Origin of the sequence: Actinoplanes ianthinogenes, assembly GCF_018324205.1 — a bacterium.
Taxonomy (GTDB): Bacteria; Actinomycetota; Actinomycetes; order Mycobacteriales; family Micromonosporaceae; genus Actinoplanes; species Actinoplanes ianthinogenes.
In genome coordinates this window covers 618368-1541113 of record NZ_AP023356.1, presented here as the reverse complement: position 1 = coordinate 1541113, position 922746 = coordinate 618368, and the positions used below count along the sequence as shown (strand labels likewise).

Here is a 922746-nt window from a genome sequence, read left to right as displayed (position 1 = left end):
AGGGCAGCGCGTCGAAGCGGCTGTGCAGCACCGGGGCCAGGAAATGGAGTGTGCCGAGAGAGCTGGCCACCACGATCAGGCGGCCGCCGTCGCGGATCAGGGGAGCGAGGGCGCGCAACACCCGGGTGGTGCCGAAGTTGTTGACCTGCGCGTAGTCGTCGATGATCGCGCGTGGGTCGTCGTCCGGACCGACGCGCATCACCGCGTTGTTGAAGACGATGTCGACCCCGCCGTGCCGGCGCTCCAGCTCGGTGGCGAGCCGGGTGACCGACTCCGGGTCGGACACATCCAGCACCTCACCGCGTACCTCAGCCTCTGTAGCCGGAAGTGAGGCGACGGCCGTTTCCACCCGGGCCGCGTCGCGGCCGGTCAGATAGACGGTGTCGTCGGCGTCCAGGCGTTGGGCGAGACCGGCCACCAGCGCCGTGCCGAGCCCCTGAGTAGCCCCGGTGACCAGGGCGATCCGTGAAGTCATGCGCCCAAGTTAGGTCGGTGCGGGTCATGCGGCCAACGAGATTTACTCATGCCTGGTATGAGTAGAAGTCATGGCGATCACGGACGCGTCGTTGGTAGCGTTGCGGGTGTTCCGGCAGGTGGCGGAGCGCGGGACTTTCACCGCCGCGGCTGCCGCGTTGGGATATACGCAGTCGGCCGTCTCCCGGCAGATCGCGGCTCTGGAGCGAGCCGTGGGGGCGGATCTTCTGGAGCGACGACACGAGGGGGTGAGGCTGACTTCGGCGGGGCAGATCGTGCTGCGCCGTGCCGTTGCGGTGGCAGAGCAGGTCGACGCGGCGGCGCGTGAGCTGGCCGGGTTGCCGGGTGCCGGCGGACGGGTGCGGCTCGGATGGTTCACCAGCGCCGGCGCTGCGTTGGTGCCCCGTGCGTTGAGCGCGTTGCGGCGTACGCATCCCGGAGTGACCGTGACCAGTCGCGAAGCCTCCACGCCAGCCCTGATCCGCGCGTTGCGTGCGGGCAGCCTCGACCTGGCTGTGATCGCGACAGAGCCGCCGCATCGGCCGCCGGACACGGAGGCGCCGCCGTTGCGGACGCGAGTGCTGACCGACCGCAGCTTGATGGTGGCAGTGCCGGCTACGCATCCGCTGGCCGGCGGATCGTTCGTGGACGTGAGGGACCTACGGGGACAGGAGTGGATCGCCGGGCAGAGTGCGGGGAACGAGCGGTTGATGGGTGTGTGGCCCGGGCTCGATGAGCGGCCGGTGATCGCGCACGTGGCCCGGGACTGGCTGGCGAAATTGCACCTGGTCGCGGCCGGGTGCGGCCTGACTACGATCCCGCCGATGCTGGCCGGCTCGGTGCCGGACGGAGTGCGGGTGTTGCCGGTCCGCGGTGGTCCGGAGGAAGGGCGGCGGATGACTCTCGCTTGGGTGCACGATCCGCTGTCACCCGCGGCGGCGCGACTGGCCGAGGCGCTTCAAGCCGCGGCCACGGGAGCAGTCGCGGAGGGCGAGCGCGGCCCGGATTAGGGCGAGTGCGGGCCGCCATGGCCGGGTTCTTTCCCGGTCCTCGGCGACCCTCGCCCGGACGGGGGGCACGCTCGTCTTCGACCTGGAGGAACGGCTCGGCCGCTCAGCGGAACATCGGGGGTTCCTGGTCGGGCGTCAGGGCGGTCGGGCCGAAGAGCCAGTCCACGTACGAGTAGTCGTAGGTGTCCCGCTCGGTCAGGAGTTTGTTGCGCCATGCGCGGCGGGGGCCGTCGTGGTGCCAGAACTCGCCCCAGGACCGGGCGGTGGTGAGGACCCGGCGGCAGTGTGCGGGGCGGACCGCGTTGTAGGCAGCCAGGACACCGTCCCAATCGGGGTCGCGGCCGGCGTGGGCGCCGAGGACCCAGGCGTCCTCGATGGCCATGACCGCGCCCTGGGCCAGGTACTGCAACGGCGGATGGGCGGCGTCGCCGGCCAGGGCCAGGCGGCCGGTGACCCAGTTGTCGATCGGGTCCCGGTCGACCATGCGCCACCGGCGGTCCCGCCACATCAGGTGCAGGCCGGCCCGGACCTGGGGGCAGGTGCCCTCGAACGCCGCGTCCAGCTCGTCCGGGCCGCCCCGGTCCGCCTTGCCGAGCCGGGCCCCGGGCGACTCGAAGACGGCGACCTGGTTGAACATCTCGCCGCCACGGAGCGGGTACTGCACCAGGTGACAGCGCGGGCCGATGTGGACGACCACGTCCTTGAGGTGCACGTCGAGCTCGGCGACCCGGTCGATCGGGACCGCGCCGCGGTAGGCGACGTAGGCCGAGCTGACCGGCTCGTCGTCGCTGAGGATCCGGCGGGCCGTCGAGTGGAGCCCGTCCGCGGCGATCACCACGTCGCCGGCGACCGTGCCGCCGTCGTGGATCGCCGCGGCCCCGGCCGGTGAGGACGAATATGCGGTGACCGTCACGTCCGTGACCAGCTCGACGCCCGCTCGCCGGCAGGCCCGCAGCAGCACGCCGTGCAGGTCGGTGCGGTGGATCACCAGGTACGGGAACCCGTAGCGGCGTTCCACGTCGTGCAGGTCGAGGGCGCTCAGCTCGCCGCCGTCCACGGCGTCCTTCATGACGATGCGCTCGGGAAGCACGCCCAGCGACCGCACCTCGCCGAGCAGGCCCCACTCGTCGAGGATCCGGGTGCAGTTCGGCGCGATCTGCATGCCGGCGCCCACCTCGCCGAAGGCGGACGCCTGTTCCAGCACGGTGACCCGCTGCCCGGCGCGGGTCAGCGAGAGGGCGGTGGCGAGGCCGCCGATGCCGCCACCCACCACCACGACGTTCGAGGTCATCGGTGGTCCCTCCGGAAGTCGTCCGCCGAACGCCCGGAATCAGGGTCATTCCTGATCGATTCATGTAACACGGGCGATGTAGGTTACCTTCGCCCGGATCGATCAGAGGGGGAAACGTGACTACGTCCGTGGAGCGGCCGCAGGTGGTCGACGACGCGACCACCGGTCCGGCGTTCGCCGCGCGTGAGCGGTGGGTGCTGCTGGTCGCGAGCGCCTGGTTGGTGATCGGGCTTCAGCTCGACGCCTACGCGCACGCCACCACGCCGGAGCTGGAGACGTTCTGGACCCCGTGGCACGGCGTGCTCTACTCGGGCATCGCGGCGTCCGGCTTCACCCTCCTCTGGATCATGAAGTCGCGGCTCCCGGCGATCCCGACGTACCAGAGCCTGCTGGCCCTGCCCAACGCGCTGCGCATCCCGCTCGCCGGGATGGCGTCGCTGCTGGTCGGCGGCGGCATGGACACGCTGTGGCACAACATCTTCGGGATCGAGAAGAACCTGGAGATCTTCGTCAGCCCCAGCCACGAGCTGATCATCCTGGGCATGGTGCTGGTCGCTATGGGCCCGGCGCTGATGACGGCCACCGTCCCCGGCCGCCTGCTGAGCATCGGCAACGCCTTCCTGGTCGGCATCTCGGCGCTGTTCGCGGTGCTCCCGCTGCACATCTACTCGCTGCACGCCACCGCGCTCGGCTTCTACCACCTCGGCACCGGCCACGCCGAGCCGAACGTGTTCTCCATCGACGGCCAGCTGGTGCACGGCTACCTGTTCAGCACCGTCCTGCTGCTCGTCCCGATCCTGATGATCGGCCGGCGCTGGCGGCTGCCGATCGGCCTGCCGACCGCACTGGTCTCGATCCCCGCGCTGCTCATGCACCTGATGTTCGCCTCGCAGGGCCCGTGGTGGCCGCACCTGACCGTGGCCGTCGCGGCGCCCGTCGTCGAGCTGCTGCTCCGCGTCGGAGGCACCCTGGTCACGCTGCCGGTGACGGCACGCTGGATCACCCTCGGCCTGGTCGCGCCGCCGATCGTCTGGGGTGCCGTGCTGCTGGTCGGCAAGATCCAGACCGGCACCGTGGGGTGGAACATCCACATCGTCAGCGGCCTGCTGACGCTGACCGCGCTGGCCGGCGCCGGGACCGTGCTGGTGGTCCGCAGCATCCAGCGCCTGCAGCCGGAGTGAGCCCGGTGCGTCGCCTCCTGGTGTTGCTGGCCGCCGTCGCCGGGATTCTCCTCGCGACGGCCGGTCCGGCGGCGGCGCACGCCGGCGGCCTGGTCGCCACCGACGCGCGCAGCCAGGTGGTGGCCATCACACCACAGATCCCGGGGCTCACCGTGATCGCCATCGAGGACGGCGCCAAGCTCCGCTTGACGAACCACACCTCCGGCCCGGTCACGGTCCGCGACCTCGACCGGACCGTCCCCGCCGGCGGCGAGCTGACCTGGGCAGACTCACGGTTCGCTCCGGAGGGCAAAGACCTCGGGGCTTTCCGTACGGTGAACTGGACGGTCCCGTTGGACGCCGCCGGCACCGCCGTCACCGTGGCCGGGGTGCTCACCGGCGAGCAGGCGCCGAACCCGTTGCCCTGGTGGGCGCTGGCTATCGTGTCGGCCGTGGCCGTACCCGTGATCGCCCGCCGCCTGCACCGCGCCGACCTGCTGCTCGCCGCGGCCGGCGCGATCGCGATGGCCGCGTCGATCACCCACGTGCTCGGCTCCACCCTGGCCGTCGAGTCGGCGCCCCTGCTCGGCACCTTCCTCAGCGCCGCCGGGATCAACCTGCTGGCCTGGCCGCTGCTCCTGGGCGGCGCGGTGGTGGCCCTGCGCGGCCGGCCCGCCGGACTGCTCGCGGTCTGCGCCGGGGCCGCCCTGACCGCGGTGTTCGTGCTGCCGGACGTGACCTCCTTCCACCGGGCGGTGCTGCCGTTCGCCGGGCCGCCGCTGGTCGAGCGGGTGCTGGTGGTGCTGGCGCTGGGCCTCGGCGCCGGGGTCGCGGTGGCCGGGGCGTCGGTGTTGCGGAGGCTCGCGCAGCGCGCGGCCGTGGTCGCGGAGGTGCCTTCGTGAGGGCCTGGACCGGTCTCCTGCTGCTCGTGTCGTCGGTGGTCCTCGCGGTCCCGGCGCTCTTCGGGCTCAAGGTGCTGATGTCGGCGACCAGCCTGCTCACCTTCGCGTCGTTGTTCGCGGCGTTCGTGCTGGTGGTGTCGTCGGCGTCGATCGCCGTCTTCGCGCAGCTGGGCGTGCTGGCGCTGATCCGCCGCGAGCCGGTGGACTTCGGCGGCCCGGTGATGCCCACGCCGGCGCCCTCGTCGGGCGCGCCCTCGTCGGGTGGCCGGCGGGCGCTGCGGGCGGTGCCCTTCCTGCTCGCCGCGCTGGCGCTGCTGCCCGGGTGCACGGCCGCCCCGCCCGCTCAGGCGGCCACCCCGGCCGCGTGCGGATCGCCCTCGCCGGACCAGGTGGTGGCGACCGCGGCGCTCCAGGACGGGAAGGCGTCACCCGCGCCGCACCGGGTGAGCGTGCCGCTCGGCAGCCAGGTGCGGCTCGGGGTGTCCGCCGACGTCGCCGCGGACATCCACGTGCACGGCTACGAGCTGGAATATTCGGTGCAGCCCGGCCAGCCGGCGTGCATCGTCTTCGTGGCCTCGCAGGCCGGGCTCTTCGACGTCGAGGCGCACCCGGACACGCTGCTCCTGCAGCTCGAGGTGAAGTGAGGCCGCTGGCCCACGGGGTCGGTGGCTCGTCGGACCTGCCCCTGCCGCTCGACCTGGTGTTGCAGGCCGGCGCGGCGACCGTGGTGCTGTCGTTCCTGATCGCGGCGCTCTGGTGGACCACACCGCGGCTGGGCGGCGGCGTGCCCCGGTCGGTGCGGACGGCGGGCTGGCTTCCGGTGCTGCGCGGGCTGGTGCTGCTGCTCTCGCTGTACCTGGTCGGGAACGCGCTGCTCGGCCCGGCCGGGGGGACGAACCCCGCGGCGTACGCGATCTTCGTCTGGCTCTGGGTCGGTCTGGTGCCGCTGAGCGTGGTGTCCGGCCCGGTGTGGCGCGCGGTCAATCCGCTGCGGACGCTGTTCCGGGTGCTGCGGCTGCCGGCGGCGGGACTGCGCCCGGGTCCCGGGTGGGGCATGTGGCCCGCGGTGGGGTGGCTGCTGGCGTTCGTGTGGTTCGAGCTGGTGGCGCCGGGCCGGACGGAGCCCCGCGTGATCGGCTGGTGCCTGGTCGGCTACGCGGTCGCGCAGCTGGGGATGGCGGCGCTCCGGGGTGAGGAGTGGTTCGCCCGCGGCGACTGTTTCGAGGTGTATTCGTCGCTGGCCGGGCGGCTCAGCCCGGTGCGGTGGCCGAGGCCGCTGAGCGGGCTGGCCGCGCCGTTCCCGGTGGCCGGGGTCGGGCTGACGGCGTTCGTCGCGGTGTGGTGGGGGTCGACGGTCTTCGACAGCGCTTCCGGGTCGCCGGTGTGGGCCGGGTTCGTGCAGCGGGCCGGGCATCCGGCGGTGGTGGCGACGGGCGCGCTGGTGCTGATCTGTGCCGGGGTGCTGCTCGCGGTCCGCCGGACGGCCGGTGGGCTGGACGTGACGGCTTCGCTGATCCCGATCGCGGTGGGGTACACGCTGGCGCACTATCTGTCCCTGCTGATCGTGGCGGCGCCTCGGGGGGTTCTGCTGCTCGGGCAGCAGTGGGGGTTGTGGGCCGGGGTGGGGTGGAACGTGGTGCCCATTCCGGGGGTGATCGCCGGGGCTCAAGTGGCGCTGATCCTGGCGGGGCATGTGGTCGGGGTGATCGTCGCGCATGACGCGGCCCTGGCTGGGGGGAGTCGGCGCTCGCTGGTGAGTTCGCGGGTGGCTGGGGATGGTTCCTCAGTGGCCGGGGACGTCTCGCGGGTGGCTGGGGATGGTTCCTCAGTGGCCGGGGACGTCTCGCGGGTGGCTGGGGATGGTTCCCCAGTGGCCGGAGACGCCTCGCCGGTGGCTGGGGAGGCGATCGGTGGCGCGGCTCGGCCCGCTCGGCAGGCACGGCCGGTTCTGGTGACGCTTGCTGATGAGCTTCCGTTGGTTCTCTTCATGATCGGCTGCACCTGGGCCGGGCTGTTCCTCCTCTTTGTGCGCTGAATCTCATCTCCACTTTTGTTCGCTGGACCCCGTCTCGGCCGGGCGTTTTTGTCGGTGGGTCGTGGCATGTTGTGGGGGTGTTCGAAGCGGAGTTGGTGCGGTGGCCGGGGGAGAGCGGCTGGGTTTTCGCTCCGGTGCCGGTGGAGCATGCGCCGGAGACGGCCGGGGCGTTCGGCCGGGTGCCGGTGACGGCGACCGTGGACGGGAGGAGCTGGGCGACGAGCGTGTGGTGGGACCGGCAGGCGGGCTGGTTGCTCGCGGTGCCGAAGAAGATACGCGCGGGGAAGGATCACGGTGACGTCGTGCGGGTCGAGGTGGAGGTGGACCTGTCCAGACTGGGAGAGTGAGGATTGCCGATGTGCCGATCCGATCGCTCGAACGTGCGGTTTCGGTCACGGTTCGTACATTTGATCTAATCATCGGGTAAGGTGCCGGACATGAGCGTCGATGTCGGCGACGAGCCGCGACCGCGGATCAGCGCCAAGCAGGAGCGCATTCTCGCGGTCATCCGCGAGTCGGTGCGGGAGCGGGGCTTTCCGCCGACCGTGCGGGAGATCGGGGCGGCGGTCGGGCTGGTGTCGCCGTCGTCGGTGGCGCATCACCTCAAGGTGCTGGAGCGGCACGGGTTGCTGCGCCGGCAGCCACACGGGTCACGGGCGGTCGAGGTGCGAGAGCACCGGGCCGCGGGCGTGGCGGGTCCGGCCGAGCCGGGCGCGGGTGGCCAGGCCGGGGCGCGAGGTCCCGAGGCTGCGGGTTCGGCTGGCTTGGCCGAGGCGCGGGGGCGCGGGACTGCGGGTGGCTTGGCTGAGGCGCGGGGGCGCGGCGCTGCAGGTTCGGGTGGCTTGGCCGACGCACGAGAGCGCGGGACGGCGGCTTCGGGGGGCGGCCTGGCCGGGGCGCGGGGGCGCGGGGCTGCGGGTGCCGATGGCTTGTCCGATGTCCGGGAGCCCGGGGCGGCTGAGGGTCGGCTCGCCGAGGTGCGGGAGTTTATCCGGCCTGACCAGGTGGTGGCGATCCCGGTGCTGGGTGACATCGCGGCCGGTGCGCCGATCCTGGCGGAGGAGCATGTGCTGGATCACCTGGTGGTCTCTTCCGGGATGGTCGGCCACGGCACGCTGTTCGCGCTGAATGTCAAAGGTGACTCGATGATCGACGCAGCCATCTGCGACGGTGACGTGGTGGTGGTCCGCCAGCAGCCGGTCGCGGAGAACGGTGAGATCGTCGCCGCGATGATCGACGGCGAGGCCACGGTCAAGACGTTCCAGCGGCGCGACGGGCACGTCGAGCTGGTCCCGCGGAATGCCGGCTACGCGGTCATCCCTGGCGACGACGCGGTCATCCTGGGCAAGGTGGTTTCCGTAATCCGCCGCCTCTGAGCGGCCTGAGCCGCCAGCCCGCCCGGACAGCGGTGGCGTCGTGAAGCCGTCGACCCGGTCCCAGAGCGGTGCCGGAGTTCGCCCGCGCCAAGGAGGAGTCTCGATCCGCTCGGCGCGCGGCGCTCCAGTGATCCTTTGCGCCGGGATTCCTCGAGCCGTGAAACGCTTCAGCAGCATCCAGACCGCGGAACGAGAGACCGCGCGTCCACGGGTTGAAACAATCCGGCGGCCGGAATGCCCGGCAGGCATCCGGTAGGGTGCGGCTTGTGACCCCGATCGACGCCATCGCCGCCGCCTATGTGGGCTGGGTCACGCCGGATCTGCCGCTCTACGGCCTCGATCACGACCGGGCCGACTTCGCCCCCTGAGGGCCGCTCTCGCACTGACGCGTGCCGCCGCCCGCGACGCATCCGCACCCGCATCCCCGCCATCAGCGATCCGGCGGCGCGGCGCGCACCCGCATCCCGTCTCCAGCGGCGCGGTCTGCACATGCGGACCCCGTCGCCAGCGGCGCGGTCCGCACGTGCGCATCCCGTCTCCAGCGGCGCGGTCTGCACATGCGGACCCCGTCGCCAGCGGCGCGGTCCGCACGTGCGCATCCCGTCTCCAGCGGCGCGGTCTGCACATGCGACCTCGTCACCAGCGGCGCGGTCCGCACGTGCGCGCCCCGTCATCAGCGGCGCGGTCTGTACATCCGCCCCGTCGCCAGCGGCGCGGTCCGCACATGCGCACTCCGCTAACAGCGGCGCGGCCTGCACATGCGCACCCGGCCACCAGCGAGACGACGCGACGCGATGCCCAGGCGCACCGCCGCCACCGATACGGCGCGGTACCAAGACGCGAATCCCCCGCCCGAGCGCCCACCCCCGGAACGAAAGAGCGACGCATGTCCGCCCTCACCAAACTGCTCTCCACCGCGTACGTAAAACGTCTTCTGATCGCGAGCCAAACCGGACGCCTGCCCATGGCCTCGGCCCCCCTCGCTCTGCTGCTCTTCGCCCGCGAGGCGCACAGCCTCACGCTGGCCGGCCTGGTCGTCGGCGCCTACACCGCGGGCATGGCGGTCAGCGCGCCGATCCTCGCCCGGATCGTCGACCGCTGGCGGCAACCCCCGGTCCTGTGGGGTTCCGCCCTGCTCTCCGGCGTCGGCTTCGTCCTGGTGGCGGTCAGCGGGCACGCCCTCGCGGTCACGCTGGCCGGCGCGCTGCTGGCCGGGCTCGGCACCCCGCCCCTGGAGGCGTGCCTCCGCGCTCTCTGGCCGGATCTGGTCGAGCCCGACGCGATCGCCGCGGCCTACTCGCTGGACATCGCGGTCCAGGAGGTCATCTATGTGACCGGTCCGCTGGTCACCCTCGCCGCGGTGGCGATCGCCGGCCCGCCCGCCGGTCTGCTCGCCGCCGCGGTGCTCCAGCTCGCCGGCGTAGCGATCTTCGCCGCCACGCCTGCGGTCCGCACCTGGCGCGGTGTCGCCGCGGTGCGGCACTGGGCCGGGCCGCTGCGCGTGTTCCGCTTCGTCGTCATCCTGCTGGGCGTGATCTGCGCCGGCGCCGCGATCGGCAGCCTCCCGGTGGCGGTCACCGGGTATGCCGAGGCGGTCGGCGACCGGTCGATCAGCGGCTGGCTGCTGGCCGCGCAGGCGACCGGCGCGCTGATCGGCGGCCTGGTCTACATGCGGGTTCGCCCCGGCGGACGGGCTCGTCTCCCGCTGGTCACCGTCGGGCTGGCCGCCGGATTCGTACCGTTGCTGGCGATTCCCGGGCCGTGGCCGATGGCGCTGCTGCTCGCGGTGGCCGGGCTGTCCCTGCCGCCGGTCCTGACCGCCGTCTTCCTGACCGCCGATCGGCTCACCCCGGCCGGCACCGCGGTGGAGGCGTTCGCCTGGATCATCACGGCGTTCACCGTGGGCAGCGCGGCGGGCGCGGCGATCACCGGGCCGCTGGTCGGGGAGAGCCTCCGCTCCGGCTTCGCCTTCGCGCCGGTGGCCGGCCTGCTGGCGGTCGGCGCGATGTCCGCGGCGTCCCTCACCGGCCGCCACCCCGCCGATCGGCGCGAGGCCGCGGTCGGTTCCTGACCTTTTCGGTACGTTCTGGTGCCCCGCCAACCGCAACAGCCCACTCCCGTGGCCAACCGCGAGGCAGTCCCACCCGGGACCGACCCGCGACGCACGGGTGTGTCCCGGGGCGCGGCGACGCCTCCCGGTTCCGGGACAGGACGCCCGGCGTATCCGTGGATGTCATTCCCGCGCCGCCCGGGGCTGCGAATCTCGGGTCGGCGGGGAGGTGCCGATGTCGCAGTACGTCGATCTGCTGGCCACCGGCCGCTGGGTGCTGGTGGTCGTGCTGGCCGCTGCTCTGTTCGACGTCGTGCTGCCGTTCATCCCGAGCGAGACGATCATCATGGCGGTCGGCGTCGGGGTGGCCGAGACGGGGCGGCCGCCGCTGATCGCGGTGATCCTCGCGGCGGCGGCCGGGGTGACGCTCGGGGACGGGCTGGCCTATCTCGCCGGGCGGCGGGGCGGTGCCGTGGTCACCGGGCGGCTGCGCCGGAGCCGGCGCGGCGCGGTGATCCACGACTGGGTGCTGGCGGTGATGCGGCGGCACGGTGCTCCGCTGATCGTTCTCGGTCGCTACGTGCCCGGGGTGCGGCCGGTGACGGCGTTCACCGCCGGTGCGGTGGGCTATCCGGCCCGGCGCTACGCGGCTTTCACGGCGGCCGGCGCGGTCGTCTGGGCGGCACAGAGCGCGTTGCTCGGCTATCTGGGCGGGGTGGCGTTCGCGGATCATCCGCTGGCCGGTTTCGCGATGGCGTGGCTCAGTGCCGGCGTGGTGACGCTGGCGGCGATGGCGGCGCAGCGGCACGCGGCTGCGCTGGGCCGCCGGGTCACCGGTCTGACGCGCCGACGGACCGGACCGCGATCCGGACCGCGATCCGGAGAGCGGGAGGAAGCGGACCGGGAGCCGACCGCGGACCGGAGCCGTGGGTGATCGACCGGTCGCCGGCCGCGACGGCCGACCGAAATGTGGGATTGACCACGAGTTTGCGGGGAAACTGATAGCGCTGCTCGCGTGTCTGGTGGGACAGGTGCGGCTAACGTTCCCGTGTGGCTAAGGGATCAATGGCGGTGCTGGTCGCCCTTCTTGTGCTCGCGCTGCACGTCGGCCTCGGCCTGTTCGCCGCGAACTGGTTGTGGACCGACACCGACGACCCGAACCAGTGGATCTACTTCTACGGCACCGGCGGCTGCTGCATCGCGCCGATCACCGCCTCGGTCGGGGCGATCGCGGTGAACAACCCGCGGTTCAAGGCGATCGGTGTCGGCATGCTGGCCGGCCTCGGGCTGGCCCTGGCCATCGCCGCGGTGGCGCTGCTCAGCGGTTACGTCCCGTCGTGGGTGAAGGGCTGACCGAGCCCATCCGGGAGTTCCGCCGGTTAGCATGAGGCTCATCCCCCAACGCGGTTCGGCCCGCGGCAACGCGCAAGCATGGGTGGTGGGGGATGATCGCCAACAGTCAGACCGTTCTGCTGTCCGGGCCCGATGTCGGCCGCCTGGAGCAGGAGTATGTGCTGGCCGCCCTCCAGTCGGGCTGGATCGCCCCGGTCGGTCCGGACCTCGACCGGTTCGAGCGGGAGATCGCCGACCGGGCCGGCGTGCCGCACGCGGTCGGCGTCACCTCGGGCACCGCAGCCCTGCACCTGGCCCTGCTCGGGCTCGGCATCGGCCCGGGCGACGTCGTCGTGGTGCCCACCCTCACCTTCGTGGCGACCGCGAACGTGGTCGTCTACACCGGCGCCACCCCGGTTTTCGCCGACTGTGACCCGGTCACCGGCAACCTCGACCCCGACCTGCTGGCCGCCCTGCTCGCCGAGCTAAGCGCGGAGGGCGCGCCGGTGCGCGCGGTGCTGACCGTCGACCTGTACGGCAGCTGCGCCGACTACGAGCGGATCCTCCCGCTCTGCGCCGGCTACGGCATCCCGGTGATCGAGGACGCCGCCGAGGCGCTCGGCGCCACCCACCGGGGCAGGGCGGCCGGCTCGTTCGGCCGGGCGGCGGCGCTGTCCTTCAACGGCAACAAGATCATCACGTCGTCCGGTGGTGGCATGCTGCTCACCGCCGACGGCGAGCTGGCCGGGCGGGCGCGGCACCTGGCCGGTCAGGCGCGGCTGCCGGCCGAGCACTACGAGCACGCCGAGGTCGGCTACAACTACCGGCTGAGCAACCTGTTGGCGGCGCTCGGCCGGGCGCAGCTGTGCCGGCTGGACGAGATGATCGAGCGACGGCGGGCGGTGCACGACGCGTACGCGAAGGTCTTCGCCCACCTCGACGGCGTGAGCCTGCTGGGCGACGCGGACCCGGCCGCGAACTGCTGGCTCACCTGCGTCGTGGTCGATCCGGACCGGGCCGGCTGGTCGGCCGCCGAACTGGCCGCGCACCTGGCGGAGCGGAACGTGGAGACCCGCCCGCTCTTCAAGCCGATGCATCTCCAGCCGCTTTTCGCCGGCGCCCGGGCCGCCCTGAGCGGCGCCGCCGAACGCCTGTTCCGGACCGGCCTGGCCCTGCCCAGCGGCTCCGCGCTCACCCCGGAGCAGGTGCGGCGGGTCCTCGACGAGATCACCGAGTTCCTGGACGGTCACCGGTGAGGCGCTCGACAAGGGTCACCGACCTCGTGCAGCGCGCCCTCGACATCGGCGTGGCCGGCACCGTCCTGGTCGTCTCCGCCCCGGTGATGGGCGCCGTCGCGGTGCTGGTCGCGACCCGGATCGGCCGGCCGGTCCTGTTCCGCCAGCCGCGCCCGGGGCTGCACGGCAAGCCGTTCACGCTGGTCAAGTTCCGCACCATGCGGGACGTCGACGAGCGGAGCGGCCTGGTCACCGACGCCGACCGGCTCACCCCGCTGGGCCGGGCCCTGCGGGCCAGCAGCCTGGACGAGCTGCCGACCATGTGGAACGTGCTGCGGGGCGAGATGAGCCTGATCGGGCCGCGACCGCTGCTCATGCACTACCTCGACCTGTACACCCCGGAGCAGGCCCGCCGTCATCTGGTCCGGCCCGGCGTCACCGGTCTCGCGCAGGTGAGCGGGCGCAACGCGGTGGACTGGGAGGAACGGCTGGCGCTCGACGTCTGGTACGTCGACCACCGCTCGCTCGCGCTGCACGCGCGGATCCTGGTGCGGACCGTGCTGATCCTGCTGCGCCGGCACGGCATCACCGCACCGGGCGACTCGACGATGCCGCAGTTCACCGGGTCACCGCGGGCGGGCTCCTAGTGCGGATCACCTATATCCACCAGTACTTCAAAACGCCCGGGATGGCCGGCGGGACGCGGTCCTACGAGTTCGCCCGGCGCCTGGTCGAGCGCGGTCACGAGGTCCACATGATCACCGGCGCGCCGGACGGCCACCCGGCCGGGATCAGCACCGAGGCCGGGATCGTGGTGCACTGGCTGCCGGTGCCGTACCGCAACGCGATGAGTTACCGGCGCCGGATCGGGGCGTTCCTGGGCTTCGTCGTCCGGTCGGCGCTGGTGTCCGGGCGGCTGCCGCACGACCTGGTCTTCGCGACCAGCACCCCGCTGACGGTGGCGATCCCCGGCGCCTGGGCCGCGCGGCGCCGGCGCGTGCCGATGGTGCTGGAGGTCCGGGACGTCTGGCCGGAGCTGCCGATCGCGATGGGTGCGCTGCGCTCGCCGGCCAGTCGCTGGGCGGCGCGGCGGCTGGAGGCGTGGGCGTACCACCGGGCGGCCCGGGTCATCGCGCTCTCCCCGGGGATGGCCGACAGCATCCGGCGCCGGTTTGCGGGCATCCCGGTCACCGTCGTGCCGAACAGCTGCGACCGCGACCTGTTCGCCGGCGCGGACCGGGCGGGCGAGGCGCTGCGCCGGACCACGCCGTGGCTCGGCGACCGCCCCCTGGTGCTGTACGCCGGCACCCTCGGCCTGGTCAACGGCGTGGACTACCTGGTCCGGATGGCCGCCCGGCTGGCCGAGACCGACCCGGACGTGCGGGTGGTGATCATCGGCGACGGCCGGATGCGGGACGACGTGCGGCGCCTCGCCGCCGAGCTGGGCGTGCTGGACCGGAGTCTGTTCCTGCTCGGACCGGTCCCCAAGAGCGAGGTGGTGGCCTACTTCGGCGCCTGCGACCTGTCGGTGTCGGTCACCGTCGACGTGCCCGAGCTGGCCAACAACTCGGCCAACAAGGTCTTCGACGGCTTCGCCGCGGGACGGCCGGTCGCCGTGAACCACGGCGGCTGGCTCGCCGACCTGATCACCGAGAGCGGCGCAGGCCTGGTGCTGCCGCCCGGCGACCCGGTGGGCGCGGCCGCGGCCACCGCGGCCTTCCTGCGCGACCGGCCGGCCTGCGAGGCCGCGCGGGCGGCGGCGGCCCGGCTCGCCCGCGAGCGCTTCGACCGCGATCGGGTGTTCCAGGACTTCGAGCGGGTGCTGACCGAGGCCTACCGCGAGAGCGGCACGTGCTCGGGGGCCGGCCGGACCGCGGCCAGCAGCAGCAGGATCCACATCAACCGGGCGTCGTAGTAGTCGCCGGAGAACAGGCTGGTGCCGCCGATGAAGATGCCGCAGTAGGCGGCCGTCCGGGACTCCAGGCTGCGTTCCCGCGCCGGCACGGCGACGTACGCCTGCCACAGCCCGATCCACGCCACCAGCAGCAGCGCCAGGCCGGCCGAGCCACCCTCCGCCGCGATCGACAGCGGCAGGTTGTGCACGTACTTCTCGCCGGGGCCGAGGTCGGTGACCGTGTAGAACCCGCTCACCCCGGTGCCCAGGATCGGCCGTTGCAGGAAGATCCGCAGCGCCATCCGGAACAGCACGTCACGCTGCGACGCGTAGCCCTCGCCGATGGTGGCCTCGACGAACCGGGACTGGACGAACCCGGCGATCGACGGCCCCGCGGTGATCACCAGCACCGCGCCGACGACCAGGAGCAGGCCGAGCGGTTTGGCCAGCCGGTCGAAGTCGAGCTTGGGCCGGATGGCCAGCAGCGCGATCACGATCGTCAGGCCGAGCGCGACGATGCCGCCCCGGGAGCCGGAGGCGATCGCGCCGAACAGGAACACCGGGATCGGGATCAGCCAGATCAGCCGTTCGCCGCTGCGCAGGTAGAGGTAGATCGAGGTGATCACGCCGAGGATCATCAGGCGGACGAAGACGTTCGGGCCGCCGCCGAGCGCCGCCCACCGGCCGCCGGCGGCGTGGCCCCGGCCGGTCGCGGCGGCCAGGAAGTAGACCCAGGCCGCGATGTGGAACAGCACCAGCGTGGTCGCGGTGACCCGGTCCCGGTCCCAGTTGGCCAGGGTGAAATAGACGATCAGCAGCCCGGCGACGGCGCACAGGTCGCCGACCACCGGGCCGGTGGGCGTGCCCGGTGGCACCCACAGGGCGGAGAAGCCCTGATAAAGGAGCAGGGCGAGGATGCCGAACAGCGCGGTGACGCCGGTGACCGGGTGCGGGCCCATCCGGTGCGCCTCCAGGATGAGGCTGAGCAGCAGCACGAAGAAGAGCGGCACCCGGACGTCGTTGACGATCGGCAGGTCCAGGCCGGTCCGGGACAGGGTGAACCGTCCGGCGAGGGTCACGATGAAGGCGATCACGACGACCAGCCCGGGCCGCCCGGGCTCACTGTTCACCTGTTCGCTCGCAGGGCGCGGGTGGTCAGGCCGACCGCGTCGCAGCCGAGCGCCGTCGCGGCCGCGATCAGGCCCAGCAGCGCCGCGTGCGGGGGCGCGACGAACACGGTGGCGATCCAGGTGGCCACCACCTCCAGGGTGAGGCAGGCGAGCAGCAGCCGGCTCAGGAACGTCGCCTCGAGCAGCGTCTCCAGCGCCGGCCGGGCCGCGTAGAACATGGCGAGCGGGATCGCGGCGAGCACACCGAGCCGCAGCACCGGGACCGCCCCGGCGAACTCCGCGCCGAGGAACTCGCGCACCAGCACCGGCGCGCCCAGGAAGATCACCAGGGTGGGGCCGGCGGCGAGCACACCGGCGACCACCGGGAGTGCGGTGAGCAGCCGCCGCACGCCCGCGTCCGCGCCGGTGCGGTGGAACAGCCGGCTGAGCCGGGGCAGCAGCACCGGGGTGAGCATCGCGAACAGCGAGCAGATCAGGGTGACCGCCGAGGTGGTGAAGCCGACGTACCCCGCTTGCGGGCCGCCGGGCAGCATCACCGCCATGGCGAACGTCGGGAAGGTGAAGAGCGTGGGTAATGCCAGTTCGCCGGGCATGCGGCGGATGCCGTACGCAACCAGGGTCTTGATCGTCGGTTCCAAGAAGCCGTCGCCCTGGGGCACGCCCGGCCGGCGCACGACCAGGGTCCCCCACAGCCCGATCGCCGCCGCGCCGAGGCCCTGGATGATCAGGAAGTCCTCGATCCGGTCCGCGGCGACGAACGCGACCAGCGGCATCAGACCCAGACCCAACCCGAAGGTCAGGTACGCGTCGATCACCTGGTGGTTGCCGCGCAGGGCGGCGAGCGCGACCGTGCACAGGCAGGTGCCGCCCAGCACGGTCACCACGGCGGTCACCGCGGACCGCCCGCCCGGCAGCCCGAGCAGCGCGGCGATCCAGTCCCCGGCGGCCACCGCGGCCAGTCCGACCACGACGACCAGGCCGGCCTCGACGTAGAACGCGCGACGGGCGAGGCGGCGGGTGGTGTGCTCGGTGTGCGGCAGGTAGCGCTGCAAGCCGAGCCCGAGCCCGAGCATCAGCACCGGCTGAAGCGTGCTCACCGTGCCCCGGGCGATCTGGTAGTAGGCGAAGCCGCCGACGCTGCCCCGCCGCGCGACCAGGTGGAACAGGTACAGCCCGGTGCCCAGGACGAACCACTGGACGAGCAGGCTGGCGGCGTAGTCGCGGCGCACGGCGGCGGGGACGCTGCGCAGCAGCGACCGGAGACTCTTACCGGTGCGCATGGTTCACGCGGAGACACCCAAGAGCTCGTGGGACATCCGCCACCAGCGGTCCCGGCGGTCCGCGGCGGGCGGGAAGTAGGTGTCGTACCGGGGCACCGCGTCCGGGCCGGTGCGCGCCACCATGTTCAGCACGCACCCGAGCAGCGTGGCGTTCACCGCGTGCAGCGCCCGGACCGCGGCGGTGACCTGCGCCGACGTGGTGCGCCGAGCCCGCACCACGAGCAGCGTGCCGTCCGCCCGGGCGGCGACCACCGCGGCGTCGGTGACCGGCAGCATCGGCGGGCAATCGAAGATCACCACATCAAACCTTTTCCGTACGTCGTCGACCAGCTCGGTCATCCGCGGCGAACTGAGCAACTCACTGGGGTTCGGCGGCGTACGCCCACTGGCCAGCAGCCACAACCCGGCCCCCCACGGCTGGAGCACCTGCTCCAGCGCCGCGGTGCCGTCCAGCACCGTGCTCAGCCCGGCCGAGCCCTCCCGCCCGAGCAGGGCGGCCAGCCGTGGCTGGCGCAGCTCGGCGTCGACGATCAGCACCCGCTGCCCGGCCTCGGCGAAGAGCAGGGCCAGCCCGCAGGCGGTGGCCGACCGGCCCTCGCCGGGAACCGCGCTGGTCACCGCGAGGGTCTTCACCGAGTTCGCGGCGGCCGCGCACTGCACCTGGGTGCGCACCTCGCGCAGCGCCTCGGTGCGGGGTGACGCGCTCGGCGAGACGAACGGGCTGCCCTCGTCGATCGGCACGGCGGCCAGCACCGGGGCGGACGCCAGGACGCCCAGCGCCTCGGCGTTGCGCACCGTGTTGTCGGCCACCTCCCGGCCCACCGCCCCGGCGGCCCCGATCACCAGCCCGACGACCGTGCTGAGCGCGAAGTTGTTGAGCGCGTTCGGCGCGACCGGATCCTCTTCCAGAGCCGGCCCGGAGACGACGGTGACCTTCACCGTCGACGGTTTGGCCGGCGACGGGCGCTCCAGGTTCTCGACCGCGTTCTGGAAGCGTTTGGTCAGCCGGGTGAGCAGCAGCAACGCGCGGTTGGGGTCGGGGTCCTCCACGCTGACCACCATCATCACCGTGTCGGGGACGTTCTCCGACGAGATCGCGTCCCGGACCTGCTGTACGTCGAGGTTCACGCCCGGCGTGCCGGCCAGCGGGGTGGCCACCTCGTCGCTGGTCAGCAACTTCGCGTACGTGGTGAGTCGGCTGGTGTTGAACAGGCTGGCCGGGTAGAGGTCGGTGGCGCCGACGACCGGGGTGGAGAAGACGAAGGTGACCCGGGCCGCGTACACCGGGGTGGTGTTCAGGTTGACCACCAGCGCCACGCCCAGCGCGATGACCACCGAGATCAGCATCAACAACCAGTGCCTGCGGGCGACCCGGAAGTAATCGCGTAGGCCCACCCCGACCTCCCGTTTCCCGGCTATAGGCCACGATATGGCGATGTCGGGTGCACTTCACCGGTATCGAACAATTCCGTTTTAATACTGATTTGCACTGCTACTCTGCCCGCATGAGGGGCGCACGCCTGCTTCCGCTGCTCGTGGACGGCGCCGCATGGGGAGCCGGCCTGCTCGCTGCGGTCCTCGCCCGGTACGACTTCGCCCCCGGCCGCCGAGCCGTGGCCGGCACCCTGGTCGCGGTGGCCCTGGCCGTCACCCTGCAAGCCGCGATCGGGCACACCCGGCAGCTGTACCGGGGCCGCTACCGGTTCGCCAGCTTCGACGAGCTGCGCGCGGTGGCCACCACCACCGCCATGGCGACCTTCACGCTGACCGCGGCCGTCGCGCTGCTGTCGCCCCACCCGGTCCCGCTCGGCCTGCCCGCCCTGGCCGGCGCGGCCGCCCTGACCCTGATGCTCGGCGTCCGCTACGTCCGGCGGGCCCAGCTGTCGCGCCGGCTGCGCCCGGACGTCCGCACCGCCGCCCCGGTGATCCTGTTCGGGGCCGGTTCGGCCGGCGCCAACCTGGTCGCCTCGATGCTGCACGACCCGAAGGGCCGCTACCTGCCGGTCGCGCTGATCGACGACGACCCGGCCAAGAGCCGGCTGCGGATCCTCGGCGTGCCGGTGCTCGGCCGCCGCGACGACATCCCCGCCGTGCTCGCCCGCACCGGTGCCGAACTGCTGATCTTCGCGGTCGCCAACTCGAACGCCGCGCTGGTCCGGGAGATCCGCGACCGCACCCTGGCGGCCGGCGCCGCGTTCAAGGTGGTGCCCTCGGTCAGCGAGCTGATGGAGAACGAGGTCGGCGTCGGCGACATCCGCGAGGTGCAGGTCACCGACCTGCTCGGCCGCCACCAGATCGACACCGACCTGACCACCATCGGCGGCTACCTGACCGGTAAGCGGGTGCTGGTCACCGGCGCGGGCGGCTCGATCGGCTCGGAGATCTGCCGCCAGGTCCACTACTTCCAGCCGGCCGAGCTGATGATGCTGGACCGCGACGAGACCTCGCTGCTGGCCGTGCAGCTCTCCATCGACCCGCAGGCCCGGCTGGACGACCCCGCGGTGATCCTCGCCGACCTGCGCGACGCCGGCCGGATCCGGGAGATCTTCCGGACCCGCCGGCCGCAGGTCGTCTTCCACGCCGCCGCCCTCAAGCACCTCGCGCTGCTGCAACGGCACCCGGCCGAGGCGGTCAAGACCAATGTGCTGGGCACCCTGAACGTGCTGGAGGCGGCCGAGTCGGTGGAACGGTTCGTCAACATCTCCACCGACAAGGCGGCCGACCCGACCAGCGTGCTCGGCTACTCGAAACGGATCACCGAGCGGCTCACCGCGTGGACCGCGCGCCGCCGCCGGGGGACGTTCCTCAGTGTCCGGTTCGGCAACGTGCTGGGCAGCCGGGGGTCGGTGTTCACCACGTTCAGCACGCAGATCGCCGAGGGCGGGCCGGTCACGGTCACCCACCCGGACGTCACCCGGTACTTCATGACCACCCAGGAGGCGGTGCACCTGGTGATCCAGGCCGCCGCGATCGGGCAGGACGGCGAGGCGCTGGTGCTCGACATGGGCGAGCCGGTGCGGATCGCCGAGGTGGCACGGCAGATGGTCGCGCTGGCCCGGAGGCCGATCGCCATCGAGTACACCGGGCTGCGGCCGGGGGAGAAGCTCGCCGAGACGCTGTTCGGGGCCGGGGAGACGGACCGCCGGCCGATCCATCCGCTGATCTCGCACGTCGAGGTGCCGCCGCTGGATCCGGCGCAGCTGCGGATCCCGGCCGCCGACGCGGACACCGCGGTGGTGATCGCCCGGCTCGCCGAGGAGTGCTCGCTGCCGGCCCTGCGTCCCGCTTTCGACGAGGCGGTCTGAAACCGACAAAGGTGAAGAATGCCATTCTCCAGCGCGAAAGGCATTCGCACTGCTGCAATCGGGGCATGGAACGCCGGAGTGACGACGACCGGCCCGAGCCGAGGCCGGCCCGGGCCGGCGTGCACGCGGCGCTGCGGGCCTGGCGGGAAAGCCTGATCGATCTCGGGGACAACAACCGCCTGATCAACTTCACGGCCGGCAACGCCGACCTGGTGGAGATCACCGCACCCGAGCCGGACCAGGTGGTCGCCACCCTGACCCGCGGCGCGACCCGCGCGCTGACCGGCCCGGGCGGCGCCGAACCGGCCTTCCGCACCGAGCTGCCGGAGCGCTCGCTCGGCCCGGTGCTGCGCCGGATGCTCCGCCGCGACCAGCAGGAATACCTGGACCGCGGTGTCTCGGTGCTGCACCTCGCCCTCGGCCTGCTGCACTGGCGGCCGCTCGGCGAGGAGGACGAGTCCGCCACCGAGCCGGCCGGTTACGCCAGCCCGTTGCTGCTGCTCCCGGCCGAGCTGGTCACCGGCGAGCTCGGCGAACACCCCGAGCTGCGGCTGCGCGACGAGGAGCCGGTGGTGAACCCGGCGCTGGCGCTGCGGCTGCGCCGGGCCGGCATCGTCGTCCCGGCCCTGGAGCCCGGCGCCGAGCTGAACGTGTCGAAGTTCTGGTCGGACTTCACCGACACGGTGGCCCGCCGGCACGGCTGGCACATCGAGCGGACCGTCATCCTCACCTGCCTCACCTTCCACAAGGAGGCGATCTACCGCGACCTCCAGGAGAACGAGGAGCGCATCCTGGCCCACCCGGTGATCCGGGCGCTGGCCACCACCGACCCCCGGCGGCAGACCGACCAGTTCCGGTTCACCCCGATCCGGCCGGAGGAGGTGGACCGGCTCGCCCCGCCCGAGGACGTGCCGCTGGTGCTGGACGCCGACTCGTCGCAGCGGGCCTGCGTGGCCGCCGCCCTGGCCGGGCACAGCTTCGTGATGGACGGCCCGCCCGGGACCGGCAAGTCGCAGACCGTGGCCAACATGATCGGCGCCCTGCTGCACGCCGGGAAACGGGTGCTGTTCGTCTCGGAGAAGGTGGCCGCGCTCGACGTGGTCCGCAACCGGCTGGCCGAGGCCGGGCTGCACCGCTACATCCTGGAACTGCACGGGCAGCAGGCCGGTCGCCGCGAGGTGGCGACGCTGCTGGCCGCGGCGGTCGACGAGGCGCCCGAGGTGCCCGGCGAGGGACCGGCCGTCGACCGCGGCGCGCTGCGCGAGCGCCGCGAGCGGTTGACCCATTTCGCGTACGCCATGAACGAGACCCGCCACCCGCTGGGCGCCAGCCTGCACGAGATCATCGGCCGGTGCGCCGGGCTGACCGAGGCCCCGGCCGCCCCGGTCCCGGCGATCACCCCGGGCGCGCTCACCCCGGACGTGATGCACCGGGTCCGCGAGGCCACCGACCAGCTCGCCCGGTCCTGGCGGGCCATGGTGGACGGCGACGGCCTGCTCTGGCGGGACGTGATCACCCGGGAGCCGCTCGACCCGGCGCTGAGCCGGGCCGAGAAGGCGCTCGCCGCGCTGGCCCGCTCGGCCCGGATCGCCGACCGGGCCGCCCGGGCGTTCGGCCTGGTCCGGCCCGCGGACGCGGAGACGCTGGCCCGGCTCGCCGAGCACGCCGGCCGGCGCCCGGACCGGGTTCCGGACGCCTGGCTGACCGCCACCGACCTCGACCCGGTCCGCAAGGCCGCCGACCGGCGCGGCGAGGAACTGGCCGCCGCGGCCGCCGCGGCCGAGGCGGTGCAGCAGCGCGCCGGAGTGCCGTGGACCGCCCTGCCGTCCGCCGCCGACCTGCCGATGCCGCCGTCGCTGGAGGGGCTCACCGCGCCCGTCCCGCTGGAGACGCTGACCGCGGCCGAGGCCGACGAGCTGGCCCGCTCGTTCACCCGGGCCGCCGAGGAGTTGGACCGGCACCGCCGCGCGGTCAACCGGGTCACCACCAAACTCGGCCTGCCGCAGGCGCACACGATCCGGGACATCTCCCGGGTGGCCGCGGTCGCCGAGCTGGGCGCCCGTCCCCACAAGCCGGAGCGGTTCTGGTTCTCGCCGGGCGCCCTGGCCGGCGTGCAGGCCGGCGCGAGCGCGCTGCGCCGGGCCCTGGAGGGGCTGGTCGCGGCCGAGATCCAAGCCCGGCCGTACTTCTCCGAGGCGCTGCTGACCCAGCCCGTCGAGGAGCTGGCCGAGCGGTTCGCCACGGTGCACCGGGGGTTCGGGAAGCTGCGGGCGGCGTACCGGCGGGACAAGCGGCAGGTGGCCGGGTTCGTGCTGCCGACCGCGCATCTCGGCGACGCGATCGACCGCCTCGGCACCGCGGTCGCCTGGAAACGGGCGCTCCAGGAGCTGGCGGCGGCCGAGCACCGGTACGCCACCGCACTGGGCCGCTACTGGCAGGGCCGGGCCACCGACTTCACCGCCCTGGAGGAGGCGATCGCGGTGGCCACCGCGGCGCTCGCCTCGGCCCCGCAGTCCGGGCTGGACGCGGTGCTCGCCTACGTCTGCGCGCCGGCGCCCGACCCGGAGCCGATCCACGTGCTCACCGAGGCCCGCGAGGCGCTGCTGCGCTGGCAGGCCACGCTGCGCCCGGCGCCCTACCCGGCGGCCCGGCCGGAGCTGGTGTCCGGCCCGATCGACGACGCGATCGCATGGTTGCAGGCGCACGTCACGGCGCTGCGCGCGGTCGCCGAGACGGTGCGCGCGTTCGACGCCGCGACCGGGCGGACACTCGACTATGCCGAGGCGGTGCGGCTGGCGGAGCTGCGCGCGGCGGCCGCCCAGGCCGAGGCCGCGCTCCGCGACGGGTCCACGGACCTGACCGAGGCCGACCCGGCCGCGCTCGCCGCCGCCGTCGACTGGGCCGCGACCGCCCGCGGGTTCGCCGGCGGGCCGCTCACCGAGGAGCAGGTCGCCGCGCTGCGGGACCTGCGGCCGATCACCGGGCTGGCCGAGCGGGCCCGGGAGTGGGCCGAGGCGAGCCAGGCGGTGCTCGCCGGCTTCGGGCCGGCCCGGCAGAGCGACCTGCGTGACCGCTTCGCCGACTATCAGCGGGCGGCCGCCTTCCTGCGCGACATCCGGGACGACAGCAGCGGGCAGGAGGAGTGGTTCGCCTGCCTGGACGCCCGGGACGTGCTCACCTTCCACGGGCTGGACGCGGCCGTCGAGTTCTGCGCCGACCAGCACCTGGACAGCGCCGACGTGCCCGCGGCACTGGAGCGGGCGCTGTTGCACGGCTGGGTGGACGCGGTGGTCCGGGCCGACGACCGATTGCTGCCCTGGCGGGCCGAGGACCGGGATCGCCTGCTCGCCGAGTTCCGGCAGGCCGACGAGAAACTCGCGGCGGTCGCGGCCCGCGAGATCGTCGCGGCCGTGGAGGCGCGCCGGCCGGCGGCCGACAGCGCCGGCGCGAACCTGTTGCGGCGCGAGGCGATGAAGGCCGACCGCCAATCTCCGGTACGCGATCTGATCGCCCGCGCCCGCGACGTCGTCCTCGCCCTGCGTCCCTGCGTACTGGCCTCGCCGCTGACCGTGAGCCAGTCGCTGCCCCCGGACATCGGGTTCGACGTGGTGATCTTCGACGAGGCGTCCCAGATCACCCCGGCCGACGCGGTCAACTGCGTCTACCGCGGCCGCTCCCTGATCACCGCGGGCGACGACCGCCAGCTGCCGCCGACCTCGTTCTTCGACCGGGCGTTCACCACCGTGCCGGACACCGAGGTGCTCGACTACCAGTCGGTGCTGGAGCTGGCCAAGGCCTGCGGCGCGTTCCCCGGGATGGGCCTGACCTGGCACTACCGCAGCCGTAACCAGGCCCTGGTGGCGTTCGCCAACGACGCGTTCTACCAGGGCCGGCTGAGCACCTTCCCGGCGCCGGGCAGCGGCGGCGCGGACACCGGGGTCGAGCTGTTCCCGGTGGCCGGCGTGTACCGGCGGGCCACGAGCCGGGACAACCCGGTCGAGGCGGAGCGGGTGGCCGAGCGGATCGTGCACCACTTCACCACCCGCCCGAACCGTTCCCTGGGCGTGGTCACCTTCTCGGTGGCCCAGGCCGAGGCGATCGAGCGGGCCCTGGAGTCGATCGCGGCCGGGCATCCGGCGCTCGAGCGCGCGGTCGCCGACGACCGGCTGCACGGCTTCTTCGTGAAGAGCCTCGAGTCGGTGCAGGGCGACGAGCGGGACGTGATGATCTTCTCGATCGGCTACGGCTACGACGAAGCCGGCAAGATCAGCGCGAACTTCGGGGCGCTGAACCGGCCGAACGGCTGGCGCCGGCTGAACGTGGCGATCACCCGCGCCCGGCACCGCGTGGAGCTGGTCACCTCGATCCTGTCCCGGGACGTGCCGGAGTCGGAGAACGAGGGGGTCCGCCAGCTCGCCGCGTACCTCGACTACGTGGAACACGGCGTCGGCGACACCCGGTCGGACCTGGCCGACGGGGTCGGCGAGTTCGTCGAGTCGGTGCTCGAGACGGTCCGGTCGTGGGGCTATCCGGCACGAACCGGCCTCGGCACGGGCGGCGGCCGGGTGGACATCGCGATCCGGCACCCGGACGACCCGGCCGGCGACTACCTGCTCGGGATCCGGGGCGACGGGCCGGGATACCGGGACTGCCCGGCGGCCCGGGACCGGGACCGGCTCACCGATCAGGTGCTGACCGAGCTGGGCTGGCGGTTGCACCGGGCGTGGGCGCTCGCCTGGTATCGCGACCGGGCGGGGGAGGAGGCCCGGCTGCGGGCCGCGCTCGAACGGGCCGCGGCGGCGCGGCCGGGGCGGTCCGGCGCGGTGGAGGCGCCTGCCGCCGACCGCGCCCCCAACGCCCGTCCCCGCGTGCTGCGTGCCGCCCGCACCGCCCGCCACTAGTCAGGATTCCGCAGTTCCTCCAGCGAGGCGCCGCTCAGGACCCGTGCCACGTTGGCCGCGTGGTCGTCCGCCACGAGTTTCCGCGCCAGATCCTCCAGGCCGGCGAACTCACCGAAACGAGTCTGCAGGAAGAGTGTCATCGAGCCGACCAACCCCTCCTCGCAGCCCTCCTCGTAGCCCTCCTCGTAGTCCTCCTCGTAGCCCTCCTCGCGGCCCTCCTCGCGGCCGAGGTTGAGGTTCTCCTCGGCGATCTCGCGGCCGACCTCGGTTTCCGTGAGGTTGAATAGCATGCCTCTACTCCTCAATGCCGCGACAATCTGAGCTGTGACGTCCTCTGTGGCTCGCAGTCTGAACTTGATCCGGACCAGGCGTTGCTCCGGGTCGGGCAACGCGGCGGCCCGCACAGGTGCCGACATCCCACTGACCATCCTTTCGATGTCTAGGACTTCCGCAGTTCGTTCAGCGAGGCGCCGCTCATGATCCGTGCCACGTTGGCTGCGTGGTCGTCGGCCACGAGTTTGCGCGCCAGGTCCTCCAGGCCGGCGAACTCACCGAAGCGGCTCTGCAGGAAAAGTGTCATCGAACGGACCAGCCCCTCTTCGCGGCCGAGGTTCAGGTTTTCCTCGGCGATCTCGCGGCCGACCTCGGTTTCCGCCAGGTTGAATCGCATGCCTCTACTCCTCAGTGCTGTGACGATTTGACGGGCGATGTCCTCTGCTGCGAGCAGGCTCATCTCGGTCTGGACCAGGCGTTGCTCCGGGTCGGTCTGCGCGGCGATCCGGTCGGCCACCCGCTCGACGACGTCGGGCGGGCGCCTGGTCGACCACAGGGCGAGCGGGGCCAGCGGGGTCCGCAGCACTTCCTCCGGGTCGAGGTCCTCCGGGACGTTGACCACCCGGTAGTCCAGGCTCAGGCAATCGCGCTGGAATGAGCCTGGGTAGCCGCCACCGTCGGGCCAGATCACGGTCTGGTGGATCCGGTGTTTCGACTCGTCGTACTTGTCGGCCAGCCCGACCCAGTAGCCGACCATCCGGACCTGGAAGTCGGCGGTGCGCTGGACCTGGACCTCGATGTGGTGAATGTCGACGATGCCGTCCGTTGCCAGAGCGGCGAACACCTTGTCCATGTGCATGCTGCGTTTGCGGTTTATTTCGGTTGGGCCGTCGACGATCACGACCGCCTCGTCGACCTCGACGCCGCACAGCAGGCGCAATGTGTCTTTCGGATTGGCTTCCAGCAAGGCCTTGAACAGGCCGTCGTAGTCCCGGATGGCTTCGCGTGGTCGTGGTACCCGTGAGGTGCCGGACCTCTTCCCCGTTTTCCGCCCGCTTCCGGCGGTGGTAGGTGGCATGCGACAACTGTACGCGGAGCAGGTGACTAGCGACAAGGGGCCGTAAGGGGTACGAGGCGCGTCTTTGCCCGCACAAAAGGAACGCGGGTTGATCAGGGACTCTGATCAACCCGCGTTTCGGCACCGGTCAGCTAGGAAGCGTCTCTCGGATCATGGTTTGGCCCAGAGCAGGATCCCTGCGAGGGTGAGTGCGGCCTGGTAGTGGACGGCTAGTTTGTCGGTACGCATGGCCAGGCCGCGCCATTGTTTGAGTCGGTTGATGCAGCGTTCGGCGATGTTGCGCTGTCGGTAGGCGACGGGGTCGAAAGCAGGTGGACGGCCGCCGTGACTGCCTCGCCGCAGACGATGTTCTTGCTGGTCACGCGGCTGTGGAATGGTTGCGCGGATGCCGCGGCGGCGCAGCCAGGAACGGATCGCCCTCGACGAGTACGCCTTATCCCCGAGAACCCGCCGTGGCCGTTGTCGTGGCCGTCCGGATCCTTGGCGGGGCACGCGGATGGCGTTCATGACCGTTTCGAACTGTGGTGCATCACCGGCCTGGCCGGCGGTGACCACCAGGCTCATCGGTCGGCAGCAGGAATCGGCGGCCAGATGAAGCTTGGTGGTCAAGCCGCCGCGGGACCGGCCGAGGCCGTGGTCGGCGGGTTCTCGCCGACGTGGTCTTTTCCCGGCCTGAGCCCGGCCGCATGCTGATGGGCGCGGACCACGGTCGAGTCGACTGCCGTGACCAACCAGTCCAGTTCGCCTGCCGCGTCCGCGTCGGCCTGCACCGCGGTCAGCACGTTCTGCCAGGTCCCGTCTAGGGTCCAGCGCCGGAACCGGGAGTAGGCCCCTTTCCACGATCCCAGTTCGTCGGGCAGGTCGCGCCACGGTGACCCGGTGCGGTACTTCCACGCGATCGCTTCGATCACCTCACGGTGATCAGCCCACCGGCCGCCGCGTTGCGGCGACCGGTCCGGCAGATGGGGCTCCACCCGAGCCCACATGTCATCAGAGATCCATCGACGAACCGGCACGTTCCATCAACGAGCCAACGTGATCCGAGAGACGCTTCCTAGGCGGCGGCGCCTCGCAGCAGGGCGTCGACCAGCGCCTCCGGCAGTTCGCCCTCGGAGACCCCGGTGGCCGAGCCGAACAGGCCGTGCATCATGCCTGGGCCGGAGAGCATCAGCACGGTGAGGTCGATGTTGAGGTCGGGGCGCAGCTCCCCGTCGGCGATGCCGCGCCGCAGGATCTCGCGCATCACCTCGCGGCGGGGCTCCATCACCGCGTGGTGCATCTGCCGCAGCTGCTCGTCGCGCATCAGCTCGGGCAGCAGGCACGCGGTCACCTTGCCGTAATCCTGCACCCGGGACGACCGGTTCGCCGTGACCAGGGCGATCAGGTCGTCGCGGACCGAGACGCCGGCCGGCTCCGGGATCGGACCCTTCATGCTGCGGACCGCGTCGATGAGCAACGCCTCTTTGTTCGGCCAGCGGCGATAGATGGTGGCCTTGCCGACTCCGGCTTTCGCCGCGACCGACTCGATCGAGACGGCTGCCGCGCTCTGCCCGTCGGCCATCAGCGCGAGCACCGCGTCGAGGATCGCCTCGTCGGCCTGGGCGTTGCGGGGCCGGCCAGGAGCCTTACGCTCCTGGCCGACGGTGGGGATGGTGCTGGTCATGGGCTCCATTGTTACCGACGGGTTACGCCTCAGCCAGGGCGACGCCCTGCTCCTCGGCCAGCACCGGGGTGTGCTGGCCCTCGGGCCGCTTGCCCGGCAGGAAGAGCGCCGCGACCAGCGCGCCGAGCAGCGCGAACACCAGCGAGCCGGCGGCCGCCCAGTGCATCGCGACCACGAACGAGTCGTTGGCGTGCTGGATCAGCTGAGCGCCGGCCGGGCCGGACCGCTCGGCCACCGCGTACGCCCCGGAGATCGACTCGCGGGCGGCGTCGGCGGCCTGGGCGGGCAGGCCGTCCGTGGCCGATCCGAGATGGTCACGGTAGACCGAGGAGAGCACCGCGCCGAGCACCGCGACGCCGAGCGCGCCACCGAGCTGGCGGATGGTGTTGCTGACCGCCGACCCGACGCCGGCTTTCTCCCGGGGCAGCGCCGACATGATCGACTCGGTGGCCGGCGGCATCACGTTGGCCATGCCGACGCCCATCAGGAAGAACGCGACGGCGACCACGGCGATCGGCGTCTCGGCGCCGATCACCAGCCAGGTGCCCAGGCCGACCGCGACCAGCAGCAGGCCGACCGTGCTGACCGCCTTGGGCCCGAACTTCTTCACCATGGTGGAGCTGATCGGAGCGAAGACCATCTGGCCGACCGCGAACGGGACGAACAGCGCGCCGGAGGCGAGCGGACCGTAGCCGCGGACCAGCTGGAGGTAGAACGCGCCGAAGAACATCGAGCCCATGGCCGCGAAGAAGACCAGGCCGATCATGCCGGTGGAGGCGGAGAACTGCCGGTTGCCGAAGAGGCGCACGTCCAGCGACGGGAACTCGATGCGGCGCTCGTAGAGCACGAAACCGACCAGCACCAGCAGGCCGGCGATCAGCGGGGCCCAGGAGAAGGTGTCGCCGAAGCCGTCCTCGCCACCCTTGATCACGCCGTAGGTGACCAGGGTCAGACCGACGATGGAGAGCAGCACGCCGACCACGTCGATGCGGCCCGGCTTGGGGTCACGCGACTCCGGGACCAGCGCGAACACCAGGACCACGCCGATGATCACGATCGGCACGTTGATCAGGAAGACCGAGCCCCACCAGAAGTGCTCCAGCAGGAAGCCGCCGAGGATCGGGCCGAGCGCCACGGCGAGACCGACCGCGCCGGCCCAGACGCCGATGGCGCGACCCCGCTCCTTCGGCTCGAAGACGTTGGCGATGATCGACAGGGTGGCCGGCATGACGGCGGCGGCGCCCAGGCCCATCACCGCGCGGGCGGCGATCAGCTGGTCGGGCGAGCCGGCGTAAGCCGAGATCAGCGAGGCGATGCCGAACAGGACCAGGCCGACCACCAGGGTGATCCGGCGGCCGAGCCGGTCGGCCAGGATGCCGGCGGTGAAGAGCATGCCGGCGAAGACCAGCGTGTACGAGTTGATGGCCCACTCCAGCTCGCTCTGGGTGGCGCCGAGGCCGCGCTGCGGGTCGGAGATGATCCGCAAGGCCACGTTGAGCACGGTGTTGTCGAGCACCACGACGAGCAGGCTGATCACCAGCACGCCGAGGATGGCCCAGCGTCGGGGATGCCCGGCCTGGGGTTGCGCTTGTGCGTTCATCCGGTGTTTCCCCCCGGTTTTGAAACGGAACTGTCTCGTATCTCAATGAGCACGCTAGTCCTCGAGCATAAGGAAACGGAACGCTCTCGTATCGAAAGTGTCGGGCGCCACATTTGACCTGGAGCGCACTCCAGCTCCTAGCGTCGTCGGCATGGAGAGAATGGAACTGGGACGGACCGGCACGCAGGTCAGCAAGCTCGCCCTCGGCGCCATGCAGATGGGCGGCGCCACCAGCGAGGCGGACTCGATCCGCATCCTGGACCGCTACTTCGAGGCCGGCGGCTCGTTCCTGGACACCGCCGACTGCTACGAGTGGTGGGCGCACCGGGGCAGCCGCGGCGGGCAGAGCGAGGAGCTGCTGGGCCGGTGGCTCAAGAACCGCCGGGATCAGGTCTTTCTCGCGACCAAGGGCAGCGCGGTGCCGGCCTGGTCGCAGGAGCTGTGGAACGCGGACGGCTCGGCGAACTGGGAGCTGGCCCGGCGCACCTTCGCCGGCGCCGGGGGTGACACCCTGCGGCACGCGCTGGACGGCAGCCTGAAGCGGCTCGGCACCGACCACGTCGACCTCTACTACGTGCACGTGGACGACCTGGCCACCCCGCTGGAGGAGACCCTGGAAGCCTTGAACGCTCTGGTCGTCGCCGGCAAGGTGCGCTATCTGGGCTGGTCGAACGTGCGTACCTGGCGGTTGGAGGCGATCCGGCAGCTCTGCGACCGCAACGGCTGGGCGGCCCCGGTCGCGCTCCAGCAGCAGCACTCCTACCTGCGGCCGAAGGCCGGCAACACCTCCGGCGCGATCGTCGGCCCGGAGCAGTGGGAGTACCTGGACCTGCACCGCGACCTCCAGCTGGTCGCCTACTCGCCGATCCTCAAGGGCATCTACGACGACCCGGCCAAGCGGTCCGGGCACTGGATGATGGAGAACTACGAGGGGCCGGACGTGGACGCCCGGCTGGCCGTGCTGAACGAGGTCGCCGCCGAGGTGGGCGCCACGCCGAACCGGACGGTGCTGGCCTGGCTGCTGCACCAGGCCGGGCCGTCGGTGGTCCCGCTGATCGGCCCGAAGACCCCGGAGCAGCTAGACGACCTGCTCCCGGCTCTGGACATCAAGCTGGACGCCGCCCAGCTCGCCCGGCTGGACGCGGCCGGCGCCTGAACCTGACGCCAGCTCCACCGACTCCCGCGGCTCGACGTCGGCCAGCTCCAGGATGCCGTCCGCGTCGACCGGGTGGGAGAGCAGGTAGCCCTGGGCGTACTCGCAGCCCAGCCGGGACAGCACCTGGAGGTCGGCGGCGTTGTCGACGCCCTCGGCGACGGTCTCCATGCCGAGGGCGTGCGCCATCTTCACCATCGCGTCGGCCAGCGAGCTGCGTGCCGTGTCGCGGTGGATGCCGGTGACGAAGGTCCGGTCGATCTTCACGACGTCCCAGCCGTGGTCGGCGACCCGGGCCATCGACGAGTAGCCGGTGCCGAAGTCGTCGACCGCGATCCGGACGCCGGCCCGGCGCAGCGGCCCGAGCGCCGCGTCGACGGTGGACGGCTCGGCCAGCCCGGTCTCGGTCAGCTCCAGGGTGAGCATGTCGGGCGGGGTGCCGGTGCCGGCGAGCGCGGCGAGCACCAGGTCGGCCGTGGACGCGTCGAGCTGTCGAGGGGACAGGTTGACCGCGACGGGGATCCATCGGCCGGTCCGGTTGTACCAGCCGCGCTGCTCGGCCAGGGACTGTTCGAGCACCTGCGCGAACAGCTGGGCGATGGTGCCGGCCGCCTCGGCGATCGGCACGAACACGGCCGGTGGCAGCACCCCGTCGACCGGGTGCCGCCACCGGACCAGGGCTTCCACCGAGCTGAGCTGCCCGTCGCCGACCCGGAACACCGGCTGGTAGACGCAGAACAGCTCGCCCGGGTGGGTGAGCGCGCGGCGCAGGTCGGCGTCCAGGCGCAGCCGTTGCGCCGCGCCCGAGCGGAGATCCGCGTCGAAGCGCACCATCCGGCCCCGGCCGGCCGCCTTGGCCTGGTACATCGCGGTGTCCGCGTCCTGCATCAGGACGTCCGGGTCGGCGTCCGGGTTGCCCGTGGTCCGCAGCCCGATCGACAGCGAGGCGAAGAACTCGGTGCCGTCGGCGAGCCGCATCGGCCGGCCCAGGTCCGTGGTCACCCGCTCGGCGATCGCGACAGCCTGCTCCTCGGTGGTGTCCGGCATCAGGATGACGAACTCGTCACCGCCGAGCCGGCACACCACGTCACTGTCCCGGACCGCGCCCCGCAGCCGGGTGCTGATCTCGATGAGCAGCTGGTCGCCGGCGTCGTGGCCGAGGCTGTCGTTGACGTCCTTGAAGTGGTCCAGGTCGCAGAAGAGCAGGCCGAGCCGCGCCGACCGGTCGGCCGGCAACGCGCTCAGCGCCATCGCCAGCCGGTCCATCAGAAGACTGCGGTTGACCAGGCGGGTGAGCGGGTCGTGCCCGGCGCGCCAGGCCAGCTCGTGGATCGGGCCGGTCAGCCGGAACGCGACCAGCCCCATGGAGAGCGCCGCCCCGACGATCAGCGCGACGTCCGGGTCCGGGTCCCAGAGCAGGTGCAGGGTGGGCAGGACCAGCGCGGCGGCGAACAGGATCAGGGCGCGGGTCAGGGTCAGGACGTTCACCGTGGACCGCCGGGGCGTGGTGACCACCATCGACGGGTGCAGGCCGGCCGTGCCGATCAGGATCGGCATTGCCATCCAGCCCAGGTCGATCAGCCCGCCCTCGGTGTACGTCCCGGCCAGTCCCTGGTGCGTGTAGAGCGCGTCGGAGACGAACCAGGCCACCAGCCCGGTCAGCAGCCAGCGCACCCCCGGCGTGCGCAGCTCGACGCCGAGCGCCAGGGCCAGCGCGCAGTAGACCACGAGCAGCGTGTTGATCGGCGCGGCCACCGCGAAGAACCGGGCGGCCAGGCTGCCGCCCACCGTCTCGGCCGGCTGCACCACCAGGATCCAGGCGATGCTGGCCAGCGGCGCGAGGATCACCGCGGAGTCGACGAAGGCGGTCCGGCCGGCCCGGGACGCGAGCATCGCGGTGCCGGCCGCGATGGTCAGGTGCCCGATCAGATAGAGCACGTCCGCGACCGGCGGGAACGGCGGATCGCCGCCGCGTGCGGTGTGCACCGCGAAGACGATGTCACCGGCCGCGGAGAAGAGCAGCCCGCCGGCGATCACCAGCCAGCCGTTGCGGCGCTGCGGGGCATGCCGCCGCAGACCCAGCCAGACCGCGGCCGGTGCGGTGCTGTTCACCAGCACGTAGATCCACCGGGTGGTGTCGTTGAACGGGGTGATCAGGTAGATCACCGCGAGCGCCGAGGTGACCAGCAGGTAGATCCACCACAGGTGGCGGGCGCCGCGGGTCTGCATGTCGCTCTTATCGGCCGGGACACGGTCATCCCGAGAGATCCGGGTTCTTCGTCCGCGGTGACGACCTTTCGTTTCTTTGTCAAAACCTTTGAACGGCAGGTTGATTTCCAGGATTGACAATTTACTGCCCGGCGACGACTCTGAGACCGTCGCCACAGCCGGTGAGCCCGCAGGTCCCCGGCACGTGGTCCCCGCGGCGTTCCGGTGGTGCGTGCCTTCGTGCCCTAGTCAGGGAGATATATAGATGATTGTCCGGAGAAAGTGGGCGGCTCCCGTGCTCGCCCTGACCCTGGCGACGACCGGCTGCGGCGGTGGCGCCGGTGACAAGCCGGCGGTCGCCGAGACGTTCGAGCTGACCGAGACCACCCCGGCCGCGACCGGCGACGTGGAGAGCGTCACCTGGGCGCTGCCCTCCGGCGAGCCGGCGTCGCTCGACCCCGCCCGGACAGGCGACTACTCGGCCAACACGGTCGGCACCAACCTCTGCGAGAGCCTGCTCCGGCTGAACACCGACTACTCCACGTCGCCCGGCCTGGCCAGCGAGGTCACCCAGCGGGACGCCACCACCGTGGTGATCACCGTGCGCGACAAGGTGACGTTCTGGGACGGCTCACCGCTGACCGCCGAGGACGTGGTCTACAGCCTCAAGCGGAACCTGGACCCGAAGCTGGCCTCGTACAGCGCGCACGTCTTCGCCAACGTCGCCTCGATCGACAAGACCGGGCCGCTCGAGGTGACCGTCAGGTTCAGGACTCCGGACGTGCAGTTCGTCCCGGACCTGGCCGGCGTGCCGGGTGCGATCATCCAGGAGAGGTACGCCACCAAGGCGGCCGCCGCGTTCGGCACTGCGAGCGGCGGGCTGATGTGCACCGGGCCGTTCCGGCTGGGCGGCTGGCAGAGCGGCCAGAAGATCACGCTGAAGCGGAACGACAACTACTGGGACGCCGCGCGCAAGGCGAGGGCGGCGACGTTCCAGTTCGTGTTCCTGACCGACAGCAGCACGCTGACCAGCGCGTTGCTCTCCGGCGAGGTGGACGGGGTGTACGGCGCGCCGGCCGGCGGCATGGCCACGCTGCGCAGGACCGATGCCGGCAAGCTGTACTTCGGGCCGAGCACCGAGACGGTCAGCCTGGGCGCGGTGGCCGCCGAGGGGCCGGCCGCCGACCCGAAGATCCGGCAGGCCCTCGACCTGGCGATCGACAAGCGCAGCTTCGTGCTCAGCGTGCTCAAGGGCGCCGGCGAGCCGCTGAAGACCTTCACCCCGCCGCTCGCCTGGAGCGGCAGCCCGGCCAAGAGCGTCTACGACGCCGGGTACGCGGCCCTGCCGGACACCTCGAAGGCCGACCTGACCAGGGCGAAGCAGCTGGTCACCGAGGCCGCGCCGAGCCGGAGGGACCTGGTGATCGCGCTGCCCGCCGGCGACCAGTCGCTGTTGCAGACCGCGACCATCGCGCAGGCCGCGGCGCAGCAGATCGGGCTGACCATGACGATCAAGCAGTTGCAGCCGGCCGAGTTCGCCGGGCTGTTCTACGACCCCACGCTGCGCAATGGCATCGACTTCATCGCCACCACCGGATACCTGGAGGTGCCGGGGGCGCTGTACTACGCGCCGGGCTTCGTGCTCCCGGGCGCGCCGTTCAACTGGACGAACTACGAGGACCCGGACGTCACCAAGAACATCGGGGCGGCGGTGTCGGCGACCGACCCGGCCGCGTCGGCGCGGGCGTTCGTGGCCGCGCAGGCGATCTACGGGCCGGCGAAGCTCCAGATCACCCTCGCCGAGTCGTACAACCGGCTGTTCCTGAACAAGCGGATCACCGGGGCGCCGGCGTCCTTCTCCTACATCTCGTCGGCCTGGGCCGCGCTGGTCGGTACGGCATGATCGGGTTCGTCGCCCGCAAGGTCGCCGCCATGCTGGGCACCGTCGTGGTGGCCAGCGTGGTGATCTTCGGAGCGCTGTACCTGGCGCCCGGGGACCCGGCGAGCATCCTGGCGGGCGGGCACGAGGTCACCCCGGCGACGATGGCGGCGATCCGGGCGCAGTACCACCTGGACGAGCCGTTCTGGGCGCAGTACTGGCACTGGGTGTCCGGGCTGCTCAGCGGGGACCCGGGCACCTCGATGGTGCTGAAGGTGCCGGTCACCACGCTGATCGGCGCGCGGATCGGCACCACGGCGCTGCTGGTGGCGTACGCCTCGGTCCTGATCCTGGTCCTCGGGGTGGCCCTCGGCGTCCTCGCCGGAGCCGGCGGCAAGGTGGTCGACGGCGCCCTGACGGCCGGCACCACGGTCCTGATGGCGGCGCCCGCCTTCGTGGCGGCCATCCTGCTGATCTGGATCTTCGCCACCAGGCTGGCCTGGTTCCCGGTGTTCGGCTCGGGCGACGGGTTCGGGGACGAGATCTACCACCTGACGCTGCCGGCGCTCGCGCTCAGCGGTGGCTATCTGGCCTACGTCAGCCGGATCACCCGCACCGAGGTGCGGGCCGAGCTCGCCGCCGACCACGTGGCGGCGGCCCGGGCCCGGGGTGTGCCGCGGTGGGCGGTGCTGCGGCGGCACGTGCTGCGCAACGCGGCGCCGCCGATCCTGGCGGTCTCCGGGGTGACGGTGGCCGGGCTGTTCGCCGGGACGGCGGTGGCGGAGCAGGCGTTCGGCGTGAGCGGGCTCGGGTCGCTACTGGTGCAGAGCGCGGCCCGGCAGGACCTCGTGGTGGTGCAGGTGCTCTCGTTGCTGCTGGTCACGGCGTTCGTCGTGGTGAACGTGCTGGTCGACTTGCTGAACGCCGCCCTCGACCCCCGGTTGGTGAAGGCATGACAGTCATCCCCATGCCACGATATTTCGGGAAAATCAGATTTTTCGCGCCTGGCTTCTGCGCTCTGGTCGTGCTCATCGCGATCGTGGCACCGTGGATCACCCCGCACGACCCTCACGCGGTCGATCCCCTGAACGCCTACGCCCCGTTCAGCGGCGAGCACCCGCTGGGCACCGACGACCTGGGCCGGGACCTCCTCTCCCGGCTCATCATCGGCACTCGGGCCAGCCTCGCCGGCCCCTTGATCGTGGTCCTCGCGGCCGGCGCCGCGGGCACCCTGCTCGCGGTCAGCGCCGCCTGGTTCGGCGGCTGGTTCGACGCCGCCGTCTCCCGGGCGCTGGACATCCTGTTCGCCTTCCCCGGACTGGTCCTGGCGATCACCGTGGCGGCGATCTTCGGGGCCGGGTTCGTCGCCCCGGTGGTGGCGCTCTCCCTGGCCTTCGTGCCGATGATCGCCCGGGTGATGCGGGCCGCGGCGCTGCGCGAGCGGAACCTGCCGTACATCGAGGCGCTGCGCGTGCAGGGCTTCTCCGGCTGGCACATCTGCCTGCGGCATCTGCTGCCGAACCTGGCGCCGCTGCTGGTGGTCCAGGCCGCGATCGGTTTCGGGTACGCCATGATCGACCTCGCCTCGATCGCCTTCCTCGGCCTCGGCCGGCAGCCCCCGGCCGCCGACTGGGGCCTGATGATCGCGAACGGTCAGCCGTCCATCCTGGCGGGTCACCCGCAACAGTCCATCGAGGCCGCCGTCGCCGTGGTGCTCACCGTGGTGGCGTTCACCGTGGTCGCCGAGCGACTGGCCGCCCGTTTCGGCGGCGATGTCCGATGACCGTGCTCGAGTTCGACCGGCTGCGCGTGACGATCGGCAACCGGCCGATCCTCCGCGAGGTCACCCTGACGGTGGCCACGGGTGAGGCGGTCGGCCTGGTCGGCGAGTCCGGCTCGGGCAAGTCGATGACCGTGAAGTCGGTGCTGCGCATGCTGCCCGCGGGCGCGGCGGCGGGCGGGACGATCAGGCTGCTGGGCGCGGAGATCGGCAAGCTCGACGAGGCCGCTCTCCGCAACCTCCGCTCCCGGGACGTCGCCATGGTCTTCCAGGACCCGCGGGCCACCGTCAACCCGGTCCGCACGATCGGCGACTTCCTCACCGAAGTGCTGCGTGACCAGGGTGTTTCCAAGGCGCAGGCGCGACAGCGGGCGGCCGGGCTGCTCGCCGACGTGGGCGTCGACCACATCGACCGGCGGATGCGGCAGCGCCCGCACGAGCTCTCCGGCGGGCTGCTGCAACGCGTGGTGATCGCGGCGGCGCTGGCCACCGAGCCGAAGCTGATCCTGGCCGACGAGCCGACCACCGCGCTCGACGTGACCACCCAGGAGGAGGTGGTGGCGATCCTCGACGAGCAGCGGCACAAGCGGGGGACCGCGCTGCTGTTCATCTCGCACGACCTGGAGCTGGCCGCGGCGGTCTGCGACCGGATCGCGGTGATGTATGCCGGCGAGATCGTCGAGATTCTGCCCGCCGCCCGGCTGCACGAGGACGCCCGGCACCCGTACACCCGGGCGCTGCTGCGGTCGCGCCCGGGCGCCGTCCCGCCGGGCGCCCGCCTGGAAACGGTCCCCGGCACGCCGCAGGCCGCCTTCGACGCCCCGGCCGGCTGCGTCTTCGCCGATCGCTGCGGGCATGCGACCGCCAACTGCTTTTCGGTACGACCGGTGCTCCGTCCCGTCGATTCCGGGTCGGCCGCCTGTCACCTGCTGGAGGAGTCCCCGCATGGTGCTTGAGGTGCGTGACCTGCGCAAAGTCTTCAAGGGCGGTTTCGTCGCGGTGGACGGCGTCAGCTTCGAGGTGCCGGACGGCGGGTCGCTGGCGGTGGTGGGGGAGTCCGGTTCCGGCAAGACCACGTGCGCCCGGATCATCACCGGACTGGAGCGCGCCACGTCGGGGACCGTCACCGTCGAGCGGGGTGTCGTCCAGATGGTCTTCCAGGATCCCTATCAGTCCCTGGACCGGCGGCAGACCGTGGCGAGCTGTCTCGACGAGGTGGTCGCGCACCACACGGCTTCACCGAAGGCCGAGCGAAAAATCCGGACAGCGGAACTCCTGGCGCTCGTCGGACTCGACGAGCGGCACGGCGCGGCTCTGCCGCGGGCACTCTCCGGCGGTCAGCGGCAGCGGGTGGCGATCGCCCGGGCGCTGGCCGCGAATCCGAGGCTCCTGGTGCTCGACGAGGCCGTCGCCGCCCTGGACGTCTCGATCCAGGCGCAGATCCTCAACCTGCTGGTCGACGCCCGGGCCGCCACCGGCATCGCCTACCTGTTCATCACGCACGACCTGTCCGTGGTCCGGCACGTCTGCGAGGACGTGGTGGTGATGCACCGCGGGCGGGTGGTCGAGTCGGGCAGGGTGGAGCGGGTGCTGGACTCGCCGGCCGAGGCTTACACCCGCAAGCTCATCCAGTCGGTTCCGCGCCCCGGCTGGGTGCCGGCCCGGGGAGCCGGTCGTGCCGGCTGAGCCTTGTCGAAAACGTCCGGCCGGGGAGTCAGTCGTGCGGGGTGAGCCGTTCCAGCAGCGACTCGGCGGCGGTCCGGACCAGCCCGCCGGAGGCGACCGGCAGCTGGAGCTCGGCCATCATCGAGTTACCCATCGCCAGGCACCACAGCCCGTACGCCACCGAGCGGCGGCCGCCCGGCGAGGCGGCCGGGTACTCCGCGGCGAGGGCGTCCTCGACCGCCTGGATCGCCTGGTTGTAGTGGGTCTGGAGGGTGGCCCGGATCCGCTCGTCGGCGATCCCCGCGGTGATCAGCTCGCGGATCACCGCGTCGTCGTCGCTGATCGGCAGGAAGCCGCTGCTGAACAGATAGTCCATCGTGAACGGCAGCTTCTCCCGGGTCTCCGCCCCGGCGATCTTGCCGATGAACTCGGCCTCGTACCCGGTGTAGAGCCAGTCGGCGAACCGGCGCAGCAGGTCGTCGCGGTTGCCGACGTAGTGCCGGACGTGGCTGCGGCTGAGCCCGGACTCCTCGGCGACCCGCTCCAGGGTCGTGCCGGCCAGGCCGTTCTTCTGGAGGCAGCGCGCGGTGGCCCGCATGATCTGCTCGGTCCGCTCCGCCGCCATGCTCGGCCGGCCCATCGCCGCTCCCTCCGTCGTCAGTGCCTACAGCGTAATAGATTGTCAATTCCGAAAAGAAAACGAGGACCCGGCATGTCTGAACTTCCCGATCCCCGGCTGGTGTTCGCCTTCGAGGCGCGGGTCGACGTGGCCGAGACCCGGCACGTCGGCCGGGGGCCGGACGAGGTCCTGATGTTCACCCCGATCACCGGCGGCACGGTGTCCGGCCCGCGGCTCACCGGCCGGGTGCTGGCCGGCGGCGGGGACTGGTCGACCACCCGCGGGCAGGTCACCGAGCTGGACGCGCGGTACCTGCTGGAGGCCGACGACGGCACCGTGATCGACATCCGCAACCGGGGCTTCTGGCGGGCGGCACCGGAGGTCGAGGCGCGGGTCGAGGCGGGGGAGGACCTCCCGGAGACCGAGTACTACTACCGCACCAGCCCGATCTTCAGCACCGACGCCCCGGCGCACCGGTGGCTGGCGTCGTCCGTCTTCGTCGGGCTGGCCCGAGGCGAGCGTGGCCGGGTCTGCATCCGTTTCTTCGAGGTGCTCTGATGACGCTCGAAGTGCAGCGGACCGGGCCCGGCCCGATCTCTCCGGCCGCCACCCAGTACATGGTCCGGATGCGGGACGGTGTGCGGCTCGCCACGGACGTCTATTTACCGAAAAATCCGGACAAAATGCCCGGCCCTGTAGTGCTCACTCGACTGCCCTACGACAAGTGCGGCGAGTACACCTTCATGCCCCGGGTCGCGGCCTACTTCACCGCGCGTGGCTACACCATGGTCGTCCAGGACGTGCGCGGGAAGTTCCGCTCCGAGGGCGAGACGCTGCTCTTCGTCAACGAGGCCTACGACGGGTACGACACCCTCGACTGGATCGTGAACCAGCCCTGGTCGGACGGTGTCGTCGGGATGTGGGGCGACTCGTACTACGGGTTCACCCAGTGGGCCGCCGCCTCCACCGGGCACCGGGCGCTGCGGGCCATGGCGCCCCGGGTCACCGGCACCCGCCTCGGCGAGCTGCCGGTCCCGGCGCCCGGGCAGCGCACCCACGACGTGGAGATGTCCGTCCACCGGTTCTACCCGCTGAGCATGTTCCACGATCGGGACATGCTGGACTGGCAGATCGACTGGACCAGGCGGCCGCTCGCCGCCCAGGTCGAGGAGTTCTTCGAGACGGTCGGCAGCCGGTCCGCCTCGTACGACCTGTGGTTCCCCTACCCGGTCAGCCTGCGCCGCTTCCCGGCCGGCAGCCCGTTCGACGCCCCGGCCGTGCCGGTGCTGATGACCATCGGCTGGTGGGACAACTGCGCGCCGTGGCAGTGGTCCGACCACCGGGAGATCGCCGGTAAACCGGCCTGGGCGCGGAACGAGTACCTGCTCCTGGAGGCGATCGACCACGAGAACCACAGCCACTTCGAGCTGGATCCGCTGGTCAGGACCGCCGACTCGGACGCGGCGCTGCCCCGGTACCTGGATCCGGCGATCGAGTTCTTCGACGTGTTCCTGCGCGGCGAGCCGACGGAGATCCCGCGGGTGCGCTGGCAGCTCGCCGCTTCCGGGGACCCCGGACTGCGTTCCGACGTCGCCTGGCCGCCCCCTGCGTCGTACCGGAAACTGTTTTATCCGGTCGATGCCGGAGCGGCCGTGGGTGACGCGCCCGGTGGGGTCCTGGCGGACGAACCCGGGCGCGCGGAGACCGCGGTCTGGACGCACGACGCGGCCGACCCGGTCCCGTCGCCGGTCGGGGACGCGTTCGGGTTCCTCGCCGAGTACCCCGACGAGCGCGCCGCCGCCGACCGCCCGGACGTGCTGGTCTTCACCGCGGCGCCGGTCACCGCGCCGCTCGACCTGGCCGGGCCGATCACGCTGGACGCCGTCGTCGGCTCGGACGGGCCGGAGATGGACGTGTTCGCGCGGCTGCTCGACGTCGCGCCGGACGGCAGCGTGCGGCTGATCGCCCGCGGACAGCAGACGGTCATCCGGCCGGGCGACGCCTTCCCGGTCACGGTCGACCTGGGGCACACCGGATACCGGCTGAACCCGGGACACGCGCTGCGGCTGACCCTGGCCGGCAGCGACGCGCCGGAGTTCGTCCCGGCGCCGGGCACCGGCGAGCACCGCTGGCTGGCCGTCAAGACCATCCCGAACCAGCAGCGGATCCGGCTCGCCGAGACGCGGCTGACCTGCACCGTTCTTCCCGCTTGAGGAGCACCTTCATGGACAACCTGACCGCCACCGAGATCGCCGACGGGGTGCGCAGCGGCAAGTTCACCGCGGCCGCCGTGGTGGAGGCCCACCTGGCCCGGATCGGCGAGGTGAACCCGCAGGTCAACGCCGTCACCGTGGTCCTCGCCGACCGGGCCCGGCAGGCCGCCGCGACGCTCGACGAGCGGATCGCCGCGGGCGAGGACCCGGGCCCGCTCGCCGGGGTGCCGATCTCGGTCAAGGAGAACATCGACCTGACCTGGTCGGCGTCCACCTCCGGGCTGCCGTTCGCGGCCGGCAACATCCCGCCGGCCAACGCCACCTTCGTCGACAAGCTCCTCGCGGCCGGTGCCATCCCGGTCGCCCGGGGGAACATGCCGGACATCGGGCTGCGCTGGGACACCGACAACGACCTGTTCGGCCGCACGCTCAACCCGTGGGACCCGGCGCGGGTGCCGGGCGGGTCCAGCGGCGGCGACGCGGTCGCGGTGGCCACCGGCATGGTCGCGGCCGGTCTCGGCAACGACTACGGCGGCTCACTGCGGCTGCCCGCGCACGCCGCCGGGATCACCGCGCTGCGCCCCTCGGCCGGCCGGGTGCCCGGACCGACCCGCGCGGTCGAGCCGCTCCCGCTCTCCCTCCAGGCGATGGCGGTGAACGGCCCGCTCGCCCGCCGGGTCGCCGACCTCGACCTGCTGTTCGGCGTGATGCACGGCGCCGACGACGTCGACCCGCTCAGCGTCACGGTCGCGCACCCGTCCGGTTACGACGGGCCGCGGCGGGTCGCGGTCACCGTCGACCCGGCCGGCTGGGGCGTCGACCCGCAGGCCGCGGCATCGGTCCGGGCGGCGGCGTCGGCGCTGGCCGCGGCCGGCTGGGAGGTCGAGGAGGTGGAGCCGCCGTCGGTCGACCGGTGCGCCACCCTCTGGCGGCAGCTCTCCTCCACCGAGAACGCCCCGATGCTGCTCACCCCGGGCGTGTTCCCCGGGCCGCTCTCGGCGGGCACGGTCCAGTACTTCAGGGACAACATCGTGGACGTCGCACTGCTCGACACCTCGGCCGCCTATCAGGGCGCCTGGGCGGAGCGGTTCGTGCACGCGGCGGCGTGGCGGGCCTTCCACGCGCGGTACCCGATCGTGCTCGGCCCGGTCACCACCCAGCCGATGCCGCTGATCGGGTTCGACCTGTCCGGCCCGGCCGCCGCCACCGACCTGTGGCGCGCCCACCGCCTGCTGGTCACCGCGAACTTCCTCGGCCTGCCCGCGGTCGCGGTCCCGACCGGGCTGTCCGGGAGCAGGCCGCTGGGCGTTCAGGTGATCGCCCGGCTGCACGGTGAGCACATCGCGCTGGCCGCGGCCCGCGACATCGAGGCCGCGTTCGATCCGATCACCCCGGTCCGGCCGCGCTCCTGACCGCTTCCGGTCACGGTCACATCCCTTTCCCGTACGGCGTCAGCCTGGCGCCGTCCGGATAGGATCAGGTCCCGTCGATGCCTGTCGCCTGGAGCCCGCCGTGACCGTGGCCGACCCGCCCGCACAGCCGTCCACCGCGGTGACCGTGCCGTCCCTCGTGGAGTCCCGTGCCGACCTGGACGGCCTGGGCGATCTGGTCGCCGTCTGCCGGCATCCGAACAGTCGCATCTACGCCGTGATCTTCTGGTTCTACTGCCTGGCGCTCGGTGTGTATCCGCTGGTGCTGGCGCTCGGCGCGGCCTTCGTTCCGACCGGGCCGGACGCGCATCGGCCGGCGTGGTGGATCCTGCTGCCGGTCGGCCTGGCCGGTGCCGGGGTCACCTATTTCGTGGGCCGGCAGGCGATCGGGAACGTGACCCGGCGGGCGCTGTACCTGTATCGCCGGGGCTATGTCGAGACCAAGGCGACCGGGCGGATCCGCCGGGTGCGGCGCTGGCCGGACGTGACCGCCATGCGGCGTGCGCAGGACTACCGGGTGCAGCTGACGGTGCCCGCCGAGCAGGCCGGCGGGGCGTACGTGATCCGGCGGGTCTACGGCAGCCGGCGCCGGGTGCACTATCCGCAGCAGCTGAGCCGGGAGATCGTCCGCCCATTGGACGAGCGCCTGGTCACCGTGCTGGTAGAACTCGACATCGAGGACCACCAACCCTGACCCGGCCTCTATTCCGCCCCATGTACCCGCAGCGCCGCTCCCTACCGCCGCTCCGCTCCCAGCTGGCGCTCACCGCCCCATCCACGCCCGTGAAAGGGCCACCAGCTCCAGCCAGCTTTGCCGGGCTGGCGCTCACGGCCCTATCCGCGTCCGGGATAGGGCGGTCAGGTCCAGCTGGGTTTGTTGGGCTGGCGCTCATGGCCCTATCCGCGTCCGGGATAGGGCGGTCAGGTCCAGCCGGGTTTGTCGGGCTGGCGTTCATGGCCCTGTCCGTGTGCGGGGTAGGGCGGTCAGGTCCAGCTGGGTTTGTTGGGCTGGTGCTGGTGGCCCTGTCCGTGTGCGGGGTAGGGCGGTCAGGTCCAGCTGGGTTTGTTGGGCTGGTGCTGGTGGCCCTATCGGGGGCTGGGATAGGGCGGTCAGGGCCAGCTGGGGGTTGGGGGCGCGGCAGTTTCTGAGGGTGGGCGGGCCTGGCGGGCTCCGCCCGGCGCGGCCTCGCGGTCTGGCACCGGGATCACCGCGCGCTTGGCCACGGGACGGGGCTGGTGCGGTTGTGGGGCACGAGATCGTACGAAATCGGGGTGGAATTGACCGGGAGTGATCGGCGGACCGTGCGTCAGGTGAGGCTCTGCCAGGCGGTGATCAGGGTTTGGCGGAACTCCGCGGACTGCGCTTCGGTGAGTTTGGTGGTCATGCGGGACTCCAGCTCACGGACCGGGTCGGCGACGGCGGTGAGCAGGGCGCGGCCCTCGTCGGTGAGGTGGAGGAGGAGTTCGCGGCGGTTGGCGGGGTTGCGTTCGCGGCGGATGAGGGAGCGCGTCTCCAGGGCTCGGACCATGTCGGCCATGGACTGGGCGGTGACGAACGAGTCGCGGGCCAGCTGGGCGGCGGAGAGGCCGTCGTGGCGCTCCAGGACGGTGAGTGCGGTGTATTGCAGGGCCGTGATGCCGTGGCCGCGCACCAGCTCGTCGAGGCGGGCGCGCACCGCGAGTTCGAGCTGTTTGACCAGGTAGAGCAGGGATGGCATCGGGGTTCTCCGTCCGCGAGCAGATGCTGAGAGATTACCCCATTGACAGGAAACCTGATCAACAGGAATCCTGTTGATCGAAGGCGGCGCGCGGGTCGAGGGGCTGCGGGGCCCGGACCGCGCGCCGCCACTTTCCCCAACGGTGATCCCCGTGAGAGGTTGAAAAGTATGGATCTGAGCGGCAGGGTTGCCCTCGTCACCGGCAGTGGGCGGGGCCTCGGTCTGGCCTATGCCAAGGCGCTCGCCGCGGCCGGCGCGTCCGTCGTGGTGAACGACGTGGACCAGGCGGCGGTCGATGCCGCGGTCGCCGAGATCCCCGGAGCTGTCGGCGTGGCCGCGGCCGTCGGTGACACGGAGAGCGCGGAGAAGCTGGTCGCGGCGGCGGTGGAGGCGTTCGGGAAGCTGGACGTGCTGATCACGAACGCCGGGATCCTGCGGGACCGGGTGCTCTGGAAGATGACCGACGACGACTTCGACGCGGTGATCAAGGTGCACCTGCGCGGGACGTTCACGTGTGCCCGGGCCGCCGCGATCCAGATGCGGGCGCAGGGCACCGGCGGGCGGCTGATTCTGATCTCCTCGCCGGCCGGGCAGCGGGGGAATTTCGGGCAGACCAACTACGCGGCGGCCAAGGCCGGCATCGCGGCGATGGCCCGGACCTGGGCTCTGGAGCTGGCGCGCAGCGAGATCACGGTGAACGCGGTGGTGCCGATCGCGGCCACCGAGATGACCAAGACGATTCCGGCCTTCGCGCCGGTGATCGAGGAGGCGGAGCGGACCGGGCAGCCCTATCCGGCGTGGTTGCGGCGCGATGAGGGGCTCGGGACGGTCGATGACGTGACCGGGCTGATCACGTTCCTGGCTTCGGAGGGGTCGAAGGGGATCACCGGGCAGGCGATCGGGATCGGTGGGGACAGGCTGGCGCTCTGGTCGCATCCCGCGGAGAAAGCGGTCCGTCATCGGGACGGTGGCTGGTCCGCTTCCGCGATCTCCTCCGGGTGGGATTTCGATCAGGAGACCTACGGCATCCCGGCTCCACGGGTGCCGTGATGGATATTTCGAGACTTGTCGCCATTGATGTGCATACGCATGCTGAGGTCAGCAGAAGCGGGCATACGTCGCTGAGCCCCTCGCTGCTCGGAGCCTCCGCGGACTACTTCAAGGCGCACGGTCACCGGCAGCCCTCCATCGACGAGATGGCCTCCTATTATCGGGAGCGCCAGATGGCGGCCGTGGTCTTCACGGTCGACGCCGAGCACGCCACCGGGCACCCGCGGATCTCCAACGAGGAGATCGCGGCGAACTGCGCGGAGCACCCGGACACGCTGATCCCGTTCGCCAGCATCGACCCGCACAAGGGGAAGGCCGGCGTCCGCGAGGCGCACCGGCTGGTCACCGAGCACGGGGTGCGGGGCTTCAAGTTCCATCCCAGCATCCAGGGGTTCGCGCCGGACGACCGGATCGCCTATCCGCTGTATGAGGCGATCGAGGAGCTGGGCGCTGTCGCGCTGTTCCACACCGGGCAGACCGGGATCGGCGCCGGGGTGCGCGGCGGCGGTGGCATCCGGCTGAAGTACTCCAACCCGATGCTGGTCGACGACGTCGCGGTGGACTTCCCGGACCTGCGGATCATCCTGGCCCACCCCTCCTTCCCGTGGCAGGACGAGGCACTCGCCGTCGCCACGCACAAGGAGCACGTGTACATCGATCTGTCCGGCTGGTCGCCCAAGTACTTCCCGCCGCAGCTGGTCCGCTATGCCGGCAGCCTGTTGCAGGACAAGGTGCTGTTCGGCTCGGACTATCCGGTGATCACCCCGGATCGGTGGCTGGCCGACTTCGCCAAGCTCGACATCAAGGACTCGGTGCGCGACAAGATTCTGTTGCACAACGCCGCCCGTTTGCTATTCGGAGGAGACAGTAGATGACCACGACCGTGAACGGCTTGGACGAGCTCAAGGGCCTCGTCGGCAAGGACCTCGGTGTCAGCGAGTGGCTGGAGGTCACTCAGGAGCGGGTGAACACGTTCGCCGACGCCACCGGCGACCACCAGTGGATCCACGTCGACCCGGAGCGTGCCAAGGCCGGTCCGTTCGGCGCTCCGATCGCGCACGGCTATCTGACGTTGTCGCTGGTCATTCCGCTGTTCGGGGACCTGCTCAAGGTCGAGGGGATCAAGATGGGCGTCAACTACGGGCTGGAGAAGGTGCGCTTCCCCAGCCCGGTCAAGGTGGGCGCGAAGATCCGGCTGGCCGCCACGGTGGTCAGCGTCGAGGACGTGCCCGGCGGGACACAGAGCACGTTCGACTTCACCGTGCAGATCGACGGCTCGGACAAGCCGGCCTGCGTCGCGCGTACCGTCTACCGCCAGTACGTCTGAGGACCCCTCATGCACAACGCAGGGCTGGGTTCCTGGCCGGGGCGGCGGGCGGCCATGTCGCCCGGCCGCACCGCGCTGATCTTCGAGGGGCGGCGGGTTTCGTACGCCGAGCTGCACCAGCGGATCGCCCGGCTCGCCGCCGCACTCCGCTCGTCCGGGGTGCGGCGGGGTGATCGGGTCGCCTATCTGGGGCCGAATCATCCGTCGTTCGTCGAGACGATGTTCGCGACCTGGGCGCTGGGGGCGGTCTTCGTGCCGCTGAACTTCCGGCTGACCGCTGCGGAGTTGTCCTACCAGCTGTCGCACAGCGGCGCTGCGGTTCTGATCCACGCCCCCGGCTCGCCGGCCGTGACCGCGCCCGTGACGTTCCCGGTGGACGGCCTTCCCGCCGCGGATCCGATTTATCCGGATGAACCGGTCGGCCTTTCCGATGTGGCGGCGATCCTGTACACGTCCGGGACGACCGGGCATCCCAAGGGCGCCATGCTCACCCACGGCAACCTGGTCTGGAACTGCTACAACCTGCTGGTCTGCGTGGACGTGGCCAGCGACGAGGTCACCCTGGTCAGCGCGCCGCTGTTCCACGTGGCCGCGCTCGACCAGTGCCTGCTGCCGACGTTCCTCAAGGGCGGCACCTCGGTGATCATGCCGAGCTGGGACGTGGACGGCTGCTTCGACCTGATCGAGCGGCACCGGGTCACCTGGATGTTCGGCGTCACCACGATGTTCGCCGGGCTGAGCCAGTCACCCCGCTGGGCGGGCGCCGACCTGTCCTCGGTGCGCAGCCTGATGACCGGCGGCGCGTCGGTGCCGGAGGCGCTGATCCACCGATACCAGGAGCGTGGGCTGCTCTTCTGCCAGGGCTACGGGATGACCGAGACGGCGCCCGGCGCGACGTTCCTGGAGGCCCGGGAGAGCCGCGAGCACGTCGGGTCGGCCGGTCTGCCGGTGTTCTTCGCCGACGTGCGGTGCGTGCGGCCGGACCTGACCGACGCCGGCCCGGGCGAGCCGGGGGAGGTGCTGGTCCGCGGGCCGAACGTGACCCCGGGTTACTGGAACGATCCGGCGGCCTCGGCGGCGGCGTTCGTGGACGGGGAGTGGTTCCGCTCGGGGACGTGGCCGTGGTCGACGAGGCCGGGCACTTCCGCATCGTCGACCGGACCAAGGACATGTACATCTCCGGCGGGGAGAACGTCTACCCGGCCGAGGTGGAGGCGGCCATCTTCGAACACCCCGGGGTGGCGGAAGTGGCCGTGGTCGGGGTGCCGGACGGGAAGTGGGGAGAGGTGGGGCGGGCGTTCGTCGTACCCCGGCAGGGTTGCGCTCTGCAACCGGACGACGTGCCGGCCTTTCTGCGGGAACGGCTCGCCAAGTACAAGATCCCGGTTTACGTCGACGTGATCGACGAGTTGCCGAAGACCGGCTCGAACAAGGTGCGCAAAGGTCCGCTGCGGGCGCTGCCCCTTCCGCAGCGGTCATGAGAGCTCGGCTGACCAGGTCGGACCCACCATGTCACTGCGGCCAGGCCGTGGAGACGAGGGACGGAAGGACCTCGGCGGCGGGTCCGCGCAGATTCACTCGGGCGATCGGGTCGAGCGGGGTGGGCTGGGGGTTCACCTGGATCACCGCGGCGCCGTAACGGGTGGCCAGGCGGGGGATCTCGGCGGCCGGGTAGACCAGGCCGGACGTGCCGACGGTGAGCAGGACGTCGCAGGTGGAGGCGGCTACGGCGGCGGCTTCCAGGGCCTCCTGCGGGAGGGCTTCGCCGAACCAGACGACGCCGGGGCGGATCAGGCCGTCGCAGTGCGGGCAGCGTGGGGGGTCGACGCGGCGGCCCTCGTCCGGCTGGTCGCCGGTGGTGTCCGGGACGGGCGCCGGGCGGGTGCACTCGGTGCAGCGCGGGGCGAACAGGCTGCCGTGCAGGTGGGTGACCGACGTGGAGCCGGCGCGTTCGTGCAGGTCGTCGACGTTCTGGGTGAGGACGGTCAGCTCCGGGGTGTGCGCGGCCATCCGGGCGACGGCCAGGTGACCCTGGTGGGGGCGGACTCGCTGGACCAGTTGGCGGCGCCACTCGTACCAGCCCCAGACCAGGGCCGGGTCCTCGTCGAATGCCTGCGGGGTGGCCAGCGCCTGGGCGTCGAAGCGGGACCACAGGCCGGTCAGGGCGTCCCGGAACGTGGGCACGCCGCTCTCCGCGGACATGCCGGCGCCGGTGAAGACGACCACGTGGCGGGCCTGTCCCAGTAGTTTCGCGGCCTCGTTCAGGTCCATCGTGCTGCGCTCCTCATCCACGGGCGGGGCTCCCGCGTACCGAAGAAGAAGTGTGGCAGCGGCCCGGACCGGTCGCATCACCGTTCCCGCGGTGGGTCGTTTGAGGGATCAGACGGGTGTGGTGGAGGTTCCGTGAAGCGAGGGCGCCGGCTTCTGCTGGCCGTGGTGCTGGGTGCGGTGCCGCTGGCCGGGTGCGACGGGACTGCGACGGACCGGCCGGGGGCGCTCGCACCGGTCTCGGAGAGCCTGCCGCCCGGGGCGTCGTGGCAGGCCGGGGCGGCACCGAGCCGGGGAGTGCTGGCGCCGGAGGATCCGGCCCGGACCGTGCTGCCCGGCGACGAGCGCCCGGTGGGCGGTGGGCGCGTGGACGCGGGGCCGGTGGGCAGCCGGCCCGGTGACGTGGGAGTGGCGGGCGGCGGGTCCGGGGATCGGGGGGATGCGGCGCCGCGAACGGGGGCTCCGGCGTGGGGAGGCCGGTCCGGGGACGGGAGGGCGGCGCCACGGGATGACCGTGCTCGTCCCTGGAATCGGGGGGTCATACCGGACCGGCAGGTGCTGCCGGACCCACCGGCTTCCCCGGCTCCAGCGGCGGGCACCGCCACATCGGGCAGCGATGTTCCCTCGAAGCCATCGGCGAAGCCGAAGAAGCGGGCGAAGAAGGCGCCGAAGCCGGCGCCGGCCACCGAGCCGGCGTCCCCGGTCGAGCCCGATCCGGCGGCGCCGGCCACTCCCGCGGAGGGTGCGACGGCCCGCGAGGAGAGCGTGGCGATGGCCGGCCTGGCTGCCGGGATGGCCGCGGCGGGAGGCTTGGGCTGCGGGGGCGTGGGGTGCCGTTGACTCGGGCCCGGACGGCCGCCGACTGGCGGGAGCGCCTGGACCGGTTCGGGGCGCGGGCGATGACCACGGTCGGCGACTGGATCGCGCCGGGTTCCCGGGCGGCGGCCTCGGAACCGCGGATCAGCGCCCTGGTCGCGCTGGTGGCCGTGGTCGGCGGCGTGCTGCCCATCCTGATCATGGCGGTGACCTGGGCGAGCAAGCCGGACCCAGTGGCACAGGAGACGTCCTGCGCGCGGTCCGGATACGTGCTGGCGGGGGAGCCGGACAAGGACCGGTATCGCCCGGAGAACCAGTGCAACGCGGCCGGCGGCGAGAACGTGGTCGAGCGTACCGGGACCGGCCGCTACCTGGTCACTTTCGCCGGGCTGGGGGAGGAGGGCGGGGTCGCCGAGGTGACGCCGGTGACCGGTGACGACCGGATCTGCACCCTGCCGGACTGGCATCCGGACGGCGACGACGAGCTGGTCCGGGTGGACTGCTTCGACCGGTTCGGGCAGGCGGCGGACAGCGGGTTCGCGGCGCGCTTCTGGCATCCGCGGGGCGGCGACGGGACGGCGGCCTATCTGCGGCTCGGGGATCCGGGGCGGACGAGCCAGACGATCGACGACGCCTACAGCTACAACTCGGCGGGCGGGACGAACTCGGCGGATCGCGAGGACGTCGGCTCCTATGTGGTCTATTTCGGTCAACAGACCTCCGGCGGCGGGACGGTGAAGGTGACCGCGGCCGGGGACGCAGCGACGGTCTGCGGCGTGGAGCGGTGGTCCGCCGACGAGGCGGGCCGGCAACTCGTGGTCCGGGTCCGGTGCCGCGATGCCGCTGGGCAGGCGGTGGACTCGCGGTTCGCGGTGACGTTCGCGGTGCGGGCGGGTGCGGCGGCCTATCTGCTGGCCGAGCATCCGGCGGAGCCCGAGTACACCCCGGCGGGTGGCTCGCAGTTCAACGGTGCGGGGCGGGCCAACTCGGTCACGCGGTCCGGGCCGGGGGAGTACCGGGTCGCCTTTCCCGGGCTGCCCGCGGGGCGGGGCGTCGTGCAGGTCACGAGCTATGCCACCGCCGCCACCTGTGTGATCTCCGCCGAGGATCACGAGCGCGTCGTGTGCCGGGATCCGTCCGGCGCCCCGGCCGACGCGCAGTTCGCCGCGATCCTCTGGCAGTAGTCAGACCGGGGCGGGACGCAGGACCAGGTCGGCGCAGCGGGCCGGGGCGTCCGGGAAAGGCAGGTGGCCACACCCGGGCAGCGGCACATGGCGCGCGCCGGGCAGCGCGGTCCGCGCCCGGAAAGCCTGCTTACGGTACGGCAGGACGGCATCCCGGGTGCCCCAGGCGATGGTGACCGGTATCCGGCTCAGCGCACCGTGATCCTGAAGCGCCCACGGCGTCAGGTCCCGGAACGCCGCTCGCGACGCCGAGAACCCCGGCGCTCCGGCCAGCGCCCGGGCGGCGGCGACGCACTCGTCCACGGCCAGCCCCGCCGGCTTGGCGTAGAACGGCGCGCACAACACCACCCGCCCCGCCCGCGCTGCCATCAGCCGGGGAAGCAGCGGATCCAGCGCCGCGCTGCCGGCCCGGGCGGCGCCGACCACGAACCGTCCCCAGCGCGCGCCGCCCGGCGGCCAGAACCCGACCGGCGAGAACGCGGTCACCGCGCGGGCCCGGCCGCGGCGGCCCAGCTCCAGGGCGATCCCGCCGCCCATCGAACTGCCGGCGATCTCCACCTCGTCGAGGCCGAGCGCGTCCAGGAAGGTGGCGACCAGGCCGGCCAGGTGCGGCACCGAGCCGGGGCGGACGCCGGGCGGCGGCGCGGGCCAGATCGGCGACGTGCCGAAGCCGGGCAGGTCGATCGCGATGACGTCGCGGTGCGGCTCCAGCAGGGGGAGCACCGGGTTCCACACTTGCCAGTGGCTGCCGATGCCGTGGATCAGCAGCAGGGGCGGGCCGGACCCGCGCCGGTGATGGGTCAGCGACGTCATCCGAGCACCATGCCGTCCGCCGGCCGGGAACGGCACCGTCGGACGGGTGGATTGGCGGTGCGGGCAAGACCGGGAAACGCGTTGTTGACATGTTGTCAATAAGGGCGTGATGCTACGGCGATGTCGTACGACTACGACGTCCTCGTGATCGGCTCCGGGTTCGGGGGCAGCGTGACCGCGCTGCGCCTGACCGAGAAGGGCTATCGCGTCGGCGTCCTCGAGGCCGGGCGCCGCTTCACCGACGACCAGTTCGCCACGACGTCCTGGCGGCTGCGTGACTATGTGTACGCCCCGGCGCTCGGTTGCTACGGCATCCTCCGGCTCACCCTGCTCAAAAACGTGCTGATCATGTCGGGGGCGGGGGTCGGCGGTGGCTCGCTCGGGTACGCGAACACGCTGTACGAGCCGCCGGACGCGTTTTACGCCGACCCGCAGTGGTCCGGGATCACGGACTGGAAGGCGGCCCTGGCCCCCTATTACGACCAGGCCAAACGCATGCTCGGGGTGACGATCAACCCGGTCGAGACGGAATCTGATCGCGCGCTGCGGGCGGTGGCCGACGACCTGGGAGTCGGGGACAGCTATCGGCGTACGCCAGTGGGGGTCTACTTCGGAAGCGAACCCGGCGCCGTGGCGGCGGACCCGTTCTTCGGCGGGGCCGGGCCGGAGCGCAAGGGCTGCACGCTGTGCGGGTCGTGCATGACCGGGTGCCGGGAGAACGCCAAGAACACGCTGGTCAAGAACTATCTCTACCTGGCCGAGCGGGCGGGGGCGGAGGTGCTCGAGCGGACCACGGTGCGGGACGTGCGGCCGCTTCCCGACGGTGGCTACGTGGTCGCCACGCGGCGGACCGGCGGGCTGGCGAAACGGACGTTCACGGCGGAGCAGGTGGTCTTCGCGGCCGGGGCGCTCGGCACCCAGCGGCTGCTGCACAAGCTGCGGGACAGGGGCAGCCTGCCGGCGATCTCGGCGCGGCTCGGTGAGCTGAGCCGGACCAACTCGGAGTCGATCCTGGGCGCCCGCACCCGGCGGCGGGACCGGGACTTCAGCCACGGTGTCGCGATCACCTCCTCGATCCATCCGGATGCGGTCACGCACGTCGAGCCGGTGCGTTACGGGCCGGGAAGCAACCTGCTGGCGTTGCTCTCGACAGTGATGGTGGACGACGCGGGGCGGCAGCCGCGGTGGTGGGCCGGGCTCAAGGCGCTGGCGAGGGCGGGGCGGGACCTGCGGCTTTACGTGTCGCCGCGGGACTGGTCGCGGCAGACCGTGGTGCTGCTGGCCATGCAGCCGCTGGACAACTCGATCACGGTGTTTCGCAGGAGGGGGCGGCTGACCAGCCGGCCCGGGGTGGGTGAGCCGAATCCGGACTGGGTGCCGGCGGCGCACGACGTGGCTCGGCGGACCGCGGAGAAGGTGGACGGGGTGCCGCTCGGGTCGTACACCGAGTTGATCGGGAAGCCGGTGACCGGGCATTTCATCGGGGGGTGCGCGATCGGGGCGGACGCTGACTCCGGGGTGGTGGATCCGTATCACCGCCTCTATGGGTATCCGGGGCTGCACGTGATCGACGGGTCCACGGTGGCGGCGAATCTCGGGGTCAATCCGTCGCTGACGATAACCGCGCTGGCGGAGCGAGCGGTGGCGATGTGGCCCAACGTCGGCGAGTCGGATCCGCGGCCGCTAACGGGATATGTCTCGGTGAATCCGGTTGAGCCGGTCAAGGCGGTTGTTCCCGCTGATGCTCCGGCGGCGCTGCGCCTGAGGATCTCGGGATGACCCGCATCCTGATCATCGGCGCCGGGTTCGGCGGGGTGGCGGCTGCTGACGCGCTGCTCAAGGCCGGGTTCGATGACATCACCCTGGTCGAGAAGGCGGATCGAGTCGGTGGGGTGTGGCGGGACAATCGGTATCCCGGGTGCGCTTGCGACATTCCTGCTCCGCTCTACTCCTATTCGTACGCGCAGAATCCCGCGTGGAGTCGTCGCTTTCCGCCGCAGTCGGAGATCCTGGCCTATCTCGAACGGTGCGTGGCCGAATTCGGTCTCGCGGGGAAGGTCCGGCTCGGGACCGAGGTGACGGCCGCGGAGTGGGCCGACGGGGTGTGGCGGGTGACGACCGCTGCCGGCGAGGTGCTTGTGGCGGACGTGGTGATCCCGGCTGTCGGGCAGCTGTCGCGGCCGGCGATGCCGCAGCTCAGCGGGGAATTCGCGGGGCCGGCCATGCACACGGCTCGCTGGGATCCCTCGGTGTCGCTGTCGGGTAAGCGGGTGGCGGTGATCGGGACCGGGGCCAGCGCGATTCAGTTGGTGCCGGCTATCGCGGGGGTGGCTTCGCGGGTCACGGTGTTTCAGCGAACCGCGCCGTGGACGCTGCCGAAGCCGAACCGCCGCTACGGCTTCGTCCGGAGAAATCTGTACAAGTCGTTCCCGGCGCTGATGGGACCGGCGCGTGCGGGCACCTGGCTGATGACCGTGGTGACCGGTCGTGCCCTGACCGGACACAAGATCGCGGGTGCGCTGCTGCACACCCTCTCCGCCGGCCAGCGCCGCTGGCAGGTGCGCGACCCTGCGCTGCGTCGCAAGGTCACCCCGGACGAGCCGATGGGCTGCAAGCGGGTGCTGTTCACCAACGACTGGCTGCCCACCCTCGCCCGCCCGGACGTCGACCTGATCACCGAGAAGATCATCGGGGTGACGGCTGGTGGCGTGCGGACCGCGGACGGGGTGGAGCATGCGGCCGACGTGCTGGTGTACGGCACCGGTTTCGCGGCGACCGAGTTCCTGGTCCCGATCAAGGTGACCGGCCGGGACGGGGTCCGGCTGGACGAGGTGTGGAAGGACGGTGCGCACGCCTATCTGGGCATGGCCGTCCCCGGATTTCCGAACATGTTCCTGGTCTACGGCCCGAACACGAACACCGGCAACACCTCGGTGGTCTACTTCCACGAGGCCCAGGCCCGCTGGATCGCCCAGGCTGTCCGCCATCTCAACCATCATCAAACCCCTTTCGAGGTACGCCCCGAGGTCGCTGCCGCCTACGACGAGGAATTGCAGACCCGCCTCGCGAAAAGTGTCTGGACGTCTTGTCAAAGCTGGTATCGCACCGCCACCGGCCGCGTAGTCACCAACTGGCCAGGCATGGCCGCCGAATACCGCCGCCGCACCACCCGCCTCCGCCCCGAAGACTTCTGGTGACCTGGAGTCGGCGAAGTGCCGAAGGGTGGTCGGTTCGTTCGCATCACCTACCTCTGCTGGGAGGACTTCCGCTGACCTCAAGCCAGCGCAGTGCGCGGGTTCGTCTGATGGAGATCGCCCGACGGCCTTCCCGCTGACAGCGTCGCGCGTTTCCGGTCCGTCTGGCATTGCCGAGCGAACCAGCGGCGCTGCAACAAGATGCCACGGCGGCCAATGAGGGGCTGGGCCTACTGGCGTGGGTCCCAGCGGAACAGCCGGGTGGCTATGGGCACCGCGGCCAGTGCGGGCAAGGTCAGCAAGGCGATGGCCGGTAGCAGGCCGGCGGCGCCCGGGATCTGCCAAGCGATCCGGGACAGCTGGGTCACCGCCGCGCCCGGGAGCGCCAGCATCAGAGTGGGTACCTGGTCCGGCGGGGTCCGGGCGGCCCACAAGGCGCTGCCCAGCCAGGCCAGGGCGATCGGTGAGGTGGTCAGCTGAGCCAGCTCGGGGGCGGAGGTGAACGCGGCGGTCAGTGCTGCCAGAGCGCACCCGAGGACGGTGCCGCCCACGACGGCGAGCAGCAGCGGGCCCGGCGTGACCGGCCCCAAGCCCTCCCCGGACGCGGTGATGCCGAGCAGGAGCGCTGTCTGTGCCACGGTGAGCGCCGCCGACGGCGCCAGGGTGCCGGCCAGGATCGCCGCGTCCGACGCGCCGCTGGTCCGCAGCCGGCGAAGGACGGACTGCCGGCGGCGAGCGGCCAGCGTGGTGGTGCCGGAGACATATCCGGTCAGGGTGATCACCGTGACCAGCAGCAGCCCGGCGGTGGCGTCCGGGCCGGCCCGGCCGGTGTCCGCCTCGGCCCAGAGGATCAGCAACCCCAGCGCGGTCGGCAACACCGCGCCCATCACCAGGGTGAAGGGGCTCCGCCGCAGCAGCGTGAACTCGGCCCCGGCAATCAGCAGCCAGACCGGAACCCGCCTTACCCTGCGGGTGCCAGGGGGTCCGGAGGTGATGTGAAGGTTCGTGGGTGGGCTTCCGCGGCGGGCCTTCCGGTCATCTGGTGCGGGGTGGTCGCGTGTAGCGGGGTTTCCGTTGTCGGCCTGAAGGGCTGCCGTCGAGCGGGGATTTGCAGCCGGGCTCGCATGGTCCGCTCGGTGGTCTGGTGTGGGGTAGGGGCTCATGGCTGGGACTCCGTGACCGAACCGGCGATGTGGTGGAAGGTCCGGTCAGGGAGCCGGGGCCGCCCGCGTCGGCGACCGTGCCCGTGAACGCCACCCGGCCCTCGTCCATGATGGCGAGCCGGTTTGCCAGCGCCTCCGCCTCCTCCAGATAGTGGGTGGTGAACAGGATGGTCGTGCCGCGCTCGCGCAGTGACCGGAGAAGCGTCCAGGTGTGTTTCCGCGACTGCGGATCGAGCCCGCTGGTCGGCTCGTCCAGCAGCAGCAGCCGAGGTTGACCGCACAGCGCGACGGCCAGGTCGAGCTGGCGTCGCTCACCGCCGGAGAGCCGGCCGACCCGGAGCTCGGCCCGGTGCTCAAGGTGCACCTCGCCGAGCAGATCGGTGGCTGCGCGGTGGACGTCGCGGCGTCGGTGCAGCCGCAGCCAGAGGCGGATCGTCTCCAGCACGGTCAGCTCCGGGGCGCACCCGCTCTCCTGCGGGGCCACGCCCACCTCGGCGGCGAGCCGTCGGCGGTCGTGCCACGGGTCGCGACCCAGCAGTCGGATCGTGCCCGCCCGGGGCCGGCGCTGCCCGAGCAGCAGGTCCATGGTGGTGGTCTTGCCAGCGCCATTCGTGCCGAGCAGGGCGAACAGCTCGCCGGGGCGGACCTCCAGATCCACGCCGCGCACCACCTCGGATCGCTCGTAGGCGAACCGGAGGCCGGAACACATGATCGGATTCATGCCATCGAGTCTCGGCGGAATGCCGGCGTTGCCGTAGTGGCATTCGTGCATCAGGTTCGATGACAGATGTCATCAATGTGCTCCCGGGACGGGCGCCGCCGGGTGACCAGCCCGCATCATGGTGGCGTGACCGCATCGACCGACCACGCCGTTGGGCTGACCGCGCTCCGCCGGCTTACCTGGTGGACTGTGATCGGCTGCCTGCTCGCGGTCGTGGTGATCCTCGGCGTCGACCTGTCCGCGGTGCCGGCGCAGGCCGCCCGCGGGCTGGTGTTCGTGGTGTTGCTGCTGGTCTGTGCGGTGGCCGGCGGGCTCTTCGCGGTGCCGGTGCTGGGCACGCCTGTCCCACCGGCCGGGCTGATCGTCGTGGCCGGGGCGGGCGCGGCCGGCATTCTGCTCGGTGCCCACGTCATCGGTGTCGGCGGGTTCCCCTGGGCGCTGCCGCTGGCCGCCCTGATCGCCGCGGTGCTGGCCGGCTCGGGATCGAGGCGGTGGATGGTTCTGCCGGTCGGCGGGCTCCTGGCTTTCGGCATCGTGCTCGCCGGCTCCCGGTCGATCGGACCGGCCGCGTTGCGGGCCGCCCTGACGGATGCCGGGATCACCGTGCTGTGCGCCGCCGCGCTCTACGCGCAGGTGTGGATGTGTGAGGTGGCGGAGCGCATCGAGCGGGCCCGCCGGGCGGAGCGGAGCGCCGCGGTGACCGGTGAGCGACAGCGGTTCGCGGCGGAGTTGCACGACATCCAGGGCCACCACCTTCAGGTCATCGCGCTCAAGAGCGAGCTGGCCGAGCGGCTGGCCCAGACCGATCCGGCCCGCGCCCTGGCAGAGATGCGCGACGTGCAGGCGCTGGCCCGGCAGGCGCTCGGGGACACCCGCGAGCTGGTCCAGGGCTATCGTGCGGTGTCGCTGGAGACGGAGATTGCCAACGCCGCCCGGGTTCTCGACGCGGCCGGGATCAGATCCTCGATCGCTCCGGCCGACGGGCTGCCTGGGCTGCCGCCCGCCATGGAGAATCTGCTCGGCCTGGTGGTCCGGGAGTGCACCACGAATGTCCTTCGGCACAGCGCCGCACGTCGCTGCGAGATTTCGCTGACCGCACGGGACGGCGGGGTGGCGCTGCGGTTCGCCAACGATGCGCCGCTGGATGCCCGGGCCGGGCCGGACGGCGGGCTGGCCGGGTTGCGGGAGCGTATCGCGGCGGTGGGCGGCCACCTGCAGGCCACCCGGACGGCGGACCGTTTCACCGTCGATGCGGCTGTCCCCGAGACGCTCGCCCGATGATCCGAACAGTGAGCAGCGGCGGGGCGCGCGCCGCTTGTCAGCGTTCCCGGCGCAGCGTGTGGCCCTCGACGATGCGGCGGGCGGTGGTGCGTCCGGCGGTGGCGCGCCCGGCGGTGGCGCGCCCGGCGGTGGCGCGCCTCTCGGTGGCGCCGCGGTCCCTGGTGCCTCTGGCGGTGGTGCGCCTTTCGGTGGTGCCGCGGTCGGTGGTGCCTCCTGGTGGTGGCGCTGGCGGTGGTGCCGCGGTCGGTGGTGCGCCGCGTCGTGGCGCGTCTGGCGGTGGTGCGTCTGGCGGTGGTGCGCCGGGTGATGGCGCGCCCGGCGGTGGTGCGTCTGGCCGTGGTGCGTCGGTGCATGATGCGCCAGGCGGTCGTGCGGCGGGCGGTGGTGCGGCGGGCGGTGGTGCGGCGGGTGGTGGTGCGGCGAGCGGTGGCCCGGCGGGTGGTGGTGCCGCGGGTGGTGGTGCGGCGGACGGTGGTGCGCTGGGACAGGAATTCGGCGGCGGGTGAGGGCTGCTGATGATTCGGTTGGTGCTTGCTGATGACGAGGACCTGATTCGTGGGGCGTTGGCTGCGCTGCTGACTCTAGAGCCGGACCTCACGGTGGTCGGCGAGGCGGCGGACAGCGAGAGGGCGGTTGAGGTCGCGATGCGGACTCGACCCGATCTGGCGGTGCTCGACCTGGAGATGCCGCCGGGGGACGGGTTGCAGGCGGCGACGGCGATTCGGGCCCGGTTGGGGATACCGGTTGTGCTGGTCACCCGGCATGCTCGGCCGGCTGTGCTGCGCCGGGCGTTGGCGGCCGGCATTGGCGGGTTCGTTCCGAAGACGACGCCGGCGGCCAGGCTTGCTGAGATCATCCGGGCGGTGCACGGTGGCGGGCGCTATGTCGACCCGGAGATCGCGGCGAGTGCCCTGAGCGAGAATGACTGTCCGCTTACCGCGCGTGAGCTGGAGATTCTTGCGGTGGTTCGGGGCGGGGCGCCGATCGCCGAGATCGCCGCGGCGTTGCATTTGGCACCGGGGACTGTTCGCAACTATCTGTCGGTGGTGATGGGCAAGTTGGGCGCTGACACCCGGCATGCCGCCGCTCATCGCGCCTGGGTGGAGGGCTGGATCTGAGGTAGTCGGAGGCCGAGGGCTCCGGAAGGGAGGGTGTGAGGTTTCACGGGTGGGCTTGGTGTGAGGTTGCGGGCTGCCCGGAGGGTGGGCTGGGTTTTGGGTTGCCCGGAGGGTGCGCCGGGTTTGAGGTTGCCGGTTGCCCGGAGGGTGGGTTGGGTCTGAAGTTGCCGGCTGTCCCGGGAGCGTGTGTCGGGGTTGGAGGTCGCCGGCAGCCCGGAGGGTGGGCTGCCGGCGACGGGGTTCAGCTCAGCTGGAAGACGGTGCCGGAGGTGGCGGTGGTTACCGTGCCGGCGGTGACCTTCAGGAAGCGGGCCGGGTCGGCGGCGGTGCGGATGGTGATGCCTCCCCGGGTGGGGATCCGGCGGATCGGGGTGGCGGTGGCGGTGAGGGTCACCGCGGTGCCGTTGATGGTGAGGAACAGGGAGGGCTGGTCGACGGACTGGATGGTTTCGGTGCCGTCGGCGGCGGCTACGAAGCGGAACTGGGTGGCGCCCAGGTCACGCGGCGCCGGGGCGACCTGGACCGCCGTGCCAGCGTGGTGCACGAAGGTGTTCCGGGAGTCACGGACGTTCAGGCGGACGATCGGGCCGCCGTCGCCCACCGGCACCCCGAACAGCGGCGTGCCGTCCGGGTGCCAGTAAAGCTTCTGCACCCGGGCGTGGCGGTTCGGGTCGTACAGCGGGTCGCCGGTGATCTGCTTGTAGTCACGGGCGTGGTAGACCAGCACGTCGGTCTTACCGTCCTCGGCCACGGTGAACGAGTTGTGCCCGGGACCCCAGCGCTTCGTCTCATCGTTGCTCACGAAGATCGGGTCCGGGCTCTTCGTCCAACTGTCCCGGTCCAGCAGGTTCGCCGAGGCGGACGCGGTGAGCAGCCCCATGCAGTAGTTGGCGTCGGTGGCGCTGGCCGAGTAGGTCAGGAACACCCGCCCGTTGCGGACCAGCACCGCCGGCCCCTCGTTCACCTTGTAGCCCTGGATCTCCCACGACTTGGTGGGCGTGGTGAGCCGGGTCGGCTTCGACTTCAGCGTCCACGGGTTCGCCATCTCGGCGATGTAGACGCTGGAGTTCACCGCGATCTCCGGCTCGCTCTGCGCCCACAGCAGGTACCGCTTGCCCCGGTGGCTGAACGTGGTCGCGTCCAGCGCGAAGCTGTCCCACTCCAGAGCGATCTCGCCCTTCACCGACCAGCCGGCCGGGTCGAGCGGGTCGGCCAGCGACGACTCCAGGACGAACGGCCGGATGTGCCAGATGTCGTCGGCGTCGCTGCTGGTGAAGTAGATGTACCACTTGCCGTCGATCCGGTGCAGCTCCGGCGCCCAGACGAAACCGCCCATCTTGCCGCCGGCCGGGCGCGTCCAGATGGTGGTCTCGGTCGCGTCGGTCAGCCCGGCCAGGGTGGTGGAGCCGCGCAGCACGACGCGGTCGTAGGAGGGGACCGAGCCGGTGAAGTAGTACTTGCCGTTGATCCGCTCGCTGATGAACGGGTCGGCCCGCTGACTGACCAGCGGCTGGGTGGTGGGCACGCCGTAGATCTCGGCGTCGCTGACAACCGGGTCGGCGTGCGGCGCGCCCTCGGCGGCGCTCAGCAGAGCGGCGGCCGGCAGAACGGTGGCGAGCGCACCGGCGGCGCCGCCCAGAAGGAGAGTCCGACGATTCATGGCTGGGCTCCTCATCGGGTCCGGATGCGCAGGAAGGTGACCGAGTTCGCCGGGAACTCGCGGGTGAAGCTCGACGAGACGCCGCGGATGGTGCTGGTGACCGGCTGGATCGGTTCGGCCGTGCGGGTGTTCTGCTCGGCCGGGTCGCCGGTCAGGACGGTCATCTTCGCCGTGCCCGCGACCTTCCGGCCGCCAAGATCGATCTTGGTGACGGCCGCCTTGTCCTGGGCGTTGACCACCTTGACGATCAGCTCGCCGGTCTTCGTGTCGGTGGTGACGACCTGCGCGAACGGCTCGGTGACCGCGTTGTCGTCGAAGCTGCCCCACTCGACGCCGTCCAGGAACAGCGTCACCTTCGTACCCCGTACTTGGATCTTGAGGTCGTAGGTCTGCCCGGTGGTGATCGTGTTCGGCTTGGTGAGCAGCTGCTCCTTGGCGGAGGTGATCCCCTTCTCGACGGCGCCCTGGGTGTTGTTCCAGCCGCCCAGGTTCCACCAGTAGAAGTTGCCGGTCTGCTGGATGCCGAACGCGACCAGGAAGCCCTCGGCGCCGGCCTGCTTGGTCGCCTTCAGCGTGTAGTCGTAGTCGGTGTCGGTGATCGTCGCCGCCTTGACCATGGTGTCCTCGGTGTCCGTGGTCGTCTGGGCGTAGCCGCCGTTCGCCACGGTCCAGGTGCCGCGGTTCGCCACCGGGGTCCAGCCGTCGGCGTTGCCGTCACCGAAGTCGTCGCTGAATAGCACCGTGCCGTCCGGCCTGGTCACCTTGACGTCGTCGTAGGTGGCCGCGGTCCGCCAGGTGGAGAGCCCGATCGCGCCGGTGATCGGCTTGGGCAGCTGCACGCCGCCGCCGCTGACCGCGCTCGGCACCACCCGGTCGCCGACGTTGTTCATGAACAGCTTCTGCATCTGGTAGCTGGTCGAGCCCCACGACTCGTCGTTGTCGAACCAGATCATGTCCGGCTTCCACTGCACGTTGTCGATGTTGGCGAGCAGCGGCGCGTAGGACGCCATCTTCACCACGTCGGCGTTGCGCTCCAGACCGGTCATGTAGGCCGCCTCGGCCAGCGAGTTGGCGAACTTGGCGTCCAGCGAGGCGTACTCACCGAGGAAGACCTTGGGACCGTTGCGGTCGTACGAGTCGTACCGGTTGTTGTTCTGGAGGAACCAGGCCGGGCTGTTGTAGTAGTGCTCGTCGACCATGTCGGTGCCGTTGGCCTTGTTCTTGGCCCACAGGTTCTCGAACGTGCCGCCCTGGTCGTCCGGCCCGGAGTTGCTGATCACGGTGATCGACGGGTACTTGGCCTTGATCGCGTCCTCGAACTTGACGAAGTTCGCGAAGTACTCCTCGGGCAGGTTCTCCTCGTTGCCGATGGCGACCGTGGTCAGGCCGAACGGCTTCGGGTGCCCCATCTGCGCGCGGACCCTGCCCCAGGTCGAGGTGACCGGCCCGTTCGCGAACTCGATCAGGTCCAGGGTGTCCTGGATGTACTTCTGGAGCAGCGCCTCGTCGACCGTGGCGCGGTTCTGCCCACAGCCGGTGACCAGCGCCGGCAGCACCGGCAGCGGCATCGCGCCGATGTCCTCGGCGAACTGGAAGTACTCGTAGTAGCCGAGGCCGTAGGAGGCGTTGTAGCCCCAGAAGTTCTTGTTGGTGGCACGGGTCTCGACCGCCCCGACGGTGTCCTTCCACTGGTAGGACCGGGCCCGCGGGTAGTTGTTCGCCGCGTCGTAGGGGTACATGCTGCCGGTGTTGACCAGGCAGCCGCCGGGGAACCGGACGAAGCCCGGGTGCAGCGCCGCGATCTTCTCGGCCAGGTCGGCGCGCAGGCCGTTCTTGCGGCCCTTGTAGGTGTCGCGCGGGAACAGCGAGACCTCGTCGATCTTGACCGGCGCGCTGCTGGAGACGCTCAGCCGGCCGCGGTCGGAGGTGGCCGTCCCGCGCAGCAGCCCGGTGTATTTCCGCCAGGCGTCACCGCTCGTCGTGATCGTGAGGGGCGCGGCACCGGTCAGGGTGATCGTCAGCGTCGCGGAGCCACGGGCCCAGATCGAAAAATCGTACAAATCAGATTTTTGTACGGCGATGCCGCTGTTGTACCCGGCGTTGGTGACGCTGCCGTTCAGCGACAGATAGTTCCGGTTGCGCTCGTTGAGCCGCTGGTCGTCGTTCACCACGGTGGCCGTGCCGTCGACGGTCCAGGCGGTCAGGCCGTTGAAGCCGTTCGCGTCGGTCGCAGTGAACTCGAACGAGCGGTTGCGGACCAGCTCGGCGTAGAGACCGCCGTCGGCCGCGTAGTTGATGTCCTCGAAGAAGACGCCGTACATCGACTTCGAGATCTTCGCGCCGGTGGCGTCCGGGCTGACCTTGATCGTGTAGTCCGGCTCGACCGCGGACGCGGCGACCGGCGGGGCGACCGCGAGCGGCAGCGAGACCAGCACGGCCGCCGCTCCGATCAAACGGGCTCTGATGTGTGGCATGAGGGGTCCTCCGGTGCGGGTGGAGACGCAACGTGGGGATGTGTCGGGGATGTTTCGGTGTCGGAAGCTCTGCAATGTGTACGCAAACATCGATCGTCCTGTCAAGAGGATCGCGTCGATGTCCTGCCTGCCGAAAAACCCCTCTGGCGCACCATGCGGTTCTGTTGTTAACGTTCACCAAACTTACATTTGCAGCGCCGCAAAACAGGCCGCTTTCCTTCCGGTTCCCCCAAGATCAAGACCCGATTTCGGTACGCCCGGAGCACCGTCCCCGCCCCACCCGCGGCAGCGCGCTCCCGGCGTACCGAAAGCCGAAGTGACAGAGAGGACCGCCCGCCGTGAGCGGCCGGCGGTCCTGATCCGCGCGGTCAGACCAGAGCCGGGTCACCCGTCAGGATCCGCCGGTGCAGCGCGCGCAGGGCGGGACCCGGCTGGACGCCCAGCTCGGCGGCGAGCACCCGGTGCACCTCGCGGTAATGGCTCAGCGCGTCGGCGGTGCGCCCGGAGCGATGCAGCGCGGTCATCAGCAGCGCGTGGCAGTGCTCGCGGAGCGGCTCCTCGGCGACCATGGCACGCAGGTCGGCGATCGCCTCGGCGTGCCCGCCCAGCTCGATGGTGACGGTGGCCAGGTCGACGGCGGCGGCCCGGCGCAGCTCGGTGAGCCGGGCGCGCTGGCCCGTCACGTAGTCGCCGCCGACGCCGGCCAGCGGGGCGCCCCGGTGCAGGGCCAGGGCGGCGCGCAACGCGGCAGCCGCGGTTCGCCGGTCGCCGGCCCGGAGCGCCTCCGCGGCCCGCGCGGTGTGCCGGTGGAAGACCTGGACGTCGAGGGAACCGGGGGGCGCCGTCAGCACGTAGCCCCCGCCGATCCAGTCGATCCGGACCGCGTCGCCGGGGCGGAGCAGCCCGCGCAGCCGGGACAGGTAGGTGCGCACGGTGGCCACCGCGGACGCCGGCGGATCCGTCGGCCAGAGCGCGTCGACCAGCTCGTCCACCGTGGTCAGCAGTCCCTCACGGAGCAGCAGCACGGAGAGCGCGGCGCGCTGCTGCGGGGAGCCGAGCGGCAGTTCGGCGCCGTCGCGCCAGGCGCGGACCGGACCGAGCAGGGTGAACGTGACCGACATGCGGCGAGTGTGGCGGAGCGCCCTTGACCGCCACTTGCATCGCGGGTCAAGCGAGGGATGACCGTGACGTTCATCGGGCGTTAATCCGGACCCGGTGGTCACCGTGCACCCGTGCTCATAGCGTCCCGGGAGCCCGCGCCATCAGCGCGGACGTCCACGAGGGGATAACGATGCCAGACTCGATTCGCCGTCTTCTGCCGCTGCTCGGGCACAGTGGTGGCAACCGGGACGCGATGACCTGTTTCTACCGATGCGGGAACGCCTGTGACCACCCCGCGCCCAACGAGTCCGCCAACGGCTACCTGGGCGATGTGGTCAACGCCGCGATGAGCCGCCGTGGCGTGATGCGCGCCGGCGCGGTCGGCGGCATGGTGCTCGGCTTCGGCGGTGCGGCCACCGCCGCCCTGGCCGGCCCGGCGGCGGCCGCCGCGCCTGCTTCGCACACTCCCGCGCACGGCCACAAGCCCACGAAGGCCGGCAAGCTCACCTTCGAGACCGTCGAGCCGAACACGCTGGACCGGGTGACCATCCCGGCCGGCTACCAGACCTCGGTCGTGATCCGCTGGGGTGACCCGGTCGTCGCCGGCGCACCGGCCTTCGACCTGCACAACCAGTCGGCGTACCGGCAGTCGCTCCAGTTCGGCTTCAACAACGACTTCGTCGGCGTGCTGCCGCTTCCCGGACGGCACGACCGGGCGCTGCTCGTGGTCAACCACGAGTACACCAACGAGGAGCTGATGTTCCCCGGCTTCACCAGCCTGGACGCGCTCTCCGTCGGGCAGCTGGAGACCGCGATCGCCGCGCACGGCCTCTCCGTCGTGGAGATCGAGCGGGTCGGCCGCAGCGGGCAGTGGAAGCCGGTTGCCGGTCGCCGCCTGCCCTACAACCGCCGGATCACCGCGCTGGCCACCACGTTCCACCTGACCGGCCCGGCCGCCGGCTCGGCCGCGCTGCGGACCGCCGCCGACCCGCACGGCAAGACCGTCATCGGTACGCTGAACAACTGCTCCGGCGGCGTCACCCCGTGGGGCACTGTGCTCTCCGGCGAGGAGAACTTCAACCAGTACTTCGTCGGTGGCGACGCGGTCTCCGACGCCGAGAAGGTCAGGCTCAACCGGTACGGCATCACCACCACCGCGCGGTATCCCAGCGGCTCGCGCAAGTGGGACCGGGCGCAGGAGCGCTTCGACCTGGCCAAGCACCCGAACGAGGCGAACCGGTTCGGCTGGGTCGTCGAGGTGGACCCGTTCGACCCGGACTCGGCCCCGCGCAAGCACACCGCGCTGGGCCGGCTCAAGCACGAGGGCGCGAACGTCATCGTGGCGAAGAACGGGCACGTGGTCGCGTACATGGGTGACGACGAGCGGTTCGAGTACCTGTACAAGTTCGTCTCCGACAAGAAGTTCATGCCGGGGCACTCGCCCGTGGCCCGCAAGCACAACCTGACCCTGCTCGAGTCCGGCACGCTGTACGTCGCCAAGGTCATCGGCGACAGCGTGGCGAGCGAGATCGACGGCTCCGGCAAGCTCCCGCTCGACGAGAAGTTCGACGGCAAGGGCGTCTGGATCAAGCTGGTCGCGGGCAACCGCTCGTTCGTCCCGGGGATGACCGCCGCGGACGTGCTGACCTTCACCCGCCAGGCGGGCGACGCGGCCGGCGCGACGAAGATGGACCGGCCCGAGGACGTGCAGCCGAGCCTGCGTACCGGCAAGATCTACGCCGCGATGACCAACAACACCAACCGTGGTGTCGGCACGAACGCCCCGGCCGACGAGGCGAACCCGCGCAACGCCAACAAGCACGGGCACATCTTCGAGATCACCGAGGACGGCGGCGACCACACCGGCGAGTCGTTCAGCTGGCAGCTGCCGATCGTCTGCGGCGACCCGGCCGCGGCCGACACCTACTTCGGCGGTTACGACAAGTCGGCGGTCTCGCCGATCTCCTGCCCGGACAACGTCGCCTTCGACAGCGCCGGCAACCTGTGGATCTCCACGGACGGTACGCCGAGCACGCTGAAGACCAACGACGGCCTGTTCGCGGTGCCGGTCGAGGGCCGGGAGCGCGGGCACCTCAAGCAGTTCCTGACCGTGCCGGTCGGCGCCGAGACCTGCGGCCCGTTCATCACCGAGGACGACAAGTCGGTCTTCGTGGCGGTGCAGCACCCCGGTGAGGTCACCGGCGCCACCGTCGACAAGCCGGCCTCGGTCTGGCCGGACGGCGGGTACGCCAAGCCCGCCGTGATCGTCACCTGGCGCCCGGACGGCGGCCCGATCGGCAGCTGACGTCATCGCCGGAACGGCCACGGCGTACGGCGCCGTGGCCGTTCACATTTCACGCAACGTAACCGGACGGGCCGGGGCTCCCGCGTGGTTACATGACGTAAGTCACGGAGAGGAACTGGAACCGACACGCTAACTTCCTACGCGGGAATGCCGCGCAGCGGCCGGGTGAGGCCCGGCAGGGGAGACTGGTGATCGACTTAGAGACCGGTGTGCAGCCGGTGGCCACGACGACCGTGACGGCTCGGGCGCGGGCCGTCGTCCCCGGGGTGCTCTCCGGACTGCTGATGCTCGTGGTCGCTCTGACCGACGCCACCCGTCCGGGACTGAGCTGGGACGAGGTGACCTCGGCCGAGGTGTCCCAGCGGACCTTCGGCGAGATCTGGACGCTGGTCCACCACGTGGACGCCGTCTTCGCCGCGTACTACTGGTTCCTGCACGCCTGGACCGGGGTCTTCGGCGACAGCATGCTGTCGCTGCGGCTGCCGTCGATCCTGGCGATGGCCGGCGCGGCCGGGCTCGCCGCCGAGCTCGGCCGGCGGCTGTTCAGCCCGCTGATCGGGCTGGTCACCGGTCTGATCCTGGTGATGATCCCGAACACCTCGCGCTATGCGGCGGAGGCCCGGCCCTACGCGTTCGTCTGCTTCCTCTCGGTCCTCGCCCTGCTGATCCTAGTGACCCTGGTGGCCAGGAGGGAGCGAGCGCCCCTCTGGCTGTGGGCCGGCTACTCGGTGACCCTGCTGCTGCTCGGCGGGTTCCACCTGGTCTCGCTCACCACCCTGGCCGCGCACGCCGTGGTCGTGGGCGTCGCCGCCTGGCGCCGGCACGACTGGCGGCTGGTCCGGACCTGGCTGATCGCCGTCGTGGTCGCGGTCCTGCCCCTGCTGCCGCTGGCCCGGTTCGGCACCCAGCAGGACGAGACCCAGCTGCACTGGGTCAAGCCGATCACCATCGACCTGGTCCGCGCGATGCCCGCCGACATCGCCGGATCGAGCCGGCTGGTCTGGCTGCTGATCGGCCTCGCGGTGCTCGCCGCCTGGCGCCCGGGCCGCCGGATCGCGCCGATCGCGGTGCTCGCGCTCGGCCCGTTCACCGTGGTCGCGTTGGTCTCGGCGCTGGCCTCGCCGATGTGGGTGGCCCGCTACATGCTCGTGGTGCTGACCCCGCTCGCCCTCCTGGCCGCGGTCGCCCTGGTCGCCGACACCCCGGAGCCGCGCGCCTGGCGGGACCTGCTCGGCGGCCGGTTCTTCCGGATCGGTGCGGTGCTGCTCCTGCTCGCCTTCGTCGCGCTGCCGGGCCAGCAGGACGTCCGCAAGCCGGCCGCGAAGAACGGGCCGGACTACCGCGGCCTGGCCAAGGTGGTCGGCCAGTACGAGCAGCCCGGCGACGTGATCGTCTACCCGCCCAAGAACCGCGCGATGCGCGCCGGGATGGACTACTACCTGAACCGGCTGCCCAGCCGGCCGGCCGACGTGCTGTTCAAGACCCCGGCCGCGCAGACCGGCCTGCTCATTGCCGACGAGTACACCGACGACGCGGCCCGGGTGGCCGGCGCCCCGGAGGTCTGGCTGATCCTCGCGGACCAGCGGCCCGACCCGCTGGGCGCCCGGCCCGGCCTGCGCGAGCTGCTCACCACGCAGTACACCGAGGCCGGTCGCTGGCACAAGAAACACGGCACCGCGGTGCTGTACCGCCGCAAGGGCTGACCTGGCAGGCTGTCGACCCATGAAGGTGCTGCTGCCCGACTCCGTGGAACTCGACGTCACGCTGCCCGCCGACGTCACCGCCGTGGTCTATCAGATCGGCGCGCCGATCCCGGAGGAGCACACCGACGCCGAGATCCTGGTGGTCTGGGGCAACCCGCCGGCCCCGCTGGCCGACGCGGCCCAGCGGCTCAAACGGCTGCGCTGGGTGCAGACCCTGGCCGCCGGGCCGGACGCGGTGCTCCAGGCCGGGTTCGCCCCGGACGTGGTGGTCACCGCCGGGCTCGGGCTGCACGACCAGACCGTCGCCGAGCACACCCTGACCCTGGTGCTGGCCGCCGCCCGCCGGCTGAACCTGCTGGTCCGGGCTCAGATCGGCCACCGCTGGGCGGGGGAGCTGGGCGGGAGGCAGCCGGTCAAGGACACCGGCGCCTTCCGGACGCTGCGCGACGCGCACGTGGTGATCTGGGGCTTCGGCGGGATCGCCGGCACCCTCGCCCCGCTGCTGGCCGCGCTCGGCGCCCGGGTCACCGGGGTGGCCCGGACGGCCGGCGAGCGCCACGGCTTCCCGGTCGTCACCGCCGCCGACTTCCCCGAGCTGCTGCCCACCGCGGACGTGCTGATCTCGATCCTGCCGGCCACCGCGTCGACCGCCGGTGCGCTGGACGCCACCGTGTTCGGCCTGCTCCCGCCGCGCGCCTGGGTGGTGAACGTGGGCCGGGGCAGCACCCTCGACGAAACCGCGCTGCTCGACGCGCTGCGCTCGGGCCGGATCGCCGGCGCGGCCCTGGACGTGTTCGCCACCGAGCCGCTGCCGCCCGCCTCGGAGCTGTGGGACCAGCCGAACGTGATCATCACCCCGCACGCGGCCGGTGGCCGTCCGGTCGGCGCGGCGGGGCTGATCGAGGCGAACGTGGCGGCCTTTCTCGCCGCTCAGCCTCTGCGCAATCAGGTCTGGCCGCATCCTTGACCGGGAGGCCGCTGCTCGCACGGAATCCTAGTTGCCGGTGAAGGTCGGGGGTCGGCGGGCCAGGCTCGCCGCGATCCCCTCCGCGCTGTCCGCCGTCGCCCAGTGCACCTTCTGCTCGGCCAGCTCGTGGTCGAGCGCCTGCCGCACCCGGCCGGCCAGGTCGCCGCGGAGCGTGGCGCGCATCGACCGGACCGCGAGCGGCGCCGCCGCGGCGATCTCCAGGGCCAGGGCGCGGGCGGTCTCCCGGACCCGGCCCGGCTCGGCGAGCCGGTCGGCCAGCCCGATCCGGTGCGCCTCGTCGCCGCCGACCCGGCGCGCGGTCAGCATCATGTCGGTCGCCTTCTGCCGGCCGATCAGCTCGGGCAGCGTCACGCTGAGCCCGAAGCCGGCGTGGAAGCCGAGCTTGCCGAAATTCGCCTGGAACCGGGTGGCCGCCTCGGCGACCCGGAAGTCGGCGGCGCAGGCCAGGCCGAGGCCGCCGCCGACGGCCGTGCCCTGCACTGCGGCGACGATCGGCGTCCGCAGGTCGAACAGCTGGGCGGCGCGCCGATAGAGGCGCTCGGCCGCGGCCACGTGGTCGGCGGCGAACTCGCCACCACCGAAGTCCGCCCCGGCGCAGAAGTGCTTGCCCTCCGAGGCGAGCAGCAGCACCCGGCAGGCCGGATCGTCGTCCAGCTCACCGGCCGCACCGACGATCTGCCCGATCAGCGCCTCGTCGAAGTGGTTGGCCGGAGGCCGCCGCATCTCGAGCAGCGCGACACCGTCCTGGAGGCTGACAGAAAGATCCACGAGACCGAACTTAGACCTTCGGGCGGGCGCGGACGTGCACCCGTTCGCCCTGGGGGCCGAACAGGTTGAGCACCTCGGCCGGCTCGGCGCCCGGATTGAGGATCAGGTGCGGGACCCGGGTGTCGAACTCGGCGGCCTCGCCCGGTGCCAGCTCCAGGTCGTGCTCGCCGAGCAGCAGCCGGATCCGGCCGCTCAGCACGTAGATCCACTCGTAGCCCTCGTGGGTCTGCTGGTCCGGTCCGCAGTCCGGCGGGGTGGGCGGGATGATCTGCTTGAAGGCCTGCACACCGCCCGGCCGCCGGGTCAGCGGGACGTAGGTGTGCCCGTTGCGCTCGATCGGCCGCTGCCGGACCCGCGGATCACCGGTCTCCGGCGCGTCCACCAGCTCGTCCAGGGTCACCTGGTACGCCTCGGCGAGCGGCAGCAGCAGTTCCAGGGTCGGTTTGCGGCTGCCGGACTCGAGCCGGGACAGCGTGCTCACCGAGATGCCGGTGGTCTGCGCGAGCTGGGTCAGCGTGATGTCCCGTTTCTGCCGCAGGGCGCGCAGCTGCGGGCCGACGGCGGCCAGGTCCTTTGCCATAACGGCAAAGATACTTGCCGTTGCGGCGGGCGCCGAGGCACGGTTCGCGGGACGGACGAGTCAGGAGGAACGGTGGAGCAGACGTACGACGTACTGGTGATCGGTGGCGGCGCGGCCGGCCTGAGCGGCGCGGTCACCCTGGCCCGGTCCCGCCGCACGGTCCTGGTGATCGACAGCGGCGAGCCGCGCAACGCCCCGGCCGGCCATGTGCACAACCTGCTCGGCCGGGAGGGCGTCGCGCCCGCCGAGCTGTACCGGGCCGGCCGGGCCGAGGTCGCCGGGTACGGCGGCGAGTTCCTGGACGGCACCGCCGAGCGGGCCGAGCGCGACGGCGACGGGTTCCTGGTCACCCTGGCCGGCGGCGAGCGGGTGCGCGGGCGCCGGCTGCTGGTCACCACCGGGCTGGCCGACGAGCTGCCGGAGATCCCGGGATTGGCCGCGCGGTGGGGGCGGGACGTGGCGCACTGCCCGTACTGCCACGGCTACGAGCTGCGGGACAAGCGGATCGGCGTGCTGGTCAGCAGCCCGCTCAGCCTGCACGGGGCGCAGCTCTGGCGGCAGCTCAGCGACGACGTGCTCTACCTGCTCAACGGCGGCCCGGCGCCGTCGCCGGAGCAGGCCGAGCAGCTCGCCGCGCGCCGGATCCCGGTGGTCGCCGAGGCGATCGAGGCGGTCGAGGTCGCCGGCGACCGGATCACCGGGGTACGCCTGGCCGGCGGCCGGGTGATCGAGCTGGAGGCGATCGCGGTGGCCCCGCGCTTCGTGGCCCGCTCGGCGTTCCTCGCCTCGCTCGGCCTGGAGCCCGCCCCGATGGAGATGAACGGGCACGTGATGGGCATGCGGATCCCGGCCGAGGAGTCCGGGGCCACCACGGTGCCCGGCGTCTGGGTGGCCGGCAACGTCACCAACCTGGGCGCCACCGTGGCGGTGGCCGCGGCGGCCGGGCAGACCGCCGGCGCGATGATCAACATGGACCTGATCGCCGCGGAGACCCGGGCCGCCGTCGACGACTACCGCCGGCAGCAGGAGACCATGCACGAGGCCGAGACCTGGGAGGAGCGGTACAGGGCGAAGCCGACGATCTGGAGCGGCAAGCCGAACGCCCAGCTGGTCGCCGAGGCCGCCGGGCTGCCCGCCGGCCGGGCCCTGGACGTCGGCTGCGGCGAGGGCGCCGACGCGGCCTGGCTGGCCGAGCGCGGCTGGCAGGTGACCGGCGTGGACATCTCCTCGGTCGCGCTGCTGCGGGCCGCCGGGCACGCCGCCGCGGCCGGGCTCGCCGACCGGATCACGTTCACCCAGGCCGACCTGCGCAAGGAGCCACCCGCGGAACGCTCCTACGACCTGGTCTCGGCACACTTCATGCATCTGCCCGGCGACGTCCGGCGGGAGCTGTACGCCAGGCTGGCGGCCGCCGTCGCGCCCGGCGGCACCCTGCTGATCGTCGGCCACCACCCGGACGACCTGGCCACCGCGGCCCGCCGGATGCACTTCCCGGACATGATGTTCAGCGCCGAGCAGGTCGCCGCCGACCTGGACCCGGACGAGTGGGAGATCGTCACCACCGCGAAGCGCCCGCGCCGCGCCGCTACCCCGGACGGGTCGGAGATAATCCTGCACGACGCGGTCCTGGTGGCCAGGCGCAAGCGCTGATCCGCAAGAGCGGCGGGTGTCTTTCGGACGAATCGCCAGCATCGCAACGGTTGCCTTGCTGCAATGGGCACATGCGGCCGGATGATGCAGAAGGACAGCCCGTCCCGCCGGGCGACGACGCCCGGGCGGCCCTCGCCGCCTGGCGGGACGGCCTCGCCGACCCGGGCGCCGCCGATCGGCTGATCGACCTGCCGCGGGCCGGCGCCGACCTGGTGGAGATCACCGGGCCGGCCGCGGACACCGTCACCGACCGGCTGCGCCGCGGCCGGGACTGGTCGTTCGGGCCGGGCACGGCCGATCGGCTGGAGACCGAGCTGCCCGCCGACACCCTTCAGACCCTGCTGCGGCACCTGCGCCGGCACGCCCACCAGGAGAGCCTTGACCGCGGCGAGGACACCCTGCACCTGGCCACCGGCCTGCTGCACTGGACCGACGCGGACGGCGCCGGGCACGCCAGCCCCCTGCTGCTCACCCCGGTCGAGCTGGTAGCCCTCGGCCCGGGCGAGGTGCCCCGGCTGCGCGCCGCCACCGGCGACCCGGTGCTCAACCCGGTCCTGGCGCGCCGGCTGGGCGAGCGCGGCGTGGTGCTCACCGACGACCTGGACGAGCTGCGCCGGCGGATCGCGGCCCACCAGGGCTGGCGGATCGCCGACGCGGTCGTGCTGGCCCGGTTCGACCTGGCCGCCGAGGCGATCCGGGCGGATCTCACCGAGCACGAGGACACGATCCTGGCGCACCCGGTGGTCCGGGCGCTCGCCGCCGAGGACGGCGATCTGCTGTTCACCCCGGGCGACGCCGGGCAGCTCGACGAGGACGAGCCGCCGCTGCTGCTGGACGCCGACGGCGACCAGCGCGCCTGCGTCGCCGCGGCGCTGGCCGGGCACAGTTTCGTGGTCGACGGCCCGCCCGGCACCGGCAAGTCGCAGACCGTCGCCAACATGATCGGGGCGCTCGCCCACGCCGGGAAGCGGGTCCTATTCGTCTCCGAGACCGCGTCCGCGCTCGACGTGGTGCAGCACCGGCTGGCCGCCGCCGGGCTCGGCAACTACCTGCTGGACCTGCACGGGCCGCGAGCCGGGCGCCGCCACGTCGCGGCGTCCCTGGCCGCCGCCCTGGAGGCGGTGCCGCTGCCGTCGCCCGGGATGGACGAGGTGGATCGGCACACGCTGCGGGAACGGCGGGCGGCGCTCACCGCGTACGCGGAAGCCGTCAATGAGCCGCGCGAACCGCTCGGATGCAGCGTGCACGAGATCATCGGCCGGTATGCGCGGCTTTCCGGCGTGCCGGAAAGCCCGGCGCCGGCGCTGCAACCGCTCGCCCTCACCGAGGCCACCCTGGACCGGATCCGGGCCGCGGCCGGCCGCCTGAGCCGGGCGTGGCGGCCGGCCACCGAGCGCAGCGGCTTCCGGTGGCGCGAGGTGATGGAGAAGGCGCCGCTCGGCGCGGCGCTGGAGGAGGCGCAGCTCACGCTGGACGCGCTGACCGAGGCCACGGATGCCTACACGCCACTGGCGACCGCGTTCCACGTGCGGCTGCCGGCCGACGCCGCCGAGCTGGCCGACCTGGTCGAGCACGCGGCGAGGCGGCCCGCCGCGGTCGCCGACTCCTGGCTCACCGCGGCCAGCCTGCGCCCGGTCCGGGAGGCCGCGGAGAGCCTGGCCGCGCTGCTCGCCGAGGTGCGCGCGGCCGAGGACCAGGCGCGCGCCCGCACCGGCCTGAGCCCCGCCAAGCTCGCCGAGCAGACCGTCGCCGAGCTGCCCGCACAGCCCGAGCTGGACCCGCCCGCGGTCGACCTGGCGCCGCTCACCGCGGCCGCCGCCAAGGTCCTGGCCGGGCGGTTCGCCGCGGACGCCGACGAGCTGGAGCACCAGCAGCGCAACCTGGACCGGATCACCGCGCGGCTCGGGCTGCCGGAGGTGGTCAGCTTCTCCGACGTCGAGCTGGTCACCGTGATCGCCGAGCTGGGCAACCGGCCGGACAAGCCGGAGCCGGCCTGGTTCGGGCCGGGCGCGCAGGCGAACGTGCACGCGGCCGCGGCCGCGCTGCGCCGGCACGTGGAGGCCGTCGCGGCGGCCCGGGCGCAGGCGCGGGAGTACTTCACCGAGGCGGTGCTGCACGAGCCGGTCGAGGATCTGGCCGAGCGGTTCGCCACCGTGCACCGGGGGATGCGCAGGTTCCTGTCCGGGCACCGCTGGGACAGGGAGACCGTCGCGGCACTCGCCGAGCCCGGGGTCAGCGTCGACGAGGCCGTCGCCCACCTGCCCCTGGCCGTCGCGTGGCGGCGCGCCAACGAGGGGCTGCTCGCCGCCGAGCGGCAGAACGCGCCGCTGCTGGGCCGATACTGGAAGCGGCTCGACACCGACTTCCTGGCGATCGGGCGGGCCCTGGAGACGGTCGGCGAGGTGCTGCGGGTGACGCCCCCCGAGGCCCTTCCCGGGATCAGCGAGTACGTCTGCAACCGGGGCGGCGACACCGAGCTGCTGCGGGCGGTGACCGAGGCGCGGGACGTGTTCCGGCACTGGCGGTCCACGCTCCAGGCGGCGCCCGAGGCGGCGGCCCGGCCCGAACTCGGGCACGGGACGCTGGCGGCGGCGATCGGATGGCTGCGGGCGCAGGTCGGGCCGCTGGGTGCGGTGGCCGAGGCGGTCGGGCAGCTCAGTGAGGTGGCCGGACGGGAGCTCGACATGGCGGCGGCGGCGGAGATCGCCGCCGTCCGGGAGCGGGTGGTCGCCGCGGCGCGGGCGCTGGCGGAGGCGGAACCCGGGTTCCAGGCCGTCCTCGGCTCCTCTCGCGACCTGCGCGGCATGGATCAGGCGCTGGACTGGGCGGCGCGGGCCCGGACGCTGCGCAGCGGCACCGACGCCGCGCTGACCGCGGAGCAGGCGGCGGCACTGCATGTCGAGAAGAACGCGGACATGAGGACGCTGATCGCGATGTGGCAGGAGGCCCGGCAGCGGATCATCGACGCCTTCGGCCCGGCCCGCCAGGTCCGCCTCGCCACCACCCTCGACCGCTTCGAGACCGCCCGTGACCTGCTGCGCGACCTCCGCGAGGACGAGACCGGCCAGCGCGAGTGGTTCGACTACCTGGCCGCCCGCGAGGTGCTCGCCGAGCACGGCCTGGACACCGTCGTCGACTACTGCGCCGACCACGGCCTCGACGTCGGCAAGCTGATCCCGGTGATCGAGCGGACCGTCTACAAGGCGTGGGCCGACGCGGTCGTCGCGGCCGACGAACGCCTGGAGCCGCTCGCCGCGCTGGAACGCAACGAGCTGGTCGAGGAGTTCCGCCGGCTCGACGCCGAGCTGGTGCAGGACGCGGCCGGCACGATCATCGAGGCGGTCAACGCGCGGCGTCCGGAGGTCACCGCCGACGGGGCGCCGGCGCTGATCCGGGCCGAGGGACTCAAGCAGGACGGGCATCTGCCGGTGCGGGAGCTGCTCGGGCGTACCTGGGAGACCGCTGCCGCCTTGAAGCCCTGCTTCGTGATGCCGCCCGCCGCGGTGAGCCGCTACCTCCCCGCCGACCAGCGCTTCGACGTGGTGATCATCGACGAGGCGTCCCGGGTCACCCCGGCCGCCGCGGTGGCCTGCGCGTACCGCGGCCGGTCGCTGATCGTGATCGGCGACGACTGCCAGTTGCCCCCGGCCGGTGGCCGCCCGTCCGTGCTGGTCGTCGCGAACGACTGCGCCGCCTTCACCCGGCTCGGCCTGACCGGCCACTACCGCAGCCGGCACGAGTCGCTGATCAGCTTCGCCAACCACACGTTCTACCAGGACCGGCTGGTCACCTTCCCGAGCGCGCACCCGGCCGGGCCGGACCTCGGGCTGGAGCTGCTGCCGGCGGTCGACGCGCCGGTCGAGGCCGCGCTGGTCGCCGAGCGGGTCGCGCACCACTTCACCACCCGGCCGACGCTGTCGCTCGGCGTGGTCACGCTGACCGCCGGGCAGGCCGACGCGGTCGCCGACGCGGTGGAGACCGTGCTCGGCGCGCGGCCCGACCTGGAACGCTTCCTCGCCGACGATCCACTGACCGGGTTCTTCGTGAAGCCGGCGGACGCGGCGCAGGGCGACGAGCGGGACGTGATCATCCTGTCCACCGGGCCGGACCTGGCCGCGGCGGGCGGGCCGACCGGGGGACGGCGGCTGGACGTGGCGATCACCCGGGCGCGGCAGCGGGTCGAGGTGGTGACCGCGATTCCGGAGTCGCGCCGGGAGGATGCGGCTGACGAGGGGGAGCGGCGGCTGGCGGCGTACCTGAATCATCTCGATCCTCATGCCGAAAAGCCGGACCTCTCGCCTCTGGCGGAGGCGGTGGCCGCCACCGTCGAAGGCTGGGGTTTCGAGGTCACCCGGCAGGTGGGCGCGGGTCGATACCGCGTCGAGATCGGGGTGCGGCACACCTCTTTGGACGCTTACGCCCTGGGCATCCAGTGCGACGGGCCGGCCTACGCCGAGATACCGGTCGCGAGCGACCGCGACCGGCTCCGCGAGCAGGTCCTGCACACCCTCGGCTGGCACCTGCACCGTGTCTGGTCGGTCGCCTGGCACCACGACCGCCCGGAGGAGGAGGCCCGGCTGCGCGCCGCCATCGAGAACGCCCTGGCCGTCCCGGACGTCTTCGCCGAGCCGGAGCTGGAGCTGGTCACCCGGCCCGCCCAGCGCCCCGAGTGGGCCCTGCCCTACCAGCGGGCCGAGCTGGAGCCGCTGCCGCCGTCCGCCCGGGTCAACGACCGGCTCGCCGGCGACCTGCTGATCCGGACCGTGGAGCGGATCGCCGAGGTGGAGGGCCCGGTGCACCTCGCCGTGCTGATCCGCCGGATCCGCGACGCGTGGGGGATCAGCCGGGTCACCCAGCCGATCCGGCAGGCCATCGAGGCCGCGCTGCGCGAGTCCCGGGCGATCTTCGACGGCACCTTCGTCACCGCCGCCGACGCGCCGATCCCGGCGGTCCGGGTGCCCGGCGACGGCGTCACCCGCAAGCCGGAGCAGGTCGCCGAGTCCGAACTCCAGCTGGCCCTGGAATACCTGGTCCTGGACGCCGGCCTGGTGGAGAGCGAGGACCTGCTCGCGGCCGCGGCCCGGTTGTTCGGCTGGACCGCGAACAAGGCCGGCGCCGCCCGGCTGGCCGCCATGCTCGACGACCTGGTCGCCGGCGAGCGCCTGATCGCCCACCGCAACGGCCTGATCGCCGCACCGGAGAACGATCTGCTCGACCTGCCGGACCCGGCGTCCCTGCCGCATCGCGGCGACACGGCCGAAAAAAATCTTTTGCGTACGCCCGAAGCCGCCCGGCAATCCGCCGACTGAATACCTCGGGCACACACGTTGGCAGATGGCGCACCACGTCAAAAGGCTGCTTGACCTACCCCGCCGCTGAGCCTATTCCTGAGGTTCGGCGGCGGTTCTCGCCGCTACCTCTGCGGTGTGAAAATCGAGGTGAGCCATGCCGAATGGATTCGCGCTGGCCTCCGGGGACGCTGATTTCGTATTCCGGGGAACCATCCAAGAACTGGGCGCCGCCACCCTGGCGTCGCTGCAACCGACCGGGGCGACCGCGATCGTCGCGGTCGCCGAGGTCTTCCACGCGCCGGAGGCGTTCACCGGCCTGGCCGGTGAGACGGTGACGGTGCGGCTCCGCGACGCGGGGCACGTCGCGGTCGGCGAGGTCGCGGACTTCGCCGCCGACGGCTGGCTGGTGGGCGAGAGCCTCGCCCTGGTCGAACGGGAACACCGGCCGCCGCAGGACGGTCCGGAGACGCTGGCGGATGAGGTGATGTCGGTGCGGCAGGACCAGTCCGGCGCCGAACTGCGCGACCGGTTCGTGGCGGCCGACCTGGTGGTCGCCGGGCGGGTGGCCGAGGTGCGCCCGCTGACCGGGGCGCGGCTTGCGCTCGCCGACAGCGTGGAGCGCCGTTCCGAGCACGAGCCGCAGGCCATGGAGGCGGTGCTCGACGTCAGCGAGGTGATCAAGGGGTCGCCGCCGGGGGACGAGGTGGTGGTGGTCTTCCCGGCCAGCGAGGACGTGGCGTACGTGTACACGCCGAAGTTCGAGACCGGCCAGGAAGGCGTCTTCCTGCTGCACTCACCGGACGCCGTGCCACGGCTGGCGGCGGCCGCCACCGAGGCGTTCACCGCGCCCACGATGCTCGACGTCCAGCTCGCCACCAGCAGCGCGGACCTGCGCGCCATCGTCGAGGAGTGATCGGCGTGATACGTGTCGTGAACATGATTCCCCGGGCGCTCAGCGGCGAGACCAATCAGGACAGCGAGCCCAATGTCACGGTCAATCCGGCTAATCCCCGGAATCTGGCCGCATCCGCATTCACGCCGAATCCTTTCGGCGGTGCGAACGCCCCGATCTACGTTTCCAGCGACGGCGGCCAGACGTGGTTGCTGAACGCGATTGTGCCCAGCCAGAACGGCGCCATGACGGCGGACATCACGCTCCGGTTCGCCACCATGAGCAACAACCTGTACGCCGGCATTCTGCGCCGGCCGAACATCGATCTCGCGATGCTGCGCACCGCCGATTTCCTCGGCGCGCAGACGATGACCGTGCTCACCTCCCGGGGCAGCGTCGACCAGCCCTACGTGGAGGCGCGCTCGGACGGCGCGCCCGGCGGCGACCACGTCTTCGTCGGCATCAACGACTTCAACGCGGCGAGCGGCCGGACCGCGACGATCGACGTCTCGTCCGCCGCGCAGACGCCGCCGCCGAGCGGCTTCAGCTCCATGCGCATCGAGGCGCGCACCCCGGTCGGCCAGGACGGACCGTCGATCCGGCCGACGTGGAACCGGGACGGCACCGTCTACGGCGCGTTCTTCCACTGGACCGGGGCGTCCGGCGGGCAGGTCGACATCGTGGTGGTCCGCGACGACAAGGGCGGCGCCGGCGGCTTCAACGACCTGAAGGATCCGAGCGACGGCCGGTCCGGGCGGTTCGTGGCGACCGGGGTGCGCATCCCGTTCGAGAACTTCAGCCACACCGACTTCGGTCAGGAGCGGCAGGGCTCGAACCTGACGGTCGTGGTCGACCCGGTGGACAGCAACCGGGTCTACGTGGCCTGGGCGGACAAGGCGACCACCACGTACACGCTGCACGTGCGGCGCTCGGTGGACCGCGGGGTGACCTGGTCGGGCGACATCCGTACCGTGCCGAACGCGACCAACCCGGCCCTCGCGATCAGCGCCAGCGGCGTGCTCGGCTTCCTCTACCAGGAGGTCACCGGCACCTCCGGCCCGCTGTCCGGGCAGCGCTGGGTGACCCACCTGCTGCGCACCCGCAACGACTTCGGCACCACCGACGACCGGGTCCTGGCGACCGTGCCGGCCGGCACCCCGGTCCGGCAGTTCCTGCCCTACAACGGCGACTACGTGCACCTGCTCGCCCTGGACACCTCGTTCCACGGGGTCTTCTCCGCGAACAACACGCCCGACCTGGCCAACTTCCCGCAGGGCGTGACCTATCAGCGCAACGCGGACTTCGCCGGGCACCGGCTGCTCGCGCTGAACAACACCACGCAGGTCAACGTCTCGATCGACCCGTTCTACGTCGCGGTCCTGCCCGAGGTGCTGCAACTGACCGCGACCACCAGCCGCGGCGGGCTGTGGCACACGATCCGGCAGGAGGACGGATCCTGGCAGCCGTTCTTCGGCGACGTGAAGGGCGTGGAGAGCAACGACCCCGGGCACTTCGTGGCCACCGCGTGCGCCGGCGCCCGCGGCGGCATGCACCTGGTCGGGCTGACCCACAACGGCGGCATGTGGCACACCATCCGGTTCGCCGACGGGTCCGGCTGGCAGCCGTCGTTCGGCGACGTGAAGGCCCAGGAGAGCAACGACCCCGGGCACTTCGGCGCGGTCGGCTGCGCGGCGGTGAGCGGCGAGCTGCACGTGGTCGGGCTGACCAACGACGGCAAGATGTGGCACACCATCCGGCACGCCGACGGCAGCTGGACTCCGGCGTTCGGGGACGTGAAGGGTCAGGAGAGCAACGATCCGGGCCACTTCACCGCGGTCGGCTGCGCCGGTGTCAACGGCGAGCTGCACGTGGTCGGGCTGACCGACGACGGCAAGATGTGGCACACCATCCGGCACGCGGACGGCAGCTGGCAGCCGTTCTTCGGTGACGTGAAGGGCGTGGAGAGCAACGATCCCGGCTACTTCACATCGGTCGGCTGCGCCGGGGTGAACGGTGAGCTGCACGTGGTCGCGCTGACCGGCGACGGCGGCATGTGGCACACCATCCGGCTGGCCGGCGGCACCGGCTGGCAGCCGTTCTTCGGCGACGTGAAGGGCGTGGAGAGCAACGATCCGGGTTACTTCACCGCGACCGGCTGCGCCGGCGTCAACGGCGAACTCCAGGTCCTCGGGCTCACCGAGGACGGCAAGATGTGGCACACCATCCGGCACGCGGACGGCTCCTGGGTGCCGTCCTTCGGCGATGTGAAGGCCCAGGAGAGCAACGACCCGGGACATTTCGTCTCGGTGGGTTGCGCCGGCGTGGACTGAGGGGGACATCCGATGAGAAAGAGTGCCACCTGGCGGTTCTGGATCGAGACCGGGCTCGCGGCGGTCAGCCTCCTCGCGCTGGTGCTGACGCTGGTCTGGGAGGACTGGATCGAACTGCTGACCGGGGTTGACCCGGACCATCACAGCGGGTCGCTGGAGATGCTGATCGCGCTCGGCTTCGCGGCCGTGACGATCGCGTTCGCTCTGCTCGCGCGCCGGGAACGGCAGCGGTTGCGGCGGCTTTCGACCGCCGGTTGACCCATTTTCGGTACGGCGCCAGGCCGCTTTGCCGCATTGCGGTCTGGCGCGGTTCAACGCGTTTACGGTACGGCGCCGGGTCGCTCCGGCTCGGACCGCGACGCGCCGCCGGGCGCGTCGCGGCCGGTCAGTCAGCCGGTGCACGCGGGCTCGCGCCGGGTGCGCGTGGGTCGCTCCTCTCCGCCAACGCCCGGACCAGGGCCGACGCCAGGAGGGCCACCGGTCGATCGGCGTCGTCGACCAGCGTGCGCAGCGTGTCCAGCGCGAGGGCGCCGGGCATCTCGGCGAGGGCCTGGGTCAGCCGCAGGCGGACGGCCGGGTCCGTGGCGGCGCCGAGTTCGGCGGTGAGCGAACCCATGATCCGGTCGGCCCGGGCCGGGTCCCCGGCGAGCGCGCCGAGCAGTTCGGCGGCCTCGACGTCGTTGGGGCCGCCGGCCACCATGCCGAGCAGCGTCGGCACGGCGGCGTCGACGCCCCGCGCGCCCAGGGCGAGCGCGGCCCGCTGGCGGATGACCGCGTCGGCGTCACCGAGGGTGTCGGTGAGCAGCGCGGTCGCCTCGTCCCCGGGCAGCTTGGCGAGGGCCAGCACGGCGCGCCGGCGCACGTCGACATCGGCCGACCGCGCGCCGGTGGCCAGGCCGGCCACCCCGTCCGGGCCGGCCCGGGCCAGGGCCCAGCTCAGCGCCCCGGCCACGTTCGGGTCGGCTTCCGTGAGCACCGCCCTGGCCAGCAGCTCGGCCGGGGCCGGCGCGTGCTCGGCCGGCGCCAGCACGGCCTGCTGCCGCCGCTCGGCGTGCGGGGATCCGAGCCCGTGCAGCAGGTCGACCAGGCGCGCGACGTCCTGCCAGCCGCCGGGATCGGCCGCGTCGACCGCCCGGAGCCGGTCGAGAAGCTCGTGCTCCCGGGCGAGCCGCTCCTCGGTCTTCCGGATCAGGTCGCCGACCAGCGCGGCCGGCGTGAACCCGGGATCGTCGAGCGCCCGGCCGATCTGCCGCAGCGACAGCCCCAGCGAGCGCAGCCCCTCCACGTGGAAGATCCGCCGCACGTCCTCGGGCGTATACTCCCGATAGTTGCCCACGGTCCGCCCGGTCGGGCGTACGAGCCCGAGCGAGTCGTAGTGGCGCAGCATCCGGGCACTCACCCCGGACCGCCGCGCCACCTCACCGATCAGCACGCAACCGTCTCCTCCCGGCCCAGCGTCTGCTGGCGCTCCGCTGTCCGCTCGTGCTTCGCTGTCCGCTCGTGCTTCGCTGTCCGCTCGTGCTTCGCTGTCCGCTCGCGCGCCGCTTTCTGCTCGTGGTCCGCTTTCTGCTCGTGGTCCGCTTTCTGCTCGTGGTCCGCTTTCTGCTCGTGGTCCGCTTTCTGCTCGTGGTCCGCTTTCTGATCGCGCTCCGCTTTCTGATCGCGCTCCGCGCCGTCGTTCTGGTCCGGGCCCAGCGCGACCACCCGGGTCGCCTCGTGGACGGCCAGGTCGAACCCGGCCTCCGGGTCGCGCAGCAGCCGCTCGGTGGCGCTCGCGTGCGCCCGCACCACCGGGTCCGCGCTGCTCATCGCCGCCCGCAGCACCGGCTCGACCACCTCGCCGAGCGCGACCAGCGACCGGCTCAAGCTCAGCCGCACCGCCCGGTCACCCCGGCCGAACTCGGTCGCCAGCTCCGCCGCCAGCTCCCGCTTCGCCTCCTCCGGCGCCAGCCCGGCAGCCGCACGCCACGCCGTCCGCGCGACCTCGTCGTCCGCGTCGTGCAGCAACTCCCGGGTGATCGCCGGCCACGCGCCACGATCGCCGATCTTGGACAGGGTGTGCAACGCCTGGCTCCGGGCCTGGGCGCTCGTGGACCGAAGCTCCGCGAGCAGCCGCGGCACCGTGACCTCGGCCGGCAGCCGGGTCAGCGCCCAGGTGAGCATGTCGCGCACGAAGAAGTCCGGCTCGACCGCGCACCGCGCCACCAGCACCTCGACCGTCCCGGGCTCGGCCCGGCTGCCGGCCGCCATGGCCGCGTTCAGCCGCGTCGACGAACTTGCCGAGGCCAGCGCCTCGATCACTCGCGTGTCCGGGTTCATCGGAACCACCTCCGACCACCAGTGAAGACCTTGTCACAGTGACAAGGTCAAGCGTGGTCGTACACCGTCGTGGCGATGTCCCGCTCACACAGCGCCGCCACGATCAGCGGTTCGATCCGCTCCCAGCGACCCCCGGCCAGCCCGCACCCGATCCGCGGCAGATGCACCGACGCGTCCAGTCGCGCCGCGTGCCCGGCGACCGTGCTCAGACAGTCGGCGACCGCGGGATACCGGATCGGCGGCCCACCGGACCCGTGCCGGGTCCCCCGCTGCGCGACCATGTTCGCCACCCAGACGTCCGGGCGCACCTGCACCAGCTGCGTGGCCCCGAGCCCGAAGTCGTTCCCGGCCCGCTCCCGGTGCCACTGCCGATAGGCCCGCTCCGGCTCCGGCCACCGCCGGGAGAGCGCCAGCACGAACCCCTTGCCCCACCCACCGAGGTCGTTGCACACATGCGCGACGATCTTCGGCCCCTTGGCCTGCGGACTCGTCGCGTCCCCTTTGATGATCCGCAGCGGCCGCACCCGGGCGATGCTGCCACCCGCGAAGACCCCCATCAATCGGTTTCCCCACGGACGAGCCGCCGGACGATCGCCGCCCGCGCCATCCGCAACCCCGCCGCCGCCAGCGCGAACCCGAGGACCGTCCGCCTCGGTCTGCCGGCCCGCGCGGCCCCCAGAACCGTCCGCCACGGTCCGCCGGCCCGCGCGGCCCCGAGGACCGTCCGCCACGGCCCGCCGGCCCGCCGGCCCGCGCGGCCCCGACCGGCCCACGATCCCGGTGCCGCCAGACCCGCGCGGCGGCTCGCTCACCGCCAGCCCGGCCTGGACCACTGTGTATGCCGTCGCGTGACACCACAACACGACGACCGCTCGCCCCCGCTCCTCGCCCGTGGCCGCCGCGAGCCGCGCCCTCACCTCCGCCCGCTGACCCCCCATCCATCTGCCGAGCGTCGCACCGCCGGCCACCGGACTACCGGCTGAGCCGCCGGGCCGCGGCCACGTAGCGATTCGTCGCGTAACGCTGGGCGAGCCTGGTCAGCGGCCCACCGGCCCGGGCCGGCAGCGAGGCGGGCCGGCTGAACGCGCGGATCCGGATCCAGACCGCCCCGTCGGCCGCCAGCTCCACCAGGAACGCCTCCTCGCCCCGCTCCGGATGCCCCGGCAGTGTCCCGTAGGCGAACCCGCGCCGGCGGTCCTCCACCACGGTGTAGACGACCCGGCAGGGAATGGTGAGGCGTACCGGCCCGAGTCCGGCTCGCAGCACCACGACGGCGCCGGGTGTGGCCCGCTCGGCGGAACTGATGGGCGCCAGCCCCGCCTCCCGGTGCATCCGCCAGTCGAACACTCCGGCGGCGGCGCGGTTGAAGGCCTCCCTGCCGTGCCCCACCACGACATCGCGCCGGACACGGTCGTAGCCGGCCGGTAGCGCGTCGTCGCGGGTGGCTCCGACCTGCTGATAGGTCAGCTCGGCGGTGGCCAGTTCGGTGAGACCTCGCACCAGCCCACGGTATCCGGCGAGCCGGACGCCGGAACCGGCTCGGCGCCCGGCTGCCGGTGCTCGTGGCGAGACCTCCGGGGCGACCGTGAGCGGCGGCCGGGCCGCGGGACGCGGTGCGGTCCGGGCCGGTCGCGGCCTCGCGCACTGTCCAGCCACGGGCTGCACGTCGTACAAGATGGGGGTTTGACGCCGAAGCGGCCTTAAGGTGGGGCATGCCGTTGGGTGCGCATCACGTCAGGACCTCGGTCGCGGTCGCCGACATCGGCCGGGCAGTCGCGTTCTACGAGGGGAGACTCGGGCTGCGCCCGCTCTGGACCGGCCCGAGCGCCACGATTCCCGACGGCGGCCGGGTCTACGAGTCCGGTGGCGGGCCGGCGCTCAACGTCTACCAGTCGGCGACCGCGGGGCAGACCGCGGCGACCCTGGCCACCTGGTATGTCGACGATCTCGACAGCGTCGTCGGCGAGCTCACCGAGGCCGGGGTCGAGTTCGCCCGTTACGAGGGCCTGGTGCACGACGCCAAGGGCATCACCCCGCGCGCCGGCGGCGGCCGGATCGCCTGGTTCCGCGACCCGGACGGCAACACGTTCGCCGTCGAAGCCGACCGTTAGCACGGGCGAAAGCCGCCCCGCTGAACTGCCTTGTTGACTTTCACCCTGGGTGAAGGTCGAGGCTTGGTCCCGTGAACGACCTACTGCCGATCAGCGCGTTCTCCCGGGCGACGCTGCTCTCGGCCAACACACTGCGGGCCTATCACGAGTCCGGCCTGCTGGAGCCGGCCGTGGTCGACCCGCGGACCGGATACCGGGGCTATCGGGCCGTCCAGCTCGGCGACGCCGCGCTGATCAAACAGTTGCGTGCCCTCGACGTGCCGCTGGCCGGCATCCGCGAGGTGCTCGCCGCGCGGGATCCGGCGGTGACCCGCCGGGTGCTGGCCGCGCACCGGGAGCGGATCGTCGCTCAGCGGCAGCGGCTGGAGACCATTCTGGACGTCACCGACGAGCTGCTGGCCGAGCCGTCCGCGGCCACCCCGGCCGCGGTCAGCGAGCGCACCCTGCCGGCGGTGCGCGCCTTCACGCTGACCGCCGAGGTCCGGGAGGACGACTTCGCCTCGTTCCTCGACGAGGCATACGCGCGGCTGCGCGCCCGGGTGCCCGCCACCTCGGCCCGGCTCGGCGCGCTGTTCCCGGCGGAGTTCCACGACGAGCCGATGCCGGCCACCGCGTTCGTGGTGGCCGAGCACGGCGACGAGGTGCTGGCCGGCGGCCGGTTCGCGGTCGCCGAGTTCGTCGGGCCTTATCACAGCATGGCCGCCGGATATCGCGCGCTCGGCGCCTGGCTGGCCGGCGGCGGCTTCGGCCTGGCCGGCCGCGTCCGGGAGTACTACCTGGTCGGACCGGGCGACGGCGTGCCCGAGGACGACTTCCGCACCGAGATCTGCTGGCCCGTTCAACCCCTGGAGGACTGAGATGATCACGCTTGCCAACATCACCTTCGACTGTGCGGACAGCGCGGCCCTGGCGTCCTTCTGGTCGCGGGTCCTGGACCGCCCGGTCGACCCCGGGGCCGGCGAGTTCTTCGCCACCATCGGCGCCGGCGGGCCCGCGCCGACCCTGATGTTCCTCAAGGTCGCCGAGCCGAAGTCGGCCAAGAACCGCTGCCACCTCGACCTGTCCGCCGACGACCGGGACGCCGAGGTGAAGCGGCTGCTCGACCTGGGTGCCACCGTCCAGTCGGAGCACGACGAGCACGGCCATCAGTGGGTCGTCCTGCAAGACCCGTCCGGCAATGAGTTCTGCGTCTCCTGATCGGGGGCGGTAACCGGGCATATGCGCCGGATGTCCCGGGTAAGGAGCCGCACACCTGACATCGAAGGAGATGAACTGATGCTCTTCGCCGCGGGCTTGATCACCTGGGTGCTGCTGGCCGGTCCGGTGACCCTGACCGGCCATCCCTGGCTCTGCCTGACGCTGGGTGTGCTGGCCGGCGCGGCCTCGCTGGTGGTGACGCACGGTCACGTGGTGCTGCGCCGGCGGCAGCGGGCCCTGGTGACCACCGTCGCCCCGCGGGACGAGCTCGCGGTCGCGCCGGTCGACGGGCGTACCGGGGCGGCGGTGGCCTTCGGAGCGGCCGGCCTGTTCCTGTTCAGCCTCGTGTTCGGCGGCTTCGCGATCGGTCTCGGCGTAGCCGCGCTGCGTCGCGGCACACCCGGCCGGTGGGGTCGCCCGCTGGCCCGGCTAGCGATCCTGCTCGGTGCCGCCGACCTGGTCGTGCTGGCCGCGCTGCTGCTGACCGGTACGGCCCTGCATCCCTAGCTCGCGGGTGACCACCTTGCCGGTGGCATTGCGCGGCAACTCGTCCAGGAAGATCACGTCGCGGGGGACACTGAACCGGGCCCGGTGCCGGCGGACGTGCTCGCGGACCGCCTCCGGGCCGAGGGTCTCGCCCTCGCGCAGGACCAGGTACGCCGCGAGCCGCTGCCCGTACTCGTGGTCCGGCACCCCGATCACCGTCACCTCCCGGATCTGTGGCAGGTCCGCGAGCAGCCCCTCCACCTCGGCCGGGTAGACGTTCTCGCCACCGGAGACGATCATGTCGTCCTCGCGGCCGTCGACGTAGACCCGGCCGTCGGCGTCCAGATGCCCGAGGTCGCCGGTGGCCAGCAGACCGTCGTGCATGGTGCGGGACGCGCCGTTCGTGTACCCCTCGAAGAGCATCTCGTTGCCGACGAACAGCCGCCCGACCTCCCCGGCGGGCACGGGTGCGCCGGTCTCGTCGAGCGCGGCAACGGTCGTACCGTAAGGGGGTTTGCCCGCGGTCGCGGGGTTGATCCTGAGGTCTTCCGGGGTGGCGATGGAGGCCCAGGACGCCTCGGTGGAGCCGTAGAGGTTGTAGAGCACGTCGCCGAACCGGTCCATGAACCGGGTGGCCAGCCCTCCCGGCAGCGCCGAGCCGCTCACCGCGACCACCGACAGCGCCGGTTTCCCGGCCGGCTCCGGCAGTTCCATGAGCTGCTGAATCATCACCGGGACCGCGATCATCCCGGTGCAGGAGTGCTGGATCAGGTCGTCGAGGATCGCGGCCGGCTCGAACCTGCGGCGCAGCACGATGGTCGCCCGCAGCGCCAGGGCGATCTGGAGACCGGCGAAGCCCCAGGTGTGGAAGAGCGGCGCGGCGATCATGACGCGCTGCTCCGCGCGCAACGGGATCCGGTCGATCACTGAGCAGAGCGGGCGGAACCCGCCCGGCGTCGGGCGGCGGGCGCCTTTCGGCACGCCGGTGGTGCCGGAGGTCAGCACGATGGTGCGCCCGGGGCGCTCCGGCGGCTGACTCCCGCCCTCGGGCGCCCCGGCGATCAGCTCCTCGAACCGCTCCTCGGTGATCTTCTCGACCCCGTCGACGAGCGCCACCTTCGGCCCGAACTCGTCGTCGAGGATCAGCGCGCGCAGCCCCTGGTCCTTGGCCACGGTGACCAGCTGGTGCGGCGAGAGGCCGGTGTTCATCAGGACCGGGTCGGCGCCCAGCGTGGTGGCGCCGATCATGGCCTCGATCATCCGCGCCGAGTTGCGGCAGAGCAGACCGATCCGGTCGCCCGGGCCCGCGGGCAGGCTGCGGGCGAGCCGTTCCGCGCGGTCCAGCAGTTTCGCGTACGACACACTGCGCTGATCGTCGATGACCGCGATCCGGTGCGGACTGCGAGCCGCGGCCTGCCGTAGCTCGCCGGCGAGCCCGAACCCCCACCGGCCCAGCGCCGCGAACTGCCGCACGATCCGGACCGGGTTGCCCGGGTGCAGCAGCCCGCGCCGCAGCATGGTGCCACCGACGAAGAGCGCGTCCATGTCAGCGGATCTGCATTCCGGAGATCGCTCGGGAGATCACCAGGCGCTGGATCTCCGAGGTGCCCTCGAAGATCGTGTAGATCTTGGCGTCCCGGAACATCCGCTCCACCGGGTGCTCGCGCAGGTAGCCGGCGCCGCCGAGGATCTGCACCGCCTTCTCGGTGACCGCGACGGCCACCTCGCCGGCCTTCAGCTTCGACATCGAGCCCTCGCCCGCGGTGAACGGCTTGTCGTTGCGGCCCATCCAGGCGGCCCGCCAGACCAGCAGGCGCGCGGCGTCGATCTCCATCTTCATGTCCGCCAGGGCGAACGCGATCGCCTGGTTCTCGATGATCGGCCGGCCGAAGGCGACGCGGTGCTTCGCGTACTCCAGCGCGTACTCGTACGCGGCGCGGGCGATGCCGAGCGCCTGGGCGCCGACTGCGGGGCGGGACAGCTCGAACGTCCGCATGGCGGCGTTCTTGTTCTTGGGAGCGGCGCTGCGGGCTCGCGCGAGGCGCTCGTCGAGGGCGTCCTTGCCGCCGAGCAGACAGCTGCCCGGGAGCCGGACCTCGTCCAGGAAGACGTCGGCGGTGTGCGAGGCGCGCAGGCCGAGCTTCTTCAGCTTCTTCGTGCCGACCAGCCCGTTCGTGCCGGGCGGGACGATGAACGCGGCCTGCCCGCGGGAGCCGAGCTCCGGGTCGACGCTGGCGGTCACCACGTGCACGTTGGCGATGCCGCCGTTGGTGGCGTAAGCCTTCTGCCCGGTGAGCACCCACTCGTCGGTGGCCTCGTGGTAGACCGCCCGGGTCTTCATCGAGGCGACGTCCGACCCCGCCTCCGGCTCGGTCGAGCAGAACGCGGCCACCTTCGGCTCGTCGGCGTCACCGAAGCACTGCGGCACCCACTCGACCAGCTGCTCCGGCGTGCCCGACCCGTAGATCGCGGCGACCGCGAGCGAGGTGCCGGAGATCGCCATCCCGATCCCGCCGTCGCCCCAGAACAGCTCCTCGTTGGCGATCGGCAGCGACAGCCCGGTGTTGTCGGCCCAGGTGTTGATCAGAAACTCGAAACCGTAGAGCCCGATTTTCGCCGCCTCCTGGAGCACCGGCCAGGGCGTCTCCTCGCGCTCGTCCCACTCGGCCGCGGCGGGCCGGATGACCTGCTCCGCGAAGCCGTGGATCCAGTCACGCAGATCCGATTGTTCCTCGTTGAGATCGAGCCAGAACTCCACCACAGGACCCTTCGACCGCATCCAGTTAACTCGCCGGTAACCCTACGGGCCGCGTAACGGAACTCACAACCCCCTGAGGTTTCTCATTGGTCCGGCACCGCTTTCCCCCACCCCATTTTGTACGACCCGGAGCACCGCGGCCGGTCCGTGCGCGAGGCCGACCGCCGCGCCGCCGGAGTGCCATGCCGTAGCATGCGTCCGCCAAGTGGATCAGGTAAATCCATCACTGCCCGCGTGCGTTCCGAAGGAAGTGTTCGTGTCCGAGACCTCGTGCCGCGTCTGTCACCGGGCGCCCGCCGCGAAAGTCAGCTTCCACGGGCACGAGGGCCTGCTGGTGCTGATGCGCTTCCGCCGGATCGACGGCCCGTTCTGCAAGCAGTGTGGGCTGGCCGCCTACCGCGACATCAGCGCGCACACGCTGCTGCGCGGCTGGTGGGGGATGCTGTCGATGATCATCACGCCAGGTGTGCTGGTGCTGAACACGGTGCGCCGGGCCCGGGTCGCGCTGCTGCCGGACTCCGAGCGGCCCGCCAACGACCGCACCCTCGACCCGGGCAAGCCCCTGCTGGACCGCTCCGCCGCCTACGGCCTGCTGGTGCCCGCCCTGCTGATCATCTACATCGCGTTCAGCAGCGCCCACTCCTGAGGGTGCTTGCCCCGGCCGGGCAGGATGGCCCGGTGATCGGAATTCAGGCCTGCCGCCGTGCCGTTCCGCTGGCCGCCGTCGTGCTGCTGGCCGGCTGCGCGCCCCAGCCCATCGGCACGGCCGACGGCGACGCGACGACGCCCTCCCCGCCGCCGCCCTCCGCGTCGGCCGGAACGCCGTCCGGAGCGCCGTCGCCCAGCACCGCGCCGACCTGCCCGCCCGAGGGGGTTCGCCTGGAGCAGGGTGGCGGCGACGCCGCGGCCGGCCTGCGCGTCCTCAGCATCACGCTGGTCAACTGCGGCACCGAGACCTACCGCCTGAAGGGTTACCCGGCCGTCCAGGCGCTCGACGAGGACCGGGCGCCCCTTGACGTGCGGGTCCTCAACGGGGTCACCGAGATCCTCGGCACCATGCCGTGGGACGGCCCGCCGCAACCGGTGACACTGCGCCCCGGCCGGCGCGCCGGCTTCGCGCTGGCCTGGCGCAGCACCTACGACGACATCTCGAAACCACCGGCCAACGGGAAGTACCTGCGGATCGCGCCCCTCGCCGGCCGCCCGGCACAGACCCTCGAGCCGGACGGGCCCCTCGATTTCGGCAGCACCGGCCGCTTCGCGGTCAGCGCCTGGCAGCCGTCCGCCGACCCCACCGAGGCCCCGGCTAAGCGGTGATCGCGCCGGTCAGGTGCGGCCGCTTGCCGTGCACGCCGAACTCCCAGCCACCGTCCGCCGGCGACGAGGTGAAACGGACCGTGGACGGCAGCAGGATCGGCTGCTTGAAGGCGACCTCGACCGTGTACGCCGCCGGCAACCGGCCCTCGAGCGCGGCCAGGCACCGGGCCTTGGTCCACATGCCGTGCGCGATCTGCCGCGGGAAGCCGAACAGTTTCGCCCCGACCCGGGAGGTGTGGATCGGGTTCCGGTCCCCGGAGACGGCGGCGTAGTCCGTGCCCGTGCGAGCGGTCAGTCGCCAGACCGCGCCACCGGAGGGGACGGGATCGGGGTGCTCCGAACGCGACCCGGCCGACTCCTTGCGCAGATAGGTCGACACGCCCCGCCACACCTCCTCGCCGTCCACCGAGGCCGTCGCCACCACGTCGAACTGCCGCCCCCGCGGATGCTCCCGCAGATCGACCGCCCGCACCGCCAGATCCAACCGGCTGCCCGCGTCGATCGCCCGCCGCACGGTGATCCGGTTCGACACGTGCACCAGCCCGATCATCGGCAGCGGGAAGTCGCCGGCCGACATCAGCCGCATGGCCAGCGGAAACGCCAAGACATGCGGATAGGTCCCGGGGAGCGCATCGGTCAGCCGCAGCCCGCACACCCGGTCGTACCGAGCCAGGTGCGCCCGGTCCACCGTGACCCCACGATGGACCAGCTCGACGTCCGGCAGGGCGCCGCCGCGCCGCATCCCGGGCAGCATCCCGAGGGCGGCCTTGGCATAGGCCGCCCCGGTGCCCGGCCCCTCGCTCAGCTCGACGACCGCCACCACCTCAGGCCCCCAGCAGGCTCTGGCCGCAGACGCGCACCACGTTCCCGGTGATCGTCGCCGAGCCCGGCGACGCGAACCAGGCGATCGTCTCGGCCACGTCGATCGGCAGGCCGCCCTGCGACATGCTGTTCAGCCGGCGCCCGGCCTCGCGCAGCCCGATCGGCATCTTCGCGGTCATCGCCGTCTCGATGAACCCGGGCGCCACCGCGTTGATCGTGATGTCCTTGGCGGCCAGGATCGGCGCGGTCGACTGGACCAGCCCGATCACCCCGGCCTTGCTGGTGGCGTAGTTGGTCTGCCCCCGGTTCCCGGCGATCCCGGCGATCGAGGCGACGCCCACGATCCGGCCGCCCGGTGTGACCAGGCCGCGCTCCAGCAGCAGGTCGTTGACCCGCTCCGGGGCGGTCAGGTTGACCCCGATCACCGAGTCCCACCGGCTCGCGTCCATCCGGGCGATGGTCTTGTCCCGGGTGATGCCGGCGTTGTGCACCACGATGTCGACACCGGCGTGCGGTCCGGCCGAGAGGTAACCGGCGAGGCGTTCCGCCGCGTCGGCGGCGGTCAGGTCGAGTTGCAGGGCGCGGCCCCTCGCCTTGTTCGCCACGTCGGCCAGGGCGTCGCCGGCGCCCGGCACGTCCAGCGCGATCACCTCGGCGCCGTCCCGGGCGAGGGTCGCCGCGATCGCCGCGCCGATGCCCCGGGCCGCGCCGGTGACCAGCGCGAGCTTGCCGTCCAGCGGTTTGTCCCAGTCGGCCGGGGCGCTCGCGCTGCCGGCTCCGATCCGGATCACCTGGCCGGAGACGTAGGCGGACCGCCCGCTGAGCAGGAACCGCAGCGTCGACTCGACCGCCTGCTCCCCGCCGGGCGCGACGTAGACCAGCTGACTGGTGGTGCCGCGGCCGAACTCCTTGCCGATGCTGCGGGTCAGACCCTCCAGGCTCCGCTGCGCGGTCGCCTCTCTCGGGCCCGCTGCGGCTTCCGGTGGGGTGCCCAGCACGATGACCCGGCCGCACCCGGTCAAACTCCTCGCGTACGGCTGGAAGAAGTCGAAAAGCGCTCGCAGCTGCTCGGAGTCCCCGATCCCGGTCGCGTCGAAGACCAGCGCCGCGTACTTCGTGCCCGCCGCCCCGCTCTCGGCGACCGTCACGCCCGCGCTCTCCAGCAGCTTGCCGACCTCGCCGGACAGCCGCCCGCCGGGCGCCGCGCCGAGCAGCACCGGACCGGACACGAGCGGGTCGCCCGGGCGGTAGCGTCGCAGCCGGGGCGGGTCGGGCAGCCCGAGCCGCTTGACCACCGTCCGGCCCAGACCGGAGTTGGCGAAGTTCGCGTACCTGTCAGCCATGCGAGTACCCTACCCGTCAGTAGCTTCGAGTTTGTCGATAGCTTGCGCTTGTGAAGTGAATCAATCTTCGATGTGTGGAGGATCGCCGTGCCGACCGTGCGCCGTGTCGCCGTCCTGGGCGGTAACCGTATCCCGTTCGCCCGGTCGAACAGCAAATATGCCGCGGCGAGCAACCAGGACATGCTCACCGCCGCGCTGGACGGGCTGATCGCCCGGTTCGGCCTGGCCGGCGAGCGCCTCGGCGAGGTGGTGGCCGGCGCGGTGCTCAAGCACTCCCGCGACTTCAACCTGACCCGCGAGGTGGTGCTCGGCTCCCGCCTCGACCCGCACACCCCGGCCTACGACATCCAGCAGGCCTGCGGCACCGGCCTGGAGGCCGCCATCCTGGTGGCCAACAAGATCGCGCTGGGCCAGATCGAGGCCGGCGTCGCCGGTGGCGTGGACACCACCTCGGACGCGCCGTTGCAGGTGAACGAGGACATGCGGCTCGCGCTGCTGGAGCTGAACCGGGCTCGGACCCTGGGCGCGCGGCTCAAGGCGGCGGCCAAGCTCCGGCCGCAGCACGCCGTGCGGCCGGAGATCCCGCGCAACGCCGAGCCGCGGACCGGGCTGTCGATGGGCGAGCACGCGGCGATCACCGCGCTGCGCTGGCAGATCGAGCGGCAGGCGCAGGACGAGCTGGCGCTGGCGTCGCATCAGCACCTCGCCGCGGCGTACGAAAAGGGCTTCTTCGACGATCTGATGACGCCCTATCTGGGCCTGACCCGCGATCAGAACCTGCGTGCCGACTCCAGTCTGGAGAAGCTGGCGAAACTCAAGCCGGTATACGGCAAGGAGGGCGCGACCATGACGGCGGGCAACTCGACGCCGCTCACCGACGGCGCGTCCACGGTGCTGCTCGCCTCCGAGGAGTGGGCCGAGGCGCACTCGCTCCCGGTCCTGGCGTATTTCGCGGATTCCCAGGCGGCCGCGGTCGACTACGTGCACGGCGACGAGGGCCTGCTGATGGCGCCGGCCTACGCGGTGCCCCGGATGCTCGCCCGCAACGGCCTGACCTTGCAGGACTTCGACTACTACGAGATCCACGAGGCGTTCGCGTCGCAGGTGCTGGCCACCCTCGCGGCCTGGGAGTCGCCGGAGTTCTGCAAGGAGAAACTCGGCCTGGACGCGCCGCTCGGCACGATCGACCGGAGCAAGCTGAACGTCAACGGCTCCTCGCTGGCGGCCGGCCACCCGTTCGCGGCGACCGGCGGCCGGATCGTCGCGACGCTGGCCAAGCTGCTCGCGCAGAAGGGCTCCGGCCGCGGCCTGATCTCCATCTGTGCCGCCGGCGGCCAGGGCGTCGTCGCGATCCTGGAGAAGTGATCCCGGAGAAGTAGGGACCCGCCCCTCGATCCGATAGCCGCCGCCGCAGGCGCGCCGCTCGCTGCACGCCCACGTCGCCCGCCTGCGCGAGTTGGCCGGGCACCCGGCGAGCGCGGCCGCCTGGGCGGCGCCGGCGGCCGGCGGGGCGGTGGCCGGTGACGCCGCCGCCACCAGTCCCAGGATGCCCAGGACCCCCCGGCTGCCGAGGTCAGCGGCAGGTCAGTTTCCGGGCCTGCCGTTCCATCGCGCCGGCGGGCGGATCGGCGTCGTCCGAGCAGTCGAAGATCAGCGTCTCGTGGCTCGGACGCCAGGAGTTGACCGTTCCCCGCACCGTGACGCCGCCGCACGCATAGGTGAAGGTCGCGTCGACCGCGGTGATCCCGACCGCCACCGCGACGTCGCCCGGGCCCTGCGTGGTGACGCCGCTGTCCGGATCCAGCTCCCACGCCGTGCCGTAAGCGACCACGTCGATCTCGCCGTCGGTGTTCACCCTCGCCGCGAACCGCCGGTAGATCTCCTCACGCGGCACGTCCCCGTCGCCAATGTCCGTGCCACCCGTCAGGCGTCCGGGCAGCGGAGTTCGCGGACCTGATCGGTCACCGCGGCTCGCTGGCCGGCCGGTGACGGGCCCACCTCCGGCTCATCGCAGTTCAGCAGGCCGGCCAGCTCGGTGGCCAGCCAGCTGACCACCGTGCCCTGGCTGGTCGTGCCGCCGCAGGTGTAGCTGAACGGCATGTCCAGCGTGGTGATCGACTCGTAGCTCACGAACCGGCCGGTCCCGTCGAACGTCGCCGAGCCGCTCGTGTCCAGGTGGTGGACCTTGCCGAGATCGACCAGCGGCCGGTCCTCCGCCGCGTAGGTGTCCGCCAGCCGCTGATAGACCTCCCGCGCGGGCACCTGCGCCGGGGCCCGCACCTGAGCGGTCCGGGTGGCGAGCTCGGTGTAGTCGTCCTTGAGCGTCATCCCCTTGACCTCGGCGTCCAGCATCTCGGTCACGCCGGTCAGCAGCTCGCCGGTGACCGCCGTGCCGAACGTGATCTGCCCGCCCGTGCAGGCGGCCACCGTCTTCTCCGGTGCCGGCGGGCCGGCGTCGGTGCAGCCGGCCACGAGGACCAGCGCGAGCAGGGGGAGGGGCCGCCAGATCATGTGCTGATCATGGCGGCCCCGGGCGATCCCGCGGGTCAGGAGGCGGTGCAGGTAGCCGTACCCGAAGGGGCGGATCCGGTGCCCTGGAAGCCGAAACTCGTGCTGGTTCCGGCAGCGACGCTGCCGTTGTAGCTGACGTTGCCGAACGTCACCGCGCCACTGGAGCCGCTGGCGGTGGTGCTCCAGCTGTTGGTGATCGCGGCGCCGGACGGCAGGGTGAGCGCGACCTTCCAGCCGGTCAGCGCCGACGAGCCGGCCTTGACCGTGACCGTGGTGACGAAACCGCCGGTCCAGGCGTTGTTCGAGTACGTCGCGGTGCAGGCCCCGTCACCACCCGGGCCGGGCGAGCTGCTGCTTGCCGAGACCGACGGGGACGGGCTGGTGGTGGTCGCGCCGAACGCGGAGATCACCGAGTTGTACGCGGCCTTCGGGTTGCCGCTGTTGTCGAAGAGCAGCGGGGTGTCCCCGGAGCGCCAGGAGTCCGAGTCACGGATGCCCCAGACGGTGATGCCGGCGCACTTGGTGACGCCGAGGCAGGCCTTGACCACGTCGGCGTACGAGTTCGCCTGCGCGCTGCCGGACCCGGCGATGTCCAGCTCGGTGATCTGCACCTCGACGCCCAGGTCGGCGAAGCGCTGCAGGTTGGCCTGATAGTCGCTGGGCAGCGGGGACGCCGAGTTGATGTGCGACTGGAACCCGACGCAGTCGATCGGCACGCCGCGGGACAGGAAGTCCTTGACCATGGTGTAGACGGCGGTGCTCTTCGCGTTGACGCCGTCGGTGTTGTAGTCGTTGTAGCAGAGCTTGGCGGCCGGATCGGCGGCCCGAGCGGTCTTGAACGCGACCTCGATCCAGTCGTTGCCGGTCTGCTGGAGGTTCGAGTTGCGGCGCGAGCCGTCGCCGTTGTCGGAGAACGCCTCGTTCACCACGTCCCAGGCGTAGATCTGACCCTTGTAGTGGGTGGCGACGTTGGTGATGTGGTTGACCATCGCGGTGCGCAGCGCGGTGCCGGAGAGCGACGACACCCAGCCGGGCTGTTGCTGGTGCCAGGCCAGGGCGTGGCCGCGCATCCGCTGCCCGTTGGCCTTGGCCCGGTTCACGATGGTGTCCGCGCCGGCGTAACTGAACGAGTTCTGGGACGGCTCGGTGGCGTCCCACTTCATCTCGTTCTCCGGCGTGACCATGGTGAACTCACGGTCGAGGATGCCGGTGTAGACCGAGTCGCTGAACTTGTAGGCGGCCGCGGCCGTGCCGAAGTACTTGCCCTTGGCCGAGGCGGCCGAGCCGAGCGTGGTGGCGGCGTTCGCTGCCGGGGACAGGGTGACGAGGGTGCCCGCGGCGAGGGCGCCGGCCGTCACGACGGTGAGGATGGCGTGGCTTCGTTTCATGGGAGCTCCAGTCGGGGGTCTGGAGGCATCGACAGTTATCGACACCGGCCGAAACGCTACCGACACTTCTCGGAAACCTCAACCGGTTCAGTCCGGAAGTTCCCAGCTCCCAGCCTCCGAAACTTCCGAAAGATCAAACCCACTTACGGTACGAACACCGCACCGCCTCCCGGCCGTCCGCTGAGTGGCGGCTGGCGTGCAGCCGCCGTTACGTCCAGCTCGTGAATGCGGGATCAGCCGGTGAACCTGAACTTGATGCGACTCAGCGTGCCCCGGTTGCCCTCGATGAACAGGTCCGCGCTCGTGGCGTCCGGTTTCACGTGGTCACCCAGGTTGAGAAAGATCCAGAAATCCCTCTCGCGCACCCTCTGTCGCTGGATCGGCTTGAATCCTTTGGAGTGCCGAGGTCTGAGGTGGATGGTCAGCGTCTCGCCGGGTGTCATGGTCACGCAATGCAGCACAGCGTCGTCCGGCTCGGGCACGTCCGCGGGGTCCGCCGCGCACCGGTCCTGCGTCTGCTGTCCGACGTGGCGAGGGTCGGCTCGGCGCACGCAACCGGCCGGATTCCGGCAGGCGTCGACGGCCTTCTCGGGGGCTATCGCCAGCCCCGTCGAAATGGTGAGGAGACCGATCGTCGCCTTGACGACGTGGAGTCTGACTGCTCCAAGGCTGAGCATGGACATGGATTCGCCGATATTCGTGGACCTGTTCCGGCGCGTCCGCCGTTTGCCGCGTTGCCGGCCGCGGTCGTCCGAGGCGTTGGAAGGCATCGATTTTCTCTCTGGCGAGATTCGGGAAAGTCATATGCCCAACGCCGCAAGATCCACCTGGATGCGTAGGTTCGGCCGATTTTTTCACAAAATAGGTGACTCAACCGATTCAGTCGGCGCCGTGGGGGCAGCGGCCGGGCGCATCGACCACGGACTCGGCGGGCGGCCGGTCACTCGGCGGTGCGCAGGGCCTCCGCGACCGCCTCGGCGGCGGTCGAGGCGTCGTCACCGGTGGCGATGACGGTGACGGTCGCGCCGGTGTTCGCGCCCAGGGACATCAGTTTGAGGGCGCTGCGAGCGGAGGCCTCGCGCGCCCCGTGGCGTACCGAAATCGTGGTGTCCGGGAAGTGGGCGGCGGTCCGGACCACCTCGCCCGCCGGGCGGGCGTGCAACGCCGCCGGAAGCACGACCGGGATCTCAGAACTTGTCGACATCGCGCGCCTCCCGGGCGGCCTCGGCGACGGTCGCCAGATCGGCGCCGGTCGACGCGGTGACCGCGGCGGCCACCGCGCCCTCCACGAACGGCGCGTCCACCAGCAGCGGGCCCGGCGCCTCGTCGAGCACCGCCCGGGCGGTCAGCACCGCGCTGCCCAGATCGGCCAGGATCAGCACGCCCGCGCCGTCCTCGGCGCGCTCGATGGCCGCGGTGATCCGGTCGGCGCTGGTGCCCAGCTCGCCGTCGTCGGTGCCGCCGGCGGGCACGACGTGCACGTCCGGGGTGGCCACCTGACTGAGCAACTCGGCCAGGCCTGACGCCAACTGCTCGGAGTGCGATACCAACACGATTCCCACGAGCCCCATGGATCTCGACTCTAGACCGCGCGAGGATGCAGGAGGTGATGGAGTAATCACGGAAGGGAGCCGGTCGTGAAGAAATTCATCAACGATCCCGCCGACGTGGTGGCGCAGGCCCTGGCGGGGATCGCCGCCGCCCACCCGGAGCTGCGGGTGGACATCGACGAGCAATACATCGTGCGGGCCGACGCGCCACGCCCCGGCAAGGTGGGCCTGGTCTCCGGCGGCGGTTCCGGGCACGAGCCGCTGCACGGCGGTTTCGTCGGTCCCGGCATGCTCGACGCGGCCTGCCCCGGCGAGGTCTTCACCTCCCCGGTGCCGGATCAGATCCTGGCCGCCACCAAGGCCGTCGACGGTGGCGCCGGCGTGGTGCACATCGTCAAGAACTACACCGGCGACGTGATGAACTTCCAGCTCGCCGCGGAGCTCGCCACCGACGAGGGGATCAGCGTCGAGACCGTGCTGGTCGACGACGACGTGGCGGTGGAGGACTCGACCTGGACCGCCGGCCGGCGCGGCACCGGCGCCACCCTGCTGGTCGAGAAGATCGCCGGCGCGCGGGCCGAGGAGGGCGGCAAGCTCGCCGAGGTGGCCGCGATCGGCCGCGAGGTCAACACCAATTCCGGATCCTTTGCGTACGCGCTGACCGCCGGCACCACCCCGGCCGCCGGTCGTCCCGGCTTCGACCTGCCGGCCGACGAGATCGAGGCCGGTGTCGGCATCCACGGCGAGCCCGGCCGCCGCCGCGAGAAACTGCGCCCGGCCAGGGAGCTGGTGCGCTCGGCGCTGGACGCGATCCTGGACGCCAAGCCGTTCCCCGGCCCGGTGATCGTGCTGGTCAACGGGCTCGGCGGCACCCCGCTGATCGAGCTGTACCTGATCTACGGCGAGCTGGCGAAACACCTCGAGGACCGGGGTGTCCGGATCGCCCGGCAGCTCATCGGCAACTACGTGACCAGCCTGGACATGGCCGGGATGTCGCTCACCCTGTGCCAGGCCACCGACGAGATGATCCGCCTCTGGGACGCGCCGGCGCGTACCCCCGGACTGCGCTGGGGTGCCTGAACAGTGAATGTCGCACTCGCCCGGGACTGGATGCGGGCCGCCGCCGACCTGATCGCGGCCGACGCCGACCGGCTCACCCAGCTCGACTCCGCCATCGGTGACGGCGACCACGGGGTGAACCTCAACCGGGGCTTCACCGCGGTGGTCGCCGCCCTGGAGAAAACGCCGCCGGAGACGGTGTCGGACGTGCTGGTCAAGGCCGGCGCCACGCTGATGTCCCGGGTGGGCGGCGCGTCCGGCCCGCTGTACGGCACCGCGCTGCGCTCGGCCGGCAAGGCCCTGCCGCCCACCGCCGAGGTGCAGCCGGCCGACCTGGCCACGGCGCTGCACGCCGGCCTGGACGCGGTCCGCAAGCTGGGCGGGGCGGCGCCCGGGGACAAGACCCTGGTCGACGCGTACACCCCGGCCCTGGACGCGTTCGAGAAAGCGGTGGCCGGGGGAGCGGATCTGGCCGAGGCGGCCGCGGCGGCGTCCCGGGCCGCCGAGGCGGGCGCCGAGGCCACCGTGCCGATGCAGGCCCGCAAGGGCCGGGCCTCCTACCTGGGCGAACGCAGTATCGGACATCGGGACCCAGGAGCCACCTCCACCGGCCTGATCTTTCAAGCATTGGCCGACGTTTCTTAACTGAGGGCAAACCGTGCCGATTCAGCGGGTATCAGACACTGCTGAGAGAAGGTACGGCGATGGGGTTGAGTGGGGCGTTCGACAACCGCTCTTTGCGGACGAAGATCGGTGCGGCGGCCCTGACCGCGACCATCGGCGGCCTGATCGTGGGCGGCATGTCGATCAACACGGTGCGCAGCCTGAACGACAAGGCGAAGAACGCGCAGCACCAGTCGCTCGCGATCGGGTCCGCGGTCACCGACTACAGCCAGAACATCGAGGCGTACGCCGGCAACGCCTCGGCGGTCCAGCTGTATCCGAAGATCGCCAAGCAGATCCTCGAGGTCATGAACGCCAACAAGGCGGCGGTCGACGGCGCGCTGGCCCGCCTCGGCGAGCAGCTGCCCGGCAACGTCACCGTGGCCAAGGCCAAGGACGACTGGGCCGCCTACATGAAGTTCATGACCGCGGTGCCGTCGACCCCGAACACCGAAGCCGACATGAACGCCGGCCTGGCCCAGTACACCAAGCTGCACGGCGCGCTCCTCGAGGACGCGCAGTCGCTCCAGGCCCAGGCCGCCAAGCTGGCCGAGCAGCAGATCACCGACGCGCAGTCCGCGGCCAACACGGCCACCTGGACGATCGCCGCGGTGCTCGCCGCCGGCGTGCTGCTCAGCCTGCTGATCGGCTTCCGGGTGGCGGGCAGCGTGCGGGCCTCGGTCCGCGGCGTCTCCAAGCTTGCCGAGGGCCTGGCCGAGGGTGACCTCACCCGCACCTCCGGCGTGACCAGCCAGGACGAGGTCGGCCAGATGGCCGCCGCGCTCGACCGGGGCATCGCCCGGCTCCGCGAGGATGTCGTGCAGCTGGCCGGCAGCGCCACCACCCTCCAGCACGCCGCCGGTCAGCTGACCGCGGTCTCCGGCGCCGTCGACGCGGCCGCCACCGAGGCGTCCTCGCAGGCCGGCACGGTCTCCGCGGCCGCCGAGACGGTCTCCAACAACCTGCAGTTCGTCTCGGCCGGCGCGCAGGAGATGGGCTCGGCGATCCGGGACATCAGCGTCTCCACCTCCGAGGCCACCCAGGTGGTGGTGCAGGCGGTGCAGGCCGCCGCGGCCACCAACCAGATCGTGGCCCGGCTCGGCGAGTCGTCCGCCGAGATCGCCACCGTCGTCAAGGTGATCACCAGCATCGCCGAGCAGACCAACCTGCTCGCCCTGAACGCGACCATCGAGGCGGCCCGCGCCGGTGAGCTGGGCAAGGGCTTCGCGGTGGTGGCCGGCGAGGTGAAGGACCTGGCCCAGGAGACCGCCAAGGCGACCGAGGACATCTCCCAGCGGGTGCAGTCGATCCAGGCGGACACCAGCGGCGCGGTGATGGCGATCGAGGAGATCAGCGAGATCATCGAGCGGATCAACGGCCTCCAGCTGACCATCGCCTCGGCGGTCGAGGAGCAGACCGCGACCACCCAGGAGATGAACCGGACGCTGACCGAGGCGGCCGGCGGCGCCGGGGACATCGCGGCCACCATCACCGGGGTCTCCGCGGCCACCCAGCGGACCACCGAGACGATGGGCGACACCCGCCGGGCGGCCGACGAGCTCACCGTCACCGCCGGCCAGTTGCAGAGCCTGGTGTCCCGCTTCCGTTACTGACCCATCGATGCCAGTGTTAGGGGCATGTACCCGCCCGAGCCCTGGCACCTGCGCGGACAGATGTACCTGTCGGTCTTCCTGATCCCGATGCGTGCCGTGCCGCCGCTGCCCGAGGTGCTGGGCGCGGCGGCACGGCCGTTGTCGTTCGGCGGGCGGGCCGCGGTCGGCGCCGCCTGGGTCGACTACCAGCCCGGCGGCGTCCTGCACTACCGGGAGCTGCTCAGCGCGGTGCTGACCCACGAGCACGGCCGGCCGCGGGTCAGCATCACCGACATCTGGGTCGACAGCGTCGCCTCCCGCGACGGCGGTCGCCGGCTCTGGGGCATCCCCAAGGAACTGGCCGAGTTCACCCTCGACGCGGACGACGAGCTGGTCGACGCGACGGCCGCGGCGCCCGGGGGCGCCCCGATCGGGTCCGCTCTGATCCGGCTGAAACGGCGGGTTCCGGGCCGCTTCCCGCTGGGGCTCACGGTGGCTCAGGCTCTCGGCGACCAGGTGCGGCGGACCCCGGTGCGAGGCCGCGCCGGTTTGCGTACGAGCAACGCGGCGTGGCGCCCCGACCCGGACGGCCCCCTCGCCTACCTCGCCGGGCGCCGCCCCGTGCTGAACCTCGCCGTCACCGACTTCTGGCTGGTCTTCGGCCGCTCAGCAAAGGACCGCGCCGCCGCCCGCCCCCACTGAGAAAGCCCCTCCCAGCGTCCGATCGCCCCGTCCGTCGTGGCTGCTCGCGGCCTGCACGCCCCGGCCGCAAACCCAAACCCTCGGCTGGCGCTCACGGCCCTATCGAGCGCCCGGATAGGGCCGCCAGGGCCAGCCCGTGACCGTCGGGCTGGCGCTCAGGGCCCTGTCGCACGTCCGGGTAGGGCCGCCAGGGCCAGCCCGTAACTGTCGGGCTGGCGCTCAGTGCCCTGTCGCACGTCCGGATAGGGCCGCCAGGGCCAGCCCGTGACTGTCGGGCTGGCGCTCACGGCCCTATCGAGCGCCCGGATAGGGCTACCAGGGCCAGCTCGTGACCGTCGGGCTGGCGCTCACGGCCGGCTACCAGGGCCAGCCCGCAACCGTCGGGCTGGCGCGCTCTGGCCTATCGCCCGGATAGGGCCGCCAGGGCCAGCCCGTGACTGTCGGGCTGGCGCTCACGGCCCTATCGAGCGCCCGGATAGGGCTACCAGGGCCAGCCCGTGACTGTCGGGCTGGCGCTCATGGCCCTGTCGCACGCTCGGATAGGGCCGCCAGGACCAGCCCCGCGACTGTCGGGCTGGCGCTCATGGCCCTGTCGCACGCTCGGATAGGGCCACCAGGGCCAGCCCGTGACCGTCGGGCTGGCGCTCATGGCCCTATCGAGCGCCTGGATAGGGCCGCGAGCGCCAGCCGGAGACTGCGAGCGGGCAGGCCGTGACGGGCGGCTGCGACCATGGCTGGCGGCTTCGTGGCGTGGCGCGCTGACCATGGCCGGCCGGTGCGAGAGCGCTTCGGGACGGGGCGGACCGCGTTCTTGCCCCCTCGGAAGAAAAGCACCCGTGCGGGAGTGGGGACGACCGGGCACCGGTAGGTTCGGCGGGTCGTCGACGCTGACCTGAGGAGTCCTGCCCATGGGTGGTCACCACCACCATCCCAGTGACCCGCTGCCCAAGGCGCGCAAGCTGACCCTGGCACTGCTGATTCCGGCGGTGCTGCTGACCGCGCTCGGCATGCTGCTGCTCTGGCCCCGGGACGCCCCGAAGTCGGACAACGCCGCGGGCCCGGCCCCGGTCAACGGCGTGGTCCAGACGACGACGCCGGCCGCGTGCGCCCCGGTCCCGGAGGGCGAGACGCAGCCCACCGGGTGCGGCACCGCCGTGGTGCGGCTGGCGAACGGCGAGGTGATCAGCACCGGCCTGCCGTACGGGCCGGGCGCGCCCACCATCGAGGCCGGTGACCGGGTGGTGCTGATCGGCCTGGAGGACGAGGGCGGCGGCCTCACCTACTCGATCTCGGATCACCAGCGCTCCCGCGAGTTGTGGATCCTCGGCGCGGCGTTCGCCCTCGCGGTGATCGCCTTCGGCCGCTGGCGCGGGCTGACCGCCCTGGCCGGGCTCGCCGTCACGTTCGGCGTGCTGCTGTTCTTCATCGTCCCGGCGATCCTGGACGGCCGGTCACCGATGCTGGTCGCCGTGGTCGGCTCCGCCGCGATCATGCTGACCGTGCTGTACCTGACGCACGGCCTGACCATCACCACCACGATCGCCGTCGCCGGCACCCTGACCAGCCTGGTCATCACCACCGTGCTCGCCGAGATCAGCGTCGCCGCCGTCCACCTCACCGGCGTTGCCGACGACACCTCGAACTTCCTGTCGATCACCCAGGGCGCGGTCAACATGCAGGGCCTGCTGCTGGCCAGCATCGTGATCGGCTCGCTCGGCGTGCTCGACGACGTGACCGTCACGCAGTCGGCCACGGTCACCGAGCTGGCACTGGCGAATCCGGCGTACGGCTTCCGCAGCCTGTACGGCGCGGCCACCCGGATCGGCCGGGCGCACATCGCCTCGGTGATCAACACGATCGTGCTCGCCTACGCCGGCGCGTCGCTGCCGCTGATGCTGCTCTTCGCGACCGGCGGCACCCCGGTCGGCGAGCTGCTCACCGGGCAGCTGATCGCCCAGGAGCTGGTGCGCAGCGCGGTCGGCACGATCGGCCTGATCTCCGCGGTGCCGATCACCACGGCCCTGGCCGCGCTGATCGCGCACCGGATCGCGGTGGCGCGGACAGCGGAGCCGGCCGTCGTGGCGACGACCGGCTCACGCCCGCCCACCGAGAGCCCGTGGGCGGCCTTCGACAACTAGAAGCACTTCTTCCAGGCGACCCGGTACACCGTGTTGATCGCGGCGTCGGTGGAGTCCATCGAGATGAAGCTGGTGTACTTGTGCGCGTCCGACGAGCCGCGGTTGACCCGCAGGTCGGTGTTGATGTTCAGGTAACGGCGCTCACCGCACGGCAGGAAGCTCAGCGAGGCGATTCCCACCTGGTCGGTGCGCTGCCAGTTGTCGTCGAACGGCCCGCGGAAGTTGTGCTCGATCCGGGTCGTCTGAGAATGCCCCTGGAAGTAGTAGTTGGCGGCTTCCTGGGCCCACGCGCCGCGCGCCAGGCTGGCATATCCGCGGTAGTCCGCGCTGGCGATCGCGAACGTGAATCCGGACGGCACCTTGATGTCCAGCGCGATCTGGCAATTCTTTCGGAAATCCAGTGGTGATGATTCCGGGCCGACCTGGGCGGTGTAGTCCGAGTAGGTCACGGTGAACGCGGTGTTGTCCGGCGACACCGTGATCTTCGCCGACTTGTCCGGGCAGCCGGAGCCGTTCGCGTTCACCACGTTGATGATCATCATCTCGTCCGGAGTGGGCAGCGGCGAGGCCTGCGCGGGTGCGGCGACGGCGAGAGAAGCGAGCATTGCCGCGCCGGCGGTCAGTTGACGGAACATGAATAACCCCCGTTTATCGAATCGGTTGGTGCGTTGGGAAAAGAATATTTCCGCGACGCCTCTCGCGATTTGATTCCCCCTCGCCGTGTTCAGTGGAATTCGTTGTCCGGGTGTCTTCTCGCACCGGCCATTCGGCCGGGATCTGCCCATTTCGGCCCGGCCGGCGGCAAATGGTGCTAATGGGGGTGCCGCGGCCGGCCGGCGGCGGGTGCTATACAGGTCGCCGTGCGCAGAAGACTTTTCGGATGGATCGTCCAGCTGGTGATCGGCCTGGGCATCGTGGCCGGCGGGCTGTGGACGGTGGACCGGCACACGCTGACCGCCGAGGAGATCCAGGCCGACTCGGACCACATGATCTACTCGCAGAAGGTGGACTGCGGCGGCCAGGAGATGAGCGCCGGCGACGAGTGCGTGTCGTACACCAACGGCCGGGAGACCGGCACCCGCAAGTACGCCGACGAGATGGCCGAGATCCGGGAGAAGTACTCGGTCGAGGGCCGCACCGAGCACCACGCCCTGATCCGCAAGGTCGGCTGGGGCGCCGCCGGGCTCGGCGTGCTGCTGATCCTCGGGGTGCCGGTCAGCGCGGTGCGCACCGCCCGGCGCGAGGCCGCCGCGGAGAGGGCGTCGGCCGGGTTCCGGCCCGGCCCGCCGCTGCACCCGGTCCCGGCGCACCCGGCGCTGCACCCGCTCGGCGAGACGGTCGGCAAGCGGCCCCGCGCGGAGAGCGTCGCCGGCACGGTGGTGCTGGTCCTGATCATGGCGCTCGCCTCCTTCGTGGCGTTCGTCTTCGTGGTCGAGGACGAGAACCTCTGGGCCTGGGGCATCATGCTGATCACCCTGGCCTTCGCGCTGACCGGCTGCGGAAGCCTGGTGGACATCTGGCGCACCCGGGTGGGACGGCGGCAGTGGGCCAGGAAGCGTGGCTTTCTCTATCGCCGGTTCGACCACGACCTGGTGGCCCGGCTGCGGCTGCCGGGGCTCAAGGCCGGCCAGGCGTTCGCGGAGTACCTGGTCTACGGGGTCTACGAGGGCATGCCGTTCGTGGTCTTCACCTATCGGGACGGCAAGGGGGTCGGGCGTACCGCGTGGGCGATGGCGCTGCCCGGCGCGGTGCCGCTGCTCCAGGTCGAGGACGTGGCGATCACCGACCGGCTGGCGTCCGGCTCGGCGCCCGGGTGGCGTGCGGTCTGGCCGGGGCTGCGCGCGGTCGTCGACTCGCGGCATCCCGACGAGTTCAGCGCGGACGGCGGGCTGATCTGGGAGGACCCGAAGTCGAAGATCTCCGGGGTGAACGCGGCCGAGCTGGAGCGCCGGCTGCGCGGCCTGCACGCGGTCGGCGCGGCGATCGCCGCCGCGCCGGTCCCGCAGCCGCAGCCGCAGGCGCAGCCCGAGCCGACGAGCTGAGGCGCCCGGCCCGGCGACCTACCAGCCCGGCTCGCGGCTGACGAGCCGAAGCGCCCCGCCGCGCGGCTGACGAGCCGAAGCGCCCCGCCGCGCGGCTGACGAGCCGAAGCGCCCCGCCGCGCGGCTGACGAGCCGAAGCGCCCGGCCCCGCGGCTGACGAGCCGAAGCGCCCCGCGGCCTACACGGTGAGGCGCTCGGTCAGCGCGGTGTGCCGCCGGCCCGCGCCGACCGTGCGCACCGCGGCGGCCAGGGCCTTGCGCGAGCCGACCAGCACGACCAGCTTCTTCGCCCGGGTGATCGCGGTGTAGAGCAGGTTGCGCTGGAGCATCATCCACGCGCTGGTGGTCAGCGGGATCACCACGGCCGGGTACTCCGAACCCTGCGACCGGTGGATCGTGATCGCATACGCGTGCGCGAGCTCGTCCAGCTCGTCGAAGTCGTACTCGATCAGCTCGTCCTCGTCCGTGCGTACCGTAAGGGTCTGCTCCTCGGGCGACAGCCCGGTCACGACGCCGACCGTGCCGTTGAAGACGCCCGCAACCCCCTTGTCGTAGTTGTTCCTGATCTGGGTGACCTTGTCGCCGACCCGGAACACCCGCCCGCCGACCCGGCGCTCAGGCAGCCCCTCGCGGCCCGGGGTCAGCTCCTGCTGCAACAGCGTGTTGAGAGCGCCGGCGCCGGCCGGCCCGCGGTGCATCGGGGTGAGGATCTGCACGTCGCGGCGTGGGTCCAGGCCGAACTTGCGGGCGATCCGGGTGCACGCCACGTCCACGGTGAGCGCCGCGGTCGCCTCGGTGTCGTCGCACGGGAACAGGAAGAAGTCCTTCATCCCGTCGAGCAGCGGCGGCCGGCCCTGGTTGATCCGGTGCGCGTTGGTGACCACGCCGCTCTCCGCGGCCTGCCGGAAGATCTGGGTGAGCCGGACCCGCGGGATGACGTCGGCGGCGAGCAGGTCGCGCAGCACCTCGCCGGCGCCGACGCTCGGCAGCTGGTCGACGTCGCCGACCAGCAACAGGTGCGCACCCGGCGGGATCGCCTTGACCAGCTTGTTCGCCAGGATCAGGTCGAGCATCGAGGACTCGTCGACGACCAGCAGGTCGGCGTCGAGCGGGTTGTCGCGGTCGTAGCTCGCGTCCCCGCCGGGCTGGAGTTTGAGCAGGCGATGAACCGTGGCGGCGGGATGGCCGGTGAGTTCGGCGAGGCGTTTGGCGGCGCGGCCGGTCGGCGCGACCAGCTGGATCTTGGCCTGTTTGGCGGCGGCGAGCTCGACGATGGAGCGGACGGTGAAGCTCTTGCCGCAGCCGGGGCCGCCGGTGAGCACCGCCACCTTCGACGTGAGCGCGAGCTTGACCGCCTCCTCCTGCTCCGGGGCGAGGGTGGAGCCGGTGCGCCGGTGCAGCCACGAGAGGGCCCGGCTCCAGTCGACCTCCGCGAAATGCGGCATGCGGTCCGATTTCTCCCGCAGCAGACGGACGAGTTGCGAGGCGAGCGACACTTCGGCGCGATGAAACGGCACGAGATAGACGTGGTCGTCCTCGCGGACCACACCCTCCTCGGTGACCAATTCGTCCAGACAGGCCGGGACGAGTCCGGCGGGAACCTCGAGGATCTTGGCGGCATCCGCGATGAGATCGTCGGCCGGCAGGAAGCAGTGACCGTTATCGGTCGCCTGGGACAGCGTGTACTGCAGACCCGCCTTCACCCGTTCGGGACTGTCGTGCGGGATGCCGACCGCCTGCGCGATCGTGTCCGCGGTCTTGAACCCGATGCCCCAGACGTCCGAGGCGAGCTTGTACGGGCTGTTCTTCACCACCGAGATCGACGCGTCGCCGTACTTCTTGTAGATCCGGACCGCGATCGAGGTGGACACGCCGACCCCCTGGAGGAACAGCATCACCTCCTTGATCGCCTTCTGCTCGGCCCAGGCCGCGGTGATCTTCGCGGTGCGTTTCGGGCCGAGCCCGTTCACCTCGATCAGCCGGGCCGGCGACTCCTCGATGATCTGGAGCGTGTCCAGTCCGAAGTGGTCCACGATCCGCTCGGCGAAGACCGGGCCGATGCCCTTGACCAGCCCGGATCCCAGATAACGCCGGATGCCCTGCACGGTGGCCGGCAGCACGGTGGTGTACGAGACCACCTCGAACTGGCGGCCGTACTGCGGATGCGACGTCCACCAGCCGGACAGCCGCAGACTCTCCCCGGGCTGCGCGCCGAGCAGCGCCCCGACCACGGTCAGCAGGTCCGGCCCGCTCTTCGCGGTGGCCACCCGGGCGACCGTGTAACCGGTCTCCTCGTTCACATAGGTCAGCCGCTCCAGCACCGCTTCCAGGACGTGCGGCGCCGGGCGGGAGGTCTGTGCCGCACCGGACATGGCGACCATCGTGCCCTCCCCGCCGGATTCGGCTGTCGGCAGACCCCCTTGGGAGCGCGGCCACGGTCGCCTACCGTTGCCGCATGGCCCATTTTGATCTCCCGCTCGCCGAGTTGCGCACCTACCGCTCCGCCACGCCGGTGCCGGACGGGTTCGACGAGTTCTGGTCCCGCACGCTCGACGAGGCGCGGGCCGCCGCCAAGCCGGTCGAGCTCACCGAGGTCACCACCCCGCTGCGCGGCATCACCAGCTACGACGTGACCTTCACCGGCTTCGCCGGCCAGCCGATCAAGGCGTGGCTCAACGTCCCGGCCGGCGCGTCCGGTCCGCTGCCGATCGCGGTCGAGTTCATCGGGTACGGCGGTGGCCGTGGCCTGCCGATCGACTGGCTGGTCTGGGCCTCCGCGGGCTATGCGCACCTGGTGATGGACACCCGCGGCCAGGGCGGCAACTGGCGCGGCGGCGGCACCCCGGACGTCGACCCGGACGGCGCCGGCCCGTCCGCGCCCGGCTTCATGACTCGCGGGGTCCGCTCGCCCGAGACGCACTACTACCGGCGGCTGTTCACCGACGCGGCCCGGGCCGTCGAGACCGCCGCCGAGCTGCCCGGTGTGGACGCGGCACGGCTGGTGACCACCGGCAAGAGCCAGGGCGGCGCGCTGTCGATCGCGGCCGCCGGCCTGGTCCCGGACCGGGTCGCCGCCGTGGTGGCCGGGGTGCCGTTCCTCTGCGACATCCGGCGCGCGGTCACCATCACCGACAGCTTCCCGTTCCAGGAGATCGTCCAGTTCCTCCGGCCGAACGCGGACCGGGCCGAGCAGACCTTCGCCACCCTGGACCACTTCGATGTGGTCCACCAGGCCCGCCGGGTCACCGCGCCGGCCCTGTTCTCCACCGCCCTGATGGACCAGGTGTGCCCGCCGTCCGGGGTCTTCGCCGCCTACAACGAGATCCCCGGCGCCAAGGACATCAGGGTCTACGAGTGGGACGGCCACGACGGCGGCCGCTCGTTCTTCGACGTGGAAGCCCTGGAGTTCGCCGCGAAACACGTCTTCTAGGCCCGGTGGCATCGATCGTGGGGGCCAGCCGAGGAGTGCCCGGCTGGTCCTGATGGCCCTATCCAGGCACGGGATAGGGCGCTGGGGGCCAGCCGGGGGGTGTCGGGCTGGTCCTGGTGGCCCTTTCCGGGGTTGGGTTAGGGCGCTGGGGGCCAGCCGGGGTGTGTCGGGCTGGTCCTGGTGGCCCTTTCCGGGCACGGGATAGGGCGCTGAGGACCAGCCGAGGGGTGTCGGGCTGGTGTTGGTGGCCCTATCCGGGAACGGGATAGGGCGCTGGGGGCCAGCTGGGGGGTGTCGGGCTGGTGTTGGTGGCCCTATCCGGGCACGGGATAGGGCGGTGGGGGCCAGCTGGGGGTTGATCTCCGGGACCGGCCGCGGACAGTGAAGGAGGTGGCGATTGGTTTGGACGCGTCAGCGGCCAGATCGCCGCCTCCGGCCCGCGCGGGAGCATGCGATCCGCACCCGCGCGGACCTGCGTCAATGAAGTATGTGCTCGTTGAATTTGATCTTCCCTGGAAGAACCCTATGTAGATTCGCTATCCGGGGTGCGGTAGGTTGGTCGGCATGATCAAGCCGATCCGGGCCACGACCGCCGTGGCCAGGGTGCTGGCCGCGTTTCTCGAGGACCCGGCCGCGGATCGGTATGGGCTCGATCTCATGCGTGACAGCGGTTATCCGAGCGGCACGCTCTACCCGATCCTGATGCGGCTGGAGAGAGCCGGCTGGATCGAGGCCCGCTGGGAGACTCTCGACCCGGTCGCCGCCGGTCGCCCGGCCCGCAAGTACTACCGGCTCACCAGCGACGGAGCCGTCGCGGCCCGCGCCGAGCTCGCCGAGCTCAACCGGCAGCTGACCCGGGGCCTCGGCCTCCCCGAGCCGCAGACCACCTGAGCGCCCCGGTTCGACTGCGTCTCGATTCCTCAAGCGGCGCCCTCCGGTACCGACCTGACTGGTCGCGAAACGTCGTACCGGAGGAACCCTGATGCAGCCGACCCCCCGTCGTGCCCTGCGGCTGACCGCTGTCGTCGCCTCGGCCTGCGCCCTGACCGGGTGCGCCGCGCTGACCTCGGCCCCCGCCGTCACCGCGACCTCCGCGCCGCCGATCCAGGCGGCCCCGACCAGCACGTTCGTGCAGACCCCCGCGGTGCCGAACACCTCCGCCCCGGGACTGTCGAACACCGGCACGAACCTGCCCGTGGTCGTCGCCTCCCTGATCAAATACGGCCAATGGCTGATCGCGAACCCGGACCCGTCGAAGGTCACCACCATCGCGGCCCCGGGGTGCAGCGCGGCCAACCAGTTGATCGCCGAGACGCAGTCGTTGATCGACCAGGGCGCCTACGTGACGACCAGCACGCCGACGGTGACCGCGGTGCGCTGGCCGTCCCCGTCGGCGGGGGCGGCCCCGTTCGGCGATCGGGCGAGCCTGGACATCCGGGTGAGCCGCCCGGCCGAGGCGATCACCCCGCGCAAGACCGGTAAGCAGACGGAGGTGCTGTCCTACCTCCCGGAGTTGAAGTCGACGACGGTCCGGATCTCGCTGGTCCGGGGCAGTGACAAGAAGTGGCGTTTCTGCGATGTGTCGACGCCGCTCGACGGGGCTCGGGGCGACTCGATCGCCACGCTGCTCTGACGCCGGGCCGGCCGGCGCCGGGCTTTGTGTCAGGCGCGGAAGTAGTCGCGGAGATGCGCGATCTGGCCGTCGCGGATCCGGAAGATCTGGACCAGGGACATCTCGACACCGCCGGACACCGCGTCGATCTCGGCGATGAAGACGCCCGGGTCGGCGGTCTCGTGCAGCACATATCCGCTGCGTGCCGGGTCGACCGGCCCGGGAGCATCCTGTTGGAAGGCGCCGATCCCGGCCCGGATCGCCTCCCGCCCGGCCAGCCGGCTCGGCAACGGGCCGCCCGGTGAGACCAGTGGCGCCTCGAAGATCCCGTCCTCGGTGAACAGATCGGCGATCGCGTCGGGGTTGCGGGTGATCGCGCCGGCGTAGACATACCGTTCGAAGAGTTCCCTGTGCGAATCGGTCACACATCGACCCTATGCGCACGGGAACAACGACTCCAAACACGGACGAGCCGCGCATCCGGTGGGATGCGCGGCTCACTGTCGTCAGAGGACCGACCGTCATGTCGGGAGAGTCGGGGTGGCCCGGGCTCCTCGGGGGGAAAGGGGCCCGGGCCGGTGAGGGGGGTGGGGTGGCCCGGGCTCGTCACGGGGGGAGGACGGCCCGGGCCGGTCAGGGGCGTGAAGCGGCCCCGACGCGTCGGGCGGACGCGGCCGGTACCCGTCACGGTTTGGAGTGGCCCGGGCTCGTCACGGGGGAGACGGCCCGGGCCGGAGTGGGGCCTGGAGCGGCCCGGGCTCGTCAGGGGGAGACGGCCCGGGCCGGCCAGGGCGCCTGGGACCGCCCAGGCCATCCCAGGGGCGGGGACGGCGCGGGCAGGTCGGATCAGGCTGCGCGTGGGATCAGAGCAAAGTCGCGGGACGGGTCAGATCAGGCTGTGCAGGATCGTGACCGCGAAGAACACGATGATGAACGCCAGATCGATGGACACTCCACCGGCCCGCAGCGGCGGAATCAGCTTCCGCACCGGGGCCAGGATCGGCTCGGTCACCGCGAACACGCCGCCGGACAGCCGCGAGCGGAACGAGCCGGGCATCGCCGGACCGGCCAGCACCGCGCTCCAGTCCAGCACCGCGCGGGCGATCAGCAGGAACTGCACGATGAGCAGGGCCAGGCTGATGATGCCGAGTAGACCCATTACCTACCTCCAGGTCGGGGGATGTGCTCCCACTGTGACGCGGTTGGTTGTGAAGTCGCTGAATAACCGCTGAGGATTAGGTCCCGCTCGGTGGATCGAGCGACGGCCGTGCCGCAGCCTCGCAGGATCGGCCAGACAGGGCCTAACCTGCGGTATGTGACTGATCAACTGCTGTTGGTGGTGTGCGCGGCGACCCCGCTGCGGCGGATCGGCGAGCTGATCGACCTACTCCAGAGCGGGCCGCCGGACGGTCGGCCACGAGACGATCGGCCGGTGGGCGAGAGACCGCCGGAGGATGGGCAGGCGGGCGCTCGGCCGGCGGAGTATGGGCAGGCGGGCGCTCGGGTGGCGGGGGATGGGCAGGCGGGCGCTCGGGTGGCGGGGGATGGGCGGGCGGGCGCTCGGCCGCCGGGGGAGGGGCCGAGGGCGGTGGGCCGGCGCTGGCAGATCACCGTGCTGGCCACGCCGACCGCCGCCAGCTGGCCGTTCCTCGGCGACGTCGCCGAGCGGACCGGCCGGCCGCTGCTGCATCGCATGCCGCTCCCCGACGAACCGTGGCCCGAGCTCACCCCGGACGCCATCCTGGTCGCTCCGGCCACGTTCAACACCCTCAACAAGTGGGCCACCGGCGTGAACGACAACCTGGCCGTCGGTCTCCTCAACGAGTACCTGAGCAGCGACATCCCGATCGTCGCCGCCGTACACGTCAAACCCGAGCTGGCCGCGCACCCCGCCTTCGCCGGCAACCTCGCTGTGCTTCGGTCCGCCGGCGTCCGCCTGACCGACAGCCGTGCCTTCAGCTGGGAGGCGGCTGTCGGTTTACTTCCTTAAAACCGTATTTTGTACGACCTCGCCCTACCCCAACCGCACCAGCCCCGTCCCGAGCCAACCCGCGAGGCAGTCCCGCTCGAGACCGACGAGGCGACGCACGGGTGTGTCCCGGCGCACCGCAAGGCCCGCCCCGGCCCAGGCCGGCACGCGGGTTGCGGTCGCGGCGGGCTGCGCGTTGTTTGTACTGGTCAGGGTGTGCGGCGCGGGTTGCGGTCGTGGCGGGCCGCGCGGGATCTGTGCTGGTCGCGGTCCGCCGGGCGGGTTGCGGTCGTGGGCTGTGCGGGGTCTGTGCTGGTTGTGGCCCGCGGCGCGGGTTGCGGGTCGTGGCGGGCCGCGCGGGGTCGGTGCCGGTCGCAGCCCGTGCCGGTCGCAGCCCGTGCCGGTCGCAGCCCGTGCCGGTCGGGGTCCGTGCCGGTCGCAGCCCGTGGGGTCGGGGTCCGTGCCGGTCGGGGTCGGTGCCGGTCGCAGCCCGTGCTGGTCGGGGTCCGTGCTGGTCGCAGCCCGTGCTGGTCGGGGTCCGTGGCGGTTGGGGGCCGTGGCGGTCGGGTCCGTGGCGTGCATCGCGGTCCCGGCTCGCGCCGAGGGGTGTCTCGGCGTGGTGCCCAAGACACCCCTCACCCAGTCGCTGAGTTTCGGGGCGGGGGAGCTTGGTGGTGGGCGCGCCGGGCGGCCGGGAGCCGCGGCGGGGAAGTAGGCCGAACGCGGCGGGCGGCCGGTGCCGTCCTCCCGGCGGTGCGTGCGACCAGCGGCAACCGACGCGAGGAACGCCGCGGCGGCCGGGGCCTTGTGGGCGGTAGCCGCGGAGCTGGGGCCGGACCCGCCGGGTACCGCGTCGCCGGCGGCTTCCCCACGAGATCGACCGGAAACTGTCCCGTCGGCGATTCCCGGGCCGGGTTGGCGCGAAGGCGCGACTCCGAGCCTGGGCGCAGCGGATTCGGGGCCCGAAGGAGTGGTCGCCCGGCCGCAGGTAGCGGTGCCGGGTGGAGTAGCTCCCCGACCGGAAGCAAGAGTTCCGGCAGGGGCGTTTCGCCGGCTGGATGCAGTGGTTCCGGGAGGAGCGATTGGCCGGCTGGATGCAGTGGTTCCGGGAGGAGCGTTTCGCCGGCTGGAAGCAGCGGTTCCGGGAGGAGCGATTCGCCGGCCGGTAGCAGTGGTTCCGGGAGGAGCGATTCGCCGGCCGGTAGCAGTGGTACCGGGCGACGTGATTTCCCGGCCGCGTGTGGCGGCTCTGACGCCGGAGTGCGCACGTCCACGAGGAGTGGCGCAGCCCCCGCCAAAAGCAGTCTCGCGACCAGCGAAAGCAGTCTCGCGACCGGAAGGAGCGGCTCCGCGAGGATCGACTCCGCAGCCGTCAGGAGCAGTCCCGGGAGCAGCGGTGCGGAGGGCGGGCTCGGCGGGGGCCGTAGAGCCGGGCTGCTGCGATGGGGCCGCGAGGCTGGGGTGCGCGGCCCGGGGGTCGAGCGGGCTCGGGGCGTGGTTACCCGGCGAGCGGCTCAGGGCGTACCGGAAATTGGTGGAGCGTGGCGGGACGGCGGCGCTCGGCCACCGCATGGTTTTCCGGCCCGGCGGCCGGGTCTGATCGGATCGAAGTCGGTCGCTGGATGGGTGGGCCACCGTGGTCATGGCGCCACCCGCCCGTCGGGTGGGCGGGGCTGGGCCGCGGGGTGGGAATTCGTGCCGCGGCCCCCTGTTTCGGCTCCTGTCATGGCGCTCATTATTGATGAGGATGCATGGATAGCAAGGCTTCTCGACGGATGGTAACGAGCCCGAAACCACCTTCTCAGGACGGCCGGGCAGGATTAGTTCAGAACGGATAGGACGGCGGCTGATCGCGGACCGTCACCCAGCGAGTCTCGGTGAAGGCGTCGATGTTCGCCGCCGCCCCGCCGAAACGGGATCCGGTCCCGGACGCGGCCACCCCGCCGAACGGACTGTTCGCCTCGTCGCTGACGGTCTGGTCGTTGATGTGCACGATCCCGGTCGGGATCCGGTCGGCGAGGGCCAGGCCCTTCATCACGTCGCGGGTGATGATGCCCAGCGACAGGCCGTACTCGGAGGCGGTGGCCAGCCGGATCGCCTGATCCGCGTCGCTGAACCGGAGCACCGGCGCGACCGGCCCGAAGATCTCCTCGGTGAACGCCGGTGTGTCGTCCGCGACGTCCGCCAGCACCGTCGCCGAGTAGAACAGGTCCTGGTACGAGCCGCCCGCCGCGACCCGCGCGCCGGCCGCGGCCGACCCGGTGACCAGGCTGTGGATCTTGTCGCGCTGACCGGCGTCGATGATCGGGCCGAGCGCCACCTGCTGGCGGGCCGGGTCACCGACCGGGAGCGCGGCCGCCTTCGCCGCGAGCCGCTCCACGAAGTCGTCGTAGAGCCGCTCGTGCACCAGGTGCCGCCCGGTGGTCATGCAGATCTGGCCCTGGTGGAACCACGACCCGAAGGCCGCCGCGGCCACCGCCTGGTCGACGTCCGCGTCGTCCAGGACGATCATCGCCGAGTTCCCGCCGAGCTCCAGGTGGGCACGCTTGAGGTGCTCGCCGGCGAGCGCGCCGACCCGGCGGCCGGCCCGGGTCGAACCGGTGAACGAGATGACCCGCACCAGCGGGTGGGTGACCAGGGCCTCGCCGACGTCCGGGCCGCCCGGCAGCACCTGGAACAGGCCCTCCGGCAGGCCGGCCTCCTCGAAGACCCGGGCCAGGGTGACGCCGCCGGTGACCGCGGTCCGCGGATCCGGCTTCAGGATGACCGCGTTGCCCAGCGCCAGGGCCGGGGCGACCGACCGGATGGCCAGGATGATCGGCACGTTGAACGGGGCGATCACCGCGACCACCCCGGCCGGCACCCGGCGGGCCATCGACAGCCGGGGTTCCTCGCTGGGGAGCAGCTCACCGTAGGGACGGCTGGGCAGCGCGGCGGCCTCGAAGCACTCCTGCTCGGCCACGTGCAGCGCGAACCCGGCCATCGGCGGGATGGCGCCCACCTCCCGCACGTTCCACCAGGAGATCTCCTCGGCGTGCTCGGACCAGAGCGCGGCCGCCCGGCGCAGCACGGCGGCCCGGCGCGGATGCGGGGTGGCGGCCCAGGACCGCTGCGCCTCGGCGGCCACCGCGGCGGCCTCGGCCACGTCCTCGGCGTTCGCCTGCCCGCTGCTGGCCAGGACGTCGCCGGTGGCGGGCTCGACCACGTCGTAGGGCGCGGCCCGCCCGGGTTTCCAGCCGCCGCCGAGGAAGATGTTGCCGGTCCAGATCTTCTCGTCGAGGAACACGCCGATCGCCTCCTTCGGGGTTGGGCCGACCGTAGGCCCACGCTGCGGGCGTATCAACGGAGTGTTCCAGTGATTCGAACGCTGTTTTGAGCAAACGGCACGACTCAGCGATGTCCCAGGCGGGTGGAGATCTCCCCGACCGTGTGCCGCAGCGGTCGTTCCAGCCGGGCGACCACCTGATCCGCCGTGGTCGACCAGACCGTCAGGTGCACCGCGATGTTGACCGCGGCCACCACCGCGCCGGTCCGGTCCCGCACCGGCGCGGCCACCGAGCGCAGCCCGGCCGCCAGCTCCTCGTCGTTGACCGCCACCCCGCACTGCCGGATCTTCGCGAGGGCCGCGGTCAGCTGCTCCCGGTTGGTGATCGTTCTCGGTCCGCGGCGGGCGAAGTCGGTCCGGTCCAGCAGCCCGCGCAGCACCGCCGGCTCCTGATGTGCGAGCAGCACCTTGCCCATCGACGTGCAGTACGCCGGCAGCCGCGACCCGACGTGCAGGTTCAGCGCCATCGCGAAGCCGGCCGCCCGCCCGCTGCGCCGCCGGTCCACGTAGACGATGTCGGCGCCGTCCAGCACCGCCATGCTCACGGTGTATCCGGTCTCGTCGGAGAGCGCCTGGAGGTACGGCCCGGCCACCCGGGTGATCTCCAGTGCGTTGATCGCGGCGAAACCCAGGTCGACGACCTTCGGGCCGAGCGAGTACTTCTTCGTCTCCGGGTCCTGCTGGAGGTAGCCGAGGCGGGCGAGGGTGGCGACGTACCGGTAGGTGGTGCTCTTGTTCAGCGCCACGGCCCGGGACAGATCGGCGATGCCGAGCACCGGGCGGTGCTCGGAGAACGTGGACAGGATCATCAGCCCACGCTCCAGCGACTGGGAGAACGCCTCGGCGGCCATGAGTCACTGTAGGACGGCGTTCGAGCCACCGGAACGCGCGATCGGTCGACTACCATCGGCACCGCGATGGACCCGACGACTGACATCCGCCACCACATCGGCGGATCGTGGGCGGACGCCGGGACCGGCCGGACGTACGACAAGCTGGATCCGTGGTCCGGCGCGGTCTTCGCCCGGGTCGCGGCCGGTGACGCCGACGACGCCCGGCTCGCCGTCGACGCGGCCGCCGCCGCGGCGCCGGCCTGGGCCGGCACGCCACCCGGCCGGCGGCAGGAGATCTTCCTGCGGGCCGCCGAGGCGCTCCGGCAGCGGCACGCGGAGATCCGCCGGATGCTCGCCGCCGAGACCGGCTGCGGGGCCCATTTCGCCGAGGTGCAGCTCGACTTCTGTGTGAACCTGCTGCGCCAGGCGGCCGGGCTGGCCTACGCCGCCACCGGGCAGATCCTGCCGTCCGACCTGGACGGCACGCGAGCCCTCGCGGTGCGCCGCCCGGTCGGGGTGGTCGCCGCGATCGCCCCCTGGAACGCGTCGCTGGTCCTGGCCGGCCGGGCCGTGGTGGCGCCGCTCGCGGTCGGCAACACGGTGGTGCTCAAGCCGTCCGAGGAGGCCCCGCGCACCGGCGGAGCGCTCTGGGCCGAGCTGCTCGCCGGCGCCGGGCTGCCACCCGGCGTGCTCAACGTGATCACGCACGCGCCGGGGGAGGCCGGGGCGGTCGCGTCCGCGCTGATCGCCGACCACCGGGTACGCCGGATCAGCTTCACCGGCTCCACCGTGACCGGCCGCCGCCTCGCCGAGCTGGCCGGCCGCCACCTCAAACGCGCGGTCCTCCAGCTCGGCGGCCACAACCCGCTGCTGGTCCTCGCCGACGCCGACCTGGACCACGCGGTGTCGGCCGCGGTCTACGGCGCGTTCGTGCACTCCGGGCAGACCTGCATGTGCGCCCGCCGGATCCTGGTCGACCGGTCCCTCGCCGCGGCGTTCACCGCCCGGTTCGTCCAGCGGGCCGCGGCGCTGCCGGTCGGCGACCCGTCCGACCCGGCCACGGTGATCGGTCCGGTGATCAACGAGTGGGCGCTGTCGCTGCTCACCCGCCGGGTCCGGGAGGCCGTCGACCTCGGCGCGGAGCTGCTGACCGGTGGTGTGCCGGCCGGCCGGTGCTTCCCGCCGACCGTGCTGCGCGGCGTCCCGCCCGCCGCCGAGCTGGCCTTCGACGAGACGTTCGGCCCGGTGGTCCTGATCGAGGAGACCGACGGCGTGCGGGACGCGGTCGACCGGGCCAACTCGTCCGGCTTCGGCCTCACCGCCGGCGTGCTCACCTCCGATCCGTACCGGGGCCTGGACCTGGCCCGGCGCCTGCAGGCCGGCATCGTGCACGTCAACGACCAGCCGGTGCACGACGAGCCGCAGATGCCGTTCGGCGGGGTCAAGGACAGCGGCGCCGGTCGATTCGGGATGGGCTTCGCGGCCGAGGAGTTCACCGAGACGCAGTGGGTGACGACCCGCGCCGACCCCCGCTCCTATCCGTTTTGATCCCGGTTCTTGTCGGATGACCACCTCAAGCGCGAGGCCTGGTTGACCCGGCGGTAACCTGCGCGCGTGACCCACGAGATCCAGATCACCGAGCCGGTCGACCTGTGCCTGCCGGACGGCCGTCTCAACCCGGCCGCCGTCGGCTGGAGCCGCAAGCCGCTGCACCGGGCGAACCTGCGTGGCTGGGGCCGCACCAAACGCTGGGAGTACTGGGGCGTGGTCACCCCCGCACACATCCTCGGCGTGGTCGTGTCGAACCTGGACTACGCCGGCGTGCACAGCCTCTACCTGCTCGACCGGGTCAGCGGCAAGGAGATCGCGGTGGACGCGACGGTCCCGCTCGCCCGCGGCGCGGTCCTTCCGGACCGCAGCGGGACCGGGCGGGTGGTCGCTTCCGGCGGCGGCCTGAGCATCGAGATCGATCAAACCCTTGACGGTACGACGCTCCGCGCCCGGACTCGCCACGTCGAGGCCGACCTCACCATGCCGGCCGTCGAGGGCCGCGACTCGCTGGGCGTGGTGGTCGCCTGGAGCCGCAAGCGCTTCCAGTACACGGTGAAGGACGTCGGCCGCCCGGTCCACGGCCGCCTGGTGGTCGACGGCGTCGAGCACGTCGTCCCGGCGCAGGGGTCGTATGCGACGCTCGACCACGGGCGGGGCAAGTGGCCGTACTCGGCCACCTGGAACTGGGCCGCGGCCGCCGGCCCGGACCGGGCCGTCACCCTGGGCGGCAAGTGGACGGACGGCACCGGCAACACCGAGAACGCGGTCATCGAGGACGGCCGCCTCCACAAGATCGGCGCGGACCTGCGCTGGGAGTACGACCGCACCGACTGGCTCAAGCCGTGGCGCATCACCGGCAGCGGCGTCGACGTCACCTTCGAGCCCTTCCACGAGCGCGTCGCCCGGACCAACCTGGCCGTCGTCGCCTCCGAGACCCACCAGTGCTTCGGCCGCTTCTCCGGCTGGGCCCGAACCGCCGACGGCCACAAACTCGACCTGGACGGCCTCACCGGCTGGGCCGAGGAGTCCCGCAACCGCTGGTGACCGACGATGGCACAGGTTCTCAGGCTGATCGGGTACTGGGACGGACGGCAGGCGCCGGGTGGGTGGCCCGACGTCTGCGGCTTCGTGACCGCCGTTGACAGCACGGTGCAGCGGAATGTGGTCGCGTACCTGCGGTCAGGCACGCGGTTCGTGGCGTCGGCGGGCGTATCCGTGTGCCGGCTGTGCGGCGCCGCGAACGGCAGTGCCGAGCAGACCGACGGAGTGTATTTCGTCTGGCCGGAAGGCCTGCCGCACTACGTCGAGGAGCACGGCGTTCGCCTGCCGGACGAGGTCGTCGCCATCGCCGCGCGCGGCGTCCCCTCCGCGGTCGATCCGGACCGGTTCGAGTCTGCCCTGCGAGCCGGCGACTTGACGATCGATGTGGAGTGGTGGCGGGCTCACACGCCGGCCTGAGCGCGCTCCCTGAACTTCGGCCGTATGTGTTCTATGCCGCCGGTGATGACCTCATGCCGGTGTGGTCCGGCACGTGACCGCACGACGCTCCGGCGCACCACGCGTCGCGAATCCGCCCGAGGTGCGCCGGAGCCCGTCGATCGGTCGCTCGAAGAGCGACGGCCGTCAGGCGGGGAAGCCCTGCTCCGCCAGGGTCTTCTCGATGCGGGCGCGGTGGGACGCCGTCCAGTCGTCGAGCGTCTCGGCCGACTCCTTCGCCAGCTTGGCCCGGGCCGCCTCCAGCACCGGAGCCTGCCGGTCGCCCGGGACGACGACCACGCCCTCCTCGTCGGCCACCACGATGTCGCCGGGGCGGACCGTGACGCCGCCGCACACCACCGGCTCGCCGTGGGTGCCGAGGCGAGACTTGGTGCCGGGGATCGGGATGACGCCGCGGGCGAACACCGGGAAGCCGTCCTCGCGCACCTCACCGAGGTCCCGGATCAGCCCGTCCAGCACGAACGCGGCCACGCCCCGCCGGTGCGCGACCGCGCACACGTTGCCGCCGGCCAGCGCATAGTCCAGATCGCCGGACTCGACGACGATCACCGAACCGGGCTCGGCCCGATAGATCGCGGCGTGCAGCATCAGGTTGTCACCGGGGACGCAGCGGACGGTGAACGCCGGGCCGGCCACCCGGGGCACCGGCGTCCAGAGCGGCCGGATCCCGATGTCCATCACCCGGTCACGGCCGAGCACGTCAGCGAGCGTGGTCGGCGGAATCTGCTGGAAGTCACCGATCGTCATGGCGATGACCTTAACGAGAGGTCAGCGTTCCCAGGGCGGCGGCACCCGTACGCAAGTCATCCCGGCCGCCTCAGCGGCCCGCACCCCCAACTCGGTGTCCTCGAAGGCCAGACATTTCGCCGGGTCGACACCGAGCAGCCGGGCGCCGGTCAGATACGGCTCCGGGAACGGCTTCGGCTTCTCGTAGTCCTCGGCGCAGACCAGCACCGGGAAGTGGTCGAGCAGGCCGAGCGCCGTCAGCGAGGCGACCACCGCCTCCCGGGTGCTGCCGGAGACCACCCCGAACGGCACCCGCCGATGCGCCGCCCGGATGTGCGCCAGCACCCCCGGCACCGCCCGCATCGTGCCCAGCCCGGCCCGGAACAGCTCCTCCTGCCGCGCGGCCACCGCCGTCACCGGCATCGCCAGCCCGTACCGCGCGTTCAGGTCGGCCACGATGTCCACCACCGGCCGGCCGCCCCACGCGTAGAACAGCTCCTGCGGGAAGTCGCACTCCCACTCGGCCAGGGCGTCCTGCCAGGCCTGGTAGTGCACCGGCATCGAGTCGGTGATGGTGCCGTCGCAGTCGAACAGGTACGCGTCGAAGTCACCGGGAGGGAGCGGTAGAAGCACGGCCGAAGGCTACCCGGCGGCCCGGCCGGATCGGGAGAATGGTGTCGTGGAGATCGCTTCGGAGAACGGCGGCTGGCTGCGGATGCGCCCGCTGCGGTACGAGTTCGACGCGGAACCCGGCGACCCGACCGAGGACTGGCTGGTGGTCTCGGTCGCGGCCGCCGACCGCAACGGGCACACCTGGCAGGCGGAGAGCCCCTGCCTGACCGTCGCCGAGACGATCGAGCTGGCCGACTGGCTGCACGGTCGCTTCGACACCGACGAGCTGGAGTTCATCGAGCCGAACGTGGCGTTCCGGCAGCTGCCCGCCGGGCCCGGCCAGCACACCCTGGAGGTGTCGTTCTCGCACGAGAACCTGCCGCCCTGGCTGCCCGGCACCGGCCTGGGCCGGGTGCACCGGATCCGCCTGGAGGTCACCGAGGAGGCCCTCCAGCGGGCCGCGGCGGCCTGGGCCGCGGAGATCGCGGCCTTTCCGCCCCGCGCGGATCTGGCAAATTGGTGAGATGGACTTTCGCCGCACCTACCGATCCGCCGCGATCGCCTACGCCGGACTGGTCGCCGGCCTCCCGACGGAGCGCCTGGACGAGCCGGCCCTCGGCGAGTGGACGCTCCGCGAGTTGCTCGGCCACACCGTGAGCTCAGCGCTGCGTCAGGTCCCGGAGGTCCTCGCGACCCGGGCGCCGCACGTCGACGTGGAGACCGCCGAGGGCTATTTCGCCTTCGCCCGCTCCGCCCCGCCGGAGTTGCTCGCCGCCGCGTCGGCCGCCTCCTCCGACGACGCCCGCACCACCGCCAAGAGTTTCGGCGAGGACCTGTCCGCCGAGGTCAGCACCCTGATCGGCGGCGCCACCGAGGCGCTGTCCCGGGTCAACGACGACGACCTGATCATCACCCCGGTCGGCGGCATGCGGGTCCGCGACTGGATCCCGACCCGCACCTTCGAGCTGGTCGTGCACGGCCTGGACGCCGCCGCGGCCGCCGGCGTCCCCTACGAGCTGCCGATCGAGACGATCGCCGACGCCGTCACCCTCGCCACCCGCACCGCGATCGGGGTCGGCGACAGCATCCGCCTGCTCCGCGCCCTCACCGGCCGCGACCCCCTCCCGGCCGGCTATTCGATCATCTAACCGCCCTCGCCAGTCCCCGCCCGCAAGTCAAGCCCCGAGCTGGCGCCTGTGGCCCTGTGGCGGGTCCGGATAGGGCGGCCAGGGCCAGCTGTGTGTGTCGGGCTGGTGCCTGTGGCCCTGTGGCGGGTGCGGATAGGGCCGCCGGGGCCAGCTGTGTGTGTCGGGCTGGCGCGTGTGGCCCTGTGGCGGGTGCGGATAGGGCCGCCGGGGCCAGCTGTGTGTGTCGGGCTGGCGCCTATGGCCCTGTGGCAAGTCGCGATAGGGCCGCCAGGGCCAGCCGGACAGCACGGGGAGACCCGGGCTGCGGGCGTACCGGAAAAGTCGGGCCAGGGAATGCGGCAAGGACCGGATCCGAGCGGGGTCATCGGCCGGCCGGCGACCGGAGCCCTGACCAGCGGCAACGTGGCCTGGCGTGCAAACCGCAACCGACGGCCGGAGCCGCGACCGGGCAATTCCTGGTCGGCGTGACAGCCTCCCGGAAGGAAGCGGCGCGGCGACCTCCCCCGGAAAGAAGCAGATCAGCGCGCGCCCGGGATCCGGGCACGCGCTGAGCGCCGTGATGCTTGTCAGAGAACCTCGGCGGCCATCGGGAGCGGGTTGCCGAAGCGGTGGGCGGTGATGCTGACCGCCTGCTCGCGCAGGAACGGCAGCAGCTCCACCCGGCCGGCCTCGACCACCGGACCGGACCAGATCGCCAGGTCGGGGCGGCCGCCGGTGACCGTGGCCAGGTCCGATGCGGAGCCGCCGATCAGGCGGACCCGGGTCGTGCCGGTCAGCCCGGCCGCGAAGGCCGAGTCGGACTCCACGGTCAGCGACGGGCAGCGCGCGGCCAGAGCGGCGGGCAGTTCGACGGCCGAGGAGACCCGGATCGGGGCGCCGGCGAGCAGGCCCGCGGCGAGGACCCGGACCAGGTCGGCGAGCGGAGCGCCGGGGGCGAGGCGGATCGTCACCGGAGTGGGGAGATAGCGCAGGACGTTGCGCTCCACGCCCAGCGCCGAGACGTCCTCGGCGCGGCCGAACGACCCGGCCCAGGCGGCCGCGTCACTGCGGGCGGCGCGCTCGATCGACGCGAGCTGCTCCCCGGTGACGTGGGCGGCGGCGTCGGCGAGCAGTGCGCGTACCGAAGGATCCTGGATGTCGGTCCGGGCCGACGACGTGCCCGGCGCCCAACCGCTCAGCCCGATGAGGTAATTCGGACCGCCGGCCTTGGTGCCGGGGCCGACCGCGGACCGCTTCCAGCCGCCGAACGGCTGGCGGCGGACGATCGCGCCGGTGATGCCCCGGTTCACGTAGAGGTTGCCCGCCTGCACCCGGTCCAGCCAGGTGCGGACCTCGCCGGCGTCCAGCGAGTGCAGCCCGGACGTCAGCCCGAACTCCACCTCGTTGACCAGGTCGATCGCCTCGTCCAGGGTGTCCGCCGTCATGATCCCGAGGATCGGGCCGAAGTATTCGGTGCGGTGGTACGCCGACCCGCGCCGCACCCCGTCCCGCACACCCGGGCTCCACAGTCTCCCGGCCTCGTCCAGCTTCCGCGGCTCCAGCAGCCAGCTCTCCCCGGCGCCGAGCGTGGTCAGCCCGTCGAGCAGCTTCCCCGCGGCCGGTTCGACCAGCGGGCCGACCTGCGTCGTCACCTCCCACGGCCAGCCGACCGAGAGCGACGACACGGCGTCGAGCAGCTGGGTGCGGAAGCGCTGCGAGCGGGCCACCGACCCGACCAGCACGACCAGCGACGCGGCCGAGCACTTCTGCCCGGCGTGCCCGAACGCGGACGCCACCACGTCCTTGACCGCGAGGTCCAGGTCGGCGCTCGGGGTCACGATGATCGCGTTCTTGCCGCTGGTCTCGGCGAGCAGCGGCAGGTCCGGCCGGAACGAGCGGAACAGTTCCGCGGTCTCGTAGGCGCCGGTCAGGATCACCCGGTCGACCAGCGAGTGCGCGATCAGCTCCCGGCCCAGCGTGGCCTCGTCGACCTGGAGCAGGGTGACCAGGTCGGGGTCGGCGCCGGCCGCGGCGAGCGCGTCCCGGACGATCCCGGCGAGCACGGTGCCGCAGCGCTCGGCCGGGCCGGCCGGCTTGATCACCACGGCGGAGCCGGCGGCCAGGGCGGCCAGCATCGAGCCGGCCGGGATGGCGACCGGGAAGTTCCACGGCGGGGTGACCAGGGTGACCCGGGCCGGGACCGGGGTGGCGCCGTCGATCTCCTCGGCGGCGAGCTCGGCATAGTAGTGGGCGAAGTCGATCGCCTCGGAGACCTCGGGGTCGGCCTGGTCGATGGTCTTGCCGGCCTCGGCGGCCATCACTTCGAGCAGAATGTCCCGGTTGCTCTCCAGGGCGTTGCCGATCCGGTGCAGTGCCGCGCGGCGGTCCACCGCCCCCCAGCTTGCCGCGGCCGCCTTGCCCAGCAGCTCGTCAAGAGACGATTTTTCGGAAATATGAGGAATGTCCAGGCCGAGCTGGGAGGACGGCACGCGGGAGAGGATTTCGCGCATCCGGGCTCGGTTCGCGGCCACCGCCGGGTCAGTGTCCGGAGAATTCACGAAATGTCCGGATGAAGCGGCGGGGACGGCGGCGTGCCGATCCTCGACCCGATGAGGCGGTGGGACCACGTCGTCCAGGTCGCGCAGGGAAGCGAGGAACCGCTCCTTCTCCCGCTCGAACAGTGCCGCGGACGTGTGCAGCTCGAACACCGCCGACATGAAGTTGTCCGAGCTCGCGCCCTCCTCCAGGCGCCGGATCAGATAGGCGATGGCCACGTCGAACTGCTCCGGCCGCACCACCGGCGTGTAGAGCAGCAGCCCACCCACCTCACGCCGGACCGCCTCGGCCTGCCCCTCGGCCATCCCGAGCAGCATCTCGAACTCGATCCCGTCCCGCACCCCGCGCCGCCCGGCCAGTGTCCAGGCGTAGGCCACGTCGAACAGGTTGTGCCCGGCGACCCCCAGCCGCACGTTGCCGATCCGGTCCGGGTGCAGCGCGTAGTCCAGCACCCGCTTGTAGTTGGTGTCGGTGGCCTGCTTGCTGTCGCAGGTGGCGACCGGCCAGCCGTGCACCGCGGCCTCGACCCGCTCCATCGGCAGGTTCGCGCCCTTGACCAGGCGCACCTTGATCCCGGCGCCGCCGCGCTCGCGCCGTGCCGCGGACCAGACCTGGAGCCGCATCATCGCGCTCAGCGCGTCCGGCAGGTATGCCTGGAGCACGATGCCGGCCTCCAGAGCGAGCAGGTCGGGGCGGTCCAGCAGCCGGGTGAAGACCGCGATCGTGAGATCGAGGTCCTTGTACTCCTCCATGTCGAGGTTGACGAACTTGCCGGTCCGCGCGGCCAGGGTGAACAGCGGGAGCAGCTCGGCCACGATGTCGTCGACGGCCTCGTCGAACGCCCACGGGTTGTGCGGGGCCACGGTGGAGGACACCTTGATCGACACGTAGTCCACGTCGGTCCGGGCGAGCAGCCGCTCGGTGTCCTTCAGCCGCCGGGACGCCTCGTTGCGGCCGAGGACCGCCTCGCCGAGCAGGTTGACGTTGAGCCGGACGCCGCGCTGCTTGATCCGCTTGATGGCGCGGCCCAGACGGGCGTCGCCGGCGTCGACGATCAGGTGCCCGACCATCTGGCGCAGGGCACGGCGGGCGATCGGCACCACCACACCCGGCATGATCGGGGCGAGCGCGCCACCCAGCTTCACCGCGGCGCGCAGGTGCGCCGGCAGGAACGCCGGGACGTCAGCGGAGAGCTCGCGCAGGGTGCGGGCGCTGACCTTGCGGTCCTCGGGGCGGATCACGCCGTCCACGAAGCCGACCGCGAACCCGAGCCCCTTGGGGTCGCGCAGCAGGCCGGCCAGCTGCGCCGCCGAGCCGCCGACCGGGACGGTCGCGGCCTCGGTCAGCCAGCGACGCACGAGGGCGATCGTCTCTTCGGCAATCTCAGACATCGGGATGCTCCTTTCGCATTCACCGAGAGTCTGTATCCAGCAATCCGGTAAGGAAAAGCGAAGCTTTCTGACGAATAACCTTCAGTTCGGCTAACGTGTCGAGCCATGCTGGAGATCCGCCGCCTGATCCTGCTCCGCGAACTCGCCATCCGGGGCACCCTCGCGGCCGTCGCCGAGGCGCTCAACTTCACCCCGTCCGCAGTCTCCCAGCAGCTCAGCCAGCTGGAGAAGGAAACCGGCACGGTGCTGCTGCGCAAGGCGGGCCGCCGGGTGCAGCTCACCCCGCAGGCCGAGGTGCTGGTCGCCTCGGTCGGGGAGGTGCTGGACACGCTGGAGCGCGCCGAGGCGCGCCTGAAAGCCGCCGCCACCCGGGTCACCGGCACGGTCCGGGTCGCGGTCTTCCAATCCGCGGCGCTCGCTTTCATGCCGGCCGCTCTGCGCGCCACGGCCGCTCGCTTTCCCGACGTACGCGTGGAAATGGTCCAGCGCGAGCCCGAGGAAGCGCTCCGCGAAACCTGGGCCCGCGATTTCGACATGGTGATCGCCGAGCAATATCCGGCGCACGCCGCCCCGCATCACCCGGGCCTGGACCGCCGGGACCTCACCACCGACGCGATCCGGCTCGCGCTGCCGTCCCCGGCGGAGTCGCTGCACCCGGTCGACTCCCTCGACTCGGCCCGCCAGATGCCCTGGGTGATGGAGCCCCGCGGCGCCGCGTCCCGGCACTTCGCCGAGCAGCTGTGCCGCCGCGCGGGCTTCGAGCCGGACGTCCGCTACGAGACCGCCGACCTCCAGGCCCACATCCGCCTGGTCGAGTCCGGCAACGCGGTCGCGCTGATCCCGGACCTGGTCTGGGCCGGCCGCGAGACGTCCTGCCGCCTCCTGGAGTTGACCGACGCCCCCCGCCGCACCATTTTCACCGCCCAGCGCCTCTCCGGCGCCGAATCCCCGGCCGCCCGAGCCTTCCGAGAAATCCTCGAGCAGACCGTCTATTAACCCATTCCTTCGGTACGCCCTAGCCCCGCCCCACCCGCACAGCCCCGTCCCGCCCCTCGACGCCAGGCCCTGCCCCCTCCCGACCGCGAGGCCGCATCCGGGCCGAACTGCCCACCTCCCGCTGGTCCGCCCAAACCCCCACGCTGAAGCCCAGCCGGCCTCGCCGAGCTGGCCCCCACGGCCCTATCCCGAGCCCGTATAGGGCCACCAGGCCCAGCCGGCCTTGCCGAGCTGGCCGTCACGGCCCTGTCCCGAGCCCGGGTAGGGCCGCCAGGTCCAGCCGGGTTTGTCGGGCTGGCTCTCATGGCCCTGTTCCGAGTGCGGGTAGGGCGGCCAGGTCCAGCCGGGCTTGTCGGGTTGTCGAGCTGGCTGTCACGGCCCTGTCTCGAGTCCGGGTAGGGCCGCCAGGTCCAGCCGGGGTTCTCGGGCTGGCTGTCACGGCCCTGTCCCGAGTCCGGGTAGGGCCGCCAGGGCCAGCCGGACTTGTCGGGCTGGCTGTCACGGCCCTATCCCGAGCCCGGGTAGGGCCGCCAGGGCCAGCCGGACCTGTCGGGCTGGCCGTCACGGCCCTGTCCCGAGCCCGGATAGGGCCGCCAGGTCCAGCCGGGCTTGTCGGGCTGGCTGTCACGGCCCTATCCCGAGCCCGTATAGGGCCGCCAGGGCCAGCTGGGGTTCTCGGGCTAGCCGTCACGGCCCTATCGCGAGTACGGATAGGGCCGTCAGGGCCAGCTGGGTTCTCGGGCTGGCGTTCATGGCCCTTTCCCGGGTCTGGATAGGGCCGTCAGGGCCAGCTCGGGGGTTGGGGTTGGCGGTCGTGGGCAGCTGCGGGCGTCGCCCTGGAGGGGTGGGCGTTTTGGACGCGTCAGCGGCCAGCCCGGCCCGGAAGGGTCCCTGGCGGGAGCGACGATCGGTGATCAGCGCGGATCCGAGTCAGGATGATCTTGATTGTGAAGTTGATCTTGCGAAAGCGGGAGCGGGAGCGGGAGCGCGGGACGGGACGGGAGCGGGAGCAGGAGCAGGAGCGGGAGCGGGAGCAGGAGCAGGAGCAGGAGCAGGAGCAGGAGCGCGGGGTGGGAGTGCGGGGTGGGGCTCAGTAGCGGGGGTTGTATGGGGAGCAGGTGGGGGCTACGAAGGTGGGGTGGGGGCCGTTGGTGAAGCGGCAGCCGAACGAGTCCGAGGCGACGGCGCGGCGGTCCAGGATGGCGTCGCCGGCCGGGCGGTGGCCGGTGCGGACCCAGCGGATCAGGTCGTCGAAGCCCTGGGCAAGCTCGGCCTCGGTGAAGTCGCAGTGGCCGACGCCACGGATCGCGCGGGAGACGAACAGGTTCGCGCGGCCGTTGCGGGCGGCGCGCTGAGCGTACTCCTGCTCCATCGAGAACGGCACGAACAGGTCGCCGACGTCGTGCAGGGAGAGCACCGGGATGGACGGGGTGCCGTTGACGCGCGGGATGCCGGCCAGGCCCGGGTCGGCGGTCGCGGTCCGCTGCACGCGCAGCACCTCGGCGTTGAGCCGCAGCTCGGCGATCGACGGCAGCGGGCCGTCGCTGAGCTTGTAGTAGGTGAACCGGTTGTCGGTGACGTTGCCCGGCGCGATCCCGCCGGTGCCGCCGGTCAGGCCGGGGTAGACGCCGAACAGGAACGGCAGGTCGTTGAGCGGGGCCAGGGCGGGCGCGGCGTTCCAGTACGCGAACGCCGAGTCGAACCCGGGCCGCTCGCCGCCGCTGCGCCGCTCGACCGCGTTGGACCACTCCCGGCCGGCGGCGGTGAGCACCGGCGCCGAGCCCGCCTTCACGCCGAGCGCCGGCGCGATCTGGTTGACCTGGGCGCGCCAGGTGGCCTGGTAGTCGGCGGGCGGCGTGAGCGGGAAGTCGACCTTCACCCTGGCGAGGGCGGCCGCGGTCACGTTCGCGTCCAGGAAGTAGTCGTAGAGCTTGGTGTCGCCGAGCACCCCGCAGTACGGCATCGCGGCGGTGAACGCCTTCGGGAAGCGCTCGATCGCCACCGCGGTGACCTGCCCGCCCATCGACGCCCCCGTCATGATCACCGAGCGGGTGTACTTGCCGGTGACCTGACGGAACGTGTCGATCATCGAGTGCGAGTCGCGGACGCCCTGGCCCACGTCGTACCCGTTGGTCGCGTAACTGGAGGCGGCCCAGGCGAACCCGGACTTGATGTAGTGCGCGCGCAGCGACGGGTTGTCGACGTAGACCACGGTGCCGGTGCCACGGTAGCCGTGCGCGTAGACGACCAGCCGCCCGTTCCAGCGGTTCGGCACCTCGATGCGGTAGCTCGCGCCGTCCCGGATGCCGGTCCAGATGCGCGAGACCGGTGTGCCGGCGGCATCGGTCAGCGGGGTGAACGCCGCTCCGGACACGTCGCAGGCCGGGTCGAAGACCAGGTAGCCGGGGTGGGTGGTGCTGGGCACGGGTGCGGCACAGGTCGCCGGCGCGGCCGAGGCCGGCGCGCTCAGTGCGGTGACCACGGCCAGCACCACGGCGAGCAGAGCGAGGCATCTCCGGCGCATGGTCATCGTGTTACCTCCCGGACACATGAAATGGCCGGGTATCGACGTTTGTCAAGGCCAACACGGCTTTATGGACAGTGCCGGGGCCCGTTGACCGGGCCCCGGCACCGTTTCAGCGGATGCGCAGCGCGATCGTGTCGCCGAAGCTGACCAGATCGGCCTTGACGCCGGGCGTGGTCACCTCCACCGTGGCGAACCGCCCTCGCAACCGCCGGGCCCTGAGCACCGGCACCGTGGCGCCGCGCGGGGCCGCCCGGGTGACCGCGACCCGCAGGGTCACGTGCGCGCCGAGCGTGGCGTCGTCCGCGACGGTGAGCGGGGTCTTGCCCTTCGGGTCGAGGGTGACGGCCAGGACGCCGGCGCTCTGCCGGAAGCCGCCGCGCACCCGGACGCCGTCGACGGCCAGGTTCAGCGTGCCGCCGGTGACGGTCACGTCGCCCTCGCCGAGCGCGGTGTGCGAGGCCGCGGTCAGCGTGCCCTGCGCCAGGGTGACCCCGCCACGGAAGCTGTTGTCACCGGACAGTTCCAGGGCGCCGGAGCCGAGCTTGACCAGGCCGCCGCGGCCGCCGATGTCGTTGCGCCAGGCGTCCGCGGCGTGGAAGCCGCCCTGGGCCGCGTCCAGCGTGACGGCGACCGTCCGGTCGAACGCGCCGTAGCCGTCGGCCGCCGCGAACAGGTCGAGCCGGCCCCACTGCTCCGGGCCGTCCAGGATCGGGTGGCCCGACGTGAGGCCGGTGGTCCGCAGCACCTCGCGGCGCTGGGCGGCGTCCAGGTACGGCAACCGCGTCTCCAGCAGCACCTCGGCGCCCACCGGCACGGTCACCGGGACGCGCTTGCCGTGCGCCGGCAGGTCGTACGTGTGCTTGTGCCGCACGATCGCCAGGTTCGCCGTGCGCTCAGCCGGGTCGTGGGCGTACTTCCGCACGTCGCCGACGGCGCTCTGGAAGTACGCGAGAGCCTGGGCGCGCGCCTCCGCCTTGATCGTCGCGTTCGCCGGGTCGCGCAGGATCGCGGCGGCGAGGGCGGTGGCCAGGACCCGGCCGCCGAGCACGTCGGCGGGGGAGTGCATGCCGGCCACGATCCGGGTGTGCGCCAGGTCGTAGGCCGTGGTCACCAGCTCCTGGAAGCGCTCCGGGACCGCGTAGGCGTAGGCCAGGGCGGCCAGGAACAGCGCGTTGGTGTGCCCGGAGACGTAGCCGCCGTCCTCGGCCGGGTCGGTGCCGCGCTGGCGCAGCAGCGCCGGGGCCACCACCACGCCGGAGTCGTAGACCGGGAAGCCGAACGCGTCCACCGCGCCGGTCGGCGTGACGCTGCTGTCCTCGGCCATCCGCCACGGGCGCGGGTACTGGAAGGAGAGCTTGGCCGGGTTGCCCGACGAGTAGTTGCCTCGCAGCGTGCTGACCAGGGTGGCGACCTTGCCGAGCGCCGAGGTGGTGGAGCCGGCGCCGAGCGCCGCGCCGGCCGGGGCGCCGGCCGGGACCGCGTCGCTGACCGTGGTGGCCGGGGTGGTGGCGGGGGCCGTCGTGATGCCGGTGACGGCGAGCGCGCCCGCCTTGTAGAGCTCGGCGAGCGGGCCGAGCCCGGCGATCACCGAGTAGCTCTGGTGCCGGCGGTCGACGAGGAACGCCTTGGCCGCCTCGGCGTCGGTGCGGTGGGTGGTGACCTTGACGACGTAGCGCACGTTGGCCCGCAGGAAGGCCCGGTCCAGGACGGTGCCGGTGTTCCAGGCCGTGCCGGTGGCCCAGGTGGTGGCGAAACCGGAGAGGATCCGGACGGCGGCGTTGGTCTCCGCGGTCAGGTTCGCCGTGACGTTCGTCCGGTAGTCGTCGACGAAGTTCGGGCCGGTGGCGGCGTTGGCCGGCGTGGCGTCGAGGATCGGGCCGGCGAACAGGCCGGCCGCGGACGCGCGCAGCACGGTCCGGCGGGAGAGAGATGGCATGAGGTGAGAGCTTCGGCGCGGGGTGCGAACCGGCGGCGAACGCGCGCGGCTGTTAACGTGAACATAGTGCTACTTACGAGTAGCAACGGTTCCCTTCGGGTGGTGCGACGCCTACCGTCCCGGTCGTGCGCATCCCCATGGCGATTGCTCTGACAGCCGCGTTGCTCGCTGTCCCCGCCTCCGCGTCCGCCGCCGAGGGTGGAACTTTCAAGGTTCTTTCCTACAACATTGCCGGGCTCCCCGACATCCTGTCCAGTGCCGAGACCGACCGGGCCACCGCGACCACCGCGATCGGCGGGCGGCTCACCGGTTACGACGTCATCCACGTGCAGGAGGACTTCAATTACCACGCTTATCTGTACGCCGCCGACACGCACGCCTACCGCACCCCGACCAGCGGCGGCGCCGGCATCGGCTCCGGGCTCAACAGCCTCTCGTCGTACGCCTACGACACCGACGACTTCGAGCGCACCCGCTGGACGTCCTGCCAGTACGACTCCGGTGACTGCCTGACCCCCAAGGGCTTCACCTTCAGCCGGGTCCGGCTGGCCGAGGGCGTCTATGTCGACTTCTACAACCTGCACACCAACGCCGGCACCAACGACGGCGACCTGGCCTCGCGGGCCGCCAACCTGAGCCAGCTGACCTCGTTCATCGGCAGCCACTCGACCGGCAACGCGGTCGTCGTCATGGGCGACACCAACACCCGGTACACCCGCAGCGGCGACACCATCGCCGACTTCGTGGCCGCCAACGGCCTCACCGACGCCTGGGTGAAGCTGGAGCGGGGCGGGGTGGCCCCGGCCAAGGGCAGCGACCCGCTGCTCTGCGCCGAGGACACCTGCGAGGTGGTCGACAAGATCCTCTACCGGAGCAGCGCGTTCGTCACGCTGACCGCGACGTCGTACCACAACGAGCACGCCTCGTTCCTGACCGGCGACGCTCTGATGCTCTCCGACCACGACCCGATCAGCGCGGGGTTCAGCTGGACGACGAATCCGGCGTACCGGTTCAGCGAGCAGTTCGGCGGGCCGCACGGCGACTACTTCACCGACCTCGGCACGGCCGGTCCTCTGCCGGCCTTGACGATGCGGGCGGGCTCGCGGGTCGATCGGATCGCCGAGCACGGCGGGACCGGCGGCACCCTCACGTCGCTGACCCTGGGCAGCGGGGAGTACGTGACGAGTGCCTATCTGTGCCGTGGGGTGTACAACTCACACACCCGGATCTTCTACGCCAAGTTCACCACCAACCTGGGCCACACCCTGGCCGGTGGCACCACCACCGCGGACTGCGTGACCCGCACCGCGCCGTCCGGCTGGCAGATCGCCGGCTTCCACGGGCGGGCCGGGGACGCGGTGGACAAACTCGGCTTCATCTACACCAAGCGATAGAGGTCACTTGTGCGTGGCGCCGGGACGGGGTATTCCGGCGCCATGTACGAAGCCACGGCACGACCCCGCCGCCGTCACTGGCTGCGGGTCTTCCTGACCGGTCTGCTGCTGTGGATCCTCACGGTGGTGGTCACGCTCGCCACGGGCAACCCCAACCTGATCCCCACCCTGGTGCTCCTCGGCAGCTTCCTGGTCCCGGTCACCTTCGTGCTGTGGGCGTTCGGCCGGCGGCACAGCGGCGAGGTCACCGCCGAGCTGCTGTTCAGCACGTTCGTCACCGGCGGCATCCTCGGTGTGCTGGCCGCTTCGCTGCTGGAGACCTACCTGCTGCACCCGTCGCCGGCGTTCTTCCTCGGCGTCGGCCTGATCGAGGAGGCCGCGAAACTCGCCGCGCTCGCCTTCCTCACCCGCCACCTGGCCCACAAGTACGCCGCCGACGGCCTGGTGCTGGGCGCCTCGGTGGGTTTCGGGTTCGCCGCGTTCGAGTCGGCCGGTTACGCGTTCACCGCGCTCTTCACCGAGCGGGGCCTGTCGCTGATGCAGCTGGTGCAGACCGAGCTGCTGCGCGGCCTGCTCGCCCCGGTCGGCCACGGCCTGTGGACCGCGATCCTCGGCGGGGTGCTCTTCTCCGCCAGCGGCCGGCGGCACTTCGCCCTCACCTGGCGGCTGCTGCTGTCCTATCTGGGCGTCGCGGTGCTGCACGCGCTCTGGGACAGCATGCACAGCATCGCGCTGCTGGTCACCCTGGTGCTGACCGGCACGCCGTACCAGTTCGCGCTGCTGGAGCGCGGTTACGAGCCGCAGCCGACGGCCGCGCAGACGCACCTGTTCACGGTGCTCTCCTGGGGCGGGCTGATCCTGATCTCGCTGATCGCCCTGCTGTGGTTGCGCGCCGTCGCCCGCAAGGCCGACCGGGAGTCGCCGATGCTGTGGCGTATTCCGATCACTCGATGAACGGGGGCTGCGGGAACCACGCAGCGGCGCTACGGTGCGTAACGGGAGGTGGGTCACATGGGTGAGGACGATCCAGGGATCACGTACGGGTTCGGCCGCCACCGTGGACTCCTGGTGGACCGCAGCGGCATCGAGGAGATCGTCTACGGCCGCGTCCTGCTCTACCTGGAGAAACCCGACGCCGACCTGATACGCACCCTGGCGCCGCGGTTGTCCGGCGTGATCGTCGAGGAGCCGGTCACGCCGTACGCGCCGGAGGCCCGCGCGCTCTGGTCGCTGCCGGTCCCGGTGCTCACCGGCATCACCGTCGACGACAGCTGGCTCGGCCACGAGGTGGTCGTCGACTTCGACGCCGCGACCACCGCGCCCTTCCTGTTGAACGCGGCCGGTCTGCGCCTGCACGCCGAGGTGGCGTCGCTGGCCGAGGCCCTGGAGGCGGGGCACCTGGCCGACGGCTGGGCCCCGCTGCGGGCCGAGGACCTGCGCGCGCTGCCCGACCGGGAGCGCGCCGACCTGTGGAAGTTCCTCGCCGAGTCGGGCCGGCCGCTGCCGCCGATCCGGTATTTCGACGAGCCGGCCGGTGGCCCGCCCGCGGCCTCCTTCGGCCGGCGCGGGGTCCGCTCGCTGCTTCCGGACGCTTTGGATGCTTTCCGTACGCTCGTCGAGCAGTCCCCGGAGGACGATCCGCTGATCATCGTCCCGATGGTGGCGGCGCGCGAGGAGATCACCGCCTTCCGCGCCGCGTTCGGATCCCGCTGGCGTCTCGGCCTCGACGTGGCCACCCCGGCCGCCGCCCTGGGCATCGCCGACCTGGTCGACGACTGCCACCTGCTGCACGTCAACGCCGCCGACCTGACCCAGCACACGATGGTCTGGGACCGCACCGTCCGCAACGACGTCCTGCTCCCGCCCGGCCACCTGCCGCTGGTGATCCTTCAGCTGGTCGAGTGGTCCGTGTCGGTCGCCACCACCCAGGGCATCCCCTGCCAGGTCGCGCTGGACCTGCGTCCCAGCCCGCAGCTGCACGATCAGCTCCAGGCCGCCGGCGTCCGGGACGTCAGCTGCCCGGCCCCGCTGATCCGGCACTGGCGCCACCTGCTCGACCGCACGCACTGAGCATCCGGCCACACCGGCGGTGCCCTGGGCGTACCGGAAATGTGCTCTGACATCGGGGAAAAGCGGTCGTGAGCAGCGCGGTTGCCGGGTCCATTTAGGATCGCGCGCGCTGGGCGCGCTCACGCGTGATGCGGCAGGGCGCCGGTTTCGCGCCGTCACGTTCGAGACAGCGGAACGGTTGGTTTCCTGAAAGTTTTCCGGGTTGTGGTCCGCCAGAGTGGAATTACCGGCGAGCGACCGCCTGCCGGAGAAGAAACCCATCGGGGAGAACACGTGAAGATCAAGGTCAAGAAGGTCGAGCGCATCGAGGCCACCCGTCCGCACCTGGACCCGGAGGCTCCGCAGGGCGCCGTCTGATCTGATCTGTTCAGGCCGGCCTGGCTTCCGCCGGGCCGGCCTTCATCGTGTCCGACACCTCCGAGCGCTGACCGATCTGAAGGGAACCATCCGTGCGTGCGCGACCGCAGCTCAAACCGATCGCCGTGATCCGGCGCCCGTCCGAGGTGATCCTGGTGGGGCGGGCCCTGGAAGCCACCTACCTGGACGACACGGACGGCAGCACCAGCGCGCTGCTCGATCTGCTGACCGAGGGAAAGCACACCGTCGGTGAGCTGCCCGCCGCGATGGGCGCGCGGGGCTACACGGTGACCGGGGCGGAGATGGCCGCCGCCGTCGAGGCGCTCGACGAGGTCGGCGTGCTGCTGCGCGCCGGATCCGACGACGACCTGGCCCCGTCCACGCGCCGCCGGCACGAGAGCAACCTGCGGTTCTACGACCTGTACGCCGGGATGCGCCGGACCAGCGCCGACCACCACCGGGCGATGGCCCGTGCCGACGTGCTGCTGCTCGGCGCCGGCGGGATGGGCAGCGGCGTGCTCCAGTCGCTGATCGGGCTGGGCGCCGGCCGGATCCGGCTGGTCGACTGCGACACCGTGGAGGAGAAGAACCTGGCCCGGCAGTTCGCGTACGGCCACTACGACATCGGCCGGCCCAAGGTGACCGCCGCACGGGACTGGGCACGCCGGTACGCCGCCGGCGACACCGTGGTCGAGCCGATCCACGAGGAGATCACCGGCGCCGACGCGGTCCGGCGCCTCGGGGCCGGCGCCGACCTGGTCATCTGCGCCATCGACACGCCCGACGACGTGCACCTGATGGTCAACGAGGCCTGCTTCGACCTGGGCGTGCCGTTCATCGCGGCCGGCTTGCAGTACTCGATGCTGTTCTACTGGTCGGTGCAGCCCGGGGTCAGCCCGTGCCGGCTCTGCCTGGAGCTCGGCCGCGACGAGCAGAGCGCGACCATGCCGGAGCTGGCCACCCAGCACGTGCTGCGCAGCACCGACAAGGTGAACCGGGCGACCGGCCCGATCGCCCAGCTGCTCGCCGGGTTCGTGACGCTGGAGGCCGGGCGGTATTTGACCGGCACCGACGCGCCGGTGGCGGCCGCGACCTACCACACGGTCGAGCTGACCGACGGGATGCGTACCTCCCGGGAGTCGTGGGCCCGGCACCCGGCGTGCCGGCTGTGCGCCCGGACCGCGGCCGTGGCGGTGGCCTGATGGTGCCCTCGGCCGGGCAGATCGCCGTGCTCACCGTGGTGCCGGACGGCGACGGCTACATCATCGGCAGCCCGGCGGCGGCCGATTACGTCGAGGTGCCGGAGATCGGCGCGAAGATCATCGAATGGCTGCGGCAGGGCGCCGACCTGGGCGAGTGCGGGCGGCGGGCCGAGGCTTTCGCCGGGGAGCCGGTGGACGTGGCCGACTTCCTGGAGGTGCTCGCCGGCGAGGGGCTGTTCGGGGCGGTGGACGAGCCGGACGGTACGCGCTGGGAGGGGCTCGGACGGGTGCTGTTCCACCCGGTGGCGTGGGCGATCTACGCGCTGCTCACGGTGGCCGGGGTGGCGCTGCTGATCGCGATGCCGTCGCTGCGGCCGACCTACCGGGACGCGTTCCCCTACTCGGCGCAGCTGCTGAACCTGCTGGTGATGAGCGCGGTCGGGATGGCGGCGGTGGCGGCGCACGAGGTCGGGCACGTGCTCGCCGCGGCGGCGCTCGGGCTGCGCAGCCGGCTCTCGGTCAGCCGCCGGCTCTACTTCCTCACCTTCCAGGCCGACCTCACCCGGCTGTGGAGCGTGCCGCGCCGGGCCCGGTACGGCCCGCTGCTGGCCGGGCTGGCCTGGGACGCCGTGCTGATGGCGCTCGCGCTGGTCCTGGAGGCTTGGTACGGGGCGAACCCGCTGCTCCGGGCGCTGGTGCTGATGCAGGTGACGGCTTTGGTCATGCAGGCGCTGGTGTTCATGCGGACGGACGCGTACGCGCTGCTGGTGAACGCGACCGGCTGCACCACGCTGTGGGCGACCAAGGGAGCGCTGCTGCGCCGGCTGCTGCGCCGGGCGACCGCCGACGACGAGCGGCAGCTGGTCGCCGCGGGGGACCGGGAGATCACCTGGGCCCGGCGGTACCTGTGGCTTTACGTGCCGGGGATCGCGGTCGCGCTCGGCTACCTCGTCACCATCGTGCTGCCGAGCCTGCCGCACCTGGTGGAGATGTGCGTCGCGCCGATCCGGGCCGACGGGCTGACCACGGTGGCGGCCTGGCAGGGCGCGGTGGCGCTGGTCATCGCGGTGGTGCCGAGCGTGCTGGCGCTCGGCGGCGCGGTCCGCAGCGGGGTCCGGGTGCTGGTCCGGGCCTCAGGAGCGCGCCGCGCGTTCGACTAGGTCACCGGCCACGTCGCGAAGCTTGCGGTTGGACTCCTGCGAGGCCCGGGCCAGGATGGCGAACGCCTCGTCCGCGTCGCACCGCCGCTGGCCCATGATGATCCCCTTGGCCTGCTCGATCACCGCGCGGGTCTCCATCGCGGTCTGCATGTGCTGGGCCAGGGTCATCGTGGTGTCGTAGAGGTGGGCGTTGGCCAGGGCGACCGCGGCGTAACCGGCGAACGTCTCGGCCAGCGCCACCGCGTCGTCGTCGAACGCGCAGACCGCTTCGGCGTAGATGTTGAGCGCCGCGCCGACCCGCTCCCGGATCGGCAGGCCGACGCTGAGCGCGCTGCGCACCCCGACGCTGCCGGCCTGCTCCGCCCAGCCGGGCCAGCGGCGTTCCGCGCTCGCGTCGTCCACGCAGAGCGTGGCGCCCTGCCGGCAGGCGTCCAGGCAGGGGCCGGAGCCGCGCTCGTACTGCCACTTGTCGATCCGGTCGGCGGCTGTGCCGGTGCTGGCCACGGTGTGCGGGCCGCGGTCGCGGATCAGCGTCACGGAGACCTCGAACGCGCCGGGGATGGTCCGTTTCGCCAGGTCGGCGACGGTGGCCAGAACTCCCTCCAGGTCGGTCTCGCCCAGGTTGATCCGGCCGAGCTCGCGGAAGGCGGCGGTGGGATCCATCGGTTCGGGCATCATGTCCTCCTTTTCTACCCGCATTCCCGGCTCGCCAGACGACAATCGCCGCCGGGCCCTCCGGCCCAGTAGGCTGAGCCCGGGTCAAGCCACGTGCCCGCATCATCGCCAGCCGCCGGTAAGGATGCGCCCGTGTCCGTTGATCCCCCGCTGACCGTGTATTTCCGTCAGCTGTCCCCGGAGTCCGCCGTCGTTCTCGCGCACGGCGAGGTGGACGCCGACACCGCGGGCGTCCTCATGACCGCGCTGGAGTACGCCATCGACGCGTATCCACTGGTCACCTGCGATCTCAGCGGCGTGCGCTTCTTCGGCGCGGCGGGGGCGAACGCGATCGCGGCGGCCCGGCAGCGGGGCGTCGAGCGCGGACACACACTGGAGCTGTGCGGGGCGCGCGGCACCGCCGTGGAGGTCCTGCTGATCGCCGGACTCGGCACCATGCTGCGTATTGCCGGGTGACTTTGGGTATTATCGGCGTCCTGCGGCCGGTGTCCGACACTGACACCGGCCAACCAGCGTCAAGCAGCGGCGCGGGTCCGAGGGCCCCTCCGGCCTCCGGGCAGCGACACCAGACTCACTCTGCGCGGGACGCTCACCGGCGGCCCGCCGCTTCGCTGCGGGGAAACACTGACGTTGATGGCGCACGACCCGGTCGAGCAAGCCGCGGCCTTCGCGGAACTCGGCCGTATCAAGCTCGGCGAAACCGACCTCAACGGCGTCCTGGACCGGGTCGCCGACCTGGCCCGGCGCACCCTTCCCGGCGCCGATCAGGTATCGATCACCCTGATCCGGGACGGCGCCGCCTGCACCCCGGCGCACACCGGCGAAACCGCTCTGCAGCTCGACGAGTTCCAGTACGAACAGGACAGTGGCCCGTCCCTGGAGGCGGCCGCCGCCAAGACCACCGTGCACGTGCCGGAAGCCGGTGAGGACCGTCGCTGGAACGGCTGGTCGGAGCGGGCCGCGGCGGCCGGGATCGGCAGCATGCTCTCGGTCGGGCTGCCGATCGTGGAGAACGTGAGCGGGGCGCTCAACATCTATGGCCGGCGGGCGGGCGCGTTCGGCGACGACGTGATCGCTCTCGCGCAGACCTTCGTCCGGTATGCCGCGGTCGCCCTGGCCAACGCGCACCTTTACGACACCACCGCCACGCTCGCGCAGCACATGCAGGCGGCGATGGAGAGCCGCGCGGTGATCGAGCAGGCCAAGGGCATCATCATGGGCGAGCGCCGGTGCAGCGCCGACGACGCCTTCGCCATCCTCACCAAGGTCTCCCAGGACACCAACCGCAAATTGCGCGACGTCGCGGCCGCTCTGGTCGACCGGACCCAGCGCGGCTGAGGTCCGCCAGTTTCCGGTACGCGAAGCGGCCCGGTGCGAGGTCCCGAGCTGGTGCTCACCGCCCTTTCCGCGCTCGGGATAGGGCCGTGAGGGCCAGCCGGACAACGCGGGCTGGTGCTGGTGGCCCTGTCCGTGCCCGGGATAGGGCCGTGAGGGCCAGCCGGACGACCCGGGCTGGTGCTGGTGGCCCTGTTCGTGGTCGGGATAGGGCCGTGAGGGCCAGCCGGATGACCCGGGCTGGTGCTGGTGGCCCTTTCCGGGCTCGGGATAGGGCCGTGAGGGCCAGCCCGACGACCCGGGCTGGTGCTGGTGGCCCTATTCGTGGTCGGGATAGGGCGCTGAGGGCCAGCCAGGGGTTAGGCGCTGACGTCGAGGCGGTTGCCGTCGCCGCGCTGGGACAGGTATCGCAGGGCCGGCTCCAGGTAGCCGGCGACCGGGTTGCGGCCCGGGGCGGCCTGGTCCCAGCGCCGCGACAGATCCTTGAGGTACGCGGCGGTCACCTCCTGACCGGGGGCGAGCCGCCCGGCTGTGCGGTCCGCGGCGAGCGCGGCCGCGAGGGAGTTGATCCAGCCGGCGTTCGGCTGGCCGTCCCCGATGCGCTGGCCGGTGGCCTGATAGATCAGCTCCCGGTCCCGGGCGGTGAGCGAGGCGGCGTCGTCGCGGGCGTTCTGATGACGTTCCCGGGCAGACGGCCGGACCGGGGTCACCGTGGACGGCTGCTGGGTGCGGTTCAGCCGGGAAACGGACATCGGGGGTAAACCTCCTGGACACTCGTCCTCCTCCAGATCGGCTGGCCACCGGTGCACCTGAGGACGCGTACGGTGGGAACTGTCTCCCCGGAATGCACGCCCCGACATGGTCGAGCAGAAAGGGACGGACATGACGACCTGGACCACTACGGAACGGATCACACTCGGCGAGGTGGCCATCGAGGGCGACCTCACCCTCGCCGAGCACGCCACGGGTGTGGTCCTCTTCGCGCACGGCAGCGGCAGCTCCCGGCACAGTCCCCGCAATCAGTACGTCGCCCGCGAGCTGAACAAGCGCGGGTTCGCCACCCTGCTGGCCGACCTGCTCGCGCCGGAGGAGGACACCCGGGCCTCGCGGTTCGACATCGGACTGCTCGCCGACCGGCTGGTCGGCCTGGTCGACTGGCTCGGCGTGCAGCCGGCCACCGCGGGACTGCCGCTGGGGATCTTCGGCGCCAGCACCGGGGCGGCGGCCGCGCTGCTCGCGGCGGTGGCCCGGCCGGCCAGCGTGCGCACGGTGGTCTCCCGCGGCGGCCGTCCCGACCTGGCCGGACCGGCCCTGATCGAGGTGACGGCGCCGACCCTGCTGATCGTCGGGGAGCGCGACGACGTGGTCCTCGCCCTCAACGAGGGGGCCCGCACCACCATGCGGGCGCACGCCGAGCTGCGGATCGTCCCGGACGCCAGCCACCTGTTCGAGGAGCCGGGCACGCTCGAGACGGTCGCCGAGGAGGCGGGGGAGTGGTTCGCCGGTTTCCTGACCGCGGTGCTGCCGCGCCGGCACCCCGCGCTCGACCACGTGGCAGCCGCCCGTCGCTGGGGGTGATTTCTGATGATATTTGAGGATCGATCGCAAGCCGGCCGGGCGCTCGCCGAGCGCGTGGCCGAGGCGGTCGGCGACGTCGGCGCCCGGTCGATCGTCCTCGCGCTGCCGCGCGGCGGGCTCCCGGTCGCGGCGCCGATCGCCGACCGGCTCGCCGCCGACCTGGACATCGTGGTGGCCCGCAAGCTGGGCGCGCCCGGGCATCCGGAGTTCGGGCTGGGCGCCATCGCCGAGGACGGCCCGCCCGTCTACGACCGGAACAATCTCCGGTACGCCGGGGTCACCGAGGAGGACATGGCGGCGACCCTGGCCGCCGAGCGAGCGGAGCTCGGCAGGCGGGTGCGCCGGTACCGGGGCGGCCGGCCCGCCCCGCCGGTCACCGGCCGGGTCGTGGTCCTGGTCGACGACGGCCTGGCCACCGGGGTGACCGCGCACGCCGCGCTGCGCTGGATCAACGGGCGCGACCCGGCCCGGGTGCTGCTCGCGGTGCCGGTCTGCTCGCCGCAGGCCCGGGATCTGCTGGCTCCGGAGACCGACGGGGTGGTCTGCCTCAGTGCGCCGCCCGAGTTCCGTGCCGTCGGCTACTGGTACCACGACTTCGCGCAGCTCACCGACGACGACGTCGACGCGGTCATGCAGCGATTTCATCATGCGTTGAAATAGGCTCTCGACCGGTCCCGGGAATTCATCTACCGTTGAGTTCAACACCTGATGAGTTCCCGGGAGGAACCATGGACACCGCGATCGAGGTCACCGGCCTCGTCGTCACCCGCGGCAAGCGGACCGTTCTCGACCGCTTCTCGTGCGCCGTCCCGCGCGGCAGCGTCACCGGGCTGCTCGGCCCGAGCGGCAGCGGCAAGACCACCCTGATGCGGGCCATCGTCGGCGTTCAGCGCGTCGCCGGTGGGACCGTCACCGTGCTCGGCAGCCCGGCCGGCGCGCCCGCGCTGCGCAGCCGGATCGGCTATCTCACCCAGGCGCCCAGCGTCTACGCCGACCTGACCGTCCGGGAGAACGCGCGGTATTTCGCCTCCCTCTACCGCCTCGGCAAGGACGCCGCCGACCGGGCGATCGAGACCGTCGGGCTGACCGGCGCGGCCGGCCAGCTGGTCAGCGACCTCTCCGGCGGGCAGCGCAGCCGCGCGTCACTGGCCTGCGCCATCGTCAGCCGGCCGGAGCTGCTGGTGCTCGACGAGCCGACCGTGGGGCAGGACCCGGTGCTGCGCGACGAGCTGTGGGCACACTTCCGGCGGATGGCCACCGACGGCGCCACCGTGCTCGTCTCCAGTCACGTGATGGACGAGGCGAACCGGTGCGACCGGCTGCTGCTGATCCGCGAGGGCGCGCTGATCGCCGACGACACCCCGGCCGCGGTCAAGAAGTCGGCCGGCACCGACGATCTGGACCAGGCTTTCCTCAACCTGATCCGCGCGCAGGAGGCGGTTGCCGCATGACCGCCCCCACCGAGCCGAACTCACCCGCACCCGTCGCCGACCGTGAGTGCGAGGGCCACAAGGGCATGCCTGAGGAGGGCACAGCATGATTCTGCTCAGCACTATCAAGCGCATTCTGACCCAGCTGCGGCACGACCCGCGCACCATCGCGCTGATCATCGTGGTGCCGACCCTGCTGATCACCCTGATCTACTTCATGTACGACGACCAGCCCCGCGTCTTCGACCGGATCGCGCTCACCATGCTCGGGGTCTTCCCGTTCATCGTGATGTTCCTGATCACCTCGATCGCGATGCTCCGGGAGCGCACCACCGGCACCCTGGAGCGCCTGTTCACCACCCCGGTCGGCAAGCTCGACCTGCTGTTCGGGTACGGGATCGCGTTCGGTGTGGCCGCCGCGGTGCAGGCGACCGTCGCGGCCGGGTTCGCCTACTGGGTGCTGGACATGCGGACCGCCGGCGCGGTCGGCCTGGTGATCCTGATCGCCGTGGCCAATGCCGTGCTCGGGGTCGCGCTCGGGCTGCTGTGCAGCGCGTTCGCCCGGACCGAGTTCCAGGCCGTGCAGTTCATGCCGCTCGTGGTGGCGCCGCAGCTGTTCCTCTGTGGGCTGTTCGTGCCGCGCGAGGCGATGGTCGGGTGGCTCCAGGCGGTCAGCAACGTGCTGCCGATGTCCTACTCGGTGGAGGCGCTCAACGAGGTGGGCGCGCACGCCACGCCGACCGGCACGATGTGGCGGGACCTGTTGATCGTGGTGGGCGCGGTGATCGTCGCCCTCGCGGTGGGTGCCGCGACGTTGCGGCGGCGGACGGCATGATGTGAGGACGGCCGGCGGCGCGGTGCTCCGGGCGTACGGAAATGGGGTCTTCTTGATGGCACGGCGGACCGGGCGGCGGCCCGGCAACCCGGACACCCGCGAATCCATCCTGGACGCCGCCCGGACGGCGTTCGCGGACAAGGGCTACGACGGGGCGTCGATCCGTGCCATCGCCACCGGCGCCGGGGTCGACCCGGCGCTGGTGCACCACTATTTCGGGACCAAGGACAAGCTGTTCCTGGCCGCGATGCAGGCGCCGATGGACCCGCTCGAGGTGATCGACGCGGCGACCGACGGGGACCGGGGTGAGGTGGGCATCCGGTTCGTCCGGCTGTTCCTGCGGATCTGGGACGGGCCGGGCGGGGCGGCCGGGGTGGCGCTGCTGCGGTCCGCGGTCGGCACCGAGTGGACCACCAAGCTGTTCCGGGAGTTCGTGGTCAGCCAGATCCTGCGGCGGGCGGTGCCCAAGCTGGGGCTGGACGAGGCCGAGGGGCCGCTGCGGGTCAGCCTGGCCGCCAGCCACATGGTCGGGATCGCCCTGGCCCGTTACGTGATCAAGGTGGAGCCGCTGGCCTCGGCGCCGTCCGAGGCGATCGTGGCGGCGGTCGGACCGTCCCTGCAGAAGTACCTGATGGAGCCGCTGCCCGGAGTCTTCGAGCTTGCGGAGAGTGCCACACCGCCGGCGTGACTCGCTAGTCGTCGCCGACGCCGAGGCCGGTCAGATAGGTGTCGATCTGGTTGCGGGTGGCGGCGGGCAGGTCCTGGAACTGCAGACCGATCTCGACGCCGCCGTCCCGCGCCGTGCGACGCATCACCTTGGCGTCGGCCGCGCCGCGCAGGCCGTCCGAGGTGAACTCGGTGCGGATCAGGTCGCCGGCCGTGATCGGCACGTCGCCGGGGACGGTGCACCCGAGACCGTCCGAGCTGAGGTCGACCAGCTGCCCGGTGACCGGCTGCGACCGGGACGGGATCAGCAGCCGGACCGAGCCCTCGATCGGGAGCCGGTCGTGGCGGCGGCGTTCCAGGCGCTCCGCCACGTCGGACAGGTCGCCGATCTGCGCCATCGTCGCGTCCACGCTGCTGTGCAACCGGCCGACGATGTCGTGCTGCTGGTCCGCGATCGCGCCGAGCTGGCGCATCGCGTCCTCGATGTCCCCGACGTCGTGGATGATCGCGCTGAGCGTCTGGCCCATCTGCGCCACGTCGGCCTCCAGCGTCGCGATCGTACTGGTGATCTGCTCGGTGGAGTCGGCCGTGGTGTCGGCCAGACTCTTCACCTCGTCGGCCACCACCGCGAAGCCGCTGCCGGCCGCGCCCGCCCGGACCGCCTCGATCGTCGCGTTCAACGCGAGCAGCCGCGTCTGCGAGGCGATCCCGGAGATCACACTGGCGATCCCGGCGACCTGCCGCAGGCTCGCGTTCAGCGCGGTGGCCGCCTCGTCGGCACTGTGCGCCCGCCGGACCAGCGCCGCCGCCGCGTCATTGGTGAGCGAGACACCCTCGTGCGTGGCGGTCGCCGCTTCCCGGGCGGCGCCCACCTGCACGACCACGTCCTCCAGCTTGCCGCCGATCACCGCGGCGGTGCTGTCGATCGCCTCCTTGGCCCGCCGCCGCAACGTCTGCTGCTGCTGTTTCTGCTGCAACGCCGTCGACTGCACCTGCGCCGCCCGGTCCGCGTGCAGCTGCTCCAGCTCGGCGTCCCGCTCCCGCAGCGACTCGGAAAGCTCCGCGATCACCCGTCGGGCGTCGGCCAGCGTGCTCGGCCCGCCGCCGGCGAGCAGGCCGGCGTCGGCGCTCCCGGCGGCCCGCGCCGTCCGGCGCCGGAGCAGGACCGCGCCCCCGGCACCGACCGCGAGCAGCACAACGATCAGGAGCAGCCACACCGTTATCACGCCAAGAAGTCGACGCCACGCCCGGCCGTCGTGCGGTCAGGCTGCATGGCGCTTCCGAAGCCGGGATTTGCCGACAGGACCACGGTCCCTCCCGTCCAGGCTGGGTGCGAAGGCGGTTCCGACGCTACCTGACCGAACTGTCCGGTGTATGCGCTTTGCTCGCCCCTCGCGGCCGGACCGGCGAGCCGCCTGCGAAAAAGTGTGGCGGACTCCTCAGGTTCGGGGTTGGCGGCCGATGGTCGGGGCCTTCGAAACGATCAAGGAGCTGGGATGAGCATCAGTATCGGTACCTCGACACCGTCGTCCGCGTGGGAGACGCACGCCGCGTGGTTGCGGCTGCGGGAGGACTGCCAGCAGATGTTCGAGCATGTGCGGGAGGGGACGGCCCGGGCGGATCTGGAGGCGGACCGGATCGCGGTGCTGGAGAGCCGGGACGCGATCGCGCGGCTCCAGGAGGGCAGCGGGGTCAACATCCTGGTCTAGCGGGCCGGTCTAGCGGGCTCGGGAGAGGACCTGGGCCGGGGCGGTGGCTGGCAGCGCCGCCGGGAGAGTGAAGGTGAAGCAGGAGCCACCGCCGGGGTTGTCGGTGGCGGCGATGCGGCCGCCGTGGCGTTCCACGATGCGTTTGCAGATGGCCAGGCCCAGGCCGGTGCCGAGGTAGCCGCCGCCGGCGTGTGCGCGGTGGAAGTTGTCGAAGATGGCGCTGTGCTGGCCGTCCGGGATGCCGATGCCGTTGTCCGCGATGTGCACGGTCACCATCCCGGGCGCCGGTGAGAGGGGAGAGAACGACGGGGCGGTGGCGGTGATCCGCAAGGCGGGGACCACCCCGGGAGCGGTGTACTTGACGGCATTGCCGATCAGGTTGTCCAGCAGTTGCCGGACCAGGATCGGATCGGCCTGGACCGCCGGCAACTTGCCGATGTCGAAGACCGGTTCCGGTTTGCCCGCCGCCACCGCCGCGTCCGTGCGGGCCAGGCAGATGTCGGCCACCACCTCGCCCAACTCGACCCGGGCCGGAGCGACCGCCGCCTCGCGCGCCGTCGCATATGCCAGCAGCCCGTCGATCAACCCCCGCATCCGCCCGGAGGCCCGCAACAGCCGGGTCAGGTACGCCAGCCCCTGATCCACCCCGGGGTGCGCCGGCACGTCGTCGAGGGCGTCCTGCGCCGCCGTCGTCCACCCCTCGATGCTGGCGAGCGGATTGAGCAGATCGTGCGCCACCACCCCGGCGAAGTTGGTCAGCTCGTCCCGATGCCGCCGCTCCGCGGTCACGTCGTGGAAGAGCACGACCGCGCTGCGCGTCCCGTCCGGGTGCGGCAGCGACGTCGCGGTCACCCGGACCACCCGGCCCTCCGGGACCCCCGGATTCCGGACCAGCAGATCGACCCCGGCCACCTCCTCCCCGGCGAGCGCCGGCAGGTCGAAGGGGGTCCCGTCCAGATGGCACAGGCCCTGCCACCCGGACGCGCTGCCGAGCAACTGGACCACGGCCGGATTGTGCAGGGCGACTCGCCGGTCCGGGCCGATCACCGCGAGCCCGTCGGCCATCGAGTCGATGATGGCGGTCAGCAGGTCCGCGTGGTGGGCCGCCTGGCGTCGCTGCCGTTCCAGTTCCGCCTTCTCCTCGGCGAGCGCGGTCAGCAGCTCGCGCCGTTCGTCACGGCCGAGCGACAGGGACAGCCCGACCAGGGTGACCAGGATGCAGAACAGTTGCACGATCACCGCTCGCCGGCTGATCTCGCTGACCTGCGCGAACGGACCGGACCCCTGCAACGTGTACTGGATCGCCACCAGACTGATCACCAGGTTGTGCAGCAGCACCCACGGCGTGCGCAACCGGGTGCCGACCAGCACGGTGAAGCCGAGGAGCGCGAACGAGAGCGGCATCCGATGCTCGTACGCGAAAGCCGCGACCTGGCCCACGATGCTCACCGTGAGAATTCCCGCGATCTCCGCCTTGCGCCAGGCCGGAACCGGCCGCGGGCGCGGCCGCTGCCGTGCGGTGAGCGCCGCGCCGACGCAGATCCCGACCGCACCGAAGATGAGGATGCTCGCCATGTGCCGGGCCAGCGACATGACGGAGAGCGCCACCGGCATCGACCCGGTGACCAGCCAGCGGCCGAGCAGGCTCGCGACGTTCGCGCCGACGCTGCACGCCAGCCCGGCCCCGGCCAGCGCCCACAGGTCACGGGGCGACCGCAGGCCGTCGCTGCCGCCGGCGCCCCACAGGTTCGGCCGCCAGCGGCGCAGCGCCCACCGGAAGATCACCACCTGGATCACGCCGACCAGCCCGGCGACCACGCCGACCGCGGGGGTGGCGCCGGTCCGCCAGTTCCCGACGCCGAGGATCACCGCGAGCAGCAGCATGTCCAGGTGGCGGGTGGGCGCGGCGCGATGCGCGCAGAACCAGACGACCGCGACGCCGGCGGCCGGCCAGACCAGGCTGACACCGTCGGCGACCATCGCGGTCCGCCGCCCGGCATAGACCGCGGCGGCGTACAGGAGGGCGAAGAGCGCGGTCCGGACGAGCGACCGCCGCAACACAGCCAAGTCACCTCCTCTGACCTATTCCTTTCGGCCGCTTCCCGCACCTCCTGAGCGTGGGTGCCGGCCGACTAGGTTTGCCGGATGGAGATCGTGGGGTTGCTGGCGTCGCCGGTGCATCGGTTCGAGGGGCGGCCCGGGGACGGGCCCGCGCCGGCGCCGGAGGGTGAGCTGGTCCGGGAGATCCGGGTGCGGGGTGGGATGGGGATCGTCGGGGATCGGTACTTCAACCATCCGGCGCATCGGGACGCGGCGATCACCGTGATCGCGCGGGAGTCGCTGCCGGACGGAGCCGGGCTGGCCCAGGTGCGGCGCAACGTGCTGGTCGCCGGGCTGCGGTTCGGCGATCGAGGGCTGGACGACCTGGTCGGGGAGGTGCTCGTGCTGGATTCCGGGGACGGGCCGGTCCGGCTGGCGGTGCGCCGCCGGGCCAACCCGTGCGCCTGGATGGACGTGACCGTCGGGCCGGGCGCGATGAAGGCGCTGCGCGGCCGCGGCGGTGTCCGATGCGTCCCGCTGAACGACGGAGTGCTCCGGGTCGGACCCCTCGTGGCGGCCATCGAGCCGTCAGCGGTGTGACCGGTGTGCCCTCAGTGGATCGTGGCCAGGGCCTCGGCCAGGACGTCCTTGGCGTCCTTGACATCCACCTCGCGCATCTGGAGCGGGCCACCCGGCTCCGTCAGGCGGGCCGCCTCCGGGCCCCCGGCGAAGAACGGCGCGAACCCCAGCTCCTGGATGATCCGGCAGGCCGTCTCCCGGGCGTCCCGCTGATCGGTGCAGAGATACTCCGCGAGCAGCGGATCGTGCCCCCGCCGCCGGCCCAGCACGTCCGCCGAGATGGTGTTGAACGCCTTCACCCAGTGCACGTCCGGCGCCCACGAGATCAGCTGCTCGAACCCGCTCTTGGTGGACGCGCCCACCGCACGGCTGGTACCCGGCGCGTCCGGTACCCCGACGAAGGCCGGAATCTCCAGTGCGGACGGGAAACCGGGCGCGAACGCGCCGAGCCCGCCCGGCCCCGGCGCGCCGGGCGTCATCCCGGGCGGCGGGCTCGCCGCGACCGTCGACGGGTTGGTGGCGTCGATGACCACCTTCCCGGACAGCGCGTCGTGCGCGAGGTCGATGGCCTCGTGGGCCGACTCCCAGTTCGGCGCGAAGAAGGCGATCTCGCCGAACGCCGCGGCCTCCGGAACGGTCATCGCCCGGATGTGCCCGTCACCGTGCTCGACCAGGTCGGTCAGCCGATCCGGATGCCGGGAGGTGACCGCCACCTCATGTCCACTTTCGGCGCACCAACTCGCCAGAGTGCCGCCGAGCTGCCCTGCCCCAATGACACCGATACGCATGGTCTCAGGGTGCCCCGGCGATCACCCGTCCGAGCGGGGAACCGGGAAATCGGCGTACAGCATCCGCAACTCGACGGTGACCAGGTCGTCGACCAGCCCCTCCGGATCGGTGGCGGCGGCGAACGCGGCGGTGCGCAGGTCGTCGATCAGCGCGGCCAGCACCCGCGGCGCCGGGCCGTCCGGCGCCAGGCCGGCCGCGCGGTCCCGGGTGATCCGGGCGGCGAGCCGGGCCACGTGCGCCTCGCGCAGGCCGGCCCGCCACTGCGCGATCGGCGGGCAGCCGGGCGCCGCCGCGAGCGCCCCGGCGATCAGCCGGCCCTGGTCCCGCCAGAGCCCGGCCAGCGCGGTGAGCGACCGGCGCAGCGCGGGCACGTCCGGCCCGGTGCCGGCCAGCCACGGCTCGCTGTCCCGGCCCAGCTCGCCGGCCAGCCCGTGCAGCAGCGCGACCACGACGGCCAGTTTCGAGTCGAAGTAGAAGTAGAAGCTGGACCGTGAGATCTGCGCCCCGGCGGCCAGCTCGTCGATCGTGATGTCGGCCAGCGGCTTGCGCGCCAGCAGTGCCCGGGCGGTGTCGAGGATCGCTCGTTCGCGCAGGTCACCCTTGCTGGGGCCGCGGCGCCGGCCGGCCGGAACCGTCGTCATGACGATCACATTAACGCGGCGTCGATTTTTTCGACATACTGTCGAGTATCAACGACGACCCGTGGAGGATCCGATGCAGGAGATCCGTCTCGCCAGCCGGCCCAGTGGCTGGCCGACCGCCGACAACTTCGAGCTGGTGGAGCTGCCCACCCCGGAGCCCGGCCCGGGGCAGGTGCTGGTGCGCAACCAGTTCATGTCGGTGGACCCGTACATGCGGGGCCGGATGAACGACGTCGAGTCGTACGTCGCCCCGTTCCAGCTCGGCAAGCCCCTGGACGGCGCGGCGGTCGGCGAGGTCGTCGCCTCGAACGCGGCGGACGTCCCGGTCGGCGCCACCGTCCTGCACGGCCTCGGCTGGCGCGACTACGCGGTGCTGGACGCCGCCCACGTCCGCGCCGTCGACCCGGCCGCCGCGCCGACGCCGTCGGCCTACCTGGGGCTGCTCGGCATGACCGGCCTCACGGCGTATGTCGGGCTGCTCGACATCGCCCAGTTCCGCGAGGGCGACACGGTCTTCGTCTCCGGCGCGGCCGGCGCGGTCGGCAGCGTGGCCGGCCAGGTCGCCAAGCTGCGCGGCGCCAAGCGGGTCATCGGCAGCGCCGGATCCGCCGAGAAGGTCCGGTACCTGGTGGACGAGCTGGGCTTCGACGCCGCGTTCAACTACAAGGACGCCCCGGTCCGGGACCAGCTGCGCGAGGCGGCCCCGGACGGGATCGACGTCTACTTCGACAACGTCGGCGGCGACCACCTGGAAGCCGCGATCTCGTCGCTGAACAAGTACGGCCGGGTGGCGCTCTGCGGAGCGATCGCCCAGTACAACGACACCGCCCCGCCGGCCGCCCCGCGCAACCTGGCCCTGGCCATCGGCAAGGAGCTCACCCTGCGCGGCTTCATCGTCAGCAACCACAACAAGCGGATGCCGGACTTCGTCGCCGAGGTCGGCGCCTGGCTGCGGGCCGGCCAGATCTCGGCGCAGGAGACGGTCGTCGAGGGCCTGGCCGGCGCGCCGGAGGCGTTCCTCGGACTGCTGCGCGGGGAGAACACCGGCAAGATGGTGATCAAGCTCTGACCAGCAGGTCCCGGATCTCGCCGGCGACGAGATCCGGGACCTCCTCGGCCATGAAGTGCCCGGCCCGCACCGGAACGTGCCGCAGGTCCGGCGCCCACGCGCCCCAGAGCGCCGCCGCGTCGAACCCGAGCAGTGAGCCCCAGTCCTGCTGGAGCACGGTCACCGGCATGGCCAGCGTCCGCCCGGCGGCCCGGTCGGCCCGGTCGTGCGCGAGGTCGATGCCGGCCGTGGCGCGGTAGTCGGCCACGATCGACGGCACCGCGTCCCGGCTCGCGTCCAGGTAGGCCCGCCGGACATCGGCCGGGATCGCCGCCGGATCCCGGGTCCAGACGTCCAGGAAGTGGCCGAAGAACTCGTCGGCGGTGGCCGCGATCATCCGCTCCGGCAGGCCCGGCGGCTGGGCCATCAGGTACAGGTGCCAGCCGACCGCCGCGCTCGCCCCGCGCATCACGTCCCACATGTCCACGGTGGGCAGCACGTCGAGGCTCGCCAGGTGGGTGACGGCGTCCGGGTGGTCCATCGCCGCGCGGAACGCGACGAGCGCGCCGCGGTCGTGCCCGGCCAGGGCGAACCGCTCGTGCCCCAGCTCCCGGGCCAGCGCCACGATGTCGGCGGCCATGGTCCGCTTGCTGTAGACGTCCGGCCCGGTCTCGACCGGCTTGTCGCTGGCGCCGTACCCGCGCAGGTCCGGGCAGATCACCGTGTGATCCGCGGCGAGCGCGGCGGCGACGTGCCGCCACATCAGGTGCGTCTGCGGGAAGCCGTGCAGCAGCACGACCGGGCGTCCCGACCCGGCGACCGCGGTGTGCAGCGCGACGCCCTCGGCGACCTGAAGCCGGTGGTACTCGAACATGGGTGATCCTTTCGTGGTGACCTGCGAACGAGCTTGCGGAAGGCGAATGAGCAACCGATGAGCGAGATCCGCTTCGGGGTTCTGGGGCCGCTGGTCGCCACGGACGCGGCCGGGACGCCGATCGCGCTGAAGGGGCCGATGCACCGGGCCGTGCTGGCCCGGCTGCTGGTGGCGAGGCGGCGGGTGGTCCCGGTCGGCGACCTGGTCGCGGACCTCTGGGTGGCGCCGCCGGACGGCGCGGTCGCCGCGGTGCGGACGTTCGTCGCCGCGTTGCGGCGCGCCCTGGAACCGGACCGACGCCCGCGGGCGCCGGCATCGCTGCTGGTCACCGAGGGTTTGGGGTACGCCCTGCGCCCCGCCCCGGAGGCCGTCGACGCCTGGAGTTTCGAGGCGGCGGTCCATGGCGACCCGGCGCGGCTGGAGGAGGCGCTGAGCTGGTGGCGGGGTCCCGCATACGCCGATTTCCCGGACGCGCCGTGGGCCGCCGCGGACCGGGCTCGCCTCACCGAACTGCGCCTGCACGCCGTCGAACGCCGAGCCGCCGCCCGCCTGGACGCCGCGGCCGTCGCCGACCTGGACGCCCACGTTACCGCGCATCCGTGGCGGGAGGAAGGCTGGCGCCTGCTCGCCCTCGCGCTGTACCGGGCCGGTCGCCAGGCCGACGCCCTCGCCGTGCTGCGCCGCGCCCGCACCCTGCTCGTCGAGCAGCTGGGGCTGGACCCGGGACCGGCGCTGCGCCGGCTGGAGGAGGACGTGCTCCGGCAGGCGCCGGCCCTCGACCCGGGCGCGGATCCGCTGGCCCGGGCGGCCGAGGCGTACGACCGGCTGGCCGGGGGAGCGCGCGCCCGGCTCGAGTCGGCGGTCGGGCTGCTGCGGACCCTGGCGGTGACCGGGGCCGGTGGCCTGCGTGCGGCCCGGGAGCAGCGGAGCGCGGCGGTGGCGGCGGCCGAGCAGCTCGGCGACCCGGAGCTGACCGCCCGGGTGATCGGCGCGTACGACGTGCCGGCCGTCTGGCCCCGCTCCGACGACCCGGAACGGGCGGCCGGCATCGTCGCGGTGGCCGCCCGCACCCTCGCCGCGCTCCCGGCCGGCCGGCCCGCGGCCCGCGCCCGGCTGCTGGCCACCATCGGGCTGGAGTCGCGCGGCACCACCGACCCGTGGCCGGGCGAGTGCGCCCGGGAGGCCGAGGCGCTCGCCCGCGGGCTGGACGATCCGGGGCTGCTGGCGTTCGCGCTGAACGCGACCTGGATGCAGCGCTGCCACCGGATCGGCACGGCGCCGGAACGGGACGCGATCGGGGCGGAGCTGATCGGGCTGGCCGCGCCGCACGGGCTGGTCACCGCCGAGGTGCTCGGGCACCTGATCCGGGTGCAGGCGCGGGCCGCGCTCGGCGACCTGCCCGGGGCGGACCGGCACGCGGCGGCGGCCGGGGAGCTGAGCGTGCGGCACGAGCTGCCGCTGGTCGGGGTGTTCACGGCCGGCTACGCGGCGCTGCGGCTGGACCTGGGCGGCGCCGGGTTCGGCGAGGTCGAGCGGGCCTACCGGGGGCTCGGCGAGCGACTGGACGCGGCGGAGATGCCCGGGCTCTCCGACGGGCTGGTGGCGCTGGCGTTGCTCGGGGTGCGGCTGCGGCGGGGACTCGCGCTGCCCGGGGTGGAGGGCTTCGGGGCGTACGCGAAGTGGGTCTTGCCCTTGTGGGATCACCGTGAGCTGCGGGATCTCCCGGACCCGCCGCCGGGCCTGCTCGCCGACGCCCTCTGGTGGCTGCTCGCGAAAGCGGCCCTGAGCTGCGGTGATCGGCCGATGATGGACCGCGCGCGGACGGCGCTGGCGCCCGCGGCGGGGGAGTGGGCGGGAGCCGGGACCGGGATGCTGGTAATCGGAAGTGTGGGTGAACAGCTCGCGAAGCTGCATCAAACGGCCGACGCGGAGAGTTGATCTTTTGGATACGGACCGTCCGGCTGACGCCACTCATCCGTATGGACGACGTCACTGACGGAAAGCAGACACTAGCGTTCCCGTGTGGCAAATCGGTTCCAACTTTGGGGTCAGGCGGGCTGGGCTAGCGCCGAGGTCGTCGGTGAGACGCACTACGCGAAAGCGATCCGTGCCCTCTTCGGAGCCAAGCTCGACCCACAGGGAACCGACATCACCGTCCCCGTCCAGCTGATACCCGACCGCAGCAACCGCCACGACCGCAATGCCGTCGGCGTCTGGTCCGACAACGCGCTGCTCGGCCACCTGCCGCGCCCGGAGGCCGCCCGCTATGTCGGCGTTCTCACCGAGCTGACCAAGCGCAACCTGATCCCCGAGGTCACCGCCCAGATCCACGGCCGCGAGTGGGGGGAGTACGACGGGCGCCCGCCGGCCTTCGTCGGCACCATCCGCCTCGACCTCGCCGAGCCGCACATGATCGTGCCGGCCAACGAGCCGCCCCGCCAGGAGCACCGGCTGCTGCCCACCGGTTCGGCGCTCCAGGTCAACGGCCAGGAGCAGCACCTCGACGCGCTGGCCCGCTTCCAGCGGCCGGAGGGCGAGTGCTGGGCCTACGTGACCCTGCACGAGATGGCCGGCCACCTGGTCGAGGTCCGGCTCGGCGACGCCCGGGTCGGCGACCTCAGCCCGAAGATGAGCTTCGAGCTCACCCCGGTGCTGCGCCACCAGTCGGAGCGTGGCCTGGTGGTGGCGGCCCGCGCGATCGTCAAGAGCAACGCGATCAAGACCGAGGTAATGCTCTACGTCTCCCGGGTCCAGGACCTGCCGGAGAGCTGGACCGGCCCGGTGGCCCGCAACGCCGCCGCCCCGGGCCGGGTCGCGCCGGTCTCGCCGCCGGCCGGCACCCCGGCGCCGGCCCCGGTGACCCCGTCGCCGGCCACCACCCCGGTGACGCCGACCAGCGGCGGCCCGAGCCTGCCGGCCGCCGGCACCTCCGCGGTGCCCAGCTGGATGAGCTCCAGCGACGCCGTGCCGGCCTGGGCCTCGCAGGGCAGCGACGCGCAGCCCACCTGGATGGACCGCAGCGAGCTGGTGCCGGCCTGGGTGCAGCCGAGCGGACCGGTGCCGAGCTGGGCCGCCTCGGTCAGCGGCCCGGTCCCGACGATCGCCGGCCGGACCCAGGCCGAGCAGCCGGCCGTGCCGGACGTCCCGGCCCATCAGATCCCCGGCGTGCCGACCTCCCCGGTCCCGGGCACCTCGCTGTTCGGTGGCACCGGGGAGATCGCCGAGACCACCGTCATCCCGGCGCTCAGCGCGGTGATGGCGAACCAGCACGCCGCCGCGTCCGGCACCGCACCGGTCTCGCCGGCCCCGGAGCCGAACCGGCACCCGCCGATCCCGCCCGCGCCCACCGGCATCAAGTTCCAGGTGCCGCCGGGCTGGCCGACCCCGCCGGACGGGTGGTACCCGCCGGAGGGCTGGCGGCCGGACGCCGGCTGGCCGCTCGCCCCGGCCGGATGGCAGTGGTGGGTCCCGACCTGGGACTGATGGTGCTGCTGTGACTGGTGCGCCGACCAGTTGGGCGGAACGTCGGATTAACCCGAAAAAACGCCACCATGCGGCCCGTTGCCTTGCTGGAATGGGAAAATGCGGTGGGATCAGTCGGACGGGTTGACGGGGCGGCCGGATGCCCGGGTGCGGGCGACGCTGGAGTCGTGGCGGGACGGGCTGCTCGACCTCACCGGCGCCAATCCGCTGATCGACGTGCGGACCACGGCGCCGGGTGTGGTGGAGATCGTCAGTCCGTCGCCGCGCAGCGTCGTCGAGGCGCTCCAGCAGGGCCGCGAGTGCGGCTTCCTGGGCATCGAGGAGCAGGCCGAGGGCCCGCGACCGCGCGCCGCCCACGTCTTCCAGACCGCGATGACCGACGCGGAGATGGACGCCACGCTGCGCGCCCTGCGCCGGGCAGCCCGCCGTGACCTGCTCGAACAGGGCGTCGCCACGCTCTACCTGGGGCTCGGCACGGTCCGCTGGAGCGACGCCGGCAACGAGCATTGCAGCCCGATCCTGCTGATCCCGGTCGACCTGGTCTGCCCGGACCCGGAGGACTACCCGCGGCTGCGGGCCCGGGCCGAGGACCCGATCGTCAACCCGGCCCTGGACATCTGCCTGCGCCGGCACAACATCGAGCTGCCCGCGGTGGACAGCCTCTCCGGGCTGGACGTCACCGTCTTCTGGGCCCGCCTGGACGCCGCTCTCGGCGACCACCCGGACTGGCACTCCGACGAGGCGATCATGCTGGCCCGCTTCGCGGTGCACCGCGAGGTGATGTACACCGACCTGCTCGACCACGAACGCAAGGTGCTCGCCCACCCGGTGATCCGCGCCCTGGCCACCACCCCGGAGGCGCAGTCGGGCGCGTTCAAGTTCGAGGTGATCGCCGGCCGCCGGCTGGACGAGGTCGCCACCCCGGACGACGTGCCGCTGGTGCTCGACGCCGACGCCGCCCAGCGGTCCTGCATCACCGCCGCCCTGCACGGGCGCACCTTCGTGATGCGCGGCGCGCCCGGCACCGGCAAGTCGCAGACCATCGCCAACATGATCGGTGTGCTGCTGCACGCCGGGCGCCGGGTGCTGGTGGTCGCCGAGAAGGCCGCCGCCCTGGACACCGTCCGGGACCGGCTCGCCCCGGTCGGGCTCGACGACTACCTGCTCGAACTGCACAGCGGGCAGACCGGCCGGGACCGGGTGGCCGCCGCGCTGGCCGCCGCGCTCGACTTCATCCCGCTGCCGCCGCCGGACCTGTCCACCGACGAGCGGGAGGCGTTGCGGGAGCATCGGCAGCGGTTGAACGCGTACGCCGAGGCGATGAACGAGGTCCGCGAGCCGCTCGGCCACCGGCTGCACGACGTGCTCGGCATGTGCGCGCAGATGACCGACGTGCCACAGGCCCCGGCCCTGGCCGAGCTGCCGATCCCGCTCACCACCCAGTCGCTGCAACGCGTCCGGGACGCCGCCGAACGCCTCGGCCGGGCCTGGCGCCCGGCCCGCGAGGGCGAGGACTTCCTGTGGCGCGACGTGATCGACCACCACCGTCTGGACGCCCGGCTGCACCAGGCGCAGACCGCCCTCGACCACCTCACCGAGGCGATCGAGAAGGACCCGCTGTCCGAGGCGTTCCTGATCGGCTCGATCGGCGAGGCGATCACCCTGACCACCCTGGTCGGGCATGCCACCCGGCGCCCGCCGGAGGCCGCCGACGAGTGGCTCACCATGGCCAGCCTGGAACCGGTCGCCCGGGCCGCCGAGGGGCTGCTGCGTCACCTCAAGGCGCTGCACCAGGCCGAGGACGCGGTCCGGGCCAAGGCCGGGGCCACCTGGAGCGCGCTGCCGTCGCCCGCCAAGCTGCCGATCATCCCGAGCCTCGGCCACCTCAAGCCGCCCGCCGTCGAGCTGCTCCCGCTGACCGCGGCGCAGGCCCGCGGCCTGGCCCGCCGGTTCGCCGACGAGGCCGACCGGCTGGAACAGCACCAGCACAGCCTGGACCGGGTCACCGCGCGGCTCGGGCTGCCCAACGTGGTGGCGTTCACCGACCTGCCCCGGCTGGCCGCCATCGTCGACCTGCTGTCCCGCCCGGACAAGCCGGAGCCGGCCTGGTTCGACGGGCTCGGCACCACCGCCGCGCACGCCGCGATGCGCAACCTGCGCCGGGTGGTCAACGTGGTGAAGGCCGCCGAGAGCCGCGCCCGCGAGCACTTCAGCGACAACGCGCTGGCCGAGCCGGTGGACGAGCTGGCCCAGCGCTTCGCCCACCAGCACAAGGGGCTCCGGAAGCTGAGCGCGCAGTCGCGCCGGGACAAGAAGGCCGCCGCCACCATCGCCCGGCCCGACGTCAAGCGGTCGCAGGCGGTCGCCAACCTGAACGCGGCCGCCGCCTGGAAACGCGCCCTCCAGGAGCTGGCCGAGGCCGAGGAGCAGCACGCCGCGATCCTCGGCAAGCACTGGGCGGGCACCGACACCGACTTCGACGCGATCGAGCGGGCGCTGGCCACGGCCGAGGAGACCCTGCGGATCACCCCGCCCGAGGCGCTGCCCACCGTGATCGAGCGGATCTGCGCGGCCACCCCGAACAGCGCGATCATCCGGATCGTCGGCGAGGCCGGCAAGGAGTTCGACCGGTGGACGGCGGCGCTGCGCACCCCGCCCGAGCCGGCGCCCCGGCCGCAGCTGGCCGCCGGCCCGATCCACGACGCGGTCACCTGGCTGCGCGCGCACGTCGAGCCGTTCACCGCGGTGGCCGAGCTGGTGCACGCGTACAGCCAGGCGGCCGGCCGGGACTTCACGCTGGCCGAGGCGGCCGCGATCGGCCTGCTCCGGGAGACCGCCGCGGAGGCCGCGGCCGCGCTGTCGGCCAACGCCAAGGAGTACGCCCGGGTGCTCGGCGCCGCCTACCGCGGCACGCAGACCGACGTGGAGGCGCTGGCCACCGCGATGGCCTGGACCTCCGAGGCGCGCCGGATCCGCAACGGCGGGGACATCGCGTTCACCGCCGAGCAGGCCGAGCTGATCGGCCGGGCCCGGCCCAGCGACAACCTGCCGGCCCGGGTCGCCGAGTGGCAGTCGGCCCGGGACTGGATCCTGCGCGCCTTCGCGCCGAGCCGGCACCCGGCCCTCGGGATCGCCCTGGAGGAGCGGGAGTCCGCCCGGGAACTGCTCCGCGAGCTGCTCGACGACAGCCGCGGGCAGCAGGAGTGGTTCGACTACCAGGCGGCCCGGGCGGTGCTCGCCGAGCACGGCCTGGACCCGGTGGTCGACTTCTGTGCCCGCGAGGACCTGCCGGTCGAGCAGATCCTGCCGGTGCTCGGCCGCGCCCTCTTCCAGTCCTGGGCGGACGAGATCATCCGGGACGACGACCGGCTCGCCCCGCTCGACGCGGTCGGCCGGGACCGGCTGGTCGACGAGTTCCGGCTCTGGGACGAGCGGCTGCAACGGGCCGCCGCCGCCGAGGTGATGAACGCCGTCGACGCGCTCCAGCCGGCCGAGTCGGCCGCCGGCGAGGCCGCCCTGCTCCGCGCCTCGGCCGCCCAGCAGGGCCGCCGGCTGCCGGTCCGGGACCTGCTGGCCCGCACCTCGCACGCCGCCCTGGCGGTCAAACCGTGCCTGGTGATGTCCCCGGCCGACGTGAGCCGGCTGCTCCCGGCCGACGTGCTGTTCGACGTGGTGATCATCGACGAGGCGTCCCGGGTGCCGGTGCCGGACGCGATCACCTGTGCCTACCGCGGCAACGCGCTGGTGGTCTGCGGCGACGACCGGCAGCTGACCGCCGCCCCGATCCCCGGCGGCGACCCGCGCTCGATCCTGGAGCTCGCGCTGAACTGCGGCGCGTTCCGGGTCCTCGACCTCACCACGCACTACCGCAGCCGGGACGAGTCGCTGATCGCGTTCGCCAACCACGCGTTCTACCAGGGCCGGCTCACCACCTTCCCGGCCTTCGCGCCGCCCGGCCCGGACGCCGGCGTGCAGCTGTACCCGGCCGGCGGCGACCTGTCGATGGCCGAACTGGTCGCCACCCGGGTCGCCCACCACCTGGTCACCCGCCCCGAGCTCAGCCTCGGCGTGGTGGTCTGCACCGCCGAGGACGCCGCGGAGATCGAGGCCGCGGTCGCCGACATGGTGGTCCCGCCCGAGGACGACCGGCTGCGCGGCTTCTTCATCAAGGACCTGGACGCCGTGCAGGGCGACGAACGCGACGTGGTGATCTTCGCGATCGGCGCCGACCTGAGCCTGCTGACCGGCCCGGACGGCTGGCGCCGGCTCAACGTGGCCACCACCCGGGCCCGACGCCGCCTCGAGGTGATCTCCGCGGTCCGGACCCGCGACGTGCCCGCCGACTCCCGGCTGGCCGACTTCCTGGACTACGCGGCGCGCGGGATCGGCGCGCTCAGCCTGGACACCGAGCCGGAGCCGCTGGAGTCGCAGACGCCGTTCGAGGACTCGGTGCGCGACGTGATCCGCGGGTGGGGCTATCGGGTGCAGACCCGGGTCGGGGCCGGGGCGTACCGGATCGACATCGCGGTGCGCCGGTCGGCCCGGCGCAACGCGCCCTATGCGCTGGGCATCGAGTGCGACGGGACGACGTACGACTCGGCGCCGACGGCCCGGGACCGGGACCGGATCCGGGAGCAGGTGCTCGATCGGCTCGGGTGGAAGCTGCACCGGGTGTGGGGGACGGCCTGGTATCTGGATCGGGAGCGGGAGGAGACTCGGCTCCGGGCGGCTATCGAGGACGCGTTCGCGCAGTTGCCGGAGGAGGCGGAGGCGCCGGAGCTGACGGTGGCGGGTGCTTCGGTCTCGCCGGCTCCGAGTGGGGCCGCGGAGGGGGCTGCGGCCTATGCCGCCGGGTTCGCCGACACCGAGGCCGAGGATTTCGCGTACGACCTGAGCACGGCCGATTCGTCGGAGCCCCGGGTCGAACGTTCCCGCGTATCCCAGGAGGAACTGGCAGCGGCGGTGGCCGGAGTCTCGTCCTCCAGCCGGTCAGCCTCCCCGTCCGCCGCGGCCACCTCCGCCGCTGCGGTCTCGCCCTCCGTTGCGGTGTCGTCGTCCGCTCCGGTGTCCTCCGCCGCTGCGGTCTCGTCGTCCGCTGGGGCCTCGTCGTCCGCTGCGGTCTCGTCGTCCGCTGCGGTCTCGTCCGCTGGGGCCTCGTCGTTCGCGCGGGCGGAGCCGGAGATCGTGCTCGCCTGGAACGATGCCGGGGACATCGGGCTGGCCGAGGCCGAAGCGGTCGCTGAGGCGGAGCTCGCCGCGGCCCACGAGACCGACGGCGTCGACATCCACGACGCGGTGGTGACCGAATATGACTACGACGCGCCACTGACCGCCTTTGCCGAGGTCTCCCACCTCGACGAGCCGGCCGCCTTCTCCGGGGAGCCCGCTCCTTCCTTCGGCTCTTCCTCCGCCCCTTCCTTCGGCTCTTCCTCCGGTTCGTCCGTCGTCTCTTCCTCCGGCTCGTCTGTCGGATCTTCCGCTGGCTCTTCCCTCGGCTCCCTCTCCGGCGAGCCGGCGTCTGCTCTCGGTGAGCCGGTCGGGGTGTCCGGGGAATCGGTTCCGGCCTCGCCGGAGTCCGCGGAACGGGCCTTCTCCGGACCCGGCCGGACCGGCACCGGGCCGTCCGACGTGTCGCGGATCGCGGCGCAGTTCGCGGCGGCGCAGGCCGGCGCCGAGGAACTCGCCGTGGTCGAGGCCTACCTGGGCGAGGAACTGGAGACCCAACTCCGCGACGAACCCGCCGCCGAGCCGGTGACCTCCCAATCCCCCTATGCCGAGACGGCCTGGCCCGCCCCCGCGGCCGAGGACACCGTGCGGGCGGACTGGCCGTTCGCCAGCCGCGCCGAAGACCCGGACCGCGTCGACTGGGCCGCCCACCAGGAGGCCGGCTGGTCCACCGGCCGCCACGCCGCGCCCGAATCACCGGTGTCCGACGAACCTGGGCAGAGCCGCGAATCCGCACTTTCCGGCGGCCCAGTTCAGAGGCACGGATCCTTGCCGACGGACGAGTCCGTTGGGGCTCACGGGTCTGCGCTGCTGGACGAGTCCGCCGGTGGATCGTCGGCGCCGGGCGAGGACAGCACGATCCGGGCCGAGTGGCCGTTCGCCAGCCGGGCGGAGGCTCCCGAGCGGGTCGCCTGGCCGACCGTGAGCAGCACCGACCAGGAGGAGGAGGCCGACCGGCCGGAGACCACCGCGCAGAAGCCGGTGTCCGAGGTGCAGTGGCCGACCGCCGACCTGGACGAGACCTCCGCGACCGTCCACCGGTCCACCGGCCGATCGGCTCTCGCCGACGAGAACGCACGCCAGGTCGCCTCGGTATCCTGGCCCTCGGCCAGCCGCGACGAGTTGGCCGCCCGGCTCGGCGCCGCCAAGCGCTCACCCGTGACCTCCGCCGACGAACGCCAGGTCTCCTCGATCAACTGGCCCACCGCCAGCCGCGAAGACGAACCCGCTCCCCAGCGCGTCGAATGGCCCACCGCAAGCCGCGCCCAGACAGCCGAGCCGGTCGAGTCGCCCACCGCGAGCCGTGAGCGGACGGCCGAGCCGGTCGAGTGGCCCACGGCGAGCCGTGGGTCGATGGCCGAGCCGGTCGAGTGGCCCACGGCGAGTCGTGAGTCGATAGCCGAGCCGGTCGAGTGGCCCACAGCGAGTCGTGAGCGGACGGCCGAGCCGGTCGAGTGGCCTACCGCGAGTCGTGAGTCGATGGCCGAGCCGGTCGAGTGGCCCACGGCGAGCCGTGAGCAGGAGTCCGAGGCGATCGCATGGCCTGCCGCGGGCCATGCGGACCAGGTCGAAGGGGTGGCCGAACCGGAGCGCGAGGTCTCCGTCGTCGAGTGGCCGACCGCCAGCCGTGCGGAGGAGCCCGACTGGCGCCCGGCCTCGGACCTGACCGCCGCCGGCTCGGACCTGACGGCCGCAGGCTCGGATCTGGCCGCCGCCAGCCGTGAGGATCTGGCCGAGGTCGCCGCTCGCTTCGGCGTCGGCACCGAGGAACTGGCCGCGGCCGCCGCCCAGTTCCTGGCCGGGCTGCGCGACACCACCGAACCCGCCGACCGCCTGGGCGCCATCTCGCAACTCCGCACCGAACTGGCCGAGTCCGCCAACCTGCACCCGGATCTGGCCGACGCCGCCGCCACGGTGGCCGAGCAGTCCCTGAGCTCGGCACTGGGGGAGACCCACCAGCCGGCCTGGTACCAGGCGATCGAGGGCCAGCCGGACCTCGCCGCCGCGGTGGCCGAGTTCGAGGAGACGATGGCCGCGCCGCCGGGCTGGACCCACCCCGCCCAGACGTGGACGGCGACCGGTCCGGTGGACCACGCCGGGTTCGAGGTGGCCGCCCGGGGACCGCACACCGACGAGTGGGCTCACCCGTACCAAAAAGCCGATCTGGACCCGCTCCCGCCCGGCGCCGTCCTCACGGACCCGGCCCTGCGTCCGGAATTGATCGCCGCCGTCCGGCGCCTCGCGGAGATCGAGGGACCGGTGCACATCACCGTGGCGCTGCAACGCATGCGCGAGGAGTGGGGCCTGACCCGGATCGCCCGGACCGCCCGCGCCGCCATCGAGGACGCCATCGAGCAGGCCGGCGTGGCGTGGGACGGCACGTTCCTCGGCGACCCCGACCAGCCCTACCCGGTGGTCCGATACCGCGCTGACGGGGTGGCCCGCAAGGCCGACCAGGTCGCCGACGCCGAACTCGCGATCGCCCTCGAAAACCTGGTGATCGACGGCGGCGTGCTGTCCGTCGACGAGTTGCTGGCCGCCGTCACCAAGCTGTACGGCTGGTCCACCCGCCGGTCGACCGAGCTGGACGCCCGCATCACCGGCCTGCTGGCCGACCTGGTAGCCGAAGGACACCTCCTCCAGCAGCCCGACGGCCTCTCCGCCGCCCACGACCTCCCCGACGCCACCCAACTGCCCCACCACGAGACCGCCCGCCACCGCCTTCACCACCCCACCCGTCACTGACCCGCCCGGGCGCTATCGCCCGAACCCACCACCCCGCGCACCAGCGGCCGGGTCTGACCGCCGGTTCCGCGGCGGGCAGGTGATCGCTTTCTGGCGCGGTTCGGCGTACCTTCGCGGCGTGCGGGTTCATCACCTCAACTGCGGCACCATGCGCGCCCCCGGCGGCGACCTGGTCTGCCATGTGCTGCTGGCCGAGACCGACAACGGCCTGGTGCTGGTCGACACGGGCTTCGGCCTGGCCGACCTGGCCGACCCGGCGAGCCGCCTCGGCCCGCCCCGGCACCTGCTGCGTCCCGCCCTGGACCGGGAGGAGACCGCGGTCGTCCAGGTCGAGCGGCTCGGCTTCCGCCCCGCCGACGTGCGCCACATCGTCGTCACCCACTTCGACATCGACCACATCGGTGGCCTGGCCGACTTCCCGCACGCTCAGGTGCACGTCACCGCCGCCGAGGTCGAGGGCGCCATGCGGCCGCCGACCCGGGGCGAACGCCGCCGGTTCCGCAGTGCCCAGTGGTCGCACGGCCCCAAGCTGGTCGAGCACACCCCGGACGGCGAGAGCTGGCGCGGTTTCGCCGCCGCCAAGGAGCTGACCGACATCGCCCCGGGCATCGTCCTGATCTCGCTGCCCGGGCACACCCGCGGACACGCCTGCGTCGCGGTCGACGCCGGCTCCCGCTGGTTGCTGCACTGCGGCGACGCTTTCTACCACCGTGGCACCCTCGACGGCACTCGCGTCCCCCTCGGCCTGCGGCTTGCCGAGACCGGCGTGGCCTTCGACCGAGCCCGCGTCCGCGCCAACCACGCTCGCCTGGCGGCGCTGCACCAACAGGCCGACCCCGGCCTCACCCTCCTCTCCGCCCACGACCCGGTCCTTTACGCGGCTCTGGCCACCCCCTGACCCGTCCTCGTGATTCCGAGCCGGATCCGTCGTGGCCGGGAATATTCGCTGATCGTTTTCTGACAGCTCTCCGGGCGTGGTCCTCAATATGCACTCCGAAGTCATTAGTAAACGCTCCCACCTGCGCAAACGACCAATGAATGAACGCAAGGTAAACGCCCGGAATTTTGCGGGAATGGGTTACCGTGACCGACGTGCCAGCGGTCATGGAAACGACCAGGAATACCGCCCGTAATCTGGTCCGGAATGAAACACCCGCGCGTCTGCGACTGTGGTCGGTGCTCGTGGTCGTCGCGGCCACCGCCCTGCTCCTCGCGACCAGCCTGGTGATGGCCCGGATCCGGAGCCAGGTCCGGGTGATCGGCCGGGAGGCCGCGCCGCAGGCGGCCACCGCGGCCGACCTGTATTTCGCGCTCAGTGACATGGACGCGCAGGCCACCCGCCTGCTGCTGACCGGCGACTCGGACGCCCTGGCCGGCACCCGGGTCGATGCCCTGGGCGCCTATCGCGAGCGCTCCCGCCAGGTCGACGCCGACCTCGAGCGGATGCTCGCCGCGAGCGGCGGGACCGACGTCGCCGGCCAGGCCGTCGTGGTCGACCTGTTGGACGGCCTGGCCGTTTACCACCAGCGGGTCGGCCAGACCATGACCGCCGCCGACCGGGTCGACCGTCGGCAGGCGGGCCGGCTCCCCGGCGAAGCTCTCGGCTATTACACCCAGGCCACCAATGTGCTGCACCTGCGTCTGCTGCCGGCCGCCGAGCAACTCCGGGACGCCGCCACCACCCGGCTCGACCGGGCCTATGCCGGCAAGCGGGCCACCGAGGCCACCGGGTACACCCTGGTGCTGCTGTTCGGCGGCACCCTGGTGGTCCTGCTGATCACGCTGCAGGTCTGGATGGCCCGGCGTTTCCGCCGCTCGGTGAACCCGGCGCTGCTCGGTGCCACGGTGCTCAGCCTGGTGCTCGGTGTCGCCGCGACCGTGGTGCTGGGCGCGCAGGCCGGCCGGATGTCCGCCGCCCGGGACGATCACCTGACGCCGTACCTCGCACTGTCCCAACTGCGCGCGGTTGGTTACGACGCCGCGGCTGACACCAGTCGATACGTAGTCGCCGCGAACCTGGGCCTCTATCGGGACGACTTCACCGCGAAGTCCCGGTCGCTCCCGGACGAGATCGGGCGGGTGGCCGGGGGCGAGGCGCGACAGCGCTGGGAGGACTACCAGCGCGATCACGAGAAAGTCCTGACGCTTGCCGAGGCCGGCAAGACCGGGGCGGCAGTCGATGCCCTGACCGGCATCCGGCGGGGCGACGCCGCTTTCGACTTCGCGTACTTCGATGCCGCGGTGGGTGCCGTCACCGACGTACGCAAAGCGGGTTTTGATCGTGAATTGCGTGGTGCGGAGAGAGCGCTGCGTGGCGGGGTGGTCGTCCCGATCGTGGGTCTTGGCGTGGTGATCCTGCTGGTGCCGCTCGGTGTGCGGCGGCGGCTCGCGGAGTATCGGTGAGAGGTTCGACGATGAAGAAGGCTCTCGTGGCGGTGGCCGCGCTCGCCGCCCTCCTGCTGGTGTCCGCCTGCGAAGCGCCGGAGCAGGTCGACGATCCGGTGTCCTGCGCGTCCGGTGAGGCGAGCGGGCAGGGCTCGTCCGCGCAGGCCAACGCGGTCAACGAATGGATCAAGCGATATCAGATCGCCTGCGCGCGGGCGGCCGTCGCCTACGCGAGCAGCGGCTCCGGTGCCGGCGTCACGGCGTTCCTGGCCGGGACCGGTGATTTCGCCGGGACCGATGCGGTGCTCAGCGACGCGGATCAGGCGAGCGCGGCCACCCGCTGCGGTGGCGCGCCGGCGGTGCACCTGCCGCTGGTGATCGGGCCGATCGCGCTGGCCTACAACGTGGCCGGTGTCGGTGACCTGCGGCTGACCCCGGCCACCATCGCGAAGATCTTTGCCGGCGAGGTCACCACCTGGAACGACAAGGCGGTCGCCGGTGACAATCCGCGGATGGTGCTCCCGGCCACGCCGATCCGCACGGTGCACCGCGAGGACACCTCCGGCACGACGGCGAATTTCACCCGGTTCCTGGCCGGGACCGCCGGCTGGCCGTTCGCGACAGGCAGTGCCTGGCCGGCGCCGGGTGGTCTGGGGGTCCGGGGCAGTGACCGGCTGGCCGCCGCGATCGCCCGCACCGACGGGGCGATCGGTTACGTCGAGGCGTCCTATGCCCGGGTGAACGAGCTGACGACGGCCCGGGTCGGCGACTCCCGCGGCGATTTCGCGCCGCCCACCGACGAAGCCGCGGCCACGGCGGTCGCTTCCGCGAAACCCGCTGGTGACGGTGATCTGCGGCTCGAGTTCGACTACGACGATCTGTACGGTGGTGCCTACCCACTCGTGCAGGTGACTTACGAGGTGATCTGCAAGCGGGGTGCGTCCGCGGTGGCGCGGGGCTTCCTGTCCTACGCGGCGAGTCCGGCCGGGCAGGCCGCGGCGTCCGGCGCCGGTTACGCGCCACTGCCGGATACGCTGCGTGAGCAGGTCTCCGCGGCGGTCGCCGGCCTGCGCTGATTCACGAGTGTTGGCGCTCACAAGCTACCTACCGAGGCATTACCTTGGAGTAGGGGAGCAGGTATGGTGAGCGCTAACAATCGGGGAGAGGAAGCGGTGACGTGACGATCGGGTCGGATGCCCTGCGCCAGGACGTATGGCTGGCCAACCAGGTGATCCCGAAGGCCGGCTTGGCCCAGCTCACCTGGGGCAACGTCAGCGGCGTGGATCGCGCGGGCGGCTACTTCCTGATCAAGCCGTCCGGCGTGTCGTATGACGACCTCACCCCGGACATGCTGGTCCCGATCGATCTGGAGACCGGCAAGGTGCTCGGCGGCGACCTGCGCCCGTCGGTCGACACCGAGTCGCACCGCGCTTTCTACCTGGCGTGGCCGTCGATCGGCGGCATCACCCACACCCACTCCACCAACGCGGTCGCGTTCGCCCAGGCGCACCGGGACATCCCGGTGCTCGGCACGACGCACGCCGACACGTTCAACGGCCCGGTGCCGGTGACCCGGGGCCTGACCCCGGAGGAGTGCGCGCACGACTACGAGTTCAACACCGGCCAGGTGATCATCGAGCTGATCGGCGACGACGAGGCCGCGGCCGCCATGCCGGCCGCCCTGGTCGCCAACCACGGCCCGTTCACCTGGGGCGCCTCGGCGAAGAAGTCGGTCGAGCACGCGATCATCGTGGAGGCGGTCGCCGAGATGGCGCTCAAGACGCTCGCGCTGAACCCCGCCGCGTCCACCCCGCAGCACTTGCAGGAGCGCCACTTCAAGCGCAAACACGGTCCGGGCGCCTACTACGGCAACCCGGCCGTCAAGTCCTGACCCACCCCGGGCGCACCCGTTGCCCGTCGCCGCGGCAGCGATCGGCAGGCACCGAACAGAACGTGGTGTGCTCGTGGGTGGGCCCTCTCGGGCCGCCCTCTCCCGGCTTCTGCTGAGTTCGCCGGGGGATGTGCGACCCGCCGGCCCGGGCGTGGCTGGGAGCATCGCCCGGGCCGGCAAAAACCCGCTGGTCGCGGTGAGCATTCCGGTCACCCTCCCCTTCCGGTACGACTTGCTATCGCCCTATCGCCCTATCGCCCTGTCGCCCTGTCGCCCTGTCGGCACGGCTAACGAATCGTCTTCCCAGCGTCGCCACCTGGCGTCTTCCCGGTGCGGCCGTCCGCGTCCTTACCGCGGATCACCTGGCATCTTCCCGGCGTGGCCGTACGCGTCCTTACCTCTCGGTCACCTGGCGTCTTCCCGCCGTGGCTGTCCGCGTCCTTACCTCTCGGTCATCTGGCGCCTTTCTCGGCGTGGTCGTCCGCGTCCTTACCGCGGATCACTTGGCGTCTTCCCGGTGTGGTCGTCCGCGTCCCTGACCTCGCGGTCACCTGGCGCCTTTCTCGGCGTTGCTACCCGTTGTCTTTCCGGCGTTGCTGCCTGTCGACCTTTTCGCGCGGCTACCTGCGGCCTTTTTGGTGTGGCCACCTGTCGCCTTCTCGGCATGGCCTCCTGTTCCGTACGTCGCCAGACCGTGCTCCAGTGCCTCGAAGCCGACCTCGGCCATCTCGCGCACCCTCTCCCGAATCGCGTCAGGGTGCTCACCGGCCAGCACCCGTCTCCGGATCTCGGCGTGCAACGCCGCGTCGACGGCTGTCAGCATCGCGGCCGCGACCTCGGGCATCGGGTCCTCCTCCTCGGCGTCGGTCACCTCGCGCAAGGTCTCCGCCAGGGCGGACTCCGTCCGGTCCCGCAGCCGCCGCAGGCCGCCCTGCAGCGAGGGGCTGTCATCGACCACCCGCCAGAACCCGGCGATCCCCGCATGCATCCCGAGCGTCACCTCCTGCCGGTCGATCTCGGACAGGAACGCCCGCCGCGCTGCCGCTGCCATGGACTCGTCGGCCGCCCGCGCTCGGATCGCTGCCGGCAGCCGGTCGATCACCTCGTCCTGCCGGTCGAAGAACAGGTCCTCCTTCGTCGGGAAGTAGTTGAAGACCGTGTTGACCGAGACTCGCGCCACGTGCGCGACGTCGGCCACGGTGACCCCCTCGAACCCGTGCTCCATGAACAACCTGAGCGCCGCGTCCGCGAGCGCGGTCCTGGTCGCCTGCTTCTTCTCTTCCCGCAGCCCCATGGCAGAAATAATAGCGCGACTTAAAACTTGGTGCGACCCCAAGAATGTGCCTATGCTTCGGGCATGACTCTCACCTTCGGCATCTACCCGGGCGGTCACGTCACCGACGACCCCGAGACCCAGGGCCCGCCCGATGACCCGGCCAGGATCGCGGCCGCCCTGGACGAGCTGGCCGTCTCCCTGGTCCGTGGCTATGTTCACTACGCCGACGAGCCGCCCCGAGTCCCCGAGGCCCCGCCCGATCCAGCCCAGTTCGTGGGCGCCCACCGCCGGCTCGACCTGGTCACCTGCTTCCGCTCACACAACCCCGACCTCACCGGCTGGCACGACTTCCTCCGCACTCAGCTGCGGTTGCACGGCGAGCGTCTGGCCTGCCTCCAGATCACCGAGGAGCCGAATCAAGCAGGCCTCGGCGGTGACGGCGGCTCCCCGGTGGTCCGCGACGCTCTGATCACCGGCGTTCTCGAGGCCAGACGCGAGGCCGGCCGTCTGGGGCTGGATGTCCAGATCGGCTGCAACTCCACCCTGGACTTCGATCCGGCCCAGGAATTCTGGACCGACCTCGGCAAACGCGGCGGCGACGAGTTCCGCGCCGCCGTCGACTACGTGGGTCTCGACTTCTTCCCGGACGTCTTCCGTCCCATCGCGCCCGACCACTTGTCCGAGGTGGTCACCGCCGCCTTGACGGCATTCCGCACCCAGAGCCTGGCCGCGGCCGGCCTGCCGGACACCGTTCCGATCCACATCTCCGAGCATGGCTGGGGCACCGGGCCGGGCCGCTCCGAGGCCCGCCAGGCCGAGGTGGTGTCCCTGGTCGTCAAGCTGGTGGCCGTGCACGCCGGCCGCCTCAACATCGACACCTACGAACACCACGCCCTGCGCGACGCCAATTCCGCCACCCCCAACCCGTTGTTTCAGCTGGGTCTTCTCCGCGACGACTACACGCCGAAGCCTGCCTTCGCCACCTTCCGCGACCTTGTCGCTGAGGTCACTTAGGCCAGGACCACCTAGGCCGACAGGCGCCGGCTGTTCGTGGGCTGGGGGAGGGGCCCTTCAGAACTCGGGCGAGGGTCGCCGTGATCCGGGAGTCGCGGATCGGCGGTTGCCGGCTCGGGGGAGGGGCGGCCTAACGTTGCGGTTCGGGCTCGGGTCACGGCCGGCCAGCGGGGCGAGGTTGCCGGTTTCGCGGCTCCCGGTGGCATCGGCGGTTCCCGTGTCGGGGCTATCGGCAGCTGTGGTGATGCCGACGCCGGGGCTGTGGCTGGCTGCGCCGTCTGTGGTGTCGCTGCTGTGGCTGGCTGCGCCGTCTGTGATGTCGCTGCTGTGGCTGGCTGCGGCGGCTCTACGGTTGCGGCTGTCTGTGATGGTGTCTTTGCTGTCTGGGCCTGCGGGGTCTGTGGTTGCGGTGTTTCCTGGCGCGGCGGGGTTGGTGGTTGCGGTGCTTTCTGGGGCGGCGAGGTTGGTGGTTGCGGTGTTTCCCGGGGCGGCGGGGTTGGTGGTTGCGGTGCTTTCTGGGGCGGCGAGGTTGGTGGTTGCGGTGTTTCCCGAGGCGGCGGGGTCTGTAGTCGCGGTGCTTTCTGGGGCTACAGGGTCTGTGGTGTCGCTGCCGTGGGTGACTGCGTCATTTCGAGTGCCGGGGTTGCCGGGGTGACTGGTCTCTTCGGTCCGGTCGGATGCAGTGGGGCCGGCGTCGTGCATCGCGGTGGCTGCGGCGTTTTCGGGTTCCTGGCGCTTCGAGGCTGCGGCGCTCGTGGCGGTCTGGTCGGCCGGGGCGGATCGGGGCAGCGGGATGGCGACCGGCGATGTGGGCGTTGGGTCGGCGACCGGCGGTGCTGAAAGAGGGCGTGCCACCGGCGGTGCTGAAAGGGGGCGTGCCGCCGGCGATGCTGGGGTTGAGCTCGCGGGTCGCGGTGCCGCGATCGGACTTCCGGCTGGAGGTGCTGGGCTTGAGCTGACAGCGGGCGGCTGGGGGATTGAGCTGACAGCGGGCGGCTTGGGGCTTGAGCTGGAGGTGGCGGGTGGTTCCGGGTGTGGGCTTGGGCAGTGCCAGGTGAACTGGGTGCCGGCGAGAGTGACGGTGGCGCCGGGTGGGCAGATGCCGGATTCGCGGGTGTCGGTGGCGTTGGTTCGGCCGTAACAGATCATCAGGCTGGTGGTGCTGGCGTCCGGATCGGTGTGGACGGCCCAGACTTCGCCCCGGCCGGTCAGTCCGGTGCCACCGGTGGTGAGGACGGCGGCTCGGCCGCGGAGCGGGACGGTGACGTCATGACCGAGGGCGTCGCGGATGCGGAGTGTGCCGGAGAGCCGGGGGTGCCTGCGGCGGCCTAGCCATCCAGGGATGTTTCCGGGAAATCCGGATTCTGATCCCAACGCGATCACCGGTCCTTTCGTCGCTCAACGCAGCAGTTCAGCGGCCTCTGGTTCAAATCTGACGGACGGAGAGTTGTCCAAACCTCCTGAAATTTCGTGATGCGCGTGGAGGGAAAGAGCCGGCCGGGCGCCCGGGGCAACTGGGCTGGGCCGGTGTCGAGACAGGGGGTGGGCTGAACCGGGGTAGGGACAACTGGGCTGGGCCGCTGTCGAGACAGGCGGTGGGCTGAACCGGTGTAGGGGCAACCGGGCTGGACCCTCGTCGCGACAGGAGGCTGAGCGTTGTCGGGACAGGTGGTGCGCTGCAACCCGGTGTCGGCACACCTGGGATGAACCAACGTCCGCGGGCAGGCGGATGGAGGCGGCGTCCAGAAGGCACGGCGTCCCGGCAAGAACGTCTGGGCCCCGCGGCGCACGAGCGCCGCGCACGAGCAACCTGGGCCACCGACGATATCGGACAACCGGCACGCTCGGCGAGCCCGGCAGGGTGCCGGGTCGATCGATGACCGTGTGTCGCCGTCGAGCACCCCTCGGACTGTAACGGCGATGGCCGGGCGGGTGCGGGTTCATTCACCGTTGCGGGTGATCAGGATCGACCCAGGGTGGGAGTGAGCGGGATCAGGGGGTGTGCCGCGGGGCTGTGCTCCCGCGCAGCACCAGCTCCGGGGCGACCACCACGTTCGCCAGTGGGGTGGCGCCGTCCTCGTAGGCCATGTGGTCCAGCAGCAGCGCCAACGCGCGCCGTCCCATCTCCGCGAAGTCCTGGTGCACCGTGGTCAACGGCGGCAGAAAGTACCCCGAGTCCGGCATGTCGTCGAACCCGACCACGCTCACGTCCTCCGGCACCCGCCGCCCCGCCTCGTGCAGCGCCCGCAGCATGCCCAGCGCGATCCGGTCGTTGGCGCAGAACACCGCCGTCACCGCCGGATCAGCGGCCAGCCGCCGCCCCTGCTCGTAACCGGCCGCCGCGTCCCACCAGCCCGGCGTCACCGGCGGCACCACCGCCCCGGCCGCGTACAGCGTCTCGCGCCACCCGTCCACCCGGGCCTGCGCCTCGGGCCAGTCGGGCGGCCCGGCCGCATGGTGCACCGTGGCGTGGCCCAGGTCGAGCAGGTGCTGGGTGGCGATGCGAGCCCCGGCCGCGTTGTCCACGCGTACCGTAGGGAACGGCTCGGAGCCGGAACCGGCGCCGCCCACCGCGACGCACGCCAAACCGGTCGGCGCGTGGGTGAGCGCGGTGGTGACGGCGGGTTTCGGGGCGATCGCGATGATCCCGTCGACGTCGTGCTGCGCGAGCCGGTCGACCGCTTCCAGGACCGGGCGGTGCGCCAGCTCGCGCACGGTCGCGACGCTGACCAGGTATCCGGCGGCCCGCGCGGCGCTCTCGATGCCGTAAAGCATCGACTCCGGGCCGAAGAGCGTGGTCTCGAAGCCGATGATGCCGAGCGTGCCGGACTCGCGGGTGGCCAGCGTGCGGGCCGCGAGGTTGCGCCGGTAGTTGAGCGAGCGCATCGCGGCGAGCACGCGTTCCCGGGTTTCCGCCCGAACGTTGGGATGCTCGTTGATCACGCGGGAGACGGTCTGGTGGGACACGCCGGCCAGTTTCGCGACGTCACGCATGACGCTTCCCCGCTCTTTGCCGGATCGCGGCCGAGGGGCGGGTGAGGGCATGTGGGCAGCCGGTTCCAGGTCCGGCGCCGGGTCCGAGGTCGGCATTGGACGTGTCTACCAGGTGACCGGGTGATGGCTGCGAGTGATAACGCCGTTCTTGCAATCTGGCTGAAACAGCGAAACTGATCTCTTGACGCGCACGTTGAGAACGGTAACACTCACGAAACGCAAGCTGTGACCGCGGTCGCAGCGACTCGGCAATCTCCCCAGCTTTGACTCGTGCTGTCAGGCGCTGGCTTGTTTGTTAACGGTAACAGTTATGGAGGTAATGGTGCGCGTGAAGATGATGGCGGCGGCGCTGACGGGCCTGCTGGCCGTGTCGGCACTCGCCGGCTGTGGCGACAAGAGCGACGACACCGCCAGCTCGGGCGGTTCGAGCAGCGACAAGCTGGTGATGGGCTTCTCCCAGGTCGGCGCGGAGAGCGGCTGGCGTACCGCCAACACCAAGTCGATCCAGGACTCCGCCGCGAAGGAGGGCGTCGACCTGAAGTTCTCCGACGCCCAGGGCAAGCAGGAGAAGCAGATCGAGGCGATCCGCGGCTTCATCACGCAGAAGGTCGACGTCATCGCGTTCTCGCCGGTGGTCACCTCCGGCTGGGACTCGGTGCTCAAGGACGCCAAGGACGCCGGCATCCCGGTGATCCTGACCGACCGCGCGGTCGACTCGCAGGACACCTCGCTGTACAAGACCTTCCTCGGCTCGGACTTCGTCAAGGAGGGCAAGGAGGCCGGCGACTGGCTGGTCAAGCAGAACGAGGGCAAGACCGGCCCGGTGAACGTCGTCGAGCTGCAGGGCACCGTCGGCTCCGCGCCGGCGATCGACCGGCAGAAGGGCTTCGCCGAGGCGATCAAGGCGAACCCGAACATCAAGATCGTCAAGTCCCAGTCCGGCAACTTCACCCGGGCCGAGGGCAAGACGGTGATGCAGAGCATCCTGCAGTCCACCCCGGACATCGACGTGCTCTACGCGCACAATGACGACATGGGTCTCGGTGCCATCGAGGCGATCGAGGCGGCCGGCAAGAAGCCGGGCAAGGACATCCAGATCATCACGGTGGACGCGGTCAAGGACGGCATGACGGCGCTCTCCGAGGGCAAGATCAACTTCATCGTGGAGTGCAGCCCGCTCCTCGGCCCGCAGCTGATGGACCTGGCCAAGAAGGTCAAGAACAAGGAGGAGGTCCCGCAGCGGGTCCTCACCCAGGAGACGACCTTCACCCAGGAGCAGGCCAAGGCCGCTCTCCCGACCCGCCAGTACTGATTCACGGCAGGTGCGGTCCACCCCGAGGCCCTCGGGGTGGACCGCACCGCGCGGAACGGAGCGCACGATGGGCGAACCCACCACAAAACCGGTCCTCGAGATGGCCGGCATTCGCAAGGTCTTCCCCGGCGTCGTCGCCCTGGACGGCGTCGACTTCCGTTTGTTCCCCGGCGAGGTGCACGCCCTGATGGGGGAGAACGGCGCCGGCAAATCCACCCTGATCAAGGTGCTCACCGGCGTCTACGAGATCGACGGCGGCGACATCAAGCTGGGCGGTGAGGTCGTCCGGATCACCGGGCCGCTGGCCGCCCAGAAGGCGGGCATCAGCACCGTCTACCAAGAGGTCAACCTCTGCACCAACCTCACCGTCGCGGAGAACATCTTCATCGGCCGGGAGCCGCGGACCTTCGGCAAGATCCGCTGGGGGCAGATGCGCCGCCGGGCCGCCGAGCTGCTCCAGCGGCTCGACCTGGACCTGGACGTGTCCGCGCCGCTGAGCACCTACTCGCTGGCCATCCAGCAGATGGTGGCGATCGCCCGGGCGGTCGACATCGAGGCGCGGGTCCTGATCCTCGACGAGCCCACCTCCAGCCTGGACGCCTCCGAGGTCGAGCAACTGTTCCGGGTGATGCGCCGGCTCAAGTCCGAGGGCGTGGCGATCCTGTTCGTCTCGCACTTCCTCGACCAGATCTACGAGATCTCCGACCGGCTCACCGTGCTGCGCAACGGCCAGCTGATCGGCGAGTACCAGACCGCCGAACTGCCCCAGGTGCAGCTGGTCGAGAAGATGATCGGCAAGGCGCTGGCGACGCTGGAGGGCCTGGAGGACAAGGCCCAGCGGTCCCGGACCAGGTCCGCCAACGCCCAGCCGATCCTGCAGGCCACGGGGGTCGGCCGGACGGGTGCGATCGCCCCGTTCGACCTGACCATCCACGAGGGCGAGGTGGTCGGCCTGGCCGGCCTGCTCGGCTCCGGTCGCACCGAGCTGGCCCGGCTGCTCTTCGGCGCGGACAAGCCGGACCAGGGCGAGTTCAGCGTGGACGGCAAGCTGGTCGCGCTGCGCGACCCGCAGGTGGCGATGAAGCGGGGGATCGCCTTCTCCTCGGAGAACCGCCGCACCGAGGGCATCATCGGCGACCTCAGCGTCCGGGAGAACATCATCCTGGCGCTGCAGGCGTCCCGCGGCTGGACCCGGCCGATCCCGCGCCGCAAGCAGGACGAGATCGTCGACAAGTACATCAAGGCCTTGCAGATCCGGCCGGCCGACCCGGAGCGCCCGGTGCGCAACCTGTCCGGCGGCAACCAGCAGAAGGTGCTGCTGGCCCGCTGGCTGATCACCGAGCCGCGGCTGCTGATCATCGACGAGCCGACCCGGGGCATCGACGTCGGCGCCAAGGCGGAGATCCAGAAACTGGTCGCCGAGCTGTCCGACGGCGGCATGGCGGTGCTCTTCGTCAGCGCCGAGCTGGAGGAGGTGCTCCGGCTCAGCCACAAGATCGCGGTCCTGCGGGACCGGCGGCTGGTCGAGGAGCTGGAGAACACCGCCGAGGTCGACGCCGACCGCATCATGCAGACCATCGCCAGCGGAGCAACCTCATGACCTTCCTGAAGAACCGGCTGTTCTGGCCGATCGCCATCCTGGTGGCGATGCTGATCGTCAACGTGTTCACGTCCCATGAGTTCCTCACCATCCACGACGGGCACCTGTTCGGGACGCTGATCGACATCATCCGGGGCAGCGCTCCGCTGATGCTGGTCGCGCTCGGCATGACGCTGGTCATCTCGACCGGGGGCATCGACCTGTCGGTGGGCTCGGTGATGGCGATCTCCGGCGCGGTGGCCTGTCTGCTGATCAAGGATCTGAGTGATCAGAACGCGGTCGGCGCGGTGCTGCTCATCGTGGCCGTCTCGATCGGCGTCTCGGCCCTGCTCGGCCTCTGGAACGGCACGCTGGTCGCGGTCGTCGGCATCCAGCCGATCATCGCCACGCTGATCCTGATGGTGGCCGGCCGCGGTCTGGCCCAGCTGATCACCGATGGTCAGATCATCAACGTGCAGTCCAACCCGTACGCGAGCATCGCCACCGGCTTCTTCCTGACCCTGCCGGTGGCCTTCCTGATCGCGATGGCCGCGGTCGCGCTGACCGCGGTGCTGACCCGGCGGACCGCCCTGGGCCTGCTGCTGGAGTCGGTCGGCGGCAGCCCGGCGGCCAGCCGGCTGGCCGGCATCCGGGCCCGCCGGATCACCATGATGGTGTACGTCGTGTCCGGCGCCTTCGCCGGTCTGGCCGGCCTGATCGTCTCCGCCGACATCAAGAGCGCGGACAGCATCCACGCCGGCGACCTGATCGAGCTGGACGCCATCCTGGCCGTGGTGATCGGGGGCACCGCGCTGATCGGCGGCCGGTTCTCGATCATCGGTACGGTGATCGGCGCGCTGCTGATCCAGACGCTGACCGTCACCGTGGTCGGCGTCGGCGTGCCGCCCAAGGCCACGCTGCTGTTCAAGGCGGTCATCGTGGTGGCGCTCTGCCTGTCCCAGTCGCCCGTCTTCCGCGAGAAGGTGTTCGGGCGGTTCAAGCCACGTCCCGCCGTCCGAGCCGAGGTGACGGCATGAGTGAGAGCATGAAGACCACGATCGACGCGACACCGGAGATCGCGCAGAACGCGCCGGTCAACCCACGCCGCCGCGTCTACCGGCCGAACGCCAAGTACATCCCGATCCTCGCGACGCTGGTCCTGCTGCTCGCCATGTACATCGGCGGCCTGGCGAACCTGGCGCACTTCGACGACCCCCGGGTCGTGGTCAACCTGTTCCGCGACAACGCGGTGCTGCTGGTGGTCGCGGTCGGGATGACCTTCGTGATCCTCACCGGGGGCATCGACCTGTCGGTCGGCGCGGTCATCTCGCTGACCACCACGCTCACCGCGACGCTGCTGCAGGGCGGCTGGCCGCCACTGCTCGTCCTGCCGCTGGTCCTGGTGCTCGGCGCGCTGCTGGGCAGCGGCATGGGCGCAGTGATCCAGTACTTCAAGGTGGAGCCGTTCATCGCCACGCTGGCCGGGCTGTTCCTGGCCCGGGGCCTGGCGCTCTACATCAACCAGGAGTCCATCCCGATCCGGGACAAGCTCTGGGTGACGCTCTCCGACCTGCGCATCCCGCTCTTCGACGGCGTCAAGACCACGCTGATCGCGGTGGTGGCGCTGGTCGTCGTGCTGATCGCCGCCGCGGTGCTGGCCTGGACCCGGTTCGGCCGCAACGTCTACGCGATCGGCGGCAGCGCCGACTCGGCGCTGCTGATGGGCCTGCCGGTGGCCCGGACCCGGGTCCTGGTCTACACGATCAGCGGCTTCTGCGCGGCGCTCGGCGGCGTGCTGTTCACGATCAACTCCACCTCGGGTCACGCGCTCCAGGGCGCCGGCACCGAGCTGGACGCGATCGCCGCCTGCGTGATCGGCGGCGTGCTGCTCACCGGCGGTTCCGGCTACGTTTTCGGCACCCTGCTCGGCGTGATGGTCTTCGGCCTGATCTCGACCATCATCAACTTCCAGGGCGACCTGAACGCGGCGTGGACCCGGATCGTGGTCGGCGTCCTGCTCTTCGGCTTCATTGTTCTGCAGCGACTCGTTACACGGAGGGCACGATGAGCAACGGGGAAATCTGGTTCCTGACCGGAAGTCAGGGGCTCTACGGACCGGAGACCCTGGAGCAGGTCGCCTCGCAGTCCCGCGAGATCGCGAGCCGGCTGGACGGCAAGCTGGACGCGGACGTGATCTGGCAGCCGGTGCTGACCAGCGCGGAGCAGATCCTGGACATCTGCCGCCGGGCCTCGTCGACGCCGGGCGTGCTCGGCGTGATCACCTGGATGCACACGTTCTCGCCGGCCAAGATGTGGATCGCCGGCCTGGACGCGCTCCGCGCCCCGTTGCTGCACCTGCACACCCAGCACAACGTGGCACTGCCCTGGTCCGAGATCGACATGGACTTCATGAACCTGAACCAGGCCGCGCACGGCGACCGCGAGTTCGGGTTCATCGAGGCCCGGCTCGGGGTGCCGCGCAAGACGGTGGCCGGGCACGTCAGCAACCCGGCCGTGGTGGACCGGATCGCGACCTGGGTGCGGGCGGCGCGCGGCTACTCGGCGATGCGCAACCTGAAGCTGGCCCGGTTCGGCGACAACATGCGCGACGTCGCGGTGACCGAGGGGGACAAGGTCGAGGCGCAGCTGAAGTTCGGCGTCTCGGTCAACACCTACGGGGTCAACGACCTGGTCGCGGTGGTGGACCAGATCGAGGACGCCGAGATCGACAAGCTGGTCAGCGAGTACCAGGACACCTACGAGATCGCCGCCGAGCTGCTGGCCGACCGCAAGGAGTCGCTGCGCTACGGCGCCCGGATCGAGCTCGGGCTCCGGCAGTTCCTCACCGAGGGCGGCTTCAAGGCGTTCACCAGCAACTTCGAGGACCTCGGCGGCCTCCGTCAACTGCCCGGCCTGGCCGTGCAGCGCCTGATGGCCGACGGTTACGGCTTCGGCGGCGAGGGCGACTGGAAGACCTCGGTGCTGGTGCACACCCTCAAGGCGATGGTCCCGGGCGGCGCCACCTCCTTCATGGAGGACTACACCTACGACCTCACGCCGGGCAACGAGGTCATCCTCGGCGCCCACATGCTGGAGGTCTGCCCGTCGATCGCGGCCGGCACGCCGAAGCTGGAGATCCACCCGCTCGGCATCGGCGGCCGCGAGGACCCGGTCCGCCTGGTCTTCGACGCCGCCCCCGGCAAGGCCATCGTGCTCGGCCTGGCCGACCTGGGCGAGCGGTTCCGCCTGGTCGCCAACGAGGTCGAGGTGGTCCCGCCGACCGCGCCGCTGCCGAAACTGCCGGTCGCCCGGGCGGTCTGGAAGCCGGCCCCGTCGCTCTCCACGTCGGCCGAGTGCTGGCTCACGGCGGGCGGCCCGCACCACACCGTGCTCTCCTCGGCGGTGGGCGCGGAGGAGCTCGCGGACCTGGCCGACATGGTCGGGACCGAGCTGCTGCTGATCGACGAGACCACGACGACCCGGCAGTTCACCAAGGAGGTGCGCTGGAACCAGGCGTACCACCGGCTGGCCCGCGGCTTCGGCCGCTGATCGCCGCCACTCGCGGTCGGCTCGGCAGGTCCGGGCCGACCGCTTTTCTTTCGGTACGCCCACCGCACCGTCCACGCGCTTCGCAGAGAACCGTGCTCAGATCGTACGAAAAAGCGGATTTAAGCGGTTTGGATCTTTGCGTAGTCCAGGTCGCCGGCGAAGTAGTCGCACCCGACCGTCCGCTGGTCGCAGTCCAGCTTCCCGCCGATCGTCACCGGCCAGTTGTTGCGGATCGTGCCGGTCCAGCCCTGCCGCCCGGCCACCCGCCGCCCGTCGATGGCCAGCGCCACCCCGGTGCTGACCCGCACGCAGGTCACCACGTGCCACGCCCCGTCGTTGATCGCGAACGGCGCGATCGCCTTGAGCATGCCCCGGTCGCCGCGGAACGAGCAGGTCACCCGCCCGTTCGGGATCTCCAGTTTGAAGCTGCCGCCGCCCGTGGTGGCCTGGCCCTTCTGGATGATGTTGCCGAAGTGGTTGATGGTGCGCAGCCGGAGCGTCACCGCGTAGTCCCGGTCGCCGGGATTGAGTGCCGCGGCGTTCGGAACCACGACCAGATGGCCCGGGTGCGGCGGCGGAGTGTCCGGTTCGAGGCGGTCGAAGCGGTAGCCGGTGGCGCCGTTCAGGGTGCGCCCGATGCCGACCTCGCCGCCGATCTGCCCGTCCAGTCCGTTTCCGCTGCTGTCGGACATCCAGTGGGCGCCGGACGACTCGTTCATCGGCCAGTTCGCCAGGTCGTAGGGGGCCGCGGCGCGCGCCGCCATCGGTGCGGTGGCCAGCAGGGAGACGGTGGTCAGCAGGCTGATCAGCGCGGAACGGCGTCGCATGGCGGTCCTTGAGGGGTGGCGGGACGGAATTCTTATGAGACTAATGGCCACAAAACGCGCAACAGGTGCTAATCAGGCAAATCCGCCGCTCGCGGGGGCTTCTCCGGGACTCACGAAGCTTGGTAGCATCCCGCGGATCATGGCTGACGACCCCCCTCGGCGGCCGCAGCAGGACCGGTCTGTGGGAACGCTGACAATCAGATAAGGAACGTGTCAAAGTGCTGCTCAATGGGACCGACGGTGAGACCTCGGAGCACAAGGTGATCGCGCCCAACCCCGGACTGCCCAACGCCGGACTGCCGAACCAGGCACTGCAGGTGCTGGCTCTGGCCCAGCGCACCGCGGAGGAGCACGTCGCGAGCGCTCAGCACCACGCGGACAAGATCCGCACCGACGCGCTGGCGGCCGCCGAGCAGATCGCCCGTGACGCCCAGGCCCACGCCAGCAACGTGCGCCAGGAGGCCGACCGGGTGCTCAACGAGGCGCGCGCCGCGGCGGAGCAGATGGCCCGCGAGGCACAGACGCGCGCGGAGGAGGCACGCCGCGCCGCCGACAAGATCGTGGCCGACGCCCGGCAGCGGGCCGAGACCATCGGCGCCGACGCGCTGCACGGCGCCGAGCAGCTGAAGTTGCAGGCCCAGCAGCGGTACGACGACGTGGTCGGCAGCCTCGGCGCCAAGCGCGAGGCACTCCAGCAGCAGATCGAGGCGCTGGAGAACTTCGACCGGGAGTACCGCGGCCGGCTCACCCAGTTCATGCAGGGCCAGCTGCGCGCGCTCTGGGCGGACGCGCCGCAGGTCACCGCCGAGGTGATCGACGAGGAGCCGATCGCCGAGGAGATCGAGGCCGGTCCGCGGCACGGTCACCACACCGTCGAGGCCGAGATCGACGAGGACTGACCTTCGCGATGAGAACGGTCCGGGCCGCCTGCGGCTCGGACCGTTTCGGTTTTCGGTACGCGTGATCAGACCGCCTCACGCCGCGTAGACGACCTCGCCGTCCACGAAGGTCATCGCCACCGAGGCCTCGCCGATCTCGGCGGCCGGGGCGCGGAACGGGTCGCGGTCCAGCACCACCAGGTCGGCGCGGAAGCCGGGCCGGACGCTGCCGGTGTCGTCGAGCCGGTTCACGAACGCCGACCCGGCCGTGTACGCGGTCAGCGCCGTCCCCCGGTCCAGCTCCTGCCCGGGCAGGAACGCGGCATATCCACTCCCGTGATGCGACCGGTTCACCGCGACGTGGATGCCCTGCAACGGGTCCGGCGTGGTCACCGGCCAGTCGCTGCCGGCGGCCAGATGCACCCCGGCCCGCAGCAGGTCACCGAACGGGTACTGCCGCCCGGCGAGCGCCGGCTCCAGGAACGGGATGGTCAGCTCGTCCATCTGCGGCTCGTGCGACGCCCAGAACGGCTGCATGTTCGCCGTCGCGCCGAGCGGCCGGAACCGGGCCACCTCGGCCGGGTCCACCACCTGCAGGTGCGCCAGGTGCGGCCGGGTGTCCCGGAACCCGTTCGCCCGCCGGGCCGCCTCGACCGCGTCCAGGGCCTCCCGGACCGCCCGGTCGCCGAGCGCGTGGAAGTGCGGCTGGAAGCCGAGCGCGTCCAGCTCGGTGACGTAGCCGCGCAGCGCCGCCGGGTCGATGAAGGACAGCCCGGCGTTCGTGGTCGCGCAGCCGCACGAGTCCCGGTAGGGCCGGGTCATCGCGGCGGTGAAGTTCTCCGCGACGCCGTCCAGCATCAGTTTCACACTGTCGCTGCGCAGCCGGCCGACGGTGTGCTTGTCCCGCTTGGCGACCAGCTCCGGGATCTGCTCGGCGCCGCGGTCGCGGTCCCACCACAGGGCGCCGACCACGGTGGCGGTGAGCTGCCCGGTGGTGGCCGCCTCCAGGTAGGCGTCGGAGACGTCCGGGTAGCCGTTGGTCGCGCAGAGCATGGCGTCCTGCCAGGCGGTGACGCCCAGCGAGTGCAGCAGTGCCTGCGCGCGCAGCAGCCCGGCCAGCCGCTCGGCCCGGGTGACCTCGGGCAGCAGCCGGGCCACCAGCTGCATGGCGCCCTCCTGCAACCCGCCGGCCGGGCTGCCGTCCGGGCGGCGGTCGATCCGGCCGTCGGCGGGATCGGGGCTGCTCGCGTCGAGGCCGGCGAGCTCCAGGGCGCGACTGTTCACCCAGGCGCCGTGGTGGTCCCGGTTGATCAGATAGACCGGGCGGTCCGGGACGACCCGGTCCAGCAGCTCCCGGCCGGGGACGCCGCCGGGGAAGACCTCCATGGCCCAGCCGCCGCCGCTGATCCACTCCAGGTCCGGGTGGGCGTCGGCGTACTCCCGCACCCGGCGCAGGTAGCCGTCGAGGTCCGGGGTGCCGGTCAGGTCGCACTGGCCGAGCTCGACACCGCCCATGACGGCGTGCACGTGCGCGTCCTGGAAGCCGGGCAGCAGCAGCCGCCCGGCCAGGTCGACCGTCTCCGCGCCGGGGCGGGCCCGATCGCGCACCTCGTCGGTGCCGACCGCGAGGATCCGCCCGTCCCGGACCACCACCGTGGTGGCCGGTCCGCGCAGCGGGTCGGCGGTGAAGACGGAACCGTTGGTGAGGACGAGATCAGCCGGCATCCGCCAACTCAACCACGCCGGCGGCGCTCCGCGAAGGCTTCCGCACACCCGCGACCAACAGTGCGATCAGCACGATCAGGCACGCCGCCGCGCCGGGCACCTGCCGGGTCGCCAGCCCGGCGCAGACCGCCAGGTAACCCAGCAGCAGCGCGAGCAGCTGCCGATGCGGCCGCTCCGCCGCGCTGACCAGTGCGAACACCAGCGTGGAGGCCACCGCCACCGGTCCCCAGTAATACCGCAGCGTCACCGGGTCGACGAACATCCGGACCAGCAGCGCGGTCGCCGGAGCGGCCGCCCAGACCACCCGCTGCGCCCGGAACCGCCAGGCCACCGCCGCGCAGCCACCCGCCACCACGACGGCCTGCACCAGGCGCAACGGCCAGCTCACCGTCGCCAGGTCGGGCAGCAGCAGGTGCACCAGGCTGTCCGGGTCCACGAGCCACACGTGCCGGAACATCCCGAAGTGCCCGGCCGCCACGAACGGCAGATATCCGGCCACCCCGATCAGCCCGGCCAGCACCCAGGTCCGCAGCGCGCGCACCGGCCCGCTCGCCGCCAGCAGGCAGGGAAAACCCAGGATCGCCCAGGGGGCGACGGCGACCGAGACACCCAGGAGAGCGGCCGCGGTCCCGGTCCGCCCGCGACCCTGCAAGAAGCTTGCGTACGCCCAGAGCGCCGGGATCACGAGCTCGACGGGATGTCCCCACCACGGCACCGGCACCAGCAGCCAGAGCAGCCCGAGCAGTCCGGCAGCCGCCTCGCGAACCGCCCCCCGCAGCCCGGAGCCGGTCGTCTCGCGTGGTCCGCTGCCGGCCGCCTCTCCCTGCCCGCTGCCGGCCGCCTCTTTCTGCCCGCTGCCGGCCGCCTCTTCCTGGCCGGTGCCGGCGCTGAATCGGCGGCACAGCGCCATCGCCCCGAGGACCAGGGCCACGTTCACCGCGATCCGGATCGGCAGGGCCGGCGTGGCGGCCGCGCCGCCGAGCATCATCACCCGGCTGAGCACCAGCTGGAGCGGCCCGGCCTGGTTCCAGCCGTCGTCGTAGACGCCGTCCAGATGCCCGTCGAGGATCCGCTGCCCGGCCGCGGCGAACTCCATCATGTCCACCGGCGCGGCCGGCAGGATCACCGCGAACACGGCGGCGAGCAGCGCCGCGGTCACCCATCTGCCCCGCAGCAACGGCTCCACCCAGCGAGGGAGAGTCATGACCGTCTGATCGGCAACCGGGCGGCCGCCGCCGGGTGTGCTTCAGGGGCCGATCAGTAGCTGGTCAGGTGCGGGTAGTGGCGGTCCAGCAGCCGTCGCGAGTCGGGGAACAGGGCGGCCAGCCGGTCCAGCCGAGCCGGCACCGTCCCGGCCGGCTCGGCGTGCCGGATGCCGGCCGCCTCCTCGGCCCGGTCCAGCGCCGCCCAGAACCCCTCGTCGTCCCCGGTCAGCCGCTCGTATGCCTCCATAGGCGCGAACTGGAAGCCCTCGGTCATCAGGGTGTCCCGGGCGATCGTCCCGGCCGCCACGGCGTGCACGGCCGGGTGGTCCGCGAGCTGATCAGGATCGGACAGGACGCGGTGGTACCAGTCGTGACCGAGACCGACCATCCCGGCCCGGAAATCCGTGAACGTGTCGTCCTCGCACCCGCCGCCGATCAGGAACGCGGCCAGGAAGACATCCGGCCGGTCGAGCCCGCGCTGCAACTCGGCGAACCGCATCTCGAACCCGATCAGCTCCTCCAGCGACAGCTCGACCAGTCGAGTGACCAGCGCTTCCTCCAGGCGGTCGTCCAGTCCGGCCCAGCCCGGACCGGCGTCGGCCCGGGCCGCCTCGATGATCTGCCAGCAGCGCGCGGTGTCCATCGGCATCCTTCCGGCGCGGGCGGGGCCGCCGCGCTTCGCGGCACATCTGATCACACGGTCGGCGGTGGTGGGGGTGCGCGGATACCCCTATCCCGTCCCGTTTCACCCGAGATGGTCCTGCCACCACTGGGATTTTCCGGTCACGCCCCGCCCGCGACGCCCGCACGCCGCGGCCCGGCACGGTGGTCGCCCGCCCACCACGACACTAAGGTGTCCGAATGGCGTCGACCCATGTCGATCTAGGCCGCGGTGACGCGACGCTGCCTCCGCCCGCGGCCCAGGCCGCACAGCCCACCCCAGCCGACGCGCCGGCCCCGCCGGACGTGCAGACCCAGCCCGCCGCCCGGACCGCGACCGACCCGCCGGTCACGATGGACCCGCCAGTCACGACGGACCCGCCAGTCACGACGGACCCGCCGGTCACGATCGACCCGCCGGTCACGAGGGACCCGCCGGTCACGGTCGACCCGCTGGTCACGACGGACCCACGGTCTGCGGCGGACCCGCGGGCCCCGGAGGACTCGCGGGAGCAGCGGGAGGCGGCGTTGCGGCTGCGCGCGGGCGTGTGCGCGAACCCGGGGCTGCCCGCGCTGCTCGACCGGGGTGACAGCGCCGCCTACGCCGAGGTCGCCGGGCCGATCGTGGCGGGGGACGGGTTGGTGGGGCGGGCGTTGGGCGTACCGGGAATGGTTTGTCTGCTGCAACCCGGCGGCGCGGCGCGGGTCCGGACCGTCGCGGATCTCGCGGCCGTGGCGGCGGGCAGTGGACATCGGGTGCTGATCGCCGGGCCGGACCGGGTCGCGGTCGACGAGATCGTGGCACGGCTGCCCGCGGAGCTGACCGTGATCCGGGTGGAGGAGGCGGGGGACGGGCCGCGCACGCTCATCGGAGCCGCTGCTGAGCTGCAACAACGCGCTTTGGCGGACACTCAGGCCCGGGTTCGGGCGCTGGAGCCGTGGTGGGGGGAGCCGTCGTCGGCCCAGGGGTGGTTGCGGCGGTTGGCGACGGCGCTCGCCGACGCGGAGCGGGCTGCCGGTGAGGCGGACAAGGTCCGTGCCGAGGCGGATGCGGCCGTGGAGCAGGCGCGGGAACGTCTCGGTGCGGCGAGCCGCGCGGCCCGGCGGGCGGCTGAGGAAGCGGCGCGGGAACCGGCTCCACCGCGGGGCTGGCGCCGGCTGTGGACTCCGCGCAACCGGGCCCGCGCGGAGGCGGCTCGCCTGCTTGCCGAGGCCGGGGCGGCGTGCCGTCTGGAGGAGGAGCGCCTGGTCACGATGGTCGCGGCGGACCCGATGGTGCGGGCCGCCGCGGATCGGGCCGCGCTTGCCGCGGTGGCCGCCGAGCATGCCCGCGAAGCCGCCGAACGATCCGCGCACCAGCTGTCCCGCATGCTCGCCGGGATCGCCGGCGCGACCCGGATCGCCGGGACCGCTGGGGGCTCGGGGCGCGTTGATCGGGCTGGGCTGGTTGCCTTCGCGGCGCGCTGCGGGGAGTGGGAGCCGGTGCTGCGGAGGCGGGCCGCGTTGCTCCGGGACTGGCGGGAGCGGCTGGCGCGGGCGCCCGGCCACCTGCACGCCGAGCTGCTGCGTAACGCCGACGTGATCGGTGCGACCTGGCTCGGCGCCGGGCGGCCCGGGCACGGTCACCTCGACTACGACCTGGTGCTGATCGACCACGCGGACCGGCTGCCGCCATCGATCGCGGCGGTGCCGCTGGTCCGGGCCCGGCGCGCGATCCTCGTCGGCGAGCCGACCGCGACCGGCGGCATCCTGGGGCGGATGGCCGCCGTGCTGCCGCCGGAGAACCTGATCGTGGTCCCGGGGTGACTGCCGCCGCGCACGTCCCGCACCGGGAGATCGTCGCCCGGGTGACCGCGCTGCCGGACGTGCACCCGCATCGGATCGACCCGGTGCTGCTCCCGATGTGGCAGGTCGAGCTGCTCGCGACGGTGCGCGAGGCGGAACCGTACGACGTTCTGGACCGGCACCTGGCACGCGCGCTCGCCGAGGCCGGGCTGCGGGATCCGGACGAGCTGGCCGCGTTCTTCGGGTTGAGCACCGGGCTGGTGGAGCGGGTGCTGGCCGGCCTGGCCGCGATCGGGCATCTGCGGGCCGACGGGCAGCTGACCGAGCTGGGCCGGCGGTCGGCCGCGGACGGGCGGCGCTATCGGGACCTGCCGGGGCGGCGGGTGACGGTGTGGTTCGACGGGTTCCGCGGGGCGCCGGTGCCGCGTACGCATGGCCTTGGTTCGGTCTTTCTGTCCGAGCCGGCGCTGACGCTGGCGGACGGAACCCGCTTCGAGGCGATGCCGGGTGCCGCCGCGCTGCCCGAGAGTGCCGTCGACGACCTGCTGGCCCGGATCGACCTACCCGACTTTTCCGGAAATGTCCTGGCCAAGGCGGAAGTATCGGCGGTGTGGCAGATGTGGCTTCCCGCCTACGTGGTCGAGTGTGACGATGCCCCGCTGGTCTTCGTCAAGGCCGTCGACGGCCCCGATCCCTACCTTTCCGGGCTGCTGCGCCACCGTACCCGCTGACGTGAGCGGACTAACACGGTCCCTGATGGACCAGTCTGGTCCATTACGGTCTACGGTGGTCCCATGCCCCGTCCCACCAAGCAGCAGATCGACGACGAGATCCTCGACGCCGCGGCCGCCCTCTTCGCCCGGCACGGCTTCCGGGAGACCTCGGTGCAGCGCATCGCCGACGCGGTGGGTTATTCGAAGACCGGCTTGTTGCACCGCTTCCCGACCAAGGAGGCGTTGCAGGAGGCGGTCGTCGAGCGCTGTGTGGGGCAGATCCGGGAGGTCGCCGCGGCCGCCGCGCCGCTGCCGCCCGGTCCGGCCCGTGACCGGTCGGTGATCGGCGGCATGGCCCGGCTCGCCCTCGGCCAGCCCGGCGTGGTCGCGCTGATGCTCTCCTGCCTGCTGGCCGAGCCGGAGAGCGAGTTCGGCGTGGCGCTCCAGCTGATCGGCGGCGAGGTGGCCGCGGCGTTCGGCGACGAGCCGTTCACCGAGGTCGTCTCCGGCGCCGGGCAGCTCACCCACCCGGAGCGGGCGATCCGGGTCACCGGCGCGCTCGGCGCGCTCGCGGTGGCCAGCGTCGCCCTGCGCGACTGCTTCACTCCCGACGCCCTCACCACGCTCGTCGACGTCGCCTACGACGCGCTCGGGCATCCCCCCACCCACTGAACAAGGGAACCCCCTCATGGCAACGCTGTTGCATCGCCTCGGCCTCGGTGCCGTCCGGCATCGCATCATCGTCACCGTCGCCTGGTTGCTCGCCCTGCTGGCCGTGGCCTTCGGCGCGGTCAAGCTGTCCGGCGAGACCGTCAACACGTTCCGGATTCCCGGCCAGGAGTCCACCACCGCGCTCGACCTGATGAAGCAGCGGTTCGGCGACGCGTCGGCCGGCGCCAACGTGCAGGTGGTGTTCCAGGCCCCGGCCGGGCAGAAGATCACCGATCCGGCGGTCGCGGGCCAGGTCGCGCAGGCGGTCGCCACGTTCGGCAAGCTGCCCGGCGTGGTCGTGGCCAGCGACCCGTTCGACAAGCAGGCGCCCGCGGTGTCCCGGGACCTGAGCACCGCGCTCACCACGGTCACCTACGGCGTGCAGCCGTCCGAGGTGACCGACGAGGAGCGCGCCGCGATCACCGGCGCGCTGGACCAGGCGCGCAAGGGCAGCGTGACGGTCGAGGCGCGCGGCGAGGCGCTGAGTAACGCGGCCGACGTCGGGGGCGCCTCCGAGGGCGTCGGCGTGCTGGTCGCCCTGATCGTGCTGGCGCTCAGTTACGGCTCGCTGATCGCCGCCGGGATGAACCTGCTGACCGCGATCATCGGGGTCGGCATCGGCGTCGCCGGCATCACCACGCTGTCCGGCTTCGTCCAGCTCCAGTCGACGACCCCGATCCTGGCGGTGATGCTCGGCCTGGCGGTCGGCATCGACTACGCGTTGTTCATCGTCACCCGATTCCGGCACGAGCTGCGCGCCGGCAAGGACGTGGAGTCCGCCGCGGCGTACGCGGTGGGCACCGCCGGCTCCGCCGTGGTGACCGCCGGCCTCACCGTGGTGATCGCCCTGGCCGGCCTCTCCGTGGTCGGCATCCCGTTCCTCACCGAGATGGGCCTGGCCGCCTCGGCCACCATCGTGGTCGCCGTGCTCGTCGCGATCACCCTGGTCCCGGCGATCCTCGGCTTCATCGGCCGCAAGGCGCTGCCCCGCAAGCTGCGCGATGCCGCGCCGAGCGGGGACACGGTCGCCGAGGGTCGCGGCTTCATCCGCGGCTGGGCGGCCGTGGTGACCCGCCAGCGGGTGATCAGCCTGGTCCTGGCGGTCCTGGCGCTGGCCGTGATCGCGCTGCCGTTCGTCAAGATGCAGACCACCCTGGCGCAGCGCTCGCCCGAGGGCAGCACCCAGGCCAAGGCCGACGCGATCATCGACCAGCGCTTCGGCCCCGGCGTCTCCGCCCCGCTGCTCATCCTGGTCGACGGGCCGGACGCGATGACCTACGCGGCCACCGTGCAGAAGCAGATCGCCGCGCTGCCGGGCGTCGCCCTGGCCCAGCCGCCCCGGCCGGACCAGAAGCAGACCGCCGCCCTGATCACCGTCATCCCGGCCTCCGGCGCGGAGGACCAGAAGACCGTCGACCTGGTGCACGCCATCCGGGACCAGGTGGCCGACGGTGACGGCGCGACGGTGTACGTCACCGGTCAGACCGCGATCAGCATCGACGTCTCGCAGAGGCTCAACGACGCCCTCCCGGTCTACCTCGCTCTCGTGGTCGGCCTGGCCTTCGTGCTGCTGGTGCTGGTGTTCCGGTCGCTGCTGGTGCCGGTCGTCGGCGTGATCGGCTTCCTGCTCACCATCGGCGCGGCGTTCGGCGCCACGGTGGCGGTCTTCCAGTGGGGCTGGCTGGCCGACGTGGTCAACGCCGGCTCCACCGGCCCGATCATCAGCCTCGCGCCGATCATCATCGTCGGCATCCTGTTCGGCCTGGCCATGGACTATCAGGTGTTCCTGGTGTCCCGGATGCACGAGGCGCACGCACACGGCGCCGCACCGCGGGACGCCATCGTCACCGGCTTCCGCCAGGCCGCCCCGGTCGTGGTGGCCGCCGCGACGATCATGTTCGCGGTCTTCGCGGCGTTCGTCCCGCAGGGCAACGACACGGTCAAGCCGATCGCGTTCGCCCTGGCGGTGGGCATCGCCTTCGACGCCTTCGTGGTCCGGATGATCGCCGTCCCGGCGGCGCTCGCGCTGCTCGGCCGCTCCGCGTGGTGGCTGCCGCGCTGGCTGCGCTGGCTCCCGGAGCTCGACGTGGAGGGCGCGGCCCTGGAGCGCAAGGCCGCCGCCGAACCGCACCCCGTCAACGTCTGACCCACCCGCTCCTTCCGACCCCTCCGGGCGGTGCCGCGTTCCTGCGGCACCGCCCGTTCCGTCGCTGAACCCGGCTGGTCTGAATCCGGCTGGTGCTGAGCGCCCTTGCCCGGCCCGGGAAAGGGCCCTCAGCTCCAGCCGGAAACCGCACCACGGTATGGCGGCGTTGACGGTACTTCGCAGTGCGCAGTACTGTGCCGTGCGTGGATACGACCCAGCTTCTCAAGGGCGTCCTGGATCTGGCCGTCCTGGCCGTCCTGCGCGACGAGGACGGTTATGGATACGACATCCTGCGCCGGCTCCGCGCCGCCGGCCTCCAGGAGGTCGGCGACGCCTCGGTCTACGGCACCCTGCGCCGGCTCTATGCCAACGGCTTCCTGAACACCTACGTGGTGCCCAGCGACGAGGGCCCGCACCGCAAGTATTACGCGCTCAACGCCGCCGGACGGGCCGAGCTGGAGCGCAACGGCAAGACCTGGCGCGCATTCGCGTCGATCATGGACGATTTGACTCGCGAGCGGGGGACCGCGTGAACGACATCGCAGCGGACGAGATCACCGGCTACGTCGCCGAGGTGCGCCTGGCCCTCGGCGGAGTGCCGGAGGCCACCCGCGAGGAACTGCTCGACGACCTCCCGGAACACCTGGCCGAGGTGCTCGCCGAGGGGGTCGGCACGCTGACCGAGCGGCTGGGCTCGCCGTCGGCCTACGCCGCCGAGCTGCTCGCCGCGGCCGGCCTGCCCGGTCCGGAGAAGGAGCAGTCGCCCTGGGTCACCTGGCCGGAGCTGCGCGACCGGGTCTCGCCCTGGTTGCGGGCGGCGGACACCCGGGTCGGCCCGATCCTCGGTTACGAGCAGGCGAGCGAATTCCTGGTCCTGCTGCGCCCGGCCTGGTGGGTGCTGCGCGGCTACCTGGTCGCCATGCTCCTGGCGAACCTGCTGGACGGCGGCGGCGCGCCGATCGGCCTGCTGCCCCGGGTCGGCGGCAGCGACGTGATGGCGCTGCTCCTGCTCGGCGCGTGCGTGGTGGCGTCGATCTGGTTCGGCCGCCGGGAGCTGCCGGACAAGCCCTGGCCCCGGTACGCCCTCTGGTCCGGCACCGCCCTGCTGATCCTGATCTCGCTGGCCGGGTTCGTCGGCGCGGACAGCAGCACGCGGTTCGAACCGTCCTTCGACGCCACCTACAGCGGCAACAGTCAGTACGACAACATCCAGGACGTCTTCGTCTACGACTCCCAGGGCCACCTGGTCGAGGACGCCCAGCTCTACGACCAGAACGGCGCCCCGCTCCAGCTCGGCGGCTCGTCCTGCACCGACCCGGAGACCGGCGAGTCCTGGACCAGTTGGCAGCGCGGCTACCCACACTGCCCCCAGGCCAACCCGTTCCGCTCCCCGTCGCCCACCGCCGAGGATCCTTCCCCGGCGCCCTCGGACCTCACGCCGTCGGCCTCCCTGCCCGCTCCGCCGGTCTCGCCGTCGGCCTCCTACCGGGCTCCGTCGTCCGCCCCGTCCCCGTCCGCCGCCCGATGACCATCCGCTAGGCGCAAGGCCGCCTCGGCTTCCGGCCGCCGCTTTCCGGTACGCCCGATGCGGCCCCGGCCAGCCGTCCGGCCAGTCAGGACCTTCCGGCGAGGCCAGGGGCGGGGCGGCGGTGACGGGGAGGCGCGGCCGGCCGGCGCGGTGGTGAAGGGGAGGTGGCGCGGCCGGTCGGGGCGGCGGCGGAGGTGGCGCAGCCGGGCGGGGCGGTGGTGAAGGGGAGGTGGCGCGGCCGGTCGGGGCGGCGGCGGAGGTGGCGCAGCCGGGCGGGGCGGTGGTGAAGGGGAGGTGGCGCGGCCGGTCGGGGCGGCGGCGGAGGTGGCGCAGCCGGGCGGGGCGGTGGTGGCGCGGCCGGGCGCTGGGGAGCTGGCGCGGCCGGGCGGCGCGTCACAGCAGCTGCGCGCCCGTGGTCACCAGATAAACCGCGACGAAAGCGACCGCCAGGGTGCGCCTGCCCCGCAGCCACAGCGCGGCCGCGCCCCCGCCGAACCAGAGCACCTCCAGGGCGACCCGCCCGAGCCCCTGCACCGGATAAGTCGCCGTGGGCGCGCCGAACCAGCCCCACACCAGGGCGAACAACACCGGCGCGCCCACACCGGCGAGCACCCGCACCGGCCAGCGGCGAGAACACGTGAAGCCCCAGTAGCCGGCAGCGGCATAGACGGCGAGCTCCAGCCCGAACGCCGCAATCATGATCAGCATGGCGGTCAGTGGGTGTAGAGCCAGACGGCGGACACCAGGTGGATGACCGCGCCGACGCCGGCCCCCACCGCCTGCCCGACGTTGCGCCGCTGCGCCCCGAGCACGCTGTCCCCGACCTGCGCGAGTCCGAGAACGATCAGGAACGGCGCCAGCACCGTCCACTCCTGCCGGGCGAGCAGGACGAGCGCGACCACGCTCAGCGGCAGGGCCCGGGCGGTGTAGGCGCGCGCATACAGCAGCATGCCGGAGGTGACCGGCTCGCTCGTGGTGAGGCCGAGCGACGGGCGGACGGCGCCCGCGATGGAGGAGGCGCCGGAGAGGAGGGCGGCCAGGGCGTTCACAGCAGTCAGGACGTACATCATTGATCTCCTGAATCATTCACGGTCTGAATCGATAAGCCGACTGTATCATTGCGACCGTGAACGATGTCAATCGAAAGGCCGGGGTGCCGGCGACCGTCGCCTACCGGTTGGGCACGCTGGGTGCCCAGGCCGCCGACCGGTTCGCCGCCCGGGTCGAGGAGCACGGCGTCAAGCCGAAACACGTCGGCCTCATGGCCGCCCTGGACGCGGGGGAGTCCGCCTCCCAGTTGGAGCTCGCCACCCGCCTCGGCGTCGCGCCGAGCCTGATCGTGGCCCTCGCCGACCACCTGGAGAGACTGGGCGCCGTCGACCGGGCCCGCGACCCCGGTGACCGCCGTCGTCAGGTGCTCAGCCTCACCGACCGCGGCCGGGAGCTGCTCGCCACCTGCGCGGCCGCGGCGCACGCCCTCGACGACGAACTCACCGCCGCGCTGAGCCCCGCCGACCGCGCGGAGCTGACCCGGCTGCTCGGCCTGCTGGCCGCCGGGGGATGAGACGAAACAGTTCGGCCCGGCGTCGGGGCGCCGGGCCGAACCTATCGGGGATGGGTGCTCAGAACGTCAGGCGGTCCACTTGACGTTGCTGTTGAACTTGCCGGTGGCGTCGAAGGTGGCCATGTTGTCCCACCCGTCGCCGGTCCCGTTGATGTTCGCCGGGTCCCAGCCGTTCCCGGCGATGGCATACCAGGTCGGCTCCCAGTAGAAGACGCCGATGGCGCCCGCGTTGCGAGCCGTGTTCTGGATCCAGGTGAACTCGGTCCCCTGACCCGCCTTCGTCGCCGGCTGGCCGTCGCACGTCGTGGTGCCGGGAATCGAGTTCGTCTCGCCGTCGGCGTTGGCGGTGGTGTACATGTACGCCGTCTCCACCACCACGACCGGCTTGCCATATCGGGACTTCACGTCGGCGATCACGTTGTACAGGTTCGCCAGCGTGCCGTGCCACATGCAGTAGTACGACAGCGCCGTGATGTCCCACGAGACACCCTGCGCCTTGATCCCGTCGTAGAACCACCGCGCGTTCGCGTCACTGTCCGCGTCCGCCGTGTGGATCATGACTTGAGTGCCGCTGTTACACGCCTTTGTCGCGTTGTATCCAGACTTGAGGAGGCTGGCGAGCGGCGCGAAATTGCTGTTCGTGACCTTGCCGGCCGGCCACAGCATGCCGACGTTGATCTCGTTGCCGATCTGCACGCTGTCCGGCGTGGTGCCCTGCGACTTCAACGCGGTGCACACGTCGTAGGTGTAGTTGTAGACGTCGGTCTGCAACTGCGCGAGCGTGTGCGAGCTCCACGCCGCCGGCGGGTACTGCTTGCCGGGGTCGGCCCAGGTGTCCGAGTAGTGGAAGTCGACCAGCAGCTTCAGCCCCTTGGCCTTGATCGCCTTCGCCTGCTGGAGCACCTTCGCCTTGTTGTTGTAACCGCTGGCCGGGTTGTTCCAGACCCGCAGCCGCATGTAGTTGGCGCCGGCGCCCTTGAGGATGTCGTAGGGATCCGCGGCCGCTCCGGCCGCGGTGTAGTACTTGCCGCCCAGGTCGAGCGTGCGCTGCAGCGACGACACGTCGGCGCCGAGCATGGTGAGGGAGGCGGCTTGTGCGGGAGCGGGGTTCATTGCCATCAGCGTGACCGCGGCTATCGCGGACCCGATGAGGGCACGGAGGGATGTGCGCATTTCGCTCCTTCGGGGATAGGAACGTTACCGGCGCGGAATTGCGCCGGAGACAAAAATCAACGACGCCATTTCACGTACGGATTGATCCGCCCGTTGTCGTCGAATGTCGCCATGTTCTCCCAGGCGTTGCCGGAATGTGAGATGTCCTCGGTGTCCCACCCGTTCCCGTCGATCGCGGTCCAGGTCGGCTCCCAGTAGAAGACGCCGAGCGCCCCGGCCTCCCGGGCGGCGTCCTGCACCTGCGCGAACTCGGTCGCCTGCCCTCGCGGCGTGGCGGCGATCCCGTCGCACGGCGCCGCCGAGGTGATGATGTTCTCGAGGTGGTCGTAGTTCTCCGTGGTGTACGGATAGGCGGTCTCCGCGATCACCGCCGGTTTTCCGTACCGCTGCTGCACGTCGGTGAGAACCGTCTTCAGATTCGTCAGGTCGCCGTGCCACATGCAGTAATAGCTGAGCGCCGTGATGTCCCACCGCACGCCCTGCGCCGCGATCCCGTCGTAGAACCACCGCGCCGCGCCGAGGCTCCCGGCGTTCGCCGTGTGGATCATGACCTGGGTGCGCGGCGAGCACGCCTTCGTCGCGTCGTACCCGGCCTTGAGCAGCGTCGCGAGCGGCCCGAAGTCGCTGTTCACCACCTGACCGACCGGCCACAGCATGCCGGTGTTGATCTCGTTGCCGATCTGCACGCTGTCCGGCTTGATGGCCGAGCAGACGTCGAACGTGTAGTCGTAGACGTCCTTCCGCAACTGGGCGAGATCGTGACCCGCCCAGGACGCGGGGGTGTACTGCTTGCCCGGGTCGGCCCAGGTGTCCGAGTAGTGGAAGTCGATCAGCACCTTGAGGCCGTGCCGCTTCGCCTCCCGGGCCTGCCGGACGACGAGAGCCTTGTTGTTGTAGCCGCTGGCCGGATTGTTCCAGAGGCGCAGCCGGACGTAGTTCACCCCGGCCCGCTGGAGGATCTCGTAGGGGTCGGCCCGGTGCCCGCGGACGTCGGAGAACCGGGCGCCGAGGTCGAGCGCGCGGGGCAGGGTGGAGACGTCCGCGCCGAGCATCGACAGATGGTGCTTGCCGGCTGCGGCGGCGGGCGCCGCGGGCAGGAGCAGGAGGGCGGTGGCGAGGACGGCAGGGATTTTCATGGCGCTCCTTCTGGACATTCCATTGTCGACAAAAAGGGCAAAACGCGGCCGTGGAGGCGGTGGGGGCCGATCTCGGTCCAAGGGGGGAACCAGGATCGGCCCCCATGGGGGGCCCGATGAGGATCAGGCGGGGGAGGAGCTGCGCAGGACCAGGCCGGTGGGCACGGTGATGGAGAGCGGGGTACGCCCGTTGATCACGTCCACGAGGAGCCGGACCATCTCCTCGCTGATGCGTTCGAGCGGCTGACGCACCGTGCTCAGCGGCGGCTCGGTGGTGGCCGCCAGCCCGGAGTCGTCGAACCCGACCACCCGCACGTCACCCGGCACGCCGCGCCCGGCGTCGCGCAGCACCGGCAGGGTGGCCGCGGCCATCGCGTCGGAGGCGGCGAAGACCGCGTCCACGTCCGGCGCCCGGCGCAGCAGCGTGCGGATCCCGGCCGCCCCGCTCTCCCGGGTCCAGTCGCCGTGCACGATCAGGTCCTGGTCGATCGGCAGGCCGTGGGCCATCAGCGCGTCGGTGTACCCGGCCAGCCGGTCGACGCCGCCGGAGGTGTCCAGCGGGCCGGTGACGGTGGCGATCCGCCGGCAGCTGGCCGCGATCAGGTGCTCGGTCGCGGTGCGCGCCCCGGCCCGGTCGTCGGCCGAGACCGAGCTGATCAGGTCCTCCAGGCCGAGCACCCGGCCGCAGGCCACGATCGGCACGTTGGCCTGCACCAGCTGCTTGAGCAGCGGGTCACCGGAGTGCGGGGAGACCAGCAGGACGCCGTCGACGTGCCCGCCGTTGAGGAACGCGATCGTCCGGCTGCGCTCCTCGGGGGTGGACGCGATCATCAGGATCAGGGTCAGCTCCCGGTCGGAGAGCGCCTGAGCCACGCCGCGCAGCAGCACCGAGAAGTTCGGGTCCTCGAAGAGCAGGTGCTGCGGCTCGGTGAGCAGGAACGCGATCGACCCCGACCGGCCGGTCGCCAGCGATCGGGCATGCTGGTTGGTGGTGTACCCGGTCCGGGCGATGGCGTCCTGGACCGCGCGCACGGCCTCCGGGCTCACCCAGTCGCGCCCGTTGAGCACCCGCGAGACGGTCGCGTAGGACACGCCGGCCTCGCGGGCCACGTCACGGATCGTCGGTCGTTTGCGCGACACGTTCGGGATCATAGTCGTGACCGTCCTCGATCAGGCTTTGACGCCACCGGCGGCCAGATCGACCTGCCAGTACCGCTGGAGCGTGAAGAAGAGCGCGATCAGCGGGACCAGCGAGACGAGCGCGCCGGTCACCACCGTGGTGTACATCGCGGGCTGGCTGGCGCCCTGGTTGAGCAGGCTGCTCAGACCCACCGTGAGCGGGTACAGCTTGTCGTTGCCGAGCATGATGAACGGCAGCATGTAGTTGTTCCAGATCGCCACGAACTGGAACAGGAACACGGTGACCAGTCCGGTACGCATCATCGGCATCACCACCCGCAGGAACGTGCGCCAGTCGCTCGCCCCGTCGATCCGGGACGCCTCCAGGATCTCGCCCGGCACCGCGGCCGCCGCGAAGATCCGCGCGAGGTAGATGCCGTACGGGCTGATGAAGCTGGGCAGCAGCACCGCCCAGTACGTGTTGGTCAGCCCGACCCGGGCCAGCAGCAGGTACTGCGGGATGGCCAGGATGACGCCGGGCACCAGGACGCCGGCCAGGATCACGTTGAAGACGAAGCCCTTGCCCGGGAAGTCGAACTTGGCCAGGGCGTACCCGCTCATCGCGGAGATGAACGTGGAGACGGCCGCGCCGAGCCCGGCGTACAGCGCGGTGTTCGCCATCCACCGCCAGTACAGGCCGTCCCGGTACCCGCTCAGGTCGGCGAGGTTGTCGACCAGGTGCGAGCTCGGCGCCAGGGTGAACGTGGAGAACAGCTCGGACGAGCTCTTGCTGGCGGCGATCAGCACCCAGACCACCGGGAGCAGGCAGTACGCCGCCCCGAGGAGCAGCAGTGTCGTAGCGATCTTGGAGTTCTTCATGAGTCTTCCTGGTTGAACGCGCGGCGGCCGACGAGCTTCAGGAAGCCGAAGGACAACAGGAACGTCGCCACCGCGATGACCACCGAGGTGGCGGCCGCGGAGTAGATGTCGTTGCGGACGAACGCGTCCCGGTACACCTTCATCAGCGGCGTCCAGGTGAACGAGATGGTGTTGCTCAGCGGCTTGAGCGTCATCGGCTCGGCGAACACCTGGAGCGTCGCGATCATCGAGAAGACGAACGTCATGATCAGCGACGGCATCACGATCGGGATCTTGATCCGCCACGCGATCGACAGCTCGGAGGCGCCGTCGATCCGGGCCGACTCGTACAGGCTGGTCGGGACGGCTTTCAGCGCGGTGTAGATGACGATCATGTTGAAGCCGGTGCCGCCCCAGACCGCGACGTTGGCCACCGCGTACAGCACCCAGGACGAGGAGAGCAACTCGGGCGCGGCGATCCCGAGCCGGTCCAGGACGTAGACGAACGGGCTCACCTTCGGCAGGTAGAGGAATCCCCAGAGGAGCGAGGCGACCACGGCCGGCACCGCGTACGGTAAGAAGATCGAAATTCGGGCGAAGCTGCTGATCGGGCGCCGGGTCCGGCCGGCGTCCAGCAGCAGCGCCATGAGCAGCGCGAGGCCGAGCATGATCGGGACGACGACCAGGCCGTACCCGAGGATCCGGTACACGCTGGGCAGCCAGTCCGGATCGGTCATCGACCGGGCGTAATTGCTCAGCCCGGCCCACACCTCGGTACGCGACTTCGCGCCGAGGCCGAGGCCACTGACCTTCACCTTGCGCAGGCTGAGGTAGCCGGCGTAAACGATCGGGGCGGCCAGGAAGAGCGTGAACAGCACCAGGCCGGGTGCGAGGAAGGCGTACGGGACGCGGGCGCGCCGGGACGACGCGGGCTTCCGGGACACCGGCGCGGCGGTGGTACTCGGTCGGGTGGCGGTCAGTGTCATCGCCGGGACCTTCCTTCCAGGGCCCGGGCGGGACGCGGGGCGTCCCGCCCGGAGCGCGTCATCCGGCGACGGTGAACCCGTTGTTCTTCATGTCGTCGACGGTGGCCTTCTGCATGGTCACCAGCGACTCGGTGAAGGCCGCGGCCTTCTTCGACTCGGCCGCCTTGCCGAACGCGTCGTTGAACGCGCTGTAGGCGACGTTGACGTTCGGCCCGTAGGTGAACGGCTTGGTCTGCTTGCCCGCCTCGGCCGCGATCGAGTAGAAGTCGGCCTGGTCGGCGAAGAACGCCGGCGGCGTGGTCAGCACGCTGGTCGCGTCGTTCGCGGCCGGGTAGACGTTGGCGGTGCCGGCCAGCAGCTTGAGCGCCTCGGGGTCGCTGTTCAGCCACGCGATGAACTCGGCGGCCTCCTTCGGGTGCTTGCTCTGGGTGGTGACGCTGGTCGCCGAGCCACCCCAGTTGCCGGTCGCCGGGTTGGCGGCGTCCCACTGCGGCATCGGGGCGGCCTTCCACTTGCCCTTGGTGTCCTTGGCGCTGCCCTCCAGCACGCCCGGCGCCCAGACCGCGGAGACCCAGCCGACCTGCGTGCCGTCGTTGAGCGCGGCGTTCCACTCCGGGGTGTACATCGGCTTGTTGTCGACGACCCCCTTCTCCACCAGGCCGCCCCAGTACGCGGCCACCTTCTGGGTGTTCGCCTCGTTGATGTCGACGGTCCAGGAGTCGCCGTTCACGCCCCACCAGGACGCGCCGGCCTGCTGGGCGAGCCCGGCGAACAGGCCCGCGTCGGTCGCCGAGAAGGTGCCGATGTACTGCTTCGGGTTCGCCTTGTGGATCTTCTCGGCCGCCGCGGTGTAGTCGTCCCAGGTCTTGGGCGCCTGGAGGCCGTTCTTCGCGAAGACGTCCGCGCGGTAGAAGAACATCAGTGGGCCGGAGTCCTGCGGCACGCCGTACAGCGCGTCGCCGCCCAGGGTGACACTGTTCCAGGCCGCGGCCGGGAACTTGTCCTTGAGCGAGCCGGCCTGCTCGGAGATGTCGGCCAGGGCGTCCGCGGAGACCAGAGTGGGGATCTTCTGGTACTCGGCCTGCATGACGTCCGGGGCGCCGCTCCCCGCCTTGATCGCGGTGAGCAGCTTGGTGACCGCCGGGTCGCCGCCATCCTGCTTGTTGACCGTGACCTGGATGTTCGGGTGCGTCGAGTTCCAGCCCGCGACGACCTTGTCCATGTTCGGCGCCCAGCTCCAGTAGGTCAGCGCGACCTTCTCGGTGCCGGCCGTGCTGCCGGTGTCGGCCTTGTCGTCCGAGCTGCTGCACGCGGTGGTGAACAGGGCCGCGGCGGTGAGGGTCGCCAGCACAGGGGCGAGCTTTTTATACATCGATCCTCCTTGATCGCACTGATCGGGGGAGAAGAAGCGGGGGAGCAGGCGCAGACCGTGGCCGGTGCCTGTGACCGGTTACAGTGCTGCTGTTACGTCGATGTGTCAAGTCCTTGCGTCCAACCCGTTAAGCCTGTGTATCGTTCGGGCCTGTCGGCCTGTGACCGGTTACAGTCCTAACGGAAAGAGGGGTTCTCGTGCCCAATGAAACGGAGCCACTCTCCGTCCGCCACCACGACTGGGCGACGCCGCTGCGCCGCCCGCGAATGAGCAACCAGGAGGACGCCCGGCCCGGCCTGGCGCTCACCAACCGGTACCTGATCAGGAACGGTTCCCCGGTCATCCCGGTCTCCGGCGAGCTGCACTACAGCCGGGTCCCGCGGCACCGCTGGGCGGAGCGCCTGCGCCAGATGAAGGCCGGCGGCGTCACCGTGGTGGCCAGTTACCTGTTCTGGCTGCACCACTCGCCGGCCCCGGGGGAGTACCGCTTCGACGGCAACCTGGACGTGGCCGCCTTCGTCGACCTGGCCGCCGGGATCGGCCTCGACGTGGTGCTGCGGATCGGCCCGTGGGTGCACGCCGAGAGCCGTAACGGCGGGTTCCCCGACTGGGTGCAGCAGGCCCCGGTCCGGCACCGCACCGACGACCCGGCCTACCTGGCCCTGGTCGAGGAGTGGTTCGCCGCGATCGGCGCCCAGGTCAGCGGCCACATGGACAAGGTGCTCGGCATCCAGTTGGAGAACGAGCTGTACACCCAGCCCGAGCACCTGCGCACGCTCAAGCGGATGTCCCGCGCGGCCGGCATGTCCGCCCCGCTCTGGACCGCCACCGCCTGGGACAGCGCCGAGCTGCCCGAGGAGGAGGTGCTCCCGCTCTACGGCGGCTACGGCGACGGCTTCTGGGTCGACTCCGACGCGCCCTGGGCGCCGAACTTCCGGGACCACTACTTCTTCTCGCACGTCTGGGACGACCCGGGCATCGGCGCCGACGTGCGCCGGGCGCAGAACATCGAGGCGGCCAAGGGCGGTCCGCGTACCCCCTCCGACCTCTTCCCGGCCGCCACCTGCGAACTCGCCGGCGGGATGGCGACCGCGTACCACCGCCGGCCGCGGCCGAGCGCGCTCGACGTGGCCACCATCGCCCACTGCAAGATCGGCAACGGGTCGGCCTGGCAGGGCTACTACATGTACGCGGGTGGCACCAACCCGGATGTGCCGGGCGGCCTCCAGGAGTCGCACGCCACCGGCTACCCGAACGACCTGCCGCGCCTCGGCTACGACTTCCACGCGCCGATCGGCGAGGCCGGCGCGCTCGCCGCGAGCCACGCCGAGCTGCGCCGCCAGCACAGCTTCCTGGCCGCGTTCGGCGCCCGGCTCGCCGAGATGCCGTCCAGCCTGCCCGACGTGCGCCCGCACGGCGTCGAGGACAGCGAGACCCTGCGCTGGGCGCTGCGCAGCGACGGGACCAGCGGTTTCCTGTTCATCGCCTGGCACCAGCCGCACTTCCCGCTGGACACCTACCGCGGCGCCCGGTTCAGGGTGGTCCTCGACGACCGCGAGGTGGAATTCCCGTCCCGGCCGGTGGACGTTCCGGCCGGCACCCTGGCCCGCTGGCCGATCGGCCTGACCGCCGGCGGCGTGCGGCTGGACTGGGCCACCGCCTCCGCGCTCACCGTGCTGCCCGGCGCCGTGCCGACCCTGGTGCTGCTCGCCGAGCCCGGCATCGCGCCGTCGCTCTCGGTCGCCGGCCAGGAGCGGGCGATCACCCCCGGTCTGGAGCCGATCCGGCTCGAGACCGCGACCGGCACGCTCGACGTCCTGGTCCTGCCGGCGGAGACCGCCGGATCGCTCTGGGTCTGCGAGGAGGCCGGCCGCCGGGTCCTGCTCAGCGACGACGAGCTGCAATGGGACGCGTCCGGCAGGATCCTGGTCAAGGCCGCTTCGACAGCTTCGGTACGCGCATACGACCCGGCCGTCCGTGCCTTCACCGACCTCCCGGTCACCCCGGCCCACGTCCCGCTGACCGTCGACGTGGCCACCACCGAGCTGCGCCCGGCCACCGACGTGCCCGCCGAGTACGGCAAGCACGACGGCCGCGCGTCGGCGCCCGGCCGGGCGGCGTTCGACGAGCACGCCGCGGTCCACCGGCTGCACCTGCCGGACTGGGCCGCCGACCCGGACCACGACGCCCTGCTCCAGATCGACTGGGCCGGAGACGTCGGCGAGCTGCGGGTCGACGGGGTCACCGTCACCGACCGGTTCTGGGACGGTTCCCGCTGGCAGGTCAACCTGGTCGACGCCGGGTACCGGGCCGGCGCCGAGGTCACCCTGCACCTGCTGCCGCTGGCCACGGTCTCCCCGGTCTCGGTGCCCTCCGAGGCCCGGGACCGGCTGGTCGCCGCCGACTCGCAGCTGCTGGCCATCGACGCGATCCGGGTCGTCGGGCGGGCCGCCACCGGCGAGCCGGACCGTCCGCACCGGGTCCGCAAGACGTCCCGCCGGATGGCCGACGGCCGCGAGATCATCTACTTCGACGACACCGAGCCGTACGTCTCCGGCGCCGCGGTCCGGCAGGCCGCGGACACCCGGCCGCTGCCCGGCGCCGAGGAGGTGCTCAGGGGCGGCGCCCAGGTCCGGTACGACCCGCTGACCGGCGAGTGGATCGCGATGGCGTCGCACCGCAACGACCGGACGTTCATGCCGCCGGCCGACCAGGACCCGCTCGCCCCGACCGTCCCGGGCGGCTTCCCGACCGAGATCGCCGAGGCCGATTACGACGTGGTCGTCTTCGAGAACAGGTTCCCGGCGTTCTCCCCGCGCAACGGAGGCTCGTCATCACTGGTCGACGGCGACCCGCTGTGGCCGGTGCGGCCCGCGGATGGGCGTACCGAAGTCGTGTGTTTCTCGTCGGCCCCGAAGGGGTCGTTCGGCAGCCTCAGCCCGCAGCGGGCCCGGACCGTTCTGGAAGCCTGGGCCGATCGCGCCGTTGAGCTGGGCGAACAGCCCGGGGTCGAGCACGTCTTCGTGTTCGAGAACCGCGGTAGGGAGATCGGGGTGACGCTGCCGCACCCGCACGGGCAGATCTACGCGTTCCCGTTCGTGCCGCCGAAAGCGGCCCGGATGCTGGAGATGGCCCGGCTCCACCGGGAGAGGACCGGCGGGAATCTGTTCCGCGACATCCTCGACGCGGAACGCCGGGCCGGGACCCGGATCGTCACGGCCGGCCGGCACTGGACGGCCTACGTGCCGGCCGCGGCCCGCTGGCCGGTCGAGGTGCACCTGGCCCCGCACCGCGACGTCCCGGACCTGCCCGCGCTGACCGGCGAGGAACGCGACGAGCTGGCCCGGATCTACCTGGACGTGCTCGGCCGCCTCGACCGGTACTTCCCCGGGCCGGAGCCGCTGCCCTACATCGCCGGCGTGCACCAGGCGCCGGTGCGCCAGGGCCGTGACCTGTTCCGCCTGCACCTGCAGGTGTTCAGCGTGCTGCGGGCGCCCGGCAAGCTGAAATACCTGGCCGGGGTGGAATCGGCGATGGCGTCCTGGATCAGCGACACCACGCCGGAACGGATCGCCGCCCGGCTTCGTGAGGTCGCTTGACGTTTCCGCCCGGCCATCCGGCTAAGTCCGGATGGCCGGGTGCCGATCAACAAGTGTGTCCTCGTCTCGTTCGCTCCGTCAGCGGCTGGCGGATCTGCCCCTGGCCGTGAAGATGCTGTCGTCGGTCGCCGCGGTCGCGGTGGCCTGCGCCGTCGTCATCATGATCGCGGTCGGTGGCCTGCGGCTGGTCGACAACAAGTCGAACGCGGTCTACGGCCACGGCGTGGTCCCGATCCAGCACCTCGCCGCGATCCACGAGGAAGTGCTCCGCGTCCGGATGCTCGCGCTCAACTACTACATGTCGAACGCCGAGTACCGGGCCAAGGAAGACGCCGAGATGAAGGAGCGGACGGCGCACGTCGACGAGATCTGGGCGAAGTATCTGCCGCTGACCGCCGACCAGAGCACCGCGACCGCGCTCAAGGCGAACTTCGACAAGTTCAACGAGCTGCGCACCGGCAAGATGATGCCGGCCGCGCTCGACGGGCGGCTCCAGGACTTCTGGGACAGCTGGAACCAGGGCACCGACCTGTACGCCCAGATCGACGAGGCGTTCTCCACCCTGGAGAAGGCGCACGCCGAGTCGGCCGTCCAGGCGAACCAGGAGGTCAGCGACGCCCGCCGCACGGTCACCACGCAGGTGCTGGTGATCGGGGTGATCGGCCTGCTGCTCGGGCTGGCGATCGCGCTGCTCGCGGTGCGTGCCGTGGTCACCCCGGTCCGCCGGGTCACCGCGGTGCTCAAGTCGGTGGCCGAGGGCGACCTGACCCGGGACTCCGGGGTGCACAGCCGTGACGAGGTGGGCCAGATGGCCGCCGCCCTGAACCAGGCGACGGCCAGCATGCGCGACGCGGTCACGATGATCAACGGGAGCGCGGCGACCGTGCTGGAGAGCTCCCGCAACCTGAACTCGGTCAACGACCACCTGTCCGCCGGCGCGGACACCGCGGCCGGCCGGGCCGAGGCCGCGCAGCACGCCGCCGAGGAGGTGGCCCGGCTGGTCAGCACGCTCAGCGCCGCCGCCGAGCAGATGGGCGTGTCGATCCGGGAGATCGCCACGAACGCCTCGGACGCGGCCGGGGTGGCCGGCGAGGCGGTCTCGGTCGCGAGCGAGACCAGCACCATCGTCGGCAAGCTGGGCGAGTCGTCCGCCGAGATCGGCAACGTGATCAAGCTGATCACCAGCATCGCCGAGCAGACCAACCTGCTCGCCCTGAACGCCACCATCGAGGCGGCCCGGGCCGGCGACATGGGCAAGGGCTTCGCGGTCGTGGCCGGCGAGGTCAAGGAGCTGGCCCAGGAGACCGCGAAGGCCACCGAGACCATCGGCCAGCGGGTCGAGATGATCCAGTCCGACACCAACAGCGCGGTCTCCGCCATCGAGCGGATCTCCGAGGTCATCGTCCGGATCAGCGACTATCAGACCACGATCGCCTCCGCGGTCGAGGAGCAGACCGCGACCACGGCGGAGATCAGCCGCTCGGTCGCCGAGGCCGCCACCGGCGCCGAGGACATCGCCCGCAACATCTCCGAGGTGGCCCAGGCCGCCGCGGACACCACCGCCGGCGTCACCAGCTCCCGGACCGCCGCCCAGCACCTGGCCGGCATGGCCGACGAACTGACCGGAGCCGTCCGCCGCTTCGAGGTCACCCGCTGACCCCAGGAGTCAATCCTCGTCGAACCGCGGCGGCGCGGTAGGCGTACTTCCCGGTACGCATGCCGTTCCGCTCCGGCGAATGGATCGACGATGACTGACGAGATGCGCGGTGCCGTCCTCGGCGGGCCGCTCGAGCGACTACGCCAGGCCGCCCGAGTCGACCTGCCGCGGCTGGCGGACGAGTACGCCGGCCTCCGCAACGAGTGCGAGACCAGTTCCGGCTCCGACGACCGGCTCGACCGGCCCGCCCATTTCGGCGCGCCGGCCCTCAAGGAGAGCTGGACGCGGCTGCGCGACCTCGTCTGGACCGCCGCCGGAGAGACCAGCGACAACCTCTGGGACCTGTCGCGGGGCCTCGACTACGCGCTCGACAGGTTCGTCCAGCAGGACACCGAAGCGGCGGACGCGCTGCGAGCGACCCGGTGGACCCTGGAACACGACCGCACCACCACCAACGACGAGTGGACGGCCGGGCACGACGGCGGCCACTACCCGCACCGGTGATCACATGGCGTTTCCGCAGAGTCTCGAGATCGCGATCGACCATCTGATCACCACCCTCGTCCACAAGATGATGTACGAGGAGACGGGCGACGACGACCGCGAAGAGTTCAGTGAGGTCACCGGCGTGCCCTACGTCAGCGACGTGACGATCCTGAACTTCGCCAGGGAGAAGTCCAAGGAGCTGTGGGGACCCTATCTGGAACTGCCCGCGCCCTCCTCGCTCGACGGGGCGATCGAGGCGCTGGCCGGTGCGCACAACCGGCTGACCAACACCGGGGTGACCGCCATCGAGGACGCCGAGTCCTTCAGCCTCGGTGCCCTGGTACCGGAGTTCATGAACGACTTCCGGATCAACCAGGCCGGTTGGCGCGGCGAGACCATCGACGCCGTCCGCAGCGGTTACCTCGACCGCTGGGGCGGCATGCTCTTTCTCCAGGCCAACACCGTCGGACTGCTGCTCCTGGTGCTGAGGGCGTACCAGGAGCAGCTCACACAGGCGCAGAACGACGTGGTCAACCTCGTCAACCGCGCCGCGGAGGCGATCGCCGCCTACCAGCCGAGCTCACTGTGCGGATCGACCGACAAGAAGAATGTCACGTTCAACATCGCCATCGGCGTGCTCAGCGTGCTGTCCGCCGGAGCGGGACTCGCGACCGGAACCGGGATGACGTTCACCGCGATCGCCGCCGCGTTCGGCGCGGCCGGGCTCGGAGTCGCCAAGGACAAGTACGAACCGGACGCTCCCCGGGACCACGACATCCAGGGCGACAATGTCGCCGAACTCTGGCAGAGCATCGTCGACGCGACCGAGAAGCTCCGCCTCCAGTTCAGTGCCTCGGAGAGGGAGCTGCACGACATCATCGCCAGGTTCCACGACAGCATCGTGAACGAAAGCATTTCCATCGGCACGTCCGGGCGCGGCGCCCTGCAGAAACTACCGGCGTTGGAGGTGCTCCGAGCGAAGCCACTGGGTGTGGGCGTCACCAAGGTGCAACGGCCGCTCATCGGGTCGGACAACCCTGATCCCGCTCATTCCCCGGCGCGGTGATCCACAACGGAGGTGCGAAACCGTGGGCAGCATCGAGCACGATCTCAACGCGGTCGTCGCGACGGCGACCTCACCTGATGGGCGCATCGAAGGCCGGACCGAGTCGTTGCAGTACCGCACGCTGCGGTTCTTGCACAACAGTTACGAGCGCTACTATCGCAGCCGTGACGCCGAGTTGCTGGCACATCAACTGGGGCGCGTGGCGACGTTGATGGCCGTGGCCTATCAGAAGGCGCGACGGGATGTCATGCTCGCCCATGGCTTCGAGCGGTCCAGCGCGATGCGGCCACCGTTCACCTCCCGGCATCGTGAGTACCTCGAACGGGGCGCGACACTCGCCGCACGAGGCAGCTCACCGGGTGACGAGATCCAGGTGACGACGACCGGGCTCATCGCATTCGAGGTCAGCGTCGCGCCTGGGCTGGAACGCCACGACGAGCAGGCCTTCCTGCGGTTCGCCGACCAAGCGATGAACGACCTCCACGCGGACTATCAGCGGGTGCACACCGCGTTGCGGCAGGAGTTGTACCGGAAGTACAAGGGCAGAGCGCGATGATCCGCCATCAGCGACTGTCGCGACGGCGCCTGATGCTGGTTGTGCTCGGCGCGGCCACCGGCCTGGCCGCGGGTTGCCGTGGGCCGTCCGGGCACGACGATCCGCCGGCGCCGCCGGCGAGCCCGGACCCGTCGCTGCTGCGGGACGATCTCGCCGCCGGAGTGAGCGTCGAGGACCGCGGGTTCGCGACCTTCCCGGTGCCTGGTGGCCCGCCCACCAGACGCATCGTCGGCACGGCGGCGGTCTTCCGTAACACCACGAACCAGCCGATGCGGGTCCACGTGCGCTTCCGATTCGTGGACTCCGCGGGGCGCGGGTGGCATTCGGAGGAGTTCGACGACTGGGCGGGGATTCTCAGCACCGGCTGGGCATACCTGCCCGCGGGTCAGGCTGTCGATCTCGGCAACATGCTTCAGGTCGATGCGGCGGAGGCGGACCGGATCGCGGGAATCATGCTGTACGTGATCGGGCAGCCGGCGCCGGTGTCCACCCTGCTCCCGCCGAAACGCCTTCAGCTGAAGCCCCGGCCGCACCCTCGCGACGAGTGGGATTACGTGACGTTCGATCTCGACAATCCACGTGGGTACTTCGACGAGCCGAACTACGGCCTGGTGTACCGATCCGCCGAAGGGCGCCTGATCGGTGGCTGGTTCGTCGACCGTGCCTTCTGGTTCCACCTCAAGTCCGAGTTGCCCAAGGGGGAGACCGACCGGTACCCCCAGGGTACGAGCAGGCACACCCTGCCGACCTGGCTCCCGCCGGGCATCCAGCCGGCCGGCGTGACCATGTATCTCTGGCCGTAACCCTGCCGCGCCCACCTTCGCGTGAGGGGGCGGGTGGGACGGGTCGGGCCATAGTAAGGTCCGGACATGGGCGGGGATCGATCTCTCGGGGGCGGGGATCCCACGGCCGTGCACTACGACGAGGAGGAGCGGCCGGCCCGTGAGCTGCGCGGACGTGTCGGGACCGGTGTCGCCCTGGTGGCCGCCGGGACCGGGCTGTTCACGCTCTGGCAGGTGTTCCGGCCGCTGGCGCAGGGCAGCCAGTTCTACCTGATCATCTTCCTGGCCCTCACCCTGCCGCTGATCTTTCTCGCCTACAAGGCGCGGGCCCGCAGCGGGGAACGGCCGACCTGGCTCGACTGGGTGCTGGCCGGCCTCGCGCTGATCGTCTGCCTCTACCCGGTCAACCCGTTCGGGAGCGGATACGACGGCTTCCTCGACCGGCAGGCGCTGCTCGACCCGATCGACGTGGTGTTCGGGGCGGTCCTGCTGGTCCTGGTGATCGAGGCGGCGCGGCGGACCACCGGGCTCGCGCTGCCGATCGTCTGCGGCGCGTTCCTGGCATACGGCTACTACGGCGGCCTCCTCCCGCAGACCTGGCCGATCGCCCACGCCGGACTCGACTTCGCGCAGATCATCGACGCGCTGTACAACTCGGGAAGCGGTTTCTACGGGACGCCGCTGGACGTGGCGGCGACGTACATCGTGCTGTTCACCATCTACGGAGCGGTCCTCGACCTCTCGGGGGCCAGCCGGTTCTTCGTCGACCTGTCGGTGGCCGCGTTCCGCCGGTCGCGCAGTGCCGCCGGGCGCACCGCGGTGGCCGCCGGCTTCCTGCTCGGCACCGTCTCCGGCTCCGGGACGGCGACCGCGGTCAGCGTCGGCGCGGTCACCTGGCCGATGCTGCGCCGCGCCGGGTACCCGCCGGAGCAGGCCGGCGGCATGCTGGCCGCGGCCGGGGTGGGCGCCATCCTGTCACCGCCGACGCTGGGTGCGGCCGCGTTCATCGTCGCGGAGTACCTGGACGTCTCCTACCTGACCGTGCTCGGCTGGGCGATGATCCCGACCCTGCTCTACTACCTCGGGATCGTCCTCGCCGTGGAGATCGACGTACGCCGGTTCGGCGTCCGCGCCGTCGACCCGCCCGAGATCAGCGCCGGGAAGCTGCTCCTACGCCTGGGCTACCACTTCTCGTCGCTGATCCTGATCGTCGTCCTGCTCGCCCTCGGCGAGAGCGCCACCCGCTCGGTGGTCTACGCGACCCTGCTCGCCGTCGCCCTGTCCTTCCTCGACCGGAGCGCCCGGCTCACCCCGTCCCGGCTGTTCCAGGCGCTCGCGGCCGGCGTCCGCGGCGTGCTGCCGGTGGTCGCGGTCTGCACCGCCGCCGGGGTGATCACCGCGATCACCACCAAGACCGGGCTCGGCGCGCAACTGGCGTCGCTGCTGGTCAGCGGCGCCCGAGCGATCACCGACAACCCGACCGCGGTGCTCGCGCTGACCGTCCTGCTGGCCGCCGTGGCGCTCTCCGTCCTCGGCCTCGCCGTGCCGGTCACGGCCAGCTTCATCATCGGCTGGGTGATCATCGGGCCGGCGCTGCTCGGGCTCGGGGTGGGCGCGCCGGCCGCGGCGATGTTCGTCTTCTACTACTCGGTGCTCTCCGAGGTGACCCCGCCGACCGCGCTGGCCGCGGTGGGCGCGAGCGCGATCACCGGGGGACGGACCATGGCGACGATGTGGCAGGCGCTGAAGTACGCGCTGCCGGCCTTCCTCGCCCCGATCGCCTTCGTGCTCACCGAGCGCGGGGAGTACCTGCTGGCCCGCGGGCCGGCGCTCGGGGTGCTGTGGACCAGCGTGGTGGCGGCGCTGGCGGTGTTCGGGCTGGCCATCGCCACCGGCGGCTGGGTGCCGGGGATCGGCCGGGCCGGGGTCGCGAGCCGGGTGGCCGGGGCGGTCGGCGGGCTGTTCCTGCTCTATCTGGCACCGGTCGCGGTGGCGATCGGGCTGGGCGCGCTGGTGATGTCCGCGCTGCTCGCGCTGCTGGAGCGCGATCGGCGTACCGAAAAAGAACCGGAACGGGAACAGCGCACCGCGACCCAGCCGTGACCGATAAGATTCATGACTATCAATAGGGTTGCCTTTCCACGGGGAGAAGCAATGAGACGAATCCTGACCGCCGCGACCGTCACCGCCCTCGTTCTCGCCGCCTCCGCCTGCGGTGGCCGCCAGGACACCGCCGCCACCGACACCGGCGGCGAGGTCACCTGCGACGTCGCCCAGGACACCCGGATCGGCATCGCGACCGGCAACGCGACCGGTGTCTACTTCGCTCTCGGCAACGCATACGCCGAGCAGATCAACGCGGCCGGCGGCAAGGTGCAGGCCACCGCCGCCGAGACCGGCGCCTCGGTGCAGAACATCCAGCAGCTGGTCGCGGGCACCTACGCGGTCGCGTTCTCGCTGGCCGACACCGCCGCCGACGCGGTCAACGGCACCGGCAGCTTCACCGCGAAGCAACCGATCGCGGCGCTGTCCCGGATCCACACCAATTACACCCAGGTGATCGTCCGCAAGGGCGCCGGGATCAAGGACGTGGCCGGGATGAAGGGCAAGCGCGTCTCCACCGGCTCGCCGAAATCCGGCACCGAGGTGATCGCCAACCGCATGCTGAAGGCGGCCGGCCTCGACCCGGCCAAGGACGTCAGCGCCCAGAAACTCGACCTCACCAAGACCGTCGACGGCATGAAGGACGGCACGATCGACGCGCTGTTCTGGTCCGGCGGGCTGCCCACGCCGGGCATCACCGACCTGCTGACGTCCGCGAAGGATCAGGTCGAGTTCCTCGACGTCACCCCGCTGCTGCCGGAGATGCAGAAGATCAACGAGGTGTACCAGGAGGGCACCGTCCCGGCCGCCACATACCAGCTCCCGGCCGACGTCAAGACCATCGTCGTGCCGAACTACCTGCTGGTCCGCGCCGACCTCGACCCCGATGTCGCCTGCGTCCTGACCAAGACCCTCTTCGACCGCAAGCCCCAGCTGGAGCAGGCCAACGCCGCGGCCAAGGAGATCAGCCTCGACACCGCCCGCAAGACCGCGCCGGTGCCGCTCCAGCGCGGCGCCGAGAAGGCCCTCGACAACCTCAACGCCCCAAAATAAACACGATTTGATACGCCTCGGTGACCACCCGGACGAGCCATCCGAACCCAAGCCACCCGAACCGTGCCTCGTCGCGACCGCCGCTCCTCTTGCGGACCGCGACGCAGTTCCGGGCGGAATCCCGGGTCGAGGCAGGCGGTCCCGCCGCTGGCTTTGTTCGCGCGCCGGGCGGTTGCGTTGCTGGGTTTGGTTGCGGGTCGACGCCGGGCGGTCCCGTCGCTCGGCTTGTCCGCGGAGCGGGTCAAGCGGTCGCGCCGCCGTCGATCACCAGGTCGTGCCCGACGGTGAAACCGGACTCCGCCGAGGCCAGCCAGAGGATCGCGCCGGTGATCTCGTCGAGGCTGCCGACCCGGCCGATCGGCAGCGCCGACGCCAGCCGATCGGCCCGGTCCTCCGGTGTCTCGCCGGGACGTAGCGACATCGCGGTATCCGCCGGCCCGGGGCTGACCGCGTTGATCCGGATGCCGTCCCGGATGTACTCCAGAGCGGTGTTCCGGGTCAGCGCGCTCACCGCGGCCTTCGTCGCCGCGTAGGCGCCGAGCCCGGGTCGCCGCCCGTGCGCGCCGATGTTCGACGCCACGTTCACGATCGTCCCGCCGGTGGCGCGCATCAGGCCGATCTCGTGCTTCATCGACAGGTAGACACCGGTCAGATTGGTGGCGACCAGCCGATCCCACTCGGCGGTCGGCAGCTCCGCCAGCGGCATCCCGCCACCGAACACGCCGGCGTTGTTGACCGCGACGTCGAGCCGCCCGAACCGGCCGGCGATGGTGTCCAGCAGCCCCACCACGTCAGCCTCCACCGTGACGTCGGCGACGACCGGGATGCCGCCGGTCTCCGCGAGCGCGTCCTTGTCCCGGCCGGCGACGACCACGGTCGCGCCCTCGGCGGCGAGCGCCCGGGCGGTGTTGCGCCCGATCCCGGACCCGCCCCCGGTGACCAGCGCAACCCTGTCGGTGAATCGTCCACCCATCTCCAGCCCCTTTTCTAGAACGTTCGGTATGAAAACTCGGGCTTTCCTCACGCCCGGCTTTCCGTGCGTCCAGCTCTTCCGCGCGCCCCGGCTTTCCTCGCGCCTGGCTTCTCCGTGCGCCCGCCTTCCGTGCGTCCGCCTTCCGTGCGCCCGCCTTCCGCGGGTCCGCCTTCCGCGGGTCCGCCTTCCGCGGTCCGGTTCTCCGGGCGCTCGTCTTCCGTGGGTCCGGCTTTCCGTGCGCTGAGCTTCCGCGGGTCCGGTTCTCCACGCGCTCGCCTTCCGTAGGTCCGGCTTTTAAGTGGGTCCGGCTTTCCGTGGGTCCGGCTCGCCTGGCGGCGGCTTCCTTGCGCGCCCGCTCAGGGCTGCGCCAGTGCGCTGATCAGCGCGATCGCCTGCGCCGCAGCATCCGGCGCGCGCCCGCTGCCCGGCCGCCCCTTGCCGACCACCCGCAGGCCCTGGAGCAGCACCAGCACCAGCCGTGCCAGCGCCGCCGGATCAGCCTCGCCGGTCAGCTCCCCGCCCGCCCGTGCCCGGCTGAACGCCGAGGTCAGCGCCGCCTCCAGCGCCGACCAACTGGCCTCGACGGTGAGCGCCGCCTCCGTGTCCGCCGGCAGCCGCTCGATCGCCGAGTTGACCACGAAGCAGCCGGCTCGCGCCTCGTCCACGGCCGCATAGTCCCTGATCAGCGCAAACACCGCGGGCAGCGCCGCGCCGGGCCCGGCCAGCCGCGCGACGATCCCCGGGTCGCGCGCCGTCGCATAGGCGTCGAGCGCCTTGAGATACAGCTCGTGCTTGCCGCCGAAGGTGGCATAGAGCCCGGCCCGCGCCACCCCGGTCGCCGCGACCAGATCGGACATCGAGGTCGCCGCGTAACCCTGCTGCCAGAACACCCGCATCGCCCGATCGAGCGCCTCCGCGACGTCGAACTCCTTGTTCCGCCCCACCCCGCCACCCTAACCTTTCCAGAATGATCGGTCCATAAAGGTGAGCCGTGCAACCCTGTCCCGCGGTGACCCCGTGTCTACCGCGACGGATGAACGATGGGGGAATGCATGAGCGACCGTGACGAGGCGTTCGCGGACTACTTCGCGGCCCGGTCAGGCAGCCTGCGCACCACGGCGTACCTGCTCTGCGGTGACTGGCATCGGGCCGAGGACCTGGTCCAGACGGCGTTCACCAAGCTGTACCTGCACTGGAACCGGGTGAACCGCGACGAGTCGCTCGATCCGTACCTGCGCCGTGTGCTGATCCATGCCTTCATCGACGAGGGCCGGTGGGGCTGGTGGCGGCGGGAGCGTCCGCACGACGCGCCGATCGAGCGCCCGGCGGCCGCGCCCGCGCCCGCCGAGGACCGGCTGATGCTGCTCCGGGCGCTCGCCGTGGTCCCGCCCCGCCAGCGCGCGGTGCTGGTGCTGCGCTACTGGCAGGACCTCAGCGTCGAGGAGACCGCGGCCGCGCTCGGCTGTACCGCCGGCACCGTCAAGAGCCAGGCCGCCCGCGGGCTCGCCACGCTGCGCGCCCTGGTCGGTGCGCCCGTCACCGCCGATTGAGGGGAAGAACCATGGAGGAGAACGAGTTCCGCGACGCGCTGCACACCGTGCTGACGCTGAGCCCCGAGCCGCCGCCGATGGCGTCGGCCACGACCATCGCGGCCGGGAAGCGAGCGGAGCGCCGCCGCACCGTGCTGGCCTGCGCCGGCGTGGTGGTCGTCCTGGCGGCGGTGGCCGTCGTCCCGGCCCGCTATCCCGGCACCGATCCCGCGCCGATCGAGGCCGTGGCCCCGGCGCCCAGCGCCGATGGTCAGCCCGATGGAGACGCCGACACCGGGCACCACTACCTGATCGCCCAGAAACTGGTGAACGTGCTGCTGACGAAGGTGCCGACGGGCTATCAGGCGTCGCTCGGGCGGTTCGGCGACGGCAACAGCCTGGCCCGGACGGACGTCGTGAACGGGGTGTGGAGTTACGTGACGACCGTGAAGATCACCAAGGGTGGCAGCGCCGGGGAACTGGCGGCCGAGCTGCACGAGCCGGACAAGCGGCCCACGGACCCGTGCGCGCTGACCGCGTCGTTCTGGGGCGGCGCCGCGACGTGCCAGGTGCGGAAGGTGGGTTCCGCGGTGGTCGGTGTCGCGACGGCCACCGACGCCCTCCATCAGTACGAGCAGTGGGTCGCCTACCGCTACCCGGACGGTGGCGTGGTCGTCGTGGGACAGGACCGTGACTCGTCGTTCGAGGCGATCCCGTCGCTCGCCGAACTGCCCTTCACGGCGACCGAGTTGGCCCGGCTCGCCACCGATCCGGAATTCCGGGTCACGAGCTGAGTCGCGCGCGGGTCCTACCATAGATGGAAATCGATCATGAAACGGTTGTCCGGGTCGTGATCGCCAACTATCCACGGGGGAGTGGAAAGTGCGTACACGTAAGAAGTTATCCCTGTTCACCGCCGGGTTCCTGACCCTGCTCACCGGCGCCGCCCTCGCTCCGGCCGCGGCCGTGGCCGCGGTGGGGCCGACCGTCACCACCCTGCCGTTCACCCACCCGTCCGACGTGGTCAGCGCCGGGAGCCGGGTCTTCGTCAGCGGCGGCCCCGACTCCAAGCAGATCGCCGTGACCGACGCGGTCGGCACCGTCACCGGCAGCATCGACGGGCTGGACGGACCCACCAAGCTCCAGCTCAGCACCGATCGCCGGACCCTCTACGTGACCCTGCGATCGGCCGGGAAGATCGCCGCGTTCGACACCGGCTCGCTGCGGCGCACGGCCACCTGGAACGTCGGCGAGGGAACCTGCCCGTCGTCGCTCGCCTACACCGGCCGGTATGTCTGGTTCGGCTACGGGTGCGAGGACGGGAAGGGCAACATCGGCCGGATCGACCTCCTGCGCGGACCGACCCTGGTGACCAAGGGGCTCGCCGACACCGATTTCTACTACCCGCCGCTTCTCGCGTCGGCCGTGCGCAACACCAGGGTGCTGCTCGCGGGTGAGCGGAGCCTCAGTCCCTCGGTCGCCATCGCCTACGCCATCGGGGTTGACGGCAAACTGACCCGGACCAGCGAAACGACCTGGGAGAACTCCGGTAGCAACGGGGCAGACCTGGCGCTCGACCCGGCCGGTGCCACCGCGTTCAAGGCCAGTGGCTCGCCCTACCACGTGCAGTCGTTCCCGGTCGAGAACATGGCCAAGACCGGGACGGCGTACGAGACCGGGTCGTATCCCAGCGCCGTCGACGTCTCGCGGGACGGCACCCGGGTCGCGGGCGGCGTCTTCGCCTGGTACGACCCGGACGTCTTCGTGTTCAACCTGGACGGCACCGTGGTCACCCAGTTCGAGCTGGGCGGGACGGACCACACCCTGACGCCGGGCGCCCTGGCGTGGTCGCCGGACGGCAGTCTGCTGTACGCGCTGAGTGACGGCGGCTACCCGTACACGACGCCGGCCCAGCTGCACGTCCTGCCGGTCCCGGCAGCCTGATTAATGCGTTGCCGGTCCGGGGCGGGCCACCTAGGTTGGGACACAGCTTCGAGCCCCTCAGGGAGATCACGACCATGCTGTGTACCTACCTTTATCTCGCCCCGGACCGGTGGCGCGGCTGAGCCGCTCGCGAGCTTCGCGCCGCCGTTCCCATCTCCAGGGGATGGCGGCTTTTTCATGCCCTCGTAGCCCAACTGGCAGAGGCCCGGCGTTGAGGACGCCGGTGGTGCGCGTTCGAATCGCGCCGAGGGCACTGCGTGACATCGCACGCCATGCGGGCGCGCCGACGCTGGAGAGTCGGACCCGGCTGTAAACCGGTTGCCTATGGCTGAGCAGGTTCGAATCCTGCCGCCCGCACGCACGATCGCATGCCCGAGTGGTCAGGGGACCGTCTGCAAAACGGTAGACGCCGGTTCGAATCCGGCTGCGATCTCCGAAAAGGACAAGAGGATCATGAGCCGGGCCGCGGCGGGCGATCACGCGGGCGGCGCCGGAGCGTAGCGAGCAGGCTGGCCGGCCGCGCGCGCCAAGGGTCCGCGGTGGCACGTCACGTCTCGAGTCGCGCGCCGGCGCTCCCATAGATACGATTCGATCAAAGCGCGGGGGGTCGGCTCTCGCGCGGACGTTCGCACAGCAATCCATGGGGGAAAACAGTGCGTAACTCGAAGCGCTTCACCGCGCTCGTAACCACGCTCGTGGCCGGCCTGGCCGGCGCCGCGATCACGCCCGCCGCGGCCGTGGCCGCGCCCGTACCGATCGTCACCACCCTCCCGTTCAGCAACCCGTTCGACGTGGCCACCACCGGTGACCGGGTCTTCGTCAGCGGCGGCAGCGAGTCGACGCAGATCGCCGTTACCGACGCGGCCGGCAAGCTCACCGGGACCGTCGACGGGCTGGAGGGGCCCACCAAGCTGCAGCTCAGCAACGACCGCAAGACCCTGTACGTGGCGCTGCGGGCGGCCGGCAAGATCGCCGCGTTCGACACCGGTTCGCTGCTGCGCTCGGCCACCTACGACATCGGTGAGGGCACCTGCCCGTCGTCGCTCGCCTACACCGGCCGATTCATCTGGTTCGGCTACGGGTGCGGCGGCTGGGAGGGCAACATCGGCAGGATCGACCTCGGGCGGCACCCGGCCGTGGTGACCAAGGGGCTCGCCGACACGACGTTCTACACCCCGCCGCTGCTCGCGTCGGCGGTGCGCAACACCAAGGTCCTGCTCGCCGGTGACGAGGGTCTGAGCCCGTCGGCGACCATCGCGTACGGGATCGGCACCGGCGGCACGCTGACCCGGATCAGCGGCACCACGTCGGAGAACTCCGGAGGCAACGGGCAGGACATCGCGCTGAATCCGGCCGGGACCATCGCGTTCTCGGCCAGCGGCGCGCCCTACCACGTGCAGTCCTACCCGGTCGCCGACATGACCCAGACCGGGACGGCGTACGAGACCGGCGCGTACCCGAGCGCCGTCGACATCTCCCGGGACGGCACCAGGGTCGCGGGCGGGGTCTTCGCCTGGTACGACCCGGACGTCTTCGTCTTCACCCTGGACGGCGCCGTGGTCACCCAGTTCGAGCTGGGCGGGACCGATCACACCCTGGTGCCCGGCGCCCTGGCCTGGTCGCCGAACGGCCGCCGGCTGTACGCGGTGAGCAACGACGGCTACCTGCACACCACGCCGGCCCAGCTGCACGTATTGCCGGTCCCGGCGGCGTGAGCCCAGCCGGCTGATCAATAGCGTTGCCGGTCCGGGGCGGGCCGCACAGGTTGGACGCAGTTCCGAGCTCCCAGGGAGACTTGATCACGCTGTGTTCCTGCCTTGGTCTCGCCCCGGACCGGTGACGCGGCCGAGTCCGCTCGCGAGCTGGCAGCGGCCCGGTGGTGAGGACGCCGGTGGTGTGCGTTCGCATCGCGCCGAGGGCACAGCATGGCGACAAAAAATCATGAACCGGCCCGCGCCAGGCGTGGTACACCCCGGCAAGAGATGAAACTCCCGCCTGAGGGGAGACCGGGATGACCACCATGACGCAGCCTCGAGTCCTCGCCTTCCGTCGTTCGAACCGCGTCGCGCGCGTCGCGATCGTGGCCTTCATAGTCCTCAACCTCGCCGCGGTGCAGGTGATGTTCGCCGCCGCCGGCCCCGCTCACAACCTTTTGGGTACGATCGGCCGCCTGCTCGGCCTGTACCTGGCACTGGTCATGGCGTTCCAGCTTCTGCTGGTCGCCCGCCTGCCGATGGTCGACCGGGCGTTCGGGATGGACCGCCTCACCTCCTGGCACCGCTGGACCGGCATGACGATCTTCTGGCTGGTGCTGGCCCACCCGACGTTCGTGCTACTCGGCTTCGCCCGCCTGGACGGGATCTCCTTCCTGGACGAAGTCGTCAACCTGGCCAAGCAGCCGCCGGTCCTGCTCGGCATGATCGCCGCCGGGCTGATCCTGGTGATCGTGACACTGTCCGTGCGGGTCGCCCGGCGCCGGCTCTCCTACGAGACCTGGCACGCCATCCACTTCCTGCTCTACGTCGTCGTGCTGCTCGGCGTGCTGCACCAGGTGTACGAGGGCACCGCCTTCAAGGTCAACCTGGTCACCCAGGCGTACTGGTGGGGACTGTGGACGTTCGCGCTCGGCAGCCTGCTCGCCGGCCGCCTGGTGGTCCCGTTGATCCGCAACTCCCGCCACCGGCTGCGGGTGGCCGCGGTCGTCTCCGAGTCGGACGACACCGTGTCGGTGCACGTCACCGGCCGCGACCTGGACCGGCTCCACGCTCGTGCGGGGCAGTTCTTCCTCTGGCGCTTCCCCGGTTACAACAAGTGGTGGCAGGTCAACCCGTTCTCGCTGTCCGCCGCGCCGAACGGCCGTTCCCTCCGGCTCACCGCCAAGGGCATCGGCACCACCAGCGCCGGCCTGCGCGACCTGCCGATCGGCGCGAAGGTCTACGCCGAGGGCCCGTACGGGGCGTTCACGGCGGCGCACCGGACCCGCGGCGCGACGGTGCTGATCGCCGGCGGCATCGGCATCACCCCGATCCGCGCGCTGCTGGAGGACCCGGACCTGACCGGGCATGTAGTCGTGCTCTACCGGGTACGTAGTGCTCAGGACGCGGTCCTCCTCGGCGAGTTGCGCAATCTGGCCGACGTCCGCCAGGCCCGCCTGCACCTGCTGACCGGCCGCACCGGAACCGACTACCAGCCCTTCGCCCCGGAACGCCTCCTGGCCCTGGTCCCCGACATCACCGCCCGCGACGTCTACGTCTGCGGCCCCAACCCGATGACCACGTCCGTCCTGGACAGCCTCCGCCGCCTCCGGGTCCCGTCCCGCCAGGTGCACGCCGAAAGGTTCCGCCTGGCCGGCTGAAGACGGGACCGTCCGGACGATGCCCCCGGACGGTCCTGGCGAAGGTCCCGGGCGCTGCCTCCGTATGGGGGAGGCAGCGCCCGGGCCTCACCACCGGTGGTGCCCACCTGTCACCCGAGCAGCGCCGGTCTCTCACCCCGGAATCCTCACCGCCCGTGGCCCGCTGCCGGTCACCCGAGCAGTGCCGGTGTCTCACCCTGGAATCCTCACCGCCCGTGGCCCGCTGCCGGTCACCCGAGCAGTGCCGGTGTCTCACCCTGGAATCCTCACCGCCCGTGGCCCGCTGCCGGTCACCCGAGCAGTGCCGGTGTCTCACCCTGGAATCCTCACCGCCCGTGGCCCGCTGCCGGTCACCCGAGCAGCGCCGGTGTCTCACCCTGGAATCCTCACCGCCCGTGGCCCGCTGCCGGTCACCCGAGCAGCGCCGGTGTCTCACCCTGGAATCCTCACCGCCCGTGGCCCGCTGCCGGTCACCCGAGCAGCGCCGGCTCCATCGGGCGCGCTTCGGTCGGTGCGCGAGCGCCGGCTTTCCTGAAGTCGGGGGCCGTGCCGGGGATACTTCGCGGCATGACGGATGCGGGGCTGCTGCTGGTGGCGATTGTCGAGATGGCCGACGGGCATGCCGAGGCGGGCCAACGCTATGAGGACGACGTCCTCGCGCTGCTGCCCCGCCACGGCGGCACTCTGGAACGCCGCACCCGGGATGCCGCGGGCGGCGAGGAGGTGCACCTGATCCGGTTTCGCGACCGGGCCGGCTACGAGAGCTTCATGACCGACCCTGATCGTCTCGCCCTGCGCGCGACCCTCGGCGACGCCGCCCCGGCCACCCGCGTCATCGAGGTCCGCGACGTATAGCCCGTCTCGAGGAAGCGGCCGCCACTGTCCACATCGGGGACCGGTAGGGGAGCGGCCGGCTTGCTCGGGGGTCAGGTCAGGGTGACGGCGATGGCCAGGCGGGCGGTTCCGTGGCGGTGGCCTTGGGCAGGCGGGTGGGTGCAGGCCGGGGCCTGGATGACGGCCGAGGCGCTGGCCGAGCGGATGGTCTGGTGGTAGTGGGTCTTGGGCAGGCAGGCAGGCAGGCGGGTGGGCCGGGGCCGGGGCCGGGGCAGTGGCCGGGCGGTTGGTGTGATGACGGCGATGGCCAGGCGGGCGGTTCGGTGGCGGTGGCCTTGGGCAGGCGGGTGGATGCAGGCCGGGGCCTGGATGACGGCCGAGGCGCTGGCCGAGCGGATGGTCTGGTGGCAGTGGGTCTTGGGCAGGCAGGCAGGCAGGCGGGTGGGCCGGGGCCGGGGCGGTGGCCGGGCGGATGGTGTGGTGGTGGCGGGGCTGGGCGGGCCGTGGGTTCAGGTCAGGGACATGGCGGCGGCCAAGGCCGTGGCCAGGACGTAGAGCCAGGTGGCCAGGCGGACGGTCTGGTATCGCCGGGGTTCGGCCTGGCCGGCGGCCCGCAGCAGGACTGCCAGCAGCGGGAGGACCAGGATGGCGTGCAGGGCTACGCCGTGGACTGGTTTCAGGAAGCCGGCGGTTTCGTAGGCGACGGCGGGGCTCTGTGTGCGGTAGAGGACCGTGCCCCTGGCGATCATCGCGACGCCGGTGGCCAGGGTGAGCAGGAGCAGCGCCCAACCGGCGCGCAGGGCCAGGCGGAGATCGGACGGGCCGCGGATCCGGCCGCGTAGCGCGATGACCGCGAAGGTGACCAGCGTGGCCACGAGCACCGCGCCGCCGACGGCCAGGGACATGGCGATCGCCTGGGACGCCGGGGTCTCGGTGTTGAAGTGGGACGGCACCCGGCGCCAGGCCTGGACGGTGATGCCGGTGACCTCGAGGACGCAGTCGGCGGTGAAGATCCCGAGCAGCCAGGTGCGCAACCGTGGGCTCATCACCAGATAACTCGTCACCCAGGCGACGGTGATCAGGGTGAGCCCGAAGGACAGGCCGAAGGTGGTCGGTTTGCGCCAGGAGACCGGGCCCTCCCACGGGCCGCCGTCGACCAGGAAGACGCCGAAGTGCACCACGCCGGAGAGCATCAGCAACGCTCCGACCAGGTGGGCGATCCGCTCCACCGGCCGCAGCGCGCCGAGGCGGGTCGCGGCGCCGAGAACCTGGGTCATGCCTCGATCCTGCCGCGCGCCCGGCGATCCGTCGTCGGACCCAGGTCGTATTCCGGAAGTACGCCCCAGGTCTTACACCGGAGCCGCCCCGTGCGCGGAGGAGCGCAGGCGCGGAGGCGGAGGGCAGCGGGAGGGAGGCGCGGAGGAGTGCGGGCGCGGAAGGACGGACAGTGGGGCGGAGGGCCGCGGAGGCGGTCTGGCACAAATCGACTCGCGTGAGGGCGTCGGGCTGGAGCATGATCACCCCATGAGTGCCAGGTTGCGGGCGTTGGGCCAGGAGGCCGCCCGGATCGCCGAGGAGGGCCATTACACCGGCCCCGACGGACGGGTCGAGATCGCGGACCAGGTCGCCCGCGCGGTGGCCGGCACCCGGTTGCACCTGCCCGGGGACACCCTGCCGGAGCCCACCCCCGCCGCCGGCCCGCCGGTGATCGAGGTGACCGCGGAAAGCACCCTCTGGGCCGCCCGCCGGCTCGGCACCGACCCGGCCTGCCTCAACTTCGCCTCGGCACGCAACCCGGGCGGCGGCTTCCTCAACGGCGCCCAGGCCCAGGAGGAGAGCCTGGCCCGCAGCTCGGCGCTCTACCCGTGCCTGCTGGCGGCCGGTGACTTCTATGCCCACCACCGGGCGGAACGCTCGCTGCTCTACACCGACCGGATCATCTACGCGCCGTCGGTCCCGGTCTTCCGCGACGACAAGGGACGGCTCCTGCCCACGGCGTACCCCGTCTCCTTCCTCGTCTCGGCGGCCCCGAACCGGTCCGCGATCGCCCGCAACCAGCCGGAGTCCCTGCCGGAAATCTCCACGACGCTGGCCCGCAGGGCCGCGCGGGTGCTCGCCGTCGCCGCCGCGCACGGCCACCGTGAGCTGGTCCTCGGCGCCTGGGGCTGCGGCGTCTTCGGCAACGACCCCGCCGAGGTGGCCCGGATATTCGCCGAGGCGCTGACGGTCAGCCCCTGGTTCGACCGGGTGGTCTTCGCGATTCTGGACCGCGGAGGCGCCACCCGGCAGGCCTTCGAGAGGGTTTTCCGCACCTAGGATGATGTGGGTGGCCGACGACTTCGACGATCCGCTGGTCAGGTTCGGGCGCTGGGCACTCGCCAAGGTCTGGTTCGGCGGCGTGGTCTCCGGCGCCTACGCGCTGGGCCGCCACTACCACTGGCCGCAGGCCTTCCTCACCGCCGCCGCCGTGCTGGGCGCCGTGGCCATCGCGCTGACCTGCTCGTTCCTGCCGATCTGGACCCGGCACCGGCCGAGCGGCATCCCGGTCGTCGACGTCGGCCTGCGGGTGATGGTCTGGGGCGGCCTGGTCGCCTCGGTGATCGCCCTGCTGATCGGCACCCCCGCGGTCGGCATGGTGGCGGCGGCGCTGCTGCTCACCACGGCCGCGCAGACCTTCGGCGACCCGTTCGTCCCGTTCCTGCACCGCCTCCAGATCACCCCGAAAGTGACTCACATATCCGGAAAAAGCAGGGCCAAGGCGAGCTAGTAAACGTCTGTTTACTTCGCCATGACGGAACCGTCGCCCTCCGTACCCCTCCGCGGCGTCCACGGCACCGTCACCCTCACCTGGGCCGCCACGGGCGCTCGCCACGTCACCGTCTACGCCGGCTGGGCCAGCGCGGCGATCCTGACCGCGCTCGGCGTGCCGCGCGCGACGGTGCTCCAGGACTACCTGCTCAGCAACGTCTACAACGCCGCGACCCTGGCCCGGGTGCCGGCCGCGATCCGGCCGGGTTACCAGGCCGTGCTCGACGTCCGGGCCGAGTACCTGCAGTCCGGCTACGACGAGATCGCTGCGAGGTACAGCACCTTCGACAAGTACCTGACCGAGGGCCTCGGCTTGCGCGCCGAGGACCTGCGGGCGCTGCGCGCCCAGTTGCTGATCGGCTGAGGTCCGCCGGGCGCACGGTTGGTTCCGCTTTCGGTACGCCCGGAGCACGGCACTCCCCGCACCCGGGGCCGGCCCGCTCCGGGCGTACCGAAAGCGCGAAGCGAGCAGGGAGCGGCAGCGGGCCGTGAGCGTCGGCCGGGCCTCAACCCGTCGGTGCCGGTGCCGATGGGGCAGGTATGAAACGGCTCTGGGTGGATGTCGGCGGGACCTCAAGATCATGGCGGTCGGGGACCTGACGAGTCTGGTGGGAGGCTTCCGCCACTAGCCGACAGTTTCGTCCCTTTTCCCCTACAGGTGCTCCATCATCCTGGTCATGGTCCCTCTTCCGTCTTCCCCCAACCGGAGGCTCCGATGAAGATCGATCTGTACGGCCGCCTGGCCGAGCCCGCCCGCCTCTCCGAACTGGCCCGCTACGACCTGACCGATCCGGCCCTGCGATCGGCGCTCGACGAGGTGGCCAAGCGCAGCGCGAAACTGCTGGAGGCCCCGGTGTCGCTGGTGTCGGTGCTGGGCGCGGACGCGCAGCAGATCGTCGGGGCCTACGGGCTGGGCGAGTGGCAGGCGGCCGCGCAGGGAGCGCCCGCCGAGTGGGCGGTGTGCAGCCGGACCGTGCTCAACGGGGAGCCGTACTGCGTGGCCGACTTCAGCGAGGACCCGGCCCATGCGGCCAACCCGTTCCTGGCCACCACCGGCCTGCGCAGCTATTTGGGTGTCCCGCTGGCCGCGCCGGACGGGACCATGCTCGGCGCGCACTGCGTGGTGGACGCCCGCCGCCGCATCTACACCGATGTGGACCTGGCGATTCTCGGCGACAGCGCGGACGAGGCGATGGAGGCGCTGCTACGGTTCCGGCGGTGAATCCCGATACTGGCGCCGGGCTGCTGCACCGGCTCACGTCGTACCTGCCGGACCGCGAGTGGGACGTCCCGGTGGACGACCCCCGGGTGCGTCACGACCTGGTCCCCAACGATCCTGCCACGCTGCCCCCGCCGATGAAGGCGTACCCGGACGGGGCCGAGGTGCTGGCGCTGCCGCGCGAGCTGCCCGACCCGGGGGTGAGCGCCACGGCGGTGCTGGCCGGTGTCGCGGCGCCGGCCCGGCCGCTGGACGCCGCGCAGCTGGGCCGGGTGCTGTTCCTGGGCGCGGGAGTGGTGCGCACCGCCGAGCGCAACGGACGGCAGGTCCTGTTCCGGGCCGCCGGGTCGGCCGGTGCCCGGTTCCCGCTGGAGCTTTACGTCAGCGCCCGCGGGGTGATCGGCGTCCCGGACGCGATGTACTGGTACGACCCGCTGCGGCACGCCCTCGTCCGGATCGCCCCGGCCGCCGCCGGCGAGGTGTCCACCCTGGTCGTCACCGGGGTGCCGTGGCGGACCGGCTGGCGGTACGCCGAACGCGGCTGGCGCCACCTGTACTGGGACGCCGGCACCCTGCTGGCGCAGCTCGGCGCCGCGGCCGGCAGCGCCGGCCTCACGCCCCGGTTGCGCTCCGAGTTCCCGGACGCGGCCGTGCGCCGGCTGGTCGGCGCGGACGGCGTGCACGAGTACCCGCTGGCGCTGCTCTCCCTCGGCGACGGCGACCCGGCGATCGACCCGGCCGGGCAGGCGCTCCCCGGCGAGCTGCCCGAGGTGGAGTTCCCGCTGTGCACCGCGGCGCAACGGGCCGGCGAGCGGGACACCCTGGGCGACCCGTGGCCGGACGCCCCGGCCCTGTCCGAGGTGCCCGAGTCCGCCTCGCTCGACGAGGTGGTCCGGCGACGCGGTTCGCAGCGGCGGATGGACCGGTCCCGGACCCTGCCGCCGGAGCTGCTGCGCTGGTCCATGGCGGCGGCGCTGCGCGGGATCAGCGTGCCGCACTGGGTCGCGGTGCACGGCGTCGACGGCGTGCCGCCGGGCCTGTACCGCTGGCCGGACCTGGCGAAACCGCTGCGCGCCGGGGACCTGCGCGGCGAGCTGCTGCGCATCTGCCTGGACCAGGGGCTGGCCGCCGACGCCGGATACGTGGCGATCGCCGCCGTGCCGCTCGCCGGCCTCGACGACCGGGGCTATCGCGACGCCCAGCTGGCGGCCGGCCTGGTCGAGGGCAGGCTGCACCTGGCCGCGTACGCCCTGGGCGCCGGCGCCTCCGGGATGACCTTCCTCGACTCGGAGGTGCCGGGACTGCTGGGCGAGCCGGACGATCTGGCGACGCTGCTGTTCACCTGCGTGGGCGTCCCGGAATACCGCTCCCGCCCCGGCGGCGGCCCGGGCGCCCCGGTCGCCGTCCGGACGGTCATGCCCCGGCTGGCAGACTCCTGACATCGGCCTGCCAGCGCCACTGCGTCTGGCGGGCCCGGCCGGGCAACGCGACCCGGCCGGTGCACCAGAGCAGGGTGGGCCAGGGTTCCTGACCGGCCGGCGCGTCCGGGAACAGGCGCCGGAGGACGCGGGCGCAGACGTCCGGGTCCGGTGACCAGGCGAACTCGAGGGTGCCGGCCAGGTCCCACAGGTGGACCAGGACCTCGACGATGCCCATCGCGGCGAAGCCGGACGCGTCGGCCAGGCCGAACGGGTGGAAGCCCCGCCGCTCCGGCGGGGCGGCCCGGACGACCGCGGCGAGCAGGCCGCCGGCCGCCTCGAGGACCTGGAGCAGCCCGGCGTTGCCGTCGGCGTGCTGGACGTAGACGGTGAGCGCGGGCGCGTCCGGGCGGGCCCGCCGGTAGCCCCACGGCACATACCGATCGGCGGGCGGCTGGTCGGCGGCGAGCTGGCCGGCGTATGCGAACAGGTCGTCGGCGACGTGCTCCACCGTCTCCCAGCAGGACCAGCTGAGGTCGCCGGCCGGGGCCTGCCAGTCCTGCCCGGCCGCGGTGCGCAGCGCCTCGGTGGCCGCCGCGACCACGCCGCGTACGTCGCCGGAGTCCACAAGTGATCGGTTCATCCGCCAAAAATGTCATACCCCGCGCGCATCATCGCGGCATGGGAGAACCAGCCATGCCGATCCGTCGCCGCCTCGAGTTGTCCATCGGCGAGACCCGCCTGCGTTTCCAGCAGCTCGTCCGCCTCACCGGCCTGACCGGCCAGGTGACCGTGGTGGTCGACGGTGGCCGCCCGATCGCCGCCATCGTCCCGGCCCGCGACGTCCTGGAGCCACCGCCCGACCCCCCGAAACCGGCCGCCGCCCCCGGTCCCGAGGCCGGCGCGGGCTGGCTGCGCCGGATCGAGAAGGTGCGGGAGGACGTGCGCCGGCAGCACGCCGGCCGCATCCGGGAGCTGTCCCACGCCCTGGACGAGGCGTGGCAGTTGCTCGACCAGCTGCACCCGCCGGGCACCGACCGCCACGTGGACACCCTGCGTGCGGCCCATGGAGACGTGCGTCGCAGCCAGTGATCAATCACCACTTGACCTATCGGGACGGAGGTAAGATCGGCTGATGGCACGCCAGCTCGATCTTTTCGTACCCGGGGTGGTGTTCCTCGACGTCATCTTCACCGGGCTGCGGGAGCTGCCCGAGCCCGGCACCGAGGTGCGGGCCTCCGGGATGGGGTCGTGCCCCGGCGGCGTGGCCAACCTGGCGGTCGCGGCCAGCCGGCTCGGCCTGCGCACCGGGCTCGGCACCGCGCTGAGCACGGACGCGTATGGCGAATTCTGTCATCAGGTGCTCAGCCGCCAGGAGGGAATCGATCTCTCCGCGTCCCGCCGACTCGACGACTGGCACTCGCCGGTCACCGTCTCGCTCGCCTACGACCGCGACCGCAGCATGATCACCCACGGGCATCCGCTGCCCACCGACGCCGAAGGCCTGGTCAACGGTCTGCCGGGCACCCGCGCGGCGGCGGTGAGCCTGGGCGGCTCGAGCACCGGCTGGGTGCCCCGGGCGGCGAGCGACGGCACCCTGATCTTCGCCGACGTCGGCTGGGACGAGACCGACCAGTGGGATTTCGACGCCCTCGCGGTGCTGCCCGACTGCCACGCCTTCCTGCCCAACGCGGTCGAGGCGATGCGCTACACCCGCACCGCGACCCCGAGCGCCGCCCTCGACAAGCTGGCCGGCCTGGTCCCGATCGTGGTGGTGACCGACGGCGGTGACGGTGCGCTCGCCGTCGACTCGGCGACCGGTGAGGTGGCGACCGTGCCGGGCGTCCCGGTCGAGGCGCTCGACCCGACCGGTGCCGGTGACGTCTTCACCGCCGGGTTCATCGCCGGCACGCTCGGCGGGTGGCCGCTCGCCGACCGCGTGGCTTTCGCGAATCTGGTGGCCGCGCTCTCCGTGCAGCACTTCGGCGGGTCCCTGTCGGCGCCCGGGTGGGGCGACATCGCCGACTGGTGGCAGGCCATGCTGCGGGTCGCCGAGCGGCGCCATCCGGAGTCCAGCGAGGGGCAGCTGGCCCGCCGGTTCGGCTTCCTGCCCGAGGTGATCCCGCCGGGCCGGCGCAATGCCGTGCACCGGGCCACCGCGACGATCGCCCAGCTGTCCGACGCGCACGCCGAGCAATGACGCCGGTCCGCCGAGCGCCGACGCCCCAGCGGCGGGCGATGACGCCGGGGGACGAGCGGTGACCGCGCGCCGGCGCGACACCCTCGCGGGCTATGCCCTGCTCGCACCCAGCCTGGTCGGCGTCGGCGGGTTCCTGCTGCTGCCGGTCGCGATCGTGCTCGGCATCAGCCTGTTCCGCTGGGACCTGGTCAGCCCGGCCCACTGGACCGGCCTGGACAACTATCACTCGATCCTCACCGACCCCGCGTTCGGCCGGTCCCTCGCCGTCACCGCGTTCTTCGTGCTGCTGGTCATCCCGGTGCAGACCGCGCTCGGCCTGACCGCCGCGGTCCTGCTCGACCAGCGGCTGCCCGGCTCCACCGTCTTCCGGGCGATCCTGGTGCTGCCCTGGATCAGCGCCCCGCTCGCCCTCGGCGTGGTCTGGCGCTGGCTGCTCGACCCGTCCGACGGCGCGGTGAACCAGCTGCTCGGCCACCGCGTCGAGTGGCTGACCAGCCCGGTCCTGGCGCTGCCGTCGGTCGCCGCGGTCACCGTCTGGACCAATGTGGGCTATGTGGCGCTGTTCTTCCTGGCCGGGCTGGCCGGCATCCCGCCGCAGTACGCCGAGGCCGCCCGGATCGACGGCGCCGGGCCGTGGCAGCGGTTCCGCGCGATCACCCTGCCGCTGCTCCGGCCGACCATGTTCTTCGTCCTGGTCACCGGCGTGATCAGCAGCTTCCAGGTGTTCGACACGGTCTACGCGATGACCCAGGGCGGGCCGGCCGGGCGCACCGAGGTGGTGGCCTACGCGATCTACCGGGAGGCGTTCGTCGACTTCCGGATGGGCCGGGCGGCGGCCATGTCCGTGCTGCTGTTCCTGCTGTTGATCACGGTGACCATCGCGCAGCAGTCCTATTTCCGCAGGCGGACGACGTACGAGATGGGGTGAGGATCTTGCGGCGTGCGGTGCTGACCTACCTGGCGCTGGGACTCGGTGCGATCGTGATCCTGGCGCCGTATTTGATGAGCGTGCAGACGTCGGTGAAGACGCCACGCCAGTTCGCCCAGCAGCCGCCGCTGGCCCCACCCGACCCGGTGACCGGGGCGAACTACGCGAAGCTTCTGGTCGGCGGGCACACCCTGATCCCGCCGCTGGTGATCACCGTGCAGGTCGTGCTGGTGGTCGTCCTCGGCCAGCTGACCTGCTCGGTGCTGGCGGCGTACGCGTTCGCCCGCCTCGACTTCCCGGGCCGCGACGCGCTCTTCTGGGTCTACCTCGCGACCCTGATGGTGCCCGCCGTCGCGGTGCTGGTGCCCAGGTTCGTGCTGCTCAGCGAGGCCGGCCTGGTCAACACGTTCTGGGGCATCGTGCTGCCGGCGACGTTCGGCTCGCCGTACGCGATCTTCCTGCTCCGCCAGTTCTTCCGCGCCGTCCCGCAGGAGCTGCTCGACGCCGCCCGGATCGACGGCGCCGGCCACCTGCGGGTGCTGCGGCACGTGCTGCTGCCGCTGAGCCGCCCGATCCTGGCCACCCTGCTGATCATCACGGTGGTCACCCACTGGAACGACTTCCTCTGGCCGCTGGTGGTCACCAGCGGCGCGCGGTGGCAGGTGCTCACCGTCGCGGTCGCCGGCCTGCAAAGTCAGTACCACGGCAACTGGACGCTGGTCCTGGCCGCCACCACGCTGGCGACCCTGCCGCTGCTCGTGCTCTTCGTGATCTTCCAGAAGCACATCGTCCGATCGATCACCATCTCCGGGATGAGGTGAGCACATGCGACGCATCGCTCTGGCCCTGCTCCTGCTGCTGGCGGGCTGCTCGGTCGCCGGCGGCGACACCGGCGACGGCAAGACCACGGTCACCTTCCGCCTCTGGGACGACCAGGTGGCCAAGGCCTACGAGCAGTCCTTCGCCGGCTTCGAGAAAGCACATCCGGACATCAAGGTGAACGTCCAGCTGGTGCCGTGGGCCGACTACTGGACCAAGCTGCCCGCCGACATCGCGGCGGGCACCACCGCGGACATCTTCTGGACCAACACGTCGAACTTCGGCATCTACGCCGACAACAACCAGCTGCTGCCGGTCGACCCGGATCCGGGCTGGACCAAACCGGTCGTCGACCTCTATACCCGCAACGGCAAGCTGTGGGGCGTGCCGCAGCTGTGGGACTCGATCGCGCTCTTCTACAACAAGGACCTGGTCGCCAAGGCGGGTGTCGACCCGGCCGCGCTCACCTGGGATCCGACCGGCGCGCACGACACGCTCCGGGCCGCCGCGCGGAAGCTGACCGACCCGGCCACCGGCACCTTCGGCATCAACGCCGCCTTCGACCAGCAGGCCATCGTGTGGGACTTCGTCGGCTCGAACGGCGGCAGCTGGCAGTCCGGCGACACCTTCGCCTTCGCCGGCCGGCCGAAGACCGAGCAGGCCGTGCAATACGTCGTCGACCTGATCAACAAGGACCACGTGGCGCCCTCGGCCGCGGACACCAACACCAACGGCGACAAGACGCTGCAGCTGTTCACCCAGGGCAAGCTCGCGCTGTTCCAGTCCGGGCCGTACCACTTGAAGAGCATCCAGGAGGGCGCCGGGTTCGCCTGGGGACTGGCCCCGATGCTGAAGGGTCCGGCCGGCCGGGTCGGCGTGGTGCACGGGGTCGCCGCGGTCGCCTCGGCCAAGACGGCGCACCGGGACGCCACCACCGAGGTGCTCAAGTGGATCGGCTCGGCCGACGGGCAGAAACCGATCGCCGAGGGCGGCTACGCGTTCCCCGGGGTGACCGCGGCGCAGCCGGCCTTCGTCGACTACTGGCGGAAACAGGGCGTCGACCTGCAACCGTTCCTGGACTCGGCGACCGGGACGACCTTCCCGGCGCCGGTCGGGCCCAAGGTGGGTGCCGGCGGGACGGCCTACACGCCGATCCTGCAACAGGTGTTCCTCGGCCAGCTCGGCGTCGCGGACGGCTTGCGGAAAGCGCAGGACGCCGGAAACGAAGCGATGAAGGGCTGACCGGCTTCATGAGAAATGACGAGGGCTGACATGCGACTGACCATTCTGGGCGGCGGCGGCTTCCGGGTGCCGCTGGTCTACAAGGCGCTGCTCGCCGATCACCGGAAAACCGGGATCACCGAGGTGGCCTTGCAGGACGTGGACCCGGGACGACTCGACGGGATCGGCCGGGTGCTGGCCGCGCTGGCCCGCGACGTCCCGGACGCGCCCGCCGTGGTCGCCACCACCGACCTGGACGAGGCGCTGACCGGGGCGGCGTTCATCTTCTCCGCGATCCGGGTCGGCGGGCTGCGTGGCCGGGTGGTCGACGAGCGCGTCGCCCTCGACGCGGGGGTGCTCGGGCAGGAGACGGTCGGTGCGGGCGGGATCGCCTACGCGCTGCGGTCGGTGCCGGAGTCGCTGCGCATCGCGGAACGCGCCGCCCGCCTCGCCCCGGACGCCTGGCTGATCAACTTCACCAACCCGGCCGGTCTGGTCACCGAGGCGATGTCCGGCCCGCTCGGCGATCGGGTGATCGGCATCTGCGACTCGCCGACCGGCCTGGTCGACCGGGTGCTGCGGGCGCTGGGCGCGGACCCGGGCGGGGTGCGGATCGACTACGCCGGCCTCAACCACCTGGGCTGGCTCTACGGCGTGCACGCCGGCGACCGGGACCTGCTGCCCGGGCTGCTCGCCGACGAGGAGCGGCTGGCCGGCATCGAGGAGGGCCGCCTCTTCAGCGGCCTGCGCGAGCTCGGCGCGATCCCGAACGAGTACCTGCACTATTACTACGACCCGAAAGGCACCCTCGACGCCATCCGCGCGGCGCCGCAGACCCGCGGCGCCTTCCTGCGCGAGCAGCAGGAACGCACCTATTCCGAGATCGCCGCCCGGGAACCGCTCGAAGCCTGGCGGGACGCCTGGCGGGAGCGGGAGGCCACCTACATGGCGGAGAACCGGGAGCTGACCGGGGCGGGGGAGCGGGAGCACGACGAGAGCCGCCCGGCCGGCTACGAGGGCGTCGCCCTGTCCGTGATGCGCGCCCTGGCCCGCGACGAGCCGGCCACCCTGATCCTCAACGTCCGCAACCGCGGCACCCTGGATGTCGTGGACGACGACGCGGTGGTCGAGGTGCCCTGCACGGTCGACGCCCGGGGCGCGGCGCCGCTGCCGGTCGCGCCGCTGCCGGCGCACGCGGCCGAGCTGGTGCGCGCGGTCAAGGCCACCGATCGCCTGGTGCTGCGGGCCGTGGCGGAGGGTTCCCGGGAGGCGGCGATCGAGGCGATGGCCACGCATCCGCTGATCGCCGATCGGGCCGTCGCCGAGCGGCTGGTCGACGCCTACCGCGCCGAGCTGCCGGAGCTGTCCTACCTGTCCTGACGCCAGCTCGCTCCGGCCGGGGTGAATTGCGGTGCCCGGCCGGAGCGAGTGACCAGGGCGTACACCTGGCTGGCGGCCACCATCACGGCGACCACGCGAACCACGTCGACGGTGGCCCCGCCGACCCACAGCGAGGCGCACCCGAACCACACCAGGGCCGCCGCCGCCCAGCCCGCGACCGCGGCGACCCGGCATCGGCGGTCGAAGCCGCTGTACAGCGCGATGCTTGCCCACACCACGACGGTCGGGCTCAGGAAGGCCCCCATCGGCCGTCCGAGCAGCCTCATCAGCAGACACGCCGCGAGCGCCAGACCGCCACCGACCGCCGCCCGGCGGAGCGCCACCCATCCGGAGACGGCGGGCAGTGCCTCGGCGACGTCGGAAACCATGTCCTGATCCTTGGCGGTGGCGGCGTCGGCCACGTGTCCACGAGTTGAACAATATTCGCGAAAGTGAGCGCCGGGAACCATTCCGCGTTCCGTGGTGTCATCGAGTCATGGTGGTGCTCCGGCTGGGAATGGTCCTCCTGCTCGCGGCGTGCTCCGCCAGCCCGGTGCCCGCGAGCAGCCCGTCCGCGACCATCTCCGCCGGCCCGCGGCTGGACTGCGCGGCGCCGATCGAGACCCTTGATGTCCCGCCGGCCGGCTACGTCGCGCTGCTCGACGCGGTCGCGCTGGCCTCAGGCGCGCTGCAAGCCAACGACGCCGGGGAGGGGAAGCTGCTGTTCGCCAAGACCGGCCTGCTCGTCCGGTCCGGCCGAGCCGCCGAACTGATCGTGCCCGCGGCGCGGGCCGAGGTGGAGTGGGGCAACACCGGCCACCACGGCCGCACTTCGCACCTGATCATCCCGTCCTGCCCCAAGTCCGGCGCCGGCGACTGGCAGGTATACCCGGGCGGCTACTACGTCACGAAGCCGCAGTGCCTGCCGGTCGAGGTCCACGCCGGCGGCCGTATCGCCACGGTGCGTGTCCAGGTCGGAACGAGCTGCCCGGCGTGAGCCACGGTCCGGTCATCCGCCGGGCCCGCACGAGATCGGCTGACCGGCTCACCGGTCGTCCTCGCCGGCCTTCCGGCGCAGAAGGAGCGCCAGAACTTGACGGGCATCGCGGCGGCGGGCAGGGCTGGGGGCGAGCAGGGCGGTGAGTGCCGCCGCGAGGGTGCCGACGGCGTAGAGGAGACCACTGAGGGCGACCCCGAGCGCGCTGTGGTCCACGATGGTGGAGAGCTGGGACATCCGAACCTCCGGGGAGCGGGTTGCTTTCCGCCCATTGCTGCCTGACTCGGTGATTCCGGACCTGAGTTCGAGCGGTTACGGTGCATCCGTGGCCTGGTCATCGATATTTCCGGTCGAGTTCCGGTCCGGAAGCTCATCCGGAAGCCGGAGGAAGCGGGGATGACCGCGCCCTCGGCGGCGGACGAGTTCTGGACCCGGTTACGCGAGCTGTACCGCAGCGCTAAATCTCCTGATCTGGCCACCCTGGTGCGGCAGGGCGCAGCCCAGCAGCCGCCGGTGATGCTCAACGACGCGACGCTGAGCGAATGGCTCAACGGCGAATCGATTCCGAGTAAAGGCAAGGAACGTGCGTTCAAGTTCCTCGTCGGATACCTCGAGGGACGCGCAGGCCTCCGGGATGAGCGTGAACTGCAGCGGAGAATCGCGGAATGGTGGCGGCACTGTGCGGACGCGCGCCGCTCCCGGCGGGCCCCCAGTAGTCACATCCGGACCGGCGACAGCGCGGTGGTGGCCCGGTCGATCTACATCGAACAGCTGCGGCAGCAGATCGCGCCACCCGAGCTGGTGGGGCGTTCCGCCGAACTCGCCGAACTCGCGGACTTCGCCTCGGGCGCGAGTCCGTCCGCGTACGTGTGGTGGCAAGCCGGCCCGTGGGCGGGCAAGACGGCGCTGCTCGCCACGTTCGTGGCCGACCCTCCCGAGGACTTCGCGGGCCGGGTGTGGGTGGTCGCGTTCTTCATCACTGCGCGGCTGGCCGGGCAGGACACGCGCGGCGCGCTCACCGAGACGCTCACCCAGCAGCTGTGCCAACTCCTGGGCCAGGAGGTGCCGCTGGGGTTGAGCGACGTGACCCGGGAGGGCGCGCTCCTCGATCTGTTCGCCCAGGCCGCGGCGAATCGTGTGCAGGCCGGCGGCAGTCTTGTCCTGGTCGTCGACGGGCTGGACGAGGACCGGAGCGTCACCACGGGCGCGGAGGCGCGCAGCATCGCCGGCCTGTTGCCCGGCCGCCCACCGGAGGGCATGCGCGTCATCGTGACCGGCCGTCCGAATCCGCCTGTCCCCGACGATGTGCCCGACTGGCACCCGCTTCGAGACAAGCGCAACATCCGGCAACTGTTGCCGTCGCCATCCGCGCAGAACCTGCGGAGACTCGGGCGCGCCGAGCTCAAGCGTTTGCTCACCGGCAGTTCACTGGAGCAAGACGTGCTCGGGTTGCTGACCGCTGCGCGCGGTGGTCTGACCGCTTCCGATCTGAGTGAGCTGACCGGTGCGGGTCTGGTCGAGATCGAGGATGTGTTACACACCGCGGCCGGGCGTACGTTCATCCGCCGTGCGGGAACCCTCTCGCCGGTCGGCGATCAGGTTTATCTGCTCGGCCACGAGGAGTTGCAGGTCGCCGCGGTCAGCTACCTGGGCCGGGTGCGGGAGGCGCACTACCGCAATCAGTTGCACTCCTGGGCGGACGGGTACCGTGCCGAGGAGCCGGCCTGGCCTCGGCACACCCCGGAATATCTGCTTCTCGGCTACCCGCGTCTGCTGATCGCAGTCGGGGACGGCGACCGCCTGGCCCGGTTGGCCACCGATCCGGTCCGGCACGACCTGCTGCTCGAACTGTCCGGCGGAGACGCCGTGGCCCTCGCTGAGATCAAGACCTGCGAGGGCATGCTGCTCGCCGGGGACCGGCCGGACCTCGGCCATCTGGCGCTGCTCTCGTACCAGCGCCATCGTCTGGTGACTCGCAACGCCAACATTCCGGCCGAACTGCCCGCGGTCTGGGCGATGCTGGGCAACCCCACAAGGGGTGAGGCGCTCGCCCGTGGCATCACCAACCCGCACGCACAGGCGGACGCGCTGATCGGTCTGGCCCGATTGCTGGCAGCAGCCGACGATCATGATCGGGCGCGGATCATCGCCGCCGACGCGGAGCAGGTGATCTCCGGCATCGCCAACGCAGAGGTGCGATCGTCGGCGCGGGCCGGCCTGGCAACAGCGGTGGCCGCTCTGGGCGATCGGGGGTGGGCACAGGCCCTGAGCGAGAATGCCGCCCGGGAAGCGGCACGCAGGGAACGCCATGGGTTTGTCGGCCGATACCCCTCGACGGCGGGCGTGAGCGGTTATGACCGTGTCCTGGACAGCGTCCCCAGATTCACGGCCGAGTACTGGCGAGCGGAGGACCTCATCGATGCCATTCCGGAAGCCGGCGATCCCCGGCGGATCCGGATGCTGGTCGACGACGCCAGGCGGGCGGTACTCCTCGTCGGCAACCTCTGGTCCGGAGCGGAGTTGCGGAAAAGGTTGATAAGGGCGTTGCCGGCGTCCGCTGATCGCGACACTGTCCGGTCGCTCATCGCGGGCATGCGGTCGATGATCCATGACATCGCCCATCCCGATCTGCGCCGCGAGGCCTTGGTCGAACTCGTCAGAGCAGTGATTGCTGCCGGTGATCTCGAGAGTGGTGTGGAGATCGTCCGTCAAGGCTCCCGCCGCGCGGAGTCGCCCAGAACGGCCATCGCCCTGTGGAAAGAGTTGGCCGCGTCCGGTGATCGCGAACTGGTCAGGGCGATGGCCGACGACATGCTTCGGCGCGGCCCGGCCCTCCTCTCCGGGATGGAACCGGAGGATCACAGAGAACTGGTACGGCTCCTCATCCGGATCGGCGCACGGGACAAAGCCGAAGAAATCGTACGATCGATGGGTCCATCCGCTCATCGTGACGTGCTACTGGCCGAACTGATCAAAGCAATCGCCCTGGCCGGGAACGTCGAACGAGCCGTCGAACTCGCTGACGGCGCGGTGCGAGAGGCCCGTGACAGGCAGATGCCGGCGGCTCGCGCCCGGCTGCTGATCGAACTCGTCCGGGTGCTGCCTTTCACCGGGTCGGCCCAGCTGGCATCGCACCTCGTCGTGGAAGCCGGGCAGGCCATCGATCTTGTGGCCGACTTTCCTCGGGCGAGACTCATGGTCAGCCTCGTCGAAGCTCTGGCGGTGATCGGCAAACTGGATCTTGCAGGCGAGATCGCGGGCGATATCTCTGAGCCGAAGGTGCGGACGGACGCGATGAGTGGGCTGGCCCAGTTGCGGTCCGTGGTCGCCGAACTCGACCGCAACGGCGGGTGGATCCCGGATCTCACCTGGACCGGCCGCATCGTGAACGGCTCGACTCCTGACCAGCTGGCACAGGCGGCGAAGGTGGCCCTTGAGGAGGGCAGCACGAATCTGGCTCGGGCACTGGCCGTCGAAGCCGAGCGGGTCGCGCGTGCCATCACCAATCGGGATCGTGAGGCGCTGGCGCTGGTGGAACTCGTCAGAGCCCTGGCGGGGGTGGATGATCTCGACCGGGCGGAAGATCTTGCCGGCCGCATAGCCGACCCGGATCGGCGGGCGCTGGCCCGGGTGGACGTCGCCCGCGCGAAAGTCAGAGCCGGCGACTTCGATGAAGCTGAGAGCCTCATTCACGCCATCCCGTTCGACAGCCTGCAACGACACGGGCTGGCTGGTCTGGCTGGAGCAATGGCGAGAGCCGGAGACTGCGAACGCGCGGAGAGCGTCGCACGGGGAATCGCCGGCCCGTTCCTGCGGGCGAAAGCTCTGTCGGAGGTGTCCCTGAACGCGGCGCGGAGCGGGTTCACCGAGCTCGCCGACCGCATCGCCGACACGGTGTCAGATCCATATCTGAAAGCAGTCACCCTGGCTGGCCTGGCGGAGGCCGCGGGCGGGACTCAAGACCAGGAGCGGGCGCGGAGACTGGTCGTGGCCGCCGAGCAGGCGGCCGTTGTGATCGTGAGCCCGTATCAGCGAGTCCGAGCCCTGGCTGCCCGAGCACAGGCGTTGGCCGCCCTGGGTGATCGCGTCGAGGCTCAGGCGGTGATTGCCGGCGTTCAGGAAGTCGGTGACCCCGGTGGTTTCGAAACGAGTCTGCTGGGGAGCATAGACAGCACGCTGCAGGGCAGGGCGGAATTCGTCCTGGCCGTCGTTCTGTCCCGGATCGGTGTCCCCGGCGATGCGAAGCGGATCGCCAGTGGCATTTCCCGCTGCGAGTGGCGCGCGCAGGCGCTTGCCCACCTTTCCTGCGCCGCAGCGGAGGTCGGCGACAGTCGTGAGGCGACCTCCTTGTTCCGCGCAGCCGAGGATGCCGTCAGCAAGATCGAGGATTCCGGCCTGCGGGTACAGACCCTGGCGGACCTTGCCGTCATCGTCGGTCCGGACCGGGCGGACCGGCTACTGGCCGAGGCATATGCCACGGGCCCGTGGTGGCTGTCCGCCTCTGCGACCGCTCACTGCCGTCCCGAGGTCATCGTGCGCCTTGTCGACGCGGTGACCCTCAGTCTTGCGGCGCCGCATTCTCGATCGGGAACAGGATCGGGCTGAGCAGATACTGCGCGCGGTCCGGGGTGGCTTCCTGGGTGAGCCGGGGCAGGATCGCCGCGCGCAGCTCGCCGATCAGCTCGGTCAGCTCCGCCGGGCTGAGCCAGACCGCATGCTGCCGATATCCGACCAGGTCCCGCGCCGGATCGGCGCCCGGCCGGTCCAGATAGGCGCCGAACTCGGCGATCAGGGCGGTCATCGCGATGGTGAACGCGCGCCGATGATCGTCCGCGGTGAGCTCGGCCGCCGCCGCGGCGCTGATCGACGCCCGGTCCTGCCGCAGCCGGTAGCGCCGCTCGACCGCCCCGCGCACCCGCCGCTCGGCCGCCACCTCCAGCACCCCGCCGTTGCCGAGCAGGTCGATGTGCCGATAGACGGTCGCCTTCGACACGTCCGGCAGCCGCTCCACCAGCTCCGCGGTCGTCATCTCGCGACCGCCGCGCAGCGCGTGCACGATGCGCAGCCGCACCGGATGTGCCAGAAGTTCCGCCGTCTCCACGCCCACCAATCTAATCCATGCTACCTTTCTCAACTATGAGAACGATCGCGTCCGTCGTCTTCGGGCACCTCGAGGCGGGGCGGTTCGAGGCGCTGGCCGGGATGTTCACCCCGGAGATGCGCGCCGTGGTGTCGCCCGAGACGGTCCGGGTCGCCTGGTCCGTCCAGACCGCGGGCGCTCCCTGCACGCCCGGCGACGCCGCCGGGGAGGCCGCGGGTCCGGGTCTTTTCCGGGTACGCCAACCCGTGCACTGTGCCACCGGCGACTTCCAGATCGTCTTCTCCCACGACACGTCCGGTCGCCTGCACGGCCTCCGCCTGGCCCCGCTCGCCACCACCGCCTGGCAGCCCCCGCCCTACGCGCGGCCGGCCCGCTTCACCGAGCACGACACCGGCGCCGGGACGTTGTCCCTGCCGCACAAAACCGGCCCGCATCCGGCGGTGATCCTTCTCCCCGGCGGCGGGCAGCAGGACCGCGACGGCACCGACGGCGCCCGCAAACCCCTGAAGGACCTCGCCTGGGGTCTCGCGAGCAGGGACATCGCCGTGCTGCGCTTCGACAAGCCGCTGCCCGAGCGGACGCTCACCGAGGAATACGTCGTCCCGGCGCTTGCCGCCGTACGCGAACTGCGGGAACAGCGACCGGCGGTGGACCCGGACCGGATCTTCCTCCTCGGCCACAGCCTGGGTGGCAAGGCCGCGCCGCGAGTGGCCGCGGCCGAGCCCGGGATAGCGGGCCTGATCCTGCTCGCGGCCGAGGCGATCCCGATGCAGCGATCCGCGCAGCGGGTCGCACGGCACCTGGCCGCGCGTGATCCCGGACCGGCGGGCGAGGCGATGGTGGCCGCGGTCGACCGGCAGGTCGCGACGGTCGACGAGGGACTGACGCCGGAGACGCCGGCGTCCGATCTGCCCTTCGGCTTTCCCGCGTCCTACTGGCTCGACCTGCGCGACTACGACCCGGTGCGGACCGCGGCGACGCTGCGGCGACCGATGCTGATCATGCAGGGCGGACGGGATCACCAGGTCACCGTGGCCGACGACCTGGCGCGCTGGCGGGCCGCCCTCGGTGATCGGGACGACGTCCGGTTCCGGGTGCTGCGGACCCGTGAGCACATGTTCTACCGGGGCACGCACGTCGATCCGGCGGTGATCCGGAAAATCGCTCGCTGGCTTCTGGCGCGACGGGCTACCGGCAAGTAACGTGCGGTGATGCCGCACGTCGAGGTCTCCGTCTCACCAGGCGTTGTCGTCCTGGTGCTGGGTGTGCTCCTGCTGCTGATCCAGCCGGGCGCCATCCCGTTCACCTATGCGATGGTCACCCGCCGCCAGCGTCGCGGTGGCGGGCGAGTGATCGGGTACGCGATCGGCGCCTACCTGCTCGGCGCGCTGCTCACCCTGATGTTCGTGGCCGTCTTCGCCTGCTCCGACTTCCCGTACGCGGTCGCGGTGCTGCTCGGTTACGTCCCGATGTGGCTGTTCTCGCTGCTGGCCCTGCGCGAGCCGGAGGCGCGGCCGCACGGGCCGCGCCTCTCGCAGACGAACGTCAGGCCGTGACCGGCTCGGCCACCGGGCGGCGCGGCGGGATCGAGTTGTCCGCGTCCGGGGTCGGCTTGCGGTTCGGCAGCGACAGGCGGATCACCTTGGCCCAGGCGGAGGCGACCTGCTTCGGGAACGGACCGGTGACGTACGGCAGGTCGTACTTCTCGAACAGCGCCCGCACCTTGACCGCGACCTCGGCATAGCGGCTGGCCGGCAGGTCCGGGAAAAGGTGGTGCTCGATCTGGTGGGACAGGTTGCCGGTCATGATGTGCATCAGCTTGCTGCCGGAGATGTTGGCCGAGCCGAGCATCTGCCGCAGGTACCACTCGCCGCGGGTCTCGTCCTTGATCGAGGTGCGCTCGAAGGTGGACACCCCGTTCGGGAAGTGCCCGCACATGATCACCGAGTGGCTCCAGATGTTGCGGATCACGTTGGCGGTGAAGTTCGCGGCGATCGTGTGCAGGAACGACGGGCCGGAGAGCGCCGGGTGGATCACGTAGTCCTTCAGCGCCTGCTTGCCGATCTTGCGGCCGACCGCCTTCAGGTTCGCCCGGAAGACCGGGTTGCGGCGGCGCTTCTTGGTCTTCAGGTTGCGGCCCAGCTCCAGGTCGTAAGCCGCGATGCCGTACTCGAAGAAGCAGGCGTTGATGAAGTTCCACAGCGGCTGGGCCAGGAAGAACGGGTGCCAGCGCTGGTTCTCGTCGACCCGCATGATGCCGTAACCGAGGTCGTTGTCCTTGCCGACCACGTTGGTGTACTTGTGGTGGACCTCGTTGTGCGAGTGCTGCCACTGGTTCGCCGGCGTGGCCATGTCCCACTCCCACGTGGTGGAGTGGATCTTCGGGTCCCGCATGAAGTCGTACTGACCGTGCAGGATGTTGTGGCCGATCTCCATGTTCTCCAGGATCTTGGCGACCGAGAGACCGGCGGTGCCGACGATCCAGGCCGGCGGGAACAGCGAGAACAGCAGCACCGCGCGGCTGCCCATCTCCAGGCTGCGCTGGACCTTGATGACCCGGCGGATGTACGCGGCGTCGCGTTCCCCCCGGACGGCGATCACCTCGTCCCGGATCGCGTCCAGCTCGCGGCCGATCGCCTCGATGTCCTCGGCGGTGAGGTGGGCGATCGGGTTGTTTTCCTGACGTTGCAGCGTCGTCACGAGTTCCTCGATTTCTCTCGGCGGTTGGGGGGAAGCTCAGGCGTCCAGGTGGCAGGGCCCGGCCGCGGCCGAGATGCACGTCTGGATCAGGACGTTGTCGCCTTCCACGGCGCTGGTGATCTGGCCGTCGCGCATGTCCCGGACGATGCCCTGGCGCATCGGCAGCACGCACTTGAAGCAGATGCCCATCCGGCAGCCGGACGGCATGAGCTGCCCGGCGGCCTCACCGGCGTCCAGGATCGAGACACCGGCCGGCGCCTCGACCTCGGCGCCGGAGCGCTCGAAGGTCACCGAGCCGCCGTCGCCGGCGACCAGCACGGTGGGCCGGAACCGCTCGACGTGCAGGCGCTCCGCGGCGCCCGCCTCGCTCCAGTGGTCGGCCAGCGCGTCCAGCATCTCGCCCGGACCGCAGGCCCAGGTCTCCCGCTCGAACAGGTCGGGGACCAGCTCGTCGAGGTCGGCGGGCTTGAGCCGGCCGTCGGCGCCGGTGTGCCGCTCGATCAGGGTGAGCTTGCCGGCCGCGGCGAGCGCGCGCAGCTCGGCGCCGAACACCACGTCCTCGCCGGTGCGGGCCGAGTGCACGACGACCACGTCGGGCAGCTCGTGCAGGGTGCTGCGCAGGATGCCCATCACCGGGGTGATCCCGCTGCCGGCCGTGACGAACAGGCTTTTCGCCGGGCGGCGCGCCGGCACGACGAAGTCGCCGGCCGGGAGGTCGAGGTTGACGATCATCCCGCGGCGGGCGTTGGCCAGCAGGTAGGAGCTGACCACGCCGTCGGCCACGGCGTTGACCGTCACGCTGATCCGGCCCGATCGCTGCCCGGCGGCACTGCTCACCGAGTAGGACCGCCACAGGCGGATGCCGTCGACGTCGACGCCGAGACGGACATACTGCCCCGCCTCGTGCGGCTGCCAGCCACGGCCCGGGCGCAGCTCCAGGGTGACCGCGTTCGCGGTCTCCCGGTGCACCGCCTCGACCCGGGCGCGCAGAACGTTCGGGTTGCGCAGGGGAGCGATCACGTCGAGATAATCGGTGGGCACCACCGGGGTGGTGATCAGCTCGACGACTCGCCACGCTCCGTTGCGCAATGTCTGGGTAACCGGCACGTGACCAAGCCTGCTGGGTCAGCCGGGCGAAGTCATGACCAGGGGAAGTGAATCCGGGGCAGCATAATTGTTCGGCGGGGACAAGGTTCCGACAGGAAACGTAGGGAGTCTGGGTGATCGAGCCGTTGCGGGACGTTCGGTCGTACCGCCTGCCCGTCGAGGTCGTCGAGCCGCTCCGGCGCGGACTGCCCGAGGTCGCCGCGCAGACGCTCGCGGCGATCGTGATGGAGGTTCCGGCGTACGCGGAGCCGTTCGCCGGCGAGCTCGGCCACAAGATCGAGCGGGCCGTGCAGGCCGCCCTCGGCACCTTCCTCAACCTGGTGTCCCGGCCCGGCACCGACCCCGGCACGCCGCTGGCCTCCGCTCTCGAAGCCGCCTATGCCCTGGGCCGGGGCGAGGCGCGCAACGGGCGGAGCCTGGACGCGCTGCTCTCGGCGTACCGGGTCGGCGCCCGGGTGGCCTGGCGGGAGCTGGCCGCGATCAGCGTCCGGTCCGGGCAGCCGTCCGGCACCATCGCCGACTTCGCCGAGCTGGTCTTCGCCTACATCGACGAGCTCTCCGCGGCCAGCGTCGCCGGGCACGCCGACGAGCTGGCCGCCTCCGGCCGGTTCCGGCTGCGGCACCTTCAGCAGCTGGCTCAGGCCCTGGTCGCCGGGGAGCCCGCGCACGTGCTCCAGGCCGCCGCCGAGCGCGCCGAGTGGACCCCGCCGCAGACGCTCACCGCGATCCTGCTGCCGGAACGCTCCTCCCGGTCGCTGATCGACCTGCTCGACCCGCGCACCCTGCCGCTCGCCGGTGCCCTGCCGGACCTGCCGGGCACCGCGATCCTGCTGGTCCCGGACCCGCAGGGCGCCTCCCGGGCACACCTGAACCGGCTGCTCACCGGGCACAACGCGGTGATCGGCCCGGCCCGGCCGTGGCTGCAGGCGCAGTGCTCGGTGGAGCGCGCGGTCCGCGTCCACCAGCTGCACACGCCGGCGCGCGGCAAGGTCGTCGACACCGAGGATCACCTGGCCGAGCTGGTCGTCTCCGCCGATCGCGGCGCGCTGGCCGACCTGCGGGACTGGGTGCTGGCGCCGCTCGCGGGGGAGCGCGGGGCGGCCGCGGCGAAACTGGTCGAGACCCTGCGCAGCTGGCTGCTGCACCACGGGCGGCGGGAGGACGTCGCCGCCGAGCTGTTCGTGCATCCGCAGACGGTGCGGTATCGGATGGCCCGGCTGCGCGAGCTCTACGGCGAGAAACTCAAGGACCCGCAGTGGGTGCTCGCCCTGACGATCGCGCTCGCCGTCCCGGTCCAGGAGGCGTGACGGAAGCGAGCCGGCGGCCCTGATCACCGGATCAGAGCCGCCGGGACGGTGGTGCGGTGGATCAGCCGGCGACCGTGACGGCGACGGCGGCGATGTTGGCGCCACCCGTCTGCGCCGGGCCGCCCTCCAGCTGGACCAGCGTGGTGGCGGTGCCGAGCGGACCGGCCGGGGTGCCGGCCGGCGCGGTGATCGTCCAGTCGAACGTGCGGGACCGGCCCTCGTCGAGCTGGCCGCTCACCGAGCACCCCACGCCGTAGGCGCCGTCCGGGACGGGCAGCACGTTCGCCCCGATGCAGGGACCGGAGCCGGCGAGGTAGGCCCCGTCGACGCCGGCCGGAGCGACCAGCTCGGTCAGCAGGCCGCTGTGCGGGGCGTCGCCGTCGTTGCGGACGGTGACCGGCAGGTGCCCGGCGAACGTGCCGTCCGCCTGCGGGGTCAGCGTGACCGCACCCGCGGTCACGGTGAGCGCGGAGGCGGTGTCCTGCACGTACGGCCGCGGGTTGCGCAGCGAGCCGGTGGTGGAGCGGAACAGCGCCGGGAACTCGGCGCTCGTCCCGGCCACCTCGACGCTGCCGGTGGCGGGCGCGATCTGCGGGTAAGCCTGCGGCTTCGCCGGCGAGCGGAAGCTGACGGTGAGCACCTCCCTCGCGCCGGGCGCGAGGTCGTGGTCCAGGTAGCAGTAGGCGATCTGCCGGTTGTCCGAGGTCACGCCCCCGGTGCAGCCGGAGGCCCCGCTGGTCTCCAGGTAGGTGCCGGCGATCGGCTCGATCACGGCGACCGCGCCGCTCCAGGCCTCGTTCGTCCGGTTCTTGAGGACGACCCGGACGCTGCCGGTGTGGCCGGACGTCCCGGGCTCGAGGATCAGCCGGTTGACGCTGACCGAGACGGCGCCGGCGGGCGCCGCCTGCACGGCCGCGGCGCCGCCGAGCAGGGTGGCGCCGATGGCGAGCGTGATGACGCCCGCGCGCGCGAGTGTGCGCATGGTGATCTCCTTACATCGATACCCCGTGTGCCGGACGGGTGCGCCCGGCGATCGATCGGTGATCACCATAGCGATGAGTTTCAACCTTTCGAATCCATTAACGATCGACGAGGCTCTCGATGTGGTCGGCCGTCGCGGTGGCCCAGTCGCGGATCGCGGTGAAGTTGCGGATGCCCAGGTCGACGGCGTACCAGCCGTTGCGGCCCGGCGTGGTGGGCGGCTGGTGGCTGTCGCGTTCGGCCTCCAGCAGGCGTGCCTGCTCGGCGTACCGGACGGCTTCCTTGCGCAGCAGCGGGACGGAAACGTCCGGGGGGAGCAGCGGCAGCAGGAACAGCCGCAGGCTCGACTCGCTGCGCACCCGGGGCGCAGGGTCGGTGGACTGCAACCACGTGTCGAGGAAGTCCCGTCCGGCCGGGGTCAGCTCGTAGAGCTTGCGGCCGCGGCTGCCGTCGTCGCGGACCGTGGCGTGTCCGTCGGCGGCGACCTTGGCCAGCTCCGGATAGATCTGACTGTGCTTGGCCGGCCAGACGTGACTGAGCGAGCCGTCGAAGTCTTTCGCCAGGTCGTAGCCGGTGGCCGGACCGCCGGCGGCGAGCATCCCGAGAAGCGCGATCCGAAGCGACATGCATCCATCTTGACATGTCGAGTTTGACATGTAGCTTTTGACCGGTGAGTGATCTGATCGTTCTCGCCGCCGTCGTCGGCGGCATGCTGCTGGCGCTCCTCGACCAGACCATCGTCAGCACCGCGCTGCCCCGGATCACCGCGGAGCTGGGCGGGTCGGCGCATTACAGCTGGGTGGTGACCGCCTATCTGGTGAGCATCACCGCCTCCGGTCCGCTCTACGGCCGGCTCTCCGACCGTTATGGGCGCAAGCCGCTGCTGCTGACCGGGATCGGGATCTTCCTGCTCGGCTCGGCGCTGTGTGCGGCGTCCGGGTCGATGGGGCAGCTCATCGCGTACCGGGCGGTGCAGGGGCTGGGCGCCGGCGCGCTGATGCCGCTCTGCCTGGCGCTCGCCGCGGAGTCGTTCCCGCCGTCCGCCGGCGGCCGGGTGCAGGGCATGCTCGGCGCGGTGATGGGGCTCAGCTACGTGGCCGGGCCGCTCGCCGGCGGATTGCTGACCGATCACGCCGGGTGGCGGTGGGTCTTCCTGGTCAACCTGCCGATCGGGCTGATCGTGGTCGTCCTGATCGCCACCCGGCTGCCGCGGCGGCCCGGCTCGGCGGCCTCCGCGCACCGGCCGGACTACGCCGGCGTGGCGGTGTTCACCGGGGCGGTGGCCGCGCTGCTGATCGGGCTGAACCAGCGGGACTGGCGGTTCCTCGGGGGCGCCCTGCTGCTCGGTGTGCTGTTCGTGCTGGTGGAGAGCCGGGTGCCGGAGCCGGTCATGCCGCTGCGGCTGTTCCGGGTGCGGTCCTATGTGCTGGCCTGCGCCGGGGCGTTCGGCGGGGCGTGGGCGCTCTATGCCGCGCTGGTGTTCGTGCCCCGGTTCATGCAGGGGGTGTGGCACGTCAGCGCGACCTCGTCCGGGGTGCGGATGTATCCGCTGATGCTCGGGATGGTGGCCGGCAGCGGGATCACCGGGGTGCTGATCAAGCACGTCCGGGTCTGCCTGATCGGTGGTGCGGCGCTGATCGCCGGTGGGGCGGTGCTGGCCGGCTTCGGCGGGGTGCTGCTCGGCGGGCTGGCGCTGATCGGCCTGGGGCTCGGGCCGACGATGTCCGGGCTCACCGTGATCATCCAGCGGGCGGTGCCGGGCGAGTTCCTCGGCACCGCCACCAGCAACCTCGGGTTCTTCCGGCAGGTCGGCGGGTCGGTGGCGCTGGCCCTCGGGGACGCGTTCCTGCGGACGTCGCTGCTGGCGGTGGTCGGGACGCTGGCTCTCGCGGGAGCGGTCCTGCTGGTGCTGACCGCGGCGGCCCTGCCCGGGGGTAGCCGAAAGTCGCCGGCGACGATCGACTTTAGGCAACTGGTCCCGGACCGGCGGCGAGCCTAGCGTCAGGGCATGACCCGGACCTCCGCCGATCTCGGCTTCGCGCCGCTGGACCGCCTGCTCGTCACCTGCGGGCCGGCGGCGCTCGGGCTGCTGCTCGCGGCGGTGCTGCCGGCGGTCGCCCGGTGGGCGCTCGGGCTCGGCGTCGTGCTGCCTTTCCGGGTGGTCTTCGAGCTGGTCGGCCGGGTCGACACACGGTGGGAGTTCGCGGTGCTGGGCACGATCCTGGTCGTGGTGGGACTGTTCGCGACGGCGGCGCTGTTCGAGCACCTGACGCCGATCACGGTCGCCTTCGACCAGGTGCGGTTCGGGAGGACGGCGATGTCCCGGTCGGCGATCACGGCGCTGTTCCTGGAGGGGGACACGCTCGTGGTGCTGGACCGGGAGTCGCGGCAGGTGGTGCGGTGCGAGCCGCGGGCCCGGCGATCGGCGCTGGCCGCGACGTTCCCGGAGTTCGGCTATCCGTGGCGGGACGCCGATCCCTATGCGGATCTCTACCGTCCCTGGCAGCCCGATGGCGAGCTGCCGCCCGAGGCGGACGCGGTGCTCTCGGCCCGGGCGGTCGTGCTGACGAAGAAGGCGGGGAAGGAGGCCGGCGAGTTGCGGGCCGCTCTGGAAAGACTCGGTTATTCGGTACGCGACGAAGGCGGCCGGCAGTTCTGGCGCCCCCTGGTACGGTCCGCATGACGGGCCTCCCGCCGCCCGGACGGTCGCTGGGGCGGTGGCCGGCGCGGGCCATGGCGGCGGCCGGTGAGCGCGTTTTCGACCTGGCGGCGATCGCGGTGTCCTGGTTCGGCGCGCTGGTGATCGCGGGAGAGGCCGAGGCGAGCGGGCGGACCAGCGACGGCGTCACGTTCTTCGGCCTGCTGCTCGCGCTGGCGGCGTCGACGGCACTGTGGTGGCGGCGCTCCCATCCGGTCGCGGTGGCCGCCCTGTTCGTGCCGATTTCGGCGGTCACCGACTTCGTCGGGGTGGCCGGGTCGATCGCGTTCTACACGCTGGTCACCCTGCGGCGCGGGCGAGTGATCGGGTTCGTGCTGGTGGGGACCTTGCTGGCCGCCCTCGTCTACAGCCGGCTCCGGCCCGACCCGGAGCTCTCCACGGCGGCCGAGTTCGCGATCACCCTGGCCTTCTCGGTCGCGACCGTGGCGCTCGGGCTCGCCATGCGGGCCCGCCGGGACCTGGTCGAGGTGCTGCGCGAACGGGCGGCGCGGGCGGAGGACGAGGCACGGGTGCGGGCCGAGCGGCTGCGCGCGCTGGAGCGGGAGCGGATCGCGCGGGAGATGCACGACGCGCTGGCGCACCGGATCTCCATGGTCAGCCTGCACGCCGGCGCGTTGCAGATCCGGCCCGACCTGGCGCCGGAGGACGTGGCCAAAGCGGCGACGACCATCCGGGACAGCGCCCACCAGGCGCTGGAGGATTTGCGGGAGATCCTCGGGGTGCTGCGCGCCGGGGAGCCGGGTGACGGGGTGCGGCCGCAGCCGGACCTGAAGCACCTGGACGAGCTGGTCGCCGAGGCCCGGGCGGCCGGCGTCACGATCGATTTCGTCGACGGGCTGCCCGGCGCGCCGGTCGGGGCGGGCCTCGGCCGGACGGTCTACCGCCTGGTCCAGGAGGGCTTGACGAATGCGGGCAAGCACGCCCCCGGCACCACCGCCCACGTCGAGCTGACCGGCACCCCCGGCGGCGAACTGCACGTCCTCATCGGAAACCCCCTGGCCGCGGGCTCCCGTCACGCTTCGGCCCCGGAGTCCCCGCCCGGGGCGGGTGCCGGGTTGGTCGGTCTCGCGGAGCGGGTGGACCTGGTCGGTGGCCGCTTCCGGCACGGTGTCCACCGCGACTCCGCGGGCGTGCTGACCTTCCGCCTGGAGGCGTGGTTACCGTGGCCGGTGTGATCCGACTGTTGATCGTGGACGATGACCCGCTGGTCCGGGTGGGCCTGTCGCTGGTGCTCGGCGCGGGGCCGGACCTGCAGATCGTCGGCGAGGCGGCGGACGGCGCGGAGGCGGTGGAGCTGGTCCGGCGGCTGCGGCCCGACGTCGTGCTGATGGACATCCGGATGCCGCGGATGGACGGCCTGACCGCGACGGCCGAGATCCGCCGGGCCGGTCCGGAGCCGGCCGTGATCGTGCTGACCACCTTCGACACCGACGAGCACCTGCTCGGGGCGTTGCGCCTCGGCGCGAACGGGTTCCTGCTCAAGGACATCGCCCCGGAATCGATCCTGGACGCGGTCCGCCGCGCGGCCGCCGGGGAGCCGATCCTCGCGCCGGCGGTGTTGCCTCGCCTGATCAGCCACGCGGTGGCCGCCGTCGGCGGCTCTTCGGGCGACGCCGGATCGGGCCGGGGTGCCGATGCGCCGGCGGTGCGGGCGCGGGCCGCGCTCGGGCGGCTCAGCGAGCGGGAGCGTGAGGTGGCCGAGGCGGTCGCGACCGGCAGCTCGAACGCGGAGATCAGCGCCGAGCTGCACATGAGCGTGCCGACCGTGAAGGCATACGTCTCCCGGCTCCTGGAGAAGCTCGGCTGCGCCAATCGGGTGCAGGTCGCCATCCTGGTCCACGAGTCCCGGCAGTGAGAGGATCGACTCATGGAGCCGGACGAGCTGATGACCGACAGCGACGCTGAGCAGGAGCGGATCGCGCGCTTCCGGGCCCTCCCGCCGCGCGTCCGGCCGGACGAGATGGTCGAGCTCGCCGAGACCCGCAGCGCCCAGGGTCGCCCGGCCTCCGCCCTCACCGAGGACGAGCAGACCGTCCGCTACGCCGCGGGCTGATCCCACCCGTTCGCGCACCCGGCCCCGGCCGGGCCTTCGGCATGCCCGGACACTTTGCTACGGGAAAGTGACGAAACTCGTGAGGGTCGTTACATCGGGTGGTCTCGACGGATCTTCACGGCTAACGTGGGCCGCACGGCAAAACCCATCAACCCGATAGGTTTTGCGATCCGGATCACAATGCTTCACCAGGGTGTTTACGTGATTGAAATCAGCGGACTTCGCAAGACGTACCGCTCCCGAACGGGGTCCGTGACGGCGGTCGACGGGGTCGACCTGACCGTCGGCGACGGCGAGGTCTACGGCGTCCTCGGCCGCAGCGGAGCCGGCAAGAGCACACTGCTGCGCTGCGTCAACATGCTGGAGCGCCCGGACGCCGGCACCGTCGCAGTCAACGGGACCGAGCTGACCACACTGCGCGGCCGGGACCTGCGGCTGGCCCGGCACCGGATCGGGATGATCCACCAGCACTTCGCGCTGCTCTCCGCCCGGACCGTGGCCGGCAACGTCGCGTTCGCGCTGGAGGTGACCGGGACGCCGCGTGCCGAGCGCCGGTCCCGGGTCGCCGAGCTGCTCGACCTGGTCGGGCTCACCGACCGGGCCGACGCGTACCCCGCTCAGCTCTCCGGCGGCCAGAAACAGCGGGTCGGCATCGCCCGCGCCCTTGCCGCCCGCCCCGACGTGCTGCTCTCCGATGAGGCCACCTCGGCGCTCGACCCGGAGACCACCGAGTCGATCCTGCGCCTGCTGCTCGACCTGAACCGGCGGCTCGGCCTCACCATCCTGCTGATCACCCACGAGATGACCGTGGTGAAGCGGATCTGCACGTCCGCCGCGATCATGCGGGACGGCCGGTTCGTCGAGTCCGGGACCGTCGCCGAGCTGCTCCAGCGGCCCGGCTCGGAGCTGGCCCGGGACCTGTTCCCGCTGGACGCCCCGGCCGAGCTGCCGGGCGCCACCGTCGTCGACGTCACGGTCAGCGGCGCCGACGCGGACGCTCCGATCATCGCGGAGCTCGCTCGGCGGTTCGACACCGACGTACGCATCCTGGGCGGCTCGGTGGAGACGCTCGCCGCGACCCGCGCCGGGCGCTGGCGGCTCGCCCTCCCCGGCGACGCCGAGGCGAACGCCGAGGCCCTGGAATTCCTGCGCGGCCGCGGCGCCGAGGTCGGGGTGGCGTCATGACCTGGTCCGAAGTCTTCGACCTGCTCGGCCCGGCGACCACCGAGACCCTCTACATGGTCGGCGTCGCCGCGCTGTTCACCGCGCTCGGCGGCCTGCTGCTCGGGGTGCTGTTCGTGCTCACCGAGCCGGGCGGCCTGCTCCCGTCCCGGGCGGTGAACGCGGTGCTCGGCCTGATCGTCAACCTGGGCCGCTCGATCCCGTTCCTGATCCTGATGGTGTCGATCACCCCGTTCACCCGGCTGGTCGCGGGCGTCAGCATCGGCACCGACGCGGCGATCGTCCCGCTCGTCGTCGGCGCCATCCCGTTCTTCGCCCGGATCGTCGAGACGGCCCTGCACGAGGTGCCGCCCGACGTGGTCGCCGCCGCCACCGCGATGGGCGCCGGCCGCGGCACCATCGTCGGCAAGGTGCTGCTCCGCGAGGCGCTGCCCGCGCTGGTCTCCGGCTTCACCATCACGATCATCGCGCTCACCGGCTACACCGCGATGGCCGGCACGGTCGGCGGCGGCGGCATCGGCGCGTTCGCCATCGACTACGGCTACAACCGCTTCGAGGGCAAGGCCATGCTCGCGGCCGTCGTGGTGCTCCTGATCTTCGTTCAGCTCGTCCAGATGGCGGGCGACCTGCTCGCCCGCCGGCTCTCACACCGATAGAAAGGCACCATCTCGATGCGCCGCCGTTCCCTCGCCGCCGTCCTGGCCGCCACCTCCCTCGTCCTCGGGCTGGCCGCGTGCGGCTCCGACGACGCGAGCGATGCCAAGTCGGACACCCTCAAGGTGGGTGTCAGCCCGGTCCCGCACGCCGAGATCCTGCAGTACGTCAAGGACAACCTCGCCGCGAAGGAGGGGCTGAAGCTGGACATCGTCACGTTCAACGACTACGTCCAGCCGAACGTCGCCCTCCAGGAGAAGCAGCTCGACGCCAACTACTTCCAGCACATCCCGTACCTGGACGAGGAGAAGGCCAGCAAGGGCTACAAGTTCACCGCGCTCAAGCCGGTGCACATCGAGCCGCTCGGCGTCTACTCCAAGAAGGTCAAGAGCCTGGCCGAGGTGCCCAGCGGCGGCCTGGTCGCGATCCCGAACGACCCGTCCAACTCGGGCCGCGCGCTCAACCTGCTCGCCAAGAACGGCCTGATCACGCTCAAGGACGGCGCCGGCGTCAAGGCGACCCAGAAGGACATCGCCACCAACCCGAAGAACCTCCAGTTCAAGACCCTGGAAGCGGCCCAGCTCCCGCGCAGCCTGGACGACACCGCGCTCTCGGTGATCAACGGCAACTACGCGATCGAAACCGGTCTCAAGCCCTCCACCGACGCGCTCGCGCTGGAGTCCGGCGACGACAACCCCTACGCCAACCTGGTCGTGGTCCGCACCGGCGACGAGAACGACCCGCGCATCGTCAAGCTGGAGAAGCTGCTCCACAGCGCCGAGGTGAAGAAGTTCATCACCGACAAGTACCAGGGAAGCGTGCTGGCCGCGTTCTGACGGCATCGGTGAACTAGCAAGATCAAGATCTTTGTTTACGCAGGTCCGCTGGGGTGCAGATCGCATGCTCCCGCGCGGGCCGGGGCCGGCGATCTGGCCGCTGGCGCGTCCAGAACGATCGCCGGCCCCTTCACTGTCCGCGGCTGGTTCCGGAGATCAAACCCCGGCTGGTCCTCAGCGCCCTATCCCGTTCTTGGATAGGGCCACCGGGGCCAGCCGGACTCTCCCGGCTGGTCCTCAGCGCCCTATCCCGTTCCTTGATAGGGCTACCAGGGCCAGCCGGATACTCCTCGGCTGGGCCTCAGCGCCCTGGGCGGACGCGGGATCGGGCCAAGCCGCTTGACACCCATGGCGCATCGGATGTCTTCACTGTCCGCGGGTGGTTCCGGAGATCAAGACCGTGCGGGTGGGGGCGACGGAGTGGCACGAAGGCGTGACGTGGGGTCACGGAAAGATTCATAGAGTCCTGTGCAGAGCGGCTCACCGAGACGGGTCGCCACCGAGGTCACGGGGACTGGATCATGCGTAAGAAGATCGTTCTGTTCGTCGGCGCCGCCGCGATCGCGCTGCTTGCCACCGGCTGTTCGGAAACGGCCAAGCCCGCCGCGACCTCGGCCGCCCCGGCGCCCGTCCCATCCAGCCCGGCGCCCGTCGCGACCACGTCTGCTCCCGCGGCCGAGCCCACGTCGGGGTCCGGCGCCGAGCCGGTCGCGGCCGTTCCGGTGAAGAGCGCGAAGCCGAAGTCGGCCGGCGACGCGGGGGACGGCGGGAACTGGACCGCCGCGCTGGCCGGCTGCCCCTTCGACGGGCAGGAGGTCCAGGTGCAGAAACTGGTGATGGCCGACGTCACCGGTGACGGGGTCGACGACGCCCTGGTCGCGCGCACCTGCACGACGACCACCACGCACTGGCCCAGCACCGTCGAGGTCTTCGACGGCACCACCGGAGCGAAGCCGAAGCGCCTCGGCACCCTGCTCGCCGAGGCCAACGACGAGGGCCCGTGGTACGTCTCGTCGAGCGTCAGCGGCTCCGTGGTCACCGTCAAGGCCTACGGCTACAGCGCGCACACCCCGCTGGCCTGCCCCGACCTGAGGATCACCTACAAGTACGGGTTCAGCGCCGGCACGTTCACCCGCACCAGCCACCAGGCCACCAAGGCCAAGGACTGCCTGCCCATCCGATGACCGACGAAAGCGCGCCCTCCGTCGCGGACCGCGAGGGAGGGCGCGCTGGTGCGTCGGGTCAGGCGGAGATGACCGAGCTGACGGACTCGGACGGGAGGCCCAGCGCCGATCCGACGGAGTCGTTGGTGAGGATGCCGGCGTGCGTGTTCAGACCCTGCGCGAGTGCCGGGTCGGTCCGGAGCGCCTCCTGCCAGCCGAGGTCGGCGAGGCGCAGCACGTACGGAAGGGTGGCGTTGGTCAGCGCGTAGGTCGAGGTGTTCGGGACCGCGCCGGGCATGTTCGCCACGCAGTAGAAGACCGAGCCGTGCACCTGGTAGACCGGGTCCTGGTGGGTGGTCGGGCGCGAGTCCTCGAAGCAGCCGCCCTGGTCGATCGCGATGTCGACGAGCACCGAGCCCGGCTTCATCCGCTTGACGAGGTCGTTGCTGACCAGGGTCGGCGCCTTGGCGCCGGGCACCAGCACCGCGCCGATCACCATGTCCGCCTCGAGCACCGACTGCTCGATCGCGTAGGTGCTGGAGACCAGCGTCTTCACCCGGCCGCCGAACTGCGCGTCCAGCTGCCGCAGCCGCGGGATGCTCAGGTCCAGCACGGTCACCTCGGCGCCCAGGCCGAGCGCGATGGTCGCGGCGTTCGCGCCGGAGACGCCGCCGCCGATCACTGTGATCTTCGCCGGGGCGACACCGGGCACGCCGCCCGGCAGCACGCCGCGGCCGCCGCTGTTGCGCATCAGGCTGTACGCGCCGACCTGTGGGGCGAGCCGCCCGGCCACCTCGGACATCGGGGCCAGCAGCGGCAGCGAGCCGTCCGCCAGCTGCACGGTCTCGTACGCGATCGCGGTGGTGCCACTGGTCAGCAGCGCCTTGGTGCCCTCGGCGTCGGCGGCGAGGTGCAGGTAGGTGAAGAGCACCTGGCCGGCGCGCAGCCGGTGGTACTCCTCGGCGATCGGCTCCTTGACCTTGAGGATCATGTCGGCGGTGTCCCACACGGCGTCCGCGTCCGGCAGGATCCGGGCGCCGGCCGCCACGTAGTCGTCGTCACTGATCGCCGAGCCGACCCCGGCGCCCGTCTGCACGACGACCTCGTGCCCGTGGCGCACGGCCTCCACCACACCCGCGGGCGTGATCGCCACCCGGTACTCGTGGTTCTTGACCTCTTTCGGCACACCGATGTGCATGGGGATCTTTCCTCTCGCTCGGCGTCTGGGGTGACGCGCGATGCCGCTAGAGTGGAACGATGTGCAGTAAGACGGCAAGTGTGTCGAACAAGATTCTGTGCACCGAGCGTGCAGGGCATTTTCTTCGCTTCGGCGGCGCGTGATGACCGACCTGCCGAAGGATGTTCGAGGCCTGGATCACATCGATCTGGAGTTGCTGAGCCTGCTGCGCGCCGACGGCCGGATGCCGAACAACGCCCTCGCCGAGCGGGTCGGCATCGCCCCGTCGACCTGCCTGACCCGGATTCGCCGCCTTCGCGAGATCGGCGCCATCCGCGGCTTTCACGCCGATGTCGACCCGGCCTGGATCGGCCGCCCGATCCAGGCCATGATCGCGGTGCAGATCCGCTCCGACGCCCGGGACGCGATCGGCAAGTTCGCCGAGTCACTGGCCGGCATCCCGGCGGTCCAGGACGTCTACTTCGTCTCCGGCAACTACGACTTCCTGCTGCACGTCGCGGCCGCCGACGTCGACGACCTGCGCGCGGTGATCACCGAGCGGCTCAGCGGGACCCGGCTGATCGCCGGCACCGAGACGTACCTGATCTTCGAGCATCGCCGCGGCGCCTGACCGCAGCCCGCTCCGCCTCTCGTCAGTCCCCGCCCGCCCCGTCGCGCTGGCCTTGGTGGCCCTATCCGGAGCCCGGATAGGGCCACCAAGGCCAGCCGGGGGCCGCCCCGAAGACAGTATGGCGGGGGCAGGCGGCCTCGCGTGGTCGGCCTGTGGACGACGTGCTGGTGTGGATGAGCCGGCGCGGAGCGGGATGGCCTCACGAGCGAGGCGGGCGGCGTGGCGGTGGGCGGCGCGGGGGCCGGGGCGGGTAGGGGCGTTGAGGGCGAGGAGCTGAAGGTATGCGCACCGGTCTTCGCTGTTGCTCGGCGTGAATGGGTCACCCGTGTAGTGGCCCCGTCACCCGCCGAGGTTGTTCACCGTGACCGCCGTCACACCAAACCTCGGCTGGTCCTCATGGCCCTGTCACGGCGCGGGATAGGGCCGTCAGGTCCAGCTCGGCTGGTTCGCATGGCCCTGTCACGGCGCGGGATAGGGCCGCCAAGTCCAGCTCGGCGAGTTCGGCTGGTTCTGGTGGCCCTGTTGGGGCGCGGGATAGGGCCGCCAGGGCCAGCTGGGGGTTAGCGGGCCAGGCGGTCGGCGATCATGTGCAGGGCGAACAGGTGGAAGCCGATCACCAAGGGCAGCGTCACCGGGACGGTCAGGGTCAGGAGCAGGGCGATCAGGCCGGTGGCGGCCAGGGTGGTGGCGCACTTCGGGCGGTCCCAGGACCAGCGGGCGGCGGCGCGCCAGGGCAGGTCCGGGGAGCGGCCGAGGGCGACCAGGGTCAGCGCGGCCACACCGGACAGGTAGACCGCGGCGACGACGGTGATCGCGAGCAGCGGCCGGCCGCCGGGGACCCAGCCGTTGCGGACCGCGGTCAGGTCGATCAGCAGCGCGGAGGCGGCGAGCAGGGCCGGGAGGCCGGGCAGGATGCCGCGAAGGTACTGGCGGAGCATCGGGCGCCAGCTCGGCAACCGGCCGCCGCGGTAGCGGCCGTGCACGGCCGCGGAACCGGTGACCAGCGCGGCCGGGGCGGTGACCAGGGGCAGGGCCAGGACGGTCACGGCGATGCCGATCAGAGCCAGGTCGGTCGCCAGGGTCAGCCGGTCCCGCCAGTCGGCCCGGACCGGCGGCGGCTCCTCCACCGGCCAGTTCGGCCCGGCTGCGGGCGTACCGGAAGCGGGTCGGCCGGGCCCGGAGGCGGGCGTACCGGAAGCGGGTTGGCCGGGCCCGGAGGCGGGCGTACCGGAAGCGGGTTGGCCGGGCCCGGCTGCGGGCGTACCGGAAACGGGTTGGCCGGGCCCGGCTGCGGGCGTACCGGAAACGGGTTGGCCGGGCCCGGAGGCGGGCGGGCCGGAAGTGGCCCACCCGCCCGGGGTGATGGTGATCGGGAGCGGAAGCTCCCGGTGCGGGACGGTCATCCCTTCAGGCCGGTCGTGTTGATGCCTTCCACCAGCAGGCGCTGGAAGGCCACGAAGAACAGGAAGACCGGGGCCAGGGAGAGCACCGACATGGCGAACATCGGGCCGACCGCGGATTGGCCGGTCGAGTCGATGAACAGCGTCAGCGCCACCGGGGCGGTGTATTTCTCCAGGTCGGAGAGGTACACCAGCTGGCGGAAGAAGTCGTTCCAGGTCCAGATGAAGGAGAAGATGGCGGTCGACACCAGAGCGGGCCGGGACAGCGGCAGGATCACGTGCCGGAACACGCTGTACGCGCTGCACCCGTCGATTTTCGCGGCGTCGTCGAGTTCGCGGGGAATGCCGCGCATGAACTGGACCATCAGGAACACGAAGAACGCGTCGGTGGCCAGCAGGTGCGGCACGATCAGCGGCAGGTACGGCCACGGCCCGCCCACCCAGCCGAACGTCTTGAACATCACGAACTGCGGCACGATCAGCACGTGGCTCGGCAGCAGCAGCGTGCCGATCATGAGGGCGAACCAGAACCCGCGCATCCGGAACCGCAGCCGGGCGAAGGCGTACGCCGCGAGCAGGCAGGACACGCAGTTCGCCACCACCGTGAGCGAGGCGACCATGAAGCTGTTCAGGAAGAACCGCCCGAAGGCGACGTCGAAGTGCGTCCACCCGTCCGGATAGTTCGACGGCGTCGGGTTGTCCGGCAGCACCGCGACGTTGTTCAGCACCTCCTCCGGCGCCTTGAACGACGTGCCCAGCATCCAGGCGAGCGGGTACAGCACGATCGCGGTGAGCACGAGCAGGAGCGCCGGCCGGATCAGCGAGCGGGGATGGAACGGCCGGCGGGCGGCAGTCACGGCGACCATCAGTCGTCTCCGTCCGAGTAGTGGACCCAGAACTTGCCGGTGCGGAACAGCACCACGGTGACCAGGCCGATCGAGATCAGGAAGACCCAGGCCATCGCCGAGGCGTAACCCATCTCGAAGTTCGCGAAGCCCTTGAGGTACAGCTGGAGCGTGTACATCAGGGTCGAGTCGACCGGTCCGCCGGTGCCGCCGGAGAGCACGAACGCCGAGGTGAAGCCCTGGAATCCGTGGATCGTCTCGAGCACCAGGTTGAAGAAGATGACCGGGGACAGCATCGGCAGGGTGACGCTGAGGAACTTGCGGAACGAGTTCGCGCCGTCCACCTCGGCGGCTTCGTACAGCTCGGCCGGCACCTGCTTCAACCCGGCGAGGAAGATCACCATCGGGGCGCCGAACTGCCAGACGGCCAGCAGGATCAGCGTCCCGAGCGCGGTGGACGGGTCGTTCACCCAGGCCTTGCCCTCGATGCCGAACCAGCCCAGGAACGCGTTGAACGCGCCGGCCCGGTCGAAGATGCTGCGCCAGATCATCGCCACCGCGACACTGCCGCCGAGCAGCGACGGCAGGTAGAACAGGCCGCGGAACAGCCCGGCCCCGCGGAACGTGCGGTTCAGCAGCATCGCCACGCCCAGCGCGGCGCCCAGCTTGAGCGGGGTGCCGATCAGCGCGAAGACCAGCGTCACCCGGACCGCGTGCCAGAAGGCCGGGTCGTCGGTGAACATCTTGCGGTAGTTGTCCAGGCCGACCCAGTCCGCCTCGGAGAACGAGCTGAGCACGTCGTAGTTCGTGAAGCTGAGGTAGAGCGACAGCAGCATCGGGATCGCGGTGACCGCGGCCAGCCCGAGCAGCCAGGGGGAGAGGAAGACGTATCCGGCCCGCCCGTCGTCGCGGTGCCGGGCGGGCCGGCCCCGCCGCTGGGAAGCGGCGGGACCGGACTGCGGCCGGTGGGCGGTCGGCCGGGTGCTGACGGCCACGTTGCTCACCCGGCCACCGCGGCCTGGGCGGCGTTGAAGAACTGCTCGGCGGCCTTGTCCGGGGTCGCGGTGCCGAACTGGGCGGCCTCGGCGGCCTTGATCAGCTCCGACTTGACCGTGCTGTGGCCCTTAGGCGGCACGCTCGGGGCCGGACCGAACTTCTTGACCAGCTCGTCCTCGAGGGCGATCGACGCCTTCATGGCCGGGTCGGTGACGGTCGCCGCGACCGCGGTGCGGTTGTCCAGGTTGGACGGCAGGCCCCGGTCGGTGCCGAGGATCTTGGCGGCCTCGGGGTCGTTGGCCAGGAAGTTGATCACGTCAACCGCCTTGTCCTTGTCCTTGCTGCCCCGGTACACGGAGAAGTACATCGAGGCGCGGGCCCACTGCGCGGACGGGTCACCCGGGTACGCCACCACGGCGAGCTCGTCCTTGGTGTTCTTCTGGATGTCCGGCATCTGGTTCGCCCACACCCACGAGGTGAGCGCCTTGTTGGTCACCACGAGCTGCTTGGTGATGTCGGTGGCGTTGCCCTCGTGGATCACGTCCGCGGTCGGGGTGGCCTTGGCGTCCCGGGCGCCCTTCCACAGCTCGAACCATTTCTGCACGTCGTCCTTGGTGAACGCGAGCTGGTTGCCGTTGTAGAGGTCCTTGCCGTTCTGGCGCAGCCACACCCAGAACGCCTTGTAGTCGGCGCTCGGGTCCATGGTGCCGGGGATCTTGGTGGCGGCGCCGGCCTTCTGCGCCCAGGTGATCAGCTGGTCCCAGGTCATCCCCGTTTTCGGCAACTCCTGCTTGGCGGCCTCCAGCTTGGTCTTGTTGAAGACCAGGCCCTGGGTGTTCTCCCCCATGGCCACGCCGGCCAGCTTGTTGTCGACCACCCCGTACTTCCACAGGCCCTCGGGGAACTTCGACACGTCGACCTTGCCGGAGTCCTTGTACGAGGTGAGGTCCAGGGTGACGTTGCGGGTGGCGTACTCGGCCAGGTAGTTGTCGTCGATCTGGAAGATGTCCGGGGCGTCCGAGCCGGCGGTCAGCGTGGCCAGCTTGTCGAAGTAGCCCTGGTTCGCCTGCCAGGTCGTCTTGAAGGTGACGTCCGGGTGTTTCTGCGTGTACAGCGCCAGCGCCTGCTCGGTGAGCTTGGCCCGGGCCTCGCCGCCCCACCAGAAGAAGGTGAGTTCGGTCTTGCCGTTGCCGCTGTTCGAGTCGTCGTCGCCACAACCGGCGAGGGCCATCGGCAGCAGAAGGGCGGCGGCCATCAGGCCGCGCATCAGACGGGGTGCGGTCATGGGGGTAGGTCACTCCTTGGCGTATGCGGCGACCTGAGCGGTGGTCGCGCCGGCCGGGGCGTACGGCCCGGGCCCGGTGGAGTTGCGGATGACCAGATCGGTCCGGAGGGTGACCTGTCCGGTGGCGCCGTCGTCGCCCTGTTGAAGCAGCATGTCGACGGCGGCGCGCCCGGCGGCCGCGGTCGGGTTCGCCACGGTGGTGAGAGTGGGACGGACCAGCGCGCTGGTCGCGATGTCGTCGAAACCGACGACGCTGATCTGTTCGGGGACGGCGACGCCGCGGTCCTGCAACGACTGGAGCAGGCCGATGGCCATCAGGTCGTTGTAGGCGAGCACCGCGGTGGCGCCGGTGGCGAGCACGGCCTCGGCGGCGTCCGCGCCGGCCGAGGAAACCGGCTGGTGCGGTCCGAGGACGGTGAGCTCCGCTCCACCCGCCCGGGCGGCGACCCCGGCGGCTCGGCGGATCTCCCGGTTGGTCCACGACCCGCGCGGACCGGACAGGTAGACGAGGTGGCGGTGGCCCAGGCCGACGAGATGGCGTACGGCCGAGCGAGCGCCCGCGCCGACGTCCATCACCACCGCCGGAAGCCCGTCGATCAGGCGGTTCACGACGACCAGCGGCACCTCGCGGCGCAATTGCTCTATCTGGTCGTCGCTCATCCGGGGACTGCACAGCAGGATCCCGTCGACCTGCTTGGCCAAGGCCCGGACGAGGTCGGTCTCGACGACCGGGTCCTCGTCGGTGTCGGCGACGAAGACGTGGTAGTCGCGCCGCCGGGCATGGGTCTCGGCCGCCTTGATCATGGGCGGGAAGAACGGGTTGGCGATGTCGGCCACGATCAGGCCGATGTTGTGGGTCCGTCCGGTGATGAGTGCCCGGGCGGCCCGGTTCGGGCGGTAGCCCAACTCCTCCGCGGTGGCCAGCACCCTCGTGCGCGTCTCGGGGTTGACCAGGTGCGGCGCCGAGAAGGTGCGCGACACCGTGGAGATGTGCACTCCGGACGCCTTCGCGACGTCCCGGATGGTCACGGCCACGATGTCCTCCTCGGCGGATGTGATCCGGCTCTCTCTGGTGGAGCCATTAATGCAAACGGTTGCTGGCGTGTCAACGCCCTTCGATGTCGATTGTGTTGCCACGGGTGGTCCTAAGTAGGATAAAACCGGACGTATATGGGCTGTCCATTGACTTGCGTCGTGGTCTGATCCCTAATCTGTTGCAAACGTTTGCCGAATGGAGGCGCCTTGACTCGCTTCGCCCTCGTGGGGGCCGGCGCCCGGGCCGGGATGTTCATCCGGGCGCTCACCACCGACCACGCCGACGTCGCGGAGTTGGTCGCCCTGGCCGACACCAACCCTGCTCGGCCGTCGGTCTACCTCAAGCGACATAACCTCGATATACCGATTTATCAAGCGGCCGATTTCTCGGAGATGCTCAAGCGCGAGCGCGTTGACGTTGTGATAGTCACCACCGTCGATCGGTTTCACGAGCGATATCTGGTGGCTGCCATGGAGGCCGGCTGCGACGCGATCACCGAGAAGCCGATGACGGTCGACGCGGAAAGCTGCCGGCGGATCCTGGACGCGCAGCGAAGGACGGGCCGGAGCGTCCGGGTGACGTTCAACTACCGCTACAACCCTTTGCACGAGGCGGTGAAGCGCGAACTGGCGCAGATCGGCGAGATCGGCTCGGTGCACTTCGAGTGGCTGCTCGACGTGCGGCACGGCGCCGACTACTTCCGCCGCTGGCACCGCGACAAGGCCAACTCCGGCGGCCTGCTGGTGCACAAGGCCGGCCACCACTTCGACCTGGTCAACTGGTGGCTGGACGACACCCCGGCGCAGGTGTTCGCGGCCGGCCGGCTGTTCTTCTACGGCGAGCAGGGCCGCCGCCACGGATACGCCCGCGACTACGACCGGGCGCACGGCGCGGCCGCCGCCGAGGGCGACCCGTTCGCCCTGCGGATGGCCGACGAGCCGGCGATGCGCGAGCTGTACCTGGAGGCCGAGCAGCACGACGGATACCACCGCGACCAGAACGTCTTCGCGCCCGGCGTGACCATCGAGGACGACATGGCGGTGCTGGTCAAGTACGCCACGGGCGCCTCGATGAGCTACCACCTCACCGCGTACGCCCCCTGGGAGGGCTACCGGGTGATGTTCAACGGCAGCAAGGGGCGCCTGGAACTGGAGGTCGTCGAGACCGACCACGTCGCGCCGGCCGCGGCCGCCGGGGTCAAGGGCGAGCCGGGCTCGCTGTCCGACGCCGAGCGCGGCACCCGGAGGTTGCTGCTGCGCCCGTTCTGGGCGCCGCCGCGTGAGATCACTGTGGACGGGTATTCCCGGCAGGGGCACGGTGGAGCCGATGTGCGCATGCTCGCGGACCTCATCCGGCCGGACGCGCCACCCGACCCGCTCGGCCGCGGCGCCACCGCCGTGGACGGCGCCCGTGCCCTGCTCACCGGCCTGGCCGCCAACGAAAGCCTGGCAACCGGACAGGCCGTCAACGTGCACGACCTCCTAGATCTTGAGGAGATCAGGTGACTCTGTTCCCCGCCGAGGCGACCCAGCGCGAGATCGCCCGTGAGCTGTACGCCCACGCTCGCGACCTGCCGCTGATCAGCCCACACGGCCACGTCGACCCGGCCCTGCTGGCCGACGACGAGCCGTTCCCCGACCCGGCCCGGCTGTTCGTGGTCCCCGACCACTACGTCACCCGGATGCTGGCCAGCCAGGGCATCCCACCCGCCCGGCTGGGTGTGCCGAGCGTCGACGGCAGCGAGGTGGAGACCGACGGCCGGGCCATCTGGCGCCTGCTCGCCGCGAACTGGCACCTCTTCCGCGGCACCCCGTCGCGTCTCTGGACCGAGAAGGTCTTCGCCGACGTCTTCTCGATCGACAAGCCTTTCGGTACGACCACCGCGGACGAGATCTACGACGAGTTGTCCGCCCGTCTCGCCGAGCCGGAGTTCCGGCCCCGGGCGCTGTTCACGCGGTTCAACATCGAGGTGCTCGCCACCACCGAGAGCCCGATCGACGACCTCTCCGCCCACGCCAAGCTCGCCGCGGACGGCTGGGGCGGCCCCGGCGGGCGGGTGATCACCACCTTCCGCCCGGACAACCTGGTCGACATGGAGTGGGCCGGCTGGGGCCAGCGGGTCGCCGCGCTCGGGGAGCTGACCGGGCAGGACGTCGGGACGTACCCCGGCTTCCTGGCCGCGCTGCGAGCCCGCCGCGAGCTGTTCATCGCGGCCGGCGCGACCAGCTCCGATCACGGCCACCCGACTGCCGCGACCGTCTGTCTGAGCGACGCCGAGGCCGCGGTGCTCTACCGCAAGGGTCTGGGCGGAGCGGTGGACGCCGCCGGCGCCGAGACGTTCCGGGCGCACATGCTCGTCGAGTTCGCCCGGATGTCCCTCGACGACGGCCTGGTCATGCAACTGCACCCGGGCTCGGTGCGCAACCACAACGCCGCCCTGCACGCCCGGCACGGCCGCGACGTCGGCGGCGACATCCCGTCCGCCACCGAATACGTGCACGCGCTGCGCCCGCTGCTCGACCGGTACGGCGACGACCCGCGACTGCGGATCGTGCTCTACACCCTGGACGAGACCGCGTTCACCCGGGAGCTCGCGCCGCTCGCCGGCGGTTACCCGGCCCTCTACCTGGGTGCGCCGTGGTGGTTCCTGGACAGCCCGGAGGGGCTGCGCCGGTTCCGCGAGACGGTGACCGAGACGGCCGGCTTCTACAACACCGCCGGCTTCGTCGACGACACCCGCGCCTTCTGCTCGATCCCGGCCCGGCACGACGTGGCCCGGCGGATCGACGCCGGATACCTGGCCCGGCTGGTCGCCGAGGGGCGGCTGCCGCTCGACGAGGCCGCCGAGACCATCGCGGACCTGGCATACCACCTGCCGAAGAAGGTCTTCCGGCTGGACGGACCGGCGGCATGACGGTGACCACCACACTCGGCGCCGCGGCGCTCACCGGCCTCGCCCCCGAGTGCCGTCCCGCGGTCCGGCCCGGCGACGTCCGGCCCGGCATCCTGCACCTCGGGCTCGGCGCGTTCCACCGGGCCCACCAGGCCGTCTACACCGAGGCGGCGGTCGCGGCCAGCGGCGGCGACTGGGGGATCGTCGGGGTCGCGCCGCGCTCCCGGGACATCCTCGACAAGCTGCGGGCACAGGACCGGCTCTACAGCGTGCTGACCGTCGGCGGCGGGCCCGACCACGCCCGCGCGGTCGGGATCATGGCCGGGCTCGGGTACGCCGCCGGGGACCCCTACGGGGTGCTGGCCGCGATCGCCGACCCGGGGATCCGGATCGTGTCGCTGACCGTGACGGAGAAGGCGTACCGGCTCGGGCCGGACGGGAAACTGCTGCTCGACGAGGAGCTGCGGGCCGAGCTGACCGGGGAGAAGCCACCGGTCAGCATCCCGGCGCTGCTGGCCCGGGCGCTGCTGACCCGGCGGGCGCCGCTGACCGTGCTCTGCTGCGACAACCTCCAGGGCAACGGCCCGCGGATCCGCGGCATGGTCGAGCAGGCGCTGGAGGTGGCCGGGGCGGAGCTGCCGGCCGGCGTGGAGTTCCCGGCCACCATGGTCGATCGGATCGTGCCGGCGACCAGCGCGGACCACCTCCGGCGGGCGGCCGCCGCGCTCGGCGCCCAGGACAGCGTGCCGGTCGTGGCGGAGCCGTTCCATCAGTGGGTGATCGAGGACCGGTTCCCCGGTGGGCGACCGGACTGGGCCGCCGCCGGAGCGATCATGACGAGCGAGGTCGGGTCGTGGGAGCTGCTCAAACTGCGGGCGTTGAACTCGGTGCACTCGGCCTGCGCGTACCTCGGCGCGCTCGCCGGCCGCGAGATGATCTCCGACGCGCTGGAGCTGCCGGGGATGGGCGGGTTCCTGCGGCGGTTCCTCGCCGAGGACATCTCGCCGACCATCGATCCGCCGCCGGGCGTGACCGTTCTCCAGTACGGCGAGACGGCGCTGGAGCGGTTCGCGAACCGGGAGCTCGGGCACCGGACGCACCAGGTGGCGATGGACGGGACGCAGAAGTTGCCGCATCGGCTGCTCGGGACCATCGCTGACCGGCGGCGGGCCGGGGCGGTGCCGGAGTGGGCGCTGCTCGTTCTCGCGGGCTGGATGCGGTTCGTGCGGGGACATGCCGACGACGGGTCCGTCCTGCCGCTCGACGATCCGCTGGCCGCCCGGCTGAGGAGCGTCGTCTCCGGAAGCCCGGACACCGCTGCGGGACTGGTCGATGCGCTGCTCGGCGTGAGCGAGGTGTTCCCGGCGGCGCTCGCGGGGGACGCGGAACTGCGGGCCGCGTTGATCCGCTGGGTGGGGGAGCTGGAGCGGCACGGGGCCGCGGCGACCATCGCGGCGGCCGGCCGATGACACCGCGGGTGGCGCTGATCGGCGCGGGCGGCCACGGGCACTCGCATCGTCGTACGCTGAAAGACCTGGCCGGACGCGGCCTCCTGGAGGTCGCCGCGTTCTGCGACCGCAACGCGGTCGAGCCCGAGCCCGGGGTGCCCTTCTTCGACGACCACCGGGCGATGCTCACGGCAGTCCGTCCGGACGCGGTGATCATCTGTACGCCCCCGCACACGCACCTGCCGATCGCGCTGGACTGCCTGGCCGCCGGCGCGGACCTGCTCCTGGAGAAACCGCCGGTCGTCTCGCTGGCCGAGCACGAGGCGCTGGCGGCGGCCGTCCGGAGCAGCGGGCGGCGGTGTCAGGTCGGGTTCCAGGCGCTCGGCTCGGCGGCGCTCGCCGCGTTCCGGGAGGCGGTGTCCGGTGATCAGGTGTCGGCGGCGGGGGCGTGGTGGCGGCCGGACAGCTACTACCGGCGGGCGCCGTGGGCCGGGCGGCAGGCGGCCTTCGACGGGGCGCTGGTCAATCCGTTCGCGCACGCGTTGATGCAATCGCTGGCGGTAGCGGACGGGTTCGAGCCGGTGACCATGGAGCTGGAGCGGTATCGGACCCGGGAGATCCAGACCGACGACTGCACGTTTCTCCGGCTGACCGATGCTGATCAGCGGACGATCGTCATCGGGGTGACGCTGGCGTCCGAGGTTTTCGTGGCGGGGGAGATCCGGGTCGGGGACAGCGTGCTGGAGTACCCAACAGACCGCCTTAAAACGCCAGAGTATTCGACATTTCGCGAAATTTCGGGTAGGCGCGGACTGCTGGAGAACCTGCTCAGCACGGAATCACTGATCGCCCCCCTCGACCGGACCAGAACCTTCACCGCCGTCGCCGAGGCGATCGTCGCGTCACCCCCACCCGCCCTGATCCCCACCACGACCCCTCACCCCGCCGGCGGCGGCATGATCCTGCCCGGCGCCGACCACCTGGTCCGGCAGGTCGCCGCCACCGGCCTCCTGCCATCCGAATTGGACCAGGCCTGGGCGGTACCGCCGCACCGGGTGACCTTCGACGACCAGAGAGGAGTGGTCCGTGCGCAAGCTGAGCATCGCTGAGCTCGAAGCCCATCACCGAGGGCCCACCTTCACCAGTGTTCTGCCCGGTCACGTCGTACAGAAAGGCGGTTTCCGGGTCTATGCGGAGCCGAACTTCCGGACGCATGACGAGCCGGGGCGGCACGTGCACCCGGTGCCCGAGATCTTCGTGATCGTGCAGGGCAGCGGGGTGATCGAGGTGGAGGGTGCCGAGGTGGAGAAGTTCCAGGCCGGCGAGGCGGTGCTCTTCGAGCCGGGTGAGGACCACCACCTGATCAGCCGGGGTGAACAACCGCTGATCTTCGTGTGGATGCACCTGGAACCCCTTTCCTGACGTTCCTCCTGTGTCGCTTTTGGAGTGACCCATGCCCCGAAGAACCGCTCTCGTGGTGACGTTCGGCCTCCTCCTGGCCGGCGTCGCCACCGTCCCCGCATCCGCCGCGACCGGCACCGTCCCCGCCGCCGCCCGTGAGGTCCTCCCCGTCGACGACGGCTGGGCCAACGGGACCACCGGTGGCTCCGCCGCCACCGACGACCACGTGTCCGTCGTCCGGACCCGTGACGAACTCGCCACCGCGCTGGCCGTCGCCGGCACCGCACCCCGGATCATCCTGGTCGCCGGCACCCTCCGGCCCGACGGCGACTGCGCCTCCTACGCCGACCCGGGGTATTCGCTCGACGCGTTCCTGGCCGCGTACCAGGGCGTGACCACCAAACCGGCCGGTCCCCTCGAGGACGCCCGGGTCCGATCCGCGAAGACCCAGGCCGCCGACGTCCAGCTCAAGGTGCCCTCCAACACGACCATCTTCGGCCTGGCCAACGCCCGGCTGGTCGGGCTCAACCTGCTGGTCGCCGGAAGCGACAACGTGATCATCCGCAATCTGCGGCTGGAGGACGCCGCCGACTGCTTCCCGGCCTGGGATCCGACCGACGGCTCGGCCGGCAACTGGAACTCGGCCTACGACCTGATCACGCTGACCGGTTCCACCCACGTCTGGGCGGACCACAACACGTTCAGCGACGGCAACAACGTCGACGCGGACCAGCCGCTGTATTACGGCCGGCCGTACCAGGTGCACGACGGCGCGCTCGACGTGATCCGGGCCTCCGACCTGGTGACGATCTCCTACAACGTCTTCCAGGAACACGACAAGACGATGCTGATCGGTTCCACCAACACGGTCGGCGCGGACGTCGGCAAGCTGCGCGTCACGATCCACCACAACAGGTTCGCCAACACCGGGCAGCGCGTCCCCCGTGTCCGATTCGGACAGGTGGACGTCTACGACAACTACTACTACGCCACCGACGAGGACACCTACCAGTACTCCTGGGGCGTCGGCGTCTACTCGGCGATCTACGCGGAGAACAACTTCTTCCTGCGCAGCGCCGACATCCCGCTCGACGCCGCGGTCTACAACTGGGGCGGCCCCGGGATGACCGAGAAGGGCACCCTCACCCGGGTCGGCACCGGCCCGATCACCGAGGTGAACCTGCTGGCCGAGTACAACGCCACGCACGACCCGGACCTGGCCACCGACGCGGGGTGGACGCCCACGCTGCGGCCCGGCCCGCTCACCCCGGCCGCGCGGGTGCCGGCGGTGGTCACCGCACAGTCCGGCGCGGGCCGCCTCGTTCTCAAGTAACACCCTTTCGGTACGCCTCCGTCCCGCCCGTGCCGGTCCACCCGGCACGGGCGGGTGGTTGTCCCGTCATATCCGCGGCACCGCATTGACAAGCCTCCGGAGCCGCGCGGACCGTTCCCCTATGAGCCGTGCAGCGCACAGGCGGAGCAGGACGCCGCGCCGCGCGGGGATCGGCACTCCCGTGCCCCCGCAGGCCCGCCGAGCCCGTCTCCGACTGATCCTCGCCGTGGTCAGCGCCACCCTGATGTTCGTGGCCGCCCTGCTCCCCACCTGGATCGAAGAGTTCACCACTCTCGAACCCGACCGGGGCACCGGCGCCCTGGAATGGCTCCTGCCGCTTCCGCTGGCCGCCGCCGCGCTGACCCTCGGCGCCCTCATCCACCGCACCGGCAGGCGCACGCCCTGAATCGCGGCCTTCCCGCCAGGGGGTCAGGCGACCTCGTAGGTGCGGCGGACGTTGGTGAGGACGCCGGCCTTGAGGTCTGCCTCGGTGATCCAGAAGGTGACGGCTACCACCTCGCCCCAGGCGGTGCCCTCCTCGGCGGCTATCTGGAGCAGCGGGCGGTGGCCGTCGACCGGGGTGGCCAGCTTGTCGTGGTGGCCGAGCAGGCGGTGGCTCGGGACGGGGAGGAGGGGGCGGATCTCCTCCTGGAGGTGGATCAGGGCGCGGGGATCGCTGATGTTGGCGGTCAGGTCGAGGCCGTCCTCCCAGCCGGGGAGGGTGGCCTGGGGTGCCGGGTCGAGGGGCAGGACCGGGATGGTGCGGCGGGCCGGGGGGAGCGGGGCGACCGGGTCGGTCGCGACGTGCAGGACGTGGCAGCCGTCGTCGCCCTCCGCGCCGCCCCACGGGGCTCGGAAGTCGTCGTCGTGGAAGAAGAGCAGGCGGCCGGTGTCCGGGAACGGCCAGTCGGGGCCGAGCAGGCCGGCCGACTCGGCGCAGTCGATCTGGGCCAGCATCAGCATCGGCTCGCCCTGATACGACGGCCAGGCGAAGGCGGCGACCGCGGGGTCGCCGCCGATCGCGCTCCAGCCCTCGTCGGCCACCTCGTAGGCGATCGAGGGGCGGGCCTGGCCGAGGAGCCAGTCGGCGGAATCCGCGTCGAGACGGGTTCGGGTGAGCGCTCGGACCTCGGGAGGCAGATTCATGGTGGCCGAGTCTGACACACGATCACCGGAAAAAACGGGCCACCCGGAATGGGGCGGGCAGCGCGGACCGATACCACGGATTCAGCCCGGCGGTCGCCGGGCGGCCCGGAGTGAAGCGATGATCGCGTGTAGTCACGGGACGATTGCTTGCGGTTGTCGAGGTCGTTGTGCGTAGGGAAGAAGGGTTTTTCTGGAAAGAAACTTAAGGCCGCTGGTCACCCGTGAGTGAGATAAGTGGGACCTTAAGAAAGCAGCGGTCCGTTCCTTAAGTTTTCCTTTAGTTCGATCCGCGGTGGGAGCGTTCCCGTAAGGACGAGTTGAGAAACACGGTCCGAGCAGGAGGGCAACACACATGAAGCGGTACCGGAGCTACCGGAGCAACGCGGGGGAGTCCAACGTCCGGCGCTGGCGGGTTGCCGGCATCGCGGGCGTCGCGGTTGCCCTGGTCGGTGTTGGCCTGGGTGTGGCGAACGCGGCCACCTCGGACGCCGTGCCCACGGTGAACTGTCCGCAGGTCGCACCACAGCTGCCGGCGATCCCGGCCAAGGCCAAGGCCGAGGTCGAGCGGAACCTGGCGCTGCTGAACACCCAGATCCAGGAGGCGAACAAGCGCCTCGCCAGCACCGTCGGACAGGGCGGAAAGAACTTCATCCAGAACGCGATCCTCGGGCCGCTGAAGGACAAGCGGGCCTCGACGATCGACCGGATCGCCATTTCCATCGGGCGGGTCGCGGCCAAGCCGAATCTGCCGGTCGACGCGCTCGCCACGTGTGCGCTGAACGCGAACGGCGGCGGTAATGCGGCGCCGGAACCGACCGCGGTTGCCGCGGCGACCGCGACCGCGGGGTCGAACGGAAACGGCGCGGCGACCGGTGTTCCGACGGTGAACTGCCCGACTGTCGGTGACAAACTCCCGGCCGTTCCGGCTTCGGCCAAGGCCGAGATCGAGCGCAATCTCGCGCTGTTGAACACGCAGATTCAGGAAGCGAACAAGCGACTCGTCGACACCGTCGGCCAGGGTGGAAAGAACTTCATCCAGAACGCGATCCTCGGCCCGCTGGAGGACAAGCGGTTCGCGACGATCAACCGGATGGAGACCGCGATCGGGCGGGCCGCCGCCAAGCCGGACCTGAACGCCGAGGGCCTGGCGCCCTGCTCGCTGAACGCGAACGGCGGCGGCAACGCGGCGCCGGAGCAGACCTCGGTGCAGGCGCAGGACCCGGCCGAGGCGGCCGCGAACGCACCGACCGTGAATTGCCCGGACGTGAAGATCAACGTGGCGATCCCGGCGTCGGCGCAGGCCGAGATCGATCGGAACCTGGCGCTGCTCCAGACCCAGATCCAGGAGGCGAACAAGCGGCTGGCCAACACCGTCGGCCAGGGTGGAAAGAACTTCATCCAGAACGCGATCCTCGGCCCGCTGGAGGACAAGCGGTTCGCGACGATCAACCGGATGGAGACCGCGATCGGGCGCGCCGCCGCCAAGCCGAACCTGAACGCTGAGGGGCTCTCCACCTGCTCGCTGAACAAGTGACGACGTACTGAAGCGGAAGGGGCCCTCCGGGGCCCCTTTTGCATGCCGCCACGGTCTGCTGTTGATGCGGTCTGCTGGTGATGCGGTCTGCTGGTGATGCGGTCTGCTGTTGATGCGGTCTGCTGTCAGTGGCGGTCTGCTGGGGGCCGGGGTTTGCGTCCCAGGCCACGCAGCGTCTTCTCGCTGACCCGGCCGCCGCCCCTGGTTCGCCCGGCACCAACTCAAGCCGGCCCGCATCCGGTCATGATCCGCTCGGTGCTCCCTGCCCCGGGTCCGATTATTCGGGTACGCCGGTAGTGCCCTCGTTCGGGCAAGGCGCCTACCCGGACCGCCAACCGCCCGGCTGGCCGTGGTGGCCCTATCTCGGCCAAGTCAAGGGCCATAGGCGCCAGCTCGACGGGTGCGGCTGGTCTTGGTGGCCCTATCTCGGCCAGGTCAAGGGCCGTAGGTGCCAGCTCGACGGGTGGGGCTGGTCGTGGTGGCCCTATTTCGGCCAGGTCAAGGGCTGTAGGTGCCAGCTCGACGGGTGGGGCTGGTCGTGGTGGCCCTATCCCGGCCAAGTTAAGGGCTGTAGGTGCCAGCTCGACGGGTGGGGCTGGTCGTGGTGGCCCTATTTCGGCCAGGTCAAGGGCTGTAGGTGCCAGCTCGACGGGTGGGGCTGGTCGTGGTGGCCCTATTTCGGCCAGGTCAAGGGCTGTAGGTGCCAGCTCGACGGGTGGGGCTGGTCGTGGTGGCCCTATGTCGGCCAGGTCAAGGGCCGTAGGTGCCAGCTCGACGGGTGCGGCTGGTCGTGGTGGCCCTGCCGCGGCTTGGGAAGGGGCCGTGGGGACCAGCCCGTCGACTCCGGCCAGTCAAAGGGGCCGTAGGCCCGTTGGCTGTCGCCAGTCAGTGGTGACCGCAGGGCCGGGTCGGCGGCTTCGGCTGGCCGTGGTGGCCCTATCGCGCTGGCGGATGGGGCCACCACGGCCAGCCGGAGTGGTCGAGCTGGTGCAGGTGGCCGTATCGCGGGGTCGGATAGGGCCACCACGACCAGCCGGGGTTGGTGGGGTTGGCGTTGTCCACACTGGCGGGTCGTCCACAGGTCGTCTGCGAGGAGGCACGATCTTCGCCACACTGGCAGCGGGGGCCTGCCCCCAAGGGTGGGTGGGCGCTGGGCTGGGCTGGGCGGCTGAGTGGTGGTGTGCGGTGGGGAGGGGCTTCGGGCGTACGGAAGGATCAGGTTGATGGGCAGCAAGCGGCCGACCGCTTGCCGGTAGCTATCGGATAGCACTCGTGAGAGCGCGCCTTTTCGCGGGCGGGGCGGTTACGTGGTAGAAATCCGCGCCAGTAAGAATGCCCCGACGACGAGGAGGGTCCGCCGTGCCAGGCAGCGCACACACGATCACCGGGAGCAGTGTGGTGGTCTATCTCGCGGTCAGCCTGCGGTCCCGGCTCCGGGCGCACGCCGCGGCGACCGGGCGGTCACACACCCAGATCGTGTTCGACGCGCTGAACGACACGCACCCCCGCCTGGCCGAGCTCACCGGCGCCCCCATGCCCGAGGGCGGCCTGTTCGTGGCACAGCGTTCCGGCCGGCGCCAGCACCGGGAGGACCAGGTGCAGGTGTCGATCCGGCCGAACCAGGAGAACCTCGCCGTGATCGACGGGCTGGCCGACCGGCACACCGCCGGCAACCGGTCCGCGCTGATCGCGGCCGCACTCGACGCGTACCTTGCGGCTCCGATGAAGGGTCTCCCCGCATGAAGCAGTTCAACGATCAGCTCGCCAACCTGTGGCAGGACTACGCGGCCCTGGTCTCGCTGATCGCTGGTGCGATCGGCGTCCTCCTGCTGATCGGCTTCGCGATCTGGGCGAAGCGCTCCGGCAAGCCGCTGCGCCCGATCGCGCTCTCCTTCAGCATGAACCTGGCGCTGCTGCTCAACGCCGAGGGCATGTGGGTGATCGCCACCGAGCAGCTGCACCTGCCCAAGGTGTTCGCGATCCTGGTCTTCGCGGTCTTCGAGATCTGCTTCCTGACGGCCACCTCGCTCGCCGCCGAGCAGTACCGGAACACCACTGTCTACGGCCCGGACGGCAAGATCGAGACGCCCGGTCACCCCGGCCCGATGCTGTGGATCGCGGCGCTGATCGCGGCCGTCTCCGGCATCATCGTGGCCAGCAACGCGGTCACCGGCACCGAGAAGCTGCTGCGGCTCGCGGTGCCCTGCGTGATCTTCCTGATGTGGTGGGCGGCGCTGACCGCGGCCGGGCAGCGGGTCCGGCGTGGCCGGTTCGCCTACAGCCCGCGGCGGCTCGCCGAGCGCTGGGGCTGGCTGATCCCGGACGACGACCCGGATCTGGCCCGGATGGCCTCCGAGCGGCAGGTGCGCCGGATGGTGGTCAACCACCACCGGGTCAGCTCGGCGCGGTGGCCGAAGTCGTGGTGGCGCAACCGGCTGCTCAAGGATGCCCGGACCGCCGGTGAGCCGGTGGTGGACGAGGTGATCGGGCAGCTGGCGCGGATCCAGCGGGTGATGGACCTGCTGATCCCGGCGGACGCGCGCCCGGTGACCCCGGTGATCGCCGTCCCGCTCGGTGCTGATGCGGCTTCCGCTGTTCCCGGCGCCGTCGCCGCCGGCGTTCCGGCCGTGGCCGCCGCTCCCGGCGCCGCTGCTGCCGTTCCCGGCGCTGCTGCCACGGTTCCCGGCGCTGCTGCCACGGTTCCCGGGGCTGCTGCCGCGGGTGCCGGTGTCGGTGCCGCCGCCGTCGCCGGTGCCGAGGAGTCGGTGACCGCGGCGTTGCGCAGTGCGCCGCCGGTGCAGTTCGTGCCGCCGGCTCAGGCCGCCGACGAAGTGCCGGTCCGGCCGACCGTGGCGCAGCTCGCCGCGCTGGTGAACTCGACCGCGGAGACGGCGACGCTCGGGGAGCGGCTGGCCGCCGCGGTGACACCGGAGGAGATGCTCGGCATGCCGGCCCCGACGACCGGTTTCGATCAGCCGGAAGGGCTGGCGAGCGGTCCGGTTCCGTCGCCTCGCCGCTCCGATGAGGTGACCGTGCCCGGCGCGGTGCCCGCGGTGCTCGGCTCGATCCCGGCCGCCGCGGCTCCGCGCCCGTTCCTCGCCACGACACCTGTCCCGCACGCCAACGGCACCACGACGAACGGCACCGCCACGAACGGCATCGCCAAGAACGGCGGCGGCACGAGCGGTGGCAGCACCGGCATCGGCGGCAACGGCGGTGGCGCGAACGGCGGCGCCGGCAACGGCAGCAACGGCGGCGGCAACCTTCCTTCCTGGGCGGCCACCCCGACCGGGGCCCAGCGCGCCGTCAACATCGTCGGCTCCCCGTGGTGGCGGCTCGCCGTCGAGCGCCTGGCCCGCTCGGTCGCCGCCGAGATCACCGCCGACAACCTGTCCGAGATGACCTACACCCGGGTCGCCGAACTGGTCCGCACCCTCGCCCCGCGCGTCCCGGACCTGGGCGAGGGCGTCGTCCGCTCGTTCGTCAACGACTACGTCCGCGAGATGAACGGCGAGCCCGGCGACGCCGCCTACCCCTGGCGTGACCTGCTGCCGGACCCGGTCACCGCGCCGGTCGGCTCGCCGGCCTGGATGGCGGCGATCGAGGATCTGCGGGCCGCGCTGATCGAGGAGATGGAGGGCAGCGACGTCACCGACCCGCGCGAACTGGCGATGATGCTCGCCCCCAGCGTGCCGCGGCTCGACGACGAGACGATCCGCGAGTTCGTCAGCGACTACCTGTCCGCGCTCGGTGGCCAGCCGACCGGCGGCGACCAGCCGTGGCAGCACCTGCTGCCCCGCCCGCAGGGTGGCCGCGGCCCGAGCGACGAGGAGATCGTCGAGCAGTTCGGCCCGCAGCTGCACGAGCACCTGCGCACCACCGGGAAGCTGACCCGGTACCGGGTGACCGCGGTGACCGGCGTCAAGAGCCAGACCCGCGCCGACCGGATCAAGTCGATCATCGAGGACCAGGCCGCGGAGAGCACCCCGGCCTGAGGTTCGCTCCACCGAAGCGGTCCTGGACATCCAGGACCGCTTCGGCGTTTCCGGTACGCCCACAGCATCCTGCCCGCCGAGCCCCCGCAAGTCGCGCCGCCCCGCGGCCAGCGCCCGCCCGGCAACTCACTTCTGCCCGGCGACCACGCCGGCCACGGCCCGCGCCTGCCCGGCTCGCGCCTGCCCGGCTCGCGTCCGTCCGGCTCGCGGCTGTCCGGCTCGCGGCTGTCCGGCTCGCGCCTGGCCGGCACGCGACCGGCCGTCGAACCCGGGTGGGCCGGTGCGGCGCTGGTGGCGCCGGTGGCGGCTGCCGGGGTGGCGTGACGGCGGGTAGATTGCCGGGATGACTGAGGTCGATCGGGCGCCGCGGGTTTCCAGGCCGGGGCGGGCTGTCGTGTGGGTGCAGCTCGCGTTCCTGGTGGCGTACCTTATCGGCAGTTTCGGGATGGTGATCCTCGCGGCCGTGCACGCGGACGATCTCGGAGCGATCCTGCATCCGGGGCTGGAGCGGCTCGACGATCCCAAGGCGTCGATGAGCATCGGGCCGGATTCGCTGTGGAATCCGCTGGTCTGGGTGCTCGGGGTGTGCCGGCTGATCGCCTGGTTCCTCTACCCGCTCGGGATCGCGATGCTCATCTTCGGCCTGGCGACGCTGGTGCACACGGTTCGCGCCGGCGATCGGCGCACCACGGCCCGGCTCGCCGTGCTCACCGCGATCTGGCTCGCGCTGCTCCTGCTCGGCGCGACGCCCTATGGTGCGGCCCTGGCCAACTGGCTGCTGGACTGACCGGACCGGCCCCCGGCGAAACGCTTACCGGGCGGCTCGGCGAGGACGGCCGAATGGCTAGCGGGCGGGAGCGGCGCAGCTGGAGCGCCAGACGATCTCGGCGAGGGCCGGCTCGGAGACCGGCCCCGGGTCGTCGCCCAGCGCCAGGGCCATCGCCCGCTCGCCCATGTCGACCAGCGGCAGCCGCACCGTGGTCAGCGACGGGGTCACGTCCCGGGCGATCGGCATGTCGTCGAACCCGGTCACCGAGATCTGCTCCGGCACCGCGATGCCACGCTCCCGCAGGGTGGCCAGCGTGCCCACGGCCATCGAGTCGTTCAGCGCCAGGACGGCGGTCAGCCCGGGGGCGGCGTCGAGCAGCTCGGCGGCCGCGGCCGCACCGCCGTCGCGGGTGAAGTCGGCATAGACGATCTGCTCCGGCGGGAGCGGCACGCCCAGCTCGGCGGCGGCCCGGCGGACGCCGGAGAGCCGGTCGGTGGTGGTGGTCAGCGCGCGCGGGCCGGCGATCACGCCGACCCGCCGGTGCCCGAGGCCGAGCACCCGGCAGGCCAGCTGGTGGGCCCCGGCCTCGTTGGCCGGGAGCACCGCGCTGCCGACCAGCTCGTGCCGCCCGATCACCGCGACCCGGCCGCCGCCCTGCTGGTACGCGTTCAGCTCCCCGTTCAGCCGGGCGGTGAACTCGTCGTCGTGATAGCCCGAGCCGGCCAGGATCAGCGCGTGCACCTGCTGGGCCCGGAGCAGCGCCACATAGGCCAGCTCACGCTCCGGCTCCCGGTAGCTGTTGCAGATCACCAGGAGCCGGTCGTGCGCCCCGGCCTGCCGTTGCAGCCCGCGGGTGATCTCGGCGAAGTAGGGGTCGGACACGTCGTGCACGATCACGCCGACCGCGGACTTGCGCGGGCGGGCGACGTTCTGCGCATGCGCGTTCGGCACGTAGTGCAGCTCGGCGACCGCGGCCAGGACCCGCTCGCGCAGCTCGGGCGCGACCTTCTTGGCGCTGTCGTTGATCACGCGGGAGACGGTGGCGGGGGAGACCCCGGCCAGCCGGGCGACATCTGCCAGGGTGACCGCCATCCGCACAGCATAGAGAAAGGTCGCGCCCGGCGCGTCAGCGGCCGAGCAGGGTGAGCGTGTCGACCACGCGGTTGGCGAAGCCCCACTCGTTGTCGTACCACGCGACGACCTTGACCAGGCGCCCGTTCGCCGCGGTGAGCAGCGAGTCGAAGATCGACGACGCCGGGTTCCCGGTGATGTCGGTGGAGACCAGCGGGTCCGCCGAGAACTCCAGGATGCCGCGCAGCGGTCCGGCCGCGGCCGCCTCGAACGCGCTGTTGATCTCCTCGGCGGTGACCGGGCGTTCGACCACGGCGTTCAGCTCGACCAGGGAGCCGACCGGGACCGGGACGCGCACCGAGTAACCGGTGAGCCGGCCCGCCAGCCGGGGCAGGACCAGGCCGATCGCGGTGGCGGCGCCGGTCGTGGTGGGCGCGATGTTCAGCGCGGCGGCGCGGGCGCGGCGCAGGTCGCGGTGCGGGCCGTCCTGGAGGTTCTGCTCCTGGGTGTACGCGTGGACGGTGGTCATCGAGCCGGTCTCGATGGTGGCCAGGTCGTCCAGGACCGAGGCGATCGGGGCCAGCCCGTTGGTGGTGCAGGACGCGTTCGAGACGACGTCGTGCGCGGCCGGGTCGTAGTCGCCGTGGTTGAGGCCGTACGCGATGGTCAGGTCGGCGCCCTTGGACGGCGCGCCGACCAGCACCTTGCGGGCGCCGGCGGCGAGGTGCGCGCGGGCGTCGCCGGCGGCGGTGAAGCGGCCGGTCGACTCCAGCGCCACGTCCACGCCGAGGTCCTTCCACGGCAGGTCGGCCGGCGTCCGGATGGCGGTCACCTCGATCCGCCGCCCGTTCACGATCAGGTGATCCTCGTGCGCCTCGACCGTGCCGTCGAACCGGCCCAGCGAGCTGTCGTAGCGAAGCAGGTGGGCCAGGGTGCCGGGGCCGGTGAGGTCGTTGATCGCGACGATCTCGACGTCGCTGCCGACGGCCGCCCGCAGGACGTTGCGGCCGATGCGTCCGAATCCGTTAATCGCCACTCGTGTTGTCATGTCCCCAGCCTGCCGAGCCCACCGAGCGCAGAGCAGGGGGCGGCGAGTCAGCCTGCGAAAGATTTCCGCCAAAGGTCTTCCGGTACTCGCTGGGCGAGGTGGCGAGGATGCGCTGGAAGTGCATGCGCAGGTTGGCCCCGGTGCCGACCCCGACCCGCGCGGCGATCTGGTCGATTCCGAGATCGGTACGTTCCAGCAGCTCCCGGGCCAGATCCACGCGCGCCCGCAGGACCCACTGCATCGGCGTGTACCCGGTGTCCTCCACGAACCGGCGGCCGAAGGTGCGCGCCGACACCCCGGCGTGCCGGGCCATCGAGGCGACGGTGAGCGGCTCCTCCAGATGCGCGAGGGCCCACTCCCGGGTCGCCGCGAAGACGTCGCTGAGCGGCTCCGGAATGCTGCGCGGCACGTACTGCGACTGGCCGCCGCTGCGGTACGGCGCGGCCACCAGGATCCGGGCGATCGCGTTGGACGCCTGCACGCCGTGGTCACGCCGGACCAGGTGCAGGCAGACGTCGATCCCGGCGGCAACCCCGGCCGAGGTGAGGATCTGCCCCTCGTCGACGAAGAGCACCCGGCCGTCGACGGTCACCTTCGGGTACATCCGGGCCAGCGTGGCGGCCTGCAACCAGTGCGTCGTCGCCCGCCGACCGTCCAGCAGCCCCGCCGCGGCCAGCGCGAACGCGCCCGTGCAGATCGAGACGATCCGGGCGCCCCGGAACGCCGCCTCACGCAGCGCCTCGAGCACCCGGAAGTCGACCGGGCCGGTCGGATCGGTGAAGCCGGGCACGATCACGGTGTCCGCCGTGGCCACTGCCTCCAGGCCGGCCTCGACGTGGAAGCTGAGGCCGTCGCGGCCGGGCTGGAGACCGGGTTCCACGGCGCACGGGATCGCGCGGTAGTTCAGCCCGTGCCGGGGCGCGAAGACCTGAGCCGGGATGCCGACGTCCAGGGGAGCGGATCGCGGAAGGAGAAGCATTGCCACTGTGTGTCCCCGCATGCCCACCACTGTGCCGGGCGGGCACGCGTACCGGGAAGTGGCGGTCGCGACCGCGACCGCAAGGATTCCGCCACGCGAAACCGAGAGCGCTCCCGTGGTCCGAAAGTCGACCACTAGAATCATCGGCCCGGCGGTGTTGCGGTTGTACCTTGTCTCCAGCCGGTTTCGTGGAAAGGACGGCTGGCGATGAGGGATCACAGCAACCGCTCGGCCGGGCGGCCGACCTTGGAGGAGGTCGCGTCCCGGGCCGGTGTCGGCCGGGGGACGGTCTCCCGCGTGGTGAACGGGTCGGCGCAGGTCAGTCCGAAAGCCCGCAAAGCGGTGCAGGACGCGATCGACGAGCTGGGCTATGTGCCGAACCGGGCCGCGCGTGCTCTCGTCACGCAGCGAACCGATTCGATAGCGCTCGTGGTTTTCGAGTCCGGCGAGCGGTTCTTCGCCGAGCCGTTCTTCGGCCGGATCGTCCAGTCGGTGTCGTCCGTGCTGGTCGCCCGCAATCTCCAGATGGTCCTGATGATCGCCCAGGCCCCGGAGGAGCGCCGCCAGCTGGAGGGTTACCTGACCCGCCAGCACGTGGACGGCGCGCTGCTGCTCTCGGTGCACGGCGACGACCCGCTCCCGGCGTTGCTCGAGGAGCGTGGCGTGCCGACCGTCCGGGCCGGTCGCCCGGCGCACCCGGCCCCGGTCAGCTTCGTCGACGCGGACAACCGCGGGGGCGCCCGCGCCGCTGTGGCCTATCTCCAGGAGCAGGGGCGGCGGTTCATCGCGACGATCACCGGCCCGATGGACACGGCGCCCGGTGTGGCCCGTTACCAGGGTTACCGCGACGTCGTCGGGGAGGGCCCGGCGGCGGCCGGCGACTTCGGCGAGATCAGCGGCGCCATGGCGATGGAGTGGCTGCTCGCCAACTATCCGCAGCTGGACGCGGTGTTCGCGGCATCGGACATGATGGCGGCCGGGGCGCTGCGGGTGCTGCGCCGCTCGGGCCGCCGGGTGCCGGAGGACGTGGCCGTGGTCGGTTTCGACGACTCGGTCATCGCCCGGCACACCGATCCGCCGCTGACCAGCGTGTTCCAGCCGGTGGAGCAGATGGGCCAGGAGATGGTCCGGCTGCTGCTGGCGAAACTGGACGGGGACGAGCCGACCGAGCACGAGACCGTGCTGCCGACCCGGCTGATCCTGCGCGGCTCCGCCTGACGGGCGCGCGGGCCGGGCGTACCGTCAAGCGGCGGTCCTAAGCCCGCGCCTGACCGAGATCGGTCAGGCGGTCCTGGAGCACCGCGGCCTGATCGGCCGTCAGGCCGCCCTCGCCCAGACGCTGCCGCACCTTCTTGCGCAGCAGCGTGACCTGCCCCTGGATGTCGGGATCGTCCTGGGTGGCCAGCTGGGCGAGGATGTTCCGGAAGTCCTGCGCCACGTCCGGGCGGATCGCGCCGGACTGCTCGCCCTGCTCGACCGCGGCCTCCACCCGGCCCAGCGCGGCCTCGACGGTCAGCGTGGTGGCCTCGGCGGTGGGTTTCTGCTCCCTCTTCGGCGAAGGCGCTGTGGTGGCCGTGGTGGGTGTGGTGGCCGTGGTGGCCGCGGTGGTCGGCACGGTCGACGGCGCGACCGAGGGCGGCAGCGGGGCGGGCGGCTCGGCCAGGTCCTCGTTGGACTGGGTGACCACGTGCACCAGCGCCAGGAACGCGACCGCGGTGGCGCCCAGCGCCGCGCCCACGGCGATCTTGCGGCCCCGGGTGACCCGGCCGTGCAGGCCGACGGTCGGGATCGGGGCGTGCCCGGTGGGACGGGCGCCGGGCAGCGGGATGGTCGGCGACCTCTTGTCCTCGGAGGGGGCCAGCTCGGCGAGCACCTTCCACGCCTCGGCGGCGGACGGGCGTCGTTCCGGGTCGTCGTCGAGGCAGCGGTGGATCAGGTCGGCCAGTGGCGCGGGCAGGCCCTCGGGCAGCGGGGTGGCGCCGAGCTGCCGGGCGACCGCCAGCTCCTCCCAGGTGTCCACACTGTAGGGCGGCTCGCCGGCCACCATCTCGAAGAGCAGGACGCCGAGCCCGTAGAGGTCGGTGGCGGGCTCGGCGGGCTTGCCGTCCAGGCGCTCCGGAGCCGCGTACGCCGGAGTGCCGAACGTCGCGCCGGTGTCGTCGTCGTCCGGCTCGCCGGCGGGCGCGCTGATCCCGAAGTCGAGCAGTTTCACCCCGCCCTCGCAGAGCATCACGTTGCCCGGCTTGATGTCGCGGTGCACCACCCCGGCGGCGTGCGCGGCGGCGAGCGCGGCGGCGACCGCGGCGCCCACCGCGGCGGCGGCCGGCCACGGCACCGGGCCGTCGCAGAGCCGGGCCGCCACGGTCTCGCCGGCAAGCAGCTCCATCACCACGAACGGCACGACCGAGCCGTCCGGCCGGACCGCCTCCCGATAGTCGTGCACGGCCGCGATGCCGGGGTGCGAGAGGCGCGCCGCCAGCCGGGCCTCGCGCCAGGCCAGGTGCGCGGCGCGGATGTCACCGGCCGGCAGTTTGACCGCGACGGGACGATCGAGCAGCTCGTCGGTGGCCCGCCAGACCTGCGCCATCCCGCCTGTCTCCAGCAAGGTGACAAGGCGGTACCGCGAGACCAGCAGGGCACCCGGCGCCGGCCAAACTTCGTGCATGCCGGAACATTCGCCCAGTCCGGGCCCGCGTGTCAACCGGCAACCCATCTGCACCCGGCAGCGGCACCGGATGACAACCGTGGCTGCCGAATCTAGAACTCCCCAGAAAAATCGGTGAGGAGTTCCTCGAAATGCGCATGCGTCGTATCGCCGCCGCCGTCGCCATGGCTGCGGCCGTCACGCTTCCCGTCGTGTCCACCGGTGTGGTCGCGAACGCCGCCAAGCCGAGCTCGTCGCCAGCGTCCGGTAACAAGGGTTCGGACAACAAGGGTTCGGACAACAAGGGTTCGGACAACAAGGGTTCGGACAACAAGGGTTCGGACAGGAAGGGCCCGGCGAAGCCGGAAAAGCCGGCGAAGCCGGAGAAGAAGGTCAAGGTGGCCTTCGCCGCCTCGGGCAAGGTGACCAAGGCCGACGCCACGTCCGTCACGGTCGCGGTCAAGGGCGGCACCAAGGACGTCAAGGGCCGGACCGTCACCATCGCGGTGCCGTCGAGCGCCCGGGTGCTGCTGAACGGCAAGAAGGTCGCGGTGTCCGCGCTCGCCGCCGGCAACCAGATCACGGTCACCGGCACGCACGTCGGCGACGTCTACACCGCCACCAAGATCCAGGCGGTCGGGAAGGCCGCCAAGCCGGCGCCCACCACGACGCCCAGCCCGACGCCCACCCCGACCCCGTCGGCCTCGTCGCCCTCGGCGTCGCCGTCCCCCAGCGTCAGCGACACGCCGGGGCCCTCCGACTCCGTCGAGCCGTCCGAGTCCGCCGAGCCCACCGAGCCGGCGGAGCCCGAGACGACGCCCGCGCCGGAGGCCTGAGGCGACCGCCCGGAAACGATCAGTCGACCGTCCGGGGGAGGGTAGCGGCGGCCTCGCGCAGCGCGGCCGCCGCGACGGCGTACCCGTTGCTCGTGTACGTCCGCGACAGCGACCCCGGCACGGTGAAGTAGGCCGTGGCCAGCTTGGCCGGATCGGTCGCGATCTCCCCACGGGCCGGTACGTCGTTCCCGTCGTCCCAGCCCCACGGCGCGTTCGCCGAGTTGGTCCCGCAGCCGTACGTGCCGGTGCCGCAGCCGCCGGTGGTGTCCCCGGCGAAGGTGCCCAGCGACGCGAACAGCGAGCTGTTGGCCCGCTGCGCCCACATCCCGCCGGACGCGAAGATGTCGACCAGCCGGTATCGCACGTCCCGGTCGTTCGTGCCGGACGGCGACTCGGCCACCGTCGACGGGTAGTACACGATCCCGTCCCCGTTGATCGTGTACTGCGGGTACGCCTTCAGCCCGTGCCCCTTCGCCTCCTGCGCCGTCACCGGGTGCTGGAACGAGTCGTGCGGCGACGACTGGGTCCGCAACGTCCCGTCCACCGTCTCCCCGCCGCCGGTCCAGGTGCTGCCGGCCGGGGTGTACGAGTAGAAGTCGCTGTGCGCCACGGTGACCGCCGCGCGCAGTTGCCCGTACGCCGAGCCGTCCCTCTCCACGATCTCCAGCACGCCCTCGCCGTCGTTCTCGTGCTCGGTCTCGAAGAACGGGTGGTCCACCCAGTCCCGCGGGTGGAAGAAGAAGTACGTCAGATACCAGTGCGTCGAGGTCTCGACCACCGAGTAGTAGACGTGCGCGGTGGTGTCCTTCCCGGCGTCGTCCCAGTTGTCGCGCCCGTCGAGGTCGCCGTCGAAGTCGTAGCGGGCCAGGTAGTCGGACCTGCCGCCGAGCGCGTGCGTGCCGGTCGCGTCGACGTCCTGGTAGTGGATCGGCGCCCAGCGCAGCGCCAGCTCGGCGTCGCCCACCGCGGCCCGGGCCGGCGTCGCCAGCGTGGTGGCCAGCACCAGCCCGGCGACCGTTCCCCTCGTCATGAGATTCATGGATCTGAATCTAAAGGGGCTCCGATGTCGCCGGGGCGAAGTTCAGCTCACCGCACGGTCACAGCGGCATGACGTCCATGTCGCAGTTGGCCCGCTCCCACCGGGCCGCGTCCCGGGTGGCCGGGTGGGCCGCGCCGAGCACCTCGTGATACCGGTTCAGGGTGTCGCTGTGCAGCTCGTACGCCGCCTCGGTGCGGCCCAGAGCCCGCAGGTCGATGGCCAGGTTCAGCGCCGCCGCCAAAGTCGACGGGTGGTCCTGGCCGATCACGGCGCGGTACCGCTCCAGGTTCGGCTTGTCGAGGTCGTGCGCCTCCTGGACCAGCCCGTCGGCGAACAGGTCGCTGGCCAGGTTGGTGGCGCAGCTCAGCGTCAGGATGTGGTCCTCGCCCAGCGCCTCGCGCAGCCGTTCCAGCGTGGCGGTGTTGAGCTGGACGGCCTGGTCCACGTCGCCCTTGAGCCGGTGGATGATGGCCAGGTTGCCGCCCGAGGCCAGGGTGTGCGGGTGCAGCTTGCCGAGCTTGCTGCGGAACCGCTGGAAATTCTCCGTCGCCACCTCCGCGGCCCGTTCCATCTCGCCGGCCTGGCGCAGGTCCAGGGACAGGTTGAGGGCGGCCTGCATCGTGGTCGGGTTGTCCGGCCCGAGGGCGCGGTCGGAGTCGTAGAGGTCGAACACCGAGGCGGAGAGCTTCAACGCCAGCTTGTGGTCGCCGGCCTTGCGGCGGGTGACCGACAGGCTGCGCAACGTCTCCACCGTCTGCGGGTCGCGCTCGCCGAGACTCTCCGCGAACGTCGTGGCCAGCCGCTCGAACTCCTCCCGCGACGTCAGGTAGTCACCCAGCTGGCGGCGGTCGATCAGGACGCCGCGCATCGCGCGCAGCGACTCCTCGTGGTTCTGCCCGAAGGCGCGGACCTTGCGCTCGTAGGTGTCCTGGTCGACCCGGCGCGCCGCCTCGAACTGCCCGGCCAGGCGCATGCTCACGGCCAGGTTGTGCGCGGCGTTCAGGGCCAGCGGGTCATCGACGTCGGCCAGCCGCACGCAGCGGTCGTACACGTCCTGGGACAGCTCGAGCGACTCGCCGAACCGGCCCTGCACGCGCAGGTCGGAGGCGACCGCCTGGATCGCCTCCAGGGTCTCCTCGTGGTCGGGGCCGACCTCCTGGAGATAGATGTCGCGCAGGTGGGCGTTGAGTGCGGCGGCCTCCTCGTACCGGCCGACGGTGAACAGGGTGTAGCCGTACCAGCGGCCGATCTGCAGGGTCTGCCCGTCGTTCTGGCCGAGTCGTTCGCCCCACGCCCGATAGGCCGTCTCCGCGATCTCCAGCGCCTCGGCGACGTTGCCGAAGTAGGAGTGGTATTTCGCCTCGTTGATCACGAGGTCGCGGACCCAGGGCAGCTCCGCCTCGGTGACCGCGTCGGAGGCCGACAGGTGCGGATAGAGCATGCCGTACTTGGGCCAGGAGTCGCGATCGCGGGGTTCGCCCGGGTCGTTGCTGGCCAGCACCTGGTGCGCGCCGCGCCGCATGAGATCGCGTTCCTCCGGCGTCATCCGCTCGACCAGGACGGCCTGGACCAGGCGGTGCATCTGGATGGTGTTCTTCGCGTGGTCGATCCGGGCGAGCGCGTACCGGTTGATCTCCCGGATCGCCCGGTTCAGCTGGATCGGGTCCCGCAGCGTGGTGTCCAGCTCCGGGCTGATCTGCACCCGCAGGTCCCTGGAGAACAGCGCGCGGGAGATCGGCTCCGGCGCCATCAGGGCACAGAGCTGCAACAACCGCAGAGCCGCGGGACGGTTGCGGGCCAGATGGTCGAGCGACACGTTCCACGCGGCCGCGACCGGCACCGGGTAGTCCGGCGGCGGGGACACCTCCAGCAGGGCGATCTGCTGGTCCTTGAACAGCCGGAGGTACTCGGTGGCCTGCATGCCGGTCTCGCCGAGCCACGCACCGGCCTGCTCGATCGCCAGGGGCAGGTCGCCGAGGACGGCGGCGAGGTTGTCGGCCTGCTCGACGCTGATCTTCGGTGCCCGGCGGGTGAGCAGGGCGATGCTCTCCTCGCGCCGGAAGACGTCCACCTCCACGGACTGCGCCACCGCGCTCCACTGCGGGTTGCGCGACGTCACCAGGATCCGCCCGGGACCGCCCATCGGGAAGTAGTCCCGGACCGTCGCCGGGGCGTCCGCGTTGTCGAAGACCAGCAGCCAGTTCTGGTACGGCACGCCGATCCGCAGCGCCTCACGCACGGCCGGGATCGCCGCCGCCTCGGCCTTCACCGGGAGGCCGAGTTTCTGCGCCAGCTCCACCAGGGAGGAGGCGATCTGGGCGGGGCGTTCCGCCGGGATCCACCAGACCACGTCGTAATCGACTGAATTGCGATAGACGTATTCGACTACGACCTGGGTCTTGCCGACGCCGCCCATGCCGTGCAACGCCTCCGGCAGCACCGCCGTGGCCTCGCCCTCGTGCGGGTTCTTGAGCTGTTCCAGCACCTCGGTGCGACCCGTGAAGTTCGGGTTGCGCGGTGGCACGTTTCCCCAGATGGTGGGCACTCGCACGGCCGGCCGGGGTGGGGCGGGCGCGACCGCCCGCGGCACGGGATCCGATTCCAGGGGCTGTGTCATGTGGTCCTCCACCGCGTCGGGCGCGGGCACCGAGCCGGAGCTCGGCGACCCCGCGGGCGCCATTCGATCCACCTGTTCCTGCAGGAGCGCGGCCGGTTGCCGGTACCGGAACGCGAGCGCCCGCAGGACGGTGACGTGGACCTCGGTGATCGACCGTTCGCCCGGCAGGACGGGGACATCGCCGGCCCGGTCCGGATCGTCGAGCGTGGCCGCCATCCGGCGGACCGCCGGAACGTGCTCACCGAGGTAGGAGTCGAGGATGCGGACCACCCGCAGGGTGTCCGCGCGGGGCGACGCGGTGAGCAGCTCGGCTCGGGCGCCGGGGATGAACTCGTGGGTCACCAGGCCGTCGGCGTCCGCGGCCGGACCCGGATCGACCGGCCGCACCAGCCCGGCGACCAGGATCTCGGCCAGGTGGGCGGGTTCCGACTGGGGCAGCAGGGTGGCCTGGATCAGCCGCATCACGTCCAGGTTCAGCGGCGCCGCGGCGGCCAGCCGGGTGGCCAGCTCGGTCGCCTTCGGCGAGACCGCGGACCGGAACGACGCGATCGGGTCGGACGCCGCGCCCGGGACGACGACGGCCGGCGCGGTCGCCGGCAGCAGCAGGCAGGCCAGGTGGGCGTCGGCCGGGCCGGAGTGGGCCAGCAGCCGGACCCAGGCCTCCATCCAGGACGATCCGAACTCGAGGACCGGCACCGGGACGACACCGTCCGGGACCGCGGTGAGGATCCCGTCCAGCGGCTCCCGGCCGAGGGTGGCGTTGTGCACCGGCCCGTCGCCGTCCCGGTAGAGCCGGAGCCGCTCCACCGGCAGCCCCCAGCGGCGCCACATCGCCTGGGGGAGCAGGTGCACCACCGCGACCGCGCCGGCCGTGGCCCACTGGCGCATGCGGCGGAACGGCACGCCGTTGGCCCAGCCGGGGGCCGCGCCGTCGGTGAAGATCAGGGTCAGCCGGGTGCCCGGGCCGGGCTCCGGGCCGGTGAGCCGTACCGTTCCGGCGGCCGGCACCCGCAGGCCGCGGCGTACCACGGTGCGGCGCTGGTCGCCGGCGGTCTCCAGGGCGGCGGCGAACCGGTCCAGGGCGTCCGCCCAGACCGCCATCGAGTAGTGCTGGTCGACGATGAGCTCCAGCTCCCACGCCGGATCCAGCAGGCCGAACGCGGCGGTGAGCGACGGGTCGACCGGGACGGCGAGTGCCGGCCATTGCGCGACGAGGCCTCCGGGCAGGCGTACCGCGCGCTCCTCGATCCGCGAGGGGTGGTCGGTCACGGACTGATGCCTCCTGCCGGCGCCGGGGGCCCGAGCTCGTCGGGCAGCCGAGACGGGTCGTCCCACAACAGGACGAGATTGCGGCCGGTGTCCGCCAAGTCATCGTCATCCCTGGATGACGTGATCCTCAACCGCTGTGCACGATCCGGCAGTTCGACTATTCCGCCGTACGCCAGCAGATCCTCCACCGCCTGCTGAAACCGTTGGTCCGGGGCGCCCCCGCGGTGCCAGAGCAGCACCGGCACCCCGGTGCGGATCGCGACCCGGATCTCCCGGGCGCCGTTCGGCTGCTCCGGCGACGCGCTGAGCACCAGCGTGACGACCCGCTCGTCGAGCACGATGTCCTGCTCCAGCCGCGGCGGGTCACCGGTGCTGTACAGGCAGACCGTGGCGCCCGGGGTGTCGCGCAGCACCTGCCAGCGGCGCCGCCAGACCCGGTGCCGGGTGCGTTCCTGGATCCGGTCGAGGCTGCGCACCACCACCGGGTAGTGCCGGTAGAAGGGCACCGGGCCGTCGTCCGGGTCGATCTCCTTGCTCCACCGTTCGACCGGGAGGTTGAGCAGCGTCATCGGCAGCACGAACTCGAGCCGCAGCGGCCCGCCGTCCAGTGGCCACTGGCTCTCCACCGTCTCGACGATGGCGCGCACCGCGGACTCCAGCATCGGCCGCTCCACCACCTGGTCGGCACCCCGGTGCGGCGCCCAGCGGTCCGGGTCCCACTGGTACCAGTAGGTCACGGTGTATCGCAGCTCGTGCAGCGGATGGTGGTCGATCAGGATCAGCAGCATCGACTGCGCGGGCCCGGCCTCCGCCAGCGGCGGGGCCCACAGCCGGCGCTGGAGCGCCGCGGTGATGCCCCACTTCTGCCCGAGTTGGTTGACCAGGCGTTTGAGCGGGCGGCCGACGGCGTCCTCGACGGCGTCGGCGACCTGCCAGAGGAACACCATGAACAGCGGGACGCCCTGGTCGTCGGCGTTGAGCCCGGCCAGGTGCACGAAGATGTGCCACGGGCTGCGGCAGTGCGCCGGTGGGGCAGGCAGCCGGGAGCGCACCGCGCGCCGGAACAGCTCGTTGATGTTCGAGACCCGGGCGATGTCGAGCTGCTGGAAGATGTCCCGGATGGTGCGCCACTCGTCGTCGCTGAAGTTCTGCACGCCGTCCCACTCGTCGGCCAGCTGGAGCAGCCGCAGGGTGGCCGGCCCGTCCAGCCGGGTCCGGGCCTGCTCGACCAGCAGGGCCAGGCAGTCGACCCCGGCACAGGTGCGGACGATCAGCCGCAGGTGGGTCATGGCGTGATGCACCGGCTCGACCGGCGGGATGCCGTGGTAGCGCTCGCTCACCGCGTGCAGGAGACGCTCCCGGTCCGGGACCGTTTCGAAGGCGTGACTGCGTACCAGGATGTCCGCGATCTCGTTCTGGATGTCGGACCGCGTGCGGTCCGCCCCGTCCCCCGGTGGCCCGCCGTTCACCGGCGACCTCGGCACGCGGGATCTCGCACCGGGGGGCTCCTCTCCGCCGGTCCGGGCGCGGGGACGCCACGGAAACGGTGAGCGACATGTGACTACTGATAGTACTGATGTCGCCGCGCCCAGCAAGTGTTCAGTAGCTCCCCAGCCAATCGATCAGACGGAGCGCCGGGATCTCCTCGCCGGCGGCGTCGAACGCCCGGGCCATCGCCCGGACCAGCTCCGGCCGGCGCACCGCCGCGTTGTCCGGCGCGCCGAGCTCGGCCAGGGCGAGGCCCAGGCCCAGCCACGGCCGGGGGTCGGCCGGGGCCGCCGCGATCGCCGCGAGATAGCCGTCGCGGGCCCGTTCCGGGTGGCCGGCGAGCAGATCCAGGTCGGGCGGCAGCGCGCCGGGAACCTCGGTGGTCACCGTCTCCGGCCGGTCGGTGATCCGGGCGAAGCGCTCCGGCTCGGCCAGCAGCACCCGGGCCAGCACGGCCCGCCCGTCGAGCCAGCGGACGCTCGTGTCGGTGACCGGGCGGGGGTCGTCGAGGCCGTCCACGCCGGCCGGTTTCGGCTGGGGCGCCCCGGCCCGCCAGGCGTCGAGCAGGCCGTCCAGCCGGGTGGGGCCGACCGGCAGGTGGTACGCCCGCCACTGACCGTAGTGGTCGTCGGCGGCCAGCGCGGCGAGCCGCCCGGCCCGGGGGTCGACCGGGTCCGCGGCCCAGCCGCCGACCGTGACGGTCAGCCCGCTGACCAGGTCACGGCCGTGCTCGGTCAGGTCCGGGTCGCCGGTCAGCGCGGTCAGCACGCGGCGCAGCTGGACGGTCCAGAGGGCGAACTCGAACTCGGCGGTCCGGTCGTCGGTGCTGTGCCGGCGGTGGCGCCAGAAGCCGGTGATCCCGATGAACGCGTAGACACCCTGGAGCAGGCCGCTGACCGGGCGGGGATCGTCGCGCCAGGGCGCGTACCGGCGGGCGCCGTCGTTGCGCTCCACCAGCGGGATGAGGTGCAGCAACGCGCCCAGAGCGACGTGCTGGGTCTCGTGGATCATGGTCACCGCGAGCTGCTCGGTATCGTCCGGCATCGATGCGAGCACGGCGGCGAACGCCTCGTCGCAGGTGGCGCTGAGCGGCCGGTACGGCTGGGCGGCCGGCAGCGGCACCACGATCGTCATCGCCGCGGCCACCGCCTCGGCCCGCTCCCGGTCCTGCTCGACCAGCAGCCGCCAGGCGTCGGTGAGCAGCGCCCGCCAGCGCCGCACGTCGGCGTCCGGCAGGGGAGCGGGGGCGGACCAGCCGCGCAGGTTCCGATAAGGGTCGATGTCGTCCAGCAGCACGGCGATCCGGGCGCCGTCGTGCTCGGCGGCACAGGCCGGCAGGTCGCGCCAGCCGGGGCCGCCCCGGCGTACCGTCTGCCCGCCCGCGGCGATCTCGACCACCGGACCGGACCGCCGCACCTCGGCGGTGCCGGCCTCCGGGGTGTCCGCCAGCACCGCGTGCCCCAGGCCGGGCAGCACGACGGCGCCGGCCCGGACCGGCACGGTGATGCTGAAGTCGACGCCGGCCCGGATCGCCGCGGCGGCGGCCAGCAGATGCAGGTACCCGACATCGGTCCAGAGCGGCGCCGGGTCGGTGACCACCGCGCGCAGCCGGCGCAGCAGGTGGGCGGCCCAGATGCCGGTCTGCGGGTAGGTCAGCGCCGCCTCGAAGCCGGCCGGCGAGGCGCGCTCGGCACTCAGGAGCAGGTCCCACGCCTGCGAGACCGGGGCGAGCGGCCCGGTGGCGTCCGGGTCGGCGGCCAGCGCCTCGCGCACCGAACGCAGTGCGACCAGCCGCCAGCTCCGCTCCGAGGTGGCGAGCCGGCGCATCGCCTCGGCGGTGCCGGTGCCGTTGCTGAGGCCGGCGAAGTCCGGCTGCGGCAGCCGGTGGGTGGGCAGCGCTGCGGTGGCGTCTCGCTGGTTGGCGGTCAACGACGGTCCTCGACGATGCTCGGTTCCCGGGCACCGTGTCGGCGCCGGCGAACGGCCAGCGGCCGTCGCCGATTGTCGTCGCCGGGCACGCGCCTCGCAAGGCACCGCGCACGCGCCCGGCGGTCCCGATCAGGGGATTGCGGTCAGTCGGTGAGTCGCTGCGGATTGTAACCGCTGATGCTCTGACTCGGCTGGTCGACCCGGCGCAGCAGCGCCTCGGGTGTCTTTCCCAGAGCCGCGCTGTCGAGCTCACCGACCTCGGCCAGGGTATGACGGCTGAGGTCCGGCACTTCGGTCCGGACGTCCGAGTCTTGCGGCATTGTTGTCAGCACACCCTCATAACGGAGATGACGTCCAAAAGAGATCAGCGCGCACCGGGTGGCTGCGAACTGAAATATCCTGAATATACTGCCGAGTTCTTCCTGATTTGCCAGAATTGGCGGTATTGCCGGGTGTCGCATACGGAGAGCGCTAGCCCATCCAAGCGGTTCGGCCACATCGTGTCATCGACCAACTGGCTCCGTGTTCATCGGCTGACCGGATGATGTTCGTATCAGTCGAACGGCTCCTCCCGGTAGGCCAGTTCGCCCAGTTTCGCCACGTCACCGGGCCTGTCCGAGTACAGCTGCTGGACCACCTCCGCCAGCGCGGGCAGACCGCCCGGCCGGGTGGCCAGCGCGGATAGCAGGGCACGGACGTACGCGGTCGGCTGATCCCCGGGGTCGACGTCCAGTCGCTCGCCCAGCCGTTCCTCGATCATCCCGGTGAAGTGCGCCCGGGTCGCCCGGGTCTGGGTGATCGGCAGCTGGGCCAGCGCCTCGACGAGCTCCTCCGGCGGGACCGTGGGGTAGTCGTACGCCAGCACCGGCGCCGCCCGGGGGAGCAGTCTCGGGACGACGCCCAGCGCGGGGGTGATCTCGTCGGGCTGGGCGGTGAGGTGCCGGAGCAACTGCTCGGCGCCCGGCACCGTGAAACTCTCGATCGTGTAGACGGTGGAGCTCGTCGGGAGCAGGAACGACGGGATCTCACCGGCGCTGCGGCCGGGCAGCAGCACCGGCAGGATCCGGGAGAACCAGCGTGCCCGGTCGGCGTACAGCATCTCGCGGATCAGGCCGGCTTCGTACTCCACGCCGTTGCCGGACCCGGTGACGGCGCCGTTCTCCGCCCGGCTCCGGTACGCCGGCGACGCGATCACCAGCACGAAGTCGACGTCGGCGAGCTCTTGCTCCATCCAGTGGGTCCAGTTGCGGCGCAGCGACGTGTCCATGTCACAGCGTGCGTCGATGCCGTTACGGCGCAGGAAGTGCCACAGCTCGCGGACCGCCGATCGATGTGGATCGTCGTCGTGAGCATAGGAGAGGAAGACTCGCACACTCATCCATCGCTCCCTTCGCCATCACCATAAGGAGCGCTGTCTCGTGGCCACAGCGGCGCGGGCCACAACCGCGCCGGTGGGAAAGGCTAAAAACGGACCCTTCCGGGCCGATCCCTGCAAGCAGAGACCGCGTTGGGGGGTGGGGCAATGCTGTGGCGTGACCGGGTGCTGGCCCCACTGCTGGTGGTGAGCCTGGCCGTGGCGGGCTTCTTCGCCCTCGACCTGGGCAGCCCGCGCGAGAAGATGCTGCTCTGCTGGGTGGTCGCCCCGCTCACCGACCTGGCCCTGTTCGTCCTCTCCCGGCAGGTGTGGCGGCGGGCCGAGCTGGCCCGGCCGAACCGCCGGTTCTGGCGCGCCATGGGCGCCGCCGGGCTGATCTTCGCGGCCGGCGACATCACCCAGCTGGTCTACGTCCTGATCCACCCGGACCGTGACGAGTTCGCCTTCTTCCCGGTGCAGAGCGTGCTCGGGGTGCTCGGCGTGGTGCTGGTGTGCGGGGTGGCGCTGTTCCATCCGAGCCAGAAGTGGTCCCGGGGCACCCGGATCCGGGTGGTGCTGGACGCGGCGATCGTGAACACCGCGGTCGGCGTGCTGATCTGGGTTCTGCTGACCCGGTCCGGGATGGCGAACGCCGGCCCGGCCGGATATCTGTCCGCGTTCTTCGGCTGTGGTGTGGTGCTCTGCGGCGGCTTCCTGGCCGTCAAGATCGGCATGAGCGGGTCCAGCCCGATCGTCATGCGGGCCGCCGTCCCGATCGTGATCTCCACCGCGGTGCAGGCGATCGGCAACGCGCTGCTGCCCACCGACAACATCGACGGCTTCATCTATCCGTCGCTGCTGGTCCTCGGCCCGTGCCTGCTGATGGTCGCCTCGCCGCGCCTCCAGCTGCTGGAGATCCGGGCCGGCCGCGCCGGGCGGATCAAGCCGGACGCCGCCCCGGGGCGGCGCTACAGCTCGCTGCCCTACCTGGGCACCGTGCTCTGTGCGATCGCGCTGGTCGTCACGCTGCTCACCCAGGGACTCGGGCTCTCCGCCTGGGGTGCGCTGGCGGGCCTGCTCCTCAACGTCGCCCTGGTCGTGGTCCGGCAGATGCTGGCACTGGCCGAGAACAACGGGCTGCTCGACCGGCTGGACGAGAGCCTGGCCGAGATCCGCCGGCGGGAGCGCCGGCAGGAGGCGCTGCTGCGGCACGCCTCCGAGATCACCACGATCGTCCGGACGGACGGCGTGGTCACGTACCTGAACCCGGCGGTGGAGCGGATCATCGGCGGCTCGCTGCACGACTACGTGGGGCGGCACCTGCTCAACCTGATGCACCCCGGCGACGCGCCGCGGATCGACGCCGAGCTCGCCGGGGTGTTCGCCACCCCGGGCGCGAAACGGCACATCGAGATGCGGGTGCAGCACGACGACGACAGCTGGCGCTGGCTCTCCGCGGTCGCGGTGAACCTGGTCGAGGAGCCCGGGATCGGTGGCATCGTGATCAACGCCCGGGACGTGACCGAGGAGCGGGAGCTGCGCGAGCGGCTGCGCTTCCAGGCCGGGCACGACGCGCTGACCGGGCTGGCCAACCGGCGGCTGTTCACCGACCGGATCAGCGGGGCCGGGACCGCCGAGGTGGCGGTGCTGCTCGTCGACCTGAACGGATTCAAGCAGATCAACGACACGTACGGGCACGCCACCGGCGACGCCGTGCTGCGGCACGTGGCCGGGCAGCTGCTGGCCTGCACCGGCGCCGATGACCTGGCCGCCCGGCTCGGCGGCGACGAGTTCGCCGTCCTGGCCGGGGCCGGTGCCGAGGAGGCCGAGCGGATCGCCGACCGGCTGCGCGGGGCCCTGGCCGTACCCGCCGAGATCGGCGGCCAGAAGCTCACCGTCGGTGCCAGCATCGGCGTCGCGGCCGGCCCGGCAGACCAGCCGGACAACCTGTTGCACGTCGCCGACCTGCGGATGTACGCCGACAAACAGCGTTCCCGGGAGTCCGTCCGATGAGGCATCCAGCGCGGCACCTGCTGGTCACCGGCGCGGTGGCCGTCCTGGGCATGCTCTGGACGGTCACCGGCATCGGCCCCGCCCCGGTCTGCTACGTGTTCATGCCGGCCGGGCTGGTCGCCGCGGTGTTCGCCCTGCGCGCCCTGCGCCGGGACGTCGAGCTCGCCCCGGCCGGCCGCCGGTTCTATCTGCTGCTGGAGGTCGCCGCGGCGCTGATGGCCGCGGGCTACGTGATCCTGGCCGTGGCCGGGTTCCGCAGCAGTCCGGTGCTGCCGATGATGCCGCTGACCAGCTCGGTGCTGATCGGCCTCGGGCTGCTCGTCGCGATGGTCGCGGTGGGCGGTGTGCCGCTCGGCGTGACCAGCTGGTCGGCCCGCGGCCGGCAGTGGCTGGACCGGCTCATCGCGTTCGTCGGCTGCGCCGTGGTGCTCTGGCACTTCGGGCTCTACCCGATGCTGACCACGGAGAACCGGTGGAGCACCGGCGTGCTCGCCGTGGTGCTGCTCGGCTTCCTGTTCGCGGCCGGCGCCGTCACCAAGGTGTCGTACATCCCGGGCGGCCCGGTGGACCGGGCCGCGGTCCGGCTGGTCGCCGCGACCGGCCTGGTCGCCGCCGCGGTCTCGGTGCTCGCGGTCGCCCGCAGCTACGAGGGGGCGATCCTCACTCAGGCGGTGGCGATGCCGCTGGCGCCGCTGCTGCTCGCGGCGGCCGCGCTGCGCCAGCGGTACGCCACCGGAACCCTCTCGGCACGGGCCAACAGCTGGCTGCCCTACCTCGCGATGGTCGCCGCCGACGTGCCGCTCGCGCACGTGCTGTTCGGCGAGACCCACCTCGGCGACGGGATCTACGAGGGCCGGATCGTCGTCGGCTCGGCCGCCCTGGTCGCCACCCTCGTCTCGGTCCGCCAGTGGGTGGTCAACCGGGACAACGCCCGGCTGCTGCGCGAGCGCGCCGCCTCCGAGGCCCGCTTCCAGTACGAGGCCACCCACGACGCGCTGACCGGCCTCGGCAACCGCAAGCTGTTCCGGGAGCGCCTGGACGCGGCGCTGGCGAGCACCGGCGCCACCGTGCTCCTGGTCGACCTGGACGACTTCAACACGGTCAACGACTCGCTCGGCCACGACGTCGGCGACGAGCTGCTGGTCGCGTTCGCCGACACGCTGCTGGCCGCGACCGGCGACGACGGCGTGCCGGCCCGGCTGGCCGGCGACGAGTTCGCCGTGCTGGTCACCACGCCCGGCGGGGACGCCGCGGTGGCCGAGCGGATCATGACGGCGATCGCCGCGCCGATCAGCGCGCACCGGTTGCTGGTGCATGCCAGCGCCGGCATCGCGTCGGCCCCGGCCGGCACCCCGGCCCGTCACCTGCTGCGCGACGCCGACGCCGCGATGTACGCCGCCAAGCAGCGCGGCAAGGCCAACTGGGTGCGGTACACGGCCGGCATGGAGAAGCCCGCCCAGGCCGACGCCCAGCTCGGCGGCGACCTGCGCCGGGCCCTGGACGCCGGCGAGTTCACCCTGGTCTACCAGCCGATCGTCGACCTGCGCGACGGCCGGACCATCGGCGTGGAGGCGCTGGTCCGCTGGCTGCACCCGGAGCGCGGCATGGTGTCGCCGGCCGAGTTCATCCCGGCCGCCGAGCGCACCGGCCTGATCGTGCCGCTCGGCCGCTGGGTGCTGCGGGAGACCTGCCGGCAGGTCGCCGCCTGGGCCGCCGAGTTCGGTCTCGAGCCGCTGCAGAAGGTCGGGCCCAACGTCTCGGTGCGCCAGCTGCACGACCCGGACTTCGTCGCCGACGTGCGGGCCGCGCTCGCCGACAGCGGCCTGCCCGCCGACCGGCTGGTCCTGGAGCTGACCGAGTCCGCCGTGCTCCGCGGCCACCAGGTGCTCAAGGTGCTGCACGAACTGCACGACATGGGCGTCCGGCTGGCCCTGGACGACTTCGGCACCGGCGAGTCGTCGCTCAGCCTGCTGCGCGCCTTCCCGGCCGCGATCGTCAAGCTGGACAAGTCGTTCGTCGACAACATCGAGCTCGGCGAGGAGGGCAGCGCCGCGGCGAACGCCCGGCAGGCGGTGGCCCGGGCGGTGGTCCAGCTCGCCGACGCGCTCGGCCTGGACACCGTGGCGGAGGGCATCGAGAACCAGGAACAGGTCGATCGCCTGCGCAAACTCGGCTACACGGTGGGCCAGGGATATCATCTGGGCCGTCCGATGGACGCGGCCGCGATGACCGCTCGCCTCGCCGCCCAGCAGCGCGACCTGACCGCTGCCTGAACCGATCAAGATCTTCCTTTACGCAGGCCCAGCGGGGTGCAGATCGCATGCTCCCGCGCGGGCCGGGTGCCGGCGATCAGGACGCTGGCGCGTCCAGAACGATCACCGACCCCCTTCACTGTCCGCGGTTGGTCCCGGAGATCAACCCCCAGCTGGCCCCCACCGCCCTATCCCATCCCCGAATAGGGCGGTGGGGGCCAGCCCGACACTCCCCGGCTGGTCCTCAGCGCCCTATCCCGTGCCCGGGTAGGGCCATCAGGGCCAGCCGGACACTCCCGGGCTGGTCCTCAGCGCCCTGTCCCGTGCCCGGGTAGGGCCATCAGGGCCAGCCCGACATTCCCCGGCTGGTCTCCAGCGCCCTGTCCCGTGCCCGGGTAGGGCCATCAGGGCCAGCCCGACATTCCCCGGCTGGTCTCCAGCGCCCTGTCCCGTGCCCGGGTAGGGCCATCAGGGCCAGCCGGACACTGCTCGGCTGGTCTCCAGCGCCCTGTCTCGTGCCCGGGTAGGGCCATCAGGGCCAGCCGGACACTGCTCGGCTGGTCTCCAGCGCCCTGTCTCGTGCCCGGGTAGGGCCATCAGGGCCAGCTGGACACTCCTCGGCCGGCCTCCAGCGCCCCGGCCAACACGCTGCGGAGCGCTGGGAATCGGGCCGCCCGCCGAGGTCGATAGGGTGGCGGGGATGGACATGGCGGACGACGGCACGAGCACGGCCGGCTCGCTGGCCGGCTGGCTGGAGCGGCTGACCTTCGCCGACCTCACCGAGGGCGAGGTCACCGCCCGGATCATCGACACGATCGCCGAGTGGGCCGACTGGCAGGGCTGGCGGGTCTACCGGCGCGCCCCCAGCGTCGTCCCGCTGCCGCCACCCCTGCGGGGGAACTCGGTGCTCGACGTGGCCTGCGCCCGCCCCGGCGGCGCCGCCCCGATCGCGATCGAGGTGGACCGCACCGACCGGCAGCGCACCGTCGACAAGCTGCTCGCCGAGGCCGCCGCCGGCCGCCTGGCCATCTGGGTCCGCTGGGGTCCGGGCCCGTTCCCGCCACCGCCGCTGCCGGTGCACCTGGTGACCAGGCAGGCCGCCCGCCGCAACGGCAAGTGGCATACGGTGTCGGAGCGGCCCGCTCCCGACCACTCCACGGCCGCGCCCGTCGTCGCCGAGGCCGAGGAGCTGCCGTGGGAACTGTGACCGAGAGCCCGTCCCGCCTGGCCTGGCGGTGCGCCGAGCCCCTGCACGCCATGGTCTACCTGGTGCCGGAGTCGGCCGAGGTCTACGCCCGGCTCGGCCTCGACCCGATGACCGGCTACTTCGCCGCCCGCGGCGCCGCGTTCGGCGCCACCGGCCCGGGCCCGGTCACCGCGACGTTCTACAACTTCAACCCGGCCCTGGTCGCCGGGGCGCTGCCGGCCGCCTGGGACAGGGTCACCCCCGATCAGATGGTCGATGCCCGGCTGGAGATCGTCGACGCGGCGCTTACCCGTGGTCTCGGCGCCGAAACCCTGGCCGGCCCGGAGGTCGCCGAGGCCGCCGAGCTGGCCCGCACCGCCGCGCTGGACGCGGTGTCCCGCCCGCAGGGCCGCCCGCTGTTCGCCGCGCACGCCGAGCTGCCCTGGCCGGACGCCCCGCACCGGGTGCTCTTCCACGCACAGACGCTGCTCCGTGAGTTCCGCGGCGACGGGCACGTCGCGCTGCTGGTCGCCGCCGGGATCAGCGGCCTGGAGGCGATCGTCCTGCACGTGGCCAGCGGCCTGGCCGACAGCCGGTTCCTGCGCTTCACCCGGGGCTGGAGCCGTGACGAGTGGGCCACCGCCGCCGAGGCCCTGCGCGAGCGCGGGCTGGTGACCGTCGGTGAGCCTGCCGACCCGAGCGAGCCGCCGCCGGTCTCCCTCACCGAGGAGGGCAAGCGGCTGCGCGCCGACCTGGAGGCGCGGACCGACGTGCTGGCCGAGCCGGCCTACCGCGCGCTCGGCGACCGGGGCTGCCTGCGGTTGGCCGAGCTGACCCGCCCGCTGAGCCGGACCGTGGTGAAAGCGGGCCTGCTCGATCTCAAAGGTCTGACCGCCGCCGCGGCCGAGCGCAAGCCCTGAGGGGTGATGGCTGAATCACTTGCCGGAGCGTTATCGGCAAGTCACGCTTGGTGACGTGATCCGACAGCAGCGACACCCGGCATCGTGGTGGAACCAGTTCCAGCAGGCGTCCGAGAAATTCGACCTCGCCTACCTCACCGAGCATCTGGGTGACGAGATCACTCCGAAGATCTCGTCGCCGCTGTTGCGCCGTGAGGCTCAGATCGCCCTCGAGGTGATGGTCCGGCATCTGAACAAGCCGGTCAGCGAGGAGCTGGCCGACCGCGCGGCCAAGAGCGTGGAGCGGCTGATCGCCACCGTGGGCCGGCTCGTCGAGCGCTCCGGCGACGGCTTCGAGCTGCGCGAGGCGCACGCCCTGATCCACCTGCTGGAGGGCAAGTTCGGCGACGCGGCCTACGAGGCGCAGGAGTTCGTGAAAACGCAGCTGATCCTCCGCGCCTTCGTCGGCGCGCTGCGGCTGGAGCGGTTCGACACCGATCTCGCGGTCAAGCTCCTCGACCACGGGCAGGACCCGGCCGTCGCCCTGCACTCCGGCCAGGTCGTCGGGAAATATGCCTGGTGGCCGAGCTGGCTGCTCAAGGTGGTCACCGAGCGCGCGATGGCCGGCACGCTGGAGGAGGAGACCATCGCCGCCCTCGACCGTTGTGCCTACGCGGAGTTGAGTCCGGCCCAGGCCCGCATCGCCCGCCGCCTGCTCGACGGTGACGAGTCCCTGATCGATGCCTCCGCGGTCCGCCTGGAGGGCCTCGGCGAGGCACACGCCGCCGAGAAACTCCGCAAGGGCGACCTCACCACGGTCGCCCTCGCGGCCCGCCTGATCCCTATCTAGGCGCCGCCCTCGGTGAGGGTGACGGTGGCCGGCTGGAATCCGCTGCCGGTCACCTCGACGCCCGCGGTCTTGGCCTGCTCGATCGCCTGCTTGATGTAGTCGTTGGTGTAGGCCAGGCCCTCCGGTGCCTTCTTCAGCACAGTGTCGCCGGTCTGGTTCTTGGTGGTCATCGAGATGTCCACGGTCTGCTTCCAGGCCGTCTCGTCGATCACGCCGATCCCGCCGGTCGACGGCCAGATCAGCTTGTTCACCTCGTTCATCTGCCACAGCTGGTGGCTCGTGCCGAGCTTGGAGCCCTTGGCCACGGTCAGATCCCGGCACTTCTCCGGGTTGTCCCGGCAGAACGCCCAGCCCTTGATCGTCGCGGTCAGGAACTTCACGGTCTGCTGCTGGTATCCGGGGTCGCTGAGCTTGCCGGTGTTCGCCCAGACCGCGTCCTGGAGCATCGAGGTGCGCTCGGTCTTCCAGTCGATGATCGAGAAGTCGGCCGGGGTGTACAGCTTGCCGGTCGCCGGGTTCTTCGCCTCCAGCAGCTGGGCGTACTCGTTGTAGCTCATCGCCTGGGCGGCGTCGATCTCCTTCTTCAGCAGCGCCTGCATGTCGAACTGCTGCTGCACCAGGGTGACGTCCTTGCCCGGGTTCAGCCCGGCCTTGGTCATCCCGGCGAACAGCTCGAACTCGTTGCCGAAGCCCCAGTTGCCGACCTTCTTGCCCTTCAGGTCGGCGGCCGTCTTGATCCCGCTGTTCGCCCAGCTCACCTGGTAGGTGCCGGAGCGGGCGAAGATCTGAGCGACGTCGGTGATCCCGGCACCCTGCTCGCGGGAGGCGAGCGCCTTGGGCACCCAGGCGACCGCGTAGTCGGCCTTGCCCTGGGCGAGCACGGTCTGCGGGACGATGTCGACGCCGCCCTCCAGCAGCGTGACGTCCAGACCCTGCTCCTTGTAGAAGCCCTGGTCGACGGCGGCGATGTAACCGGCGAACTGAGCCTGGTAGAACCATTGCAGTTGCAGCTTGATCGGGGTGAGCGCGCCGCCGCTGCCGCCGGGCGCGGGGGTAGTGGGTGTGTCGGCGGTGCCGCAGGCGGCGAGCGCGAGGACCGAGGCGAGGACTATCCGGGAGATCTTCACAAACGAACCCCTAACTACTGATCAAACTTCTCTTCCAAGGCATGGCCAGCCGCTCCAGCAGCAGCGTGACCAGGTAAAAGGTCAGTCCCAGGAGGCAGGCGCCGACGACAAAGGCCCAAGCCCTCGGGTACGCCGTGAAGGCCGCCGCCGAGGTGATCCGCGCGCCGAGCCCGTCCTGGAGCCCGCCGAAGTACTCGGCGACCACCGCGGCGATCACGGCGAGCGAGGACGCCTGCCGCAGCCCGGTGAACAGGTGACCGAGGGCGCCGGGCAGCCGCACCTTGGTCGCGAAGGTCCAGCCGCCGGCCGCGTAGGTGCGCATCAGCTCCTGGTGCACCGGGTTCACCTCGCGCAGGCCGCGCAACGTGTTCAGGAAGACCGGGAAGAAGACCACGATGGCGGTGACCAGACGGCGCGGGACGCTGCTGGTCGACTCGAACATGTTGTTGAGGATCGGGGCGAGCGCGATGATCGGCAGCGCGTTGAGCAGCGCCGCGAACGGCACCGACAGCTCGCCGAGCCCGCGGAACCGGGAGGCCAGCAGGGCCGCCAGGACCGCCACGACGGTGCCGCCGATCAGGCCGGCGAGCGCGTTGGCGCCGCTGGCCAGGGCCGCGTCCCAGACGCTGCCGCGCTGCTCGACCAGCTCCCGCCAGATCGCCGACGGGGCCGGCAGGATGAACGGCGCGACGCGGCCGAGCGTGACGAACAGCTGCCACAGCGCCAGGGCGAGGATCCCCGCGACCAGCGGCGGGAGCACGCGCCTCATGGCGCCACCTCCGCTGCGCTCCGGGGTCGCCATGAGTTTGTGACTGAGCTGACCGATTCGCTCGCAAGCTCGCTCATCCGCGCAGCGCCTTCCGCACCTCGGTCACCTTGTCGAAGTAGACCGGGGACTGCCGGCCGGCGTCGTCCCGGGACGGCAGGTCGACCTCGATCGACGCGGTGATCCGGCCCGGCCGCGCGGACATCACCACCACCCGGTCGGAGAGGAACACCGCCTCGGAGATCGAGTGGGTGACGAAGACGGTGCTGGTCCCGGTGGCGGCGCAGATCGACAGCAGCTCGGCCTGGAGGCGTTCCCGGGTCATCTCGTCGAGCGCGCCGAACGGCTCGTCCATCAGCAGCAGCGGCGGCTGCACGGCCAGGGCGCGGGCGATCGCGACGCGCTGCTGCATGCCGCCGGAGAGCTGGCCGGGGTAGTGCCCGGCGAACTCGGCGAGGCCGACCAGGGCCAGCATCTCCTCGGCGCGCGCTTTGCGCTCGGCCCGGGACACGCCGCGCAGTTCGAGCGGCAGTTCCACGTTGCGGCGCACGGTGCGCCACTCGAAGAGGCCGGCCTGCTGGAAGGCGAGGCCGTACGCCTGCTCGCGCCGGGCCTGCCCGGCGGGCTTGCCGGCGACCGTGACCGTGCCGGTGGACGGCGGGATCAGGTCGGCGATCAGCCGGAGCAGCGTGCTCTTCCCGCACCCGGACGGCCCGATGAGCGACACGAACTCGCCGTCGGCGACGGTGAGGTCCACCTCGGACAGTGCCTGGGTGCCGTCGTTGAAGATCTTCGACACCCCGGAGACATCCACCGCGGTCATAGGGTCGCCACCTCCACGTGGCGGCGGTGGCGCATCAGCGGCACCTCCAGCAGACTGACGGCGCCCGCCACGAGCAGGCCGAGCAGCGCCGCCCCGAGCATCGCCGTGTAAACCTTGGCGGGATCCGAGGTGGCCTCCCGGGAGTACTCGATGACCAGGCGCCCGATCCCGCCCCGGGTCCCGGTGGAGATCTCGCCGACCACGGCGCCGACCACCGCGGCGGCGCCGGCCAGCCGCAGCGCCGGGAACAGGTAGGGCAGCGCCGCCGGGAAGCGGAGTTTCACCAGCGTGCGCCACCAGCCGGCGGCGTAGCTGTGCATCAGCTCGACACCGCCGGCGGACGGCGACTGGAGGCCGCGCAGCATGCCCACCGCGACCGGGAAGAAGGCCAGGTACGCGGCGATCACCGCGACCGTGGCCCAGGCCGGCATGATGGTGCCGCCCCAGCCGGCCACCAGCGGCGCGAGCGCCACCAGCGGCACGGTCTGGGAGAGGATCACGTACGGCAGCAGCCCGCGCTCGACGATCCGGAACCGCTGCATGGCCACCGCGAGCAGCAGGCCGACCAGGGCGCCGATCAGGAACCCGGCCGCGGTGATCCCCAGGGTGAACAGGCAGGCGCGCAGCACCACCTGCCACACCGGGTCACCGCCGGCCAGTTCCGGCCGGCCGAGCCGCTGCGCCACAGTCCACAGGTGCGGCATGGACAGATCGTCGGCCCGGGGCAGGACGCGGACGCCGAACAGCACCGTCCCGTCCGGGTCGCCGACCGCCTTGTAGCCCTCCCAGAGCACCGCGACGGCGAGCAGCCCGGTCACGATCGCGAGCGGCCTCCTCATCCGAACGCCGGGATGATGTGCTCGCCGTACGCCGCAAGGGTTTGCTCCTTGTCGTCGTGCTGGAGGTAGACGGCGAACTGGTCGACGCCGAGGTCGCGCAGCTCCTGCAACCGCTTGACGTGGTTGTCGACCGGACCCAGCACGCAGAACCGGTCGACCACCTCGTCCGGCACGAACGCGGTGTGTGTGTTGCCGGCGCGGCCGTGCTCCGCGTAGTCGTAGCCCTCCCGGGCCTTGATGTAATCGGTGAGCGCCTGCGGGACCGCGCCGGACCCGCCGTACCGGGCCACGATGTCGGCCACGTGGTTGCCGACCATCCCGCCGAACCAGCGGGTCTGGTCCCGCTGATGGGCCAGGTCGTCGCCGACGTAGGCGGGCGCCGCCACGCAGAACTTGATCGCGTCCGGGTCCCGCCCCTTCAGCGAGGCAGCCTTGCGCACCGCCGTGATCATCCACTCGGCGATGTCCGGGTCGGCGAGCTGCAGGATGTACCCGTCGCCGACCTCGCCGGTCAGCTGCAACGCCTTGGGCCCGTAGGCGGCGACCCAGACCTCGAGCCGGCTGTCCGGCGCCCAGGCGAACTGGATCTCCCTGCCCCGCACGGTCGCGGCGCGGCCGTTGCCGAGCGCCTGGATCACCTCGACGCATTCGCGCAGCTGGGACAGGCTCTGCGGGGGCAGGCCGAGTACCCGCAGGGCGGAGTCGCCCCGGCCGATCCCGCAGACGGTCCGGTTGCCGTACATCTCGTTGAGGGTGGCGAACAGGGAGGCGGTGACCGTCCAGTCCCGGGTCCCCGGGTTGGTCACCATCGGGCCGACGATCACCCGCTCCGTCTCGTCGAGGATCTTCGAGTAGATGACGAACGGCTCCTGCCACAGCACGTGCGAGTCGAACGTCCACACGTGACTGAACCCGGCCGCCTCCGCCCGCTTGGCCAGTTCCACCACGCGCAGGGCGGGTGGGTCGTTCTGGAGTACCACTCCGATGTCCATTGCCGGCCCCCTTAGAGCAGGTAGTCGCTGAGGCCGCGCTTGACGTACCGGCCGCGGCCGGCCCGTCCGGTGTACTCGCCGCCCGTGGAGATCACCTCGCCGCGGGAGAGGACGGTGTCGACCTTGCCGGCGATCTCCCAGCCCTCCCAGGCGGAGTGGTCCATGTTCATGTGGTGCGTCTCGACGCTGATCCGGGTTCGGCCGTCCGGGTCGTAGATGACCACGTCGGCGTCCGAGCCGGGCTGGATCACGCCCTTGCGCGGGTAGAGGCCGAACATCCGGGCCGGGGTGGTCGCGATCGTCTCCACCCAGCGGCTCAGCGACAGCTTCCCGTCGACCACGCCCTGGTAGAGCAGGTCGACCCGGTGCTCGACGCTGCCGATCCCGTTCGGGATCTTGGAGAAGTCGCCGAGGCCCAGCTCCTTCTGGTCCTTGAAGCAGAACGGGCAGTGGTCGGTGGAGACCACCGACAGGTCGTTGGTCCGCAGGCCCTGCCACAGGTCGGCGCGATGGCTCTCGTGCTTGCTGCGCAGCGGCGTCGAGCAGACCCACTTGGCGCCCTCGAAACCGGGCGCGCCGAGCTGGTCCTCCAGGGTCAGGTACAGGTATTGCGGGCAGGTCTCGGCGAACACGTTGCGGCCCAGGTCACGGGCGTTGCGGACCTGTTCCAGGGCCTTCGACGCGGACAGGTGCACGATGTACAGCGGGCAGTCGGCGGCCACGCTCGCCAGCCAGATCGCCCGGCTGGTGGCCTCCGCCTCCAGCTCCTGCGGCCGGGTCAGGCCGTGGTGGATCGGGTCCGTCTCGCCGCGCTCCAGCGCCTGCTTGACCAGCACGTCGATGGCCGGCCCGTTCTCCGCGTGCATCATGATCATGGCGCCGTTGTCGCGCGCCTTCTGCATCGCCCGCAGGATCTGCCCGTCGTCCGAGTAGAAGACTCCGGGGTACGCCATGAACAGCTTGAAACTGCTGATCCCCTCGTTGGCGACCAGGTGATCCATCGCCTTGAGCGACTCGTCGTCGACGCCGCCGAGGATCATGTGGAACGCGTAGTCGATGTGGCAGTTGCCGTCCGCCTTGCCGTGCCAGGCGGCCAGCCCGTCCTGCACCACCTCGCCGGTACGCTGCACCGCGAAGTCGACGATCGTGGTGGTCCCGCCGATCGCCGCGGCCCTGGTGCCGGTGTCGAACGTGTCGCTGGCGTGCGTCCCGCCGAACGGCAGCTCCATGTGGGTGTGCGCGTCGACCGCGCCGGGGATCACGTACTTGCCGGTCGCGTCGATGACGTCCGGCCCCTCCGGCGCGGTGCCGGGGGCGAACAGCGCCACGATGATCTCGCCGTCGATCAGCACGTCGGCGGGGTTGGCCCCGGTCGGCCCGACCACCGTCCCGCCCTTGATCAGGATGCTCATGGCTGTGCCTCCCTTGCCATGCTCTTCTGGCCCTCACCGGCCAGGCCGTCGCAAGCCCGCGGTCCGCTTGGTTCGGTGCAGGCGATCATGGCTGCACCAGCCCGTTGTACGAGTCCGGGCGGCGGTCGCGGAAGAACTGCCAGCGGTCCCGGACCGTCTTGAGCAGGCCCAGGTCCAGGTCGCGGACGATCAGCTCGGGGTTGTGCGTGTCGCCGACCTCGCCGACGAACTTGCCCTCCGGGTCGACGAAGTACGTCTGCCCGTAGAAGTCGTTGTCGCCCAGCTCCTCGATGCCGACCCGGTTGATCGCGCCGATGAAGTACTCGTTCGCCACCGCGCTGGCCGGCTGCTCCAGCTGCCAGAGATAGCTGGACAGGCCGCGGCTGGTCGCCGACGGGTTGAAGACGATCTGCGCGCCGGCCAGGCCGAGCGCCCGCCAGCCCTCCGGGAAGTGCCGGTCGTAGCAGATGTACACGCCGATCCGGCCGACCGCGGTGTCGAAGACCGGGTAGCCGAGGTTGCCGGGACGGAAGTAGAACTTCTCCCAGAAGCCCTTGACCTGCGGAATGTGGTTCTTGCGGTACTTGCCGAGGTAGGTGCCGTCGGCGTCGACGACGGCGGCCGTGTTGTAGAGGATCCCCTCCTGCTCCTGCTCGTACATCGGCAGGATCATCACCATGCCGAGCTCGGCGGCGAGGGCCTGGAAGCGTTCGGTCGTCGGGCCGGGGATCGACTCGGCGTACTCGTAGAACTGGGCGTCCTGCACCTGGCAGAAGTACGGCCCGTAGAAGAGCTCCTGGAAGCAGATCACCTTCGCGCCCTGGGCGGCGGCGTCACGCGCGTAATCCTCGTGCGCCTTGATCATCGATTCCTTGTCGCCCGTCCAATTCGTCTGGACGAGGGCGGCGCGGACGACTCCATTGGTCATTGCGGCCCCTCCGTAATTGATCTTCTCGGAAGACATGCGCCTGTGATCGTGTGTCTACTCCGGGTAGTACCACCTGCGCTAGGCCTTGCCTTGCAGCGCTGGATGCCGTAGGACACTAACGACACACATTCAAGCGAACAATTGCTGATACGTAACCGATTGTTTCGGAGAGGTAATTTGCTTCCGCTGATCACCGGGGCGGTCGAGGACCGCAGCGCCCGGGGTATCGCCGCGGCCGTGAGCCGATTGATCACCGCCGGTCGATTGCCGGCGGGGGAGCGGCTGCCCACCGTGCGTGCCGTCGCCGGGTCACTCGGCGTCAGCCCCACCACGGTCAGCGAGGCGTGGCGGAACCTGACGCTGGCCGGCGCGATCCAGACCCGCGGCCGCTCCGGGACCTACGTCTCGGGTCCCGCCATGCCCCGGTTCTCCCGGCTCGGCCGGCCACCGGTCGCGCTCGCCTGCGACCTCTCCACCGGGGTGCCGGACCCGGCCCTGCTGCCCGACCTGAGCGACGCGCTGCGCCGGATCGGCGACGGTCGCTGGGCCGGCAGCTACCTCGACGAGCCGGTGCTGCCCGAGCTGGAGGCGGTGCTCCGGGAGCGCTGGCCGTTCCGGCCGGAACGGCTGACCGTGGTCGACGGCGCCATGGACGCGCTGGACCGGGTCGCCTCCGCGGTGGTGCGCTACGGCGACCGCGTGCTGGTGGAGAACCCGGCCTTCCCGCCGCTGCTCGACCTGTTGCAGTCGCTCGGCGCCACGGTGATCGGCGTGCCGCTGGACGAGTCCGGGATGGACCCGTCGATCCTGCGCGACCTGGTCGTCTCCCGGCCACCGGTGGCGCTGTTCCTCCAGCCCCGGGCGCAGAACCCGACCGGCGTCAGCATGACCCCGGCGCGCGCCGCGGCCCTGGCCCGGATCCTGCGGGAGGCCCCCGGCCTGCTCGTCGTGGAGGACGACCACGCCGGGGACATCGCGGCCGCGCCGCCGGTCAGCCTGGGCCGGCACCTGCCGGGGCGGACCGTGCACGTGGCCGGGTTCTCCAAGTCGCACGGGCCCGACCTGCGGCTGGCCGCGCTCGGCGGGCCGGCCGCGATCGTCGACCAGGTGATCGACCGGCGGCATCTCGGGCCGGGCTGGTCGAGCCGGCTGCTCCAGGGCGTGCTCCTGGACCTGCTCACCGACGAGAAGGTCGCGGCGCAGGTGGCGGTGGCCCGCACGACGTACGCGGCGCGCCGGACCGCCCTGCTCGCGGCGCTGCGCATCCGGGGCGTACCGGCCGGCGCGGCCGACGGGATCAACCTGTGGATGCCGGTCGCGGATCAGCAGAACGCGATGGTGGCCCTGGCCGCGCACGGCATCGCGGCGGCGCCCGGCGCCCCGTTCTGCGTCACCCCGCTCGGCAGCGACCACCTGCGCCTCACCGCCGGGCTGGTGGCCGACGGATACGACGACCTGGCCGGGGCGCTCGCCGCGGCCGCCTTCCCGGCCAACCGTGGAAGTGGCGCGCGTGGCCGTGGACACCCCCACGGCTGGCGCTGAGGATTGTGGAGGTTCGGATGTCCCTGCTGGAACGGCACCGGGCGGTCATGCCCGGCTGGATGCCCGTCTACTACGGCGACGACGCGTTGGAGATCGTCGCCGGCTCCGGTCGCCGGGTCACCGACGCCACCGGACGCTCCTACCTGGACTTCTTCGGCGGCGTGCTGACCACCATGGTCGGCTACGACATCGCCGAGATCAGCGACGCGGTGCGCGCCCAGCTCGACACCGGGGTGGCGCACACCTCGACGCTGTACCTGATCCGGCAGCAGGTCGAGCTGGCCGAGAAGATCGCCCGGCTCTCCGGCATCCCGGACGCCCGGGTCTTCTTCACCAACTCCGGGACCGAGGCGAACGAGTCGGCGCTGCTGTTCGCCACCAACGCGCGCCGGTCCAACCAGATCCTGGCGATCAAGAACGGCTACCACGGCCGGACCTTCGCCACCATGGCGATCACCGGGCACCGCAGCTGGTCGTCCAGCTCGCTCAGCCCGCTCACCGTGCACTGGCTCGCCTCGGCCGACCGGCTCCGCGGCCGGATGGCCGGGATGTCCGACAGTGATCTGATCGATGCGGCCGTCGACGACCTGCGGGAGGTGCTCGCCACGGTCACCGCCGGGGACGTGGCCGGGCTGATCGCCGAGCCGATCCAGGGGGTCGGCGGGTTCGTGCACGGTCCGGACGGGCTGCTCGGGGCGTACCGGAAGGTTCTCGCCGAGCACGGCATCCTGCTGATCGCGGACGAGGTGCAGACCGGCTGGGGCCGGACCGGCGAGCACTTCTGGGGCTACCAGGCGCACGGTGTCACCCCGGACCTGATCACCTTCGCGAAGGGGATCGGGAACGGGTTCGCGCTCGGCGGGGTGGTCGGCCGGGCCGAGATCATGAACGCGGTGCCGGCGATCAGCTTCTCGACGTTCGGCGGGAACCCGATCAGCGCGGCGGCCGGGAACGCGGTTCTCGACTACGTGCTGTCACATGACCTGCAGGGCAACGCGCGGCGGGTGGGCGCCGTCCTGCTCGGCGGGTTGCGCGATCTGTCGTACGAAATCCTGGGTGAAGTCCGCGGCCGTGGGCTGATGATCGGTCTCGAGTTCGTCCGCCCGGGCACCACGGAACCCGATCCCGCGGTCACGCTACGTGTCTTCGATCTGTGCCGCGAGCACGGTCTGCTGGTCGGCAAGGGCGGCCTGTACGGCAACGTGCTGCGGCTCGGGCCGCCGCTCACCCTGACCGAGGAGGAGGCCCGCGAGGGACTGGCGATCCTGCTCGACGCGATCGCCACCGCCGACGCGGAGTCCCGCATCGCCTGACCGTTTTTCACCAGCGCCCGGCCCTCGTGCCGGGCGCTTCGTTTTGTCTCCGGCTCGCGAACTTTCGCTTGTTCTGAAGAAACTTGGCTTCACCGCAGACGAAACCTCTCGGTAACGTCCCCCATGCATGCCGATCTATCGATAGGGGCCGCCATGTCGCCGTCACTCAGCCGCCGCCACCTGCTCGGCGCTGCCGTCGCGGCGGGCGCCGCGGGCACCGTCGCCGTTCCCGGAGCCGCCGTCGCGGGCCGGGGCGGATCGTCGCACCGCGTCCCGAAGGACCGGATCAGCGTCCAGCTGTACACGCTGCGTGACCAGCTCGCCATCGACCTCGGCGGGACCCTCGCCGCGCTCGCCGCGATCGGTTACACCCGGGTGGAGCACGCCGGATTCGTCGGGCGCACCGCGGCGCAGTTCCGCGCCGCGCTGGACGCCGCCGGCCTGCGCGCCACCTCCGGGCACGTCGGCATCCCGCAGCCGTTCGACGCCGCCACCTGGCAGCGCGCGCTCGACGACGCCGCCGTGGTCGGCAACCGGTTCGTCGTGCACCCGTTCTTCGGGCAGGGCGCGAACGGCCCGATCCGGGACGCCGCGGTCTACCGGGCCTTCGCCCGCGACCTGAACAAGGCCGGCGAACTGGCCCGCCGGGCCGGGCTCGACTTCGGCTACCACAACCACCAGGCCGAGTTCCTCCGGCAGGACGGAACCGACCTGACCGGATTCGACATCCTCACCCGGGAGACCGACCCGCGCCTGGTGCACCTCGAGGTGGACCTGTTCTGGGCGTTCCGCGGGGCGCACGACCCGGTCGACCTGATCGCCGAGCACCGCGGCCGGATCCGGCAGGTGCACGTGAAGGACCTGAACGTGGCCGGCAGCTTCGCCGACCCGGGCGACGGGCTGATCGACTTCGGCCGGATCTTCCGGCACGCTCGCGAGGCGGGCCTGGTCGAGTACATCGTCGAGCGCGACGACGCCGGCACGGCGCCGCGGACTCCGGCCGACGCCCTGGTCACGGCTCGGCGCGGATACGCGTACCTCGAAGGTCTGCGATTCTGACGTCCCGGGCTCTCCAGAATCGGGCGAAAAGGCTCATTCCGGGCAGGTCGTCAAAGGTAACACGCGCGCAACACAGTCCGTTATGTCCAGATTGAGGGAGGGCTATTGATAGGTAAATGTTCACCAATCCTTTGTTGACAGACACGCAAAGTAGTTTGATCAACACTCAGCGCTAGATTTAGGGAAACAGCAGGTTAACGAGAGCGGAACCTTGTACATGTTGCGTTCCCCCTCTGGCAGCAACCCCTGTTGACCATTCACGATCACGGCGTGACTGAAACATCCGTGATCCTCGCGCTGGTGGTCGTGACGGCACTCGCCTTCGACTTCACCAACGGGTTCCACGACACGGCGAACGCGATGGCCACCTCCATCGCGACCAAGGCCCTGCGGCCCAAAACCGCCGTAGCCCTCTCCGGTGTGCTGAATCTGATCGGCGCCTTCCTCTCCGTCGAGGTCGCGCTGACAGTCACGAACGCGGTCGTGAAGATCCAGGACAAGAGCGGGGCGCCGAAGGCCGAGCTGCTCGCCGACGGCGGGAACGGTCTTCTGCTGATCATCCTGGCCGGTCTGGTCGGCGGTATCGTCTGGAACCTGCTGACCTGGCTGGTCGGGCTTCCGTCCAGCTCCTCCCACGCGCTCTTCGGCGGCCTGATCGGCGCCACCGTGGCCGGCCTCGGCTGGGCCGGCGTCAACTGGAACGGCGACGGTTCGAAGCTCGACGGCGTGGTCGGCAAGGTGCTGCTGCCCGCCGTCCTCTCCCCGGTGATCGCCGCGCTGATCGCCATCGCCGGCAGCTGGGTGATCTTCAAGGTCACCAACGGGATCGCCGCCCGGTTCACCGACAAGGGCTTCAAGTGGGGCCAGATCGGCTCCGCCTCGCTCGTCTCGCTCGCGCACGGCACCAACGACGCGCAGAAGACCATGGGTGTCATCACGCTCGCCCTGATCGCCAGCGGCGACTGGAGCGACACCAAGAACATCCCGCTCTGGGTCAAGGTGGCCTGCGCGGTCGCCATCGCCCTCGGCACCTACCTGGGCGGCTGGCGGATCATCCGCACCCTCGGCAAGGGCCTCACCGACATCAGCCCGGCGCAGGGCACCGCGGCGCAGTCCGGCGCCGCCGCCGTCATCCTGGCCTCCAGCCAGCTCGGCTTCGCGCTCTCCACCACGCACGTCGCCACCGGCTCGGTGCTCGGCTCCGGCATCGGCCGGCCCGGCGCCACGGTCCGCTGGGCGGTCGCCGGCCGGATGGTCGCGGCCTGGCTGATCACCCTGCCGGCGGCCGGCCTGATCGGCGCGGCGATGTGGTGGATCGGGCACAGCATCGGCGGCATGGCCGGCGCGATCGTGGTCGCCCTGCTGCTGGTCGCCGCCTCGGTGGGGATGTGGCTGCGGTCCCGCGGCCAGCACGTCGACCACGACAACGTCAACGACGACTGGGAGGCCGCCCCGGCGGCGGACCCGGCGGCCACCCCGGCCGTGCCCATGGTCGCGGCGAACTGAGCGGAGCGGACAGATGACGAACAACCTCGGATTCGCGCTCAACGGCGCGTGGCAGGTCCTGCTCGCCGGGCTGCTCCTCGGCGCCGGGCTGCCGGTGCTCTTCGCCCTCGGCATCCGCTCCCTGGCCTGGGGCGCGGGCGAGGCCTCGGTCGACGCCACGGGGGTCACCCCGGGCAAGCGCCGGCCGGTCGGCACCGCCCTGGGGTACGTGCTGTTCGCCGTGGTGGTGGCCGGCGTGCTGCTCGGCCTGACCTTCATCGTGGCGACCGGTTTCGGGAACAAGCTCAGCTTCGAGCACATCTACCCGACGATCGTCCCCAAGTAACTTTTAGGAACAGGTGCGGCCCGGCGGCAGAACCGCCGGGCCGCACCGCGTTCCGGGTCAGGCGAGGCTGCGGGCCAGGACGCCGATGTCGGCCTGGTCGGTGAAGAGGCCGTCGATGCCGGTACGCAGGAAGGTGACCTGCTCGTCGATCGCTTTGCCGTACCCGGCCGGGTCGGTGCCGACCTTGAGCTCGGTGGGCAGGAAGCTGTTCTCCGCCCGGAAGGTGTACGGGATCACCTTCAGGCCGGCATGGTGCGCGTTCGTGACCAGGGCGGTCGGGGTGGACAGGGTGCCGTCCGGGTTGCGCGGGATGATCTGGTTCTTGTCCGGGCCGAGGCCGTCGACGTACTCGGAGAGCTCCTTGAGACCGGCCGGGCTCAGGTAGTCGGCGTAGGTGCGGGTGTCGTTGAACGGGGTGCCGGACGCGCTGCTCAGGAAGACCAGCGGGACCTCGACGCGGTAGTGGTCGGCGAGCCTCTCCAGGTTCTTCGCCTCGAACGACTGGATGAACACCTTCGCGCCGCGGCGGTCCAGGCCGTTGCGGCGCAGGATCTTCACCAGCGGGGTCTCCAGCTCCAGGCCGATGCCGCGGAAGAAGGTCGGGTGCTTGGTCTCCGGGAAGACGCCGATGTCCCGGCCCAGCTCCCTGTTCAGCCGCTTGCGCAGGTCGAGCAACTCCTGGAAGGTCGGCACCTCGAACCGGCCGTCGTACAGGGTGTTGTGCTGGCGGACGCCCGGGATCCGCTCGGTGGCGCGCAGTGTCTTCAGCTCGGCCAGGGTGAAGTCCTGGGTCCACCAGCCGGTGACGCTGACGCCGTCCAGCACGACGGTGCGCTTGCGGTCGGCGAACTCCGGGTGCGCGGCGACGTCGGTGGTGCCGCCGATCTCCGGCTCGTGCCGGCAGACCAGCACGCCGTCCTTCGTGCTGACCAGGTCGGGCTCCATGTAGTCGGCGCCCATCCGGGCGGCCAGCTCGTAGGAGGCCAGGGTGTGCTCGGGGCGGTAACCGGAGGCGCCCCGATGCCCGACGACGAGGGTTTTCGCCGGCTTGTCGTGATGCTGCCCGGCGAACGCCGGGGCCGCGACGGCTCCGCCCAGCGCCGGGGCGGCGGCGGCCACCGCGCCGAAGCGCAGCACCTGACGGCGATCTGCCACGATTTCCTCCACGAAGTCCCGGGTCCGGCCCACGCGGCCGGATGCACCGACAGGCAGTCCAGGTGACGCATTCGTCGCCCGAGCGACGATCTCGTAGCGTGTCCGCAAACGCCCGGCCAATGCTCAGCGGCCGGTCAGCGGCCGACCATGGGGCCTCGGTCCGACAAAAGCCGGACCGTACGATCGGGGCGTGCCCGGCCCTCTCCGCTCCTTCCTGGCCGAACCCCGTCCGCCCGGCTGCCCTCCGCTGACCTGGCGCGACTGGCTCCTGGTCGCGGTGTGCGCCGCTGCTGCCGTACTGGAAAGCGTCTTTCGTCCTGACATGCCGCACCGGGTGGCCGCCGTGGTGCTGGCCGTCGGCCTCACCCCGATGCTGCTGATCCGGCGCAGCCGGCCGCTGCTCGCGGTCACCGTCACCTTCGCGGTGACCCTGATCGCGCCGGTCTTCACCGGTAACGTGCCGCCGGAAGAGTATTCGCTGGTCTACCTGCTGGTGCTGCTCTACGCGCTGTTCCGCTGGGGCTCCGGGCGGGAGGCCGCGCTGGGGCTCGCGGTGATCGTCGTCAAGCAGCTGGTGTCGTTCGGGGTCGGGCAGGTCGACGCGAGTGACACGGTCGGCGGGACGGCGCTCACCGTCGCGGTTCTCGCGCTCGGCGCCGCGGCCCGTTACCGCTCCGGCGCCCGGGCCCGCGAGCTGGACCAGGTCCGCCTGCGGGAGCGCGAGCGCCTCGCCCGCGACCTGCACGACACGGTGGCGCATCATGTCTCCGCGATGGCGATCCGCGCCCAGGCCGGGCTGGCCACCGCGGGCACTGATCCGGACGCGGCCGCCGCCGCGCTGCGGTTGATCGAGAGCGAGGCGAAGGAGGCGCTGACCGAGTTGCGTACCGTGGTTCGCGCGCTGCGCACCGACGAGCCGGACGCGCCCCGCCTCGCCGATCTGTCCGATCTGGCCCAGGGTGCCGGGCCGCGGGTGGAGATCGAGGTCGGCGCCGGTCTGGGTGCGGTCGCGCCGCCGGTCGGGGCGGCGCTGTACCGGATCGCCCAGGAGGCGATCACCAACGCCCGCCGGCACGCTCGGGGCGCGACCCGCATCACGGTCCGGGTCGCGGCGGAGGGCGCGCAGGTGAGGCTGCGGGTCGATGACGACGGCGCGGCGCACGGTCCGCCGCGGTCCGGGAGTTCAACCGCTTCGGGGTACGGCGTGAGCGGCATGCGGGAGCGCGCCGAGCTCCTCGGCGGCACCTGCACCGCGGGTCCCGGCCCGGACCGCGGCTGGTACGTCGAGGCGGTGCTGCCGGCGTGACCGTGCGTGTGCTGGTCGCCGACGACCAGGAGATCGTCCGCACCGGCCTGACCATGATCCTGAACGCCCAGCCGGGCATCCAGGTGATCGCCGAGGCCGCGAACGGGCACCAGGCGGTCGAGCTGGCCCGCCGGCTGCGCCCGGACGTCTGCCTGCTCGACATCCGGATGCCCGGGGTGGACGGCATCGCGGCCACCCGGGAGCTCGCCGGCCCCGGCGTCGCCGACCCGCTCGCCGTCGTCGTGATCACCACGTTCGACCTGGACGAGCACGTCTACGGGGCGTTGCGGGCCGGCGCCCGCGGCTTCCTGCTCAAGGAGGCCGGGGCGGAACTGCTGGCCCAGGCGATCCGGGCGGCCGCCGCCGGGGACGCCATCATCGCGCCCGCGGTCACCGCGCGGTTGTTGCAGACCTTCGCCCGGGGCGGGACCGGCGGCGGGCTGCGCCAGCCGGTCGAGCCACTCACCGAGCGGGAGGAGGAGGTCCTCGCCGCGGTGGCCGCCGGCCGGACGAACAGTGAGATCGCCGCCGCGCTGTACATCAGCCTGAGCACGGTGAAGACCCATGTGGCCAGCCTGATGACCAAGCTCGGCGCGCGGAACCGGGTGGAGATCGCGATCTGGGCCTACGAGACCGGCCGCCGCTGACGCATCCGTCTTAAGTACGGTTTTCGAACCGGTCTCCGGGCGGGTGTGCCCGGGCGCGCCGGCCGCGACGATCGACGCATGACGACGAACGCGGTACTCGGCACCCGGCGGCGACAACGGCGCGGCTGGCGGATCCCGGCCGGCCTGATCGCGCTCAGCCTGGTGCCCTCGATCGCCGGCGCGGCCCGCCTCGGCGAGCTGGCGACGAACGCGCCGGTCACCGAGGAGAACGCGCGCTTCTTCGCCATGCCGCTGCCGGTCGTGGCGCACATCCTCGCCGCGATCCTCTATTGCCTGGCCGGGGCGTTCCAGTTCGCCCCGGCGTTCCGGCGGCGCCGCCCGGCCTGGCACCGGATCGCCGGCCGGGTCCTGGTCGCGGCCGGCGTGATCGTCGCGGTCAGCGGCATGTGGATGGCCGTGTTCTACGACGTCCCACCGGTCGACGGCCTGGTCGTCGAGGTCACCCGCCTGATCGTCGGCACCGCGATGCTCACGTCCCTGGTCCTGGCCGTGCTGACGATCCGCCGGCGCGACATCGCCGGGCACCGGGCGTGGATGATCCGGGCCTATGCGCTGGCCCAGGGCGCGGGCACCCAGGTCTTCACCCACCTGCCGTTCGCCCTCGCCGGGGTGACGCCCGGCGTGACCGGCCGCGCGGCCGCGATGCTCGCCGGCTGGCTCATCAACATCCTCGTCGCCGAGTGGATCATCCGTGGCCGCCCCCGCCCGCATGTCTCGCGTCCGGCCTGACCCCGTCCGGCCTGACCCCGTCCGGCCTGACCCCGTCCGGCCTGACCCCGCCCGGCCTGACCCCGCCCGGGGATCTCCGGCAGCGCGTGGCGCTGTCCGCCCGGACGGGGAGGCCGGCCGCGACAGGTGTCAGAGGCGCAGCTGGGGCCAGTCCAGCAGGCCGTCGCCGAGGTCGCGGACCGCGGCGAGCAGGCCGAGGCGGGCCGCCCGGATCGCCGGGTCGTCGGCCATCACCAGCACGTCGTCGAAGAACGTGTTGACCGGCGCGACCAGCTGTCCGGTCACGGCCACGAAGCGGGGCAGGTCCGCCGAGCCGTCCAGGCCGGCGCGGACGGCGGTGACCGCGTCGTGCAGTGCCAGCTCGGCCGGCTCCTTGAGCACCGCCACGTCGTAGGACGCCGTGGTGCCGTCCGGGACGATCCGCCGGGCCCGCTGGATCGCCGCCGCGACCGCGGCGAACGCCTCGTCCTCGACGGCGACGGCGAGCTGCGCGAGCAGCGTGTCGGCCACCGACGGCCGGGCGAAGTGCGGCAGGACCGCCCGCACCCGGTCCACCGGATGGCCCTCCTCGGTCAGCGCCTGCTCCAGGCGCTTCGCCAGGAACTCGCCGATCGCCGCGAGCACCTCGCCGCTGACCGGCACCGGCTGGGTGGCCAGGGCCAGCGCGTCCACCAGCGACAGCGCGGCGAACTCGGGGGTGGAGCGGTGCAGGGCGAGCAGGCCGAGCACCGCCCGGCGGACCGCGAACGGGTCGCTGGAGCCGGTCGGCAGGCCCACCGTGGCGGCCAGCCCGGCCACCAGGTCGAGCCGGTCGCCGAGCGACAGCAGCGCGCCCGGGATGGTGCGCGGCAGCGCGTCGCCGGTGTTCCGCGGCAGCTCCGCCTCGAACACCGCCTCGGCGACCGCCCGCGACTCCCCGGCGTGCAGCGCGTAATCCTTCGCCATCACCCCGGCCAGGCTGGTCATCTCGGTCACCAGCTGCGAGCCCAGGTCGAACTTGACCAGCTCGGCGGCCCGGTCCAGGGCCGCCGACCCGAGGCCGAGCCGCTCGCCCAGCAGCGTGGCCAGCGCGCCGATCCGGCCGGCCCGGTCGGCCATCGAGCCGAGCTTGTCGGTGAAGGTGAGCCGATCCAGCTTCGCCTTCATGTCGGCGAGCGGGGTATCCAGGTCGGCGCGGTAGAAGAAGCGCGCGTCCTCGTACCGCGCCCGCAGCACCGCCTCGTTGCCGGTGCGGACCAGGTCGACGTCGACCGGCCCGTTCGCCACCGTGACGAACATCGGCAGCAGCTTGCCGTCCTCGTCGCGGACCGGCAGGTACCGCTGGTGCTTGCGCATCACCGTGGTGAGCACCGCGTCGGGCAGCGTCAGATAGCCCTCGTCGAACGTGCCGAGCAGCGGCAGAGGCTGCTCCACCAGGTCGGTGATCTGGTCGATCAGCGCGGCCTCGCCCCGCACGTCGATCCGCCCGTCCGGGTATACCAGGTCCTGCGCGCCGACCACGATCAGCTCGCGGCGGTCCTCGTGGTCGGCGACGATGCCGTTGACGCCGAGCGTCTCCAGGAACGTCTCGGCCGAGGCGATCTCGGCGACCGGCGGGACCGCGGTGCGCAGCAGCCGGGTCTGCCGGCCGGCCGCGAGGGTGGAGACGGCGACCGGCACCACGTCGTCGCCCCAGAGCGCGGTCAGCCAGCGCAGCGGGCGGCTGAAGGCCAGCTTCGGGTCGTTCCACCGCATGTTCTTGGCGGAACGCAGACCGCCGACGACCTTCGCGAGGACGTCGGCCAGGACCTGCGGCGCCGCGCGTCCCGGTTCGTGCTTGCGCAGGACCAGGTGGGGTACGCCGTTGATCTCCTCGGTCTCCAGGTCCTCCCGGGACACACCCTGCCCGCGGGCGAAACCCTCGATCGCCTTCTCCGGCGCCTGGACCTTCGGCCCCTTCACCGTACGGATGTGATCATCCTCGCGGGCGGCCACCGCCTGCACCACCGCGATCAGCCGCCGCGGCGTGCCGAACACCCGGATCTCCCCGTGCTCCAGCCGGGTCCCGGCCAGCCCCTCGGTGACCAGGCGCAGCACCTGCTCGCGGGCGTTGCGCAGCTCGGCCGGCGGCAGCTCCTCGGCGCCGATCTCGAACACCAGGGTGCGCGGCTGGTCCCCGGTCTGCGCGGCGGCCGGTGGCCGAGCCGGGTCCAGTGCGGTGACCAGCCCGAGCGGGTGCTCCAGCTCGCTGCGGCGGGCCACCCACAGCTTGGCGACCTCACCGGCGAGCCGGCGCATCCGGGCGAACTCGGCGGCCCGCTCGGCGGTGGAGACCGCGCCGCGGGAGTCCAGCACGTTGAACGCCTGCGAGCACTTGAGCACGTAACTGTGCGCGGGCACCGGCAGCCCGGCGTCGATCATCCGCTGTGCCTCGCCGGCGTACAGCTCCAGCAGCCGCCGGTTCGCCTCGATGTCGGCGTCGTCCAGGTAGTAGCGGGACATCTCGTACTCGGCCTGCCCGAACACCTCGCCGTAACTGACCCCCGGCGCGTACTCGATCTCCTTGAAGTGCTGCTTCTCCTGGAGCGCCATGATGATCCGCTCGATGCCGTACGTGATCTCCACGGACACCGGATCGAGGTTCAGCCCACCGGCCTGCTGGAAGTACGTGAACTGGGTGATCTCCAGCCCGTCCAGCCAGACCTCCCAGCCCAGCCCCCAGGCGCCGAGCGCGGGGGAGGCCCAGTTGTCCTCGACGAACCGCACGTCGTGCGCCGCCACGTCGATGCCGAGCGCGGCCAGGCTGCCGAGGTAGAGCTCCTGCGGGTTGCCCGGGTCCGGCTTGAGGATCACCTGGAGCTGGGTGTGCGTCTGGAGCCGGTTCGGGTTCTCCCCGTACCGCGAGTCGTCGGGCCGCACCGAGGGCTCGACATACACCACCCGCCACGGCTCGGGACCGAGCACCCGCAGGAACGTGGCCGGGTTCAGGGTCCCCGCACCGACCTCGGTGTTCATCGGCTGGACGATCAGGCACCCCTGCTCCGTCCAGTATGCCGTCAGGCGGGCCAGAGCTTCCTGCATGGTGAGCATGCGCGAAGTCTAGGACCCGCCCGACGGCAACCGCTGTCGACTTTGGCTCAAGCGGTCAGGTGGACGCCGCCCCCGCCGCGCTTGGCCTCGTACATGGAGGCGTCGGCGTCCTTCATCAGGGCGGCGAACTCGGTCGCGTGCCGGGGGAACAGCGCGACCCCGATGCTGGCGCCGATCTGCACCGGGCGGCCGTCGATCTCGAACGGCTCGCGCAGGCGCGCGCAGATCCGCTCGCCGACCTGGACCGCCGCCTCGTCGCTCGGGTCACCGGTGATCAGGACCGAGAACTCGTCGCCGCCGAGGCGGGCGACCAGGTCGGGCTTGCGGATCAGGCCGTCCAGGCGCTTGCCGACCAGCTGGAGCAGGACGTCGCCGGCGTGGTGACCGATGGTGTCGTTGACCTGCTTGAAGCCGTTCAGGTCGAGCAGCAGCAGGGCCAGCTTGGTGCCGGTGGACATCGCCACCTCGACCGCCTGCTCGCCCCGGTCCAGCAGGTGCTTGCGGTTCGGCAGACCGGTCAGCGAGTCGTGGAACGCCTGCCGGGTGAGCTCCTCGACGTGCACCCGGTTGGCCTGGCGCATCCGGGCGCTGTCCATGATCAGCGCACCCTCGGCGGCGAGCTGCTGGGCCAGAATCCGGTCCCGGGCGCTCCAGTCGCGGGCGCCGGACGAGTCGCCGCACAGCACCATGCCGACCGGGCCGAAACCGGACATCAGCGGCATCGCGATGAACGAGCCGAGCCCGAGCGTCTGTGCCATCCCGCCGGGCCGGGTCTTGGTGGTGGCCGCGTTGTTGACCAGCTGCGGCTCGCCGGACTCGACGGTGCTGCGCCAGACCGGCGACTCGATCGCCGACTTGCCGACCAGGTTGCCCTCCAGCTGCTGGCGGATCTCGTCCGGGCAGCCGACGCTGTAGACGTACCGGATCCGCCCGTCGTTGTCGATCAGGTGCAGCCCGGCGTGCTCGGTGCGGAACGCGGTGGCGCACGAGTGGGTGAGCAGCTCGGCCGCCTCCTCCACGCTGCCCGCCGTCATGCCCTTCTCGAACAGCTCCTGGATGGTGGCACTGGTGTGCGCCACGAACTGCCGGGCCTTCTCGGCGAACAGTCCCTGCAGCGTGGTGGCGAAGTGCAGCGCGACCGTCGAGATGGTGTCCTGCCGCAGCTCGGCCAGCGTGTCGCCGGTGAGCAGCAGCACGCCGACGGTCTGCCCGCCGATCCGCAGCCGGATCGCCATCTGCTGACCGCTGACCACCGGCGGACCACCGGCCGCGGCCCGGAACACCTTGCCGGCGACCATCTGGTCACGCCGGCCGGGCTCGCCGAACTGCGCGGTCGCGGCCATCAGGCCGGACTCGGAGTCGAGCTCGAAGACGGTCGCCGCGGTCAACCCGGAGATCTCCACCAGGTGCGGAGTCATCAGGTCGAGCACGTGCTGGACCGAGGGGGTGTCCTTGGTCATGAAACTGATCAGTTCCGTCAACAGCAACGCCTGCCGGTCCGGCGGCGCGGCCGTACCACCGGGAGCCTCCAGGAGAGGTCCGGCTGTGTGCAATCCGCTGCCCACGCTCATGGTCTTAGTGGTCGGCACGTCCGGCGTGGTGTTGAGCCGCACAGGCCGGGCGGCAGGTCGCAGTTCAGTTGCGGTTCGTTACCCGACCCGGACGACTGAATGGCACGTATGCCCTGGTAATCGACCCGCTGGCCGATTAGCTTCGGGAGATCCGCACCGGACGAGCCGGGGGGCCCGTGCAGATGTACCGGATAGTGAGCCTGATCGCCGGGGCCGTGCTGGCCGCGGCCGTCCTGCCCTGGGGCGGCGGTGCCGAGCCGGTCCGGCTGGCCCCGGTCGCCGCCCGGCCGCACATCGGGCTCGGCCCGAGCCCGCAGTCGTGGCCCGGGTCCGACGACGACCCGCGGGCCCAGCTGGACTTCACCCGCCGGGACGACCTGGCCGCGCTGAGCCTGACCGGTCAGTTCGCCGCCGAGCTGGCCGCGCTGAGCGCCGACCCGGCCACCGTTCTCGCCGAGCACCAGCGGATCCGCCGGGAGATCGCCGGCGACGAGCACCCGGTCGTGCTCCTGCGCAGCACCGACCTGGCGCACCCCGCGACGGACCGGGGCGTCTGGCTCACCCTGGCGCTCGGCGACTTCCCGGACCGGCCGTCGGTGACCGGCTGGTGCCGCACGATCAGCGTGCCGCACTGTGTCCCACGCCGCCTCGACCCGCCCCGGTGAGCCCGGCAGCGGCGACGGTCCGGGATGATCCGGTGGTGGCGATCGAGGCGCTGATCTTCGACTTCGACGGACTGCTGATGGACACCGAGACCACGCTGCTGGACAGCTGGCGGTGGGAGTGGCGGCAGCACGGCCTGACGCTGGACGAGTCCGGTTTCTTCGCGCCGCACGGGGGCGACGTCAGCGACCTGCGTTATGCGGAGCTGGCCCGCGCGGTCGGCGCCGGCTACGACCGGGCGGCCAGTCACGCGCGGCGCTCGGCGTACCGTGAAGAGGTTCACGCCGCCCTCGGCCTGGCCCCGGGGATCGCCTCCTGGCTCGCCGAGGCCGAGCGGCGCGGCTTGCGGCTCGCGGTGGCGAGCAGCTCGCCCTCCACCTGGGTGCGCCCGCATCTGGAGCGCACCGGCGACCTGGCCCGCTTCGAGGTGCTGGCCTGTGGCGACGAGGTCGCCGGGCACAAGCCGGACCCGGCGGTGTATCAGCTGGCGCTGTCCCGGCTCGGGTTGTCGCCGGAGCAGGCGGTGGCGTTCGAGGACAGCCCGCACGGGGTGGACGCGGCACACGCCGCCGGCCTGCGCTGCGTCGCGATCCCGAACCCGTTCACGCCGGAGTCGTCATATGCGCATGCGGATGTCCTGCTGCCCAGCGCCGCGACGACGATCCTGAGCGAGGTCCTCTCCCGCGTCGTGCGCGTTCATTAAGATCAAGATCTTCCTTTACGCAGGTCCGCCGTAGTACAGACCGCATGCTCCCGCGCGGGCCGGTGCCGGCGATCTGGCCGCTGACGCGTCCAAACCAATCGCCGCCCCCTTCACTGTCCGCGGCTGGTTCCGGAGATCAACCCCCGGCTGCCCCCCACCGCCCTATCCCAACCCCAGATAGGGCCACCAGCGCCAGCCCGACGCTCCCCAGCTGGCCTCCAGCGCCCTGTCCCGTGCCTGGATAGGGCCACCAGCGCCAGCCGGACACTCCCCGGCTGGCCTCCAGCGCCCTGTCTCGTGCCCGGGTAGGGCCACCAGCGCCAGCCGGACACTCCCCGGCTGGCCTCCAGCGCCCTATCCCATGCCTGGATAGGCCACCAGGACCAGCCCGACACTCCCCGGCTGGCCTTCAGCGCCCTATCCCATGCCTGGATAGGGCCGCCAGCGCCAGCCGGTCACTGCTCGGCTGGCCTTCAGCGCCCTGTCTCGTGCCTGATTAGGGCCACCGGGGCCAGCCGGACATTCCCCGGCTGGTCTCCAGCGCCCTATCCCATGCCTGGTTAGGGCCACCAGGACCAGCCGGACACTTCTCGGCTGGTCTCCAGCGCCCTATCCCATGCCTGGTTAGGGCCGCCAGCGCCAGCCGGGTACTGCTCGGCTGGTCTCCAGCGCCCTGTCTCGTGCCGGGATAGGGCCACCAGCGCCAGCCGGGTACTGCTCGGCTGGCCTCCAGCGCCCTGTCTCGTGCCCGGATAGGGCCACCAGGGCCAGCCGGACACTCCTCGGCTGGGCCTCAGCGCTCTGGGCGGACGCGGGATCGGGGCGAGCGGCTTGACGCGCCTGGCGCGTGGGATGGCTTCACTGTCTGGAGGTCGAAGCTGGTCAGGTGTGCCAGGGTTCGGCGGGGAGGCACTTGGTGGTGGGCTTCTCGGTGTCTGGGGGCAGGTAGACGGCCTGGCCCGTGTCGTTGACGTAGCAGGTCTTGATGCGGGCGAAGGCGCCGTCGAACAGCGGCTCCGCGAAGATGACCTCACCGGCGGCGTCGTAGCCGATCAGGCGTGAGCCGGCGGCGACAGATTCGGTGGTGAGCAGGCCGAAGGCGCCGTCGGCCAGGCGGGCGCGGAAGGTCCGGCCGGAGCCGTCGTCGACGATCAGCCGGGCGACCCGGGGACTGATCCGGCCCGCCGCCTCGACCTTGCCGGCGTCCACGTCCGTGGAGCTCAGGAAGAGCACCTGCACGGGACCGGGCAACCAGTCCTTCGACGCGCCCCAGCGGTCGTCGGCAAGACCGCCGGAGGGCTCGCTCCGCACCCCGGTGATCGGGTTGACGTGCTGCTCCGAGTCGCAGGCGAAGTAGCCGTCGTCGTTGAGGAAGAGGGCAAGGGCGCGACCGTCCGACTCGGCGGCGACGGCCACGTCCCCGGCGGCGACCGGGAAGCTGTGCTCCGGTGGCAGGCCCGTCCTCGCCCGCTCCTCGTTGCCCAGCTTGCGGAACGTGGCCCGGCTGGCGAGGCAGTCGTCGACCACGGTGCGCAGGGAGCCGCTCAGCTCGCCCGGGCCCATGGCCAGCGTGGTGGGAAGGTGCTGTGGGCGTACCAAAAACGCGCCGAAGGCGGCAGCGACCGTGAGAGTCGCGGCCACCGCGAGCCGCAGCCCACGCCGGGTCCTCCGGGGTTCCGCCCGGGTCCGGCTCAGCAGCGACGCGCGCATCCGGGCGGCCCGGGCCGGCGGAAGATCCCGCTCGGCCGGCGGCTCCAGCTCGATGATCATCGGGTTCCCTCCGGGGTGTCGGTGGCGAGCAGGTGTGTTCCGGGTTCGGTCAGCAGGCGGGTGAGGCGGGTGCGGGCCCGGCTCACGCGGCTGCGGACGGCGGTCTCGGTGACGCCGAGGACTGCGGCGGCCTGTGGGTATCCGACGCCGGACCAGAGGCAGAGGGCGACCGCCTCCCGTTCGGCGCGGGGCAGTCTGCGGACCGCGGCCAGCACCGAGCGCATCCGGCGTTCGTCGTCGAGCCGCCCCGCCACGTCGTCGGCGGGGTCGGCCTCGACCTCAGGCACGGGGGAGCGGAGCAGGCGATGGCGCCAGCGGGTCAGGGTGCGTTGCTCGGTGCGGGCGTGGTGGCCGGCGGTGACCAGCAGCCAGGGCAGCGGCGAGCCGTCGACCAGGCGGATCTCCCCGCGGCGCTGCCAGGCGGTGAGGAAGGTCAGCTGGGTGATCTCCTCGGCCAGCGACCAGGATCCGGTGAGCCGGAAGGCGTGGTTGTAGACGGCCCGGGAGTGGCGGTCGAAGAGGTCCCCGATGTCCTCGTCGCCGCTCTGGCCGGTGGTCATGGGCTGCATCGTCACATCCGGTTATGGCCACCGCGGGGGCGACTGTTGCAGGTCGTGAACTCGGGTGAACAGGCAATTGCCCATCTGTTTCGGGATCATTGCGCTGGGAGCGCTCCCATGTAATGCTGTCCGCGTCGGCCAGCGATCCCCACCGATACGTCGGCCGTCGCTCCCATTGGCGCTGATCATTGCGCCGCCGCACGTCTCGAGGAGTCCTCATGAGACCCATTTCCACCCGGGCACGCGCCCTCACGGCAGCCGCCGCCGTGAGTGTCGTGGCCGGCGCCGGTGCGGTCGCGGTCGCGACCGACGCCAGCGCGGCCGCCGGCTGCAAGGTCGACTACTCGGTGAACCAGTGGTCGACTGGCTTCACCGGCAACGTGACCGTGACCAACCTTGGCGACCCCATCTCCGGCGGCTGGAACGTCACCTGGGCCTTCCCCGGGAACCAGACGATCACCCAGGGCTGGAGTGCCACCATCACTCAATCCGGGGCGAACGTCACCGCGACCAACCCGTCGTGGTCCACCTCGATCGGCACCAACGGCACCGCGAACTTCGGCTTCAACGCGAACTACTCGGGCACCAACACCGCGCCGGCGACGTTCAAGCTGAACGGCGTCGCCTGCACCGGCTCGGTCCCGGCCAGCCCGTCGGCGAGCACGTCCCCCAGCGCGTCGACCAGCCCCTCCACCTCCACCAGCCCGTCCACGCCGACGAACCCGGGCACCAAGGTGGACAACCCGTACGCGGGCGTCAAGGGCTACGTCAACCCGGAGTGGAAGGCGAAGGCCGACGCCGAGCCCGGCGGCAGCCGCGTCTCGAACAACCCGACCGCGGTCTGGCTGGACCGGATCGCCGCGATCGAGGGCACCAGCGACAGCAGCTCGAACGGCTCGATGGGTCTGCGTGACCACCTGGACGCCGCGCTCGCCCAGGGCGCCGGCTACATCCAGCTGGTCATCTACAACCTGCCCGGCCGCGACTGCGCCGCGCTCGCCTCGAACGGTGAGCTCGGCCCGGACGACCTGCCGCGCTACAAGAGCGAGTACATCGACCCGATCGCCGCGATCGAGGGCGACGCGAAGTACAAGAACCTGCGCATCATCAACATCGTCGAGATCGACTCGCTGCCGAACCTGGTCACCAACACCTCCGGCCAGGCCGGTGGCACCGCGATGTGCGACACCATGAAGGCCAACGGCGGGTACGTCCAGGGCATCGGTTACGCCCTGAACAAGCTCGGCGCGATCGGCAACGTCTACAACTACGTGGACGCCGCCCACCACGGCTGGATCGGCTGGGACTCCAACTTCGGCCCGGTCGCGGACATCATGCTGACCGCCGCGAAGGCGTCCGGCAACGTCAACAACGTCACCGGCTTCATCACCAACACCGCCAACTACTCGGCGCTGCAGGAGCCGTACATCCAGCCGACCGTCACGGTCGGTGGCCAGACCATCCGGCAGTCCAAGTGGATCGACTGGAACCAGTACACCGATGAGCTGACGTTCGCCCAGGCGTTCCGCACGAAGCTGGTCTCGATCGGCTTCAACAGCAACATCGGCATGCTGATCGACACCTCGCGCAACGGCTGGGGCGGCTCGGCCCGGCCCACCAAGGCGAGCACCTCGACCGACATCAACACGTACGTCAACGAGTCGCGCATCGACCGCCGGATCCACGCCGGCAACTGGTGCAACCAGGCCGGCGCCGGTCTCGGTGAGCGCCCGAAGGCCGCCCCGGCCTCCGGTATCGACGCCTACGTCTGGGTCAAGCCCCCGGGCGAGTCGGACGGTTCCTCCTCGCTCATCCCGAACGACGAGGGCAAGGGCTTCGACCGGATGTGCGACCCGACCTACACCGGTAACGCCCGCAACGGCAACAGCATGAGCGGCGCCCTGCCGAACGCGCCGATCTCCGGCGCCTGGTTCTCCGCTCAGTTCCAGCAGCTGATGGCGAACGCCTACCCGGCTCTGTAACCGGCGACCGCAAGACCGGACCCCGCCCCGATCATGCCCGGGGCGGGGTTCCTTTTCCGGCAATGGTGAAGCCCCTACATGATGAAGTACAGTAACGGCATGGGAGACGACGAGCGGTACGCCGGGGCACTCGACCGGATCCTCGAGCTGGTCGTGCTGCTCCACGAGGACATGACGAAAAGCCTGGCCGCGCAGGGACTCTCGGTCTCCCGGATGACGCTGCTATGGACACTGCGCTCGCTCGGCCCCAGCCCGCAGCGGGCCCTCGCCGAGGCGCTGCACGTCACTCCGCGGGCGATCACCGGGCTGGTCGACGGCCTGGTCGCCGGTGGTCTGGTCACCCGGGAGCCGCACCCCACCGACCGCCGGGCCACGCTCGTCACCTGCACGCCGCGGGCCACCGAGCTGCTCGACGAGACCGCCGGGCAGCAGCGCGAGTTCGGCCGGCAGCTGTTCGCGCACATGCCGGCCGAGCGCTTCGACGGCCTGGTGGCCGGCCTCGACGACGTCCTGCACACGTTGCACGGGCTCGGTCTGGTCCATCAACCGGGGGTGACCTCATGATCAAGCTGATCCGCTTCGTGGTCGTCTACGAGCTGCGGCTGTGGGCCGCGCTGTGCCGGTGGGTCTTCCGCCGCCCGGTGCCGATCGAGCCCGGCGCGCAGCGTTTCACCTACCATCGCGCGGTCAACCTGATCCTCGGCGCGTTCCTCGTGGTCTCCGCGATCGAGGTGCCGATCCTGCACCTGATCCTGCCCTGGGAGCCGGTCCGGCTCACCGCGCTCGCGATCGGCGTCTACGGGTTGATCTGGATGGTCGGCCTGCTCGCCACCATGCGCGTGCACCAGCACCTGGTCGGCCCGTCCGGTCTGCGCATCCGCAACAGCCTGTCCCTCGACCTGCCACTCCCGTGGGAGCGGATCGCCGCGATCGAGGTGCGGCGCCGCTCGATGCCGCCGGGCGGGCAGACCCAGCTGGAGGACGGGGTGCTCGCGCTCGGCATGGCGGGCCAGACCAGCGTCGACGTCGTCCTCATGGGTCCGCTGGTGGTCCCGGTCCGCAAGACCCGCGGCGAGCCGGTCACGCGGATCCGCTTCCACGCCGACGAGCCGGAGGCCTTGGTGGCAGCCGCCCGCAGCCACCTCACCGCGCGGACCCAGGCATGATCGGCGCCGAGGTGGCGTGGCGGCTCGGCGACCGGGTGGTGACCGGTGCGGGCGGGAGCGTGGTCGGGCAGCGCTACGACCGCAACTACGACGTGTGGCACCTCGACCCGCAGCGGCCGCTGGCGATCGTCGCGGACGGGATGGGGGCGGGGGAGGGGAGCGCGGCCGCGGGCCGGATCGCGGTCGAGACCTTCGCGACCGGCATCACCGGCCCGGACCCGGCCGCGCTGCGGGCCGCTGTTCAGGAGGCCCATTTTCGCGTACGTGAGAAGGCCCGCACCCTGCGTGAATTGACGGGCTGCACCCTCACCGCCCTGGCGGGAGTCACCGACACGTCGGCCGGTGACGCTCCAGCGGCGGGCGCTGCTGCAACCGGCGGCGGTGCCGCAGTGGCCGGTGATGCTTCAGCGGTGGGCGCTGCCGCAATCGGCGGCGGTGCCGCAGTGGCCGGTGATGCTTCAGCGGTGGGCGCTGCTGCAACCGGCGGCGGTGCCGCAGCGGCCGGTGCGAGCGCCGGGGCCGCGGTGCAGATCGTGCAGGTCGGGGACTCCCGGGCCTACCGCCTGCGCGGCGGGCTGCTGGAACTGCTCACCGTCGATCACACGGTGGCCTGGCTCGGGCTCATTCACGGCTGGTATGCCGCGACCGATCCCCGCGCCGAGGCCGACGGTTACCGGCTCACCCGTTACATGGGCCACCCCGAGCAGCCGGACCCGGACGTCCTCGACGTTCCCCTGCACCCCGGGGACCGCCTGCTCCTCTGCACCGACGGGGTGGCCGGCCAGGTGCCCTACCAGGACCTCTCCCGCCTGCTGGCCGCCGGTCCACCCGCGGTCGCTGTCCGTTCTCTCCTCGACGCCACCCTGCGAGCCGGCGGCCAGGACAACGCCACCGCCATCGTCCTCGCCGTCACCTGACCCCGCTGTGCGAAGTCAAGGCGGCTCCGCGTGTCGGCACGGGACCGAGTTTTGATCTCCAGACCCACCCGCGGACAGTGAAGACACCCCCTGTGCCAGGGGCGTCAAGCGGCGTGGCCCGATCCCGGGTCTGCCTACAGCGCCGGGCCAGCGGGGAGTGCCGGGCTGGTCCTGGTGGCCCTATCCGGGGATGGGATAGGGCGCTGGGGGCCAGCCGGGTTGTGTCGGGCTGGTGCTGGTGGCCCTTTCCGGGGGTGGGATGGGGCGTTGAGGGCCAGCCGGGTTGTGTCGGGCTGGTCCTGGCGGCCCTGTCCGGGCACGCGATAGGGCGCTGGGCACCAGCCGGGGAGTGTCGGGCTGGTCCTGGTGGCCCCATCCCGGCACGGGATAGGCGCTGGAGACCAGCCGAGAAGTGTGCGGCTGGCCCTGATGGCCCTATCCGGGCATGGGATAGGGCGCTGGGGGCCAGCCGGGGGGTGTCGGGCTGGTGCTGGTGGCCCTTTTCGGGGATGGGGTAGGGCGCTGGGGGCCAGCCGGGGGGTGTCGGGCTGGTGCTGGTGGCCCTTTTCGGGGGTGGGATAGGGCGGTGGGGGCCAGCTGGGGGTTGAGCTCCGGGACCGGCCGCGGACAGTGAAGGAGGTGGCGATTGGTTTGGACGCGTCAGCGGCCAGATCGCTGCCTCCGGCCCGCGCGGGAGCATGCGATCCGCACCCCAGCGGACCTGCGTAGATAAAGAATTTGATCTTGCGGTTTGGTGTTCGAGGAGGAGCTACTTTTTCGTGAAAAAACGGTAGACGGCGCGATAGGGCACCGCGACCGGTTGGTCGCCGCCGCACGACCCCTTCGGGGCGGCGCCGCCCTGCGTGTCCAGTCGCTGGATCCAGGTGACCGGGCCGAACAGGCCGCCGCCGCGATTGCCACCGGCCTTGAACAGCATCTGCGGGACGCTGCCGTCCGCGGCCGGCTCGCTGACCGGGTCGGTGCCCTCCACCATCGAGCCGTCCTGGTCGGAGACCCAGGCCGGGCCGCGGAAGTGCACCGCGGTCACCTTCTTGACCGGGCTCATGGTCACCCCGGTCAGCGACGCGGCCGGCTCCAGCGGCTGCCACATGCCGCGCCGGCACTCGTAGATCTGCACACCGCGCGCCTTGAGCACGGCGTGCACCGCGTTGCCGGCCGGTGGTTGCAGCGTCTCCGGAACCAGCGGTTCGCCGCCCAGGAAACTCTCCTCCTGCGTGCTGGCCGGCGAACTGCCGGACGACCGGGAGACCGGCCGGTCGGTGCCGGCGAAGGACACGCCGGCGGGCACGGCGACGGAGGTCAGGGCGAGGGCGCCGACGGCGCTCGCGATCTTGACGGTACGGGTCACGGAGTCCTCCCCGATGGACGGTGACGCTGTGGATCACGGTAGGTGCACCGTAGACCGAAGCGTCCCGTTTAGGGGCGAAACCACCCGGGAGATGTGGGAATAACCGGACGGATTACGGCATCGTGTAGAAACCGGTCGGCAGGGTCTCCGCCCGGCGGCGTGCCTCCCGGGTCCGCGCGCGCACCCGGAGCAGCAGCAACAGCCCCAGGAAGAAGAACACGCCACCGACGATCAGTCCCGGCCCGAGCACGTTGCTGTCCCCTTCGCCGGAGGTCGGGGTGAGGGCGGCCACGGTCTGGGTCGGGGTGGTGCGGTTCGCCGGTGCGGTGTCGGCCGGGGCCTCGGTCTCGGTCTCCTCCGGCTCGGCGGTGGTCTTCGACGGCTTGGGGGTCGGCGACGAGGTCGCCACCTGCCCGGTCACCTCGGTGCCCGCCCCGCTCGCCGAGAGCAACGTGTTCTGCTCGTCGAACGCCCGCACCTCGAAGCGCACCTCGCCGCCGTCGCGCCCGGTGAAGCCGACCTGCCAGCGGCCGGTCACCGTCCGGTTACGGCACAGCGTGCCCGGGTCGAGCTGCTGGTCGGTCACGGTGGCGGTGTCGCCGTCGAGGCCGATCCGGGTGGGGAACGCGCCGGAGTCCTCGAAGCGGGTCACCCGGATCTGGTCGAGCGGCACCGAGCCGCCCTGGACGATCAGGGTGAACCGCACCTTGCGGCAGTCCCGCTGGTCGGAGGTCACGACCGCGGTCACGGTCTTGGTGTTCCCGCTCGCCTTGAACGTGGCGGGCGCGGTGAGCCGCACGCCGAAGCCCGGAACGTCGGCCCGGGCCGGAGTGGTCGTGCCGGCTGCGCCGATCGCGGACCCGGCCAGGGCAGCGCAGAGCAGCGCGGTGGAAGGCCGCACGTCGAATCCCCCCTCGTAGGTGACGACTGGCGTCACTAGTAAGTTCGCCGGGCGCGGCCGTTTGGTTCACCCGGTGGCCCGGGTCACTCCATGGCGCACCTTAAATTCTCCTTAGCGGACCCGTAAAACGGTCGTTAAAGCAGCTCAGCGGCCATGTGCGGGACGTAGTGGGACGATCACGGAAAAGAGTCGCCCAGAAATTTCGCACGCGTTCATCCGAAGCCCCGCCCGGCACGTAATCCGGGGAGGACACGGCCGGGGCATCGCAGGGGAAAGCACGCCGCGGACGGGTCCGGAACAACTTGAGCACGGGGCGTTCCCCACGAACGCCGGCGTCCCACCGCCCACGGGACGTGACCGTTGCGGAAAACGAGGAGTCAATGGCCCGGACGAAGAACAAAGAAGGCGCCGCGAGTAGGGTCGCGGTCGACATCGGCTCCACCGGTAGCCGTTCCGTGCCCCCGAGCGCGGTCATCCTGCTGGTGGTCTGTGTCGTGGCGGCAATCTGGTCGGTCGCGATGATGACCAAGCCCGGTCGCATCGGGTACGTGTACTTCTTCTACTACTCCGAGTTCTACATGGGTGTGCTCACCCTGGTCTCCCTCTCGATCACCATCATGGTCGGGCTGGTCTCCACCGACCGCCTGGTCCTCTCGATCAGGCAGCGGGTCCTGCTCCAGTCGACCCACCGGACCACCGGCGTGATCGCGATCGCCTCGCTGGTCTTCCACCTCTGGACCAAGACCGTCGAGTCGCACATCCGCGTGATCGACATCTTCGTCCCGTTCATCACGCCGACCAACACGCTGTACATCGGCCTGGGCCAGATCTCCGGGTACATCCTCGCGCTGGTCACCTGGAGCGGTCTGGCGCGGGCCAAGTTCATCGGCCGCGGCAAGCCGTGGATGTGGCGGGCGATCCACTCGATCTCCTACCTGATGTGGCCGATCGCCCTGATGCACGGTCTCGGCGCCGGCCGCGCCGCGAGCACCTGGGTGATCGTCAGCTACGTCATCTGCGTCCTGCTGGTGCTCATCGGCCTGGCCGTCCGCCTGTCGGTCAGCCTGAACCGGCGCAAGGACTTCTCGTCCGCGGCCGGTGTCGGCGCCGTCAAGCCGTCGACCGGCGGTGTGGTGCCCACCTCCAGCGCGCCGCGCAACCGCTGGGGCAGTGGTCCCCAGCAGGCGCCCGGCGGCGACCTGGTGCAGGCCGCGCCGAGCGTCAACACCTGGGTGCCGGTCGCACCCCCGGTCGCGGTCGCGCCGCCCGCCGCCCCGGTCAGCCCGGCCGTGGCCCCGGTCAGCCCCGCGCCGGCCCCGCGTCAGCGCCGCGCCGACGAGGAGTTCTACGAGGAGCCGACCCGGGCGATGACGCGGCGGGAGTTCGACGACGACCGGTACGAGGAGCCGGTCCCGCGCGCCCGCCGTCGCGAGGACGACTACTACGACGACGGGCCGCGCCCGCGCAGCCGCCGGTACGAGGACGACGAGCCTCGTGGCCGCCGGTCGGCCGAGGACACCGGCACGCGCCTGCGCATGGACGACACCGGCACCCGCCTGCGCGTGGAGGACACCGGGACGCGCCTGCGCCGGGACGAGATGACCGACACCGGCACCCGGATGCGCCGGTACGCCGACGACGACGATTACTACGACGAGCGTCCCCGCGGCGCCGGCCGGCGCCGCGCCGACGACGAGCCCCGCTACGAGGACGTGCCCCGCTACGAGGACGTGCCCCGCCAGCGCGGCCCTCGCTACGAGGGGGACGACGAGCCCCGCGGCGGTGGCCGCCGCCGCGCCGACGACGGCCGGCACAGCCGCAGCGAGTTCGTCGACCTGGCCGACGACGACACCCTGGTCGACACGTCCGCCCGCCGGTCCCGCCGCCCGTCCAGCGACGTGGTCCGCGGCGGTGGCGCCCCGGCGCGCCGCGGCCGTGGCCGGGACGACGACGAGGCGTACTTCTCGCAGCTGCGTGGTGACGTGAATTGAGCACGGCACAGGTTCCCCCGGTCACTTCGATCGGCATCCCGCGGATCACCGCGGGCTACGACGAGTACGGCCGCCTCGACCTCCAGGCGCACCAGGAGGTGCACGGCGGGTTCGCGGCCCTCTCGTCCGGTGAGCTGATCGGTCTCGCCGACCGCATCGAGCTGCGCGGACGCGGCGGCGCCGGTTTCCCGTTCGCCCGCAAGGTGCGCGCGGTGATCGACTCCTGCAAGCGTCAGGACCTGCCCCCGGTGATCGTGGTGAACGCCACCGAGGGTGAGCCGCCGTCCTGGAAGGACAAGGCGATCCTGACCCGCAGCCCGCACCTGATCCTGGACGGCGCGGCCCTGGCCGCCGCCGCCCTGGACGCCGAGGAGATCGTCATCGGCGTGGCCGACGACGGCATCGGGCAGAACTCGCTGATGGCGGCGCTCGCCGAGCGGAAGATGCCGTGCCCGGCCCGGATCGTCACGGTCCCGCACCGGTTCATCTCCGGCGAGGGCGGCGCGCTGGTCCGCGGCATCAACGGTGAGGCGCACATCCCGCCCGGCCGCAAGGTGCGCTCCAGCGACAACGGCGTGATGGGGCTGCCCACCCTGCTCTCCAACGCCGAGACGTACTCGCAGCTGGCGATCGCGGCCCGGCTGGGCCCGTGGGAGTACAACTCGGTCGGCATCCCGGAGGAGCCGGGCACGGTCATGCTCACCGTCGGCGGCTCGGCCACCAACCCGGCCGTGGTCGAGGCGCCCAGCGGCACGCCGCTGATGGACGTGCTCAACATGTGCGGCGCGGACATCGGCCCGGGCCTGCTGGTCGGCGGATACCACGGCAAGTGGATCAGCGCCGAGCAGGCCGAGACGGTGACCATCTCCCGCAAGGGCTTCGCCAAGGTCGGCGGCACCCTCGGCGCCGGCATGCTGATCCCGATCGGCTCCAAGACCTGCGCGCTCGGCGAGGTCGCCCAGGTCGTGCAGTACCTGGCCGGCGAGTCGGCCGGTCAGTGCGGCCCGTGCCGGCTCGGCCTGCCCGACCTGGCCCGGGCGGTCACCCTGGTGTCGCTCGGCGGTTCCGCCCTGGAGCAGGTGCGGCAGGCGGCCGGCCTGGTCAAGGGCCGGGGCGCGTGCAGCCACCCGGACGGCACGTCGCGGTTCGCGCTCTCCGCGCTCGAGGTGTTCCACAAGGACGTCGAGGCGCACGCGAACGGGGAGGGCTGCGGGAAGCAGACGCGGGGCATCCTGCCGCTGCCGTACACCGCCGAGAAGGGCGCCCGGAAGCTGGCCCTGGACTGGTCGCGGTGTGACGGGCACGGGCTCTGCTCGGCGGTGGCCCCGGAGATCATCCGGTTGGACCACAACGGCTTCCCGGCGTTCCCGCAGACGCCGCTGCCGCCGTGGCTGGAGGACGGCGCCCGCAAGGCGGTCAACGTCTGCCCGGCGCTGGCGCTGCGCCTGATCGACCCGGCGACGGCGAGTCACTGATGGCGACCCGGCGCGGTCTGTTGACCCTGCCACTGGCCCTGGTGATGGCCGGTTGCGCACCGTCCGATGCGCAACCGGCCGCTGCCGGGCCGGCCGCGCCGGTCGCGGAAGCCCTCAGATTCTCCGGTACGACGCTGGACGGCGCCCCCTATGACGCCGCCCAGCTCGCCGGGAAACCCGCCGTCCTCTGGTTCTGGGCGCCGTGGTGCGCCACGTGTGCCAGCGAGGCCCAGTCGGTCGCCGACTTCCACGACGAGTACGCCGACCGGCTCACCTTCCTGGGCATCGCCGGGATGGGCACCACCAAGGCGATGCACGAGTTCGTCGCGGACCTCGGGGTGGGCAAGGTGACCCACCTCGACGACCCGGACCTCAAGATCTGGACGAAGTTCGGCATCACCCAGCAGAGCCTGTACGTCTTCCTGGACGCGGCCGGCGGCATCGTCAAGCGGGGTTACCTCGACGACCTCCAGCTCACCGCGGAACTGAAGAAGCTGGTCAGCTGACCGGCGCCTTGGCGCGCAGCACGGTGAGGAACTCACGCATCCAGTACGGGTGGTCGGGCCAGGCGCGCCCGGTCACCACCACGCCGTCCACGTGGGCGGCGCTGTCGATCCAGGTCCCGCCGGCCGCCCGGACGTCCGGGGCGCACGCCGGGTAGGCACTGGAGGTCCGCCCGTCGAGCACGCCGGCCGCGGCCAGCACGAGCGGGCCGTGGCAGAGCGCGGCCACCGGCTTGTCGGCCTCGAAGAAGTGCCGGACGATCCGCAGGCAGTCCAGGTCGGTGCGGATGTACTCCGGGGCGCGGCCGCCGGGCAGCACCAGCGCCGCGTATCCCGCCGGGTCGACCTCGGCGAAGCTCTTGTCGGCCGGCCAGGTGTGCCCGGGTTTCTCGGTGTAGGTGTCGAAGCCGTCCACGAAGTCGTGCACCACGAACTGGAGTTTCTTGGCGGCCGGCGCGGCGATGTCGACCTGGTAGCCCTCCTCCAGCAGCCGCTGGTAGGGATACATCACCTCCAGGTCCTCGGCCGCGTCACCGGTCAGGAGCAGGATCTTGGCCATCGTCGCCTCCACACGCCGTCGTGAGCACCACTGCCCATCGTGGTCGTGTGGTCACAGGTGGTCAACCTCGACGAGGTGCGCCTTTCCCGCGCCGTCCCGCTCGACCCGCACCCGGGTGACCAGGCCCGGGCCGAGGCGGACCGGCAGCGGCGTGCCGTGCTGCTGCGCCTGCACCGAGTGCGCGCCGGGCGGCAGCGCCAGCGCGAGCTGCCGCCCGGCTTTCACCTGCCCCTTGACCACGCCGTCCACCAGGATCGGGACGGCGTGGGCGAAGGCGAGCAGGGACCGCGGCGGCCCCTCGACGATGAGCGTGCCGACGATGGTCATTGCGTCTCCCCAGGGGGTGTCACCAGGTGGCCGGCGGGACCGTCGGCTCGTAGGAGGTCTGCTCGGACGGCATCAGGATCCAGAGCACCGGGTAGATCAGGATCTGGCTGCCCGGGATCAGGAAGAGGATCAGGACGAACAGCGCGCGGGCGATCCACGGGTCGAGCCCGAAACGGCGGCCCAGGCCGGCGCAGACGCCACCGAGCATGCGGCCGTCACGCGGGCGGACCAGCCCCTGGCGGGCCATCGTGTCGTGCACGGCGTTCATGGCGGGTCGCTCTCTTTCCTTGGTCGGCGTCCCCGTCGTTCTCCGGCGGGAACTGATGCCACAAGAGTGCTACCCGGGTACGACACTTTCCATCCGGCGATGCCCGGATCGCCCCCGGACTCCGCGACTCAGGGTTGACCCCCAGTCGCCGTGTGTCGGTTCTGCGGCAACCTGGCCACCGGGTCTACTCCCGCTCCGGACATGCCCGATACAGTGCGAGCGAACACTGGGGGGCGCGAAAAACATGGTCGACAGCACGGTGCCGGGCGATCGGACGCAACGGTTGCGTCCGCACGATCCGCGCATGCTCGGCGACTACGAGTTGCTCGGGCGGCTCGGCGAGGGCGGCATGGGGACGGTCTATCTGGCCCGCCCCAGGAACGGGACGGCGCTGGTCGCCGTCAAAGTGGTGCGGCTCGATCTCGCCGACGACGACGAGTTCCGCCGCCGGTTCCGCAGCGAGGTGCAGCGGGCCCGGCAGGTGCCGCCGTTCTGCACCGCCGAGGTGCTCGACGCCGACCCGGAGCACGAGCAGCCGTACCTCGTGGTCGAGTACGTCGACGGACCCACCCTGGCCGAGGTGGTCGAGCAGCGCGGCCCGCTGACCTCGGCGAACCTGCACAGTGTCGCGATCGGCGTGGCCACCGCGCTGACCGCGATCCACGGCGCCGGCGTGATCCACCGCGATCTCAAGCCGCGCAACGTGCTGCTCGCCCCGGGCAGCCCCAAGGTGATCGACTTCGGCATCGCCCGGGCGATGACCGCGACCAGCGGCAACACCCGGCCCGACCAGATGGTCGGCACGGTCGCCTACATGGCGCCGGAGCGGTTCGACACCGACGCCGACACCCCGATCACCCCGGCCGCCGACGTGTTCGCCTGGGGCAGCGTGGTGACGTACGCGGGGACCGGCAAGACCCCGTTCTACGCCGACTCCCCGGCGGCCACCGCGGCCCGCATCCTCACTCAGCCGCCCCGCCTGCACGAGCTGTCCCGCCCGCTGCGCGGCCTGGTCGCGCACGCCCTGGAGAAGGACCCGGCCAACCGGCCCAGCGCCCGCGAGCTGCTCGACCTGCTGATCTCCGGCGAGCGCCCGGCGGCCACCGCGGCGGCCCTGGCCGACCAGCCGGACCTGCGCGCCGCCGCCGCCGAGGCGCAGGCGGTCACCGGTTACGCGATCCCGGCGAAAGCGATGGCCGGCACCGCCACGGCGCCCACCCTGAACATCCCGCCGGGCCTGGTCGGATACGACGAGAATTCGATCGTCACGGTCCCGATCTCGTCCCCGCCCGCCGAGACCGAGGTGACCGGCGGCACCGAGCCGCCGCCCCGGCCCGGCCGCCGCTGGCTGCTGCCGCTCACCGTTTCCGTGCTGGCCGCCGCCCTGATCGCGGGCCTGGTGATCCTCGGGTTGGTGATCCGCGGGCCGGCCGCTCCGCGCGACGGCGCGGCCGGGGCGGACGACGCCGCACCGACCTCCGACGATCCGGTGCTCGGCCGCCCGATGATCACCGACGCGCTGGACCGGGAGGCGTACTGGAAACCCAGCGAGCAGGCAGGCGAGGGCCGCTGCGACTTCATCGACGGCAGACTGACGGCGCACCGCGACACCGACGGGCTCTACAAGTGCCGGGGCCCGGCCGACGAGATCACCGGTGACGTGACCGTCGACGTCGACACGCGGGTGGAGACGCCGCTCAGCTGCGCCGGGATCTGGTTGCGATTCCTCAAGACGCAGGGCTACCTGGTGCGGATCTGCGAGCGGAACGTGTACCTCGGGGTGCACCGCGGCGACGACGTCCGGCCGAGACGCACCTTCGTCCTGACGGATCCGATCCAGCTGGACACGGCGGTGCGGATCCGGCTGCGGATCACCGGGGAGACGCTGACGATCAGCCGGGACGGCACGGAGATCGGTTCGGCGCGGCTGACCGAGCCCGATCTTCAGACCGGCAAGGTGGTGCTCGGCGTGTTCGACGAGCGCGAGGCCCCGCCGACCGCCCCATACCAGGTCTCGTTCGGCAACCTCCGGATCTGGGACCACTGACGGTTCGCTCGGCTTGCGGTTGTTGACGGCTTCCGTACGTACGGAAAAGTCACCAACCGCAAGCCGAGCCTGCCGTCAGTCCTTGGTCAGCCCGGCGCGGCGCAGGGCGTCGGCCATCGCGCTGTTGCCGAAGCTGTTGCCGCCGCCGCGCTGGCCGCCCTGGCCACCGCCCTGCCGCGGCTGGCCGCTCCGCTGGCCACCCTGGCCGCGCTGACCACCCTGACCGCCGCGCTGCCCGCCCTGGCCGCCCTGACCGCCGCGCTGCTGCCCACCCTGACCGCCCTGGCCGCCGCGCGGGCCGCCCTGACCGCCCTGGCCGCGGTCCTCGCGCGGCTGCCGGCCCCGGTTCGGCTCGTCGGAGAGCCGCATGGTCAGCGAGATCCGCTTGCGGACCGGGTCGACCTCGAGGACGCGGACCTTGACCACGTCGCCGGACTTGACCACCTCGCGCGGGTCCTGGACGAACTTCTCGGAGAGCGCCGACACGTGGACCAGGCCGTCCTGGTGCACGCCGATGTCGACGAACGCGCCGAACGCGGCCACGTTGGTGACCTGCCCCTCCAGGATCATGCCCGGCTGCAGGTCGGAGATTTTCTCGACGCCCTCGGCGAAGGTGGCCGTGGTGAACGCCGGGCGCGGGTCGCGACCGGGTTTCTCCAGCTCCTTGAGGATGTCGGTGATGGTCGGCAGGCCGACCGTGTCGGTCACGAACTTCTCCGGGCGGATCGCCTTCAGCAGCGGGCTGTTGCCGATCAGCGTCTTGACGTCGGCGCCGGCGTCGGCCGCGATGGTCCGGACCAGCGGGTACGACTCGGGGTGCACGCTGGAGAAGTCCAGCGGGTCCTCGCCGCCCGAGATCCGCAGGAAGCCGGCGCACTGCTCGAACGCCTTCGGCCCGAGCCGGGCCACCTTCTTGATCTCGTTGCGGTTCTTGAACGGCCCGTGCTGGTCGCGGTGCAGCACGATGTTCTCGGCCAGCCCGGCGGTGATCCCGGAGACCCGGGTGAGCAGCGGCGCCGAGGCGGTGTTGATGTCCACGCCGACGCCGTTCACGCAGTCCTCGACCACCGCGTCGAGCGAGCGGGCCAGCTTCACCTCGGAGAGGTCGTGCTGGTACTGCCCGACGCCGATCGACTTCGGGTCGATCTTGACGAGCTCCGCCAGGGGGTCCTGGAGGCGGCGGGCGATGGAGACCGCGCCGCGCAGCGACACGTCCAGGCCGGGCAGCTCCTGCGAGGCGTACGCGGAGGCGGAGTAGACCGACGCGCCGGCCTCGGAGACCACCACCTTGGTCAGTTTCGCCTCCGGGTGCCGCTTGATCAGCTCGGTGGCCAGCTTGTCGGTCTCCCGGGACGCGGTGCCGTTGCCGATCGCGATCAGGTCGACCTGGTGCTTGCTGGCCAGCGCGGCGAGCCGGTGGATCGACTCGTCCCACTTGTTCTGCGGCACGTGCGGGTAGATCGTGTCGGTGGCGACCACCTTGCCGGTCGCGTCGACCACGGCGACCTTCACACCCGTACGGAAACCGGGGTCGAGGCCCATCGTGGCGCGCGTGCCGGCCGGGGCGGCGAGCAGCAGGTCCCGCAGGTTCGCGGCGAAGACGCGGACCGCCTCGTCCTCGGCCGCCTCGCGCAGCCGGACCCGCAGGTCGGCGCCGAGGTGGATGAGGATCCGGGTGCGCCAGGCCCAGCGGACCGTGTCGACCAGCCACTTGTCGCCCGGCCGGCCCTGGTCGCTGATCCCGTTGCGCCCGGCGATGCGGCCCTCGAAATAGCCCTCGTCCTCCTCCGGGTGCGGCTCCATGGTGAGGTCGAGGACATCCTCCTTCTCCCCGCGGAGCATGGCCAGGATGCGGTGCGAGGGAAGTTTGGTGTACGGCTCGGCGAAGTCGAAGTAGTCGGAGAACTTCGCCCCGTCGGTCTGCTTGCCGTCGCGCACCTTGGCGACCAGCCGGCCCCGCGTCCACATCTGCTCGCGCAGGTCACCGATCAGGTCGGCGTCCTCGGCGAACCGCTCGATCAGGATCGCCCGGGCGCCGTCCAGCGCGGCCTGCGGGTCGGCGACGCCCTTGTCCGCGTCGACGAAGGCGGCGGCCGCTGCCTTCGGGTCCACGGTCGGGTCGTTCAGCAGGCCGTCGGCGAGCGGCTCCAGACCGGCCTCGCGGGCGATCTGCGCCTTCGTCCGGCGTTTCGGCTTGTACGGAAGGTAGATGTCCTCCAGCCGGGCCTTGGTGTCGGCCTCGAGGATCTGCTGCTCCAGCGCGTCGTCCAGCTTGCCCTGGGCGCGGATCGACTCCAGCACCGCGGCCCGCCGCTCCTCCAGCTCCCGCAGGTAGCCCAGGCGCTCCTCCAGGGTGCGCAGCTGCGCGTCGTCGAGGGTGCCGGTCACCTCCTTGCGATAGCGGGCGATGAACGGCACGGTCGCCCCGCCGTCGAGCAGCTCGACGGCCGCCGACACCTGGCCTTCCCGTACCCCCAACTCGGAGGCAATGCGTTGATGGATCGCTGTCGTCACGCCGACGATTGTTACCGAGGCGGCCGGGCCTTGTCGCGTCGCCCCGCAGAGATACGCCGTCATGATCACGGGGCGTCCCACCGGCAGGGGTCACCTGCGTGGCCGAAACCGGTCGGTAACCGCCGCGCCCGGCCGCGGCGTGCGGTATGCCCGCCGCAGCCACCATGAGCTGCGAAAAGGTCGGATCGCCCGGGCGCCACGAAAGGTAGGTATGGGGGTACTAGAGACAACCCAACGGGCCTTTGGCACTCTTGCTACATGACGCTTGCTGTCCGGGCGGTCGCCGCCACTGATCAGGGCCTGGTCCGGTCCAACAACGAGGACGCGGTTTTCGTCGGCAATCGCCTCTTCGTGGTCGCGGATGGCATGGGCGGGTTGCCCGCCGGAGAGCTCGCGAGCGACATCCTGGTGCAGACGCTCGGCGAGGTGGACCACAAACCCGACACGGGGGAGCCGCTACAGGATCTGATCGAGGCGCTCCAGCTCGCCAACAAGCAGATCGAGAAGGCGGTCGCGGACGACGACGCCCGGGACGGCATGGGCACCACGGTGACCGCGCTGCTGCTCTCCGGCGACCGGCTGGCCGCGCTCAACGTCGGGGATTCCCGCTGCTACCTGCTCCGGGACGGCGAGTTCCAGCAGCTCACCCGGGACGACACGTATGTGCAGGCGCTGGTCGACCAGGGCGTGCTGACGCCGGACGACGCCCGCCGGCACCCGCAGCGGGCGCTGGTCACCCAGGCCGTGCAGGGCGGCCCGTTCCGCCCGGCGGGCCGGATGATCCCGGCACGCGTCGGTGATCGTTACCTGCTGTGCAGTGACGGGCTGTCCGATTACGTCGAGGACGCGGTGATCGCACAGACGCTGCGGGACAACCCGGATCGGCGGACCTGCGCGGCCGAGCTGGTGAATCGGACGCTGGAGAACGGCGCCCCGGACAACGTCACGGTCATCATCGCCGATGTGATCGAGGTCTAGGTCCGCTCGAACGGGTGCGGCTCCACATCCTGGTAGGGATGTGGAGCCGCACCCGTTCCGCGTTCATCTCGGCCGGCCTCATCTCGGCCGGCTTCATCTCGGCCGGCGGAAAATTCGGCGAGCCGGAGAAGTTCGATATCAACTAAGATCAAGGCATGGTGCGTAAAAGCAGCCTGAAGGGCTACCTTCTGGAGGAAGCACTGGCATGGCTCATGCGGCACAGCGGATATGAACTCCTCGTTTCGGACACGCAGGATCCCGACGAGCTGCTCACCGAGAGAGGATCTCTGTGGGTCAAAGGGCGCGGCACGAATCACCAGGTCGACGTGCTCGGCGAATTCGCCTTCACGCCGGCATTCTCGCTTCCTGTGCGCCTGTTCCTCGAAGCGAAATTCCTGTCCCGTGCAGCCGATATCAGGGTGGTCCGCAACGCCCATGGCACGCTGGCTGACGTGAACCAAAACTTCGTCGCCATAGCCTCTTCGCGGCCGAGAAGGCGATTTCAGTACTGTTATGCACTGTTCTCCGCGAATGGATTCACGCCAGAGGCCGAGGCTTTCGCGCTTGCGCATCAAATTTCCTTGGTCAACCTCTCGATACCCGGCCTCTCCTGGCTTCTCGATGCAGTTTCTCGATGTGCTGACCGGCTGCACGCTGCGGCAGAGCGGCGTCGCATCACTCGGTTTCCGGTCGGCGCCATGCGCACGTTGATCCGTCAGGTTCTGGGAACAGCGCCGATTCCTCCGTCCGTGGAGTATTCCATCAATGCCCCAAGGTTCAGGGAGGACCTGGAGCTCATCGTCGGGGAATTTGCGAGAGCGTTGCACGAGCATGGAAATAGCGAGCTGCTCATCGGATTTCCTCCTGCCCCATTTGTGTTGCCCCTGACAACCGAGAGTCGAAGTCAATTCGTTGACTACTCGCTGACGCACCCCTCGCATCCAGTGATCATGCGTCCCGTGCGGGGCAATGCTGATGGGGAGTGGGAACTCAGTCCACGCGATGCCCCCGGAGCTTACCGCGTCACGTTCCATCTCCCTAAAGGTATCGAGGTTTGGCTGGCGGAAAGCGAGGAAAGGCGAAGCAAGCGCATCCGATCCGTCAAGTCTCAGTTTCTGTCGACGATCACCGTGTACTTCGAAGAGGGTGCGAATCTGCACGTCTGTCATCTTCGCTACGAGGCCAGTCAAATAGCAGAATTGCGGTAATCGATCCTGACGGCGCGGGTCCGCATTCCCATCCGCATCACGGACTTTCGTGTGGCGGGCGAGTGCGCCGTCGTGGTGATGTCCGCGGGCGGGCTGGGTCAGGAACGGTGGCGGGACGGGTTGGGGTGGCGTGGCTGTGACGGGGCGGACTCGCCGGAGAAAGTAGCGGTGAGTGCCGCTCCGGTGAGCAGGACTGCGGCGGTGACCACGAGGGCGGTCGGGGTGGGCAGGGCGCCCAGCACCGCGACGCCGAGGACCGCGCCGATCTGGCGGGCGGCGTTGAGGGCGCCGGAGCCGACTCCGGCCAGGTCGGGTGGCAGGGCGCCCACCACGGCGGCCATCAGGGCCGGGATGGCCAGGGACACGCCACAGCCCAGGACGAACAGGCCGGCCATGGCTACCGGCACACGGTCGGTGAGTTGGGCCGCAGCGCCGACGGCCATCAGCAGGAAACCGGCGGCGGCCGGGCGGCGGGGGCCGGAGCGTGCGACCAGGCGGCCGGTCAGGATCGGGTTGATCGCGGTGGGCACGGTCAGCGGCAGGAACGCCAGGCCGGTGAGCGCCGGGGACCAGCCGTGCGCCCGCTGGAAGAACAGGGTCAGTACGAACAGCACGCCGGACAGACCGAAATTGACCACGGTGCCGGCGGCCAGGCCCGCGCCGACCGTGCGGTCGGCGAACATCCGGGACGGGAGCATCGGGTCGGCGGCGCGCTGCTGACGCAGCACGAAAACCACGATCGCGGCCGCGGACAACAGGAGGGCGGTCGGATTGCGGGCGATGGTTCCGTACGTCAAAAGGCCCAGAGCCGAGCCGGAAGTCACCTGACCGACCGCATCCACCCGCCTCCCGCCCGTGCCCGGCCGTGCCGGGCGGTCCGGCCGTCCGAGCAGCGCGATCGCGGCGAGCGCGACCGGAACGGCGGCCAGGAACACCGACTGCCAGCCGAAGGCCTCGACGAGCAGACCACCGGCGACCGGTCCCGCGACCAGCCCGGAACCGCTCAGCGCGGCCCACACCCCCAGGGCGCGGGCCCGGCTCGCAGGGTCCGGGTAGGCGGCGGCGATCAGTGCCAGCGAGCTCGGGACCAGCAGGGCGCCGGCGATCCCGAGCAGCGCCCGGAGCCCGATCAGCACGCCCGGCCCGGTCGCGAGCGCGGACGCGCCGGAGAGGGCCGCGAACGCCCACAGACCGGAAACGAACACTCGCCGGCCACCGAGGCGGTCGCTCAGCACCCCGGCGGTGAGCAGGCAGGCGGCGAAGGTGACCGGATAGGCGTCGGCTACCCACTGCAATGTGCCGCGGTCGCCGCCGAGCCGGTCACCGATCGTCGGCAGCGCCACCGTGACGATCGTGGTGTCCAGCATGACCAGGAAGTATCCGAGAGAGAGCGCGAACAGTCGCCGATTGATCCACACGGGACCACCCTGGCAGCGCGCGGGGCCGGGCGGAAACGGGCAGTTACGATGCGTGCCATCGGCGAAACCGATCGGGGGGGTGGCGTGGAGTTCCGGCAACTGCGGACGTTCCGGGTCGTGGCGCGGACGCTGAACCTGACCCGGGCGGCGGCCGAGCTGCATTACGCACAGTCGAGCGTGACCGAGCAGATCCAGGCCCTGGAGGCGGATCTCGAGGCGCCGCTGTTCGAGCGGGGCGGCCGCCGCCTGCGGCTGACGGCCGCCGGTCAGAGACTGGTTTCGTACGCCGATCAGCTCCTGTCGCTCGCCGAGGAGGCACGGGCGGCTGTCCGGGAGGACGCCGAGGAACCGAGCGGCGATCTGGCGGTCGGCGCGCTGGAGACGCTGTGCGTGCACCGGCTGCCGGGGGTGCTGTCGTCATACCGCGCCCGGTGGCCGCGGGTGCACGTCTCGGTCCGCGAGGCGAACCGTGGGGAGCTGTACGGTGCTGTCCGCCGGGGCGACCTGGACGTGTCGCTGACCTTCGGCGAGCCGCCGGCGGACGAGGCGCTCGGCGCCGCGACCGTGGACACCGAGCGGCTGATCGTGGTCACGCCGCCCGGACACGCGCTGGCCACGGCGTCGATGCTGACGCCGGGCGAGCTGGCCGGCGAGCCCTTCGTGGCGACGCAGGTGGGCTGCGGCTTCCGGGAGATGCTCGACCGCTCGGGACTTGGCTCGTCGGTGGTCGCGGAACTGGGCAGTATGGCGGCGCTGTGCGGCTGTGTCGCGGCGGGGATGGGACTGGCCCTGCTGCCGGAGTCAGCGGTCCGGGAGCAGCATGCTCGGGGCGTGGTCGCCGCCGTGCCGCTGAAGGACGCCGCTGCGCCGGTGACGCTCACGTGGCTGCGTCGCCGGGAGTCGCGTCCCGCCGTCGCCGCATTCCTCGCCGCGGCCGGAGCCGCCTGAGCCGGGCGCGCACAGCCGTGCGGATCCTGTGGGTCGTGGTCCCGCGCGGTCGTGAGGTCCGCTTCCTTGGGAGCCTGTGGTTCGTGGTCTCGCGCGGTCGTGTGGTTCGATCCCTGTGGATCGTGGTCTCGTGGTCTCGCGGTCGTGTGGTCCGCTCCCGGGATCCTGTGGATCGTGGTCTCGCGCGGGTCGCGTGGTCCGCGCCAGAGATCCTGCGGTTCGCTCTCCGCACCACGGACCCTGCGGTCTGCTCTTGCTTGTGGAGCTCGGTCAGCCGGGCGTGTCCGGAGGCGGGCCGCTGTCGAGGCGGGCGACGAGCGTCTTCGGAGCGACCACCCGGTACGCGTCCCCACACAACTCGGCGATCTCGGACCAATCCGGATCGTCGTCCAGGCGCACGCCGAGCCAGCCGCGATGCCCCACATAGGGCGGCCGGAAGAACCGCGCCGGATCCTCCGCGATCAGCTCCTGCTGGGCACCGGCAGGCGCGGCACACCACAGATGCGGGAAATGGTTGTCGTGATGCCCGTCCGGCCAGAGCATCACGAACTGCTTCCTGCCCCGCACGAAGAAGGCCGGCGCCCCATGGCTGAGCCGCTCCTCCACCTCGGGCAGCGCCAGGCAGAACCCGCGCACCCGCTCGACCCGCTCACTCATATCCGGGATTCTGCTCCGGGGGTCTGACATATTCTCGTCGGATGCTGATGGCGACGGAGCGGTTGATTCTGCGCAGGTTCCGGCCGACGGACGCGCCGACGCTGGCGGAGTACCGGTCGGATCCCGACGTGGCCCGCTATCAGTCATGGGACGCGCCGTTCCCGCTGGACAAGGCGATGACCGCGGTGCGCAACTTCGCCGCCAGCTCACCGGATCAGCCGGGCTGGTTCCAGTACGCGATCGAGCACAAGATCGAGCGCGCCCTGATCGGCGATGTGGCGGTGCGTCTGCACGACAACCTGCGACAGGCGGAGATCGGGTTCACGCTGGCTCCGGCGTACCAGAAACTGGGTTTTGCGACCGAGGCCGTGAGTGCCGTGCTGGACCGCTTGTTCCGCCTGCAAGGGCTGCACCGGGTGATGGGGGAGTGCGACGCGCGGAACGTGGCGTCGGCGGCGCTGATGGAGCGGCTCGGGTTCACCCGGGAGGGGCTGCTGCGGCAGCAGACCTTCATCAAGGGGGAGTGGACCGACGACCTGCTCTACGGGATTCTGGCGCCGGAGTGGCTGGCCCGCGACCCGGCCTGAGTTTTTCTCCTCAGACCCGCGTTCCGGGCCGGGGTCAGCGGTGATCGTGGGTGATCGATCCACGGAGAGGACGGGGACGGGCCTTGGCCCGTCCCCGGATCGGTCAGCTTTCGAGTTTGAGCCAAAGGGCGCCCAGCGGCGGCACGCGCAGAGAGACCGAGTGGTCGAAGCCGTGCCAGGGCAGGTTCTCCGCCTCGACCGCGCCCATGTTGCCGACGCCCGAGCCGCCGTAAAGTTCGCTGTCGGTGTTGATGACCTCCAGCCAGCGGCCCGGTTTCGGCAGGCCGATGCGGTAGTTCTCGTGCGGGATCGCGGCGAAGTTGACGATGCAGGCGAGGGTGTCGCCGTTCGGCGCGAAGCGGACGAACGAGAACGTGTTGTGCTGCGAGTCGTCGCTGGTGATCCAGCGGAAGCCGGACGGGTTGGTGTCCTGCGTCCAGATCGCCGGGGTGTCCTTGTAGACCCGGTTCAGGTCGGTGATCAGCGCCTTGACGCCGCCGAACTGGGGGTCCTCGAGGAGCTGCCAGTCCAGGCCGCGTTCCTCGCTCCACTCGCGCAGGTCGCCCATCTCGGCGCCCATGAAGAGCAGTTGCTTGCCGGTGAAGGCCCACATGAAGCCGAGCAGCGCCCGGGTGTTGGCGAGTTTCTGCCACAGGTCGCCGGGCATCTTGCCGGTCAGCGAGCCCTTGCCGTGCACCACCTCGTCGTGGCTGATCGGCAGGATGTAGTTCTCGCTCCAGGCGTACACCGTCGCGAAGGTCATCTGGTGGTGGTGCCACTGCCGGTGGATCGGCTCCTTGACCATGTAGGCCAGGGTGTCGTTCATCCAGCCCATGTTCCACTTGAAGCCGAAGCCGAGGCCGCCGAGGTGGGTGGGGCGGGTGACGCCCGGCCACGCGGTGGACTCCTCGGCGATGGTGACCACACCGGGGTGGTGCTTGTAGACGGTCGCGTTCATCTCCTGGAGGAAGCTGATCGCGTCCAGGTTCTCCCGGCCGCCGTACTGGTTCGGCGTCCACTCGCCGTCCTTGCGGGAGTAGTCCAGGTAGAGCATCGACGCGACGGCGTCGACCCGCAGGCCGTCGGCGTGGAACTCCTCGCACCAGTACAGCGCGTTGGCGACCAGGAAGTTGCGCACCTCCTTGCGGCCGAAGTCGAAGACGTAGGTGCCCCAGTCCGGGTGCTCGCCGCGCCGCCAGTCGCCGTGCTCGTACAGCGGGGTGCCGTCGAAGCGCGCCAGCGCCCACTCGTCCTTGGGGAAGTGGGCCGGCACCCAGTCGAGGATCACGCCGATCCCGGCCTGGTGCAGCTTGTCCACCAGGTACCTGAACTCGTCGGGATTGCCGAACCGGGAGGTGGGCGCGAAGTATCCGGTCACCTGGTAACCCCAGGAGCCGCCGAACGGGTGCTCCATGACCGGCATCAGCTCGACGTGGGTGAACCCGGTTTCCACCACGTAGTCGACCAGCTGGGAGGCCAGTTCGGTGTACGACAGACCGGGCCGCCACGAGCCCAGGTGCACCTCGTAGCAGCTGACCGGTTCCTGGTGCCACGCCTTCGACGCCCGTGACCGCATCCAGGACTCGTCGTGCCACTCGTACGAGGACTGGTAGACGACCGACGCGGTGGCCGGCGGCACCTCGGTGTGCTGGGCCAGCGGGTCGGCGTGCTCCCGCCACACCCCGTCCCGGCCGAGGATCTTGAACTTGTACTTGGTGCCGACGTGCGCGGTCGGCACGTACAGCTCCCAGACGCCGCTGGAGCCGAGCGAGCGCATCGGCCACCCGTCGTGGGGACCCCAGCCGGCGAAGTCGCCGATCACCTGGACGCCGCGGGCGCTGGGCGCCCACACCGCGAACGCCACGCCGGTGCCGCGCGGCTGGGCGCCGAGCACCCGCCAGAGCTTCTCGTGCCGGCCCTCGCCGATCAGGTGCAGGTCCAGCTCGCCCAGGGTGGGCAGATGACGGTACGGGTCGTCGCACTGCGTCCCGTCCACGTCCAGCCGGTAGTCGAGCACCGTCCCGGGCAGCTCGGCCGCGAAGATCCCGTCCGGGTGGACCAGGGTCGTCTCGTACCGCTCGCCCTCGTGCAGGACGGCCACCGCGGAAGCGCCCTTGCGCAGGGTCCGGATCACGGTGTGCCCGCCGCCGGGGTGCGCCCCGAGGACGGCGTGCGGGTCGTGGGTGTCGCCGGAGATCACGGCGTGCATGGCCCGCTGGTCGGCGGCGAGCCTGGAGGTGGTGTGCCCGATCATCTTCGCTTCCTCTGGAGAGAAAAGGGGGTCAGCCGACCAGCCGCGCGATCGACCGCAGGGGGATCCGCAGCCATCCGGGACGGTGTCGGGCTTCGTAAGCGGCCTCGTAGACGGCCTTGTCGAGTTCGTAGGCGGCCAGCAACGTCTCCTGCGCGCGCGGGTCGGTCCCGGCCGCGTGCGCGTAGCCGTCGCAGAACGCGGCCCGGTTGCGGTCCACCCACTCCCGGGCGCGGGTGGCCAGGTGCTCGTCGTCGTCCTGGTCGACCAGCAGCTGGTAGGCGGCGTATTCGTAGGAGCGCAGCACCCCGGCGACGTCGCGCAACGGTGAGTCGGGCAGCCGCCGCTCGTCCAGGGGCTGCCCCGGCTCACCCTCGAAGTCGATCAGCAGCCAGGCCTCGGGGGTCCGCAGCACCTGCCCGAGGTGCAGGTCGCCGTGCACCCGCTGGACGGTCACCTCCTCGCCGGTCAGCGACTCGAACCGCTCGGTGATCGCCGGGACGTACTGCTGGAGCTCGGGGACGGCGTTGGCGTTGGTGCGCAGCCGGGCCAGCACCGCGTCGACCGGGAACGGCGACGGCCCGGAGCCCAGCTCCTCGGCGAGGGTCAGGTGCACCGACGCGACCGCCTCGCCGAGCCGGTACGACTCGCCCTGGAAGTCCCCGCCCGCCTCGTCGGCGTGGAACTCCGCGTCGGCGAACAGGTCCCGGGCCGACGCGGTCGCCATCGCCCAGCCCTCGGCCGAGTTCGCCGCGTACGCGGTGACCATCCCGAGCGAGCACTGCCCGGCGTCGTCGGACGCCTCGAACGACCCGAGCAGCCGGGCCACGTGCGGGTTCCCCGCCCGCCCGAGCACCCGGTTCAGTTCGATGTCCGGGTTGATCCCGCAGGTGACCCGGCGGAACACCTTGAGGATCGCGTCCTGCTCGAAGATCACACTGGTGTTGCTCTGCTCCGCGTCGAACACCCGCGGCCAGGACTCCAGCGGCAGGTCGGCGCCCGGTTCCTTCTCGAAGGTCAGGTCACCGACCGGCTCGGAGCGGTCGACCAGGCTCAGCAGGTACCTCGCGGCCTCGGGGGAGTAGAGGGCGTCGTACGCCGCGCGGCCCCGCTCGTCGACCCCGATGGTGGCCACCGCGCTGTACTCGGGCAGCAGCTCGGCGCCGCGGGCCACGAGCAGCTGGTACCGCTCGGAGCTGCCGTCGGTGTAGTCGACGTCGATCAGGACCAGTTCGAGATCCTCGCCCAGCGACGTGGACGAGGCCTCCTTGATCGAGGCGAGCACCCGGCTGCGCCCCGCGTACCAGCGTTGTTTCGGTAACCACTCGGCATAAGGCAGCGTCATTGCTTCTCCTCAGACCCGCACAACTGGAACCAGTAGAAGCCGTGTCCCGGAAGGGTCAAAAGGTACGGCAGCTGACCGATCCGCGGGAAGTTCACGTGGCCGGTCAATTCCACCGGGGTGTACCCGTTCCAGTGCTGCAAGTTGAGTTCGATGGGCTGCGGGAACCGCGACAGGTTGTTGACGCAGAGCACCACGTCGTCGCCGTACTCCCGCAGGTACGCCAGCACCGAGGGGTTGGAGCCGCCCAGCTCGCGGAACGTCCCGACGGCGAACGCCTCGTGCCGGCGGCGTACCGCCAGCATCGTCCGGGTCCAGTTCAGCAGGGACGTCGCGCTGTCCCGCTGGGCTTCCACGTTGACCGCTTGATAGCCGTACACCGGGTCCTGGTTGACCGGCAGGTAGAGCCGGCCGGGGGTGGCGGTGGAGAACCCCGCGTTGCGGTCCGGCGTCCACTGCATCGGGGTGCGTACGCCGTCCCGGTCGCCGAGCCAGATGTTGTCACCCATCCCGATCTCGTCGCCGTAGTAGAGCACCGGCGAGCCGGGCAGCGACAGCAGCAGGGCGGTGAACAGCTCGATCTGGTTCCGGTCGTTCTCCAGCAGCGGGGCCAGCCGGCGACGGATGCCGACGTTCGCCTTCATCCGTGGGTCCTTGGCGTACTCCGCGTACATGTAGTCGCGCTCTTCGTCGGTCACCATCTCGAGCGTCAGCTCGTCGTGGTTGCGCAGGAAGATGCCCCACTGGGTGTTCTCCGGGATGGCCGGGGTCTGCGCCAGGATCTCCGAGATCGGGAAGCGCGACTCGCGGCGCACCGCCATGAAGATGCGCGGCATCAGCGGGAAGTGGAACGCCATGTGGCACTCGTCGCCGCCGGTCTTCGGATCGCCGAAGTACTCCACCACGTCGGCCGGCCACTGGTTCGCCTCGGCCAGCAGCACCCGGCCGGGGAACTCGTCGTCGATCACCTTGCGGCAGTGCTTCAGGAAGGCGTGCGTGGCCGGCAGGTTCTCGCAGTTGGTGCCCTCCTCCTCGAAGAGGTACGGCACCGCGTCCAGCCGGAACCCGTCGATGCCCAGGTCCAGCCAGAACCGCAGGACGTCGAGCATGGCCTCCTGCACGGCCGGGTTCTCGTAGTTGAGGTCCGGCTGGTGGGAGAAGAACCGGTGCCAGTAGAACTGCCGCCGCACCGGGTCGAACGTCCAGTTCGACTCCTCGGTGTCGACGAAGATGATCCGCGCGTCCTGGTACTTCTCGCTGGTGTCGTTCCAGACGTAGAAGTCGCCGTACGGCCCGTCCGGCTCGTGCCGCGACGCCTGGAACCACGGGTGCGAGTCCGAGGTGTGGTTCATGACGAGGTCGGTGATCACCCGGATGCCCCGCTTGTGCGCGGCGTCGAGCAGCGCCACGAAGTCCTCGACCGTGCCGAACTCGGGCAGCACCTTGTAGAAGTCGCGGATGTCGTACCCGCCGTCGCGCAGCGGCGAGTCGTAGAACGGCGGCAGCCAGAGGCAGTCGACGCCGAGCCACTGGAGGTAGTCGAGGCGCTCGATCAGGCCGCGCAGGTCGCCGCCACCGTCCGAGCCCGAGTCGTAGAACGCCCGGACCAGCACCTCGTAGAAGACGGCGCGCTGAAACCAGGTGCGGTCCGCCGGGAGCGCCCGGGCATGGCCGAAGTCGGCCGAGTCCGGGTGCTCGACCACGCCGTCCTCGGTGTGACTTCCCTCGGCCGGATCGTGCTCGCTCGTCAAGTCCATCAGGTGTCCCCTTACCCCGCCTGCACCACGAAGATGTGCGCCGGTTCGACGTACGGATCGATCCGGACCGCGTTGTACTGCCCCCACTCGTACGTCGCACCGGTGATCTGGTCGACCACCGTGAGCTTGTCGTGCCAGTCCTTGCCCAGGGCCGGCATGTCCAGAGTGGTGTTGCCCCACTGCACGTTGGCAGCGTCGAACGACACGATGACCAGCACGGTGTTGCCGGTGTCGGCGTCGCGCTTGGAGAAGCACAGCAGCGCGCCGTTGTCGATCTCGTGGAAGCGCAGGTTGCGGAGCCAGTGCAGGGCGGGGTTCTGCTCCCGGATCCGGTTCAGCTTGGTCAGGTAGGGCGCGAGCGAGCGCCCCGCCCGCTCGGCGGCGGCGTAGTCGCGTGGCTTCAGCTCGAACTTCTCGTTGTCGATGTACTCCTCCGAGCCGGGCCGGGCCACGTGCTCGAACAGCTCGTACCCGGAGTAGATGCCCCAGGACGGGGTGAGCATCGAGGCCAGCACCGCACGGATCTTGAACATCGGCGGCCCGCCGTGCTGCAACGTCTCGTGCAGGATGTCCGGGGTGTTGGGCCAGAAGTTCGGGCGCATCCAGTCGATCGACTGAAGCAGTTGCTGCATGTACTCGCGCATCTCGGGCGCGGTGGTACGCCACGTGAAGTACGTGTACGACTGGGTGAAGCCGATCTTGCCGAGCCCGTTCATCATGGCCGGCCGGGTGAACGCCTCGGCCAGGAACAGCACGTCCGGGTTGGTCTCCTTGACCTTCGGGATCAGCCACTGCCAGAAGTTGACGGCCTTGGTGTGCGGGTTGTCGACGCGGAAGATCTTCACGCCGGCGTTCACCCAGTGCATCACCACGCGGTAGACCTCGTCGCGCAGCGTGCGGTAGTCGTTGTCCCAGTTGATCGGGTAGATGTCCTGATACTTCTTGGGCGGGTTCTCGGCGTACGCGATGGTGCCGTCCGCCTTGGTGGTGAAGAACTCGGGGTGCTCGCGCACCCACGGGTGGTCCGGCGCGGCCTGGAGGGCCAGGTCCAGCGCCACCTCCATACCCAGTTCCTCCGCCTTCTCACGGAAGGCGATGAAATCTTCCAGCGTGCCGAGCTGCGGGTGGATCGCGTCGTGCCCACCCTCGTCGGACCCGATCGCCCACGGCGAGCCGACGTCCTCCGGCCGGGCGACCAGCGTGTTGTTCCGCCCCTTCCGGTTGATCTTGCCGATGGGGTGGATCGGCGGCAGATACACGACGTTGAAGCCCATCTCCGCGATGGCGGGCAGGCGAAGGGCGGCCGTCTGGAAGGTGCCGTGCCTGATGGGCGTCGCGTCCGGGCCGATCTCGGCGCCCTCCGACCGAGGGAAGAACTCATACCACGCCGAGTACAGCGCCCGCGGGCGATCCACCCAGAGGGCGAACGACCGGGTGGTGGTGACCAGGTGCCGCACCGGGTTGTGCCAGAGCAGCTCCTCCAGGTCCAGCGCCGGGGTCACCCGGGCGAACAGCGAGCGCTGCTGGTCGCGCAGCGCGGCGGCCGCGGCCCGCACCCGCTCCTCGTGCTCGGTCGGCACGATCTTGGTGGCCAGGTCGAGGATCTCGGCGCCCTCGGCGATGTCGTTCGCCAGATCCTCAGCGCCCTGCCCGGCGCCGATCTTCTTCACCACGGCGTCGCGCCACGTCCGGTACGGGTCGTCGAACGCCTCCACCGTGAACGTCCACCGCCCGACCTCGTCCGGCCGGATCGTCGCGTGCCACTGGTCCAGTCCCGGCGTGCCGGGGGTCATCCGGGTGAACGGCTTGGTCTGGCCGTCGGGGCCACGCCATACCACATTCACACCGAGTGCGTGGTGACCTTCGCGATAGGACACCGCGGAAACCGGCACCAGTTCACCGACCACCGCCTTCGCGGGGTAGCGGCCACCGGACACAGCCGGCGTCACGTCTTCGATGGGGAAGCGACCGGTCATGATCTCCACCGTAGTCAGAGGGGCTCAGCAGGACCCGGCGACCGGAAAAACCACCGCGGTCGTCCTTTGACTTCTCCGGAGTGGAGCGTTTGAAACGGCCGATCGCCGATGCCGCCAAACCTACCGGAGTCCCCCTACCGTTTCGCATCCATCCGGGGCCGCGCGCCGCTGGAAAACACGACAAGTTCACCTTCCCGCAACAGGCGCTCGTCGCGGCTCATCCGCAGCGGCGGAACCCGGCCGGCGAGCACGATCACGTTGCCGGCCCGCCGCCCCCGGACGACCGCCTGGTCACCCAGCAGACCGACCTCGGCGAAGGCCGCCGCCACGGTCGCCACCTGAACCCTCGTGAAGGCCATCGGTGGGACGTCCGTCACGTTCATGATCAGCAGCCCGTCCGGGCGCAGAATCCGGCGCAGCTGCCGGGCGAACTCGACGGTCCCCAGATGCCCCGGCATCGCGGCGCCGCTGAAGGCGTCGGCGACGATCACGTCGTACCCCTCGGTCGCGGCCCGCTCCACCGCCTCCCGCGCGTCGCCCACGACGATCTCGAGCGGCCGCTCCGGCGGCAGCTCCCGCCGCACCATCGCGATCAGCTCACCGTCCAGCTCCACCACGACCTGCGCGACATCCGGCCACCACCGGGCCGCCAGGCGCGGCACGGTCAGCCCGCCCCCACCGAGATGCAGGACCCTTTCCGGTACGCCGGAGCGCGCCCACGACGACAAGGCACGGGCGATCAGTTTGACGTAGCCGAACTCCAGGTATTCCGGGTCGGCGAGGTCGACATATGACTGGGGCACGCCGTCGGCGAGCAACGTCCAGCCGTGTGGCCGCGCCGGGTCGGGCACCAGCTCGGCTCGGCCCGCGGTCACCCGCTGCCGCGCTCCGGCGCGCTCGGGTGTGCGTCGGTTGCCGTGCGTTGCCATCGAGGAACCTTACTCAAGACCGGGGGTGCCATGACCGAGCAATACCCATGACGCGGCCGAGTCCCGGCCGCGCCTGAGGTAAGGAGCACGTCGTGGCCGGACCGTCGACCGCACTGTCCCCGGTGATCGCCGCCAGCACCCACTGGCTCGCCCGGGCCTACCCCGGCGGTGAGTCGAACACGGTCGCGCACACCCTCTCCGAGCTCCAGGCCCGGCAGGCCGTGACGGTCGCCGCCTGGCTGCGCTACCCGACCGAGATCGACGCGGCGCTGGTCGCCATCGCCGGGCCGGGCGGCTCCGCGGTGCTGGACTGGAAGGCCGGCAGCGAGCCGGACGACGAGTTCGCCGAGGGCGAGGGCTGGCGCACCTGGGTCGACGAGGTCGTGGTCAGCTGGGCCGCCTGCCTGCTCGCCGACCCGATGCTGGCCCGCCGCGGCGTGGACGCGGTGATCGCCGCGGTGCCGATCCCGGAGCCCCGGCCCCGGCCGCACACCCGTCGCGCCGGCGGGCTGCCCAGCGAGTTCCGCCGCCTGCTCCAGCCGGATGTCCGGGACCGGGAGGCGGCCACGCTGCTGCGGCACCCGGACCTGCTGGAGCCGATCGCGGCGATGCATCGGGACACGCTGCTGTATCTGCTGGACGCTGAGCAGTCTCGGGAGCCGCTGGCGGCGTAGCCCCCGCCCGCCGCGCGAAAACCCCCGCCCTCCCTGGGGGGGGGGCGACCCCAAACACAGTCTGACGGCCGGCCCCAGCCCCGCGCGGCCACGCTGTGGACAACCCACGACTGTGGAAAAACTCAACCCTCTCTGCCCGGTGTGCTGGGGCGTTCCTCGCGCCCGCCGGACAGCACGCCTGACCCCTCGCGGAGAGGGCTGAAACCGCACGGCCGGCACCCCGCCTTGTCCTCCTGGGGGTGCCGGCCGTGCGGCCATTCCGCGTTCAGCTGTCGGCGAGCCGCGCCGGGAAGCCACCCGTGGCGATCGGACCCCAGCTCTCGATCGTCACCCGGATCAGGCACTTGCCCTGCTCGCGCATCGCCTGCCGGTACTCCTCCCAGTTCGGGTGCTCGCCCGAGATGCACCGGAAGTACTCCACCAGCGGCTCCACCGCCTCCGGCAGGTCGATCACCTCGGCGGTGCCGTCGACCTGGACCCACGGGCCGTTCCACTCGTCCGAAAGCACGCAGAGGGTGACCTGCGGGTTCCGCCGGATGTTGGCGACCTTGGCCCGCTCCGGATAGCTGGAGATCACGATCCGCCCCTCGGTGTCGACACCGCACGTGTTCGGCGACGACTGGGGACGGCCGTCCTTGCGCACAGTCATCAGGATCGCGTGGTGCCGTGGGCGCAGGAACTCCAGCAGCTCCGCCCGATCGGCCCGGGTGTTGGTGGCGATGGTGCGGGGCATCAGGCCTCCCCGGCGTTGACGGTGTGCGCGACGCCGTCCGGCGAGCCGGCGGTGCCGGCGTGCACCGGGATGGCGCCCGGGTGCTGGCCGTGCCCGCTCGCGGCCTGCTCGGCGGAGACCGCGGCGCCGATGATGCCGGCGTTGTTCAGCAGCGTGGCCGCCACGACCGGGGTGTTGATCTCCAGGAGCGGGAAGTACCGATCCGCCTTCTTGCTGACGCCGCCGCCGATGATGAACAGCCGCGGGGAGAGCAGCATCTCGACGTGCCGCAGATACTTGCTGACCCGGTGCGCGTACTGCTCCCAGCTGAGGTCCTCGGACTCGCGGATGCGGTCGGCGGCGATCAGCTCGGCGTCCTTGCCGTCGATCTCCAGGTGGCCGAGTTCCGTGTTCGGCAAGAGCACGCCGTCGAGGAACAGGGCGGTGCCGATGCCGGTGCCCAGGGTCACCATCATGATCAGGCCGGTCTGGTCGTGCCCGCCGAACGCCACCTCGGCCGCACCCGCCGCGTCCGCGTCGTTGAGCACCGTGACCGGTTTGCCCAGCCGCTCGCTGAACAGCCGCGCCGCGGGGGCGTCGACCCAGGACTTGTGCACGTTCGCCGCGGTGCGGGTGACGCCGTCGACGACCACGCCGGGGAACGTCACCCCGACCCCGTCGACGTCGAACCCCTCGAACTTGGCCGCCACCTCGGCGACCGCGTCCACCACGCTGTCGACGTCGGCCGGCTGGGGAGTGGGAACGCGGAACCGCTCGTCGAGCAGCTCGCCGCGCGCGGTGTCGACCGGCGCACCCTTGACGCCCGAGCCGCCGATGTCGATGCCGAGGATGGTCATCCGTAATCTTCCCGTCTTCCTGCTGGTCACTCTGTCGTGCTGTTTACCACGAAGGTCCGACGGCAAATCCCGCGCGCCCCTGCGGGACCGCCCCGGACTCCATAGGATGAATTCGTCGTGTAGTTCCCGTATTCACGCAACGTCACTCATACTTTCGGCTAGGCAGGGCTAGGCTTCTCGGCTAGCGTTGCCTCTCAGAACGGTCGCCGCGTGCGGGCACGGCTCTCTGCCCGTCTGATGGAGGACCACCCATGGCAACGATCGAGCTTCATGGCGAGCAGGCGTACGCCGCACCCGAGGCCACCGCCACCGAGCTGCTGGACGCGATGGCCGCGTCACCGGCCGGACAGGATCGTTCCCGGTTGCGGGACCGGGCGATCGAGGCGTGGCTGCCCCTGGCCCGGCACCTCGCCCATCGGTATTCGGGGCGTGGCGAGCCCACCGACGACCTGGTGCAGACCGCGACGGTCGGCCTGATCAAAGCGGTCGACAAGTTCGATCCGGACCGAGGTGTCGACTTCGCCGGTTATGCGATTCCCACCATCATCGGTGAGATCAAGCGGCATTTCCGTGACCGTACGTGGTCGGTCCGCGTGCCGCGCCGCCTCCAGGAGTTGCGGCTGGCGATCACCGAGGCGAACAGCACTCTGACCCACAAACTGGGACGTTCTCCCACCGTGCCGGACATCGCCGCCCACCTCGGGATCGGCGAGGAGGACGTGCTGGAGGGCCTGGAGGGCGCACGCGCCTACAACGCGACGTCCCTGTCCACGCCGATCAGCGCGGACGGCACCACCGAGCTCGGCGACACCCTCGGCGGCGAGGACCATGAGTACGAGCTGGCCGAGACCCGGGTGGCACTCGGGCCGGCGCTCGCCTCCCTCGACGAGCGCGAGCAGCGGATCCTGACCCTGCGCTTCTACGGCAACCTGACGCAGTCGCAGATCGCCGACCAGATCGGCATCAGCCAGATGCACGTCTCCCGGCTGCTGACCAAGGCCCTCACCAAGCTCCGCACCCAGCTCGCCAACGACCTGTAAGACCCAGATCAAGATCAAGCGGACTCGGATCCGCGCTGATCACTGATCGTCGCTCCCGCCAGGGACCCTTCCGGGCCGGGCAGGCCGCTGGCGCGGCCAAAACGCCCACCCCTCCAGGGCGACGCCCGCGGCTGCCCCCGACCGCCAACCCCACCCCCGGCTGGCCCTGGCGGCCCTATCCGCGCTCGGAATAGGGCCGTGCACACCAGCCCGACAACCCGGGCTGGCCCTGGTGGCCCTACCCGCGCCGGGAATAGGGCTGTGGACGCCAGCTCGGCACCCCGGGCTGGCCTTGGTGGCCCTATCGACGCCGGGAACAGGGCCATACACACCAGCCCGACGACCCCGGCTGGCCTTGGTGGCCCTATCGACGCCGGGAACAGGGCCATACACACCAGCCCGACGACCCCGGCTGGCCCTGGCGGCCCTGTCCGCGCCGGGAATAGGGCTGTGGATGCCAGCTCGGCAACCCGGGCTGGCCTCGGCGGCCCTATCGACGCCGGGAACAGGGCCATACACGCCAGCTCGACAACCCGGGCTGGCCCTGGCGGCCCTATCCACCCCTGAACAGGGCCATACACACCAGCCCGACAACCCCGGCTGGCCCTGGCGGCCCTATCGACGCCGGGAACAGGGCCGTGCACGCCAGCCCGGCAACCCCGGCTGGCCTTGGTGGCCCTATCGACGCCGGGAATAGGGCTGTGGATGCCAGCTCGGCAACCCGGGCTGGCCTTGGTGGCCCTATCGACGCCGGGAATAGGGCCGTGGACGCCAGCCCGGCAACCCGGGCTGGCCCTGATGGCCCTATCGACGCCGGGAACAGGGCCGTGCACGCCAGCCCGGCAACCCGGGCTGGCCCTGATGGCCCTATCGACGCCGGGAACAGGGCCGTGCACGCCAGCCCGGCAACCCGGGCTGGCCCTGGCGGCCCTGTCCGCGCCCGCAATAGGGCCGTGGACGCCAGCTCGGCAACGCCGGGCTCGGCGGGACGGGGACGGGGACGGGTGGGCTTTAGATCTCCGGGGTTGCGCATCAACAAACGAGCGGCGCGGGAACTTCCGTGCCGCTCGGCTGTTGACGCGGGCCGGTCCGCCTATTGGGCGCCGCTGGCTTGCCAGTTGAGGCGGACCAGGAGGGTGCGGGCTTCGTCGGCCACCTCGGCGTCGGCGAGGACCGCATACTGGGCGGCCTGGAGCGAGCTGCGGGACGAGAAGTCGCGGCGGCCACCGGTGGCCGCGTGGGCGATGGCGCCGAAGACGGCGCCCCAAATCGCGCCGATGATCACCGTGGTGAGGATGACGGCGAACCAGTTCGAGTTGCTGAACAGGCCGAACAGCACACCGATGAACAGTCCGAACCAGGCGCCGCTGGCCGCTCCGGCAGCCGCCGCGCGGGCCGTGGTGAGGCGGCCCAGGACGTTTTCGACCAGGCGCAGGTCGGTGCCGACGATCGAGGTGCGCTCGACCGGGAACTTGTTGTCGGAGAGGTAGTCGACGGCCTTCTGCGCGAGTGCGTAGTCGGCATAGCTGCCGACCACCACGGTCGCGGCGGTGTTCCCGGCCTGCCCGAGCGTCTGCGCCGGCAGTTGCGGCACGCCGGCCGGTCCCGGCGGAATGTGCCCGGTGGCCTGAGGCGCGGCCGCAGCGGGATCGTCGACCGGGCTGCCGGATCCGGAGACGGGAGCCACAGGGCTGTCCGCGCGCGGGGCAGAAGCCGCGGGGTCCGCATGCAAGGCCGGTGTCGCGAGGCTGTCCGCGCGCGGGGCGGAAGCCGCGGGGTCTGCATGCAGCGCCGGTGTCGCGGGGCTGTCCACGCGCGGGGCGGGAGTCGCGGGGCTGGCCGCGCGCGGGGCCGGGGTGGCGGGGGTTTCGGGGTGGGTGGCCGGGGTTGCCGAGGCGGTGGAGTTCTGCTCGCCGGAGCCGGGGGTGGTCATTTGGTGCCTCCTTGGGAGGGGGCCAGCGGATCACCGGCGGTGAGCCGGACCCAGAAATAGAACGTGCCGGCGACGGCGGACACGATGCCCGCCACCCCGGTGAGGAAGGCGAAGCGGCCGGACACCAGATCCGGCAGGACCCGTTCCGACATGGCCACCGTGGCCAGGCCGAACAGGCAGGCCGCGGTCGAGATCGCGCCGACCAGCGCGAGCGGCAGGGTGGCCACCCGGGCCGGGGTGATCGACGGCCGTTCGCCGCCGGACCGGCGCAGCCGGATCACCCAGGTGATCAGGGCGCCGCAGGCCAGCACGATCAGCAGGGCGGCGACGGTGTCGCTCGGCCGGTGCCACTCGGCCCACACGGTGGCCACCGCGACGATGGTGACGTAGGCCGCGCCGAGCAGGCCCATCGCGCCGCGCAGCGCCCTCGGGAAGACCAGGATCAGCACGAACGCGACCGACGCGGCGGCCGCGGTGTGGCCGCTGGGGAACGAGTTCGGCATCCCGGTGCCGTCCAGGTCGGGCCGGTCCAGGTGGGCCTTGAACTGCTGGACGGCGACATTGGCGGCGATCACCAGCAGCGCCGCGCCGATCGCCAGGTCGATGCGCCGGCGCAGGACGCTGACCGCGACCGCGACCAGGCAGACGATCGCCAGCGCGGCGAGTTGGGTGGCCTGCAGGGTCCGGCTGAGCACCTGGGTCACCTGCTCGTGCCGCACGTCGCCGCCGCGCATCGAGGCGGTGTCCACGGCCTGGCCCAGTCCGGTGCGGATGAAGACCGCGTAGACCAGGTACGCCCCGGCCGCCGCGAGCACCGCGACCAGCAGCGGCGATATGGCGTGCCACCGGCCCGGGGCCGGGGTGGTCTCGCTGCGTGCCCGTTGTGCGACCGCCGTCATCGCCTCTCCTGAAAAGTCGACGCCCAAGTGTGGTCACGCCTTTTCCCAGTCTCACTGATTTCCAAGCAACCCACCCGCACCCGGATGCGCACTCGGGGCGCAACGGGCGCAGCGGATCTTCGTACGGAGCCGACCGGAACGAAGGGGACGTTTTCATGAGGCACAGCTCCCGACGACTGCTCACCGGCGCCGCGCTGGTGCTTGCCGCCGGGGCCGGGCTGGGATTGGCGCCGACGGCCGCCAGCGCGGCCGGGGTCACCGCCATCGTCGACGTGAACAGCCAGCTCAAGGTGCGGGCCAAGCCGTCGCTGGCGGCCACCGTCACGGGCACCCTGCACGACGGCCAGAAGATCACGGTGGCCTGCCAGGTGGCCGGGCAGAGCGTGCGTGGCAAGGTGCGCACCACCGCGGCCTGGGACCGGCTGACCAACGGGTACTACGTGTCGCACTCGTACGTCACGACGAACTGGAAGATCCCGGCGTGCGGCGGGACTCCGGCGGCCGACAGGGTGAAGACCAAGCCGGCGCAGAGCGGGGCCACCGCGTACGTGACGGCGAAGGTGCGGACCGCGGACGGGGCGGTGAACGTCCGGACCGCGCCGTCCACCCAGGGCGCCTCGGTGCGCAAGGTGGCCAACGGCGCCACCGTGCAGCTGGTCTGCTCGGTGCCCGGCTCGACCGTCCGGGGCACGGTGCGTACCTCCGGCCAGTGGGACCGGACGACCGACGGGCGGTACCTCTCGCACGCCTACGTCGTCGCCGCCACCCTGGCCGCCTGCGCGACCTCGTCACCGACCGCGCCGGCCACCCCGTCGATGACCCAGACGCAGTTCATCGCGGCCGCGGTGCCCGGCGCCCAGCAGGGCTGGCGGCAGTTCGGCGTCCCGCCGTCGGTCACCATCGCCCAGGCGATCCTGGAGTCCGGCTGGGGCCGCAGCGGCCTCGCCGCGGTGGACAAGAACTTCTTCGGGATCAAGTGCCAGAGCGGCAAGTTCGGCACCATCGCCAGCGGCTGCCACGTCTACCAGACCACCGAGTGCGACAAGGCCGGCAAGTGTTTCGCCACGTCGGACGCGTTCCGGACCTACGCCACGATGGCGCACTCGTTCCGTGACCACGGGTACTTCCTGAAGGTCAACCAGCGGTACACGCCGGCGTTCGTCTACACCAAGGACGCCAACAACTTCATCTGGCAGGTGTGGAAGGCCGGTTACGCGACCGACCCGAACTACTACACCAAGGTCACCGGCATCATGGCGGCCTACCGGCTCTACCAGTACGACACCTGGAAGTAATTCGCTTCGCGGGCGCCCCCGTTGGCCGAAGTCCGGCCGACGGGGGCGTTTTGCGGCTTACGCTCTTTATGGTGGAGGGACGGAGCCGATACACCGGCCCGGCGCTGGCCGCCGCGGTCGTGCTCGCCGGGCTCCTGGTCACGCTGCTGACGGTGGCCGGGCTGCGCGCCGCCCAGCGGGAGAACACCCGCCGGGTGATGGATCAGCGCGCCCAGATGGCGGTCGCCGCGGTCCGCGCCGAGACCGATCGCTACCGCACCCTGCTCGACACCGTCGCCGCCGGGATGGCCACCGACAACGACCTGACCTGGGACGACTTCGACCAGGCCAGCGCACCGCTGGAGACCGCCGGGCTGCTCGGCGCGGCCGCGGTCGCCTACGTCGTGCCGGTACCGGCCGCCGGGGTGCCGGCCGCCCAGGCGTACTGGCAGGCGCGCGGCGCGGCCGGGCTGACGCTGCACCCGGGGAGCGGCCGGAACGAGCACTACTTCCCGATCTTCACCCGGGTGCTGACCGAGGACGGGGCCGGCGCCGGGAGCGGCGTCGACCTGGGCACGGTGGCCCAGCCGGTGGCCGCCCTGGACGCGGCCCGGCAGACCATGCGCAGCACCGTCTCGGACACCTACGTGCTGCTGCGTGACCGGGACCTGCCGGCCGGGCGGCAGCAGCAGTCGTTCGCCTTCGTCGCGCCGATCTGGACCCGGTCGAACGATCCGGTGTTCCGCGGCTGGGTGGTGCTCGCCCTGCGCGGTGGCGACTTCCTGTCCGGCGTGCTCAGCACGGTCAGCCAGGGTCAGCTGGACGGCAGCCTGGTCGCGGTGAACAGCGACGGCAGCCGCGCCGAGGTCGCCGAGCTGCGGGTCGGCGGTGAACCGGACCTGTCCCGGGAGCGGCCGATCCCGGTCGCCGACCACACCTGGCTGCTCGGTCTGCGGGCCGACTCCGGCCGGCTGCCCGGCGCGGGCGGACGCCTGCCGGTCACCGTGCTGGCCGGCGGCCTGGTCCTCACCGCTCTGCTGGCCTGGCTGGTCTATGTGCTGGCCACCGGCCGCGCCCGGGCCCGTGCCCGGGTCGAGCAGGCGACCGCCGGGCTGCGGGAGGCCGAGGCGGAGAGCCGGAAACAGGCCGGGCTGCTCGGCGCGATCATGACGACGATCGGGGACGGGGTCAGCGTCGTCGACGACACCGGGCGGGTGCTGCTGGAGAATCCCGCGGCCCAGCGCCTGATGGGGGTCAGCGAGTCCAGCGACCGCCCGGAGGACTGGCAGGAGCACTACGGGGCGTACCGGGCGGACGGCGTGACGCCGCTGCCGACCGAGGAGATGCCGCTGATCCGGGCGATACGCGGGGAGGCGACCGCCGGGGCCGAGGTGGTGATCCGGAACGCGAGGCGGCCGGAGGGCGTGCTGCTCGGCATCGACGCGCGGCCGCTGGACCCGAGCGGCGGGCAGCCCGGGGCGGTCGCGGTGTTCCGGGACATCACCGACCTGCGGCGGCACGAGACCGACCTGTCGATCTTCGCGGGCGTGGTGGCGCACGACCTCAAGGCCCCGCTCGCCATCGCGCGGGGGCACTGCGAGCTGGCCGTCGAGGACCTCGAGGACACCGAGGCGGTGCGCGGGTCGCTGCGCCGGATCATGCGGGCCGTGGACCGGATGGACGCGCTGATCGAGACGCTGCTGGCGTACAGCACGGCCCGGGACGCGCCGCTGCGGATCACCGCGGTGGACCTGCTGCCGCTGGTCCAGGAGGTGCTCCAGGAGCGGGCCGCGAGCCTGCGCGGCGCCGGTGGGCCGGAACCGGTCTGGTCGGTGGGGGAGATGCCGGCGGTGCGGGCCGACCCGGCGCTGCTCCGGCACGTGCTGGACAACCTGGTCGGCAACGCTTTCAAGTACGTCCGGCCGGGCGCCCGCCCGTGCGCCGACGTGACCGCGGTCCCGGCCGGCCCGGGCTGGACCCGGATCGAGGTCAGCGACGCCGGGATCGGGATCCCGGAGGACGAGAGGTCCCGGGTGTTCGAGTCGTTCCACCGGGCGCAGGGCGCGGCCGGGTACGCCGGCACCGGGCTCGGCCTGGCCATCTGCCGGCGGATCGTGGAGCGGCACGGCGGCGAGATCGGTATCGAGGACAACGCCGGCGGGGGGACGCGGTTCTTCTTCACCCTGCCGCTGGCCGGCGCGGAGGAGGCGCAGATGAGGCACATCCCGAAGGAACCCGCGGAGGAGGACGACGCCAAGGTGCGCGCCGCCCTGGACCGGGCGCTCGCCGAGCGGGCGGCGATCCTGGACAGCCGGCTGCCCGGGTTGTCGGCGCTGCCGGCGGCGGATCCGTCGGCGCACGACCCGGCGGCGGCGCGTTTGCGTGCCCCGGTGCCGGACCACCAGCACCAGGACTGATCACCGGGCTCCGGGCGTACCCGAATCGGATTTTGATCGTGAACCTAGGCGGTGTCCGGGGTGGTCTGCGGGAGCAGGGCCGCGACCAGGGCCAGCAGCTGGGCCGGGACGAACGGCTTGAGCAGCGTCGCCGACGCGCCCGCGTCGCTGGCCTGCGCGTCCCCGGGCATCAGCGACCCGCTGGCCACCACCACCGGAATGTGCCGCAGGTCGTCGTCGGCGCGGATGGCCCGGCACAGGTCCAGCCCGGTCATCCGCGGCATGTCGACGTCGGTCACCACCAGGTCGGGCCGGTGCTCGCGGATGGCGGCCAGCGCCGCCGCCCCGTCCGCCGCCACCACGACCCGGTGGCCGGCCCGCTCCAGCGAGCGTTTGAGCACGTAGCGGATGTCCTCGTGGTCCTCAGCGACAACGATCACCCTCGGCCTCGATTCGGTTGTCCGATCCCGTCATTCGGGATATCGAGCCAGGGTGTCCCGGGGACACGGGGACGGGGGCGTCCATCCCGGCCGGTCCGAAAGGGCTGAACGGACGATCTCTCCACCTTGACCGGTGGGCGTGCCATCCGCACAGTGAGGCGCGTGAATTCAGATCAACAGGATGCCGGGGCCGAGCCGGCTACTGATAAGCCCGAGCCGAAGCGGCGCGGGTGGTTCGGGCGGCGCGCGGGCTGGCAGAAGGCCCTCATCGTGCTCTCGGTGCTGCTGGCGGTCCTGATCGGCGGCGTGACCGCCGGTGGTTACGTCCTGGTCAACCGCTATGAGAACAAGGTGGACCGGGCCGCGCTGCTGCCCTCCGCACCCGCCGAGGAGGCCGCGCAGAGCCGGGCCAACTGGGACTCCGGGGCGCTGAACCTGCTGCTGCTGGGCTCCGACTCCCGGGCCGCCGAGCCCGGCGGGACCAGCCCGATCGGCGAGCGCTCGGACACCATCATGCTGGTGCACATCGCCAGGGACCGCAGTCGCGCCACGATCGTCTCGATCCCGCGGGACAGCTACGTCGAGGTGCCGGCCGGCGGCAGCTGGAAGGGCGGCAAGAACAAGATCAATGCGGCGTTCGCGTTCGGCGGGGCGGCGCTGACCGCGGCCACCGTGCGCAAGCTGACCGGCGTCCCGCTGGACGGCGCCATGATCGCCAACTTCACCAGCATCCACGACCTGGTCGACGCGGTGGACGGGGTGAACGTCTGCGTCCCGTACGACGTCAAGAGCACCTTCTCCGACCGGGAGTGGAAGCAGGGCTGCCACGACATGGACGGCGCGATCGCCGAGGAGTTCATGCGGCAGCGCTACAACGTGCCCGGCGGCGACTTCGGCCGGATCCGCAACCAGCAGCTGGTGGTCAAGGCGGTGATCGCCAAGGTGGCCAAGAACAAGCTGCTGTTCAAGCCGCTCCAGCTGGACGAGCTGCTCGGCATCGCGGCCGACTCGCTGACCGTCGACGAGAACCTGGACCTGCGCGACCTGGTGCTGGCGGTACGCGACATCCGGCCGTCGAACATCACGTTCGCGACCGTGCCGTACACCCGGGCCGACCTGAAGACCCCGGCCGGCAGCGCGGTCCAGCTCGACACCAAGGCGGCCGCCGAGATGTTCGCCGCGGTCAAGAACGACACCATCGACCAGTGGCTGGCCGCCCACCCGGACGGCACGGTCGACGACGAGGACGAGCAGGGGGACTGAGAGGGCGGCGTTAATCACCAGGACTTCCGGTGCGGTTGCGCCTATTCTTGGCCCGCCATGTCTGTATCTGAACTACGCAGCCGGATCTCCGAGCTCCTGCCCCGCGACGAGCACCGGCTGCGCCGCCGCCTCGACGGCACCCGCCGCATCCGTGACGACGCCGCCCGGTCCACCGCCCTCGCCGAGATCGCCGAGGAGGTCGACCGGGCGCGTCTGCGTCTGGAGAGCCGGCTCGCCTCGGTGCCGCCGGTCACCTATCCCGAGGCGTTGCCGGTCAGCGCCCGCAAGGACGACATCGCCGCGGCGATCCGGGACCACCAGGTCGTCGTGGTGGCCGGCGAGACCGGCTCCGGCAAGACCACCCAGCTGCCGAAAATCTGCCTGGAGCTGGGCCGGGGCGTGCGCGGGCAGATCGGGCACACCCAGCCGCGGCGGATCGCGGCCCGCACGGTCGCCGAGCGGATCGCCGAGGAGCTGGACCGGCCGCTCGGCGCGACGGTCGGTTACAAGGTGCGGTTCACCGACCAGGTCGGCGAGAACACGCTGGTCAAGGTGATGACCGACGGCATCCTGCTGGCCGAGATCCAGACCGACCGGATGCTGCGGCGGTACGACACGCTGATCATCGACGAGGCGCACGAGCGCAGCCTCAACATCGACTTCATCCTGGGGTATCTGCGCGATCTGCTGCCGCGACGCCCCGACCTCAAGGTCGTGATCACCTCGGCGACCATCGAGACGCAGCGGTTCGCCGAGCACTTCGCCGACGCGTCCGGCAAGCCGGCCCCGGTGATCGAGGTGTCCGGCCGGACGTACCCGGTGGAGGTCCGCTACCGCCCGCTGGTCACCACCACCCTGATCGACGATGACGACGACGAGATCCGCGAGGAGCCGATCGACCAGATCGAGGGCATCGCCGCGGCCGTCGACGAGCTGCCCACCGGCGGCGACATCCTGGTCTTCATGTCCGGCGAGCGGGAGATCCGGGACACCGCCGACGCGCTGACCAAGAAAGACCTGCGCAACACCGAGGTGGTCCCGCTGTACGGCCGGCTGAGCGCCGCCGAGCAGCACAAGGTCTTCGAGCGGCACACCGGCCGCCGCATCGTGCTCGCCACGAACGTCGCCGAGACCTCGCTGACCGTGCCCGGCATCCGCTACGTGATCGACCCGGGCACCGCCCGGATCAGCCGGTACTCGCACCGGCTCAAGGTGCAGCGGCTGCCCATCGAGGCGGTCTCGCAGGCCAGCGCCAACCAGCGGAAAGGTCGCTGCGGCCGGACCTCGGACGGCATCTGCATCCGGCTGTACTCGGAGGAGGACTTCGCGGGCCGGCCCGAGTTCACCGAGCCGGAGATCCTGCGGACCAACCTCGCCTCGGTCATCCTCCAGATGACCAACCTGGGCCTCGGCGACCTGGCGAAATTCCCGTTCATCGACCCGCCGGACAAGCGGAACATCACCGACGGCATCAAGCTGCTGGAGGAGCTGGGCGCGCTCGACAAGGGCAAGCTCACGCCGCTCGGCCGCCAGCTCGCCCAGCTGCCGGTCGACCCGCGGCTGGCCCGCATGGTCATCGAGGCGGACAAGCAGGAGTGTCTCGCCGAGGTGATGGTGATCGCGGCGGCGCTGTCGATCCAGGACCCGCGCGAGCGGCCGGCCGACAAACAGCAGCAGGCCGACGAGAGGCACGCCCGGTTCGTCGACAAGGAATCGGACTTCTTCACCTATCTCAACCTGTGGAAGTACCTGCGGGAGAAACAGCGGGAGCTCTCCGGGAACCAGTTCCGTCGGCTGTGCCGCAGCGAATTCCTGAACTATCTGCGGGTGCGGGAGTGGCAGGACATCTACACGCAGCTGAAGCAGGTCGTGCGTACCCTCGACCTGTCCTTGAAAGAGGACTGGGACTCCGGGGTCGCGCCGCAACCGGTGCACACCGCCCTGCTCGCGGGTCTGCTCAGCCACATCGGGTTGAAGGACACCGACAAGCGGGAGTATCTCGGGGCGCGCGGCGCCAAGTTCGCGATCTTCCCGGGCTCGGCGCTGTTCAAGCGGCAGCCGCGCTGGGTGATGTCGGCCGAGCTGGTCGAGACCAGCCGGCTCTGGGCCCGGGTGAACGCCCGGATCGAGCCGGAGTGGGCCGAGAAACTCGCCCCGCACCTGGTGAAACGCTCCTACAGCGAGCCGCACTGGGATCGCAAGCTGGGCGCCGTGATGGCGTTCGAGAAGGTGACGCTCTACGGCCTGCCGATCGTGCCGCGCCGCCGGGTGGGATACAGCAAGGTCGACCCGGAGGTGTCGCGGGAGCTGTTCATCCGGCACGCCCTGGTCGAGGGGGACTGGGAGACGCACCACAAGTTCTTCGAGGCCAACCGGCGGCTCCTCCAGCAGATCGCCGAGATCGAGAACCGCGCCCGCCGGCGGGACATCGCCGTCGATGACGAGGTCGTCTTTTCACTCTATGACGCGAAAATTCCGGCAGAAGTGGTCTCCTCCCGACACTTCGATGGTTGGTGGAAGCAGGCTCGCCGGGAGAATCCGGATCTCCTGACCTTCACCCGCGAGGAGCTCGTCAACGCCGGGCGGGACACGGTCGATCCGAACGCGTTCCCGGACGCCTGGCTGGCCGGCGGCGTCAAGCTGCCGCTCCGCTACGAGTTCGAGCCCGGTAAGCACGCCGACGGCGTCACGGTGCAACTCCCGCTCGATCTGATCAACAAGGTGGACGCCGAGGACTTCGGCTGGTCCGTGCCCGGCTTCCGCAAGGACGTGGTGATCGCCCTGATCCGCGCCCTGCCCAAGGCCATGCGCACCAGCTTCGTCCCGGTCCCGGACTGGGCCGAGGCCGTCCTCGACCGGGTGCCGGCCCGCCGCGGCCCGCTGCCCGACGCGATCGGCAACGAGCTGCGCCGGCTCACCGGCACCATCGTGCCGCGCGACGCCTGGCGGCCCGACCAGGTGCCCGACCACCTGCGGATGAACTTCCGGATCGTCAACGAGGCCGGTGAGGTGGTCGCCGAGGGCCGCGACCTCGACGTGCTGCGCCGCGAGCTGGCGCCGAAGGTGCAGGCCACCATCTCCCGGGCGGCCGGTGACCTGGAGCGCACCGGGATCACCACGAACGACTTCGGGGCGATCCCGCACCGGGTCGAACAGGTCCGGGGCGGCTATCAGGTCAACGTCTGGCCGGCCCTGGTCGACGAGGGCGCCAGCGTCGGCGTGAAGGTCTTCGAGACCGAGGCCGAGCAGCGGATCGCGATGCGGGCCGGCACCCGCCGGCTGTTGCTGCTCACGCTGCCGCCGGCCGCCCGGTTCCTGCAAGGGCGGCTGGACAACCGGGCGAAGCTGGAACTGTCCCGGGCGAACCCGTACCGGTCGATCGCCGACCTGCTCGACGACTGCGCGGGCGCGGCGGTCGACAAGCTGGTCGCGGACGCCGGGGGACCGGTCTGGTCGTCGGTCGAGTTCGCCTCGCTGCGCGACACCGTGCGCGAGGACCTGGTCGACGCCGTGGCCAACGTGGTGACCCAGGTGCAGGCGGTGCTGGCCACGGCGTACGACGTGGACCAGCGGGTGCGCCAGTTCAAGGACCCGATGCTGCTGCCCGCGCTCACCGACATCCGGCAGCAGCTCAAGGGGCTGGTGTACCCCGGGTTCGTGACCGAGACCGGGTGGAGGCAGCTGCACCACATGCCGCGGTACCTGCGGGGGATCGCGTACCGGCTGGACCGCCTCGGCGGCAGTGCCGGCCGTGACCGGCAGCTGATCACCCAGGTCCAGGAGATCGAGGCGGAGTACCGCGAGCTGAAGGCGGAGGCGCCCCCGGGCGGGCCGGCCGCGGACGGGTTGCGGGAGATCCGCTGGATGATCGAGGAGCTGCGGATCAACTTCTTCGCGCAGACCCTGGGTACCGCCTATCCGGTCTCCGACAAGCGCATCTTCAAGGCGATGGACGCGCTGCCGATCTAGCAAAGTTGCAGGTTGGTGCGGCTGCGGTGCCGTTCGGTCACGCCCCTGTCGGTACCGTCCGGCACCTGGCAGATTCTCCTGCATGACGAACGAGAGCATCGCCTTCGCCGCTGTTACCGCCGATTCCTACCTCGACGAGATGATGGCCCGCGTGGGAGTCGACGGCCTCGCCGCCGCGTTCGCCGAGCCGGGTCTGCTGGCCACCGTCGACCAGCACGCCGCCGCTGTCCGGGAGGCGCTGCTCGACGCGGGCCGGGCGATCGACGCGGAGGGGCTGGCGGCGTACGCCCGCAGCATCGCCGCCGCCGCGGTCCGGATGAGCCGCCCGCTGCCCGAGCCGGGCTTCGCCCCGACGACCGTGGCCGGGTGGCGTACCGCCGGCTGGCCGCTGCTGCGTCTCGTCGCGGTCTGCCTGATCGCCGAGTCCGCCGGACTTCTGTGACCCCCATACGATCTACTTAGTCGGGTTTATTACCCCCCAAACTAGTATTTTCGGGCATCTTCGGGACATGAAGATGTTCAACCTCACCGCACTGGTTCTGCTGACGGTCCCGGCACTGGCCGCCCCCGCGGCCGCCGCGCCCGCGGTGGACCCGCCGCCGACCCTGGTGGCGCGCTACAACTTCGACGGCGGCGCGACCGCCGGGAAGATCTCCGACCTCTCGGGCAAGGGCTCCAGCCTCACCGTCCGCGGCGCCGACAACGGCACCGTCGCGATCACCACCGAGGGCGCCGGACGGTACGCGTCGTTCCCCGCCCTCTGCGCCACCGGCGCCCCCTGCGCCCGCGCCATCCTCGAGGCTCCGAACGCCGCCGACCTCAACCCCGGCACCCGCAACTTCCGGTGGGCGGCGACCGTCCGGGTGACCGCCGCGCAGCTGCGCGGCAAGGCGAACGTCATGCAGAAGGGCCTGGCCGGCGCCGAGAGCTCCTGGAAGCTCCAGCTCACCGGCAAGACCGGGCGCGCCCAGTGCGCCATGACCGCCAAGGGCACCGGCCAGATCGCCACCGCCACCTCGGCCCGCCCGATCGCCGACGGCGCCTGGCACAAGATCGTCTGCGAGCGCACCGCGACCAGTCTGTCCATCTCGGTCGACGGCGTCGCCGGCTCCCGCGCCACGATCCCGGCCACCTTCGCCGTGGACAACACGATGCCGCTGCGCATCGGCGGCCCGAACTTCGGTGCCTCCAGCGACATGTACCACGGCCAGCTCGACGACGTGTACATCCAGCTCGGCTGAGGCGGCTTTTCGCTCCCGCACTGCCCGCGGGCCGGCTGCTCGCAGCCGGCCCGCTTCACCCTCCCGGTCCGCCCCGCCTCACCCTCCCGGTCCGCTTCCCTTCCGGGCCGCCCTCTTTCGGTACGACCGGAGCACCTCGCCGTCGCCGCCTCATGCCGGCGTCACCGCGCGCGAATAATCGAGTGGCGCGGCCGGCGGCCGGCGCATAGGTTGGCCGCATGCTGTGATCCGCACCCAGGCGCCCGCGCCGCCGACTCCCTCGCATCACCGGCCTCCGGGCCCGGTTCCGACGATGCCTGGTCGAGTTCGCGCGGGTCGCCTTCCGCGCCGGCCTTCGATCTGCCGATCGGGGTTCCGCGCTCGGGTGCGGCACGACCGGTCCGACTCCGGTGGCGCGTCCGATCACGGCGGTTCCCTGCGGCATCGATCACCGGCTTCCCGCCCGCCCCCGACCGGGCACCGGAATCGACCTTCCCAGGAGGTAGCGATATGCCTGCGCAATCTTTCTCGGTACATCTCGACCAGGACGACCTCGCCCGTCGCGACATCGCCGCGGCGCTGGGCCGGACGTCGAAGACCGGCGGCGGCGACAACCAGGACGGCGGCGCCGAGGTGACCCACCACGGCGCGGGGGACGCCCGGCAGGCGGCCCGGCAGCGATCGGACCGGGCACGCGCCGGCCGGGCGGCCGGCGCCTCGGGTGGCCGCAGCTACGCCTTCCGCCGCAGCTGATCGACCCGCGGGGTGAACCACGCGGCCACCGGGGGCCCGCCCGGTGGCCGCGTGGCCTCAGCACGGTACGCCGTCCGGCGCGCCGAGCACAGGGCCCGCCGGACACATCGGGTGCCGCGGCCGGGATTCCCCGCCTCGGCCAGCGCTGTGGCGGCCGGAAGCGCGGCGACCGAGGGCCCGGCCAGGATCCCGATCCGGCGTGGTGGCGACGAGCGACCGGCGGTGACGGCGGCTCAGGATGCCGGGAGGTCGGCCAGGGCCAGGTCCAGGGTCGCGGTGGCGGTGGCTCAGGATGCCGGGAGGTCGGCCAAGGCCTGGTCCAGGGTCGCGGTGGCGGCGGCTCAGGATGCCGGCAGGTCGGCCAGGGCCAGGTCCAGGGTCGCGGTGGCGGTGGGGAAGTCGATGAGCTGGTCGCGGACCAGGCGCAGGCCGGCGCGCAGGGCGGCGACCGGGACGTCGCGGGCGGTCAGCACCCCGGCGGTCCAGGTGGTGAAGTCGCGGAAGACCTGGGGCTCGCTGATGTAGAGCGAGGCGGCCAGGAAGTCGGCGATGTGTCCGAAGTCCTCGACGGTCGACTCCAGCTGTTGCTGGTCGTAGTGGTGGACCGGCGGGTACGCCGCGGCCAGCCGGTGCATCGCCGTCTCGATCAGCTGGGGCCGGGAGCGGACCAGGTGGGTGTACTCCTCGTCGCCCAGGAACTCGGTGGGGAACTCCGGAAGCAGCGGTGGCGGCCAGTCGGTGGCGAGCCGGGTCACCGCCTCCTCGGCCGAGCCGGCCCACGCGTCGGCGCCCAGCCGCTCGGCGTACCGGCCGCCCGGACCGAAACCGCGGCCACCGGCGATCACCGGGACACCGGCGGCGCGGCAGGCAGTGATCGCGGCGTGGGCGCGGGGCAGTCGGGTCGGGATCATGCAGCTCAACGCGACCGCGTCCGGGCCGGTCTGGTGCAGGTGGGTGATCAGGTGCGGGCCGGGGACGCTGGCGCCGAGGAAGTCCACCCGCCAGCCGTCCTGGCGCAGCAGCTCGGCCAGGATCCGCGCGGGCAGGCCGTGCCACTCGCCGTCCACGCAGGCCAGGGTGATCCGGCCGCGGCGGACCGGCGTGTGCACCCGGACCGCGACGGCGGCCAGCACCCGCTCGTTGACCGCGGTGGCGGCGTGCTCCCGGGCCACCGACCACTCGTCGGCCGCCCACAGCTCGCCGACCCGGGCCTGGGTGCCGCCGATCAGGTCCACCATGATCCGCGCGGCGGGGACGCCGTCGTCCAGCAGCTCGCAGGCGATCTCGGTGGCGCCGTACTCGTCACCGTCCCCGACCAGGTCGAGATATTCCTGGTAGAGGCCGGGGTCGTCGAGGGAGCGGGACGGTCGGGTAGTGGTCATGCGCGTGGGCGTGCCCTCCGGTCGGCGCGGCGGGTGGCCATGAGGTAGGGCGACTGGTTCGGTGCGCCGCCGCCGCGCAGGCTGAGCGGTGGTCGCGCCGGGGCGCGGACCGTCAGCATGGCGATGTCGTCCGTGGTGCCCCCGTGTACCCAGTCGGAGACCAGTTGACGCAGGCGTTCCAGGGTGACCGGGCCGGGCAGCCCGGCGCACGCGGACAGCGCCTGCCGCAGCCGGGCCTCGCCGAACTCCTCGTGGCCGCTCGGGCCGCCGCGCGCCTCGGTCAGCCCGTCGGTGTGCAGCAGGCACAGCTCGCCGGGGGCCAGCTCGACGGTGGCCGGGTGCACCGTCGTCACCGGCAGCACGCCGAGCAGCGTCCCGCCGGCCGGCACCTCCTCGACCGAGCCGTCGGTGCGCAGCACCAGCGGCGGCGGGTGGCCCCCGCTGACCAGGCCGATCCGGACGCGGCCGTGCTCGGCCCGGGTGATCGAGCCGAGCAGCAGGGTGACGAACCGGTGTTTGCGGCCGGACTCCAGCATCGCCTGGTTGAGCACCCGCAGCATGGCGTCCGGCCGGGCCCGCATGAGGCGCAGCGCGCGCAGCGTCTGGCGCACCTTGCCGGTCAGCACCGCCGCCTCGGGCCCGGTGCCGCACACGTCGCCGAGCGCGACCAGGGTGTCGGTGTTCGCCCCGGACGGGCCGAACACCTCGTAGAAGTCGCCGCCGACCTGGAGCGCCTCGAACGCCGCCTGGTAAGAGCCGGCCAGCTCGAACCCGTCGGCCTGGGGCAGCTCGGGCGGCAGCAGGTCGGCCTGCAGCACCGCGGCGGTGTCCACCTGGTCGCGGTAGAGGGCGGCGGCCGCCAGAGCGGCGCCGGCCCGGGCCGCGAACACCCGGACGAGCGCCTCGTCCTGCTCGCTGAACGTGGCCCCGGCGCCGAGGCGGGCCAGGACCAGCGCCCCGGCCGGCGCCGCGTTGCCGGGCAGCGGGGTGACCAGCAGCGCGCCGATCGGGCCGAGCGCGGCCGGCAGGAGCCAGCCGGGCGCCTGCGCCGGGTCCAGCCAGCGGCTCGGGATCGGCGGGAAGCCGTCGATCACCTCGCGCAGGCCGGGGATCTCGGCGAGGCCGTGCTCGGGCAGTGTGCCCTCCTCGGCCGGGTGGCCGGGCATCATCCTGGTCCAGGAGCTCTGCCGCCGGTGCGGGGGCAGGATCACCACCGCGGCGTCGGCCAGGTGGCCGGCCGCGAGCTCGGCGGTGGTCCGCCGGACCCGGCGCAGGTTCAGCGAGGCGGACAGGTGGCGGCCGGCGTCGGCCAGGAAGGTGGCCCGGGCCCGCTCGGCCTCCAGCGCGGCGGTGCGCTGCTGCTCGTCGGTGCGGTCCCGCAGATACCACGCGTAGTGGCCGGCGCCGAGCGGGCGCCGCAACCCGTACAGAAATCGGTCGTGATGCTCGGACCGGAAGGTGGTCGCGTCTTCGGCCGCGGCCGCGGCCAGCTCCGGAAGCGGCGCCGCGGTCAGGGTTTCGCCCGGGGCGAGGCCGGGCACCAGAGCCTGGGCGGCCGCGTTGACCAGCAGGACCGTGTGGTCGGTGGCGCACAGCACGATCGGCTCGGCCGCCGCGTTCAGAGCGGCCAGCACCAGCTCGGGCGTGGCTGCGGGCAGCGTGGTAGCCAGGCCCGGTGGCGTCCGTGGATCGCCGGCCGGGCCCGGAGTCCGGGTTGACATCGTCCCTCCCGTCGCTCCCCGCCGAGTCGTGCAGAACATCCCCAGCCTACGGTGCTCCCCGGGAAACGGGCATCGGGCGTGCCCCGAGCGGCACGGTCACCGCTTCAGGTCGACGACCACCGGCGCGTGATCGGACGGGCCCTTGCCCTTGCGCGCCTCCCGGTCCACCACGGCATCCGTGACCGTGGCGGCCAGGTCGGCGCTGGCGTAGACGTGGTCGATCCGCATGCCCTTGTTCTGGTGGAACATCCCGGCGCGGTAATCCCAATAGGTGAACGGGTGATCGCCCTTCATGGCCCGGGCCGGCACGTCGGTGAGCCCCAGCTCACGCAGCGCCGCGATGGCGTCCCGCTCCGGCGGCGTGACGTGGGTCGAGCCGGCGAAGACCGCCGGGTCCCAGACGTCCGCGTCGGTCGGCGCCACGTTGAAGTCACCGGCCACCACCAGCGGGCCGGCCGCCAGGTCGGCGGCGAGCACGTCGCGCAGCACCCGCAGCCACTGAAGTTTGTAGAGGTAGTGCGGGTCGTCCGGGGTGCGGCCGTTCGGCACGTAGACGGACATGAACCGGATGCCGTCGCAGACCGCGCTGATCGCGCGGGCCTCCGGTCCCGGATAGCCCGGCTCGCCGGGGAAGCCGCGCCGGACGTCGTCGAGGCCGGCCCGGGAGAGCAGGGCCACGCCGTTCCAGCGGCCCTGGCCGTACGCGGCGGTCGCATAACCGAGCTCGGCGACCTCGTCGGCGGGGAAGCCGTCCTCGGCGACCTTGGTCTCCTGGAGACAGACCACGTCCGGGGCGGTGTGCTCCAGCCAGTCGAGCAGGCGGGGCAGGCGGGCCTTGACCGAATTGACGTTCCAGGTGGCGAAGCGCATCCGTCCAGCCTGCCCCATCCGGTCAGCGGCGCGGCGGCAACCCGCCCCGTGTCGCGGCGAGCAGCGCCAGACCGAGCCCGGCGGCCAGCACCACGAGGAGGGCGACCAGCCAGACCGCACGGCCCTGGGCGCCGATCAGATCCGCCATGTCGTCTCCCGGAAGATCCTCGGACCGGCGTGATCCGGCTCACGCCGACAAATCCGTGAGCGAATGATGCCGGAATTGCCCGCGCCGCACCAGTGGGGCTGAGAGGTTTGTCAGGAAGCGAGGCAACTTCACGGGGGCGAACATGCGTGTGGAAGTCATGCCGGTGGTACCGGCCGAACTGCTCGACCCGGCCTGGGACTTCTACACGGAGTCCTTCGGTGATCTCGCCGTGCTCGCGGTGAACCGGCACGTGCTGTACCGGCACGAGTTCGACGAGCTGATGGAGGACGACCGGGCCGAGAAGTACCTCGCCATCGACGACGACGGGACGGTGCTCGGGATGGCCGCGATGACGACGAACCTCGAAGCCGTCTCGCTGATCTCGCCGGACTACTTCCGGCACCACTGGCCCGAGCTGTACGCCGAGAAGCGGATCTTCTATGTGCTCTTCGTCGGCGCGAAACGGACCGGCAGCGGCAGCGGCGTCTTCGTCGAGCTGCTCAGCGCGCTGTACCGGCCGATCGGCGAGGTCAACGGCAAGGTGTTCGTGGACATCTGCACGTACAACGAGGAGCAGCTGCGGCTGCCCCGGATGATCGGCGTGATCCTGACCCGGATCTCCGGCAAGGCGGTGCCCACCCGGATGGACGCGCAGTCGTTCTGGCTCTACGAGTTCCCCAACAACGACCGCGAGAAGAACTAGGCCCTAGCTGTTCTGCCCAGAGAGGTTAGGAACGCGGCTGGCGGGTGAGCCGCCGATGGCGGAGTGGTAGCGGTGGTGATTGTAGGTGTGCAGGAAACGGGGTAGGGCTTTGCGGCGGGCGTTTTCGCTGGTGTATGGCTTGGAGTAGGCCCATTCATCGGCCAGTGTGCGGTGGAAGCGTTCCACTTTGCCGTTGGTCTGCGGCCGGTAAGGACGCGTCTTTTTCACGGTGACGCCCAGCTCGGCGCAGGTCTCGCGCCAGAGGCGGGAGATGTAGCAGGAGCCGTTGTCGGTCAGTACCCGGGCGATGCTGATGCCGTGGCCGGCGAACCAGGTGTGGGCGCGTCGCCAGAAGGCGGTGGCGGTCTCTTTCGTTTCGTCGGCCAGGATTTCGGTGTAGGCCAGGCGGGAATGGTCGTCGAGGGCGGTGTGCAGGTAGGCGTAGCCGAGCCGGGCGCCGCCGAACCTGTCGGTGCGGTGCCCGGTCGTGGCGGTGCGGTTGAGTTTGCCCTGGGCGCGGCCTTGGGTGCGCCAGCCGCCGCCGTCGGGGATGTTGCCGAGTTTCTTGACGTCGACGTGGATCAGATCGCCGGGCGCTTCGTGTTCGTAGCGGCGGACCGGTTCGGCGGTGGCCCGGTCCAGATGCGTCAGGGGTACAGCACCGGCCCGGCGCAGGATCGCGTGGCAGGTCGAGGCGGGCAAGCCGAGTCGCCAACCGATCCGGACCGGGCCCAGGCGCTGGCTGCGACGTAGATGCAACACTCGTCGTTCGATCGGCCGGGGTGTGCGGCGGGGACTGTGACGCGGCCGGCTGGGCCGATCGCGCATGCCGGCGGCGCCCTCGCTCTGGTAGCGGTCGGCCCAGCGTTTCGCTGTCGTCGGGCTGACCTGGAACCGATCCGCGGCCCGCCGTAGCGACCAGCCGTCATCGACGACGCACCGGGCCAGCCTCAATCGGCCGCGTTCGGTCAACGGAGCGTTAGCGTGGGGCACGAGGACCTCCCGGGTGTGGTGTGGAACCTTCGACAAGCTCCACCTCACCCGGAGGTCCTCACCTATTTCAGCAAGTCAGCCCCGTTACCAACGTCCGTGAGCAGAACACCTAGCCCTGCTCCGGGCGGCGGTGCCGCCCGGAGCTGGTCACCGCGGCGACCGGCAGCGGGATGTCCGGCAGCGCCGCGGCCAGGTGCCAGCGCTCGGCGAACTCGGTGGCCGGCACCGCCTTGCCCCACAGCCAGCCCTGCCCGTTCACCACGCCGACGTGGTAGAGAGCCTCACGCTGCAACACCGTCTCGACGCCCTCGGCGATCACGCTGAGGCCGAGCGCGTGGCTCATCGCGACCACGGCGCGGACGATCTCGTCGTCCTCCACGTTCTTGCCGAGGCCGATGACGAACGAGCGGTCGATCTTGACGCCGGTGACCGGGAAGCGGCGCAGGTAACCGAGCGCCGAGAAGCCCGTGCCGAAGTCGTCGACCAGCAGTTTCGCGCCGAGCTGGCGCAGCTCGTGCAGGACCCGGGCGGTCACGCTGGAGCCGTCGACCATCACCGACTCGGTCATCTCCAGGGCCACGCACTGTGCCGGGACGCCGTACTTGAACAGCTCGCCGGAGACCACCAGCGGCAGGTCCGGCTCGCTGAGCTGGCGCGGCGACACGTTGATGGACAGGTAGAAGCTCTCCGAGACGACGCCCTGCGAGCGCCACACGCCGAGCTGGCGCAGCGCCTCGTTGCGGACGAACGTGCCGATCTGCGAGATCAGGCCGGAGTCCTCGGCGATCGGGATGAACAGCATCGGCGGGATCTGGCCGCGGGTCGGGTGCTCCCAGCGGACCAGCGCCTCGGCGCCCACCGGCATCCCGGTCTCCAGCCGCACGATCGGCTGGTACACCACGTAGAGCTGGTCGTCGCTGAGCGCCTGGCGCAGCGCCACCTCCAGCTCGATCCGCTCCCGGGCCTGGTCGTGCATGGAGGTGTCGAAGATGGTGGACCGGCCCGGGCCCTCGGCCTTGGCCCGGTACATCGCGGTGTCCGCGTCCCGCATCAGCGCCTCGGCGGTCACCGCGGCCCGCGCCGAGTCGCCGCTGGAGTGCGCGATGCCGATCGACGCGCTGATCACCACCTCGGTGTCGCGGACCGTGAACGAGCGGGCGAAACAGCCCCGGATGTCGTCCACCAGCCGCAGCGCACCCGCCTTGTCGCCGACGAAGGCGAGCAGGAACTCGTCGCCGCCGACCCGGGCCACCGGGACCTGCTCGGGCACCTGCGCCCGCAGCCGCCGGCCCACCTCGATCACCAGCTGGTCGCCGGTGTCGTGGCCCCACGAGTCGTTGACCCACTTGAACCCGTCCAGGTCGAGCATGTAGACCCACACCCGCTGCGGACCCTGCGAGTCGACCGAGGTGACCAGCCGTTCGATCTCGCCGGAGACGGACTGCCGGTTCGGCAGCGAGGTGAGCGGGTCGTGGGTGGCCTGGTGCTCGGAGTGCAGCTGGGCGGCGACCTGCGCCTGCACCGCGGTGATCGCCCGGGCCAGCAGCAGCAGGATCATCAGCGCGCCGGCCACCGCGATCAGCAGCCGGTGCGAGGCCGCGCTGGTCCCGGTGGTCAGCAGCAGCGCGAACGGCAGGAACAGCGCGGGGAGCAGCACCGCCAGCCGCTGCCAGGACCAGGCCTGCACGGGCAGCCGGTCGGCGCGGCTCATCTCGGCGACCGACGGGTGCAGGGCCGCCACGCCGAGCGCGGTGTAGGCCGTCACGTACGGGATGTTGAGCAGCGGCGAGGCGTAGATCTGCCCGTTGACGCCGACGATGGCGTACGCGGTGTCCCCGACGAACAGCCCCACCATCATCACCAGCAGCGCGAGCATGCTGATCGGCCAGGTCTTGGTGGTGAACGCGAGATTGATCACCAGCAGCGCCAGCACGACGTCGAAGAGCGGGTAGGTGCCCTGGATGATGGAGAGCAGCGCGGGCCGGCCGGGGATCGCGGCGGCCGGCGCGGCCAGCAGCAGCGTGCTGGTCAGCCCGGCGGCCAGGCAGACGATCAGGCCGTCCAGCACGGCGTGCCGTTCCAGGCTCTGCCGGCGGCGCAGCAGCATGAACAGGAACATGCCGAGCAGCAGGTAGCCGCTGAAGGTGGCCGCGTCGGCGAGCAGCGGCAGCGGCATCGGCTGGTTCGTGACCGTCGGCCGGATCAGCAGCCCGACCAGGAAGAGCAGCGCCGCCAGGGCCATCAGCAGCCAGGCCACCGGCGGTTCGGCGCCCCAGCGGCGCGGGCCGACGAAACAGGCGGCCACGGTGAGCACGCCCAGGATCACCAGGCTCACCGAGGCGAGGTTCGACGACGAGTACGCGGCGTAGAGCGCGGTCGCCAGGACCCCGATCGCGGCCATGAACTGCCATTGGCGGCGGGCGATGGCGGGCGGGAGCACGGAGCGCACCGGGCATTCCTCCCGTTTTGCCCTAAGACTAGGTTTTGCTCACCGTAGCAACGGACCCGACGCCACCGGCCGGAATTGGCCAGTTAAGTGGCCGGGTTTCGACTTTCCGGCCGGTTCCCGGCGTCCGTGCACGAAAACGGTCGGGCAGCCCCCGTGTCGCAACAGGGCGTCGGCCACTGATCCGAATCGGCCGGCGCCACCGGCTCCGCGCGGGCCCAGCACGATCAGACCGGCCCGGCGGGAGGCGCGTATCAGGGTGGCGGCCGGCGGCCCGGCCAGCACCCGGCGGCGCAGCGGCGGCAGGCCCGGCACCGCGGCGATCACCCGGTCCAGCACCTGCCGCCCGGCGTCCTCGTCGCCGACGTGCGCCACGTCCAGCGGGATCCCTCGGCGGCGGGCGTCCTCGGCCGCGTACCGCAGGGCCAGCACGGACGGCACGGACCCGTCCACCGCGGCGATCACCCGCCCGGACGGCGGCCGGGGCGCGCGCGCCACCACCACCGGGCACCAGGCCTGCGACACCGCCTCCAGCAGCGGCGACGTGGGCGGCAGGCGGCCGGTCGCGGCCAGGTCGTCGGCGCCCAGCACCAGCAGCGTGGCGGTCCGGCTGAGCTTGCGCAGCACCCGCCCGGCGGGCCCATCCACGAGTTGACCCCGCACGTCGACGCCGGGTGTGGAACGCTGGGCGGTGGTGACCGCCTCCTCGACGACGCGTGAGGCGGTGCCGCGGGCCTCGGCCTCGTCCCAGCTGAAAGCGTGCACCACCGACAAGAGAGTGCCGCGGGAGACCGCCTCCCGGGCGGCCAGGCGAACGGCGGCCAGGCCGGCCGCGGTCCCGTCCACCCCGACCACCACCGGTGGCCGACTCGGGATCTGCATCGGTTCGACCTCCGCTTCCCGTTACGTTCTCGCAATATACCGATCATTATCTATGGCGCAACGGTCTATACGGACTGGTGACCAATGCCTCAACGGCTGGCCACCTGATGACCCATTCAGGTTGAGGGTTTACGGTGAACGGCAAAATCTTTGGGACATCTGCCGGTGAAGTGAGGGAAATACATGACGGATGTCAAGCTCGACCACCCTGGCGGCCAATTGTCGATGGGTGTGCGCGAGGCCGTCGACGGGCCGGGCGGCATCGACGTCAGTGCTCTGCTGAAGGAGACCGGTTACGTCACCCTCGACCAGGGTTTCGTCAACACCGCGTCGACGACGTCGGCGATCACGTACATCGACGGTGACGCCGGCATCCTGCGGTACCGCGGCTACCCGATCGAGCAGCTGGCCGAGAAGTCGACGTTCCTCGAGGTCTCGTACCTGCTGATGAACGGTGAGCTGCCGACCGAGGCGCAGCTGCGCGACTTCGCCGACAAGATCCGGGTCCACACGCTGCTCCAGGAGGAGATGCGGACCTTCTTCTCCGGCTTCCCGCGGGACGCGCACCCGATGGCGGTGCTCTCGTCGGCGGTGACCGCGCTGTCCACGTTCTACCAGGACGCGCTCGACCCGCTGGACGACGAGCAGGTGGATATCTCCGCAATCCGGCTGATGGCGAAACTTCCGACGATCGCGGCGTACGCGTACAAGAAGTCGATCGGCCACCCGCTGCCGTACCCGGACAACTCGCTCGACTACGTTGAGAACTTTCTGCGTCTGACGTTCGGCCTGCCGACCGTCAACTACGACGTCGACCCCAAGGTCGCGAAGATCCTCGACATGCTGTTCATCCTGCACGCCGACCACGAGCAGAACTGCTCCACGTCGTCCGTGCGGCTGGTCGGCTCGGCTCAGGCGAACCTGTTCGCCTCGATCTCGGCCGGCATCAACGCGCTGTCCGGCCCGCTGCACGGCGGCGCCAACGCGGCGGTGCTCGAGATGCTCGAGCAGATCCGCAAGGACGGCGGCGACGTCAACTCGTTCGTCACCCGGGTGAAGAACAAGGAAAAGGGCGTCAAGCTCATGGGCTTCGGCCACCGGGTCTACAAGAATTACGACCCGCGCGCCGCCATCGTCAAGAAGGCCGCCCAGGAGATGCTCTCCACGCTGGACACGCCGGACCCGCTGCTGGACATCGCGTTCCAGCTCGAGGAGATCGCGCTCAACGACGACTACTTCGTCTCCCGCAAGCTGTACCCGAACGTCGACTTCTACACCGGCCTGATCTACAAGGCCATGGGCTTCCCGACGAAGATGTTCACGGTGCTGTTCGCTATCGGTCGTCTGCCCGGCTGGATCGCCCAGTGGCGCGAGATGATGCACGACCCGGCCAACAAGATCGGTCGCCCGCGGCAGATCTACACCGGTTCGCCGGTGCGCGACTTCACCCCGATGTCGCAGCGCTGAAAATCGGCGCGGACTCGGAGGCGGAGCCCGACCCGAATAAGTGCGAAGTGCGCCCCACCGGTTTTCCGGTGGGGCGTTTTTCGGTCTCCGGTATTCCTTGACAGTTATATACGCGTAGCGGCATGTTGGAGGGGTGGACGTTCTGGAGGTGCTCGCCGAACCGGCCCGCCGGCGCATCGTCGACGCGCTGCTGACCCGCGAGGCGAGCGTCGGTGACCTGGTCGGGGCGCTCGGGATGAGTCAGCCCGCGGTCTCCAAACACCTGCGGGTGCTGCGCGAGGCCGGCGTCGTCTCGGTGCGCGCGCAGGCCCAGCAGCGGATCTACCGCCTCGAAGGTGCGCCGTTCCGGGCGCTCGACGCATGGCTGCGGCCGTACCGGAAATTGTGGGACCGCCACCTGGACGCCCTCGAGCGACATCTCGCGCCGACAACCTCGGAGGAGGAACCGTGACCGGACCACTCGCCGATGCCCGCGTGGCCGCCGACGGCGACCGCTGGACCCTGATCTTCGTCCGTGACCTGCCGCAGCCGCCCGAGCAGGTGTGGCCCGCGCTGGTCGACCCGGAGCGCCTGGACCGCTGGGCGCCCTTCACCGCCTCCCGTGCCCTGACCGAAACCGGCCCCGCCACGCTGACCATGGTCGACGGCGACGACCGCACCGCGCTGCCCGCGACGGTGCGCCGGGTGGAGCCGCCGCACCTGCTCGAATACACGTGGGGCGAGGATCTGCTGCGCTGGGAGCTGGCGCCGGTCGAGGGCGGCACCCGGCTCACCCTGCGGCACACGCTGGCCGATCGGGACATGGACGCGATGGTCGCGGCCGGCTGGCACCTGTGCGCGGACGTGCTGGCCCGCCTGCTGGCCGGCGAGCCGGTCACCGCGATCCGCGGCCGGGACGCGATGCGCCACGGCTGGGCGGAGCTGCGCGACCGGTACGCCGAACTCTTCGCCTAGCCGAGCTGACGTAGGGTCGCGATCATGACCGTAATCGGACTTCAGCGCCTTATCGTGTCGGTAGCGGACCTGTCCCGGAGCCGGGCCCTCTACCAGGACGTTCTCGGTCTCGTGGAGAAGGCGGCCTTCGGGGACGTCGTCGCGTTCGAGGTGCCGGGCACGACCACCGAGCTGCTGCTGCACCAGCGGCCGCCGACCGCCGGCCTGGCCGGGGTGGCGATCAGTTTCCGGGTGGACGACGTCGACGCGACCACCGCGGCCGCCGAGAAGACCGGGGCCACCGTGATCGACGCGCCGGAGGACCAGCCGTGGGGTGAGCGGCAGGCGGTGCTCAGCGACGCCGACGGGCACGTGCTCTGCCTGGTCTCGGTGTGACCTTGGTGATCTCGCTGCTCGTTGTTTGACGGGCTGGGGGCCGGATCGGAAAGATGGGGCGCGAGCGGTTGCGGAGGAACCCGGTGCGAGTCCGGGACGGTCCCGCCACTGTGACCGGGGAGCGACCCGCTGACGAGACAGCACGCCACGGCCCGACCGGCGGGCCGGAAGGCGAGCGGGGAACGGCGATCCGGGAGTCAGGAGACTCCGGCCGCTCGTGACGACCGACGCGCGGGCGTGGACACCCGCCGGGAGGGAAACCCCTGTGACAACTCCGTACCCGTTCTCGGCCGTGGTCGGCCTGGACGACCTGCGCCTCGCCCTGCTGCTCACGTCGGTCTCGCCGGCCGTGGGCGGGGTGCTGGTCCGCGGCGAGAAGGGCACCGCCAAGAGCACGGTCGTCCGCGCCCTGGCCGCCCTGCTCCCGCCGGTCACGGTGGTCCGCGGCTGCCGCTTCGCCTGCGACCCGGCCGCACCGGACCCGGAGTGCCCGGACGGCCCGCACGCCGCCGACACCCCCGCCGCGCACCGCCCGGCCAACCTGGTCGAGCTGCCGGTCGGAGCCACCGAGGACCGGGTCGTCGGCACCCTCGACATCCAGCGTGCCCTGGCCGACGGCGTCAAGGCGTACGAGCCCGGCCTGCTGGCCGCCGCCCACCGCGGCGTCCTCTACGTCGACGAGGTCAACCTCCTCCCGGACCACCTGGTCGACCTGCTCCTGGACGCCGCGGCGATGGGCCGCGCCCACGTCGAGCGCGACGGCGTCTCGGTCAAACACGCCGCCCGCTTCCTGCTGGTCGGCACCATGAATCCGGAGGAGGGCGAACCCCGCCCCCAGCTGGTCGACCGGTTCGGCCTGGTGGTCACGGTCGCCGCCCCGCGCGACGCCACCCAGCGCGCCGAGGTGGTCCGCCGCCGCCTCGCCTACGAGCTGGACCCGGCCACCTTCGCCGCCCGGTTCGCCGCCGACGAGCGGGAGTACGCGGCCCGGATCGCGGCGGCCCGCGCCATCCTGCCGACGGTGGTCCTGCCCGACGCCGAACTCGACCGGATCGCCCGGGTCTGCCTGGCGTACGGGGTCGACGGCATGCGCGCGGACATCGTGGTGGCCCGCTGCGCGGTCGCGATGGCGGCCTGGCACGGCCGTGACCGGGTGACCGCCGACGACGTGCGGGACGCGGCCCGGCTGGCGCTGCCGCATCGCCGTCGCACCGATCCGCTGGATCCGCCCGGGACCGACGAGGAGAAGCTGGACCAGGCTCTCGCCGAGGCCGAGCGTCAGGCCCGGGAGGATCTCGAACGCCAGGCCGAGGAGCAGCAGGCGGGGGATGACACCTCTGGTGATGGGCCGGACGATCAGCAGCCGGACGACGATCCGGACGGCGGTCCCGACGGCCCGGACAGCGGCCCCGGCGGCCCGGACAGCGGGCCCGGTGGTCCCGGCGGCGGCCTTCCTCCCGGTGGCCCGCGGGCTGAAGCGCCTTCGCCCGCCGACAACCCGCCGCCGAGCGGCGAGAGTCCGCAGGGCGGCGCCGCGGCCCCGGCCCAGGCCGGCGCCGCGTTCCGGCCACGCACGCTGCGGATCACCGCCCTCGGCGAGGGTGGCCACACGGGCAAGCGCTCCCCGGCCTACGCCCGCCGGGGCCGCGTCGTCGGCTCCCGCAAACCCCTCGGCAAACTCGCCGGCGCTCCACACCTCCCCGCCACCCTCCGTGCCGCCCTGCATCGCGCCGCCCTGGCCGCCGGTCAGGCGACGGTCGCCGACAGCCGCGAGCCGGTCGGTGACCTCAATCCGATGAACGCCGGCGCGCCGGTGGGCGACGGCGGACCGATGAACGCCAGCGGGCCGGTGGGCGACGGCGGGCCTTTCGGTGACCGTGGGCTGGTGGGTGACGGCGGGCCTTTCGGTGACCGTGGGCTGGTGGGTCACGGCGGGCCTTTCGGTGACCGTGGGCTGGTGGGTCACGGCGGGCCTATCGGTGACCGTGGGCTGGTGGGTCACGGCGGGCCTTTCGGCGACCGTGGGCTGGTGGGTGACGGTCGGCCTTTCGGCGACCGTGGGCCGGTGGGCGACCGCGGCGGGATGATGCGCGCGCCGCGGGTTTTCGACGTCGAGCCACGGGACCTGCGCGAGGCTATCCACGTCGGCCGCGAGGCGAACCTGGTGCTGTTCGTCGTCGACGCCTCCGGCTCGATGGCCGCCCGCAAACGGATGACCCTGGTCAAGACCGCCGTCCTGTCCCTGCTCCGCGACGCCTACCAGCGGCGCGACCGGATCGGGATGATCACTTTCCGGGGCGCGGACGCCGACGTGGTGCTCCCGCCGACGTCCAGCCACGAGGTCGGCGTGATGCGGCTGGCCGCCCTGCGCACCGGCGGCCGCACCCCGCTCGCCGCCGGCCTGCGCGCGGCCGCCCGCACCATCGCCACCGAACGCCGCCGCGACCCGCGCCGCCGTCCCCTGCTGATCGTGGTCACCGACGGCCGCGCCACCAGCGGCCCCGACCCGCTGCTGCTGGCCCCGGCCCTGAGCGGCGTGGCCACCGTCGTCGTCGACTGCGAATCCGGCCCGATCCGCCTGGGCCTCGCCCGCAAACTCGCCGCCGCCCTCCGGGCCGATGTGATGCCGCTGGAGCAGCTGGAAGCCGCCACCGGCCGCGGCCGCCCGGCATCCAGCGCGGTTCCGGGGGATCGCGCTTACCGCCGGGCTGCCTGATCAAGCGGCCCGGCCGCGAGTCGCTGTTCCCGGCTGGTCCTGAGGGCCCTAATCCGGACCGTTTTAGGGCCCTCAGCGCCAGCCCGGACCGGGAGGCGCGGCCGGGCCTCGGTTGCCGGCGGTCTCGCGTCCCGGGTACGGCGGGTGTGCCGGGGTACGGCGGGTGCCCCGGCGTGGTGTGCCGGGCAGAGCAGGTGTGCCGGGGCGGAGCCGGTGGCGGCGGGGCCGGTGTGCCGGGCAGTGGCCGGTGCTGGGCAGAGCGGGTGTGCCGAGCAGAGGCGGGTGCGGGCGGGGCGGGTGTGCCGGGCGGAGCCGGCGGCGGGGCGGGTGTGCCGGGCGGAGCCGGCGGGCGGGGCGGGTGTGCCGGGCGGAGGCCGGTGCCGGGCGGGGTGGGTGTGCTGGGCGGAGGCCGGTGCTGGGCAGGGCTGGTGTGCCGGGGGGAGCCGGTGGCGGCGGGGCGGGTGGGGCCGGTGGGTGGTTTGGTGGGGCTGGGCAAGCGGTGGGTGGGGCGGATTGCGTACGGGGAAGGGTTTGATGTGGTGAGGGGAGCGAGCGGATGCCGCAAGGGAAAGTGACCACCGTGCCCGACGACGGGCTGACGACGCGGCAGCGGCGGCGGCAGGCGGTCTTCGCCGTGCACACCGGGCCGGGCAAGGGTAAGTCGACGGCCGCGTTCGGGATGGCGTTGCGGGCGTGGAGTGCGGGGTGGCCGATCGGGGTCTTCCAGTTCGTCAAGTCGCAGAAGTGGAAGGTCGGCGAGGAGACGGCGCTCAAGGCCCTGGACGGCGTGAACGGGACGCCGGTGACCTGGCACAAGATGGGCGAGGGCTGGTCCTGGATCCAGCGGGCCGGCACCGAGCGGGACCACGCCGCCGAGGCCGCTGAGGGGTGGGCGCAGATCAAGCGGGACCTGGCGGCCGAGACGTACAAGTTCTACGTGCTCGACGAGTTCACCTACCCGATGAAGTGGGGCTGGGTGGACGTCGCGGACGTGATCGAGACGCTCGCCGAGCGACCCGGCACGCAACACGTGGTGATCACCGGACGGGACGCGCATCCGGACCTGATCGGGGCGGCCGACCTGGTCACCGAGATGACCAAGATCAAGCATCCGATGGACGCCGGTCGCAAAGGCCAGCAGGGTATCGAATGGTGACGATCCCTCGGGTGGTGATCGCCGCGCCCGCGTCCGGGCACGGCAAGACGACGGTGGCGACCGGGCTGCTGGCGGCGTTCGCCCGGCGCGGGGTGCCGGTGGCGCCGTTCAAGGTGGGGCCGGACTACATCGACCCGGGATACCACGCTCTCGCGGCCGGCCGCCCGGGGCGCAACCTGGATCCGGTCCTGGTCGGCGAGCAGCTGATCGGCCCGCTCTTCGCGCACGGGTCGCGGGGGGCCGAGCTGGCGGTCGTCGAGGGCGTGATGGGCCTCTACGACGGGCGGACCGGTGCCGGCGAGACCGGCTCCACGGCCCAGGTCGCCCAGCTGCTCCAGGCCCCGGTGATCCTGGTCGTCGACGCCGCCGCGCAGGGGCGGTCGATCGCGGCGGTGGTGCACGGGTTCCGCAGCTTCGGGACGGTCCGGCTGGCCGGGGTGATCCTGAACCGGGTCGGCTCGGACCGGCACGAGCAGATCCTGCGGGACGCGTGTGAGGAGGTCGGCACGCCGGTGCTGGGCGCGCTGCGCCGGGCCGACGCGGTGGCCGCGCCGTCCCGGCATCTCGGGCTGGTGCCCGCCGCGGAACGCCGGGCCGAGGCGCTCGCCTCGGTCGACGCGCTCGCCACGCTGATCGCGGGGGCGGTCGATCTGGACGCGGTGGCGGCGGTCGCTCGCACGGCGCCGCCGCTGGCGGCGACGCCGTGGACCCCGGAGGCGGAGATCCCGGCTTCCGGCCGCCCGATCGTCGCGCTCGCCGGTGGTCCCGCTTTCTCCTTCGCGTACGCCGAGACCGCCGAACTGCTGGCCGGCGCCGGAGCCGAGGTCGCCGTCGTGGACCCGTTACGGGACACATCCCTCCCCGGTGGAGCTCGCGCCCTGGTCGTGGGCGGCGGGTTCCCGGAGGTCTACGCGGCCGAGCTGTCCGCGAACGAGCCGCTGCGCAAGGCGGTCCGGGAGCTGGCCGGGGCCGGGCGGCCGATCGTGGCCGAGTGCGCCGGACTGCTGTGGCTGTGCCGGACCCTGGACGGCGCCCCGATGTGCGGGGTGCTGGACGCCGAGGCGGCGATGACGCCGTCGCTGACGCTGGGCTACCGGGACGCGGTCGCGCTGGCCGACAGTCCGCTGGCGGCGGCGGGGACCCGGGTGACCGGGCACGAGTTCCACCGGACGACGGTGCATCCGCGGTCCGGGCTGCTGCTGTCGCCGGCCGGGGGAGCGGCGTGGGCGTGGCGGGGCGCGGATCCGGAGGGTTTCGCCGCGGCGGGGGTTCACGCGTCGTATCTGCATCTGCATTGGGCGGGGCAGCGTGGGTTCGCCGAGCGGCTGGTGCACGCGGCGGCGGCGTGATCGGGGCCGCGGCGGACGGTGCGACGGCGGTGGCGGGGTGATGGTGATCGGGGTCGGGGCTCGGGCCGGGGTTTCGATGGGTGCGCTGGCGGTGGCGGGGTGATCGTGGTCGGGGTTGGGGCTCGGGCCGGGGTTTCGATGGGTGCGCTGGCGGTGGCGGTGGCGGGGTGATCGTGGTCGGGGTCGGGGCTCGGGCCGGGGTCTCGACGGACGCGCTGGCGGCGGCGGTGATGGCGGCGCTGGACGAGGCCGGGGTCGAGGGGCTGGACGGGACCGTGCTGGCGACCCTGGACAGGCGGGCTGCCGAGCCGGGGGTTCAGGAGTTCGCGCGGGAGCGCCGGTGGCGGCTGGCCGGGTTCACCGGGGCGGAGCTGGCCGGGCAGCCGGTTCCCGGGGCGCCGAGTGCGGTGGCGGCCGCGGCGGTCGGGACGCCGAGTGTGGCGGAGGCGGCGGCGTTGCTCGCGGCGGGGGCGGGGGCGGAACTGGTGCTGCCCAAGCGGGTGCACGGCGGCGTGACGGTGGCGATCGCCCGCGGCTGAACCGGGGTGTGGCGGAGGCGGCGGCGCTGCTCGCGGCGGGCGTGGGTGGGGAACTGGTGCTGTCCAAGCGGGTGCACGGCGGCGTGACGATCGCGCTCGCCCGAAGTGATCACGGGGCGGGCGGCGAGGGACGATCGGGGACGGCCATGGCACTGCGGCAGGGTCGGGGGTGACCGGGAGCGGGCAGACCGCCCGGCGGTCGCCGGGCGGTCTGTAGCGGGGACTGTGGCCGCGTGGAGCCACGGGGAGTTTGCGCAGGCGTAGCAAATCCGGATCTTGAAGTTGATCTTCAAGATGTGCCGAGCCGGCTGGTGGCGCGTGGATCCACCGGGGATCTACGAGATCTCCCATTCATGGACCGGGATGTTCTCGTGCATCATCGGCAGGTAGCGGCGCATCATCTCGTGCAGTGCGCGCTGCCGGTCCATGCCCTTCTTCTCCAGCTCGTGCAGCGTGCCGACCTGCCAGGAGGCGCCGTTCTGCTGGCGGAGGCAGCGCTGCTCGACGATGCCCAGCAACCGGTCCCGCTGGGCCGGCGAGACGCCCCACTCGTCGAGGCCCTCGGCGGCCTGGGGCAGCAGGCGGCGCAGGACCAGCTCGGTGACCGGGACCGTGCCCACGCCCGGCCAGAAGACGCTCGCGTCGATGCCGTGCCGGGCGCAGGCGTGGAAGTTCTCCTCGGCGGCGCGGAAGCTGAGCTGGGTCCAGACCGGGCGCTCGGCCTCGGCCAGGCTGCGGACCAGGCCGTAGTAGAACGCCGCGTTCGCGATGGTGTCGGCGACGGTCGGGCCGGCCGGCATCACCCGGTTCTCCACGCGCAGGTGCGGGCGGCCGTTGACGACCGCGTAGATCGGCCGGTTCCAGCGGTAGATCGTCCCGTTGTGCAGGCGCAGTTCGCTGAGCGACGGGATGTCACCGCGCTCCAGCATGTCCGCCGGATCGTCCTCGTCGCAGATGGGCAGCAGCGCGGGGAAGTACCGCACGTTCTCCTCGAACAGGTCGAACACGCTGGTGATCCAGCGCTCGCCGAACCACACCCGGGGGCGTACGCCCTGCGCCCGGATCTCCTCCGACCGGGTGTCGGTGGCCTGCTCGAACAGCGGGATCCGGGTCTCCCGCCACAGCTCCCGGCCGAACAGCAGCGGCGAGTTCGCGCCCAGCGCCACCTGGATCCCGGAAATCACCTGGGAGGCGTTCCAGTACGCGGCGAACTGCGCCGGACTCACCTGGAGGTGGAACTGGGTGCTGGTGCAGGCCGCCTCGGGCGCGATGCTGTCGGTGGTCACCGCGAGCCGGTCCACACCGTCGATGCGGATGTCCAGGTCCTCGCCCCGGGCCGCGAAGATCTGCTCGTTGAGCAGCTTGTACCGGGGGTTCGCGGAGAGCGCCGCGCCGGTCAGGTGCTCACGGCGCAGCGTGGGCAGGATGCCGACGGTGACCATGTGTACGCCGACCGTCCGGGCCTTGTGCTCGGCGTGGTTCAGGCTGGCCCGCAGACCCTTCTCCAGGTCGGCGTAGTCGTCGCCGGCCAGCCGCCGGGGCGGCAGATTGATCTCGATGTTGAACTGGCCCAGTTCGGTCTGGAAGTCGGGATCGGCGATCGCGCCGAGCACGTCGGCGTTGCGCATCGCCGGATCGGCATTGTCGTCGATCAGGTTGAGTTCGATCTCCATCCCGGTCATCGGCCGCTCGAACTCGAAGCGCGACTCGCGCAACATCGTCGCGAACACGTCGAGACTGCGGCGGATCTTCTGCCGGTACCGGGTCCGGTCCTCCCGGGAAAACTGTGTCTGTTCGACCTTCTCGCCCACCAGGCACCACCTTCCGAGCCGTTAGCGCGGAGGGGGAACGGGCATCGTCGCAGCGGTCCCCCCGGACCCATGATTACCGCTGTCTATGCCTGTTCTCGACTTGTCGGGGCAGCATTGGCGGGTGATGGCGAACGGTGCGTCGAACATGGACGGGCCGGTACCCGATCCTTCCGATCTTCACACGGGCTCAGTGGAACAGCGCGGCCAGGACCACGCCCGCGACGACCAGGCCGGCCGCGGCCTGGAGCAGCATCGCCGGGCCCAGGTGCGACCAGCGGGTCGGGATGCGCGGGGTGAGCGGCTGCATCGTCGTCAGGTTCACCACCTGCGTCAACTTGACCGGCAGCGTCCGGTCCCGCTGCGGCTCGGTGCGCACCTGCACCAGGTCGCCGCGGTGCAGCGCCGACTGCGGCAGCTGGCCGTGCATCTCGATCTCGTAGGTCTGGCCCAGGTCGTCGCGCAGCCGGACCGGCGTGACCAGGAACTCCGGGCCCTTGCGCAGGTCCTTGAGGCTGCGCCGGGCCGGTTTCATCCGCATCAGCGAGGCGACCAGCTGGGCGATCCCGGCGGTGAGGAACACGAAGATCGCCAATGGCTTCCCGACGCTCACCTCCCGGGTGTACGACGCCTGGTAGCCGACGAACCGGCCGGTGATGATCGGACTGACGTGCCGGAGGATCCGCTCGCGGTGCAGCTCGGTGTCGTCCATGGGGGGTCACCTCCTGGATGTTCCTCAATGTTACGGATTGAGAGCGGCTGCGCACCGTGAGTGAATCGGGAAATCCTGATCTTCTTCTCCTTACCAACCGGCGACGTGCCCCGCGCCCGATACCGGGCAATTCCCGCCGGCGACCCACCGATCTGCGGAAACCCGCCCTTCGGGGGTACCCGCCGGGGTGAACTGGACGACGGGTCGTGCGAAATCTCGCGCGGGCAGGGGGCGGAGACCAGTGGCACCGACGAACTACGTCAAACCGGAAAGCGTCCTGGCGCGCACCGCGCGCGAGATGCTCGAGGCGCACGCCGGGGGCGAGGGCCCGGGCGAAGGCCTCACCCACTGCCCCGTCTGCGGCGAGGAGCTGCCGTGCCGTTCCGGGCAGGCGGCCGCCGAGGTGCTCGCGGCCGCCGGGCTCGCGGAGAGCTCCGGTCTGGTCGCGGCGACGCGGCCGGCTTTCGTTCCGCCCGGATCGGGGTCCGCTTGGCCACCGGGCCCGGCCGCGGGTCCGGCTGGTCCGCCACCAGGACCGACGCTTGAGGGTACGCCCGGTGATCCGCTGACCGGGCCGCTTCCCGGAGCGTCGTCCCGGGGTGGGCACCTGCATCCGCTCGGGCCGGGGCCGGGGCTGTCCCATGTGCCGGGGCACCGGGAGCCGGCGTCGCCGGTGCGGCCGGTGCCGGAATCGCCGGGGCCGCTGTCGTCGGAGCTGCCCGGCTGGGCCACCGAGCCGACCGGGACGCACGAGCGGCCGTGGGCGGCCGGGGAGTCCTGGACGGAGGCGCGGCTCGGTGGGTTGCCGCGAGGGAACGCCGGGCCGGGTTTTTCTGCGTCGACCGGTGGTGGTGCCAACGGCGCGCCGCAGGCCAGCGGGTTGACCGCGGGTGGTGCGAAGGGGGCCGGGCGGCATGAGACTCCGGCGGGGGACCCCGGAGGAAGCGCGGAGGCAGCACCGTTACGAGCCTGGCCGCCGGGTGACGAGCCGTCGGGCGGCGGCGGACTGGGGAACTGGAAGCGGAGCGAGGGGGCGCATGCGGCGCCGTCCTCGCCCGATGTTTCCGGGGAGCCGGCACGTCCGTGGCCCGATGAGTCCTCTGCCGGGGAAGGTGCCGGGCTGCGCGCCTGGCCGCCCGCAGGCGCCGGGGACGGGCCGTCGGCGGGGCCGGGGTCACGGCCCGCCGGGCTCGGGGCCGGTCCTGGGCTGGTCGGCGGTGGCGAGGCCGGTGGGCTGAAGGCTTGGCCGCCCGCGGAAGGTGCTTCCGGCGGCGGGTCCGGGCCGGCGGGTGGTGGCGAGTCGTCGGGCGGTGGGCTGCGGGCGTGGCCTCCCGCTGCGGCCGACTCCGGGCCGTTGCCCGAGGCGAGCGTCGCGCGGCCCTGGCCGCCGGCTGACGCTCCGGCGCCGGGGGGACTTCGGCCCTGGCCGCCGGGTGAGGCGGGGCTTGGTGGATCGGCTGAGTCCGCTGATCAGCCGGAGGGTTCCGGGCTTGCGGGGGTCGGTGGATCTGGTGGGCTCTCGGGGCTGGCTGGATTCGCTGGGAGCGCTGGTCGGTCGGAGAGCGGGGCGGACTCTGGGTTCGGTGGTTCGGCAAGCGGCGGGGATTCCGGGTTCGGTGGTTCGGCGGAGAGCGGTGCGCGCTCCGGGGCGGCTGGGCTCGGGCAGGGTGAGGGAACCGGGCTTGCTGGGCTTGGCGGGACTGGGCAGGGCGAGGGAACTGGGCTTGCTGGGCTTGGCGGATCCGCTCAGACGGCGGCGCGGTCTGGGCTTGGCGGGGCTGGGCAGGGCGAGGGAAGTGGGCTTGCTGGGCTTGGCGGGGCTGGGCAGGGCGAGGGAAGTGGGCTTGCTGGGCTTGGCGGGGCTGGGCAGGGCGAGGGAAGTGGGCTCGCCGGGTTTGGCGGGTCGGCTGGTCAGACGGAGCGGGGCGCGCCGTCGGGGTCTGGTGGGACGGGACAGGGCGAGGGAGGCTCGGCTGCGGCGTTCGGTGGATCGGCTGGTCTGGCGGAGATGGGCGGGTCCGCGGGGGCTCCGGGATCCGCTGGTGCATCCGGACCGGCGGATCAGGCTGGGCAGATCGGTGGGCCGCCTGCGTTCGGTGGGTCCGGGGCGCTTCCGTGGCCGCCGGCCGATCTAGGTAGCCCCGCGCAGGCAGTGGAGCCGGTGTCGGGGACGCCGCCGTGGGCTACGGCCGCTCCGAGCGAGCCTCCGGCGAACCAGGCCTGGCCGGCTCCCGGACCCGGTGCGGCGCCCGCATCGGGTCCGCCGCCGGCTCAAGGCGTTCCCGGTGCTCCCCCGGAGGGGGCCGCGCCATGGGCGGCGCCGGTCGGACAGCCGGTCGCGGAGGGGGCGCCGGTCGCGGCTCCTGGCTACAGCCAGCAGAACAGTCCCCTGGACGCCCCTCGCTTCACCCGCTCGGCGCGGCCCGCGGGCGGCGCCGGTCCTGCGGGGATGATGCAGCCCGGGCACCCGATGACCCCGCCGGGTCCGCAGGGCTACCCGGGACCGCAGGCCGCCGGGGCGGTACAGCCGCCCGCCCCGGGAATGCCGACGTCCCCGTCCGGCGGCCCGGAGACGCCGATGGGTCAGCCCGGTGGGCCGGGGATGCCGATGGGGCAGCCTGGTGGGCCGGGGATGCCGATGGGGCAGCCTGGTGGGCCGGGGATGCCGATGGGGCAGCCTGGTGGGCCGGGGATGCCGATGGGGCAGCCTGGTGGGCCGGGGATGCCGATGGGGCAGCCTGGTGGGCCGGGGATGCCGATGGGGCAGCCCGGTGCGCAGGGGACGCCGACGGGCCAGTCCGGTGGGCCGGGGATGCCGATGGGCCAGCCCAGTGCGCAAGGGACGCCGACGGGTCACCCCAGTGGGCCGGGGACGCCGATGGGGCAGCCTGGTGGGCCGGGGATGCCGACGGGCCAGCCCAGTGCTCCGGGTGTGCCGATGGGTCAGCCCGACGGTGTCGCGGCGCCGATGGGTCAGCCCGGTGCGCCGGGGATGTCGATGGGGCAGGCGGGTGGTTCGGGTCCGGGACAGCCGGGTGGCCATGGGATGGCCGCGAGCGGGGACTTCCTGCCGTCGGCAGCCGTGATGACCGGTCAGGTGCCGCCGGTGATTCCCGGTGCGCAGCCGCCGGACCTGGGTCAGGCGCGTTCCGGGCTGCAGGCGCCCGACATGGGTCAGCACAATCCTGTTGCGGCGCCGGGCGCTCGTCCGGGATTGCAGGCGCCGGATATGGGTCAGCAGAATTCGCCGGCGGCCACGCCGTCGGGTCGGCCGGGGCTTCAGCCGCCGGACATGGGTCAGCACAATCCTGTTGCGGCGCCGGGCGCTCGTCCGGGATTGCAGGCGCCGGATATGGGTCAGCAGAATTCGCCGGCGGCCACGCCGTCGGGTCGGCCCGGATTGCAGGCGCCGGACATGGGCCAGCACAACCCGGTAGCGACGCCGGGTGCCCGTCCCGGTTTGCAGGCGCCGGACATGGGTCAGCAGAACGCGCCTGCGGGTCCGGCGGCCATGCCGTCGGGTCGGCCCGGATTGCAGCCGCCGGACATGGGCCAGCACAATCCGCCCACGCCCGGTCCCGCCATCGTCCGGCCCGGCCTCCAGGCGCCGGACATGGGTCAGACCGCCCCGCCTCCGTCCGGCGCGCCGATGGACGAGGCGAACGCTCCGTCCGGCCTGCCCGGCCGTGGTGCCCCTCGCCCCGCCGCCCAGCCGGCACCGCCGGCCCCGGTCGAGGACGCCCTGGCGGACCCGGCCAGCGCACCGAGCGGCCTGCCTCGCCGGCAGTGACCGTGAGCAGCGGATCAGCCCGGCGGTCGCCGGGCGGTCCGGTGCACGGCGGCGCTCGCGGTCAGCCACGGGACGGGGCAATTGCGTCTGTCCGGTCCCCAGGTCGTACAAAAGAGGCGGCGTGAGCGAACCGCCCACATCGCGGCAGCGAGGGACGGCCGTGAGCTGCCCGCGTGTGTCGCGGCAGCGTGGAAGGGCCGTGAGCTGCCCGCCTGTGTCGCGGCAGCGTGGAAGCCGTGAGCCCGCCCGCATGGCGGCGACAGAGGGCCGCCTGCGTTGCGGCAGCGGGTGTCAGGTCAGGGTGGGGAACAGGTGGGTCCAGACGATCTTGCCGTCGGTGGTGGGCAGGACGCCCCAGGCGGCCGACAGCTCGCGGATCAGCCGCAGGCCGCGGCCGCCGGCGTCGGTGAGGCCCGGGTCCAGTTGGCGGGGCATGGTGCGGCTGCCGTCGCGGACCGCCAGGGTGAGGCGGTTGTCGCGGACGGCCAGGGTGAACTCCATGGTGGTGTGGGCGTGGCGGACCACGTTGGCGACCAGTTCGGTGGCGATCAGGGTGGCGGTCGCGGCGAACTCGGTGCGGTGCCAGCGGGCGCAGGCCTGGTCGACCAGGTTGCGGACCTGGCGGCAGGCTTCCGGGACCGGGCGCAGGCGGACCCGCAGGCGGTCCGGGGGTGGGTCGGTGCGCGCGTCGGCCAGGGCGGCGGCGCGGTCGGTGGCCAGTTCCACGCGGGCGCAGTCCGGGATGGTGGCGAGCGCGGCCGACGTGCCCGGGTCGGCGCCGCAGACGACTATCGGCACGTTGGGGAACTCCGCGGTCTGGCAGACGACCGAGCCGAACGTGCTCAGGGCGATCGGGTCGGCCACCGTCAGCCGGGTCACGTCGAGCAGGAGTTTCACCGGCTGGTCGGCGAGGCTGCGGCGGACCGCGACGCCGAGCGCGTCGCCGGTGAGCCGGTCCAGCGTGCCGCTGACGGTGAGCACCGCGATCGGGAGGTCCTGTTCCGGCCGGCAGACCAGCTGGCTGGGCATCGGCTCCCCCTCCCGTGACTGCGCTCGTCATGGCAGGTGCCCGGCGTCCGGGGAGGGCAAACCACCGTCCGGGGCGAATCTCGGGGGCGGCACGTGGGAGTCCGGACGATGGCTCCCAGCGAAATAAAGTACCGTTGCGCGCCATGGGTGTTTCGCAGCGGTTCAAGAACCGATTCCGCAAGTTTTTGCAGCGTCCGGGCACGACTGTGGACCTCGGCCCGCTGTCGAAGCGCCTGGAGCCGATCGAGGCTCGTGAGGAAGCGCTCAAGGAGCTGGACGACGCCGCGCTGACCGATGCCGCGCGGGAGGCGTCCGACTACACCGAGATCTGCGCGATCGGCCGCGAGGCGGCGTTCCGCGCGATCGGCCAGCGGCCTTACGACGTCCAGTTGCTCGGCGCCATGGCGCTGCTCGACGGCCGGGTCGCCGAGATGGCCACCGGTGAGGGCAAGACGCTCACCGCCACGATCGCTGCCTACGGCCACACCCGCCTGGGCAACGGGCCGGTGCACGTGTTGACCGTCAACGACTACCTGGCCAAGCGCGACGCCGAGTGGATGGAGCCGATCTACACGCTGCTCGGCCTCACCGTCGGCTCGGTGACCGAGTCGATGACCCCGGAGGAGCGGCGTGAGGCGTACGCCGCCGACGTCACCTACGTGTCGGTCTCCGAGGCGGGCTTCGACTACCTGCGCGACCAGCTGGTCACCGACGTGGCCGACCGGGTGCAGCGCGAGCTGGCCACCGCGATCGTCGACGAGGCCGACTCGATCCTGATCGACGAGGCCCGGGTGCCGATGGTGCTGGCCGGTTCGACCTCGACCGAGAGCGACCCGGTGCACGAGGCCGCCGCGCTGGTCAAGACGCTGCGCAAGGGCAAGGACTACGAGGTGGCCGAGGACGGCCGCAGCGTGGCCTTCACCGAGGCCGGCCTGAAGAACGTCGAGGAGCAGCTCGGCGGCGTCGACCTGTACGCCGACGACCAGGTCGAGCACCTGTCCGCGGTGAACGTGGCGCTGCACGCCCACGCCCTGCTGCGCCGCGACGTGGACTACATCGTCCGCAACGGCGGGGTCGAGCTGATCGACGAGATGCGCGGCCGGGTCGCCCAGCGCCGCCGCTGGCCGGACGGCCTGCAGGCGGCCGTGGAGGCCAAGGAGGGGCTGTCCGCGACCGCCGAGGGCGAGGTGCTGGACACCATCACGGTGCAGGCGTACATCGCGCTCTACGCGACCGTGTGCGGGATGACCGCGACCGCGGTGCACGTCGGCGAGCAGCTCCGGGAGTACTTCAAGCTCGAGGTGGCCGTGGTGCCGCCGAACACGCCGAACATCCGCGAGGACGACCCGGACCGGATCTACTCGGCGCACGACACCCGTGACGAGGCGCTGGTCGAGGAGATCAAGATCGCGCACGACAAGGGCCGCCCGGTGCTCATCGGCACCCTGGACGTGCAGGCGTCCGAGACGCTCGCCGCGCAGCTGGCCAAGGCCGGCGTCCCGTGCAACGTGCTGAACGCGAAGAACGACGCCGAGGAGGCGGCGATCATCGCCGAGGCCGGCGCGGTCGGCGCGGTCACCGTCTCCACCCAGATGGCCGGCCGTGGTGTCGACATCCGCCTCGGCGGCAGCGATGAGGCCGACCGGGACAAGGTGGTCGAGCTCGGCGGGCTCTACGTGATCGGCGCCGGCCGGCACGACAGCCGCCGGGTCGACGACCAGCTGCGTGGCCGCGCCGGCCGGCAGGGTGACCCGGGCGCCTCGGTGTTCTTCGTCAGCCTGGAGGACGAGCTGGTCACCCGGCACGCCGGCGACATCCTGCCGGCCTCGCCGCGGATGGACATGGACGGCGTGGTGCACGACCCGCAGGTGGACTACGCGGTCGAGCACGCCCAGCGGGTCGCCGAGGGTGTGAACCACGAGATCCACCGCAACACCTGGCGGTACAGCGTGGTGATCGAGCAGCAGCGGCTGCTGCTGGCTGAGCGGCGGGAGCGGCTGCTCACCTCCGAGGTGGCCGCGATCATGCTGCTGGAGAAGTCGCCGGAGAAGGCGAAGGAGACCGACGAGGACGTGCTGTCCGACTCGGCCCGGGCGATCGCCCTGTTCCACCTGGACCGGCTCTGGGCCGATCACCTGGCGTACCTGTCCGAGGTCCGCGAGGGCGTGCACCTGCGGGCGCTGGGCAAGCTGGACCCGCTGGACGAGTTCCACCGGTCCGCCGTCCCGGCGTTCCAGGATCTGCTGACCAAGGTCGAGGAGCGGACCATCGAGACGTTCGAGGAGGTCGACCTCAGCGACGGCTGGGAGCCGGAGCGGGCCGAGATCGTCCGGCCGAGCGCGACCTGGACCTACCTGGTGCACGACAACCCGTTCGGCTCCGAGCTGGACCGGTTGATCGCCGCCGTCGGCCGTCGCCTGACCTCCGGTGGCTGATTTCACTTAGGTTTCTGGAACGAAGGGGCGCCGCGGATTCCGCGGCGCCCCTTCGTCGTGTTCCGTCGCAGGTCAGCCGCACAGCGTTCGGCAATGCTTAATGCGGCTGACAGAAAGCGTTACCGGAATGCATTCGTGTTACCGGGAACAATATGGAACATCTTTCTCACACTGTGGATCGCGGCTTGACCGGCAAAGCGGACGCCCGGAAATATCAGGCCCGCTTTGCCTACGGTGAGGTATTCACGGCGATGGGGATCATGGGGGGTCGTGAAGTTCCTCAGCGATCGAGCATATTCGCTTGCCGCTGCAAATTCTTGGGGGATCAATCAATGCCGGTCAGCGCATTGTCGCCGCGTGCCGATCGTCGTTCTGCCGGCCCGGGCCGTGGTCCGGGCAGCCGGCGTGCCGAACCGGCGCTGACCGTGACGCTCGCGATCCCGCTCACCGGGGACGCCGTGTCCCCACAGGCGCATCGGTTGCTGGCCGCGGTCCGTGAGCTGGTCGAGCTCAGCCGCGGCACGGTGACCGTCGAGTCGGCCACGGTCCCGGTCGAGCCGGAGCCCGAGCCCGTTCCCACCGGTCCGGAGGTGCGGCTGCTCACCGGCTCCCGGCAGGTGCTGCTGGACGGTGAGCCGGTGCCGCTCACCCGGCTCGAGTTCGACCTGCTGCTCTACCTCGCGGAGCGGCCGCGCCGGGTGTTCAGCCGCGCCCAGCTGCTCGCCGGGGTGTGGGGTTACGAGCGGGCCGGGGAGCGCACGGTCGACGTGCACGTCCGCCGCCTGCGGCTCAAGCTGGGCGCCAGCGTGCCCGCGGTCACCACCGTCTACGGTGTGGGCTACCGGCTGGCCGACGAGGCCCGGATCACGATCATGCCGCACGATTGACCGATGCGCGTTGTTCCCGTCTCGTTCGCCGTGCTCGTCGAGGACCTTGCCGATCGGCTGGCCAGTCGGGAATCCGACACTAGGGTCCGGGTGGCCGTGGACGGCGCGGACGCGGCCGCCCCGGACCGGCTCGCCGACGCCCTGATCGACCCGCTGCGCGTGCGTGGCCGCCCGGCCGTCCGCATCGACACCAGGGATTTCCTGCGCCCGGCCTCGGTGCGGCTGGAGTTCGGCCGCACCAATCCGGACTCGTTCTACGCCGGCTGGTTCGACGAGGCCGGACTGATCCGCGAGGTGCTCGACCCGGCCGCGCCGGACGGCTCCGGGCGGATCGTCACCCGTCTGTGGAACCCGGTGACCGACCGCGCCGCCCGGGAGCCCTACCGTTCCCTGCCGGCGAATGCGATCGTGCTGGTCAGCGGCCCGTTGCTGCTCGGCGCCGGGCTGCCCTTCGACGTCACCGTCCACCTTGAGCTCTCGGCCGCCGCGCTGGCTCGGCGTACCGCACCGGAGGACCGCTGGACGCTGCCCGCCTTTGCCCGATATGTGGGAGAGGTGGCCCCCCAGACTTTCGCGGATGTGGTCGTCCGGGTCGACGATCCGCGGCATCCGGCCCTGGTCGTGGCGCCGGGGTGATCGTCGGCACAAGACCCGCTCGCTGAGTCCGTGGCGCAACCGACCACTGACAGTTATGCTCCGGTTACTTTTTCGCGGGGGTCCCGGTTTGGGGCCTCCGGCGGTGGGTATCAGGGCGGCTCCACACATCGAGCCCGAGGCCCACCGGCTGGGGCTTAGGGAAGGGCAGGGGGACTAGATGCTCGTCAACGGTGCTGTTGTAGCCGGTAAGGGCGCCAGCGCGGCCAAGGGGCGCTCGACGGAGGAGCTCGAGCAGATCCGGGTGCTCCTGCGGACCAGGTTCGAGGAGCTCGACGCGGAGTACGAAGAGGCGGTCGCCCAGAGCCACCGGCTGCGGCTGGTCGAGATCGGCGACTCGGCCGGTGACGACCAGGCCGACAGCGGGTCCAAGACGGCGGAGCGGGATGCCGCCGGGTCGCTGCTGCGCACCCTTCTCGACCGCCGCACCCAGGCGGAGTACGCGATGCAGCGGCTCGAGGACGGGACGTACGGCAACTGTGAGGGTTGCTCCAACCCGATCCCGGTGGAGCGGCTAGAGGTGTTCCCCTCGGCCACCACGTGCGTCAACTGCAAGCAGGTCCGGGAGCGCCGGGCGAGCTGAGCCGAGGCGGTGCCCGTTTCCGTGCGGGCGGGAGCGGGCACCGATCAGGCATGGCACGGATCCGGGTCGGTACCTGCGGGTGGACCGACAAGACGCTGATCGAGTCGGGGTGGTACCCGTCGACCGCCGACACCCCGGAGAAACGGCTGGCGTTCTACGCGCGCCAGTTCCCGATCGTCGAGGTCGACGCCACCTACTACCACCCGCCGAGCGAGCAGACCGCGGCGCTGTGGGCGCAGCGGACGCCGGCCGGCTTCACCTTCAACATCAAAGCGTTCAGCCTGCTGACCGGGCATCCGACCAGGGTGGCCGCGCTCTACAAGGACCTGCGGCCGGAGACGCCGAAGAAGAACGTCTACCCCGAGGATCTGCCGCCGCAGGCGTACGAGGAGGTCTGGAGCCGGTTCCTGAGCGCGCTGGAGCCGCTCGCCGAGGCGGGCAAGCTCGGGGCGCTGCTCTTCCAGTTCCCGCCCTGGTTCGGCATCCGCAAGTCCAACAAGGAGTACCTGCTGGAGGTCGCGGCCCGGTGCAAGCCGATGCGGCCGGTCTTCGAGTTCCGCAACGCCTCCTGGTTCGACGGCGGCAACCGCGACGAGACCCTCGACTTCCTGCGCAACCATCGGCTGCCGTTCGTGGCGGTGGACATGCCGCAGGGGCACAAGTCGTCGGTGCCGCCGGTGGTGACGGCGACCGCGGATCTGGCGGTGGTGCGTTTCCACGGGCATAGCGACAAGTGGACGAGTAAGGACATCCACGAGAAGTTCGGCTATCGCTATTCCGCGGAAGAACTTGCAGAGTGGGTGCCGAAACTGCGCGGGCTCGCCGATGAGGCCACGACCACGCATGTGTTGATGAACAATTGCTACTCCGATTATGCGCAGCGAAATGCTTCAACCTTCATCGATCTACTGGGTGATGACTGACGATCCGGCGGAACGCGTTCGCGTCGATCACCGCGGCGCCGCCCGGGTCGTTGTTGAAGTACACGAAACCGTCCGGGCCCAGCCGGTTGCGCCACGACCGCAGCGCTGACCTCCCGTAACGCGGCCACGGCCGGGCGGCGCCCTCGTGGAACCGCAGGTAGCAGAAGTCCGCGGTACGCCACAGCGGCGTGACCGGCCGCCCCCGCCGGTCGGCCCAGCACAGCGCGGCACCATGGGCACGCAGCAGCTTCTCGCAGTCCGGGGTGAACCAGCTGGCGTGCCGGGGCTCGACCGCCACCCTGACCTCGCCGGGGAACAGGCTCAGCGTCTCGTCCAGCGCGCCGAGATCCGCCCGCAGGGTGGGCGGCAGTTGCAGCAGCACCGGCCCGAGCTTGTCGCCGAGCCCCGCGGCCCGGTCCAGGAACCGCGCCACCGGCTCGGCCGGCTCCCGCAGCCGCTTCACGTGCGTCAGGTACCGGCTCATCTTGACCGCGACGACGAACCCGTCCGGCGTCCGCTCCCGCCACTGCTCGAAGGTCCTGCGCTCCGGCAGCCGGTAGAACGCGTTGTTCACCTCGACGGTGGGGAACCGCTCGGCGTAGTGCTCCAGCCAGAGCCGCTGCGGCAGCTTCTCCGGATAGAGGCCGCCGCGCCAGTCCCGGTACTGCCACCCGGATGTCCCGATCCACAACACTCTGCCGGGATACCCCGGAACGCTGGTTTCGTACTCCGGGGCGGGGTAGAACCGAAGGCATGACCGATGCGAACGACGAGCAGGAAGCCCGCCTTCCGCAGCCGGGCGGCCCGGAGTACGACCCCGGCGGCGATTTCGAATATGACGAGGCCCACGGCGCCGGCGACCACGTCGACGTGCCCGCCGCGCTGGTCGAGGAGGCCGAGCGGCGCCGCTCCCTGGCCGCGCCGCACTGATTTCAGGCGCTGCCGCCCGCCGCGTACTGCATCGCGGTGAACAGCAGCATCGCCGTGACCAGCCCGGTGCCCAGGATGGTGACCACGGTCGAGGTGTCCAGGCCGACCTTGCGCCGGTCCGCGACCAGTTTCGCCCCGACCACCGCGAGCACCGGGCAGGCCAGCAGCACCAGCAGGGCCACCACGGGGGCCGCCTGGTGCCAGTCGCCGGTCGACGCCGCGCCGGTGTCCCGCAGCACCTGGTTCAGCAGCGCTCCGACGATCCCGCCGGCCAGCCCGAACACGCCGAACAGCAGCTTGACGCCGAAGGTGATGGGCCGGGCCGGCGGCGTCCACTTCACCCGTTTCTCCACCTCGGCGAGGTAGTCCCGGGCCTCCAGGTCGGACCGCTGCCGGGGGATGCTGGCCGGGGGCAGCTTGCCGAAACGCTCCGCCACCGGGCCGACGCGGTGCACGTACTCCGCCCACAACCCGGCCGCCTGGGCGTCGACCTCCTCCAGGTCGCGCTGCGCCTCCCGGACCGCGCGCCGGGCGGCCCGCACCTGCTCCTCCGCGGCCTGCACCGCCTCGTCGGCCGCGGCGCGCTGCTCGGCGTGCCAGGCGATCGCCTCGGCCCGCAGGTCGGCGGCCCGCTGGTCGAGCGTGGTCAGCCGGCGCAGGACGGTTCGGTAGTCGGCGCGCTCGAAGTCGGCCGGTTCCAGTTCGCTCATGAGGCACCGTAGGGGATCATCACCTCGGCGCCACGATGCACCGAGCGGTCGAAGTGCAGCGCCCGCCAGGGCCGCGGATACCAGTTCGGCGCGCCGGCACCCGGGTAGTACGGCGCGAGCTCGCTGCCGTGCACGTCGAGGGCCACCCAGGCGCCGATCGGGTCGGTCCGCGAACCCTGCCCGCCGAGAGTGTCCCGGAGCAGCCCGGCGCCACGCCACCAGCCCAGCACGTGCAGCCGGCGTTCCGGGCCCTGGCGCAGCACGGTCCGCAGCTGGTCGAGCGCCGCCTTGCCGCCGGGGAGCGCGTCCGCGGCGTAGAGCAGGATGAAGTGCGGGCGGTCGGCGGGCCACGCCGCGGTCGACTCGGCGGCGGCGTCCTCCAGGAGCCAGTCGACGTTCGACGCGTCGTACCAGCCGCAGTCCGGGATCCGGGCGTGCAGGGCCTCCGCGTACGCCTGAGCGTCCTGGTCGAAGCAGGCGATCGAGAACCGCGCCCCGTCCCGCGAGTACTGCGCGGCGAGCGAGCGCCCGGCGGTGGCCAGCACCGCGCAGGCCTCCTCGACCCGGGTGCCGAGCACCGCCAGGTTGCGCCCGGGCGCGCGGCGCAGCACGGTCCGCGCCGACCGGGACATCACGTCGATGGTCTCGCCGAGCAGCGCCACCGGGGCCGGCGAGTCCTCCGGCGTCAGCGCCCGGAAGTCCGGGCTGTCGGCGAGCCGCGGCTGCACGTCACCGTCGAAGAGCCGGGGCGGCAGCTCGCCGGGCGGCAGCCGGCGCCACAGCCGGTGCTGCAACGCGCCCCACTGCTCCCGGTCGCCGGCGGCCGGCACCCGGACGATCTGGTTGGCCTCGGTCGCGCCGGAGTCGGAGTTGACCACCGCGTGGTAGCGCTGGAGCGAGTCGGCGGCGGAGTTCTGCTCGGCCAGCACCCGGCGGGCCCGGGGCAGCGCGATCCGCAGCGTGAACTGGGCGACCAGCGCCGGCCGGCCCCACAGCGCCTCGATGCCGGAGATGTCCTGGCTGGCCAGGATCAGGTGGATGCCCTGCGACCGGCCCCGGCGGGCCAGGTCCTCCAGCAGGTCGACGGCCTCGGTGGTGACCGCGTCCCGGCCGGCCAGCAGCACCTGGAACTCGTCGACCACCGCGACGATCCGCGGCCACACCCCGGTCGGGTCCTCGGCGCGCAGCTCGGCCAGGTTGGTCACCTCGTGCTGTTTCGCCGCGTCCGCCCGGCGGCGCAGCTCGGCGCCGAGGAACCGGAGCAGGGCCAGGCCGAACTCCCGGTCGGTGTTCACGTTCACCCCGACCAGCCGGACGTGCGGCAGCCAGCTCTGGTCACGGCGGCCCGGGGCGAATCGGGCGAAGGACACGCCCTCCTTGAAGTCGAGCAGGTAGAACGCCAGCTCGGCGGGGGAGTAGCGGGCCGCGAGGGCGCCCATCCAGGCGTAGATCAGGTTGGTCTTGCCGGTCCCGGACGGCCCGGCGATCAGCGCGTGCGGCGGGTAGTCGCTGAGCGTGACCAGCACCCGGGTGCCCTGCGGGCTGTCGCCGAGCGGCGCGGTCAGCCCGGTCGCCGAGCTCTCCCGCCACTCCTCGCCCGGCTCCGGCAGCAGGCTGTCCAGCGCCACCGGGGCGGGGCCGGCGGCGACCGCCTCGGCGATCTGCCGGCAGGTGGCGGTCAGGATCGGGGACGGCGGGCCGGGATCCAGGCGGACCGGAAGATCTCCCGCACTGCCGATCCGCGCCGCCTCGCCGGGCGCCGCCGTGACGACCTCGATGCCCGGACCCGGCTCCACGTCGATGCCGTGCACGATCAGGTGCACCCCGCAGGCCGCGCCGGTGCGCAGCAACCGGTCCAGCTGCGTCCGCTCGTGCCGGTTCAGCTCACCGGCGCCGAGCAGCACCGCCACCCGCCACGGCTCCGGCCGCCGCTTGGTCGCCGCGTGCAGCTCCCGCAGCGACGAGTACTCCCCGGCCAGCACCGTCTCGTTGATCCGCCGGACGTGCTCGACCAGCTCGTCGAGGAGGGCGCCGAGCCCGCTCGGGGCGACGAAGGTGAGCACCCGCACGGCGGCGAGCGCGGCGAACCCGGCCAGCCCGCCGCCCAGGTGCTCCGGGTCGTAGCCGATCACCTGCACGGTGCCGGGCGTGGTGGTGCCCAGCGCGCGCAGCAGCAAGCCGGCCACCACCTCGTCGCCGATCTTCCGGTCGCCCCGCACCACCACGTGCCCGTGGTCGAGCAGCTCCACCAGGGCCGGCACCTCCGGCGCCTCGGGCGCGGCCGCGGCATCCCACTGCCAGGGCCGTCCCGGATCCTCCGGATCGGCCGGGCCGGGGGCGGTGGGCAGCAGCAACCGCCCGACCCGCAGCTCGGCGGCCCGCGGCAGCGGCGTCGCCTCGAACGAGTGCCACAACTCCCCGGCGGCGCCCGGCGCCGCCCGGTCAGCGGCCCCGGCCGCCGCCCCGGACAGCGCGCTCAGCTCGGTGTCGTGCCACTCGGTGATCGACCGGAGCCGCTTGTCCCGGGTGTCGGCCAGCTTGCGCCGCCGGATGCCGGCCGCCGCGCTGACCCGCTCGAGGTGCCCGGCCGCGGCGGCCGCCTCGTGCTGGGCACGCCGGAGAGCGGTCTCGGCGGCGCCCAGCGCGTGTGACAGCCCGGCCCGGATCTCCATGACCTGCTGTTTGGTGGAATCAGCCATGACCCGCCGGCATCGTCGCAGTTGTCCAACCCCGTGACATCATCGGCGCTGCTCACCGGCCTCGGCGCGGGGCGGGTGGACCGGCTCCGGCGCGTCCGGGTCGAGCGCCTCGGCGTCCCGGCCAAGCCGGGCCAGCAGCACCCCGGTCAGCACGCTCGCGGTCACCGCGTTGTCCGCCGGATGCCCGGCCGGACGATGACCCTGCTGCGGCGCCGGGACCCGGCAGATCCGGTCGATCAGCGTCTCCAGCACGGCCGGCGAGGTGCCCGGCAGCAGCGCTCGGACCCGGCTCTCCGCGGCGGTGCGCAGCCGGGGCACGTCCTCCGGCCGCGGCTCGTGCCCGAGCAGGTCGCCGGCGAGCCGGTGCAGCACCGGCGGGGTGACCGCGGCCAGGCCCAGCCCGGTCGACGCGGTCACCGCGTGCAGCTCCCGCCCCAGCCGGGCGCGGTCACCGGCACGCACCCCGGCGGCGACCCGGCGGAGCAACTCGGCGGTGTCCGCCTTGTCGGTCTGCTGCTCCTTGGGTGGCGGCTCCCCGGTCAGCTGGGCGACCCGCTCCTGCCACCACGGCCCGAGCCGCTCCGCGGGCGGCTCGGCGCCGGACTCGTCGGGACGCTGCCTCTCCGGCTCCGGGCGCAGCGCGGCCCGCCACTCCTGGCCCTGCGCACGACCGGGGTCGGCGCCCAGGCCGAGAGCGACGAGATAACTCTCGATCGCGTCCTCGGCCAGGCGCAGCGCGGCGGCGGCGCGCTCCGCGTGCTCGGTGGCGTTACCGAGCTCGGGCACGCCCATCTTGTGCTCCGACGCCTCGCGCACCCAGTTCAAGATCTCGGTGGCGCTGCGCAGTTTCTCCAACGCGGCGATGACCAGGCCGTCGGGTAGCTCGTCGGAGGCGGCCCGGAGCCGGGCGCCGAGTTCCTGCAACAGCGACATCGCGTCAGAGCGTCGCCGTGTAGGTCTGGGCGGCCTCGACCGCGACCAGCGTGGCGGTCAGGCATTCCTCGAGCTGCTGATCGGCCTGCGACAGCGACGCCTTGGCCGTGTCGACCGCGTCGTGCCCACTCCCGTCGAGCGCGGCGGCCAGGCTCTGCTGCGCCTCACCAAGCTTCTCCCGAGCCGCCTGTATCGCCGCCTGCCCCTCGTTCACCTGCTGGAGCGCGGCGTCCACAGCCGCTCTGACCTCGGCGACACTGGCCACCCGTTCGGCCTCCCGTAACTCAACCCACTTGCGACACAGCCTAACGCCCAGCCCCGGAACCGCCCTGCCGGGCCGCGCGCTTTTCCTCGCCACTGACACAAAAGACGCACCACGAGTCCGACGATCGACACCAATGATCGCCCTGGTGGTGCGCGCTTTCCCAGAACGTCCATTGTGGATCATGCCACTCCGCGCCATGCCGCCACCCCCACCCGTACCCGTCGCGCCGCCGGGAAAGCGTCCGCGACCGGCCGGTCCGCCGCGCGCCCTGGCGCCACGTTGGCGACGGCGCACCATACCGCCCGCCGCCGACTCGACGACCGCCGCCGTCCCGTGCCTTCCGGCAAATCTCAAGATCAAGATCCTCCTTGACGCGCGTCCGCTGGGGTACGGATCGCACGCTCCCGCGCGGGCCGGGCACGCCGATCTGGCCGCTGGCGCGTCCAGAGCGATCGCCGCACCCTTCATTGCCCGTGGCCACTTCCGGTCAACCCCACCCCATGCGCCCTCACCGAGCCCGCGCCGTTGCGGCGCGCCGCACCCCCGCCGGCGGCGGTCCGGTCGAGCGGGCGGTTCCCGCGCGCTGGCCCTGGGCCGTCCTTCTTGCGGCATTCGCCGCCGGGCACGGTGCGCCTCCGGTGTGGCCGCCGGGTGGATGTGCTGACCTGCACGAGCCGATTCCGCGATCTTGGTTCGTCACCCTGTGGACAGCGCTCCAGCGTGCATATCGGCTGGAGCGAGCCAGCGCGCGCCCGGCGTACAGCCCAAGTTCCCCGGCTGGCCCCCATGGCCCTGTCCCGTGCTCGGTTAGGGCCATGGGGACCAGCCGGGACCGTCGAGCTGGCGTCTATGGCCCTGTCCCGTGCTCGGTTAGGGCCATGGGGACCAGCCGGGACCGTCGAGCTGGCGCCTATGGCCCTATCCCGTGCCCGGTTAGGGCCATGGGGACCAGCCGGAACCGTCGAGCTGGCGCCTATGGCCCTATCCCGTGCCCGGTTAGGGCCATGGGGACCAGCCGGGACCATCGAGCTGGCGCCCATGGCCCTAACCCGGTTCCGGATAGGGCCACCAGGACCAGCCGCCGAACGCGCCAGGCGGGGCAGACGGCGACCGGGTCGGTGCCGCGCGGCGTTGCGGAAAGCTGTGCCACGGTCAGAAACGGTGGGCTGCGGGTGGGCCGTGGCAGGCCGACCGGTGGGATGGCTGTTGACGGCCCCTGGGACTGTGACCGCCGCGGCTGGGCGACCGGTGTCCCGTTGCTGGCGACCTGCCGCCTGCTTTGTCGCGGAGGGTCAGGAGGCTGCTGGCGGCTTGGGCTGTGCCGGGTCGTGGTTGGCGGCCTGTCGAGTGCAGTTGTTGCGGTGGGTCAGGGGGCTGTTGGGGGCCGGGGCTGTGCCGGGTCGTGGTTGGCGGCTTGTCGAGTGCGGTTGTCACGGCGGGTCAGGCGGCTGTGGCGGGGCCGGTCGGTTGGCCGGTGCGGATTGACTGTTGTTGGGGCCCTGGGGCTGTGCCGGGGCGTGGCTGGTGACCTGCCGCGCGGTTTTCGCCGCGGAGGATCAGAGGGCCGTGGCTGGCTGACGGGTGGGGGCGGGCCGTGGCTGGTGGCCTGAGCCTGTCAATGGCGGTGGCTGGTGGCCTGGGCTGGTGATGGGCTGCGGCTGGCTGCTTGACCCGGTGACGGGCGGTGGCCGATCAGCGGGGGACCGCGGACGGGCCGCGGATCTCGGCGCCGAGGGCGGTGGCTCGGGCGCGGAGGCCGCGGTCGGCGGTCACCACGGTGATGGGGCGGGTTCCCTGGTGGTGACGGACCAGGTCGATGATGGTGTCGTCGCCGGAGGCGGGGGCTCGTTCGATGCGGATGCCGGAGGGGTCCTCGGGGATGTCCCGGGCTTTGCCCTCGACGACCAGGACGACCTCGATCGGGGCGGGGAGGCCCGGCAGCCCGGTGCTCGGCAGCGGAGCCAGGCTGTCGCGGAGCCGGATCGCGGCGCCGGCGCGGTCGCGCCACCAGCCGTCCGGCACTGAACCGACCACGTTCGCGCCGTCGACGATCACCAGTGGCACTTGCGAGCCGACGCCCGCGGAAGCGGAGGAGCTGGTGCGCGCGGAGGAACTAGTCCCCGTGGAGGAGCTGGTGTCCCTGGAGGAGTCGGTGCCCGTGGAGGCGCCGGCGCGCGCGGAGGAACTGGCGGGCGCGGAGGAGTTGGCGCGCGTGGAGGAGCCGGCGCGTGTCGAGGAGCTGGTGTGCACGGAGGAACTCGTGCCCCTGGAGGAGTCGGTGCCCGTGGAGGCGCCGGTGCGTGCGGAGGAACTGGCGCGTGCAGAGGAGTCGGCGCGTGCGAAGGAGCTGGCGCGTGCGGATGACCTGGCGGGCGCGGGGGAGCGGGAGGGCGCGGGTGGTCCGGCGGGTAGCGGCGAGTCGGCGGGCGCGGGCGAGGCGGCCGGGGCACGAGGGGCGGATGTCTGCTGCGCCGGGGGCGGAGATGTCGGGGGAGACTCCGGTTCGCCGGACACGGGTGGGTGTGATGTGGCTCCCTGAAACGGGGACTCCGGGGACGCGGGCGCCGGTTCGGGGAAAGCGGGTTCCCGGAAGACCGGCGCCAGGGAGCCGGAGGCGGGTTCCTGGGGTTCGGACATAAGTTGAGCCTACCCCTGTCAACTTTTCGCGGGATTCGGGAATCGCCGCCCGGCCTCACGCGCTTCTAACAACTGGCGGCGGGCGTTTGCGGCTCCCGACCCCGGGTAGGCCGGATGTCGCCGCCGGTGGAGTACCAGGAGAAGAGAGACTGATGAGCATCGGACCGTTGGGGCCGGGTGGACCCGGTCAGTGGGACGACCTGTTCGCGCGCTTCTTCGGTGCGGCGGAGCCGCGCCGGGCGGCGCAGCGGATCGACATCGCGCGCTACATGAGCAACGACGCCCGTCAGGTGCTGGCCGACGCCGCCCGCCGGGCCGCCGATCTCGGCGCGGACGACGGTGGCATGGCCGACCTGGACACCGATCACCTGCTCTGGGCCGTCCTTCAGCAGGAGCCGATGAAGCAGACCGTGCGCCGGGCCGGCGCCGACCCGCAGGCGCTGCTCAGCGAGCTGGACGCCCGGCTCGGCGACGACGACAGCCGCACCGCCGCGGCGAACCGGCGGGCCGACATGAACGTGGCCGGCCGGGACAACGGGCCGGAGCAGGTCGCGCTGACCCCCGCGGCCAAGCGGGCGCTGCTGGACAGCCTCCAGATCTCCCGCGCCGTCGGCGCCTCCTACATCGGGCCGGAGCACATCCTGATGGCGCTCGGGCTGAACAGCGACTCGGCCGCCGGGCGGCTGCTGGCCGGCCGCCTCGACCCGCGCGCCATGCCGAGCCCGGAGGCCCCGGTCGGGCCGGTCGGCTCCGGTCAGGGCGGATCCCGCGGCGGATCCCGCGGTGGTGGCGGGCACACGCCGACGCTGGAGCAGTTCGGCGTGGACCTGACCGAGGTGGCCCGGCGCGGCGAGATCGACCCGGTGATCGGCCGGGCCGAGGAGATCGAGCAGGCCGTGGAGATCCTCTCCCGGCGGACCAAGAACAACCCGGTGCTGATCGGTGAGGCCGGCGTCGGCAAGACCGCGATCGTCGAGGGCCTGGCCCAGCGGATCGTGGACGGCGAGGTGCCGCTCCCCCTTCAGGACAAGCGGGTGATCCAGCTGGATCTGGCCGGACTGGTGGCCGGCACGCGTTACCGCGGCGACTTCGAGGAGCGCCTGCGGAAGGTGATCGACGAGATCCAGGCGTCCGGGGACGGGCTGATCGTCTTCCTGGACGAGATCCACACCCTGGTCGGCGCCGGTGGCGGCGGTGGCGAGGGCGGCGGCATGGACGCCGGCAACATGCTGAAGCCGGCCCTGGCCCGCGGCCAGCTCCGGGTGATCGGCGCGACCACGCTGGACGAGTACCGCAAGCACATCGAGAAGGACGCGGCGCTGGCCCGGCGCTTCCAGCCGGTGCTGGTCGGCGAGCCGTCGGTGGAGGACGCGGTGGCGATCCTGCGCGGGCTGCGGGACAACTACGAGGCGCACCACCAGGTGCGGATCACCGACGAGGCGCTGGACGCCGCGGCGCTGCTGTCCGACCGGTACATCACCGACCGGTTCCTGCCGGACAAGGCGATCGACCTGATCGACCAGGCCGGCGCCCGGGTGCGGCTGCGCACCAAGATGCCGGACGCCGACCTGCGCGAGCGGGAGCGGCGGCTGGAGCAGCTGACCCGGGACCGGGACCAGGCGGTGCACGCGGAGAACTACGAGGTGGCGTCGCAGCTGCGGGACCAGATCAACGAGCTGAAGGCGCAGATCGCCGGGGCCGGCGCGGGCGCCGACGGGGTGCCGCGGGTGACCGACGCGGACATCGCCGAGGTGGTCTCCCGGGCCACCGGTATTCCGGTCGCGCAGCTCACCGAGGCCGAGCGGGACCGCCTGCTCCGCCTCGAGCAGCACCTGCACGAGCACGTGATCGGGCAGGAGGACGCGGTCGAGGCGGTCGCCGAGGCGGTACGCCGCTCCCGCGCCGGGCTGGGTGACCCGGACCGGCCGGTGGGCAGCTTCCTGTTCCTCGGACCGACCGGCGTCGGCAAGACCGAGCTGGCGCGGTCGCTGGCCGAGGCGCTGTTCGGCGACTCGGACCGGATGATCCGGCTGGACATGAGCGAGTTCCAGGAGCGGCACACGGTGTCGCGGCTGGTCGGCGCGCCGCCCGGATACGTCGGGTACGACGAGGCCGGGCAGCTGACCGAGGCGGTACGGCGCCGGCCGTACAGCGTGGTGCTGCTCGACGAGATCGAGAAGGCGCACCCGGACGTGTTCAACATGCTGCTCCAGGTGCTCGACGACGGGCGGCTCACCGACAGCCAGGGCCGCACGGTCAGCTTCAAGAACGTGGTGCTGATCATGACGAGCAACCTGGGGTCGGACCTGATCAGCGGGACCACCCGCAGCGTCGGGTTCGGCGGGGCGGAGAACGGCCGGTCGCCCGACGACGAGCTGCGGGACCGGCTGGACCGGCGGCTCAAGGAGCAGCTGCGGCCGGAGTTCATCAACCGGATCGACGAGATCATCATCTTCCGGCAGCTGGAGACCGATCAGCTTCGGAAGATCACCGGGATGCTGCTGGAGTCGACCCGGCGCCGGCTGCACGCCCAGGACGTGCAGATGGAGATCACCACGGCGGCGGTGGACTGGCTGGCGGACAAGGGGTACCAGCCCGAGTTCGGTGCCCGGCCGCTGCGCCGGACCATCCAGCGCGAGCTGGACAACCGCCTGTCGAAGATGCTGCTCGCGGCGGACCTGGCGCCGGGCCAGACGGTCCGGGTCGATGCCCGCGACGGTGCTCTGACCTTCGACGTGGAGTCACCGACCCTGAGCAAGCGCTGACCCGAGCAGTCGCTGACAGATGACGAGAGGGCGCCGGCCGCGAGCCGGCGCCCTCTCGGTTTTCGGTGACCACCCGCGGACAGCCAAGACATCCCAGGTGCCATGGGTGTCAAACGGCTTGGCCCGATCCCGCGTCTGCCAAGCGCGCTGAGGGCCAGCCGGGGTGTGTCGGGCTGGTGCTGGTGGCCCTATCCGGGCGCGGGATAGGGCGGTGGGGGCCAGCCGGGGTGTGTCGGGCTGGTGCTGGTGGCCCTATTCGGGAACGGGTTAGGGCGGTGGGGGCCAGCCGGGGTGTGTCGGGCTGGTGCTGGTGGCCCTATTCGGGAACGGGTTAGGGCGGTGGGGGCCAGCCGGGGTGTGTCGGGCTGGTTCTGGTGGCCCTTTTCGGGAACGGGTTAGGGCGGTGGGGGCCAGCCGGGGGGTGTCGGGCTGGTGCTGGTGGCCCTTTTCGGGAACGGGTTAGGGCGGTGGGGGCCAGCCGGGGGGTGTCGGGCTGGTGCTGGTGGCCCTATTCGGGGGTGGGGTAGGGCGCTGGGGGCCAGCCGGGGGGTGTCGGGCTGGTGCTGGTGGCCCTATTTGGGGGTGGGATAGGGCGGTGGGGGCCAGCTGGGGGTTGATCTCCGGGACCGGCCGCGGACAGTGAAGGAGGTGGCGATTGGTTTGGACGCGCCAGCGGCCAGATCGCTGCCTCCGGCCCGCGCGGGAGCATGCGATCTGCACCCCGCTGGGCCTGCGTAAAGGAAGAATTTGATCTTGATCTGCGGAACTACGCCGCGGCCTGTTCGCGCATCCATTCGACGTAGCCCTCGTTGCGGGCGATGACATCCTGGTACGCCTCGCGGGCCAGCTCCAGGACTTTCGGGGCGAAGCGGGCGGCGGGCGACTCCGGGTGCCAGCCGAGCAGCAGCCGCCACCGCAGCGGCGCCCCCTTGAGCGGCCGCGTGGTCAGCCCGGCCGGGGGGCGGAAGGTCGGCTGGCACAGCCCGATCGCGACGCCCAGCTCGACCATGTCGATGCAGGCGCGCACGTCGGTCTCAAGGACCCGTCGGGGCGCGAACCCGGCGCGGGCGCAGGCCGCCGCGAAGCAGGTCTCGAAGCAGCCGTCGCCGGCCGCCGCGGACCACTGCTCGCTGGCCATCTCGGCCAGGTCGACCTCGGTGCCCTTGGCCTGCGGGTGGTCCTCGCGCATCAGCACGCACACCGCGTCGACCGCGATGGTGTCCCAGACCAGGCCGTAGTCGGCCGACGGGAGCGCGTCGCCGCAGACGCCGACCTGGGCGAAGTCCAGCTTGCCGTTGAGCACCATGGTGGCCAGCTCGTCGACGTAGTACGACGCGTAGGTGGAGATCTGCGCCTCCGGCTGGTCGGCGGAGAGCCGGTGCAGCAGGTGGGCGAAGACCGGGCCGCCGATCGCGCCCATCCGGTAACGGCTGAGCTGCTGGCTGCCGCCCGCGGCCAGGCGGGCGGCCTCGTCCTGGAGGCCTTTCATGGCCGGCAGCAGCACCCGGGCCCGGGACAGCACCAGCTCACCGAGCGCGGTGGGACGGGCGCCGCGCCGGTCCCGGTCGAAGAGGGGACCGCCCAGGGTGCGCTCGATCCGCTGTAGTTGGGCGGTGAGCGCGGGCTGGGCCAGGCCGAGTTGTGACGCGGCCTTGGTGACGCTGCCGGTCTCCGCGATGGCGCAGACCACCTTCAGATGCCGCAGCTCCAGGTTCATAGCGTGACGTTAGGACTAGAACGGGATCGAAGGCTAGCCCTGTGAGCCGTGGAAAGATCGTCAGTTTGTGACAAAGAAGTTAAGTAGCGGGACACATCCTACCAAACGGTAACTAAGTAAACGTAGGTTTACAGATCGCGCGGATACGTGGTCCGGCCGGTCGCGACGTCGCGGAGCTTGTCGATCGCGCCGATCAGCGGGTCGACAACCTTGTTCCACGGCGGGGTGGCGGGGGTGCCGGGGTGCGGGCGCGTGGGGGCGGCCTCCTCGGCGGTCTCCACCCGGTTGCCGAGACGGATCATGTCGTCGGCCGGGACCATCTGCTCCAGCAGCGGGAGGAGTTCCGTGGTGTCGGCCTCGACGTGCCGGTGGATCGCCGCCGCCAGCTCGTCCCGGCGGTCCTCCTTCATGAGCAGCAGCAGCGCGTGGTCCTCGGCCAGCTCCCGGTCGGCGATCCGGTCGCCGTCCGGGACCGCCTCGCGGATCGCGGGGTAAAGGTACTGCTCCTCGGCGGAGAGGTGCCGGGAGAGCATGGCGATCAGGACGGAGTGCGATTTATCCGTCGTATCGTTCACCGTGAGGTCGAGGATCGCCCGGTGCTGCTCGGTGAGGACGTCGACGACGCTGCGCCCGGAGATCGAGCCGGCCACCGGCGGCAGCGGGGGGAGATTCACGTCAGCCATGGGCCCGCCGGTACCCGCCGCGCCCCGCCCGACAAACCTAGCTGGTAAGAAAGGCGGATGAACACCTCCGCCGTGGACGAGGTCACCGGCCTCTGCCAGGACCTGTTGCGCATCGACACCACCAACACCGGGGACCCGCGGACCACCGTGGGTGAACGGGTCGCCGCCGAGTACGTCGCGGAGAAACTCGCCGACGCCGGCATCGAGTCCCGCCTCCTGGAGTCGGCCCCGAAGCGCGCCAACCTGGTCGCCCGGATCCCCGGCGCCGACCGGTCCCGCGGCGCCCTGCTGGTGCACGGCCACCTCGACGTGGTCCCGGCCGACCCGCGGGAGTGGTCGGTCGACCCGTTCTCCGGGGAGGTGAAGGACGGCTACCTGTGGGGCCGGGGCGCGGTCGACATGAAGGACTTCGACGCCATGGTCCTGGCCGTGGTGCGGGAGTGGCAGCGGATCGGGTACACGCCGCCCCGGGACATCGTGCTGGCGTACACCGCCGACGAGGAAGCCGGGATGGAGTACGGCTCGCAGTGGCTGGTGCAGAACCACGCCGCGGAGTTCGAGGGCTGCACCGAGGCGATCGGTGAGGTCGGCGGGTACTCGTACACGGTCAACGACGACCTGCGGCTCTACCTGGTGCAGACCGCCGAGAAGGGGCTGGACTGGCTGCGGCTGCACGCGCACGGACGCCCCGGGCACGGCTCGTTCATCCACGACGACAACGCGGTCACGGCGCTGGCCGAGGCGGTCGCCGCGGTCGGCCGGCACCGCTTCCCGGTGGTCGTCACGCCGACCGTGCGGGCGTTCCTGGAGCAGATCAGCGACGCGCTGGGCATCGACCTGAACCCGGACGACCCGGAACTGGCCATCGCCAAGCTCGGCCCGATCGCCAACTTGATCGGCGCGACCATCCGCAACACCGCCAACCCGACCCGGTTGGAGGCCGGGTACAAGGACAATGTGATCCCGGGGCGGGCGTCCGCCACCGTCGACTGCCGCACCCTGCCCGGCCAGGCGGAATCCTTCCTGGCCGAGTTGCGTGAGATTATCGGGCCGGACGTGGAGATCGAGCACGTGCACCGGCAGCCGGCCGTGGAGACCGAATTCGGCGGGCCGCTGGTGGAGGCGATGGCGGCGGCGCTGCGTGCCGAGGATCCGGGTGCGCGTACCGTGCCGTACCTGATGTCCGGGGGAACGGACGCCAAGGCGTTCAGCACTCTGGGCATCCGATGCTTCGGGTTCGCCCCGTTGCAACTTCCGCCCGACCTGAACTTCGCGGCCCTGTTCCACGGCATCGACGAGCGAGTGCCGGTGGAAGGGCTAAAGTTCGGCGTGCGTGTGCTCGACCGACTGCTCCGACACAGCTAGATCCGGAAGGACCCCCAAACAACATGAGCGACCAGAACGCGGAGCTCGATGCCGCCCTCGAGCGGGTGGTGGAGGCGGCTCGTGCCCACCTCGCGGCCGTCAAGGCGGCGGCCGGCCGCATCGACGACGACGACGTCTGGCAGGCCTACGTCGACCTGAACAACGCGTCGTTCGCCTACGACGAGAAGCTGCTCGACGCGTACGGTGAGGTCACCCCGTGGGACGTCGAGTCGATCGACCCGGACGAGGCGGACCAGCGCTTCCTCGCCGGGGAGGCGGACAGTGCGGGGGCGGTTGACGCGTACCCGCAGGTGATCTCGGTCCGGCAGCGCCGCGATTACCGGGTGCCGAGCGTCTCCGCCCTGCTGCGGGTCGCCGAGACCGCGCGCCGCAGCTCGGTGCCCGACGACGAGGAGGTCGGCCCGGTCGAGTCGGTCGGCGAGGCGGTGCTGGAGCTGCTCCAGGCCGGCGACGGCTCACTGGCGTCGCTGGACGTGCCCGAGCTGGAGCCGCTCGACGGCCTGCTCACGGTCACCGAGGTCGAGGAGCCGCTGGACCTGGAGGCGTTCGACGACGCGGACGGGTCCGGCCCGTTCGCCCCGGTCGAGACCGACCAGCTGGTGGGCAGGCTGGATGAACACCCGTTCCTCCCCGACGACGAGGAAGACCACGCCGGGCACAACCACTGAGTCTTGGCACGCTGAGAGAGCCCGTTCGTTGCGAACGGGCTCTCTCAGTAACTCAGGCCGGGCTGGGGGGTGGGCTGAAGCCGGCGGCGGAGCATCACCTTGCGGGTGCCGTCCGCGAAGAGCTGGACCCTGGCCAGCTCCCAGCCGGAGAATTCGGCCTGTATGGCGAGCTGCGCCGCCGCGGTCAGCCGATCGACATTCGAGGGTAACCGCAGCGGCGCGTATTCGTAGTCCATGCCGAATAGGATGCTCCTCCGGCGGGAGCATCGACAAGCTCTGACCAGCGGTTACGGTGCGTCATCGAGCGGGCCCTAGACCATGCCGCGTACCCACGCCACGCCCATGCCCAGAGCGATGAAAAGCACCACGGCGCCCATGCGCCACCAAGGGACGCGTCCGCTGCGGTCGAAGCCGATCGACACGCTGATACCCACGGCGATCGCGAACATGAGGCACATGAAGAGCGAAAGCGTGTGATTCGCCGCGCTCACCAGGTGCCAGTTGAGCCAGATGCCGAGCGCGGTGAAGAGGAGGAAGAGCAGCGAAAGGACGACGAAGGGTACGGCGAGGCGAAACCGTAGCAAGGTGCTCATCGGTGATGCCCTCTTCCGTCGAACTGGCCGGACGATTGCTGCTCACGGAGACGGCTGGCTTGCTGGTCGAACTCAGCCCGTTCCTCCGCGGGTAGGGCTTTTCGGTCTTCCTCGGCCTGGCGAAATGCGTCTTCCAGACCGCCGGCATGCCAGGAGAACGCTGCTGCCTCGCTCAATGTCGCTTCGCCGTTCAGCACCGTACGGGCGAACGAGCCGACCGGATCCTGCGTTCCGGGTCGCTTCTCCGCGAGGTGCTCGAGGACTGCTTGCGCCAGCGGCTGCTCCCCTATACGACGACTCACAAGATTCCCTCCAACCGGACCGGGGGTCAGCGCAACGCCGGATTGTGAAACGGCTTGACGTCGCCGAGCGTTTTCACCGATCGGAACACGTCCGCCGTCTGCACGGCGCTGCTGATCAATTTGATGGCGTCCTCGGCGTTCCCGAAGAGATCCGAGATGATCTGGTAGATGTCCCAGGCCATCCAGCTGTAATAGCTGGCCGCGGCGTATCCCGCGACGGCGCCGAAGACCGTTTCGATCATCGCGGTACCGGCGGCGAGGCAGCCGCTGGCCATCAGCAGCACGTCGTAGAAATCGGCCACGTGGCCCGCGAGGACATCGGTCAGCTTCTTCACCACCTCTGCCGTGTCCATGTGAATCTTGTAGTAGAGGCGGCAGATCTCCTGGAGGTCGCTGACGTGTATGCCGAGGTTGAGCTCGAACTCCTGAAAGACCTCGGCGGCATTGCCGCGCCAGGCGTAACCGACGTCCTTGGCACCCGTGGTCAGGTTCAGTGCTATCGCCCGCGCCGCGGCTCCCGCGTGCAGCATGGCGTTTCCCGCGTAAACGTAGGCCTGCCAGTTTCCGGAGAGGTTCTTCGACCACTCCTCGAAGGGATCGACGCCGAGCAGCGTGACGCACGCCTGCCGAATCCAAGCCGACGGGCTCAACAGATCAGCGAGCGGGTTGATCGTCCACATCTCGACCGCAACGGCATACTCGGGGCTGGTGAGCGACCGGCTCGGCTCGGTGACGTCGGCGAACGCCTCCCGATGGCTGTCGAGATCTGCTCGCGTGTGACTCAGTGCCTGCCGTAAGCCGTCCAGGTCCGCGATTCCGGTGCAGACCTTATCGAGTTGAGCCGCCGAGTCATGATCTGTGTTCTTGTATATGACCTGAGACCTGTTGACTTCGGTGCCGGCTTGGGAGCACAGGTCTCGGACCTGGCCGAACGAAGTGTCCACCTGCTGGTACATCGTTGATTGTGTTTGGAGCGCCACGAACAGCAGGCCTTGCTCCGGCCAATTCAGTTTGCAGTTCTTCGCCACGTAGGCCAGGGCCTCCGTGCCGTCCTCAGAGGCCCGCACGAGCTGGTTGTAGAGCCGATCCAGCCCCGCGAGATCGACGAACAGCTCGTCAGTAGCCATCGTTCCCGGTCCTCAGACTGCCGGCCAGTGAGCACCCGGGGAGACCCGGGTGCACCAGGACGTACAGGCAGCCGACGGATCCGGTTCAACGCGTCGGGCCGGGCACCAGCCCCGCGGGGGAATCGACTCCCTGGTCACAAACCTTGCAGGCCGGGCGCCGGCGCAGGTGGTAGCCGTAGGCGGCGAGCCCGAGAGCGACCGACCACAGCGGCCAGAGCAGCATCGGCAGCACCGCCGCCCGCTCCTCGCCGGTGAACAGTTTCTCCGAGCCGTCCCCGGTGAACAACGAGACCGACGCCGACATCACGAAGATCGCGACGAGGCTCGCCGGGATCGTCGCGAGGCGGATCGGGACCCGGCGGCCGAACAGGCGCTCACCCCACGGCCGGGTCAGGCCGATCGTCAGGAACGAGCCGACCAGCGCGAACGACGCCAGTCCGACGCCCGCCCAGACCAGGCCGGTGCGGTGCATGTCGGCCAGGAACTCCGGCGAGATGCCGAGCGGGATGCCGAGACCCCAGGCGATCCGGACCGCGGCGTACATGGCCGGGATCGCCGCCGCGACGTAGGCCGCGACCTTCCCCCACCGCCGGGCCGCTTCCGGTTCGGTCCAGCCGCCGCCCACGGCGGTCCGGCCACAGGATTCACAAGCGTTTCGGGTACGCCTGAGCCACCGCACCACGGCCCGCGCGATCAGCACCCCGCCCACGATCGCGATCACCTCGTTGGCCAGCGCCCACGTGAAGATCAGGCTGTAGTCGATCGGCGGCCAGCCGAACGGCAACCCGCCGATCAGCATCGGCAGGTACCCGGCGAACGTCAGCGCCCGCACATCGACCACCACGAACAGCAGCGCCGCCACGACCAGCCAGAGATACCCGGCCAGGCCGATCCGGGCGAGCCGGTGCGGCCGATCGGTCCCGGCCATGGCGAGCAGGGCGAGCGCCGCCGTGATCAGCACCGCGGCGAACAGCGGCGCGCCGACGCTCGCGTCCAGGGCGCGCAGCGGGCTGGCCGAGTTGCGCGCGTCGCCCGGCCCGAACGGGAAGCCGTGCCCGGTGACCGCCCAGCCCAGCGCGAGTGTTCCGTATCCGGCGGCCCAGCCGGCCGCCACCTTCAGTGCCGTGTTCGTCATACCCCTGACACTCGCCGGTGCGCGCGCCCGCGGGATCCCTGCGCGGAGGGGAGCCACTCCCTCGCTAGGGGGAGATGAACCCTGACTTGTATGCCACGACAACCGCTTGGGTACGGTCGCGCACCCCGAGTTTGCCCAGCACGTTACCCACATGCGTCTTGATCGTCTCGACGCCGAGCACCAGGCGCTCGGCGATCTCCGCGTTCGACAGCCCGTCCGCCATCAGCGCCAGCACCTCGGCCTCGCGCGCGGTCAGCCCGGCGCCGTCCAGGTGCCCGTCCGGCTTGGCGTAGGCGGCGGCCAGGTTCTTGATCGCGGCGGGGAACAGCAGCGAGTCGCCGCGGGCGACCACCCGGACCGCCTCCACGATCTGCTCCGGGCGGGCGCGTTTGAGCAGGAAGCCGCTGGCGCCGGCCTGGAGCGCCTCGTACACGTACTCGTCGTTCGCGAACGTGGTGACGACCAGGACTTTCGGGGCGTCCGCGGGATACTTGGCGAGGAGCAGACGGGTGGCCTGGATGCCGTCGAGGCGCGGCATGCGTACGTCCATGAGAATGACGTCGGGCCGCAGGCGGAGCGCGGCCTGCACCACCTCGCTGCCGTCCTCGACCTCGCCGGCGACGGTGATCCCGGCGCCGGCCAGGATCGCCCGCAGCCCGGCCCGGATCAGCTCGTCGTCGTCCACGATCAGCACGCTGGTCATCTCGGCAGCCTCGCCACCAGTCGCCAGTTCTCGCCGTCCGGACCGGCCCGGAGCGAGCCGCCGAGCAGCTGCACACGTTCCCGCATGCCCTCGATCCCGTGGCCGCCGCCGCGGCGCCGGGGCGCGGCGACCCGCCGGTTGCTCACCTCGATCACCAAGTCCTCCTCTTCCTGCCGGATCTGTAAGGTCACCGGCCCGGCTCCGTGCCGGGCGGCGTTGGTGAGCGACTCCTGGACGATCCGGTACGCCTCCCGGGACACCCGGGGCGACACGTCCACGTCGGCCAGGTCGGCCTCGACCTGGCCGGTGAGCAGCCGATCGAGGTCGGCCAGGGTCGGGGTGGCGTGGTGGCCGGCGGCCTCGTCGCGCAGGATGCCGAGCACCGCGTCCAGCTCACCGGCCGCCGACCGGCCGGTCTCCTCGATCGCGGTCAGCGCCCGCAGCGCGAACGCCGGATCGCTGTCGAACACCGCCCGCGCCGCGCCGGCCTGCAACGTCATCGCGGTCAGCGCGTGCCCGACCGAGTCGTGCAACTCCCGGGCCAGCCGGTTGCGCTCGGCGAGCAGCCGCTCCCGTTCCCGCTGCGACGGGCCGAGCAGCACCGGCGCCATCGTCACGGCGAGCGAGCCGAGCCCGGCGACCGTGTAGATCCCGCCGGCCAGGATCAGCGGCGCCGCCAGCAGCCACCACCAGCTTCCGTTTCCCGGCGTGAGCGCCTCGCCGCCGGCCATGGCGAGGATGCCCACCGGCAGGATGATCAGCAGCACCGTGCCGATCGCCACCCCGGTCAGCAGGTGCAGCCCGAACCAGAGCGCCGCCCGCAGCCGGGTCTCGCGTTCCATCCGGTGGCCCCGGTCGTGGCCGGGCAGGTCGACGCCGAGCAGCGAGCGGACGGCGGCGATCTCCAGCTCCCGGGTGCCGCCCAGGAACGGTGGGACCAGCGCGATCGCCGCGGCGGCCAGCGCGGCGGGCACGTTGTTCACCCAGTTGTCCGGCTCGGCGGTGATCGCCCGCACGAGCAGCCCGGCGCCGAGTGTGTACGGCAACGCCAGCACCGCACCGAGCAGCAGGAACACCGCACGCCGGTAGGTGGCGGCACTGACCAGCGGGCGCAGCATCGGCTAGATGAACCCGTGCGGGTCGCCGGTGCCCTCGCGCTCCGGATAGCCGACGTCGATCGCCGACACGTCCTCGAGGGCGATGGCGATCTCGGCCGGGAGCGTCAGGTCCTCGCTGCGCAGGGCGCCCTGGAGCTGGCCGGCGGTGCGGGCGCCGAGGATCGGGGCGGCCACCCCGGGCCGGTCCCGGATCCAGGCGAGCGCCACCTCCAGCGGGGACACACCGAGCCCGCCGGCCGCGGTGACCACCGCCTCGACGATGCTGGAGCTGCGCGGCTCCAGATAGGTCTGCACGAACGGCGCGTAGTGCTCGGACGCGGCCCGTGAGTCGAGCGGGCGGCCGTTGCGGTACTTGCCGGTGAGCACGCCGCGGCCGAGCGGCGACCAGGCCAGCACGCCGAAGCCGAGCGCCGCCGCGGCCGGCAGCAGCTCCCGCTCGATCCCGCGCTCGACCAGCGAGTACTCCATCTGGGCGGCGACGATCGGGGCGCGGGTGGGGTACGCCGACTGCCAGGTGGCGGCGCGGGTGGTCTGCCAGGCGGCGAAGTTGGAGACGCCGACGTAGCGCACCCGGCCGCTGTTCACCGCGTGATCGAGGGCGGACAGCGTCTCCTCGAACGGGGTGTGCCCGTCGAAGCCGTGCACCTGCCACAGGTCGACGTAGTCGGTGCCGAGCCGGCGCAGCGACGCGTCCAGCGACCGCAGCAGGTTGCCCCGGGAGCCGTCGCGGGGGCGCCAGCCGTGCGGGGTGAGGCCCGCCTTGGTGGCGATCACCACCTCGTCGCGCGGGACCAGGTGGTCGAGCAGCGAGCCGATCACCGCCTCGGCGTCACCGTTGCCGTAGACGTCGGCGGTGTCCAGCAGGGTGCCGCCGGCTTCGAGGAAGAGCTTCATCTGCTCGGCCGCGTCGTCGGGGTCGGTGTCCCGTCCCCAGGTCATGGTGCCGAGCGCGAGCCGCGAGACCGCTAGCCCGCTTCGGCCGAGCGGTCGCTGATGCATGAGTGAACCTTATTCAGACTCCGTCATCAAAGAAATCCTCCAGCACGTCAGGGTGCGTCGGTTACCGGACGGAAACTTGACGGCTTGGTGTCAGTAGGCTTGCGGGCGGACCCCCATGATCTCGTCTTCGAAAGGGCAGGCATGCGGCTCGGACTCAGCCTCGGTTACCAGACGGCGTGGAGCACGCCCGCCGATCATCTCGCGATGGCCCAGGAGGCCGATCGACTCGGCTACGCGGTGGTCTGGGCCGCCGAGGCGTACGGTTCGGACACGGTCAGCATGCTGGCCTGGATCGCCGGCCAGACGGAGAAGATCGACATCGGCTCGGCGGTGCTCCAGATCCCGGCGCGCACCCCGGCGATGACCGCAATGACCGCGGCCACCCTGGACACCCTCTCCGGCAGCCGGTTCCGGCTCGGCCTGGGCGTCTCCGGCCCGCAGGTCTCGGAGGGCTGGCACGGCGTGAAATTCGCCAAGCCGCTGGCCCGGACCAGGGAGTACGTCGACATCGTCACGATGGCCCTGCGCCGCGACCGGGTGCAGTACGACGGCGAGCACTACCAGCTCCCGCTGCCCGGCGGCGCCGGCAAAGCGATCAAGCTGGGCTTCCACCCGCCCCGCACCGAGATCCCGATCTACCTGGCCGCGGTCGGGCCGAAAAACCTGGAGCTGGCCGGCGAGATCGCGGACGGCTGGCTGGCCATCTTCTTCGCGCCGGACGCCGCCGACGACCAGCTGCGGCACATCGCGGCCGGCCGGGCCAAGCACGGGCAGGGCCTGGCCGGGTTCGACATCGCGCCCAGCGTCCCGGTGGTGGTCGGCGACGACATCGCGGCCTGCGCCGACGTGGTCCGGTGGTACGCGGCGCTCTACATCGGCGGGATGGGCAGCCGGGAGCAGAACTTCTACAACCAGCTCGCGGTCCGGATGGGTTACGCCGAGGCGGCCGCCAAGGTGCAGGACCTGTACCTGAACAAGCAGGTGGCCGAGGCCGCCGAGGCGGTGCCGCAGGAGTTCATCGAGCGCACCTCGATCATCGGCACCAAGAAGCAGATCACCAAACGGATCCGGGAGTACGCGGCGGCCGGGGTGGGCACCCTGTCGATCAGCCCGTACGTCGGCGACCTCCAGTCCGGCATCGACACGCTGCGCGTGGTGGCCGAGGCGTACGAAGAAGCCGGCGTGGCCCGCTAGTGGCCACCGTCCTGCTCCTGCGGCACGGCCGGACCACCGCGAACGCTACCGGCGAGCTGGCCGGCCGCCGCCCGGTGGAGCTCGACGAGACCGGGCGCGCCCAGGCCACCCGGGTCGCCGACCGGCTGTTCGGCCTGCCCCTGGCGGCGGTGGTGTCCAGCCCGCTGATCCGCTGCCGGCAGACGGTCGAGCTGGCCCTGCCCGGCGTCACCCCGGTGATCGACGAGGGCCTGATCGAGTGCGGGTACGGCGACTGGGAGGGCCGCCCGCTCAAGGAGCTGGCCAAGGAGCCGCTCTGGCCGGTGGTGCAGCAGCACCCGAGCGCGGTCACCTTCCCCGCCGGCGAGTCGATGGCCGGCATGTCGGCGCGGGCGATCGCCAGCATCCGCACCTGGGACGAGCGGGTCACCGCCGAGCACGGGGCGGAGGCGGTCTGGCTGGCGTGCAGCCACGGCGATGTGATCAAGGCCATCGTGGCCGACGCGATGGGACTGCACCTCGATCAGTTCCAGCGGATCGTGGCCGATCCGGCATCGATCACGGTGATTCGGTACACGCCGATGCGGCCGTTCCTCGTGCGGGTCAACGACACGGGTGAGCTGGCGTCGCTCGTACCGAAGAAATCCGATGGGGATGGGTCGGCGGAACAGAGTGACGCGGCCGTCGGCGGCGGCGCCGGAGGCGGCGTCTGACGACCCTCCGTGTTCGGGTCATCGCCGCAGCGTGTGCCCTATTGCGCCCTCGGCGAACCCGGGTCGCTGGGTCGCGCGGCCGGAGCGGGAGATGGATAGGGTTAGGGACATGACCGCCTGCACCGAGCGGCACTTCGCCGCACTCACCAGCGACCTTGCAGGCGAGCGACCGGAGGGCATGTCGAAGGGGGGCGCCGCATGACCCACCAAGTGCATGCCTTCGAGCCGCCCGAGCGGTTCGTCGCCGGGACGGTGGGCGAGCCCGGAGACCGCACGTTCTATCTCCAGGCCCGCGGCGGCGGGCGGGTGATCAGCGTCGCCTTGGAAAAGGTGCAGGTGTCGCTGCTCGCCGAGAAGCTCGAGGAGCTGCTCCTGGAGGCGAACAAGCGGTTCGGGGTCACGCTGCCCGAGGCCCCGCTGCTGGCCGTGCACGACAACGAGCCGCTGGACACGCCGGTCGACGAGGAGTTCCGGGTCGGCACCCTGGGCCTGGCCTTCGACGTGGACACCGCCACCGTGGTGATCGAGGCGATCGAGGCCGGGGAGCCCGAGGTCGAGCTGGCCGCCGACCCGCTCGCCGAGGATGACGACGACAGCGACGCCGACGAGGACGAGGACGACGACGAGCCGGACGACGATCTGGACCGTCTCCGGGTCCGGCTCACCCCCGAGGCGACCCGGGCGTTCATCGACCGGGCCCGCCGGGTGGTGGCCGCCGGCCGGCCGCCCTGCCCGCTCTGCGGCCAGCCGCTCGACCCCTCCGGTCACCTCTGTCCCCGGCACAACGGTTATCACCGGTGACGGCCGAGCCCACCGAGGCGCTTGCCGAGGTCGATGCCCTGGAGCTGCTGGGGCACGGCCAGATCGAGATCGAGGGTCGCCTGGTCGACGCTTCGAACACCACGCTGCGCGCCGAGATCAGTCTCAACGGGGTGACTCGCCGCTGCGTCTACAAACCGGTGCGCGGCGAGCGGCCGCTCTGGGACTTCCCGGACGGCACGCTCGCCGGTCGTGAGGTGTCGGCCTACCTGGTGTCCCGGGCGACCGGGTGGGGCCTGGTCCCGCCGACCATCCTGCGCGACGGGCCGCTCGGCTCCGGCGCCCTGCAGCTGTGGATCGACGAGCCGGAGGCGGCCGAGGGGCTGATCGGTTTCGTCCCGGCCTACGACGTGCCGCAGGGCTGGTTCCCGGTGGCCGCGGCCCGCGACGACGACGGCGACGCGTACGCGCTCGCGCACGCCGACGACCCGCGCCTGGCCCGGCTCGCCGTCTTCGACGCGGTGATCAACAACGCCGACCGCAAGGGCGGCCACGTGCTGTACCCGTCCTCCGGGGCGATCCACGGCGTCGACCACGGCGTCAGCTTCCACGTGGAGAACAAGCTGCGCACGGTCCTCTGGGGCTGGACCGGCAAACCGCTGTTCGACGAGGCGACCATGGTGCTCACCCGGCTCGCCGCCGACCTCGGCGGGTCGCTCGGCGAGGCGCTGGAGGAGCACCTCACCGTCTCCGAGGTGCAGCATCTCCAGCTCCGGGTGAAACGGCTGCTGCGCGCGGGCCGGTTTCCGAAACCGCCCACCGACTGGCCGGCTATTCCCTGGCCGCCGATCTAGAGGTTTAGGTCACGCTCAGCGGCGGCACTCCCGGGGGCTGGATAGGCTCCGGGGATGGACGCTTGGACCGGGCATGACGTGCCGACTCTGCCGGGGGACGCCCCCACGCTGACGCTCTTCGACTCGGCCCGCCGGTCGGTGCATCCGGTCACTCCGGGGGAGACCGCGACGATGTATGTCTGCGGCATCACCCCCTATGACGCGACCCATCTCGGTCATGCCGCCACGATGATCGCCTTCGACCTGGTCAACCGGTTGTGGCGGGACGCCGGCCGCACCGTGACCTATGTGCAGAACGTGACCGACATCGACGACCCGCTGCTGGAGCGCGCCGAGCGCGACGGCGAGGACTGGGTGGTCCTGGCGATGCGGGAGACCGCGCTGTTCCGCGAGGACATGGAGGCGCTGCGGATCATCCCGCCGGCGCACTACGTGGGCGCGGTCGAGTCCATCCCGGCGATCGCCCAGCACGTCTCGTCGCTGGTCGCCAAGGGTGCGGCGTATCGGTTGGAGGACGGCACCGGCGACGTGTATTTCGACATCACCGCCGCGCCGAACTGGGGTTATGAGTCGAACCTCAGCCGCGAGGAGATGACCGTGCTCTCCGCCGAGCGCGGTGGCGACCCGGACCGTGCGGGCAAGCGTGACCCGCTCGACCCGCTGCTGTGGCGCGGCGCCCGGGACGGCGAGCCGTCCTGGGACGGTGGCGACCTCGGCCCCGGCCGCCCCGGCTGGCACATCGAGTGCGCGACGATCGCGCTGAACCTGCTGGGCGACACGATCGACGTGCAGGGCGGCGGCAGCGACCTGCTCTACCCGCACCACGAGTGCTCCGCGGCGCACGCCGAGGTGCTCACCGGCGCGGCGCCGTTCGCCTCGCACTACGTGCACGCCGGCATGATCGGGCTGGACGGCGAGAAGATGTCGAAGTCCAAGGGCAACCTGGTCTTCGTGTCCCGGCTGCGGGCCGACGGGGTGGACCCGATGGCGGTCCGGCTCGGGCTGCTCGCCGGGCACTACCGCGCCGACCGGGAGTGGACCGACGAGGTGCGTAAGGCGGGGGAGCAGCGCCTGGCCCGGTGGCGGGAAGCGGCGGCCGCGCCGGCGGGGCCGTCCGGTGCGGGGCTGCTGGATGCGGTGCGGGAGGCGCTGACCAGCGATCTGGACGCGCCGGCGGCGCTGGCGGTGGTGGACGCCTGGGTGGACGCGGTGCTGTCCGGGACAGGCGATGACGCCGCCGCCCCGGCGCTGATGGCGCAGACGGTGGACGCCTTGCTCGGGGTGCGCCTTTAACCTGTGGTGACCCCCGGCTATCGGTGTGGCCCCGGAGAACGGCCCGTCCAGCGTTTCGGACGGGTCGTTCGTCGTTGCTGACGCGGGTTTCCCGGGTCGATGAATGCCATTCCGGGCCGGTCAGACGACGCCCCGCGAGAACCCTAGACCCGGTTCTCGATCCCTGTAGGCGATTTGCCGAAATAATGCACGTTGCGATGTTATTTGCCTGAAATCCGTGCATTCCATTCGCTGCCGCGACATGCTTTCGGAGGTCAAACCAAACGTCCGAAGGGAACCATCATGCGTCGTCCGGCTCTGTACCTCGCCGGTCTGTTCCTGGCTACCGGCGCGAGCCTCGCGCTGGCCGCCCCCGCCTCCGCGGCCGGCACTCACTGCAAGAAGAACCACGGCTCCGCCGCTTCCATCCACTCGTACGGCCACGCCTACGCCTACGACGACGAGCCCGACGTGATCGTCGTCCGTGACCGCGGTCGCGACTGGGACGACGACTGGAACGGCGGCATCGGCAACACGACCTCGAACTCGCGGGTCAGCCAGCTCGGCCTGCTCAACGTGAACGTTGGTCCGTTCACCGGTGGCGGCTTCGGCTGGTGACATAGCCAAAGCCCGGATCGCGCCTCGCGCGTCGATCCGCTTGTGCTCCAGACCCGAGGCGCCATCCGGCTCCTCGGGTCTGAGCCGTTTCATGAGGTTCTGTTCCGGAAAGCGGGATTCACCGTCGTGGATAATGCGCGGCATGGAGATCATCCACCCGGAACCGGCGACGCTGCGGCCGATCAGCGCGCACGGAAGCGTCGGCCTCACCGCCCAGGCGCTGCTTCGCGCCGAGACCACCGCCGTGACCGTCCTGCGAGTCGCTCCGGGCGGCGAGATCGGCGATCACCCCGCCCGGGGCGATCAGACCCTGTTGATCACCGAGGGCTCCGGGCAGGTCCGCTCCGGAGCCGGCCCCTGGCACGACGTCACCGCCGGTGACGCCGTCCGCTGGGCGGCCGGCGAGTCACACACCACCCGCTCCGCCGCCGGCCTGACCGCCGTGGCGATCGAGGTCTCAGGCCACGGGGGCTGAATCCGCGGGAGCGAACTCGCGCACGTAGGTCTGCCCGACCAGATCCGCCCCGAAGGTGTGCTGCGGCTCCTCCTTGATCAGCCGGAACCCTCGCCGCAGGTAGATGTGCCGGGCCGCCACCAGTGGATCCGTGGTCCACAGCCGCATCCGCTGATAACCGCTCGCCATCGCGAACTCCAGGCAGGTGTCGACCAGCCGCCCGCCGAGGCCGAGCCCGCGCCCGTCCGGATGCACCAGCAGCACCCGCAGCACGGCCGTCCCCGGCTCGTCCGCCGCGACGCAGAGCACGCACCCGACCCGCCGCCCGTCCCGCTCGGCGATCCACCCGGCCTCCCGCTGCGGATCGTGCCCGGCCCCGAAGTCCGCCATGATCCGCGCGACCAGCCCCTCGAAGCTGGTGTCCCACCCGTACTCCCGCGCATACAGCTCGCCGTGGGCCTGCACCACCCAGCCGAGGTCTCCGGGCTCGCCGAGCCGCCTGATCGTCGCGTCCATCTCGCCGCCTCCGCCACTGAAACACTCGTTTCAGTTGGATACTAGCCCGATGGCCGACACCACGACAGCGCCCTCGGCACGCCGCACCGAACTCCTCGAGCTCGCCTACGGCTACGTCCGCCGCCACGGCCTCACCGATCTGTCGCTGCGCCCGCTGGCCGCCGAGATCGGCTCCAGCCCGCGGGTGCTGCTGTTCCTGTTCGGCAGCAAGGACGGCCTGGTCCGGGCCCTGCTGGCCCGCGCCCGCCAGGACGAACTGGCACTCCTGAGCGGCCTGCGCGAGCAGACTCAGCCGGCCGGCCTGACGGCCGCCGGCGAGCAGATCTGGTCCTGGCTCAGCGCCCCGGCCCACCGCACGCTCCTCATCATGTGGCTCGAGGCGTACGCCCACTCGCTGGTCGACCCGGACGGTCCCTGGTCCCGTTTCGCCGCCGACACCGTCGCCGACTGGCTGGACGTACTCGCCGCCGCGCAGCCCGCCTCGGAACGCGGCACCCCGGACGGCCTGGCCCGCCGGACAGCCCTGCTGGCCGTCCTCCGCGGCGCCCTGATCGACCTGCTCGCCACCGGCGACGAGCCCCGCACCACCGCCGCGGTCCACCAGCACCTGCACCCCTGACGGGGCCGCAGGCTACGGCAGCCCGGCGCCGCCTCCCGCCGGCGCGTTCTCGCTGGGAGGCTCCCGTTCGAGCAGCTCCGCGTCGTGGACCAGGAGGGCTATCTGCACCCGATTGTTCAGATCGAGCTTGGTCAGCAGCCGGGACACATGACCTTTCACCGTCGCGACGCCCATCCCGAGCTCGGCGGCGATCTCCGCGTTCGAGCAGCCCCGCCCGACCAGCACCGCCACCTCGGTCTCCCGCCCGGTCAGAGCGTCCAGCCGGGTGCGCGCCCGGGCCCGGCGGGTGCCGGCCGCCGGGTCGGCGACGTGGTCGATGAGCCGCCGGATCGCGGTGGGGGAGAGGATCGCCTTGCCCGCGGCCACCGTCCGCACCGCTGCCAGGATCTCCAGCGGCGGCGTGTCCTTGAGCAGGAACCCGCTGGCCCCGCCCCGCAGCGCCTCCAGCACATACTCGTCCGCGTCGAACGTGGTCAGCACGATCACCTGCGGCGCGTTCGCCCGCTCACGGATCCGCCGGGTGGCGACCAGCCCGTCCACCCGCGGCATCCGCACGTCCATCAGCATCACGTCCGGCCAGTGCGCGTCGGCCACCCGGATCGCCTGGTCCCCGTCACCGGCCTCGGCCACCACCTCGATCTCCGGCGACCCACCCATCAGAATCCGCAGGCCGGCCCGCACCAGCGGATCGTCATCCACGATCGCCAGCCGGACGGGCCGCTCGACCCCGGCCCCGCCCACGGCAGCTCCGCTCGGATCCGTGGTCATGCCGGCCACGGCAGCTCCGCTTCCAACCGGAACACGCCGTCCTCCCATCCGTACCGGAAATCGCCTCCGGCCAGGGCCACCCGCTCGCCGATCCCGACCAGGCCCAGGCCGCCGCCGGGCGGCGACCCCATGTCCGTACCGGAAATGGGGTTGTCGATCGTGATCCGCAGGCACTGGCCCGCGCCGCCCTCCATGCGCACGGCGGCCCTCGGCTCCGAACCGTGTTTGCGCGCGTTGGTGAGGCCCTCCTGGACGATCCGGTAGGCGGTGCGGCCGAGCACCACCGGCGGCCCGTCCACCGGCACCGCGCTGTCGAACCCGACCACCATCCCCGCCGCCCGCACGCTCGCGACCAGGTCGTCCACGTCGGCGAGGCCCGGCTGTGGCGGCTCGGGGCGCCCCCGTGGCGCCCCGACCACCGCGCGCAACTCCTCCAGGGCCTCGTGCGCGCTGGTCCGGATCGCGCCGGCCGCGACCGACAGCTCCTCCGGGCGCAGTGCCGCCCGCACCTCGAGCGCACCGGCGTGCAGGCTGATCAGCGACATCCGATGGGCCAGCACGTCGTGCATCTCCCGGGCGATCCGGGCTCGCTCGGCGAGTCTGGCCTGCTCCTCCCGCATCTGCTGCTCGGCCTCCAGCCGCGCGGCGTGCTCGCGCAGCGACGTGGTGAGCCGCCGGTAGGCCTGCACGAACTGCCCCCAGCCCAGCGCCGCCGCGGTGACCAGGAAGCGCACCAGATAGTCCACCCAGATCTCGAACGCCGGCTGCTGCTGGAGCAGGTAATAGATGCCGCCGGTGAGCACGTTGGCCGCGCCGAGCGCCAGCAGCACGGGCGGTCTCAGCCGGATCGCCGCGCTGAACAGCGCCACCAGGATCGGCCCGGTCGCCGTCACCGAGATCATCCCGAACGGCAGCAGGACCAGGAGCAGCGGCAACGGCCATCGTCGGCGCAGCAGCAGAGCCCCGGCGCCGGCCACCCCGATCGCCAGGTCGAGCTGCCAGGGAATGGCGGCCCCGGGCCGTCGCGCGTCGCCGAGCAGCATCATCGTCGACCCGTAGAGCAGCGCGACGACGATCGCGATGGCGTCGGCGAGCCGGTCCCGAGCGGCGGCCCGGCGGCTGCCGGGATCGGGCACCAGCAGTGCGAAGAACATGCCGCGAGCCTATGGCGCGCAGCGACGCCGCCGCACCCGTCGAAAGTAGGGGTCGCTTTATAACTTTCTATAGATGCGCCGGCCGTCTCCGGCGAGCGAACCTCGGCGGCATGCCCTTGCGAACTCTTGTCGAAACGCCGCCCCGGCTCCGCTGGGCAGCCGCCGTCCTGGCCGCGGCCGCCTGGGGCGTCGCGGCCGCGTTCTGGACCCCGCGCGGTCCACTGACGACGGCACAGGCGCTCTGGTCGATGGTGATCAGCGCCGGCGTCGGCTTCGGCGCCGGGCGCGCCACGCGCTCCCGGTGGGCGATTCTCGCCACCCCTTTCGCGTACGCGATAAGCCTCGAAATCGCCCGCGCCGATGTCACCGGCCCGTCCGTCGACCTCCCGCATCCCAGCCCGTTCGGCGTCATCGCCGTGGTGGCCGGTCGTGGCCTGCACGGTCTCCTGGCGCTGTTCCCGATGGCACTGGCCGCGGCATACGGATGCGGGTTACGCCGCCGCCGTGGCCGTCTGCTGGCCGGCGCCCTGACCGCGATCCTGGCCCTGATCGCGGTGGCGGTGGCAGTCCCCGCCCGCACGCCCGGTGTCCCCGGCGGAGTGGCCGACCTGACCCTGGTGGACGCCAACGGCCACCGGCTGCGCCTGATGATCCGTGGCCAGGATCCCGCCCGTCCCGTGCTGCTCTATGTGCCCGGCGCCCCGGGCGGCTCGGAGATCGGCCTCATGCGCACCCACCTGTCCGCCCTGGAGTCGCACTTCGTGGTGGCCACCCTGGACCGCCGGGGCGGGGGCGGCTCCTATCCGGCACTCGACCCCACGTCCACGATGACGCCGCAGGACTCGGTCGCCGACATCCTCGCGGTCACCGACTATCTGCGGTCCCGCTTCCAGCGCGACCGGATCGTGCTGCTGGCACACTCCGGCGGCTCGTTGCTCGGCGCGCTCGCCGCCCGGCAGCACCCGGAGAAGTACTCCGCCTATGTCGGCACCGGCCAGGCGGTCGATCTGGAGGCCAGTGACCAGCTCTTCTACGACGACATCCGGGCGTGGGCCGGCACCGCCGGCCACCCGGAGGTGGTCCGCGCGCTGGAGCGTCAGGGCCGGCCGCCCTATCGGGACTTCTGGTCCTACGAGCCGTTCCTGCTCTACGCCAACCAGGCGTATGCCCAGCGCCCACCCTCGTTCGAGCTGGGTGTCCCGGAGTACACGCTGGTGCAGCGGGCGCACACCCTGAACGCGCTGATGGACACCTGGGCGGCGCTGTATCCGCGCGAGCAGGACCTGGACCTGCGGCGGGAGGTCACCGAGCTGGCCGTGCCGGCGTATTTCGTGCAGGGTGAGAACGAGATGCGCGGCCTGAGCGTGCCCTTCGGGGAGTGGTATGAGCAGCTCCGGGCGCCCGCCAAGCGGTTGGTGACGATCCCGGGCGGCGGCCACCGGGCGATCTTCGAGGAGCCGGATCGCTTCGTCGCCGCCCTGACCGGGCTGGTCGGCTCGTGACCGCCGCGGGTCAGGCCAGGGCCAGGCCGGGGTCCGGGTCGGGATCGGGGGACGGGGCCGGGATCCGATACTCCTCGGTCAGCGTGGTCATCGGGCCGGGCCAGGTGGCCTGGGCGACCTCGATCGGCTTGCGCGTCTCGTCGAAGGCGACGTGGAGCAGGTGCAGCACCGGGGTGTCCGGGCGGATCTGCAGGATCTCGGCCTCCTCGCGGCTGGGCTGCCGGGCGGTGATCGTGTCGGTCGCCGAGGTGTATCGGCGGCCGAGCACCTCCTCGGCCTCCTGGTACAGCGGGCGGCCGAAGGCCTCGGGACGCTCCAGGCTGGTGCCGCTGGCGTCGGTGATCCGGAACCAGGAGGCGCCGACCTCCACGGCGGCGTCGTCGGTGCGCACGATGTGCCGGCGGACCAGCAGCTCGGTGCCGTCGCGGACACCGAAGGCGTCGGCCACCTCCGGCGGGGCGGGCTCCCGGCTGACACCGACCAGCTGCTGGCGATAACGGGCGGCCAGGTCGGCGTGGTAACCGCGGTGGGCGCCGTACCGGCCGCGGGACAGGCGGTTCAGGCGGCGGCGGGTGCCTCGGACGTAGGTGCCGGAGCCGGGTTTGGTGATCAGCACCCCCTCGACCCGGAGCTGGTCGACGGCACGTTGCACCGTCTGCTTGGCCACGCCGAACATTTCGGCGATGGCCGGGATGGACGGCAGGCGTTCGCCCGGCTGCCAGTCGCCGCGGCGGACGCGCTCGCGCAGCTGGCTCGCGATCTGCCGGTGCGGGAACTCGGCAGCGCCCGGATTGATCGTCATCACAGACCCCCTCCAGCAACCGCCGCACACGGCGCGGCGACCCGTGTCCGGCCGCCGGTCGCGGATCGGTGGCCGTTGTTCCCTTCGCGGCTCGCGGTGCGGTGAAGGGAACAGGTGTCCAGCTAGGTTCCTAGGATGGCCTATACCGCGTGAGCGGGCGAGTCGACACGCGGGACGTTTCGGCGGGGCGCACACCGGAGGCCGGCCACCCGTGCGGGGTGGCCGGCCTCCGGTGAGACGAAAGTGTCAGGCGGGAAGCGCCGCTCCGGCAGCGACGCGGTCCAGGAAGGCATTCCAATCCGTGCGGGAAAACCTCAGGTACGGCTGATCGGCGTTCTTGCTGTCCCGTACCGCGATGTCGGGACCGATCGCCGCCACTTCCACGCACGATCCGCTCGCGCAGAACGTGCTGCGCTCCCACTTCATTGTGGTCTCGGCCATTTCTCCCTCTCCTTGGTTAACTATCCCCATCAGGCGCGGAGGCCGCTCTTGCGATCCTCGCGCGCAAGTCGTAAGCGCGGGCCAGAATGAGCGCCTGGCTGGCGTCCTCGTCGAGCGCCTTGCCCCAGAACCGCTCGAAGATCGCGCGGTGATATCCAACCTGGTCGATGTCCTGCACCAGTTGGTCCCAGAGATAGCCCTCTTGATAAAGCACGGCGTCCTGCGGGTCGTCGCTGAGGTCGAGGACCACGAAGGCGCCGGAGGCGCTCATCATCGTGCCGACGTCCATCGGCAGGACGCGCACCTGCACGTTGGGGCGCTGCGCGGTGTGCGCCAGGTCGTCGAACTGCTCGGCCGCGGTGAGCTGGCCGCCGACCGCGCGCCACAGAATGGACTCGTCGAGAAGAACGCGATACTCCGGGGAATGGGGCTGCTCGATCACGGCTTGCCGGCGGCGCAGGCGCACCTCGTGCCGGACGCGTCGCTGATCGTCGGTGAGGCTCTCGTCGAACCAGCCGAGGTGCGCCTCGGCCGAGGCCGGCGTCTGGAGCACGCCGGGCATCAGGGCGATCTGATAGTCCCTGATCACGGTCGCCCGGCGCTCGAACTGCATCAGCTGGCGCAGGCCGGGCGGCAGGTACTCCCGGTGCTCCTCGGCGGTCCAATACCGCTCTCGCCGGGCCGCCCGGGTGTCGTCGATCAGCGCGGAGACGCGTTTCTCGTCGGTGACGGCATAGAGGGTGAGTGCGGCGCGCAGATCCGTCGGCGTGACGGTGACCTCGCCGAGCTCGACGCGTTGCAGCTTGGAGAGCGACCAGCCGAGCCGCTGCGCCACCTCGGCCTGGCTCAGCCCCGCATGGTCCCGTGCGGCTCGGAGGGCAAGGCGAACTCGGCGCCTGGCGACGGCCGGCAACTCCTCGCGCACCGACTCCATCTCGCCCGCGCCCGCTCCCGTCCCATCGGAAGCCCCGGCCTGGAACGAATCTTGCAATCCGGGCAAATCGGATCCACCTGCCATGCAGCAGAAAGCGCTGTCGCTTCTAGCGCTCCACACAATACTCGCTGGGACATTTCGGACACTGAGCGGGTCTGGTCGCGCGTAACCCCTGTCCGGGCCGGGGGCGCCGGAGCCGCATGCGAGACATGCGGCTCCGCGCGGGCCTCAGTGCCCGCGGTACTCCAAGGAGCGGACCAGGCCGCGGCAAAAGCCTTCGAACTCACCCTGATTCCGGGAGGCGAAGATCTCCACCACCTCGCCGCGGTAGCCGGCTCGCACCTGCCACCAGCGGCGGCCGGTCTGCCCGCGCAGGCAGACCGCCGCGTAGAGGGCCAGCCCGCTGAGCACCACCGCGGTCAGGGCCACCGACACCGGACCGATGACCGGAACGGCGACCATGGCCGCGACCAGGGCGGACACCCCGATCACCCGCTGCCCGACCTCGGCCGGGCCCGGGTCGTGCCGAACGATGTGGACGTCCACCAGCTCGGACACGTTGAAACGGCGTAGGGCGGGGCGCGGCACCTCGACGACGCTGTGGGTGATCACCGCCCGCGGCCCTCGATAGAAGACCGGCAACTCACTCCCTCCCTTCCGGGGCTTGCACGCCGGAGGGAGGTGCAGAAAGATGGCAGACAACGGTCCCTCCCTCCGCGCGCGGACAAGAGGCCCGGGCGGCACCCAGCGGCTACTGGGTGTCGCCTTTTCGTATGTGACCCCCTGCCTAACCTGCGTTCAGTATGGGGGCGGCTGTCATCTATCCGCTAGACCCCTGTCAGCCGCATAGCTGATAGGCGGCGATTCACTCATGACTGTTCATCCGGAATCCGCTTCGGATGGGGCTCTGACCTGGACGTTTGCCCTGGCGTAAAGGGGCCGCGCCGCCGCGGATGAGAAGCTTGCCGGCGGCTGCCCGAATGACTTTTTTCAGACCTAATCGGACGCGAAACCGTCGCGGATCCCGGAATTTGCCGGACTTCGACGCCGTGGTGAGAGTGCCGTTCTTGCCGGGGGAATCTGACGACTTCATGCCGCGATTCGACCCTCAGGGCCTGGCCTGACTGCCGCATATCGCGGAAAACACCAGGTCACCGTGAATGATCGCGGGAACAGCGCGGGTGCCGGCGGGTTACCGGTCCGGCGCTCCGAGGCGTCCGATCGGCCGTGGCTGTCTAACGGCCATACGGCAGATTGCCAGTGGCCGAGGCGGCGCCGCCGTGAGCGGCGCCGCGCCGAAAGCCGTGCCGTTACCAGGAGCCGGCGGTCGGCCCGGCCGACCCGCCCCGGCGCCGCAGGTACTTCTCGAACTCGCTCGCGATCTCGTCGCCGGTCAGCGGCTGGATCCCGGCGTCGCCGACCCGCTCCTCCAGCTCCCGCACATACTCCCCGAGCTCGGAGTCCTGCTCCGCGGCGACCCGCACCCGCTTCTCCCACTCGTCCGCCTGCTCCGCCAGGTCGGCCATCGGCACCGGCAGATCGAGCACGTCCTCGATCCGGCTGAGCAGGGCGAGCGTGGCTTTCGGGCAGGGCGGGTTGTTGGCGTAGTGCGGCACGTGCACCCAGAACGACAGCGCGTCCAGCTCGGCCCGGGTGGCGGCCTCCTGGAGCACCCCGACGATGCCGGTCGGTCCGTCGTACCGGGTCGGGACGACGTTGTACTTCTCGGCGATGTCGCGGTCCGAGGCGCTGCCGCTGATCGGCAGGGGACGGGTGTACGGCACGTCGGCCAGCAGCGCCCCGAGCAGCACGATCTTGGTGACCTCGAGGCTGTGGCAGATCTCCAGGACCGACTCGCAGAAGGTGCGCCACCGCATGCTCGGCTCGATGCCGCGGATCAGCACCACGTCCCGGTCGCTGCCGGGCGGGCTGGCCACCGTGAACCGGGTGGTCGGCCACTCGATCTTGCGGGTTTCCCCCTCGGCCATCGTGATGGTGGGGCGGCTCACCTGGAAGTCGTAGAAGTCCTCGGGGTCGATGCTGGTGACCTCGCGGGCCTCCCAGACCTGCTCGAGGTGTTCCACGGCCGCGGTGGAAGCGTCCGCAGCATCGTTCCAGCCCTCGAAGGCGGCGATGGCCACGGGGGAGCGGAGCAGCGGAAGGCCGTCGAACTCAGTCATGAGACACAGCCTACGTGCGCCCAGGAAAACCCACTCGGGGGCCGCGCCGGAGATTCGCCGAGCGGGGAACAGCGTCGGCCGAACGGCTCGTTCCCCGCAAGCATACCTATTTCGGATATACAGCATGAATACTTCAGCGATGCCGTGCCGAAAGTCGGGAAAGGCGCGGCGCGCGATACACCCGCAGGGGTGACACCGGGACGAGACGGCGATTACCGCGATTACCGCGAACCGGGCGGCGCTCGCTCGGATAATTCCGCTATGACCAGCCACGTGGATCAGGTGCTCGGGCCGGCCGATGACACCGTCAGCTTCATGCAGCCGCGCGCCATGTTCTATGTGACCGTCCTCTGGGTGGTGGCCGCCGCTTGGGCCGTGATGCTCGCCGTCTACCTGCTCTTCGCGGTGGTCTTCGGGGCCCGGCCGGACGCCGCCGACATCGTGGTCTACGCCGAGGTGGCGCTGATCGTGCCGGTGATCGTGTCGGCGGTGGTGCTGCTGGTGCTGTACCGGCGGCTGGGCTGGCTGCACACCTCGGTGCACGGCATCGACTTCGCCGCGACCGGGCGCAAGGCGGTGCACCTGCCCTGGTCCGGGATCGCCGCGGTGGCGCTGCACGGGTGGGGGCCGTTCACCGAGCTGGTGGTCACGCCGATCGGGACCGACTACGCGCGGGTGCTGGACGGGCCGGGGCTGGCGCCGCGGATGCGGCATCGGGGCGGCGAGACGTCGTACGTCGTGGATGTCGGCCTGATGTCGCCGGGTCCGGAGGTCCTCCTGGCGGAGCTGCACCGCCGCATCCCCTCGAAGGTTTGACGAGCGCCGCGCGCGTCGTTATGGTTTAACCGCTCCGTTAATTAACGGGAGGGTTAAATGACCGACCGGCTCAGCGTGATCTTCGCGGCTCTGGCCGACCCGACGCGTCGTGCCATCCTGGCCCGGCTCGCCGAGGGCGAGGCGACCGTGACCGAGCTGGCCGAGCCGTTCGACATCAGCCTCCCGGCGATCTCCCGGCACCTGAAGGTGCTGGAGAACGCCGGTCTGATCTCGCGCAGCCGCTCCGCCCAGTGGCGCTCCAGCCGGCTGGAGGCGGGTCCGCTGCGCGAGGCGACCGCGTGGATGGAGCGGTACCGCCGGTTCTGGGACGAAAATTTCGCGCGCCTGGACGCCCATCTCAAGCGCATGCAGGAGGAGAAGCCATGACCGATCTCGTCATCACCCGGATCTTCGACGCTCCCCGTGACCTGGTCTACCGCGCCTTCGTCGACCCGGACCAGCTGGCCGCCTGGTTCGGCCCGGTGGGCTGGTCGGTGCCCCGCGACTCGATCGACATCGACCCCCGCCCGGGCGGCAACCAGAAGTTCACCATGGTCAACGACGCCGACCCGTCGATGACGTCGCCGGTGAACGCGACGTTCGTCGAGGTGGTGGAGAACGAGCTGCTGGTCGGCGAGGAGGACGTCAGCCACATCCCGTCCTTCGGCGCCGACAAGCTGGTGATGCGCATCGAGTTCTTCGACGAGGAGGGCGGGCGTACCCGCCTGGTGCTCACGCAGAGCCCGTTCCCGGCCGCGATGGAGACCGGCGCCCGGGAGGGCTGGGGCAGCAGCTTCACCAAGCTCGACAAGATCCTGGCGTGAAACGGGGTGGCGGGCCGGTGACCCCGGCCCGCCACCCCCACCGCATCAGTCGTGGGCGATCGCGCCCAGGACGTTGAGCCGGGCGGCCCGGATCGCCGGGACCACGGCCGCGATCACGCCGACCAGGGCGGCCAGGAGCAGGTACGTGGCCATCCGGTCCCAGGGCAGCACGATCTGGGTGATCCCGTCGTCCTTGAGCGCCCGGGTGACCGCGGCGCCCATGCCGGCGCCGACCGCGACACCGAGCAGCGCGCCGAACACCGAGATCACCACCGCTTCCACGGTGATCATCCGCATGGTCTGCGCCCGGCCGAGTCCGACCGCGCGCAGCAGGCCCAGCTCGCGGGTGCGTTCCAGGACCGACAGGGCCAGGGTGTTGACCACGCCGAGGACCGCGATCAGGATGGCCAGCCCGAGCAGGATCTGGATCATCGTGATGATCTGGTCGAACTGCGCGGCCTGCTGGTCCACGAAGGTCGCGGTGTCGGTCGCGGCCACCTCGGGACTGTCCGCCAGCAGTGCCTTGACCTGCGGCAGCACGGCCGAGACGGCGACCCCGTCGTCGAGCCGGACGAAGCCGAACGCGGGCTGCGGGATGCCGAAGTCCTTGATCGCCTCCTTCGGCAGGAACAGGTTGCCGGGCAGCGCGTCATCCGGGTAGACCGCCGCGACCGTGTAGGTGTGCGGCTGCCCGCGCGAGGCCTGGATCGTCACCTTGGAGCCGGCCGTCCAGCCGTGCTCGTCGGCGTTGGGCTGCCCGACCGCGATCTGGTCCGGGCCGAGCGTGGTCAGCGCCGCGGCCGCGCCGGTCGTCCGGTACGCCTCGGTCAGAGCGTGGAAGTCGTCGGTCGCGCTGGCGTACTCCCGCTTGCCGTCGGCCAGCACCAGGTCCTGGTAGAGACCGGACGCCGCCCGCACCCCGGGAATGGCCTTGGTCTTGGCGATCACCGCCGGGTCGTACGTCGGCGGCCGCGGCCCGTTCTGATCCCCGGCGATCATGATCTCCGCCTTGAGGATCGTCGCGGCCTGCGCCTTGAGGCTGCTCTTGGCCGAGTCCATGATCACGGTCACGCCGGTGACCAGCGCGATCCCGATCATCAGGGCGGCCGCGGTGATCGCCGTGCGGCGCGGGTTGCGGCCCGAGTTGAGCCGGCCCAGCCGGCCCGGCAGCGACCAGGCGAAGAGCCGGCCCAGCAGCCCGATCACCGGCTTGCTGATCAGCGGGGTGAGCAGGGCGACGCCGATGAACGAGACCAGCACGCCGCCGAGGATCAGCCAGAGCGTCGCGTCCCCGGCGTCGGCGAACAGCCCGACACCCAGGGCGGCCGCGCCGGCCGCGAGCACCACGCCACCGGCCACGCTGAGCTTGGTGAGCGGCCGGTCCGGGATGCTCACCTCCTGCATGGCGGCGATCGGCGCGATCCGCGAGGCGCGCAGCGCGGGCAGCACCGCGGCCACCACGGTGACCACCAGGCCCACCACGAACGCGCTGATGACGGCGGCCGGCGGGACGCCGATCGGGGCCAGGTCCATGTTGCCGGCGAAGGAGCCGAACAGCGCGGCCAGCCCGGCGCCCGCGCCGATCCCGGCGGCCAGGCCGAGCACCGCCGCGACGAAGCCGATCGCGACCGCCTCGATGAGCACCGAGCCGATCACCTGGCGGCGGCTGGCGCCCATCGCGCGCAGCAGGGCCAGTTCCTTGGTCCGCTGGGCCACGATGATCGAGAACGTGTTGAGGATCAGGAAGATGCCGACGAACAGCGCCACCCCGGCGAAGCCGAGCAGGATCTGGTTGAAGAAGCTCAACCCCTCCTTGATGCTCGACGAGCTCTCGTCGGCGAGCTGCTTGCCGGTCTTGACCACGTAATCGGACCCCAGCGCGGCGGCCACCCGGTCGCGCAGCACCTCGGGGCTGAGCCCGTCGGCGGCCTGCACCACGACCGACGAGTAGGAACCGGGCGCGTTGAGCATCAGCTTCTGCGCCACCGGCGTGGTGAAGGCGACCTCCTGGACGCCGCCGATGCTGTCCCGGTTGCCGGTGTAGCCCCAGATGCCGACCAGGGTGAAGACCTTCTTCGGCGCCAGGGTGAGCACCGGCACCTGGTCGCCGACGTGGTAGCCGGCCAGCTTGGCGGTGTTCGCGTTGACCGCGATCTCGTTGTCGGCCGTCGGGCCGCGACCCTCGCGCAGCTCCATCAGGTTGTCGGCGCCGGTCCAGTTGCCACCGAGCCGGGGCGGACCCTGCGAGGTGAGCACCTTGCCGTCGCTGCCGATCACCCGGGCGCCGTCGGCGTCGACCCGGCCGGTGGCCGACCGTACCCCGGAAATGGTTTTGATCTTGTCGACGGTCGCGGCCGGGAACGGCGCTGCGACCTCCTCGCCGTCCATCTCGCTGACCTCGACCTTGGGCTTCGCGCTGACCGACACGTCGGTCGCCGCGAAGGCGTCCGCGAAGATGGAGTCGAAGGTGCGGTTGAGCGTGTCGGTGACCACGAAGGACCCGGACACGAACATCACGCCCAGCACCACGGCCAGTCCGGAGAGGATCAGCCGTAGCTTGCGGGCGAGCAGGCTTTTCAGCGTGGCGCGCAGCATCAGAGCATCACCGGGTCGCCGTGCTTGTCCAGGCGCTTCATGGTATCCAGCACGGTCTCGGCGGTCGGCTCGAGCAACTCGTCGACGATGCTTCCGTCGGCCAGGAAGACCACCCGGTCGGCGTAGCTGGCGGCGACCGGGTCGTGGGTGACCATCACGATCGTCTGGCCGTGCTCGCGGACCGAGGAGCGCAGGAAGTTCAGCACCTCGGCGCCGGAGCGCGAGTCCAGGTTGCCGGTCGGCTCGTCCGCGAAGATCACGTCGGGGCGGCCCATCAGCGCCCGGGCGCAGGCCACCCGCTGCTGCTGGCCGCCGGAGAGCTGGCTGGGCCGGTGCCCGAGCCGGTCCCGCAGGCCCACCGTGTCGATCACGGTGTCCCACCACTGCGGGTCGGCCTTGCGGCCGGCGATGTCCAGCGGCAGCCTGATGTTCTCCGCGGCGCTCAGCGTCGGCAGCAGGTTGAACTGCTGGAAGATGAAGCCGATCCGGTCGCGGCGCAGCCGGGTCAGGGCCTTGTCGCCGAGCTTGCTGATCTCGGTGCCGCCGACGTGCACGGTGCCCTTGTCCACCGTGTCCAGCCCGGCCAGGCAGTGCATGAGCGTCGACTTGCCGCTGCCGGACGGCCCCATGATCGCCGTGAACCGGCCCCGGCCGAACTCGGCGGTCACCCCGGCCAGCGCGGTCACCCGCGCCTCGCCGCTGCCGTAGACCTTCCAGATCTCGTCCGCGCGCGCCGCCACCGGCCCGCCGGCATTCGTCGCAGTCACCGTCGTTCTCCCCCTGCAGTCTTGGTCCGGCCGGGGCACGGTTGCCCCGGCCGGCCCGCTCAGTCTCTCGGCGGATCCGCCGCCGGGCGTCCGCCGTGTGGAGTAGCCCGACGCTGAGATTTCGCTGGGGGAGCCCACTTAGGCGGAGTCAGGGTTGCCCCTGAGTGATAGCGATGTCCGCGATCGGCTCGCGGTCCGCTCCGGCTCGCGGTCCGGGCGATTTCCGGTACGGCGGCCGGCCCCGGATCGGCGGACGTCGTGACGTTTTGGTGACGGCGGTCGCTGGGCACCTGCGTCTACGGTGGAGTACCCGGCTCGCAGGAGGACGCATGTCCGCTCGGATCGCCTCTGTCCTGGTGTTGCTGCTGCTCGTGGGCTGTGGGGCACTGCCTCCGGCCGACGACGATCCGGTGACCACCCGGGCCACCCCGCGCGCCACCGGGTCCAGCGAGCTGGAGGGCACCGACACGCCCGAGGAGTTCGCCTCCGACATCAAGGCCGCCCAGCAGGTCGCCGAGCAGTACTGGTCGCGGGTGTTCAAGCGGTCCGGCAACCAGTTCGAGCCGGTCCGCGAGCTGATTCCGTACGAGGAGGAGGGCGAGGCGTCCTGCGGCGGCGACCCGCTGCCGTTGAACAACGCCGCCTACTGCTCCCGCGGCGACTTCATCGCCTACGACGTGAACTGGGCCTTCGGGGTGTTCCAGCAGATCGGCGACGCGTTCCTGTACTACCTGCTCGGCCACGAGTACGCGCACGGCATCCAGGCGCGGCTCGGCATCCAGAAGGAGTTCACCATCCAGCAGGAGCTCCAGGCCGACTGCATGGCCGGGGCCTTCATCGGCGACCAGGCGCGCGCCGGCCAGCTGCGGCTGGACAAGGGTGACACCGACGAGCTGGCCGAGGGCCTGAAATCGGTCGGTGACGCGCCGGGGCAGCCGTGGTTCGCCGAGGGATCGCACGGCTCGCCGGAGATGCGGATCAACGCGTTCGCCAACGGATACCGGGACGGGCTGAAGTCCTGTGACCTGTGAGACATCGGGTCGGCCCGGGGCACGGCGGCGACGCAGAATGGGCGCTCGCCGACTGTGAAACGGGGAGATTCTGCTGAGCGCGACACCACCCGCCGCGGTGCTTTTTGACATGGACGGAACGCTGGTCGACAGCGAGAAACTCTGGGGCACCGCGCTCGAGGACCTCGCGATCCGCGCCGGCGGGCAGCTGTCCACCCGGGCCCGTCTGGCCATGGTCGGCACCAGCATGCCGGTCAGCATGGCGATCTTCCGCGAGGACATGGGCCAGCCGGACCGGCCCTACCGGTCTGACGTCGCCTGGCTCACCGACCGGGTCGCCGAGCTGTTCGCCGACGGCCTGGACTGGCGGCCGGGCGCACGGGAGCTGCTGCACGAGGTGCGCGCCGCCGGCGTGCCCACGGCGCTGGTCACCTCGACCGAGCGGCGGCTCGCCGAGGTCGCGCTCAAGACCCTCGGCGCGGAGAACTTCGACGTGCTGATCTGCGGTGACGAGGTGGCCCGGCCGAAACCGGACCCCGAGCCCTACCTGACCGCGGCCGGCCTGCTCGGCGTGCCGATCGGCGCCTGTGTCGCGATCGAGGACTCGCCGAGCGGCGTGGCGAGCGCGGTGGCGGCCGGCGCGACGGTCCTCGCGGTGCCCTCTGACGTCACTCTGCCGTCAACTGACGGCATCCACCTCAGATCGTCGCTGTCCGGGGTGGACCTGGAGTTTCTGGCCGCTTTGCGCTGACAACCCCGATTTCGGTACGACGAAGGGCGCGCCCGTGGGTGCGCCCTTTTGGCTGCGCCTCTACTGCGCTGACGCTCGATGACGGTTACGTGACATCAGGAGGGGCTTGCGTGACGTCATTGGTGACGTCATGATGGAGTCATGGACCTGACGCCGTACCTCGAAGGGTTGCGCTCCGACCTCGCGGCCGTGGCCGCGCCGGGCGGCCCGGACACCGCCCGCGCCGCGGAGCTCTTGAGCAACTCACTGGAACCGTCCGCGCGGCTGGCGCTGCTCGAAGCGCTCTCCGACGCCGCCGCGGAGATCACCACCCGGCTCACCGACGCCACCGTGGAAGTGCGCCTGCGAGGCCGGGAAGCCGACCTGGTGGTGACCCAGCTCGCCGCCGCGGAGCCGTCGGTGGCCGTCCCGCCGCCGGTCGCGCCGGTCGACGGGGGAGACCTGGCCCGGCTGACGCTGCGGATGCCGGAGGCCCTCAAGACGCAGGTCGAGCAGACCGCCGCGGCGGAGGGCGTCTCGGTCAACGCCTGGCTGGTGCGGGCGGTCTCGACAGCGGTCAATCAGCGGCCGGGGAGTGCGCCACCGCCCGCGTTCGGCGGAGCGATGTCTGCGAAGCGCGTCACCGGCTACTTCCAAGCCTGATCCGTTCTGAGGAGAAATCTCATGATGTATGAGTTCGATCATCTCCAGCCCGTCACCGTCGCGTTGCGAGCCATGGCCGGCAGCGTGGAGATCGACGCGGGAGACCACGAGACCGTCCGGGTCGAGGTCGTGCCGTTCACCGACAGCCCGGCATCCCAGCAGGCCGCCGAGAACACCCGGGTCGTCCTGGACGGCGACACCCTGTCGGTCACCGTCCCGCACGCGGAGCGCTGGCGGTGGCGCCGCACCCCGGCCCTGCGGATCAGCATCCAGGTTCCGGCCGGCAGCACGCTGACCGGGGAGAGCGCCGCGGCCGACGTGCGGGCCACCGGCAGCTACCGGGATGTCAGCCTGCGGCTGGCCTCCGCCGACGCTCACATCGCCGAGCTCGCCGGCAACGTGCGGATGACCGGCGCCAGCGGCGACCTGTCGGTCGGCCGGGTGGGCGGCTCGGCGTCGCTGAAGACGGCGTCCGGCCGGATCAACGTCGGTGACGTCACGGGTGACGTCACGGTGAGCACGGCAAGTGGGGACATCGAGGTCGGCAGCGGGGGCGGTTCGCTGAACGCGGGCACGGCCAGCGGACGGGTCACGGTCGGTTTGCTGTCGCAGGGCAAGGCCCGCATCCGTACGGCCTCCGGTGACGTCACGGTCGGCGTCGCCCCGGGCACCGGCGTCTGGCTCGACCTGAACAGCGTCGGCGGGCACAGCGTCACGGATCTGGCCTCGCACGGCGCGGAGGCGCCGCCGTCGACGGGTCCCGGCCTCGATCTGCGGGTCCGCACGGCCAGCGGTGACATCCGCATCCACCGCGCCACCGACCGGATCGCCGCCTGATGTCCGTTCTGGCCGCTCGTCACCTGTTGCCCAGCCTCTCGCGCCCGTTCCTGCCCTGCGCCGCACCCGCGTTCCCGCTGCCGGGTACGCCCCGGCGGTTCCCGGCCCGCCCGCCGCCGCGCGTCCCGGCGGACGGCGGCCGCCCAACCTGACCAACAGCGTCCAGCACCAGCCGCGTGGCCGGCTGGTGCTGGACGCTGTTGCCCGTCCCACCCGCCGGCGCGCGAATCCCAACCGGAGCCGCCTCGTCCTACCTGTCGCTGGGCCATTTCCGTCACCGCCGTTCACGCCCTTGACCAGCGGGTCGGTGGCGGCCGTGGGGTCCGTCTGAACTCCGGTGATGCTGGGGGCCGCCTGGTCGGGTCTGTCGCCGGTGTGTGACCTGGCCGCCGTTCCCTTTATTGCCGTTCGCGGCTGTGACCAGTGGGTCGGTGGGGGCCGTTGGTGGGGTCCGGGGTGGGTTCCGGTGCTGCTGGGGGCGCCGGGTTGGGCTTGTCGCCGGTGTGTGACCTGGCCGTCGTTTCGTTTATTGCCGTTCGCGGCTGTGACCAGTGGGTCGGTGGGGGCCGTTGGTGGGGTCCGGGGTGGGTTCCGGTGCTGCTGGGGGCGCCTGGTCGGGTCTGTCGCCGGTGTGCGACCCCGCCGTTATTTCTTCATCGCCGTTCACGCCTTTGGCCAGCAGGCCCATGGCGTCCAGCGGCGTGGTGTCCGGGTCGGTGCCGGAGCCTTCTCGTCGGGTCTGTCGCCGGCAAGGGCCTCGCGAAGCCATTGCTGTCACTGCCGTTCACGCTCTGACCAGCGGCCAACGACACCCCATGGCGTGATGCCTTGGTCGGTAGCGGTGACCCGCCGGGCGACCACACCGCAGCTTGTGAGGCGGCCAGGCGGCCGGCGGTGGCCGTGATGTTGCCGTTGACGGTGGGCCTATCCGGGGAGGGGCCGGGCCCGGCCGGCGGGTTGGCTTGCGCCGGGGTTCGGATGCGGAATGGGTCCGGGTTGTGGGGCGTGGTGGGGTGGTCAGGTGCGGTCGACCGGCCGTTGTTGGTGGGGACAGTCGCCGGTTCGGGTGGGGAATGGGTCAGGGTTGTCGGGTCGGCTGTGGGGCGTGGTGGGGTGGTCAGGTGCGGTTGACCTGGCCGTTCTCGCAGGTGGGGACGGTCGTCGGTTCGGGTGGGGAATGGGTCAGGGTTGTCGGGTCGGCTGTGGGGCGTGGTGGGGTGGTCAGGTGCGGTTGACCTGGCCGTTCTCGCAGGTGGGGACGGTCGTCGGTTCGGGTGGGGAATGGGTCAGGGTTGTCGGGTCGGCTGTGGGGCGTGGTGGGGTGGTCAGGTGCGGTTGACCTGGCCGTTCTCGCAGGTGGGGACGGTCGTCGGTTCGGGTGGGGAATGGGTCAGGGCTGTCGCGTCGGTTGTGGGGCGCGGTGGGGTGGTCAGGTGCCGGGTTTGACCAGGCCGATCTCGTAGGCGAGGACAACCGCCTGGGTGCGGTCGCGGAGGCGGAGCTTGGCGAGCATGTGGCCGACGTGGGTTTTGACCGTGGTCTCGCTGACCTGGAGGGCCTCGGCGATCTCGGCGTTGGTGTGGCCGCGGGCCACGTGGATCAGCACCTCGCGTTCGCGGCCGGTCAGGGCGCGCAGGTCGGTGGGGACCGGTCTGCTGTCCGAGGCGGGCAGTGCGGCGGCGAAGCGGGGGAGCACCCGGGCCAGCACCCGCGGGGTGATCACGGCGCCGCCGGCGGCGACGGCTCGGATCGCGGTGAAGAGTTCCTCCTGGGGGGCGTCCTTGCACAGGTAGCCGGTGGCGCCCGCGCCGATCGTCGCGACCAGCTGCTCGTCGCTGTCGTGCGCGGTGAGGATCAGCACCCGGACCGGCAACCGTGCCGCGACGACCGCGCGGGCCACCGCGGCGCCGTCCATCCTGGGCAGGGCCGCGTCGGTGACCAGCACATCCGGCAGCAGGCGCCGGGCCAGCGCGACGGCTTCGGCGCCGTCGCCGGTCTCGCCCGCGACGACGAGCTCGGGACCGCCGTGGGTGCCCGCCTCGGCGAGGACCGCGCGCAGCCCGGATCGTTGCAGGGCCGAGGCGTCGGCGAGCAGCAACCGGATCGGTTTCACCACGTCAGGCACCGCCCTCGCCGCGGGCGTGTCCGGGAGGCGGGCCGATGTGCCGGATGGACCGGCCCGGTGGCGGCCAGGTGGGCGTCGGACTGGAGGGGTGGTCAGGCAACGAGGTCGTCCTGGTGGGTGGTGGCCAGGCGGTCGGGCTCGGAGTCGGCGGGCAGGCCGGCGGCCGGGGACTCCGGGAACGGGGGTGGGGTGCCGCCGAACTCGGGGCAGAGGGCCTGGTGGTTGCACCAGCCGCAGAGGCGGCTCGGCTTCGGGCGGAACTCGCGGTCGCGCTTGGCTCGCTCGACGGCCTGGGAGAGGGCGACCAGGGTGCGCTCGAAGCGCTCCAGCTCGGCGGCCTCCGGGCTGTAGTCGAGGACCTCGGCGTCTTTCAGATAGAGCAGGCGCAGGACGCGGGGGACGACGCCGCGGGTGCGCCAGAGGACCAGGGCGTAGAACTTCAGCTGGAACAGGGCGCGGCCCTCGAAGGCCTCGCGCGGGGCGCCGCCGGTCTTGTAGTCGACGACGCGCAGGTCGCCGGCCGGGGAGACGTCGAGACGGTCGATGTAGCCGCGGATCAGCAGCTCGTCGTCGATCATCGTGGAGATCAGGGTCTCCCGCTCGGCGGGCTCCAGGCGCTGCGGGTCCTCGACCGCGAAGTAACCACCGAGCAGGTCGCGGGCGCTGCCCAGGAAGGCGGCCAGCCGGGCGGCCTCGGCGGCGCCGGCCGGGGCGTCGATCAGGGCGATCTGGCCCATCGCGTCGGCCTCCGCGGCCACCGCCGCCGGATCCCGGACAGCGTCAGTGGCGTGTCCCACACCGGCCGCGCCGGAGGAGGCCCCGGTTGCGGGTGCCGGGCCAGCGGTCGTGGTGCCGGAGGGGACCGCGGCCGCGGGCGCGGCGTCGGAGAGTGCCGGGCCGGAGGCGGACGACGTGGACTCCGGCGAGGCGAGTGCGGGGGCGCCGGTCGCGGTGTCGGAAGGGGCCGGGCCGGAGGCGGACGGCGTGGACTCCGGCGAGGCGAGTGCGGGGGTGGGGGCGTCGGAGGCGGTGCCGGAAGGGGCCGGGCTGGAGGCGGACGGCGTGGACTCCGGCGAGATGGGCGCGGCGTCGGAAGGGGCCGGGGTGGCGACGCCGGGTGTGGCGGGCGGCGCTGAGGGCGTACCGAAAATGGCTGGCCCTGGGGAAAGCGGACCGGAAGCGGCGGGCGTGGGGGAGCGCGGTCCGGGGTCGGCGGCGAACAGGGAGGCCAGGGCCGGCTCGTGGCTGACCAGGCGCTCCCACTCCGGGGTGACCAGGGCGGCCGCGGCCTCCGGAGTGCGCTCGGCGGCGGGCAGGTCGAACAGGCGCTCCAGCACGGCGTGCACCAGGGTGCCGCGGACCTGGTCGGCGGAGGGCTGCTCGGGCAGCTTGTCGATGGTGCGGAAGCGGAACAGCAGCGGACAGGTCTTGAAGTCGGCCGCGCGCGACGGGGACAGTGACGGACCGGACGGCCGGTCGGCCAGGCCCGGACGGCCGGCGGACGTCGCGGGGGAGGCCGGACCGCCAGGGCGGGGCTGCGGGGGCGGGAACACCGTCTGTGCCGTCATGCCAGCCAGGCTAGGGCAGAGGTACGACGAAATCCGCACGACACCGCCTGCCGTGTGGATCACGCGGGCGGCCGGTGATCCGCAAGGAATCGGGTTGGTCCGTAGCATCAAGCGCATGGAGGAGAGCGCGACCCGCAATCCGCCGGCACCGGCTGGTGGCCGGCCGGTGGGGCAGGTGCTGGGCATCCCGGTGCATGCGAACGCCTCGATGTTGCTGCTGGCGATCCTGGTCACCGTGGTCTACGGCAACTATGCCCGGGCCGAGCTGGGTCTCGAGCAGCCATGGGCCTACCTGGTCGGCCTCGGTTTCGTGATCTGCCTGCTCGGCTCGGTGCTGCTGCACGAGCTCGGGCACGCGCTGACCGCCCGGCACCACGGGATCGGCGTGCGCCGGATCACTCTCGAGTTGCTCAGCGGCTGGACCGAGATGGATCGCGAGGCGCCCACCCCACGGGTCGACGCCCTGGTCTCGCTGGCCGGGCCGGCCGTCTCGCTGGTGCTCGGCGGGGTGACCACCGCGGCCGCGTTCGCCCTGCCGGAGGACACCGTGCCCGGGCAGATCGCGTTCCAGCTGGCGGTCAGCAACGTGCTGGTCGCGATCTTCAACGTGCTGCCCGGCCTGCCGCTGGACGGTGGCCGGGCGCTGCGCGCGGCCATGTGGGCGATGCTCAAGGACCGCAACCGGGCGACCGTGCTCGCCGGTTACGCCGGGCGGGCGCTGGCCTTCGGGACCGCCGTGACGGTGCTGGTGCTGTTCCAGTTCGGGCTGCTCACCGTGTTCGGGATGCTGTTCGTGCTGCTGGTCACGATGACCCTGTGGCACGGTGCCGGCCAGTCGATCCGGCTGGGGCGGATGACCGGCCGGTTCCCCCTGATCGACCTGGGTGCGCTGGCCCGCCCGCTGCTGTCGGTGCCGTCCGGCACGCCGCTCGGCGAGGCGCAGCGCCGCCGCGCCGAGGACCCGCGACCGGACGTGGTGCTCGGCGTCACCGACTCGGCGGGTAGCCTCACCGCTCTGGTCGATCCGGTCGCCGCCGAGCGCGTGCCGGTCGACCGGCGGCCCTGGGTGAGCGTGGAGAGCGTTTCCCGGTCCCGTGACGCGCTGACCAGCCTGCCGGTGGGACTCACCGGTGAGCAGGTGGTCCGGGCGTTGCAGGCCCACCCGGGTGCGCAGTACCTGGTGACCGCAGGCGAGGATGTCGTAGGCGTCCTGCGGGTCGCCGACGTCGCGGCGGTCCTCGAGCCGCGGCGGGCGCAACGCACCTGATACCGGAGAGAGAGTTCGTGACCACGACCCCCGTCACCGCCGCCGACGAGCAAGTGCCAGCCCACCGGGGCCCGTTCCGCCCGGGTGACCGGGTGCAGCTGACCGACCCCAAGGGCCGGATGCACACGATCGTTCTGGAGCCCGGCAAGGCGTTCCACACCCACCGCGGCGCGCTGGAGCACGATGCGCTCATCGGCCTTCCGGACGGCAGCGTGATCACCGCCACCAGCGGCACGCAGTACCTGGCACTGCGCCCGCTGCTCAGCGACTACGTGCTCTCCATGCCGCGCGGCGCGCAGGTGATCTATCCGAAGGACGCGGCGCAGATCGTGGCGATGGGCGACGTGTTCCCCGGCGCCCGGGTGCTGGAGGCGGGCGCCGGTTCCGGCGCGCTGACCTGCTCGCTGCTGCGCGCCGTCGGCGAGACCGGCGAGGTGCACAGCTACGAGCTGCGGCCGGACTTCGCGGCGATCGCCCGCAAGAACGTGGAGGCGTTCTTCGGTGGCCCGCACCCGGCCTGGCACCTGCACGAGGGTGACGTCGCGGACAACGAGATCGGTGGTTTCGACCGGATCGTGCTGGACATGCTGACCCCGTGGGAGGCACTCGACATGGTCGAGCGGTCGCTGATCCCGGGCGGCGTGTTCATCGGCTACGTGGCGACCACCCCGCAGCTGTCCGAGCTGGTCGAGGCGCTGCGCGAGCGGGGCGGCTGGACCGAGCCGCGGGCCTGGGAGTCGCTGATCCGCGACTGGCACGCCGACGGCCTGGCGGTCCGCCCGGACCACCGGATGATCGCGCACACCGCGTTCCTGGTGTCGTCGCGCAAGCTGGCGCCCGGCGTGACCGCGCCGCCGCGCCGGCGCAAGCCGAGCAAGGGCGCCGAGGCGTACGCGGCGCGCAAGGCCGCCCGGGAGGCGCTGCACGCGCAGCACGCGGAGCAGGACGCCACCACCGGGGAGTGACCGAGCCCGTCGAGTCCGGTAGTTTCCGGTAGGGCGTCGATAGGAGGACAAGGAGTGGGCGCGATGAGTTCTCCGCCGTTCGGCGGCAGCAACGAGATGCCGGCGGTGTTCCCGGACTGGTCGCCCTACCCGGACCTGGACTCGGCGGCCCGCGCCTACCTGCGTGACCCCGAGGTGGCCCTGGAGGCGCTGTTCGGCGTGCTCCGCGGCGCCTCGGTGCTCTGCTTCACCCTGGAGCGTTTCGTCAACGAGGTGAACGGCGTCTGGCAGGAGGTCGTCGTCTGCGACGGCAGCCGCCTGGTGCTCTGGCACGGCGAGGACGTGGCGCCCGGCGACGGCCCGGCCGGCTCGATGACCTCGTCGCTGCGGGTGGTGCCGCTCTCCACGATCACCGAGGTGGGCTGCCGGCGGCGGCTCACCCGGACCTCCACCGGGCAGGCCCGGGTCGACAGCATCGACGTCTACCTGCTGCTCAGCTCGGTCGACGACGCGGTGCCGCCGCCCGGGCTGGCCGAGGAGGAGGGGCGGGCGCCGATGCGCCACGACGCCCTGCGGTTCGGCAAGACCCTCGACGACGGCGGACCCGGGCAGATCGCCCGTCTGGAGGAGTTCTCCCGGGTCGTCGCGTCGCTGGTCGGCCGGCCGACCCTCTAGGCGGCTTCCGGGCCGGCCACTTCCACGTCGTCCGCCGCGCGGACGACGTGGATGCAGTCGCCGGGGCACTCCTTCGCGGAGTCGATGACTTCGAGGACCAAATTTTTCGGTACGAAGGTGCGTATGCCCGGATTTTGGAGCAACTCGCCCGAATCATCCTTGACGTATGCCAAGCCGTCGATGTCCAGTTCGAAGACTTCCGGAGCGTATTGGACGCAGAGTCCGTCACCGGTGCACAAGTCCTGATCGATCCAGACCTGCAGCTCATCAGTGTCTGCTGACACTCCTACCTCCCACAACTGGTTGGGCCCGACGGTACCCGAACCCTGACCGACCGGCTCATCGGCGGCGGCACCAATCGATCAAGACTCAGTGACGAGGGTGTTGCATGGGATGAAAACTGCTCCGCAACAGCTAGTGTTGGTTCAAGACGTTCGAGCCCCCGGGGAGGTGGGACGTGGCACGTAGCGACGAAGCGGACTCCCGCGCCGCACGATGGGAGAAAGAGGCCAACGATCTCTCCAGCCAGGTCGCGTTCCTGCAAGAGGAACTCGCTCTGGTTCGGCGGAAGTTGACCGAGAGCCCCCGACACGTCCGGCAGCTTGAGGAACGGCTCGCGGCAACGCAGGCGCAGCTGGCCCGAGTGACCGAGAACAACGAGCGGCTCGTGGCGACCCTGAAGGAAGCCCGAGCTCAGATCGTCACTCTCAAGGAAGAGATTGACCGGCTCGCCCAGCCGCCCAGCGGCTATGGCGTTTTCCTGTCGGCACACGAGGACGGCACGGTGGACGTGTTCACCGGAGGCCGCAAGCTGCGGGTGGCGGTCTCGCCGTCGCTCGCGGTGGACGAGCTCCAGCGGGGCCAGGAGGTCCTGCTGAACGACGCGCTCAACGTCGTCGACGCGTTCGGTTTCGAGCGCACCGGCGAGGTGGTCCTGCTCAAGGAGGTCCTGGACAACCCGTCCGGCGGCCCCAGCGACCGGGCCCTGGTGGTCTCCCACGCCGACGAGGAGCGCATCGTGTTCCTCGCCGACTCGCTGGAGATCACGAAGTTGCGCGCCGGCGACTCGCTCATGATCGAGCCCCGTTCGGCGTACGCGTACGAGCGGATCCCGAAGAGCGAGGTCGAGGAACTCGTCCTGGAGGAGGTCCCCGACGTCGACTACACCGACATCGGTGGCCTGCACTCGCAGATCGAGCAGATCCGCGACGCGGTGGAGCTGCCGTTCCTGCACGCCGACCTGTTCCGGGAGCACCAGCTGCGCCCGCCGAAGGGCATCCTGCTCTACGGCCCGCCCGGCTGTGGCAAGACCCTGATCGCCAAGGCGGTGGCCAACTCGCTGGCCAAGAAGATCGCCGAGCGCCGTGGCGAGGAGAAGCACACCAGCTACTTCCTCAACATCAAGGGTCCGGAGCTGCTGAACAAGTACGTGGGTGAGACCGAGCGGCACATCCGCCTGGTCTTCCAGCGGGCCCGGGAGAAGGCCGGCGAGGGCACCCCGGTGATCGTGTTCTTCGACGAGATGGACTCGATCTTCCGGACCCGCGGTTCCGGTGTCTCCTCCGACGTGGAGAACACGATCGTTCCCCAGCTGCTCAGCGAGATCGACGGCGTCGAGGGCCTGGAGAACGTGATCGTCATCGGCGCGTCGAACCGGGAAGACATGATCGACCCGGCGATCCTGCGCCCCGGCCGTCTCGATGTGAAGATCAAGATCGAGCGTCCGGACGCCGAGGCGGCGAAGGACATCTTCGCCAAGTACATCCTCTCCGACCTGCCGCTCTCCGAGGACGACCTCGGCGAGCACGGCGGTAACCGCGATGCCACGGTCGCCGCGATGATCGAGGCGGTCGTGCTGCGGATGTACACGGAGTCCGAGGAGAACCGCTTCCTCGAGGTCACCTACGCCAACGGTGACAAGGAAGTCCTGTACTTCAAGGACTTCAACTCCGGCGCGATGATCCAGAACATCGTCGACCGCGGCAAGAAGATGGCGATCAAGGAGTTCCTCACCTCCGGGACGAAGGGCCTGCGACTCCAGCACCTGCTGGACAGCTGCGTCGACGAGTTCCGGGAGAACGAGGACCTGCCGAACACCACCAACCCGGACGACTGGGCCCGGATCTCCGGCAAGAAGGGCGAGCGGATCGTCTACATCCGCACGCTCGTCTCCGGCGGCAAGGGCGCGGAGGCCGGCCGGTCCATCGAGACCGCGACCAACACCGGTCAGTACCTGTAAGGGCATCTGAGACGAGGGTGGCGGGGTTTCCCCGTCACCCTCGCGCTCGTTGCACCCGGTGTGATCCGATCCCGTCTGACCTGGCTCGACGCGCTCCGCGGATACGCCGCCGCGGTGGTCGCCCTCTTCCACCTCAGCCCGCAGGTGATCGGCCTGGACCGGCACATGGCGATCTACCGGCACTTCGACTTCGGCCGGTACGGCGTCCTGCTCTTCTTCCTGGTCAGCGGATACGTCATCCCGATGTCGCTGGAACGGCACGGCTCGCTGCGCCGGTTCTGGATCGGCCGGGTCTTCCGGATCTACCCGGCGTACCTGCTGGCCATCGTGCTCGGCCTGGCCCTCGCGGCGGCCGGCTGGCAGCGGCTGCACCGCACCCTGTACACCGACACGGCGGCGTCGGTGCTCGGGCACGCCACCATGCTCCAGGACCTGCTCGGGCTGCGCGGCGTGGTCCGTCCGTTCTGGACGCTCTCCTACGAGATGACCTTCTACCTGATCGTCGCCGGGTTGTTCGCCTGGCGGTGGCACCGGGCCAGCGCCTGGTGGGCCGGGGGACTGGCGCTGATCGCCCTGCTGGGCGGGCGTGGGCTGCCGGACGGGCTGTTCCCGGGCGCCCGGGTGACGGCGGGAGTGCTCACCGTCGTACTCATAAGCAGTTTGATCCTGTACTTGCGCGGCCGGGCACGGATCGCCGGGGTCGCGGGCCTGGCCATGATCCTGCTGCCGCTGCTCAACGGGCAGCCCACGAAGTGGGCGAGCGCCGGAAGTTCCAGCGGCGCCGTCCTGATGATCGCGGTGATGTTCGCCGGGACCGTGGTCCACCGCGCCCAGCACCGGCAGATCGACCGGCGCGCCGCGGCGGCCGCGCTGATCCTGGTCCTGGTTGCCGTCGGCGTCAACCAGTCGCTGCTCACCGGTTACGCCCCGCTGCGCGACTGCACCGTCGCGGCAGCGGTCGCCGGCACCTTCGCGATCGCCTTCCTGCTGCGCCACCGGGCCGTGCCGAGCTTCCTCACCTGGCTCGGTGTGGTCAGCTTTTCGGTCTACCTCTTGCACATGCCGGTGCTCGTCGTGGTCACACGACTACTGCCGGGACGGTCGCCGGTGATCGGCCCGGCCTTCGTCGCGGGCACCCTCGCGGTCGCCTGGATGGCCTACCACCTCGTCGAACGTCCCGGACAGCGGCTCGGCAGGCGAGTGGCCGACCGCCTCGACGCGCGGTTCGGCCCCGACACGCCGGTGATCGCCGCGACCACGGAAGGTGGCACACCGAGTACGGGCAGCTTCGGTATGCAACGTGAGAGCGTCTAGGCTCGATGCATGAGCAGGCGTAGCTTCGTGGCGGACAGGGTGGTCGCATGAGCGTTCGACGGATTATGGGAACCGAGGTCGAGTACGGCATCTCAGTGCCCGGTCAGCCCGGCGCCAACCCGATGGTCACGTCCTCCCAGGTGGTCAACGCCTACGGCGCCCGGCCCGAACTCAACCGGGGACAGCGGGCCCGCTGGGACTACGAGGAGGAGTCCCCGCTGCGCGACGCCCGCGGGTTCACCTACTCCGGCGCGGCCTACGACCCGGCCGAGGCGCTGGCCGACGAGGACCTGGGCCTGGCCAACGTGATACTGACCAACGGCGCCCGGCTCTACGTCGACCACGCGCACCCGGAGTACAGCACCCCCGAGTGCACCAACCCCCTCGACGTGGTCAAGTGGGACAAAGCCGGTGAGCGGGTGATGGCCGAGGCGTCCCGGCGGGCCGCCACCATCCCCGGCGCGCACCGCATCCAGCTGTACAAGAACAACACCGACAACAAGGGCGCGTCGTACGGCTCGCACGAGAACTACCTGATGCGCCGGCAGACCGCGTTCGCCGACATCGTCGCCCACCTCACCCCGTTCTTCGTCACCCGGCAGATTTTCTGCGGGGTCGGCCGGGTCGGGCTCGGCCAGGACGGCAGCGGCTCCGGGTTCCAGATCTCCTCGCGCGCCGACTTCTTCGAGGTCGAGGTCGGCCTGGAGACCACCCTCAAGCGGCCGATCATCAACACCCGGGACGAGCCGCACGCCGACGCGGACAAGTACCGCCGGCTCCACGTGATCATCGGCGACGCGAACCTCTCCGAGATCGCGTCGTACCTGAAGATGGGCACCACCGCGCTCGTCCTCAACATGATCGAGGAAAAGGTGTTCACCGGGGAACTGGGCATCGCCGACCCGGTGAGCGAGCTCAAGGCGGTCAGCCACGACCCCACCCTCAAACACCTGATGCGGCTGCGCGACGGCCGCCGGCTCACCGCCCTCGACCTGCAGTGGGCGTATTTCGAGCGGGCCAAGGCGTTCGTCGACGAGCGGTACGGCACCGACGTCGACGAGCAGACCACCGACGTGCTCAACCGCTGGGAGGACGTGCTCGACAAGCTCGGGCGCGACCCGATGCTCTGCTCCGACACCCTGGACTGGGTGGCCAAGCTGCGACTGCTGGAGGGGTACCGGGAGCGGGAGAGCCTCGGCTGGTCCTCGCCCAAGCTCCAGCTGGTCGACCTCCAGTACGCCGACGTCCGGCCGGAGAAGGGCCTTTACCACCGCCTGGTGGCGCGTGGGTCGATGAAGACCCTGCTCGACCCGGACGAGACGCAGCGCGCCATGTACGAGCCGCCGGAGGACACCCGGGCCTACTTCCGGGGCCGCTGCCTCGCGCAGTACGCCTCCGAAGTGGTCGCCGCCAGCTGGGACTCGGTGATCTTCGACGTCGGCCGGGAGTCCCTCGTGCGGGTGCCGATGATGGAACCGGAGCGCGGGACGAAGAAGCACGTCGGGGCCCTCTTCGACACCTGTGAGAGTGCCAAGGATCTGCTCGAGGTGATCACAAGCCGGTGATGTGTTTTGTCACAGGCGCGAGGTAGGTTTTTCGTACCCGATGTTGCAGGACTTCGGGTGGCTGAGAAGGGGGACATCCATGGCAACCCGAGACACAGGTGGTCAGTCGCAGAGCGGGCGCAGCTCCAGCGACCAGGAGATCGAGGACGTCACCGTTGAGGCCAATCCCGAGGTAGCCGAGCGGCACGCGGAGATCACCGAGGACGTGGACGATCTGCTCGACGAAATCGACTCCGTTCTCGAAGAGAACGCCGAAGAATTCGTGAGGGGATACGTCCAAAAAGGCGGTCAGTAGTCCTAATTGTCCGATTTCCGGGCGCCCGTTCTGGGCGCCCGGTTGTCGTAGACGGCGGCGACACGAGAATCAAAGATCATCGCACTGGATGGGTGTGCGGGATATGGTGCTTCAACCGCAGCGGCGGCCCTTCCGCGCCGGTGCGTAACACGTATCTGAAAGGAACCACGTGGCGACGGGTTTTGATCCATCCGGGCGTCTACCGGATATCTTTCTCAACACGGGGACGTCCTCCTTCACGCAGTTCCTGAGCGCGGCCGCCCCCGAGCTGCTGCCGGGCCGCCGGCCGCTGCCTCCCGGGCTGAACGGAGGTGACGTGGCCCCGCACGGCACCACGATCGTCGCGATCGCGACCGCCGAGGGCGTCGTGATGGCCGGTGACCGCCGGGCGACCATGGGCAACCTCATCGCCAGCCGGGACATCAAGAAGGTGCACCCCGCCGACTCCTACTCGCTGATCGGCATCGCCGGCACCGCCGGGATCGGCATCGAGCTGATCCGGCTGTTCCAGGTCGAGCTGGAGCACTACGAGAAGACCGAGGGCGCGATGCTCTCGCTCGACGGTAAGGCGAACCGGCTGGCCGCCATGGTGCGCGGCAACCTGGGCGCGGCGATGCAGGGCCTGGCCGTGGTCCCGCTGTTCGCCGGCTTCGACCTGGCACCGGCCGAGGGCGTGCACGCCGGGCGGATCTTCAGCTTCGACGTGGCCGGTGGCCTCTACGAGGAGACCGGTTACGAGGCGATCGGCTCCGGTTCGCTGTTCGCCAAGGCCGCGCTGAAGAAGAAGTACCGCGAGGGTGTCAGCACCCAGGACGCGATCCGGCTGGCCGTCGAGGCGCTCTACGACGCCGCGGACGACGACACCGCGACCGGTGGCCCCGACCTCACCCGCAAGATCTACCCGGTGGTGATGACCGCTACGGCGAACGGCACCACCCGGCTCAGCGACGCTGAGATCACCACGGTGGCCGAGCAGGTCGTCTCCGGACGCATGGAGAACCCGGGCGGTTGATCCGCGCCGCGCGAGAAAAGGAGTAGCCACCCGTGGCCATGCAGTTCTACGCATCGCCCGAGCAGGTCCAGCGGGACCGCTCGGAGTACGCCCGCAAGGGCATCGCCCGCGGTCGCTCGGCCGTGGTGCTGTCGTACGAGGGCGGCATCCTGCTGGTCGCCGAGAACATCACCACCCTCCGCAAGATCAGCGAGATCTACGACAAGATCGCGTTCGCGGCGGTCGGGCGGTACAACGAGTTCGAGAGCCTGCGCCGGGCCGGCGTGCGGATGGCCGACATGACCGGCCTGACCTACGACCGGCGGGACGTCACCGGGCGGGCGCTGGCGAACGCGTACACCCAGACGCTCGGTGCGATCTTCTCGGAGACGCAGAAGCCCTACGAGGTGGAGATCTGCATCGCGCAGGTCGGCGCCACCCCGGAGCAGGACGAGCTCTACCGGATCATGTACGACGGCTCGGCCCTGGACGAGCCCGGCTTCATGGCGATGGGCGGGCAGGCCGAGGCGATCGCCACCGTGCTGCGCGAGCGGCACGACGTCGCCGCCGACCTGCCCACCGCGCTCGCCCTGGCCGCCGAGGCCCTGGGCAGCGTCGGCGGGGAGAACGGGCAGACTCGCACCCTCGAGGCCAAGCAGCTCGAGGTCGCGGTGCTGGACCGGCGCCGGTCCGGCCGGACGTTCCGGCGGATCGCCGACGCGGCGCTGACCACGCTGCTCGGGCACCAGTCGGTTCCGGACGCGGACCTGGGCGAGACCGACGCGGCCCCGCCCGCGCCGGCCGACGCCAAACCGACCGAGTCGGCGGCGTCGGAGGACACCGAGAAGTGATCGGGTCCGGACGCGGCCCGCGGGGCCGCGTCCGGGCATCGTGACGAGGAAACGACCGGCTGGCCCCGGCCGGTCGTCCGTCGTGCCACCAGTCCCGGAATCAACCGATTTCTAGGGCCCCGTGGTGGCTGCCAATGCGCCCCGGATGCGGCTAGTGTCTTGTCATGGAACGGCGAATTTTCGGCCTCGAGACCGAGTACGGAGTCACGTGCACCTATCGGGGACAGCGGCGGCTGTCGCCGGACGAGGTGGCCCGCTACCTGTTCCGCCGAGTGGTGTCGTGGGGACGCAGCAGCAACGTCTTCCTTCGTAACGGCGCCCGCCTCTACCTCGATGTCGGTTCCCACCCGGAGTACGCCACCCCCGAATGTGACTCCGTCACCGACCTGGTCGCCCACGACCGGGCCGGCGAGCGGATTCTGGAGGGCCTGCTCGTCGACGCGGAGAAACGTCTGCACGACGAGGGCATCGCGGGGGAGATCTACCTCTTCAAGAACAACACCGATTCCGCCGGCAACTCCTACGGCTGCCACGAGAACTACCTGGTCAGCCGCCACGGCGAGTTCGGCCGCCTCGCTGACGTGCTGATCCCGTTCCTGGTCACCCGGCAGCTGATCTGCGGCGCCGGCAAGGTGTTGCAGACCCCGCGCGGCGCCGTCTTCTGCCTCTCCCAGCGTGCCGAGCACATCTGGGAGGGCGTCTCCAGCGCCACCACCCGCAGCCGCCCGATCATCAACACCCGCGACGAGCCGCACGCCGACGCCGAGCGGTATCGCCGCCTGCACGTCATCGTCGGCGACTCGAACATGAACGAGGTCACCACCCTGCTCAAGGTCGGCAGCGCGGACATCGTGCTGCGGATGATCGAGGCCGGCGTGGTGATGCGCGACCTGTCGCTGGAGAACCCGATCCGGGCGATCCGCGAGGTCAGCCACGACGTCACCGGACGCCGCAAGATCCGCTTGGCGAACAACAAAGAGGTCTCCGCCCTGGAGATCCAGCAGGAGTATCTGTCGAAGGCGACCGAGTTCGTCGAGCGCCGCGGCGGCGACCCGGTCGCCAAGCGGGTCGTCGAGCTCTGGGGCCGGGTCCTCGCCGCGATCGAGAGCGGCGACCTCGACCCGGTCTCCCGCGAGATCGACTGGGTGTCGAAGTACAAGCTGATCGAGCGTTACCAGGCGAAACACGACATCCCGATGTCGCACCCGCGGATCGCCCAGCTCGACCTGGCCTATCACGACGTCCGCCGTGGCCGCGGGCTCTACGCGCTGATGGAGAAGCGCAAGCAGGTCGACCGGATCGCCAACGACCTGCAGATCTTCGAGGCCAAGGAGACCCCGCCGCAGACCACCCGGGCCCGCCTGCGCGGCGAGTTCATCAAGCACGCCCAGGAGAAACGGCGCGACTTCACCGTCGACTGGGTGCACCTCAAGCTCAACGACCAGGCGCAGCGCACGGTCCTGTGCAAGGACCCGTTCCGCGCCTACGACGAGCGGGTGGAGAGGCTCATCGCGAGCATGTGAAACAGCCGGTAGTAGGCTGGCCGGGCTATGACATCGTCACACCCCGGCCAGCCCGCCGATCCGCACGGCCCGCGGCCGCAGGGCGAGGCGCCGAAAGGCCGCGCCGACCGCCGCCGGGAGCGCATCCGCCGCGACGTCCAGGCGGCCCGCACCGGCCGCCAGCTTGTCCCGACGTGGCTGATGGCGCTACTTCTCGCCCTCTTCCTGGGCGGCTGGATTTATCTGATCATCACCAAATAGGCGTGTTTCCGCGCGGATCGCGGCATGCCGTCAAAGATCAAGATCAAATTCTTTCTTTACGCGCGTCCGCTGGGGTGCGGATCGCATGCTCCCGCGCGGGCCGGGACGGCTGATCTGGCCGCTGGCGCGTCCAGGACGATCAGCCGTCCCTTCATTGTCCGCGGGTGGTTCCGGAGATCAAACCCCTGGCTGGTCCTCAGCGCCCTATCCCACTCCCGCATGGGGCCACCAGGGCCAGCCCGATACTCCTCGGCTGGCCTCCAGTGCCCTATGTCGTTCGTGGATGGGGCCACCAGGGCCAGCCGGACACCCCCCGGCTGGCCTCCAGCGCCCTGGGCAGGCGCGGAAAAGGGTCAAGCCGCTTGACATCCCTGGCACGTGGGATGCCTTCATTGTCCGCGGATGGTTCCGGAAACCGCAGCGGTTCCCCGGCGTACCGAAAATCTCGCCGACCGTCTGTAGCCGCGGTCGCGAGCGGGGCAGCGGACCGGGTGCCGGCGGCTCGTTCGCGAGGTGGGCGGCTGCCCGGCGTACCGGAAAGCGCGCGGATCGATCGTGGCCGCGGTCGCGAGCCGGGCAGCGGACCGGGTTGGCAGCGGATCGTGCGTGGGAGCGGCCGCAAGGTGGGCGCGTCCGGGTTTGACGGGCGGGGATTCGGGTTTGCTCAGGGTGGGTCGGTGGAGACCGGCGGCCGAGGGGCTGCGGGTGTGCCGGGTTTGCGGAAGGCTTGGTGGTATGACCGAGATTCTTGGGCCGGGAGTCAACGATTACCTGCTGGCGCACTGCACGCCGGCGGACGCGGTGCTGCGTGAGCTGGCCGCCGAGACCGCGGCCTCGCTGCCCCCGGAGTATGTCGACATGCAGATCGCCCCGGACGAGGGCGCCCTGCTCACCCTGCTGGTCCGGCTGACCGGGGTGTCGAACGCGGTCGAGGTCGGCACCTTCACCGGCTTCTCGTCGATCTGCATCGCCCGCGGCCTGCGCCCCGGTGGCCGGCTGCTCTGCTGCGACGTCTCCGCGGAGTGGACCAAGGTCGCCCAGGAGTACTGGGTGAAGGCCGGTGTCGCCGACCGCATCGAGCTGAAGGTCGCGCCGGCCGTCGAGACGCTCCGGGCGCTGCCGGCCGACCCGGTGATCGACTTCGGGTTCATCGACGCCGACAAGATCAGCTACCCGCTGTACTACGAGGAGCTGGTCACCCGGCTGCGCCCCGGCGGCCTGCTGGCCCTGGACAACGTGCTCCGCGGCGGCCGGGTGCTGCACCCCACCGAGCCGGCCGACCGGACGATGGCCGAGCTCAACGACCGCATCGTGCGCGATGAGCGGGTCGACTCGGTGATGCTCCCGGTCCGGGACGGTGTGACCTTGGTCCGAAAACGCGACTGACCGAAAGCGGATTTGGACCCCGGCTGCAACCGGCAGGGCTTCTTCTGGGTCGGTGACGAGCGGGCGAAGGCAGACCCAGATGACGTTCGCCACGGTGGCGGCCGTCGCGATCGTGGCGTACCAGTTCCTGCCGGGCGACGAGTGGCTGCTGGCCGGCTGGCAGGTCGGCATCGGCTGGCTGGCCGCTGCCGCCATCGTGCTCGGCGCCCGGCGCCAGGAGCGCGGCGACTGGCTGCCGTGGTACCTGCTCGCCGCCGGCGTGTTCAGCAACGCCACCGGCATCGGCGTCGCCAAGACCTGCGCGCTGCTCTGGGGCCTGGTCGACCTGCCGACCCCGGCCGACCCGTTCTTCCTGGGCCTCTATCCGGCCTGCGCGGCCGGGATCGCCCTGCTGATTCGCCGCCGCGACCGCTGGGCCAACTGGACCGCGATGGTCGACGCGGCCACCATCACCACCGGTTTCGGGCTGCTCGCCTGGGTCTACGTCATCGACCCGATCAACCTGGTCAGCCACATGGACAGGCTGGCGCACGCCGTCCAGGCCGCCTACCCGATCGGTGACCTGCTGCTGCTGGCCATGATGACCCGGCTGCTGCGCAGCGGCGGCAGCCGCGGCGGCGCACTCTGGTGGATGGCCGGCGCGCTCGGCACGCTGCTGCTCGGCGACAGTTCCTGGGTCATCCTCGACAACCTGGGCGCCCCCGGGCTGGCGCTGGAGGAGACGCCCTGGTTCGTCCGGATCCTGGAGTCGGTCTTCCTGGTCGCCTTCGCGCTGTTCGCCGTCGCCGCCCTCGACCCGGCCGCCGACAAACTGGGCAAGTCGGCGCAGGAGAGCACCACCCGGCTCGGCGCCGGCCTGCTGATGCTGCTGACCGGCGCCTCGCTGATCGCGCCCGGCCTGCTCGCCCTCCAGGTGCACCAGGGGCAGGTCGTCAACGGCGGCAGCATCGCGATCGGCTCGACCGTGCTGTTCCTGCTGGTCGTGGCGCGGATGGCGGGGCTGCTGCGGGACGTGGAACGGCAGGCCCGGCAGGTCCGCGAGCTGGCCCGCTCGGACGAGCTGACCGGCCTGCCGAACCGGCGAGCCTGGAACGACGAGGTGCCCCGCGCCCTGGAACGCGCCCGCCGCGACCACCTGCCGGTCGCCGCCGCGATCATCGACCTGGACCACTTCAAGCGCTTCAACGACACGTTCGGCCATCCGGCCGGGGACCGCCTGCTGAAGGCGGCGAGCGCGGCCTGGCACGGCACGCTGCGCTCGGTGGACCTGCTCGCGCGTTACGGCGGCGAGGAGTTCGTGGTGCTGCTGCCGGGCGCGGACGCGGCGAGCGCGCACGAGGCGCTGAGCCGGATGCTGGCGGTCACCCCCCAGGACCAGACGTTCTCGGCGGGCCTGGCCGTGTGGGACGGCGAGGAGACGTCGGAGGAGCTGCTGCAGAGGGCCGACCGGGCGCTCTATCTGGCCAAGGATCGAGGCCGCAACCGGATCGAGATGCCCGCCGCGGCCTGAGACGGTGCCGGTCAGTAGTTGCCGTGGACCCGCCACAGATTCTCCTGGTCGGTCAGTTGCCGCGGGTAGACGGCGAACTCGTCGACGGTGCCGGTCAGGTACGGGTTGCCGGGTGCCGCCGGCCAGTTGTCCACGGGCTGCAGCGGGGCGCCGCCCAGCCGCCAGTACCCGGTGGCCGCGGTTGCCGCGACCACGCTGGTGTTGGTGGTCAGCACCCCGTCGACATAGAGCTTGAGCCCGGCGGCGCCGACGCTGCCCATCACGTGGTGCCACAGGGCGTCGTCGACCGTGGCGGAACTCGACACGGTGACCGCGGCGCCGCTCTTGACCACGCCGAACTCGACCTTGCCCGCCGGGTCCACGTAGAGCAGCCGGTCGCTGAAACCGCTGCCGAGCCGGGTGGCCGTGCCGGCGAAACCCGCGATGACGCCGACGTCGTCGACCCCGACCCGGATCAGGCACTCGACGGTGAACGCGGCGGTGGCCGCGGTGGCGGCGTATTTGGCGTTGGAGGCGTTCACGGTGCCGCCGAACGCCACCGAGGTGGATCCGGCGTGCCCGGTCTTGGTGCCGAGCAGGCCACCGGCCTGTTCGGCGGCGATGGCCGGGTACATCAGGCCGACGAAGGTGCTGATGGTGGCGCTGGTGGTGGCCGCGGTGGCGAGCGGGTAACCGTTGTACACCCGGACGTCGTCGATCTGGCCGAGCCACGCCTCCACGGTCGAGCCGGCGGACAGGCGGCGCCCGATCTGCAGCGCGGTGGTGGCGATGGCCGGAATGAAGGCGAAGGCCACGCTGCTCTGGGGCACCCCGTTGACGTACAGGCGCAGCACGTTGTTGAAGTCGTCGTGGATGCCGACCAGGTGGACCCACTGGTTGACGACCGGGCCGGTGACGTCGCCGTACACCGGCACCGTGGTTCCGCCGCTGGTGAGCACCCGCATCACCCACTGGCCGGCGGGCTGGTCGTAGCCGAGGCTGACCGCGGTGGCGGCGGCGGTGTTCTCCGCGACGAAGGTCCGGGTGGTGCTGCTGTCGGTCAGCCGCACCCAGGCGGAGACCGTGAAGCTGCCGGTGGTGGCGAGCTGGGCGGCCGGGCCCTGCACGTACCCGGCGGCGGACATGGTGAGCGCGTTGCCGTCGCGCCCGGCGGCCAGGCTCGCGCCTCCGCTGAGCGCGACGCTCGCGGATCCGGCCACGACGCCGGGGGTGCCGGTGCTGGCCGCGACACTGGTGTACGTCGGGTTGCTGCCGGTGGCCTCGGTGAACGGCCAGCGGGCGGTCGGGCGTACCGGGAGCTGGGCGAGCTCGGCGCCGCTCAACGCCCTGCGCCAGGCACGCACCTCGCCGATCTGGGTACTCCCGTCGCCGAGGCCCTTCCAGGCGGCGTCCCGGTACCGGCCCAGGCCGATCCCGGCGTTGGTGGAGGGATGAAAGATGGTGTGTGCCACCGAGCCCTCCAACACCCCGTTGACGTACAGGTACAGGGTCGTGGTGTCGAACACCGCGGTCAGCTGGACCCAGGTGTTGGCCAGCACCGGGGTGCTGCCCAACGCGTAGTCGAAGGCGACCGTGGAGGTCTGCGGGTCGCCCGCCATGGCCGCACCCCAGCAGGACGCCGCCGTGTTCGGGCAGTGCGCCGGATAGTCGCCGAAGATCATGAGGTCGCTGCGCGGGTAGGTGCCGGTGCCGCTGGGCGTACCGGACGAGTTGCCGGTCATGTGCACCACGCCGACCCGGGTGCTGCTGGAGGTGGGCACCAGGCCACCCGGGTTGAACCAGGCGGTGACGGTGAACGCCCGGTCCGAGCGGAACGGCGACAGCAGCGCGGACAGCGAGCCGCCGTTGCCCGGCTGAACCGCCCCGCCGGTCGGGCCCGGGTAGCCGCCGGCGGCGGTGCCGTTGATGAAGGCGGTGTTGCCGGCGCCGGAGCTGTCCCGGAACACCGTGGCGCCGGCCGGGTCGTCGAGGCGCCACCAGGGGGTGGCGTTGTTGGTCGCGGTCTCGTAGACACCGGCGCTGGCGTTCACCGCGTCGGCCGCCGCCGAACCGGCCGCGGGCGTCTGCGTCTCGTCCATCCGGTGGTAGAACGCCGGGCCGGCGCCGCTGATCAGGGCGGGCACCCCGGGGAAGGTCGGCGAGGCGGCCACCGTGGCGGGCACGCTGACGCTCGACGTGTACCCGGCGCCGGCGACCTGCCAGCACCCATAGGCCAGAACCGTGACCAGGAGCGCCGCCGTGGCCAGCCACCTCATACCTTCCGGTTCGGCATCGCCGGGTCCCACCTGAACCGCGCCCGGCGATGCTGCGGGCGCCGAGCGTGCCGGGGTGCGGCGGCGTCGTCCTCCTGCCGTGTCGCGACGACCAGCAGCGCCAGCGTCAGCGCCACGGTGGCCAGCACCTTGCGATCCTCGCCACGGCCGTGCCAGTAGACCGGCAGGCCGATCCATCGGATCAGCAGGCGGGGCAGTCCGCGGACCGCGGCGGCCGGCACCGGCATGGAATCCGTCGTCGGGTTGGCGTCGCCCTTGGTGACCAGGGTGCCGTCGGTGTTGCGTCGGACCACCCGGTGCAGCAGCAGGCGGCCGGGCTTGGCCGGGTTCTCCACCAGCACCGGCATGCCGGGCCTGAGGTCGGCGGCGCGGACCGGGCCGGCGATCGCCACGTCGCCGGGACGGATCTTGGGAAGCATCGAGCCGGAGACCACCACCGCGCTGGTCCAGCCGAAGGCGATCGGCAGGACCGACCAGAGCACCGCCACGACGAACGTACCCAGGACGATCCGGGCGAGCACGCTCGCGGTGAACCAGGCCCATTCGCGGGCTTCCGATGCGGACATCTTCGGCCCTGTCCTTCGGACGGCGGCTGACGCCGAGCCAGCTCGCAACAAGGGTAAACACTAACAATTCCCCGCAGCCCGCTCCTCAACTACCCGGCGACGGCACCGATCGGGGAGGCCGTGGACGTCAGACCGTGGGGGAGTTGACATGTCAGAGACGGGTGCCGGGCGTCGTCGCCGCCGACGTCGCCGGATCTCCGGTCTGGCCGTGCCGCTGAGCATCCTGCTGGGATCCCTGCTGGTCTGGCAGTCCTCCGAGTCGGCGTACTCGGCGACCACCGCGACGCCGGACAACACCTGGAACGCGGTCAGCGTGAGCCTGACCAACAGCCAGGTCGGCTCGGCGCCGTTCACCGTCGCCACCGCTGTCCCGGACGCGGCGCTGAACGCGATCACCCTGGCCGGTTTCGCGCCGAGCAGCGCGCGCACCGGCGGTCAGGCCTGCGTGATGGTCGACTACCAGACCGCTGCCCCCGCCAAGATCCGGATGCGGATCGACGACGCCTCGGACACCCTGTCGGGTGCCCTGGAGATGGTGGTCGACCAGGGGACCGGCGCGACCAACGCGGCCTGCGCCGGCTTCGTCAGCAACGGCACCGTGGTGTACGGCGCGGTGGCCGGCAGCACCGCGAAGGTCAGTGGTTTCCCGACCACGTGGTCGGGTAGCAGCTCCGGGGAGTGGACCGCCCCCGGCGCGGCCCAACTGTGGTACCGGATCACCTGGCTGCTGCCGTCCAACGCGGCCGCCGCCACCTCCGGCACCACCGCCGACTTCAAGTTCCAGTGGGAGGCGCAGGCCTACTGATGTCCGGGGTGCCCCGGGCCGGTCGTCACCGCAGGCGTCACGGACCGTGGCGCCGGTGGCGACGATGGCCGATGCTTGCGCTGGTGGCAGCCGTGGCGGCGCTACCGGTGGCGGACGCCGCCTACACGGCAACGACATCGACCCCGGTCAACACCTTCACCGCCGGGACGGTGGCGCTCTCCGCGGCGGCGCCCGCCGGCAAGGTGTTCTCGGTGGCCAACGCCATCCCCGGCAGCTACGGCGCGTCCTGCGTGATCACCACGTACACCGGGACCGCCCCGGCCACGGTGCGGCTGTATTTCACGGGAGTGTCCGGGACGCTCGGCAACTACCTGGTCGCCCGGGTGCAGAGCGGGACCGGCACACAGACCGACTGCTCCGACTTCACCTCGCCCACCACGCTCTACAACGCGAGCGCGCCGGCCGCCGGCGGGCCCACGCTGGCGGCATACCTCGCCGCGCACACCGGCTGGGCCACCGGCGACGGCGCGTGGCCGGTCACCGGCCCGGCCACCCGGGCCTGGAAGTTCGAATACCTGTTGATCGGCGACGACAACGCGCAGAACAGCACCCTCAGCTTCACCGCCGTCTGGGAGGCGCAGACCTGATCCGGCCCCGCGGTCATCCCCCGGACGGGCCCAGCAGCCCCGCCGCGTGCCGGCCGGCGGCGGCCGCGGCGAGGAAGTACTGGTAGTCCTGGTCCAGCTTGCGGCCCATGGTCGACAGGGGCACCGGGGAGGCGCGCAGTGCTTCGTCGAGGCCGTCGACCGGGACCGTGACCACGCGGTGGCGGTCGCTCAGGAAGTCGAGATCGGCGGCCAGGGCCGCTGCCAACCCCTCCGGCACGGGCAGGTCGGCGCGGGTCAGGGCGACTTTTCCGTACGCCGTGAGGCTGTGGTGCGACACGCCGCGGTGCCGGGCGCGCCCGTCCTCCTGGGAGATCCGCAGCGACCCCACCGGCCGGCCGTCGAGCACGCCGATCGCGTTGATGGCCTCGCCCAGGGCGACCCCGGAGAAGCCCCAGGCCGTCCCGGTCCCCAGGTTGCCCGGGCCCTGCGCCACGATGGTCACGTCCGCGCGCAGCACGTGCCGGGCGGCGAGCAGCCCGGTGTGCACGGTGCTCGCCTCCAGATCCCCGCCGAACGCCTGCCCGGTGGTGACCGTCCCGGCCAGGTGCTCGCGGAGCCCGTCGAGCGTCCGGGAGAACCAGGCGGGCAGCGCCCCGCCGTCGGTCATCACGTAGGCGACCGTGGCGTCCGGCCGGTCGGCGTGGATCCCGGCCAGGATCGCCGGCAGCGCCGAGTGCAGGTCGGCGGTGACCACCGGCATCCCGTCGAGGGACTCGTGCTCGTCGAAGAGCGGCCGGTGCGGCGACGCCTCCTCGTCCACCCCGAGCAGGATCGGCTGCAACGGCGTGTACCGCGCCTTCACCAGGTGTCCCGAGTCCCGGGTCGTCCCGGCGTCCGGCGGGTCCGCGGGCAGCCGGTCCGGGATCGCGACCACCAGGGCGTAGCCACCGGTGCCCAGGCCCATGACGAGGGCGCCGACGTTGAGCAGCACGCGGTCGCCGGGCTCCGGCTCACCCACCAGATCCGGGTACGCCAAGGCTCGCACCGGCCCCCCGTCGCAGGTGACGTCGAGTTCGACCGCGCCACGCCAGCGGCGTCGTACCGAAAGAACCGTCCCGGACCGCCAGCGCACCATGAGCGGACCCTATCGGTCGAGTCCGCCGTCGATGTGGTCGCGTCCCGGCACGCCGCGGGTCGGGTCCAGGAAGACGTACCGGATCTCCGGGAAGCGTTCCCGCAGCCGGCGCTCGGCCTCGTCCGACGCGGCCTCGATCGCGCTGCCCGGCACGTCGTCGTCGAAGTCGACCTTGGCGGCGACCAGGATGTCGCCCGGCCCGATCTGCATGGTCAGCAGCGTCGGCACCGCGGTGACCACCGGGATGGCGCGCAGGTCGGCGGCGATCTGGTTGTGGATCCGGCGCGGCACCGCCCGCCCGACCAGCAGCGACACGTTGCTGCGGGCCAGCACCGAGGCGACCACCAGCAGCAGGCAGCCGATCAGGATCGAGGCCAGGCCGTCCCACAGCTCCTGGCCGGTGAGCTGGGCCAGGCCGAGCCCGGCGGCGGCCAGCAGCAGGCCGATCAGGGCCGCCGAGTCCTCGAAGAAGACCGCTTTGACCGTGGTGTCCGGGGTGAGGCGCAGGAAGCGTTGCGGGGTGACGTTCCACCGGCGGGACTGGTCGCGGACCTGGCGGCGGGCCTTGAGGAACGAGGCGCCCTCGGCGACGAACGAGACGGCCAGGACGATGTAGGAGGCCAGGTACTCGCCGGCCTCCTGACCGCTGATGATCGTGGTCACCCCGTGGTAGATCGAGAATCCGGCGCCGCCGACGAAGGTGAACAGGGCGGCGATGAACGCCCAGACGTAACTCTCCTTGCCGTACCCGAACGGGTGTTCCTCGTCCGCCGGTTTTCCCCCTCGGCGCAACGCGACGTAGAGGAAGACCTCGGTCACCGTGTCGGCCACCGAGTGCGCCGCCTCGGAGAGCATCGCCGCCGAGCCGGAGACCAGGCCGGCGACCAGCTTGGCGACCGCGATGACCAGGTTCGCCAGCAGCGCCAGGAGCACGGTCCCGACGCTCTCGGTCTCGGCCCGGGGCCCCGTCTCGGGCAGTCCGGCGGGGGTGATCTCGGGCTCGGGTGCGACAGTCACACCCGTCATCGTTCCCCGGGCTCCGCGCGTTTAACGGTCGGGACACGCGGGCTGCTAGGTTTCGTGTCGTGTCGCGCACTCGTACCGAGCGCCTGGTGAACCTGGTGATCTGCCTGCTGTCCACGCGACGGTTCCTGACCGCCGCGCAGATCGCCCTGACCGTGCCCGGTTACGAGCACGACCCCTCGGATCCCCGGGACCACGAAGCCTTCCAGCGCAAGTTCGAGCGGGACAAGGCCGAGCTGCGGGAGCTCGGCGTGCCCCTGGAGACCGGGACCGCGAGCATCTTCGACCAGGAGCCCGGTTACCGGATCGCGCAGCGGGAGTACGCGCTGCCCGACATCCTGCTCGAACCGGACGAGGCCGCCGCGGTCGGCATCGCCGCCCGGCTCTGGCAGCACGCCGGCCTGGCCGCCGCGGCCTCCTCCGGCCTGGCCAAACTGCGCGCCGCCGGCGTCGAGGTGGACCCGCAGGCCACCCTCGGCGTGGAGCCGGTGGTCACCGTCGACCCGGCGTTCGGCCCGCTCACCTCGGCCGCCCGGGACCGCCGCGCGGTCACCTTCAAATATCGGGTGCCCGAGGTCGACGAGCCCAGTGTGCGCCGCCTGGAGCCGTGGGGCGTGGTCTGCTGGCGCGGCAGGTGGTACGTCGTGGGCCACGACCGGGACCGCAACGCGGCCCGCTGCTTCCGGCTGTCCCGGATCGTCGGGGACGTCAAGGCCACCGGCCGCCCGGGCGCGTTCACCCCGCCGGAGGACGCCGACCTGATCAAGCACGTGGCGGTAAGCTCCGGCCCGATCGCCCGCACCGGCCGCGCCACGGTCACCGTCCGGCCCGGCCGGGCCGCCGGCCTACGCCGGCTGGCCAGCGAGATCGTCCCGGGCCCGGAGGGCGACAGACTGACCATTTCGTACGGCGATCCGGAGTGGCTCGCCTCGCGGATCGCCGGGTACGGGCCGGATGCCCGCGCGGACGGTCCCCCCGAGCTGCGCGACGCGGTGATCCAGCACCTCAAGGAGCTGGTCACGCGCTATGAGCTGCCGGCGGTCGCCCGATGACCGCCCCGCGCACCCCGTCCGCCGACCGGCTCGGCCGCCTGCTCAACCTGGTGCCCTACCTGCTGGCCCGCCCCGGCATCCTGATCGCCGAGGCGGCCGCCGACCTCAACGTGACGCCGAAGCAGCTGCGCGAGGACCTGGAGCTGCTCTGGGTGTGCGGGCTGCCCGGGTACGGCCCGGGCGACCTGATCGACATGGCGTTCGACGGCGACCGGGTGACGATCAGCCACGACGCCGGCATCGACAAGCCGCTGCGTCTCAACCCGGACGAGGCGCTCGCCCTGGTGGTGGCGCTGCGGATGCTCGCCGAGACGCCCGGCATCGGCTCCCGGGACGCCATCGAGCGCGCCCTCGCCAAGATCGAGAGCGCGGCCGGCGACCTGGCGGACGCCCCGGTGGCCGTGAAACTCCCGGCCAACCAGGAGAAACTCGCCAAGGTTCGTGCCGCGGTCGACTCCGGGCACGCGCTGCGGCTGACGTATTACACGGCCGCCCGCGACGAGACCACCGACCGGGTGGTCGACCCCATGCGGATGCTGACCGTCGGCACGTTCGCGTACCTGGAGGCGTGGTGCCGCCGGGCCGAGGCGACCCGGATGTTCCGGATCGACCGGATCGACGCGTTCACGGAACTTTCCGAGCCGGCCCGGCCGCCGGTCGAGGCGGTGCCGCACGACGTCACCGACGGCGTCTTCCGGCCCGGCCCGGAGCTGCCGCTGGTCACCCTGCGGGTGGGCCGCGGCGGCCGGTGGATCACCGAGTACTACCCGGTCGAGCAGGTGGTCAAGGAGCCCGGCGAGTGGCTGGTCACGATGCGGGTCACCGACCTGGTCTGGGCTCGGCGCTTCCTGGTCGGCCGCCCGGACGTGACGGTGGCCGGCCCGCCCGAGCTGGTCGAGCAGATCCGCGCCGCGGCCCACGAGGCCCTGGACCAGTACGCCGCGCCCGGGTGAGTCGCGTTTTCCCCGCCGACCGGTAGGGTTGCGCCGTGCTGATGTGGGTCTGGATCGCCGTGGTGGTGATCGCGCTGATCGTCCTGGTCCTCGCCGCGGTGCGGCTGCTGGGCCGGTTGTCCGAGCTGCGCCGGGCGGCCGTCAAGCTCCAGCGCCGGCAGGAGGAGGCGATGCGCCTGCAGGCCGGCGCGGCGAAGCTGGAGCAGACCATGCTCGGTCTGCAGCAGCGGGCCGAGCGGGCCCAGGAGCAGGTCGAACAGATCAAAGCCGGCCTCGGCAAGTGAAGTGGGCTGTTCCGGCCCCGTTGTCCAGGACGTAAAGCCGATACGTAAGAATCTCGCGGGTTCCGGCATGCAACATCGCCGGAATTGACACGTACGATGGACCCCGCAACCTGATCCCACCGTCTGGAGTCATCCCATGAGCGGCGCCTTCAAGCCATGGCACCTCATTCTTCTCGTCGTCGTGCTCGTCCTGCTGTTCGGCGCGAAGCGACTGCCCGACGCGGCGCGTTCCCTGGGCCGCTCGCTGCGGATCATCAAGGCCGAGACCAAGGGCCTCGTCGACGAGGGCAAGAACGACGACAACCTGGCGGAGAAGGCCGACGCGCAGTACTCGCGGCAGCCGCTCCAGGGTGACGTTCAGCAGCCGGGTTACCAGCCGCAGCCGGGCTATCAGCAGCAGCCTCCGCAGGGTGGCTACCAGCAGCCGCAGCCGGGTTACCAGCAGCCCCAGCAGCCGCCCGCGCAGCCCTACGTCGACCCGGTGCAGCGCACCAACGACCGCTGACCTAGGACGATGGCTTCCCTGAGCCTGCGCCGCAACAAGGGGCCGAGCAAGTTCGAGCAGGCGTCCGACGGCTCGATGACCCTCATCGAGCATGTCCGGGAGTTGCGCAACCGGCTCTTCATCGCCTCGCTGGGCGTCGTTGTCGGCCTGATCGTCGGCTTCATCGTCTCCGACTGGGTCTTCGACCTGCTCAGCGGGCCGTATTGCCATCTGCCGACCTCGAAGGCGTTGCAGCCCGACGGCACCTGGAAGTGTCAGTACCTGACGCTGGCCGCGAGTGACGGTCTGATCATCCGGCTCAAGCTCGCCCTCTGGGTGGGTCTGCTCGTCGGCTCGCCGGTCTGGCTCTACCAGCTGTGGGCGTTCATCGCCCCGGGTCTGCACCGCCACGAGCGCAAGTGGGCGTACGTGTTCGTCGGGATCGCCGCCCCGCTGTTCATGGGCGGCGCCGTGCTGGCCTACTTCGTGGTTCAGCACAGCCTCCAGTTCATCATGGAGGCCGGCGTTCTCCAGCAGTCGCAGCAGCTGGAGGTCACGGCGTACATCGGGTTCGTCACCACGATGATCGTGCTGTTCGGCGCGGCGTTCGAGTTCCCGCTGATCCTGCTGATGCTGAACTTCACCGGTGTGGTCACGGCGAAACGGCTGCTCAGCTGGTGGCGCGCGGTGATCTTCCTGTCGTTCGCGTTCGCCGCGATCGCGACTCCGGACCCGGGCCCGTTCGGCATGACGCTGCTGGCCGCCTGCATGGCGTTCCTGTACTTCGTGGCGGTCGGTGTCGCGTTCCTCAACGACAAGCGCAAGGGCGTCGGCAAGGAGCTTTACGCGGGGCTCGACGACGACGCGATCTCCACGCTCGAGGAGGAGCGGGTCCCGGTCGGCGCGTCCGACCCGATCGCCGCCCCGACCCCGGTCGACGCGCCCACGCCGGTGGAGAGCCCGAGGCCGATCGAACGTCGCTTCGACGACATGACTTAGCTGGCTGGCTCCGCTTCGCTCCGCGGCAAAACGCCTGGTAACCGGTGACGGGGCAAGTGACTTCCCGCCGCCCGCAAACCCCGCGGGCGTCGAGAAGTCACTTGCCCCGTCACCGGCGGCGTTTTGCGGGGTGGGAAGGGCTCACCGCCGTGACGGCTGAGCGGGTCACCCGGTACCGTCACGCCGGTGACGAGGGATTTCATCGCGGTGCTGGCCAATGCCCGGGCTGGGCGGGGCCGGCACCGCGGTTTGCTTCCCGGGGTGTTGCAAGCGCTGGGCGGGGCCGGGCATCCGGTGCGGCTGCTCGAGGCGGACAGTGGGACCGGGGCGGAGCAGGCCTGTCACCGGGCGGTCGCGGACGGGGCGGTGGCGCTGGTCGCGGTGGGCGGGGACGGGACGGTGCATCGGGTGCTGCAAGCCGTCGCTGGGCGAGACGTCGGGTTCGGGGTGGTGGCTGCCGGGACCGGGAACGACTTCGCGGGTGCTGTGGGCGTACCGAAAGAGCCGATCGAAGCCGCGGCCGGGATCGCCGCGAGTCTCGCAGCGGGCCGTGTGCGGCGGATCGATGCCGCCCTGGCGGCCGACGCGGCCGGGCGGGAACGCTGGTTCTGCGCGGTGCTGGCGGCCGGGTTCGACGCGCTGGTCAACGAGCGGGCCAACCGGATGCGCTGGCCGCGCGGACCGCGCCGCTACGACCTGGCGATCATGCTGGAGCTGGCCCGGCTGCGGGCCCGCCGGTACACGCTGGAGATCGACGGCGAGGTGCTGACCGTGCCGGCCGAGGTGGTCGCGGTCGGGAACGCGGCCAGTTACGGCGGTGGCATGCGGATCCTGCCGGACGCCGACCCGGCCGACGGGCTGCTCGACGTGATCTACGCGAGCCCGCTCGGGCGGGGTGGCCTGGTCCGGCTCACACCGCGGTTGCGGGACGGCACGCACGTCACCGACGCCCGGGTGACCGTGCTGCGGGCCCGGCACGTGCGGGTGCACGCCGAGGGGATCATCGGGTATGCGGACGGGGAGCGGCTCGGCCCGCTGCCGCTCGACATGAAAGTTGTGCCGGGTGCAGTCCGGTTGCTCCGGTGAGTTGACCGTCAGATCGCCCGGCGACAGCCCGAAGGTGAGGGCATGGCGATGAACACGGTGTCCGGCAACACGTCCTCGATCACCGCGATGGCGACCTCGGTCTTCGGCAACGCGCGGCAGGCCTTCAAGGCGATGGCCGACGCCGCGGTCAGCCCCGACGCGGCCACCGAGGCGCAGGCCGCCGCGGCGACGGCCGGCAAGGGCCGCCGCGGCACCATCCTCGACCGGTACGTCTGAGCGGGCTCAACCAGCGAACTCGGTCGGCGTGCCGGGTCAGACGCAGCCGGCCAGCGCGAGCGTCGCGCCCAGCCCGTTGTTGCGGCCGGCCTCGGCGGCGGGCAGCACCAGGGCGGCGCAGCCGGCCCTGACCGCGCCGGCGTCCGCGGGCGTGTCACCCACCATCAGTGTCCGCTCCGGATCAGCGCCGACCATCCCGCAGGCGCGCAGGAAGATCGCCGGGTCCGGTTTGGTCCGGCCCACCTCGTAACTCAGCGCGAACGCGTCGACCAGCCCGTCCAGGCCCCAGTGGGCGAAGTGCGGGCGGATGTCGAACCCGATGTTGCTGACCACGGCGACCTTGATCCCGGCCTCGTGCAGCCTGCGCAGCGTCGGCTCGGTGTCCGGATAAGGCAACCAGCCGTCGGGCACCAGCAGCCGCTCGTAGAGCGCGTCGGCCAGTCCCTCGACGTCGGTGTGCACGGTCGCGGCCAGGCCCGTGTAGGCGGCCCGGTGACTGTGCTCGTAGAGATCGCGGTCGGCCCAGTGCTCGGCCAGCTGCGGGGGCACCCGGTGCGGCAGCGGGCCGCCGGCGCGACCGGCGGTGACCAGGCGGTCGGCCAGGATCGTGGCCTTCCCCCGGTCGAGGGTGGCGCCGCACGCCGCGGCAGCCGCAACGACCCAGGTCACCGGGTCTTCGACCTGGGCGAGAGTGCCGTGGAAGTCGAACAGGACGGCTTCCACGAGCCGCGCGGACTGGGGAGGTTCGGTGGCATGCGGCACTCGTGCACCTTACCGATGCGCCTGACCGGGCTCGGACGCGCCTAACCGTGTCGCGAATTGTCATACCAGCGAACTAGGCTTCTGTTCATGACGAGTCCCGCCGAACGGTATGCGGAATCCAAGCGGCGGGCGGCGCGAGTCGCCGAGTTCCCGGCGCTCGACGATTTCATGCTCGATGTCGGCTTCGACCTGGACGACTTCCAGCGCGCCGCGTGCGAGGTGCTGGAGCGGGGCAACGGCGTGCTGGTCTGCGCGCCGACCGGCGCCGGCAAGACCGTGGTGGGCGAGTTCGCCGTGCACCTGGCGCTGCGCTCGGGCGAGCGCAAGTGCTTCTACACCACCCCGATCAAGGCGCTGTCCAACCAGAAGTTCCACGATCTGGTCGAGCGCTACGGCCCGGAAAAGGTCGGACTCCTCACCGGCGACAACGTGATCAACGCGGATGCCCCCGTGGTCGTGATGACCACCGAGGTCCTGCGCAACATGCTGTATTCCGGGTCGGCCCAGCTGAAAAATCTCGCCTATGTGGTGATGGACGAGGTCCACTACCTCGCCGACCGCTTCCGCGGCGCCGTCTGGGAAGAGGTGATCATCCACCTCCCGGCCTCGGTCACCCTGGTCTCGCTCTCCGCCACGGTCAGCAACTACGAGGAGTTCGCCGACTGGCTGGTCACCGTCCGCGGCAAGACCGACGTGGTGGTCAGCGAGCACCGCCCGGTTCCGCTCTGGCAGCACATGCTGGTCGGCCGCCGGATGTTCGACCTGTTCCACGACGCCGACGCGGCCAAGAAACACGACGTCCACCCCGAGCTGCTGCGCTACACCCGCGAGATGGAGCGCCGCCTCGACCTGGGCGAGCGGGCCGGCGGGTGGAACGCGCGGGGCGGCCGCGGCCGCCGCTGGCAGCCACCACCGCGCGCCGAGGTGGTCGACCGCCTGGAGCGCGCCGGGCTGCTGCCGGCCATCCTGTTCATCTTCAGCCGGGCCGGCTGCGACGCCGCCGTGCAGCAGTGCCTCGGCGCCGGGCTGCGCCTGACCGGCCCGGAGGAGCGCGCCGAGATCCGCCGGATCGCCCAGGCCAAGGTCGCCGCGATCCCGGCCGAGGACCTGTCGGTGCTGGGTTACTGGGAGTGGCTCGACGGCCTGGAGCGGGGCATCGCCGCGCACCACGCCGGCATGCTGCCCGCCTTCAAGGAGGCGGTCGAGGAGTGCTTCGTCAACGGCCTGGTCAAGGCGGTGTTCGCGACCGAGACCCTGGCCCTGGGCATCAACATGCCGGCCCGCTGCGTCGTGCTGGAGCGCCTGGTCAAGTTCAACGGCGAGGCGCACGTCGACCTGACCCCGGGGGAGTACACGCAGCTCACCGGCCGGGCCGGGCGCCGCGGCATCGACGTCGAAGGGCACGCCGTGGTGCTCTGGAGCCCCGAGGTCGACCCGCGGCACGTGGCCGGTCTGGCCTCCACCCGGACCTATCCGCTGCGCTCCTCGTTCCGCCCGTCCTACAACATGGCGGTCAACCTGGTCGGCACGGTCGGCGCGGAGAAATCCCGCGAGCTGCTGGAGTCGTCGTTCGCCCAGTTCCAGGCGGACCGCTCGGTGGTCGGCCTGGCCCGTCAGGTGCAGCGCAACGTCGACACCATGCAGGCGTACGGGGAGGATGCCGCCTGCCACCACGGCGACTTCGACGAGTACTTCGGGCTCCGGGTGGCCATCGCCGACCGGGAGAAGTCGCTGGCCCGGCAGGGTGTGGCCCAGCGCCGCTCGGCCGCCAACGACTCCCTGGCGAAACTGCGGATCGGCGACGTGATCCGGGTGCCGCAGGGCCGCCGGGCCGGGCTGGCCGTGGTGCTGGAGCCGGCCGCCGGCGGGTTCGGCGAGCCGCGGCCGCTCGTGCTCACCCAGGACCGGTGGGCCGGGCGGGTCAGCCCGGCCGACTTCGGCGGCGAGGTCGAGGTGCTGACCCGGGTCCGGGTGCCGAAAAACTTCAACCATCGCTCCCCGGGCGCCCGCCGCGACCTGGCCGCCCAGGTCAGCGCCACCGGGCTGGACCGGCACCCGGACCGCCGCCGGGCCGGGCGCAGCAAGGCCAGCCCCGGCGAGGACGCCGAGATCGCCCTGCTGAAGGTGCAGCTGCGGCAGCACCCGTGCCACGCCTGCCCGGAGCGGGAGGACCACGCCCGCTGGGCCGAGCGCCGGCACCGGCTCCAGCGCGACACCGACGCGCTGCGGGACAAGGTGGCCGGCCGGACCGGCTCGCTGGCCCGCACCTTCGACCAGGTGTGTGCCGTGCTCACCGCCCGGGGCTACCTGTCCGCCGACGGCGAGGTGTCCGAGGCCGGCCGGATGCTCGGGCGGATCTGGTCCGAGGCCGACCTGCTCGTCGCCGAGTGCGTGCGGCAGGGCGTCTGGGACGGTCTGGATCCCGAGGAGCTGGCCGCCGCGGTCAGCATGGTGCTCTACGAGTCCCGCCGCGAGGGTGAGGACCGTGCCTCGGTGCCGAAGGGGCCGATCAGCGGCGCGGTCGACGCCTGCGCCAAGCTGTGGGGCGAGATCGCCACCGAGGAGAGCGAGCACGGGCTGTCGCTGACCCGCGAGCCCGACCCCGGCTTCGTCTGGCCGATGTACCGCTGGGCGCGCGGTGAGCCGCTGGCCCGGGTGCTGGCCAGCGGGCACAACTACGACGCCGACATGCCGGCCGGTGACTTCGTCCGCTGGGCGCGGCAGGTGCTCGACCTGCTCGGCCAGATCCGGGAGGCCTCCGCGGCGTCACCCGGCGTGAAAGAGACGGCCCGCAAGGCGATCGCGGCGGTCAACCGGGGGGTGCTCGCCTACCAGGGCGGCGTCTGATCCGACATGTCGCGTTCATCGCGCATGGTGAATCTCCGTTGACGTCGTCTTTGGGACAATTCAAGAATTGCGGCGGCAGAATCGATGGCACTGAGTACGTTCGCCAGGGGAAGGGGTCATGGCCACGGACTCGCCGCATCTCATCGACTGGTCCGCGGGCGCGCCGCCCGAGGCGGTGCTCGCCGTCATCGACCCGGACACCGCCGTCATCGAGGTGACCCTCCACGGGTCCTGGGACCGGCGGCTCTCCTGGCTGGCCCGTACCGTGCTGGACAAGTGCCTGGCCGAGCACCCGACCGGCCTGATCGTGGACCTGCACCGGCTCAACGATCCGCGGGCCGTCAGTGCGCCGCTCTGGCTCACCCTGTGCGCGCAGGGCGCCGCCATGCAGCCGCCGATCGCGATCGGGGTCTGCCTGCCGGCGCCGACCCCGCTGGCCCGCCGGTTGCGCCGGCTCGGCGCCCGGGACTGGCTGGTCATGTACGCGTCGGTGCAGCAGGCCCGGGCCGCCTTCGCGCACCGGCGCCCGCTGATCGACCGGATGCACCTGGCCCTGCCGCCCGACCCGGCCGCCGCGACCCTGGCCCGCCGCCTGGTCAGCGACGCCTGCCGGGGCTGGGAGCTGCCGCATCTCAGTGAGCGGGCCCGGCTCGTGGCGTCCGAGCTGGTGGTGAACGCGGCCGAGCACGCCGGCACCGACATCGAGGTGGTCGTGTCGTCGCGTGGCGAGGGCACCACGGCCGCGCTGCACCTGGCGGTCTTCGACGGGAACCCGGCCCTGCCGCAGGTCCGCGACCCGGTCGCCGGTCCGCTCGGTCCGTCGCTCACCGACCGTGGCCTCGGGCTGCGGATCGTCGGGGCGGCGGCGTCGGCGTGGGGCGCGCTGCCCGCCCGGGGCGGGAAACTGGTGTGGGCGATCCTGCGCAACCGGCCGGAGGAGTGGCAATGAGCCCTGATCCGAGTTTCCGTCATGAGTCCTGACCCCGCGTTCGCGGGCACCAAGATCGCCGGCGCCCGGCACGGCGACCGGTTGGTGATCGAACTGTGGGGCAGCCTCGACGCGATGTCGGTGACCGCGTTGCAGACCCAGCTGTACGACCTCACCCGGGTCTACGACGTGCTCGGGCTGACGGTCCCGGTCCGCCAGATCCACATCGACGTCGCCCGGGTGGACTTCTGTGATGCGGCGGGGCTGCGGATGCTGGTCGCGGCGCGCAGCGTGGCGGGTGCCCGGGACGCCACCTGTCACCTGCGGAACCCGCAGCCGCATCTGCGGTGGCTGCTGCGCGCGACGCGCGCGGGCGATCTCTTCCGCCTCGACCACGACTGAGGCGCGAGGTCCGCTGTGGCTCGCGGTGACCGCTTGAGGGTACGACCGGAGCCGCTCGCCCCGCGGAAGAGGGGTCAGGGTTTCAGGCCGGCGAAGAGGACTTCGAGGATGCGGGACTGGCTGTCCGGGGCGACCTCGACGGCTCGCGAGGCGCCGGCGAGCAGGCCGACGATGTCGGGGACGCGCAGGTCGGGGCGGACGGCGCCGGTGGACTGGTCGCGGCGCAGCAGGGTGCCGATCGCGGCGAGCAGGTCGCGGTGGACGTCGGCGGCGACGCCGCGGGGGTCGACGCCGGCCTCGGTGAGAGCGTCGGCGAAAGCGTTCTTGACCCGGGACTGCTCGACCGCCCGGCGGATCCAGTCGGCGAGCGTCGGCGCGGTGGCGGCGTCGTCGGTGAGGCGGCGCAGCCGGGCCAGGTAGACCTCCTGGAGCAGCGCCTCCTTGGTGGGGAAGTGCCGGAACAGGGTGCCGATCCCGACCCCGGCCGCCCGCGCGATCTCCTCGGTCGCCACCGTGGCGCCGCGCTCGGCGAAGACCTCCTCGGCGACCTCCAGCAGCCGCGCCCGATTGCGCTGTGCGTCCGCACGTGGCACACGGACCCCTTCCTAAACGGAGTGAACACTCCGTATGCTTAAACGGAGTACGCACTCCTATTCTGCACGGAGGTGGACCATGGAAACACCCCGCGAGGTCTTCGCCCGGCTCTCCGGCGGCATCGGCCGCGGCGAGTGGAGCACGCTCGGCGACCTCTACGCGCCGGACGCCGTCGTCACCATGCCGTTCGATCCGCGGCGGACGCGGCTGCACGGGCGCGACGAGGTGGCCCGGCACTTCGCGGCGGCGGCGGCGTCGCTGCCGATCACGCTCAGCCCGGACAACGTGCGGGTGCACGAGACCACGGACCCGGAGGTGATCGTGGCGGAGTACGACTACGCGGGGCCGGGCTTCCGGATGGCGAACATCCAGGTGCTGCGCATCCGGGACGGGCTGATCGTGGAGTCCCGTGACTACCACGACCACGGGGCGATCGCGGCGGCTCTGCGGGCTTAGGGCACGGTCTGGCCGCGGAGGATGCTCAGCGCGGCGTCCAGCAGCTCGGGGCTGCTCGCGAAGACGTACGCGCCACTTCCCGCGCGCTCCTGCCCGTCCAGACCGCGGAAGTACCCACCCGCCTCCGGGAGGATCACCGAGCTGGCCGCGAAGTCCCAGATCTGCCCGCCGGTCTGCACCGCCACGTCCAGGTCGCCCTGCGCCACCAGCAGCGGCGGATGCACCGGCCACGGCTCCTCCGCAGCCACCGCGATCAGCGGCGCGGCGATCTCCCGCCCCCAGTCCAGCGGGACCACCCCGAGCCGGCTCCCGGCCACCCCGTCCGGCGGCGCCGCGACCCGGATCCGCTCCGCCGCGGCCAGCCCGCCGTCCACGACCTTGCCCCGGTAGGCCCCGCCGCCACGGGTGGCCCACCACGCGAGCCCCTGCACCGGCACGACCTGCACCCCGACGGTGACCTCGCCGTCCACCTCCAGGGCGATCAGCACCAGCCACCGTCCGTCGCCGCGGACGAACAGCGCCGTGCCGTCGATCGGGTCGATGATCCACCGGCGTCCGTTCCGGCTCGCGGTCTCGCCGTGCTCCTCGCCGAGGATGGCGTCGTCCGGTCGCGCCTCGGCCAGCACCGCCCGGATCGCGTGCTCGACCGCGCGGTCGGCCAGGGTCACCACGGTGCCGTCCTTCTTGGTCTCCTGCGGCAGGTCGGCGATGACCGCGAAGTGGCGGAGCGCCTCGGCGGCGCCGGTCAGTGCGGCCCGCTGGGCCAGTTCGAGATCCGTCTCCACGGATTCATCCTGCCGGGTCCGGGTGCCGGGTCCGGCCGGGGGCGCGGTAACCTCGTGGGAATATTGGAGTAACAACACGTACTCAAATGACGCCTACTCGGATGGGGTCGGTCGATGCCGGAGCGGATCACCAGCGGCGTGGTGTTCACGACCCCGCCGTCGCTGCCGCGCGGCCGCCACGAGCTGCCCCGCGAGCAGGTGGTCGCCGCGCAGCGTGAGCGGATGCTGATCGCCGCCACGGAGCTGCTCGCCGGGGCGGGCTATCGCGGGTTCGGCGTGCGGGAGATCTGTGCCCGGGCGGCGGTGTCGCGGGCCGCGTTCTACGAGTGCTTCGCCGACAAGGACGCGTGTGTCTACGCCGCCTACGACCGGTTCATCGCGGTGTTCCTGGAGCGGCTCGGCGCCGGGGACGGCGTCGAGCGCTTCGTCCGGGCGTACCTGGCGACGCTGGACAGCGACCGGGTCGCGGCCCGGGCCTTCCAGGTGGAGATGGACGCTCTCGGCCGGCCGGCGCGCCGGCGCCGCCGGCAGGCCGTCGAGCGGCTCGCCGCGCTGGTCCGCGACCGGCTTCCCGGCGGCGCCACGGTGCCGCTCAGCGCCTGCGTCGGGGCGATCTACGCGCTGCGGCAGATCGCCTCGGACGCGTTGGACAGCGACGACGAGCCCGACCTCATGGCGCTCGCGCCGGAACTGACGACCTGGTTGACCCGGATGGTGGAGGACCCCGCATGACACCGACCTGCACCGCCCCGGCCGCCGAGGACAGCCTGCTGGCCGGGCTGCGAGCCACCGAGCCGGCCTCGTTCGGCGCGATGTTCCTGGAGCGGGCCGCGGCCCAGCCGGACGCGATCGCCTACCTGCGGCCCGGTGCCGGCGGTGCGTGGCAGGCGCAGAGCTGGGCGCGGACGGCCGAGGCGGTCACCGAGATCGCGGCCGGGCTGCTCGCGCTCGGCCTCGCGCCGGAGGACCGGGTCGCGATCGCCAGTGGCACCCGGGTCGAGTGGATCGAGGCGGACTTCGGGGTGATGTGCGCCGGCGGGGCCACCACCACGGTCTATCCGTCGTCGTCGGCGGACGAGGTCGCGCACATCCTCACCGACTCCGGCAGCCGGTTCGCCGTCGCCGAGAACGAGAGCTTCCTGGCCAAGCTGCTGTTCGACGGCACCCCGGTCGAGCGGGTGGTGCTGATCGACGGCGCGGTGACCGGCGACGACCCGCGCGTGCTGACCCTGGCCGGCCTGCGCGAGCTCGGCCGGGCCGCCGAGCCCGGGACGGTCGAGGCGGCCGTCGCCCGGGTGCGGCCCGACGACCTCGCCACGCTGATCTACACCTCCGGGACGACCGGCCTGCCCAAGGGTGTCCGGATCGCCCACCGCGCCTGGACCTACCAGGGCCTGGCGATCCGGGCGATGGGCATCGTGCAGCCCGACGATCTCGGCTATCTGTGGCTGCCGCTGTCCCACGCGTTCGGCAAGGCGCTGCTGAGCTGCCAGCTCTCGGTCGGGTTCCCGTTCGCGGTGGACGGTGACGTCAGCAAGGTCGTGCAGCGGCTCGCCGAGGTGCGGCCGACGATCATGCCGGCCGTGCCACGGATCTTCGAGAAGGTCTATGCGGCGGTGAGCGGGGCTTCGGGCGTACAGAAAACGCTGTTGAACTGGGCCGTGGGCGTGGCGCAGAACCGCAGGTCGGGATTGCGGTTCCGGGTGGCGGACCGCCTGGTGCTGGCGAAGATCCGAGCGCGGTTCGGCGGGCGGATGCGCTATTTCATCTCCGGCGCGGCCGCGCTCTCCCCGGACATCGCGCGGTGGTTCGGCGCCGTCGGGCTGCCGATCGCGGAGGGTTACGGGCTCACCGAGTCGTGCGCGACGACGATCTTCAACCGGCCGGACAGTCCGGAGTACGGCACGGTCGGGCGGCCGCTGCCGGGCACCCGGGTGCGGATCGCCGAGGACGGGGAGATCCTGCTCAGCGGGCCGGGGATGATGTCGGGGTATCACGGGCTGGACTCCAGCGCGGTGCTCCAGGACGGCTGGCTGCACACCGGCGACATCGGAGAGATCACCGAGCGGGGGTCCCTGCGGATCACCGACCGTAAGAAAGACTTGATCAAGACATCGAACGGCAAATACGTCGCGCCGCAGGCGATCGAGGCGCGGTTCAAGGCGATCTGCCCGCTCGCCGGGCAATTCGTGGTGCACGGCGAGAAACGCAAATACATCACTGCTCTGATCGACCTCGATCCGGACGAGGCCCGGAAATGGGCCTCGGCCCACGGCCTCGGCGACGCCTCGCATGCGGACATCGCACGGTCCGCCGCGCTTCGGGAGGCGATTGCGGGGTACGTCGAGCAGCTCAACGCCACCCTCAACTCCTGGGAGACGATCAAGAAGTTCGCCGTGCTCGAGGAGAACCTCGGGGTGGAAACCGGTGAGCTGACGTCCTCGCTCAAGCTGCGCCGGCGGGTGATCGAGGAGCGCTATCGTCCCCTGTTGGACGATCTCTACGCGTAACGTGGGGCCATGCATCGAAGCCGGTTGTTCGGAGTTCTGATCGACACCCCGGTCAAGGAGGCCGACGCCGCGGTCTCCTTCTGGGCGACGGCCCTCGGTGGCAGCGCCCGGCCGGCGCCGGGGGAGCCGGAGTTCACCGGGATCAAGGGTGCGGTGCCCGGGCTGGCCGTGGTGGTGCAGTCGGTGGACGACGCCCCGCGGTATCACGTGGACATCGAGACCGATGACGTCGAGGCGGAGAGTGCCCGGCTGATCCGGGCGGGCGCCACGATCGTGACGGACAACGGTGGGCACAAGATCCTGCGCGCGCCGGGTGGTCACCTGGTGTGCGTGGTCCCGGTCCAGAGCTCGGAGCACCTGTTCGCGACGGACTCCAAGGTCTGGCCCTGACCAACCGGGCTGGTCCCTGTGGCCCTTTCCCGGCTCGGGATAGGGCCGTCACGGCCAGCCCGGGTGGTCCGGCTGGTCTCTGTGGCCCTTTGCGGGCTTGGGGTAGGGCGGTCACGGCCAGCCGGGGTGGTCGGGCTGGTCTCTGTGGCCCTTTGCGGGTTCGGGGTAGGGCGGTCACGGCCAGCCGGGGTGGTCGGGCTGGTGTCTGGGGCCCTTTGCGGGCTGGGGGTAGGGCGGTCGCGGCCAGCCGGGGTGGTCGGGCTGGTCTCTGTGGCCCTTTGCGGGCTTGGGGTAGGGCGGTCATGGCCAGCCGGGGTGGTCGGGCTGGTCTCTGTGGCCCTTTCCCGGCTTGGGGTAGGGCGGTCACGGCCAGCCGGGGTGGTCGGGCTGGTCTCTGTGGCCCTTCCCGGGCTCGGGATAGGGCCGTCGCGGCCAGCCGGACGGTGAGGCGTGCCCGGCCCCGGCGAGCCGGGCACGCGTGATCAACTACTGGGCGCTGCCGCCGTACCGGAAACGGGGTTGATCTCGGAGAGCGGACGCCAGGCCGCGGCGGTGACCGCGACCATCGCGAACGCCGCGATCCAGAACGGCACGGTCACTCCCCACAGCTGGGCGAACAACGCCCCGACCAGCCACCCGAGGGCCGCGCCGCCGGTCTCCAGCAGTGCGTAGACGCTGCCGACCCGGCCCCGCAACTCGTCCGGGACGGCCCGCTGCCGGATCGTCGAGACCAGCACTCCCCAGACCATCGTGTGCACCCCGAAGATCACGATGATCCCGCCCGCCACCAGCGGATTCGTGGTCACCGCGAGCGTCAGGTGGGTGATGATCTCGACGATCAGGCCGGCGCGGAGCACCCGCCCGGCGCCGAAGCGGCGCGACAGCCAGGTCGCGAACCCGGCGCCGGCCAGCCCACCGACCGCGAACGTGGTCAGCAGGAACCCGTAGCCGACCCCGGAGAGGCCGAGCCGGTCCCGGGCGTAGAGCACGAAGACGGCGAACGCCGCGCAGAACGCGATGTTCGCCACGCCCATCGCCGCCGCCAGGGTCCGCAGCAGCCGATGCCGCCAGAGCCAGCGCAACCCTGCGGCGATGTCGGCCCGCAGGTTGTCGCGACGTTCCGGAGTCGCCGGGCGGGGGACGGCCGGCAACCCGGCGATCAGCACCGCCGCCGCCACGAAACTGGCCGCGTCCAGCCCGAACGGCAGCGCCGCGGCGATCCCGTAGAGCCAGGCCCCGAACGGCTTGGCCGCGAACTGGTTGGCGATCGTGAACGTGGCCCCGAGCCGCGAGTAGGCCCGCTCCAGATCGTCCGGGGCGACCACCGCCGGCAGCAGCGCCCCGTACGCCGTGTCGGCGAGCGTCTCCCCGACCCCGAGCAGGAACGACGCCAGGTAGATCACCGGCACCGAGACGTGCCCGGTGGCGATCGCGGCGGCCAGGCCGGCAAGGACCGCGCCGCGCAGCAGGTTGACCACGACGACCAGGCGGTGGCGGTCGAGGCGGTCCACGAAAGCGCCGCTGATCAGCGCGAACAGCAGCCAGGGGAGCTGGCCGGCGAACGCGCCGCCGGCGATCAGAGCGGGGTCGTCGGTGACTGTCGTGAGCAGGAGTGGGCCGGCCACCATGGTGACCCCGTCGCCCAGGTTGGAGACCGCCGCGGCGGTCCAGAGACGGGTGAAACCCGCGCCGAGGCGCGGGCGAAGAAGGGCATGCAAAATGGCTCCTCAAGCCGGGACGAAACGGTCGGCGAGGAGACGGCGGCCTGAGGATCAGGCGGCGGCGGTCCCTCGCGGCGAGGTGGCGACCGTGTCCACGTGCTTGCGCATGCTCACTCCTTCGGCAGACTGCGGGGAAGCCTAGCCATCGCCCGGCCTCCCCGCGATCCGATTTCTACAGGCTGTTCAGGAACGTCAGCAGGTCCTGGTTCAGCTGGTCCTTGTGGGTGTCGGTGATGCCGTGCGGTGCACCCGAATACACCTTCAGCTCGGCGCCCTTGATCAGCGCCGCCGACGCCTGGCCGCCCACCTCGAACGGCACCACCTGGTCGTCGTCACCGTGGATGACCAGCGTCGGGACGTCGAACTTGGCCAGGTCGCCGCGGAAGTCGGTGGCCGAGAACGCGGCGATGCACTCGTAGGTGTTGTGGTGCCCGGCGGTCATGCCCTGCAGCCAGAACGAGTCCTGCATGCCCTGCGAGACCTGGGCGCCGGGACGGTTGGCCCCGAAGAACGGGCCGGCCGCGAAGTCCTTGTAGAGCTGGGAGCGGTCGGCGAGCGAACCGGCCCGGATGCCGTCGAACACCGAGATCGGCAGGCCGCCCGGGTTGTCGTCGGTCTGGAGCATCAGCGGCGGCACCGCGGAGACCAGCACGGCCTGGGCGACCCGGGCGGTGCCGTGGTTGCCGATGTAGCGGGCGACCTCGCCGCCACCGGTGGAGAAGCCGACCAGGGTGACGTCCCGCAGGTCCAGGGTCTCGATCACGGCGGCCAGGTCGGCGGCGTAGGTGTCCATCTCGTTGCCGTGCCAGGTCTGGTCGGACCGGCCGTGGCCACGGCGGTCGTGCGCGATCACCCGGTAACCGTGCTGCGCGAGGAAGAGCTGCTGCGCCTCCCAGCTGTCCGCGTTCAGCGGCCAGCCGTGGCTGAGGACGACCGGGCGGCCGGCGCCCCAGTCCTTGAAATAGATGCTCGTGCCGTCGGAGGTGGTCACGTAACCCATGGAAGGTCCTTTCCGTTCGTCCGCGCACCGGCGGCGCGTCCGTACCTCCATGCAACCAACCCGAACTTCCGCAGACCACGCAGAACAACATGCAGAAACTGTCAGGACAGCGCCTGGAGGCTCTCCCGGGTGAGCGCCTGGAGGTTGCTGAGTGGCAGGTCTCGCAGCAGGTCACGGGCCAGATGCAGGGACGGCCGGGCGGCCTCCGGGGCACCCAGTCCGATCCGGGCCCGGCCGATGGTGAGGTGCACCTCACCCAGGTAGCCGGCGTAGCCGTACTCCTCCGCGACCGGCAGGCTCTCCTCGGCCACCCGCAGCGCCTCCGCCCAGCGCCCCAGCCGGCTCAGGCACGCGGCCATGGTGATCCGCGCGTTGAGCCGGGCGCCCAGCGCGGGCCGGGGCGCCACCGGCAGGGCCTCGATCTCGGCCAGCGCGGCCGTGCACTCGGCGAGCGCCTCCTCGTCGCGGCCCAGCTCGGCCAGCGCGCGGGCGATCCCGGGCCGCAACTGCACGTAGCCGTCGTGGTCGCCGGCCGCCACGGCCAGCTCGGCGGACTGCCGGTACGCCGGCAGCGCCGCCGCCGGGTTCCCGGCCAGCCGCCACGCGTCCCCGGCGTACCGCAGCGCCCACGCCTGCTCCTTGACGTCGCCGATGTCGACCGCCACCCGGTGGGCGTCCATCGCGATCCGGGCGCCCTCGTCCGGCCGGCGCGCGCAGTTGGTGGCCGCCCAGGAGAAGTAGTTGATGTGGGTGACCTCCTGCCGCCGGTCGGGCAGTTCCGCGGCGGCGGCCCGGGACAGGCCGTAGACGTCGTACCAGTACTCGGCCCGTATGTACTTGTCCGAGTACCAGTGCATCGCCTCGGCGACGTCCACCACGAGCTGGTGCTGCCCGCCGCGGGCGGCCGTGCGCAGCGCGCCCAGCCAGTTGTCGCGCTCGGCCTGCAACCAGGCGTCCGCCTCGTCGGCGGTGGCCAGCGGGACCGGCCCGGCGTAATCCGGGGGCAGGCAGCCGTACCCGGGCTCGAACCAGCGACCGGCCACGATCGCGGTCTCCAGCAGCCAGCAGGCCATCCGCCGGGCGGTCGCGGCCCGGGTGCCGGCCGGCTCCTCGATCCGCAGGCGCTCCTGCGCGAACAGCCGGATCAGGTCGTGGAAGCGGTAACGGTCCGGCCCGGACTGCTGGAGCAGGCCCAGGTCGACCAGCTCGTCCAGGCCGTCGGCGGCGTCGTCCGGGTGGGCGCCGGTGAGCACCGCGGCCAGCGCCGGCGCGAAGTCCACCCCGGGCACGTGGGCGAGCCGCCGGAACAGCTCCCGGGCCGGTTTGGACAGCTGGGCGTGCGACAGGGCGAACGCGGTGGCCACCCCGATGTCGCCGGTCGCCAGGGTGGCCAGCCGCCGGTCGGCGTCGGCGAGCCGGGTCACCAGGTGCTCGACGGTCCAGGCCGGCCGGGTGGCCAGCCGGGTCCCGGCGATCCGCAGCGCCAGCGGCAGGTGCGCGCAGTACCGCGCCACCGCCTCCACCTCGGCGACCACCCCCGGATCGGCGGCCTGCACCGCGATCGCCCGCAGCAGCGCGGCCGACTCGCCGGGGACGAGCGGGGCCAGGGCGATCCGTTCCACCCCCTCCAGCCCGGCGAGCACCCGGCGGCTGGTCACCACGGCCAGGCTGCCGCCCTCGCCGGGCAGCAGCGGCCGGACCTGGGCCTCGCTGCCGGCGTTGTCCAGCACCAGCAGGCAGCGGCGGTCGCTGAGCACCGCGCGCAGCTGGCTGGAGCGTTCATCGTCGGTCTCACCGATCCTGCGGGGGTTCACCTCGAGGGCCCGCAGCAGCCGGACCAGGGCGTCGCCGGTCGGCATCGGCTCCGGGTCGGTGCCGCGCAGGTCCAGATAGAACCGGCCGCCCGGGTAGTCGTCGCGCACCTGGTCGGCGAACCGCACGGCCAGCGCGGTCTTGCCCAGGCCCGGCTGCCCGTGCACGACGGCGACCGGGGCCTGTCCGGTGCCGGCGAGGGCGTGCCGGCGCAGTCGGTCGAGCTCGTCGGCGCGACCGACGAAGTCGTTGATCGCGCGGGGCGGCTCACACAGCCCGGGGCGAGCGGTGTCCTTCAGGCCCGGGCCGAGGACGTCGGTCAGGGCGGCGAGCGTGCGGGCCTGAGGCACCCGGCTGTGCCCGCGCTCCATGTCGCTGATCGCGCGGGCGCTGACCCCGGACGACTCGGCGAGCTGTTCCATGGTCAGGCCCGCGGCCCGCCGTAACTCACGCAGCCTGCTTCCGAACTCCGACACCGCACGACGAGATCACGCCGGGGCGGCCCGGCGCAGCGGCGACCATCACGTTGGCCCGAGGTGCCAAGTGATATGAGCCTTAACATCGATATCCATCGTTGTCAGGCCTAGCGTCGAGGCATGATGTGGAGAAGAGCCGCCGCCGCACTGGTCGTCCTGTTCGCGCTCACCTGGGCCACCCCCGCGCACGCCGCGACCCGGGTGCTCTACTACGACGCGAGCCAGGCGCAGGAGTTCGTCGCCGTGGTCAACCAGGGCGCGCAGATCTGGAACAGCAAGGTCACCAACGTCCGGCTGGAGCCGGTGCCGGCCGGCCGGACCCCGAACATCCGGGTGTACGCCGACAACGGCTGGCCGCGCACGTACACGTCGTCGCTGGGCAACGGTTACTGGTACATGGGCCGGGAGGCGGTGAACGACGGGTACTACAAGCCGCGGATCGCCGCGCACGAGTTCGGCCACATCCTCGGCCTGCCGGACCGCCGCACCGGCCTGTGCAGCGACCTGATGTCCGGCAGCAGCGCCCCGGTGAGCTGCACGAACGCGAATCCGAGCAGTACCGAGGCGGCCACCGTCAATCGTCTGTTCGGCACCTCGGTGCGGGTGCCGGCCGGTTACTTCACGGAGCGTGCATCGTGAGCGTGGTCCACACACCCACGTGCACCTGATCGCCGTCCTTGAGGGCGCGCGACTGCCCGGCGGTGAGCGGCTGGTCCTCGTCGTTGATGTACGTCCCGTTGGTCGAGCCCAGGTCGGTGACCAGCCAGACGCCGTCCACGTTCAGGGTGAGCAGCGCGTGGTTGTGCGAGGCGCCCGGGTCGGTGTCGGCCAGGTCGATCTCCGGGCTGGTGCCCTTCGACGTGCTGCCGCGCCCGATCCGGACCTGCGGCGGGGTCAGCGTGATCTGCCGCTCGCCGGGATCGGCCGGGAACGTGACGCCCTCCACCTCGTTGAGCGCGAAGTACGCCGGGTCGGCGAAGAGCGTCGCGGTCCACTCGCCGGCCGTCACCGGCTCCGGGAGCACCTCGGTGAGCTGCGGCACCTTGCCGGTGGTGTGGTCGTACCCGCAGTCCTCGCAGAACCGCGCCGCCCCCGCGCGAGGTGTGCCGCAATTAGGACAGTTCTCCGAGTTCAGCATCGGCGCCGGATCCTTGACCGCCTCGGCGGCAACCGGCGCGCCGCCGATTTTCGCCCCGCACGTGTCGCAGTAGTCCGCCTCCGTGGAGACATGCCCGTTCGGGCAGGTGAACGAGCTCACTGCGACCGCCCGACCCGGACCGTCTTGGTGCTCTGCGTGTCCAGCGCCATCTCGTCCGCCGCGTTGACCTTGCGCCGCAGCCGGACCGTGCCGGTCGCCGCGTCCTCGATCTCCACGACCTTGGAGAGCAGCTCCTCGGTGGCCTTGTTGCCGCTCTCGTGGGCGAGCTGCGCGGCCCGGCCGAACTTGATCGTCGCGGTCCGCTCGTCGCCGGCCTCCCGGGCGGCGATGCCGTCCTGGATCGTCTGGGCCAGCTCGGCCTGCCCGGTGTAGTGCGCGACCTGCCGGTTGATCCGGGTGGACAGCGCGGTGTCCTCGGTCCACACCGCCCGGACCAGTGACTGCGCGTGCACGGTGTCCTCCTCGACCACCGAGATCCGCGCGGCCAGCATCTCGTCGCCGGCCTTGCCCGCCGGCACGTCGATGCAGACGTGGTAGTCGCGGCTCTCCTGACCCCAGGAGCCCAGCGGATAGCGGCCGGCCCGCGGACCGTCCTCGACCCGCTTGCCGGTCAGGTCCATCACCTGCGGTTCCACCTGCTTGACGAAGCGGACCTGGGCGTTCACCGGCGTCCAGACCTTGAGCTGCACGTCCGCGGCGGTCTTGCCCATCGCCCCGGTGATCATCTGCTCGAACGCGGCGGTCAGCCCCTCGGGGCGGGCCACGATGTCGACGGTGCCCAGCATCGCCGTGGCGATCTTGCGGAGCTCGGACACCTTCCAGTTCGTGCCGACGCCGCGGCAGTCGCAGACGAACCGCCCGGCGATCTGCTCCAGCACGCTCTCCAGGTAGCCGAAGCGCTCGCCGTTGTCACCGTCGGTGAGCAGGATGGCGTGCTTGATGTCGCCCGGGCGCTGGTCGAACAGCTGGGTCGCGAGCAGCAGCCAGGCGCCCATCGCGGTGCCGCCGCTGGCCTGCAACCGGTCGATCGCCCGCAGCGCGTCGGCCCGCGACTGCGGGGACGCGACGGCCAGCTGACCCGGGTCCGGGAACAGCTGCTGCGCGGTGCTGACCCCGGCGATGATGGCGAACCGGACGCCGTCGTCGATGCAGTTCACCGCGGCCTTGGCGGCCTGCCGGGCGGCCGCCATCCGGCCCTCGGCCTGCATGGATCCGGACGCGTCGACGATGATGATCTCGGTCGCCCCGGCGCTGCGGCGACCGCCCTCGCCCCCTGTCGAGGTGACGGTGACGATCGCGTTCACCTCGCTGGCGCCCATGGCGAGGTACTCGTTCTGGAAGGCCTCGGCGCTGTAGGACACTCGGGACTCCTTAAGCTTCGCTGGTCTCGTTGTCACTGGTCTTGATCTCGGCGTCGCCTTCGGCTTCCGCCTCTTCCACTTCGGTCCGCGGTGGCACCGGCACGATCGCCACCGTGATGTTGTCGGCGCCTCCGGCGGAGTTCGCGTACGCCACCAGCGCGCGCGCCGCCTCGAGCAGCGGACGCGGCCCCGTCGCCACCCGCAGCGCCGAGCGGACCGCGTCGCCGAAGTCCTCCGGGTCGGTCAGGTAGTTCCACAGCCCGTCGCTGCACAGCACCAGATGCCCGGGCGCCTTCGCGGTGAACGCGCCGACCCGCGGGGTGATCCGCCCGGCGTCCGCGCCCAGCCACGCGGTGATCGCGTGCGCTTTCGGGTCGTTCATCGCCACCCGCGGGTCGGCGCCCATCGCGATCACGTGCCGCGCCCACGAGTCGTCCTCGGTGAGCTGCTCGGCCGGCCCGGAGGCGGCGATCCAGTAGGCCCGGCTGTCGCCGACCCAGCCGAACCCGACGTGCGGGCCGCGCACCGCGGCCGCGACGATCGTGCAGGCCGGATTGGAGGTGGCCCGGCGCGGGTCGCCCGTCCCGGCCAGCTGGGCGACCGCCTCGCCGGCGCCCTGGATGGCCCGGCCGACCACCTCGGCGATCGGCAGCGCGGGCTCGGCCGGCTCGGTCGGCACGGTCGCGTCCTCGTCGGTCACCTCGTCCGCGCCGTCCTCGGCCCGCTCCGCGGGCGGACCCGGGTGCTGGGCGCGGGCCAGCAGCTCACCGGCCGCTTTCGCACCCACCTCGGAGGCCACGTCCGGGTCGAACGACGACGAGACGCCGTCGCAGACCACCACGTCGGCTGCGTCCGAGCCGACCGCCAGCCACATCGCGTCCTCGTTGCGGTGGTGCCGCCGGCCCCGGTCGCTGACCGCGGCCGCGACCAGGTCGCCGTCGGCCTCGGTGTGGTCGCGCGGGCGCCCGGCCAGCATCCCGCACTCCTCGCAGTACCCGTCCGCGGCGACGGCCCCCTCCGCGCCGCAGTGCGGGCAGTCCCGGCCGGCCAGCCCGGTGCTCTTGCCCGTCCCCGGGGCTTTCGCCCCGGTACCCTCGGCGGCGTCCGGGCCCCCGTCGGCGTCGGCGTCGGCGGCGCCGACCGACGCGGTCTCGGTCAGGCGGCGCCCGCACGCCTCGCAGAACGACGCGCCGCTGGCGCGCCCCTCGGCGCAGGAGTCGCACTCGGTCAGAATCAACGTGCCTTCTCTCGTTCTCAGGTGCGGGTGCGCGGCCGGGCCGCGTTCGCCATGTCGACCAGGCGGATCTTCTCGGGGCCGTGCGCGGCGCGGGCCATCTCCCGGTACGCGTCCTCCAACGCGAACCGCACGTCCTTCTCCCCGGTGTCCCCGGTGCGCCCACCACCGAGCACCGCGGCCGGCAGCTTCAGCCCGCCGTCCATCGAGGCCAGCGCCTGCTTGAGCAGCTCGGCCCGGAGCTCGGCCAGCTGCGCCCGCTCCACCTCGAGCCGCTCGATGAGCGCCGCCGCCTCGGTCAGCGCCTGCACGTCGACCTTCACCCCCGGGTGCGCGTGCACCAGCGCCCGCACCGCGCCGACCTGGGAGATCGCGTACGCCGAGGAGGTGCCCGGCACCCGCTGGTAGGCCTCCACCGCGCCGGCCCGGTCCCCGCTCGCCAGCCGGCAGCGGGCCAGCCCGGCCGCGGCCGTGGTGTACGACGGGTCGGTCCGGCTGACCACGTCGTAGTACCCGGCCGCGATCTGTACCCGGCCGGGCCCGGACAGCTCCTCGGTGAAGCCGAGCGCGAGCTGCGGGGCCAGCTCGCCGGGCAGCACCGAGTAGACCGCGTCGAACCGGGAGCGGGCCGTCGTCCAGTCCTGGGTGGCCAGCGCCAGCAGGCCGTCGTACCAGGCCAGCCGCCAGTCGGCGCCGTCCAGCGCGGCGAACCGGTCCCGGGCCTTGCGGGCGTCGTCGAAGAAGCCGTGCCGGGTGGCCAGGTCGATCTCCGCCCGCAGCGCCCGCAGCCGCACCTCGACGGTCTCCTGCGGGGCGTGCTTGAGCAGCGCGAGCACCTCGGCCGGGTCGGTCAGGGTGATCGAGGCGAGGAAGCCGGCCGCCGGGTCGGTCAGGTCGATCAGCGGGGTGGGCAGGTCCTGCCAGCGCGGCGCCTCCGACTTCATGTCGGTGCGCAGCTCGCCGGTGAACACCTTGGACGGCGCCGGTTTCGGCGTGCCCTGCGCGGCCACCACCTGCCGGAGCACGCCGAGCATCTGCTCCTGCATCTCGGCGGCGTCCACGAACCGCTCGTCCGGATCGGGCCGGGTGGCCCGGTCGACCAGCCGGTAGAACGACTCGTACCTGGTGTAGACCTCGAACTCGTCGCGGCTGGGCAGGCTCTCCTTGAAGGTGGTCTGGTAGCCGCGGAAGTCGGTGGTCAGCACCGCCAGGGACCGGCCGATCGTGTACAGGTCGGAGGCGACCGAGGGGCCGTCGGTGGCCATCTCCGGCGCCTGGTAACCGACCGTGCCGTAAATCGCGGCCTCCTGGTCGTCGATGTGCACGACGCCGCCGAGGTCGATCAGTTTCATCTGGTCGCCGGACTGGATCACGTTGTCCGGCTTGAAGTCGCAGAAGATCAGGCCGCGCTCGTGCAGGTAGCTGAACGCCGGCATGATCTCGATCAGGAACTCCAGTGCCTGATCCAGCGGCAGCGGGTCGGAGTTGCCGCCGTTCGCCTCGCGGCGCTGCTTGAGCATGTCCTTGAGCGACTTGCCGCCGACGTACTCCATCACGATGTAGCCGGCGCCGTCGTGCTCGACGAAGTTGTAGATCTTGACGATGTTCGGGTGCTCGACCTCGGCCAGGAACCGCTGCTCGGCCAGGGCGGCGGCCAGCGCGTCCTCGTCGCCCGAGTTGAGCAGGCCCTTGAGCACCACCCAGCGCTTCGAGACGTTGAGGTCGACGGCCAGGTAGACCCAGCCCAGGCCGCCGTGGGCGAGGGCGCCGGCCACTTCGTACTGCCCGCCGACGACGTCGCCCTTGACCAGTTTCGGGGTGAAGTTGAACGCCTCGCCGCAGTGCGGGCAGAAGCCGGAGGTACGCCCGGGCCGGTCACCGCGGGAGCGGCCGACCTGGTTGTTGCACTTGGCGCAGTACCGCTTGGACTCCGGCACCTCGGCGTCGACCATGATCGTGGTGGCCGGGTCGACCTTGGCGATCGGGGCGATCTCCACCAGGCCGCTGCCGAACCGGCGGCTGGACGCGGTGCGGCCGCTGCCCCGCCGGCTCCCGCCGGTACGCGTGGAGAGCGCGCTGCTGCGCGTCGAGCTCTGCGTGCCGGTGCTGGTCGTCGCCGACCGCGGCTGCGGCACCTTCGCCTTCGTCAGTGGCGCGAGCCCGCAGGTGTCGCAGTAGCCGTCCTCGATCGTGCCGCCACAGCCGTCGCGCTGGCACTTGTCCGAGACCGGCGCGACGGTCACCGGCGCGGCCGGGACCGGTGCGGGCTTGCTCGCCGACGTGGCGGCCGGCGCCATCCCACAGGTGTCGCAGTACCCGTCCTCGATGGTCCCGGGGCAGTTCCGCTGGCATTTCATGACCGGGCATCCCTCGCGATCGTGGCGGTGAGCGCTTCCTGGTACGCGTTGACCGCCGCCCGAGCCTGATCCAGCTCGCACGGCGCGGTGTGCAGAAGGGTGCGGGCCCGCTCGGCGAGCGGGGTCAGCCGGGGGTGCTCGCCGAGCCCGTGCCGCAGCGCCTTGGCCTGGTACGCGCTGAGCCGCCCGCGCAGCTCGTCGCGCTCGGCGAGCAGCTTGTCGTTGTGCGTGGTGATCACCGAGAGCGCGGCCAGCCGTTCCCGGGCGGCCCGGGACCACTGGGCCAGCCGCGGGCTGATCAGCGCCCACTGCCCGGCGGCGGCCAGCGCCTCGACCGCGGCCAGGTCGGGCCGCAGGTTCACGGCGCGGACCGTGGCGATCTGCGAGTCCGGGAACCGGCCGGTGACCCGGGCGTGCGCCTGCTGCGCCGCGTGCCCGGCCCGGTCCAGCTCGTCGGCCCGGTCCCGGGCCTCGGCCAGCCGCCGGCTCAGCGAGTCGCGCAGCTCGGTGGCCGAGGTGCGCTCGGCGTCGGAGCGGCGGATCAGGTCCCGGACCCGGTCGAGGATCGCCGGGTCGGTGCCGAGCGGATCGGTGGCGAGCGTGCCGGTCAGGTCGCCGAGCAGCCGGTCGGCCTGGTCGAGCAGCGTGGCCGGGGCGCCGACCCGGCGGGACAGCTGCCGGGCCTGATCGAGCGCGGCGGCCGCGTCAGCGGCCGCCGGGAGGAGTTTCTGCCACCGCTCGGCGGCCCGGGTGGCCACGTCCACCGCGGTGGTGAACGACCGTTCCATCGCGGCCAGCAGCTCGGCCGGCGTGCAGGTGGTGGTGATCTGGCCGGCGCCGAGCAGCCCGCGCTGGGCCAGCGGCACCGTCGTGGTGGAGAGCAGGATCGACGAGCCGAGCACCTCGTGCATGAACTTCGCCCGGTCGGCGTCGGTGAACTTGCGCTGCGCGCGCAGTGACTGGGCGCGCACGATCGACTCGCTGAGCATCCGATAGCCGTCCCAGAGGGTGGCCATGGCGACCCCGGCGTCGGCCCACTCGGCGGCGGTCCGGCCGGTCAGGTGCTTGCCGTCCAGGTCCTTGCGAGCGGGCATCTCGTCGAGTTCGACGAGGTTGCGGGAGATCACCTGCACGGCGGTTTCGAGGCGCGCCAGTTCGGCGTCGGCGGGGGCTACCGAGGGTGCTGTCATCGGTACTGTGCCGCCGGCGGCTGCGGGGCCGGCCCGAATCGGCCGAGCCATTTCTCGTACGTCTTCTTCCAGGTCCCGTCCTTGCGGGCCTTCTCCAGCACCGCGTTGACGAACTGGGTGAACTCCGGGTGGTCCTTGCTCAGCGCCATCCCGTACGGCTCCTCGGTGTACCGATCGCCGACCACCTTCGCGTACGGGTCCTGCGCGGCCATCCCGGCCAGGATGGTGTCGTCGGTGGAGATCGCGTCCACCTCGTTCTGCTGGAACGCCACCAGGCAGTCGCCGAAGCTCGCCCGGGACACCGCGACCGGCGGCGGGTTGCTCTTCACCTTGCCGATGTTGTCGTACGACGTCGACCCGGCCGCCGAGCAGATCTTCTTCCCGCCCAGGTCCGCGATGCTCTTGGCCGCCGAATCCTTGCTGACCAGCACCTTCTGCCCGGCCTCGTAGTAGATCGAGGAGAAGTTGACGTCCTTCCACCGGGCGCAGTTCGCGGTCATCGTGTCGGCGACCACGTCCACCTTGCCCTGGAGCACCGAGTTGACCCGCTGGTCGTACCCGATGACCATGATCTGCAGCTTGTCCGGGTCCCCGAAGATCGCGTCCGCGATCAGCCGGCCCATGTCCACGTCGAAGCCCTCGACCTTGCCGCTGAACGGGTTGCGCGAGCTGAACAGCAAGGTGTCCTGGCTGGTGCCGAGGATCAGCCGGCCGCGTTTCTGGATGTCGGCCATCAGCGTGCCGGCCGGCATCCTGCCCGGCTGCGGCAGCGAGCCGGACGGGCGCAGGCTGGCCCGCGGGTTGCACGACGTGTCGGCCGGGGCCGCGGTCGTGGCCGGCGCGGCGCCCTCCTGAGTGCCCTGGCCGATCGCCTTGGGCGGGGTGTCGGCGTCGTAGCGCGGGGAGGAGTCGCCGGCACACCCGGCGGCGCCGAGCAGCAGGGCGACGGTGGCGATCAGGGCGAGACGGGTACGCATCACCGGTACTCCTCCAGGCGGGCACGAATACCGATCACGGCGAGCGCGCAGGCGGCCAGCGCGAGCAGCGGCCCGAGCACGGTCAGCAGGTCCAGCCCGTCGCCGGCGTCCTTGATCTGGCCGGTGAACGCGTCCGTCCGGTCGGTGATCGCCGTGTTCATGGTGTCGGTCAGGGCGGTGAACCGTTTGCTGGTCTCGGCGCTGATCGCCAGCTGGACCGCCTTGTCGTAGTCACCGCTCTGGTTGAGCCGCTGCACCTGCTCGTGCAGCGCCAGGTAGTCGTCGTGCAGGCGGGCGGCCTGGTAGACCTGGGCCTGGGCGTAGGTCAGGCGCGGGTCGTCGAAGTCGATCCCGTCGCGGGCGGTGGTGAAGTCGGCCTCGTGGTCGGCGGCGCCGCGGGCGGCCAGGGTGAGCGCCTCGTCGGCCCGCTCGCTGAGCATCAGGATCCGCATCTGGGCGAGCGCCGCGACCGGGCGGGACCCCTGGGCGTCCGCGGCCGACAGGTGCGTCCGCTGGTTGGCGAAGATGCTGGTGCTGAGCAGGACCAGCACGGCGATCAGGCCGGTGGCGGCGACCAGCGGGACGTTGAAGGTGCGGCGGGTGGTGCGGCTCAGGTAGCCCTGGCTCCAGAACAGCGCGACGCCGAGCGCCACGAACAGGATCAGCAGCAGCATCAGCCACCACGAGCTGCGGGCCGCGTCGTAGCTCTCGCCGAGCTCGTCACCGGCCGTCCGGAACAGCTGCTGCGCCTGCGGCTGGAGGGTGTCCCGGTTGAGCTGGGAGGCGGCGGACAGATACGACGCGCCGATCGGCAGGCCCTGCCGGTTGGTGGCCCGGGCGGTGGCGACGAGTGCCGCATATCGCGCGATGCCGGTGGAGAGCGCCTCGATCGCGTTGCCGGCCTCGCTGTCGGCCGGGACCATCCGGGACGCGCGGGTCAGCGCGGTGCCGGCCCGGGCCAGGTCGTCGTCGTAGCGACGGGTCAGCGCGGCCGGCTCCAGGCCGCCGGCCAGGAACGCCTGGGCGGCCGTGGTGTCCGCGTCGGCCAGCGAGGTGTACACCTTCTCCGACTCGGCGAGCAGCGGCTGCGCGCGTTCGCCGAGGTCGGTGGTGCCGGACGAGGCCGCGTGCGCGGTGAGCCCGGACACCAGCCCGGTCAGCAGGGTCAGGGTGATCAGGGCGGCGAGGATCAGCTGGAGGCGGCCGGGGGAGTGGTGGCGCAGGTTGCCGACCCGGCGCAGCAGACCGTCCGCCGGCGGGGCGGGTGGTGCGTTCGCCGGGGACCGGTGCGCCAGGGCTGTGGTCACGCTCATGCCTCCGTACGCCAGGGGTGCCTGCCCGTCCACTGTGCGTCACCGATGCAAGCGATCATCGAGCCCCACGGGGCGGGTGTTGCGTGCGAGTCTAGGGAGCGGCGGCACCCGGCGGGTATCCCGCCGGGTGCCCGTTCGGCCGCGATCCTCCGACGGTTCAGCTGAGCTCGCGTTTGAGCAGCTTGCCGGTCGCCGTCATCGGGAGCGACTCGACGATGCTGACCAGCCGGGGGTATTTGTACGACGCCATCTGCTCCCTGCCCCAGGCGACGATCTCCTCCTCGGTGGCGGTGGCGCCCGGCTTGAGGATCACGAACGCCTTGACCTCCTCGCCGTGGCTGGGGTGCGGCACGCCGATCACCGCGGCGAGGGAGATCGCCTCGTGGGTGAGCAGGACCTCCTCGATCTCCCGCGGGTAGACGTTGAAGCCGCCCCGGATGATCATGTCCTTGGCCCGGTCGACGATGTAGTAGTAGCCGTCCTTGTCGCGGCGGGCCAGGTCGCCGGTGCGGAACCAGCCGTCCCGCATCACCTCGGCGGTCGCCTCCGGCCGGTTGTAGTACCCGTTCATGATGTTGTGGCCGCGGATGGCGATCTCGCCGATCTCGTCGGCGCCGCCGATCGTGTTCCACTGCTGGTCGATCAGCTTGACCTCGACGCCCCAGATCGGGATGCCGATCGAGCCGGGCCGCGGCTCGGCGTCCGGGTCGCTGAAGGTCGCCACCGGTGAGGTCTCGGAGAGGCCGTAGCCCTCCAGGATGGTGACGCCGAAGCGCTCCTTGACCGCCTTGATGATCTCCACCGGGAGGCTGGAGCCGCCGGCCACCGCGACCCGCATGTTCCGGGCGATCCGTTCGACGTCCACGCTGTCGTCGAGCGCGTTCAGCAGGCCCCAGTACATGGTCGGCACGCCGGCGAAGAACGTCACGTTCTCGCTCTGCAACAGCTGGACCGCGGCGTTCGCCTCGAAGCGGGGCAGCAGCACCAGGGTGGCCGCCACCGAGAAGCCGGCGTTCATGTTCACCGTCGAGCCGAACGAGTGGAACAGCGGCAGCACCAGCAGGTGGGTGTCGGTGGCCGGCTGGGAGGCGAAGAGCCGGTTGCAGGTGAGCGCGTTGAGCACCAGGTTCGAGTGGGAGAGCTCGGCGCCCTTGGCCTGGCCGGTGGTGCCGCTGGTGTACAGGATGACCGCGGCGTCGGTCTCGGCGCGCAGCACGGTCTCGAAGACCGGCGCCTGCCCGGCCAGCGCCTGGCCCAGCGTCCCGGCGCCCTCGATCGGGGAGGCGGCCGCCGGGTCCGCGGTGATCAGGAAGAAGTGCTCGCAGCCCTCGGCGGCGTCGAACCCGGCCTTGCCCTCGGCGCCCATCGGCAGCTCCGGGGTGCCCTGGAAACAGAAGTACGCCTTCGCCTGCGAGTCGTTCAGGTGGTACGTGATCTCGCGGCCCTTGAGAAGCACGTTCAGCGGGACGACGACGGCGCCGGCCTTGAGGATGCCGTAGTAGACGATCGGGAAGTACGGCAGGTTGGGACAGGACAGGGCAACCTTGTCGCCGGGCTGGATGCCTCGCGCGACCAGCATGTTGGCCACCTGGTTCGCTGCCGCGTCCACCTGGGCGTAGCTCAGGCGCTGCGGGCCCAGCACCACGGCGGCGCGGTCCGGGTAGCGGCGGGCGCTGTCCTCCAGCAGGATGGAGAGGTTGAGCATCAGGTGGTTCCCTTTCAGGCGCTGTGACGGCTGTCTCATCCCAACATGAGGGGTTCGTAAGGGGAACCGGCCGTTTCGGTTTTGTTTCCCCGCCCGGATTCGTCAGGTCGCCGAGTTTTGTGCCGATGGCAGCGACGTGGGAATCCCGGTGATGGACGCGGTGCACGTCGGTCGACAGCCGATCTTCGACGCCCAGGGCGTGGTGGTGGCGTTCGAGCTGCTCTTCCGCGGCCGGATGGACTCCGTCGCGTCCGGCCGGCAGGACACGTATGCGACCAGCACTGTCATGATCAACGCGTTCACCGAGTTCGGGATCGCCGAGGTGGCCGGCAACCGGCCGTGCTTCATCAACCTCACCCGCGAGTTCCTGACCGGCCGCCTGCCGCTGCCCTTCGGCCCCGAGCAGGTGGTGCTGGAGGTGCTGGAGACGGTCACGGTGGACGACGAGGTGATCGAGGGGATCACCGCGCTGGCCGCGGCCGGCTACAAGATCGCGCTGGACGACTTCGTCTGGGGTTCCGGGCACGAGCAGCTGCTCGGGCTCGCCTCGTACGTCAAGCTCGACCTGCTGGACGGCGACCTGAGCCGGCTCGACGAGATCGTCGCGGCCTGCCGCCAGCACCCCGGCCTGCAACTGGTCGCCGAACGTCTGGAGACGGCGGAGCAGGTCGCCATCGCCGACCGCTACGGCATGGAGCTGCGCCAGGGCTACTGGCTGAGCCGTCCGCAGGTGCTGAGCACCCCGAGCCTCTCCCCGTCCCGGCTGCGCCGCCTGGAGCTGGTCGCCGCGCTGATGTCGCCGGACGTCCCGCTCGAGAAGATCACCTCGATCATCGTCAGCGACCCGGCGCTGGCCCTGCGCGTGCTGCGGGTCAGCAACTCGGTCGCGGCCGGCGTGGTCAGCCGGATCTCCTCGGTCCGCCAGGCGGTGATGCTGGTCGGCCTCACCCGGATCCGCCGCTGGGCCACCCTGATGGTGGTCGACGACGTCGCCGAGGCCCCCGAGGAGCAGCTGCTCACCGCGCTGACCCAGGCCCGGCTCTGCGAGAACCTGGCCGCCCGGTTCGGCGCCGACCAGGGCGCCGCGTTCGTGGCCGGCCTGGTCACCGGCATGGCCCGGCTGATGGGCAGCACCCCCTCGGCGATGGCCGAGCAGTTGCCGCTCACCTCCGACGTCGCGGACGCCCTGACCAACGGCACCGGGCGGCTCGGCCAGGTGCTGAACGCGGTCAGCGCCTACGAGGCCGGCGAGGCGGGGTCCGCCGACCTCGCCGTTCCCGCCCTCGACGCGATGCGCTGGTCCACCCGGACGCTGACCGCGGCGCATCGCTTCAACCCGCAGCGGCCCCGCTGACCGTTTCCGGTCCGCGGCGCTCCGCTGACCGTTTCCGGTCCGCGGCGCCTCGCTGACCGCGCGAGCGCCGCGGATCGTTCCGACCCGCGGCGCCCCCCGCCGATCGCCCGGCTCAGGCCGCGCTCGTGGCGCTCCGGCGCAGCACCGGCACCGCGGTGGCAACCACCGCGAGCACCACGCACAATCCCACCACCCCGAGCGCCGCCTCCCACGGGATGACCAGCGCCACGTCCTGTCCCAGCTCGTCCTCGACCGCGGCGCGCACCCCGGTCAGCGACAGCCCGCCCACCAGGCCGCCGAGCAGCGCCCCGGTCACCGCCGCCAGGACCGCCTCGGCCGTGGTGATCCGCAGGACCTGACCCAGCCCGGCGCCGGCCAGCCGCAGCGCCCGGAACTCCGGCCGGCGCGCCGCCGTGGCCATCAGCAGCGTGTTCGACACCGCGATCGCGGTGTAACCGGCGGTCAGCCCGATGAGCACCCAGAGGAACAGGTCGACCAGCCGGCCCTCCTCGTCGATCTCCTCCTGCACGTAGTCCCGCGCGGACAGCGCCCGGGCGCCGGCCGCCGGACGCGGGTCGCCGGCGAGCACCACCATGCCGGTCAGGGCGTCCGGGTCGTGCCTGCGGACCAGCTCGCGGGGGAGCACGACGGGGGCGGCGGCGTCCGGGTCGATCCGGCGTACCGTAAGCGTGTCGATCGTGCCGTCCGCCCACCGCAGGGGAAGCGGCGAGCCGAGCCCGACGCCCACCTCGGGGGTGACCGTGACCGGCGCGCCGGCCTCGCCCACAGCGTCCTCGCCGACGATCTGCTGACCGCGAGTGATCAGCACCCGGGTGCCCAGGCGAGACGTGCCGGGCTGACCCTGCACCGCGGCCTCGGACAGGCCCGGTGTGCCGTCCGGGGCGAGCACGGTGGCCGCCGGGATCTGCGCGGTCCCGTCGATCCCGGCCGCCTCCTCGATCGTCGCGATCATGCCGGTGAGCAGCACCGTGATCCCAACCGTGACCAGCACCGGAGCGGCCGTCGAGGCGACACGGCGAACCCCGGTCAGGGTGCCCTCGCGGACCACCATCCCGGTCGCCGAGCCGCGCCACCCGGCGGTCGCGAGCCGCACCAGCGGACCGATCACCACCGGCGCGAGCAGCGCGGCCGCGGTCAGCAACAGCATCGCGGCGCCCAGCCCGGCGGTCGACTTGCTCGCCGTCGGCATGCTCGGCATCGCGGCCAGCAACGCCCCACCGGCCGCCGCGCTGAGCAGGCCGGACACCCAGCGGGCCGGGGTCATCGCGCGGGTCTCGGCAGCCGCCTCGCGCAGCGCGGCCATCGGGGAGACCCGGCTGGCGCGGCGCGCCGCCACGGCGACGCCGGCCAGGGCGACGAGCAGGCCGAGCAGGATCGAGCCACCGACCGCGGCGGGCTGCCAGGTGGCCGCGTACCCGGGCGGCTCCAGGCCGAAATCGACCATCGGGCCGGCCAGCAGCGGCGCGAGCAGGGCGCCGAGCGGGGCGCCGACCAGGCCGGCGAGCAGCGCGATCAGGGTGGTCTCGGCGTACATCAGCCGGCGGACCTGGCCCGGGGTCGCGCCGGCGGCGCGCAGCAGACCCAGTTCGCGGCGGCGCTGCGCGGCGGTCAGCGCGCAGGTCGAGGCGACGACGAAGACGGTGGCGAAGGTGCCGAGGGTGACCAGGGCGATCAGCAGCTGGGCGCCGAGCCAGCGGATCCGGGTGATCTCCTCGGGTTCCAGGACGGCGCGGTCCGCTCCGGTGCGGACCGTTCCGGCCGGGCCGATCAGGGCTTGCGCCTCGCTTGCCGCTTGCGCCGGGTTTCCGGTCACCGTCAGACCGATTACGCGTACGCCGGAAGCGCGCCCGAGCGCATCAGCGTCCGGCACGTAGTACCCGGGGCCGTCCGTCGTCCCGACGACCGTCCAGCTCTCCGGGCCCTTCGCGGTGATCACCTCGAGCCGGCTGTTCAGCGCCTTCCGCGCGACCACCTCGCCGGTCTTGTCCGGCTTCCGCCCGGAGGTCAGCCGGTAGCCGCCGAGCGCCGTGGACGACCAGGCGTGCCCGTCGATCCTTGCTGTCCCCTGATCCTGCGTGCCCTCTTCCTGCACGTAGAAGACCGGGTCGGGGATGACCGTGGCGATGTCCCGGAGTTTTTCGGAGATATCAGCCATCTCATCGTGGGTCCACGAGCGGATCTCCGGCTCGCCGAAGTCGTTCGTGCCCACCGACGGCGCCTGCACCATCACCGGCGCTGACCGATATCGCTCAGGCGGCTCCGGCCGTGAGGAGAGGTAGAGCGTCACCGAGCCGGCCACCACCGCGACGCCCAGCGCGATCGCCACGAACGTCCCGGCGAAACTCGCGAACCGGTGCCGCACCATCGCCCACGCGATCATCGGGCCGACTCCTCGAGCCGCGCGGTGTGCACCGCGATCTTCTCCGCGCCGACCGGCCCGGTCAGGTCGTCGACCACCCGCCCGTCGGCCAGGAACAGCACCCGGTCGGCGTACGCGGCGGCCACCGGATCGTGGGTGACCATCACGATGGTCTGCCCGTGCCGGTCCACCGCCGAGCGCAGCAGCCGCAGCACCTCGGCACCGGACCGGGCGTCCAGCGCGCCGGTCGGCTCGTCGGCGAAGAGCACCGCCGGCCGGGTGACCAGCGCCCGGGCGATCGCCACCCGCTGCTGCTGCCCGCCGGAGAGCTGGCCGGGCCGGTGCCCGGCGCGGTCGGCCAGTCCCACCTCGGCGAGCATCGCGGCCACCTCGCCGGCCTGCGGCTTGCGCCCGGCCAGGCGCATCGGCAGCACCACGTTCTGCGCCGCGGTCAGTGCCGCGACCAGGTTGAACGCCTGGAAGACAAAGCCCACCCGGCGACGCCGCAGCCGGGTCAGCGCCCGCTCGGACAGGCCGGTCAGCGGCGTGCCGTCGATGATCACCTCGCCCTCGTCGGCCCGGTCCAGCCCGGCGGCGCAGTGCAGCAGCGTGGATTTGCCGGATCCGGAGGGGCCGATCACCGCGGTGAAGGTGGCCCGCTCGAACCGGGCGTCGATCCCGTCCAGCGCGGTGACCATGCTCCCGTATCGCCGGGTGACCGCTCGCAGCTCTACGGCGGCGGTGTCGTGTCCGTTCGTCATGCCACCGAGCCAACCGGTTTCCCGGCTCCGGCACAGTCGCGCGGGAGTGACGATCCGGGGTAACGCCAGCACTACCGACACTGTCGTACCGCCCGGGTAGGTTGCCGGTCATGCCGGCCCGTAACGCGCTCGAAGCGCTCACCCTGCGCCCGACCGTGTTCCTGCGGTCCTCCTGGCCCTGGCGCTCGCTGGCCTACCTGGCGAGCGGCGCGCTGCTCGGCGCCGCGACCATCCTCGCGGTTGTCGGCATGCTCGTGGCCGGCGTGCTGCTGTCCATCGTGGTGATCGGCTTCGCGGGTTACCTGGCGACCGTGCTCTCCGGCATCGCGGTCGGCCGGCTGGAGCGCCGCCGGTTGCGCCTGGTCGACGTCGACGAGCTGCCCGACCCGCACCGGCCACCACCGCGGGCCGGGCTGCGCGCCTGGCTGCTGGTCCGGCTGCGCGAGCAGGCCACCTGGCGCGAGCTGGGCTACACGATGATGTCCGCGGCCCTGTTCTGCTGGATGGACGCCCTGGTCGTCGGCGGGGTGATCTACGAGGTGCTGACCACCTTCGGCGCACCGGTCTACATGCAGGACGAGGGCGCCGGCTCCCGCTGGGCCCTGTTCCTGGCCGGCATCCCGCTGACCGTGGTGCTCGCCTGGCCGGTCACCGCGTGGGCCGGCGCCCGGGCGGCGATGGCCCGCGCGATCCTGGCCCCGCGCGCCCACGACGCCGACGAGAAACTGATCGAGGTGACCCGGTCCCGGGCCCGGCTGGTCGACGCGTTCGAGGTGGAGCGCCGCCGGATCGAGCGTGACCTGCACGACGGCGCCCAGCAGCGGCTCGTGGCGCTGAGCATGCAGCTCGGCCTGGCCCGGCTCGAGCTGCCACCCGGCAGCCCGTCCGCCGAGTCCGTCGCCGAGGCCCACGACCTGGCCAGACAGGCGCTCACCGACATCCGGGAGCTGATCCGCGGCGTGCATCCGAAAGTGCTGACCGACCGCGGTCTGCCCGCCGCGGCCGGCGAGGTGGCGTCCACCGCGCCGCTCCCGGTCGAGCTGGACTTCACGCTGCCCGGCCGGCTCCCGTCGGCTGTCGAGGTGACGGCTTATTTCGTGATCGTCGAGGCGCTCACCAACGTGGCCAAACACAGCGGCGCCACCCGGGCCTGGATCTCCGGCACGGTCACCGCGTCCCGGCTGGTCGTCGAGATCCGCGACGACGGGCGCGGCGGCGCCGACCCGGCCGCCGGCACCGGCCTGGTCGGCCTCGCCGACCGGGTGGCCGTCGTGGACGGCACGGTCGCCCTGGCCAGCCCGCCGGGCGGCCCCACCGTGCTCCGCGTGGAGCTGCCTGTGACGGAGGTTTCGGCGTGAGCGGGTTGCGGGTCGTCATCGCGGAGGACGGGGTCATCGTCCGGGAGGGTGTCGCCGGCATGCTGCGCCGCTTCGGGCACGAGGTGGTGGCCGCCGTCGGTGACGCCGACGAGCTGCGCGCCGCGGTCCGCGAGCACCGGCCCGACGTGGTGGTGACCGACGTGCGGATGCCGCCCGGTTTCAGCGACGAGGGCCTGCAAGCCGCGATCGAGCTGCGCGCCGCCGACCCGGAGCTGCCGGTCCTGGTCCTGAGTCAGTATGTCGAGCAGACCTACGCCACCGAGCTGCTCGACTCGGGCGGGGCCCCGGCCGGCGTGGGCTACCTGCTGAAAGACCGGATCGGCGAGGTCACCGAGTTCGTCGACGCACTCGCCGCGGTCGCCGCCGGCCGCACCGTCGTCGACCCGGAGGTGGTCCGCCAGTTGCTGTCCCGCCGCCGCGACCCGTTGCACCGCCTGACCGCCCGCGAGCGCGAGGTGCTCGGCCTGATGGCGGAGGGCCGCTCCAACGCGGCGATCGCCCGCGCCCTGGTGGTCTCCGAGGCCGCGGTCGCCAAACACATCAACAGCCTGCTCACCAAGCTCGACCTGCCCCCGGACGCCGACGACCACCGCCGGGTCCGGGCCGTGCTCGCCTACCTCCGCGGCTGACGCCCTTTGCCGCGGTCCGCCGGTGCTTCAGGCCGCTTCCGCCATCCGTACGGCGTCAGCCCGCTCACGCATTACCGTGTTCCCACCAACCGCTCCCCGGAAGCAGGGGGCTCCTCGAACACCACCGACGTGTGGGCGCACCCGAGCCAGGGGTAGCCGGCCTCAGCGATCGGTGACGGCGTTGATGGTGGCCAGGAGGCCGGCCGTCAGATCGTAACGATCGCGCGGAACCACATGCAGGATCCCGGCCGGCAGGACCGGCGGCGGCAGCGGGCTCGGATTGCCTTCATACCCGGCAAGTTCGGCGACCTGCCCGGTCACCTGGGCCGGAAAATGGAATCGGCCGACATCCCGCGACCCCGCCAGATGCAGGGTCACCGCGATCCCGGCCGGCTGCTCCGAGGACCACCCCGGAAAGACCGTCTTGAATTCGGCATACCCGTGCGGGTCCGTCAGCTGGGCGCCGTGCAGCGCGGCGGCCGACGCGTCGGGAGCGTGGTGCGAGATCTCCAGGATCGCGCCGGGCAGCGGCCGGTCGACCGCGTCGAGGACCCGGACCCGCAGCATCATCGGCACGCCGGCATCGGCCGGGGCCAGCTCGCGCCGGACCACGAAACGGTCCGTGGCCATCGGCCCGGCCGGCCGCAACTGGCAGATGGCCGGCACCGGCCCCGGAAAGTCCAGCGTGATGATGCTGCGGCGAGTTATCACCGGCGCACCGGCGCGCTCCTCGTGTCCCATTGTCGTCCCATCGTCCCCGACCACTTACGTCCCATAAATGATCATTGCAGGGCAGAAAGGGTTCGATGGGCCTTTTGCCGTAAATAACGGCGGCGACGATTGTTCACATGGCTCGGAGATGGGCCAGGACCAGGGGGTCGATGGCCCCGGGCACGATCCGCATTTCCAGGTTCTCGACACCGGCCCAGGATGCGAGCCCCTCGTCCAGGTCGGCGTGCGGGTGGCCGAGGGCGGCGAGCCGCTTGCGCACCTCGTCGGCGAGCGTGTCCGTCAACGGCAGCAACGTCTCCGGAGCGGGGCGCTCGAAATACAGCGTGTGCATCTCCAGGAGCCGGGCCAATTCGGTCACCGGATCCGGGTGGTCGTCCACGCGCAGGTCGACCAGAACGTCACTGGTCCCGCCGTACCCCAAGCCTTTGGCCACCACCAGCAACGCCGCACTCTGCCGCCCGCGCCGATCCCCGCCCGCCTGGTCTCCGGCGCGCAGCGCCGCGACCAGCCGATAGGCCAGCCGTGACTCGTCGGCGGACCCCAGCCACGCGTCGGTCATGTCCCCGACCACGGCCGGGCCGGCCAGCATGTTGCCCTGGATGGCATACCCCTCGCCGGCCGTCCCGCCGGCCCACTCGTGGCAGTCCGCGCCGGTGTAGGTCGCGCCCGGCCCGGTCGCACCGACCACGCCGACCTGCCGCTGCTCGACCTGCCCGGCGTCGCCGGCGATCAGCGCCCTGACCGCCTCCGGTGCGGCCACCCCGGTGCTCAGCAGCGCGAGGGCCTGCGGCCGATAGGCCAGGTTGGCGTAGGACTGGGTGGCCACCGCGCCCACGTCGGCCAGCGCGGCCGGCACCGCCGCGCCCACGCCGAGGAACTTGCTGGCCACCGCCACACCCAGGGCCGTGCCGTCGGCGGACCGGCCCACGATCGAGAACGTCATGGCGGCACGGTATCGCGGGTTGCGATCAAGCGAGGACGGGACTAACGTACAACCACATGGTTGTAGGTGAGAACGTTGAGGACGGCGCGGACCGCGTCTTCCACGCGCTTGCCGACCCGACCCGGCGCGACATCCTGGCCCGGGTGATCAGAGACGGACAGTCCGTCTCCGCCCTCGCCCAGCTTTACCCGATGAGTTTCGCGGCGGTGCAGAAACACGTCGCGATCCTGGAGCGGGCCGGCCTGGTCACCAAGGAGCGGCGCGGGCGGGAGCAGATCGTCCACGGCAGGCCGGACGCGCTGCGCAGCGTGGTCGGCGGGCTGGTGGACGCCTACGAGCGGATCTGGCAGCAGCGGGCCGACCGGATCGCACACATTTTGGAGGAGGGATCGTGACAGTCACCGAGACGGTCAAGGACACCGAGGCCTTGACCCTGACCTTCGTCACCGACTTCGCGGCGCCGGTCGAGCAGGTCTGGCAGGTCTGGGCGGATCCGCGCAAGCTGGAGCGCTGGTGGGGCCCGCCGACCTGGCCGGCCACCTTCACCCGCCACGAGTTCGTGGTCAGCGGCGCGGCGCGCTACCACATGACCGGCCCCGACGGGACCAAGGCGCACGGCTGGTGGACGATCACCACGATCGAGGCGCCGTTCCGGCTGGAGTTCGACGACGGGTTCGGCGACGACCAGGGCGAGCCGATCAAGGATGACCAGCCGGTGCACATCGTGGTCACCCTCGACGGGGCCGGCGGCAAGACCCGGATGACCGTGGTCAACCACTTCGCCGACGCCGCCCAGCTGGAGCGTCTGGTCACGATGGGCATGCAGGAGGGCATGCGGCTGGCTCTCGGTCAGATCGATCAGGTTCTTTCCAACAGCTGAGCCGGGGGTGTTGAGTGGGGGGATGACCCCACCGTTCCGGGCGGATCACGTCGGCAGCCTGCTCCGCCCGCCCCAGCTCCTCGACGCCCGCACCAAGCGCGCCACCGGCGAGATCGGCGCGGACGAGCTCCGCGCGATCGAGGACGACGCGATCCGGGATGTGGTCCGGATGCAGCGCGAGGTCGGACTGCGTTCGGCCACCGACGGCGAGTTCCGCCGCACCGCCTGGCACATGGACTTCATCTATCGCCTGGGCGGCATCCATCCGACCGACGAGAAGATCCAGGTCCATTTCCGCAATGCGGACGGGGAGCTGGACTTCGAGTCGGCGGCGCTCGCCGTCGACGCGCCGATCCGGCTCACCGAGACCATTTTCGGCGACGACTTCGCCTTTCTGAACGCGGTGAAGGACCCGGAGACGACGGCGAAACTGACCATTCCGTCGCCCAGCATGGTGCATTATCGGGGCGGCCGCGCGGCCATCGACCCGGCGGTCTATCCGGACCAGGAGCAGTTCTGGGCGGACCTGAGCGCCGCCTATGCCGAGCAGGTTCGCCGGGTCCACGAGCTGGGCTGCCGCTATCTGCAGCTGGACGACACCAGCCTGGCCTATCTCAACGATCCGGATCAGCGCCGGCTGCTCGCCGACCGCGGCGACGACGCCGAGCACCAGCACCTGCGATACATCAAGCAGATCAACGCGGCGATCGCCGACCGGCCGGCCGGCTTGCGGGTCACCACGCACATGTGCCGGGGCAACTTCCGCTCGTCCTGGGCGGCCGAGGGCGGTTACGACTTCGTCGCCGAGGCGCTTTTCAGCGAGCTGGCGGTGGACGGTTTCTTCCTGGAGTTCGACGACGAGCGGTCGGGCGGATTCGCGCCGCTGCGCTTCGTCCCGCCGGGCAAGATGGTCGTGCTCGGGCTGGTCACCACGAAACGCGGCACGCTCGAATCGAAGGACACCCTCAAACGGCGCATCGAGGAGGCCGCAAAACACGTTCCCCTCGACCAGATCTGCCTGAGCCCGCAATGCGGATTCTCCTCGACGGTCGAGGGGAATGCCCTGAGCTATGACGAGCAGGTGGCCAAATTGCGGCTGATCGTCGAGACCGCCGAGGAGATCTGGGGCTGATTCACCATTTTTCTTCACGCACGTCCGCGGTGGTGCGGATCGCATGCTCCCGCGCGGGCCGGGCCCGGCGATCTGGCCGCTGGCGCGTCCAGAGCGATCGCCGGCCCCTTCACTGTCCGCGGCTGGTTCCGGAGATCAAACCCCAGCTGGGCCTCAGCGCCCTATCCCGGTCCTGGATAGGGCCACCGGGGCCAGCCGGACACTTTTCGGCTGGGCCTCAGCGCCCTGGGCAGACGCGGGATCGGGCCAAGCCGCTTGACACCCATGGACATGGGATGTCTTCACTGCCCGCGGGTGGTTCCGGAGATCAAAACCGGCGTTGCAGGCCCGAGATCTCCCCGTCTGCGGGGCGCCCTCGCAGGCGTCAGGCAGCGGCGGCGACCCGGTCGCGGCCGGCGTTCTTCGCGGCGTACAGGGCGCGGTCGGCGGCGAGCACCAGCTCCTCGACGTCGCGCAGGGCGGGTACGCCGGCCGCTCCGATCGACACGGTGGCGTTGCACAGGACGCCGTCGGACACCGCGATCGGGGCGGCCGAGACGCCGCGGCGGATCCGCTCGGCGACCTCCATCGTCTCCTCGGGGGTGGCGCCGGGCAGCAGCATGGCGAACTCCTCGCCGCCGTACCGGGCCGCCAGGTCACCCGGGCGGACCAGCTGGCTGAGCCGGTGGGTGACCTCGATCAGCACCCGGTCCCCGCCGCCGTGCCCGTACGTGTCGTTCACCCGCTTGAAGTGGTCGATGTCGAGCAGCAGCAGGCCCAGCGGCTCGCCGTGCCGACCGGCCCGCTCCACCGCGTGGCGCAGCGTCTCCTCGAAATATCGCCGGCTGCGCAGCCCGGTCAGCCCGTCGGTGATGGCGGCCAGCCGCTGCGCCCGGACCAGGCCCGCCATCCGGGCCAGGACCAGCAGGAACAGCGCGTTGCAGGCGATCCCGGCGGCGATCACGTGCGGCTCGCCGCCGCGGGCGTACTGGACCAGGAGTGAGGTCGGCGCGGTGATCGCGGCGATCGCCAGCACGGTCAGCCGGGCCGGGGTGGCGTCCGGGGTGGTGACCTGGGACGGCGCGATCATCTTGGCCGCCGACGGGTGCAGCACGGCCGCGGCGAACAGGTAGCTGCCGGCGATCCAGATGGCGTCCAGGTAGTTCGCCGGCTGGTAGGTCCCGTTCAGCGACTGGATGGTGTACGCCGTGTCGGCGTACAGGCAGCAGGCCAGATAGCCGGCGATCAGGTAGAGCGACGGGCTGCGCGGACCGGCGCCGAGCACCAGCCGGGCGCCCACCATCATCAGCATCAGGTCGCCCAGCGGATAGGCGACGGACACCAACGTGGTCAGGTTTCCGCTGGTCACGTCGATGGTCGGGGCCACCAGGAACTCGTAGGTGAGGTAGCCCGCGCCGACCGCCACGATCGCCGCGTCGATGCCGCTGGCACCGTCCCAGCCGGGGGTGCGCCGCCGGACGATCATCAGCAGGCCGGCCGCCATCATCACGTAGGCGGCCAGGTAACCCACGTCGGCGATGCTCGGGTAGGCGACCTCGTCGTAGACCAGCGCGAGGATGTAGAACAGCAGGTCCGAGGCGACGCCGAAGCCGGCCGCGACGGCCAGCATCAGCATCACCGGGCGCAGGTCCCGGTTGCGCGCCGCGACCACCAGGCAGGCGGCGGCGAACCCGCCGTTCGCGCTGACGTAGAGCGCGACCTGGGCGCCGGGCCACAGGTCGTGCGCCGCCAGCCAGTAGTAGACCGCGATCACCACCGGGGCAGCGGCGAGCGCGAGTGTCCAGGCGGGCGGCCGTCGAGTCGTCACCCGGAAACTGTCGGACGCCGCGGGTCGCCGGGCCGGACCCGTGCGGTTGCGACTCAGGTGCCGGCCGCGTCCAGGACCTCGGCCAGGTGGGCCATCGGGTCGGGCAGGTCGCCGCGGAGAAAGTCCTCGTACCACACCCGGAACGCCGCGGTGGTGCAGCCGACCAGCAGCCGGCGCCGCCACTGGCCGGGCTCGCCGTCCGGGTGCCGGGCGTCGAGCAGGGCGGCGATGTCCGGCTCGGTCTCGGTGCGGACCACCGTCTGGGAGGCCTTCAGGTGGGTGGACTGCTGGGCCACCGTGCGCAGGGCGATCAACAGGTCCCGGTGCTCGACCACGTAGCGGGCCACCAGGACCATCGCCTCGCGCAGCACCTCCCGGTCGCTCAGTCCCGCGGCCGCGCCGGTCACGTACTCGGTGACGATCGTGGTCATCTGCCGGACCGGCTCGGCGACCACGTCCTCCTTGCCGGCGAAATACCGGTGGAAGGTGCGCGGGGCGATGTCCGCCGCGAGGCAGATGTCGCTGACCGTCACGTGGTCGTAACCACGCTCGATGAACAGCGTCCAGGCCGCCCGCACGGTGGCGATCCGGTTCTGCTCTCGCTTGCGGTCCCGAAGGTTGGTGATCCCCATCTCAAGCATTCTTCCTGACGCCGCCCGGTGCCCCTTTTCGTGGCAGGCTCTGCCTTGTGGCACAGTCTGCCACAACGCAGAAGGAGCCTTCATGTCCCAAGCCGCCGCTGTGACACAGTCCGAGGAGTCCGGCGCCACGCCGAGATCCTCCTGGACCGGCAAGCAGCTGATCGTCCTGCTGGTGATCGGCACCGCCGCGCTGATGGTGTCGCTCACCCAGTCCCTGCTGGTCCCGGTCATGTCCGAGCTGGGCGTCGACCTGCATGCGAGCAGCGACGGCATCGCCTGGCTGCTCACCTCGACGCTGCTGGTCGGCGCCGTCGCGGTGCCCGCCTTCGGCCGCCTCGGCGACCTGTTCGGCACCAAGCTGATGGTGCTCGTCTCGCTCGGCGCGCTGGTCCTCGGCTCGCTGGTCTGCGCGCTCTCCGACTCGCTCGCCCCGATGATCGTCGGCCGGTCGATCGTCGGCCTCGCGGTCGCCACCGTCCCGCTGAGCATCAGCCTGGTCGGCGTCACCCTGCCCCGCGAGCACTCGGCCGCCGGCATCGCCCTGATCAGCGCCATGCTCGGCGTCGGCGGCGCGCTCGGCCTGCCGCTCTCCGGCCTGATCGCGGAGTATGCGGACTATCACGTCCTGTTCTGGATCTGCGTGGTCGGCGGCCTCCTCGCCATCCCGGGCATCGTCGCCCTGGTGCCCAACCCGCCGCGGGCCGGCAAGGGCCGGATGGACTACTTCGGCACCGTCCTGCTCGGCGCCGCGATGCTCGCCCTGCTGCTCCCCCTCGCGCAGGGCTCGAAATGGGGCTGGAGCGACCCGCTCACCATCGGCCTGCTGGTCGCCGCCGCCGTGCTGCTGGTCGTCTTCGTCCTGGTCGAGTTGAAGCTGAAGTCCCCGCTGGTGGACGTGCGCACCACAGCCCGCCCGGCCCTGCTGCTCACCAACCTCGCCTCGCTGTTCGTCGGCTTCGCGCTGTTCGCCACCCTGATCGGCACGGCGACCTACGTGCAGATGCCGGCCGTCACCGGTTACGGATTCGGCAAGTCGGTCCTGGTCGGCGGACTCTGCATGCTGCCCGGCGGCATCATCATGCTGCTGCTCTCGCCGCTGTCGGCGAAACTGGCCCCGCGCACCGCGCTGATCATCGGTTCGCTGATCATCGCGCTCGGCTTCGGTTCCCGGATCCTCCTGACCGACAGCCTGTTCCAGGTGATCCTCGGCGCCACCATCGCGGGCGCCGGCACCGGCATCGCCTACGCCGCGATGCCCGGCCTCATCTCGCACGCCACCCCGCTCTCCGAGCTGGCCGCGGCGAACGGTCTGAACGCTCTGTTCCGCAGCGTCGGCAGTTCGCTGGCGAGCGCCATCGGCGGTGCGGTCCTGGCCGCGAAAACGATGAACCTCGGCGGCCACGAGCTGCCCACCCTGGGGGCCTACCAGCTGCTGTTCGCCCTCTGCGCCGGCGCGGCGGTGCTCGCCGCCGTGCTGGCGCTGATCATTCCGAAGCACTCGGCCACGGCTGACGCTGCGCTCCCGGACTAAGAGGACTACGCTCAGCGGGAAATGATGCGGTCGGTGGCCAAGCACCGGCCGCATCATCCATTCCCGGCCCAGGTCACCCCGGACGAGACCGCCGCGGTGCCGGAGCGCGACGGGCCACCCGCCGGCCCGGCGGCCGGCGGGTCGGCCGGGGGCTGCGCCGTTGTCGCGACCTCGGGACCGCCGGCCACGGCGGGGCGCCATCGCGACCGCTCGCTCGGGGGCGCGCTGCCCGGCGTACCGGAAATCGGTCGCGGCGTGCTGAAGGCCGCGTCGCCCACCGGGACCGTCTGCCCACCTCGCGCCTCTCGGCCGCGGCTGAAGGCCGCGTCGCCCACCGGTACCGTCTGCCCACCTCGCGCCTCCCGGCCGCGGCTGAAGACGAACGCTCGCTGGGCGAGGAAACCGGCGGCGAACAGCGTTGCCTCGGTGAGCGGTTTGGCCAGGACGAGCGAGCCCAGCAGGTCCGTCAGCCGGCCGAGGAGCAGGACGTTCGCGGTCAGCGACAGGGCGGCCAGGGCGGCGTAGCGTGGGGCGGCCCGGCGGTGCGGGACGCGATCGAAGACGGCGGTTCGGTTGATCGAGTAGTTGAGGGTCGCGCTGACCAGGCGGGCCGTCACCGCGGACAGGACGAGCTGACCGGTGACCGACACCAGGATCGCGAGCAGGGCGGCGTCGACGGCGAAGGCCAGCAGCGACGACGCGGCGAAGCCGAGCAGCGGGCCGTAGACGCGGGCCGAGTCGCGCAGCGGGCGGAAGTGTGACGAGCGGTTGCCGTCCAGGTAGACCGTGGCGATCTCGACCTGCTCGACGGTCAGGCGTTCGCGGGCCGCGCGCAGCAGGAGCCGCAGCTCATATTCGAAACGGTCGCCGGGCACCCGGCCCAGCCAGCCGAGCATCCGTGCCGGATAGCCGCGCAGCCCGGTCTGCGTGTCGGTCACCGCGATGCCCGTGACCAGCCGGAACAGCACGCGCGTCGCGGAGTTCCCGAACCTGCTGCGGACCGGCACCGTCCCGGTGAACCGGCGCACCCCGAGCACCATCGCGGCGCCCCCGGCACCGACCCGGGCCGCCACCGCCTCGATGTCCGCCGGCCGATGCTGGCCGTCACTGTCCGCGCAGACCACGTCGTGCCCGGGATGGTGGGCGGCCGCGTGCGCGAACCCGGCCCGCAGCGCGAAGCCCTTGCCGCGGTTCCGGTCCAGCGTGACCACCTCGGCGCCGGCCCGGCGTGCCCGGTCGAAGAACTCCGCGTACGCCGGACCGCTCCCGTCGTCCACGACCAGCACAGGGTGCCGGCCCAGCGCCCGGACCAGGTCGGCCAGCCGCCCGTCCGGCTGGTAGGCGGGGATCAGCACGAGCATCCCGATCACCCGGCCACGTAGAGGATGTCGCTGGTGCCGCGCTCCTGGCCCGTGCCGAGCGGGTTGTTCACCAGCGAGCCCCGGAAGACCATTGCCGACGACCCGCCGCCGTCGATGTTGTACGCCACCCGCGCGCCCCGATCCGCGAAGATCTGCGCGAACTCGGTCATCGAGACGCCCAGGCTGTACCCGCTGCTGCGCCCGTCCACCACCACCCAGAGCAGGTGGTTCTCCTCGATCAGCCCGACCCCGGTCCGCGGCTGGTTCCCCTGGATGGAGTGGTTGCCGAAGTTGGTGTCCACCTCCACCCGGTCGATCCCGCTGAGCACCTTGCCGTCCTCGACCAACCCCGGCCCGAACGACAGCGTGTTCCACACCCCGGCCGCGATCAGCTCGTCCGCACTGGTCGCCGTCTCGTCGTAGATTTTCGCGCTGCCGTCGGCGTAGAAAGCCAGCCCCTGCCGCGCCCCGGAGTCCCGGAACGTGACCCCGTTGCGGATCACGATCCCGGTGTCCCGGAACCCGTAGTAGTCCCCGTTGATCGCCAGCACCGCGTTCACGCTCTTCGCGATCGTCGACGGGTTGGCGGTGATGTTCTCGCCGAACTGATCGTTCGCGAACGCCGACCGCACGATGGTGGCGTCGGTGACCTGGACGTCGGCGACGAAATAGGTCACCTTGTCGCTGCCGGACCCGGTGCTCACGGTGCTGATCGTGATCGTCGCGGTGTCGCTGGTGTAGGACGTCGCGGTCGCCGTCCCGTCGCTCGCGGCCTGCGCCTCGACGACGTTGGCCGCGGTCAGCGCGGACGCGCCGGACACCTCGACGTGATCGATGACATAACGATTGAGCGCCCATCCGCCACCACCGGCGGCCGCGGCCAGAACGCCCAGGCCACCGCCCAGGAATCCGCGCCGGGAGAGTCGCTTCTTGGAGATGTTCTCACTGGTCACGAGCCGAGTGAAGCGGCGCTCCTTGTGCCGGAACTGTGTTGCGGCCGTCCACCCTCTGTCGACTACCGTCCGCCGCGTGGATCAGACACGACAGGCCTGGGAGGCCGTTTCCGGCAAGTACGAGGACGAGTCCGACGAGATCCTCGCCTTCGCGCTGAGCGAACGGGCGCTGTGGCCGGCCGAGCGGGAGCTGCTCGCCGAGATCCTGGCCGCCGCCCCGGACGTGGTCCATCCGCAGAGCGGCGACGGCGCCGACGACATCGCCCTCGCCAAGGCCGGGGCGCGCTCGGTGCTCGGCGTCGACTACAGCCCGCGGGCGGTGGCCGCCGCCCAGCGCCGCGCCGAGCAGGCCGGCCTGCCGGTCCGTTACCTGGTCGGCAAGCTGCCCGGCCTGCCGGTCCGCGACGCCAGCAGTGACCTCGTCTACACCGGCAAGGGCGCGCTGATCTGGATGCGCGACCTGGGCGCGTGGGCGCGTGATCTGCACCGGGTGCTGCGACCGGGCGGTCACCTGTTCATCTACGAGGGACATCCGGCCGTGCCGTTGTGGAGCTGGGACGAGGACGAGCCGCGGATCCGCCCGGACCGCAGCTACTTCACCCGTTCGTTCGTCAACGACACGTTCCCGGCCAACGGCGCCGTCGAGTCGCAGTGGACGCTCGGCGAGATCGTCACCACGCTGATCGGCGCCGGCTTCACCATCGAGCACCTGGCCGAGTACGCGGAGCCGTTCTGGCGCTGGGGCGACCTGCAGGCCGCGGCCTGGTCGGGCCGCCTCCCGAACGCCTTCTCCCTGCTGGCCCGACGCTGATCTGCTACCTTTCCGGCGCAGATGTCATTGAAAGTAAGGAATGTAGTGCGACGTATTCACGGGGTCATCGTTCCGTCCGTCCTGGCCGTCCTGGCCCTCACGGCCTGCGACCCGGCACCCAAGTCCGAAGCCGCCCCCGCGGCGAGCGCTCCGGCGGCCGCACCCACCACGGAGGCCGCACCCACCACGGAGGCCGCGGCCACCGTCGACGCCGCCACCAAGAAGGCCTGCACCCAGCTGCTCAAGGCGGTCGACGACACGGTCAAGAAGGCGGCCGACGCCGAGAAGATCGGGCCGCCGGCCGGATACATTGCGGTGTCGGCCCAGTACATCGCGGGCGCCACCGCGATGACCGCTTACGCGATCGGCGCGAACGAGACGGTGTCCGCGGCGGCCGGCAAGGTCGAGGCGGCCATGGACGAGCTCGACAAGGCCTGGAACGAGAACCCGAAGAAGGCCCCGAGCAAGGCGGACCTGAACGCCGCGATCAAGGACCTCAAGGCGGCCTGCGCCGCCTGACCCGGAACGGGCCGGCCGTGCGTGCCGGCCGGCCCGCGCCGGGAAGTCGGGGGAGCGGCGAACACTCCCGGGCTCGCAGGGCAGAATCGGGGGATGCAGCGGGCACGGGTGGATCACGGCGTGGTCAGCGGGACGTTCAGCCTCGACGGGCAGACCTTCGACGTCGACAACAACGTCTGGGTCGTCGGTGACGACACCGAGTGCGTGGTGATCGACGCCCCGCACGACGTCGACGCCATCCTCGCGATCGTCGGCGACCGCCGGGTCACCGCGATCGTCTGCACCCACGCCCACGACGACCACGTCCGGGTCGCCCCGGCCCTGCGCGAGCGCACCGGCGCGCCGATCCTGCTGCACCCGGCCGAGCTGCCGCTCTGGGAGCTCACCCACGGCCCCGGCACCACCTGGGACAAGGACCTGTCCGACGGCGACCGCGTCGAGGTGGCCGGGATCGGCCTGACCGTCCTGCACACCCCGGGCCACGCCCCGGGCGCCGTCTGCCTCTACGCCCCGGAGCTGGGCTGCGTCTTCACCGGCGACACCCTGTTCCAGGGCGGCCCGGGCGCGACCGGCCGCTCCTACTCCGACGGCGACCTGATCGTCACCTCGATCCGGGCGAAGCTGTTCCCGCTGCCCGGCGGCACCGTGGTCCACACCGGCCACGGCCCGGACACCACGATCGCCGCCGAGCACGCCGCTCTGGGTTCCTAGCCGTCGACGGTCACCACGCCCGGATTGGCCAGCAGGTACTGCGGGATCCGGTCGGTGGCCACCGCGGTGAAGAACGGGGTCACCCGGGCCGGGAGCTGTTCGCCGCGGTACAGGCCGTTCTCGAACAGCGGGCCGCCGGGCAGGCCGAGGCCGGTCATGGCGTTGAGGTGCATGTCCCTGAGCGAGGCGGCCCACTCGGCGAGGCTGTGACCACCGCCGATGAAGGTCAGTGAGTCGCCGATCGCGGTGGTGGTCCGGAACAGGCCGTCCGGGGTGCTGAGGACCGTCCGCTTCAGCTTCTTGGCCAGGGCTTTCAGGAACTGGCGCTGGTGCCGCTGCCGGTCGTAGTCGGAGCGGGGCAGGCCATAGCGCTGCCGGACGAAGTCGAGCGCCTGCCACGGCTGGAGGTGCACCGGTTTGTCGCTTTTCGGGTAGACCTTCTGCGGGCCGACGTAGGGCCGGTGGCAGTTGTCGTGCCCGGGGCACTCGGGCAGCCGGTCACGCGGCGTGCCGTCCGGTTTGCGGTGCTCGGAGACGACCGTCTGGTCGATCGGCATCGACAGCCCGCCGACCGCCTCGACCATCTTGGTGAAGCCGCCGAAGTTGAGCACCGCCCCCGCGTCGAACTTCCGGATCCCGGTGACGTTCCCGACGGTCTGGGCGAGCAGTTCGAAGCCCTGCGCGGCGCTGTACCGATCCCCGCCGAGCCGGCTGCCCAGCCCCATCGCCGCGTTGATCTTGCTGCGCTGCGCGGGCGTCCCGGACTTCGCGAACGCCGGGATCGTGACCACGAGATCCCGCGGGATGGAGAAGAGGAAGATCCCGTGCCGGTCCGCCGGGATGTGCGCCACGACGATCGAGTCGGCCAGCGGGGCGGTGTGATCGTTGCGCGGGTCGATGCCGACGAGCAGCAGATTCAGCGGTCCGGCGATCGTGCCGGCCGCCGCTGGACTGCTGAAACCCGGCGCCGCCTGCCCGGCGATGAGGGCCGGTGCGAGCAGCAGGCTGCCGGCGGCGACTCCGAGCCGCGCCCAGAACGGCGCACGGCGTTTCGCGATCCGACCCACGTTGTCTCCTGATATCCGCTTTTGTCGGGCCTGGGGATAGTCGCACGGCACGCGCCGCGCTGGGCCGCGGTTATTCAGGATCAACACCCGATTTGTGTACGACCAAAGCGGTCCCGCCCCGCAATCAGAACCCGCCGCACAGCCAAACCCCGGCTGGCCCCCAGGGCCCTTTCTCGGGCTCGGGTAGGGCGGCCAGGGCCAGCCGGACGGGGTGGATCTGGGCGGGTCGTCGGGCTGCGGTGACCAGCGGCTGCGTGGTCTGGTGCGGGTGAGGGCCGCTCTGCGTTGTGGCGGAGCGGCCCTTGGCGTTTCGGGATCAGCGGGGGCCGTGGCCGCCGCCGCCGAAGCCGTTGCCGCCGGCGGCGGCCTGGTTGGCGGTTACCGTGGCGATCTTGGTGGCTGCGGTGAGCGAACCGGAAGCGGACAGGCCGCCGGTGCTCGTGCCGGCCGCGGTGCCGCCGGTGTGGACGGTGTAGGTCGCGCCGCTCTTGATCTTCGAAGAGGAGAAGACGACGTTCTGGACGCTCTTGCCGGTGACGTAGGAGGCGACCAGATTCCCGTCACTGTCGGCGATCTGGATCGTGGTGCCGGCCGCCACCGCGCTGTCCAGCGTCGCGGAGAGCCAGCCCTGCTCGGAGTCGGTGTCCGGCGAGACCACCATGCCCGCGCTGCCCGCCGCCAGCAGGGTCCCGCCACTGATCGTGAAGGTGCCGTTCACGTCGAGCGCCCCGTTCCCGTTGCCCTCCGGGCCGTTCACGACCACGGTGCCGCCGGTGATCGACGCCGTCCCGTTGGAGTCCAGCCCGTCGCCGCCGGCGTCGACGATCAGCGTGCCGCCGTTCACCGTCCACTTGTACGGCCCGACCTCCTCGCCGCCGCCGCCGAAGCCCCGCCCGCCACCTGTGCCGGACCCGCCGGCCGCGTTGACGCCGTCGTCGCTGGAGTGCACGTGCACGGTGCCCGAGTTGAGGACGAAGTCGGCCGCCTCCAGCCCCTCGTTCGCCGTGGTCACGTCCAGCGTGCCACCGTCGACGATCTGCTGCCCCTCGGCGTGCACGCCGTCGTCGCCGCTGGCCACGGTCACCTTCGCGCCGGTGAAGTGGACCGCGCCGTCGCTGTGGATCGCGTCGTCGGCCGCGTCGACCGTCGTCGTGCCACCCTCCAGCACGGTGATCACCCCGGACTTCAGACCCTTCGCCGAGGCGTCGCCGGCGACCTTGCCGGTGTGCCCGCCACCCGCCTTGACGGTCAGGTCGCCGCCGGTCAGCACGATGTCGGTGGCCGCGTCCACCCCGTCACCCGTCGCCGTCAGCGTCACCGTCCCTCCGGTGACCGCCACGTATCCGGAGTCGGCGTCCTCGGTGTTGTCCGCCTTGATCCCGTCGCCGCCCGCGGTGACCGTGATCGTCCCGCCGTTCACCACCGCGTAGTCCCTGCCGCGGATCCCGTCGTCCTTCGCGGTCACGGTGACCGTCCCGGACTGGATCACCAGGCCGTCCTTCGAGGTGATCCCGTCGTTGCCGTTGCCGGTCACCGTCAGCGACCCGTCGCCGGTGATGCTCAGGTCGCCGGCGCTGAACAGGGTCGCGTTCACGTCCGCGTCGGCGGCGTAGGACGAGGCGTCGGACAGCGTGTTGCTGGTCCCGTCGGCCAGTACGACGACCAGCGAGTCCACCGCGGTGGCGGCGATCGCGGCCGTGGTCGCGCTGCTGATCGACGCGTTGTCCAGGATCAGCGTGACGGCGGCGCCGGCGGCGTCCACCACGATCTGCCCGTCGCGCAGCGTCCCGGTGATCCGGTAGGTCCCGGCCTTGGTGATCGTCACCGTGGAGCCGTCCACCGTGACGCCGTCCGCGCTGCTGGTGGCCGAGTTGCCGGAGAGCGTGACGGCCGAGGCGCCGGCGGTGGCGACGTCACCGGCGGCGGTCACCTTCTTGTTGGCGGCGAGCACGGTGGCGGCCTTCTGGGTGCCGTCGACGGTGCCGGCCGCGGCGGTGGCGGTGGCCGCCTCGGCGGCGGTCGAGCCGGTGCCGCCGGAGCAGCCGGCGAGCAGGACGACCGCCAGCGCGGCCGAGCTGACGGCGGCGACGAACTTCTTACGCAGTCTCATGGCGGTTCCTCAGGGAGAAGTGGCGGTGCAGGATCGGGTGCCAGCGGTTGGCGGGGAGTTCGGGGCGCAGGGCGGCGAGGCCGGTGGCGTACTTGGAGATCGAGGCGGGGCGGTGCCGGAGCCGCCAGAGCAGGCGGTCCACCTCCGAGACACCGCCGCCCGACTTGGTCTCCAGGACCACGTGGCCCGGCATGCCGAGCGTGGCGCCGTCCGGGAGCGACCAGGTGAGGTCGGTGTCGACGGTCACCCGGCTGCCGCATCCGGGCAGGTAGAGCGTGTGCCTGCGGTATCCGGTGGCGAGCACCGGCTGAAACGTGTGACCGTCCGGGGAGATGTGGGCGCCGGTCAGGACGTGGTCCAGGTGGGCTCGGCCCGCAGGGCCTAGATCGTGACCGCTTCCGTCGTACGGAAATCGGGTCTTGATCGTGGTCCCGCGGGAACCGCGGGTTTTGATTTCGACGAAGCGGGCGCCGGTGTCGAGGTAGGTGCGGATCCGGACCTTGAAGCGCCGGCGCCGGCGATGGGCCGCGCCGAGATAGCTGTCCAGGCGCTCGGTGTCGAAGTAGACCGAGCGGTAGCCGAAGTCACGGCGGCCGTCGATCTCCAGCACCCGGGCGTCGCGTGGCAGCCGGGCCAGCAGGTCCGGGAGCAGCGAGGCGGGCAGCAGGTACTTGCGGTCGACCCGGGTGAGCAGCTCGGCGTCGGCGACCAGGTGGTCCAGGGAGATCGGGGCGAACGTGGCGATCATGCGACCGGCACCCGTGCGGCGCGGCCGGCCGGCGCCAGGTAGCGGACCTCGGCCAGGGTGCTGTCGTTGACCAGGTCCACCTGCTTGATCGACAGGTTGACCACGGTCCCGCCGAGCACCCGCTCCAGGTGGGCACGCAGCGCGGTCTCGTCGGCGTGCGCGGTGTCCAGGCGGATCGTCTGGTGGCGGTATCGGCGGAACAGGCCGGGGTGGTCGCCGATCCAGAGCGCCGCGATGATCAGGACCATCAGCGCGCCGGTGATCGGGTCGAGCCCGCCCAGGCCGGTGATCAGGCCCAGCGCGAGCGCCGCGAAGTAGTAGGCGACCTCGTGCTGGGTGATCTCGTCGGAGCGCAGCCGGATGATCGACAGCACGCCGAACAGGCCGAGGCCCAGGCCGGCACCGACGTTCTCGGCGCCGAGCACGGTCGACACGGCGAGCACGCCGATGTTCACGCCCAGGAACGCGGCGACCAGATCGCGCCGGTGGTGCCGGGGGAAGTAGACGCCGAACGTGAGGAGGCCGATCGCCACGAGGTCCGCGGCAGCGGCAAACAGAGCGTTCACGAGGTTTCCTTCAGGCGGGGTTCAGGTGGTGTTTCCCCATTCAGGGATCGCCGCCTGGGTGGAACCTGTGGGTGCTCTGTCGCGCCTCTGAGAGCCGTTCCTCTTAGCGATTCCTTACGTTTCCGGTGGTCCAGGTCTTAGGCACGGTGCCGAATCTTGGGGGCATGACAGCGACTCGCACCCCGCGTTTCTCCGCCGACCTCGGTGGCTCGGCGGCAGCGCTCAGCCTGCTGGTCGTGGTGGCGCTCTGGGTGAGCGACGGCGGCGTGCAGCAGCTGGGCTCTCTCGACGCGTGGGGGCGGCTGACCGGACTGGTCGCCGCCGACCTGATGCTCGTCCAGGTGCTGCTGATGGCCCGGATCCCGCTGGTGGAGCGGGCCTTCGGGCAGGACCGGCTGGCGCGGTGGCACCGGTGGACCGGGTTCAGCTCGTTCTGGCTGATGGTCGTGCACATCGTGACGGTCACCGGGCTGCTCACCGAGCTGTGGGACCAGATCGTGAACTATCCCGGGATGCTGCTCGCCACCGCGGGGACGCTCGCGCTGACCATGGTGGTGGTGACGTCGATCCGGGCGGCCCGGCGGAAGCTTCGGTACGAGTCGTGGCACCTGCTGCACCTCTATGCCTACCTCGGCGTCGGGCTGGCGTTGCCGCACCAGCTGTGGACCGGGACGGACTTCGCCGGGTCGCCGGTGGCGCGGGCGTACTGGTGGACGCTGTACGTGGTGTCGGCGGGGGCGGTGCTGGCGTACCGGGTCGGGCTGCCGGCCTGGCGCAACTGGCGGCACCGGCTGGTGGTGACCCGGGTGGTGCCGGAAGGACCCGGGCTGACCTCGGTGTACCTGACCGGGCGGCGGCTCGGCGAGCTGCCGGTGCGGGCCGGGCAGTTCTTCCAGTGGCGGTTCCTGGACGGGGCCGGGTGGAGCCGGGCCAACCCGTACTCGCTCTCCGCGACCCCGCACGGCGACCGGCTCCGGATCACCGTGAAGAACCTCGGGGACGGCAGCTCCCGGGTGGCAACGCTCCGGCCCGGGACCAGGGTGCTGGTCGAGGGGCCGTACGGGAAGCTGACCGGGGAGAGCTACGCCGGTGGGCCGGTGGTGCTGGTGGCCTGCGGGATCGGGGTGACGCCGCTGCTGTCGCTGCTCGGCGAGCTGCCGTATCAGCCGGGCGAGGCGACCCTGATCTATCGGGCACGCACCGAGGCGGAGCTGGCCTTCCGGTCCGAGCTGGAGTGGTTCGCGCGGCACCGCGGGGTGCGGGTGGTGACCCTGCTCGGGCCGCGCGCCGAGGGGTCCTCCTGGCTGCCGGGCAGTCTGGCCGGGCAGGGGGACGCTGCCACGTTGCGGCAGATCGTGCCCCAGGTCGCCACCGCCCATCTGTACGTCTGCGGGCCGGAGGCCTGGGCCGAGTCGGTGCGGGGTGCCGCGCTCGAGGCCGGGGTCGCCGCCGATCGCCTGCACACCGAACTCTTCTCCTGGTAAGGAATCCGATGCGTCGTATCACCCTGTGGATGCTGTCCACCGTTGCCGTCCTGGTGCTGCTGTTCAGCTATCGGACCAGCACGAACAGTGCCGCGCCGGCCGCGGCCGCGGTCGCTGCCACCACCGGCGGCGGGAAGACCTACACCGGTTCCGCGGTGTCGACCCGGTGGGGTGACGTTCAGGTCGCCATCACCGTCGCGGACGGGAGGATCACCAGCGTCTCGGTGCCGGTGTACCCCAACGAGAACGGCCGTGACCAGCAGATCAACGCGCGGGCCATCCCGGCCCTCGTGCAGGAGACGCTGGACGCGCAGAGCGCCGACATCGACACGGTCTCCGGCGCCACCGTCACCAGTGACGGGTATCTCCAGTCGCTCCAGTCCGCGCTCGACGCGGCCCACCTCAGCTGATTGTTGTCGGAGGGGGCTGGCAGGGTGGAGGGCATGCGGATCCTGGTGGTGGAGGACGACGCGGCGGTGCGCGACTCGCTCGCGCGCACGCTGCGCTTCGAGGGATATCAGGTGGAGATCGCGGTCGACGGGGTGCAGGCCCTCGACGCGGTCCGGGCCGGCGAGCCGGACGCGGTGATCCTCGACGTCAGCATGCCCCGGCTGGACGGGCTGGAGACGTGCCGCCGGCTGCGCGGCGACGGCGTCTTCCTGCCGGTGCTGATGCTGACCGCCCGCGACAGTGTCGGCGACCGGGTCGCCGGCCTGGACGCCGGCGCCGACGACTACCTGGTGAAACCGTTTGCCCTCCAGGAGCTGCTGGCCCGGATCCGGGCGCTGCTGCGCCGGTCGGCGCTGACCGCGCCGGCCGACACGACCCCCGGCGAGGCGTCGGCGGGCGAGTGGCTGGTGTTCTCTGACGTACGCCTCAATCCCCGCACCCGGGAGGTCGAGCGCGGCGGCCGTGCCCTGCGGCTGACCCGCACCGAGTTCGACATCCTCGAGGCGTTCCTGCGCCATCCGCGGCAGGTGCTCAGCCGGGCCGCGCTGTTCGAGCAGGTCTGGGGTTACGACTTCGGCGAGGGCTCCAACAGCCTGCACGTCTACCTGGGATATCTGCGGCGCAAGCTGGAGTCGGAGGGCGAGCCGCGGCTGCTGCACACCGTGCGCGGGGTCGGCTTCGTGTTGCGAGAGGAGCCGTTGTGAGGTTTGGGCCGGCGCGGTGGTGGCGGGCGCGCACCCTGCACGCGCGGCTGTCGCTGCTGGTCACGGTGGCGGTCGGGGCGGCCATGGTGGTCGTCGCCGGTGGCGCCTGGGTGGCGGTGCGGGAGATCCAGCGGCACCAGGTGGCGCTGGAGCTGCGCAGCGACGCCACGTCCATCGCGGCGAACCCGGACCAGTGGCTGGCGACGGAGTCCTCGCGCACCCGCGAGCAGCCCGGCGAGGACGCCGGCGGTTACGGCGGCCACGGTGACGGGGACGGCGGGCACGGGCCGGGCCGGGACGGCGGGAAACACGGCGAGATCGGCCCGTGCTGGCAGATCCTCGACGCCACCGGCGCACCGGCCGGCGGCAGCCGCACCACGCTGCCGGTGACCGACACCGCCAGGCAGATCGCCTCCGGCGCCTCGCCGCGTCCGGCGCAGGAGCGGATCACGCTCGGCCCGGACGACTACCTGATGCTGACCGTGCCCCTCACCGGCGGCGGCGCGGTCCAGGTCGGCATGGACTCCGACCCCAGCGAGCGGGTGCTCGCCGCGTTCGCGCTCCTGCTCGCGCTCGGGTGCGCGGCCGGGATCGCCGGGGCGGCCTTCCTCGGGCGCACCGTCGCCCGGGCCGGCCTGGCCCCGGTCGAGCGGCTCACCTCGGCCGTCGAGGACGTCGCCGTCACCCAGGACCTGGACCAGCCGATCGACGTGCACGGCGACGACGAGATCGCCCGGCTCGGCCGCTCGGTGAACGCGATGCTCGCCGCCATCGACGCGTCCCGCCGCGCCCAGCGCACCCTGGTCGAGGACGCCGGGCACGAGCTGCGGACGCCGCTGACGAGCATCCGGACCAACGTGGAGCTGCTCCTGGAGCTGGAGCGCCGCCCCGAGCTGGCGCACCGGCTGCCCCCGGAGGAGCGGGCCAAGCTGCTCGCCGACCTGGACGCCCAGGTGCGCGAGCTGGCCACGCTCACCACCGAGCTGGTCGAGCTGTCCCGCGAGGAGGCGACCCTCGAGGCGATCGAGCCGGTCGACCTCGCCGACGTGGTGTCCGCGGCCGTGTCCCGGGTCCGCATCCGTGCCCCCGGCCTCACCTACGACACGTCCCTGGAGCCGGCCACCGTCCACGGCCGCCCCGGCGAGCTGGAGCGCATGGTGGTGAACGTGCTGGACAACGCGGCGAAATGGAGCCCACCGGGCGCCACCGTCCGGATCGCGCTGGCCGGCGCGGAGCCGGGGTGGGCCCAGCTCACGGTCACCGACAGCGGTCCGGGCATCGCGGAGGAGGACCTGCCGTTCGTCTTCGACCGCTTCTACCGCGCCACGGCCGCCCGCTCCATGCCCGGCTCCGGTCTCGGCCTCGCCATCGTCGCCCAGACCGCCGCCCAGCACGGCGGCACGGTCGCCGCCGCCCCGGCCGAGACCGGTGGCACGGTGATGACGATCCGCCTGCCCGTGTGATCGCTACTAAGGCCTGTCATGGAACAGGCCTTAAGCCGGGCCGAGGTGCTCCATGGAGCGCAAGGCCGCGATGACGCTGGCGATGTGGTCGCGCATGGCTGCTTCGGCCGCTTTCTGGTCGCGGTCGCGGATCGCCGCGATGATGCGTTGGTGCTGCGGGAGGGAGGTCTGTGGGCGGCCCGGGAGCAGGGACAGCATGTACTGGTGGCGGACCAGCTGGCCGCGCAGGGTCTCGACGATGCGGTCGGCGGTCTGGTGGCCGGCGATCTGGCGGACCAGGGCGTGCAGGCGGACGTTGAGGTCGCTGTACCGCCGATATTCTCCCGCCTCGACGGCGCGGCGCATCAGCACGCCGATCTCGTCGAGCTCGGTGGCCTGCTCGGGCTGGACCCGCTCGGCGGCGCGGGCCGCGATCAGGCCCTCCACCACCATCCGGACCTCGGTGATCTCGACGGCCTCGGCCAGCGACACCTTGCGCACCTGGGCGCCCCGGTTGCGCTGCACCTCGACCAGGCCCTCGGCGGTCAGATCCTGCAGGGCCGCGCGGACGGTGAACCGGCTCGCCTGCAACCGCTCGCAGAGCTGGGCCTCGACCAGGCGCTCGCCCGGCAGGTACACACCGCGCAGGATGGCGTCGCGCAGGGTGTCGCGGGCCTGGGCCGCCGTGCTGGGGGCGGAGACTCGCGCCGCCCGCCGATCGGTGTCGTGCTCAGACGCCATCGGTTACTCGTCGTCTTCCTGTCGATGCCGGTGCCGGACCTCTCATCATGCCGGAGCGGTGCCGATGCCCGGCAAGGAGCAGGGTGCCGAGGCGTTACGGTTTCGCCCGAGCGCGTACGACCTGACGGAGGCGAGAAAGTGATGGCTGACGAGACCATCGGGATCGTGGGAGCCGGCATCGTCGGCCTGGCGATCGGCCGGGAGATCACCCTCCGGCGGCCGGGCACCAGGGTGGTCGTCCTGGAGAAGGAGGACGCGGTCGCCCGGCACCAGACCGGGCACAACTCCGGGGTGGTGCACGCCGGCATCTACTACACGCCGGGCAGTCTCAAGGCGCGGCTCTGCTCGCGGGGGCGGTCGCTGATCAAGGAGTACTGCCAGGAGCGGAAGATCGCGTACGACGAGTGCGGCAAGCTGGTCGTGGCGGTCCGGGCCGACGAGATGGGCCGGCTGGACGACCTGGAGAAGCGGGCGCACCAGAACAACGTGCCCGGCCTGCGCCGGGTCGACCCGGCCGGCATCCGGGAGATCGAGCCGCACGCCGCCGGCCTCGCCGCGCTGCACTCGCCGGAGACGGCGATCACCGACTTCCCGGGCATCGCGCGGGCCTTCGCCGACGACATCATCGCGGCCGGCGGAGAGGTCCGCCTCAACTGGCCGGTCTCGTCCATCGTTCCGGGGCCCTCCAAGATCGACGTCGTCTCCGGCGAGCGTCGCCTGGCGGTCGACCGGCTGATCATCTGCGCCGGTATCCAGAGCGACCGGGTCGCCAAGCTCGCCGGCGACCAGCAGGAACCGATCATCATCCCGTTCCGGGGCGAGTACATGCGGGTCAAGCCGGCCAAGGCCGACATGGTCCGCGGCATGATCTACCCGGTCCCGGACCCGCGCTACCCGTTCCTCGGCGTGCACTTCACCCGCCGGGTCACCGGCGTGGTCGAGGTCGGCCCGAACGCGGTGCTGGCCACGGCGCGCGAGGGCTACCGGCGCTCGCACCTCTCCCTTCCCGACCTGGCCGCGCTGGCCGCCTGGCCGGGCGCCTGGCGGATGGCGAGGCAGCACTGGCGTACCGGGATCAAGGAGGTGCGCGGCTCGCTCTCCAAGCGCCGGTACATGGTCGAGGCCATGCGGTACGTCCCGGAGATCGGCGCGGCCGACGTGGTCCGGGCCGGTGCGGGCGTGCGAGCCCAGGCGCTGGACCGGGACGGCAGTCTGGTCGACGACTTCCGCATCCACCGGATGGGCGCCGTCACGGCCGTCCGCAATGCCCCCTCACCGGCGGCGACGTCGTCCCTGGCGATCGCCGAGCACGTGGTGTCCGCGATCTTCGACTGACGCGTTCGTGCGAGGAACCGATGGCACGTCGCGGACTCCTCTTACCGCCTCACAAGGGGCCCAGGACGTCGCCGCGGCGCATGCCGGCGGTGGCGGGGGTGCTCGACTCGCCGCCTCGGGTGAGCAGCACGTCGCGGAAGAGGATCGGGTACGTGTGCAGGCTTCTCAGGAGCGCGACGGGGTTGCCGGCGGCGTCGTCCAGAGTTGCCCGGTTCTGCGCCTGGATGTGCAGGTGAGGCTGGTCGGTGTTGCCGGAGTTGCCGACCAGCGCGAGCTGCTGGCCGGCGCGTAACCGGTCGCCCACGGCGACGCGGACACTGCCGTGCTGGAGGTGGCAGAGCGCGAGGGAGCGCCCGGCGCCGATGTCGATGACGAGGTGGTTGCCCGCCTGGTGCCGGTTGTCGACCGTACCGATGCGCTGGTCGGGCAGGTCGTTGACCACCTCGGTCACCACGCCGTCGGCCGGGGCCAGAACCGGATCACCGAAGATGTGGTAGTCGCTCAAGGCGGCGCTGTCGCCCGCGTACGTGCGATCGCCGACGACCTGGACGATGTCCGCGGCGTCACGCTGCGTCGAGATGACGACGTGATAGTTGGTCAGCTCGGCCTGGCCGCCTTGGATGACGTAACCGGGCTCCGCCAACGGAAACGCGATCGTCACGGGATCGGCAGGCGGCCGGTAGACGGTGACGAGCTGGACGACAAGGAACACCGACCCGGCCAGGACGGCCACGTTGCCGGCCGGCCGGACCCGGCGTAGGGGTACCAGCGCGAGAACCACCAGCACCACGAGTCCGGTGCAGTAGGCGACCAGGAAGGCGTGGTACCCGGCCGGGGTGAAGTCCAGGCGCAGGGCGTCGAACGTGCCGGGGAGCATCGCCGCAGCGAGCAGTCCACTCAGCACGGTGTAGTTGAGCAGCTGAAGCAGCCGGGCGGACCGGCCGGGCCCATGCCGGAACACGGGCTCGACTCGTCCCCGTACGGCGTGCCGTACGCGCGCGACGGCGAGCAGGACAGGCAGCACCAGCACGACCGCTGCCAGGGCGAGGAAGCTCTGCCCGATGGAGCCGTACCAGAACGCGACGGTGACCACCGGCGTCAACGCCAGGACCAGGCTGCGACGGGTCAGCACGGCCCGGCCCGGCGGCAACGTGTCGATGGCGCCGGTGGACTCGGCCAGCGCCAGCGGCAGCGCGAGAGCGGCGACCGCGCACAGCGTGACCACCAGGGTGTACTGCTGCACCCCGAACACCGTCACGAGCGGCACCAGCAGTTGAGGCTGGAAGGCCACCACCGCGACGGCGGCCAGCACGGCGATTCCGATGATCACGTTGCGCGCACCCGGCCGGATCGACCGGGCGGCCGGCCCGGTATCCGGTGGTGTACCGGCGGCGAGCAGCAGTCCGGCGATCGGGATCGCGTACCCGATCGGCAACCCGCCGAGGGGGATGAGCGCGACGGCCAGCGCGGCGGCGGCCAGGGCGAGGACCACGCGTTCCCGGCGGCGAGAGGACCGGCCGCGGGGCGGACCACTGCTTGCGGAAACGATGTCAGCCATGACGGTTCCTTTCCGTCATCCTGCTCAGTCTCCTCGGCGGCAGTCCGCGCCGGATCCTCCGGACGGGCCATAGGGAACGTACTGATGACCGTCTGTCTCTGCCGCTCGATCTCGATCTTTCAGACGGCCGCCGTGGCGCGTTTGCGGGGGATCACCAGCGGCGTGCCCGTCTCCGGGTCGTCGATCACGCGGCAGGGGAGGCCGAAGACCTCCTCGACCAGGTCCGCGGTGAGGACCTCACCCGGCTTGCCGGCCTTGGCCACCCTGCCGCCGCGCATGGCGATCAGGTGGGTGGCATAGCGGGCCGCGTGGTTCAGGTCGTGCAGGACGGCGACCAGCGTGCGGCCCTGGCGTTCGTGAAGTTCGGCGCAGAGGTCCAGCACCTCGATCTGGTGGGCGATGTCCAGGAACGTGGTCGGCTCGTCGAGCAGCAGCAGCGGGGTCTGCTGGGCCAGGGCCATGGCGATCCAGACACGCTGGCGCTGGCCGCCGGAGAGTTCGTCGACATTCCGGTCGGCCAGGTCGCCCACGCCGGTGGCGGCCATCGACTCGGTGACCACCCGCTCGTCCTCCGTGGACCAGCGGCGCAGGATGCCCTGGTGGGGGTAACGGCCGCGGGCGACCAGCTCGGAGACCGAGATGCCGTCCGGGGCGACGGAGGACTGCGGCAGCAGGCCGAGCGTTTTCGCTACGGTACGTGTGGGCAACGAGTGCACGTCGTTCCCGTCCAGCAGCACCGTCCCCGCCGTCGGCTTGAGCAGCCGGGACAGCGCCCGCAGCAGCGTCGACTTGCCGCACGCGTTCGGTCCGATGATCACGGTGAACGAGCCGTCCGGGATCTCGACGCTCAGCTCCTCCGCGATGACCCGCTTGTCATATGCCAGAGTCATCCCGGTGCCGCTCAGTCGGCTCATGTCGTCGCTCCTAACAGGGTCATCAGATCCGGCCGGCCTTGCGTTCCGTGGTGAGCAGCCAGACGAGGTAGGCGCCGCCGAGCAGGCCGGTCACCACGCCCACCGGGATCGGGTACCCGGAGTGCATGGCCAGCCAGTCGGCGCCGACGGTGAGCAGCGCGCCGATCGCGATCGACGGCAGCAGGTTCGGCCCGGGGGAGCGGGTGAGGCGCCGGGCGATGTTCGGGGCGATCAGCGCGACGAAGTTGACCGGGCCGGCGGCGGCCGCGGCGAACGCCACCACGACGGCGGCCAGCAGCAGCGAGCCGTTGCGCAGCCGCTTCACCGGTACGCCCAGGGCGGCCGCGATGTCGTCGCCCATCTCCAGCATCCGCAGGGCCGGGCCGCAGAGCAGGACCAGCACCGGAATGGCGATCGCCAGCACGATCAGCAGCGGGACGGCCTCCTCCCAGCCGCGGCCGTCGAAGCTGCCGGTCAGCCAGAGCATGGCCCGGGCGCTCTCCATCTGCACGCCCTTGGTCAGCAGGTAGCCGACGATGCCGTTGAGGATCGCGGTCATCCCGATGCCGATCAGGATGAACCGGTAGCCCTGGAGGCCGCGGCGTCCGCCGATCAGCTGGATCACCAGGGCGGTGCCGACGCCGCCGGCCACCGCGGCGAGGGAGAGCTGGGCGCTGCTGCCGCCGAGGATCACCACGGTCAGCGCGGCCGCGCCGGCGCCGCCGGTGATGCCGAGGATGTCCGGGCTGCCCAGCGGGTTGCGGGTGACCGACTGGAAGATCGCGCCACCGGCCGCGAGGGCCATGCCGACCAGGATCGCGGTGATCACCCGGGGCAGGCGCAGCTCGTTGACGATGAACGCCTGAGCCGCGGTGCCCTGCCCGAACAGGGTTTTCACCACGTCGCCGGGCGCGATCGGGAAGTCGCCGGTGCCCAGGGTGAGGACCGCGACGGCGGCCATGGCGAGCAGCGCGCCACCGCCGATGAGTGCGGCACGGGGACGGGTGGTGATCATTTCGCCGCTCGCACGAGGTAGAGGAACAGGGGGCCGCCGAGGATCGCGGTGACCACGCCGACCTGGAGCTCCCCGGGGCTGCCCAGCACCCGGCCGAGCACGTCCGCGCCGACCAACAGCACCGGGGAGAGCACCGCGGTGTACGGCAGCAGCCAGCGCAGGTCGGGCCCGGTCAGCGGGCGGACCAGGTGCGGGATGAGCAGGCCGACGAAGACGATCGGGCCGCAGGCCGCGGTGGCCGCGCCGCAGAGCAGGGTGATCGCCACGATCACCAGGGCGCGGATCACGCCGGGCCGGGCCCCCAGGGCGCGGGCGGCGTCGTCGCCGAGCGACAGCGCGTTCAGCGGGCGGGCGGTGGCCAGCGCGATCAGCACGCCGGCCAGGATGAACGGGGTCACCTGGCGCAGCGTGCGGAAGTCGGCGCTGGCCAGCGAGCCGACCGTCCAGAACCGCATCTTCTCGATCGACGCGGTGTCGGCCAGCATGACGGCGCTCACGTAGGAGTAGAGCGCGGCGTTCAGCGCGGCGCCGGCCAGGGCGAGCCGGGCCGGGGTGGCCGCGCGGCCGCCGCCGACCGCGTAGACCAGGGCGGTGACGACCGCGGCGCCGGTCATGGCGAACCAGACCCAACCGGAGAAGGTGCCGATGCCGAGAAGCGCGGCGGCACTGGCGACCGCGGCCGACGCGCCGGCGTTGATGCCGAGCAGACCGGGGTCGGCGAGCGGGTTCCGGGTGAGAGCCTGCATGATCGCGCCGGCCAGGCCCAGCGCGAGGCCGACGACCAGGCCGAGCAGGGTCCGGGGGAGGCGCATCTCGTGCACGATCCGGTAGGACGGCGAACCGGAGTCGACCAGCCCGGCCCAGACCTCGCCGGGGGTGAGGAACCGCGCGCCGAAGCCGATGCCGAGCACCAGCACGACCGCGAGCACCGTGACCGCGATCATCAGCCCGGCCACCCGGGCGGATATCCGCTGGTGAGGGCGGGTGTCGATGGTGGACAGTGTCTGGCTCCCGTCAGCTTCCGGCGGATCCTGTTGACGCGCTTCCAGTTCGTTAGGTTAGCCTAACCATCCACACGGTCGAGCGACCGGTACGTTGGCCTGCGAAAGATGTGACCATGTCTTATTCCTCCCTTTCCCTTTCTCGTCGTGGCCTGCTCGCCGCGGGCGGCGCCGCAGCCCTGGGCACCGTGCTGAGCGCATGCGGCAGCAAGAAGGAGGAGACGGGTACTGCCGCCGGCGCCTCCGCTGCCGCCGGCCCGTGGACCTTCACCGATGACCAGCCGAAGCCGCTGACGAGCGCCAAGACCCCGTCGAAGATCGTTGCCTTCACCGGCACCGCGGCCGCGCTGGCCGACTTGGGCCTGCAGGACAAGATCGTCGGCGTCTTCGGCGAGACCAAGAAGGCCGACGGCACCGCCGAGGAGCAGGCCGGTGACCTGGACATCAGCAAGGTCCAGATCGTCGGCAACGCGTGGGGCGAGTTCTCCGTGGAGAAGTACGCGGCGCTCACCCCGGACCTGCTGGTCACCCACATGTACGACCAGGGCGCCTGGTGGTACGTGCCGGACGAGTCGAAGGACAAGATCCTCGCCGTCGCGCCGTCGAACGCCCTGATCGGCGTCGGCCGGGTCCCGCTGAACAAGCCGATCGAGCGCTACGCCGAGCTGGCCAAGTCGCTGGGCGCCGACCTGAACGCGCCGAAGGTCACCGAGGCCAAGGCCCGCTTCGAGAAGGCCGCCGCCGACCTGAGCGCCGCGGCGAAGGCGTCCGGCGGCATCAAGGTGCTGTTCGGCTCCGGCGCGGCGGACATCTTCTACGTCTCCAGCGCGGCGGTCAGCTCCGACCTGATGTACTTCAAGGAGCTCGGCGTCGACCTGATCATGCCCGAGGTCAAGGGCGCCGACTACTACGAGTCGCTGAGCTGGGAGAACGCCGACAAGTACAAGGCGGACATCATCTTCCTGGACGCCCGCACCGGCACGCTGCAGCCGAAGGACCTGGCGTCCAAGCCGTCCTGGAACGCGCTGCCCGCCGTCAAGGCCAACCAGGTCTTCCCGTGGCAGGCCGTCCCGATCTTCTCGTGGAACCACGCGGCCCCGCTGATCGAGGCGATCACCGCGGCGATCACGAAGTCCAAGAAGGTCGCCTGACGGTCGCGACGGCCCGTCACCCGAGGGTGGCGGGCCGCGTCACGTGCTCGCCGGACCAGTGCAGCGCGCCCCGGTCGGCCAGGTAACGCACGTGCGCCATGGTCTCGGCGATCGCGCCGACCCGCATCGGGCCGATCTCGTCCCACGGCCGTGACCAGGTCAGACTCGCCGCGAGCTGCCAGATGGTCGGCCGCTCCAGCCGCTGGACCGCGGCGACGATCTCGTCGCAGCGCTCCTCGTGGTGCACCCGGAGCTGCCGGGCGCGGGCGGCGATGCCGCGGAACCGGTACTCATGCGCGGGGAACGCCTCCAGCTCGTCGTGGGCGGCGACCCGGTCGAGCGACTCCAGGAACGACTCCAGCGGGGAGGAACCGGGTCGCTGCAAGCCGATGTTCGGACTGATCCGGGGCAGCAGGTGGTCGCCGGTGAGCAGCACGCCGGCGTCCGGCTCCAGCAGGCAGATGTGTCCCGGGGTGTGCCCCGGCGTCCAGACGGTCCGCACCCGACGCCCGGCGAGCGGGATCAGATCACCGTCGCCGAGCAGCACGTCCGGCTGGGCCGCGGCGGCCATCCGGTGCTTGCCGATGGTGCCGGCCAGCACCGCGATCTCCTCCTCGGGCACGTGGTGCGCCCGCAGCCAGTCGGCGGGGGAGCCGCTCAGGGTGAGCGCGTCGCGCTCCTCGGGGTGCATGGCGACCCAGGCGCCCTGGTCCTGAAATGCCTTCGACAAGCCGTGGTGGTCGGCGTGCACGTGGGTCACCACGACGCCGAGCACGTCCCCGTCGCCCGCGCCGGCCGCGACCAGCCCGGCTCGCAGGGCGGCCCAGCCCTCGTCGCTGGCCCAGCCCGGATCGACCACGACCAGGCCGTCGTCGCCGGGGATCAGATAGGACAGCGTGTAACGCAGCGGATTGTGCGGGATCGGCACCGGCACCGACCAGATGCCCCCGGCCAGCCGCTCCACCGGCGGCAGCGCACGCGTCCGCCAGGCCTCGCGCTGTGCAATCCCGGTCACGACGATCGCGTCATCGGCCGCACGGGTCATCGGCGCCATCCGAACCCCACTTCCTAGACGACTTCGGTCTAGAAAGCCGACCCTATACTGATCAAGATCCGCCCAGCAACGGGAGCCAGCCCGATGTCAGCAACCCCACACGGCCCGTCGGGGCGTCCCCGCGACCCCGAGGTCGACGCCCGGATCACCCGCGCCGCCGCCGAGGTCTTCGGCGAGAACGGCTGGCACCGCTTCACCATCGACACCGTCGCCCGGCGGGCCGGTGTCGGCAAAGCCTCCATCTACCTCCGCTGGCCGAACAAGGAAGCCCTGCTCGCCGCCGCCCTCGCCGCCCGCCTCAACGGCATCGAGGACATCGACACCGGCTCGGTCCGCGACGACCTGATCAGCCTGGCCCGGCAGATCCAGCGCTCCTACCTGGGCGAGTCGGGCCGCGCGGCGCTCCAGCTCCGCGTCGACGCGCAGCGCGTCCCGGAGGTCCAGGACCACCTGCACCGCCTCCAGGAATCCCAGGTCCTGGCGGCCCGGGCGATCGTCCGCCGAGCCATCGCCCGCCGCGAACTCCACCCGCAGACCAGCGTCACCCTCCTGCTGGACTGCGTCTGCGGCGGCGTCATGAACCACGTCCTGGCCACCCCGCCGCACCTGCGCGACCAGGTAGCCGCAGGCGCCGACGACTACGCCGCCGCCCTGGTCGACTTCGTCCTCGCCTCAACCCAATCAAAACCATAAATCCGCTTCGGTACGCTCTCGTGCCATCACACCCGCAGCAGCCCCGTCCCGTGCCTGAACGCACTGTGATCCCGGCGCAAGGCCGCGAGGCACCGCCGGGCTGAACCCGTGCCCCGGCGCAAGGCCGCGAGGCACCGCCGGGCTGAATCCGTGCACCCAGCGCAAGGCCGCGAGGCACTGCCGGGCTGCACCCGTGCCCCCGGCTCAAGGCCCACGCCCACCCGGGTCGCGTCGCGAGGTGCGGTCCGGCTGATGTTTGTCCGTGGATGCCGGTGCTCGTGCGCGCATGCACGCTCCCGGCCGGATCCAGTTTCTTCTGAGTTAGCCCGCGCTGTTCTCCCGGGGAGACAGCGGTGCTCTTTCTCGGGAAGACTGCGGTGCTCTTTCCGGGGGAAACCGCGGTGCTCTTTCCGGGGGAGAGGGCGCTGCCTGAAGCAACCCTGCTGCCGCAACGTCACCTCGTCCCGGCGCCCTGTCGCACCGCCAGGCAACTCACCCTGGTCGCGGCCCGCCCGCCCACTGCGGATTGCTGGCTGATTGCGGTTTTCGCGCGCCAGGCCACGCGGGCTGTCGGTCGCGGTCCAGCCGCCGGTCACGGCCGGCCAATCATCCGCCCAGATCCGGTTCGCATCCCGCTCGCGTGCGTTGCCCACCCGCCGACCGAAGACCGACTTTCCGATATGCCGACACCCGGCAAGCCGGGCAACACCACTTGCGTGCCTGCGCTATCCGGCTGGTCCTGGTGGCCCTATCGGGGTGCGAGTTAGGGCCGTGGGTGCCAGCCCGGTGATCGCGGCTGGTGCTGGTGGCCCTATGAGGGTGCGGGTTAGGGCCGTGGGTGCCAGCTCGGTGGTGGCGGGCTGGTGCTGGTGGCCCTATCGGGGTGCGGGTTAGGGCCGTGGGTGCCAGCTCGGTGATCGCGGCTGGTGCTGGTGGCCCTATCGGGGTGCGAGTTGGGGCGGTGGGTGCCAGCTCGGTGGTCGGGGCTGGTGCTGGTGGCTTGGTCGGGTGGGGACAGCGCTATGGGGGCGAGCCCCGAGTTCTGGCTCGCGCTGCCGGTACTGACCCGGGGCGGGACAACGGTGGCGAGCACCAGGGGAGACACCGGGTGGAGGCGGTGCAGCGCGCGATCGGCGTACCGGGAATCGGCACCGACCTGGGCATCCGCCAGCCGCAACCGGGACCGCGGGCCGCGCGCCGTCCAAGGAGCGGACCGCGAATGGCGGCCGCGACCCGCAGAGCCGTGGCATGCAGACCGTGACCAGCCGGGGCCGCGGGCGGAGGCCGCGACGGTGACCGACAGCCCTGAGGCCGCCAAGGAGAAACGCGCCCGTCGCGGGGCCGCCGAGGAGGAACGCGCCCGTCGCGGGCCGCCTCTCAGGGGCGGCGGTCCTCGACGTGGGCCACGGTCAGTTCGCGCCTGTCGCGGGGCCGCCGAGGAGGAACGCGCCCGTCGCGGGCCGCCTCTCAGGGGCGGCGGTCCTCGACGTGGGCCACGGTCAGTTCGCGCCCGTTGCGGGGTCGCTGAGGAGGACCGCGCCCGTGGCGGGGTCGCTGAGGAGGAACGCGCCCTTCGGGGGCCGGCTCTTAGGGGCGGCGGTCCTCGACGTGGACGACGGTTAGCTCGCGCCCGTCGCGGTCGCGTTTGGCGCGGCCCGTCAGGCCCACGTGCAGAGCGCTCTCCTCAGGCGGCTCGCCCGGCGCCACATAGGTCAGCACGTCGGGGTGGTGCCCGGTCACCACCCAGCCGGGCGCCTCGCTGAGCGTGATGGTGTCGAAGTCTCCCGCCGGCGTGCCGGCCTGGACCGGCCCGAACTCCCGCAGGATCTCGGTGGCCTGAGCCGCGAGATCCTGCGCCGGCGCGGTCAGCACCACGCAGGTGCCGTGCTCGAAGACCACCCACGACTTGTGCTCACCCACGATGATCCGTCGCCAGATCGCAGCCGGCTCTGTCACCGCATCCTCCCCGTTGTGCGACGTCGCCGGCAGTATGCCCGCCCGGTACGACAATTCCGCTCAGGCGCTGGTGGGGCGGTCCTTTTTGGGGAGGGAGGCGACGACCGCTTCGTACGAGGCGTCGACGGCCTCCAGGATCTCGTCGGCGGGGATGGCGCCCTGGAGGCGCAGCGTGTTCCAGCCGTGGCGGCCGATGTAGGCGCTGGCCGTGGCGTCCTCCGGGTAGCGGGTCAGCCACTCGTCGGCCAGGTCGCGGCCCTTGCCGCACTTGACGCCGACGGTCTCGCCGGTGCTGCCGAGGAACGCGAAGATCTTCGGCCCCACCTTGATGACCACGTCGTTCTCCCACGGCTCGTCCGGCCAGGCGCCCGGCTTGGCGAGACAGTGCCGCTTCAGTTCATCCCCGTCCATGACGGAGTGAATACGCCATCGCCGGCCCGGAAGCAACCCACGACGCCGGGAAACCGTTTGCCTCCGGCGGCCGGGAACGATGGGGTGTCCGGGTGACCGACGAACCGGAGTTCGACCTGGGACCCGTCCCGCACCGTCCGCCGATCGCCGCCGAGCTCGTGGAACGCCTGGTGGCCGCGCAGTTCCCGGAGTGGGCGGGGCTGCCGGTGCGGCCGGTGGCCACACCCGGCTGGGACAACCGGACCTTTCACCTCGGCGACGGCATGCTGGTCCGGTTGCCGAGCGCCGGGGAGTACGCCGGCGCCGTCGCCAAGGAGCAGCGCTGGCTGCCCGTCCTGGCCCGGCAGTTGCCGCTGCCCATCCCGGCCCCGCTCGCGGAGGGCCTGCCGTCGGCGGACTATCCGCATCCGTGGTCGGTCTATCGCTGGCTCGACGGCGAGCCCGCCGCGATCGCGAAGGTCACCGACACCGACGCCTTCGCGATCGCGATCGCCGACTTCCTGCTCGCCCTTCAGCAGGTCGATCCGGCCGGCGGCCCGGGGCCCGGCCAGCACAACTGGTATCGCGGCGGCCCGCTGCGCACCTACGACGCGCAGATGCGCTCCGCGGCTCCCCGCCATCCCGACGGCGACGCGCTGCTGGCGATCTGGGCGGAGGCGCTGGCCGCGACCTGGACCGGCAAGCCGGTCTGGTTCCACGGCGACGTCGCGGCCGGCAACCTGCTGGTCCGCGACGGGCGCCTGAGCGCTGTGATCGACTTCGGCACGAGCGGTGTCGGTGATCCGGCGTGCGACCTGGTGATCGCGTGGACTTTCCTGCCCCCGGCCAGCCGTCGCCTCTTCCGCGAACGACTGGCCGTCGACCCCGGCACCTGGGCGCGAGGCCGTGGGTGGGCGGTCTGGAAGGCGGCCATCACCGACGACCGTCCCGTGCTGGACGCCCTCCTCGCCGACGAGTGAGCCGGGCGGGGGCGGGCACATCACGTCGTACCGTAAAAGGGTTATTCCGTGGCGGTGTAGGCGGCGTAGGTGGCTGCGGCCCGCCTGGTGACGTCGTCGGGATCGGTACCGAGGGCCAGGTCGGCGGCGGCCCAGGCGTCGCTGCTGAGTTTCATGAACTGTCTGCCGTCGGCGGAGAGCATCCAGGCCATCGCCTGGTCCTTGTCGATCGGGGCGTCCGGGTGGGCGAGATGGTTGGCCAGACCCCAGACGGCCATGTCCCAGCCGATGCCGACGGCGCCGGGGCCGAACTGGTCCCAGTGGTCGTCGATCGGCGCGGTGTGCTCCAGCTCGAAGCGGGTGCGCCCGTCGCCCGCCGGTGTCAGGCGGACCTCGACCCAACTGACCTGCCCGCCGAACTCCCAGGTGGCGGCCACCGACCGTGGCTTGTCGCAGCGCGTGATGGTGCCGCCGGCCTGTCCCTCGAACTGATATTTCCCGCCCTCGTGCAGGTCGCCGGAGATCGGCAGAAACCAGCGGGCGATGCGTTCCGGATTGGACACCACGTCCCACATGTCGTCGAGGTCGGTGTCGTAGACCTGGCTGATGGTCAGGACGCGGGCCCCGCCGGCCTCCACGGTCTTGTCGCCGAGGGTGCGCCGGACGTTGCTGATCTGCTCGGTCACGTCGATCATTCGCTGCTCCTCACGTCGTCGGGTGCGGCCAGTCGCCGCAGTCTTTTGCCGCGGGCGACCTCGGTGGCCATCGCGGCGAGGTGCGGCGTCCAGAATCGGCGGAACCGGCCCAGCCACTCGTCGGCCTGGCGCAGCGCGGTGTCGTCGACCGCGTAGAGCCGCCGGGCGCCGTCCGGGCGGACGGTGGCGAAGCCGTTGTCCCGCAGCACCTTCAGATGCTGCGACACGGCCGGCTGGGAGATGCCGAACTCGGCCCGGATCACGGCGGTCACCGCGCCGGAGGTCTGCTCGCCGTCGGCGAGCAGCTCCAGGATGCGACGCCGGACCGGATCTCCAAGCACATCGAACGCATGCACGGCATCACCCTATCACCTACGACTTATATAAGGAGTCACTTTGTAAACCCGAAAACCGGGCCGGGGTAGGGTCCCGGCCCGGTTCGAGTGGCCCGCACGCAGGGGAGGGCGGACCAGAGATCTGCTAGAAGTCGTCGGCGGTGCGGATCCGGGAGCGGATCAGCCGGCCGGACTCGGTGAGCGGGCCGGTGCCGGAGAACGTGCCGCCGCCGCAGGCGCCGGACTTGAGGATCGAGCTGCCCTCGCTCTTGTCGCCGAAGTTCCAGTTGGCGTAACTGATCTTCAGCTTGTCGAGCAGGTCGAGCCAGGCATCGGTGCTGGTCGTGTCGACCGCGCCGTCGCCGCTGGCGCTGACCGTGCCGAACTCGGTGACGAACAACGGGAGCGAGGCAGCGGCTTTGGTGACCTCGGCACGGTAGTTGTCTTTGTGCGAGGCGGCGTAGAAGTGGAAGGCGTACATGACGTTCGCCGCGTTCACCGGGTTGTTGATGATCTCGGTGGACGACGAGCCCTCGGAGACGCCGAGCGAGGACCAGCCGCGGGTGCCGACCACCACGACGCCGTCCGGGTCGTTCGCCCGGATGACCGGGATGACCTGCTCGGCGTAACTCTTGATGGTGGCCCAGCTGACGCCGTTCGGCTCGTTGGCGATCTCGTAGATGACGTTCTTCTTGGTCGCGTTGCGGGCGGCGACCTTGGCGAAGAACTCCTTGGCGCGGGTGAGGTTGTAGCTCGGGTCGCCGGGGTTGAGGATGTGGAAGTCGATCAGGGCGTACATGCCGCGCGCCTCGGCCATGTCGACCAGGCTGTTCACCTTGCCGGTCAGCCCGCTCGGGTCGGACTCGTAGCCGCCCTCCTGCACGTACATGGCGATCCGGAACAGGTCGGCGTTCCAGTCGGTGGCGAGCGCGTCCAGCGCCGCGCCGGTGTAGCAGCTGGGGAACCAGTGGATGCCGTGGCTGCTCACCCCGCGCAGCTGGATCTTCTTGCCGGCCGCGTTGCACAGGTTCACGCCGCAGACCTTGAGCTGCCCGTTGATCGCCAGCGGCGTGGTGCCCGTACTGGTGGGCGCCGGCGTGGGTGACGCCGAGGTGGTGGTGGCGCTCGGCTTGGGGGAGGCCGGGGCCGCGGTGGGTGTGCTGCTGCTGGGGACCGTCGCGGAGGGGATTGCGCTGGTCAGCCCGGTGCAGGCCTGGCCGTTGACCGTGCACGCCGTCGGCCGCCCGGTGCCGTTGACGACGAAGCCGAAGCTGGTCGAGGCGCCGCCGGCGATCGAGGCGTTCCAGCCGGCCGGGGTGAAGGTGATGGTCTGGCCCGAGACGGCCGGCGTGGTGTTCCACGACTGGGCGATCGTCGACCCGGCCGGGAGCGTGAGCTCGACCTTCCAGGTGCCGATCGTCGACGAGGAGCCGTTGCTGACCGTGATCTCGCCCTGATAGCCCGAGTCCCACGAGTTCGTCACCGTGAACGCGGCGGCCTCGGCGCTGGCCGGCAGCGCGAAGAACGCCACCGTGGAGGCGGCGGCCACGGCGAACGCCGAGGCCAGGAGGGTCTTTACACTACGCTTCAACGCTGCGTCACCTTTGGGGGAAGGGAGATTTGGGAGCGCTCCCATATCGGGGTGACGACTGTAACCCGCCCCTAGGTACGTGTAAACACGGGTGCTGGATCAATCACAACGCCACGGCCGCCGGGGCCGCGGCTGGTGCGGGGAGCGGGGCACGGCGGCGGCCGCGGAGGCCAGCGCCGCGGCGGCGATCTTCGCGTCCTTGAGGTCGGCGGCGTCCCGGGTCACCTGGTGGCGCAGCAGCAGTGCCTGCCACTGCCGCCGCCAGGCACGCACCGCGAGCTCGGTGCCGGGCTCGGCGACGAGGACCATGCAGCCGGCCGCGTCGACCAGGGCGTCCCAGTCGCCGAGCGCACCGGAGTGCTCGGCCCGCTCCTGGAGCAGATCGAAGAGGACCCCCCACCCGATCACCAGATCGGGGTGCCCTGCCGGGGCCTCATGTAACAGCCGGTAGATCTCGTCAATGGCGTGCTGGAGGCTGCGGGGGTGCCCCGGCGCCGCCGTGAACGCCACGACGAGGGCCGTGTGGATGAACTCCTCGTCGCTCATAGCCAAACGGTAGACGTGGATACCGGCGGGTCAAGCCCTATGTAGATTGTTACGGCCCGACTGGGGCCGGACGCCGGTCGGCAGCTCGCTTCCGGACATCGGGGACGCCGGCAGCTGATCACTGGCGGTGACCGTGACCCGGCCGGCCGGGCCGAGGAGGCTGGCGGTCCGGCCCGGCCGGCTGCGTCCACGGTCCGCGGCGGCCGGTTGCTCACCCCGGCGAAATCGGCCACCACCGCCGTCGCCGGGCGCGGACGCACCCCGGGCGCGGACGGCGACATTTGCCCAGCGTTTGCACTTATTCCACAAGATCGATGGCTGAGCCATACTGATGTCGCTCGGATGAACGCGTGACAGGGAACGACAGATGAATCAGCATGACGACGATCCGATCGCCCACTTGCAGGACTGGGCGCGTAAGACCGAGCGCAAGGTGCGATGGGGGCGGCGGGCCCGGCTGCTCCGCTTCCTGCTGCCGCTGACGGTGGCCGGAGTCCTGGTCGTGGCGGCGGTTCCGACCGTGCGGTGGGCGCTGGACGACGACGACGCGCCGGCGGCGCAGACGAGTGCGCCGGACGGGGTTACCGCGACGACCACGGGGAGCGCGGCGCCGGCGAGTCCGTTCGAGGGGACGGCGGCGGCGACCTATCCGATCGGGGAGGCGGGGATCACGCTGCCGCCGGCCAGGGCGGTGAGCGGGTTCAGCGCGGCCGAGGTGAGCGAGTCGCTGACCAGGGTGCGGACCGCCCTGATCCTCGGCCGGCTCGACCACGACATGATCGTGGATCACCGCAAGGGTGCTTTCCTGCGGTTGCTCGCTCCGAACGCTCGCGCCACCATCGAGAAGTGGTTCACCAACGGCTCTTTCAGCACCGTGGTGACCTGGATCGATCCCGCGGTGACACTCGATCCGCGGAATGAGCCGCGGGTCAGCGGGCGAGTGACCTACAAATCGATGGTCAAGGACGGCACCCGCATTCTTCGGGTAACGACCAACTTCGTGTGGATCTATGCGTTCGCCGGAGAGTTCGCCAACCGGCCGCTCGCCGTCGAGCATGATCAGATCGACTGGGATTTCCCGCAGAAGGACGCGGTGCGTCTGGAGGACCGCGGGATGTGGATCGGCGGGGCGACCGGTTATGACGCCTGGGTCGACTGTGTGGCCTCGAAGAAGGGACTGCTGGCACCGACACCGAAGGACGCTGCCGGTCGCCCGAGCACCGAGGACCAGGAGGCGCTCGCGAAGCCCGACCACTCGCTGGACATCGACGGCAACTGCGCCTAGCGAAGATTTCCGTTTTGTGCGGCAGAATGTTTCGTATGGGTGACAGTACAGAGTGGACGGACATCCGGCGGGGGGACTCCGACGACGTACCGGCCGTGATGGCGCTCCTCGACGGCGCGGTCCGCTGGCTCACCGCCCGCGGCCGCACCGGCCAGTGGGGCACCCAGCCCCTCTCCGAGAGCCGCCGGCTGACCACACTCATCTCCGGGATCGCCGCCGACGGCGGCCTGCACCTGGCGGTCCGCGGCGAGGACGTGGTCGGCGCGCTCGGCATCGGCCAGCCACCGGCGTACGTCGCCCCGGCGCCGGAGCCGGAGCTGTACGTCGTGCTGCTGGTCACCGATCGCGAGTTCGCCGGGCAGGGGATCGGGCGGCGGCTGCTCGCCTATGCCCGCCGGCTCGCGGTGAACTCGGGCGCCGGGCTGCTGCGCGTCGATTGTTACGCCGGCGACGATCAGGCGCTGGTCAAGTACTACGAGCGGCAGGGCTTCACGGCGACCCAGCAGTTCACCGTCCCGCAGCCGGGCCGCAAGCCCTGGCCCGGCCAGGTGCTGGAGCAGCAGCTCGGCTAGCCCGTCTCCAGGATCCGCTTGAGGGTGGCCAGGTCGGCGGCGACCGCGGCGGCATCCCGGTCGAACTCGTCGTCGGTCATCCCGGCGGCGCGGCGCACGGTGAACACCACCTCGGCGTGCTCCCCGTCGGCGACCACCCGGAACGGGACGTAGACGATCTCGCCGCCCGGCAGGTGCACCTCGTGGTCGAGCACCCCGAGGTCGTTGCGCGGGACGAAGACCACCTCGGCCTGCCCGCCGCCGCCCGGCACGTCGACCAGCCAGCGGCCCTCGTCGAGGCGTACCGAGCTGCCCAGGCCGGGGGCCCAGTGGGCGAGGTTGGCCGGGTCGGAGGCGTACTCGTACACCACCCGGGCGGGCCGGGCGATGTGCTCGGTGACGTGACGTGACTCGGTGGCCATCGCCGCATCATCCCACGCGAAGACCTTGACGATGACCCGGCTCGACCGACATAGTCCGTATCTATGAATGTGACACCGTTCCGTTCTTGGAAACGACTGGTGTCGGTGGCCGCGGTCACCGCACTCGCCGCGTCGCTTCTCGCGCCGGTTACGCGTCGACGCTCGCCTCGTACGGGTTCGTCGTCGCCGTCCCCAACCACACCCGTTCCCTGTTCGGCACCAGCGACCTGTTCCCCGAGGGCGCGCAGGCCGGCTGGACCGTCGACTGGGCGCAGGCCGAGGACGACGACGCGGCGTCCCCGCTCTACCGCCGGATCGACGAGGACACGCTGGTCCTGGCCGGGCACTCGTTCGGCGCGGCCACCGCGCTCAGCCTCAGCACCGGCCTCTGCGTCATCCCGTTCTGCGCGATCGCGAACACCGCGCCCGGCGAGCTGGAGGCGGTGGTCACCTACGGGGGAACAACACGCTGTACGGGACGTCGCTGGTCCTGCCGGTGCTCAACACGGTGCCGGTCGGTTACGTCCAGGGCACCGCGGACGGGATCGCCGCCCCGGCGGAGGGCCGCACCACCTACCACCTGACCGCCGGCACGCCGAAGGCGTTCATCCAGGTGGCCGGGACCAGCCACTACGGCATCACCGACGTGCAGAACCCGGCCGGCGCCGCCCCGGACACCTCGGCGCAGACCCTCGGCCAGGGTGCCGGCGTGGAGACCATCGCCCGCTGGTCCGGCCAGTGGCTGCTGGCCCAGCTGGGCGACGCGGCCGCGAAAAGGTACGTCTACACCACCGGCGACGCGGCCGACCCGAACGTGATGGTCACCTCCGTGAAGTGATCAGGCGCGGCCCCGGCGGCCGCGTTTGATGCCGGGTTGCTCCGGCAAGGGGGCGGTCAGATGATCGGGCCAGGTCACCCGGACCGTCCCCTGCGCCTCCCACTCGCCGGTCAGCTCGGTCAGGATCCGCACCGCGTCCTCGACGTGCTCGTCGGTCCACGGGAACGGCCCGGTGCCCATGCTCTGCCAGGCGTCCCGCACCATCGCCGGGGTCTTCTCGGTGCTGCCGTCCTCGACGGCCCGGTGCACCACCCCGGCCAGCAGCTCGGCCAGGCTCAACGTCTCGCGATGCGCGTCGAGGAGCCGCTTGCTGCGGGCGGCCGCGTCATGTCGCGGCTTGCCGCCGACCACCCGCATGTCGGCGAAGACCCCGCCGCCGGCGATCGCCCCGAACACGCCTCCGGACATCTCCAGCGCCCGCTCCGTCGCGTAGTGCGCGAAGTCGTGCGGGACCTTGTGTTTCCTGTCATAACCGGGCAACTGCAAGGAGACCCCGTCGGCGCGGTGCACAGTGGCGACTGCCGAACCGGTGGAACCGCGGACGAACACAACGTGCATCACCGCATCCTCGCACCGGCTCTGTCGCTGTGAATCACCCAGAATTGATGACTCTCCCCGAGCAGCCGGCTCCGCTCACGGTCCTCTTCTCCCGATGTTCACCCATTTTTCGGTACGACTCGCAGCCGGCGTGGCAGTCGGCTCGCGAGGCCGCGGCCACTGCGGGCCGCGGCGCGTGTCGTGCGGGTGCGCCGGGGGTGCGGGGTGGCCGGTGAGGAGCAGCGGACCCGCACGACACGCGTGGCGGTCGTGCGGCGGCCGCGGCCTCGCGAGCCGGCCGCCACGCCGGCTCCGAGTCGTACACCAGGATGTCGGAGATTGACCCGAAGCGGGCCGGGAGCCGGTCAGCGGTCCGGGGCGGTGGCGGTGACCAGGAGATGGGCACTGGCCGCGACCACGTCGGGATCGGCGCTGAGCAGGCGGGCGAGTCGCAACGCGCCGTCGAACGTCGCCTCCGCGTGCGGGCCGTGCAGGGCCGCCTCCGCCGCCGACCAGCCGGGACCCTCGATGCCGTGGATCACCACGTCGGCCAGGCCGGCCTCCCGGCACTCCGCGGTCAGCTCGGCGACCCGGTGGAAGTAGGCGTGGGTGAAGCCGATGGCGGGGTCGTTCACACCGGTGCCGAGCAGGCGTTCCGCGTCGGCGAGCACGTGGTCGCCGAAGCGGGCCGAGGCCAGCAGGTCGACCGGCCCGGCGAAGCGGCTGATCGCCGCGGCCAGGATCGGGCCGCCGGGACGGGTCACCCGGATCGCCTCGCGCAGCGCCCGCACCCGGTCGGCAGCGTCTTGCAGGTGGTAGAGCGGGCCGAGGAGCAGGGTGGCGTCCTGTGAGGAGTCCGGCTCGGGCAACGACCGGGCGTCGCCGACGACCGCGTCGATCGGCGGATCACCCGCCCGGGCCTGCGCCACGTGACCGGGGACGAGGTCGACCAGCCGGACGTGATATCCGTCGGCGAGCAGCTCCCGGGCATAGGCGCCGGGACCGCCACCCACGTCGAGGACCGTGGCGGGCGCGGGCGGCAGCATCTCGCGCAGCAGTTCGAGGGTGCGGATCCGCTCCAGCCGCGACTGCGGCCGTCGCTCCAGCCGAGATGCCTCCTCGTAGCGGTCCTGGTAGAAGGTCACGATCTCATTCGTGGCTTGATCCATGACCGCATCCTCGCGGCGGTGACGACACCGGGCGACCGATTTTCCGCCGCTGATCGATGTCGGTCTGCAACGCCAGCAGCTTGCGCGGCGGCTTGGCGCCCAGCGGACCGCCCGGCCGCTGGTAGACGTAGCAGGGCAGGACCTCGAAGCTCTTCTCCCCGGTGCGCAGCCGCAGGAACCAGCGGGCGAACCCGGCGTCCCGCTCCACACCGGTGATCTCCGCGAGCGGGATGCGGTAGGTGTTCAGGAACCAGTGCTGGGTGACCGCCTCGTCGTCGACCACCGTCTTCCAGCGCAGCGCCACGAACGGCAGCGCCTCCAGCACCACATAGATCATCAGCAGGAACGCGGCCTTGCAGACCGCGTCGACGCTCAGCGTGCCGAGGGTCTGGACCAGCCCGCCGGCCACCGAGGCCGTCAGGATCACGCTGATCGCGACGAAGATCCATGAGTAGTGCCGGTAGACCCGCATGCGGGGCATTCTGCCGCACGCCGGCCAGACCCCGGTCCCCGCCGCGGCGAGGACCGGGGCCGATGGATCAGCGGACCGCGTGGTCGCCCTTGTAGGGCAGCTGCTTCGACGCGGCGGCCGAGCGTGCCGCGGCGCGCAGGCTGCCGTCCGGGTAGAAGCCGGTCTTGGTCTTGGCCAGCGTCAGCACCGCGTGCGCGGCGGCGTCGCTCAGCTCCGACAGCGCCTGCGGGTTGAGGTTGTTGATGTCGTCGCAGGCCTGGTGGTAGCACGAGTCGTACGGCGCGCCGGCCGTGCCGCCGTAGACCGCGGCCTGCTCCGGCGTCTTCTCGCCCTCGGCGCCGCTGAACAGGCCACCCGCCGGGATGCCGGCCAGGATGAACGGGCCGTAGTCGCTGCGCCCGTCGAACGCGGTCGGGTCGGTGGCCAGCCCCTGGTCGGCGAAGTACTTGTTGAACAGCCCCTCGATCTGGTCGGAGCCGTACGGTCCGGAGGCGCCGGTGTCGGAGCCGTCCCCGTCGTAGACGAAGCGGACGTAGTTCGGCGAGGCGACCATGTCGAAGTTCAGGTTGGCGTAGATCGTGGTGAGCTCGGTGTCGCTCAGGTTCGCCACGTAGTGCTCGGAGCCGAGCAGACCGGCCTCCTCGGCGCCCCAGAAGGCGAACCGGACCTTCTGCCGCGGCTTGATCTTCAGCTTGGCCAGCTGGACGGCGATCTCCAGGTTCTGGGCCGTGCCGCTGCCGTTGTCGTTGATGCCCGGGCCGTCGACCACCGAGTCGAGGTGGGCGCCGACGACCAGCACCTTGTTCGGGTCACCGTCGCGGGTGTCCGCGATGATGTTGCTGGTCGTGGCGGCCGCGTTGACCTCGGTGCTGGTCTGCACGTGGATCGTCACGGTGCCGGCCGCCACCTGCTGGGCGAGGGCGCTGCCGTCGGCGAAGCTCAGCCCGACCACCGGGATCGCGCCCGGCCCGCCGAGCGTGCCGGTGAACAGGTCGGTCCGGCCCGGCTGGCCCTCGTTGAAGATGATCGCCGCGTCGTACCCGGCGGCCGCCGCGTTCGCGGCCTTGACCGCGAAGTCGCAGCCGCCGCGCTGGATCAGCGCGACCTCCGGCGCGGTCGTGGACGCCGGCGCGAAGTCGGTCGCCGCGCACCCGGCGGTGGAGCTGGGCGTCGGGGTCGGCGGCAGGACGTTGTTGAGCGCGGCCACCACGCGGCCGGTGACGTTCCCGCTGGCCGAGTAGTCGTAAGTGACCGTCTCGTAGGTGGTCGGCGTCGGCGACACCTGGTTGAGCTGGGCCGGGGCGAGCTCGCGGTAGAACGGGAAGGTGAACTTCTGCTCGGTGACCTTGTAGCCGGCCTTCTTCAGCACGCTGGTGACGTACGCGGCGCTGGCCGCGAAGCCTGGCGTGCCGGAGGCGCGAGTCCCGCCGTTCTGCGTGGCGATCCGCTGGAGCACGCGTTCGTGCCCGAGGATCCCGGAGACGGTGACCGCGTCACGCAGTTTCTTCGTGTTGATCTCATCCACCGCGGATGCCGGCTGCGGCATCTGGGTAATGACGAGAGCGGCGGCGAGTGGAACGGCGATCATGCGTTTACGCACGGAGTTCCTCCACAATCGACGATCGCGACGGCCGTGAACTGCCGCCGGGGTCGCCGGCCGCGCCCACGGCATCGAGGGTGATCAGCTTCCGCAGATTAACTGAAGTGAATGGGTGTGTGGAAGCGTCGCCGTGTCACTCTGGGAAAAGCCGGTAAGGGGAAAATCCGGAAGCGGAGGAAACGTTATGGGCGGCGAGATCTTCGAGTACGCGGGCGCCACAGTGGAGATCATCGATGCGAATACCGCCCTGGCCGCGGCTCGGGTGAACCCGGTCGAGCTGGTGCACGCCGCGCAGTGGCCGCTCCCGGTCCAGCGCGTCGAGGTGACCGTGTCCAGCGTGGACAATCCGGTCGGCGCGGTGCACGTGTTCATCGCCCGGATCCACGCCGGCGCGGAGGAGATGACCACCGACCGGATGCGCAAGCTGGTCCTCGGGCGGGACCCGATCGGCGCGCTGCTGTCCAAGCGGATCGCCGAGGGGGACCCGGTGGCCACCCGGTTCGTCGACGGCGTCGGCACGGCGGCCGCGGCGGCGTACAAGAAATTGGGTTTCGACAAGACGGCGAACCCGGCGGCCCACCGCGAACCGGGAGTCCTCGCGGACGCGGGTGTCGGCCTCCAGGCCGACGTGGCCAGGGAGGACGACGGCGACGTCGTCCGGCTGCGCGCCGAGGTGCCGCGCGACGAGGTGACCGCCAACCACCTGCGCGCCTTCGTGACGCTGACCCTCCAGGCGGTCACCGAGCTGGCCGGCCCGGAGGCGCTGCACGGCCGGCGCTATGTCTTCAGCCGGGAGGCCACCCCGCCGCCGGCCCCGGTCACCACCCAGGGCGTCACCCTCGACATGGTCGGCGGCCTGACCGCCATCGTCGCGGAGCTGCGGCAGATCGCGGTGTCGTTCCGGCACCCGGAGGCGATGGCCCGCTGGGGCGCGCGCCGCCCGCAGGGCATCCTGATGTACGGCCCGCCCGGCACCGGCAAGACCATGCTGTCCCGGGCCTTGGCGAACGAGATCGGCGCGGACTTCCGGGAGATCCGCACCCCGGAGATCCTGGACAAGTGGCTGGGCGGCTCGGAACGCAACATCAAGCAGATCTTCCGCGACGCCCGGCGCTACCGGGTGCCGACGCTGATGCTGTTCGACGAGTTCGACTCGATCGTCAGCTACGCCGGGGCCGGCGGGGACGCGGCCAGCCAGGCGCTCAACGCGGTCGCCGGGATCTTCAAGCAGGAGATGAACGACCTGATCGAGGAGAACCCGAACGTGATCGTGGTGGCCACCACGAACTTCCCGCACCGGGTCGACGAGTCGCTGATCCGTTCCGGGCGCTTCGACGTCAAGCTCAGCGTGCCGAAACCGGACGAGGCGAGCCGGGCCGAGATCTTCCGCAAGATGATCGAGGGGCTCGTCGCGGCGCACGAGCGGGGCGGGTTCCGGATGTTCGCCGACGATCTGGACCTGGCCGCGCTCGGGGTGGCCAGCACCGGGATGACCGGCGCGGACATCAAGGAGGTGCTGCGCCGGGTGCAGATGACCAAGGCGATGCAGGACGCCCGGACCGGCGGCCTGGTCGAGCCGATCTCCCAGGAGGAGCTGATCGCCGAGGTCCGCAACCTACGCGGCAGCGTGTGACACGACGGCGAACGGGTCGGCGGCGGGCCGGCCGAAGTGGTAACCCTGCGCCCGCCGGTACCCGAGCCGGTACAGCTCGGCGGCCTGCTCCGCGGTCTCCACGCCCTCGGCGACCGCGACCAGGCCGAGTCCGGCGGTCAGCTGGATGAGCGACGAGGCGATCACCGCGTGCCGATCCGAAACAGTCACGTTCTCCACGAATGACTTGTCGACCTTGAGGATCCGCACCGGCACGGCCTGGAGGATGCCGAGCGACGAGTGCCCGGTGCCGAAGTCGTCCAGCGCGATCGCGATGCCGAGCGCGTGCAACGCGTGCACCGCCCGCACGGCGGCCCCGCCGCCGAACACCGCGGTCTCGGTGATCTCGACGACCAGCCGGTGCGGGTCCATGCCGGTCTCGGCCAGCACCGCCGCCACCGTCTCGGCGAATCCCGGCTCGGCCAGCTGCCGGGCCGACACGTTCACGCCGACGTGCAGGGGCGCGACGCCCCGCTCCTGCCAGGTGCGGAACTGCTCGCACGCGGTCCGCAGGATCCACGTGCCCAGCTCGGTGATCAGGCCGTTGCGCTCGGCGACCGGGATGAAGTCGACCGGGCTGACGAACCCGCGCTCCGGGTGCTGCCAGCGGATCAGGCTCTCCACCGCCTGCACCTCGCCGCCGGGCAGCGCCACGATCGGCTGGTAGACCAGGTGGAACTGGCCGGTGTCCAGGGCGGCACGCAGGTCGGCGCCGAGCCGGGCCTCCTCGCCGGCCTGGGAGTCCAGCTCGACGGTGTACCACCGGTGGTGCCGGCCACCGGCCGCCTTGGCCGCGTACATCGCCACGTCGGCGCGGCGCAGCACCTCGCCGGGGTCGGCCACCCCGGCCGGGTCGGCGATCCCGATGCTCGCGCCGACCAGCAGGTCCTGACCACCGGCGCGGGCCGGCAGGTGGATCGCGGTGTGCAGCCGCTCCGCCAGCGCGTCGGCACAGCCGGCGCCGGGCAGCAGCACGGCGAACTCGTCGCCGCCCATCCGGGCCACCAGCGCCCCGTCCGGCAGCGCCTCGGCGATCCGGTGCGCGAGCACCACGAGCAGCTCGTCGCCGACCGCGTGCCCGAACCGGTCGTTGACCGTCTTGAAGCCGTTCAGGTCGAGCAGCAGCACGTGCGGCGTGCCGCCGGCGAGCGCGGCGGTGAGCCGGCGCTCGAAGCCGCGCCGGTTGGCCAGCCCGGTCAGCTCGTCGTGCATGGCCAGGTCCTCGAGGCGGCCGGCCTGCCGCTGCACCTGCTTCACGAGTCCCCACGTGCGGCTCAGCACCAGCAGGAACAGCACGACCGCCCCGCCGGCGATGCCGCCCCAGGCGATGTTCGCCGGGTCGCGGAAGCCCTCCAGGACCAGCAGGCCGGGCGCGAGCAGCGAGCAGGCGGCCAGGGCGGCGAGCCGGCGGCCACCGACCCGGCGGGCGCCGGTGACGGCCTGCGGGCGCCGGCGCATGCTCGGGTGCAGCGTGGCGGCGGCCCAGCAGACGTAGGCGATCTGGAAACCCGAGTCGAACAGGCCGCCGGTGTACTCGGCGGTGCTCGACATCGTCGTGTAGACCAGGTCGCAGGTGAGCATCAGGCCGGAGCCGACGGTCAGCAGCCGCAGGCTGGGCGTCCGGTTCTCCGCCCGGGTCAGCGTCCGGGCGACCGCCGCGGTGAGCAGCACGTCGGCGAACGGGTAGGCGATCGTCATCAGCCGGTCCAGGACCGGGGAGCCGGCGTCCGCCAGGACCGGCCCGATCACGAAGACCCAGTAGATCAGGCTGATCCCGGTGGCGATCACCGCGGTGTCGAGCAGGCCGCCACGGTCGCGTTCACCGCCGCCGCGGCCCAGCCGCGCCATGCCGATGACCAGGAACGGGTACGCGCACAGGTAGATCGCGTCGGGGTACGACGGGTACGGGTACTCGCCGAGCCGGTACTCGAGCACGTCGTACGCGATGTCGCCGGCTACGAAGATCGCCATCCCGGCGGCGAAGGTCAGCCACGCCCCGCGGTGTTCCGGCCGGTTGCGCAGGATGCCCAGCACCATCATCAGCACCGACGCGGTGCCGATCGTGTTCGCGTAGATCTTGGCCGGCAGGGAGTCGTCCGGGATCAGCGGGAAGCAGAGGGCGGCGATCACCGCCGGCACCAGCCACCCGGCCCAGGGCCGTACCCGTCCGTTCCGCACGCCTGGACATCGTCGGGGAACGAGCCGAATTGAGCATGGCCCGGGTTGTCAGGCGGGAGCGAGGTGCTCCCGCAGCAGGGCGAGCGCCGGGTGCGGGTTGTCCCGGTGCCAGAGCAGCGAGTGCGGGTACACCGGCGTCGGGCCGACCACCGGGATGCGGCGCAGCCCATGCCCGTCCGGCCAGATCAAGCGGGTCCGCGCGCCGATGAAGGTGGCCAGCGCCGGCGTGTCGGCGACGGTGTCGAGCAGCGCGTCGGCGCCGAGGTTGGGCCCGGTCGCCTCGATGGTGAGGCCGTGGTCGGCGGCGAGCCGGTCGTAGAACGCGGTCCACTCGGTGCCGGGCGCGAGGCCGGGCATCCAGATCCGGTGGCCGGCCAGCTGGGCGAGGGTCACCGAGGCGGCCGGGGCCAGCCGGTGGCCGGGTCCGACCAGGAGCTGAAGGGGCTCGTCGAGCACCCGGATCGAGGTGATCCCCTCGGGCAGGCCGGTGGTGACCGCCCGGAACGTCGCGTCGATCGCGCCGGACCGCAGGGCGGCGAGGGCGGTCGCGATGTCGAACAGCTTCATCACGTCGAGGTCGATCCCGGGGTGTGCCCGGTGGAAGTCGCGCAGCAGGCCGGTGGTGGCGAGCCGGGAGGCGATCACGTCGACGCGCAGCGGGCGGCGACCGGGGCGTACCGACTCGGCGGCGCGCTCGGCGGCCCGGAGCAGCTCCCGCGCGTGCGGCAGGAACGCCTGCCCGTCGATGGTCAGCTCGGCGCCGCGCGGGGTGCGGGTGAACAGGCGGACGCCCAGGTGCCGCTCCAGGGCGGCGATGCGCTTGGAGACCGCCTGCTGGGTGATCGCCAGGTCGGCGGCGGCCTCCTGGAACTGGCCCGCCCCGGCCGCCGTGACGAAGGTGCGCACCGCTTCGAGATCCACGGCAGCGAGCCTACCTGTACAACCATCCGTTGTATGCCGGGCGGCTGCGGTTGTTTGATCGCCGGGCCTCGGGGTTGCTTGGATCTCCGTCGTGAGAGAACGTGGGTTGCTGTGGTTGTCGTTCGGCGTCAGTGTGTTCGGCACGTGGCTCGGGTTCGACGCGTTTCCCCTGATCGCGATCCTCGCCCTGCACGCCGGACCGGTTGAGGTGTCCTTGCTGTCCGCCGCCGGCCTGGCGGTGGGAGCGGTGGTCGCCGCGCCGCTCGGCCCCTGGGTGGAGGTGCGCCGCAAGCGGCCGGTGATGATCGGGATGGACCTGCTGCGCTGCGCCGCGCTGGCCAGTGTCCCCGCCGCGTACACCCTTGGCTGTCTCTCGTTTGCACAACTCCTGGTTGTGTCGGTCGTGATGGCGGCCGCCGGCATCGCCTTCCGCGCGGCCAGCGGCGCGTACCTGAAGTTCCTGGTCCCACCGGCGGACCTGCTCGTCGTCAACGGGCGCTTCGAGGCCACCGCCTGGACCGCCACCGTGCTGGGACCACCGCTCGGCAACGCGGCGATCGGCCTGTTCGGCCCGGTCACCACGGTGCTGGCGGACGCGGTCAGCTACCTGCTCTCGGCGGCCAGCCTGCGCGCGATCGGCGGCGACGAGCCGCGCCGGGCCGGGACCGGCGGCAAACTGCCCCGCGTCGGCTGGCACTACCTGCTCACCCGCCCGATGTTCGGCAACACGGTCCTGGTCAACGGCCTGATCCTGGCGACCGCGCCGCTGCTGGCCGTGCTGATGCTCGGCCCGCTCGGCTTCACCCCTTGGCAGTACGGTCTCGCCTTCGGCCTCCCGTGCCTCGGCGGCCTGCTCGGCTCCCGCCTGGCCGGCCCGCTGGTCACCCGGTTCGGCGAGCACCGGGTCCTGCTCACCGCGGGAACCCTGCGCGCGTGCTGGTCGATCGGCCTGGCCTTCGTCGGACCCGGTCCGGCCGGGCTGGTCCTGGTCCTGGCCGTCCAGTTCGGCCTGGTCACCTGCATGGGTGTGTTCAACCCGGTGTTCGCCACGTGGCGGCTCAACCGGACCCCGGCGGACCGGGTGGCCCGCACGCTGTCCGCCTGGTCGGTGAGCAACAACGCCACCGTCGCCGTGCTGACCGCGCTGTGGGGCGGGCTGGCCGCCGTCACCGGCCCGCGCCTCGCGATCGGGGCGGCCGGTCTGCTCCTGCTGGCCACCCCGCTCCTGCTGCCCAGGGCCGGCCCTGCCGATCAAGCGGGGCTGCGGCGTGGCCCAGGTGGCGCCTGACGGCGTCCGCGGAAAGCCCCCATACAACACCGGTATGCGGGCTTTCCGCGGCCGACGCCAGCCACCACCTGGACCTCGCCTCGCACTCGCTTGATCGGCAGGGCCGGCCCTAGAAGGCTCGCTCGATGATCGCCGCGGTGTCCACCCCGGCCGGCAGGGTGCCGAACGTGTGCCCCCAGTCCCCGCCGAGCCGGCTCGCGCAGAACGCGTCGGCCACGGCGGCCGGGGCGTGCCGGACCAGCAACGACCCCTGAAGCACCAGGGCCATCCGCTCGACGATGCGGCGCGCGCGTACCTCGAGATCGCTCTGGTCCGCGAGCTGATCGCGCAGCTCGCGCACCGCCTGGTCGAGGCGCCGGTCGGCGCCGTCGGCGGCGCCGGCCTCGGCCAGGAACGCCTCCAGACTCTCCGGCGACCGGTGCAGCGCCCGCAGCACGTCGAGCGCCTGCACGTTCCCGGAGCCCTCCCAGATCGAGTTGAGCGGCGCGTCCCGATAGAGCCGGGGCAGCCCGGAGTCCTCCACGTACCCGTTGCCGCCCAGGCACTCCAAAGCCTCGCCGACCACGGCCGGCTGCCGCTTGCACACCCAGAACTTGCCGACCGGGATGGCCAGCCGCCGGAACGCCTGCTCACCCTGATCGCCGCGGAACGCCCGGTCGACCGCGCCGGCCAGCCGCATCGCCAGCACGGTCGCCGCCTCCGACTCGACCGCCAGGTCGGCCAGCACGTTGCGCATGGCCGGCTTGCCGATCAGCGGGCCGCCGAACGCGGACCGGTGCCGGGCGTGGTGGATCGCCTGGACCAGGGCGGCGCGCATCCCGGACGCGGAGCCGATCACGCAGTCCAGCCGGGTCATCGACACCATCTCGATGATCGTCCGGACGCCCTGGCCCTCGTCGCCGACCAGCCAGGCGACGGTGTTGTCGAACTCCGGTTCGCTGGAGGCGTTGCTGCGGTTGCCGAGCTTGTCCTTGAGGCGCTGGATGCGGAAGGTGTTGCGGGTGCCGTCCGGCAGGATGCGGGGGACCAGGAAGCAGGAGAGACCGCCCGGGGCTTGAGCCAGGACCAGGAAGACGTCACACATCGGAGCGCTGGTGAACCACTTGTGCCCGGTCAGGCGATATGTCCCAGTCTCAGCGGAGAAAACGGCGTTTGTCGTGTTGGCGCGGACGTCCGAACCGCCTTGCTTCTCCGTCATCCCCATACCGGCGAGCAGGCCGCGCTTTTCGGCGGGAACGCGCAGGCCGGGGTCGTAGGAACGGCTGGTGAGCAGGGGCTCGAACCGCTCTCTCAGGGCAGGGTTGTCACGCAGCGCGGGGACCACCGCATAGGTCATCGAAATCGGGCACCCATGCCCGGCCTCCGGCTGCGCCCACACGAAGAACCCGGCGGCCCGGGCCACATGCGCCCCCGGCCGCGGATCGGCCCACGCCGCGCCGGCCAGCCCCTCGGACACCGCCACATCCATCAGCCGATGCCACGACGGATGAAAGTCGACCTCGTCGAGGCGGTGACCGTAACGGTCGACCGGGAGCAGCCGCGGCTCGTACCGATTCGCCTCGTCGGCCCAGCGCTGCGTCTCCTCGCTGCCCGCCCGCAGCCCGAGCTTGTGCAGATCGGCCGCGGCCCAGCCGGCGCCCTCACGCTCCAGCGCCGCGGTGAGCGCGGCGTCCTCGGCCACGTCGTAGCCGGTCAGGGGCGGCGGCTGGTTGAACACCTCGTGCGTCACGCCCGCACCCTACTCCACGGTAACCGCGAGCAGGAGGTATGCGAAGTGCCTAACGTGGTGTCGTGATCCACCGGTTCCTCGGCTGGCTGCGCGTGCCCGGCCGGCTGCCCCTGCTGAGCCTGATCGCGGCGATTCTGCTGGTCACGTTCGTGCCGCTCTGGGTGATCACCACCCGCGCGTTCGACAACCTGGAGCAGCGCGAGAACCTCAGCGAGGCGGAGGAACTGCGGGTCGCCGTCGAGTCGCAGTTGCAGCGGCTCAGCGACTTCGGCCTGACCAACTCGATCTGGACCGCCTCCTACGACGACATCCGGCGCGGCGACCGGAAGAGCTGGGAGATCGACCTGCCGGCGTCGGTGCTCGGTCCGCGTTACGGCATGACCGCCGCGATCGGCACCGACCTCGCCGGCAACGTGAAGGTGGGCGGGGCGATCGACGGGTCGGCGTACGCGCCGCTGCCCAGCGCGCTGCGCGACCCGGCGACGCTGCGCGGGCTGTTCGCCCCGGACGGCAAGGCCGGCGCCGGCGTCTGCGGGGTGACCAGCGTGACCGGAACCCCGACCGAGTTCTGCGGCTTTCCCGCCTACCCGGACGCGGGCAGCCCCGGCAACCCCTCGGGCGGGATCCTGCTGTTCCGGGCGCTGGACGCGGCCGCGCTCGCCGACCTCAGCGGGCAGACCGGGGACAACCTGGCGCTCCGGCCGGCGCCCCGGGAGGGCAAACGGCATCCCGACCTGACCGGCTCGTTCGGCGCGATGGTGGTGACCACCGCGGTGGTCGGCGACCTGGAGGCGGTGGACTGCACGTTCACCGGTGTGGACGGGGCCTCGTTCACCCTGGAGGTGCTGGTCGATCGGCCGATCCGGGCGCTGGCCGAGCAGACCCTGCTGCTGATCGGCGTGATCCTGCTGGCCGCCATGATCATTCTCAAGGTCGCGGCCGGCCGGATCATCCGGGGCGGGGTCGGCGCCCACGTGCGGCCACTCCAGAAGGCCGTCGAGCGGATCATGAAGTCTGGTGACCTGCACACCCGGGTGCCCCGGACCGGCCTGCCCGACCTCGACCGGCTCGGCGACTCGATCAACGACATGCTCGGCGCGCTGGAGCGCAACGAGCGGGACCTGGCCGAGTCCCACGCGCGCCAGGAGCGGGAGCGGACCGAGCAGCTGGCCGTGCAGGAGCAGGAGCGCCAGGACGCGCTCCAGCGGGTGCAGGCCGAGTCGAACCAGATCATCGGGAGTGTGGCGTACCAGCTCAGCGACGCGGTGCGCGAGGTGGACGCGGTGCGCGCCTCGGTGCACGACATCAACGCCGGCGCGGCCACCGCGCACGGGGCCACCGAGCAGATGGCCGAGCACGCCACCCAGGCCGACCGGGCGGCCGAGGCGCTCAGCGTCAGCCTGCCGGCCACCAGCGAGATGGTGAAGATGATCGCGTCGATCGCGGGGGAGACCCGGATGCTGGCGCTCAACGCGACGATCGAGGCGGCCCGGGCCGGCGAGGCCGGTCTCGGCTTCGCGGTGGTCGCCGACGAGGTGCGCAAACTGGCCGACAACACCGCGGAGAGCACCGAGCGGATCACCGCCACGCTCGGCGCGCTGACCACCTCGGCCACCGACGTGTCCCGGGCGGTGGCCACCATGACCGACACGATCGGCAGCGTGCGATCGGCGATCGAGCAGGTCCGCGCGGTCGCCGACGGACAGCAGCACAGCATCAGCGGCCTGGTGAACCAGGTGCAGACGGCGATCAGCCAGATCGAGAACCTCGGCGACCGCAAGGAGACCGACGCGGAGCTCTTCTGAGACCTGCGGTCCGCTTCGCTTGCGGTCCGTCGCTTGACGGTACGCCCGCGGCGGCGTCCCGCCTCAGCAGACCGGCCGGGCGTGCGCGCCGGTGCAGGGCTCGTTGCCGATCGCGTCGTTGACCCGCTCGCTGATCTGGCGCAACTGCTTGTACTGCGTCGGGGTGAGCGCGTCGATCAGCATCCGGCGCACCCCGGCGACGTGGCCGGGCGCGGTGGCCACCACCTTGTCCCAGCCGGCGTCGGTGAGCACGGCCAGGGTGTAACGCCCGTCGGCGGGGTCGGGCTCCCGATAGAGCCAGCCCTTGGACTCCAGCCGGCGGGCGGTGTGCGAGAGCCGGGACAGCGAGCAGGCGCTGAACTCGGCCAGATCGCTCATCCGGCGCCGGCGGTCGGGCTGCATGGAGAGGCCGGCGAGAACCTGATACTCGAAGAAGGAGAGGCCGGAGTTGTGCTGGAGGTCGGCGTCGAGAGCGGCCGGCAGCCGGGTGATCATCTTGATCATGGCCAGCCAGGTGGCCGTCTCCTCGGCCTCGAGCCAGCGCGGCTCGTCGGCCTGCGGCTGCTCGGTCGTCATGGCGACAACCTTAGCGTGCGGCAGCCACTCTCCCAGTGATCCATCTGACTTGAATCGTCAACTCCACGACTTGACGGTTCAAGTCATGGCGACCTACCTTGAGTTGACGGTTCAAGTCCGACAGCTACAGGAGCAGTACCGATGAGCATTCTTCGTATCGACGCCAGCATTCAGGGCCCGCACTCCGCGAGCAGCGCCCTCGCCGACATCGCCGAGGCTGCCTGGCTCGAGACCGCGCCGGACACCAAGATCGTCCGTCGGCACATCGGCAACCAGCCGCTGCCGTCGGACGCCTGGCAGCACGCCGTGCAGGCCGGCTGGCTCCCCGAGGCCGACCGCACCGACGCGCAGAGCCGGGCCCTCGCGCTCGCCAACGAACTGGCCGCCGAGCTGCGTGACTCGGACGGCGCGATCCTCGCCCTGCCGTTCTACAACTACGGCGTCTCGCAGCACGTCAAGACCTGGTTCGACCTGGCCATGGCCGGTGGCTCGCAGGGCGAGAAGCTGCTCGACGGCAAGCCGGTCATCCTGGTCACCACCCGCGGTGGCTCCTACGGCCCGGGCACCCCGCGCGATGGCTGGGACCACAACACGGACTACCTGCGCCGCGTCGTCGCCGACATCTGGGGCGCCGACCTCACCCTGATCGAGCGCGAGTTCACCCTGGTCGGCGTGAACCCGGCACTCGACCCGTTCAAGGAGACCGCCGCGGCGATGAAGGAAGCCGCGCACACCGCGGCGGCCGAGGCCGGCCGCACGTTTGCCGCGCGCTGACGCTGAGCTGACGTGAGGCCCGGCCGCCACGGCGGCCGGGCCTCACGTGCGTCGCGGGCACATTCTGCGTCGCGGGCAGATCCGGCGCCGCCGCGTATCGCGCGGTGGAGGCTGGGTATATGCGGGCCATGCGGACGGAGCGGAAGGTCTCCCTGGGGGTGCGGACGACCGCGGCGGCGGGGCTGGCGATCGGGCTGCTCGTGCCGTTCGGGGTGATCGCGGCGCTGATCGTGGGGAAGTCGGACGGGCTGCGGGAGCTCGACAACGACGTGACCGACACGCTGCACGTCTATGCGATCGCGCACCCCGGCTGGGTGGAGGCGATGGACTGGTGGAGTCTCGCCTTCACGCCGAACGCGTGGCGGCTGGCCGCGCTGGTGCTGGTGATCTGGCTGGCGCGGCGTGACGAGGTCGTGCTCGCCTGGTGGGTGGCGGTGACGATGGCCGCGGGTGGCGTGCTTGGTGGCGTACTCAAATTGCTCTTCGGCCGTCATCGGCCGGACCTGCTCGATCCGGTGGCCCGGGCCACCGGCTTCTCCTTCCCGTCCGGGCATGCGCTCAACGCGGCGCTCGGGGCGGCCGTGTTCCTGCTGGTGCTGCTGCCGCGGATGCGCGGGCGGGGAAGACGCGTGGCGCTGTGCGCGGCCGGGGTGCTGCTGCCGGTGATGACCGCGTACAGCCGGGTGGCGCTGGGGGTGCACTGGACCAGTGACGTGGTGGCCGGGCTGCTGCTCGGGGTGACGGTGCCGGCGGTCACCGTGGCGGTGTTCCAGGGCAGGCGTGTGCGGGAGCGCGCGATCGGGTAGAAGGGCGCCGTGTCCACATTCGTTGTTCAGGCGTTCAAACGAGTGATACTGCCGGTCGCCGCGATCCTGCTGCTGCTGATCGGGATGGGGCTGCTGCTCACCCACGTGCTCGACCACACCTGGCCGTTCACTGTGGAGGACGGGGTGAACCGGGCGTTCCAGGACGGGCGCACCCCGGACCGTACCGAAGTCTCCGGGTTCTTCAGCGCGGTCGGGAACACCTCGTCGGTCATCGCGGTGACCGCGGCCCTGGCACTGATCCTGCGGCTCACCCTGCACCGGTGGCGCGAGCCGATCTTCCTGTGCCTGGCGGTCACCGCGCAGGCGGTGGTCTTCTTCTTCACCACCCTCGTGATCGACCGGCCGCGGCCGGACGTGCACCGGCTCGACCCGTCGCCGCCGACGTCGAGCTTCCCGTCCGGGCACACCTCGGCGGCGTTCGCGCTGTATGTCGGGCTGGCGATCGTCTTCGCCGCGCTGGCCCGGCCGGCCTGGCTGAAAGCGCTCTGCTGGGCGCTGGTCCTGGTGCCGCTCGCGGTCGCGACCGCCCGGATGTACCGCGGCATGCACCACCCGAGCGACGTGCTGTCGTCCTTTGTGAACGCCTCGCTGTGCCTGTTCGTGATGGCCCGTGGCGTTCTCGACCCCCGCGTGCCGTGGAAGATCTCTAAAGTGGGCTCATGGTCCCCTTCGACTTCCCCGGCGAGCCGACGCCCAACGGGTACAGCAACGTCGTGACCATCCACGAGGGCAGCCGCCTGATCTGGACCTCGGGCCAGGTCGCGGCCGGTCCGGACGGGGTGGTCCCGGACGGCTGGACGGAACAGACCCGGCAGGTGTTCCGCAACCTGGAGGCCGCGCTCGCTCAGGCCGGCGCCGGCTGGGCGGACGTGGTGAAGCTGACCTTCTACGTGGTCGACACCGACGAACTGCCGACGGTCCGGGCGGTGCGGGACGAGTTCGTGAACGTCGCCGCCCCGCCGACCAGCACCCTGATCAGGGTGGCCGGTCTGTTCCGCCCGGAGTTCCTCATCGAAGTGGAGGCCGTCGCCGCGATCTAGCTGTACGGCAGCTGGGTCGCGTTGAGCCGCTCCCACGCGGCCCGCAGCTCGGTGACCAGTTCCGGCTGCTTGGCGGCCAGGTTGGCCTGCTCACGCGGGTCAGCCTCCAGGTCGTAGAGCAGGTCGGCGCCGGTGGCGGTGGACCGCAGGTACTTCCACTTGCCGCGGCGCAGCGCGCGCGAGGCGCGGGTCCGCCAGAACAGGTCGTGATCCGGCGCGTCGGCGCCGCGCAGCAGGTACCCGGCGAAACTCTTGCCGTCCAGCGGGTAGGCCGGGTCCGGCTCGACGCCCACGATCTCCAGCAGCGTCGCGGTCCAGTCCGGCGTGATCACCGGCTCGTGGCTGACCTGGTGGGCGCGGATCCGGGCCGGCCAGCGGACGATCGTCGGCACCCGGATGCCGCCCTCGTTCAGGGCCGCCTTGTTGCCGGTCAGCGGCCACTGGTAGGAGAACCGCTCGCCGCCGTTGTCGCTGGCGAAGACCACGATGGTGTTCTCCTCCTGCCCGCTCTGGCGCAGCGCGGTCAGCACCTGGCCGATCCGGGTGTCCAGGTTCTCCACCATCTTGCGGTAGGTGTCCAGCGACCCGCCGTCGTTGTGGAAGATCGCCTGGAGGTTGCCGGCCTTGATCTTCGCGGTGATCTCGTCGCTGACCGCGCGGTCGCCGGGCGCCTCCCACGGCCAGTGCGGGCTGGTGAAGTTCAGGTTCAGCAGCCACGGCGTGGTGTGCTCGCGACGGACGAAGGCCTCGGCACGCTCGGCGATCACGTCGGTGTAGTAGCGGTCGTCCTGGACCGGGGTCTCGCCCTCGTACAGGTCGTACTGGCCGGTGTGGCTGTACTTCGAGTAGTAGTCGATGCCGCCGGAGTAGTTGCCGAAGAACTCGTCCCACCCGGAGCGCAGCGGGCCGAAGTGCGGCAGGAAGCCGCCGTGCCACTTGCCGATCAGGGCGGTGGCGTACCCGGACTTCTTCAGCAGCGAGGCCAGGGTGGGGTGGGCCGGCGGGATGCCGTCGGTGGCGTTGGCGGCGCCGATCGGCTCCGGCAGGCCGCCCGGGATCCGGCCCGGGTAACGGCCGGTGTATAGGGAGATGCGGGTCGGCGAGCAGACCGCGCCGGCCGAGTAGGCCTGGGTGAAGCGGACGCCGGCGCGGGCCAGGCGGTCCAGGTGCGGAGTCTTGATGTCGACCGCGCCGTAGCTGCTCAGGTCGGCCCAGCCGAGGTCGTCGGCGAGGATGAACAGGATGTTCGGGCGCTTCGCCGGTCTGCCGGTCGCGGGGGAGGCCTGGAAGGGGCGCTCGGCGGCCTCGGCGGCCTCGGCGGGCAGGGTGGTCACGGCGGCGGCGCCGGCCAGGGCGCCGAAGACGCCGCGCCGGGTGGTGCCACGGTTCGTCACATCATCTCCTATGGATCAGGTCGGTGCGGCGTCGACATTACCCATAGGATCGATAGGTTTAGGGGATCGTCTCACGTGCTGGGGGATGTTAACCGGATATCGATATCGGTGAAACAGCCGCGGGAGACCATCACGGGATCGCTCCCGGAAGGAGATCTCTGATGCGGTCGGTACCCCGGTTCCTCCAGGGCATCTACAGGTTCCAGGGCAAAGGGCTGGATCAGCCGTTCCTGCTCGACGGCGCGCTGACGTACACGGTTCCGGACGGGGTGGTGACCCAGCCGGTCTACTTCCGGGGCGGGAACGCCGCGATCGAGCTGGTCTGCGTGATCCTGATGCGGGACGGCTCGCCGATGCGGTACTTCCCGATCGGGGCCAAGGGCGAGGTGCACGTGCCGTTACGGGTGGTCGAGGACCTGGAGCCGGGCACCGCGATCGAGCTGCACCTGGCCGCGCCGGTCGGGGCCGCCGGTGCGCTGGTGGTGGACCTCGGCCTGGTCGAGGTGTGAGATGCCGCGGAAACTGGTGGTGATCGGTAACGGGATGGCCGGCGCCCGGACCGTCGAGGAGATCCTGGAGCGCGGCGGCGGGGACCTCTTCGACATCACGATGTTCGGCGCCGAGCCGTACGGGAACTACAACCGCATCCTGCTGTCCCACGTGCTCAGCGGCGACGAGGACGAGTCCGGCATCTTCCTGAACGACGTGGACTGGTACACCGAGAACCGGATCACCCTGCACGCCGGGGTACGGGTGACCCGCGTCGACCGGTTCGCCAGGACGGTCGAGGACGAGAGCGGCCGGGCCACCCCCTACGACAAGCTGATCATCGCGACGGGCAGCGACGCCTTCGTGCCGCGGATCGCCGGCCTGCACCGTCCCGGCCGTGGCTACCACCAGGGCGTCTTCACGTTCCGCACGATCGACGACACCCGCGGCATGATCCGGTACGCCCGGGATCACCAGCGCGCGGTCGTGATCGGCGGCGGCCTGCTCGGCCTGGAGGCGGCCCGGGGCCTGCAATCGCACCTGCCGCACGTCACGCTCGTCCACTCGGCCGGCCACCTGATGAACGCGCAGCTCGACCCGCAGGCCGGTGCGATCCTGCGCCGATCCGTCGAAGCCCTCGGCATCGCGATCATCACCGGTGCCCGGACCACCGAGATCCTCGGCAAGGACGCGGTCACCGGCGTCCGGCTCGCCGACGGCCGGACCGTCCCGTGCGACGTCGTGGTGGTCGCGGCCGGCATCCGGCCGAACGTGGCGCTGGCCGAACGCAGCGGCCTGGAGGTGGAACGCGGCATCGTCGTCGACGATCAACTGCGCTGCCTCGACGAGCCGGACGTCTACGCGGTCGGCGAGTGCGTGCAGCACCGCGGTGAGACGTACGGGCTGGTCGCCCCCCTGTGGGAGCAGGCCCGGGTGCTGGCCGACCACCTGACCGGCGTGAATCCGGACGCCGCCTATCACGGCACGCGTACCGCGACGAAGCTCAAGGTCGCCGGCGTCGACGTGGCCGCCATGGGCCTCAAGGAGCCGGACCGGGACGACGACGAGACCGTGGTGTTCGCCGAACGCCGTCGCGGCGTGTACCAGAGCGTGATCATCCGGGACGGGCGGCTGGTCGGCGCCACGTTGCTCGGTGACGTCAGCAAGGCCGGATACCTGGTCCAGGCGTTCGACCGGGGCTCGCCGCTGCCGGAGGAGCGGATCCGGCTGCTCTTCGACCTCGGCGCGCCGTCCGCCGAGACGAGCGCGGCGGAGCTGGCCGACGAGGCGCAGGTCTGCAACTGCAACGGGGTGAGCAAGGGGGCCGTCGTCGCCGCCGTGCAGTCCGGGGTGCGGACCGTCGGTGGCGTCGCGGACGCCACCCGGGCCGGCAAGGGCTGCGGGTCGTGCAAGACGCTGGTCGCGCAGCTCGTCGAGTGGGCGGCCGGCGGCGAGGTCGAGGAGGACGAGTCCGCCTCGTGGTACGTGCCGGGCATCCCGCTGCCGAAGGCCGAGCTGATGACGACGATCCGGAACCTGGAGCTCAAGTCGGTCTCCGCGGTCTTCGCGGCGCTCGCGCCGGGCGGCGCCGAGGACGCCCGGTCGAAGATGGGCCTCGCCTCGCTGCTGCGGATGATGTGGGCCGGCGAGTACGTGGACGAGCGCGACGCCCGGTTCATCAACGACCGGGTGCACGCGAACATCCAGCGGGACGGCACGTTCTCCGTGGTCCCGCAGATGAAGGGTGGGGTGACCAGCCCGGATCAGCTGCGCCGGATCGCCGACGTCGCCGAGAGGTATCGCATCCCCCTGGTCAAGCTCACCGGTGGCCAGCGGATCGACCTGCTCGGCGTACCGAAAGAGGATCTGCCCGCGGTCTGGGCCGATCTCGACATGCCGAGCGGGTACGCGTACGGGAAGTCGTTCCGGACCGTGAAAACCTGTGTGGGCTCGGACTTCTGCCGGTTCGGGGTCGGCGACTCGACCGCGCTGGGTATCGCGATCGAGACCCGGTTCCAGGGGCTGGAGAGCCCGGCCAAGCTGAAGCTCGCGGTGACCGGGTGCCCGCGGAACTGTGCCGAGGCGTATGTGAAGGATCTCGGGGTGGTCGCGGTCGACGGCGGACGCTGGGAGATCTACGTCGGCGGGGCGGCCGGTGCGCACATCCGCAAGGGTGATCTGCTCGCCACGGTGGACTCGCCGGACGAGGTGATCCGGCTCACCGGGCGGTTCCTGCAGTACTACCGGGAGCACGCGAACTGGCTGGAGCGCACGTACGGATTCGTGCCGCGGATCGGCATCGAGCGGCTCCGGGAGATCGTCGTCGAGGACGCGGACGGGCTCGGCGCCGGTCTGGACGAACGCCTCGAGCTCTCGCTGGCCGCCTATCGCGACCCGTGGAAGGAGCGGGCCACCCCGGCCACACCCGGGCAGTTCCGCACGTCGCTGCCGCTGATTCCGCTGCCCGCGGTCTCGCCGGATCACTGACACCGGCCGGCGCCGGCTCGGGCAAAACGGCCGCTCAGTGGGCCGTGGCGGTCGCGTTCTTGCCGTTGCGCTTGGCCTCGTACATCGCCTCGTCGGCGCGGCGCATCAGGCCGGCCGGATCCGCGGTGCTGCCGCCGGCCGCGCCGATGCTTGCCCTGATCGGCAGCAAGCCCGCGCTGGTCGGCACCGGTGCCGCGAAGGCTTCCAGCACCCCCGCCGCCAGTTCGGCCGACCGCCCGGCAGCCTGCGGGAACAGCACCGCGAACTCGTCGCCCCCCAGCCGTGCCACCGTGCCGCCCTCCCGCACGCACCCGCGCAACCTGTCGGCCACCGCCCGCAGCAGCTCGTCCCCGACATGATGCCCGTGTACGTCGTTGACCGGCTTGAAGTCGTCGAGGTCGATCAGCAGCACGGTCGCCTCGGGCGTCGCACGGATCCGGGCGTCGAACAGCGCCCGGTTGGCGAGCCCGGTGAGCGGGTCGTGGGTGGCGTCGAAGCGCAGCCGGTCCTGGAGTTCGCTGATGGTGTGGCGCGCCTTGTTCACCGCGACGGCCATCGCCCCCAGCTCGTCGCGGCTCAGCACCGCGGTCTCCCGGCTCAGATCGCCTCCGGCGACCGCGGCCAGCGACGCCGCCACGCTGCCGAGTTGCAGGCGCATCCGGCGGCCCAGCCACCAGGCGAACAGCAGCGCCACCAGCAGCCCGGCGCCCAGCGCGCCGCCGGTCAGCAGCCGTGCCCGGTCGTACGCCCGCTGCGCATGCACCGCCATCGCCTCGGCGTCCGCCCGCTCCGCCTCCTGCAGCTGCTGGAGCGCCTGGTTCATCTGCGTCTCCATGGCCATGTAGGTGGCCGCGACCTGATCCCGGGCAGGCAGGGTGAACTCGGCCGGTGGCTCCGCCCCGAATTCCACGACTGAGCGCCACACCCGATACCGGGTCAGCACCTCGGTGTATTCCTTGACCGCCTGCATCCGGGACGGGGAGGTCGCCGCGTGCACTCGGTACCGCCCCAGCGCCTCGTCGATCATGGCGTCCCCGGAGGCGATCGCGGCGCGACCCATCGGGCCGTACGCCGTCTGGAAATGACTTCCCCACCAGAGCATCAGCCCGCGGTAGTCCTCGGCCACGCCCTGCCGGATCACGGCCAGGTCCTCGGTGCTCTCCACGTGTGCGGTCTTCATCTGCCGCAGGTCGTCGTTCAGGTTCGCCATCCGATTGATCGACAGCGCGCCGACGCCGACCGCGACCGCGGCGACCACCAGGACACAGAGCATGTTCTTGGCGCGCAGCGACCGGTCGGCGAGAAGTCCGGAGAACCGGCCGCGTTCGATCGTGACCTCGATCCGGGGAGTGCTCCGGGTCATCAGCGGCTCGCTTCCGGGAGGTGGGCTCGCCGCCTGATCGGCACCGGGTGGGTACCTCTTAAGCTCGGCGGTCCAGGAAGTCGTACACATCGCGGTTGTCGACGCCCGGGAAGGTGCCCGGGGGCAGCGCCGCCAGCAGGTGCGAGTGCACCCGGGCGCTCGGCCAGGCGTTGCCCGCCCACCGGTCCACCAGCTGCGCCGGTGGCCGCCGGCAGCAGTCCGGGTCCGGGCAGGTGGAGACGGTACGCGAAGCCACGTCCCCACCCCGGAACCACCGGGCATGCTCGTACGGCGTACCGACCGTCACCGAGAACTCCCCGGACCGCGTCGACTCCACGTGCACCGTGCACCAGTACGTCCCGGCCACCGTGTCGGTGAACTGGTAGAACGACGAGTACGGGTCCTCCGCCTCGAACACCGTCCGGGACGCCCACTTGCGACAGACCGGCTGCCCCTCGATCGCCCCGGTCACGTCGGCCGGGAAGCGCACGTTGTCGTTCTCGTACGCCTTGTAGACGATCCCGCTCTCGTGCACCCGCGCGAAGTGCACCGGGATCCCGAAGTGGTGGGTGGCCAGGTTGGTGAACCGGTGCGCCGCCGTCTCGTAGGACACCCCGAACGCGTCCCGGAAGTCGTCGATCGCCAGGGCCCGGTCGGCTTTCGCCTCGGACAGGAAGTCCACCGCGAACTTCTCCGGCATCAGCAGCGCCGCCGCGAAGTAGTTCACCTCGACCCGCTGGCGCAGGAAGTCGCCGTAGTCGGCCGGGTCGTTGTGCCCGAGCACGAAGTGCCCGAGCGTCTGCAGGACCACGCCCCGCGGGTCGTGGCCCTTCCCGCTCGCCACCTGCGGGAGATAAATTCGGCGATTCTTCAGGTCGGTGACCGATCGGGTGGAGCTGGGCAGGTCGTTCACGTAGTGCAGGGTGAAGCCGACCTGGGCGGCGACGTCGAGGATGCCGCGCTGTGACAGCGGGCCGGTGGTGTGGCGTACCGAAAGCAGGATCTTGTTGGCCGCGGCCTCGATCTCGGCGAAGTAGTTGTTGCGTTTGCGCATGTCGGCGCGCAGTTGCGCGTTGGCACGGCGGGCGACCTCCGGGGTGGCGCTCTGCTCGGTGAGCAGCCGGTTGAGCTCGCGGTGCAGACCGATCAGGGATTCCAGGGCGTCCGGTGGAAGCCGCCGGCCACCCTTCACCACCGGCAGCCCCAGGGCGGAATAAGCCGGGTTCTGCTGCAGATGCGTCAACTCGATCTCCAGCGCGGCCCGCCGGGAGGGCGCCTCGGCGCGCAGCAGATCCTGCATGGGGACGCCGAGCGCCGCGGCGATGGCCTGGAGCAGGGAGAGCTTGGGCTCCCGCTTCCCGTTCTCGATGAGCGACAGCTGCGAGGGCGCCCGTCCGACGGCGGCGCTGAGCTGATCCAGGGTCATGCCTTTGACCCGGCGCAAATGCCGCAGACGCTGCCCGAGTGTCACGAGATCGACGGAGTCAGAAGATGAAGCGGTCACGGGTTTCAACTTATCAGAATTTTTTCACTTCTTCTCTGCCGGAAGGCCTTCTAAGGGGCTGGTGTGATCCATGAGAGTGAAGTTCTTCCACGAGGAAGAACGCGACAGGGCACGAAAGGGAATTTCCGATGACTGAGCTTGCCGAAAACCGGGGCGGTACCGCAGAGGACCTCACTCAGGCCTGGGCCAGCGACCCGCGGTGGGCCGGTGTCAAGCGCGACTACACCGCGCAGGACGTCGTCCGTCTGCGGGGCACCCTGCAGGAGCGCCACACCCTCGCCGAGCGCGGCGCGGCCAAGCTGTGGGAGCTGCTGCACACCGAGGACTACATCAACGCGCTCGGCGCGCTGACCGGTGGCCAGGCGACCCAGATGGTGCGCGCCGGCCTGAAGGCGATCTACCTGTCCGGCTGGCAGGTCGCCGCGGACGCCAACCTCTCCGGCCACACCTACCCGGACCAGTCGCTCTACCCGGCGAACTCGGTGCCCGCGGTGGTCCGGCGGATCAACAACGCGCTGCTGCGCGCCGACCAGATCGACACCTCGAACGGCAAGTACGAGCGTGACTGGTTCGCCCCGATCGTCGCCGACGCGGAGGCCGGCTTCGGTGGCCCGCTCAACGCGTTCGAGCTGATGAAGGGCATGATCGCGGCCGGCGCGGCGGGTGTGCACTGGGAGGACCAGCTGGCCTCCGAGAAGAAGTGCGGCCACCTGGGCGGCAAGGTGCTGATCCCGACCCAGCAGCACGTCCGCACCCTGAACGCGGCTCGCCTCGCGGCCGACGTGGCCGGCGTCCCGAGCCTGGTCATCGCCCGGACCGACGCCCTGGCGGCGGACCTGCTGACCTCGGACGTGGACGACCGCGACAAGCCGTTCGTGACCGGCGAGCGCACCGCCGAGGGCTTCTACCGGGTCACCCCGGGCGACGACGCGGCGATCGCCCGCGGTATCGCGTACGCCGACTACGCCGACATGCTGTGGGTCGAGACCGGCAAGCCGGACCTCGAGTTCGCCCGCAAGTTCGCCGAGGCCGTGCACGCCAAGCACCCGGGCAAGCTGCTCTCCTACAACTGCTCGCCGTCGTTCAACTGGAAGAAGAACCTGGACGACAGCACCATCGCCCGCTTCCAGAAGGAGCTCGGCGCGATGGGCTACAAGTTCCAGTTCGTCACGCTGGCCGGCTTCCACGCCCTCAACCACTCGATGTTCGAGCTGGCCAAGGGCTACGCCCAGACCGGCATGAGCGCGTACGTGAAGCTCCAGGAGGCGGAGTTCGCGGCCGAGGCCGACGGCTACACCGCCACCAAGCACCAGGCCGAGGTCGGCACCGGTTACTTCGACGCCGTCTCCACCGCCCTCAACCCCGAGTCGTCCACCACCGCTCTGTCCGGTTCCACCGAGGCCGAGCAGTTCTGATCTGAGATAGAGGGCAGGGAGATCTGATCATGGGTGCCGAAGAGATCACCATCACCGGAACCACCGCAGACCGATACTCCGAGATTCTGACCCCCGAAGCCATCGAGTTCGTGGTGGCCCTGGACCGGGAATTCGGCGCACGCCGGGTGCAGCTGCTGGAGCGCCGCCGGCGCCGCCGGGCCACCCGCACCACCGACCTGGACTTCCTGCCCTCCACCCAGCACGTGCGTGACGACGCGTCGTGGCAGGTCGCGGCCCCGGCCGCCGACCTGCTCGACCGGCGCGTCGAGATCACCGGCCCGCCCGAGCGCAAGATGACCATCAACGCGCTCAACTCCGGCGCCAAGGTCTGGATGGCCGACTTCGAGGACTCGACGTCGCCCACCTGGAAAAACGTCATCCTCGGCCAGATCAACCTGAAGGACGCGCTGGACGGCACCCTGGACTGGACGGCCGCCGACGGCCGCCGGTACGAGGTCGGCGCCCAGCTGCCCACCATCATGGTCCGCCCGCGTGGCTGGCACCTGCCCGAGTGCCACCTGCGGATCGGCGGCCGGGCGGTCTCCGCCTCGCTGTTCGACTTCGGCCTGTACCTGTTCCACTGCGGGCGCAAGCAGATCGACCGGGGCTCCGGACCGTACTTCTACCTGCCGAAGCTGGAGTCGCACCTGGAGGCCCGCCTCTGGAACGACGTCTTCGTCTTCGCCCAGGAATGGCTCGGCATCCCGCGCGGCACGATCCGGGCCACGGTCCTGATCGAGACGATCAACGCCGCGTTCGAGATGGACGAGATCCTCTACGAGCTGCGCGAGCACTCGGCGGGCCTGAACGCCGGCCGCTGGGACTACCTGTTCAGCATGATCAAGAACCGGCCGGACGTGGTCCTGCCCGAGCGGTCCCAGGTCACCATGACCGCGCCGTTCATGCGGGCCTACACCGAGCTGCTGGTCAAGACCTGCCACCGCCGCGGCGCGCACGCCATCGGCGGGATGGCCGCGGTCGTCCCCAGCCGCGACCCGGTCGCCGCCAAGCGCGCGCTCAACCAGGTGCGCCAGGACAAGCGGCGCGAGGTCGGCGACGGCTTCGACGGTTCCTGGGTGGCGCACCCGGGCCTGGTCGAGACCTGTCGTGAGGTGTTCGACCAGTGGCTCGGCGACGAGCCGCACCAGATCGTGCGCAAGCGGGACGACGTGCGGGTCGGCGCCGCCGAACTGCTCGACATCAAGTCGCTCGGCGTCACGGTGAGCGAGGTGGCGCTGCGCAACAACGTCAGCGTCTCGCTCCGCTACATCGCCTCGTGGCTGGACGGGCGCGGCGCCGTCGCGCTCGGCGGCCTCATGGAGGACGCCGCCACCGCCGAGATCTGCCGGGCCCAGCTCTGGCAGTGGATCTCGTCGGGGACCCCCACCGACTACGGCGTGCCGGTCACGGCCGCCCTGGTCACCCGGATGCTCCGCGAGGAGCTCACCGTGCTCAGCGAGACCGGTGCGCTGGACGAGAAGGCGGCCCGGCTGTTCGGCCAAGCCCGGACGCTGCTGACGGTCCTGCTCACCGAGCGGACGTGCCCGGAGTTCCTGACCCTGCCGGCATACCTACGGCACCTGTCGGGAGGGTCGGCTCCGGTTGTCGCTCAGGCTACTGTCGCGGCCTGAGCGATGAGGTGACGCGGGGCAGCCCTCCGACCTGCCCCGCGTCACCGCAAACCGCCCCTGGACGAGGCGTAGCGGGACAGCCCTCCGACCTGCCCCGCTACGCCCCACACTCGCGGGAACCCTTTTCGCCTCCCGCCAAGCCGCCACCTCCGGGTGGCGGCTTGTTTTCTGCCTGCCGTAATTCAAGACCTTCATCTACGCAGGTCCGCTGGGGTGCGGATCGCATGCTCCCGCGCGGGCCGAGGGCGGCGATCTGGCCGCTGGCGCGTCCAAACCAATCGCCGCCCTCTTCACTGTCCGCGGCTGGTCCCGGAGATCAACCCCCGGCTGGCCTTCACCGCCCTATCCCACTCCCGGATAGGGCGCTGGGGGCCAGCCCGACACCCCGGCTGGCTCTCAGCGCCCTATCTCATGGCCGGATAGGGCCGTCAGGGCCAGCCCGACACTCTCCGGCTGGTCCTCAGCGCCCTATCCCATGCCCGGGTAGGGCCGCCAGGGCCAGCCCGACACTCTCCGGCTGGTCCTCAGCGCCCTATCCCATGCCCGGGTAGGGCCGCCAGGGCCAGCCCGACACCCCGGGCTGGCCTCCAGCGCCCTATTCCACTCTCGGATAGGGCCACCAGGACCAGCCCGACACTCCCCGGCTGGTCCTCAGCGCCCTATCCCATGGCCGGATAGGGCCGTCAGGGCCAGCCCGACACTCCCCGGCTGGTCCTCAGCGCCCTATCCCATGGCCGGATAGGGCCGCCAGGGCCAGCCCGACACTCCCCGGCTGGTCCTCAGCGCCCTATCCCATGGCCGGATAGGGCCGCCAGGGCCAGCCGGACACTCCCGGCAAGATCAAGCGCGGTCCTGCCAGGTGCACAGGCAGACCTTGTTGCCTTCCGGGTCGGCGAGCACCCAGAAGCTCGGCGCCGCGGTGTCGCTCACCAGCGTTCCGCCCGCTGCCACCGCCGCGTCGATCCGTGGCTGCACCTCACTCGGATCCACCCAGAGGTCGGGGTGCCAGCGCTGCCGCGGCTCCTCACTCCCGGACCGCTGGAACCAGAGCAGCGGCAGCAGCCCAGCCGAGTCCCGCACGTCGTCCCAGTCCCCGCCGTGATCCTCTCCGGCGTGATCCGCTCGAGCAGAGCCGGGACCACTCCAGCCGAGCAACGCCGACCAGAACGGCCGGACCCGCCCCGCGTCCGGCGTGTCCAGCGCCAGCTCCAGCCGCGACAGCCCGGCGAACTCCGGCGTCACCCCCGCCTTGGCCGCCAGCTCCGAGATCTCCCGGGCCAGCCGCAGGTCCCGGCCGGTGACCGCGCCCATGTCGTGGCTGCTGGTCCGCACGTCGACGTATCCATAGCGCAGATCCAGGTCGGGATGATGATCCATCTCCTCGGCCACCGCCCCGATCGCGTTCACCAGCTCCAGCCCCTTGGCGAACCCCCCGGTCCGCAGCCGGGTCTGCAACCCACCCAGCAGCAGCACCCACCCCGCCGGCGCCTGCTCGGTGATCTCCCGCCCAGTCAGCTTCGTCATGCACCCATGCTGTCCTGCCCGCCGCCCCTGGCAAAGCCGCCCACGCCCGTAGACTCCTCGGTCGATCCTGCGTCTCGACCGACCGGGGAGCCACCATGAGTTTCGAACACCTGCCGCCGCACGAGGGCCGGCTGGAGACCTTCTCCCTGGCCACCCGCCGGGTGATCCGCTTCAGCGTGGCCTACCTCGTGGTCTCGGTGCTGACGACCGTGCTCATCCTGGCCGGGGTGGCCGCCCTCCGCAGCGGCGTCGCCGACCCGCTCTCGCTGGGCACCCGGGCGTCCTTCGCCATCATCGACCTGGTCCTCGGCTCGGCCTTGGTGATCTGCGTGGTCGGCCTGCTCGTCTCCACGATCGTCTGGGCCGTCAGCGCACACCGGGCCGTCCCCGGCGGCCCCGGCGCCGCCGGTTACGGCGGCCTGCTGGCCGCCGCCGTCCTGATCGCGCTGAGCCACCTGCTGACCGCTCCGGCGCTGGTGCTCGCCGCACTCCAGCTGGGCGCCTGGGCGGCTCTCCTCACCGGCGTGCTGACCACCCGCGCCCGGGCGCGCCGGCACACCGGCCGGCCCGACCTGGGCGGCCGCCGCAAGCCCGTCGTCACCAGCGACGACTGGGACGCGTCCAGGTGGGACCCGGAGGTGCACCTGGACATCGAGCGGCGCCGCCGCCCTACCGACTGAGCCCCGTGCGGCCCCCGGAAAAGCACCGCGCCCAGCCATCCGATGGCCGGGCGCGGCGTGCCGGCAACGGCTAGTGGCGCGGGCGGAATTCCCGGGCCAGGACGTACCGGGCCGTACCGAAGCCGATCCGGACGCCCTCCACATCCGCGCTGCGGAAGTGGACGCCGCCCCAGATCCGTGCCTCGACCACCTCGGCCAGCGCCGACGAGAAACTGTCGAACGACCGCGTGGTCCCGGAATCCGAGCTGTACGCGCTCATCGGGATGTCGTCCCGCCCGAAGAACCGCTGCCAGGTCAGGGTCAGCGCGGAGAACGAACAGGTGTGCCCGGAGGTGTAGTCCGGGAACGGCGGCGTCACCAGCAGCGGCATCCAGCTCGGATCGCCGCTGGTGGCCGGGTTCCCGTCGTTGTCCGCCTCCTGCACGGCGGTGACCGGTCGCCAGAAGTTCCAGTATTTCTTCTCGTTGTAGCAGGCGATCAGCGCGTCGACGTTGGTGATGTCGATCATCGCGAACATCCGGGCGGTCTGGAGCGTGCTCAGGTGCCGCGTCTCGGCGAGCTGCCGCTTCATCGCCCACTCGGTGAGCCGCCGGTCGTGCCACCAGATCGCGGCCTGCGTCTGGTCGGTGGTCCGGACCGTGCTCGTGGCCCCGCCGATCGCCTTGACCTCGTTCAGGTCCTTGGCGTACTTCGCGCTGGTCAGCGCCGGCGGCCCGGCGGTCCGGAACATCGCCGCGTCCGGGATCACGAACGGCTTCAGGTCGGCGAACCACGCGCCGTCCTGCACGTTCGTCGGCGGGGTGGGCCGCCACTGACCCGGCGCCGTGCCGACGTTCCAGGTGTCGGTGTCGAAGGCGCCGTCACCGGTCCGGGCCGCGATCATCGCCTCGGCGGCCTGCCGGCCGACCTCGACACCGCCCCGCTCGGCCCAGCCGTCCGGGATCGCCGCGAGCGCCGCGTCGTACTGGTCCCGCACGGTCGCGGCCTGCTGCGGGAAGAGCGACAGCAGCACGCCGGAGGCGGCCGCGGCCACCGCGGCGTCGGCCGAGTAGCCGCGCCGGGACTTCGGCGCGGTCAGATACGGCTCGTAGGGTGTGCCGGCGATCGCGTTCACGGCGTCGTAGACGGCGCCCTGCACCATGGCGAAACTGCGTGCCGCGGTGGCGGGCGACTGCTTCGCCACCTCGTAGATCTCGTTCTGTGCGTTCAGGTTCCAGATCACCACCGCGTTCGGGCCGGTCGGCGCGGCCTGCGCCGGGCCGGGCACGAATGCGGTGGTCAGGGCCAGAGTCACGGTTGCGGTCAGAGCGGGCAGGCGACGGTACGCCATCAATTCCCCCGGGGTTGGCAGCTGTCGATGAACCCACCTTGGTGGGCGGTCATCGTCCACACAAGACTCCATCGACAGGTTTGTCGATCTATCGCCCCAGGGCGAGCAGGCGGTACCACGGGTCCGGGCGGGGGACCCGCCGGCCGGGCAGTGCGGTGAGGGCGTGCCGGACCGCGTCGAGTTCGGTGGGCGGGGACCAGCGCAGGCGGCCCTGTTCCGCGGCGGCGAGCCACCGGGCCGGCGTCCGTCCCTGCCCGAGGCCGGGGAATCCGTTCTCGCCGACCACCCGCAGACCGTGCGCCGCACCGAGCGCGATCACCCGGTCCCGGTCGTCGGTCCGGGCCGCATGCCGGGCGCGGAACGGCGCGGTCGCCGTCGCCAGGTCGCTGGCCGGCCCGAACGGCGCCTCGTCCTTGTCCACCGTGGTGATCAGCACGCCGCCCGGGCGCAGCACCCGGGCTGCCTCGGCGATCACCGGCGCGGCGTCCGGCAGCAGGTGCAGCAGCCAGATCAGCACGACGGCGTCGACCGACGCCGCTAGCAGCGGCAATGCGGTGGCATCGGCCCGCGCCAGCCGTCCGGGCAGGCGCGACGCGGCCTTGTCCAGCATCCCTTTCGTACGATCAAATCCGGTCACCAGCCGCCCCGGAGCCACCAGGTGAGCGGTCACGATCCCGGTCCCGCACGCGACGTCAGCCACCGTCCGTACCGAAGCTGGAAGTAGGGCCGAGACGGCCTGAGCCGCGGCAATCGCTCGCGGCTCGCCGCCTCGCGTCCGGTCGTAGTCCGCGGCCTCGCCGTCGTAGTCGATCACGCCGCCGAGGTTAACCGGGCTGGTCCTGGTGGCCCTATCGGAAGCCCGCAGAGGGCCACGGGGACCAGCCGAGCTCAACGGGCTGGTCCTGGTGGCCCTATCGGAAGCCCGCAGAGGGCCCCGGGGGCCAGCCGAGCTCAACGGGCTGGTCCTGGTGGTCCTATCGCGAGCCTGGATAGGGCGCTCAGGACCAGCCCCGGGGTTACGGCGCTGAAAGTTTCCTTCAAGAGCGCAGAGTGTAGCGACAATCTGCTTCGCAACGAGGGAGGGTTCATGGCACGTAGGGTCACCCCCGTGCCCGGCGCGGGGCCGGCGACGCACGACGAACAGATCACCTACCGGCGCTGGTCCACCCTGCCGGACTGGCTGCGCGGCGAGCGCGCGGGCACCGTGCCGCTGCCCGGCCTCCCGGCGTCCGCGGTCACCATCGGCCGGCCCGCCGGCACCACCGACTACGCCGACCCGCACACCGGCACGACGCGGACCTGGGAGTACGCGACCTGGACGGCCCCGGTCCAAACCATCGGATACGGCGCGTCCGAGCTGGTCGCCTCCTGGAACGCCGACACCCCGGCGGGCACCTGGCTCCAGGTGGAGATGCGCGGCACCTACACCAACGGCGAGCCGACACCGTGGTTCGTGATGGGCCGCTGGGCCTCCGGCGACGGCGACATCAAGCGCACCTCGGTCGACGGGCAGGGCGACCCCTACTCGTCGATCCGGACGGACACCTTCTCGGTCGACGACCCGGCCAAGGGCGTGCTGCTCGCCGACTACCAGCTGCGGCTGACGCTCTATCGCGCACCGGGGTCGCGCGCGCTGCCCAGGGTGCGCGAGCTCGGGGCGATGACCTCGTTCGTCCCGGACCGGTTCGAGGTGGCGCCGAGCGCCGGGCGCATCGCGTGGGGCCGGGAGCTGGCCGTCCCGAGGCGCTCGCAGAACATCCACGTGGGTGAGTACCCGGAGTACGGCGGCGGCGAGGCCTGGTGCTCCCCGGCGTCGACCACGATGGTGCTGGAGTACTGGGGCAGGAATCCGGGCGCGGCCGAGCTGTCCCAGGTCGGCCACGCCGCCCGCTCCACCTACGACCACCAGTACGAGGGCGCCGGCAACTGGCCGTTCAACACGGCTTACGCGGCGACCTACGGCCTGACCGGGATCGTCACCCGGCTGCACTCCCTGGACGAGGCCGAGCGGTTCGTCGCGGCCGGCATCCCGGTGATCACCTCGCAGTCGTTCCTGGCCGCCGAGCTGGACGGGGCGACCTACGGCACCGCCGGGCACCTCATGGTGATCATCGGCTTCACCGCGGACGGTGACGTGATCGTGAACGACCCGGCGTCGCCCTCGAACGACGCGGTCCGCCACGTCTATCGGCGAGCCCAGTTCGAGCAGGTCTGGCGGCGCACCAAGCGGCACCGGGCGGACGGCAGCGTGGCCGGGGGCTCCGGCGGCGTCGCGTACCTGATCAAGCCCTGGTGGAAGCCGTGGCCGAGGGTGGCCGGGTCCGAAAACTGGTGAAAGATCCACTGCCCTAAAGATTCCTTAACAGTGTTTACTGTTAAGAACACTTCATTTACGTTGGTGAACACGTCGTCCCCTCATCTCTCAACAAGGAGCCCCTGATGAGACGTCGATTCACCCTGCCCGCGCTGACCGTCGCGGCGGTCACCGGGTCGCTGTTCGTGGCCGCCACCCCGGCGTTCGCGCACGGCTACATCTCGTCCCCGCCCAGCCGTCAGGCCAACTGCGCCAGCGGCGCGGTCTCCGGCTGCGGCGACATCGTTTACGAACCGCAGAGCGTCGAGGCCCCGAAGGGGTCGACACAGTGCAACGGAGGCGGCAGCCGTTTCACCGTGCTCAACGACAACAGCAAGTCCTGGCCGGCTGCCACCGTCGGCCAGAGCGTGACCTTCAACTGGGTGATCACCGCGCGGCACTCCACCGCGACCTGGGAATACTTCATCGGCAACACGCTGCTGGCGTCCTTCAACGACGGTGGCGCGCAGCCCGGGGCGACCAAGTCGCACACGGTGAACATGAAGGGCTTCACCGGACGGCAGACCGTGCTGGCCCGGTGGAACATCGCCGACACGGTCAACGCGTTCTACTCCTGCGTCGACCTGAACATCGGTGGCGGCGGGTCGACCCCGACCCCAACGCCGACCACCCCGACGCCGTCACCCACGGTCACGCCGACCAGCTCGCCGACCCCCACGCCGACCGCCACCTCGGGCACCACGACCTGGGCTGCCGGGACCGCGTACAAGGTGGGCGACAAGGTCACCTACGCCGGCAAGTCGTACCAGTGCCGGCAGGCGCACACCGCGATCAACGGCTGGGAGCCGCCGAACGTCCCCGCCCTGTGGACCGCGCTGTAAGCCATGTCTTCCCCGATGGACCCGAACGGCCCGGTTCGCCGGGCCGTCTCGGCCCGCTCCCGGTCGCGGGCCGCCTCGATTCTTTCGGTACGCCCGCAGCGCGCCCTGGCCGCGATCCTGCTGTCCGTGGTAGCCGCCCTGCCCGCCGGTTGCGCCGACGCCCCCGCCGCGCCGCCGCCACCCGCCCCGGCGGCCGTGGACGCCTCGGCCGCCGTCACCGAGGTCGACGTGATGTTCCTCCAGATGGGCCTCGCCCAGATCGCCGAGGGCGAGAAGGTGGCCGCCCTCGCCGAGCAGCGCGCCGGCAACAGCGACATCCGAGCGGTCGCCGCCGAGCTGCGCGAGCAGTGGAAGACCGAGGGCGGCACCATGCAGCGCTGGCTGCTGGGCTGGTCACAACCGGTCACCGCCGACCCGTCGGCCGGAGCGCACGCCGGCCACGGCGACCTGCACGCGCTGCGCCCCGCCGACTTCGCCGAGCTGGAGGCCGCCCAGGGCGCCGACTTCGACCGCACCGCGGTGAGCCTGCTCCTCGGCAACCTGCACAACGGCATGGAGACGCTGCGGATGGAAGCCTCGGCGGGTGGTTACCCACCCGCCAAGAGCCTCGCCGAGCAGATGGTCACCACCCGGCAGGGCCAGATCCAGCGCCTCCTCAAACTGGCCGCCTAACCGCACTGCCCGGTGGCGCCGAGCAGGGCGGTCATCTGGTCTTTCGTCCACTGCTGGACGCCGAGCTGGTTGACGATGCGCACCTCGTCGGCCTGGGCCGCGCCGCTCACGCACCAGTCGCTCAGCACGGTGTTCCGGTCGCTCCCGCCGAGCACGCGCTCCAGGCCGGCCCGGTCGGCCGCGTGCACCGGGCCGGCGGCCGGCTCCAGGTAGATCTGCGCGATCCGCTTGCTGCCGGGCGGCGCCTGCTCGGTGGCCGCGTCCCGGTTGCGCCCGTTGAGCTGCCGCAGCGCGCTGCCCAGGTTGGCGATCAGCTGGTCGTCGGAGACCGTCTTGACCTGGATCGCCTCGGTCCCGGCGGTCCGCTCGACCAGCAGATCGACGTGGTATCTCCGGCCGCCGGCCTGCTTGACGCCGTTGAGCAGGACCCGGGCCTGCGGGTCGGCGCGCAGCGTGGTCGCCGCGAGTTCGACCTCGTGCCGGTAACCCACCTGACCCTTGTCCCGCTGGGACGGCGCCGCGCCGATGTCGTGCTCGAAGTCGAGGTGGTTCAGCGTGTCGGTGAGGTCCTGCGGATTGTCCAGGCGGCCGGACTGGGTCAGGGTCTGCAACTCGGGCAGCAGACCCCGGCGGTACGTGTTCTCGACGGCGGTGAGCACGTCGTCGGCCTGGAAGCCGGGCCGGGCGGACATCACGTCGAGGGCCCGGTAGGCGATGGTTGTCTGCTCTCCGTGGCCGCTGTCCAGCGACAACGCTGTGGTGATCTCGATGCCCCGGGAACGGAGCCGGTCGGCCAGCGCGGCGGAGGGGCCGCCCTTGCCGGGCGGCACGAAGGTGGACCCCTGAGCGGGTGGCTTTTTCGGGGCGGCGCCGCTGCCGGACTTGGCGGCCTCCGGGATGACCGCGGCGACCTCCCGCTGGACGGCCTGCGCGGCGTCCTCCGGGGCGTCGTCGACGGTGACGCTGATCGAGGACGGTTTCACCGGCGGGAACGGGTCGTCGGCCGGCTTGAACGGGCCGTCCTTGCTGATCGGGCCGCCGAACCAGACGAGCCGCTGCGGCGACTCCACGGTGACCAGGACCGTCCAGCCCTCCCACGTCATGCCGGTGACCCGCCGGCCGCGGAACGGCTCGTCGACCGCGATCTCGGTGCCGTGGTCCTGCACGTCGAGCAGGAACGCGCCCAGGGCGGTCGGCCCGAAGTTGCCGGTGATCTCCACCGGGAACGGGGCGACGGTCGGGTCGATCCATTGTTTCTGCAGGGTGCGGGCCTGGTCGGCGTCGCGCCGCGACCACCAGTCGACGTCACCGCGGACGGCCGAATACGCCGTGTACTCCACCAGCTCGGCGCTGCCGGCCAGCGGATCGGTGATGGTGCCGGTGGCGTGCAGGTCGTCGTCGAGCGTGAAGCTGCCGCTGATCGACTCGCCGTCCGGGTTGGCGTACGAGATGTCGACCGCGACCGCGGACTGGTCGTAGAGCCGGTCGGAGGCCGCCCCGACCGCGTCCGCGCCGGTCTTGTCACGCGTGACGAACAGGACGACGCCGCCGACCACCAGGATCAGGACCACCGCGATCGCGGAGAGGGTGAGCCACCGGCGCGGCTTGACCGGTGCGGCCACCGGGGGAGCACCCGGCGGCATCACGGGCGGCCCCCACCCCGCCGGCGCCGGCGGCGGTGGCGCGGGCGGCCCCCACCCCGACGGCGCGGGTGGCGCGGGTGGACCCCAGGTCGGCATCCCCGGCTGCGGTGTCGGATCCATCCATCCCCCCGTATGCGTGCGAGGGGACGAGGTTAGCGGAGCCCACCGACAAGTCCGGACGGTCGGTCGCCGTTCGTGACCGACACCTCCGATAGGGTCGCGGCATGCCTGAGTTGATCATTCCGACCGTGCGGCTGCGCGAGAGCTGGCTGGAGTCCCGGGACGAGTGGGGCGCCGGCGTGCACCAGGACGGCGCCGGGCTGCGGCCCGGGGTCGAGCTGGACACTCCCGAGCAGTTCGCCGCCTGGGTGGACGGCCTGGTGACGGCCGCGGACCACCGCGTGCCGGCGCCGGAGGGCTGGGTGCACTGCACGTTCCGGTGGATCGTCGAGGGCGACCGCTACCTCGGCGCGATCGCGCTGCGCCACGAGTTGAACGAGTTCCTGCTGCGCGCCGGCGGCCACATCGGGTACGGCGTACGGCCGTCGGCCCGCCGCCGCGGGCTGGCCTCCTGGGCGCTGGGGGAGATGCTCGGCACGGCCCGGGAGCGGGGCCTGAGCCGCGTGCTGATCACCTGCAACGTGACCAACGAGGCGTCGGCACGGACCATCGAACGGCACGGCGGGGTGCTGGAGGACGTCCGGGAGACCGAGCTGGGCAGCCTCAAGCGGTACTGGATCGACCTGTGAGCGGGTTCGGCGGGAGCGAGCCGACCGCCTCCTGAAGCGTGGCCAGCAGCGCCCGGGCCAGGCCGGCGGGCCGGCGGCGGGGGAGCGCGACACCGACGAACCGGCACGGGCCGGGCGGGCGCATCGGCACGGCGACCAGGCCGGCCGGATCGGTGGCCAGCGCCACCTCGGGGATCATGCTGACCCCCACCCCGGCCCGGACCAGCGACTGGGCGAACTGGTAGTCGGTGCCCCGGCAGGCGGTGCGCACCGCGAACCCGGCCAGCGCCGCGTAGTGCTCCAGCAGGTCGCCCTGGCCCAGACAGCCGAGCACCCAGCGCTCGGCGGCCAACTCGCCGAGGGCCAGCGAGGCGGCGCCGGCCAGCGGATGACCGGACGGCAGCACCATCCACATCGGGTCGCGCAGCACCGGCGTCCAGACCAGACCGGACCGGTCGCCCTCGGTCACCGGTGGCGGGCCGTCGAAGTGGTAGGCCAGGGCCAGGTCGGCCGCCCCGGAGCGGACCAGCGGCAGGCTGTCCTCCGGCTCGCTCTCGATCACCGTGAGCTCGACCCCCGGGTGGGCCGCGGCGAACCTGGTCAGCGCGGCCGGCAGCAGCCGCTGGCCGCCGCTGGTGAAGGTGGCCACGGTGAGCCGCTCGGTGCGCGCGGTGGCCAGCCGGTCGATCTCGCGCTGGGCGGTGAGCAGCTCGGCGCTGATCGCCTCGGCGGCGTCGATCAGCACCAGGCCGGCCTCGGTCAGCTCGACACCGCGGGTGCTGCGCCGCACCACCGGCGTGCCCAGACTCCGCTCCAGGGCGCTGATCTGCTGGGACACCGCGGACGGGGTGAGCCGCAGCTCGGCGGCCGCGCGGTTGAAGCTGCCGTGCCGGGCCACCTCGGAGAGCACCTGGAGCCGACGGGAGTCGATCATCAGTTCTCCTTAACACGGCATCAGCAAGTCACCACTACCGCTTACTACCCTACGACGCGAGGCTGAAGGCGTGAATCGTCGTGCCTGGCTCCTCTTCGTCCTCGTCTCGGTCCTGTGGGGCATCCCCTACTTCCTCATCAAGATCGCCATCGACGATCTGTCGCCGATGCTGGTGGTGGCCGGCCGATGCGCCATCGCGGCGGCGGTGCTGATCCCGGTGGCGCTGCTGCGCGGCTCGCTCAGCGCGCTGCGCGGCCGGATGCGGGTGGTCACGGTGCTCGCCGCGGTGCACATCGTCGGCCCGTTCCTGCTGATCACCTACGGCGAGCAGCACATCAGCTCGTCGCTGACCGGGATCCTGATCGCGATCGAGCCGGCGGTGATCGCGCTGCTGATGGCGCGCAGCGAGCCGATCACCGGGATCCGCACGGCCGGCCTGGTGACCGGGTTCGCCGGCGTGGTGGTGCTGGTCGGGCTGGACGTCTCGGGGGACCGGTGGGGGATGCTCGGCGCCGGGATGGTGCTGCTCGCGGCGCTCAGTTACGCGTACGCCACCAAACTGGTCCAGCAGCACCTGGCCGACGTGCCGCCGGACGCGCTGACCGCCGCCACCACCTCGATCAGCACCGTGGCGCTGATCCCGTTCGCCGTGTTCGCCCTGCCGGCCGATCCCGGCCAGGTGGGCGCCGGCTCGTGGCTGGCGCTGGCCGCGCTCGGCCTGCTCTGCACCGCCCTGGCCATGCTGGCCTTCTACCGGCTGATCGGTCTGGCCGGGTCGAACCGGGCCGGTCTGGTCACCTACGTGAACCCGGTGGTGGCCGCGCTGCTCGGAGTGGCCCTGCTGCGTGAGCCGGTCGGGCCGGGGACGGTGGCCGGTTTTCTGCTGATCGTGACCGGTTGCTGGTTGTCCACCCGACCTGCCCGATCCCGCGCGGAAATTCCGGTGAACGCGGGTTAGGATGGCCGCCCCCCGACCGAGTGATGATCCGGTCCAACGGCATCCGTCGTGGGCCGGACGCTGCTCATGATGAGAGTTCAGGAAAGTTGCCAGTCATTTCACAGCCCGGCCACAGCTCTCACCTCTTGCCGCCACCGGGACTTTGCGAAATCTTTGCGAAGTCTTCAAGATCGTGGGGGGACGAGGAGAGGAGCGACATGACTGCGCTGGGGCGGACAAACCCAGTGGGCCTCACCTACGGTGGTCGCCATGCCAACTGACCGGCCGATTTTCGTCGTCGGGTGCCCGCGGTCCGGCACCACGATGTTGCAGCTCATGCTGCACGCGCACCCGCGGATCGCGCTTCCGCCGGAGACCCGGTTCCTGCTGGCGGCATACACCGATCGCCAGACCTTCGGCGACCTGAACGACGCCGCGAACCGCCGCAGGCTGGGCGAGTTCATCGTGTCGACGGACCAGTTCGACGACCTCGGTCTGGACCGCGACGAGACGGTGGAGTCGGTCGTCGCCGCGCCACCCACCCTCGGCTCCGGCATCGGGATCGTGTTCAAGAACTACGCGGAGCGGTTCGGCAAGCCGCGGTGGGGCGACAAGCGGCCGCTCTACCTGCGGCACATCCCGGCGATCCTGCGGCTCTTCCCGGACGCGCAGATCATCAACATCATGCGCGACGGCCGGGACTGCGTGGCCTCCCTCAAGGAGACCCCGTGGAGCGGCAACGAGTTCGACAAGCTGATCGGGTATTGGACCCAGTCCGCCGACGCCTCGCTGCTCGCCGCCCGGCGGTACCCGAAGGACGTCTACCACCAGGTGCGGTACGAAGACCTGGTCGCCGACCCGGAGCCGCACCTGCGCGGCATCTGCGAGTTCCTCGAGGAGGACTTCGCCCCGTCGATGACCAACCCGCAGAAGCTGGCCTCGGTGGCCGTGCCGGAGTACAAGACCTGGCACGCGCTGACCCACAAGGAGGTCACCACCGAGCGGGTGCAGAGCTGGCGGTCCCGGCTCACCGAGGACGAGGTGCGCCAGTGCGAGGCCGCGTTCGGTGACCGGTTGACCTACTTCGGCTACGAGCCGGTGACGCCGGTCCCGCGCAGCGCCCGGATGCGGATCGGCGCCCGGCTGATCCGGCACCGGCTGCACCCGGCGCGGGCGGCGGCCCGGCAGATCGTGTCGCAGATCCGCCCGGCTGTCCAGCCGGCCGAGCCACCGGTCGCCGCCCGGCTGACCAGCCGGCAGACGGCAGAGTAACGACGAGGATCGCGGCGCCTCTCCCGATGTCCGCCGAGGGGCGCCGTCGTCGACCGGGGATCACGAAACGAGACGGTGTTCCCAGGCCCAGGCGGCGACCTCGACCCGGTTGCGCAGGCTGAGCTTCGACTGGACGCTGCCCAGGTGGGTCTTCACGGTGCCGACCGAGATGAACAGCTCGGTGGCGATCTCGGTGTTGGTGCGGCCGCGGGCGATCAGGCGCACCACGTCCAGCTCCCGCGGGGAGAGACCGCCGTCGTCGCCGGCCGGGGCCGGGTGGGACAGGTGCTCCAGCAGGCGGACCGTGATCGACGGGCTGATCAGCGCGTCCCCGGAGACCGCCGCGCGAACCGCCTCGACCAGCAGGGCCGGCCCGGAGTCCTTGAGCAGGAAACCGGCCGCGCCGTTGCGCAGCGCCTGATGCACGTACTCGTCCAGGTCGAAGGTGGTCACCACGACCACCTTGATCGGGTCGGCGACGCCTGGGCCGGCGAGCAGACGCAGCGCCTGGAGGCCGTCCATCTTCGGCATCCGGATGTCGAAGAGCGCGACGTCCGGGCGCAGCCGGCGGGCCAGCTCCACCGCCTCGACGCCGTCGGCGGCCTCGCCGACCACCTCCATGTCCGGCTGCGCGCCGATGATCATGCCGAATCCGGTCCGGACCATCGCCTGGTCGTCGGCGACCAACACTCGTATCAAAGATCCACTCCAGTTACAGCGGGAACACCGCGTCGACGACCCAGCCGCCGTCGACGCCCGGCCCGGACACGATCCGGCCGCCGGCGGCACGGACCCGTTCGGTCAGGCCGACCAGACCGTACCCCGGGCGGTCCAGTGACGGGCGCGGCGCCGGTCCGTCGTTGGCCACCCGGATGAGCAGCTGGTCCCGGGCCCGGCGGACCCAGATGTCGACCGCGGTGGCCTGCGGGGCGTGCTGCCGGGCGTTGGTCAGCGCCTCCATCACCACACGGTAGGCCGAGGTCGACACCTCCACCGGCAACCCGTAGGGATCGCCCTCCAGGTGCAGCCGGGCCGGTGGGCCGCCGGCCGCGGTGAACTGCTCGGCGAGCGGCACCAGCTCGGGCACCCCGGAGACCGGGGCGAGCGGGGCGTCCGGCGACTGCTCCGGGTCGCGCAGCACGCCGACCATCCGGCGCATCGACGCCATCGTCTCGGTGCCGGCCTGCTCGATCTGCTCCAGGGCGAGCAGCACCCGCTGCGGATCCTGCTCGGCGATGAACCGGGCGCCCTGCGCCTGCACCACGATCCCGGTGACGTGGTGGGCGATGAAGTCGTGCAGGTCACGGGCGAACTCGGCGCGCTGCTCGGCGCGGACCGTGTCGAGCACCCGCTGCCGGTTCGTCGCGATCATCCGCAGGGCCACGCCCAGGCCGATCGCGCCGGCCGCGCCGAGCGCCTGGACCAGGCAGAACGTGCCGTAGATCGTGGAGTGCCCGGCCCGCAGCGGCATCACGCTGACCGCGGCGCCGGCCGCCACCAGGGCCAGCACCGCCAGGTCGGGCCGCGCGTTGCGGGCCACCAGGGCCAGCACCACCAGCAGCGCCGCGGACTCGGCCAGACCCCACAGGCCACTGTATGGCTCGTAGACGGCGAGGCCGGCGGTGACCAGCAGCGAGACGCCGGAAACCGCGATGGCCGCCAGCGGCAGCAGCGTCGAGCCGGGCTTGTAGTGCGGCAGCCAGACCGCGGCGACCGCCATCGCGAGCAGCACCTGAATGGCGAACAGCGGGCTGTCGGTCAGCCCCGCGGACACGTCGATGAGGCCGATCACGGCCATCGCACCGAGGCCGGCGACCTGCAGGACACCGAGAAGAACGCGATTCATCGTGACTAAGCGTATGCGTACGGATGCCCGGCCCCATCGGCCGAAAGTTAGAGCCGCCCGATCACCGAGCCTGCCCGGGGACCGATGTGCGGGACGGAGAGATCGAACAGTATTTCGTCGTCCGGTTCCCAGCTTTCTCCCTGCTCGGTTGGAGCTTTCATGCAGACGCAGTCCTCACCCCCGATCGGCCGCGACGCCCTCGCGGCGGTCGCGGCCGTCGACCTGGTGAAGGTGTACGGCGCGGGCGACACCGCGGTGCGCGCCCTCGACGGGGTCACGGTCGGCTTCGAGCGCGCCCGGTTCACCGCGATCATGGGCCCGTCCGGGTCCGGCAAGTCGACCCTGATGCACTGCCTGGCCGGCCTGGACACGGCCACCTCCGGCCAGGTGCTGCTGGGCGGCAGCGACCTGACCAAGCAGAGCGACAAGGTGCTGACCAAGGTCCGCCGCGAGCGGATCGGCTTCGTCTTCCAGTCGTTCAACCTGCTCCCGCAGCTCACCGCGGAGCGCAACATCACCCTGCCGCTGGACCTGGGCGGCAAGAAGCCGGACGCCGCGCTGCTCGACCGCCTGGTCACCACGCTCGGGCTGGCCGGCCGGCTCGGTCACCTGCCCAGCGAGCTCTCCGGCGGCCAGCAGCAGCGGGTCGCGCTGGCCCGGGCGCTGGTCTCCCGGCCCGAGGTGCTCTTCGCCGACGAGCCGACCGGCAACCTGGACTCGAAGTCCGGCGCCGAGGTGCTGGGCCTGCTCCGCGGCTCGGCCCGGGAGCTGGGGCAGACCATCGTGATGGTCACCCACGACCCGGGCGCGGCCGCTTACGCCGACCGGGTCGTGCTGCTCGCCGACGGACAGCTGGCCGGCGAGATCCACAACCCCGACATCGCGTCGGTCACCGACGCGCTGCACCAGCTGGCGGCGGGGCGATGAACACCATTTTGCGTACGCAATTGGCCGGCGTCGCCCGCCGTCCGGCGCGGATGCTGCTCACCGGCCTGGCCGTGCTCGTCGCCTCGTTCGTCGTCTTCGCCACCGTGCTCGCCCAGCAGATCACCGAGCGCAGCGTGCTCGACGGGCTCAGCGGCACCCCGGCGGCGGTCGACCTGGTGGTCCGCAACGGCACGATCACCGACAAGCAGCTCGCCGCGGTCACCGCCGTGCCCGGGGTGGCCCGCACGGCCGCCCGCACCGGGATCGGCGTGCAGCTCGGCGGGCAGTACCTGAACCTCACCGCCGACCCGGGCAGCGGGCCGCTCGCCCTGGTCACCGTCACCGAGGGCCGGTACCCGAGCGCCGCCGGCGAGATCGCGGTGACGCCGCGGACGGTGCAGCTGCTCGGCCTGAACGTCGGCGCGACCGCGACGATCGATCCCGGGTCGGGCAAGAAGGTGCCGCTCAAGGTGGTCGGCGTGGTCACGCCGCCACAGGACTTCGGCTATGACGCGTACGCCCCGGCCGGCACCGTGACCGGGCTGGTCAGCGAGCCGTACCTGCAGCAGGTCGACATCGACCTGGACGAGGGAGCGGACCTGGACCGGGTCTCGGCCGCGGTGTCGGCGCTCTTCGCCGGCGCCAAGCAGGACGAACGACCGGACGTGGCCACGGGGGCCGACGTCCGGCTCGAGGAGGCCCGGGACCGGGCCGGCCAGATCGACCAGGTGTTCGCGGTGGTCGGGATGTTCGTGGCGATCGCCGTCGCGGCCGCCGGGCTGATCGCGGCCAGCACCTTCCGGATCGTGTTCGCCCAGCGGATGCGCCAGCTGGCCCTGCTGCGGGCGGTCGGCGCCGGGCGCGGCGCGATGTTCCGCGCGCTGGCCGCCGAGGGCGCGCTGACCGGCCTGCTCACCGGAGCGGTCGGGGTGCTGGCCGCGCTGGCCGTGGGACATGCCGTGCCGGCCGTGCTGCGGGGGCTCGGCTGGAAGGTGTCGTCGCCCGGCCTGCCGGTGCTGCCCGCGCTCGGCACGATCCTGCTGGCCGTGGTGATCTCGGTGGTCGCGGTGCTCGCCCCCGCGGTCTCCGCGTCCCGGATCGCGCCGCTGGAGGCGCTGCGCGCCGCGGCCGGCACCGGTGCCCGCACCGGCATCGGCACGCTGCGCTGGATCGCCGGGCTGCTGCCGCTGGCCGGCGCGGCCGCCCTGGCCGGCTACGTCTTCGTCAACCTGCCGAAGCCCGACCAGGAGAACTACGACGCCGAGTCGATGCTGCTCGCCGTGGTGGCCTCCGGCGCCCTCGCCTTCATCGCGCTGATCGCGCTCGGCCCGGTGCTGGTCCGGCCGGTCCTGGCGGTGGCCGGCTGGCCGCTGCGCCGGCTCGGCCCGGTCGGCCGGCTGGCGATCGGCGGGGTGGGCGGCAGCGCCCGCCGGGCCGCCGCGGTGTCGGTGGTGGTCGCGCTCGGCGTCACGCTGACCGCCGGGGTGCTGGTGGGCGGCGCGTCGATCCGGGTGCTCGGCGACCGGGAGCTGGCCGCGTCCGCGCCGGCCGACTTCGAGCTGCGCGGCGGCGACGGCGTGCTGCTGCCCGCCGGGTTCGTGGAGAAGGCGAAGGCGAGCGGGGAACTGACCCGGGTGACGGCGTACCGGCGGATCGCCACCGCGAAGGTCGGCCCGTTCGACGAGGTGTCGGTCACCGACCTGGACATGGCCGCGCTGCCCCGGCTGCGTGACCTGGACGTCAAGCACGGCTCGGTGGACGACCTGGGGCCGGGCAAGGCGGTGCTCGGGAACTACGTGGCCGAGTCGGCCGGGGTGGGCGTGGGCGACCGGGTGCAGGTCACCAACAAGGGCAAGAAGGCCGAGCTGACCGTGGTGGCGGTGCTCGGCGACGAGGCGCCGCTGCACACCGGGCTGCTGGTGACTCCGGCCGACCTGACCGCGCTCGGCGCCGGGCCGGCGGTCAACGGGCTGCTCGCCGACGCCGCGCACGACGGCGACAGCGGGCGTACCGAGGCGCTGCGGGCGATACGCGGGGTCAGCGCCGGCAACCCGGACTTCACCGTCGAGGTCCTCGCCGACCAGCGTGACCAGCTCGACTCGTCGCTGACCGCGCTGCTCGCCATCGCGCTCGGCCTGATCGGCCTGACCGTGCTGATCGCCGTGGTCGGGGTGGGCGCCACCACCGCGCTGTCGGTGGTCGAGCGGGTCCGCGAGTCCGGCCTGCTCCGCGCGATCGGCATGTCCCGGACCGGCCTGCGGGCCATGCTCACCGCCGAGTCCAGCCTGTACGGCGTGATCGGCGCCATCCTCGGCCTGCTGCTCGGCGTCCCGTACGCCTGGCTGGCCCTGGAGGCGATCGGCGTCAACGCTCCGCTGGCCGTCCCGGTGTGGCAGCTGGCCGCCGCGTTCCTGATCCTGGTGGCGCTGACCGCGCTCGCCGGGGTGCTGCCGGCCCGCCGGGCGGCCAGGGTCAGCCCGGTGACCGCCCTGGGGACGGAGTAGTCACCACCCCCGTGATCGTGATCCGGTAGCCTCACGCCGCTGGAACGATCACGGGGGTCATCAATGAATCGGAAGCTGGCCATCGGCGTGGGCGCCGCCGTCGCGGTGCTCGCCGCGGGCGGTGGTGTCGCGGTGCTCACCTGGCCTTCTCCGCCGGGGAGCGACCCGGCGGCCGCGGGGATCACCGTGCTGCCGCCCGAGCCGCGGGCCGAGCCGCCGCGGATCAAGACCGCGCTGCACACTCTCGACGTGACCGACCGGGCCGGGGTGCCGCAGCGCGACACCGAGCACTTCAGCCTGCTCGGCGTCACCTGGACGGACCCGGCGGACAGGCCGGACGGCACCATCCAGGTGAAGACCCGCAGCGCGGCCACCGGCAAGTGGTCCGGCTGGCAGTCGCTGGAAGTCGGCGACAGCGGGCCGGACGGCGCGGAGGCGGCGGCGTCCACCCGGCGCGGCGGGACCGAGCCGCTCTGGGTGGGCGACTCGGACGGGGTGGCCACCCGGGTGCAGGGCCAGGGCCGGGGCCTGCCGCACGGGCTGCGGCTCGACCTGATCGATCCCGGTCGCGAGACCGGTGGCAAGGGCGGTGGCATGGTGCTCGCGGAGGGCGAGAGCGAGTCGCCCTCGCCGGCCCCGCCGGCGCCGGGCACGGAGCCGTCGGAGATCTCGTCGAGCCCGTCGAGTGCCCCCACGAGCGCGACGTCCACCTCGGCGACGCCGGCGAGCGCGCCCTCCACGACCACGGCCTCCACGACCACGGCCACCACGACCACGGCCACGACGACGTCGGCCGCTCCGGCGCCGACCTCCACCGTGCCGATCAAGGCGCAGTTCCCGGCCTACGTCTCCCGGAAGGCGTGGAGCGCCGACGAGACGATCGTCGGGCCGATCAGCGTGGCCACCGAGGTCAAGGCGCTCTGGGTGCACCACACCGTGCACACCGCCAACGCCAACGCCTACACCTGCGACCAGTCCGCGGCCATCGTGCGCAGCATCCAGATCTACGACGTGAAGAGCAACGGCTGGTCCGACCTGGGCTACAACTACATGCTGGACAAGTGCGGCACCCTGTTCGAGGGCCGCCGTGGCGGCGTGGAGAACGCGGTGGTCGGCGCGCACACGGTCGGCTTCAACACCGGATACGCCGCGGTCGCGGTGCTCGGCGACTACCGGACCGCGACCTCGAACGACGCCATCGAGACGACGATCGCGCAGCTCGCGGCGGCCCGGCTGGGCAAGTACGGCTACAACCCGACCAGCACCGCCACCTTCACCGCCGGCTCCACCAACAACAAGTTCAAGCAGGGCGCCCAGGTCACCGTGCCGCGCCTGTCCGGCCACCGGGACATGGACGCCACCATCTGCCCGGGCGACAACCTGTACTCCCGGCTGCCCGCGATCCGCGCCAAGTCGCAGCTGATGGTGACCGGCATGGCGCTCACCTCGGTGACCGGCGGCGGGTACTCCGGCGGCGCCTGGCACGTGCGCACCGGCGCCACCGTCACGTGGACGATGGCCACCACCGCGACCGACCTGGCCCGGATCGACGTCTACGTCGACGGCGTCAAGGGTGCACCGCTCGACGGCGCCGCGCGCAGCGTCAAGCTGGCCGTCAGCCCGGGGAAGCACACCGTGACGATCGTCGCGGTGCACACCTCCGGCAGCACCGCCCGGATCAGCGCCGTCATCTACGGCGACGTCACGGCGCCGACCCTGACCGCGCCCGGGGTGACCCTGCGCTCCGGCACCTACAACACCACGTCGGCGCCGATCACGGTCGGCTTCCTGGCGCGGGACAACCTCGCGGTCGCCTCGGTCACGGTGAGCCGGCCGCGGGCGGCGACCCTGGCCGGGACCGCGAACAGCTGGGTGACCACCGCCAAGCCGGGCGCGGTCGGTTACACGCTCACCGCGCGGGACGTGGCCGGCAACGCCCGGACCGCCTCGGCCACGCAGTCGGTGCTCTACCTCGCCGAGACCAAGGCGAAGAAGGCCGGGACCTGGTCGGCCCGCAAGTCCGGCTCCTACCTGGGCGGCAAGGCGCTCACCTCGAGCAAGAAGAACGCCAAGCTGACGTACACCTTCACCGGCAAGTCGGCGGCGCTGCTCTTCTCCCGCGGGGTGCGCACCGGCAAGGCTTACGTGTACCTGGACGGGAAGAAGGTGGCCACGGTCGACACCAAGTCGGGCTCGACGAAGTACCGTCAGGCGCTCTGGGTCAAGGCGTTGACCAGCAAGAAGCACACGGTCGTGATCGTGGTCGCGGGGACGTCCGGCCGCCCGGCGGTGGTGAGCGACGGTCTCGCGTACGTTAAATGATCTTATGTGTTCGCGATCGCGGCCGATCCTGACCGGCGAACCGTCGTAGTCCTCCAGGAGCGCCCGATGTCACCGTCCGACCGCGGCACAGGGGCATCGGGTGTGATCCCGGTGCTCCTGTACCACTCGGTCTCGGCCACCCGGCGCGACGACCCGTGGCAGGTGGCGGCCGCCGACTTCCGCGAGGACATGGCGGCCGTGGTGGCCTCCGGGCGCACCCCGCTGACCGCCACCCGGTACGCCGCCGCGCTGCGTGGTGCGGCGGCGATGCCGGACCGGCCGGTGCTGATCACGTTCGACGACGGGTTCGCCGACTTCGCCGACGAGGCGGCGCCGATCCTGGCCGAGTTCGGCCTGCCCGCCACGATCTTCGTGACCACCGGCTGGATCGGCACGACCGGGATGCTCTCCGCGGCGGCCGTCCGCGATGTGGCCGCCGGCGGCTCGGTCGAGGTCGGCGCGCACTCGGTCACCCATCCGCATCTCGACCTGCTCGGGCGCCGGGCGGCGCGGGACGAGATCGGCGCGAGCAAGACCGCGCTGGAGGACCTGCTCGGCGGTCCGGTGACGTCGTTCGCGTTCCCGCACGGCAGCCACCGGCGGCAGACCGTGGCCGCGGTGCGCGACGCCGGGTTCGACGCCGCGTTCGCCGTGAAGAACGCGCTGTCGCACGCCGCGGACGAGCCGTTCACGATCGCCCGCTACACCGTGCGGGCCGCGACCACCCGCGGCGAGGTCGCCGCGGTGCTGTCCGGCGCCGGCGCCCCACCGGCCTGGCACGGCGAGCGCCTGATCACCACGGCGTACCGCGCGGTCCGCTACGCCCGATACGCCGGGCGCCCGGTGGCGCACCCGATCGAGGGTTGGAAAATCACCGTGTGACCTTTGTGACGGCGTTTTCCGGGCGCCGTTGCGGTGAATGGCGGAATGATTTCCGCCTGTCTCTTTCGCTGATTTCCGTGATCTGCTGACCGCTGGTGTCCGCATTGTCGCCGCCTGCGTGGTACTCGACCGGAGGCCTTTCCCGGCCGCTTTGCGACATTCGGCAAAACCGGCTCTGAGCTGCACCTTTACCGCCGATCGGCCGGTGCCTGGTCATCCGTCGGCGGCGGGATCCCGCACGGCCGGGCATCCGCCGGACGACTCCGCGTGCCCGTTGTGATGAGCGGGTGATGCCGATCGGCGCGGCACGGGCGCACGATCGGCGAAACCATTTTGGTTCCGTTTCGGTGCAGCATGTTGTTCTCCATTCGTAAAGAGGCGGACATCAGATGACCACGGAACGCGTCTTCACCCCGATCGTTCCGGCGGCCGGCACGCCACGGCGGGAGCCGGTGTCGGTGCTCATCTGCGCCTACACGATGCGCCGGTGGGACGACGTGCTGGCCGCGGTCGAGTCGGTGCGCCCGCAGCTCGGCGGGTACGACGAGGTGGTCCTCGTGGTCGACCACAACCTGGAGCTGCGCGCCGGGCTGGAGGCCCGGTACGACAGCACGCCCTGGCTGCGCGTGCTGTCGAACACCGGCAAGCAGGGGCTCTCCGGCGCCCGCAACACCGGGGTCGCGGCGGCCCGGCACGACATCGTGATCTTCCTGGACGACGACGCCACCGCGGAGCCGGGCCTGGTGACGACCATGGTCGCCGCGCTGGCCGACCAGCGGGTCGCGGCGGTCGGCGGCACACCGGTCCCGGCCTGGCCCGCCGTGCACCGGCCGTGGTGGTTCCCGCCCGAGTTCGACTGGGTGGTCGGCTGCGCGTACGTCGGGCTGCCCACCGAGCGGGCCGAGGTGCGCAACGTGATCGGCGCGGCGATGGCGTTCCGGCGCGGGGTGCTGGAGCGGGTCGGCCCGTTCTCCACCGACGTCGGCCGGGTCGGCACCCTGCCGCTGGGCTGCGAGGAGACCGAGCTCTGCATCCGGGTGCGCCAGCAACTGCCCGGCGCCGCCATCCACCACCTGCCGGACGCCCGCGTCCGGCACCGGGTCACCCCGGACCGGACCACCTGGCGCTACTTCCTGCGCCGCTGCTACAGCGAGGGCGTCTCCAAGGCGATGGTGTCCCGCCTGGTCGGCGCCGGGGACGGGTTGTCCAGCGAGCGCCGGTACGTCAGCCGGATCCTGCCCCGCGCGGTCGGCCGCAGCCTGCTCGGCGTGGCCCGCGGCCGGTTCGCCGCCGCCGGTCCGGGCGCGGCCGTGCTCTGCGGCCTGGTCGCCACCGGCGCCGGCTACCTGCGCGGCAGCCTGACCCGCTGATCATTTCCGCTCACCTCGCGGCCGGTCCCGCCGAACTTCCCCGCGCAGCACACGACAAGGAGCCTTGATGGTACGGATCGTTCAGGTGGAGCTCACCGAGCCCGCGCCGGCGCTGCCGGAGGGCGGCCCGGCCCGCCTCCTGGTCCGCGACGGCGGGCGGCCGGTCGCCTTCCTGCCGGTCACCGTGCCCGCCGCCGGGCTGGCGCCGGACGAGGTGACGGCGCTGATCCGGCAGGCGGCGCCGGACCGGGCCGCGACCCTGGCCCGCGCGTCCGCGACGCCGGGCCGGGTGCCGACCGCGACCGTGGTGGTCACCACCTGCGTGGCCAGCGCGTCGCTGGCCCGGACCCTGCGCGGGGTGCGGGCGCAGACCGTGGCGCCGGTGCAGACCGTGGTGGTGGACAACCGGCCGGCCACCTCCGGCGTCGCCGAGTTCCTGGCCGCCGAGGGGTTCACCGAGGTGGTGCTGGTCCGCGAGCCGCAGCCCGGGCTGTCCCGGGCTCGCAACGCCGGGCTGGCCGCGGCGACCGGCGAGATCGTCGCCTACACCGACGACGACGTGGTGCTGGACAGCCGCTGGGTGGAGTCGCTGACCTCGGCGTTCGCCCAGGACGAGCGGATCGCCTGCGTCACCGGGCTGATCCTGCCGCTGGAGCTGGCCACCCCGGCGCAGCTGATCTTCGAGGAGTTCGGCGGGTTCGCCAAGGGCTTTCAGGTACGCGACTTCGACCTGCACGAGCACCGCGGGCCGGGTGCGCTCTACCCGTACGCGGCCGGGGTGTTCGGGACCGGGGCGAACAGCTCGTTCCGTGTCGCCGACCTGCGTGCCCTGGGCGGCTTCGACGAGACGCTCGGCATGGGCACCCCGGCGCTGGGCGGCGAGGACCTCGACATCCACCTCAGCGTGGTGCGGTCCGGGCGGATGCTGCGCTACGAGCCGGCCGCGCTGGTCTGGCACCGGCACCACCCGGACGAGCGGTCGCTGCGCCGGCAGATCCACAGTTACGGCGTGGGCATGGCGGCCATGGTGGCCAAGCGCTGGGCGACCAGCCCGCAGGAGCGCCGGGAACTGGCCGGCCGGCTCGTCGCCGGGCTGCGCCACCTGCTCGGCCCGGGCAGCCCGAAGAACGCCGGCCGGACCCGGTCGTACCCGGTGTCGCTGACCGTTCTCGAACTCGCGGGCGTGGCCCGTGGCCCGTTCGCCTACCTGCACAGCCGCGTCCGCGGACCCCGGAAGGCCGCCGCGTGAGCGCCCGGCACCGCACCGCCGCGGACGTGGTGCTGCTCCTGCTGCTCGCCGCCACCGCGGCGCTGACCCAGGCCGGCAGCTCCGGCCCGCGTACCGCGATCGCCCTGATCACGGTCCTGCTGGTGCCCGGCGGGGCGATCATCACCCTGCTCCGGGTCGGCGACGTCGGGCAGTGGTTCGGCATCGCGATCAGCCTGAGCCTCGCCGTGGTGGCCCTGGGCGCCTTCCCGATGCTCTGGCTGGGCTGGCGGCCCGCCGTGCTCGGCGCCGTGCTCGGCGCGGCCTCCGCCGTGCTCCTCCTCCTCGACCTGCGCCGCCGGCTGCAAGGGGTGCCCGCGTGACCACGCTCGCCGACGCCGAACGGACCGTCGTCCTGACCGCGCCCCGCCCGGCCACGCCGGCCGCGAAGGTGCTCGGCTGGCTGCCGCTGGCCGGGCTGCCGGTCGCCTTCCTCGCGATCCGCGGCCTCGACGCGAGCAACCTGGGCGAGTACGGCCTGCTGCCGGCCCTGCCCTGGCTCTGGTACGCCGGGCTGGTCCTGGTCCTGATCGGCGCCGCCCGGGCCCTGGTCGCCCCGGCGTTCCGGGTCCCGATGGCGATGGCCTACGTCACCGCGATCGTCCTGCTGCTGTACGGCACGATGCCGTTCCTGGCGCAGGCCCCGGACTTCCCGTACGTCTACAAGCACCTCGGCGTCACCGAGTACATCACCGCGCACGGGTCGGTGAACTGGTCGATCGACATCTACCACCGGTGGCCCGGGTTCTTCGCGTTCGGCGCGTTCCTGTCCTGGATCACCGGCACCGCCACCCCGACCGGCTACGTCGCCTGGGTCGAGGTGCTCTTCCCGCTGCTGCACGGCCTGCTGGTCGCCATGATCGGCACCGCGCTCACCGGGCGGCGCCGGATCGGCTGGGCCGCCGCCACGATCTTCGTGACGGCCAACTGGGTCGGCCAGGAGTACTACTCGCCGCAGACGTTCGCGTACACGCTGGCTCTGGCGATCTTCTGGATCGCGGTCCGGCACCTCGGCGACCACCGGCCCACGCCGTTCGGGCGCCTCGCCGAGCGCTGGGCCGGACGCCTGATCCGCCGCCCGGCCACCGCTGCCTCCCGGGTCGAGGGCGGGCGCTGGCCGCGGCCGGTCGCGGTCCTCGTGGTGCTGGTGCTGTTCGCGGCGGTGGTGGTGAGCCACCAGCTGTCCCCGTTCATGATCCTGCTGACGGTGACCGCGCTGGTCCTGCTCGGGCGGATCCGGCCCTGGTGGCTGCCGGTGGCGCTGGGCCTGGTCGCGGCCGCCTACCTGGCCTTCCACTTCGACTACATCCAGACCCGGTACGGGATCTTCACCAGCCTCAACCCGTTCAAGAACGCGGCGCACCTGGCGACGTACGACGTCAGCCCGCTCCTCGGCAAGCAGATCAACGCCTGGGCCGGCCGGGCGCTGACCGGATTCCTGCTGCTGCTCAGCGTCGCCGGCCTGGTGCGTACCGCCCGGCGCGAGGACCTGCGGCTGGCGCTCGGCCTGGCGGTCGCCGCGTTCTCGCCGTTCGCCCTGCTCTTCGGCCAGGGCTACGGCGGTGAGGGCATCCTGCGGGTCATCCTGTTCTGGCTGCCCTGGGCGTCGATCGCGGTCGCCCTGCTGGTGGTCCGCGAACCGGTCGCGACCCGCCGCCGGGCGCCGAGGGGCATCGCCGCCGCCCTGGTGCTGCTGATGTCGGCCGCCATGTTCGTCCCGGCCTGGCTGGGCTCGGCCGAGCTGGCCCTGGTGAGCCGGGCCGAGGCGAAGGCGATGGAGTGGTTCTATCGCAACGCCACCCCGGACAGCGTGCTGGTCGCCGCCGCGCCGGGCACCCCGCTGCGCGGCGCGCCGAACTACTACCAGTTCCGCGGTCCCAAGTCGGACGACGACCCGAACCTGCTGCGCACCGAGGTCATGCGCTACCGCGCGCTGGGCTCGCCGCGGGACGTCGACCAGATCAAGTACGTGATCAACAACTACTCGCCGCGCGGCTACGTCATCTTCGCGCCGATCCTCACCCGGTACGCCCACGTCTTCCGGCTCACCCCGGACGGCGCGCTGGCCGACCTGGAATCGGCGGTCGCCGCGTCGCCGCAGTTCAAGCGGATCTACTCGGACGGCGGTGTCACCATCTACGAACTGGTGACCTCGTGACGGTGACCGACGCGGCACAGACGCGCGGGCACCTGGCGAAGCTGCTGGGCCGGGAATCGCTGTACATGATCCTGTACGCCACCCAGCTGGTCTTCGCGGCGCTCTGCACCCCGTTGATCACCCGGGTCCTCGGCGTCGGCCAGTACGGCACGGTCACCGCGGCGATCGCGATCCACCAGGTGGTCTTCGTCTTCGCCGGGCTGAGCCTGCAATCCGCGGTGCAGCGGGAGTACGCCGCCCACCGCAACCCGCTCGGCGCGCGGCAGCTCACCGCCACGGCCCTGCTGGTCGCGGCGGCGGTCACGGCGCTGGGCTGGAGCACCGCGCCGTGGTGGAGCGGGCCGCTGGGCCTGGCCGCCGACCTCGGGCCGGTCCGGCTCGGCGTGCTCTGGGCCGGGGCGGCCGCCGCCACCGCGGTGACGCTGGCGCTGCTGCGCAGCCAGGACCGGCTGGGCGCGTTCGTCTCGGTGACGTTCTTCCAGTCGGTGGTGCTGAACGTGGCGAGCCTCGCGGCGATCCACTTCTACCACCCGTCGGCCGAGGTCTTCCTGTGGAGCGCGGTCGGCGCACAGGGCACCGCCGCGCTGACCGGGATCCTGCTGGCCCGGCCGGCCGTGGCCGGCTGGTGGCGCCGGGACCTGCTGGACCGGGCGCTGCGCTTCGCGCTGCCGCTGGTGCCGGCCGAGATGAGCACGTTCCTGCTGAACACCTCGGACCGGCTGATCATCGGCGCCCAGCTCAGCGCCGAGGCGGTCGCCCGGTACCAGGTCGCCTACAACGTCGCCTCGATGCCGATGCTGCTGCTGTCGATCCTGAACACCGCCTGGATGCCGCGTTTCTTTGGCATCGCCGACGAGACGGAGCGGCGCACCGCGGTGGCGGCCGGCCGCGACGCCCTGTACCGGCTGATGGTGCCGGTGCTGGCCGGCTTCGCTTTCGGCGCGCCGCTGGTGGCGCACCTGTGGGCGCCGGCGTCCTACCACACCGAACAGCTCAGCTTCGTGATGGCGCTGGTCCTGCTCGCCGCCGTCCCGTTCACCGCCCAGCTCGCCGTGGTCCAGGCCCTGACCGCCCAGGGCCGCACCGTGGTCACCGCGGCCGCCACGATCGCCGCCGCGGTGCTGAACGTCCTGCTCAACCTGCTCTTCGTGCCCATCTGGGGGCTGGCCGGCGCGGCGGGGGCGACGCTCATCGCGTACGCGAGCCTGTTCTTGATCCTGATTCTGTTCAGCCGCCGCCTGGCGATCCCGCCCACCCCGGCCCGCATCCGCCTGCAACTCACCGGCGGGGTGGCGCTCACCCTCGGCGTCGCCGCGCTGCCCGAGACCCCGGCGACCCTGGCCCTGCGCTGGATCGGCGGCGCCGCCGCCCTGATCTGGTTCCTGCTGGTCCTGCGCGCCCTGCGCCGGGAGACCGCCTAGCGCAGCGTCTCGCCGTCAGCCGTCCGGGCCGCGCTCGACGCCTCCGGGCGGGGCCGCGGACCCGCATGAGACGCGGGGCGGTCCGGTGGGGGCCGGGCCTGGCGAGCCGACGGCCACGGGACTCCGAGTCGTACCGAAAAATCGCCGATCGCGGCCGGGAACCGGGAAGCGGACCGTGAGCCGGTGCGGTCAGGGGAGGGTGAACCAGAACGTGGCGCCCCGGCCCTCCTCGCCCTCCGCGTGGATCTCGCCGCCGTGGCGTTCGACCGCGCGGTGCACCGTCGTCAGGCCGATGCCGGTGCCGGGGAAGTCGCGGGCGTCGTGCAGGCGGGCGAACGGGCGGAACAGCTCGCCCGCCTTGCCGGCCGGGAAACCGGCGCCGTTGTCGCGGACGAAGAAGCGGCCGTCCTGACAGCCCACCGTGATCACCGGGTGCTCGATCTTGCGGGTGAACTTGACCGCGTTGTTCACCAGGTTCTCCAGGATGACCCGGACCAGGCCCTCGTCGGCGTCGGCGGACATGCCCTCCTGGACCTCGAAGTCGACCTTGTGATCCGGGTCGCGGGCGGCCACCTCGGCGCACACCTGGCGGGCCGTCGCGGTCAGGTCGAACGTGGTGCGGCGCAGCTCGCCGCGGCTGGCGCGGGCCAGGATCAGCAGGGACTCGACCAGGTCGGCCATCCGCAGCGCGGCCGCGTGGATGCGGGTCAGCCGGTGCCGGGTCTGCTCGCCGAGCTGCTCGTCGTCGGCCTCCTCGAGCATGTGCTCGGCGAAACTCGAGATCACCTGGAGCGGGCCGCGCAGGTCGTGCGAGACCGAGCCGGAGAACGCCTCCAGCTCCCGGTTGCGCCACTCCAGTTCCTCGACCATCGCGGCCCGGGCCTCGGCCAGCTCGCGGGCCGCGCGCTCCTGCGCCGCGTCCAGCTCGCGGCGCATCAGCTCCTCGCGGATCCGGCGGGCCTCGTCGTGCGACTGCTTGCGGCGGATCTGCGCGCGGACGTGCACCCGCAGCCCCTCCGGGACGTCGGGCTGCCGCACGTAGTCGTCGGCGCCGGCCGCCAGGCAGTCCAGCATCGCGTCGTCGCCGCCGGTCATCACCAGGGGGAGCTCGCCGACCTGCGGCACCTCGCGGATCCGGCGGCAGGCCGCGCGGGCGCCGGGCAGGTCGTCGTCGAGGCCGAGCACGATGCAGTCGACGGGCTGCTCGGCGAGCAGCTCCAGGGCGTCCTCGACGGCGCCGCTCTGGACGATGTCGTAGCCGTCGGCGCGCAGCGTCTCGGCCCACACCTCCAGCTCGGCGCGGTCCGGGCTGATGATGAGGACCTTGCCCGGCCCGTGCAGGCTGCCGATCGCCCCGATCGGCAGCTGCTCGGCGGCCTGCCGCAGCACCGCGGCCAGCTTCGCCAGGACCACCGCGAGATCCTGCTGCTTGCGGACGAACGCGTCGGCGCCGGCCTCCAGCATCTGCATCTCGGTGGCGTAGTCGTCGGCCGCGGTCATCAGCAGGCACGGGGTGTCGCGCAGCGCCGGGTCGAGCCGGATCCGGCGGATCACCGTGGCGCCGTCGATGCCGGGCATCACGCCGTCCACGATCACCGCGTTCGGCCGGCGGTCGGCGGCCATCCGCAGGCCCTCCTCGCCGGTGGCCGCGGTCAGCACCGTGTAGCCCTCGGGTTCGAGCAGATCACGCAGCCGCTCACGGAACGTGGTGCTGTCGTCGATGACCAGGATGGTGGTTCCGCCGTCGGAGCTGTCCGGGCCGTCGCCGAGCAACTGCCGGGTGCGGGCCACCACGTACCCGGCGTCGTACGGTTTCCCGACGTACTCGTCCGCGCCGATCCGCAGCCCGGCCAGCCGGTCGGTGACCTCGCTCTCCACCGACAGCAGCATGGTCACCACCTCGGCGTGCGCGGTCGAGCCGCGCAGCTCGGTGAGCAGCTCCAGGCCGTCGGCGTCGGGCAGCAGCACGTCCAGGATCGCGGCGTCGAACTCGTCCCGGGCGAACGCGGCCCGCGCCTCCGCGCCGGTCGCGCACAGGATCGTCCGGAACCCGTCGTCGGAGAACGCGTCGTGCAGGTCCATCCGCACGGTCAGGCTGTCGTCGACGATCAGCACGGTCGGCTTCATCGACGGCTCCCCGCCGGACGCAGCCCGGCCAGCCTCGCCGAGATCCGCGCCGGGGACAGCACGTACGTGGCCGCGCCGAGCAGCGCCGCCTCCCGCGGCATGCCGTAGACCACGCAGGTCTGCTCGTCCTGGGCGAAGGTGACCGCGCCGCGCTGACGCATCTGGAGCAGCCCGGACGCGCCGTCCCGGCCCATGCCGGTGAGCAGGCAGCCGGCCGCCAGGTTGCCGTACTCGGTGGCCACCGACTCGAACAGCACGTCGACCGAGGGGCGGCAGGAGTGCCGGGGCGGGCCGCTGGACAGCCGCAGGATGTGGTCCTTGACGTAAAGGTGCCGGTCCGGCGGGGCGAGCAGCACCTGCCCGGCGAGCCCGCTCACCGCCAGGCCGTCGGCCGCGTAACGCACGTTGCGCCCGGTCTGCCCGCCCAGCCAGTCGGAGAACGCCGTCGCGAACTGCTCGCTCGCCGCGATGTGCTGCACCACCAGCACCGGCGTGCGGAAGTGCGGCGGCAGGTCGCGCAGCAGCTCGGTGAGCGCGCCCGGCCCGCCGGTCGAGGCGCCGACGGCGACCACGGCCATCGCGTCGGTGGCGGCCGGGGCCGCGGCGGGGGCCGGGGGAGGGGGCGGTGGCGCGGGCCGGGCCCGCCCCTCCAGCCGCGCTCGCGGATGCGTGATCACCCGGATCCGGGAAACCATTCTTACGGTACGCCGTAAGCGCGGTGACCAGTCCACGTCGGAGTCGTCCCCGCGCGGCTTCTCCAGCACGTCCACCGCACCCGCCGCGAGCGCGTTGTACGTGCTGAACAGCTCCTGCCGGTCCGCCGACGACACCACCAGGATCGGCGTCGGGTGCTCCGCCATGATGTGCTCGGTCGCCTGCAACCCGCTGATCCCGGGCAGCATCATGTCCATGGTGATCACGTCCGGGCGCAGCCGGCCGGTCAGCTCGACCGCCTGCTCGCCGGTCACCGCCTCGCCGATCACCTGCAACTCCGGGTCCGCGGCGAGCGCCTCACGCAGGTAGTGGCGCATGGTCAGGGAGTCCTCCACCACCAGGACCCGGATCATGCGCGGACCACCAGCCGGCGGATGTGGGCGAGCAGTTCCTCCTGGTCGAACTCGCCCTTGACCACGTACGCGCTGGCCCCGGCCCGCATCCCGCGCTCCCGGTCGGCGGCGCTGGCCCGGGAGCTGACCAGGATCGCCGGGACGCCGGCCAGCTCCGGGTCGGCGCGGGTGCGCTCGACGAAGGTGAAGCCGTCGATGCCGGGCATGTCGATGTCGGTGAGGAACAGGCCGTACCGGCGGGACCGGGCCTGGTCCAGCGCCTCCTCGGCGGAGGCGGCCAGGTCCACGTCGTAGCCGGCCGACTCCAGGATGCTGCGCTCCAGCATCCGGGTGGTCAGCGAGTCGTCGACGACCAGTACCGGCAGCGGCGGGGCGACCGTCGCGGCGGCCGGCCGCGCACCGGTGCCCTCGCCGCGCAGCATCTCCCGGGCCAGCCCGGGCGGGTCGAGGACCAGCCGCGGGTTGCCGTCGCTGTCGACCGAGACGCTGCCGATCGCCGGGGTGGACGGGGCCAGCTCCGGCAGCGGCCGGGCGACCAGCGCGTGCGTGCCGCAGAGCCGGTCCACGCCGACCGCGACCAGGCCGTCCCCGCTGTCCACCAGCACCGCCGCCCCCGGCCCGGCGGTGTCCGGCACCGTCCGTCCGGTGTAGAGGGCCTCGGCCAGCTGCCGGAACGGCGCGGCGGTGTCCTGGTAGACCAGCTTGCCGGTGGACGCCGCGGTGACCGCCTCCGCGGCGCTGAGCCGCACGCAGGCCCGGACCGCGTCCAGCGGCAGCGAGGCGACCGTGCCCGCGGTCTCCACCAGCAGGCCGGTCATGCTCAGCAGCGCGAGCGGCACGATCAGCTCGACGACCGCGCCGGCCCCGGGCGTGCTGCGGATCTTCACCTCGCCGCGCAGCTGACCGGCGACGTCGCGCAGCACGTCCATCCCGATCGCCCGGCCGGACACCTCGGTGACCGCCGCCGACGTGCTCAGCCCGCCGTGCAGCACCTGGTCGAGCACCTCGGCCTCGCCGGTCGCCGGCAGGCCCCGGGCCTCGGCCTGGCGGCGCAGCGCCGCCACGTCGAAGCCCCGCCCGTCGTCGGTGCAGCGGAAGGTGGCGTACCGGCCCTGCCGCTCCACCTCGAAGGTGACCGTGCCCTCCGGCGATTTCCCGGCGGCCACCCGCTCCGCGGCCGGCTCGATGCCGTGCACCACGGCGTTGCGGACCACGTGCAGGAACGCGGCGCTGGCCGGGCCGAGCAGGTGCGAGCCCATCCGGACGTCGGCGCCGTGCGCCACGAACCGCACCCGGCGGCCCTCGCTGTCCGCGGCGTCGCGGACCGCCCGGCGCAGCGCCGTGAAGATGCTCCCGGCCGGCACCAGCCGCAGGCTCTCCGCCTTGGCCCGGACGTCGTCCAGCTCACGCTCGATCTGGTCGACCGCGTCGATCAGCCGCCGCCCGGCGGTGCCCAGCTCGCCGGCGAGCCGCCGAGCCGAGGCGTGCGTGACGGCGGCCGCGGTCCGGCCGCCGCGCAGCTGGTCGGCGAGCGTCTCGGCGGTGTGGTGGAGGCGTTCGACGAGGTGGCTGCCGGCCCGCAGCGGCGCCATCCGGGCGGTCGTCTCGGTGATCGCGTCCAGCAGCTCGTCCAGGTCGGCGGTGACGGACCGCGGCGCCGCGGGCTCCATGGGCTCCGGGCCGGGCACCGCCTCCGGTGCCGCCTCCGGTGCCGCCTCCGGTGCCGGCTCCGGGATCGGAGCCGGGGGCGGCGGCGGGGCCGCGACCACCGGCTGGGACAGGGCCGCCACCTGGGCGCTGATCTCGTCGTTCAGGCGCAGCAGCTCGCGCATCTCGTCGGCCGCCAGCGCACCCGCCGAGTCCCGGTGCGGGACCAGGATCTCCTCCAACTCGTGGGCCCGGTCGGCGATCTGCTTCTGCTTCACCACCCGGGCCGCGCCCTTGAGCGTGTGCGCCACCCGCAGCAGCTTCGCCACCGGCTCCGGACCGGGCCGCTGGTCCAGGTCGAGCACCCCGGAGCTGATCTGCTCGACCAGCTCCTGCGCCTCGATCCGGAAGTAGCGCAGCGGATCCCGGTTCTCCGGCATCTCAGTGGCCCCGGGTCCCGACCAGCTCCAGCAGGTCGCCGGAGAGGGTGCTCAGGTGCGCCGCGGTCTGCTTGGTCTGCACCGCGCTGGCCTCAGTCTCCCGGGACACCCGGGCGGTGTCCGAGGCGGCCACGTTGACCTGCTCGACCGCGGTGGTCTGCTGCTTGGTGGAGAGCTCGATCTCCCGGGTGGCGTCGTTCGTGGTCGCCACCAGCTGCACGATCTCCCGGAACGAGTTGGTCGCGTCGTCGAACTGCCGGGCCCCGGCGTCCACCGCCTTCGCCCCGATCTCGGTGGCCATCACCGTGGTGTTCACCGCGCCCCGGACGTCCTCGATCAGCGCCCGGATCTCCTTGGCCGACGCGGCGGTCCGGTCGGCCAGCTTGCGGATCTCCTCGGCCACCACGGCGAACCGGCGGCCCCACTCGCCGGCGCCGCTTGCCTCGATGGTGGCGTTGATGGCCAGGATGTTGGTCTGCTCGGCCAGCTCCGAGACCAGGTCCACCACCCCGCCGATCTGCTGCGACTTCTCGCCCAGCGCCAGCATGTGCTGGACGATCTGGTCGACCTGGGTGCGGATCGCGACGATCGACGCCCGGGTCTGGTCGATGGTGGCGTCGCCGTCGCGGGCCGCCGTCTCGGTCTCCTCGGCGATCTTGGAGACCCGCTGGGCGCTGTCCGCGATCTGCCGCGAGGTGATCAGCAGCTCGTTGATCGTGGTGGTGATCTCGCTCATCGCGCTGGCCTGGTCGCGGCCGCCGTTCACCTGCTGCGCGGCCGCCGCCTCCAGCTGCGCCGACGAGCTCTGGATGTGCCCGACCGCGGCGCCCACCTCGCGGCGCAGGTCCCGGCTCAGCCGCCAGGCCACCATGACCGCGCTGCCGGTGGTGAGCACGCCGAGCACCACGATCACCGCGATCGCGATGGAGGCCTGCCGGGACGAGTGCCTGCGGTCGGCCTCCACGTCGGCGCGCACCTTGGTGATCAGCTCGGCCAGCACCGTCTGCACCTCCTTGCGCAGCGGCACCGCCTGGGCGCTGTTCAACCGCGCGGCGACCAGCGGATCCTTGGTCCTGGCCCGCTCGGCCATCACCTGGGACACCCAGTCCGCGTGCTTCTCCTCGGCGGCGCCCGCCCGGTCCACCAGGCCCCGGACCGCGGCGCTGGTGCCGGTGCGCAGCTCCTCCAGCTGACTGCGGAAGTCGGTGCGGTCGGCCGCGGTGGCGTCGGCGTACTCCGGGGTGGCGTACAGCATGTAGCCCCGGTAATCGGCCAGCCGCTTCTCCATCAGCCGGTTCAGGTTCTCCGCGCCGGTCAGCTCGTGGGTGGCGGCCGCGATCACCCGGTCCTTGGCGGTCACCACGAACAGCAGGCCGACGGCGGCCAGCACCACCGAGAGCAGGGTCAGGGCGCTGGTGATGCCGACGCCGACGCCGATCTTCCGGCCAAAGGTGTGTCCGGCCATCAAGAGGTCACCTCCGGGTGCTCATGCCCGGCCATCCGATGGGCCAGGGCGCGGGTGGCCGGCACGTCGACGATCGGCCGATCGCCGTCCGGCAGCCGGACCATGCCGTGCAGGCAGCTCCGGGTCCCGGCCCCGGAGCCGTCCACGACGTCGGGGGCCGGCACCCGGACGTGGTGGTCGAGCTGGTGGAACGCGAGCGCCAGCGGCGGGGCGCCGGCGGCCAGGACCAGCCAGCGGGGCTCGTCGGCGATCGGGTGCCCGAGCAGCGCCGCCAGGTCGTAGACCGGGACGACGACACCGGCGAAACCGGCCAGCCCGCGCAGCGCCGGCACCGTGGTCGGCAGCGGGGTGACCGGGCGGTCCGGGTAGAGGCCGGAGGTCTGGGACAGACGCAGCGCGTACGCCCGCCCACCCGCCCCGATCGCCAGCAGCTCGATCCCCTCGTCGTCCAGCGTCCGGGCCGGCACCGAGAACGAGTGGTCGAAGTCGGCGCGCAGCTGCTCCACCCGGGACTGGATCTGGTCGGTCATCGCCAGGTCCCGCTCCGCGACGACGTCGCGTCCAGCTCGGTCCGGCACAGCGAGCTCAGCGCGAGCCGCCCGAACCCGCCGCCGAACAGCGTGAGCCGCTCGTCGCTCTCCCGGGGCAGCAGCTCCAGCGCCGCGCCCAGCTCGGCCGCCGCGTCCCGCCCGTCCCCGCGCCGCCGGGCCAGCAGCCCCAGCCGCAGGCGGGGCATGGCGAACCCGGGATCCAGGTAGGCGGCCAGCCGGTACTGCCCGACCGCCTCGTCCGGCTCGTCCACCTCGTGGCAGATGCCGAGCAGGTGGTGCGCGTCCGGGTCCGGCCCGCCGGTCTCGATCAGCGCCCGTGCGGTCTCCCCGGCGTCGGCCAGGCGGCCGCGCTGTGCCAGCAGCACGCCGTAGAGCAGCAGGTCACGGGGCCTGCGCTGGGGGAGCGCGGTGCGGATCAGGTCGAGCGCCTCGGTGAACTTCTCGTCCCGCAGCAGCTCCAGGGCCCGCGGGTGGACGTCGACCGGCTGACGCGGGGGCTCCCGCCGGACCACCGGGGGCCGGTGCTCCGGGCGCGCCGGTGGCGGTGGGTCGGCGCGCCGGTAATAGACGGTGTCGCCGAAGCTCTCCACGGTGAGGCCGTCCGGGTCGCTGCCCAGCGAGTCGGTGTGCCCGAGGAAGAGCGCGCCGCCCGGGGCCAGGGCGGCGGTGATCCGCCGGAGCAGGCCGGTGACGGTGGGCCGGGTCAGGTACATCAGCAGGTTGCGGCAGAGGACGACGTCGTACCGGCCGGGCTGCCAGATCAGCGGGTCGTCCGGCGCGGCCACGTTGTGCTCGGCGAACCGGACCGTCGCGGCGACCTCCGGCAGCACCCGGAACCCGTCGCCGGCCGGGCGGAACCAGCGCCGCCGCACCTCGCCCGGCGTCTCCCGCAGCGCCCACTCCGAGTACACCCCCTGCTCGGCCCGCCGCAGCATCTCCGGGTTCGCGTCGATGCCGAGCACCGACACGATCCAGTCCGGCGCGGGCCGGGCCTGAAGCGCCGCGATCGCCAGCGAGTACGCCTCCTCGCCGGACGAGCAGCCGACCGACAGCAGCCGCAGCGCCCGCTGCCCGGACCGGGCCGCGATCCGCTCCGGCAGCACCCGCTCGGTCAGCGCCCGGAACTGGTCGCCGTGCCGGAAGAAGTAGGTCTCGGTGATGCTGAGCCGCTCGGCCAGCACCGTGGTCTCCTCCGGCCAGTCCCGCACGGACAGCCGGTTCAGATACTCGTTCTCGGACATCCGGCGGGCCGCGGACCGCTCGGCGAGGACCGGCAGGACCGGCACCGCCTCGGTGTCCGCGGAGACCCAGCCCAGCCGCTGCTCGAGAATGCCACGGAACCGCACCAGCGGCGGGTCCTCCCTCACGCCGCGCCTCCCGTCACCGCGTCCCGGGCCGCCAGCTCCCACACCTCGTCCGGGACCGTCCGGATGCTGCGCAACACCAGCAGCGGCTCGGTGCCGACCGTCCCGACCGCCGCCACCAGCGAACGGGACGCGCCGGTGAACAGGGTGCTGGGCCCGTCCGGCGGGGTCGCCTCGACCAGCCGCACGCCGAGCACCGGCCCGGTCGCGCAGGCCACCGGCCCGCGCCCGGCACGCACCGCCACGTACCGATCAATCTCGGACGTGGTGCCGGTCAGCAGCCGGGTCACATCGATCACCGGGGACGGCTCGCCGCGCAGAATGGTCAGCCCCCGCACATAGGGTGGGGTGCCGGCGAGCGGCCGGGTCGGCAGCGGCCGCATCGTCTCGACGACCTCGTCGAGCGGCAGCGCGCAATACAGCGGCCCGGCGCGGAAGACCAGCGCGAGCACCCCGGCGTCGAGGGCCGGAGCCAGCGTCTGTCCGTGCTGCCCCACGGCCTCAGGCTACCGAGATGAAGATCCGCCTTCGCGAGCTTTGCTCGCTTTGGCCGGACGATTTGCCCACGTCACGGTGCGCTCTCCGCACTGTTCCCGCGCTTTCGGTACGCCCGGAGCCCCACCCGCCGTCGTCGTTCGCGGGTGGGGCCGGCCCCGGTGGGCAGCCGCCCACCGCGCGCACCGGAGCCGGCGGCCTCTCATTCCTCGGGCGCCCACCAGGTGGGGATCAGGTTGTTCTCCTCGCGCTTCTTCGCGGCGCGCCGTTCCCGCCGTTGCGCCCATCTCCCGGGGGAAGGCTCCGCGCTGTGCCGGCTCGCCCCGCCGGGCGGTCGCCCGGTCGACGGGTGCCCGGTTGGTGGGTGCCCGGTTGGTGGGTGCCCGTTCACTCCGGCCACCGGGTGCCCGGTCACTCCGGCCGGCGGCCGGCCCGCGAACGGCTGCCCGTCCCGTCCCGTGTCGGTCCATCCGGCCTGCGGCCAGCCGGCCGGCAGCGGTCCGACCGGTTCCGCGTCCGCCGGTGCGTGCCCCTCCGGTCGTGCCGGGGCGGGCGCGGCCGGTGTCGTGCGAGCCGGGGTGGTGTCCGGCCACAGCCGGGGCCGGCGCTGCGCGGCCAGGTCCTCGACCCACCCGAACAGCACCACCGCGACCCCGGTCAGCAGGAACGTCATCGCCAGCGTGACCGGCTTCTCCAGGTGCCCGAGGTCGTCGAGGGCCAGGAACGTCAGGACCGGCCAGATCGCCGCGATCGCCAGGTTGTGCCACAGATAGACGGTGACCGCCCGGTTGTTCAGCAGCGTCACCGCCCGGTCCAGCGGCCGGAGCCGGGACAGCCACGCCATGCTGGGCTGCCAGCGCAGGGCGAGCAGCACGAAGGCGAGCGAGTACAGCGACTGCGACTCGGAGACGTCGTTCAGGTCCCAGGCGTCCTCGCCCTGGTGGCCGTTCTGGTAGTACAGCGCGGCCCCGCCGAGCAGCAGGACCAGCGTGACCACGGTGGCCGGGCGGAGCCTGGCCAGCCGGCCGTCCCGGTGCGCGAAGCCCATGATCCAGCAGGCGGCGTAGGTGACGAAGTCCCACATCACCACGTCGGCGGTCTCCGGCAGCCCGAATCCGGTCTTGTCGAGCAGCGCGATGGCGGCGATCGGCGCGAGCACCAGCAGCCAGCATGCCGGGCCCAGCCTCTTCCAGAGCAACCAGAGGATCGGGGAGAGCAGGATGAACCAGACGTACGCCCGGATGTACCAGAGCGGTTCCCAGGAGTCGACGCCGAGCTCGCTGCCGGGCGGGTCGCCGAGCGGCAGGATCCAGAAGGCGAGCTTCCACGGGGTGAAGGGGTGTTCGCCGTCCTCCTCCTGTGCCCAGCCCAGGGCGATCATCACCGGCACGGCCATCAGGCCGAGCAGCCACAGCGGCGGGAGCAGCCGGCGCAGCCGGGAGGTGACGACCCGGTTCGCCGGGCGTTTCTCCAGCGACGCCGCCGTCAGCGACCCGGCCAGCGCGAACATGACGCCCATGGCGGGCATCACGATGGACAGCCAGGACCATCCGAAGAGGTGGTAGACGATCACCCGGAGGATTGCCGCGGCACGAAGCAGGTCCAGGTATCGGTTTCGCACCGGGGAACCGTAGCCACGATCAATGTGTTTCCGGGACAGCCGGGTGGACGGCAAGAACGCCTTACCGGATTACCCCGATAGCGGGAAGTGTGCCGGAATCGAGTGCGATTGTGCGACGCGTGTGCTCTGCCCTGATCGGACTTTGCGCAGCTCATCGCGTACGGATAAAGGTTCTTCGAAATAGCGGTGACCACTCACGGGTCCGGCGGCGAAGTGACCGCCTCGCGTCTGTGACGTTGGTCAACTCCGGGAGCGCCCCGGGAAAGGCGGGGTGCGCTGAGGAATGGGATCGACTTCTGTTATGCGTAAGCCTCTGGTTGTGCTCGGCGTGGCTGCCGCGGCTCTGGTCGCCGGCGGTGTGGTCACGACACGCGCCTTGGCGCAGGAGCCGCCGGATGACCAATTTTCTGGCTTCAATGTCTTCGGCGAGCCGTTGTTCGTCGACGGCGGCGGCGAAGGTGACGAATACGAGGAGGAGCCGGTCGCGGAGTCGCCGCACTCCGATGTGGCCGACGAGCCGGAGACCCCGGACGTGACTCCCAGCCGGGAGGCGCCCGAGCCGGCGCGCACCCCGTCGAAGGCGGCCACCCGGGAGCCCGGCGAACGCCCGGAGCCGCCGGTCCGGCTCAAGGCCCCGGTGCAGCGCAAGGACGCCGGCGCCGCGCCCGCCGCCGTGGCCGCGGCGGTGGCCGACCCGATCGCCGCCTCGCGCACCGAGGTCACCGTGGACAGCATCTCGTCCAGCCCGTCCGCGCCGGTCCAGCAGCAGATCCTGGCCCTGGTCAACCGGTACCGCGAGCGGTCCGGCTGCCGGCCGGTCACCCTGGACCGCCGGCTCATCGACGCGGCCAACCGGCACGCCGCCGACATGGCCCGCCGCGACTACTTCGAGCACGCGTCGCCGAACGGGGACCGGGCCGGCGACCGGGTCAGCGAGGCCGGCTACGACTGGCGCTGGTACGGCGAGAACATCGCCCGCGGCCAGGACAGCCCGTGGGACGCGATGGACGGCTGGATGAACAGCCCGGAGCACCGGGAGAACATCCTCGACTGCAAGCTGGATCAGATGGGGGTCGGCTTGGCGTTGGATCGCGATCACACCCCGTACTGGGTGCAGGATTTCGCCACCCCTAAGTAACCGTACGACTACTCCTTTCCCGGACCGGGATGCCGATCGGCATCCCGGTTTCGTGTCACCGTCCTTCCCCTGATCGTCGCGGTGGGGCGGCTGTGCTTCGATGTGCGGACGACACTCCTGGGGAGGATGTGATTTGGCAGTGAAACGTGTTACCGCACGTCTCGCCACGGCGGCTGTCGCCACCGTGGTGGGCGGCGGACTCGGTGCGTTCGCGCTGGCGCCGGCCGGCGCCGGTGCCGCGCCGGTCACCGCCAAGGCGGCCACCACCGTGGTCACCAGGGCGGCGGCCGCATCGTGCGCGACCGGCAAATATCAGAAGCAGGTCGAGGGCTACCTCAAGCAGCTGGGTGGCTACGGCACGGTGACGGTCGACGGCAAGCAGTCCGCCGCGGACTGTGCCGCGATCATCAAGTTCCAGAAGCGGTTCGGCGTCTCGCCGGCCAAGGGCCTGGCCGGCCCGACCACGTACGACGTCGCCAAGCGACTGGCGGCGACGAACCCGGCGGCCTGCAAGCCCAAGAAGAAGGGCATCACCTTCTGCGTCGATCTGACCCATCAGACGACCTGGGTGATGAAGAACGGGAAGGTCTACGTCAAGGCGACCATCACCCGTACCGGCATGAAGGGGTACCGGACGCCGGCCGGCACCTTCACGATCAACAAGCGGACGAAGAAGGAATGGTCCGACCCGTACGAGGTGTGGCTGCCCTACTGGCAGCGCTTCATCGGCGGGCGCGGGTTCCACCAGACCACCACGTACATCCACGACAAGTGGCGTGGTTCGCACGGTTGCGTCAACCTGCTCGAGCAGGATGCCAAGAAGTACTACAGCATCGGCAAGTACGGCATGACCGTGAAGGTCTTCGGGCGTCGCCCGGGCACCTGATCCCCACGGGCCGCTCCTGCGGGGGCGGCCCGTTCCGTGTTCGGCGACATAGAGTGGCCTCTGTGTCCCGCCCCGCGATGCTCGCCGCCGGCTCCCTGGTCCTCCTGCTGCTGACCGCCGCGTCCTGTGACGCGGACGACTCCTCCGCGGTTCACCTCGGCACCGCGGCCGTGGGCACGGTGAGCGAGATCGTCGAGGCGCCCGGCTCGGTCACCGCCCGGACCGCGGCCACCCTCTCCGCGCCGGCCGCCGGCACCGTCTCGGACGTCCTCGTCCAGCCCGGCGCCCAGGTGAAGAAGGGTGCGATCCTGGCCGTCATTACGTCGCCCGAGCTGGAGCAGCGGCGGGACGCGGCGCAGGAGGCCCTCGATCGGATCCCGTCCGGCGGCGGCGTGCCGACCGGTGACTTCACCGAGGTGCGGCAGCGTACCGATCGGCGGGCCGAGAAGGCGTTCGAGCAGGCCCGGGCGGCCGCTTCCAAGATCACGGATCCGGCGTTGCAGAAAGCGCTGATCCAGCAGGTCGAGACGGCCCAGGAGCAGTATGCCGCGGCGTCGGACGCGGCTGCCGCCTCGGTGCGGGCCGTCCAGCGGGGGGTCGCTTCGCTGGGGGAGGCGGTCAGCTCGCTGTCCGCCGCGCAGCGGATGCAGGCACAGCAGGCGTACGACCTGGCTGATGCGGCTGTGGAGGCGCTCACCCTGCGTGCTCCGGTGTCGGGCGTGGTGCAGTTCGGCGGACCTCAGTCGGCCCCGCCGTCCGACCTGACCTCGTTGCTGGGGAACAGCGGGACGAGTGTGCCGGCGGACGGTGTCGACTCGGCCGTCAGCGAGGGCTCCTACGTGGCCGCCGGGACCCCGCTGCTCACCGTGATCGACATGGGCCGGCTCGGGCTGGCCGCCGAGGTCGACGAGACGGACGTGCTGCTGGTCAAGCCGGGCGTGACGGCCGACGTCGAGCTGGACGCCGCCACCGGCGCCACCTACCAGGCCACCGTCCGCTCGGTCGACCTGCTGCCCACCACCTCCGCGCGCGGCGGAGTGTCGTATCGGGTGCGCCTCGACCTGGGCAAGGGGACCTACGCCGACAGCGGCGGGGCGGCGCCCACCCCGCGGCCCGGGATGAGCGCGGTGATCCGGCTCAAGGTGCGCCAGGTCGACGACGCGGTCACCGTCCCGGCCTCGGCGGTGGTCAGCGCCGACGGCAAGGACACCGTCTGGGCCGTGCAGGACGGGCGGTACACGTCGGTGCCGGTCCGGCTCGGCGTGCAGGGCGAGGACACCGTGCAGGTGGTCTCCGGGGTGGCCGCCGGCCAGCAGATCGTGGTCGCCGGCGCCGACCAGGTGGCATCCGGCGAACGCGCCCGATGAGCGAGCTCGCGACGACCACGCCGGCCATCGTCGCCACCGACGTGACCCGCACCTACGAGCTGGACGGGGTCTCGGTGCCGGCGTTGCGCGGCGTCTCGCTCACCGTCGAGCCCGGCGACTACGTGGCCATCGTCGGCACCTCCGGGTCCGGCAAGTCCACCCTGATGCACCTGCTCGGCGGCCTGGACCGGCCGACCAGCGGCACCCTGCTGATCGGCGGCCGGGACGTCGGCGCGCTCTCCCCGAACGAGCTGGCCGAGCTGCGGAACACCACGATCGGCTTCGTCTTCCAGTCGTTCCACCTGCTGGCCCGGACCACCGCGCAGGACAACGTCGGGCTGCCGCTGGTCTATCGCGGGGCCGGCCGCCGGGAACGCCGCGAGCGGGCCGCCGCGATGCTGGAGCGGGTCGGGCTCGCGCACCGGATCGGGCACCGGCCCAACCAGCTCTCCGGCGGTGAACAGCAGCGGGTGGCGATCGCCCGGGCGCTGGTCACCGGGCCGTCGCTGCTGCTGGCCGACGAGCCGACCGGCAACCTCGACTCGGCCACCGGGCAGTCGATCCTCGCCCTGCTGGAGTCGCTCAACGCCGAGGGGGTGGCGGTCGTCCTGGTCACCCACGATCGGGACGTGGCCGCGCGGGCGCACCGGCAGATCCGGATGAAAGACGGGCTGATCGCCTCATGAGAGTGGCCGAGGCGTGGCGCGTCGCCCTCGACGCGCTGCGGGCGAACCGCCTCCGCAGCCTGCTGACCATGCTCGGCGTGGTGATCGGCGTGGCCGCCGTGGTCGCCCTGGTGGCCATCGGCACGGGCACCAAACAGCAGATCGAGCGCCAGGTCGAGGGTCTCGGCTCGAACCTGCTGATCGTCGTGCCCGGCCGGCTCGAAGCCGGCGCCGCCCCGACCAGTTCCCCGCTCACCCTGGACGACGCCGACGCGGTCAGCCGGGTCGTCGGCGACCGCTCACGGGTCGCCGTCACCATCGCCTCCGGCGAGACCGTCCGGGCCGGCTCCCACTCCGGGTTCGCCAGCATGCAGGGCGTCCTGGAGACCACGCCCACCGTCTTCGTCCGTCACCTGTCCCGCGGCGCCTACCTGACCAGGACCGACGTCAGCACCGGGCGGCGGGTCGCGGTGCTCGGCGCCGGCGTGGCCCGCACCCTGTTCGCCGACCGGGACCCGATCGGCCGGCAGATGACCATCGGGGGCGTACGGTTCCGGGTCATCGGGGTCTTCGAACAGCTCGGTCAGAGCCTCGGCGTCGACCGGGACAACGAGGTGCACGTGCCGGTCACCGCGGCGCAACGGCTGCTCGGCACCGACCGGATCGACGGCCTCGCCATCCGCGCCCCGGACCGGGACACCATCGACCAGCTCGGCAAGGACGTCGTCGCCACGCTGTCCGAGCGGCACCCGGACACCGACTTCAGCGCGGTCACCCAGGAACAGATCCTCGGCGTGCTCGGCGACATCCTCGGCGTGCTGACCGGGGTGCTGGCCGCCATCGCCGGGATCAGCCTGCTGGTCGGCGGCGTCGGCGTCTCCAACATCATGCTGGTCTCGGTCCGCGAACGCACCAAGGAGATCGGCCTGCGCAAGGCGGTCGGCGCCCGGCCGCGCGACATCGGCATCCAGTTCCTGCTCGAGGCGGTGCTGCTGACCACCACCGGGGGAGTGCTCGGCATGCTGCTCGGCGCGAGCGCGGCCCTGCTGGTCGACGGGCTCAGCCCGGTGCCGGCCGCGCTCACCTGGTGGTCGATGACCCTGGCGTTCGGGGTGTCGGCCGCGGTCGGCATCATCTTCGGCGTAGTACCGGCACAGCGGGCCGGCCGGCTGGATCCGGTGGTGGCCCTGCGAACGGAGTGACACATCATGACTCGGGTACCAGCGCCACTGCTCGTGCTGGCCGCGATCGCCTCGGTCCAGTTCGGCAGCGCGACCGCCCGGGGGCTCTTCGACGACCTCGGCGCGACCGGTGTCACCTTCCTGCGCCTGACCGTCGCCGCCCTGGTCCTCGCCGTGATCACCCGGCCCCGCCTGACCACCTGGACGGCCGCGGCCTGGCGTGCCGCCGCCCTGCTCGGCCTCTGCACGGGCGCCATGAACCTGGTCTTCTACCTGGCCATCCGGACCGTCCCGCTGGGCATCGCGGTCACCGTCGAGTTCCTCGGCCCGCTGCTGCTCGCCCTGGTGCAGACCCGCCGCCTGCTCGACCTGCTCTGGGCGCTGCTCGCCGCCGCCGGCGTGGTGCTGCTCGGCCTGCACTCCGGCGGCGCCGCACCGCTCGGCGGACTCGCCCTGGCCCTGCTCGCCGGCCTGTGCTGGGCCGGCTACATCGTGTTCAGCGCCCGGGTCGGCGCGCTCGTCCCGGGCACCGGCGGCCTGACCGTCGCGCTCGCGGTCGCCGCGCTGCTGGCCGCCCCGTTCGGCCTGCCCGGCGCGTCCGCCGTCGTGGACCTTCCGCACCTGCTGCTCGGCGGCGCCGCCGTCGCCCTGCTCTCCTCGGTCATCCCGTACGTCCTGGAGCTGACCGCGCTGCGCCGCATCCCGACCCGGGTCTTCGGCATCCTGATGAGCCTGGAGCCGGCCGCCGCCGCCCTGGCCGGCCTGCTCGTCCTCGGCCAGCGGCTCGGCCCGGTCGAGATCGTCGCGTTGCTGCTGGTCACGCTCGCCAGCGTGGGCGTGACGCTGGCCCGCCGCCCGCCGGCCGAGCAGCCCGAGGTGGCTGCCGCAACAGTCTGAACGACTCAGGTCTCGCCCGGCAGCGCCGAAAATTCAGGCGTAAACCGAGGAGACCGCCTTGCCGTATCAGCTGCGCGACCAGCACGGGGCCAACCGTGCCGTCGCCTACCTCATGCTGGTGGCCGGGCCGTACAACCTCATCACCGGCGTGCTGATGAAGCTCGGCGACCCGCTGCCCGAGCTGATCACCGTCGGCGTCACCGGGATCGCCCTGCTCCTCGTCGGTCTGGTCTGCTGGCGCAGCCCGGAGGTGCTGCCCCGGCAGTTCTGGCCCGCGGTGTCGTTCCTGGCCACCGTCGTGATCACCGGGCTCAACTTCGCCACGAAGGATCCGACCACCGGCCCGCAGCTGTTCTACCTGTGGCCGCTGCTGTACGCCTCGTCGTACCTCAGCCGCCGGGTCGCCGTCGCCAACGTCGTGGCCATCTCCGCCGGGCACGCCCTGGTCGCGTTCAGCTTCCTGGAGGTCACCCGGGCGATCAGCGACTGGGTCGCGATGACCGTCGCGATGGCGATGACCGCCTGGGTGGTGATCAGCCTCAACGCCCGCAACGACCGGCTCCGCGCGGTCCTCCAGGCGCAGGCCACCTCGGACGCGCTGACCGGCGCCGCGAACCGCCGCGCCTTCGACGAGTCCCTGCACCAGGCGGTCGGCCGGGCGGAGCGCGGGGAGGGGCCGGCGGCGCTCGTCCTGATCGACGTGGACCACTTCAAACAGATCAACGACACCTGGGGCCACGCGGTCGGGGACCGGGCGCTGGTGGCCGTCGCCGACGCGCTGAAGGCGGCGGCGGAGGACACCGAGCATCTGGTCGCCCGGCTGGGCGGCGACGAGTTCGCGGTGCTGCTCCGGGCCGGGCCGCGGGGCGCGTCCCGGTACACCGAACGGGCCCGCGCGCACCTGGCGGCCACCGAGGGGCTGCCGGGCGGGCCGCCGAAGCTCAGCATCGGGATCGGGGTGGCGCCCTACCACGCCGGCGGCAGCGAGGAATTGCAGCGGGTCGCGGACGCGGCGCTCTACGAGGCCAAGGGCGGCGGGCGCGGCCGGACCGCGATGGCCAAGATGCCACCCCGCCACAATCTCGACCAGATGCCCGCGCAGGAGCGTGCCTCGGTCAGCCCCTCCTGACAACTCCGCACGACCCTTCCCGCCGCGGTCAGTCCTCCCTGACACGCCGCACGGCCCGCCGGTTCCGGCGCCGGTCAGCTCTTCTTGACGACCGGCCGCTCGGCCGTGACCTCGTCGAAAGCGTCCGGCTCCGGCGGCGCTGCCGTCTCCGCGGCCTCGGCTTCCTCGGCGTTCCGCCCGCTCAGCGGCACGAGGATCTCCTCCGACCGCCGTGGGTACGGCCCCCAGCCGTCCCGCAGCACGTGGATGTAGACCGCCTCCAGGCAGACCCCGATCCGCTCCACCAGATCGGTGTCCTCCTGCGCCCCGAGCCGGATGGCCCGCGCGAAGTGATCCAGGGCCTCCATGTGCCGCCCCTGATCGAACGCGCTGCGGCCCGCGTTCTCGTGCACCACGCTGCGCACCGCCGCCGGCACCTCCGAGTCCACCGCCCGCTGGAACAGCCGGTCGGCCTCCATCCAGTCGCCGCGCAGCCGCAACACGTGCGCCAACTCCGCCTGCGCGATCACCATCGACTGCTCATCCTGCGCTGACTCGGCATGCGCCAGCGCGAGCCGGCTCGCCGCCGCCGCCATCCCGAGCTCGCCGAGCAGCCGGTAGACCTCCGCCCGCACGCTGAGCAGCCCCGCCTTGACGACGTTGTCGGCCTCGTCGGCGAGCGGACCGTCGAGTCGCTCGCCGAGCTCCCGCAGCGCGTCCCGGTCGTCGACGACTTCCCGCAGCGTCCCACCGTCCAGCCGCCACCGGATCGCGTCCAGGTCGGCTGCCGAGAGCGGCAGGTGTTTTCCGAGGTCGTTCGCCTCCTGGGGCGCTCCGGCCGGCCGCGCGGTGCCTGTCCCGGTTCCCGGCCCGGCACCGGTCGCTCGTGCCGTCCCGGTCTCCCGGTCCGTGCCGGCCGGCCCTGTCGCCCCGCCTTCCGGTGCGGTGTCGGCCGTCCGTGGCGTTCCGGTCTCGGTTTCCTGCGCCCTTTCTGCCGCGCTCCTCGTTGCCGTGCTGCCGTCCGTGCCCGTCGTCTCCGGGGAGGCATCGCTGGCGCCCGCGTCACTTGTCTGGTTCGTCCCGGATTCGTCGCCGGTCCCGGGCCCGTCGGCCGCTTCGGCGTCCTTGTCGACGGCGGCCGCGGTCTTGGCCACGAACCATCCGCTGCCGAACGCGGTGTCGGTATACCGCCGAGGCTCCTGATCCGGCCCGGAAACCGCCAGCTTCCCGATCGGCTTCAGGTTGTGCCAGGTCCCGTCCGCGTCCATGTAGGGCGCCGGCTCCTGGTCACCCCCGGGACCCATCGCAACCCCGTCGGCCGGCGTCCGCTGGGCCGGCACAGCCACCCCGGCGTGGTGGGGTGAATCGGCCGGCTGCACTGATCCGGTCCCGAGCGGCGCCGCACCCTCTTGCGGTACTCCCGGCTGCTGCGGCAACCGGTTGCTGTCCTGCGACCGGCCGCCACCGGCCGCAGGAGCACTCGCCTCCTGCTCCGGCCCGGCACCCGGGCGAGGAACCGGTAGCAGGGTCTGCCCCGAAACGGGTCGATGCCCGGCCCGGGGGCCCCAGCCGTCGTCGCCCTCAACCACCTGCGGCAGTTCCCCGGTGGGCGGCTCGCCACTCCGGTTCGCCGTCTGCGGCAGCTCCCCGGTGGGCACGTCACCCTGCGGGTAGGCACCCTGGGCTCCGGTCACATGCTGGTTCCAGCCACCCGGCCCACCGGCGGGTGAGACCGGACGTCCGAGCCCGTCGGCCGCCAGGTGCTGCCCGGCCCGGGGTCCCCAGCCGTCGTCGGGCTGGTGCTGCCCAGCGGTGGGCGCCCAGGCGCTACCGCTGGTGGGCTGCCCGGAAACCGGTCGTGCGTCACCAGGGATGTCTTGGCGCGGACCAACCGGATCCGGACCCCACTGACCCGCGAGCGTCTCCGGACGCCCCGGCGAAACAGGCCGGGTCGACCCGGCCCGCGCCGGCTCATGCGGTGTCGCCGGTGAGACAGGCCGAACCCCGGAAGCCGCACCGCCCGGCGTGGCGTTCCACTGCCCGGCGGGGGAGACGGGTTGTGCGGAGCCGGTCCCGTGCGGCTGATCCGGTGCGGCTTGCTCCGCGCCGGGCCCAGGGAACCACTGCCCGGCCGGTGGAACCGGTCCTGCCGGTACCTGGTTCGGCGAGGTCCCGCCGAAACCGGGCTGCTGCTCGGACGCCGGCTGTCCAGCCTCCCACTGCGCGGCCGGCGAGATCGGCCCCGCAGCACCCGGCTCGGGAGCGATCGGCCGGCCCGGAGCCCATCGCGGTCCGGAGGTCGCATCGGCCTCCGGCCACCCGGACGCACCCGCGGGCGGGACCGCCGGCTGACCCTGACCGGGTGCCGGGGAACCACCGGAAACCGGATTCGTCCGGGCGCCGCCGGGCACCGGCCGCGGTCCGAACGGCTGCCGCGGCGCGGCCACGAACCCGGTGGGCGGCGGCGCCGGCGCAGGCTGACCCGACTTCGGCGCTCCGGCCCCGCCGGATACCGGTACCGGCTGGCCGGACTGCGGCGCGCTGGGTCCGGCAGGCGGTGCGGAGCGCTGGCCGGGCTGAGGGCGGAACTGTCCGCCAGGCGGCATTGTCGGCTGGCTGGTCTGTCCGGCGGCCGGGGCCGAGTGCCGGGCGTCTTGCGGAGCGTCGGGTCCGGCGGGCGGTGCGGAGTGCTGGCCTGACTGTCCGTTGGGCGGGACTGTCGGCTGGCCGAGTGGCGGGGTGCTCTGGCCGGCGGCCGGTGCCGAGTATCGGGTGTCCTGCGGCGCGCCGGGGCTGGCGGGCGGTGCGGAGTGCTGGCCCGGCTGCGGGCCGAACTGTCCGCCAGGCGGTACAGCGGGCCGGCCGGACTGCGGGCCGAACTGTCCGTTGGGCGCGACGGCGGGCTGGCCGGGTGGCGGGGTGCTCTGGCTGGTCGTCGGCGCCGAGTACGGGGTGTTCTGCGGCGCGCCGGGGTCGGCGGGCGGTGCGGAGGGCTGGCCGTTCTCGGAACCGAACTGTCCGCCAGGCGGCACGCCGGGTACGCCGGGCTGCGGTAGGTGCTGTCCGGCAGGCGGCGTCGCGTATCGAGCATCCTGCGGGGCGGCCTGTCCGGCAGGCGGCGCGGAACGCTGGCCGGGCTGCGGCGCGATAGGGGTGGCAGGCGGCGGGACCACACCGTTGGGCGGCGCGATCGGCTGGCCAGACTGTGGCGGGATCAGGCCGTTGGGCGGGGTGACCGGCTGCGGCGGGACCAGGCCGTTGGGCGGCGTGACGGGCTGCGGTGGGATCAGGCCGTTGGGCGGCGCGACCAGCTGGCCGGGCTGCGGTGCGGCCAGGCCGTTGGGTGGCATGACGGGCTGCGGCGGGACCAGGCCGTTGGGCGGCATGACGGGCTGCGGCGGGACCAAGCCGTTCGGCGGCGCGACTGGCTGGCCAGGCTGCGGTGCGGCCAGGCCGTTGGGTGGCATGACGGGCTGCGGCGGGACCAGGCCGTTGGGCGGGGTGACCGGCTGCGGCGGGACCAGGCCACTCGGCGGCATGACCGGCTGTACCGGGACGGGCGTGGCCGGGCCGGAGGCGGCGATGCCGGGACCGGCCGGCGGCTGGACCGTGCCCGGCATGGGCACTGTCGGCCGGCCGGGCGGGGTCGCCGGTGCGCCGGGACGCCCGTTGGCGTGCGTAGGCATCCGGGGCGCCTCGTCGGGCACGATCGCCCACGGGCCGTCGCCCTCGGCCAGGAAGACGTGCGCGGTGCGCGGGCTACGTCCGGTGCGCTGCTGGGGCACAGCCTGCCCCGGGTATCCCGCGGCACCCGTACCGAGACCAGCTTCTGCCGCCGGGCTCTGTCCCGGGTATCCGGCAGCGGCGTCCGCGGGATATCCGGCGGATGCCGGACCGCGGCCCGCCTCCCCGGCGGGACCCTGGCCGGGCACGCCACCCGGACGCGGACCAGCGGCCGCGCCCGGCTGCTGAGCGGCATCGGCGACGTCGCCGCGCCGGCCCGGGCCGGGTTTGCGGTTGGCGACCGTGGGCTCCGCGTCGGCCGGGGGAGCGCTGCCCGTGCTGGGCGGGGCCGCGTTCGCCGGAGTGGGGCGCGGCGGGTTCGGGGCGGCCGGGCGCGGGGCGTTCCGGGACACTATGGGCGTACCGGAAACCGGGGTGACATCGGGGACGGCCGGACCTTGCGGCCGGGCCTCGGTCGTGGGCGAAGCGGACGCTGCCGCCGCCGGGACCTGGGGGCCGGACGGACCGATCACCCGGGCCGGCGCGGTCGGCGGGGACGCGCCGACCACCCGCGGAGCCACCGGCGGCTCGCTCTTGATGACGCGCGGCGCGGGCGGCGGCGTGGCCCGGCTGATGACCTTGGGGGGCGCGGGAGGTTCGGCCCGCTTGAGGACACGGGGCTTGCCGTCCTCGTCGTTGCGGGGTTCGGCCGGCTCCTGGGGCGTCTCGTAGTACTCACCGTCGAGCACGAGCGGCTCGCGGCCGGCCTCGGACCGCTCGCCCTCGGCCCAGTCCTGCTCGGCCCACTCGTCCTGGCGCTGGTCCGCGGGCCAACTCCCGGCCGCCCGATCGGTGATCGCGGGGACGTCGTCCCAGTCCCGGGCACGCAGGTCGACCGGTTCGTCGTCCCAGTTCCGGCGATCGTCGCGGTCCCGGCCGTCGCTCCGGATCAGGTCGTCCTCGCGGTCCCGGCCGTTGCCCCGGATCCGGTCGCCGTCGCGGTCCCGGCCGTTGCCCCGGATCAGGTCGTCGTCGCGGTCCCGGCGGTCGCCGCGGACCCGTGCGCCGTCGCGGCCACGCCCGGCCTCCCGCACCAGATCGTCGTCGCGGGAACGTCCCGCGCCCCGGCCGAGCTCCTCCCGGCCCGAGCCCACAACGAACTCGTCGTCCCGCGCCCGTCCGTTCTCCCGGACCGGATCGCCGCCGCGCACCGGGCCGCTGCCGCGGACCAGGTCGTCGTCGCGCCGGCCGCCGTCGTACCGGTCGTCGCCGTTCCCCGCCGGAACCTGAGCCCGACCGGCCACCCCCGGCCGTGCCGAACCGCGTCGCGCATCGTCCTCGTCGCGCCGCGGCCGACGGCCGCCCGTCGGCCGGATCGGCCCGAAGTCCTCGTCCTCCCAGGGCTGCGAGACCATGCCGCGCGCACGCTCGTCCCGGGACCCGCGCCGCTCCTCGGGCCGGGCCACCGGCCGCTCGTCGTCCCAGCGCACCGAGGGTTCGGGCCGCCGCCGCTCGCCCTCGTCCCACCGCGGTTCGGCGCGTCGGCCGCCCCGGCGCTCGTCGTCCCGGCGTTCCTCCGCGGGCCGCCGCCGGCGCTCGTCCGGGTCCCCGGATCGGCCCCGGTCCCGGTCGTCCCGGCGAACCCCGTACCGGTCCGCGGGCCGCGCCGCCCGCCCGGAGTCGTCGCCCTGTGCACGGCGCCGGCGCTCCGGGTTTTGCAACGCGGCCGGGTCCACGATCGGGAAGTCCGGCTTGTCGAAGTCCACGCCCAGCTCGGGGCGGTTGAAGTCGATGTCGTCGAAGTAGTTCCCGGAAAGGTTGTCGACCGACGTGTCGATCGGCACGAAGTCCGGGTCGGACAGCCAGCTGGGGCGCTGGTCGTCGAAGGGGGCAGCCGGTTTATCCGCATTGCGGCCACGGCGAGCGGCTGCTTCGTCACTCTGGGCATGGGACCGGCGGGTGGGAATGACCGGATCCGGCGTCGTACGTTTTTCGTAATGGCGCTGCTGGGCCACCGCGTGCTTCGGCATGAAGGAGTATTCGTTGTACTCCTCGTCCCAGTACTCGTCGTCCTCGAAGCTCATGACGCGGCTCCGTTACGGCTCGGGAATGTCCCACCGCCCCGTCGCCGCATATGTGCCACCGTCCTCACCCTGGACCACCTCCGCGCCCCCGGTGCCCGCCCCTCGCGCACCGGATCAACCGCCCGCCACGTGGTGGATGTGGAAGGTTAATCACGGATTTGCATGGTGCGCCACCGCTCTGCGGATCCCCCAGCCCGGGCTCGCGAGGGCACCGCGGCCGGTGACCGACCCGGCGCCGCAGCCCGCCGGGTGTACTCGGTCGCCACTGAATACGTCCACCGGCGGTCCCCGGTTCAATGTGGTGAGCAGTGAATATGCCGGGTTCTTACCGGCATGTGGCCGGATCTGCCCGGATCAACGAGGATCATTGGTTTCCCGAAACGGCCGAGTGATCGATTTAAGCATTTCTTAAGCTCCTTCTCAGGAAACCTACGAACTTGCGGGTGACCCTGAACAGGTGACGGGGTGTGGCGAAGCGCACGCTTGCTTTTCGCGGATCTTGGTGGGTGGATCTGGCACGGTTGTTGTGCGGCCGGGTCCACGAAGGACGCGCCCCGACGGGGGCGGGTTCACCGGAGGACCGGCCGTCGTGCTGCGGACCGTCGTTCGCGGCGCCACCACGAACTCCCCGGCCGAGCGGTCGCCGCCCCCCAGTCTTGGCGGCTGCTTACCGTGCCTGTGAACGACCCGCCCAGGGGACCGCCCCCCGAGATCCTGGGCGCTCGGCGGATCAGGGCACACCAGGCCGGGACGAGAGACGGCGGCGGGAGAGATCCCGCCGCCGTTCTTGTTTCCCCGGCCCGGCATCGGCCCGGCCCGGCCCGGCATCGGCCCGGCCCGGCATCGGCCCGGCCCGGTAACGGCTTTCCCGGCCCGGCATCGGCGCGGGTGCGGTGGCCGGACCCGGATCAGAGGCGGCCGTCCGAGGTGAACGGGCAGGTGCGGGCGGGCAGGACGAGCCCGGCGGCGGCCAGGTCGGTGAGCAGGTTCGACAGTTGGGTGCGGGTCAGCAGGCCGGTCTCGTCCGGCCACGGGTGCGGCACGCCCAGCGCGGTGGCCGCCTCGATCGCGCGGGCGCCGATCGCCGCCTCGACCGCCCAGACGCGGTGGGCGCAGAGCGCCGGCCGTGCCGAGGCGGTCAGGGCGCCGTGCAGGTGCAGGAGACGGCGCAGGTCGGCGGCGAGCTTCTCGATCGGGAGACCATACGGCTGCGGCTCGGCCGGCTGCCGGTCGCGCATCCGGTCGGTGAGCGCGCGCCAGCACCGCGGCGCCTGCCGGACCGTGGCGAGGATCAGCGGCGGCGTAGCGATCATGATGGCGAGACGACTCGCGTCCAGTAGGTTCACGGCACCCTCCGGATGCCCCGTGCGTAGTCCTTGCCTTGACCTTCCGCCCGGATTGACACCCCGTCAACACCACTTTGTGCGACTGTCGTCAATCGATAGCCAAGGATTCTTGGCCAAGATATGTTGGCTGAATGGACCGAGTACGGATCACCGACCCGCGCGCCCTCCGCGCGCTCGCCCATCCCGCCCGCGTCCGACTGCTCGAGCTGCTCACCTTGGACGGCCCGGCCACCGGGCGGCAGCTCGCCGACCGCATCGGTGAGTCCACCGCCTCGGTCAGCTACCACGTCGCCCAGCTGGTCAAATGGGGCCTGGTCGAGCCGGCCACCGAGCTGGCCCGCGGCCGCGAGCGACCCTGGCGCGCCACCAGCCGGGGCATCACCTGGCCGGCCACCGGCTCCCCGGAGTTCGTCGCGGCCGCCCGGGCCCTGCGGGACCAGATGGTCGCCCGCCGCATCGAGGAGCTCGACGACTATCGCCGCGCCGAGGACACCCTCGACCCGGTCTGGCGGGAGGCCGCCTGGTTCGGCGAGGACGGCGGTTACCTGACGCCCGCCGAGGTCGCCGAGGCGACCACGAGAATCAAGGCGGTCATCGCCGACTACACCGGGTCCCGGCGGCCACGCACGGCCGATGCACGCCTGGTCCGATTCTTTGCGTACGCCCTGCCGACCCCACCGCCGCCCACCCCGGACGCGCCGCCCGAGCCGAGATGACGTCCCGCATCGGCGCGCTGTTCGCCGCGAAGCTCATCTCGACCTTCGGTTCCTGGCTGACCGTCCTCGCCCTCCCGTGGTTCGTCCTGGTCACCACCGGCTCGCCGGCCCGGATGTCGGCCGTGCTGACCGCCGAGTTCCTGGCCGTGGTCCTGGTCGGACTGCCCAGCGGCCGGCTGGTGCACCGGTGGGGCGCCCGCCGCACCATGCTTTTCGGTGACGCGGCCCGCGCCCCGCTGATGGCCCTCGTCCCGCTGCTGCACGCGGCGGACGCCCTGACCTTCCCGGCCCTGCTGGCGGTCTCGTTCGCGCTGGGCCTGTTCACCGCGCCCTACGTGGCCTCGCAGCGCCTGATCCTCCCCGACCTGATCGCCGCCGACCGCGCCCCGGAAACCGCCGCGCACCGCCTGGCCCGCGCGAACAGCCTGATCGACGCCGCCACCCGCCTCGCCGCCCTGGCCGGCCCCGCGCTGGGCGGCATCCTGATCGCCGTCCTCGGCCCGGCCGAGGTCCTCTGGCTCGACGCCGCGACCTACGCGGTGTCGTTCCTGATCGTGCTCACCCGCGTCCGGGCAGGCGCCTCGATCCCGGCCCCCGCCGATATGCCCACACCGCCCAGCGATCCTGCCGCCCGGTCGGCCGGCGCCGCCTCGCGTCCCGCCGATTGTGTCGCGCCGTCGAGCGCTCCTGCCGCCCGGTCGACCGGCGCTGCCTCGCCTCACGCCGGTCGTGTCGGGCCGTCGAGCGCTCCTGCCGTCCGGCCGACCAGCGCCGCCTCGCCTCACGCCGGTCGTGCCGGGCCGTCGAGCGCTCCTGCCGCCCGGCCGACCAGCGCCGCCTCGCCTCCCGCCGACCGTGCCGAGCCGTCCCGCGATGCTGTTCCCCGGCCGAGCGGCGCTGCCTCGTGTCCCGGCGATCGTGTCGCGCCGTCGAGCGCTCCTGCCGCCCGGCCGAGCGGCGCTGCCTCGCCTCCCGCCGATCGTGCCGAGCCATCCCGCGATGCTGCTCCCCGGCCGGCCGGCGTTGGCTCGCGTCCCGCCGGTCGTGCCGCGCCGTCCCGCGCGGGCCGGGCCGGGAGTCTGGCGGGTCTGCGGTTTGCCGCCCGGCATCGTTCGCTGCGCCTGTTCCTGGCTTCGCTGACCCTGGTCAGCCTCGCGGTTCCGGCGATCGCCGCCTGCCTTCCGGTCCTGGTGCTGCGCGATCTCGGCGGCGACCCCCGGGTGCTCGGCCTGCTCACCGCCGCGAACGGCGCCGGTCTGGCGGCCGGCAGCGTCCTGGCTCTGGCCGTGATCGCCCGCCTGCACGAGGCCGCCTTGACCCTGGCCGCCGCCGTCATGGCTCTCCCGCTCTGGCTGATGCTCGCCGACCAGATCCCGGTGCTGGCCACAGCTTTGTTCCTCTCCGGCCTGGCCACCCCGATCTGCGCCGCGACCCTGAGCACCCGCTTCACACTGCGCACGCCCACCCGGATCCGCCCTCAGGTGATGACCACGATGACCACGGTGGAGAACTTCGGTGGCTTCGCCGCGTTCGCCCTGGCCGGGCCGGCCCTTCAAGTGTTCGGGCTGAAGCCCGTCTTCGCCGCCGTCGCCGCCGCGGCCACCCTCGGCGCCGTCACCTATCACGCCGCCCTCCGAGCCGACCACGCTGACCGTGCCGGTCACGTCGACCGCGCCGATCAGCCCGACGGTGCTGGCCGCGCGGATCAGCCCGACGGTGCTGGCCGCGCCGATCAGCCCGACGGTGCTGGCCGCGCCGATCAGCCCGACGGTGCTGGCCGCGCGGATCAGCCCGACGGTGCTGGCCGCGCGGATCAGCCCGACGGTGCTGGCCGCGCCGATCAGCCCGACGGTGCTGGCCGCGCGGATCAGCCCGACGGTGCTGGCCGCGCCGATCAGCCCGACGGTGCTGGCCGCGCCGATCAGCCCGACGGTGCTGGCCGCGCCGATCAGCCCGACGGTGCTGGCCGCGCGGATCAGCCCGACGGTGCTGGCCGCGCCGATCAGCCCGACGGTGCTGGCCGCGCCGATCAGCCCGACGGCGCTGGCCGCGCCGATCAGCCCGACGGCGCTCACCGCGCCGATCAGCACGACGCTGACCGCGCCGATCAGCCCGACCGCGCCGATCAGCCCGACCGCGCCGATCAGCCCGACCGGGCCGACCGCTGATCCCGGCCCCTCCGTCACGAGGCGGGCGTGTGTCGGAGTGCCCGTCCGCCCGACACCGGGCGACCGCTCAGATAACCGCGTGGCGAGCGATCTCGAACAACCCCCGGCGATCGCCGAACGTCCGCCGGATCGCAGCCCCCATAGCCGCGAACAGACCGTCGCCCCCGAAATCGCACCCGTCACCCACCTCCCCGAGGAGAAGGTGGACGGCGAGTTCGTTCTCCAACCCGTGCGGCTGCAATCCCACACCCGGTAGATCCGTCGCGAACACCCGCGCCGCGAGATCCGCGTCCCCACCGGCGGAGTCTGGCTCCGGGCCGTGCAGGTAGAGGATCGCCGCCGTCACCGGCCGCAGCACCCGCTGAAAGACGCACGGCTCCAGATCGGGCACGTCCACCAACGCCCCGCCCCAGAAGTGCTCACCCACAGTGAAACCTCCGGTCACCAGCGCCCGCGCCGCCGACCGCCCGCACGGCCCATCCTCCCAGGTCACCGAGGGCGGAAAAGCGTTCCCGGCGCGCGGCTGAAGCTCCGGCACAGCACCCAGGGTGGCCAGCAGGCGCAGGGTTCCGGGCGTCGGCGTCACCGGTTGATCATGGCGATCGACCGTTCCGCGAGTAAAGCGCACCCGAACCCGCAACCCCGGATTCACAGAATCTTTCCGGCAAACCGCCCTGATTCCGCCGGGTCAGAAACTCTGCCCGTGCCGATCCCGCGCCTTCAACCGCACCGCCGGCATCACCGGCGCCGGCAACGGATCCGCCGCACACCCCCGGACGGTCCCGAACCGTCGCCCCGCCATCCAGTCCTCCCGGGCCGCCACCACCTCCTCGTGCGACCGGCACACGAAGTTCCACCACATCACCAGCGGCTCGTCGAACGGCTCCCCGCCGATCAGGAACAGCCGCGCGGCAGACAGGACCGAAATGTCCAGGTCGGTCCGCCCGGTGTCCAGATACAGCAGCGACCCGGCGCTCAGCGGCGAACCGTCCACCACCGCGGACCCGGACATGACCAGCACCCCGTGCTCGAACGCGGGGTCGAGATCGAGTGTCTGCCGAGCCGCCCCCGCGTAGCGGATCTCCGCCCCGACCAGCGGCGAGTGCACCGTCGCCGGCGACCGCAGCGCCCCGAGCGAGCCCACCACCACGGTCACCGTCGCCGGCCCCTCGGTGACCGACGGCAGCTCCGCGAGATGCTCGAACGCCGCGAGGCCGTGCCGGGCCGACTCCGGCAGCGCCACCCACAGCTGGAGCCCGTGCATCCCGTCGGGATGCGCCGCCGGGGTGAACTCGGAGTGCGCGATCCCGTGCCCGGAGGTCATCAGGTTCAGCTGTCCCGGCGCGATCACCTGGTCGCTGCCGAGGCTGTCCCGGTGCTCGATCACCCCGTCGACCAGCCAGGTCACCGTCTGCAACCCGGTGTGCGGATGCGGCGGCACCTGCATGCCGGGCCGGCCCCGCACGTCGTCCGGCCCGAAGTGGTCGACGAAGCACCACGCCCCGACCATCCGCCGCTCCCGGTGCGGCAGGAGGCGGCGCACCGTCGCATATCGCCCCAGCGGCACGTCGTGCCCCGGCAACAGCACACTCTCGGCAGCGGGCGTCGTCATGACCCGACTCTATGACCGCCCCCCGACAGAAAGGGACCGCCGAGCGACGCGAAGACGAACATCAGTGTTGTCAACCACAGTTCGGCCCGGCGTCACGGGACCGTTGCCGCCCGGCCCCGGCCCGGCCTTCCCCTGGGGGCATGCGCATCGCGCTGGTCACAGAGTCCTTCATGCCGGACGTCAACGGCGTCGCCCACTCGGTCGTACGGACCGCGGAGCACCTGCTCCGCACCGGTCACGAGCCGCTCGTCATCGCTCCGGTCCCCGCCCCCGGCCCGGTACCCGCCACCCTGCCCTACCCGGTCGTCCGGATCCCGTCGATCCCGATGCCCGGCTATCCCCAGATCCGGCTGGGCCTGCCGAAGCTTCCCGCGCTGCGCGCCGCGATCCGCGCGCACGATGCCGACGTGGTGCACCTGGCCAGCCCGTTCGTGCTGGGCGCCTGGGCCCGGACCGCCGCCACGAAACTGGACCTGCCCACCGTCGCGGTCTACCAGACCGACGTGGCGGCCTACGCCCGCGCCCGCAACCTGGGCGTCTGCGAGGACCTGTCCTGGCGCTGGATCCGCCGCCTGCACAACCGCGCCACCCGCACCCTGGCCCCGTCCACCGAGTCGGTGACGGCATTGCACCGGCACGGCGTCGAGCGCGTGCACCTGTGGCGCCGCGGCGTCGACGACGTCCGTTTCCACCCGGGCCGGCGCAGCGCCGGAGTCCGCCGCGCCCTCTGCGGTGACGGCGAGGTGCTGGTCGGTTACGTCGGCCGGCTCGCCGTGGAGAAGGAGATCGACCTGCTCGCCGGCGTCACGCGACTGCCCGGTGTCCGCCTCGTCGTGGTCGGCGACGGGCCCGCCGGGGCCACCCTGCGCAAGGCCCTGCCACGAGCCACCTTCCTCGGCGCGCGGCACGGCGGCCAGCTCGCCCGGATCTACGCCAGCCTGGACGTCTTCGCGCACACCGGACCGTTCGAGACGTTCGGGCAGACCGTGCAGGAGGCGATGGCCAGCGGCGTCCCGGTGGTGGCGCCGGCCAGGGGCGGCCCCTGTGACCTGGTCCGCGACGGGTCGACCGGCTTCCTGGTGCCGCCGCACGAGGAGGCCGGTTTCACCGCGGCGGTCGCCACGCTCGCCGCCGACCCGGGACTGCGCCGGAGGATGGGCGCGACCGGTCGCACCGCGATCGGGGGCCGCAGCTGGACCGCGGTCGGCGACCAGCTCCTCGGCCACTACGCGCAGGTGCTCGGCGAGACGCTTCCGGCCGTACCGAAAATCTTCCGGCGCCGGGCCGCGGCGGCCTGAAGGCACAGGCAAACCCGATTTTCGGTACGCCCGGAGCCGCACCTCCACAACGCGCAGGACTGCGCGGGGTTGCCCACCCCGGCTATGGTGCCGGGCGGTCCCTCGATCGAGGGACCACCCACCTGCCGCTGTCTACCGGATCGGAGTCGGATGACCATGCACCGAACCGGATGGCCGTCTCCCGTTCGCCTCGGCCTGGCCTGCCGCTCATCCGGTGACGGGACCATCTGGCCGTGCTGACGTCGCGGGCCCTGCGCTGGGTCGGTTTCTCCGGTTCCGTCCTGCTGTTCGCCGCCGGTCTGCTCGGCGGAGCGCTGCCGGCCCGGGGGAGTCACGACCTGCCGGTCGTCCTCCTGTGGCTGGCCGGCACAGGCCTGATGAGTTACGCGTGGTGGACCGGCCGTGATCGGGAGCACAGCGTGAGGTGGGTGCTCGGCACCATCGTGCTGTGGTCCGCGCCGTTCCTGTTCCTGCCGCCGGTCGGCAGCCGCGACTTCTACTCCTACAACTGCCAGGGCGAGCTGTTCACGCACGACCTGAGTCCCTATGCGGCGACCGCCGCGTCGCTGCCGTGCACCTGGCTCGGCGCGGTCCCGCCGATCTGGCAGGACACCGTGACGCCGTACGGTCCGCTGTTCATCCTGCTCGCCGGGGCGATCGTGGCGGCCGGTCAGGCGCTGCCGCCCGGGTCCGCGATCGTCGACGCGCTGCCCCCGCAGCTCGGCGAGCTGCTGCTGCCGCTGGTCCTGTTCCGGCTGGCCGCGCTGGCCGGAGTGCTGGCCATGGCGGCCGGGCTGCCGGTGCTGGCCCGCCGCTGCGGGATCCCGCCGTCCAGGGCGCTCTGGCTGGCCCTGGCCGGCCCGCTGGTCGGCGCGCACCTGCTCGGTGGCCCGCACAACGACGCGGTGATGCTCGGCCTGCTGGTCGCCGGCCTGGCCGTGGTGACCCGGTTCGCCCGGCGGCCGGTGGGGGTGCTGGCCGGCGGCGTGCTGCTCGGCTGCGCGGTGGCGGTGAAGGCGACCGCGCTGATCGCCGTCCCGTTCGCGGTGCTGATCGTGGCGGCGGCCCGGGCCGCCGACCGCCGGATCGACCTGCGCGGCCTGGTGGTCGGCACGGCCGGCGTGGCCGGGGCGGCCGCGGCCACCCTGGCCGGGATCACCGCGCTGGCCGGGCTCGACTACGGCTGGATCGCCGGGGTGCGCGACAGCGAGGCGCTGGTCCAGTTCAGCTCGATGCCGACGGCGGTCGGCATGACGATCACCTATGCCGGGCAGCTGTTCGACAAGGGGTTCGACGCGGTCCCGGCGGTCCGCTCGGTCGCCTTCGTGGTGCTCGCCGTGACGCTGGTGGTCATCTGGGTGCGTGCGCTGCGGGACCGGGCCGATCCGGTCCGGGCCGCCCTGTTCGGGGCGGCCGCGGCCGTGGTCGCGACGGTGGCCCTGGCCCCGGTGTTCCTGCCCTGGTACACGCTCTGGCCGCTGACCCTGCTGGCCGCCACGACGCTGCGCACCAAGGCGGTGATGCTGATCGCGATCGTGGCGTCGTTCTCGGTGCTGCCGGACGGCTCCGGCCTGGTCCGCTCGCTGAAGTTCCCGGGCGCGCCCCTGGTCACCGGTTACCTGATCTACCTCGGTGTCCGGTACCTGCGCCGCTGGGCCCGCGAGCGTCGTCAGCCGGTCAGTGAGGCGGAGCCGAGCACCCGGGTGACCTTGACCTCGATGACCACGCGGGCCGGGTTGGGCCGCGGGGTGCGGTAACGCTGGGCGTACCGTCGCTCCGCGTCCGCGACGGCCTCCGGGTCGTCGCGGATCACCGCGAGGCCCTCCACGGTGCTCCAGCGCGGCCCGTCGACCTGGCAGATCGCCACCCGTTCCTGCCCGCGCAGCACGTGCCGGACCTTGGCCGAGGTGCCGGAGGAGATCACCCGGGCGATCCCGGCGACCGGGTCGAGGGTGGCGCCGACCGCGACCACGTGCGGCGACCCGTCGGCCCGCAGCGTGGTCAGGGTGCACAGGTGCCGCTCGGTCCAGAACTCCCGCAGCGCCACCGACTCCAGACTGATCACCCCGCTCATGCCGTCTCCGCCGCGAGGACGCCGGTGCGGACCGCGGCGACCAGGGCCGCGTGGTCCTTCTCCACCTGGTCGGCATAGAGCCGGGCGAACTTGGCCACCGAGTCGTCCAGCTTGTCGCCGCTGCCGACGTACCCGGCGATCATCGACGCGCCGCTGGTCCGGGCGTGCGACTTGGCGAGCAGATAGCCGCAGATGCCGGCGTAGTCGGCGAGCGCGCCGGCGTTGATGTCCTCGACCAGGATCGCCCCCTTCATGTCGCGGAACTGGCGTACGTAGAACTGGTGGTCGCCGACCGTGGTCCAGCCCAGCAGCGGGTCACTGACCGTCTGCAACGCCTGCTGATACTCCACCACCCGCTGCCCCTGGTGCCGGTGCCACGCCAGGTCGCCGTGCTGGTGTTTGGCGATCACCGAGCGTCGGGCCTGCTTGAGTTGCAGGAACACCACGTCGTCGGGGTCGCTGCCCTCGCAGAGCGCGACGTAGGCCCGCAGCCCGACCGAGCCGACGCCGACCACCTTGTGCGCCACGTCGAGGATCCGGTAGCCGCCGAGGATCCGCGCCCAGTGCGGCTTGAGCGTGGTCAGGTATCCGTCCAGGGCCTGCTCGAGCAGCTCCCGGTCGTCGTCCGAGGGACGGGTGATCACCGGCGGCTCCTCGACCAGCCGCCGGGTGCCGTCGCGCTGCTCGGTGAACCGGGGCAGCGCCCGGTCACTGGTGCGCCGCCGCGCCCGCCGCGCCGCCCGCTCGATCTCGTCCCGGAAACTGCCCTTGCCCGCCTGCGACCGCATCGCCTCGACGTCGAGCTGGGCGAACGAGCGCGCCAGCAGCGGCCGTGAGGACAGGTCGATGATCTGCTCGCGGTACTCCTCGACGCAGTGCCGGACGGCGTCGGTGCAGGCGCCCTCCCGGAAGCCGTTGACCCGGCCGGCCACGTAGACGCTGACCGCCAGGCGGCGCAGGTCCCACTCCCACGGCCCGGGGTGCGCCTCGTCGAAGTCGTTGAGGTCGAAGACCAGCTCGCGCTCCGGGCTGGCATAGAAGCCGAAGTTCCCGAGGTGGGCGTCGCCGCAGATCACCGGGGTGATGCCGGTGTGCGGCAGGCCGGCGAAGTCGTCGGCCATCAGTCCGGCCGTTCCCCTCAGGAACGCGTACGGATTGGCGATCATGCGGCCGATCCGGACCGGGACGAGCCAGGGCAGCCGGCCCTCGTGGGACGCCACCACCTGCCGCACCGGGTCCGGCCGGCCGGGCGGCGGACGCCAGTCCGCCATGTCCGAGCGGGGGGACCGCTCGCGCAGTGACCGTCCGATCTCGTATCGTTCGGCGCGCGGCCGCGCGGGACGGCGCAGGGTTGTGAAACCTTCGTCGCCCGCTGAGCTGAGCACGACGTGGCTGCTGATCGTGGGTGTCGCGTCCATCGCTGCCGAGAGTACGGGTTCACCGGTACCGGCCGCGCGGGGCTCGCGAGGCAGGCATTGTTATCGATAACATTCCCACAACGGGAGACGCGCGGCCTGCCGCTAAGCTCCATCAGATCTAAGCCTGGCGAGGTGCGCAAGTGGAGACCAAGGGATCCCGTTCCCCGGCGATGACGGACGTGGCGAGACTGGCCGGGGTGTCCCACCAGACCGTCTCACGCGTTCTGAACGATCATCCGAATGTCAAGGAGCAGACCCGGATCCGGGTCCGGGCCGCGATCGCCGAGCTCGGCTACCGGCCGAACCGGGCGGCTCGTGCCCTGGTCACCGGCCGGTCGCAGCTGATCGGCGTGGTGGCCCGCAACAGCATGCTGTACGGCCCGGCCTCGATGTTGACCGAGTTCGAGCAGGCCGCGGCGGACGCCGGGTTCGCGGTGAGCGTGGGCAGCGTCCGCGAGCTGGACCGCGACTCGATCTCCGCGGTGGTCGACCGGCACCTGGACCAGCGGGTGGCCGGGCTGGTGGTGATCGCCCAGACGGCGTCGGCCACCGAGGCCCTGGCCGAGATCCCGGCCGACGTGCCGGTGGTGTTCATCGACGGCGATCCGGCGGCCGGGCGGTCGCTGGTCACCGTCGACCAGGTGGCCGGCGCCCGGGCGGCCGTCCAGCACCTGCTGGAGGCCGGGCACGAGACGGTCTGGCACGTCTCCGGCCCGACCGACTGGTTCGACTCGGCAGGGCGCATCCAGGGCTGGCGGCAGACCCTTCAGGAGGCCGGGCGGGAGGTCCCGCCGCTGCTGAGCGCCGACTGGTCGGCCGCCGAGGGGTACCGAGCCGGGCAGATGCTGGCCCGGATGCCCGAGGTCACCGCGATCTTCACGGCCAACGACCACCTGGCCCTGGGCGTGCTGCGGGCGCTGCACGAGCGCGGCCGCCGGGTGCCGCACGACGTCAGCCTGATCGGTTTCGACGACGTGCCCGAGGCGGCGTACTTCATCCCGCCGCTGACCACGGTGCGCCAGGCGTTCGGGGACGTGGCGCGGGCCGCGCTGACCCTGTTGCTGGGACAGATGAAGGACGAACCGGGCGCAGCGGATACAGTGATCGTCCCGGCACAATTGGTGGTGCGTGAGAGCGTCGCTCCCCCCGCCTGAGCGGGGTCACGGCCGCCGTTAAGCGGCCGTTACCGCCTTGTTGCCAAGAGCCGTTGACACGCGTTTTGTTAGCGATAACACTGGGCTTCTCCCCGCCGGTGCGTGGTCGTTGCCACCGTCCGGCTCCTCTCGTGGAGGTGCATCCATGCCGTTCGAGCTGACCGTGATGCCGGTGATCGGCGTCGGTCAGGCCGCCGAGCGCGGTCGCTCGACATCGGTGCGGGTGCCACGGAAGCGGCCAAGATCCTCGACGAGCTCTATACCGGGTGTCCGGTGCCGCAAGATTGGTTCTGGCGAGAGATCACCGTCCGTCGCCGCGTGATCGACACCTGGTAACAGCACCACCATCAACACCGAAGGACACACCGATGAAACCGCAGATCTGGTTTCTCACCGGCAGCCAGCACCTGTACGGGCCGGAGACGCTCCAGCAGGTGGCCGACCAGTCCGCTGAGATCCAGCGCACTCTCGCCGCGGGCCTGGGCGCCGAGCTGGTCACCCGTCCGGTCCTGACCGACTCGGGTGCGATCAAGCGGGTGATGCTGGACGCCAACGCCGACCCGAACGTGATCGGCGTGATCGCCTGGATGCACACGTTCTCCCCGGCCAAGATGTGGATCTCCGGCCTGGACGCGTTGCGCAAACCGCTGCTGCACCTGCACACCCAGCACAACATCTCGCTGCCCTGGGAGTCCATCGACATGGACTTCATGAACCTGAACCAGGCCGCGCACGGCGACCGGGAGTTCGGGTTCATCCAGGCGCGGCTGGGCGTGCCGCGCAAGACGGTGGCCGGGCACGTGTCCGATCCCACCGTGGTTTCCCGGATCAACGGCTGGGCCCAGGCCGCGGCCGGTCTCCAGCGGATGCGGACCCTGCGGCTGGCCCGCTTCGGCGACAACATGCGCGACGTCGCGGTCACCGAGGGCGACAAGGTCGAGGCCGAGCTGCGGTTCGGCGTCTCGGTCAACACCTACGGCGTCAACGACCTGGTGGAGGTGGTCGACGCCGCCGATGAGAAGACCGTGGACGACCTCGTCGCCGAGTACGCCGAGCTCTACGACCTGGCGCCGGAGCTGGCCGAGGGCGGCGAGCGGCACGAGTCGCTGCGCTACGGCGCGCGGATCGAGGCCGGTCTGCGGCAGTTCCTCACCGAGGGCGACTTCGGCGCCTTCACCACGAACTTCGAGGATCTCGGCGGCCTCCGTCAGCTGCCCGGCCTGGCCGTGCAGCGGCTGATGGCCGACGGGTACGGGTTCGGCGGCGAGGGTGACTGGAAGACCTCCGCGCTGCTGGCCACCGTGAAGGCGATGGGCGCCGGCTCGGACCGGGGCACCTCGTTCATGGAGGACTACACGTACCACTTCGGCCCGGGTGAGCCGAAGATCCTCGGCGCGCACATGCTCGAGGTCTGCCCCACCATCGCGGCGTCCCGGCCGCGTGTCGAGATTCACCCGCTGGGCATCGGCGGCCGGGAGGACCCGGTGCGTCTGGTGTTCGACGCGGCTCCCGGTGACGGTGTGGTGATCGGCCTGGCCGATCTGGGTGACCGTTTCCGCCTGGTGGCGAACGTTGTCGAGGTGGTCCCGCCGGACGAGCCGCTGCCCAATTTGCCTGTCGCCCGCGCGGTGTGGAAGCCTGCGCCGTCGCTGTCGACGTCGGCCGAGTGCTGGCTCACCGCGGGCGGTCCGCACCACACCGTCCTCACCCAGGCTGTCGGCGCGGAGGTCCTCCGTGACTTCGCGACGATGGCCCAGACCGAGCTGCTGCTCATCGAAGACCGCACGACGACCGACGACTTCGCCGATCGAGTGCGGTGGAACCAGGCGTACCACCGTCTGGCCCGCCCCCTGTAACACCGCTCTCAAAGAGGAGAATCACCGTGAAATACACCCGGCTCGCGGCAGCGTTCGCCGCTGCCACACTGGTGACGACCATGGCCGCCTGTGGGGACGCCGAGAAGACCACCGACAAGGAGGCGGCCGGCGGCAACACTGCCGGTGCGCTGATCGGTATCACGATGCCGACCAAGTCGTCGGAGCGCTGGATCCACGACGGCGACAACCTCAAGTCGCAGCTCGAGGGTCTGGGTTACAAGGTCGATCTGCAGTACGCGGAGAACGACATCCCGACCCAGACGCAGCAGCTGGACGCGCAGATCAGCAAGGGTGCCAAGCTGCTGATCATCGCGTCGATCGACGGCACCGCGCTCTCCTCGCAGCTGGACAACGCCGAGGCCGCGAAGATCCCGGTGATCGCGTACGACCGGCTGATCCGCGACAGCGCGACGGTGGACTACTACACCACGTTCGACAACTTCAAGGTCGGTGTGCAGCAGGCCACCTCGCTGCTGACCGGTCTGGGCGTGCTGAAGGCGGACGGCAGCAAGGGCGACGCGAAGGGCCCGTTCAACATCGAGCTGTTCGCGGGTTCGCCGGACGACAACAACGCGACGTTCTTCTTCAACGGCGCGAAGAGCATCCTCGACCCGTACATCAAGGACGGCACGCTGGTCGTGAAGTCCGGCCAGACCGACTTCAAGACGGTCGCCACCCTGCGCTGGGACCCGGAGACCGCGCAGAAGCGCATGGAGAACATCCTGACCTCCACCTACAAGGGTGGCACCAAGATCAACGGCGTGCTCTCGCCGTACGACGGCATCTCGATCGGTATCCTCTCCGCGCTGAAGTCGGGTGGCTACGGCACCGACGGCAAGTACCCGGTCGTCACCGGTCAGGACGCCGAGCTGGCCTCGACCAAGTCGATCATCAAGGGTGAGCAGTACTCGACCATCTACAAGGACACCCGCCAGCTGGCCAAGGTGACCGGTGAGATGGCCGACGCGATCCTGAAGGGCCAGACCCCGACCACGAACAACACCACCGACTACGACAACGGCAAGAAGGTCGTCCCGGCCCAGCTGCTGCAGTCGGTCATCGTCGACAAGAGCAACTACCAGAAGGAGCTCGTCGACAGCGGCTACTACACGGCCGACCAGCTGAAGTGATTCGAGTACCGCGCCCCGCCCGCCCCCCGGCGGGTGGGGCGCGGGCTTCGTCGGCCCATAGGAGGGTCTGCATGACCGACACGATCCTGCGGATGAGCGGTATCACCAAGACGTTCCCGGGCGTCAAGGCGTTGCAGGATGTCAACCTGGAAGTACGCAGGGGCGAGATCCTCGCGATCTGCGGGGAGAACGGGGCCGGCAAGTCGACCCTGATGAAGGTGCTCTCCGGGGTCTACCCGCACGGCACCTACGACGGCGACATCGAGTTCGAGGGCGAGCCCTGCCACTTCTCCGGCATCCGCGACAGCGAGCACCGGGGCATCGTCATCATCCACCAGGAGCTGGCGCTCGCCTCGAACCTGTCGATCGCGGAGAACATCTTCCTCGGCAACGAGCGGGCCAAGCACGGCTGGATCAACTGGAACGAGACCAACGCGGCGGCAGACGAGTTGCTGCGCCGGGTCGGGTTGAACGAGAGCGCGGTCACGCCGGTGATCGAACTCGGCGTCGGCAAGCAGCAACTGGTGGAGATCGCGAAAGCGCTCTCCAAGGACGTCAAGCTGCTGATCCTGGACGAGCCCACCGCCGCGCTCAACGACGCCGACTCGGAGCACCTGCTCGGTCTGCTCCGCGGTCTCCGTGACGAGGGCATCACCTGCGTCATCATCTCGCACAAGCTCAACGAGGTGATGGGAATCTCGGATCGGGTCACCATTCTGCGTGACGGCAAGACGATCTGGACCGACGAGATCGAGAACCTCTCCGAGGAGAAGATCATCGCGGGCATGGTCGGCCGCAGTCTGGAGAACCGGTACCCGGATCACGAGCCGACGATCGGCGAGGAGATCCTGCGGATCGAGGACTGGACCGTCTACAGCCCCACGCAGTCGGACCGCGCGCTGGTCCGCAAGGCGAACCTGACGCTGCGCCGCGGCGAGATCGTCGGGCTGGCCGGCCTGATGGGCGCGGGCCGCACCGAGCTGGCGATGAGCGTGTTCGGCCGGTCCTACGGGGTCAACATCTCCGGCAAGCTGATCAAGGACGGCAAGGAGATCCAGGCCCGGACGGTACGCGAGGCGATCGACCACGGCATCGCGTACGCCACCGAGGACCGTAAGCGGTACGGCCTCAACCTGATCGAGGACATCAAGCGCAACGTGTCCGCGGCCGGGCTGAGCAAGCTCGCCAACGCCGGCTGGGTCGACGGCAACGAGGAGCGCAAGGTCGCCGACGAGTTCCGGGCCAGCATGAACATCAAGGCGCCGAGCGTCGAGTCGGTCGTCGGCAAGCTCTCCGGCGGTAACCAGCAGAAGGTCGTGCTCTCCAAGTGGATCTTCACGGATCCGGACGTGCTGATCCTCGACGAGCCCACCCGCGGTATCGACGTCGGCGCGAAGTACGAGATCTACACGATCATCAACCGGCTCGCCGACGAGGGTAAAGCCATCCTGGTCATCTCGTCCGAGCTGCCCGAGCTGCTCGGGATCTGCGACCGTATCTACACCCTCTCGGCCGGCCGGATCACCGGCGAGGTGCCGCGTGCCGAGGCCACCCAGGAGAGCCTGATGACTCTCATGACGAAAGAAGAACAGGAGGTGGCGCCGTGACCGTCGCACCCACCAATGCCGATGTGTCCATGGACAAAGGACCGGCCGGTGCCCAGGACCAGGCGCCCCGGAAGATCAACTTCGACCTGAAGCAGAGCGGCATCTACATCGCCCTCGCGCTGACGATCGTCATCTTCACCGCGCTGACCGGCGGCGACCTGCTCGCCCCGCAGAACCTCAGCAACATCATCGTGCAGTACAGCTACATCCTGGTCCTCGCGATCGGCATGGTGCTGATCATCATCGCCGGGCACATCGACCTGTCGGTGGGGTCGGTGGTCGCCGCGTCCGGCGCGTTCGCCGCGGTGATGATGGTCAACTGGGATCTGCCCTGGCCGATCGCGATCCTCGCGACGCTGGTCTTCGGCGCGCTGGTCGGCGCCTGGCAGGGCTACTGGGTGGCCTACTTCGGCATCCCCGCCTTCATCGTCACCCTGGCCGGCATGCTCCTGTTCCGTGCCGTCACCTACCGCATCCTGGGCAACCAGGGCATCGGCCCGTTCCCGGACGACATCCGCACCCTCGCCAACGGCTTCACCCCCGGCTTCCTGAAAAACGTCGCCCTCGGCCCGCTCGGCGGCGCCGACGCGTTCAGCATCATCGTCGGCCTGCTCGTCGTGGTCGGCATGGTCGCCGTGCAGTGGCGCTCCCGGGCCGCCCGGATCCGCTACCACCAGACCGTCGACCCGATGTGGCTGTTCATCACCAAGGTCGCCGTCCCGGCCGTCCTCGTCATGTTCGTCGTCGTGCAGCTCGCCCGGTTCCGCAACCTGCCCTGGGTCCTCGTCCTGCTCGCCGTCCTGGTGGTCGGCTACACCCTGGTCACCAACCGGGCCGTCTTCGGCCGCCAGATCTACGCCGTCGGCGGCAACCTGCAGGCCGCCACGCTCTCCGGCGTCAAGGTCAAGTCGGTCGTGTTCTGGCTGTTCGTCAACATGGGCGTGCTCTCCGCCGTCGCCGGCATCATCTTCGCCGGCCGCCTCAACCTGGCCGGCCCGACCGCCGGCAACAGCTTCGAGCTCGACGCCATCGCGGCCGCCTTCATCGGCGGCGCCGCGGTCCAGGGCGGCGTCGGCAAGGTCGTCGGCGCGATCACCGGCGGCCTGATCATGGGCGTCATCAACAACGGCGCCGGCCTGCTCGGCTGGCAGACCGAAACCGTCATGTTCGTCAAGGGCGCGGTCCTGCTCGCCGCGGTCGCCTTCGACGTCTGGTCCAAGCGCCGCACCGCCGGCGCGAGGTAAGCAACCAGTTCGCGTGAAGGGGGCCGGGTGACCGGCCCCCTTTGCTGTTTCACCGCAGACGGACCGAACCTTCTCACCGCGGCCCGCCGAAGCTACTTCGCCGCTGCCAGGCCGAACGCGGACGGCCGCACACCGGGGAACACCCCGTCGAGGGCGCCGAACCCGCACCGCTTCTGGAGGATCTCGCCGATCACCGACCGGTAGTCGGTGGTCGCGGCCAGATCGCCGGCGACGAGCGCGCCGGGGGACAGACCCGGCCAGTTCGCGTACACCCGGCCGCCCCGGATGCCGCCGCCGAGCAGCAGCATCGCGTTGCCGTGGCCGTGGTCGGCGCCGCGCGACGCGTTCTCCTGCACCCGCCGGCCGAACTCGCTGATGGTCAGCACGGTGACGGTGTTCAGCGCGTCGCCCAGATCCGTGGCGAAGGCGGCGAGCGCCTGGGCCAGTTCGGTCAGGTTGTCGAACATCCGCTGGCCCTTGACCACCGTGCCGAGGCCCTCGTGCATGTCCCAGTCGCCGCAGTCGACGGCCGCCGTGACGAGACCGGCCTTCGACTTGACCAGCCGGGCCACGTCACGCAGGGCGGCGCCCAGCTCGGTGCCGGGATAGGCGGCGCCGCTGCTCACGGCGTACGCCAAGCCTTTGATCTGCTGGGTGGCGGACAGCGCGCGATCGGCGGACCGGGCGGGAGCGGCCAGCGCCGCAGGCGCGTCGGCATACATCGCGCGCAACGCGGCGGCCATCGGGCGCTTGTCGTTGCCGGCCAGGGTGAAGTCGTCGATTCCGGTCATCGCCACGTCGTCCGCGGCGCCCAGCATGAGCCGCGCGGGCATCGCGTGCCCCAGCGAGACACCGGCCAGCGGCGCGGTCGCGCCGGTCAGCCCGAGCATCCGGTCCAGCCAGCCGCTGCGGATCGAGGTGCCGGGCGCGGCGTTCTCCATCGCCTCCATCGCGGCGAAGTGCGAGCGCGTCGGGTTCGGCTGCCCGACCGCGTGCACCGCGGCCAGCTTCCCGCTCTTCCAGAGCGGCAGAATCGGGGCGAGCGCCGGGTGCAGGCCGAAGGTTCCGTCACCCCCGATCACCAGATTCTTCGGTACGCCGATAGCCGGCCGTGCCTGGTAGTACCCGGGGTCGCCGATCGGGGCGATCGCCGACAGGCCGTCGAAGCCGCCGCGCAGCGAGATCACCACCAGGGTGTCGCCGGTGTAGGCCGGCCCCTCGGCGGCGAAGGCGACCCTGGTGCTCAGCGTGGCGCCGGCCAGCCCGGTCAGCGCGGCGCCCAGCACCGCGCGGCGGGACAGCTCGGGGCAGCAGAGTTCGGTCTTCATGATCACCTCAGCTGGAAGGACGGCGCGTCGAGCACCAGCGCGATCAGGTAAGGCGCGTGGCCCGCGACGTTCTTGTCGACAGCACTGGTCGGCAGCTTTCCGGCGACGCTGAGCACGGCGGCGGTGTGCGCGGCCGGCAGCCGGGCCCCGATCAGCCGGGTGGCGAGCGCGTCGACCAGCTCGCCGTAGGTCGCCGGCAGCGCCGGGACCAGGGACTTCAGCAGGTCGGCGGGGCGGGTCAGCTGCTTCGGGTACCAACCGGCGGCCAGGTTCAGGTGCAGGTTGCAGCGCATCAGGAACGCGGAGGGCGACGCCCAGACCGCCGCGGCGTCCGGGAACCCGTTCGGCGGGGCCCAGCGCAGCGGGGCGTTCCCGGCCGCGACCAGGATGTCGTAGAGCGAGCTCAGCCCCTTGGTGCCGTCCTTCTCCGGCTTCAGCCCGAGGGCGCGGACGGCGGCGACCAGGTCCTCGAACGGGGTGCGGACCTTCTGCCCGGCCGCGGCGGCGAACTCCGCGGAGGTGAACAGGGCGCGCAGGACCGGGACGATCGCGGTGCCGTTGTCCAGGTAGACCTTGGCCAGGCGGGTGACCAGCGCGGCGGGCGGCTCGTCGGCGACGAACCGGACGCACAGCTTGCGGGCCAGCAGCTCGGCGGTCTTGGGGTGTTTCGCCAGGTGGTCGAGGAAGGCCAGCGCCACGGACTCGCCGTCGGCGGCCGGGTTGGCGTGCCGGAACCCCAGGATGTCGACCGGGCCGGTGGCGTGCCGGGACGCGTCGTACACGTAATTGCCGGCCTTGCTCACCGTCATCCCGGTCAGCAGCCGCGCGGCGTCCCGCACGTCGGACTCGTCGTAGGCGAGGCCGACGGTGTGCAGCTCCATCAGCTCCCGGGCGTAGTTCTCGTTCGGGTGCGCCTTGGCCGACGAGCGCTGGTCCAGGTAGGTGAGCATGGCCGGGTGCCGGGCCGCGTCCTTGAGCATGTCGGCGAACCGGCCGAAGGTGTGCTTGCGGATCACCTGGGCGTCGTAGTCGCCGCGGGTGTCCCAGACACCGCTGCTCGGGGCCGCGACGTGCAGGTGGTTGGCCCAGAAGCCGGCGACCGTCTCGAACAGCTGGCGCTCGCTCCACGCGGCGCGGGCGATGATCGCCTGGCCCAGCTGGCGGAACCCGTCGTAGGAGTCCTTGGGGAGGGCGGCGCGGACCGCGGCCGGGGTGGCGTGGGCCTGGGGGAGTCGCTTCAGCAGCTGGTCGCAGGCGGTGTCGTCGATCTTCCGCGGGTTCAGCTGGCGGTCCAGCCACTGCGCGGCGCCGAGCTTGCGGGCCTCGGCGAGGGTGGCCGGGGTGGCGCCGAAGGTGGCGCGGCGCAGTAGGTGCGCGATCGGGTCGCTGCTCTGTGTCGCGGTGGGTCGTGCCGGGGTCTTCTCCGCCGCGGCGCCCGGGGTCTTCTCCGCCGCCGCGGCCGGCGTCTCCATGATCAACCCGGCGGTGATGGCGGCGGATCCGGCGAGCAGAGTGCGGCGGGTCGTCGTCATGCCGTTCGATTCGGCCCGTGCGGACGGGGCCGTCGGGACCGCAACCGTGACTAACGTTCCCGCAATCCGCGCGCACCCGTGACCGGACACCGGTGACGGACGTAGAGTCTCACCCGTGGATCAGGCTGAAACGGTACTCACCCCCTCGTCCTGGGTCGTCGTCGGTCTCGACAACGGTGGCACCTGCAACAACGCCACCGTCCTCGACGCGACGGGCCAGTTCCTGGTGAACAACATGGTGGAGAACCCGTCGCGCGTCCTCGACGGACCGGAGTCGGCCGTGGAGGCGCTCGCCGACGCGTTCGCCGGGATCCTGGAGCTGACCAGCACCCCGCTGTCCCTGGTCCGCGCGGTCGGCCTGGACACGCCCGGCCCGGCCAGCGCGCACGGGGTGATCTCGTCCAAGGGCGCGACGAACTTCAACCAGGTGTCCTGGCACGGATTCGACATCCGGGGCGCGCTCGAGGCCCGGCTCGGCCTGCCGGTGATCTACAACAACGACGCGAACGCGGCCGCGCTCTACGCCCACCACCGGCACTTCGGGACCGCCGCGCTGGAGACCTCGTCGGTCGCCGCGATCGTCGGCACCGGCCTCGGCGGGGGAGTGGTGGAGAACGGGAAGGTGATCCGCGGCGCGGCCGGGATGGCCGGCGAGCTCGGGCACGTGCAGATCCCGCTCCACGGCGTGCTCGAGGACGACCAGCCGGTGCCGGTCTGCAACTGCGGGTTCGCCGGCGACGTCGAGGCGATCGCGTCGCTGACCGGGATCAAGAACAACCTGTTGCCGTACTGGTTGACCCGCTTCCCGGAGCACCCGCTCGCGGCCGAGCCGATCGGCAAGGCGGCGAAGCTGCTGCGCGGTTACGGCGAGAAGGAAGATCCGCTGGCGATGGCCGTCTTCGGTCAGCAGGCGAAGGCGATCGGCAAGCTGTTCACCATCGCGGCCAACTTCACCGACCCCTCGGCATACTTCTTGGGCGGCGGCGTGGTCGAGGCCGCCCCGCACTTCCGGCAGTGGTTCCTCAACACCGTCCGGGAGAACACGCAGCTCCGCGACGAGCAGGCCAAGGCGGCGACGTTCGCCCTGGTCGCCGACCTGGACATGGCCGGTGCCCGGGGTGCGGCGGTGGCCGCCCTCGACGCGGTCGCCAACAACCCCCGCTAACCCCAGTCATGATCACCGCCGCCGGTCACGGCCGGCGGCTGGTCGCGGTCGGCACGCCAGGCCATGCCGTCGCTGGTCGGGGTCGGCGTGCCAGGCCATGCCGTCGTTGGTCGGGGTCGGCGTGCCAGGCCACGCCGTCGGTGGTCGGGGTCGGCGTGCCAGGCCACGCCGCCGCTGGTTGTGGCTCCGGCCGCCGGTCACGGCCAGCCGGTGACCCCAGTCAGATCCGGCCCGCACCCGCTTGCTGTCCGCTGCCCAGTCACCGCCCAAGTCCGACTTTTCCGGTAGGCCGCAGCCGGCGAGCCCGGGCAACACCGCGCCTACCCGCCCTGTGTTGTCCGGCTGGCACCTATGGCCCTGTCCGGACCCCGGGTCGGCGAGCCCGGCAACGCCACCTGCCCGCCCTTCGCTACCCGGCTGGTCCTGGTAGCCCTATCCGGACCCCGGATAGGGCCATGGGTGCCAGCCCGGCAAACGCAGCTGGTGCTGATGGCCCTATCTGGGCCCGGGATAGGGCTCTGGGCGCCAGCCCGGGTTCTGGCCTTGCGCTGCGGGTTCTGAATCGGGCGGGTCAACGATGGCGAGCACGAGCGGGGACACCGGGTCGGGGCGCTCCGAGGACACGATCCGGGTACCGGGAACCGGCGCCGTACCGGCATCGCACCAACCGCAACCAGGATCATGAACGGCACACCACGCAGGAGCGGACCGCTAGCGGCGGCTGCGACCGTGACTCACTGACCCCGTGGCCTGGCGTGCGGGTCGGACCAGCCGCGTACCGTGAGGGGCGGCCGCGCCGATGTCGGCGTCGCTGAGCATGCGGGTGCTGCAGCGCTCGCAGCCCGCCCTCCCAAGGGGGACCTTCCTCGACCAGTGTGGCGGGTTTCGGAGGGCAGCGTCGGGCGGGCTGTGGATGACGCCATGGTGTGGACAACGGGGTGGCCATGCACGCCTGGGCCTGCGCACCTCGGGCGGGTGCACGACCGGGCATGCGCACCTCGGGCGGGTGCACGACCGGGCATCCGCACCTCCGGCGGGTGCACGACCGGGCATCCGCACCTCCGGCGGATGCAGGGCTGGGCCTGCGCACCTCGGGCGGGTGCACGGCTGGGCATGCGCGCCTCGGGCGGGTGCTTCGGGGCGTACGGGAAACGGGTTAATCGGTTTTTATGGCTTTTTCTACGTCCGGGAACATCGGGAGGTAGTCGCTGAGGCCGAGGGTGTTGAAGAGGCGGCGGAGGAAGCCGGACGGGGCGGCCAGGCGGACCCAGCCGCCGCGCTCCATGGCGCGGCCGTGGGCGGTGACCAGGACGCCGACACCCATCGAGTCGCAGAAGTCGAGGCCGGAGACGTCCACGACGACGCGCGGGGCGGGACGCTCGACCAGGCGGCCGAGGTTGGCCTTCAGGGCGGGCGCGGTATCGATGTCGAGGGAACCGCGCAGGACGAGGACGGCCGTGTTCGGTGGGTGGTGCGCGACCGATACCTGCATTCGCTGAGATCTTTCGGGTCGGGGGGCGGACTCCCTGACAACCCTATGCGAGCCCGCCCACCGACGCAGTTCTCAGATCGAGTTACGCCATTTCCGGCCGTTCCGCCCGATCAGGCGATCGGCGTCGGCCGGACCCCACGAGGCGGCCTCGTAGGTCGGGATCGGGGAGCGGTCGTTCGCCCAGTGCTCGATGATCGGGTCGACGACCCGCCACGACTGCTCCACCTCGTCACTGCGGATGAACAGCGACGCGTCGCCCACCAGCGCGTCCAGCAGCAGACGCTCGTACGCCTCCGGCGACTCTTCCACGAAGGTCTGGTCGTACGAGAAGTCCATGCTGGCGGTCCGCACCCGGAACGAGTGGCCCGGCACCTTCGCCCCGAAGCGCAGCGAAATGCCCTCGTTCGGCTGGATGCGGAGCACCAGGGCGTCCGCGTCCAGCTCGGTGAGCTGGCTGGTCGGGATCGGCAGGTGCGGCGGGCGCTGGAACTGCAGCGCGACCTCCGTGACCCGGGCCGGCAGGCGCTTGCCGGTGCGCACGTAGAACGGCACGCCCGCCCAGCGCCAGTTGTCCACGTTGAGGCGCAGCGCGGCGTAGGTCTCGGTACGCGACAGCGGGTCGACGCCCACCTCCTCGCGGTAACCGGCCATCAGCTCCTCGCGGGTGCCGCCCCGCGTGTACTGCCCGCGGACCGCGGCGTCGGCGATGTCCCGGTCGGTGGGCAGCCGGATCGCCTGGAGCAGCTTCACCTTCTCGCTGCGCAGGCCCTCACCACCGAACGACGCCGGCGGCTCCATCAGGGCCAGGGCGAGCACCTGAAGAACGTGGTTCTGCACGATGTCGCGCATCGCGCCGGCCGACTCGTAGAACCCGCCGCGGGTGCCGACGCCGAGCGTCTCGGCCACCGTGATCTGCACGTGGTCGACCCAGGAGCGGTCCCAGATCGGCTGGAAGATCGAGTTGGCGAAGCGGAGGGCCAGGACGTTCTGCACGGTGTCCTTGCCCAGGTAGTGGTCGATCCGGAAGACGCTGGCCTCGTCGAAGGCGGCGTGCACGACGCCGTCGAGCTCGCGAGCGGTGGCCAGATCCCGGCCGTACGGCTTCTCGATGACCAGGCGGGAGAAGGAGCCCTCGGCCGCCTGGTTCAACCCGGCGCCGGCGAGGCCGCAGATCACCGGCTCGAACGCGTTGGCCGGGGTCGACAGGTAGAACAGCCGGTTACCGGACGTGCCGCGCTGCGCGTCCAGCTCGTCGAGCGTCTCGGCCAGACGCTTGTAGGTCTCCGGGTCGTCGTAGCCGCCCGACACGTAGCGGATGCCGCCGGCGAGCTGTCGCTTCTCGCTCAGGCTGCGGCCGCCGAGGGCGCTCTCCGCGAACTGCTCGTCGGACATCGGCGTCCGGGCGACGCCGACCAGGGCGAACTGGTCCGGCAGGCGGCCGTGGCGGGCCAGGCTCTCGACCGCCGGCAGCAGCTTGCGGCGGGTCAGGTCACCGGAGGCGCCGAAGATCACCAGAGTGGCCGGCGGCGCGCTGCGCTCCTGGATGAGCTGAGGTTGGTCCATCGTCTCCGTGTCCTCCGACCGGGTTGTTACCGTCCGTTTGAACCTTACGCAGCGGGCACCCCCCGTGGTTCACCGCGACGTGTGCCGCCCAGCACATGGGCTTGCCCGCTCGCTGCTTCCTCGCTGGTTCTGTGCTGCTTGCTCGATGCTTCGTCGATCGGGGCGACCTAAGCGATAAAAGTGGCAAAATGGTCGCAAAGGTCTGGCAACCGAGGGGGACCCCGTGAAGTACCGGCTCGTGACCCGCAGCGACTTCGACGGCCTGGTCTGCGCCGTGCTGCTGCGGCACCTCGACATGATCGACGACATCATGTTCGTGCACCCCAAGGACGTGCAGGACGGCGCCGTCGACATCACCGAGCGGGACATCCTCACCAACCTGCCGTACGACGGCCGGGCCCACCTCGTCTACGACCACCACCACTCGGAGACGATCCGGAACGAGGGTGATCGGAGCAACCACATCATCGACGCCGAGGCGCCGTCGGCGGCCCGGGTCATCTACGAGCACTTCGGGGGCAAACAGCGCTTTCCCAAGGTGTCGGACGACCTGATGCGCGCGGTGGACCAGGCGGACTCGGCGGACTACTCGCTGACCGACATCCTGAGCCCGACCGGGTGGACGCTGCTCAACTTCCTGATGGACAGCCGGACCGGGCTGGGGCGATTCCGGAATTTCCGGATCTCGAACTACCAGCTGATGATGCAGCTGATCGACGCGTGCATCGAGCACCAGGACGTGCACGAGATCCTCGCCCTGCCGGACGTCGCCGAGCGGGCCACCCTGTTCCACGAATGCTCGGCTCGCTTCGTCGAGCAGCTGCACCGGGTCACCCACCTGGACGGGGACGTGATCATCGTGGACCTGCGGGACGAGGAGGTGATCGAGGCGGGGAACCGGTTCATGGTCTACGCGCTCTACCCGGAGGCCCGGGTCTCGGTGCACATCATCTGGGGCCGGCAGAAGTTGAACACGGTGTTCGCCTGCGGGAAGTCGATCGTCGACCGCAGCTCGCCGGTGGACATCGGTGAGGTGATGCTGCGGTACGGCGGGGGCGGGCACATCGCGGCCGGCACCTGCCAGGTCCCGCACGACGAGTCGGAGCGGGTGGAACGCGAAATCATCGACGCACTCCGCACCGAGCGGGTCGTTCCGGTCTGAGCGGACCGGTGGGCCGTGCCGTCGTGGTGTGAAGCACCGCGCGGGCGGGAAGTCACCTTCCCGCCCGCCCGATGCGCGGATCATGGGCCTTGCCCGGGGCCCCACCCGCCTGTCGTGACTCGCGCCCCACGCGCGAACCGCGACTCGCCTCACGCCCACCCGCGTGAGGTTTTCCCGTTGCAGGACCCTGCCTGCGTGGGAGTCTGCGTCAGCCGTGGTAACTCCAGCGGCTGGCCGAAACGGTCTCCTTCTCCTCAGACGGTTCCGGAGCCTCGGACGTTGCCTCCGGCGCCGGAGATTCCTCAGGCTCGCCCGGCTCGTCGGGCTCCGTGGCCCGGTGCCGGTTGCGCAGCACCATCCAGCCGGCCCCGATCAGCGCCAGCGCGGCCACCACCCAGCCGCCCATCGCGAGCGCCGAACCGCCCCGATCATCGTCCTGGGCCTGCGCCACCGTGTCCGCGAACAGCTGCTCCTCATCGGACGCCGCCTCGGTCGCCGCCGCACCGTGATGCCCGGCCGCTGCCGCCGCTCCGTCCGGATCCGGTGTCAGTGTCATCCCGGCCGTCATGGCCGGACCGGTCTTCCCGTCGGCATACGTCCCGACCAGGGTGAACTGCACCGTACTGAGCGTAGGCAGCGGGCCGACCGCCACACTCAGATCCGCGGCCCCACCCGGCGCGATGGCCTTCCCGCCGACCGCGATCCAGGTGATCGACTTGGGTACCTGGGTCACCGGCGTGCCGTTGTGAATCGTCTTGAGCGGCGTCGACAGCTCCTGCCACTCGATCTGCGGCGCCCAGTCATCCACCGACAGCGGATAGACCTCAGCAATCGGGGTGTCCGCCGGAATCCGCAGCGTCACGCGAGTGATCGGCTGAGTCGCGTCGTTGACCACGTGGTAGGCCAGGTTCTGGCCGCTGCCCTGTGGCGCGCTGGACGGGCTGATGGTCACGTCGGCGAAGGCCGGACCGGCCACGCCGAGTGCGCCCGCGGTCGCCACGAGGGTCAGTGCTGTTCCCAAATACCTCACGGGAGTTAGTTCGGATCACAGCCCCCGATGGTTCAACGCCACACAGAAACTTTTCTCCGGCCTCGCGCGCGGCATCACGGGCAGCGGCGGAGCGAAGGTGGCGCAGGGTGGGGCGGGCTTCGGGCACACCGAGACAGGGCGGCCCGGAAGGAAGTTGCGAGCCGTCACCGTCCGCGTCGCGAGGTCGGGCCATGTCCGTGGTCCGCCGATCGACGCCTTTCGGCAGGGTCCTCCGTCGCGAATTCCGCCCAGCATCAGCCACCGTCCGACACGAGGCGAGCCAGAACGGAATTGACGCCATTGCTATTAGTCCCGCCCCCGACAGGGAGATCCGCGAATCCGGTCGCCCGGGATAGCATTGAGTGACACCTTGGCCGTCGCTATACAGTGACCACCCTCATTCATGAAATTCCCACCTTCGGCCGCAGGCACCCGCAACGCACAGCGAACCGATCCGACGGTGACCAATCGCCTTGCCCGCCGCCAAGGCACGACCGCGAGCGCCGACGGCGAGGGTGACGGCAGCGTAGGCCGTTGCGACGGCGACGGTCGCGGCTTTGGCACGCGTGACAACTGCGGCACGCTTGTCCGGGAAGCTGATGCAGCTGGTCGCAATGATGCCGCTGGTCGGGGTGACGCCGCTGGTCGCGATGATGCTGCTCGTCGCGGTGGGTCCGATCGTCGCCGTGGGGCCGCTGGCCTCGGCGGCGACGGCGCTGCGGCGGGTCGTGCTGTGGGTGGGCGGTGCATCTCGGCGGCGATCGCCTCGGCGTCGGCATAGCCCAGGCGCCGCAGCTTCTCGGCATGGCGGCGGCGTAGTCCCACCGCCCGGCGCCGCTGGTGCTCTCGCCGAAATGCGTCCTTGACCGGCGAATAATTGCGTGCCGCAGTGCGGTCTCGCATCTTCGCGAGTTCCGCCCTCCCGAACAACGACAACTGCTGCATGAATCGATTATCGCGCTTCCGAATCCACCTCGTCAGTGCCGGAACGTGCCATCCGCAAGATCTTTACAGCGTTCTTCCGCAATAAATTTTGGGAAATAATTGGCGTCGGAAATAAGGTGTCGGGTGGCGAGGTGAGCGGCTGCCGATGGGCGATCCAGCGGACGAGGCGATGGGCGGCGGGTGCCGGGGCGCGGGGCAGCCGGGTGGCGGGATGGCCGGGTGGCCCGGGTGGCTGGGCGGCGGGTTGCCGGGTGGCCCGGGTGGCTGGGCGGCGGGGTGGCCGGGCGGCGGGGCAGCCGGATGGCGGGGCGCGGGGCGGCCGGGTGCTGGGCGGCCGAGTGCTGGGCCGCACGGTGGCGGGGCGGTAGGGCGGTAGGGCGGTAGGGCGGCAGGGCGATGGGGCCGACTACCCGGCGCGCTGGCGTCCGGTGGAGCGGCAAGCCTCGGTGCGCGAGCGGGACCGCGGCTTTCGGCGTACCCAAAAGGGCGGAGCCCTGGCGAACCGAGCGGGCCCGGCGGGCCCGGAAAACGCTGGTGGCATGATGTGCCGATGCGTGACGTGCCGATCGACGGTGACATGATCCGGCTGGGTCAGTTTCTCAAGCTGGCCGACCTCATCGAGACCGGAGGCGAGGGCAAGATCCTCATCGCCTCCGGCGACGTCGCCGTGAACGGCGAGGTCGACACCCGCCGTGGCCGGCAGCTGCACCCCGGCGACGTCGTGACCGTCCAGGGCCGCTCGGCACGGGTCGTCCCCTAAACAAAGATCCACTCTTTCGGCGGGAATCTTCGGACCGGGCGGAACCGGCGGAGCGGACGTTTCGTCGTACCGAACATGACCCGAACCCGCGGTCTCCTGACCGCCGCCGCCATCCCCCTGATCCTGATGGCCGGCTGTGCCCGGCCGGACTCGGCCGGCTCGGCCGGCTCGGCCGGCACCGCCGCCGATCCGATCACCGAAAGCGCCACCGCCGGAAAAGGCGACCCCACCGTGCTGGTGCGCATCTCCCAGGAGGGTGGCTTCGTGCCGACCTCCTACCGCTACGGCCGGCTGCCGGACGTCACCGTCTATGCCGACGGGCGGGTGATCAGCAACGGGCCGGTGCCCGCCATCGCGCCCGGTCCGGCCCTGCCCAACCTCCAGGTTCGCAAGATCACCAAGGAGCAGGCGAACAAGTGGGCCGCCGACGCTCTCGCGGCCGGCGTCAAAACCGGGAACGATCTCGGCGCCCCGGGTGTCGCCGACATCCCGGACACGGTGATCACCGCCACTTCGGGCGGCAAGACCGAGACGGTACGCGTGACCGCCCTGCACCAGGCGCAGCCCGACGACCCGAACCTGAGCAACGCCCAGCAGGCCGCCCGCAAGAAGCTGGCCGCCTACGTCGACGAGCTGAACGCCTTCGCCGGTGACGACGGCCCGGACTCCTTCGTGCCGGACAGCCTCGCCGCGCTCGCCCAGGAGTACGTGGCCTCCGACGACGGCCTCAAGCAGCAGCCGCAGGACTGGCCCGGCCCGGCGCTGCCCGGCGCCGAGCTGAGCGCCGGCACGCACTGCGTCTCGGTCGACGGCGCCGCCAAGGACAAGCTGTGGGCCGCGGCCGGCAAGGCGAACATGCGGACGCCGTGGGTGTCCGGCGGCAAGCAGTGGCAGGTCACCTTCCGGCCGCTGCTGCCCGACGAGACCGGCGGCTGCGCGGCCCTCAAGGACGCCAAGTGATCCCGTTGGACGAGCCTTGGGAACCGCATGTGCGGTCCTCTCACGTTCCTACTAACGTCGGAGGGCGTGAGGGGAACGGGGATGGATGCGGCCCAGATCCTGCTGGGGCTGATTCTGTTCGCAGTGCTGGCGCTTGGCGGGATGGCGGTGGTCTCGGGCCGGCGCAGGCCGGTTCCGCCGCCGCCGGAGGCGACTGAGGCCGCGGAGCTGGAGAGCGGCGCGGACGAGGTGTGGGCCGCGGCGCAGCGCGCCGTGGCGGCCGCCGACGAGGCCCGGGAGCGGGCCACCGAGGCGGCCGACGTGCGGGACCAGGCCGAGCAGCGGTATCAGCAGGCGAAATGGGACGCGTGGACCGGCCCGGCCGACGAGAGCCGGAAACTGGTGGAGCGGGCCGCGCTGGAGGCTTACCGGCGCGGCGACCTCTCGGTCGACCAGCTGAACCGGATCTGGTCGCACACCCGGCCGGACGAGTCGGCCCTGGAGCGGGTCGACGAGGAGGTCGCGGCGGCGAAACGGCGGTATGAGAACGCCTTGGAGGAGGCCGTCGAGGTGCGGCGGGCGGCGCACGTCGCCGAGGTGGCCGCCGAGGTGCTGACCGAGGAGGCCAAGCTCGCCGAGGACGAGGCCCTCGCCGCCCGGATCGAGGCAGAGGCGGCAGCGGGCCTGTCCGGTCTCCTCCAGGAGTCCGACAGGCCCGCCGCCGAGCTCAGTGAACCTCGACCAGATCCACCACGAAGATCAGGGTCTCGTTCGGCTTGATCACGCCACCGGCGCCGGCCGAGCCGTAACCGAGGTGCGGCGGGATGGTCAGCTTGCGGCGGCCGCCCACCTTCATCCCGGCCACGCCCTGATCCCAGCCGGCGATGACCTGCTGGCCGCCGACCCGGAAACCGAGCGCCTGGCCACGGTTGTAGGAGGCGTCGAACTCCTTACCCGTCGACTGGGCGACGCCCACGTAGTGGACGCTGACGTACTCGCCGGGCTTGGCCTCCGGGCCGGTGCCCTCGACGATGTCCTCGATCACGAGATCGGCGGGCGCTTCGTCGGGGATGGGACCGACGTCGGGCTTGTTCATGAATCCTCCCGTTTGGTGTTGCCGGACTCGGTCATGCAATCACAGCCGGGTGGTCACTGAACGAGCGGTGCCGGATCTCCGTATCTCCCGGGTGACCGGGAACGTCCCGGTCGTGTGATCCGCCGGGGAGTCACCGTGCGTACCTTCATCGTTGCGGCGGCCGTCGTGGCCATTGTCGTGCCGGCCGGGCCGGTGTACGCCCACGGCGCGCCGACCACGCCGATCAGCCGGTCAGCGGCCTGCGCCGGGAACGGGACGCAGACCTCCGCGCCGGCGTGCAAGGCGGCCAAGGCCGCGACCGGCGGGTTCATCGGGGCGTTCGACAACCTGCGGATCGCGAACGTGAACGGCAACGATCGGAAGGTCGTGCCGGACGGGAAGCTGTGCAGCGGGGGACTGGACGCCTATCGGGGCCTGGATCTGCCCCGCGACGACTTCCCGGCGACGGAGGTGAAGTCCGGGCAGACGTTGAAGATCGCCTACCGGGGGACCATCCCGCACCAGGGAGAGTTCCGGATTTTCCTGACCAAGCCCGGATACGACCCATCGGAGCGGCTGCGCTGGGACGACCTGGGCAGCAAGCCCCTGGCGTCGTTCACCGACCCGCCGCTGACCGGGGGCGCGTACCGGATGAAGGTGACACTGCCGGAGCGGGCCGGGCGGCACATGCTCTATGTCGTGTGGGAGACGTCCAGCACCCCGGACACCTATTACTCCTGCTCCGACCTGGTGTTCCCGGCGGCCGCAACCAAGGCGCCGACCGCGGCGCCGACCACGGCGCCGGCCAAGGCGGCAACCACGAAGGCGGCCCCGATCACGACCAAGGCGCCCGCGACTCCCGACAGGACGACCCCCGCCCCGGCGGAGACGGCCCCCACAGCGGCGGAGACGTCCGCCGAACCGGTGCTGGCCGCCGCCACGAGTCAGGACTCCACCGACGTCGGCCACTGGCTGATCGCCGGCGCCCTCGGCGCTGCGGTGATCGCCGGCGTAATTGCCCTGCTAGGACGCCGTCGCCGCCGCCCCTGAGAGATCCCTGGAAAAAAGTTTTGAACTCCTCGATCTCCAATCCCGTAATCACCGGCGTCGACAATGCAACGCCCGTCCGGCCCCCCAACAGACGAAAGGCCCAGCATGAGTCGTAGTCGCTACCGTGCCCAGGCGTTCCCGCGGTTCAACCGCCGCCGGATGCTGGCGCTCACCGCCGCCGGTGTCGGAGTCTCGGCCGTTTCCGTCGCCGGACTCTCCCTGGCCGGTGAGAACGAGACCACGTCGGCCAACAACTCACCGCTGATCGTCTCGGTGCGGGACGCCAAGAAGGGGACCATCGACCTCTTCTCCGGCGATTCCAAAAAGACCGTCACCGACAAGAAGCTCGCTGCCCAGCTGCTCAAGCACGCCGGCCGCTAACCGAAGAGGATCACGACAGAATGTCTTCTCACCGCGAAGCGCCGGAAATCAGCAAGGACCCGGTCGCCGACAGTTCCGACCTGTACGCGTTCGTCAGCCCCGACGACCCGGATACGGTCACCATCATCGCGAACTACGTGCCCTTGCAGATTCCGGCGAGCGGCCCGAACTTCTTCGAGTTCGGCGACGACGTGCTCTACGAAATCCACATCGACGCGAACGGCGATGCCCGCCCGGACATCACCTATCAGTTCCGGTTCGTCACTGAACTGCGCAATGACAAGACCTTCCTGTACAACACCGGGCCGATCGAATCGCTGGACAGTGAGAACTGGAACCGCCGGCAGTTCTTCTCGGTGACCAAGGTCGACAGCCACGGCAAGAGCACCGTGCTCGCCAAGAAGCTGCCCTGCCCGCCGTGCAACGTCGGCAAGATCTCGATCGCCGACTACGAGGGTCTCGCCAAGGACGCCGTGCACAAGCTGAAGACCGGTGAGAAGGTCTTCGCCGGGCAGCGCGCCGACGCGTTCTTCGTCGACCTGGGCGCCATCTTCGACCTGGGCACGCTGCGCCCGTTCCAGGACAAGCACCTGGTCGGCCAGAAGCTGTTCAACTACGCCGGCAAGGCGGTCAACGCGACCGACCAGACCAACGTGCACAGCATCGCGGTGCAGATCCCGCTGCACATGGTCCGCCGGGACGGCAAGAAGCGGGTCAAGGCCACCGACGCCGGCGCGGTGATCGGGGTGTGGACCTCGGCCAGCCGCCGTCAGGTGCAGGTGCGCGGCGACAGCAAGAGCGGCGAGGTCTACGTCGGCCCGCAGGTGCAGGTGTCGCGGCTGGGCAACCCGCTGTTCAACGAGGTCATCGTGCCGATGGCGCAGAAGGACAAGTGGAACAGCCTGCCGCCGAGCGAGGACAAGAAGTTCGCCGAGTTCGTCGCCAAGCCGGAGCTGGCGTCGCTGCTGCCGGTGCTCTACCCGGGCCTGTTCGACAAGCTCGCCGACCTGAACAAGGCCGGCAAGGACCGGGCCGACCTGCTCGCCATCCTGCTGACCGGCATCCCGGCCGGGCTGATCGACGGCTTCCAGAACAACACCGGCGCGCTGCAGGCCGACATGCTGCGGCTGAACACCGCGATCCCGCCGGCCGCGAAGCCGAACAAGTTCGGCGTGGTGGGCGGTGACGTGGCAGGCTTCCCCAACGGCCGCCGGATCGCCGACGACGTCGTCTCCATCTCGCTGCGGGCCATCGCCGGGGTCACCGTGCCGCTGGTCGACAAGAAGTTCACCCCGGACGCCGCGGCGGCCCTGGTCGAGCAGGGCCTGAGCATCAAGGACGCGAGCGCCGGGCTGCTCAAGCACTTCCCCTACCTGGGTACTCCCTTCGACGGATTCTCGGTGCCGGCATGAGCCACGATCACGGACACGGTCATCATCACCACCACCACACGCTCGCCCCGTCCGGGCAGGGCACCGTGATGCTGAACATCGGCGGCGGGATCGGCGCGCTGATCATCCACACCTCGGCCCGGGAGCACGGGCACGAGATCGAGATCAGCCCGGCGGGCGCGCCGGACCAGCGGCAGCACGCCGCGGTCCGGGCCCGGTACGTCCGCGGCGGCGTCACCTACTGCGTCGTGATCGACAGCCTGCCCGAGGGCCGGTACGCGGTCTGGGCCGACGGACCGGACCCGCTGGCCGAGGTGCTGGTGCACGGTGGACACGTCGCCGAGTTCACCTGGCCGGAGCACGCGATCCCCGGGAGGACGCTCCTCTCGGTCTAGGGTGTAGCCATGACGGGCGGTGATGTCCCGATCCACGTCGCGTTGCGCACCACCGACGTGGAGGAGGCCCGCGCGTTCTGCCGCAAGGTCTACTACGAGCCGCTGCGGATCGACCCGGTCGGTGACCCCGGCCGGTTCGACTTCAGCGCCGACGTGGTGGAGCTCGGGCCGATCACCGTCGGCGAGGTCGGGTACGGCACCGACATCCGGGTCGCGATCGGCGCCCTGGAGACGGCGTACCACGTGCTGGTGCCGCTGACCGGCGTGCTCCGGTCCCGGCACCGCGGCACCGTGGTGCTCGCCGACCCGACCCGGGCCGCGGTTTACCGCCCGACCGGCGACATCGAGCTGGACTGGCCCGGCTCCTGCCGGCTGCTCAGCGTCAAGGTGGAGCGCGGCGCCCTGGAACGCGAATTGGACGCCGCGCTGGACCAACGGGTCGTCTCACCGATGCCGCTGGGCGCCAGCTTCGACCTGGTCGACGGCCCGGGCCGGACCTGGGTGGCGCTGGTCCGGCTGCTGCTGTCCGAGCTGCGCGCCCCGGAGGGCCTGGCCACCCAGCCGCGGATGGCCGCGCGCTGGCGCGACATGGTGGTGAGTGGCCTGGCCCTGACCGTCGAGCACCCCTACGGCGAGGAGCCGGCCGGGCTCCAGGGCCCGCACCGCCCGCGCACCGTCAAGCGCGCGCTCGACGTCATGCACGCCGAGCCGTGGCGCCCGTACACGACGCGTGAGCTGGCCGCGGTCGCCGGCGTCGGTGTCCGCGTCCTCCAGGACGCCTTCCGCCAGCACGTCGGCATGTCCCCGATGACCTACCTGCGCCGGCTGCGCCTGGACAACGTGCACGCCGAGCTGTCCCGCGCCGACCCGAGCGTCACCAGCGTCAGCGACATCGCCTATCGCTGGGGATTCACCCACCTCGGCCGCTTCGCCGGCGCCTACCGAGCCCGCTTCGGCGTCCCCCCGTCAACCACCCTCCGCGATCACCCCTGACACACCCGCGTCCTGGCCCGCCGCGACCACCCCTGAAGCGTCGGCCGCTCAGCCGGCCGCAGCCTCCCTCCCCTCGCCGAGCTGGGCAAACACGCGCTCCCGCAGCAGTTGATACTGCCCCCGGCACCGCTGCGGCGCCCCGGGCGGAACCTCCTGAACCCGCCCACCGGTCACCACCTCGTCCGGCCGGAACTGATCAGCCGTGAAATCGACCTCCCGCCCGTCGGGCAGCCTGTTCCAGTAGTGATGCCCCACCTTGTCCTCACCCACGAACACCTCGCCGAGCACCAGCTCCCCACCCAGCAACTCCCGCACGACCAGCGCCGTCACCCCGCACTGCCCCCGAGCCGGATTCGCCGGAGTCCAGTCCGCCAGATCATGCGGATCACACGTGTCGCGCCCCCACGCACTCCGCAGCACCGGCCCGATCCTGTCCACATCCGTCATCGTCACCAGTCCACCCTCCACCCTCGACAAGCTGGAGAGTCAAGTCCAGCTTTCGCGACCGATCGGAGAGCCAAGACCACCTCCCGCGGCCCACGGGAGAGTCAAGACCAAACCCTTCCTTCGGTACGCCCGACACCGCCCCAACCGCGCTGCCCCGTCCCGCCGCCGACGCCAGGCCGCTGCGACCTCACCACCGCGAGGCCGCATCCGGGCTGATCCGCCCCTCCCGGTGGTCCGCCCAAACCCCCACACCGCCCCACGTCCGAGGAGTGCGCGGTCCGGGGCTGGTCCGAGAGCTGTCCTGCCACCACCGAGGCTTGCCCGAGCGAGCCGCACGGTCTCGGCTGGTCCGGAGGGGTGTCTCGCCGGTGCCGAGGCAAGGCCCGAAGCCGGCCCAGGTCTTGCCCGCGGTTTCTTGTGGTCCGGCCAGGTGTCTCGGCCGGTTTCCGACAGAACCCAGCCGGGGCCTGGGGCGCGCCACGGCGGTGAGTGGCGGAGGCGACTTTCCGCACGGCGGGGGTGCTCCGGACGTACCGAAAGCGGGTGTTGATCGGGAATCAGCGGACCTCGGCGGGCCGGCGGACGGCGTCGGCGGGCTGGGGCCTGCCGAAGAGCCACCCCTGCCCGAAATCGCAGCCGCTGGCGTGCAGCCAGTCCCGTTGCACCGCTGTCTCGACGCCCTCGGCGACCACCCGGTGCCCCAGAGCCTGCGACATGGCGAGCACCGCCCGGACGATCGACTCGTTGGCCCCACCCTCCCCGACCCCCGCGATGAAGGCCCGGTCGACCTTCACGATGGCGACCGGGAGCCGTTGCAGGTAGCTCAGGGACGAGTAGCCGGTGCCGAAGTCGTCGATGCAGAGCGTGACCCCGAGGGCCCGCAGCTGGTAGAGCACGTCCAGGCAGGTGTCCAGATCGGTCATCAGCCCGGACTCGGTGACCTCCAGCCAGAGGCCGGCCGGGGGCAGCCCGGTGCGGGCGAGGATGTCGCGGACGCGGTCGGGCAGGCCCGGTTCGAGCAGTTGGCGGACGGCCAGGTTCACCGAGACGTGCAGGGTGGCATCGGTGGTCCGCCAGTGGACGAGCCGGGTGGCGGCCTCCTCCAGCAGCCAGGCGCCGGCCGGGACGATCAGTCCGGTGTCCTCGGCGACCGGGATGAAGTCGACCGGGGAGACCGCGCCCAGCGAGGGATGGGTCCAGCGCATCAGCGCCTCGTAGCCGTCCACCCGTCCGGTGCGCAGGTCGATGATCGGCTGGTAGTGCACGTCGAGCTCGCCGTTGGCGAGGGCGCCGCGCAGGGCCTGCTCCAGCGCCATCCGGGTGCGTACCCGCTCGCGCAGGACCGGGTCGAAGACGGCCGCGCGGTTGCGGCCGGCGTCCTTGGCGCGGTATGCCGCGGTGTCGGCGTCGCGGAGCAGCTCCACCGGGTCGGGGCGGCCGGGGGAGTGGGCGATGCCGATCGAGGCGGTGACGTCGACCGCGCCGACCGAGAGGGGCACCGGCGCGGCCAGCACCGTGAGCAGCCGCGCGGCCAGCGCCTCCGCATCGCTCCCGGCCCGCGGCGGCGGGGCAGCGGCGACCGCCACGATGAACTCGTCGCCGCCGACCCGGCAGACCAGGTCCTCGGCGTGGACCTCGGCGCGGATTCGGCCGGCCACCGCCCGGAGCAACTCGTCGCCGACCTCGTGCCCCCAGTGGTCGTTGATCAGCTGGAACCGGTCCAGGTCCAGGTAGAGCACGCTGACCGCCGGCCAGCCGGCGATCGTGGCGACGAGCAGGTCGCGGTTCGGCAGCCCGGTCAGCGCGTCGTGATCGGCCTGCCAGCGGGCCTGCCGTTCGGCGCGGTCCCGGGAGTTGTTCGAGCGGACGATGCGGGACACCGCGGTGGCGATCAGCGCGATCGAGAGCACCGCCCGGACCAGGGCGAACCGGGTGGTCGTCGGCGGCGCCACCACGGTCAGCACGGTCGGCGCGCACAGCGCGGCGGCGATCGCCGCGGTCCGGGACGCCCGCAGCCGCCGGGACCGGCCCTCGACCTGGCGGGTGAGCACCGCCACGGTGGGGTGCAGCATGCACGCCGAGTTCGCGGCGTAGGCGAGCAACGAGATCGCGCCCACCACGTGCAGCGGGATCGCATGTGGCCCGGTGGGGAACCAGCCGCGGACGGCCAGCACGACGTCGGCGGTCAGCAGCGCCAGGCCGCTGCCGGTGAAGAACCACAGTGCCGGGGTGCCGGCCCGGCCCAGCAGCAGCATCGGCAGCACGATCACCACCAGGGCCGCGGTCACCATCGGCAGCGCCGCGGCGACCAGGTTCTGCCAGTGCGTGTCGTCACCGGCGATCCACGGCTCGATCCACAGCGACCACACCACCAGCGCCGATCCGACGCCGAGAAGAACCGCGTCGACCCGGGCCGGTTCGTCGTCGGCGGCCCGGCTGCGCCGCAGCAGGTCGAGCACGCCGGCGGCGAGCAGCAGGTAGCTGAGCAGCAGTCCCAGGTTCGGCAGCAGCACGAGGTGCAGGAGCATCCGGCTGGACTCGCCGATCAGTGACACCGCCTGCGCGCCCAGCAGCAGGAGCCAGGGACGCCGGTGGCCGGTCGTCAGGTTGTGCCGGATCCCGGCGCCGCCGGCCAGGACACAGACCAGGACCCCGATCAGGTACACGGCCGAGGCGACACCGTGACCGCCGGCCACCATCAGGGCGGCGGCGGGCACGCTGCCCGCCACGAGCAGCCACGCCGCCCGGGCGAGGTTGTCCCTCACATCTCCGATATCGGCACCGGCGGCCCGGATCAAAGCTCGACGCGCTGGTTCTTCCCGATCACCACGATGCCGTTGTCGCTGACGGTGTAGAGCTTGCGGTCCCGGTCGAGATCGACCCCGATCTGCGCGCCCTCGGGAATGTTCACGTTCTTGTCGATGATGGCGTTGCGGATGACCGCGCGACGGCCCACCGAGACGCCCTCCATCAACACCGCGCCGTCCACGTGCGCCCACGAGTTGACCCGCACGTTCGGCGAGATGACCGACCGCTCGACCAGGGCGCCGGACACGACCACGCCGGGGGAGATCATCGAGTCGATGGCGCGGCCCTGCCGGTCGTCGTAGCCGTGCACGAACTTGGCCGGCGGCCACGAGCCGTAGTTCGTGAAGATCGGCCACTCGTGGTTGTACAGATTGAAGATCGGCAGGGTGGCGATCAGGTCCATGTGCGCCTCGTAGAACGAGTCGAGCGTGCCCACGTCGCGCCAGTAGCCGCGATCGCGATCGGTCGCGCCGGGCACGTCGTTGTCGCGGAAGTCGTAGACGTTCGCCTCGCCGCGCTCGACCAGCATCGGGATGATGTTGCCGCCCATGTCGTGCTTGCTGTCCGGGTTCTCCGCGTCGGCGGTCACGGCCTCGCAGAGGGCGCGGGTGGTGAAGACGTAGTTGCCCATCGACGCGTAGACCTCGTCGGGGGAGTCGGCCAGACCGACCGCATCCCGCGGTTTCTCCCGGAAGGCGGAGATCTTGCGACCGTCCGGACCGACCTCGATCACGCCGAACTGGTCGGCGAGCGAGAGCGGCTGGCGGATCCCGGCGACGGTGACCGCGGCGCCCGAGGCGATGTGGTCGTTGACCATCTGCTTCGGGTCCATCCGGTAGATGTGGTCGGCGCCGAAGACGATCACGTAGTCCGGGGACTCGTCGTTGATCAGGTTGAGGCTCTGGTAGATCGCGTCGGCGGAGCCGGCGAACCAGCGCGGGCCGAGCCGCTGCTGGGCCGGGACGGGTGTGACGTAGTTGCCCAGCAGGGTCGACATCCGCCAGGTCTTGGAGATGTGCCGGTCGAGCGAGTGCGACTTGTACTGCGTCAGCACGACGATCTTGAGATATCCGGCGTTGGCGAGGTTGGAGAGGACGAAATCGATCATCCGGTAGATGCCGCCGAACGGCACACCGGGCTTGGCCCGGTCCGCCGTCAGGGGCATCAGGCGCTTGCCTTCTCCACCGGCCAGGACGATCGCAAGCACCTTGACAGCCATGGCAAGAACGCTAATATTCCCGCCTGCCGTTCGCCACCCAAAGTGTTGCGAAGTTTGGTTAAGCCGCAGTGGCGCTGCTCTCTCGAATCAATGACTCGATGATCTCCGCGTCGGTCGGCCGCCCGAAATGGTACCCCTGCACGAGATCGCAGCGCAGCTCTCTGAGCTGGTCCGCCTGGGTCGCGGTCTCCACCCCCTCGGCCACCGTGACCAGGTCCTGGCTCTGCGCCAGTTGCAGGATGGCCCGGGTGAAGCTGACGTCGTCGATGAACGATCGGTCGATCTTCAGGATGTCCACCGGCAGCCGGCGCAGGTAGGCCAGCGACGAGTACCCGGTGCCGAAGTCGTCGATGGCGATCCGGATGCCGTGCTCACGCAGCGTCCCGAGCACCGGGGTGTCGGCCGCGTCGATCAGCACCGACTCGGTGATCTCCAGGACCAGTCCGGCGCCCGGCATCCCGGTCTCGGCCAGGATGCCCAGCACGGTGCCGGCGAAGCCCGGGTCGCGCAGCTGATGGGTGGAGACGTTCACGGTCACGTAGATCCCGTGCCGCCGGTACCACGGCGCGGCCCGCGTGCAGGCCAGCCGCAGCGCCAGCTCGCCGAGCTGACCGATCAGGCCGGTCTGCTCGGCCACCGGGATGAAGACCGCGGGCGGCACCAGCTCGCCGTCGCGCCGCCAGCGCATCAGCGCCTCCACACCGGTCATCCGGCCGGTCGCCGGGTCCACCACCGGCTGGTAGTGCAGGAACAGCGATCCGTCGGCCAGCCCCTGGCGCAGCCCGGCGGCGATCCGGGCCCGCTCGCTCTGCTGGGCGCGCAACGAGTCGTCGAAGCGAGCAAGGCGGGCGCCACCCGCCAATTTGGCCGCTCGCAGCGCGAGGTCCGCATCGCCCAGGAGATTTTCCGGTACGCCGTCCGCCAGCCCCACACTGGCCGTCAGGTGGATCCGCCGCTCGCCCACCGTCACCGGCACCCGGCTCACCGTCTCCAGCACCCGCCCGGCCAACTCCTCCGCCTGATCCGGATCGGTCAGCAACAGTCCGAACTCGTCCCCGCCGAGCCGCGCCACCAGGACCGCCTCCGGGGCGAACAGCAGCAGCCGCCCGGCCAGCCGGCGCAGCACCTCGTCGCCGACCTGATGCCCATAGGTGTCATTGACCTCCTTGAACCCGTCCAGGGAACAGAGCAGCAGGCAGCGGGCCCGGTCGACGTGCTCGAGCAGCAGCTCCCGGTTGGCCAGCCCGGTCAGCGCGTCGTGCCCGGCCCGGTACGCCAGCCGCCGCTGCAACGCCGCCTGCTCGTCCATGGCGGAGCGCAGCGCGGCGGCCCGCTCGCCGGCGTCCCGGGCCAGCAGCCAGATACGCAGCACCAGCAGCCCGCAGAGCGCCGCGGTGAGCAGCGCCGGAATGTACGCGAGCGGGTCGCCGGGCCGGCTGACCACCGGCAGCAGCGGGCCGACGATCGCGGTGGCCACGATCCCGGCCAGCTTGTTCCGCCCGGGGCGCGGCTCGGTCCCGCCCAGCCGGGCCGCTCCCGGGTGCAGCGCGGCGGCGGTGGCCACCACCCCGGCGTACTGGATCAGCAGGAACGACGTGCCGCCGGGCAGGAAGGGCGCGGTGCCGGCGCCGTCGGTGGCGGCGTACAGCAGGTGCGCGCCGAGCAGGAGCGCCCCGGAGCCGCGCAGCAGCCAGGACCGGATGCGCAGCACGGCGACCAGCAGGATCAGGTCGACCAGCGCGTAGAGCCCCGCCAGCGCGTTGCTCACCTGCTGGTAGCCGGGCGCACCGAGGTACGGCAGCACCACGAACGACCAGGACAGCATGGCCAGCCCGAGAACCACCGCGCCGGCCTCGACGCCGAGCTCGGCCCGGCTGGTGGTGCGCCGCCGGCGCCGGGTGAGCAGCATGGTCCCGGCGGTGGCCAGCGCGTAGAGCGGGATCAGGGTGAGGCCCTGCGGCGTGTTGCTCGGGGTGACCGGGCCCAGCGTCCAGAACGCGGCCGCGAGCACGCCGGCGGTGTGCGCCCCGGCCAGCAGCAACCAGCCGGGATGCGTGCGGCGCCGCAGGGTGAGCGCGACGCCGGCCAGCTGGATCGCGAAGAAGACCGGGCCGGGTGCGCCGAGCAGCTGCGCGGCGGTGACCGCCACCACGCCGACGGCGAGGGCGCACCACCACGCCACGCTGCTGCTCCGGATCTGCACCTGGCCATTGGAGCCTCGAACGGTTGCCATCCGGGTGCGCGACCCGGTCGCATCACGTTGCAGTCGGCTATCCTCCGTTGCGTGGCTCTGCGTGTGGACCTCCTGACCCGTGAATACCCGCCGGAGGTGTACGGCGGCGCCGGTGTGCACCTGGAATACCTGACCAGGGACCTGCGGCGGCTCGCCGACGTGCGGGTGCACTGCTTCGGCGCGGCCCGCTCCGAGGAGGGCGTCACGGCGTACCCGGAGCCCGCCGAGCTGGCCGGGGCGAACCCCGCGCTGCGCACCATGGGGGTGAACCTCGCCATGGCGTCCGGCTGCGCGGGTGCGAACCTCGTGCACAGCCACACCTGGTATGCCAACTTCGCCGGGCACACCGCGAAACTGCTGCACGGCATCCCGCACGTGGTGACCACGCACAGCCTGGAGCCGCTGCGCCCGTGGAAGGCGGAGCAGCTCGGCGGGGGTTATGCCCTGTCGTCGTTCTGCGAGCGGACCGCGATCGAGGCGGCCGACGCCGTCGTCGCGGTGTCCGGCGGGATGCGGCGGGACGTGCTGAAGGCGTACCCGTCGGTCGACCCCGACAGGATCCACGTGGTCTACAACGGCATCGACACCGAGCTGTACTCGCCGGACCACGGGACCGATGTGGTCGACCGGCTCGGCATCGACCGGAGCCGGCCGAGTGTCGTCTTCGTGGGCCGGATCACCCGGCAGAAGGGCCTGCCCTACCTCATGCGGGCCTGCCACGACCTGCCCGCCGACGCCCAGATCGTCCTGCTGGCCGGTGCGCCCGACACCCCGGAGATCGCCGCCGAGGTCGCCGAGCTCGCGGCCGGGTTGCAAGAGGTCCGCAGCGGCGTGATCTGGGTGCAGGAGATGCTGCCCAAGCACGAGGTCATCCAGGTGCTCACGCACGCCACCGTCTTCGTCTGCCCGTCGATCTACGAGCCGATGGGCATCGTCAACCTGGAGGCGATGGCCTGCGAGACCGCGGTCGTCGCCACCGCCACCGGCGGCATCCCCGAGGTGGTCGCGGACGGCGAGACCGGCCTGCTGGTCCCGATCGAGCAGGTCGAGGACGGCACCGGCACGCCGGTGCACCCGGAGAAGTTCGTCGCCGACCTGGCCGCCACGCTGACCCGGGTGCTCACCGACCCGCAGCTCGCCGAGCGGATGGGCAAGGCCGGTCGCCGCCGCGCCGTCGAGCACTTCAGCTGGGCCCGGATCGCCGAGGACACGCTGAACGTCTACCGGTCGGTGCTTTGAGCACCGCGCAACGCCTCCGGCTGGGACTGCTGTTGTCGGTGGTGCTGATCGCCGCGCTGGCGATCGGCGCCGGGCTGGTCCGGGCCGCGTTCTACACCGAGCCCGCCGCCGGGTCGCTGCCCCTGGCGGCGAACCGGGAGCAGCCGGTGGCCGGCACCCCGGGGCAGTGCGCCGGGCAGCCGGTCCAGGCGCCGCGGGAGCTGCGCGGCATGTGGCTGACCACGGTCTACAACCTGGACTTCCCCAGCAAGCCGGGGCTGAGCCAGGCGCAGGTCAAGGCCGAGTACCTGAAGTGGCTCGACGTGGCGGTCGCGCAGCACCACAACGCGATCTTCGTACACGTGCGGCCCAGCGGTGACGCGTTCTGGCCGTCCGCCTACGCGCCCTGGTCGAACTGGCTGACCGGCCGGTTCGACGGGAAGTCGCCGGGGTGGGACCCGATGGCGTTCATGGTCGCCGAGGCGCACGCCCGGGGGCTGGAGTTCCACGCCTGGTTCAACCCGTACCGGGGCACCCAGCCGGCGCCCGGGGGTGGCTCCGGGACCGACGCGGCCAAGCTGGCGCCGAACCACCCGCTGCGACTGCACCCGCAGTGGCGGATCGCGTACCCGACCGGGAAGAACGGGCGGTTCTACTTCGACCCGGGCATTCCCGAGGCCCGCAAGTTCGTCGAGGACTCGATGCTCGAGGCGGTGCAGAAGTACGACGTCGATGGCGTGCACTTCGACGACTTCTTCTACCCCTATCCGGAGGAGGGACAGGATTTTCCGGACGGGGCGTCGTACAAAAAATACGGGTTGGGGAAATCGAAGGCGGACTGGCGCCGGGAGAACGTGAACACGCTGGTCCGCGAGATGCACGAGCGGCTCCAGCAGCTCAAGCCGTGGGTGAAGTTCGGGATCAGCCCGTTCGGGATCTGGCGCAACAAGTCGTCGGACTCCGGCGGCTCCGCCACCAACGGCCTGGAGAGCTACGACGCGATCTACGCCGACACCCGGAAATGGGTCCGTGAGGGCTGGCTCGACTACATCGTGCCGCAGCTGTACTGGACCATCGGGTTCGACAAGGCGGATTACACCAAGGCGCTGCCGTGGTGGGTGCAGACGGTGAAAGGCACCAAGGTCCAGCTCTACATCGGCATGGCGGATTACCGGGTCGGTGAGAAGGGCGACTGGAGCGATCCAGGCATGCTCGACCGGGAGATGGCGCTGAACCGCAAGTACGGCGTCCAGGGCGAGATTCACTTCAGCGCCGCGCAGGTCCGCGGGGACAGGCTGGGTGCGGTCAGCCGGTACCGGAAGGCGCACTACGCGACCCCGGCGCTGCTGCCCCGGCTGGCCCGGCTGACCGCGACGGCGCCGCCGACGCCGCGGCTCACCGGGGCCAGGCGGACCGAGAACGGGCGGCTGGTGCTGACCGCGTCCGGCGTCTCGACGGCGAACTGGGCGCTGTACCGGACCACCGGTGGTCCGGCCACCCTGGTCGCCACCGGGCACGTCGGCGCCGAGATCGCCGACCCGAAGCCGGTCGCGAAGGCCACCTACTGCCTGAGCACCCTGGACCGGGGCGGCAACGAGAGCGCGCTCAGCCCGCCGGCCTGATTCAGGACAGGAACTGACCTGAGGCGACCGTAGCGTCGGCGGCATGACGACATACGTACTGGTACCCGGATTCTGGCTGGGCGCGTGGGCCTGGCGCGGCGTTGCCGAGGCGCTGCGCGGGCACGGCCACGAGGTGTACCCGCTGAGCCTGACCGGTCTCGGCGAGCGTGCCCACCTGGGCCGCCCGGACACCGATCTCGACGTCCACGTCACCGACGTGGTGAACCTGCTGCGTTACGAGGACCTGCACGACGTCGTCCTCGTCGGGCACAGCTACGCCGGCGCGGTCGTCACCACGGCCGCCGCCGATCGGATGACCGACCGGATCGCCCAGCTGGTCTTCGTCGACACCGGCCCGCTGCCGGACGGGGTGGCCAACGACGAGTTCGGCACGCCCCAGGACCGGGAGCGCAACGCGGCGCTGGTCGCCGAGCACGGGGACGGCTGGCGGTTGCCGCCCCCGCCGTGGGCCGAGCTGGCGGCCGCCGCGGGGGTGGGCGAGGAGATCGTCGCGCTGCTCGACGAGCGGTCGGTGGCGCATCCGTGGGCGAGCGCGACCACCCCGGTCCGGCTCACCGGTGCGTGGGAGAAGCTGCCGCGCCTGGGCGTGCTGTCCAGCTTCACCACCGAGCAGGCCCGCGCGATGGCCGCCACCGTGCCGCTGTGCCGGCACCTGGCCGGCGACGCGTGGCGGTTCGCGGAGCTGCCGACCTGGCACTGGCCGATGCTCAGCCGCCCGGCGGAGCTGGCGCGGATCCTGCACGAGGCTTCGCGCGCGTAATACGTGCGTAGTACGCTTCGACAATGCCGTACGAGTGGGACGACTGGGCGCTGGCCGCCCTGCTCGGCATCGAGCAGCACGAGGTGCGTCAGGCGCTGGAGGCCCGCCGTCGCTGGCCGCGGCGGGCGGTCAGCGCCACCGGCGTCCCGGTTCTCACCGTGTGGAGCCGCACGGCGTCCGGTCGGCCGCTGATCGTCGCGGTCTACCACACCGCCGGATACACCTGGAAGATCATCGGAGCGCGGGACATGGCGGACAAGGAGCTGATTGAGTTCAGCCGGTGGGAGGAGACGCAATGAGTCACGACGTGCCGCAGACCCCTGAGGAGCTCGCCGAGTTCATGACGGGACTCTCCTTCGAGCCCCCGCACGGGCCGCGCGACGAGCAGGCCCTGCTGGACTCGCTGCCCCCGGCCGGCACACCGGTCATGGTGGTCCGCTCGCTGCGCCTGCCGGTCGACCTCGACCAGTCCGTCGCCGCCGCGGCCAAGGCCGCCGACCTGCCCAAGACGGCGTGGATCCGGCAGGCGATCGAGATGGCGCTGGCCGTCCAGGCCGACGACGACCAGCCCATCTCCCGTGCCGAGGCGCTACGTGCCCTGACCCTGCTCCGCCCCGCCCGCCACGTCGCGTGACCGCAGCCAGGCGGCCGCGCGGCGCGCCGAGGCGCGGGACAGCCAGGCATCCTGAACGATCTCGGCCAGCTCGGCCCGGGTCAGCTCGCCGACCCGGGAGGCTCGCAGCAGGACCGACGGGTGGCCGTCGAAGTGGGCGGTGGTGAAGAACGGGGTGGCCGGATCCTGGATCAGGGCCTGCTTGTCCGCCTCCGACTCGACCCAGAAGACGATGACGTCGGTGTACCGCTCGCCGGTCTCCGGGTCGACCGCGTCCGGCCGCGGATTGCGGAAGAAGACGAACGATTTCCCGCCCACCTGATAGACCGGATTGTCGATGGCGTGCTCGACCGTGACGTGCGGCATGCCGAGCGCGAGCTCGTGCACGTCCGTGATCCGGGCCGGCCTGTCCATGGCCGGGGTCAGGCGACCTGGCAGTACAGGCGGCGGCGGGAGCGGGCCAGGGTGGTCACCGCGCCAAGGATCTTGCGGGCCAGCGAAGGGTCGAGGGTCTCGCCGTCGGCGGCCCGGGCGGCGATCCACCGCGCGGTCAGGTCGCGCAGGGTGGCGGCGTCGGCGCGGGCCAGAGCGGCGGTGAGCTTCGGCAGGAAACCCAGGATCAGCGGGGACTCCTCGTCGTTCACCTGCTCCGGGCCGGCGATCGCGTCGCCGGTCCGGTCGAGCAACAGGCTCTCCCACTCCTCCAGCGATGCGAAGACGTCGAAGTCGCGGAACTCGACCGCGTCCCGGCCGGGGCCGTCGTCCTCGGCGGCGTCGTCGTTCGCGGCGGTGTAGAACGTGATGATCGTGCTCATGGGATTCAGCCGGTGACCTTGCCGTCGGCCACCTCGAGGTGGCGATTGGTGGCGACCGCGGACAGCATCCGCCGGTCGTGCGTGACCAGGAGCAGGGTACCGGTGTAGGAGGCGAGCGCCGACTCCAGCTGTTCGATAGCCGGCAGGTCCAGGTGGTTGGTGGGCTCGTCGAGGACCAGCAGGTTCACCCCGCGCGCCTGGAGCAGGGCGAGCGCCGCCCGGGTGCGCTCGCCGGGGGAGAGCGACTCGGCCGGGCGCACCACATGCCCGGATTTGAGGCCGAACTTGGCCAGCAACGTGCGTACGTCCGCGTCGTTCCAGTCCGGGACCGCGTCACCGAACGCGCGGGCCAGCGTCTGCGAGCCGAGGAACAGTCCGCGCGCCTGGTCCACCTCGCCGACCACCACGCCCGGCCCGAGCGAGGCGGTGCCGGAGGTCAGCGGGAGCCGGCCGAGCATCGCCGCGAGCAGGGTGGACTTGCCGGAGCCGTTGGCGCCGGTGATCGCCACCCGGTCGGCCCAGTCGATCTGGAGGGTGACCGGCCCGAGGGCGAACGCGCCGCGCTCGACGCGCGCCTCCCGCATCGTCGCCACCACCGCGCCGGCTCGGGGCGCCACGGCGATCTCCATCCGCAGCTCCCACTCCTTGCGCGGCTCCTCGACCACCTCCAGGCGCTCGATCATCCGCTCCGTCTGGCGGGCCTTGGCGGCCTGCTTCTCGCTGGACTCGCTGCGGTACGCCTTGCCGATCTTGTCGTTGTCCGGCGACTTGCGCCGGGCGTTGCGGACGCCCTTCTCCATCCAGCCGCGCTGCATCCGGGCCCGGTCGAGCAGCTCCTCCTTCTTGTCGGAGTACTCCTCGTACTGCTCCCGGGCGTGCGAGCGAGCGCGCTCGCGCTCCTCGAGGTAACTGGCGTAGCCGCCGCCGTACAGGTGGATCTGCTGCTGGTGCAGGTCCAGTTCGAGGACCTTGGTGACGGTGCGGGTGAGGAACTCGCGGTCGTGGCTGACCACCACCAGGCCGCCGCGCAGCCCCTGGACGAAGGCCTCCAGGTGGGCCAGGCCGTCCAGGTCGAGGTCGTTGGTCGGCTCGTCGAGCAGGTACACGTCATAGCGGCTGAGCAGCAGCGACGCCATCCCGGCGCGGGCCGCCTGGCCGCCGGAGAGGGCGGTCATCGGCAGGTCCAGGTCGATCCGCAGGTCGGTCGCGGCGAGCGCCTCGGCACGGTCGTCCAGGTCGGCGCCGCCCAGGTCGAGCCAGCGTTCGAGGGCGACCGCGTACCGGTCGTCGGCGCCGGCCGCGCCGGCCGCCAGCTCCTCGGCCGCGGCGTCCATGGCCGCCTGCGCGGCGGCCACCCCGGTGCGCCGGGCCAGGAAGTCGCGGACCGTCTCCCCGGCGCGCCGCTCCCGCTCCTGCGGGAGATAACCCACGTTCGCGGTGGGCGGGCTGAGCGCGACACTGCCGCTCTCCGCGGGCAGCATGCCGGCCAGCGTACGCAGGAGCGTGGTCTTACCGGCGCCGTTCACCCCCACCAGGCCGATCACGTCCCCGGGCGCGACCACCAGGTCCAGGCCGGTGAACAGACTGCGGTCGCCGTGCCCAGCGGCGAGATCCCGGGCGATCAGTGTGGCGCTCATCGAGAAGTCATCCTAGAGCCAGGCGCGACCTGTCACGAACTCTCATGAGCGGCGGGCGTCGGCCGATCCTCGTGCCGTGAAGAGGGTGCAGAACAGGCAACAGGCGGGCCGGGCGATCCGGCGTGACCCGGTGATGCTGACCGCGGTGGCCTGGACCGCCCTCGGCGTGGTCATGCTCTTCGCCCTGTCCGGGCAGCACAACTCCCAGGTCCGGGTGTTCTGGCTGTTCCAGCCCGCGCTCGACCTGTTGCTGGCGTACTCGGCCTGGCGGGTCAGCCGGATCGCCACCGGCGCGGTCCGCCGGTTCTGGCGGCTGCTGACGATCACCGCCATGCTGTTCACCTTCGGCGACTCGGTGCAGGCGGCGCTCACGCTGACCCGGAACAACCAGTGGTCGACGGCCGGTGGCACGGTGCAGTCGGCCTGCTTCGCCGTCGGCGAGGTAGTGATCATCGTGGCCATGCTGATCCACCCGCACCCGGGCCGCTCGCGCCGCGAGGCGCTCGCGTTCTGGCTGGACACGGCCACCGTGATGGTCGGTGGCGCGGTGGTCGCCTGGTGCTTCGCGATCGCCCCGAACCAGCAGGACGAGAACTCCAGCCTGGTCGGCGCGCTGCTGGGCGCCGCGGTCATGCTGACCTCCGGCTTCGCCGCCGTGAAGATCTTCCTGAGCGGCAACGCGCCGATGCACAAGGCGGCCGCCGTCCCGATGATCGCCTCGGCGCTGCTGAACGGGATCGGCCTGTTCGCCGCCCCGCCCGGGATGACCGACGGGTACCCGGCCTACGTCTACGCCCTCCGGTTCGTCCCGTCGCTGCTGGTCGCCATGGGTCCGCGGATCCAGGAGATCATCGCGGGCGTCGACCAGACCGCGTTCGGTGCGCGCCGCCGGAAGCCGTACAGCCTGCTGCCGTACGGATCGATCGTGGTGGTCTTCGTGACCCTGATGGTGGTGCTGCCGAAGGGGAAGAACGGCCCGCTGCTGGTCGCGGTCAGCGGCCTCGGCGTGATCGTCGCCCTGGTGGTGGCCCGGCAGCTGGCCGCGTTCCACGACAACACCCGGCTGATCGACCAGCTCGACACCACCCTCACCGAACTGCGCGAACACGAGCAGCGGCTGCGGCACCAGGCGCTCTACGACGAGCTGACCGGGCTGGCCAACCGGGCACACTTCCGCGAGGAGACCACCAGCACGTTGCGGGACGCCCGGCCGGACAGCGTCGCGCTGCTGCTGGTCGACCTGGACGGGTTCAAGGCGGTCAACGACACGCACGGGCACGCCGCCGGCGACCTGCTGCTGGCCGGCGTCGCCGAGAAGCTGCGCCAGTCGGTGCGCTCCGGCGACCTGGTGGCCCGGCTCGGCGGCGACGAGTTCGCGCTGCTGCTGCGCGACTGCACGGTCCGCGACGCGGAGCTGACCGCGCAGCGCATCCTCCGCTCGATGACCGAGCCGATCCAGGTCAGCGAGGACATGGCGGTCTGCGCCAACGCCAGCATCGGCATCGCCTGCGCCGAGGAGCGCGACGACGTGCGGTCGCTGCTGCACGACGCGGACGTGGCGATGTACGCCTCCAAGCACCGCGGCAAGGGCACCTGGATGCGGTACGAGGCAGGGATGGCGCTGAGCGCCGGTTAGCTCATCGGGACCGCCTGGCCGCTGACCCGGACTCCGGGCTCACCCGTGACCAGGCCGACGGTGAGCCGGCTCGGCCGGCCCAGGTCGTCACCCTGCCGCAGGTGCAGGGTGGCGTCGCCGGCGACCAGGCCGAGCTCGCGCAGGTAGCCGCCGAGGGCCGCGGCCGCCGAGCCGGTGGCCGGGTCCTCGTAGACGCCGCCGACCGGGAACGGGTCGCGTACGTCGAAGGTGTGCCGGCCGGTGCGGAACACCAGCTGGATCGTGGTCCAGCCGCGGTCGGTCATCAGCGCCTTCAGCGCCGGCACGTCGTAGTCCAGGTCCGCGAGCCGCTCGCGGCTGCGGGCGGCCAGGACCGGATGGAGATTCCCGGAGTACGCCACCCGCGGCGGCAGCGCCTCGTCGAGGTCGTCGGCGGACCAGCGCAGTGCGGTGAGCAGTGCGGTGAGATCCGCCTCGGGCAGCGGCTCGACCCGGGTGGGGACGCTGGTGAGCGTGGCGAATCCGCTGGTGTCGACCGTCACCGGAACCTCGCCCGCGTTGGTCACGAACAGGTGCTCGCCGGGACCCAGCGCGACCGCCGTGGCCACGGTCGCGTGGCCGCAGAAATCGACCTCGGCGAGCGGGCTGAAGAACCGCAGACGGTACCGGTCACCGGCCCGCTCGGTGATGAACGCGGTCTCGGAGAAACCCAGCTCAGCGGCGATCTCCAGCATCCGGGCGTCGGTCAGCTCGGCGGCGTCCAGGACCACTCCCGCGGGGTTCCCACCGGCGGGATCGGTGGTGAATGCGGCGTACCTCTCGATCATGAGCAAAGCCTGCCGCGCGACACCCGCCATGAGCAACGGCCAATCCCGCGTTTCCGGATCACAGTCGCCGTTTGTCACATCCCGGGAGTAGCGTTCCTGCGGTGACAGAGGGTCCTACCGCGATCATCTTCGAACCTCCCGCCGACCTGCCGCGCACCCTGGGCGAGCTGCGCGCCTCCGGGCACGAGTTCCGCACCGTCAAGGAGGAGCTGCGCGACAACCTGCTCCACAAGTTGCGCACCGGCGAGCCGCGCTTCCCCGGCATCGTCGGCTATGACGACACCGTCCTTCCCGAGGTCGAGCGGGCCCTGCTCGCCGGCCACGACATGGTCCTGCTCGGCGAGCGCGGCCAGGGCAAGACCCGGCTGATCCGCGCGCTGGGCGGGCTGCTCGACGAGTGGACGCCCTACATCGCCGGCTCCGAGCTGCACGAGCATCCCTATCACCCGCTCACCCCGGCGTCGCGCCGGCTGGCCGCCGAGACCGGCGACCTGCTGCCGATCTCCTGGCTGCACCGCTCGGAGCGTTATGGGGAAAAGCTCGCCACCCCGGACACCAGCGTCGGCGACCTGATCGGTGACGTCGACCCGATCAAGGTGGCCGAGGGCCGCGCGCTGGGCGATCCGGAGACCATCCACTTCGGCCTGGTGCCCCGGACCAACCGGGGCATCTTCGCGGTCAACGAGCTGCCCGACCTGGCCGAGCGCATCCAGGTGTCGCTGCTCAACGTGCTGGAGGAGCGGGACATCCAGGTCCGGGGATACCAGCTGCGGCTGCCGCTCGACCTGCTGCTGGTCGCCTCGGCCAACCCGGAGGACTACACCAACCGGGGCCGGATCATCACCCCGCTCAAGGACCGGTTCGGCGCCGAGATCCGGACACACTACCCGGTCGACCTGGAGCTGGAGACCGCGCTGGTCCGGCAGGAGGCGGCCCTGGTCGCGGCCGTCCCGGAGCACCTGATCGACGTCCTCGCCCGGTACACGCGAGCGGTCCGCGAGTCGTCGTCGGTGGACGCCCGCTCGGGCGTGTCGGCCCGGTTCTCGATCGCGGCGGCCGAGACCGTGGCGGCGTCCGCGCTGCGCCGGTCCGGGCTGCGCGGCGAGCGCGAGGCGGTGGCCCGGATCTGCGACACCGTGTCGGTCACCTCGACGCTGCGCGGCAAGGTGGAGTTCGAGAGCGGCGAGGAGGGCCGGGAGACCGAGATCCTCGCCCACCTGCTGCGGGTGGCCACGGCCGAGACGTTCCGGGCCCGGCTGGCCGGGCTCGACCTGTCCGGCTTCACCGACCTGGTCGCCGACGGCGCCATCATCGAGACCGGCGACCTGGTCAGCGCGCAGGAGCTGCTCACCCAGATCGGCACGGTCCCCGGCCTGGCCAAGGTGCTGGATCGCCTCGGCCTGGGCGACGCGCCGAGCCAGGGTGAGGCGGCGTCCGGGGTGGAGTTCGTGCTGGAGGGGCTGCACCTGACCAGACGGCTGGCCAAGGAGATGACCGACGACGGCCGCACCCTGTACGGGAGCTGATCATGTCGGGGAACGTCTTCCGTTACGGGGCCTGGCGGGACGGTCCGGACCCGCTGGCGCCTCCCTATGACGTGCGGGCGGCCGTCGACGAGATGGGGGAGCGGGTCATGCGGGGCGACAGCCTGCGTGACGCGCTCCGCGACCTGATCCGCCGCGGTCCGCGGGACGCCGGTGGGCTGGACGCGCTGCGCGAGCGGGCCCGGCGGCTGCGGCGCGAGGCGCTGCGCCGGGGCAACCTGGACGGGGCGGTCACCCGGGCCCGGCAGATGCTGGACCAGGCCCTGGCGGCCGAGCGGGATGCGCTCGGCGCCCGCGAGGACATGGACGCCCGGTTCAACGAGGCCGTCCTGGACAACCTGCCCCGGTCGACTTCCCAGGCCATTTCGGAATTGTCCGAATACAACTGGGCGTCGGAGGAAGCTCGGGACATTTACCGGCAGATTCTGGACGGGTTGCGGCAGGAGGTTGTCGAACAGCGGTTCGCCGGGATGCGCAACGCCCTGCAGAACGGGGATTTCTCGGCGGTATCCGAAATGGTGGGCGACCTCAACCGCCTCCTGGAGAAGCATGCCCGCGGCGAGGACACCGACGACGCGTTCCGTGAGTTCATGGCCAAGCACGGCCAGTTCTTCCCGGACAACCCGCAGAACATCGACGAGCTGATCGACTCCCTGGCCCGGCAGGCCGCCGCGGCCGAGCGGCTGATGCGCTCGCTCAGCCCGCAGCAGCGCGAGGAGCTGCAACAGCTGATGGCCCAGGCGCTCGGCGACGGCCCGCTGGCCGGTCAGCTCGCCGAGCTGACCGACAACCTGCGTGCCCTGCGCCCCGGGATGAACTGGGGCCGCGGCGAGCGGATGCGCGGACCGGGCGACCTCGGGTACGGCGACGCCGCCGCGGCCCTCGGCGAGATCGCCGACCTGGACGAGCTGATCGACCAGCTCGGCCAGGAGCACCCCGGCGCCACCCTGGACGACGTCGACGTGGACGCGGTGGAGCGCCAGCTCGGCCGGTCCGCCGCCGACGACCTGCGCCGGCTGCGCGAGCTGGAACGGGAACTGCGCCGCCAGGGCTACGTGGAACGCGACGACGACGGCCTCACGCTCTCGCCGAAAGCGCTGCGCCGCCTCGGCCAGACGGCCCTGTCGAAGATTTTTCACGACATCGCCGGCCATCGCGGCGAGCACGACATGCGCGACGCGGGCGCGGCCGGCGACCTGATCGGCTCGTCCCGGCGCTGGGAGTTCGGCGACGACCAGCCGCTCGACGTGGTCCGCACGATCGGGAACGCGGTCCGCCGCCGGGCCGCCTCGCGCGATGTCGCGACCCTTCCGGTACGCCTGGCGCCGGAGGACTTCGAGGTCGCCGAGACGGAGCGCCGGGCGTCCGCGGTGGTCGCGCTCTGCGTCGACCTGTCGTACTCGATGTTCGCCGACGGCCGCTGGGGCCCGATGAAACAGACGGCGCTGGCCCTGTCGCACCTGGTCGCCACGAAGTATCCGCAGGACGCGCTCCAGATCATCGGCTTCGGGAAGTATGCGATGTCGCTCTCGCAGGGCGAGCTCGCCGCGACCGAGCCGACCATGGAGAAAGGCACCAACCTCCAGCACGCGCTGAAACTTGCCGGCCGGCACCTGCGGCGGCACCCCGGCTCGGAGCCGGTGGTGCTGGTGGTCACCGACGGCGAGCCGACCGCGCACCTGGAGGAGGACGGCGAGGCGCTGTTCTGGTGGCCGCCGCTGCCGGAGACGGTTCAGGCCACCGTACGGGAGGTGGACCTGCTGACCCGGTACGGCGCGACGATGAACGTGTTCATGCTCGGCGAGGACCCGGGCCTGCAACGGTTCATGGACGCGGTGGCCCGGCGCAACGGCGGCCGGGTGTTCAGCCCGGACGCCGCCGAGCTGGGACGTTACGTGATCGACGACTACGTGCGGGCCCGGCGCGGCCGGCGCTGACCGGCGGCCCGCGGCGCGACCTATCTGCGCAGCGTCTCCGAGGGCGAGACGTTGTAGCGCTGCCGATAGGCGACGGCGAACCGGCCCAGGTGGGTGAACCCGAATCGGTACGCCTCCTGGGCCACCGTCGTCGTCGCCGGGTCGGCGAGGCGCAGGCTCTCGTGGACCAGCCCGAGCCGCAGCTGCCGGAGGTATGTCATCGGCGGCATCCCGACATACCGGGCGAAGCTCTGCTGCAACGCCCGGGCGCCCACCCCGGCGATCAGCGCCAGGTCGGCCACCGTGAACGGCCGGCCCGGCTGGGCGCGCATCGCCTCCACCACCCGCCGGATCGCGCCCGGCGCGGCCAGCGCCGGCGACCGGCGTTCCAGCGGGCCGCGGTACCGGTGCTCGGTCGCCAGCAGCAACCCGGTGACCAGCGACTCGCGCATCCGGGCGCCGATCACCGGGTGCCCGGTCAGGCCCTCCGGGTTGCCGGTGTCGGCGGCGATCATCCGGACCAGCCGGCACCAGCTCGCCCCGGGGCCGTCCGCGATGTCGAGCACCGGACCGAGGTTGATCGGGCCGCGTACCGGCCGGTCCAGCATCCGTTCCAGCTGGTTCTCCAGCTCGGCCCGCCCGATCTTGACGGCGAGCAGCCGGGCGTCCCCGTCCCAGGAGTCCAGGTAGGCGTCGCCGACCGGCAGGTTCACCCCCGCCGTCCGCCCGGCCACCGACCGGCGCGGCTCGTCCTTGCCCTGATGCCAGGTCACCGCGCCGGTCAGCGGCACGTTCACGTGGTAGGAGCCGGTCTCTCCGGCACTGATCCGGACGTCGACCCCGAAGTCCAGCACGCCGAGGACGACACCCTCGTCCCCACCCACCTCGAAGTTCGCCGTCCAGCTGGGGGCCGGCTTCAGCACCTCCACGTCGAGCGGGTAGAAGTACTTCCGGAGCACCACACGAGCCTCGTCGATGTCCGTGATCTGGTGAGTTGTCGCTTGCACGCCAGCCAGCTTGACCGTTTCATCGACCCTCCGCCAACCAGTGTTATTTGCGCCTCCCTGTGCCCGTTCGGGCGGTTCGCTCCTCCGATCTCTCGACTCGCCGCACGTCACGCGCCCACCGTGCCAGGGCGGCGCCGGCACGCCGCCCCGGTGTCTCATCCGGACGGTCCGCCGGAAAATAACCGTTCTTCCGACGCCCGGAACCGTCCGGCCACCCCGGATCAGGCGGTGAAGCGCGCGGCGTGGGCGCCGGTGAGCAGACCCGCCGGCAGCCGCCGCCCGCAGACGACCATGAGCAGGTCCTGAGCCCGCCCGCGCAGCGGCTCGCCCGCGCCGAGGCGCCACTCCCGGTCCGTGGCGATCAGCGCGACGCCGCTGAGATCGGCGCCGAAGTACTTCACGCTCCGCGGCGTCATCGCGTCCAGGACCAGCGACATCCGGTCGTCCGGCACGGTCCGGTCCGGGTGCAGCGCGAGCGTGATGTCCAACCCGTGGATCACGTCGTGCGACAGCGCCCCGGCCAGCCCGCCACCGGGCGGCGACCACGGATGCGTCACGTTGTCCCGCACCGCCGCCAGCAGCGCCGCCGAGCTCATCGCCGCCGCGTCCCGCCGGGCCGTCCGATCCGCCATCCGCCCGAAGTTCCCGCCGGACCGCGCCATCTCCACCAGGAACCGCGCCGCCGAGATCCGGAACGGCTGCGTGAGGTGCGCGACCACCTCCCGCACGCGCCACCCGGCACACAGCGTCGCGGCGTCCCACTGCTCCTCGCTCAACCCGGCCAGCATCTCGCCCAGCTCCGTCCGCTGCGCCGCGATCGCATCCGTTACCTCGGTCGGCATCTCGTTCTCCCTCCGGGCCCGCCTGCGGCGAGCATCAAAGGGCATACGAATCCGGGGCTCCGGATTAATCGCTCGGTCGCGAATTTTCGGTACGCCGTCCGCCGGTCGGTCGGTGGGGTGACCCGGACCACGTGCGTTCCCGCACGACACGCGTTGCGATCCGGAGCGGCCGCCGCCTCGCGAGCCGATCGGCACGGGACCTGAAGTCGTACAAAATTATGATTTGTGTTGGTCTTATGGGCACGAGCGATCGGGGACTTAGGGTCACCCCGTGGACGAGGCGCTCGCGGGGCTGCGGATCGAGTTGACCGGTTACTGCTACCGGATGCTCGGGTCGGGGCACGAGGCCGAGGACGCCGTCCAGGAGACGTTCGAGCGGGTCCTGCGGGCCGCGGAGCGGTTCGACGCGGCGCGGGGATCGCTGCGGACCTGGGTCTATCGGATCGCCACCAACGTCTGCGTGGATCTGTTGCGCGGGGCGGCGCGGCGGGCGCTGCCGCTGGATCTGACGCCGGTGGCGCGGGCCGGGGAGCCGTTCGGTGCGTTGCTGCCGGCCGGCGCGGAGGTGCGGCCGATCCCGGACGCGATGGTGCTGGACCTGGCGCAGGACCCGGCGACGCTGGTGGTGCAGCGGGAGACGGTGCGGCTGGCGTTCGTCGCGGCGTTGCAGCACCTGCCGGCCCGGCAGCGGGCGGTACTGATCCTGCGGGACGTGCTGTGCTGGCCGGCGGCCGAGGTCGCGGAGCTGCTGGAGACGTCGGCCGGGTCGGTGACCAGCGCGTTGCAGCGGGCGCGGGGGACCCTGCGGTCGGTGGCGCCGCGGCCGGGGGAGGTGCTGCGTCCCGCCGACGCCGAGCAGCAGGAGCTGCTGAAACGGTACTGCGCGGCGTTCGAGAGCCATGACGTGGCCGGGTTGGTCGCGCTGCTGCACGAGGACGCGACGACGACGATGCCGCCGTTCGCCTGGGGGTTGCGCGGGCGCGACCAGATCGGGCTGGCGATGGCGGCGCCGGAGGCGGCGTGCGTGGGGCATCGGCTGGTGCCGGTGGCGGCTTCCGGGCAGCCGGCTTTCTGGCAGATGCGGCCGGACGGCGCCGGGTACGCGCCGTTCGCCCTGGTGATGCTCGACATCGACGGCGGGCGGGTGGTCAACACCACGACGTGGTTGGAGGCCGCGGGCTCGTCCCTGTGGTCGCTGCCGTTCTAGAACCTGATCGTCTCCAGCCGGAGACGGTTCGCGCCGGCGCTGGTCGAGACCATCACCCAGTCGGTGCCGAGGCCGGTCAGCCAGCCGCCGCGACGGGCCAGTTGCCGACCGGTCCGGGCATCGAAGACCAGCACGTACGGGCGGTCGCCGGTGGCGCCCATCACCGCGACCAGGTCGCCCGCGACGGCGGATGCCCAGCTGGCCGACGAGACGGGCAGACCCGGGTCGGGCGCGGTCCACAGGCGCCGCCCGGTCGCCAGGTCGAGCAGGGCCACCGGGCCGTCCTCGGCGTTGTCGCGGACCAGCAGGCTCCGGTCGTCGGCGGCGATCGGCACCCCGGGCTCCTGCGCGGTCCAGCGGACCGTGCCGGTGGTGAAGTCGGTCAGCGTGGTGCGACCGCTCCGGTTCACCGCGGCGACGTCGCTGCCGGAGCCGAACATGACGGTGCCGGACCAGGCGTCGCTGAGCCGCTTGTGGCACTCGCCGTCCGGGCGCCGTCCGCTGTAGACCTTGCCGGTCCAGGCCGGTTTCCCGGTCGGGCCGTCGACCGCGGTGACCGCCACCGTGCAGTCGTCGTCGCCGGGCGGCGGGTCGTGGTCGGTGGTGACCAGGGTCCGGCCGGCCGCGACGGCGTACCAGGCCTGATGTTTCGCCCGGCCGGGGAGCAGGCGCCCGGTGGCGGTGTCCAGCAGCGCGTCCCGGCCGTGCGCCAGGATGACCGGCAGGTAGGCGCTCGCCGCCGGCGCCAGTGGCCGCCGGCCGCCGATCACGTTGTCCAGCAGGCGGAACTCCGGGTTTTCGACGGACCAGAGGGTGGCGCCGTCGGCGAGCCTGCGCTTCGTGACCGCGCAGGCGGCCGGCTTGCCCTGATCGGGACAGGGATCGAGATAGAGCGCGTCGTCGCGGGCGACGACGTCCACCGGACTCGGCACCGACCAGGCGATCCGCCCGGTGTCCGGGGCGACCACGTCGACCGCGCCGTGGTGTCCCCGCTGCACGACCACCATGCCGCCGGCGATCGTGAACGTCGTCTCGTCACCGGGGTAGGGCAGCCGCCACCGCGGGGAACCGTCGGCGGCGGACAGGCCGAGCAACGCCGAGCCGTCCAGGACCACGGCCGTGTCCCGGACGATCCAGGCGTCGTGCGAGCCGGTGGCCGTCTCGACGCTCCAGGCGACCACGCCGCCCTCACCGGCCGGGCCGCTCGGCCCGGGATCCGGGGTCGCCGTGCAGGCGGCGACCAGCGCGCCGCAGACCAAGACCGTCATCGCTGACTTCACCGGCGCCACGATATCGCCGCCCGCCAATCCCGGTAGGTAGGTGCCTAGCCTCCTAGGATGCGGTACGGGGTGTGGCGGGCGTGACTGCGCGACGGCACTCGGTAGGCAGGTGGTTATAGTGGCTCGGCGAGCGGCCCGGCACTGACGTGCCCGCGGCCCGGGGGAAGTTCGCAGCCCAGCGGGAGAGGAAGACGTGGCGATGTCGCAGCCCGCGCCGTCCATCGAGACCTCGAACCGGATCTTCACGATTCCGAACGTGATCAGCTTCATCCGGCTGCTCGGCGTCCCGCTCTTCCTCTATCTCCTGCTCGGCCCGGAGAACGACGTGGCCGCCGTGATCGTGCTCGCGGTCGGCGGCACCACCGACTGGGTCGACGGCTACGTGGCCCGCCGGATGAACTCGGTGTCCCGGCTGGGGGAGCTGCTCGACCCGTTCGCCGACCGGCTCTACATCCTGGCCACGCTGATCGGCTTCACCGTGCGCGGCGTCGTCCCGTGGTGGCTGACCGGCGCGCTGCTGCTGCGCGAGGCGGTGGTCGGGGTCGCGCTGCTGATCCTGCGCCGGCACGGATACGGCCCGCCACCGGTGCACTACGTCGGCAAGACCGGCACGTTCGTGCTGCTCGCCGCGTTCCCGATCCTGCTGCTGGCGCACGCGGTGCCGTCGATCGCGAGCTGGGCCGGCCCGATCGGCTGGGGCCTGGCCTGGTGGGCGCTCGGGCTGTACTGGGCGGCCGGCGTGCTCTACCTGATGCAGACCGTGCAGCTGCTGCGTGCCGACCGGGACGGGCCGGGCGCCGCTCCGGCGGTCGCGCCGTGACCACACCGCCGACGTCGACGCCGGACCCCGACGGCGCGTCCTCCGGGAAACGGACGTACGGCCCGGACTTCCTCACCGCCCTGTTCCAGAACCCGCTCGACCCCGGCTATGCCGACGCCGCCGCCCGGCGCGCCGAGGGCCACCGGCGTACCGGTGCCCGCAAGCGGCTGACCAGCGGTCTCTCCCTGATCGTCACGGGCGTGATCGGTTTCCTGCTGGTGGTCGGATACCAGCAGACGGTGGCCGACGAGCCGGGCCGGACCCAGGCCCGCGACGCCCTGGTCACCCAGGTGGAGAAACGCCGCGCGCAGACCGAGACGCTCCAGGCGCGGGCCGATCTGCTCGCCGACCAGGTGGCCCGGTTGCGCGAGCGGGAGCTGGGCGGGGCCGCGGTGGCCGGGATCGGCAACCTGGAGGCGGCGACCGGGCTGGCGCCGGTGCAGGGCTCCGGCGCGAAGATCGTCCTGGGCGACGGGCCGACGTCGGTGGACCCGGTGACCGGGGAGCGGCGGACCGAGGGGCTGGTCAAGGACACCGACCTGCAGCTCGCGGCGAACGCGTTGTGGGCGGCGGGCGCCGAGGCGATCGCGATCAACGGGCAGCGGCTGACCGCGACGTCGACGATCCGGCAGGCCGGCGAGGCGATCCTGGTCGACACCCGGCCGGTGACCACGCCGTACGAGGTGGTGGCGATCGGGCCGGACGACCTGGCGAAAGAGTTCCGGGCCGGGGTGGCCGGGACGTTCTTCCAGACGTTGTCGGCCCGCTTCGGCCTGTCGTTCGACACCACCAAGGTCAAGAACGTCACCCTGAACGCGGCGCCGGAGCTGAAGCTGCGGTCGGCGTCGCCGAGCACTCCTCCGCCCGCTCCGTCGGGCGCCTCGTCCGTTCCCGGCTCCGGCGCTCCCTCGGGCACGTCCGCGCCAGCCGGCTCACCGTCGGAAGGCGGCCGATGATCCCCGTTCTCGCTCTGCTCGTGGGTGTCCTGCTGGGCATCGTGTTCCATCCGACGGTGCCGCACGAGCTGGTGCCGTACCTGCCGATCGCGGTGGTGGCGGCGTTGGACGCGGTGTTCGGCGGGGTGCGCGCCAAGCTGGACGGCATCTTCGACGACAAGCAGTTCGTCGTCTCGTTCATCTCGAACGTGCTGGTCTCCGGGCTGATCGTCTATGTGGGCGACCAGCTGGGGGTGGGCAACCAGCTCTCCATCGGTGTCGTGGTCGTGCTCGGCGTGCGGATCTTCGGTAACGTCGCGGCGATCCGCCGGCATCTGTTCCGGGCCTGAGGACTACGTGGGGACTCGATGACCGAGCGCGAGGAGAACGGGCGCGATCTGGCGGCGCCGGATCTTGGCCTGCCGACGGCGGGGCGTAAGCCGCCGGCCGTGGGGGAGGCGCCGGCCGTACCGGAAAGCGAGGAAGCGGATCCGGTGGCGGACAGCGCACCGGAAGCCGAGGCGGCTCCCCGGGAGGGTGAGTCGGAGATTTCCGACACGTCACCCGATGAGTCGACGGGCGACACGCCCGAGCCGCCCGCCGAAGAAAGTGATCTTGATCGCGAGGAGGCGGCTCCGGCCCGGCCGCGCCTGAAGCGGCCGGCTCCGGCCGGGACGCTGATCTGGGTGCTGCTGGCGCTGCTCGGGTTCACCCTGGTGGTGCAGCTGCGCAGCAACGACGCGGACAGTGGCCTGTCCACGGCGCGGCAGGAGGACCTGGTCCGGATCCTGAGCGACTTGGAGGCCCGGGACAGTCGCCTGAACACCGACATCGAGGCCCTGGAGCGCAGCAAGCAGCAGCTCACCTCGGGTGTCGCCGGTCGCGAGGCGGCCCTGGAGGAGGCGAGCAGGCGCAGCCAGGAGCTGGGCCTGCTGGCCGGCACGATCGCCGGGCGGGGTCCGGGTCTGGAGATCACGCTGACCAAGGTGAAGGCGTCCGACGTGCTGAACACCGTTCAGGAGCTGCGCGGCGCCGGCGGCGAGGTGATGCAGATCAACAGCGGGACCGGAGCTTCGGTACGGATTGTCGCCTCCAGCTATTTCGTCGATGCGGCCGGTGGTGGCATCATCGCCGACGGTGAGCGTCTGACCGGGCCGTTCCGGCTCCTGGTGATCGGTCCGCCGGGGACGATGAGCACGGCGCTGCAGATCCCGGGCGGGGTGGTGGCGTCGGTGAAGAGCGACGGCGGTAGCGTGACCATGGACTCGCGCAGCATGGTCGAGGTGACCGCGGTGCGTAAGGCGTCTGCCTTGCAGTACGCACGTCCGGTTTCGTGACTACGGAGGAAGTGTTGATTCCTGAGGATCTGCGGTACACCGCGGAGCACGAGTGGGTGGCCGGCGACGGCAGTGGCCCCGTGCGGGTGGGGATCACCCACTTCGCGCAGGACGCGCTCGGTGACATCGTCTACGTGCAGCTGCCCGAGGAGGGCACCGAGCTCGCGGCCGGCGACTCGATGGGCGAGGTGGAGTCGACCAAGAGCGTCTCGGAGATCTACGCGCCGATCGCCGGCACCGTGGTGGCCCGCAACGACACGCTGGGCGACGAGCCCGAGTTGATCAACGCGGAGCCCTACGCGGCCGGCTGGCTGGTGGAGATCGCTCCGGCCGATCCGGCGGCGGTGGCGGGCCTGCTGGACGCCGCGGCGTACCAGGCGCTGACCGAAAGCTAGACCCAAGCATCGACCCGCGAGTCTGGTTGCCCCACGATATTGGCGCTGACTAGGCTCGCGGGGCACATGTAGAACTGTTATTCCTTCGAAACCGATAGTCGTGCGTCGGGCCTTGATGGCCTCGGCGAGGTCGCAACATCATGACCTTGCCGGTCGAGGCGACGACCAACTGATCCGTGAGGTGGTCCGATGACGCGCCCAGACGACGAGTTCCCCCCACTCGACGTCACGTCCACGCTGAACCTTGGCGCCCTTGACGAGGTGCTCGAGGGTCCCGAGACCGACGTGGTGCCCAGCCGCATGTCCGGCTCCCTGCCTCCCGGCATGGCCCTGCTCGTGGTCCGGCGTGGCCCGAACGCGGGTGCCCGGTTCCTGCTGGATCACGACGTGACCACCAGCGGGCGGCACCCGGACAGTGACATCTTCCTCGACGACGTGACGGTTTCCCGTCGCCACGCCGAGTTCCACCGCGACGGGGGCGTGTTCACCGTCCGCGACGTGGGCTCGCTCAACGGCACCTATGTGAACCGTGAGCGCGTCGAGGCGGCGACGCTGAGCAACGGCGACGAGGTCCAGATCGGCAAGTTCCGTCTGGTGTTCATCGCCGGTCCGCGGCCGGAGGGCGAGGGCGGCCGGGCGTGAACCCGTCGGGGGCTGCCGCACGCGACCCGGAGGCCACGCGCTCTCCGGGCGCTCGCGAGGGTGCGCTGATGAGCATCGGGGAGGTGCTGGCCCACCTGCGCACCGAGTTCCCCGACACCACGATCTCGAAATTGCGGTTCCTGGAGGCGGAGGGTCTGGTCGACCCGCAACGCACCGCCTCCGGGTACCGCAAGTACTCGTGGAACGACGTGGCCCGGCTGCGGTTCGTGCTGACCGCGCAACGTGATCAGTACCTCCCCCTGCGGGTGATCCGGGAGCAGCTGGACCGGATGGAGCAGGAGCCGGTGGTGCCGCAGCGGCCGACGCTGGTGGCGGTCGGCACGCAGCGGGCCGCCGACCCGGCCGACGCCCGCATCCCGGCCGACGACCTGGTCGAGCGGACCGGCGTGGACGAGGCGCTGCTGGCCGAGCTGGAGCAGATCGGCCTGGTCGTCGCCCGCCCGCCGGGCTGGTACGACGCCGACGCGGTGATCATCGTGGAGGCCGTCGTCGGCCTGACGAAGTTCGGCCTCGAGGTGCGTCACCTGCGGGCGTTCAAGAACTCGGCCGACCGGGAGGTGGGCCTTTTCGCCCAGTTGCTGGCACCTCTGGTGCGCCAGCAGGACCCGGCTGCCCGGGCCCGGGCCGCCGACACCGCCCGTGAGCTGCAAGCACTGTCGCAGCGGCTGCACGCGGCGCTGGTGCGGACCGGACTGCGCGGCGAACTGGGTCGTTGACCCGCGTGAGGCCTACCCTGTGCGGGGTATCCCGCGCGGGGCGGATCAGCTACCCGTGCGTGTACCGTGCAGGGTAAGGGGCGGCCGTCTGGGGGCGGCGACAACAACGAACACGGAGGCGGGCGGTGCGCGAGCTGAGCGTGGTCGGGGTCCGGGTGGAGCTGCCCAGCAACCAGCCGATCGTGTTGCTGCGGGAAGTCGACGGTGACCGGTACCTGCCGATCTGGATCGGCGCGGTGGAGGCGACCGCGATCGCCTACGAGCAGCAGGGTGTGAAACCGGCCCGGCCGCTGACCCACGATCTGCTGCGGGACATCCTGGCGGCGCTCCAGCAGCCGCTGAAAGCGGTGGAGATCACCGAGCTGAAGGACAACGTCTTCTACGCCGACCTGCTGATCGGGGACAACCTGCGGGTGTCGGCCCGGCCCAGCGACTCGATCGCCCTGGCGTTGCGGGTGGGTGCGCCGATCCGGTGCGCCGATCAGGTGCTGACCGAGGCCGGGATCGTCATCCCGGACGAGCAGGAGGACGAGGTGGAGAAATTCCGCGAGTTCCTCGATCAGGTGCGACCAGAGGACTTCGCCGGCTAGAAACGCCCGGACGCGCCGGAGAGTAACGGCGTGTCGGCGTGTCGCTCGTCCGAACGCGGCGTGTCGTGCGGTTACCTCCATGTTTCGCCCGTGACTGAGATATACGCTCGTGAAGTCCAGGTGAACCGGCACCGCCCAGATCATTTGATCATGGGCAGCGGGGAGGTAGTCGCGTGCACGAGCAGCCTCTTGAAGGCCCACTCGTCGGCGAGGACGGCTCGGTCGGCTATCGCGGAGTGACGGCATGCCAGGCGGTCGGGATCAGCTACCGCCAGCTCGACTACTGGGCCCGGACCACCCTGGTGGTGCCGAGCGTGCGGGACGCCTCCGGCTCCGGCACATCCCGCCTCTACTCGTTCCGTGACCTGGTCGTCCTCAAGGTCGTCAAGCGTCTGCTGGACGCCGGGGTGTCGTTGCAGAACATCCGTCGCGCGATCGAGACGCTGCGCTCGCACGGGGTCGAGGACCTGGCCGGGATCACGCTGATCTCGGACGGCACCACGGTGTACGAGTGCCGCTCGCCGGAGGAGGTCGTCGACCTGCTCCAGGGCGGGCAGGGCGTGTTCGGCATCGCGATCGGCGGCGCGTTCAAGGAGATTCAGGGTTCGCTGTCGCACCTGCCCGCCGAGCCGGCCGCCCCGCAGCCGGCCGACGAGGCGACCGGGGAACCGGTGGCGGGTGACGAGCTCGCGGCCAGGAGGGCTCGCCGGCGTGCCGGCTGAGAGCCGGCTTCCGTTCACCGCCCGGCGCCTTCGGGTGCGGGGGAGCTGACCAGCGGCGGCGCCGCCCGGACCGGCCGCGGCTGCCCGGCGAACAGGTACAGCGGCAGCGGCCCGCCACGACCGCGCCGAGCAGCCCGCCACCGCTGTACAGGCCGAGCATCAGGCCGATCGCGGACGCGCTCGCGCCCTGCCGCTGGGCGAGCACCACCAGCACCAGCACGACGGCCTGGAAGACCAGGTTGCTGGCGGCGACCAGCAGGATCGAGGCGCGGATCTGCGGATGGCGCCACACCCAGCGCGGCCCCTCGGCGGCCGAGCGCCACAGCGGCTGCTCACCGGGCGGGTCCGGGCTGTCCAGGTCGCGGCGGACGAACAGCAGCGCGACGGCCGCGACCAGGGCGGAGGCGGCGTCGACCAGGAACGGCCACGCCTGCCCGGCGGCGAACAGCACCCCGCCCAGCGGCCTCCCGGCCAGGCCCGCGCCACGCTGGCGGGCCTCGTTGTGCGCGATCGCGGTGGCCGGCTATTGAGGAACTCGACATAGGCCTCGCCGAATTCGCGCAGCTCGTCGGCGGTGAGTTTGAGCCCGCCGTAGGAATGCAGCGCGGCCGCGGCGAACTCGCCGTGGTATTCCCGGTTGTCGAGGAAGTCCCGCTGCTCGCGCTGGCCGCGCTCGAACCACTGGCGGCCGCGGTCTCCGGGTCGTCGGACTCCCGGGGCAGGCGCAGATATCCGGGTGACTCTTGGGGTCCTGGCGTCGCCCGGGGGAGTCGTGGGCGACGCCAGGGGTTCGAGGCCTCAGTAGGCGACGGTGATCTCTTCCGGCTGCGGGAACCCGGCGGGGACCGGCTGCGCCGGGAGGAACGGGGCCGGGGGCTGGTGCGACGGAGGGACCGTGATGGTGCGTTCCACGGTGATGGCGTGCCAGAGGCAGAACATCGCCACCGTCCACACCTTGCGGGAGCGGTCCGCCACCCCCGCGCGGTGTTCGGCGAGCAGGCCCCGGGCATACTCCAGGTCCAGCAAGTGACCGGTCTGCGACGTCGCCAGCAGGTGGTCGACCCAATCCCCGATCTGCCCTCGGAGCCACAGCCGGGTCGGCGTGGGGAAGCCCAGCTTGGCGCGGTCGCGCACCGACTCCGGGACGATCCCGCGCATCGCTTCCCGCAGGGCGGCCTTGGTCGTGCGGGAGCCGTGGGGCAGCTTCAGATCGGTGGCCAGGCCGGCCGCGGCGGCGTACACCTGCTGGTCCAGGAACGGGACCCGGAGCTCCAGGCTGTGCGCCATGCTCATCCGGTCGGCCTTGACCAGGATGTCGCCGGGCAGCCAGGTGTGCAGGTCGACGTACTGCATGGACGCCACCTCGTCCACGTCGGCGGTCTCGGCGTACAGATGGGCGGTGATCGCGGTGTGCGGCTCCGCGGTGAAGCGCATGAGCCGGGCCTTCTCCTCCGGGTCGAAGATCCGGGCGTTGCCGTAATAGCGCTGCTCGATCGGGGTGGTGCCGCGCTCCAGGAACGAGCGGCCCTTCACACCCTCGGGCAGCACGTGGGCCAGATGGTGCAGCCCGCGCTTGAGACTCGGGGGCAGCTTGTCCACGGTGGCCAGCGACAGCGGCTCGCGATAGATCGTGTAGCCGCCGAACAGCTCGTCGGCGCCCTCACCGGAGAGCACCACGGTCACGAACTGGGAGGCGGTCCGGGCCAGAAAGTACAGCGGGATCAGCGACGGGTCGGCGACCGGGTCGTCGAGCAGCTGCACGATCCGGGGCAGCTCGGCGAGCACCTGCTCGTCGGTGACCACCGTCGGGGTCAGCGGGATGCCCAGCTGCCGGGCGGTGTCCTGGGCGACGTCGATCTCCGAGTACCCGTCGGCGGCGAACCCGGCGGTGAACGCGTGGATGCCCGGGCGGGCCTCGGCGGCCAGGGCGGCGACGGCGGACGAGTCGACGCCGGAGGAGAGGAACGTGCCGACCGGGACCTCGGCGTGCAGGTGCTTGCGGACGCTGGCGCGCAGCGCGTCCTGGATGGCCTGGTGCGCCACCTCGGGCTGCAGCCGCAGCGGCCGCAGCGACGGGCGGAACCAGCGGTGTTCGCGCACCCCGCCGCCGGGCGTCCACACCAGGCGGTGCCCGGGCGGCAGCCGCCGGATGTGCCGGTGCAGGCTCATCGGGTCCGGCACGTACTGGAAGGTCAGGTAGTGCCCGAGCGCGTCGGTGTTCAGCGCCCCACCGGCCGGCGCCGCGAACGGGTCGAGCGCCTTGCGCTCGCTGGCCAGCCACAACCCGTCCGCGGTCTCGAGCAGATACAGCGGCTTGATGCCGAACGCGTCGCGGGCCGCGTGCACCGTCCCGGTCCGGTGGTCGTAGGCGACGAAGGCGAACATCCCGCGCAGCCGCGGCAGCGCCGCCTCACCCCAGTAGTGGAACGCGGCCGCGAGCACCTCGGTGTCGCCGTGCGTGGCGAAACTCGCCCCGTGCTCCCGGATCAGCTCGGCCCGCAGCTCCTGGTAGTTGTAGATCTCCCCGTTGAACACCACCGACCAGCGGTCCGCGTAGTGCAACGGCTGCACCGACTGCTCCCGGTCGATGATCGCGAGCCGGTTGAACCCCAGCGCGTAACCGTCGCCGTGCACGATCTGGGTGTCGTCGGGCCCCCGGTGCCGCATCGTCGCCAATGCCGCGGCGAAGGCTGCCGCGCCCGCGCCGTCCAGCGGCCCGGCATCCGATCGGCTGCTGAAGTATGCGCTCAGACCGCACATTTCGGCCTCCCCCTCGTCGTCCTGAGGAGGTGACCGTAGGTTCAGCTTGTGAAGAACCTGTGCGGTTCCTGCACGCTTCTCAGTCCCCATCGGAACCCGTGAGACTTCTTCATCACATTCCCACAATTCCTTGCGTACGCCATGAGCCCGTCACCCGTCCGCCTGCCCGGAGATCACGCTGTGCACGTGCAGCGACCACTCCAGATCTTCGCCCGCGGTCTCCGGACGCTCCTCGGCGAGCTGATAGCGAATGGTGAGCGCCTCCTCGACCGCCTCGAGCGCGGCCTCCTTCTCGCCGAGCACGATCCGGCGCACCGCCAGGTCGGTCAGCGCCGACGCCAGACTCGGCAGGTACGCGTCCGGCTGCTGCTCGGCCAGCCGCCGCCGGATCACCACGGCCTCCTCGGCCACCGTCCGGCTGGGCTCGTTGCGGTCCAGGATGCCCAGGCTGATCCCCAGGACGCTCAGTGCGGCCGCCAGCTCCGGCAGGTACCGTTCCGGCTCCACATCGGCGAGCCGCCGGTGCAGGATCACCGACTCCTCGATCGCCGCCAGCGCCTGCGGATACTGCTCCACCGCCCCGAACCCCAGCGACAGGTTCAGCAGCGCCCCGGCCAGGTCGGACCGGTACGTGTCCGGTTCCCGAGCCGCGAGCCGGCTGTAGATCTCGGTCGCCTCCGCGACCGCCACCAGCGACGGCTCCGGCTGCTCCAGCACGCCGAGCCGGACCGCCAGGCTGCTCAGCGACCGGGCCAGCGCCGCCTCGTAGGCCGCCGGGTCCTCGGCGGCGAGCTGCCGGTGCACCACCACGGCCTCCTCGATCGCGGCCAGCGCCGGCGCGTGCCGCTCCAGGTCGCCGAGCCGGACCGACAGGTTGTTCAGCGCCGTGGCGAGTTCGGGCGCCCGCCCGGCCTGCCGGTGCAGGTCGGCGATCCGCTGAGTGATGTCGGCGGCGAGCGGGGCGAGGTCGCCGGTCCGGGGCAGCCGGTCGGCGATCGCGATCAGCCGGTCCACGCCGGTGGCCGGGTCGGCGCTGATCCGCCGCAGCGCGGTGACCAGCGGCGCGGCGGCCGGCACGCTGGTGGCCGCCTCGACCGTGGCCGGGGTGAGCAGGTCGGCGTGCCGCAGGCACAGGCTGGTCAGCGGAACGCTGAGCCGGTCGGTCAGGTCGGTGTGCCGCGCGGCCCGTGCCCACATGGTCAGCAGCCGTCGCCGCTGGCCGTCGGTGAGCTCCGGCAGCAGCGGCCGGGGCAGGCCGGGGGAGGAGGCCAGGCGCAGCCCGGCGAAGCGTTCGGCGAGGCGGTCCGGCCGCAGCCCGCCCCACGGCCGGCCGTCGGTGGCCGGGAAGAGGTCGGCCAGCCAGTTCCGGATCGCGTCACGGTCCCCGCGAGGCTTGCCGGCGAGCGCCGGGATGGCGCGGAGCAGCCGGTCCGCCTGCTCCTCGTCGGTGGGGCTGACCAGCACCGCGACGGCCAGCACGTCCTGCGCCACCGGATCGGGCAGGTCCAGGCCGTGCCAGGCCGCGGTGAAGGCCCAGTACCGCTGCTCGTGCGTGAGCAACCGATCCTCGGCCGGTTTGCGCCGGGCCGCCGCCGCGCCGAACCCGACCGCGTCCAGCAGGTCGGCGAGCGCCCGCATCTGCACGGTCAGCGCCCGGCCGCCCGCGTCGTGCGGCTCCTCGGTCAGCCGCTCCGCCACCGTCGGCCAGTGGTGCGCGCCGTGCCCGGGCACGTGCGGCAGTGCGGCCGCCAGGTCGTGCACCGCCGCCCGGTATGCTGCGAACCGCCCGTCCTGCTCGTCGTCCAGCACCGGCAGTTCCATCACCGCGGCGCCGTCGAGCAGCCGGTCGCCCCGCACCAGCTGCCACCAGTCACCGGCGGTCCGGGCCAGCAGCAGCACCCGCAGCGGCCGCACCCCGTCGTGCCGGGCGCACGCCGCCAGCAACGCCCGGAGCTGCTCCGGACGGCTCTCCGCCCCGTCCACCACGACCAGCAGCGGCACCACCACGTCGGCGACCGCCGCAACCGCCTCGTCCGGCGCGGTCTCGCCGAGCCACAGCGTCGCCCAGCCGCCCGCGGTCAGCCGCCCCGCCAGCTCATGGGCGACCCGCGACTTGCCCTGACCGGCCGCCCCGTGCAGCAGCAACGCCGCGAACCCGGCCCCGGAGCACCAGGCTCCCAACTCGTCCATCAGCCGATGCCGCCCCCGGAACCCGACCACCCGGGCCCCGGCCCGCAACAACGCCGCCGGCGACCGCGGCCCGACCGGCTCACCCGCCCGCCCCGCAGCCAACTCGACCGGCAACAGCCGGGCCACCGCCGCCCCGGCCGCCTCCAGGAAGCCCCGCTCCCGGCAAAGCGCACTGACCAGCGTCACCGCCAGCCCGTCGGCGATCACCCCGACCAGCAGCCCGCCGCAGAACACCCCGGCGCCGGACAGCTCAGCCCCCGAACCCCCAGAGCCCCCAACACCCCCACCAATCCCAAAGCCCTCGCCGTCCCCGAACCCGCCGCCCGTCCCGAAACCGCGGAGGCTCCCGGGAGCGCCCGCATTCCCAGCGCCGTCCCCGCTCCCGAAGCCCTGCTCGATCCCGAAGCCACGGTCATTACCGGAATCCCCGGCATTTCCGACTTTCTCGATATCGCCCGGCACGAATCGATCGGCCCGCACGACGCCGGTAACCGCCCACGGCGTCACCGCCACCGTCCACTCCGCCCGCTGGATCCCCCATGCCTCCGCGGGCATCCCAGACCGGTTGGTCACCAGCCGCCCGAACTCCGGATGCGGCCCACCCACCTCGCCGCGCCAAGCCGGATCGTCGATCCTGACCAGCGCCGCGTCCCCGGACCCACCCGGCGTGCCCCGCCACGTCACCACCCCGGCGAAGCTGCGTCCGGAAGCCACCAAGCAGACAGTCACCTCCGAACCCACCACGGGAGTAGCCCGGGCCGATGTGAGCACGAGCCGCCCCGCGATCAGGCATCCGGCCGCACGACGTCCCGCGGCCTCGACGCTGACCACCCGCCCACCGTCACGCACTGTCCCAACGGCCGAGGCGGCATCACCCAGATCGATCTGCACCCGGACACTTTTCCACGCCGGGCCGCCCACCCATACCCACCTATCGGACGGTCCGGACCAAGATCACTGGCCGCCGCCGGGCAGTCCCTGCCCCTTGCCACCCCAGTTTCCGATACGCCCAAAGCGTCCCGCCCCAACCCACTCCGCGACGCTCCGCCCAACTCCGGACCGCCCCGCGCGGCCCGCGAACCCTCGGCAACGCCGCCTGCCCCGTTCGGTGCATTCGGTAGCTGGTCCTGGTGGCCCTATCCGGATCCGGGTTAGGGCGGTGAGCTCCAGCTCGGTGGTGCCGGCTGGTCTTGGTGGCCCTGTGCGGGCCTGGGTTAGGGCGGTGGGCTCCAGCTGGGTGGTGCCGGCTGGTCCTGGTGGCCCTGTCCGGGCCTGGGTTAGGGCGGTGAGTGCCAGCTCGGTGGTGCCGGCTGGTCCTGGTGGCCCTATCCGGATCAGGGTTAGGGCGGTGAGCTCCAGCTCGGTGGTGCCGGCTGGTCCTGGTGGCCCTGTCCGGGCCTGGGTTAGGGCGGTGAGTGCCAGCTCGGTGGTGCCGGCTGGTTCTGGTGGCCCTGTGCGGGTCTGGGTTAGGGCGGTGGGCGCCAGCTGGGTGGTGCCGGCTGGTCTTGGTGGCCCTGTGCGGGTCTGGGTTAGGGCGGTGGGTGCCAGCTCGGTGGTGCCGGCTGGTCTTGGTGGCCCGGTCCGGGCACGGGATAGGGCCACCAGGACCAGCCGGAGAGACTGGGACGCTGCCACGGTTTGCTGCGGGCGTACGGGACAAACGCCGGGCCCAGCCGTGAACCCGGACCGCCGCGCGCGGCAGATCGCGATGCACCGGCGACCGTGCGGCTGTCCCGCGCTGTCAGACCGCGACTCCCCGGCCGTTCCGCGCCGCCGGCGGGCCGCCACTGACGGTCCTGTTCGAGCCTTCGAACCCGACCGGCGGCCCGGGGCGCGGCCGCGACCGGCGAAGAGCCGGCCTCGCGGGGACGGCCACGGCGGGAGGGCTCTGACCGTACCGAAAGAAGGGTGAGCTAACGGCGGGGCTTGGCGCTCGGCTTGGCGGGCTCGTGGCGCAGGAGCTTGCTGCGCGGGCCCGGGACGGACGCGCGGTGCTGACGTGCCTCGGCGTGCGGGAAGACGAACCGCTTGAATGCCCACAACCGGAACACCATCGCGATCAGCGTGCCGAGGATGATGCCGCTGGCGAAGTCGGCGATCTCCTGCACCGGGCGGCTGACGTCCGGCACGCGCAGGTCGAGCACGTAGCGGGAGACCGCGAGGGGCAACACGTTGAGACCGATACCGATCGCGCTGACCGCGAAGAACAGCGCCGCCTCGTGATGCTGCTCACGGCCGCCTCGGGTGCGGAACGACCACTCCCTGTTCAACACATACGACAGGATCGTGGCGACCACGGTGGCGAAGGCCAGGGCGGTGACCGGCTTCTCGTGCAGCACGGTCAGTTTGAGCAGGTAGTTGAGGGCGGTGGTGGCGAGGAAACAGATGCCGCCGACGATCAGGAACTTCGCCGCTTCATGATGTTTGCGCCACAGCCGGTTCAGCCACATTCGCGCGAGTCTAGAGGGGCTTTCTGTGCACTTGCGTAAAACAGTGGCCGGGATCATGGCCGCCTGAAAGGCTCCGCGGCATGCACCTGACCCGTGGCACCCTGGCCAGCAAGATCGTCGGCACCGAGCTGTCCTGGACCGCGCTCACGCCGGACGGCTGGTCCCGGGAGGAGCCGCTGCCGCTGATCCTGCTGCTCCACGGGGCGAATTCATCGGCCGACGTCCTCGCCATGATGCAACCGATCATCGAGAGCGTCGATCTGCCGCGCGCCGTGATCGCCTGCGTCTCCACGCCCACCGTCGGCGGTTTCTACCTCGGCGGCTGGGAGCGGGTGGTCGCCGAGGAGCTTCCGGCTGAGTTCAACGTCACGCGGATCGCGCTGCTGGGCAGCTCGATGGGCGGGTTCGGCGCGCTGCGGATCGCGTTCGCCGACCCGGGACGGTTCAGCGCGGTCGCGGCGATCTCCCCGGCGCTGATCCCGGAGGGCGAGCCGCGGGCCCGCAACACGCTCAGCGTGCTGGCCCAGCTGGCCGCGGAGACCGACGAGAGCGTCCCGCAGCGACTGCGCGCCAACGCCGGCGCCATCCGCGCCAGCGGCCTGCCGATCATGCTGCGCTGCGGCGACCGGGACGTGTTCAACCTGCACGACGGCACCGAGCAGCTGCACCGCGACCTGTGGGATCTCGACATCGCGCACGACTATCACCTGGTCGGCGGCGCGGATCACGTCGGCCCGGAGGCCACCGCGTCGATGCGGGCGGCGTTCACGTTCGTGGCGGCGGCGCTGACCCCGCCCCACGATGACGACCTCGCGCTGGAGCAGGCTTGGCGGGAGTGGAAGCAGGGCGATCCGCCGCGCTTCGACGCCTTCGGCCCGTCGGCGTCGACGGCGGTCCGCGTGATGATGGCCGACGAGCTCGCCGAGGCCGCCCGTCAGGACCCGACCGCCACGCGCCGTTACGGCCTGCTGCCGTGAAGCCGGAGCTTGCCCGCGACCTGATCGACGCGCAGTTCCCGCAGTGGCGTCATCTGCCGATCGAGCGGGTCGGCACGCACGGCACGGTCAACGCCGTCTTCCGGCTCGGGGACGAGCTGGCCGTCCGGTTCCCGCAGCAGGAGGAGGACCTGGTCGCCGAGGCGGCGGCCGCCCGGGAGCTGCTCGGCGCGACCCGGTTCCGCACCCCGGAGCCGATCGCGCTCGGCGAGCCGGGTCTCGGCTTCCCCCGCCGATGGGCGGTGCAGACCTGGCTGCCCGGCGACGTGCCCACCGAGGACTCCCACGCGGACAGCGAGGGTCTCGCCCGTGACCTCGCCGAGTTCATCGCCGGCGTCCGCGCGCTCGATCCCGGCGACCGGACTTTCCGCGGCCGGGGCCGGGGCGGTCACCTGCCCGACCACGACGACTACCTGGCCGACTGCTTCCGGCGCAGCGAGGGGCTGCTGGACGTCCCGCCGCTGCGGCGGCTCTGGGCCGAGCTGCGCGAGCTGCCCCGCGAGACCCCGGACGTGATGTGTCACCGCGACCTGATCCCCGGCAACCTGCTCACCGGCGGCGACCGGCTCACCGGGGTGCTCGACGTCGGCGGCTTCGGCCCGTCCGACCCGGCCCTCGACCTGGTCTGCGCCTGGCACCTGTTCGACGCCGGCGCCCGCGAGGTGCTCCGCGCCGAGCTCAAGTGCGGCGACCTGGACTGGGAGCGGGGCCGGGCCTGGGCGTTCCAGCAGGCGATGGGCCTGGTCTGGTATTACCACCGGACCAACCCGACGATGGCCCGCCTCGGCCGCAGCACCCTGCGCCGGCTGCTCAGCGCATCTCGGCCGGCAACCGGACGGTGAAGGTCGTCCCCAGCCCGGGCGAGCTGCTCGCCGTGATCGTCCCGCCATGGTCCTCGGCGATCCGCCGGGAGATGGTCAGCCCCAGCCCCGAGCCACCGGTCGCCCGGTGCCGGGCCGGGTCGGCCCGCCAGAACCGGTCGAACACCCGGGACACCTCCTCGGGGGTCATCCCCACCCCGGTGTCCCGCACGGTCAGGATCGCGGTCAGCTCGTCCCGGCTCACCTTCACCTCGACCTGGCCACCGGCGTCGGTGTACCGGATCGCGTTGCTCAGCAGGTTTCCCAGCACCTGGCGCAGCCGGTCCGGGTCGGCCCTGACCTCTACCGGCACCGGCGCGTCGATCAGCAGGTGCAGCCCCGCGTTCGCGGCCACCGCCCGGTGCGCGGTCACCGCCGACTCGGCCAGCTCGGACAGGTCCAGCGGCTCGCTGTTGTACGCCAGATCCCCGTTCTCGGCCAGCGCCAGCACCTGAAGGTCGTCCAGGATCCGGCGTTGCAGCAGCGTCTCCTCGTGCAGCGAGGCGAACAGCTCCGGCGTCGGCTCGATCACCCCGTCGGCCAGCCCCTCCAGGTACCCGCGCAGGTTCGACAGCGGCGTGCGCAGCTCGTGGGCGACGTCGGCGACCAACCGGCGCTGGCGTTCCTCACTGCGCTGCACCGCCTCGGCCATCGCGTTGAACGACGCGGACAGGAACGCCAGCTCGTCCTTGCCGGAGGTGGGCACCCGCACGTCCAGCCGCCCGGCCGCGAGCTGGAGCGACGCCCCGGTGATCGCCCGCACCGGCCGGCTGATCCGGCGGGCGATCCAGGCGGTGCCGAGCGCCGCCACGACCAGCAGCCCGGCCGCGCCGATCAGCGCCGGCCGGCCCAGCCCGGCCAGGTCCTGGTCGCGCCCGGCGCCGAAGTAGATGCGTACCGGGACGGCCCCGGTGCTTCCCACCGCCTCGCTGAAGGCCGGCGCCAGGCACTGATCGAAGACGGTCATCGGGTCGATGCGGCACTGGGCGAACTGCTGCCACCACTCGTCCAGCCACTCGGTGTCGCGCAGCACCTTCTCCTGGGCGGACCGGACGCAGTCCGGCGCGGCCGCCCGCTGCTCGGCACTCAGGTAGGGCGAGCCCTCCAAGGCGAGCGCGGGCAGCCGGATCGCGTGCTTGTCCGCCGCGCAGCGCACCGCGGCCAGCCCGGCCCGGTACTGCACGAGCTGGTAATACGCCTTCGCCTCCGGGCCGGCCAGCCCACTGTCGCGAGGCAGCGCCGCGAACAGGTCGGCCGGCAGCGCAGGGCGCGCCGGGACCGGGCCGGCCAGGTGCCGCACCGCCCGGCGTTTGCGCTCCTCGGTGCTGAGATCGACGGCCTCGGCCCGGGCGGTCAGGGTGATCGCCGAGACCTCCTGCTGGGTGTGCGCGTCGAGCGCCGGCTCCGGGTCGACCGGCGTCGCCAGCCGCTGCATCAGCCCGACCGGCTGACCACGCAACACGTCGGAGTCGGTCAGCGTCGAACCCTCGGTCTCCACCCGGATGTGCAGTCCGGTGCGCTCGGACAGCGCCGCCACCACCGTGTCGATCCCGTTCCACCGGCCGTTGGTGACCCCGAACCGGCGGACCGCGCCGGCGATCTCCGCCTGGTGCCGGTCCCGGGCGGCGCTGAGCCGGGACACCTCGCGGGAGGTGAGGCTGAGGGTGAGCCAGGCGGTGGCGCCGATCGCCGTGCCGGCCACGATCAGCACCAGCAGGAAGATCCGCAGCCGGAAGGTCACCGCTCACCCATCCGGTAGCCCCGGCCGTACACCGTCTGCACGTAGCGCGGCTCGGCCGGATCCGCCTCGATCTTGCGGCGCAGGTTCACCACGTGCGCGTCGACGGTGCGCTCGGAGACGTCGTTCTCGAACCCGAACGTCTTGTCGATGATCTGACCCCGGGTGAACACCCGCCCCGGCTCCCGGGCGAGCAGCTCCAGGATGGCGAACTCCTTCGCGGTCAGCCGCACCGGGCTGCCGTCCACCCGTACCTCGAACCGGGGCGCGTCCACCTCCAGGTCACCGACCCGCAGCACCTCCCGGTTCTCCCCGCCGCGAACCCGGCGCAGCAGGGCGCGGATCCGGGCGGTCAGCTCCCGCGGGCTGACCGGTTTGCTCAGGTAGTCGTCGGCGCCGATGTCCAGTCCGAGCAGCATGTCGTTCTCCGCGGACCGGGCGGTGACCAGCAGGATGGCCACCCCGGACAGTGCCGGGTCGGCCTCGGCGCGCAGGATCCGGCACACGTCCAGACCGTCGACCAGCGGCATCATCACGTCCAGGACGAGCAGGTCGGGGCGGCGGGCCCGGGTCTGCTCCAGCGCCGCCCGGCCATCACCGACGGTGAGCACCTGATGGCCGTCCCGCTCCAGGTAGAGGCGGATCAGCTGAGCGTGCTTCGGATCGTCGTCGGCGACGAGGATGCGGGCGGTCACGGCTCGCATTCTGGCTCAGCCGTGCCACTGCCTCAACAAATGTGCGATTCCTATGAAGCCGGCTTGTAGACCGGGTCGTGCCGGTTGCGGTAATACAGCCGGACCTCGACTTTCGCGTCCGGGTCGCCGACGGCGCGCAGTTGCAGGCACAGATAGTAGGGATCGCCGAGGCGGTGCGGCGGGCGGCACTCGACCTCCGGTTCGGCGGCCGCGTCGTACCAGCGCATCCGCCAGCCGTCCCGCTCCAGGTATTCGCCGATCCGCCGGGTCAGCAGCCGTGACTGCGCGGTGCCGGCGGCGGGAACGGTCTGAACCCGGGTGCACCCGCGATTGCAGTCCAGCCGGTTCTCCGCGGCGGTGATCCCGGGCGGCAGGTCCGCGCTGGGCGGGGTCGGCGGCCCGCTCACGACCGGCACGGCCACGGCTGCGGCGCAGCCCAGGAGCCACACCCCGAAACCCGCTTTGTGTACGACCGGACGCGTCCCGACCGCCGCCACCAGCACCACCAGTCCCGCCGCGATCAGGTACCAGCGGAGGTAATCGTCGGTGGTGGGCGGCGTCTCGTACGTCGAAAGCCGGACCGTGCCCAGCGACCAACCCGCCACCAGGCAGACCAGCAGCAGCCCGACGCCCCGCCCGGTCCTGGGCTCCCGGGCCAGCAGCGCCCAGCTGACCGGGAAGAGCAACACGACCGGCACGAGCACCGCGACCTCACCGGGCGACAGCATCTCGTCCAGGATCGGGCTGCCCGGCTGCACCCCGGGCCACACCGGCGCCGTCGCGCCCAGCGCGGCCAGCAGAAACAGCAGCCGTCCCCGGCCGCTCCACCTCGTCGTCACCCCGATGGGACGCACCGGCCGCCGCGCCGGTTGCCACAACCGGCATGATCCTTGCATGTCGTCCCCGACTCTGCGGCCGCTCACCGTGGCCGACTGGCCCGCGGTGCACGAGTTCGCGCAGCTCCCCGAGGTGTGCCGGTACCAGGCGTGGGGTCCCAACACCGAGGCGGAGACCGAGGCCTTCGTCCGCGAGGTGGCCGCGTTGTGGCAGGCGCGGCCGCAGAACCGATTCGTCTTCGCCATCGTGAGCGACGGCGTGGTGGCCGGCAGCGCCGAGTTGAAGCTGCGAGACAATCAGCAGGCCGAGATCGGTTACTCGCTGCACCCGGCGTTCTGGGGCCGGGGCCTGGCCACCGCGGCGGCCCGCCAGCTGCTGGCCCTGGCTTTCGGCGAGCACGGGCGGCACCGTGTGTTCGCCACCTGCGACCCGCGCAACGAGGCCTCCGCCCGGGTCCTCACCCGGCTCGGCATGCGGTACGAGGGCCGGATGCGCGAGACCGTCCTGATCCGCGATGGCTGGCGCGACTCCGACCTGTACGCCGTCCTGGCCCCGGAGTGGCCGGCCGAGTGAGGTGAACCGGCTCGGCGAGGTCACGCACGGCACCGTGGTCAGGCCGGGATCTCCCCGGTCTCGGCCAGCTGCTGGGCGACGTCGGCCAGTTTGCGGTTGAGCCGCTGGGAGACCCGCCGCAACTGGTCGAAGGCCTCCCCGGCGGACAGGCGCTCGCGTTCCATCAGGATCCCCTTGGCCTGCCCGATGATGTCGCGGGTGCTCAGTCCTCGATGCAGCGCGGCCTCCCGGCGATCGACCTCGTCCCGGCGCTGTGCCGTGGCGACGGCGACGGCGAGGTAGGCGGCCAGCAGCGAACCGAAGTCGCAGTCCTCGTCGCCGAACGCGTCGGGCGCCGCCGAGTAGAGGGTGAACGTGCCCAGCGCCGACCAGGTGGCCGGTCGCTGGACGGACAGACCGAAGCACAGAGCACTGGCCATGCCCATCTCGGCGGCGGTGGCGGCCAGGATCGGCCAGCGTCCCGCGGCGCGCAGGTCGGGCACGTAGACCGGGTGCTCACCGTGCATCGCCTCCGGGGCGGGCCCGATGCCGGTGGCGAATTGGATATCGTCGAGCTCGGCGGCGTCGGCGTCGCTGGTCACGGTGTCGACGACCTGGCCGCCGTGCACCAGCGTGACGCTGGCGCAGCCGCAGCCGGTCACCGCCTCCACGGTGAATTTCAGCACCTGGGCGAGCGTGCCGGGCAGGTCGTCGTTGTCGAACAACTGCCGCGCCAGTGGGGCGAAGCTGGCCAGCAGCATGGGCCCGTAGGCCGAGGGGCCCCAGGCCGCGGCGGCCCGGACCCGGTCGTGTGCGGCGGCTCGCCGGCCGGCCGCGGCCCGCTCGCGCTGGCGGGCGCCGGTGGCCCGCTTCTTCGCGTCCTCGGCCGGGTCGGGCTCCGTGTCGAGCCGGGTCAGCTGGCCGGTCGGGGTGAGCCGGACCAGGCGCCGCTCCCGGTCCAGCAGCTCGCGTTCGCGCTTGTCGGCATCCCGTTCCCGCAGCCCGGCGGCCTCGTCGCGGGCATCGGCCAGGTCGTCGCGCTCGGCGGCGTGCACGTCGCGCTCGGCGGCGACGAAGTCACGCCGATCGGCCCGCCACGCGGTCTCCTCGGCGTCGGCGGCCTCGGCGGCTTTCTCATCGTCCCGAGCGGTCTCGACCCGTTCGGCGTAGGCGTGGCGAAGGTCGGCGCGCGCCTGCACCCGGGCGGCGGCCTGCCGCGTCCGCTCCAGCTCCGCCTCCGCCCGCCGCACCCCGTCCTCGGCCCGGCGCACCGCCGCCCGGGTCGCGGCGGCCTCCTCGGCGTCGTCGGTCTTGGCGTGCCGGGCCCAGTCGGACGCGCGTTTGTCCAGCGCCTGCTCCTGGCGGTCGGCCATCCGGTCCCGCTCGTCGGCGAGGGACTCCCGCTCGTCGGCCAGCCGCTCGCGCTCGTCGGCGAGCCGCTCACGCTCGTCCGCGCCGGCCTCCCACAGGTCTGCTCGGCGCTTGTGCTCGTCGGGGTTCACGTCGTCAGTCTCCGGCATGAACACCCCGGACGCCGTCGGCGGTTTCCGCCCGGCGGGCCAGGATCGGCGTCAGGTCGAGGATGTCGAAGACCCGCTCCGGCATGCCGTGCAGGCCGCCGACCTGCACGTCCCGGCCCTGGCCCGTCATGGTGTTCCAGAACTCGACGATCACCCGGACGCAGCCGGCACTGATGAAGTCCAAGCGGGACAGATCCAGCACGATCGTGGAGGCCGTGCTCGTGGAGGCGACGCTCATCAACCGCTGACGCAGCTCGCCTGCCGAATCGGTGTCGAGCTCGCCGGTCAGAGGGATCACGTCATAGTCGGCAGAAGAATTTTTGGACACCAGCCATCTCCTCACGGAACAGCGGCTGGGTCATCAACCTTGGCCCATTATCCCCCTCCGCCGGAGCGGTTCACAACGGGGCGGCCAGGCCAACCCTCCGCGTGCCCCGGGTATACGCCGTAGACTGCACCCGTGCGGAAGCTCAAGGACCCCCGGCGGCCGGAACTCCTCGACCCGGCGCTGGAGGTCGTGGCCGAGCGCGGGGTGGAGGCGACGGCGACCCGGCGCCCCCGCGCCTGATGGATGTGCTGTACCGGGCACCGGCCGCCGCGCTGGATCAGCCGGTCGACCGCGAGATCGCCGCCGAGTGAATCCGTCGCGTGCGTTCGTCCTCCTCAAACCCGACTGCTCGGGTACGGACCGGCGCGCGGCCGTGGACGCCGCCGTCGCCGCCGAGGGGCTGGTCGTCGCCTGCCGCCACCCGGTCTCCCTGACCCCCGCCGACGTGCGTTTCCTCTGGTCGGAGTACACCGAGGACGGGCACGTCCTGATGCACGCCTTCCTCGGCCGTTACCTGTGCACGGCGCCTTCCGAGGTCCTGCTGCTGCGCGGCCCGGACGCCTTCGCGGCGGCCCGCCGGATCAAACGCGCCATCCGCTCCCGCTACGCCAACGGTCCCTTCGCGAACCTGATCCACGCGGCCGAGCACCCCGGCGAGCTGGCACGCCAGGCGAACCACCTCCTCGGCCACTGTCCCGAGTGCGCGGCCCCGTTCGTCTCGTCCGAGCCCCTCACCAGCCCGCCCCGGCCCGCGGGCCGGGACTTCCGTGGCGAAACCGACCTGCCCGCATTGGTCGAGTCCCTGTGGCCGGCGCTGCAATCCGTCGACCCGTCCGCCCCGGTCCCGTACTGCCTCGATCGTTCCCCGGTCGCCGCCGTCTACCTGGGCGCCGACCGGGCCCACACGCTCGATTCCGCCGTGACCGCGCTCTGGTCGGCCCTGCCCGGCATTACCCTGGCCCACGCCGTGCTGCTGACCCTGTACGCGGGGCGCGTCGGCGGTTGTCCTGTCGCCGTCGGCAGTCATGAGGCGGTCAGCCGTAGTCACCGAGTGCTCCAGGCGCACGGCATCACCACGTGCGGTGTGGGCCCTGCCCCGAGCTGACCTCCGCGGCGGTCCTGGTCAGCTGCCGTATCGGCGCCGTGTCGCGTTGGTCTGCGCGGCGGTCATGGTCAGCTGCCGTGGTAGCGCAGCGTGCAGTATCGGCGCGCGCCGCGCCGTCCTCCGCGACGGCCCTGGTCAGCTGCCGTGGTAGGTCAGGGAGACGACGTCCCGGCGGCGTTGGCCGAGGTACCAGCCGCTGGTCTCACCGAGGTCGACGGTGTGCCGCAGCAGACCGCGCTGCCCGGCGGGCAACTCCGCGAGCACCTCGCCGCGCGGCGACACCACCATGCTCGGGCAGTGCTGATCCGGGCTGACGACGTTGGCCGACGCCAGGAATCGCTGGTTCTCCGCCGCCCGGCTGATCAGATGGCTCCGCCAGACCCCGGCCGGTTCGTTGGGGTTGGCCGCGTTGGTCAGGTAGAGCAGCAGCTCAGCCCCGGCCGCCGCCAGATACTGCCACTGCTCCGGAAACCGGATCTCCCGGCACAGTTGCATCCCGGCGACGAACCGCGAGCCGTCCGCCCCGGCAACTGTGTAGGTCGGCAGGCTGTCACCGGCCCGCAGCGGCCCCCGCTCGTTCATCGCCAGGTTGATCTTCCGATAGACCTGGTGACCACCATCGGCGGCGAAGTAGAGCCCGGCGTTCGCCCACCCACCGCCCTCCGGCAGCAGCGATCCGCAGAACACGTGCACCCCGTGCCGCCGGGCGAGCTGCTCCACCTGCCCGATCGCGGCCGCCAACTCGGCCGGGTCGAGGCCTTCGAGCGGGCTCAGATCCTCGCCGTAACCGGACAGCAGCCCCTCCGGCAGCACCACGACGTCCCCGGCCCGGGCCTCCTCGACGACGTCCCGCACGGTTGCCAGGTTCGTCGCCACGTCCCAGACCGCGGGCACCTGACCCACCAAGATCGACACTCGCATCGGCCCATCCTGCCCTGATGGTCCCTTTCAACGCCACATCGATCCCCGTTGCAGCGCGCCCGGCCCGGCCCGGCTACGGCAGTCGTCGCCCGGGGTGCTGTCCGGTCGCGACTCCCCAGTGCTCGGACTGCTCGGACGGCTGCGGTCCTCGATCGAGCGTTTCTCACCCAGCCCGATGTGCCCGATGAGGTGGACGGTCATGTCGGCTCCCAGCTCCCGGTTCGCGGGCCTACGGCTCACCGCTCACGGCTCACCGTCCGCGCTCACCGCTCACCGTCCGCGCTCACGGCTCACGACTCACGTGGCCCGGAAGTCTCGCAGCGGGGCGGCCAGGGCACGGCGGACCGGCTCGTCCACCGCGGTCAGGGCGGTGGCGACGGACTTCACGTCACCGCCTCGGATCACCGAGGCGAGGTGCTCGAACGTCAGATCGGCGGGCATGGACGGCAAGGTAGCGGGACCCACCGACAAAATCCGGTCGGCTGGGCGTACGGGAAATGTGCGGTCGGACAAACGCATCGCCGGACCTCTATGTTCGGACCTGTGGATGGGTCTTTCTATGCCCGCGTGGGCGGGCAGACCGCGGTGACGGCCGCGGTCGACGCGTTGTACCGGGTCGTTCTCGCTGATGAGCGGCTGTCCGATTACTTCCAGGGGCTGGATCTGGGCCGGCTCAAAGGGCACATGGTCGCGCTGCTCAGCCAGGTGCTCGGCGGTCCGGCGGAGTACACCGGACGGGATCTGCGCGGCGCGCACCTCGGACTCGGCGTCGTGCCGGCGCACTATGACCTGGTCGGGGCCTATCTGCTCGGGATTCTGGCCGGGCTGGGCGCGGACGACGACGTGCTGGCCGCGGTGCGTGGCGTGCTGCGCGAGTCGGCCGCCGACGTGGTCGAGTGACGCAGGTCCCACTCACGAATTCCGGACCGTGGACAATTCACTGCCACGCCGCTGAGCAGGGCTGAGTAGGGTCGTCCGCATGTATCGTCCGGTTCCCGCCCAGGTTGATCTTCCCGCTCTCGACCACGCGATCCTGCGTTTCTGGCGTGAGCACGACGTCTTCGGGCAGAGCCTGCGCCAGTCCGCAGGCCGTCCCGAGTGGGTCTTCTACGAGGGCCCGCCGACCGCGAACGGGATGCCCGGCGCGCACCACATCGAGGCGCGCGTCTTCAAGGACGTGTTCCCGCGCTACCGGACGATGAAGGGCTTCCACGTGGCCCGCAAAGCCGGGTGGGACTGTCACGGCCTGCCGGTCGAGCTGGCCGTGGAGAAAGAGCTGGGCTTCACCGGCAAGCAGGACATCGAGGCCTACGGCGTCGCCGAGTTCAACGCCAAGTGCCGCGACTCGGTGACCCGGCACACCGACGCGTTCACCGAGCTCACCCATCGCATGGGCTACTGGGTCGACATGGACGACGCCTACCGCACGATGGACCCGGAATACATCGACTCGGTGTGGTGGTCGCTCAAGCAGATCTTCGACAAGGGTCTGCTGGTCGAGGACTTCCGGGTGGCGCCGTGGTGCCCGCGCGACCAGACCACGCTCTCCGACCACGAGCTGGACCAGGGCTACGAGATCGACGTCGACCCGTCGGTCTACGTGCGGTTCCCGCTGACCTCCGGTCCGCTCGCGGGCGCCGCGTCGCTGCTGGTCTGGACGACCACACCGTGGACCCTGGTGTCCAACACCGCGGTCGCGGTGCACCCCTCGGTGACCTATGCGGTCGTCACCGACGGCAAGGAGCGACTGGTGGTCGCCGAGCCCCTGATCCCGGAGGGCTGGACGCCCACCGGCGAGACATATCAGGGCAAGGAGCTGGAGCGCTGGACCTACCAGCCACCGTTCCAGCTGGTCGACGTGCCGGACGCGCACATCGTGATCCTGGCGAGTTATGTGACCACCGACAGCGGCACCGGCCTGGTGCACCAGGCGCCGGCGTTCGGCGCGGACGACCTGGCCAGCTGCCGCGCCTACGGGCTGCCGATGGTGAACCCGGTCCGGCGGGACGGGACGTTCGAGCCGGAGATCGAGCTGGTCGGCGGCATGTTCTTCCGCGAGGCGAACGCGCCGCTCGTCGAGGAGCTGCGGGAGAGCGGGCGGCTGTTCCGGCACGAGCCCTACGAACACAAGTATCCGCACTGCTGGCGGTGCCACACCGCCCTGATCTACTACGCCCAGCCATCGTGGTATGTGCGCACCACCGCCGTGCGCGACGCCATGCTCCGGGAGAACGAGCGGACCAACTGGCAGCCGGCCAACCTCAAACACGGCCGCTACGGTGACTGGCTCACCAACAATGTCGACTGGGCGCTGTCCCGCAACCGTTACTGGGGCACCCCGCTGCCGATCTGGCGCTGCCCGGACGGCCACCTGACCTGCATCGGCTCGCGGGCGGAGCTGTCCACCCTGACCGGCCGTGACCTGTCCGGTCTGGATCCGCACCGGCCGTTCATCGACGAGGTGACCTTCGCGTGCCCCGAGTGCGGCGTGGAAGCGACCCGTGTCCCCGAGGTCATCGACGGCTGGTATGACTCCGGTTCGATGCCGTTCGCCCAGTTCGGCTACCCCTATCAGAACCGGGAGCTGTTCGAGTCCCGCTTCCCCGCCCAGTTCATCTCGGAGGCTATCGACCAGACCCGCGGCTGGTTCTACACGCTGATGGCCGTCAGCACCCTGGTCTTCGACCGCTCGTCGTATGAGAACGTCGTCTGCCTCGGCCACATCCTCGCCGAGGACGGCCGCAAGATGTCCAAGCACTTCGGCAACATCCTCGAGCCGATCCCGCTGATGGACCAGCACGGCGCCGACGCGGTCCGCTGGTACATGGCTGCCGTCGGCTCCCCGTGGTCGGCCCGGCGCGTCGGTCACGCGGCGTTGCAGGAGGTGGTCCGCAAGGTCCTGCTGACGTATTGGAACACCGTCGCCTTCCAGGCACTCTACGGCCGGACCGCGGGCTGGACGCCGACCGCGGCGGACCCGGCGCCCGAGCAGCGATCCGCCCTGGACCGCTGGGTTCTCTCCGAGTTGCAGCAGCTCATCACGAAGGTCGACGCCGCCCTGGCCGCCTTCGACCCGCACGAGACCGGCAAGCTGATCGCCGCGTTCATCGACGACCTCTCCAATTGGTACGTCCGGCGCAGCCGTCGCCGGTTCTGGCGCGGTGACCCGGCCGCTCTCGCCACCCTGCACGAGGCGCTCCGCACCGTGACGCTGCTGATGGCGCCGATCACCCCGTTCGTCAGCGAGCAGGTCTGGCAGGACCTGATCGTCCCGGTCGACCCGCAGGCCCCGCAGTCGGTGCACCTGGCCGCGTTCCCGGAGGCGGACGCAGCACTCGTCGACCAGCGACTCTCCGCGCAGATGGCGACCACGCGGCGACTGGTCGAGCTGGGTCGCACCGCCCGCTCTGAGTCCGGTCTCAAGATCCGCCAGCCGTTGTCCCGCGCGCTCGTCTCCAGCGGCGCGGACCTGCCGTCCGAGTTGCTCGACGAGATCGCCGCGGAGCTCAACGTCAACGCGGTCGAGCCGCTGGCCGGTTCGTTCGTCGACACCACGGCCAAGGCCAACTTCCGGGCCCTGGGCAAGCGGTTCGGCAAGGCCGTCCAGCAGGTCGCGGCCGCGATCCAGGCGGCTGACGCCGCAGACCTCAAAACCAGTTTGCGTACGACCGGAGCGGCGACCGTGACAGTCGGCGACGAACAGGTCGTTCTCGCCGTGGACGAGGTCGTGATCACCGAGACGCCCCGCGAGGGCTGGGCCGTCGCCTCGGACGCCGGGGCGACCCTGGCACTGGACCTGCACCTCACGCCGGAACTGCGGCGGGCCGGCCTGGCTCGCGACGCGATTCGGCAGATCCAGGAGGCCCGCAAGTCGAGTGGTCTGGAGGTCTCCGACCGGATCCGGCTGCGTTACCGTGCCGAGGCGGAGACCGCGCTGACCCTGACCGAGCACGGCGACCTGGTCGCCGACGAGGTTCTGGCCACCGACTTCGCCAGCGGCGAGCCGGACTGGAGCGACCCCCAGGCCTTCACCGACGAGTCGATCGGACTGACCTTCTGGCTCACTCGCGCGTGAGCTCGCCGATCGCGCGTTCCAGCAGTGTCTGTAACTGAGCACGTTCCGCGTCGCTGAACGCGGCGGCAAGCCGGCCCTCGATCCGGCTTGCCGCGGCGTCGGCGTCCGCCAGCACGGCGTGCCCGGCCGGTGTCACGCGGTTCACCACCAGCTTCTGGTGCATCGGGGACGGCGCCCGGGTGATCAGGCCTTTCGCCTCCAGGTTGGCCAGCACCGTGGACATGGTCTGCGGCGTCACCATCGACTCCCGGGCCAGCTGTGCCGCCGACATCCCCTCGGCCGACGCCAGCAGCAGCAACGCGGCGTATTGCGGCACCGTCAGCTCGAACTCCCGCAGCGCCGCGGTCTTCCGCGCGATCAGCGCCTGCTCGGCTCGTTTGATGACGAGACCGAGGCGATCACCCAGTTCCATCGCGACAGTCTACGTCGCGTGCGCAGTGGACTGTCGAGTAACAGAGCTCTGATATATGGTCGAGCTATGAGTGTCATCCCGGACAGCCATGTCGACCTTCTCGAGCGCCCGCTCTTCGGCCACCTCGGTACCGTTCGCCACGACGGCCAGCCGCAGGTCAACCCGATGTGGTTCAGCTATGACGGGGAGTTTCTGTATTTCACGAACACCACGATCCGCCGCAAGTTTCAGAATCTTAAGGCCGATCCCCGGATCAGCCTCTCGGTGACCGATCCGGACCAGCCCTACCGCTACTTGGAGGTCCGCGGCGTCCTGGAGCGCACCGATCCGGATCCGGGCACCGAGTTCTTCGCCAAGCTCGCCGACCGTTACGGCATGCGGTTCGACGGGCCGCCCGGCGACGCCGAGCACCGCGTCGTCCTGGTGGTCCGCCCCACCGCCGTCAGCTTCCAGTAGTCCCGATCCGCGCGGCGTGATTCGCGCGGCGTGATTCGCGCGGCGTGATCCGCGCGGCGTGATCCGCGCCAGGATCGCGGGTCGGCCACGGTGCCCGCCGGAGCATCGGGGGCGGGGGTGTCCGCGCGAAGGATCGCGGGTCGGTCGCGGTGCCCCGTCGCAGGATCGGGGGTCGGCGGGGATGTCCGCGCCGGAGGATCGGGGGTCGGTCGCGGTGCCCCCGCCGGAGGATCGCGGGTCGGTCGCGGTGCCCCCGTCGCAGGATCGGGGGTCGGCGGGGATGTCCGCGCCGGAGGATCGGGGGTCGGCGGGGATGTCCGCGCCGGAGGATCGGGGGTCGGCGGGGATGTCCGCGCCGGAGGATTGAGGGTCGGTCGCGGTGCCCCCGCCGGAGGATCGCGGGTCGGTCGCGGTGCCCCCGTCGCAGGATCGGGGGTCGGCGAGGATGTCCGCGCCGGAGGATTGAGGGTCGGTCGCGGTGCCCCCGCCGGAGGATCGCGGGTCGGTCGCGGTGCCCCCGCCCGGGGGATCGGGGGTCGCGGGGGTGTCCGCGGTGGGGGATCGGGGGTCGGTCGCGTTGTTCGCGTCGCGGGCCGGCCGCCCGGTCCTGCGGCGCCGTCGTGCGTCAGGGCTGGGGGTCGGCGGCCACCAGCGTGTTCTGGTTGGCGGTGAGGAGCCAGCGGCCGGCCTCCCGGGACATCACGTAGAGCGGACTGCCCTCACCCATCTCGGCCACCAGGGCACCGTCCGGTGAGAAGTACCGCTGCCGGACCTTGACCGCCGCCACATCCGGGCGGATGAACAGCACGTGCACCACCTCGTACGAAGGAATGAGGTCCTTCATCGCGCCCGGCAACACCTCCCGGGTGAAGGCGGCGATCGCGTCCCGCCCCAGGAGCAGCTTTCCGGCACCGGTCGTCCACACGGCATCCTCCCGGAAGAGTGCGACGAATTCGTCCACCAACTCGTGCCGCTGCGCGTGCTCCACGCTCGCAACGACCTGCTCGATGGCGGCGATCTCCGCCTGCCGTTCATGCGTGATGGTCATGCCGCGATCGTCGAACTTGAACCGCACTACAGGTCAAGCCCGCTGTGACGCGTAGCTCCCGACGGTGCGCGGCCGGACAAAGCCACGCGACGGTTCGATCCGCCGGCGTTACGAAAAGCTCGGACCGCGACCTTTTGCAGCGCGTCGGCGGACCGGAAAATGGTGCCCGCCGCCGTATCCTCAACTCGCGCGCCGACCGAAGGGGCAATCATGAGGATCACTGTGCTGGGGGCTGGTTCGTGGGGTACGACGGTCGCTTCCGTGCTCACCCGGCGCGATCATGAATCGTTGATCTGGGCGCGTAATCCGGAGACGGCGGACGAGATCAACGCCAAGCACAGCAACGAGCGTTATCTCGAGGGCTTTTCGCTTCCGGCTCGGCTTCGGGCCACCTCGGATCTGGCGGAGGCGGCGTCGCACGCGGAGCTGCTGGTCGTGGGTGTGCCGACCGGCGCGTTCCGGGACACGCTGGAGCGGGTGCGGCCGGACCTGCACCCGTGGATTCCGGTGGTGAGCCTCAGCAAGGGGCTGGAGCGTGACTCGCTGCTGCGGATGACCGAGGTGATCAAGGAGGTGCTGCCGGGGCACCCCGCCGCCGCGCTCACCGGGCCGAACCTGGCCAAGGAGATCATGTCCGGGATGGCGGCGGCCACGGTGATCGCGACCGAGGATCTGACCGTGGCGACCGAGATCCAGCGGGTGTTCCGCCGGGGGCTGCTGCGCGTCTACACCAACCACGACGTGATCGGCTGCGAGGTCGGTGGCGCGCTGAAGAACGTGGTGGCGATCGCCACCGGCATCGCGCAGGGGCTGGGCGTCGGCGACAACACCCGGGCCGGAGTGATCTCCCGCGGGCTGGCCGAGCTGACCACCCTCGCGGTCGCGATGGGCGGCGAGCCGAGCACGCTTGCCGGGCTGGCCGGGATGGGCGACCTGGTGGCGACGTGCATCAGCCCGCACAGCCGCAACCGGCACGTGGGCGAGCAGCTCGGCCGCGGGCGCAGCCTGGACGACATCCTCGCCGAGATGGGGCAGGTCGCCGAGGGCGTCAAGACGGTGCACGCCGCCGTCCAGTTGGCCGACCGCCACGGCCTGCCCATGCCGATCACCCGCACGATCCACCGTGTCATCACCGGCGATATCACCGCCGAACGCGCCTACGCCGGCCTCCTGCGCTCCCACCCGGCCGGTCACGAGTCCGAACCCGGCTGAGGGAAGTTACTCCGAGCGGGCTGCGACGGCCCTGCCGGGCTGCTCAGAGATCGTCCCAGGGCATCGCGCGCCAGGCCTCCCGCAGCAGAGCTGCGAACTCCGCGGAGTCGGGCAGGGTGGTTTCGCCGATGGTGGCGATGGGCTGGGCCGGGCAGCGGGAGTTGGCCGCGGCGGCGGCTCTCATGCCGGGCAGTGAGGCGGCGGTGAGCGTTCGTTGCTCGTCGGGGATGCCGAGCTTCTTCAGGCCGAGCCGCAACACCTGCATCGTGATGCCGGTGAGCTGCGGGGCATCCGGCCAGATCACCCGCTCGCCGTCCCAGAACGCGACGTTCCAGACCGACCCCTCACTGATCCTGCCGTCCCGGGCGACGAAGAGGGCATCGTCGAATCCCGCCGCGCGGGCCGCGAGGTAGTGATAGGTCAGGCCCAGGGTCGCCACGTGCTTGAGGTGCGGCAGTTCCCGCTCGTAGGTGACGGTCCGCACCCGCAGCGGCGCGCCCGCGGCGTCCGGGGCCGGCTCGGAGACGGACACCATGACGTCGACGCCCTCCGGGTCCGAACCGGCGGGGACGACGGTGACGCGAACCGAGGCGTCCTTCTGATCACCGAGCGCGTGCCTGACGAGCTCGACGATCGTGCGCTCGGAAGGCGCCGCCCGCTCCGGGAAGAGCTCCCGCGACCCGTCCCGGAGCCGATGGAGATGGAGCGCCAGACCGGCCACGGCGCGCTGCCGGACCTGCATCGACGTGAAGTGCCCGTAGTTCCAGGTCGCGACCCGATGGACCGCCTCGACGGAAGCCGGGCCGCCGTTGATCTCCACATGTGCCACGAGGCCATGGTGTCAGCCCGTGATTGCCCCGGCCGCGAGGTGGGTATTTGGCGGTTAATGCCTGATCTGCCAAGGAGTGTTCGCATGATTTTCAGCTTGATTCGGAAGTACGTGGTGATGGCGATCGCGATCCCGCTGGCGGCGGCAGGAGCCCGGAAGCTCAGTGACCGTCTCGAAGCGCGCCGCGGCTCCACCCGGGCGAGCCGGATGCTGCGACAGGGCGCGGATCTGGTGCAGGGCTTCCGCCCGCAGAAGAAGCGCCGCTTCTCGTTCAGCCGTTGATCGCATTCAGCCGTTGGTCGAACTGGCCGCCCGGCGCGTAGCGCCGGGCGGCGTCCGCACTCCATGGATCGCTGTTCGTCATCCGGAGAGCGTGCACATCCGGGGCTGTCCGCGCGACCGATTACTCCGATACGCTGCAAACACACAAGGCATCGTTGTTGATCAATGTGTTTGCCGATACGGGGGAAAGTGCGATGAGGCGTGTCTCCGCCGTGCTCGCCGCGATTCTGGCGACCACGTTGCTGCTCAGCGGATGCGGTGACGACGAGCAGCCGGACAACGGCAAACCCGCCGCTGACAAGGTCACCTATCTCACCGCGTTCGGCGCGGTGGGCCGCGACGCGTTCGCCTGGGTGGCGCAGGAGAAGGGCTATTTCCGGGACGCCGGGATCGACGTCACCATCCAGCTGGGCGCCGCGACCGGGGAGAACCTCAAGGTGCTCGCCGCCGGCCAGGCCCAGTTCGCCAACCTCGACCTGACCGGCACCTGGATCCTGGCCGGCAAGGGGCAGTACAAGGACGTCCGCACGATCGCCGCGATCCACCAGCAGACCCTGGTCTCGATCATCTCGCTGGAGGGCTCCGCGGTCGCCAAGCCGAAGGATCTCGAGGGGCGCAAGCTGGGCGCCGCGACCGGCTCGGTGAACCAGTTGCTCTTCCCGGCCTACGCGACGCTGGCCGGGATCGATCAGAGCAGGGTGCAGTGGGTCAACGCGCCGCCGCCGCAGCTGCCCGCGCTGCTGGCCAGCGGGCGGGTGGACGCGCTGAGCACCTTCCTGATCGGCGCGAAGGGCCTGGAGAAAGCCGCCGGTGGCAAGAAGACGATCGTCAACCCGTACAGCGCGTACCTGCCGGAGCTGTACGGCAACGGCCTGATCGCGCCGGTGAGCATCACCCAGGGCAACCCCGACCTGGCCCGCCGGTTCCGTGACGCGGCGCTCAAGGGGCTGGCGTACACGATCGAGCACCCGCAGGAGGCCGCCGAGATCATGAAGAAGGCGCAGCCCGCCGCGGACGTGACCGCAGCGGTCGGCGAGATCACGCTGATGACGCCGTACGTGAAGACGTCCGGGGTGATCGACAAGCAGCGGGTGGCCGGCGCCATCGCGACCCTGGAGAAGAACAAGCTGATCCCGCCGGGCAGCCTGACCCCGGAAGCGGTCGTCGACTTCGCGCTGGCCCCGACGGGCTGAGCCGATGACGACGCGGCGGGGGACGTACTCGTTCGACAACGACGACCCGATCGCGGCGCTGCGGCACGAGCTGCTCGCCGAGATCCTCGACCCGTTCACCGTCGAGCGGCTCGAGCGAGAAGCCGACCTCACCGGGCGGCGCTGCCTGGAGGTCGGCGCGGGCGGCGGCAGCATCGCGGCCTGGCTGGCCGCCCAGGGCGGCCAGGTGCTGGCCACCGACCTGAAGCCACAGCACCTGCGGGCCGGTGCGGGCTATCGGGTGCTGCGCCACGACCTGGTGACCGAACCCGTCCCGGAACCACCGTGGGACCTGATCCACGCCCGGCTGGTGCTGTCCCACCTGCCCAGCCGGGTCGACGTTCTGCGACGGCTGGCGGCGTCCCTCGTACCGGAAGGGATGCTCTTGATCGAGGAATGGGCGTCGGCGATCCGCGGGGTGGTCCTCGCCGCGCCGGACGCCAGCGCCGCTGAGCTGGTCGAACGCTATTACGACATCCTGGTGGGGCAGTTGCTGCCGGCGAACGGCAACGATCCGGCGTGGGGGTGCCGGGTGCACGCCGCGATGCTGGCGGCCGGGCTGACCGACGTGACCACCGAGGTGCGGGCCCGGTCCTGGGCGGGCGGCACGGCGGGGGCGCGGCTCATCGCGGTGAACGTCGAGCAGCAGCGGGCCGGCATGCTCGCGGCCGGGCTCACCGAGCGCGAGCTGGGCCGGCTGTGCGAGCTGGCCGAGGACCCGCGGCTGGTGGTGCGGGGGATTCTGACCTATTCGACGGTGGGACACCGCGCGTGAAAGCGGTCGCGCTGCCGATCGCCGGGGTGCTCGGCACGATCGCGGTGTGGTGGGCCGCGACCGTGGTGTTCGGCATCCGGCAGATCATCCTGCCCGCCCCGCCGGACATCGTGGCGGCCTTCCGCGCCCAGCCCGGATACCTGCTGCGCGAGACCGGGGCCACGGCGACCGAGACGCTGACCGGTTTCGGTCTCGCGGTGGTGGCCGGGCTGGTGGTGGCGGTGCTGCTGACCGCGTGGCGCGCGGTGGAGCGGGCCATGCTGCCGGTGCTGGTGGCACTGAACTCGATCCCCAAGGTCGCCCTCGCCCCGCTGCTGGTGGTCTGGCTCGGCTTCGGGTCCCGGCCGAAGGTCGTGCTGGTCGTGCTGATCTGCGTGTTCCCGGTGGTGGTGGCGACCATGGCCGGGCTCACCTCGACGCCGGCCGAGCTGGGCGAGCTGAGCCGTTCGCTGTCCGCGTCGCCCTGGCAGACGTACGTCAAGATCCGCCTGCCGTGGGCGCTGCCGCAAGTGTTCACCGGTCTGAAGGTGGCCGTCACCCTCGCGGTGATCGGCGCCGTGGTCGCCGAGATCAACAACCCGGGCAACGGCCTCGGCGCGGTGATCGTGCAGTCCGGCATGTCGCTGGACACGCCGCTCGCCTTCGCCGCGATCACCCTGCTCGCGGTGCTCAGCACCACCCTGTTCTACCTGGTCGTGGCGTTGGAACGGTGGCTGGTGCCGTGGGCGCGGGCGATCTCCGGATGATCGATCTGGAGCGGGTGTCGCGGACGTTCACCACCCGGGGCGGCGAGGTGGCGGCGCTGCGCGACATCGACCTGGAGATCGCGGAGGGCCAGTTCGTCGCCGTCATCGGCCGCTCCGGCTGCGGCAAGTCGACGCTGCTGCGCCTGATGGCCGGGCTGCTCGCGCCGACCGCGGGCCGGGTGACGATCGACGGCTCGCCGGTGCTGCGGCCGCGCCGGGACGTGGTGCTGATGCACCAGCTGCCCGCGCTGCTGCCGTGGCGCACCGTGCTGGGCAACGTCATGCTGCCGGTGGAGATCCAGCGCCTGCCCCGGGCCGAATACCAGGCACGGGCCGCGGAACTGCTGGACACGGTGGGGCTGGCCGGGTTCCACCGGCGGCATCCCTACGAGCTCTCCGGCGGCATGCAGCAGCGGGTGGCGCTCTGCCGGGCGCTGATCCAGCGGCCCCGGGTGCTGCTGATGGACGAGCCGTTCTCCGCCCTGGACGCGCTGACCCGCGAGGAGTTGGCCGCGCAGTTGCAGGAGATGCACCTGACCAGGCCGGCCACCACGGTCTTCGTCACGCACTCCATCTCCGAGGCGGTGCTGCTCGCCGACCGGGTCGTGGTGCTCAGCGCCCGCCCGGGCCAGGTCCGCCGGGTGCTCGACGTGAAGATTCCGCGGCCCCGGTCGTTCGGGCACAACGCGCACGTGGCGGATGCGGCCGCGTGCATCGCGGAACTGCACGACCTCCTGTACTGACGGGCGTTTTTCCCGGCCCGCCGGGATGGCTGTCCCTGTGCCCGGGACATTCCCGCTGGACATGCTCTGCGGCAGAACTCAGAGCTTCCGGGGGGAGGTAAGCCATGAAGAAGATCAACGTGCGTAAGGCCGGTGCCGTGCGCCTGACGAGTGCGGCGCTGTGTCCCTACAGCCCGAGCTGTGGTGTCGCCTGATCGAGAACCCGGGGCTCCCGCCGCATCGGGAGCCCCGCCCACCTTTCCAGCGGGAGACCAACCATGGCCGTGGACCTGGACCTGCCGGTGCGGATGCACCAGCTGACGATGCTCGACGAGGGCGACGACGTGACGGTCGGCCGGGCCGACATCGACGCCTACTGTGTACTCCCGGCCGACGGCGCGGCGCTGCTGCGTGAACTCATCGGGGGCATGCCGCCGCGGGTCGCCGCCGAATGGTACGAACAGGCCTTCGGTCAGCCCGTGGACATCGAGGAGTTCCTCGAGGCGATGGTCGAGATGGAGTTCGTCGCCGCGCCCGGAGAACTCATCGTCCTGAACGAACCGGTCCGCTGGCAGCGGCTGGGCCGGGCGCTGTTCTCACCGGTCGCGATGGCCGGTTACGCGCTGCTGCTGCTCGCCGCGGTGCTCGCGATGATCCGCGAACCCGCCCTGACCCCGCACTACAGCAACCTGTTCTTCTCGCCGTACGTGACCGTGGTGGTGATGGTCGTCTTCGTCGGCCAGTTCCCGTTCATCCTGCTGCACGAGTCCTTCCACGCCCTCGCGGGCCGCCGCCTCGGCCTGCGGTCCCGGATGGGGATCGGCCGGAGGCTCTACTTCGTGGTCGTCGAGACGTCGCTGGACGGGCTGGTCGCGGTGCCCCGCGCCAAGCGGTACCTGCCCATGCTCGCCGGGATGCTGGTCGACCTGGTGGCGGTGGCCGTGCTGACCCTGGTGGCCGCCGCGCTGCGCCGCCCGGACGGGACCGAGCCGCTGGTCGGCGGCATCTGCCTGGCCATGGCCTTCGCCACCCTGCTGCGCTTCGTCTGGCAGTTCTACTTCTACCTCCAGACTGACCTCTACCACGTGATCGTCACCGTGTTCGGCTGCGTCGACCTCCAGAAGACCGCCCGGCGGACCATCGCCAACCGGGTGAACCGGCTGCTCGGCCGGCGCGCCCACCTGCTCGACGAGACGGTCTGGCATCCCACCGACCGGGCGGTCGCCCGCTGGTACTCGTGGCTGCTGGTGGTCGGTTACGCGTTCTCCATCGGCACCCTGCTGCTGGCCGGGATCCCGGCGACCTACCACATGTTCAGCGTCGTGCTCGGCCACCTGTCCGACGGTTCCGGACTCGCCGGCGTCACCGACTCGGTCGCCTTCCTGCTGGTCAACCTCGTGCAGTTCGTGGCCCTCGGCTACCTGCTGTGGCGGGCGCGGCGCGACCGCGCGCCGGCGCCGGCCCACGTTCTCGACTGACTTGGAGCACACCATGAGGCACCTGACCCCGCCGGTGAACGCGCACCGCCGGCTGCGCGGCCCGTACACGATGGCCGGCACGATCCTGCGAGCCGTCGTCCCGCAAGCGCCGCCCGATCTGGTCGCGGCGCACGCCATCGAGATCCTGTCGGCGGCCCCCGAGCTGCACGGCGTGGTGCCGGCCGCGCCGGAGACGCTGACCGGGCTGGCGGTGCCGGCCGAGCGCACCCGCTACTACTCGCGGCTGCGGACCCGGCGGCTGGCGCACGGCATCACCGAGTTCCTCCGCGACCTGGCCGGCGAGCTCGGCCCGCGAATGCTGGTGATCGAGAACGCCGATCAGGCCGACCCGACGGACACCGAGTTGCTGACCGTCATGCTGCGCCGGCTCGACCCCGCGATGCTGTCGCTGAGATTCGTCGCCGCCGCGGCGGAGACCACTGACGCGAAGGCGTACGTCGACAGCGATTGTCTGTCCGAGGAGCCGGCCGCCTACCGGGCGCTCGGCCCGGACGAGCGCCGCCGCCTGCACGACCGGCGGGCCGACGACCTGGAACGCGCCGACGAGGTGTCGCTGCGGCTCGGCGCCATCCCGTACCACCGCGAGCGCGGCACCGACCCGGCCGTGCGGGCCGTCGCCGCCCTGCGGTTCGCGGTCGACCACTGCAGCGTCATGGGCTTTTACGACGCCACCATCGACCTGGCGCAACGGGCCCGGCGGCTGGTCGGCTGGGACCGGCCGGAGCTGCGCTACCTGTTCATCACCTCGCGGATGACCACCGCCCTGGCGGTCCTGGAGCGGCCCGCCGAGGCCGAGGTGCTCTACCAGGAGGCCCGTACGCACAGCGTGGTCCCGGCCGTCCACATGGGCGCCGCCTACGCGACCGGCATGCTCTACACCCGCCACCACCCGCCGGAGCGGCGTGACCAGGCGCTTGCCCGGGGCTGGGTCAACCAGGCCGTGGCGATCGCCTCGATCCTTCAGAACCCGCGCGAGCGGGTCTTCCAGGGCGTGTTCATGCAGAACGGCCTGGCCCTGGTCGAGGTGCACGACAACAACCTGCCGGAGGCGCTGCGCCTGGTGGACGACTGCATCGCCCGGATGGACGCGTTCTTCGAGCCGGGGGAGCACCGGCTGCACCGCTCGGTGCTGCGCTACAACCGGGGCCAGGTCAACGCCGGGCTCGGCCGGATCGAGGACGCGCTGGCCGACTACACCGCGGTGATCGAGGCCGACCCGAACTGGCCGGAGTACCACTTCGACCGGGCGAACCTGCTGCGCCGGCTGGACCGGGACGACGAGGCGCTGGCCGAGTACGAGACGGTGATGCGGCTGTCGCCGGCGTTCCACGAGGCGTACTACAACCGGGGGGACCTGCGGGCCTCCCAGGGCGACACCGAGGGCGCGCTGGCCGATTTCGATTACGTGCTGGAGCTGGATCCGGACTTCGTGGACGCGTACGTCAACCGGGCCGCCCTCCGGCTGGAGCAGGGGGAGCTGGACGCCGCGATGAGCGACGTGCAGGCCGGGCTCGCTCGCGAACCCGGCAACCCGCACCTGCACGTCATCGCCGGGAGCATCCGCGCCGAGCGCGGCGATCATCAGTCCGCCCTGGCCGCCTTCGACCACGCGGTCCGGGCCGACCCGGACCTGGTCACCGCCCGCTCCGGGCGCGCCGCGGTTGCCATCGAAATGGGGCAGAACGACCTGGCCGAGCGAGACTTGAGCCACGTCATCACGAAATTCCCGGCAGATCCGACGCTGCGGTACAACCGTGCCTTCGTCTATCGGCGCACCGGGAAGCGCGCACAGGCCCTGGCCGACCTGGACGTGGCCGCCGAACTGGCGCCCGACGACCCCGACGTGCAACTCGCCCGCGCCGAACTGGCAGGGCGATGACATGCACCGGAACCTGCGCGACGTGCTCGGCAAGTTCCCCACCGGGGTAGCGGTGGTGACCACCGTCCACGGCGGCCACGACGTCGGGCTCACCATCAACTCGTTCACCTCGGTGTCGCTGGTCCCGCCCCTGGTGCTGTGGTGCCTGCGCCGGGACTCGCGGTGCCACCCGGCCTTCGTGACCACGCCGCGCTTCGCGGTGAACGTCCTGGCCGCCGGGCAGCGGGAGCTGGCGGAGCGGTTCGCCGGCCCGGGGGACCGGTTCCGGGGGATCGCGAGCCGCCCCGGCCCGGAGGGCCTGCCGCTGCTGGAGGACGTGGCCGCGTACCTGATCTGCCGGACCCGCCGGCTGATCCCGGCCGGTGACCACGTCATCCTGATCGGCGAGGTGGTCGGGCACGAGATGCGGCCGGAGCCGTCGCTGCTGTTCACGGCGGGCCGATACAGCACGGCAGGAGCCTGATACCACTTCGCGGGCCATTTTCCCGCGTGTCCCAAACCCTACTGAACAGTGCCGGTCGCGGTCCGCGACGCCTACCGTCCTCGCATTCGCCAAGTGGGGAGTGGGTCGTTGACCATCGCTCGGTGGGTGCGCGAAAATCTGCTGCTCCTGATCATCGCTGTCGCCGTCGTCATAGCCGTATCGGTGGGCCAGCTGGCCGGGGCCAGCGCGATGTCCGCGGCCACCACCCTCTTCGTCGCCCCGGTGGCGGTGGCCTATCTGGTGATGGGCGAACTGGTGCTGGCCGCCGAGCCGGGCAACCCGGTCGGCCTGCTGATGCGCGTCGCCGGGCTGGTCTCCTGTCTCGATCTGCTGGCGCTGAGCTGGTCGGACTTCCTGATCCCGGCCTGGTTCAGCCAGTGGTGCTGGTGGCCGCCGTTCGGGCTGATCGCGCTGGCCCTGCTGGTGTTCCCGGACGGGCGGCTGCCCCGCCGGTACTGGCGAGTGGTCGCCGGCGTCCTGGCCGGTGGCACCCTGCTCGGCACGGCCGGGCTGGCGGTGGCCGCCGGTGATCGTCCGCGGGACATGCTGACCACCACCTTCGCCTTCGCCGGCCCGGCGCCGCCGGCGGTGCGCGCCGCGGTGGCCGGCATGATCGCGGTGGCCGCCGGGATGGTGGGCATGCTGCTGGCCCTCTGGCTGCGCTGGCGCCGGTCCAGCGGCGACACCCGGCGGCAGTTGGCCTACCTGCTCACCGCGGCGGTGCTGCTGGTCATCGGGCTGATCCTGAACACGCTCGGGGTGCCGGGCGCCACCGTCGTGGTGGCGCTGTCGGTGCCGCTCGGGATGACCGTGGCGATGGTCCGGCACCGGCTCTACGGGCTGGACCAGGTGCTGAACCGGGCGATGGTGTGGTCGCTGATGACGCTCGTGGTGATCGCCGGCTACGTGGTGCTGGTCGGGATGCTCGGCGAGGCGGTGCTGGGCACCCGTACCTCGGCCGCGTCGCTGGTGGTCACCGGCCTGATCGCGATGACCTTCGAACCGCTGCGCCGGTGGGTGCAGCGGAGCGTGGAGCGGCTGCTGTTCGGGGACCGGGACGATCCGTACCGGGTGATCGCGGAGCTGGGCGACCTGCTGGGCCGGGCGGTGGACCACAGCGCGGTGCTGCCGGTGCTGACCGAGACCGTCGCCCGCTCGATGCGCGTGCCCTACGTCGCCCTGGAGGTCCCGTCCGGTGACGGCACCCGGCTGCTCGCCGAGCACGGGCGCGCGACGACCGCGACCGAGCCGTTCGAGATGATCGCCCACGGCGAGCGGATCGGCCGCCTGCTCGTCGCGATCCGCAGCCCGAGCAGCCCGTTCACGGCGCCGGAACGCCGCCTGCTCGGCGACGTGGCGATGCAGGCCGCGGTGGCCGTCGACGCCACCCGGCTGATCCGGGACCTCCAGGACGCCCGGGAGCGGCTGGTGCTGACCCGGGAGGAGGAGCGGCAGCGGCTGCGCCGGGATCTGCACGACGGGCTCGGCCCGGCGCTGATGGGCATGTCGATGCGGGTGCGGACGATGAGCGCCGCCACCGAGCTCGCCGACGATCTGCGGGACTGCGTCGTCGAGGTGCGGCGGCTCGTCGACCAGCTGCGGCCGCCGGCGCTGGACGACGGGCTGGAGAACGCGTTGCGTACCGACTGCCGGAAACTGACCGAGGGCGGGCTGGAGGCGCGGCTGACCGTGATCGGCTCGCTGGACGACCTGCCCGCCGCGGTCGAGGTGGCCGCGTACCGGATCTTCGCCGAGGCGGTCACCAACGCGGCCCGGCACGCGTGGGCGCGGACCTGCGCGGTCGCCGTCCGCCGCAACGGCGGCCTGGTCCTGGAGATCGTCGACGACGGCATCGGGATGAACGGCGGCGGCGAGCACGGCGTCGGCCTCGCCTCGATGCGGGAACGGGCCGCCGAGCTGGGCGGCCGCTTCGACATCGGCGCCGGCCCGTCGGGCGGCACCGCGATCCGCGTGCGGCTGCCGGTGTCATGACGAGGGTGCTGGTGGTCGACGACCATCCGATCATGCGCCGCGGGCTCCGGGCGATCCTGGAGGCCGAGGCCTGGGTCGCCGAGGTGGTGGAGGCGGCCACCGTCGCGGACGCCCTGCGCACCGTCACCGGGGGACAGGTCGGCGTGGTCGCCCTGGACATCGCCCTGCCGGACGGCGACGGCATCGACGCGGTCCGCCGGATCGTGCGGGTCAGCCCGGTCACCCGGGTGCTGATGCTGACCATGAGCGACGACGAGGACCTGGTGGCCCGGGCGCTGCGGGTGGGCGCGCACGGCTACGTGCTCAAGGACACCGAGCCGGGCGCCGTGGTCGACGCGCTGCGGGCGGTCGCCTCCGGCGGCTTCGTGCTCGGCCCCAACGTCGGCGGGTCGCTGCTCAGCGGTGTCCGGCCGCGGCCGGCGCCGCTGCCCGCGCCGTTCGACGGGCTGCTGCCGCGCGAGATCGACCTGCTGGCCGGGCTGGCGGAGGGGGAGAGTTACGGCGAGATCGCCCGGCGCCTCGGGGTCAGCGAGAAGACCACCCGCAACCGGGCCTCGCTGCTGTTCACCAAGCTGGCCGTGGCCGACCGGGTGCAGGCCGCGTTGCTCGCCCGGGAAGCCGGGATCACGGGCGCCCGACGACACGCCGGGTGTTGACCACCGCCATCGTGCGGACCTCGTCCTCGCTGAACCCGGCGCCGAGCAGCCGGTCGGCGAGCAGCGCCAGCCCGTCCTCCACCGGCGGGTTGAACGGCTGCCCCAGGTCGCTGGAGAGCAGCGAATGCTCCGGCCCGACCGCCCGGATGTGCGCGAAGAGCACATCCCAGGAGACCTTCTTCGTGTACGCCGTGGTGAAGCACCGTTCCAGCAGCGCTCCGCGCGAAGCCAGCCGCCGCTGCGTCGCGACGTCCAGTTGCTGCGAGGTGAACTCGGGGTGGGTCACGATGATCCGCCGCACCCCGGCGTCCACGGCCGCGTCCACCGCCGCCACGATCTCCGGCCCGCTCAGGTGCCCGGTGGCCAGCACCATGTCGTGCCGGGCCAGCACCGCGAACACGTCGTGCAGCGCCGGCACGATCTTCCCGCCCTCGTCGACCACCTCGATCGCCGGCGCGACGATGCCCCGCGCGGCCAGGTCGTCCTGGAGCGCCGCCCACATCGGCGGGGTGGCGCCTTGGATCGCGGCCCGGCCGGCCCGCTCGTTGGCGCAGTCGACGGTCGGCAGCCAGACCACCCGCGCGCCCTGCCGCCCGGCGATCTCCACGGCCACCGGGTTGAGCCCGCCGACCGAGCCGTTCAGGGTGAGCGCGCCGAGCGCCTCGACCCCGGGCACCACGCCGCGGACCACCTCGGCGCGCTCCGCGGTCGGCACGTAGTGCGACTTGAGCACGAACCCGGCGAGCCCCACCTCGGCGAACCGCCGGGCCAGCGTCACGTCGTCGATCCGCCGCTCCATCACGTCCGGGGCGACGTGCACGTGCGTGTCGTATCCGCCGGCCACCAGTGCGCGGGCGCGGTCGCTGGGAATCGGATGCACGACCTCGACCATCGCAATCACCGACATCGTTGTCAACGTAGGCTGGGCGGGTGGACGTCACCGCTTACCTGGACCGGATCGGCGTCTCGCGCGCGGCCACGCTGCGCGAGCTGACCGTGGCGCACCAGACCGCCGTCCCGTTCGAGAACCTCGGCATCCACCTCGGCGAGACCATCTCGCTCGACCCGGACGACCTGTTCGACAAGATCGTGCGCCGCCGCCGGGGCGGCTTCTGCTACGAGCTCAACGGCCTCTTCGCGCTCCTCCTCGACGAGCTCGGGCACACCGTCGACCGGGTCGCCGCGCGGGTGCACCGCGGCGAGGGCCGGTTCGGCCCGCTCTTCGACCACCTGGCCCTGCTCGTCGACGACGCCTGGCTGGTCGACGTCGGCTTCGGCCGCTTCAGCTCCTATCCGCTGCGCCTCGACGACCGCGCCGGCCAGTCCGACCCGGGCGGCCAGTTCCGCCTCGCCGACACCCCGGACGGCGACGTCCTGGTGCACCGCGACGACGCACCGCAGTACCTCCTGGAGCGCCGCCCCCGCCCGCTGACCGATTTTGAACCCGCCTGCTGGTGGCAGCAGACCTGGCCCGGCTCCCACTTCCGGCAGAACCCGGTCTGCTCCCGCCTGGACGGCGCCGACCGCGTCACCCTGAGCGCCCGCATCCTGATCCGCACCGTCGCCGGCACCCGCGTCGAGACCGTGCTGGACTCCGACGAGTCCCTGCTCAGCGCCTACAAAACCCACTTCGGCATCGAGCTGGACCGCCTCCCGTCACTCTAGGTCCGCTTCCCGCACGGTCCGCCCATGTGAGGTACGCCCGGCAGCGCCCCGCCAAGGGCCGGCTGCCCGTGTTTAGTGCTCCTCGACCCCGGGGTACAGCGACGCCGCTCTCCACCCCCGAATCGAGGAGCGACATGTCCATCCAGGGAATCTTCTACCTCATCGCGATCATCCTGCTGGTCGTGGCGGCGCTGCCGATCACCACCCGCGGGCTCAACCTTGCGCTGCTCGGAGCGGCCTTCGCCCTGCTGGGCTACTCCTGGAACACCATCACCGGCTGAGTGCCGGCGCCTGCCGGACGGGGCGCTGACGGCGGCGGTGTGGCGTACCGGAGACAGCGGAGCGGGAGGGAAGCGGGCCCGGCGGCATAGGCATTGACAGGGCTCTTTGCCTGGTCGGACTATGGGAGCGCTCCCACCACCCCTGTCCCCATGGAGATCCTCATGTATGTGTCACTCCGGCGGCGCGCCGGCGCGGGCATCGTCCTGCTCGCGCTGGTCAGCGCCGTCGCGGGCGTGCCATCGGCCGCCGGCGCCGCCGCCACCGACGTCCGGGTCGACGTGGACGCCCGGGCCGGGCTCGCCACCGTCGGCGACGCCGCGCTCGGCGTCAACCACGCCGTCTGGGACTCGCAGCTCGGCACTCCGGCCGTCACCGACCTGCTCAAGGACGCCGGTGTGCAGATGGTCCGGTATCCGGGCGGCTCCTACGCCGACATCTATCACTGGCAGACGCACACCGCGCCGGGCGGGTACGTCGCGCCGAACACCGACTTCGACACGTTCATGGCCGGGGCGCAGCGGACGGGCGCCCAGCCGATGATCATCGCGAACTACGGCACCGGGACGGCGCAGGAGGCGGCCGACTGGGTGCGGTACGCCAACGTGACCAAGAAGTACGGCGCCCGGTACTGGACGATCGGCAACGAGAACTACGGCAACGGGCACTACGGCGCGTCGTGGGAGGCCGACGACCACGCCGACAAGAGTCCGAAGGAGTACGCGGAGAACGTCGTCGCCTACGCCACCGCGATGAAGGCGGTCGACCCGACGATCAAGGTGGGCGCGGTGCTCACCATGCCGGGGAACTGGCCGGACGGCATCGTGGCGTCCGGTGACAGCGGCACCTGGAACCAGGAGGTGCTCACCCGGGCCGGCGCCGCGATCGACTTCGTGGACGTGCACTGGTACCCGGGCGGGAGCACGGCGGCCGAGGGGCTCGGCAAGACCGCGCAGATCCAGGACGCGGTCTACCTGCTGCGCAGGCAGATCGACCAGTACGCCGGCGCCGGCGCGAGCCGGATCGGGATCAGCATGACCGAGACCAACGTGGACGTCGGACGCAACACCCAGCCGGGTGCGCTGTTCCTGGCCGACGTCTACAGCGGGCTGCTCGCCCAGGGCGTCTTCACGGTGCAGTGGTGGAACGTGCACAACGGCCCGGACAAGGCCACCACGATCGCCGGGCAGACCGACTTCAACGACTTCGGGCTGCTGTCCAGCGGGACCTGCACGGCGGACAACTCGGCCTGCGAGCCGCCGCTGAACACGCCGTTCGCGCCGTACCACGCGCTGTCGCTGCTCGGGGACTTCGCGCACACCGGGGACCAGTTCGTCGGGACCGGCAGCGACAACGCCCTGGTCAGTGCGCACGCGGTGCGGCGGGCCGACGGCGACCTCGCGGTCCTGGTGATCAACAAGGACCCGGACGCGGCGCACACCGTGTCGCTGAACTACCACGGGTTCACGCCGTCGGCGGCGGTGCCGGTGGTCGAGACGTTCACCAACGGCGCGGACGGGCTGACCAGCGGCGCGGCCGGGACGGCGGGGACGCAGACGCTGGCGCCGTACTCGCTGGCGCTGGTCACGGTGCATCCCAGCCGTACCGAAAACGCCGCGCCGAAGGCGCCGGGCCGGCTCGCCGCGACCGCGACCGACCGGACCGCGAGCATCTCCTGGGCCGCTTCCGGCCCGGGGCTGAAGTACGAGGTGTACCGGCAGAACGGCGGCGTCAGTGAGCTGCTCGGCGAGACGACCGGCACCTCGCTGACCGTGCCCAACCTGGTGCCGGGCCGGCGGTACACGGTCAACGTGCTCGCCCGGGACGGCGCCGGGCGGCTGTCCCCGGCCTCGGCGCCGCTGACCTTCACCACCGGCAGCCCGGCGGCCTCGTCGTGCACGGTCAAGTTCCGCGACACCAACGACTGGGGCAACGGGTACGTCGGCTCGATCGACATCACCAACAACGGGCCGGCCGCGATCAACGGCTGGACCCTGACCTTCACCTGGCCGACCGGCTGGCAGGCGCTGAGCAGCGGCTGGAACGCCACCTGGAACCAGGACGGCCGCACGGTCCGGGTCACCAGTGACGGCGGTCTGACCGCCGGCGCGTCGACGAGCGTGGGCTTCGTCGGCTCCTACAGCGGCCCGAACGTGCTGCCGGAGTCGTTCACCCTCAACGGCACCGTCTGCACCACCGTCTGATCTGCCCGGCCACGGCCCGGATCCGTTGTGGGTCCGGGCCGTGCTGCTTTCAAGGCGACCTCTGGGCTGACCACCATGGCGGACCCCGGCAAGGCCCGGGCCATACGCGCTGGTCAATCAGAGCGCTTGCGCGTATGACTGAGGCGTGACGGGTGAGCACGCCGCGCTGCTCTCGGCAGCCGGATTCGACCTGGTCGGCCAGGTCTTCGGCAGCACCGTGATGCAGATCGGCTGGGCCGGCTGGTCCGGCTGCGGCTGGCGGCCCGGTTACCTGGGCCCGGCGGTCCTGCCGCCGCGGTCGACCGGGTTCGCGGCGTACTCCTCGGCGCTGCGCACCGGCCGGTTCACCGCCCTGGACCGGATGCGCCGCCAGGCCGTCGCGCTCGGCGCCGACGGTGTGGTGGGGGTGCGGCTCACCGAGCAGCCGAGGGACGAGCAGAAACGCGAGTTCACCGCGGTCGGCGCCGCGGTGCGCTCGCGCGGGCGGCAGCGGCCCGGCACTCCGTTCACCACCGATCTCGGCCCGGCCGACGTCGCGAAGCTGCTGGCCGCGGGCTGGGTGCCGGCGGGGGTCGTCTACGGGCTCGAGGTCGCGGTCCGGCACGACGACTGGCGGACCGCCTCCTCGCTCGGCTTCCTGGTCGGCAACACCGAGATGGCCGGGTACACCGAGCTGCTCACCCACGTCCGGGCCCAGGCCCGGCGGGATTTCGCCGGCCGGGTGGCCGCGCTGGGCGCCGACGCCGCGCTGATGTCCGGGCTCCGGTCGCGGACGTGGGCGATCGAGGTCGGGGAGCGCCACACCGACCGGGCCGCCTCGTGCCTGATGACCGGCACCGCGATCGCCCGGTTCCGCACCGGACGCCGGCCCGTCCCGGCCGGCCTCACCGTCCTGCCGCTACGGAGCAGCCGATGACCGTCACCACCCCCGGCGTCCCCGACGACGCCATGCGCCGCCTCGCGCAGATGCGCCCCGGCCAGCCGACCAGCCTGTTCACCTCGGACCTGAGTGTCAACGAGTTCCTGCTGGTGCGCGAGGCCGGGTTCCGGCCGCTCGGCCTGGTGCTCGGGTCGAGCATCTACCACGTCGGCATCCAGCTCGGCCGGTGGAGCCAGAACCGCGAGCTCGACCAGCTGTCCCAGGCGATGTACCACGCCCGGGAGCTGGCGATGACGCGGATGGAGGCGGAGGCCGACGCGCTCGGCGCCGACGGCATCGTCGGGGTGCGGCTCGACATCGAGTTCAAGGAGTTCGGCTCGGAGCTGGCCGAGTTCATCGCGATCGGCACGGCGATCCAGGCCGACGTCCCGCCGGAGTCCGGCACCTGGCGCAACAGACACGGCAAGCCGTTCACCAGCGACCTGTCCGGGCAGGACTTCTGGACGTTGATCCAGGCCGGGTACACGCCGGTCGGCATGACCATGGGTAGCTGCGTCTACCACATCGCCCACCAGCGTTTCTGGCAGGCGATGGGCAACATCGGACAGAACGTGGAGATCCCGCAATACACCGAAGCGCTCTACGACGCCCGGGAGCTGGCCATGAGCCGGATGCAGGCGGAGGCCGAGGACCTCGGCGCGGAGGGCATCGTCGGCGTGCGGATGCTCTCCACCTCGCACCGCTGGGGCGGGCACACCACCGAGTTCTTCGCGATCGGCACCGCCGTCCGCCCGCTCCGCCCGGACCACGTCATCGCCAAACCGCAGCTCGTGCTGCCGCTGACCGACCGATGACCGCCGAACTCGGCCCGACCGGCGACCTGCACCTGATCGCCGCCGCGCTGCGCGCCGACCGCGCCGACGTCGAGTCGTACACCCGGGTGCTGCTCACGGTCCTCGGCGACGCGTTGCCGCCGGGCCTGGTCCAGGTGGACCGCGAACGGACACTCGCCGACCGCCTCAGCGGCCGCCCGGGCACTCCGGTGTCACTGACCGTCACCACGCCCGACGAGCGGCTCGTGCTGCGCCGGGAGCCGCACGGGGTGCGTCCGGAGATCCGCCGCATCGTGCACGGCGTCGCCATCAGCCGCGCCACGGTCACCCTCGACGACTGGCTGCTCGCCCTGGCCGCCGTCCTGTCCCGCCTCGCCGCCGACTCCACCGCCGCCCGCGCGGCCCTCGGCAGACTGCTCGGCTGAGGACCGCCGCCCGCTGCCCGGTCCGCTGTCGCCCGCGATCCGCCGCTTGACGGTACGGCCGGAGCGAGCCACCACGGGCCGTCGGCGTCGGGGGCGCCGCTGAGGGCGTACCGGAAACCGGTGGCCGTGGGCGGAGGCGGCCCGGCGGCGGACGGATGGTTTTCAGTCGAGGGGTGCGTACCAGTGGGCGCCGGTGAGCAGGATGCGAGTGCCGAGGTTGCGGTTCCAGGTCACCTGGATGCCGTGTTTCTGCAGGACCGGGAAGACGACGTCATCCATCAGATGCTCGACTTCGGACTGGTAGCGGGCCTGTTTCTCCTCCTGGGACAGCGCTTCGTAGGCGGCCGCGTCGAGGTCGGCGGGTGGGTAGGCGCCGTAGCCGACGTAGACCGAACCGTTGTCACTCTCGGCCAGCGACTCGGTGTCCTGCTGGTGGTACCAGAGGTAGCCGCGCCAGTGCCGGGAGTCGTCGCGTTCGTCGTGGATCTCGGCGGCGGCGCAGGTGCCGCAGCAGGTGAAGTCCTCGCGTGCCAGCACGCCGAGGTCGTTGAGCTCGTCGAAGGCCAGCGTGAGGTTGCTGTTCACCTCGCCGAACCCGCGCTGCTGGTCGCGGCGGACGTCGAGCGCCTTCGTGTACGCGTCCTCCAGCTCCTCCTCGGTGGCGCCGTGACGACCCTCGTCGAGATAGTCGACGAACTCCGCGGGATCGTCCTCGCCGCGGACGATCCAGGCCCAGATCTCGTCCTCGATCTCGGTGCGACCGGGCTCGTCGATGTGGTCGGGGAGGAAACGGACGCCGTCGGGGCGATCGTTGTAGGGCCATGCGCTCATCGGGGGATCATGACATGCGCCGATCCCGCGCGAGGTCCCGCAGGTCACCGGCGGGCGTCGTACGAAAAGCTGGTTTTGATCGTGGTTTCACTGGCGGAAACAGGTTTGCTGTGGAAACCTATTGGCATGACCACAGAATCGGTGCCGGCCGAGGGCGACGCCCGCCGGCTGTTGACGGAGGTGCACGGCCTCACCCGCCGGGTGCGTGTCGATCAGCGGGTCACCTGGCTCGCGCTGTCGGTGCTGGCCGCGGTGACCTTCATCGCCATCCCGTTCGACTACTTCTTCCTCGACCTGGACTGCACCCCCGACGGCGCGTGCAAGTTCGACCGGCAGGGCGTGCTGTATTTCTGGCCCGCCGGCCTGCTGCTGGCCTACGCGGTGATCGCCTACGGCTACACGCGGATCGCCCGGACACGGGGGCTGGGCACCCGGGTGCTGCCCTACGTCTACACCGGTGTCGCGCTGGCCGGCGCCTTCCTGGCCTCCTGGATCGCCTTCCGGATCTTCGTGAATGTCGAGGCCGTCGACCACCCGTTGCCGTCCTGGATGATGGTCCTGGACCGGCTGATCGCGCCGTGGGGCATCATCGGCGTCGCGCTGCTCGTGCTCGCCCGGATCGAGCGCAACCTCGGGCTGCTCCTGTTCACCCTCGGCTACCTGGTGATGGTCCTGGTGCCGGTGGACTTCGGCTGGCGCTGGAGCGGGCAGGAGCGCACCGGGTTCCTGCCGCAGCAGATCATCTACGGCACCGTGCTGCTGCTCGGCGCGATCGGTTTCGGCCTGGCCGCACGGCGGCGGCGATGACCGCGGAGAGCGCCCACCCCGCCCTCGGGCTCGACGAGGTGGTGCACCAGCGGGTCCGCCTCGGCATCCTGGCCATCGTGCACGAGGCGCGCCGGGTCGAGTTCGGTTACCTGCGCACCCAGCTCGACCTGACCGCGGGGAACCTGTCGAAGCATCTGAGCGTGCTGGAGACGGCCGGGCTGATCGAGGTGGAGAAGGGTTACGAGGGCAAGCGCGGCCGGACCTGGCTCACGCTCACGCCGGCCGGGGAGAGCGCGCTCGCCGCGGAGATCGGCCGCCTCAAGCAGCTCATCGACCGGGTGGGCCTGGCCACGTCGGAGTGATCTCGCGCATCGAAGATGCGGTAACCTCGCCGGGGCCGGTGATGGACGCACGGTGAGCGGCGCGGTGACGACTCCAACCCGGGCCCAACGGTCGTTCGATGTGGAATGCCTGGCCGATGACGTGGTTGCCCGGTCGCTCTATGTTGACCGGGTGGTCACGGTCGCAACGATCGGCTTCTGTGCCGGCGCGCTGCTGGTGGGCGCGGCGGGCATCTTCGTCCTCCTCCATCTGGGCAACCATCGCGAGGTGCGCACGCTGCGCCGGGTCCGTCCGGCGCCGATCGCGTCGTGGAACAGCGGGCGGGTCGCGGCGCAGGCCCGCACCGAGTACGGCCCGGCCGGTCACCAGGTCGGCCCGGTCAGCGGCGAGGACTGCGTCTGGTACCACGTGGTGCTGCGCCGCGAGCCCAGCCGCCGCTCCTCCGACGACAGCTACGACCTGCTGCTCGACATCACCGCGCCCGGCTGGCCGGCGATCGCGGACGCCAGCGGCCGGATCCCGGTCGACCCGCGAGGCCTGGACGAGCCTCTGCGCGGTGAGCCGGTGGCGACCGAGGCGACCCGGATCACCTATCGCCGATCGGACCCGGTGCGGCTGCCCGCGGTCGTCCCGCCCGACATCGTCGACAGCCTGCGCAAGCACGAGCACCTGGAGCTGACCGAGGTGCGGATGCCGCGCGGCGTGGCCGTGTTCGCCCTGGGCCGGGTCACCGCCGACGGCCTGCGCCCGGCGTATTTCACCACTCGCACCCGGGCCGAGGCGCTCGCCGCCCGGATCGACGACCTCGGCCTGGCGCGCCGCCTGATCGCCGGGTTCGGCCTGACCGGGCTGCTGCTGACTGGCGGCGCGGTGGTGATTCTGCGCAATCTGTCCTGATGGAACATGTGCCGGTGGTGATCGTCGGGGCCGGTCCGACCGGGCTCACCGCCGCCCTGATGCTGGCCCGTCGCGGCGTCGAGTGCCTGGTCCTGGACCGCTTCCCGGAGCCGTATCCGCTGCCCCGCGCCGTCCACTTCGACGACGAGGTGTTCCGGATCTTCGCCGATCTCGGGCTCGCCGAGGAGCTGCGCGCGATCTCCCGGCCGGCCCCCGGCATGCAGCTGGTCGACCCGGCGATGCGGGTGCTCGCCGAGTTCACCCGGGATCCGGTCGGGCCGCACGGCTTCCCGCAGGCCAACATGTTCGACCAGCCCGACCTGGAGCGCCTGCTCCGCGCCCGGTTGCGGCAGCTGCCGCGCGCCACGATGCGCTTCGGGAGTTTGGTGTACGCCGTGAGCCAGCCACCATCCGGCCCCGTCTGCGTCCGTTATCGATCAGTCGACGGCGTCGCGGGCGAGGTGTGGGCGGACGCGGTGCTCGGCTGCGACGGTGCCAACAGCGTGGTCCGCGAGTCGATCGGCGCGGGCTGGGCCGATCTGGGTTTCCGGCAGACGTGGCTGGTTGTGGACGCCGTGTCGCCGGAGCCGCTGGACACCTACGACGGTGTGCAGCAGGTGTGTGATCCGGTGCGGGCGGCCACGTTCATGATGGTCACGCCGGGGCGTTACCGCTGGGAGTTCCTCGCCCGGGAGCCGATCGACGTGCCGGCCCGCATCCGCCCCTGGCTCGGCGCGACGGACCCGGCGTCGCTGACGATGCTGCGGGAGACCGAGTACACCTTCCGCGGCGCGGTCGCGGATCGCTGGCAGGAGCGCCGGGTGTTCCTGCTCGGCGACGCGGCGCACCTGACACCACCGTTCATCGGGCAGGGGATGTGCGCCGGGATCCGCGACGCGGCCAACCTGACCTGGAAACTCGCCCTGGTGCTGGACGGGCTCGCCGACGAGCGTCTGCTCAGGACCTATGAGGGGGAGCGGCGGCCGTACGCCACAACGATGATCCGGATGGCGATGCTGATCGGCTGGGTGATGACCGGTGGCAGCCGCCGGTCCGCGCCGCTGCGCCGCGCCGCGCTGCGGACCCTGACCAGGCTGCCCGGCGCGGAGAGGCGGGCCACGACGATCGTCTGGCCCGCCTTCGGTCGCGGTCCGCTGGTCGGTCGCGGCGGCGGCCGCCTGTGCCCGGCCCGGCTCGATCCGACGCTGGGTGACGGATTCGCGCTGCGTGATGCCGGCACGCCCGGGGCGCTGCTGATCCGTCCGGATCGGATCGTGATGGCGGCCGGTCGCGGCGCCCATCCGAGGATGCTCGCCGCCGCCGGTATCGATCCGCGAGTGTGTGATCGTCCATGACCACGGACGCTACCGGCGGGGTACGACAGAACTGAGCGCCGGTCAGCGGCGGCCGGTGGAAAGCGCGACGAGGAACTGGCCGCCGCCCGCGTCCACGCTCACGGTCACCGGCAGGCCGGGGACGAGGCGGGCGAAGCGGTCGGCCAGCCACGCCGCGGCCTCCTCGGCGTCCTTCTCGGTCGGGCAGCGGGCGACGAGCTCGCGGCCACCCTTGCGCTCCAGGCGCTCGGCGACCGTGATCAGCGGCGCCGGCTCGACCACGCGCAGCCGGTCCGGCCAGGCGATGACCACTTTGACCGCGCCCTTGCGGGAGTTGCAGGCGCGGTGCGCCAGGCGCTCGGCGACCTTGGCCTTCCGGTCGGCGGTGCGGCTGTCGACGCTGGGGCCGCGCGCATCGTTCACCGACTTGTCGGGGTCGACCGGCTCGTCACAGACCCAGCACCGCCAGCCGTCACGTGCCGCAACATCTTCCAGAAGACTCACCGGACCAACCTACCGCCCGAGTTTTTGTCGTACCGCTCCGATACAACTGGCGCACTCGATCGCGAGGGAGGGATTGGTTGTGACAAGTGACGGCGTCGCCTACGAGCGGCGCAGCTCAGCACCGGTCATCGCGCCGGTGCAGGCGCGAAAGCTGGCCAAGGTGCCGTTCGTCGAGCTGGCCGACGGGCGCCTGCAGGGCGTGGTGTCCAGCGGCTCCGACATCGAGCGGGTCTACGTCTCGTCGATCACGGCGGGTGACCACGGCCTGAGCTGCAACACCAACAACAACCGTCCGTGCGGTGGCCTCTCCGGCGGCACCTACGCGTGCAACCACATCCGGGCGCTGGCCGACGCCGCCGTCGCGCAGTACGGGCTGACCCGGGTGGCCCGCTATCTGCGGGCGGAGCTCGCCGACGGCAGCGACAACCTGTGGTCCGCCCTGCACACCACCACCGCGCCGAACCGGGCCGCCGAGGTGTTCGCCAGCTTCCTGCGCCACCTGGCCTATCTCGAGGTCGCCCCGACCACCGACCCGCTCGCCGAGTTGCAGTGGTTCCCGGCCGCCGGGGTGGTGCGCTGATGCTCGCCCTCCGAGAGGTTCCCGACGGTCTGCACGAGGCGCTCGCCTTGGTGGACGGTCTCGACGACGCCCTGGTGCAGGGCCTGGCCCGGATCGACGAGGAGCGGGCCGCCGCTCTGGAATCGCTGGCCGCCGCCTTCGCCGGCTCGCCGCTGGCCGAGCGGGTCGCCGACGCGGTCGGCAAGATCATCGCCGGTACGGTGACCGACGAGCACCTGGCCACCCTGGCCGGCGCCCGCGTCGCCCTCCTCGGCGCCGCCCACGACGCGTTGCTGGCCGGTCTCGACGCGGCGCTCGGGCGCACCCGTGCACCGTTCGCCGCTGCGGCCGAGTCCGATTCTGGTCAGCTGCTGGCCGGGAGCCGGTCCTGGCTGCGCGAGCTGGCCATCGCGGGCTGGCGCGGCGTCGACCACGAGCTGGCCGGTGGCGCCGCCCAGGCCGTGCAGTCGCTGCTCGGCACGCCCGGCGGTCGTCGCCTCGCGGTGCTGCTCGACGGGTTCTCGGCCGAGCTGCGCGCCGCCGCGCCGGTGGCCACCCTGCCGCGGGTGCCGGTGCGCCGGTGGGCCGACCTGTGGAGCCGCGCGCTGCTGCTCTCCCAGGAGGCGTTTCCGGCCGCCGCGGCGGTCCCGGTCGACGGGCGGTTCGTCGTCCTCGGCGTCGACCTGCACGAGCACCCGACCGTGTTCCGGGCACAGGCGCACGGACTGCTGGAGACCGCCGACGGCACCGTCCGGCTGGTCCGCACCAGCGTCGCGGCGGCCAAGGTGGACACCATCAGCGGCCCGTCGGCGTGGCGGATGCTGACCGCCTTCCCGATCTTCCGGGGCGTGCTGGCCGAGCACCGCACGGTCGAGGTGTCCGGCATGGCGCTCACCGCCGCCGGCGACCTGATCTGGGACGAGACGAAAGCGGCCGCCGGCGAGCCGGCCGACCCGTTCGCGGCAGCCCGGGTGCGGCTCGGCACCTGCTCCTTCTCGTCCGCCGCGCCGCTCGACCGGCATCCAGGCGTCCTCGCCGAGCTGGTGCTGCTGGAGGGGTACGGGCATGCCGAGGGTGCGTTCGACCTCGGTGGCGGGGTGACGGTGGCGCTCGACCTGGACCGGCTGCCGGCCGCCGGCCCGCTGACCCCGGCGCTGGTGGCCGCCTCGACCGCCTGCCTCGGCCTGCTCCGCTGGGACGGGCGGTGGCTGCTGCAGCCCTTGGCCGTGCAGGCCGTGGTCCGCAAGAAGCCGGTCGCGGCACACACCGGTGACTGGGCGCTCGGACCGACCGAGGCCAAGGCCGCCAAGGCGGAGGCGACCGCCGGCACGGCCGTCGACGTGCTGCGCGAGCGCGCGGGAAGGCTGCTGCGGAAATGACCCCGGACGAGACCCGCAGACAGGTTCTCTACTGGCGACTGATCGCCCGGCTCTTCGATCCCGAGGAGCAGGCGACCCTGGAGTCCGGCAGCATGGCGATCGTCGGCGACCTCGGGTTGCCCGCCGCGCTGCTCGACCCGTCGGTCTCGGTCGACACCGTGGTGCAGCGCTTCCCCGGCCTGGAGGCCGAGTTCGACGGCCTGATGACGTCGCCCGGCGACGACCGCGAGGGCGAGGTGCGCCGCGCCGCGCTGGTGTCGAAACTGCTGCTCAACGTGTTCACCACCGGCTCCGGGAACGTGACCGCCGAGCAGCTGCAACGCTGGCAGGCGGATGCCGGCTGGTTCGAGCGGGCGATGGGCTGCCAGCCCGGGCAGCTGCGCGGCCGCGGCGCCGGCAACGACTCGAACGGCATCGGCGGCACGCTGGCCGGGATCGAGGGCGACCTGGTCAGCCGGATGCGGCTGCGCGAGGTGCTGGCCGACAACCGGCTGGCGAAACAGCTGACCCCGAGCATGTCGCTGATCGAGCAGCTGCTGCGCGACAAGGACAACCTCGACGGCGTCGCGCTGGCCAACGCGAAAGCGCTGATCCGCAAGTTCGTCGACGAGGTGGCCGAGGTGCTGCGCACCCAGGTGGCTCAGGCCAGCACGGGGACCATCGACCGGTCCGTCCCGCCGAAAAGGATCTTCCGGAACCTCGATCTGGACCGCACGATCTGGAAGAACCTGCCGAACTGGAGCCCGGACGACGAGCGGCTTTACGTCGACCGGCTCTACTACAAGCAGACCGCCAAGCGCATCGAGCCGGCCCGGCTGATCGTGGTGGTCGACCAGTCCGGCTCGATGGTCGACGCGATGGTCAACTGCACCATCCTCGCCTCGATCTTCGCCGGCCTGCCCAAGGTCGACGTCCACCTGATCGCGTACGACACCCGGGCGCTCGACCTGACCCCGTGGGTGCACGACCCGTTCGAGGTGCTGCTGCACACTCATCTGGGCGGTGGCACCGACGGCACGGTCGCGCTCGACCTGGCCCGGCCGAAGATCACCGATCCGCGCAACACCGTGGTCGTCTGGATCTCCGACTTCTACGAGTGGCAGGAGCAGGCCGTCTTCACCGGCATGCAGGCCATCCACCGCGCCGGGGTCAAGTTCATCCCGGTCGGCTCGGTCAGCAGCGGCGGCCACCAGAGCGTCAATCCGTGGTTCCGGCAGCGCTTCAAGGACCAGGGCACCCCGGTCCTGTCCGGCCACATCAAGAAGCTCGTCACCGAGCTCAAGAACTTCCTCGTCTGAGCACCCCTTAGGAGACCCCCGATGTCTGACATGCTGCGTGCCCCCGCCGAGATCAAGTACGCCGAGGAGCTGGACTGGCTGGAGTCGATCGACGACGGCCCGAAACCGTTCTCCTGGCGGCTCAGCCCCAAGATGGTGCGGCTGTTCATCCTCGGCTCGGAGCGCGCCGACGGGCTGGACCGGGAGATCGAGCAGAAGTGGTACGGCGACCGCAGCTTCGTCGAGCGCTCGATCGTCACCCTCGCCTCCGACCGCGGCCTGCTGCTGATCGGCGACCCCGGCACCGGCAAGAGCTGGCTCGCCGAGCTGCTCTCCGCCGCGATCAGCCGTAACTCGACGCTGGTCGTGCAGGGCACGGCCGGCACCACCGAGGACCACATCAAGTACTCGTGGAACGTGTCGATGGTCATCGCCAAGGGCCAGTCCCGCGCCTCGATGATCCCGTCGCCGATCATGACGGCGATGGAGAGCGGCGTGATCGGCCGGTTCGAGGAGCTGACCCGGTCCACCAGCGACGTGCAGGACGCGCTGATCTCCATCCTCTCCGAGAAGTACGTGTCGATCCCGGAGCTCGACGACGACAACATCGTCTTCGCCAAGCCCGGCTTCAGCATCATCGCCACCGCCAACAGCCGCGACCGCGGCGTCAACGACCTGTCGTCGGCGCTGAAGCGGCGCTTCAACTTCGTCCGCATCCCGGTGGTGACGAACAAGAAAAGCGAGGCGGAGATCGTCCGGTTCCGCACCGAGGAGCTACTGCGCCGGCACAACATCGAGCTGGAGGTGCCGCCCACCCTGCTCGACGTGCTGCTGCAGAGCTTCGCCGACCTGCGCGCCGCGTCGGCGTCGGCGACCAGCGACGACGAGCGCCTCGAGTCGGCGCTGTCCACCGCCGAGCAGATCGGTGTCCTGGAGGACGCGATCCTGCACAGCAACTTCTTCGGCGCCAGCGCGCTGACCTCGGAGACGCTGGCCGGCTCGCTGGTCGGTTCGCTCGCCCGGCGCAGCCCGGAGGACCTCGCCATCCTGAACAAGTACTGGCACGGCGTGATCGAGCCGCGGGCCAAGGAGAAGAGCGGCGAGTGGGACGGCTTCCTGGACGGCGGGCGCAAGGCGATTGCGACGCTGTCGTGACCAATCCCTTCGATCCGCTGCGCGCGCAACTGCTAGGCGCCGCCGAGTCGCTGGCGGACGGCCCGGCGGCGCTGCCGGAGATCCTTGCCGGAATCGTCGACGATGTCGACCACGCCTTGCGGGAACCTTTGGAGATCTTCCCGGTCTGTCACCATTCGCCGGCTTCCGCGCTGGCCATGCTCCGGCGGCTGCGGGAGAAACAGCCCAAGGTCATCTATCTGGAGCTGTGCGAGGACCTGCAACCGCTGCTGACCGAGCTGCGCAACTGCCGGCTCCCGGTGGCGCTGCAAGCCTTCGCCTCCGAACTGGACGGGTTTCCCAAGGAGTCCGCCCCGCTGTCGGTGATCGCGCCGATCACCGAGGCGTCCGCGGAGTACCAGGCTGTTTCGTACGCGCTGGACACCCCCGGCGTCGAACTGGTCCTGGTGGACCGGTCCACCGACCACGTGTTCCAGTGGCAGCCCGACCTCGAGGGGCACGCCGAGGCCACCGAGCCGGAGGAGGATCTGCACGGCGACGCGGTCGGTGTGGAGATCGGTGACCTGCGGCCCCGGTTCGCCGAGCTGGAGGAGCACCTGCTGCACCACGGGCGGGTGCGGCACTGGTCCGAGTGGTGGGACCAGTATGTGGAGCAGCCGCTGGCCGGGGCCGACCACGAGACGTACCGGCAGGTGATGACGCTGGTCGGCAGCCTGTTCCGGCGGCTGGCCCCGCACGACACCAAGCGGTATGCCAGCGACGAGGACCGGGAACGCTACATGTGGACCCGGATCCGCCAGCACCTCGCCGCGACCGGCACGGACCCGGCCGACGGGCTCTACATCTGCGGCGCCTTCCACGCCGCCAGCCGGCTGCCGGAGGTCGGCTCGGCGCCCGGCACGCCGGACTTCGCGATCACCCCGCGGACCGCGACCACCTGGCTCTACGGGCTGATCCCGTCCAGCCACTCGGCGATCGAGGCCCAGTTCGGCCTGGCGCCCGGCTCGGTGTCGATCGCGGCCGCCACCTGGGAGAAACAGCTGGCGAAACTCCGCCTCACGCCGTTCCGGCTGGAGGGACAGAAAGGCGGGAAGAGGAAGGCGAAGGCGGACCTGCCGCTGCCGGCCGCGTCGTCCGGGCCGGTCGCCGACCACCTCACCGGCTACCTCGCCGGGCCGCCCGCGCTCGACGGCCTCGACGAGGAGGAGCTGCGCGGCTGGTGCGTCGACATCGTCCGGCTGGCCCGGCGCAACGGTTACTTGGCGAGCACGGCCGACGCGATCGCGGTGTTCGAGACGTCGATCCTGCTGGCCGGGATGCGGGGACGGGCGCGGCCGACGCCGTACGACTTCCAGGACGCCGCGGTCACCTGCATCGAGAAGGACAGCGTGCCGGGCCGCCGCGACGTGCGGCGGCTCTGCGAGATCCTGCTCGGCGGCGATCGGATCGGCCAGGTCGGGTACGACGCGTTGCCGCCGCTGGCCCGCGACGTCTACGACCGGCTCGCCCCGCTGGAGCTGAACCTGGAGCAGCGCAGCATCCAGCGCGCGCTGCTCGACCTGGCCGCCCGGCCCGAGCTGGCGCCGTGCTCGCAGCTGCTCTGGATGCTGCGTTACCTGCTGCCCGACCAGGCGGTCCGGCCGATCATGGGCAGCCGCAAGCTGGGCGAGAAACACATCCAGGAGAGCTGGGACCTCGACCTGGGCCGCCACCAGCGGACCATCATCGAGCTGGGCTACGAGGGCGTCACCGTCGAGCAGGTCCTGGAGCAGCGGCTGCGCCGCGACGCCTGGGATCCGAAAGCGACCACGGCCACCGCGCTCAAAGCGGTGGAGAACTCGATGCTGTTCCTTCAGAGCCCGCGGCTCACCGACGAGCTGGGCGCCCGCGCGGTCGAGCTGCTCGCGGCCGAGCGGACCGTCGACGACGCGCCGGACGTGCTGCGGCGCATCCGGCGGTTGCTCGGGCACTACCGGGCCACCACGCCGGTGCTGCCGTCCTGGTGCGAGCGGTTCGTGACCCAGGGGTACGCGCACTACTGCACCCTGCTGCCGACCGCGTTCGTCGACGAGGACACCGGGGTCCGGCAGGTCGGGGCGATGCTCGGCTTCCTGTTCAGCATGGAGAGCCTGGCACTCTCCCTGGGCTGCGACCGGACCCAGCTGGAGATCGCCGTCCGGCAGTCACACCCGGAGACCCCGGCCAAGATCGCCCTGCTCTGGGCGGCCCGCAACCAGCTCGGTGACCTGTCATCGGCCGACCTGCGGGACCGGGTCGACGAGTTGCTCGGCAACCCGCTCGTGGTGCCGGCGTTCCCGCAGTACGTGAGCGGGTTCGTGCAGGCTCTCGACCCGGTGCCGCGGCTGGCGCCGTTCGTGGTGGAGACGCTGTCCAAGGCGTTCGGCCGGCTGCCCGACCCGGTCCTGCTGCCCTGGCTGCCAAACTTGATCAGGACACTCAAGCAGCAGGCGGCGGAGCTGGTCCCGGTTCTCACCCGCGAGGCCGGGCGGACCTTCCCCGGGACACTGCCGGCGATCGACGCGTGGACACCGCCGTGGCTCGCCCGCCGACCGTCGGCGCCCGCCGCCGGAGCGGCAGCCGAGCAGATCCCGGCGACCGGTCCGGCCGGGGCCCTCCTGGCCGGTCATCCGGCGACCGCGGATGCGGTGGCCGGGTTGCTGGGCTGCACGGGGGAGTGGAGCGCGGCGGCGGACATCGCGGAGAGCCCCGGTCCGGCGGTGCTGCTGACCGCCTTCCCGGCGACTGCGGAGGCCGTCGCGACGCTGATCGGCGCCTGAGGGGACGCTGTGGCACCGGTTGCCCAGGCAACCGGTGCCGATCCCTCAACTCCGGGCGGGAGCAGCCGACAGGCCTGGTCGGCAAGGGAGGAACCTTGAGCGCTGACCCGCACCACGACCCGAGCGGCCCGATCCGCACACCCGCCCCCGCAGGGCCGGCGGGCCGCGATGCCGCGTCAGCCGGGCGGGTGCCGGCGGCCGACGGGCGTGGCGCTACGCCGGTCGAGCAGGTGCCGGCGGCGGTGGTTCGTCCGGGTGGCGGGCCGGCGGGCCGCGATGCCGCGTCGGCCGGGCGGGTGCCGGCGGCCGACGGGCGTGGCGCTACGCCGGTCGAGCAGGTGCCGGCGGCGGTGGTTGGTCCGGGTGGCGGGACCGCGGGGCGCCAGGCAGTGCCGGCCGGGCGGGTGCCCGCCGGTGCGCCGCGGCCCGACGACGAGGGCGCGGCGCGGTGGCGTCGGGCGGCGCTGGCCGCCTACTACGTTGCGCTGATGCTGGCCAACTGCCTCATGCTCACCGGGACGGCCCGCATCGTTCTCACCTCCCTGGCCGGAGCGACCGCGGTCCTGCTGCTGACCGCCGCCGCCCGCGGGGCCGGCCCGCGCGGGACCGGCCGCGGCTGGGAGAACCTGGCCTACATCCCGGTCATGGTCGCCGTCGGGCAGGTCGCGATCACCGGCCAGCTGCACTACACCACCACCCTGCTGCTGACCCTGGTCGGCGTCGGCGGGGCGGTCCCGGCCCGGCGCACCGCGGCCCTGGCCGGCCTGCTCGGCTGCGCCGGCTGGGCGGCCGCGGTCGCCGTCGACGAGCGGCTGCGGACCCCGGAGCTGGGCTATTACGCCGCGCAGATGGGCATGGCCGCACTGCTCGGCGTCATCCTGCACGAGGCGCTCCGGCGCCGGCAGCGGGACCTGCGGGTGGCCCGGGACGAGCTCGCCGTGGTGCTCGAGCGCTTCGAGAACCTGTTCCAGGCATCCCCGGCCGGGGTCGGCATCACCGACGAGCAGGGCGTGTTCGTCGCGGTCAACCCGGCGTTCTGCAAGCTGGTCGGGGTCCCGGCGGACGAACTGGTCGGGGCGAGCAGTCACGCCTACGCCGACCCCGGCACGGAGATCGACCCGGCCGGGCGCGAGATGCGTTATGTCCGGCCGGACGGCACCGTGTGCTGGGCCTGGCTGACCGTGCGGCGCACCGGCGTGCTCGACCGCACCGACACCCGGCACTGGATGCTGATCCACCTGCACGACGTCACCGACCGGCACGTCGCCGAACGCACCGTCCGCGAGTCGGACCGGCTGCTGGCCGCGGTCTCGGCCGCCGCCCGGCGGATCCGCACCGGCGAGGACGCCCGCGACACGATCATCGAGGCGGTCCGCGAGCTGGCCGAGGCCGACGCGGTCAGCCTGCTCGAACCGGACGGCACCGACCTGGTGGTGACCGGCGAGGTCGGCGCCGCGGTGGCCGGCACCCGGGTGCCGATGGACAGCACCTCGATGATCGCGACCGTGTACCGGGACGGGCAGCCGGTCTTCCTCGCCGACCCGAGCCGCGACCCGCGGGTGTCGGCGGCCCTGCTGCGCCTGGTCGGCGCCCGCTCGATGATGTGGCAGCCGGTGATCGCCGACGGCCGGGTCGTCGCCATGCTGACGGTGAGCTGGCGGACCCGGGTCACCTCGGTCAGCGACCTGCGCGCCCGGGCGGTCGCGCTGCTCGCCGACGAGACCGCGCTCGCCCTGGAGCACGAGCGGCTGCTGTCGCGGCTGGAGCGGATGGCGTACACCGACACGCTGACCGGGCTGTCGAACAGGCGGGCCTGGCAGGCCGGCTTCGCCGAGCTGCTCTATGCGGCCCGCGCCCAGGGGCAGCCGCTGACCGTTGCCATCGCCGACCTGGACCACTTCAAGCGGTACAACGACACCTACGGCCACCCGGCCGGTGACGACCTGCTGATCGCCGCGGCGGCCGCGTTCCGGGCCCAGCTGCGCGACGGCGATCTGATCGCCCGCTGGGGCGGTGAGGAGTTCGTGATCGCGCTGCCCGGCTGCGGGGACGCGGCGGCCGCCGAGATCCTGGACCGGCTTCGCTCGGCGACGCCCGCCGCTCAGACGTGCAGCGTCGGCTACGCCGTGTGGAACGGCGCCGAGTCGTGCGAGCGCCTGCTGGAACGCGCCGACCACGCCCTGTACGCCGCCAAGTCCGCCGGCCGGGACACCGTCCGCGGCGCGACGCCGGTGGCCGTCACGTCCGGAATGTGACGATCGCCTCATCAGTCGGCCGAATCCGCCGATCGGTATGCCGTGACCATTCGGAACCGGCTCGTGCTCAGCGTGACGACGCTGCTGGTCGTCTCGGTGGCGCTGCTCGTCGTCGTGCTCGTCGCCGGCGCCTCCAGCAGCCTGAAGGACACGGCCCTGGCCGACGCCGAGCACCAGATGCAGGCGAACGCCGCGCAGGTGGAGCGGCGTTTCGACACCGCGTTCACGACCGCCCGCGACCTGGCGGCCACCCTCCAGACGATCGCTGTCCAGGACCCGCGGCGGGCGCTCGCCGACCGGGTGGAGAGCACCCTGCTGGCCGGCCACCCCGAGTACATGGCGGCCTGGTCGGCGTGGGAGCCGAACGCCTTCGACGGCCGGGACCGGCGGTATCGCAACACCACCGGCACCGACAAGACCGGGCGGTACATCTCGTACTGGCACCGCACCGAGTCGGGCGGGATCGCGGTGGACGCGCTCGCCGGGCTGGACGACCCGAACACCAACATCTGGTACGAGGGCCCGAAGAAGTCCGGGCAGGAGACGGTGCTCGAGCCGTACTCGTACGAGGTCAACGGCAAGCAACTGCTGATGACCTCGGCCGAGATGCCGCTGCTGCGGGACGGCCAGGTCGTCGGCGTCGCCGGTGTCGACCTCACCCTCGAATCGCTGACCACCCTGATCGGCGGCATGAAGCCGTTCGGCGTCGGCGCGGCCACCCTGGTCAGCGCCGCCGGAAACGTGGTCGCCGGCGGCAAGCCCGACCAGATCACCAAGCCGCTCGGCGGCCCGCTCGGCGAGCTGGCCGGCAAGGCGGTGCAGGGCCGGACCGCCCGGACCGTCACCGACGGGCAACTGCGCCTGGCCGTGCCGGTGACGATCGGCGCGAAGAGCACCTGGGCCCTGGTCGTCACCATCCCGGAGAGCGCCGTGCTGGCCCCCGCGCACCGGCTGCGCAACCTGGCGATCCTGCTCGCCGCGATCGCCCTCACCGTCAGCATCATCGCCACGCTGCTGGTCTCCCGGGCGATCGTGGCGCCGATCAACCGGCTGCGGGACCGGATGGCCGACATCGCCGACGGGGACGGCGACCTGACCCAGCGGGTCGACGAGTCACCGGACACCGAGGTCGGACAGCTCGGCATGGCGTTCAACCGGTTCGTGCTCAAGGTGGCCGGCACCGTACGCGGCATCGCCGGCGCCGCCGAGGACCTGAGCGTGGTCAGCGGCACCATCACCGACGTGTCCGGCCGGCTGGCCGGCAGCGCCCGCACCTCCGCCGAGCAGGCCGCGGTGGTCACCGACTCGGCCGGCCGGGTGTCGGCGAACGTGGAGACGGTGGCGGCCGGCGCGGGCGAGATGGGCGCCTCGATCCGGGAGATCGCCGAGAACGCCTCGGAGGCCGCCCGGGTCACCGCCGCGGCGGTGGAGACCGCGCAGCGCACCGGCGCGACCATGAGCCGGCTCGGCGAGTCCAGCGAGGAGATCGGCGCGGTCCTTCAGTCGATCACGTCGATCGCCGAGCAGACCAACCTGCTGGCCCTGAACGCCACCATCGAGTCGGCCCGGGCCGGCGAGATGGGCAAGGGGTTCGCGGTGGTCGCCAGCGAGGTCAAGGAGCTCGCCCAGGAGACCGCCCGGGCCACCGAGGACATCAGCGGCCGGATCGGCACGATCAAGGCGTCGGCCGCGGAGGCGATCGCCGCGATCGCCGCGATCACCGAGGTGATCAGCCAGATCAGCGGCTACTCGACGACGATCGCCAGCGCGGTGGAGGAGCAGACCGCCACGACCAACGAGATGAGCCGTTCGGTCGGTGACGCGGCGCAGGGCTCGCGGGAGATCGCCGCGGTCATCGGCGGGGTGTCCGACGCCGCCGCGAACACCACGGCGAGCGCCACCGAGACCCAGCGGGCCGCGGCCCAGCTCGCCGACCTCTCCGACCGGCTGCGCACCCTGGTCGGCTCGTTCCGCTACTGACGAACGCCTCTGATTAACTGTCGCCATGGGGCTGTTCACACTGGCGGAGGCGCGCTCGGAGCTGGAGCGGCTGCGCCCCGTCCTGGACGAGATCGTCACGCTGCGGGCCGACATGGTGGAGCTCTCCGCCGCGCTCGTCCCGGGTGGCGAGCCGACGTCGCTGGGCGGCCTGCCGGAGCGCAAGGCCGCCGAGGCCCGGCTCAACGAGCTGATGACGGTGATCCAGGAGTCCGGCGCGGAGCTCAAGAGCGTGGCGCCGCTGCTGGTCGACTTCCCGTCCGACCTCGACGGGGCGCCGGTCCTGCTCTGCTGGCTGGAGGGCGAGCCGGAGCTGGGCTGGTATCACCGTCACGACCTGGGTGTGGCCGGCCGTCGCCGACTCCCCTAACCGCCGCCGGGCAGGTCGGTGGTGGCGGCGAGCTCGGTGACGACGGCCTGGAGATGTGAGCGCATCGGATGGTCCCGGGCCGGGTTCCAGGCCAGCACCGTCTCGGCGACCTCCCCGGCGATCGGCACGAACACCACCCCGGACCGCCGGATGCTCGCCGCGGACCGCGCCAGCCGGGTCACCCCGACCCCGGCCGCGACCAGCCCGAGCAGGCTCGGCACCCCGCTCGCGCGCTGCACCACCCGTGGCGCGAACCCGGCCGCCGCGAAGTCCCGATCGTATTTCTCGTGCCACGGCGGCCACGACGAGCGCGGCGTGAGCACCCAGTCCTCGCCGGCCAGCTCGGCCAGGGTGACCGTGCCGGCGCCGGCGAGCCGATGCCCGGACGGCAGCACCGCGCACACCGGCTCGCTCGCGATCGTCCGGGTGGCCAGGTCGTCGACGAGCGGCGGCCGGGTGAACGCGACGTCGATCCGCCCCTCCCGCAGCCCGGCGACGAGCGCGTCGATCGGCAGGTCGTGGGTGGACAGCGCGACCCGCGGCAGCCGCTCGCGCACCGCCCGCACCACCGCGGGCAGCATGTAGTTCGCCGTCGAGGAGAGAAAACCCAGAGAGATCCGGTCGGTCGCGGCCCGCTGTGCTTGCGCGACGATCTCTTCGGTACGCGTGAGCACCTCCCGGGCACCGGGCAGCAGCGCCTCCCCGGCCGGCGTCAGCCGCGTCCCCCGGGTGTCCCGGTCGAACAGCCGCACCCCGATCTGGCGCTCCAGCACCCCGATCTGCTGCGACAGCGACTGCTGCGCGACGTGCAGCTGCGCGGCGGCCCTGGTGAAGCTGAGCTGCTCGGCCACCGCGACGAAGTACCGCAGCTGCCGCAGTTCCGTCACAGTCAGAGACTGTAACCGCGACCGGTAACCGGTGTTGGCCGCCGTCCCCGCCGGGCGGACAGAGTTGAGGCATGACGAAGCAGCAGACGCAACGGGTGTGGCTGATCACCGGATGTTCGGCGGGGTTCGGGCGGGAGCTGGCGCTGGCCGCGCTCGCCGCCGGGGACCGGGTGATGGCCACCGCGCGGGATCCGCGCCGGCTGGGCGAGCTGGTCGCGGCCGGCGGTGAGCGGCTGCGGACCGCGCCGCTCGACGTCACCGACAGCGCTCAGGTGGCAGCGGCCGTGGAGCGGACCGTCGCCGAGTTCGGCAGGATCGACGTGGTGGTGAACAACGCCGGCAACGGCAGCGTCGGCGCGGTCGAGGAGATGACCATGGCCGAGCTGCGGGAGCTGCTGGACGTGATGTTCTTCGGCGCGGTCGAGGTGACCAAGGCGGCGCTGCCGCACCTGCGCGCTCAGGGCAGCGGCGCGATCGTGCAGATCAGTTCGATGGGCGGGCAGCTCAGCATGCCGGGATTCGGCGCGTACTGCGCGGCGAAATTCGCCCTGGAGGGGCTCTCCGAGGCGCTGGCGGCCGAGGTCGGGCCGCTCGGCGTGCGCGTGCTGATCGTGGAACCGGGCGCGTTCCGCACCGAGTTCGGCGGGAGCCGGATGCACCGGTCGGCGGCGCTCGACGCGTACGCCGGCACGGTCGGGCCGACGCGGGCCGCGGTCGACGCGATGGACGGCAGCCAGCCGGGTGATCCGGCCAAGGCCGCCGCGGCGATCCTGACCGCTCTCGATCACCCGGCGCCGCCGTTGCGCCTGGCTCTGGGCGGCGATGCGGTGGACGCCATCGCCGCCCATCAGGAACGGCTGAGGAGTGAGCTGACCGGCTGGGAGAAACTCAGCCGGTCGACTGATCTTGAATGAAGTCGGTGTCCGGTGCGGTGTCCTGGGTGCGCTGGCGTGCGATCCACGCCTCGATGTCGACTTTCAGCCAGACGCGGCCCATGGCGAGGAAGTCATAGGGCTTGGGCCAGTCGGGGCGCTCGGAGAGTTGCTGAACACGCTGGCGGCTGAGCCCGAGCCGTTTGGCGATCTCGCCGGCTCCCATGAGATATTGCGGCACGCCTGCACTATAGTCGTGCGTCACCTAGTCGCGCGATAACTGGTCGTCCGTTCGATATCTCATCGTGAGCTGCGGGTCGCTACGAACATGAAGCAGCCGTAGGCGACATTGCGGCTGTGCACCTGCACCACCGCCGGGTCGGCGAAGACCTCGGCGAGCGCCCGGTCCGGATCCGAGCCGTCGTGCACCCTCGTGGCCGGATGGATCCAGCCGCGCTCGTCGTAGGCCCGCAGCACCTGCGGCCGGCCGCGCCACGCGGCCGGGTGGACGCCGCCCGCGCCCGCCGGATCGGGCCCGGCGCACCGTGCGGCATGCGCGAACACGGCCCCGACCTCCCGGTACGGACTGGCGGGCAGCGGTGGCTCGTACGTGAACAGCAGCAGTTCCTCGCCCGGCCGGGCGTCCCGCAGGCAGCAGCGCAGCGGCTCCCCACCGTCCGCGACCGTCCGGGCGAAGCCGGGACCGGCGGTGCCGGCGGCGTCCGCCCGGGCCTGCTCCAGCGCCGCCGCCGGGATGGCATGTACCTCGATGGTCATGGCTTCATCCTGCGGCCGGCGGCGGTCGTGGGTCTGGCGGGATTCGGACCTCTGACTGCGCGAGAGGGATCGGGGTCAGGCTGCCGTCCGGCGGGTGATGTCGTACAGGTGGTGGACGAGCTCGTGGACCGTGTGGCGGCCCAGCCAGAGCATGGTGCGGGTCGTGGGGGTGGGCCAGGGGTAGGTTCCGGGGCGTTCGAAACCGGACGGGGGTAATGCCGCGAACGCGGCGGCCAGCGCTTCGGCGGCCCGGTCCAGCGCGGTCAGGACGGTGTGCGGATCCTGGGCGTTGTACGCGTCGGTGACGACTCGTTCGTCGCGGCCCATCGGGGGGAAGTCCGGGTTGTCGCAGGACAGGGCCAGGAGTAGGCGTTCGCGTTGGACCTGGAGCACGTCGCGGACGTGGCAGGTGTACTCCAGCGGGGACCAGACGTCGGGTTCCGGGCGTCGGCGCAGGTCGGGGCTGGCGAGCAGGGCTGCGGCGAAAGAGGCGCCGGCGGTGCGCAGCCGGGCGGGCAGGTCGGCGGGGGCGACCGTCCGATACGTGAAACCGCACTCCGCGCAGTGGTCGGTGGCCAGTGCGGCGAGCAGGGCGGCGTGCGGGACGGTGGCCAGCTCGGGGCGGGTGGCCACGAAGTGCAGCGCCCGGCCCGGGTGGCCGGGAGCGGGGACGATGCCTCGGCCGGGACGGGTGGGTGGGATCGTGGCGGCCGCGCCGGGGCTGATCGCGGACTCGGCCGGGTCGGTGAGCCGCAGCTCCAGCCGAGATCCGAAATGGTCCGTGACACGGGGATCGAAATCGGACCAGCGGCCGGCGGTGACGATCAGGTGCACGCCGCGGCCGGAGCCTCGCCGGGCGATGTCCAGCAGGAGCTCGTGCCAGGCCGGCCGGGTGGCCCAGAACTCGGGCCAGTCGTCGATGATGACGACGGTGTCGCCGCGCGGGAGGTCCAGGGCGGCGTAGAGGTCGTTTCTCAGCGCGTCGTCGGCGGTGGTGGGGCCGAGGACGCCGTGGACGACGGGTAGCTGCCGGTGGACGGTGTCCAGAGACTCGGGGACGAGGACGCGGACTGCCGGGGCGGTGTGCGAGAGGGCCAGGGCCGCGATGATCGTACGCAAGATGGTGGATTTGCCGCTGCCGTGACCGCCGACCACCGCGACGTGCCCGGCGATCGGCAGCCAGACGGTGTCCCGGCGGTGTTCCCGGGGCTTGTCGAGCACCGCGACCGGCACCTGCAACGCGCCGTGCAGGGTGCGGTCGGCGAACACGAGACCGTGATCGGGATCGGACACGACCGGTCCGGCGAGCTCGTCGAGGGCCGGGGCCTCGTCGAGCGGCGGCAGCCAGATGCGATGGGTGGGCGGGCGGCCGGAGCCGAGGTGGTCGAGGGCGGTGCCGGCCGGTGTGGCGGTGGCCAGGGTGAAGGGGAGGGCCTGGTCGGTGCCGAGGCGGAGGAGGCCGTGACCGGGAGTGATCGCGTTGGTGGTGGGGGAGTCGAGGACGAAGCCGGGGGCGTGCGGGAGGGCGATCCGGTAGGAGAGGTAGCCGGCCAGGCCGTGCAGCTCCGGGTCGGCCGGGACGTGCGGGTTCGGGCCGGCGGGGACGGTCAGCAGCAGGTGGATGCCGCGGGCGCGGCCCAGCCAGCCGAGGCGGCGGAGGGTGTCGAGCAGGCCGGGGTGTGCGGTGAGCAGGGCGGGGAGGTCGTGGCAGAGCAGGAGCAGCGCGGGCATCGGTGGCTGGTTCGCGGTCTTGCGCAGGTACCCGCTGTGACTGGTGCAACCGGCCGCCACCAGCAGGCGCTTGCGGCGTGACGACTCGCCCTCGAGGACTTCGATCAAGCGGGGGACGAGGTCCGGGCGCGAGGCGTCGAGCGACACGGCCGTGTGCGGTAGCCGATCCAGCCCGTCGAACGCCGCCGTCCCCGCGTCCAGCAGCACGAACGTGACCTCGTCCGCGGTGTGCGCGGCGGCCAGCCCGAGCAGCGTCGTGCGCAGCAGGCCGGCGGTGCCGTCCCCGGCGATCAGGCCGTGCGGTCCCATGCCGCCGTCCACGGCCTCCTTGAGGTCCAGCCGGACCGGCGTGCCGTCGGCGGCGTGACCGATGACGATCCGCAGCCGATCGCTGGCTGGGGCGGAGAGGCGGGCCGGGGCCTGGTCGTCGGGCAGCACATCGGGCACGGTAGTACAGAAAGTGGATGACGGGGTGGCGGCGACCGGTTAGGCTGCCCGGCGATGCTTACCTCGGAATCCGGGAAGGGGGACATGCCCACCAGAAGTGAGTGCTGATGCGCTCCCTCCTGGACGGTCATCCCCGTCTCCTCGCCTGGCGGCGCGTGCGCGAGTTCGCCGTGCCGCCCACCATGATCGAGTCGACTGCCGCCCGGCTGCGGGCCGGTGACTGGGCCGGGGCGTGCGCCGCGGCGCGCGTCGATCCGGAACTGGATCCGCGGGCGATCGGTCGCCGTCACGGCCGCGAGCTGGCCGCTGAGATTCGCGCTGACCTGCGGAATCTTGTGCCGGATCTGCTTCGCTGGCACTTCCCGCGAGTGGATTCCGGTCTGCTGCGGCCCGGTCTGACCGTGTCGCTGGCCCGATACGGGCCGCGGCTGCACCTGGTCGCCCGGACCGCTCCCGGCTGGGCCGACGCCGACCAGCGGATCTCTCTCGCGCTCGGGGACGGCACCGCTGACGGCCGGCATCCGCACCCGCGCCCGCATCGCCGGTTCCGCCTCGACCTGCATCGCCACCTCTGGGACGCCCGCCGCACCGCGGAACTGGCCGACCGTGCCGGCGCGCTGACCTGGCCGTCGGGTGCGGCGACGGGCTTGTCACCGGACGAGATGGACGGCTGCGCCCTCCATCGGTGGGCGGCCGAGGCGGACATCCTGCGGTTCGCCGAGGGCCGGGAGGACGACCCGGTTTTCGTACGCCTGACCGCCCGTGATCACCGTGAGCTGACCGCGTCGCCGTCACCGGGCGGCCCGGGCGCCGGTCACCACGGCGTCGCGCGACGTTCCGTGGAACCGGACGCGCTGATCCTGCCGGACGCGGCCACCTGGCTGCTGCCGGACCTCGAACTGCTGCGCGCTGGCCTGATCGATGCCGGACAGCTGCACCCGTTGGTCGCCGCGTCCCTGGCACCCGGGCACGGGCGCTCCGGCCCCGAGGCGCCCGGGGTCGCGGACGGGGTGCGGCTGGTCGAGTGCCGGGGGAGGCAGCATCGGATCGGCCTGGTCGACGGGGTGCTGTCCGCCCTCGACCATGACGCGGACGAGCTGGTGCGCGAGGAGATCCTGGTGGCCTTCGGCGGTCCGCCGGTGGCGTGTCTGCGGGTGATCGAGCAGTCGACGCGCCGGCCGGAGAGCCTGGCGGACATCCGGGCTCGCCTCGACCACGGGGACCTCGCCGGGGCGCTGGCGGCGGTGGAGGGGCTGCTCGGGCCGGGTGCCGTGCTGCGGGACGGGCCGTTGCGGGACGAGCTGGTTCGCATCGAGCGGCGGCACGGGACCTACGAGCGGTACCGGACCGCGCCGACTGTTCAACCGCCGCCGCGGCGCAGGGAGCTGCCGCGCCGGCTCCGAACGACCACTACCACAAAGGTGATCTACTGAATGACGCTTGACATCGCTGCTGAACTGCTGGGACTGCTTGCTGACACGACGACCGAGGAGCGGCCCAACGCGCAGTTGGAGGCGCTCACGCTGGCCGTCGCGGCGGACCTGCCGGTGTTGCTCTGGGGTGAGCCGGGGATCGGCAAGACGGCCGCGCTCCACCAGCTCGCCGAGTCGCTCGACCTGCCGCTGACCACGGTGATCGCGAGCGTGCACGAGCCCACCGACTTCTCCGGCCTGCCGGTGATCGGCGCCGATCCGGCGGTGCACGGGGTCCCGATGGCGCCGCCGGACTGGGCGGTACGGCTCGCCGAGGCGGGGCGTGGGCTGCTCTTCCTCGACGAGTTGTCGACCGCGCCGCCGGCGGTGCAGGCCGCCCTGCTGCGGCTGGTGCTGGAACGCCGGGTCGGTGCGCTGACGCTGCCGCCCGGGGTACGGATCGTCGCGGCGGCCAACCCGCGGGGCTCGGCGGCCGACGGGTGGGAGCTGAGCGCGCCGCTGGCGAACCGGTTCGTGCATCTCCGGTGGACCTACGAGCACGACGTGGTGGTGCGGGGGCTGGGCGGGACCTGGCCGCGGACGACGCTGCCGCGGCTCGACCCGGGGCGGCTGACCGAGGCGGTGGCCCACGGGCGGCGGGCGGTGTGTGAGCTGCTGACCGCGCGGCCCAAGCTGGTGCACCAGCTGCCGAAGTCGGAGACCCAGCGGGGCGGAGCCTGGCCTTCGCCGCGGACCTGGGACATGGCGGTGCGGATGATCGCGTTCGCGACGGCGGCGGGCACCTCGCGGGAGGTGCTGTCGATGCTGGTCCGGGGCGTGGTCGGGGACGGTCCCGGGCTGGAGCTGCTGGCGCTGCTGGATCGGATGGAGCTGCCCGATCCGGAGGAGCTGCTCGCCGATCCGGGTGCGGCGGCGCTGCCGGAGCGGGGGGACCTGCGGCAGGTCGTACTGGAAGGGGTGGTCGAAGCGGTCCGGCGGAACGCGGACCGGGCGCGGTGGGAAGCGGCCTGGATGATCCTGGTCCGGGCGCTGGACGGTGGCGCACCGGACCTGGTCGTGGTGCCCGCCGGGAACCTGGCCGAGCTGCGCCGCGACGACTGGCCGCTGCCGGCCGGGCTGGAACGGCTGGCCGGAGCGATGCACGTGGCGCGGCGGGCGGCATGAGCGGGAGCGCCGAGAGGCTGGACACCGAGAAGCTGTACGCGGCCCGGCTGTTCGCGGTGCGGGCCCGGCCCTACCTGGCGTCGGCCCTGTTCGCGCTGCACGTGGTGGCGTCGCCGCGGACCCCGACGATGGCGGTGGACCGGTACTGGCGGTGTTACGTGTCGCCGGACTTCGTGGCGCGCACGCCGATGGAGGAGCTGGCCGGGGTCTGGGTGCACGAGGTGTCGCACCTGCTGCGTGACCATCACGGGCGCGGCGATCGTTATGTCGCCAGACACGAGCTGACCGGTCCCGGGGTGCGGCTGATGCTGAACATCGCGGCGGACTGCGAGATCAACGACGACGTGTACGGCGACGGGCTGCGCTTCCCGGCCGGCGCGGTGCATCCGGCGACCCTGCGACTGCCGCCGAACGAGCTGATGGAGGACTACCTGCCGAGGTTCCGGCTCGGGCCGTTCACCGACGGGTACGCCTGGCTGGACTGCGGGAGCGGGGCGGACGGCGGCGAGCGGCCGTGGGACCTCGGCCCGGACGGGGCGCACGGGCTGACCGAGCACGAGCGGGACGCGGTCCGGTTTCGGGTGGCGCAGGCGATCAACGGGCGGCCCGGTGACGCGCCGCGGGGGTGGCGGCGGTGGGCCGAGGAGGCGTTTCACCCACCGCAGCCGTGGCGGGAGCTGCTGGGTGCGGCGGTGCGGGCGGCGTCGGCTTCGGCCGGGGCGGGCGACGATTACACGTACCGTAAACCGGCCCGGAGGGGCGCGGCGCTGCCGCGCGTCGTGCTGCCCGCCCTGCGTCGCAACCCCCCTCGCGTCTGCGTCGTGATCGACACCTCGGGGTCGGTCAGCGACGAGGAGCTCGGGATCGCGCTGCTGGAGGTGGCGGCGATCGGGCGGGCCGTGGGCGGGCGGCGCGAGCTGCTCGGCGTGGTGTCCTGCGACGCGGCGGCCGGGGTGGCCGTGCCGATCTGCCGGGGCGAGGGGATTCCCCTGATCGGCGGCGGCGGGACCGACCTGCGGGCCGGGTTCGCCAGCGCGCTGCGGACCCGGCCGGACGTGATCGTGGCGCTGACCGACGGGTGGACGCCGTGGCCCGGCTCGCCGCCGCCGTGCCGGACGGTGGTCGGCCTGTTCCGGCGCAGGGTCCGCGAGGACCTGGACCATACCGTGCCGTGCCCGCCGGAATGGGCACGTGTGGTGAAGATCGGATGATCTGACGGAAAGGCGAGAAGGGTTCGGATATCGCCGCTAGGTTGTGGTTTCGTGGTCCTCCGTCGCTGCACTCACCACCTGCTGGTGCCGCTCCTGCTGGCCCTGTGCTGCCTGCTGGTGTTCGCGCCGGCCCGGCAGCAGCCGGCCAGGGCGGCGCAGAGCACCTGTTCCGCACCGGTGAGTCTGATCAACGGCGACTTCGAGGCCCCGGCGATCGCGGCCAACTCGATGTCGCTGATCAACGAGGGACCGGACATGCCGGGCTGGAAGACCACCGCGCCGGACCACGTGTTCGAGTTGTGGCACGAGGTGCGGCAGAACTTCAACGCCGGCTCCGGGGTGCAGTTCGTCGAGCTGAACGCGAACTACGTCTCGACGCTGTACCAGGACGTGGCGACCACGCCGGGCCAGACGATGCGCTGGGAGCTCAAGCACCGGGGCCGGCTCGGTACCGACGTGATGGCCGTCAAGATCGGTCCGGCCGGTGGCACGCTGGTCCAGCAGGGCGGCCCGATCTCCGACGCGAACACCGCGTGGGGCGTGTCGTCGCTCAACTACACGGTGCCGCCCGGGCAGACCATGACCCGGTTCGCGTTCGAGTCGGTCTCGGCGGCGCAGAACAAGCCGACGTACGGCAACTTCCTGGACGGCATCTCGTTCGGCACCGCGGCGTGCCTGCTGACCAGCACCGCGGTCAGCGCGGCCACCGCGAACGCCGGGGACACCCTGACCTACACGGTCAACGCCGAGAACCGGGGCGGCAACCCGGCCCAGCAGACCGTGCTCAGCAACCCGCTGCCGCCGGGCACCACGTTCGTCCCCGGGTCGATCCGGTCGATCACCGGGTCCAGCAGCACCACGGTCAGCGACGCGGCCGACGGCGACACCGGGGAGTACGACGCGGCCACACGCACGGTGCGGGTCCGAGCCGGGACCGGGGCCGGTGGCAGCGCCGGCGGGACCATCCCGGTGGGGGAGGCGCGGTCGTTCTCGTACCAGGTGAAGGTGACCACCGCGGCGGCCGAGACGACGCTCGGCGACGTGGGCGAGGCGACCTACACCGAGCCGATCTCCGGGTCCCGGATCACCTCGACCGGCAGCACCGCCACGACCGCCGTCGCGGCGGCGGCGGACCTGCGGATCAGCGCCGCGGTCGGACCCGGCGGGGTGGTGGCCGGGCGGCCCGCCACCACCGCCCTGACGGTCACCAACGCCGGGCCGAGCACCGCCGCGGCCGTGCAGGTCACCGCGGTGGTCCCGTTCGGCATCGTGAACGTCGGGGCGACCATGCCCGGGGCCACGTGCACGATCACCGGGCAGAACGCGCGCTGCGACCTGGCGAGCATGGCGTCCGGGGCGAGCGGGGTGATGACGGTCAGCGGGGACCTCATACCGCAGGCGACACCCGGGGCGCAGGCGACGCTGACCTCGGCGGTGAGCAGTGCGACGTACGAGGTGAACCAGGCGGACAACGCGGCCTCGGTCAGCGCCGCGGTGGCCACCGTCGCCGACGTCGGGGTGACCATGACCAACACGCCGGGGGTGGCCGGCTCGCCGATCACCTACACCGCCACGGTCACCAACGCCGGCCCGTCGATGGCCCGCAGCCTGGTGCTCACCGACGTGATCCCGCTGGCCACCGCGACGTACACCAGCGCCGCCGGCGGCACCTGCGCGGTCAACGCGATCGGCTCCCTGGAGTGCCAGCTGGCCGACATGCTGCCCGGGGCCACCACGACGGTCACCATCAACATGACGTTGAAGGCGTCCGGCGGCGGCGCGGTCAACAACGCGGTCTCGATCACCTCCAGCACCCCGGACCCGTCGGCGGCGAACAACAACTTCTCCGTGCAGTCGGCCGGCACCGCGGTGGCCGACGTCGGGGTGAGGCTGGGATTGAGCCAGCTCAGCGCGTATGCCGGGGACACCGTGACCTACACGCTGACGGTCACCAACTACGGCCCGTCGGACGCCACCAACGTCACCTTCGCCACGGTGACCCCGCCCGGCGTCACCATCGCGCGCAACCCGCCGTTCTGCACCCCGACGGTCTGCACCGTCGGCACCCTGCCGGCCGGCGCCAGCATCCCGCTCTCCGGCACCGCCACGCTCGGCCCGAACGCGGCCGCGGGCCCCGGGTTCGCCAGCACCACGGTCATCTCGCCGACCACCGACAACAACGCGGCCAACGACACCGACACGATCAACTTCACCGTGCTCCTGCGGTCCGACCTGTCGGTCACCCAGACGCTGAGCAACAGCACCGTTCCCGGCGACCCGCTGGTCGCCGGGCAAAATGTCACCGGCGTCGTCCGGGTCACCAACAACGGGCAGACCCGGTCGGAGGGCGTGGTGCTGCGCCAGGCGGTCCCGGCCGGCTGGCCGGTTCCGACGACCAGCACCACGGGCGGCGGCAGCTGCACCTTCCAGGGCACCGTGGTCGGCGGATCCACCCCGGACGGCGGTAGTTACGTCTGCAACCTGGCGACGCTGGCCACCTCGGCGACCTGGCAGATCACCTTCGCCGGGGTGCAACTGGCCACCGGGTACAGCAGCACGGTCTACAGCCGCGCCGCGACCGTCTCGTCGAGCACCCCGGACCCGGACGGCGCCAACGACAGCGTGACCACCACGGCCGCCGTGGAGCAGCACGCCGACCTGGAGGTCGTCAAGGTCGTCACCAGCAGCACCTCGATCGTGCAGTCCGAGGAGGTGGACTTCGAAGCCCGGGTGATCAACCACGGTCCGTCCGACGGCACCAACGTCGTGCTGCGGGAGAGCCCGGACGCCGGTCTCAGCATCACCTCCGGGACGGCTACCAACGGCACCTTCGACACCACCACGCAGAGCTGGACGATCCAGCGGATCACTCCCGGTGGCGCGCCCGGCGGGGTGCTGACGCTGCACGGCACGGCGCTGGGCAGCGGCACGCTGAACAACAGCACCCGGATCATCGCCGCCGACGGCACCGACCCGGACCCGGCCAACAACACCGCGACCGCCGGGGTCACCGCCGCTCCGGCCGCACCCGCACTGAGCATCGTCTCCACCACGACTCCGTCGGCGTCCCCGGCCGGGGTGGGCGCGACGATCCCGTACACCTACGAGGTGCGCAACACCGGCAACCTGCCGATGACCTCACTGACCCTCAGCGGGAACCTGAGCGGCTCGTCCACCTGCGCGCCGACGAGCGTGGCGGTCGGCGCGGTCGCGACCTGCACCGGCTCGGTCTTCTCGGTGACCGCCACCGAGGTGCTGGCGAACACCCCGATCACCGACACGGTCACCGCGCAGGCGCTGAACACCAGCACCGTGCTCCCGGCCACCTATGCCCAGCTCAGTTACAGCGTGCCGGTCGCCGTGCCGCACGCCTCGCTGTCGGTGGTGCTCACCCCGACCGTCAGCACCGCCAGCCGGCAGAACGCGGCCGCCAAGAACGACACGATCGCGTACACCTACGACGTCACCAACAACGGCAACGTGCCGATGAACGGCATCATGCTCACCGACACCAGGGGCAACACCATCGCCTGCCCTCCTCCGGCCAACCTGGCCATCGGGGCGTCGATGACCTGCGACCACACGCCGAGCCCCGGATATCAGGTGCAGCAGTCGGACATCGACGCCGGGACGCCGATCACCAACACGGCCACGGCCACGTCGGCCAACCCGGTGGGCAGTTTCGCCTCGCCGGTCAGCTCGGTGGCGGTGGCCGCGGCCGCGCCCGCGCTGGACATCACGGTGGTGCGGACCGGCTCCAGCTCGCCGGTCCGGGTCAACGACACGATCAGTTACCAGTACACGATCCGTAACCTGGGCAACGTCGGACTGGACACGGTCAGCGTGACCGACTCGAACATCACCTCGGTCAACTGCCCGGCGTCGGTGATCGCCGAGGGCGGCACCCTGGTCTGCACGTCGTCCGCGCCGTACACCGTGGTGCAGGGCGACATCGACGCCGGCGTGCCGGTGCTCAACGACGCGATCGTGGACGCGCGGAGCGTCGCGCCCGGTCACCTGCCGGTCAGCGCGGAGAGCTCGGTCCCGGTCCCGGTGGTGGGCTCCGGGCCGGCGCTGACCGTGACGACCACCGCGCAGGTGACGCCGGTCGGGCACGCCGCGGCGCTGGAGCCCGGCGACACGATCGCGCTCACCCACCGGGTCCGCAACACCGGCAACGTGACCATGCGGCTGGGCGTGGTCAGTGACACGCTGACCGGGACGGCCGGCTGCGACATGGTCACGCTGCCGGTCGGGGGCACGGCCATCTGCACCGGGGGTGTCGTGTACCAGGTCAGCCAGGACGACTACGACACCGGGGTGGCGATCGCGGCGACCACCCGGGTCACCGCCCGCGCGCCGGGGGAGGCGAGTGCCAGCACGTACGCCACCACGGCGGTCAGCGTGCCGATGGGGATCGGCAGCCCCGTGCTGACCATCACCACCGGCGCCACCCTGGTCACGCCGTCGGCGCACACCACCGCGGTCGAGGAGGGCGACATCGTCGCGTTCGGCTTCCTGGTGACCAACGCCGGCACGCTCAGCATGCGTACGGTGACCGTCACCGACAGCCGGACCGGCCAGGCCACCTGCCCGGCCTCGATCCTGTCGCCCGGCGGGACGATGACCTGCGTCTCGGCCGGATACACCGTGCGGCAGGCGGACATCGACGCCGGGTACCCGCTGACCAGCACCGCCAAGGTGAGCGGGCGGGCCGGCAACGGGCCGGTCCAGGAGTTCGGCCCGGCCGCCACCCGGGTGCCGGTCGTGGTCGGCGCACCGTCGCTGGACGCGCAGGCGATCGGCCGGGTGACCCCGGCCGAGCACCAGGCCGGCCCGGTCGCCGGTGACACGGTGACCTGGACGTATCGGGTGGTCAACAACGGCAACCAGACGATCGGCGACGTGGCGGTCAGCGGGCCCGGGACCATCGTCTGCCCGCAGACCGGGCTGACGGTGCGGGAGGCGATGACCTGTACCACGGACGAGCGGCGCGTGGTCACCCAGCAGGAGGTGGACCGGGGGCAGCCGATCACGACCAAGGTGTCGGTGGCCGGCCGGGCGCCGGACGGGGAGCACAGCTTCGGGCCGTTCAGCGGGACGGTCGCGGTGGTGGCGGGGCAGCCGGCGCTGGACGTCGAGCTGACCGTTTCCGCGGGCTCCGGCAATTCCGGGGTAACCACGGGTGACCTGCTGAAGTACACGTACGTCGTGCACAACGGCGGGAACGTCACGGTCGGCGACGTCACGGTCGATCACGCCCGGGGCGGGACGGTCGCCTGTGACAGCGTGCGGCTGGCGCCCGGGGAGGCGACGAACTGCAAGGCGGTGGCGGCGTACCGGGTGACCCAGGCGGACGTGGACGCGGCGACACCGATCGTGGACAAGGCGGTTGCGCGCGGGGTGGTGCCGGGGTCGGGGCAGAAGGTGGCGTCCAAACCGGACAGCACCACGGTGCCGCTGGCCGCACCGACCCCGAAGCTGAGCGGCGGGCAGACCGCGGTCTGGGCGGACACCGACAGCGACGGGCAGTTCGGGCCCGGGGACGACGTCATCTCCACGATCGTGGTGACCAACACCGGGAACGTCACGCTGATCAACGTCCGGGTGACCGGGCTGCCGGCCGCCGTGACCTGTGAGGCGACCCGGCTGGCGCCGAAGGCGTCGACGATCTGCCGGTCGGCGGTCTACCACCTGACCAGGAAGCAGATCGCGGCCGGGAAGCAGACGTTCGAGGCGAAGATCGCCGGGGATCTGGTCGACCCGGACGCGGACAACGTGACGGCGGACGCCCCGTCGACCGTGGCGGTGCCGGCGAAGAAGCCGGCGCCGAAGCCGTCCAAGCCGGCCGTGCCCGGACATCAGAGACCCCCGGGAGCGTTCCCGGTGACCGGGCAGGCGGCGGGTGTCGTCGTGCTGATCGGGCTGGGGCTGGTCGTGGCCGGCCTGGTCCTGTTCGTGGCGACTCGCGGGCCGGCGCCGGGTGCGCGGGGCGCGCACGGCGCCTACCGGCCGGCTCATCGGAGGTGAGTGGGTGGGGAATGGCCGAGGGGCCGGGCCGTTCCCCACCCATGATCAGGGTGGGGCGCTGGGCGGGGCCGCCGCCGGCGCCGAACACATTGTCGTCCCGCGGGGTCACCTGGGCCAGGTCCTCGGCGGTGGTGGCCGACCTGTGCTTCCGTTCGCGCACTGATTTTCACGCCGCCACGCAGAACTCGTTTCCCTCCGGGTCGGCCATCACCACGTGATGCCCGTCGAAGCTCGTCAGCACCCGCCCACCGATCGCCCGCAACTCCTCGACCTTTGCCAGGATCCGCGGCCACGGCTCGCCGTGCTTGCCCACCCGGACGTCGATGTGCAGCCGATTTTTCGCCACCTTCGGCTCCGGCACCTCCAGGAACACCAGCCGCGGCCCGGCACCGTCCGGATCCTGCAACCAGGCGCCCCCGCCCTCGTCCTCCGCCGGCTCCCCGAACGAGGCCACCCACTCCTCCCGGGTCGCGAACGGCGCCGGAGGCGACTCGTCCACATAACCCAGCGCGACCCTCCAGAACCCCGCCAACTCCTCCGCCCGCACGCAGTCGAAGGTCAGATCCACCCGCAACGCCACCGCACGACCTCCCGCCTCACCCGACCTCCGTCATCCTGCTCCGGGGGTCTGACAAAAAACGCTGGGAGGCGACGCCACGCCGTATCGGGCGGCGAGGGCGGCGGCCCGCCGGCCCAGAGCAGTGCGCAACGACGGCGGCGACAGCGCCTCAGCATTCGCGCCGAGCTGCCACAACGCCCACTCGGCGTGCCAGGAGTCCTGAAAGGTGACCTCCAGGCGCAGCCAGCCGTCGGCATCCGGCTCCGGCTCCTCGGCGCGCACCGCCACCGCGTTCGTCAGCAGCTCCTCCCGCCGCGCGGGATGGACCCTGACCAGCACCGCGAGATGCCCCTCGGCGAGAAACCGGTCCCGCCGCTCCGCCCAGATCCGGTCCAGGTCGACCCGGTCGGGCCGTTGGGCGGGCTCGGGCAGCGCCGCAGCGGCCAGCACCCGGGACAGCCGATAGGTTCGGTCCTGCCCACCTCGCGTGGCCAGCAGATATCCCCGCCCGCGCACGGTGACCAGCCCGATCGGATCCACCGTCCGCCACCGCGCACTCTCGCCACCGGCCGCGTAATGAATCCGCAGCCGATGCCCGCCGAGCACCGCCCGCCGCACCTCGGCCATCACCGCACCGGGCAACTCCTCGGCGACCGCTCGCCGGGAGAGCAGATCGGTCTCCGGCTCGACCAGAAACCTCGCGGTCGCCCGATGGCTCTCGGGCAGCGCGTCGGCCACCTTCAACCGAGCCGAGGCGAGCGCCGGCCCGAGACCGAACCCCGATCCGGCCGTCAGCAACGCCAGGGCCTCGTCACGGTTCAGCCCGGTCAGCTCGGTCCGGAACCCGGGCAGCAGCCCGAACCCACCGTGCCGCCCCCGGTCGGCGTAGACCGGCACCCCGGCCGCCGACAGCGCCTCGATGTCGCGCAGCACGGTCCGGGTGGACACCTCCAGCTCCCGGGCCAGCGCGTCCGCGGTCATCCGGCCCCGCTGGCGGAGCAACAGCACGAGCGAGACCAGCCGATCGGCGCGCATCGCCGAAGCCTAGCGGAATACCTGACATCGGATGTCGTGATTCGTTGCCAGGATCGCCGCGCAGGAAGACGACAGAAGGTGGAGTGAGATGACAGTGGAACGCACCGCGATCAACCCGTGGGCCTGGTCGGCCGAGCTCGGCTTCAACCAGGGTGAGCTGGTCACCGGCGGGACCCGGACCCTGTACTGCTCCGGGCAGACCGCGATGGACCCGGACGGCAAGCCGCAGCACGACGGCGACCTCGGCGCCCAGCTGACGCTGAGCCTCGACAACCTGGAGGCGGTGCTCGCCGCGGCCGGCATGTCCCTGGCGAACCTGGTCCGGCTCACCGTCTACACCACCGACGTCGACCGGTTGTTCCCGCATTACGGCGTGCTGGCGGGACGGCTGGGCGCCGCCGGGGTGGCCCCGGCCACCACGATGCTCGGGGTGACCCGGCTGGCGATCCCCGGCCAGCTCGTCGAGCTAGAGGGGACCGCGGTCGCCTGACGGGTCGGCCAGCAGGCCGGCGAACCCGAGCTCGGCGGCGCCGATCAGCGTGGTGTCGTCGGCGAACGCGGACAGGCGCAGGTCGGCGCGTTCCCGGGAGACCGGCATGGCGTGCTGCGCGATGCGGGCCGCGACCTGCGGGGCGGCGGCCCGATAGACGTCGCGCAGCATGCCGCCGAAGATGACCGCTCCCGGGTTGAACAGGTTGATCAGGTTGGCGACGCCGATGCCGAGCCAGTCACCGACCTCGGCCACCGCCCTGGACGCGGCCGGATCACCGGCCAGGGCGTCGGTGACGACCGCGCGGACGGCGGCGGCCCCGACCGGGCCGTCGCCGCGGCCGGCGGCGTCCAGCAGCGCGTACTCGCCGGTCTCGGCCTCCAGGCAGCCACGGGAGCCGCACAGGCAGGGACGGCCGTCGAACGGGTTGACCAGCATGTGCCCGACTTCGCAGCCGTATCCGCTGTCGCCGCCGAGCAACCTGCCGCCGACCAGGATGCCGCCGCCCACCCCGACGTCGCCGTGCAGGTAGATCAGGTCGGCCACGCCGGTGCCGGCGCCGCGCTGGTGCTCGGCCAGCGCGCCCAGGTGCGCCTCGTTGCCGACCGCGACCGGGTGCCCGATGTCCAGCGCTTTCGCCAGCTCGGTGCCGAAGGCCTGGTCGACCCAGCCGAGCTCGGGACCGTAGCGCACCATGCCGTCACCGGGACGGATCATGCCGCAGTAGGAGGCGCCGACACCGGCGCAGGTGCTGTCCGGCGGGGCGGCGTCGACCAGCTCCCGGCCCAGTGCGGCGAGCCGGCCGACCACCAGGTCCAGGTCGACGCCGGCGCGGGGCCGATCGGTCTCGATCCGGGCCAGGATCGGGCCGCCGAGTCCGACCCGGGCGGCGACCAGGCGGTCCACCGCCACGTCGAAGGCCAGCACCCAGAACCGTTCCGACTCGGGGCGGACCACCAGCGACGGGCGGCCGGCGCCGGTGGTGCCGGTCGGCTGCTCCTCACGGACCAGGCCCGCCGCGGCGAGCTCGGCGGTGAGGGCGAGGATGGTGCTGCGGTTGACGCCCATCCGTTCGGCCAGGGCGGCCCGGGACAGCGGCCCGCTGACGTGCACGTGGTGCAGCAGTGTGCCCAGGCTGGTGCGTTTCGTCCTCATCGCACCACCAGCGTCGCCGATCGGTGGTGCCGGCACAACCTCACAGGTCACGGCGCGGGGACACCACCGCGCCGCCGGATGTGACAGGCTCCGGCCATGACGATCGCCGCCGCCGGTTCCGCCCTCATCGTGATCGACCTGATGCCGCGCATCGTGTCGCAGGACATGGGACCGTTCAAGGGCGCGGACGTGGTGGCCCGGTCGGTGGCGCTCGCGACCGCGTTCCGCGCCGCCGGCGGCGTGGTCGTGCCGGTCCGGGTGGAGCGGCCGCATGTCGCCGAGCAGCCGCCGGGCAGCGGTTTCGTCCCGGAGTTCGAGCCGCAGGCGGGTGACATCCCGATCGTGAAGCGGACCATCGGCGCGTTCTACGGGACCGGGCTGGCGGAGCGGTTGCGGGAGCGGGGCGTGGACACGGTGGTGATGGCCGGCATCGCGACGACGATGGGCGTGGAGTCGACCGCCCGGGCCGCCGCGGACCTGGGCTTCGAGGTGGTCTTCGCGTCGGACGCGATGAGCGGGATGACGGCGGCGGAGCACACCCACGCCCTGTCGGTGGTCCTGCCGCGTTTCGGCGACGTGCTGACCACCGAGGAGATCCTCGCCCAGCTGCGCTGACCTGTTTCTGTCACACCCCCGGCGCAGGATGGTGGCGCACGGCTGAGGGGCCGGGCTGGCGGGGATGGGATAGGAAGGGCGTCATGGCGACGATCGGACCGGCGGGCAAGCGGATGGCGCTGGCCACCCTCGCGTCGCGGGTGGCGGGGTTCGTCCGGGTGCTCGTGCTCACCGCGGCGCTCGGGCTCGGGACCCGGCTGCTGGACGCCTACAACGTGGCGAACACGCTGCCCAACGCGGTCTACGAGCTGCTCATCGGCGGGGCGATGGCCAGCGTCGTCGTGCCGCTGCTCACCCGGGCCGCGCTGACCGATCCCGATCACGGTGTGCGGTACACGCAGCGGCTGCTGTCGCTGCTGGTCTACGGGCTGGGCGCGATCACCGTTCTGGCGTTGCTGGTGGCGCCGTGGCTGGTCGATCTCTACGCGCCCGGGTTCAGCGCCGGGCAGCGGGAGCTCGCGGTGGTGTTCAGCCGCTACTTCCTGCCGCAGATCCTGTTCTACGGGGTCAGCGCGACCGCCGGCGCGATCCTCACCATCCGGGGACGGTTCGCGGCGCCCGCCTGGGCGCCCCTGCTGAACAGTCTCGTCGTGATCGGGGTCGGGCTCCTCTTCATGCTGACCCGCAGCTTCCCGCTGCTCGCGATCGGCACCACCGCCGGGGTGTTCGCGCAGACGGCGCTGGTCGTGTGGGCACTGGCCCGGTCCGGGTTCCCGATCCGGTTGCACCTCGACCCGCGGGGGATCGCGATCCGGCGGATCGCCGGGCTGGCCGGGTGGGTGCTGCTCTCCGTGCTGGGCGCGCAGGCGCTGCTGGCCGCGGCGACCCGGGTGGCGTCGCTGAGCGGTCCGGGCGGCGTCACGGCGTACCAGAACGCTCTTGCGATCTTCCAGGTGCCGTTCGCCGTGATCGCGTTGTCGCTGATGACCGCGATGCTGCCCCGATTGAGCCGGAGCGCGCTGCGCCGCGACCACCAGCGGATCGTCCGCGACCTGTCGCTCGCCGTGCGGGTCACGGTCGCGGTGCTGGCCCCGGTCGCGGTGGCGATGGTGGTGCTCGGGCGGCCGATCGCCGCCGTGCTGTTCGACCACGGGAGCAGTTCGGCCGGGACGGTGCGGCTGCTCGGCACGGTGCTCGCCGGGTTCGGGCTCGCCCTGGTGCCGTTCAGCGCGTACTCGATTCTGCAACGCGGCTTCTACGCGCTCCAGGACACCCGCACACCCGCCCTGATCAGCGCCGGCGTGGCGGCGACCGGGATCGCCGGGTGCGCGGTCGCCGGGTTCCTGCTGCCGGCCGAGTCGATCGTGGTGGGGATCCCGGTGTCGTACGCGGTCGCCTACGCGCTCGGGCTGGTCGCGACGCTGCTGGTGCTGCGGCGCCGGTTCGGCTGGATCGACGGGCGGCGGCTGATGCGTACTCACCTGCGGGTGTCCCTGGCCGCGGCCGCCGGCGCCGGATGCGCCGTCCTCGCGCTGACCCTTTCCGGGACGGCGATCCCGCTGCTCACCGTCGTCGCCGCGGCCGGGGTGGGCGCGCTCGGTTACCTGGCCGCCGCGAGACTGCTCCACATCGCGGAGGTGCGGCTGGCCCTGATTACAGTGAGCCGTGCCCCTTGAACGACTTGGCTTCGCGGTCGACTCCACCCGGTCCCACGGTGACGGCTGGCATCTGACCGGCAGTCCGGAGCACCACCCGCGGCACTGGCCACGCCCCGGCGAGCGGTTCGACCGGATCCGCGACGACGGTGACCGGGAGCGGCATGTCGTCGACCTGGTCGTGGTGGAGTGCTCGGCCGATCATGCCGTGGTCACCGGGAGCGGCGGGGAGCTGCTGCGCGACGACGAATACCTGGTGCTCACCGGGGAGCGGGAGATTCCGGACAGGCCGCTGCCGGAGCCGGGCGCGGCCGGGCTGGCGGCGATCCTGGGCGACCCGGACCCGTCCGGCGTCGACGTGGACTGGGCGGCGGTCGAGGCGCAGCTGGGCGTCACGCTGCCCGCCGACTACAAGGAGTTCGTCGGGACGTTCGGGGCGGCGACGATCGACGACCACCTGGTGATCTGCGCGCCTGCGGACCTGGTGGACGAGCAGGATCATGTCCACGTCGACGACGACGATCGGCCGGAGGGGCTGGAGCCGGGCGACCGGCTGATCGCCTGGGGCAGCACGCCGAACGGTGACCTGCTGCTCTGGCACGCCAAGCCCGGAGTGCCACCGGAGTCGTGGCCGGTTCTGTTCACCGAGGAGGGGCCGGTGTGGCAGGCGTTCCCGGGCGGCTTCACCGCCACGGTGGCCGGGCTGCTCACCGGTGACCTGCAGTCCTGGCACATGAGCGACCGGCTCGGCGGCCCGCACAGCTATCGGTGATACTGCTGGGCCAGGGCCGTGACGAGGCGGTCGACCTGGGCGCGGATCTCCGGCACGGCGGTCGCCTCCCACAGGTGCCCGCGGCGCAGCGGGCCGGCCAGCCACAGCCCGTTCCGGATGTGGCCGTCCGGGTCGCTGTCGACGCCGAGGCCGTAGGGTCCCGGCTGGACCAGGCCGTCGCGGAACAGGCTGCTCAGGAACGGATCGGCGGAGCCGGGCAGGGAGCCCGGCCCGGTACAACAGATCACCGCGGCATACCGCCGCTCCGGCCGCCCGTCGATCGCGACCAGCAGCCCGCCGCGCGGGTCCGGCTCGACCGAGCGCAGCCGGCCCGCCGAGAACCGCAGCGTGCCCCGCTCCTGGAGCTCGGCGATCCGGGCGGCGACCGGCGGCGCCATCCGGTGCCGGTGCACGTCCCAGTACCGCACCACGTGCCGCAGGAAACGCTCCCGGTCGCCGTCGGAGAAGCCGGCCCAGAGCCGATCCGCCTGGTGCCGCAGCGTGTCGACCACCGCGACCCAGTCGGCGCCGCCGGCGATCGCGGCCCGCACCCGGCGCAGCAGTTGCCGCAGCGTGAGGTCGCTGTTCAGGATCAGGTCCGGGTGCGCGCTCGACGGCGGCAGCTGCGGATGCGCCAGCGGCAGCAGCCCGCGCCGGGAGATCGCCTCGATCGGTCCGCGGTGCCCGGCCTCGGCCAGGGTCAGCGCCACGTCGACCGCGGTCAGCCCGGTCCCCAGCAGCAGCACCGGCTCGTCCGCGTCCAGGTGCGGAAATCCGGTCCGCGAGCCCGGCGCGGAGAAGCCCGCCCACGGGTCCGTGATCAGGTAGGGGCTCGCGTAGGCCGCCTCGCTGATGCCGGGCAGCCGGGCCGCCCGCGGATTGCCGACGGCCAGGATCACCTGGCCGGCCCGGACCGATCCGGAGTCGGTGCGGATCACGTAGCCGTCGTCTCCCGCATACAGGCCGGTAGCGGTCGCGACATGGTGCCGCAACCGCCCGGCGGACACCGCGACCGTGTCGCTGAACTGCGCGGCCAGGTAGTCGCCGTAGTCCGCACGCGGCAGGAAATCGGTGCCCTCGACCGCCGCGCCCCGGTCCCGGGACCAGCGGACCAGGTGCATCGGGTCGTCCGGGCAGATGCTCATGGAACCGGCGCGCGCGTTCAGGATGTGCCACGGCCGCGCCGCGCCATAGGCCACCCCGCGACCGGGGTCGCGGTCCGGCGCGATCAGGACGACGTCCTTTTCGGTACGCCGGATCAGCGCCCGCGTCAGCAACGCCCCGGTGGCGCCCCCACCGATGACCGCCACCGTCCGGTCGGCGGCGGTGTCCCGACTGGCGGGCTTCAGGACTTCGACGACGCTCGACATGTTGCACTCCCGCTGTTCGACGGCCCGCCAATCAAACCATAAAACCCACAGGCTTTATAGGCTTAGCGTACGCGGTGTGTCCCCGGTCGCTACCGTGCCGGGATGATCGGGAACGGTGCGATGGCGATGTACGCCGCAGTGCTGGACGAGTCCGTCGCGGAGATGGCAGCGGTGGCCGCCGACCCGCGCCACTTCGACCGCCTCAAGATCTACCGGCTGGCCGACATCTGGGACAACAACACCTTCCCGTTCTTCCGGGCGGCGCTGATGCCGACGCGGTGGCTGCGGGATCGCTGGGCAGCCGCCGGCCTGCGCTGGATGGCCGGCTTCTCCGCGGAGCGGCGTGCCTGGATGATCTCGCGGGTCGGCCCGGACCTGGCGAAGGTGCTCGGCCGTCCGCCCCGCTCCGTGCCCTACTACCGCGACTACCGGAACCTGGTGCACGCCTCGACGCTGCCACTCGACGCGGCGGCGCTGGCCGCCGACTACGACCTGGCCCGGGCCGTGGTCACCGCGGTCAGCGTGGAACGGGCCGGTGACCGGCTCACCGCCGATGTCGCGATGACCGTGCCACGGCTCTTCCCGGTCGCCGAGCCGGCGGTCCCGCCCACCGTCACCGTCAGCGTCGGTGATCTGCGCGAGTTCACGTTCGACAGCACCGACGCGGGCACCGCGGGGGTGGCGGTGACCGAGGAGCGGGTCTCGTTCGGCGCCCGCAGCCGGTTCGCCGGCACCGAGCCGACGGTGTATGTCAGCGACGATCGGTGGCACCTGTCCCGGGCGGGCCGGGCCGCGGACGCGGTGACCCCGAGACGGAACCGCCGGAGGCGCCGGTTGCCGCCCGAATTCGTGTCGGCGCCGGAGGCCGCAGTGGTCCTGTTCGACGCGATGCTCCAGCTCCGGACGGTCAGGCACGGGCGGCTGGCCGGGCGGGTCCCGGTGGGCGGGTTGTGCCGGACACTCGCCGGCGCGGGAACCCGGATCCTCGAGGCGGCCGACGCCCAGCGGGCCGGTGACGAGGCGGCCTTCGACCGGCTCGCCGCGGAGTGGGTGCGTCCGCACCCGGATGTGGAGTGGTGGCTCACCCGCGAGCTTCCGGAGGAATCGCCGCTGCGGAAGCTCGCCGCGGGGTTCGGCGGCACGCGGATCAAGCCGGTCCCGCCGTTCTCCCCGGACGCCGCACTGCACGAGGCGTCGGCCCGCTTGACCGCGGCCGTCTACGGGGTGGAGCGGGCGGCACTCACCGTCAACTACGCGGCGCCCGCCGCGGACGGTGCCTGGGTCCTGTACAGCGATGTAACCGCCGGGGTCGGCCGGTTCGAGCTGTCGACCGCGGCGTTCACGCGTTGCGAAGATCCGGCGTGATGCGCTGCTCGCGGGGTGAGCGGGTCCGCAGTGGACAGCGGTCCGCGCAGGATCGCGGTGTCGGATTCCCGCGCCGTCGTCGGTGATCAGTCAGGTGGCGCGGGCGGGCCATGCCAGGTTGTGGCATGAATACGGGAGGCCCTGCCGGACCCGATGGGTCAGGATCATTCCGGCCGTGTCGCCGACCAGCGACAAATTGGGCGACAACCCCCGAAACGACGACCGGGCCGGCAACGGTGTACGCCGCCGCGGGATTGCCCGGGCGGGGAAGTTCCGGATCCTGGAAGTAGCCGGGCTGCCGGGCCTGGGTGGCATCCGCGCCGGTCGATCTTGCGAGATGGGCAGCTCAGGGTGGGGTTGTCGGGGGATTTGAGTGGGCCGGGAATACTTGGTCCGGCGCTCGGGCGGACCGGGGGCCGGAGGGGGAGCGAGCTGATGACGCAGGCGGCAGAGCCGAACGACGGTGCCGGGCAGGAGACGCCGGTGCCGCCGGAGGGCGGCGACCGCCCGGCAGCCGGCTCGGCGCGGGTCCCATCCCCACGCCCCGCCGGCATCACCGTCAACTTCAGCCCCGCCCCGCAGCCGAGCACACCGGGCCGCGCCGCAGTCCCGCCATCGCCGGCGGAAAGCCCGGCCCCGCAGTCCAGCGCACCCGGCCGGGCCGCCGTGCCGGCACCGCCCGCTGAGAGCCCGGCCCCGCAGGCCGGCGCGCCCGGTCGTGCCGCGGTGCCCGCGCAGACCGCGGAATTCCCGCCGCCCAGTGCGCCTGGTCGTGCCGCCGTTCCGGTGTCGCCTGCGGAGACTTCGATCCCGCAGGCCGGCGCGCCCGGTCGTGCCGCGGTGCCCGCGCAGACCGCGGAATTTCCGCCGCCCAGTGCGCCTGGTCGTGCCGCCGTTCCGGTGTCGCCTGCGGAGACTTCGATCCCGCAGGCCGGCTCGCCCGGTCGTGCCGCGGTGCCCGCGCAGGCCACGGAATTTCCGCAGCCCAGCGCGCCTGGTCGAGCTGCCGTTCCGGTGTCGCCTGCGCAGACCCCTGTCCCGCAGGCCGGCGCGCCCGGCCGGGCCGCGGTCCCGGCGCAGATGATCGGGGCGAGTCCGGCGGAGGCTCGGACCGAGACGATCGCCCCGGACCAGCCCACAGCGCCGGCGCCGGGACGGGCATCGGCCCCCGCGCCCGCGGCCGGTCCAGGGCGGGCGTCGGTTCCGGCACCGCCGGCCGCGCCGGGCAGAGCGTCGGTTCCGGCACCCCAGGCGCCGGCGTCGCCATACGATGCAGCGGCACGCCAGCCGCAGACTTCACCCTTCTTCGTGCCCGAGCAGCCACCCCGCCCCAGCCAGCAGCCGCCCGTCCCACCGCAGCCGGGCCGAGCCTCGGTGCCCGCGCCGCCCAGCAACCCGCGTCCCGCTCCGCTCGGCAACCCGCGTCCCGCTCCGCCCAGCGACCCGCGTCCCGCTCCGCCCGGCAACCCGGTGCCAGCGCCGCCCAACAACCCGAGGCCCGCGCCGGCCGCCGGCTCGACGTACCAGAGCGCGCCCACCAGCCCGCAGACCTATCAGAGCGCTCAGGACGTACCGAAAAAGGCCGGAAGCGGCAAGCGGCGCGTCGCCATCCTCCTGGTCGTGGTGTTCTTCCTGGTCGCGCTGGTCGGCGCGGGCGCCGCGGTGCAGCTCACCCGCGACCTGCCGAACGCCACCCTGACCACGGAGATCGCCACCACCATCAAGATCCCCGGCAGTGCCCCCAAGATCCCGTGGCCGAGCACCGGCTCCGCCGAGTTGATGATCGAGGGGATGGGCCGGCTGGGCGGGTCGGGCGGCGACAAGGCCGAGCCGATCGGCAGCGTCGCCAAGGTGATGACCGCTTACGTCATCCTCAAGAACCATCCGCTCGACGGTGACGAGGAGGGCCCCTCGATGACCGTCGACGCGGCCGACGTCGCCGATTACAACCAGCGGACGCTGACCGGGCAGTCGCAGGTCAGGGTGGCCGTGGGGGAGAAGCTGACGGAGCGGGACGCGCTGGAGGCGCTGATGCTGCCGTCGGCGAACAACGTCGCGCACATGCTCGCCGAGTGGGACGCCGGCAACGTCGAGGGCTTCCTGGAGAAGATGAACGACGCCGCCGACGACCTCGGCATGACCGAAACGGAATACACCGACCCGAGCGGCTTCCTGCCCACCACGATCAGCACCGCCGCGGACCAGGTGAAGCTGGGCCAGGCGGCGCTGAAGATCGACGCGTTCGCCGAGATCGTCGAGCTGCCCAGCGCGGAGATCCCGGTCGAGGGCACCATCAAGAACTACAACGACCTGCTCGGCGAGGACGGCGTCTTCGGGATCAAGACCGGCTCGACCGACCAGGCCGGGGGCAACCTGCTGTTCGCCGCCCGGCTCAAGGTCGCCTCCCGCGATCTGGTGATCGTCGGCGCGGTCTTCAACCAGCCCGGCGCGAACACGCCGGAGCAGCTCGCCGCGGTCAACAAGGTGGTCCGCAAGCTGCTCACGGCGGTCGGCAAGTCGGTCAAGGAGTACCCGCTGGTGGCCGCGAAGCCGCTCGGTTCGGTGCAGACCGCCTGGGGCTCGTCGGTCACCGTGACCCCGGCCTCGGCGCTCAAGGTGGTCGGCTGGCCCGGCCTCGCGGTCAAGGTCAAGACCACGACCACGAAGCCGGGTTCGCTGGTCACCGCCGGGCAGCAGGTGGGCGAGGTTCAGGCAGCCGGGGTACGCGTTCCGCTGCGCGCCGACGCCGCCACGAGCGAGCCCTCGCTGTGGTGGAAGCTGACCCGCCGTCCCTGACGCGCCCGCTGGGTCAGCACCACGCAGCCCAGCACCACGACCGCGGCGCCGAGCGACGCGGGTGTCACCGGCTCGCCCAGCAGCAGGGCTGACCAGAGCAGGGTCAGCACCGGCTGGGCGAGCTGGATCTGCCCGACCCGGGCGATCCCGCCCTTGGCCAGTCCGGCGTACCAGGCGAAGAACCCGAGGAACATCGAGACCGTCGTTAGGTAGCCGAACGCCGCCCAGCTGACCCCGGCGGCGTGCGACGGGCCGGACAGCACGGCGATCGGCAGGGTGACCGGCAGCGCGACGACCAGCGCCCAGCAGATCGTCCGCGCCCCACCGAGGTCCCGGGCCAGCGCCCCGCCCTCGGCGTAGCCCAGCGCGCACAGCACCACGGCGGCCAGCAGATAGAGGTCGGCCAGGCTCAGCCCGCCGTGCACGGCCCCGGTGGTGATCAGGAAGGTCAGCACGGCGATCAGGCCGCCGCCGCTGGCCAGCCAGAACGTCAGTGGCGGCCGCTCGTGGGCGCGCAGCGCGGCGAACACCGCGGTCAGCGCCGGCAGCACGGTGACCACGACCGCGCCGTGCGACGAGGTCTGGCTGGTCAGCGCCAGCGACGTGAACAGCGGGAAGCCGACGACGACGCCGAGCGCGACAACCGCGAGGCGCCGCCACTGGTCCCGGGCGGGCCGCGGGGCTCCGGTCGCCCGCAGGTAGAGCACGGCGAGCAGGGCCGCGCCGACCGCCCGGCCGAACGCCACGAACCACGGGTCGAGATCGCGCACGGCCACCCGGGTCATCGGCAGCGACAGGCTGAACGCCAGCACGCCCAGGGCGCCGAGGGTGAGGCCCGCTGTTACCGTGCTGCGGGCAGTAGCGCTACTCTGTTCTCTCATGAATGACAGTAACGCAGCCCAGCGTGTTATCCAAGATCTACGCGCTCGGGTGCGGGACTCGTCACCCGGCACACGGCTGCCCTCGGTGCGCGAGCTGACCGTGGCGCACCAGGCCTCGCCGGTCACGGTCAGCGAGGCGATCCGCCACCTGGTGGCTCAGGGCCTGGTCGAGGCGCGACCCGGCAGGGGCACGTTCGTGGCCGCCCGGCCGGAGCCGCCGCACGCGCCCGACCTGTCCTGGCAGACGGTCGCGCTCGGCCCGCGCCGGTTCGGCGAGAGCGAGATGCAGGCGTTACTGGCGTTACCCCCGGCGGGCGCCATCCCGCTCACCGGCGGCTACCTCGACGCCGACCTGCAACCGGCCGCCGCGCTCGGCGCCGCCCTGGCCCGGGTCGCCCGGCAGCCGGCCGCCTGGCAGCGCGGCCCGGCCGAGGGCCGGGAGGACCTGCGGGACTGGTTCGCCCGCGCGGCCGGCGGCGGGCTGCGCGCCCGCGACCTGGTGATCTGCCCGGGCGGGCAGGCCGCCCTGTCGTCCGCGCTGCGGGCGCTCGCCGCGCCCGGCGACACCCTGCTCGTCGAGTCGCCGACCTACCTGGGCGCGCTCGCCGCCGCCCGGGCCAGCGGCCTGCACGTGGTGCCGGTGCCGGCCGACCGGGACGGGGTGCTGCCGGACCAGCTGGCGGCGGCCTTCGCCCGGACCGGGGCGCGGCTGTTCTACTGCCAGCCGCTGTTCGCCAACCCGACCGGGGCGAGCCTGGCCGAGCACCGGCGGGCCGCGGTGATGGCCGCGGTCCGTGCCAACGGCGCGTTCCTCATCGAGGACGACTACGCGCGTGACCTCGTCATCGACGCGGACGTCCCGCCGCCGCTGGCCGCCGGCGACCCCGACGGGCACGTGGTCTACCTGCGCTCGCTGACCAAGTCGGCGGCCCCCGGCCTGCGGATCGCCGCGATCGGGGCGCGCGGTCCGGCCGGCTCCCGGCTGCGGGCCGCCCGGCTGCTCGACGACTTCTTCGTGGCCGGGCCGTTGCAGCAGGCCGCCCTCGAGTTCGTCACCGGCCCGGCCTGGGGCCGGCACCTGCGTGCCCTGCGGCGCGACCTGAAGGTGCGCCGGGACGCGCTGCTCACCGCGCTGCACCGGCACCTGCCCGACCTGGTGCCGCCGGTGATCCCGCGCGGTGGGCTGCACCTCTGGGCGCGCCTGCCGGACGGCACCGACGACACCGGCCTGGCCACGGCGGCCGCGGCCGAGGGCGTCGTCGTCTTCCCCGGACGGCCCTGGTTCGCGGCCGAGCCGCCCGCCGCGCACCTGCGGCTGACCTACGCCGCCGCGCCGCCTGACCTGATGGACGAGGCGGTGCGGCGGCTGGCCCGGGCCTTCCGGCACTGAGCCGTCACGACGCCACCCACGGGCCGTGCCAGCCGCCGTATTCGGCGATCAGCCGGTCGGCGCCGGGCGGACCCCAGGTGCCCGGGGTGTACGTCTCAACCGGGGGCGGGTTGTCGATCAGCGGCTGCATGATCCGCCAGGTCTCCTCGACGCCGTCCTGGCGCTGGAAGCGGGTGCTGTTGCCGATCAGCGCCGCGTGCAGCAGCACCTCGTACGGCGTCGGCCCCTCCCCGCCCTCCTGTGCGAACTCCATGTCGAGGGTGACCAGCTCCGGTCCCGGCGCGTCGGACCGGTGTGCCTGCATGTGCAGTCGCAGTCCGGTGGTCGGGTCGAGCTTGAGCACGAGCTCGTCCGGCTCCGGACGGTGTGCCATGCCGGGCACCCGCAGGCCGAGCTTGGGCGGCCGCTTGAAGATCAGGCGGAACTCGGTCTGGGTGACCGGCATCCGCTTGCCGGTCCGGATGAAGAACGGCACCCCCGACCACCGCCAGTTGTCGATCTCCAGCCGCAGCGCCGCGTACGTCTCGGTCGTCGAGTCGGCGGCCACCCCGGGAATGTCGCGATACCCCTGGTACTGCCCACGGGCGTAGTGCGCCGGATCCGTCGTGGCCACCGCGCGCCAGAGCGCCAGCTGGCTGTTCTTGAGGCTGTCCGGGTTCTGCCCGGCCGGGGACTCCATCGCGCCCGCCGCCACCACCTGCATCAGGTGGTTGACCACCACGTCGCGGAGCGCGCCGACCGGGTCGTAGAAGTGCCCGCGGTCCTCGACGCCGAAGCTCTCGGCCATCGTGATCTCGACGGACTCGACGTAGCTCCGGTTCCAGACCGGCTCCAGCAGCGAGTTGGCGAACCGGAAGTAGATCAGCTCCTCCAGCCCCATCTTGCCCAGGAAGTGGTCGATCCGGTACAGCTGCGACTCGTCGACGTACCGGTGCAGCTCGGTGGCCAGCGCGACCGCGGACTCCGTGTCGTGCCCGAACGGCTTCTCCACCACGACCCGGCCGTCGCGGACCAGGTCGGCGTCCGCGAGGCCGCTGATCACCCGGCCGAACAGGAACGGCGGGATCTCCAGATAGAAGACCGGGGTCCGGGCGCTGCCGACGGCGCCGGCCACCCGCTGGTAGGTGGCCGCGTCACCGAAGTCGCCGCTGAGGTAGCTCATCCGGGCGGCCAGCCGCTGGAACGCGTCCTCCTCGATCTTCTCGCCGGTGCCCTCGATCGCCGCGCGGGCGTGTGTGACCAGGTCGTCCTGCGTCCACTGGTCGACGGCCACGCCGACGATCGGGCAGTCGAGCAGGCCGCGCAGTTCGAGCCGGTACAGCGAGCGGAAGGTCATCACCTTGGCGAGGTCGCCGGTGATACCGAAGATGATCAGGACGTCAGCGGGCGCGGTCGTCGCTGCCATGGTGTTCCTCCCTGCGGATACGCGGTTCGTCGAGCGTGGCGGGGTCGAGGAGCTCGGCCGAGCGGTGCGCCGGCCGCAGATAGAAGTCGTCGAGCCAGGAGGCGAAGGCACGCATCTCGGCGCCGGCGTTGGCCAGCAGCTGGGCGTGCACGCCGAGCCAGGCGGCGAACGCGAACCGGCCCTTGAGCTCGTGGCGGTGCGGCCCGATCTCGGCGACGGCGGCCTTGCGGCCGATCATCGCCATGATTCCCTTGTCCCGGTAGTGGAACGGCCGCCGGCCGGTCCCCTCGATGTCGGCGATGATGTTGCCGGCCGCCCAGTCGCCGGACTGCTGCGCGACGCTGCCGAGCTGCGGCAGGACGGTGTCGTCGCCGATCGGGATGTTCGCCACGTCGCCGAGGGCGTAGACCTTGGGGAAGCCGGGGACGCTCAGGTCCGGGTCCACGTCGATGCGCCCGCCGTGCCCCTGCGGCAGTCCGGACCGGAACGCCACGGGCGCCGCCATCTGGCCGCCGCCCCAGACGACGAGCTGGGTCTTGATCGTCGTGCCGTCGCTGAGCGTGACCCGGTCCGCGGTCACCCCCTTGACCGAGACGCCGAGCCGCAGCTCGACCCCGCGCCGTTGCAGCTGCTGCACGGCGTACCCGTGCGCCTCGTCGGAGAACGCGGTGAGCACGGTGTGCCCGAGGTCGATCAGGATCACCCGGGCGCCGGCGATGGCCAGGTGCGGATAGACGTGCGGCATCACGTCGTGGACCAGCTCGGCGAGCGCGCCGGCCGTCTCGACGCCGGTCGGCCCGCCGCCGACCACCACGAAGGTGAGCGCGCCGTCGTCGGCCAGCTCCGGCTTGGCCGCGACGTCGCGGAACAGCTCCAGCAGCCGGCCGCGGACCCGTTCGGCGTCGGCCAGGCTGTACAGCGGCAGCGTGAACTGCTCGGCGCCGGGCGTGTGGAAGAAGTTGGGCTGCGCCCCGGCGCCGAGAACGATCACGTCGCCCTCGACCGTGGTGTCGTCGGCGAGAGTCACCGAGGAGCGTTCCGGGTCGATCGCGACGACATCGCCGGTGCGGGTCTGCACGTTGGCGTGCCGGGCGAACATCGTCTCCAGGTCGAACCGGATGTCCTTGGGAGCCAGCTCGGCGGTGGCGATCTGGTAGAGCAGCGGCTGGAACTGGTGGTAGCCGTTCCGATCGATGATCGTGACTTGGGCGCGTGGTTCGTCCGCGAGCCGTCGCGCGCACGCCACTCCGGCGAACCCGGCGCCGACGATGAGGACCCGTGCCATCCATGGCTCCTTCCACGGGTGGGCATTCCAGGCTCATCGTCGGCGGCGAACAGGGGGTGTGACACCCTCCGAATCGGATGAAGGCGGGCCTCATCCGTTATGGACGATGGCTGTGCCGGGGACGGCTGCCCATTGTGGAAAGGGTGAATCCACCTGTCCTGGCAGTGCCTGCCCAGCTGCTCCCCGCCCGCGAGCAGATGGCGTTCACGCTCATCTTCCACATCGTCTTCGTGCCGTTCGGGGTCGCCCTGCCGACGATGATGCTGATCGCCAACTACAAGGGCCTGCGGCGCAACGACTCGGTGGCGCTGCGGCTGGCCCGGCGCTGGTCGCACGCCGCCGGCCTGCTGTTCGCCGTGGGCGCGGCCTCGGGAACCGTGCTCTCGTTCGAGATGGGCCTGCTCTGGCCGGGGCTCACCGGACGCTTCGGCGAGGTGTTCGGGCTGCCGTTCGCGATCGAGGGTCTGGGGTTCTTCCTGGAGGCGATCCTGGTCGCCGTCTACATCTTCGGGTGGCGGCGGATGCGGCCGTGGACGCACTTCTGGCTGGGCCTGCCGATCCCGTTCGTGGCGCTGGCCGGTGCTTTCTCGATCATCTCGGCGAACGCCTGGATGAACCAGCCGGCCGGATTCGAGCTCGGCCCCAACGGCGAGATCACCGCGGTCGACCCGCTCTCGGCGATCTTCAACGACGCGCTCTGGTACGAGCTGCTGCACTTCGTCCTCGCCGCCTACATGGCGGCCGCGTTCACGCTCGCCTCGATCTACGTGGTCGGGTGGCTGCGCGGCCGGCGGGATCGCTATCACCGGCTCGGCATCCTGATCCCGCTCACCATCGGCGCCGTGCTCACCCCGATCCAGTTCGTGGTCGGCGACCTGGCCGCGGTGGCGGTCTTCGAGGACCAGCCGGCGAAGTTCGCGGCCATGGAGGTGGTCACGACCTCCGGTACCGACCAGCCCGAGGTGCTGTACGGGATCTACGACAGTGCCACCAACACGGTCCGGGGCGGCATCTCGATCCCCGGACTGGACTCGCTGCTCGCCGGCAACAGCGTCGACACGTACGTGCCGGGACTCGACCAGTACCCGGACGCCAAGCCGTCGAACGTCACCATCGTGCACTGGGCGTTCGACACCATGGCGGGCATCGGCACCGTCCTGCTCCTGCTGGCGTTCTGGTTCGGTGTCGCGTACTGGCGGAAACGGGACGTGCCCGGCAACCGGGTCTTCCTGTGGTTCGCGGCGAGCGCCGGCGTGCTCACCTACATTGCCGTGGAGTGCGGCTGGATCGTCACCGAGGTGGGGCGCCAGCCGTGGATCGTCTACAACATCATGCGTACCGAGGACGCGGTCACCGACACGGCGGCGGGCACGCTCTGGATCAGTTTCACCGTCATCCTGCTGCTTTATCTGTCCCTCGCCGCGGGCACGATCGGCGTGCTGCGCGCCATGTCCCGGCGGTGGCGGGCCAGTGACCGGACCGAGGACGAGGACGCCGTCTACGGCCCGCGCCCGGAGGTCCTGCGATGAGCGAGCTGGCGAGCGAAGCAGAGGTGGCGCGATGAGCGCCGCGACGGCCGTAGCGGCTGTGATGGTGCTGGCCATCACGCTCTACGCGTGCACCGGGCTGGCCGACCACGGCGCCGGGATCTGGGACCTCACGGCCGGTGGGCGCGACCGCGGGCGGCGGCCCCGCTCCCTGATCGACAACGCGATCACCCCGGTCTGGGAGGCCAACCACGTCTGGCTGATCTACCTGCTGGTGCTCTGCTGGACGGCGTTCGGGAGCGCGTTCGCGTCGATCATGACGACCCTCTTCGTCCCGCTGGCGTTCGCGCTCCTCGGGATCGTGCTGCGGGCCGCCGGGTTCGCGATGAGCAAGGACGCGGCCCGGGCCCGGGTACGGCACCTGGCCGGCTGGGTGTTCGGGGTGGGGTCGTTCCTCACGCCGTTCTGGCTGGGCACGGCGGTCGGCGCGGTGGTCACCGGACGGGTGCCGACCGGCGGCTGGGTCACCCCCACCGCGCTCCTGGTCGGAGTGCTGACGGTGGCGATCGGCGCGTACGTGTCGGCGGTCTACCTCCTCGCCGAGGCACACCGCACCGGGATGCCGGACCTGATCGGATACTTCCGCACCAGGGCCTACCTGGCCGGTGGACTGGGCGCCCTGCTGGGTGTCGCCGCCGCGATCGCGCTGCGCGCCGACGAGAAGCAGATGTACGACCGGCTGCTCAGCCGTGGCTGGCCGCTGCTGATCGTCAGCGTGCTCGCGCTGACCGCGTCCTTCCTGCTCGCCAACGGGACCCGGGTGTGGCGGCTGCGGCTGGTCTCCGCGGCCGGCGTCGCCGCGCTGGTCTGGGCCTGGGCGGTGGCGCAGTACCCCTACCTGCTGCCGTTCTCCCTCACGGTCAGCGCCGGCGCCGCCCCGGCGGCCACCCTGCACTGGCTGCTGATCTGGTTCGTGGCGGCGCTGGTGCTGGTGATCCCCGCGCTGGTCCTGCTGTTCTGGCTGGACCAGCGCGGGGAGTTGCACGAGGAGTCAGCGAAGTCGCTCGGCCAGGTGGTCACCGACCCGAAGGGCGTTGGCCATCGCGGTCAGTGACGGGTTCACCGCGCCGATGCTCGGGAAGAAGCTGGTGTCGACCACGTAGAGGTTGTCCACCTCGTGCGCCTTGCAGTCGGCGTCCAGCACCGAACTTGCCGGGTCGGTGCCGAACCGCACCGTCCCGGCCTGGTGCGCGGTCGCCCCGATCGGCATCCCCTTGTGCAGGTAGATGCTGTGGTCGAGGAGCCGGTGCGGGTGCATCCCGAGGTCGCCGAGCATGCCCTGCAACTGGTGCCGCAGCCGCTTGACGCCTTCGGTGTTGTTCTTCTCGTCCAGGGTGAGCCGGATCTGCCCGTCGGGCTCCAGGGTGACCCGGTTGGTGGGCAGCGGCAGGTCCTCGCCGCACAGCCAGAAGTCGACCGCGTGGTGCGCGAGCACCTCGAAGGGCATCTCCGGGGAGAGCCGGCCGGCCATCCGCGGCGCGTTGGCGCGGATCTGTTCGGCGTCGGACTTGCCGAGCATCTGGATGCCGCCCATCGGGAACTCCCAGTCGTCCGAGGCGAGGTACCAGTCGTGCACCGCGAGCGTCTTCTGGAAGCGGGTCGGGTTGGGCTCGCGGGAGACCGCCATCAGGGCCAGGTTGTTGTGCCGCATGTAGTTGCGGCCCACCTGGCCGGAGCCGTTGGCCAGGCCGTCCGGGTGCGCGTCGTTCGCCGAGCGCGGTGACCATCCGGACGTTGTCGTGCCGCAGCGCCGGATCCACGCACCGCACCTGGGCGTCGGACTTCGCGTCGACCAGGCACGGGAAGCCGTCCACCCGGTCGCAGCGGATGCAGGCGCTGTCGTGGGTGGGCCGGCCGATCGCGTCCTGCCTCAGGTTCACCCCGATCGGCAGGTGGAACGGGTGCCGGCCGAGCTTCTCCAGGTTGTCGCTGAGCTCCTGGATGCGCGGCTCGTGCTGCACCGGCGGGTACGGGTACTGCCGGCTCGCCGTACCCTCGGTCGGGTCCTCGCCGTGCAGCCCGTGCACGCCGTACAGGTGCTCGGCCTCGCTGTACCAAGGTTCCAGGTCGGCGTAGGTGATCGGCCACGCCGGGGAGACGCCGCCGTGGTGGCGCAGCTCGCCGAAGTCCTCCGGGCGCAGCCGGAACAGCGCCGCGCCGTAGAACTTGGTGTTCCCGCCGACGTAGTAGTTGACCTCGGGCGGGAACTCGTCACCCTTGGCGTCGAGCCAGAACTCGGGCGCCCGGTACTTGCCCTTGACGAAGACGGCGGTCGATTCCCAGTTGTCCCGCTCGCGAGGCAGGTAACCACCGCGCTCCAGGATCAGGACCTGCTTGCCGGTCCCGGCCATCTTGTGGGCCAGGGTCCCGCCGCCGGCCCCGGTTCCGATCACGATCACGTCGGCGTGCTGCTGGTCGGCCATCAGGAGTCCTCCATGCGGTAGCCGTTGAGGAGCTGCTGTTCCCGCTCTCGGCGCGGGAACAGGAAGAAGACGAGAAGGACGCCGGCCGCGATGGCGATGATCCCCGCGGTGTACGCCCAGTCCGCGCCGTCCAGGAACGACTGCTTGGCGGCGGCGGTGATCTGGGAGGCATGCTGCGGATACTGCTGGGCGGCGTCGGCGGCGCTGGAGAACGACTTGGTCAGCATGTTCCGGATGGCCGAGGACGCCGACGGGTCCTGCGTGCTGATCGCCGCGGAGAACGCCGACGCGTACCCGGCGGTCAGCAGCGCGCCGAACACCGACTGAAGGATCGCGCCGCCCAGGTCGCGCTGGAGGTCCGCGGTGCCGGAGGCCATCCCGGCCCGCCGCACCGGCACCGAGCCGGTGAGCGAGTGCGAGGCCGGCGTCCCGGCGAAGCCCACGCCGACCCCGATGAAGGCGTAGGCGAGACCGATCTGCCAGTACGCGCTGCCGTCGGTCCAGAACACCAGCATCCAGCCGAACGCGAGCAGCAGGAACACGTACCCGACGAGCAGGGTGAACCGCGCGCCCCGGGTCTCCACCAGCTTCGCCGACCGCGGCGCGACCAGGACCATCAGGACGACCGCGGGCAGGAACGCGGCGCCCGCCTCGAAGGTGGAGTAGCCCAGCACGTTCTGCAAATACTGCTGGCTGACGAACGCCGAGCCCATCAGCGACCCGAAGACGATCACACCGGCGCAGGCCGCCACCCAGAAGATCCGCCGTGCGGCCACGTGCAGGTCGTACAGCGGGTTCGCGGCCACTCGCTGCCGCAGCACGAAGCAGACCAGCGCGACCAGGGCGACCCCGGCCAGCACCAGCGTGAGCGTCCCCTTGTCCGGCACCGGCGCGAAGTTGATCGACAGGATCAGCGAGCCGACCAGCACGACGGAGAGCACGCCGCCGAGGTTGTCGACCGGCTCGGTGGTCTCGTTCACCCCGCCCGGCACCAGGGAGAACGCCAGCAGCAGGGCGAGCACCGCGAGCGGCAGCGTGATCAGGAAGACCGAGCCCCACCAGAAGCTCTGCAACAGCGCGCCGGCCACGAGCGGGCCCAGCGCGGCGACGCCGCCGCCGATCGCCGACCACAGGGCAATTGCTTTCGTACGCCCGGCGCCCGCCCAGAGCGCGGTGATCAGCGCCAGCGTCGTCGGGTAGGCCAGCCCGGCCGAGATCCCACCGAGCACCCGGGCGCCGAACAGCACCGCGTCCGACGGCGCGTACGCGGCGAGCAGACACGCGGGTATCGACAACCCCATGCCCAGCAAGAGCATCAGCTTGCGCCCGTACCGGTCGCCCAGGGCGCCCAGGTAGAGCACCGACGCGGCGAGGCCGAGCGAGTAGCCGACCGCGATCAGGTCCAGGGTGGTCTGCGACGAGTCGAACGCTCGGCCGATCGAGGGAAGGGCGACGTTCGCCACCGACAGGTTCAGGTTGGCGACCGCGGCGACCACGATCAATGCGGTGAGCACCAGGCCGGAGCGGGCCGGCGCCTCGGTCTTCGCTGCCTCAACTGCCATACCCTCCAACGTCGCGGGCGCGGGCCGGACGCACATCGTTCTTTGAGGGTGATGTGAAGGTCACCGTCCGTGCCTTTTGCTGGACGGATGACGGACAGCACGAGTGAGCACGGTAGACGGGGTGGAGGCTGGCGGATCTGGGTCGGCATGGCCGTCGCGGCCGTCCTGGGCGCGGTGATCGGCGGAGTCGTCGTCAACGCGAACAAGTCGGACGCCGGTGGCCCCCGGGCCGGGGCGCCGGCCCAGCAGGCGGCCGCCACCTGCGAGGCCACCCAGGTGGCGGAGAAGACGCTTCCCTCGGTGGTGACGATCAGTGCCAGCAAGGGCAACACCGGCGGCACCGGGTCCGGCGAGGTGATCCGCAAGGAGGGGTACATCCTCACGAACAACCACGTGATCTCGCTGGCCGCCGACGGTGGCAAGGTGTCCGTGCTGTTCAACGACGGCAGCTCGGTCCCGGCGACGATCACCGGCCGGGACCCGAAGGCGGACCTGGCGGTCATCAAGGTCGAGGGGCAGAGCAACCTGCAGGTCATCCCGTTCGGCAAGTCGTCGGACGTGGAGGTCGGCCAGCCGGTCGTGGCGCTCGGCGCGCCGCTGGGCCTGTCCGGCACGGTCACCTCGGGCATCGTCAGCGCGCTCGACCGTACGATCCAGGTGCCCGGCGACAACGGTGAGATGGCGCTGCTCGTCTCGGCCGTGCAGACCGACGCCGCGATCAACCCCGGCAACAGCGGCGGCGCGCTGGTCAACTGCGCCTCCGAGCTGATCGGAGTGCCGTCGGCCGGCGCCACGATCCCGAGCTCCGAGGCGGGCGGCGGCAGCGCCGGCGACATCGGACTGGGCTTCGCCATCCCGGTCGACCTGGCCAAGTCGATCTCCGACGAGATCATCGAGACCGGGACGGTGACCCACGCGTACTTCGGGGTCAGCGTGGTGACCGTGCCGAGCGGCGGGGTCTACCTGCGCTCGGTCGTGCCCGGCGGGCCGGCGGCCAAGGCGGGCCTGCAGGCAGGCGACATCATCACGGCCATCGACGGCAACCCGGTGAACAGCACCACCGACCTGGCCGCCGTCACGCTGACCAAGAACCCGGGCGACGTCATCACGGTCGATTACACCCGTGGCGGCCAGAAGGCCAGCACCAAGCTGACCCTCGGCGCGGAACGGTGAGGAGCGAGACATGTTGAAGCATCCGAGCAACCATCGGGCCGGGCGGGACGCGCTGGCGCTGGATCCCCGGTTCGGCATCGAGGGGCTGGTCATCCCACGGCACACGCTGCCGGAGGACGAGGTGCCGCCGGAGGCGGCCTACCAGATCATCCACGACGAGCTGATGCTGGACGGGAACGCGCGGCTCAACGTGGCGACCTTCGTCACCACCTGGATGGACCCGCAGGCGGACCGGCTGATGGCCGAGTGCGCCGACAAGAACATGATCGACAAGGACGAGTACCCGCAGACCGCCGAGCTGGAGATGCGCTGCGTGAGCATTCTCAGCAAGCTGTGGAACGCGCCCGACGCGACGCAGGCGACCGGGTGCTCGACCACCGGGTCGAGCGAGGCCGCGATGCTGGCCGGGCTCGCGCTCAAGCGCCGCTGGCAGAAACGCCGCCGGGCCGCGGGGGCCCCGGCCGACCGGCCGAACCTGGTGATGGGGATCAACGTCCAGGTGTGCTGGGAGAAGTTCGCGGCGTACTGGGACGTGGAGATGCGGCTGGTGCCGATGGAGGGTGACCGCCTGCACCTGTCCGCCGAGGAGGCGGTCCGGCACTGCGACGAGAACACCATCGGGGTGGTGGCGGTGCTCGGCTCGACCTTCGATGGGTCGTACGAGCCGGTCGAGGAGATCTGCCGGGCGCTCGACGAGTACCAGCAGCGGACCGGGATCGACGTGCCGGTACACGTCGACGGGGCGTCCGGGGCGTTCGTGGCGCCGTTCGTCGACCCGGACCTGGTGTGGGACTTCCGGCTGCCCCGGGTCGCCTCGATCAACGCCTCCGGGCACAAGTACGGCCTGGTCTACCCGGGCGTCGGCTGGGTGGTCTGGCGCGACCCCGAGGCGCTTCCCGAGGAGCTGATCTTCTGGGTGAACTACCTCGGCGACGACATGCCGACGTTCGCACTGAACTTCTCCCGGCCCGGGGCGCAGGTGGTCGCGCAGTACTACAACTTCCTGCGGCTCGGGCACGCCGGATACCGGCGGGTGCAGGCGTACTCCCGCGAGGTGGCCACCCGGCTCGCCGACCGGATCGCCGAGCTGGGCCCGTTCCAGCTGCTCACCCGCGGTGACGAGCTGCCGGTGCTGGCGTTCCAGGTGGACCCGCGGATCGACAACTTCACCGTCTTCGACGTCTCCGGCGCGCTGCGCGAGCGGGGCTGGCAGGTGCCGGCGTACCGCTTCCCGAAGAACCGGGAGGACCTGTCGGCGCTGCGGGTCGTGGTCCGGCGCGGCTTCACCCACGACCTCGCCGACATGCTGATCGACGACCTGAAACGCCAGCTGCCCCGCCTGGAGAAACAGCACGCACCGCAACACGACGGCGCCACGGCCGGCAGCTTCCACCACTGACCGTCCGCGGTCACAGTTTGTTCAGTGTGTCGATGAACTTTTCGGCCGGCCCGGTTTCCCAGTGATCCGGGCCGGTGCCGAACATCGGCACCAGTTCGTTCTGGCACAGCTGCCGCTCGAAGTCGTCCCGGTTCTCGGCGGGCCACCGGTTCAGCCAGCGCACGACGTTGGCGAACGCCTCCGGCCGGCTGGTGCGGTACTCGTCGTCCGGCACGTTGTACAGCAGACATTCGATGAAGTACGACGGCGCTACGTTCTCCGGATCCAGCCCGTCCCGCTCGACCGCCCGCCGGCACGCGTGCTTGACGACCCGGACCATCTCCTTGAACCGGCCGCCGGTCCAGCGGTTCTTGATGGTGCCGTTGCGCAGGTGCTGCTTCGGAAAGTTGACGATCGGGTGGCCGAACTTGTCGCGGAAGAAAACGCCCTCCTCGTAGATCTCCACGCCGGGCACCGGGAACGCCTCGTAGAGCCGGAACTCCATGGCGGGCAGGATGTCCGCCGGCACCCGGACCAGTGAGTCCCAGTCCGAGATGGCGAAGCACTTGTTGCCCGGGTCCACCCAGTACCGCTCGGAGATCCCGGCCAGCACGTCGCGGCGGAACACCTCCCAGGTCAGCAGCGTGTCCGCGTACCGGTCATCGAAGTTCTGGAGCTCCGGTCTGGTGAGGGCCACCACGTTCTCCTCGAACGGGACCTTCAGCTGGATCACCAGGTCCACGTCGCTCGCGCCGCTGATGGTGGTGCCGTTCGCGTACGAGCCCTGCCGGAAGACCTCGAACTCCTTCTCCGCCGGCGGCCGGCCGGACGAACCGGAGCCGAACACGTAGCCGCGCTCGCGCAGCAGCCGGGACCGGCGCAGCGCGTCGTGCAGCACCTCGTCGGTCCACGAGCGCATGAACTCGCCGGGTGGTTCCGACCACCTCTCGATGTCCTCCGGGTCGAGGGTCACGCGGCAGCCTCCTCGAAGGGCAGGAACAGGGCGGTGCACCACTCGGGTCGTCCGCGCCCGCCGATCCACGCGCGCCACCGGGCCGGATCCTCGCCGCCGAAGATCATCAGCAGGGCCGGGGCACGGGTGTCGTCGGTCATCTCCCGCATCGCGTCCAGATCGATCGGGCTCGGCGCGGCAGAGTTCCGCGGATGGGTGTGCCAGGCGCCGATGAAGGAGACCAGATTCCGGGTCAGCCGCCGGCGCTCCTCGACCGCCGCCCGCGCCGCCCTCGGATCCAGCCGGAGCAGTCCGGCGAAGGCGTCGCTGCCGGCCGGCAGGCCACGGGCCTCGGTCACCCACACCACCCGGCTCGCATGGTCGATCTGCCCCAGCAGCAGGCCACCGGTCTCCACACGCGGGCCGCGGCGGCCGGCCATCCGGATCACCTCGTTGCGCACCTCGGCGTACGCGGACGGCTCCATCCGCACCTGATAGCCGTGCACCGCGTCGACCGTGACCACGTCCTCCGGCCAGTGCCGGCGATCCGCGGCCGGACCGGTCCGGCCGGGCGACGGCGCTCGCAGGACCGTCGCCCACCGCCGTGGCTCGGCCGGGTGCCGCTCCCCGCCGAGGATCGTCAGCGCGTCGTTGAGCAACCACGCCGAGAATGCGGCCAGATCCGCGGCCGATCCCACGTAGGTCGGGTCCGAGCAGCCCGGCTCCGGCTGGAACAAAGCGGTCCGGGGCAGATCCGGGTAGAAGTCGTCGAGCACGTCGAGCAGGCTGTCGTCGTCGGCCGCCTCCACCGCGAGCCTGCGCAGGATGTCCGACCCGGCCCCGCCCGCGCCGGGCATCGCCAGGGTCGCGACCCCGCGGGCCGAGTCGTGCCCGACCATCACCGACAGCAACGGCGGGTGTGGCCGGTCGTCCTCCCACCGGAAGCGCTCCAGGGCGACCGCGACGGCACGCGCGGCCGTGGCGTCGATGATCAGGTCCAGATCGGGGCCGGGGCCGGCCCGCAGGTACGAGATCGCGTCACCGTACGTCGCGTCGAACTTCGTGCCCGAGCGGATCTCGGCCAGCCGCTCGGCGAGCGCGAACACTTTGGGCCGGCCGAAATCCGCGTCCGCGTACGGCTGGCGCACCAGAATCCCGGGCATCACCACCCCGTCGTCGACCAGGTGCAGCTCGGCCACGCCCGCCCGCGCGCAGTACTCGGCGATCGGCGCGCCGAGCCCACCGCAGCCCAGGAGCAGCACCCGCCGCTCGCGCAGCCACGACGCCGGCCGGCGTACGTCCCGCCGGGTGGTGAAGCGGGGCCGCTGGTCCAGCACCCGCAGCCAGAACACGGGGTCGTGCGCGGTCGCGGTGCCGTCGGCGAGGCCCGAGATGTCCACTATCCAGGCCGCCAGATACGCGACCCGGGAGGGCGCGGCCGATCCGGGCGGTGCCGGGGTCACCACGAAGACCAGCATCGGTGGGCCGGTGCCGGTCTCCGCATCCGGCGGAAACCGGCGCAGGTTCGCCGCCATGGTTTGCTGGAACAGGCGAAACAACTCGGCGAGATCGACGCGCTGCCGGTCGAACCCCTCCAGCAGATCACCGAGCCGGCGGGGGAACCGGAAACCGGCCGGCTCGGGCAGCCCCAGAACGAGCGCCAGGAACGCCGGACCCGTCAACGTCCGTGCGGCGTCGGCGTCGAGCCATTGGCGTACCTCCCAGCGCTGGTCACCGGCCATCTCGACGGCGGCCCAGGCGGTCCACGGCTCCGGGTTCGCCTCCAGGGCCGCCGGGAGTTCGCCGCGCACCAGGACCACGTCGGGCACCGGGGAGGGGCCGGTCAGCGGCGGTTCCGGCACGACGTCACCCGAGGTGAGGGTGCCTTCCGCCACGTGCCGGAACCAGTCGACCAGCCGCTCGACGAAACCCTGCATGCCCTGGCCCGGATCCCAGTCGTTGGGGGACAGGTACAGGCAGATGCTCTGGCTCCAGAGCACGTGCGGCAGTCCGGCGAACCGGTCGTGCTCGACGGCGGCGTCCGGCAGGTGGAAGGGATAGTCGGGCGGGACGAGGATCTGCACCGCCTCGGTCGGCTCCAGGTCGGTCAGCGGCGTCCACTCCGGTGGCACGTCGCAGGCGAGTTCCAGGTCGATCCGGAGCCAGTCGGTGGCCTCCGCGCGGGGGTGCGTCCGGACGACCCGGACGGCTCCGTCGTACAGGCGCTCCACGTAGGAGAGTTGTCGTTCCGCTTGCTTCTGGCCCTGAGTGGGGGCGAGGCCGCCGGTCATGCGTGACCGAAGATGGAGGGTCCGCTGGGCAGGGAGCCGCCTGGTGACGGTCGCGGGCTCGTGAAGATGCCGCCGCTGGTTACGGTCGCCGCGGCACCATGACCGCCGCCGCCGCCTCCGCCTCCGCCTCCGCCGCCTCCGCCTGCGCCGCCTCCGCCGCCTCCGCCGGCACTGCCGCCTCCGCCTGGACCGCCGATTCCGCCGCCGCTCCCGGGTAGGTCGTCGCCGTCGGGGATCTTCTCCGGCCGGCTCTCGGGAGCGGCCGGGGCCGGCGAGTCGGGTGGGCGCGGGCCGGGCTCCGTGGGACCCCGAAGCTCGCCGGAGATTGCCGTGTCGTCGGGTGTTGCGGTCTCGGGCACGGTGGGGTCACCAGGCGTTGCCGGCTCCGGAATCCGCTCCACCCCCTGCGGGATCCGCACACCGTCCGTCTCCCCGGGGAGACGAACGCGCTCCGGTTCCCGATGAGGCTCCGGCCCGAGCAGGTCGGCAAGCGTCGGTGCGTCGCTCACGGCCGGAAGGGCGAACCGTTCCGGCAGGCCCGGCAGCTTCTGCACGGCCTTCTCGGGCGGCAACTTCGGCACCGCACCCCCGGGGTCGCTGCGCAGTCGTTCCAGCGGCGCGCACTCGGTGCCGTGCCCGGTCGCCCCGCAGAGATGCGGGCCGAGGTCGTGGTAGAGCGCCACCATCTCGCCGACCGGCAGGCCCGTCCACTCGTCGTACTCGACCCATCCGAGCGCCACCCGTGGAAGCAGCAACGCCACGACCGGCGGCAGCCCGGTCAGCTGCACGATCAGGCGGGCCGAGCCGTCGGTCTCCGCGACGATCTCCAGCCAGAACGCCTCCAGCAGCACGGCGAACGCGTCCAGGATCCGGCAGTCCTCGGGTTGCCACACCGGGGCGATGACCGGCCATTCCCCCGGCTCGAAGATGTCCGCCAGGCGGGGCGTGAGCACGGTCTTCCAGACTTCGTCGTCGATCGGGCTCTGCTCGGTCGGCACTCGGTCCGGCACCGCGTCCGGCCGCAGGACATCGGTTCGCCGCACACCCCGGTCGGTGAGCGTCTCCCGCACCACCTGCCACTCGTCCGTAGCCCACCAGGCCCGGACCGTGTTCGTGATCCGCTCCTCCGCCTGCCGGTGTTCGGCGTGGAGCACGGCCTGCGGAGCACAGGTCTCGCAGGTGTTCCCGATCGCGGTGACGATCAGCGCCTCGGCCTCGACGGCGATATGCACGCGCGTCCGGCACTCCGTACACGTGCGGGCGGCCTCGGCAGTCGCCGACATCTCGCTGTGCTGACGAGCCGGCGCCGCGCGGACCTCGGCCGGACCGATGCGGGCCTCCCGCGCGACCCCGTCGGCCTCCCGTCCGACGCCGTCGGCCTCCCGCGCGACGCTGTCGGCCTCCCGTGCGACGCTGTCGGCCTCCCGTGCGACGCTGTCGGCCTCCCGTGCGACGCTGTCGGCCTCCCGTGCGACGCCGTCGGCCTCCCGCGCGACGCCGCTGGGCTCCCGCGGACCGCTGTCCGGTCTGCGCTGACTGCTGGCAGGCTCGCGCGGACCGCCGTCAGATCTGCGCGGCCCGTCGCGGGGCTCGCGCGGATCGCCAGGAGTCTCATGTGGACCGCCGTGACCCGGCGCCGGAGGCCCACCGCTGCCACCGGTCGGTTCCGGCCCGCGAGGATCATCACGGCGAGGACGATTTCCCGGGGGCGGGGGAGCCGTCCCGGGCCCGCCTCCCGAAGGCGGCCGCGTTGTCCCGCGCCAGCCACTGCCACCGCCGCGGAAGCCAGCCGACCCGCCGCCACCTGAGCCACCACCGTCCCCGGACCCGGGGCGCCGATAGGTCACCGTCATACCGACGATTATGCATTGACTTTCCGTGATGTAAACATCACCCAAAGTCACAGCCAGCGGTCGCCTTCGCGGGGCAACCGTGACCACCCGCGGGCAGCGAAGCCGATCCCGCGTCTGCCCGAGGTGTTGAGGGCCAGCCGGGGAGTGTCCGGCTGGCCCTGATGGCCCTATCCGGGCACGGGATAGGGCGCTGAGGACCAGCCGGGGGGTGTCGGGCTGGCCTTGGTGGCCCTATCCGGGCATGGGATAGGGCGCTGGGGACCAGCCGGGGGGGTGTCGGGCTGGCCTTGGTGGCCCTATCCGGGCATGGGATAGGGCGCTGGGGACCAGCCGGGGGGTGTCGGGCTGGCCTTGGTGGCCCTATCCGGGCATGGGATAGGGCGCTGGGGACCAGCCGGGGGGTGTCGGGCTGGCCTTGGTGGCCCTATCCGGGCATGGGATAGGGCGTTGAGGGCCAGCCGGGGGTGTCGGGCTGGCCCCCACCGCCCTATCCGGGAGTGGGATAGGGCGCTGGGGGCCAGCCGGGTTTTGATCTCCGGAACCAGCCGCGGACAGTGAAGAGGGCGGCGATTGGTTTGGACGCGCCAGCGGCCAGATCGCCGGCCTCGGCCCGCGCGGGAGCATGCGATCCGCACCACGGCGGACCTGCGTATATGAATATTTTGATCTTGATTTTGGATTGTCTGCCACCGCCCATAGGTATCGGCCTGCGGTGACCTCTAAGCTGCGCGCGTGCACTCTGACATGGGCCTGCGGGCCGGGATGCGGCTGGGCGGCCGGTACCGCCTGGAGGACCGGCTCGGCGCCGGCGGGATGGGCGAGGTCTGGCGGGCCGTCGACGAGTCCCTCGGGCGCAGCGTCGCGGTCAAGACGATGCTGCCCGCAGCCGCCGCCGACCCGGATTTCGTCCGGCGGTTCGCCGCCGAGGCGACCGTGATGGCCCGGGTCAACCATCCCGCGGTGGCGTCGATCCACGACTTCGTGCGGGCCGACGGGGTCACCTTCCTGGTGATGGAGTTCGTCGACGGCGAGTCGCTGGCGCAGCGGTTGCGGCGCGACGGGCGGCTCGACGCGGCCGAGACCATACGGATCGTGGCGCAGGCCGCCGAGGGCCTGCAAGCGGTGCACGACCAGGGCATCGTGCACCGCGACATCAAACCGGCGAACATGCTGCTGCGCCGCGACGGCAGCGTGGTGATCACCGACTTCGGGATCGCCCGGCACGAGGACGCCAGCCGGGTGACCGCTTCCGGGGCGATTCTCGGGACGCCCAGCTACCTGTCGCCGGAGCAGGTGCTGGGACAGCCGGTCGACCGGCGCAGCGATGTGTACGCGCTCGGCCTGGTCGCCTACGAGTGCCTGGCCGGGGAGCGGCCGTTCGTCGGCGACAACCCGTACGCGGTCGCCCTGCAACGCGTCCAGCAGGCCCCGAAAACGATCGGCGTGACCGTGCCGCCGACCGTGCTGGCCCTGGTGGAGCGGGCGCTGGCGGTCGATCCGGAGAGGCGTTTCCCGTCCGCGCTCTCGTTCGCCGAGGCGGCCCGGCATGTTTCGCTGACGGCCGCGCCGGCTTCGTCCGAGACGAAGCGGCCCGAGCGGAAGAAGGTGCTGGCCGGAGTCCTGGCCGTGCTGGTGGCCGCCGCGGTCGTGACGGGAATTGCCTTGCAGCGCGACAAGGCGAAGTCGCCTGCGGTGGCCGCGCCGAAAGCCTCCGCGAGCGCGACGGCCAGGGTCCCGGCCGGGTTCCAGGCGTGCGGTGAAGTGCTCTGCCCGACCGCTCCGATGTGCTGGAACGGGCTCACCGCGATCAGCCAGGTGGCGTCGCCGCCGGTGTCGGCGTTCTGTCCCGGCTCGCACATCTGGGAGACGTTCCTGGCGATTCCGCTACCGGCCGGGCCGCCACCGAAGGTCAGCGAGGACGCGCCGCTGATCAAGCGGCCGGAATACGCGAAGGCGTGCTCGCACACCACGATCGGCAAGCACAGCCTCAAGCCGAAGGCGACGAAGAACTGGCTGATCGAGCTGTGGCCGATCGAGACGGACGGGGTGTGGCTGCTGCACTGCCTGGCTCAGCCGAAAGCCCACGTGTCGACGGGCTCGGCGTACAAAGCCTGATACCTTCACAGCCGCGGAGCGAAGCGGAGCCAGTCAGCTCAGGGTCCATAGCGATCTCCGCACCCTTCAATGTCCGCGGGTGGTCACCGAGAAGCGAAACCCGGGGACAGCGGCGTGGCATGCTGGCTCGATGCTCGCCTCCACGCACCGGCAGGACGTCATCGAACACGTGGCGCGTCGCATCCCCGGCTCCGTGGGCGGCGCCTGTCTGCGGGTGGCGGTCGACGGGCCGGACGGGTCCGGGAAGACCACGTTCGCCGACGAGCTTGCCGCCGCCGTGCAGGTGATCGGCCGTCCGGTCGTGCGGGTGTCGATCGACGACTTCCACCACGTGCGGGCGGTGCGGTACCGGCAGGGGCGGGAGTCGCCGGTCGGCTTCTGGGAGGACTCCTACAACTACGAGCGGTTCCGTGGCGACGTGCTGGAACCGTTCGCGCCGGGCGGCAGCCGACGGTATCGCCCGGCCGCTCACGATCTGGGCAGCGACGCGATCGTGCACCCGCCGTGGCGGCTCGCCCTGCCCGGCACGGTCGTCATCGTCGACGGCCTCTTCCTGCACCGCGACGAGATCGGCGAGGTGTGGGACCTGTCGGTCTTCCTCGACGTGCCGTTCCGGGCGACCGCGCACCGCATGGCGCGCCGCGACGGGAGTTCGCCTGATCCGGAGCATCCGAGTATGCGTCGCTACGTCGAGGCCCAGCGCATCTACTTCGCCGCCTGCTCCCCGCACCGCCGAGCCGACATCCTCATCGACAACGAACACCTGGACGCACCCCGCATCGTCACACCCTGACGCCGCGACCGCATTGTCGATCGCGGCTCGAGATGCGGACCGCGGCCAGATCGCCAAGCTGACCGGAAGTGATCGGCCGGGCCGTAAGCGGCGCCTCGGCCCGGCCGACCCCTACTGGACCGGGTTCCAGCCGTCCGAGCCGGCCAGATACTTCTGCGCCGTGTAGTTCGCCGCCGCCGAAGCGGTCAGCTGCGGCCGGTCCGAGGTGCCGTTCGTGGCGCCCGCGCCGGAGTTGTCGTACTCCTTGAAGCGGCACGTCTTCCAGGAGAAACCGCCCATGTCCTGCCACGCCCCGGTCTGCCGGACGTGGCTGCCCAGCGCCGAGTCCCGGATCACCACCTGCCCGATCGCGTCGGCGGCGTTGCCGGCGTGCCAGCACCGCCCGAGCGCGACCGTCTGCGCGGCCGCCGAGCTCTTCAGCGTCGACCGGGTGATCAGGATGCCGTAAGCGTTGCTGTCGTCCGTGGCGGCGGCGGTGATGTACCCGTTGTTCGAGGTGGAGCCGATGTTCAGCGATTCGATCGTGGTGCTGTCGATGACCACCGCGCCGTTGCCGTAGATGAAGTCGACCGCCCCGGAGATGTAGGACTTGTAGACATACTGGCGGACCTGCGAGCTGCCGGTGCCGCCCCAGGACAGGAAGGTGTCCTGGTAACCCTTCATCTGCACGTTGCGATAGACCTGCCGGTCGCCGGCCGCATAGAGTGCCAGCGCCTGGCTGCCCTTGCCATACGTGTTCTGCATGGTCAGGCCCTTGATCGTGCTGTTCGGGGCGAGGTTGTGGACGGTGGCGCTGCCGGCCGTCCCGGCGGTCGACGCCGGGGTGCTGCCGGTGATGATCACGTCCGAGGAGGTGCCGGTGGCGCCTTGCAGGGTGATGCCGGACTTGCTCGCCGGGATCTGCACCTGGCCGTAATACGTGCCCGCCTTGATCGTGATGACCGTGCCGGCGGAGGCGGCGGCGATGGCGGCCTGGATCGTGGTGTAGTTGCCGGAGCCGTCGGCGGCGACCGTGATCGCCGTGGCGGCCTGACCGGTTCCGGTCAGTGCGGTGCCGACCAGGGCGGCAGCGGCGGCGACCGCGGCGACGCCCGCGACCGTGCGGCCGCGGCTGGTGAGAGACAGGGACATCGGGGGCGTTCCTTCCGGGGGATGGGGGTCGTCCAGAAGGTGTGCCGGCGGCGCGGAAAGGTTGCCCGGCGCCGCCGGCGGCATCGGTCAGATCTTGCCGGTACCAGCACCCGCCGTGACGGTCGCCTTCACCGAGCTGTTCGCCTCAGGCGTGTACGAGTAGGGGATCGCCGCGACGCTCGCGCCGTTCCGAACCTGTTCCGTGCCCGAGTTGACCCGGTAGTTGTTCAGCACCTTGAGGTTGCCGGAGTCCGAGTCGCCGGTCTGGGTGACGGTCGGTTTCGCGACGTTCTCGAAGTAGTTGCGCTCGACGTAGACGCCCGCGTTCTCGGTCGAGGCGACGCCGTAGGAGCCGATGTTGCTGTAGTAGTTGTTCAGCACGTGCACCGGGTTCGCGAACCGGACCCGTGGGTGCCGCTGGTTCGTCCCGTCGAACCAGTTGTGGACGTAGGTGACCCGCAGATGGCCCAGGTCCTGGGCACCGTTGTCGTCACTGTGCCCGAGCAGCATCGACTTGTCGTGGTGGTGCAGGTGGTTCCAGGACACCGTGATGAAGTCCGAGCCACGCTTGATGTCGATCAGCCCGTCGTACCCGTTGGACAGGTCGTTGTGGTCGATCCAGACGTTGGTGGTGCCCTCCTGGACGTTGATCGAGTCGTCGGAGGCGTTCTTGAACACCAGGTTCCGGATGATCACGTTGCGCACGCCGGAGAGGTTGAAGCCGCCGCCGGTGACGCCGGAGGCGGAGCCGACGCCGAGGATCGTCTTGTTCGAGGCGACGCTGTACATGCCGGAGATCGAGATCATCCCGGACACCTTGACGGTCTGCGAGGTGCTGGAGCTGAGCGCCGACTTCAGCGCGGACGCGGTGGTCACCGTGACGACGGTGCTCGACGAGCCGCCGCTGGTGCCGCCGTTCATGCCGGCGAAGCCGACCGGACTGGACTCGGCGGCGAAGGCGGCGACCGCGGTGAGCTGGGTGACGGTCAGGGTGCCGCCGGCAGCCAGCAGGCCCGCGGTCGCCGCGGCGAGGACGGTGCGACGCGATGGAGACATGGGGATTCCTCCGAGGGGGACGGATGAGGATGTCTCGTACAGCAGGTAAGCGCTTTCCTGACCGCCGAAGCTAGGCCTGCCATCCATATCTGTCAATAACTTCGGCGGGATCGCGCGAGGCCGTGCAACATCTGTAGAACAGGAACATGCTCATCTATCTGGACTGCGACACCGGCATCGACGACGCGCTCGCCATCGGGTATCTGCTGGCCCACCCGGACGTGACGCTCGCCGGGATCGGCACGGTCAACGGCAACACCACCGCGCCCCAGGCCGCCGCGAACACCCTCGGTCTGCTCGCGCTGGCCGGCCGCGACGACATCCCGGTCGCGGTCGGTTCCGGCGAGCATCCCTACGCCGCCTCGGTGCACGGTGGCAACGGCATCGGCGAGGTCCAGCTTCCCTCCGGAAAAGACCCCGATTTCCGTACGGCCGTGGAGCTGCTCGTGGAGCTAGCCCGCCAGCACCCGGGTGACCTGCACGTGCTGGCCACCGGGCCGTGCGGCAACCTGGCCGCCGCCCTGCGCGCCGAGGAGCGCCTGCCCGAGATGCTCGCCTCGGTCACCGTGATGGGCGGAGCGGTCCGGGTCCCGGGCAACCGCACCCCGCACGCCGAGGCGAACATCATCCACGATCCGGCCGCGGCGGCCGCCGTGCTGGCCGCGCCCTGGCCGGTGACGCTCGTTCCGCTCGACGTGACCATGCGGCATCGCTGGACGGTCGCGGACGGTGACGCGCTGCGGGCCGGGGGATCTCCGTTGCAGATCGCGCTCGCGGAGATGCTGCCGACCTACTTCAACGGGTATGTGGATCGGCTCGGGGTGCGGGAGATTCCGCTGCACGATCCGCTCGCCGCGGCGATCATGGTCGGCGACGTGGAGCCGGCGGACGCGCCGATGCTGTCGATCCGGGTGGAGGCTGATGGGCGGACGATTGAGGCGGGTCCCGGCACCGTCCGGACGGTCCTCTCGCTGACCGCCCCGGCCGGCCCGGTCCTGCTGAACCGGATCCTCACCGCCTGACCGCGCGGCCCGGGTTTCGCCGTTCGGGAGCCGCAGGACCGGGCGGCCGGGTTTCGCCGTTCCGGATCTTCACGGCTTGATGCATGGGCCGGGGAAGATCCGGCTCAGCTCGGCGGCCAGCGCGTCGCTCGCCGCCACCGCCGCCGGATCGCCGTAGACGTGCAGCTTGAGCCCATCGAGCAGCGCCAGCAGGCGTCCGGCGGCGGCCACCTCGTCGGTCTCGGCGAGCACCTCGCCGCACTCCTTGCCGTTGTGCACGGCCTGCGCGAGTGCCGCCCGCACCTGGGCATTGCTCTGCGCCAGCACCTCGGCCAGCCGCGGGTTGTCGGCGATCCGGCCGGTGAAGGCCAGCTCCACCCGATACTCCCGGCGGCGGCGCTCGTCCAGCGGCAGCAGCTCGGTCAGCGCCCGCAGCAGGATCTCCTCGATCCGGGCACCGGCCTGATCGTCCCGTTTCACCTGGGCCTGCACCCGCTCGTCGAGCCGATCCCGCAGCCGGGTGAACGCGTGCCGCAGCATCTCGTCCTTGCTCGGGAAGTAGTGCTGCACCAGCCCGACCGAGATCCCGGCCAGGGCCGCCGTCCGCGCCACGGTCACCGCGCCGAACCCCTCGTCGGCGACGAGCCGCTCCACGGCGTCGGTGACTTGGCGGCGGCGGGCGTCGTGGTCCGCGGTGCGAGGCATTGCATAACCATATACCCATATGGTTTCCTCATAATCGTATCGTCATACGGTTATGGGGGATCACGTATGCGGCTCCTGGCACTCCTGCTCGCCTTCCTGCTTCCGGTCCCGGCACCGCCGGCCACCGCGGACATCGACTCCTACCTGCGCGAATACCGATCCGACAACCGCATCCCCGGCCTCGCCTGGGCGGTCGTGACCCGCGACGGCGTCGTGCGGCAGGGCGCCTGGGGCACCACCGCGCAGACGCCGTTCCTGATCGGCTCGGTCTCCAAGCCGTTCACCGCCACCGCGGTCCTGCGCCTCGCCGAGACCGGCCGGATCCGACTCGACGAGCCGGTCCGCACGTACCTGCCCTGGTTCCGCCTCGCCGACCAGACCGCCGCGGCGCGGATCACGGTCCGCCAGCTGCTCACCCACACCAGCGGTCTGGCGCAGTGGGCCAGCCGCACCGACCGTTTCGACAACTCCCGCGAGGGCCTGGCCCGTTCGGTCCAGGACCTTTCTTCGGTACGCCCACAGCACGCTCCCGGGGCCGCCCACGAATACAGCGACGCGAACTACATGGTCCTGGGCGCGATGATCGAGCAGGTCACCGGGCAGTCGTTCGGCGAGTACCTGCATCAGGCGGTGCTGGACCCGCTCGGCATGCGCCGGGTGGTCACCACGCCCGCCGAGGCGTCGCGGACCGGCCTGCCGCCGGGTCACCGCTACTGGTTCGGCCATCCACGCCCCTTCGACCGAGGCTACGACACGTCCGGTGTCCCCTACGGCTACCTCGGAGCGGACCTCGAGTCGATGACCCGCTTCGCCAGTGCCACCCTGGGAGACTGCCCGGGTTGCACCGGCTGGGTCGACATCGGCGGCGGTTCCCGATATGGGCTGGGCTGGCGGGAGAGCCGCGTCGACGGCCTGCGCACGGTCTGGCACGCGGGCGCGACGCCGGGATATTTCGCTCACGTGGTGCTGGCTCCGGAGGCCGGTGTCGGCGTGGTGCTGCTGGCTGATGTCTACAGCCCGCTACGCGACGGGGCGCTCGCCGCCGCGGCCTTCAACGTCCTGCGCCTGACCCAGGGCGCCGCCCCGGAGCCGGTCCCTGCCGATCGGTTGCTCGACGCCGCCCCATTCGCCGCGGTGACCATCGTGGTGGTGCTCGGCGTGTTCCTGATCCGCCCCCGCCGCCGCCCCACTGTCGCCGCAACGCTCGGCTGGGTCACCGCCGGCCTGGCCGTAGCCGCTGCCGCCACCACCGTCCCGGGTCTGCTCGGCGGCAACCTCCAGCAGGCCCTGCTCTGGACCCCAGACCTGGGCTGGGGAATCATCGCGGTGATCGCCCTGGGCGCCCTGCTGGTCCTCGTCCGCCTCGCCCGCCTGCTCACCGCGTCCGGCCGGAAGGCTCTGCCCCGCCGCCCCCACTCCGCCCAGCAGCCCACCCCCACCTCCCCGCCGCCATGAGCCGGGCGCAATGCAGCCGGGCGGCGGTCTGCCGCGGTGCCGCCGATGGTCTGCGCCGATTTCGCCGCCACCGTGCGCCGGGGCGCGAGATCATCGGGGAATGCGGGACGTCGACAGGGTGTGGAGCCGAGCCTGCCGCAACGAGGGGACCGGACCGGGTGACCGCCATCTGAGCACGCTCCTCCAGGTGCACGGCGTCCTGCTGAACAGCGGCGCAGCCGTCACCGCGGGCCGCTTCCCCCCAGCCGAGCTGCTCACCGCCGCCGCCTCCGCCGAGTACTTCGGCCTGCACAGCCTGGCCCGCCTGCTACGCGAGATCCCCGCCGCCGCCATCTCCCGCCACGACGAACAGCGCCTCGACGACGAATACCACGACCTCGACCCGGACGGCCTGATGATCCCGGCCGCCTTCGAGGAGCACTACGCCGAGTCCCACGACGACTTCGACCCGGTGACCACCTCACCCCGGTGACCACTTCCACCGCAATCCGCGGCGGCCCGGTGTCCGCTCGCACCGGTGCCCGAGTCGGTGTCCGTCATGATGTCCCGGTGACGACGATCCGCTTGTTCCGGGCAACCGACGCCCCAATCGTGTCCGATGTGATCGAACGCTGTCTCCGCAAAGTGAACAGCCGCGACTACCCACCCGACCTCATCGACCGGATGTGTGCCCACTTCGACCCGACCCGCATCCTCGAACTCGCCGGTCAGCGTCAGATGTTCGTCGCCGAACAGACCACCCTCGTCGGAACCGTCTCCCGGGACGGCAACAAGGTCTACACCATGTTCATCGACCCGAGGGCACACGGCCGGGGCATCGGCCGAAAGCTGATGACCCACATCGAGAACCTCGCCGCAGCCGAGGGCTTCGACCACATGGAAACCGGCGCCAGCATCACCGGCCACGGCTTCTACCACCGGCTCGGCTACACCGACGTCCGAGTGAGCGAGACCGATTTCGGCCTCAACTACATCCTCCGCAAACCCCTCCCCGCCGTCCCTTCATGAATCCAGAATTTTCCGTACGTCAGCCCGATGCCGAGTCCACCAGTGCAAGAACGTGCTGCGCGTGGTGAACAACGAGTCGCACCGGTTGTCCCCCTCGTCGTAGTGCCGCTTGAGGTGCCACGTCTCACAAGCCAAGGTCCACCACCGGCGATCCGCCGCGTCGACGAGCTGCGCGCCCGTGATCGGCACCCGTCCCCGGTACCCCCGCACGAAACAGGCCGTCCGCCCCAGGTCGAGCGCGGTCCGCCCGCCGCCACTGAACAGGATCGTCGCCGTCCGCAGCACCTCGAGCCCGTAGGGCCGAACGTCCAGCCGATCCCAGTCCAGAATCCCGGTCACCCGCCCCCGATCCATCAACAGGTTGAGCGGTTGCAGGTCCCCGTGCGTCCACCCACAGGGCTCGACCTCCGACGCCGGCGGCCGCTGATCGCCGACCCGCTCCAACAGCGCCAGCCGCCGCCCGATCTCAGCCCCGGCGAGCCGATCAAAGTCATCACTCGAGCGGGGCGACCCCTCCAGAACCCCACCGGGGTCTACCGCCCCGCGGGACACCCCCGCCGCCTGTGCGGATCGTTGCGCCGGTAGATGGTCACTTACGGCCCCGATCAGCGTTTCGGCCGGTGCGCCTGCCAAAGAGCTCGCCGCTCGTCCGGCCGTCTCCGCGATTCCGGTCGGTGGATGTGCCGTTCGTGTGGCCGTCTCTGCGATTCCTGTCGGTGGTTGTGCCGCTCGTGTGGCCGTGTCCGTGATTCCTGTCGGTGGTTGTGCCGCTCGTGCGGCTGTGTCCGTGATGCCTGTTGGTGGTTGTGCTGCTCGTGTGGCCGTGTCCGTGATGCCTGTTGGTGGTTGTGCCGCTCGTGTGGCCGTCTCCGCGATTCCGGTCGGCGGTTGTGCCGCCCGTGCGGGGGTGCCCCCGATTCCGGTCGGCGGATGTGCGGCCCGTGCGGGGGTGCCCCCGATTCCTGTCGGCGGATGTGCGGCCCGTTCGGCCGCGTCCGCCGTTGCTGCCGCCGGGCACGCGATCCCCGCCAGGCGAGCTGCCGCGAGACCGGCGTAGCGCTTGAGGTCGGCGCATGTCTGCTCAGCGCTCGCCGGCACGTCGAGCAGCCGGGCCGGCGCCGGTGGGCACAGGTCGGCCAGCGCCAGATGCAGGCGACCGACCAGATCACCGAGTGCCGTGCAGGTCTCCGGGTCCAGGGCGGCACCGGACGGGTGGGCGCCGGGCAGCCACTCGCTCACGCCGTACCGAAAGCCATTGATCTTCAAGAGGGCGGAGCCCTCGGCGGTGCGCCGCGGCGCCGGAACCGGAAAGCCCAGCTCGGCCAGCCGCGGCAGCAAATCCTGAGCGGCCCGGAACGCCTCCGGAGACCGATCGGTGAGCCGCTTGACCGCGAAGTCCCCGGCGTCGGTGGTGACCCGCCAGTTGAGGTTCATCACCCCGGTCGGCACCGGCCGGCAGGCCGCGACCCGTCCCAGCCGAAAGTGGTCGACGATCTTCCCCAGAACGTCGGTCGGCAGCGGCTTGGTCGGATAGGCCGTGATCCACCTCCCGTCAGTTGCTCTGGTCGGAGTGGAAGGCGGCGTACACCCGCTCGGACGGGTCGCCCCCGTGCGGTGTCCGCAAGCGATCAGTGAGCAGGAAGCCCGGCAGCGCGAACGTCTCGGCATGCCGCATCTCGGCGAGCGCAAAGGTCCCACCGCGGCGCTCCGGCTGCCAGCCGTGCCGCAGGCCGTAGAGGATCAGCGCACGGACGTCGCCCGAGGTGGGATGGGACCCGTCGGTGGTGCACGCGCCCCACGGCCCGACAAAGGTCGACAGTAGATCACCCTGGAGCGCCTGCCCGTTCTTGCCCGCGCCCCAGGCTCGCACGCGGATGCACCGGTGGCAGTCGGCGCTGCCCTGGAGGTGGTGGATCTCAGCCCGCCAGGTGAATATCCGTGAGCCGATTCGTAGGTGCCGCAGTCGAGTCCGCATATTCATCACCTCTGCTTTCGCATCCTGCCACAGCCCGTCCCGGCAAAGCCGCATCACGTGAGCAGGCGGCCGGCGGCCCAGCAGGACTGAGCACCGGTGCAGGTGTTCAGGGCGTGCAGGGCGTCGTGCAACTCGGTGAGGCGTTCCGGGTCCAGGCCGTTCGCCAGGTTGTGCATCTGGTGGGGGTCGGAGCGCAGGTCGTAGTACTCCTTACTGCCGTCCACGTATTCGACGTAGGTGAACGCGGGCGTGCGCACGGCGTCGTAGGACGGCGGGATGTTCTCCGAGTAGCGGTTGTAGTCCGGGTCTTTCGGGTCGGTGGCCGGGTCGCTGTGCTCGATCAGCGCGGTGGTCCGCCACTGGTGCGGGGATGTCCCGGCGAGCAGGGGCTTGAGGCTGCGGCCGTCGACCCGCGGGTTCGCCGGGAGACCGGCCAGGTCGGCGAAGGTGGGGCGCAGGTCGACGTTCTCCGCCGGCGCCTCGACCGTGTGGCCGGGTTTCACCCCGGCGCCGGCGGCGATCAGCGGCACCCTGATGTCGGTCTCGAAGGCGGTCATCTTGCCGGGGTTCAGCCGGTGCTCGCCCATGTGGTAGCCGTTGTCGGAACTGAAGATCACCATGGTGTCGCCGGCCACCCCGGCCTTGGTGAGGGTGGCCCGCAGCGCCGCCAGCATCCGGTCGATCGCCTGGACCGACTGGACCCGCTTGCGGAAGCTGCTGTCGATCATCTTTCTCTCCCACGCGGGCATGGGGGAGTGGTGGGCCAGCCACCGCGGCGCGTCGGTCGGCACGGTGTCCCAGGCCGGGCTTTTCGGCGCGGTCAATCCCGGGAACGACGGCGCGTCCTGCGGCGCCGGCGTGTACGGCAGATGCGGCGTGAACGTGGCCACCTCCACCATGAACGGCTGCCCCGCGGCGGCCGAGGTGGTGATGAAGTCCTGCGCTTTCGCGGAGAGCACGTCGGTCAGATAGTCCTGCGGCCGGTTGCCGTACCTACGGACCTTTCCGTCCTCGTTCAACTCGTAGTCGAAGCCCTTGTAGGCGTCACCGCCGACGGCCCACTCGTCCCAGCCCGGCGGGACGTAGAACGACTTGCCGCCGTCGAAGGACGCCCGCGGCCAGTACTCGTTCAGGTACTTGCCGTAGAAAGCCGTCCGGTAACCGGCGGACTTGAGATCGGTGGCGAGCGTGGAGTTCTCCTCGCCGCGCTTGTGGAACAGCTTGAACCCGCCGTCGGCGCCGTTGTTCTTCACGATGCCGGTGTTGTGCGGATAGTTGCCGCTGAAGATGGACGCCCGGGACGGACAGCAGAGCGAGTCGGTGACGGTGTAGTTGGTGAACGTGGCGCCGTCTCGCTGCAGGGCCAGCACGCTCGGCATGTACGGCACGAGATCGCTCGACAGGTCGTCGGTGAGCACGACGACGATGTTCGGCTTCTTCCTGGTCGCGGACTCGGTGTCCGGGGCGGCGGCCGGGAGGACCGGCGCGCTCGGGACGGCGGCGGACTCCCGCGCGCTCGGACCGGTGACCGGGGCCTTCGCCGTCGCGCAGCCCGTCGTGACCAGCAGGAGCAGGACGGTGGCGAGGCGGCTGAGGGTGCGGTGCGGGCGTGATGGCATGGTGGGTGCGCGGTGCTCCGTCGGGGTTCGAGGTGATCCGCGCGAGGCTAGACGCCCTGAATGAACAAAAGGTGCCGTTGTGCACCAGGCCGGGGTCATCCGTCCGAACATCACGGTGCCTGCCGCGTGGTCGTCAGCTCCGGAGCCGGCTGGCGGAGGCCGTGACTCACCGTGGCGACGACGGCGGAGACCGCCACGGCCGCCGCGAAGATCAGCATGGTGGCGGTGCCGCTCCAGACCGTGGTCAGCAGACCGGCGAGCAGCGGAGCGGCCGCGGACGCCGAGCCTGCGGCCAGGAAGATGACGCTGAGCACCCGGCCCTGCAACCGGTCCGGGGTGGTCGCGGCCAGGCGGCCGAAGAGCGCGGCGTTGCAGGCCGGCGCCAGGAACAGTGTCACCGCGATCGGCACGGCTGCCGCCACACCGGTCATCAGCACCGCGCTGAGCAGCAGCAGTGCCGTGGCCACCAGGCAGATCAACCGGGTCAGGGTGGCCGGCCGCCAGCGTCGCTGCATCATCGGGGCGGCGAACGCGCCGATCAGGCCGCCGACACCGATCACCGTCTCGGTGAGACCGATGACCGCGGGCGCGGTGCCGTGCCGCTGGAGGGACACCACGATGGTGAAGATGACGCCGTTGATCGCGAAGTTGAGTGGCGCGGCGATGAACAGCACCGCGCGCAGGAACGGCTCGCCGGCCACGAAGCGCACGCCCTCGGCCAGCGCGGCGCCGTATTTCTCCGGCGTCGCCTCTCGAGCCGGCCGCATCGGACGGCGGATCAGGGCGACGCCGATCATCGACCCGAGGTAGGAGAACACATTGGCGACGAACGGCAGCGTGTGCGCGATGCCGAACAGCAGGCCGCCGAGCGGTGGGCCGACCAGCGAGACCCCGTAACCCCGCGCCTCGTTGCGAGCGACCGCATCGGGCAGCTGCTCGGCCGGGACGATGCCGCGCAGCACGGCGTGCTCAGTGGTGCCGAACAGCGTGCCCGCGGCCGTCTCCACCACGGCCACGACGATGATCAGTGGGAGGCTCGCCCGGCCCGCGACGATCATCGCGGCGAGACCGGCGAACGCGACGACCCGGACCGCGTCGGCGGCCAGCATGGCGTGGCGCCGGTTAACCCGGTCGACCAGCACGCCCACGGGCAGGCGGCAGACCAGGCCGGTGACCTGGGCGATCGTGCCGACCAGGCCGGCCTGGACCGGCGAGCCGGTGAGGATCAGGACCAGCAGCGGAAGGGCGAAGCGGGCGATGGCGTCGCCCAGCTCGGAAAGGCACTGCCCGCCCCACAGCAGGTTGAACTCCCGGTTGCGCCAGAGGGAGGTCATCGGGTTTCTCGATAGGGGAACGCCTGGACGACCACGACGACCGTGTCGGCGTCGGGCTCCTCCGGGTCCACCCCCAGATCGTGCTCGGCGATCACCTGACGCAGCGCCTCCCGCAGCGACGCCAGGCGCTCGGGCGTGGTGCGGATCGCGTGATCGGCGAAGCCGGCCGCGTCCTGCCACTCGTGTGACCACATGCCGCGGTCCACCTGAACCCGGAAGTTGTCGGCCACCTGGTTCCACACCAGATGGGCGGCGTGATCGAGGGCGGCCACCACCTCGGGGCCACCGGGGCCGAGGTCGTCGCCTCGATTGGGCCAGGAGCTGGCGGTCTGGGCGGCTTTCCACCAGCGCTCGCGGCCGCGGTCACCCTTGCCGAGCTCGGGTGCCTCGTCGATGAAGCCGTGCCGGTGCAGCATCCGCAGGTGGTGACTGGTCTGGCCGGAGTCGGTGGACAGGCGGCGGGCGAGGATCGCCGAGGTGGCCGGGCCCTCGACCCGCAGCGAACCGAGGATCCGCATGCGCAGGGGATGGGCCAGGGCGCGCAGCGCCTCGATCTCCGTGGTCGGTCTCACGGTCATGCTCGCCTCCGTTCCGCCAATGCAGAGTAGCTAATGCATAACCAGCTCTGCAATACCTCGGCGCCTGTCCGATATTGACCATCGGGGATGTCCGCGGAGCCCGGAAGGACAGCCGGTACGCTCTGCTGGTTCATCGGACCGGGGTCAGGAAATCGCATGTCAGGCAGGTACACGGCAGTGCCCGTGCTGGCCGTCCTGCTGCTGACCGCGTGCGCTGACCAGGCGGCACGCCCGGAGGCGCCGGCGAGTGCCGCCGTGTCGCCGGCCCCGGCCGCACCCTGCGGCCTCGCGAGCTCCACACCGGCCGGTGCCACGCTGCGCGCCGCGGACGTCGGGCCGGCCGGCGGCGTCACCTCCAGCCGGTTCGTGGTGCTGACCGCCGAGCGCTGCGGCGGCGTCGCCGTCCAGCCGGACCGCTGCGACACCTTCCCCTGGGTCGCCGAGAACGGGTTGTATGCGCTCGGTGGCCGCGCCTGGCTCTCGGTCACGGTGGGAAAGGTGCGGGAGCAGGTGGTGCTCTACGCCCCGGACAGCTCCTTCGCCGCCACCTATGAGCAGGCCGCCGGCGGCTGCGGGTTCGCCAACCTCACCGTGCTCGACGGCCGGCCGGTCACCATGCAGCGCACCGGCGGCGGGTCGAGCGAGGTGGTCTACATGGCACCCGGCTCGGTGATCTGGCTGTCCAGTGCCGACCCGGCGATCGGCACGGCCGAGTTGGTCCGCCTCGCCGGCGTCGCCGAGAGCCGGGCCCGCTCCCTGCCGTACCCGTCCTGATCAGGCCCTCATGTTTTTGTCGTACCCGGCCGCTAGGTTCCTCGCATCTCCTGACGGACCGCAAGGCGAAAGGTGGCTGTGATGCCTGCCGACACGACGTACCTCGAACTCTCCGAGGACAGCGGGAGTGCGCACAAGTTCTACGAGGTGACTGTCGACGGCACCGACCTGACCGTCCGCTATGGCCGGATCGGCGATCGCGGCCAGGTCAAGCAGTCGTCGTTTACCACCCCGGAGAAGGCGAAGGCCGAGGCGTCGAAGAAGATCGGCGAAAAAGTCCGCAAAGGGTATGCCCCGGCGGTCCTCGGCGGCCGGCAGAAGCGGTCGGTGTCCCGCCGCCAGATCACCAGCACCCGCTCCACCGCCACCACCCGCGCGCCGATCCTCTGGCGTTACGCGTCGGGCAGCCCGGCGTTCGGCATCTTCGTGGACGACGACGTGTGCATGGTCGGCAACGAGCGCGGCCTGATCACCACGCTCGGCCACGATGCCACGGTGCGGCAGCAGTTCCGGCTGCCCGACGGCGTGAAATGCATCGTCGCCGACGACGGCTGGATCTACGCGGGCTGCGACGACGGCAACGTCTACGACTTGTCCGGCAAGGTGCCCCGGCTGGCTTACCGGATCGCCCCGGAGATCGACATCTACTGGCTGGACATCCACGACGGTGTGCTCGGGGTCTCCGACGCCAACGGCGGGATCTCCGCGATCGACCACGAGGACGAGTTCCTCTGGCAGCGGCCCGGGCGGGGCAGGTCGGCGTGGATGGTGCGGTGCGACGCGACCGCCGTGCACCACGGGCACTCGGCCGGAGTGACCAGTTTCGACTGGCGGACCGGGCGGGAGCTGTGGCACACCAAGACCGGGCCGGTGCTGTTCGGCTGGCAGGAGCGGGACACCCTCTACGCCGGCACCTCCACCCGCGAGGTGGTCGAGCTGGGCAAAGACGGGTCCCACCGGCAGGCTTATCGATGTGACGCGGCTGTCTATTCCTGCGCCACCGCCGAGGACGGGCGCTACGTCTTCGCCGGCGACAGTGCGTCGTCGATCTACTGCTTCGACACCAACGGCACCCGCTTGTGGAAACTGGCGACCGGCTGCGGCTCGGCCTACTCGATGCAGTACCACGACGAGCGCCTCTACATCGTCACCACCGACGGCTCGCTGGCCTGCATCGACGCCAGCGAGGCGGCGGTCCGGTCGGCGGTGGACGGCACCGTCCCGCAGGCGGTCGACGTCAAGGCGCCGCCGCAGATGCCCGAGGTCGCCCCGTCCACCACGGTCGAGATCGTCCATGACGCCACCGACGGTGTGCTGGTCGAGTGCGTCGACGTCGGCGGCCGGGTGCGGGTCCGGGTGCTGTCCTCGGGTTACCACACGGACTGGCAGGTCCAGTTCCCCAAGGGCATCCGCGAGCCGGGCAGCCGGTTCGTGGTCACCGGGGTCCGGGAGGCCGCCCGGGGCGGCTTCTACCGTGCGTACGGTGAGATCCGCCGCCTGGTCTGACCAGCGGTGTGAGACCGGCCGACGAGCAGTGAGGAGACAGCATGGCCTTCGACACCAGGACCGGCACCCGAGGGGCTCGGCAGCCGGGAGGCTCGTTCCTGAAGTTCTTCAACGGCCTGGCGATGCGCCGGATCCGCCGATCGGGGAGGGGCGCCGCCGACGCCGAGACCGGCTCCCTGATCCTGATCACGATCGGCCGCAAGTCCAGCATGGAGCGGCAGACCCCGGTCGTCTGGTTCCGCGCCGAGGACGGCAGCCGCCTGATCGTGGCCTCGGCGGCCGGCGCACGTGGCAACCCGGCCTGGTATTACAACCTCGCCGCCCACCCCGACCGGGTGTTCATCCAGATCGGCGAGCAGAGCCTCGAGGTCCGCGCCGAGCAGCTGCACGGCGCCGAGCGGGACAGGGCCTGGCAGCGGATCATCGCGACCGCCCCGCGCTTCGCCGGCTATCAGAAGAAGACCGACCGGGAGCTGCCCATCATCCGTCTGACCGAGTATCCGTCGTGACCGGGAGCTCTCAGGAGTCGGTCGGGGAGCGGAGGCTGAAGGAGCTTTCCTCGACGAAGTCGTCCGAGTCCTCGGGCTTGTCGATGTACAGCGAGTCGTCGTCGCGGCGGTGCAGGAAGTAGTCCGGGTAGTTCTTGGACCGCAGGCGGACGGTGCCGGCCGGCTGGTCGTCCTCGGGGCAGAAGGTGGCGTCCTTGCGGAACAGGTCCGAGTCGTCCTGGGCGTCGAAGCGCAGGCGGTAATCGAAGTGCCGCAGGTAGTCGCCGTCCTCGTCGCGGAACGAGACACACGAGTCGTCGGCCAGGCCGGCGACGACCGTGAGCGGCGCCGCCTCGTCGGACATCGCGGCGTATTCGTCGTCGGCGACCAGGTAACTGTCCTTGTCGTCGGCCGGGGTGACCAGCCAGGTGCCGGTGGTGATTCCGGCCGGCGCGGTCGGGCTGGGCGACTCGGACGGCGGCGCAGGCGAGGAGGTGACCTGCACGGCGGGCAGCGATGCCGCGGCCGGGACCTGCGGCGCTGGGTCGGCGGGCGAGCGGAACACGAAGTAGCCGAGCGCCGCGACCACGATGACCCCCGCGACGGCGACGAGCGCGAGCACGCCGGGATGCAGACGGCGGCGATCCCGGACGTCGACGCCGCCGGGGCCGTAGATGGTCATCGAGTGTTCCTCCTGGTGCGAGCGCAACCGCCAACCTTACGCGATCACCGGGTCCCGCCACCGGATGCGTCCGGCGGGTAAGGTCGCGGGCGTGACGAGAGCGGTGCGTGCGCTGATGGCCGGTGTCCTGGGCTTGGCCCTGACCGCGTGCTCGTCCACGCCGGACAAGCCTTCGGCCGGGACGTCGGAACAGCCCGCCGCGCAACCCCTCGAGGCCGGCGGCCTGGTCGCCACCACCGTCCAGCTCGACGGGCACGAGATGAAGGTGCCGGCCGGCTGGTCGGTCTCGCTCTTCGCCCGGGTGCCCAAGGCCCGGCTGCTGGCCTGGACCCCGGATCGCCGGCTGCTGGTGTCCCGCCCCAAGTTCGGCGACGTGCTGGCCCTGACCCCGGCCCGGGCCGGCGGCGCCACCGTCCAGCGCACCCTGCTGAGCGGGCTGAACGAGCCGCACGGCCTCGCCTTCGCCGGCAACACCCTCTACGTGGCCGAAAGCGACCAGATCAACACCTTTCAGTACGCGAACGGCAAGGTGTCCGGGCGCAAGGTCGTGGTCGACGGCCTGCCCGACGCCAAGAGTTCCGAGCTGCGTGGCGCCTACGCGCACGCGCTGAAGAGCGTCGCGATCGGCGCGGACGGCGCCATCTACATCTCGGTCGGCTCGACCGGCAACGTCTCGGTCGAGGACCGGGACGCTTCCCCGGAGCGGGCCACCATCCTCAAGGCCCCGCCCGGCGGGGGCACCCCGACCACCTTCGCGCGGGGCGTGCGCAACGGGACCGGGCTGGCGGTCGCCCCGGACGGCGCGGTCTGGACCGCCGTCAACAACCGGGACAACATCGCCGACCCGGCCGACGGCAAGGTCAAGGTCGACTATGTCAACGACCACCCCGTCGAGCCGCTGGCGAAACTGACTCAGGGACGGGACCTGGGCTGGCCGTTCTGCAACCCGGACACCGACCGGGCGTTCGACCGGGACGTGCAGCTCAACCCGGACGGGACGAAGCTGGACTGCGCCACGCTGGCGCCGGTCGAGCAGGCGATGGGTGCGCACTCCGCCCCGCTCGGCTTGAGCTTCGCGACCGCGCCCGGGCTGCCCGCGCCGTACGGAAAGGGTGCCCTGGTCGGGATCCACGGTTCGTGGAACAGGAAACCGCCCCGGGCCCCCGAGGTGTCCTTCTTCGCCTGGAAGGACGGCGGGCTCGGGCCGCAGCAGACCCTGCTGACCGGCTTCCAGGACGAGCAGGGCAACCGCTGGGGCCGCCCGGTGATGGCGGTGCAGGGCCCGGACCAGGCCATCTATGTCAGCGACGACCTGGCCGGCGCCATCTACCGCGTCTCCTGGCCGGGCATCTAGCGGAGCCGGGCGCCCAGCGGAGCCGGGCACCCAGCGGAGCCGGGCACCCAGCGGAGCCGGGCACCCAGCGGACCGAGGTGATTCAGGAGATCGCGACGTCGTCGAAGTAGACGGTGCCGCTGTTGTCCGCGTTCTTCAGGTGCAGCTGGACCGCGGCCGCACCGGCCGGAGCCACGGTGTCCACAACGAGCTTGGTCCAGGTGGTGTTACCGACCGGCAGCCGGTTGGAGGTGCTCTCGCTGATCCACTTGCCGTTGGCGTCGAACCAGCTCAGCGAGATCTCGGTGATCCCGGTCGCGTTGAACCCGCGGGCGAACGCCTCGGCCCGCCACTTGTAGCCCGGCTGCACCGGCGTGATCGGGGCGACGCGCATCGAGGGCAGGCCCGCGCTGGTCCGGGTGGTGCCGGTGAACTTGAGGGACCGCGACCCGAGACGCGGCATCTCGCTGGTCACCACGCCGGCGCCGGCCTGCGGGAGGTTCTGCTTCCACGGCGAGTCGACGTCGGCGGACTCGAAGCCGAGGTTCAGGAAGGTGTTCGGCATGGTGCCGGTGGTCCAGGCGGTGCGGACCACGGAGGCGGCCAGCTTGGCCGAGCCGTCCGCGTGGTACAGGCCGAAGGTGTACTGCGCCGGGATCGTCGAGACGGTCGAGTTCGACGGGATCGCGCCGTCCGAGAAGTCGTTCAGCGTCCACGGAGCCACCGAGCCCACGCCGGCCTCGGTCGCCGCGCGGAACACCCGGGCCAGGTACAGCGCCTGCTCGCCCTCGCTGGTGGCGCCGCTGCTGACGCCGGTCTCGCCGATCACGATCGGGGCCGGGGAGACCGCGGACTGTGCCTTGCGGATCTCGGCCAGCGAGCGCTCCGAGTTGCCGTAGAAGTGGAAGTCGTAGTAGTCGAGCGGCGTGCTGACCAGCGCGGCCTTGATGCTCGCCATGCCTGTGGCGCCGGTGCCGCCGTCGACCGACAGGGTCAGCGGCATGGCCGGGGCGGCGGCGCGGACGGCCGGGATGACCTGGCGGACCCAGGTGACCGCGTCGGCGTCGGACGGCTGGAACTCGTTCTTCAGCTCGACCGCGAGCACCCGCGGGTCGTCCTTGTAGGGGTCGAGGATCGCCTTGGCCCACGCGATGCTGCGGGCCGCGTCGCTGTAACCGGCCCACCAGTCGAAGAGGGTGAACTTCACGGTCATCCCGTAGGAGTCGGCGATGCTGACGAACTTGCGCAGCTTCTCGGTGTACTCGACCTTCGGGGCCGGGTAGCCGAACGCGTCCGGGAAGACGATGACCCGCACGTTGTCGGCGCCGAGCGCGGCGGCCTTGGCCAGGTCCGCGTCGATCGCGACCGGGTCGAAGCCGGTCCACATCGCCGACCAGCCGGCGTTCGACGGGTAGTAGTTGATCGTCTTGGCGACCTTCACCGCGGCCAGCCGGCTCGCCAGGGTCGGCGCGACGGCCTCGACCGCGGTGCCGTCGTCCGCCCGAGCCGGGGAGGCGGCGAGCACCGAGCCGAACAGGAGAGAGGAAGCAAGAATCGTGGACGCCAGGGCGGTCGCGCGGTTCCGGATGCTCATGTGCTGACCTCTCGCCAAGTTGCTTTTCGGGGGTGCCTGCTTCGATCGGCAGGTTTCATCCGGGGTGCAGACCTTGACTGAGGGCAATGAGGTTGCAGGTCGGGTGCGTGACTACCGCCTGATCCGGACAATCAGCACACCGGACGGGCGGCCGGTTGCCGGCCGGTTGTGACCGTCCCCGGGCGGATCAGAGGGCTTGACGGTACGCAAAAACGGGGTGGCCACCCATGGCGGGCGGCCACCCCGGAGAGTGGTCGGGTTCAGTCCTCGGCGGGCAGGCTGTCCATGAACGAGCTGACGGAGAAGACCGCGCGCCCGGCGCCGGCCGGACCGTACCCCGGCGGGCTGGTCAGGCCGTTCGACTCCATCGTCGCGCGATACGCCTCGAGCAGCCGGATGTGGTACTCCAGCGGGGCGCCGTTCGGGTTGGTCTTGCCCAGCGGCGTGGTCGGCTCCGGGCACCAGGTGGTGAAGCGCGGCGTGATGCCCCGGGACATGAAGTACTCCAGGCCCTCGGTGGTCGAGTCGATCGCCTCGTTGACCGTGGTGAAGCCGAACGGCTCGGCCATCTCGATCCCGGCCACGAAGTTCGGGATCACGTTGCGCGGCCCGAACACCTCGGCCGACTCGAGGATGCGGCGGTGCCACTCCTCACGGCCGACATACCGCTCCTTACCGGGGCAGTACAGCTCGAACAGTCGCTTGTCCCACACCTCGTAGTTCGGGTGGTAGATCTGGATGCCGTAGTCCTTGAAGCGCTGCACGTCGGCCCGGGGCAGCGCCTGAGCGACCACCTTGCCGATCCACCGGCCGGGGAAACGCTCCTCGATCGCCTGCGCGTACTGGCCGTAGAAGTCGGCCTCCGCCTTGCCGCCGACCTGCGAGGTGACGCTGCCGCCGGTGAGCGTGTAGGCGTGCGACGTCTTCAGCGTGTCGTGCTTGTCGATGATCGCGAGCGCCTCGAGCACCTCGTCCACCGGTTTCACCCCGGTGTACGGCCGGCCCGCCGCCTTGTGCTGCCGCCAGTTGTGGTTGATGTCGCAGTACTGGCACTCCTCCTTGGCGCCGAAGTACTGACACACCCGGAACACCGTCAGGTAGACCAGGTAGCCCCACTGGATCGTCGGCGCGACCTCCATCACCTGCTTGCCGTTGGCCAGCGTGTGCCGGTAGTAGTCCGGCATCGGCGGCAGCCCCACCTCGGCGATCGGCCGGTCGTCCAGGAAGAGCATCAGGCGGCCGTCGGCGTCGGGTTTAACCCGATACGGCGACTCGGGGTTCGTCCGCACCGACACGACCGTGCGACGCAGGTCATAGGGCCCGCCGGTCAGCACGATCTCCTCCGGCGGCCGCCGCAGCGCCGCCTCGCCGAGCTCCGGAAGCGTCCGGTGGTCGAACGAGAAGATGAAGTACGACTTCGGCTTCACGTCCCCGTTCTCGTTGTCGGTCAGTGCCGCGTCGTCGAACGCCAGGCCGCCACGCAGCAGATCCTCCTTGATCACCGCTTCCCGCGGAACGTTCGGGAAGCGGCTCATCAAGTCCTCGATGAGGTCGGTCCTGCGCTGCATCTTTCCTCCTGCTGGTCGCTACCCCGCCAGGCTATGCCCGCCCCGATCACGATGCCCACCGGGTGTGACGAAACCGGAGCGGCCCGGCCCGCTTCCGACCGCGTCGATTTTCTGGTACGACCGCACCGCCCACCCGCCGTGTGTCGCGAGGCGGTCCGGCCACCGGGCCGCACCGCGACACACGGACCCGCCGTCCCCGGGCCGCTACCACCGCGCCACCGAGCAGGCATGATCTCGGCATGCCCGACGACGAGTTCATCTGGTCCGAAGCCCAGCGCTGGCGCACCCACCTCGACGCCCGGAACGGCGCCGGCCCGGCCGAGCTGACCCTGCGCCTGCTCAAACTCACCGAGGAGGCCGGCGAGGTGGCGCAGGCCTGGATCGGCGTGCAGGGCCAGAACCCGCGCAAGGGCGTCACCCACACCGTCGACGACGTGGTCGCCGAACTCGCCGACGTCGTGTTCACCAGCCTGGTCGCGATCGCCAGCCTCGGCGCCGACCCGCGGCAGGCGGTCACCGACTGCGTGGTCAAGGCTGCCGGTTACCTCGATGCTGGTTCAGCTCAAGCTCGATGAACGCGCCGATCATCGCCCGGTAGACCCGCTCCACCACCTCCGGGGAGGCCCCGGCCTCCCCGGCCAGCCCGCGCACCTTGGCGATCACCTCCTCGACCCGCCCGGGTGCCCGCACCGCCTGCTCGTCCTTCTTCAACGCCCCGGCCCGCCGCACCAGACCCTCCCGCGCGGCCAGCAGCCGAACCATCTCCCCGTCGATCGCGTCGATCTCCCGCCGCACCGCGGCCAGCGACTCCCCACCATCCATGCCGCCACCCTACGAGCCCGTTCCCACCCTCACGGACCCGGCGACCGAGCGTCACCATCCGTGTTCCGGGGCCCCTGGAACACGCAGCCCACCTGGCGGGCCAGCCAGGCGGCGCGTTCGCGCTCGGCGGGTCCGGAGCCGACGTGGACGTAGACGAGATGGCCGTCCGCCGGGGTGAGCGCGTCGATGTCCGAGCTGTTCAGGGTCACCTGGATCATCGCGTGTTTGGCCTGTCCGGCCAGGGACAGCTCCTCGACTCCCGGCCACCGGGGGAGGTCCCAGATCACCGTGCCGCGGGCTGCCCCGATCGCCGTCAGGACGGACACGCCGACGCGATCCGCGGGCAGCTCGTCGGCATCGACCTCGATGGGCACCGCGGGCAGGGCACGCAGCGTCTCCAGGAGGCCCGGGGTGGCCGGCGCGATCAGGCTGAAGTAATTCCGCCCGCGGACGACGTCCGCGTCCGGCAACCGCTGCGCCATCTCGGCGGACAGGTCGGCGACGAGCATGGCCTCCGGGACGAGTGAGGAGTATCGGGCGGCCTCGTGGCTGTCGGTCAGGATCCGCACATCGACGCTTGCCGGCGCGATGCCGGCCACGGCGATCAGCCGGTCGACGAGCCGCATCACCGCGTCGGCCGAGTCCAGGTGCGCGATCGGATAGGCGGTGGAGTTGCTCATCTAAGCCTGACCGAGAAGGACCACGCTGGGATCGTACGTCGTAAAGTGTTTCTCCTGACCGGCAGCGGTCTCGCGCCGATACTCCTGCGGGCTCTGCCCGCGCTCGCGCTTGAACGCCGCGCTCAGCGCGAAAGCGCTGCCGTAACCGACCCGCCGCGCCACCGCGCCGATCGTCGCGTCCGGCTCGCGCAGCAGGTCCGCGGCGAGCGCCAGCCGCCAGCCGGTCAGATAGGCCATCGGCGGCTCGCCGACCAGATCGGTGAACCGCCGGGCCAGCGCCGAGCGGGACACCCCGGCCTTCGCCGCCAGCGCGGCCACCGTCCACTGCTCCTCCGGCGCCGTGTGCAGCAGCCGCAGTGCCGGGCCGACCACCGGGTCGTGCGGGGCGTGCTGCCGGGACCCGGCCGACGGGCTGGCCAGCCAGGCCCGCAGCACCGACACCAGCAGCAGGTCGAGCAGCCGGTCGAGGACCAGCTCCTGACCCGGTGCGGTGCCGGCCATCTCGGTGACCAGCAGGCCGACCAGGGTCCGGTCGGTGGCGGCGGCCGGCTGCACCACCATCGCGGGCAGCACCCCGAGCAGCCGCCGGCTGACCTCGCTGCGCAGCTGGTAGGTCCCGGTGAGCATCTCGGTCCCGCCGTCCACCCGGTCACCCCAGCTGCGCACCCCCAGCTGCTCGCGCGGCACCCCGTCCACCGTGGTGCACACCTGACCGGGATGGATGATCGTCTGCCAGGGCGTCCCCGGAGCGTCGGCCACCGTGTACGGCTCCGGCCCCCGGATCACCGCCACGTCCCCCGGCTTCAGCTCCACCGCCGACTCGCGGATCACCTGGGCCGTCCCGCGGATCACGGTGACCAGCGTCAACGGCGCCTCGTCCTGGATCCGCAGGGCGAACGGCGGCTCCACCACCGTCCGCAGCAGAAAGGCGCCGCGCGCGCGAGTCCCGTCCAGCAGCCCGGTCAGCGTGTCCACGTCCATCACCCTGACACGCCACCCGTGCGGCGGGCCAGCGCGGGGCCCAGGCAGGCCAGGGCCAGGGTGTTCAGGACCGTTCGCAGGTTGTTGACCGGCACCCAGGTGCCCTCGAAGTCGTGCCGGGCCCGCGCGAAGTCCGTGCCGGCCTGAGCGAGCTGGTCGTTGAGCGGCACCTCGACCGCCATGGTCAGGATCAGCACGAGCAGGTACAGCACCGCCGCCGCACCCGCCCACCAGGCCGCGGCCCGCCGGCCCGACCGGGCCAGCAGCACCGCGGCCAGCGCCGGCAGGGCCAGCGCCCCGACGAAGACCAGTCCGAACAGGCCGTTCTCGATGGCGGCGTTGATCTGCCGCATGGCCGTCACGAACGTCCGGTCGTCGGTGTTCGCCAGGCCCGGCATCACCGACACGGTGAAGGCGAAGAAGATCCCGGCCATCAGGCCGGTGCAGACCAGGGCGGCGGTCAGCACGCCGGTGAGCACACCCGTTCGCGGCCGGGCCGCGGTCACGGTCACGACCAGACCCCGGTCGCGGCGGCCGCGCGGGCGTAGTCGGCGAAGTCGCGGGCCGGACGGCCCAGGGCCTGCTGCACGCCGTACCCCAGATAGGCATTGCGCCCATCGGTCACCGCGGCGAACAGCTCGGCCAGATCCTCCGGAAGCCCCTCGGCGCGCAGCGCCGCGGCATAGTCGGCCTTGCTGACCGGGATGAACCGGATCTCCCGCCCGGTGGCCGCGGAGATCTCCGCGGCCACCTCGGCGAAGGTGAGCAGACGCGGTCCGGTCAGGTCATAGGTACGCCCATGGTGCCGCCCGTCGGTCAGCGCCGCGGCCGCCACCTCGGCGATGTCATCGGCGTCCACGAACGGCTCGGCGGCCTCCCCGACCGGCAGTGCGATCTCCCCGGCCACCACCGCCGGCTGGAAGAGATCCTCACTGAAGTTCTGGTCGAAGAAGCTCGCCCGCACGACGGTCCACTCCACCCCGGACTCCTTGACCACGTCCTCCGCGGCCTCGGCGGCCGGCTCGCCGCGCCCGGCGAGCAGCACGATCCGGCTCACCCCGTGCTTGACGGCCTGCTCCACGAACGCCCGCACGGTCGCGGTGGCCCCGGGGAACGCCAGATCCGGCTGATAGGAGAGATAGACGGCCGCCATCCCGTCGAGCGCGCCGGACCACGTCCCGGAGTCCTCCCAGTCGAACCGGGGCGTGGCGCCACGGGACCCGATCCGCACCGGCACCCCCTGAGCGGCGAGCAGCCCCGCCACCCGTCGCCCGGTCTTGCCCGTACCACCCAGCACCAAAGTGCTCATCGTCTCTGTCATGTCACTAGTCCACCCGACTCACGGTGGACGAACCATGGCCAGGAGTCCGCCTCCCATATGCCATCGTCCAGCTCGGCTCACACCGCTCAGGCCCGCTGCGGCGAGGACGAGCGGTCCGACCCGGCCCGTACGTCGACCACCGCCGCCACCAGCGCGGCCCCGACGAACGCCACCGTCACCGCCAGCGAGGTGCGAAACGCCAGCCCCCAGTCACCGCCGTGATGGGCGAGCCGGTTGAAGAACACCGCCCCCACCCCGGCGATCCCCACCGCGGTCCCGATCCGCTGCCCGGTCTGCAACACCGCGGCCGCGCTCCCGGCCCGCCGGACGGGCACCTCGGACAGCGTGATCGTCTGATTCGGGCTGATCACCAGACCACTACCCAACCCCGCGATGAACAGCGGAAACACCGTGGCCCACCCGGCCGCCGCCCCGGACACCACGGACAGCGCCACGATCGTGCCGACAAGCCCGGCCGCGACCGTCGCCAGCCCCGCCACGACCAGCGCACGACCCGCCGAGCCCACCTTGCGCCCACCGACCGCCGAAGTCACCGCCGACCCGAGCGCGAACGGCGTGATCGCCAGCCCGGCCTCCAGCGCCGAGTAGTGCAGCCCGTTCTGCAAGAACAGCGTGTAGGTGAAGAAGATCGACGTGAACCCGCCGAAGTACAGCACCCCGACCAGCGTCCCCAGCGAGTACGACCGCACCCGGAACAGTTCCAGGTCGATCACCGAGGTGGCCCGCCGGCTGAACCGCCGCTCCCACGCCCAGAAACCGGCCAGCACCGCCGCCCCGGCGACCACCAGCAGCCACTTGCCGGAGCCGCCCCACTCCCGCTCCTGCACCAGCGGCAACAGCAGCAGGAACACGCCGGCCCCGAGCAGCGCCACGCCGACCGGGTCCAGGCTGTCCGACGACCGGGCGGCCGACCGTTCCCGGACCGGGATCCACCGCGCCCCGAGCGCGATCGCCAGCACCCCGATCGGCACGTTGATGTAGAAGATCCACCGCCAGCCCTCCGCCGCCCCGAACACCGCGATGAGCAGCCCACCGAGCAGCGGCCCGATCGCCGTCGACACCCCGATGGTCGCCCCCAGCAGCCCGAACGGCTTCCCCCGCTCGGCGGGCTCGAACAGCTCCTGGATCAGCCCGGAGACCTGCGGGTTCACGATGCCGCCCGCGGCGCCCTGGACGAGCCGGGCGATCACCAGCCACAGCGCGCTGCCGGCCAGCCCGGCCGCGGCGCTGGCCAGCGTGAACAGCGCAACGCCGAAGATGAACACGGACCGGCGGCCCCGGGCGTCCCCGTACCGCCCGGCCGGGACCAGCAGCAGCCCGAACGTCAACGCGTAGCCGGACAGCACCCACTGCAACTCACCGGAGCCCAGGTGCAGATCAGCCCGGATGGACGGCAGTGCCACGTTCACGATGCTGATGTCGAGCAGGGTCATGAAGCCGGCCACCAGAGCGACGCTCGTCGCGTGCCAGCGGGTCCTCGGCGTGGTTTCGGTTGTCACGCTGCGCCTGTTCCCCCGGCCGCGCCCGGTTAGACATGCGATGCGATCCATTCGCGGAGTAGTGCCGGTAAACAAACCTCAGGGAAATACCCGGCGCTTTCCAGATCATTCGCAGAAAATCGTTGGATTTGATTTCCCGCCAGCGGGCATTGGGGTCGGCGAATGACCCGCTGACAGGGAGGCAACGTGAGTGAGCTACCGACCGGCGCCTATGCGCCGGATGATTCTTCCGGTGACACTTCCGCGAAGGCCAAGCACGTCGCCGTGGAAGGCAAGCAGGCGGCGGGCCAGGCCGTGTCCGAGGTGAAGGACACCGCGGCCGAGCAGGTGCGGCGCGTCGGCCACGAGGCCGGGGCGCAGGCCCGCAACGTGGCCGGCGAGGTGCGCGACAAGCTCGGTGAGCATGCCCGGGCGCAGAACGACCGGCTGGTCGGCACGATCCGGCAGACCGCGGACCACCTCGACGAGATGCGCGGCGACCGGCCCGACACGCCGGCCGCGACGGTGGTGTCCCGGGTCGCCGACGGTGGCCGGCAGCTGGCCGACTACCTGGACCGCAACGGCCCCGAGGGGGTCCTCGCCGAGGTGCAGGACTTCGCCCGCCGCCGCCCCGGCGCGTTCCTGGCGACCGCGCTGGCGGCCGGCTTCGTGGTCGGCCGGCTCGGCAAGAGCGTGGCCAAGGCCGACTCCGGAACCACGGCCGGGACCGATCGCAAGCCGGTCTCCGACAGCTACAGCACGGTGTCCACGTCGGTGCCGCCGGCCGGTGACTACGCCACCACGACCGGCGCCGGGGCCGACTACGCCGGCACCGCCGATTACGCCGGCACCGGCTACACGCCGACCCCCGCCACGGCCGGCGCCGCCGGCACCGAGTACGCCTCGACCGGCACCGGCACCCCGGTGGTGCTGCCCGAGGAGTACCCGCTCGGCACCCGGGAGCCGCGGCCGTGACCAGCTCGCTTCCCCCGGACCAGACGGACCGGGTCGCGCAGACGTCGATCGGTGAGCTGATCGGCAACATCAGCGACGACCTGTCGCAACTGTTCCGCCAGGAGGTCGAACTGGCCAAGGCGGAGATCAAGCAGGAGGCGACCAAGGCGGGCAAGGCCGCCGGGATGCTCGGCGGCGCCGGGTTCGCCGGCTACCTGGCCGTGCTGCTGCTCAGCTTCGCCGCCGTGTTCGGCCTGGACGCCGTCATGCCGGCCGGCTGGGCCGCCCTGATCGTCGCCGTGATCTGGGCGATCGTCGCGGCCGTCCTCTACGTGACCGGCAAGAACCGTCTCAAGACCGTGGACCCGATGCCACGGCGCACCGTCGACACCCTCAAGGAGGACGCGCAATGGCTGAAGAACCCGACCGGCTGAGGCAGAACATCGAGCAGACCCGCGCGTCGCTGACCCGCGACGTCGACCTGCTCGCCGAGAAGACCAGCCCGAGCAGGGTCGCCAAGCGGCGGTGGAACACGGTGAAGGAGAAGGTGATGGGCAGCGCTTCCCAGGTGGGCGACTCCACGTCGTCAGCGGTGGGCACGGTGCACGACAAGGCGTCCCGGCTGACCGACTCGGTCGGTGACAAGGCGTCCCGGCTGGGCGACACCGCGAGCGAGAAGGCGCACGACGCCGCGGACGCGGTGCGCAGCGCCCCGCAGGCGGTGGCCACCCAGACCCAGGGCAACCCGCTGGCGGCCGGCGTGATCGCCTTCGGCGTCGGCCTGCTCGCCGCCGGCCTGATCCCGGTCACCGAGGCCGAGCGTCGCGCCGGGCGGCAGCTCAAGGAGAACAGCGGCGACCTCACCGACCAGGTCAAGGACCTGGCCGCCGAGGTGAAGGACGAACTGACCGGCACGGTGCAGCACGCCGCCGCGCAGTTCAAGGAGACCGCCCAGGACGCGGCGCAGACCACCAAGGCGCAGGCTCAGGACTCCGCCCAGCACGCCACCGAGCAGACCCGGCAGGCCGCCCACGGCTGATCCGTAACGGTCGCATGAACGCGCCGGTGCCGGGTATGCGAGTTCATATCCGCACGATGAATTCGTCAGGAGGAGAAATGCCCAGCGCACGCGAGATCATGACTCCCGGCGCGGTTTGTGTGAGTGAACGGGAAACGCTGGCCGACGCCGCTCAGAAAATGGCCGATCTCGATATCGGATCACTGCCCATCTGCGGCGAGGACAATCGCCTCAAGGGCGTGGTGACCGATCGCGACATCGTGGTGAAAGCGATCGCCAAGGGCCGTAATCCGGCCGACGTCCCGGCCGGTGACCTGGCCGAGGGCAAGCCGGTCACGATCGGCGCCGACGACGACGCCGCCGAGATCCTGCGCACCATGGGCCGCTACCAGGTGCGCCGGCTCCCGGTCATCGACGGGCACGAGCTGATCGGCATGGTCGCCCTGGCCGACGTGGCCCGGGCACTGCCGGACCGCCCGGTCGGCGACCTGGTGGACGCCATCTCCAAGAGCTGAGCAAAGGTCGGCGGCGCCGGATCACCACAGGTGGTCCGGCGCCGCCGTGCGATTGAGAGCGCCCGGTCCCGGGCATGCAGCACACCATGAAACGGACCTTGATCATCGCCGCCGCGCTTCTTCCGCTGGCGGGCTGTGGTTCGGTCGGGGGCCGTGAAGAGGCGGCCTCCGCGGTCGCGACCCGCCTGCTGACCGCGGTCGCCGGCCGGGACGGCGCGCAAGCCTGTGCCACCCTCGCCCCGGACACCACCGAGGAGCTGGAGAAGTCAGCCGACAAGCCGTGTCCGGAAGCGATCCTCGACGAGGACCTGCCCCGGCCCGGGCAGCTGGTCGGCGCCTCGGTCTTCGGGCAGTGGGCGCAGGTGCGGTTCACCGACGACACCCTGTTCCTGGCGGTCGTCGACGACGGCTGGCGGGTGGTCGCGGCCGGCTGCACCCCGCGCGGCGACCGTCCCTACGACTGCACGCTCTCCGGGAGCTGACCATGCGCGCCCTGTTCGTCCTGCTCCTGCTGGTCGTCGCGGCCGGCCTGATCTATTTCACCGCGCTGGGGGTGCTGCAACGATGAGACGGTTCCTCCGGGAGAACTCGCTCGGCCTCGTCTTCGGCATCCTGTTCCTGCTCGTGCTCGTCGGGCAGGCGATCGCCGGGCACGCCGACTTCAACCAGCAGCAGCTCACCGAGGGCCTCGCGCCGATCGGTCTCGGCCGCTACCTCACCTCGGCCAGCTTCGGCGTCGACGTGCTGGAGAACTGGCAGTCCGAGTACCTCCAGTTCTTCCTCTACATCTGGTTCACCGTCTGGCTGTTGCAGAAAGGCTCGCCGGAGTCCAAGGAGCTGGACAAGGCGGGCCGCGAGTCCGACCGGGACCAGAAGGTCGGCGCCTTCGCCGACGACGGCTCGCCGAAGTGGGCCCGGACCCGCGGCTTGCGCCTCTGGCTGTTCTCCAACTCGCTCGGCCTGGTGATGGGCCTGATCTTCGTGCTCTCCTGGCTCGGGCAGTCGGTCGCCGGCTGGGCCGCGTTCAACGAGGAGCAGCTCGGGAACCTCCAGGACCCGGTGACCTGGCCGGACTACGTCACCGGGCCGGACTTCTGGAACCGCACGCTCCAGAACTGGCAGTCCGAATTGCTGGCCGTCGCCTCGATGGCGATCCTGGCGATCTACCTGCGCCAGCGTGGCTCGTCGCAATCCAAGCCGGTCGGCGCCGCGCACACCGCCACCGGCGTCGAAGGCTAGCCGCGGACCATGTCGGTCCTGATCGGTTAAGTAGCTGACAGTCCGGTTTGGATCTGAAACGGCCGGGTAACCCTCCCGCCCCCGGCACGGGCGCGCCGTGCGGGGTTCAGGGAGGCGCCAGATGAACCACGACGATCTCCTCATCCGCATTCAGCGGAACGGCCGGCTGCACGGCCGCAACGAGTCCCGCCGCGTCACCACGACCGTGCTCGGCGTGCTGAGCGAGCTGCTCCCGGCGCCGGCCTACCGCCGGTTGACCGCGGCGCTGCCGGAAGAGTTGCGACAACGGTTGCCCATCCCGGAGCCCGGAGGCATCATCGAGATCCTCGATGTCCGCCGGTTCCTCAGCCGGGTCACCGAGCGCCTCTACGCGGACAGCGCCGACGCCGCGTTCCTGGCCCGGGTGGTGCTGTCCGAGCTCAACGCCACCGACCAGGGTGTCCGCCCGGCCCAGCTGGCCCACCTGGTCCCGGCCGACCTGCGCCCGCTGTTCCGTTCCCGCCCCGCTCAGCCCTGGTCCGCCGCCCTCCCGCAACCGCGGCCCGCCGTGACCTCCCCGCTCCAGCCCGTCGCGACCGTGGAACCGCAGCCCGTTGTGATGTCCCAGCCTCGTCCCGTCGCAACCGTGCAACGCCTGCCCGCCGCAACCGTGCAACCCGCGCCGGTCGCAGCCGTGCAACCGCTGCCCGCTGTGATGTCCCAGCCTCGTCCCGCCGCAGCCGTGCAATCGCTGCCCGCCGTAACCGTGCAGTCCGCGCCCGCCGTAACCGCGCAATCCGCGCCCGCCGCAACCGTGCAAACCTAGCCCGGTGGAGGCCGTTGCGCCCCGGCTCGGTGGAGGCCGTTGCGCCCCGGCTCGGTGGAGGCCGTTGCGCCTCAGCCTGCGGCGATCGCTGTGCCTCATCCCGTGACCACCGTCCAGCCCAGCTCGCGGCGGCCGCTGTGCTGCTGGCCAGGCCGGCCGCAGCGCCGTCGGGGCCGGCGGCGACTCGGTCTCGGTCGGCTTCGGTCTCGGTCGGCTTCGGTCTCGGTTGGCTTCGGGCTCGGTCGGTCTCGGTCTCGGTCGGTCTCGGTCGGCCTTGGCGTGCCCGATCGTCGCCCGCGGCGATGGTCTCGGCCGGCTCGGTCTAACCCGGCTCGGTGCCGCCGTGCCGTCCCGGGGCAGCACCGACTCCCGGTTCCGGCTGGCTGTCACGGTGGTCTCGATGCTGCCGAGACGACCGTGACGCCCAGCCGGACGGCACCCACCGGCCCAACAGCACCGCGGCCAGCGCTCCGGCGCCCGCCACGGTCACCGCGGCGGCCGTCAGGGAGGCGGCCGCCGTCACCGCTCCGATCAGCAGCGGGCCGCCGCCGTTTCCCAGGTCGGAGCACATCCGCCAGGCGCCCAGGAACCGGGCCCGCCCGGCCGCCGGGGACACGTCGGCCCCGATGGTCATCACCAGGCCGGCGCTCAGGCCGTTCCCGACGCCCATGATCAGGCCGATCACGGTCAGCCCGGCCGCGCCGCCGGCGAGCGGCAGCAGCGCGTGGGCCAGGCCGAGCAGGGCCATCGCCGGGACCGCGGCCCACTTGCGCCCGTGCCGGTCCATCAGCCGCCCGGCCGGGTAGAACAACAGCATGTCGACGCCGCCGGAGATCCCGTAGATGATCCCGATCGTGGCCGGCGACAGCCCGAGTCCCACGCCCCACAGCGGCAGGATCGTCTGCCGGGCCGCCCGCAGCGCGCCGACCAGGAGGATCGCGGAGCCCAGCGTGCGGAGTGTCCGGGCGTTCTCCCGGAGCACCGACCAGAGGCCCGGATGGCCGGGTGTGCTCGCGTGCGGCCGGTCGTGGGGGACCGGCGGCAGCAACGCCACCAATGTCGCGGCCACCGCGACCGCCACCGCGGCCACCAGATAGGCCCCGGACACGCCCAGCACGTGCACGACCGGCGCGCCGAGGAACGGTCCGGCGAAGGTGCCGACCCTGCCCACCCCGCCGAGTGTCGACATCGCGCGGGCGCGGAGCTCCGGCCGGACCGCCTCGGTGAGGTAGGCGTGCCGGGCCAGTCCCCAGGCCGCCCCGGTGATGCCGAGGAGGAAGACCGCCACGGCGAGGAGGCGGACGTCCCGGACCAGCATGCAGGCGATCAGCGCGGGCAGCCCGAGACCGGCGGCCGCGAGCATGGTCCGCTGCTCGCCGAACCGGTCGACCAGCACGCCCGCGGGCAGGCCACCGCCGATCTGACCGACGCCGACCAGCCCGGCCACCAGCGCCGCGACGGCGGGAGAGGCGCCGAGCCCGGTCGCGGAGAGCACCACCACGGGGGCGACCGCGCCGAAGCCGGTGGAGTACACCGCCGACGGCAGGTAGACCGTCGGCCCCAATTGGCGCAGGGTCAGCCCACCCTGGTCGAGTCGCGTCACTCGGCGGCGACTCGGCCGAACGCGGAGCGGTGGAACACCAGCGGGGACAGCAGGCTCTCCTGGTCCACCGGGTGGTCGACGGCGTGCAGGCGCAGCAGCACGATCGTGTGGTCGCCGGCCTCCACCTCCCGGTAGATCGTGGTGTCGAACCGGGCCAGCCCGTCGTCGATGGTCACCGCCCCATCGTCGCTCACCGATGCGGCCACCCCGTCGAAGCGGTGCTCCACCGTGCCGGCCAGCTGACGGCAGACCTGGTCGTGGTGCGCGGCCAGCACGGTCACCCCGAGGTGGTCGGCGCGGCGCAGGTCCGGCCAGGTCTTCGACGTGTTCGCGATGGAGAACGACACCAGCGGCGGATCGATGCTGACCGACGTGAACGAGCTGGCCGCGAGCCCGACGAGCCGCCCGTCGACCGATGCCGCGACGGCGACGACCCCACTGGGGAAGACACCGAACGCCTGCCGCAGCCGAATCGGATCCAGGTCCTGGTTGGTGGCGAACGAGGCGGGGGTCTGCGAGATGGTCATGCGCGGGGTTCCTTACCGTGGGGCGTGCGCTTGAGAGGCTAGACAGTCAGGTCAGGCGGCCACGACGACGGGCCGGACAGCACTTGCGTTTCCAGCCGTCCGTCCCGACGACCAGCCTCAATCTATATTCACCCTATAGGCTTTAGGAAGTATCGGCACCATCACAGTCCGCTTCGCCTCCCCTTACCCCATCTCGCCCCGGCCAGGCCCGTCACCTCGAAACCCGCCGAGGGTGTCCAGCTGGTCCTGGTGGCCCTATCCGGGAACCGGATAGGGCGCTGGGGGCCAGCCGGGGGGTGTCCGGCTGGTTCTGGTGGCCCTATCCGGGGATGGGATAGGGCGCTGGGGGCCAGCCGGGGGTTGATCTCCGGAACCACCCGCGGACATTGAAGGGCACGGAGATCGCCCTGGACGCGCCAGCGGCCAGATCTCCGTGCCCGGCCCGCGCGGGAGCATGCGATCCGCACCCCAGCGGACCTGCGTAAACAAAGAATTTGATCTTTGGGGTGCCGGTGAGAAGCTCAGCCGGACTGGCGGACCACCAGGGAAGGCTCGTAGATGACCGAGCTGATCCGCGACTGCGGCTCCTCGATGCGCAGGAGCAGGAGTTTCGCGGCCTCGGCGGCCATGTCCTCGAGGGGGTGGCGGACCGTGGTCAGGGCCGGGCGGGCGGCCAGCGCCGCGCTGCTGTCGTCGAAGCCGACCACCGCGACGTCGGCGGGGGACTGCTTGCCGGCGTCACGCAGGACCAGGAGGGCGCCGAGGGCCATCAGGTCGTTGGCGACGAAGACGCCGTCCAGCTGGGGGTGGGACGCGAGCAGGGCGCGCATCGCCTGCTCGCCGCTCTCCTGGGTGAAGTTGCCGCTGACGGTCGGGACCCAGGCGTGCCCGTGCCGGGCCATCGCGCGCTGGAAACCGGTGATCCGGTCCTGGCTGGCGGGCACGTCGGCCGGGCCGGAGATCATGCCGATCCGCTGGCAGCCGCGGGAGACGAGGCGGTCGGCGGCGAGGGCGGCGCCGGTCTCGTTGGCCAGGTCGACGTAACTGATCGGGACCGGCGACGGTGGGCGGCCGATCAGCACGGCCGGGATGCCGGCCTCGGCGAGCAGGCCGGGCAGCGGATCGCGGGCGGGCAGGGAGAGCACCACGGCGCCGTCGGCCTGACCGTTGCGCAGGTCGCCGACCAGGCGTTTGTGGCCGTCGGCGCCGACCATCTGCAACGCCAGCTGGGCGGTGGCGGGGCGGAGCACGCTCATCAGGCCACCGACGATGCGGCCGAAATAGGGATCGGCGAAGAACCGGCTCATGAACGGGTCGTCGTCGTGCGTCTCGGAGTCGGAGACGACCAGGGCCACCGTGCCGGTGCGGCGGGTGACCAGGGAGCGGGCCATCCTGTTCGGCACGTAGCCGGTCTGCTCGACGGCGCTCCACACCAGCTCGTGCAGCTGCGGGTCGACGTTGCGGATGCCGTTGACGACCCGCGAGACGGTGGCCCGCGAGACGCCCGCCACTCGGGCCACGTCCTCGAGCGTTGGTAGCCGGTGGCTCTGCATGCGGTGTTTATAGCACGGGATGGAGAGCGCTTTCCGCTCTCGGCGCGGGATGCGTGGTTCGCCACGTTCCGGAACCTCAAACCATTGACGGGAGTCGGTTCGGCCTCGTTGACTGGAAAGCGCTCTCCAAGCGTACGTACCGTCCTCCGAACCTTGGGAGATCCCCCGTGCAGAAAAAGAAGCTGCTGGCGCCCTTAGCGGCGCTGGCCCTGGTCAGTACCGTGCTGACCGTCACCCAATCCGCCTACGCCGCCGACTCGCTGCTGTCCCAGGGCCGTCCGGCGCTCGCCTCCTCCACCGAGAACGGCGAGTCCCCGGCCATCGCGGCCGTCGACGGCCGCTCCGACACCCGCTGGGGCAGCCAGTGGTCCGACCCGCAGTGGCTGCGCGTCGATCTGGGCGCCACCGCCACGATCACGCAGGTCAAGCTGGAGTGGGAGGCCGCGTACGCGAAAGCCTTCCAGATCCAGACCTCGCCCGACGGCAACACCTGGACCAGCATCTACAGCACCACGAACGCCACCGGCGGCAAGCAGACCCTGAGCGTCAACGGCTCCGGCCGCTACGTCCGGATGTACGGCACCCAGCGGGGCACCGGCTACGGCTACTCGCTGTACGAGTTCCAGGTGTACGGAACGTCGACCGCCACGCCGCCGCCCACCGACGGCCCCGGCTACGTCTACGCGAATCCGCCGGTCACCGGCGTGGTCCCGTCCACCGCGACCCCGCCCGCGCAGAACCCGCCGGTCACCCACCGCGAGTTCCAGGCGAACTGCTCGGTCAGCCGGACCAACCTCGGCGACGACCCGATCGTCTTCCCGAACCTGCCCGGCGCCTCGCACTCGCACACCTTCATGGGCAACCGCACCACCAACGCCGCGACCACCCTGGCGTCGTTGCAGGCCGGCACGACGTCCTGCATCACCCCCGGTGACAAGACCGGTTACTGGATGCCGACCCTGCTCAACGGCACCACCGCCGTGCAGCCGGACGGCCCCCAGGTCATCTACTACAAGAGCGGCGTGATCGACTACACCAGCGTCCGCCCGTTCCCGCCGGGTCTGCGCTACGTCGTCGGCAGCCCGTCCTCGACCATCGACGAGTTCCGCAACCACCCGGGCGCGGTCGAGGGCTTCGAGTGCGGCGACCTGACCCGCCAGTGGGACATCCCGGCGAACTGTGTGGCCGGCTCCCAGCTCAACGTCCGTCTCCAGGCCCCGAGCTGCTGGGACGGCATCCACCTGGACACCCCGGACCACAAGAGCCACATGGCGTACCCGATCGTCGGCGTCTGCCCGGCCGACCACCCGGTCGCCGTCCCGATGATCGAGTTCAAGATGGCGTGGCCGGTCAGCGGCAACATGGCCAACGTCCACTTCGCCAGCGGGCGTGGGTACTCGTTCCACTACGACGTCTTCAACGCCTGGGACCCGGCCGTGCTGGCCGCGCTGGTCCGCCACTGCATCAACGGCGGTCTGCAGTGCAACCCGCGCGGCTTCGACCAGTACAAGCCGGACCGTGGTGCGGCGCTCAACGAGAACTACGAGCTGCCGTAACCCCTGATCACTGCCTGCCCGGGGGCGCTGGGGACCCCTCCGGGCAGGCAGTTTCCACATCCAAACCCATTTCCGGTACGCCCTGAGCACCGCTCCCACGCATTCCCCTCCTCCTCACCCGCACCCGCCCGTGCTCGCAGTGCCCGGAGCGCGGAGCGAACCCCCGGGCTGGTCCTGGTGGCCCTATCACGTGCTCGGGCAGGGCTGCCAGGGCCAGCCCGTAACCGTCGGGCTGGCGCTCATGGCCCCATCGCGTGCTCGGGTAGGGCCGCCAGGGCCAGCCCGTGACCGTCGGGCTGGTGCTCACGGCCCTATCGTGCGCTCGGATAGGGCCACCAGCGCCAGCCCGTGACCGTCGGGCTGGTGCTCATGGCCCTATCGCGTGCTCGGATGGGGCCGCCAGGGCCAGCTCACAGCCCACCAGCGTCGGGCTGGTGCTCACGGCCCTATCGCGTGCTCGGATGGGGCCGCCAGGGCCAGCCCGTAACGGTCGGGCTGGTGCTCATGGCCCTATCGCGTGCTCGGATGGGGCCGCCAGGGCCAGCCCGTGACCGTCGGGCTGGTGCTCATGGCCCTATTGCGTGCTCGGATGGGGCCGCCAGGGCCAGCCCGTGACCGTCGGGCTGGTGCTCATGGCCCTATTGCGTGCTCGGATAGGGCCACCAAGGCCAGCCCGTAACCGTCAGGCTGGCGCTCACGGCCCTATCGCGTACCCGGGTAGGGCTACCAGGGCCAGCTGGACACTGCACGGCGGGGCGGGGGTGGTGCTGCTCCGGGTTCGGGGCTCCGGGCGTACCGGAAATGTCGGGGTATGGCGGATAGGTGGGCTGCGGGCCGGGACGGTCGCGGGGTCGGATCTGACCGGGTCATCGGCTGACCGCGACTGGCGGCCGCAACCTCGGCCACCAGATTTGTGGCCTGGGGGCACGCACGACCGCTGGACGGGACTCCGGGACGAGGTGCCACCGGCCGGATCGCCCTTGAGCGGACCCTACGGGAGGATTTGTTGTTCCGGAACCGGCGTGACGAGCGCCGTGGCACCCGATAACAGTTTTCCGGCGAGGAATTCAGAAATCTTTTTGTAGCTTCCTCAGGGCGTCCGCGCGAGTTTTCAGAATGCTCGTAGCGAGCGCCTTGGTCCGGCTTTCCGCCCCGGCGGTCTGCTCGCTGGTGGCCAGCTTGTGCCCCTGCTCCAGGTGCTCGCGGAGCGCCTTGGTGAGCATCGTGTCGAAGCCGGCGCCGCGCGCCCCGGTGGCCGAGGCGAGCAGGGACGGCGTGACCATCCCGGGCATCGGCATGCCCTTGTGCTGGTTCTCGGCCGGGATCCCGGCCTCCTCGCCGAGCTGCCGCAGCGTCGCCAACTCCTCGTCAGTGAACGCCTTGACCTGGGCGGACAGGTCCTTGAGCGAGGGCGAGGCGCCGTTCGCCGGGGTCAGCGCGAGCAGCGGGAGCAGCTCCTCGTCCATCGCGATGTTGATCTCGATCCAGGCGAGGTCGGTGCCGCCGAAAACGGCCGGAGGCGGCGCCGAGGGCGGGGCGGGCGCGGGTGCCGCGGCGGGGGAGCCGCAGGCGGCCACGCCGAGCAGCAGAGCCGCGGCGAGCAGGCGGGGATTCGGTTTCACGGGCGGAGCTTGCAGTTCCGGAACCGGGTATGTCAATGGGAAGTATTGACCTCCGGCAACATGAGCGAAACAATCGCGTTCGCTTGGAGAGCGCTTTCCCTGTATCCCTGAATGCCGTCCCCCTTGGGGTGTGATCATGAAACAGAAACCAAGACCGGCTGTGCTGGCGAGTGTTCTCGCCGTGCTGCTGGGCCTGGCCACGGTCGCCGTGACGACCGTGGCGAGCGCCGCTGACACGCTCCTCTCCCAGGGCAAGCCGGCCCTCGCCTCCTCGGTCGAGGGTGCCGACGTGAGCGCCGACAAGGCCTTCGACGGCGACGCCGGCACCCGCTGGTCCAGCCAGTTCGCCGATCCGCAGTGGATCCGCGTGGACCTGGGCGCCACCGCCACGATCAGCAAGGTCACACTTCAGTGGGAGGGGGCGTACGGCAAGGCTTACAAGATCCAGACCAGCCCGGACGGGACCGCCTGGACCGACGTCTACTCGACCACGACCGGCGCCGGGGGCACCGAGGACCTGACCGTCAGCGGCAGCGGCCGCTACGTCCGGCTCTACGGGACCGCCCGGAGCAGCGGCTACGGCTACTCGCTCTACGAGTTCAAGGTCTACGGCTCGACCGGCGGGACCCCGGCCGGCGAGTGCACGACCAACGCGGCCCAGGGGCAGCCCGCCACCGCCTCCTCGCAGGAGGGCGCGGACGTGAGCGCCGACAAGGCGTTCGACGGGAACACCGGGACGCGCTGGTCCAGCGTCTTCTCCGACCCGCAGTGGATCCGGGTGGACCTGGGCGCCACCAAGGCGATCTGTGGTGTGGTCCTCCAGTGGGAGGGCGCGTACGGCAAGGCGTACCAAATCCAGACAAGTCCTGATGGGACCACCTGGACCAACGCCTACTCCACCACCACCGGCGCAGGCGGCACGGAAAACATCGCTGTTTCGGCGAACGCCCGATATGTCCGGCTCTACGGAACCGCCCGTGCCTCCGGCTACGGCTACTCCCTGTGGGAGTTCAAGGTCCTGACCAGCGGCGGAACGACGACCACCCCGACCACCCCGCCGACCCAGGACCCCAACTTCACCACCGTCTGGCAGGAGAACTTCGACGGTACGGCCGGCACCTCCCCGAGCAGCGCCAACTGGCTGCTGCGCACCGGCACCCAGTACCCCGGCGGCGCCGCGAACTGGGGCACCGGCTCGGTCGAGACCGCCAGTGACTCCACCGCCAACGTCGCCCTCGACGGCAGCGGCAAGCTGAGCATCAAGGCCATCCGGGACGGCAGCGGCAAGTGGACCTCGGGCCGCCTGGAGACCCAGCGCACCGACTTCACCCCGCAGCCGGGCGAGCAGCTCAAGTTCAGCGCCGTGCTCAAGCAGCCGGGCGTCGCCAACGGCGCCGGTTACTGGCCGGGCTTCCGGGCGACCGGCGCCGCTTACCGCGGCAACTACACCAACTGGCCGTCGATCGGCGAGACCGACATCATGACCGACGTCAACGGCCGCGACCAGCTCGCCCAGACGCTGCACTGCGGCACCGCCCCGGACGGCCCGTGCGCCGAGTACACCGGCCGGTCCTCCGGGTTCGCGTCCTGCGTCGGCTGCCAGACCGGGTACCACGAATACTCGCAGGTCATCGACCGGACCAAGACCGACGAGGAGATCCGCTTCTACCTCGACGGCAAGCAGACCTGGGTGGTCCGCGAGTCGCAGGTCGGCGTCACGGCCTGGAACGCGGCCGTGCACCACGGCTTCTACCTGCGGCTCGACCTGGCGATCGGCGGCTCGCTGCCGAACGCGGTGGCCGGCTTCACCACACCGACCGCGGACACGACCAGTGGCGGCGTGCTCAGCGTCGACTCGGTGACCGTGTCCAAGTCGACCGGCACCACGCCGGCCGCGATGACCGATCCGGCCGTCCCGGCGGGGCCCAGCGTCGTCAAGGTCACCGGTACCCAGGGCAACTGGACGCTGACCGTGAACGGCACGCCGTGGCAGGTCAAGGGCATGACGTACGGCCCGCCGCAGGCCGCCGCGGACGGGTACATGCGGGACCTGAAGAACATGGGCGTCAACACGATCAGGATCTGGGGACCGGACGCCAACACGCCGGTCCTGCTGGACACCGCGGCCCGGTTCGGGATCAAGGTGATCGTCGGGCTCTGGCTGAACCACGGCGCCGACTACGTGAACGACACGGCGTACAAGACGTCGGCCAAGACCGACGTGCTGAACTGGGTGAACCAGCTCAAGGGCCGGCAGGGCGTGCTGCTCTGGGACGTCGGCAACGAGGTCATCCTGGAGATGCAGAACTACGGGCTCTCCGCGGCCGAGGTGGAGGCGCGCCGGGTCGGTTACGCCAAGTTCGTCAACGAGCTGGCCGAGGCGATCCACGCGGCCGACCCGAACCACCCGGTGACCTCGACGGACGCCTACACGTACGCGTGGACGTACTACAAGCAGTACTCGCCGGCGCTCGACCTGCTCGCGGTCAACTCGTACGGGGCGATCGACACGGTCAAGCGGGACTGGATCGCGGGCGGTTACACCAAGCCGTACATCCTCACCGAGGGTGGCCCGGCCGGTGAGTGGGAGGTGCCCAACGACGCGAACGGGGTGCCGACCGAGCCGTCCGACCTGGCGAAGAAGGCCGGGTACACGTACAGCTGGAACGCGATCAAGGGGCACGCGGGTGTGGCGCTCGGCGCGACCGAGTTCCACTACGGCCTGGAGAACGACTTCGGCGGCGTGTGGCTGAACACCACCACCGGTGGCTGGCGGCGGCTCGGGTACGCGGCGCTGCGGGAGGCGTACACCGGTCAGCCGGTGCCGAACACCGCGCCGGAGATCTCCGCGATGACCGTCGACAACGCGACCGCGGTGCCGGCCGGTGGGACGTTCACGATCAGCACGACCACGTCCGACCCGCAGGGTGACGCGATCCGCTACAACCTGATGGCCAGCGACAAGCACATCAACGGCAACAAGGGGTTGCGGTACCTGACCTACACCCAGACCGCGGACGGCAAGTTCACGGTACGCGCGCCGGAGACGCTCGGCGTGTGGAAGGTCTACGTGTACGCCTACGACGGCCAGGGCAACGTCGGCATCGAGCAGCGCTCGTTCAAGGTCGTCCCGCCGACCCTGCCCGGCACCAACCTGGCCCGCGGGAAGACCACCACCGCGTCCACCTACCAGCCGACCGGCACCAACGGGCCGCAACTGCCGTCGTACGCGGTGGACGGCGATTACGGCACCCGGTGGGCGAGCGAGTGGGTCGACTCGGCGTGGCTCCAGGTGGACCTCGGCTCGGTGCAGTCGTTCGACCACGTGTCACTGGCGTGGGAGGCGGCGTACGCAACGTCGTACCAGGTGCAGACGTCGAACGACGGGACCAACTGGACCACCGTGTACTCGACGACGGCCGGTGACGGCGGGTTCGACAACCTGGCGATCAACGGCTCCGGCCGATACGTCCGGGTGAACAACACGGCGCGGGCCACGGCGTACGGATACTCGCTCTACGAATTCGGCGTCTACCGCCAGTAACCGCGAGCAGGGACGCGCCCGGCCTCAGGCCGGGCGCGTTTCTAGTTCTGGTTGAAACACACCGAAGTGACCATGGTCGTCCGAGTGTCGGCGGAGGCCCCGCTGTACACCAGCCGCCCGTCCTTCGTCCTGGTCCAGATCTTCTTCTGATCCTCGTCAGGGTTCTGCGCGAGCACGCCGTGGATGACGACCTGGTCTTTCGGGAAGGTGACGCAGCCGTGTTCCATGATCATCGGAGAGGTCTCCGGGTCCGGCCAATTCCTGGTCAGGACGGCGAAGGGAGGATCCGTGGCCTTCTTACCGCCCTCGAAGACCTCCAGTTGGTCCGCGCTGATCTTCGGGTCCTTGCAGCGCATGACCACGAGATAGTCGTCCTTGCCGTCGCCGACGATGTTGCGATGTTCCACGCCGATGAGCCGAGCACCCTGTTCGCAGTTGAGATCGCGGCCCGCGGCCGCGACCCAGTCGGTGTGTTCCAGGTCGGTGCCGTCGGCGCAGGCGGTGAGCGGCAGGAGGGCGGCGATCACGACCAGGGGCAGGAGGCGGCGTGCGGACATGGCAGGGTCTCCCTTCGGCGCTTTTCCACCAGGAGACCCAGGTCCGGCCGGGTGGGTAAACGCGCCGGGAAATGCCCGTACAAGGCCGTACAGCCTCAGCACGGCTTCAGGTACGCCCGGCCCGGCACGTAGCGGTGCCACTCCTGCTCGGTCATCGGGTCCCCGGCGCCCGCGCACGCCTGCCGGATCACCTCGGCCGGATCGAGGAGCCACATCCGGGCGTAGCCGTCGGCCCCGCCGCTGACCAGCACCGGCCGTCGCGGGTCGAACTCGACCGTGTAGACCGCACCGGCGTGCCCGGTCAGTGTCGCGTAATGGACGGGCCGGCGCGGATCGGCGATGCTCCACAACCAGATCTGCCCGTCGCCGCCGCCGGCCGCGACCATCCGGCCGTCGCCGCTGACCGCGACCGAGTAGACGTAGTTGTGCGGACCGGTGAGCGGCACGCCGACCGGCACCGGCCGGCTCGGGTCGCTGACGTCCCACAGATGGACGGCGTCGTCGGTCGCGCCCGCCGCGAGCAGGCGCCCGTCCGGGCTGAACCCGAGCGAGAAGACGTAGCTCGACCCGGCGGTCAGCGGCTTGCCGAGCGCGACCGGCCGCCGGATGTCCGCGATGTCCCAGAGGCGCACCACGCCGTCCGCCCCGGCCATCGCGAAGACGCGGCCGTCCGGCCGGAAGGTGGGGGAGTAGGCGTAGTTCGCCGGGCCGGTCAGCAGGCCGCCGTCGCGCGGGTGGTAGGGGTCCGAGACGTCCCACAACGCGCCGGTCCGGTCATTGCTCGCGGCCGCCAGCAGCCTGCCGTCCGCGCTGAACGACAACGCCTGGATCACGTCCCGCTGCCGTCGCAGCCGGGCCGGGACGAGCACCGGGCGCGCCGGGTCGCGCACGTCCCACAGGCGTACCGTGCCGTCCATCGCACCGACCGCGAGCGTGCCGCCGTCCGGGCTCAGCGTGCCCGCCCCGGACGGTTGCAGTCCCGGGCCGACCGCGTGCGGCAGCGCCGGGCCGAGCGCACGGGCGCGGCGCGGGTCGGTGGTGTCCCACAGCCGTACCGAATCGTCGATGCTGGTGACGGCGAGCCGGGTGCCGCCGAAGATGGCGTTGAAGACGCCCTGGGTGGCGCCGCCGAGCACCGGGCCGGGCAGGTCCCAGATCCGTGCGGCGCCGTCCGCGGCGCTGGTGACCAGCCGGCCGGTGCCGCGGGCGAAGGAGACGGCGGTGACCGGCGCGGGATGCGCCAGCACCGACACCGGTTGGTGCGTGGTCAGGTCCCACAGCCACGTCTTGCCGTCCGAGCTCGCGGCCGCCACCGTCCGGCCGGCCGGATCGAAGGTGACACCGTTGACCCAGCCGGTCGGGCCGGTCAGCGACGGCACGGCGGTGACTTTCCGGTCGTCGACCCGCCACAGCCACACGGTCTTGTCGGCCGAGCCGGCCGCGAGCGTGTGGCCGTCCGGCGAGAACGCCACCGCGAAGACGGTTTTCGCCGGTCCGGTCAGTGGCCGGCCGATCGGGCCGCCGTGCTCGTCCCACAGCCGCACGGTCCGGTCCTTCGAGCCCGCCGCGATCGTGCGGCCGTCCGGCGAGAACGCCACCGCCTGCACGTAGTCCCCGGACCGCAGCACCATCGGCCGCTCCCGCGGCTTCGTCAGATCCCAGACCTGAACCGTGTGGTCCGCGCTGCCGGCGGCGATCCGGCGGCCGTCCGGGCTGAAGGCGATCGCGTAGACGGTGTTGGCCGGGCCGTTCAGCACGGCCTTCAGTGTCCGCGTCGGCAGGTCCCACAGCCGTACCGTGCGATCCGCGCCGGCGCTCGCGAGCAGGCGCCCGTCCGGGCTGAACGCGAGCCCGAAGATGGTGCCGGTGTGCCCGGCCAGCGGCGTCCCGGGCCGCCCGTCCGTCCACAGGTGAACCGCGTTGTCGGCGCCGGCGCCCGCGACGACGTGCTCGTCCGGGCTGATCGCGGCCGCCTGCATCACGCCCTTCGGCCCGGCCAGCCGGCTCTCCGGTGCCGCGCTGAACGCGCTGAGCAGGCCGGACAGCGCCTCGGGGGTGCGCGCGGTGCGATAACCGGCGACCGCGAGCTGCAGGCCCAGCCCCGGGTCGGTCACCCGCAGCTGCTCGGACTCGACGGCGATCTGGCGAGAGACCGCACGGTCGCGTTCGGTGGCGGCGGCTCGCTGCTGGCGATAGGCGACCACGGCCAGAGCGGAGGCGGTCAGGGCCAGGACGGCGAGCAGCACGGCCAGCCGCTGCATGCGCCGGGTGCGTTTCCGCAGCGCCACCTGCTCGGCCTCGGCACGCTCCCGGCTCGCGGTCACGAAGGAGCGTTCCAGGTCGTTCAGCCGTAGCCGGGCACTGCCGGCCGCGGTCAGGCTCGCACCGCGCAGCAGCAGGTCCGGGTCGTGATCGGCTTCCGCCCAGCGCGCGGCCGCCTCGGTGATGCGGCGGTGGACCCGGCGGCCGTCGCGGTCGGTGTCGACCCATCCGCGCAGTCGCGGCCAGGCTTCGATCAGCGCCTCGTGCGCGATCTCCAGGTGGTCGTCGCCGGCGGTGAGCAGCCGCGCCGCGACGAATCGCTCGGCGACCTCGTCGGGCGGCAGCTCGGCCCGCGGCACCTTCCGCCGTACGTCGTCGTCCGCGTGCACCAGCCGCAGGAACAGGTGCCGGGCCGCCTCCCGCTGGTCGTCGCCGAGGTCGTGGTAGACCTCCTCGGCGCTGCGCGCGACCGCGTCGTGTACCCCGCCGGTCGCCTGGTAGGCCGCGACCGTGAGCCGGCCCCGGCGGCTGTTCTCCCAGGTGGCGCGCAGGGCGTGGGAGAGCAGCGGCAGGCTGCCGGCATAGTCGCGCAGCAACAGTGCGACCAGGCCGTCCTCGACGTCGAGGCGGGCACGGCGAGCCGGTTCGACGATGGCCCGCCGCACGTCCCCGGTGTCCATCGGCCCGACGACGATCTGGTGCTCCTGGAGTGCTCCGGCCAGCCGGGGAACGCGCAGGGCGCGACCGTAGAAGTCGGCCCGCAGGCCCATCACCACGACCCCGTCCGGGATGCCGTCGAGGAACGCCGCGTCGTCGAGGTGTTGTTCGAGCTGGTCGACGACGAGCAGGCCGGGGCGGGCCGCCACCGCGCCGGCCTGGATCAGCGACGACTTCCCGGACCCGGACGGCCCGACCACCACGATCCAGCCGCCGCCGTCGCGCCGGCAGGTGTCCACCTCGTCGAGCAGCCGGGCGGTGAGCGCCTCCCGCCCGAAGAACCACTCGGCGTCCCCGGCCGTGAAGCCGGCCAGCCCGCGGTAGGGCACCGGAGCGTTCGCGGGACGGCGTCCCGGGCTCACCCGGACCCGGACGAGGGCATCCGCCCAGCAGTCGAGCGTCTCCTCGTCGATGACCCCGCACGCCCCGAGCAGGCGCCGCAGCACCTCCGGGCGCCCCGGCGGGGGCAGGTGCCGCCCGGCGAAGTAGCCGCCCGCCGTGCCCGGCTCCAGTTTCGCGTCGCGCGCCACGTCGCGGACGGTACGGCCGGCCTCCTCGCGCAGCCGGGTCAGTCCCGCCGCGAAGTCCTGCCGGGTGCTGATCTCAGCCGGATCGATCATCGGGACTCCCAGCGACGAGCGGCCCTTGGTGTGCCGCCTCATCGTCGGTCCCGGTGCCGCCGCGCGGTGTCCTAGATCTGTCCGTCCGTCAGCAGGACAGCCGGCCGATCTCGTCGGCGACCACCGCGGGAGCGTCCCGCGGCACCTCGTGCCCGGCGCCCGCCGCGACGACGAGCCGGCCCCCGGCGGCCAGCCCGGCAAGGCGTTCCTGCGCCGCCAGCCATGGACCGCTCACGTTCTTCTCCCGGCGGATCACGGTCAGCGGCAGGGTGGCGAAGGCCTGCCGCGCACCGGTCACCGCGGCGGCGGTCTGCTCCTGCACGGCGGGCAGGTCCAGACTCTCCGCGGCCATCGACACCTTGTCCCAGGCCGGCGCGCCGAGCGCGGCGAGCAGTCCGAGCTGCGGGTCGACGCCGTCGGCGAGGACCACCCCGCAGACCCGGTCGCGGTGCTGAGCGGTGTAGTGCAGCACCGGATAACTGCCGAACGAATGCCCGAGCAGCACCACCGGGTGGTCCGGATCGGCCTGCCGGACCACGCTGTCCAGCTCGGCGGAGAGCTGCGTGGCGTCGCGGCCGGATCGGGACGGGGCGGGGCTGTCCCCGGTGCCCGGCCGGTCGTAACGGCACACCCGGCGGTCATCGGGAAGCCGGTCGATCAGGTCGGCGAACGAGGCCGAGCCGGCGTGGTCGCCGATGCCGTGCACGAGCACCACGGCCGGGCCGGCGGTGCCCTGGCAGAGGACGCGCTGCCGCTCACCGGCCGCCTCCTGGACCGTGCCCCATGCGGGTTCGCCGGTGCAGGCGCCGGTCAGCAGGATCATGAAGGTAAGGACGGACACGGTCGCACGGCGTGGCACGGGGCTCCCCTCGGTCGGCTTCGTTCAGTGTGGTCGAGCCCGTCGACTCACCGCGACCAGCACCGTGGCCAGGACGAGCAGCAACGCCGGCATCAGCGGCGCCGCCCGGGAGTAGGTGGCGATCAGCCAGATCGCCACCGGATGGCTGGTCGCGGGCACGACCAGGAACGTCGCCGTGATCGCGAGCGGCGCTCCGCCGCGGGTCATCCTGGCGATCGCCGCGCCGATCACCGCCCACAAGGGAAAACACGCGAGGCTGGCCAGCAGGCACCAGCGCACCGACGGCACCGACAGCATGGTCGGGTCCGGCGCCACACTCGGGTAACCGTGTGTCCGCATCGCGCCCACCCCGGCGGCGATCGCCACCGCCCCGGTGCCCAGGCCGAGCAACAGGCCGGCGAGAGCCGCCCGGCGGTAGGACCCCGAGCGGGTGACCACCCAGGCGCCGGCGAACGCCGCGACGAACTGCCCGAACCAGTGCCCGGCCGTGTACACGTGCGCCGCCAGGTCGCGGTGGTACTCCAGCCGTTCCGGGTCCGACTGCGGGTCGTAGTACGCGAAGTACTCCCCGATCGCGACACTCAGCGGCGTCGCCAGCGCGGTCCACACGAGCAACCCGCCGGCGACGGCCGGCGCGACCCATCGACGCATGTTCGCCATGATGTCGCAGAACCGCTCGTTGGTCAGTGGCGCTTAGGGTGTCCTCATGGTGTTCGTGCCGAGTTTGTGGAAGGCCACCGCCGGCAGGCTCGTCGGTTCCCTGGGCTGTGCGGGCTATCTCGCGCTCGCCGCAGGCGTCGTCATCCTTCCGGTGATCGGGTTGGTGTTCGGCGCCCCGGCGATGTGGCGGACCGCCGGGGTGATCCTCGCGCTGGCGGCCGTGGCGGCGGCGAGCGGCATGGTGGCGATGGTGGCCGGCGACTTCCGCGCGGTGCGCCGCCTGGACCTGGAGCCGGGCGGCCTGGCTCTCACCCGCGGCTGGCGCAGGCACCTGGTGCCGTGGGACGAGGTACGCGCCATCGCGGTCGAGGAGCGGTGGAAGCTGGGCCGGCAGATCGGCGTCGCGGTCGTGGTGACCGCGGAGAGCGGCGAGATCCGGTGCGAGGCGGACGAGCACACCCCGCTGGGACGCCAGTCCGCGGACCGGGTGGCCGAGGAGTTCCGCGAGATCGAGGTGCCGGTCACCACGGCGAAGGTCGTCGTCAAGTCGCACGTCACCATCGAGCACTGGTGGACGACGGCCCAGGTGGCGGACTTCTGGGACGTGCCCGCCGAGGAGGTGTCCGAGCTCGCCGTGCTGTGGCGGGTGGCCTGCGCGGACTATCTGCCCCGCGCGGCCCTCCACCGGCCGGACATGGCGGCCCACGCGATCCCGGTCTACGACCCGGACGGCGTGTGTGAGGTGGCCGACGCCGTGCGCGGGAGTAATATGCGCAGGCCATGACTGGTGAGCTGCTGGACATCCGCCGGATCTACGTCGAGCCCGCCGCGGCCGTGCTGCCCCGTGGCAAGGAGATCCTGGCGCGTTTCCCGCAGGCGCAGCTCGTCGAGGTGGAGAGCCACAACCGGATCCCGGAGCTGTACGGCGACGAGACCAACGTCAACCGGTGGGTGCGGATCAAGCGGGAGGCCCTGGTCCTCGGGGTCAAGAAGACGCTGACCGCGCGGCCGAACGGGCGGTCCGCCGACTTCATCGCCCCGTCCACCGCGAACGGGTGCGCGATGGCCTGCGCGTATTGCTACGTCCCGCGGCACAAGGGCTACAGCAACCCGATCACGGTGTTCGCCAACATCGACAAGATCGCCGGGTACGTGCAGCGGCACGCGGCCCGGCAGGGGACCAAGACCACGCCGAACGAGTGCGATCCGTACGCCTGGGTCTACGACATCGGGGAGAACTCGGATTGCAGCGTCGACGCACGGATCAGCGACAACGTGCGTGACCTGGTGGAACTGTTCCGCTGGATGCCGAATGCGAAGGCGTCGTTCGCCACCAAGCACGTGAACCGGGAGATGCTCGACTGGGCGCCGGGTGGGCGTACCCGAATCCGGTTTTCGCTGATGCCGCCGCGAGATGCCAAGATCCTGGACATCCGCACCTCCCCGATCGCGGAGCGGATCGGCGCGATCGACGATTTCGTCGCGGCCGGTTACGAGGTGCACCTCAACTTCAGCCCGGTCGTGGTCCGGGACGGCTGGCTCGCCGACTGGGCGGACCTGCTCGCCGAGCTCGACGCTCGCCTCGGGCCGGCCGCAAAACAGCAGCTCGCGGCCGAGGTCATCTTTCTGACCCACAACCGCGAGCTGCACGAGGTGAACCTGGGCTGGCATCCGAAGGCCGAGGAGCTGATCTGGCGCCCCGACCTCCAGCAGCCGAAACGCTCGCAGAACGGTTCCTGGAACGTCCGCTACCGCACCGGCGAGAAGGGCCGCCACGTGGCGGCCCTCCTCGATCTGATCGCTACCGTGATCCCCTGTTGCCGGGTCCGCTACGCGTTCTGAAGCGCCTCGGCGGCCGGCTCGGGCTTCGGTGCGTCGGCGAACCCGCGCAGCGGCACGTGCTTGATGAACAGCGCGACGACGATGCCGGCCGCGGCCGCGACGGCGCCCCAGGTGAAGGCGGCGCTGACACCGTCGCTGACGGCGACGGAAAAGGCATGCCGCACGTTCTCAGGCAGACTGCGCAGCATGGCCGGGGTCATGCCGCCCGCCGACTGCGCGCTCTGCCCGCTGCCGCCGAGTGAGTCGATCAGGTGGTTGGTGTAGAGCGTGGTGAGCAGCGAGACGCCGAGCGAGCCACCCATGTTGCGCAGGAAGGTGGCGGCGCCGGTCGCCGCGCCGATCGACTGGACCGGCGAGCTGTTCTGCGCGATCAGCATGGTGGTCTGCATCAGGCAGCCCATGCCGGCGCCGAGGATCGCCATGAACACACCGGTGGTGAACCGCGAGGTGCCGGTGTCCATGGTGGCGAACAGGGCCAGCCCGGCGGTCATCAGGACGGTGCCGGCGATGGGCAGCGCCCGGTACCTGCCGGTGCGGGTGATCACCTGGCCGCCGACCAGGGAGACCACCATGGCGGAGAGCATCATCGGCATCAGCAGCAGGCCGCTGTTGGTGGCCGAGGAGCCCTGCACGTACTGCTGGAACTGGGGGAGCAGGGTGATGCCGCCGAACATGGCGAACCCGACGATCAGGCTGAGCACGCCGGCCAGGGTGAAGTTGCGGTTGGCGAACACCGACAGCGGCATGATCGGCTCGGCGGCGCGGCGCTCGACCGCGACGAAGGCGGCGAAGGCGATCAGGGTGACCGCGGCCAGGCCGAGGATCTGCGGGGAGGACCAGGCGTACTCGCTGCCGCCCCAGGTGGTGATCAGGACCAGCGTGGTGATCCAGGCGCTGAGCAGGCCGGCGCCGAACCAGTCGATGCGGACCTGACCCTTGCCGCGGGGCAGCTTGGCCAGCACGAACCAGCAGACCGCGAGGGCGACGACGCCGAGCGGCAGGTTGACGTAGAACGCCCAGCGCCAGTTCAGGTTGTCGGTGATGAAGCCGCCGACCAGCGGGCCACCGATCATGGCGACCGGCATGACCGCCATCATCACGCCCTGGTACTTGCCGCGCTCGCGCGGCGGGACGATGTCGGCGAGGACCGCCATGACGCCGACCATCAGGCCGCCGGCGCCCAGGCCCTGCACGGCCCGGAACGCGATCAGCTCGCCCATGTTCTGCGACATGCCGCAGAGCGCCGAGCCGATCAGGAAGATCGCGATCGAGGAGAGGAAGGTGATCCGGCGGCCCATCAGGTCACCGAGCTTGCCCCAGATCGGGGTGGCGACGGTCGAGGCCAGGATGTAGCCGGTGGTCACCCAGGCCAGATGGTTCAGGCCGTGGAGGTCGCCGACGATCGTGGGCAGCGCGGGGGCCACGATCATGTTGTCGAGCATGGCGAGCAGCATCGCGATGACGAGGCCGCTCATCGTCACCATGATCTCGCGGTGAGTGAAGCGGGTTGGTGTGGTCACGGCAGGGCATCCTTCGGTAGTCTTACTTACCGGCCGGTTAGTAGCCTACTTGCCGCACGGTAAGTTGGCAAACGGGCCGGTCACCGTGAGGATCGGCACGGCGGCGGATGCGTGAAGGGAAGAACAGCGATGGGTGCGGCAGGACAGCGGCGAGGCGTCGACACCAAGGCCGAGATCCGCAAGGTGGCCATCGAGCTGTTCACCGAGCGGGGCTACGAGGCGACCTCCCTGCGCGAGATCGCCGAGCGGCTCGGCATCACCAAGGCGGCGCTCTACTACCACTACAGCAGCAAGGAGAGCATCGTCCTGTCGATCTTCCAGGCCCACCTGGACGCGCTGGACGAGCTCGTCGGCTGGGCCCGCGAGCAGCCGCCCGGCCCGGAGCTGCGGGCCCAGGTCGTCGACCGGATGGTCGAGCTCGGCGTCGGCAGCGGGATGGCCGCCATGAAGTTCGCCATGGCCAACCAGCACGTGGTGCGTGACCTGCACCAGCAGCAGGGGCGGGAGAACGCGTTCGGCAAGATGACCGAGCTGTTCGACATCGTGACCGGGCCGGACGCCTCCCTCGAGGAGACGCTGCGGGTCCGTTCCGCCCTGCTCAGCGTCAACATCGTGCTGATGGCCTCGCGCGGGCTCACGGTCACCGACGCGGAGCTGGCCGGCGTCGCCCGCGACATCGCGCACAGCGTCCTGCAACGCTGACGGCCGGCGGCCGATAACCGTCGGGTTATCCGTCGTTGCCGCACTCGTCATTGGCCCGGCGAGCGCTGGCAGTACCAGATCGCCAGCGATCTGGCCGGCGTGCTCGTCGCGCGGGTCACCGGCCGGCCGTTCGAGGAGTTCCTGCGCGAGCGGATCTTCGAGCCGCTCGGCATGAGGGACACCGGTTTCCACGTACCGGCCGCCGACCTCCACCGGCTGCCGCCGCTGTACGCCCCGGATCCGCAGACCGGCGAGTTCCACGTCTGGGACCCGGCCGACGGCGGGCGGCACAGCGCGCCGCCGGCGTTCGCGGGCGGTGGCGGCGGGCTCAACTCCACCGCCGACGACTACCTCGCCTATTTCCGGATGCTGCTCGACGGCGGACTGCACCGCGGCGAGCGGATCCTGTCCCGGCCCGCCGTCGAGCTGATGACCACCAACCGGCTCACCCCCGCGCAGGAGGCCGCCCGGACCGCGATGGCGCGGGACAACGTGCACATCTCGTTCGGCCAGGGTCAGCACGGCGGCTGGGGCTTCGGGATGGCGGTGCGCACCTACCGCGGCGACTACGCGCCGGTCGGCCAGTTCGGCTGGGACGGCGGCAGCGGCACCTCCACCTACGCCGACCCGGAGAATCGTCTGGTCGGGATCCTGCTCACCCAGGTCGGCGCGTCCACGCCGGACTCGACCCGCGCTTTCCACGACTTCTGGACCACCCTTTACCAGGCCATTTAAGTCAAATTCCGATTTTGGTACGAGGTGAGCACACTCCCCTGGTTCCGGAACCGGCAATCGACGAGTGTCCATTGACACGGTCTCGTCGCGGCGAGAGGCTCGCTCCGTGTCGACCCGAAGCTTCGTCTCCCGGACGGCGGCCTGGCTCGCCTTCCTACTGCTTCTGGTGGTGACCCCGGGCGCGGCGCTCGCCGCGCCCCGGGCGCCGCAGACCCACGGTCAGACCGTGCGGGCCGGTCACCTGCGGGTCCAGGTGCTCAGTGCCACGCTGCTGCGGCTGGAATACGCCGCCGACGACGCGTTCGAGGACCGGCCCACCTTCACCGCGGTCGACCGGGACCCGCCGAAGACCTGGTTCACCGCCTCCACCCGCGGCGGCGAGCTGCGGGTCACCACCAGCGCCGTGACTTTGCGCTACCGGCTGGACAGCGGCCCGGTCACGCCCGCGAACACCAGCCTGGACCTGCGCGTCGGCGGCCGGTCGGTCACCGTGCACCCGGCGTTCGGCGATCCGTCCCGGACCGACGCGCTCGGCGGCTGGTACCGCGGCCTCGACTACTACGCCGGCCAGGCCGGCCCGGTCGAGGATCTGAAACTGCACCCCGGGATGCTGCACCGGGACGGCTGGTACCTGCTCGACGACACCGCAACGGCCCTGCGTAACGGCGACTGGGTCGCCGCCCGTCCCGCCCGGACCGGCGCCTACCAGGACGGATACCTCTTCGGGTACGGCCACGACTACGCACGCGGCCTGGCCGACCTGCGCGCGCTCACCGGCCCGTCGGTGCTGCCGCCGAAGTGGGCGTTCGGCACCTGGTTCTCGAAATATCAGGCGTACAGCGCCGAGGACTACCGCACCCGGTTGCTCCCGGCGTTCGCCGAGCACAAGGTGCCGCTCGACTCGCTGGTGATCGACACCGACTGGAAGGCCCCGAACCAGTGGGCCGGCTGGAACTGGAACACCACCCTGTTCCCCAAGCCGGACGAGTTCCTCGGCGACCTGACGAAGCTCGGCGTCAACGCCACCCTCAACGTGCACGCCGCGATCTCCGGCGACGACCCCCGGTTCGCCGACGCGCAGGCGCTCGCGAAAGGCAAACTGACGCCCGCCACCAGCAGTTTCGCGCCGAACCCGTACCGCTTCGACTGGAGCGACCCGGACCAGGCCGCGGCTTACGCATCGCTGCACAAGACGTTCGAAGACCAGGGCGTACGCCAATGGTGGTTGGATTATTGCTGCGACGACAGCCGCGTCACGGTGCCCGGCCTGACCGCCGACAGCTGGGTCAACGAGCTGTACCGCCGCGACGGCGACGCCCGTGACCGGCGCGGTTTCTCGCTCTCCCGGATCGGGGCGTCGTTCCCCGACTACACCACGCCCGGCCCGTCCGGCCCGTGGGCCGAGCACCGCAGCACCGTCCACTTCACCGGGGACACCCGCCCGGACTGGGCCACCCTCGCCTTCGCCGCCGCGATGACGCCGGCCGAGGCGAGCATCGGGATGTCGTACGTCAGCCACGACATCGGCAGCTTCGCCGGCAAGCACCTGCCCGACGACCTGTACCTGCGCTGGGTGCAGCTCGGCGCGTTCCAGCCGATCCTGCGCCTGCACTCCGACCACGGCGACCGGCTGCCCTGGGAGTACTCCGACACGGTCGGCAAGCCGGCCGCGGACTTCCTCCGGCTGCGCGAGTCCCTGGTGCCGTACCTCTACACGGCCGCCCGGCAGAACTACGACACCGGCATGCCGATGGCCCGGGCGCTGTACCTCCAGTGGCCCGAGCTGGACGAGGCGTACCGGCACGACACCCAGTACCTGCTGGGCGACTCGCTGCTGGTCGCCCCGGTGACCGCGGCCGGCCTGAGCACCACCGCCCCGGTCTGGTTCCCGCCCGGCACCTGGACCGACTTCTTCACCGGCGAGACCTTCCGCGGCCCGGCCACCAGGACCGTCGCCGCGACCCCGGATCACATGCCGGTCTACGTCCGCGCCGGCGGCATCCTGCTCACCGCCCCGCCGGCCGCGAACGTCGCCGCCCAGCCCGCCGACCGGCTGATCCTGACCGCCTACCCGCACGCGTCCGGCAGCACGCTGGTCTACGACGACGCGGGCGACGGCCTCGGCTACCAGGCCGGCGAGTACACCCGCACGCCGGTCCGCTACGACGAGAACAAGCGCGGTGCCGAGCTCACCGTCGGCCCCGCCGCCGGCACCCGCCACTACACGGTCCAGTTCGCCGGCGTCTCCCGCCCGCACGTCGTCACGGCCGCCGGTCGTCGCGTGCCGTTCACCTACGACGCGGCGAAACACCTGCTCAGCGTCGAGGTGACCGGCGCCAAGGCGATCACCGTGCGGCACGACGGGACCCCGCTCACCGTGGCGCAGCAGCCAGCCGTCGACCTGACCCTGACCGCCCCCGACGGCCTCCAGTCCGGCGCCACCAGCCGCCTGGTCCTGGCCGCCCACAACGCCGGCCCGGGGACCATCACCGCCCTGTCCGGCTCGGTGACGGCCCCGGACGGCTGGGTGATCACCCCGCGCACCCCGGCCACCTCGCTGGCCCCCGGCGCCGACTTCACCGTCACCTACGACGTCACCCCGACCGGCCCGTCCCCGCGCACCGCCCCGGTGACCGGCCACCTCGCGTACCGGAACCCGGACGGCAGCGCCGTGACCCTGCCCGCCGCCCTGACCGTCCCGGTCCGCCCGGTAGCCGTCACGTTCCGAGTCCTGGCCCCGCCCGGCACCCCACCGGACGCCACCCTGTACGTCCCCGGCAACATCACCGAACTCGGCCCGTGGGACCCCGGCAAGGTACCGATGACCAACCGTGGCAACGGCATCCACGAAGCCACCGTCACCGTCCTCGACGGCACCGATGTCCAGTACAAATACACCCGGGGCAGGTGGGAGACGGTGGAGGACTGGGGCTCGATAACCGGCACCAACAACCGCAGCGTCACCGTCGACGGCGGCATCACGCAAACCATGCTGGTCGACGACACCTCCACCCAGTGGGGCGTCCCCGGGGTCCCCGACACCCACCTGGCCATCCAGTACTGGCGAGACCCCGTCGTGGTGAACACCGCCGCCACCGCTTCCGCGGTCACCGTCACCTTCCAGCGCGACATCCAGCCCACCGGCAGCGACTACAGCGCGTCGATAACGGTCGCCGGCCCGGCCGGGCCGGTCTCCGGGGTCACCACCGAGCCCACTCCCGGCGCGCTGGTCTGGACGCCGGCCACTCCGCTCGCGGCCGGTGGTTACACGCTCACGGTCGACCAGGTCAGCAGCACCGGCCCCGGCGGCGTCCCCATCCGCAAGCCCTACACCAGCACCTTCACCATCCCATAAACCCTGTTTGTGTACGCGCACAGCACGGTCGACGCCGTCCGGCCGCCGCACCCCGCCCCGATCGGAAGCCGCCTCGTGGCCTCGTGGGAATTCGGTGTGAAGCGGCGGCCGGGGCGCTGCTAACCTGCCGCGCATGTCGATCACGGCTCGTCTGCTCGGTTCCGCGGTGTCCCACTGGGGTGAGGACCCGTGGGCGCGCGGGTCGTGGAGCCTGATCGGCCGGCACGGGACGCCGCAGGACCGGATCGCGCTCGGGGCGCCCGCCGGGGAGCGGCTGCGGATCGCCGGGGAGGCGACGCACGCGACGCGGGCCGGCATGACGCACGGGGCGTACGAAAAGGGTGCCGAAGCGGCCCGATGGGCAGCGGACCTGGGGCATTCCCGCGTCGCCGTGGTGGGCGCCGGGATGGCCGGCCTCGGCGCGGCCCGGACACTCGCCGAGCGTGGCGTCCAGGCGCGGATCTTCGAGGCGCGGGACCGGATCGGCGGGCGGACCGCGGGCGTCGACGTGGCCGGAAGCGGCTTCGACCTGGGCGCCAACTGGCTGCAGCAGTACGACGAGAACGTGCTGGCCCGGCTCGCCGAACAACTCGGCCTGACCGTGGTGGTGACCGATTTCAACGATCCGCTGGTGCTGGCGGGCCCACCGGTTCCCGAGAACCTCGAGGACGAGCTCCGGAAGCGGCTGGCCGTGGCCGCCCCGGACGCCGGGATCGCGGACGTGATCGACGACTGGCTGCGGGATCCGGCGCCGTGGACGGCGGACGAGATTCATCGGCTGGTGGACGCGGAGATCGTGATGGACACGGGGGCTCCGCTGGGGTGGCTCAGCGCGCGGTACGGCTTCGAGCCCGGCGTCGGCGAGGGGGACCGGTGGATCGTGGGCGGATACCGCCTGCTCACCGAGCACCTCGCCGGCGGACTGGACATCCGGCTTCACCAAGCGATCGAGCGGATCCGGATCGAGGACGACCGCGTGGTGCTCAACGACGAGCACGAGGCGGACGCGGTGATCGTGACGGCGCCGCTGCCGGTGCTCGCCGCGGGCACCATCGCCTTCGACCCGCCGCTGCCCCCGGCGCATCGGGACGCGCTCACCCGCCTCGGCGCCGGGCGGGTGGAGAAGGTGATCCTCCGGTTCGACCAGCGGTTCTGGCCGGCGCACGGCTATTACCGGGTGCACGGACCCGAGCGCACCTCGATCAGTGAGTGGCTGGACGCCACCGAGGCCGACGGCACCCCGACGCTGGTCGGGCTCTTCGCCGGACACTGGCTCGGCACCCTGTGGGCCGGGACCGATGCGGAGATCGCCGAACGGGCGGCCGAGATCATCAGGCGCGCGGTTCCAGGACCACGATGACCGTGTCGGTGGAGCGGTTCCGCACGTAACCGTCGAGGTCCGCGTTCAGCTCGCGCCAGCGGTCCCAGAGGTGTGGCAGCTCCGCGTCGCTCGCGGCGCGCCCGTGCACCCGGCGCGGGCCGTCCTTGAGCTCGATCGTCGCGTCCGGGTTCGCCTGGAGGTTGAGCCACCAGGCGGGCTGGCCGGGCTGCCAGCCGTTCATCGCGAGGGTGACCACGTTCGGCCCGTCCTCGAAGTAGGCGAGGATGACGCTGCGCGGCTCGCCGCTGCGGCGACCGACAGTGGTCAGGCGGAACGCGCCCCAGCGGCCGGGCCTGGGCCGCCAGAGGCCGCGCCGGCCGCCGGTGATCCGGTAGTACCCGCGGTGGATCTTCCAGGCGATCAGCTCGAACCAGCGCGGCGGCACCCAGGGCGCCTTCGTCTCAGCAGCCATGCCCCATCCTCGCCCGCGTCGACTGTGGACCGGCTGAGAGCGAACCTTCATTCGACGGGGATGATCCCCGGCGCCGGAAGGGCTGGGACCCTGGCCCGCATGAACGGATGGCTGATGTGGGGACTGTTCCTGCCGTTGCTGCTGGTGGTCGCGGGCATCATCGTGATCCTTCGCAAACGCAACGGCCAGCGCTGACATGCAGGCCCGGCTCGGCGTGCTGCCGATCGCGGTGCTGCTCGCGCTCGCGGCCTGCGGCGACGGCGACGCCCAGGAGCGGGTGGACCAGAAGCGGCTGGCGAACAAGCAGGAGGCGGTGGCCGAGGCGCAGGCGAACCTGACCGCCCAGATCCAGGCCTTCTGCCGGACCGGCGCCTCCTACGTCACCGCGCTGGACCGTTACGGCGACCTGATCAGCCGGACCACGCCGACGGTCGGTGACGTGAAGCAGGCCGGCGCCGACCTGATCGAGCCGCGGGACGACGTGATCGCCGCCGCCGAGCAGGTCACCACCGCCCGCAAGGACCTGGCGCAGGCCGAGAAGGAGCTGGCGGAGACAGCCCCCTCCGCGTCGGCGTCCGCGGGAGAGGAGACGCCGCCGGCCATCGAGAGCACCACCGTCAACCGGGTCAAGCAGGCCGACTCCGACTTCGCCGCGGCCCAGGCGGGCGTCACCGACCAGACACCCCTGAAGCAGGCCTCGGAGCGGTTCAACTCCGCGGCCGTCGCCCTGGAGATGTCCTGGCTGAGCCTGCTCGCCGAGGGTGGCTGCCTGAGCGAGGACCAGCTCCGCCAGGCTCGCGATTACACCCTGGCCGTCCAGAAGTCGCTGGCCACGGCCGGTTATTACAAGAACGAGGTGGACGGCGTCTACGGCCCGTCGACGGTCGCGGCCGTCCAAGCGTTGCAGAAGGCCCACCAGTTGCCCGAGACCGGCACCGTCGACAAGGCCACCGACGCGGCGCTCCAGGCCGACCTGAAGGCCAAGGGCGGCGCGGCTGCCGACGAGGCGATCGCGTCCACGGCCGCCGTGCAGCAGACCCTCAAACTGGCCGGTTTCTGGACCGGCCCGGTCGACGGCACCTGGACCGACGAGCTGACCGCGGCCCTCACGTCGTTCCAGACCTCGCTGGGCGTGGAGCCCACCGGAACCGTGGACGCGGCCACGATCGCCGCGGTGGAGAAGGCTCAGAAACCGAAACCGAAACCGTCGCCGAGCGCCGGCGGCTGACGAGAAGCCGATCATCGGACCGCGGTTTTTCTCCGATGCCGTCATGATCTGCCGATAAGCGGAACGGCGGGACCGCCGCTTTGTTCGGTCGGACGGATGTCGAAAGAGCTGGCATGAGGAACGTCGCCCCAGCGCCGTGGCGCCATCTCGGCGCAACGATCGGCGTCCTGCTGGCCGGCACCGCGTGGTTCGCCTGGTGGTGCGCCGCCGGCGCCGGTCCCCGGCCGGCCGCCTACCTGTTCGTGCCCGCCGGCATGGCGATCGCCGCCTTCGCGACCATGAACGTGGTGCGCGGCGGTCAGCGGGCACCGGCGGCCCGGCGTTTCTGGATGCGGCTGTCCGGCGCCTGCGCGTTCCTCACCGCCGGGTACGGCCTGCTGGCCGTCGCGGCGGTCCGGAGCAGCCCGGCCTACCCGGAGATGCCGGTCCCCGCGACCTTCTGCGTCTGCGCCGGCGTGTTCGCCGCGATCTACGCGGTGGCGCGGGTGCCGCTGGGCGTCACCAGCCGGCAGGAGCTGGGCCGGCAGTGGCTCGATCGCGCCATCGCCTTCCTCGGCTGCGCCGCCGTGCTGTACCACTTCGGGCTGGTTCCGCTGATCTACCGCTCCGGGCCGCGGGACCTCCCGCTCACGGCGATGGTCCTGATGGCGTTCGTGCTGGCGGCGGCCAGCATCACGAAGGTCTCCTACATCGGCGGCGGCCCGGTGGACCGGATCGCGGTGCGGCTGCTCGCGGCGACCGGGCTGACCGGGGCTGTGGTGGCGCTGCTCGCGATCGAAGCCGGTTCCGACTGGCCGATCGTGACCCAGGCCGTGGTTCTGCCGGTCGTCCCGGTGCTCGTCACGTTCGCCGCCTACCGGCAGCAGGTCACCACCGGTAGCTCGTCGCGCCGGCCGAACACCTGGCTGCCATACCTGGCGGTGGCGGCGGTCCAGGTGCCGGTGGTGGACGCGCTCGCGCGCGGGACTGCCGCGTCGCCCCTCGTCGTCGCCGCGATCGCGGTCCTGGTCATCGCGCTGGTCATGATCCGGCAGTACCTGGTGATCCGGGAGAACACCCGTCTGCTGCGTGACCGGCAGGCCTCCGAGCTGCGCCTGCGCTACGAAGCCACCCATGATCCGCTGACCGGCCTGGCGAACCGCGTGCTCTTCCGGGACTGGCTGGACGCGGCGCTGCACACCGGCGACGTCGAGGTGCTGCTGGTCGACGTCGACGACTTCAAGGCCGTCAACGACTCGCTCGGGCACGACGTCGGTGACGTGCTGCTCGTCGCCTTCGCCGAGACGTTGTGCGGTGCGGTCGGGGACGACGGCAGGGTGGCGCGCCTGGGCGGGGACGAGTTCGCCGTCCTGGTCGCCGGTCCGGCCGGCACCGCGGACCTCGTGGCGCAGCGCGTCATCACCGCGATCCAGGTCCCGATCAGCGAGCACGGGTTGCTGGTGCACGCCAGCGTGGGCATCGCGACGGCGCCGGCCGGTGCTCCGGTGGGTGGCCTGCTCCGCGAGGCGGACATGGCGGTCCACACCGCGAAACAGCGCGGCAAGGGCAACTGGGTGCGGTTCACCACGGACCTGGAACAGCCCGTGTACGCCGACGCCCGGCTCGGCGGCGACCTGCGCCGGGCACTCGACGCCGGCGAGTTCCGCCTGCTGTACCAGCCCATCGTCGACCTGCGGGACCGTCGCGTGATCGGCGTCGAGGCGCTGGTGCGCTGGCACCACCCGCAGCGCGGCATGATCCCGCCGCTCGAGTTCATCCCGGCGGCCGAACGCACCGGTCTCATCGTGCCGCTGGGCCGGTTCGTGCTGCGCGAGACCTGCCGGCAGGCGGCGGCCTGGCTCACCGAGTTCGGCCCCGACGCCCTGGAGAAGGTGGAACCCAACGTCTCGGTCCGGCAGCTGCACGACCCCGACTTCGTCGCCGACGTCCGGGCGGCGCTGGCGGACAGCGGGCTGCCGGCCGAGCGGCTGGTCCTGGAGCTGACCGAGTCGGCCGTGCTGCGCGGCCCGCGAGTGTCACAGGTCCTGCACGAGGTGCACGATCTCGGCGTACGACTGGCGCTCGACGATTTCGGCACCGGCGAGTCGTCGCTGAGCCTGCTCCGCGCGTTTCCCGCCGCCATGGTCAAGCTCGACAAGTCGTTCGTCGACGGCATCGAGGTGGGCCGGCCCGGCACGCCCGAGACCGACGCACGGCAGGCCGTGGCCCGCGCGGTGCGGCAACTGGCCGGCGCGCTCGGCCTGGAGGCGGTCGCCGAGGGCATCGAGAACGAGGAGCAGGTACGGCAGCTGCGCCGGCTGGGCTACACCACCGGGCAGGGTTACCACCTGGGCAGGCCGATGGAGGCGGACCGGATCACCGAGCTGCTCGCCGGCCAGCGCCGGGCCGCGGTCGCGTGAACCCGGCCGGGGCGCCTCAGCGCTGCTGGTGAGCTGTCGATAGGAGCGATCGGAGGTGGCATGGGCCACGACGTGAATCCCCAGCTTCGGGCCGGGACGGCGGTGCCCGCCGCCGCGGCCGTGGTCGCCGTGGTGCTGGCCTGCTGGTTCAACGTGACCACCGCCGGGCTGCGGTTCCAGGTGGTCTGCTGCTGGCTGGCAGTCGCGGTCTTCGCCTCCTCGATGTCGTACTTCGCCTTCCGGGCCAGCCGGCAGATGGACCCGAGCAACCAGCAGCGCCGGTTCTGGTCGGCGCTGGCGATCGCGGCCGCCGTGTTCGGTGCCGGCGAGTGGGCCCAGGTGGTCACCGCGATCGTCAGCCCGCTGAGCCTGCCCGCCCTGACCGGCACCGGGCCGGCCCGGACGACGGCGCTGGCCCTCGGCTGCCTGGGGCTGACGGCCGTGGTGCTCTCCTATCCGATCCCGCACCGATCGGCCCGGGAACGGATCTGCTACCTGCTGGACCTGGCAACCGTGGTGATCGCCGCCGGCACGTACGGCGTCTACTGGAGCGTGACGTCGGCCAGCGACCAGCAGACGATCATGGCGGACGACCTCGCCACCGTGATCGCCGGGCCGGTCGTGGCGATCATGACAGCGTTCACCATCGGGCGGTTGTATCTGAGCAACGTCGCCCCGTTCAACTGGCACATCGGTGTCATCGGCCCGTTCGCCGCCGTCGTGGAGGCCATCGCCCGCGCGCTCGGCCCGAATCTGGTGGCCGCCGGGCGTCCCGGCGTCATCTTCACGATGACCGTGGCTTCGCACGCGTTGCTGATGACCGCCGCCTGGGGCCAGTACCGGTCGGGCAGCGCCGGAAAGCAACGTCACGGCACGAGCCGCAAGCGGTCGTTCAGCATGCTGCCCTACGGGGCGCTGTGGCTCACCTTCGCGCTGCTGGTGGTCAGCCTGGTGGTCAGAGGCTCCGGCCCGTGCACCTGGACGGCCGTCGCCGGCCTGGCGGCCATCACCGGCGTCGTGGTGGCCCGGCAGCTCATCTCCTTCGTCTCGAACGAGGAACTCCTGGTCGAACGGGACGCGCTGGCCGCCCGGCTGCACACCATGGCGTTCACCGACAACCTCACCGGCCTGGCCAATCGCGCGCAGTTCCTCGACCGCCTCGACGACGCGCTCGGCGACCTCGACACCCCGGTCGGTGTCCTGCTGATCGATCTCGACGACTTCAAGCCGGTCAACGACACCCACGGGCATGCCGCCGGTGACGCGGTGCTGGTGCAGAGCGCCGAGCGGCTGCGCGGCTGCGTCGGCCCGGCCGACGTGGTCGCCCGGCTCGGCGGCGACGAGTTCGCGGTGCTGATCGCCCGGTGCGGCGCCGATGACCTCGCCGCGGTGGCGGATCGGGTGGTCCGGGCTCTCGACCAGCCGTGCCCGCTCGCCGATGGCGCCGAGGCGCGGGTCCGTGCCAGCGTGGGCGGCGCGGTCTCCCTCGACGCGAGCCGGGACGCGCTGGCCCTGCTGCACACCGCGGACCAGGCGATGTATGAGGCCAAGTGCGCGGGCAAGGGCGCGTTCCGACTGGCCGCGGTCGCTTGACGGCACGGCGCCGCCGTAATCCGGTGTGGCGTCGTCGCGACCAGTCCGGTGTCTCATGGTGGGGCCATCGCCCGACGCCCCCGCAGGAGCGCCGCGCACGTGAGCGCCCGGCTCCAGGTCGGCTCAGCGCGAAAGCCGCGACGGCCGCGCCGGCTCGCCGGCGCGGCCGTCTGACCGTGCGAGATCCCGGTCGGCCCGGGAAGCACCCTGACTACTGGACCGGCACCGCGATCCGGTTCCGGCCGTCGGCCTTGGCGACATAGAGCGCCGAGTCGGCACGAGCGGTCAGTTCGTCGGAGGTCTCGGTGCCGTCCCACTGCGCCACGCCGGCCGAGAACGTCTGGCCCAGCGGCGTCGCCAGCCGCATCCGGTCGACGATCTCGCGGGCCTGGTCGACGGTGGCGTCCGGCAGCATCAGCACGAACTCCTCGCCGCCGTAACGGGCCAGGTGGTCGACCTCGCGGGACTGTGCCAGCCACGCCGCCGCCGCCTCCTTGAGCAGGCGGTCACCGGCCGGGTGCCCGTACGCGTCGTTGAACTTCTTGAAATGGTCGATGTCGATCACCGCGACGGTCACCGGGGAGCCGCTGCGCCGCGCCCGCTCGATCCCGCGGGGCAGCTCGGTGTTCCACGCCCGGCGGTTCGGCAGGCCGGTCAGCTCGTCGGTGACGGCCAGCTCGCGTGCCTTCTCGGTCTGCACGTCGAGCTGGGTGAGCAGCTGCGACATGCGGGTGACCACGAGCAGGAACAGGGCGGCGCACCCCACCGCGATGGAGAGCACGTCGGTCACCCGGTGCTGGGTGGCCTGCACGATCAGCAGACCGGGACCGATCAGCGAGGCGAACGTCAGGGCGGCCAGCAGCGGCCGGCTGATCCGGGCCGGGCGCGGCGCCACGGTCCGGGCCAGCGAGCGGGCGTCCTGGTGCACGGCCGCCGCGCCGAACAGCAGGTAGCCGGCGAGGAAGACGTCGGCGAGCACCCGGTGCGCCATCGGGCCCGGCTCCCAGGCCATCTGGTTGATCACCGCCCAGGTGCCGTCGCCGGCCAGGAAGCAGATCAGCGCGGCCGACACCAGCCGGAACGACCCGTTGTGCCGCCCGCCGCTGAGCAGCAGCCGCACGGTCATGGCCAGCAGCACCACGTCACCGAGCGGGTAGGCGACGCTGACGATGTGCCCGAGGAGGCCGATCGTCGGGTCGGAGGCGGCCGGCTTGACCATGAACACCCAGGCCAGCAGGCCGACGCCGGTGGTCAGCGTGGTCGCGTCGACGAGGCTCGACCAGTCCCGGTGTGCGGCGCGCCGGCGGATCAGCAGGAACATGCCCGCGGCCACGGCCGGGTACAGCGACAGGTAGGCGGCGTCGGCCCAGGACGGGAACCCGGGGTTGAGCTGGGTGCGGGTCAGGATGTACTCGACCAGGATGCCGCCCGAGTTGCCGGCCACGCCCAGCGCGAACAGCCACCACGACGCGGCCATGGCGGACCGGGTCCGGCGGACCCCGACGGCGATCATCGCGGCCGCGAACCAGCCGCACCCGACCTGCCAGATCAGCTGGAGCGTGCTGTCGTCGGGCACGGCCAGAAAACCGGCCAGACCGATCGCCGCGACGACCATATAACACCGCATCAACCGGCTACTCATGGCCTGATATGACACCCGGCGGCGGTTTCCGTGCGGGGACCGAATCGGGTGCGGAACGGTTGCACCGGCAAAATTGTTAACAGAACATCGATCAATCGGGAATGGTTAACTGCCTGTTCAGAGGCTCCCTTACGAAAATTTTACGTTCCACTTGGGAGTGTCCTCCGCGCATCACCAAGCGACGGGGAGGAATGCCAACAGTGGATCGGTACCGAAAATGGGGCTGGGGCCTGGGCATCGCGACGATCACCGCGGTGAGCTCCTTCGCCATCGCCTCCTGGCAGGCGAACGCCGCACCCAGCACATCGCCGACCGCGGCGCCGACGGCCGAGCAGGCACGGGTCTCGGACCCGAGCCCGGTGCCCGAGGCCGCCTCGGGCACCGGCAGTGACCCGCTGACCACCAGCGAGGTCGACAAGGCCCGGGCCGCCGCGGTCACTCCGGCACTGGCCGCGAGCGCCGAGGACGTCACCGGCAAGACCGGCCCGGAGTACCTGGCCGCCGAGCTCGACGCGGACGGCAGCCGGCAGGCCGAGCTCTACTACTACGACTACAAGACCGAGAAGCTCTACAAGCAGGTCATCGACCTCACGACCGGCAAGCTCGTCAAGTCCTACGCGGCGACCGGCATGCAGCCGCCGGCGTCCCCGCAGGAGGCCAAGGTCGCGCTCGAGCTGCTGGTCGCCGACCCGCTCAGCGCCGACTTCAAGGAGGCCTACCACAAGGCCACCGGCAAGACCCTTGACGGTACGACCGGCCTGGAGCCGATCGCGCACATCTACACCGCCAAGCCCGCCGACCAGGGCGCGAGCCAGTGCGGCAAGAGCCGGTGTGTGCAACTCATCGTGAAGACCGCGGACGGCCACTTCATCAACGTGACCGACCTCGTCGTCGACCTGTCCGGGCGCAAGGTCGCCCGCCTCAAGTGAACGGGGTTCGCAGCAGCATGACGTACCGAATGATCGCCGGCGCCGCCGCGCTCCTGACCGCGGCCACGCTGGCGGCGACCGTGCCGGCCACCGCGCAGGCGGCGCCCGCGGCGACCACGCCGTGCGGCTCCTCGGCGATGGTCAAGGAAACCCTGCCCAACGGGACGACCTGGCAGCTCTGCTGGCGGATCAACGACAAGGCCGGCCTGGTCCTGGACCACGTCTTCATCAGCACCAAGAAGTACCCGCAGGCGGTGCAGGTACTCGACTCGATCCGGCTCGCGCAGCTCAACGTGCCCTACGACACCGGTGACACCGAGTACAACGACCTCACCGCCATCGGCATGGGCGGCTACGGCATGGAGACGCTGACCGGCGACGACTGCAAGGGCGGCTCGATCCGGACCGGCTCGGACGGCGGTGGCGAGCCCGAGCAGCGCAAGGTGCTCTGCGTCAGCGCCGAGCCGCGCGGCCTGGCCTACCGGCTGCACGACTACGAGTACGACCCGAACACCGACCAGAGCACCGAGAAGGTCTACTCGCAGCAGGGCCACGACCTGGTGCTGCGGACGATCAGCAAGCTCGGCTGGTACGAGTACGTCACCGAGTACCGCCTGCACGACGACGGGCAGATCTCGGCCCGCCTCGGCGCCACCGGCGACCTGGCCCCGAGCGAGTACTCGACCAGCAGCACCGGCTGGCCGATCGGCAAGGCCGCTCGCGACTACTCGACGATGCACTACCACAACGCGTTCTGGCGGGTCGACTTCAACATCGCCGGCAAGGGCGGTGAGAAGGTCGAGCAGTACGACACCACCACCGACGGCCGGGGCACCGTGGCCGCGAAGCTGAAGACCACGAAGACCGCGATCGCCAAGGAGGGCACCTTCAGCAAGGTGAACCAGCGGTGGTGGCGGGTGGTCAGCCCGACCAGCAAGAACGCGGACGGGCACCAGCGGTCGTACGAGGTGGTGACCACCGGCGGTGACCGGTACGAGGGGCACCCGGAGACCAAGCCGGACATCACGTTCTCGCAGAAGAACGCCTGCGAGAAGTGGGCCAGCGACAACGCCTCCGACCCGGAGTGCCCGCTGAACATCCAGACGGTCGTGGACTTCGTCAAGAACAAGGAGACGCTGACCGACCCGGTGGCCTGGGTGCGGGTCGGCTTCCACCACGTGCCGCGCGACGAGGACCAGAGCCCGATGCCGCTGCACTGGCAGGGCTTCGAGATGGTGCCGCGGGACTTCACCGAGATGAACCCGCTGACTCCGGCCGGACTCGCCGGCCGCAACGGCAACCAGAGCGAGAACTAGACCGCACTCGGCCCGGTGACCACGTCACCGGGCCCTGGGCGTACGCGAAGAAGGGTTTGATCGTGAATCTCCGTCGTCTGGCCGCGGCACTGGTCCTGCTGGTCGCCGGCGTCGCCGCGGTCCTGCTGCGCGGCGGCCACGCGCCGGAGCAGAAACCGGCCGTCGCCGCCGAGACCGAGGCGCGGCCGTCCGGGGTCGACGTGCACTACGCGCAGATGATGGTGCTGCATCACGAGCAGGCGGTGGCGATGAGCCGGACCCTGCTCGCCAAGGGCAGCGTCCCGGAACGGGTCCGGTTGATCGCCGAGTTCATCATCCAGGACCAGCAGCTGGAGATCGACCAGACGAACGAGTGGCTGACCGCCTGGGACGAGCCGGCCGCCGGTCCGGCCGGCAGCGGCGCGGAGCACGGCATGCTGAGCGCGGCTCAGCTCGGTGACCTGGACCGGGCCGACGCGCGCAAGGCGCCGGCCGTCTTCCTCCGGCTCATGATCGAACACCACCGGGGCGCGATCACCATGTCCCGGTCGCTGCTGGCCGGGCCCGAGGGCAACGCCTACATCCACAGCCTGGCCAAGCACGTCGTCAACGAACAGACCGCGGAGAACGACGCGATGGCGGCGCTGCTCTGAGCGGCGTCGCCGACGGCACCGAACCGGCCGGCCGCTCCCTGCCGGACGATCAGCCCGGTCCGGGGCGTGCCGCGGCGACCACCGCCGCGGCCAGGCGGTCGAGGTCCGCGTCCGGGCGGCCGAACCGCCGGCGGACATAGCCGTAGGCGAGCCCGGTGTCCGGATCCGCCCAGCCGGCCGCCCCGGCCGCGCCCCCGTGCCCGATCGCCCGCGGCCCGCAGTACGACCGGGTCGCGCTCAGATCCTCGAACCCCAGCGCGAAGTGATCCGCCTGCCAGGTCACCAGATCCGCCCCGAGCGAGTACGACCGGGCGAACTCGGTGATCGTCTCCGGGCGCAGCAACGGCCGCCGCCCGCCCACCGCGCTGATCGCGGCCGAGTACATCCGGGCGACCCCGCGCGCGTTCCCGACCCCGCCGACCGAGGACTGGCCGAGCGCCCGGGCCCGCCGGGTGTTCCCGAACGCGACCAGGTCGAACCGGGCCGTGTTCAGCGCCACCGCGACCAGCGACGCCGGGTCGAAGTCGGGCGCCGGCTCGGCGGACGGCAGCAGCGGCCGGAACCGCGGTTCGAGCTCCTCGGGCAGGCCGAGCCACAGGTCCAGGGCGTACGGCTCGCGGATCCGGGTGGCGTACCACTCCTGGACCGAGCGGCCGGTGACCGCCCGCACCTCCGCGTCCAGCAGCGCCCCGATGGTCAGCGCGTGATAGCCGCACGCCGTGCCCGGCTCCCAGAACGGTTTCTGCCCGGCGAGCCGGGCCGCGATGACCCGGTCGTCGGCGGCCTCCTCGATGCCGAAACCGCCGTCCACCCCGATCAGCCCGGACCGGTGCCCGAGCAGCTCCCGCACGCTCAGCGGGAACGGCAGGCTGCGCACCGGCGCGTCCAGGTCGAGCCGCCCCTCCTGGACGAGGATCGCCGCGACCAGGAACGCCGCGCCCTTGGTGACCGAGAAGACGCCGGTCAGCGCGCCGGGGTCGCCGGTGGACAGGTCGACCACCGGCACGCCGTGCCAATAGACCGCGAGCTGCGAGCCGGCGCCGGCCGGCTCACCCGCCACGAACGCCGCGAACTCGTCGCGGACCGCCGCGAACTCCGGCACGGTCCACCCGGCGACCTCCGTCATGCCGGGGTCGCGGCCGGCTCGGGCAGCACCGCGAGGCCGAAGTGCGCGATGACCGTGGCGGCCACCTCGTCCGGGCTCAGGTGCGTGGTGTCCAGGCGCAGGTAGTCGTCGCGGCCGGCGAACCGGTCGCCGGAGTCGAGCTGGTAATCCGCGTCCATCTCGAGCAGGTTGGCGCGCGACCACTCCAGATCCCGCTTGGACGGTTTCGCGGCGAGCCGGGACGCGCCCTCGTTGCGCCGCAACCGTTCCGCCTGGTCGGCCTGCAACTCGAGATAGAGCACCCGGCCGCCGCGGCTGCGGAACAACTCCGCATACCCCTCGATCGTCGCGGCGTCCTCCTCGTGGTCGAACGCCCACACGAAGGTGAAGATCATGCCGGGCAGGTCGCTGGCGGCGACCTCGGCGATCAGATTGCGCCGGAAATCGCCGACCAGCCGCCCGAACGCGGGGCTGTCGAAGCGGAAGAACCTCAGCACCGGCTCGATCGTCATGTGGTTGTGGAAGACCCGCAGCCCGGTCCGGGCCGCGACGGCCTCGCCGACGGTCATCTTCCCCACGGCCGGCGGTCCCACGATGAACAGCAATGTCCCGGTCACGCCGCGACCCTATCGGCCGTCCGTTCCGGCCCGCGACGCAGTTTCCGGCGCAGCGCCGGGACGATTCCGTTCGGCAGGAAGAGCACGACGGCGATCAGCAGCAGCGCGTAGACGGCGTAGGACAGCACGCTCGGGGCGTAGCTCGGCATGCCCGGCCGGGTCGCGAGCGTGCTGAGCACCTGCACCACGACGGTGATCAGCGTGGCGCCGAGCAGGGCGCCGGCGATGCTGCCCAGGCCACCCACGACGGCCATCACGACGTACTCGATGGAGAGCAGCACCGGGAACGAACCCGGCGCCAGATAGCCGACATAGAACGCGTAGATGCCGCCGGCGAGGCCGGCGAACGCGGCCGACACCGCGAAGACCAGCAATCGGTACGCCCCCACCGGCACCCCGCTCGCCTCGGCCGCGACCTCCGCCGTGGCCAGCGCCCGCAAACCGCGCCCGACCCGGGACCGCACCAGCAGCGAGGCGATCACCGTGGTCACGACGACACCGGCCAGCACCAGATAGGCGTAGTCCCGGTCGCCGGTGAGTTCCACCCCGCCGGCCGACAGATAGGGAAGGCCCTGCAACCCGATCGCCCCACCGGCCCAGTCCGCGTCGCCGAGCACCGACAGCAGGATCAGTTGCAGCGCCAGCGTGGCGAACGCCAGCTGATGCCCGCGCAACCGCAGGATGGGCACCCCGACCACGACCGCGGCCGATGCCGCCGCGACCGGTGCGGCGACGAGACCGAGCAACGGCGGGACGTCGTGCACGGCCAGCAGCCCGGCCGTGTAGGCCCCGATCGCGGTGAACGACGCCTGGCCCAGCGAGACCTGTCCGGCGTACCCCATCAGCAGCGACAACCCGACCACCGCCATGGCCGCCAGCCCGAGCAGGATGTACACCGTCAGCTGCCCGCGTGTCAGCACCGCCGGGAGCACCGCGGCGACCGCCAGCACCAGCCATTTCATGCCGCCTCCACGAGTTCCCGGCGCCCGGCCCGGGCGATCAGCACGGCCAGCATGAAGATCAGCGCCACCTCGGTCTGGTAGGCGGTGCTGCCGTATCCGGCCACCAGCGCCTGGACGATGCCGAGCAGCAGGCCGCCGACCAGGGTCAGGCCCGGCCGGGTCAGGTCGCCGAGGATCGCGGCGGAGAAGCCGTTCACCACGAGCACCACGTCGCTGTCGAAGCTGACCTGCTGGACCGGGGTGATCAGCACGCCGGCCAGGCCGCCCAGCGCGCCGCCGAGCGCGAACGCCAGCAGGCCCATGCGCAGCACGCTGATCCCGATCACCCGGGCCGCGTAGGGGTCGGCGGCGGTCGCGGTCAGCGCCTTGCCGAGGTCGGTGCGGGCGAACAGCAGCGTGGTGCCGGCCAGCACGACCGCGGTGACCGCGACGATCAGCAGGTAGTGCGTCTGGAGGCGGGCGCCCAGCACGGTCGTGGAGCCGCCCAGGCCGGGGAAGGATCTCGGCTGGTCGCCCCAGAGCAGGATCTCCACGGCGTACGCGAGAACGCCCAGGCCGAGCGTGACGATGAGCGCCGCCTGCGGCGTGGTCCCCGGTTTTCCGGTCGCGACGAGCCCGATCAGCAGACCGATCCCGGCGGCGAGCAGCACCGCGAGCGCCTCCGCGAGGCCGTGCGGCAGCCCGGCCGCGAGCAGCGTGGTGACCGTCAGCGCGGCCAGCACCGCGAAGCTGCCCTGCGCGAAGTTGACCACCCGGGTCACCCGGTAGATCACCACGAGGCCGCTGCCGAGCAGGGCGTACGCGCAACCGGCCGCGATCCCGGTGATCAGGTACTGGACGAGTTCGGCCATCACGCCTCCAGCCCGAGGTAGGCGGCCGCGACCTGCGGGCTGCCGGCCAGCTCGGCGGAGGCGCCCGCGGCGACCACCCGGCCGGCCTCCAGCACGTAGGCGCGCGAGCACAGGTCGAGGGCGAGCCGGGCGTTCTGCTCGATCAGCAGCACCGCGAGCCCGTCGGCGGCGTTGCGGTCGCGCAGGTGGGCGGCGAGGCTCGCGACGACGCGCGGCGCCAGGCCGAGCGACATCTCGTCGATCACCAGGACGTCCGGGCGGCTCATCAGGGCACGGCCGAGGGCGACCATCTGCTGCTCGCCGCCGGACAGCCGGCCGGCCGGGCGGTCGCGCAGTCTCCCCAGCTCGGGCAGCAGGGTGTAGATGTGCGCGGTGTCCCGGTCGCGGCGGCGCCAGGCGCCGAGCCGCAGGTTGTCGTCGACGGTCAGCGGGGCGAACAGGTGCCGGCCCTCGGGGACCAGCGCCAGGTCGCCGGTCACCCGCACCCGGCCGCGTCGTGCGGCCAGGATCCCGCAGAGCGTGTTGACCAGGGTGGACTTGCCGGCGCCGTTCGGCCCGATCAGCGCGACCATCTCGCCCTCGGCCACGTCGAGGCTGACGCCGTCCAGGGCGGTGGCGGCGCCGTAGCCGACGACCAGGTCACGCACCTCAATGATCATCCGGGCCACCCAGGTACGCCTTGATCACCGCGGGGTCCGTCCGGATCCGCGCGAACGGGCCGCTGGCGATCACCCGGCCCAGGTCGAGCACGGTGACCCGGTCGGCGAGCCGGGCGACGAACCCGACGTCGTGCTCGACCAGCAGGATCGACAGGCCCTCGCCGCGCAACTCCTCGATCAGGCCGGCGAGGGCGGTCCGCTCCGGCCCGCGCAGGCCGGAGGCCGGCTCGTCCAGCAGCAGCAGCCGGGGCCGGCCGCACAGGGCGCGGGCCACCTGGAGCGCGCGCTGCTGGCCGAGGGGCAGGTCGTCGGCGGGACGGTCGGCCCAGCCGTCCAGACCGGTCTTCTTCAGCGCGCGGGCGGCGAGCGTACGGATGACGGTCTCGTCGTGCCGATGGCGCGGCAACCGCAGGACGGCGGCGACCGGCCCGGCGCGGGTGATCGCGTGCGCGCCGACCATGGCGTTCTCCGCGACGGTCATGCCCCGGAAGACCGGGGCGTCCTGGAACGCGATCGCGATCCCGCGCCGGGCCCGCCGGTGCGGCGCCAGCCGGTCGATGCGCCGCCCGTCGTAGCCGATCGTGCCCGCGGTCGCCGGCAGCTGCCCGCCGATCAGTTTGAACAGGGTGGACTTGCCGGCGCCGTTCGGCCCGATCACGGCGTGCGTCTCGCCCGGCGCGACGTCCAGGTCGACGTCGCGCAGGGCGTGCACGCCACCGAATCGGCGGGTCAGCCCGACGGCGCTGAGCAGGGCGGTCACTTGGCCAGCTTCGATTTCGCCCAGTCGGTGGCGACGAACGTGCCGCCCTTCACCACGTTGATCGAGATGTAGTCGGCGGTGAGTCCGGCGTGGTCGGTCGCCGAGTAGTGATAGGTGCCGTTCGGGGTGGTCAGGGTCAGTCCCTCGAACGCCGCCCGGATCTTGTCGGCGTCCGTGCTGTTCGCCGCGGTGACCGCGGCGGCCAGCAGCTTCACGCCGGTGTAGCCGTCGGCCGCGAACTGCGGCGGCGGGTACCCGTACTGGGCGGTGAACGGCGTGGACAGCTCCTCGACGGCGGTCCGCTGCTGGCCGGCCGGCAGTTGGTCGCCGACGACGGCGATCGAGCTGGCCACGAAGACGCCCTCGGCCGCCGCGCCGGTCGGCTTGAGCCAGAGGGTGCTGGCCTGGGAGCCGGTGAACATCAGCGGGACGCCGAGGCCGGCGGTGGCGTACTGCTTGGCGAAGGCGACCGCGGGGGCGCCGGTCGACCAGACGGTCAGGGCCTGCGCCCCGGACGCCTTGACGTGGTTGAGGATGGCGCTGAACTCGGTGGTCGTGGTCTGGAACTCCTCGTCGGCGACCAGGGTGATGCCGTACCGGGAGGCCTTCGACCTGGTGCCGGCGGCGCCGGCGTTGGCGTAGGAACTGCGGCTGTCGTGCGCCACGGCGATCTTCGTGTACCCCTGCGCCTGGTAGTACTGCAGGATCCGGTCGGCGTAGGTGGCGCTGGTGGCGGGGACCACGTAGACGTACGGATGGACGGGGTTGACCTGCTCGTCCGCCGGGGTGAGCGAGACGTAGGGGATCTTCTCGCGATCCACCTGCGGGATCGTGGCCAGCGCCGAGTTGGAGAACGGCGAGCCGATCACCGCGGCCACGTCGCTGCCGGTCAGCTCGTTGAAGCTGAGCACCGACTGCTCGGGCTGGCTCTTGTCGTCGCGCACCAGCAGCTCGATCTGCCGGCCGAGCAGCCCGCCGGCCGCGTTGATCTGCTGGACGGCCAGCTCGACCGCCTTCTTGTCCTCGCTGCCCAGCGGCGCGTAGTTGCCGGTCAGCGACAGGATCGCGCCGATCTTCAGGGTGTTCGTGTCGTCGGAGTCGTCGCCGCAGGCGGTGGCCGTGGTGAGCAGCAGGAGCGCGGCGAGGGATGACCAGAGTCGTTTCATGTCGCCCGCTTTCATCGAAAGCTGTGGTTGCGGCCAAGTTAGGCGTGGATGTGACACTGGTCAAGAAATTGCCCTACATCGCTGCACATGCCGCCAACATCCCCGGTACCGTGCGCTCGTGCGTTCCTCGTCGGTCATGCTCACGTTTCTCGGCGACCACCTGCTCGATCGCGGCGTGTGCGTCTACTCCGGCAGCGTGATCGACGTGCTCGGCCGCGCCGGCGTCTCCGCCGAGGCGACCCGCTCCACGCTGACCCGGCTGACCGCCCGCGGTCTGCTGCGCCGTCAGCGGCACGGCCGCAAGATGTACTTCGGGCTCACCGACCGCTCCACCCGCATCCTGCGCGACGGCGCGGTCCGCCTCTGGGAGACCGGCGCGGTCAACCACGACTGGGACGGGACCTGGACGCTGCTCGCCTTCTCGCTGCCCGGCGAGCGCCGCCGGGAGCGGCACGACCTGCGGGCCCAGCTGGCGTGGGCCGGGTTCGGGCCGGTGCAGGGCGGGCTCTGGATCGCGCCCGGGCACCCCGACGTGCGACCGATCCTGGCGGACCTCGGGCTCGGCCCCCACATCCGGATCTTCCGGGCCACGGCCGACGAGGCGACCGACGTCGCCGAGATGATCTCCCACGCCTACGACCTGCCGGCACTCGCGGCGCGTTACACCGATTTCAGTACGCGATGGGCCCCACCGACGTCCGGCAGCGATCCTCTCGCCGCCAAACTGCGCCTGATCACGGACTGGCTCCAGATCATCCGCCAGGACCCCCGCCTGCCCATCTCCCACCTGCCCCCGGACTGGCCCGCGGCCTCCGCGCAGGAGTTGTTCTTCCAGCTCAACGCGCGTCTCGCCGGACCGGCCGCGGAGATCGCCGCAGCGTTGCTGGACACCGCGCCACTGATGGAGTGAGCCGTGCCCGGTTCCGGCCCGGAACGCCCGCCGCTAACCCCGATCGGGTGATGCGGTGCCGGGCGCTCCGGTCGATGCTGATATCGACCGGAGGTGACGTGATGGCCGGCTCAGAGCTCACCGGCACAGGTTGGCGACAGCGCCTGGCCCGGGTGTTCGCGCTCAACCGGGCCGGGCTGGCCGTGCGCCGCGGCCTGGCGGCGATCGTGATCCTGGCGGTGCTCCTGGCCGCGCTGCACGCGCTCGACCTCCAGGCGTACGCCTTGAGCCTGGTGTTCGGCGTGCTGTTCGTGGCGCTCAGCGATCCCGGCGGGCCCTACCGGGCCCGGCTGCGGGAGATGACGCTGGTCGGGGTGGTCGGCGCGCCGCTGACCGCGCTCGGCTTCGCCGCCGGCACGTGGGCCTGCGGACTGGTCACGCTCGCCGCCTTCCTGATCACCGGTCTGGCCGGGCTGGCGGTGACCTTCGGCGTGCACCGCTTCGTCGGCGCGCTGCTGGTGAACATCTGGTTCCTGGTCGCACTCGGCGCGGGCGCCGCGGCCGGGCAGTCCCGTCCCTGGGCACAGGCGCTGGCCTGGCTGGCCGGGTTCGCGCTGTGGGTCGCCGCCACCTGGCTGCTCTGGCTGGCCCGCGGCCGTGTCGTCCGGACCTCGCCGTTCCCGGAGATCCCCGGCGACACGTCACCGCGGCCGCTGACCCGGCCGGTGATCATTTTCGCGGTGCTGCGCGCGGTCCTGGTGGCCGGCGCCGTCGCGATCGCGTTCGGGCTGCACGCGCCCAACGCCGACTGGCTGCCGATCGCCACGATCGTCGCGCTCAAGCCGTCGCTGGAACAGTCCCGGCTGGTGGCCGCGCAGCGCCTGGCCGGCGCGATCCTGGGCGCCGCGCTGGCGACGACGCTGCTGCTCAGCGTCGACAGCGAGGTCGCCCTGGGCGTCGCCCTGATCGTCCTGGCCTCGGTCGCGGTCTGCATCCGATTCGTCAACTACGCGCTGTACACCGGCGCGGTCGCGGCGACCGTGCTGATCGCGATGGACCTGCCCCACCCGGACGACCTGGCGGCCGAGGGCGAGCGGGTCCTCTACACGTTCGTCGGCCTGGCGATCGGGGTGGCCGGGATGCTGGCGGCCGACCTGCTCCAGAAGCGCGCCGCGATCAGGGCAGGCCGAGACCCCGGCGGCCGGTCTCGTTGAGGTCGGCGGGCGAGAAGCGGTTCGGCCAGTCGCGCTCGTAGTGTTCGGCCGGGAAGTCGGTGGGGCTCTCGCCGGTCAGGAAGGCGTGGCGGACGGACGCCGCGTACTCCTCGTTGCGCGGGCACCACGGGGCGGCCGGGATGTACATGACGTTGCCCCAGCCACGCTGCGCCTCGACCGGGGCGACACTGTGGATCATGTCGCAGTGCCACCAGACCGAGTCGCCGGCGCGGACGTCCGGGATGCCGGACAGGGCGTCCATGAGCGGGGCGTGCCACTTGTGGCCGGCCGGGAAGACCTGGTTCACGGTGACGCCGCACATGTCGTCGTCCGGGACGTCGCTCAGCAGCGGGCGCAGCATCAGGTAGGCCATCGCCTCCGGGATCGGCACCGTGTGCAGCACGCCCTGGTCGTGATCCATGTCGGACAGCGCGGTCCAGCCCTGGAACGTGCGGAACGCCGAGCACATGGTCGAGCCCGGGTACTGCGGGCCGGCGGTGCGGTGGGCGGCGTCCCACGGGTCGTACTGCTCGACGCTGCCGTCGAACAGGTGCCGGAACGCCTGCTGGTACGCCTGGGTCATCCACAGGTCGAGGGTGCCCGGGTCGAGGTGCGTGCCGAGACCGGCCGAGTCGGCGCCCTCGGGGCGGCGGCGGATGCGGTCGGGGTACAGCGAGTCACGGTTCGGGTCGAACCACTGCACTCCGTCGGACTCGTGCTTCCACTGGCTGTTGAGGAACGCCTGGACGGCCGCCATCCGGTCGCTCTGGCGGGCCTGCATCTGCGCGGGTGACCAGTAGATCGGGTAGATCTCGGGCTTGGAGCCGACGCTGCCGAAGAAGTCGTCGCCGGGGCCGCGATAGTTCTCGAAGAACTGGTTGCTCTCGACGTAATCAACGATGTCTTGATCCCACTGCAGGGCCTGGTCGCGATCGAAGTGACCGCGCACCACGAGGCAGCCGCGGCGGCGCAGCAGGGCGAGCTGCTCGGCGCTGACGGTCCCGGCGGCGATGTCGGTGTAGTCGATGACCGGCCAGACGCTCTCGCCGCGCCGGCGTGCCGCGGCGATGTCGTCGACGGCGGCCTGCACCCGCTGCTCGACGACCGCGAACACCTCCTCGACGCTGCGGCCCGAGGCGGCGATCCGCTCCCGCAGCGCGGTCTTGATCTCGCGGGTGGCGGCCTTCAGGTCGGCGGGCGGTGCTTCCCAATGCGGCAGGGTGCTGGTCACGGCCTCGATCCTTTCAAGTCAAGTCTCCTTACTTGAATGACTGTAGGACGCGGTCCCCTTCCCAGGCAAGGCTCCTGACTAGAATCGGCGGGTGGACTCCGCCAAGCCGTCACCGGAGCTGGTGCGCTCGGTGACCGACGAGCACGTGCTGCGCGCGCTGATCCGGCACCGCCGCCTGACCCGGGCCGAGCTGGCCACCGAGATCGGCATCTCCAAGCCGACCGCGGGGGAGAGCGTGCGCCGGCTCGCGGAACGCGGGCTGGTCGCCGACACCGGCGAGCGGACGCCGGGTGGGCGCGGCCGGGGGAGGGTCGGCTCCTATTACGCGCTCGCCCCGGAGGTGGGTGCGGCCCTGGCCGTGACGATCGCGCCGGAGGGGGTCGTCGCCGAGCGACTCGACGTCTACGGCGACACGGTCGCCCGCGCGACCCGGCAGATCGACCGCCCGGCCCGCCCCGACCGGGTCGCCGCCGCCCTGCGGGAGGTCGCGGCGGAACTGGCCGCGGATCCCATCCGGGTGGCCGTCGTCGGTGCCGCCGACCCGGTCGACCGGGCCACCGGCCGCCTCGTCCACCTGCCCGACTCCCCGTTCCTGGTCGGCGAGCTCGACCCGGTCGCCGTCCTGTCCCCGCTGGTCGCCGGCCCGGTCACGGTCGACAACGACGTCAACTGGGCCGCCCTCGCCGAACGTGACAGCGCCGGCGACCTCCGCGACTTCGCCTATCTCTACCTGGGCGAGGGCCTGGGCTGCGCGATCGTCAACGACGGCGAGATCCGCCGTGGCCGCACCGGCCTGACCGGCGAGATCGCCCACCTCTTCGTCCCCGGCCCCGGCGGCCGGGCGATCCGTTTCATCGAACTCTTCGCCGAGCTCGGCCTGCGCCACCCGGACTCCACCGCGATCGACGTCGACCGCCTCCTGCGCAACCGTGAGGCCCATCCGGCGCTGGCCGTCGCGGTCGGTGGCGTGATCGCCGCCCTGATCGCCCTCGCCGACCCGCAGGAGATCGTCGTCGGCGGCCCGTGGGGTCCCGCCCTGCTCGGCGATGTCGTCGCGGCCGCCGCCTGGTCCCCCCGCGAGATCCCGGTGCGCCCCGCCGCCCTGCCCGCCGACCCGGTCCTCGCCGGAGTCCGTGCCGCGGCCCTCGGCGTCCTCCGCGAGACGGTCGCCAACCAGTGACAGCTCAGGTCTCGTCGCCCCACAAGGACTCGACCGTCACGTCCAGCGCCCGGGCAATCTTGATCGCCAGGTAGACGGAGGGAGCGTAGTCGCCCGTCTCCATGGCGATGATGGTCTGCCGGCTCACCCCGACGGCGGCCGACAGGCCCTGCTGGGTCAGTGCGGCCTCCTTGCGCGCGGCCCGGATCCGCGCCCCCGCCGCGCCGCCGGCCTCCGGGGCGCGGACCGGGCCGGAGGGTGGCGCCATCAGTCCTCGTCCTCGGCGAGCGCCTCGCGCTGCTGCCACTGCCGAGCCTTGCGCAGCGCCGCCAGGATGCTGATCATCGCCCCGAACACGCCGCCGACGGCCGCGCCGATCCAGCCGTCACCCGCCGGGTCGTCGGCGTGCAGCGCACCGACCAGGAACACCACGTAGGGCGACACGGTCAGTGCCGTGATCAGGATCCGTTTCGACCCCCACCCGCGCGGGTCCGTCTCGACCTTGCGCCGTCGCACGTAGACCGCGCAGAGCACCATCGGGCCGAAGAGCAGGACGAGGACGATCGTGAGCGGCAGCACGGCGGCCTCGCCGAGCGACCACACCATGACCGCCGCCGCCCAGGGGATGAGCAGCGAGTGCAGCGCCGAGGCGGTGGCGATCCCCTCATACCACCGGAAGCGCTCGCGCTCGTCACCGTACAGGTCGCCGCCGATGTCGAGGTTCCACCGCACCACGCGGTCGACTACTGAGACCGTCATGAGGCGATCCTCGCGTAAAGACTTCTTGACGTCAAGTCGACTTTACATTGCCCGCCCGGCCCAGGGTCCGGATCGGGCGGGCGGCCAGCAGGGCGAGCGCGGCCAGCAGGGCCACCGCGGCACCGACCAGGAGCACCCGGTCGGTGCCGAACGCCGTCACCGCCGGGCCGGCCAGGGCGCTGCCGATCGGGAACATGCCCACCGAGCCGGCCACCTCGTAGGCGTGCACCCGGTTCAGGACCTCGCCCGGCACCTGGGTCTGCACGCTGGTGGCCCACATGACGCCCCAGAAGCCGAGGCCGGCGCCGACCGCGACCTGGGCGGCCGCGAGCGGGCCTACCGGCCAGCCGAGCACGATGCCGAGCGGGTAGAGAGGGAAGGCCAGCATCGCCACCGCGCCGGCGGCCAGCGGCCGGGCCGGCTTGTAGCGGATCGCCAGCAGGCCCCCGGCCACGGTGCCGGCCCCGAGCGCGCAGTTGAGCAGGCCGAACGCGGTGGCGCCGTGCTCGGGCACCAGGACGCCGGCGGCCACCGGCAGCAGCGGGCCCCAGGAGAGCACCGCGAAGAACATCCAGATCACGATCACGCCCCAGAGCCACGCGCGGGAGCGGAACTCCCGCCAGCCGGCCGCCAGGTTGCGCCACAGGCTCTCGCCGGCGGGCGGGGCGGGCACCGCGCCGAGGCGGAGGGTGAGCAGGCACGCGGCGCTCGTCCCGTACGCCACCGCGGAGATCAGCATGACCCCGCCGGTGGCGCCGAACCCGACCAGGACGCCGGCCAGCGCCGGACCGGCCAGCCCGGTGAGCGCCTCGGAGGTGCGCAGCACGCCGTTCGCGCCCTGAACGTCGCGGGCGACCAGCGGGACCGTCGAGGCGGCGCCCGGCTGGAACATGGCGTTCGCGGTGCCGGCCACCGCGAGCAGCGCGTAGAGCTGCCAGAGGTGGTCGATGCCGTGCAGGAAGAGCACCGCGAGCAGCAGGTGGGCGACCAGGTTCGCCAGGTCGGCGGCGATCATCATGCGGCGGGCGGTGAACCGGTCGGCGAGCACGCCGCCGAACAGCACCAGCGCGGCGAACGGGCCGATCAGGAAGGCCATCGCATAACCCACGACGTCCAGGGCGTACCCGTCGCTGAGCAGGCCGGCGGCCACCGCGACCGGCAGCATGGCCCAGCTCAGCAGGCCCGCGCTGCGGGCCGTGAAGTAGTACCGGAAATTGCGGGACCAGATGGCCGGCTCGGTGTGCCGGAGGGTGAGGCTCATATCGAGGGAGGTTAAGTGCACATGCATCTAATGCACAAGCACTAAATGAGCATGCACCTAGTGCAGGTGCATGTGATAGGGTCGCGCCGTGGAGGACCTCGTCGACCAGTGGCGGCGGCTGGCGGCACGCCAGGTGCGGATCAGCAACGCCCTGGAGCAGGTCCTCACCCAGCGGCACGGTCTGAGCTGCCACGAGTTCGAGGTCCTCGACCAGCTCGCCGAGTGCGCCGAGGGGGCCAAGCCGCGGGTCCAGGACATCGCCGACGTCGTGTCGATCACCCAGAGCGCCCTGTCCCGGCTCATCGGCCGGCTGGAGCGGCAGGGGCTGATCGAGCGCCGGCTCTGCGAGGACGACCGCCGCGGGATCAACGTGTTCCTCACCGAGGCCGGCCGCGCCCGGCACGCCGAGGCCCACCCGACCTATCGCGAGGTGCTGGCCCGTGAGCTGCCCGCCGATCCGGCCGGCAGCGAGGTCGGGCTCGGCGCACGGTTCGGACGGGTCCACCGGCCCTGAGATCCCCGGTGGGCACGCCGCTGCCCACCCTCGTCGGGAAGTCGGCTCCGCGACACTCGCTGATCGCGACGTATCAGCGGGCACGGTCACCACGTCACCTTCACGTCCGGTCGAGCCGGATGGGGCTCTGGCCTGCGTATTTGGAGGGTGACATGCTTGATGACAAGGCGCTGCCCAGTTATGCGGATCTCTTCGGTGACCTCGACGTCCCGGCCGGTGACGAATCCCGGGCGGTCTATTCCCCGGCCGCCTACCTGGCCGATCTGCTGAAGCTGGTCGGTGACGCGGACGATCCGAACACGGCCGATCTCACCAGCCGCCGCCCGGACCTGACCGGCATCCCGCTCGACGCCGAGCACATCTACACCGAGGTGCCCTACCTGGACATCGTCAACGAGGTGCTCGCCCGCGAACTGGAGCGGACCAGCCACCATGCCGCCGACGAGGCTCTGGGCAGCAAGCTCAAAAACCCCTTTCAACTGCCGTTTTCGGTACGCCATGAGCGCCTGGACCGATACCTGCGCCACCTCGGCGCCGACCCGGTGGAGCTGTACCGCGCGTTCGCCACGAGCATCGACGCGGACGTGCTCGCCCGCGAGTCCCTCGGCCTGACCGAGGACGAGGCCGCCCTGGTGACCACGGTGCTCACCGACGGTGAGACGCTGCGCAACAGCTACCGGCTGCCGCTCGAGGGCGACGACCCGTACCCGAGCCTGGAGCTCGTCGAGACGTTCCAGCGGGTCACCTCGCTGACCGGCGCCCAGGTGCGCGAGCTGCTCCACGGCGACCTCGGCATCGGCGAGCGCGCCGAGGCCACCGCGTTCTTCGTGCACCACGGCGGCGAGGCGGTGGTGCTCAGCGAGGACGGGAAACGGCTGGTCTGCGGGCAGTACCGGGACCACGTGCCGGTCGCCTGGTTCGAGCGGGTCAACCGGTTCGTCCGGCTGGCCCGGATGCTGGAGTTCTCCCTCACCGACCTGGACCTGGTGCTGCGCACCTGCTGCGGGACCGTGATCGACCGCCCGGCGCTGCGCGCCCTCGCCGTCGTCCGGCACCTGCACCGCACCCTGGACCTCCCGGTCGACGTGGTGGTCAGCCTGGTCGCGCCGATGAACACGCTCGGCGCAGGCGACGGCGAGCAGCCCGCCGACCTGTTCAACCGGACCTTCAACGCGCCGTTCCCGGACGGTGGCGTGCTGCGCGCCCCGGCCACCGTGTTCCCCGGGTACGCCGACCGCCCGGTGCTCGCCCCGGCCGGTGACGTGCTCGCCCCGGCCGCCGCCACCTGGCGCCGCCGGGTCGCGGCCGCCGTCGGCGTGGACGAGTCCGCGATCGTTACCGTCGTCGAGCGGTTCCGCGACCGGCCCGCGCACGGCGAGGCCGGCCCGTTCGACCGGGGCGCCGACGGCCTGCGGATGCTGTCGCTGCTGCACCGCGTCGCCCGGCTGGCGACCGCGCTGGACGTGACCGTGGCCGACCTGCTGGACACCGTCGAGGCGATCGAGCGGGACCCGGCGATCCGGCGGTACCAGGCGCTCGGCGCGCTGATCGACGTGCCGGCCGGCGACCGCGACCCGTTCACGACCCTGGCCGAGGGTGCTGTCCCGGACCTGCTGTGGCTGGTGCAGACGCTGGTCGGGCTGGTCCGCTGGATGCGCGCGGCCGACCTGACCGGCGCCGAGCTGTGCGGCATCCTCGGCGGCGGCGCGGAGACCCCGGCGAACGCCGGCGCGGCCGGTGCGCTGCTGGCCGAGCAGCTGGAGCAGACCACGCTGACCGCCGAGCTGTTCACGTCGGACCGGTTCGGCGCGCGGGCCGCCCAGGTGATCGCCGAGGTGCTGCGCGGATCTGGCGACGGGGTCTGCTCGCCGGTCGACGATCGGCTGCTGAGCACCACGCCGGAGGGCCTGGCCGCGGCCGCCTGCGCGGCGGTCGACCAGTTGTCGCTGGTCGCGGCGGAGGACTTCCAGGGACTGGGCCTGGACGGCCGGTTCACCGACAAGCTGCTGGCCAACCTCGCGCTGGGCGGATACCTCGGCCCGGCCGGTGAGGTGCTGGCCGACCGGCTGCCGGCCGATGCCGCGCGGCTGCGCCTGGCCGGCGACTTCACGGCGTACGCGAATCAGGTTTTTGATCTTGTGGTGGGTCTGTGCGCCGCGGCGGACGGTGAGCCGGCCGCGTGCTATCCGTCCGACCTGGCCGGGCTGGAACCGCCGCTGAGCGAGGCCGAGGCCGGGGAGCTGCACGACAACCTGGTGTTCCACGGGTACCTCGACGCGGACGGGACGGTGCTGCGGCCGGAGTTCTTCACCGGCGCCGAGGCGCCCGGCGTGTTCCTGGTGAACGCCGAGCTGGACGAGTTCGCCGAGCCGGTGCTGGCGCGGCTGCGGGTGATCGCGGCGCGGCTGACCGAGGTGCCGATCCCGATGGACGCGGCGATCCTCGCGGGGCTGGGTCTGCCCGAGACGCGGCTGACGGCGCTGCTGGAGAGCCTGCGGTTCAACGGGTACGTGACCGCGGACGGCGACTACCGCGACCCGGCCGGGCTGCTGGCCCGCACGCCGCGCGAGGTCGAGCTGGCGCTGGAGTTCTACCCGCTGCGTGCCCGGGTCCTCGAGGCGATCCAGGCACAGGTGTCCGACGCCCGCGCGCGGCTGCTCACGGTGACCGCCGAGGACCTGCGTGACCTGGTCGACGCACGGGTCTCCCAGTGGGTCGCCGACCGGCTGGAGGGCGTGCACACCTTCGAGGGCCGGATCAGCGCGCAGGCGGCCGGGCTGGTCGACGACACCGAGCTGATCCTGACCGTCGACGGCTTCACCGACGAGGAGAGCGCCACGATCGCCGGGCGGCTGGCCGAGATCGTCGCGGACGGGCGGCCGTACCAGGCGGACTTCGCCTCGCTCGGCTTCGCCGAGCCGGAGCGGGAGCAGCTGATCGCGGCGCTGGTCGAGGCCGGGCAGATCACCCCCGAGCTGGTGGTCCGGCCGGAGCACCACGCCTACTTCGGCTACCTGCACCACGCCCTCGACTACGAGCTGCCGGGTCTGGCCGACTACAGCCGTGACGTGTTCTTCCTGCTGCACGCCGCCGCCACCGAGGCCACCGCGGCGATCACCGAGATCACCGGCGTGGTCACCGCCCGGGCCGCGCAGCAGCGCACCGCGCTGTTCGCCGCCCTCCAGGAGGAGTTCGAGGTGTCCGCGCCGGCCGTCGAGGCGATCTGCGCCGCCGTCGCCGGCAGCGCCACCGCGGCGATCGAGATGCTGGTGGCCGCGCCCGCCGACGGCTCGGCCGGCACCGCCGACCCGGACGTGCCGCGGGCGGTACGCCGGATCCGGGCCTTCGCCCGGCTGGCCGCGAAGCTCGGCCTGAGCGGCACCGAGGTCACCGCGGCCTTCCACGACCAGGACCTGACCGGCAAGTTCGGCGAGCCGCTGGCCCTGCCGGCCGGGGTGGACCGGATCGACGCGCTGCTGGAGCGCGCCGACGGCACGGTGCACCTGTTCCGCGGCAAGGAGTACTGGACCTACGCGACGGGCACCCACGCGCTGACCTCGCCCGCCCCGCGGCCGATCACCGACCTGGCCGCCCGGTTCGAGGCGCTGGCCCGGGTGGACGCCGCGTTCGTCGACGCGTCCGGCACCGAGTGGATCGTCGGGCGGGACGACCACGGCGTGTCGCGGTCGTTCACCCGCGAGGCCGGGCACGCCGCGTTCCTGCCCCGCGAGCAGAGCTGGGGGACGGTGCGTAACGCGTTCGCCGACCCGGCCCGGATCGACGCCGCGTTCGTCGACGACGAGGGCCGCACCTACCTGTTCGCCGGCGACCAGTACGTGCGCTACTCCGGTCCCGGCTACGACCACGTCGACGAGGGCTACCCGCGCCGGATCGGTGACTGGTGGGAGGGCGACAAGCACCGGGCGCCGATCCCGCCGCGGTTCCGCGGCGCGCTGGACGCGGCGTTCCACGGCCTCGACGGGCGGCTGCACCTGTTCAGCGGCGAGCAGTCCCTGTCGCTCGGCGGCGAGCAGGGCGACGTGACCGAGCGGCCGGTCGCCGAGGCGTGGGGGCGGGTCGCCAACACGCTCAGCGGCGAGCGGCGCGTCGACGCGGCCTTCGCGGCCGGCGCGGCGCTGCTGGTCTTCGCCGGCAACCAGGTGTTCCGCTACAGCGACAGCGTGGAGAACGACGACGTCCGGGTCGACGAGGGCTGGCCGCGGCGGATCGAGTCGGCGCTGCACGACGTGCCGGTCGAGTTCGAGGGCGGGGTGGAGGCCGCGTTCGCCGACGCCTCCGGCACCGTGCACCTGTTCAAGGACGGCCGGACCGTGTCGCTGACGACCGGCGCCGAGGTGGTCCCGTCCGCGGAGCGCTGGGGGCTGCTCGGCGAGGTCCTGCCCGGCGGGACCGTCGACGCGGCCATGGTCGGCCTGGACGGGCACACCTACCTGTTCAGCGGCGACCGGTACCTGCGCTACACCGGCTCGGACTACGCGGTGGCCGATGTCGGTTACCCGCGGACGATCGCCGGGGACTGGGGCGGGCTGCGCCGGGTCGGCGCGTCGTTCGTGCTGGACGGGGCGACGTACCTGTTCGGGCCGGGGGCGACGCTGTTCACCCTGCCGCTGCCGGTGAGCGGCGACGACGCCGCGGAGCTCGGCGCCGGACGGCTGCCGCGGGCGATCCGCGGGCGGCTCGGCGAGCACGGCGTGCGGGTCGCCGGGGACGCGGCCGTCACCGCCACCGAGTCCGGGTGGCGGGTGACCGCCGAGCGGGATCTGGTGATCACCCTCGACCGGACCGCGACCACGCTGGAGGTGCGCGGCGACGGGCCGTTCTACGTGCGCTACTCGACGCGCGACTACACGGTGCCGGACGCCGGTTTCCCGCGGCCGGCGACCGACGAGTTCTGGAACCTGCCGGACGAGCTCGCCGGCCGGTTCGGCGAGGTCGACGCGGTGTTCACCGGGCGGGACGGGCGTACGTACCTGTTCCGCGAGGGCGAGTATGTCGTCTTCGACAACAAGCGGCGCTGGTGGTCGCAGCCGCGGGCGATCAAGGAGCAGTGGGACAGCCTGCCGTTCGAGACGGTGGACGCGGCGTTCGTCGGGACCGACGACAAGACGTACGTGTTCAGCGGCCGGCAGTACGTCCGCTACTCCAACGGCACCTACACCCGCCTGGACGACCGCTACCCGGCGACGATCCGGCCGTTCTGGGGCAACGTGGTCAACACGATCACCCGGACCGGGCGGGTGGACGCCGCGCTGGTGGCCGGCGAGCACACCTACCTGTTCTCCGGCGACCAGTTCGTGCGCTACACCGGGGACGCGTACCGGACCGTCGACGACGGGTATCCGCGCCGGCTGTCCGAGCTGGCCGCCGAGCCACGCTTCGCCGGGCTGACCGCGACGCTGACCAGCGTGGACGCCGCGTTCGCCGATCGTGGCACGGTCTACCTGATCAGCGGGACGACGATGCACGCGGTGTCGTCGGGCGTCTACCGCCGCTACGCCGACCTGGCGCCGGAGCCGCTGCGGACCGCGTTCCTGTCCGACGGCGGCATCCGCGCCGAGCTGTCCGGCGGCTGGCGGCACCTCAGCGCGCTGGAGGGCCTCGCCCTGGGCTCGGCGGAGGACCGGCCGCGGCCGCTGCGGGCGGTGCCCGAGGCGTTCCGCACCGACCTGGACGCGGTCCTGACCGCCCGGGACGGCAACGTCTACCTGTTCCGGGGGCGACCTGTTACGACACCCGGCTGGGCCGGGACTTCCCGCTGGCCGAGGACTGGGGGCGGCCGCGCAACAACGTGTACCACGACGACGCGGTCGACGCCGCGTTCGTCGGGGCGGACGGGCGGACGTACGTGTTCCGCGGCGACCAGTTCGTCACCTACACCGGCAGCCGGTACGCCGGCGTCCTCGCCGACCAGGGCCCGCGCCCGGTGGCCGAGCACTGGGGCGGGCTCACCTCCGTGGCGCTGGCCTACCTCAGCCGGGGTGTCACCTACCTGTTCGAGCCGCCGGGCGCCGACGGCACGACCCGGTACGTCAGCTACTCCGGTCCCGACTACACGACGCCCGACGCGGGTGGCCCGCAGCCGGCCGGCCCGGAGTTCTGGAGCATCCCGGAGGCGTACGTAGTGGCCGGCTTCCGGATGCCGGACGCGGTCCTGACCAGCGGCGACACCCAGCTCGTGGTGACCGGTGGCAGGTTCCTGCAGCACGACCCGGCGACCGGGACGTGGTCGTACCCGCGACCGCTGGAGCGGATGTGGCGCGGCCTCGGCGAGGCCGAGGGGCTGCGGACCGCGTTCACCGGCGCGGACGGTGCCGCCTACTTCTTCTTCGCGGACGGGTTCACCCGGTACGCCGCCGGCGTCGCCGAGCCCCGCCGGGCGATCCGTGAGTACTGGGGGCTGACCCGCAACAACTTCCTGGGCGGCGGGGACGACGTGGTCGACGCCGCGGTGGTGGCCGGCGAGCACACCTTCCTGTTCTCCGGCGACCAGTACGTGCGGTACTCCACGGCCGACTGCCGGTACGCCGACGACGGCTACCCGAAGGCGATCGTCGGCAACCTGCGTACCGAAGCGGGTTTCACCGGTCTGCCGGTCGCCTTCGACGACGAGGTCGCGCAGCGGTTCGCCGACGGCAGCCGCTCGATGATCGACGCCGCGGTCGCCGGTGGCCGCACCGTGTACCTGTTCACCGGCCGCACCTGCCACTCGGTCGACACGGCGGCCACCGCCGAGTACGACATCGACCGGCTCGGCCGGATCCGCAACACCATCGCCGAACGGCAGCGGGTGGACGCCGCGCTGGTGCAGGGCCGGCACACCTACCTGTTCTCCGGCGATCAGGTCGTCCGCTACACCGGCGGCGAGTACGGCCTGGTCGACGACGGCTACCCGAAGCCGATCGCCGACTTCGAGCCGGCCGCGCTGCCGGCCGCCTTCCAGGACGGGGTCGACGCCGCGTTCCAGGCGCCGGACGGCGCGCTGCACTTCTTCACCGGGCGCACCTGGTTCAGCGGGGGCACCGCCGCCCCGGTCGCGGGCAGATGGGGTGTGGTGGACAGTGAGTTCGGCGCCGGCCGCCCGATCGACGCCGCCTTCGTCACCGCGGGCGGCGAGCTGTACGCCTTCCGCGGCGGTCAGTACCTCAGGTACTCCCGGGGACCGGAGACGGCCGACGAGGGATACCCGCTGCGGATCGCCGGGCGGTGGGGTGAGCAGACCACCTTCGACGGCGGGTTCCGGCTGCACGGCCGCGTCTATCTGACCGCAGGCGAGCAGTTCGTGCGATACCAGGACGACGACTTCGACCCGGCCCACCCGGTCCGGCCGGCCCTGCTGCGGCACCGGTTCAGCGACGGCGCCGACTACCGGATCGACGACGTGCGGGCCATCGAGCGGTTCACCGCGCTGCTGCGTGGCCGTGGCCTCGACGGTTTCCTGCTGCCGGGCCTCGACCCGGTGACCGACCCTTACCAGCGGGTGGCCGACGCGTTCGGCTGGGACGCCGGCGAGCTGAAGTGGTGCCGGCGCAACAGCCGCTTCCTGACCGGCGGCGCCGCCGACGAGGAGCGGTTCGAGCTGGAGTTCCTGCTGGCGGCGGCCGGCCTGTTCGCGCTGGCCGACCGGTTCGGCGCCGGACCGTCCCGGGTGTTCGCCGACGTCTGGACGCCGCTGTTCGACCGGGACGCCCTCGACCTGGACCGGGCCTGCGGCAGCCTGAACGAGCTGCTGGCCGCCAAGGCCGGCGCCGGCTGGCCGGTGCTGGCCCGGCAGATCCACGACGAGCTGAACCTGGCCCGGCGGTCGGCGCTGGTGCCGGCCGTGCTGGCCGAGCTGGGGCTGACCGACTCGCGTGACCTGTTCGACCGGTTCCTCATCGACGTCGACATGGGCAGCCGCGGGATGACCTCGCGGGTCCGGGAGGCGATCGCCGCCGTGCAGCTCTACCTGCACCGCTACCTGCTCGGCCTGGAGGACGGCGACGGCGGCGCGGCCGCGGCGGAGGCGTTCCGCCAGAAGATCAAGGACTGGTGGGAGTGGATGCACGACTACCGGGTCTGGGAGGCCAACCGCAAGGTGTTCCTGTACCCGGAGAACTACCTGCGGCCCGAGCTGCGTACCGACAAGACGCCGGCGTTCGCCCAGCTGGAGAGCGACCTGTTGCAGGGTGAGATCACCCCGGCGGCGGTGGAGAAGGCGTACAAGCGCTACCTCGACGAGTACGCCGAGGTGTCCCGGCTGACCATCGCGGGCGGCTACGTGTACACCAAGGACCAGGACCCGGCCGGTCCGCGCCGGCTGGTGGTGTTCGGCCGGACCAGGACCGACCCGCGGCGCTACTACTACCGGCGGGCCGAGTTCGGCAGCCGGGAGAAGCTGTCCGCGCAGTGGGAGCCGTGGTCGCCGGTGGACCTGCGGATCGACGCCGACCTGGTGCATCCGGTGCACGCGTTCGGCCGGGTCTTCGTGTTCTGGGCGGTGTCCGAGCCGGTCGGCGAGGACGACCCGTCGACGGCGGTGGTGACCGCGCACACCGAGGGCGACAAGCAGACCGTCTCCGCGCAGGCCAAGAAGGAACGCGTCAAGATCTTCTACTCGTTCGAGAACCTGAACAAGGAGTGGATGCCGGCCCAGGAGCTGGGCACCGGCGCCGGCGAGAACGGCACGATCACCGGGATCACCCTGCTGGTCCGCCCGCAGATGACCGGCGACCGGATGTCGATCCGGGTGTCCTGCTCCTACACCGCGACCGCGGCCGGCGCCACCGGCCGGCGTGCCGCCGTGCTCTTCGACCTCAACCCCGAGCTGTACGCCGACGCCCTGCCGGAGGTGACCGCGGCCAAGGACCCGGCCGCCAAGGCCCTGGAGATCGCCGACGACCTGGAGTCGTCGGTGAACGCGGCCGCCACCACCGAGCGGGTGTCGCAGATCTTCCAGGACCCGGTGAACCCGGCCGACGTGGTGCGCTTCCACACCCCGGCCGGCGCCGAGTCGTGGCCGTGGTTCAGCGTGGACGTCAAGGGCGGCAGCTTCCTGTGCCGGCCGGTGACCGCGCCGGAACCGGAGAACGCCCCGTTCGTCGCGTTCGCCGAGGCCGGCACCGAGCGGGTGCCGAAGTCGTGGACCCGGGTGGACGCGGCGGTCGAGCTGCCCGACGGGACCCGCTACTTCTTCCGCAACAGCGACCGGCAGTTCCTGAGCATCGCGCCGGACGGTACCGCGACCGATCCGTCGGGGTACGCGACCCGCTGGGGCCTGATCCCCACCATGCTGCCCGAATCCACCGACATCGACGCGGTGCTCACCCGCGGGAACCAGACGTTCGTCTTCTACGGCGCCCAGTACGTGCGCAGCACCGGCACCCCGTTCGGCCAGATCGACCCGGGCTACCCGCAGCCGATCGGCGCCGTGCCGGAGGACAGGCTGCCGAAGCTGGACAGGATCGACGTGGCGTTCACGGACGCCAAGAAGAACGAGTACTTCTACCACCACACCGACGAGTCGGTGATCATCTCGACCGCCGACGGGATCGGCAAGCCGATCCCGATCAAGACCCAGCGCGAGCAGCTGGGGCTGCCCGCCGACTTCGGCAAGATCGTCACGATCATGACGACCGACAAGGCGACGTACGTCATCGGCGGCACCCAGTACGCCAAGTTCCCGCTCCCCACGTCGGCCTCGGACAAGCAGTGGTGGGAGACCACGAGCCTGAGCCTCGGGACACTGAGCGGCAACCAGGAGGGCATCCCCACCGACTTCGTGATCAGCGAGGCGCACTGGCACGCCGGCACCGCGTACTTCTTCGACAACAAGAAGCGCACGTACCTGGCCGTCACCGGGACCAGCAGGGTCACCCGGCCGTACCACGTCACGACCGACCTGCCGGACAGGCTGGCGATCGACGCGGCCTGGGTGGCCGGCGGCAAGCTGTACCTGAGCGCGTCCGGTGGCACGGTGCGCGAGCTGTACCGCTACACCCTCAACGGCAGCGCCATCGGCCGGTTCGTCGACGACACCTACCCGCAGAAGCTGCCGCGCGGCGTCAGCGGAGTGTTCCAGCGCGACGACCAGATGTACGTGTTCAGCGCCAACCGCTACACCAGGGTGCCGGTCACCCAGGAGCCGACCACGCTGCCGGTGTCCCAGCTGATCACCGGGGCGTGGGCGGAGATGCCCCGGCCCGGCACGCCGTTCGACGGGGTGCTGGACAGCAAGACCGGGCTCTACCTGTTCACCGGCGCCGGCTTCCACCGGCACTCCACGACACTGACCGTCCGCCGGCCGTACGAGTTGTCGTCACTGCCGTTCGAGCTGATCCGGCTCACCAGCGGCACCGCCTCGCAGCTGAGCCGCCGGCTGCTCTCCGGCGGGGTGCCGGCCCTGCTCGACCTGGCCACCCAGCAGACCGACGAGGTGCTGGTCAGCACGTCGGAGACGGCGACCGACGCGGTCCGGGTCCGGTCGGGCATGGTCGACCCCGGGCGCCTGCCGACCGGGTCGCACCTGGACTTCCGCAGCGCGAACGGCATGTATTACTGGGAGGTCTTCTTCCACGCGCCGCTGCTGATCGCCCAGGCGCTCAACAACGGGCAGCGGTTCGCCGACGCCCGCAAGTGGTACCAGTACGTCTTCGACCCGACCAACCTCCGGTCGTACTGGCGATTCCTGCCGTTCCTGACCACCGACCCGCCGGCGCTCGCCGCCGACCTCACGGTCGCGCTGGCCGCCGCCGTCGAGGCCGGGTTGCCGGTGGCCGACAGGCTGGCCCCCGCGCTGACCACGGTGATCACGGCGCTGCGCGACGTGGCGCCGGCCGTGCTGGGCAACCGGGAGCCGGCCGGGGACGTCGAGCTGGGCGGCTACACCGTGCTGACCACGGCGGCGAACCACGCCGCGGTGGCGGCCGCGCTGGCCGGGCTGAACCCCGCGACACCGGCGCAGCGGGAGATCGTCGGCATGCTCACGGAGCACTCGCTGATCGCGGCGGACCTGGAGAAGGTGTTCGGCGCGCTGGGTGACCACGAGAACCTGCTGGAGGCGTACCGGGACCGGCCGTTCGACCCGCACGCCATCGCCGAGCTGCGCCCGGCCGCGTACCGGCGGGCCGTGGTGATGGGGTACGTCGACAACCTGCTCGACTGGGCCGACCTGCTGTTCCGGCAGTACACCCCGGAGAGCGTGGACCAGGCGCGGATGCTGTACGTGTTCGCGTACGACCTGCTCGGCGCCCCGCCGGAGCGGCTCGGGACCCGGCTGCTGCCGCGCGCCGAGACCTACGCCGACCTGGACCTGGCGGACCTGGATCTGGTCGGTTACCTCACCGGCGGCGGGGACCTGCTCGCCGGCGCCGGCTCGGTGCACGCCGGGGTGGCCGACCGGTACTTCGCGATCCCGGAGAACGCGCTGTTCCAGGAGTACTGGACCCGGGTCGAGGACCGCCTGCACAAGATCCGCGAGTCGCTGACCATCCTCGGTGTCGCGGCGCCGCTCCCGCTGTTCGCCCCGCCGATCGACCCCATGGCGCTGGTCCAGGCCGCCGCGGCCGGGGCCGCGCCGGACACCGTGGTGGCCGACCAGGCGGTGGCCCCGCCGGCGTACCGGTTCGCCACCATGTTCCGCCGGGCGCAGGAACTGGCCGAGAAGGTCGCGCAGTACGGCGGCGAGCTGCTGTCCGTGCTGGAACGCGGCAGCGCCGAGGAGCTCAGCCTGCTCCAGAACCGCCAGGAGCAGGCCATCCAGGCGATGACCGTGGCGCTCAAGCAGAGCGAGATCGAGATCGCCGAGGCGAACGTGCGCGAGCTGCTCGCCGGGCAGGCGGGTGCGGCCGCCCGGGTCGCGCATTACCAGCGGCTGATCGACGACGGCATGTCGGCGCTGGAACGCGGCCAGATCGAGATGATGAGCAAGGCCGCGGAGCTGCACATGGACTCCGGCTGGCTCCAGGTCGGCGCGGCGATCGCGTACGCGCTGCCGCAGATCAAGATCGGGGTGTTCAACTTCGGCACCGAGGCCGGCGGGATCAACGTCGGCGAGGCGCTGAACACCACCGGGCAGGTGCTGTCGGCGTTCGGTGAGGCGTACAGCATGGTCGGCGAGACGCTCGGCGTGCAGGCGCAGTTCCAGCGCACCGCCCAGGACTGGGACCTGCAACTGGCCACCGCCAGGAACGACGGCGAGCAACTGGTGCACCGGATCGCGGCGGCCGGCGAGCAGGTCGCGGTGGCCCGGCGCGAGGCCGACCTCCAGGCGCAGGAGATCGCGCACAGCAAGGCGGTCGGCGCGTTCCTCACCGACAAGTTCCCCAGCGCGCAGCTTTACGGGTGGATGGCCGGGCGGGCGTCCGGGCTCTACTTCCAGCTGTACCACCTGGCGTACGAGACGGCGAAGGCAGCCGAGCGGGCGTACCAGTTCGAGAACGGCGTCAGTGACAGCTTCATCCGGCCGGTGTACTGGGACAACCGCCGCAACGGCCTGCTCGCCGGGGCCTCGCTCGGCGTCGACCTGGAACGGCTCGGCAAGGCGCAGCTCGACGGCGGCGCCCGCGGGCTGGAGATCACCAAGCAGATCTCGCTGCTGGACCTCGACCCGATCGCGATGCTGCGGCTGCGGCAGTCCGGCAACTGCGAGTTCGCGCTCACCGAGGCGCTGTTCGACGAGGACTTCCCGGGACACTTCAAGCGCCAGATCCGTACGGTGACCGTCACCTTCCTCGACCAGGAGGGCCAGCCGCTCGGCCTGAACGGCACGCTCACCCAGCTCGGGCACAAGACCGTGCTGGCGGCCGACCCGCGGGCGGTCAAGCACCTGCTGTCGCCGACCGGCGCCGCGCCGGAGTCGATCCGCGCGGACTGGCGGGCCAGCCAGCAGATCGCGCTGTCCCAGCCGGACGGCGGCCGGGACAACAACGGCCTGTTCGAGCTGCGGTTCGACGACGAGCGCTACCTGCCGTTCGAGGGCACCGGCGCGGTCTCCACCTGGCGGCTGGACCGCACCATGTTCCACGGCGGCGAGCTTTACGACGTGCTGGTCACCGTGAAGTACACGGCGGAGCACGGCGGCGAGGCGTTCGCCAACGCGGTCCGCGGCATGCAGCGGCCCCGGCCGGCGGCGCGGTTCTTCGACGTGGCCCGCGAGTTCCCGGAGGCCTGGGAGCAGTTCCTGAACGGCGCCGACCGGCTGGTCCTGCCGCTGACCACGGACCTGTTCCCGGGCATGGCGAGCCGCCAGATCGGCGGGGCGCTGGCCGCCTACGAGCTGGCCGACGGCGGCTCCGCCGAGCTGGTGCTCGGTGGCGACCCGGCGCTGACGCTGGCCCCGGCGAAGCTGCTGCCGACACCCGGGCTCTCGGTCTCCGACGACGGCTCGAAGACCTGGGAGTTCACCGTCGACGGCGACAGGTCCGCGCTGGCGGACGTCGGCCTGGTGCTCACCTACCAGGCCCGGATGGCGTGACGAAACGGCCGGGGCCCCCGGGCCCCGGCCCCCCCCCCCGACCGGAAGGAGAGCGCCATGCAAGGCATCAGGAAACGCAAGGCCACCGAGTCGCATCTGTCCAGCGGCACCAAGCCGAAGCCGGTGACGATCAGTAAGAAGAAGACGAAGCGGAACAGCCTGGAGGAGAGCGGCAGCGACGGCTTCCGGCCGTTCCGCACCAAGAGCGGCGAGATCGTCGCACCCACCACCATCCGGCCGACAGCCCCCGACGTGGCGATGGACGACGCGGACGAGGACACCGTCGCGCGGGTCCTCGATCCGGTACCGCAATCGGTCTTCGTCGATCTGCTGCTCCAGCAGGACCGGGAGACCGGGACGTTCGTCGACGGCGACGGAACTCCGGTGAAGAGCCTGCTCGCCGAGAAGCGCGGGGAGGTGCTCCCGCTCGGCCGGGACGTCGTCGAGCTCTTCGAGGAAGCCGGCGAGTCGATCTCCAGCGAGGAGGACGTCAACATCCTCCGCGTCCAGCAGGGCCGGCCGAAGGAGAAACAGGCCACGCTCGACGCCTTCCTGGGCCTGAAGACGAGGACCAGGGCGAAGAGCCTCGCGGAGCTCGGCAAGGTCCAGCCGATGCCACTCAAGACGGTCGACATCCGGATCGCCGTGCCGAAAAAATACGCGAAGGACAAGGCTCTGACCAAGCGCTGGAAGGCCGAGCTCGACCGTCAGCTCGCCATTCAGGAGCGCGAGCTGAACAACAAGCCGCTCGACGAATGGTTCATCGCGACCGACCTGTTCCAGGCCTGGAAAGAGGAGGTCAACTGGAGCGACTGGCCCAAGAAGCGGCCCGACGGCTACCTCCTCAAGCTGCATCAGGTCCTCTTGCAGCGGGCTTTCGAGGAGGAGGCGCTGGCCGGGAGCCGAGGGCTCGGCCCGGAGAAGGGCAGGCGGCTCCGGGCGGCGATCGCGGCACTCAAGAAGGTCGAGGACGACCCCGCGGCCATTCGCTCGCTGCTCGTCAGCTTCGACCTCCAGGAGGAGGGCCGGCAATGGGCCAAGGACATCCTGGGGCGCAGCAACTCGCAGACCGGGTGGCGGAAGAAGAACCGGAAGCTGTTCACCGATCTGCTGGAGACCAACACCGCGGAGGGCGGCATCTGGGAGGGGCTGGCCGATTCGGCGAAACAGCTCGCCACCCTGCACAACCCCGACCAGGTGGCGGGCGGGCAGCGACGCCTGCCGAAAAACCCGGCGGATCCCAGCGACTACATCGGGCTCAGCACGGTCAACCGGACCATCGGCGCGATCTGGGGCCTGCCGCCGACCGCGTACGACCCGGAACTGGATGCCCGGGTCGCGACCGGCCCGAACCTGGTCGACAGCCTGCGGAGCCAGGTCATGGACACCCATGACCCGAAGTCGTGGGCGCTGTTCACCACCAACTTCAAGGTGAACGTCACCTACACCTGATCGATCCCGCCGCGGAGCTGCCCGAACGCCGCGTCCGCCGCCCGCACGGCCGCCGGATACAGCGCGTCCGCGGACTCGCCCGCCGAGAGCCGCCGCCAGTTCTCCCGCGCCAGCACCCGCTGGACCGCGAGGATCTGCGCGGCGGCCAGGCGCGCGGTCAGCGGATCGGCCGCGGGCAGCGCCGCCGCCAGGCTCTCCTCGTCGCGCACCTGATAGTCGTGCACCCGGGTGGCCAGGCTCGGCGTCGAGAAGACAAGATCATGAAAGGCCAGCACTTCCGGTACGTCATTGAGCCCGGTCACCGGATCGCGGCTCGATAGCCCGTCGAGGAAACGCCGATGCAACGCGTCGACGGGGGACTGGCCCGGCGCCCGCGCGGCCACCACCCGCGCCGGCTCGCCGGCGTGGTCGGCGATCCGGTGCAGGACCAGGTCCTCCTTCGACGGGAAGTAGCGGAACAGGGTCGGCTTGGAGATCTCCGCCGCCGCCGCGATGTCGCTCACCGACACCCGGTCGAAGCCCTGCTCCAGGAACATCCCGATGGCGATCGCGGAGACCGCGTCGAACGTGCGCCGCTTCTTCAGCTCCCGCAATCCCGTCTCCCTCACCGGGTCAACCTATCACCCGGTCAAACTTGTAACCAAGTAACGTTTATGACTAGGTTGCAGGACATGGCGACCCTGGCAGAAGAACACGACTACATGGCCCGCGTCCGGGCGGCGCAGGACTGGATGCTCGACCACGCGCGGATGCGGGTCGCGACCGGCGCGCAGGTCGCGGGGGACCGGTACACCGCGGAGACCCTCGGCCGGATGCTGAAGAGCCACGTCAAGGAGCTGGCCGAGGAGCCCGAGGGCGCGCCGTACTTCGGGCGGCTGACGTTCACCGAGGGCGAGCACCGCGACCAGCGGTACTACATCGGGCGGCGGCGGATCACCGAGGAGCAGGGCCCGCCCCTGGTGATCGACTGGCGGGCGCCGGTGTCGTCGCTGTTCTACCGGGCCAGCGCCACCGATCGGCACGGCGTCGCGGTCCGCCGCCGCTACGGCTGGAGCAACCGATCGCCGATCCGGCTGACCGGTTTCGAGGACGAGCACCTGGACCGCGGTGAGGAGCTCGGCACCACCAGCCGGCTGCTGGCCGAGGAGATCGAACGCCCGCGCGTCGGCCCGATGCGGGACATCGTGGCGACCATCCAGCCCGAGCAGGACGAGCTGGTCCGGGCCGATCTCGATCAGTCGCTCTGCGTCCAGGGCGGTCCCGGGACCGGCAAAACCGCGGTCGGCCTGCACCGCGCCGCCTACCTGCTCTACGCCCACCGCCGTCAGCTCAAACGCACCGGGGTGCTGGTGGTCGGCCCGAACCCGACCTTCCTGGAGTACATCGCCGCCGTCCTCCCGGCGCTCGGCGAGGTCGACGTCCAGCAGCGCACCCTGGACGGCCTGCTGACCTCTGCGGAACCGCGCGCCACCGATGCCGACCAGGCCGCGCTGGTCAAGCACGACGTCCGGACGGCCGCCGTGCTGCGGCGCGCGCTCGTCGGCCGCCTCCGTGAACCCACCGACGGCATCGTGCTCACCGACGGCTCCTACCGTCTGCGGGTCACGGCCACCGCCCTGGCGCGCGAGTTCGCCAGGATCACCACCGAGGACCTGCCGTACGCCCTGGGCCGGGAAAGACTCCGCACCCGCATCGTCGCCCTCCTCCAGCGGCAACTGGAGTACCACGGCGAGTCCCCGAACCGGAAGTGGCTCGACAAGACCGGCCGGTCCCAGCCGGTCACCGCGATCCTCGACCGGTGCTGGCCCCGGGTCCGGCCCGAGGAGGTGCTGGCCGGGCTGCTCGGCGACGCGGACGCGCTGAAGCTCGCCGCCGACGGGATCCTGTCCGACGCCGAACAGCAGGCGCTGCTCTGGGCCCGGCCGCCGCGCAGCTGGAAGAGCGCCAGGTGGACGGCGGCCGACCGGGTGCTGCTGGACGAGATCGCCGGCGCGATCGAGCACCCGGCCGGGTTCGGGCACATCGTGGTCGACGAGGCGCAGGACCTGTCGCCGATGCAGTGCCGGGTCCTGGCGCGGCGCAGCCGGCACGGGTCGGTGACCGTGCTCGGGGACCTGGCGCAGGGCACCAGCGCGTGGGCCGCGGCGGATTGGCGGGTGCAGCTGGGCCACCTGGGGAAACCCGATGCGACGGTGACCGCGCTGACGCTCGGGTTCCGGGTGCCGGCGGTCGTTCTGGCGTACGCGAATCGTCTGCTGCCGCACCTGAAGGTGACCGTGCCGGTCGTGCGGTCCGTGCGTGGCGACGGTCTGCTCGACGTCCGGCGGACCTCGGACCTCACCGCGGCCGTCGTCGAGCGGGTCCGGGCGGCGCTGGAGCTGGCGGGCTCGATCGCGGTGATCTGCTCGGCGGAACGCGTGAATTCGCTGGCCACGGCTCTGGACGGGTGCGGCGAACGGGTGAGCGTGCGGCCGGCGACCGAGGTCAAGGGCCTGGAGTTCGATCACGTGGTGGTGGCCGAGCCGGACGAGATCGTCGCCGCCGAACCGCGCGGGATTCATCGGCTGTACGTGGTGCTGACCAGGGCCGTGTCACGCCTGGAGGTGGTGCACACCGGGGAGAGTGGCGGGTGGGACCTACCTTTCCATGCAGCACACCACGTCGCCCGGAGATGAACCCATGAGCCGCAGGCTTGCCCTCATACCGATTCTGTTCCTGCTTCCCCTCGCCGGCTGCACCGGCAAGAGCGGCAGCGGCACGGCTGCCCCGCCGGCAGCCGCCACCACCGCGACCCCGGCCACTTCCGCGGCGCCGGTCAGCAACTCGAAGAAGCCGACCTCGACGTCGTCCTCCGCGGCTCCGAACAAGGCCGGCGCGAACAAGGCCAAGCAGTCCGGGTCCGGCGATCCCGCGTTCGGCGACCAGTACGCGTTCCTGCGGTCCGGCAAGGCCTCCACCCGGCAGGTCACCTACGACCTGGTCGAGTGGTACGAGGGCAAGGAAGCGGTCAAGGCCTGCGCCGAGGACGGCGAGACCGGGACCGAGAACGATCACTGCACCGGCTGGTACATCCGGAACCACAACACGAAGCTGCGTACCCTCACCGTCGACCCGGACGCGCTGATCGGGATGATGGGCGACGGCGAGATGAAGAAGGTCGACCTGAAGACCTTCCTCAGCGACGTCCCGCCGGACAGCGTGATCTCGTTCCGCATCGACGCCAACCGGATCGTCCGCCTGGAGCAGATCTACCTGCCCTGACGCGGGTCCACATGGAATTTCGGGCCGGGACCGGCGCCCTCCGGGCGCTTCCCGGCCAGCACGCCGACGATCTCCTCCAGGCTGACGGTGCCGGCGACGAGCGGTCGCGGATCGGCCTGCCCCTGCGCGTACGCCGTGATCGCCCCGCCCAGCCCGGCGGACGCCCCGAGCAGGCCGACCGTGGTCACGTCCTTGAGCACGATCTCCCGGGTGTCCACCAGGCTCGGTGTCCCGGCCAGCCCGATGTAGACCACCGTCCGGCCGGGCTCGACCAGGTCCACCGCGAGCCTCGGGATCCCGGCGCCGTTGGTTGCGTCGATCACGCCGTCCCAGGGCAGATCCGGGAGCGTCGCCCGGGTCCAGACCGACGGGGCCGGCTGCTCGCCCAGCAGGTGCACCTCGGCGCCCCGGGCGCGGCCGAACATCGCCGCGAGCAGCCCGATGGTCCCGGTCCCGATGATCAGCAGCCGCTCACCCGGCGCGACGGCCGCGGCCCGGACCGCCCGCAGCGCGTTCCCGCCCGGCTCGACCAGCGCCCCCAGCGTGGCGTCCACCGTGTCCGGCAGCTCGTACAGGTACGCCGCCGGGAACGCGAGCCGCTCGGCGAGCGCGCCCGGCAACCCGTCCCGGCAGCCCAGCTCGTGCCGCCGCGGGCAGACGTGGTGCCGGCCGGCCCGGCAGCGGGCGCACTCCCCGCAGCCGATCATGGTGTCCCCGGTGACCCGCCGCCCGACCCAGCCCGCGTCCACCCCGGGCCCGGCCGCGACGACCGTCCCGGCCCACTCGTGCCCGGGCCGCAGCGGGTACGACGCCACGCCGGTGTGCAGGTAGCTCATCGTCCCGGTGAACAGCTCCACGTCGGTGCCGCACACGCCGACCCGCTCCACCTCGACGATCACCTGGCCGGGGCCGGCCTGCGGCTCCGGGACGTCCTGGACCTCGGCGGTGCCGGGCCCGGTGAAAACCAGCGCACGCATCAGGGCCCTCCGTTGTCAGCGGTTCGGGGACCAGCGTAGAACGGAGATCATGACGAGGATCGACAGCACTGCCTTCGGCGAGTTCCCCGACGGCACCGTGATCGAGAAGTGGACGCTGACCGCTGCGGACGGGGCGGCGGTGTCGATCCTCACCTGGGGCGCGACGATCCAGTCGGTCCTGGTCCCGGACCGGGACGGGGTGCTGGCGAACGTGACGCTCGGCTTCGCCGACCTGGACGGGTATCTCGACGAGGCCAATCCGTACTTCGGGGCGACGATCGGCCGGTACGCCAACCGGATCGGGGGCGCGTCGTTCGCGCTGGACGGGGAGACGTACAAGATCTCGCAGAACGAGGGGGAGACCGCGCTGCACGGCGGGGTGCGCGGCTTCGACAAGCGGGTCTGGTCGGCCGTGGCGACCGACGGCGGCGTGACGATGAGCTACACCTCGCCGGACGGGGAGGAGGGTTTCCCCGGGACGGTCGCGGCGGCGGTGACCTTCACCTTCGACGACGCGCACCGGCTGCGGATCGATTACCGGGCCACCACCGACCGGGCGACCGTGGTGAACCTGACCAACCACGCGTACTGGAACCTGGCGGGCGAGGGCGCCGGCACGATCAACGACCATCTGCTGCGGATCAACGCGGCGTACTACACGCCGATCGACGCGACGCTGATCCCGACCGGTGCGGTGGAGCCGGTCGACGGCACGCCGTTCGACTTCCGCGCGTTCCGGCCGATCGGCGCCCGGCTGCGCGACGCCGACCCGCAGCTCGGCTTCGGCCTCGGTTACGACCACAACTACGTGCTGGCCGGCCCGGACGCCGCCGTGGTCCGCGACCCGCGCTCCGGCCGCCAGCTCACCATCGAGACCACCGAGCCGGGGCTCCAGTTCTACTCCGGCAACTTCCTGGACGGGAGGCTGCGCGGGCCGTCCGGCCGGCAGTACCGCCAGGGTGACGCGTTCGCCCTGGAGACCCAGCACTTCCCGGACAGCCCGAACCGCCCGGACTTCCCGTCCACGGTGCTGCGGCCCGGCGACACGTACTCCTCCCGGACCACCCACACGTTCACCACGTTCGCCTGACCGCCGGGCCGGGACCACGGCCGCGAGCGATTCCGGTTATCGTGCCGCGGGTGACGAAGGCCTCCAACCGCACCGTTGCCGCCCGCATCATCGCCGTGGTCCTGGCCGTCTGGAGTGGTTTCCTGGCCCTGCACGGGCCGGCCATCTCGGATCGCGGCAACCGGCCGGGCAGATTCAGCTCCGGCTACGACTGCCCGGCGCCGCTGAGTTACGTGCTCCCCAACGACATGCGCGACTACATCGGGTCCGCGCCGTGGGGACTCCCGGACGGGGTCCAGGAGGACTGCCGCGACCGCGCGATCGGCGCCGGCGTCACGATCGGGCTGTTCGGCAACGTCGTGGCGCTGCTGCTCGGCTTCGCCCGGCCGCCGGCCCGGCGTGCGGAGCCGGATCCGGCGCCGCCGAGCCGGCCCGCGAAGCCGCCGGCGCCGCCCGTCACGTCCGCCGAGGACGAGGACGGCCTGTGGAACCCGGGGCTCCGGCACGACCGCCTGTCGGAGCGGCCACGCGCGGACGGCGAGCCGTCGTAGGGTGACGGGATGGAGTTCGGTGTCGGCTATTTCCCCACCCACGACGCGGTCCGGCCCGGGGAGGTGGCGCGGCGGGTCGAGGAGCGCGGGCAGGACGCGCTGTTCTTCGCCGAGCACACGCACATCCCGGCGAGCCGGGAGAGTCCGTGGGACGGCGGGCCGCAGCTGCCGCGGAAGTACTGGCACACCTATGACCTGTTCGTGGCGCTCACCGACGCGGCCGCGGCCACCCGGCGACTGCGGATCGGCAGTGGGGTCTGCCTGGTGGTCGAGCGGGACCCGATCACCACGGCCAAGGAGGTGGCCTCGGTCGACCACCTGTCCGGGGGCCGGCTGGAGTTCGGGGTCGGCGCCGGGTGGAACCGGGAGGAGATGGCCAACCACGGGACCGACCCGCGTACCCGGATGCGGTTGATGGCCGAGCGGGTCCGGGCCATGCAGGCGATCTGGACCGCGGACGAGGCGTCGTTCAGCGGCGAGTTCGTGACCTTCGAGCGGATCTGGTCGTGGCCGAAACCGGCGCAGAAGCCGTGGCCGCCGGTGCTGGTCGGCGGTTACGGGCCGACCGTGCTCGACCGGGTGCTGGCCTGGGGTGACGGGTGGTTCCCGAACTACAACGACGGTGACCTGCTGGACCGGATGGCCGAGCTGCGCGCCCGCGCCGACCGGCCGATCCAGGTGCAGGTGATGGGCGTCCCGTCCGATCCGAAGGTGCTCGAGCAGCTGGAGGCGGCCGGGGTGCACCGGGCCTCGGCGTGGCTGCCGTCCGGGCCGTGGAGCGTCATCGAGGGCACGCTGGAGAAGTGGGAGCGCGCGATCGGCGAGTACACCCGCCGATGACCCCGGCCGAACGGTTCGCCACCGTCCGGGTGGCGCGGCTGGCCACGGTCACCCCGGACGGCGCCCCGCACCTGGTGCCGATCGTGTTCGCCCTGGCCGGCGACGTGATCCACACCGCGGTCGACGGGAAGCCGAAACGGCATCGGCGGCTCCGGCGGCTCGCCAACATCGAGCACGAGCCCCGGGTCAGCGTCCTCGCCGACCATTACGCCGACGACTGGTCCGAGCTCTGGTGGGTCCGGGCCGACGGTCTCGCCACGATCACCGACGAGCCCGAGCCGGCCCTGCTCGCCCGTTACCCGCAATACGCGACGCAGCCCCCGCCCGGCCCGTTCCTCCGCGTCGAAGTCACCCGCTGGACCGCCTGGCAAGCCCAGACATAGGCAGACCACCCTCGCTGCCGCGACACCGCCGGCACGTTTCCGGATCCTTTTCCGGTACGACTCGGAGTCCCGTGGCAGTCGGCTCGCGAGGCCCGGCCCCCGCACGACCGCCACGCGTGTCGTGCGGGTCCGCGGGCCCGCACGGTGGATTGCTCAGAGCGACCGGTTCCGGATCAGCGGAAGGTAGACCTCGTCGACGATCTCGACGAGGGCGTCATCGGGCGCCGTGGGCACCCCTCGGGTGATGAACTCGTTGCGGAGCAGGACCATCGCGACCGTGGCGACCCGGGGGTGCAGGGCTTCCGGCGACGCCTCGCCCCGGGCGATCGCCCGCCCCAGGATGATCAGCCACGGCGCCGCCAGCGCGTCCGCGGACTGGTCGGTGAGCTGGGCCGTCGCCCCGCCCGTCGCGGCCAGCAGCTCGCGCAGGATCGCGCCGAGCGGCGAGCTCCAGTGCCGGTTGGCGCGGCGCAGCATCTCCAGCGCGTCCTCGCGCAGCGTGCCGGTGTCGGGCGGCTGCACCGCGCGGGCGATCTGGCGATAGGCCGCGATGCCCAGCGACAGGCGGTCCGGCCAGCGCCGGTAGAGCGCGTTCTTGTTGGTGCCGGCCCGCCTGGCGACCGCGTCCATGGTCAGTCCGGCGTATCCCGACTCGATCAGCTGGTCAACGGCGGCTTGCAGGATCGCCTCCTCCAGCGCCGCGCCGCGCCGCCGGCTCTGTCCCGTCACGGTACGCATCGTACCCTGCGCCACACCTTGTCTTCGGCGTCGGAATGGGCTTAGGGTACGTGACGTACCCTAAGGAGGTTGGGATGCGGGGCAACGGGATCAGTTACGACACCGGCTGGGTGCTCGGCGAGCGGATCGGGCGGCCCGGCTTCGGGCCGGCCACCGTCGAGCGGGACCTGCGGGTGATCCGGGACGAGCTGCACTGCACCGCCGTCCGGGTGATGGGCGGCGATCCGGACCGGCTGGCGCTGGCCGCCTCGATCGCCGCGGACCTGGGGCTGGAGGTGTGGTTCTCGCCCTATCCGCTGGAGCTGACCGAGGACGAGATGCTGGCGCTGTTCGCCGAGTGCGCGGAGCGGGCCGAGCGGCTGCGGGAGCGGGGAGCAGCGGTGGTGTTCGTGGCCGGCGCCGAGATCAGCCTGATGAACCGGGGCTTCCTGCCGGGCGACGACGTGATGCAGCGGGTCGCCGGGATGCGGGAGCACCTCACCACGGTCCGTGCCCGGGTCAACGGGTTCCTGGCCCGGGCGGTGGCGGTGGTGCGGGAGCGGTTCACCGGGCCGGTGACCTACGCGGCGGTGCCGGTCGAGCAGGTGGACTGGGAGATCTTCGACATCCTGTCGGTGGATCTGTACCGGTCGGCGGCGATCGCGGACCAGTTCGCGGCGGGGGTCCGGACCCTGGTCGCGCAGGGTAAGCCGGTGGCGATCACCGAGTTCGGGTGCGCGACCTATCGCGGTGCCGCGGATCGGGGCGCGGAGGCGCTGGACGCGGTCGTTTACGACCCGGTCACGCGGGCGCCGCTGCGGATGAACGGCACCTACGAGCGGGACGAGGACGGGCAGGCGCAATACCTGCGGGAGCTGCTTGCCGAGTTCGAGGCGGGCGGGGTGGACAGCGCGTTCGTCTTCACGTTCGCGCTCTTCGACCACACGGGCGAGCTCGATCTCGCCAGTTACGGGATCGTGAGGGTGTTCGACGGCGAGGAGTGGGAGCCGAAAAAGGCATTCGCGGCGGTTGCCGAGGCCTATTCGTGAACCGGTGGGCGGTGTCCCGGCCACCCGCGGACCCGCACGACACGCGCGGCGGTCCGGAGTGGCCGCGGTCTCGCGAGCCGGCTGCCACGGTGCTGCGAGTCGTACCGGAAAATGGTTGTGGTCGCGACCCGGCGGGAAATGCGCGGGCCGCGACCACAGCGAGCGTCAGGAATCGAAGGAGAAGCCCAGGAGATTGGCGGTCTTGAGGATGAGGCCGTCGCGGCCGCCGTTACGGTCCGAGCGGGCGATGGCCCGGCGGATCACCTGGACCGCGGGGTAGGCGATCGGCTCGGGCGGGATCGGTAAAGGGCGTTTCGTGGCCATCCGGAGCCGGGTGCGCGGCGTGTCGGCGCCGGACAGCAATTCCAGCATGACGGTGCCGGCGAACCGGGTCGCCGCCACGCCGAGCCCGGTGAAACCGCCGGCGTAGGCGACCTTGCCACCCATCGCCAGGCCCTGGAAGGCTGCCAGCTGGGTGGACATGTCGATCATGCCACCCCAGGCGTGGGTGAACCTGATGTCGCCCAGCTGAGGGAAGGTGCGCAGGAAATGGTCGGCCAGCCGGGCGAACGTCTCCGGGCGCTGGTCGAACTCCGGCCGGATGCCGCCGCCGCGGTGATAGACCGCGTCGTAACCGCCCCAGAGAATGCGATTGTCCGCGGTTTTCCGGTAGTAGTGGAACTGCCGCGAGGCGTCGCCGATGCCGAACCGGCCGTGCCATCCGATCGCGTCCAGCTGCGCCGGCGTGAGCGGCTCGGTCATCAGCACGTAGTCGTAGATCGGAATGGTCAGGAATCGGTTCCGGCGCAGCAGCGACGGGAATCCGTTGGTGGCCAGCACCACCTGGCGGGCGCGGACCGTGCCCATGCCGGTGGTGGCGCGGACCGTCCGGCCCCGGTCGGTGAGCTTGGTGACCGGGGTGTGCTCGAAGATCCGCACGCCGAGCCGCAGGCAGGCCGCCTTCAGGCCCCAGGCCAGCTTGGCCGGGTGGACCAGCGCGGCGCCGGACTCCTTGAACACGCCGCCCCGGTACAGCGGCGAGCGGACCAGCTCGGCCAGTTCCTCCCGGTTGTAGTGGCGGCCGGGCATCTCGCGCAGGTCGTCGAGCTGGTGCCGCTCGGTGGCGACCTCCAGCGAGCCCTCCTCCTCCCACTCCGCGTCGATGCCGTGCCTGGTCAGCGAGTCGCGGAAGCCGGCGAAGTTCTCCTGGGCGAGGGTCTCCAGGACGGCCAGGTCCTCGGCGAAGTACCGTTGACCGTTCTGCCGGCCGTGGGTGAGGCTGTCGTCGACGAAGCCGCCGTTGCGGCCGCTCGCCGCCCAGCCGATCTCGGAGCCCTCGACCAGCACCACGTCGCGTCCCGGATCGGCCTCCTTGGCCTGCAACGCGGTCCACAACCCGCAGTAACCGCCGCCGATGATCAGCAGGTCGGTGTCGAGGCTGCCGATGAGGGAGGCCTGCGGGGTGGGCCGACCGGGATCCTCGAGCCAGAACGGCGTCTGGGCAGCGTCGGCGAGAGCCGCGCGAATGCGCTTCTCGTCGGTCCGGATGTCAAGGTCGTAGGCCGGTGTGTCCGCCCGCATGCTGATCCTCCCTGGTCAGGGCTCTAGGAAAGCGAACCGGCTATGCTTAGGTCAATGCGTTGACATAAGGAGTTTCGGCGATGGCTACGACACGGGGCAGTGGCGTCCGGGTGCGGCGGCGGCCCACCCGCAGCGGAGTGGTCCTCGACCCAGACATGATCATCGATGCCGCGCTGCGGTTGATCGAGGCCCCGGGCGGCAACGCGCTTACCGTGCGTCGCCTCGGCGTCGAGCTGGGCGCCGACCCGTCGGCGATCTACCGTTACTTCCGCGACCTGGACGCGTTGCTGATCGCGATCTCCGACCGGCTGATCAGCGAGAGTCTGTCCGGTTTCGATCCGGGCCCCGACTGGGCGGCGTCACTGCGCGAGATGGGCGAGCGGGTGCACGACTCGATCGTCCGGCACCCGCGCCTGGCCACCCTGCGCGCCAGCCGCTTCACCATCGGGCCCAACGAGTTGCGCGCCGACAACATCGGCATCGGCCTGCTGCTCAGCGCCGGTTTCCCACCGGCCGAGGCGGTCCGCCACTTCGCCGACTTCATCGACGCGGTCCTGGCGCTGGCCGCCATCGACGCGGTCGAGCTGACCCCGGCCCAGCAGCAGGCGGAACAGGAGGGCTTGCAGCGGGCGTACGACTCGCTGCCGGCCAGCGAATACCCGAACCTGGTCGCGGTCCGCCACCACCTGCCGTCGGTCACGGAGTCCCCGTTCCCCGGCGTCCTGGACAAGCTGATCTTCGCCCTGTCCCGCCTGGCCCCGGCCACCTGAGCAGGCAGTCTGATCGGGGCCGGCGGCGTGGCACTCGCGGAACGTTTGCCCGGTAGTGCTTTGCGGGGTAAGCCTGGACCGGGGGACGCGTCGGAAGGGACGTGATCGCGTGTCGGCGTCGTCAGGACCGCCGCGCGCCGAGCTGTGCTCGGTGCAGCGTGACGGTGACGTGCTGCGGCTGAGCGGCGAAATCGACCAGTTGAACGTGTCCACGGTCGGCGGACGGATCGTGGCGGAGATCGAGGCCGGGGTCACCCACCTCGACCTGAGCGCGGTGAGTTACTGCGGGGCGGTCGGGATCCGGGCACTGCTGACCGGCCGGGACGTGTGCCGGGAACGGGGTGGGATCCTGCGGCTGACCTGCTCACCGGAGGTGCTCCGGGTCCTGCACCTGTGCGGCCTGGACGGTGACGACACACTGCTGATGATCACCGCGGCCGGGGCGGAGGCGGACGGCGACGGGCCGGGAGCACGGCGATGAACCCGGCGGGCCCCGGCCTCCCGCGGGCGACCTCCGGATATGTGCACACCGCGCTGATCGGGTCGTCGAGGGGGTGCGCAGCCTGCACAATTACGTGCTCACCGCCGCCGGGCCGGCGCCCAACCCGGACTACGTCCCGCCGGCCGACTACCTGGCCGGCCGCAACGAGATCGCGCTGGAGCCGCCGCCGCCCGTGGTCGGCCTGGACCTGCGCCTGCTCGACCTGCAGGATCTCACCACGCTGCGCACCGCGGTCCTGACCTGGGCCGGTGCCCACCAGTTCGCCGCCACCGCGGCCCGTGACGTGGTCGATGCGACGACCGAGGTCGCCACCAACGGACTGGTGCACGGCGCGCCACCGGTCCGGGTGCGGGGCTGGCGGTAGGCGGACACGCTGATCGTGCAGGTCGACGACGCCGGCGGCGTCCCGTTGCCGCCCCGGGCCGTTTACCTGCCACCCGGCGGCGAGGCGCCTGCCCCGCGGGGGTTGTGGCTCGCCCGTCAGCTCGCCGACGCCGTCACCAGCCACACCACCGACAGCGTCACCACCGTCCGCCTGCACTTCCCGCACGACATCACGCACCGCAACCCGTGACCCGGCGCGGGTCAGCGCAGGGCCCGATCGATGCGTTCGTGGAAGCCGAAGACGCCGAACTTCACCAGGCCGGCGAAGAACATCCGCAGCCCGGCGGACGTGTGATACACCCGGGTCGGCTCGACCAGCTCGGCGGCCAGCTGGGACCAGCGCAGGAAGTCCCACGCCTGGAACTCGTAGTCCTGACGCGGGCGGTGGGCCAGGATCGAATTCAGCTCCTCCCGGTCGATCGGCAGGTGCACCAGGGTGACCAGGCCGATGTTGAGGTGGTGGCCCTCCAGGAACACGGCGAGCGCCCGGGCCTGGCTCTGCCGCGCCTCGTGGGCGGACAGGCCCAGCTCCTCGATCAGCGCGCGCCGCACCCAGCGGTCCAGCACCTCGGCGTCGGCCGCGTCGAGGTCGTCCTTGGCCAGCTGCTCCTCGATCGAGCAGGACCAGGTGCCGGGCTCGTAGGCGACCTTGTGGCTGCGATGGGTCAGCAGGATCCAGCCGTCGGCGGTGACCACGGTGGCGTGCAGGGCGAAGATGTGCGGGTGGCGCAGGCGGCCGTGCAACGTCTCGCCGATCAGCCGGTTCCGCTGCTCGTCGTCGGTGGACACGTCCCGGTTGACGTACACGGCCTGGGCGTACGTCGTCTCCTGCACCCGCAGCCGCAGCCCCGGATCGTCGACGAACGAGTCCGGGTTCTCCATCAGCCGGAACTTCTCGCCCCGGGCGACCCGGTCGTCGTCGGACGCCGCCAGCCACCGCTCGAAGCCGGCCGCGTCGTCCTCCCGGGCGAACGCGAACACCGTCGGATCCAGCGTGATCCGCACCTCGGGTGACCGCCAGCCCTCGGTGATCTTCGGGCAGCTCTGGAGGACGAGCTGCGGGCCCCAGGCGATCCGCCCCTCGCTGAACTGCCGGACCGACGGGTCGACGTACGCCGGCAGCCGCCGGGACAGCCGCACCACCTGCGAGGTGTTGCCGGTGACCGAACGCAGCGTGACGTGCAGCAGTGGCACCAGGATCAGCAGGGCGGTCGCGACGATGTTGATCCAGACGATCGGGCCGCGGTCCAGGCCGTACAGCCCGGCGAACACGTCGCCGAAGTCACGCTTGCCGGGGTCGGAGACCTCGTTGACCACCAGGCCGAGCAGGAACGCGGAGATCAGCGGGATCATGGTGATGGTGCGGGCGGTGAACCGGGTCAGGGCTTCGAGGATGCGATAGACGGTGCGGAATTCGTCGATGCGTCGCGGCACACGCCCAGTCTGCCGGTCAGCCGCCAGCCGGTGGCGATCGGATCGCGGTGGCTCCTACCCGGTGGCACCGAGCCCGGCCCAGAGCAGACCGCGTTCGATCATCGTCCGGGTCTGCGGGACCCGCAGATCGGCGGGGCTGTGCCCGAGCGTGTGCACGAACACCCGCCCGGCCCCGAACCGCCGCGTCCACGCCACCGGCATGACCGCCCCGGCCGTCTCCGGCGCGCCGTGCTCCCCGCGGAACGTGGTCGTCGCGAGCACGTCGAGCGTCGGATCCACATGCATGAAGTACTGCTCGGTGTGCACGTCATAATCGCCGAGCCCGGCGGTGATCGGATGCTCGCCGGCAATCTCCACGCGATAGTCGACGAAATCCCCGGGATGGCAGAGAAACCGGCCACCCACCATGTACTGATAATCCGGCGCCTCATATCCGGTCGCCACGATCCCGCCGTGCCAGCCGGCGAAACCGGCACCCGCACGAACCCGCGCGACCAGCGCCTTCTCCTGCTCCGCGGTGAACCGGGCCCCGGTCCAGCACTGCACGATCAGCTCATGGTCGCCGCTCTCGGTGTAGGCGTCCAGAGTGTCCGCCACCCGCAGCTCGAATCCGTTCTCCTCCAGCACGTCGCGGAACAAGTCGGTACACGCCACCGGCTCATGTCCGGCCCAGCCCCCACGCACGATCAGCGCTCTCACCACCAAAACCTACTGCCCTTCACCGGGGACTGTAAGACCGTGATCGGCTACTCCGGCTGCTCGCGTGACGGCCCGATCCGCCCGGACCCGCCACTGGACGAAGGCACCCGCGAACGCTGCACCGGCTGGGGACTGCTGGCTGGTCCTCAGCGCCCTATGTCGTTCTTGGATAGGGCCGCCAGGGCCAGCTGTGGACTGCTGGCTGGTGTTCAGCGCCCTATGTCGTTGCTGGATAGGGCCATCAGGGCCAGCTGTGGACTGCTGGCTGGTGTTCAGCGCCCTATGTCGTTGCTGGATAGGGCCATCAGGGCCAGCTGGGGACTGCTGGCTGGTGTTCAGCGCCCTATGTCGTTGCTGGATAGGGCCGCCAGGGCCAGCTGGGGACTGCTGGCTGGTGTTCAGCGCCCTATGTCGTTGCTGGATAGGGCCATCAGGGCCAGCTGGGGACTGCTGGCTGGTGTTCAGCGCCCTATGTCGTTGCTGGATAGGGCCGCCAGGGCCAGCTGGGGACTGCTGGCTGGTGTTCAGCGCCCTATGTCGTTGCTGGATAGGGCCGCCAGGGCCAGCTGGGGACTGCTGGCTGGTGCTCAGCGCCCTATCTTGTTCCTGGATAGGGCCGCCAGGGCCAGCCGGGGACTGCTGGCTGGTGCTCGGCGCTCTGGGGAGACGCGGGATCGGGCCGAGCCGCTTGACAGCCCGGGCACATGGGATGTCTTTACGGGGCGGAGGGCAGTGGGCACATCGTCGTGCGGAGGAAGGTCGCCCAGTCCTGGCCGTCGATGTCCGGGAGGGGGATGGTGACGGCCTCCTGGTCGACGCGCAGGTGGGCGGGTATCGGGGTGGGGGATTCGGCGGTGCAGCTCAGGTGCCCCTGCAGGGCGTAGGTGACCTTTCCGCCCCGGGGCAGGGTGGTGGGGCGCGGGTCCGGGGGAGCGGCGCCGCCGAGGCGGTTGGCGGGGAGCAGGGTGGCGGTGGCGTCGGTGATGCCGGGGATGGCGGGTACCCGGTCCGGCTCGACGGTGACGTCGCGGCCGGTGTTGTTGAGCAGGACGAAACCGAGGAGGAACTCGCCGTCGTCCTGCTGGTTCAGGTGGTAGTCGCCGAGGAAGTCGAGGCGGATCGGGCTCGCCGTGGGTGACGGGCTCGATGCCGGGGCGGCGGCGGGCCGGCCGTGGTGGTGCCAGGCGAGGGCGACCGCGGCGAGGGCGGCCGCCACCACGACGGCGGTGATGACGGCGCGGCGGGACGGGCGGTTCGGGGCGGCGCCGGGTTCGCCGTGCTGGAGGACGTCCATGGGGAGAGCTCCTGGCGTGCGTACCGAAAGCGGGGTGGGGAAATGTAGCGCGCCTCGCGCCGCCGGGCGGGCCTGGGGTCAGGCGGCGCCGGCGGTGGCGAGCAGGGACGCGTCGATCTCGGTGGCGGGCTGCGGGCGGGCGAAATGGTAGCCCTGGGCGAAGCGGTAGCCCAGCACGTGCAGGCGGTCGGCCTGGTCCTGGGTCTCCACGCCCTCGGCGACCGCGCGGAGGCCGAGCGTGGCGGCGATCCCGCTCAGCGAGGCCGCGATCGCCTCCTGCTGCGGGCTGCCGTTGAGCTCGTCGATGAACGACTTGTCGACCTTCAGGGTGGTGACCGGGCAGGTGCGCAGCAGGGTGAGCGACGAGTGGCCGGTGCCGAAGTCGTCCAGGGCGATGCCGACGCCGAGACTCCGCAGCGCGTGGACGGTGTGCAGGGCCGGGCCACCGGCGAACACCGCGGTTTCGGTGATCTCCAGGGTGACCTGGTGCGGTGGCAGCGCGTGCCGGCGCAGCACGTCGGCGACCAGGGCCGGCAGCTCCGGGTCGAGCAGCTGGCGGGCCGAGACGTTGACGCTGATCCGTGGGGCGGCGTCGCCGAAGCGGTCCCGCCAGGCGGCGGCGTCGGCGCAGGCCGTGTCGAGGATCCAGGCGCCCAGGTCGACGATCATGCCGGTCTGTTCGGCGACCGGGATGAACTCGGCGGGTGAGACCGGCGTGCCACCGTCCGGGAACCAGCGGATCAGTGCCTCGACCGCGGTGATCCGGCCCAGCGGCAGCTCCACGATCGGCTGGTAGAACAGCCGGAACTCGCCCTGGTCGAGGCCGCGGCGCAGGGCCGCGGCGAGGTCCGCGTGATGCTGCGCCGAGGCGTCCAGGTCGGCGGTGTACTGCTGCTGGCGGTTGGCGCCGACGCGCTGCGCCGCTTGCAGGGCCAGCTCGGCCCGGCGCAGCAGATCCGGTACGTCCGCGCCCTCCCCGGCCGCCGACCCGACGGTGACCGTCACCAGCAGATCGTGCTCGCCCACCGGCAGCGGCGCCTGGAAAGCCTGCACCAGCGCCACCGCCAGCCGGTCGCCGGTGGCGAGCGGGTGGTCGGCCGGCAGCAGCACCCCGAACTCGTCGCCGAGCAGCCGCGCGACCAGCGCCGACCCGCCGGCGGTCAGCGTGATCCGAGCCGCCGCCTGCCGCAGGATCTCGTCGCCGGTCTCGTCGCCGAGCCGGTCGTTGAGCGCCGCGAAGGAGTCCAGATCACACACCGCCACGGTGGCGTGGCCGTCGTGCCGGTGCAGCGTGCCGGTGAACGAGCGCCGGTTCGGCAGACCGGTCAGGTCGTCGAAGCGGGCCTGGTCGGCCAGCCGGTCGACGAGCACGCTGTTGTCGCTGAGCGCGGCGTGCTGCCGGACCAGGACGAGCAGGATCAGCACCACGGCGCCGGCGGCGAGCCCGGCCGGCAGATAACCGGCGCGCAGGGTCACGGCGAGCAGCATGGTCGCGGTCACCCCGACCGCGACGTACGGGACCCGGCTGATCCCCGGCTTCGCGGCGTCGCCGTCGAGCACCGGGGCGGTCAGCACGCCGGTGACGTTCGCCCGGGTCTGCGCCCGCGCGGAGAGCGTCAGCAGGATCGCGAACGGCGGCACCACGGCGACCGTGGCGTTCAGGTGCGGCCAGTTGTGGAAGGCGGAGGCGAGCGGCAGCGCCGCCGGGCCGAGCAGGCCGACCGGGCTGAGGATCCAGAGCGCCCGCCCGTTCACCGGCCCGCTCCCACTCAACCCGACCTTGACGATCGCGGTGACCGCCGCGCACGCGGTGCCCAGCACGATGATCCGCAGCGCGGTCGCCAGGGCCCCGCCGGGCACCGGCACCGGGAGCACGGCCATGCCCTGGAGCATGATCAGGCCGGACGCGACCGCCACGATGGTGGTGTCCAGCCGCACCGCGACGCCGGCCCGCCAGGAGCGGCGCTGCCCGGGCAGGCGCAGCATGGCGAACGTCGCGAGCCCGACCGCGGCCAGGAACAGCATCCCGGTCGGCGGGCTCATCGGGACCAGCTCGTCCGGCCGGCGCACCGAGTCGACGGCCTGGCCGGCCGTGCCGGCGCCGAGCAGCGCGACCGCGGCGCCGAGCCGCCACCAGAAGGTCCGGCCCGCGCCGGTCCCGGTGGCGGCGGCCAGCCAGCAGGCGGCGACCGTGATGGCCGTCGCGACGAGGGCGACCGGCCAGAGCACCCAGGCCGGCACCGCGACGAGAGTGCCGAGCACACCGAGCAGCAGACCGGCCGCCAGCGAGCCGCCGGCCAGGCCGACGAGCAGGCCGGCCACACGGACGGGCTGGGACACCAGACGCATGGCATGCCTATCGGCAGGGCCGGCTCGCTCACCAAGGATTTGATCACCTGTGGATGTGACCTACATCAGCCGTGCTCGGCATGGACACATCACACATGTGACGTCGCGCACGTCGACCTTTAGGGTGTCGCCATGAACGCGCGGGTGGGTGGCATCGACTATTTGGACCTGCTCGCCCGGGAGGCCGCCCTGGTGGAGTTCGAGCGGCCGCTGATCGCCGCCCGGGCCGCCGGCGCCTCCACCGCCGAGCTGGACGAACTGGAGCAGGCGAAACTGCTCGCCCTGCGGGTGCGGGCACTGCTCGAGCGCCGCCGGCGCCGCGAGGAGGAGCTGTCCGCGCTCTACGACACGGCCGGTGACCTGGCCGGGCTGCGTGACGTGGACGCGGTGCTGCGGGCCATCGTGCACCGGGTCCGGACGCTGCTCAACGTCGACGTCTCCTACATGACGCTGAACGACGCGGAGCGCGGCGACACCTACATGCGGATCACCGACGGGTCGGTGGCGGCCAGCTTCCAGAAGCTGCGGCTGCCGCCGGGCGCCGGCCTGGGCGGGCTGGTCGCGCAGACCGGCACGCCGTACGCGACCGCCAACTATCCGCGCGACGTCCGGTTCGCCCACACCACCGACATCGACATGGGTGTCGGCGACGAGGGCCTGATCGCGATCCTCGGCGTGCCGATGCGCCTCGGGTCGACGGTGATCGGCGTGCTGTTCGCGGCGAACCGGGCCGAGCGGCCGTTCGCCCGCGAGGAGGTCGCGCTGCTGCTGTCCCTGGCGGCGCACGCCTCGGTGGCGCTGGACACCGCGCGGCTGCTCAGCGAGACGCAGACCGCGCTCGGCGAACTGTCCGCGGCCAACTCGACGATCCGGGCGCACAGCCAGTCGGTGGAACGGGCGGCCGCCGCGCACGACCGGATGACCTCGGTGGTGCTGCGCGGCGGTGGCGTCGACGACGTGGCGGCCGACCTGGTCGACGTGCTCCAGGGCGCGCTGCTGGTGATCGACGCGCAGGGGCGGACGCTGGCCACGGCGCGGACTCCGGGGCGGGACGTGCTGATGCCGGAACCGGACGAGACCACGGTGGGGGAGGCGGTCGCGGCCTCCCGGGGGGAGGGGCGCAGCGTACGCCGCAACGACCTGATCATCGCGGCGATCGTGGCCGGCGCCGACAACCTGGGTGCGCTGGTCTTCCGGCCGGCCGAGCCGCTGGAGCCCGCCGACCAGCGGATCCTGGAGCGGGCCGCGCAGGTCACCGCGCTGCTGCTGTTGTTCCGGCGCACCGTCGCGGAGGCCGAGGCGCAGGTCCGCGGCGACCTGCTCGACGACCTGATCAGCCGCCCGGTGCGCGACCCGGACGCGGTGCGGGACCGGGCCGCGCGGCTGGGGCTGGACCTGGACGCGCCGTACGTGATCGTGGCAGCCGGTGACGACCCCGGCGAGGGCCTGCGGCAGCGCGCCGTCTCCTGGGCGCGTACCTTCGTCGCCAACCGGCGTGGCCTGGCGATGGCCCGCGACGGCCGGGTGACCCTGCTGCTGCCCGGGGAGGATCCGGCCGGCACCGCGAAACAGGTGGCCAAGGAGCTGAGCCGCGCGCTGGGACGGCCGGTCACCGCGGGCGGCGCGGGTCCGGCCCGCGGCGCGGTCGCGGTCGCGCCCGCGTTCCGCGAGGCGGATCAGTGTCTGAGTGCGCTGATCACTCTCGGTCGTGCCGGGTCCGGGGCCGGCACCAAAGACTTGGGGTACGTCGGCCTGCTGCTCGGCGAACGCCGGGACGTCCCGGGGTTCGTGCACGCCGTCCTCGGCCCGGTCATCGACTACGACGCCCGCCGCGGCACGGCCCTGATCACCACCCTGGAGGTCTACTTCGACCAGGGCGGCGGCCTGGCCAAGGCGGCCGAGGCGTTGCACGTGCACGTCAACACGGTCACCCAGCGCCTGGACCGGGTCGCCCAGCTGCTCGGCGACGACTGGCAGCACCCGCGCCGCGTCCTGGATCTCCAGCTCGCCCTGCGCCTGCACCGGCTCCGGGCACCCCTGGAGCCGGACCACACCTAGAGATATGGCGATGTGTGGATGCCACCCATGGGCTTCCTGACCTGCGAGGACGTAGCGTCCCGTTACCTACGTCACACTGCACGTCGTTGAGATTCGTTGAGAGGAGCCACATGTCCGCCACCGCGACACGTGCCCCGATAGTCAAGGTAGTCTTCGCCTCCCTGGTCGGCACCGCCGTGGAGTGGTACGACTTCTTCCTCTACGGCTCGGCCGCCGCCCTGGTCTTCGGCACCCTGTTCTTCCCCAAGTCCGACCCGGTCACCGGCACCCTGCTCGCGTTCGGCACCTACGCCCTCGGCTTCGCCGCCCGGCCCCTCGGCGGCGTCGTCTTCGGGCACTTCGGTGACCGGGTCGGCCGCAAGAAGATGCTGGTCGTCTCGTTGCTGATGATGGGCGTCGCGACCATCGCGATCGGCCTGCTGCCGACGTACGCCAGCATCGGCATCGCCGCCCCGATCCTGCTGTTGACCTGCCGCCTGGCCCAGGGTTTCGCGGTCGGCGGCGAGTGGGGCGGCGCGGTGCTGATGGCCGCCGAACACGGCGACGACGCCCGGCGCGGCTTCTGGTCCTCGTGGCCGCAGGCCGGCGTCGCCCTCGGCAACCTGCTCGCCACCGGCGTGCTGTGGCTGCTCGCGCTGGTCCAGTCGGACGAGGCGTTCAACGCCTGGGGCTGGCGGATCCCGTTCCTGCTCAGCGCGGTCCTGGTGCTGGTCGGCCTCTGGGTGCGGCTGAGCATCGAGGAGTCCCCGGTCTTCCAGGAGGCGCGGGCCGCCACCAGGAAGGACCACCAGCCGTTGCTGGAGGTCGTCCGCCGGTACCCGCGTGAGGTCATCCTGGCGATGGGCATGCGGCTCGCCGAGAACATCGGGTACTACCTGGTCACCGTCATCTCGATCACCTACCTGACCACGTTCGCCGGGACCGCCTCGGACAAGGGCAAGATCCTCACCGCGCTGCTGATCGGCTCCGCCGTCCAGTTCGTGATCGTCCCGCTGTTCGGCGCGCTCTCCGACCGGGTCGGCCGCCGCCCGCTGTACCTCACCGGCGCGATCGGCCTCGGCCTCTGGATGTACGTCTTCTTCGGCCTGCTGGAGAGCAAGTCGGAGCCGAAGATCATCCTCGCGATCCTGGTCGGCCTGATCCTGCACGCCCTGATGTACGCCCCGCAGGCCGCCTTCTTCTCCGAGCTGTTCGGCACCTCGGTGCGCTACACCGGCGCCTCGGTCGGCTACCAGCTGGCCTCGATCCTGGCCGGCGCGCTCGCCCCGATCATCGCCCTGAAGCTGCTCGGCGACACCGCGGCCCCGAACACCACCGCCGTGGCGATCTACATGACCGTCGCCGTCGTCCTCACGGTGCTCTCGGTGCTGTTCGCCAAGGAGACCGCCCGTACCTCGCTGCGCCACGACCGGGTCCTCGACGGCGCCGCCGGGGAGCCGGCCAAGGAGAAGGTGAGCTGAGCCCCCGGAACGCCGGCCACCACCGGCGACGACGCGGGCCGGCAGCTCGCCGTCGCCGGTGGCGGCCGGCGTTCCGGGGCAACCCGCACGCTGATCGACGGTTTACGATCAGCCCGTGTCCGGTTCCAACGATGACCTCGCCGCCGTCCTCGACCGCGGCCGGCCCGGCGACGAGGCCGACGCCCTGCTCGCCGCGCTCCTCGCCGGCGGCGTGTTCGTGCCGGTCAGTGAGGGCGGCAAGGTGCAGTTCATCGGTGACCGCGACTCCGGCCCGATGCTGCCCGGCTACACCAGCGAGGCCTGCCGGCAGCAGTGGCAGCCGCAAGCCGCCGGGTCCGTGCACTGCGACGCCGCCCGGCTCATCGACATCCACCAGGCGACCGGTGTCGAGAAGCTCGCCCTGTTCGCCACCCGGGAGTGGGCGAGGCTCCCGCTGGCCCTGGTGAGCCACGCGCTGATCCAGCAGGATCCGGGTGGCCGGAGCGTGATGCTGACCTGGTCGACGCATCCGGTCGCGGTGGCGCTGCGGGACGCGTTCGCGGCGCGGATCCTGCGGCATCCGCAGGTGCGGTGCGTGTGGATCGCGCACGCGAGGTGGGCCGACACCGGTCAGGAGCACCTTATGGTTCAGATCGCGGTCGACGAGGGCGCGCAGCCGGTGGCGGACGCGCTCATGAAGGCCGTGATGGCCGAGGACCTCGCGGATTTCTCACACGACCAGCACATCGCGATGATGGCGCTCACCCCGGGCCAGGGCGACTACGCGGCCGACCTGGACCGCAAGGGCCTGGACACGGTCCGCGCCGACCACACCGCCAACCGCGTGCACGTCATCTCCCGGCAGTTCGACCAGCCCCGCTGATCAGGAGCCGGCCAGCGGGGCCTTGACCGGCAGCCTGAGGCGGAACGTGGTGCCCGGGCCGATCTGGTCGCCGAGGGTGATGCTGCCGTGGTGGCCCTCGACGATGGCCCGGGTGATGACCAGGCCCAGGCCGGTGCCGGGGATGCGCCGGTCGATGGCGCTGGAGGCGCGGTAGAAGCGCCGGAACATCCGGTGCCGCTCGCCGGCCGGGATGCCGATGCCGGTGTCGGTCACCGTCCAGGTGATCTCCTCGTGGACAGCGTCGATGGCCGCCGTGACGGTGATCGTCCCGCCGTCGGGGGTGTACTTGACGGCGTTCGACAGCAGGTTGTCGGCGACCTGGCGGAGCCGGTCCGGGTCGGCGTACAGCGGCAGCGGGTCCGGGACGTGCAGGATCAGGGTCAGGCCCTTGCCGGCGAGCGGCCCGGTGAGGTCCTGGGCGGCGTCCCGGATGATGTGGCCCAGGTCGGTGTGGGTGGGGTGCAGGGCCAGGTGGCCGGACTCCAGACGGGCCAGGTCGAGCAGGTCGTCGACGAGCACGGTCAGCCGCTGGGAGCTGCCGGCGATGGTGTGGACCAGCTTGCGTTGCCCGTCGTCGTCGAGGGTGCCGATCTCCTCGTCGAACAGCGCGGTGGTCGCGGTGATCACCGCGAGCGGGTTGCGCAGCTCGTGGGTGACCAGGGCGAGGAACTCGTCCTTGGTGCGGGCCAGCTCGATGTCGAGCTCCTCGGCGCGGCGCCGTTCGAGGTACTGCCCGACCTGGGCGGCGATCCCGGACAGCAGGGTGATCAGCGTTTCCTCGGGGTGCTCGGCCCGGTTGCCGTAAACGCACAGCGCGCCCTGGGTGTGTCCGCCGCCGTGCACCGGGACGCCGACGGCGACGTGCAGGCCGATGGCGGCGGCGATCCGGCTGCGCGGCGACGTCCGGTCGGCGACCAGGTCGGGGATCCAGCGCGGGCGGGACTGCTGGTAGACGGTGCCGGGCAGGCCGACACCCGGCTCCAGCTCGGTGAACGCGAAGGCGCCGAGCCGCAGCCCGGGTGCGGTGTGCCGGGCGATGCAGGTGATCAGCCGCCGTTCGGTGTCGGCCAGCCACAGCTCGGCGACCGGCCAGTCCATGTGCACGCCGAGCGCCTCGACGACCCGGCCGGCCGCCGCGGCGTAGGTGCCGGCCTCGGCGAGACCGCGGTTGACGGCCGACTCCACCGCGGCGTACCGGCTCACGCGCCGGCTGACGGTGGTGTCGGTGACGAACGCGTGGAAGACCGTCCCGCACGACTCGTCGGTGGCGGTCAGCATCAGGTCGATCGGGAACTCGTGGCCGTCCTGGTGAACGGCGACCAGGGACAGGGCCTGCCCGAGCACCCGGGCCGGCCCGCCGGCGGCGAGCCGGACCAGTCCGGCGCGGTGCGCGTCCCGCAGCCGCGCCGGGATGATCAGGTCGGCGAGGTCGCGGCCGCAGGCCTCGCCCCGCCGATATCCGAAGGTGTTCTCCGCGGCCGGGTTCCAGCCGATGACCCGGCCGGTCGGCTCGATCGCGATGTAGGCCTGGAGGGCGACCGCGAGCACCTGGCCGGGGTCGCCGACGACGGTGCCCGAGCAGTACACCGGTGCTGATCGCGAGGGCATGTGCGGTCCCTGGATGTCGTGAGGCCGGCGCTGTCCGCCCGGGAGTCAGCGTACGCCCGACATAGTGGCAAAGATCGGGCATTCGACGTTCTGCCGGGGCGCGCCTCTCAGGTCAGCAGGAAGTCGAGGCGCTTGTCGGCCAGGCCCGGCGCGATCTCGATGATCTCCGCGTCGACGACTCGCTCGGCCACGAACGGGTCGGCGGCGACCCGGCGCTCCACCTCGGCGCGGTCGGCGCCGTGCGCCAGGACCGCCCCGCCCAGCCCCGGCTGGATGCTGCCGGCCAGCAGGAACACCCCGTCGTCCAGGCCCTGCTCGAGCCACGCCCGGTGCCCGGCCATGTACTGCGCCGCGGCGCCCCTGTTCTCGGCGAACCTCAGCAGAACGATGAACATCTGTTTCCTTCCGGTCGGTCGATGACGGTGGCGAGCCAGGTCTCCAGGCTCGCCACCTCCCGGCGTACGAAATCGTCGTCGCCGAAGGCGTGGGACAGGGTGGCGATCCCCTGGCTGAGAGCGAGCACGTGCAGGGCCAGCGCGTCCGCGTCGGCGCCGCGTCCGAGCGCGGTGAACTGCTCGGCCAGCCACTCGCGGAACAGCGTGAACAGCGCGACGGCCGCCGGCCGGGACGGATGCTCCACCTTGGCCAGCTCGGTGGTGAGGGTGCCGACCGGGCAGCCGTAACGCTGGATGTCCGGCCCGTTGGTCACCACGATGCGGATGAACGACCGGATCCGCCCGGCCGGGTCGGAAGCCTCCCACCGCCGGAGCATCTCCCGGGTCGCGGCCAGCCGCTCCTCGATCACCGCGGCGAGAATCTCGTCCTTGGTCTTGAAGTAGTAGTAGAAATTCCCCCGCGAGATCCGCACCGCCTCCGCGATGGCGGTGAACGAGGTGTGCTCGAACCCGTGCTGATAGAACAGCCGGTCGGCCGCGGTCACGATCTGCGCCCGCGTCGCCACACTCTTGTCCACCATCGCCTCCGGAGCCCGACGCCGTTCCGAAGCAAGAGTTTAGGACGGCCATCCTAAACCGGGCAAGGGGGCCCGCTGTCCGGTGACGGAGCCCGGATCGTCATGATCAACAATGTGATTCTGTTCGATGTGATCTACCTCGGCGCGATCGTCTTCGCGGTGCTCTGCGTCCGGCGGCTGATGGCCTGGCGATCGGCGAAAGCCGCCCTCGGGCCGCGGCATCTGATGCGGCTGGCCACGGTCACCGTGCTGGCCGCGGGGTACGGCCTGGTGCTGATCACCGTCGTGGCCGCCGTTCTGGTGGCGAACCATCGCCAGGAGACCGGCGATTTCCGGGGCTTTCAGACGCTGCTGATGGGCCTCGGCGCCTACGTGATCGGGGTGCCGATCGCCAACTGGCTGGGCATGCGCCTGGTGGGCGTCCGTCCCGCCGGGCTCGCCGCCTTCGGTGCCTGGACGCTGCTGGGCGTCGCGTTGCTGCTCGTCCAGCCCTTGATCCCCGGCGGTGCCGTCCAACCCGGCTGGTTCTACGGCCTCGTCGCCCTGGTGCCCTACGCCGTGGCGGCCGCCGCCGTGGCCGCCGTTCCCGCGCCGCCCGCACGGTGATCGACATTCCCAGGCGGGCCGCACGGTGATCGGCGTTTTCGGGCCGGCCGCACGGTGATCAACGGAGGGTGATCAGCCCGCGGACGTTCGACCGATGATCAGGCGCCAGGCGGCGGGCGCCTCGTCGCCATACCCGTGCCCGTAACCGGCCGGGACGTCGAGGGCCTTCAGCAGATCGCCGGAGACCTGCCAGAACGTGACCAGCGGGATCCAGCGCACGGCCGGCAGCACCGCGGCGCCGCGCCGCTCCCGCAGCCAGTCCGGACGACGCAGGATCAGGTCCGTCGACCACCAGACCACCGGGTCGGTGGAGTGCTGGAGAAAGACCAGGCGCGGGTGTGACGGGCCGGTCAGGTCGGCCGGCCCGGTGGCGAACCGGACGCCGGGCTGTCCGGGCAGGTCCGGCGCGACCTCGGTCGAGGTCCGGCTGCGGGCGCCGACCAGGCCGTTCCAGAGGGGGCTGGCGTTCGGTGGGCCACTGATCAGCGCCCCGTCGACCTCGCCGAGCAGACCGCCGGCCGAGTCGAACGGGGACTGCGCGGCGAGGGCGCCCTGGCTGTGGCCATACAGGAGCAGCTTGGGCCGGGTGCCGGCGGGCAGCCGCGACCAGACCTGGTGCACCTCGTCGAGCAGGTCGTGTGCGGACTCCTCGGCCTGGTCCGGCTCGGTGAGCAGGGAGAGCCAGCTGGGCAGGGCGCCGTACTGGACGACGACGACCGCGGTGTCGCCGTCGTACTCGGCCTCCAGGGCCTGCACGGTCGGTTCGTCGATCCAGCCGGTGCCGGTCGGGATGACCAGGCAGAGCGCCTTGCGGCGGAAGGCGCCGGTGCGCTGGAGCTCCGCGACGGCGACGCGGGCCCGGTCCCGGGCGGTCGGCGCGGTCCGCAGTCCGACGTAGACCCGGATCGGCTGCGTGGCGTGCGGGGACCGCCCGCTGGTGACGAAGGACCGGCCCTCCCGGCCCAGCGTGTCCCACGGCGCGAAGGAGGTGGGGCTGCCCGAGCGGGTCGCCTCGACCGGCGCCACCGCGCCGGTGACCCGGCGGTCCAGCGCCTGGGACAGGGTGTCGAGCGGCCCCGGCGCCCCGACCGCTCCGGCCGGGGCCAGCGTGCAGAACGCCACCACCGCGGCGGCGGCCCGATGCCGGTGTTCCCGGTGCTGGAGGGAGGTCACGACGCGCCGCAGCAGACGTCCGGCACCGACCGCCCCGGCCAGGATGGCGGCGGTCACCGGCAGCAGCGCGGGCCAGGTCACCGGGGACGGCCCGGGCACCCCGATCAGCCCGCTGATCTCCTGCTGCCAGCACCATCCCCGGTAGGTGAAGAACGCCGTCGTGGGCACGGCGACGGCGATGAACGACGGCCAGGCCCAGCGTGGCACGCGCACCTCGACGACCAGCCCGGCCAACCGGCTCAGCAGGCAGCCGAGGGCGTACCCGGTGACCGCGCACAAACCGCTGACGATCCCCTGGGTGATCCAGGTGCGTGGCAGCAGTGACGGGGTCAGTGACAGGCAGACCAGCACGGTCGCCATCATGGAACCGGTCACATTGCGGCGGATTCCTGCCATCGCTGCTCCTCCGGACGTCTGTCCGGTGGAGTGTCGCGGTAGGACTACCGAGTGGACATCATCCCGTGGAGCTAGATCCCTGGTAGTACCCCGGGGTTACGCGGCAGCCTCGGCGAAGAAGCGCAGCGTCATGTCGGTCTTGGTGAGCTGCGGCTCGGACGGGACGATGCCGTGCGCGGCGAGCACCTCGGTCAGGTGGGCGGCCACCTCCGGCGCCTTGCCGACCGGGCAGCGGGTGGACAGCTCCAGGATCGTCGAGCCGTCCGGGTACGTCCACCGCTCGGCGGCCAGGTGCCGGTCGAAGCCGTCCGGCTGGATCTTGTACTTGTGCACCTCGACCGGGCCGAACATCACCAGGTCACCCAGCGACAGGCCGGTCGGGCCGCACGCGGCGAGCAGCCGGCGCTGCGGCTGCGGCAGCAGCTTGGCCAGCGGACGCCCGGCCGCCAGGGTGCGGGCCACCGTGCCGCGGCCCAGCCGGGCCTTGAGCGAGCCGGAGCAGACCCGGCGCCCCGGCATGGCGTCGATCTCCACCTCGAGCGAGTTCCTCCGGCGCAGCCATTTCGGCAGCGTGTGCGAGGCCATCGGGCGCAGCTTGACCACCGCGTCGTCGGGACGCCCACCCATGTCCCGGACCCGGACGATCAGACCGTGCCGGTCCAGCGCCAGGTCCGGGGTGTCCAGGAAGAAGACCCGCCGGGTCCGCACCGCGTGCCGCTCCAGGTCGAGCGCGCGGCACTGCCGCTCCGAGGAGACCACCTTGAGCTCGACCCGCTCCGCCTCGCGGGCGAGTTTTACGGTACGCCCGGAGCGGTCCACCGGCGGCGACCAGAAGCCCCACCGACCGTCGTTGCGGCCGGAGTGCCGACTCGGCGGGCGAAGCAGGTCGTGACTGTCGGTTTCGGGGCGGCGGATCCGCCGGGCGTACGCCATGGCGAAGTGATCGGTCTTTCCCACCCCGGACGGCTCCCCGTTTCGCTCGTCTTTACGCCTCCCCACCCTACCCGAGAGTCATCACAACCTCATTGAGCAGGAGGAATGCGTCGCCGGACGTCCTGCGCGCCGGACGCGCCGGGCAGCCAGGGCGCCACCCACGCCGCCTCGGACGCCGGGTGCACGACGCCCTCCTCCAGGAACGCATAGTGACCGTCCAGGACCCGCTTGGCCGCCGTCACGTCGAGCGAGTCGGTGTTGTCCCAGAGCCCGGCGAAGAGCGCCTCGGTCCGCAGCCGCGCCTGCCGGCAGAACAGGTCGGCCAGTTCGAGCTGGGCGCGCTGCTGCGAGGCGTTGGCCCGCACGCACGCCGCCGACATCGCGAACAGTTCGGCGCCGATGTCCACGATCCGCCCGAGGAAGCCCTGTTTGCGCTCCAGCTTCCCCTGCCAGCGGGACATCGCGTAGAACGTCGAACGGGCGAGTTTGCGGGACGCGCGCTCGACGTACCGCAGATGGGCCGCGAGGGGGCCGAACCGGGCGTACTCGACCGGGTTCTGGCCCTTGCCGACCGCGAGGGTGGGCAGCCACCGTGCGTAGAAGCCGCCGGCTCGCACCCCGGCGCGGGCCTTGCGGGCCAGGTCGGCGTCCGGGTCGATGATGTCGCCGGCGACCGTGAGATGCGCGTCGACCGCCTCCCGGGCGATCAGCAGGTGCATGATCTCGGTGGAGCCCTCGAAGATCCGGTTGATCCGCATGTCCCGCAGGATCTGCTCGGCCTCGGCGGGGCGCTCGCCGCGGGCCCGCAGCGACTCGGCGGTCTCGTAACCGCGGCCGCCGCGGATCTGGATCAGCTCGTCGGCGATCTGCCAGCCCATCTCGCTGGCGAACAGCTTGACCAGCGCGGCCTCGATCCGGATGTCGTTGCGCGCGTCGTCGGCGATCAGGCAGCAGAGGTCGAGCATCGACTCCATCGCGTAGGTGGTCGCGGCGATGAACGCGATCTTCTTGGCCACCGCCTCGTGGGTGCCGACCGAGCGGCCCCACTGCACCCGGTCCGCGGACCACTCGCGGGCGATGGTCAGGGCGCGCTTGCCGGCGCCGACGCACATCGCGGGCAGCGACAGGCGGCCGGTGTTCAGCGTGGTCAGCGCGATCCGCAGGCCCTTGCCGAGGCCGCCGATCACGTTCGCCTCGGGCACGAAGACGTCGTGGAAGCGGGTGACGCTGTTCTCCAGGCCGCGCAGGCCGAGGAACGCGTTGCGCCGCTCGACGGTGATGCCGGGGGAGTCGCCCTCGACCACGAACGCGGTGATGCCCTTGCCCGGCACGCGCGCCATCACCACCAGCAGCGTCGCCACCGTGCCGTTGGTGGCCCACAGCTTCACGCCGTTGAGCCGGTAACCACCCTCGACCGGCTCGGCGACGGTGCCGAGACGCGCCGGGTCGGATCCGACATCGGGCTCGGTGAGCAGGAAGGCCGATACTTCGCCGGCGGCCAGGCGCGGCAGGAAAGCCTTTTTCTGTACGGCGGATCCGAACAGTTTCAGCGGCTGTGGCACCCCGATCGACTGGTGCGCCGACAGCAGTGCCGCGGTCGACGCGCTGACCGAGCCGACCAGCGTGAGGGCCTTGCAGTAGTGCAGGTTCGACAGGCCGAGCCCGCCGTACTCCTTGTCGATCTTCATGCCGAACGCGCCGAGCCGGGCCAGCCCCTGGAACGCCTCGTCGGGAATCCGGGCGTCCCGCTCGATCAGGTCGCCGTCCAGCTCGGTGCGCACGAAGACGTCCAGTTTGCGCAGGAAGTCGTCCGCATCCGGACTGTCCGGGGCGCTCGGCCAGGGTTCGATCAGGTCCAGCTGGAACTTGCCGAGAAACAGCTCCTTGCCGAAGCTGGGCTTGCGCCACTCGGACTCCCGGGCGGCCTCGGCGACCTGCCGGGCCTGCTTCTCGGAGACGTCTGCCGGTTTCCCATTCGTCGTGGTCATCGGTGTACATCCCTCCGACGGCGGACGGTGCCTGGCCGCCAGGCTACCCGCGCGTGTTACCCAGTGGTAGCCCTCCGTGATGATCGACAGCTGTCGTCGACCGCCTGCTGGATGCCGTCCACGACCTCGGTGATCCGCCGGGCGCGGTCCAGCTGGGTGCTCAGCAGGCCGAGGCCCGCGCGTAGTTCCATCAGCGTCTGCACGGTGGGCAGCGGCAGCGGCCGGTCCGGGTCGGGCAGGCCGCCGCGGGCCTCGTCCGCCTCCGGAAGCAGCGCCGCGAGCTGTGCCGCCGGAACCGCGGCGAGCAACTGCTCGACGGCGCGCACCCGGGTCGCTCCCGTCCGGGACAGCCCGGCCGGGAAGGTGTCGTCGACCTGCTCGATCGCTGCGGCCTGCGGTTGCGGCAGCCACGGGTCGCCCAGCCGGAGCACCGCGGGCCGGACCTGGTGGTGCAGGAACACGGCCTCGGAGCGGATCCGCTCCAGCGTGCTCCCGGCGGTCGGCGCGGCCAGGCCGGTCGACGCGTACACGTCCAGGGCCTGGCGGGCCGCCTCGTGCAGCGCCAGCACCTGCCGCAGGTAGGTGCGCTGGTACATGCTCGCCCGTGCCCGCCGCGGGCGCGGTTTGGCGGTGAGAGCCCGGTCCGCCCACTCCCGGGCCTCGCCGAGAGCGGCGTCGCACCGGGCGAGGTGCCGGGCCAGATCGGCGGCCGCGCCGTCGGCGCGGGACAGCGCGTGTGCCGCGATCCGCATCTCGTGCACCGACCGGGTGGCCTGCCGCCACGCGGCGGCCCGATCGGTCGCGTCGGTCTGCGCCTGGAGCAGCCGCTGCACCACCGCGACGGCCACCGGGATGCCGAACAGGGCACCGGTCAGCGCCGAGACCAGGTTGGTCAGGAACGGCAGGCTCGACCAGAGCCCGGCCAGGTCGGCGGCCACGCCGAGGACCGTGAGCGCGACGCCGGCGGCCAGCATCGCCGCCAGCACGGGCCGCAGCCGGGGGTGCAGATCTGCGATCCATGCGCGGGGCGGGCCAATCATCGCGCCATCGTGCCAGCAGGCTCCCGGCTGGCGCAGGCCGCCTACGGTAGGTCCATGATCGACAAAGTGCGTCTCGCGGTGGTCGGGGTCGGGAACAATACGTCGGCGCTGGTCCAGGGCATCTCGTTCTACCGGCGCACCGGCAGCCGGGTCGGGATCGGCCGGCCGGAGGTGGACGGGATCGGGGTCGGTGACGTCGACGTGGTCGCGGCGTTCGCGCTCTCCGGCGACAAGGTCGGCCGGGACCTGCACGAGGCGATCTTCGCGGCGCCGAACAACTTCCCGCGGATCGAGGACGCCCTGGCGCCGTCCGGGGTCGTCGTCGAGCGCGGGCTGGTCGACGACGGCGGGATCGAGCGGGTGGCGGGCCTGGTGAAGGGCGCGGAGGTGCTGCTCTACTCGGCGCCGAGCGGCCGCCCGGAGATCGCCCGCGCCTACGCCGAAGTGGCGCTGACGGCGGGCGCCGCGTTCGTGAACACCACGTCGGACCCGGTGGCCCGGGACCCGGAGCTGCTGCGGCGCTTCGAGGCGGCCGGGCTGCCGCTGATCGGCGACGATCTGGCCAGCCAGTTCGGCACCTCGGTGCTGCACCACACGCTGCTGCGCCTGCTCGCCGAGCGTGGGATCACGCTGACCAGCTCCTACCAGGTGAACCTCGGCGGGACCGAGGACTTCCGCAACCTGGTGGCGAACCCGAACACCAAGCACCAGTCCAAGGTGAACGCGCTCGGCTCGGCGCAGGTGCAGATCGCGCCGCTCGGGTACCTGCCGCACCTCGGCTCGCAGAAGATCGCCCACCTGAACCTGGAGGCGCAGGGCTGGGCGGGCACCGCCGTCAGTCTCGACGTGCGCCTGGTGGTGCACGACCCGAGCGGTGCCGCCGGCGTCAACATCGACCTCGTCCGGATGGCCGCCGGGGCGGCGCGCGCGGGCCGTGGCGGCTACCTTGCGGAGGCGGCCGGGATGCTCAAGTCCCCGCCGGGTACCGCGATCTGAACGGAG

799 protein-coding genes, 3 tRNA genes, 6 pseudogenes and 1 riboswitch (1 of these 809 running past the window's edge) are annotated in these 922746 nt (G+C 71.8%); of the genes and pseudogenes, 463 read left to right on the top strand and 345 right to left on the bottom strand.

Going from position 1 to position 922746, the window contains the following annotated elements; translation table 11 throughout:
• A protein-coding gene (locus Aiant_RS06985; RefSeq protein ID WP_189336897.1) for an SDR family NAD(P)-dependent oxidoreductase crosses the window boundary here: on the bottom strand, window positions 1–475 show its 5' portion. Its footprint begins 365 nt before the window's first position; 475 of the gene's 840 nt are visible here — the first part of the coding sequence; it begins with the start codon at window positions 473–475; its stop codon lies off the left edge, out of view.
• A gap of 70 nt (window positions 476–545) precedes the next feature.
• On the opposite strand from Aiant_RS06985, the gene Aiant_RS06980 reads away from it, so the two are divergent.
• Complete coding sequence (locus tag Aiant_RS06980) at window positions 546–1484, top strand: LysR family transcriptional regulator (protein ID WP_189336898.1); 939 nt, start codon at window positions 546–548, stop codon at window positions 1482–1484.
• Window positions 1485–1587: 103 nt separating this feature from the next.
• On the opposite strand, the gene Aiant_RS06975 is transcribed toward Aiant_RS06980, so the two are convergent.
• On the bottom strand, window positions 1588–2775 hold the full coding sequence (locus Aiant_RS06975) for an FAD-dependent oxidoreductase (RefSeq protein WP_189336899.1): 1188 nt from the start codon (window positions 2773–2775) through the stop codon (window positions 1588–1590).
• A 116-nt stretch (window positions 2776–2891) separates the two neighbouring features.
• Here Aiant_RS06975 and Aiant_RS06970 point away from each other — a divergent pair, with 116 nt between their 5' ends.
• The 12 genes from Aiant_RS06970 (at window position 2892) to Aiant_RS06910 (ending at window position 14780) form a co-directional block, all read left to right on the top strand.
• The gene (locus tag Aiant_RS06970; RefSeq protein WP_189336900.1) at window positions 2892–3956 is read left to right on the top strand and encodes a hypothetical protein; all 1065 of its coding nucleotides are present in this window, start codon (window positions 2892–2894) and stop codon (window positions 3954–3956) included.
• Window positions 3957–3961: 5 nt separating this feature from the next.
• Window positions 3962–4837, top strand: coding sequence for a hypothetical protein (locus Aiant_RS06965; protein WP_229831493.1), 876 nt, complete (start codon window positions 3962–3964; stop codon window positions 4835–4837).
• Window positions 4834–5481, top strand: a complete 648-nt coding sequence (locus tag Aiant_RS06960) for a hypothetical protein (RefSeq protein WP_189336902.1) — start codon at window positions 4834–4836, stop codon at window positions 5479–5481. Before Aiant_RS06965 ends, Aiant_RS06960 begins: the two co-directional genes overlap by 4 nt.
• Window positions 5478–6872, top strand: a complete 1395-nt coding sequence (locus Aiant_RS06955; protein WP_189336903.1) for a hypothetical protein — start codon at window positions 5478–5480, stop codon at window positions 6870–6872. The genes Aiant_RS06960 and Aiant_RS06955 overlap by 4 nt, the downstream gene beginning before the upstream one ends.
• Before the next feature lie 77 nt (window positions 6873–6949).
• On the top strand, window positions 6950–7219 hold the full coding sequence (locus Aiant_RS06950) for a DUF1905 domain-containing protein (protein ID WP_189336904.1): 270 nt from the start codon (window positions 6950–6952) through the stop codon (window positions 7217–7219).
• A gap of 90 nt (window positions 7220–7309) precedes the next feature.
• The gene (lexA, locus tag Aiant_RS45465) at window positions 7310–8248 is read left to right on the top strand and encodes a transcriptional repressor LexA (RefSeq protein ID WP_189336905.1); all 939 of its coding nucleotides are present in this window, start codon (window positions 7310–7312) and stop codon (window positions 8246–8248) included.
• 886 nt (window positions 8249–9134) lie between these two features.
• Window positions 9135–10319, top strand: coding sequence for an MFS transporter (locus tag Aiant_RS06935; protein WP_189336906.1), 1185 nt, complete (start codon window positions 9135–9137; stop codon window positions 10317–10319).
• Window positions 10320–10533: 214 nt separating this feature from the next.
• Complete coding sequence (locus tag Aiant_RS06930; RefSeq protein ID WP_189336907.1) at window positions 10534–11232, top strand: DedA family protein; 699 nt, start codon at window positions 10534–10536, stop codon at window positions 11230–11232.
• A gap of 116 nt (window positions 11233–11348) precedes the next feature.
• Window positions 11349–11651, top strand: coding sequence for a hypothetical protein (locus Aiant_RS06925; RefSeq protein ID WP_189336908.1), 303 nt, complete (start codon window positions 11349–11351; stop codon window positions 11649–11651).
• 92 nt (window positions 11652–11743) lie between these two features.
• Window positions 11744–12886 (top strand): DegT/DnrJ/EryC1/StrS family aminotransferase, encoded by a 1143-nt coding sequence (locus Aiant_RS06920; RefSeq protein WP_189336909.1) that lies wholly within the window; start codon window positions 11744–11746, stop codon window positions 12884–12886.
• Entirely contained in the window at window positions 12883–13512 is a 630-nt protein-coding gene (locus tag Aiant_RS06915; RefSeq protein ID WP_229831494.1) for a sugar transferase, read from the top strand. Before Aiant_RS06920 ends, Aiant_RS06915 begins: the two co-directional genes overlap by 4 nt.
• Window positions 13512–14780: a glycosyltransferase family 4 protein gene (locus tag Aiant_RS06910; RefSeq protein WP_189336910.1), complete on the top strand. Its 1269-nt coding sequence runs from the start codon at window positions 13512–13514 to the stop codon at window positions 14778–14780. The genes Aiant_RS06915 and Aiant_RS06910 overlap by 1 nt, the downstream gene beginning before the upstream one ends.
• On the opposite strand, the gene Aiant_RS06905 is transcribed toward Aiant_RS06910, so the two are convergent.
• The 3 genes from Aiant_RS06905 to Aiant_RS06895 are packed head-to-tail and all read right to left on the bottom strand — an operon-like array spanning window position 14699 to window position 18564.
• Window positions 14699–15889 (bottom strand): O-antigen ligase family protein, encoded by a 1191-nt coding sequence (locus Aiant_RS06905; protein ID WP_189336911.1) that lies wholly within the window; start codon window positions 15887–15889, stop codon window positions 14699–14701. The two genes, Aiant_RS06910 and Aiant_RS06905, sit on opposite strands and share 82 nt — an antisense overlap.
• Window positions 15886–17169: a lipopolysaccharide biosynthesis protein gene (locus tag Aiant_RS06900; RefSeq protein WP_189336912.1), complete on the bottom strand. Its 1284-nt coding sequence runs from the start codon at window positions 17167–17169 to the stop codon at window positions 15886–15888. The genes Aiant_RS06905 and Aiant_RS06900 overlap by 4 nt, the downstream gene beginning before the upstream one ends.
• A 3-nt stretch (window positions 17170–17172) precedes the next feature.
• Window positions 17173–18564: a tyrosine-protein kinase domain-containing protein gene (locus Aiant_RS06895; protein ID WP_189336913.1), complete on the bottom strand. Its 1392-nt coding sequence runs from the start codon at window positions 18562–18564 to the stop codon at window positions 17173–17175.
• A 110-nt stretch (window positions 18565–18674) separates the two neighbouring features.
• Between Aiant_RS06895 and Aiant_RS06890 the strand changes: the two genes are divergently transcribed.
• Entirely contained in the window at window positions 18675–20474 is a 1800-nt protein-coding gene (locus Aiant_RS06890) for a polysaccharide biosynthesis protein (protein ID WP_189336914.1), read from the top strand.
• 65 nt (window positions 20475–20539) lie between these two features.
• Window positions 20540–25375 (top strand): DUF4011 domain-containing protein, encoded by a 4836-nt coding sequence (locus Aiant_RS06885; RefSeq protein ID WP_189336915.1) that lies wholly within the window; start codon window positions 20540–20542, stop codon window positions 25373–25375.
• Here the strand turns inward: Aiant_RS06885 and Aiant_RS06880 are convergent.
• From Aiant_RS06880 to Aiant_RS06860, 5 genes are all read right to left on the bottom strand, one after another.
• On the bottom strand, window positions 25372–25665 hold the full coding sequence (locus Aiant_RS06880) for a hypothetical protein (RefSeq protein ID WP_212846989.1): 294 nt from the start codon (window positions 25663–25665) through the stop codon (window positions 25372–25374). The two genes, Aiant_RS06885 and Aiant_RS06880, sit on opposite strands and share 4 nt — an antisense overlap.
• A 149-nt stretch (window positions 25666–25814) precedes the next feature.
• Window positions 25815–26726, bottom strand: a complete 912-nt coding sequence (locus tag Aiant_RS06875; RefSeq protein WP_212846982.1) for an RpnC/YadD family protein — start codon at window positions 26724–26726, stop codon at window positions 25815–25817.
• Between the two features lie 150 nt (window positions 26727–26876).
• A protein-coding gene (locus tag Aiant_RS06870) for an IS5 family transposase (protein WP_425322662.1) occupies window positions 26877–27712 on the bottom strand; the annotation gives its coding sequence in 2 pieces (ribosomal slippage) (window positions 26877–27392 and window positions 27395–27712; 834 coding nt in all).
• A gap of 68 nt (window positions 27713–27780) precedes the next feature.
• Window positions 27781–28389: a TetR/AcrR family transcriptional regulator gene (locus Aiant_RS06865; protein WP_229831135.1), complete on the bottom strand. Its 609-nt coding sequence runs from the start codon at window positions 28387–28389 to the stop codon at window positions 27781–27783.
• Between the two features lie 22 nt (window positions 28390–28411).
• Entirely contained in the window at window positions 28412–29989 is a 1578-nt protein-coding gene (locus Aiant_RS06860; protein WP_189335058.1) for an MFS transporter, read from the bottom strand.
• Between the two features lie 151 nt (window positions 29990–30140).
• Here Aiant_RS06860 and Aiant_RS06855 point away from each other — a divergent pair, with 151 nt between their 5' ends.
• Window positions 30141–31145 (top strand): aldo/keto reductase, encoded by a 1005-nt coding sequence (locus Aiant_RS06855; protein WP_189335059.1) that lies wholly within the window; start codon window positions 30141–30143, stop codon window positions 31143–31145.
• Here Aiant_RS06855 and Aiant_RS06850 read toward each other — a convergent pair.
• Complete coding sequence (locus Aiant_RS06850; protein WP_189335060.1) at window positions 31068–33371, bottom strand: putative bifunctional diguanylate cyclase/phosphodiesterase; 2304 nt, start codon at window positions 33369–33371, stop codon at window positions 31068–31070. The two genes, Aiant_RS06855 and Aiant_RS06850, sit on opposite strands and share 78 nt — an antisense overlap.
• 244 nt (window positions 33372–33615) lie before the next feature.
• Between Aiant_RS06850 and Aiant_RS06845 the strand changes: the two genes are divergently transcribed.
• From Aiant_RS06845 to Aiant_RS06825, 5 genes are all read left to right on the top strand, one after another.
• Window positions 33616–35253, top strand: a complete 1638-nt coding sequence (locus Aiant_RS06845) for an ABC transporter substrate-binding protein (protein WP_189335061.1) — start codon at window positions 33616–33618, stop codon at window positions 35251–35253.
• The gene (locus tag Aiant_RS06840) at window positions 35250–36185 is read left to right on the top strand and encodes an ABC transporter permease (RefSeq protein WP_189335062.1); all 936 of its coding nucleotides are present in this window, start codon (window positions 35250–35252) and stop codon (window positions 36183–36185) included. The genes Aiant_RS06845 and Aiant_RS06840 overlap by 4 nt, the downstream gene beginning before the upstream one ends.
• Window positions 36186–36253: 68 nt before the next feature.
• Window positions 36254–37012: an ABC transporter permease gene (locus tag Aiant_RS06835; protein WP_229831137.1), complete on the top strand. Its 759-nt coding sequence runs from the start codon at window positions 36254–36256 to the stop codon at window positions 37010–37012.
• The gene (locus Aiant_RS06830) at window positions 37009–37965 is read left to right on the top strand and encodes an ABC transporter ATP-binding protein (protein WP_189335064.1); all 957 of its coding nucleotides are present in this window, start codon (window positions 37009–37011) and stop codon (window positions 37963–37965) included. Before Aiant_RS06835 ends, Aiant_RS06830 begins: the two co-directional genes overlap by 4 nt.
• Window positions 37955–38695, top strand: a complete 741-nt coding sequence (locus Aiant_RS06825) for an ABC transporter ATP-binding protein (RefSeq protein ID WP_189335065.1) — start codon at window positions 37955–37957, stop codon at window positions 38693–38695. Before Aiant_RS06830 ends, Aiant_RS06825 begins: the two co-directional genes overlap by 11 nt.
• A gap of 28 nt (window positions 38696–38723) precedes the next feature.
• Here the strand turns inward: Aiant_RS06825 and Aiant_RS06820 are convergent, their stop codons facing one another.
• Complete coding sequence (locus Aiant_RS06820; protein WP_212846979.1) at window positions 38724–39314, bottom strand: TetR/AcrR family transcriptional regulator; 591 nt, start codon at window positions 39312–39314, stop codon at window positions 38724–38726.
• Window positions 39315–39386: 72 nt separating this feature from the next.
• Between Aiant_RS06820 and Aiant_RS06815 the strand changes: the two genes are divergently transcribed.
• The 4 genes from Aiant_RS06815 to Aiant_RS06800 all read left to right on the top strand — a co-directional run bounded on the left by Aiant_RS06815 (window position 39387) and on the right by Aiant_RS06800 (window position 43630).
• Entirely contained in the window at window positions 39387–39851 is a 465-nt protein-coding gene (locus Aiant_RS06815) for a DUF3237 domain-containing protein (RefSeq protein ID WP_189335066.1), read from the top strand.
• Window positions 39851–41506, top strand: a complete 1656-nt coding sequence (locus Aiant_RS06810) for a CocE/NonD family hydrolase (protein WP_189335067.1) — start codon at window positions 39851–39853, stop codon at window positions 41504–41506. Before Aiant_RS06815 ends, Aiant_RS06810 begins: the two co-directional genes overlap by 1 nt.
• An 11-nt stretch (window positions 41507–41517) precedes the next feature.
• Window positions 41518–42918: an amidase family protein gene (locus tag Aiant_RS06805; RefSeq protein ID WP_189335068.1), complete on the top strand. Its 1401-nt coding sequence runs from the start codon at window positions 41518–41520 to the stop codon at window positions 42916–42918.
• Between the two features lie 100 nt (window positions 42919–43018).
• The gene (locus tag Aiant_RS06800; RefSeq protein ID WP_189335069.1) at window positions 43019–43630 is read left to right on the top strand and encodes a hypothetical protein; all 612 of its coding nucleotides are present in this window, start codon (window positions 43019–43021) and stop codon (window positions 43628–43630) included.
• Between the two features lie 613 nt (window positions 43631–44243).
• Here the strand turns inward: Aiant_RS06800 and Aiant_RS06795 are convergent.
• Complete coding sequence (locus tag Aiant_RS06795) at window positions 44244–44654, bottom strand: MarR family winged helix-turn-helix transcriptional regulator (RefSeq protein WP_189335070.1); 411 nt, start codon at window positions 44652–44654, stop codon at window positions 44244–44246.
• Window positions 44655–44822: 168 nt separating this feature from the next.
• On the opposite strand from Aiant_RS06795, the gene Aiant_RS06790 reads away from it, so the two are divergent.
• From Aiant_RS06790 to Aiant_RS45460, 5 genes and pseudogenes are all read left to right on the top strand, one after another.
• Entirely contained in the window at window positions 44823–45704 is an 882-nt protein-coding gene (locus tag Aiant_RS06790; protein ID WP_189335071.1) for an SDR family NAD(P)-dependent oxidoreductase, read from the top strand.
• Between the two features lie 29 nt (window positions 45705–45733).
• Window positions 45734–46579 (top strand): amidohydrolase family protein, encoded by an 846-nt coding sequence (locus tag Aiant_RS06785; RefSeq protein WP_425322660.1) that lies wholly within the window; start codon window positions 45734–45736, stop codon window positions 46577–46579.
• Complete coding sequence (locus Aiant_RS06780; protein WP_189335073.1) at window positions 46576–47031, top strand: MaoC family dehydratase; 456 nt, start codon at window positions 46576–46578, stop codon at window positions 47029–47031. Before Aiant_RS06785 ends, Aiant_RS06780 begins: the two co-directional genes overlap by 4 nt.
• A 9-nt stretch (window positions 47032–47040) precedes the next feature.
• Window positions 47041–48027 (top strand): annotated as a pseudogene (locus tag Aiant_RS06775) (AMP-binding protein); the annotation flags it as partial.
• 173 nt (window positions 48028–48200) lie between these two features.
• Entirely contained in the window at window positions 48201–48512 is a 312-nt protein-coding gene (locus Aiant_RS45460) for an AMP-binding enzyme (RefSeq protein WP_245006646.1), read from the top strand.
• Window positions 48513–48543: 31 nt separating this feature from the next.
• Here Aiant_RS45460 and Aiant_RS06770 read toward each other — a convergent pair whose 3' ends face one another.
• A complete protein-coding gene (locus Aiant_RS06770) occupies window positions 48544–49302 on the bottom strand; it encodes an SIR2 family NAD-dependent protein deacylase (protein ID WP_189335203.1) in 759 nt (252 codons plus the stop codon).
• 827 nt (window positions 49303–50129) lie between these two features.
• Between Aiant_RS06770 and Aiant_RS06765 the strand changes: the two genes are divergently transcribed.
• A complete protein-coding gene (locus Aiant_RS06765) occupies window positions 50130–51299 on the top strand; it encodes a hypothetical protein (protein WP_189335075.1) in 1170 nt (389 codons plus the stop codon).
• Here the strand turns inward: Aiant_RS06765 and Aiant_RS06760 are convergent, their stop codons facing one another.
• Complete coding sequence (locus Aiant_RS06760) at window positions 51300–52112, bottom strand: alpha/beta fold hydrolase (protein ID WP_229831138.1); 813 nt, start codon at window positions 52110–52112, stop codon at window positions 51300–51302.
• Window positions 52113–52232: 120 nt separating this feature from the next.
• Between Aiant_RS06760 and Aiant_RS06755 the strand changes: the two genes are divergently transcribed.
• Window positions 52233–53891 (top strand): GMC oxidoreductase, encoded by a 1659-nt coding sequence (locus tag Aiant_RS06755; RefSeq protein WP_189335076.1) that lies wholly within the window; start codon window positions 52233–52235, stop codon window positions 53889–53891.
• On the top strand, window positions 53888–55309 hold the full coding sequence (locus Aiant_RS06750; RefSeq protein ID WP_189335077.1) for a flavin-containing monooxygenase: 1422 nt from the start codon (window positions 53888–53890) through the stop codon (window positions 55307–55309). The genes Aiant_RS06755 and Aiant_RS06750 overlap by 4 nt, the downstream gene beginning before the upstream one ends.
• A 227-nt stretch (window positions 55310–55536) precedes the next feature.
• Here Aiant_RS06750 and Aiant_RS06745 read toward each other — a convergent pair whose 3' ends face one another.
• Both Aiant_RS06745 and Aiant_RS06740 read right to left on the bottom strand, forming a co-directional pair.
• A complete protein-coding gene (locus Aiant_RS06745; protein ID WP_189335216.1) occupies window positions 55537–56193 on the bottom strand; it encodes an ABC transporter permease in 657 nt (218 codons plus the stop codon).
• 148 nt (window positions 56194–56341) lie between these two features.
• Entirely contained in the window at window positions 56342–57190 is an 849-nt protein-coding gene (locus tag Aiant_RS06740; protein ID WP_212846977.1) for an ABC transporter ATP-binding protein, read from the bottom strand.
• 126 nt (window positions 57191–57316) lie between these two features.
• On the opposite strand from Aiant_RS06740, the gene Aiant_RS06735 reads away from it, so the two are divergent.
• The 3 genes from Aiant_RS06735 to Aiant_RS06725 all read left to right on the top strand — a co-directional run bounded on the left by Aiant_RS06735 (window position 57317) and on the right by Aiant_RS06725 (window position 59589).
• Window positions 57317–58471, top strand: coding sequence for a sensor histidine kinase (locus tag Aiant_RS06735; protein WP_189335078.1), 1155 nt, complete (start codon window positions 57317–57319; stop codon window positions 58469–58471).
• 216 nt (window positions 58472–58687) lie between these two features.
• Complete coding sequence (locus Aiant_RS06730) at window positions 58688–58987, top strand: hypothetical protein (protein ID WP_189335079.1); 300 nt, start codon at window positions 58688–58690, stop codon at window positions 58985–58987.
• 11 nt (window positions 58988–58998) lie between these two features.
• Window positions 58999–59589: a response regulator transcription factor gene (locus tag Aiant_RS06725; RefSeq protein ID WP_306415850.1), complete on the top strand. Its 591-nt coding sequence runs from the start codon at window positions 58999–59001 to the stop codon at window positions 59587–59589.
• A 241-nt stretch (window positions 59590–59830) separates the two neighbouring features.
• Here the strand turns inward: Aiant_RS06725 and Aiant_RS06720 are convergent, their stop codons facing one another.
• The 3 genes from Aiant_RS06720 to Aiant_RS06710 form a co-directional block, all read right to left on the bottom strand.
• Window positions 59831–61249 carry a glycoside hydrolase family 43 protein gene (locus tag Aiant_RS06720; RefSeq protein WP_189335081.1) on the bottom strand — a complete coding sequence of 473 codons (1419 nt, stop codon included), beginning with the start codon at window positions 61247–61249 and terminating at the stop codon, window positions 59831–59833.
• A gap of 11 nt (window positions 61250–61260) precedes the next feature.
• Window positions 61261–63723 carry an alpha-L-arabinofuranosidase C-terminal domain-containing protein gene (locus Aiant_RS06715; RefSeq protein WP_189335082.1) on the bottom strand — a complete coding sequence of 821 codons (2463 nt, stop codon included), beginning with the start codon at window positions 63721–63723 and terminating at the stop codon, window positions 61261–61263.
• A 368-nt stretch (window positions 63724–64091) separates the two neighbouring features.
• On the bottom strand, window positions 64092–64844 hold the full coding sequence (locus Aiant_RS06710; protein WP_189335083.1) for an AfsR/SARP family transcriptional regulator: 753 nt from the start codon (window positions 64842–64844) through the stop codon (window positions 64092–64094).
• A gap of 170 nt (window positions 64845–65014) precedes the next feature.
• On the opposite strand from Aiant_RS06710, the gene Aiant_RS06705 reads away from it, so the two are divergent.
• The 3 genes from Aiant_RS06705 (at window position 65015) to Aiant_RS06695 (ending at window position 69799) form a co-directional block, all read left to right on the top strand.
• Window positions 65015–67129, top strand: coding sequence for a PhoX family protein (locus Aiant_RS06705; RefSeq protein ID WP_189335084.1), 2115 nt, complete (start codon window positions 65015–65017; stop codon window positions 67127–67129).
• A gap of 188 nt (window positions 67130–67317) precedes the next feature.
• On the top strand, window positions 67318–68832 hold the full coding sequence (locus tag Aiant_RS06700; protein WP_189335085.1) for a glycosyltransferase family 39 protein: 1515 nt from the start codon (window positions 67318–67320) through the stop codon (window positions 68830–68832).
• 19 nt (window positions 68833–68851) lie between these two features.
• Window positions 68852–69799, top strand: a complete 948-nt coding sequence (locus Aiant_RS06695; protein ID WP_189335086.1) for a phosphoglycerate dehydrogenase — start codon at window positions 68852–68854, stop codon at window positions 69797–69799.
• Window positions 69800–69826: 27 nt separating this feature from the next.
• On the opposite strand, the gene Aiant_RS06690 is transcribed toward Aiant_RS06695, so the two are convergent.
• Entirely contained in the window at window positions 69827–70588 is a 762-nt protein-coding gene (locus Aiant_RS06690; RefSeq protein ID WP_229831140.1) for an enoyl-CoA hydratase/isomerase family protein, read from the bottom strand.
• Between the two features lie 10 nt (window positions 70589–70598).
• Window positions 70599–71168 carry a helix-turn-helix domain-containing protein gene (locus tag Aiant_RS06685; RefSeq protein ID WP_189335087.1) on the bottom strand — a complete coding sequence of 190 codons (570 nt, stop codon included), beginning with the start codon at window positions 71166–71168 and terminating at the stop codon, window positions 70599–70601.
• 72 nt (window positions 71169–71240) lie between these two features.
• Between Aiant_RS06685 and Aiant_RS06680 the strand changes: the two genes are divergently transcribed.
• The 5 genes from Aiant_RS06680 (at window position 71241) to Aiant_RS06660 (ending at window position 81589) form a co-directional block, all read left to right on the top strand.
• A complete protein-coding gene (locus tag Aiant_RS06680) occupies window positions 71241–72818 on the top strand; it encodes a methyltransferase domain-containing protein (protein ID WP_189335088.1) in 1578 nt (525 codons plus the stop codon).
• Between the two features lie 71 nt (window positions 72819–72889).
• Window positions 72890–78127: a DUF3320 domain-containing protein gene (locus tag Aiant_RS06675; RefSeq protein ID WP_189335089.1), complete on the top strand. Its 5238-nt coding sequence runs from the start codon at window positions 72890–72892 to the stop codon at window positions 78125–78127.
• 136 nt (window positions 78128–78263) lie between these two features.
• Window positions 78264–79022, top strand: coding sequence for a hypothetical protein (locus Aiant_RS06670; protein ID WP_189335090.1), 759 nt, complete (start codon window positions 78264–78266; stop codon window positions 79020–79022).
• A 224-nt stretch (window positions 79023–79246) separates the two neighbouring features.
• Window positions 79247–81331 carry a hypothetical protein gene (locus tag Aiant_RS06665; protein ID WP_189335091.1) on the top strand — a complete coding sequence of 695 codons (2085 nt, stop codon included), beginning with the start codon at window positions 79247–79249 and terminating at the stop codon, window positions 81329–81331.
• A gap of 12 nt (window positions 81332–81343) precedes the next feature.
• Window positions 81344–81589, top strand: a complete 246-nt coding sequence (locus Aiant_RS06660) for an ABC transporter permease (protein WP_189335092.1) — start codon at window positions 81344–81346, stop codon at window positions 81587–81589.
• 127 nt (window positions 81590–81716) lie between these two features.
• Here the strand turns inward: Aiant_RS06660 and Aiant_RS06655 are convergent, their stop codons facing one another.
• The 4 genes and pseudogenes from Aiant_RS06655 to Aiant_RS06640 form a co-directional block, all read right to left on the bottom strand.
• Window positions 81717–82763, bottom strand: a complete 1047-nt coding sequence (locus tag Aiant_RS06655; RefSeq protein ID WP_189335093.1) for a MerR family transcriptional regulator — start codon at window positions 82761–82763, stop codon at window positions 81717–81719.
• Between the two features lie 269 nt (window positions 82764–83032).
• A pseudogene (locus Aiant_RS06650) lies at window positions 83033–83650 on the bottom strand (HEAT repeat domain-containing protein); the annotation flags it as partial.
• Between the two features lie 47 nt (window positions 83651–83697).
• Window positions 83698–84207 (bottom strand): macro domain-containing protein, encoded by a 510-nt coding sequence (locus Aiant_RS06645; protein WP_189335094.1) that lies wholly within the window; start codon window positions 84205–84207, stop codon window positions 83698–83700.
• 415 nt (window positions 84208–84622) lie between these two features.
• Window positions 84623–85150 (bottom strand): DUF1990 domain-containing protein, encoded by a 528-nt coding sequence (locus Aiant_RS06640; protein WP_229831143.1) that lies wholly within the window; start codon window positions 85148–85150, stop codon window positions 84623–84625.
• A 212-nt stretch (window positions 85151–85362) separates the two neighbouring features.
• On the opposite strand from Aiant_RS06640, the gene Aiant_RS06635 reads away from it, so the two are divergent.
• The 4 genes from Aiant_RS06635 to Aiant_RS06620 all read left to right on the top strand — a co-directional run bounded on the left by Aiant_RS06635 (window position 85363) and on the right by Aiant_RS06620 (window position 87465).
• Entirely contained in the window at window positions 85363–85761 is a 399-nt protein-coding gene (locus tag Aiant_RS06635) for a VOC family protein (protein WP_189335095.1), read from the top strand.
• A gap of 71 nt (window positions 85762–85832) precedes the next feature.
• Window positions 85833–86618, top strand: coding sequence for a MerR family transcriptional regulator (locus Aiant_RS06630; protein WP_189335096.1), 786 nt, complete (start codon window positions 85833–85835; stop codon window positions 86616–86618).
• Window position 86619: 1 nt separating this feature from the next.
• Entirely contained in the window at window positions 86620–86958 is a 339-nt protein-coding gene (locus tag Aiant_RS06625; protein WP_189335097.1) for a VOC family protein, read from the top strand.
• A 78-nt stretch (window positions 86959–87036) separates the two neighbouring features.
• On the top strand, window positions 87037–87465 hold the full coding sequence (locus Aiant_RS06620) for a hypothetical protein (RefSeq protein WP_189335217.1): 429 nt from the start codon (window positions 87037–87039) through the stop codon (window positions 87463–87465).
• On the opposite strand, the gene Aiant_RS06615 is transcribed toward Aiant_RS06620, so the two are convergent.
• Complete coding sequence (locus tag Aiant_RS06615; protein ID WP_189335098.1) at window positions 87388–88989, bottom strand: AMP-binding protein; 1602 nt, start codon at window positions 88987–88989, stop codon at window positions 87388–87390. The two genes, Aiant_RS06620 and Aiant_RS06615, sit on opposite strands and share 78 nt — an antisense overlap.
• A gap of 1 nt (window position 88990) precedes the next feature.
• Window positions 88991–90205 (bottom strand): acyl-CoA dehydrogenase family protein, encoded by a 1215-nt coding sequence (locus tag Aiant_RS06610; RefSeq protein ID WP_189335099.1) that lies wholly within the window; start codon window positions 90203–90205, stop codon window positions 88991–88993.
• A 253-nt stretch (window positions 90206–90458) separates the two neighbouring features.
• On the opposite strand from Aiant_RS06610, the gene Aiant_RS06605 reads away from it, so the two are divergent.
• Together Aiant_RS06605 and Aiant_RS06600 are read left to right on the top strand one after the other, a co-directional pair.
• The gene (locus Aiant_RS06605; protein WP_189335100.1) at window positions 90459–90848 is read left to right on the top strand and encodes a hypothetical protein; all 390 of its coding nucleotides are present in this window, start codon (window positions 90459–90461) and stop codon (window positions 90846–90848) included.
• Between the two features lie 32 nt (window positions 90849–90880).
• Window positions 90881–91519: a DUF4232 domain-containing protein gene (locus Aiant_RS06600; RefSeq protein ID WP_189335101.1), complete on the top strand. Its 639-nt coding sequence runs from the start codon at window positions 90881–90883 to the stop codon at window positions 91517–91519.
• Here the strand turns inward: Aiant_RS06600 and Aiant_RS06595 are convergent.
• Both Aiant_RS06595 and Aiant_RS06590 read right to left on the bottom strand, forming a co-directional pair.
• The gene (locus Aiant_RS06595) at window positions 91509–92342 is read right to left on the bottom strand and encodes a MaoC family dehydratase (RefSeq protein ID WP_189335102.1); all 834 of its coding nucleotides are present in this window, start codon (window positions 92340–92342) and stop codon (window positions 91509–91511) included. The genes Aiant_RS06600 and Aiant_RS06595 overlap by 11 nt on opposite strands.
• A gap of 1 nt (window position 92343) precedes the next feature.
• A complete protein-coding gene (locus Aiant_RS06590; RefSeq protein WP_189335103.1) occupies window positions 92344–93684 on the bottom strand; it encodes a 3-oxoacyl-ACP reductase in 1341 nt (446 codons plus the stop codon).
• 87 nt (window positions 93685–93771) lie between these two features.
• Between Aiant_RS06590 and Aiant_RS06585 the strand changes: the two genes are divergently transcribed.
• Window positions 93772–95049 (top strand): acetyl-CoA C-acetyltransferase, encoded by a 1278-nt coding sequence (locus Aiant_RS06585; RefSeq protein ID WP_189335104.1) that lies wholly within the window; start codon window positions 93772–93774, stop codon window positions 95047–95049.
• A 208-nt stretch (window positions 95050–95257) separates the two neighbouring features.
• On the opposite strand, the gene Aiant_RS06580 is transcribed toward Aiant_RS06585, so the two are convergent.
• The 6 genes from Aiant_RS06580 to dhaM all read right to left on the bottom strand — a co-directional run bounded on the left by Aiant_RS06580 (window position 95258) and on the right by dhaM (window position 99154).
• Complete coding sequence (locus Aiant_RS06580; protein ID WP_189335105.1) at window positions 95258–95578, bottom strand: hypothetical protein; 321 nt, start codon at window positions 95576–95578, stop codon at window positions 95258–95260.
• A 29-nt stretch (window positions 95579–95607) separates the two neighbouring features.
• Window positions 95608–96195, bottom strand: a complete 588-nt coding sequence (locus tag Aiant_RS06575) for a hypothetical protein (protein ID WP_189335106.1) — start codon at window positions 96193–96195, stop codon at window positions 95608–95610.
• Window positions 96196–96230: 35 nt separating this feature from the next.
• On the bottom strand, window positions 96231–97583 hold the full coding sequence (locus Aiant_RS06570; RefSeq protein WP_189335107.1) for a glycoside hydrolase family 10 protein: 1353 nt from the start codon (window positions 97581–97583) through the stop codon (window positions 96231–96233).
• A gap of 233 nt (window positions 97584–97816) precedes the next feature.
• Window positions 97817–98353: a hypothetical protein gene (locus Aiant_RS06565; RefSeq protein WP_189335108.1), complete on the bottom strand. Its 537-nt coding sequence runs from the start codon at window positions 98351–98353 to the stop codon at window positions 97817–97819.
• A 170-nt stretch (window positions 98354–98523) separates the two neighbouring features.
• A complete protein-coding gene (locus tag Aiant_RS06560; protein ID WP_189335109.1) occupies window positions 98524–98787 on the bottom strand; it encodes an HPr family phosphocarrier protein in 264 nt (87 codons plus the stop codon).
• Window positions 98771–99154: a dihydroxyacetone kinase phosphoryl donor subunit DhaM gene (gene dhaM, locus Aiant_RS06555; protein WP_189335110.1), complete on the bottom strand. Its 384-nt coding sequence runs from the start codon at window positions 99152–99154 to the stop codon at window positions 98771–98773. Before dhaM ends, Aiant_RS06560 begins: the two co-directional genes overlap by 17 nt.
• A 66-nt stretch (window positions 99155–99220) precedes the next feature.
• Here dhaM and dhaK point away from each other — a divergent pair, with 66 nt between their 5' ends.
• From dhaK to Aiant_RS06530, 5 genes are all read left to right on the top strand, one after another.
• Window positions 99221–100213 (top strand): dihydroxyacetone kinase subunit DhaK, encoded by a 993-nt coding sequence (gene dhaK, locus Aiant_RS06550; protein ID WP_189335111.1) that lies wholly within the window; start codon window positions 99221–99223, stop codon window positions 100211–100213.
• 3 nt (window positions 100214–100216) lie between these two features.
• The gene (gene dhaL / locus Aiant_RS06545; protein ID WP_212846976.1) at window positions 100217–100837 is read left to right on the top strand and encodes a dihydroxyacetone kinase subunit DhaL; all 621 of its coding nucleotides are present in this window, start codon (window positions 100217–100219) and stop codon (window positions 100835–100837) included.
• 59 nt (window positions 100838–100896) lie between these two features.
• Window positions 100897–102468, top strand: coding sequence for a methyl-accepting chemotaxis protein (locus Aiant_RS06540; RefSeq protein WP_189335112.1), 1572 nt, complete (start codon window positions 100897–100899; stop codon window positions 102466–102468).
• A 24-nt stretch (window positions 102469–102492) separates the two neighbouring features.
• Window positions 102493–103149, top strand: coding sequence for an acetoacetate decarboxylase family protein (locus Aiant_RS06535; RefSeq protein ID WP_189335113.1), 657 nt, complete (start codon window positions 102493–102495; stop codon window positions 103147–103149).
• Between the two features lie 908 nt (window positions 103150–104057).
• Window positions 104058–105287 carry a YibE/F family protein gene (locus tag Aiant_RS06530; RefSeq protein WP_189335114.1) on the top strand — a complete coding sequence of 410 codons (1230 nt, stop codon included), beginning with the start codon at window positions 104058–104060 and terminating at the stop codon, window positions 105285–105287.
• Here Aiant_RS06530 and Aiant_RS06525 read toward each other — a convergent pair.
• Window positions 105284–105922, bottom strand: a complete 639-nt coding sequence (locus Aiant_RS06525) for a DUF4360 domain-containing protein (protein WP_189335115.1) — start codon at window positions 105920–105922, stop codon at window positions 105284–105286. The genes Aiant_RS06530 and Aiant_RS06525 overlap by 4 nt on opposite strands.
• Window positions 105923–106147: 225 nt before the next feature.
• On the opposite strand from Aiant_RS06525, the gene Aiant_RS06520 reads away from it, so the two are divergent.
• A complete protein-coding gene (locus tag Aiant_RS06520) occupies window positions 106148–107329 on the top strand; it encodes a hypothetical protein (RefSeq protein WP_189335116.1) in 1182 nt (393 codons plus the stop codon).
• Window positions 107330–107507: 178 nt separating this feature from the next.
• On the opposite strand, the gene recD2 is transcribed toward Aiant_RS06520, so the two are convergent.
• Window positions 107508–109700: an SF1B family DNA helicase RecD2 gene (gene recD2 / locus Aiant_RS06515; protein WP_189335117.1), complete on the bottom strand. Its 2193-nt coding sequence runs from the start codon at window positions 109698–109700 to the stop codon at window positions 107508–107510.
• Between the two features lie 83 nt (window positions 109701–109783).
• Here recD2 and Aiant_RS06510 point away from each other — a divergent pair, with 83 nt between their 5' ends.
• The 3 genes from Aiant_RS06510 to Aiant_RS06500 all read left to right on the top strand — a co-directional run bounded on the left by Aiant_RS06510 (window position 109784) and on the right by Aiant_RS06500 (window position 112391).
• Window positions 109784–110758 carry an acetylxylan esterase gene (locus Aiant_RS06510; RefSeq protein WP_189335118.1) on the top strand — a complete coding sequence of 325 codons (975 nt, stop codon included), beginning with the start codon at window positions 109784–109786 and terminating at the stop codon, window positions 110756–110758.
• 564 nt (window positions 110759–111322) lie between these two features.
• On the top strand, window positions 111323–111649 hold the full coding sequence (locus Aiant_RS06505; protein ID WP_189335119.1) for a PadR family transcriptional regulator: 327 nt from the start codon (window positions 111323–111325) through the stop codon (window positions 111647–111649).
• Between the two features lie 91 nt (window positions 111650–111740).
• Entirely contained in the window at window positions 111741–112391 is a 651-nt protein-coding gene (locus Aiant_RS06500) for a hypothetical protein (RefSeq protein WP_189335120.1), read from the top strand.
• Window positions 112392–112420: 29 nt separating this feature from the next.
• On the opposite strand, the gene Aiant_RS06495 is transcribed toward Aiant_RS06500, so the two are convergent.
• Both Aiant_RS06495 and Aiant_RS06490 read right to left on the bottom strand, forming a co-directional pair.
• Window positions 112421–112795, bottom strand: a complete 375-nt coding sequence (locus tag Aiant_RS06495; RefSeq protein WP_189335121.1) for a nuclear transport factor 2 family protein — start codon at window positions 112793–112795, stop codon at window positions 112421–112423.
• A 461-nt stretch (window positions 112796–113256) separates the two neighbouring features.
• The gene (locus tag Aiant_RS06490; protein WP_189335122.1) at window positions 113257–113529 is read right to left on the bottom strand and encodes a YggT family protein; all 273 of its coding nucleotides are present in this window, start codon (window positions 113527–113529) and stop codon (window positions 113257–113259) included.
• A 429-nt stretch (window positions 113530–113958) separates the two neighbouring features.
• Here Aiant_RS06490 and Aiant_RS06485 point away from each other — a divergent pair, with 429 nt between their 5' ends.
• Window positions 113959–114360, top strand: a complete 402-nt coding sequence (locus Aiant_RS06485) for a flavoprotein (protein WP_189335123.1) — start codon at window positions 113959–113961, stop codon at window positions 114358–114360.
• Between the two features lie 1804 nt (window positions 114361–116164).
• On the opposite strand, the gene Aiant_RS06480 is transcribed toward Aiant_RS06485, so the two are convergent.
• Together Aiant_RS06480 and Aiant_RS06475 are read right to left on the bottom strand one after the other, a co-directional pair.
• Window positions 116165–117625, bottom strand: a complete 1461-nt coding sequence (locus Aiant_RS06480; RefSeq protein WP_189335124.1) for an aldehyde dehydrogenase family protein — start codon at window positions 117623–117625, stop codon at window positions 116165–116167.
• Between the two features lie 104 nt (window positions 117626–117729).
• On the bottom strand, window positions 117730–118515 hold the full coding sequence (locus Aiant_RS06475; protein ID WP_189335125.1) for an IclR family transcriptional regulator: 786 nt from the start codon (window positions 118513–118515) through the stop codon (window positions 117730–117732).
• A gap of 66 nt (window positions 118516–118581) precedes the next feature.
• Between Aiant_RS06475 and Aiant_RS06470 the strand changes: the two genes are divergently transcribed.
• From Aiant_RS06470 to Aiant_RS06460, 3 genes are all read left to right on the top strand, one after another.
• Entirely contained in the window at window positions 118582–120045 is a 1464-nt protein-coding gene (locus Aiant_RS06470) for an aldehyde dehydrogenase family protein (protein ID WP_189335126.1), read from the top strand.
• Between the two features lie 66 nt (window positions 120046–120111).
• Entirely contained in the window at window positions 120112–121092 is a 981-nt protein-coding gene (locus tag Aiant_RS06465; RefSeq protein ID WP_189335127.1) for a DUF2804 domain-containing protein, read from the top strand.
• Between the two features lie 6 nt (window positions 121093–121098).
• Window positions 121099–121506, top strand: a complete 408-nt coding sequence (locus Aiant_RS06460) for a hypothetical protein (protein ID WP_189335128.1) — start codon at window positions 121099–121101, stop codon at window positions 121504–121506.
• A 165-nt stretch (window positions 121507–121671) separates the two neighbouring features.
• Here the strand turns inward: Aiant_RS06460 and Aiant_RS06455 are convergent, their stop codons facing one another.
• On the bottom strand, window positions 121672–122292 hold the full coding sequence (locus tag Aiant_RS06455; RefSeq protein WP_189335129.1) for an RraA family protein: 621 nt from the start codon (window positions 122290–122292) through the stop codon (window positions 121672–121674).
• A 21-nt stretch (window positions 122293–122313) separates the two neighbouring features.
• Window positions 122314–122904, bottom strand: coding sequence for an HAD family hydrolase (locus Aiant_RS06450; RefSeq protein ID WP_189335130.1), 591 nt, complete (start codon window positions 122902–122904; stop codon window positions 122314–122316).
• Between the two features lie 46 nt (window positions 122905–122950).
• Here Aiant_RS06450 and Aiant_RS06445 point away from each other — a divergent pair, with 46 nt between their 5' ends.
• Window positions 122951–123406: a WapI family immunity protein gene (locus tag Aiant_RS06445; RefSeq protein ID WP_189335131.1), complete on the top strand. Its 456-nt coding sequence runs from the start codon at window positions 122951–122953 to the stop codon at window positions 123404–123406.
• Between the two features lies 1 nt (window position 123407).
• Window positions 123408–124031, top strand: a complete 624-nt coding sequence (locus tag Aiant_RS06440; protein WP_189335132.1) for a maleylpyruvate isomerase N-terminal domain-containing protein — start codon at window positions 123408–123410, stop codon at window positions 124029–124031.
• 566 nt (window positions 124032–124597) lie between these two features.
• On the opposite strand, the gene Aiant_RS06435 is transcribed toward Aiant_RS06440, so the two are convergent.
• Window positions 124598–127957, bottom strand: a complete 3360-nt coding sequence (locus tag Aiant_RS06435; RefSeq protein ID WP_189335133.1) for a proline dehydrogenase family protein — start codon at window positions 127955–127957, stop codon at window positions 124598–124600.
• Between the two features lie 105 nt (window positions 127958–128062).
• On the opposite strand from Aiant_RS06435, the gene Aiant_RS06430 reads away from it, so the two are divergent.
• Both Aiant_RS06430 and Aiant_RS06425 read left to right on the top strand, forming a co-directional pair.
• Window positions 128063–128953 carry a LysR family transcriptional regulator gene (locus tag Aiant_RS06430; protein WP_189335134.1) on the top strand — a complete coding sequence of 297 codons (891 nt, stop codon included), beginning with the start codon at window positions 128063–128065 and terminating at the stop codon, window positions 128951–128953.
• Between the two features lie 947 nt (window positions 128954–129900).
• Window positions 129901–130050 (top strand): hypothetical protein, encoded by a 150-nt coding sequence (locus Aiant_RS06425; protein ID WP_189335135.1) that lies wholly within the window; start codon window positions 129901–129903, stop codon window positions 130048–130050.
• Here Aiant_RS06425 and Aiant_RS06420 read toward each other — a convergent pair.
• On the bottom strand, window positions 130044–131477 hold the full coding sequence (locus tag Aiant_RS06420; protein ID WP_245006645.1) for an alpha/beta hydrolase family protein: 1434 nt from the start codon (window positions 131475–131477) through the stop codon (window positions 130044–130046). The genes Aiant_RS06425 and Aiant_RS06420 overlap by 7 nt on opposite strands.
• Window positions 131478–131589: 112 nt before the next feature.
• Window positions 131590–133416: a phosphatase PAP2 family protein gene (locus Aiant_RS06415; protein WP_189335137.1), complete on the bottom strand. Its 1827-nt coding sequence runs from the start codon at window positions 133414–133416 to the stop codon at window positions 131590–131592.
• Window positions 133417–133541: 125 nt separating this feature from the next.
• On the opposite strand from Aiant_RS06415, the gene Aiant_RS06410 reads away from it, so the two are divergent.
• From Aiant_RS06410 to Aiant_RS06390, 5 genes are all read left to right on the top strand, one after another.
• Window positions 133542–134810 carry a jacalin-like lectin gene (locus Aiant_RS06410; RefSeq protein ID WP_229831145.1) on the top strand — a complete coding sequence of 423 codons (1269 nt, stop codon included), beginning with the start codon at window positions 133542–133544 and terminating at the stop codon, window positions 134808–134810.
• Window positions 134811–134852: 42 nt separating this feature from the next.
• Window positions 134853–135764 (top strand): PrsW family intramembrane metalloprotease, encoded by a 912-nt coding sequence (locus tag Aiant_RS06405; RefSeq protein WP_189335138.1) that lies wholly within the window; start codon window positions 134853–134855, stop codon window positions 135762–135764.
• Window positions 135765–135821: 57 nt separating this feature from the next.
• On the top strand, window positions 135822–136880 hold the full coding sequence (locus Aiant_RS06400; protein WP_189335139.1) for a putative PEP-binding protein: 1059 nt from the start codon (window positions 135822–135824) through the stop codon (window positions 136878–136880).
• Window positions 136881–137329: 449 nt separating this feature from the next.
• Window positions 137330–138439 (top strand): ThiF family adenylyltransferase, encoded by a 1110-nt coding sequence (locus Aiant_RS06395; protein WP_189335140.1) that lies wholly within the window; start codon window positions 137330–137332, stop codon window positions 138437–138439.
• The gene (locus Aiant_RS06390; RefSeq protein WP_189335141.1) at window positions 138439–139599 is read left to right on the top strand and encodes a hypothetical protein; all 1161 of its coding nucleotides are present in this window, start codon (window positions 138439–138441) and stop codon (window positions 139597–139599) included. The genes Aiant_RS06395 and Aiant_RS06390 overlap by 1 nt, the downstream gene beginning before the upstream one ends.
• On the opposite strand, the gene Aiant_RS06385 is transcribed toward Aiant_RS06390, so the two are convergent.
• Window positions 139573–140277: a GAF and ANTAR domain-containing protein gene (locus tag Aiant_RS06385; RefSeq protein WP_189335142.1), complete on the bottom strand. Its 705-nt coding sequence runs from the start codon at window positions 140275–140277 to the stop codon at window positions 139573–139575. The genes Aiant_RS06390 and Aiant_RS06385 overlap by 27 nt on opposite strands.
• Window positions 140278–140406: 129 nt before the next feature.
• On the opposite strand from Aiant_RS06385, the gene Aiant_RS06380 reads away from it, so the two are divergent.
• Window positions 140407–140730 (top strand): STAS domain-containing protein, encoded by a 324-nt coding sequence (locus Aiant_RS06380; protein ID WP_189335143.1) that lies wholly within the window; start codon window positions 140407–140409, stop codon window positions 140728–140730.
• A 177-nt stretch (window positions 140731–140907) separates the two neighbouring features.
• Window positions 140908–141612, top strand: a complete 705-nt coding sequence (locus tag Aiant_RS06375) for a GAF and ANTAR domain-containing protein (RefSeq protein WP_189335144.1) — start codon at window positions 140908–140910, stop codon at window positions 141610–141612.
• A 356-nt stretch (window positions 141613–141968) separates the two neighbouring features.
• Here Aiant_RS06375 and Aiant_RS06370 read toward each other — a convergent pair whose 3' ends face one another.
• The gene (locus Aiant_RS06370; RefSeq protein WP_189335145.1) at window positions 141969–142361 is read right to left on the bottom strand and encodes a hypothetical protein; all 393 of its coding nucleotides are present in this window, start codon (window positions 142359–142361) and stop codon (window positions 141969–141971) included.
• A gap of 130 nt (window positions 142362–142491) precedes the next feature.
• Here Aiant_RS06370 and Aiant_RS06365 point away from each other — a divergent pair, with 130 nt between their 5' ends.
• From Aiant_RS06365 to Aiant_RS06345, 5 genes are all read left to right on the top strand, one after another.
• A complete protein-coding gene (locus tag Aiant_RS06365; RefSeq protein ID WP_189335146.1) occupies window positions 142492–143187 on the top strand; it encodes a dienelactone hydrolase family protein in 696 nt (231 codons plus the stop codon).
• A 6-nt stretch (window positions 143188–143193) separates the two neighbouring features.
• A complete protein-coding gene (locus Aiant_RS06360; protein WP_189335147.1) occupies window positions 143194–143847 on the top strand; it encodes a phosphoribosyltransferase in 654 nt (217 codons plus the stop codon).
• A 68-nt stretch (window positions 143848–143915) separates the two neighbouring features.
• On the top strand, window positions 143916–144638 hold the full coding sequence (locus tag Aiant_RS06355) for an ABC transporter ATP-binding protein (protein ID WP_189335148.1): 723 nt from the start codon (window positions 143916–143918) through the stop codon (window positions 144636–144638).
• A gap of 85 nt (window positions 144639–144723) precedes the next feature.
• The gene (locus Aiant_RS06350; protein WP_189335149.1) at window positions 144724–145452 is read left to right on the top strand and encodes an ABC transporter permease; all 729 of its coding nucleotides are present in this window, start codon (window positions 144724–144726) and stop codon (window positions 145450–145452) included.
• 55 nt (window positions 145453–145507) lie between these two features.
• Window positions 145508–146140 (top strand): TetR/AcrR family transcriptional regulator, encoded by a 633-nt coding sequence (locus tag Aiant_RS06345; RefSeq protein WP_189335150.1) that lies wholly within the window; start codon window positions 145508–145510, stop codon window positions 146138–146140.
• Window positions 146141–146144: 4 nt separating this feature from the next.
• Here Aiant_RS06345 and Aiant_RS06340 read toward each other — a convergent pair whose 3' ends face one another.
• Window positions 146145–147335, bottom strand: coding sequence for a methyl-accepting chemotaxis protein (locus Aiant_RS06340; protein WP_229831147.1), 1191 nt, complete (start codon window positions 147333–147335; stop codon window positions 146145–146147).
• A gap of 279 nt (window positions 147336–147614) precedes the next feature.
• On the opposite strand from Aiant_RS06340, the gene Aiant_RS06335 reads away from it, so the two are divergent.
• Window positions 147615–147827, top strand: a complete 213-nt coding sequence (locus Aiant_RS06335; protein ID WP_189335151.1) for a hypothetical protein — start codon at window positions 147615–147617, stop codon at window positions 147825–147827.
• Between the two features lie 9 nt (window positions 147828–147836).
• Here Aiant_RS06335 and Aiant_RS06330 read toward each other — a convergent pair whose 3' ends face one another.
• Window positions 147837–149888 carry an ATP-binding protein gene (locus Aiant_RS06330; RefSeq protein WP_229831161.1) on the bottom strand — a complete coding sequence of 684 codons (2052 nt, stop codon included), beginning with the start codon at window positions 149886–149888 and terminating at the stop codon, window positions 147837–147839.
• Between the two features lie 84 nt (window positions 149889–149972).
• Here Aiant_RS06330 and Aiant_RS06325 point away from each other — a divergent pair, with 84 nt between their 5' ends.
• Window positions 149973–150467: a molybdenum cofactor biosysynthesis protein gene (locus Aiant_RS06325; protein ID WP_189335152.1), complete on the top strand. Its 495-nt coding sequence runs from the start codon at window positions 149973–149975 to the stop codon at window positions 150465–150467.
• A gap of 11 nt (window positions 150468–150478) precedes the next feature.
• Here the strand turns inward: Aiant_RS06325 and Aiant_RS06320 are convergent, their stop codons facing one another.
• Together Aiant_RS06320 and Aiant_RS06315 are read right to left on the bottom strand one after the other, a co-directional pair.
• Window positions 150479–151234, bottom strand: coding sequence for an NADPH-dependent F420 reductase (locus tag Aiant_RS06320; protein ID WP_189335153.1), 756 nt, complete (start codon window positions 151232–151234; stop codon window positions 150479–150481).
• A gap of 21 nt (window positions 151235–151255) precedes the next feature.
• A complete protein-coding gene (locus Aiant_RS06315; RefSeq protein WP_189335154.1) occupies window positions 151256–151876 on the bottom strand; it encodes a TetR/AcrR family transcriptional regulator in 621 nt (206 codons plus the stop codon).
• Window positions 151877–151949: 73 nt separating this feature from the next.
• Between Aiant_RS06315 and Aiant_RS06310 the strand changes: the two genes are divergently transcribed.
• Entirely contained in the window at window positions 151950–152945 is a 996-nt protein-coding gene (locus tag Aiant_RS06310) for an NADP-dependent oxidoreductase (RefSeq protein ID WP_189335155.1), read from the top strand.
• Here the strand turns inward: Aiant_RS06310 and Aiant_RS06305 are convergent.
• Window positions 152935–153798, bottom strand: coding sequence for an alpha/beta fold hydrolase (locus tag Aiant_RS06305; RefSeq protein WP_189335156.1), 864 nt, complete (start codon window positions 153796–153798; stop codon window positions 152935–152937). The genes Aiant_RS06310 and Aiant_RS06305 overlap by 11 nt on opposite strands.
• A gap of 57 nt (window positions 153799–153855) precedes the next feature.
• Between Aiant_RS06305 and Aiant_RS06300 the strand changes: the two genes are divergently transcribed.
• The 7 genes from Aiant_RS06300 (at window position 153856) to araD (ending at window position 169528) form a co-directional block, all read left to right on the top strand.
• Entirely contained in the window at window positions 153856–155736 is a 1881-nt protein-coding gene (locus tag Aiant_RS06300) for an AfsR/SARP family transcriptional regulator (RefSeq protein WP_189335157.1), read from the top strand.
• An 84-nt stretch (window positions 155737–155820) separates the two neighbouring features.
• The gene (locus tag Aiant_RS06295; protein WP_189335158.1) at window positions 155821–157281 is read left to right on the top strand and encodes a hypothetical protein; all 1461 of its coding nucleotides are present in this window, start codon (window positions 155821–155823) and stop codon (window positions 157279–157281) included.
• Window positions 157282–157380: 99 nt separating this feature from the next.
• The gene (locus tag Aiant_RS06290; protein ID WP_189335159.1) at window positions 157381–165252 is read left to right on the top strand and encodes a DUF4011 domain-containing protein; all 7872 of its coding nucleotides are present in this window, start codon (window positions 157381–157383) and stop codon (window positions 165250–165252) included.
• A 118-nt stretch (window positions 165253–165370) separates the two neighbouring features.
• Window positions 165371–166150, top strand: a complete 780-nt coding sequence (locus Aiant_RS06285) for an MBL fold metallo-hydrolase (protein WP_189335160.1) — start codon at window positions 165371–165373, stop codon at window positions 166148–166150.
• A gap of 278 nt (window positions 166151–166428) precedes the next feature.
• Window positions 166429–167655, top strand: a complete 1227-nt coding sequence (locus tag Aiant_RS06280) for a hypothetical protein (protein WP_229831149.1) — start codon at window positions 166429–166431, stop codon at window positions 167653–167655.
• A gap of 11 nt (window positions 167656–167666) precedes the next feature.
• Window positions 167667–168713 carry a phosphate ABC transporter substrate-binding protein PstS gene (gene pstS / locus Aiant_RS06275; protein WP_189335161.1) on the top strand — a complete coding sequence of 349 codons (1047 nt, stop codon included), beginning with the start codon at window positions 167667–167669 and terminating at the stop codon, window positions 168711–168713.
• Window positions 168714–168814: 101 nt separating this feature from the next.
• Entirely contained in the window at window positions 168815–169528 is a 714-nt protein-coding gene (gene araD / locus Aiant_RS06270; RefSeq protein ID WP_189335162.1) for an L-ribulose-5-phosphate 4-epimerase AraD, read from the top strand.
• 547 nt (window positions 169529–170075) lie between these two features.
• Here the strand turns inward: araD and Aiant_RS46435 are convergent.
• On the bottom strand, window positions 170076–170822 hold the full coding sequence (locus Aiant_RS46435) for a TetR/AcrR family transcriptional regulator (RefSeq protein ID WP_189335163.1): 747 nt from the start codon (window positions 170820–170822) through the stop codon (window positions 170076–170078).
• A 63-nt stretch (window positions 170823–170885) separates the two neighbouring features.
• Here Aiant_RS46435 and Aiant_RS06260 point away from each other — a divergent pair, with 63 nt between their 5' ends.
• Window positions 170886–171818 (top strand): hypothetical protein, encoded by a 933-nt coding sequence (locus tag Aiant_RS06260; RefSeq protein ID WP_189335164.1) that lies wholly within the window; start codon window positions 170886–170888, stop codon window positions 171816–171818.
• 1992 nt (window positions 171819–173810) lie between these two features.
• On the opposite strand, the gene Aiant_RS06255 is transcribed toward Aiant_RS06260, so the two are convergent.
• Window positions 173811–174812, bottom strand: coding sequence for a LacI family DNA-binding transcriptional regulator (locus tag Aiant_RS06255; RefSeq protein WP_189335165.1), 1002 nt, complete (start codon window positions 174810–174812; stop codon window positions 173811–173813).
• A gap of 319 nt (window positions 174813–175131) precedes the next feature.
• Here Aiant_RS06255 and Aiant_RS06250 point away from each other — a divergent pair, with 319 nt between their 5' ends.
• The 5 genes from Aiant_RS06250 (at window position 175132) to araA (Aiant_RS06230) (ending at window position 181252) form a co-directional block, all read left to right on the top strand.
• Window positions 175132–176124 (top strand): ABC transporter substrate-binding protein, encoded by a 993-nt coding sequence (locus Aiant_RS06250; RefSeq protein ID WP_189335213.1) that lies wholly within the window; start codon window positions 175132–175134, stop codon window positions 176122–176124.
• A 67-nt stretch (window positions 176125–176191) separates the two neighbouring features.
• Entirely contained in the window at window positions 176192–177724 is a 1533-nt protein-coding gene (locus tag Aiant_RS06245) for a sugar ABC transporter ATP-binding protein (protein ID WP_189335166.1), read from the top strand.
• Window positions 177721–178740, top strand: a complete 1020-nt coding sequence (locus tag Aiant_RS06240; protein WP_189335167.1) for an ABC transporter permease — start codon at window positions 177721–177723, stop codon at window positions 178738–178740. The genes Aiant_RS06245 and Aiant_RS06240 overlap by 4 nt, the downstream gene beginning before the upstream one ends.
• 8 nt (window positions 178741–178748) lie before the next feature.
• Window positions 178749–179771 carry a galactofuranose ABC transporter, permease protein YjfF gene (gene yjfF, locus Aiant_RS06235; protein ID WP_189335214.1) on the top strand — a complete coding sequence of 341 codons (1023 nt, stop codon included), beginning with the start codon at window positions 178749–178751 and terminating at the stop codon, window positions 179769–179771.
• Window positions 179768–181252, top strand: a complete 1485-nt coding sequence (gene araA, locus Aiant_RS06230) for an L-arabinose isomerase (RefSeq protein ID WP_189335168.1) — start codon at window positions 179768–179770, stop codon at window positions 181250–181252. Before yjfF ends, araA (Aiant_RS06230) begins: the two co-directional genes overlap by 4 nt.
• Before the next feature lie 119 nt (window positions 181253–181371).
• Here araA (Aiant_RS06230) and Aiant_RS06225 read toward each other — a convergent pair whose 3' ends face one another.
• A complete protein-coding gene (locus Aiant_RS06225) occupies window positions 181372–182079 on the bottom strand; it encodes a LamG-like jellyroll fold domain-containing protein (RefSeq protein ID WP_189335169.1) in 708 nt (235 codons plus the stop codon).
• 218 nt (window positions 182080–182297) lie between these two features.
• Between Aiant_RS06225 and Aiant_RS06220 the strand changes: the two genes are divergently transcribed.
• A complete protein-coding gene (locus Aiant_RS06220; RefSeq protein WP_189335170.1) occupies window positions 182298–182978 on the top strand; it encodes a hypothetical protein in 681 nt (226 codons plus the stop codon).
• A gap of 75 nt (window positions 182979–183053) precedes the next feature.
• Here the strand turns inward: Aiant_RS06220 and Aiant_RS06215 are convergent, their stop codons facing one another.
• From Aiant_RS06215 to Aiant_RS06205, 3 genes are read right to left on the bottom strand one after another with little or no spacing between them, the layout of a single operon-like run.
• A complete protein-coding gene (locus Aiant_RS06215; protein ID WP_189335171.1) occupies window positions 183054–184682 on the bottom strand; it encodes an amidohydrolase in 1629 nt (542 codons plus the stop codon).
• The gene (locus Aiant_RS06210; RefSeq protein ID WP_189335172.1) at window positions 184672–185886 is read right to left on the bottom strand and encodes a hypothetical protein; all 1215 of its coding nucleotides are present in this window, start codon (window positions 185884–185886) and stop codon (window positions 184672–184674) included. The genes Aiant_RS06215 and Aiant_RS06210 overlap by 11 nt, the downstream gene beginning before the upstream one ends.
• 53 nt (window positions 185887–185939) lie before the next feature.
• Window positions 185940–186530: a DUF4240 domain-containing protein gene (locus tag Aiant_RS06205; protein ID WP_189335173.1), complete on the bottom strand. Its 591-nt coding sequence runs from the start codon at window positions 186528–186530 to the stop codon at window positions 185940–185942.
• Between the two features lie 218 nt (window positions 186531–186748).
• Here Aiant_RS06205 and Aiant_RS06200 point away from each other — a divergent pair, with 218 nt between their 5' ends.
• The 6 genes from Aiant_RS06200 (at window position 186749) to Aiant_RS06175 (ending at window position 193430) form a co-directional block, all read left to right on the top strand.
• The gene (locus Aiant_RS06200; protein WP_189335174.1) at window positions 186749–188353 is read left to right on the top strand and encodes an AAA domain-containing protein; all 1605 of its coding nucleotides are present in this window, start codon (window positions 186749–186751) and stop codon (window positions 188351–188353) included.
• Window positions 188350–189063, top strand: coding sequence for a hypothetical protein (locus Aiant_RS06195; RefSeq protein ID WP_189335175.1), 714 nt, complete (start codon window positions 188350–188352; stop codon window positions 189061–189063). Before Aiant_RS06200 ends, Aiant_RS06195 begins: the two co-directional genes overlap by 4 nt.
• A gap of 63 nt (window positions 189064–189126) precedes the next feature.
• Window positions 189127–189717 (top strand): TetR/AcrR family transcriptional regulator, encoded by a 591-nt coding sequence (locus Aiant_RS06190; protein ID WP_189335176.1) that lies wholly within the window; start codon window positions 189127–189129, stop codon window positions 189715–189717.
• Between the two features lie 16 nt (window positions 189718–189733).
• Window positions 189734–191902 (top strand): MMPL family transporter, encoded by a 2169-nt coding sequence (locus Aiant_RS06185; RefSeq protein WP_189335177.1) that lies wholly within the window; start codon window positions 189734–189736, stop codon window positions 191900–191902.
• A gap of 203 nt (window positions 191903–192105) precedes the next feature.
• Window positions 192106–192435, top strand: coding sequence for a PadR family transcriptional regulator (locus tag Aiant_RS06180; protein WP_189335178.1), 330 nt, complete (start codon window positions 192106–192108; stop codon window positions 192433–192435).
• Entirely contained in the window at window positions 192432–193430 is a 999-nt protein-coding gene (locus Aiant_RS06175; RefSeq protein ID WP_189335179.1) for an HAAS signaling domain-containing protein, read from the top strand. Before Aiant_RS06180 ends, Aiant_RS06175 begins: the two co-directional genes overlap by 4 nt.
• A gap of 393 nt (window positions 193431–193823) precedes the next feature.
• On the opposite strand, the gene Aiant_RS06170 is transcribed toward Aiant_RS06175, so the two are convergent.
• Together Aiant_RS06170 and Aiant_RS06165 are read right to left on the bottom strand one after the other, a co-directional pair.
• Window positions 193824–194138, bottom strand: a complete 315-nt coding sequence (locus Aiant_RS06170; protein WP_189335180.1) for a YrdB family protein — start codon at window positions 194136–194138, stop codon at window positions 193824–193826.
• A gap of 5 nt (window positions 194139–194143) precedes the next feature.
• Entirely contained in the window at window positions 194144–194500 is a 357-nt protein-coding gene (locus tag Aiant_RS06165; protein ID WP_212846974.1) for a hypothetical protein, read from the bottom strand.
• A 56-nt stretch (window positions 194501–194556) separates the two neighbouring features.
• On the opposite strand from Aiant_RS06165, the gene Aiant_RS06160 reads away from it, so the two are divergent.
• Window positions 194557–194994, top strand: coding sequence for a MarR family winged helix-turn-helix transcriptional regulator (locus Aiant_RS06160; RefSeq protein ID WP_189335182.1), 438 nt, complete (start codon window positions 194557–194559; stop codon window positions 194992–194994).
• Between the two features lie 66 nt (window positions 194995–195060).
• Here the strand turns inward: Aiant_RS06160 and Aiant_RS06155 are convergent, their stop codons facing one another.
• The 6 genes from Aiant_RS06155 to Aiant_RS06130 form a co-directional block, all read right to left on the bottom strand.
• A complete protein-coding gene (locus Aiant_RS06155; protein ID WP_189335183.1) occupies window positions 195061–196167 on the bottom strand; it encodes a glycoside hydrolase family 53 protein in 1107 nt (368 codons plus the stop codon).
• Between the two features lie 56 nt (window positions 196168–196223).
• On the bottom strand, window positions 196224–197303 hold the full coding sequence (locus tag Aiant_RS06150) for a glycoside hydrolase family 53 protein (protein ID WP_189335184.1): 1080 nt from the start codon (window positions 197301–197303) through the stop codon (window positions 196224–196226).
• A 123-nt stretch (window positions 197304–197426) separates the two neighbouring features.
• Window positions 197427–198443, bottom strand: a complete 1017-nt coding sequence (locus Aiant_RS06145) for a LacI family DNA-binding transcriptional regulator (RefSeq protein ID WP_229831151.1) — start codon at window positions 198441–198443, stop codon at window positions 197427–197429.
• Window positions 198444–198473: 30 nt separating this feature from the next.
• On the bottom strand, window positions 198474–199301 hold the full coding sequence (locus tag Aiant_RS06140) for a carbohydrate ABC transporter permease (protein ID WP_189335186.1): 828 nt from the start codon (window positions 199299–199301) through the stop codon (window positions 198474–198476).
• Complete coding sequence (locus Aiant_RS06135; protein ID WP_189335187.1) at window positions 199298–200266, bottom strand: carbohydrate ABC transporter permease; 969 nt, start codon at window positions 200264–200266, stop codon at window positions 199298–199300. The genes Aiant_RS06140 and Aiant_RS06135 overlap by 4 nt, the downstream gene beginning before the upstream one ends.
• A gap of 58 nt (window positions 200267–200324) precedes the next feature.
• Window positions 200325–201638 (bottom strand): ABC transporter substrate-binding protein, encoded by a 1314-nt coding sequence (locus Aiant_RS06130; protein WP_189335188.1) that lies wholly within the window; start codon window positions 201636–201638, stop codon window positions 200325–200327.
• 197 nt (window positions 201639–201835) lie between these two features.
• On the opposite strand from Aiant_RS06130, the gene galT reads away from it, so the two are divergent.
• The 8 genes from galT (at window position 201836) to Aiant_RS06090 (ending at window position 212940) form a co-directional block, all read left to right on the top strand.
• Complete coding sequence (galT, locus tag Aiant_RS46835; protein ID WP_306415851.1) at window positions 201836–205237, top strand: galactose-1-phosphate uridylyltransferase; 3402 nt, start codon at window positions 201836–201838, stop codon at window positions 205235–205237.
• Between the two features lie 112 nt (window positions 205238–205349).
• On the top strand, window positions 205350–206894 hold the full coding sequence (locus tag Aiant_RS06120; protein ID WP_245006666.1) for a methyl-accepting chemotaxis protein: 1545 nt from the start codon (window positions 205350–205352) through the stop codon (window positions 206892–206894).
• Between the two features lie 90 nt (window positions 206895–206984).
• Window positions 206985–207398 (top strand): hypothetical protein, encoded by a 414-nt coding sequence (locus Aiant_RS06115; protein ID WP_189335190.1) that lies wholly within the window; start codon window positions 206985–206987, stop codon window positions 207396–207398.
• A 4-nt stretch (window positions 207399–207402) separates the two neighbouring features.
• Complete coding sequence (locus Aiant_RS06110; protein WP_189335191.1) at window positions 207403–208446, top strand: hypothetical protein; 1044 nt, start codon at window positions 207403–207405, stop codon at window positions 208444–208446.
• A 22-nt stretch (window positions 208447–208468) separates the two neighbouring features.
• A complete protein-coding gene (locus Aiant_RS06105) occupies window positions 208469–209002 on the top strand; it encodes a hypothetical protein (RefSeq protein ID WP_189335192.1) in 534 nt (177 codons plus the stop codon).
• Window positions 209003–209034: 32 nt separating this feature from the next.
• Window positions 209035–209805 (top strand): hypothetical protein, encoded by a 771-nt coding sequence (locus Aiant_RS06100; protein WP_189335193.1) that lies wholly within the window; start codon window positions 209035–209037, stop codon window positions 209803–209805.
• Window positions 209806–209871: 66 nt separating this feature from the next.
• Complete coding sequence (locus Aiant_RS06095; protein ID WP_189335194.1) at window positions 209872–211887, top strand: TRAP transporter permease; 2016 nt, start codon at window positions 209872–209874, stop codon at window positions 211885–211887.
• 51 nt (window positions 211888–211938) lie between these two features.
• Window positions 211939–212940, top strand: coding sequence for a TAXI family TRAP transporter solute-binding subunit (locus Aiant_RS06090; RefSeq protein ID WP_189335195.1), 1002 nt, complete (start codon window positions 211939–211941; stop codon window positions 212938–212940).
• 241 nt (window positions 212941–213181) lie between these two features.
• Here the strand turns inward: Aiant_RS06090 and Aiant_RS06085 are convergent, their stop codons facing one another.
• Complete coding sequence (locus Aiant_RS06085; RefSeq protein WP_189335196.1) at window positions 213182–213913, bottom strand: SDR family NAD(P)-dependent oxidoreductase; 732 nt, start codon at window positions 213911–213913, stop codon at window positions 213182–213184.
• Window positions 213914–214269: 356 nt separating this feature from the next.
• Window positions 214270–214857, bottom strand: a complete 588-nt coding sequence (locus Aiant_RS06080; protein ID WP_189335197.1) for a TetR/AcrR family transcriptional regulator — start codon at window positions 214855–214857, stop codon at window positions 214270–214272.
• A gap of 108 nt (window positions 214858–214965) precedes the next feature.
• Here Aiant_RS06080 and Aiant_RS06075 point away from each other — a divergent pair, with 108 nt between their 5' ends.
• From Aiant_RS06075 to Aiant_RS06035, 9 genes are all read left to right on the top strand, one after another.
• Window positions 214966–215463: a SigE family RNA polymerase sigma factor gene (locus Aiant_RS06075; protein WP_189335198.1), complete on the top strand. Its 498-nt coding sequence runs from the start codon at window positions 214966–214968 to the stop codon at window positions 215461–215463.
• Window positions 215464–215474: 11 nt separating this feature from the next.
• Window positions 215475–216236: a hypothetical protein gene (locus tag Aiant_RS06070; protein ID WP_189335199.1), complete on the top strand. Its 762-nt coding sequence runs from the start codon at window positions 215475–215477 to the stop codon at window positions 216234–216236.
• 88 nt (window positions 216237–216324) lie between these two features.
• Window positions 216325–217386 carry a YncE family protein gene (locus Aiant_RS06065; RefSeq protein WP_189335200.1) on the top strand — a complete coding sequence of 354 codons (1062 nt, stop codon included), beginning with the start codon at window positions 216325–216327 and terminating at the stop codon, window positions 217384–217386.
• A 179-nt stretch (window positions 217387–217565) separates the two neighbouring features.
• Window positions 217566–217639, top strand: a tRNA-Leu gene (locus Aiant_RS06060).
• Window positions 217640–217660: 21 nt separating this feature from the next.
• Window positions 217661–217743 (top strand) — tRNA-Tyr (locus Aiant_RS06055).
• 5 nt (window positions 217744–217748) lie between these two features.
• Window positions 217749–217819: transfer RNA gene (locus Aiant_RS06050), tRNA-Cys, on the top strand.
• A 220-nt stretch (window positions 217820–218039) separates the two neighbouring features.
• Window positions 218040–219101: a YncE family protein gene (locus Aiant_RS06045; protein WP_189335201.1), complete on the top strand. Its 1062-nt coding sequence runs from the start codon at window positions 218040–218042 to the stop codon at window positions 219099–219101.
• 305 nt (window positions 219102–219406) lie between these two features.
• Complete coding sequence (locus Aiant_RS06040) at window positions 219407–220741, top strand: ferredoxin reductase family protein (protein WP_229831156.1); 1335 nt, start codon at window positions 219407–219409, stop codon at window positions 220739–220741.
• Window positions 220742–221308: 567 nt separating this feature from the next.
• A complete protein-coding gene (locus Aiant_RS06035) occupies window positions 221309–221596 on the top strand; it encodes a hypothetical protein (protein ID WP_189335845.1) in 288 nt (95 codons plus the stop codon).
• Between the two features lie 488 nt (window positions 221597–222084).
• Here the strand turns inward: Aiant_RS06035 and Aiant_RS06030 are convergent, their stop codons facing one another.
• Complete coding sequence (locus tag Aiant_RS06030; protein WP_189335846.1) at window positions 222085–222852, bottom strand: hypothetical protein; 768 nt, start codon at window positions 222850–222852, stop codon at window positions 222085–222087.
• Window positions 222853–223099: 247 nt separating this feature from the next.
• Here Aiant_RS06030 and Aiant_RS06025 point away from each other — a divergent pair, with 247 nt between their 5' ends.
• The 5 genes from Aiant_RS06025 to Aiant_RS06005 all read left to right on the top strand — a co-directional run bounded on the left by Aiant_RS06025 (window position 223100) and on the right by Aiant_RS06005 (window position 227041).
• Window positions 223100–223891, top strand: coding sequence for a TIGR02452 family protein (locus tag Aiant_RS06025; RefSeq protein WP_189335847.1), 792 nt, complete (start codon window positions 223100–223102; stop codon window positions 223889–223891).
• 10 nt (window positions 223892–223901) lie between these two features.
• Window positions 223902–224342, top strand: coding sequence for a hypothetical protein (locus tag Aiant_RS06020; RefSeq protein ID WP_189335848.1), 441 nt, complete (start codon window positions 223902–223904; stop codon window positions 224340–224342).
• A 21-nt stretch (window positions 224343–224363) separates the two neighbouring features.
• Window positions 224364–224747 (top strand): tyrosine-protein phosphatase, encoded by a 384-nt coding sequence (locus Aiant_RS06015; RefSeq protein WP_189335849.1) that lies wholly within the window; start codon window positions 224364–224366, stop codon window positions 224745–224747.
• Between the two features lie 351 nt (window positions 224748–225098).
• Window positions 225099–225605 carry a GAF domain-containing protein gene (locus Aiant_RS06010; protein ID WP_189335850.1) on the top strand — a complete coding sequence of 169 codons (507 nt, stop codon included), beginning with the start codon at window positions 225099–225101 and terminating at the stop codon, window positions 225603–225605.
• On the top strand, window positions 225602–227041 hold the full coding sequence (locus Aiant_RS06005) for a nitroreductase family protein (RefSeq protein WP_229831310.1): 1440 nt from the start codon (window positions 225602–225604) through the stop codon (window positions 227039–227041). Before Aiant_RS06010 ends, Aiant_RS06005 begins: the two co-directional genes overlap by 4 nt.
• Here Aiant_RS06005 and Aiant_RS06000 read toward each other — a convergent pair.
• On the bottom strand, window positions 227016–227663 hold the full coding sequence (locus Aiant_RS06000) for a DinB family protein (RefSeq protein WP_189335851.1): 648 nt from the start codon (window positions 227661–227663) through the stop codon (window positions 227016–227018). The two genes, Aiant_RS06005 and Aiant_RS06000, sit on opposite strands and share 26 nt — an antisense overlap.
• A gap of 38 nt (window positions 227664–227701) precedes the next feature.
• On the opposite strand from Aiant_RS06000, the gene Aiant_RS05995 reads away from it, so the two are divergent.
• Genes Aiant_RS05995 through Aiant_RS05970 form a run of 6 tightly spaced genes read left to right on the top strand, consistent with a single transcriptional unit; the run spans window position 227702 to window position 233568 of the window.
• Window positions 227702–228112: a hypothetical protein gene (locus tag Aiant_RS05995; RefSeq protein ID WP_189335852.1), complete on the top strand. Its 411-nt coding sequence runs from the start codon at window positions 227702–227704 to the stop codon at window positions 228110–228112.
• A 43-nt stretch (window positions 228113–228155) separates the two neighbouring features.
• Window positions 228156–229220: a PfkB family carbohydrate kinase gene (locus Aiant_RS05990; RefSeq protein ID WP_189335853.1), complete on the top strand. Its 1065-nt coding sequence runs from the start codon at window positions 228156–228158 to the stop codon at window positions 229218–229220.
• Window positions 229221–229278: 58 nt separating this feature from the next.
• Window positions 229279–230148: a carbohydrate ABC transporter permease gene (locus tag Aiant_RS05985; protein WP_189335854.1), complete on the top strand. Its 870-nt coding sequence runs from the start codon at window positions 229279–229281 to the stop codon at window positions 230146–230148.
• Window positions 230145–230969 carry a carbohydrate ABC transporter permease gene (locus Aiant_RS05980; protein ID WP_229831312.1) on the top strand — a complete coding sequence of 275 codons (825 nt, stop codon included), beginning with the start codon at window positions 230145–230147 and terminating at the stop codon, window positions 230967–230969. The genes Aiant_RS05985 and Aiant_RS05980 overlap by 4 nt, the downstream gene beginning before the upstream one ends.
• A gap of 4 nt (window positions 230970–230973) precedes the next feature.
• Window positions 230974–232209, top strand: a complete 1236-nt coding sequence (locus tag Aiant_RS05975; protein WP_189335855.1) for an ABC transporter substrate-binding protein — start codon at window positions 230974–230976, stop codon at window positions 232207–232209.
• A 30-nt stretch (window positions 232210–232239) separates the two neighbouring features.
• Entirely contained in the window at window positions 232240–233568 is a 1329-nt protein-coding gene (locus Aiant_RS05970; RefSeq protein ID WP_189335856.1) for a family 4 glycosyl hydrolase, read from the top strand.
• On the opposite strand, the gene Aiant_RS05965 is transcribed toward Aiant_RS05970, so the two are convergent.
• Window positions 233556–233957, bottom strand: coding sequence for a hypothetical protein (locus Aiant_RS05965; RefSeq protein WP_189335857.1), 402 nt, complete (start codon window positions 233955–233957; stop codon window positions 233556–233558). The two genes, Aiant_RS05970 and Aiant_RS05965, sit on opposite strands and share 13 nt — an antisense overlap.
• Before the next feature lie 107 nt (window positions 233958–234064).
• Here Aiant_RS05965 and Aiant_RS05960 point away from each other — a divergent pair, with 107 nt between their 5' ends.
• The gene (locus tag Aiant_RS05960) at window positions 234065–234565 is read left to right on the top strand and encodes a hypothetical protein (protein WP_189335858.1); all 501 of its coding nucleotides are present in this window, start codon (window positions 234065–234067) and stop codon (window positions 234563–234565) included.
• A 48-nt stretch (window positions 234566–234613) separates the two neighbouring features.
• On the opposite strand, the gene Aiant_RS05955 is transcribed toward Aiant_RS05960, so the two are convergent.
• Complete coding sequence (locus Aiant_RS05955) at window positions 234614–234802, bottom strand: hypothetical protein (RefSeq protein ID WP_189335859.1); 189 nt, start codon at window positions 234800–234802, stop codon at window positions 234614–234616.
• 159 nt (window positions 234803–234961) lie between these two features.
• On the opposite strand from Aiant_RS05955, the gene Aiant_RS05950 reads away from it, so the two are divergent.
• Window positions 234962–239170, top strand: a complete 4209-nt coding sequence (locus Aiant_RS05950; protein WP_189335860.1) for a P-loop domain-containing protein — start codon at window positions 234962–234964, stop codon at window positions 239168–239170.
• Here the strand turns inward: Aiant_RS05950 and Aiant_RS05945 are convergent.
• A complete protein-coding gene (locus tag Aiant_RS05945; protein ID WP_189335861.1) occupies window positions 239124–239666 on the bottom strand; it encodes a helix-turn-helix domain-containing protein in 543 nt (180 codons plus the stop codon). The genes Aiant_RS05950 and Aiant_RS05945 overlap by 47 nt on opposite strands.
• 35 nt (window positions 239667–239701) lie before the next feature.
• On the opposite strand from Aiant_RS05945, the gene Aiant_RS05940 reads away from it, so the two are divergent.
• Both Aiant_RS05940 and Aiant_RS05935 read left to right on the top strand, forming a co-directional pair.
• Window positions 239702–240868 carry an alpha/beta hydrolase gene (locus Aiant_RS05940; RefSeq protein WP_189335862.1) on the top strand — a complete coding sequence of 389 codons (1167 nt, stop codon included), beginning with the start codon at window positions 239702–239704 and terminating at the stop codon, window positions 240866–240868.
• A 9-nt stretch (window positions 240869–240877) separates the two neighbouring features.
• Window positions 240878–241222: a hypothetical protein gene (locus Aiant_RS05935; protein WP_189335863.1), complete on the top strand. Its 345-nt coding sequence runs from the start codon at window positions 240878–240880 to the stop codon at window positions 241220–241222.
• On the opposite strand, the gene Aiant_RS05930 is transcribed toward Aiant_RS05935, so the two are convergent.
• Together Aiant_RS05930 and Aiant_RS05925 are read right to left on the bottom strand one after the other, a co-directional pair.
• Window positions 241212–242357: a fatty acid desaturase family protein gene (locus Aiant_RS05930; protein ID WP_425322688.1), complete on the bottom strand. Its 1146-nt coding sequence runs from the start codon at window positions 242355–242357 to the stop codon at window positions 241212–241214. The two genes, Aiant_RS05935 and Aiant_RS05930, sit on opposite strands and share 11 nt — an antisense overlap.
• 45 nt (window positions 242358–242402) lie before the next feature.
• The gene (locus Aiant_RS05925; protein WP_189335865.1) at window positions 242403–243473 is read right to left on the bottom strand and encodes a ferredoxin reductase; all 1071 of its coding nucleotides are present in this window, start codon (window positions 243471–243473) and stop codon (window positions 242403–242405) included.
• Between the two features lie 113 nt (window positions 243474–243586).
• Between Aiant_RS05925 and Aiant_RS05920 the strand changes: the two genes are divergently transcribed.
• On the top strand, window positions 243587–244780 hold the full coding sequence (locus Aiant_RS05920) for a PucR family transcriptional regulator (protein ID WP_189335866.1): 1194 nt from the start codon (window positions 243587–243589) through the stop codon (window positions 244778–244780).
• 61 nt (window positions 244781–244841) lie between these two features.
• Here Aiant_RS05920 and Aiant_RS05915 read toward each other — a convergent pair whose 3' ends face one another.
• Together Aiant_RS05915 and Aiant_RS05910 are read right to left on the bottom strand one after the other, a co-directional pair.
• Window positions 244842–245762 carry a hypothetical protein gene (locus tag Aiant_RS05915; RefSeq protein WP_189335867.1) on the bottom strand — a complete coding sequence of 307 codons (921 nt, stop codon included), beginning with the start codon at window positions 245760–245762 and terminating at the stop codon, window positions 244842–244844.
• Window positions 245763–245859: 97 nt separating this feature from the next.
• Window positions 245860–246387: a PadR family transcriptional regulator gene (locus Aiant_RS05910; RefSeq protein WP_189335868.1), complete on the bottom strand. Its 528-nt coding sequence runs from the start codon at window positions 246385–246387 to the stop codon at window positions 245860–245862.
• 44 nt (window positions 246388–246431) lie between these two features.
• Between Aiant_RS05910 and Aiant_RS05905 the strand changes: the two genes are divergently transcribed.
• From Aiant_RS05905 to Aiant_RS05865, 9 genes are all read left to right on the top strand, one after another.
• Complete coding sequence (locus tag Aiant_RS05905) at window positions 246432–247760, top strand: MFS transporter (RefSeq protein WP_212846972.1); 1329 nt, start codon at window positions 246432–246434, stop codon at window positions 247758–247760.
• 9 nt (window positions 247761–247769) lie between these two features.
• On the top strand, window positions 247770–248444 hold the full coding sequence (locus Aiant_RS05900; protein WP_189335869.1) for a YqeB family protein: 675 nt from the start codon (window positions 247770–247772) through the stop codon (window positions 248442–248444).
• Window positions 248441–249655 (top strand): sensor histidine kinase, encoded by a 1215-nt coding sequence (locus Aiant_RS05895; RefSeq protein WP_306415857.1) that lies wholly within the window; start codon window positions 248441–248443, stop codon window positions 249653–249655. The genes Aiant_RS05900 and Aiant_RS05895 overlap by 4 nt, the downstream gene beginning before the upstream one ends.
• On the top strand, window positions 249643–250335 hold the full coding sequence (locus Aiant_RS05890; protein WP_189335870.1) for a response regulator: 693 nt from the start codon (window positions 249643–249645) through the stop codon (window positions 250333–250335). The genes Aiant_RS05895 and Aiant_RS05890 overlap by 13 nt, the downstream gene beginning before the upstream one ends.
• A gap of 12 nt (window positions 250336–250347) precedes the next feature.
• Complete coding sequence (locus Aiant_RS05885) at window positions 250348–250533, top strand: hypothetical protein (RefSeq protein ID WP_189335871.1); 186 nt, start codon at window positions 250348–250350, stop codon at window positions 250531–250533.
• 201 nt (window positions 250534–250734) lie between these two features.
• Entirely contained in the window at window positions 250735–251718 is a 984-nt protein-coding gene (locus tag Aiant_RS05880; RefSeq protein ID WP_189335872.1) for a methionine ABC transporter ATP-binding protein, read from the top strand.
• Entirely contained in the window at window positions 251715–252371 is a 657-nt protein-coding gene (locus tag Aiant_RS05875; RefSeq protein WP_189335873.1) for a methionine ABC transporter permease, read from the top strand. The genes Aiant_RS05880 and Aiant_RS05875 overlap by 4 nt, the downstream gene beginning before the upstream one ends.
• A gap of 15 nt (window positions 252372–252386) precedes the next feature.
• Entirely contained in the window at window positions 252387–253205 is an 819-nt protein-coding gene (locus Aiant_RS05870) for a MetQ/NlpA family ABC transporter substrate-binding protein (protein ID WP_189335874.1), read from the top strand.
• A 521-nt stretch (window positions 253206–253726) separates the two neighbouring features.
• Window positions 253727–254389, top strand: coding sequence for a hypothetical protein (locus Aiant_RS05865; RefSeq protein WP_189335875.1), 663 nt, complete (start codon window positions 253727–253729; stop codon window positions 254387–254389).
• A gap of 58 nt (window positions 254390–254447) precedes the next feature.
• Here Aiant_RS05865 and ald read toward each other — a convergent pair whose 3' ends face one another.
• Window positions 254448–255566: an alanine dehydrogenase gene (ald, locus tag Aiant_RS05860; RefSeq protein WP_189335876.1), complete on the bottom strand. Its 1119-nt coding sequence runs from the start codon at window positions 255564–255566 to the stop codon at window positions 254448–254450.
• Window positions 255567–255708: 142 nt separating this feature from the next.
• On the opposite strand from ald, the gene Aiant_RS05855 reads away from it, so the two are divergent.
• The gene (locus Aiant_RS05855; protein ID WP_189335877.1) at window positions 255709–256176 is read left to right on the top strand and encodes an Lrp/AsnC family transcriptional regulator; all 468 of its coding nucleotides are present in this window, start codon (window positions 255709–255711) and stop codon (window positions 256174–256176) included.
• Window positions 256177–256736: 560 nt separating this feature from the next.
• On the opposite strand, the gene Aiant_RS05850 is transcribed toward Aiant_RS05855, so the two are convergent.
• The 5 genes from Aiant_RS05850 to Aiant_RS05830 all read right to left on the bottom strand — a co-directional run bounded on the left by Aiant_RS05850 (window position 256737) and on the right by Aiant_RS05830 (window position 261737).
• Window positions 256737–257303 carry a hypothetical protein gene (locus Aiant_RS05850; RefSeq protein ID WP_189335878.1) on the bottom strand — a complete coding sequence of 189 codons (567 nt, stop codon included), beginning with the start codon at window positions 257301–257303 and terminating at the stop codon, window positions 256737–256739.
• 272 nt (window positions 257304–257575) lie between these two features.
• Complete coding sequence (locus Aiant_RS05845; RefSeq protein WP_189335879.1) at window positions 257576–258442, bottom strand: carbohydrate ABC transporter permease; 867 nt, start codon at window positions 258440–258442, stop codon at window positions 257576–257578.
• The gene (locus Aiant_RS05840) at window positions 258442–259416 is read right to left on the bottom strand and encodes a carbohydrate ABC transporter permease (RefSeq protein ID WP_189335976.1); all 975 of its coding nucleotides are present in this window, start codon (window positions 259414–259416) and stop codon (window positions 258442–258444) included. Before Aiant_RS05840 ends, Aiant_RS05845 begins: the two co-directional genes overlap by 1 nt.
• Window positions 259417–259421: 5 nt before the next feature.
• Window positions 259422–260702 carry an ABC transporter substrate-binding protein gene (locus Aiant_RS05835; RefSeq protein WP_189335880.1) on the bottom strand — a complete coding sequence of 427 codons (1281 nt, stop codon included), beginning with the start codon at window positions 260700–260702 and terminating at the stop codon, window positions 259422–259424.
• A 9-nt stretch (window positions 260703–260711) separates the two neighbouring features.
• Entirely contained in the window at window positions 260712–261737 is a 1026-nt protein-coding gene (locus Aiant_RS05830) for a LacI family DNA-binding transcriptional regulator (protein WP_189335881.1), read from the bottom strand.
• Window positions 261738–261986: 249 nt separating this feature from the next.
• Between Aiant_RS05830 and Aiant_RS05825 the strand changes: the two genes are divergently transcribed.
• From Aiant_RS05825 to Aiant_RS05795, 7 genes are all read left to right on the top strand, one after another.
• Window positions 261987–263243 (top strand): Gfo/Idh/MocA family protein, encoded by a 1257-nt coding sequence (locus Aiant_RS05825; protein ID WP_229831335.1) that lies wholly within the window; start codon window positions 261987–261989, stop codon window positions 263241–263243.
• Window positions 263240–264652 (top strand): glucuronate isomerase, encoded by a 1413-nt coding sequence (uxaC, locus tag Aiant_RS05820; RefSeq protein ID WP_189335883.1) that lies wholly within the window; start codon window positions 263240–263242, stop codon window positions 264650–264652. The genes Aiant_RS05825 and uxaC overlap by 4 nt, the downstream gene beginning before the upstream one ends.
• On the top strand, window positions 264649–266100 hold the full coding sequence (locus Aiant_RS05815; RefSeq protein WP_189335884.1) for a mannitol dehydrogenase family protein: 1452 nt from the start codon (window positions 264649–264651) through the stop codon (window positions 266098–266100). Before uxaC ends, Aiant_RS05815 begins: the two co-directional genes overlap by 4 nt.
• Window positions 266097–267188 carry a Gfo/Idh/MocA family protein gene (locus Aiant_RS05810; RefSeq protein WP_189335885.1) on the top strand — a complete coding sequence of 364 codons (1092 nt, stop codon included), beginning with the start codon at window positions 266097–266099 and terminating at the stop codon, window positions 267186–267188. The genes Aiant_RS05815 and Aiant_RS05810 overlap by 4 nt, the downstream gene beginning before the upstream one ends.
• A complete protein-coding gene (locus Aiant_RS05805) occupies window positions 267166–267501 on the top strand; it encodes a cupin domain-containing protein (protein ID WP_189335886.1) in 336 nt (111 codons plus the stop codon). Before Aiant_RS05810 ends, Aiant_RS05805 begins: the two co-directional genes overlap by 23 nt.
• A 31-nt stretch (window positions 267502–267532) precedes the next feature.
• On the top strand, window positions 267533–268813 hold the full coding sequence (locus Aiant_RS05800) for a pectate lyase family protein (RefSeq protein WP_189335887.1): 1281 nt from the start codon (window positions 267533–267535) through the stop codon (window positions 268811–268813).
• Window positions 268814–268934: 121 nt separating this feature from the next.
• Window positions 268935–269219, top strand: coding sequence for a hypothetical protein (locus tag Aiant_RS05795; protein WP_212846967.1), 285 nt, complete (start codon window positions 268935–268937; stop codon window positions 269217–269219).
• Between the two features lie 23 nt (window positions 269220–269242).
• Here Aiant_RS05795 and Aiant_RS05790 read toward each other — a convergent pair whose 3' ends face one another.
• Complete coding sequence (locus Aiant_RS05790; RefSeq protein WP_189335889.1) at window positions 269243–269959, bottom strand: DUF1963 domain-containing protein; 717 nt, start codon at window positions 269957–269959, stop codon at window positions 269243–269245.
• Between the two features lie 352 nt (window positions 269960–270311).
• Here Aiant_RS05790 and Aiant_RS05785 point away from each other — a divergent pair, with 352 nt between their 5' ends.
• The 4 genes from Aiant_RS05785 (at window position 270312) to Aiant_RS05770 (ending at window position 276275) form a co-directional block, all read left to right on the top strand.
• Entirely contained in the window at window positions 270312–271493 is a 1182-nt protein-coding gene (locus Aiant_RS05785) for a hypothetical protein (RefSeq protein ID WP_189335890.1), read from the top strand.
• A gap of 1359 nt (window positions 271494–272852) precedes the next feature.
• Entirely contained in the window at window positions 272853–273236 is a 384-nt protein-coding gene (locus Aiant_RS05780) for a hypothetical protein (protein WP_189335891.1), read from the top strand.
• Window positions 273233–275488, top strand: a complete 2256-nt coding sequence (locus Aiant_RS05775) for an MFS transporter (protein WP_189335892.1) — start codon at window positions 273233–273235, stop codon at window positions 275486–275488. Before Aiant_RS05780 ends, Aiant_RS05775 begins: the two co-directional genes overlap by 4 nt.
• Window positions 275489–275831: 343 nt before the next feature.
• Window positions 275832–276275, top strand: a complete 444-nt coding sequence (locus tag Aiant_RS05770; protein WP_189335893.1) for a hypothetical protein — start codon at window positions 275832–275834, stop codon at window positions 276273–276275.
• A 57-nt stretch (window positions 276276–276332) separates the two neighbouring features.
• On the opposite strand, the gene Aiant_RS05765 is transcribed toward Aiant_RS05770, so the two are convergent.
• The 3 genes from Aiant_RS05765 to Aiant_RS05755 are packed head-to-tail and all read right to left on the bottom strand — an operon-like array spanning window position 276333 to window position 279355.
• On the bottom strand, window positions 276333–277349 hold the full coding sequence (locus tag Aiant_RS05765; RefSeq protein WP_189335894.1) for a LacI family DNA-binding transcriptional regulator: 1017 nt from the start codon (window positions 277347–277349) through the stop codon (window positions 276333–276335).
• Window positions 277350–277383: 34 nt separating this feature from the next.
• Window positions 277384–278376 (bottom strand): type I glyceraldehyde-3-phosphate dehydrogenase, encoded by a 993-nt coding sequence (gap, locus tag Aiant_RS05760; protein ID WP_189335895.1) that lies wholly within the window; start codon window positions 278374–278376, stop codon window positions 277384–277386.
• Window positions 278354–279355 (bottom strand): helix-turn-helix domain-containing protein, encoded by a 1002-nt coding sequence (locus Aiant_RS05755; protein ID WP_229831315.1) that lies wholly within the window; start codon window positions 279353–279355, stop codon window positions 278354–278356. The genes gap and Aiant_RS05755 overlap by 23 nt, the downstream gene beginning before the upstream one ends.
• Window positions 279356–279562: 207 nt before the next feature.
• Between Aiant_RS05755 and Aiant_RS05750 the strand changes: the two genes are divergently transcribed.
• Window positions 279563–280573: a LacI family DNA-binding transcriptional regulator gene (locus Aiant_RS05750; RefSeq protein WP_189335897.1), complete on the top strand. Its 1011-nt coding sequence runs from the start codon at window positions 279563–279565 to the stop codon at window positions 280571–280573.
• Window positions 280574–280610: 37 nt separating this feature from the next.
• On the opposite strand, the gene Aiant_RS05745 is transcribed toward Aiant_RS05750, so the two are convergent.
• A complete protein-coding gene (locus tag Aiant_RS05745) occupies window positions 280611–282020 on the bottom strand; it encodes a serine/threonine-protein kinase (RefSeq protein WP_189335898.1) in 1410 nt (469 codons plus the stop codon).
• Window positions 282021–282151: 131 nt separating this feature from the next.
• Here Aiant_RS05745 and Aiant_RS05740 point away from each other — a divergent pair, with 131 nt between their 5' ends.
• Window positions 282152–282835 (top strand): hypothetical protein, encoded by a 684-nt coding sequence (locus Aiant_RS05740; RefSeq protein ID WP_189335899.1) that lies wholly within the window; start codon window positions 282152–282154, stop codon window positions 282833–282835.
• A gap of 19 nt (window positions 282836–282854) precedes the next feature.
• Here Aiant_RS05740 and Aiant_RS05735 read toward each other — a convergent pair whose 3' ends face one another.
• The 6 genes from Aiant_RS05735 to Aiant_RS05710 form a co-directional block, all read right to left on the bottom strand.
• Entirely contained in the window at window positions 282855–283874 is a 1020-nt protein-coding gene (locus tag Aiant_RS05735; protein ID WP_189335900.1) for a hypothetical protein, read from the bottom strand.
• Window positions 283875–283932: 58 nt separating this feature from the next.
• Window positions 283933–287760, bottom strand: a complete 3828-nt coding sequence (gene fxsT / locus Aiant_RS05730; protein WP_189335901.1) for an FxSxx-COOH system tetratricopeptide repeat protein — start codon at window positions 287758–287760, stop codon at window positions 283933–283935.
• A complete protein-coding gene (locus Aiant_RS05725) occupies window positions 287757–289244 on the bottom strand; it encodes a VMAP-C domain-containing protein (RefSeq protein WP_189335902.1) in 1488 nt (495 codons plus the stop codon). Before Aiant_RS05725 ends, fxsT begins: the two co-directional genes overlap by 4 nt.
• A 115-nt stretch (window positions 289245–289359) precedes the next feature.
• Window positions 289360–291177, bottom strand: coding sequence for an HEXXH motif domain-containing protein (locus Aiant_RS05720; RefSeq protein WP_189335903.1), 1818 nt, complete (start codon window positions 291175–291177; stop codon window positions 289360–289362).
• A gap of 143 nt (window positions 291178–291320) precedes the next feature.
• A complete protein-coding gene (locus Aiant_RS05715; RefSeq protein ID WP_189335904.1) occupies window positions 291321–291497 on the bottom strand; it encodes a hypothetical protein in 177 nt (58 codons plus the stop codon).
• Between the two features lie 233 nt (window positions 291498–291730).
• On the bottom strand, window positions 291731–292555 hold the full coding sequence (locus tag Aiant_RS05710) for an effector-associated domain 2-containing protein (RefSeq protein ID WP_189335905.1): 825 nt from the start codon (window positions 292553–292555) through the stop codon (window positions 291731–291733).
• A gap of 144 nt (window positions 292556–292699) precedes the next feature.
• Here Aiant_RS05710 and Aiant_RS05705 point away from each other — a divergent pair, with 144 nt between their 5' ends.
• The 5 genes from Aiant_RS05705 (at window position 292700) to Aiant_RS05685 (ending at window position 299731) form a co-directional block, all read left to right on the top strand.
• The gene (locus Aiant_RS05705) at window positions 292700–294544 is read left to right on the top strand and encodes a GGDEF domain-containing protein (protein WP_189335906.1); all 1845 of its coding nucleotides are present in this window, start codon (window positions 292700–292702) and stop codon (window positions 294542–294544) included.
• Window positions 294541–296817, top strand: a complete 2277-nt coding sequence (locus Aiant_RS05700) for a putative bifunctional diguanylate cyclase/phosphodiesterase (protein WP_189335907.1) — start codon at window positions 294541–294543, stop codon at window positions 296815–296817. Before Aiant_RS05705 ends, Aiant_RS05700 begins: the two co-directional genes overlap by 4 nt.
• Window positions 296818–297496: 679 nt before the next feature.
• A complete protein-coding gene (locus tag Aiant_RS05695) occupies window positions 297497–298003 on the top strand; it encodes a hypothetical protein (RefSeq protein ID WP_189335908.1) in 507 nt (168 codons plus the stop codon).
• A complete protein-coding gene (locus Aiant_RS05690) occupies window positions 297991–298902 on the top strand; it encodes an SCO6745 family protein (RefSeq protein WP_229831317.1) in 912 nt (303 codons plus the stop codon). The genes Aiant_RS05695 and Aiant_RS05690 overlap by 13 nt, the downstream gene beginning before the upstream one ends.
• Window positions 298903–298957: 55 nt before the next feature.
• Window positions 298958–299731 (top strand): hypothetical protein, encoded by a 774-nt coding sequence (locus Aiant_RS05685; RefSeq protein ID WP_189335909.1) that lies wholly within the window; start codon window positions 298958–298960, stop codon window positions 299729–299731.
• Here Aiant_RS05685 and Aiant_RS05680 read toward each other — a convergent pair.
• From Aiant_RS05680 to Aiant_RS05650, 7 genes are all read right to left on the bottom strand, one after another.
• The gene (locus Aiant_RS05680) at window positions 299728–300858 is read right to left on the bottom strand and encodes an ABC transporter substrate-binding protein (protein WP_189335910.1); all 1131 of its coding nucleotides are present in this window, start codon (window positions 300856–300858) and stop codon (window positions 299728–299730) included. The two genes, Aiant_RS05685 and Aiant_RS05680, sit on opposite strands and share 4 nt — an antisense overlap.
• Window positions 300859–300868: 10 nt before the next feature.
• On the bottom strand, window positions 300869–301627 hold the full coding sequence (locus Aiant_RS05675) for an ABC transporter permease (RefSeq protein ID WP_189335911.1): 759 nt from the start codon (window positions 301625–301627) through the stop codon (window positions 300869–300871).
• A gap of 73 nt (window positions 301628–301700) precedes the next feature.
• Window positions 301701–302447 carry an ABC transporter ATP-binding protein gene (locus Aiant_RS05670; RefSeq protein ID WP_189335912.1) on the bottom strand — a complete coding sequence of 249 codons (747 nt, stop codon included), beginning with the start codon at window positions 302445–302447 and terminating at the stop codon, window positions 301701–301703.
• Window positions 302444–303286: an ABC transporter permease gene (locus Aiant_RS05665; RefSeq protein WP_189335913.1), complete on the bottom strand. Its 843-nt coding sequence runs from the start codon at window positions 303284–303286 to the stop codon at window positions 302444–302446. Before Aiant_RS05665 ends, Aiant_RS05670 begins: the two co-directional genes overlap by 4 nt.
• Window positions 303283–304278 (bottom strand): TIGR03842 family LLM class F420-dependent oxidoreductase, encoded by a 996-nt coding sequence (locus tag Aiant_RS05660; RefSeq protein ID WP_189335914.1) that lies wholly within the window; start codon window positions 304276–304278, stop codon window positions 303283–303285. The genes Aiant_RS05665 and Aiant_RS05660 overlap by 4 nt, the downstream gene beginning before the upstream one ends.
• 11 nt (window positions 304279–304289) lie before the next feature.
• Window positions 304290–305690 (bottom strand): dihydropyrimidinase, encoded by a 1401-nt coding sequence (gene hydA / locus Aiant_RS05655; protein WP_189335915.1) that lies wholly within the window; start codon window positions 305688–305690, stop codon window positions 304290–304292.
• Between the two features lie 85 nt (window positions 305691–305775).
• A complete protein-coding gene (locus tag Aiant_RS05650; protein WP_189335916.1) occupies window positions 305776–306618 on the bottom strand; it encodes a nitrilase-related carbon-nitrogen hydrolase in 843 nt (280 codons plus the stop codon).
• Window positions 306619–306795: 177 nt separating this feature from the next.
• Here Aiant_RS05650 and Aiant_RS05645 point away from each other — a divergent pair, with 177 nt between their 5' ends.
• The 5 genes from Aiant_RS05645 (at window position 306796) to Aiant_RS05625 (ending at window position 312363) form a co-directional block, all read left to right on the top strand.
• Complete coding sequence (locus Aiant_RS05645) at window positions 306796–308160, top strand: aminotransferase-like domain-containing protein (RefSeq protein ID WP_189335917.1); 1365 nt, start codon at window positions 306796–306798, stop codon at window positions 308158–308160.
• Window positions 308161–308177: 17 nt separating this feature from the next.
• Window positions 308178–309473 carry an aspartate aminotransferase family protein gene (locus Aiant_RS05640; RefSeq protein ID WP_189335918.1) on the top strand — a complete coding sequence of 432 codons (1296 nt, stop codon included), beginning with the start codon at window positions 308178–308180 and terminating at the stop codon, window positions 309471–309473.
• A gap of 153 nt (window positions 309474–309626) precedes the next feature.
• A complete protein-coding gene (locus Aiant_RS05635) occupies window positions 309627–310532 on the top strand; it encodes a sugar phosphate isomerase/epimerase family protein (protein ID WP_189335919.1) in 906 nt (301 codons plus the stop codon).
• A gap of 270 nt (window positions 310533–310802) precedes the next feature.
• Window positions 310803–312038, top strand: a complete 1236-nt coding sequence (locus tag Aiant_RS05630) for an inorganic phosphate transporter (protein ID WP_189335920.1) — start codon at window positions 310803–310805, stop codon at window positions 312036–312038.
• A 13-nt stretch (window positions 312039–312051) separates the two neighbouring features.
• Complete coding sequence (locus Aiant_RS05625) at window positions 312052–312363, top strand: hypothetical protein (RefSeq protein ID WP_189335921.1); 312 nt, start codon at window positions 312052–312054, stop codon at window positions 312361–312363.
• Between the two features lie 57 nt (window positions 312364–312420).
• On the opposite strand, the gene Aiant_RS05620 is transcribed toward Aiant_RS05625, so the two are convergent.
• Entirely contained in the window at window positions 312421–313518 is a 1098-nt protein-coding gene (locus Aiant_RS05620; RefSeq protein WP_189335922.1) for a glycerophosphodiester phosphodiesterase, read from the bottom strand.
• Between the two features lie 190 nt (window positions 313519–313708).
• Between Aiant_RS05620 and Aiant_RS05615 the strand changes: the two genes are divergently transcribed.
• The 3 genes from Aiant_RS05615 (at window position 313709) to Aiant_RS05605 (ending at window position 316221) form a co-directional block, all read left to right on the top strand.
• A complete protein-coding gene (locus Aiant_RS05615) occupies window positions 313709–314824 on the top strand; it encodes a sensor histidine kinase (protein ID WP_189335923.1) in 1116 nt (371 codons plus the stop codon).
• On the top strand, window positions 314821–315471 hold the full coding sequence (locus Aiant_RS05610; RefSeq protein ID WP_189335924.1) for a response regulator transcription factor: 651 nt from the start codon (window positions 314821–314823) through the stop codon (window positions 315469–315471). The genes Aiant_RS05615 and Aiant_RS05610 overlap by 4 nt, the downstream gene beginning before the upstream one ends.
• Before the next feature lie 78 nt (window positions 315472–315549).
• Window positions 315550–316221 (top strand): DUF2306 domain-containing protein, encoded by a 672-nt coding sequence (locus tag Aiant_RS05605; RefSeq protein ID WP_189335925.1) that lies wholly within the window; start codon window positions 315550–315552, stop codon window positions 316219–316221.
• Window positions 316222–316350: 129 nt separating this feature from the next.
• On the opposite strand, the gene Aiant_RS05600 is transcribed toward Aiant_RS05605, so the two are convergent.
• Window positions 316351–319290, bottom strand: coding sequence for a glycine--tRNA ligase (locus Aiant_RS05600; RefSeq protein WP_189335926.1), 2940 nt, complete (start codon window positions 319288–319290; stop codon window positions 316351–316353).
• Window positions 319291–319337: 47 nt separating this feature from the next.
• Complete coding sequence (locus tag Aiant_RS05595; RefSeq protein ID WP_229831319.1) at window positions 319338–320750, bottom strand: sensor domain-containing diguanylate cyclase; 1413 nt, start codon at window positions 320748–320750, stop codon at window positions 319338–319340.
• A 293-nt stretch (window positions 320751–321043) separates the two neighbouring features.
• Between Aiant_RS05595 and Aiant_RS05590 the strand changes: the two genes are divergently transcribed.
• Window positions 321044–321526: a hypothetical protein gene (locus Aiant_RS05590; RefSeq protein WP_189335927.1), complete on the top strand. Its 483-nt coding sequence runs from the start codon at window positions 321044–321046 to the stop codon at window positions 321524–321526.
• A gap of 35 nt (window positions 321527–321561) precedes the next feature.
• Window positions 321562–322227 carry an HAD family hydrolase gene (locus Aiant_RS05585; protein WP_189335928.1) on the top strand — a complete coding sequence of 222 codons (666 nt, stop codon included), beginning with the start codon at window positions 321562–321564 and terminating at the stop codon, window positions 322225–322227.
• A gap of 882 nt (window positions 322228–323109) precedes the next feature.
• Here Aiant_RS05585 and Aiant_RS05580 read toward each other — a convergent pair.
• Window positions 323110–323997, bottom strand: coding sequence for a hypothetical protein (locus Aiant_RS05580; RefSeq protein WP_189335929.1), 888 nt, complete (start codon window positions 323995–323997; stop codon window positions 323110–323112).
• Entirely contained in the window at window positions 323994–324557 is a 564-nt protein-coding gene (locus tag Aiant_RS05575) for an RNA polymerase sigma factor (RefSeq protein WP_229831321.1), read from the bottom strand. Before Aiant_RS05575 ends, Aiant_RS05580 begins: the two co-directional genes overlap by 4 nt.
• Before the next feature lie 218 nt (window positions 324558–324775).
• Between Aiant_RS05575 and Aiant_RS05570 the strand changes: the two genes are divergently transcribed.
• The 4 genes from Aiant_RS05570 to Aiant_RS05555 all read left to right on the top strand — a co-directional run bounded on the left by Aiant_RS05570 (window position 324776) and on the right by Aiant_RS05555 (window position 328622).
• Window positions 324776–326539: a glycoside hydrolase family 6 protein gene (locus tag Aiant_RS05570; protein WP_189335931.1), complete on the top strand. Its 1764-nt coding sequence runs from the start codon at window positions 324776–324778 to the stop codon at window positions 326537–326539.
• Between the two features lie 99 nt (window positions 326540–326638).
• Entirely contained in the window at window positions 326639–327103 is a 465-nt protein-coding gene (locus tag Aiant_RS05565) for a MarR family winged helix-turn-helix transcriptional regulator (protein ID WP_189335932.1), read from the top strand.
• On the top strand, window positions 327100–327705 hold the full coding sequence (locus tag Aiant_RS05560; RefSeq protein ID WP_189335933.1) for a hypothetical protein: 606 nt from the start codon (window positions 327100–327102) through the stop codon (window positions 327703–327705). Before Aiant_RS05565 ends, Aiant_RS05560 begins: the two co-directional genes overlap by 4 nt.
• Window positions 327702–328622 (top strand): PP2C family protein-serine/threonine phosphatase, encoded by a 921-nt coding sequence (locus Aiant_RS05555; RefSeq protein WP_189335934.1) that lies wholly within the window; start codon window positions 327702–327704, stop codon window positions 328620–328622. Before Aiant_RS05560 ends, Aiant_RS05555 begins: the two co-directional genes overlap by 4 nt.
• A gap of 769 nt (window positions 328623–329391) precedes the next feature.
• Here the strand turns inward: Aiant_RS05555 and Aiant_RS05550 are convergent.
• The gene (locus Aiant_RS05550) at window positions 329392–329991 is read right to left on the bottom strand and encodes a DUF3455 domain-containing protein (protein ID WP_189335935.1); all 600 of its coding nucleotides are present in this window, start codon (window positions 329989–329991) and stop codon (window positions 329392–329394) included.
• A gap of 112 nt (window positions 329992–330103) precedes the next feature.
• A complete protein-coding gene (locus tag Aiant_RS05545; RefSeq protein WP_189335936.1) occupies window positions 330104–330892 on the bottom strand; it encodes a hypothetical protein in 789 nt (262 codons plus the stop codon).
• Between the two features lie 380 nt (window positions 330893–331272).
• Here Aiant_RS05545 and Aiant_RS05540 point away from each other — a divergent pair, with 380 nt between their 5' ends.
• The 3 genes from Aiant_RS05540 to Aiant_RS05530 are packed head-to-tail and all read left to right on the top strand — an operon-like array spanning window position 331273 to window position 334864.
• Complete coding sequence (locus Aiant_RS05540) at window positions 331273–332883, top strand: translation initiation factor III (RefSeq protein ID WP_189335937.1); 1611 nt, start codon at window positions 331273–331275, stop codon at window positions 332881–332883.
• Window positions 332880–334358, top strand: coding sequence for an NADH-quinone oxidoreductase subunit NuoF family protein (locus tag Aiant_RS05535; protein ID WP_189335938.1), 1479 nt, complete (start codon window positions 332880–332882; stop codon window positions 334356–334358). Before Aiant_RS05540 ends, Aiant_RS05535 begins: the two co-directional genes overlap by 4 nt.
• Window positions 334358–334864, top strand: coding sequence for a redoxin domain-containing protein (locus tag Aiant_RS05530; RefSeq protein ID WP_189335939.1), 507 nt, complete (start codon window positions 334358–334360; stop codon window positions 334862–334864). Before Aiant_RS05535 ends, Aiant_RS05530 begins: the two co-directional genes overlap by 1 nt.
• Here Aiant_RS05530 and Aiant_RS05525 read toward each other — a convergent pair.
• The 3 genes from Aiant_RS05525 to Aiant_RS05515 are packed head-to-tail and all read right to left on the bottom strand — an operon-like array spanning window position 334857 to window position 336015.
• On the bottom strand, window positions 334857–335420 hold the full coding sequence (locus Aiant_RS05525; protein WP_189335940.1) for a DJ-1/PfpI family protein: 564 nt from the start codon (window positions 335418–335420) through the stop codon (window positions 334857–334859). The genes Aiant_RS05530 and Aiant_RS05525 overlap by 8 nt on opposite strands.
• Before the next feature lie 51 nt (window positions 335421–335471).
• A complete protein-coding gene (locus tag Aiant_RS05520) occupies window positions 335472–335747 on the bottom strand; it encodes a hypothetical protein (RefSeq protein WP_189335941.1) in 276 nt (91 codons plus the stop codon).
• A gap of 19 nt (window positions 335748–335766) precedes the next feature.
• A complete protein-coding gene (locus tag Aiant_RS05515) occupies window positions 335767–336015 on the bottom strand; it encodes a PspC domain-containing protein (protein WP_189335942.1) in 249 nt (82 codons plus the stop codon).
• Window positions 336016–336319: 304 nt separating this feature from the next.
• Here Aiant_RS05515 and Aiant_RS05510 point away from each other — a divergent pair, with 304 nt between their 5' ends.
• On the top strand, window positions 336320–338062 hold the full coding sequence (locus Aiant_RS05510) for a serine/threonine protein kinase (RefSeq protein ID WP_229831323.1): 1743 nt from the start codon (window positions 336320–336322) through the stop codon (window positions 338060–338062).
• A gap of 75 nt (window positions 338063–338137) precedes the next feature.
• Here Aiant_RS05510 and Aiant_RS05505 read toward each other — a convergent pair whose 3' ends face one another.
• Complete coding sequence (locus tag Aiant_RS05505; protein ID WP_425322687.1) at window positions 338138–340639, bottom strand: Tex family protein; 2502 nt, start codon at window positions 340637–340639, stop codon at window positions 338138–338140.
• 195 nt (window positions 340640–340834) lie between these two features.
• Here Aiant_RS05505 and Aiant_RS05500 point away from each other — a divergent pair, with 195 nt between their 5' ends.
• The gene (locus Aiant_RS05500; RefSeq protein ID WP_189335945.1) at window positions 340835–341554 is read left to right on the top strand and encodes a PP2C family protein-serine/threonine phosphatase; all 720 of its coding nucleotides are present in this window, start codon (window positions 340835–340837) and stop codon (window positions 341552–341554) included.
• Between the two features lie 155 nt (window positions 341555–341709).
• Window positions 341710–342762: a hypothetical protein gene (locus tag Aiant_RS05495; RefSeq protein WP_189335946.1), complete on the top strand. Its 1053-nt coding sequence runs from the start codon at window positions 341710–341712 to the stop codon at window positions 342760–342762.
• A gap of 98 nt (window positions 342763–342860) precedes the next feature.
• On the opposite strand, the gene Aiant_RS05490 is transcribed toward Aiant_RS05495, so the two are convergent.
• Window positions 342861–344180, bottom strand: coding sequence for an MFS transporter (locus tag Aiant_RS05490; RefSeq protein ID WP_212846961.1), 1320 nt, complete (start codon window positions 344178–344180; stop codon window positions 342861–342863).
• Between the two features lie 84 nt (window positions 344181–344264).
• On the opposite strand from Aiant_RS05490, the gene Aiant_RS05485 reads away from it, so the two are divergent.
• The gene (locus Aiant_RS05485) at window positions 344265–345128 is read left to right on the top strand and encodes a LysR family transcriptional regulator (RefSeq protein ID WP_189335948.1); all 864 of its coding nucleotides are present in this window, start codon (window positions 344265–344267) and stop codon (window positions 345126–345128) included.
• Window positions 345129–345398: 270 nt separating this feature from the next.
• Here Aiant_RS05485 and Aiant_RS05480 read toward each other — a convergent pair whose 3' ends face one another.
• Window positions 345399–345785 carry an MmcQ/YjbR family DNA-binding protein gene (locus Aiant_RS05480; RefSeq protein ID WP_189335949.1) on the bottom strand — a complete coding sequence of 129 codons (387 nt, stop codon included), beginning with the start codon at window positions 345783–345785 and terminating at the stop codon, window positions 345399–345401.
• Window positions 345786–345826: 41 nt separating this feature from the next.
• On the opposite strand from Aiant_RS05480, the gene Aiant_RS05475 reads away from it, so the two are divergent.
• The gene (locus Aiant_RS05475; RefSeq protein WP_189335950.1) at window positions 345827–346372 is read left to right on the top strand and encodes a GNAT family N-acetyltransferase; all 546 of its coding nucleotides are present in this window, start codon (window positions 345827–345829) and stop codon (window positions 346370–346372) included.
• Between the two features lie 103 nt (window positions 346373–346475).
• Here the strand turns inward: Aiant_RS05475 and glgB are convergent, their stop codons facing one another.
• The 5 genes from glgB to Aiant_RS05450 form a co-directional block, all read right to left on the bottom strand.
• Window positions 346476–348581, bottom strand: coding sequence for a 1,4-alpha-glucan branching protein GlgB (gene glgB, locus Aiant_RS05470; RefSeq protein ID WP_189335979.1), 2106 nt, complete (start codon window positions 348579–348581; stop codon window positions 346476–346478).
• Between the two features lie 73 nt (window positions 348582–348654).
• Window positions 348655–349968, bottom strand: a complete 1314-nt coding sequence (locus Aiant_RS05465; RefSeq protein ID WP_189335951.1) for a maltokinase N-terminal cap-like domain-containing protein — start codon at window positions 349966–349968, stop codon at window positions 348655–348657.
• Window positions 349965–351722, bottom strand: coding sequence for a maltose alpha-D-glucosyltransferase (gene treS / locus Aiant_RS05460; RefSeq protein WP_189335952.1), 1758 nt, complete (start codon window positions 351720–351722; stop codon window positions 349965–349967). Before treS ends, Aiant_RS05465 begins: the two co-directional genes overlap by 4 nt.
• Window positions 351723–351733: 11 nt before the next feature.
• The gene (locus Aiant_RS05455) at window positions 351734–353698 is read right to left on the bottom strand and encodes an alpha-1,4-glucan--maltose-1-phosphate maltosyltransferase (protein ID WP_189335953.1); all 1965 of its coding nucleotides are present in this window, start codon (window positions 353696–353698) and stop codon (window positions 351734–351736) included.
• Window positions 353699–353832: 134 nt separating this feature from the next.
• On the bottom strand, window positions 353833–354627 hold the full coding sequence (locus tag Aiant_RS05450; RefSeq protein WP_189335954.1) for a spermidine synthase: 795 nt from the start codon (window positions 354625–354627) through the stop codon (window positions 353833–353835).
• Window positions 354628–354719: 92 nt separating this feature from the next.
• Between Aiant_RS05450 and Aiant_RS05445 the strand changes: the two genes are divergently transcribed.
• The gene (locus tag Aiant_RS05445; protein WP_189335955.1) at window positions 354720–355301 is read left to right on the top strand and encodes a hypothetical protein; all 582 of its coding nucleotides are present in this window, start codon (window positions 354720–354722) and stop codon (window positions 355299–355301) included.
• A 265-nt stretch (window positions 355302–355566) separates the two neighbouring features.
• On the opposite strand, the gene Aiant_RS05440 is transcribed toward Aiant_RS05445, so the two are convergent.
• Both Aiant_RS05440 and ppgK read right to left on the bottom strand, forming a co-directional pair.
• Window positions 355567–356034, bottom strand: a complete 468-nt coding sequence (locus tag Aiant_RS05440; protein WP_189335956.1) for a PPOX class F420-dependent oxidoreductase — start codon at window positions 356032–356034, stop codon at window positions 355567–355569.
• On the bottom strand, window positions 356034–356870 hold the full coding sequence (gene ppgK, locus Aiant_RS05435) for a polyphosphate--glucose phosphotransferase (RefSeq protein ID WP_189335957.1): 837 nt from the start codon (window positions 356868–356870) through the stop codon (window positions 356034–356036). Before ppgK ends, Aiant_RS05440 begins: the two co-directional genes overlap by 1 nt.
• Before the next feature lie 251 nt (window positions 356871–357121).
• Here ppgK and Aiant_RS05430 point away from each other — a divergent pair, with 251 nt between their 5' ends.
• Window positions 357122–357910 carry an RNA polymerase sigma factor SigF gene (locus Aiant_RS05430; protein WP_189335958.1) on the top strand — a complete coding sequence of 263 codons (789 nt, stop codon included), beginning with the start codon at window positions 357122–357124 and terminating at the stop codon, window positions 357908–357910.
• 1093 nt (window positions 357911–359003) lie between these two features.
• Here Aiant_RS05430 and Aiant_RS05425 read toward each other — a convergent pair.
• Both Aiant_RS05425 and Aiant_RS05420 read right to left on the bottom strand, forming a co-directional pair.
• Entirely contained in the window at window positions 359004–359525 is a 522-nt protein-coding gene (locus Aiant_RS05425) for a YflT domain-containing protein (protein WP_189335980.1), read from the bottom strand.
• 314 nt (window positions 359526–359839) lie between these two features.
• On the bottom strand, window positions 359840–360742 hold the full coding sequence (locus Aiant_RS05420) for a phosphatase PAP2 family protein (protein ID WP_189335959.1): 903 nt from the start codon (window positions 360740–360742) through the stop codon (window positions 359840–359842).
• Between the two features lie 155 nt (window positions 360743–360897).
• On the opposite strand from Aiant_RS05420, the gene gsmA reads away from it, so the two are divergent.
• Together gsmA and Aiant_RS46430 are read left to right on the top strand one after the other, a co-directional pair.
• Window positions 360898–362037 carry a sporangiospore maturation cell wall hydrolase GsmA gene (gsmA, locus tag Aiant_RS05415; RefSeq protein WP_189335960.1) on the top strand — a complete coding sequence of 380 codons (1140 nt, stop codon included), beginning with the start codon at window positions 360898–360900 and terminating at the stop codon, window positions 362035–362037.
• A gap of 68 nt (window positions 362038–362105) precedes the next feature.
• Window positions 362106–364433 (top strand): ATP-binding protein, encoded by a 2328-nt coding sequence (locus Aiant_RS46430; protein WP_189335961.1) that lies wholly within the window; start codon window positions 362106–362108, stop codon window positions 364431–364433.
• Between the two features lie 44 nt (window positions 364434–364477).
• Here Aiant_RS46430 and Aiant_RS05405 read toward each other — a convergent pair whose 3' ends face one another.
• Window positions 364478–364852, bottom strand: coding sequence for a response regulator (locus Aiant_RS05405; RefSeq protein WP_189335962.1), 375 nt, complete (start codon window positions 364850–364852; stop codon window positions 364478–364480).
• A gap of 162 nt (window positions 364853–365014) precedes the next feature.
• On the opposite strand from Aiant_RS05405, the gene Aiant_RS05400 reads away from it, so the two are divergent.
• The 5 genes from Aiant_RS05400 to Aiant_RS05380 all read left to right on the top strand — a co-directional run bounded on the left by Aiant_RS05400 (window position 365015) and on the right by Aiant_RS05380 (window position 372057).
• Window positions 365015–366115 (top strand): LCP family protein, encoded by a 1101-nt coding sequence (locus Aiant_RS05400; RefSeq protein ID WP_189335963.1) that lies wholly within the window; start codon window positions 365015–365017, stop codon window positions 366113–366115.
• Window positions 366116–366172: 57 nt separating this feature from the next.
• A complete protein-coding gene (hrpA, locus tag Aiant_RS05395; RefSeq protein ID WP_189335964.1) occupies window positions 366173–370084 on the top strand; it encodes an ATP-dependent RNA helicase HrpA in 3912 nt (1303 codons plus the stop codon).
• A gap of 82 nt (window positions 370085–370166) precedes the next feature.
• Window positions 370167–370526 carry a DUF6401 family natural product biosynthesis protein gene (locus tag Aiant_RS05390; RefSeq protein WP_189335965.1) on the top strand — a complete coding sequence of 120 codons (360 nt, stop codon included), beginning with the start codon at window positions 370167–370169 and terminating at the stop codon, window positions 370524–370526.
• A 67-nt stretch (window positions 370527–370593) separates the two neighbouring features.
• Window positions 370594–371325: a LamG-like jellyroll fold domain-containing protein gene (locus tag Aiant_RS05385; RefSeq protein WP_189335966.1), complete on the top strand. Its 732-nt coding sequence runs from the start codon at window positions 370594–370596 to the stop codon at window positions 371323–371325.
• A 489-nt stretch (window positions 371326–371814) separates the two neighbouring features.
• Window positions 371815–372057 carry a hypothetical protein gene (locus Aiant_RS05380; protein ID WP_189335967.1) on the top strand — a complete coding sequence of 81 codons (243 nt, stop codon included), beginning with the start codon at window positions 371815–371817 and terminating at the stop codon, window positions 372055–372057.
• A gap of 341 nt (window positions 372058–372398) precedes the next feature.
• Here Aiant_RS05380 and Aiant_RS05375 read toward each other — a convergent pair whose 3' ends face one another.
• From Aiant_RS05375 to Aiant_RS46425, 4 genes are all read right to left on the bottom strand, one after another.
• Entirely contained in the window at window positions 372399–373439 is a 1041-nt protein-coding gene (locus Aiant_RS05375) for a cobalamin B12-binding domain-containing protein (protein WP_189335968.1), read from the bottom strand.
• A complete protein-coding gene (locus tag Aiant_RS05370) occupies window positions 373436–375160 on the bottom strand; it encodes a PP2C family protein-serine/threonine phosphatase (protein ID WP_189335969.1) in 1725 nt (574 codons plus the stop codon). The genes Aiant_RS05375 and Aiant_RS05370 overlap by 4 nt, the downstream gene beginning before the upstream one ends.
• A gap of 96 nt (window positions 375161–375256) precedes the next feature.
• Entirely contained in the window at window positions 375257–376030 is a 774-nt protein-coding gene (locus tag Aiant_RS05365) for an exodeoxyribonuclease III (protein ID WP_189335970.1), read from the bottom strand.
• Window positions 376031–376052: 22 nt separating this feature from the next.
• The gene (locus tag Aiant_RS46425; RefSeq protein ID WP_268248861.1) at window positions 376053–376178 is read right to left on the bottom strand and encodes a hypothetical protein; all 126 of its coding nucleotides are present in this window, start codon (window positions 376176–376178) and stop codon (window positions 376053–376055) included.
• Window positions 376179–376320: 142 nt separating this feature from the next.
• On the opposite strand from Aiant_RS46425, the gene Aiant_RS05360 reads away from it, so the two are divergent.
• Window positions 376321–376881: a hypothetical protein gene (locus Aiant_RS05360; protein WP_189335971.1), complete on the top strand. Its 561-nt coding sequence runs from the start codon at window positions 376321–376323 to the stop codon at window positions 376879–376881.
• A 3-nt stretch (window positions 376882–376884) separates the two neighbouring features.
• On the opposite strand, the gene Aiant_RS05355 is transcribed toward Aiant_RS05360, so the two are convergent.
• The 3 genes from Aiant_RS05355 to Aiant_RS05345 form a co-directional block, all read right to left on the bottom strand.
• Window positions 376885–377874, bottom strand: a complete 990-nt coding sequence (locus Aiant_RS05355; RefSeq protein ID WP_212846959.1) for an IS481 family transposase — start codon at window positions 377872–377874, stop codon at window positions 376885–376887.
• A gap of 109 nt (window positions 377875–377983) precedes the next feature.
• Entirely contained in the window at window positions 377984–380323 is a 2340-nt protein-coding gene (locus Aiant_RS05350) for a putative bifunctional diguanylate cyclase/phosphodiesterase (protein WP_189331233.1), read from the bottom strand.
• A gap of 39 nt (window positions 380324–380362) precedes the next feature.
• Entirely contained in the window at window positions 380363–381202 is an 840-nt protein-coding gene (locus tag Aiant_RS05345; RefSeq protein ID WP_189331232.1) for a universal stress protein, read from the bottom strand.
• 183 nt (window positions 381203–381385) lie between these two features.
• On the opposite strand from Aiant_RS05345, the gene Aiant_RS05340 reads away from it, so the two are divergent.
• The 8 genes from Aiant_RS05340 to Aiant_RS05300 all read left to right on the top strand — a co-directional run bounded on the left by Aiant_RS05340 (window position 381386) and on the right by Aiant_RS05300 (window position 389758).
• Complete coding sequence (locus tag Aiant_RS05340) at window positions 381386–382669, top strand: citrate synthase (protein WP_189331231.1); 1284 nt, start codon at window positions 381386–381388, stop codon at window positions 382667–382669.
• A 133-nt stretch (window positions 382670–382802) separates the two neighbouring features.
• Entirely contained in the window at window positions 382803–383120 is a 318-nt protein-coding gene (locus Aiant_RS05335; protein ID WP_189331230.1) for an ArsR/SmtB family transcription factor, read from the top strand.
• Window positions 383117–383623 carry an SRPBCC family protein gene (locus Aiant_RS05330; protein WP_229830136.1) on the top strand — a complete coding sequence of 169 codons (507 nt, stop codon included), beginning with the start codon at window positions 383117–383119 and terminating at the stop codon, window positions 383621–383623. The genes Aiant_RS05335 and Aiant_RS05330 overlap by 4 nt, the downstream gene beginning before the upstream one ends.
• Window positions 383624–383647: 24 nt before the next feature.
• The gene (locus tag Aiant_RS05325; RefSeq protein WP_189331228.1) at window positions 383648–383998 is read left to right on the top strand and encodes a VOC family protein; all 351 of its coding nucleotides are present in this window, start codon (window positions 383648–383650) and stop codon (window positions 383996–383998) included.
• A 74-nt stretch (window positions 383999–384072) separates the two neighbouring features.
• Window positions 384073–384205, top strand: a riboswitch (cobalamin riboswitch).
• Between the two features lie 10 nt (window positions 384206–384215).
• On the top strand, window positions 384216–386714 hold the full coding sequence (locus tag Aiant_RS45415; RefSeq protein WP_425322657.1) for a VWA domain-containing protein: 2499 nt from the start codon (window positions 384216–384218) through the stop codon (window positions 386712–386714).
• Between the two features lie 556 nt (window positions 386715–387270).
• The gene (gene cobO / locus Aiant_RS05310) at window positions 387271–387870 is read left to right on the top strand and encodes a cob(I)yrinic acid a,c-diamide adenosyltransferase (RefSeq protein WP_189331227.1); all 600 of its coding nucleotides are present in this window, start codon (window positions 387271–387273) and stop codon (window positions 387868–387870) included.
• The gene (locus Aiant_RS05305; protein ID WP_189331226.1) at window positions 387864–389219 is read left to right on the top strand and encodes a cobyrinic acid a,c-diamide synthase CobB; all 1356 of its coding nucleotides are present in this window, start codon (window positions 387864–387866) and stop codon (window positions 389217–389219) included. The genes cobO and Aiant_RS05305 overlap by 7 nt, the downstream gene beginning before the upstream one ends.
• A 167-nt stretch (window positions 389220–389386) precedes the next feature.
• Window positions 389387–389758, top strand: a complete 372-nt coding sequence (locus Aiant_RS05300; RefSeq protein ID WP_189331225.1) for a cobalamin biosynthesis protein — start codon at window positions 389387–389389, stop codon at window positions 389756–389758.
• 335 nt (window positions 389759–390093) lie between these two features.
• Here the strand turns inward: Aiant_RS05300 and Aiant_RS05295 are convergent, their stop codons facing one another.
• Window positions 390094–391569 (bottom strand): glutamate-cysteine ligase family protein, encoded by a 1476-nt coding sequence (locus Aiant_RS05295; protein WP_189331224.1) that lies wholly within the window; start codon window positions 391567–391569, stop codon window positions 390094–390096.
• A 187-nt stretch (window positions 391570–391756) separates the two neighbouring features.
• On the bottom strand, window positions 391757–392278 hold the full coding sequence (locus tag Aiant_RS05290; protein ID WP_189331223.1) for a hypothetical protein: 522 nt from the start codon (window positions 392276–392278) through the stop codon (window positions 391757–391759).
• A gap of 2938 nt (window positions 392279–395216) precedes the next feature.
• On the opposite strand from Aiant_RS05290, the gene Aiant_RS05285 reads away from it, so the two are divergent.
• Window positions 395217–396068 carry a hypothetical protein gene (locus Aiant_RS05285; RefSeq protein WP_189331222.1) on the top strand — a complete coding sequence of 284 codons (852 nt, stop codon included), beginning with the start codon at window positions 395217–395219 and terminating at the stop codon, window positions 396066–396068.
• Between the two features lie 291 nt (window positions 396069–396359).
• Here the strand turns inward: Aiant_RS05285 and Aiant_RS05280 are convergent, their stop codons facing one another.
• Window positions 396360–397097 (bottom strand): ATP-binding protein, encoded by a 738-nt coding sequence (locus Aiant_RS05280; protein ID WP_189331221.1) that lies wholly within the window; start codon window positions 397095–397097, stop codon window positions 396360–396362.
• A gap of 143 nt (window positions 397098–397240) precedes the next feature.
• Between Aiant_RS05280 and secA2 the strand changes: the two genes are divergently transcribed.
• The 5 genes from secA2 (at window position 397241) to Aiant_RS05255 (ending at window position 402579) form a co-directional block, all read left to right on the top strand.
• Window positions 397241–399532 (top strand): accessory Sec system translocase SecA2, encoded by a 2292-nt coding sequence (secA2, locus tag Aiant_RS05275; protein WP_189331220.1) that lies wholly within the window; start codon window positions 397241–397243, stop codon window positions 399530–399532.
• Window positions 399533–399864: 332 nt separating this feature from the next.
• Complete coding sequence (locus Aiant_RS05270; protein WP_425322656.1) at window positions 399865–400419, top strand: winged helix-turn-helix domain-containing protein; 555 nt, start codon at window positions 399865–399867, stop codon at window positions 400417–400419.
• Between the two features lie 3 nt (window positions 400420–400422).
• Window positions 400423–401055: a nucleoside/nucleotide kinase family protein gene (locus Aiant_RS05265; protein WP_189331219.1), complete on the top strand. Its 633-nt coding sequence runs from the start codon at window positions 400423–400425 to the stop codon at window positions 401053–401055.
• A 178-nt stretch (window positions 401056–401233) separates the two neighbouring features.
• The gene (locus Aiant_RS05260; protein WP_185044681.1) at window positions 401234–401656 is read left to right on the top strand and encodes a TraR/DksA family transcriptional regulator; all 423 of its coding nucleotides are present in this window, start codon (window positions 401234–401236) and stop codon (window positions 401654–401656) included.
• 50 nt (window positions 401657–401706) lie between these two features.
• Window positions 401707–402579, top strand: coding sequence for a DUF72 domain-containing protein (locus Aiant_RS05255; RefSeq protein ID WP_189331218.1), 873 nt, complete (start codon window positions 401707–401709; stop codon window positions 402577–402579).
• Here Aiant_RS05255 and Aiant_RS05250 read toward each other — a convergent pair.
• Window positions 402554–403273, bottom strand: coding sequence for a DUF72 domain-containing protein (locus Aiant_RS05250; RefSeq protein ID WP_189331217.1), 720 nt, complete (start codon window positions 403271–403273; stop codon window positions 402554–402556). The genes Aiant_RS05255 and Aiant_RS05250 overlap by 26 nt on opposite strands.
• A gap of 59 nt (window positions 403274–403332) precedes the next feature.
• On the opposite strand from Aiant_RS05250, the gene Aiant_RS05245 reads away from it, so the two are divergent.
• Window positions 403333–403509 (top strand): hypothetical protein, encoded by a 177-nt coding sequence (locus Aiant_RS05245; RefSeq protein ID WP_189331216.1) that lies wholly within the window; start codon window positions 403333–403335, stop codon window positions 403507–403509.
• Between the two features lie 2 nt (window positions 403510–403511).
• On the opposite strand, the gene Aiant_RS05240 is transcribed toward Aiant_RS05245, so the two are convergent.
• The 5 genes from Aiant_RS05240 to Aiant_RS05220 form a co-directional block, all read right to left on the bottom strand.
• Window positions 403512–404219, bottom strand: coding sequence for a hypothetical protein (locus Aiant_RS05240; protein ID WP_189331215.1), 708 nt, complete (start codon window positions 404217–404219; stop codon window positions 403512–403514).
• Entirely contained in the window at window positions 404216–406918 is a 2703-nt protein-coding gene (locus Aiant_RS05235; protein ID WP_189331214.1) for an FtsK/SpoIIIE domain-containing protein, read from the bottom strand. Before Aiant_RS05235 ends, Aiant_RS05240 begins: the two co-directional genes overlap by 4 nt.
• Window positions 406919–406957: 39 nt before the next feature.
• Entirely contained in the window at window positions 406958–407851 is an 894-nt protein-coding gene (locus Aiant_RS05230) for a hypothetical protein (protein WP_189331213.1), read from the bottom strand.
• Between the two features lie 4 nt (window positions 407852–407855).
• Window positions 407856–408116 (bottom strand): hypothetical protein, encoded by a 261-nt coding sequence (locus Aiant_RS05225; RefSeq protein ID WP_189331212.1) that lies wholly within the window; start codon window positions 408114–408116, stop codon window positions 407856–407858.
• A gap of 1692 nt (window positions 408117–409808) precedes the next feature.
• Window positions 409809–410180 carry a hypothetical protein gene (locus tag Aiant_RS05220; RefSeq protein ID WP_189331211.1) on the bottom strand — a complete coding sequence of 124 codons (372 nt, stop codon included), beginning with the start codon at window positions 410178–410180 and terminating at the stop codon, window positions 409809–409811.
• A 34-nt stretch (window positions 410181–410214) separates the two neighbouring features.
• On the opposite strand from Aiant_RS05220, the gene Aiant_RS05215 reads away from it, so the two are divergent.
• Together Aiant_RS05215 and Aiant_RS05210 are read left to right on the top strand one after the other, a co-directional pair.
• The gene (locus Aiant_RS05215) at window positions 410215–410655 is read left to right on the top strand and encodes a hypothetical protein (protein WP_189331210.1); all 441 of its coding nucleotides are present in this window, start codon (window positions 410215–410217) and stop codon (window positions 410653–410655) included.
• 250 nt (window positions 410656–410905) lie between these two features.
• Entirely contained in the window at window positions 410906–413518 is a 2613-nt protein-coding gene (locus tag Aiant_RS05210) for an ATP-dependent Clp protease ATP-binding subunit (RefSeq protein ID WP_189331209.1), read from the top strand.
• Window positions 413519–414284: 766 nt separating this feature from the next.
• On the opposite strand, the gene Aiant_RS05205 is transcribed toward Aiant_RS05210, so the two are convergent.
• Window positions 414285–415235, bottom strand: coding sequence for a LysR family transcriptional regulator (locus tag Aiant_RS05205; protein WP_189331208.1), 951 nt, complete (start codon window positions 415233–415235; stop codon window positions 414285–414287).
• 128 nt (window positions 415236–415363) lie between these two features.
• Entirely contained in the window at window positions 415364–415918 is a 555-nt protein-coding gene (locus tag Aiant_RS05200) for a hemerythrin domain-containing protein (protein ID WP_189331207.1), read from the bottom strand.
• Between the two features lie 57 nt (window positions 415919–415975).
• Here Aiant_RS05200 and Aiant_RS05195 point away from each other — a divergent pair, with 57 nt between their 5' ends.
• Together Aiant_RS05195 and Aiant_RS05190 are read left to right on the top strand one after the other, a co-directional pair.
• Complete coding sequence (locus Aiant_RS05195; protein WP_189331206.1) at window positions 415976–417283, top strand: M20/M25/M40 family metallo-hydrolase; 1308 nt, start codon at window positions 415976–415978, stop codon at window positions 417281–417283.
• Window positions 417284–417306: 23 nt separating this feature from the next.
• The gene (locus Aiant_RS05190; RefSeq protein ID WP_189331205.1) at window positions 417307–417972 is read left to right on the top strand and encodes a hypothetical protein; all 666 of its coding nucleotides are present in this window, start codon (window positions 417307–417309) and stop codon (window positions 417970–417972) included.
• Between the two features lie 44 nt (window positions 417973–418016).
• Here the strand turns inward: Aiant_RS05190 and Aiant_RS05185 are convergent, their stop codons facing one another.
• The 7 genes from Aiant_RS05185 to Aiant_RS05155 all read right to left on the bottom strand — a co-directional run bounded on the left by Aiant_RS05185 (window position 418017) and on the right by Aiant_RS05155 (window position 423949).
• Window positions 418017–418208, bottom strand: coding sequence for a DUF5703 family protein (locus Aiant_RS05185; protein ID WP_183219252.1), 192 nt, complete (start codon window positions 418206–418208; stop codon window positions 418017–418019).
• A gap of 75 nt (window positions 418209–418283) precedes the next feature.
• Window positions 418284–418565: a hypothetical protein gene (locus Aiant_RS05180; RefSeq protein ID WP_189331204.1), complete on the bottom strand. Its 282-nt coding sequence runs from the start codon at window positions 418563–418565 to the stop codon at window positions 418284–418286.
• 328 nt (window positions 418566–418893) lie between these two features.
• On the bottom strand, window positions 418894–419994 hold the full coding sequence (locus Aiant_RS05175; RefSeq protein WP_189331203.1) for a hypothetical protein: 1101 nt from the start codon (window positions 419992–419994) through the stop codon (window positions 418894–418896).
• Between the two features lie 85 nt (window positions 419995–420079).
• Window positions 420080–421129: a hypothetical protein gene (locus Aiant_RS05170; protein WP_189331202.1), complete on the bottom strand. Its 1050-nt coding sequence runs from the start codon at window positions 421127–421129 to the stop codon at window positions 420080–420082.
• A 64-nt stretch (window positions 421130–421193) separates the two neighbouring features.
• Window positions 421194–421832 carry a response regulator transcription factor gene (locus tag Aiant_RS05165; RefSeq protein WP_189331201.1) on the bottom strand — a complete coding sequence of 213 codons (639 nt, stop codon included), beginning with the start codon at window positions 421830–421832 and terminating at the stop codon, window positions 421194–421196.
• Entirely contained in the window at window positions 421829–422950 is a 1122-nt protein-coding gene (locus tag Aiant_RS05160; protein ID WP_189331200.1) for a sensor histidine kinase, read from the bottom strand. Before Aiant_RS05160 ends, Aiant_RS05165 begins: the two co-directional genes overlap by 4 nt.
• A gap of 3 nt (window positions 422951–422953) precedes the next feature.
• A complete protein-coding gene (locus Aiant_RS05155; RefSeq protein ID WP_189331199.1) occupies window positions 422954–423949 on the bottom strand; it encodes an aldo/keto reductase in 996 nt (331 codons plus the stop codon).
• Between the two features lie 141 nt (window positions 423950–424090).
• Here Aiant_RS05155 and Aiant_RS05150 point away from each other — a divergent pair, with 141 nt between their 5' ends.
• The 7 genes from Aiant_RS05150 to Aiant_RS05120 all read left to right on the top strand — a co-directional run bounded on the left by Aiant_RS05150 (window position 424091) and on the right by Aiant_RS05120 (window position 429813).
• On the top strand, window positions 424091–425143 hold the full coding sequence (locus Aiant_RS05150) for an LLM class F420-dependent oxidoreductase (protein ID WP_189331198.1): 1053 nt from the start codon (window positions 424091–424093) through the stop codon (window positions 425141–425143).
• Entirely contained in the window at window positions 425143–425835 is a 693-nt protein-coding gene (locus tag Aiant_RS05145; protein ID WP_189331197.1) for a histidine phosphatase family protein, read from the top strand. Before Aiant_RS05150 ends, Aiant_RS05145 begins: the two co-directional genes overlap by 1 nt.
• 198 nt (window positions 425836–426033) lie before the next feature.
• Window positions 426034–426636, top strand: a complete 603-nt coding sequence (locus tag Aiant_RS05140; protein WP_189331196.1) for a DUF3090 domain-containing protein — start codon at window positions 426034–426036, stop codon at window positions 426634–426636.
• Window positions 426633–427448 carry an SCO1664 family protein gene (locus Aiant_RS05135; protein WP_189331195.1) on the top strand — a complete coding sequence of 272 codons (816 nt, stop codon included), beginning with the start codon at window positions 426633–426635 and terminating at the stop codon, window positions 427446–427448. Before Aiant_RS05140 ends, Aiant_RS05135 begins: the two co-directional genes overlap by 4 nt.
• Before the next feature lie 54 nt (window positions 427449–427502).
• Window positions 427503–428741: a cysteine--1-D-myo-inosityl 2-amino-2-deoxy-alpha-D-glucopyranoside ligase gene (mshC, locus tag Aiant_RS05130; RefSeq protein ID WP_189331194.1), complete on the top strand. Its 1239-nt coding sequence runs from the start codon at window positions 427503–427505 to the stop codon at window positions 428739–428741.
• Window positions 428742–429023: 282 nt separating this feature from the next.
• Window positions 429024–429338 carry a hypothetical protein gene (locus tag Aiant_RS05125; RefSeq protein WP_189331193.1) on the top strand — a complete coding sequence of 105 codons (315 nt, stop codon included), beginning with the start codon at window positions 429024–429026 and terminating at the stop codon, window positions 429336–429338.
• Between the two features lie 142 nt (window positions 429339–429480).
• Complete coding sequence (locus Aiant_RS05120) at window positions 429481–429813, top strand: cupin domain-containing protein (protein ID WP_189331192.1); 333 nt, start codon at window positions 429481–429483, stop codon at window positions 429811–429813.
• Here Aiant_RS05120 and Aiant_RS05115 read toward each other — a convergent pair.
• On the bottom strand, window positions 429796–430308 hold the full coding sequence (locus tag Aiant_RS05115; protein WP_189331191.1) for a GNAT family N-acetyltransferase: 513 nt from the start codon (window positions 430306–430308) through the stop codon (window positions 429796–429798). The genes Aiant_RS05120 and Aiant_RS05115 overlap by 18 nt on opposite strands.
• Window positions 430309–430357: 49 nt before the next feature.
• On the opposite strand from Aiant_RS05115, the gene Aiant_RS05110 reads away from it, so the two are divergent.
• Window positions 430358–430927: a TetR/AcrR family transcriptional regulator gene (locus Aiant_RS05110; RefSeq protein ID WP_189331190.1), complete on the top strand. Its 570-nt coding sequence runs from the start codon at window positions 430358–430360 to the stop codon at window positions 430925–430927.
• Window positions 430928–430939: 12 nt separating this feature from the next.
• Here Aiant_RS05110 and Aiant_RS05105 read toward each other — a convergent pair whose 3' ends face one another.
• The gene (locus Aiant_RS05105; RefSeq protein ID WP_189331189.1) at window positions 430940–431695 is read right to left on the bottom strand and encodes a response regulator; all 756 of its coding nucleotides are present in this window, start codon (window positions 431693–431695) and stop codon (window positions 430940–430942) included.
• Window positions 431692–432849 carry a sensor histidine kinase gene (locus Aiant_RS05100; RefSeq protein WP_189331188.1) on the bottom strand — a complete coding sequence of 386 codons (1158 nt, stop codon included), beginning with the start codon at window positions 432847–432849 and terminating at the stop codon, window positions 431692–431694. Before Aiant_RS05100 ends, Aiant_RS05105 begins: the two co-directional genes overlap by 4 nt.
• A 110-nt stretch (window positions 432850–432959) precedes the next feature.
• Between Aiant_RS05100 and Aiant_RS05095 the strand changes: the two genes are divergently transcribed.
• A complete protein-coding gene (locus Aiant_RS05095; protein ID WP_189331187.1) occupies window positions 432960–434351 on the top strand; it encodes an alpha/beta fold hydrolase in 1392 nt (463 codons plus the stop codon).
• A 10-nt stretch (window positions 434352–434361) separates the two neighbouring features.
• Here Aiant_RS05095 and Aiant_RS05090 read toward each other — a convergent pair whose 3' ends face one another.
• From Aiant_RS05090 to Aiant_RS05070, 5 genes are all read right to left on the bottom strand, one after another.
• Window positions 434362–435153: a GntR family transcriptional regulator gene (locus Aiant_RS05090; RefSeq protein WP_189331186.1), complete on the bottom strand. Its 792-nt coding sequence runs from the start codon at window positions 435151–435153 to the stop codon at window positions 434362–434364.
• A 246-nt stretch (window positions 435154–435399) separates the two neighbouring features.
• Complete coding sequence (locus Aiant_RS05085; protein WP_189331185.1) at window positions 435400–435594, bottom strand: DUF397 domain-containing protein; 195 nt, start codon at window positions 435592–435594, stop codon at window positions 435400–435402.
• Window positions 435595–435610: 16 nt separating this feature from the next.
• Window positions 435611–436519 (bottom strand): helix-turn-helix domain-containing protein, encoded by a 909-nt coding sequence (locus Aiant_RS05080; RefSeq protein ID WP_189331184.1) that lies wholly within the window; start codon window positions 436517–436519, stop codon window positions 435611–435613.
• A 237-nt stretch (window positions 436520–436756) separates the two neighbouring features.
• Window positions 436757–437170, bottom strand: coding sequence for a DUF6232 family protein (locus Aiant_RS05075; RefSeq protein WP_189331183.1), 414 nt, complete (start codon window positions 437168–437170; stop codon window positions 436757–436759).
• A gap of 668 nt (window positions 437171–437838) precedes the next feature.
• On the bottom strand, window positions 437839–438708 hold the full coding sequence (locus Aiant_RS05070; RefSeq protein ID WP_189331182.1) for a PAC2 family protein: 870 nt from the start codon (window positions 438706–438708) through the stop codon (window positions 437839–437841).
• Between the two features lie 261 nt (window positions 438709–438969).
• Between Aiant_RS05070 and Aiant_RS05065 the strand changes: the two genes are divergently transcribed.
• The 3 genes from Aiant_RS05065 to Aiant_RS05055 are packed head-to-tail and all read left to right on the top strand — an operon-like array spanning window position 438970 to window position 440348.
• Complete coding sequence (locus tag Aiant_RS05065; RefSeq protein ID WP_189331181.1) at window positions 438970–439524, top strand: hypothetical protein; 555 nt, start codon at window positions 438970–438972, stop codon at window positions 439522–439524.
• Window positions 439525–439581: 57 nt separating this feature from the next.
• The gene (locus Aiant_RS05060) at window positions 439582–439911 is read left to right on the top strand and encodes an ArsR/SmtB family transcription factor (RefSeq protein WP_189331180.1); all 330 of its coding nucleotides are present in this window, start codon (window positions 439582–439584) and stop codon (window positions 439909–439911) included.
• Entirely contained in the window at window positions 439908–440348 is a 441-nt protein-coding gene (locus Aiant_RS05055; RefSeq protein ID WP_189331179.1) for an SRPBCC family protein, read from the top strand. Before Aiant_RS05060 ends, Aiant_RS05055 begins: the two co-directional genes overlap by 4 nt.
• Before the next feature lie 45 nt (window positions 440349–440393).
• Here Aiant_RS05055 and Aiant_RS05050 read toward each other — a convergent pair whose 3' ends face one another.
• Window positions 440394–442943, bottom strand: coding sequence for an ABC transporter permease (locus Aiant_RS05050; protein WP_189331178.1), 2550 nt, complete (start codon window positions 442941–442943; stop codon window positions 440394–440396).
• Window positions 442943–443710 carry an ABC transporter ATP-binding protein gene (locus tag Aiant_RS05045; protein WP_189331177.1) on the bottom strand — a complete coding sequence of 256 codons (768 nt, stop codon included), beginning with the start codon at window positions 443708–443710 and terminating at the stop codon, window positions 442943–442945. The genes Aiant_RS05050 and Aiant_RS05045 overlap by 1 nt, the downstream gene beginning before the upstream one ends.
• A gap of 329 nt (window positions 443711–444039) precedes the next feature.
• Between Aiant_RS05045 and Aiant_RS05040 the strand changes: the two genes are divergently transcribed.
• The 4 genes from Aiant_RS05040 (at window position 444040) to Aiant_RS05025 (ending at window position 446950) form a co-directional block, all read left to right on the top strand.
• Window positions 444040–444741: a neutral zinc metallopeptidase gene (locus tag Aiant_RS05040; RefSeq protein WP_189331176.1), complete on the top strand. Its 702-nt coding sequence runs from the start codon at window positions 444040–444042 to the stop codon at window positions 444739–444741.
• 97 nt (window positions 444742–444838) lie between these two features.
• Window positions 444839–445471, top strand: coding sequence for an HAD family hydrolase (locus Aiant_RS05035; protein ID WP_189331175.1), 633 nt, complete (start codon window positions 444839–444841; stop codon window positions 445469–445471).
• A gap of 141 nt (window positions 445472–445612) precedes the next feature.
• A complete protein-coding gene (locus Aiant_RS05030; protein ID WP_189331174.1) occupies window positions 445613–446113 on the top strand; it encodes a toxin-antitoxin system HicB family antitoxin in 501 nt (166 codons plus the stop codon).
• Between the two features lie 21 nt (window positions 446114–446134).
• The gene (locus Aiant_RS05025; RefSeq protein ID WP_189331173.1) at window positions 446135–446950 is read left to right on the top strand and encodes a DUF4097 family beta strand repeat-containing protein; all 816 of its coding nucleotides are present in this window, start codon (window positions 446135–446137) and stop codon (window positions 446948–446950) included.
• A 1429-nt stretch (window positions 446951–448379) separates the two neighbouring features.
• Here Aiant_RS05025 and Aiant_RS05020 read toward each other — a convergent pair.
• From Aiant_RS05020 to Aiant_RS45400, 3 genes and pseudogenes are all read right to left on the bottom strand, one after another.
• On the bottom strand, window positions 448380–449075 hold the full coding sequence (locus Aiant_RS05020; RefSeq protein WP_189331172.1) for a LuxR C-terminal-related transcriptional regulator: 696 nt from the start codon (window positions 449073–449075) through the stop codon (window positions 448380–448382).
• 92 nt (window positions 449076–449167) lie between these two features.
• Window positions 449168–449776, bottom strand: a pseudogene (locus tag Aiant_RS45405) (RecB family exonuclease); the annotation flags it as partial.
• A gap of 492 nt (window positions 449777–450268) precedes the next feature.
• Window positions 450269–450643, bottom strand: a pseudogene (locus tag Aiant_RS45400) (RecB family exonuclease); the annotation flags it as partial.
• Window positions 450644–450758: 115 nt separating this feature from the next.
• Here Aiant_RS45400 and Aiant_RS05010 point away from each other — a divergent pair.
• The 3 genes from Aiant_RS05010 to Aiant_RS05000 all read left to right on the top strand — a co-directional run bounded on the left by Aiant_RS05010 (window position 450759) and on the right by Aiant_RS05000 (window position 453529).
• A complete protein-coding gene (locus tag Aiant_RS05010; RefSeq protein WP_189331170.1) occupies window positions 450759–451910 on the top strand; it encodes a site-2 protease family protein in 1152 nt (383 codons plus the stop codon).
• Window positions 451911–451927: 17 nt separating this feature from the next.
• Window positions 451928–452875: a tRNA (adenine-N1)-methyltransferase gene (locus Aiant_RS05005; protein ID WP_229830130.1), complete on the top strand. Its 948-nt coding sequence runs from the start codon at window positions 451928–451930 to the stop codon at window positions 452873–452875.
• A gap of 63 nt (window positions 452876–452938) precedes the next feature.
• On the top strand, window positions 452939–453529 hold the full coding sequence (locus Aiant_RS05000) for a hypothetical protein (protein ID WP_189331169.1): 591 nt from the start codon (window positions 452939–452941) through the stop codon (window positions 453527–453529).
• Here Aiant_RS05000 and Aiant_RS04995 read toward each other — a convergent pair.
• Window positions 453526–453813, bottom strand: coding sequence for a ferredoxin (locus tag Aiant_RS04995; protein ID WP_189331168.1), 288 nt, complete (start codon window positions 453811–453813; stop codon window positions 453526–453528). The two genes, Aiant_RS05000 and Aiant_RS04995, sit on opposite strands and share 4 nt — an antisense overlap.
• Before the next feature lie 173 nt (window positions 453814–453986).
• Between Aiant_RS04995 and arc the strand changes: the two genes are divergently transcribed.
• From arc to Aiant_RS04945, 10 genes are all read left to right on the top strand, one after another.
• Window positions 453987–455768 carry a proteasome ATPase gene (gene arc, locus Aiant_RS04990; protein WP_189331167.1) on the top strand — a complete coding sequence of 594 codons (1782 nt, stop codon included), beginning with the start codon at window positions 453987–453989 and terminating at the stop codon, window positions 455766–455768.
• A 60-nt stretch (window positions 455769–455828) separates the two neighbouring features.
• Complete coding sequence (locus tag Aiant_RS04985) at window positions 455829–457082, top strand: acyltransferase family protein (protein ID WP_189331166.1); 1254 nt, start codon at window positions 455829–455831, stop codon at window positions 457080–457082.
• Between the two features lie 47 nt (window positions 457083–457129).
• Entirely contained in the window at window positions 457130–458647 is a 1518-nt protein-coding gene (gene dop, locus Aiant_RS04980; protein WP_342358070.1) for a depupylase/deamidase Dop, read from the top strand.
• Window positions 458648–458726: 79 nt separating this feature from the next.
• Complete coding sequence (locus tag Aiant_RS04975) at window positions 458727–458942, top strand: ubiquitin-like protein Pup (RefSeq protein WP_189331165.1); 216 nt, start codon at window positions 458727–458729, stop codon at window positions 458940–458942.
• 169 nt (window positions 458943–459111) lie between these two features.
• On the top strand, window positions 459112–459954 hold the full coding sequence (gene prcB, locus Aiant_RS04970) for a proteasome subunit beta (protein WP_189331164.1): 843 nt from the start codon (window positions 459112–459114) through the stop codon (window positions 459952–459954).
• 32 nt (window positions 459955–459986) lie between these two features.
• Window positions 459987–460784: a proteasome subunit alpha gene (gene prcA / locus Aiant_RS04965; RefSeq protein ID WP_189331163.1), complete on the top strand. Its 798-nt coding sequence runs from the start codon at window positions 459987–459989 to the stop codon at window positions 460782–460784.
• Window positions 460785–460948: 164 nt separating this feature from the next.
• Window positions 460949–462307 (top strand): Pup--protein ligase, encoded by a 1359-nt coding sequence (gene pafA / locus Aiant_RS04960; protein WP_189331162.1) that lies wholly within the window; start codon window positions 460949–460951, stop codon window positions 462305–462307.
• A gap of 27 nt (window positions 462308–462334) precedes the next feature.
• Window positions 462335–462547 carry a hypothetical protein gene (locus Aiant_RS04955; protein ID WP_189331161.1) on the top strand — a complete coding sequence of 71 codons (213 nt, stop codon included), beginning with the start codon at window positions 462335–462337 and terminating at the stop codon, window positions 462545–462547.
• A 735-nt stretch (window positions 462548–463282) separates the two neighbouring features.
• Window positions 463283–463933: an O-methyltransferase gene (locus Aiant_RS04950; RefSeq protein WP_189331160.1), complete on the top strand. Its 651-nt coding sequence runs from the start codon at window positions 463283–463285 to the stop codon at window positions 463931–463933.
• Between the two features lie 79 nt (window positions 463934–464012).
• Complete coding sequence (locus Aiant_RS04945; protein WP_189331159.1) at window positions 464013–465443, top strand: GGDEF domain-containing protein; 1431 nt, start codon at window positions 464013–464015, stop codon at window positions 465441–465443.
• An 11-nt stretch (window positions 465444–465454) separates the two neighbouring features.
• Here the strand turns inward: Aiant_RS04945 and Aiant_RS04940 are convergent, their stop codons facing one another.
• Together Aiant_RS04940 and Aiant_RS04935 are read right to left on the bottom strand one after the other, a co-directional pair.
• On the bottom strand, window positions 465455–467698 hold the full coding sequence (locus tag Aiant_RS04940; RefSeq protein WP_189331158.1) for a LamG domain-containing protein: 2244 nt from the start codon (window positions 467696–467698) through the stop codon (window positions 465455–465457).
• Window positions 467695–468282, bottom strand: a complete 588-nt coding sequence (locus Aiant_RS04935) for a signal peptidase I (protein ID WP_189331157.1) — start codon at window positions 468280–468282, stop codon at window positions 467695–467697. The genes Aiant_RS04940 and Aiant_RS04935 overlap by 4 nt, the downstream gene beginning before the upstream one ends.
• A gap of 148 nt (window positions 468283–468430) precedes the next feature.
• Here Aiant_RS04935 and Aiant_RS04930 point away from each other — a divergent pair, with 148 nt between their 5' ends.
• Entirely contained in the window at window positions 468431–469087 is a 657-nt protein-coding gene (locus tag Aiant_RS04930; RefSeq protein ID WP_189331156.1) for a helicase, read from the top strand.
• Window positions 469088–469158: 71 nt separating this feature from the next.
• The gene (locus tag Aiant_RS04925; RefSeq protein ID WP_189331155.1) at window positions 469159–469695 is read left to right on the top strand and encodes a hypothetical protein; all 537 of its coding nucleotides are present in this window, start codon (window positions 469159–469161) and stop codon (window positions 469693–469695) included.
• 13 nt (window positions 469696–469708) lie between these two features.
• Here Aiant_RS04925 and Aiant_RS04920 read toward each other — a convergent pair whose 3' ends face one another.
• A complete protein-coding gene (locus tag Aiant_RS04920) occupies window positions 469709–470791 on the bottom strand; it encodes a DUF3866 family protein (protein WP_189331154.1) in 1083 nt (360 codons plus the stop codon).
• A gap of 9 nt (window positions 470792–470800) precedes the next feature.
• Window positions 470801–471817, bottom strand: coding sequence for a cation diffusion facilitator family transporter (locus tag Aiant_RS04915; protein ID WP_189331153.1), 1017 nt, complete (start codon window positions 471815–471817; stop codon window positions 470801–470803).
• A 59-nt stretch (window positions 471818–471876) separates the two neighbouring features.
• Between Aiant_RS04915 and Aiant_RS04910 the strand changes: the two genes are divergently transcribed.
• The 7 genes from Aiant_RS04910 to Aiant_RS04880 all read left to right on the top strand — a co-directional run bounded on the left by Aiant_RS04910 (window position 471877) and on the right by Aiant_RS04880 (window position 476909).
• Window positions 471877–472866 carry a helix-turn-helix transcriptional regulator gene (locus tag Aiant_RS04910; protein ID WP_189331152.1) on the top strand — a complete coding sequence of 330 codons (990 nt, stop codon included), beginning with the start codon at window positions 471877–471879 and terminating at the stop codon, window positions 472864–472866.
• Window positions 472863–473819, top strand: coding sequence for a helix-turn-helix transcriptional regulator (locus tag Aiant_RS04905; protein WP_189331151.1), 957 nt, complete (start codon window positions 472863–472865; stop codon window positions 473817–473819). Before Aiant_RS04910 ends, Aiant_RS04905 begins: the two co-directional genes overlap by 4 nt.
• Window positions 473820–473860: 41 nt before the next feature.
• Window positions 473861–474103, top strand: a complete 243-nt coding sequence (locus Aiant_RS04900; RefSeq protein WP_189331290.1) for a hypothetical protein — start codon at window positions 473861–473863, stop codon at window positions 474101–474103.
• Window positions 474104–474239: 136 nt separating this feature from the next.
• Window positions 474240–474608 carry a Sec-independent protein translocase subunit TatA gene (gene tatA / locus Aiant_RS04895; protein WP_189331150.1) on the top strand — a complete coding sequence of 123 codons (369 nt, stop codon included), beginning with the start codon at window positions 474240–474242 and terminating at the stop codon, window positions 474606–474608.
• 9 nt (window positions 474609–474617) lie between these two features.
• The gene (gene tatC / locus Aiant_RS04890) at window positions 474618–475586 is read left to right on the top strand and encodes a twin-arginine translocase subunit TatC (protein ID WP_229830113.1); all 969 of its coding nucleotides are present in this window, start codon (window positions 474618–474620) and stop codon (window positions 475584–475586) included.
• Between the two features lie 186 nt (window positions 475587–475772).
• Window positions 475773–476672 (top strand): diacylglycerol/lipid kinase family protein, encoded by a 900-nt coding sequence (locus tag Aiant_RS04885; RefSeq protein WP_189331149.1) that lies wholly within the window; start codon window positions 475773–475775, stop codon window positions 476670–476672.
• A gap of 42 nt (window positions 476673–476714) precedes the next feature.
• Window positions 476715–476909 carry a hypothetical protein gene (locus Aiant_RS04880; RefSeq protein WP_189331148.1) on the top strand — a complete coding sequence of 65 codons (195 nt, stop codon included), beginning with the start codon at window positions 476715–476717 and terminating at the stop codon, window positions 476907–476909.
• A 36-nt stretch (window positions 476910–476945) separates the two neighbouring features.
• On the opposite strand, the gene Aiant_RS04875 is transcribed toward Aiant_RS04880, so the two are convergent.
• On the bottom strand, window positions 476946–477671 hold the full coding sequence (locus Aiant_RS04875; RefSeq protein ID WP_189331147.1) for an HAD family hydrolase: 726 nt from the start codon (window positions 477669–477671) through the stop codon (window positions 476946–476948).
• Between the two features lie 87 nt (window positions 477672–477758).
• On the opposite strand from Aiant_RS04875, the gene Aiant_RS04870 reads away from it, so the two are divergent.
• From Aiant_RS04870 to Aiant_RS04860, 3 genes are all read left to right on the top strand, one after another.
• Window positions 477759–480518, top strand: a complete 2760-nt coding sequence (locus tag Aiant_RS04870) for a DEAD/DEAH box helicase (RefSeq protein ID WP_189331146.1) — start codon at window positions 477759–477761, stop codon at window positions 480516–480518.
• 118 nt (window positions 480519–480636) lie between these two features.
• Window positions 480637–481467: an ATP-binding protein gene (locus tag Aiant_RS04865; protein ID WP_189331145.1), complete on the top strand. Its 831-nt coding sequence runs from the start codon at window positions 480637–480639 to the stop codon at window positions 481465–481467.
• Between the two features lie 21 nt (window positions 481468–481488).
• Complete coding sequence (locus Aiant_RS04860) at window positions 481489–481848, top strand: STAS domain-containing protein (RefSeq protein ID WP_189331144.1); 360 nt, start codon at window positions 481489–481491, stop codon at window positions 481846–481848.
• Between the two features lie 74 nt (window positions 481849–481922).
• On the opposite strand, the gene Aiant_RS04855 is transcribed toward Aiant_RS04860, so the two are convergent.
• Complete coding sequence (locus Aiant_RS04855) at window positions 481923–482441, bottom strand: TetR/AcrR family transcriptional regulator (protein WP_189331143.1); 519 nt, start codon at window positions 482439–482441, stop codon at window positions 481923–481925.
• A 79-nt stretch (window positions 482442–482520) separates the two neighbouring features.
• Between Aiant_RS04855 and Aiant_RS04850 the strand changes: the two genes are divergently transcribed.
• On the top strand, window positions 482521–482898 hold the full coding sequence (locus Aiant_RS04850) for a nuclear transport factor 2 family protein (protein WP_189331142.1): 378 nt from the start codon (window positions 482521–482523) through the stop codon (window positions 482896–482898).
• Here Aiant_RS04850 and Aiant_RS04845 read toward each other — a convergent pair.
• Window positions 482895–483683: an inositol monophosphatase family protein gene (locus Aiant_RS04845; RefSeq protein ID WP_189331141.1), complete on the bottom strand. Its 789-nt coding sequence runs from the start codon at window positions 483681–483683 to the stop codon at window positions 482895–482897. The genes Aiant_RS04850 and Aiant_RS04845 overlap by 4 nt on opposite strands.
• Before the next feature lie 114 nt (window positions 483684–483797).
• On the opposite strand from Aiant_RS04845, the gene Aiant_RS04840 reads away from it, so the two are divergent.
• Genes Aiant_RS04840 through Aiant_RS04830 form a run of 3 tightly spaced genes read left to right on the top strand, consistent with a single transcriptional unit; the run spans window position 483798 to window position 486583 of the window.
• Window positions 483798–484415, top strand: coding sequence for a TetR/AcrR family transcriptional regulator (locus Aiant_RS04840; RefSeq protein ID WP_189331140.1), 618 nt, complete (start codon window positions 483798–483800; stop codon window positions 484413–484415).
• Window positions 484412–486193: an AMP-dependent synthetase/ligase gene (locus Aiant_RS04835; RefSeq protein ID WP_189331139.1), complete on the top strand. Its 1782-nt coding sequence runs from the start codon at window positions 484412–484414 to the stop codon at window positions 486191–486193. Before Aiant_RS04840 ends, Aiant_RS04835 begins: the two co-directional genes overlap by 4 nt.
• Before the next feature lie 9 nt (window positions 486194–486202).
• Window positions 486203–486583 (top strand): VOC family protein, encoded by a 381-nt coding sequence (locus tag Aiant_RS04830; protein ID WP_189331138.1) that lies wholly within the window; start codon window positions 486203–486205, stop codon window positions 486581–486583.
• Window positions 486584–487065: 482 nt separating this feature from the next.
• Here the strand turns inward: Aiant_RS04830 and Aiant_RS04825 are convergent, their stop codons facing one another.
• The 3 genes from Aiant_RS04825 to Aiant_RS04815 form a co-directional block, all read right to left on the bottom strand.
• Window positions 487066–488301, bottom strand: a complete 1236-nt coding sequence (locus Aiant_RS04825) for an MFS transporter (protein WP_189331137.1) — start codon at window positions 488299–488301, stop codon at window positions 487066–487068.
• A gap of 175 nt (window positions 488302–488476) precedes the next feature.
• Window positions 488477–489304, bottom strand: a complete 828-nt coding sequence (locus Aiant_RS04820) for an alpha/beta fold hydrolase (RefSeq protein WP_189331136.1) — start codon at window positions 489302–489304, stop codon at window positions 488477–488479.
• Between the two features lie 101 nt (window positions 489305–489405).
• Window positions 489406–491592 (bottom strand): ATP-binding protein, encoded by a 2187-nt coding sequence (locus Aiant_RS04815; protein WP_189331135.1) that lies wholly within the window; start codon window positions 491590–491592, stop codon window positions 489406–489408.
• Between the two features lie 120 nt (window positions 491593–491712).
• On the opposite strand from Aiant_RS04815, the gene Aiant_RS04810 reads away from it, so the two are divergent.
• Window positions 491713–492231, top strand: coding sequence for a snapalysin family zinc-dependent metalloprotease (locus Aiant_RS04810; protein ID WP_189331134.1), 519 nt, complete (start codon window positions 491713–491715; stop codon window positions 492229–492231).
• Here the strand turns inward: Aiant_RS04810 and Aiant_RS04805 are convergent.
• The 8 genes from Aiant_RS04805 to Aiant_RS04770 all read right to left on the bottom strand — a co-directional run bounded on the left by Aiant_RS04805 (window position 492212) and on the right by Aiant_RS04770 (window position 502888).
• On the bottom strand, window positions 492212–492850 hold the full coding sequence (locus Aiant_RS04805; protein WP_189331133.1) for a double zinc ribbon and FHA domain-containing protein: 639 nt from the start codon (window positions 492848–492850) through the stop codon (window positions 492212–492214). The genes Aiant_RS04810 and Aiant_RS04805 overlap by 20 nt on opposite strands.
• On the bottom strand, window positions 492847–494112 hold the full coding sequence (locus Aiant_RS04800) for a vWA domain-containing protein (protein WP_189331132.1): 1266 nt from the start codon (window positions 494110–494112) through the stop codon (window positions 492847–492849). The genes Aiant_RS04805 and Aiant_RS04800 overlap by 4 nt, the downstream gene beginning before the upstream one ends.
• A gap of 10 nt (window positions 494113–494122) precedes the next feature.
• Entirely contained in the window at window positions 494123–495349 is a 1227-nt protein-coding gene (locus Aiant_RS04795) for a PP2C family protein-serine/threonine phosphatase (protein WP_189331131.1), read from the bottom strand.
• Window positions 495350–495366: 17 nt separating this feature from the next.
• Window positions 495367–497703, bottom strand: a complete 2337-nt coding sequence (locus Aiant_RS04790; RefSeq protein ID WP_189331130.1) for a serine/threonine-protein kinase — start codon at window positions 497701–497703, stop codon at window positions 495367–495369.
• Window positions 497700–498893: a hypothetical protein gene (locus tag Aiant_RS04785; RefSeq protein WP_189331129.1), complete on the bottom strand. Its 1194-nt coding sequence runs from the start codon at window positions 498891–498893 to the stop codon at window positions 497700–497702. The genes Aiant_RS04790 and Aiant_RS04785 overlap by 4 nt, the downstream gene beginning before the upstream one ends.
• Window positions 498890–499870 (bottom strand): glutamate ABC transporter substrate-binding protein, encoded by a 981-nt coding sequence (locus tag Aiant_RS04780; protein ID WP_189331288.1) that lies wholly within the window; start codon window positions 499868–499870, stop codon window positions 498890–498892. Before Aiant_RS04780 ends, Aiant_RS04785 begins: the two co-directional genes overlap by 4 nt.
• Window positions 499870–501183 carry a hypothetical protein gene (locus tag Aiant_RS04775; protein WP_229830104.1) on the bottom strand — a complete coding sequence of 438 codons (1314 nt, stop codon included), beginning with the start codon at window positions 501181–501183 and terminating at the stop codon, window positions 499870–499872. The genes Aiant_RS04780 and Aiant_RS04775 overlap by 1 nt, the downstream gene beginning before the upstream one ends.
• 157 nt (window positions 501184–501340) lie before the next feature.
• Entirely contained in the window at window positions 501341–502888 is a 1548-nt protein-coding gene (locus Aiant_RS04770) for a long-chain-fatty-acid--CoA ligase (RefSeq protein ID WP_189331128.1), read from the bottom strand.
• 136 nt (window positions 502889–503024) lie between these two features.
• Between Aiant_RS04770 and Aiant_RS04765 the strand changes: the two genes are divergently transcribed.
• Window positions 503025–504242 carry an EAL and HDOD domain-containing protein gene (locus Aiant_RS04765; RefSeq protein ID WP_229830095.1) on the top strand — a complete coding sequence of 406 codons (1218 nt, stop codon included), beginning with the start codon at window positions 503025–503027 and terminating at the stop codon, window positions 504240–504242.
• Between the two features lie 112 nt (window positions 504243–504354).
• Here Aiant_RS04765 and Aiant_RS04760 read toward each other — a convergent pair whose 3' ends face one another.
• Together Aiant_RS04760 and Aiant_RS04755 are read right to left on the bottom strand one after the other, a co-directional pair.
• On the bottom strand, window positions 504355–506643 hold the full coding sequence (locus Aiant_RS04760; protein WP_189331127.1) for an FtsX-like permease family protein: 2289 nt from the start codon (window positions 506641–506643) through the stop codon (window positions 504355–504357).
• The gene (locus tag Aiant_RS04755; protein WP_189331126.1) at window positions 506640–507383 is read right to left on the bottom strand and encodes an ABC transporter ATP-binding protein; all 744 of its coding nucleotides are present in this window, start codon (window positions 507381–507383) and stop codon (window positions 506640–506642) included. Before Aiant_RS04755 ends, Aiant_RS04760 begins: the two co-directional genes overlap by 4 nt.
• A 110-nt stretch (window positions 507384–507493) precedes the next feature.
• On the opposite strand from Aiant_RS04755, the gene Aiant_RS04750 reads away from it, so the two are divergent.
• Window positions 507494–508741: a sensor histidine kinase gene (locus tag Aiant_RS04750; RefSeq protein ID WP_189331125.1), complete on the top strand. Its 1248-nt coding sequence runs from the start codon at window positions 507494–507496 to the stop codon at window positions 508739–508741.
• The gene (locus Aiant_RS04745) at window positions 508738–509391 is read left to right on the top strand and encodes a response regulator (protein ID WP_212846955.1); all 654 of its coding nucleotides are present in this window, start codon (window positions 508738–508740) and stop codon (window positions 509389–509391) included. The genes Aiant_RS04750 and Aiant_RS04745 overlap by 4 nt, the downstream gene beginning before the upstream one ends.
• A 162-nt stretch (window positions 509392–509553) precedes the next feature.
• Here the strand turns inward: Aiant_RS04745 and Aiant_RS04740 are convergent, their stop codons facing one another.
• Both Aiant_RS04740 and Aiant_RS04735 read right to left on the bottom strand, forming a co-directional pair.
• Window positions 509554–510132 carry a peptidase associated/transthyretin-like domain-containing protein gene (locus tag Aiant_RS04740; protein WP_189331124.1) on the bottom strand — a complete coding sequence of 193 codons (579 nt, stop codon included), beginning with the start codon at window positions 510130–510132 and terminating at the stop codon, window positions 509554–509556.
• Between the two features lie 103 nt (window positions 510133–510235).
• Complete coding sequence (locus Aiant_RS04735; RefSeq protein WP_189331123.1) at window positions 510236–511066, bottom strand: DUF1028 domain-containing protein; 831 nt, start codon at window positions 511064–511066, stop codon at window positions 510236–510238.
• Between the two features lie 56 nt (window positions 511067–511122).
• Between Aiant_RS04735 and Aiant_RS04730 the strand changes: the two genes are divergently transcribed.
• The 3 genes from Aiant_RS04730 to Aiant_RS04720 are packed head-to-tail and all read left to right on the top strand — an operon-like array spanning window position 511123 to window position 513078.
• Complete coding sequence (locus Aiant_RS04730) at window positions 511123–511461, top strand: ArsR/SmtB family transcription factor (protein WP_189331122.1); 339 nt, start codon at window positions 511123–511125, stop codon at window positions 511459–511461.
• Window positions 511458–511946, top strand: a complete 489-nt coding sequence (locus Aiant_RS04725; protein ID WP_189331121.1) for an SRPBCC family protein — start codon at window positions 511458–511460, stop codon at window positions 511944–511946. Before Aiant_RS04730 ends, Aiant_RS04725 begins: the two co-directional genes overlap by 4 nt.
• Window positions 511947–511968: 22 nt before the next feature.
• The gene (locus Aiant_RS04720; RefSeq protein WP_189331120.1) at window positions 511969–513078 is read left to right on the top strand and encodes a 5-methyltetrahydropteroyltriglutamate--homocysteine S-methyltransferase; all 1110 of its coding nucleotides are present in this window, start codon (window positions 511969–511971) and stop codon (window positions 513076–513078) included.
• A gap of 364 nt (window positions 513079–513442) precedes the next feature.
• Here the strand turns inward: Aiant_RS04720 and Aiant_RS04715 are convergent, their stop codons facing one another.
• Window positions 513443–514885 (bottom strand): GGDEF domain-containing protein, encoded by a 1443-nt coding sequence (locus Aiant_RS04715; RefSeq protein WP_189331119.1) that lies wholly within the window; start codon window positions 514883–514885, stop codon window positions 513443–513445.
• A gap of 53 nt (window positions 514886–514938) precedes the next feature.
• Entirely contained in the window at window positions 514939–515517 is a 579-nt protein-coding gene (locus tag Aiant_RS04710) for a TetR/AcrR family transcriptional regulator (protein ID WP_189331118.1), read from the bottom strand.
• Window positions 515518–515608: 91 nt separating this feature from the next.
• Between Aiant_RS04710 and Aiant_RS04705 the strand changes: the two genes are divergently transcribed.
• On the top strand, window positions 515609–517057 hold the full coding sequence (locus Aiant_RS04705; RefSeq protein ID WP_189331117.1) for an MFS transporter: 1449 nt from the start codon (window positions 515609–515611) through the stop codon (window positions 517055–517057).
• Window positions 517058–517110: 53 nt separating this feature from the next.
• Here the strand turns inward: Aiant_RS04705 and Aiant_RS04700 are convergent, their stop codons facing one another.
• Window positions 517111–518418 carry a GtrA family protein gene (locus Aiant_RS04700; protein WP_189331116.1) on the bottom strand — a complete coding sequence of 436 codons (1308 nt, stop codon included), beginning with the start codon at window positions 518416–518418 and terminating at the stop codon, window positions 517111–517113.
• A 5-nt stretch (window positions 518419–518423) separates the two neighbouring features.
• Window positions 518424–519371 carry a phosphodiester glycosidase family protein gene (locus tag Aiant_RS04695; RefSeq protein WP_189331115.1) on the bottom strand — a complete coding sequence of 316 codons (948 nt, stop codon included), beginning with the start codon at window positions 519369–519371 and terminating at the stop codon, window positions 518424–518426.
• Between the two features lie 76 nt (window positions 519372–519447).
• On the opposite strand from Aiant_RS04695, the gene Aiant_RS04690 reads away from it, so the two are divergent.
• The 3 genes from Aiant_RS04690 (at window position 519448) to Aiant_RS04680 (ending at window position 521412) form a co-directional block, all read left to right on the top strand.
• Window positions 519448–520182, top strand: coding sequence for a class I SAM-dependent methyltransferase (locus Aiant_RS04690; protein WP_212846953.1), 735 nt, complete (start codon window positions 519448–519450; stop codon window positions 520180–520182).
• 45 nt (window positions 520183–520227) lie between these two features.
• On the top strand, window positions 520228–520701 hold the full coding sequence (locus Aiant_RS04685) for a hypothetical protein (RefSeq protein ID WP_229830093.1): 474 nt from the start codon (window positions 520228–520230) through the stop codon (window positions 520699–520701).
• A 93-nt stretch (window positions 520702–520794) separates the two neighbouring features.
• Window positions 520795–521412: an MBL fold metallo-hydrolase gene (locus tag Aiant_RS04680; RefSeq protein WP_189331114.1), complete on the top strand. Its 618-nt coding sequence runs from the start codon at window positions 520795–520797 to the stop codon at window positions 521410–521412.
• On the opposite strand, the gene Aiant_RS04675 is transcribed toward Aiant_RS04680, so the two are convergent.
• From Aiant_RS04675 to Aiant_RS04660, 4 genes are all read right to left on the bottom strand, one after another.
• Complete coding sequence (locus tag Aiant_RS04675) at window positions 521409–522479, bottom strand: LCP family protein (protein ID WP_189331113.1); 1071 nt, start codon at window positions 522477–522479, stop codon at window positions 521409–521411. The two genes, Aiant_RS04680 and Aiant_RS04675, sit on opposite strands and share 4 nt — an antisense overlap.
• 316 nt (window positions 522480–522795) lie before the next feature.
• Entirely contained in the window at window positions 522796–524589 is a 1794-nt protein-coding gene (locus tag Aiant_RS04670) for a carbohydrate-binding domain-containing protein (protein ID WP_189331112.1), read from the bottom strand.
• A complete protein-coding gene (locus Aiant_RS04665) occupies window positions 524576–525337 on the bottom strand; it encodes a polyphosphate polymerase domain-containing protein (protein ID WP_189331111.1) in 762 nt (253 codons plus the stop codon). Before Aiant_RS04665 ends, Aiant_RS04670 begins: the two co-directional genes overlap by 14 nt.
• Window positions 525334–525903, bottom strand: a complete 570-nt coding sequence (locus Aiant_RS04660; protein WP_189331110.1) for a DUF4956 domain-containing protein — start codon at window positions 525901–525903, stop codon at window positions 525334–525336. Before Aiant_RS04660 ends, Aiant_RS04665 begins: the two co-directional genes overlap by 4 nt.
• Window positions 525904–526067: 164 nt before the next feature.
• Between Aiant_RS04660 and Aiant_RS04655 the strand changes: the two genes are divergently transcribed.
• The 4 genes from Aiant_RS04655 to Aiant_RS04640 are packed head-to-tail and all read left to right on the top strand — an operon-like array spanning window position 526068 to window position 530004.
• Complete coding sequence (locus Aiant_RS04655) at window positions 526068–527387, top strand: ferredoxin reductase family protein (protein WP_189331109.1); 1320 nt, start codon at window positions 526068–526070, stop codon at window positions 527385–527387.
• 8 nt (window positions 527388–527395) lie between these two features.
• Window positions 527396–527797, top strand: a complete 402-nt coding sequence (locus Aiant_RS04650; protein ID WP_189331108.1) for an FMN-binding protein — start codon at window positions 527396–527398, stop codon at window positions 527795–527797.
• 33 nt (window positions 527798–527830) lie between these two features.
• Window positions 527831–528541, top strand: a complete 711-nt coding sequence (locus tag Aiant_RS04645) for a response regulator transcription factor (protein ID WP_189331107.1) — start codon at window positions 527831–527833, stop codon at window positions 528539–528541.
• Window positions 528538–530004 carry a HAMP domain-containing sensor histidine kinase gene (locus Aiant_RS04640; protein ID WP_189331106.1) on the top strand — a complete coding sequence of 489 codons (1467 nt, stop codon included), beginning with the start codon at window positions 528538–528540 and terminating at the stop codon, window positions 530002–530004. Before Aiant_RS04645 ends, Aiant_RS04640 begins: the two co-directional genes overlap by 4 nt.
• 30 nt (window positions 530005–530034) lie before the next feature.
• On the opposite strand, the gene Aiant_RS04635 is transcribed toward Aiant_RS04640, so the two are convergent.
• Window positions 530035–530724: a GntR family transcriptional regulator gene (locus tag Aiant_RS04635; RefSeq protein WP_189331105.1), complete on the bottom strand. Its 690-nt coding sequence runs from the start codon at window positions 530722–530724 to the stop codon at window positions 530035–530037.
• Between the two features lie 141 nt (window positions 530725–530865).
• Here Aiant_RS04635 and lhgO point away from each other — a divergent pair, with 141 nt between their 5' ends.
• A complete protein-coding gene (gene lhgO / locus Aiant_RS04630; protein ID WP_189331104.1) occupies window positions 530866–532059 on the top strand; it encodes an L-2-hydroxyglutarate oxidase in 1194 nt (397 codons plus the stop codon).
• Window positions 532060–532108: 49 nt separating this feature from the next.
• Here the strand turns inward: lhgO and Aiant_RS04625 are convergent, their stop codons facing one another.
• The 4 genes from Aiant_RS04625 to Aiant_RS04610 all read right to left on the bottom strand — a co-directional run bounded on the left by Aiant_RS04625 (window position 532109) and on the right by Aiant_RS04610 (window position 536490).
• Window positions 532109–533617 carry a M23 family metallopeptidase gene (locus Aiant_RS04625; RefSeq protein ID WP_189331103.1) on the bottom strand — a complete coding sequence of 503 codons (1509 nt, stop codon included), beginning with the start codon at window positions 533615–533617 and terminating at the stop codon, window positions 532109–532111.
• Window positions 533618–533736: 119 nt separating this feature from the next.
• Window positions 533737–534531, bottom strand: coding sequence for an ABC transporter ATP-binding protein (locus tag Aiant_RS04620; RefSeq protein ID WP_189331102.1), 795 nt, complete (start codon window positions 534529–534531; stop codon window positions 533737–533739).
• A gap of 22 nt (window positions 534532–534553) precedes the next feature.
• Window positions 534554–535546: a FecCD family ABC transporter permease gene (locus tag Aiant_RS04615; RefSeq protein WP_189331101.1), complete on the bottom strand. Its 993-nt coding sequence runs from the start codon at window positions 535544–535546 to the stop codon at window positions 534554–534556.
• Window positions 535543–536490, bottom strand: coding sequence for a FecCD family ABC transporter permease (locus Aiant_RS04610; RefSeq protein WP_189331100.1), 948 nt, complete (start codon window positions 536488–536490; stop codon window positions 535543–535545). Before Aiant_RS04610 ends, Aiant_RS04615 begins: the two co-directional genes overlap by 4 nt.
• Before the next feature lie 173 nt (window positions 536491–536663).
• On the opposite strand from Aiant_RS04610, the gene Aiant_RS04605 reads away from it, so the two are divergent.
• The gene (locus Aiant_RS04605; protein WP_189331099.1) at window positions 536664–537698 is read left to right on the top strand and encodes an ABC transporter substrate-binding protein; all 1035 of its coding nucleotides are present in this window, start codon (window positions 536664–536666) and stop codon (window positions 537696–537698) included.
• A gap of 16 nt (window positions 537699–537714) precedes the next feature.
• On the opposite strand, the gene Aiant_RS04600 is transcribed toward Aiant_RS04605, so the two are convergent.
• Complete coding sequence (locus Aiant_RS04600; RefSeq protein ID WP_189331098.1) at window positions 537715–538743, bottom strand: MBL fold metallo-hydrolase; 1029 nt, start codon at window positions 538741–538743, stop codon at window positions 537715–537717.
• 93 nt (window positions 538744–538836) lie between these two features.
• On the opposite strand from Aiant_RS04600, the gene Aiant_RS04595 reads away from it, so the two are divergent.
• Window positions 538837–539445 (top strand): TetR/AcrR family transcriptional regulator, encoded by a 609-nt coding sequence (locus tag Aiant_RS04595; RefSeq protein WP_189331097.1) that lies wholly within the window; start codon window positions 538837–538839, stop codon window positions 539443–539445.
• 1587 nt (window positions 539446–541032) lie between these two features.
• On the opposite strand, the gene Aiant_RS04590 is transcribed toward Aiant_RS04595, so the two are convergent.
• Together Aiant_RS04590 and Aiant_RS04585 are read right to left on the bottom strand one after the other, a co-directional pair.
• Window positions 541033–541401 carry a hypothetical protein gene (locus Aiant_RS04590; protein ID WP_189331096.1) on the bottom strand — a complete coding sequence of 123 codons (369 nt, stop codon included), beginning with the start codon at window positions 541399–541401 and terminating at the stop codon, window positions 541033–541035.
• 60 nt (window positions 541402–541461) lie between these two features.
• Window positions 541462–541812 (bottom strand): MmcQ/YjbR family DNA-binding protein, encoded by a 351-nt coding sequence (locus Aiant_RS04585; protein ID WP_189331095.1) that lies wholly within the window; start codon window positions 541810–541812, stop codon window positions 541462–541464.
• A 92-nt stretch (window positions 541813–541904) separates the two neighbouring features.
• On the opposite strand from Aiant_RS04585, the gene Aiant_RS04580 reads away from it, so the two are divergent.
• Window positions 541905–542771, top strand: coding sequence for an aminoglycoside phosphotransferase family protein (locus Aiant_RS04580; RefSeq protein ID WP_189331094.1), 867 nt, complete (start codon window positions 541905–541907; stop codon window positions 542769–542771).
• 41 nt (window positions 542772–542812) lie between these two features.
• Here the strand turns inward: Aiant_RS04580 and Aiant_RS04575 are convergent, their stop codons facing one another.
• From Aiant_RS04575 to Aiant_RS04560, 4 genes are all read right to left on the bottom strand, one after another.
• Window positions 542813–543445: an SRPBCC family protein gene (locus Aiant_RS04575; RefSeq protein ID WP_189331093.1), complete on the bottom strand. Its 633-nt coding sequence runs from the start codon at window positions 543443–543445 to the stop codon at window positions 542813–542815.
• Entirely contained in the window at window positions 543442–543801 is a 360-nt protein-coding gene (locus Aiant_RS04570; RefSeq protein ID WP_189331092.1) for an ArsR/SmtB family transcription factor, read from the bottom strand. The genes Aiant_RS04575 and Aiant_RS04570 overlap by 4 nt, the downstream gene beginning before the upstream one ends.
• A gap of 124 nt (window positions 543802–543925) precedes the next feature.
• Complete coding sequence (locus Aiant_RS04565) at window positions 543926–545371, bottom strand: cellulase family glycosylhydrolase (RefSeq protein ID WP_229830090.1); 1446 nt, start codon at window positions 545369–545371, stop codon at window positions 543926–543928.
• Window positions 545372–545470: 99 nt separating this feature from the next.
• Entirely contained in the window at window positions 545471–545917 is a 447-nt protein-coding gene (locus tag Aiant_RS04560) for a hypothetical protein (RefSeq protein WP_189331090.1), read from the bottom strand.
• A 367-nt stretch (window positions 545918–546284) separates the two neighbouring features.
• Here Aiant_RS04560 and Aiant_RS04555 point away from each other — a divergent pair, with 367 nt between their 5' ends.
• Window positions 546285–547202, top strand: coding sequence for a hypothetical protein (locus Aiant_RS04555; RefSeq protein WP_189331089.1), 918 nt, complete (start codon window positions 546285–546287; stop codon window positions 547200–547202).
• Window positions 547203–547237: 35 nt separating this feature from the next.
• The gene (locus tag Aiant_RS04550; protein ID WP_189331088.1) at window positions 547238–547774 is read left to right on the top strand and encodes a GNAT family N-acetyltransferase; all 537 of its coding nucleotides are present in this window, start codon (window positions 547238–547240) and stop codon (window positions 547772–547774) included.
• On the opposite strand, the gene Aiant_RS04545 is transcribed toward Aiant_RS04550, so the two are convergent.
• Window positions 547771–548175, bottom strand: a complete 405-nt coding sequence (locus Aiant_RS04545) for an SRPBCC family protein (protein WP_189331087.1) — start codon at window positions 548173–548175, stop codon at window positions 547771–547773. The two genes, Aiant_RS04550 and Aiant_RS04545, sit on opposite strands and share 4 nt — an antisense overlap.
• An 86-nt stretch (window positions 548176–548261) precedes the next feature.
• Between Aiant_RS04545 and Aiant_RS04540 the strand changes: the two genes are divergently transcribed.
• Together Aiant_RS04540 and Aiant_RS04535 are read left to right on the top strand one after the other, a co-directional pair.
• Window positions 548262–548759, top strand: coding sequence for an alpha/beta hydrolase (locus Aiant_RS04540; protein ID WP_189331086.1), 498 nt, complete (start codon window positions 548262–548264; stop codon window positions 548757–548759).
• Complete coding sequence (locus Aiant_RS04535; RefSeq protein WP_189331085.1) at window positions 548672–549013, top strand: hypothetical protein; 342 nt, start codon at window positions 548672–548674, stop codon at window positions 549011–549013. Before Aiant_RS04540 ends, Aiant_RS04535 begins: the two co-directional genes overlap by 88 nt.
• On the opposite strand, the gene Aiant_RS04530 is transcribed toward Aiant_RS04535, so the two are convergent.
• The 4 genes from Aiant_RS04530 to Aiant_RS04515 all read right to left on the bottom strand — a co-directional run bounded on the left by Aiant_RS04530 (window position 549014) and on the right by Aiant_RS04515 (window position 552779).
• On the bottom strand, window positions 549014–549571 hold the full coding sequence (locus Aiant_RS04530) for a hypothetical protein (RefSeq protein WP_189331084.1): 558 nt from the start codon (window positions 549569–549571) through the stop codon (window positions 549014–549016). It abuts the gene before it with no gap.
• A 344-nt stretch (window positions 549572–549915) separates the two neighbouring features.
• On the bottom strand, window positions 549916–550719 hold the full coding sequence (locus Aiant_RS04525; RefSeq protein ID WP_189331083.1) for a class I SAM-dependent methyltransferase: 804 nt from the start codon (window positions 550717–550719) through the stop codon (window positions 549916–549918).
• Window positions 550700–551191 (bottom strand): PH domain-containing protein, encoded by a 492-nt coding sequence (locus tag Aiant_RS04520; RefSeq protein ID WP_189331082.1) that lies wholly within the window; start codon window positions 551189–551191, stop codon window positions 550700–550702. Before Aiant_RS04520 ends, Aiant_RS04525 begins: the two co-directional genes overlap by 20 nt.
• Window positions 551192–551258: 67 nt before the next feature.
• Window positions 551259–552779, bottom strand: a complete 1521-nt coding sequence (locus Aiant_RS04515) for a M28 family metallopeptidase (protein ID WP_245006644.1) — start codon at window positions 552777–552779, stop codon at window positions 551259–551261.
• Between the two features lie 196 nt (window positions 552780–552975).
• Between Aiant_RS04515 and Aiant_RS04510 the strand changes: the two genes are divergently transcribed.
• On the top strand, window positions 552976–554424 hold the full coding sequence (locus tag Aiant_RS04510; RefSeq protein WP_189331080.1) for an ATP-binding protein: 1449 nt from the start codon (window positions 552976–552978) through the stop codon (window positions 554422–554424).
• Here the strand turns inward: Aiant_RS04510 and Aiant_RS04505 are convergent.
• Window positions 554407–556620, bottom strand: coding sequence for a putative bifunctional diguanylate cyclase/phosphodiesterase (locus Aiant_RS04505; protein ID WP_229830088.1), 2214 nt, complete (start codon window positions 556618–556620; stop codon window positions 554407–554409). The genes Aiant_RS04510 and Aiant_RS04505 overlap by 18 nt on opposite strands.
• A 48-nt stretch (window positions 556621–556668) precedes the next feature.
• Window positions 556669–557541 (bottom strand): LysR family transcriptional regulator, encoded by an 873-nt coding sequence (locus Aiant_RS04500; RefSeq protein ID WP_189331079.1) that lies wholly within the window; start codon window positions 557539–557541, stop codon window positions 556669–556671.
• Between the two features lie 91 nt (window positions 557542–557632).
• On the opposite strand from Aiant_RS04500, the gene Aiant_RS04495 reads away from it, so the two are divergent.
• Window positions 557633–558829, top strand: coding sequence for an MFS transporter (locus Aiant_RS04495; RefSeq protein ID WP_229830086.1), 1197 nt, complete (start codon window positions 557633–557635; stop codon window positions 558827–558829).
• 109 nt (window positions 558830–558938) lie between these two features.
• On the opposite strand, the gene Aiant_RS04490 is transcribed toward Aiant_RS04495, so the two are convergent.
• A complete protein-coding gene (locus Aiant_RS04490) occupies window positions 558939–560558 on the bottom strand; it encodes an isovaleryl-CoA dehydrogenase (protein WP_189331078.1) in 1620 nt (539 codons plus the stop codon).
• Between the two features lie 62 nt (window positions 560559–560620).
• Between Aiant_RS04490 and Aiant_RS04485 the strand changes: the two genes are divergently transcribed.
• Window positions 560621–562363 (top strand): methyl-accepting chemotaxis protein, encoded by a 1743-nt coding sequence (locus Aiant_RS04485; protein WP_212846951.1) that lies wholly within the window; start codon window positions 560621–560623, stop codon window positions 562361–562363.
• A 63-nt stretch (window positions 562364–562426) separates the two neighbouring features.
• On the opposite strand, the gene Aiant_RS04480 is transcribed toward Aiant_RS04485, so the two are convergent.
• Complete coding sequence (locus tag Aiant_RS04480; protein WP_189331077.1) at window positions 562427–562939, bottom strand: MarR family winged helix-turn-helix transcriptional regulator; 513 nt, start codon at window positions 562937–562939, stop codon at window positions 562427–562429.
• A gap of 141 nt (window positions 562940–563080) precedes the next feature.
• On the opposite strand from Aiant_RS04480, the gene Aiant_RS04475 reads away from it, so the two are divergent.
• From Aiant_RS04475 to Aiant_RS04460, 4 genes are all read left to right on the top strand, one after another.
• On the top strand, window positions 563081–563713 hold the full coding sequence (locus tag Aiant_RS04475; RefSeq protein WP_189331076.1) for an NAD(P)H-dependent oxidoreductase: 633 nt from the start codon (window positions 563081–563083) through the stop codon (window positions 563711–563713).
• 128 nt (window positions 563714–563841) lie between these two features.
• Window positions 563842–564519 carry a phosphatase PAP2 family protein gene (locus Aiant_RS04470; protein WP_189331075.1) on the top strand — a complete coding sequence of 226 codons (678 nt, stop codon included), beginning with the start codon at window positions 563842–563844 and terminating at the stop codon, window positions 564517–564519.
• Between the two features lie 9 nt (window positions 564520–564528).
• Window positions 564529–565257 (top strand): phosphatase PAP2 family protein, encoded by a 729-nt coding sequence (locus tag Aiant_RS04465; protein ID WP_189331074.1) that lies wholly within the window; start codon window positions 564529–564531, stop codon window positions 565255–565257.
• Complete coding sequence (locus Aiant_RS04460; protein WP_189331073.1) at window positions 565200–565580, top strand: RidA family protein; 381 nt, start codon at window positions 565200–565202, stop codon at window positions 565578–565580. The genes Aiant_RS04465 and Aiant_RS04460 overlap by 58 nt, the downstream gene beginning before the upstream one ends.
• Here the strand turns inward: Aiant_RS04460 and Aiant_RS04455 are convergent.
• Window positions 565577–566974, bottom strand: a complete 1398-nt coding sequence (locus Aiant_RS04455; protein ID WP_189331072.1) for a sulfatase-like hydrolase/transferase — start codon at window positions 566972–566974, stop codon at window positions 565577–565579. The genes Aiant_RS04460 and Aiant_RS04455 overlap by 4 nt on opposite strands.
• A gap of 161 nt (window positions 566975–567135) precedes the next feature.
• On the opposite strand from Aiant_RS04455, the gene Aiant_RS04450 reads away from it, so the two are divergent.
• On the top strand, window positions 567136–567483 hold the full coding sequence (locus Aiant_RS04450) for a molybdopterin oxidoreductase (protein ID WP_189331071.1): 348 nt from the start codon (window positions 567136–567138) through the stop codon (window positions 567481–567483).
• A 1-nt stretch (window position 567484) separates the two neighbouring features.
• Window positions 567485–569950 carry a nitrite reductase large subunit NirB gene (gene nirB / locus Aiant_RS04445; RefSeq protein ID WP_189331070.1) on the top strand — a complete coding sequence of 822 codons (2466 nt, stop codon included), beginning with the start codon at window positions 567485–567487 and terminating at the stop codon, window positions 569948–569950.
• A 34-nt stretch (window positions 569951–569984) separates the two neighbouring features.
• On the opposite strand, the gene Aiant_RS04440 is transcribed toward nirB, so the two are convergent.
• Window positions 569985–571313, bottom strand: a complete 1329-nt coding sequence (locus tag Aiant_RS04440) for a GGDEF domain-containing protein (RefSeq protein WP_189331069.1) — start codon at window positions 571311–571313, stop codon at window positions 569985–569987.
• 58 nt (window positions 571314–571371) lie between these two features.
• Window positions 571372–572739 (bottom strand): helix-turn-helix transcriptional regulator, encoded by a 1368-nt coding sequence (locus Aiant_RS04435; RefSeq protein WP_229830085.1) that lies wholly within the window; start codon window positions 572737–572739, stop codon window positions 571372–571374.
• Window positions 572740–572945: 206 nt separating this feature from the next.
• On the opposite strand from Aiant_RS04435, the gene aceA reads away from it, so the two are divergent.
• Window positions 572946–574232 (top strand): isocitrate lyase, encoded by a 1287-nt coding sequence (gene aceA, locus Aiant_RS04430; protein WP_189331067.1) that lies wholly within the window; start codon window positions 572946–572948, stop codon window positions 574230–574232.
• A 29-nt stretch (window positions 574233–574261) separates the two neighbouring features.
• Window positions 574262–575884, top strand: coding sequence for a malate synthase A (aceB, locus tag Aiant_RS04425; RefSeq protein ID WP_189331066.1), 1623 nt, complete (start codon window positions 574262–574264; stop codon window positions 575882–575884).
• A gap of 840 nt (window positions 575885–576724) precedes the next feature.
• Here the strand turns inward: aceB and Aiant_RS04420 are convergent.
• Entirely contained in the window at window positions 576725–577408 is a 684-nt protein-coding gene (locus tag Aiant_RS04420) for a VOC family protein (protein WP_189331065.1), read from the bottom strand.
• 95 nt (window positions 577409–577503) lie between these two features.
• Here Aiant_RS04420 and Aiant_RS04415 point away from each other — a divergent pair, with 95 nt between their 5' ends.
• On the top strand, window positions 577504–578088 hold the full coding sequence (locus tag Aiant_RS04415; protein WP_189331064.1) for a hypothetical protein: 585 nt from the start codon (window positions 577504–577506) through the stop codon (window positions 578086–578088).
• A gap of 70 nt (window positions 578089–578158) precedes the next feature.
• Here Aiant_RS04415 and Aiant_RS04410 read toward each other — a convergent pair whose 3' ends face one another.
• Window positions 578159–579418: a vanadium-dependent haloperoxidase gene (locus Aiant_RS04410; protein WP_189331063.1), complete on the bottom strand. Its 1260-nt coding sequence runs from the start codon at window positions 579416–579418 to the stop codon at window positions 578159–578161.
• Window positions 579419–579506: 88 nt separating this feature from the next.
• Window positions 579507–580232, bottom strand: coding sequence for a class I SAM-dependent methyltransferase (locus tag Aiant_RS04405; protein WP_189331062.1), 726 nt, complete (start codon window positions 580230–580232; stop codon window positions 579507–579509).
• Between the two features lie 273 nt (window positions 580233–580505).
• Here Aiant_RS04405 and Aiant_RS04400 point away from each other — a divergent pair, with 273 nt between their 5' ends.
• From Aiant_RS04400 to Aiant_RS04390, 3 genes are all read left to right on the top strand, one after another.
• Window positions 580506–581753, top strand: a complete 1248-nt coding sequence (locus Aiant_RS04400; RefSeq protein WP_189331061.1) for a peptidase C39 family protein — start codon at window positions 580506–580508, stop codon at window positions 581751–581753.
• 104 nt (window positions 581754–581857) lie between these two features.
• Complete coding sequence (locus Aiant_RS04395; protein ID WP_189331060.1) at window positions 581858–582613, top strand: lytic polysaccharide monooxygenase; 756 nt, start codon at window positions 581858–581860, stop codon at window positions 582611–582613.
• A 3-nt stretch (window positions 582614–582616) separates the two neighbouring features.
• The gene (locus tag Aiant_RS04390; protein ID WP_229830081.1) at window positions 582617–583285 is read left to right on the top strand and encodes a DUF305 domain-containing protein; all 669 of its coding nucleotides are present in this window, start codon (window positions 582617–582619) and stop codon (window positions 583283–583285) included.
• Here the strand turns inward: Aiant_RS04390 and Aiant_RS04385 are convergent.
• A complete protein-coding gene (locus Aiant_RS04385) occupies window positions 583282–584907 on the bottom strand; it encodes a hypothetical protein (RefSeq protein ID WP_189331059.1) in 1626 nt (541 codons plus the stop codon). The two genes, Aiant_RS04390 and Aiant_RS04385, sit on opposite strands and share 4 nt — an antisense overlap.
• Before the next feature lie 245 nt (window positions 584908–585152).
• Here Aiant_RS04385 and Aiant_RS04380 point away from each other — a divergent pair, with 245 nt between their 5' ends.
• Window positions 585153–585677 (top strand): GNAT family N-acetyltransferase, encoded by a 525-nt coding sequence (locus Aiant_RS04380; RefSeq protein ID WP_189331058.1) that lies wholly within the window; start codon window positions 585153–585155, stop codon window positions 585675–585677.
• Here the strand turns inward: Aiant_RS04380 and Aiant_RS04375 are convergent.
• The gene (locus Aiant_RS04375; protein WP_189331057.1) at window positions 585652–586590 is read right to left on the bottom strand and encodes a LysR family transcriptional regulator; all 939 of its coding nucleotides are present in this window, start codon (window positions 586588–586590) and stop codon (window positions 585652–585654) included. The two genes, Aiant_RS04380 and Aiant_RS04375, sit on opposite strands and share 26 nt — an antisense overlap.
• A 70-nt stretch (window positions 586591–586660) precedes the next feature.
• On the opposite strand from Aiant_RS04375, the gene Aiant_RS04370 reads away from it, so the two are divergent.
• A complete protein-coding gene (locus Aiant_RS04370; protein ID WP_189331056.1) occupies window positions 586661–587548 on the top strand; it encodes a DMT family transporter in 888 nt (295 codons plus the stop codon).
• Between the two features lie 249 nt (window positions 587549–587797).
• Entirely contained in the window at window positions 587798–588799 is a 1002-nt protein-coding gene (locus Aiant_RS04365; protein WP_189331055.1) for a sulfotransferase family protein, read from the top strand.
• A gap of 60 nt (window positions 588800–588859) precedes the next feature.
• Here Aiant_RS04365 and Aiant_RS04360 read toward each other — a convergent pair whose 3' ends face one another.
• Both Aiant_RS04360 and Aiant_RS04355 read right to left on the bottom strand, forming a co-directional pair.
• The gene (locus tag Aiant_RS04360) at window positions 588860–589498 is read right to left on the bottom strand and encodes a response regulator (RefSeq protein ID WP_185044522.1); all 639 of its coding nucleotides are present in this window, start codon (window positions 589496–589498) and stop codon (window positions 588860–588862) included.
• A 13-nt stretch (window positions 589499–589511) separates the two neighbouring features.
• A complete protein-coding gene (locus Aiant_RS04355) occupies window positions 589512–590645 on the bottom strand; it encodes a sensor histidine kinase (protein ID WP_189331054.1) in 1134 nt (377 codons plus the stop codon).
• Between the two features lie 159 nt (window positions 590646–590804).
• Between Aiant_RS04355 and Aiant_RS04350 the strand changes: the two genes are divergently transcribed.
• From Aiant_RS04350 to Aiant_RS04310, 9 genes are all read left to right on the top strand, one after another.
• On the top strand, window positions 590805–591572 hold the full coding sequence (locus Aiant_RS04350) for an ABC transporter ATP-binding protein (RefSeq protein WP_189331053.1): 768 nt from the start codon (window positions 590805–590807) through the stop codon (window positions 591570–591572).
• On the top strand, window positions 591569–594076 hold the full coding sequence (locus Aiant_RS04345; protein ID WP_189331052.1) for an FtsX-like permease family protein: 2508 nt from the start codon (window positions 591569–591571) through the stop codon (window positions 594074–594076). The genes Aiant_RS04350 and Aiant_RS04345 overlap by 4 nt, the downstream gene beginning before the upstream one ends.
• A 63-nt stretch (window positions 594077–594139) precedes the next feature.
• Complete coding sequence (locus Aiant_RS04340; protein ID WP_189331051.1) at window positions 594140–596398, top strand: N-acetylmuramoyl-L-alanine amidase; 2259 nt, start codon at window positions 594140–594142, stop codon at window positions 596396–596398.
• Between the two features lie 102 nt (window positions 596399–596500).
• A complete protein-coding gene (locus tag Aiant_RS04335) occupies window positions 596501–597280 on the top strand; it encodes a polysaccharide deacetylase family protein (RefSeq protein ID WP_189331050.1) in 780 nt (259 codons plus the stop codon).
• 389 nt (window positions 597281–597669) lie between these two features.
• Complete coding sequence (locus Aiant_RS04330; RefSeq protein WP_189331049.1) at window positions 597670–598650, top strand: glycosyltransferase family 2 protein; 981 nt, start codon at window positions 597670–597672, stop codon at window positions 598648–598650.
• Between the two features lie 67 nt (window positions 598651–598717).
• Window positions 598718–599899 carry a glycosyltransferase family 2 protein gene (locus Aiant_RS04325; protein WP_189331048.1) on the top strand — a complete coding sequence of 394 codons (1182 nt, stop codon included), beginning with the start codon at window positions 598718–598720 and terminating at the stop codon, window positions 599897–599899.
• Window positions 599896–600240 carry a hypothetical protein gene (locus Aiant_RS04320; protein WP_189331047.1) on the top strand — a complete coding sequence of 115 codons (345 nt, stop codon included), beginning with the start codon at window positions 599896–599898 and terminating at the stop codon, window positions 600238–600240. Before Aiant_RS04325 ends, Aiant_RS04320 begins: the two co-directional genes overlap by 4 nt.
• Window positions 600237–602075, top strand: coding sequence for a hypothetical protein (locus Aiant_RS04315; RefSeq protein ID WP_189331046.1), 1839 nt, complete (start codon window positions 600237–600239; stop codon window positions 602073–602075). Before Aiant_RS04320 ends, Aiant_RS04315 begins: the two co-directional genes overlap by 4 nt.
• Window positions 602072–603496: a lipopolysaccharide biosynthesis protein gene (locus tag Aiant_RS04310; RefSeq protein WP_189331045.1), complete on the top strand. Its 1425-nt coding sequence runs from the start codon at window positions 602072–602074 to the stop codon at window positions 603494–603496. The genes Aiant_RS04315 and Aiant_RS04310 overlap by 4 nt, the downstream gene beginning before the upstream one ends.
• Window positions 603497–603685: 189 nt before the next feature.
• Here the strand turns inward: Aiant_RS04310 and Aiant_RS04305 are convergent, their stop codons facing one another.
• From Aiant_RS04305 to Aiant_RS04270, 8 genes are all read right to left on the bottom strand, one after another.
• Window positions 603686–605623 (bottom strand): response regulator, encoded by a 1938-nt coding sequence (locus tag Aiant_RS04305; protein WP_189331044.1) that lies wholly within the window; start codon window positions 605621–605623, stop codon window positions 603686–603688.
• Complete coding sequence (gene cheB / locus Aiant_RS04300) at window positions 605620–606690, bottom strand: chemotaxis-specific protein-glutamate methyltransferase CheB (protein ID WP_189331043.1); 1071 nt, start codon at window positions 606688–606690, stop codon at window positions 605620–605622. Before cheB ends, Aiant_RS04305 begins: the two co-directional genes overlap by 4 nt.
• Window positions 606687–608777, bottom strand: coding sequence for a hybrid sensor histidine kinase/response regulator (locus tag Aiant_RS04295; RefSeq protein ID WP_189331042.1), 2091 nt, complete (start codon window positions 608775–608777; stop codon window positions 606687–606689). Before Aiant_RS04295 ends, cheB begins: the two co-directional genes overlap by 4 nt.
• A gap of 1 nt (window position 608778) precedes the next feature.
• The gene (locus Aiant_RS04290) at window positions 608779–610242 is read right to left on the bottom strand and encodes a methyl-accepting chemotaxis protein (RefSeq protein ID WP_189331041.1); all 1464 of its coding nucleotides are present in this window, start codon (window positions 610240–610242) and stop codon (window positions 608779–608781) included.
• A complete protein-coding gene (locus tag Aiant_RS04285) occupies window positions 610242–610772 on the bottom strand; it encodes a chemotaxis protein CheW (RefSeq protein ID WP_189331040.1) in 531 nt (176 codons plus the stop codon). The genes Aiant_RS04290 and Aiant_RS04285 overlap by 1 nt, the downstream gene beginning before the upstream one ends.
• Window positions 610769–612160 (bottom strand): CheR family methyltransferase, encoded by a 1392-nt coding sequence (locus Aiant_RS04280; RefSeq protein ID WP_189331039.1) that lies wholly within the window; start codon window positions 612158–612160, stop codon window positions 610769–610771. Before Aiant_RS04280 ends, Aiant_RS04285 begins: the two co-directional genes overlap by 4 nt.
• The gene (locus Aiant_RS04275) at window positions 612157–612654 is read right to left on the bottom strand and encodes a chemotaxis protein CheW (RefSeq protein ID WP_189331038.1); all 498 of its coding nucleotides are present in this window, start codon (window positions 612652–612654) and stop codon (window positions 612157–612159) included. Before Aiant_RS04275 ends, Aiant_RS04280 begins: the two co-directional genes overlap by 4 nt.
• A gap of 200 nt (window positions 612655–612854) precedes the next feature.
• Window positions 612855–614273 (bottom strand): acyltransferase family protein, encoded by a 1419-nt coding sequence (locus tag Aiant_RS04270; RefSeq protein ID WP_189331037.1) that lies wholly within the window; start codon window positions 614271–614273, stop codon window positions 612855–612857.
• Window positions 614274–614574: 301 nt separating this feature from the next.
• Between Aiant_RS04270 and Aiant_RS04265 the strand changes: the two genes are divergently transcribed.
• The 7 genes and pseudogenes from Aiant_RS04265 to Aiant_RS04235 all read left to right on the top strand — a co-directional run bounded on the left by Aiant_RS04265 (window position 614575) and on the right by Aiant_RS04235 (window position 621536).
• On the top strand, window positions 614575–615411 hold the full coding sequence (locus Aiant_RS04265; protein WP_189331036.1) for a CAP domain-containing protein: 837 nt from the start codon (window positions 614575–614577) through the stop codon (window positions 615409–615411).
• A gap of 139 nt (window positions 615412–615550) precedes the next feature.
• Window positions 615551–616297 carry a L,D-transpeptidase family protein gene (locus tag Aiant_RS04260; RefSeq protein ID WP_229830078.1) on the top strand — a complete coding sequence of 249 codons (747 nt, stop codon included), beginning with the start codon at window positions 615551–615553 and terminating at the stop codon, window positions 616295–616297.
• A gap of 62 nt (window positions 616298–616359) precedes the next feature.
• Window positions 616360–617664 carry an efflux RND transporter periplasmic adaptor subunit gene (locus tag Aiant_RS04255; RefSeq protein WP_229830077.1) on the top strand — a complete coding sequence of 435 codons (1305 nt, stop codon included), beginning with the start codon at window positions 616360–616362 and terminating at the stop codon, window positions 617662–617664.
• Window positions 617661–618347: pseudogene (locus Aiant_RS04250) on the top strand (ABC transporter ATP-binding protein); the annotation flags it as partial. The gene Aiant_RS04255 and the pseudogene Aiant_RS04250, both read left to right, overlap by 4 nt.
• Window positions 618347–619531 carry an ABC transporter permease gene (locus Aiant_RS04245; protein ID WP_189331033.1) on the top strand — a complete coding sequence of 395 codons (1185 nt, stop codon included), beginning with the start codon at window positions 618347–618349 and terminating at the stop codon, window positions 619529–619531. The pseudogene Aiant_RS04250 and the gene Aiant_RS04245, both read left to right, overlap by 1 nt.
• Window positions 619532–619537: 6 nt before the next feature.
• Entirely contained in the window at window positions 619538–620407 is an 870-nt protein-coding gene (locus tag Aiant_RS04240; RefSeq protein WP_189331032.1) for an EamA family transporter, read from the top strand.
• A gap of 58 nt (window positions 620408–620465) precedes the next feature.
• On the top strand, window positions 620466–621536 hold the full coding sequence (locus Aiant_RS04235; RefSeq protein ID WP_189331031.1) for a GGDEF domain-containing protein: 1071 nt from the start codon (window positions 620466–620468) through the stop codon (window positions 621534–621536).
• A 74-nt stretch (window positions 621537–621610) separates the two neighbouring features.
• Here Aiant_RS04235 and Aiant_RS04230 read toward each other — a convergent pair whose 3' ends face one another.
• Together Aiant_RS04230 and Aiant_RS04225 are read right to left on the bottom strand one after the other, a co-directional pair.
• Window positions 621611–627322 carry a hypothetical protein gene (locus Aiant_RS04230; RefSeq protein ID WP_189331030.1) on the bottom strand — a complete coding sequence of 1904 codons (5712 nt, stop codon included), beginning with the start codon at window positions 627320–627322 and terminating at the stop codon, window positions 621611–621613.
• 908 nt (window positions 627323–628230) lie between these two features.
• Window positions 628231–628668 (bottom strand): hypothetical protein, encoded by a 438-nt coding sequence (locus Aiant_RS04225; protein WP_229830074.1) that lies wholly within the window; start codon window positions 628666–628668, stop codon window positions 628231–628233.
• Window positions 628669–628799: 131 nt separating this feature from the next.
• On the opposite strand from Aiant_RS04225, the gene Aiant_RS04220 reads away from it, so the two are divergent.
• Both Aiant_RS04220 and Aiant_RS04215 read left to right on the top strand, forming a co-directional pair.
• Window positions 628800–629384: an ArsR/SmtB family transcription factor gene (locus Aiant_RS04220; protein ID WP_189331029.1), complete on the top strand. Its 585-nt coding sequence runs from the start codon at window positions 628800–628802 to the stop codon at window positions 629382–629384.
• Window positions 629381–631552: an MFS transporter gene (locus Aiant_RS04215; protein WP_189331028.1), complete on the top strand. Its 2172-nt coding sequence runs from the start codon at window positions 629381–629383 to the stop codon at window positions 631550–631552. The genes Aiant_RS04220 and Aiant_RS04215 overlap by 4 nt, the downstream gene beginning before the upstream one ends.
• Before the next feature lie 67 nt (window positions 631553–631619).
• Here the strand turns inward: Aiant_RS04215 and Aiant_RS04210 are convergent, their stop codons facing one another.
• Window positions 631620–632138: a hypothetical protein gene (locus Aiant_RS04210; RefSeq protein WP_189331027.1), complete on the bottom strand. Its 519-nt coding sequence runs from the start codon at window positions 632136–632138 to the stop codon at window positions 631620–631622.
• 102 nt (window positions 632139–632240) lie between these two features.
• The gene (locus Aiant_RS04205) at window positions 632241–633164 is read right to left on the bottom strand and encodes a pirin family protein (protein WP_189331026.1); all 924 of its coding nucleotides are present in this window, start codon (window positions 633162–633164) and stop codon (window positions 632241–632243) included.
• A 140-nt stretch (window positions 633165–633304) separates the two neighbouring features.
• Between Aiant_RS04205 and Aiant_RS04200 the strand changes: the two genes are divergently transcribed.
• Window positions 633305–634462 carry a glycosyltransferase family 4 protein gene (locus Aiant_RS04200; RefSeq protein ID WP_189331025.1) on the top strand — a complete coding sequence of 386 codons (1158 nt, stop codon included), beginning with the start codon at window positions 633305–633307 and terminating at the stop codon, window positions 634460–634462.
• 233 nt (window positions 634463–634695) lie between these two features.
• Window positions 634696–636219 (top strand): polyprenol phosphomannose-dependent alpha 1,6 mannosyltransferase MptB, encoded by a 1524-nt coding sequence (mptB, locus tag Aiant_RS04195; protein ID WP_229830073.1) that lies wholly within the window; start codon window positions 634696–634698, stop codon window positions 636217–636219.
• Here the strand turns inward: mptB and Aiant_RS04190 are convergent.
• Window positions 636132–636536, bottom strand: coding sequence for a TIGR03618 family F420-dependent PPOX class oxidoreductase (locus Aiant_RS04190; protein ID WP_189331024.1), 405 nt, complete (start codon window positions 636534–636536; stop codon window positions 636132–636134). The genes mptB and Aiant_RS04190 overlap by 88 nt on opposite strands.
• Entirely contained in the window at window positions 636533–637954 is a 1422-nt protein-coding gene (locus Aiant_RS04185) for a DUF2252 domain-containing protein (protein WP_189331023.1), read from the bottom strand. The genes Aiant_RS04190 and Aiant_RS04185 overlap by 4 nt, the downstream gene beginning before the upstream one ends.
• A 170-nt stretch (window positions 637955–638124) precedes the next feature.
• Between Aiant_RS04185 and Aiant_RS04180 the strand changes: the two genes are divergently transcribed.
• The 5 genes from Aiant_RS04180 (at window position 638125) to mmsB (ending at window position 644966) form a co-directional block, all read left to right on the top strand.
• Entirely contained in the window at window positions 638125–639108 is a 984-nt protein-coding gene (locus tag Aiant_RS04180) for a LacI family DNA-binding transcriptional regulator (protein WP_189331275.1), read from the top strand.
• A gap of 368 nt (window positions 639109–639476) precedes the next feature.
• Entirely contained in the window at window positions 639477–640964 is a 1488-nt protein-coding gene (gene araA / locus Aiant_RS04175; protein WP_189331022.1) for an L-arabinose isomerase, read from the top strand.
• A gap of 26 nt (window positions 640965–640990) precedes the next feature.
• Complete coding sequence (gene chvE, locus Aiant_RS04170; RefSeq protein WP_229830072.1) at window positions 640991–642115, top strand: multiple monosaccharide ABC transporter substrate-binding protein; 1125 nt, start codon at window positions 640991–640993, stop codon at window positions 642113–642115.
• 71 nt (window positions 642116–642186) lie between these two features.
• A complete protein-coding gene (gene mmsA, locus Aiant_RS04165; RefSeq protein ID WP_189331021.1) occupies window positions 642187–643722 on the top strand; it encodes a multiple monosaccharide ABC transporter ATP-binding protein in 1536 nt (511 codons plus the stop codon).
• A complete protein-coding gene (gene mmsB / locus Aiant_RS04160) occupies window positions 643719–644966 on the top strand; it encodes a multiple monosaccharide ABC transporter permease (protein WP_212846950.1) in 1248 nt (415 codons plus the stop codon). The genes mmsA and mmsB overlap by 4 nt, the downstream gene beginning before the upstream one ends.
• Window positions 644967–645058: 92 nt before the next feature.
• On the opposite strand, the gene Aiant_RS04155 is transcribed toward mmsB, so the two are convergent.
• Window positions 645059–646294, bottom strand: a complete 1236-nt coding sequence (locus Aiant_RS04155; RefSeq protein ID WP_189331020.1) for a DUF1501 domain-containing protein — start codon at window positions 646292–646294, stop codon at window positions 645059–645061.
• A 2-nt stretch (window positions 646295–646296) separates the two neighbouring features.
• Window positions 646297–647826: a DUF1800 domain-containing protein gene (locus tag Aiant_RS04150; protein WP_189331019.1), complete on the bottom strand. Its 1530-nt coding sequence runs from the start codon at window positions 647824–647826 to the stop codon at window positions 646297–646299.
• A 115-nt stretch (window positions 647827–647941) separates the two neighbouring features.
• On the opposite strand from Aiant_RS04150, the gene Aiant_RS04145 reads away from it, so the two are divergent.
• Entirely contained in the window at window positions 647942–648991 is a 1050-nt protein-coding gene (locus tag Aiant_RS04145) for an ROK family protein (RefSeq protein ID WP_189331018.1), read from the top strand.
• A 1156-nt stretch (window positions 648992–650147) separates the two neighbouring features.
• Here the strand turns inward: Aiant_RS04145 and Aiant_RS04140 are convergent.
• Both Aiant_RS04140 and zwf (Aiant_RS04135) read right to left on the bottom strand, forming a co-directional pair.
• A complete protein-coding gene (locus tag Aiant_RS04140) occupies window positions 650148–650483 on the bottom strand; it encodes an STAS domain-containing protein (RefSeq protein WP_189331017.1) in 336 nt (111 codons plus the stop codon).
• A gap of 72 nt (window positions 650484–650555) precedes the next feature.
• Complete coding sequence (zwf, locus tag Aiant_RS04135; protein ID WP_189331016.1) at window positions 650556–652046, bottom strand: glucose-6-phosphate dehydrogenase; 1491 nt, start codon at window positions 652044–652046, stop codon at window positions 650556–650558.
• Window positions 652047–652269: 223 nt separating this feature from the next.
• Here zwf (Aiant_RS04135) and Aiant_RS04130 point away from each other — a divergent pair, with 223 nt between their 5' ends.
• Window positions 652270–653208 (top strand): DHH family phosphoesterase, encoded by a 939-nt coding sequence (locus tag Aiant_RS04130; RefSeq protein WP_189331015.1) that lies wholly within the window; start codon window positions 652270–652272, stop codon window positions 653206–653208.
• 208 nt (window positions 653209–653416) lie between these two features.
• Here Aiant_RS04130 and Aiant_RS04125 read toward each other — a convergent pair whose 3' ends face one another.
• The gene (locus Aiant_RS04125; protein WP_189331014.1) at window positions 653417–654229 is read right to left on the bottom strand and encodes a DUF1775 domain-containing protein; all 813 of its coding nucleotides are present in this window, start codon (window positions 654227–654229) and stop codon (window positions 653417–653419) included.
• A gap of 1504 nt (window positions 654230–655733) precedes the next feature.
• Between Aiant_RS04125 and Aiant_RS04120 the strand changes: the two genes are divergently transcribed.
• The 3 genes from Aiant_RS04120 (at window position 655734) to Aiant_RS04110 (ending at window position 657662) form a co-directional block, all read left to right on the top strand.
• Window positions 655734–655943, top strand: a complete 210-nt coding sequence (locus Aiant_RS04120) for an RNA-binding S4 domain-containing protein (RefSeq protein WP_189331013.1) — start codon at window positions 655734–655736, stop codon at window positions 655941–655943.
• A 75-nt stretch (window positions 655944–656018) separates the two neighbouring features.
• Window positions 656019–656903: a hypothetical protein gene (locus Aiant_RS04115; protein WP_189331012.1), complete on the top strand. Its 885-nt coding sequence runs from the start codon at window positions 656019–656021 to the stop codon at window positions 656901–656903.
• 81 nt (window positions 656904–656984) lie between these two features.
• Entirely contained in the window at window positions 656985–657662 is a 678-nt protein-coding gene (locus Aiant_RS04110) for a hypothetical protein (protein WP_189331011.1), read from the top strand.
• Here Aiant_RS04110 and Aiant_RS04105 read toward each other — a convergent pair.
• Window positions 657610–657978, bottom strand: a complete 369-nt coding sequence (locus tag Aiant_RS04105; protein WP_189331010.1) for an FKBP-type peptidyl-prolyl cis-trans isomerase — start codon at window positions 657976–657978, stop codon at window positions 657610–657612. The two genes, Aiant_RS04110 and Aiant_RS04105, sit on opposite strands and share 53 nt — an antisense overlap.
• 135 nt (window positions 657979–658113) lie before the next feature.
• On the opposite strand from Aiant_RS04105, the gene Aiant_RS04100 reads away from it, so the two are divergent.
• The 5 genes from Aiant_RS04100 (at window position 658114) to Aiant_RS04080 (ending at window position 662167) form a co-directional block, all read left to right on the top strand.
• On the top strand, window positions 658114–659007 hold the full coding sequence (locus tag Aiant_RS04100) for a lytic polysaccharide monooxygenase (RefSeq protein WP_189331009.1): 894 nt from the start codon (window positions 658114–658116) through the stop codon (window positions 659005–659007).
• A gap of 105 nt (window positions 659008–659112) precedes the next feature.
• Entirely contained in the window at window positions 659113–659388 is a 276-nt protein-coding gene (locus Aiant_RS04095; RefSeq protein ID WP_189331008.1) for a hypothetical protein, read from the top strand.
• Between the two features lie 20 nt (window positions 659389–659408).
• Window positions 659409–660800, top strand: a complete 1392-nt coding sequence (locus Aiant_RS04090; protein WP_189331007.1) for a DUF4331 domain-containing protein — start codon at window positions 659409–659411, stop codon at window positions 660798–660800.
• Entirely contained in the window at window positions 660797–661174 is a 378-nt protein-coding gene (locus Aiant_RS04085; protein WP_189331006.1) for a phospholipase, read from the top strand. Before Aiant_RS04090 ends, Aiant_RS04085 begins: the two co-directional genes overlap by 4 nt.
• 9 nt (window positions 661175–661183) lie before the next feature.
• Window positions 661184–662167, top strand: a complete 984-nt coding sequence (locus Aiant_RS04080) for an AraC family transcriptional regulator (RefSeq protein ID WP_189331005.1) — start codon at window positions 661184–661186, stop codon at window positions 662165–662167.
• 48 nt (window positions 662168–662215) lie between these two features.
• Here the strand turns inward: Aiant_RS04080 and Aiant_RS04075 are convergent, their stop codons facing one another.
• From Aiant_RS04075 to Aiant_RS04060, 4 genes are all read right to left on the bottom strand, one after another.
• Complete coding sequence (locus tag Aiant_RS04075) at window positions 662216–662614, bottom strand: YunG family protein (RefSeq protein ID WP_189331272.1); 399 nt, start codon at window positions 662612–662614, stop codon at window positions 662216–662218.
• Between the two features lie 557 nt (window positions 662615–663171).
• A complete protein-coding gene (locus Aiant_RS04070) occupies window positions 663172–665379 on the bottom strand; it encodes a putative bifunctional diguanylate cyclase/phosphodiesterase (RefSeq protein WP_229830069.1) in 2208 nt (735 codons plus the stop codon).
• Between the two features lie 29 nt (window positions 665380–665408).
• The gene (gene glgC, locus Aiant_RS04065; RefSeq protein WP_189331004.1) at window positions 665409–666641 is read right to left on the bottom strand and encodes a glucose-1-phosphate adenylyltransferase; all 1233 of its coding nucleotides are present in this window, start codon (window positions 666639–666641) and stop codon (window positions 665409–665411) included.
• Between the two features lie 58 nt (window positions 666642–666699).
• Entirely contained in the window at window positions 666700–668844 is a 2145-nt protein-coding gene (locus tag Aiant_RS04060; protein WP_189331003.1) for a putative bifunctional diguanylate cyclase/phosphodiesterase, read from the bottom strand.
• 81 nt (window positions 668845–668925) lie between these two features.
• Here Aiant_RS04060 and glgA point away from each other — a divergent pair, with 81 nt between their 5' ends.
• From glgA to Aiant_RS04035, 5 genes are read left to right on the top strand one after another with little or no spacing between them, the layout of a single operon-like run.
• Complete coding sequence (gene glgA, locus Aiant_RS04055; RefSeq protein WP_229830067.1) at window positions 668926–670113, top strand: glycogen synthase; 1188 nt, start codon at window positions 668926–668928, stop codon at window positions 670111–670113.
• Complete coding sequence (locus Aiant_RS04050; RefSeq protein ID WP_189331002.1) at window positions 670110–671714, top strand: glycoside hydrolase family 10-like protein; 1605 nt, start codon at window positions 670110–670112, stop codon at window positions 671712–671714. The genes glgA and Aiant_RS04050 overlap by 4 nt, the downstream gene beginning before the upstream one ends.
• A 43-nt stretch (window positions 671715–671757) precedes the next feature.
• Window positions 671758–672495 (top strand): alpha/beta fold hydrolase, encoded by a 738-nt coding sequence (locus Aiant_RS04045; protein WP_189331001.1) that lies wholly within the window; start codon window positions 671758–671760, stop codon window positions 672493–672495.
• Between the two features lie 23 nt (window positions 672496–672518).
• Window positions 672519–672794: a hypothetical protein gene (locus Aiant_RS04040; protein ID WP_189331000.1), complete on the top strand. Its 276-nt coding sequence runs from the start codon at window positions 672519–672521 to the stop codon at window positions 672792–672794.
• Window positions 672791–673129 (top strand): hypothetical protein, encoded by a 339-nt coding sequence (locus tag Aiant_RS04035; RefSeq protein WP_189330999.1) that lies wholly within the window; start codon window positions 672791–672793, stop codon window positions 673127–673129. The genes Aiant_RS04040 and Aiant_RS04035 overlap by 4 nt, the downstream gene beginning before the upstream one ends.
• Here the strand turns inward: Aiant_RS04035 and Aiant_RS04030 are convergent.
• The 3 genes from Aiant_RS04030 to Aiant_RS04020 are packed head-to-tail and all read right to left on the bottom strand — an operon-like array spanning window position 673085 to window position 675560.
• A complete protein-coding gene (locus Aiant_RS04030) occupies window positions 673085–673522 on the bottom strand; it encodes an MmcQ/YjbR family DNA-binding protein (RefSeq protein ID WP_189330998.1) in 438 nt (145 codons plus the stop codon). The two genes, Aiant_RS04035 and Aiant_RS04030, sit on opposite strands and share 45 nt — an antisense overlap.
• 8 nt (window positions 673523–673530) lie before the next feature.
• Window positions 673531–673923, bottom strand: a complete 393-nt coding sequence (locus Aiant_RS04025; RefSeq protein ID WP_189330997.1) for a hypothetical protein — start codon at window positions 673921–673923, stop codon at window positions 673531–673533.
• 5 nt (window positions 673924–673928) lie between these two features.
• Window positions 673929–675560 (bottom strand): ABC-F family ATP-binding cassette domain-containing protein, encoded by a 1632-nt coding sequence (locus Aiant_RS04020; protein ID WP_189330996.1) that lies wholly within the window; start codon window positions 675558–675560, stop codon window positions 673929–673931.
• 76 nt (window positions 675561–675636) lie between these two features.
• On the opposite strand from Aiant_RS04020, the gene Aiant_RS04015 reads away from it, so the two are divergent.
• Window positions 675637–677196: a GGDEF domain-containing protein gene (locus tag Aiant_RS04015; RefSeq protein ID WP_229830065.1), complete on the top strand. Its 1560-nt coding sequence runs from the start codon at window positions 675637–675639 to the stop codon at window positions 677194–677196.
• Here the strand turns inward: Aiant_RS04015 and Aiant_RS04010 are convergent.
• Window positions 677193–678002, bottom strand: coding sequence for a PhzF family phenazine biosynthesis protein (locus Aiant_RS04010; RefSeq protein WP_189330995.1), 810 nt, complete (start codon window positions 678000–678002; stop codon window positions 677193–677195). The genes Aiant_RS04015 and Aiant_RS04010 overlap by 4 nt on opposite strands.
• A gap of 101 nt (window positions 678003–678103) precedes the next feature.
• Here Aiant_RS04010 and Aiant_RS04005 point away from each other — a divergent pair, with 101 nt between their 5' ends.
• Window positions 678104–679528, top strand: coding sequence for a sigma 54-interacting transcriptional regulator (locus Aiant_RS04005; protein ID WP_189330994.1), 1425 nt, complete (start codon window positions 678104–678106; stop codon window positions 679526–679528).
• A gap of 2 nt (window positions 679529–679530) precedes the next feature.
• Window positions 679531–681483, top strand: a complete 1953-nt coding sequence (locus Aiant_RS04000) for a vWA domain-containing protein (RefSeq protein ID WP_189330993.1) — start codon at window positions 679531–679533, stop codon at window positions 681481–681483.
• Window positions 681484–681503: 20 nt separating this feature from the next.
• Here Aiant_RS04000 and Aiant_RS03995 read toward each other — a convergent pair whose 3' ends face one another.
• Window positions 681504–682469, bottom strand: a complete 966-nt coding sequence (locus tag Aiant_RS03995) for an AraC family transcriptional regulator (protein ID WP_229830063.1) — start codon at window positions 682467–682469, stop codon at window positions 681504–681506.
• 221 nt (window positions 682470–682690) lie between these two features.
• Window positions 682691–683311: a maleylpyruvate isomerase family mycothiol-dependent enzyme gene (locus tag Aiant_RS03990; protein ID WP_189330992.1), complete on the bottom strand. Its 621-nt coding sequence runs from the start codon at window positions 683309–683311 to the stop codon at window positions 682691–682693.
• A gap of 271 nt (window positions 683312–683582) precedes the next feature.
• On the opposite strand from Aiant_RS03990, the gene Aiant_RS03985 reads away from it, so the two are divergent.
• Window positions 683583–684518: an RNA polymerase subunit sigma-70 gene (locus tag Aiant_RS03985; RefSeq protein WP_189330991.1), complete on the top strand. Its 936-nt coding sequence runs from the start codon at window positions 683583–683585 to the stop codon at window positions 684516–684518.
• On the opposite strand, the gene Aiant_RS03980 is transcribed toward Aiant_RS03985, so the two are convergent.
• Window positions 684515–685786: an outer membrane protein assembly factor BamB family protein gene (locus Aiant_RS03980; protein ID WP_189330990.1), complete on the bottom strand. Its 1272-nt coding sequence runs from the start codon at window positions 685784–685786 to the stop codon at window positions 684515–684517. The genes Aiant_RS03985 and Aiant_RS03980 overlap by 4 nt on opposite strands.
• 211 nt (window positions 685787–685997) lie before the next feature.
• Between Aiant_RS03980 and clsA the strand changes: the two genes are divergently transcribed.
• The 9 genes from clsA (at window position 685998) to Aiant_RS03935 (ending at window position 691976) form a co-directional block, all read left to right on the top strand.
• A complete protein-coding gene (clsA, locus tag Aiant_RS03975; protein ID WP_189330989.1) occupies window positions 685998–686618 on the top strand; it encodes a cardiolipin synthase ClsA in 621 nt (206 codons plus the stop codon).
• Complete coding sequence (locus tag Aiant_RS03970) at window positions 686615–687574, top strand: DUF881 domain-containing protein (protein ID WP_189330988.1); 960 nt, start codon at window positions 686615–686617, stop codon at window positions 687572–687574. Before clsA ends, Aiant_RS03970 begins: the two co-directional genes overlap by 4 nt.
• Window positions 687571–687903: a small basic family protein gene (locus tag Aiant_RS03965; protein ID WP_189330987.1), complete on the top strand. Its 333-nt coding sequence runs from the start codon at window positions 687571–687573 to the stop codon at window positions 687901–687903. Before Aiant_RS03970 ends, Aiant_RS03965 begins: the two co-directional genes overlap by 4 nt.
• A gap of 18 nt (window positions 687904–687921) precedes the next feature.
• Complete coding sequence (locus tag Aiant_RS03960; RefSeq protein ID WP_229830061.1) at window positions 687922–688890, top strand: DUF881 domain-containing protein; 969 nt, start codon at window positions 687922–687924, stop codon at window positions 688888–688890.
• Between the two features lie 14 nt (window positions 688891–688904).
• Window positions 688905–689285 carry a glycine cleavage system protein GcvH gene (gcvH, locus tag Aiant_RS03955; protein WP_185044453.1) on the top strand — a complete coding sequence of 127 codons (381 nt, stop codon included), beginning with the start codon at window positions 688905–688907 and terminating at the stop codon, window positions 689283–689285.
• A gap of 189 nt (window positions 689286–689474) precedes the next feature.
• Window positions 689475–689927 (top strand): oxoglutarate dehydrogenase inhibitor Odhl, encoded by a 453-nt coding sequence (gene odhI, locus Aiant_RS03950; protein ID WP_014692031.1) that lies wholly within the window; start codon window positions 689475–689477, stop codon window positions 689925–689927.
• A 68-nt stretch (window positions 689928–689995) separates the two neighbouring features.
• Window positions 689996–690664, top strand: a complete 669-nt coding sequence (ftsR, locus tag Aiant_RS03945) for a transcriptional regulator FtsR (protein ID WP_189330986.1) — start codon at window positions 689996–689998, stop codon at window positions 690662–690664.
• A gap of 125 nt (window positions 690665–690789) precedes the next feature.
• On the top strand, window positions 690790–691254 hold the full coding sequence (locus Aiant_RS03940; RefSeq protein WP_189330985.1) for a bifunctional nuclease family protein: 465 nt from the start codon (window positions 690790–690792) through the stop codon (window positions 691252–691254).
• A gap of 173 nt (window positions 691255–691427) precedes the next feature.
• Window positions 691428–691976 carry a MerR family transcriptional regulator gene (locus Aiant_RS03935; protein WP_189330984.1) on the top strand — a complete coding sequence of 183 codons (549 nt, stop codon included), beginning with the start codon at window positions 691428–691430 and terminating at the stop codon, window positions 691974–691976.
• Window positions 691977–692133: 157 nt separating this feature from the next.
• On the opposite strand, the pseudogene Aiant_RS03930 reads toward Aiant_RS03935, so the two are convergent.
• The 4 genes and pseudogenes from Aiant_RS03930 to Aiant_RS03915 all read right to left on the bottom strand — a co-directional run.
• Window positions 692134–692427 (bottom strand): annotated as a pseudogene (locus Aiant_RS03930) (MFS transporter); the annotation flags it as partial.
• A 347-nt stretch (window positions 692428–692774) separates the two neighbouring features.
• Window positions 692775–694736, bottom strand: a complete 1962-nt coding sequence (gene asnB, locus Aiant_RS03925) for an asparagine synthase (glutamine-hydrolyzing) (protein ID WP_194505992.1) — start codon at window positions 694734–694736, stop codon at window positions 692775–692777.
• A gap of 150 nt (window positions 694737–694886) precedes the next feature.
• Entirely contained in the window at window positions 694887–697160 is a 2274-nt protein-coding gene (locus Aiant_RS03920) for a tetratricopeptide repeat protein (RefSeq protein ID WP_189330983.1), read from the bottom strand.
• 1679 nt (window positions 697161–698839) lie between these two features.
• On the bottom strand, window positions 698840–699376 hold the full coding sequence (locus tag Aiant_RS03915; RefSeq protein WP_189330982.1) for a GtrA family protein: 537 nt from the start codon (window positions 699374–699376) through the stop codon (window positions 698840–698842).
• Between the two features lie 80 nt (window positions 699377–699456).
• On the opposite strand from Aiant_RS03915, the gene Aiant_RS03910 reads away from it, so the two are divergent.
• Window positions 699457–700353 (top strand): alpha/beta hydrolase-fold protein, encoded by an 897-nt coding sequence (locus Aiant_RS03910; RefSeq protein ID WP_189330981.1) that lies wholly within the window; start codon window positions 699457–699459, stop codon window positions 700351–700353.
• Complete coding sequence (locus Aiant_RS03905) at window positions 700350–701213, top strand: aminoglycoside phosphotransferase family protein (protein WP_189330980.1); 864 nt, start codon at window positions 700350–700352, stop codon at window positions 701211–701213. Before Aiant_RS03910 ends, Aiant_RS03905 begins: the two co-directional genes overlap by 4 nt.
• Here Aiant_RS03905 and Aiant_RS03900 read toward each other — a convergent pair.
• Genes Aiant_RS03900 through Aiant_RS03890 form a run of 3 tightly spaced genes read right to left on the bottom strand, consistent with a single transcriptional unit; the run spans window position 701182 to window position 704503 of the window.
• Window positions 701182–702972 carry a sensor histidine kinase gene (locus Aiant_RS03900; protein ID WP_189330979.1) on the bottom strand — a complete coding sequence of 597 codons (1791 nt, stop codon included), beginning with the start codon at window positions 702970–702972 and terminating at the stop codon, window positions 701182–701184. The genes Aiant_RS03905 and Aiant_RS03900 overlap by 32 nt on opposite strands.
• Entirely contained in the window at window positions 702969–703673 is a 705-nt protein-coding gene (locus tag Aiant_RS03895) for a response regulator transcription factor (RefSeq protein ID WP_189330978.1), read from the bottom strand. The genes Aiant_RS03900 and Aiant_RS03895 overlap by 4 nt, the downstream gene beginning before the upstream one ends.
• Before the next feature lie 41 nt (window positions 703674–703714).
• Complete coding sequence (locus Aiant_RS03890; RefSeq protein ID WP_189330977.1) at window positions 703715–704503, bottom strand: hypothetical protein; 789 nt, start codon at window positions 704501–704503, stop codon at window positions 703715–703717.
• A gap of 55 nt (window positions 704504–704558) precedes the next feature.
• Here Aiant_RS03890 and Aiant_RS03885 point away from each other — a divergent pair, with 55 nt between their 5' ends.
• A complete protein-coding gene (locus Aiant_RS03885; protein WP_189330976.1) occupies window positions 704559–705074 on the top strand; it encodes a GNAT family N-acetyltransferase in 516 nt (171 codons plus the stop codon).
• A gap of 38 nt (window positions 705075–705112) precedes the next feature.
• Here the strand turns inward: Aiant_RS03885 and Aiant_RS03880 are convergent, their stop codons facing one another.
• Window positions 705113–706573, bottom strand: a complete 1461-nt coding sequence (locus Aiant_RS03880) for an ANTAR domain-containing protein (RefSeq protein WP_189330975.1) — start codon at window positions 706571–706573, stop codon at window positions 705113–705115.
• On the bottom strand, window positions 706560–706901 hold the full coding sequence (locus Aiant_RS03875) for an STAS domain-containing protein (RefSeq protein WP_189330974.1): 342 nt from the start codon (window positions 706899–706901) through the stop codon (window positions 706560–706562). The genes Aiant_RS03880 and Aiant_RS03875 overlap by 14 nt, the downstream gene beginning before the upstream one ends.
• A 307-nt stretch (window positions 706902–707208) precedes the next feature.
• Here Aiant_RS03875 and Aiant_RS03870 point away from each other — a divergent pair, with 307 nt between their 5' ends.
• Window positions 707209–708006, top strand: coding sequence for a hypothetical protein (locus Aiant_RS03870; protein WP_189330973.1), 798 nt, complete (start codon window positions 707209–707211; stop codon window positions 708004–708006).
• Window positions 708007–708141: 135 nt separating this feature from the next.
• On the opposite strand, the gene Aiant_RS03865 is transcribed toward Aiant_RS03870, so the two are convergent.
• From Aiant_RS03865 to Aiant_RS03855, 3 genes are all read right to left on the bottom strand, one after another.
• A complete protein-coding gene (locus Aiant_RS03865) occupies window positions 708142–708927 on the bottom strand; it encodes a carbon-nitrogen hydrolase family protein (protein ID WP_189330972.1) in 786 nt (261 codons plus the stop codon).
• A 27-nt stretch (window positions 708928–708954) separates the two neighbouring features.
• The gene (locus Aiant_RS03860; protein WP_189330971.1) at window positions 708955–709128 is read right to left on the bottom strand and encodes a hypothetical protein; all 174 of its coding nucleotides are present in this window, start codon (window positions 709126–709128) and stop codon (window positions 708955–708957) included.
• A gap of 96 nt (window positions 709129–709224) precedes the next feature.
• Window positions 709225–709368 (bottom strand): hypothetical protein, encoded by a 144-nt coding sequence (locus tag Aiant_RS03855; RefSeq protein ID WP_189330970.1) that lies wholly within the window; start codon window positions 709366–709368, stop codon window positions 709225–709227.
• A gap of 126 nt (window positions 709369–709494) precedes the next feature.
• On the opposite strand from Aiant_RS03855, the gene Aiant_RS03850 reads away from it, so the two are divergent.
• Complete coding sequence (locus Aiant_RS03850) at window positions 709495–709827, top strand: group I truncated hemoglobin (protein WP_245006643.1); 333 nt, start codon at window positions 709495–709497, stop codon at window positions 709825–709827.
• A gap of 79 nt (window positions 709828–709906) precedes the next feature.
• Window positions 709907–713002, top strand: coding sequence for an isoleucine--tRNA ligase (gene ileS, locus Aiant_RS03845; protein WP_189330968.1), 3096 nt, complete (start codon window positions 709907–709909; stop codon window positions 713000–713002).
• On the opposite strand, the gene Aiant_RS03840 is transcribed toward ileS, so the two are convergent.
• Window positions 712989–713414 carry a MarR family winged helix-turn-helix transcriptional regulator gene (locus Aiant_RS03840; RefSeq protein ID WP_189330967.1) on the bottom strand — a complete coding sequence of 142 codons (426 nt, stop codon included), beginning with the start codon at window positions 713412–713414 and terminating at the stop codon, window positions 712989–712991. The genes ileS and Aiant_RS03840 overlap by 14 nt on opposite strands.
• Window positions 713415–713480: 66 nt before the next feature.
• On the opposite strand from Aiant_RS03840, the gene Aiant_RS03835 reads away from it, so the two are divergent.
• Window positions 713481–713870 (top strand): PPOX class F420-dependent oxidoreductase, encoded by a 390-nt coding sequence (locus tag Aiant_RS03835; protein WP_189330966.1) that lies wholly within the window; start codon window positions 713481–713483, stop codon window positions 713868–713870.
• Between the two features lie 625 nt (window positions 713871–714495).
• Here the strand turns inward: Aiant_RS03835 and Aiant_RS03830 are convergent.
• Complete coding sequence (locus Aiant_RS03830) at window positions 714496–714918, bottom strand: SgcJ/EcaC family oxidoreductase (protein ID WP_189330965.1); 423 nt, start codon at window positions 714916–714918, stop codon at window positions 714496–714498.
• A 210-nt stretch (window positions 714919–715128) separates the two neighbouring features.
• Between Aiant_RS03830 and Aiant_RS03825 the strand changes: the two genes are divergently transcribed.
• Complete coding sequence (locus tag Aiant_RS03825; protein ID WP_189330964.1) at window positions 715129–716130, top strand: NAD(P)H-dependent glycerol-3-phosphate dehydrogenase; 1002 nt, start codon at window positions 715129–715131, stop codon at window positions 716128–716130.
• Window positions 716131–716173: 43 nt separating this feature from the next.
• Here the strand turns inward: Aiant_RS03825 and Aiant_RS03820 are convergent, their stop codons facing one another.
• A complete protein-coding gene (locus tag Aiant_RS03820) occupies window positions 716174–716959 on the bottom strand; it encodes an aminotransferase class IV (RefSeq protein ID WP_189330963.1) in 786 nt (261 codons plus the stop codon).
• 84 nt (window positions 716960–717043) lie between these two features.
• Between Aiant_RS03820 and Aiant_RS03815 the strand changes: the two genes are divergently transcribed.
• The 10 genes from Aiant_RS03815 to Aiant_RS03770 all read left to right on the top strand — a co-directional run bounded on the left by Aiant_RS03815 (window position 717044) and on the right by Aiant_RS03770 (window position 727205).
• Window positions 717044–717241 (top strand): hypothetical protein, encoded by a 198-nt coding sequence (locus tag Aiant_RS03815; protein ID WP_189330962.1) that lies wholly within the window; start codon window positions 717044–717046, stop codon window positions 717239–717241.
• Between the two features lie 194 nt (window positions 717242–717435).
• Window positions 717436–718434, top strand: coding sequence for an ABC transporter substrate-binding protein (locus tag Aiant_RS03810; RefSeq protein ID WP_189330961.1), 999 nt, complete (start codon window positions 717436–717438; stop codon window positions 718432–718434).
• Window positions 718435–718438: 4 nt separating this feature from the next.
• The gene (locus tag Aiant_RS03805) at window positions 718439–719227 is read left to right on the top strand and encodes a class I SAM-dependent methyltransferase (protein ID WP_189330960.1); all 789 of its coding nucleotides are present in this window, start codon (window positions 718439–718441) and stop codon (window positions 719225–719227) included.
• A complete protein-coding gene (locus Aiant_RS03800; protein WP_189330959.1) occupies window positions 719224–719973 on the top strand; it encodes an ABC transporter permease in 750 nt (249 codons plus the stop codon). Before Aiant_RS03805 ends, Aiant_RS03800 begins: the two co-directional genes overlap by 4 nt.
• The gene (locus Aiant_RS03795) at window positions 719970–720716 is read left to right on the top strand and encodes an ABC transporter ATP-binding protein (RefSeq protein WP_189330958.1); all 747 of its coding nucleotides are present in this window, start codon (window positions 719970–719972) and stop codon (window positions 720714–720716) included. The genes Aiant_RS03800 and Aiant_RS03795 overlap by 4 nt, the downstream gene beginning before the upstream one ends.
• Window positions 720717–720973: 257 nt before the next feature.
• On the top strand, window positions 720974–722173 hold the full coding sequence (locus Aiant_RS03790) for a hypothetical protein (RefSeq protein ID WP_189330957.1): 1200 nt from the start codon (window positions 720974–720976) through the stop codon (window positions 722171–722173).
• Window positions 722174–722186: 13 nt separating this feature from the next.
• Window positions 722187–724073 carry a tetratricopeptide repeat protein gene (locus Aiant_RS03785; RefSeq protein ID WP_189330956.1) on the top strand — a complete coding sequence of 629 codons (1887 nt, stop codon included), beginning with the start codon at window positions 722187–722189 and terminating at the stop codon, window positions 724071–724073.
• Window position 724074: 1 nt separating this feature from the next.
• Window positions 724075–724536 carry a flavin reductase family protein gene (locus Aiant_RS03780; RefSeq protein ID WP_189330955.1) on the top strand — a complete coding sequence of 154 codons (462 nt, stop codon included), beginning with the start codon at window positions 724075–724077 and terminating at the stop codon, window positions 724534–724536.
• Window positions 724537–724644: 108 nt separating this feature from the next.
• Window positions 724645–726549 carry a sensor histidine kinase gene (locus Aiant_RS03775; protein ID WP_189330954.1) on the top strand — a complete coding sequence of 635 codons (1905 nt, stop codon included), beginning with the start codon at window positions 724645–724647 and terminating at the stop codon, window positions 726547–726549.
• On the top strand, window positions 726546–727205 hold the full coding sequence (locus Aiant_RS03770) for a response regulator transcription factor (protein WP_189330953.1): 660 nt from the start codon (window positions 726546–726548) through the stop codon (window positions 727203–727205). The genes Aiant_RS03775 and Aiant_RS03770 overlap by 4 nt, the downstream gene beginning before the upstream one ends.
• Here the strand turns inward: Aiant_RS03770 and Aiant_RS03765 are convergent.
• A complete protein-coding gene (locus Aiant_RS03765) occupies window positions 727174–728112 on the bottom strand; it encodes a DUF6282 family protein (protein WP_229830059.1) in 939 nt (312 codons plus the stop codon). The two genes, Aiant_RS03770 and Aiant_RS03765, sit on opposite strands and share 32 nt — an antisense overlap.
• Before the next feature lie 23 nt (window positions 728113–728135).
• On the opposite strand from Aiant_RS03765, the gene Aiant_RS03760 reads away from it, so the two are divergent.
• From Aiant_RS03760 to Aiant_RS03735, 6 genes are all read left to right on the top strand, one after another.
• Window positions 728136–728870, top strand: coding sequence for an arylamine N-acetyltransferase family protein (locus Aiant_RS03760; protein ID WP_189330952.1), 735 nt, complete (start codon window positions 728136–728138; stop codon window positions 728868–728870).
• Window positions 728871–729004: 134 nt separating this feature from the next.
• Window positions 729005–729151 carry a hypothetical protein gene (locus Aiant_RS03755; protein WP_189330951.1) on the top strand — a complete coding sequence of 49 codons (147 nt, stop codon included), beginning with the start codon at window positions 729005–729007 and terminating at the stop codon, window positions 729149–729151.
• Between the two features lie 162 nt (window positions 729152–729313).
• Window positions 729314–731353, top strand: a complete 2040-nt coding sequence (locus tag Aiant_RS03750; RefSeq protein WP_189330950.1) for a cellulose binding domain-containing protein — start codon at window positions 729314–729316, stop codon at window positions 731351–731353.
• Between the two features lie 145 nt (window positions 731354–731498).
• Window positions 731499–732269, top strand: a complete 771-nt coding sequence (locus tag Aiant_RS03745; protein ID WP_229830058.1) for a heavy metal-binding domain-containing protein — start codon at window positions 731499–731501, stop codon at window positions 732267–732269.
• Entirely contained in the window at window positions 732266–733087 is an 822-nt protein-coding gene (locus tag Aiant_RS03740) for a heavy metal-binding domain-containing protein (protein WP_189330949.1), read from the top strand. Before Aiant_RS03745 ends, Aiant_RS03740 begins: the two co-directional genes overlap by 4 nt.
• Complete coding sequence (locus tag Aiant_RS03735) at window positions 733084–733491, top strand: hypothetical protein (protein ID WP_189330948.1); 408 nt, start codon at window positions 733084–733086, stop codon at window positions 733489–733491. The genes Aiant_RS03740 and Aiant_RS03735 overlap by 4 nt, the downstream gene beginning before the upstream one ends.
• A gap of 162 nt (window positions 733492–733653) precedes the next feature.
• Here Aiant_RS03735 and Aiant_RS03730 read toward each other — a convergent pair whose 3' ends face one another.
• The gene (locus tag Aiant_RS03730; RefSeq protein ID WP_189330947.1) at window positions 733654–734322 is read right to left on the bottom strand and encodes a DUF6891 domain-containing protein; all 669 of its coding nucleotides are present in this window, start codon (window positions 734320–734322) and stop codon (window positions 733654–733656) included.
• A 126-nt stretch (window positions 734323–734448) separates the two neighbouring features.
• On the opposite strand from Aiant_RS03730, the gene Aiant_RS03725 reads away from it, so the two are divergent.
• From Aiant_RS03725 to Aiant_RS03710, 4 genes are all read left to right on the top strand, one after another.
• Complete coding sequence (locus Aiant_RS03725) at window positions 734449–735129, top strand: hypothetical protein (RefSeq protein WP_189330946.1); 681 nt, start codon at window positions 734449–734451, stop codon at window positions 735127–735129.
• Window positions 735126–735452: a winged helix-turn-helix domain-containing protein gene (locus tag Aiant_RS03720; RefSeq protein ID WP_189330945.1), complete on the top strand. Its 327-nt coding sequence runs from the start codon at window positions 735126–735128 to the stop codon at window positions 735450–735452. Before Aiant_RS03725 ends, Aiant_RS03720 begins: the two co-directional genes overlap by 4 nt.
• Before the next feature lie 151 nt (window positions 735453–735603).
• On the top strand, window positions 735604–736329 hold the full coding sequence (locus Aiant_RS03715) for a hypothetical protein (protein ID WP_189330944.1): 726 nt from the start codon (window positions 735604–735606) through the stop codon (window positions 736327–736329).
• A complete protein-coding gene (locus Aiant_RS03710) occupies window positions 736329–737684 on the top strand; it encodes a bifunctional 3-(3-hydroxy-phenyl)propionate/3-hydroxycinnamic acid hydroxylase (protein ID WP_189330943.1) in 1356 nt (451 codons plus the stop codon). The genes Aiant_RS03715 and Aiant_RS03710 overlap by 1 nt, the downstream gene beginning before the upstream one ends.
• 42 nt (window positions 737685–737726) lie before the next feature.
• Here Aiant_RS03710 and Aiant_RS03705 read toward each other — a convergent pair whose 3' ends face one another.
• On the bottom strand, window positions 737727–738167 hold the full coding sequence (locus Aiant_RS03705) for a hypothetical protein (protein ID WP_189330942.1): 441 nt from the start codon (window positions 738165–738167) through the stop codon (window positions 737727–737729).
• Between the two features lie 79 nt (window positions 738168–738246).
• On the opposite strand from Aiant_RS03705, the gene Aiant_RS03700 reads away from it, so the two are divergent.
• From Aiant_RS03700 to Aiant_RS03665, 8 genes are all read left to right on the top strand, one after another.
• Window positions 738247–738747 (top strand): hypothetical protein, encoded by a 501-nt coding sequence (locus Aiant_RS03700; protein ID WP_189330941.1) that lies wholly within the window; start codon window positions 738247–738249, stop codon window positions 738745–738747.
• Complete coding sequence (locus tag Aiant_RS03695) at window positions 738747–740105, top strand: hypothetical protein (protein ID WP_189330940.1); 1359 nt, start codon at window positions 738747–738749, stop codon at window positions 740103–740105. Before Aiant_RS03700 ends, Aiant_RS03695 begins: the two co-directional genes overlap by 1 nt.
• Entirely contained in the window at window positions 740102–741403 is a 1302-nt protein-coding gene (locus Aiant_RS03690; protein ID WP_189330939.1) for a vWA domain-containing protein, read from the top strand. Before Aiant_RS03695 ends, Aiant_RS03690 begins: the two co-directional genes overlap by 4 nt.
• A gap of 21 nt (window positions 741404–741424) precedes the next feature.
• A complete protein-coding gene (locus tag Aiant_RS03685; protein WP_189330938.1) occupies window positions 741425–742537 on the top strand; it encodes an ATP-binding protein in 1113 nt (370 codons plus the stop codon).
• The gene (locus Aiant_RS03680) at window positions 742534–745314 is read left to right on the top strand and encodes a DUF5682 family protein (protein WP_189330937.1); all 2781 of its coding nucleotides are present in this window, start codon (window positions 742534–742536) and stop codon (window positions 745312–745314) included. The genes Aiant_RS03685 and Aiant_RS03680 overlap by 4 nt, the downstream gene beginning before the upstream one ends.
• A gap of 95 nt (window positions 745315–745409) precedes the next feature.
• A complete protein-coding gene (locus Aiant_RS03675) occupies window positions 745410–747569 on the top strand; it encodes a GGDEF domain-containing protein (RefSeq protein ID WP_229830057.1) in 2160 nt (719 codons plus the stop codon).
• Between the two features lie 42 nt (window positions 747570–747611).
• Entirely contained in the window at window positions 747612–749549 is a 1938-nt protein-coding gene (locus Aiant_RS03670) for a methyl-accepting chemotaxis protein (protein ID WP_189330936.1), read from the top strand.
• 25 nt (window positions 749550–749574) lie between these two features.
• A complete protein-coding gene (locus tag Aiant_RS03665) occupies window positions 749575–749937 on the top strand; it encodes a DUF2203 domain-containing protein (protein ID WP_189330935.1) in 363 nt (120 codons plus the stop codon).
• On the opposite strand, the gene Aiant_RS03660 is transcribed toward Aiant_RS03665, so the two are convergent.
• Window positions 749934–750824, bottom strand: a complete 891-nt coding sequence (locus Aiant_RS03660) for a LysR family transcriptional regulator (protein WP_212846945.1) — start codon at window positions 750822–750824, stop codon at window positions 749934–749936. The two genes, Aiant_RS03665 and Aiant_RS03660, sit on opposite strands and share 4 nt — an antisense overlap.
• Window positions 750825–750895: 71 nt before the next feature.
• Between Aiant_RS03660 and Aiant_RS03655 the strand changes: the two genes are divergently transcribed.
• Window positions 750896–751738: an oxidoreductase gene (locus tag Aiant_RS03655; protein ID WP_189330934.1), complete on the top strand. Its 843-nt coding sequence runs from the start codon at window positions 750896–750898 to the stop codon at window positions 751736–751738.
• Here the strand turns inward: Aiant_RS03655 and Aiant_RS03650 are convergent.
• From Aiant_RS03650 to Aiant_RS03640, 3 genes are all read right to left on the bottom strand, one after another.
• Entirely contained in the window at window positions 751713–751937 is a 225-nt protein-coding gene (locus Aiant_RS03650) for a helix-turn-helix transcriptional regulator (RefSeq protein WP_306415822.1), read from the bottom strand. The two genes, Aiant_RS03655 and Aiant_RS03650, sit on opposite strands and share 26 nt — an antisense overlap.
• Window positions 751938–751996: 59 nt before the next feature.
• Entirely contained in the window at window positions 751997–752473 is a 477-nt protein-coding gene (locus Aiant_RS03645; RefSeq protein ID WP_189330933.1) for a DUF1203 domain-containing protein, read from the bottom strand.
• Between the two features lie 75 nt (window positions 752474–752548).
• Window positions 752549–754651 carry an FtsK/SpoIIIE domain-containing protein gene (locus Aiant_RS03640; protein ID WP_189330932.1) on the bottom strand — a complete coding sequence of 701 codons (2103 nt, stop codon included), beginning with the start codon at window positions 754649–754651 and terminating at the stop codon, window positions 752549–752551.
• 107 nt (window positions 754652–754758) lie between these two features.
• Between Aiant_RS03640 and Aiant_RS03635 the strand changes: the two genes are divergently transcribed.
• The 4 genes from Aiant_RS03635 to Aiant_RS03620 are packed head-to-tail and all read left to right on the top strand — an operon-like array spanning window position 754759 to window position 764489.
• Window positions 754759–756084: a hypothetical protein gene (locus tag Aiant_RS03635; protein WP_189330931.1), complete on the top strand. Its 1326-nt coding sequence runs from the start codon at window positions 754759–754761 to the stop codon at window positions 756082–756084.
• Complete coding sequence (locus tag Aiant_RS03630; RefSeq protein WP_189330930.1) at window positions 756085–757248, top strand: AAA family ATPase; 1164 nt, start codon at window positions 756085–756087, stop codon at window positions 757246–757248.
• On the top strand, window positions 757245–758459 hold the full coding sequence (locus Aiant_RS03625; RefSeq protein WP_189330929.1) for a vWA domain-containing protein: 1215 nt from the start codon (window positions 757245–757247) through the stop codon (window positions 758457–758459). Before Aiant_RS03630 ends, Aiant_RS03625 begins: the two co-directional genes overlap by 4 nt.
• 51 nt (window positions 758460–758510) lie before the next feature.
• A complete protein-coding gene (locus tag Aiant_RS03620; RefSeq protein WP_189330928.1) occupies window positions 758511–764489 on the top strand; it encodes a DUF7507 domain-containing protein in 5979 nt (1992 codons plus the stop codon).
• A 166-nt stretch (window positions 764490–764655) separates the two neighbouring features.
• Here the strand turns inward: Aiant_RS03620 and Aiant_RS03615 are convergent, their stop codons facing one another.
• Entirely contained in the window at window positions 764656–765069 is a 414-nt protein-coding gene (locus Aiant_RS03615; RefSeq protein WP_189330927.1) for a VOC family protein, read from the bottom strand.
• Between the two features lie 30 nt (window positions 765070–765099).
• On the bottom strand, window positions 765100–766083 hold the full coding sequence (locus tag Aiant_RS03610; protein WP_189330926.1) for a helix-turn-helix transcriptional regulator: 984 nt from the start codon (window positions 766081–766083) through the stop codon (window positions 765100–765102).
• 88 nt (window positions 766084–766171) lie between these two features.
• Here Aiant_RS03610 and Aiant_RS03605 point away from each other — a divergent pair, with 88 nt between their 5' ends.
• Entirely contained in the window at window positions 766172–766573 is a 402-nt protein-coding gene (locus Aiant_RS03605; RefSeq protein ID WP_212846944.1) for a RidA family protein, read from the top strand.
• Here Aiant_RS03605 and Aiant_RS03600 read toward each other — a convergent pair.
• Complete coding sequence (locus Aiant_RS03600) at window positions 766550–767728, bottom strand: ROK family protein (protein WP_189330925.1); 1179 nt, start codon at window positions 767726–767728, stop codon at window positions 766550–766552. The genes Aiant_RS03605 and Aiant_RS03600 overlap by 24 nt on opposite strands.
• 96 nt (window positions 767729–767824) lie before the next feature.
• Here Aiant_RS03600 and Aiant_RS03595 point away from each other — a divergent pair, with 96 nt between their 5' ends.
• The 3 genes from Aiant_RS03595 to Aiant_RS03585 all read left to right on the top strand — a co-directional run bounded on the left by Aiant_RS03595 (window position 767825) and on the right by Aiant_RS03585 (window position 770710).
• Window positions 767825–768343: an isochorismatase family protein gene (locus tag Aiant_RS03595; RefSeq protein WP_189330924.1), complete on the top strand. Its 519-nt coding sequence runs from the start codon at window positions 767825–767827 to the stop codon at window positions 768341–768343.
• A 113-nt stretch (window positions 768344–768456) separates the two neighbouring features.
• Window positions 768457–769959, top strand: coding sequence for a murein biosynthesis integral membrane protein MurJ (gene murJ / locus Aiant_RS03590; RefSeq protein WP_189331260.1), 1503 nt, complete (start codon window positions 768457–768459; stop codon window positions 769957–769959).
• Window positions 769949–770710, top strand: coding sequence for an SMI1/KNR4 family protein (locus Aiant_RS03585; RefSeq protein ID WP_229830056.1), 762 nt, complete (start codon window positions 769949–769951; stop codon window positions 770708–770710). Before murJ ends, Aiant_RS03585 begins: the two co-directional genes overlap by 11 nt.
• Here Aiant_RS03585 and Aiant_RS03580 read toward each other — a convergent pair.
• Window positions 770701–772080, bottom strand: coding sequence for an FAD/NAD(P)-binding protein (locus Aiant_RS03580; protein WP_189330923.1), 1380 nt, complete (start codon window positions 772078–772080; stop codon window positions 770701–770703). The two genes, Aiant_RS03585 and Aiant_RS03580, sit on opposite strands and share 10 nt — an antisense overlap.
• 102 nt (window positions 772081–772182) lie before the next feature.
• On the opposite strand from Aiant_RS03580, the gene Aiant_RS03575 reads away from it, so the two are divergent.
• Together Aiant_RS03575 and Aiant_RS03570 are read left to right on the top strand one after the other, a co-directional pair.
• Window positions 772183–773445: a hypothetical protein gene (locus tag Aiant_RS03575; protein ID WP_189330922.1), complete on the top strand. Its 1263-nt coding sequence runs from the start codon at window positions 772183–772185 to the stop codon at window positions 773443–773445.
• A 1374-nt stretch (window positions 773446–774819) separates the two neighbouring features.
• Window positions 774820–776241 carry a D-alanyl-D-alanine carboxypeptidase family protein gene (locus Aiant_RS03570; protein ID WP_229830055.1) on the top strand — a complete coding sequence of 474 codons (1422 nt, stop codon included), beginning with the start codon at window positions 774820–774822 and terminating at the stop codon, window positions 776239–776241.
• Here Aiant_RS03570 and Aiant_RS03565 read toward each other — a convergent pair.
• On the bottom strand, window positions 776154–777122 hold the full coding sequence (locus Aiant_RS03565) for a DMT family transporter (RefSeq protein ID WP_189330921.1): 969 nt from the start codon (window positions 777120–777122) through the stop codon (window positions 776154–776156). The two genes, Aiant_RS03570 and Aiant_RS03565, sit on opposite strands and share 88 nt — an antisense overlap.
• Here Aiant_RS03565 and Aiant_RS03560 point away from each other — a divergent pair.
• Window positions 777121–778512 (top strand): aminotransferase-like domain-containing protein, encoded by a 1392-nt coding sequence (locus Aiant_RS03560; RefSeq protein ID WP_189330920.1) that lies wholly within the window; start codon window positions 777121–777123, stop codon window positions 778510–778512. The genes Aiant_RS03565 and Aiant_RS03560 overlap by 2 nt on opposite strands.
• Window positions 778513–778516: 4 nt before the next feature.
• Here Aiant_RS03560 and zwf (Aiant_RS03555) read toward each other — a convergent pair whose 3' ends face one another.
• Both zwf (Aiant_RS03555) and Aiant_RS03550 read right to left on the bottom strand, forming a co-directional pair.
• The gene (zwf, locus tag Aiant_RS03555; RefSeq protein ID WP_189330919.1) at window positions 778517–779917 is read right to left on the bottom strand and encodes a glucose-6-phosphate dehydrogenase; all 1401 of its coding nucleotides are present in this window, start codon (window positions 779915–779917) and stop codon (window positions 778517–778519) included.
• A complete protein-coding gene (locus tag Aiant_RS03550) occupies window positions 779892–781202 on the bottom strand; it encodes an NAD(P)/FAD-dependent oxidoreductase (RefSeq protein WP_189330918.1) in 1311 nt (436 codons plus the stop codon). Before Aiant_RS03550 ends, zwf (Aiant_RS03555) begins: the two co-directional genes overlap by 26 nt.
• 143 nt (window positions 781203–781345) lie before the next feature.
• Here Aiant_RS03550 and Aiant_RS03545 point away from each other — a divergent pair, with 143 nt between their 5' ends.
• Both Aiant_RS03545 and Aiant_RS03540 read left to right on the top strand, forming a co-directional pair.
• Window positions 781346–782731, top strand: a complete 1386-nt coding sequence (locus Aiant_RS03545) for a cytochrome ubiquinol oxidase subunit I (protein ID WP_229830054.1) — start codon at window positions 781346–781348, stop codon at window positions 782729–782731.
• A 31-nt stretch (window positions 782732–782762) separates the two neighbouring features.
• A complete protein-coding gene (locus Aiant_RS03540; protein WP_189330917.1) occupies window positions 782763–783803 on the top strand; it encodes a cytochrome d ubiquinol oxidase subunit II in 1041 nt (346 codons plus the stop codon).
• Here Aiant_RS03540 and Aiant_RS45395 read toward each other — a convergent pair.
• Window positions 783741–784400 (bottom strand): GMC family oxidoreductase, encoded by a 660-nt coding sequence (locus Aiant_RS45395; protein ID WP_245006642.1) that lies wholly within the window; start codon window positions 784398–784400, stop codon window positions 783741–783743. The genes Aiant_RS03540 and Aiant_RS45395 overlap by 63 nt on opposite strands.
• Before the next feature lie 88 nt (window positions 784401–784488).
• Here Aiant_RS45395 and Aiant_RS45390 point away from each other — a divergent pair, with 88 nt between their 5' ends.
• Window positions 784489–785193: a hypothetical protein gene (locus Aiant_RS45390; protein WP_229830052.1), complete on the top strand. Its 705-nt coding sequence runs from the start codon at window positions 784489–784491 to the stop codon at window positions 785191–785193.
• Here Aiant_RS45390 and Aiant_RS03530 read toward each other — a convergent pair.
• Window positions 785172–786734, bottom strand: a complete 1563-nt coding sequence (locus Aiant_RS03530; protein WP_189330916.1) for an MFS transporter — start codon at window positions 786732–786734, stop codon at window positions 785172–785174. The genes Aiant_RS45390 and Aiant_RS03530 overlap by 22 nt on opposite strands.
• 87 nt (window positions 786735–786821) lie before the next feature.
• Here Aiant_RS03530 and Aiant_RS03525 point away from each other — a divergent pair, with 87 nt between their 5' ends.
• Window positions 786822–787907, top strand: coding sequence for a S1C family serine protease (locus Aiant_RS03525; protein ID WP_229830051.1), 1086 nt, complete (start codon window positions 786822–786824; stop codon window positions 787905–787907).
• Between the two features lie 10 nt (window positions 787908–787917).
• Window positions 787918–789306 (top strand): glutamate decarboxylase, encoded by a 1389-nt coding sequence (gene gad / locus Aiant_RS03520; protein WP_189330915.1) that lies wholly within the window; start codon window positions 787918–787920, stop codon window positions 789304–789306.
• A gap of 10 nt (window positions 789307–789316) precedes the next feature.
• On the opposite strand, the gene Aiant_RS03515 is transcribed toward gad, so the two are convergent.
• Genes Aiant_RS03515 through Aiant_RS03505 form a run of 3 tightly spaced genes read right to left on the bottom strand, consistent with a single transcriptional unit; the run spans window position 789317 to window position 793760 of the window.
• Window positions 789317–790258 carry a nucleotidyltransferase-like protein gene (locus tag Aiant_RS03515; protein ID WP_189330914.1) on the bottom strand — a complete coding sequence of 314 codons (942 nt, stop codon included), beginning with the start codon at window positions 790256–790258 and terminating at the stop codon, window positions 789317–789319.
• Window positions 790255–792528: a ThiF family adenylyltransferase gene (locus tag Aiant_RS03510; RefSeq protein WP_189330913.1), complete on the bottom strand. Its 2274-nt coding sequence runs from the start codon at window positions 792526–792528 to the stop codon at window positions 790255–790257. The genes Aiant_RS03515 and Aiant_RS03510 overlap by 4 nt, the downstream gene beginning before the upstream one ends.
• Window positions 792525–793760, bottom strand: coding sequence for a hypothetical protein (locus Aiant_RS03505; protein WP_189331294.1), 1236 nt, complete (start codon window positions 793758–793760; stop codon window positions 792525–792527). Before Aiant_RS03505 ends, Aiant_RS03510 begins: the two co-directional genes overlap by 4 nt.
• A gap of 1353 nt (window positions 793761–795113) precedes the next feature.
• Between Aiant_RS03505 and Aiant_RS03500 the strand changes: the two genes are divergently transcribed.
• Together Aiant_RS03500 and Aiant_RS03495 are read left to right on the top strand one after the other, a co-directional pair.
• Window positions 795114–796496 (top strand): serine/threonine-protein kinase, encoded by a 1383-nt coding sequence (locus Aiant_RS03500; protein WP_189330912.1) that lies wholly within the window; start codon window positions 795114–795116, stop codon window positions 796494–796496.
• Between the two features lie 130 nt (window positions 796497–796626).
• Entirely contained in the window at window positions 796627–797289 is a 663-nt protein-coding gene (locus Aiant_RS03495; RefSeq protein ID WP_229830050.1) for a nucleoside/nucleotide kinase family protein, read from the top strand.
• A 111-nt stretch (window positions 797290–797400) separates the two neighbouring features.
• On the opposite strand, the gene Aiant_RS03490 is transcribed toward Aiant_RS03495, so the two are convergent.
• Together Aiant_RS03490 and Aiant_RS03485 are read right to left on the bottom strand one after the other, a co-directional pair.
• Window positions 797401–798420, bottom strand: a complete 1020-nt coding sequence (locus Aiant_RS03490; protein ID WP_189330911.1) for a pectinesterase family protein — start codon at window positions 798418–798420, stop codon at window positions 797401–797403.
• Window positions 798421–798507: 87 nt separating this feature from the next.
• Window positions 798508–799476: a pectate lyase family protein gene (locus tag Aiant_RS03485; RefSeq protein WP_189330910.1), complete on the bottom strand. Its 969-nt coding sequence runs from the start codon at window positions 799474–799476 to the stop codon at window positions 798508–798510.
• Window positions 799477–799622: 146 nt separating this feature from the next.
• Between Aiant_RS03485 and Aiant_RS03480 the strand changes: the two genes are divergently transcribed.
• Window positions 799623–800498, top strand: coding sequence for a nucleoside hydrolase (locus Aiant_RS03480; protein ID WP_189330909.1), 876 nt, complete (start codon window positions 799623–799625; stop codon window positions 800496–800498).
• Between the two features lie 69 nt (window positions 800499–800567).
• Here the strand turns inward: Aiant_RS03480 and Aiant_RS03475 are convergent, their stop codons facing one another.
• Window positions 800568–801182, bottom strand: coding sequence for a TetR/AcrR family transcriptional regulator (locus tag Aiant_RS03475; protein ID WP_189330908.1), 615 nt, complete (start codon window positions 801180–801182; stop codon window positions 800568–800570).
• Window positions 801183–801248: 66 nt separating this feature from the next.
• Here Aiant_RS03475 and Aiant_RS03470 point away from each other — a divergent pair, with 66 nt between their 5' ends.
• The 3 genes from Aiant_RS03470 to Aiant_RS03460 all read left to right on the top strand — a co-directional run bounded on the left by Aiant_RS03470 (window position 801249) and on the right by Aiant_RS03460 (window position 803645).
• Window positions 801249–802637 carry a serine hydrolase domain-containing protein gene (locus Aiant_RS03470; RefSeq protein ID WP_189330907.1) on the top strand — a complete coding sequence of 463 codons (1389 nt, stop codon included), beginning with the start codon at window positions 801249–801251 and terminating at the stop codon, window positions 802635–802637.
• A gap of 100 nt (window positions 802638–802737) precedes the next feature.
• Window positions 802738–803109, top strand: a complete 372-nt coding sequence (locus tag Aiant_RS03465) for a hypothetical protein (RefSeq protein WP_189330906.1) — start codon at window positions 802738–802740, stop codon at window positions 803107–803109.
• Between the two features lie 77 nt (window positions 803110–803186).
• Window positions 803187–803645: a GNAT family N-acetyltransferase gene (locus Aiant_RS03460; protein WP_229830049.1), complete on the top strand. Its 459-nt coding sequence runs from the start codon at window positions 803187–803189 to the stop codon at window positions 803643–803645.
• On the opposite strand, the gene Aiant_RS03455 is transcribed toward Aiant_RS03460, so the two are convergent.
• From Aiant_RS03455 to Aiant_RS03435, 5 genes are all read right to left on the bottom strand, one after another.
• On the bottom strand, window positions 803640–805079 hold the full coding sequence (locus Aiant_RS03455; RefSeq protein WP_189330905.1) for a phosphotransferase: 1440 nt from the start codon (window positions 805077–805079) through the stop codon (window positions 803640–803642). The genes Aiant_RS03460 and Aiant_RS03455 overlap by 6 nt on opposite strands.
• A 118-nt stretch (window positions 805080–805197) precedes the next feature.
• Window positions 805198–805620, bottom strand: coding sequence for an integrase (locus tag Aiant_RS03450; protein ID WP_189330904.1), 423 nt, complete (start codon window positions 805618–805620; stop codon window positions 805198–805200).
• 53 nt (window positions 805621–805673) lie between these two features.
• Entirely contained in the window at window positions 805674–807239 is a 1566-nt protein-coding gene (locus tag Aiant_RS03445; protein WP_189330903.1) for a sulfatase family protein, read from the bottom strand.
• 110 nt (window positions 807240–807349) lie between these two features.
• Window positions 807350–808573, bottom strand: coding sequence for an MFS transporter (locus Aiant_RS03440; RefSeq protein ID WP_189330902.1), 1224 nt, complete (start codon window positions 808571–808573; stop codon window positions 807350–807352).
• On the bottom strand, window positions 808570–809151 hold the full coding sequence (locus tag Aiant_RS03435; RefSeq protein WP_189330901.1) for a winged helix-turn-helix domain-containing protein: 582 nt from the start codon (window positions 809149–809151) through the stop codon (window positions 808570–808572). The genes Aiant_RS03440 and Aiant_RS03435 overlap by 4 nt, the downstream gene beginning before the upstream one ends.
• 156 nt (window positions 809152–809307) lie before the next feature.
• Here Aiant_RS03435 and Aiant_RS03430 point away from each other — a divergent pair, with 156 nt between their 5' ends.
• The 3 genes from Aiant_RS03430 to Aiant_RS03420 all read left to right on the top strand — a co-directional run bounded on the left by Aiant_RS03430 (window position 809308) and on the right by Aiant_RS03420 (window position 811940).
• Complete coding sequence (locus tag Aiant_RS03430; RefSeq protein WP_189330900.1) at window positions 809308–809925, top strand: hypothetical protein; 618 nt, start codon at window positions 809308–809310, stop codon at window positions 809923–809925.
• A gap of 81 nt (window positions 809926–810006) precedes the next feature.
• Window positions 810007–811431 carry a WGR domain-containing protein gene (locus Aiant_RS03425; RefSeq protein WP_189330899.1) on the top strand — a complete coding sequence of 475 codons (1425 nt, stop codon included), beginning with the start codon at window positions 810007–810009 and terminating at the stop codon, window positions 811429–811431.
• Window positions 811432–811472: 41 nt separating this feature from the next.
• Window positions 811473–811940 (top strand): nitroreductase/quinone reductase family protein, encoded by a 468-nt coding sequence (locus Aiant_RS03420; protein ID WP_189330898.1) that lies wholly within the window; start codon window positions 811473–811475, stop codon window positions 811938–811940.
• Between the two features lie 10 nt (window positions 811941–811950).
• On the opposite strand, the gene Aiant_RS03415 is transcribed toward Aiant_RS03420, so the two are convergent.
• Window positions 811951–812601 (bottom strand): AbfB domain-containing protein, encoded by a 651-nt coding sequence (locus tag Aiant_RS03415; RefSeq protein WP_189330897.1) that lies wholly within the window; start codon window positions 812599–812601, stop codon window positions 811951–811953.
• 91 nt (window positions 812602–812692) lie between these two features.
• On the opposite strand from Aiant_RS03415, the gene Aiant_RS03410 reads away from it, so the two are divergent.
• Window positions 812693–813955 carry a PQQ-dependent sugar dehydrogenase gene (locus Aiant_RS03410; protein ID WP_229830048.1) on the top strand — a complete coding sequence of 421 codons (1263 nt, stop codon included), beginning with the start codon at window positions 812693–812695 and terminating at the stop codon, window positions 813953–813955.
• Window positions 813956–814037: 82 nt separating this feature from the next.
• Here the strand turns inward: Aiant_RS03410 and Aiant_RS03405 are convergent, their stop codons facing one another.
• Together Aiant_RS03405 and Aiant_RS03400 are read right to left on the bottom strand one after the other, a co-directional pair.
• Entirely contained in the window at window positions 814038–815528 is a 1491-nt protein-coding gene (locus Aiant_RS03405; RefSeq protein ID WP_189330895.1) for a glycoside hydrolase 5 family protein, read from the bottom strand.
• A gap of 260 nt (window positions 815529–815788) precedes the next feature.
• Window positions 815789–817096 (bottom strand): radical SAM protein, encoded by a 1308-nt coding sequence (locus Aiant_RS03400; protein ID WP_189330894.1) that lies wholly within the window; start codon window positions 817094–817096, stop codon window positions 815789–815791.
• A gap of 239 nt (window positions 817097–817335) precedes the next feature.
• Between Aiant_RS03400 and Aiant_RS03395 the strand changes: the two genes are divergently transcribed.
• Window positions 817336–817671, top strand: coding sequence for a MazG-like family protein (locus Aiant_RS03395; protein ID WP_189330893.1), 336 nt, complete (start codon window positions 817336–817338; stop codon window positions 817669–817671).
• On the opposite strand, the gene Aiant_RS03390 is transcribed toward Aiant_RS03395, so the two are convergent.
• From Aiant_RS03390 to Aiant_RS03365, 6 genes are all read right to left on the bottom strand, one after another.
• The gene (locus tag Aiant_RS03390) at window positions 817625–817918 is read right to left on the bottom strand and encodes a chorismate mutase (RefSeq protein WP_189330892.1); all 294 of its coding nucleotides are present in this window, start codon (window positions 817916–817918) and stop codon (window positions 817625–817627) included. The genes Aiant_RS03395 and Aiant_RS03390 overlap by 47 nt on opposite strands.
• A gap of 29 nt (window positions 817919–817947) precedes the next feature.
• A complete protein-coding gene (locus Aiant_RS03385; protein WP_189330891.1) occupies window positions 817948–818598 on the bottom strand; it encodes a hypothetical protein in 651 nt (216 codons plus the stop codon).
• Window positions 818599–819573, bottom strand: coding sequence for an AraC family transcriptional regulator (locus tag Aiant_RS03380; RefSeq protein ID WP_189330890.1), 975 nt, complete (start codon window positions 819571–819573; stop codon window positions 818599–818601).
• Window positions 819574–819578: 5 nt separating this feature from the next.
• Window positions 819579–820091: an anthrone oxygenase family protein gene (locus Aiant_RS03375; protein ID WP_229830047.1), complete on the bottom strand. Its 513-nt coding sequence runs from the start codon at window positions 820089–820091 to the stop codon at window positions 819579–819581.
• Entirely contained in the window at window positions 820088–820888 is an 801-nt protein-coding gene (locus tag Aiant_RS03370) for an NmrA family NAD(P)-binding protein (RefSeq protein WP_212846937.1), read from the bottom strand. Before Aiant_RS03370 ends, Aiant_RS03375 begins: the two co-directional genes overlap by 4 nt.
• A 98-nt stretch (window positions 820889–820986) precedes the next feature.
• Entirely contained in the window at window positions 820987–822471 is a 1485-nt protein-coding gene (locus Aiant_RS03365; RefSeq protein ID WP_189330888.1) for an MFS transporter, read from the bottom strand.
• Window positions 822472–822606: 135 nt separating this feature from the next.
• Here Aiant_RS03365 and Aiant_RS03360 point away from each other — a divergent pair, with 135 nt between their 5' ends.
• The 7 genes from Aiant_RS03360 (at window position 822607) to Aiant_RS03330 (ending at window position 826930) form a co-directional block, all read left to right on the top strand.
• Complete coding sequence (locus tag Aiant_RS03360) at window positions 822607–823374, top strand: hypothetical protein (RefSeq protein WP_189330887.1); 768 nt, start codon at window positions 822607–822609, stop codon at window positions 823372–823374.
• Window positions 823371–823787 carry a phage holin family protein gene (locus Aiant_RS03355; protein ID WP_189330886.1) on the top strand — a complete coding sequence of 139 codons (417 nt, stop codon included), beginning with the start codon at window positions 823371–823373 and terminating at the stop codon, window positions 823785–823787. Before Aiant_RS03360 ends, Aiant_RS03355 begins: the two co-directional genes overlap by 4 nt.
• Window positions 823763–824392, top strand: coding sequence for a DUF3618 domain-containing protein (locus tag Aiant_RS03350; protein WP_189330885.1), 630 nt, complete (start codon window positions 823763–823765; stop codon window positions 824390–824392). Before Aiant_RS03355 ends, Aiant_RS03350 begins: the two co-directional genes overlap by 25 nt.
• A gap of 35 nt (window positions 824393–824427) precedes the next feature.
• Window positions 824428–824886 (top strand): CBS domain-containing protein, encoded by a 459-nt coding sequence (locus Aiant_RS03345; RefSeq protein WP_306415823.1) that lies wholly within the window; start codon window positions 824428–824430, stop codon window positions 824884–824886.
• A gap of 86 nt (window positions 824887–824972) precedes the next feature.
• Window positions 824973–825368 (top strand): hypothetical protein, encoded by a 396-nt coding sequence (locus Aiant_RS03340; protein WP_189330884.1) that lies wholly within the window; start codon window positions 824973–824975, stop codon window positions 825366–825368.
• An 82-nt stretch (window positions 825369–825450) separates the two neighbouring features.
• A complete protein-coding gene (locus Aiant_RS03335; RefSeq protein WP_189330883.1) occupies window positions 825451–826125 on the top strand; it encodes a DUF6766 family protein in 675 nt (224 codons plus the stop codon).
• A 121-nt stretch (window positions 826126–826246) separates the two neighbouring features.
• Window positions 826247–826930 carry a DUF2267 domain-containing protein gene (locus Aiant_RS03330; protein WP_189330882.1) on the top strand — a complete coding sequence of 228 codons (684 nt, stop codon included), beginning with the start codon at window positions 826247–826249 and terminating at the stop codon, window positions 826928–826930.
• A gap of 322 nt (window positions 826931–827252) precedes the next feature.
• Here the strand turns inward: Aiant_RS03330 and Aiant_RS03325 are convergent, their stop codons facing one another.
• The 3 genes from Aiant_RS03325 to Aiant_RS03315 all read right to left on the bottom strand — a co-directional run bounded on the left by Aiant_RS03325 (window position 827253) and on the right by Aiant_RS03315 (window position 830580).
• A complete protein-coding gene (locus Aiant_RS03325; RefSeq protein WP_189330881.1) occupies window positions 827253–828533 on the bottom strand; it encodes an MFS transporter in 1281 nt (426 codons plus the stop codon).
• Window positions 828530–829060: a flavin reductase family protein gene (locus tag Aiant_RS03320; RefSeq protein WP_189330880.1), complete on the bottom strand. Its 531-nt coding sequence runs from the start codon at window positions 829058–829060 to the stop codon at window positions 828530–828532. The genes Aiant_RS03325 and Aiant_RS03320 overlap by 4 nt, the downstream gene beginning before the upstream one ends.
• A gap of 521 nt (window positions 829061–829581) precedes the next feature.
• A complete protein-coding gene (locus tag Aiant_RS03315; RefSeq protein ID WP_306415821.1) occupies window positions 829582–830580 on the bottom strand; it encodes a LacI family DNA-binding transcriptional regulator in 999 nt (332 codons plus the stop codon).
• A 200-nt stretch (window positions 830581–830780) separates the two neighbouring features.
• Between Aiant_RS03315 and Aiant_RS03310 the strand changes: the two genes are divergently transcribed.
• Window positions 830781–832169 (top strand): DUF1996 domain-containing protein, encoded by a 1389-nt coding sequence (locus tag Aiant_RS03310; protein ID WP_189330878.1) that lies wholly within the window; start codon window positions 830781–830783, stop codon window positions 832167–832169.
• Between the two features lie 1067 nt (window positions 832170–833236).
• Here the strand turns inward: Aiant_RS03310 and Aiant_RS03305 are convergent.
• Entirely contained in the window at window positions 833237–833791 is a 555-nt protein-coding gene (locus tag Aiant_RS03305) for a DUF305 domain-containing protein (protein ID WP_189330877.1), read from the bottom strand.
• 136 nt (window positions 833792–833927) lie between these two features.
• Between Aiant_RS03305 and Aiant_RS03300 the strand changes: the two genes are divergently transcribed.
• Window positions 833928–837335, top strand: a complete 3408-nt coding sequence (locus Aiant_RS03300; protein ID WP_189330876.1) for a discoidin domain-containing protein — start codon at window positions 833928–833930, stop codon at window positions 837333–837335.
• A gap of 41 nt (window positions 837336–837376) precedes the next feature.
• Here the strand turns inward: Aiant_RS03300 and Aiant_RS03295 are convergent, their stop codons facing one another.
• The 4 genes from Aiant_RS03295 to Aiant_RS03280 form a co-directional block, all read right to left on the bottom strand.
• Window positions 837377–837892 (bottom strand): hypothetical protein, encoded by a 516-nt coding sequence (locus Aiant_RS03295; protein WP_189330875.1) that lies wholly within the window; start codon window positions 837890–837892, stop codon window positions 837377–837379.
• Window positions 837893–837987: 95 nt separating this feature from the next.
• Window positions 837988–841491: an nSTAND1 domain-containing NTPase gene (locus tag Aiant_RS03290; RefSeq protein ID WP_189330874.1), complete on the bottom strand. Its 3504-nt coding sequence runs from the start codon at window positions 841489–841491 to the stop codon at window positions 837988–837990.
• Window positions 841492–841579: 88 nt separating this feature from the next.
• On the bottom strand, window positions 841580–842332 hold the full coding sequence (locus Aiant_RS03285) for an alpha/beta fold hydrolase (RefSeq protein ID WP_189330873.1): 753 nt from the start codon (window positions 842330–842332) through the stop codon (window positions 841580–841582).
• A gap of 42 nt (window positions 842333–842374) precedes the next feature.
• Complete coding sequence (locus Aiant_RS03280) at window positions 842375–843001, bottom strand: hypothetical protein (protein ID WP_189330872.1); 627 nt, start codon at window positions 842999–843001, stop codon at window positions 842375–842377.
• 55 nt (window positions 843002–843056) lie between these two features.
• Here Aiant_RS03280 and Aiant_RS03275 point away from each other — a divergent pair, with 55 nt between their 5' ends.
• Window positions 843057–843794 (top strand): hypothetical protein, encoded by a 738-nt coding sequence (locus Aiant_RS03275; RefSeq protein WP_189330871.1) that lies wholly within the window; start codon window positions 843057–843059, stop codon window positions 843792–843794.
• Window positions 843791–844852, top strand: coding sequence for a spore photoproduct lyase family protein (locus tag Aiant_RS03270; protein WP_189330870.1), 1062 nt, complete (start codon window positions 843791–843793; stop codon window positions 844850–844852). Before Aiant_RS03275 ends, Aiant_RS03270 begins: the two co-directional genes overlap by 4 nt.
• Here Aiant_RS03270 and Aiant_RS03265 read toward each other — a convergent pair.
• Window positions 844840–846372, bottom strand: coding sequence for an MDR family MFS transporter (locus tag Aiant_RS03265; protein WP_438800555.1), 1533 nt, complete (start codon window positions 846370–846372; stop codon window positions 844840–844842). The two genes, Aiant_RS03270 and Aiant_RS03265, sit on opposite strands and share 13 nt — an antisense overlap.
• A gap of 129 nt (window positions 846373–846501) precedes the next feature.
• On the opposite strand from Aiant_RS03265, the gene Aiant_RS03260 reads away from it, so the two are divergent.
• From Aiant_RS03260 to Aiant_RS03245, 4 genes are all read left to right on the top strand, one after another.
• A complete protein-coding gene (locus Aiant_RS03260) occupies window positions 846502–847074 on the top strand; it encodes a TetR/AcrR family transcriptional regulator (RefSeq protein ID WP_189330869.1) in 573 nt (190 codons plus the stop codon).
• A 27-nt stretch (window positions 847075–847101) separates the two neighbouring features.
• Window positions 847102–847809 (top strand): serine hydrolase domain-containing protein, encoded by a 708-nt coding sequence (locus tag Aiant_RS03255; protein ID WP_212847145.1) that lies wholly within the window; start codon window positions 847102–847104, stop codon window positions 847807–847809.
• A gap of 106 nt (window positions 847810–847915) precedes the next feature.
• Window positions 847916–851164 carry a TIM-barrel domain-containing protein gene (locus Aiant_RS03250; RefSeq protein WP_189330868.1) on the top strand — a complete coding sequence of 1083 codons (3249 nt, stop codon included), beginning with the start codon at window positions 847916–847918 and terminating at the stop codon, window positions 851162–851164.
• 133 nt (window positions 851165–851297) lie between these two features.
• Window positions 851298–852524, top strand: coding sequence for a flavin monoamine oxidase family protein (locus Aiant_RS03245; RefSeq protein WP_189330867.1), 1227 nt, complete (start codon window positions 851298–851300; stop codon window positions 852522–852524).
• Here Aiant_RS03245 and Aiant_RS03240 read toward each other — a convergent pair.
• On the bottom strand, window positions 852496–852957 hold the full coding sequence (locus Aiant_RS03240) for a nitroreductase family deazaflavin-dependent oxidoreductase (protein ID WP_189330866.1): 462 nt from the start codon (window positions 852955–852957) through the stop codon (window positions 852496–852498). The genes Aiant_RS03245 and Aiant_RS03240 overlap by 29 nt on opposite strands.
• Window positions 852958–853153: 196 nt before the next feature.
• Here Aiant_RS03240 and Aiant_RS03235 point away from each other — a divergent pair, with 196 nt between their 5' ends.
• The 3 genes from Aiant_RS03235 to Aiant_RS03225 all read left to right on the top strand — a co-directional run bounded on the left by Aiant_RS03235 (window position 853154) and on the right by Aiant_RS03225 (window position 858177).
• Entirely contained in the window at window positions 853154–854185 is a 1032-nt protein-coding gene (locus Aiant_RS03235; protein ID WP_189330865.1) for a peptidoglycan-binding domain-containing protein, read from the top strand.
• A gap of 113 nt (window positions 854186–854298) precedes the next feature.
• Window positions 854299–856584, top strand: coding sequence for a putative bifunctional diguanylate cyclase/phosphodiesterase (locus tag Aiant_RS03230; protein ID WP_189330864.1), 2286 nt, complete (start codon window positions 854299–854301; stop codon window positions 856582–856584).
• A gap of 72 nt (window positions 856585–856656) precedes the next feature.
• The gene (locus Aiant_RS03225; RefSeq protein ID WP_189330863.1) at window positions 856657–858177 is read left to right on the top strand and encodes a GGDEF domain-containing protein; all 1521 of its coding nucleotides are present in this window, start codon (window positions 856657–856659) and stop codon (window positions 858175–858177) included.
• Window positions 858178–858388: 211 nt separating this feature from the next.
• Here the strand turns inward: Aiant_RS03225 and Aiant_RS03220 are convergent, their stop codons facing one another.
• Complete coding sequence (locus Aiant_RS03220) at window positions 858389–859819, bottom strand: GGDEF domain-containing protein (protein ID WP_229830046.1); 1431 nt, start codon at window positions 859817–859819, stop codon at window positions 858389–858391.
• A 200-nt stretch (window positions 859820–860019) separates the two neighbouring features.
• Here Aiant_RS03220 and Aiant_RS03215 point away from each other — a divergent pair, with 200 nt between their 5' ends.
• From Aiant_RS03215 to Aiant_RS03205, 3 genes are all read left to right on the top strand, one after another.
• The gene (locus Aiant_RS03215) at window positions 860020–860748 is read left to right on the top strand and encodes a hypothetical protein (protein WP_189330862.1); all 729 of its coding nucleotides are present in this window, start codon (window positions 860020–860022) and stop codon (window positions 860746–860748) included.
• A 17-nt stretch (window positions 860749–860765) separates the two neighbouring features.
• Complete coding sequence (locus tag Aiant_RS03210) at window positions 860766–862064, top strand: copper amine oxidase (protein WP_229830045.1); 1299 nt, start codon at window positions 860766–860768, stop codon at window positions 862062–862064.
• 62 nt (window positions 862065–862126) lie between these two features.
• Window positions 862127–862696: a DUF305 domain-containing protein gene (locus Aiant_RS03205; RefSeq protein ID WP_189330861.1), complete on the top strand. Its 570-nt coding sequence runs from the start codon at window positions 862127–862129 to the stop codon at window positions 862694–862696.
• Between the two features lie 49 nt (window positions 862697–862745).
• Here the strand turns inward: Aiant_RS03205 and Aiant_RS03200 are convergent, their stop codons facing one another.
• Genes Aiant_RS03200 through Aiant_RS03170 form a run of 7 tightly spaced genes read right to left on the bottom strand, consistent with a single transcriptional unit; the run spans window position 862746 to window position 868816 of the window.
• Entirely contained in the window at window positions 862746–863822 is a 1077-nt protein-coding gene (locus Aiant_RS03200) for a serine hydrolase domain-containing protein (protein WP_189330860.1), read from the bottom strand.
• Window positions 863819–864418, bottom strand: coding sequence for a DEAD/DEAH box helicase family protein (locus Aiant_RS03195; RefSeq protein WP_212846935.1), 600 nt, complete (start codon window positions 864416–864418; stop codon window positions 863819–863821). Before Aiant_RS03195 ends, Aiant_RS03200 begins: the two co-directional genes overlap by 4 nt.
• A complete protein-coding gene (locus Aiant_RS03190) occupies window positions 864415–865380 on the bottom strand; it encodes a branched-chain amino acid ABC transporter permease (RefSeq protein ID WP_189330859.1) in 966 nt (321 codons plus the stop codon). Before Aiant_RS03190 ends, Aiant_RS03195 begins: the two co-directional genes overlap by 4 nt.
• Window positions 865377–866231 carry a branched-chain amino acid ABC transporter permease gene (locus Aiant_RS03185; RefSeq protein ID WP_189330858.1) on the bottom strand — a complete coding sequence of 285 codons (855 nt, stop codon included), beginning with the start codon at window positions 866229–866231 and terminating at the stop codon, window positions 865377–865379. Before Aiant_RS03185 ends, Aiant_RS03190 begins: the two co-directional genes overlap by 4 nt.
• A complete protein-coding gene (locus Aiant_RS03180) occupies window positions 866231–866890 on the bottom strand; it encodes an ABC transporter ATP-binding protein (protein ID WP_189330857.1) in 660 nt (219 codons plus the stop codon). Before Aiant_RS03180 ends, Aiant_RS03185 begins: the two co-directional genes overlap by 1 nt.
• The gene (locus tag Aiant_RS03175; RefSeq protein ID WP_189330856.1) at window positions 866880–867650 is read right to left on the bottom strand and encodes an ABC transporter ATP-binding protein; all 771 of its coding nucleotides are present in this window, start codon (window positions 867648–867650) and stop codon (window positions 866880–866882) included. Before Aiant_RS03175 ends, Aiant_RS03180 begins: the two co-directional genes overlap by 11 nt.
• Window positions 867647–868816 (bottom strand): ABC transporter substrate-binding protein, encoded by a 1170-nt coding sequence (locus Aiant_RS03170; protein ID WP_189330855.1) that lies wholly within the window; start codon window positions 868814–868816, stop codon window positions 867647–867649. Before Aiant_RS03170 ends, Aiant_RS03175 begins: the two co-directional genes overlap by 4 nt.
• A gap of 118 nt (window positions 868817–868934) precedes the next feature.
• Here Aiant_RS03170 and Aiant_RS03165 point away from each other — a divergent pair, with 118 nt between their 5' ends.
• Together Aiant_RS03165 and Aiant_RS03160 are read left to right on the top strand one after the other, a co-directional pair.
• The gene (locus tag Aiant_RS03165) at window positions 868935–869726 is read left to right on the top strand and encodes a PaaX family transcriptional regulator (protein ID WP_229830044.1); all 792 of its coding nucleotides are present in this window, start codon (window positions 868935–868937) and stop codon (window positions 869724–869726) included.
• Between the two features lie 101 nt (window positions 869727–869827).
• The gene (locus tag Aiant_RS03160; protein ID WP_189330854.1) at window positions 869828–870919 is read left to right on the top strand and encodes an FUSC family protein; all 1092 of its coding nucleotides are present in this window, start codon (window positions 869828–869830) and stop codon (window positions 870917–870919) included.
• Here the strand turns inward: Aiant_RS03160 and Aiant_RS03155 are convergent.
• On the bottom strand, window positions 870882–872150 hold the full coding sequence (locus tag Aiant_RS03155; protein ID WP_229830043.1) for a DUF1479 domain-containing protein: 1269 nt from the start codon (window positions 872148–872150) through the stop codon (window positions 870882–870884). The two genes, Aiant_RS03160 and Aiant_RS03155, sit on opposite strands and share 38 nt — an antisense overlap.
• 91 nt (window positions 872151–872241) lie before the next feature.
• Here Aiant_RS03155 and Aiant_RS03150 point away from each other — a divergent pair, with 91 nt between their 5' ends.
• Window positions 872242–873330, top strand: coding sequence for an ROK family transcriptional regulator (locus tag Aiant_RS03150; protein WP_189330853.1), 1089 nt, complete (start codon window positions 872242–872244; stop codon window positions 873328–873330).
• A 4-nt stretch (window positions 873331–873334) separates the two neighbouring features.
• On the opposite strand, the gene Aiant_RS03145 is transcribed toward Aiant_RS03150, so the two are convergent.
• From Aiant_RS03145 to Aiant_RS03135, 3 genes are read right to left on the bottom strand one after another with little or no spacing between them, the layout of a single operon-like run.
• A complete protein-coding gene (locus Aiant_RS03145; RefSeq protein WP_189330852.1) occupies window positions 873335–873577 on the bottom strand; it encodes a helix-turn-helix transcriptional regulator in 243 nt (80 codons plus the stop codon).
• On the bottom strand, window positions 873577–874068 hold the full coding sequence (locus Aiant_RS03140) for a hypothetical protein (RefSeq protein WP_189330851.1): 492 nt from the start codon (window positions 874066–874068) through the stop codon (window positions 873577–873579). Before Aiant_RS03140 ends, Aiant_RS03145 begins: the two co-directional genes overlap by 1 nt.
• Before the next feature lie 31 nt (window positions 874069–874099).
• Complete coding sequence (locus tag Aiant_RS03135) at window positions 874100–875329, bottom strand: MFS transporter (protein WP_212846933.1); 1230 nt, start codon at window positions 875327–875329, stop codon at window positions 874100–874102.
• Window positions 875330–875417: 88 nt separating this feature from the next.
• Here Aiant_RS03135 and Aiant_RS03130 point away from each other — a divergent pair, with 88 nt between their 5' ends.
• The 4 genes from Aiant_RS03130 (at window position 875418) to Aiant_RS03090 (ending at window position 890766) form a co-directional block, all read left to right on the top strand.
• Window positions 875418–875843, top strand: coding sequence for a MarR family winged helix-turn-helix transcriptional regulator (locus Aiant_RS03130; RefSeq protein WP_189330849.1), 426 nt, complete (start codon window positions 875418–875420; stop codon window positions 875841–875843).
• Between the two features lie 152 nt (window positions 875844–875995).
• Window positions 875996–881986 carry a hemopexin repeat-containing protein gene (locus tag Aiant_RS03125; protein ID WP_212846931.1) on the top strand — a complete coding sequence of 1997 codons (5991 nt, stop codon included), beginning with the start codon at window positions 875996–875998 and terminating at the stop codon, window positions 881984–881986.
• A 14-nt stretch (window positions 881987–882000) separates the two neighbouring features.
• Window positions 882001–889314 (top strand): Tc toxin subunit A-related protein, encoded by a 7314-nt coding sequence (locus tag Aiant_RS45385; protein ID WP_342358076.1) that lies wholly within the window; start codon window positions 882001–882003, stop codon window positions 889312–889314.
• A gap of 57 nt (window positions 889315–889371) precedes the next feature.
• Window positions 889372–890766: a polymorphic toxin type 15 domain-containing protein gene (locus Aiant_RS03090; RefSeq protein WP_189330847.1), complete on the top strand. Its 1395-nt coding sequence runs from the start codon at window positions 889372–889374 to the stop codon at window positions 890764–890766.
• Here the strand turns inward: Aiant_RS03090 and Aiant_RS03085 are convergent.
• A complete protein-coding gene (locus Aiant_RS03085; protein ID WP_229830042.1) occupies window positions 890757–891374 on the bottom strand; it encodes a TetR family transcriptional regulator in 618 nt (205 codons plus the stop codon). The genes Aiant_RS03090 and Aiant_RS03085 overlap by 10 nt on opposite strands.
• 63 nt (window positions 891375–891437) lie before the next feature.
• Between Aiant_RS03085 and Aiant_RS03080 the strand changes: the two genes are divergently transcribed.
• Window positions 891438–893441, top strand: a complete 2004-nt coding sequence (locus Aiant_RS03080) for a HelD family protein (protein WP_189330846.1) — start codon at window positions 891438–891440, stop codon at window positions 893439–893441.
• Window positions 893442–893445: 4 nt separating this feature from the next.
• Entirely contained in the window at window positions 893446–894027 is a 582-nt protein-coding gene (locus tag Aiant_RS03075; RefSeq protein WP_189330845.1) for a hypothetical protein, read from the top strand.
• On the opposite strand, the gene Aiant_RS03070 is transcribed toward Aiant_RS03075, so the two are convergent.
• Window positions 894015–895004, bottom strand: coding sequence for a zinc-dependent alcohol dehydrogenase (locus Aiant_RS03070; protein WP_189330844.1), 990 nt, complete (start codon window positions 895002–895004; stop codon window positions 894015–894017). The two genes, Aiant_RS03075 and Aiant_RS03070, sit on opposite strands and share 13 nt — an antisense overlap.
• Before the next feature lie 49 nt (window positions 895005–895053).
• On the opposite strand from Aiant_RS03070, the gene Aiant_RS03065 reads away from it, so the two are divergent.
• The 4 genes from Aiant_RS03065 to Aiant_RS03050 are packed head-to-tail and all read left to right on the top strand — an operon-like array spanning window position 895054 to window position 897847.
• Window positions 895054–896094, top strand: a complete 1041-nt coding sequence (locus tag Aiant_RS03065) for an aldose epimerase family protein (protein WP_189330843.1) — start codon at window positions 895054–895056, stop codon at window positions 896092–896094.
• 50 nt (window positions 896095–896144) lie between these two features.
• Window positions 896145–896624, top strand: coding sequence for a hypothetical protein (locus Aiant_RS03060; protein ID WP_189330842.1), 480 nt, complete (start codon window positions 896145–896147; stop codon window positions 896622–896624).
• Between the two features lie 9 nt (window positions 896625–896633).
• A complete protein-coding gene (locus tag Aiant_RS03055) occupies window positions 896634–897464 on the top strand; it encodes an LLM class F420-dependent oxidoreductase (RefSeq protein WP_189330841.1) in 831 nt (276 codons plus the stop codon).
• Window positions 897461–897847: a TIGR03668 family PPOX class F420-dependent oxidoreductase gene (locus Aiant_RS03050; RefSeq protein WP_189330840.1), complete on the top strand. Its 387-nt coding sequence runs from the start codon at window positions 897461–897463 to the stop codon at window positions 897845–897847. Before Aiant_RS03055 ends, Aiant_RS03050 begins: the two co-directional genes overlap by 4 nt.
• Window positions 897848–898000: 153 nt before the next feature.
• Here the strand turns inward: Aiant_RS03050 and Aiant_RS03045 are convergent, their stop codons facing one another.
• The gene (locus Aiant_RS03045) at window positions 898001–898576 is read right to left on the bottom strand and encodes a TetR/AcrR family transcriptional regulator (RefSeq protein ID WP_229830041.1); all 576 of its coding nucleotides are present in this window, start codon (window positions 898574–898576) and stop codon (window positions 898001–898003) included.
• A gap of 83 nt (window positions 898577–898659) precedes the next feature.
• Here Aiant_RS03045 and Aiant_RS03040 point away from each other — a divergent pair, with 83 nt between their 5' ends.
• Window positions 898660–899613: a glycoside hydrolase family 113 protein gene (locus Aiant_RS03040; RefSeq protein ID WP_189330838.1), complete on the top strand. Its 954-nt coding sequence runs from the start codon at window positions 898660–898662 to the stop codon at window positions 899611–899613.
• Window positions 899614–899778: 165 nt separating this feature from the next.
• Here the strand turns inward: Aiant_RS03040 and Aiant_RS03035 are convergent, their stop codons facing one another.
• On the bottom strand, window positions 899779–901194 hold the full coding sequence (locus Aiant_RS03035) for an NAD(P)/FAD-dependent oxidoreductase (protein WP_189330837.1): 1416 nt from the start codon (window positions 901192–901194) through the stop codon (window positions 899779–899781).
• Window positions 901195–901274: 80 nt separating this feature from the next.
• Between Aiant_RS03035 and Aiant_RS03030 the strand changes: the two genes are divergently transcribed.
• From Aiant_RS03030 to Aiant_RS03015, 4 genes are all read left to right on the top strand, one after another.
• Complete coding sequence (locus tag Aiant_RS03030) at window positions 901275–901964, top strand: TetR/AcrR family transcriptional regulator (RefSeq protein WP_189330836.1); 690 nt, start codon at window positions 901275–901277, stop codon at window positions 901962–901964.
• Window positions 901965–902073: 109 nt separating this feature from the next.
• Window positions 902074–902445, top strand: a complete 372-nt coding sequence (locus tag Aiant_RS03025) for an STAS domain-containing protein (protein ID WP_189330835.1) — start codon at window positions 902074–902076, stop codon at window positions 902443–902445.
• A 73-nt stretch (window positions 902446–902518) separates the two neighbouring features.
• Window positions 902519–902830 carry a hypothetical protein gene (locus Aiant_RS03020; protein WP_189330834.1) on the top strand — a complete coding sequence of 104 codons (312 nt, stop codon included), beginning with the start codon at window positions 902519–902521 and terminating at the stop codon, window positions 902828–902830.
• A 15-nt stretch (window positions 902831–902845) separates the two neighbouring features.
• Window positions 902846–903040 carry a hypothetical protein gene (locus Aiant_RS03015; protein WP_189330833.1) on the top strand — a complete coding sequence of 65 codons (195 nt, stop codon included), beginning with the start codon at window positions 902846–902848 and terminating at the stop codon, window positions 903038–903040.
• 11 nt (window positions 903041–903051) lie between these two features.
• Here Aiant_RS03015 and Aiant_RS03010 read toward each other — a convergent pair whose 3' ends face one another.
• The 4 genes from Aiant_RS03010 to Aiant_RS02995 form a co-directional block, all read right to left on the bottom strand.
• A complete protein-coding gene (locus tag Aiant_RS03010) occupies window positions 903052–904284 on the bottom strand; it encodes a hypothetical protein (RefSeq protein WP_189330832.1) in 1233 nt (410 codons plus the stop codon).
• 54 nt (window positions 904285–904338) lie between these two features.
• Window positions 904339–904983 carry a ThuA domain-containing protein gene (locus tag Aiant_RS03005; protein ID WP_189330831.1) on the bottom strand — a complete coding sequence of 215 codons (645 nt, stop codon included), beginning with the start codon at window positions 904981–904983 and terminating at the stop codon, window positions 904339–904341.
• 715 nt (window positions 904984–905698) lie between these two features.
• Window positions 905699–906277, bottom strand: a complete 579-nt coding sequence (locus Aiant_RS03000; RefSeq protein WP_189330830.1) for a hypothetical protein — start codon at window positions 906275–906277, stop codon at window positions 905699–905701.
• Between the two features lie 78 nt (window positions 906278–906355).
• Entirely contained in the window at window positions 906356–908626 is a 2271-nt protein-coding gene (locus Aiant_RS02995; protein WP_189330829.1) for a putative bifunctional diguanylate cyclase/phosphodiesterase, read from the bottom strand.
• A 132-nt stretch (window positions 908627–908758) separates the two neighbouring features.
• On the opposite strand from Aiant_RS02995, the gene Aiant_RS02990 reads away from it, so the two are divergent.
• The 3 genes from Aiant_RS02990 to Aiant_RS02980 all read left to right on the top strand — a co-directional run bounded on the left by Aiant_RS02990 (window position 908759) and on the right by Aiant_RS02980 (window position 913006).
• Complete coding sequence (locus tag Aiant_RS02990) at window positions 908759–910684, top strand: helix-turn-helix domain-containing protein (RefSeq protein ID WP_189330828.1); 1926 nt, start codon at window positions 908759–908761, stop codon at window positions 910682–910684.
• 110 nt (window positions 910685–910794) lie between these two features.
• Window positions 910795–912144, top strand: coding sequence for an MFS transporter (locus tag Aiant_RS02985; RefSeq protein WP_189330827.1), 1350 nt, complete (start codon window positions 910795–910797; stop codon window positions 912142–912144).
• 115 nt (window positions 912145–912259) lie between these two features.
• Window positions 912260–913006 carry an SseB family protein gene (locus tag Aiant_RS02980; RefSeq protein WP_189330826.1) on the top strand — a complete coding sequence of 249 codons (747 nt, stop codon included), beginning with the start codon at window positions 912260–912262 and terminating at the stop codon, window positions 913004–913006.
• Here Aiant_RS02980 and Aiant_RS02975 read toward each other — a convergent pair whose 3' ends face one another.
• The 3 genes from Aiant_RS02975 to Aiant_RS02965 all read right to left on the bottom strand — a co-directional run bounded on the left by Aiant_RS02975 (window position 913007) and on the right by Aiant_RS02965 (window position 915611).
• Entirely contained in the window at window positions 913007–914635 is a 1629-nt protein-coding gene (locus tag Aiant_RS02975) for a sensor histidine kinase (RefSeq protein ID WP_189330825.1), read from the bottom strand.
• A 107-nt stretch (window positions 914636–914742) separates the two neighbouring features.
• Entirely contained in the window at window positions 914743–915030 is a 288-nt protein-coding gene (locus Aiant_RS02970; RefSeq protein WP_189330824.1) for a YciI family protein, read from the bottom strand.
• A complete protein-coding gene (locus tag Aiant_RS02965; RefSeq protein ID WP_189330823.1) occupies window positions 915012–915611 on the bottom strand; it encodes a TetR/AcrR family transcriptional regulator in 600 nt (199 codons plus the stop codon). The genes Aiant_RS02970 and Aiant_RS02965 overlap by 19 nt, the downstream gene beginning before the upstream one ends.
• 111 nt (window positions 915612–915722) lie before the next feature.
• On the opposite strand from Aiant_RS02965, the gene Aiant_RS02960 reads away from it, so the two are divergent.
• The gene (locus tag Aiant_RS02960) at window positions 915723–916214 is read left to right on the top strand and encodes a hypothetical protein (RefSeq protein WP_189330822.1); all 492 of its coding nucleotides are present in this window, start codon (window positions 915723–915725) and stop codon (window positions 916212–916214) included.
• Between the two features lie 72 nt (window positions 916215–916286).
• Here Aiant_RS02960 and Aiant_RS02955 read toward each other — a convergent pair whose 3' ends face one another.
• The 4 genes from Aiant_RS02955 to Aiant_RS02940 form a co-directional block, all read right to left on the bottom strand.
• The gene (locus Aiant_RS02955; protein ID WP_189330821.1) at window positions 916287–917783 is read right to left on the bottom strand and encodes an alpha/beta-hydrolase family protein; all 1497 of its coding nucleotides are present in this window, start codon (window positions 917781–917783) and stop codon (window positions 916287–916289) included.
• Between the two features lie 96 nt (window positions 917784–917879).
• Window positions 917880–918740: a CYTH domain-containing protein gene (locus Aiant_RS02950; protein ID WP_189330820.1), complete on the bottom strand. Its 861-nt coding sequence runs from the start codon at window positions 918738–918740 to the stop codon at window positions 917880–917882.
• Window positions 918741–918805: 65 nt separating this feature from the next.
• The gene (locus tag Aiant_RS02945; RefSeq protein ID WP_189330819.1) at window positions 918806–920704 is read right to left on the bottom strand and encodes an acyl-CoA dehydrogenase family protein; all 1899 of its coding nucleotides are present in this window, start codon (window positions 920702–920704) and stop codon (window positions 918806–918808) included.
• 56 nt (window positions 920705–920760) lie between these two features.
• Window positions 920761–921744, bottom strand: a complete 984-nt coding sequence (locus tag Aiant_RS02940; protein ID WP_189330818.1) for a serine/threonine-protein kinase — start codon at window positions 921742–921744, stop codon at window positions 920761–920763.
• Window positions 921745–921798: 54 nt separating this feature from the next.
• Between Aiant_RS02940 and Aiant_RS02935 the strand changes: the two genes are divergently transcribed.
• A complete protein-coding gene (locus Aiant_RS02935; RefSeq protein WP_189330817.1) occupies window positions 921799–922740 on the top strand; it encodes an inositol-3-phosphate synthase in 942 nt (313 codons plus the stop codon).
• The last annotated feature ends 6 nt before the right edge of the window (window positions 922741–922746 follow it).

What these genes read in the sequence shown, in the direction of transcription:
- Aiant_RS06980 (WP_189336898.1), top strand. Translation starts at nt 546, where the DNA reads ATGGCGATCACGGACGCGTCGTTGGTAGCGTTGCGGGTGTTCCGGCAG.
- Aiant_RS06975 (WP_189336899.1), bottom strand. Translation starts at nt 2,775, where the DNA reads ATGACCTCGAACGTCGTGGTGGTGGGTGGCGGCATCGGCGGCCTCGCC.
- lexA (WP_189336905.1), top strand. Translation starts at nt 7,310, where the DNA reads ATGAGCGTCGATGTCGGCGACGAGCCGCGACCGCGGATCAGCGCCAAG.
- Aiant_RS06935 (WP_189336906.1), top strand. Translation starts at nt 9,135, where the DNA reads ATGTCCGCCCTCACCAAACTGCTCTCCACCGCGTACGTAAAACGTCTT.
- Aiant_RS06930 (WP_189336907.1), top strand. Translation starts at nt 10,534, where the DNA reads ATGTCGCAGTACGTCGATCTGCTGGCCACCGGCCGCTGGGTGCTGGTG.
- Aiant_RS06920 (WP_189336909.1), top strand. Translation starts at nt 11,744, where the DNA reads ATGATCGCCAACAGTCAGACCGTTCTGCTGTCCGGGCCCGATGTCGGC.
- Aiant_RS06900 (WP_189336912.1), bottom strand. Translation starts at nt 17,169, where the DNA reads ATGCGCACCGGTAAGAGTCTCCGGTCGCTGCTGCGCAGCGTCCCCGCC.
- Aiant_RS06890 (WP_189336914.1), top strand. Translation starts at nt 18,675, where the DNA reads ATGAGGGGCGCACGCCTGCTTCCGCTGCTCGTGGACGGCGCCGCATGG.
- Aiant_RS06885 (WP_189336915.1), top strand. Translation starts at nt 20,540, where the DNA reads ATGGAACGCCGGAGTGACGACGACCGGCCCGAGCCGAGGCCGGCCCGG.
- Aiant_RS06880 (WP_212846989.1), bottom strand. Translation starts at nt 25,665, where the DNA reads ATGCTATTCAACCTCACGGAAACCGAGGTCGGCCGCGAGATCGCCGAG.
- Aiant_RS06875 (WP_212846982.1), bottom strand. Translation starts at nt 26,726, where the DNA reads ATGCCACCTACCACCGCCGGAAGCGGGCGGAAAACGGGGAAGAGGTCC.
- Aiant_RS06865 (WP_229831135.1), bottom strand. Translation starts at nt 28,389, where the DNA reads ATGACCAGCACCATCCCCACCGTCGGCCAGGAGCGTAAGGCTCCTGGC.
- Aiant_RS06860 (WP_189335058.1), bottom strand. Translation starts at nt 29,989, where the DNA reads ATGAACGCACAAGCGCAACCCCAGGCCGGGCATCCCCGACGCTGGGCC.
- Aiant_RS06855 (WP_189335059.1), top strand. Translation starts at nt 30,141, where the DNA reads ATGGAGAGAATGGAACTGGGACGGACCGGCACGCAGGTCAGCAAGCTC.
- Aiant_RS06850 (WP_189335060.1), bottom strand. Translation starts at nt 33,371, where the DNA reads ATGCAGACCCGCGGCGCCCGCCACCTGTGGTGGATCTACCTGCTGGTC.
- Aiant_RS06845 (WP_189335061.1), top strand. Translation starts at nt 33,616, where the DNA reads ATGATTGTCCGGAGAAAGTGGGCGGCTCCCGTGCTCGCCCTGACCCTG.
- Aiant_RS06840 (WP_189335062.1), top strand. Translation starts at nt 35,250, where the DNA reads ATGATCGGGTTCGTCGCCCGCAAGGTCGCCGCCATGCTGGGCACCGTC.
- Aiant_RS06830 (WP_189335064.1), top strand. Translation starts at nt 37,009, where the DNA reads ATGACCGTGCTCGAGTTCGACCGGCTGCGCGTGACGATCGGCAACCGG.
- Aiant_RS06825 (WP_189335065.1), top strand. Translation starts at nt 37,955, where the DNA reads ATGGTGCTTGAGGTGCGTGACCTGCGCAAAGTCTTCAAGGGCGGTTTC.
- Aiant_RS06820 (WP_212846979.1), bottom strand. Translation starts at nt 39,314, where the DNA reads ATGGGCCGGCCGAGCATGGCGGCGGAGCGGACCGAGCAGATCATGCGG.
- Aiant_RS06815 (WP_189335066.1), top strand. Translation starts at nt 39,387, where the DNA reads ATGTCTGAACTTCCCGATCCCCGGCTGGTGTTCGCCTTCGAGGCGCGG.
- Aiant_RS06810 (WP_189335067.1), top strand. Translation starts at nt 39,851, where the DNA reads ATGACGCTCGAAGTGCAGCGGACCGGGCCCGGCCCGATCTCTCCGGCC.
- Aiant_RS06805 (WP_189335068.1), top strand. Translation starts at nt 41,518, where the DNA reads ATGGACAACCTGACCGCCACCGAGATCGCCGACGGGGTGCGCAGCGGC.
- Aiant_RS06795 (WP_189335070.1), bottom strand. Translation starts at nt 44,654, where the DNA reads ATGCCATCCCTGCTCTACCTGGTCAAACAGCTCGAACTCGCGGTGCGC.
- Aiant_RS06790 (WP_189335071.1), top strand. Translation starts at nt 44,823, where the DNA reads ATGGATCTGAGCGGCAGGGTTGCCCTCGTCACCGGCAGTGGGCGGGGC.
- Aiant_RS06780 (WP_189335073.1), top strand. Translation starts at nt 46,576, where the DNA reads ATGACCACGACCGTGAACGGCTTGGACGAGCTCAAGGGCCTCGTCGGC.
- Aiant_RS45460 (WP_245006646.1), top strand. Translation starts at nt 48,201, where the DNA reads ATGTACATCTCCGGCGGGGAGAACGTCTACCCGGCCGAGGTGGAGGCG.
- Aiant_RS06770 (WP_189335203.1), bottom strand. Translation starts at nt 49,302, where the DNA reads ATGGACCTGAACGAGGCCGCGAAACTACTGGGACAGGCCCGCCACGTG.
- Aiant_RS06760 (WP_229831138.1), bottom strand. Translation starts at nt 52,112, where the DNA reads ATGACGTCGCTGACCCATCACCGGCGCGGGTCCGGCCCGCCCCTGCTG.
- Aiant_RS06755 (WP_189335076.1), top strand. Translation starts at nt 52,233, where the DNA reads ATGTCGTACGACTACGACGTCCTCGTGATCGGCTCCGGGTTCGGGGGC.
- Aiant_RS06750 (WP_189335077.1), top strand. Translation starts at nt 53,888, where the DNA reads ATGACCCGCATCCTGATCATCGGCGCCGGGTTCGGCGGGGTGGCGGCT.
- Aiant_RS06745 (WP_189335216.1), bottom strand. Translation starts at nt 56,193, where the DNA reads ATGGGCGCGGTGTTGCCGACCGCGCTGGGGTTGCTGATCCTCTGGGCC.
- Aiant_RS06740 (WP_212846977.1), bottom strand. Translation starts at nt 57,190, where the DNA reads ATGAATCCGATCATGTGTTCCGGCCTCCGGTTCGCCTACGAGCGATCC.
- Aiant_RS06720 (WP_189335081.1), bottom strand. Translation starts at nt 61,249, where the DNA reads ATGAATCGTCGGACTCTCCTTCTGGGCGGCGCCGCCGGTGCGCTCGCC.
- Aiant_RS06715 (WP_189335082.1), bottom strand. Translation starts at nt 63,723, where the DNA reads ATGCCACACATCAGAGCCCGTTTGATCGGAGCGGCGGCCGTGCTGGTC.
- Aiant_RS06710 (WP_189335083.1), bottom strand. Translation starts at nt 64,844, where the DNA reads ATGTCGGTCACGTTCACCCTGCTCGGTCCGGTCCGCGCCTGGCGCGAC.
- Aiant_RS06705 (WP_189335084.1), top strand. Translation starts at nt 65,015, where the DNA reads ATGCCAGACTCGATTCGCCGTCTTCTGCCGCTGCTCGGGCACAGTGGT.
- Aiant_RS06695 (WP_189335086.1), top strand. Translation starts at nt 68,852, where the DNA reads ATGAAGGTGCTGCTGCCCGACTCCGTGGAACTCGACGTCACGCTGCCC.
- Aiant_RS06685 (WP_189335087.1), bottom strand. Translation starts at nt 71,168, where the DNA reads ATGGCAAAGGACCTGGCCGCCGTCGGCCCGCAGCTGCGCGCCCTGCGG.
- Aiant_RS06675 (WP_189335089.1), top strand. Translation starts at nt 72,890, where the DNA reads ATGCGGCCGGATGATGCAGAAGGACAGCCCGTCCCGCCGGGCGACGAC.
- Aiant_RS06670 (WP_189335090.1), top strand. Translation starts at nt 78,264, where the DNA reads ATGCCGAATGGATTCGCGCTGGCCTCCGGGGACGCTGATTTCGTATTC.
- Aiant_RS06665 (WP_189335091.1), top strand. Translation starts at nt 79,247, where the DNA reads ATGACGGCGGACATCACGCTCCGGTTCGCCACCATGAGCAACAACCTG.
- Aiant_RS06660 (WP_189335092.1), top strand. Translation starts at nt 81,344, where the DNA reads ATGAGAAAGAGTGCCACCTGGCGGTTCTGGATCGAGACCGGGCTCGCG.
- Aiant_RS06645 (WP_189335094.1), bottom strand. Translation starts at nt 84,207, where the DNA reads ATGGGGGTCTTCGCGGGTGGCAGCATCGCCCGGGTGCGGCCGCTGCGG.
- Aiant_RS06635 (WP_189335095.1), top strand. Translation starts at nt 85,363, where the DNA reads ATGCCGTTGGGTGCGCATCACGTCAGGACCTCGGTCGCGGTCGCCGAC.
- Aiant_RS06625 (WP_189335097.1), top strand. Translation starts at nt 86,620, where the DNA reads ATGATCACGCTTGCCAACATCACCTTCGACTGTGCGGACAGCGCGGCC.
- Aiant_RS06620 (WP_189335217.1), top strand. Translation starts at nt 87,037, where the DNA reads ATGCTCTTCGCCGCGGGCTTGATCACCTGGGTGCTGCTGGCCGGTCCG.
- Aiant_RS06615 (WP_189335098.1), bottom strand. Translation starts at nt 88,989, where the DNA reads ATGGACGCGCTCTTCGTCGGTGGCACCATGCTGCGGCGCGGGCTGCTG.
- Aiant_RS06590 (WP_189335103.1), bottom strand. Translation starts at nt 93,684, where the DNA reads ATGGCTGACAGGTACGCGAACTTCGCCAACTCCGGTCTGGGCCGGACG.
- Aiant_RS06575 (WP_189335106.1), bottom strand. Translation starts at nt 96,195, where the DNA reads ATGATCTGGCGGCCCCTCCCCCTGCTCGCGCTGGTCCTCGTGGCCGGC.
- Aiant_RS06570 (WP_189335107.1), bottom strand. Translation starts at nt 97,583, where the DNA reads ATGAAACGAAGCCACGCCATCCTCACCGTCGTGACGGCCGGCGCCCTC.
- Aiant_RS06565 (WP_189335108.1), bottom strand. Translation starts at nt 98,353, where the DNA reads ATGCCTTCCAACGCCTCGGACGACCGCGGCCGGCAACGCGGCAAACGG.
- Aiant_RS06560 (WP_189335109.1), bottom strand. Translation starts at nt 98,787, where the DNA reads ATGTCGACAAGTTCTGAGATCCCGGTCGTGCTTCCGGCGGCGTTGCAC.
- dhaM (WP_189335110.1), bottom strand. Translation starts at nt 99,154, where the DNA reads ATGGGGCTCGTGGGAATCGTGTTGGTATCGCACTCCGAGCAGTTGGCG.
- Aiant_RS06540 (WP_189335112.1), top strand. Translation starts at nt 100,897, where the DNA reads ATGGGGTTGAGTGGGGCGTTCGACAACCGCTCTTTGCGGACGAAGATC.
- Aiant_RS06535 (WP_189335113.1), top strand. Translation starts at nt 102,493, where the DNA reads ATGTACCCGCCCGAGCCCTGGCACCTGCGCGGACAGATGTACCTGTCG.
- Aiant_RS06530 (WP_189335114.1), top strand. Translation starts at nt 104,058, where the DNA reads ATGGGTGGTCACCACCACCATCCCAGTGACCCGCTGCCCAAGGCGCGC.
- Aiant_RS06525 (WP_189335115.1), bottom strand. Translation starts at nt 105,922, where the DNA reads ATGTTCCGTCAACTGACCGCCGGCGCGGCAATGCTCGCTTCTCTCGCC.
- recD2 (WP_189335117.1), bottom strand. Translation starts at nt 109,700, where the DNA reads ATGTCCGGTGCGGCACAGACCTCCCGCCCGGCGCCGCACGTCCTGGAA.
- Aiant_RS06510 (WP_189335118.1), top strand. Translation starts at nt 109,784, where the DNA reads ATGGCCCATTTTGATCTCCCGCTCGCCGAGTTGCGCACCTACCGCTCC.
- Aiant_RS06505 (WP_189335119.1), top strand. Translation starts at nt 111,323, where the DNA reads ATGATCAAGCCGATCCGGGCCACGACCGCCGTGGCCAGGGTGCTGGCC.
- Aiant_RS06500 (WP_189335120.1), top strand. Translation starts at nt 111,741, where the DNA reads ATGCAGCCGACCCCCCGTCGTGCCCTGCGGCTGACCGCTGTCGTCGCC.
- Aiant_RS06490 (WP_189335122.1), bottom strand. Translation starts at nt 113,529, where the DNA reads ATGGGTCTACTCGGCATCATCAGCCTGGCCCTGCTCATCGTGCAGTTC.
- Aiant_RS06475 (WP_189335125.1), bottom strand. Translation starts at nt 118,515, where the DNA reads ATGGCCGCCGAGGCGTTCTCCCAGTCGCTGGAGCGTGGGCTGATGATC.
- Aiant_RS06470 (WP_189335126.1), top strand. Translation starts at nt 118,582, where the DNA reads ATGGACCCGACGACTGACATCCGCCACCACATCGGCGGATCGTGGGCG.
- Aiant_RS06460 (WP_189335128.1), top strand. Translation starts at nt 121,099, where the DNA reads ATGGCACAGGTTCTCAGGCTGATCGGGTACTGGGACGGACGGCAGGCG.
- Aiant_RS06455 (WP_189335129.1), bottom strand. Translation starts at nt 122,292, where the DNA reads ATGACGATCGGTGACTTCCAGCAGATTCCGCCGACCACGCTCGCTGAC.
- Aiant_RS06440 (WP_189335132.1), top strand. Translation starts at nt 123,408, where the DNA reads ATGGACTTTCGCCGCACCTACCGATCCGCCGCGATCGCCTACGCCGGA.
- Aiant_RS06435 (WP_189335133.1), bottom strand. Translation starts at nt 127,957, where the DNA reads ATGTCTGAGATTGCCGAAGAGACGATCGCCCTCGTGCGTCGCTGGCTG.
- Aiant_RS06430 (WP_189335134.1), top strand. Translation starts at nt 128,063, where the DNA reads ATGCTGGAGATCCGCCGCCTGATCCTGCTCCGCGAACTCGCCATCCGG.
- Aiant_RS06420 (WP_245006645.1), bottom strand. Translation starts at nt 131,477, where the DNA reads ATGCGCCGGAGATGCCTCGCTCTGCTCGCCGTGGTGCTGGCCGTGGTC.
- Aiant_RS06415 (WP_189335137.1), bottom strand. Translation starts at nt 133,416, where the DNA reads ATGCCATCTCTCTCCCGCCGGACCGTGCTGCGCGCGTCCGCGGCCGGC.
- Aiant_RS06405 (WP_189335138.1), top strand. Translation starts at nt 134,853, where the DNA reads ATGTACGAAGCCACGGCACGACCCCGCCGCCGTCACTGGCTGCGGGTC.
- Aiant_RS06400 (WP_189335139.1), top strand. Translation starts at nt 135,822, where the DNA reads ATGGGTGAGGACGATCCAGGGATCACGTACGGGTTCGGCCGCCACCGT.
- Aiant_RS06390 (WP_189335141.1), top strand. Translation starts at nt 138,439, where the DNA reads ATGGTGCCCTCGGCCGGGCAGATCGCCGTGCTCACCGTGGTGCCGGAC.
- Aiant_RS06385 (WP_189335142.1), bottom strand. Translation starts at nt 140,277, where the DNA reads ATGATGCCCGAACCGATGGATCCCACCGCCGCCTTCCGCGAGCTCGGC.
- Aiant_RS06375 (WP_189335144.1), top strand. Translation starts at nt 140,908, where the DNA reads ATGGCGCACGACCCGGTCGAGCAAGCCGCGGCCTTCGCGGAACTCGGC.
- Aiant_RS06370 (WP_189335145.1), bottom strand. Translation starts at nt 142,361, where the DNA reads ATGTCCGTTTCCCGGCTGAACCGCACCCAGCAGCCGTCCACGGTGACC.
- Aiant_RS06365 (WP_189335146.1), top strand. Translation starts at nt 142,492, where the DNA reads ATGACGACCTGGACCACTACGGAACGGATCACACTCGGCGAGGTGGCC.
- Aiant_RS06360 (WP_189335147.1), top strand. Translation starts at nt 143,194, where the DNA reads ATGATATTTGAGGATCGATCGCAAGCCGGCCGGGCGCTCGCCGAGCGC.
- Aiant_RS06355 (WP_189335148.1), top strand. Translation starts at nt 143,916, where the DNA reads ATGGACACCGCGATCGAGGTCACCGGCCTCGTCGTCACCCGCGGCAAG.
- Aiant_RS06350 (WP_189335149.1), top strand. Translation starts at nt 144,724, where the DNA reads ATGATTCTGCTCAGCACTATCAAGCGCATTCTGACCCAGCTGCGGCAC.
- Aiant_RS06345 (WP_189335150.1), top strand. Translation starts at nt 145,508, where the DNA reads ATGGCACGGCGGACCGGGCGGCGGCCCGGCAACCCGGACACCCGCGAA.
- Aiant_RS06335 (WP_189335151.1), top strand. Translation starts at nt 147,615, where the DNA reads ATGAGCATCAGTATCGGTACCTCGACACCGTCGTCCGCGTGGGAGACG.
- Aiant_RS06325 (WP_189335152.1), top strand. Translation starts at nt 149,973, where the DNA reads ATGGAGATCGTGGGGTTGCTGGCGTCGCCGGTGCATCGGTTCGAGGGG.
- Aiant_RS06320 (WP_189335153.1), bottom strand. Translation starts at nt 151,234, where the DNA reads ATGCGTATCGGTGTCATTGGGGCAGGGCAGCTCGGCGGCACTCTGGCG.
- Aiant_RS06315 (WP_189335154.1), bottom strand. Translation starts at nt 151,876, where the DNA reads ATGACGACGGTTCCGGCCGGCCGGCGCCGCGGCCCCAGCAAGGGTGAC.
- Aiant_RS06310 (WP_189335155.1), top strand. Translation starts at nt 151,950, where the DNA reads ATGCAGGAGATCCGTCTCGCCAGCCGGCCCAGTGGCTGGCCGACCGCC.
- Aiant_RS06305 (WP_189335156.1), bottom strand. Translation starts at nt 153,798, where the DNA reads ATGTTCGAGTACCACCGGCTTCAGGTCGCCGAGGGCGTCGCGCTGCAC.
- Aiant_RS06300 (WP_189335157.1), top strand. Translation starts at nt 153,856, where the DNA reads ATGAGCGAGATCCGCTTCGGGGTTCTGGGGCCGCTGGTCGCCACGGAC.
- Aiant_RS06290 (WP_189335159.1), top strand. Translation starts at nt 157,381, where the DNA reads ATGCGGTGGGATCAGTCGGACGGGTTGACGGGGCGGCCGGATGCCCGG.
- pstS (WP_189335161.1), top strand. Translation starts at nt 167,667, where the DNA reads ATGAAGAAGGCTCTCGTGGCGGTGGCCGCGCTCGCCGCCCTCCTGCTG.
- Aiant_RS46435 (WP_189335163.1), bottom strand. Translation starts at nt 170,822, where the DNA reads ATGGGGCTGCGGGAAGAGAAGAAGCAGGCGACCAGGACCGCGCTCGCG.
- Aiant_RS06260 (WP_189335164.1), top strand. Translation starts at nt 170,886, where the DNA reads ATGACTCTCACCTTCGGCATCTACCCGGGCGGTCACGTCACCGACGAC.
- Aiant_RS06255 (WP_189335165.1), bottom strand. Translation starts at nt 174,812, where the DNA reads ATGCGTGACGTCGCGAAACTGGCCGGCGTGTCCCACCAGACCGTCTCC.
- Aiant_RS06250 (WP_189335213.1), top strand. Translation starts at nt 175,132, where the DNA reads ATGGTGCGCGTGAAGATGATGGCGGCGGCGCTGACGGGCCTGCTGGCC.
- Aiant_RS06245 (WP_189335166.1), top strand. Translation starts at nt 176,192, where the DNA reads ATGGGCGAACCCACCACAAAACCGGTCCTCGAGATGGCCGGCATTCGC.
- Aiant_RS06240 (WP_189335167.1), top strand. Translation starts at nt 177,721, where the DNA reads ATGACCTTCCTGAAGAACCGGCTGTTCTGGCCGATCGCCATCCTGGTG.
- yjfF (WP_189335214.1), top strand. Translation starts at nt 178,749, where the DNA reads ATGAAGACCACGATCGACGCGACACCGGAGATCGCGCAGAACGCGCCG.
- araA (WP_189335168.1), top strand. Translation starts at nt 179,768, where the DNA reads ATGAGCAACGGGGAAATCTGGTTCCTGACCGGAAGTCAGGGGCTCTAC.
- Aiant_RS06225 (WP_189335169.1), bottom strand. Translation starts at nt 182,079, where the DNA reads ATGCGACGCCGTTCCGCGCTGATCAGCCTGCTGACCACCGTCTCCCTG.
- Aiant_RS06215 (WP_189335171.1), bottom strand. Translation starts at nt 184,682, where the DNA reads ATGCCGGCTGATCTCGTCCTCACCAACGGTTCCGTCTTCACCGCCGAC.
- Aiant_RS06210 (WP_189335172.1), bottom strand. Translation starts at nt 185,886, where the DNA reads ATGACTCTCCCTCGCTGGGTGGAGCCGTTGCTGCGGGGCAGATGGGTG.
- Aiant_RS06205 (WP_189335173.1), bottom strand. Translation starts at nt 186,530, where the DNA reads ATGGACACCGCGCGCTGCTGGCAGATCATCGAGGCGGCCCGGGCCGAC.
- Aiant_RS06200 (WP_189335174.1), top strand. Translation starts at nt 186,749, where the DNA reads ATGGCGTCGACCCATGTCGATCTAGGCCGCGGTGACGCGACGCTGCCT.
- Aiant_RS06190 (WP_189335176.1), top strand. Translation starts at nt 189,127, where the DNA reads ATGCCCCGTCCCACCAAGCAGCAGATCGACGACGAGATCCTCGACGCC.
- Aiant_RS06185 (WP_189335177.1), top strand. Translation starts at nt 189,734, where the DNA reads ATGGCAACGCTGTTGCATCGCCTCGGCCTCGGTGCCGTCCGGCATCGC.
- Aiant_RS06170 (WP_189335180.1), bottom strand. Translation starts at nt 194,138, where the DNA reads ATGCTGATCATGATTGCGGCGTTCGGGCTGGAGCTCGCCGTCTATGCC.
- Aiant_RS06165 (WP_212846974.1), bottom strand. Translation starts at nt 194,500, where the DNA reads ATGATGTACGTCCTGACTGCTGTGAACGCCCTGGCCGCCCTCCTCTCC.
- Aiant_RS06155 (WP_189335183.1), bottom strand. Translation starts at nt 196,167, where the DNA reads ATGCGCACATCCCTCCGTGCCCTCATCGGGTCCGCGATAGCCGCGGTC.
- Aiant_RS06150 (WP_189335184.1), bottom strand. Translation starts at nt 197,303, where the DNA reads ATGAAAATCCCTGCCGTCCTCGCCACCGCCCTCCTGCTCCTGCCCGCG.
- Aiant_RS06140 (WP_189335186.1), bottom strand. Translation starts at nt 199,301, where the DNA reads ATGAAGAACTCCAAGATCGCTACGACACTGCTGCTCCTCGGGGCGGCG.
- Aiant_RS06135 (WP_189335187.1), bottom strand. Translation starts at nt 200,266, where the DNA reads ATGACACTGACCGCCACCCGACCGAGTACCACCGCCGCGCCGGTGTCC.
- Aiant_RS06130 (WP_189335188.1), bottom strand. Translation starts at nt 201,638, where the DNA reads ATGTATAAAAAGCTCGCCCCTGTGCTGGCGACCCTCACCGCCGCGGCC.
- Aiant_RS06120 (WP_245006666.1), top strand. Translation starts at nt 205,350, where the DNA reads ATGCTGTCGTCGGTCGCCGCGGTCGCGGTGGCCTGCGCCGTCGTCATC.
- Aiant_RS06115 (WP_189335190.1), top strand. Translation starts at nt 206,985, where the DNA reads ATGACTGACGAGATGCGCGGTGCCGTCCTCGGCGGGCCGCTCGAGCGA.
- Aiant_RS06110 (WP_189335191.1), top strand. Translation starts at nt 207,403, where the DNA reads ATGGCGTTTCCGCAGAGTCTCGAGATCGCGATCGACCATCTGATCACC.
- Aiant_RS06100 (WP_189335193.1), top strand. Translation starts at nt 209,035, where the DNA reads ATGCTGGTTGTGCTCGGCGCGGCCACCGGCCTGGCCGCGGGTTGCCGT.
- Aiant_RS06095 (WP_189335194.1), top strand. Translation starts at nt 209,872, where the DNA reads ATGGGCGGGGATCGATCTCTCGGGGGCGGGGATCCCACGGCCGTGCAC.
- Aiant_RS06090 (WP_189335195.1), top strand. Translation starts at nt 211,939, where the DNA reads ATGAGACGAATCCTGACCGCCGCGACCGTCACCGCCCTCGTTCTCGCC.
- Aiant_RS06085 (WP_189335196.1), bottom strand. Translation starts at nt 213,913, where the DNA reads ATGGGTGGACGATTCACCGACAGGGTTGCGCTGGTCACCGGGGGCGGG.
- Aiant_RS06075 (WP_189335198.1), top strand. Translation starts at nt 214,966, where the DNA reads ATGAGCGACCGTGACGAGGCGTTCGCGGACTACTTCGCGGCCCGGTCA.
- Aiant_RS06070 (WP_189335199.1), top strand. Translation starts at nt 215,475, where the DNA reads ATGGAGGAGAACGAGTTCCGCGACGCGCTGCACACCGTGCTGACGCTG.
- Aiant_RS06040 (WP_229831156.1), top strand. Translation starts at nt 219,407, where the DNA reads ATGACGCAGCCTCGAGTCCTCGCCTTCCGTCGTTCGAACCGCGTCGCG.
- Aiant_RS06035 (WP_189335845.1), top strand. Translation starts at nt 221,309, where the DNA reads ATGACGGATGCGGGGCTGCTGCTGGTGGCGATTGTCGAGATGGCCGAC.
- Aiant_RS06030 (WP_189335846.1), bottom strand. Translation starts at nt 222,852, where the DNA reads ATGACCCAGGTTCTCGGCGCCGCGACCCGCCTCGGCGCGCTGCGGCCG.
- Aiant_RS06025 (WP_189335847.1), top strand. Translation starts at nt 223,100, where the DNA reads ATGAGTGCCAGGTTGCGGGCGTTGGGCCAGGAGGCCGCCCGGATCGCC.
- Aiant_RS06015 (WP_189335849.1), top strand. Translation starts at nt 224,364, where the DNA reads ATGACGGAACCGTCGCCCTCCGTACCCCTCCGCGGCGTCCACGGCACC.
- Aiant_RS06010 (WP_189335850.1), top strand. Translation starts at nt 225,099, where the DNA reads ATGAAGATCGATCTGTACGGCCGCCTGGCCGAGCCCGCCCGCCTCTCC.
- Aiant_RS06000 (WP_189335851.1), bottom strand. Translation starts at nt 227,663, where the DNA reads ATGAACCGATCACTTGTGGACTCCGGCGACGTACGCGGCGTGGTCGCG.
- Aiant_RS05995 (WP_189335852.1), top strand. Translation starts at nt 227,702, where the DNA reads ATGGGAGAACCAGCCATGCCGATCCGTCGCCGCCTCGAGTTGTCCATC.
- Aiant_RS05990 (WP_189335853.1), top strand. Translation starts at nt 228,156, where the DNA reads ATGGCACGCCAGCTCGATCTTTTCGTACCCGGGGTGGTGTTCCTCGAC.
- Aiant_RS05975 (WP_189335855.1), top strand. Translation starts at nt 230,974, where the DNA reads ATGCGACGCATCGCTCTGGCCCTGCTCCTGCTGCTGGCGGGCTGCTCG.
- Aiant_RS05970 (WP_189335856.1), top strand. Translation starts at nt 232,240, where the DNA reads ATGCGACTGACCATTCTGGGCGGCGGCGGCTTCCGGGTGCCGCTGGTC.
- Aiant_RS05965 (WP_189335857.1), bottom strand. Translation starts at nt 233,957, where the DNA reads ATGGTTTCCGACGTCGCCGAGGCACTGCCCGCCGTCTCCGGATGGGTG.
- Aiant_RS05960 (WP_189335858.1), top strand. Translation starts at nt 234,065, where the DNA reads ATGGTGGTGCTCCGGCTGGGAATGGTCCTCCTGCTCGCGGCGTGCTCC.
- Aiant_RS05955 (WP_189335859.1), bottom strand. Translation starts at nt 234,802, where the DNA reads ATGTCCCAGCTCTCCACCATCGTGGACCACAGCGCGCTCGGGGTCGCC.
- Aiant_RS05950 (WP_189335860.1), top strand. Translation starts at nt 234,962, where the DNA reads ATGACCGCGCCCTCGGCGGCGGACGAGTTCTGGACCCGGTTACGCGAG.
- Aiant_RS05940 (WP_189335862.1), top strand. Translation starts at nt 239,702, where the DNA reads ATGAGAACGATCGCGTCCGTCGTCTTCGGGCACCTCGAGGCGGGGCGG.
- Aiant_RS05935 (WP_189335863.1), top strand. Translation starts at nt 240,878, where the DNA reads ATGCCGCACGTCGAGGTCTCCGTCTCACCAGGCGTTGTCGTCCTGGTG.
- Aiant_RS05915 (WP_189335867.1), bottom strand. Translation starts at nt 245,762, where the DNA reads ATGCGCACACTCGCGCGCGCGGGCGTCATCACGCTCGCCATCGGCGCC.
- Aiant_RS05910 (WP_189335868.1), bottom strand. Translation starts at nt 246,387, where the DNA reads ATGTCGCTTCGGATCGCGCTTCTCGGGATGCTCGCCGCCGGCGGTCCG.
- Aiant_RS05900 (WP_189335869.1), top strand. Translation starts at nt 247,770, where the DNA reads ATGACCCGGACCTCCGCCGATCTCGGCTTCGCGCCGCTGGACCGCCTG.
- Aiant_RS05895 (WP_306415857.1), top strand. Translation starts at nt 248,441, where the DNA reads ATGACGGGCCTCCCGCCGCCCGGACGGTCGCTGGGGCGGTGGCCGGCG.
- Aiant_RS05885 (WP_189335871.1), top strand. Translation starts at nt 250,348, where the DNA reads ATGGAGCCGGACGAGCTGATGACCGACAGCGACGCTGAGCAGGAGCGG.
- Aiant_RS05875 (WP_189335873.1), top strand. Translation starts at nt 251,715, where the DNA reads ATGACCTGGTCCGAAGTCTTCGACCTGCTCGGCCCGGCGACCACCGAG.
- Aiant_RS05870 (WP_189335874.1), top strand. Translation starts at nt 252,387, where the DNA reads ATGCGCCGCCGTTCCCTCGCCGCCGTCCTGGCCGCCACCTCCCTCGTC.
- Aiant_RS05865 (WP_189335875.1), top strand. Translation starts at nt 253,727, where the DNA reads ATGCGTAAGAAGATCGTTCTGTTCGTCGGCGCCGCCGCGATCGCGCTG.
- ald (WP_189335876.1), bottom strand. Translation starts at nt 255,566, where the DNA reads ATGCACATCGGTGTGCCGAAAGAGGTCAAGAACCACGAGTACCGGGTG.
- Aiant_RS05855 (WP_189335877.1), top strand. Translation starts at nt 255,709, where the DNA reads ATGACCGACCTGCCGAAGGATGTTCGAGGCCTGGATCACATCGATCTG.
- Aiant_RS05845 (WP_189335879.1), bottom strand. Translation starts at nt 258,442, where the DNA reads ATGGTCGCCGTGACTGCCGCCCGCCGGCCGTTCCATCCCCGCTCGCTG.
- Aiant_RS05835 (WP_189335880.1), bottom strand. Translation starts at nt 260,702, where the DNA reads ATGACCGCACCCCGTCTGATGCGCGGCCTGATGGCCGCCGCCCTTCTG.
- Aiant_RS05825 (WP_229831335.1), top strand. Translation starts at nt 261,987, where the DNA reads ATGTTCATCCGGGCGCTCACCACCGACCACGCCGACGTCGCGGAGTTG.
- Aiant_RS05815 (WP_189335884.1), top strand. Translation starts at nt 264,649, where the DNA reads ATGACGGTGACCACCACACTCGGCGCCGCGGCGCTCACCGGCCTCGCC.
- Aiant_RS05810 (WP_189335885.1), top strand. Translation starts at nt 266,097, where the DNA reads ATGACACCGCGGGTGGCGCTGATCGGCGCGGGCGGCCACGGGCACTCG.
- Aiant_RS05800 (WP_189335887.1), top strand. Translation starts at nt 267,533, where the DNA reads ATGCCCCGAAGAACCGCTCTCGTGGTGACGTTCGGCCTCCTCCTGGCC.
- Aiant_RS05795 (WP_212846967.1), top strand. Translation starts at nt 268,935, where the DNA reads ATGAGCCGTGCAGCGCACAGGCGGAGCAGGACGCCGCGCCGCGCGGGG.
- Aiant_RS05790 (WP_189335889.1), bottom strand. Translation starts at nt 269,959, where the DNA reads ATGAATCTGCCTCCCGAGGTCCGAGCGCTCACCCGAACCCGTCTCGAC.
- Aiant_RS05785 (WP_189335890.1), top strand. Translation starts at nt 270,312, where the DNA reads ATGAAGCGGTACCGGAGCTACCGGAGCAACGCGGGGGAGTCCAACGTC.
- Aiant_RS05775 (WP_189335892.1), top strand. Translation starts at nt 273,233, where the DNA reads ATGAAGCAGTTCAACGATCAGCTCGCCAACCTGTGGCAGGACTACGCG.
- Aiant_RS05770 (WP_189335893.1), top strand. Translation starts at nt 275,832, where the DNA reads ATGACTGAGGTCGATCGGGCGCCGCGGGTTTCCAGGCCGGGGCGGGCT.
- Aiant_RS05765 (WP_189335894.1), bottom strand. Translation starts at nt 277,349, where the DNA reads ATGGCGGTCACCCTGGCAGATGTCGCCCGGCTGGCCGGGGTCTCCCCC.
- gap (WP_189335895.1), bottom strand. Translation starts at nt 278,376, where the DNA reads ATGACAACACGAGTGGCGATTAACGGATTCGGACGCATCGGCCGCAAC.
- Aiant_RS05755 (WP_229831315.1), bottom strand. Translation starts at nt 279,355, where the DNA reads ATGCTTCTCCTTCCGCGATCCGCTCCCCTGGACGTCGGCATCCCGGCT.
- Aiant_RS05750 (WP_189335897.1), top strand. Translation starts at nt 279,563, where the DNA reads ATGAGGGATCACAGCAACCGCTCGGCCGGGCGGCCGACCTTGGAGGAG.
- Aiant_RS05745 (WP_189335898.1), bottom strand. Translation starts at nt 282,020, where the DNA reads ATGCACGAAGTTTGGCCGGCGCCGGGTGCCCTGCTGGTCTCGCGGTAC.
- Aiant_RS05740 (WP_189335899.1), top strand. Translation starts at nt 282,152, where the DNA reads ATGCGCATGCGTCGTATCGCCGCCGCCGTCGCCATGGCTGCGGCCGTC.
- Aiant_RS05735 (WP_189335900.1), bottom strand. Translation starts at nt 283,874, where the DNA reads ATGAATCTCATGACGAGGGGAACGGTCGCCGGGCTGGTGCTGGCCACC.
- Aiant_RS05715 (WP_189335904.1), bottom strand. Translation starts at nt 291,497, where the DNA reads ATGCCGCAAGACTCGGACGTCCGGACCGAAGTGCCGGACCTCAGCCGT.
- Aiant_RS05710 (WP_189335905.1), bottom strand. Translation starts at nt 292,555, where the DNA reads ATGAGTGTGCGAGTCTTCCTCTCCTATGCTCACGACGACGATCCACAT.
- Aiant_RS05705 (WP_189335906.1), top strand. Translation starts at nt 292,700, where the DNA reads ATGCTGTGGCGTGACCGGGTGCTGGCCCCACTGCTGGTGGTGAGCCTG.
- Aiant_RS05700 (WP_189335907.1), top strand. Translation starts at nt 294,541, where the DNA reads ATGAGGCATCCAGCGCGGCACCTGCTGGTCACCGGCGCGGTGGCCGTC.
- Aiant_RS05695 (WP_189335908.1), top strand. Translation starts at nt 297,497, where the DNA reads ATGGACATGGCGGACGACGGCACGAGCACGGCCGGCTCGCTGGCCGGC.
- Aiant_RS05675 (WP_189335911.1), bottom strand. Translation starts at nt 301,627, where the DNA reads ATGAGGCGCGTGCTCCCGCCGCTGGTCGCGGGGATCCTCGCCCTGGCG.
- Aiant_RS05670 (WP_189335912.1), bottom strand. Translation starts at nt 302,447, where the DNA reads ATGACCGCGGTGGATGTCTCCGGGGTGTCGAAGATCTTCAACGACGGC.
- Aiant_RS05665 (WP_189335913.1), bottom strand. Translation starts at nt 303,286, where the DNA reads ATGAGGAGGCCGCTCGCGATCGTGACCGGGCTGCTCGCCGTCGCGGTG.
- Aiant_RS05660 (WP_189335914.1), bottom strand. Translation starts at nt 304,278, where the DNA reads ATGGACATCGGAGTGGTACTCCAGAACGACCCACCCGCCCTGCGCGTG.
- hydA (WP_189335915.1), bottom strand. Translation starts at nt 305,690, where the DNA reads ATGAGCATCCTGATCAAGGGCGGGACGGTGGTCGGGCCGACCGGGGCC.
- Aiant_RS05650 (WP_189335916.1), bottom strand. Translation starts at nt 306,618, where the DNA reads ATGACCAATGGAGTCGTCCGCGCCGCCCTCGTCCAGACGAATTGGACG.
- Aiant_RS05640 (WP_189335918.1), top strand. Translation starts at nt 308,178, where the DNA reads ATGTCCCTGCTGGAACGGCACCGGGCGGTCATGCCCGGCTGGATGCCC.
- Aiant_RS05635 (WP_189335919.1), top strand. Translation starts at nt 309,627, where the DNA reads ATGTCGCCGTCACTCAGCCGCCGCCACCTGCTCGGCGCTGCCGTCGCG.
- Aiant_RS05625 (WP_189335921.1), top strand. Translation starts at nt 312,052, where the DNA reads ATGACGAACAACCTCGGATTCGCGCTCAACGGCGCGTGGCAGGTCCTG.
- Aiant_RS05605 (WP_189335925.1), top strand. Translation starts at nt 315,550, where the DNA reads ATGACGACGAACGCGGTACTCGGCACCCGGCGGCGACAACGGCGCGGC.
- Aiant_RS05600 (WP_189335926.1), bottom strand. Translation starts at nt 319,290, where the DNA reads ATGCTCACCATGCAGGAAGCTCTGGCCCGCCTGACGGCATACTGGACG.
- Aiant_RS05595 (WP_229831319.1), bottom strand. Translation starts at nt 320,750, where the DNA reads ATGACCAAGGACACCCCCTCGGTCCAGCACGTGCTCGACCTGATGACT.
- Aiant_RS05590 (WP_189335927.1), top strand. Translation starts at nt 321,044, where the DNA reads ATGTACCGGATAGTGAGCCTGATCGCCGGGGCCGTGCTGGCCGCGGCC.
- Aiant_RS05580 (WP_189335929.1), bottom strand. Translation starts at nt 323,997, where the DNA reads ATGATCATCGAGCTGGAGCCGCCGGCCGAGCGGGATCTTCCGCCGGCC.
- Aiant_RS05575 (WP_229831321.1), bottom strand. Translation starts at nt 324,557, where the DNA reads ATGACCACCGGCCAGAGCGGCGACGAGGACATCGGGGACCTCTTCGAC.
- Aiant_RS05570 (WP_189335931.1), top strand. Translation starts at nt 324,776, where the DNA reads ATGAGACCCATTTCCACCCGGGCACGCGCCCTCACGGCAGCCGCCGCC.
- Aiant_RS05565 (WP_189335932.1), top strand. Translation starts at nt 326,639, where the DNA reads ATGGGAGACGACGAGCGGTACGCCGGGGCACTCGACCGGATCCTCGAG.
- Aiant_RS05560 (WP_189335933.1), top strand. Translation starts at nt 327,100, where the DNA reads ATGATCAAGCTGATCCGCTTCGTGGTCGTCTACGAGCTGCGGCTGTGG.
- Aiant_RS05555 (WP_189335934.1), top strand. Translation starts at nt 327,702, where the DNA reads ATGATCGGCGCCGAGGTGGCGTGGCGGCTCGGCGACCGGGTGGTGACC.
- Aiant_RS05540 (WP_189335937.1), top strand. Translation starts at nt 331,273, where the DNA reads ATGGCCCGGACGAAGAACAAAGAAGGCGCCGCGAGTAGGGTCGCGGTC.
- Aiant_RS05530 (WP_189335939.1), top strand. Translation starts at nt 334,358, where the DNA reads ATGGCGACCCGGCGCGGTCTGTTGACCCTGCCACTGGCCCTGGTGATG.
- Aiant_RS05525 (WP_189335940.1), bottom strand. Translation starts at nt 335,420, where the DNA reads ATGGCCAAGATCCTGCTCCTGACCGGTGACGCGGCCGAGGACCTGGAG.
- Aiant_RS05520 (WP_189335941.1), bottom strand. Translation starts at nt 335,747, where the DNA reads ATGACCATCGTCGGCACGCTCATCGTCGAGGGGCCGCCGCGGTCCCTG.
- Aiant_RS05515 (WP_189335942.1), bottom strand. Translation starts at nt 336,015, where the DNA reads ATGAACGCCGTGCACGACACGATGGCCCGCCAGGGGCTGGTCCGCCCG.
- Aiant_RS05510 (WP_229831323.1), top strand. Translation starts at nt 336,320, where the DNA reads ATGCTCGGCGACTACGAGTTGCTCGGGCGGCTCGGCGAGGGCGGCATG.
- Aiant_RS05505 (WP_425322687.1), bottom strand. Translation starts at nt 340,639, where the DNA reads ATGACGGCGTATCTCTGCGGGGCGACGCGACAAGGCCCGGCCGCCTCG.
- Aiant_RS05500 (WP_189335945.1), top strand. Translation starts at nt 340,835, where the DNA reads ATGACGCTTGCTGTCCGGGCGGTCGCCGCCACTGATCAGGGCCTGGTC.
- Aiant_RS05495 (WP_189335946.1), top strand. Translation starts at nt 341,710, where the DNA reads ATGGTGCGTAAAAGCAGCCTGAAGGGCTACCTTCTGGAGGAAGCACTG.
- Aiant_RS05480 (WP_189335949.1), bottom strand. Translation starts at nt 345,785, where the DNA reads ATGAGTGAGCGGGTCGAGCGGGTGCGCGGGTTCTGCCTGGCGCTGCCC.
- Aiant_RS05475 (WP_189335950.1), top strand. Translation starts at nt 345,827, where the DNA reads ATGCTGATGGCGACGGAGCGGTTGATTCTGCGCAGGTTCCGGCCGACG.
- glgB (WP_189335979.1), bottom strand. Translation starts at nt 348,581, where the DNA reads ATGCACGCCGTGATCTCCGGCGACACCCACGACCCGCACGCCGTCCTC.
- Aiant_RS05465 (WP_189335951.1), bottom strand. Translation starts at nt 349,968, where the DNA reads ATGACGCTGCCTTATGCCGAGTGGTTACCGAAACAACGCTGGTACGCG.
- treS (WP_189335952.1), bottom strand. Translation starts at nt 351,722, where the DNA reads ATGGACTTGACGAGCGAGCACGATCCGGCCGAGGGAAGTCACACCGAG.
- Aiant_RS05455 (WP_189335953.1), bottom strand. Translation starts at nt 353,698, where the DNA reads ATGACCGGTCGCTTCCCCATCGAAGACGTGACGCCGGCTGTGTCCGGT.
- Aiant_RS05450 (WP_189335954.1), bottom strand. Translation starts at nt 354,627, where the DNA reads ATGGCAACGCACGGCAACCGACGCACACCCGAGCGCGCCGGAGCGCGG.
- Aiant_RS05440 (WP_189335956.1), bottom strand. Translation starts at nt 356,034, where the DNA reads ATGCCCCGCACCATCGCCACCAACACCCGGGCCGATCGGGCGGAGCTG.
- ppgK (WP_189335957.1), bottom strand. Translation starts at nt 356,870, where the DNA reads ATGACCATCCTCGGCATCGACATCGGCGGCTCGGGCGTCAAGGGTGCG.
- Aiant_RS05430 (WP_189335958.1), top strand. Translation starts at nt 357,122, where the DNA reads ATGGCAACGATCGAGCTTCATGGCGAGCAGGCGTACGCCGCACCCGAG.
- Aiant_RS05420 (WP_189335959.1), bottom strand. Translation starts at nt 360,742, where the DNA reads ATGACGGCGGTCGCACAACGGGCACGCAGCGAGACCACCCCGGCCCCG.
- gsmA (WP_189335960.1), top strand. Translation starts at nt 360,898, where the DNA reads ATGAGGCACAGCTCCCGACGACTGCTCACCGGCGCCGCGCTGGTGCTT.
- Aiant_RS46430 (WP_189335961.1), top strand. Translation starts at nt 362,106, where the DNA reads ATGGTGGAGGGACGGAGCCGATACACCGGCCCGGCGCTGGCCGCCGCG.
- hrpA (WP_189335964.1), top strand. Translation starts at nt 366,173, where the DNA reads ATGTCTGTATCTGAACTACGCAGCCGGATCTCCGAGCTCCTGCCCCGC.
- Aiant_RS05390 (WP_189335965.1), top strand. Translation starts at nt 370,167, where the DNA reads ATGACGAACGAGAGCATCGCCTTCGCCGCTGTTACCGCCGATTCCTAC.
- Aiant_RS05385 (WP_189335966.1), top strand. Translation starts at nt 370,594, where the DNA reads ATGAAGATGTTCAACCTCACCGCACTGGTTCTGCTGACGGTCCCGGCA.
- Aiant_RS05380 (WP_189335967.1), top strand. Translation starts at nt 371,815, where the DNA reads ATGCCTGCGCAATCTTTCTCGGTACATCTCGACCAGGACGACCTCGCC.
- Aiant_RS05375 (WP_189335968.1), bottom strand. Translation starts at nt 373,439, where the DNA reads ATGACCACTACCCGACCGTCCCGCTCCCTCGACGACCCCGGCCTCTAC.
- Aiant_RS05370 (WP_189335969.1), bottom strand. Translation starts at nt 375,160, where the DNA reads ATGTCAACCCGGACTCCGGGCCCGGCCGGCGATCCACGGACGCCACCG.
- Aiant_RS05365 (WP_189335970.1), bottom strand. Translation starts at nt 376,030, where the DNA reads ATGCGCTTCGCCACCTGGAACGTCAATTCGGTCAAGGCCCGCCTGCCC.
- Aiant_RS46425 (WP_268248861.1), bottom strand. Translation starts at nt 376,178, where the DNA reads ATGGCGGATCTGATCGGCGCCCAGGGCCGTGCGGTCTGGCTGGTCGCC.
- Aiant_RS05360 (WP_189335971.1), top strand. Translation starts at nt 376,321, where the DNA reads ATGCGTGTGGAAGTCATGCCGGTGGTACCGGCCGAACTGCTCGACCCG.
- Aiant_RS05345 (WP_189331232.1), bottom strand. Translation starts at nt 381,202, where the DNA reads ATGCAGATCCCGAGTCGGCCACCGGTGGTGGTCGGGGTGGACGGGACC.
- Aiant_RS05340 (WP_189331231.1), top strand. Translation starts at nt 381,386, where the DNA reads ATGACGGATGTCAAGCTCGACCACCCTGGCGGCCAATTGTCGATGGGT.
- Aiant_RS05325 (WP_189331228.1), top strand. Translation starts at nt 383,648, where the DNA reads ATGACCGTAATCGGACTTCAGCGCCTTATCGTGTCGGTAGCGGACCTG.
- cobO (WP_189331227.1), top strand. Translation starts at nt 387,271, where the DNA reads ATGCCGCAAGGGAAAGTGACCACCGTGCCCGACGACGGGCTGACGACG.
- Aiant_RS05305 (WP_189331226.1), top strand. Translation starts at nt 387,864, where the DNA reads ATGGTGACGATCCCTCGGGTGGTGATCGCCGCGCCCGCGTCCGGGCAC.
- Aiant_RS05290 (WP_189331223.1), bottom strand. Translation starts at nt 392,278, where the DNA reads ATGGACGACACCGAGCTGCACCGCGAGCGGATCCTCCGGCACGTCAGT.
- Aiant_RS05285 (WP_189331222.1), top strand. Translation starts at nt 395,217, where the DNA reads ATGGGTCAGCCCGACGGTGTCGCGGCGCCGATGGGTCAGCCCGGTGCG.
- Aiant_RS05280 (WP_189331221.1), bottom strand. Translation starts at nt 397,097, where the DNA reads ATGCCCAGCCAGCTGGTCTGCCGGCCGGAACAGGACCTCCCGATCGCG.
- secA2 (WP_189331220.1), top strand. Translation starts at nt 397,241, where the DNA reads ATGGGTGTTTCGCAGCGGTTCAAGAACCGATTCCGCAAGTTTTTGCAG.
- Aiant_RS05270 (WP_425322656.1), top strand. Translation starts at nt 399,865, where the DNA reads ATGCCGGTCAGCGCATTGTCGCCGCGTGCCGATCGTCGTTCTGCCGGC.
- Aiant_RS05265 (WP_189331219.1), top strand. Translation starts at nt 400,423, where the DNA reads ATGCGCGTTGTTCCCGTCTCGTTCGCCGTGCTCGTCGAGGACCTTGCC.
- Aiant_RS05260 (WP_185044681.1), top strand. Translation starts at nt 401,234, where the DNA reads ATGCTCGTCAACGGTGCTGTTGTAGCCGGTAAGGGCGCCAGCGCGGCC.
- Aiant_RS05255 (WP_189331218.1), top strand. Translation starts at nt 401,707, where the DNA reads ATGGCACGGATCCGGGTCGGTACCTGCGGGTGGACCGACAAGACGCTG.
- Aiant_RS05245 (WP_189331216.1), top strand. Translation starts at nt 403,333, where the DNA reads ATGACCGATGCGAACGACGAGCAGGAAGCCCGCCTTCCGCAGCCGGGC.
- Aiant_RS05240 (WP_189331215.1), bottom strand. Translation starts at nt 404,219, where the DNA reads ATGAGCGAACTGGAACCGGCCGACTTCGAGCGCGCCGACTACCGAACC.
- Aiant_RS05235 (WP_189331214.1), bottom strand. Translation starts at nt 406,918, where the DNA reads ATGGCTGATTCCACCAAACAGCAGGTCATGGAGATCCGGGCCGGGCTG.
- Aiant_RS05230 (WP_189331213.1), bottom strand. Translation starts at nt 407,851, where the DNA reads ATGTCGCTGTTGCAGGAACTCGGCGCCCGGCTCCGGGCCGCCTCCGAC.
- Aiant_RS05210 (WP_189331209.1), top strand. Translation starts at nt 410,906, where the DNA reads ATGAGCATCGGACCGTTGGGGCCGGGTGGACCCGGTCAGTGGGACGAC.
- Aiant_RS05205 (WP_189331208.1), bottom strand. Translation starts at nt 415,235, where the DNA reads ATGAACCTGGAGCTGCGGCATCTGAAGGTGGTCTGCGCCATCGCGGAG.
- Aiant_RS05200 (WP_189331207.1), bottom strand. Translation starts at nt 415,918, where the DNA reads ATGGCTGACGTGAATCTCCCCCCGCTGCCGCCGGTGGCCGGCTCGATC.
- Aiant_RS05195 (WP_189331206.1), top strand. Translation starts at nt 415,976, where the DNA reads ATGAACACCTCCGCCGTGGACGAGGTCACCGGCCTCTGCCAGGACCTG.
- Aiant_RS05190 (WP_189331205.1), top strand. Translation starts at nt 417,307, where the DNA reads ATGAGCGACCAGAACGCGGAGCTCGATGCCGCCCTCGAGCGGGTGGTG.
- Aiant_RS05185 (WP_183219252.1), bottom strand. Translation starts at nt 418,208, where the DNA reads ATGGACTACGAATACGCGCCGCTGCGGTTACCCTCGAATGTCGATCGG.
- Aiant_RS05180 (WP_189331204.1), bottom strand. Translation starts at nt 418,565, where the DNA reads ATGAGCACCTTGCTACGGTTTCGCCTCGCCGTACCCTTCGTCGTCCTT.
- Aiant_RS05175 (WP_189331203.1), bottom strand. Translation starts at nt 419,994, where the DNA reads ATGGCTACTGACGAGCTGTTCGTCGATCTCGCGGGGCTGGATCGGCTC.
- Aiant_RS05170 (WP_189331202.1), bottom strand. Translation starts at nt 421,129, where the DNA reads ATGACGAACACGGCACTGAAGGTGGCGGCCGGCTGGGCCGCCGGATAC.
- Aiant_RS05165 (WP_189331201.1), bottom strand. Translation starts at nt 421,832, where the DNA reads ATGACCAGCGTGCTGATCGTGGACGACGACGAGCTGATCCGGGCCGGG.
- Aiant_RS05160 (WP_189331200.1), bottom strand. Translation starts at nt 422,950, where the DNA reads ATGCTGCGCCCGCTGGTCAGTGCCGCCACCTACCGGCGTGCGGTGTTC.
- Aiant_RS05155 (WP_189331199.1), bottom strand. Translation starts at nt 423,949, where the DNA reads ATGCATCAGCGACCGCTCGGCCGAAGCGGGCTAGCGGTCTCGCGGCTC.
- Aiant_RS05150 (WP_189331198.1), top strand. Translation starts at nt 424,091, where the DNA reads ATGCGGCTCGGACTCAGCCTCGGTTACCAGACGGCGTGGAGCACGCCC.
- Aiant_RS05140 (WP_189331196.1), top strand. Translation starts at nt 426,034, where the DNA reads ATGACCCACCAAGTGCATGCCTTCGAGCCGCCCGAGCGGTTCGTCGCC.
- mshC (WP_189331194.1), top strand. Translation starts at nt 427,503, where the DNA reads ATGGACGCTTGGACCGGGCATGACGTGCCGACTCTGCCGGGGGACGCC.
- Aiant_RS05125 (WP_189331193.1), top strand. Translation starts at nt 429,024, where the DNA reads ATGCGTCGTCCGGCTCTGTACCTCGCCGGTCTGTTCCTGGCTACCGGC.
- Aiant_RS05120 (WP_189331192.1), top strand. Translation starts at nt 429,481, where the DNA reads ATGGAGATCATCCACCCGGAACCGGCGACGCTGCGGCCGATCAGCGCG.
- Aiant_RS05115 (WP_189331191.1), bottom strand. Translation starts at nt 430,308, where the DNA reads ATGGACGCGACGATCAGGCGGCTCGGCGAGCCCGGAGACCTCGGCTGG.
- Aiant_RS05110 (WP_189331190.1), top strand. Translation starts at nt 430,358, where the DNA reads ATGGCCGACACCACGACAGCGCCCTCGGCACGCCGCACCGAACTCCTC.
- Aiant_RS05105 (WP_189331189.1), bottom strand. Translation starts at nt 431,695, where the DNA reads ATGACCACGGATCCGAGCGGAGCTGCCGTGGGCGGGGCCGGGGTCGAG.
- Aiant_RS05100 (WP_189331188.1), bottom strand. Translation starts at nt 432,849, where the DNA reads ATGTTCTTCGCACTGCTGGTGCCCGATCCCGGCAGCCGCCGGGCCGCC.
- Aiant_RS05095 (WP_189331187.1), top strand. Translation starts at nt 432,960, where the DNA reads ATGCCCTTGCGAACTCTTGTCGAAACGCCGCCCCGGCTCCGCTGGGCA.
- Aiant_RS05090 (WP_189331186.1), bottom strand. Translation starts at nt 435,153, where the DNA reads ATGACGATCAATCCGGGCGCTGCCGAGTTCCCGCACCGGCAGATCGCG.
- Aiant_RS05085 (WP_189331185.1), bottom strand. Translation starts at nt 435,594, where the DNA reads ATGGCCGAGACCACAATGAAGTGGGAGCGCAGCACGTTCTGCGCGAGC.
- Aiant_RS05070 (WP_189331182.1), bottom strand. Translation starts at nt 438,708, where the DNA reads ATGACTGAGTTCGACGGCCTTCCGCTGCTCCGCTCCCCCGTGGCCATC.
- Aiant_RS05065 (WP_189331181.1), top strand. Translation starts at nt 438,970, where the DNA reads ATGACCAGCCACGTGGATCAGGTGCTCGGGCCGGCCGATGACACCGTC.
- Aiant_RS05060 (WP_189331180.1), top strand. Translation starts at nt 439,582, where the DNA reads ATGACCGACCGGCTCAGCGTGATCTTCGCGGCTCTGGCCGACCCGACG.
- Aiant_RS05055 (WP_189331179.1), top strand. Translation starts at nt 439,908, where the DNA reads ATGACCGATCTCGTCATCACCCGGATCTTCGACGCTCCCCGTGACCTG.
- Aiant_RS05050 (WP_189331178.1), bottom strand. Translation starts at nt 442,943, where the DNA reads ATGCTGCGCGCCACGCTGAAAAGCCTGCTCGCCCGCAAGCTACGGCTG.
- Aiant_RS05040 (WP_189331176.1), top strand. Translation starts at nt 444,040, where the DNA reads ATGTCCGCTCGGATCGCCTCTGTCCTGGTGTTGCTGCTGCTCGTGGGC.
- Aiant_RS05030 (WP_189331174.1), top strand. Translation starts at nt 445,613, where the DNA reads ATGGACCTGACGCCGTACCTCGAAGGGTTGCGCTCCGACCTCGCGGCC.
- Aiant_RS05025 (WP_189331173.1), top strand. Translation starts at nt 446,135, where the DNA reads ATGATGTATGAGTTCGATCATCTCCAGCCCGTCACCGTCGCGTTGCGA.
- Aiant_RS05010 (WP_189331170.1), top strand. Translation starts at nt 450,759, where the DNA reads ATGGAGGAGAGCGCGACCCGCAATCCGCCGGCACCGGCTGGTGGCCGG.
- Aiant_RS05000 (WP_189331169.1), top strand. Translation starts at nt 452,939, where the DNA reads ATGAGTTCTCCGCCGTTCGGCGGCAGCAACGAGATGCCGGCGGTGTTC.
- dop (WP_342358070.1), top strand. Translation starts at nt 457,130, where the DNA reads ATGAGCGTTCGACGGATTATGGGAACCGAGGTCGAGTACGGCATCTCA.
- Aiant_RS04975 (WP_189331165.1), top strand. Translation starts at nt 458,727, where the DNA reads ATGGCAACCCGAGACACAGGTGGTCAGTCGCAGAGCGGGCGCAGCTCC.
- pafA (WP_189331162.1), top strand. Translation starts at nt 460,949, where the DNA reads ATGGAACGGCGAATTTTCGGCCTCGAGACCGAGTACGGAGTCACGTGC.
- Aiant_RS04955 (WP_189331161.1), top strand. Translation starts at nt 462,335, where the DNA reads ATGACATCGTCACACCCCGGCCAGCCCGCCGATCCGCACGGCCCGCGG.
- Aiant_RS04950 (WP_189331160.1), top strand. Translation starts at nt 463,283, where the DNA reads ATGACCGAGATTCTTGGGCCGGGAGTCAACGATTACCTGCTGGCGCAC.
- Aiant_RS04945 (WP_189331159.1), top strand. Translation starts at nt 464,013, where the DNA reads ATGACGTTCGCCACGGTGGCGGCCGTCGCGATCGTGGCGTACCAGTTC.
- Aiant_RS04940 (WP_189331158.1), bottom strand. Translation starts at nt 467,698, where the DNA reads ATGAGGTGGCTGGCCACGGCGGCGCTCCTGGTCACGGTTCTGGCCTAT.
- Aiant_RS04935 (WP_189331157.1), bottom strand. Translation starts at nt 468,282, where the DNA reads ATGTCCGCATCGGAAGCCCGCGAATGGGCCTGGTTCACCGCGAGCGTG.
- Aiant_RS04930 (WP_189331156.1), top strand. Translation starts at nt 468,431, where the DNA reads ATGTCAGAGACGGGTGCCGGGCGTCGTCGCCGCCGACGTCGCCGGATC.
- Aiant_RS04925 (WP_189331155.1), top strand. Translation starts at nt 469,159, where the DNA reads ATGCTTGCGCTGGTGGCAGCCGTGGCGGCGCTACCGGTGGCGGACGCC.
- Aiant_RS04920 (WP_189331154.1), bottom strand. Translation starts at nt 470,791, where the DNA reads ATGGTGCGCTGGCGGTCCGGGACGGTTCTTTCGGTACGACGCCGCTGG.
- Aiant_RS04915 (WP_189331153.1), bottom strand. Translation starts at nt 471,817, where the DNA reads ATGACGGGTGTGACTGTCGCACCCGAGCCCGAGATCACCCCCGCCGGA.
- Aiant_RS04905 (WP_189331151.1), top strand. Translation starts at nt 472,863, where the DNA reads ATGACCGCCCCGCGCACCCCGTCCGCCGACCGGCTCGGCCGCCTGCTC.
- Aiant_RS04900 (WP_189331290.1), top strand. Translation starts at nt 473,861, where the DNA reads ATGTGGGTCTGGATCGCCGTGGTGGTGATCGCGCTGATCGTCCTGGTC.
- tatA (WP_189331150.1), top strand. Translation starts at nt 474,240, where the DNA reads ATGAGCGGCGCCTTCAAGCCATGGCACCTCATTCTTCTCGTCGTCGTG.
- tatC (WP_229830113.1), top strand. Translation starts at nt 474,618, where the DNA reads ATGGCTTCCCTGAGCCTGCGCCGCAACAAGGGGCCGAGCAAGTTCGAG.
- Aiant_RS04880 (WP_189331148.1), top strand. Translation starts at nt 476,715, where the DNA reads ATGGCGATGAACACGGTGTCCGGCAACACGTCCTCGATCACCGCGATG.
- Aiant_RS04870 (WP_189331146.1), top strand. Translation starts at nt 477,759, where the DNA reads ATGACGAGTCCCGCCGAACGGTATGCGGAATCCAAGCGGCGGGCGGCG.
- Aiant_RS04865 (WP_189331145.1), top strand. Translation starts at nt 480,637, where the DNA reads ATGGCCACGGACTCGCCGCATCTCATCGACTGGTCCGCGGGCGCGCCG.
- Aiant_RS04860 (WP_189331144.1), top strand. Translation starts at nt 481,489, where the DNA reads ATGAGTCCTGACCCCGCGTTCGCGGGCACCAAGATCGCCGGCGCCCGG.
- Aiant_RS04850 (WP_189331142.1), top strand. Translation starts at nt 482,521, where the DNA reads ATGGAAACACCCCGCGAGGTCTTCGCCCGGCTCTCCGGCGGCATCGGC.
- Aiant_RS04840 (WP_189331140.1), top strand. Translation starts at nt 483,798, where the DNA reads ATGCCGGAGCGGATCACCAGCGGCGTGGTGTTCACGACCCCGCCGTCG.
- Aiant_RS04835 (WP_189331139.1), top strand. Translation starts at nt 484,412, where the DNA reads ATGACACCGACCTGCACCGCCCCGGCCGCCGAGGACAGCCTGCTGGCC.
- Aiant_RS04830 (WP_189331138.1), top strand. Translation starts at nt 486,203, where the DNA reads ATGCATCGAAGCCGGTTGTTCGGAGTTCTGATCGACACCCCGGTCAAG.
- Aiant_RS04820 (WP_189331136.1), bottom strand. Translation starts at nt 489,304, where the DNA reads ATGGGTTACGTGACCACCTCCGACGGCACGAGCATCTATTTCAAGGAC.
- Aiant_RS04810 (WP_189331134.1), top strand. Translation starts at nt 491,713, where the DNA reads ATGATGTGGAGAAGAGCCGCCGCCGCACTGGTCGTCCTGTTCGCGCTC.
- Aiant_RS04790 (WP_189331130.1), bottom strand. Translation starts at nt 497,703, where the DNA reads ATGAAATGCCAGCGGAACTGCCCCGGGACCATCGAGGACGGGTACTGC.
- Aiant_RS04785 (WP_189331129.1), bottom strand. Translation starts at nt 498,893, where the DNA reads ATGACAGCACCCTCGGTAGCCCCCGCCGACGCCGAACTGGCGCGCCTC.
- Aiant_RS04780 (WP_189331288.1), bottom strand. Translation starts at nt 499,870, where the DNA reads ATGCGTACCCGTCTCGCCCTGATCGCCACCGTCGCCCTGCTGCTCGGC.
- Aiant_RS04775 (WP_229830104.1), bottom strand. Translation starts at nt 501,183, where the DNA reads ATGAGCGTGACCACAGCCCTGGCGCACCGGTCCCCGGCGAACGCACCA.
- Aiant_RS04770 (WP_189331128.1), bottom strand. Translation starts at nt 502,888, where the DNA reads ATGCTCAACCTCTCCATCCTGCTGGAGGACAGCGCCCGCCGCTACCCG.
- Aiant_RS04760 (WP_189331127.1), bottom strand. Translation starts at nt 506,643, where the DNA reads ATGATCGCGTGGGCGATGGTGCGGCACCGGTTCGCGAGTTTCGCCGGG.
- Aiant_RS04755 (WP_189331126.1), bottom strand. Translation starts at nt 507,383, where the DNA reads ATGACGAACGGACACGACACCGCCGCCGTAGAGCTGCGAGCGGTCACC.
- Aiant_RS04750 (WP_189331125.1), top strand. Translation starts at nt 507,494, where the DNA reads ATGCCGGCCCGTAACGCGCTCGAAGCGCTCACCCTGCGCCCGACCGTG.
- Aiant_RS04740 (WP_189331124.1), bottom strand. Translation starts at nt 510,132, where the DNA reads ATGGGACACGAGGAGCGCGCCGGTGCGCCGGTGATAACTCGCCGCAGC.
- Aiant_RS04735 (WP_189331123.1), bottom strand. Translation starts at nt 511,066, where the DNA reads ATGACGTTCTCGATCGTGGGCCGGTCCGCCGACGGCACGGCCCTGGGT.
- Aiant_RS04730 (WP_189331122.1), top strand. Translation starts at nt 511,123, where the DNA reads ATGGTTGTAGGTGAGAACGTTGAGGACGGCGCGGACCGCGTCTTCCAC.
- Aiant_RS04720 (WP_189331120.1), top strand. Translation starts at nt 511,969, where the DNA reads ATGACCCCACCGTTCCGGGCGGATCACGTCGGCAGCCTGCTCCGCCCG.
- Aiant_RS04710 (WP_189331118.1), bottom strand. Translation starts at nt 515,517, where the DNA reads ATGGGGATCACCAACCTTCGGGACCGCAAGCGAGAGCAGAACCGGATC.
- Aiant_RS04705 (WP_189331117.1), top strand. Translation starts at nt 515,609, where the DNA reads ATGTCCCAAGCCGCCGCTGTGACACAGTCCGAGGAGTCCGGCGCCACG.
- Aiant_RS04700 (WP_189331116.1), bottom strand. Translation starts at nt 518,418, where the DNA reads ATGCTCGTGCTGATCCCCGCCTACCAGCCGGACGGGCGGCTGGCCGAC.
- Aiant_RS04680 (WP_189331114.1), top strand. Translation starts at nt 520,795, where the DNA reads ATGCAGCGGGCACGGGTGGATCACGGCGTGGTCAGCGGGACGTTCAGC.
- Aiant_RS04670 (WP_189331112.1), bottom strand. Translation starts at nt 524,589, where the DNA reads ATGAGACTGCGTAAGAAGTTCGTCGCCGCCGTCAGCTCGGCCGCGCTG.
- Aiant_RS04665 (WP_189331111.1), bottom strand. Translation starts at nt 525,337, where the DNA reads ATGATCGCCACGTTCGCCCCGATCTCCCTGGACCACCTGGTCGCCGAC.
- Aiant_RS04655 (WP_189331109.1), top strand. Translation starts at nt 526,068, where the DNA reads ATGACAGCGACTCGCACCCCGCGTTTCTCCGCCGACCTCGGTGGCTCG.
- Aiant_RS04650 (WP_189331108.1), top strand. Translation starts at nt 527,396, where the DNA reads ATGCGTCGTATCACCCTGTGGATGCTGTCCACCGTTGCCGTCCTGGTG.
- Aiant_RS04645 (WP_189331107.1), top strand. Translation starts at nt 527,831, where the DNA reads ATGCGGATCCTGGTGGTGGAGGACGACGCGGCGGTGCGCGACTCGCTC.
- Aiant_RS04635 (WP_189331105.1), bottom strand. Translation starts at nt 530,724, where the DNA reads ATGGCGTCTGAGCACGACACCGATCGGCGGGCGGCGCGAGTCTCCGCC.
- lhgO (WP_189331104.1), top strand. Translation starts at nt 530,866, where the DNA reads ATGGCTGACGAGACCATCGGGATCGTGGGAGCCGGCATCGTCGGCCTG.
- Aiant_RS04625 (WP_189331103.1), bottom strand. Translation starts at nt 533,617, where the DNA reads ATGGCTGACATCGTTTCCGCAAGCAGTGGTCCGCCCCGCGGCCGGTCC.
- Aiant_RS04620 (WP_189331102.1), bottom strand. Translation starts at nt 534,531, where the DNA reads ATGAGCCGACTGAGCGGCACCGGGATGACTCTGGCATATGACAAGCGG.
- Aiant_RS04615 (WP_189331101.1), bottom strand. Translation starts at nt 535,546, where the DNA reads ATGATCACCACCCGTCCCCGTGCCGCACTCATCGGCGGTGGCGCGCTG.
- Aiant_RS04610 (WP_189331100.1), bottom strand. Translation starts at nt 536,490, where the DNA reads ATGATCGCGGTCACGGTGCTCGCGGTCGTGCTGGTGCTCGGCATCGGC.
- Aiant_RS04605 (WP_189331099.1), top strand. Translation starts at nt 536,664, where the DNA reads ATGTCTTATTCCTCCCTTTCCCTTTCTCGTCGTGGCCTGCTCGCCGCG.
- Aiant_RS04600 (WP_189331098.1), bottom strand. Translation starts at nt 538,743, where the DNA reads ATGACCCGTGCGGCCGATGACGCGATCGTCGTGACCGGGATTGCACAG.
- Aiant_RS04595 (WP_189331097.1), top strand. Translation starts at nt 538,837, where the DNA reads ATGTCAGCAACCCCACACGGCCCGTCGGGGCGTCCCCGCGACCCCGAG.
- Aiant_RS04585 (WP_189331095.1), bottom strand. Translation starts at nt 541,812, where the DNA reads ATGGACGGGGATGAACTGAAGCGGCACTGTCTCGCCAAGCCGGGCGCC.
- Aiant_RS04575 (WP_189331093.1), bottom strand. Translation starts at nt 543,445, where the DNA reads ATGATCGACGTGACCGAGCAGATCAGCAACGTCCGGCGCACCCTCGGC.
- Aiant_RS04560 (WP_189331090.1), bottom strand. Translation starts at nt 545,917, where the DNA reads ATGAGCGACGAGGAGTTCATCCACACGGCCCTCGTCGTGGCGTTCACG.
- Aiant_RS04555 (WP_189331089.1), top strand. Translation starts at nt 546,285, where the DNA reads ATGAATCAGCATGACGACGATCCGATCGCCCACTTGCAGGACTGGGCG.
- Aiant_RS04550 (WP_189331088.1), top strand. Translation starts at nt 547,238, where the DNA reads ATGGGTGACAGTACAGAGTGGACGGACATCCGGCGGGGGGACTCCGAC.
- Aiant_RS04545 (WP_189331087.1), bottom strand. Translation starts at nt 548,175, where the DNA reads ATGGCCACCGAGTCACGTCACGTCACCGAGCACATCGCCCGGCCCGCC.
- Aiant_RS04530 (WP_189331084.1), bottom strand. Translation starts at nt 549,571, where the DNA reads ATGCACGTTGTGTTCGTCCGCGGTTCCACCGGTTCGGCAGTCGCCACT.
- Aiant_RS04525 (WP_189331083.1), bottom strand. Translation starts at nt 550,719, where the DNA reads ATGGATCAAGCCACGAATGAGATCGTGACCTTCTACCAGGACCGCTAC.
- Aiant_RS04520 (WP_189331082.1), bottom strand. Translation starts at nt 551,191, where the DNA reads ATGCGGGTCTACCGGCACTACTCATGGATCTTCGTCGCGATCAGCGTG.
- Aiant_RS04515 (WP_245006644.1), bottom strand. Translation starts at nt 552,779, where the DNA reads ATGATCGCCGTTCCACTCGCCGCCGCTCTCGTCATTACCCAGATGCCG.
- Aiant_RS04510 (WP_189331080.1), top strand. Translation starts at nt 552,976, where the DNA reads ATGGGCGGCGAGATCTTCGAGTACGCGGGCGCCACAGTGGAGATCATC.
- Aiant_RS04480 (WP_189331077.1), bottom strand. Translation starts at nt 562,939, where the DNA reads ATGACGACCGAGCAGCCGCAGGCCGACGAGCCGCGCTGGCTCGAGGCC.
- Aiant_RS04475 (WP_189331076.1), top strand. Translation starts at nt 563,081, where the DNA reads ATGAGCATTCTTCGTATCGACGCCAGCATTCAGGGCCCGCACTCCGCG.
- Aiant_RS04470 (WP_189331075.1), top strand. Translation starts at nt 563,842, where the DNA reads ATGCGGACGGAGCGGAAGGTCTCCCTGGGGGTGCGGACGACCGCGGCG.
- Aiant_RS04460 (WP_189331073.1), top strand. Translation starts at nt 565,200, where the DNA reads ATGGTCCCCTTCGACTTCCCCGGCGAGCCGACGCCCAACGGGTACAGC.
- Aiant_RS04450 (WP_189331071.1), top strand. Translation starts at nt 567,136, where the DNA reads ATGCGGTCGGTACCCCGGTTCCTCCAGGGCATCTACAGGTTCCAGGGC.
- nirB (WP_189331070.1), top strand. Translation starts at nt 567,485, where the DNA reads ATGCCGCGGAAACTGGTGGTGATCGGTAACGGGATGGCCGGCGCCCGG.
- Aiant_RS04440 (WP_189331069.1), bottom strand. Translation starts at nt 571,313, where the DNA reads ATGACCCGGAGCACTCCCCGGATCGAGGTCACGATCGAACGCGGCCGG.
- Aiant_RS04435 (WP_229830085.1), bottom strand. Translation starts at nt 572,739, where the DNA reads ATGACCCTGGATCAGCTCAGCGCCGCCGTCGGACGGGCGCCCTCGCAG.
- aceA (WP_189331067.1), top strand. Translation starts at nt 572,946, where the DNA reads ATGACTGAGCTTGCCGAAAACCGGGGCGGTACCGCAGAGGACCTCACT.
- aceB (WP_189331066.1), top strand. Translation starts at nt 574,262, where the DNA reads ATGGGTGCCGAAGAGATCACCATCACCGGAACCACCGCAGACCGATAC.
- Aiant_RS04420 (WP_189331065.1), bottom strand. Translation starts at nt 577,408, where the DNA reads ATGACGAAGCTGACTGGGCGGGAGATCACCGAGCAGGCGCCGGCGGGG.
- Aiant_RS04415 (WP_189331064.1), top strand. Translation starts at nt 577,504, where the DNA reads ATGAGTTTCGAACACCTGCCGCCGCACGAGGGCCGGCTGGAGACCTTC.
- Aiant_RS04410 (WP_189331063.1), bottom strand. Translation starts at nt 579,418, where the DNA reads ATGGCGTACCGTCGCCTGCCCGCTCTGACCGCAACCGTGACTCTGGCC.
- Aiant_RS04400 (WP_189331061.1), top strand. Translation starts at nt 580,506, where the DNA reads ATGGCACGTAGGGTCACCCCCGTGCCCGGCGCGGGGCCGGCGACGCAC.
- Aiant_RS04395 (WP_189331060.1), top strand. Translation starts at nt 581,858, where the DNA reads ATGAGACGTCGATTCACCCTGCCCGCGCTGACCGTCGCGGCGGTCACC.
- Aiant_RS04390 (WP_229830081.1), top strand. Translation starts at nt 582,617, where the DNA reads ATGTCTTCCCCGATGGACCCGAACGGCCCGGTTCGCCGGGCCGTCTCG.
- Aiant_RS04380 (WP_189331058.1), top strand. Translation starts at nt 585,153, where the DNA reads ATGCCTGAGTTGATCATTCCGACCGTGCGGCTGCGCGAGAGCTGGCTG.
- Aiant_RS04375 (WP_189331057.1), bottom strand. Translation starts at nt 586,590, where the DNA reads ATGATCGACTCCCGTCGGCTCCAGGTGCTCTCCGAGGTGGCCCGGCAC.
- Aiant_RS04365 (WP_189331055.1), top strand. Translation starts at nt 587,798, where the DNA reads ATGCCAACTGACCGGCCGATTTTCGTCGTCGGGTGCCCGCGGTCCGGC.
- Aiant_RS04355 (WP_189331054.1), bottom strand. Translation starts at nt 590,645, where the DNA reads ATGAATCGCGTTCTTCTCGGTGTCCTGCAGGTCGCCGGCCTCGGTGCG.
- Aiant_RS04350 (WP_189331053.1), top strand. Translation starts at nt 590,805, where the DNA reads ATGCAGACGCAGTCCTCACCCCCGATCGGCCGCGACGCCCTCGCGGCG.
- Aiant_RS04345 (WP_189331052.1), top strand. Translation starts at nt 591,569, where the DNA reads ATGAACACCATTTTGCGTACGCAATTGGCCGGCGTCGCCCGCCGTCCG.
- Aiant_RS04340 (WP_189331051.1), top strand. Translation starts at nt 594,140, where the DNA reads ATGAATCGGAAGCTGGCCATCGGCGTGGGCGCCGCCGTCGCGGTGCTC.
- Aiant_RS04330 (WP_189331049.1), top strand. Translation starts at nt 597,670, where the DNA reads ATGACCACGGAACGCGTCTTCACCCCGATCGTTCCGGCGGCCGGCACG.
- Aiant_RS04325 (WP_189331048.1), top strand. Translation starts at nt 598,718, where the DNA reads ATGGTACGGATCGTTCAGGTGGAGCTCACCGAGCCCGCGCCGGCGCTG.
- Aiant_RS04305 (WP_189331044.1), bottom strand. Translation starts at nt 605,623, where the DNA reads ATGAAGCCGACCGTGCTGATCGTCGACGACAGCCTGACCGTGCGGATG.
- cheB (WP_189331043.1), bottom strand. Translation starts at nt 606,690, where the DNA reads ATGATCCGGGTCCTGGTGGTGGAGGACTCCCTGACCATGCGCCACTAC.
- Aiant_RS04295 (WP_189331042.1), bottom strand. Translation starts at nt 608,777, where the DNA reads ATGCCGGAGAACCGGGATCCGCTGCGCTACTTCCGGATCGAGGCGCAG.
- Aiant_RS04290 (WP_189331041.1), bottom strand. Translation starts at nt 610,242, where the DNA reads ATGGCCGGACACACCTTTGGCCGGAAGATCGGCGTCGGCGTCGGCATC.
- Aiant_RS04285 (WP_189331040.1), bottom strand. Translation starts at nt 610,772, where the DNA reads ATGACCGACCAGATCCAGTCCCGGGTGGAGCAGCTGCGCGCCGACTTC.
- Aiant_RS04265 (WP_189331036.1), top strand. Translation starts at nt 614,575, where the DNA reads ATGCGTAAGCCTCTGGTTGTGCTCGGCGTGGCTGCCGCGGCTCTGGTC.
- Aiant_RS04245 (WP_189331033.1), top strand. Translation starts at nt 618,347, where the DNA reads ATGAGAGTGGCCGAGGCGTGGCGCGTCGCCCTCGACGCGCTGCGGGCG.
- Aiant_RS04240 (WP_189331032.1), top strand. Translation starts at nt 619,538, where the DNA reads ATGACTCGGGTACCAGCGCCACTGCTCGTGCTGGCCGCGATCGCCTCG.
- Aiant_RS04230 (WP_189331030.1), bottom strand. Translation starts at nt 627,322, where the DNA reads ATGAGCTTCGAGGACGACGAGTACTGGGACGAGGAGTACAACGAATAC.
- Aiant_RS04220 (WP_189331029.1), top strand. Translation starts at nt 628,800, where the DNA reads ATGGACCGAGTACGGATCACCGACCCGCGCGCCCTCCGCGCGCTCGCC.
- Aiant_RS04215 (WP_189331028.1), top strand. Translation starts at nt 629,381, where the DNA reads ATGACGTCCCGCATCGGCGCGCTGTTCGCCGCGAAGCTCATCTCGACC.
- Aiant_RS04205 (WP_189331026.1), bottom strand. Translation starts at nt 633,164, where the DNA reads ATGACGACGCCCGCTGCCGAGAGTGTGCTGTTGCCGGGGCACGACGTG.
- Aiant_RS04200 (WP_189331025.1), top strand. Translation starts at nt 633,305, where the DNA reads ATGCGCATCGCGCTGGTCACAGAGTCCTTCATGCCGGACGTCAACGGC.
- Aiant_RS04190 (WP_189331024.1), bottom strand. Translation starts at nt 636,536, where the DNA reads ATGAGCGGGGTGATCAGTCTGGAGTCGGTGGCGCTGCGGGAGTTCTGG.
- Aiant_RS04185 (WP_189331023.1), bottom strand. Translation starts at nt 637,954, where the DNA reads ATGGACGCGACACCCACGATCAGCAGCCACGTCGTGCTCAGCTCAGCG.
- Aiant_RS04180 (WP_189331275.1), top strand. Translation starts at nt 638,125, where the DNA reads ATGACGGACGTGGCGAGACTGGCCGGGGTGTCCCACCAGACCGTCTCA.
- araA (WP_189331022.1), top strand. Translation starts at nt 639,477, where the DNA reads ATGAAACCGCAGATCTGGTTTCTCACCGGCAGCCAGCACCTGTACGGG.
- mmsA (WP_189331021.1), top strand. Translation starts at nt 642,187, where the DNA reads ATGACCGACACGATCCTGCGGATGAGCGGTATCACCAAGACGTTCCCG.
- Aiant_RS04155 (WP_189331020.1), bottom strand. Translation starts at nt 646,294, where the DNA reads ATGAAGACCGAACTCTGCTGCCCCGAGCTGTCCCGCCGCGCGGTGCTG.
- Aiant_RS04150 (WP_189331019.1), bottom strand. Translation starts at nt 647,826, where the DNA reads ATGACGACGACCCGCCGCACTCTGCTCGCCGGATCCGCCGCCATCACC.
- Aiant_RS04140 (WP_189331017.1), bottom strand. Translation starts at nt 650,483, where the DNA reads ATGCAGGTATCGGTCGCGCACCACCCACCGAACACGGCCGTCCTCGTC.
- zwf (WP_189331016.1), bottom strand. Translation starts at nt 652,046, where the DNA reads ATGGACCAACCTCAGCTCATCCAGGAGCGCAGCGCGCCGCCGGCCACT.
- Aiant_RS04120 (WP_189331013.1), top strand. Translation starts at nt 655,734, where the DNA reads ATGCGTGACGTGCCGATCGACGGTGACATGATCCGGCTGGGTCAGTTT.
- Aiant_RS04115 (WP_189331012.1), top strand. Translation starts at nt 656,019, where the DNA reads ATGACCCGAACCCGCGGTCTCCTGACCGCCGCCGCCATCCCCCTGATC.
- Aiant_RS04110 (WP_189331011.1), top strand. Translation starts at nt 656,985, where the DNA reads ATGGATGCGGCCCAGATCCTGCTGGGGCTGATTCTGTTCGCAGTGCTG.
- Aiant_RS04105 (WP_189331010.1), bottom strand. Translation starts at nt 657,978, where the DNA reads ATGAACAAGCCCGACGTCGGTCCCATCCCCGACGAAGCGCCCGCCGAT.
- Aiant_RS04095 (WP_189331008.1), top strand. Translation starts at nt 659,113, where the DNA reads ATGAGTCGTAGTCGCTACCGTGCCCAGGCGTTCCCGCGGTTCAACCGC.
- Aiant_RS04090 (WP_189331007.1), top strand. Translation starts at nt 659,409, where the DNA reads ATGTCTTCTCACCGCGAAGCGCCGGAAATCAGCAAGGACCCGGTCGCC.
- Aiant_RS04085 (WP_189331006.1), top strand. Translation starts at nt 660,797, where the DNA reads ATGAGCCACGATCACGGACACGGTCATCATCACCACCACCACACGCTC.
- Aiant_RS04080 (WP_189331005.1), top strand. Translation starts at nt 661,184, where the DNA reads ATGACGGGCGGTGATGTCCCGATCCACGTCGCGTTGCGCACCACCGAC.
- Aiant_RS04075 (WP_189331272.1), bottom strand. Translation starts at nt 662,614, where the DNA reads ATGACGGATGTGGACAGGATCGGGCCGGTGCTGCGGAGTGCGTGGGGG.
- glgC (WP_189331004.1), bottom strand. Translation starts at nt 666,641, where the DNA reads ATGGCTGTCAAGGTGCTTGCGATCGTCCTGGCCGGTGGAGAAGGCAAG.
- Aiant_RS04045 (WP_189331001.1), top strand. Translation starts at nt 671,758, where the DNA reads ATGACGACATACGTACTGGTACCCGGATTCTGGCTGGGCGCGTGGGCC.
- Aiant_RS04040 (WP_189331000.1), top strand. Translation starts at nt 672,519, where the DNA reads ATGCCGTACGAGTGGGACGACTGGGCGCTGGCCGCCCTGCTCGGCATC.
- Aiant_RS04035 (WP_189330999.1), top strand. Translation starts at nt 672,791, where the DNA reads ATGAGTCACGACGTGCCGCAGACCCCTGAGGAGCTCGCCGAGTTCATG.
- Aiant_RS04030 (WP_189330998.1), bottom strand. Translation starts at nt 673,522, where the DNA reads ATGGACAGGCCGGCCCGGATCACGGACGTGCACGAGCTCGCGCTCGGC.
- Aiant_RS04025 (WP_189330997.1), bottom strand. Translation starts at nt 673,923, where the DNA reads ATGAGCACGATCATCACGTTCTACACCGCCGCGAACGACGACGCCGCC.
- Aiant_RS04020 (WP_189330996.1), bottom strand. Translation starts at nt 675,560, where the DNA reads ATGAGCGCCACACTGATCGCCCGGGATCTCGCCGCTGGGCACGGCGAC.
- Aiant_RS04010 (WP_189330995.1), bottom strand. Translation starts at nt 678,002, where the DNA reads ATGATCGAGAGGTACGCCGCATTCACCACCGATCCCGCCGGTGGGAAC.
- Aiant_RS04000 (WP_189330993.1), top strand. Translation starts at nt 679,531, where the DNA reads ATGTCGGGGAACGTCTTCCGTTACGGGGCCTGGCGGGACGGTCCGGAC.
- Aiant_RS03990 (WP_189330992.1), bottom strand. Translation starts at nt 683,311, where the DNA reads ATGCCGACCGAGGTAACGGATGCGATCGCGGCGCAGCGGACGGAGCTG.
- Aiant_RS03980 (WP_189330990.1), bottom strand. Translation starts at nt 685,786, where the DNA reads ATGACGGTCTTGGTCTGCGGCGCGCTGGTCGCCGCCTGCACGGCGACC.
- clsA (WP_189330989.1), top strand. Translation starts at nt 685,998, where the DNA reads ATGTCGCAGCCCGCGCCGTCCATCGAGACCTCGAACCGGATCTTCACG.
- Aiant_RS03965 (WP_189330987.1), top strand. Translation starts at nt 687,571, where the DNA reads ATGATCCCCGTTCTCGCTCTGCTCGTGGGTGTCCTGCTGGGCATCGTG.
- Aiant_RS03960 (WP_229830061.1), top strand. Translation starts at nt 687,922, where the DNA reads ATGACCGAGCGCGAGGAGAACGGGCGCGATCTGGCGGCGCCGGATCTT.
- odhI (WP_014692031.1), top strand. Translation starts at nt 689,475, where the DNA reads ATGACGCGCCCAGACGACGAGTTCCCCCCACTCGACGTCACGTCCACG.
- ftsR (WP_189330986.1), top strand. Translation starts at nt 689,996, where the DNA reads ATGAGCATCGGGGAGGTGCTGGCCCACCTGCGCACCGAGTTCCCCGAC.
- asnB (WP_194505992.1), bottom strand. Translation starts at nt 694,736, where the DNA reads ATGTGCGGTCTGAGCGCATACTTCAGCAGCCGATCGGATGCCGGGCCG.
- Aiant_RS03915 (WP_189330982.1), bottom strand. Translation starts at nt 699,376, where the DNA reads ATGTGGCTGAACCGGCTGTGGCGCAAACATCATGAAGCGGCGAAGTTC.
- Aiant_RS03910 (WP_189330981.1), top strand. Translation starts at nt 699,457, where the DNA reads ATGCACCTGACCCGTGGCACCCTGGCCAGCAAGATCGTCGGCACCGAG.
- Aiant_RS03895 (WP_189330978.1), bottom strand. Translation starts at nt 703,673, where the DNA reads ATGCGAGCCGTGACCGCCCGCATCCTCGTCGCCGACGACGATCCGAAG.
- Aiant_RS03885 (WP_189330976.1), top strand. Translation starts at nt 704,559, where the DNA reads ATGTCGTCCCCGACTCTGCGGCCGCTCACCGTGGCCGACTGGCCCGCG.
- Aiant_RS03880 (WP_189330975.1), bottom strand. Translation starts at nt 706,573, where the DNA reads ATGCCGGAGACTGACGACGTGAACCCCGACGAGCACAAGCGCCGAGCA.
- Aiant_RS03865 (WP_189330972.1), bottom strand. Translation starts at nt 708,927, where the DNA reads ATGCGAGTGTCGATCTTGGTGGGTCAGGTGCCCGCGGTCTGGGACGTG.
- Aiant_RS03860 (WP_189330971.1), bottom strand. Translation starts at nt 709,128, where the DNA reads ATGACCGTCCACCTCATCGGGCACATCGGGCTGGGTGAGAAACGCTCG.
- Aiant_RS03855 (WP_189330970.1), bottom strand. Translation starts at nt 709,368, where the DNA reads ATGCCCGCCGATCTGACGTTCGAGCACCTCGCCTCGGTGATCCGAGGC.
- ileS (WP_189330968.1), top strand. Translation starts at nt 709,907, where the DNA reads ATGTATCGTCCGGTTCCCGCCCAGGTTGATCTTCCCGCTCTCGACCAC.
- Aiant_RS03840 (WP_189330967.1), bottom strand. Translation starts at nt 713,414, where the DNA reads ATGGAACTGGGTGATCGCCTCGGTCTCGTCATCAAACGAGCCGAGCAG.
- Aiant_RS03835 (WP_189330966.1), top strand. Translation starts at nt 713,481, where the DNA reads ATGAGTGTCATCCCGGACAGCCATGTCGACCTTCTCGAGCGCCCGCTC.
- Aiant_RS03830 (WP_189330965.1), bottom strand. Translation starts at nt 714,918, where the DNA reads ATGACCATCACGCATGAACGGCAGGCGGAGATCGCCGCCATCGAGCAG.
- Aiant_RS03825 (WP_189330964.1), top strand. Translation starts at nt 715,129, where the DNA reads ATGAGGATCACTGTGCTGGGGGCTGGTTCGTGGGGTACGACGGTCGCT.
- Aiant_RS03815 (WP_189330962.1), top strand. Translation starts at nt 717,044, where the DNA reads ATGATTTTCAGCTTGATTCGGAAGTACGTGGTGATGGCGATCGCGATC.
- Aiant_RS03810 (WP_189330961.1), top strand. Translation starts at nt 717,436, where the DNA reads ATGAGGCGTGTCTCCGCCGTGCTCGCCGCGATTCTGGCGACCACGTTG.
- Aiant_RS03805 (WP_189330960.1), top strand. Translation starts at nt 718,439, where the DNA reads ATGACGACGCGGCGGGGGACGTACTCGTTCGACAACGACGACCCGATC.
- Aiant_RS03795 (WP_189330958.1), top strand. Translation starts at nt 719,970, where the DNA reads ATGATCGATCTGGAGCGGGTGTCGCGGACGTTCACCACCCGGGGCGGC.
- Aiant_RS03790 (WP_189330957.1), top strand. Translation starts at nt 720,974, where the DNA reads ATGGCCGTGGACCTGGACCTGCCGGTGCGGATGCACCAGCTGACGATG.
- Aiant_RS03785 (WP_189330956.1), top strand. Translation starts at nt 722,187, where the DNA reads ATGAGGCACCTGACCCCGCCGGTGAACGCGCACCGCCGGCTGCGCGGC.
- Aiant_RS03780 (WP_189330955.1), top strand. Translation starts at nt 724,075, where the DNA reads ATGCACCGGAACCTGCGCGACGTGCTCGGCAAGTTCCCCACCGGGGTA.
- Aiant_RS03770 (WP_189330953.1), top strand. Translation starts at nt 726,546, where the DNA reads ATGACGAGGGTGCTGGTGGTCGACGACCATCCGATCATGCGCCGCGGG.
- Aiant_RS03765 (WP_229830059.1), bottom strand. Translation starts at nt 728,112, where the DNA reads ATGTCGGTGATTGCGATGGTCGAGGTCGTGCATCCGATTCCCAGCGAC.
- Aiant_RS03755 (WP_189330951.1), top strand. Translation starts at nt 729,005, where the DNA reads ATGTCCATCCAGGGAATCTTCTACCTCATCGCGATCATCCTGCTGGTC.
- Aiant_RS03750 (WP_189330950.1), top strand. Translation starts at nt 729,314, where the DNA reads ATGTATGTGTCACTCCGGCGGCGCGCCGGCGCGGGCATCGTCCTGCTC.
- Aiant_RS03740 (WP_189330949.1), top strand. Translation starts at nt 732,266, where the DNA reads ATGACCGTCACCACCCCCGGCGTCCCCGACGACGCCATGCGCCGCCTC.
- Aiant_RS03735 (WP_189330948.1), top strand. Translation starts at nt 733,084, where the DNA reads ATGACCGCCGAACTCGGCCCGACCGGCGACCTGCACCTGATCGCCGCC.
- Aiant_RS03730 (WP_189330947.1), bottom strand. Translation starts at nt 734,322, where the DNA reads ATGAGCGCATGGCCCTACAACGATCGCCCCGACGGCGTCCGTTTCCTC.
- Aiant_RS03725 (WP_189330946.1), top strand. Translation starts at nt 734,449, where the DNA reads ATGACCACAGAATCGGTGCCGGCCGAGGGCGACGCCCGCCGGCTGTTG.
- Aiant_RS03720 (WP_189330945.1), top strand. Translation starts at nt 735,126, where the DNA reads ATGACCGCGGAGAGCGCCCACCCCGCCCTCGGGCTCGACGAGGTGGTG.
- Aiant_RS03710 (WP_189330943.1), top strand. Translation starts at nt 736,329, where the DNA reads ATGGAACATGTGCCGGTGGTGATCGTCGGGGCCGGTCCGACCGGGCTC.
- Aiant_RS03695 (WP_189330940.1), top strand. Translation starts at nt 738,747, where the DNA reads ATGCTCGCCCTCCGAGAGGTTCCCGACGGTCTGCACGAGGCGCTCGCC.
- Aiant_RS03690 (WP_189330939.1), top strand. Translation starts at nt 740,102, where the DNA reads ATGACCCCGGACGAGACCCGCAGACAGGTTCTCTACTGGCGACTGATC.
- Aiant_RS03685 (WP_189330938.1), top strand. Translation starts at nt 741,425, where the DNA reads ATGTCTGACATGCTGCGTGCCCCCGCCGAGATCAAGTACGCCGAGGAG.
- Aiant_RS03665 (WP_189330935.1), top strand. Translation starts at nt 749,575, where the DNA reads ATGGGGCTGTTCACACTGGCGGAGGCGCGCTCGGAGCTGGAGCGGCTG.
- Aiant_RS03655 (WP_189330934.1), top strand. Translation starts at nt 750,896, where the DNA reads ATGACGAAGCAGCAGACGCAACGGGTGTGGCTGATCACCGGATGTTCG.
- Aiant_RS03645 (WP_189330933.1), bottom strand. Translation starts at nt 752,473, where the DNA reads ATGACCATCGAGGTACATGCCATCCCGGCGGCGGCGCTGGAGCAGGCC.
- Aiant_RS03635 (WP_189330931.1), top strand. Translation starts at nt 754,759, where the DNA reads ATGCGCTCCCTCCTGGACGGTCATCCCCGTCTCCTCGCCTGGCGGCGC.
- Aiant_RS03630 (WP_189330930.1), top strand. Translation starts at nt 756,085, where the DNA reads ATGACGCTTGACATCGCTGCTGAACTGCTGGGACTGCTTGCTGACACG.
- Aiant_RS03625 (WP_189330929.1), top strand. Translation starts at nt 757,245, where the DNA reads ATGAGCGGGAGCGCCGAGAGGCTGGACACCGAGAAGCTGTACGCGGCC.
- Aiant_RS03610 (WP_189330926.1), bottom strand. Translation starts at nt 766,083, where the DNA reads ATGCGCGCCGATCGGCTGGTCTCGCTCGTGCTGTTGCTCCGCCAGCGG.
- Aiant_RS03605 (WP_212846944.1), top strand. Translation starts at nt 766,172, where the DNA reads ATGACAGTGGAACGCACCGCGATCAACCCGTGGGCCTGGTCGGCCGAG.
- Aiant_RS03600 (WP_189330925.1), bottom strand. Translation starts at nt 767,728, where the DNA reads ATGAGGACGAAACGCACCAGCCTGGGCACACTGCTGCACCACGTGCAC.
- Aiant_RS03595 (WP_189330924.1), top strand. Translation starts at nt 767,825, where the DNA reads ATGACGATCGCCGCCGCCGGTTCCGCCCTCATCGTGATCGACCTGATG.
- murJ (WP_189331260.1), top strand. Translation starts at nt 768,457, where the DNA reads ATGGCGCTGGCCACCCTCGCGTCGCGGGTGGCGGGGTTCGTCCGGGTG.
- Aiant_RS03580 (WP_189330923.1), bottom strand. Translation starts at nt 772,080, where the DNA reads ATGTCGAGCGTCGTCGAAGTCCTGAAGCCCGCCAGTCGGGACACCGCC.
- Aiant_RS03575 (WP_189330922.1), top strand. Translation starts at nt 772,183, where the DNA reads ATGATCGGGAACGGTGCGATGGCGATGTACGCCGCAGTGCTGGACGAG.
- Aiant_RS03560 (WP_189330920.1), top strand. Translation starts at nt 777,121, where the DNA reads ATGAATGACAGTAACGCAGCCCAGCGTGTTATCCAAGATCTACGCGCT.
- Aiant_RS03565 (WP_189330921.1), bottom strand. Translation starts at nt 777,122, where the DNA reads ATGAGAGAACAGAGTAGCGCTACTGCCCGCAGCACGGTAACAGCGGGC.
- zwf (WP_189330919.1), bottom strand. Translation starts at nt 779,917, where the DNA reads ATGGCAGCGACGACCGCGCCCGCTGACGTCCTGATCATCTTCGGTATC.
- Aiant_RS03550 (WP_189330918.1), bottom strand. Translation starts at nt 781,202, where the DNA reads ATGGCACGGGTCCTCATCGTCGGCGCCGGGTTCGCCGGAGTGGCGTGC.
- Aiant_RS03540 (WP_189330917.1), top strand. Translation starts at nt 782,763, where the DNA reads ATGAGCGCCGCGACGGCCGTAGCGGCTGTGATGGTGCTGGCCATCACG.
- Aiant_RS45395 (WP_245006642.1), bottom strand. Translation starts at nt 784,400, where the DNA reads ATGCGGCACAACAACCTGGCCCTGATGGCGGTCTCCCGCGAGCCCAAC.
- Aiant_RS03530 (WP_189330916.1), bottom strand. Translation starts at nt 786,734, where the DNA reads ATGGCAGTTGAGGCAGCGAAGACCGAGGCGCCGGCCCGCTCCGGCCTG.
- Aiant_RS03525 (WP_229830051.1), top strand. Translation starts at nt 786,822, where the DNA reads ATGACGGACAGCACGAGTGAGCACGGTAGACGGGGTGGAGGCTGGCGG.
- gad (WP_189330915.1), top strand. Translation starts at nt 787,918, where the DNA reads ATGTTGAAGCATCCGAGCAACCATCGGGCCGGGCGGGACGCGCTGGCG.
- Aiant_RS03510 (WP_189330913.1), bottom strand. Translation starts at nt 792,528, where the DNA reads ATGACCGGCGGCCTCGCCCCCACTCAGGGCCAGAAGCAAGCGGAACGA.
- Aiant_RS03495 (WP_229830050.1), top strand. Translation starts at nt 796,627, where the DNA reads ATGCTCGCCTCCACGCACCGGCAGGACGTCATCGAACACGTGGCGCGT.
- Aiant_RS03490 (WP_189330911.1), bottom strand. Translation starts at nt 798,420, where the DNA reads ATGTCCCTGTCTCTCACCAGCCGCGGCCGCACGGTCGCGGGCGTCGCC.
- Aiant_RS03485 (WP_189330910.1), bottom strand. Translation starts at nt 799,476, where the DNA reads ATGTCTCCATCGCGTCGCACCGTCCTCGCCGCGGCGACCGCGGGCCTG.
- Aiant_RS03480 (WP_189330909.1), top strand. Translation starts at nt 799,623, where the DNA reads ATGCTCATCTATCTGGACTGCGACACCGGCATCGACGACGCGCTCGCC.
- Aiant_RS03475 (WP_189330908.1), bottom strand. Translation starts at nt 801,182, where the DNA reads ATGCCTCGCACCGCGGACCACGACGCCCGCCGCCGCCAAGTCACCGAC.
- Aiant_RS03470 (WP_189330907.1), top strand. Translation starts at nt 801,249, where the DNA reads ATGCGGCTCCTGGCACTCCTGCTCGCCTTCCTGCTTCCGGTCCCGGCA.
- Aiant_RS03465 (WP_189330906.1), top strand. Translation starts at nt 802,738, where the DNA reads ATGCGGGACGTCGACAGGGTGTGGAGCCGAGCCTGCCGCAACGAGGGG.
- Aiant_RS03455 (WP_189330905.1), bottom strand. Translation starts at nt 805,079, where the DNA reads ATGAACCTCAACTGGCGGGTCACCACCGACGCCGGGGACTTCGCGGTC.
- Aiant_RS03450 (WP_189330904.1), bottom strand. Translation starts at nt 805,620, where the DNA reads ATGCGGACTCGACTGCGGCACCTACGAATCGGCTCACGGATATTCACC.
- Aiant_RS03445 (WP_189330903.1), bottom strand. Translation starts at nt 807,239, where the DNA reads ATGCCATCACGCCCGCACCGCACCCTCAGCCGCCTCGCCACCGTCCTG.
- Aiant_RS03440 (WP_189330902.1), bottom strand. Translation starts at nt 808,573, where the DNA reads ATGACCTCCCTCTGGCGCAACCGGGAGTTCAACCTGCTGTGGGGCGGG.
- Aiant_RS03435 (WP_189330901.1), bottom strand. Translation starts at nt 809,151, where the DNA reads ATGACCGTGAGACCGACCACGGAGATCGAGGCGCTGCGCGCCCTGGCC.
- Aiant_RS03430 (WP_189330900.1), top strand. Translation starts at nt 809,308, where the DNA reads ATGTCAGGCAGGTACACGGCAGTGCCCGTGCTGGCCGTCCTGCTGCTG.
- Aiant_RS03425 (WP_189330899.1), top strand. Translation starts at nt 810,007, where the DNA reads ATGCCTGCCGACACGACGTACCTCGAACTCTCCGAGGACAGCGGGAGT.
- Aiant_RS03420 (WP_189330898.1), top strand. Translation starts at nt 811,473, where the DNA reads ATGGCCTTCGACACCAGGACCGGCACCCGAGGGGCTCGGCAGCCGGGA.
- Aiant_RS03415 (WP_189330897.1), bottom strand. Translation starts at nt 812,601, where the DNA reads ATGACCATCTACGGCCCCGGCGGCGTCGACGTCCGGGATCGCCGCCGT.
- Aiant_RS03405 (WP_189330895.1), bottom strand. Translation starts at nt 815,528, where the DNA reads ATGAGCATCCGGAACCGCGCGACCGCCCTGGCGTCCACGATTCTTGCT.
- Aiant_RS03400 (WP_189330894.1), bottom strand. Translation starts at nt 817,096, where the DNA reads ATGCAGCGCAGGACCGACCTCATCGAGGACTTGATGAGCCGCTTCCCG.
- Aiant_RS03395 (WP_189330893.1), top strand. Translation starts at nt 817,336, where the DNA reads ATGCCCGACGACGAGTTCATCTGGTCCGAAGCCCAGCGCTGGCGCACC.
- Aiant_RS03390 (WP_189330892.1), bottom strand. Translation starts at nt 817,918, where the DNA reads ATGGATGGTGGGGAGTCGCTGGCCGCGGTGCGGCGGGAGATCGACGCG.
- Aiant_RS03385 (WP_189330891.1), bottom strand. Translation starts at nt 818,598, where the DNA reads ATGAGCAACTCCACCGCCTATCCGATCGCGCACCTGGACTCGGCCGAC.
- Aiant_RS03370 (WP_212846937.1), bottom strand. Translation starts at nt 820,888, where the DNA reads ATGAGCACTTTGGTGCTGGGTGGTACGGGCAAGACCGGGCGACGGGTG.
- Aiant_RS03365 (WP_189330888.1), bottom strand. Translation starts at nt 822,471, where the DNA reads ATGGATCGCATCGCATGTCTAACCGGGCGCGGCCGGGGGAACAGGCGC.
- Aiant_RS03350 (WP_189330885.1), top strand. Translation starts at nt 823,763, where the DNA reads ATGGCTGAAGAACCCGACCGGCTGAGGCAGAACATCGAGCAGACCCGC.
- Aiant_RS03345 (WP_306415823.1), top strand. Translation starts at nt 824,428, where the DNA reads ATGCGAGTTCATATCCGCACGATGAATTCGTCAGGAGGAGAAATGCCC.
- Aiant_RS03340 (WP_189330884.1), top strand. Translation starts at nt 824,973, where the DNA reads ATGAAACGGACCTTGATCATCGCCGCCGCGCTTCTTCCGCTGGCGGGC.
- Aiant_RS03335 (WP_189330883.1), top strand. Translation starts at nt 825,451, where the DNA reads ATGAGACGGTTCCTCCGGGAGAACTCGCTCGGCCTCGTCTTCGGCATC.
- Aiant_RS03330 (WP_189330882.1), top strand. Translation starts at nt 826,247, where the DNA reads ATGAACCACGACGATCTCCTCATCCGCATTCAGCGGAACGGCCGGCTG.
- Aiant_RS03320 (WP_189330880.1), bottom strand. Translation starts at nt 829,060, where the DNA reads ATGACCATCTCGCAGACCCCCGCCTCGTTCGCCACCAACCAGGACCTG.
- Aiant_RS03300 (WP_189330876.1), top strand. Translation starts at nt 833,928, where the DNA reads ATGAAACAGAAACCAAGACCGGCTGTGCTGGCGAGTGTTCTCGCCGTG.
- Aiant_RS03295 (WP_189330875.1), bottom strand. Translation starts at nt 837,892, where the DNA reads ATGTCCGCACGCCGCCTCCTGCCCCTGGTCGTGATCGCCGCCCTCCTG.
- Aiant_RS03290 (WP_189330874.1), bottom strand. Translation starts at nt 841,491, where the DNA reads ATGATCGATCCGGCTGAGATCAGCACCCGGCAGGACTTCGCGGCGGGA.
- Aiant_RS03280 (WP_189330872.1), bottom strand. Translation starts at nt 843,001, where the DNA reads ATGCGTCGATGGGTCGCGCCGGCCGTCGCCGGCGGGTTGCTCGTGTGG.
- Aiant_RS03275 (WP_189330871.1), top strand. Translation starts at nt 843,057, where the DNA reads ATGGTGTTCGTGCCGAGTTTGTGGAAGGCCACCGCCGGCAGGCTCGTC.
- Aiant_RS03270 (WP_189330870.1), top strand. Translation starts at nt 843,791, where the DNA reads ATGACTGGTGAGCTGCTGGACATCCGCCGGATCTACGTCGAGCCCGCC.
- Aiant_RS03260 (WP_189330869.1), top strand. Translation starts at nt 846,502, where the DNA reads ATGGGTGCGGCAGGACAGCGGCGAGGCGTCGACACCAAGGCCGAGATC.
- Aiant_RS03245 (WP_189330867.1), top strand. Translation starts at nt 851,298, where the DNA reads ATGTCGATCACGGCTCGTCTGCTCGGTTCCGCGGTGTCCCACTGGGGT.
- Aiant_RS03240 (WP_189330866.1), bottom strand. Translation starts at nt 852,957, where the DNA reads ATGGCTGCTGAGACGAAGGCGCCCTGGGTGCCGCCGCGCTGGTTCGAG.
- Aiant_RS03235 (WP_189330865.1), top strand. Translation starts at nt 853,154, where the DNA reads ATGCAGGCCCGGCTCGGCGTGCTGCCGATCGCGGTGCTGCTCGCGCTC.
- Aiant_RS03230 (WP_189330864.1), top strand. Translation starts at nt 854,299, where the DNA reads ATGAGGAACGTCGCCCCAGCGCCGTGGCGCCATCTCGGCGCAACGATC.
- Aiant_RS03220 (WP_229830046.1), bottom strand. Translation starts at nt 859,819, where the DNA reads ATGAGTAGCCGGTTGATGCGGTGTTATATGGTCGTCGCGGCGATCGGT.
- Aiant_RS03210 (WP_229830045.1), top strand. Translation starts at nt 860,766, where the DNA reads ATGACGTACCGAATGATCGCCGGCGCCGCCGCGCTCCTGACCGCGGCC.
- Aiant_RS03200 (WP_189330860.1), bottom strand. Translation starts at nt 863,822, where the DNA reads ATGACGGAGGTCGCCGGGTGGACCGTGCCGGAGTTCGCGGCGGTCCGC.
- Aiant_RS03190 (WP_189330859.1), bottom strand. Translation starts at nt 865,380, where the DNA reads ATGAAATGGCTGGTGCTGGCGGTCGCCGCGGTGCTCCCGGCGGTGCTG.
- Aiant_RS03185 (WP_189330858.1), bottom strand. Translation starts at nt 866,231, where the DNA reads ATGGCCGAACTCGTCCAGTACCTGATCACCGGGATCGCGGCCGGTTGC.
- Aiant_RS03180 (WP_189330857.1), bottom strand. Translation starts at nt 866,890, where the DNA reads ATGATCATTGAGGTGCGTGACCTGGTCGTCGGCTACGGCGCCGCCACC.
- Aiant_RS03170 (WP_189330855.1), bottom strand. Translation starts at nt 868,816, where the DNA reads ATGAAACGACTCTGGTCATCCCTCGCCGCGCTCCTGCTGCTCACCACG.
- Aiant_RS03160 (WP_189330854.1), top strand. Translation starts at nt 869,828, where the DNA reads ATGGCCGGCTCAGAGCTCACCGGCACAGGTTGGCGACAGCGCCTGGCC.
- Aiant_RS03145 (WP_189330852.1), bottom strand. Translation starts at nt 873,577, where the DNA reads ATGGCGCCACCCTCCGGCCCGGTCCGCGCCCCGGAGGCCGGCGGCGCG.
- Aiant_RS03140 (WP_189330851.1), bottom strand. Translation starts at nt 874,068, where the DNA reads ATGACGGTCTCAGTAGTCGACCGCGTGGTGCGGTGGAACCTCGACATC.
- Aiant_RS03135 (WP_212846933.1), bottom strand. Translation starts at nt 875,329, where the DNA reads ATGAGCCTCACCCTCCGGCACACCGAGCCGGCCATCTGGTCCCGCAAT.
- Aiant_RS03125 (WP_212846931.1), top strand. Translation starts at nt 875,996, where the DNA reads ATGCTTGATGACAAGGCGCTGCCCAGTTATGCGGATCTCTTCGGTGAC.
- Aiant_RS45385 (WP_342358076.1), top strand. Translation starts at nt 882,001, where the DNA reads ATGCCGGACGCGGTCCTGACCAGCGGCGACACCCAGCTCGTGGTGACC.
- Aiant_RS03090 (WP_189330847.1), top strand. Translation starts at nt 889,372, where the DNA reads ATGCAAGGCATCAGGAAACGCAAGGCCACCGAGTCGCATCTGTCCAGC.
- Aiant_RS03080 (WP_189330846.1), top strand. Translation starts at nt 891,438, where the DNA reads ATGGCGACCCTGGCAGAAGAACACGACTACATGGCCCGCGTCCGGGCG.
- Aiant_RS03075 (WP_189330845.1), top strand. Translation starts at nt 893,446, where the DNA reads ATGAGCCGCAGGCTTGCCCTCATACCGATTCTGTTCCTGCTTCCCCTC.
- Aiant_RS03070 (WP_189330844.1), bottom strand. Translation starts at nt 895,004, where the DNA reads ATGCGTGCGCTGGTTTTCACCGGGCCCGGCACCGCCGAGGTCCAGGAC.
- Aiant_RS03065 (WP_189330843.1), top strand. Translation starts at nt 895,054, where the DNA reads ATGACGAGGATCGACAGCACTGCCTTCGGCGAGTTCCCCGACGGCACC.
- Aiant_RS03055 (WP_189330841.1), top strand. Translation starts at nt 896,634, where the DNA reads ATGGAGTTCGGTGTCGGCTATTTCCCCACCCACGACGCGGTCCGGCCC.
- Aiant_RS03050 (WP_189330840.1), top strand. Translation starts at nt 897,461, where the DNA reads ATGACCCCGGCCGAACGGTTCGCCACCGTCCGGGTGGCGCGGCTGGCC.
- Aiant_RS03040 (WP_189330838.1), top strand. Translation starts at nt 898,660, where the DNA reads ATGCGGGGCAACGGGATCAGTTACGACACCGGCTGGGTGCTCGGCGAG.
- Aiant_RS03035 (WP_189330837.1), bottom strand. Translation starts at nt 901,194, where the DNA reads ATGCGGGCGGACACACCGGCCTACGACCTTGACATCCGGACCGACGAG.
- Aiant_RS03030 (WP_189330836.1), top strand. Translation starts at nt 901,275, where the DNA reads ATGGCTACGACACGGGGCAGTGGCGTCCGGGTGCGGCGGCGGCCCACC.
- Aiant_RS03000 (WP_189330830.1), bottom strand. Translation starts at nt 906,277, where the DNA reads ATGGACGTCCTCCAGCACGGCGAACCCGGCGCCGCCCCGAACCGCCCG.
- Aiant_RS02995 (WP_189330829.1), bottom strand. Translation starts at nt 908,626, where the DNA reads ATGCGTCTGGTGTCCCAGCCCGTCCGTGTGGCCGGCCTGCTCGTCGGC.
- Aiant_RS02990 (WP_189330828.1), top strand. Translation starts at nt 908,759, where the DNA reads ATGAACGCGCGGGTGGGTGGCATCGACTATTTGGACCTGCTCGCCCGG.
- Aiant_RS02985 (WP_189330827.1), top strand. Translation starts at nt 910,795, where the DNA reads ATGTCCGCCACCGCGACACGTGCCCCGATAGTCAAGGTAGTCTTCGCC.
- Aiant_RS02975 (WP_189330825.1), bottom strand. Translation starts at nt 914,635, where the DNA reads ATGCCCTCGCGATCAGCACCGGTGTACTGCTCGGGCACCGTCGTCGGC.
- Aiant_RS02970 (WP_189330824.1), bottom strand. Translation starts at nt 915,030, where the DNA reads ATGTTCATCGTTCTGCTGAGGTTCGCCGAGAACAGGGGCGCCGCGGCG.
- Aiant_RS02965 (WP_189330823.1), bottom strand. Translation starts at nt 915,611, where the DNA reads ATGGTGGACAAGAGTGTGGCGACGCGGGCGCAGATCGTGACCGCGGCC.
- Aiant_RS02955 (WP_189330821.1), bottom strand. Translation starts at nt 917,783, where the DNA reads ATGGCAGGAATCCGCCGCAATGTGACCGGTTCCATGATGGCGACCGTG.
- Aiant_RS02945 (WP_189330819.1), bottom strand. Translation starts at nt 920,704, where the DNA reads ATGACCACGACGAATGGGAAACCGGCAGACGTCTCCGAGAAGCAGGCC.
- Aiant_RS02940 (WP_189330818.1), bottom strand. Translation starts at nt 921,744, where the DNA reads ATGATTGGCCCGCCCCGCGCATGGATCGCAGATCTGCACCCCCGGCTG.
- Aiant_RS02935 (WP_189330817.1), top strand. Translation starts at nt 921,799, where the DNA reads ATGATCGACAAAGTGCGTCTCGCGGTGGTCGGGGTCGGGAACAATACG.